At 59.0% G+C, this 918,591-nt stretch carries 858 protein-coding genes, 15 tRNA genes, 1 other RNA gene, 19 pseudogenes and 1 riboswitch (2 of these 894 only partly in view); of the genes and pseudogenes, 365 read left to right on the top strand and 528 right to left on the bottom strand.

All coding sequences use genetic code 11. The features are described from left to right. The 4 genes in view from ACA057_RS12190 to ACA057_RS12175 are tightly spaced (at most 59 nt apart) and all read right to left on the bottom strand, a layout consistent with a single transcriptional unit that may run on beyond the window. On the bottom strand, positions 1-172 hold the 5' end (the start) of the coding sequence (locus ACA057_RS12190) for a sugar ABC transporter ATP-binding protein (protein ID WP_497348619.1). 1,328 nt of this gene lie to the left of the window's left edge; 172 of the gene's 1,500 nt are visible here — the first part of the coding sequence; its start codon is at positions 170-172; the stop codon falls past the left edge of the window. A gap of 22 nt (positions 173-194) precedes the next feature. Then, entirely contained in the window at positions 195-1,145 is a 951-nt protein-coding gene (locus tag ACA057_RS12185; protein ID WP_497348617.1) for a sugar ABC transporter substrate-binding protein, read from the bottom strand. Positions 1,146-1,204: 59 nt separating this feature from the next. Beyond that, positions 1,205-2,191, bottom strand: a complete 987-nt coding sequence (locus tag ACA057_RS12180; protein ID WP_497348615.1) for an ABC transporter permease — start codon at positions 2,189-2,191, stop codon at positions 1,205-1,207. A 59-nt stretch (positions 2,192-2,250) separates the two neighbouring features. Beyond that, positions 2,251-2,766 (bottom strand): flavin reductase family protein, encoded by a 516-nt coding sequence (locus ACA057_RS12175; protein ID WP_497348613.1) that lies wholly within the window; start codon positions 2,764-2,766, stop codon positions 2,251-2,253. A gap of 291 nt (positions 2,767-3,057) precedes the next feature. Here ACA057_RS12175 and ACA057_RS12170 point away from each other — a divergent pair, with 291 nt between their 5' ends. Then, positions 3,058-3,984 (top strand): LysR family transcriptional regulator, encoded by a 927-nt coding sequence (locus ACA057_RS12170; RefSeq protein ID WP_497348611.1) that lies wholly within the window; start codon positions 3,058-3,060, stop codon positions 3,982-3,984. Between the two features lie 30 nt (positions 3,985-4,014). Here the strand turns inward: ACA057_RS12170 and ACA057_RS12165 are convergent, their stop codons facing one another. Continuing rightward, the gene (locus ACA057_RS12165; protein WP_497348609.1) at positions 4,015-5,511 is read right to left on the bottom strand and encodes a xylulokinase; all 1,497 of its coding nucleotides are present in this window, start codon (positions 5,509-5,511) and stop codon (positions 4,015-4,017) included. Positions 5,512-5,695: 184 nt separating this feature from the next. Then, the gene (locus ACA057_RS12160) at positions 5,696-7,066 is read right to left on the bottom strand and encodes an aminotransferase-like domain-containing protein (protein ID WP_497348607.1); all 1,371 of its coding nucleotides are present in this window, start codon (positions 7,064-7,066) and stop codon (positions 5,696-5,698) included. Positions 7,067-7,204: 138 nt separating this feature from the next. On the opposite strand from ACA057_RS12160, the gene ACA057_RS12155 reads away from it, so the two are divergent. From ACA057_RS12155 to ACA057_RS12105, 11 genes are all read left to right on the top strand, one after another. Continuing rightward, entirely contained in the window at positions 7,205-8,491 is a 1,287-nt protein-coding gene (locus ACA057_RS12155; RefSeq protein ID WP_497348605.1) for a hydroxymethylglutaryl-CoA reductase, degradative, read from the top strand. 5 nt (positions 8,492-8,496) lie between these two features. Beyond that, positions 8,497-9,414, top strand: coding sequence for a hydroxymethylglutaryl-CoA lyase (locus tag ACA057_RS12150; protein ID WP_497349880.1), 918 nt, complete (start codon positions 8,497-8,499; stop codon positions 9,412-9,414). A gap of 58 nt (positions 9,415-9,472) precedes the next feature. Further along, the gene (locus ACA057_RS12145; RefSeq protein ID WP_497348603.1) at positions 9,473-9,949 is read left to right on the top strand and encodes a hypothetical protein; all 477 of its coding nucleotides are present in this window, start codon (positions 9,473-9,475) and stop codon (positions 9,947-9,949) included. Next, a complete protein-coding gene (locus ACA057_RS12140; RefSeq protein ID WP_497348601.1) occupies positions 9,946-11,334 on the top strand; it encodes a tripartite tricarboxylate transporter permease in 1,389 nt (462 codons plus the stop codon). The genes ACA057_RS12145 and ACA057_RS12140 overlap by 4 nt, the downstream gene beginning before the upstream one ends. Then, positions 11,331-12,395, top strand: coding sequence for an SMP-30/gluconolactonase/LRE family protein (locus ACA057_RS12135; protein WP_497348599.1), 1,065 nt, complete (start codon positions 11,331-11,333; stop codon positions 12,393-12,395). The genes ACA057_RS12140 and ACA057_RS12135 overlap by 4 nt, the downstream gene beginning before the upstream one ends. Positions 12,396-12,559: 164 nt before the next feature. Then, positions 12,560-13,834: an OprD family porin gene (locus ACA057_RS12130; protein WP_497348597.1), complete on the top strand. Its 1,275-nt coding sequence runs from the start codon at positions 12,560-12,562 to the stop codon at positions 13,832-13,834. A gap of 458 nt (positions 13,835-14,292) precedes the next feature. Beyond that, positions 14,293-15,012, top strand: coding sequence for an IclR family transcriptional regulator (locus ACA057_RS12125; RefSeq protein ID WP_497348595.1), 720 nt, complete (start codon positions 14,293-14,295; stop codon positions 15,010-15,012). Positions 15,013-15,096: 84 nt separating this feature from the next. Beyond that, the gene (locus tag ACA057_RS12120; protein ID WP_497348593.1) at positions 15,097-15,489 is read left to right on the top strand and encodes a GlcG/HbpS family heme-binding protein; all 393 of its coding nucleotides are present in this window, start codon (positions 15,097-15,099) and stop codon (positions 15,487-15,489) included. Continuing rightward, entirely contained in the window at positions 15,486-16,697 is a 1,212-nt protein-coding gene (locus tag ACA057_RS12115; protein ID WP_497348591.1) for an MFS transporter, read from the top strand. Before ACA057_RS12120 ends, ACA057_RS12115 begins: the two co-directional genes overlap by 4 nt. Positions 16,698-16,800: 103 nt before the next feature. Continuing rightward, entirely contained in the window at positions 16,801-17,040 is a 240-nt protein-coding gene (locus ACA057_RS12110) for an SRPBCC family protein (protein ID WP_497348589.1), read from the top strand. A 435-nt stretch (positions 17,041-17,475) separates the two neighbouring features. After that, positions 17,476-17,658 (top strand): hypothetical protein, encoded by a 183-nt coding sequence (locus ACA057_RS12105; protein WP_497348587.1) that lies wholly within the window; start codon positions 17,476-17,478, stop codon positions 17,656-17,658. 97 nt (positions 17,659-17,755) lie between these two features. Here ACA057_RS12105 and ACA057_RS12100 read toward each other — a convergent pair. The 6 genes and pseudogenes from ACA057_RS12100 to ACA057_RS12075 all read right to left on the bottom strand — a co-directional run bounded on the left by ACA057_RS12100 (position 17,756) and on the right by ACA057_RS12075 (position 22,218). Continuing rightward, a pseudogene (locus ACA057_RS12100) lies at positions 17,756-17,952 on the bottom strand (hypothetical protein). 127 nt (positions 17,953-18,079) lie between these two features. Then, positions 18,080-18,862, bottom strand: coding sequence for an ABC transporter substrate-binding protein (locus ACA057_RS12095; RefSeq protein WP_497348585.1), 783 nt, complete (start codon positions 18,860-18,862; stop codon positions 18,080-18,082). A 160-nt stretch (positions 18,863-19,022) separates the two neighbouring features. Next, positions 19,023-19,376: a RidA family protein gene (locus tag ACA057_RS12090; protein WP_497348583.1), complete on the bottom strand. Its 354-nt coding sequence runs from the start codon at positions 19,374-19,376 to the stop codon at positions 19,023-19,025. Beyond that, positions 19,373-20,773, bottom strand: coding sequence for an FAD-dependent oxidoreductase (locus ACA057_RS12085; RefSeq protein WP_497348581.1), 1,401 nt, complete (start codon positions 20,771-20,773; stop codon positions 19,373-19,375). The genes ACA057_RS12090 and ACA057_RS12085 overlap by 4 nt, the downstream gene beginning before the upstream one ends. Beyond that, positions 20,766-21,104: a (2Fe-2S)-binding protein gene (locus tag ACA057_RS12080; RefSeq protein ID WP_497348579.1), complete on the bottom strand. Its 339-nt coding sequence runs from the start codon at positions 21,102-21,104 to the stop codon at positions 20,766-20,768. The genes ACA057_RS12085 and ACA057_RS12080 overlap by 8 nt, the downstream gene beginning before the upstream one ends. Continuing rightward, the gene (locus ACA057_RS12075) at positions 21,094-22,218 is read right to left on the bottom strand and encodes an NAD(P)/FAD-dependent oxidoreductase (RefSeq protein ID WP_497348577.1); all 1,125 of its coding nucleotides are present in this window, start codon (positions 22,216-22,218) and stop codon (positions 21,094-21,096) included. The genes ACA057_RS12080 and ACA057_RS12075 overlap by 11 nt, the downstream gene beginning before the upstream one ends. Positions 22,219-22,384: 166 nt before the next feature. Between ACA057_RS12075 and ACA057_RS12070 the strand changes: the two genes are divergently transcribed. The 4 genes from ACA057_RS12070 (at position 22,385) to ACA057_RS12055 (ending at position 24,748) form a co-directional block, all read left to right on the top strand. Further along, on the top strand, positions 22,385-23,290 hold the full coding sequence (locus ACA057_RS12070; protein WP_497348575.1) for a LysR substrate-binding domain-containing protein: 906 nt from the start codon (positions 22,385-22,387) through the stop codon (positions 23,288-23,290). A 154-nt stretch (positions 23,291-23,444) separates the two neighbouring features. Further along, complete coding sequence (locus ACA057_RS12065) at positions 23,445-24,155, top strand: S24 family peptidase (RefSeq protein ID WP_497349878.1); 711 nt, start codon at positions 23,445-23,447, stop codon at positions 24,153-24,155. A 21-nt stretch (positions 24,156-24,176) separates the two neighbouring features. Further along, a complete protein-coding gene (locus tag ACA057_RS12060; RefSeq protein ID WP_497348573.1) occupies positions 24,177-24,365 on the top strand; it encodes a hypothetical protein in 189 nt (62 codons plus the stop codon). An 86-nt stretch (positions 24,366-24,451) separates the two neighbouring features. Next, a complete protein-coding gene (locus ACA057_RS12055; RefSeq protein ID WP_497348571.1) occupies positions 24,452-24,748 on the top strand; it encodes a hypothetical protein in 297 nt (98 codons plus the stop codon). An 18-nt stretch (positions 24,749-24,766) separates the two neighbouring features. Here the strand turns inward: ACA057_RS12055 and ACA057_RS12050 are convergent, their stop codons facing one another. Continuing rightward, positions 24,767-24,961 (bottom strand): hypothetical protein, encoded by a 195-nt coding sequence (locus tag ACA057_RS12050; RefSeq protein ID WP_497348569.1) that lies wholly within the window; start codon positions 24,959-24,961, stop codon positions 24,767-24,769. Positions 24,962-25,488: 527 nt separating this feature from the next. On the opposite strand from ACA057_RS12050, the gene ACA057_RS12045 reads away from it, so the two are divergent. Next, a complete protein-coding gene (locus ACA057_RS12045; RefSeq protein ID WP_497348567.1) occupies positions 25,489-26,163 on the top strand; it encodes a polysaccharide lyase family 7 protein in 675 nt (224 codons plus the stop codon). A gap of 269 nt (positions 26,164-26,432) precedes the next feature. On the opposite strand, the gene ACA057_RS12040 is transcribed toward ACA057_RS12045, so the two are convergent. From ACA057_RS12040 to nspC, 3 genes are all read right to left on the bottom strand, one after another. After that, positions 26,433-26,717: a hypothetical protein gene (locus ACA057_RS12040; RefSeq protein WP_497348565.1), complete on the bottom strand. Its 285-nt coding sequence runs from the start codon at positions 26,715-26,717 to the stop codon at positions 26,433-26,435. Between the two features lie 183 nt (positions 26,718-26,900). Continuing rightward, positions 26,901-28,136, bottom strand: coding sequence for a saccharopine dehydrogenase family protein (locus ACA057_RS12035; protein WP_059406002.1), 1,236 nt, complete (start codon positions 28,134-28,136; stop codon positions 26,901-26,903). A gap of 27 nt (positions 28,137-28,163) precedes the next feature. After that, entirely contained in the window at positions 28,164-29,261 is a 1,098-nt protein-coding gene (nspC, locus tag ACA057_RS12030; protein WP_497348563.1) for a carboxynorspermidine decarboxylase, read from the bottom strand. A gap of 585 nt (positions 29,262-29,846) precedes the next feature. On the opposite strand from nspC, the gene ACA057_RS12025 reads away from it, so the two are divergent. The 4 genes from ACA057_RS12025 to ACA057_RS12010 all read left to right on the top strand — a co-directional run bounded on the left by ACA057_RS12025 (position 29,847) and on the right by ACA057_RS12010 (position 31,750). After that, a complete protein-coding gene (locus ACA057_RS12025) occupies positions 29,847-30,050 on the top strand; it encodes a hypothetical protein (protein ID WP_497348561.1) in 204 nt (67 codons plus the stop codon). A 438-nt stretch (positions 30,051-30,488) separates the two neighbouring features. Next, positions 30,489-31,208 carry an SOS response-associated peptidase family protein gene (locus ACA057_RS12020; RefSeq protein ID WP_497348559.1) on the top strand — a complete coding sequence of 240 codons (720 nt, stop codon included), beginning with the start codon at positions 30,489-30,491 and terminating at the stop codon, positions 31,206-31,208. A gap of 92 nt (positions 31,209-31,300) precedes the next feature. Further along, positions 31,301-31,444, top strand: a complete 144-nt coding sequence (locus tag ACA057_RS12015; protein WP_497348557.1) for a hypothetical protein — start codon at positions 31,301-31,303, stop codon at positions 31,442-31,444. A 180-nt stretch (positions 31,445-31,624) separates the two neighbouring features. Continuing rightward, positions 31,625-31,750: a hypothetical protein gene (locus ACA057_RS12010; RefSeq protein ID WP_497348555.1), complete on the top strand. Its 126-nt coding sequence runs from the start codon at positions 31,625-31,627 to the stop codon at positions 31,748-31,750. A 9-nt stretch (positions 31,751-31,759) separates the two neighbouring features. On the opposite strand, the gene ACA057_RS12005 is transcribed toward ACA057_RS12010, so the two are convergent. Both ACA057_RS12005 and ACA057_RS12000 read right to left on the bottom strand, forming a co-directional pair. Next, positions 31,760-33,106 carry a PQQ-dependent sugar dehydrogenase gene (locus ACA057_RS12005; protein WP_497348554.1) on the bottom strand — a complete coding sequence of 449 codons (1,347 nt, stop codon included), beginning with the start codon at positions 33,104-33,106 and terminating at the stop codon, positions 31,760-31,762. Between the two features lie 184 nt (positions 33,107-33,290). Further along, on the bottom strand, positions 33,291-34,214 hold the full coding sequence (locus ACA057_RS12000; protein WP_059406013.1) for a LysR family transcriptional regulator: 924 nt from the start codon (positions 34,212-34,214) through the stop codon (positions 33,291-33,293). Between the two features lie 175 nt (positions 34,215-34,389). Here ACA057_RS12000 and gbd point away from each other — a divergent pair, with 175 nt between their 5' ends. The 11 genes from gbd (at position 34,390) to ACA057_RS11945 (ending at position 46,931) form a co-directional block, all read left to right on the top strand. Then, entirely contained in the window at positions 34,390-35,529 is a 1,140-nt protein-coding gene (gene gbd, locus ACA057_RS11995) for a 4-hydroxybutyrate dehydrogenase (protein WP_497348551.1), read from the top strand. Positions 35,530-35,604: 75 nt separating this feature from the next. Further along, entirely contained in the window at positions 35,605-36,384 is a 780-nt protein-coding gene (locus ACA057_RS11990; RefSeq protein WP_497348549.1) for an enoyl-CoA hydratase-related protein, read from the top strand. Between the two features lies 1 nt (position 36,385). Further along, positions 36,386-37,591, top strand: coding sequence for a CaiB/BaiF CoA transferase family protein (locus ACA057_RS11985; RefSeq protein WP_497348547.1), 1,206 nt, complete (start codon positions 36,386-36,388; stop codon positions 37,589-37,591). A 169-nt stretch (positions 37,592-37,760) separates the two neighbouring features. Next, a complete protein-coding gene (locus ACA057_RS11980) occupies positions 37,761-38,804 on the top strand; it encodes a TRAP transporter substrate-binding protein (protein ID WP_497348545.1) in 1,044 nt (347 codons plus the stop codon). Positions 38,805-38,819: 15 nt separating this feature from the next. Further along, the gene (locus tag ACA057_RS11975) at positions 38,820-40,718 is read left to right on the top strand and encodes a TRAP transporter large permease (protein WP_497348543.1); all 1,899 of its coding nucleotides are present in this window, start codon (positions 38,820-38,822) and stop codon (positions 40,716-40,718) included. Between the two features lie 65 nt (positions 40,719-40,783). Next, a complete protein-coding gene (locus ACA057_RS11970) occupies positions 40,784-41,239 on the top strand; it encodes a thioesterase family protein (RefSeq protein ID WP_497348541.1) in 456 nt (151 codons plus the stop codon). 16 nt (positions 41,240-41,255) lie between these two features. Then, on the top strand, positions 41,256-42,215 hold the full coding sequence (locus tag ACA057_RS11965) for an amidohydrolase family protein (protein ID WP_497348539.1): 960 nt from the start codon (positions 41,256-41,258) through the stop codon (positions 42,213-42,215). Further along, a complete protein-coding gene (locus ACA057_RS11960) occupies positions 42,208-43,167 on the top strand; it encodes an amidohydrolase family protein (protein WP_497348537.1) in 960 nt (319 codons plus the stop codon). The genes ACA057_RS11965 and ACA057_RS11960 overlap by 8 nt, the downstream gene beginning before the upstream one ends. A gap of 31 nt (positions 43,168-43,198) precedes the next feature. Continuing rightward, entirely contained in the window at positions 43,199-44,776 is a 1,578-nt protein-coding gene (locus tag ACA057_RS11955; protein ID WP_497348535.1) for an aldehyde dehydrogenase (NADP(+)), read from the top strand. 131 nt (positions 44,777-44,907) lie between these two features. After that, positions 44,908-45,480, top strand: a complete 573-nt coding sequence (locus ACA057_RS11950; protein ID WP_497348533.1) for a PPC domain-containing DNA-binding protein — start codon at positions 44,908-44,910, stop codon at positions 45,478-45,480. Between the two features lie 143 nt (positions 45,481-45,623). After that, a complete protein-coding gene (locus ACA057_RS11945; protein ID WP_497348531.1) occupies positions 45,624-46,931 on the top strand; it encodes an OprD family porin in 1,308 nt (435 codons plus the stop codon). 104 nt (positions 46,932-47,035) lie between these two features. Here the strand turns inward: ACA057_RS11945 and ACA057_RS11940 are convergent, their stop codons facing one another. Next, positions 47,036-48,073, bottom strand: a complete 1,038-nt coding sequence (locus ACA057_RS11940) for a GGDEF domain-containing protein (RefSeq protein WP_497348529.1) — start codon at positions 48,071-48,073, stop codon at positions 47,036-47,038. 173 nt (positions 48,074-48,246) lie between these two features. Here ACA057_RS11940 and ACA057_RS11935 point away from each other — a divergent pair, with 173 nt between their 5' ends. Continuing rightward, positions 48,247-48,477, top strand: a complete 231-nt coding sequence (locus tag ACA057_RS11935) for a DUF6555 family protein (protein WP_497348527.1) — start codon at positions 48,247-48,249, stop codon at positions 48,475-48,477. An 84-nt stretch (positions 48,478-48,561) separates the two neighbouring features. Here the strand turns inward: ACA057_RS11935 and ACA057_RS11930 are convergent, their stop codons facing one another. Then, positions 48,562-50,259, bottom strand: coding sequence for a sulfatase-like hydrolase/transferase (locus ACA057_RS11930; RefSeq protein WP_497348525.1), 1,698 nt, complete (start codon positions 50,257-50,259; stop codon positions 48,562-48,564). Between the two features lie 389 nt (positions 50,260-50,648). On the opposite strand from ACA057_RS11930, the gene ACA057_RS11925 reads away from it, so the two are divergent. The 17 genes from ACA057_RS11925 to ACA057_RS11845 all read left to right on the top strand — a co-directional run bounded on the left by ACA057_RS11925 (position 50,649) and on the right by ACA057_RS11845 (position 69,472). Further along, positions 50,649-52,001: a UDP-glucose dehydrogenase family protein gene (locus ACA057_RS11925; protein WP_497348523.1), complete on the top strand. Its 1,353-nt coding sequence runs from the start codon at positions 50,649-50,651 to the stop codon at positions 51,999-52,001. Then, positions 51,998-53,056: an NAD-dependent epimerase gene (locus ACA057_RS11920; protein WP_497348521.1), complete on the top strand. Its 1,059-nt coding sequence runs from the start codon at positions 51,998-52,000 to the stop codon at positions 53,054-53,056. The genes ACA057_RS11925 and ACA057_RS11920 overlap by 4 nt, the downstream gene beginning before the upstream one ends. Further along, positions 53,053-53,799, top strand: a complete 747-nt coding sequence (locus ACA057_RS11915) for a sugar transferase (RefSeq protein WP_497348519.1) — start codon at positions 53,053-53,055, stop codon at positions 53,797-53,799. Before ACA057_RS11920 ends, ACA057_RS11915 begins: the two co-directional genes overlap by 4 nt. Continuing rightward, positions 53,800-54,447, top strand: a complete 648-nt coding sequence (locus tag ACA057_RS11910) for a CpsD/CapB family tyrosine-protein kinase (protein WP_401357750.1) — start codon at positions 53,800-53,802, stop codon at positions 54,445-54,447. A 22-nt stretch (positions 54,448-54,469) separates the two neighbouring features. Then, the gene (locus ACA057_RS11905; RefSeq protein WP_497348517.1) at positions 54,470-55,495 is read left to right on the top strand and encodes a polysaccharide biosynthesis/export family protein; all 1,026 of its coding nucleotides are present in this window, start codon (positions 54,470-54,472) and stop codon (positions 55,493-55,495) included. 17 nt (positions 55,496-55,512) lie between these two features. Beyond that, positions 55,513-57,105, top strand: a complete 1,593-nt coding sequence (locus ACA057_RS11900) for a GumC family protein (RefSeq protein WP_497348515.1) — start codon at positions 55,513-55,515, stop codon at positions 57,103-57,105. After that, positions 57,102-58,190 (top strand): glycosyltransferase family 4 protein, encoded by a 1,089-nt coding sequence (locus ACA057_RS11895; protein WP_497348513.1) that lies wholly within the window; start codon positions 57,102-57,104, stop codon positions 58,188-58,190. The genes ACA057_RS11900 and ACA057_RS11895 overlap by 4 nt, the downstream gene beginning before the upstream one ends. Beyond that, the gene (locus tag ACA057_RS11890) at positions 58,187-59,554 is read left to right on the top strand and encodes an O-antigen ligase family protein (RefSeq protein ID WP_497348511.1); all 1,368 of its coding nucleotides are present in this window, start codon (positions 58,187-58,189) and stop codon (positions 59,552-59,554) included. Before ACA057_RS11895 ends, ACA057_RS11890 begins: the two co-directional genes overlap by 4 nt. After that, the gene (locus tag ACA057_RS11885; RefSeq protein ID WP_497348509.1) at positions 59,551-60,519 is read left to right on the top strand and encodes a glycosyltransferase family 2 protein; all 969 of its coding nucleotides are present in this window, start codon (positions 59,551-59,553) and stop codon (positions 60,517-60,519) included. Before ACA057_RS11890 ends, ACA057_RS11885 begins: the two co-directional genes overlap by 4 nt. Then, positions 60,512-61,648 (top strand): glycosyltransferase, encoded by a 1,137-nt coding sequence (locus ACA057_RS11880; protein ID WP_497348507.1) that lies wholly within the window; start codon positions 60,512-60,514, stop codon positions 61,646-61,648. The genes ACA057_RS11885 and ACA057_RS11880 overlap by 8 nt, the downstream gene beginning before the upstream one ends. A 12-nt stretch (positions 61,649-61,660) precedes the next feature. Beyond that, positions 61,661-62,662, top strand: coding sequence for a polysaccharide deacetylase family protein (locus ACA057_RS11875; RefSeq protein ID WP_497348505.1), 1,002 nt, complete (start codon positions 61,661-61,663; stop codon positions 62,660-62,662). Further along, positions 62,659-63,963, top strand: a complete 1,305-nt coding sequence (locus ACA057_RS11870; RefSeq protein ID WP_401357740.1) for a lipopolysaccharide biosynthesis protein — start codon at positions 62,659-62,661, stop codon at positions 63,961-63,963. The genes ACA057_RS11875 and ACA057_RS11870 overlap by 4 nt, the downstream gene beginning before the upstream one ends. Continuing rightward, on the top strand, positions 63,960-65,879 hold the full coding sequence (locus ACA057_RS11865; protein WP_497348503.1) for a hypothetical protein: 1,920 nt from the start codon (positions 63,960-63,962) through the stop codon (positions 65,877-65,879). Before ACA057_RS11870 ends, ACA057_RS11865 begins: the two co-directional genes overlap by 4 nt. An 86-nt stretch (positions 65,880-65,965) precedes the next feature. After that, the gene (locus ACA057_RS11860) at positions 65,966-66,655 is read left to right on the top strand and encodes a GNAT family N-acetyltransferase (RefSeq protein ID WP_497348501.1); all 690 of its coding nucleotides are present in this window, start codon (positions 65,966-65,968) and stop codon (positions 66,653-66,655) included. Between the two features lie 4 nt (positions 66,656-66,659). Then, positions 66,660-67,895, top strand: a complete 1,236-nt coding sequence (locus ACA057_RS11855) for a GNAT family N-acetyltransferase (protein WP_497348499.1) — start codon at positions 66,660-66,662, stop codon at positions 67,893-67,895. Beyond that, a complete protein-coding gene (locus ACA057_RS11850; protein WP_497348497.1) occupies positions 67,873-68,664 on the top strand; it encodes a ChbG/HpnK family deacetylase in 792 nt (263 codons plus the stop codon). The genes ACA057_RS11855 and ACA057_RS11850 overlap by 23 nt, the downstream gene beginning before the upstream one ends. Before the next feature lie 115 nt (positions 68,665-68,779). Next, positions 68,780-69,472, top strand: coding sequence for an N-acetyltransferase (locus ACA057_RS11845; protein WP_497348495.1), 693 nt, complete (start codon positions 68,780-68,782; stop codon positions 69,470-69,472). Between the two features lie 272 nt (positions 69,473-69,744). On the opposite strand, the gene ACA057_RS11840 is transcribed toward ACA057_RS11845, so the two are convergent. Then, complete coding sequence (locus ACA057_RS11840; protein WP_497348493.1) at positions 69,745-70,551, bottom strand: class I SAM-dependent methyltransferase; 807 nt, start codon at positions 70,549-70,551, stop codon at positions 69,745-69,747. Between the two features lie 177 nt (positions 70,552-70,728). Between ACA057_RS11840 and ACA057_RS11835 the strand changes: the two genes are divergently transcribed. Beyond that, positions 70,729-71,112, top strand: coding sequence for a hypothetical protein (locus ACA057_RS11835; RefSeq protein ID WP_497348491.1), 384 nt, complete (start codon positions 70,729-70,731; stop codon positions 71,110-71,112). A 6-nt stretch (positions 71,113-71,118) separates the two neighbouring features. On the opposite strand, the gene ACA057_RS11830 is transcribed toward ACA057_RS11835, so the two are convergent. The 5 genes from ACA057_RS11830 to ACA057_RS11810 form a co-directional block, all read right to left on the bottom strand. Then, positions 71,119-72,549, bottom strand: coding sequence for a sigma-54-dependent transcriptional regulator (locus ACA057_RS11830; RefSeq protein ID WP_497348489.1), 1,431 nt, complete (start codon positions 72,547-72,549; stop codon positions 71,119-71,121). Then, positions 72,518-74,011 carry a sensor histidine kinase gene (locus ACA057_RS11825; protein WP_497348487.1) on the bottom strand — a complete coding sequence of 498 codons (1,494 nt, stop codon included), beginning with the start codon at positions 74,009-74,011 and terminating at the stop codon, positions 72,518-72,520. The genes ACA057_RS11830 and ACA057_RS11825 overlap by 32 nt, the downstream gene beginning before the upstream one ends. Positions 74,012-74,112: 101 nt before the next feature. Continuing rightward, positions 74,113-75,120: an SCO family protein gene (locus ACA057_RS11820; RefSeq protein WP_497348485.1), complete on the bottom strand. Its 1,008-nt coding sequence runs from the start codon at positions 75,118-75,120 to the stop codon at positions 74,113-74,115. Positions 75,121-75,137: 17 nt separating this feature from the next. Further along, positions 75,138-75,401 carry a hypothetical protein gene (locus ACA057_RS11815; protein ID WP_497348483.1) on the bottom strand — a complete coding sequence of 88 codons (264 nt, stop codon included), beginning with the start codon at positions 75,399-75,401 and terminating at the stop codon, positions 75,138-75,140. A gap of 224 nt (positions 75,402-75,625) precedes the next feature. Continuing rightward, positions 75,626-77,074: an ATP-binding protein gene (locus tag ACA057_RS11810; RefSeq protein ID WP_497348481.1), complete on the bottom strand. Its 1,449-nt coding sequence runs from the start codon at positions 77,072-77,074 to the stop codon at positions 75,626-75,628. A 282-nt stretch (positions 77,075-77,356) separates the two neighbouring features. Between ACA057_RS11810 and ACA057_RS11805 the strand changes: the two genes are divergently transcribed. The 4 genes from ACA057_RS11805 to ACA057_RS11790 all read left to right on the top strand — a co-directional run bounded on the left by ACA057_RS11805 (position 77,357) and on the right by ACA057_RS11790 (position 82,998). Continuing rightward, the gene (locus ACA057_RS11805; protein WP_497348479.1) at positions 77,357-78,703 is read left to right on the top strand and encodes a hypothetical protein; all 1,347 of its coding nucleotides are present in this window, start codon (positions 77,357-77,359) and stop codon (positions 78,701-78,703) included. A gap of 35 nt (positions 78,704-78,738) precedes the next feature. Then, positions 78,739-80,988, top strand: a complete 2,250-nt coding sequence (locus tag ACA057_RS11800) for an Ig-like domain-containing protein (RefSeq protein ID WP_497348477.1) — start codon at positions 78,739-78,741, stop codon at positions 80,986-80,988. Between the two features lie 72 nt (positions 80,989-81,060). Beyond that, the gene (locus ACA057_RS11795) at positions 81,061-81,522 is read left to right on the top strand and encodes a curlin (RefSeq protein ID WP_497348475.1); all 462 of its coding nucleotides are present in this window, start codon (positions 81,061-81,063) and stop codon (positions 81,520-81,522) included. 27 nt (positions 81,523-81,549) lie between these two features. Continuing rightward, a complete protein-coding gene (locus ACA057_RS11790) occupies positions 81,550-82,998 on the top strand; it encodes a curlin (RefSeq protein WP_497348473.1) in 1,449 nt (482 codons plus the stop codon). A gap of 114 nt (positions 82,999-83,112) precedes the next feature. Here the strand turns inward: ACA057_RS11790 and ACA057_RS11785 are convergent, their stop codons facing one another. The 4 genes and pseudogenes from ACA057_RS11785 to ACA057_RS11770 form a co-directional block, all read right to left on the bottom strand. Next, a complete protein-coding gene (locus ACA057_RS11785) occupies positions 83,113-84,543 on the bottom strand; it encodes an FAD/NAD(P)-binding protein (RefSeq protein WP_497348471.1) in 1,431 nt (476 codons plus the stop codon). 145 nt (positions 84,544-84,688) lie between these two features. Beyond that, a complete protein-coding gene (locus tag ACA057_RS11780; protein WP_497348469.1) occupies positions 84,689-85,594 on the bottom strand; it encodes an AMP-binding protein in 906 nt (301 codons plus the stop codon). Between the two features lie 356 nt (positions 85,595-85,950). After that, positions 85,951-86,304 (bottom strand): annotated as a pseudogene (locus ACA057_RS11775) (5,10-methylene tetrahydromethanopterin reductase); the annotation flags it as partial. Positions 86,305-86,465: 161 nt separating this feature from the next. Next, positions 86,466-87,029 (bottom strand): helix-turn-helix domain-containing protein, encoded by a 564-nt coding sequence (locus ACA057_RS11770; protein WP_059404777.1) that lies wholly within the window; start codon positions 87,027-87,029, stop codon positions 86,466-86,468. Here ACA057_RS11770 and ACA057_RS11765 point away from each other — a divergent pair. The 7 genes from ACA057_RS11765 to ACA057_RS11735 all read left to right on the top strand — a co-directional run bounded on the left by ACA057_RS11765 (position 87,024) and on the right by ACA057_RS11735 (position 94,358). Then, on the top strand, positions 87,024-88,049 hold the full coding sequence (locus ACA057_RS11765; RefSeq protein WP_497348467.1) for a DMT family transporter: 1,026 nt from the start codon (positions 87,024-87,026) through the stop codon (positions 88,047-88,049). The genes ACA057_RS11770 and ACA057_RS11765 overlap by 6 nt on opposite strands. Before the next feature lie 245 nt (positions 88,050-88,294). Further along, positions 88,295-91,213 carry a monovalent cation/H+ antiporter subunit A gene (locus ACA057_RS11760; RefSeq protein ID WP_497348465.1) on the top strand — a complete coding sequence of 973 codons (2,919 nt, stop codon included), beginning with the start codon at positions 88,295-88,297 and terminating at the stop codon, positions 91,211-91,213. Then, complete coding sequence (locus ACA057_RS11755) at positions 91,213-91,557, top strand: Na+/H+ antiporter subunit C (protein ID WP_007986256.1); 345 nt, start codon at positions 91,213-91,215, stop codon at positions 91,555-91,557. Before ACA057_RS11760 ends, ACA057_RS11755 begins: the two co-directional genes overlap by 1 nt. Beyond that, positions 91,554-93,239: a monovalent cation/H+ antiporter subunit D gene (locus tag ACA057_RS11750; RefSeq protein WP_497348463.1), complete on the top strand. Its 1,686-nt coding sequence runs from the start codon at positions 91,554-91,556 to the stop codon at positions 93,237-93,239. The genes ACA057_RS11755 and ACA057_RS11750 overlap by 4 nt, the downstream gene beginning before the upstream one ends. Further along, entirely contained in the window at positions 93,236-93,724 is a 489-nt protein-coding gene (locus ACA057_RS11745; RefSeq protein WP_497348461.1) for a Na+/H+ antiporter subunit E, read from the top strand. The genes ACA057_RS11750 and ACA057_RS11745 overlap by 4 nt, the downstream gene beginning before the upstream one ends. Beyond that, positions 93,721-93,999, top strand: coding sequence for a K+/H+ antiporter subunit F (locus ACA057_RS11740; protein WP_059404782.1), 279 nt, complete (start codon positions 93,721-93,723; stop codon positions 93,997-93,999). Before ACA057_RS11745 ends, ACA057_RS11740 begins: the two co-directional genes overlap by 4 nt. After that, entirely contained in the window at positions 93,996-94,358 is a 363-nt protein-coding gene (locus tag ACA057_RS11735) for a Na+/H+ antiporter subunit G (RefSeq protein WP_497348458.1), read from the top strand. Before ACA057_RS11740 ends, ACA057_RS11735 begins: the two co-directional genes overlap by 4 nt. 156 nt (positions 94,359-94,514) lie before the next feature. Here the strand turns inward: ACA057_RS11735 and ACA057_RS11730 are convergent, their stop codons facing one another. Then, positions 94,515-94,952, bottom strand: coding sequence for a DUF3995 domain-containing protein (locus ACA057_RS11730; protein ID WP_059404784.1), 438 nt, complete (start codon positions 94,950-94,952; stop codon positions 94,515-94,517). A gap of 95 nt (positions 94,953-95,047) precedes the next feature. On the opposite strand from ACA057_RS11730, the gene ACA057_RS11725 reads away from it, so the two are divergent. Further along, entirely contained in the window at positions 95,048-95,434 is a 387-nt protein-coding gene (locus tag ACA057_RS11725; protein WP_497348456.1) for a DUF2946 domain-containing protein, read from the top strand. 90 nt (positions 95,435-95,524) lie between these two features. Continuing rightward, the gene (locus ACA057_RS11720) at positions 95,525-97,672 is read left to right on the top strand and encodes a TonB-dependent receptor (RefSeq protein ID WP_497348454.1); all 2,148 of its coding nucleotides are present in this window, start codon (positions 95,525-95,527) and stop codon (positions 97,670-97,672) included. 106 nt (positions 97,673-97,778) lie between these two features. On the opposite strand, the gene ACA057_RS11715 is transcribed toward ACA057_RS11720, so the two are convergent. The 3 genes from ACA057_RS11715 to ACA057_RS11705 all read right to left on the bottom strand — a co-directional run bounded on the left by ACA057_RS11715 (position 97,779) and on the right by ACA057_RS11705 (position 99,587). Continuing rightward, positions 97,779-98,795: an ABC transporter substrate-binding protein gene (locus ACA057_RS11715; RefSeq protein WP_497348452.1), complete on the bottom strand. Its 1,017-nt coding sequence runs from the start codon at positions 98,793-98,795 to the stop codon at positions 97,779-97,781. Between the two features lie 118 nt (positions 98,796-98,913). Further along, positions 98,914-99,117, bottom strand: a complete 204-nt coding sequence (locus tag ACA057_RS11710) for a hypothetical protein (RefSeq protein WP_497348451.1) — start codon at positions 99,115-99,117, stop codon at positions 98,914-98,916. After that, entirely contained in the window at positions 99,117-99,587 is a 471-nt protein-coding gene (locus ACA057_RS11705; protein WP_007907879.1) for a hypothetical protein, read from the bottom strand. The genes ACA057_RS11710 and ACA057_RS11705 overlap by 1 nt, the downstream gene beginning before the upstream one ends. Between ACA057_RS11705 and ACA057_RS11700 the strand changes: the two genes are divergently transcribed. The 4 genes from ACA057_RS11700 to ACA057_RS11685 all read left to right on the top strand — a co-directional run bounded on the left by ACA057_RS11700 (position 99,561) and on the right by ACA057_RS11685 (position 101,009). Further along, positions 99,561-99,686, top strand: a complete 126-nt coding sequence (locus ACA057_RS11700; RefSeq protein ID WP_401363727.1) for a hypothetical protein — start codon at positions 99,561-99,563, stop codon at positions 99,684-99,686. The two genes, ACA057_RS11705 and ACA057_RS11700, sit on opposite strands and share 27 nt — an antisense overlap. A gap of 312 nt (positions 99,687-99,998) precedes the next feature. Beyond that, a complete protein-coding gene (locus ACA057_RS11695; protein ID WP_497349876.1) occupies positions 99,999-100,247 on the top strand; it encodes a hypothetical protein in 249 nt (82 codons plus the stop codon). Between the two features lie 160 nt (positions 100,248-100,407). Beyond that, positions 100,408-100,638 (top strand): hypothetical protein, encoded by a 231-nt coding sequence (locus tag ACA057_RS11690; protein ID WP_449643923.1) that lies wholly within the window; start codon positions 100,408-100,410, stop codon positions 100,636-100,638. 131 nt (positions 100,639-100,769) lie between these two features. After that, the gene (locus tag ACA057_RS11685) at positions 100,770-101,009 is read left to right on the top strand and encodes a DUF2789 domain-containing protein (RefSeq protein ID WP_134099589.1); all 240 of its coding nucleotides are present in this window, start codon (positions 100,770-100,772) and stop codon (positions 101,007-101,009) included. Positions 101,010-101,016: 7 nt separating this feature from the next. Here the strand turns inward: ACA057_RS11685 and ACA057_RS11680 are convergent, their stop codons facing one another. From ACA057_RS11680 to ACA057_RS11670, 3 genes are all read right to left on the bottom strand, one after another. Then, positions 101,017-101,220 (bottom strand): hypothetical protein, encoded by a 204-nt coding sequence (locus tag ACA057_RS11680; RefSeq protein ID WP_497348448.1) that lies wholly within the window; start codon positions 101,218-101,220, stop codon positions 101,017-101,019. A gap of 250 nt (positions 101,221-101,470) precedes the next feature. Beyond that, on the bottom strand, positions 101,471-102,721 hold the full coding sequence (locus ACA057_RS11675) for a methyl-accepting chemotaxis protein (protein ID WP_497349874.1): 1,251 nt from the start codon (positions 102,719-102,721) through the stop codon (positions 101,471-101,473). Positions 102,722-103,318: 597 nt separating this feature from the next. Further along, on the bottom strand, positions 103,319-103,723 hold the full coding sequence (locus tag ACA057_RS11670) for a TraR/DksA family transcriptional regulator (RefSeq protein WP_007907888.1): 405 nt from the start codon (positions 103,721-103,723) through the stop codon (positions 103,319-103,321). Between the two features lie 355 nt (positions 103,724-104,078). Between ACA057_RS11670 and ACA057_RS11665 the strand changes: the two genes are divergently transcribed. Next, positions 104,079-104,690, top strand: coding sequence for a glutathione S-transferase family protein (locus tag ACA057_RS11665; RefSeq protein ID WP_497348446.1), 612 nt, complete (start codon positions 104,079-104,081; stop codon positions 104,688-104,690). A 255-nt stretch (positions 104,691-104,945) separates the two neighbouring features. On the opposite strand, the gene ACA057_RS11660 is transcribed toward ACA057_RS11665, so the two are convergent. Continuing rightward, on the bottom strand, positions 104,946-105,875 hold the full coding sequence (locus ACA057_RS11660) for a hypothetical protein (protein WP_497348444.1): 930 nt from the start codon (positions 105,873-105,875) through the stop codon (positions 104,946-104,948). A gap of 366 nt (positions 105,876-106,241) precedes the next feature. Between ACA057_RS11660 and ACA057_RS11655 the strand changes: the two genes are divergently transcribed. Both ACA057_RS11655 and ACA057_RS11650 read left to right on the top strand, forming a co-directional pair. Next, entirely contained in the window at positions 106,242-106,925 is a 684-nt protein-coding gene (locus ACA057_RS11655) for a response regulator transcription factor (protein ID WP_020796732.1), read from the top strand. Then, positions 106,903-108,297: a sensor histidine kinase gene (locus tag ACA057_RS11650; protein ID WP_497348441.1), complete on the top strand. Its 1,395-nt coding sequence runs from the start codon at positions 106,903-106,905 to the stop codon at positions 108,295-108,297. Before ACA057_RS11655 ends, ACA057_RS11650 begins: the two co-directional genes overlap by 23 nt. A gap of 135 nt (positions 108,298-108,432) precedes the next feature. Here ACA057_RS11650 and ACA057_RS11645 read toward each other — a convergent pair whose 3' ends face one another. The 3 genes from ACA057_RS11645 to ACA057_RS11635 are packed head-to-tail and all read right to left on the bottom strand — an operon-like array spanning position 108,433 to position 110,687. Continuing rightward, on the bottom strand, positions 108,433-108,843 hold the full coding sequence (locus ACA057_RS11645; protein WP_497348439.1) for an SRPBCC family protein: 411 nt from the start codon (positions 108,841-108,843) through the stop codon (positions 108,433-108,435). A gap of 27 nt (positions 108,844-108,870) precedes the next feature. Then, the gene (locus ACA057_RS11640; RefSeq protein WP_497348437.1) at positions 108,871-109,668 is read right to left on the bottom strand and encodes an SDR family NAD(P)-dependent oxidoreductase; all 798 of its coding nucleotides are present in this window, start codon (positions 109,666-109,668) and stop codon (positions 108,871-108,873) included. A 2-nt stretch (positions 109,669-109,670) separates the two neighbouring features. Continuing rightward, complete coding sequence (locus ACA057_RS11635; protein WP_497348435.1) at positions 109,671-110,687, bottom strand: aldo/keto reductase; 1,017 nt, start codon at positions 110,685-110,687, stop codon at positions 109,671-109,673. Positions 110,688-110,803: 116 nt separating this feature from the next. Between ACA057_RS11635 and ACA057_RS11630 the strand changes: the two genes are divergently transcribed. Together ACA057_RS11630 and ACA057_RS11625 are read left to right on the top strand one after the other, a co-directional pair. Beyond that, positions 110,804-111,706 carry a LysR substrate-binding domain-containing protein gene (locus ACA057_RS11630; RefSeq protein ID WP_497348433.1) on the top strand — a complete coding sequence of 301 codons (903 nt, stop codon included), beginning with the start codon at positions 110,804-110,806 and terminating at the stop codon, positions 111,704-111,706. A 235-nt stretch (positions 111,707-111,941) separates the two neighbouring features. Further along, positions 111,942-112,862, top strand: coding sequence for a LysR substrate-binding domain-containing protein (locus tag ACA057_RS11625; protein ID WP_497348431.1), 921 nt, complete (start codon positions 111,942-111,944; stop codon positions 112,860-112,862). Here the strand turns inward: ACA057_RS11625 and ACA057_RS11620 are convergent. The 4 genes from ACA057_RS11620 to ACA057_RS11605 all read right to left on the bottom strand — a co-directional run bounded on the left by ACA057_RS11620 (position 112,783) and on the right by ACA057_RS11605 (position 117,011). Continuing rightward, on the bottom strand, positions 112,783-113,379 hold the full coding sequence (locus ACA057_RS11620; RefSeq protein WP_497348429.1) for a DinB family protein: 597 nt from the start codon (positions 113,377-113,379) through the stop codon (positions 112,783-112,785). The two genes, ACA057_RS11625 and ACA057_RS11620, sit on opposite strands and share 80 nt — an antisense overlap. Positions 113,380-113,511: 132 nt before the next feature. Then, positions 113,512-114,621 carry an NAD(P)/FAD-dependent oxidoreductase gene (locus ACA057_RS11615; RefSeq protein ID WP_497349872.1) on the bottom strand — a complete coding sequence of 370 codons (1,110 nt, stop codon included), beginning with the start codon at positions 114,619-114,621 and terminating at the stop codon, positions 113,512-113,514. Positions 114,622-114,637: 16 nt separating this feature from the next. Next, entirely contained in the window at positions 114,638-115,951 is a 1,314-nt protein-coding gene (locus tag ACA057_RS11610) for an MFS transporter (RefSeq protein WP_497348427.1), read from the bottom strand. 271 nt (positions 115,952-116,222) lie between these two features. Continuing rightward, positions 116,223-117,011 carry an SDR family oxidoreductase gene (locus ACA057_RS11605; RefSeq protein ID WP_497348425.1) on the bottom strand — a complete coding sequence of 263 codons (789 nt, stop codon included), beginning with the start codon at positions 117,009-117,011 and terminating at the stop codon, positions 116,223-116,225. 154 nt (positions 117,012-117,165) lie between these two features. Here ACA057_RS11605 and ACA057_RS11600 point away from each other — a divergent pair, with 154 nt between their 5' ends. From ACA057_RS11600 to ACA057_RS11590, 3 genes are all read left to right on the top strand, one after another. Continuing rightward, complete coding sequence (locus ACA057_RS11600; RefSeq protein ID WP_497348423.1) at positions 117,166-118,329, top strand: iron-containing alcohol dehydrogenase; 1,164 nt, start codon at positions 117,166-117,168, stop codon at positions 118,327-118,329. Positions 118,330-118,360: 31 nt separating this feature from the next. Continuing rightward, on the top strand, positions 118,361-118,675 hold the full coding sequence (locus ACA057_RS11595) for an NIPSNAP family protein (protein WP_046055817.1): 315 nt from the start codon (positions 118,361-118,363) through the stop codon (positions 118,673-118,675). Between the two features lie 190 nt (positions 118,676-118,865). After that, entirely contained in the window at positions 118,866-119,849 is a 984-nt protein-coding gene (locus ACA057_RS11590) for a cyclase family protein (RefSeq protein WP_497348420.1), read from the top strand. On the opposite strand, the gene ACA057_RS11585 is transcribed toward ACA057_RS11590, so the two are convergent. Both ACA057_RS11585 and ACA057_RS11580 read right to left on the bottom strand, forming a co-directional pair. Beyond that, positions 119,842-120,771 (bottom strand): LysR family transcriptional regulator, encoded by a 930-nt coding sequence (locus ACA057_RS11585; RefSeq protein ID WP_497348418.1) that lies wholly within the window; start codon positions 120,769-120,771, stop codon positions 119,842-119,844. The genes ACA057_RS11590 and ACA057_RS11585 overlap by 8 nt on opposite strands. Positions 120,772-121,019: 248 nt before the next feature. After that, entirely contained in the window at positions 121,020-122,228 is a 1,209-nt protein-coding gene (locus tag ACA057_RS11580) for an NAD(P)/FAD-dependent oxidoreductase (protein WP_497348416.1), read from the bottom strand. 191 nt (positions 122,229-122,419) lie between these two features. Between ACA057_RS11580 and ACA057_RS11575 the strand changes: the two genes are divergently transcribed. Both ACA057_RS11575 and ACA057_RS11570 read left to right on the top strand, forming a co-directional pair. Next, positions 122,420-123,439: a GlxA family transcriptional regulator gene (locus ACA057_RS11575; RefSeq protein ID WP_497348414.1), complete on the top strand. Its 1,020-nt coding sequence runs from the start codon at positions 122,420-122,422 to the stop codon at positions 123,437-123,439. A gap of 156 nt (positions 123,440-123,595) precedes the next feature. Further along, positions 123,596-123,913: a DUF2388 domain-containing protein gene (locus tag ACA057_RS11570; RefSeq protein WP_497348412.1), complete on the top strand. Its 318-nt coding sequence runs from the start codon at positions 123,596-123,598 to the stop codon at positions 123,911-123,913. A gap of 52 nt (positions 123,914-123,965) precedes the next feature. Here ACA057_RS11570 and ACA057_RS11565 read toward each other — a convergent pair whose 3' ends face one another. Continuing rightward, positions 123,966-124,898 (bottom strand): pyridoxal-phosphate dependent enzyme, encoded by a 933-nt coding sequence (locus tag ACA057_RS11565; RefSeq protein WP_497348410.1) that lies wholly within the window; start codon positions 124,896-124,898, stop codon positions 123,966-123,968. 212 nt (positions 124,899-125,110) lie between these two features. Next, positions 125,111-125,902 (bottom strand): SDR family NAD(P)-dependent oxidoreductase, encoded by a 792-nt coding sequence (locus ACA057_RS11560; protein WP_497348408.1) that lies wholly within the window; start codon positions 125,900-125,902, stop codon positions 125,111-125,113. A 124-nt stretch (positions 125,903-126,026) separates the two neighbouring features. Here ACA057_RS11560 and ACA057_RS11555 point away from each other — a divergent pair, with 124 nt between their 5' ends. Together ACA057_RS11555 and ACA057_RS11550 are read left to right on the top strand one after the other, a co-directional pair. Continuing rightward, positions 126,027-126,965: a GlxA family transcriptional regulator gene (locus tag ACA057_RS11555; protein ID WP_497348406.1), complete on the top strand. Its 939-nt coding sequence runs from the start codon at positions 126,027-126,029 to the stop codon at positions 126,963-126,965. Positions 126,966-127,091: 126 nt separating this feature from the next. After that, positions 127,092-127,751 carry a methyltransferase family protein gene (locus tag ACA057_RS11550; protein ID WP_497348404.1) on the top strand — a complete coding sequence of 220 codons (660 nt, stop codon included), beginning with the start codon at positions 127,092-127,094 and terminating at the stop codon, positions 127,749-127,751. A gap of 106 nt (positions 127,752-127,857) precedes the next feature. Here the strand turns inward: ACA057_RS11550 and ACA057_RS11545 are convergent, their stop codons facing one another. The 9 genes from ACA057_RS11545 to ACA057_RS11505 all read right to left on the bottom strand — a co-directional run bounded on the left by ACA057_RS11545 (position 127,858) and on the right by ACA057_RS11505 (position 137,514). Continuing rightward, a complete protein-coding gene (locus ACA057_RS11545; protein WP_497348402.1) occupies positions 127,858-128,526 on the bottom strand; it encodes an HAD-IA family hydrolase in 669 nt (222 codons plus the stop codon). A gap of 87 nt (positions 128,527-128,613) precedes the next feature. Further along, positions 128,614-129,021, bottom strand: a complete 408-nt coding sequence (locus ACA057_RS11540) for a response regulator (RefSeq protein WP_497348400.1) — start codon at positions 129,019-129,021, stop codon at positions 128,614-128,616. Between the two features lie 114 nt (positions 129,022-129,135). Then, positions 129,136-130,749, bottom strand: a complete 1,614-nt coding sequence (locus ACA057_RS11535; RefSeq protein WP_497348398.1) for a GMC family oxidoreductase — start codon at positions 130,747-130,749, stop codon at positions 129,136-129,138. 162 nt (positions 130,750-130,911) lie between these two features. Further along, positions 130,912-132,129, bottom strand: coding sequence for a mandelate racemase/muconate lactonizing enzyme family protein (locus ACA057_RS11530; RefSeq protein ID WP_497348396.1), 1,218 nt, complete (start codon positions 132,127-132,129; stop codon positions 130,912-130,914). A 1-nt stretch (position 132,130) separates the two neighbouring features. Next, on the bottom strand, positions 132,131-133,465 hold the full coding sequence (locus tag ACA057_RS11525; RefSeq protein ID WP_497348394.1) for an MFS transporter: 1,335 nt from the start codon (positions 133,463-133,465) through the stop codon (positions 132,131-132,133). A 211-nt stretch (positions 133,466-133,676) separates the two neighbouring features. After that, a complete protein-coding gene (gene aldA / locus ACA057_RS11520) occupies positions 133,677-135,101 on the bottom strand; it encodes an aldehyde dehydrogenase (RefSeq protein WP_497348392.1) in 1,425 nt (474 codons plus the stop codon). Between the two features lie 177 nt (positions 135,102-135,278). Beyond that, positions 135,279-136,115 carry an IS3 family transposase gene (locus ACA057_RS11515; protein ID WP_497342245.1) on the bottom strand — a complete coding sequence of 279 codons (837 nt, stop codon included), beginning with the start codon at positions 136,113-136,115 and terminating at the stop codon, positions 135,279-135,281. Beyond that, on the bottom strand, positions 136,112-136,414 hold the full coding sequence (locus tag ACA057_RS11510; RefSeq protein WP_497342247.1) for a transposase: 303 nt from the start codon (positions 136,412-136,414) through the stop codon (positions 136,112-136,114). Before ACA057_RS11510 ends, ACA057_RS11515 begins: the two co-directional genes overlap by 4 nt. Positions 136,415-136,581: 167 nt before the next feature. Continuing rightward, on the bottom strand, positions 136,582-137,514 hold the full coding sequence (locus ACA057_RS11505; protein WP_497348390.1) for a LysR substrate-binding domain-containing protein: 933 nt from the start codon (positions 137,512-137,514) through the stop codon (positions 136,582-136,584). Positions 137,515-137,802: 288 nt separating this feature from the next. On the opposite strand from ACA057_RS11505, the gene ACA057_RS11500 reads away from it, so the two are divergent. The 6 genes from ACA057_RS11500 to ACA057_RS11475 all read left to right on the top strand — a co-directional run bounded on the left by ACA057_RS11500 (position 137,803) and on the right by ACA057_RS11475 (position 145,347). Next, positions 137,803-139,446, top strand: a complete 1,644-nt coding sequence (locus tag ACA057_RS11500; RefSeq protein WP_497348388.1) for an ABC transporter substrate-binding protein — start codon at positions 137,803-137,805, stop codon at positions 139,444-139,446. Between the two features lie 77 nt (positions 139,447-139,523). Further along, the gene (locus ACA057_RS11495) at positions 139,524-140,477 is read left to right on the top strand and encodes an ABC transporter permease (protein WP_046055845.1); all 954 of its coding nucleotides are present in this window, start codon (positions 139,524-139,526) and stop codon (positions 140,475-140,477) included. Then, complete coding sequence (locus ACA057_RS11490) at positions 140,474-141,310, top strand: ABC transporter permease (protein ID WP_497348386.1); 837 nt, start codon at positions 140,474-140,476, stop codon at positions 141,308-141,310. Before ACA057_RS11495 ends, ACA057_RS11490 begins: the two co-directional genes overlap by 4 nt. Before the next feature lie 2 nt (positions 141,311-141,312). Beyond that, positions 141,313-142,971 carry a dipeptide ABC transporter ATP-binding protein gene (locus ACA057_RS11485; RefSeq protein ID WP_497348384.1) on the top strand — a complete coding sequence of 553 codons (1,659 nt, stop codon included), beginning with the start codon at positions 141,313-141,315 and terminating at the stop codon, positions 142,969-142,971. 86 nt (positions 142,972-143,057) lie between these two features. After that, the gene (locus ACA057_RS11480; RefSeq protein ID WP_497348382.1) at positions 143,058-144,239 is read left to right on the top strand and encodes a hypothetical protein; all 1,182 of its coding nucleotides are present in this window, start codon (positions 143,058-143,060) and stop codon (positions 144,237-144,239) included. 232 nt (positions 144,240-144,471) lie between these two features. Continuing rightward, positions 144,472-145,347 (top strand): LysR substrate-binding domain-containing protein, encoded by an 876-nt coding sequence (locus ACA057_RS11475; RefSeq protein ID WP_497348380.1) that lies wholly within the window; start codon positions 144,472-144,474, stop codon positions 145,345-145,347. Between the two features lie 120 nt (positions 145,348-145,467). Here ACA057_RS11475 and ACA057_RS11470 read toward each other — a convergent pair whose 3' ends face one another. The 7 genes from ACA057_RS11470 to ACA057_RS11440 all read right to left on the bottom strand — a co-directional run bounded on the left by ACA057_RS11470 (position 145,468) and on the right by ACA057_RS11440 (position 152,023). After that, positions 145,468-146,832, bottom strand: coding sequence for an MFS transporter (locus ACA057_RS11470; protein ID WP_497348378.1), 1,365 nt, complete (start codon positions 146,830-146,832; stop codon positions 145,468-145,470). Between the two features lie 105 nt (positions 146,833-146,937). Further along, positions 146,938-148,371 (bottom strand): NAD-dependent succinate-semialdehyde dehydrogenase, encoded by a 1,434-nt coding sequence (locus ACA057_RS11465; protein WP_497348376.1) that lies wholly within the window; start codon positions 148,369-148,371, stop codon positions 146,938-146,940. Continuing rightward, complete coding sequence (locus tag ACA057_RS11460; protein WP_497348374.1) at positions 148,368-149,402, bottom strand: aldo/keto reductase; 1,035 nt, start codon at positions 149,400-149,402, stop codon at positions 148,368-148,370. Before ACA057_RS11460 ends, ACA057_RS11465 begins: the two co-directional genes overlap by 4 nt. 10 nt (positions 149,403-149,412) lie before the next feature. Beyond that, positions 149,413-149,925 carry a formaldehyde-activating enzyme gene (gene fae / locus ACA057_RS11455; RefSeq protein WP_497348372.1) on the bottom strand — a complete coding sequence of 171 codons (513 nt, stop codon included), beginning with the start codon at positions 149,923-149,925 and terminating at the stop codon, positions 149,413-149,415. A 360-nt stretch (positions 149,926-150,285) separates the two neighbouring features. Then, the gene (locus ACA057_RS11450; RefSeq protein ID WP_497348370.1) at positions 150,286-150,552 is read right to left on the bottom strand and encodes a pentapeptide MXKDX repeat protein; all 267 of its coding nucleotides are present in this window, start codon (positions 150,550-150,552) and stop codon (positions 150,286-150,288) included. Positions 150,553-150,623: 71 nt separating this feature from the next. Further along, positions 150,624-151,409: a molybdopterin-dependent oxidoreductase gene (locus tag ACA057_RS11445; RefSeq protein ID WP_497348368.1), complete on the bottom strand. Its 786-nt coding sequence runs from the start codon at positions 151,407-151,409 to the stop codon at positions 150,624-150,626. After that, positions 151,406-152,023, bottom strand: a complete 618-nt coding sequence (locus ACA057_RS11440; protein ID WP_497348366.1) for a cytochrome b/b6 domain-containing protein — start codon at positions 152,021-152,023, stop codon at positions 151,406-151,408. Before ACA057_RS11440 ends, ACA057_RS11445 begins: the two co-directional genes overlap by 4 nt. 268 nt (positions 152,024-152,291) lie before the next feature. Here ACA057_RS11440 and ACA057_RS11435 point away from each other — a divergent pair, with 268 nt between their 5' ends. Further along, complete coding sequence (locus tag ACA057_RS11435; RefSeq protein WP_497348364.1) at positions 152,292-153,233, top strand: class I SAM-dependent methyltransferase; 942 nt, start codon at positions 152,292-152,294, stop codon at positions 153,231-153,233. A 125-nt stretch (positions 153,234-153,358) separates the two neighbouring features. Here ACA057_RS11435 and ACA057_RS11430 read toward each other — a convergent pair whose 3' ends face one another. Further along, positions 153,359-154,132 carry a helix-turn-helix transcriptional regulator gene (locus ACA057_RS11430; RefSeq protein WP_497348362.1) on the bottom strand — a complete coding sequence of 258 codons (774 nt, stop codon included), beginning with the start codon at positions 154,130-154,132 and terminating at the stop codon, positions 153,359-153,361. A gap of 111 nt (positions 154,133-154,243) precedes the next feature. On the opposite strand from ACA057_RS11430, the gene ACA057_RS11425 reads away from it, so the two are divergent. Together ACA057_RS11425 and ACA057_RS11420 are read left to right on the top strand one after the other, a co-directional pair. Further along, positions 154,244-155,347 (top strand): polyamine ABC transporter substrate-binding protein, encoded by a 1,104-nt coding sequence (locus ACA057_RS11425; protein WP_497348360.1) that lies wholly within the window; start codon positions 154,244-154,246, stop codon positions 155,345-155,347. A 151-nt stretch (positions 155,348-155,498) separates the two neighbouring features. Next, positions 155,499-156,626 (top strand): DmpA family aminopeptidase, encoded by a 1,128-nt coding sequence (locus ACA057_RS11420; protein ID WP_497348358.1) that lies wholly within the window; start codon positions 155,499-155,501, stop codon positions 156,624-156,626. A gap of 340 nt (positions 156,627-156,966) precedes the next feature. On the opposite strand, the gene ACA057_RS11415 is transcribed toward ACA057_RS11420, so the two are convergent. From ACA057_RS11415 to ACA057_RS11400, 4 genes are all read right to left on the bottom strand, one after another. Further along, positions 156,967-157,656: a GNAT family N-acetyltransferase gene (locus tag ACA057_RS11415; RefSeq protein ID WP_497348356.1), complete on the bottom strand. Its 690-nt coding sequence runs from the start codon at positions 157,654-157,656 to the stop codon at positions 156,967-156,969. 250 nt (positions 157,657-157,906) lie between these two features. Next, positions 157,907-160,396 (bottom strand): TonB-dependent siderophore receptor, encoded by a 2,490-nt coding sequence (locus ACA057_RS11410; protein ID WP_497348354.1) that lies wholly within the window; start codon positions 160,394-160,396, stop codon positions 157,907-157,909. Positions 160,397-160,512: 116 nt separating this feature from the next. After that, positions 160,513-161,466: a FecR domain-containing protein gene (locus ACA057_RS11405; protein ID WP_497348352.1), complete on the bottom strand. Its 954-nt coding sequence runs from the start codon at positions 161,464-161,466 to the stop codon at positions 160,513-160,515. A gap of 3 nt (positions 161,467-161,469) precedes the next feature. Continuing rightward, positions 161,470-161,979 (bottom strand): sigma-70 family RNA polymerase sigma factor, encoded by a 510-nt coding sequence (locus ACA057_RS11400; protein ID WP_497348350.1) that lies wholly within the window; start codon positions 161,977-161,979, stop codon positions 161,470-161,472. A gap of 318 nt (positions 161,980-162,297) precedes the next feature. On the opposite strand from ACA057_RS11400, the gene ACA057_RS11395 reads away from it, so the two are divergent. Beyond that, on the top strand, positions 162,298-165,711 hold the full coding sequence (locus tag ACA057_RS11395; RefSeq protein WP_497348348.1) for an Ig-like domain-containing protein: 3,414 nt from the start codon (positions 162,298-162,300) through the stop codon (positions 165,709-165,711). Positions 165,712-165,802: 91 nt separating this feature from the next. Here ACA057_RS11395 and ACA057_RS11390 read toward each other — a convergent pair whose 3' ends face one another. The 4 genes from ACA057_RS11390 to ACA057_RS11375 form a co-directional block, all read right to left on the bottom strand. Further along, a complete protein-coding gene (locus tag ACA057_RS11390) occupies positions 165,803-167,227 on the bottom strand; it encodes an MBL fold metallo-hydrolase (protein ID WP_497348346.1) in 1,425 nt (474 codons plus the stop codon). 4 nt (positions 167,228-167,231) lie between these two features. After that, a complete protein-coding gene (locus ACA057_RS11385; RefSeq protein WP_497348344.1) occupies positions 167,232-169,133 on the bottom strand; it encodes a hypothetical protein in 1,902 nt (633 codons plus the stop codon). A gap of 180 nt (positions 169,134-169,313) precedes the next feature. Further along, positions 169,314-170,318, bottom strand: a complete 1,005-nt coding sequence (locus ACA057_RS11380) for a patatin-like phospholipase family protein (protein WP_497348342.1) — start codon at positions 170,316-170,318, stop codon at positions 169,314-169,316. A gap of 42 nt (positions 170,319-170,360) precedes the next feature. Continuing rightward, a complete protein-coding gene (locus ACA057_RS11375; RefSeq protein WP_497348340.1) occupies positions 170,361-170,930 on the bottom strand; it encodes a YceI family protein in 570 nt (189 codons plus the stop codon). A gap of 192 nt (positions 170,931-171,122) precedes the next feature. On the opposite strand from ACA057_RS11375, the gene ACA057_RS11370 reads away from it, so the two are divergent. Further along, positions 171,123-171,881 (top strand): SDR family oxidoreductase, encoded by a 759-nt coding sequence (locus ACA057_RS11370; RefSeq protein WP_497348338.1) that lies wholly within the window; start codon positions 171,123-171,125, stop codon positions 171,879-171,881. A 198-nt stretch (positions 171,882-172,079) separates the two neighbouring features. Here the strand turns inward: ACA057_RS11370 and ACA057_RS11365 are convergent, their stop codons facing one another. From ACA057_RS11365 to ACA057_RS11355, 3 genes are all read right to left on the bottom strand, one after another. After that, the gene (locus tag ACA057_RS11365; RefSeq protein WP_497348336.1) at positions 172,080-172,751 is read right to left on the bottom strand and encodes a phosphoribosyltransferase; all 672 of its coding nucleotides are present in this window, start codon (positions 172,749-172,751) and stop codon (positions 172,080-172,082) included. A gap of 243 nt (positions 172,752-172,994) precedes the next feature. Next, positions 172,995-173,642 (bottom strand): hypothetical protein, encoded by a 648-nt coding sequence (locus ACA057_RS11360; protein ID WP_497348334.1) that lies wholly within the window; start codon positions 173,640-173,642, stop codon positions 172,995-172,997. A 625-nt stretch (positions 173,643-174,267) separates the two neighbouring features. Beyond that, complete coding sequence (locus ACA057_RS11355) at positions 174,268-175,626, bottom strand: MATE family efflux transporter (RefSeq protein ID WP_497348332.1); 1,359 nt, start codon at positions 175,624-175,626, stop codon at positions 174,268-174,270. A gap of 231 nt (positions 175,627-175,857) precedes the next feature. On the opposite strand from ACA057_RS11355, the gene ACA057_RS11350 reads away from it, so the two are divergent. Then, a complete protein-coding gene (locus ACA057_RS11350) occupies positions 175,858-176,919 on the top strand; it encodes a beta family protein (protein WP_497348330.1) in 1,062 nt (353 codons plus the stop codon). Here the strand turns inward: ACA057_RS11350 and ACA057_RS11345 are convergent. Continuing rightward, positions 176,871-177,467: a sce7726 family protein gene (locus tag ACA057_RS11345; protein WP_497348328.1), complete on the bottom strand. Its 597-nt coding sequence runs from the start codon at positions 177,465-177,467 to the stop codon at positions 176,871-176,873. The two genes, ACA057_RS11350 and ACA057_RS11345, sit on opposite strands and share 49 nt — an antisense overlap. A 621-nt stretch (positions 177,468-178,088) precedes the next feature. Here ACA057_RS11345 and ACA057_RS11340 point away from each other — a divergent pair. Next, complete coding sequence (locus ACA057_RS11340) at positions 178,089-178,361, top strand: hypothetical protein (RefSeq protein ID WP_497348326.1); 273 nt, start codon at positions 178,089-178,091, stop codon at positions 178,359-178,361. Positions 178,362-178,890: 529 nt separating this feature from the next. On the opposite strand, the gene ACA057_RS11335 is transcribed toward ACA057_RS11340, so the two are convergent. Together ACA057_RS11335 and ACA057_RS11330 are read right to left on the bottom strand one after the other, a co-directional pair. Beyond that, positions 178,891-179,217, bottom strand: coding sequence for an AzlD domain-containing protein (locus ACA057_RS11335; protein ID WP_497348325.1), 327 nt, complete (start codon positions 179,215-179,217; stop codon positions 178,891-178,893). Beyond that, a complete protein-coding gene (locus ACA057_RS11330) occupies positions 179,214-179,954 on the bottom strand; it encodes an AzlC family ABC transporter permease (RefSeq protein WP_497348323.1) in 741 nt (246 codons plus the stop codon). Before ACA057_RS11330 ends, ACA057_RS11335 begins: the two co-directional genes overlap by 4 nt. Before the next feature lie 147 nt (positions 179,955-180,101). Between ACA057_RS11330 and ACA057_RS11325 the strand changes: the two genes are divergently transcribed. Next, positions 180,102-181,055, top strand: a complete 954-nt coding sequence (locus ACA057_RS11325; protein WP_497348321.1) for a LysR family transcriptional regulator — start codon at positions 180,102-180,104, stop codon at positions 181,053-181,055. Between the two features lie 199 nt (positions 181,056-181,254). Here the strand turns inward: ACA057_RS11325 and ACA057_RS11320 are convergent, their stop codons facing one another. Beyond that, on the bottom strand, positions 181,255-181,599 hold the full coding sequence (locus tag ACA057_RS11320) for a cupin domain-containing protein (protein WP_497348319.1): 345 nt from the start codon (positions 181,597-181,599) through the stop codon (positions 181,255-181,257). Positions 181,600-181,772: 173 nt separating this feature from the next. Then, on the bottom strand, positions 181,773-183,203 hold the full coding sequence (locus ACA057_RS11315; protein WP_497348317.1) for an aldehyde dehydrogenase family protein: 1,431 nt from the start codon (positions 183,201-183,203) through the stop codon (positions 181,773-181,775). Between the two features lie 122 nt (positions 183,204-183,325). Here ACA057_RS11315 and ACA057_RS11310 point away from each other — a divergent pair, with 122 nt between their 5' ends. The 3 genes from ACA057_RS11310 (at position 183,326) to ACA057_RS11300 (ending at position 186,078) form a co-directional block, all read left to right on the top strand. Further along, on the top strand, positions 183,326-184,228 hold the full coding sequence (locus ACA057_RS11310) for a LysR family transcriptional regulator (RefSeq protein ID WP_497348315.1): 903 nt from the start codon (positions 183,326-183,328) through the stop codon (positions 184,226-184,228). Between the two features lie 40 nt (positions 184,229-184,268). After that, positions 184,269-184,613 (top strand): hypothetical protein, encoded by a 345-nt coding sequence (locus ACA057_RS11305; protein WP_123366406.1) that lies wholly within the window; start codon positions 184,269-184,271, stop codon positions 184,611-184,613. Positions 184,614-184,974: 361 nt separating this feature from the next. After that, on the top strand, positions 184,975-186,078 hold the full coding sequence (locus ACA057_RS11300; protein WP_497348313.1) for a transketolase-like TK C-terminal-containing protein: 1,104 nt from the start codon (positions 184,975-184,977) through the stop codon (positions 186,076-186,078). Positions 186,079-186,089: 11 nt separating this feature from the next. Here the strand turns inward: ACA057_RS11300 and ACA057_RS11295 are convergent, their stop codons facing one another. After that, positions 186,090-186,542, bottom strand: coding sequence for a MarR family winged helix-turn-helix transcriptional regulator (locus ACA057_RS11295; protein WP_497348311.1), 453 nt, complete (start codon positions 186,540-186,542; stop codon positions 186,090-186,092). Positions 186,543-186,714: 172 nt separating this feature from the next. On the opposite strand from ACA057_RS11295, the gene aceE reads away from it, so the two are divergent. After that, positions 186,715-189,384: a pyruvate dehydrogenase (acetyl-transferring), homodimeric type gene (aceE, locus tag ACA057_RS11290; RefSeq protein WP_497348309.1), complete on the top strand. Its 2,670-nt coding sequence runs from the start codon at positions 186,715-186,717 to the stop codon at positions 189,382-189,384. Positions 189,385-189,840: 456 nt separating this feature from the next. On the opposite strand, the pseudogene ACA057_RS11285 reads toward aceE, so the two are convergent. The 3 genes and pseudogenes from ACA057_RS11285 to ACA057_RS11275 all read right to left on the bottom strand — a co-directional run bounded on the left by ACA057_RS11285 (position 189,841) and on the right by ACA057_RS11275 (position 193,930). Further along, positions 189,841-191,276: pseudogene (locus tag ACA057_RS11285) on the bottom strand (IS1182 family transposase). Between the two features lie 138 nt (positions 191,277-191,414). Continuing rightward, complete coding sequence (locus ACA057_RS11280; protein ID WP_497349870.1) at positions 191,415-192,182, bottom strand: transporter; 768 nt, start codon at positions 192,180-192,182, stop codon at positions 191,415-191,417. A gap of 125 nt (positions 192,183-192,307) precedes the next feature. After that, positions 192,308-193,930, bottom strand: a complete 1,623-nt coding sequence (locus ACA057_RS11275) for a DUF1254 domain-containing protein (RefSeq protein ID WP_497348307.1) — start codon at positions 193,928-193,930, stop codon at positions 192,308-192,310. Between the two features lie 437 nt (positions 193,931-194,367). On the opposite strand from ACA057_RS11275, the gene ACA057_RS11270 reads away from it, so the two are divergent. The 4 genes from ACA057_RS11270 (at position 194,368) to ACA057_RS11255 (ending at position 197,437) form a co-directional block, all read left to right on the top strand. Continuing rightward, on the top strand, positions 194,368-194,670 hold the full coding sequence (locus tag ACA057_RS11270) for an ArsR/SmtB family transcription factor (protein WP_095195290.1): 303 nt from the start codon (positions 194,368-194,370) through the stop codon (positions 194,668-194,670). Between the two features lie 62 nt (positions 194,671-194,732). After that, entirely contained in the window at positions 194,733-195,707 is a 975-nt protein-coding gene (locus tag ACA057_RS11265; protein WP_497348305.1) for a zinc-dependent alcohol dehydrogenase family protein, read from the top strand. 42 nt (positions 195,708-195,749) lie between these two features. Next, complete coding sequence (locus ACA057_RS11260; protein ID WP_497348303.1) at positions 195,750-196,043, top strand: antibiotic biosynthesis monooxygenase family protein; 294 nt, start codon at positions 195,750-195,752, stop codon at positions 196,041-196,043. A gap of 341 nt (positions 196,044-196,384) precedes the next feature. Further along, on the top strand, positions 196,385-197,437 hold the full coding sequence (locus tag ACA057_RS11255; protein WP_497348301.1) for an alpha/beta hydrolase family protein: 1,053 nt from the start codon (positions 196,385-196,387) through the stop codon (positions 197,435-197,437). 162 nt (positions 197,438-197,599) lie between these two features. On the opposite strand, the gene ACA057_RS11250 is transcribed toward ACA057_RS11255, so the two are convergent. Continuing rightward, on the bottom strand, positions 197,600-198,535 hold the full coding sequence (locus ACA057_RS11250) for a LysR family transcriptional regulator (protein ID WP_497348299.1): 936 nt from the start codon (positions 198,533-198,535) through the stop codon (positions 197,600-197,602). A 117-nt stretch (positions 198,536-198,652) separates the two neighbouring features. Between ACA057_RS11250 and ACA057_RS11245 the strand changes: the two genes are divergently transcribed. The 4 genes from ACA057_RS11245 to ACA057_RS11230 are packed head-to-tail and all read left to right on the top strand — an operon-like array spanning position 198,653 to position 202,185. Further along, positions 198,653-199,072: an ester cyclase gene (locus ACA057_RS11245; protein WP_497348297.1), complete on the top strand. Its 420-nt coding sequence runs from the start codon at positions 198,653-198,655 to the stop codon at positions 199,070-199,072. A 3-nt stretch (positions 199,073-199,075) separates the two neighbouring features. Beyond that, entirely contained in the window at positions 199,076-200,164 is a 1,089-nt protein-coding gene (locus ACA057_RS11240; protein ID WP_497348295.1) for an SDR family oxidoreductase, read from the top strand. A 17-nt stretch (positions 200,165-200,181) separates the two neighbouring features. Further along, positions 200,182-200,724, top strand: coding sequence for a histidine phosphatase family protein (locus ACA057_RS11235; protein WP_497348293.1), 543 nt, complete (start codon positions 200,182-200,184; stop codon positions 200,722-200,724). Positions 200,725-200,733: 9 nt separating this feature from the next. Further along, positions 200,734-202,185, top strand: a complete 1,452-nt coding sequence (locus ACA057_RS11230; protein WP_497349867.1) for an IS1182 family transposase — start codon at positions 200,734-200,736, stop codon at positions 202,183-202,185. Positions 202,186-202,380: 195 nt separating this feature from the next. Here the strand turns inward: ACA057_RS11230 and ACA057_RS11225 are convergent, their stop codons facing one another. The 3 genes from ACA057_RS11225 to yfcF all read right to left on the bottom strand — a co-directional run bounded on the left by ACA057_RS11225 (position 202,381) and on the right by yfcF (position 204,490). Further along, complete coding sequence (locus tag ACA057_RS11225; RefSeq protein WP_497348291.1) at positions 202,381-202,848, bottom strand: NUDIX hydrolase; 468 nt, start codon at positions 202,846-202,848, stop codon at positions 202,381-202,383. A 172-nt stretch (positions 202,849-203,020) separates the two neighbouring features. After that, entirely contained in the window at positions 203,021-203,413 is a 393-nt protein-coding gene (locus ACA057_RS11220) for a VOC family protein (protein WP_497348289.1), read from the bottom strand. A 444-nt stretch (positions 203,414-203,857) separates the two neighbouring features. Continuing rightward, positions 203,858-204,490 carry a glutathione transferase gene (gene yfcF, locus ACA057_RS11215; protein WP_497348287.1) on the bottom strand — a complete coding sequence of 211 codons (633 nt, stop codon included), beginning with the start codon at positions 204,488-204,490 and terminating at the stop codon, positions 203,858-203,860. Between the two features lie 333 nt (positions 204,491-204,823). Between yfcF and ACA057_RS11210 the strand changes: the two genes are divergently transcribed. Beyond that, a complete protein-coding gene (locus ACA057_RS11210) occupies positions 204,824-205,579 on the top strand; it encodes a bestrophin-like domain (RefSeq protein WP_497348285.1) in 756 nt (251 codons plus the stop codon). A 171-nt stretch (positions 205,580-205,750) separates the two neighbouring features. Here the strand turns inward: ACA057_RS11210 and ACA057_RS11205 are convergent, their stop codons facing one another. Beyond that, complete coding sequence (locus ACA057_RS11205) at positions 205,751-206,110, bottom strand: hypothetical protein (RefSeq protein WP_497348283.1); 360 nt, start codon at positions 206,108-206,110, stop codon at positions 205,751-205,753. Positions 206,111-206,209: 99 nt separating this feature from the next. Between ACA057_RS11205 and ACA057_RS11200 the strand changes: the two are divergent. After that, positions 206,210-206,430, top strand: a pseudogene (locus ACA057_RS11200) (transposase); the annotation flags it as partial. A gap of 178 nt (positions 206,431-206,608) precedes the next feature. Here the strand turns inward: ACA057_RS11200 and ACA057_RS11195 are convergent. Together ACA057_RS11195 and ACA057_RS11190 are read right to left on the bottom strand one after the other, a co-directional pair. Then, entirely contained in the window at positions 206,609-207,382 is a 774-nt protein-coding gene (locus ACA057_RS11195) for an alpha/beta fold hydrolase (RefSeq protein ID WP_497348281.1), read from the bottom strand. Between the two features lie 50 nt (positions 207,383-207,432). Beyond that, positions 207,433-208,353, bottom strand: coding sequence for a LysR family transcriptional regulator (locus ACA057_RS11190; protein WP_497348279.1), 921 nt, complete (start codon positions 208,351-208,353; stop codon positions 207,433-207,435). 140 nt (positions 208,354-208,493) lie between these two features. Between ACA057_RS11190 and ACA057_RS11185 the strand changes: the two genes are divergently transcribed. Beyond that, complete coding sequence (locus tag ACA057_RS11185) at positions 208,494-208,889, top strand: RidA family protein (protein WP_497348277.1); 396 nt, start codon at positions 208,494-208,496, stop codon at positions 208,887-208,889. A 256-nt stretch (positions 208,890-209,145) separates the two neighbouring features. Here the strand turns inward: ACA057_RS11185 and ACA057_RS11180 are convergent, their stop codons facing one another. After that, a complete protein-coding gene (locus tag ACA057_RS11180) occupies positions 209,146-209,736 on the bottom strand; it encodes a TetR/AcrR family transcriptional regulator (RefSeq protein ID WP_497348275.1) in 591 nt (196 codons plus the stop codon). 194 nt (positions 209,737-209,930) lie between these two features. Between ACA057_RS11180 and ACA057_RS11175 the strand changes: the two genes are divergently transcribed. From ACA057_RS11175 to ACA057_RS11165, 3 genes are all read left to right on the top strand, one after another. After that, the gene (locus ACA057_RS11175; RefSeq protein WP_083376160.1) at positions 209,931-210,644 is read left to right on the top strand and encodes an SDR family oxidoreductase; all 714 of its coding nucleotides are present in this window, start codon (positions 209,931-209,933) and stop codon (positions 210,642-210,644) included. Positions 210,645-210,654: 10 nt separating this feature from the next. Continuing rightward, a complete protein-coding gene (locus ACA057_RS11170) occupies positions 210,655-211,560 on the top strand; it encodes an alpha/beta fold hydrolase (protein ID WP_497348272.1) in 906 nt (301 codons plus the stop codon). A 104-nt stretch (positions 211,561-211,664) separates the two neighbouring features. Further along, a complete protein-coding gene (locus ACA057_RS11165; protein ID WP_497348270.1) occupies positions 211,665-212,990 on the top strand; it encodes an epoxide hydrolase family protein in 1,326 nt (441 codons plus the stop codon). A 270-nt stretch (positions 212,991-213,260) separates the two neighbouring features. Here the strand turns inward: ACA057_RS11165 and ACA057_RS11160 are convergent, their stop codons facing one another. Next, complete coding sequence (locus tag ACA057_RS11160) at positions 213,261-214,007, bottom strand: hypothetical protein (protein WP_497348268.1); 747 nt, start codon at positions 214,005-214,007, stop codon at positions 213,261-213,263. A gap of 154 nt (positions 214,008-214,161) precedes the next feature. Between ACA057_RS11160 and ACA057_RS11155 the strand changes: the two are divergent. Next, a pseudogene (locus ACA057_RS11155) lies at positions 214,162-214,362 on the top strand (recombinase family protein); the annotation flags it as partial. Between the two features lie 396 nt (positions 214,363-214,758). On the opposite strand, the gene ACA057_RS11150 reads toward ACA057_RS11155, so the two are convergent. From ACA057_RS11150 to ACA057_RS11130, 5 genes are all read right to left on the bottom strand, one after another. Then, entirely contained in the window at positions 214,759-215,781 is a 1,023-nt protein-coding gene (locus ACA057_RS11150) for a sensor histidine kinase (RefSeq protein ID WP_497348266.1), read from the bottom strand. 9 nt (positions 215,782-215,790) lie between these two features. Continuing rightward, positions 215,791-217,266 carry an ATPase domain-containing protein gene (locus ACA057_RS11145; protein ID WP_497348264.1) on the bottom strand — a complete coding sequence of 492 codons (1,476 nt, stop codon included), beginning with the start codon at positions 217,264-217,266 and terminating at the stop codon, positions 215,791-215,793. Further along, on the bottom strand, positions 217,263-217,697 hold the full coding sequence (locus ACA057_RS11140) for a hypothetical protein (RefSeq protein ID WP_497348262.1): 435 nt from the start codon (positions 217,695-217,697) through the stop codon (positions 217,263-217,265). The genes ACA057_RS11145 and ACA057_RS11140 overlap by 4 nt, the downstream gene beginning before the upstream one ends. A 256-nt stretch (positions 217,698-217,953) precedes the next feature. After that, entirely contained in the window at positions 217,954-218,319 is a 366-nt protein-coding gene (locus ACA057_RS11135) for a hypothetical protein (RefSeq protein ID WP_497348260.1), read from the bottom strand. A 76-nt stretch (positions 218,320-218,395) separates the two neighbouring features. Next, the gene (locus ACA057_RS11130; protein ID WP_497348258.1) at positions 218,396-219,085 is read right to left on the bottom strand and encodes a winged helix-turn-helix transcriptional regulator; all 690 of its coding nucleotides are present in this window, start codon (positions 219,083-219,085) and stop codon (positions 218,396-218,398) included. 101 nt (positions 219,086-219,186) lie between these two features. On the opposite strand from ACA057_RS11130, the gene ACA057_RS11125 reads away from it, so the two are divergent. Both ACA057_RS11125 and ACA057_RS11120 read left to right on the top strand, forming a co-directional pair. Beyond that, a complete protein-coding gene (locus ACA057_RS11125) occupies positions 219,187-220,128 on the top strand; it encodes a carbon-nitrogen hydrolase family protein (RefSeq protein ID WP_497348256.1) in 942 nt (313 codons plus the stop codon). Between the two features lie 72 nt (positions 220,129-220,200). Further along, a complete protein-coding gene (locus tag ACA057_RS11120) occupies positions 220,201-220,635 on the top strand; it encodes a GFA family protein (protein WP_497348254.1) in 435 nt (144 codons plus the stop codon). Positions 220,636-220,690: 55 nt separating this feature from the next. Here the strand turns inward: ACA057_RS11120 and ACA057_RS11115 are convergent, their stop codons facing one another. After that, positions 220,691-221,152: an anti-virulence regulator CigR family protein gene (locus tag ACA057_RS11115; protein WP_497348252.1), complete on the bottom strand. Its 462-nt coding sequence runs from the start codon at positions 221,150-221,152 to the stop codon at positions 220,691-220,693. A gap of 106 nt (positions 221,153-221,258) precedes the next feature. Next, positions 221,259-221,753: a cupin domain-containing protein gene (locus tag ACA057_RS11110; RefSeq protein ID WP_497348250.1), complete on the bottom strand. Its 495-nt coding sequence runs from the start codon at positions 221,751-221,753 to the stop codon at positions 221,259-221,261. A 307-nt stretch (positions 221,754-222,060) separates the two neighbouring features. Between ACA057_RS11110 and ACA057_RS11105 the strand changes: the two genes are divergently transcribed. The 6 genes from ACA057_RS11105 to ACA057_RS11080 all read left to right on the top strand — a co-directional run bounded on the left by ACA057_RS11105 (position 222,061) and on the right by ACA057_RS11080 (position 226,199). Next, on the top strand, positions 222,061-222,423 hold the full coding sequence (locus tag ACA057_RS11105) for a hypothetical protein (RefSeq protein ID WP_497348248.1): 363 nt from the start codon (positions 222,061-222,063) through the stop codon (positions 222,421-222,423). 176 nt (positions 222,424-222,599) lie between these two features. Further along, on the top strand, positions 222,600-222,965 hold the full coding sequence (locus tag ACA057_RS11100) for an avidin-fold protein (RefSeq protein WP_497348246.1): 366 nt from the start codon (positions 222,600-222,602) through the stop codon (positions 222,963-222,965). Between the two features lie 710 nt (positions 222,966-223,675). After that, positions 223,676-224,038, top strand: coding sequence for a hypothetical protein (locus ACA057_RS11095; RefSeq protein WP_497348244.1), 363 nt, complete (start codon positions 223,676-223,678; stop codon positions 224,036-224,038). Positions 224,039-224,336: 298 nt separating this feature from the next. Then, positions 224,337-224,855 (top strand): isochorismatase family protein, encoded by a 519-nt coding sequence (locus ACA057_RS11090; RefSeq protein WP_497348242.1) that lies wholly within the window; start codon positions 224,337-224,339, stop codon positions 224,853-224,855. A 117-nt stretch (positions 224,856-224,972) separates the two neighbouring features. After that, positions 224,973-225,467: a PaaI family thioesterase gene (locus ACA057_RS11085; RefSeq protein WP_497348240.1), complete on the top strand. Its 495-nt coding sequence runs from the start codon at positions 224,973-224,975 to the stop codon at positions 225,465-225,467. A gap of 201 nt (positions 225,468-225,668) precedes the next feature. After that, positions 225,669-226,199 (top strand): glyoxalase superfamily protein, encoded by a 531-nt coding sequence (locus ACA057_RS11080; RefSeq protein WP_497348238.1) that lies wholly within the window; start codon positions 225,669-225,671, stop codon positions 226,197-226,199. Between the two features lie 75 nt (positions 226,200-226,274). On the opposite strand, the gene ACA057_RS11075 is transcribed toward ACA057_RS11080, so the two are convergent. Further along, a complete protein-coding gene (locus tag ACA057_RS11075) occupies positions 226,275-227,948 on the bottom strand; it encodes a hypothetical protein (protein WP_497348236.1) in 1,674 nt (557 codons plus the stop codon). Positions 227,949-228,050: 102 nt separating this feature from the next. Further along, positions 228,051-229,064: a GlxA family transcriptional regulator gene (locus ACA057_RS11070; protein ID WP_497348234.1), complete on the bottom strand. Its 1,014-nt coding sequence runs from the start codon at positions 229,062-229,064 to the stop codon at positions 228,051-228,053. Positions 229,065-229,241: 177 nt separating this feature from the next. On the opposite strand from ACA057_RS11070, the gene ACA057_RS11065 reads away from it, so the two are divergent. Next, positions 229,242-229,616 carry a hypothetical protein gene (locus ACA057_RS11065; protein WP_401361375.1) on the top strand — a complete coding sequence of 125 codons (375 nt, stop codon included), beginning with the start codon at positions 229,242-229,244 and terminating at the stop codon, positions 229,614-229,616. Further along, on the top strand, positions 229,613-229,807 hold the full coding sequence (locus ACA057_RS11060; RefSeq protein ID WP_497348232.1) for a helix-turn-helix transcriptional regulator: 195 nt from the start codon (positions 229,613-229,615) through the stop codon (positions 229,805-229,807). Before ACA057_RS11065 ends, ACA057_RS11060 begins: the two co-directional genes overlap by 4 nt. Positions 229,808-229,991: 184 nt before the next feature. Here ACA057_RS11060 and ACA057_RS11055 read toward each other — a convergent pair whose 3' ends face one another. Beyond that, entirely contained in the window at positions 229,992-230,381 is a 390-nt protein-coding gene (locus tag ACA057_RS11055; protein ID WP_497348230.1) for a c-type cytochrome, read from the bottom strand. Between the two features lie 114 nt (positions 230,382-230,495). Here ACA057_RS11055 and ACA057_RS11050 point away from each other — a divergent pair, with 114 nt between their 5' ends. From ACA057_RS11050 to ACA057_RS11040, 3 genes are all read left to right on the top strand, one after another. Continuing rightward, positions 230,496-230,798 (top strand): DUF7693 family protein, encoded by a 303-nt coding sequence (locus ACA057_RS11050; protein ID WP_497348228.1) that lies wholly within the window; start codon positions 230,496-230,498, stop codon positions 230,796-230,798. Positions 230,799-231,007: 209 nt separating this feature from the next. After that, positions 231,008-231,577 carry a chorismate mutase gene (locus tag ACA057_RS11045; protein WP_497348226.1) on the top strand — a complete coding sequence of 190 codons (570 nt, stop codon included), beginning with the start codon at positions 231,008-231,010 and terminating at the stop codon, positions 231,575-231,577. 130 nt (positions 231,578-231,707) lie between these two features. After that, the gene (locus ACA057_RS11040; protein WP_497348224.1) at positions 231,708-232,109 is read left to right on the top strand and encodes a hypothetical protein; all 402 of its coding nucleotides are present in this window, start codon (positions 231,708-231,710) and stop codon (positions 232,107-232,109) included. Between the two features lie 183 nt (positions 232,110-232,292). Here ACA057_RS11040 and ACA057_RS11035 read toward each other — a convergent pair whose 3' ends face one another. From ACA057_RS11035 to ACA057_RS11025, 3 genes are read right to left on the bottom strand one after another with little or no spacing between them, the layout of a single operon-like run. Further along, complete coding sequence (locus tag ACA057_RS11035; protein WP_497348222.1) at positions 232,293-233,318, bottom strand: ABC transporter substrate-binding protein; 1,026 nt, start codon at positions 233,316-233,318, stop codon at positions 232,293-232,295. Positions 233,319-233,355: 37 nt separating this feature from the next. After that, on the bottom strand, positions 233,356-234,156 hold the full coding sequence (locus tag ACA057_RS11030; RefSeq protein ID WP_497348220.1) for an ABC transporter ATP-binding protein: 801 nt from the start codon (positions 234,154-234,156) through the stop codon (positions 233,356-233,358). A gap of 1 nt (position 234,157) precedes the next feature. Next, entirely contained in the window at positions 234,158-235,042 is an 885-nt protein-coding gene (locus tag ACA057_RS11025) for an ABC transporter permease (RefSeq protein ID WP_497348218.1), read from the bottom strand. 382 nt (positions 235,043-235,424) lie between these two features. Here ACA057_RS11025 and ACA057_RS11020 point away from each other — a divergent pair, with 382 nt between their 5' ends. Further along, positions 235,425-236,513 (top strand): LLM class flavin-dependent oxidoreductase, encoded by a 1,089-nt coding sequence (locus ACA057_RS11020; protein ID WP_497348216.1) that lies wholly within the window; start codon positions 235,425-235,427, stop codon positions 236,511-236,513. 303 nt (positions 236,514-236,816) lie between these two features. Here ACA057_RS11020 and ACA057_RS11015 read toward each other — a convergent pair whose 3' ends face one another. Both ACA057_RS11015 and ACA057_RS11010 read right to left on the bottom strand, forming a co-directional pair. Then, the gene (locus ACA057_RS11015; protein WP_497348214.1) at positions 236,817-237,611 is read right to left on the bottom strand and encodes a class II aldolase/adducin family protein; all 795 of its coding nucleotides are present in this window, start codon (positions 237,609-237,611) and stop codon (positions 236,817-236,819) included. Positions 237,612-237,733: 122 nt separating this feature from the next. Beyond that, on the bottom strand, positions 237,734-238,639 hold the full coding sequence (locus ACA057_RS11010) for a LysR family transcriptional regulator (protein ID WP_059404219.1): 906 nt from the start codon (positions 238,637-238,639) through the stop codon (positions 237,734-237,736). 322 nt (positions 238,640-238,961) lie between these two features. On the opposite strand from ACA057_RS11010, the gene ACA057_RS11005 reads away from it, so the two are divergent. From ACA057_RS11005 to ACA057_RS10935, 15 genes are all read left to right on the top strand, one after another. Continuing rightward, the gene (locus tag ACA057_RS11005) at positions 238,962-239,570 is read left to right on the top strand and encodes a cysteine dioxygenase family protein (RefSeq protein WP_497348211.1); all 609 of its coding nucleotides are present in this window, start codon (positions 238,962-238,964) and stop codon (positions 239,568-239,570) included. Then, the gene (locus ACA057_RS11000) at positions 239,567-241,150 is read left to right on the top strand and encodes a rhodanese homology domain-containing protein (protein ID WP_497348209.1); all 1,584 of its coding nucleotides are present in this window, start codon (positions 239,567-239,569) and stop codon (positions 241,148-241,150) included. Before ACA057_RS11005 ends, ACA057_RS11000 begins: the two co-directional genes overlap by 4 nt. A 104-nt stretch (positions 241,151-241,254) precedes the next feature. Continuing rightward, positions 241,255-242,124, top strand: a complete 870-nt coding sequence (locus tag ACA057_RS10995) for a TauD/TfdA dioxygenase family protein (RefSeq protein WP_497348207.1) — start codon at positions 241,255-241,257, stop codon at positions 242,122-242,124. Between the two features lie 93 nt (positions 242,125-242,217). Further along, positions 242,218-244,692 (top strand): TonB-dependent receptor plug domain-containing protein, encoded by a 2,475-nt coding sequence (locus ACA057_RS10990; RefSeq protein WP_497348205.1) that lies wholly within the window; start codon positions 242,218-242,220, stop codon positions 244,690-244,692. Between the two features lie 340 nt (positions 244,693-245,032). Beyond that, complete coding sequence (locus ACA057_RS10985; RefSeq protein WP_497348203.1) at positions 245,033-245,995, top strand: ABC transporter substrate-binding protein; 963 nt, start codon at positions 245,033-245,035, stop codon at positions 245,993-245,995. A gap of 27 nt (positions 245,996-246,022) precedes the next feature. Beyond that, a complete protein-coding gene (locus ACA057_RS10980; protein ID WP_497348202.1) occupies positions 246,023-247,369 on the top strand; it encodes an LLM class flavin-dependent oxidoreductase in 1,347 nt (448 codons plus the stop codon). Then, positions 247,366-248,049, top strand: coding sequence for a peroxiredoxin-like family protein (locus ACA057_RS10975; RefSeq protein WP_497348200.1), 684 nt, complete (start codon positions 247,366-247,368; stop codon positions 248,047-248,049). Before ACA057_RS10980 ends, ACA057_RS10975 begins: the two co-directional genes overlap by 4 nt. Positions 248,050-248,062: 13 nt before the next feature. Further along, complete coding sequence (locus ACA057_RS10970) at positions 248,063-249,073, top strand: ABC transporter substrate-binding protein (RefSeq protein ID WP_497348198.1); 1,011 nt, start codon at positions 248,063-248,065, stop codon at positions 249,071-249,073. A gap of 34 nt (positions 249,074-249,107) precedes the next feature. Further along, positions 249,108-250,307, top strand: a complete 1,200-nt coding sequence (locus tag ACA057_RS10965; protein ID WP_497348196.1) for an acyl-CoA dehydrogenase family protein — start codon at positions 249,108-249,110, stop codon at positions 250,305-250,307. Then, on the top strand, positions 250,304-251,263 hold the full coding sequence (locus tag ACA057_RS10960) for a D-isomer specific 2-hydroxyacid dehydrogenase family protein (RefSeq protein WP_497348194.1): 960 nt from the start codon (positions 250,304-250,306) through the stop codon (positions 251,261-251,263). Before ACA057_RS10965 ends, ACA057_RS10960 begins: the two co-directional genes overlap by 4 nt. A gap of 457 nt (positions 251,264-251,720) precedes the next feature. After that, the gene (locus ACA057_RS10955) at positions 251,721-253,853 is read left to right on the top strand and encodes a TonB-dependent receptor (protein ID WP_497348192.1); all 2,133 of its coding nucleotides are present in this window, start codon (positions 251,721-251,723) and stop codon (positions 253,851-253,853) included. A 34-nt stretch (positions 253,854-253,887) separates the two neighbouring features. Continuing rightward, positions 253,888-255,462, top strand: a complete 1,575-nt coding sequence (locus tag ACA057_RS10950; RefSeq protein ID WP_497348190.1) for a flavin monoamine oxidase family protein — start codon at positions 253,888-253,890, stop codon at positions 255,460-255,462. A 24-nt stretch (positions 255,463-255,486) separates the two neighbouring features. After that, a complete protein-coding gene (locus tag ACA057_RS10945; protein WP_497348188.1) occupies positions 255,487-255,984 on the top strand; it encodes a RidA family protein in 498 nt (165 codons plus the stop codon). Positions 255,985-256,020: 36 nt separating this feature from the next. Next, a complete protein-coding gene (locus tag ACA057_RS10940; protein WP_497348186.1) occupies positions 256,021-258,516 on the top strand; it encodes a TonB-dependent receptor plug domain-containing protein in 2,496 nt (831 codons plus the stop codon). A 180-nt stretch (positions 258,517-258,696) separates the two neighbouring features. Further along, the gene (locus ACA057_RS10935) at positions 258,697-260,322 is read left to right on the top strand and encodes a methyl-accepting chemotaxis protein (RefSeq protein WP_497348184.1); all 1,626 of its coding nucleotides are present in this window, start codon (positions 258,697-258,699) and stop codon (positions 260,320-260,322) included. Between the two features lie 92 nt (positions 260,323-260,414). Here the strand turns inward: ACA057_RS10935 and ACA057_RS10930 are convergent, their stop codons facing one another. The 4 genes from ACA057_RS10930 to ACA057_RS10915 form a co-directional block, all read right to left on the bottom strand. After that, positions 260,415-261,209, bottom strand: coding sequence for an ABC transporter ATP-binding protein (locus ACA057_RS10930; RefSeq protein ID WP_497348182.1), 795 nt, complete (start codon positions 261,207-261,209; stop codon positions 260,415-260,417). After that, a complete protein-coding gene (locus tag ACA057_RS10925) occupies positions 261,203-262,201 on the bottom strand; it encodes an ABC transporter permease (protein WP_497348180.1) in 999 nt (332 codons plus the stop codon). Before ACA057_RS10925 ends, ACA057_RS10930 begins: the two co-directional genes overlap by 7 nt. After that, positions 262,188-263,261, bottom strand: coding sequence for an ABC transporter substrate-binding protein (locus tag ACA057_RS10920; protein WP_497348178.1), 1,074 nt, complete (start codon positions 263,259-263,261; stop codon positions 262,188-262,190). The genes ACA057_RS10925 and ACA057_RS10920 overlap by 14 nt, the downstream gene beginning before the upstream one ends. A gap of 140 nt (positions 263,262-263,401) precedes the next feature. Then, a complete protein-coding gene (locus ACA057_RS10915) occupies positions 263,402-263,617 on the bottom strand; it encodes a TOBE domain-containing protein (RefSeq protein ID WP_059404251.1) in 216 nt (71 codons plus the stop codon). Between the two features lie 223 nt (positions 263,618-263,840). Here ACA057_RS10915 and ACA057_RS10910 point away from each other — a divergent pair, with 223 nt between their 5' ends. The 3 genes and pseudogenes from ACA057_RS10910 to ACA057_RS10900 all read left to right on the top strand — a co-directional run bounded on the left by ACA057_RS10910 (position 263,841) and on the right by ACA057_RS10900 (position 266,479). After that, a complete protein-coding gene (locus ACA057_RS10910; protein ID WP_497348176.1) occupies positions 263,841-264,815 on the top strand; it encodes an aliphatic sulfonate ABC transporter substrate-binding protein in 975 nt (324 codons plus the stop codon). Positions 264,816-264,913: 98 nt separating this feature from the next. Further along, a pseudogene (locus ACA057_RS10905) lies at positions 264,914-265,183 on the top strand (PAS domain-containing protein); the annotation flags it as partial. Positions 265,184-265,387: 204 nt separating this feature from the next. Continuing rightward, positions 265,388-266,479, top strand: a complete 1,092-nt coding sequence (locus ACA057_RS10900) for a methyl-accepting chemotaxis protein (protein WP_497349865.1) — start codon at positions 265,388-265,390, stop codon at positions 266,477-266,479. Between the two features lie 88 nt (positions 266,480-266,567). Here ACA057_RS10900 and ACA057_RS10895 read toward each other — a convergent pair whose 3' ends face one another. The 10 genes from ACA057_RS10895 to ACA057_RS10850 all read right to left on the bottom strand — a co-directional run bounded on the left by ACA057_RS10895 (position 266,568) and on the right by ACA057_RS10850 (position 279,354). After that, positions 266,568-267,593, bottom strand: coding sequence for an ABC transporter permease (locus ACA057_RS10895; protein WP_059404254.1), 1,026 nt, complete (start codon positions 267,591-267,593; stop codon positions 266,568-266,570). 78 nt (positions 267,594-267,671) lie between these two features. Next, positions 267,672-269,237, bottom strand: coding sequence for a sugar ABC transporter ATP-binding protein (locus ACA057_RS10890; RefSeq protein WP_497348174.1), 1,566 nt, complete (start codon positions 269,235-269,237; stop codon positions 267,672-267,674). A 70-nt stretch (positions 269,238-269,307) separates the two neighbouring features. Continuing rightward, the gene (locus tag ACA057_RS10885; RefSeq protein ID WP_497348172.1) at positions 269,308-270,234 is read right to left on the bottom strand and encodes a sugar ABC transporter substrate-binding protein; all 927 of its coding nucleotides are present in this window, start codon (positions 270,232-270,234) and stop codon (positions 269,308-269,310) included. 147 nt (positions 270,235-270,381) lie between these two features. After that, positions 270,382-271,434: a Gfo/Idh/MocA family protein gene (locus ACA057_RS10880; protein ID WP_497348170.1), complete on the bottom strand. Its 1,053-nt coding sequence runs from the start codon at positions 271,432-271,434 to the stop codon at positions 270,382-270,384. A 145-nt stretch (positions 271,435-271,579) separates the two neighbouring features. Continuing rightward, positions 271,580-272,590, bottom strand: coding sequence for a bifunctional inositol 2-dehydrogenase/D-chiro-inositol 1-dehydrogenase (gene iolG / locus ACA057_RS10875; protein ID WP_497348168.1), 1,011 nt, complete (start codon positions 272,588-272,590; stop codon positions 271,580-271,582). 42 nt (positions 272,591-272,632) lie between these two features. Beyond that, positions 272,633-274,564: a 3D-(3,5/4)-trihydroxycyclohexane-1,2-dione acylhydrolase (decyclizing) gene (gene iolD / locus ACA057_RS10870; protein WP_497348166.1), complete on the bottom strand. Its 1,932-nt coding sequence runs from the start codon at positions 274,562-274,564 to the stop codon at positions 272,633-272,635. Between the two features lie 131 nt (positions 274,565-274,695). Further along, on the bottom strand, positions 274,696-275,517 hold the full coding sequence (locus ACA057_RS10865) for a TIM barrel protein (RefSeq protein WP_497348164.1): 822 nt from the start codon (positions 275,515-275,517) through the stop codon (positions 274,696-274,698). Positions 275,518-275,546: 29 nt separating this feature from the next. Next, entirely contained in the window at positions 275,547-276,356 is an 810-nt protein-coding gene (iolB, locus tag ACA057_RS10860; protein ID WP_497348162.1) for a 5-deoxy-glucuronate isomerase, read from the bottom strand. Then, a complete protein-coding gene (gene iolE, locus ACA057_RS10855; protein ID WP_497348160.1) occupies positions 276,353-277,246 on the bottom strand; it encodes a myo-inosose-2 dehydratase in 894 nt (297 codons plus the stop codon). The genes iolB and iolE overlap by 4 nt, the downstream gene beginning before the upstream one ends. A 170-nt stretch (positions 277,247-277,416) precedes the next feature. Then, positions 277,417-279,354, bottom strand: a complete 1,938-nt coding sequence (locus ACA057_RS10850; RefSeq protein ID WP_497348158.1) for a bifunctional 5-dehydro-2-deoxygluconokinase/5-dehydro-2-deoxyphosphogluconate aldolase — start codon at positions 279,352-279,354, stop codon at positions 277,417-277,419. A 311-nt stretch (positions 279,355-279,665) separates the two neighbouring features. Between ACA057_RS10850 and ACA057_RS10845 the strand changes: the two genes are divergently transcribed. Further along, complete coding sequence (locus tag ACA057_RS10845) at positions 279,666-280,586, top strand: MurR/RpiR family transcriptional regulator (RefSeq protein ID WP_059404264.1); 921 nt, start codon at positions 279,666-279,668, stop codon at positions 280,584-280,586. Positions 280,587-280,744: 158 nt separating this feature from the next. Here ACA057_RS10845 and ACA057_RS10840 read toward each other — a convergent pair whose 3' ends face one another. The 10 genes and pseudogenes from ACA057_RS10840 to ACA057_RS10795 all read right to left on the bottom strand — a co-directional run bounded on the left by ACA057_RS10840 (position 280,745) and on the right by ACA057_RS10795 (position 289,585). Further along, entirely contained in the window at positions 280,745-282,076 is a 1,332-nt protein-coding gene (locus tag ACA057_RS10840) for an MFS transporter (protein WP_497348155.1), read from the bottom strand. Between the two features lie 105 nt (positions 282,077-282,181). Continuing rightward, entirely contained in the window at positions 282,182-283,114 is a 933-nt protein-coding gene (gene kce / locus ACA057_RS10835; protein WP_497348153.1) for a 3,5-dioxohexanoate:acetyl-CoA acetone transferase, read from the bottom strand. A 93-nt stretch (positions 283,115-283,207) separates the two neighbouring features. Next, positions 283,208-283,996: an SDR family oxidoreductase gene (locus tag ACA057_RS10830; protein WP_497348151.1), complete on the bottom strand. Its 789-nt coding sequence runs from the start codon at positions 283,994-283,996 to the stop codon at positions 283,208-283,210. Then, a complete protein-coding gene (locus tag ACA057_RS10825; RefSeq protein ID WP_497349863.1) occupies positions 283,993-284,715 on the bottom strand; it encodes a GntR family transcriptional regulator in 723 nt (240 codons plus the stop codon). The genes ACA057_RS10830 and ACA057_RS10825 overlap by 4 nt, the downstream gene beginning before the upstream one ends. Positions 284,716-284,908: 193 nt before the next feature. Next, positions 284,909-285,124, bottom strand: coding sequence for a hypothetical protein (locus tag ACA057_RS10820; protein ID WP_497348149.1), 216 nt, complete (start codon positions 285,122-285,124; stop codon positions 284,909-284,911). Beyond that, positions 285,125-285,451, bottom strand: a complete 327-nt coding sequence (locus tag ACA057_RS10815) for a cupin domain-containing protein (RefSeq protein ID WP_497348147.1) — start codon at positions 285,449-285,451, stop codon at positions 285,125-285,127. It abuts the gene before it with no gap. A gap of 195 nt (positions 285,452-285,646) precedes the next feature. Next, complete coding sequence (locus tag ACA057_RS10810) at positions 285,647-286,336, bottom strand: SGNH/GDSL hydrolase family protein (RefSeq protein ID WP_497348145.1); 690 nt, start codon at positions 286,334-286,336, stop codon at positions 285,647-285,649. Positions 286,337-286,782: 446 nt separating this feature from the next. After that, positions 286,783-286,887: pseudogene (locus ACA057_RS10805) on the bottom strand (hypothetical protein); the annotation flags it as partial. A 131-nt stretch (positions 286,888-287,018) separates the two neighbouring features. Further along, a complete protein-coding gene (locus ACA057_RS10800) occupies positions 287,019-287,948 on the bottom strand; it encodes a carbohydrate kinase family protein (protein ID WP_497349861.1) in 930 nt (309 codons plus the stop codon). A gap of 71 nt (positions 287,949-288,019) precedes the next feature. Then, the gene (locus ACA057_RS10795; protein WP_497348143.1) at positions 288,020-289,585 is read right to left on the bottom strand and encodes a carbohydrate porin; all 1,566 of its coding nucleotides are present in this window, start codon (positions 289,583-289,585) and stop codon (positions 288,020-288,022) included. A gap of 167 nt (positions 289,586-289,752) precedes the next feature. On the opposite strand from ACA057_RS10795, the gene ACA057_RS10790 reads away from it, so the two are divergent. From ACA057_RS10790 to ACA057_RS10760, 7 genes and pseudogenes are all read left to right on the top strand, one after another. After that, the gene (locus ACA057_RS10790) at positions 289,753-291,027 is read left to right on the top strand and encodes an ABC transporter substrate-binding protein (protein ID WP_497348141.1); all 1,275 of its coding nucleotides are present in this window, start codon (positions 289,753-289,755) and stop codon (positions 291,025-291,027) included. A gap of 21 nt (positions 291,028-291,048) precedes the next feature. Next, complete coding sequence (locus ACA057_RS10785) at positions 291,049-292,011, top strand: carbohydrate ABC transporter permease (RefSeq protein ID WP_497348139.1); 963 nt, start codon at positions 291,049-291,051, stop codon at positions 292,009-292,011. Beyond that, positions 292,008-292,850 (top strand): carbohydrate ABC transporter permease, encoded by an 843-nt coding sequence (locus ACA057_RS10780; RefSeq protein ID WP_497348137.1) that lies wholly within the window; start codon positions 292,008-292,010, stop codon positions 292,848-292,850. Before ACA057_RS10785 ends, ACA057_RS10780 begins: the two co-directional genes overlap by 4 nt. A gap of 27 nt (positions 292,851-292,877) precedes the next feature. Continuing rightward, positions 292,878-294,023: an ABC transporter ATP-binding protein gene (locus ACA057_RS10775; protein WP_497348135.1), complete on the top strand. Its 1,146-nt coding sequence runs from the start codon at positions 292,878-292,880 to the stop codon at positions 294,021-294,023. Continuing rightward, positions 294,020-295,522: a glycoside hydrolase family 32 protein gene (locus ACA057_RS10770; RefSeq protein WP_497348133.1), complete on the top strand. Its 1,503-nt coding sequence runs from the start codon at positions 294,020-294,022 to the stop codon at positions 295,520-295,522. The genes ACA057_RS10775 and ACA057_RS10770 overlap by 4 nt, the downstream gene beginning before the upstream one ends. 75 nt (positions 295,523-295,597) lie before the next feature. Continuing rightward, on the top strand, positions 295,598-296,590 hold the full coding sequence (locus ACA057_RS10765) for a LacI family DNA-binding transcriptional regulator (protein ID WP_497348131.1): 993 nt from the start codon (positions 295,598-295,600) through the stop codon (positions 296,588-296,590). A gap of 99 nt (positions 296,591-296,689) precedes the next feature. Next, a pseudogene (locus tag ACA057_RS10760) lies at positions 296,690-296,852 on the top strand (integrase); the annotation flags it as partial. An 813-nt stretch (positions 296,853-297,665) separates the two neighbouring features. On the opposite strand, the gene ACA057_RS10755 reads toward ACA057_RS10760, so the two are convergent. Then, positions 297,666-298,001, bottom strand: a complete 336-nt coding sequence (locus ACA057_RS10755; protein ID WP_497348129.1) for a hypothetical protein — start codon at positions 297,999-298,001, stop codon at positions 297,666-297,668. Between the two features lie 72 nt (positions 298,002-298,073). Here ACA057_RS10755 and ACA057_RS10750 point away from each other — a divergent pair. Then, positions 298,074-298,367 (top strand): annotated as a pseudogene (locus tag ACA057_RS10750) (oxidoreductase); the annotation flags it as partial. Here ACA057_RS10750 and ACA057_RS10745 read toward each other — a convergent pair. Further along, positions 298,354-299,055 (bottom strand): annotated as a pseudogene (locus ACA057_RS10745) (IS30 family transposase); the annotation flags it as partial. The pseudogenes ACA057_RS10750 and ACA057_RS10745 overlap by 14 nt on opposite strands. 237 nt (positions 299,056-299,292) lie before the next feature. Between ACA057_RS10745 and ACA057_RS10740 the strand changes: the two are divergent. After that, positions 299,293-300,345, top strand: a complete 1,053-nt coding sequence (locus ACA057_RS10740) for an alpha/beta hydrolase family protein (protein WP_497348127.1) — start codon at positions 299,293-299,295, stop codon at positions 300,343-300,345. Positions 300,346-300,541: 196 nt separating this feature from the next. Here ACA057_RS10740 and ACA057_RS10735 read toward each other — a convergent pair whose 3' ends face one another. After that, entirely contained in the window at positions 300,542-300,955 is a 414-nt protein-coding gene (locus ACA057_RS10735) for an arsenate reductase ArsC (RefSeq protein ID WP_497348125.1), read from the bottom strand. A 123-nt stretch (positions 300,956-301,078) separates the two neighbouring features. Next, positions 301,079-301,852 (bottom strand): ParA family protein, encoded by a 774-nt coding sequence (locus tag ACA057_RS10730; RefSeq protein ID WP_497349859.1) that lies wholly within the window; start codon positions 301,850-301,852, stop codon positions 301,079-301,081. Positions 301,853-302,010: 158 nt separating this feature from the next. Here ACA057_RS10730 and ACA057_RS10725 point away from each other — a divergent pair, with 158 nt between their 5' ends. Continuing rightward, positions 302,011-302,793 (top strand): CHAD domain-containing protein, encoded by a 783-nt coding sequence (locus tag ACA057_RS10725; protein ID WP_497348123.1) that lies wholly within the window; start codon positions 302,011-302,013, stop codon positions 302,791-302,793. Positions 302,794-302,895: 102 nt separating this feature from the next. Next, the gene (locus ACA057_RS10720; RefSeq protein ID WP_497348121.1) at positions 302,896-303,075 is read left to right on the top strand and encodes a hypothetical protein; all 180 of its coding nucleotides are present in this window, start codon (positions 302,896-302,898) and stop codon (positions 303,073-303,075) included. Positions 303,076-303,189: 114 nt separating this feature from the next. On the opposite strand, the gene ACA057_RS10715 is transcribed toward ACA057_RS10720, so the two are convergent. From ACA057_RS10715 to mhpA, 3 genes are all read right to left on the bottom strand, one after another. Beyond that, entirely contained in the window at positions 303,190-303,786 is a 597-nt protein-coding gene (locus ACA057_RS10715) for a DJ-1/PfpI family protein (protein WP_497348119.1), read from the bottom strand. Positions 303,787-304,022: 236 nt separating this feature from the next. Then, positions 304,023-304,670: a TetR/AcrR family transcriptional regulator gene (locus ACA057_RS10710; protein WP_497348117.1), complete on the bottom strand. Its 648-nt coding sequence runs from the start codon at positions 304,668-304,670 to the stop codon at positions 304,023-304,025. 2 nt (positions 304,671-304,672) lie between these two features. Beyond that, positions 304,673-306,331 carry a bifunctional 3-(3-hydroxy-phenyl)propionate/3-hydroxycinnamic acid hydroxylase MhpA gene (gene mhpA, locus ACA057_RS10705; protein WP_497348115.1) on the bottom strand — a complete coding sequence of 553 codons (1,659 nt, stop codon included), beginning with the start codon at positions 306,329-306,331 and terminating at the stop codon, positions 304,673-304,675. 387 nt (positions 306,332-306,718) lie between these two features. Between mhpA and ACA057_RS10700 the strand changes: the two genes are divergently transcribed. The 5 genes from ACA057_RS10700 to ACA057_RS10680 all read left to right on the top strand — a co-directional run bounded on the left by ACA057_RS10700 (position 306,719) and on the right by ACA057_RS10680 (position 315,794). Beyond that, entirely contained in the window at positions 306,719-309,616 is a 2,898-nt protein-coding gene (locus tag ACA057_RS10700; protein ID WP_497348113.1) for an AAA family ATPase, read from the top strand. Between the two features lie 113 nt (positions 309,617-309,729). After that, entirely contained in the window at positions 309,730-309,945 is a 216-nt protein-coding gene (locus ACA057_RS10695; protein WP_497348111.1) for a hypothetical protein, read from the top strand. Positions 309,946-310,110: 165 nt separating this feature from the next. Further along, a complete protein-coding gene (locus ACA057_RS10690; RefSeq protein WP_497348109.1) occupies positions 310,111-311,574 on the top strand; it encodes a TolC family protein in 1,464 nt (487 codons plus the stop codon). Between the two features lie 30 nt (positions 311,575-311,604). After that, on the top strand, positions 311,605-312,702 hold the full coding sequence (locus ACA057_RS10685; RefSeq protein WP_497348107.1) for an efflux RND transporter periplasmic adaptor subunit: 1,098 nt from the start codon (positions 311,605-311,607) through the stop codon (positions 312,700-312,702). Further along, a complete protein-coding gene (locus tag ACA057_RS10680) occupies positions 312,699-315,794 on the top strand; it encodes an efflux RND transporter permease subunit (RefSeq protein ID WP_497348105.1) in 3,096 nt (1,031 codons plus the stop codon). Before ACA057_RS10685 ends, ACA057_RS10680 begins: the two co-directional genes overlap by 4 nt. 933 nt (positions 315,795-316,727) lie before the next feature. Here ACA057_RS10680 and ACA057_RS10675 read toward each other — a convergent pair. From ACA057_RS10675 to thrS, 9 genes are all read right to left on the bottom strand, one after another. After that, positions 316,728-316,804 (bottom strand) — tRNA-Pro (locus ACA057_RS10675). A gap of 89 nt (positions 316,805-316,893) precedes the next feature. Continuing rightward, positions 316,894-317,250: a MerR family transcriptional regulator gene (locus ACA057_RS10670; RefSeq protein WP_003179985.1), complete on the bottom strand. Its 357-nt coding sequence runs from the start codon at positions 317,248-317,250 to the stop codon at positions 316,894-316,896. Further along, positions 317,231-317,533, bottom strand: coding sequence for an integration host factor subunit alpha (gene ihfA / locus ACA057_RS10665; protein WP_002553164.1), 303 nt, complete (start codon positions 317,531-317,533; stop codon positions 317,231-317,233). Before ihfA ends, ACA057_RS10670 begins: the two co-directional genes overlap by 20 nt. Before the next feature lie 3 nt (positions 317,534-317,536). Beyond that, on the bottom strand, positions 317,537-319,918 hold the full coding sequence (gene pheT, locus ACA057_RS10660; protein ID WP_497348103.1) for a phenylalanine--tRNA ligase subunit beta: 2,382 nt from the start codon (positions 319,916-319,918) through the stop codon (positions 317,537-317,539). Between the two features lie 26 nt (positions 319,919-319,944). Next, positions 319,945-320,961, bottom strand: a complete 1,017-nt coding sequence (pheS, locus tag ACA057_RS10655; protein WP_007905876.1) for a phenylalanine--tRNA ligase subunit alpha — start codon at positions 320,959-320,961, stop codon at positions 319,945-319,947. Between the two features lie 109 nt (positions 320,962-321,070). After that, on the bottom strand, positions 321,071-321,427 hold the full coding sequence (gene rplT, locus ACA057_RS10650; protein WP_007905879.1) for a 50S ribosomal protein L20: 357 nt from the start codon (positions 321,425-321,427) through the stop codon (positions 321,071-321,073). A gap of 27 nt (positions 321,428-321,454) precedes the next feature. Beyond that, the gene (gene rpmI / locus ACA057_RS10645; RefSeq protein ID WP_008145659.1) at positions 321,455-321,649 is read right to left on the bottom strand and encodes a 50S ribosomal protein L35; all 195 of its coding nucleotides are present in this window, start codon (positions 321,647-321,649) and stop codon (positions 321,455-321,457) included. A gap of 60 nt (positions 321,650-321,709) precedes the next feature. Then, positions 321,710-322,261: a translation initiation factor IF-3 gene (gene infC, locus ACA057_RS10640; protein ID WP_169857083.1), complete on the bottom strand. Its 552-nt coding sequence runs from the start codon at positions 322,259-322,261 to the stop codon at positions 321,710-321,712. After that, positions 322,261-324,183 (bottom strand): threonine--tRNA ligase, encoded by a 1,923-nt coding sequence (thrS, locus tag ACA057_RS10635; RefSeq protein ID WP_010455934.1) that lies wholly within the window; start codon positions 324,181-324,183, stop codon positions 322,261-322,263. Before thrS ends, infC begins: the two co-directional genes overlap by 1 nt. A 371-nt stretch (positions 324,184-324,554) precedes the next feature. On the opposite strand from thrS, the gene ACA057_RS10630 reads away from it, so the two are divergent. Further along, entirely contained in the window at positions 324,555-324,857 is a 303-nt protein-coding gene (locus tag ACA057_RS10630) for a hypothetical protein (RefSeq protein WP_497348101.1), read from the top strand. 292 nt (positions 324,858-325,149) lie between these two features. Then, complete coding sequence (locus ACA057_RS10625; RefSeq protein WP_003179963.1) at positions 325,150-325,362, top strand: cold-shock protein; 213 nt, start codon at positions 325,150-325,152, stop codon at positions 325,360-325,362. 72 nt (positions 325,363-325,434) lie between these two features. Here ACA057_RS10625 and ACA057_RS10620 read toward each other — a convergent pair whose 3' ends face one another. Next, the gene (locus tag ACA057_RS10620) at positions 325,435-325,755 is read right to left on the bottom strand and encodes an I78 family peptidase inhibitor (protein WP_401353384.1); all 321 of its coding nucleotides are present in this window, start codon (positions 325,753-325,755) and stop codon (positions 325,435-325,437) included. 168 nt (positions 325,756-325,923) lie between these two features. Then, on the bottom strand, positions 325,924-326,229 hold the full coding sequence (locus ACA057_RS10615; protein WP_059404380.1) for a hypothetical protein: 306 nt from the start codon (positions 326,227-326,229) through the stop codon (positions 325,924-325,926). A 132-nt stretch (positions 326,230-326,361) separates the two neighbouring features. Between ACA057_RS10615 and ACA057_RS10610 the strand changes: the two genes are divergently transcribed. Continuing rightward, positions 326,362-326,565: a hypothetical protein gene (locus tag ACA057_RS10610; protein WP_497348098.1), complete on the top strand. Its 204-nt coding sequence runs from the start codon at positions 326,362-326,364 to the stop codon at positions 326,563-326,565. A 45-nt stretch (positions 326,566-326,610) separates the two neighbouring features. On the opposite strand, the gene ACA057_RS10605 is transcribed toward ACA057_RS10610, so the two are convergent. The 8 genes from ACA057_RS10605 to ACA057_RS10570 form a co-directional block, all read right to left on the bottom strand. Beyond that, positions 326,611-327,639, bottom strand: a complete 1,029-nt coding sequence (locus tag ACA057_RS10605) for a nucleoside hydrolase (RefSeq protein WP_497348096.1) — start codon at positions 327,637-327,639, stop codon at positions 326,611-326,613. A gap of 43 nt (positions 327,640-327,682) precedes the next feature. Then, complete coding sequence (rbsD, locus tag ACA057_RS10600; RefSeq protein WP_497348094.1) at positions 327,683-328,087, bottom strand: D-ribose pyranase; 405 nt, start codon at positions 328,085-328,087, stop codon at positions 327,683-327,685. Continuing rightward, positions 328,084-329,001, bottom strand: coding sequence for a ribokinase (gene rbsK, locus ACA057_RS10595; RefSeq protein WP_497348092.1), 918 nt, complete (start codon positions 328,999-329,001; stop codon positions 328,084-328,086). The genes rbsD and rbsK overlap by 4 nt, the downstream gene beginning before the upstream one ends. A gap of 58 nt (positions 329,002-329,059) precedes the next feature. After that, positions 329,060-330,079, bottom strand: coding sequence for a LacI family DNA-binding transcriptional regulator (locus ACA057_RS10590; protein ID WP_497348090.1), 1,020 nt, complete (start codon positions 330,077-330,079; stop codon positions 329,060-329,062). Between the two features lie 3 nt (positions 330,080-330,082). Next, positions 330,083-331,060 (bottom strand): ABC transporter permease, encoded by a 978-nt coding sequence (locus tag ACA057_RS10585; RefSeq protein WP_497348088.1) that lies wholly within the window; start codon positions 331,058-331,060, stop codon positions 330,083-330,085. After that, positions 331,057-332,610, bottom strand: coding sequence for a sugar ABC transporter ATP-binding protein (locus ACA057_RS10580; protein ID WP_497348086.1), 1,554 nt, complete (start codon positions 332,608-332,610; stop codon positions 331,057-331,059). The genes ACA057_RS10585 and ACA057_RS10580 overlap by 4 nt, the downstream gene beginning before the upstream one ends. 56 nt (positions 332,611-332,666) lie before the next feature. Then, positions 332,667-333,623 carry a sugar ABC transporter substrate-binding protein gene (locus ACA057_RS10575; protein ID WP_497348084.1) on the bottom strand — a complete coding sequence of 319 codons (957 nt, stop codon included), beginning with the start codon at positions 333,621-333,623 and terminating at the stop codon, positions 332,667-332,669. 196 nt (positions 333,624-333,819) lie between these two features. Then, on the bottom strand, positions 333,820-334,269 hold the full coding sequence (locus ACA057_RS10570; RefSeq protein ID WP_497348082.1) for a hypothetical protein: 450 nt from the start codon (positions 334,267-334,269) through the stop codon (positions 333,820-333,822). Positions 334,270-334,618: 349 nt separating this feature from the next. On the opposite strand from ACA057_RS10570, the gene ACA057_RS10565 reads away from it, so the two are divergent. The 3 genes from ACA057_RS10565 to ACA057_RS10555 all read left to right on the top strand — a co-directional run bounded on the left by ACA057_RS10565 (position 334,619) and on the right by ACA057_RS10555 (position 336,837). Next, positions 334,619-335,707, top strand: coding sequence for an asparaginase (locus tag ACA057_RS10565; RefSeq protein ID WP_497348080.1), 1,089 nt, complete (start codon positions 334,619-334,621; stop codon positions 335,705-335,707). 145 nt (positions 335,708-335,852) lie between these two features. Then, the gene (locus ACA057_RS10560) at positions 335,853-336,143 is read left to right on the top strand and encodes a DUF1654 domain-containing protein (protein ID WP_059404391.1); all 291 of its coding nucleotides are present in this window, start codon (positions 335,853-335,855) and stop codon (positions 336,141-336,143) included. 4 nt (positions 336,144-336,147) lie between these two features. Beyond that, positions 336,148-336,837, top strand: a complete 690-nt coding sequence (locus tag ACA057_RS10555) for an endonuclease (protein ID WP_497348078.1) — start codon at positions 336,148-336,150, stop codon at positions 336,835-336,837. A 74-nt stretch (positions 336,838-336,911) separates the two neighbouring features. On the opposite strand, the gene ACA057_RS10550 is transcribed toward ACA057_RS10555, so the two are convergent. Next, the gene (locus ACA057_RS10550) at positions 336,912-337,277 is read right to left on the bottom strand and encodes an SPOR domain-containing protein (protein ID WP_497348076.1); all 366 of its coding nucleotides are present in this window, start codon (positions 337,275-337,277) and stop codon (positions 336,912-336,914) included. A 250-nt stretch (positions 337,278-337,527) separates the two neighbouring features. Between ACA057_RS10550 and csrA the strand changes: the two genes are divergently transcribed. Next, a complete protein-coding gene (gene csrA, locus ACA057_RS10545; RefSeq protein ID WP_008028241.1) occupies positions 337,528-337,719 on the top strand; it encodes a carbon storage regulator CsrA in 192 nt (63 codons plus the stop codon). 150 nt (positions 337,720-337,869) lie between these two features. Here csrA and ACA057_RS10540 read toward each other — a convergent pair whose 3' ends face one another. The 7 genes and pseudogenes from ACA057_RS10540 to ACA057_RS10510 form a co-directional block, all read right to left on the bottom strand. Further along, positions 337,870-338,325, bottom strand: coding sequence for a DUF2214 family protein (locus ACA057_RS10540; RefSeq protein ID WP_497348074.1), 456 nt, complete (start codon positions 338,323-338,325; stop codon positions 337,870-337,872). Positions 338,326-338,463: 138 nt separating this feature from the next. Then, a complete protein-coding gene (locus ACA057_RS10535; protein WP_497348072.1) occupies positions 338,464-338,658 on the bottom strand; it encodes a hypothetical protein in 195 nt (64 codons plus the stop codon). A gap of 187 nt (positions 338,659-338,845) precedes the next feature. Further along, the gene (locus ACA057_RS10530; protein WP_497348070.1) at positions 338,846-339,502 is read right to left on the bottom strand and encodes a serine protease; all 657 of its coding nucleotides are present in this window, start codon (positions 339,500-339,502) and stop codon (positions 338,846-338,848) included. Positions 339,503-339,821: 319 nt separating this feature from the next. Further along, positions 339,822-340,064 (bottom strand): Arc family DNA-binding protein, encoded by a 243-nt coding sequence (locus tag ACA057_RS10525; protein WP_497348068.1) that lies wholly within the window; start codon positions 340,062-340,064, stop codon positions 339,822-339,824. A gap of 236 nt (positions 340,065-340,300) precedes the next feature. Next, positions 340,301-340,485, bottom strand: a pseudogene (locus ACA057_RS10520) (cell wall hydrolase); the annotation flags it as partial. An 84-nt stretch (positions 340,486-340,569) separates the two neighbouring features. Next, on the bottom strand, positions 340,570-341,472 hold the full coding sequence (locus ACA057_RS10515) for an FkbM family methyltransferase (RefSeq protein ID WP_497348066.1): 903 nt from the start codon (positions 341,470-341,472) through the stop codon (positions 340,570-340,572). Between the two features lie 801 nt (positions 341,473-342,273). Beyond that, positions 342,274-342,350 (bottom strand) — tRNA-Val (locus tag ACA057_RS10510). 183 nt (positions 342,351-342,533) lie between these two features. Between ACA057_RS10510 and ACA057_RS10505 the strand changes: the two genes are divergently transcribed. Beyond that, positions 342,534-343,817, top strand: coding sequence for an NAD(P)/FAD-dependent oxidoreductase (locus ACA057_RS10505; protein ID WP_497348064.1), 1,284 nt, complete (start codon positions 342,534-342,536; stop codon positions 343,815-343,817). Between the two features lie 118 nt (positions 343,818-343,935). On the opposite strand, the gene ACA057_RS10500 is transcribed toward ACA057_RS10505, so the two are convergent. The 39 genes from ACA057_RS10500 to leuC form a co-directional block, all read right to left on the bottom strand. Further along, entirely contained in the window at positions 343,936-344,907 is a 972-nt protein-coding gene (locus ACA057_RS10500; protein WP_497348062.1) for an XdhC family protein, read from the bottom strand. 1 nt (position 344,908) lies between these two features. After that, positions 344,909-346,144, bottom strand: a complete 1,236-nt coding sequence (locus tag ACA057_RS10495) for a c-type cytochrome (RefSeq protein WP_497348060.1) — start codon at positions 346,142-346,144, stop codon at positions 344,909-344,911. A 2-nt stretch (positions 346,145-346,146) separates the two neighbouring features. Then, positions 346,147-346,686 (bottom strand): (2Fe-2S)-binding protein, encoded by a 540-nt coding sequence (locus tag ACA057_RS10490; RefSeq protein ID WP_497348058.1) that lies wholly within the window; start codon positions 346,684-346,686, stop codon positions 346,147-346,149. Then, a complete protein-coding gene (locus ACA057_RS10485; RefSeq protein ID WP_497348056.1) occupies positions 346,679-349,510 on the bottom strand; it encodes a xanthine dehydrogenase family protein molybdopterin-binding subunit in 2,832 nt (943 codons plus the stop codon). The genes ACA057_RS10490 and ACA057_RS10485 overlap by 8 nt, the downstream gene beginning before the upstream one ends. 258 nt (positions 349,511-349,768) lie before the next feature. After that, positions 349,769-350,395, bottom strand: coding sequence for an RraA family protein (locus ACA057_RS10480; protein ID WP_497348054.1), 627 nt, complete (start codon positions 350,393-350,395; stop codon positions 349,769-349,771). Beyond that, positions 350,392-351,177 (bottom strand): IucA/IucC family C-terminal-domain containing protein, encoded by a 786-nt coding sequence (locus ACA057_RS10475; RefSeq protein ID WP_497348052.1) that lies wholly within the window; start codon positions 351,175-351,177, stop codon positions 350,392-350,394. The genes ACA057_RS10480 and ACA057_RS10475 overlap by 4 nt, the downstream gene beginning before the upstream one ends. After that, positions 351,174-351,965, bottom strand: coding sequence for an ABC transporter ATP-binding protein (locus ACA057_RS10470; RefSeq protein ID WP_497348050.1), 792 nt, complete (start codon positions 351,963-351,965; stop codon positions 351,174-351,176). Before ACA057_RS10470 ends, ACA057_RS10475 begins: the two co-directional genes overlap by 4 nt. A gap of 12 nt (positions 351,966-351,977) precedes the next feature. Then, complete coding sequence (locus ACA057_RS10465) at positions 351,978-353,009, bottom strand: FecCD family ABC transporter permease (protein WP_497348048.1); 1,032 nt, start codon at positions 353,007-353,009, stop codon at positions 351,978-351,980. After that, complete coding sequence (locus ACA057_RS10460) at positions 353,002-353,991, bottom strand: FecCD family ABC transporter permease (protein ID WP_497348046.1); 990 nt, start codon at positions 353,989-353,991, stop codon at positions 353,002-353,004. Before ACA057_RS10460 ends, ACA057_RS10465 begins: the two co-directional genes overlap by 8 nt. Then, a complete protein-coding gene (locus tag ACA057_RS10455; protein ID WP_497348044.1) occupies positions 353,988-354,911 on the bottom strand; it encodes an ABC transporter substrate-binding protein in 924 nt (307 codons plus the stop codon). Before ACA057_RS10455 ends, ACA057_RS10460 begins: the two co-directional genes overlap by 4 nt. Beyond that, positions 354,901-356,742, bottom strand: a complete 1,842-nt coding sequence (locus ACA057_RS10450; protein ID WP_497348042.1) for an IucA/IucC family protein — start codon at positions 356,740-356,742, stop codon at positions 354,901-354,903. Before ACA057_RS10450 ends, ACA057_RS10455 begins: the two co-directional genes overlap by 11 nt. 4 nt (positions 356,743-356,746) lie before the next feature. Further along, positions 356,747-357,520 carry an HpcH/HpaI aldolase family protein gene (locus ACA057_RS10445; RefSeq protein WP_497348040.1) on the bottom strand — a complete coding sequence of 258 codons (774 nt, stop codon included), beginning with the start codon at positions 357,518-357,520 and terminating at the stop codon, positions 356,747-356,749. Next, positions 357,514-359,385, bottom strand: coding sequence for an IucA/IucC family protein (locus ACA057_RS10440; protein ID WP_497348038.1), 1,872 nt, complete (start codon positions 359,383-359,385; stop codon positions 357,514-357,516). The genes ACA057_RS10445 and ACA057_RS10440 overlap by 7 nt, the downstream gene beginning before the upstream one ends. A gap of 18 nt (positions 359,386-359,403) precedes the next feature. After that, entirely contained in the window at positions 359,404-360,819 is a 1,416-nt protein-coding gene (locus ACA057_RS10435; protein ID WP_497349857.1) for a DHA2 family efflux MFS transporter permease subunit, read from the bottom strand. Then, positions 360,816-362,018 (bottom strand): type III PLP-dependent enzyme, encoded by a 1,203-nt coding sequence (locus ACA057_RS10430; RefSeq protein WP_497348036.1) that lies wholly within the window; start codon positions 362,016-362,018, stop codon positions 360,816-360,818. Before ACA057_RS10430 ends, ACA057_RS10435 begins: the two co-directional genes overlap by 4 nt. After that, on the bottom strand, positions 362,011-363,792 hold the full coding sequence (locus ACA057_RS10425) for an IucA/IucC family protein (protein ID WP_497348034.1): 1,782 nt from the start codon (positions 363,790-363,792) through the stop codon (positions 362,011-362,013). Before ACA057_RS10425 ends, ACA057_RS10430 begins: the two co-directional genes overlap by 8 nt. A 202-nt stretch (positions 363,793-363,994) precedes the next feature. Then, positions 363,995-365,371 (bottom strand): diaminobutyrate--2-oxoglutarate transaminase, encoded by a 1,377-nt coding sequence (locus ACA057_RS10420; protein WP_497349855.1) that lies wholly within the window; start codon positions 365,369-365,371, stop codon positions 363,995-363,997. Between the two features lie 341 nt (positions 365,372-365,712). Next, positions 365,713-368,136: a TonB-dependent siderophore receptor gene (locus ACA057_RS10415; protein ID WP_497348032.1), complete on the bottom strand. Its 2,424-nt coding sequence runs from the start codon at positions 368,134-368,136 to the stop codon at positions 365,713-365,715. A 67-nt stretch (positions 368,137-368,203) separates the two neighbouring features. Continuing rightward, positions 368,204-369,154, bottom strand: a complete 951-nt coding sequence (locus ACA057_RS10410; protein WP_497348030.1) for a FecR domain-containing protein — start codon at positions 369,152-369,154, stop codon at positions 368,204-368,206. Continuing rightward, the gene (locus ACA057_RS10405) at positions 369,151-369,660 is read right to left on the bottom strand and encodes a sigma-70 family RNA polymerase sigma factor (protein WP_401353462.1); all 510 of its coding nucleotides are present in this window, start codon (positions 369,658-369,660) and stop codon (positions 369,151-369,153) included. Before ACA057_RS10405 ends, ACA057_RS10410 begins: the two co-directional genes overlap by 4 nt. Before the next feature lie 390 nt (positions 369,661-370,050). Continuing rightward, positions 370,051-370,127: transfer RNA gene (locus ACA057_RS10400), tRNA-Asp, on the bottom strand. A 93-nt stretch (positions 370,128-370,220) separates the two neighbouring features. Further along, positions 370,221-370,297, bottom strand: a tRNA-Asp gene (locus ACA057_RS10395). 54 nt (positions 370,298-370,351) lie between these two features. Then, a tRNA-Val gene (locus ACA057_RS10390) sits at positions 370,352-370,427 on the bottom strand. A 113-nt stretch (positions 370,428-370,540) separates the two neighbouring features. Next, entirely contained in the window at positions 370,541-371,308 is a 768-nt protein-coding gene (locus ACA057_RS10385) for an SDR family oxidoreductase (RefSeq protein ID WP_497348028.1), read from the bottom strand. Positions 371,309-371,313: 5 nt separating this feature from the next. Beyond that, a complete protein-coding gene (locus tag ACA057_RS10380; protein ID WP_059404431.1) occupies positions 371,314-372,525 on the bottom strand; it encodes an O-succinylhomoserine sulfhydrylase in 1,212 nt (403 codons plus the stop codon). Between the two features lie 78 nt (positions 372,526-372,603). After that, entirely contained in the window at positions 372,604-374,109 is a 1,506-nt protein-coding gene (gene purF, locus ACA057_RS10375) for an amidophosphoribosyltransferase (protein WP_007905939.1), read from the bottom strand. A gap of 41 nt (positions 374,110-374,150) precedes the next feature. Then, entirely contained in the window at positions 374,151-374,711 is a 561-nt protein-coding gene (locus ACA057_RS10370) for a CvpA family protein (RefSeq protein WP_059404432.1), read from the bottom strand. A 98-nt stretch (positions 374,712-374,809) separates the two neighbouring features. After that, on the bottom strand, positions 374,810-375,469 hold the full coding sequence (locus ACA057_RS10365) for an SPOR domain-containing protein (RefSeq protein WP_497348025.1): 660 nt from the start codon (positions 375,467-375,469) through the stop codon (positions 374,810-374,812). After that, entirely contained in the window at positions 375,453-376,760 is a 1,308-nt protein-coding gene (folC, locus tag ACA057_RS10360; protein WP_497348023.1) for a bifunctional tetrahydrofolate synthase/dihydrofolate synthase, read from the bottom strand. Before folC ends, ACA057_RS10365 begins: the two co-directional genes overlap by 17 nt. Then, positions 376,757-377,677 carry an acetyl-CoA carboxylase, carboxyltransferase subunit beta gene (gene accD / locus ACA057_RS10355; protein ID WP_497348021.1) on the bottom strand — a complete coding sequence of 307 codons (921 nt, stop codon included), beginning with the start codon at positions 377,675-377,677 and terminating at the stop codon, positions 376,757-376,759. Before accD ends, folC begins: the two co-directional genes overlap by 4 nt. 182 nt (positions 377,678-377,859) lie before the next feature. Continuing rightward, entirely contained in the window at positions 377,860-378,474 is a 615-nt protein-coding gene (locus ACA057_RS10350; RefSeq protein WP_497348019.1) for a phosphoribosylanthranilate isomerase, read from the bottom strand. Between the two features lie 63 nt (positions 378,475-378,537). Further along, complete coding sequence (truA, locus tag ACA057_RS10345; RefSeq protein WP_497349853.1) at positions 378,538-379,362, bottom strand: tRNA pseudouridine(38-40) synthase TruA; 825 nt, start codon at positions 379,360-379,362, stop codon at positions 378,538-378,540. 313 nt (positions 379,363-379,675) lie between these two features. Beyond that, the gene (locus tag ACA057_RS10340; RefSeq protein ID WP_497348017.1) at positions 379,676-382,495 is read right to left on the bottom strand and encodes a motility hub landmark protein FimV; all 2,820 of its coding nucleotides are present in this window, start codon (positions 382,493-382,495) and stop codon (positions 379,676-379,678) included. A 208-nt stretch (positions 382,496-382,703) separates the two neighbouring features. Next, the gene (locus tag ACA057_RS10335) at positions 382,704-383,714 is read right to left on the bottom strand and encodes an aspartate-semialdehyde dehydrogenase (protein ID WP_497348015.1); all 1,011 of its coding nucleotides are present in this window, start codon (positions 383,712-383,714) and stop codon (positions 382,704-382,706) included. A gap of 254 nt (positions 383,715-383,968) precedes the next feature. Next, positions 383,969-385,081, bottom strand: coding sequence for an aspartate-semialdehyde dehydrogenase (gene asd / locus ACA057_RS10330; protein WP_497348013.1), 1,113 nt, complete (start codon positions 385,079-385,081; stop codon positions 383,969-383,971). 69 nt (positions 385,082-385,150) lie between these two features. Next, positions 385,151-386,233 carry a 3-isopropylmalate dehydrogenase gene (gene leuB, locus ACA057_RS10325; protein ID WP_497348012.1) on the bottom strand — a complete coding sequence of 361 codons (1,083 nt, stop codon included), beginning with the start codon at positions 386,231-386,233 and terminating at the stop codon, positions 385,151-385,153. Positions 386,234-386,294: 61 nt separating this feature from the next. Then, positions 386,295-387,062, bottom strand: a complete 768-nt coding sequence (locus ACA057_RS10320) for a class I SAM-dependent methyltransferase (protein WP_497348010.1) — start codon at positions 387,060-387,062, stop codon at positions 386,295-386,297. Positions 387,063-387,214: 152 nt separating this feature from the next. Then, on the bottom strand, positions 387,215-387,859 hold the full coding sequence (leuD, locus tag ACA057_RS10315; RefSeq protein ID WP_401353481.1) for a 3-isopropylmalate dehydratase small subunit: 645 nt from the start codon (positions 387,857-387,859) through the stop codon (positions 387,215-387,217). 10 nt (positions 387,860-387,869) lie between these two features. After that, positions 387,870-389,288: a 3-isopropylmalate dehydratase large subunit gene (gene leuC / locus ACA057_RS10310; protein WP_401353483.1), complete on the bottom strand. Its 1,419-nt coding sequence runs from the start codon at positions 389,286-389,288 to the stop codon at positions 387,870-387,872. 147 nt (positions 389,289-389,435) lie between these two features. On the opposite strand from leuC, the gene ACA057_RS10305 reads away from it, so the two are divergent. Together ACA057_RS10305 and ACA057_RS10300 are read left to right on the top strand one after the other, a co-directional pair. Then, positions 389,436-390,326: a LysR family transcriptional regulator gene (locus tag ACA057_RS10305; protein WP_059404444.1), complete on the top strand. Its 891-nt coding sequence runs from the start codon at positions 389,436-389,438 to the stop codon at positions 390,324-390,326. 66 nt (positions 390,327-390,392) lie between these two features. Continuing rightward, entirely contained in the window at positions 390,393-393,671 is a 3,279-nt protein-coding gene (locus ACA057_RS10300) for a PAS domain S-box protein (RefSeq protein ID WP_497348007.1), read from the top strand. A 96-nt stretch (positions 393,672-393,767) separates the two neighbouring features. Here ACA057_RS10300 and ACA057_RS10295 read toward each other — a convergent pair whose 3' ends face one another. From ACA057_RS10295 to gltX, 10 genes are all read right to left on the bottom strand, one after another. Next, a complete protein-coding gene (locus ACA057_RS10295) occupies positions 393,768-394,214 on the bottom strand; it encodes an Hsp20 family protein (RefSeq protein WP_401353489.1) in 447 nt (148 codons plus the stop codon). Between the two features lie 121 nt (positions 394,215-394,335). Further along, positions 394,336-395,295 (bottom strand): tRNA dihydrouridine synthase, encoded by a 960-nt coding sequence (locus ACA057_RS10290; protein WP_497348005.1) that lies wholly within the window; start codon positions 395,293-395,295, stop codon positions 394,336-394,338. Between the two features lie 149 nt (positions 395,296-395,444). Continuing rightward, entirely contained in the window at positions 395,445-395,882 is a 438-nt protein-coding gene (locus ACA057_RS10285) for an acyl-CoA thioesterase (RefSeq protein ID WP_401353493.1), read from the bottom strand. Between the two features lie 47 nt (positions 395,883-395,929). Beyond that, on the bottom strand, positions 395,930-396,763 hold the full coding sequence (locus ACA057_RS10280; RefSeq protein ID WP_497348002.1) for an alpha/beta fold hydrolase: 834 nt from the start codon (positions 396,761-396,763) through the stop codon (positions 395,930-395,932). A 31-nt stretch (positions 396,764-396,794) separates the two neighbouring features. After that, positions 396,795-397,334, bottom strand: coding sequence for a TetR/AcrR family transcriptional regulator (locus tag ACA057_RS10275; protein ID WP_008028313.1), 540 nt, complete (start codon positions 397,332-397,334; stop codon positions 396,795-396,797). A 183-nt stretch (positions 397,335-397,517) separates the two neighbouring features. Then, positions 397,518-397,593, bottom strand: a tRNA-Glu gene (locus ACA057_RS10270). An 80-nt stretch (positions 397,594-397,673) separates the two neighbouring features. Then, positions 397,674-397,749, bottom strand: a tRNA-Ala gene (locus ACA057_RS10265). Between the two features lie 53 nt (positions 397,750-397,802). Then, a tRNA-Glu gene (locus tag ACA057_RS10260) sits at positions 397,803-397,878 on the bottom strand. A 79-nt stretch (positions 397,879-397,957) separates the two neighbouring features. Beyond that, a tRNA-Ala gene (locus ACA057_RS10255) sits at positions 397,958-398,033 on the bottom strand. 263 nt (positions 398,034-398,296) lie between these two features. Beyond that, positions 398,297-399,778 (bottom strand): glutamate--tRNA ligase, encoded by a 1,482-nt coding sequence (gltX, locus tag ACA057_RS10250; protein WP_497348000.1) that lies wholly within the window; start codon positions 399,776-399,778, stop codon positions 398,297-398,299. Positions 399,779-399,998: 220 nt separating this feature from the next. Between gltX and ACA057_RS10245 the strand changes: the two genes are divergently transcribed. Both ACA057_RS10245 and ACA057_RS10240 read left to right on the top strand, forming a co-directional pair. Then, on the top strand, positions 399,999-401,048 hold the full coding sequence (locus ACA057_RS10245; RefSeq protein ID WP_497347998.1) for an HlyD family secretion protein: 1,050 nt from the start codon (positions 399,999-400,001) through the stop codon (positions 401,046-401,048). Beyond that, the gene (locus ACA057_RS10240; RefSeq protein WP_497347996.1) at positions 401,038-402,588 is read left to right on the top strand and encodes an MDR family MFS transporter; all 1,551 of its coding nucleotides are present in this window, start codon (positions 401,038-401,040) and stop codon (positions 402,586-402,588) included. The genes ACA057_RS10245 and ACA057_RS10240 overlap by 11 nt, the downstream gene beginning before the upstream one ends. Before the next feature lie 131 nt (positions 402,589-402,719). On the opposite strand, the gene uvrB is transcribed toward ACA057_RS10240, so the two are convergent. Next, positions 402,720-404,735 carry an excinuclease ABC subunit UvrB gene (gene uvrB / locus ACA057_RS10235; protein WP_497347994.1) on the bottom strand — a complete coding sequence of 672 codons (2,016 nt, stop codon included), beginning with the start codon at positions 404,733-404,735 and terminating at the stop codon, positions 402,720-402,722. A gap of 336 nt (positions 404,736-405,071) precedes the next feature. On the opposite strand from uvrB, the gene ACA057_RS10230 reads away from it, so the two are divergent. Together ACA057_RS10230 and ACA057_RS10225 are read left to right on the top strand one after the other, a co-directional pair. After that, entirely contained in the window at positions 405,072-406,268 is a 1,197-nt protein-coding gene (locus ACA057_RS10230) for an amino acid aminotransferase (RefSeq protein ID WP_497347992.1), read from the top strand. Positions 406,269-406,505: 237 nt separating this feature from the next. Beyond that, positions 406,506-406,715, top strand: coding sequence for a hypothetical protein (locus ACA057_RS10225; RefSeq protein WP_497347990.1), 210 nt, complete (start codon positions 406,506-406,508; stop codon positions 406,713-406,715). On the opposite strand, the gene ACA057_RS10220 is transcribed toward ACA057_RS10225, so the two are convergent. After that, complete coding sequence (locus ACA057_RS10220) at positions 406,712-406,942, bottom strand: hypothetical protein (protein WP_010456061.1); 231 nt, start codon at positions 406,940-406,942, stop codon at positions 406,712-406,714. The two genes, ACA057_RS10225 and ACA057_RS10220, sit on opposite strands and share 4 nt — an antisense overlap. A gap of 224 nt (positions 406,943-407,166) precedes the next feature. Here ACA057_RS10220 and ACA057_RS10215 point away from each other — a divergent pair. After that, positions 407,167-407,242 (top strand) — tRNA-Asn (locus tag ACA057_RS10215). A gap of 80 nt (positions 407,243-407,322) precedes the next feature. Here ACA057_RS10215 and ACA057_RS10210 read toward each other — a convergent pair. Beyond that, positions 407,323-408,309 carry a LysR family transcriptional regulator gene (locus ACA057_RS10210; protein WP_497347988.1) on the bottom strand — a complete coding sequence of 329 codons (987 nt, stop codon included), beginning with the start codon at positions 408,307-408,309 and terminating at the stop codon, positions 407,323-407,325. 83 nt (positions 408,310-408,392) lie between these two features. On the opposite strand from ACA057_RS10210, the gene ACA057_RS10205 reads away from it, so the two are divergent. Continuing rightward, positions 408,393-409,709, top strand: coding sequence for an L-fuconate dehydratase (locus tag ACA057_RS10205; RefSeq protein ID WP_497347986.1), 1,317 nt, complete (start codon positions 408,393-408,395; stop codon positions 409,707-409,709). A 97-nt stretch (positions 409,710-409,806) separates the two neighbouring features. Next, positions 409,807-411,117 carry an MFS transporter gene (locus tag ACA057_RS10200; RefSeq protein ID WP_497347984.1) on the top strand — a complete coding sequence of 437 codons (1,311 nt, stop codon included), beginning with the start codon at positions 409,807-409,809 and terminating at the stop codon, positions 411,115-411,117. A 44-nt stretch (positions 411,118-411,161) separates the two neighbouring features. On the opposite strand, the gene ACA057_RS10195 is transcribed toward ACA057_RS10200, so the two are convergent. Then, positions 411,162-412,679 (bottom strand): nucleobase:cation symporter-2 family protein, encoded by a 1,518-nt coding sequence (locus ACA057_RS10195; RefSeq protein ID WP_497347982.1) that lies wholly within the window; start codon positions 412,677-412,679, stop codon positions 411,162-411,164. Between the two features lie 255 nt (positions 412,680-412,934). Here ACA057_RS10195 and ACA057_RS10190 point away from each other — a divergent pair, with 255 nt between their 5' ends. After that, positions 412,935-413,216: a BrnT family toxin gene (locus ACA057_RS10190; RefSeq protein WP_497347980.1), complete on the top strand. Its 282-nt coding sequence runs from the start codon at positions 412,935-412,937 to the stop codon at positions 413,214-413,216. A gap of 3 nt (positions 413,217-413,219) precedes the next feature. Then, a complete protein-coding gene (locus ACA057_RS10185; protein WP_497347978.1) occupies positions 413,220-413,549 on the top strand; it encodes a BrnA antitoxin family protein in 330 nt (109 codons plus the stop codon). 65 nt (positions 413,550-413,614) lie between these two features. Here the strand turns inward: ACA057_RS10185 and ACA057_RS10180 are convergent, their stop codons facing one another. Further along, positions 413,615-414,442: an arylamine N-acetyltransferase family protein gene (locus ACA057_RS10180; protein ID WP_497347976.1), complete on the bottom strand. Its 828-nt coding sequence runs from the start codon at positions 414,440-414,442 to the stop codon at positions 413,615-413,617. A gap of 112 nt (positions 414,443-414,554) precedes the next feature. Continuing rightward, positions 414,555-415,349 carry an exodeoxyribonuclease III gene (locus ACA057_RS10175; RefSeq protein WP_497347974.1) on the bottom strand — a complete coding sequence of 265 codons (795 nt, stop codon included), beginning with the start codon at positions 415,347-415,349 and terminating at the stop codon, positions 414,555-414,557. A 357-nt stretch (positions 415,350-415,706) separates the two neighbouring features. Between ACA057_RS10175 and ACA057_RS10170 the strand changes: the two genes are divergently transcribed. Continuing rightward, positions 415,707-416,057 carry a hypothetical protein gene (locus tag ACA057_RS10170; protein WP_497347972.1) on the top strand — a complete coding sequence of 117 codons (351 nt, stop codon included), beginning with the start codon at positions 415,707-415,709 and terminating at the stop codon, positions 416,055-416,057. A gap of 64 nt (positions 416,058-416,121) precedes the next feature. On the opposite strand, the gene ACA057_RS10165 is transcribed toward ACA057_RS10170, so the two are convergent. From ACA057_RS10165 to ACA057_RS10155, 3 genes and pseudogenes are all read right to left on the bottom strand, one after another. After that, positions 416,122-417,693 (bottom strand): sensor domain-containing diguanylate cyclase, encoded by a 1,572-nt coding sequence (locus tag ACA057_RS10165; RefSeq protein WP_497347970.1) that lies wholly within the window; start codon positions 417,691-417,693, stop codon positions 416,122-416,124. Positions 417,694-417,928: 235 nt separating this feature from the next. Continuing rightward, a pseudogene (locus ACA057_RS10160) lies at positions 417,929-418,695 on the bottom strand (aldolase). 17 nt (positions 418,696-418,712) lie between these two features. Further along, on the bottom strand, positions 418,713-419,417 hold the full coding sequence (locus ACA057_RS10155; protein WP_497347968.1) for a haloacid dehalogenase type II: 705 nt from the start codon (positions 419,415-419,417) through the stop codon (positions 418,713-418,715). A 108-nt stretch (positions 419,418-419,525) separates the two neighbouring features. On the opposite strand from ACA057_RS10155, the gene ACA057_RS10150 reads away from it, so the two are divergent. Continuing rightward, positions 419,526-420,368 carry a LysR substrate-binding domain-containing protein gene (locus ACA057_RS10150; RefSeq protein WP_497347966.1) on the top strand — a complete coding sequence of 281 codons (843 nt, stop codon included), beginning with the start codon at positions 419,526-419,528 and terminating at the stop codon, positions 420,366-420,368. A gap of 51 nt (positions 420,369-420,419) precedes the next feature. Here ACA057_RS10150 and ACA057_RS10145 read toward each other — a convergent pair whose 3' ends face one another. The 3 genes from ACA057_RS10145 to ACA057_RS10135 form a co-directional block, all read right to left on the bottom strand. Further along, a complete protein-coding gene (locus ACA057_RS10145; protein WP_497347964.1) occupies positions 420,420-420,815 on the bottom strand; it encodes a hypothetical protein in 396 nt (131 codons plus the stop codon). 151 nt (positions 420,816-420,966) lie between these two features. Continuing rightward, positions 420,967-421,758, bottom strand: coding sequence for a WaaZ-like lipopolysaccharide core biosynthesis protein (locus ACA057_RS10140; protein ID WP_497347962.1), 792 nt, complete (start codon positions 421,756-421,758; stop codon positions 420,967-420,969). A 189-nt stretch (positions 421,759-421,947) separates the two neighbouring features. Continuing rightward, complete coding sequence (locus ACA057_RS10135) at positions 421,948-423,699, bottom strand: L,D-transpeptidase family protein (protein ID WP_497347960.1); 1,752 nt, start codon at positions 423,697-423,699, stop codon at positions 421,948-421,950. Positions 423,700-423,780: 81 nt separating this feature from the next. Here ACA057_RS10135 and ACA057_RS10130 point away from each other — a divergent pair, with 81 nt between their 5' ends. Beyond that, positions 423,781-424,479 carry a murein L,D-transpeptidase catalytic domain family protein gene (locus ACA057_RS10130; protein ID WP_401353540.1) on the top strand — a complete coding sequence of 233 codons (699 nt, stop codon included), beginning with the start codon at positions 423,781-423,783 and terminating at the stop codon, positions 424,477-424,479. Between the two features lie 108 nt (positions 424,480-424,587). Then, a complete protein-coding gene (locus ACA057_RS10125) occupies positions 424,588-425,379 on the top strand; it encodes a transporter substrate-binding domain-containing protein (protein ID WP_497347958.1) in 792 nt (263 codons plus the stop codon). 86 nt (positions 425,380-425,465) lie between these two features. Here the strand turns inward: ACA057_RS10125 and ACA057_RS10120 are convergent, their stop codons facing one another. Next, positions 425,466-425,672 carry a hypothetical protein gene (locus ACA057_RS10120; protein ID WP_497347956.1) on the bottom strand — a complete coding sequence of 69 codons (207 nt, stop codon included), beginning with the start codon at positions 425,670-425,672 and terminating at the stop codon, positions 425,466-425,468. Between the two features lie 425 nt (positions 425,673-426,097). On the opposite strand from ACA057_RS10120, the gene ACA057_RS10115 reads away from it, so the two are divergent. The 3 genes from ACA057_RS10115 (at position 426,098) to dusA (ending at position 427,979) form a co-directional block, all read left to right on the top strand. Continuing rightward, positions 426,098-426,244: a hypothetical protein gene (locus tag ACA057_RS10115; protein ID WP_497347954.1), complete on the top strand. Its 147-nt coding sequence runs from the start codon at positions 426,098-426,100 to the stop codon at positions 426,242-426,244. Between the two features lie 6 nt (positions 426,245-426,250). Further along, entirely contained in the window at positions 426,251-426,670 is a 420-nt protein-coding gene (locus tag ACA057_RS10110) for a type II toxin-antitoxin system YafO family toxin (protein ID WP_497347952.1), read from the top strand. A gap of 313 nt (positions 426,671-426,983) precedes the next feature. Continuing rightward, positions 426,984-427,979: a tRNA dihydrouridine(20/20a) synthase DusA gene (dusA, locus tag ACA057_RS10105; protein WP_497347950.1), complete on the top strand. Its 996-nt coding sequence runs from the start codon at positions 426,984-426,986 to the stop codon at positions 427,977-427,979. 54 nt (positions 427,980-428,033) lie between these two features. Here the strand turns inward: dusA and ACA057_RS10100 are convergent, their stop codons facing one another. Then, positions 428,034-428,867 (bottom strand): undecaprenyl-diphosphate phosphatase, encoded by an 834-nt coding sequence (locus ACA057_RS10100; RefSeq protein WP_497347948.1) that lies wholly within the window; start codon positions 428,865-428,867, stop codon positions 428,034-428,036. 523 nt (positions 428,868-429,390) lie between these two features. On the opposite strand from ACA057_RS10100, the gene ACA057_RS10095 reads away from it, so the two are divergent. From ACA057_RS10095 to rfaH, 5 genes are all read left to right on the top strand, one after another. Next, positions 429,391-430,131, top strand: coding sequence for a winged helix-turn-helix domain-containing protein (locus ACA057_RS10095; protein ID WP_497347946.1), 741 nt, complete (start codon positions 429,391-429,393; stop codon positions 430,129-430,131). Positions 430,132-430,316: 185 nt separating this feature from the next. Beyond that, complete coding sequence (locus ACA057_RS10090) at positions 430,317-430,904, top strand: EAL domain-containing protein (protein WP_497347944.1); 588 nt, start codon at positions 430,317-430,319, stop codon at positions 430,902-430,904. Between the two features lie 34 nt (positions 430,905-430,938). Beyond that, positions 430,939-431,610, top strand: coding sequence for a winged helix-turn-helix domain-containing protein (locus ACA057_RS10085; RefSeq protein ID WP_497347942.1), 672 nt, complete (start codon positions 430,939-430,941; stop codon positions 431,608-431,610). A 362-nt stretch (positions 431,611-431,972) separates the two neighbouring features. Further along, a complete protein-coding gene (locus ACA057_RS10080) occupies positions 431,973-433,367 on the top strand; it encodes an undecaprenyl-phosphate glucose phosphotransferase (protein WP_497347940.1) in 1,395 nt (464 codons plus the stop codon). A gap of 116 nt (positions 433,368-433,483) precedes the next feature. Next, complete coding sequence (gene rfaH / locus ACA057_RS10075) at positions 433,484-433,990, top strand: transcription/translation regulatory transformer protein RfaH (protein ID WP_497347938.1); 507 nt, start codon at positions 433,484-433,486, stop codon at positions 433,988-433,990. 113 nt (positions 433,991-434,103) lie between these two features. On the opposite strand, the gene ACA057_RS10070 is transcribed toward rfaH, so the two are convergent. From ACA057_RS10070 to ACA057_RS09995, 16 genes are all read right to left on the bottom strand, one after another. After that, complete coding sequence (locus ACA057_RS10070) at positions 434,104-436,194, bottom strand: YjbH domain-containing protein (RefSeq protein WP_497347936.1); 2,091 nt, start codon at positions 436,192-436,194, stop codon at positions 434,104-434,106. After that, positions 436,191-436,958, bottom strand: coding sequence for a capsule biosynthesis GfcC family protein (locus tag ACA057_RS10065; protein ID WP_497347934.1), 768 nt, complete (start codon positions 436,956-436,958; stop codon positions 436,191-436,193). Before ACA057_RS10065 ends, ACA057_RS10070 begins: the two co-directional genes overlap by 4 nt. Beyond that, positions 436,955-437,614 carry a YjbF family lipoprotein gene (locus ACA057_RS10060; protein ID WP_497347932.1) on the bottom strand — a complete coding sequence of 220 codons (660 nt, stop codon included), beginning with the start codon at positions 437,612-437,614 and terminating at the stop codon, positions 436,955-436,957. The genes ACA057_RS10065 and ACA057_RS10060 overlap by 4 nt, the downstream gene beginning before the upstream one ends. Positions 437,615-437,629: 15 nt before the next feature. Beyond that, entirely contained in the window at positions 437,630-438,745 is a 1,116-nt protein-coding gene (locus ACA057_RS10055) for a polysaccharide biosynthesis/export family protein (protein WP_497347930.1), read from the bottom strand. 89 nt (positions 438,746-438,834) lie between these two features. Beyond that, positions 438,835-439,071: a hypothetical protein gene (locus ACA057_RS10050; RefSeq protein ID WP_497347928.1), complete on the bottom strand. Its 237-nt coding sequence runs from the start codon at positions 439,069-439,071 to the stop codon at positions 438,835-438,837. Positions 439,072-439,410: 339 nt separating this feature from the next. Further along, a complete protein-coding gene (gene rfbD / locus ACA057_RS10045) occupies positions 439,411-440,301 on the bottom strand; it encodes a dTDP-4-dehydrorhamnose reductase (protein ID WP_497347926.1) in 891 nt (296 codons plus the stop codon). Between the two features lie 2 nt (positions 440,302-440,303). Continuing rightward, on the bottom strand, positions 440,304-440,843 hold the full coding sequence (gene rfbC / locus ACA057_RS10040) for a dTDP-4-dehydrorhamnose 3,5-epimerase (RefSeq protein ID WP_497347924.1): 540 nt from the start codon (positions 440,841-440,843) through the stop codon (positions 440,304-440,306). Continuing rightward, entirely contained in the window at positions 440,840-441,718 is an 879-nt protein-coding gene (rfbA, locus tag ACA057_RS10035) for a glucose-1-phosphate thymidylyltransferase RfbA (RefSeq protein ID WP_497347922.1), read from the bottom strand. The genes rfbC and rfbA overlap by 4 nt, the downstream gene beginning before the upstream one ends. Before the next feature lie 44 nt (positions 441,719-441,762). Continuing rightward, the gene (rfbB, locus tag ACA057_RS10030; protein ID WP_497347920.1) at positions 441,763-442,830 is read right to left on the bottom strand and encodes a dTDP-glucose 4,6-dehydratase; all 1,068 of its coding nucleotides are present in this window, start codon (positions 442,828-442,830) and stop codon (positions 441,763-441,765) included. Further along, complete coding sequence (locus tag ACA057_RS10025) at positions 442,827-443,948, bottom strand: DUF1972 domain-containing protein (protein WP_497347918.1); 1,122 nt, start codon at positions 443,946-443,948, stop codon at positions 442,827-442,829. The genes rfbB and ACA057_RS10025 overlap by 4 nt, the downstream gene beginning before the upstream one ends. Positions 443,949-444,011: 63 nt before the next feature. Next, positions 444,012-445,115 carry a glycosyltransferase family 4 protein gene (locus tag ACA057_RS10020; RefSeq protein ID WP_497347916.1) on the bottom strand — a complete coding sequence of 368 codons (1,104 nt, stop codon included), beginning with the start codon at positions 445,113-445,115 and terminating at the stop codon, positions 444,012-444,014. A 2-nt stretch (positions 445,116-445,117) separates the two neighbouring features. Then, positions 445,118-445,987, bottom strand: coding sequence for a glycosyltransferase (locus ACA057_RS10015; RefSeq protein ID WP_497347914.1), 870 nt, complete (start codon positions 445,985-445,987; stop codon positions 445,118-445,120). Between the two features lie 49 nt (positions 445,988-446,036). Then, entirely contained in the window at positions 446,037-447,335 is a 1,299-nt protein-coding gene (locus tag ACA057_RS10010; RefSeq protein WP_497347912.1) for a lipopolysaccharide biosynthesis protein, read from the bottom strand. Between the two features lie 170 nt (positions 447,336-447,505). Then, a complete protein-coding gene (locus ACA057_RS10005; protein ID WP_497347910.1) occupies positions 447,506-448,828 on the bottom strand; it encodes a UDP-glucose dehydrogenase family protein in 1,323 nt (440 codons plus the stop codon). 232 nt (positions 448,829-449,060) lie between these two features. Further along, positions 449,061-451,289: a polysaccharide biosynthesis tyrosine autokinase gene (locus tag ACA057_RS10000; RefSeq protein WP_497347908.1), complete on the bottom strand. Its 2,229-nt coding sequence runs from the start codon at positions 451,287-451,289 to the stop codon at positions 449,061-449,063. Between the two features lie 44 nt (positions 451,290-451,333). Beyond that, positions 451,334-451,774, bottom strand: a complete 441-nt coding sequence (locus ACA057_RS09995) for a low molecular weight protein-tyrosine-phosphatase (RefSeq protein WP_497347906.1) — start codon at positions 451,772-451,774, stop codon at positions 451,334-451,336. A 495-nt stretch (positions 451,775-452,269) separates the two neighbouring features. On the opposite strand from ACA057_RS09995, the gene galU reads away from it, so the two are divergent. Next, the gene (galU, locus tag ACA057_RS09990) at positions 452,270-453,103 is read left to right on the top strand and encodes a UTP--glucose-1-phosphate uridylyltransferase GalU (RefSeq protein WP_497347902.1); all 834 of its coding nucleotides are present in this window, start codon (positions 452,270-452,272) and stop codon (positions 453,101-453,103) included. 70 nt (positions 453,104-453,173) lie between these two features. Beyond that, positions 453,174-453,683 carry a hypothetical protein gene (locus ACA057_RS09985; protein ID WP_497347900.1) on the top strand — a complete coding sequence of 170 codons (510 nt, stop codon included), beginning with the start codon at positions 453,174-453,176 and terminating at the stop codon, positions 453,681-453,683. 388 nt (positions 453,684-454,071) lie between these two features. Here the strand turns inward: ACA057_RS09985 and ACA057_RS09980 are convergent, their stop codons facing one another. After that, on the bottom strand, positions 454,072-455,208 hold the full coding sequence (locus ACA057_RS09980) for an acyltransferase family protein (protein WP_497347898.1): 1,137 nt from the start codon (positions 455,206-455,208) through the stop codon (positions 454,072-454,074). Between the two features lie 582 nt (positions 455,209-455,790). On the opposite strand from ACA057_RS09980, the gene ACA057_RS09975 reads away from it, so the two are divergent. Continuing rightward, positions 455,791-457,194, top strand: a complete 1,404-nt coding sequence (locus ACA057_RS09975; protein WP_497347896.1) for an O-antigen ligase family protein — start codon at positions 455,791-455,793, stop codon at positions 457,192-457,194. A 58-nt stretch (positions 457,195-457,252) separates the two neighbouring features. Beyond that, positions 457,253-458,299 (top strand): glycoside hydrolase family 99-like domain-containing protein, encoded by a 1,047-nt coding sequence (locus ACA057_RS09970; protein ID WP_497347894.1) that lies wholly within the window; start codon positions 457,253-457,255, stop codon positions 458,297-458,299. A 252-nt stretch (positions 458,300-458,551) separates the two neighbouring features. On the opposite strand, the gene ACA057_RS09965 is transcribed toward ACA057_RS09970, so the two are convergent. From ACA057_RS09965 to ACA057_RS09950, 4 genes are all read right to left on the bottom strand, one after another. Then, complete coding sequence (locus ACA057_RS09965) at positions 458,552-459,313, bottom strand: SGNH/GDSL hydrolase family protein (protein WP_497347892.1); 762 nt, start codon at positions 459,311-459,313, stop codon at positions 458,552-458,554. Continuing rightward, positions 459,306-460,409 (bottom strand): acyltransferase family protein, encoded by a 1,104-nt coding sequence (locus tag ACA057_RS09960; protein WP_497347890.1) that lies wholly within the window; start codon positions 460,407-460,409, stop codon positions 459,306-459,308. The genes ACA057_RS09965 and ACA057_RS09960 overlap by 8 nt, the downstream gene beginning before the upstream one ends. A gap of 329 nt (positions 460,410-460,738) precedes the next feature. Further along, entirely contained in the window at positions 460,739-461,368 is a 630-nt protein-coding gene (locus tag ACA057_RS09955) for a hypothetical protein (RefSeq protein ID WP_497347888.1), read from the bottom strand. 71 nt (positions 461,369-461,439) lie between these two features. Continuing rightward, a complete protein-coding gene (locus tag ACA057_RS09950) occupies positions 461,440-461,814 on the bottom strand; it encodes a hypothetical protein (protein ID WP_497347886.1) in 375 nt (124 codons plus the stop codon). A gap of 470 nt (positions 461,815-462,284) precedes the next feature. On the opposite strand from ACA057_RS09950, the gene tal reads away from it, so the two are divergent. Next, a complete protein-coding gene (gene tal, locus ACA057_RS09945) occupies positions 462,285-463,211 on the top strand; it encodes a transaldolase (protein WP_497347884.1) in 927 nt (308 codons plus the stop codon). Positions 463,212-463,386: 175 nt separating this feature from the next. On the opposite strand, the gene rssC is transcribed toward tal, so the two are convergent. From rssC to ACA057_RS09930, 3 genes are all read right to left on the bottom strand, one after another. Next, positions 463,387-463,869 carry an anti-sigma factor antagonist RssC gene (gene rssC / locus ACA057_RS09940; protein WP_007935262.1) on the bottom strand — a complete coding sequence of 161 codons (483 nt, stop codon included), beginning with the start codon at positions 463,867-463,869 and terminating at the stop codon, positions 463,387-463,389. After that, positions 463,869-465,050 (bottom strand): two-component system response regulator RssB, encoded by a 1,182-nt coding sequence (rssB, locus tag ACA057_RS09935; protein WP_401353607.1) that lies wholly within the window; start codon positions 465,048-465,050, stop codon positions 463,869-463,871. The genes rssC and rssB overlap by 1 nt, the downstream gene beginning before the upstream one ends. Before the next feature lie 348 nt (positions 465,051-465,398). Then, positions 465,399-466,088 (bottom strand): MlaA family lipoprotein, encoded by a 690-nt coding sequence (locus ACA057_RS09930; RefSeq protein WP_497347881.1) that lies wholly within the window; start codon positions 466,086-466,088, stop codon positions 465,399-465,401. Positions 466,089-466,287: 199 nt separating this feature from the next. Between ACA057_RS09930 and pcrP the strand changes: the two genes are divergently transcribed. Then, the gene (gene pcrP / locus ACA057_RS09925) at positions 466,288-466,908 is read left to right on the top strand and encodes an HAD superfamily inactivated hydrolase PcrP (protein WP_497347879.1); all 621 of its coding nucleotides are present in this window, start codon (positions 466,288-466,290) and stop codon (positions 466,906-466,908) included. A gap of 109 nt (positions 466,909-467,017) precedes the next feature. Beyond that, positions 467,018-467,281, top strand: coding sequence for a DUF4404 family protein (locus ACA057_RS09920; protein ID WP_497347877.1), 264 nt, complete (start codon positions 467,018-467,020; stop codon positions 467,279-467,281). Positions 467,282-467,452: 171 nt separating this feature from the next. On the opposite strand, the gene queF is transcribed toward ACA057_RS09920, so the two are convergent. Beyond that, positions 467,453-468,283 carry an NADPH-dependent 7-cyano-7-deazaguanine reductase QueF gene (queF, locus tag ACA057_RS09915; RefSeq protein WP_497347875.1) on the bottom strand — a complete coding sequence of 277 codons (831 nt, stop codon included), beginning with the start codon at positions 468,281-468,283 and terminating at the stop codon, positions 467,453-467,455. A 61-nt stretch (positions 468,284-468,344) separates the two neighbouring features. Continuing rightward, complete coding sequence (gene copI / locus ACA057_RS09910; protein WP_497347873.1) at positions 468,345-468,869, bottom strand: copper-resistant cuproprotein CopI; 525 nt, start codon at positions 468,867-468,869, stop codon at positions 468,345-468,347. Positions 468,870-469,024: 155 nt separating this feature from the next. On the opposite strand from copI, the gene ACA057_RS09905 reads away from it, so the two are divergent. Both ACA057_RS09905 and ACA057_RS09900 read left to right on the top strand, forming a co-directional pair. Further along, positions 469,025-469,705, top strand: coding sequence for a heavy metal response regulator transcription factor (locus tag ACA057_RS09905; RefSeq protein ID WP_497347871.1), 681 nt, complete (start codon positions 469,025-469,027; stop codon positions 469,703-469,705). Continuing rightward, positions 469,705-471,054: a heavy metal sensor histidine kinase gene (locus ACA057_RS09900; RefSeq protein WP_497347869.1), complete on the top strand. Its 1,350-nt coding sequence runs from the start codon at positions 469,705-469,707 to the stop codon at positions 471,052-471,054. The genes ACA057_RS09905 and ACA057_RS09900 overlap by 1 nt, the downstream gene beginning before the upstream one ends. A 123-nt stretch (positions 471,055-471,177) precedes the next feature. Here the strand turns inward: ACA057_RS09900 and ACA057_RS09895 are convergent, their stop codons facing one another. The 3 genes from ACA057_RS09895 to ACA057_RS09885 form a co-directional block, all read right to left on the bottom strand. Continuing rightward, complete coding sequence (locus ACA057_RS09895; protein ID WP_497347867.1) at positions 471,178-472,422, bottom strand: lipoprotein-releasing ABC transporter permease subunit; 1,245 nt, start codon at positions 472,420-472,422, stop codon at positions 471,178-471,180. A gap of 66 nt (positions 472,423-472,488) precedes the next feature. After that, the gene (gene lolD, locus ACA057_RS09890) at positions 472,489-473,172 is read right to left on the bottom strand and encodes a lipoprotein-releasing ABC transporter ATP-binding protein LolD (RefSeq protein WP_177333648.1); all 684 of its coding nucleotides are present in this window, start codon (positions 473,170-473,172) and stop codon (positions 472,489-472,491) included. A gap of 7 nt (positions 473,173-473,179) precedes the next feature. Next, a complete protein-coding gene (locus ACA057_RS09885) occupies positions 473,180-474,430 on the bottom strand; it encodes a lipoprotein-releasing ABC transporter permease subunit (RefSeq protein ID WP_497347865.1) in 1,251 nt (416 codons plus the stop codon). A gap of 94 nt (positions 474,431-474,524) precedes the next feature. Here ACA057_RS09885 and ACA057_RS09880 point away from each other — a divergent pair, with 94 nt between their 5' ends. Then, positions 474,525-475,106: a PilZ domain-containing protein gene (locus tag ACA057_RS09880; protein ID WP_497347863.1), complete on the top strand. Its 582-nt coding sequence runs from the start codon at positions 474,525-474,527 to the stop codon at positions 475,104-475,106. 14 nt (positions 475,107-475,120) lie between these two features. Then, positions 475,121-475,843, top strand: a complete 723-nt coding sequence (locus ACA057_RS09875) for a glycerophosphodiester phosphodiesterase (protein WP_497347861.1) — start codon at positions 475,121-475,123, stop codon at positions 475,841-475,843. Positions 475,844-475,885: 42 nt separating this feature from the next. Here the strand turns inward: ACA057_RS09875 and sthA are convergent, their stop codons facing one another. Both sthA and ACA057_RS09865 read right to left on the bottom strand, forming a co-directional pair. Further along, on the bottom strand, positions 475,886-477,280 hold the full coding sequence (gene sthA / locus ACA057_RS09870) for a Si-specific NAD(P)(+) transhydrogenase (RefSeq protein ID WP_401353633.1): 1,395 nt from the start codon (positions 477,278-477,280) through the stop codon (positions 475,886-475,888). A gap of 207 nt (positions 477,281-477,487) precedes the next feature. Further along, positions 477,488-478,474, bottom strand: a complete 987-nt coding sequence (locus ACA057_RS09865) for an FAD:protein FMN transferase (RefSeq protein ID WP_497347858.1) — start codon at positions 478,472-478,474, stop codon at positions 477,488-477,490. Between the two features lie 187 nt (positions 478,475-478,661). Between ACA057_RS09865 and ACA057_RS09860 the strand changes: the two genes are divergently transcribed. Further along, entirely contained in the window at positions 478,662-479,960 is a 1,299-nt protein-coding gene (locus ACA057_RS09860; RefSeq protein WP_497347857.1) for an MFS transporter, read from the top strand. Between the two features lie 193 nt (positions 479,961-480,153). Here ACA057_RS09860 and ACA057_RS09855 read toward each other — a convergent pair whose 3' ends face one another. Beyond that, positions 480,154-481,617 carry a glyceraldehyde-3-phosphate dehydrogenase gene (locus ACA057_RS09855; protein ID WP_497347855.1) on the bottom strand — a complete coding sequence of 488 codons (1,464 nt, stop codon included), beginning with the start codon at positions 481,615-481,617 and terminating at the stop codon, positions 480,154-480,156. Positions 481,618-481,979: 362 nt separating this feature from the next. Here ACA057_RS09855 and mfd point away from each other — a divergent pair, with 362 nt between their 5' ends. Genes mfd through ACA057_RS09840 form a run of 3 tightly spaced genes read left to right on the top strand, consistent with a single transcriptional unit; the run spans position 481,980 to position 488,708 of the window. Continuing rightward, positions 481,980-485,429 (top strand): transcription-repair coupling factor, encoded by a 3,450-nt coding sequence (gene mfd / locus ACA057_RS09850; protein ID WP_497347853.1) that lies wholly within the window; start codon positions 481,980-481,982, stop codon positions 485,427-485,429. Between the two features lie 10 nt (positions 485,430-485,439). Further along, positions 485,440-486,006, top strand: a complete 567-nt coding sequence (locus ACA057_RS09845) for a CsiV family protein (protein WP_497347851.1) — start codon at positions 485,440-485,442, stop codon at positions 486,004-486,006. 11 nt (positions 486,007-486,017) lie between these two features. Next, positions 486,018-488,708: a DEAD/DEAH box helicase gene (locus ACA057_RS09840; protein ID WP_497347849.1), complete on the top strand. Its 2,691-nt coding sequence runs from the start codon at positions 486,018-486,020 to the stop codon at positions 488,706-488,708. Between the two features lie 349 nt (positions 488,709-489,057). Here ACA057_RS09840 and ACA057_RS09835 read toward each other — a convergent pair whose 3' ends face one another. The 3 genes from ACA057_RS09835 to ACA057_RS09825 all read right to left on the bottom strand — a co-directional run bounded on the left by ACA057_RS09835 (position 489,058) and on the right by ACA057_RS09825 (position 491,684). Then, positions 489,058-489,795, bottom strand: coding sequence for an S-methyl-5'-thioinosine phosphorylase (locus ACA057_RS09835; RefSeq protein ID WP_497347847.1), 738 nt, complete (start codon positions 489,793-489,795; stop codon positions 489,058-489,060). A gap of 12 nt (positions 489,796-489,807) precedes the next feature. After that, positions 489,808-490,818: a beta-N-acetylhexosaminidase gene (gene nagZ / locus ACA057_RS09830; RefSeq protein WP_497347845.1), complete on the bottom strand. Its 1,011-nt coding sequence runs from the start codon at positions 490,816-490,818 to the stop codon at positions 489,808-489,810. 158 nt (positions 490,819-490,976) lie between these two features. Next, complete coding sequence (locus tag ACA057_RS09825) at positions 490,977-491,684, bottom strand: TetR/AcrR family transcriptional regulator (protein WP_401353652.1); 708 nt, start codon at positions 491,682-491,684, stop codon at positions 490,977-490,979. A 229-nt stretch (positions 491,685-491,913) separates the two neighbouring features. Between ACA057_RS09825 and lexA the strand changes: the two genes are divergently transcribed. Then, positions 491,914-492,522 (top strand): transcriptional repressor LexA, encoded by a 609-nt coding sequence (gene lexA, locus ACA057_RS09820; protein WP_401353654.1) that lies wholly within the window; start codon positions 491,914-491,916, stop codon positions 492,520-492,522. 10 nt (positions 492,523-492,532) lie between these two features. Further along, positions 492,533-493,006: an SOS-induced cell division inhibitor SulA gene (gene sulA, locus ACA057_RS09815; RefSeq protein ID WP_497347842.1), complete on the top strand. Its 474-nt coding sequence runs from the start codon at positions 492,533-492,535 to the stop codon at positions 493,004-493,006. 94 nt (positions 493,007-493,100) lie between these two features. Here the strand turns inward: sulA and ACA057_RS09810 are convergent, their stop codons facing one another. The 7 genes from ACA057_RS09810 to ACA057_RS09780 all read right to left on the bottom strand — a co-directional run bounded on the left by ACA057_RS09810 (position 493,101) and on the right by ACA057_RS09780 (position 501,652). Next, entirely contained in the window at positions 493,101-493,334 is a 234-nt protein-coding gene (locus ACA057_RS09810) for a hypothetical protein (RefSeq protein WP_401353658.1), read from the bottom strand. A 155-nt stretch (positions 493,335-493,489) separates the two neighbouring features. Further along, positions 493,490-494,014, bottom strand: coding sequence for a DUF6586 family protein (locus tag ACA057_RS09805; RefSeq protein WP_497347840.1), 525 nt, complete (start codon positions 494,012-494,014; stop codon positions 493,490-493,492). Between the two features lie 141 nt (positions 494,015-494,155). Beyond that, positions 494,156-496,783 carry a type I DNA topoisomerase gene (gene topA / locus ACA057_RS09800; RefSeq protein WP_497347838.1) on the bottom strand — a complete coding sequence of 876 codons (2,628 nt, stop codon included), beginning with the start codon at positions 496,781-496,783 and terminating at the stop codon, positions 494,156-494,158. A 114-nt stretch (positions 496,784-496,897) separates the two neighbouring features. Further along, the gene (locus ACA057_RS09795) at positions 496,898-497,134 is read right to left on the bottom strand and encodes a DUF1653 domain-containing protein (protein ID WP_497347836.1); all 237 of its coding nucleotides are present in this window, start codon (positions 497,132-497,134) and stop codon (positions 496,898-496,900) included. A 99-nt stretch (positions 497,135-497,233) separates the two neighbouring features. Continuing rightward, positions 497,234-498,409 carry an acetyl-CoA C-acyltransferase FadA gene (fadA, locus tag ACA057_RS09790; protein ID WP_008028488.1) on the bottom strand — a complete coding sequence of 392 codons (1,176 nt, stop codon included), beginning with the start codon at positions 498,407-498,409 and terminating at the stop codon, positions 497,234-497,236. A 29-nt stretch (positions 498,410-498,438) separates the two neighbouring features. Beyond that, entirely contained in the window at positions 498,439-500,586 is a 2,148-nt protein-coding gene (gene fadB, locus ACA057_RS09785) for a fatty acid oxidation complex subunit alpha FadB (RefSeq protein WP_059404526.1), read from the bottom strand. Positions 500,587-501,214: 628 nt separating this feature from the next. Then, the gene (locus ACA057_RS09780; RefSeq protein WP_497347833.1) at positions 501,215-501,652 is read right to left on the bottom strand and encodes a hypothetical protein; all 438 of its coding nucleotides are present in this window, start codon (positions 501,650-501,652) and stop codon (positions 501,215-501,217) included. Positions 501,653-501,756: 104 nt separating this feature from the next. On the opposite strand from ACA057_RS09780, the gene ACA057_RS09775 reads away from it, so the two are divergent. Continuing rightward, the gene (locus ACA057_RS09775) at positions 501,757-502,194 is read left to right on the top strand and encodes a universal stress protein (RefSeq protein ID WP_008151425.1); all 438 of its coding nucleotides are present in this window, start codon (positions 501,757-501,759) and stop codon (positions 502,192-502,194) included. 191 nt (positions 502,195-502,385) lie between these two features. Here the strand turns inward: ACA057_RS09775 and ACA057_RS09770 are convergent, their stop codons facing one another. Beyond that, positions 502,386-504,302, bottom strand: a complete 1,917-nt coding sequence (locus ACA057_RS09770) for an ATP-binding cassette domain-containing protein (RefSeq protein ID WP_497347831.1) — start codon at positions 504,300-504,302, stop codon at positions 502,386-502,388. Between the two features lie 213 nt (positions 504,303-504,515). Here ACA057_RS09770 and ACA057_RS09765 point away from each other — a divergent pair, with 213 nt between their 5' ends. After that, complete coding sequence (locus tag ACA057_RS09765; RefSeq protein WP_497347829.1) at positions 504,516-506,444, top strand: transglycosylase SLT domain-containing protein; 1,929 nt, start codon at positions 504,516-504,518, stop codon at positions 506,442-506,444. A gap of 84 nt (positions 506,445-506,528) precedes the next feature. Here ACA057_RS09765 and ACA057_RS09760 read toward each other — a convergent pair whose 3' ends face one another. Then, entirely contained in the window at positions 506,529-508,337 is a 1,809-nt protein-coding gene (locus ACA057_RS09760; RefSeq protein WP_497347827.1) for an ABC transporter transmembrane domain-containing protein, read from the bottom strand. A gap of 256 nt (positions 508,338-508,593) precedes the next feature. Between ACA057_RS09760 and ACA057_RS09755 the strand changes: the two genes are divergently transcribed. Continuing rightward, positions 508,594-508,773, top strand: coding sequence for a PA1571 family protein (locus tag ACA057_RS09755; protein WP_497347825.1), 180 nt, complete (start codon positions 508,594-508,596; stop codon positions 508,771-508,773). 168 nt (positions 508,774-508,941) lie between these two features. Here the strand turns inward: ACA057_RS09755 and pdxB are convergent, their stop codons facing one another. Further along, positions 508,942-510,084: a 4-phosphoerythronate dehydrogenase PdxB gene (pdxB, locus tag ACA057_RS09750; protein WP_497347823.1), complete on the bottom strand. Its 1,143-nt coding sequence runs from the start codon at positions 510,082-510,084 to the stop codon at positions 508,942-508,944. Between the two features lie 220 nt (positions 510,085-510,304). Here pdxB and ACA057_RS09745 point away from each other — a divergent pair, with 220 nt between their 5' ends. Next, positions 510,305-511,708, top strand: a complete 1,404-nt coding sequence (locus ACA057_RS09745) for an MATE family efflux transporter (protein WP_497347821.1) — start codon at positions 510,305-510,307, stop codon at positions 511,706-511,708. A 105-nt stretch (positions 511,709-511,813) separates the two neighbouring features. Here the strand turns inward: ACA057_RS09745 and tusA are convergent, their stop codons facing one another. Continuing rightward, entirely contained in the window at positions 511,814-512,065 is a 252-nt protein-coding gene (gene tusA, locus ACA057_RS09740) for a sulfurtransferase TusA (protein WP_497347819.1), read from the bottom strand. Positions 512,066-512,238: 173 nt separating this feature from the next. Continuing rightward, complete coding sequence (gene rlmM, locus ACA057_RS09735) at positions 512,239-513,312, bottom strand: 23S rRNA (cytidine(2498)-2'-O)-methyltransferase RlmM (protein WP_046027003.1); 1,074 nt, start codon at positions 513,310-513,312, stop codon at positions 512,239-512,241. Positions 513,313-513,534: 222 nt separating this feature from the next. On the opposite strand from rlmM, the gene acnA reads away from it, so the two are divergent. The 3 genes from acnA (at position 513,535) to ACA057_RS09720 (ending at position 519,096) form a co-directional block, all read left to right on the top strand. Continuing rightward, positions 513,535-516,276 (top strand): aconitate hydratase AcnA, encoded by a 2,742-nt coding sequence (gene acnA, locus ACA057_RS09730; RefSeq protein WP_497347817.1) that lies wholly within the window; start codon positions 513,535-513,537, stop codon positions 516,274-516,276. 358 nt (positions 516,277-516,634) lie between these two features. Further along, positions 516,635-517,426 (top strand): CPBP family glutamic-type intramembrane protease, encoded by a 792-nt coding sequence (locus ACA057_RS09725; protein ID WP_497347815.1) that lies wholly within the window; start codon positions 516,635-516,637, stop codon positions 517,424-517,426. A gap of 104 nt (positions 517,427-517,530) precedes the next feature. Further along, positions 517,531-519,096 (top strand): methyl-accepting chemotaxis protein, encoded by a 1,566-nt coding sequence (locus ACA057_RS09720; protein ID WP_497347813.1) that lies wholly within the window; start codon positions 517,531-517,533, stop codon positions 519,094-519,096. A gap of 176 nt (positions 519,097-519,272) precedes the next feature. Here ACA057_RS09720 and ACA057_RS09715 read toward each other — a convergent pair whose 3' ends face one another. Beyond that, positions 519,273-519,950 (bottom strand): alpha/beta family hydrolase, encoded by a 678-nt coding sequence (locus ACA057_RS09715; RefSeq protein WP_497347811.1) that lies wholly within the window; start codon positions 519,948-519,950, stop codon positions 519,273-519,275. Between the two features lie 111 nt (positions 519,951-520,061). On the opposite strand from ACA057_RS09715, the gene ccoN (ACA057_RS09710) reads away from it, so the two are divergent. The 8 genes from ccoN (ACA057_RS09710) to ccoP (ACA057_RS09675) all read left to right on the top strand — a co-directional run bounded on the left by ccoN (ACA057_RS09710) (position 520,062) and on the right by ccoP (ACA057_RS09675) (position 526,970). After that, the gene (gene ccoN / locus ACA057_RS09710) at positions 520,062-521,486 is read left to right on the top strand and encodes a cytochrome-c oxidase, cbb3-type subunit I (RefSeq protein ID WP_497347809.1); all 1,425 of its coding nucleotides are present in this window, start codon (positions 520,062-520,064) and stop codon (positions 521,484-521,486) included. Positions 521,487-521,496: 10 nt separating this feature from the next. Next, on the top strand, positions 521,497-522,105 hold the full coding sequence (gene ccoO / locus ACA057_RS09705) for a cytochrome-c oxidase, cbb3-type subunit II (RefSeq protein WP_497347807.1): 609 nt from the start codon (positions 521,497-521,499) through the stop codon (positions 522,103-522,105). A gap of 3 nt (positions 522,106-522,108) precedes the next feature. Continuing rightward, on the top strand, positions 522,109-522,315 hold the full coding sequence (locus ACA057_RS09700) for a cbb3-type cytochrome oxidase subunit 3 (RefSeq protein ID WP_497347805.1): 207 nt from the start codon (positions 522,109-522,111) through the stop codon (positions 522,313-522,315). After that, positions 522,312-523,262, top strand: coding sequence for a cytochrome-c oxidase, cbb3-type subunit III (gene ccoP, locus ACA057_RS09695; protein ID WP_497347803.1), 951 nt, complete (start codon positions 522,312-522,314; stop codon positions 523,260-523,262). The genes ACA057_RS09700 and ccoP (ACA057_RS09695) overlap by 4 nt, the downstream gene beginning before the upstream one ends. Positions 523,263-523,748: 486 nt before the next feature. After that, positions 523,749-525,191: a cytochrome-c oxidase, cbb3-type subunit I gene (gene ccoN / locus ACA057_RS09690; RefSeq protein WP_497347801.1), complete on the top strand. Its 1,443-nt coding sequence runs from the start codon at positions 523,749-523,751 to the stop codon at positions 525,189-525,191. Further along, a complete protein-coding gene (gene ccoO / locus ACA057_RS09685) occupies positions 525,191-525,799 on the top strand; it encodes a cytochrome-c oxidase, cbb3-type subunit II (RefSeq protein ID WP_018925301.1) in 609 nt (202 codons plus the stop codon). The genes ccoN (ACA057_RS09690) and ccoO (ACA057_RS09685) overlap by 1 nt, the downstream gene beginning before the upstream one ends. Before the next feature lie 5 nt (positions 525,800-525,804). Continuing rightward, positions 525,805-525,990, top strand: coding sequence for a CcoQ/FixQ family Cbb3-type cytochrome c oxidase assembly chaperone (locus tag ACA057_RS09680; protein ID WP_003175465.1), 186 nt, complete (start codon positions 525,805-525,807; stop codon positions 525,988-525,990). Then, positions 525,987-526,970 (top strand): cytochrome-c oxidase, cbb3-type subunit III, encoded by a 984-nt coding sequence (gene ccoP / locus ACA057_RS09675; protein WP_497347799.1) that lies wholly within the window; start codon positions 525,987-525,989, stop codon positions 526,968-526,970. Before ACA057_RS09680 ends, ccoP (ACA057_RS09675) begins: the two co-directional genes overlap by 4 nt. Before the next feature lie 72 nt (positions 526,971-527,042). Here ccoP (ACA057_RS09675) and ACA057_RS09670 read toward each other — a convergent pair whose 3' ends face one another. Further along, a complete protein-coding gene (locus ACA057_RS09670; RefSeq protein WP_497347797.1) occupies positions 527,043-528,065 on the bottom strand; it encodes a metallophosphoesterase family protein in 1,023 nt (340 codons plus the stop codon). A gap of 446 nt (positions 528,066-528,511) precedes the next feature. On the opposite strand from ACA057_RS09670, the gene ccoG reads away from it, so the two are divergent. The 8 genes from ccoG to ACA057_RS09630 all read left to right on the top strand — a co-directional run bounded on the left by ccoG (position 528,512) and on the right by ACA057_RS09630 (position 536,980). Beyond that, positions 528,512-529,927 (top strand): cytochrome c oxidase accessory protein CcoG, encoded by a 1,416-nt coding sequence (gene ccoG / locus ACA057_RS09665; RefSeq protein WP_497347795.1) that lies wholly within the window; start codon positions 528,512-528,514, stop codon positions 529,925-529,927. Between the two features lie 11 nt (positions 529,928-529,938). Continuing rightward, positions 529,939-530,478 carry a FixH family protein gene (locus ACA057_RS09660; RefSeq protein ID WP_497347793.1) on the top strand — a complete coding sequence of 180 codons (540 nt, stop codon included), beginning with the start codon at positions 529,939-529,941 and terminating at the stop codon, positions 530,476-530,478. Positions 530,479-530,545: 67 nt separating this feature from the next. Then, on the top strand, positions 530,546-532,996 hold the full coding sequence (locus ACA057_RS09655; protein ID WP_497347791.1) for a heavy metal translocating P-type ATPase: 2,451 nt from the start codon (positions 530,546-530,548) through the stop codon (positions 532,994-532,996). A gap of 22 nt (positions 532,997-533,018) precedes the next feature. Further along, entirely contained in the window at positions 533,019-533,237 is a 219-nt protein-coding gene (ccoS, locus tag ACA057_RS09650; RefSeq protein WP_497347789.1) for a cbb3-type cytochrome oxidase assembly protein CcoS, read from the top strand. Next, on the top strand, positions 533,230-533,913 hold the full coding sequence (locus ACA057_RS09645; RefSeq protein ID WP_497347787.1) for a sulfite exporter TauE/SafE family protein: 684 nt from the start codon (positions 533,230-533,232) through the stop codon (positions 533,911-533,913). Before ccoS ends, ACA057_RS09645 begins: the two co-directional genes overlap by 8 nt. Before the next feature lie 190 nt (positions 533,914-534,103). Beyond that, positions 534,104-535,486, top strand: coding sequence for an oxygen-independent coproporphyrinogen III oxidase (hemN, locus tag ACA057_RS09640; RefSeq protein ID WP_497349851.1), 1,383 nt, complete (start codon positions 534,104-534,106; stop codon positions 535,484-535,486). Between the two features lie 131 nt (positions 535,487-535,617). Continuing rightward, a complete protein-coding gene (gene fnr, locus ACA057_RS09635) occupies positions 535,618-536,352 on the top strand; it encodes a fumarate/nitrate reduction transcriptional regulator Fnr (RefSeq protein ID WP_401353715.1) in 735 nt (244 codons plus the stop codon). A 79-nt stretch (positions 536,353-536,431) separates the two neighbouring features. After that, entirely contained in the window at positions 536,432-536,980 is a 549-nt protein-coding gene (locus ACA057_RS09630) for an adenine phosphoribosyltransferase (RefSeq protein ID WP_497347785.1), read from the top strand. Positions 536,981-537,044: 64 nt separating this feature from the next. Here ACA057_RS09630 and ACA057_RS09625 read toward each other — a convergent pair whose 3' ends face one another. The 5 genes from ACA057_RS09625 to dnaX all read right to left on the bottom strand — a co-directional run bounded on the left by ACA057_RS09625 (position 537,045) and on the right by dnaX (position 542,840). Then, positions 537,045-538,193, bottom strand: coding sequence for an acyl-CoA dehydrogenase family protein (locus ACA057_RS09625; protein ID WP_497347783.1), 1,149 nt, complete (start codon positions 538,191-538,193; stop codon positions 537,045-537,047). 189 nt (positions 538,194-538,382) lie between these two features. Beyond that, on the bottom strand, positions 538,383-538,985 hold the full coding sequence (recR, locus tag ACA057_RS09620; protein WP_223434374.1) for a recombination mediator RecR: 603 nt from the start codon (positions 538,983-538,985) through the stop codon (positions 538,383-538,385). Between the two features lie 78 nt (positions 538,986-539,063). Further along, positions 539,064-540,098: an NADPH-dependent curcumin/dihydrocurcumin reductase gene (gene curA / locus ACA057_RS09615; RefSeq protein WP_497347781.1), complete on the bottom strand. Its 1,035-nt coding sequence runs from the start codon at positions 540,096-540,098 to the stop codon at positions 539,064-539,066. Positions 540,099-540,361: 263 nt separating this feature from the next. Next, positions 540,362-540,700 (bottom strand): YbaB/EbfC family nucleoid-associated protein, encoded by a 339-nt coding sequence (locus ACA057_RS09610; protein ID WP_008028561.1) that lies wholly within the window; start codon positions 540,698-540,700, stop codon positions 540,362-540,364. 67 nt (positions 540,701-540,767) lie between these two features. Beyond that, a complete protein-coding gene (dnaX, locus tag ACA057_RS09605) occupies positions 540,768-542,840 on the bottom strand; it encodes a DNA polymerase III subunit gamma/tau (RefSeq protein ID WP_497347779.1) in 2,073 nt (690 codons plus the stop codon). A gap of 144 nt (positions 542,841-542,984) precedes the next feature. On the opposite strand from dnaX, the gene ACA057_RS09600 reads away from it, so the two are divergent. Continuing rightward, complete coding sequence (locus ACA057_RS09600; protein WP_497347777.1) at positions 542,985-543,731, top strand: substrate-binding periplasmic protein; 747 nt, start codon at positions 542,985-542,987, stop codon at positions 543,729-543,731. 30 nt (positions 543,732-543,761) lie between these two features. On the opposite strand, the gene ACA057_RS09595 is transcribed toward ACA057_RS09600, so the two are convergent. From ACA057_RS09595 to ACA057_RS09565, 7 genes are all read right to left on the bottom strand, one after another. Continuing rightward, positions 543,762-545,462 carry a putative bifunctional diguanylate cyclase/phosphodiesterase gene (locus tag ACA057_RS09595; protein WP_497347775.1) on the bottom strand — a complete coding sequence of 567 codons (1,701 nt, stop codon included), beginning with the start codon at positions 545,460-545,462 and terminating at the stop codon, positions 543,762-543,764. 253 nt (positions 545,463-545,715) lie between these two features. Beyond that, an RNA gene (gene ffs, locus ACA057_RS09590) (signal recognition particle sRNA small type) lies at positions 545,716-545,812 on the bottom strand. Between the two features lie 264 nt (positions 545,813-546,076). Then, on the bottom strand, positions 546,077-547,243 hold the full coding sequence (locus tag ACA057_RS09585) for a zinc-binding metallopeptidase family protein (RefSeq protein ID WP_497347773.1): 1,167 nt from the start codon (positions 547,241-547,243) through the stop codon (positions 546,077-546,079). A gap of 172 nt (positions 547,244-547,415) precedes the next feature. Then, positions 547,416-549,773 (bottom strand): NAD-dependent DNA ligase LigA, encoded by a 2,358-nt coding sequence (gene ligA, locus ACA057_RS09580; protein ID WP_497347771.1) that lies wholly within the window; start codon positions 549,771-549,773, stop codon positions 547,416-547,418. A gap of 136 nt (positions 549,774-549,909) precedes the next feature. Next, positions 549,910-550,764, bottom strand: a complete 855-nt coding sequence (gene zipA, locus ACA057_RS09575; RefSeq protein ID WP_497347769.1) for a cell division protein ZipA — start codon at positions 550,762-550,764, stop codon at positions 549,910-549,912. 268 nt (positions 550,765-551,032) lie between these two features. Beyond that, complete coding sequence (gene smc / locus ACA057_RS09570) at positions 551,033-554,521, bottom strand: chromosome segregation protein SMC (RefSeq protein WP_497347767.1); 3,489 nt, start codon at positions 554,519-554,521, stop codon at positions 551,033-551,035. A gap of 2 nt (positions 554,522-554,523) precedes the next feature. Then, a complete protein-coding gene (locus ACA057_RS09565; RefSeq protein WP_401353735.1) occupies positions 554,524-555,183 on the bottom strand; it encodes a GntR family transcriptional regulator in 660 nt (219 codons plus the stop codon). A 266-nt stretch (positions 555,184-555,449) separates the two neighbouring features. Here ACA057_RS09565 and xdhA point away from each other — a divergent pair, with 266 nt between their 5' ends. From xdhA to guaD, 4 genes are all read left to right on the top strand, one after another. Beyond that, entirely contained in the window at positions 555,450-556,904 is a 1,455-nt protein-coding gene (xdhA, locus tag ACA057_RS09560) for a xanthine dehydrogenase small subunit (protein WP_497347765.1), read from the top strand. Beyond that, positions 556,897-559,296: a xanthine dehydrogenase molybdopterin binding subunit gene (gene xdhB, locus ACA057_RS09555; RefSeq protein ID WP_497347763.1), complete on the top strand. Its 2,400-nt coding sequence runs from the start codon at positions 556,897-556,899 to the stop codon at positions 559,294-559,296. The genes xdhA and xdhB overlap by 8 nt, the downstream gene beginning before the upstream one ends. Positions 559,297-559,441: 145 nt before the next feature. Continuing rightward, a complete protein-coding gene (xdhC, locus tag ACA057_RS09550; RefSeq protein WP_497347761.1) occupies positions 559,442-560,287 on the top strand; it encodes a xanthine dehydrogenase accessory protein XdhC in 846 nt (281 codons plus the stop codon). Positions 560,288-560,295: 8 nt separating this feature from the next. Continuing rightward, the gene (gene guaD, locus ACA057_RS09545) at positions 560,296-561,600 is read left to right on the top strand and encodes a guanine deaminase (protein ID WP_497347759.1); all 1,305 of its coding nucleotides are present in this window, start codon (positions 560,296-560,298) and stop codon (positions 561,598-561,600) included. A 180-nt stretch (positions 561,601-561,780) separates the two neighbouring features. Here guaD and ACA057_RS09540 read toward each other — a convergent pair whose 3' ends face one another. Further along, positions 561,781-562,545 (bottom strand): GntR family transcriptional regulator, encoded by a 765-nt coding sequence (locus ACA057_RS09540; RefSeq protein WP_064378756.1) that lies wholly within the window; start codon positions 562,543-562,545, stop codon positions 561,781-561,783. A 358-nt stretch (positions 562,546-562,903) separates the two neighbouring features. On the opposite strand from ACA057_RS09540, the gene ACA057_RS09535 reads away from it, so the two are divergent. Beyond that, complete coding sequence (locus tag ACA057_RS09535) at positions 562,904-564,097, top strand: benzoate/H(+) symporter BenE family transporter (protein WP_497347757.1); 1,194 nt, start codon at positions 562,904-562,906, stop codon at positions 564,095-564,097. A gap of 49 nt (positions 564,098-564,146) precedes the next feature. On the opposite strand, the gene ACA057_RS09530 is transcribed toward ACA057_RS09535, so the two are convergent. Next, on the bottom strand, positions 564,147-564,491 hold the full coding sequence (locus ACA057_RS09530; protein WP_007896965.1) for a YggL family protein: 345 nt from the start codon (positions 564,489-564,491) through the stop codon (positions 564,147-564,149). Positions 564,492-564,725: 234 nt separating this feature from the next. On the opposite strand from ACA057_RS09530, the gene dacB reads away from it, so the two are divergent. Continuing rightward, complete coding sequence (gene dacB / locus ACA057_RS09525; RefSeq protein WP_497347755.1) at positions 564,726-566,186, top strand: D-alanyl-D-alanine carboxypeptidase/D-alanyl-D-alanine endopeptidase; 1,461 nt, start codon at positions 564,726-564,728, stop codon at positions 566,184-566,186. A 125-nt stretch (positions 566,187-566,311) separates the two neighbouring features. Here dacB and ACA057_RS09520 read toward each other — a convergent pair whose 3' ends face one another. Together ACA057_RS09520 and rlmKL are read right to left on the bottom strand one after the other, a co-directional pair. Further along, positions 566,312-568,711 (bottom strand): sensor domain-containing diguanylate cyclase, encoded by a 2,400-nt coding sequence (locus tag ACA057_RS09520; protein ID WP_497347753.1) that lies wholly within the window; start codon positions 568,709-568,711, stop codon positions 566,312-566,314. Between the two features lie 225 nt (positions 568,712-568,936). Next, positions 568,937-571,207: a bifunctional 23S rRNA (guanine(2069)-N(7))-methyltransferase RlmK/23S rRNA (guanine(2445)-N(2))-methyltransferase RlmL gene (rlmKL, locus tag ACA057_RS09515; RefSeq protein ID WP_497347751.1), complete on the bottom strand. Its 2,271-nt coding sequence runs from the start codon at positions 571,205-571,207 to the stop codon at positions 568,937-568,939. A gap of 530 nt (positions 571,208-571,737) precedes the next feature. On the opposite strand from rlmKL, the gene rmf reads away from it, so the two are divergent. Further along, positions 571,738-571,953: a ribosome modulation factor gene (gene rmf / locus ACA057_RS09510; protein WP_003223300.1), complete on the top strand. Its 216-nt coding sequence runs from the start codon at positions 571,738-571,740 to the stop codon at positions 571,951-571,953. Between the two features lie 185 nt (positions 571,954-572,138). Here the strand turns inward: rmf and ACA057_RS09505 are convergent, their stop codons facing one another. Further along, on the bottom strand, positions 572,139-573,158 hold the full coding sequence (locus tag ACA057_RS09505) for a quinone-dependent dihydroorotate dehydrogenase (RefSeq protein ID WP_497347749.1): 1,020 nt from the start codon (positions 573,156-573,158) through the stop codon (positions 572,139-572,141). A gap of 193 nt (positions 573,159-573,351) precedes the next feature. On the opposite strand from ACA057_RS09505, the gene ACA057_RS09500 reads away from it, so the two are divergent. Further along, a complete protein-coding gene (locus ACA057_RS09500) occupies positions 573,352-574,905 on the top strand; it encodes a hypothetical protein (protein ID WP_497347747.1) in 1,554 nt (517 codons plus the stop codon). 42 nt (positions 574,906-574,947) lie between these two features. On the opposite strand, the gene ACA057_RS09495 is transcribed toward ACA057_RS09500, so the two are convergent. Genes ACA057_RS09495 through ACA057_RS09485 form a run of 3 tightly spaced genes read right to left on the bottom strand, consistent with a single transcriptional unit; the run spans position 574,948 to position 576,623 of the window. After that, positions 574,948-575,385 (bottom strand): hypothetical protein, encoded by a 438-nt coding sequence (locus ACA057_RS09495; RefSeq protein WP_497347745.1) that lies wholly within the window; start codon positions 575,383-575,385, stop codon positions 574,948-574,950. Between the two features lie 22 nt (positions 575,386-575,407). Continuing rightward, positions 575,408-575,878, bottom strand: coding sequence for a hypothetical protein (locus tag ACA057_RS09490; RefSeq protein WP_497347743.1), 471 nt, complete (start codon positions 575,876-575,878; stop codon positions 575,408-575,410). A gap of 4 nt (positions 575,879-575,882) precedes the next feature. Next, a complete protein-coding gene (locus ACA057_RS09485) occupies positions 575,883-576,623 on the bottom strand; it encodes a helix-turn-helix domain-containing protein (RefSeq protein WP_497347741.1) in 741 nt (246 codons plus the stop codon). 230 nt (positions 576,624-576,853) lie between these two features. On the opposite strand from ACA057_RS09485, the gene ACA057_RS09480 reads away from it, so the two are divergent. The 5 genes from ACA057_RS09480 to cobA all read left to right on the top strand — a co-directional run bounded on the left by ACA057_RS09480 (position 576,854) and on the right by cobA (position 582,660). After that, on the top strand, positions 576,854-578,065 hold the full coding sequence (locus ACA057_RS09480) for a CmpA/NrtA family ABC transporter substrate-binding protein (RefSeq protein ID WP_497347739.1): 1,212 nt from the start codon (positions 576,854-576,856) through the stop codon (positions 578,063-578,065). Between the two features lie 15 nt (positions 578,066-578,080). Continuing rightward, positions 578,081-578,656, top strand: a complete 576-nt coding sequence (locus tag ACA057_RS09475; protein WP_008027390.1) for an ANTAR domain-containing response regulator — start codon at positions 578,081-578,083, stop codon at positions 578,654-578,656. A gap of 323 nt (positions 578,657-578,979) precedes the next feature. After that, a complete protein-coding gene (locus tag ACA057_RS09470) occupies positions 578,980-580,191 on the top strand; it encodes a nitrate/nitrite transporter (protein WP_401353813.1) in 1,212 nt (403 codons plus the stop codon). A gap of 7 nt (positions 580,192-580,198) precedes the next feature. Further along, entirely contained in the window at positions 580,199-581,869 is a 1,671-nt protein-coding gene (locus ACA057_RS09465) for a bifunctional protein-serine/threonine kinase/phosphatase (RefSeq protein ID WP_497347736.1), read from the top strand. A 26-nt stretch (positions 581,870-581,895) separates the two neighbouring features. Continuing rightward, positions 581,896-582,660, top strand: a complete 765-nt coding sequence (gene cobA / locus ACA057_RS09460) for a uroporphyrinogen-III C-methyltransferase (RefSeq protein ID WP_497347734.1) — start codon at positions 581,896-581,898, stop codon at positions 582,658-582,660. An 84-nt stretch (positions 582,661-582,744) separates the two neighbouring features. Here the strand turns inward: cobA and ACA057_RS09455 are convergent, their stop codons facing one another. The 8 genes from ACA057_RS09455 to ppsA form a co-directional block, all read right to left on the bottom strand. Then, positions 582,745-583,779, bottom strand: coding sequence for an OmpA family protein (locus ACA057_RS09455; protein ID WP_497347732.1), 1,035 nt, complete (start codon positions 583,777-583,779; stop codon positions 582,745-582,747). 107 nt (positions 583,780-583,886) lie between these two features. Further along, complete coding sequence (sigX, locus tag ACA057_RS09450; protein ID WP_017337463.1) at positions 583,887-584,477, bottom strand: RNA polymerase sigma factor SigX; 591 nt, start codon at positions 584,475-584,477, stop codon at positions 583,887-583,889. 86 nt (positions 584,478-584,563) lie between these two features. Next, positions 584,564-585,388: a mechanosensitive ion channel family protein gene (locus ACA057_RS09445; RefSeq protein ID WP_008027407.1), complete on the bottom strand. Its 825-nt coding sequence runs from the start codon at positions 585,386-585,388 to the stop codon at positions 584,564-584,566. A gap of 2 nt (positions 585,389-585,390) precedes the next feature. After that, positions 585,391-585,639, bottom strand: a complete 249-nt coding sequence (locus ACA057_RS09440) for a hypothetical protein (RefSeq protein WP_045060997.1) — start codon at positions 585,637-585,639, stop codon at positions 585,391-585,393. Positions 585,640-585,702: 63 nt separating this feature from the next. Next, complete coding sequence (cmaX, locus tag ACA057_RS09435) at positions 585,703-586,698, bottom strand: divalent cation transporter CmaX (RefSeq protein ID WP_497347729.1); 996 nt, start codon at positions 586,696-586,698, stop codon at positions 585,703-585,705. A gap of 25 nt (positions 586,699-586,723) precedes the next feature. Then, positions 586,724-587,215: a ribonuclease E activity regulator RraA gene (gene rraA, locus ACA057_RS09430; protein ID WP_497347727.1), complete on the bottom strand. Its 492-nt coding sequence runs from the start codon at positions 587,213-587,215 to the stop codon at positions 586,724-586,726. Between the two features lie 122 nt (positions 587,216-587,337). After that, entirely contained in the window at positions 587,338-588,327 is a 990-nt protein-coding gene (locus ACA057_RS09425) for an alpha/beta fold hydrolase (protein WP_497347725.1), read from the bottom strand. Positions 588,328-588,457: 130 nt separating this feature from the next. Beyond that, a complete protein-coding gene (gene ppsA, locus ACA057_RS09420) occupies positions 588,458-590,833 on the bottom strand; it encodes a phosphoenolpyruvate synthase (RefSeq protein WP_497347723.1) in 2,376 nt (791 codons plus the stop codon). Between the two features lie 174 nt (positions 590,834-591,007). On the opposite strand from ppsA, the gene ppsR reads away from it, so the two are divergent. Beyond that, positions 591,008-591,826: a posphoenolpyruvate synthetase regulatory kinase/phosphorylase PpsR gene (gene ppsR, locus ACA057_RS09415; RefSeq protein ID WP_497347721.1), complete on the top strand. Its 819-nt coding sequence runs from the start codon at positions 591,008-591,010 to the stop codon at positions 591,824-591,826. A gap of 123 nt (positions 591,827-591,949) precedes the next feature. Here ppsR and ACA057_RS09410 read toward each other — a convergent pair whose 3' ends face one another. Further along, a complete protein-coding gene (locus tag ACA057_RS09410; protein ID WP_497347719.1) occupies positions 591,950-593,359 on the bottom strand; it encodes an aminotransferase-like domain-containing protein in 1,410 nt (469 codons plus the stop codon). A gap of 134 nt (positions 593,360-593,493) precedes the next feature. Here ACA057_RS09410 and ACA057_RS09405 point away from each other — a divergent pair, with 134 nt between their 5' ends. Next, on the top strand, positions 593,494-594,381 hold the full coding sequence (locus ACA057_RS09405; protein WP_497349849.1) for a DMT family transporter: 888 nt from the start codon (positions 593,494-593,496) through the stop codon (positions 594,379-594,381). A gap of 87 nt (positions 594,382-594,468) precedes the next feature. On the opposite strand, the gene prpD is transcribed toward ACA057_RS09405, so the two are convergent. The 6 genes from prpD to ACA057_RS09375 form a co-directional block, all read right to left on the bottom strand. Next, the gene (gene prpD / locus ACA057_RS09400; RefSeq protein ID WP_497347717.1) at positions 594,469-595,953 is read right to left on the bottom strand and encodes a 2-methylcitrate dehydratase; all 1,485 of its coding nucleotides are present in this window, start codon (positions 595,951-595,953) and stop codon (positions 594,469-594,471) included. Between the two features lie 174 nt (positions 595,954-596,127). Continuing rightward, positions 596,128-597,318: a 2-methylaconitate cis-trans isomerase PrpF gene (gene prpF / locus ACA057_RS09395; RefSeq protein WP_059404634.1), complete on the bottom strand. Its 1,191-nt coding sequence runs from the start codon at positions 597,316-597,318 to the stop codon at positions 596,128-596,130. A 55-nt stretch (positions 597,319-597,373) separates the two neighbouring features. Then, positions 597,374-599,971 carry a Fe/S-dependent 2-methylisocitrate dehydratase AcnD gene (acnD, locus tag ACA057_RS09390; protein ID WP_497347715.1) on the bottom strand — a complete coding sequence of 866 codons (2,598 nt, stop codon included), beginning with the start codon at positions 599,969-599,971 and terminating at the stop codon, positions 597,374-597,376. Between the two features lie 201 nt (positions 599,972-600,172). Beyond that, complete coding sequence (prpC, locus tag ACA057_RS09385; RefSeq protein WP_497347713.1) at positions 600,173-601,300, bottom strand: bifunctional 2-methylcitrate synthase/citrate synthase; 1,128 nt, start codon at positions 601,298-601,300, stop codon at positions 600,173-600,175. 148 nt (positions 601,301-601,448) lie between these two features. Continuing rightward, positions 601,449-602,339, bottom strand: coding sequence for a methylisocitrate lyase (gene prpB, locus ACA057_RS09380; RefSeq protein ID WP_059404637.1), 891 nt, complete (start codon positions 602,337-602,339; stop codon positions 601,449-601,451). After that, the gene (locus ACA057_RS09375) at positions 602,336-603,055 is read right to left on the bottom strand and encodes a GntR family transcriptional regulator (protein ID WP_177333652.1); all 720 of its coding nucleotides are present in this window, start codon (positions 603,053-603,055) and stop codon (positions 602,336-602,338) included. The genes prpB and ACA057_RS09375 overlap by 4 nt, the downstream gene beginning before the upstream one ends. A gap of 302 nt (positions 603,056-603,357) precedes the next feature. Between ACA057_RS09375 and rloA the strand changes: the two genes are divergently transcribed. From rloA to pabB, 4 genes are all read left to right on the top strand, one after another. After that, positions 603,358-603,894 (top strand): retropepsin-like aspartic peptidase RloA, encoded by a 537-nt coding sequence (gene rloA / locus ACA057_RS09370; protein WP_401358000.1) that lies wholly within the window; start codon positions 603,358-603,360, stop codon positions 603,892-603,894. A 5-nt stretch (positions 603,895-603,899) separates the two neighbouring features. Continuing rightward, positions 603,900-605,435, top strand: coding sequence for an osmotic stress tolerance membrane protein RloB (rloB, locus tag ACA057_RS09365; protein WP_497347710.1), 1,536 nt, complete (start codon positions 603,900-603,902; stop codon positions 605,433-605,435). Then, complete coding sequence (locus ACA057_RS09360) at positions 605,435-606,421, top strand: alpha-L-glutamate ligase-like protein (protein WP_497347708.1); 987 nt, start codon at positions 605,435-605,437, stop codon at positions 606,419-606,421. Before rloB ends, ACA057_RS09360 begins: the two co-directional genes overlap by 1 nt. Positions 606,422-606,652: 231 nt before the next feature. Beyond that, positions 606,653-607,990, top strand: a complete 1,338-nt coding sequence (pabB, locus tag ACA057_RS09355; RefSeq protein WP_497347706.1) for an aminodeoxychorismate synthase component I — start codon at positions 606,653-606,655, stop codon at positions 607,988-607,990. 105 nt (positions 607,991-608,095) lie between these two features. Here pabB and thrH read toward each other — a convergent pair whose 3' ends face one another. Continuing rightward, entirely contained in the window at positions 608,096-608,713 is a 618-nt protein-coding gene (thrH, locus tag ACA057_RS09350; protein ID WP_150633975.1) for a bifunctional phosphoserine phosphatase/homoserine phosphotransferase ThrH, read from the bottom strand. A 173-nt stretch (positions 608,714-608,886) separates the two neighbouring features. Here thrH and ACA057_RS09345 point away from each other — a divergent pair, with 173 nt between their 5' ends. The 3 genes from ACA057_RS09345 to ACA057_RS09335 all read left to right on the top strand — a co-directional run bounded on the left by ACA057_RS09345 (position 608,887) and on the right by ACA057_RS09335 (position 612,531). Further along, positions 608,887-609,627 (top strand): phosphoadenylyl-sulfate reductase, encoded by a 741-nt coding sequence (locus ACA057_RS09345; RefSeq protein WP_008027340.1) that lies wholly within the window; start codon positions 608,887-608,889, stop codon positions 609,625-609,627. 576 nt (positions 609,628-610,203) lie between these two features. After that, entirely contained in the window at positions 610,204-611,745 is a 1,542-nt protein-coding gene (locus ACA057_RS09340) for an NCS1 family nucleobase:cation symporter-1 (RefSeq protein ID WP_497347704.1), read from the top strand. 57 nt (positions 611,746-611,802) lie between these two features. Continuing rightward, positions 611,803-612,531: an aspartate/glutamate racemase family protein gene (locus tag ACA057_RS09335; RefSeq protein ID WP_497347702.1), complete on the top strand. Its 729-nt coding sequence runs from the start codon at positions 611,803-611,805 to the stop codon at positions 612,529-612,531. Positions 612,532-612,577: 46 nt separating this feature from the next. On the opposite strand, the gene ACA057_RS09330 is transcribed toward ACA057_RS09335, so the two are convergent. Continuing rightward, the gene (locus ACA057_RS09330; protein WP_497347700.1) at positions 612,578-613,501 is read right to left on the bottom strand and encodes a LysR family transcriptional regulator; all 924 of its coding nucleotides are present in this window, start codon (positions 613,499-613,501) and stop codon (positions 612,578-612,580) included. Positions 613,502-613,627: 126 nt separating this feature from the next. Here ACA057_RS09330 and ACA057_RS09325 point away from each other — a divergent pair, with 126 nt between their 5' ends. Continuing rightward, positions 613,628-614,374 (top strand): 3-oxoacyl-ACP reductase family protein, encoded by a 747-nt coding sequence (locus ACA057_RS09325; RefSeq protein WP_497347698.1) that lies wholly within the window; start codon positions 613,628-613,630, stop codon positions 614,372-614,374. A gap of 121 nt (positions 614,375-614,495) precedes the next feature. On the opposite strand, the gene ACA057_RS09320 is transcribed toward ACA057_RS09325, so the two are convergent. Then, complete coding sequence (locus ACA057_RS09320) at positions 614,496-615,191, bottom strand: HAD-IA family hydrolase (RefSeq protein ID WP_401358013.1); 696 nt, start codon at positions 615,189-615,191, stop codon at positions 614,496-614,498. Between the two features lie 237 nt (positions 615,192-615,428). Here ACA057_RS09320 and ACA057_RS09315 point away from each other — a divergent pair, with 237 nt between their 5' ends. Together ACA057_RS09315 and ACA057_RS09310 are read left to right on the top strand one after the other, a co-directional pair. Then, positions 615,429-620,291: an RHS repeat-associated core domain-containing protein gene (locus ACA057_RS09315; RefSeq protein ID WP_497347696.1), complete on the top strand. Its 4,863-nt coding sequence runs from the start codon at positions 615,429-615,431 to the stop codon at positions 620,289-620,291. 2 nt (positions 620,292-620,293) lie between these two features. Further along, positions 620,294-620,686, top strand: coding sequence for a hypothetical protein (locus ACA057_RS09310; protein WP_497347694.1), 393 nt, complete (start codon positions 620,294-620,296; stop codon positions 620,684-620,686). A 92-nt stretch (positions 620,687-620,778) separates the two neighbouring features. On the opposite strand, the gene ACA057_RS09305 is transcribed toward ACA057_RS09310, so the two are convergent. From ACA057_RS09305 to ACA057_RS09280, 6 genes are all read right to left on the bottom strand, one after another. Further along, on the bottom strand, positions 620,779-620,991 hold the full coding sequence (locus ACA057_RS09305; protein ID WP_497347692.1) for a hypothetical protein: 213 nt from the start codon (positions 620,989-620,991) through the stop codon (positions 620,779-620,781). A gap of 97 nt (positions 620,992-621,088) precedes the next feature. Next, on the bottom strand, positions 621,089-621,280 hold the full coding sequence (locus ACA057_RS09300; RefSeq protein ID WP_497347690.1) for a hypothetical protein: 192 nt from the start codon (positions 621,278-621,280) through the stop codon (positions 621,089-621,091). Between the two features lie 127 nt (positions 621,281-621,407). Further along, the gene (locus tag ACA057_RS09295; RefSeq protein ID WP_497347688.1) at positions 621,408-621,836 is read right to left on the bottom strand and encodes a glycine zipper domain-containing protein; all 429 of its coding nucleotides are present in this window, start codon (positions 621,834-621,836) and stop codon (positions 621,408-621,410) included. A 193-nt stretch (positions 621,837-622,029) separates the two neighbouring features. Further along, positions 622,030-622,401, bottom strand: coding sequence for a hypothetical protein (locus ACA057_RS09290; protein ID WP_059404653.1), 372 nt, complete (start codon positions 622,399-622,401; stop codon positions 622,030-622,032). A 311-nt stretch (positions 622,402-622,712) separates the two neighbouring features. Beyond that, positions 622,713-622,901: a hypothetical protein gene (locus ACA057_RS09285; protein WP_497347686.1), complete on the bottom strand. Its 189-nt coding sequence runs from the start codon at positions 622,899-622,901 to the stop codon at positions 622,713-622,715. A 148-nt stretch (positions 622,902-623,049) separates the two neighbouring features. Next, positions 623,050-623,370, bottom strand: a complete 321-nt coding sequence (locus ACA057_RS09280; RefSeq protein ID WP_497347684.1) for a YbjQ family protein — start codon at positions 623,368-623,370, stop codon at positions 623,050-623,052. A gap of 71 nt (positions 623,371-623,441) precedes the next feature. Between ACA057_RS09280 and ACA057_RS09275 the strand changes: the two are divergent. Next, positions 623,442-623,531 (top strand): annotated as a pseudogene (locus ACA057_RS09275) (AbrB/MazE/SpoVT family DNA-binding domain-containing protein); the annotation flags it as partial. A gap of 267 nt (positions 623,532-623,798) precedes the next feature. Here the strand turns inward: ACA057_RS09275 and ACA057_RS09270 are convergent. Together ACA057_RS09270 and ACA057_RS09265 are read right to left on the bottom strand one after the other, a co-directional pair. Next, a complete protein-coding gene (locus tag ACA057_RS09270; RefSeq protein ID WP_497347682.1) occupies positions 623,799-625,118 on the bottom strand; it encodes an ABC1 kinase family protein in 1,320 nt (439 codons plus the stop codon). Next, on the bottom strand, positions 625,115-625,579 hold the full coding sequence (locus tag ACA057_RS09265) for a DUF3429 domain-containing protein (RefSeq protein ID WP_497347680.1): 465 nt from the start codon (positions 625,577-625,579) through the stop codon (positions 625,115-625,117). Before ACA057_RS09265 ends, ACA057_RS09270 begins: the two co-directional genes overlap by 4 nt. A 1,932-nt stretch (positions 625,580-627,511) precedes the next feature. On the opposite strand from ACA057_RS09265, the pseudogene ACA057_RS09260 reads away from it, so the two are divergent. The 7 genes and pseudogenes from ACA057_RS09260 to ACA057_RS09230 all read left to right on the top strand — a co-directional run. Continuing rightward, a pseudogene (locus tag ACA057_RS09260) lies at positions 627,512-628,039 on the top strand (methyl-accepting chemotaxis protein); the annotation flags it as partial. A gap of 67 nt (positions 628,040-628,106) precedes the next feature. After that, positions 628,107-628,571, top strand: coding sequence for a thiol-disulfide oxidoreductase DCC family protein (locus tag ACA057_RS09255; protein WP_497347678.1), 465 nt, complete (start codon positions 628,107-628,109; stop codon positions 628,569-628,571). A gap of 145 nt (positions 628,572-628,716) precedes the next feature. Next, positions 628,717-629,277: a GTP cyclohydrolase I FolE gene (folE, locus tag ACA057_RS09250; protein WP_497347676.1), complete on the top strand. Its 561-nt coding sequence runs from the start codon at positions 628,717-628,719 to the stop codon at positions 629,275-629,277. Between the two features lie 35 nt (positions 629,278-629,312). After that, on the top strand, positions 629,313-630,023 hold the full coding sequence (locus ACA057_RS09245) for an SDR family NAD(P)-dependent oxidoreductase (protein ID WP_497347674.1): 711 nt from the start codon (positions 629,313-629,315) through the stop codon (positions 630,021-630,023). A 14-nt stretch (positions 630,024-630,037) separates the two neighbouring features. Beyond that, entirely contained in the window at positions 630,038-630,343 is a 306-nt protein-coding gene (locus ACA057_RS09240; RefSeq protein WP_497347672.1) for a DUF6482 family protein, read from the top strand. A gap of 25 nt (positions 630,344-630,368) precedes the next feature. Next, positions 630,369-631,908: pseudogene (locus ACA057_RS09235) on the top strand (cryptochrome/photolyase family protein). Continuing rightward, on the top strand, positions 631,905-632,018 hold the full coding sequence (locus tag ACA057_RS09230; RefSeq protein WP_497347670.1) for a DUF2256 domain-containing protein: 114 nt from the start codon (positions 631,905-631,907) through the stop codon (positions 632,016-632,018). Before ACA057_RS09235 ends, ACA057_RS09230 begins: the two are co-directional and overlap by 4 nt. An 88-nt stretch (positions 632,019-632,106) precedes the next feature. Here ACA057_RS09230 and ACA057_RS09225 read toward each other — a convergent pair whose 3' ends face one another. The 5 genes and pseudogenes from ACA057_RS09225 to ACA057_RS09205 form a co-directional block, all read right to left on the bottom strand. After that, positions 632,107-632,241, bottom strand: a complete 135-nt coding sequence (locus ACA057_RS09225) for a transposase domain-containing protein (RefSeq protein ID WP_497347668.1) — start codon at positions 632,239-632,241, stop codon at positions 632,107-632,109. Beyond that, a pseudogene (gene tnpC / locus ACA057_RS09220) lies at positions 632,238-633,454 on the bottom strand (IS66 family transposase). Before tnpC ends, ACA057_RS09225 begins: the two are co-directional and overlap by 4 nt. A 265-nt stretch (positions 633,455-633,719) precedes the next feature. After that, positions 633,720-634,055, bottom strand: coding sequence for an IS66 family insertion sequence element accessory protein TnpB (gene tnpB / locus ACA057_RS09215; protein WP_497347666.1), 336 nt, complete (start codon positions 634,053-634,055; stop codon positions 633,720-633,722). Beyond that, positions 634,052-634,288, bottom strand: a complete 237-nt coding sequence (locus ACA057_RS09210; protein ID WP_497349847.1) for a hypothetical protein — start codon at positions 634,286-634,288, stop codon at positions 634,052-634,054. Before ACA057_RS09210 ends, tnpB begins: the two co-directional genes overlap by 4 nt. A 260-nt stretch (positions 634,289-634,548) precedes the next feature. Next, positions 634,549-634,638, bottom strand: a tRNA-Ser gene (locus ACA057_RS09205). Between the two features lie 308 nt (positions 634,639-634,946). On the opposite strand from ACA057_RS09205, the gene ACA057_RS09200 reads away from it, so the two are divergent. The 3 genes from ACA057_RS09200 (at position 634,947) to ACA057_RS09190 (ending at position 637,697) form a co-directional block, all read left to right on the top strand. Then, entirely contained in the window at positions 634,947-635,636 is a 690-nt protein-coding gene (locus tag ACA057_RS09200) for a crotonase/enoyl-CoA hydratase family protein (protein WP_497347664.1), read from the top strand. Positions 635,637-635,851: 215 nt separating this feature from the next. Beyond that, positions 635,852-636,580: a 1-acylglycerol-3-phosphate O-acyltransferase gene (locus tag ACA057_RS09195; RefSeq protein ID WP_497347662.1), complete on the top strand. Its 729-nt coding sequence runs from the start codon at positions 635,852-635,854 to the stop codon at positions 636,578-636,580. Positions 636,581-636,725: 145 nt separating this feature from the next. Next, positions 636,726-637,697, top strand: a complete 972-nt coding sequence (locus ACA057_RS09190; RefSeq protein ID WP_401358087.1) for a magnesium and cobalt transport protein CorA — start codon at positions 636,726-636,728, stop codon at positions 637,695-637,697. Between the two features lie 98 nt (positions 637,698-637,795). Here the strand turns inward: ACA057_RS09190 and ACA057_RS09185 are convergent, their stop codons facing one another. The 3 genes from ACA057_RS09185 to ACA057_RS09175 form a co-directional block, all read right to left on the bottom strand. Next, the gene (locus ACA057_RS09185; protein WP_497347660.1) at positions 637,796-638,518 is read right to left on the bottom strand and encodes an amidotransferase; all 723 of its coding nucleotides are present in this window, start codon (positions 638,516-638,518) and stop codon (positions 637,796-637,798) included. A gap of 95 nt (positions 638,519-638,613) precedes the next feature. Next, complete coding sequence (locus tag ACA057_RS09180; protein WP_497347658.1) at positions 638,614-640,758, bottom strand: 3-hydroxyacyl-CoA dehydrogenase NAD-binding domain-containing protein; 2,145 nt, start codon at positions 640,756-640,758, stop codon at positions 638,614-638,616. A gap of 39 nt (positions 640,759-640,797) precedes the next feature. Further along, positions 640,798-642,003, bottom strand: a complete 1,206-nt coding sequence (locus tag ACA057_RS09175) for an acetyl-CoA C-acetyltransferase (RefSeq protein ID WP_497347656.1) — start codon at positions 642,001-642,003, stop codon at positions 640,798-640,800. Between the two features lie 294 nt (positions 642,004-642,297). Between ACA057_RS09175 and ACA057_RS09170 the strand changes: the two genes are divergently transcribed. Both ACA057_RS09170 and ACA057_RS09165 read left to right on the top strand, forming a co-directional pair. Continuing rightward, positions 642,298-642,516 carry a hypothetical protein gene (locus ACA057_RS09170; RefSeq protein ID WP_401358234.1) on the top strand — a complete coding sequence of 73 codons (219 nt, stop codon included), beginning with the start codon at positions 642,298-642,300 and terminating at the stop codon, positions 642,514-642,516. Between the two features lie 113 nt (positions 642,517-642,629). Continuing rightward, positions 642,630-643,451, top strand: a complete 822-nt coding sequence (locus ACA057_RS09165) for a c-type cytochrome (protein ID WP_497349845.1) — start codon at positions 642,630-642,632, stop codon at positions 643,449-643,451. A gap of 194 nt (positions 643,452-643,645) precedes the next feature. On the opposite strand, the gene ACA057_RS09160 is transcribed toward ACA057_RS09165, so the two are convergent. The 9 genes from ACA057_RS09160 to ACA057_RS09120 form a co-directional block, all read right to left on the bottom strand. Then, positions 643,646-644,455, bottom strand: a complete 810-nt coding sequence (locus ACA057_RS09160) for a transglutaminase family protein (protein ID WP_497347654.1) — start codon at positions 644,453-644,455, stop codon at positions 643,646-643,648. Further along, entirely contained in the window at positions 644,452-645,402 is a 951-nt protein-coding gene (locus ACA057_RS09155) for an alpha-E domain-containing protein (protein ID WP_497347652.1), read from the bottom strand. Before ACA057_RS09155 ends, ACA057_RS09160 begins: the two co-directional genes overlap by 4 nt. A 12-nt stretch (positions 645,403-645,414) precedes the next feature. Next, the gene (locus ACA057_RS09150; protein ID WP_059404669.1) at positions 645,415-646,824 is read right to left on the bottom strand and encodes a circularly permuted type 2 ATP-grasp protein; all 1,410 of its coding nucleotides are present in this window, start codon (positions 646,822-646,824) and stop codon (positions 645,415-645,417) included. Between the two features lie 380 nt (positions 646,825-647,204). Then, the gene (locus ACA057_RS09145; RefSeq protein WP_064678940.1) at positions 647,205-647,546 is read right to left on the bottom strand and encodes a ribonuclease E inhibitor RraB; all 342 of its coding nucleotides are present in this window, start codon (positions 647,544-647,546) and stop codon (positions 647,205-647,207) included. A gap of 213 nt (positions 647,547-647,759) precedes the next feature. Then, complete coding sequence (locus tag ACA057_RS09140) at positions 647,760-647,993, bottom strand: hypothetical protein (RefSeq protein WP_401358094.1); 234 nt, start codon at positions 647,991-647,993, stop codon at positions 647,760-647,762. Positions 647,994-648,223: 230 nt separating this feature from the next. Then, entirely contained in the window at positions 648,224-648,415 is a 192-nt protein-coding gene (locus ACA057_RS09135) for a PLDc N-terminal domain-containing protein (protein WP_253438614.1), read from the bottom strand. A gap of 70 nt (positions 648,416-648,485) precedes the next feature. Beyond that, entirely contained in the window at positions 648,486-649,016 is a 531-nt protein-coding gene (locus ACA057_RS09130; RefSeq protein WP_497347649.1) for a hypothetical protein, read from the bottom strand. 93 nt (positions 649,017-649,109) lie between these two features. Next, positions 649,110-649,622, bottom strand: a complete 513-nt coding sequence (locus ACA057_RS09125; protein ID WP_497347647.1) for an ankyrin repeat domain-containing protein — start codon at positions 649,620-649,622, stop codon at positions 649,110-649,112. 97 nt (positions 649,623-649,719) lie between these two features. Further along, positions 649,720-651,558: a long-chain-acyl-CoA synthetase gene (locus ACA057_RS09120; protein ID WP_497347645.1), complete on the bottom strand. Its 1,839-nt coding sequence runs from the start codon at positions 651,556-651,558 to the stop codon at positions 649,720-649,722. Positions 651,559-651,901: 343 nt separating this feature from the next. On the opposite strand from ACA057_RS09120, the gene ACA057_RS09115 reads away from it, so the two are divergent. Continuing rightward, the gene (locus tag ACA057_RS09115) at positions 651,902-652,180 is read left to right on the top strand and encodes a DUF3509 domain-containing protein (RefSeq protein ID WP_497347643.1); all 279 of its coding nucleotides are present in this window, start codon (positions 651,902-651,904) and stop codon (positions 652,178-652,180) included. Between the two features lie 111 nt (positions 652,181-652,291). On the opposite strand, the gene ACA057_RS09110 is transcribed toward ACA057_RS09115, so the two are convergent. The 4 genes and pseudogenes from ACA057_RS09110 to aroC form a co-directional block, all read right to left on the bottom strand. Beyond that, positions 652,292-652,837, bottom strand: a complete 546-nt coding sequence (locus tag ACA057_RS09110; RefSeq protein ID WP_497347641.1) for a 1,2-dihydroxy-3-keto-5-methylthiopentene dioxygenase — start codon at positions 652,835-652,837, stop codon at positions 652,292-652,294. Positions 652,838-652,849: 12 nt separating this feature from the next. Continuing rightward, positions 652,850-652,954: pseudogene (locus ACA057_RS09105) on the bottom strand (methylthioribulose 1-phosphate dehydratase); the annotation flags it as partial. Continuing rightward, positions 652,930-654,075 (bottom strand): MFS transporter, encoded by a 1,146-nt coding sequence (locus ACA057_RS09100; protein ID WP_497347639.1) that lies wholly within the window; start codon positions 654,073-654,075, stop codon positions 652,930-652,932. The gene ACA057_RS09100 and the pseudogene ACA057_RS09105, both read right to left, overlap by 25 nt. Before the next feature lie 33 nt (positions 654,076-654,108). Further along, positions 654,109-655,200, bottom strand: coding sequence for a chorismate synthase (gene aroC, locus ACA057_RS09095; RefSeq protein ID WP_401358106.1), 1,092 nt, complete (start codon positions 655,198-655,200; stop codon positions 654,109-654,111). Positions 655,201-655,283: 83 nt separating this feature from the next. Between aroC and ACA057_RS09090 the strand changes: the two genes are divergently transcribed. Then, entirely contained in the window at positions 655,284-656,282 is a 999-nt protein-coding gene (locus tag ACA057_RS09090) for an alpha/beta hydrolase (RefSeq protein ID WP_497347636.1), read from the top strand. A gap of 99 nt (positions 656,283-656,381) precedes the next feature. Next, positions 656,382-657,173, top strand: coding sequence for a hypothetical protein (locus ACA057_RS09085; RefSeq protein WP_497347634.1), 792 nt, complete (start codon positions 656,382-656,384; stop codon positions 657,171-657,173). A gap of 126 nt (positions 657,174-657,299) precedes the next feature. On the opposite strand, the gene prmB is transcribed toward ACA057_RS09085, so the two are convergent. Beyond that, entirely contained in the window at positions 657,300-658,208 is a 909-nt protein-coding gene (gene prmB, locus ACA057_RS09080) for a 50S ribosomal protein L3 N(5)-glutamine methyltransferase (RefSeq protein WP_497347632.1), read from the bottom strand. A 240-nt stretch (positions 658,209-658,448) separates the two neighbouring features. Between prmB and ACA057_RS09075 the strand changes: the two genes are divergently transcribed. From ACA057_RS09075 to ACA057_RS09060, 4 genes are all read left to right on the top strand, one after another. After that, a complete protein-coding gene (locus ACA057_RS09075; RefSeq protein ID WP_497347630.1) occupies positions 658,449-659,039 on the top strand; it encodes a cysteine hydrolase family protein in 591 nt (196 codons plus the stop codon). A 131-nt stretch (positions 659,040-659,170) separates the two neighbouring features. Further along, positions 659,171-659,491, top strand: a complete 321-nt coding sequence (locus ACA057_RS09070) for a hypothetical protein (RefSeq protein ID WP_497347628.1) — start codon at positions 659,171-659,173, stop codon at positions 659,489-659,491. A 75-nt stretch (positions 659,492-659,566) separates the two neighbouring features. Further along, positions 659,567-660,124 carry a Smr/MutS family protein gene (locus ACA057_RS09065; RefSeq protein WP_059404684.1) on the top strand — a complete coding sequence of 186 codons (558 nt, stop codon included), beginning with the start codon at positions 659,567-659,569 and terminating at the stop codon, positions 660,122-660,124. A gap of 605 nt (positions 660,125-660,729) precedes the next feature. Then, on the top strand, positions 660,730-661,482 hold the full coding sequence (locus tag ACA057_RS09060; RefSeq protein WP_497347626.1) for a hypothetical protein: 753 nt from the start codon (positions 660,730-660,732) through the stop codon (positions 661,480-661,482). Between the two features lie 7 nt (positions 661,483-661,489). Here the strand turns inward: ACA057_RS09060 and ACA057_RS09055 are convergent, their stop codons facing one another. Both ACA057_RS09055 and ACA057_RS09050 read right to left on the bottom strand, forming a co-directional pair. Further along, positions 661,490-662,092: a hypothetical protein gene (locus ACA057_RS09055; RefSeq protein ID WP_497347624.1), complete on the bottom strand. Its 603-nt coding sequence runs from the start codon at positions 662,090-662,092 to the stop codon at positions 661,490-661,492. Positions 662,093-662,372: 280 nt separating this feature from the next. Then, positions 662,373-663,143, bottom strand: coding sequence for a hypothetical protein (locus ACA057_RS09050; RefSeq protein WP_497347622.1), 771 nt, complete (start codon positions 663,141-663,143; stop codon positions 662,373-662,375). 238 nt (positions 663,144-663,381) lie between these two features. On the opposite strand from ACA057_RS09050, the gene ACA057_RS09045 reads away from it, so the two are divergent. From ACA057_RS09045 to ACA057_RS09025, 5 genes are all read left to right on the top strand, one after another. Beyond that, positions 663,382-663,591: a hypothetical protein gene (locus ACA057_RS09045; protein WP_497347620.1), complete on the top strand. Its 210-nt coding sequence runs from the start codon at positions 663,382-663,384 to the stop codon at positions 663,589-663,591. A gap of 135 nt (positions 663,592-663,726) precedes the next feature. Then, complete coding sequence (locus ACA057_RS09040) at positions 663,727-663,939, top strand: hypothetical protein (RefSeq protein ID WP_497347618.1); 213 nt, start codon at positions 663,727-663,729, stop codon at positions 663,937-663,939. A gap of 49 nt (positions 663,940-663,988) precedes the next feature. Continuing rightward, positions 663,989-664,180 carry a hypothetical protein gene (locus tag ACA057_RS09035; RefSeq protein ID WP_497347616.1) on the top strand — a complete coding sequence of 64 codons (192 nt, stop codon included), beginning with the start codon at positions 663,989-663,991 and terminating at the stop codon, positions 664,178-664,180. A 159-nt stretch (positions 664,181-664,339) separates the two neighbouring features. Beyond that, entirely contained in the window at positions 664,340-665,068 is a 729-nt protein-coding gene (locus ACA057_RS09030) for a hypothetical protein (RefSeq protein WP_497347614.1), read from the top strand. A 383-nt stretch (positions 665,069-665,451) separates the two neighbouring features. Beyond that, on the top strand, positions 665,452-665,889 hold the full coding sequence (locus ACA057_RS09025; protein ID WP_497347612.1) for a winged helix-turn-helix domain-containing protein: 438 nt from the start codon (positions 665,452-665,454) through the stop codon (positions 665,887-665,889). A gap of 160 nt (positions 665,890-666,049) precedes the next feature. Here ACA057_RS09025 and ACA057_RS09020 read toward each other — a convergent pair whose 3' ends face one another. From ACA057_RS09020 to ACA057_RS08980, 9 genes are all read right to left on the bottom strand, one after another. After that, positions 666,050-666,844 (bottom strand): DNA adenine methylase, encoded by a 795-nt coding sequence (locus ACA057_RS09020; protein ID WP_497347610.1) that lies wholly within the window; start codon positions 666,842-666,844, stop codon positions 666,050-666,052. 227 nt (positions 666,845-667,071) lie between these two features. Further along, positions 667,072-667,266, bottom strand: a complete 195-nt coding sequence (locus tag ACA057_RS09015; protein WP_497347608.1) for a DUF7940 domain-containing protein — start codon at positions 667,264-667,266, stop codon at positions 667,072-667,074. 86 nt (positions 667,267-667,352) lie between these two features. After that, entirely contained in the window at positions 667,353-667,778 is a 426-nt protein-coding gene (locus ACA057_RS09010; protein ID WP_497347606.1) for a cell wall hydrolase, read from the bottom strand. Positions 667,779-667,834: 56 nt separating this feature from the next. Further along, positions 667,835-671,590, bottom strand: coding sequence for a hypothetical protein (locus ACA057_RS09005; RefSeq protein ID WP_497347604.1), 3,756 nt, complete (start codon positions 671,588-671,590; stop codon positions 667,835-667,837). A gap of 12 nt (positions 671,591-671,602) precedes the next feature. Next, positions 671,603-674,140, bottom strand: coding sequence for a phage tail protein (locus ACA057_RS09000; protein WP_497347602.1), 2,538 nt, complete (start codon positions 674,138-674,140; stop codon positions 671,603-671,605). Continuing rightward, entirely contained in the window at positions 674,109-674,582 is a 474-nt protein-coding gene (locus ACA057_RS08995) for an NlpC/P60 family protein (protein ID WP_497347600.1), read from the bottom strand. The genes ACA057_RS09000 and ACA057_RS08995 overlap by 32 nt, the downstream gene beginning before the upstream one ends. Then, the gene (locus tag ACA057_RS08990; protein WP_497347598.1) at positions 674,579-675,442 is read right to left on the bottom strand and encodes a phage/gene transfer agent baseplate hub protein; all 864 of its coding nucleotides are present in this window, start codon (positions 675,440-675,442) and stop codon (positions 674,579-674,581) included. Before ACA057_RS08990 ends, ACA057_RS08995 begins: the two co-directional genes overlap by 4 nt. Continuing rightward, positions 675,439-676,089, bottom strand: coding sequence for a DUF2460 domain-containing protein (locus tag ACA057_RS08985; protein WP_497347596.1), 651 nt, complete (start codon positions 676,087-676,089; stop codon positions 675,439-675,441). Before ACA057_RS08985 ends, ACA057_RS08990 begins: the two co-directional genes overlap by 4 nt. Before the next feature lie 9 nt (positions 676,090-676,098). Continuing rightward, positions 676,099-678,780 carry a hypothetical protein gene (locus tag ACA057_RS08980; protein WP_497347594.1) on the bottom strand — a complete coding sequence of 894 codons (2,682 nt, stop codon included), beginning with the start codon at positions 678,778-678,780 and terminating at the stop codon, positions 676,099-676,101. Between the two features lie 379 nt (positions 678,781-679,159). Between ACA057_RS08980 and ACA057_RS08975 the strand changes: the two genes are divergently transcribed. Next, positions 679,160-680,203 (top strand): hypothetical protein, encoded by a 1,044-nt coding sequence (locus tag ACA057_RS08975; RefSeq protein ID WP_497347592.1) that lies wholly within the window; start codon positions 679,160-679,162, stop codon positions 680,201-680,203. Positions 680,204-680,265: 62 nt separating this feature from the next. Here ACA057_RS08975 and ACA057_RS08970 read toward each other — a convergent pair whose 3' ends face one another. The 21 genes from ACA057_RS08970 to ACA057_RS08870 form a co-directional block, all read right to left on the bottom strand. Then, a complete protein-coding gene (locus tag ACA057_RS08970) occupies positions 680,266-680,457 on the bottom strand; it encodes a hypothetical protein (protein ID WP_497347590.1) in 192 nt (63 codons plus the stop codon). 65 nt (positions 680,458-680,522) lie between these two features. After that, positions 680,523-680,873, bottom strand: a complete 351-nt coding sequence (locus ACA057_RS08965) for a hypothetical protein (RefSeq protein WP_497347588.1) — start codon at positions 680,871-680,873, stop codon at positions 680,523-680,525. Further along, positions 680,870-681,625: a hypothetical protein gene (locus tag ACA057_RS08960; protein WP_497347586.1), complete on the bottom strand. Its 756-nt coding sequence runs from the start codon at positions 681,623-681,625 to the stop codon at positions 680,870-680,872. The genes ACA057_RS08965 and ACA057_RS08960 overlap by 4 nt, the downstream gene beginning before the upstream one ends. 11 nt (positions 681,626-681,636) lie before the next feature. Then, a complete protein-coding gene (locus ACA057_RS08955; RefSeq protein WP_497347584.1) occupies positions 681,637-682,089 on the bottom strand; it encodes a hypothetical protein in 453 nt (150 codons plus the stop codon). Positions 682,090-682,091: 2 nt separating this feature from the next. Then, a complete protein-coding gene (locus tag ACA057_RS08950) occupies positions 682,092-682,379 on the bottom strand; it encodes a hypothetical protein (protein ID WP_497347582.1) in 288 nt (95 codons plus the stop codon). Next, on the bottom strand, positions 682,372-682,563 hold the full coding sequence (locus ACA057_RS08945) for a hypothetical protein (RefSeq protein ID WP_497347580.1): 192 nt from the start codon (positions 682,561-682,563) through the stop codon (positions 682,372-682,374). Before ACA057_RS08945 ends, ACA057_RS08950 begins: the two co-directional genes overlap by 8 nt. Continuing rightward, positions 682,553-682,795, bottom strand: a complete 243-nt coding sequence (locus tag ACA057_RS08940; RefSeq protein ID WP_497347578.1) for a hypothetical protein — start codon at positions 682,793-682,795, stop codon at positions 682,553-682,555. The genes ACA057_RS08945 and ACA057_RS08940 overlap by 11 nt, the downstream gene beginning before the upstream one ends. Positions 682,796-682,828: 33 nt before the next feature. Next, positions 682,829-683,773 carry a Mu-like prophage major head subunit gpT family protein gene (locus tag ACA057_RS08935; RefSeq protein ID WP_497347576.1) on the bottom strand — a complete coding sequence of 315 codons (945 nt, stop codon included), beginning with the start codon at positions 683,771-683,773 and terminating at the stop codon, positions 682,829-682,831. Between the two features lie 39 nt (positions 683,774-683,812). Next, on the bottom strand, positions 683,813-684,226 hold the full coding sequence (locus ACA057_RS08930) for a hypothetical protein (protein WP_497347574.1): 414 nt from the start codon (positions 684,224-684,226) through the stop codon (positions 683,813-683,815). 41 nt (positions 684,227-684,267) lie between these two features. Then, positions 684,268-685,620: a S49 family peptidase gene (locus tag ACA057_RS08925; protein WP_497347572.1), complete on the bottom strand. Its 1,353-nt coding sequence runs from the start codon at positions 685,618-685,620 to the stop codon at positions 684,268-684,270. Positions 685,621-685,622: 2 nt separating this feature from the next. Next, positions 685,623-687,233, bottom strand: a complete 1,611-nt coding sequence (locus tag ACA057_RS08920; protein WP_497347570.1) for a phage portal protein — start codon at positions 687,231-687,233, stop codon at positions 685,623-685,625. After that, positions 687,230-687,451, bottom strand: a complete 222-nt coding sequence (locus ACA057_RS08915; RefSeq protein WP_052963663.1) for a DUF6148 family protein — start codon at positions 687,449-687,451, stop codon at positions 687,230-687,232. Before ACA057_RS08915 ends, ACA057_RS08920 begins: the two co-directional genes overlap by 4 nt. A 2-nt stretch (positions 687,452-687,453) precedes the next feature. After that, the gene (locus tag ACA057_RS08910) at positions 687,454-689,529 is read right to left on the bottom strand and encodes a phage terminase large subunit family protein (protein WP_497347567.1); all 2,076 of its coding nucleotides are present in this window, start codon (positions 689,527-689,529) and stop codon (positions 687,454-687,456) included. Further along, positions 689,492-689,989: a hypothetical protein gene (locus tag ACA057_RS08905; RefSeq protein WP_497347565.1), complete on the bottom strand. Its 498-nt coding sequence runs from the start codon at positions 689,987-689,989 to the stop codon at positions 689,492-689,494. Before ACA057_RS08905 ends, ACA057_RS08910 begins: the two co-directional genes overlap by 38 nt. Positions 689,990-690,154: 165 nt before the next feature. After that, entirely contained in the window at positions 690,155-690,886 is a 732-nt protein-coding gene (locus ACA057_RS08900; RefSeq protein ID WP_497347563.1) for a hypothetical protein, read from the bottom strand. After that, complete coding sequence (locus ACA057_RS08895; RefSeq protein WP_497347561.1) at positions 690,883-691,230, bottom strand: phage holin family protein; 348 nt, start codon at positions 691,228-691,230, stop codon at positions 690,883-690,885. The genes ACA057_RS08900 and ACA057_RS08895 overlap by 4 nt, the downstream gene beginning before the upstream one ends. A gap of 530 nt (positions 691,231-691,760) precedes the next feature. Beyond that, positions 691,761-692,126 carry a PA0613 family protein gene (locus ACA057_RS08890; protein ID WP_497347559.1) on the bottom strand — a complete coding sequence of 122 codons (366 nt, stop codon included), beginning with the start codon at positions 692,124-692,126 and terminating at the stop codon, positions 691,761-691,763. Then, positions 692,119-694,335 (bottom strand): VapE domain-containing protein, encoded by a 2,217-nt coding sequence (locus tag ACA057_RS08885; protein ID WP_497347558.1) that lies wholly within the window; start codon positions 694,333-694,335, stop codon positions 692,119-692,121. Before ACA057_RS08885 ends, ACA057_RS08890 begins: the two co-directional genes overlap by 8 nt. Beyond that, the gene (locus ACA057_RS08880) at positions 694,325-694,552 is read right to left on the bottom strand and encodes a TraR/DksA family transcriptional regulator (RefSeq protein WP_497347556.1); all 228 of its coding nucleotides are present in this window, start codon (positions 694,550-694,552) and stop codon (positions 694,325-694,327) included. Before ACA057_RS08880 ends, ACA057_RS08885 begins: the two co-directional genes overlap by 11 nt. Then, positions 694,545-695,063 (bottom strand): phage regulatory CII family protein, encoded by a 519-nt coding sequence (locus tag ACA057_RS08875; RefSeq protein WP_497347554.1) that lies wholly within the window; start codon positions 695,061-695,063, stop codon positions 694,545-694,547. Before ACA057_RS08875 ends, ACA057_RS08880 begins: the two co-directional genes overlap by 8 nt. 325 nt (positions 695,064-695,388) lie before the next feature. Next, positions 695,389-695,613: a helix-turn-helix transcriptional regulator gene (locus ACA057_RS08870; RefSeq protein WP_497347552.1), complete on the bottom strand. Its 225-nt coding sequence runs from the start codon at positions 695,611-695,613 to the stop codon at positions 695,389-695,391. Positions 695,614-695,627: 14 nt separating this feature from the next. Between ACA057_RS08870 and ACA057_RS08865 the strand changes: the two genes are divergently transcribed. The 7 genes from ACA057_RS08865 to ACA057_RS08835 all read left to right on the top strand — a co-directional run bounded on the left by ACA057_RS08865 (position 695,628) and on the right by ACA057_RS08835 (position 699,651). Continuing rightward, complete coding sequence (locus ACA057_RS08865) at positions 695,628-696,419, top strand: XRE family transcriptional regulator (protein ID WP_497347550.1); 792 nt, start codon at positions 695,628-695,630, stop codon at positions 696,417-696,419. 249 nt (positions 696,420-696,668) lie between these two features. After that, on the top strand, positions 696,669-697,259 hold the full coding sequence (locus tag ACA057_RS08860; protein WP_497347548.1) for a hypothetical protein: 591 nt from the start codon (positions 696,669-696,671) through the stop codon (positions 697,257-697,259). Between the two features lie 10 nt (positions 697,260-697,269). Then, positions 697,270-697,554 (top strand): phage antirepressor KilAC domain-containing protein, encoded by a 285-nt coding sequence (locus ACA057_RS08855; RefSeq protein ID WP_497347546.1) that lies wholly within the window; start codon positions 697,270-697,272, stop codon positions 697,552-697,554. Between the two features lie 25 nt (positions 697,555-697,579). After that, positions 697,580-697,720, top strand: a complete 141-nt coding sequence (locus ACA057_RS08850) for a hypothetical protein (protein WP_497347544.1) — start codon at positions 697,580-697,582, stop codon at positions 697,718-697,720. Continuing rightward, on the top strand, positions 697,713-698,030 hold the full coding sequence (locus ACA057_RS08845; protein ID WP_497347542.1) for a pyocin activator PrtN family protein: 318 nt from the start codon (positions 697,713-697,715) through the stop codon (positions 698,028-698,030). Before ACA057_RS08850 ends, ACA057_RS08845 begins: the two co-directional genes overlap by 8 nt. 116 nt (positions 698,031-698,146) lie before the next feature. Continuing rightward, on the top strand, positions 698,147-698,623 hold the full coding sequence (locus ACA057_RS08840) for a hypothetical protein (RefSeq protein WP_497347540.1): 477 nt from the start codon (positions 698,147-698,149) through the stop codon (positions 698,621-698,623). Continuing rightward, positions 698,524-699,651 carry a tyrosine-type recombinase/integrase gene (locus ACA057_RS08835; RefSeq protein ID WP_497349843.1) on the top strand — a complete coding sequence of 376 codons (1,128 nt, stop codon included), beginning with the start codon at positions 698,524-698,526 and terminating at the stop codon, positions 699,649-699,651. The genes ACA057_RS08840 and ACA057_RS08835 overlap by 100 nt, the downstream gene beginning before the upstream one ends. Positions 699,652-699,742: 91 nt before the next feature. Here ACA057_RS08835 and ACA057_RS08830 read toward each other — a convergent pair whose 3' ends face one another. After that, positions 699,743-701,575: an NACHT domain-containing protein gene (locus ACA057_RS08830; RefSeq protein WP_497347538.1), complete on the bottom strand. Its 1,833-nt coding sequence runs from the start codon at positions 701,573-701,575 to the stop codon at positions 699,743-699,745. Positions 701,576-701,797: 222 nt separating this feature from the next. Between ACA057_RS08830 and ACA057_RS08825 the strand changes: the two are divergent. The 3 genes and pseudogenes from ACA057_RS08825 to ACA057_RS08815 all read left to right on the top strand — a co-directional run. Beyond that, positions 701,798-702,025, top strand: a pseudogene (locus ACA057_RS08825) (site-specific integrase); the annotation flags it as partial. A gap of 22 nt (positions 702,026-702,047) precedes the next feature. Continuing rightward, positions 702,048-702,593 (top strand): GTP cyclohydrolase I FolE, encoded by a 546-nt coding sequence (folE, locus tag ACA057_RS08820; protein WP_010456659.1) that lies wholly within the window; start codon positions 702,048-702,050, stop codon positions 702,591-702,593. Positions 702,594-702,693: 100 nt separating this feature from the next. Further along, positions 702,694-703,065 (top strand): glutathione S-transferase N-terminal domain-containing protein, encoded by a 372-nt coding sequence (locus ACA057_RS08815; RefSeq protein WP_008076356.1) that lies wholly within the window; start codon positions 702,694-702,696, stop codon positions 703,063-703,065. A gap of 120 nt (positions 703,066-703,185) precedes the next feature. On the opposite strand, the gene ACA057_RS08810 is transcribed toward ACA057_RS08815, so the two are convergent. Then, positions 703,186-704,343, bottom strand: coding sequence for an aminotransferase-like domain-containing protein (locus tag ACA057_RS08810; protein WP_497347536.1), 1,158 nt, complete (start codon positions 704,341-704,343; stop codon positions 703,186-703,188). A gap of 81 nt (positions 704,344-704,424) precedes the next feature. Here ACA057_RS08810 and ACA057_RS08805 point away from each other — a divergent pair, with 81 nt between their 5' ends. The 3 genes from ACA057_RS08805 to ACA057_RS08795 all read left to right on the top strand — a co-directional run bounded on the left by ACA057_RS08805 (position 704,425) and on the right by ACA057_RS08795 (position 707,260). Next, entirely contained in the window at positions 704,425-704,871 is a 447-nt protein-coding gene (locus ACA057_RS08805; RefSeq protein ID WP_497347534.1) for a MarR family winged helix-turn-helix transcriptional regulator, read from the top strand. 333 nt (positions 704,872-705,204) lie between these two features. Further along, entirely contained in the window at positions 705,205-706,554 is a 1,350-nt protein-coding gene (locus tag ACA057_RS08800; protein ID WP_497347532.1) for an NCS2 family permease, read from the top strand. Positions 706,555-706,633: 79 nt separating this feature from the next. Beyond that, the gene (locus tag ACA057_RS08795; protein ID WP_497347530.1) at positions 706,634-707,260 is read left to right on the top strand and encodes a LysE family translocator; all 627 of its coding nucleotides are present in this window, start codon (positions 706,634-706,636) and stop codon (positions 707,258-707,260) included. Between the two features lie 202 nt (positions 707,261-707,462). Here the strand turns inward: ACA057_RS08795 and uraH are convergent, their stop codons facing one another. After that, complete coding sequence (gene uraH / locus ACA057_RS08790; protein WP_497347528.1) at positions 707,463-707,816, bottom strand: hydroxyisourate hydrolase; 354 nt, start codon at positions 707,814-707,816, stop codon at positions 707,463-707,465. A gap of 433 nt (positions 707,817-708,249) precedes the next feature. On the opposite strand from uraH, the gene puuE reads away from it, so the two are divergent. The 8 genes from puuE to ACA057_RS08750 all read left to right on the top strand — a co-directional run bounded on the left by puuE (position 708,250) and on the right by ACA057_RS08750 (position 716,338). Then, the gene (gene puuE / locus ACA057_RS08785; protein WP_497347526.1) at positions 708,250-709,176 is read left to right on the top strand and encodes an allantoinase PuuE; all 927 of its coding nucleotides are present in this window, start codon (positions 708,250-708,252) and stop codon (positions 709,174-709,176) included. Then, entirely contained in the window at positions 709,173-709,688 is a 516-nt protein-coding gene (gene uraD / locus ACA057_RS08780) for a 2-oxo-4-hydroxy-4-carboxy-5-ureidoimidazoline decarboxylase (RefSeq protein ID WP_059404691.1), read from the top strand. Before puuE ends, uraD begins: the two co-directional genes overlap by 4 nt. 86 nt (positions 709,689-709,774) lie before the next feature. Continuing rightward, positions 709,775-710,770, top strand: coding sequence for an allantoicase (gene alc / locus ACA057_RS08775; RefSeq protein WP_059404692.1), 996 nt, complete (start codon positions 709,775-709,777; stop codon positions 710,768-710,770). 117 nt (positions 710,771-710,887) lie between these two features. Then, positions 710,888-711,391 (top strand): ureidoglycolate lyase, encoded by a 504-nt coding sequence (locus ACA057_RS08770; protein ID WP_497349841.1) that lies wholly within the window; start codon positions 710,888-710,890, stop codon positions 711,389-711,391. Positions 711,392-711,441: 50 nt separating this feature from the next. Then, positions 711,442-712,737, top strand: a complete 1,296-nt coding sequence (locus ACA057_RS08765; protein ID WP_497347523.1) for a urate hydroxylase PuuD — start codon at positions 711,442-711,444, stop codon at positions 712,735-712,737. A 137-nt stretch (positions 712,738-712,874) separates the two neighbouring features. Next, positions 712,875-714,233: a nucleobase:cation symporter-2 family protein gene (locus ACA057_RS08760; RefSeq protein ID WP_497347521.1), complete on the top strand. Its 1,359-nt coding sequence runs from the start codon at positions 712,875-712,877 to the stop codon at positions 714,231-714,233. A 158-nt stretch (positions 714,234-714,391) separates the two neighbouring features. After that, positions 714,392-715,177, top strand: a complete 786-nt coding sequence (locus ACA057_RS08755; RefSeq protein WP_497347519.1) for an outer membrane protein OmpK — start codon at positions 714,392-714,394, stop codon at positions 715,175-715,177. 375 nt (positions 715,178-715,552) lie between these two features. Next, complete coding sequence (locus tag ACA057_RS08750; protein ID WP_131062427.1) at positions 715,553-716,338, top strand: outer membrane protein OmpK; 786 nt, start codon at positions 715,553-715,555, stop codon at positions 716,336-716,338. A gap of 90 nt (positions 716,339-716,428) precedes the next feature. Here ACA057_RS08750 and ACA057_RS08745 read toward each other — a convergent pair whose 3' ends face one another. Next, complete coding sequence (locus tag ACA057_RS08745; RefSeq protein ID WP_497347517.1) at positions 716,429-717,601, bottom strand: patatin-like phospholipase family protein; 1,173 nt, start codon at positions 717,599-717,601, stop codon at positions 716,429-716,431. A 35-nt stretch (positions 717,602-717,636) separates the two neighbouring features. Further along, a complete protein-coding gene (locus tag ACA057_RS08740) occupies positions 717,637-718,569 on the bottom strand; it encodes a lipid A biosynthesis lauroyl acyltransferase (protein ID WP_497347515.1) in 933 nt (310 codons plus the stop codon). 117 nt (positions 718,570-718,686) lie between these two features. Here ACA057_RS08740 and minC point away from each other — a divergent pair, with 117 nt between their 5' ends. The 8 genes and pseudogenes from minC (at position 718,687) to ACA057_RS08700 (ending at position 726,996) form a co-directional block, all read left to right on the top strand. After that, entirely contained in the window at positions 718,687-719,424 is a 738-nt protein-coding gene (minC, locus tag ACA057_RS08735; RefSeq protein WP_401358137.1) for a septum site-determining protein MinC, read from the top strand. Positions 719,425-719,625: 201 nt separating this feature from the next. Then, positions 719,626-720,438, top strand: coding sequence for a septum site-determining protein MinD (gene minD / locus ACA057_RS08730; RefSeq protein WP_059404701.1), 813 nt, complete (start codon positions 719,626-719,628; stop codon positions 720,436-720,438). Next, positions 720,438-720,692, top strand: a complete 255-nt coding sequence (gene minE, locus ACA057_RS08725; RefSeq protein ID WP_007944431.1) for a cell division topological specificity factor MinE — start codon at positions 720,438-720,440, stop codon at positions 720,690-720,692. Before minD ends, minE begins: the two co-directional genes overlap by 1 nt. 180 nt (positions 720,693-720,872) lie before the next feature. Next, complete coding sequence (locus tag ACA057_RS08720; RefSeq protein ID WP_497347512.1) at positions 720,873-721,508, top strand: RluA family pseudouridine synthase; 636 nt, start codon at positions 720,873-720,875, stop codon at positions 721,506-721,508. Between the two features lie 190 nt (positions 721,509-721,698). Then, positions 721,699-722,988, top strand: coding sequence for a M18 family aminopeptidase (locus ACA057_RS08715; RefSeq protein ID WP_059404703.1), 1,290 nt, complete (start codon positions 721,699-721,701; stop codon positions 722,986-722,988). Between the two features lie 195 nt (positions 722,989-723,183). Beyond that, positions 723,184-723,360: a hypothetical protein gene (locus ACA057_RS08710; protein WP_497347510.1), complete on the top strand. Its 177-nt coding sequence runs from the start codon at positions 723,184-723,186 to the stop codon at positions 723,358-723,360. A gap of 78 nt (positions 723,361-723,438) precedes the next feature. Further along, positions 723,439-725,593: pseudogene (locus ACA057_RS08705) on the top strand (mechanosensitive ion channel domain-containing protein). Between the two features lie 65 nt (positions 725,594-725,658). Further along, complete coding sequence (locus ACA057_RS08700) at positions 725,659-726,996, top strand: amidohydrolase (protein ID WP_497347508.1); 1,338 nt, start codon at positions 725,659-725,661, stop codon at positions 726,994-726,996. 444 nt (positions 726,997-727,440) lie between these two features. Here the strand turns inward: ACA057_RS08700 and phnR are convergent, their stop codons facing one another. Then, complete coding sequence (gene phnR / locus ACA057_RS08695; protein ID WP_497347506.1) at positions 727,441-728,154, bottom strand: phosphonate utilization transcriptional regulator PhnR; 714 nt, start codon at positions 728,152-728,154, stop codon at positions 727,441-727,443. Positions 728,155-728,503: 349 nt separating this feature from the next. On the opposite strand from phnR, the gene ACA057_RS08690 reads away from it, so the two are divergent. From ACA057_RS08690 to ACA057_RS08665, 6 genes are all read left to right on the top strand, one after another. Continuing rightward, positions 728,504-729,571: an ABC transporter substrate-binding protein gene (locus ACA057_RS08690; RefSeq protein WP_497347504.1), complete on the top strand. Its 1,068-nt coding sequence runs from the start codon at positions 728,504-728,506 to the stop codon at positions 729,569-729,571. Positions 729,572-729,708: 137 nt separating this feature from the next. Next, positions 729,709-730,515: an alkaline phosphatase family protein gene (locus tag ACA057_RS08685; RefSeq protein WP_497347502.1), complete on the top strand. Its 807-nt coding sequence runs from the start codon at positions 729,709-729,711 to the stop codon at positions 730,513-730,515. After that, positions 730,512-731,357 carry an ABC transporter permease gene (locus ACA057_RS08680; protein WP_497347500.1) on the top strand — a complete coding sequence of 282 codons (846 nt, stop codon included), beginning with the start codon at positions 730,512-730,514 and terminating at the stop codon, positions 731,355-731,357. Before ACA057_RS08685 ends, ACA057_RS08680 begins: the two co-directional genes overlap by 4 nt. After that, positions 731,344-732,144 carry an ABC transporter permease gene (locus ACA057_RS08675; RefSeq protein ID WP_497347498.1) on the top strand — a complete coding sequence of 267 codons (801 nt, stop codon included), beginning with the start codon at positions 731,344-731,346 and terminating at the stop codon, positions 732,142-732,144. The genes ACA057_RS08680 and ACA057_RS08675 overlap by 14 nt, the downstream gene beginning before the upstream one ends. Then, positions 732,141-733,130: an ABC transporter ATP-binding protein gene (locus ACA057_RS08670; protein WP_497347496.1), complete on the top strand. Its 990-nt coding sequence runs from the start codon at positions 732,141-732,143 to the stop codon at positions 733,128-733,130. The genes ACA057_RS08675 and ACA057_RS08670 overlap by 4 nt, the downstream gene beginning before the upstream one ends. Before the next feature lie 116 nt (positions 733,131-733,246). Then, a complete protein-coding gene (locus tag ACA057_RS08665; RefSeq protein ID WP_497347494.1) occupies positions 733,247-733,900 on the top strand; it encodes an HAD family hydrolase in 654 nt (217 codons plus the stop codon). 115 nt (positions 733,901-734,015) lie between these two features. Here the strand turns inward: ACA057_RS08665 and ACA057_RS08660 are convergent, their stop codons facing one another. Further along, positions 734,016-734,978, bottom strand: a complete 963-nt coding sequence (locus ACA057_RS08660; RefSeq protein ID WP_497347492.1) for a zinc-binding dehydrogenase — start codon at positions 734,976-734,978, stop codon at positions 734,016-734,018. Positions 734,979-735,118: 140 nt separating this feature from the next. On the opposite strand from ACA057_RS08660, the gene ACA057_RS08655 reads away from it, so the two are divergent. Together ACA057_RS08655 and ACA057_RS08650 are read left to right on the top strand one after the other, a co-directional pair. Beyond that, positions 735,119-737,200: a carboxy terminal-processing peptidase gene (locus ACA057_RS08655; protein ID WP_497347490.1), complete on the top strand. Its 2,082-nt coding sequence runs from the start codon at positions 735,119-735,121 to the stop codon at positions 737,198-737,200. 145 nt (positions 737,201-737,345) lie between these two features. Then, positions 737,346-739,136 carry a bifunctional diguanylate cyclase/phosphodiesterase gene (locus ACA057_RS08650; protein ID WP_497347488.1) on the top strand — a complete coding sequence of 597 codons (1,791 nt, stop codon included), beginning with the start codon at positions 737,346-737,348 and terminating at the stop codon, positions 739,134-739,136. Between the two features lie 119 nt (positions 739,137-739,255). On the opposite strand, the gene ACA057_RS08645 is transcribed toward ACA057_RS08650, so the two are convergent. From ACA057_RS08645 to ACA057_RS08600, 10 genes are all read right to left on the bottom strand, one after another. After that, positions 739,256-739,579 carry a hypothetical protein gene (locus tag ACA057_RS08645; RefSeq protein WP_497347486.1) on the bottom strand — a complete coding sequence of 108 codons (324 nt, stop codon included), beginning with the start codon at positions 739,577-739,579 and terminating at the stop codon, positions 739,256-739,258. 592 nt (positions 739,580-740,171) lie between these two features. Beyond that, the gene (locus ACA057_RS08640) at positions 740,172-740,579 is read right to left on the bottom strand and encodes an SEL1-like repeat protein (RefSeq protein ID WP_497347484.1); all 408 of its coding nucleotides are present in this window, start codon (positions 740,577-740,579) and stop codon (positions 740,172-740,174) included. Beyond that, positions 740,580-740,951: a hypothetical protein gene (locus ACA057_RS08635; protein WP_059401930.1), complete on the bottom strand. Its 372-nt coding sequence runs from the start codon at positions 740,949-740,951 to the stop codon at positions 740,580-740,582. Beyond that, positions 740,948-741,289 carry a helix-turn-helix domain-containing protein gene (locus ACA057_RS08630; RefSeq protein WP_401358161.1) on the bottom strand — a complete coding sequence of 114 codons (342 nt, stop codon included), beginning with the start codon at positions 741,287-741,289 and terminating at the stop codon, positions 740,948-740,950. Before ACA057_RS08630 ends, ACA057_RS08635 begins: the two co-directional genes overlap by 4 nt. A 114-nt stretch (positions 741,290-741,403) precedes the next feature. After that, positions 741,404-741,859, bottom strand: a complete 456-nt coding sequence (locus tag ACA057_RS08625; RefSeq protein ID WP_401358162.1) for a YkvA family protein — start codon at positions 741,857-741,859, stop codon at positions 741,404-741,406. Between the two features lie 294 nt (positions 741,860-742,153). After that, positions 742,154-742,870 carry a BamJ family beta-barrel-assembly machinery protein gene (gene bamJ, locus ACA057_RS08620; protein ID WP_059401927.1) on the bottom strand — a complete coding sequence of 239 codons (717 nt, stop codon included), beginning with the start codon at positions 742,868-742,870 and terminating at the stop codon, positions 742,154-742,156. A 366-nt stretch (positions 742,871-743,236) separates the two neighbouring features. Next, positions 743,237-743,313 (bottom strand) — tRNA-Asp (locus tag ACA057_RS08615). Between the two features lie 18 nt (positions 743,314-743,331). After that, positions 743,332-743,407: transfer RNA gene (locus ACA057_RS08610), tRNA-Val, on the bottom strand. Positions 743,408-743,606: 199 nt separating this feature from the next. Then, positions 743,607-743,683: transfer RNA gene (locus ACA057_RS08605), tRNA-Asp, on the bottom strand. Positions 743,684-743,702: 19 nt separating this feature from the next. Next, positions 743,703-743,778 (bottom strand) — tRNA-Val (locus tag ACA057_RS08600). Between the two features lie 160 nt (positions 743,779-743,938). Between ACA057_RS08600 and rdgC the strand changes: the two genes are divergently transcribed. The 3 genes from rdgC (at position 743,939) to sugE (ending at position 746,404) form a co-directional block, all read left to right on the top strand. Then, positions 743,939-744,859 (top strand): recombination-associated protein RdgC, encoded by a 921-nt coding sequence (rdgC, locus tag ACA057_RS08595; protein WP_497347481.1) that lies wholly within the window; start codon positions 743,939-743,941, stop codon positions 744,857-744,859. A gap of 145 nt (positions 744,860-745,004) precedes the next feature. Beyond that, complete coding sequence (locus ACA057_RS08590; protein WP_497347479.1) at positions 745,005-745,970, top strand: bile acid:sodium symporter family protein; 966 nt, start codon at positions 745,005-745,007, stop codon at positions 745,968-745,970. 119 nt (positions 745,971-746,089) lie between these two features. After that, positions 746,090-746,404, top strand: coding sequence for a quaternary ammonium compound efflux SMR transporter SugE (gene sugE / locus ACA057_RS08585; protein WP_027922462.1), 315 nt, complete (start codon positions 746,090-746,092; stop codon positions 746,402-746,404). 96 nt (positions 746,405-746,500) lie between these two features. On the opposite strand, the gene ACA057_RS08580 is transcribed toward sugE, so the two are convergent. The 3 genes from ACA057_RS08580 to ACA057_RS08570 form a co-directional block, all read right to left on the bottom strand. Continuing rightward, the gene (locus ACA057_RS08580; RefSeq protein ID WP_497347477.1) at positions 746,501-748,375 is read right to left on the bottom strand and encodes an MFS transporter; all 1,875 of its coding nucleotides are present in this window, start codon (positions 748,373-748,375) and stop codon (positions 746,501-746,503) included. Positions 748,376-748,473: 98 nt separating this feature from the next. Beyond that, on the bottom strand, positions 748,474-749,625 hold the full coding sequence (locus ACA057_RS08575; protein WP_497347475.1) for a TDT family transporter: 1,152 nt from the start codon (positions 749,623-749,625) through the stop codon (positions 748,474-748,476). Positions 749,626-749,739: 114 nt separating this feature from the next. Further along, the gene (locus ACA057_RS08570) at positions 749,740-750,933 is read right to left on the bottom strand and encodes an MFS transporter (RefSeq protein ID WP_497347473.1); all 1,194 of its coding nucleotides are present in this window, start codon (positions 750,931-750,933) and stop codon (positions 749,740-749,742) included. A gap of 91 nt (positions 750,934-751,024) precedes the next feature. On the opposite strand from ACA057_RS08570, the gene ACA057_RS08565 reads away from it, so the two are divergent. After that, positions 751,025-751,564, top strand: a complete 540-nt coding sequence (locus ACA057_RS08565) for a TetR/AcrR family transcriptional regulator (RefSeq protein ID WP_497347471.1) — start codon at positions 751,025-751,027, stop codon at positions 751,562-751,564. 251 nt (positions 751,565-751,815) lie between these two features. Then, on the top strand, positions 751,816-755,286 hold the full coding sequence (locus ACA057_RS08560) for a hybrid sensor histidine kinase/response regulator (RefSeq protein WP_497347469.1): 3,471 nt from the start codon (positions 751,816-751,818) through the stop codon (positions 755,284-755,286). 140 nt (positions 755,287-755,426) lie between these two features. On the opposite strand, the gene ACA057_RS08555 is transcribed toward ACA057_RS08560, so the two are convergent. The 3 genes from ACA057_RS08555 to ACA057_RS08545 all read right to left on the bottom strand — a co-directional run bounded on the left by ACA057_RS08555 (position 755,427) and on the right by ACA057_RS08545 (position 759,068). Further along, a complete protein-coding gene (locus tag ACA057_RS08555) occupies positions 755,427-756,791 on the bottom strand; it encodes a DNA recombination protein RmuC (RefSeq protein WP_177333625.1) in 1,365 nt (454 codons plus the stop codon). A 175-nt stretch (positions 756,792-756,966) separates the two neighbouring features. Then, the gene (locus ACA057_RS08550) at positions 756,967-757,290 is read right to left on the bottom strand and encodes a sel1 repeat family protein (protein WP_497347467.1); all 324 of its coding nucleotides are present in this window, start codon (positions 757,288-757,290) and stop codon (positions 756,967-756,969) included. 749 nt (positions 757,291-758,039) lie between these two features. Beyond that, positions 758,040-759,068, bottom strand: coding sequence for an IS110 family RNA-guided transposase (locus ACA057_RS08545; RefSeq protein WP_497342339.1), 1,029 nt, complete (start codon positions 759,066-759,068; stop codon positions 758,040-758,042). Between the two features lie 596 nt (positions 759,069-759,664). On the opposite strand from ACA057_RS08545, the gene ACA057_RS08540 reads away from it, so the two are divergent. The 3 genes from ACA057_RS08540 (at position 759,665) to ACA057_RS08530 (ending at position 762,065) form a co-directional block, all read left to right on the top strand. Further along, positions 759,665-759,889, top strand: coding sequence for a hypothetical protein (locus ACA057_RS08540; protein ID WP_007898912.1), 225 nt, complete (start codon positions 759,665-759,667; stop codon positions 759,887-759,889). Between the two features lie 276 nt (positions 759,890-760,165). Continuing rightward, complete coding sequence (locus tag ACA057_RS08535; RefSeq protein ID WP_401358176.1) at positions 760,166-760,648, top strand: hypothetical protein; 483 nt, start codon at positions 760,166-760,168, stop codon at positions 760,646-760,648. A gap of 145 nt (positions 760,649-760,793) precedes the next feature. Next, a complete protein-coding gene (locus tag ACA057_RS08530; RefSeq protein ID WP_497347465.1) occupies positions 760,794-762,065 on the top strand; it encodes an OmpP1/FadL family transporter in 1,272 nt (423 codons plus the stop codon). An 88-nt stretch (positions 762,066-762,153) separates the two neighbouring features. Here ACA057_RS08530 and ACA057_RS08525 read toward each other — a convergent pair whose 3' ends face one another. From ACA057_RS08525 to cobO, 14 genes are all read right to left on the bottom strand, one after another. Next, positions 762,154-762,720: a glutathione peroxidase gene (locus tag ACA057_RS08525; RefSeq protein ID WP_497347463.1), complete on the bottom strand. Its 567-nt coding sequence runs from the start codon at positions 762,718-762,720 to the stop codon at positions 762,154-762,156. 55 nt (positions 762,721-762,775) lie between these two features. Next, positions 762,776-762,898, bottom strand: a complete 123-nt coding sequence (locus ACA057_RS08520; protein ID WP_401358180.1) for a hypothetical protein — start codon at positions 762,896-762,898, stop codon at positions 762,776-762,778. Further along, positions 762,895-764,103 (bottom strand): MFS transporter, encoded by a 1,209-nt coding sequence (locus tag ACA057_RS08515; protein WP_497347461.1) that lies wholly within the window; start codon positions 764,101-764,103, stop codon positions 762,895-762,897. Before ACA057_RS08515 ends, ACA057_RS08520 begins: the two co-directional genes overlap by 4 nt. A gap of 52 nt (positions 764,104-764,155) precedes the next feature. Further along, the gene (locus tag ACA057_RS08510; protein WP_401358183.1) at positions 764,156-764,560 is read right to left on the bottom strand and encodes a MarR family winged helix-turn-helix transcriptional regulator; all 405 of its coding nucleotides are present in this window, start codon (positions 764,558-764,560) and stop codon (positions 764,156-764,158) included. 124 nt (positions 764,561-764,684) lie between these two features. Continuing rightward, positions 764,685-765,419: an adenosylcobinamide-GDP ribazoletransferase gene (locus ACA057_RS08505; protein ID WP_497347459.1), complete on the bottom strand. Its 735-nt coding sequence runs from the start codon at positions 765,417-765,419 to the stop codon at positions 764,685-764,687. 2 nt (positions 765,420-765,421) lie between these two features. Next, a complete protein-coding gene (gene cobC / locus ACA057_RS08500) occupies positions 765,422-765,997 on the bottom strand; it encodes an alpha-ribazole phosphatase family protein (RefSeq protein ID WP_497347457.1) in 576 nt (191 codons plus the stop codon). Next, positions 765,994-767,049 carry a nicotinate-nucleotide--dimethylbenzimidazole phosphoribosyltransferase gene (cobT, locus tag ACA057_RS08495; RefSeq protein WP_497347455.1) on the bottom strand — a complete coding sequence of 352 codons (1,056 nt, stop codon included), beginning with the start codon at positions 767,047-767,049 and terminating at the stop codon, positions 765,994-765,996. Before cobT ends, cobC begins: the two co-directional genes overlap by 4 nt. After that, a complete protein-coding gene (gene cobU, locus ACA057_RS08490) occupies positions 767,046-767,567 on the bottom strand; it encodes a bifunctional adenosylcobinamide kinase/adenosylcobinamide-phosphate guanylyltransferase (RefSeq protein WP_497347453.1) in 522 nt (173 codons plus the stop codon). Before cobU ends, cobT begins: the two co-directional genes overlap by 4 nt. 147 nt (positions 767,568-767,714) lie before the next feature. Further along, positions 767,715-769,166 (bottom strand): cobyric acid synthase, encoded by a 1,452-nt coding sequence (locus ACA057_RS08485; RefSeq protein ID WP_497347451.1) that lies wholly within the window; start codon positions 769,164-769,166, stop codon positions 767,715-767,717. Beyond that, entirely contained in the window at positions 769,163-770,155 is a 993-nt protein-coding gene (gene cobD / locus ACA057_RS08480) for a threonine-phosphate decarboxylase CobD (protein ID WP_497347449.1), read from the bottom strand. The genes ACA057_RS08485 and cobD overlap by 4 nt, the downstream gene beginning before the upstream one ends. Beyond that, the gene (cbiB, locus tag ACA057_RS08475) at positions 770,148-771,056 is read right to left on the bottom strand and encodes an adenosylcobinamide-phosphate synthase CbiB (RefSeq protein ID WP_401358196.1); all 909 of its coding nucleotides are present in this window, start codon (positions 771,054-771,056) and stop codon (positions 770,148-770,150) included. Before cbiB ends, cobD begins: the two co-directional genes overlap by 8 nt. After that, positions 771,053-771,703 carry a 5,6-dimethylbenzimidazole synthase gene (gene bluB / locus ACA057_RS08470; RefSeq protein WP_497347447.1) on the bottom strand — a complete coding sequence of 217 codons (651 nt, stop codon included), beginning with the start codon at positions 771,701-771,703 and terminating at the stop codon, positions 771,053-771,055. The genes cbiB and bluB overlap by 4 nt, the downstream gene beginning before the upstream one ends. After that, positions 771,700-773,100, bottom strand: a complete 1,401-nt coding sequence (locus tag ACA057_RS08465) for a cobyrinic acid a,c-diamide synthase CobB (protein WP_497347445.1) — start codon at positions 773,098-773,100, stop codon at positions 771,700-771,702. Before ACA057_RS08465 ends, bluB begins: the two co-directional genes overlap by 4 nt. Continuing rightward, entirely contained in the window at positions 773,097-773,708 is a 612-nt protein-coding gene (gene cobO / locus ACA057_RS08460; RefSeq protein ID WP_497347443.1) for a cob(I)yrinic acid a,c-diamide adenosyltransferase, read from the bottom strand. The genes ACA057_RS08465 and cobO overlap by 4 nt, the downstream gene beginning before the upstream one ends. Positions 773,709-773,789: 81 nt before the next feature. Continuing rightward, positions 773,790-774,023: riboswitch (cobalamin riboswitch) on the bottom strand. Between the two features lie 152 nt (positions 774,024-774,175). Between cobO and ACA057_RS08455 the strand changes: the two genes are divergently transcribed. Both ACA057_RS08455 and ACA057_RS08450 read left to right on the top strand, forming a co-directional pair. Beyond that, positions 774,176-774,760 carry a hypothetical protein gene (locus ACA057_RS08455; RefSeq protein ID WP_497347441.1) on the top strand — a complete coding sequence of 195 codons (585 nt, stop codon included), beginning with the start codon at positions 774,176-774,178 and terminating at the stop codon, positions 774,758-774,760. Between the two features lie 69 nt (positions 774,761-774,829). Further along, positions 774,830-776,143, top strand: coding sequence for a PQQ-dependent sugar dehydrogenase (locus tag ACA057_RS08450; RefSeq protein ID WP_497347439.1), 1,314 nt, complete (start codon positions 774,830-774,832; stop codon positions 776,141-776,143). A 120-nt stretch (positions 776,144-776,263) separates the two neighbouring features. On the opposite strand, the gene ACA057_RS08445 is transcribed toward ACA057_RS08450, so the two are convergent. The 6 genes from ACA057_RS08445 to ACA057_RS08420 form a co-directional block, all read right to left on the bottom strand. Next, positions 776,264-776,926 (bottom strand): class I SAM-dependent methyltransferase, encoded by a 663-nt coding sequence (locus tag ACA057_RS08445; RefSeq protein ID WP_497347437.1) that lies wholly within the window; start codon positions 776,924-776,926, stop codon positions 776,264-776,266. An 8-nt stretch (positions 776,927-776,934) separates the two neighbouring features. Continuing rightward, a complete protein-coding gene (locus tag ACA057_RS08440; protein ID WP_497347435.1) occupies positions 776,935-777,471 on the bottom strand; it encodes a C40 family peptidase in 537 nt (178 codons plus the stop codon). Between the two features lie 166 nt (positions 777,472-777,637). Next, the gene (locus ACA057_RS08435; RefSeq protein ID WP_497347433.1) at positions 777,638-778,288 is read right to left on the bottom strand and encodes a C40 family peptidase; all 651 of its coding nucleotides are present in this window, start codon (positions 778,286-778,288) and stop codon (positions 777,638-777,640) included. Positions 778,289-778,502: 214 nt separating this feature from the next. Continuing rightward, positions 778,503-779,207 carry a DnaA regulatory inactivator Hda gene (gene hda / locus ACA057_RS08430; protein WP_008033543.1) on the bottom strand — a complete coding sequence of 235 codons (705 nt, stop codon included), beginning with the start codon at positions 779,205-779,207 and terminating at the stop codon, positions 778,503-778,505. 229 nt (positions 779,208-779,436) lie between these two features. Then, on the bottom strand, positions 779,437-780,510 hold the full coding sequence (locus tag ACA057_RS08425; protein WP_497347431.1) for an AI-2E family transporter: 1,074 nt from the start codon (positions 780,508-780,510) through the stop codon (positions 779,437-779,439). A gap of 40 nt (positions 780,511-780,550) precedes the next feature. Further along, on the bottom strand, positions 780,551-781,609 hold the full coding sequence (locus ACA057_RS08420; RefSeq protein ID WP_497347429.1) for a DUF2066 domain-containing protein: 1,059 nt from the start codon (positions 781,607-781,609) through the stop codon (positions 780,551-780,553). A gap of 382 nt (positions 781,610-781,991) precedes the next feature. Here ACA057_RS08420 and purM point away from each other — a divergent pair, with 382 nt between their 5' ends. The 5 genes from purM (at position 781,992) to ACA057_RS08395 (ending at position 786,103) form a co-directional block, all read left to right on the top strand. Next, on the top strand, positions 781,992-783,050 hold the full coding sequence (purM, locus tag ACA057_RS08415) for a phosphoribosylformylglycinamidine cyclo-ligase (RefSeq protein ID WP_008148639.1): 1,059 nt from the start codon (positions 781,992-781,994) through the stop codon (positions 783,048-783,050). Beyond that, positions 783,050-783,700 (top strand): phosphoribosylglycinamide formyltransferase, encoded by a 651-nt coding sequence (gene purN, locus ACA057_RS08410; protein WP_497347427.1) that lies wholly within the window; start codon positions 783,050-783,052, stop codon positions 783,698-783,700. Before purM ends, purN begins: the two co-directional genes overlap by 1 nt. Positions 783,701-783,708: 8 nt before the next feature. Further along, on the top strand, positions 783,709-784,422 hold the full coding sequence (locus ACA057_RS08405) for a DUF3108 domain-containing protein (RefSeq protein WP_497347425.1): 714 nt from the start codon (positions 783,709-783,711) through the stop codon (positions 784,420-784,422). Positions 784,423-784,764: 342 nt separating this feature from the next. Next, positions 784,765-785,181: an OsmC family protein gene (locus ACA057_RS08400; protein WP_497347423.1), complete on the top strand. Its 417-nt coding sequence runs from the start codon at positions 784,765-784,767 to the stop codon at positions 785,179-785,181. 61 nt (positions 785,182-785,242) lie between these two features. Further along, complete coding sequence (locus ACA057_RS08395) at positions 785,243-786,103, top strand: pirin family protein (protein WP_497347421.1); 861 nt, start codon at positions 785,243-785,245, stop codon at positions 786,101-786,103. Positions 786,104-786,234: 131 nt separating this feature from the next. Here ACA057_RS08395 and ACA057_RS08390 read toward each other — a convergent pair whose 3' ends face one another. The 4 genes from ACA057_RS08390 to ACA057_RS08375 form a co-directional block, all read right to left on the bottom strand. Then, positions 786,235-786,963, bottom strand: a complete 729-nt coding sequence (locus ACA057_RS08390; RefSeq protein ID WP_497347419.1) for a dienelactone hydrolase family protein — start codon at positions 786,961-786,963, stop codon at positions 786,235-786,237. A 67-nt stretch (positions 786,964-787,030) separates the two neighbouring features. After that, positions 787,031-788,935 (bottom strand): molecular chaperone HtpG, encoded by a 1,905-nt coding sequence (gene htpG / locus ACA057_RS08385; protein ID WP_497347417.1) that lies wholly within the window; start codon positions 788,933-788,935, stop codon positions 787,031-787,033. Positions 788,936-789,015: 80 nt separating this feature from the next. Further along, complete coding sequence (locus ACA057_RS08380; protein WP_059402212.1) at positions 789,016-789,465, bottom strand: PaaI family thioesterase; 450 nt, start codon at positions 789,463-789,465, stop codon at positions 789,016-789,018. Next, a complete protein-coding gene (locus ACA057_RS08375) occupies positions 789,462-789,938 on the bottom strand; it encodes a PaaI family thioesterase (RefSeq protein ID WP_497347414.1) in 477 nt (158 codons plus the stop codon). The genes ACA057_RS08380 and ACA057_RS08375 overlap by 4 nt, the downstream gene beginning before the upstream one ends. A gap of 158 nt (positions 789,939-790,096) precedes the next feature. Here ACA057_RS08375 and ACA057_RS08370 point away from each other — a divergent pair, with 158 nt between their 5' ends. Beyond that, positions 790,097-790,330 (top strand): hypothetical protein, encoded by a 234-nt coding sequence (locus ACA057_RS08370; protein ID WP_497347412.1) that lies wholly within the window; start codon positions 790,097-790,099, stop codon positions 790,328-790,330. Between the two features lie 79 nt (positions 790,331-790,409). Here the strand turns inward: ACA057_RS08370 and ACA057_RS08365 are convergent, their stop codons facing one another. From ACA057_RS08365 to sdhC, 12 genes are all read right to left on the bottom strand, one after another. After that, complete coding sequence (locus ACA057_RS08365; RefSeq protein WP_497347410.1) at positions 790,410-790,811, bottom strand: MAPEG family protein; 402 nt, start codon at positions 790,809-790,811, stop codon at positions 790,410-790,412. Further along, the gene (locus tag ACA057_RS08360; protein ID WP_401358224.1) at positions 790,811-791,548 is read right to left on the bottom strand and encodes a DUF599 domain-containing protein; all 738 of its coding nucleotides are present in this window, start codon (positions 791,546-791,548) and stop codon (positions 790,811-790,813) included. Before ACA057_RS08360 ends, ACA057_RS08365 begins: the two co-directional genes overlap by 1 nt. A 252-nt stretch (positions 791,549-791,800) precedes the next feature. Then, on the bottom strand, positions 791,801-793,114 hold the full coding sequence (gene brnQ / locus ACA057_RS08355) for a branched-chain amino acid transport system II carrier protein (RefSeq protein ID WP_497347408.1): 1,314 nt from the start codon (positions 793,112-793,114) through the stop codon (positions 791,801-791,803). Between the two features lie 419 nt (positions 793,115-793,533). Further along, the gene (gene sucD / locus ACA057_RS08350; RefSeq protein ID WP_008148605.1) at positions 793,534-794,415 is read right to left on the bottom strand and encodes a succinate--CoA ligase subunit alpha; all 882 of its coding nucleotides are present in this window, start codon (positions 794,413-794,415) and stop codon (positions 793,534-793,536) included. Then, entirely contained in the window at positions 794,415-795,581 is a 1,167-nt protein-coding gene (gene sucC / locus ACA057_RS08345) for an ADP-forming succinate--CoA ligase subunit beta (RefSeq protein WP_008148602.1), read from the bottom strand. Before sucC ends, sucD begins: the two co-directional genes overlap by 1 nt. Positions 795,582-795,777: 196 nt before the next feature. Further along, positions 795,778-797,214: a dihydrolipoyl dehydrogenase gene (gene lpdA / locus ACA057_RS08340; protein WP_140670637.1), complete on the bottom strand. Its 1,437-nt coding sequence runs from the start codon at positions 797,212-797,214 to the stop codon at positions 795,778-795,780. A 99-nt stretch (positions 797,215-797,313) separates the two neighbouring features. After that, on the bottom strand, positions 797,314-798,534 hold the full coding sequence (gene odhB / locus ACA057_RS08335) for a 2-oxoglutarate dehydrogenase complex dihydrolipoyllysine-residue succinyltransferase (protein ID WP_401358434.1): 1,221 nt from the start codon (positions 798,532-798,534) through the stop codon (positions 797,314-797,316). 42 nt (positions 798,535-798,576) lie between these two features. Then, positions 798,577-801,408 (bottom strand): 2-oxoglutarate dehydrogenase E1 component, encoded by a 2,832-nt coding sequence (locus tag ACA057_RS08330; protein WP_497347405.1) that lies wholly within the window; start codon positions 801,406-801,408, stop codon positions 798,577-798,579. Positions 801,409-801,670: 262 nt separating this feature from the next. Next, positions 801,671-802,375 carry a succinate dehydrogenase iron-sulfur subunit gene (locus tag ACA057_RS08325; protein ID WP_056743991.1) on the bottom strand — a complete coding sequence of 235 codons (705 nt, stop codon included), beginning with the start codon at positions 802,373-802,375 and terminating at the stop codon, positions 801,671-801,673. 11 nt (positions 802,376-802,386) lie between these two features. Then, entirely contained in the window at positions 802,387-804,162 is a 1,776-nt protein-coding gene (sdhA, locus tag ACA057_RS08320) for a succinate dehydrogenase flavoprotein subunit (protein ID WP_059402220.1), read from the bottom strand. A gap of 3 nt (positions 804,163-804,165) precedes the next feature. Next, positions 804,166-804,534, bottom strand: a complete 369-nt coding sequence (sdhD, locus tag ACA057_RS08315; RefSeq protein ID WP_027922414.1) for a succinate dehydrogenase, hydrophobic membrane anchor protein — start codon at positions 804,532-804,534, stop codon at positions 804,166-804,168. Then, positions 804,528-804,902: a succinate dehydrogenase, cytochrome b556 subunit gene (gene sdhC / locus ACA057_RS08310; protein WP_401358429.1), complete on the bottom strand. Its 375-nt coding sequence runs from the start codon at positions 804,900-804,902 to the stop codon at positions 804,528-804,530. The genes sdhD and sdhC overlap by 7 nt, the downstream gene beginning before the upstream one ends. A gap of 363 nt (positions 804,903-805,265) precedes the next feature. On the opposite strand from sdhC, the gene gltA reads away from it, so the two are divergent. Next, entirely contained in the window at positions 805,266-806,555 is a 1,290-nt protein-coding gene (gene gltA / locus ACA057_RS08305) for a citrate synthase (protein ID WP_008148584.1), read from the top strand. A gap of 1,028 nt (positions 806,556-807,583) precedes the next feature. Here gltA and ACA057_RS08300 read toward each other — a convergent pair. The 3 genes from ACA057_RS08300 to ACA057_RS08290 all read right to left on the bottom strand — a co-directional run bounded on the left by ACA057_RS08300 (position 807,584) and on the right by ACA057_RS08290 (position 810,651). Beyond that, complete coding sequence (locus tag ACA057_RS08300; RefSeq protein WP_497347402.1) at positions 807,584-809,242, bottom strand: cation acetate symporter; 1,659 nt, start codon at positions 809,240-809,242, stop codon at positions 807,584-807,586. Continuing rightward, positions 809,239-809,550 (bottom strand): DUF485 domain-containing protein, encoded by a 312-nt coding sequence (locus ACA057_RS08295; RefSeq protein WP_497347400.1) that lies wholly within the window; start codon positions 809,548-809,550, stop codon positions 809,239-809,241. The genes ACA057_RS08300 and ACA057_RS08295 overlap by 4 nt, the downstream gene beginning before the upstream one ends. A 249-nt stretch (positions 809,551-809,799) precedes the next feature. Further along, a complete protein-coding gene (locus ACA057_RS08290) occupies positions 809,800-810,651 on the bottom strand; it encodes a glycine betaine ABC transporter substrate-binding protein (protein ID WP_497347398.1) in 852 nt (283 codons plus the stop codon). A 288-nt stretch (positions 810,652-810,939) separates the two neighbouring features. Here ACA057_RS08290 and ACA057_RS08285 point away from each other — a divergent pair, with 288 nt between their 5' ends. Continuing rightward, positions 810,940-812,535 carry a glycoside hydrolase family 17 protein gene (locus ACA057_RS08285; RefSeq protein ID WP_497347395.1) on the top strand — a complete coding sequence of 532 codons (1,596 nt, stop codon included), beginning with the start codon at positions 810,940-810,942 and terminating at the stop codon, positions 812,533-812,535. A gap of 125 nt (positions 812,536-812,660) precedes the next feature. On the opposite strand, the gene ACA057_RS08280 is transcribed toward ACA057_RS08285, so the two are convergent. Continuing rightward, on the bottom strand, positions 812,661-813,029 hold the full coding sequence (locus ACA057_RS08280; RefSeq protein WP_497347393.1) for a hypothetical protein: 369 nt from the start codon (positions 813,027-813,029) through the stop codon (positions 812,661-812,663). 224 nt (positions 813,030-813,253) lie between these two features. On the opposite strand from ACA057_RS08280, the gene ACA057_RS08275 reads away from it, so the two are divergent. Both ACA057_RS08275 and ACA057_RS08270 read left to right on the top strand, forming a co-directional pair. Further along, the gene (locus ACA057_RS08275) at positions 813,254-814,552 is read left to right on the top strand and encodes a serine/threonine protein kinase (protein ID WP_497347391.1); all 1,299 of its coding nucleotides are present in this window, start codon (positions 813,254-813,256) and stop codon (positions 814,550-814,552) included. Further along, positions 814,545-815,333 carry an MlaA family lipoprotein gene (locus ACA057_RS08270; protein ID WP_497347389.1) on the top strand — a complete coding sequence of 263 codons (789 nt, stop codon included), beginning with the start codon at positions 814,545-814,547 and terminating at the stop codon, positions 815,331-815,333. Before ACA057_RS08275 ends, ACA057_RS08270 begins: the two co-directional genes overlap by 8 nt. 190 nt (positions 815,334-815,523) lie before the next feature. Here ACA057_RS08270 and ACA057_RS08265 read toward each other — a convergent pair whose 3' ends face one another. Further along, the gene (locus ACA057_RS08265) at positions 815,524-816,438 is read right to left on the bottom strand and encodes a DUF808 domain-containing protein (RefSeq protein WP_497347387.1); all 915 of its coding nucleotides are present in this window, start codon (positions 816,436-816,438) and stop codon (positions 815,524-815,526) included. Positions 816,439-816,572: 134 nt separating this feature from the next. Between ACA057_RS08265 and ACA057_RS08260 the strand changes: the two genes are divergently transcribed. Further along, entirely contained in the window at positions 816,573-817,181 is a 609-nt protein-coding gene (locus ACA057_RS08260) for a TetR/AcrR family transcriptional regulator (RefSeq protein ID WP_401358417.1), read from the top strand. Positions 817,182-817,292: 111 nt separating this feature from the next. On the opposite strand, the gene ACA057_RS08255 is transcribed toward ACA057_RS08260, so the two are convergent. Further along, complete coding sequence (locus ACA057_RS08255; protein WP_497347385.1) at positions 817,293-817,751, bottom strand: REP-associated tyrosine transposase; 459 nt, start codon at positions 817,749-817,751, stop codon at positions 817,293-817,295. 196 nt (positions 817,752-817,947) lie between these two features. Then, positions 817,948-818,388, bottom strand: a complete 441-nt coding sequence (locus ACA057_RS08250) for a GlcG/HbpS family heme-binding protein (protein WP_497347383.1) — start codon at positions 818,386-818,388, stop codon at positions 817,948-817,950. 266 nt (positions 818,389-818,654) lie between these two features. On the opposite strand from ACA057_RS08250, the gene gcl reads away from it, so the two are divergent. From gcl to ACA057_RS08210, 8 genes are all read left to right on the top strand, one after another. After that, positions 818,655-820,430 (top strand): glyoxylate carboligase, encoded by a 1,776-nt coding sequence (gcl, locus tag ACA057_RS08245; RefSeq protein WP_497347381.1) that lies wholly within the window; start codon positions 818,655-818,657, stop codon positions 820,428-820,430. Between the two features lie 137 nt (positions 820,431-820,567). Then, positions 820,568-821,350 (top strand): hydroxypyruvate isomerase, encoded by a 783-nt coding sequence (hyi, locus tag ACA057_RS08240; RefSeq protein ID WP_497347379.1) that lies wholly within the window; start codon positions 820,568-820,570, stop codon positions 821,348-821,350. Positions 821,351-821,504: 154 nt separating this feature from the next. Beyond that, complete coding sequence (locus ACA057_RS08235) at positions 821,505-822,398, top strand: 2-hydroxy-3-oxopropionate reductase (RefSeq protein WP_497347377.1); 894 nt, start codon at positions 821,505-821,507, stop codon at positions 822,396-822,398. Positions 822,399-822,549: 151 nt separating this feature from the next. Continuing rightward, positions 822,550-823,830: a glycerate kinase type-2 family protein gene (locus ACA057_RS08230; protein ID WP_497347375.1), complete on the top strand. Its 1,281-nt coding sequence runs from the start codon at positions 822,550-822,552 to the stop codon at positions 823,828-823,830. Then, positions 823,820-825,235: a pyruvate kinase gene (gene pyk / locus ACA057_RS08225; RefSeq protein WP_497347373.1), complete on the top strand. Its 1,416-nt coding sequence runs from the start codon at positions 823,820-823,822 to the stop codon at positions 825,233-825,235. The genes ACA057_RS08230 and pyk overlap by 11 nt, the downstream gene beginning before the upstream one ends. A 115-nt stretch (positions 825,236-825,350) precedes the next feature. Continuing rightward, complete coding sequence (locus ACA057_RS08220) at positions 825,351-826,265, top strand: urea transporter (protein WP_497347371.1); 915 nt, start codon at positions 825,351-825,353, stop codon at positions 826,263-826,265. A 21-nt stretch (positions 826,266-826,286) separates the two neighbouring features. Then, complete coding sequence (locus ACA057_RS08215) at positions 826,287-827,111, top strand: ion transporter (protein ID WP_497347369.1); 825 nt, start codon at positions 826,287-826,289, stop codon at positions 827,109-827,111. A gap of 92 nt (positions 827,112-827,203) precedes the next feature. Further along, the gene (locus ACA057_RS08210) at positions 827,204-828,202 is read left to right on the top strand and encodes a sulfate ABC transporter substrate-binding protein (RefSeq protein ID WP_401358405.1); all 999 of its coding nucleotides are present in this window, start codon (positions 827,204-827,206) and stop codon (positions 828,200-828,202) included. Positions 828,203-828,388: 186 nt separating this feature from the next. Here ACA057_RS08210 and ACA057_RS08205 read toward each other — a convergent pair whose 3' ends face one another. Next, complete coding sequence (locus tag ACA057_RS08205; protein ID WP_497347367.1) at positions 828,389-829,018, bottom strand: hypothetical protein; 630 nt, start codon at positions 829,016-829,018, stop codon at positions 828,389-828,391. A gap of 234 nt (positions 829,019-829,252) precedes the next feature. Between ACA057_RS08205 and ACA057_RS08200 the strand changes: the two genes are divergently transcribed. Then, positions 829,253-830,458, top strand: coding sequence for an MFS transporter (locus ACA057_RS08200; RefSeq protein ID WP_497347365.1), 1,206 nt, complete (start codon positions 829,253-829,255; stop codon positions 830,456-830,458). A gap of 97 nt (positions 830,459-830,555) precedes the next feature. Here ACA057_RS08200 and ACA057_RS08195 read toward each other — a convergent pair whose 3' ends face one another. Next, positions 830,556-830,960 (bottom strand): type II toxin-antitoxin system HicB family antitoxin, encoded by a 405-nt coding sequence (locus ACA057_RS08195; RefSeq protein ID WP_497347363.1) that lies wholly within the window; start codon positions 830,958-830,960, stop codon positions 830,556-830,558. Beyond that, positions 830,960-831,172, bottom strand: a complete 213-nt coding sequence (locus ACA057_RS08190; protein WP_497347361.1) for a type II toxin-antitoxin system HicA family toxin — start codon at positions 831,170-831,172, stop codon at positions 830,960-830,962. The genes ACA057_RS08195 and ACA057_RS08190 overlap by 1 nt, the downstream gene beginning before the upstream one ends. Positions 831,173-831,435: 263 nt before the next feature. Between ACA057_RS08190 and ACA057_RS08185 the strand changes: the two genes are divergently transcribed. Beyond that, complete coding sequence (locus ACA057_RS08185) at positions 831,436-832,323, top strand: LysR family transcriptional regulator (RefSeq protein ID WP_497347359.1); 888 nt, start codon at positions 831,436-831,438, stop codon at positions 832,321-832,323. A gap of 17 nt (positions 832,324-832,340) precedes the next feature. Here the strand turns inward: ACA057_RS08185 and phnP are convergent, their stop codons facing one another. The 23 genes from phnP to ccmA all read right to left on the bottom strand — a co-directional run bounded on the left by phnP (position 832,341) and on the right by ccmA (position 850,609). Continuing rightward, complete coding sequence (gene phnP, locus ACA057_RS08180) at positions 832,341-833,090, bottom strand: phosphonate metabolism protein PhnP (RefSeq protein WP_497347357.1); 750 nt, start codon at positions 833,088-833,090, stop codon at positions 832,341-832,343. Further along, entirely contained in the window at positions 833,081-833,650 is a 570-nt protein-coding gene (phnN, locus tag ACA057_RS08175; RefSeq protein ID WP_497347355.1) for a phosphonate metabolism protein/1,5-bisphosphokinase (PRPP-forming) PhnN, read from the bottom strand. The genes phnP and phnN overlap by 10 nt, the downstream gene beginning before the upstream one ends. Beyond that, positions 833,650-834,795 (bottom strand): alpha-D-ribose 1-methylphosphonate 5-triphosphate diphosphatase, encoded by a 1,146-nt coding sequence (locus ACA057_RS08170; protein ID WP_497347353.1) that lies wholly within the window; start codon positions 834,793-834,795, stop codon positions 833,650-833,652. Before ACA057_RS08170 ends, phnN begins: the two co-directional genes overlap by 1 nt. Continuing rightward, positions 834,785-835,504 (bottom strand): phosphonate C-P lyase system protein PhnL, encoded by a 720-nt coding sequence (phnL, locus tag ACA057_RS08165; protein ID WP_497347351.1) that lies wholly within the window; start codon positions 835,502-835,504, stop codon positions 834,785-834,787. Before phnL ends, ACA057_RS08170 begins: the two co-directional genes overlap by 11 nt. 28 nt (positions 835,505-835,532) lie before the next feature. After that, entirely contained in the window at positions 835,533-836,342 is an 810-nt protein-coding gene (gene phnK / locus ACA057_RS08160; RefSeq protein ID WP_059407523.1) for a phosphonate C-P lyase system protein PhnK, read from the bottom strand. Then, positions 836,339-837,205, bottom strand: a complete 867-nt coding sequence (locus ACA057_RS08155; protein WP_497349838.1) for an alpha-D-ribose 1-methylphosphonate 5-phosphate C-P-lyase PhnJ — start codon at positions 837,203-837,205, stop codon at positions 836,339-836,341. The genes phnK and ACA057_RS08155 overlap by 4 nt, the downstream gene beginning before the upstream one ends. A 13-nt stretch (positions 837,206-837,218) precedes the next feature. Next, entirely contained in the window at positions 837,219-838,295 is a 1,077-nt protein-coding gene (locus ACA057_RS08150) for a carbon-phosphorus lyase complex subunit (RefSeq protein WP_497347349.1), read from the bottom strand. Next, entirely contained in the window at positions 838,295-838,885 is a 591-nt protein-coding gene (gene phnH, locus ACA057_RS08145; protein WP_497347347.1) for a phosphonate C-P lyase system protein PhnH, read from the bottom strand. Before phnH ends, ACA057_RS08150 begins: the two co-directional genes overlap by 1 nt. Continuing rightward, positions 838,885-839,334, bottom strand: coding sequence for a phosphonate C-P lyase system protein PhnG (gene phnG, locus ACA057_RS08140; protein ID WP_497347345.1), 450 nt, complete (start codon positions 839,332-839,334; stop codon positions 838,885-838,887). Before phnG ends, phnH begins: the two co-directional genes overlap by 1 nt. Before the next feature lie 11 nt (positions 839,335-839,345). Then, entirely contained in the window at positions 839,346-840,050 is a 705-nt protein-coding gene (gene phnF, locus ACA057_RS08135; RefSeq protein ID WP_497347343.1) for a phosphonate metabolism transcriptional regulator PhnF, read from the bottom strand. Positions 840,051-840,087: 37 nt separating this feature from the next. Beyond that, positions 840,088-840,870: a phosphonate ABC transporter, permease protein PhnE gene (phnE, locus tag ACA057_RS08130; RefSeq protein WP_497347341.1), complete on the bottom strand. Its 783-nt coding sequence runs from the start codon at positions 840,868-840,870 to the stop codon at positions 840,088-840,090. Between the two features lie 171 nt (positions 840,871-841,041). Beyond that, on the bottom strand, positions 841,042-842,058 hold the full coding sequence (gene phnD / locus ACA057_RS08125) for a phosphonate ABC transporter substrate-binding protein (protein WP_497347339.1): 1,017 nt from the start codon (positions 842,056-842,058) through the stop codon (positions 841,042-841,044). A gap of 42 nt (positions 842,059-842,100) precedes the next feature. Beyond that, a complete protein-coding gene (gene phnC, locus ACA057_RS08120; protein WP_497347337.1) occupies positions 842,101-842,934 on the bottom strand; it encodes a phosphonate ABC transporter ATP-binding protein in 834 nt (277 codons plus the stop codon). Between the two features lie 304 nt (positions 842,935-843,238). Beyond that, entirely contained in the window at positions 843,239-843,643 is a 405-nt protein-coding gene (locus ACA057_RS08115) for a hypothetical protein (protein ID WP_497347335.1), read from the bottom strand. 14 nt (positions 843,644-843,657) lie between these two features. Continuing rightward, on the bottom strand, positions 843,658-844,860 hold the full coding sequence (ccmI, locus tag ACA057_RS08110) for a c-type cytochrome biogenesis protein CcmI (protein WP_497347333.1): 1,203 nt from the start codon (positions 844,858-844,860) through the stop codon (positions 843,658-843,660). After that, complete coding sequence (locus ACA057_RS08105; protein WP_497347331.1) at positions 844,857-845,327, bottom strand: cytochrome c-type biogenesis protein; 471 nt, start codon at positions 845,325-845,327, stop codon at positions 844,857-844,859. The genes ccmI and ACA057_RS08105 overlap by 4 nt, the downstream gene beginning before the upstream one ends. Beyond that, entirely contained in the window at positions 845,324-845,860 is a 537-nt protein-coding gene (locus tag ACA057_RS08100; protein WP_497347329.1) for a DsbE family thiol:disulfide interchange protein, read from the bottom strand. The genes ACA057_RS08105 and ACA057_RS08100 overlap by 4 nt, the downstream gene beginning before the upstream one ends. Beyond that, positions 845,857-847,845, bottom strand: a complete 1,989-nt coding sequence (locus tag ACA057_RS08095) for a heme lyase CcmF/NrfE family subunit (RefSeq protein ID WP_497347327.1) — start codon at positions 847,843-847,845, stop codon at positions 845,857-845,859. The genes ACA057_RS08100 and ACA057_RS08095 overlap by 4 nt, the downstream gene beginning before the upstream one ends. 3 nt (positions 847,846-847,848) lie before the next feature. After that, positions 847,849-848,304 (bottom strand): cytochrome c maturation protein CcmE, encoded by a 456-nt coding sequence (gene ccmE / locus ACA057_RS08090; RefSeq protein WP_497347325.1) that lies wholly within the window; start codon positions 848,302-848,304, stop codon positions 847,849-847,851. Then, complete coding sequence (gene ccmD, locus ACA057_RS08085) at positions 848,301-848,477, bottom strand: heme exporter protein CcmD (protein ID WP_008145547.1); 177 nt, start codon at positions 848,475-848,477, stop codon at positions 848,301-848,303. The genes ccmE and ccmD overlap by 4 nt, the downstream gene beginning before the upstream one ends. Beyond that, a complete protein-coding gene (locus ACA057_RS08080) occupies positions 848,474-849,229 on the bottom strand; it encodes a heme ABC transporter permease (RefSeq protein ID WP_497347323.1) in 756 nt (251 codons plus the stop codon). The genes ccmD and ACA057_RS08080 overlap by 4 nt, the downstream gene beginning before the upstream one ends. A 79-nt stretch (positions 849,230-849,308) precedes the next feature. After that, on the bottom strand, positions 849,309-849,977 hold the full coding sequence (ccmB, locus tag ACA057_RS08075; RefSeq protein WP_401358368.1) for a heme exporter protein CcmB: 669 nt from the start codon (positions 849,975-849,977) through the stop codon (positions 849,309-849,311). Beyond that, positions 849,974-850,609, bottom strand: coding sequence for a cytochrome c biogenesis heme-transporting ATPase CcmA (gene ccmA / locus ACA057_RS08070; RefSeq protein WP_497347321.1), 636 nt, complete (start codon positions 850,607-850,609; stop codon positions 849,974-849,976). Before ccmA ends, ccmB begins: the two co-directional genes overlap by 4 nt. 197 nt (positions 850,610-850,806) lie before the next feature. Here ccmA and fliK point away from each other — a divergent pair, with 197 nt between their 5' ends. Both fliK and ACA057_RS08060 read left to right on the top strand, forming a co-directional pair. After that, positions 850,807-852,381 carry a flagellar hook-length control protein FliK gene (fliK, locus tag ACA057_RS08065; RefSeq protein WP_497347319.1) on the top strand — a complete coding sequence of 525 codons (1,575 nt, stop codon included), beginning with the start codon at positions 850,807-850,809 and terminating at the stop codon, positions 852,379-852,381. Continuing rightward, complete coding sequence (locus tag ACA057_RS08060; RefSeq protein ID WP_497347317.1) at positions 852,378-852,707, top strand: EscU/YscU/HrcU family type III secretion system export apparatus switch protein; 330 nt, start codon at positions 852,378-852,380, stop codon at positions 852,705-852,707. The genes fliK and ACA057_RS08060 overlap by 4 nt, the downstream gene beginning before the upstream one ends. A 130-nt stretch (positions 852,708-852,837) precedes the next feature. Here the strand turns inward: ACA057_RS08060 and ACA057_RS08055 are convergent, their stop codons facing one another. The 14 genes from ACA057_RS08055 to flhA form a co-directional block, all read right to left on the bottom strand. Then, positions 852,838-853,230, bottom strand: a complete 393-nt coding sequence (locus tag ACA057_RS08055) for a DUF2802 domain-containing protein (protein WP_059407543.1) — start codon at positions 853,228-853,230, stop codon at positions 852,838-852,840. After that, positions 853,231-853,716 carry a chemotaxis protein CheW gene (locus tag ACA057_RS08050; protein WP_131061597.1) on the bottom strand — a complete coding sequence of 162 codons (486 nt, stop codon included), beginning with the start codon at positions 853,714-853,716 and terminating at the stop codon, positions 853,231-853,233. It abuts the gene before it with no gap. Between the two features lie 73 nt (positions 853,717-853,789). Next, on the bottom strand, positions 853,790-854,668 hold the full coding sequence (locus tag ACA057_RS08045; RefSeq protein ID WP_497347314.1) for a CheW domain-containing protein: 879 nt from the start codon (positions 854,666-854,668) through the stop codon (positions 853,790-853,792). 117 nt (positions 854,669-854,785) lie between these two features. Further along, positions 854,786-855,574, bottom strand: a complete 789-nt coding sequence (locus tag ACA057_RS08040; RefSeq protein WP_497347312.1) for a ParA family protein — start codon at positions 855,572-855,574, stop codon at positions 854,786-854,788. Positions 855,575-855,613: 39 nt separating this feature from the next. Then, positions 855,614-856,504 carry a flagellar motor protein MotD gene (gene motD / locus ACA057_RS08035; RefSeq protein ID WP_497347310.1) on the bottom strand — a complete coding sequence of 297 codons (891 nt, stop codon included), beginning with the start codon at positions 856,502-856,504 and terminating at the stop codon, positions 855,614-855,616. Positions 856,505-856,519: 15 nt separating this feature from the next. After that, positions 856,520-857,260 carry a flagellar motor protein gene (locus ACA057_RS08030; protein ID WP_497347308.1) on the bottom strand — a complete coding sequence of 247 codons (741 nt, stop codon included), beginning with the start codon at positions 857,258-857,260 and terminating at the stop codon, positions 856,520-856,522. Continuing rightward, complete coding sequence (locus ACA057_RS08025; protein ID WP_497347306.1) at positions 857,260-858,390, bottom strand: protein-glutamate methylesterase/protein-glutamine glutaminase; 1,131 nt, start codon at positions 858,388-858,390, stop codon at positions 857,260-857,262. Before ACA057_RS08025 ends, ACA057_RS08030 begins: the two co-directional genes overlap by 1 nt. Positions 858,391-858,439: 49 nt before the next feature. Then, positions 858,440-860,689: a chemotaxis protein CheA gene (locus ACA057_RS08020; RefSeq protein WP_497347304.1), complete on the bottom strand. Its 2,250-nt coding sequence runs from the start codon at positions 860,687-860,689 to the stop codon at positions 858,440-858,442. Between the two features lie 14 nt (positions 860,690-860,703). Continuing rightward, positions 860,704-861,492 (bottom strand): protein phosphatase CheZ, encoded by a 789-nt coding sequence (locus ACA057_RS08015; RefSeq protein ID WP_059407551.1) that lies wholly within the window; start codon positions 861,490-861,492, stop codon positions 860,704-860,706. Positions 861,493-861,514: 22 nt separating this feature from the next. Then, a complete protein-coding gene (locus ACA057_RS08010) occupies positions 861,515-861,886 on the bottom strand; it encodes a chemotaxis response regulator CheY (RefSeq protein WP_003183998.1) in 372 nt (123 codons plus the stop codon). A 168-nt stretch (positions 861,887-862,054) separates the two neighbouring features. Beyond that, the gene (gene fliA, locus ACA057_RS08005) at positions 862,055-862,795 is read right to left on the bottom strand and encodes an RNA polymerase sigma factor FliA (RefSeq protein WP_007975362.1); all 741 of its coding nucleotides are present in this window, start codon (positions 862,793-862,795) and stop codon (positions 862,055-862,057) included. Continuing rightward, positions 862,792-863,622 carry a flagellar synthesis regulator FleN gene (gene fleN / locus ACA057_RS08000; RefSeq protein ID WP_008001746.1) on the bottom strand — a complete coding sequence of 277 codons (831 nt, stop codon included), beginning with the start codon at positions 863,620-863,622 and terminating at the stop codon, positions 862,792-862,794. The genes fliA and fleN overlap by 4 nt, the downstream gene beginning before the upstream one ends. A 115-nt stretch (positions 863,623-863,737) precedes the next feature. Further along, complete coding sequence (gene flhF / locus ACA057_RS07995; RefSeq protein ID WP_401358353.1) at positions 863,738-865,066, bottom strand: flagellar biosynthesis GTPase FlhF; 1,329 nt, start codon at positions 865,064-865,066, stop codon at positions 863,738-863,740. Between the two features lie 11 nt (positions 865,067-865,077). After that, a complete protein-coding gene (flhA, locus tag ACA057_RS07990) occupies positions 865,078-867,207 on the bottom strand; it encodes a flagellar biosynthesis protein FlhA (protein ID WP_497347300.1) in 2,130 nt (709 codons plus the stop codon). A 314-nt stretch (positions 867,208-867,521) separates the two neighbouring features. Here flhA and ACA057_RS07985 point away from each other — a divergent pair, with 314 nt between their 5' ends. Continuing rightward, positions 867,522-868,076 carry a cytochrome b gene (locus ACA057_RS07985; RefSeq protein WP_497347299.1) on the top strand — a complete coding sequence of 185 codons (555 nt, stop codon included), beginning with the start codon at positions 867,522-867,524 and terminating at the stop codon, positions 868,074-868,076. A 108-nt stretch (positions 868,077-868,184) separates the two neighbouring features. Here the strand turns inward: ACA057_RS07985 and flhB are convergent, their stop codons facing one another. The 35 genes from flhB to ACA057_RS07810 form a co-directional block, all read right to left on the bottom strand. Then, a complete protein-coding gene (gene flhB / locus ACA057_RS07980) occupies positions 868,185-869,324 on the bottom strand; it encodes a flagellar biosynthesis protein FlhB (protein WP_497347298.1) in 1,140 nt (379 codons plus the stop codon). 3 nt (positions 869,325-869,327) lie between these two features. Further along, positions 869,328-870,113 carry a flagellar biosynthetic protein FliR gene (gene fliR, locus ACA057_RS07975; protein ID WP_497347296.1) on the bottom strand — a complete coding sequence of 262 codons (786 nt, stop codon included), beginning with the start codon at positions 870,111-870,113 and terminating at the stop codon, positions 869,328-869,330. Between the two features lie 3 nt (positions 870,114-870,116). After that, positions 870,117-870,386: a flagellar biosynthesis protein FliQ gene (gene fliQ / locus ACA057_RS07970; protein ID WP_007948918.1), complete on the bottom strand. Its 270-nt coding sequence runs from the start codon at positions 870,384-870,386 to the stop codon at positions 870,117-870,119. Continuing rightward, the gene (gene fliP / locus ACA057_RS07965; RefSeq protein ID WP_497347294.1) at positions 870,383-871,141 is read right to left on the bottom strand and encodes a flagellar type III secretion system pore protein FliP; all 759 of its coding nucleotides are present in this window, start codon (positions 871,139-871,141) and stop codon (positions 870,383-870,385) included. Before fliP ends, fliQ begins: the two co-directional genes overlap by 4 nt. Further along, entirely contained in the window at positions 871,141-871,587 is a 447-nt protein-coding gene (fliO, locus tag ACA057_RS07960; protein ID WP_497347292.1) for a flagellar biosynthetic protein FliO, read from the bottom strand. Before fliO ends, fliP begins: the two co-directional genes overlap by 1 nt. Further along, entirely contained in the window at positions 871,588-872,046 is a 459-nt protein-coding gene (fliN, locus tag ACA057_RS07955) for a flagellar motor switch protein FliN (RefSeq protein WP_008151080.1), read from the bottom strand. A gap of 70 nt (positions 872,047-872,116) precedes the next feature. Continuing rightward, positions 872,117-873,085, bottom strand: a complete 969-nt coding sequence (gene fliM / locus ACA057_RS07950) for a flagellar motor switch protein FliM (RefSeq protein WP_497347290.1) — start codon at positions 873,083-873,085, stop codon at positions 872,117-872,119. A gap of 9 nt (positions 873,086-873,094) precedes the next feature. Next, entirely contained in the window at positions 873,095-873,595 is a 501-nt protein-coding gene (gene fliL, locus ACA057_RS07945) for a flagellar basal body-associated protein FliL (protein WP_497347288.1), read from the bottom strand. 233 nt (positions 873,596-873,828) lie between these two features. Beyond that, positions 873,829-875,184, bottom strand: a complete 1,356-nt coding sequence (locus ACA057_RS07940; protein ID WP_497347286.1) for a flagellar hook-length control protein FliK — start codon at positions 875,182-875,184, stop codon at positions 873,829-873,831. 105 nt (positions 875,185-875,289) lie between these two features. Beyond that, positions 875,290-875,637 carry an Hpt domain-containing protein gene (locus ACA057_RS07935; protein ID WP_497347284.1) on the bottom strand — a complete coding sequence of 116 codons (348 nt, stop codon included), beginning with the start codon at positions 875,635-875,637 and terminating at the stop codon, positions 875,290-875,292. A gap of 30 nt (positions 875,638-875,667) precedes the next feature. Then, on the bottom strand, positions 875,668-877,383 hold the full coding sequence (locus ACA057_RS07930) for an ATP-binding SpoIIE family protein phosphatase (RefSeq protein ID WP_497347282.1): 1,716 nt from the start codon (positions 877,381-877,383) through the stop codon (positions 875,668-875,670). Beyond that, positions 877,380-877,685 carry an STAS domain-containing protein gene (locus ACA057_RS07925; RefSeq protein WP_497347280.1) on the bottom strand — a complete coding sequence of 102 codons (306 nt, stop codon included), beginning with the start codon at positions 877,683-877,685 and terminating at the stop codon, positions 877,380-877,382. Before ACA057_RS07925 ends, ACA057_RS07930 begins: the two co-directional genes overlap by 4 nt. A 191-nt stretch (positions 877,686-877,876) precedes the next feature. Beyond that, positions 877,877-878,326, bottom strand: coding sequence for a flagellar export protein FliJ (gene fliJ / locus ACA057_RS07920; protein WP_497347278.1), 450 nt, complete (start codon positions 878,324-878,326; stop codon positions 877,877-877,879). Positions 878,327-878,332: 6 nt separating this feature from the next. Then, on the bottom strand, positions 878,333-879,691 hold the full coding sequence (gene fliI / locus ACA057_RS07915) for a flagellar protein export ATPase FliI (RefSeq protein ID WP_497347276.1): 1,359 nt from the start codon (positions 879,689-879,691) through the stop codon (positions 878,333-878,335). Then, a complete protein-coding gene (gene fliH / locus ACA057_RS07910; protein ID WP_497347274.1) occupies positions 879,681-880,481 on the bottom strand; it encodes a flagellar assembly protein FliH in 801 nt (266 codons plus the stop codon). The genes fliI and fliH overlap by 11 nt, the downstream gene beginning before the upstream one ends. Positions 880,482-880,488: 7 nt before the next feature. Then, positions 880,489-881,508: a flagellar motor switch protein FliG gene (fliG, locus tag ACA057_RS07905; protein ID WP_007948903.1), complete on the bottom strand. Its 1,020-nt coding sequence runs from the start codon at positions 881,506-881,508 to the stop codon at positions 880,489-880,491. Beyond that, the gene (gene fliF / locus ACA057_RS07900; protein WP_059407568.1) at positions 881,501-883,288 is read right to left on the bottom strand and encodes a flagellar basal-body MS-ring/collar protein FliF; all 1,788 of its coding nucleotides are present in this window, start codon (positions 883,286-883,288) and stop codon (positions 881,501-881,503) included. The genes fliG and fliF overlap by 8 nt, the downstream gene beginning before the upstream one ends. Positions 883,289-883,303: 15 nt before the next feature. Further along, positions 883,304-883,633, bottom strand: a complete 330-nt coding sequence (fliE, locus tag ACA057_RS07895; RefSeq protein WP_401358327.1) for a flagellar hook-basal body complex protein FliE — start codon at positions 883,631-883,633, stop codon at positions 883,304-883,306. A 285-nt stretch (positions 883,634-883,918) separates the two neighbouring features. Then, on the bottom strand, positions 883,919-885,304 hold the full coding sequence (locus ACA057_RS07890; protein ID WP_497347271.1) for a sigma-54-dependent transcriptional regulator: 1,386 nt from the start codon (positions 885,302-885,304) through the stop codon (positions 883,919-883,921). A gap of 5 nt (positions 885,305-885,309) precedes the next feature. Continuing rightward, a complete protein-coding gene (locus ACA057_RS07885; protein WP_497349836.1) occupies positions 885,310-886,515 on the bottom strand; it encodes a sensor histidine kinase in 1,206 nt (401 codons plus the stop codon). A 128-nt stretch (positions 886,516-886,643) separates the two neighbouring features. Further along, entirely contained in the window at positions 886,644-888,119 is a 1,476-nt protein-coding gene (locus tag ACA057_RS07880) for a sigma-54 dependent transcriptional regulator (protein WP_497347269.1), read from the bottom strand. Between the two features lie 172 nt (positions 888,120-888,291). Further along, positions 888,292-888,588, bottom strand: coding sequence for a flagellar protein FliT (fliT, locus tag ACA057_RS07875; RefSeq protein ID WP_497347267.1), 297 nt, complete (start codon positions 888,586-888,588; stop codon positions 888,292-888,294). 24 nt (positions 888,589-888,612) lie between these two features. Further along, positions 888,613-889,002 carry a flagellar export chaperone FliS gene (gene fliS / locus ACA057_RS07870; protein WP_497347265.1) on the bottom strand — a complete coding sequence of 130 codons (390 nt, stop codon included), beginning with the start codon at positions 889,000-889,002 and terminating at the stop codon, positions 888,613-888,615. 155 nt (positions 889,003-889,157) lie between these two features. Next, positions 889,158-890,543, bottom strand: coding sequence for a flagellar filament capping protein FliD (gene fliD / locus ACA057_RS07865; RefSeq protein WP_497347263.1), 1,386 nt, complete (start codon positions 890,541-890,543; stop codon positions 889,158-889,160). Positions 890,544-890,624: 81 nt separating this feature from the next. Then, complete coding sequence (locus ACA057_RS07860; RefSeq protein ID WP_497347261.1) at positions 890,625-890,975, bottom strand: flagellar protein FlaG; 351 nt, start codon at positions 890,973-890,975, stop codon at positions 890,625-890,627. Between the two features lie 74 nt (positions 890,976-891,049). Beyond that, positions 891,050-892,495 carry a flagellin N-terminal helical domain-containing protein gene (locus ACA057_RS07855; protein WP_497347259.1) on the bottom strand — a complete coding sequence of 482 codons (1,446 nt, stop codon included), beginning with the start codon at positions 892,493-892,495 and terminating at the stop codon, positions 891,050-891,052. Between the two features lie 253 nt (positions 892,496-892,748). Next, the gene (locus ACA057_RS07850; protein ID WP_497347257.1) at positions 892,749-893,678 is read right to left on the bottom strand and encodes a ketoacyl-ACP synthase III; all 930 of its coding nucleotides are present in this window, start codon (positions 893,676-893,678) and stop codon (positions 892,749-892,751) included. Between the two features lie 313 nt (positions 893,679-893,991). Further along, positions 893,992-895,569, bottom strand: coding sequence for a flagellar hook-associated protein 3 (locus ACA057_RS07845; RefSeq protein WP_497347255.1), 1,578 nt, complete (start codon positions 895,567-895,569; stop codon positions 893,992-893,994). A gap of 13 nt (positions 895,570-895,582) precedes the next feature. Continuing rightward, on the bottom strand, positions 895,583-897,592 hold the full coding sequence (gene flgK / locus ACA057_RS07840; RefSeq protein ID WP_497347253.1) for a flagellar hook-associated protein FlgK: 2,010 nt from the start codon (positions 897,590-897,592) through the stop codon (positions 895,583-895,585). Between the two features lie 23 nt (positions 897,593-897,615). Then, positions 897,616-898,914, bottom strand: coding sequence for a flagellar assembly peptidoglycan hydrolase FlgJ (gene flgJ, locus ACA057_RS07835; protein WP_497347251.1), 1,299 nt, complete (start codon positions 898,912-898,914; stop codon positions 897,616-897,618). 11 nt (positions 898,915-898,925) lie between these two features. After that, positions 898,926-900,014 (bottom strand): flagellar basal body P-ring protein FlgI, encoded by a 1,089-nt coding sequence (locus tag ACA057_RS07830; RefSeq protein ID WP_497349834.1) that lies wholly within the window; start codon positions 900,012-900,014, stop codon positions 898,926-898,928. A gap of 27 nt (positions 900,015-900,041) precedes the next feature. Then, complete coding sequence (gene flgH, locus ACA057_RS07825) at positions 900,042-900,737, bottom strand: flagellar basal body L-ring protein FlgH (protein WP_497347249.1); 696 nt, start codon at positions 900,735-900,737, stop codon at positions 900,042-900,044. Positions 900,738-900,788: 51 nt separating this feature from the next. After that, positions 900,789-901,574: a flagellar basal-body rod protein FlgG gene (gene flgG / locus ACA057_RS07820; RefSeq protein WP_059407583.1), complete on the bottom strand. Its 786-nt coding sequence runs from the start codon at positions 901,572-901,574 to the stop codon at positions 900,789-900,791. A gap of 45 nt (positions 901,575-901,619) precedes the next feature. Next, entirely contained in the window at positions 901,620-902,360 is a 741-nt protein-coding gene (locus ACA057_RS07815) for a flagellar basal body rod protein FlgF (protein ID WP_497347247.1), read from the bottom strand. 238 nt (positions 902,361-902,598) lie between these two features. After that, positions 902,599-904,164 carry a sigma-54-dependent transcriptional regulator gene (locus tag ACA057_RS07810; RefSeq protein WP_059407585.1) on the bottom strand — a complete coding sequence of 522 codons (1,566 nt, stop codon included), beginning with the start codon at positions 904,162-904,164 and terminating at the stop codon, positions 902,599-902,601. A gap of 369 nt (positions 904,165-904,533) precedes the next feature. Here ACA057_RS07810 and phhA point away from each other — a divergent pair, with 369 nt between their 5' ends. The 6 genes from phhA to ACA057_RS07780 all read left to right on the top strand — a co-directional run bounded on the left by phhA (position 904,534) and on the right by ACA057_RS07780 (position 908,948). Next, positions 904,534-905,325, top strand: coding sequence for a phenylalanine 4-monooxygenase (gene phhA / locus ACA057_RS07805; RefSeq protein ID WP_497347244.1), 792 nt, complete (start codon positions 904,534-904,536; stop codon positions 905,323-905,325). Between the two features lie 104 nt (positions 905,326-905,429). Further along, entirely contained in the window at positions 905,430-905,786 is a 357-nt protein-coding gene (locus ACA057_RS07800; RefSeq protein ID WP_059407587.1) for a 4a-hydroxytetrahydrobiopterin dehydratase, read from the top strand. Then, entirely contained in the window at positions 905,786-906,979 is a 1,194-nt protein-coding gene (locus ACA057_RS07795; protein WP_497347242.1) for an amino acid aminotransferase, read from the top strand. The genes ACA057_RS07800 and ACA057_RS07795 overlap by 1 nt, the downstream gene beginning before the upstream one ends. A gap of 272 nt (positions 906,980-907,251) precedes the next feature. Beyond that, positions 907,252-907,383 carry a hypothetical protein gene (locus ACA057_RS07790; RefSeq protein ID WP_010461912.1) on the top strand — a complete coding sequence of 44 codons (132 nt, stop codon included), beginning with the start codon at positions 907,252-907,254 and terminating at the stop codon, positions 907,381-907,383. A gap of 77 nt (positions 907,384-907,460) precedes the next feature. Beyond that, complete coding sequence (locus tag ACA057_RS07785) at positions 907,461-907,664, top strand: hypothetical protein (protein ID WP_497347240.1); 204 nt, start codon at positions 907,461-907,463, stop codon at positions 907,662-907,664. A gap of 84 nt (positions 907,665-907,748) precedes the next feature. After that, the gene (locus ACA057_RS07780; RefSeq protein WP_497347238.1) at positions 907,749-908,948 is read left to right on the top strand and encodes an MFS transporter; all 1,200 of its coding nucleotides are present in this window, start codon (positions 907,749-907,751) and stop codon (positions 908,946-908,948) included. On the opposite strand, the gene arfB is transcribed toward ACA057_RS07780, so the two are convergent. Next, positions 908,945-909,358, bottom strand: coding sequence for an alternative ribosome rescue aminoacyl-tRNA hydrolase ArfB (arfB, locus tag ACA057_RS07775; protein ID WP_497347236.1), 414 nt, complete (start codon positions 909,356-909,358; stop codon positions 908,945-908,947). The two genes, ACA057_RS07780 and arfB, sit on opposite strands and share 4 nt — an antisense overlap. Before the next feature lie 162 nt (positions 909,359-909,520). On the opposite strand from arfB, the gene ACA057_RS07770 reads away from it, so the two are divergent. Further along, on the top strand, positions 909,521-910,363 hold the full coding sequence (locus ACA057_RS07770) for an alpha/beta fold hydrolase (RefSeq protein WP_497347234.1): 843 nt from the start codon (positions 909,521-909,523) through the stop codon (positions 910,361-910,363). A gap of 453 nt (positions 910,364-910,816) precedes the next feature. On the opposite strand, the gene ACA057_RS07765 is transcribed toward ACA057_RS07770, so the two are convergent. After that, a complete protein-coding gene (locus ACA057_RS07765; protein ID WP_497347232.1) occupies positions 910,817-912,238 on the bottom strand; it encodes an amino acid permease in 1,422 nt (473 codons plus the stop codon). An 898-nt stretch (positions 912,239-913,136) separates the two neighbouring features. On the opposite strand from ACA057_RS07765, the gene ACA057_RS07760 reads away from it, so the two are divergent. Then, complete coding sequence (locus ACA057_RS07760) at positions 913,137-913,274, top strand: hypothetical protein (protein ID WP_170219177.1); 138 nt, start codon at positions 913,137-913,139, stop codon at positions 913,272-913,274. 68 nt (positions 913,275-913,342) lie between these two features. After that, the gene (locus tag ACA057_RS07755) at positions 913,343-914,308 is read left to right on the top strand and encodes a M29 family metallopeptidase (RefSeq protein WP_497347230.1); all 966 of its coding nucleotides are present in this window, start codon (positions 913,343-913,345) and stop codon (positions 914,306-914,308) included. A gap of 203 nt (positions 914,309-914,511) precedes the next feature. On the opposite strand, the gene rluB is transcribed toward ACA057_RS07755, so the two are convergent. The 5 genes from rluB to ACA057_RS07730 form a co-directional block, all read right to left on the bottom strand. Beyond that, on the bottom strand, positions 914,512-915,798 hold the full coding sequence (gene rluB, locus ACA057_RS07750; protein WP_497347228.1) for a 23S rRNA pseudouridine(2605) synthase RluB: 1,287 nt from the start codon (positions 915,796-915,798) through the stop codon (positions 914,512-914,514). Positions 915,799-915,953: 155 nt separating this feature from the next. Further along, the gene (locus ACA057_RS07745; RefSeq protein WP_497347226.1) at positions 915,954-916,145 is read right to left on the bottom strand and encodes a DUF1289 domain-containing protein; all 192 of its coding nucleotides are present in this window, start codon (positions 916,143-916,145) and stop codon (positions 915,954-915,956) included. A gap of 145 nt (positions 916,146-916,290) precedes the next feature. Beyond that, on the bottom strand, positions 916,291-917,244 hold the full coding sequence (scpB, locus tag ACA057_RS07740; RefSeq protein ID WP_497347224.1) for an SMC-Scp complex subunit ScpB: 954 nt from the start codon (positions 917,242-917,244) through the stop codon (positions 916,291-916,293). A gap of 11 nt (positions 917,245-917,255) precedes the next feature. Beyond that, positions 917,256-918,074: a segregation and condensation protein A gene (locus ACA057_RS07735; RefSeq protein WP_497347222.1), complete on the bottom strand. Its 819-nt coding sequence runs from the start codon at positions 918,072-918,074 to the stop codon at positions 917,256-917,258. Next, positions 918,075-918,591, bottom strand: the 3' portion of a protein-coding gene (locus ACA057_RS07730; RefSeq protein WP_152974939.1) for an L-threonylcarbamoyladenylate synthase. It continues 113 nt past the right edge of the window; 517 of the gene's 630 nt are visible here — the last part of the coding sequence; its start codon lies off the right edge, out of view — the gene reads right to left on this strand; the stop codon is at positions 918,075-918,077.

Here is a 918,591-nt window from a genome sequence, read left to right as displayed (position 1 = left end):
CGACGATGGAGGAAAAGGTCGATTTCCCCGCGCCGTTTTCCCCCAGTAGCGCCACCACTTCCCCATAGCCGATATCGAGGCTGATATCTTCCAGCACCCTGACCGAATTGAATGACTTGCCGATGTTGCTCGCCCGGAACAACGGCACCTCGGTGGTCTTGATCGCATTCATGACATGCCCTCCTTCACCGATCTCAAGGATGCTGCTCAAGGAAGGTCGCCACGTTTTCCCGAGTGGTGACGAAGGCCGGCAGCAACTGAGTCTTGGTGACCTCTTTACCTTGCTGCAGATCGACGGCCGTGCGTAATGCCGTGCGCCCCATCTCCACGGCTTGCTGGGTGATGGTCATGTCCAGTTTCCCGTCGCGAATCGCTTCGAGCGCCGACGGCAAACCGTCATAACCGAATACCCAGACTTTATGATCGATGTTGGCCACTTTGACCGCCTGAGCCGCGCCGAGGGCCGGTGCATCAGAACGTCCAATGAACACGTTGATCTTCGGGTTCTTCTGCAGCATGTCCTGAGCGACTTTGAAGCCATTGTCCTGCAGCCAGTCAGTGGGCTTGCGGTCGACGATTTTCATCTCCGGCGCACCGGCCAGCACCGCGTCCAGGCCTTTCGCCCGGGTCACTTCAGTCGAGTCGCCCAGAGTGCCTTGCAGCAGACCGATTTCAGCCTTGCCGCCCGTCAACTTGATCATCTGCCGGGCAAGCTCGCCCGCCGCAGCGAGGTTGTCGGTGGAGATATAGGCGTCACACTCGACATTCTTCGGAAAGTTGTCGATGCAAATCACCGGCACACCCTGTTGCCGCGCCAACCGCACCGGCACAGCCGAAGCGGCACTGCCCGTGGCGGTGTAGAGCAACACATCAATGCCTTTGCTCAACATGTCCTGTATCTGACTGACCTGCCGTGCGGGATCAGCCTGAGCGTCAGCCACCAGCACATTTTTGATGCCGAGGGTTTTGGCCTGCTCCATGACGCCATCACGGACCATTAGATAGAACACCCACTGAAGACTCGGGATCGACATCCCGACAGTGATTTCATTCGCAGGTTTACTTTGTGCCTGAGCACCGACCGACATCAGGCAGCCCAGCAGTGGCAACCACAGAAAACGCAGCGAAACAGCAGACAGGTTCATGTTTTTATCCTTTTTATTGTGCGTATAAACGAGCTCAGATTTCGATTGATGACCCGAAGTCAGTCAGCCTTGCGCTTGAGCAAATCGAGCATCACCGCGAATGCAATTACAGCGCCGATCACCACTTGCTGAACGAAGGGCGAAATGCCGGCCAGGTTCAAGCCGTTGCGCAAAACGCCGATGATCAACACGCCGATGATCGTGCCCACCACGCTACCCGCGCCGCCCTTGAGGCTGCCGCCACCGATCACCACAGCGGCGATCACATCCAGCTCATAACCGACTCCCGCACCCGCGCCGGCGGTGTCCAGGCGGGACGTCATGATGATGCCGCCCAGTGCCGCGCAGATGCCGGAGATGACGTACACCGCACTGGTGTAGCTTTTGACCCGGATGCCGGCGAGCTTGGCCACTTTGCTGCTGCCGCCGATGGCATACAGGCTGCGGCCGGGCACCGTGAATTTGAGAACGAACCAGAACACCAGCGCCAGCACTGCGAAGCAGCTGACGGTCAGCGACAACACGCCGCCGTAACGAATCACCGAGAGATTGCTGAACCATTCCGGGAACCCGCTGACTTGCGCACCGTCCGTGACCATATAAGCCAGGCCCCGAGCGATCGACATCATCGCCAGCGTTGCAATGAACGATGGAAGGCCGGCCCGGACCACCAGCAAGGCCGTGGTCGAACCACACGCGGCGCCGACGGCTATCGCCCCGAGCATCGCTATCCACATCGGCAAGCCGAGAACCTGTCCGAGCCAGCTCATGACCATGATTGCCACCGCCAGCACCGCGCCCACCGACAGGTCGATGCCACCGATGAGAATCACCAACGTCATACCCAACGCCATGATGCCGAGCACCGTGACTTGATCGAGCACATTGAGCAGGTTGCTCAAGGTCAGAAAACTATCGGTAAAGACAGTCAACACGGCACACAACAACAAAAGTCCGACCATTGGACCCGCAACACTGGTTTCCAGACCGACCCACTTTGGAATCGACCCAGACAGTCTTTTCTTTGCCAACAACTGATTGTTCATACCCACATCCACTTCTTATTTAATTGTTATAAGATCGAGCGGTACACGACAACTAAGAATTAATGACCCAGCTCCCGATAACGCCCTCCCATGTAGAGAAGTGGCTGTTCCAGTGCCTGCGTGACGACATCAATGACGTTGCCGATAATCACCGTGTGCGAACCATGTTCAATTTCTTGCACCACTTCACAAAAGATCGCCGCCTGGGCGTCGGCCAAGTAACGAATACCGTGAATACCAGTGCGCCAGTCGCCCGCCACAAAGCGTTGCTCGCGCAAGTCGGGCTGACTGAAGATCCGGCAGATAGACTCATGCTGGCTTTGCAGCATGTTCACGCAGAACATCCCGGTTCGTTTGATGATTGGTGAGGCGCTGGCAGTGCGGTTGACACAGATCAGCGCCGAAGCAGGGTCCATCGACACCGAGGAAAAAGCCGTCGCGGCCAGGCCGTGAGGCTGACCATTGTCATCAACGGTAGTGATCAGGGTTATAGAAGAGGCAAAGCGGCCCATTGCCAATTTGAACTGACCCGCCAGATCAATCGAAGGGGCGGACTCTTGATATTGAACGCGCATAGCATAGACCCTCTTTTTTATTGTGACTCACAAGCTCAGGTATCCATTATTAACAATCGCCTGCACTTTTCTATTCGTATTTATAAAATTGACCTTTCAGTGATTCCGAAAGATGAACCCAACAACAAACACATTTGAATTGCCTTCACAGACACTTCAAGACCGCCTATTTAAAGGGGATGCGCGCAAATATGCCGTTTCGCCTCACTCGTTGATTACATGGTATTTGGTGAATAATTGGCTGATACTTTGCACAATAGAAAGCAACTTCCACGAGACAAAAAAAATCCCATGGTTGATCGATTACAAGATATGCGGCTGTTTCGCCTGATCGTTCAGACGGGGTCGCTTTCAACAGCGGGTCGACAGATGGGGCTCTCGCCCGCGGCCATGAGCGGGCGTCTCAAGGCGATGGAAGAGTTCTATGGTTTACGGTTGCTCAAGCGCAACACCCGCAGCTTGAGTCCTACTGCTGAAGGGCAGCTGCTGTTTGAAAATGCCTTGAAGATCCTCGAAGAGGTCGACACTCTCGACAACATCATCAAAAACGGCCACAGCGATCTACTGGGCACCATCGGACTGACCTGCCCTACCGACCTGGGCCGACAGTGGATCAGCCAACTGGTCGATAGCTTCATCAGCGAAAATCCTCATGTCCGCATTCGCCTGTTTTTCACCGACCGGATACTGGACTTTGTCGAGTCAGGCTCAGACATCGCGATCCGGTTCGGCGACCTGCCTGACAGTTCCTTGATCGCCCGCTCCCTTGGCATTGATAGACAGATGGTCTGCTGTTCTCCGCGGTATCTGGAGCAGCATGGCGCACCACTCAACCCCGAGGACCTGCAGCACCACAACTGCCTGGTACAACTGCGTGCAGATTTCACACTCGATCGCTGGAAATTCATGAACAAGGGCGTGCCTACCACGATTCAGGTCAAGGGCAATCGCCTGGCCAATGACGGCTTTACCTTGCGTCAATGGGCTGTTCAAGGCTTAGGGATTATCTGGAAGTCGGTGTGGGAAGTGGCGGACGACATTCAGGCCAAACGACTGGTCCCGCTGCTTGAGGACTATCAATGCCCATCCACCGGATTTCATCTGCTCACCGAGGGCGGCAAGAAGCTGCCGTTACGTGTCAAAATCTTCGTCGATTTCGCCGTGCAATACTTTAAAAAACTCGACACGTCTTCACGCTATATCCTGCCTCCGCACTAGCGTGAACACGCCTTCCTGACGCTATCGTGATCAGGAAAGCGAAACTGAATTCAGCTCGTCAAATACCGGTTTGAGATGGCCCAGCATTTGTTCATAAGCCTTGCGCATCCCCGCATAGAACGGATGTTTCGAGGCGTCCGGCAGCGTTACCGATTCGCTCGGCTTTTGCCAGGCGATGACCGTTTGCATCAGATCCGCGAAAATACCTGCGCCCTCTCCAACCAACAGTGCCGCGCCCAAAGCGCCGTACTCGGCGGAAGGCAGTTTGTAATAAGGTATGCCCAGCACATCGGCCTTGATCTGATTGAACAGAGGACTGTTCGAGCCGCCCCCTAAACTGAATACACCGCCGTCGTCGACGTCGACCTTCATATCCCTCATGCACCCGAGAAATCGAGCATATTCATAAGCAATCGACTCCATCATTGCCCGGTATTGATCAGTACGGTCATGTGTCCAGTCGAGGCCGACGAAGGCGCCACCCAGCGAAGAATCAAACGGCGCGTGCTGCCCGCCCAGGTGCGGCAGAAACAACAGTTTGTTGCGCTCGGACAATGGCGCAGACGCTTGTAGTTCCAGTTGTCGACATTCGCTGTTGCTCAGGCCGAACCCGTTGAAACTGATACCCGCCCCCCCAACATAGGCTACCGAGTAAAAAAGATCGGGCAAGCAATGTCTGAGCGTAGTAAGGGTCTTGTGCTGTGCGTCAACCGCGTAATGGTCCAAAAGTGTCGCCAACACTGATCCAGTCCCGGCGATGTCGAACAGTTTACCAGGGGTGAAAATCCCGACACCGAGCAATGAAGCCGCAATATCCCCGCACCCGGCGAAAATGGGTGTACCCGCCAGCAGTCCGCAAAAGCGCGCAGCATTCGCAGAGACCGATCCAATGCGATCCGACGGTGCAACCAAATTGGGAAGTCGATCGATGTCGAGCTTGAATTCATCAATGAGCGAGGTGTTCCATTGAATCGCGCGACTATCAGCGAAGCTGTTAAAGCCCAAATAGGTGTAATCCATAAACGCATCATCGCTGCGTAACTGCGCCATACGCCCTGCCACATACGCTGCAGGCATGATGATTTTTCTGATGTTGCGATAGGTCTTCAGCTGTTGATCACGCCAGTACAACCACTTTGCAGCATGATTGGCACCGGCCGGCCCACCTGAGCACTCAATGATTTGCTGCTCGTACGCCTTGAGCTGGGGAACCTGGCTGGCACATCGCATATCCAGCCAGGAGTCGTAGGGTGTTACGGCCTCCCAACGCTTGCCAACCGAGCATATCCCCGCCATTTGACCGCAAATCGCAATACCACCAATCTCCGAGACAGGTATCGCGTGCTGGCTCAGCACGTCCTTGATCGTCAATAACACCGATGCATACATGTGCTCGGGGTCTTGTTCGAACATCAGCCGTGACGGGTTCATCAAGAGCGTGGAGCGACCCGCCGCACCCAAACAGTGGCCGTTTTCGTCGAGAACAACGACTCGAGTGCTAGAGGTGCCCATATCCACCCCAACCATCAATGCTCGACTCTTCAAAGGGGTTACTCGCACAAAACTGTGATTACTTTCGGTTCAGAACACTGTCATCAAACAACCTGAGGCAGAGCGATAGGCATTATGCTCCACTGATCAATCTGAAGCAGCTAGTAGACAGCGGACTCCTGGCCTACAGGTATTACCCTGAAGGAAAATGGCATTCGACTCAGCCGCTCAATACTGCTTTGAGCAACGGATCATTCAGATACGCGACATTCAATCTCGTCCATGGATTTATACGCGATTGCTCCGGTGAAAAAATGTGACCAGGGGCGATCATGAAACCCTTTGGAAGCAGTTGTCGCGTCAGCTCCCTGGCATCGTCAATGTGAGGAAACCTTGCCCACAAATAGAGGCTTTGCTCTGGACGAACGAATACTTCGGCGCCAATTTCATCCAGCACCTGTAAACCTGCCGTGGTAGCGCTTTTTAACCGCTCTTGTAAGCGGATGAGATGCCGGAGGAAATGCCCTTCCAACAAAATTACATCAACGGTTCGCTCACAAAGCTCCGAGGTGCTGGTGTGCAGCAGCATTTTCAGGTCACCCAGTTCATCTATGACGTCTTTACTGCCTGCGATAAACCCGACCCTCAGTGCCGCAGAAACCGATTTTGAAAAGCTGCCCACGTAGAGTGAGCGTTGCAACTGATCCAGCGCAGACACCTTGATTGCCGATGCCGGTTTGAAATCTGCCAAGGCGTCGTCGTCCACCAGGATAAAGTTGTGCTCTTGCGCTAACTGAACCAACCGATGGGCTTTGCCGGGTGAAATATCGGAGCCCGTCGGGTTGTGCCCGACAGACTGCATGAAAAATAATTTTGGCTTGTGCAGAAGGAGATGCTGCTCCAGCACCTCCATGTCCGGCCCATCCGGCAATCTGGGTACGGATAGCATCCGGGCGCCTTGCAATTGCAGCTTGCCGAACAGCGGGTAATAGCCTGGGTCCTCGACAAAAACGTAATCCCCCGGAGCAATAAAGCGGCGGATTATCAGGTCCAGTGCGTGATTGGCCCCATGGGTGGTTACGATTTGGCGAGGACTGGCCGTAATTGAATAAGTCGCCAGTTTTTGTACCAAGTGTTGACGAAGAGCGGCATTCCCCAGCCGGTTGCCGTACCGGAAAAGCGTCGTGACACCCATACGCATGATCTGCCGTGTGAACTTGTCCAGGCGCAAATCCATCAGCCACTCGACTGGCGGAAAGCCTTCACCGAGTGGCGAGTGACCGGGTTCACGGACAAACTGCTGTCGCATGAGCCAGATGGTGTCCATCGCCCGGGTGAAAGGTAGCGGCTCTTCCGGTTCGTTGCTGCTCGGAGCGCCTTGTTTGACGAAGAAGCCCTGCCCATGGCGCGCTTCGACAAGTCCTTGGGAGGCCAGCGATTCATAAGCGTTAATCACTGTGTTTTTCGAATGGCCAAACAGGCGCATGCACTCGCGCAGTGACGGCAATCGGTCACCGACCCGGTAGGTGCCATTGCCGATTTGTTCGACTAATGATGCCGTCAGTTGCTGGGCAAGCGTCAGCCGCACCATCGCATAAACCCCCTGAGTGAATTAATCACTGAGGGTACAGCTTAGGTACTGTCTGTCCAAACTGTACCTTTTTTACTCAAACACATACGAATAGGGTGACAGCCACTCAACAACAATAACTGCACCAGGATTCTTCCCATGAGTATCGACTCCCGCCTTCCCATGTTCCGCAGCATGTCGCCGGCCGAACGCCTGGGTCACTTGCAAGAGCTGCTCGAGCTTCCAGAAGCTGATGTTGCCCTGCTACGCGATGCCGGCGCCCTGCCCTTGGAAATCGCCGATGGCATGATCGAGAACGTAATTGGCAAATTCGAATTACCCTACGCCGTCGCGAGCAACTTCCAAATCAATGGTCGTGACGTCATCGTGCCGTTGGTGGTTGAAGAGCCTTCGGTGGTCGCAGCCGCTTCGTTCATGGCCAAACTGGCGCGCGATGCGGGTGGCTTCCAGACTTCCAGCTCTCTGCCGCTGATGCGCGCCCAGGTGCAGATTGTCGACATCGAAGATCCCTTCAATGCACGTCTGAGCCTTTTGCGCCGCAAAGACGAAATCATCGAACTCGCCAACCGCAAGGATCAACTGCTTAACAAGTTGGGCGGAGGTTGTCGCGACATTGAAGTGCACACCTTCGCCCAGAGCCCTCGCGGGCCGATGCTGGTGGCCCACCTGATCGTGGACGTGCGCGATGCCATGGGCGCCAACACCGTGAACACGATGGCTGAAGCGGTTGCCCCGCTGATGGAAGAAATTACCGGAGGCAAGGTACGACTGCGCATTCTGTCCAACCTGGCTGATCTGCGTCTTGCCAGAGCCCAGATCCGCATTGCTCCTGAGCTGCTCACGACCGCAGCCTACAAAGGCGAAGACGTCATTGAAGGGATCCTCGATGCTTACAACTTTGCCGTCGTTGATCCCTATCGTGCGGCCACTCACAACAAGGGCATCATGAATGGCATTGACCCTCTTATCGTCGCCACCGGTAACGACTGGCGCGCGGTGGAAGCCGGTGCACACGCCTATGCCTGCCGTAACGGACATTACGGTTCACTGACCACCTGGGAAAAAGATGGCAAAGGTCATCTGGTGGGGACCCTGGAAATGCCCATGCCTGTCGGCCTGGTCGGCGGCGCCACCAAGACTCACCCGCTGGCACAACTGTCGCTACGCATCCTGGGTGTGAAGACGGCGCAGGAACTTGCAGAAATCGCTGTGGCAGTCGGCCTGGCTCAAAACCTGGGCGCGCTGCGTGCACTGTCGACTGAAGGAATACAACGCGGCCACATGGCTTTGCATGCGCGCAACATTGCACTTTCCGCTGGTGCCAGAGGCGAAGAGGTCAACTGGCTGGTCAAGCAGATGGTTGAGGCTCGTGATGTGCGCTCAGACAAAGCGGCTGAACTCCTTAAGCAAAAGCGTGCGCAGTAATGATCATGGCCGACGATCATGTCCGGTTGGTTGAGGTAGGTGCAAGGGACGGCTTGCAGAATGAGAAACGGACACTCCCGCCTCAGATCAGAGTGCAGTTACTGGAAAGGCTGGCAGATGCGGGCTTGCGAACCCTGGAAGCCGGCGCATTTGTCTCGTCACGCTGGGTACCACAGATGTCGGGATCTGACGAAGTGCTCAAAGCGCTCACAACGCGCGCCGGCGTAACCTGGACAGCGTTGGTTCCCAACGTGAAAGGACTGGAAGCCGCCATAGAGGCAGGTTGCCGGGAGGTCGCCGTATTCGCGGCTGCCTCCGAGGCGTTCTCGCAAAAGAATATCAACTGTTCTATCGCGCAAAGCCTGCGTCGCTATCAGGAAGTGATGGTGCGCGCGCGCGATGCCGGAGTCAGGGTGAGAGGCTACGTCTCCTGCGTCATGGGGTGCCCCTTCACAGGCCACGTCAAACCCGAGGCAGTCGCAGCCGTCAGCGCTTCACTCTTCGGGATGGGATGTTATGAGGTCAGTCTGGGCGACACCATTGGTGCGGGTACACCTGCGTCAACGAAAGCGTTGATCGATGCCTGTCGCCAGGTTGTTCCCGTCAGCGCTCTCGCCGGACATTTTCATGACACCTATGGCATGGCCATCGCCAATGTCCATGCCGCGCTGGAAGCGGGTGTACGGACTTTCGATAGCTCAGTTGCTGGCCTGGGTGGCTGCCCGTATTCGCCAGGGGCCACTGGCAATGTTGCCACCGAAGATGTGATTTACCTGCTGAACGGCCTAGGCATGAACCATGGCGTCGATCTTGATGCATTGATCGAAATCGGTGAGTTCATCAATGCGGAACTTGGACGGGAAACTGCATCCAGAGTATCCCGTGCGCTTCTCGCGAAACGTGGTCTCGTAGAAACGAACTAAGCCGCATCTCTTCACGTTCATAACAATAAAAGCCCGCAGGGGCGGTGGGAGAACCCTTATGAAACCCGAACTGTTTGAAGTATGGGGCGACACGGTAGACGGTCGCCACCTGATCTACTCCATTGGCATCGGCGCAATCGTCAGCCTCGGCGCTTTCTTCCTGGCGAAGTACCTGCTTGTCGGCTGGGTGGATTCTCTGCAGATGGCGCGTGCATACGCGATGCTGGTGGGTATTGTTGGCTGCCTGGCAGGAGGCGCCATTAGTGCGGCGCTTTTCAAACCCAAGCGTAATGTCGTAGAGCATCTGGCAGATCCGGCATGGCGCTCAAAAATCCTGATCGAGTTGCAGAATGAATACGGCCCACTCGGCAGTCTGAGTGACCTGCCGCCTGCCACGATCGCGGAACTGCGTGAAATGGATCTTTATGATCTGTTCGCGGATTACGAGAAAGGCCTAAACACTTCCGCGAAAAGCCTCGATACCTCCCCCGCCCCCGCTGTCAGAGCGGTAAGCATCAATGGGGGCCGGTCATGATCGCACCCTTGCTGGATCAGATCCTCATAGCGTTGGGTATGGGTATCCTGGGGGCGGTTATTTTTGCCGGGATCGGACTCATATCAGGTAGTGATGAAACCACTACGCTCGCCCCGCTGACGTTGCTGGTCGTTCTGCTGGGCGTTCCTGCCGCAGGTGTGCTGACATTCTTCCTGGCAGGCGCCGTGGCCAAACATATGACCCATGCCGTACCGACGGCTCTACTGGGTATTCCGGGCGACACCATGGCGACGCCACTCATGCGCGAAGCCAATTTCTTGCGCAATCTGGGCGTACCACACATTGCTCTGCGCAAGATGATTTCGGGTGCGGTCATTGCAGCGTTGATTGCAGTTCCGATGGCCGTACTGTTCGCCGTGATGCTCGCGCCGTTCGGTGACATGATCAAGCGTGCTGCACCTTGGGTTTTCCTGCTTGCAGCGGTCGCTATCGCATGGTTTTCCAAAGGCCGCCTGGCGGCTGTGCTGACGCTGATCCCCTTCGTCATGGTGATTGTCGGCCTGCAAAGCATCACCGGCCAGTATGGGGTCAAGCTCAGTGTCAGTTACTTCCTCGGCATTGCCATCGGCCCGCTGATTGCCGCGCTGTTCTCCATGCTCGCACCTGCCGAGCGAGAAACAATGCGACGCCAGGAGGTACGCACTTTTTCCTTGTCTCCCGACGTAAAAAGCTGGGGCGGATTTTTCCCTAATCCGCTTAGGGTATTGGACAGCAAACAAAGCATGTGGACAGCCGTCACTGCCGTCGTCTCCAGCGCCACCTTCGTGTTCAGCCCGGTGGCCATGACCGTCATCATGGGTGAAGTCGTTGGCTCAAGGGTCAAACACGTCTATCACCGTTTGACCACCGTCATAACCGCTCGGAACGGGGTCACTGAATCAACTTACCTCGCCGAAGCGTTGATCCCACTGATCGCGTTTGGCCTGCCACTCAGCCCAGTCGCCGCAGGCCCGGCAGCGCCACTCTTCAATGCGCCCCCGCGCTTTAGCGTCGACACCGCGACAGGCCAAGTGCACAACTTGCACTCCTTGCTCAACACTTGGGAGTTTTTGGGGTACGGCATGTTGGCAGTGGTCATTGCCATTCTGATCGCTTACCCATTCACCATGAATTACGCGCACAGAGCGGCATCCTATGTGTCGCGCAAAATCAGCCACGAAGCCGTGATCTCGACGTTTGTTGGCCTGATCCTGGTGATTGGCATCTGGGAAGGCGGCCTCCTGGGTTTGCTGGTCATCATCACCATCGGTCTGCTGGGCGGATTTCTCTCACGCTTTTTGGGCTTCAACATTGGCGTCCAGTTCATGGGCTATTACACCGCTGTACTCAGCGTTCCAGCCATCGTTGCCCTGATACACGCATGATTTCCAGCACACATAACAACAATATCCAGGTAACCATCATGCATAAAAATGTCCTCACATCCCTGCTGTTAGTGTTGAGCACGACCTCGTTCATTGCTGATGCTGCCGAGTCAATTCCTGCTCTTGCTTATCCCGCAGGCGACAAACAACTGCATGCCATTCCGGCCTCAGAAAAAGACCTTCCGACGGTAACTGCACAGCGCTGGATCAAAGTCTCGGACAAAGGAATGCAACTGGAGGGACCGTCGTTCGATCGAGAGGGGAATTTGCTATTTGTGGAGGTATTCGGTGGCCAGGTACTCAAAGCCGACCCGCAAGGAAAGCTCAGTGTTGTGGTGCAAACAAACGCTTTGGGTTCCGCAGGATTGGCCATACATAAGGACGGACGCCTGTTCGTAGCTGGTCTTGGAAACTTCAGGAACACGGGTAACCTTACGGTCTATAAATCTGACGGTTCGGGGAAGGAAGAGCTCATTGCGGCTAATAAAAACTATCTGGTCGATGATCTGGTGTTCGACAGCACCGGAGGCTTTTACTTCACCGACTTCAAGGGCACGTCCACCGAACCAACGGGCGGTGTTTATTACGTGCCCGCGGGCGGTCAGACTATCATTCCAATCCTGCCCAAGCTGGCGATAGCTAACGGCATTGCCCTCTCCCCCGACGGAAAAACTTTGTGGGTCACGGAGTTTGCCTCCGGCCTGCTTCATCGAATTGAACTCAAAGACGCTCGGACCATAGCGCCTTTTGGCGAGGCGGTGGTTTACCGATTCAATGGCCCCTCCCCCGATTCGATGCGTGTCGATCAGGACGGCAACTTATACGTGGCCATGTACAGCCAAGGGCGTGTCCTGGTACTCAACCCAAACGGTCTTCCGATTGGCCAGATTCTGATCCCGGGACGCGAAAACGGCCACTTTCTGCGTTCGACCAGCTTGGCGCTCAAGCCTGATACAAACGAGGTTTACCTTGTCGCCAGTGACGGTGATCTAGGCGAAGGCAGTGCCATTTTCAAAGCCAAAGGCTTTGCCAATGCATTGAAACTCTATTCGCATGACTGACCGGGCGCGTTGGCTGAACTTTACGGAGTAAGCATTTAGGCGTTTTACCCAATACCACTTTGGCGCAGACGTCCTTCTTCGCCAGCCATATCCAGAAAACCGTATTTTTTGCAGTCTTTCACTGCGAGGGAAGACTGCGCTCAAAAAAAAAGGAAATAACAATAATGAAAATCCTTTCACGCAACAAAACACCGAGCCTTGCCACCCTCTTGAGGCCGATAGCAGTGGGCGTTGTGAGTTCTACTGCCTCAATCGGAGTGTCGGCGGCAGGCTTGATAGACGACACAACGGGCGCTCTCAATCTCCGTAACTTTTATCAAAACCGAAACTTTGTAGACCCGTCCTATCCTCAGGGAAAGGCCGAAGAATGGACTCAAAGTTTCATTTTAGATGTGCGCTCAGGCTACACCACTGGCGCGGTGGGCCTCGGGGTAGACCTACTGGGGCTCTACTCAATCAAGCTCGACGGTGGACGGGGGACAGCAGGAACTCAGCTTCTTCCTGTGCACGATAGCGGCAGGCCGGCAGACGATTTCGGTCGCCTGGGTGTCGCGGTGAAAGCCAGGTACTCCGCCACCGAACTGAAAATAGGTGAATGGGTGTCCCTGCTCCCTATCTTGCGCTCAGATGATGGGCGTTCAATACCGCAGACCTTTCGCGGTGCACAAGTTACATCACGGGAAGTGGAAAACCTCACGCTCTACACGGGCCAATTCCGGGGCAACAGCCCCCGCAATGACGCCAGCATGGATGACATGTTCATGGCTGGACGCCCGGGAGCGACCTCGGATCGATTCAACTTCGCCGGGGGCGAATACCAGTTTAATGATAAGGCCACCCAAGTGGGCCTTTGGTACGCTCAACTTGATGATATCTACCAACAGCAATACTTGAATGTGATCCATAGCCAAGGTGTTGGCTCATGGAAATTAGGAGCAAATCTGGGGCTCTTTCTTGGCGACGAAGACGGATCTGCAAAAGCAGGCCAGATGGATAACAAAACGGCTTCGCTGATGCTTTCAGCCAAAACAGGCGCTCATACTTTTTACCTGGGCTTACAGCGGGTGTATGGAGAGACGGGCTGGATGCGAGTAAACGGCACGGCCGGCTACCCGCTAGCAAACGATACCTATACTTCAAGTTATGACAGCGCCCGGGAACGTTCTTGGCAACTTCGTCACGACTTTGACTTCGCCGCGCTAGGTGTGCCCGGACTGACGATGATGAATCGATACCTCAGCGGTGACCATGTTCAAACCAACGACACTGACCATGGAAAGGAATGGGGGCGAGAGTCCGAGCTGGCCTACGTCATCCAAAGCGGCCCGTTGAAGGACATGTCGGTGCGTTGGCGCAATTCAACGCTGCGCCGAGATTTCAGCAGTTACGACATCGATGAAAACCGTCTCATCATCAATTATCCGATCAAGTTTCTTTAGCGACCAGGTGTTCAACTCACAGACCTGAATTTTAGAAGGTGTGACAACAATCGGCGTGGGGCCCCGGACACTCCCCAGGGCCCTGAGTCATGGAGGTCTCAAAGTTCCTTGAACCGGTGCATCCCCTTGTGGGAGCGGGCTTGCTCGCGAAGACGGCGGCACATCCAATATGGATGCAAGCTGACCTACCGCCTTCGCGAGCAAGCCCGCTTCCACATGTGCCGTGTGGCGCTCTCGGGTTCTGTGCCCGGCGCACAGCGCTAAATACCCGACATCATCAAACATTCCCCACCAATCGCTCCGACCACCTTCACGCCAGCCCAAAGCTCCCGGATGATCAGGTCGCGCCCCCACGCGTCAAGAACCTGTGAGAACCTGATAGCCGGGCTTTCGCCAAACCACGAGGCATTACGCCTCGTGGAACTCAGACTCATTGCAGGCAAACGAACGGCCCTCACATGATCAACGAGAACAAAGGCATACAGTCCGTCGAGCGCGCGATGATGATTCTTGAAACCATCGCAGCGGCAGGGGGCGAAATCCGGTTGGTGGACCTTGCGGCGCAATCCGGCTTGCACAAAAGCACCTTGCACGGCTTGCTCAATACGCTGGCTGCCCTGGGCTACATTGCCCGCCGCGGCACCCACTATGCATTGGGTTTGCGCCTGCGCGAAATCGCTCAACCGTTGAACGACGACGATGCGTTGCTGCGTGAAGCCTTTGCCCCTGCGCTACGCGCGCTAGCTGAACGCACTGGCGAAACCTGTTTTCTCGCGGCACCTTGCGGCACTCGCGAATACTTCTACATGGACGCCCTTGAAGGCACCGGCAGCCTGCGCGTTGCCAGTCCGCGTGGGCGCCGCGCGGGACTGACCACTTCGGCCATTGGCAAGATATTCCTGGCATTCGACGAAGACTTACGCCGCAGTTTGCGCAGAGCGCAATTGCTACCTGTGGAACTGGAGAGTGAACTGGCAAGCATCGTCACAGATGGCTATGCATTGGACCTAGAAGAAGCCGAGGCCGGGCTCAATTGCGTCGCCCTGCCCCTGCGCTTGCAAGGTCGCGTGGTGGCGGCGCTCGGTGTTGCCGCGCCCGCCTCACGCTTGTCCAAGACAGAGTTGTGCAAGTTGGCGAACCACGCCATGCGAGAAATGTTCGACATGCTCAAACTTTAGCCTCCAATGGCCTGGAGCATATTCCCTTGAAAAGCAATCGTCGGGATCATCGCCGTCCTGTCGTTTTATTCAATGGAGTCTCGAATGTTTGAGCAGTTGTCCCAGCAGGTCATTAACCGTGCACAAGCGCAGGCGCTTGATCAAGGCTTCGCCGTCTGCATCAGCGTGGTCGACGATGCCGGACTTCTGCGCCATTTCGTCCGCATGGACGACGCCGTGCCGGGCGCCATCGACGTTTCGCTGAAGAAAGCGCGCACGGCTGCGTTGTTTCGCACTGACAGCGCCGAACTGGGTATGGAGGCGCAACCGGGCGGAGCCATCTACTCGTTGGAGGCTACCAACGGCGGACTGATCAGCTTTGGCGGTGGCGTGGTGCTGCGAGATGAACACGGCAAGGTCATCGGCGCCGTTGGCGTTGCCGGGGCTACCGTCGAGGCGGATCAGGTGATTGCCCTGCAGGCAGCGGGCCGTCCATGAACCGGACCACGCAACGTATTCATCCGGGGGTGCTGGCGCTGGCGGTGACAGCCTTCGCTATCGGGATGGCCGAATTCATCGTCGTGGGCATTCTCCCGGCGATTGCCTCTGACCTCGACATACCCCTGGCGCGCGCGGGCAGCCTGGTCGGGCTGTACGCGCTGGCGCTGGCACTAGGCACGCCGCTGACCGTTCTGGCTCTGGCGCGCCTGCCGCGCAAACCGGTGCTACTGGCGTTGATTGCGCTGTTTCTGGGCGGGAATCTGCTGGCAGCGCTCTCCACCGATTACCCTTGGTTACTGGCAGGACGCATCATCACCGCGCTTGCTCATGGCAGCTTTTTTGCCATCGGTGCCACCGTCGCCGCCAGCCTGGCGCCGAAGGGACAGGCAAGCAAAGCCATCGCCGTGATGTTCGCCGGCCTGACGCTGGCGATGGTCATCGGTGTGCCGATTGGCAGCATCCTGGGTAACGCGATGGGGTGGAGGCTGCCGTTTTATGCGGTCGCGCTGCTGGCCGCCCTGGCCTTGATGGCCACCGCTCGGTGGTTGCCCAACGTGCCGACGCCGCCGTCGGGCAAAGCTGTCACTCAGTTGGCGGCACTCAGGCACCCGGCCATTTTGGCGATGATGGCCGTGACGGTGCTGGGTTTCGGTTCCAGTTTTGCAGCCTTCACTTTTATCACGCCGATCCTCACCGACATCAGCGGCTTTTCCACCGCGACCGCCAGTTTGCTGTTAGTCGTATTCGGCGTCGCGACCCTGGCAGGCAATCTCGTCGGGGGCCGACTCGCGGCCACGATGGGCTGGCAACCGGCGCTGCGAATGATCTTCATGCTACTGACACTCGTGCTGGCTGCCGTCGCGCTGCTGTTGCCCTATCAGCTGCCGATGGTGGTGATGCTGTTTTTCTGGGGGGCGCTGGCGTTCGGACTCTCTCCCGCCGCCCAGGCCGGCATGCTGACCACCGCCGAACGCTATACCCCGCACGCGGTGGCGTTCGCTTCGGCGCTGAACATTTCAGCCTTCAACCTGGGCATTGCCCTGGGAGAAACCAGCGGCAGTGCCTTGGTCGACCACGGGCAGATTGCTCTCACACCCTGGGCGGGTGTTGTGACGGTGATCCTTGCACAGTTGCCGCTGGTCTGGCTGGTGTCGCTCAACCGAAAAGACCCAGGCTTGCATCGCCCCCGCTCGACGGCCAGTTAAGGCAATTGGTGATTTGTAGATTTTCCCGCTGATCAGCCCCGCCAATCTGTGGCTGGTCGCGTCAATTTAAATTTGAATGCCCTTCTACCCCACAGGTGAAAACATGAGTGACGTCCACGTCCGGATTACTATTGAACGCCCCGTCGAATACGTCTGGTCACTTCTCGGTGGCTTTGATTGGCTGCCGCGCTGGCTTGATGTCATTGCCAGCAGTACCCTCAGTGACGGAGGACGCCTGCGCCATCTGAAAACGGCTGACGGTGCGATCATCGTCGAGCATTTAGAGGCACTCTACCGCACAGGGCTGGAGCGCCTTAAAGCTGTCGTCGAGTCCGTGGACTGACAACGGTGAGGGAAGGTCTGAGGAAAAACGCCACCAAGTGACGGTCGGTAAACGCACAAAGCAGAAAAAGCCGCATCGGCATGCTGATGCGCTCCAACGGACGAGTCAGCACGTCATATACGGGCAGGATGTGCAGGGTCATCGCCTCCGTCATCTTTATACGACAAAGCCCTGATTATTCAGGGCTTTTTCGTTTCTGGCTTTTGGCCAATGTCTCGCCGGACCATAGACGTTCCATCACAATTGTGGCCCGTTTCCCCCTCTTCTTCGACGGCCGCAGTGGATACCCGTCGCCTCTCGAATGGAAAGTAATCCGGCCCCCAAAGACGCATCCGATTGCCTCCCAGTCGGGTTGCCGGGTTGTCATCGATTGCCCCGGTACTAAAATTGATAGTGAGTGAAGGTGTCAGGAAGGCTCATCTTCGAGGCACAGCCATGCGCAAAACCGAAGAGTCGATCATTGCCGCCGCACGATTGCGTGCCGCCTACCGGGGAGAAAACGAGGCTGTTGCGGCGGCCACAGCCTTGGAAAATCTGGCGATTCTGAAAAAGTCATTATCGGAAGACAAGTACGAGGCGGCGCTCGAAAAGCTCTACCTCGAATACACAGCTTTCTGATAGGCCGGTGGTCGACGGCAACGGATCAGCCAACCAAGAACGCCACATAAATGAAAACCCGACGTTGAAGGCCGGGTTCATTCGCTGAAAGTGATCGTCAGGGTTCCGGATGCTCGCTCGACACCGAATTGTTGGCGTTCACATGGCCATTTCTTCGTCGACAGGTGCCTCGTCGTCGGGTGGCAACGGAACCTCAGGCTCTTTGCCCTTGGGATCATGGCCTGTTTCGTTATCAGTGCCGCCCGTTACGCCCTGCTGAGATTTGTTTCCAGGGGCATTCTCGTCAATGTCCATGCTGGTTCTCCGTTCTGATGCGCGGGATGTCCGTGCTTGTACATGAGAAATGACGATGCCTTGCAAGTGCCAGGCGGTGGACGAACGGCGCATGCCCAGGCATGCGCGCCGAAAGAACGCCCGGTCCTTACTCGCCGTAGATGTCGAAGTCGAAATACTTCTGGCGAATTTTGTCGTAGGTGCCGTTGGCGCGAATCGCTGCCAGTGCCTGATTGAAACGACCCGCCAGTGGATCGCTCTTGCGCACGGCAATGCCGATACCGGTGCCGAAGAATTGCTCTTCGGTAAAACTCGGGCCGACGAACTCGTAGTCACGCCCTTCCGGCCGCTTCAACAGGCTTTCATCGATCACCACCGAACTGGCCATGGTGGCGTCGATGCGCCCGCCTAGAAGGTCGAGGAACACTTCATTCTGCGAGCCGTAGCGAATCACTTCGGCACCCGCCGGGGCGAATTTTTCGGTGACATAGCGATCGAAGTTGGTCGCCCGTTGCACGCCGATTCGCTTGCCCTTGAGCTGAGCTGGAATGTCGCTGATGCCACTGCCCTTCTTGAACACCAGGCGCGCCGGAATGCGGTAATAGCGATTGCTGAAATCGACCGATTTCATCCGCTCCGGGGTCATGGACATCGATGAAATCACCGCATCGACTTTCTTCACCTTGAGTGCAGGTATCAACCCGTCGAACTCTTGTTCCTGCCACATGCACTGGACTTTCATCTCGGCGCACAGGGCCTGACCAATGTCGTAATCGAAACCCACAATCTGGTTGTCCGGGGTTTTCGACGCGAACGGCGGGTAGGCCGCTTCGATGCCCAGGCGCAGAGGTTGCTCCGCCGCCTGCACGCCGACACCCAAGGCCAAAAGTGAGACGAGCCCTACTTTCAAGACAATGTTTTTTACGTTCATTCATAGCTCCAGATGCGATGTTGTTTATGTCGGGCGCTCCGCAATCGAAGTCATCCGTTATGGCAGCGGCAATGTGAACTCACAGGAGTGGCGGCTCTGTCGGCCGTCTGCTCCTCGCTGCGCAAGACTCGAGCGAGCGCAGCGGTGACAACAGGATCGGTCAGACGGCGGCGGTGACGATCAACTCCAGCAGAATCTGCGGATCATCGAACATCACTTGAGCCGTCGCCCGGGCAGGCGTCTGCCCGGCATCGACCCAGGCGCTCCAGGTGTCATTCATGCCGGCGAAATCGGCGCCCATGTCTTTCATCCAGATCTGCACACTGAGCAGTCGGCTCTTGTCACTGCCAGACGCCTCCAACAATTCATCAACCCGTTGCAGCACCTGGCGCGTCTGACCCCGGATGTCCTGGCTGCAATCGGCGGCGACAATGCCGCTGAGCCAGGCCACGCCGTTATGCACGACGCTGCGACTCAGGCGTGGGTTGCTTTCGATGCGTTGAATACGGCTCATAAATGCTCCTGGGTGAGAGGTGTCTCAGTGGACAATTGGGCAAGGGTGATGGGTTTCAGCGGCGACCGGATGCGGTAGTAACCGACCTCTGCGGCAGGTACCTGGCGATGTTCGGCAATGATTTCAGTGACACTCAACCCACACAGACGGCCCTGACAAGGCCCCATGCCGCAGCGACTGAACGCCTTGGTCTGATTGGGTCCCAGGCAGCCCAGTTCGACATGCTGGCGAATTTCACCGGCGCTGACGTCTTCGCAACGACAGACGATGACGTCGTCGGCGGGGATGCGGTTTTGCTGTTGCGGGCGGTACAACGCATCGATCAGTGACCGCGCCGCACGCTGGCGACGCAGCGATTTTCGATAAACGGCGGCGAGTGGCCGCAACGGTTGCGCATCGACTTTTCCCGACCTGGCGGCAATCGCCAACCCGGCCAGGCGACCTTCCAGCAACGCCACCTGAGCACCGCCGATAGCACCACCGTCACCCGCGACAAATATCCCCGGCAGACTGGTTTCACCCCAGCTGTCGCGACGGACAATCCAGCACAGTTGCTGTTCGCTCCAGTCGTGTTCGAGTCGCAACGACCAACTGATCTGCGTATTGGGCACGACGCCTTGGTGCAACAGAATCAGGGAGGCGGGAAGTGTCCGGCGACGACCGTTACTGTCGAAACTCAAGGCGCTAGCGTGTGTCGAGCCTTCGATCCGCAGATCCCGGGCATCACGAAAATGCCTGACCCCGGCGCGTTTCAATTCGACCAGTAAACGCACACCCTTGAGTAAGTCACGCCAGCCACGCCATGCGCCTGGGAGTTTGCGCCAGGCCCGCAGCAGATCGCCCCGCCCGCTTGTGTCCACCAGCGCGTTGATCGCAATGCCGGCACGCAGGTATTGCACCGCGAGCAGGTACAACAACGGGCCACAGCCGGCCAGCACCACAGGCCCTTGCGGCACCAGCGCGGCGCTTTTCAGGAGGATCTGCCCTGCCCCGGCCGTCATGACACCGGGCAGGGTCCAGCCGGGAACAGGCATCGGTCGTTCGAACGCACCGGTGGCAATCAAGACATGCCGCCCTTGCAAGACTTCGGCACGGCCATCGATCAGGTAATGCACGTGGCGCTGCGGTGTCACCTGCCAGATCGCCGCGTTGGCCAGGTAACGGGCTCCGCACTGCTGGAATTGTGTCGCGAGCGCCGCACCCGCTTCATAGTCGTCGCCCAGCACGCGGCGGCTGCGCGCATCGGCCTGCTGGATGTTGCGATAGATTTGCCCGCCGGGGCTGGCCTGTTCGTCCAGCACCACCACCGAAAGCCCATGTCGTCTGGCCTCAAGCGTCGCGCTCATGCCCGCCGGGCCGGCGCCGATCACAATCAGGTCGACTGTTCGATCATTCATCAGCGCTGTCCTCGCCTGGGTCAACGGCCAGGAAGTCGCGAGCGCCGCGTTGCCTGAGTACACGCATGCCCGCTCGGACCGGCAGCAGGCACGCCTGGCAATTGGCTTGCCCGTCGACCTCGACCAGGCATTCGAAGCACACGCCCATCATGCAATAGGGTGCGCCGGGCCGGCCGCTGACGGCGCTTTCGCGGGTGTGCGTGACGCCGCTGACCAGCAACGCAGCGGCCAGGGACACGCCCGCTGGCACCGACAATGCCGCGCCTTCGAATTCAATCTGCACGGTGTTTTGCGCAGGCCCCAGCGCCCGGAACAAGTGGTCAGCCGGCATGACGCACCTCCTGCTCGGGACTGAAACGCTGCAGGCTGAAAGGCTTCACAGCCCAATCGTCGAACTCACTGCCAATCCATGGCGCCAGACGCAAGGCGTGGATCGCCGCCAGCGTCACGCCGCTGTGGCAACTGACCACAAAAGCGCCCGGGCAGCCCTGCGACGCTTCATAAATGGGAAAACCATCGGCGCTCAGCACCCGCAACGCACCCCAGGCCCGAACCAGCCGTACCTGCCCCAACAGCGGAAAACACTGCACGGCGCGTCGGGCGATGGTGGCCATCACTTCACCGCTGGTGCCATCGTCATAACCCAGCGACTCATGAGAATCGCCCAACTGGACCGTACCTTCGTCGGTCTGCCGCACGTAGGTGGTGGGGTAATGCAGGAAAGGTTTGAGTCGCTCGGTGATCAGGATCTGCCCACGATTGGGACGCACCGGCACGTTCATGCCCAACTGCGCGCCGAGCTCGGCATTACCGAGTCCGGCCGCCAGCACGATTTGATCGGCGAACCAGCGCTGATCGCCGGCCTGCAACTCGAAGCCCGAGGAGCGCTGACCAATGGCACTGACCCGGTGACCGTTGATGATGTTGACCCCACGCATCCGGCAGGCGGCGTACAGGGCACGCAATAATTTCAACGGATTGACATGACCGTCCATGGGCGAGTAACAGCCGCCGACGACCGTCGGCCCGACGCCCGGCAAGCGGGCGCGCAGTTGTCCCGGATCCAGCAGCTCGAACGGATAATCACCGTCCATGGCTTCGTGCAGCCAATGCAGACGGCGACTTTCTTCAGCCATCTCTTCGTCACTCAGGCACAACTGGAATCCGCCCGCCTGGCGCAAATGGAGGTTGATGCCGGTGTCGGCCTGCAAGTACGCGGCGAACCGAGGCCACAGCGCCACCGATTCGCGGGTCCATTGCGCATAGGGACTCATCCCGTAGCCCTTGCCCTGAACCCACAACAAACCGAAGTTGCCGCGCGCCGCCCGAAAGGCATTGTCACCCTCATCCAGGACGCTGACCCGGCGACCCAGCATGGCCATCCCGTAGGCAATCGACAGGCCGACCAAACCACCACCAACGATCACTACATCAGTTTTTTGCATAAGTCAGGCGATCGCTCTTTCAATGCTGAAGAGTCAGCTACAGCGCAGACTCTGCAACCGATAATCTTGATAACGAAGAGCCTAGACAGCTGCCATCGCGTTGAAAAATGCTTTATTTTGGCAAGCCCATGTCTTTTTGTTATGGATTTTTCGAAGGGATACCGCCATGAACCTCCGTCAGCTGGAAGCTTTTCGCGCCGTGATTCTTGGCCAGACAGTGACCCGTGCCGCCGAGATGCTGCACATCTCGCAACCGGCTGCGACGCGGCTGATTGCCAGCCTTGAGGAGGACATCGGTTTCAACTTGTTCGACCGGATCAAAGGCCGACTGCAACCCACCCCCGAGGCCCTGACGCTGTATCAGGAAGTGCAACGTTCACTGGTGGGTGTCGAGCGCATTGCCCGAACGGCACAAGACATCCGCAGCCTGAAACGCGGCTCGTTGCACATTGCCTGCGCGCCGGCCATGGGGTTGTCGTTTCTACCGCGAGCCATCGCTGCGTTCATGGCCGAACATGATCAAGTGCAGATTTCGCTGGTGGTGCATTCATCGCGCGAAGTCGTGGACCTGGTGGTCGGCCAGCGCTGCGACCTGGGCATCATCGTCCTGCCCAACACCTACCCCAGCCCGCGCGCGGAAAAACTCCTGGCCACACGGATGCTGTGCGCACTGCCGGCGAACCATCGCCTGCAAGAAAAGACCACGATCCGTCCGGAAGACTTGCGGGGCGAGGCGTTTATTTCCTATCCACACTCCATCGGTTCGCGGCAACACATCGACGCGATATTTGCCGCTCATGGGGTGGAGCGTGAATTGCGCCTGGAGACCCAGTTGTCGCTGCCGATGTGCGCGTTCGTCGAACAAGGGCTGGGGATAGCGCTGGTCGATGCCATCAGCGCGGTCGAGTACCGAAGCGATGGCATCGTGTTCAGAGCGTTCGAACCGGCCATCGAAATGGACTTCAGCATGCTGCTGCCGGTGCAAGGACCGGCATCGAAACTGCAAACCCGCTTTCTCGAACACATGCAGCACTTCATCGCGCGGGAGGTTCCGGCGGAGTATCGGTTCTAGAGACCGCATTTCACCGATGAAGCGCATGGCGCTCGGATATTTACCAACAGGTAACGCTTAAAAATACCGTTAGGGGATTTACCTTTTGGTAACAGGAAGGGATGATTTGCCGATGGAAATTTCAGATATTCGCCGCGAAAACTTGCGGTCGCTCATGAAGCAGCACTTCGAGGGAAAGCAGGCGCGCCTGGCTGATGCCCTCGGTAAAAGCGCAAATTACATTTCTCGCTGCCTTTCGACCTCGATGCCCGCATCGAGCCGGAAAAACATCGGCGAGGACTTCGCTCGGGAAATCGAGCAGGCCCTCGGCCTGGACCGTTATCGGCTCGACACGGCGGGAATGGCTGCGGACGTCGCCGGCTCAACCCTCAACCCGTCCTTTCGACTGTCCGCTATCGAGACCTGGGATGACAACACCCCGCTCGATGACGATGAGGTCTACGTGCCTTTTCTCCAGGAAGTGGAGTTGGCAGCGGGCTCCGGCCGATTTGCGATCACCGAAAGCAGCAGTTCGCGGCTGCGTTTCTTCAAGAAAGACCTGCGCCACAACAACGTGCAGTTCAACAACGCGAAATGCGTGGCGGTGAGCGGCAACAGCATGCTGCCCGTCCTGCGCGACGGCGCCACGGTGGGTGTGAACGTCGGCAAGAACTCGCTGGGCGACATCATCGACGGCGACATGTACGCGATCAATCACAATGGCCAGCTCCGCGTGAAGCAGCTCTATCGCCTGCCCAGCGGTATTCGGCTGCGTAGCTTCAATCGTGACGAACACCCGGACGAGGACTACACCTTCGCCCACCTTCAAGAGCAGCAACTATCGATCATCGGGCACGTGTTCTGGTGGGCGATGTACTCGCGCTGATCTGGAACGAGGGTTAATGGCATGGCGCACTCACTGCAATACCAGATAACCGAATCGGTTCGTGTCGTCGAGATCGAGGTTGGCAAGCTGCTCGATTTGGCGGGGATGCTGAAAGATTCAGGAAATGATGTCTTGGCGACGGCGGTCTCGAACCAGGCGAATAAGCTGCTTGAGGCGGCGGTTGCGCTGAGAATTGCCATGGCAGGCTGAAACACACTGCCGCTCGTCAGGCGCCCAGCACGCTCGCTCTCCCCTGCCTTCCAATGCTGTACATCCCTTGCGCGGAAGGCTCAAAAATGAACATCCCTATCGCAGTGCTAACACTTGCCGGGCTTCTGTCGACCTGTTCGATTGGCGCGCTGGCTGCCGAGAAAACGACTTCAGGAGAGGCCGTTCCGCCCGCGGCGCTTCCTGGGCTCAACCAGGCGCAGGGATCTGAATCCAACGAGGACAAGGCCAGTAAAAAAGGCGAGGAAGCGTCTGGCTCAAACTCCGGCGCCGATTCGCAAACACTGGAGAAAGACGCGGGTTCTTCGAACACCTCGACGACGGAAGACGGAAAAAAACAGGGCGGCTCCGGCACCGGTAGCTAGGTGTCATTTTAGTTTTTGCTACCCGGCCCCACCCATGCACTCCGACGTGTTGGCAAGCGCAACGCCGGCCTGCTGGACGAGCTTGCGCCACTCGTCACTGCTGATCAGGTCGGCGCGCTCCATATCGTCGGCCGCCCTCAATAGCCGGAAGTACCTGTCCTCGGCGTCGATGTTGGTTTCGGGCAGCGTAAAAAGCTTCCGCCAGGCGGTCATAGCCAACCTTCTTTGCGCTTCTCTCATCGAACCCCCTAATTGTCGTCCAGTCGGTAGAGGCCAAGCCGTTGAAAGCGTTCAGCGCAATGACAGGCTGCGCCGACCAATGGTGGCAGTACGCCACAAAACAACAGTATGGACCCTTCAAGCTGATCCATCTGCATTTGATGCGTGCCTTGAGCGAGATGCTGTTTACTGAAGAAAAGCTTGGCGGATGGGCGCCCCCCCCTGCGCGACGACCCATAGCGGCCACAACCCAAATAACGGATATACACACCAAATCAAGCCTTCACTAAAGCCTGGAACGGGCCTTTTTATGCATAAATGCAACTTTAATTACCAGCAGGTATTGCGCAATAAGTTACCTGAAGGTTATGTTAATTCCATCGCCCGAGAGACCCACCAGTCGCGCCTCACCGGAAATCATCGCTTCTGCCCATTCATCGAGTGGGCAGTGGGATGTAGGCCTGCATCAAACGAAGGGCTCAATCGAGCAACGGCAACATCAATGGAATGAGGCACACACCATGACTGTAGACATCACTAACTTCACCATCGCCACCCCGCTTCCAATCTCCGACACCAACCCGATTGCACTTGAACTCATCGGTTGGCGGGCACTGGTCGAATGTCCCGACATCGTATCGATGCAGCCTGACGGATCGCTGCAGATGACGGCGCCCACCCTCGGAGCGTCGAGCAAGAGTACGAAACGCACCCGTTGCGAATGGAAGGAGCCGGGGTATTGGCTGTTCTCCAGCGCCGCAAACCACTGGAACCGCCAGGAAATGCGGCTGACCAAAGTCAACTCGTTGCAGAAGGTGGTGATCGCCCAGATTCATGTGAAGGGTTCAGAACGACCTCCGGTCAAGGTGTTCTGGAACAAAGGCAAAATCACCATGGGGTTCCGGTCGAGTTACCTGCAGGACGACCCGGTCAACTCGACGGTGCTGGAAAACGTGCCGCTCGGCGCGCTGTTCAAAATCAACATTCACGCCAATTCGAGCGGTGCCGTATCCGTATCGGCGAGCTGTAACGGCGCTCAATCCACGTCCGCAATCATGCGGCTCGACAACACCTGGGACACCAAGACCCTCGCCTTCCACGGCGGCGTGTACAACCAGATTGATTACTCCGAAACCACTGAGCCGCAAGACAGCTCAGTCTGCTTCATCAGCGATCTGTCCATCACTCACGGTTGATATAGCCAGGATCAAGGCAGAAAACGAAGGGGATCAATGAGCCCAATGCAAGTGCGCGAGCAGTTGGCCAAAGTCGCAATTACCAGTCCCTGTATCGGCAATCAGGCTCATTGATCGTTGCCCAGCTCAATGTTGGGCGATTTCCATTCAACGAATGGGGATGCATTGGCGTACTGAACGCAGCCATGCACTTATTTTTTAACAAAGTAGGCCCTGCAAGTCTAATAACCTTTTGCCTCGGCTATATAGGCTTGGGAAATACCTTTTTTCTAATCCCGGGCGAGAGGTTTTATAGGCGCTCGGGCATCCAATGGACCGGCTTCGGCGCCGGTTCGCAGGTTGAGAAAGGCGTGCCATGCCTCAACGGCATCATGATGGCGGAGCGTAGCGTCATCCCAAAGAGGCCCTGAGACCTCTTTAGCGGACACCAGCATCATCATTTTGGTGGTCGCCGCGTCCAGCTCTATCAGAAGCTTGTGCGATGTAGTTCTGAACTCTTCGAACGACGTCATTGCATTTGCCTCGGGGCGGATTTCACCGCTATCGAGAAACATCTGTCCCTCGGGTAGTGGAGTTCGGCCAGCATCAGTAATTCCAAATGGCCGACCACCGGCAAATGCATTCACCACCTGCGCCAAAATCTGCCCTCTACGCACAAACCAAAACGCCGCTCAAATGAGCGGCGCTTTTGCGTTTGGAGCGAGCAATGAGGCTCATAAATGCGAGCCTCAGGCGTTTCAGCTCCAGGGACGATCTCCATTCTCGTCCTTGATACGGGTCGGCAGGCCCATCACGTCCAGCGCCTTGAGGAACGGCTCGGCCGGCAACTCCTCGACGTTGACCATGCGTTGCACGTCCCACTCGCCTCGGGCGACCAACAGGGCTGCCGCTACGGGTGGCACGCCTGCGGTGTAGGAAATGCCCTGGCTGTCGGTTTCTGCGTAGGCTTCTTCGTGGTCGGCCACGTTGTAGATGAAGACTTCGCGCGGCTGGCCATCCTTGGTGCCCTTGACCAGGTCGCCGATGCAGGTCTTGCCGGTGTAGCCAGGTGCCAGCGAGCCTGGGTCAGGCAGCACGGCCTTGACCACTTTCAGCGGCACGACTTCCAGGCCTTCGGCAGTCTTGACCGGTTGCTCGGAGAGCAGGCCGAGGTTCTTGAGTACGGTGAACACATTGATGTAGTGCTCGCCGAAGCTCATCCAGAACCGCACGTTGGGCACGCCGAGGTTCTTCGACAGGGAGTGCACTTCATCGTGGCCGGTCAGGTACAGGTTCTGCGAACCGACAACCGGCAGGTCGTCGGTGCGTTTGACTTCGAACATGGTGTTGCTGGTCCACTGGCTGTTCTGCCAGCTCCACACCTGTCCGGTGAACTCGCGGAAATTGATTTCCGGGTCGAAATTGGTGGCGAAATACTTGCCATGGGAACCGGCATTGACGTCGAGAATGTCGATCGAATCAATGCTGTCGAAATACTCTTGCTTCGCCAGTGCTGCATAGGCATTGACCACGCCGGGGTCGAAGCCCACGCCGAGAATGGCGGTGATGTTCTTCTGCTGGCATTCCTCGAGGTGATTCCACTCGTAGTTGCCGTACCAGGGCGGCGTCTCGCAGATTTTGCCCGGCTCTTCGTGAATAGCAGTGTCCAGGTAGGCCGCGCCGGTATCGATGCAGGCACGCAGCACCGACATGTTGAGGAAGGCAGAGCCGACGTTGATGACGATCTGCGATTCGGTTTCGCGGATCAGGGCTTTGGTCGCCTCGACGTCCAGAGCATTCAGCGAGAAGGCTTTGATCTCAGCGGGCTGCTTGAGGCTACCCTTGGCCTTGACGCTGTCGATGATGGCCTGGCATTTGGAGATGTTGCGCGACGCGATAGCAATACGACCGAGTTCGTCGTTGTGCTGCGCGCACTTGTGGGCCACCACCTTGGCGACACCTCCTGCACCAATGATAAGTACGTTCTTCTTCAATTTTTCTCTCTCTCCTTCTTAGCCAGCTTACGAAAGGCTGGTCATGTAGTCGTTGTAACCGAACTCGCGAACCACCTCGACACTACCATCGAGTTGTTTCACTACGATGGACGGCATTTTCAAGCCATTGAACCAATTCTTCTTGACCATGGTGTAACCCGCCGCGTCGACGAACGACAGCCGGTCGCCGATGGCCAGTGGACGGTTGAATTGATACTCACCGAAAATGTCACCGGCCAGGCAGGATTTGCCGCAGACCATGTAGGTGTGTTCGCCCTCGCTGGGCGCCAGCTTGGCGTTCAGGCGATAGATCAGCAGATCGAGCATGTGCGCTTCGATGGAGCTGTCGACGACGGCCAGGTGCTTGCCGTTGTAGAGGGTGTCGAGCACGGTAACTTCCAGCGACGCGCTTTGGGTGATGGCCGCTTCGCCCGGCTCCAGGTAGACCTGCACGCCGTACTTCTGCGAGAAAGCCTTGAGCCGCGCGCAAAAAGCGTCGAGCGCGTAGCCGTCACCGGTGAAGTGAATGCCGCCGCCGAGGCTGACCCACTCGACCTTGTGCAGCAGATGACCGAAACGCTCTTCGATGGTGCACAGCATCTGGTCAAACAGACCGAAGTCGTCGTTCTCGCAGTTGTTGTGGAACATGAAGCCAGAGATCTGCTCGATGACCTGCTCGATCTTCTCCGGGTCCCACTCGCCCAGACGGCTGAACGGCCGCGCCGGGTCGGCCAGCAGGTAATCGGAGCTGCTGACCTGCGGATTGACTCGCAGACCCCGCACCTTGCCTGCTGAAGCGTCGGTGTAGCGCTGCAACTGGCCGATGGAGTTGAAGATGATCTTGTCGCAGTTGGCGAGCATCTCTTCGATTTCATCGTCGGCCCAGGCCACGCTGTAGGCGTGAGTTTCGCCCGCGAACTTCTGTCGACCGAGCTTGAGCTCATAGAGCGACGACGACGTGGTGCCGTCCATGTATTGCTGCATCAGGTCGAACACCGACCAGGTGGCGAAGCACTTGAGTGCCAGCAGGGCCTTGGCCCCGGACTGTTCGCGCACATAGGCAATCTTTTTCAGATTGACCAGCAGCTTCTGTTTATCGATGAGGTAGTACGGCGTTTTGATCATTTCGAGGCGCCTCCGGCAAGGCCAGCCAAAAAAGGATGCGCATTGTGCCTTCACTTGCTCCATATCGAAAGAGCAGAACGCACAGTTTGCCGAGTCTACGCCTTGCGTTGCTGCCAGGTTGAGCGCGACGCGCCTGATGGCGTGGATGCCAAGGCTTCGCGGGGGCAGAAAGCAGAATGCTTTCAGCAGGAAGGATTACACCACTATAAATAGAAACCGGGTGCCCACCCTGACCAGTTGCTGGCCATTCAGAATCCATCTGAAACACACCTGGCCGGGCAAGCGATACTGACTTTACCCAGCGCCGCGCCAAGTGTCCTGAACACAAGGCTGAACAAAACTAACATTGAGCCCGACAGGCCTGTCACCGGACGGACACGAAAGTGTTTTATTGTTCAGTAAGTGCCCCGAATCACCATTCGTCGCCTACGAAAACCTGGCGCCCAATACCCGCGTATGTCTGGCTTAAGGATTGCACGGGACGCTCCTGCCAGCCCCGGAACGACGTAATTCTGACGCGGCGGCACTCAATTAACGCTTAAGGACTCCAGCGATACGCTTGGTCAGTCACCGGGGAGATGTAACGTGTCAACGCTCAATGAAATCGCAGCGAATCACGCGAGAATGGTTATGGCAAAGGCAGAAGAGTCGGCCGAACTGAAGGAGCGCCACCTGCACGTTGTAGGCAGCCTGGAAGTCCCCTCCATTGATGCGCAACACATGCCACTGCACCTCATCGCCGGCGCGCAGGACAACCACCTCGGTCAGGCCGTTGGCTACTTGATCTGATCGCGTTTATTTGAGTGTCCACCCATCGCCCTCAAGGCAACGGTCGGAGTCGTCGGAGTTGATTCGCACACAGGGCGTCAACTCTGGCGTTTATTGAAGGGGTGATTGGCGAAGTGTCGTTGCGTATAGGCGCCGCTACATCATCCACTTCAGCAGAAGATGAGAGGCAATCCACGGTGATGCCTGGGCCACGCCCCATCCAAGAAGGCAGCAGACGGACAGGTAAGCCGCCAGAAATTTGATCATCCTGCGCCTCCCCATCACCTTCTCCCGGCCTTGGGCACGTTTTCAGAAAATTGAACACTTCGCGCAGAACTGCGCGTAGTGCTTGGACGTATTTGGCTCCCCACAGTTCAATGGCCAGCAGCGCCAGGCGTTCCAGCCGTCCAAACAGCCGCCTGATGATCTACGCTGAACATTCAAGGTGAGGATCTGGCCATGTGCGGGAGACTTTCACAGTACCGAGGCATTCACGACTTCGTGGCAGTGCTGAGCATTCCCGACGCGCTGATCAATCACGTCGGTGACCAGCCATTCGAGCGCTACAACGCGGCGCCGACGACGCAGCTCGCCCTCTTCCACCAGGAAGGCAACGTGCTGCACGCCGACAATGTGCGCTGGGGATGGCGGCCGCACTGGGCCAAGGACCGAGCCGCGCCCATCAATGCCAGGGTCGAGAAAGTCGCCCACGGCCCATTCTTCAAAGCGATCTGGCCGAACCGGGCGATCGTCGCAATCGACAACTGGTTTGAATGGGTCGATGAAGGCGGACCGAAAAAACAGCCCTACTTGATCCGCAGACGCGACCGGGCGCCGATCCTGTGTGCCGCGATTGGCCAATACCCCACCGCCGGGCATGAGCCGGGCGAGCATGACGGCTTCGTCATCATCACCGCCGACAGTGCGGGCGGCATGGTGGACATCCATGACCGTCGTCCGGTGGCGCTCTCCTCGGAACTAGGCCGCGAATGGCTGGATCCGGCGACACCCGAGCAACGCGCCGAACAGCTGGTGCTGTTCCAGGGTGAGCCGAGCGAAGCGTTCGAGTGGTTCAAGGTCGACCGGGCGGTGGGCAATGTGCGCAACCAGGGGGCCGAGCTGATTGAGCCGATCAGTGAAATCAGGGTTGCGGGTGGAGGTTTCGTGAACAACGGATAATCAGCGTCGGCGATGACAGCGATTCCGTCATGAACAAGGGCCACTCTGATCCAGCAGGTTATGCGCGATGAGATGAAGCACGAGGTGACGCCATGCTCCTGAAAGCCATTTTCCTCTACTGGCCAATACTGTCGATCATGATCGTCGTCGTTCTGTGTCGGCTCGTTCACAACGCCGAACTCGCCAACCGGGCAGGTGAAAACACAGCGGTGATCCAGGATGTTTTTTCTGCCTGAAATACGATCACGCAAACAGCGAAGATCCTGTGGGAGCGGGCTTGCTCGCGATGAGGCCTTCACATCCAACATCGATGTTGGCTGATACACCGTTTTCGCGGGCAAGCCCGCTCCCACAGGGACGGGGGGTGACACATAAATATCGGACATCCTTCCAATCAGGCAGGCCATTTCGACACCGTGGCTGGCGATCCTAAAGACCTGACGCAATCAATGACCAGCGGGCTGGTCATCGTGTCGATCTGCGTGTTTGTCTCGGCGATGATTATCGTGCTGTTCGTGCCGGCCAAAATGGTCAACCGCTAAGCTTGATCTTCACTGGGCAGGTTTGGCGGGTGTGACGCGCCAAACCTTGTTCCCGACATCATCGGCCACCAGCAACGCGCCGCGCTGATCCAGCGTTACCCCCACCGGGCGGCCTTGTGCTTCGCCGTCGGCATTGAGGAAACCGGTGAGGAAATCCACCGGCAACCCTGAAGGCTTTCCATCGTTGAATGGAATGAACACCACCTTGTAGCCCGCCTGCGGGTTACGGTTCCAGGAGCCATGCTCACCGACGAACACGCCATTGGCGAAGTTGGCCGGCATGCCGCGGGCATCAGAGAACGTCAGGCCCAACGGTGCAACGTGGGTGCCCAGTGCGTAGTCCGGCGCGATGGCTTTGGCGACCATGTCCGGGCGCGGCGGCTCAACACGGGTGTCGACGTGGGAGCCGTAATAGCTCCACGGCCAGCCGTAGAACGCACCATCCTTCACCGACGTCAGGTAATCCGGTACGAGGTCGCTGCCAATTTCATCGCGTTCGTTGACCACGGTCCACAACTGCGTCGAACCCGGTTTCCAGGCCAGGCCGTTGGGGTTGCGCAAGCCGCTGGCAAACAGGCGCTTGTTGCCGCTTTTGACGTCGACCTCCCAAATCGCCGCACGCCCCTCTTCCGCCTCCAGGCCGTTTTCGCCGACGTTGCTGTTGGAACCCACCGTGACGTACAGCTTGCTCCCTTCCTGGTTGGCGATAACGTTCTTGGTCCAGTGATGATTGATGCCGGCGGGCAGATCGGTGACTTTCACCGGCGTCGCACTGATCTCGGTTTGCCCCTCGACGTAAGGCACTTTGACCACGGCGTCGGCATTGCCGATAAACAGCTCATTGCCCACCAATGCCATGCCAAACGGCGAAGCCAGGCCGGTCATGAAGACCTTCTGCACTTCAGCGCGGCCGTCACCGTCAACGTCGCGCAACAAGGTAATGCGATTGGCGCTGGGTGCGTCCGCGCCGACTCGGCCCATCACAAAACCCATGGCAGTACGTTTTGCCCAGGCTATCGGTCCGGTGCCGCCGTCGGTCGCGCCTTCCGGCATCGGCGGGTGGTTGCTCTCGGCAACGAGTACATCGCCATTGGGCAGCGTGTACACCCAACGCGGGTGGTCGAGATTCTCGGCCAGGGCGGTCACCGTGAAACCGGCGGGTGCCTTGGGCATGTCGCTGCCCGACCAGCCGACGGCCTTGGACACTTTCAACGTGGGGATCAGCGATGTCGTGGGTTCAGGCAACTGAGGGCTGGGGCCGACGCTGGCCTGAGGCGGCAGTTTGGAGGACTCACCACACGCCGTGAGCAACGCGGCAGTCGTCAGCAAGAGCGCAAGTCGGTTGGATACAGTCATTGTTTAACCTCGCGATGGCCATCCGTGGGCCAGTTATTGGGCAGGCAAAATCACTGCGAAGTATCGCGGCGTCGATTCCGTTCAAACACCGCGTCTGGCACAAATCAAATTTGCCTGAATCGCACGAATGCGCGCATGCAAAGCCGGGCACTATCCCCAACGACCGTGTTGACCGGCCCTGAGTTCAAAGCGGGTTGAGCAAGGCCTCGCGTAACAGCCTGGCTGCGGGCGAGTCCGGCACGCCTTTGCGCGACACCAGTTCGTAGGGTTCGCTGCGCGAGGTGATGGGCAGCGGCAGCGTGGTGGTGAAGCCGTAGCCGGAGCAGAACTTCGCCACGTCGGTCGACACCAGCGCGACGAGGGTCGGGTTTTCCTGGAGCAATGACAGGGTGGCGAAGGCCGACGTGGTTTCCAGCAGGTGTACCGGAAAACGCAGGTCAGCCTCATGAAATTCCCGCTCCAACAGCAGACGCATAGGCATGTTGGCGCGATAGACGACCCAGCGGTAATCCACCAGGTCCTTCAGTGACAACTGTCTGGCATAGGCGAACGGATGTTGAGTGCTGGCGATCACCGCCAGGGTTTCCTCGACGAAGGTCGAGCTTTCATACAGGTAAGGCGTGGTGCTGATGGTGGTCCGGCAGATCGCCAGGTCCAGGCGCCCGGCGTCGAGCTGGCTTAGCAGCGCGGCACTGGTGTCTTCGACGATCTCGATGGACAGCTTCGGGTGGTCGGCAATGACCCGGCTGATGGCGGTGGTCAACAGCGGCACCGCACCCATGATGGTGCCGACCGACACGCGCCCGCCCTCGCCGCTCATGATGCCGATGATCTCTTCGCGCAGGTGCGCAAGGTCGGTCTGGATCAGCCTGGCGTAGCGGATGACCGAGCGTCCGGCATCGTTTGGCTCAAGCCCGCGGTTAGTACGGGTGAACAGCGAGGTGCCGAAGGTGGTTTCAATTTCTTGCAGGGCTTTACTGGCGCCCGGCTGGGTCAGCGCCACCTGTTTGGCCGCGCCCAGCAAGGAGCCGTGCTCATCCAGGGCTATCAGCAAACGCAGTTGCTTGATGTGCAGGCGGGACATGATCGAATTGAGTGAGGGCGTCATCAGGGTTAACTAAAAGTTATAGAGGTATCGAAAGTTGTCAGTATCGAGGCTCGCCACGACGGCCCTATAGTCCACCCCACAACCAGGCAATGCAACGGGTTTGACCAGAGCGCGACGGCCCTCCTGCCGCAGACCGATTGCAACAATAACAATCCTGTATAACTTGTGGTGAATCATGTCCATCATCAATTACGTCACCAAAATCCAGTTCGGCTACGACAGCCTGCAGCATCTGGCTGCCGAGGCCGAGCGTGCGGGCATTACCCGGCCACTGATCGTCACCGACGTCGGCGTGCGCAATGCCGGCATCGTCGACAAAGTCATCGCCGCCCTGGGTGGCAGCCGCGCACCGTCCATTTTCGACGCCACCCCGTCCAACCCCAATGAACACGCCGTCCGTGAAGCCGTCGCGCAATACCGCAGCGGCGAGTGCGACGGCATCATCGCCGTCGGCGGTGGTTCTTCGATCGATTTGGCCAAAGGCGTGGCGGTCTGCGCCACCCATGACGGCCCGCTGCAAAGCTTTGCCGTGATCGAAGGCGGACTGGACCGCATCACGTCTGCCACCGCGCCGCTGATTGCGATTCCGACCACGGCCGGCACCGGCAGCGAAGTCGGTCGCGGCGCCATCCTGATCCTCGACGATGGTCGCAAGGTGGGCGTTATCTCACCCTATGTGGTGCCTCGCGTGGCCATCTGCGACCCGGAACTGACCCTGGGTCTGCCACCGATGCTCACCGCTGCCACCGGCATGGACGCGATCGCGCATTGCATCGAAACGTTCATGGCCCCGGCCTTCAACCCCGCCGCCGATGGCATTGCCCTCGACGGCCTGTGGCGCGCCTGGGAACACATCGAGCGTGCGACCGCCGAACCCGGTGATCGCGAAGCCCGAATGAACATGATGAGCGCGTCAATGCAGGGCGCGCTGGCCTTCCAGAAAGGACTCGGCTGTGTGCACAGCTTGTCCCACGCCCTGGGCGGGATTAATCCGAAACTGCACCACGGCACGCTGAACGCCATCTTCCTGCCGGCGGTCGTCGACTTTAACGCCAACGCCCCCACCGTCAGAGACGAACGCAAGCTAGAGCGCCTGCGTCACGCCATGGGCCTTGAGGCCGGCGCGAACATCGGCACGGCCATCGAGGACATGACCCGCCGCCTGGGCCTGCCGACCCGCCTGCGTGACATCGGTGTCGATGAGAGCCTGTTTGCCGGCATCGTCGAAGGCGCGCTGCACGATCACAGCCACAAGACCAACCCCCGCGAAGCCTCGTCCGCGGACTACCTGTCGATGCTTGAACAGTCGTTGTAAACAGCCGCTATCCAACAACAATAAATCAGGAGGCAGCCGCGGCGTCGAACGTGATTCGACGCCAGCGGAACAATCATGAAGCCCACCGTCCTTATCGAACGGCAAGAATCCATTGCCATCGTCACCCTCAGTCACCCAGGGAAAATGAACGCCCTGACCCTGTCCATGTGGCAGGACCTGAGGGATGTCATGACTGAACTGTCCGCCGACGCCAGCGTGCGCTGCGTGGTGTTGCGCGGTGCCGGCGAACAAGCCTTTGCCGCCGGCGCCGATGTCAGTGAGTTCCCGAGCGTGCGCGCCAACCAGGCGCAAGCCCGCGTGTATGCCGAGGTCACGTCAGCCGCCATGCGAGCGGTGGTGGAATGCCCGCACCCGGTCATCGCCATGATCCACGGCGTGTGCGTCGGCGGTGGCCTGGAAATCGCCGCACTGTGCGACTTGCGCATCTGCGGCACCTCCAGCCGCTTCGGTGCGCCGGTCGGCAAACTCGGTCTGGTCATGTCCTATGACGAAATGGTCGGTCTGGTGGCATTGGCCGGACGCTCGACGACCCTGGAGATTCTCCTCGAAGGTCGCATCCTCGACGCCCAGGACGCCTACGTGAAAAACCTCGTGACCCGCGTCGTAGCCGATGCCGACGTCGAATCGGAAACCCTCGCCACCGCCCAGCGCATCGTCAACGGCGCGCCCCTCGTCGCCCGCTGGCATCGCCAGGCTGCCCTTCAACTGGAAGCCGGCGTTGCGCCCACCGCCCGGCAGATCGACGCCAGTTATTCCTGCTACGACACCGAAGATTTTCAGATCGGCCTGAACGCTTTCATCGCGAAAGCCAAACCACAATTCAAGGGGAAATAACATGGGACCGCTGACAGGAATGCGCGTGGTAGAACTGGCTCACATCATGTCCGGCCCGGTGTGCGGAATGATGTTGGCTGACATGGGCGCCGACGTGGTGAAGGTCGAGAAAGTCCCGGACGGTGATGATTCGCGCCGCTTCTCGCCGATCATGGCCAGCGGCGAATCCGCCTCGTTCATGGTGGTCAACCGCAACAAGCGCGGCATCGGCCTGAACCTGAAAACCGAGGGCGGGCGCGACGTGTTGCGCCGCCTGTTGATGGACGCCGACGTGGTCACGGAAAACTACCGTGCCGGCACCATGGAAAAATTTGGCCTGGGTTATGACACCCTGAAAACCCTTAACCCAGGGCTGATTTACTGCGCGATCTCCGGTTACGGGCGCAGCGGGCCGTTCGGCGAGAAAGGCGGCTTCGACCTGATTGCCCAAGGCATGAGCGGCATGATGAGCATGACCGGTGAAGCCGGACGTGAGCCGGTCAAGGCCGGCTCGCCCGTGGCAGATATCAACTCCGGCATCCTCGCCGCCCTTGGTATCTGCGCCGCGTACGCCGCCAAGCAGAAAACCGGCCTGGGGCAGATGGTCGACACGTCGTTGTTCGAAGCCGGCCTGCAACAGATGTACTGGCCTGCGGCGGCGTACTTCGCCGATGGCACCATCCTGCCGAAAATGGGTTCGGCCAACTCCACCAGCGCACCGTATCAGGTGTTCCGCACGGCGGACGGCTGGATCAACATCGGCGCCGCCAACCAGGCCAACTACGAGCGACTGGTCGAGGCCCTGGCTCTGCCGCAACTGAAAGCCGATCCACGTTTCGCCAGCAACGCGCTGCGCATGGAGCATCGCCTGGCCTTGGTGGACATCCTCAACGAAGTGCTGGTCGCGCGCACCACCGATGAGTGGATGGTGTTGTTCGACGGTCTCGGCCTGCCTGCCGGACCGGTCCTCGACATCGCTGCGGCGCTGGCCCACCCACAAACCAAAGCCCGAGGCATGGTGGTTGAAACCGAACACCCGACCGAAGGCCGGGTGCGCGGCATGGGCCTGCCGATTCATTTTTCCGACATGGACAACGCGGCGCCGCCGACCAGCCGACACGCCCCGCTGCTCGGCGAACACACCCGCGAAGTGCTGAAAGAAAGCGGCTACGCGGAGGATGAAATCGACGAACTGATTCGAACCCAGGCCGTGGTGGCACTGGCGTAACGCAAAACCCCTGTGGGAGTGAGCCTGCTCGCGATGAGGTCGTGTCAGGCGACATAAGTATCGACTGATACGCCGCCATCGCGAGCAGGCTCACTCCCACAAAGAGCAGCGTTCACTTAACTGATTCGCTGTTTTTTAGAACAACTACAAAAACAATAAGGTGAACATCATGAGCCGTATCTTGACCGAGGCCGTCAGCCGCCGATCATTCCTGGTATCTGCCGGCGTCACCGTCGGCGGTGCATTTGCCGCTAACCTGCTGCCTTCCAGTGTCTTCGCCGCCACCAAACCGATCGTGTTGCGCTACACCAGCAGCCTGCCCGACACCCATCCGTTGAACAAACAGATGAAGGCCGCTTCGGAAGCGATCAAGGCCGAAACCAACGGTGCCGTGGACCTGCAGGTGTACGCCAACGGCGCCATGGGCGGCGACACTGACATGCTGTCCCAGGTGCGCGCCGGGGCGATCGATTTCATTCCATTGCCAGGCGCGATTCTCTCCACGCTGGTGCCGGCCATGTCGATCGAAAGCATGCCGTTCGCGTTCAAGGACTACGAGAGTGTCTGGGCCGCACTGGACGGCAAGCTGGGCGAGCACGTGCGCGCCAAGACCGAGAAGGTCGGCCTGATCCCGATGGAGAAAGTCTGGAACAACGGCTTCCGCCAGATCACCAGCTCGACGCGCCCGATCTACACACCGCAAGACCTCGCCGGGTTCAAACTGCGCGTGCTGGTCAGCCCGCTATGGACCTCCATGTTCAGCGCCCTGGGCGCCTCCCCGACCGGTATCAGCATCAACGAAACCTACTCGGCGCTGCAGACCAAAGTCGTCGACGGCCAGGAAAACCCGCTGGTGGTGGTCGAGTCCGCGCGCTTCTATGAAGTGCAGAAGTACTGCTCGATGACCGACCACATCTGGGGCGGTTTCTGGATCGTCGCTTCGGGCAAGACCTTCCCGAAACTGCCCGCCGATATTCAGGAAATCGTCTCCCGGCAGATCAATGCCGCCGCGCTGGTCCAGCGTCAGCAAGTGATCGATCTCAACGCCAGCCTGGAGCCGTCCCTGACCGCCCACGGCATCACGTTCAACAAAGTCGACCGTGCATTGTTCAGGACTGATCTGCAGTCCAAAGGCTTCTACACCCAATGGAAAGACAAGTACGGCCCGGAAGCCTGGAGCTTGCTCGAACAGTACGCGGGTCAACTGTCCTAAGCCGGAGACAAGGTCATGAAAAACGAACTACCAATGACGGATGTTTCTCCCGCTGAACGACTCAGCCCGCACCACACCACCTTTCGTCTTGGCCGCGCACTCGACACTGGCCTGCGCTGGCTGACCGAGGGCAGCGCAGCGTTGCTGGTGATCATTGAAGTCACGCTGCTGTTCTGCAATGTGTTCTCCCGTTACGTGCTCAACCAGCCCATTGTCTGGGGTGACGAACTGGCCTCGCTGCTGTTTCTGTGGCTGGCGATGCTCGGTTCGGTGGTGGCAATGCGTCGGGGCGAGCACATGCGGCTCACCTCGTTCATCGGGCGCTTGCCTGCGGAGAAACGTGCCTTTATCGACACCTTGGGCGCGGTGATCGTCATCACCTTCATTGCGCTGCTGTTCACACCGGCCTGGGAGTATGTCAGCGACGAGTGGATCATCACCACCGCCGCCCTGGAAATCCCCAACGCCTTTCGCGTGTCCGCCATCGCGGTCGGCCTGAGCCTGATGCTGATGACCTGTGTCGCGCGGCTGTTGACCAGCGCGCGGCTGATCGACTTCTCCGTATCCGTGGCGATGCTCGCTTCCCTGGCCGGGTTGCTGTGGGCGGCTGAAGGCACGTTGCTGCTGATGGGCAACTGGAACCTGGTGCTGTTTTTCATGATCGGCGTGATGGCGATGATCGTCATCGGCGTGCCGATCATGGTGGCGTTCGGCCTGGCCACCGTGGCGTATCTGTCGACCATGACCAGCACGCCGCTGACGCTGGTAGTCGGTCGCATGGACGAAGGCATGGCGAGCCTGATTCTGCTGGCCATCCCGTTGTTTGTGTTCCTGGGTGCACTGATCGAAGCCATGGGCATGGCGCGTGCGATGATCCGTTTCCTCTGCTCGTTGATCGGCCATGTGCGGGGCGGCCTGTCGTATGTGCTGATCGGCGCGATCTACCTGATCTCCGGGATTTCGGGTTCCAAGGCTGCCGACATGGCCGCCATCGCGCCGGCGCTGTTTCCGGAAATGAAGAAACGCGGTGAGGATGAAAACGAACTGGTGGCGATGCTCAATGCTTCCGGTGCGATGTCGGAAACCATTCCACCGAGCCTGGTGCTGATCACCATCGGCTCGGTGACCGGCGTGTCGATTTCCGCGCTGTTCACCGGCGGTTTCATGCCAGCCGTCGTCGGCGCGATTGCCATGGCCGCCGTGATCTGGTGGAAGAACCGCAAAGGCGAGGCCTCCACCGGCAAACGCGCCACCGGCAAGGAAATCGTCCACTCGCTGTGGGTCGCGATACCGGCACTGGCCCTGCCCTTCGTGATCCGCACCGCGGTGGTTGAAGGGGTCGCCACCGCCACCGAAGTTGCCGCCATCGGCGTGGCTTACACCTTCATCGTCGGTTTGCTGTGCTACCGCTGCTTTGACTGGCGACGCCTGTACCCGATTCTGGTCAGCACCGCGTCGTTGTCCGGCGCGATCCTGATCATCATCGGCAGCGCCACCGCCATGGCCTGGGCGCTGACCCAGTCGGGCTTCTCGCACCAGTTGGCGCAGGTGATGTCGACCGTGCCGGGCGGTGCGATGGGCTTCCTGATCATCTCTGCGGTGGCGTTCATCCTCCTCGGCAGTTTTCTGGAAGGCATCCCGGCCATCGTGCTGTTCGGGCCACTGCTGTTTCCGATTGCCAAAGCCATGGGCATCAACGACGTGCACTACGCCATGGTTGCGATTTTCGCCATGGGCCTGGGCCTGTTCGCACCGCCCTTTGGTGTCGGTTTCTACGCCGCATGCGCCATCGCCAAGGTTGATCCGAGTGGCGCCATGCGCCGGGTCTGGCCGTACCTCGGCGCGCTCGTGGTGGCGCTGGGCGTGTTGATCGCCGTGCCTTGGATCTCTATCGGTTTCCTGCCGACCAAATGATCACCCTTTGACATCCCGCCGATGGTCGCAGCCCCGACTGTCGGCACTCAACCTCGAGGTTGCTTATGAATTTCTCTACGCTTCAAGCAGGTACTGCCACCGAGCGCCGACTGATCGTCGACCGCGAACGCACCATCTCGTTTCTCGGCGAGGACTTGTGCATCTACGCCACGCCCCGACTGGTGGACGACATCGAACAGACCTGCCTCGATTACCTGCTCGGCTTCGTCGGTGAAGGCGAGAACACCGTCGGCGCGGCGGTCGATATTCGCCATGTCGGCGCCACGCTGCTGGGCATGTCGGTGAGCATCGTTGCCACGGTCACCCGCATCGAGGGGCGCAGCGTCACCTTCAATATCGAGGTGCGCGATGACGTCGAACTGGTCGCCACGGCGGCGCATACCCGGGTGCTGGTGAACGTCGCCAAACTGCGCAGCCGCGTCCAGGCCAAGGCCGAAGCGGCCGCCGCCGGAGAAGTCGAAGACGGCGTGCTCAGCCCCTCCCAATTCGCGTCGCGCTGAGTCAAGGGACGACGTCATGATCACTCTCCATGAACGCAACGGCTTACCGAACCTCGCCGCCGAGGATGCGCTACCGATTGTCGACGCTCACCATCATTTGTGGGACCTCGGCAACGGACGTTATCCGTGGCTGCAGGACGAGTATCACGAGGCGTTTTTTCTTGGTGACTATCACAGCCTGTGCCGTGATTTCCTGCCGGAACAGTTCCTCGCCCTGACCGAAAAACAACGGTTGGTCGGCACGGTGCACGTCGAGGCCGAACGTGCCCGCGATGAGCAGGTCGCCGAGACCCGCTGGCTGGAACAGGTGAATGAACGCTACGGCTTCCCGAACGCCATTGTCGCCCACGCCTGGTTCGATCGCGAAGACAGCGCCGAGATTCTCGCCGCCCAGGCTGCCCGGCCGCTGGTGCGGGGCATCCGCTCGAAACCGGTGACCTCGGCGTCACCGGATGTCTCGATTGCCGGGGCCAGCGGGACCATGCAGGACCCGAAATGGCTGGAAGGGTTTTCGCGGCTGGCTCATCACGGGCTCTCCTGGGATCTGCGGGTACCACCTTGGCACTTGGCCGAGGCCGCTGAAGTGGCGGCGATGTTTCCGCAGATCCGGATCGCCCTGAACCACACCGGTTTCGCCTGGGATCGCAGCCCGGAAGGCATGGCGCGCTGGCGCAAAGGCCTGGAAGCGCTGGCCTTGCAGTCCAACGTACACATCAAGCTCTCGGAATTCGGCCTGAAAGATTCGCCGTGGAACTACGACGACAACCGCGTGGTGGTGTTGACCGCACTGGACATCTTCGGCCCCGAGCGCTGCATGTTCGCCAGCAATTTCCCGGTCGCCGGATTGCGGGCGTCCTACGACACGATTGCCGATGGCATGGCCACGATGCTCGCGCCCATGGGCCGCGCGGTGCAGGAAGCGGTGTTCGCCGGCAATGCCCGACGTTTTTATCGACTGGAGGAACAGCATGCATAACGTATCGGCCATCGACTGGCGCGCGCGTTTTCTCGCCAGTGGCGAGGACGCCGACCTGCCCATCATCGATGCTCACCAACACTATTTCGACATCGAAGCGCATTACTACCCGTGGCTGAACGATCGCCCGTTGCGGCCCTTTCGTTATGGCGATTACTCGTCGATCTGTCGCAACTTTCTGCCCGAGGACTATCGCGCTCTCACGGGCAACCATCGCATCGTGCAGACGGTAGTGATCGAGGGCGAATGGGACCCTGCAACGCCGGCCGATGAGGTGGATTTTGTCGCGTCGCTGGCGAACACCGAGCCGACGCTGGGCGCCATGGTCGGTCAGGCTTGGCTGGATCGTGAAGAGGCCCCGCAGCTGTTGCGTCAGTACGGCGCGCACCCGTTGGTTCGTGGTGTGCGGCACAAACCGACGGTGACCCGCCGCGAAGCGTGGCGTGACGATTTTGCCGCGCCAGGCTCGATGCGTGATTCCCGTTGGCGCGCGGGTTACGCGCAACTGGCTGAAAACGGACTGCACTTCGAGTTGCAGGCGCCGTGGTGGCATCTGCCTGAAGCTGCCGAACTGGCCAGGGATTTTCCTGACGTGACCATCGTGGTCAATCACACCGCGCTGCCGTCCGATCGTTCCGACGAAGGCCTGGCGGGTTGGCGCAAGAACCTGGCCCTGTTGGCCCGCGAGCCGAACGTTGCCTTGAAGATTTCCGGCATTTGCATCCCCGGCGAGGCATGGCCCGTCGAGTCGAACCGCGTGGTGGTGAACGATGCGATCTCGATCGTCGATGTCAGCCGCTGTGCGTTTGCCACCAATTACCCGGTCGATGGCGTGGTGAATGGCATGAGCGAATTTCTCGACGGTTTCAAAACCATCGTCCGGGACCGCTCCCGGGCTGATCGGCTGGCCCTGTTTCATGATAACGCCCGGCGTATTTACCGGCTGACTTGACCCTCATTTGAACAGCTCATCAGGAGTTCCCATGTTTGAAGTTTCAGGCCACAACTACATCGCTGGCACTCGCTCGGCAAACGGTTCGAGCACGCTGCAAAGCCACGACGCCAGCACTGGCGAAGCACTGCCCTACCGCTTTCATCAGGCGACCGCCGATGAAGTGAATGCAGCGGCAGAAGCGGCAGCTACTGCTTTCCCAACGTTCCGCAACCTGTCGGCCGCGCGCCGCGCCCAATTTCTCGATGCCATCGCCACGGAACTCGATGCGCTGGATGAATCGTTCATCGCCCTGGTGTGCCGGGAAACCGCCCTGCCCGCCGGGCGCATTCAAGGTGAACGAGCGCGCACCAGCGGCCAGATGCGCCTGTTTGCCACGACGCTGCGACGCGGCGATTTCCATGGCGCGCGCATAGACCGTGCGCTGCCGGATCGCCAACCGCTGCCCCGCCCCGACCTGCGTCAATACCGAACCGGATTGGGCCCGGTCGCCGTGTTCGGCGCCAGCAACTTCCCCCTGGCCTTCTCTACCGCTGGCGGCGATACCGCAGCGGCACTCGCGGCCGGTTGCCCGGTGGTGTTCAAGGCCCACAGCGGGCACATGGCGACCGCCGATTACGTCGCCGATGCGATCACTTGCGCGGCGAAAAAAACCGGCATGCCTGATGGCGTGTTCAGCCTGCTCTACGGCAGTGTCGGTGAGGCACTGGTCAAACATCCGGCTATTCAGGCGGTAGGTTTCACCGGCTCGTTGCGCGGCGGTCGGGCGTTGTGCGACATGGCGGCGGCGCGGCCGCAACCGATCCCGGTGTTTGCCGAGATGAGCAGCATCAACCCGGTGTTGCTGATGCCCGAAGCCCTGAAGGCACGCGGCGACAAAATCGCCAGCGAACTGGCTGCTTCCGTGGTACTCGGCGCTGGTCAGTTCTGCACCAACCCTGGTCTGGTATTGGGCATTCGTTCGCCGGAGTTCAGCGCATTCCTTGAGCGTTTCGCGGCATTGATGGGTGAGCAACCTTCGCAAACCATGCTCAACGCCGGCGCGCTGAAAAGCTATTGCCATGGCCTGGATAACCTCCGCGCTCACAGCGGCATGACGCATTTGGCCGGCGCCGAGCAACAGGGCAACCAGGCGCGGCCGCAATTGTTCAAGGCTGATGTCAGCCTGTTGATCAGCGGTGATGAGCTTTTGCAGGAAGAAGTGTTCGGCCCTACCACTATCGTGGTGGAAGTTGCTGATCAGGCCGAGTTGCTCCAGGCATTGCACGGTTTGCGTGGTCAGTTGACCGCAACCCTGATCGTAGAAAACTCGGAGCTCGGTACCTTGAACGAGGTGCTGGCGCTGCTGGAACAGAAAGTCGGGCGCGTGCTGTTCAACGGTTACCCCACCGGCGTCGAAGTCAGCGATGCGATGGTTCACGGCGGGCCGTATCCGGCGACATCGGATGCGCGCGGCACGTCGGTCGGGACGTTGGCGATCGATCGTTTTCTGCGGCCGGTGTGTTTCCAGAATTGCCCCGACAGCTTGCTTCCCGAAGCGCTGCAGAACGGCAATCCGCTGGGCATTAACCGATTGGTTGACGGTGTCAGCGGCCGCGATGCGCTGTAATCCACCCAAGTAGCGCTGTCACTAACGCCCACTGCTAACAACCACTCCCGCGCCTGTTGAGAAACAGGCGCCGGACACGCTCGTCTCAAAAAACGCTGCATCCACACAACAACAAAAACAGAGGAAGTCTCATGCAAGTTCGACGTCACCCGACACTGCGTTTATCCAAAATGATGTTGGCGGTCACCGCTGCCGTTCTGCTCAATTCAAGTATTTCCCAACTGGCGGTTGCAGAAACCGCACCGACCGCGACGCCAGCGCCTATGCAATGTGCAACTGAAACGACACCGCGCTACACCAAAACCCCGACCGGTTACCTCATGGTGCTGCGCATGGGCGACAACGCCTTCAAGGAGCTGACCAAACTGGCCATCGCCGAAAAGATCCCGAGCGCCTCCATCAGCGGTATCGGCTTTGGCAACGTGAAGTTCGGTTTCTGGAACAAGGATAAAAAGGACTTCGACGCCAAGACCTTGAACAGCGTCGAAATGGCGAGCATCACCGGCTCCGTGGCGTGGAAGAACGACCAGCCTTCGATCCATATGCACGGCGTCGCCGGTGACGCCACGTTCCAGGCCTATGGCGGCCACATTCTCGATTTTGAAGTCACCACCGGTTCAATGGAAATCACTGTCATCGTCCATCAGCGTCGCCTGGAACGCGGCATCGATCCGTGCATCGGGGCCAATGTCTTGGGAATTTAACCCAAGTCCCACTCACCCAAGAGCATCGCTCCCGCAGGCATCGAACGTTGCCAAGTTCCGCGCTGGCGGGAGCCACCCATACACAGCATTCGCGGACCAGTCCGCTCCCACCTTCAAATTACAAAAATAAAGGGGCGATACACATGAGCGGTAAGAAGACGGCGGTAACTTTTGCACTGGGTGCCCTTGCACTCAGCACCCAGGCGCAGGCGGACTTTCTGAGTGACAGCAAAGCCACGTTGGGGATGAGGAATTTCTACTTCAATAATGACAACCGCGACGGCACCGCCACGCCTTCGAAAACCGAAGAGTGGGCGCAGGGTTTCATGCTGGACTTCAAGTCCGGCTACACCGACGGCACGGTGGGTTTTGGCGTCGACGCACTGGGTTTGATGGGGATTACCCTCGACAGCGGCAAGGGACGGCACGTCGGCAGCAGCATGATTCCGTCGGACAGCGATAACAGCGCTGTTGACGAATGGAGCCGGCTGGGGTTGACCGGCAAGGTCAAAGTTTCGAAGACCGAACTTCGATTGGGCACGCTGATGCCGAAGCTGCCGATCCTGGTGTCCAACGACGGGCGCCTGCTGCCACAAACCTTCGAAGGCGGGCAAATCACCTCGGGCGAATTCAAGGACCTGACCCTCACAGGCGGGCGCATTGAACATGCGACAGGCCGGGGTTCAAGCGATCAGACCGGACTGGCGGCCACGGGCGGCACCCGAGAAAGCAATGAATTCGACTTCGCCGGCGCCGACTGGAAGGTCACCAAAGACCTGACCGCCCAGTATTACTTCGCCAACCTCGACAACTACTACACCCAGCAGTTTTTCGGCCTGATCCACACCCTGGCTATCTCGGACAATCAGTCCCTGAAAACCGACCTGCGTTACTTCAACACAGACTCGTCCGGTGAAAACAGCTCAGGTACCACAGGCTACAGAATCAGTGGCTTCACCAAGAACGGTGATGGCGAAATCGACAACCGCACCTGGAGTGCCGCGCTGGTTTACACCGTGGGCGCCCATGCCCTCACGGCGGGTTACCAAAGCGTTTCGAGCGGCAGTAACTTCACTCAACTGAGCCAGGGCAACCTGCCAGACAAAGGTGCTGGCGGCGCCAGCCTTTACCTGTACACCGACCGCCTGATTCAAACCTTCACCCGCGCGGGCGAACGCACGTCTTTCGGTCAGTATGCTTACGACTTTGCGGGCTTGGGTGTGCCTGGGTTGAAGGCGTCGGTCATTTACCTCAGCGGCGACAACATCAAGACCACGACCGGCGACACGCAAAAGGAATGGGAACGGGATATCGCCCTGGATTACACGATTCAATCCGGCGCGCTGAAAGGGGTCGGGTTTGGCTGGCGAAATGGCAAGTCCAACAGTGAAGCGAGCCGCGATCAGGACCAGAATCGCTTGATCGTCAGCTACAGCATTCCGCTGCTCTAACACCGCGACACCCAGACATTGCGCGCACTTCGAGGACGCCGGCCTGGCCTCTTACCTCAGCGCTGACCTTGCGTCAGCGCTTTGTTTTTGCGGGCCGAATGTCATCACTGCACGCGATTGCGCCCATTGCGCTTGGCCCGGTAGAGCGCATCGTCGGCACGGGTCACGAGCGTTTCCAGGGTATCGCCGGTTTTGGACAGCGCCACACCAAAGGACGCCGTGATGGTGTCGAGCACCGTGTCGGTGACGCGGGCCTTGATCCGCAATGACTGAATTTTCAGGCGCAGCTGTTCAGCAAATGCGCGCGCACTGTCGAGAGCGGTGCAGCCTTGCAGGATCACGCAGAACTCTTCGCCGCCATACCGCGCCGCCACGGCTTCGGCCGGCAGCGCGTTGCGCAGCACCTGGCCGACATGTTCGAGTACCCGGTCACCCAACGGATGACCGTACTGGTCATTGAATTGCTTGAAGTGGTCGATATCCAGCATGACCAACGCGACTGTCTCGGGCGCCTTGCGCATGGCCTTTTCCAGCACGCGGTTGAAGGCATTTCGGTTCAACACCTGGGTCAGGCCATCCAGCGTGGCAGCCCGGCTGGTACTTTCGAGCTTGTCACGCAGGGCCTTGATCTCGTTTTGCGCGGCGCGCAGCTGGAAGAGAAACAGCGCTTGCTGGTCCTGCATCAACTGAGTGCTTTGTTGCAGCTCGTTGAGGATGTTCGGCAGGTTTGTGTCCAGCGGTGCCTCAAGCATTTCCAGGCAATGGCCCAAACTGTCCTGATAATCGCGACTGCCGCTGACGCTGCGCGAGACGTCCCGCTCCATGCCGTCGACCAGATTGATCGCTTGCTGCTGCCCGGCCCGGGCATCTTCCAGTTCGTCACGAATGATGTAATCGCGGAACAGCTTCGACGCGGACTCAGGCGGGAAACTGTCGAAGTCCTTCACCACACGATCCAGGTGGCGATTAAGTTCGGGCTCGACACCTTTGCTGTAGGTATACCAGAGGGCGTAGTGCACCGGATTCGGCGGAATGTTGTGACGCACCATCAGCGGCACCGCCTGCTTGAGCAACGCAGCCGCTTCGCGGGAATCCTCGGGATATAACGCTAGAGCATTTGTTCGTGTCTCTGATGGGTTCATGCCGTCACTGTTGTTTATTAAAGGAAAACGGAAAGTAGCCGGAGCATAACCGCACGCAGGGCAAACAGCCATGTCCTCGCGAACTGCGTGCGGGAAAAAAACAGGGGGACATTCGAAATAAACTGAACTGGCATTGAGCCACTAGTGTCGTAGCGGCATACCAGGAGAATCGGATGACCCGCCCTCGGCATTTTCAAATCACCTATTGCTTCAACAAGCAGCGGCACATTTTTGTCCAGCCAGACTCGCACATGACCGATGAAGACGCCTGGTACTACGCGTGCCTGTATGCGGGCGTGGATCTTTTGTATGGGGAAATCCACTCTGAACATCACGACGCGCAGCTGCGCGAACACGCCGAAAAGTCCGGTTTGACGCAGGTCAGATGGGAAGAACTGCCATAACGCCGACCTTGTAGCCGCTGGCTTCGCCAACGGCTACAAGGAGCGGGCTTGCCCGCGATGAGGCCCGCTCAAACAATCGAGGTCTTACTGCCCCACCGCTACGCGGGTAGCCGCCTGCGAAGGCGTCACGATGCTGTTCAAATCAATATACTTCCACTCAGGCTTGGCCCCCAGCCGTGCATTAAACCGGTAGTTAAAGGTGAAATCGTCGGCCGTCGGCACACTCAACGGCTTGCCGTACACCGCCTCGACCCCCGCCAGGTCATACCCCATCAACTGCAGCAACGTCGGGAAGATGTTGTAGTGGCTGGAGCGATCCTTGTTCCCCGCCAGTTGCGCCTGCCAGTCAACGATCTTCAAACCGCTGCCCTGGATCACCACCAATGGCACCAACCCTTCCTCCTCCACCGGATCACCGCCACAGTGCGTGTTCAAGCCCGGATTGCCCCGCTCATGCAGGTCCTGGCCATGGTCCGAGGTGTAGATCAGCAAGGCGTTGTTCAAGTTCGCCTGAGCAAACACCCGTGAGAAGAACTCCCCGACATTCCACAACAGCGTGTTCTTGTAGGCGTTGCGGTACAGCACCCAATCATCCGGCTGGCCATTGAAGCCATCACGCTGGCCGGTGTCCGCTACCTCGACAAACTGCCCGCGCGGCAAGGTCGGACGGTAGGCCATGAACGCATCCGGGTATTTGTCGTGTACCGGAAAATGCGCGCCGACCTTGTTGATCACCACCAACGCTGGCTGGTCATCGTTGAGCAGTTCGATCAGCTTTGCCGCCGCCGCCATGTCGCGATCACGCACGCTGGTCTGGTCGAATTGCACAAATTCGTCGATGTCTTTTTTCTCGGCGTCGTTCATCAGGTTCTGCAAATTGCCGGCGGTGCGCTGTGCGTCGATGTAAACGGTACGCAGGCCGGCTTTTTTCGCGTATTGCCAGATCGACGGCAGCGTGCTGTTGATGCGCATGTAATCGGCGCGGGTGCCGCCGTAACGCAAGGTGACGTTGGTGTCGGCGCTGCAATTGGCAATGGAGGCGGCGTAGCCGTAGTTGAAGATCTCGACCCCGGCACGTGGCTCCTTGAGATTGCTGTGCACGCCGAACGGCGCGTTGATGTCCAGGTAATTGCCGGAAATGCTCTCGTCGATGATCAGCACGATGTCGTGGCCCACCGGTTGATCGGCGCGTGCCAGTTTCACCGGTTCACGGGGACCGACGGTGTTGTGCAGGGCTTCATAGGTAAACAGATTCAGATACGCCAACGGCGTGTACATGATCGGCAGCCCCCGGGCGCCCTCACCCGCCCGCATAAACAGCACGGCACTGAGCAGCAGCACTCCGAGCACCGGGGCTGCCACCAGCAATGCACTCGGCAACGGCAGGCGTCGACGCGGCTTCAGCCCGATGCCGAACAGCAGCAGCAAACCACCGAGCACCCCACTGGTGATCGCATCGCGGTACTGGTAGGCCGCTTCCTGAATGAATCCGCCGGAATACACCAGCGACACAAAACTGCTGTACGTCAGGTAATCAGCCGTGACGCGGGTATAGACGTCGAAAAACACCGCCGAGGCAAACATCGTCACTGCAAACAGGTGACGAACCAGGGTTTGGCGGATGTACGCGGTCATAAACAGCGCCACCGTCAGTGCAATAAACATCCCGGCAAACAGCACTACCGGAAAGCCGATACCCATGGCACTCAGACGTTCGACGTAATAGTCGTAGTTCTTCAGTAGATAGATAACTAACAGCAATTCTTTGAGGTATCGAATCATAGTATTTGCACTACTCGCTGAAGTCTTTTGGCCAATAGATTGTCGGCCATTTCTTGACACTAGCACCGAGCCATCAGAGCGCAAGAAATGTCGGACTTTCCCTAAAAGCGTCAAAAAAACGTTGACTCAAAAATGACACACTCAAGTGGCTGAAGGCCTTGTAATTCAGGGCCTACGACCGTTTATCGCTTTCTTTTAAATGTGAAAAACCCGTCAAAACCGCGGCAAAGCCATCTACGACAAGCACTTGATGGCCATTCGCCCCCAAAAATGGGGCTGTCAAACCAAAGCAACATGTCATTTTGCTGACACGGTTTCCCACGGCTGGGCTATACCCCTTTTGACAGTCTTATTTCACATCTTTCCACCGTCTTACGAGGCACGCCAATATGGACGTGAGCGTATTTGGTACGGGCTACGTTGGCCTGATACAAGCAGCGGCACTGGCCGATGTTGGACATCGCGTCCTGTGTGTCGACATCGACCCCAACAAGATAAAACAACTGCAACAAGCCGTGCCACCGATCAGCGAACCAGGACTTTCCGGAACGCTTGAAGAAAACATCAAGGCCGGCCGACTGCTGTTCACCACACAGGCCAGCGATGCGGTCGAACACGCCGGGCTGATTTTCATCGCGGTCGGTACGCCCGCCGATGAAGACGGTTCCGCCGACCTCAGCCACGTACTCAATGTCGCCCGACAGATCGCCAGTCTCATGGAGGCCGATCGCACACTCATCATCAAGTCCACCGTGCCGGTCGGCACGGCGGACCAAGTGGCTGCCACCGCCAACGAAGAATTGCAGCGTCGGGGCAAAAGCGCACTGACGGTGCGGGTGGTGTCCAACCCGGAGTTTCTCAAGGAAGGCAGCGCCCTGGCCGATTGCATGCGCCCGGACCGGATCATCGTCGGCACCAACGACGAAGAAGCTCGCAGCCAGCTGAGCGAACTCTACGCACCGTTCTGCCGCAACCATGAAAAACTGATGTTCATGGACAACCGCAGTGCCGAGCTGACCAAGTACGCGGCCAACGCAATGCTCGCCACCCGCATCAGTTTCATGAACGAGCTGGCCAACCTCACCGAACTGCTGGGCGCCGACATCGAAGCGGTGCGCAAAGGCATCGGCTCGGACCCGCGCATCGGTTACCACTTCATCTACCCCGGTTGCGGCTTCGGCGGCTCATGCTTCCCCAAGGACCTGCGCGCCCTGCTGCATACCGCCGAACACAACGGCATGCCATTGCGCCTGCTGCGCAGCGTCACCGACGTCAACGACAGCCAGCGCCACATCCTGTTCAGCAAACTGAAAGCGCAATTCCCTGGCGGGCTGGCGGGCAAATCCATCGCGATCTGGGGCCTGGCGTTCAAGCCCAACACCGATGACATGCGCGAAGCGCCAAGCCGCTACCTGATGGAAGCGCTGTGGGCCGAAGGCGCGAGCGTGCAGGCTTACGACCCGGAAGCCATGTCCGAATGCCGGCGCATCTACGGCTACCGCAAGGACCTGCACCTGTGCGCCACCCGCGACGACACCCTGGAAGATGCGGATGCGCTGGTGATTTGCACCGAGTGGAAAAACTTCCGCGTGGTCGACTTCGACCTGTTGGCCAGCAAACTGCGCGCACGGGTGATTGTCGACGGACGCAACCTCTACAGCCCGGAACAGGTGGCATCCGCGGGCTTGCATTACAGCGGCATCGGCCTGCGGCACATCGCTCCCGAGGCGCCGCGCCCATGAAAATCCTCGTGACCGGAGCGGCCGGCTTCATTGGTGCCCACTGTGTGTTGCGGCTGTTGCGCGACGGGCATCAGGTGTGCGGGCTGGACAACTTCAACGACTACTACGACCCGCAACTCAAACACGATCGCGTGAATTGGGTGCAGGAGCAGGTCGGCCCTTTCCAGCTCGACAGGGTTGACCTGGCCGATGCCGCGGCCATCGAAGCCCTGTTTGCCCGCGAAACACCTGAGGTGGTGATTCACCTCGCGGCCCAGGCCGGCGTGCGTTACTCACTGGAAAACCCCCGGGCCTACCTCGACAGCAATCTGAGCGGATTTCTCAACATCCTCGAAAGCTGCCGCCATCACCCGGTCAAGCATTTGATCTACGCCTCGTCCAGTTCGGTGTACGGCGCCAACCAGCACACGCCGTACTCGGTCAAGGACGGCGTCAATCACCCGCTGTCGCTGTACGCCGCGACCAAGAAAGCCAATGAGTTGATGGCCCACAGTTACAGCCACCTGTTCGGCATTCCTTGCACCGGCCTGCGTTTCTTCACGGTGTACGGCCCCTGGGGCCGGCCGGACATGTCGCCGATCCAGTTCGCCCGGGCGATTGCCGAAGGCACGCCGTTGAAGTTGTTCAACTACGGCGAGCACCAGCGCGATTTCACCTACATCGACGACATCATCGAGAGCATTGCCCGACTGATCGAACGCGCACCACAGGCCAACGCAGAGTGGGATCGCGAGCAACCGGACCCGGCCAGCAGCATGGCGCCATGGCGGATCTACAACATCGGCGGCCAGCACCCGGTGGAGCTCAAGGATTACCTGGCACTGCTGGAAAAACACCTCGGACAAAAAGCCCTCGTCGAGTTGCTGCCCCTGCAACCCGGCGACGTACTCAACACCTGCGCCGATGCCAGCGACCTGGCTCGGGCAACCGGATTTCAGCCTTGTATCGAGCTGGATGAGGGACTCGGGCGCTTCATTGCCTGGTTCCGTGCGTACTACCCACTGCCTATCGCCCACGCGCCGCTCGCGGCTGAATTTCAGCGGAGGATGCTATGACTGGACATGAAAAAGGTGTGCCCCTGCAACAGATGCGCCGAGACAAGCGCCTGGACCCTGAACACCGAATGCGCCTCGACGCGGCGATCCACATGCAGGGTCGCGGCTGGGTGACCGGCCGTGACGGCGGTCGGCCGTGGACGCTGTCGCGCACCAACCGGGTCGTCGCCTGCCTCGGGGCGCTGGTGATCCTGGTGCTGATCTCGCCGGTGCTGCTGGGTCTGGCGCTGGCCATCAAACTCAGCAGCCCGGGGCCGGTGATGTTCGTGCAGAAACGCACCGGCTACCGCGGCCGCAAGTTCGGCATGTACAAGTTTCGCACCATGGTGGCCAACGCCGAGGAGCTCAAGGAGTCCCTGCGCCACCTGAACAAACACGGTGCCGACGCCATCGATTTCAAGATCGACAAGGATCCGCGAATTACCGGCATCGGCGGCTTCCTGCGGCGCAGCAGCCTCGACGAGCTGCCGAACCTGATCAATGTAGTGGCCGGCGATATGCGTCTGGTGGGCCCTCGGCCGACCTCCTTCAACGCCTATCGCTACAAGGACAGCCACCTTGCACGCCTGAGCATCTACCCCGGCATGACCGGCCTTTGGCAGATCTCCGGGCGCAGCAATATCGACTTCGACCAGCGCGTTGAGTTGGACCTCAACTATATCGCCGAGCAGAGCCTTTTGCTTGATCTGAAGATCTTGTTGAAAACCCCCTTCAAAGTATTCAGCGGCCACGGAGCGAGTTAAATGGACGGTTCATCAGCCAAAAGCCTAAGCATTGCCAACCCGAGCGAGTCCAACCTGACGTCGACCGTGCTCGATCAAGATCTGCGGATCCTATTCCTGACCGCCGCCAACCCCGGCGCAGGCACAACCACCAGCGCGCTGGCGCTGGCCAGCCAACTGGCGCAGATGAGCAGCGGCCAGGTGCTGCTGGTTGACGCCAGCCAATCGGCGACCAACCTCACGCAGCAGCTGGGGCTGACCAAAGAACGCGGTTTCCGCGATCTGCTGTTCAACACTCAGAGCCCGCCGTTGTTGCAGGACTGTGTGGTGGACGTTTCCAGCCTGCCCTTCCACATCCTGCCCAATGGCCGGTATGTGCGGGGCATCGAGCACCTGACGCCCGAGCGCCTGAGCCCGTTGCTCGATCAACTGGGCAGTCAGTACCGCTTTGTGGTGATCGACGGCGACGCGGTGTATTCGGCCGCCGACACGCTGGTCATCAGCACTCAGGTAGACGGCGTGATCATGGTCGTGCGCTCCGAAGACACTCGCTGGGAAGTGGCTCAGGCCGCGGTTCAGCGCCTGACCCAGGCCGGTGCGAAGCTGGTCGGCAGTGTGTTCAACCGACGCAAGTACTACATGCCCAAATGGCTCTACAAAAACCTGTAAGCAACCAGAAAAGGATGACGACATGAACGCCAAGATGCTTGTCCTGCTGTTGCTGCCGCTTGCAGGTTGCTCCAGCACTTCCGAAACCCAGACCATGCCGGTGCAGATCCTCACGGCCTCACCGGCCAACGCCCAGGCCACCGACATGCCCAAGGTCGAACAGACCTTGCGGCCCCAGGATGTGCTGGACGTGATCTTCCACATCAGCACCAGTGGCTCGGACGCCTATCGCATTCAGTCCGGTGACCAGATCGGCCTGAACTTCACCGCCGCGAGCCAGCTCAACGGCAATCAACTGGTGCTGCCGGACGGCACCATCGAACTGCCGGGCGCCAACACCTCGGTGAAAATTGCCGGGCTGACGTCCGAAGACGCACGTCAGGAAATCCAGCGCGCCTATCAGCGCAAACAGCTGTTCCAGCCCAACCGCAACCAGCTGTCGGTGCAGGTCATCAGCCCGCTGAGCAACGAATCGAACCTCAAAAGTGCCCTGAACCACCCCGCTACCGGCATGAGCCGGGAGATCACCGTGGGCACCGACGGTTATGCGAGTTTCCCGGAAATCGGCGCCGTGCCGCTGCAAGGCATGACCGTCAATCAACTGGAAACCTTCCTCAACAAACGCTACGCGCAACTGCCGGGACGGATGACCGTCGACGTACTGCTGAAGTCCACCGCGGGCAACGAAATCTATGTGCTGGGCGAAGTCGGCCAACCGGGTTCCTACCCGATCCGCCGGCCGGTCTCGGTGCTTGAAGCGCTGACCCTCGCCCGAGGCAGCAACGCCAAGGCGCGACTCGATTCGGTGGTGATCATGCGCCGCAACGGCAACCAGGTTCAGGCCGTGCGTTATGACGTCGAAAAAGCCCTGTCCGGCGATGCGTCGCAGATCGCCTACCTGCAACCGGACGACATGCTCTACGTGCCCAAGACCAAACTGGCCAGCGCCGGTGAGCTCGCACGGCAACTGGCGGATGTGGTGTTGTTTCAGGGTGTGGGCTTGAGTTTCGGCTACCGCCTCGACGACAAAGACAGTGACAGCAACTAACTCTCAGGTGACCCATCATGAATCCAAAGGAAAACTACCTGCACGAGTTCTTCAGGATCTTCTTCGCCAACAAACAGATGGTGAAGCGCGTATTCCTGGTCTTTGCAGTGATCGCCCTGGTCTTGCCGCTGATGCTCAAGCAGAGCTTCGATATCACCGCCCAGGTGATCGTGCAGTCCAAAAAACTGTCCCAAGGGGACGCCACCACTTCACTCAACCAGGAAAACGCCTCGTTCATTCCACCGTCCCTGGCGGACATGGAAACCGAGAGCAATATCCTGCGCTCGCCGGCGCTTATCCGGCAGACCATCAGCGAACTGCGGGACAAGGGTGAATACACCCCGCCACCGAGCGTGTTCAAAAAGCTGCTGGGCGAACCGTTCAAACAGTACGTCAGTACGCCGCTGCGCGAGCACGTGATCAACCCGCTGCGCGATGCGCTCGGGCTTGAGACCGACCCGGTGCGCGACACGGCGCTGGATGCGCTGACCCAAGAGGCCATCGATAGCTTGAAGATCGAAACCTTGCCGGGCTCTAACGTGATCTCGATCATCTACAGTTTTGGCGACCCGGCCCAGGGCACCAAGTTTGTCGCATCGCTGCTGCAAAACTACCTGGTCAGCCGTCAGGCCCTGCAATCGATCGACCTGCCACAGAGCTTCTATGAAACCAAGAAGACTCAGTATCAGGTGCGCCTCGATGGCCTGGAAGGCAATCGACTGTCGTTGCTCGAAGCGATCGGCTCGTCGGATCCCAAGGAGGAAATCACTTTCCGCCTCAACGCCATCAACACCGAGGAGCAAGCGCTCAACCTGTATCGCGACCGCCTGCTGCAAAGCCAACGCTGGCTTGAGTACCTGAAAACCAGCCTGGCCGCCGCGAGCAATTCCAAACTCAACGACTACACCTTCCCCTACACCTTCACCACCACCGTGGACAACGTCGCGTTCGAAGATCGCGAGATCAAACAGATGGGTGAGGCACTGACCACCCAGGTCAGCCGCTACATGAACGACCTGGCGATCTTCCAGCCGAGCAGTGAACCGATGCTGCTGACCCGTGAACAAATCGCCCGTACCCGTCAGCAGTTCTTGAAAGTGGTCAGCAACCGGATTCAGGAACGCACCATCGACCTGCAGGTTGTCAGCTCGGTGATCGACCAGAAGACCGCGCGCATTGCCGAGTTCAAGAACCGCATCCACCAGTTGCAGGAAACCCAAAGCAAGCTGCGGCAGATGGATACCGAGATCAATGCGTTGCACGCCGCGTTCGCCACCTACGCTCAACGCTTCGCCGAAAGCAGCACCGCTCGCTCGCTGGACAACGACCTGTCCAACGCACGGGTGCTCAGCCCGCCGTACGAACCGACCGCAGCCGCGTTTCCAAAACCGATGCTGATCATTCCGTTCGGGTTGTTTACCGGTCTGTTGCTGGCGATTGCCCTGGTCTACGTGCGTGAGTTCTTCGATCACCGCTTCAAGCATCCAGCGCAAATCACCCACGAACTGGGCCTGCCGGTGCTGTTGGTGATCAACGATCAAAACGTGTTGCCGAGCAATCCACACAGAAACATGTCCGTACGCGGCATTGCGCATTGGGTGCGTAATTGAACGCGCCGCTCAACCCTACCCTGCCGATCATTCATTTGCTCAGCAGCGGCGGCTTCTACGGGGCTGAGCGGATGTTGCTCGACCACTGCCTGGCGACGCCGGGGCAGCATCAAGTGTTGTTTCTCGATGCGCCCTACGCGTTACTCGCGCGGTTTCGCGAGGCCGGTGTGGACTGTCGCGGCTGCACGGGGTTGGGGGCGTTGCTGGCGCATTTGCGTCAGCGGCGGGCCGAGCGGCCGCTGATCAATACGCATAACTTCAAAGGCCTGTTGTTTGGCTGGGTCGGCGCTACCCTGTTGCGCCTGCCCCTGGTGATTACGCAGCACGGCTTCACACCGCGCAGTCGCAAGCAGAAGTTCTACACCTGGCTCAGCCTGCAACTGTGCCGCACGGCCTCGGTGAATCGCGTGGTCTGCGTCGCCGAAAGCATTGCTGCACTGTGCCGTCAGGCCAGCGTCCGGGCGGAAAAACTGCAAGTGATCCCCAACGGCCTGCCGGCCGCGAACGGTGTGTTGCCGCACCGCGTCGATCGCCAGCGTTGGCTGGCCGGTTACGTCGGGCGGCTGAGCAGTGAAAAGGGCCCGGACCTGTTTCTCGATGCGCTGATTCCGCTCTGCCAGCAACACCCGCAACTGGACGCCGTGATGCTCGGCGACGGCCCGGAACGGGACAGCCTGATGGCGCGAATCAGCGCCGCGGGTTTGCAGGAGCGCATCACGCTGCCGGGTTATCAGACCGACATGAATGTGTGGTGGCGGCAACTCGATGCGCTGGTGATCAGCTCGCGCACCGAAGGCACGCCGATGATTCTGCTCGAAGCGATGCAGGCCGGGGTACCGGTGGTGGCTTTCGGCGTCGGCGGGATTCCCGATGTGCTGCAAAACCGGCACAACGGCCTGCTGGCGACACCCGCCGACAGCGCCGCCCTCGCCCGCCAGATCGGCACCTTGCTGACTGAGCCGGCCCTGGCGTGCGACCTGATCGACAACGCAAGACGTACACAACTGGATCGCTACGACCTCAAGGCCCTGGCCGAACGCTGGTCGCAGCTTTATATCCGTACTGCACGGGAGGCACGCGCGTGATCTTTCCGCTCTCGATCGTCAGTTTGCTCGGCCTGGTCTGCCTCGGTTTGCTGGCCAGCCCTTATCCGTTTCTGGCGCCGGGGGCCGTACTGGGCCTGGTGGGTGTCGCGGTGCTGTATCGCAAACCCACCTGGGGTTTGCTCGGCATCGCTGCGCTGGTGCCGTTTGAAGGTTTCTTCAAGGACAGTGCGGTGTCCGGCCCCAAGTTCATCGGCATATCCCTGGCCGTGATCCTGATGCTGCAACTGGCGATTCACCAGCTGCCCTCCGAACGCCTGCGCAGCAACATCTGGCGCTACCTGGTCTGGTTCATGCTGTTGTACCTGCTGAGCCTGCTCAATACCGATAACATGGGCATGTCGATGGGGCATCTGCGGGAACTGAGCGTCGGCCTGATTCTGTTCGTGATCACGCTGTTGATCGGTCGCGAGTTGAACCTGGACCTGTTCGCCAAACTGGTGACCCTCAGCATCACGGCGACGTGCATATTGGCGATGTTTTCCAGCAAGTATCAGGACCAGGGCCGCGCCACTGGCCTGCTGGAAGACCCGAACGGCTTTGCCATGCTGATCGCCTTTGCCGTGCCCCTGGCCCTTTGGCTGGTGATCCGCAGTCCGAACCTGCTGCACCGGTTGTTCTGGGGCGCGTGCTTCATTTTGCTGCTGGGCGGCATGACCAAGACCGAATCCCGTTCGGGGCTGGTGGTGCTGTTTCTCAGTCTGGCGATTGGCGCCTGGCACTACCGCCTCGAGCTCAAACGCATCCGCCCACGGCACTTGGGGTTTGCCATGCTCGGCATGGCGATCGTGATTCCGCTGGCGATTTACGCGATGCCGCCCGGTTACATCGAGCGCATCCAGTCCTTGAGTATTTTGAAAGCCGGCGCCAAGAGCCAGGACGAATCCCTCGGCCGCCGCGCCTCGTACATCGTGGTCGGCAGCCAGATGATCCGCGAGAACCCGTTGCTGGGCACCGGCCCCGGGACCTTCCCTTTGCACTACGCCAGCACCGGTTACGCCAAGGCGTTTTCGGCCAACCGCAAGGTCGGCGACCTGTACCGCCGCGCCCACAACACGTACCTGGAAGTGTTCAGTGAACTGGGGGTTCCCGCCGGCCTGTTGTTCGTCGGCATGCTCACCCTTGGCTTGTACAACCTGGTGCGTGCGCGCCGCCTCTGGATGCAGCGAAAAAACCGCGAGCAGGCTGATTTGCTGACGCACATGTGCATGAGTTTTCTGTCGCTGACGCTGTTTTTGATGTTCCTCAGCGCACCCAATCAAAAGTACGTGTGGATCATGCTCGCCCTGACCAGTGTGCTGCGCCTGAAAGCTGAAGAAAGCCCACTCACGGAGGCCAAGGCATGAGCCGCATCAGTATCGTCATCCCGATGTACAACGAAGCCCATCACATTGCCCGGACCTTGCTGGCAGCGCAACGCGCCACCTTCGCGGCCGGCCTGGAATGCGAGCTGATCGTGGTCGACAACGGTTCCCAGGATCAGGGCCCGCACATTGCCCGGCAAATGGGCGCGCAGGTGCTGGAGCTACCGGGCTTGTTGATCGGTGCCCTGCGCAATCGCGGCGCCGCCATCGCCACCGGTGAATGGCTGGCCTTCATCGATGCCGATGTCGAGGTGCCGGAGGACTGGCTCACGCTGTTGTTGAAAATAGAGCCTGCGGTTCAGGTCGATGTCCTCGGGCTGGACCTGCACACCCCGGCCGAAGCGCCGTGGTATGCCGATGCCTGGCAACGCCGCACATTGCGCCCGAGTGCTGACACCGTGCAAACCGTGCGCTGGCTGCCCAGTTCCAACCTGCTGATGCGCCGGCCCTGGTTCGACAAGGTCGGGGGCTTCGATGAAAACCTGCGCACCGGCGAGGACAAGGACTTCACCATGCGCCTTAGCCATGCGGGCGCACGTTTGCTCTCGGTCAACCAGACCGTCGCCCTGCATTGGGGGTATGAGGGCAGTTGGCGCGAATGGATGGGCAAGGAATTCTGGCGGCAGGGCAGCCATCTGCAATTACTGCGCAGCCACGGAATGACGATGCGTTTGCTGCGCTTCCCGATGCTGTCGATTATCGCCTGGGTCCTCGATTTCATGGCGATTTCCGCACTGTTTGATGGCTTGCCGCACCTGGCGTTGTTTCTATTATTCATCACCAGTGTGCCAGCGCTCGCCTTGAGCATGCGCCAAAGCCTGAAGCATCGGGATTTCGGTCTGACCCTGCAACTCTGGGGCCTGCACTGGTTGCGCCTGCACCTGGCCGGCGCCGCGTTTATCCTCAGCCTTTGTCATTGGAAAGCAAGGAGGCCTGCCCGTGGCTGAATTCATTTTCTGGATGTGCCTGTTACTGCCGGTGTACGCCTACCTCGGTTATCCGCTGCTGCTGACACTGTTGGCTCCGTTCTTCTCTGCACGCCATCATGGGCCGGCAGCGCCGATGGACGTGAGCATCGTCATCGCCGCGCACAACGAGGCGCGCCATATTGAAGAGAAACTGCGCACCGTACTCGCCCAGGATTATCAGGCGCGCTCGCTGCAAATCATTCTGGCCAGCGACGGCTCGACCGACGACACCGTGGCCTGCGCGCGCCAGGTCATAGACCCGCGCATCACCGTGCTCGACCTGCCTCGCCAGGGCAAGGCCGCTACGTTGAACGCGGGCGTGGCCCTGAGTACCGGCGATATCCTGGTGTTCACCGATGCCGACAACCAATGGTCGACGGACACCCTCGGCCACTTGCTCGCGCCCCTGGCAGACCCTGCGGTGGGCGCCTGCGCCGGGCACATGGTGATCCCGGTCGCCGGCAAAGGCCTGAGCATCGGTGACAGCCTCTATCGGCATTACGAAGGCTGGCTGCGCAAGGTCGAGAATCGCACCGGTTGCATGGTCTCCGCCGACGGCGCCCTGCTCGCCCTGCGCCGCGAGCTGTTCCAGAACGTACCGGCAGAGGTCAACGATGACTTCTTCATCAGCACCTGCGCGCCGGTGGCGTTCAAGCGCATAGTCTACGTGCCCGAAGCGCAGGTGATCGACCAGGGCGTCGATGAGGCCGACAAGCAATTCCGGCGCCGGCAGCGGGTCACCGTCGGCGGTCTGCAAAGCCTGGCCCAGCGCAGCGAACTGCTCAATCCCCTGAAGCACGGCTTGTATTCGATTGCGCTGATCAGCCACAAGTTGATCCGCCGACTGGCGCCGATCCTGCTGCTGCCGTTGTTGCTGAGCAATTTCTGGCTGTGGGAAGAGCACGGTTTCTATCGCCTGAGCCTGATCGCACAACTGTTCGGTTACGCGGTGGCCATCGCCGGCCTGCTGGATTCGCAACACCGTTTGCCGAAACCGTTTCGTCTCGCCGCGTTCCTTCTGGTGACGCTTGCCGGGATGAGTATCGGCCTGTGGCAGTTCCTGCGTGGCCAGCGGTACGCCCAGTGGAACCCCGAGCAAAATCGTTGAAAGGACCGTGCCATGGCGATCAAACAATTATTAAAACGCACCAGTGGCTGGCTTTACCTCAACTCGCCGGTGGGGCGCAATCAGCTGCACGGCGCCGGCGTGATCCTGATGCTGCACCGGGTGCTGGCCAGCGATCGCGCCGCCGAACTGCCCCATCGCAATGAACTGTGTGTCGGGCCGAAAGCCTTCGAGCATTTGCTGGTGTGGCTCAAACGGCATTTCGACTGCGTGCCGCTGATGGAGATTCTGCAGCCCGGCACGAAACGCTCGGAGCGGCCGAAAGTCGCGCTGACGTTCGACGATGGCTGGCGCGACAACGCCTTGAACGCCTTCCCGCTGCTGCAAAAACATCAAGTGCCGGCGAGCATTTTTCTCTCCACCGATTTCATCGGCAGCCGCCAGCGTTTCTGGTGGGAAAGCATTGGCGAAACCCTGTGGAACAGCCATGGCGAAAAAGCCCGGAAGCAGTTGATTGACTGCCTGCAACAGGTCGGTCGACCGCTACCGCCGCTGCTCGATGATCCGGATGAGCCGCGTCGCAGCCTGGCGCTTTTGCATTTCCTGCAAACCCTGAAAACCCTGTCCCCGGACGATCTGAATCGACTGACCGACGCCTGCCCGCAAGACTCGTTGCCGCAAGCGCTGGATTGGCATCAGGTGCGCGCGCTGGAAGCCTCAGGCCTGGTGCGCTTTGGCCCACACGGGGCCAGTCATGCGATCCTCACCGGCCTCGACGATCAGCGCCTCGATGAAGAACTGAGCCGCAGCCGCGATGCGCTGTTGAACGGCTGCAATCGACCGCTGCCGGTTTACTGCTACCCCAATGGCGACAACGATGCGCGCGTTCGCCAGCAGGTGGCCGCGCATAAATTCCCGTTCGCCCTGGGCACCGGTACGGGTATCTATCGTGGCACCGAGAACCCATTGGCCCTGCCACGGTTTGGCGTCAGCCAGCGCACCGCACGCAATCCGGAGTTGCTGTCCTGGCGCATCTACCGTGGGGCCCGTCCATGAGCCGCAGCCACTACCTCAAGCATTTGGCCCTGAGCATGGGGACCAAATTGGCGATGATCGCCCTGCGTTTGCTGCGCAACGTGTTGCTGGCACGCATCCTCGGGCCCAGCGAGCGCGGTTTGTTTGCGCTGCTCAGCACCCTGCCCGACCTGATCAGCGCCGCCACCAGCGGCGGGTTGAATTCGGCGGTGGGTTTTCAGGCCGCCAAGCAACGGCCCATGGGATTGTTGCTGAGCCAGGTGCTGGTGTTCGGCTGTTTGCTCGCCGGGTTGTTGACCTTGCTGGTGGTGGCGTTGACGCGCGAGTTCGGCAGTGAACTGGACATCACCACGCAACTGGGTTTGCTCGCCTGGCTGTTGCTGCTGGCAGTGCCGCTGACCGTACTGAAAAGCGGGCTGCTGACGTTGCACAACGCCTCGGGTGGCGTGGTGGCGTTCAATGCCTTGCGCCTGGTGGAATCCCTGGCGCCGCTGCTGCTGTTCCTCGCCTTGTTCTGGATGTGGAAAACCGCCGCCCTGGAAGCCGCGTTGATCAGCTGGCTGGCCGGCATCAGCCTGGTGGTGCTGGCCGGTTGGGTCTGGCTCAAACGCGAGCAGCCGCTGACGCTGCAATGGGATCGCGCCAGCCAGAACGAACTGCTGCGCTACAGCGCTCGCAGCCATCCGGACTTGCTGTTCCAGCAAGTGATTCTGCGTTCCGATTACCTGTTCATCGGCGCCCTGCTCGGCAGTACCGCCTTGGGTCATTACGCGATGGCCAGCGCCGCCGCCGAGTTGCTGCTGATCGTCCCGGAAGCGGTGACCACGCCCTTGATGAAACGCCTGCTGCAACAGGAAGAAGGCATCGACAAAGTGACGCCACTGGCCTTGCGCCTGACGGCCACGGTGATGCTCGGTGCGTGCCTGACCATGGCACTGATTGGTGAATGGCTGATCGTCACGCTGTTCGGCGTCGCTTATCAGCCGGCCTATCCCGCCTTGCTGGCCCTGCTGCCAGGCCTGCTCGGCCTGTGCTATGCGAGCATCCTGCGCCTCGACCTGCTGGGCAAGAATCGCCCCGGCACGATTTCGCTGTTGATGGGCATCAGTGCGTTGCTGAACCTGGCGCTGAACCTGGTGTTGATCCCGACTTACGGCATCGTCGGCGCGGCGGCGGCCTCGTCCATCGCGTACCTCGCGGTGACCATTGCGCTGCTGGTGATGTACTGCCGGTTGAGTCATGTACCGGTCTGGCAAACCCTGATCATCCTGCCCAGCGATGTGGCACCGATGCTTCAGATGCTGCAACGGAAGTCGGCATGAAACGCCTCCTGCTGCTGTTGAGCCTTGGCTTCTCGCTGAGCGCCTTGGCGGCGCCCATGCGTTGGGCCGATATTCGCGACGGCAGCCTGTACTTGCAACCGGATCGTCCCGACACGCTGACCGTCCGCTGGGTGCCCGCGTGGCACGCGGATTCCAACGAAGAGCGCCTGTACCTGCTCGACGGCCAAGGCAAACTGCAGGGCGAACGCCTGATTGCCGCGAGCAATTCCCGGGGCAGCCAGAGCTGGCCATTGGCACCGAGCGCCGCCAGTTATCGCCTGGAAATTCCCGGCTACAGCTTCCGCCGCTACACGGTTGAACACGATGCGCGCACGGCGGCGCTGTTCGCCCCGGCCAAGGTGCATTTCAGCGCCGAAACCCGCGACGGTGACGAGCTGTATTTCAAGGTCGCCGCGGGTGAACACGCGGTACTGGCCGGCAAATTCCACGGTGGCGTCGGTGCCCTGCAAGCGCAACGGGTCGGTGACGGGCAACAACTGTCGCTGGCCCTCAAACCCTACCGCGGGTATTGGCAGTTCGATCAGGTCAAGTTGCCGGTCGCCAGTGTCGACCAGGTCTGGCGCCTGCGCCTGCAAGGCAGTGGCAAAGCGGCGTTCTGGCTCGACGGCACGCCAAACCTGTTTGCGCAGAACCCGCAACAACTCAAGCCCCTGCGCGAGGACGACGGCCAGACCCGCTTGACCCTGCATCAAAAAGTACTCGGCCCGACCCCGAACCTGGCCATCGCCCTGCCCTACGTGAAACCGCCGGAATCGAGTTTCGCCGTGCTCGACGCGCTCAAGCCCCAGGCAGGGACTTACTACAGTTTCGTCGACATCACCGCGAAGAATCCGCACTACGAAGACGCGTTCCGTCAGCTGTATCAGGACCGCTTCGGCATCACTCAAGACATCACCTTGTTGGCCGGCAGCCAGCGCAAGGCCGACCTGCGTGCCGACACCGTCAGCAACGCCGGCCTCGACGCCTGGCTCGCCACGACCCGAGCCCTGGGCGGCAAAGGTATTCATTACATCGGTTTCGCCGACGAACCGAATCTCAACTACGCCGATTACGCCGACTATAAAAGCATCTTCGACAGCATGGCCCGGCAGGTCCGCAGCAATCCCGAGAATGCCAAGGCCGGCGTGCGCATCGCCATGCCCGCCAGTTCGAGATTGATCAACGGCCCGTTCGTCGATAACGGCGCCGACAAACGCGGCATCGACTGGGCCAGGCGCTTGCTGGCGCAATCCCCTGACCAGATCGACGCCCTGGCCTGGCACGAATGGATGGTTCGCGACCTGCTGGCGACCCGGGTGTATCGCGACAGCGTGCGCCGCGCCGCCGACCTGGTGGGCCTTGATGACAAGGGGCGGCCGCGCAAGGCCTTGTTGCTGGACCAGACCAACATGTCCAGCGGTTCAAGCCTCAGCCCTTACGATCAGGAAACCCACTTCGCCTCCCTGTGGTGGGCTTCGGTGGTCATCAACTCGGCGCAGGACGGTTTGCTGGAGATGTTGGGCTGGTTCCAGGCCGCCGACGAACCCGAATACCCCAAAGGCATGTTGCGCGTGCTCGGCGACGATCACTTCGAACTCAAGCCCGTGGGGCTGGCACAACAGTTCATCCAGCAGCATTGGCTGAGCAAAGTGCTGTGGCTGGAGAACGACGCCTTCGAGGTCGACGTCCTGGCCATGACCGACGACTCCAAACGTGGCCTGCTGGGGGTCAACAAAGGCACGCGCTTGCAACGGGTGGATATGACCGGGGTGCCTTGCCCATTGGCCAATGGCTCATTGCGTTATTTCGGCGCGGACAACCGCAGCCGCGATGCCCCCTTCAATTGCCAAAACGGTCGCATCAGCTTCGAACTGCCTGGGGAAACCCTGTTCGCCCTGAGCTGGAGCGCCTCATGACCACCTATCAAATGCTTTGCCACGCGGGCCACTTGCCGCGCGTTGCACCACTCCACTTACGGTCCATGCCGTCAGGAGTCAAAAACATGAGTATTTTAAAGAAGCTCAGCGCGCACATCAGACAAAAAGGCCTGCGCGCCACTGTCAAAAAAGCATGGAAGCATTACGTATTTTCCCACGAAGAACTGATGTGGATGGAGCGCGACCTCGTCAGCCCTATCCCGCCACACAAACTAAGACCCTACTCGCCGCTGCGCCTGGAAACCATCACCCCGGACAACACCGTGGCGTTCACCCGTCATTTCGGCGATCGCGTGGAAACCATGGCCGAGCTGGCCCGCGAGGGTCATACGGGGCACATGTACCTGGACGATAAAGGCGACGCGGTGGCGTTCATCTGGGGCAGCGCGCGCGACTACCACGACCGTCATTACTACGGCTGCTGGTTCCCGGTGAAGGAAGGCGAGTTCTTTGAATTCGGCGGCGAGCAGATCCGCGCCTACTGGGGCTCCCTGCTGTCGGTTGATTTTCAACTGAACCTTTGGAAAGCCATGCAGGCTCAAGGCTGCAACAAAGTGGTCGACGTCTGCGAAAGCCACAACATCCCGGCCCTGAAGTTGCACATTCGCATGGGCTACAAGGAGCAAGGGCGGATCATGAACGTCTACGAGCTGTTTGGCCGCTGGCGCTTCTACCGCGAAACCCACTACAGCGAATCACGTCTGGATGCCTTGCGCAAACCGACCCGTGAACCCGCTACAGCACCGGCGACCTGACCCTATGGCGGCTCGATTCGAATGGCGCACATCCTTGTGCGCCGCTGACTTCCCGGTAGCGGCTTATGAAGCGCTGCGTCTGCGTGTGACGGACCACACGCCGTTCAATACGCTGGCCTGGATGGCCGCGTCGGAACAGGCACTGGCGGCCGGGGAAAACCTGCACGTTTTGCTCGGCTGGCAAGGCAACGAGTTGCTCTTGTGCCTGCCGTTGGTGGCTTCGGTGGAGCGCTTCGGCGGGCTGCCGTTCCGGGTGTTGCATCACTTGGGTTATCCCCTTGCCGACCGCCTCGCGTTACTCGTTCGCCTGGACGCCGAGAACGTGCGCAAGGCACTGATCGAGATCCGTCGCCGGTTGCCCCATGCCTTGCTGCAACTCAACGAAATGTCCGAACCGACGGGCGAAGAAAGTGCCTTGTCGCACTGGATGGCCCACAGTTCAACCGGCGAACGACGCCTCAGTTGCCGAGCGCCGGTGCACCTGATCAGCGAGGCCGACCGCCAGGAAGTCTCTGGCGACCCACGCTATAAACTGCGCCGGGCGCGCAAACGCATCGCGGCCTGCGGTGCCGTCATCCGCCGAATCACACCCGACGCGTCGACCATGGGGCCGTTGTTGCAGGCCATCAGCGAAGTCGAAGCGGTGAGCTGGAAAGGTGATGAAGGCGTCGGGATTTTTGCCGATGAACGCCACCGGACCTGGATGGACCAGGCCTTCACCGCCCTCGCCGCCCAAGGGTTGGTGCGGGTGGTGGTGCTGGAACTGGACGGCCGCTGCATCAGCTATCGCCTCGGGTTGCTGGAGCAGGGCCGACTTTACGATTACAACCTGGCGTTCCTGCCGCAGTACGCCGACCTGGGCAGTGGTCGAGTGCTGCTCGAAGAGTGGATTCGCTGGGGCCTGGACGAAAACTGGCGCTGGATTGATGCCTCGCGCGTCAGCCTGGAGAATTCCAGCCATCAATTGCATGAGCGCATGACCGGGCAACTGGAGCACTGGCGCTGGAGTTTTTATTCCTGGCAGCCCAGTGGCGTTGCGCTGGGATTGGCTTTGCGCTTTTGGCAACGGCTCAAACCGTCGCTGCAAAAATGGCGAGCCCGGCGCGCGGCCTCAACTGTTACGCCGACACCGGTTGCGGCGGCTGTAGCGGCGCCTGTTTCAGCGCCTGTTTCAAAGAAGGCGGCGACGCCCAGCGAAAAAATCATGGAGGGAGAACATGCCTCAACACGTCATAGTTAACGCTGACGACTTCGGCCTCAGTGCCTGCGAAAACGCAGTGATCCTGGGGGCTTTTCAAGCCGGGATTATCAGCTCCGCGACCGCCATGGCCAATATGCCGGCCTTCGAAGCGGCGTGCGTCCTGGCGCGGCACCCGTTGCTTGAAGGGCGCATCGGGTTGCACTTCAACCTGACTTACGGGCGGCCATTGAGCGAGTCGATTCTGAGTCGGCCGACCTTCTGCGACAGCGCCGGCGTTTTCGACCTCAACCTGTCTCGCCATCGCCTCTGGCTCAATCGCCGGGATCGTGCCGCGGTACTGGAAGAACTCGAAGCGCAATGGCAACGCTGTCTGGACAACGGCCTGCGTCCCAGCCATCTGGATTCCCATCAGCACGTGCACAACATCTGGCCGATCGGCGAGATCGTCGCGCGCTTCGCTGCCCGCCAAGGTGTGGCCGTGCGACTGGCGCGCAATCTGGGGCAAAACCTGAACCTGCCCAAGCGTGTGTTCAAGGAATTGCTTAATCGTCGTTTGCGCAGCCTTGCCGGCGTCACCGCGGATTATGTGTGCACGCCAGTGGACCTGCGCGATAGCGACGTACCGACCGAAGGCGTGCTGGAAATCGTCGCGCATCCGACTCAGCTTGGCGCTGATTTCGGCGACGCCTACTTGCCTCCCGATGAGTCGCTAACCCTTGTGCTAGAGAGGCGCCTTCAAGGGGTGCCACGTATTTCCTACGGCTTGGTCAACGGGTTTATGCAGACCGGTACGGCAGCACTCGAATAAGTTACATAAGTTGCAACATATTCAAAGCTGGCGCTTTGACATGAACTTGCAACCTTGATCTATACCCATCAAGAGCGTCATCCACCACACCCTGGCCCCGGCTTAGGAGAGCAACATGAGCGTCATCGACAAGCTTCGCGAACGAATCAAACAAAAAGGCCTGAGCCGCACGTTCAACACGCTGTGGAAGCGTTATGTGTTCTTTCACTGGGAGCTATTGTGGATGGAGCGCGACCTGGTCAGCCCGGTACCGCCGCACAAGTTGCGTCCGTATTCGGGGGTGCGCCTGGTCGCCATCACGACCGAAAACGCCACGGCGTTTACCAAGCACTTCGGTGACCGGGTCGAGACCATGGCCGAACTCGCCGCAGAAGGTCACACCGGGCAGATGTACCTGGACGAAGACGGGCACGCCATCGCGTTCATCTGGGGCAGTACCCGCGACTACCACGACCGTCACTATTACGGCTGCTGGTTCCCGGTCAAACCCGGCGAGTTCTTCGAATTCGGGGGCGAGATGACCCGCGGCTACTTCGGCACCAGCCTGTCGGTGGACGCCCAGATCAACCTCTGGGCGGCGATGGCGGAACAGGGTTGCAACAAGGTGGTGGACGTTTGTGAAACCCACAACATCCCGGCGCTGAAACTGCACATCCGCATGGGCTATCACGAACAGGGCCGCGTCACCCACGTCTACGGCCTGTTCGGTCGCTGGCGCTTCTTCCGCGAAACCCGCTACGAAGGCTCGCGCCTGGACCCACTGCGCAAACCGGGACGGCCAGTGGTGACGGATGCGGCGAGGGCCTGAGTCATCGGTGGGTGACTGAGAGACCGAGTCGCCGCCATCGCGGGCAAGCCCGCTCCCACAGGTTTTGTGTTGTACCGCCTACGGTGGACACACCATCAATCCCTGTGGGAGCGGGCTTGCCCGCGATGACGGCGGTACATCCAGCATTGATGTGACTGAAAAATATCGCGAGCAGGCTCGCTCCCACACTGGATTTGCTGCGCACACAAAACCTGTGCTCGACAACAATCAAATGTGGGAGCGAGCCTGCTCGCGATGCAGGCGGCGCGGTTTCAGGTCTTCACCGCCACCCACGTAAAACACAACGGCAATTGCGCCTTCTGCTCTTGATACCGATCATAGAGTTCCTCGCGGTTGGAATGCGGGTATTCCTTGAAGTGGCTGATGCGCAGCCCCGCGTCGAGGGCGCCGGTGAAGAGGGCGCCCAGGGTGTGGACGAACCAGTAGGACGGCGCGGACGGTTGATCGACTTTGCCTTCGTAGACGATCGGTTCGTTCTGCACAAAAGGCTCGCGGCGAAAGTACGAGGTGATCGGGCGATAGGGATCGGCGGCCTCGGGATCGAACATTTCCAGGAACGGGTGGGTTTCGTACACCACCAGACGGCCGCCCGGTTTCAGCGTTTGCGCGACGTGGCGAAAAAATTCGCCGATGTCCGGCATCCAGTTCAACACGCCGATGGTGATCAGGGCCACGTCGAAGCGCCCCTGAAGTTCACGTGGCAAATGATGAATATCGGCCTCGATGAATTGCGGCGCATGGGGTGAACGTGACGCCAGTTCCCGCGCCTGATCGAGAAAGGCCTCGGACTGGTCGACGCCCACCACGCTGCGGGCACCCAGCGCAAACAGTGAAAGACTTTCGCGGCCATTGTTGCAGCCCAGTTGCACCACGTCCTTGCCGTCGACACCGACCTCCTGCAGCAAACCCGTGAGGGTGTCGTCCAGGCAGGAAAAATCCGCCTGCACCACGCCGCTCAAATGGGCTTGCCATTCAGGGCTGTCTTTGTGGTGTCGGGCGGAGTCGTTCCAGGCATCGCGGTTGCTGGCGATGGCTTTTTCTTTAGTCGGCATGTCCATTGCGCACTCCAGATCTCGGGTCTTGATTGACCGGCACGAGTCTAGATCAAGCATTGAAAAACCCACATCCGGGATTTGTTGCGATCTTGTAATCCGGGCATGCCGACGCTTACCCCGGCAAGCGCTATAGTTAATGGCCTTGGGGAAGTGCGGGAATACGAGTACGCAGGTGCTGCCATGAAAACAACTGATCTGACGCTGTTGCTCAGCCTTTGCCTGACCGCCACCACCGGGTTACAGGCAGCCGACGAGCTGACGCCCACTACCGACTACAGCAGTGAATTCAACTATTACGGGGCCGACCAACCGTTCGCCCACCCCGTTCCGCCTTCCCTGAGCACGGTGCCGCCGGGCTCGTACATCCCGACAGCGCCCGGGGATTTCATTCCGATCGCGAGCCAGCATGATTTCTCCGACTCACGATTGCCGACGGTGGCGGACGCCACGGTGCGGGTGTTCGTCCGCTCCTACGATTCCCAGCGTGGCGTCTACGTCAACGAAGAAGTGCTCGACCCCTCGTGCCTGCTCGAATGCCTCAGCCGTCCGGGGCCTGCGTTGTAACGCGGCTCACCACTGGCGTTTGTCCGGGCGCGCGAGGCCGAGTTTTTCGATCCGGTAACGCAGCATGTCGCGACTCAGGCCCAGCAGGCGCGCGGACTTGGTGACGTTCCAGTCGGTCTTGTCGAGCATCTTGCGCACCATGTCGCGTTCCACTTCCGGCAGGTTCATCGACTCGCTGCCGTTGTACACCGGACGTGGCTCTGCGTGTTGCGGCTCCTGGTGAAACACCAGCGGCTCGTCCACCAGGCTCATGCAGACGTTCAACTGGTGGGCGGCGATGGTGTCGGTCTGGGCCAGCAATACGGTTTGCTCAAGCATGTTGCGCAACTCACGCACGTTGCCCGGCCAGCTGTAGCTGAGCAGCAATTCTTCGGCCTGGTCGCTGAAATGCAAGTGCGGCTTGCCATAGCGTTTGCCGTGGATCGCCAGGAAGTGCCGGGCCAGCAGCAGGATGTCTGCGCCACGGGCATACAGGCGCGGAACCTTGATTGAGATGATGCGCAAACGGAAGAACAGGTCGCGGCGGAATTTGCCCTGCTGGACCATTTGTTCGAGGTTGCAGTTGGTGGCGCTGATCACCCGCAAATCGACCTTGCGCTCCTTCACCGAGCCGACCCGGCGAATGGTCCGGTCTTCCAGCAGCTTCAGCAGCTTGGCTTGCAGCAACAAGTCCATTTCACCGACTTCATCGAGAAACAGCGTGCCGCCATCGGCCGCTTCCACCAGCCCGACGCGACGGTCCTTGGCATCGGTGAAAGCGCCCTTCTCATGCCCGAACAGCTCCGACTCCACCAGGTTCGATGGAATCGAGGCGCAGTTGAACTCAATGAAGGGACCTTTGGCGCGCGGGCCGTCGAAGTGCAGCGCCCGGGCCACCAGTTCCTTGCCGGTGCCGGTCTCGCCTTCCACCAGCACCGGTGGCAGATCGGTGTTGGCCATCCGCCGCTCGGCGTCGAGCAACTGGCCGATGGTACTTTTCAGGTACTGCATGGGCGCCGATTCGCCAATCAATGCCTGCACGCCCGACTTCTGCGCTTCGCGTTCCTGATAGAACGACAGCGTGCGTTCCATTCGGTCAGTGGCCAGGGCCTTGTCCAGCAACAGCTTGAGCTCCGGCAAAGCCACCGGTTTGGTGACGTAATGGAAAGCGCCCTCTTTCATCGCCACCACGGCGTCTTCGACATTGCCGTAACCGGTCATCATGATCACCTTCAGATCCGGCGCGCTGATGCGCAGCTTCTGGATCAGGTCGTGACCGCTCATGCCCGGCAGCGAGTTGTCGGTCAGCACCACGTCAGGGACGAAAGTGCCCAGTTGCTCCAATGCATCCTCAGCCGAGTGGCAGACTGTCACCTCGAAGTCCTTGCGCTCCAGGTAGGTCTGAATATTCTCGGCCAGGAGTTCGTCATCCTCGACCAGCAGTATGCTGTGCTCCATATTCCCCTCCCGTTGCCACTTTGAAATTGAGACAGACGCGGGTTCCTTCCTGCTCCTGGCTGGTCAGTTCGACCGAGCCTTCGAAACGCTCCATTATTCTTTTGACCAGGGCCAGGCCTACGCCCAACCCGCCTTGTTTGGTAGTGAAAAACGGCTTGAAGGCCATTTGTTGCTGCTGTTGGGTCATGCCCTTGCCGGTATCGCTCAGGGTCATGCGCACGTGCCCCGGCTGCGGCGAAGCAATATCGATGCTCAGCACGCCGCCCTTGGGCATGGCTTCCAGGGCATTGGCGAACAGGCTATTAAGAATTTGCGTGAGCAGCACCTGCTGGCTGACGATCGGCGGACAACTCTGCGGCGTGAAACGCACCTCGACACCGGAACGTTTGATCAGCGCGTCAAAGGCGCTCAGGGTGTCGTCGAGGGCCATCACCAGGTCTACCGTTTCATAATCGTCATTCATTGGCCGCAGCGACACGAGCAATTCCCGGACCCAGCGCGACATGCGATCTACCTGATTGATGATGTCGCCGATGTTCTTCTGTGCACTCTGGCTGGCGATTTCCTGGGCCAGTTCGGCGCTGGAACGAATGTTCGCCAACGGATTGCGCAGGCTGTGGGCGACCGCCGAAGACATTTCCCCGAGGGCCGCAAACGTCTCGTTGTTGATCAGTTGTTTCTGCTGGCTCTGCAACAGCATGGCCGCACGCCGCACAATCCAGAACAATGCCAGGTAAATGGCCGCCCCACCGAGCACGGTCGCCAGCCAGATCGCCTTGAAGCCACGCTGGATGCGCTCCACCAGATCCACGGGTTCCTTGTAGATCTCGACCATGGCGATCACTTTGCTTTTGTCGGCATTGAACATCGGGATGTAATTCTCGATGAACAGATATTGAGGTTCACGCAGCAATCGCGTTTCAGGGCGCTCCTCGTCGATCTCGTGATAGCTGGTCGACACCGGTTCCTTCATTTCGAAGGATTCATCCAGCTCTTCGTCGTTTTCGATGCGCACCCCAATCAGTTCAGGGTTGGTGGACCAGACCACGGTGCGATCGAGGGCGTAGACCGTGGCCAACAGAATGTCCGGCAGATGCTCGACGTGATCGAGAAACTCAATGCGCGAAGAGGCCCGGGATTCCGGACTCACGTCGGGATAGGCGTTCTCCTGGCGTGGGTCAAGCATCTCGCCCATGGTTCTGGTCGTGGTGATCCCGGCATGGCGAATTTCAGCATCGCCAATCGCCTGGATGAACTGCGCGGTGAGCATCGAATCGCGCTCGACACTTTCCTCGACCACGAAACGCGTGGAAATGTAGCCCAGCCCCAGTGCCACGCCGGCAATGATCAAAAAGCTGCCCAGGGAAAACCAACGCAACAAGTTGAACTGACCGCGCCAGCCCTTGCTTTCTAATGCCGGCGGATCCGGCGCAGGCTTTTTTTGTTGTTCCAGTCTCTGCATGGGACCTTCCTGGATGCTCGCTTCAAGCCTTTTCAGTCGCGGTTGGGATCAGTGTAGGTGGCATTGATCGATACCGACTGGCGAATGATAGTATTTCGCCGCTATGGTGCTTGTGCCGCCAGTGTTTGCTGACGATCCGTCTCTTCCTGCAAGAAACCGATGATGGCCTGCGCGGCGTTTTCGTCGAGGCGCAGGTTGGGCATAGGGATCCTTTCATAACGTTCGTACAGCTCCAGGGCTATCGGGTCTTTTTCGGCGAGCATGCGGTCAGGCTCGCGTATCCAGCGACTCAGCCAGGCCGGATTGCGCTGACGGGTGACGCCGATCAGGTCCGGGCCAATGCTGCGCATGCCAATGCCCTGCCCGTCCATCGGACCCAGGCTGTGACACGACGCGCAACGGGTGCGAAACAGTTCTTCGCCATTGCTCGGCGGGCGGATCTGCGGTGCATCGGCGTAGCTTTCTTCGACACTGGGCTTTTTCCAGTTCTGCAACGTGTTGGCCAACTGATCCGCGAGGATCCACGGGTTCTCGAACGGCGACGCTTTCATCCAGCGCCCGGTGCTCTGGTTGCCGACGATCAGGCTCAGGTTGTGGTCTTTGCTGCGGCCGTTGTCGACGCCTTCGATGAACAGCCCGAGTTTTTTTCGCAGGTCGGTCACGTCGGCGAATTCCCCGGTGAGGAACTTCCAGCCCGGCCCGACCTTGAAGCGTTGTGCATAGGCCTTGAGCACTTCGGGTGTATCGCTCAGCGGATCGATGCTGATGGAGTAGAAAAAGATGTCTTGCCCGACCCGGTCCCCCAGCAAATTCTGCACCTGACGCAGGCGCGCGGTTTCCAGCGGGCAAGAGTCGCTGCACGAAGTGAAGATGAAATTGATCACCACCACTTTGTCCTTGATCAAGTCATCGAAGAAATGCAGCTGCCGACCGTCCTGATCGGTCAGCACAGTGTTAGGGAAATAGTCGCCGCCCCAGGGTGTCGCCGCCTCCGTCGGCGCCAGTGCACCTTCATGGGCCAGCAGCACCTGACTGGCCAGCAGACAGGTAACCAGCATCAATATCAGGTGCATGCCCAGGGCGCGGGAGCGCGGCGTTGGCAACCTCATGTCGACTCGCTCGCGGTTCATTTTTTCACCATGACTTGCGGGCTCACGCCATCGCTATTGCGGAAGATTGGCAGCGCGGCGGCGTACTGGCTGGGGAAGGATGTCTCGAGTGCGACGCCGGGTGGCGCGCGGCGGGCCGCACGGGTGGGCTCATGTTGCGGCAGCGGGCCAATGGCGGTCGGTGGAAACGACAGGCGCGTGGCCGGGGTGGCGAGGTCGAGTGTTTCCGGACCGAACTCTGCGGGGGGCATTGTCAGAATGACGCCCAGAGGCGTCAACAAACCGAACCACCTGAAGGGGTACCGCGCTTTTCTGTCCATCACCAGCCGCCTCGAAATCGTGAAGGGGGTGATGGGGGTTTTGCAAGGACCTCGCCAAATTTGTAACAGGTTTATGCGTAATATTAATGCTCAACAAAACAATGGCTTATCAACTTCAATGTGCCACGATCGGGGAATACGATTGGGGAATGGCACCCGCTAACGGGGAAAGTTCACACCCGTTATCAGGGAATCAACCTGAACGACAGGCGCACACTCGTGCCCTCGCCTTCACGGCTAGCCAGGGACACCGAGCCGCCAAACCGCTCCATGATGCGTTTGACCAGCACCAGCCCGACACCAAGCCCGCCTTGCTTGGTGGTGAAAAACGGGCGGAAGGCCAGGGCGCGTTGCTCTTCGGTCATGCCTTTGCCAGTGTCGCTGATCACCACGCTGACGCCCCACGAATCCGTCGGTTCCAGGGTGATGGTCAGCGTGCCGCCGCCGTCCATGGCTTCCAGTGCATTGGCGAGCAAACTGTTGAGGATCTGCGTCAACTGCACTTGCTGGCTCAGGACCATGGGGGTTTCCTTGGGCACGAACACAACGTGGACCGAGGCTTTGGCGATTTGTTGTTCGAAGGCCATCAGGCTGTCATGCAGCGCCGCCACCAGGTTCACCGACTCGGCCTCGTCATTGAGCGGACGCAAGGACTGCAGCAGCTCCCGCACCCACTTCGACATGCGATCAACCTGGCCGATGATGTCGTTGATGTTCTTGTGCGCTGGGCCGCTGTCGAACTCCAGGGCCAGTTCGGCACTGGAGCGGATGGTCGCCAATGGATTGCGCAAGCTATGGGCCACCGCTGACGACATCTCGCCCAGGGCGACAAAGGTTTCGTTGGTGATCAATTGCTTTTGTTGCGCCGCCAGCAAAATCGCCGCCCGCCGCACGATCCAGTACAACCCCAGGTAAATCAGGCCGCCGCCCAATGCCGTGGCCAGCCAGATCAACACCAGGCCGCGCTCCATCCGATCGATCAGGTCCTTGGGTTCCTTGTAGATCTCGACCATCGCCGTGACTTTGTCGCCCTCGGCGTTGAACAGCGGAATGTAGTTTTCGATAAAGATGTATTCCGGGGGCGTCACGAACTTCTGTTCCATGCGGCTCTCGTCCACATCGTGATAGCTGGCCGACACCGGGACTTTGTTGCTAAAAGCCTGGTCCAGGTCTTCGTCGGCGTGGATCTTGGTGCCCATCAAGGCCGGGTTGGTCGACCAGATCACCATGCGGTCGGGGGCATAAATGTTCGCCAGGATCACGTCCGGCAGATGTTCGATATGGTCGAGGAACTCACCGCGGGCACTGGCTCGGGCCATCGGATCGACGTCGGGGAAGTCCTTGTCCTGGCGTGGATCAAGCAACTCGCCCATGGTTCGCACATTGGGGATCGATACGTGGCGCACCTCGGCCGAGGCAATGGCCTGAATGAACTGCGACGTCAGCAACGCATCACGCTGAACGCTTTCGGTAATCACGAACCGCGTGGACACCGCCCCCAACGCCACCGCCACAGAGCCGATCACCGCCATGCTGATGAGCGAGAACCAGCGCAGCAGATTGAACGGCTGTTTGCGCGAGCTCAAGCGGACGTCGCCCTCTTCGGACGGGTGCATTTTTACCGGCATGTCCATGAACGTGCTTCCCGACGTTTCCCCTATAGGGTTATAGCCCACTAATGGCCGTTTGCCCGTCATCGAGTGTTGTCCCTCCACCGTCCCCGCTCCCCCCATCTACCCCCAATGCTGGGGACAGTGGCCCTATCTCCACGGCTGGCTTTGTGATGCCGCGTGATCGGGACAGGCCTGTGTACCGGGCCTCTCCCGGCTGTTTTCGCCGGTTGGTATGGAAGTTGCCAACACCCTCTCAACTGACCCATCCCCACGGGACAGGTACTCTGATAGAGGGATTAACTCATGCACCCTTTACTGTCCAAAACAGCGGCCGCCCTGGTCGTTAGCGCTCTGGCCCAAGGCGTGGCTCAGGCCGCGCTGTTTGCTGTCGACCCCGGCCCCTACCTGCCAGACAACGGCGGCTTCGCCGCCTGGTATCAAGACTCCCATGGTCGAACCCTCGACTTGTGCCTGTCCAAGGCGGTCAGCTCCAGGGTTGCCGGTGCACCCGGTGCGCCGGCCTACATGTGCCTGCTGGGGGCGACCCCCGGGGTTTTCGACGACGCGCAGCCCATCGTTTTCCCGACCAACTTTCCCGATGAGGCATTCTGGTTCACCGGCGACGGCTCAATCGTCGATGCCGCGCGGGGGATCGACCTGACCTATGTCAGCGCCGTGGAAGCGGCCTTCGCCGCCGAAGAACCGGTAGAAGGCGACCAGGTCAGTTTCGGCCGCATCCGCATTCGGGTGGACGTGCCCACCGCCGGTGTCTACACCATCACCCACCCTTACGGCGTCGACATATTTGACGTTCCCGCCGGTGGAAGCCGCGCCATCAACATGACCCGCGACATCGGTATCGGCACACCGAAAACCTACGACGGCGCACTCAAGAGTGACATCGGCCCGTTCCTGCGCAGCGTCAACGGCCCCTACACCGAGACGAATCCGGTCACCGGCTCGGCGGAGAAATTCGTCGGCGATCCGAACCTGGAAGAAGCCTTCACCGGCAGCCCTTTCAATACCAACTACATCCGCATCGAAGGGCCGAACGGCCTGGACTTGCGCACGACGGTCATGGCCATTTCCGGCAAGTTGTCGAACGTGGTCCGGCCAACCCCGATGATTGCCGAGCGCAGCACTTATTCGCGCAAGGCCGGTGAAAGCGCACCGGTGGCGCAGAGCGATGTGTTCGTCATGGCCCCGCCGCCACCGGCCGTCGTGACCCTGGACAGCAACACTCCGGTGCTGAACCTGACCGAAGCTGATACCTCCGGCCACTGGTACGCCCAGTCCTCAACCAACCCGACGTTGCCCAGCAACCTGGTGGTGACCGCCGACAACCACCTGGCCATTCCCAGCAGCACGCCGACCACGCTGTCGATGCCACTGACGGACCTGGTGGTGATCCAGACCGCCCAGTACAGCTTGAGCAGCGGACAACTCACGGTGGTGGCTTCGACCAGCGATGAAACCTCGCCGCCGGTACTCGTCGCCACCTCCGGCACGGGGGCGGCCATCGGTGCCCTGAGCGGTGACGGCGCCGTGAAATCCCTGGCGACCGGCATCTCGCCGATTCCACCGGCCAAGGTTCGAGTGACGTCATCCAATGGCGGCACTGATACCGAAGAAGTGGTCATCCTGCCATGAACGCTCACATGCCCAGATCCTCATCAGGAGGCATCATGAACAATTGGCCACGCCTGGCGCTCAACGCCCTGGGACTGACTTTATCGCTGTCCGGCAGTGCATTCGCGCAACTCGCTGCCGTCGACCCCGGCCCCTACACCTTTGCCACCGGGAAATTCCCGATGTGGTACCAGGACAACAATCTGCTGTCGCTGGAACTGTGCCAGTCGCGGGCGACCAGCTCGCGGGTACCGAGCGCGCCTGGCGCGCCAACCTACATGTGCATCCTGAATCCGGAACCCGGGATTTTCGACGACACCCAGCCGATGGTGTTCCCGGATAACTGGCCACCGGAAGCCTTCTGGTTCCTCGCCGAGACCAGCATCAATGATGTCGGCGGCTATGGCGTGGATGCCTACGTGGCCGGGATCGAAGCGGCCTTCGCGGCGGAAAACCCTGTCGACGGCGATCAGGCCAGCTTCGCGCGGATTCGTCTGCGGGTGAACGTGCCGGTCGCCGGGACCTACACCATCACCCACCCGTACGGGGTGGAAACGGTCAACGTCACCGCTCCGGGCCGGCGGGCGATCAACATCACCCGCGACATCGGCATCGGCGCACCGGGCAACTTCAGCGGCGCGCTCAATGGCGAGGTCGGGCCGTTCCTGCGCAGTGTCAACGGGCCGTACAACGAAGTGAACCCGGACACCGGTGCCATCGAGACGTACGTCGGCGATCCGAACCTCACCGAAGCGGTCACCGGCAGCCCGTTCAACAACAACTTCCTGCGTGTGCAGGGGCCGGCCGGGACCATCCAGACCTCGCTCTTTACCGTGTCCGGCAAAGTCCTCGACAGCCGTGCGCAAACCCCGGTAGAGATCGGTCGCGCCACTTACCGCCGCACGTCTACAGGACCGGGCACCAGCAGTACCCGGGTTGAAGTCTTTGGCAAATCGGCCAACGGTTCGAGCCTGTGCTTCCGCGAAACCGTGGCCCTGGTGCCCGGACCACCGCAGACGCCTTGCCTGATCAACATGCTCGGCGACAACAACGGCCAGTTCTTCGGCAATCATCTGGTCACAGGTGCCGTGCCGCCGGTCGTGGTGGTCACCGCCACCAACCCGGGCGGCACGACCCGTCCAACAGCGGTGTCAAGCAAGCTCACCGACGTGGTGAAAATCCAGACCGCTCGCTATAGCTGGAGCAATCACAGCCTGCTGATCGAGGCCACCTCGACTGACGAAGTGGTGGTACCGGACATGGTCGCGCAGGGTTACGGACGCCTGTCGAAATCCGGCACCCTGCAAAAAATCACCATCGCCGATCTGACCCAGCCACCGGCATCCGTGACGGTCAAGTCGGCGGCGGGCGGCAGTGACACCGAAGCGGTTGTCGTGGTCGGCGCCGCACCGGACACCGGTGAGAACCAGGCACCACTCAGCGTCGCTGACACCGGCAGCACCAGTTTCGGGGTGCCCATCACCCTCAACCTGCTGGGCAACGACAGCGACCCGGATGGCAACACGCCATTGAGCATCACCGCGCTGACCCAACCGGCCGCAGGCCAGGGCACCGTGGTGTTGAGCGGCACGACGGCGGTGGTCTATACCCCGCCCGCCGTGGTCAATGCACCGCTGACAACGACCTTCACCTACAAGGCTCAAGACGTCAAAGGCCTGGCCTCGACCGCTCCGGCGACCGTGACCATCACCGTTGCGCCTAACCAGCCTCCGGTGGCCGTCGCCGACAGCATCGCAACCCTGGGCGTGGCAGTTCCGATCAGTGTGCTGGCCAACGACACCGATCCGGAAGGCAACGTGCCGCTCGCCGTCGCCAGCGTCACTCAACCACCGGCAGGTCGCGGCACCGTCAGCAGCAACGGCACGGTGATCACCTACACCCCACCGGCCACGGTCACCACGGCGTTCACCACGACCTTCACCTACTTCGCCCGGGACAGCTTCGGTGCCCAGTCGACGTCGCCGGCCACGGTCACGGTGCAAGTCTCGCCACGGCCTGCTGCGGAAACCTTCACGGTGACCACGGCAACCGTCTCGGCCCGTTCCAACAACCGCTTCACTTGGGACTTTGCAGGCACCTCGTCGGTGATCACCGGCAACGTCATCACCGTCCAGGTGTCCACTCCGACCGGACTGCGAACCCTGGGCACCACCACGGTGCCGGTGACCGGTCGCTGGAGACTGACAGTGAACAACACCACCACGGTGATTCCGTCGGCGAACCCGACAGCCACCATCACCTCGTCCCAAGGCACCGTGCGCTCGGTGTCCGTGATCTCCAATTGAGCCCTCGCCCCATCGACCGCAAAGCCTGTAACAAAAGGTTCGGTGGGGCAGGTTTCTCCAAAGGATAACGCCATGAAAACGCCGACCGCCGCCCTGCTCTGCCTGCTTCTGCTCTGCAGCAGCGCAGGCGTGCGCGCCGACGATTTGATGGAGAACGACGACCTTGGCCCCGGTACCGACCTCGGCGAGTTGCCACCGCCCATTGGCCAACACGCGTTGATCGACCAGAACGGCCAGACCAACGCCGCGCTGGTGCAACAGAACGGCCAGTCGCTGCTCGGCAACATCGTGCAGTCGGGCAGCAATCAGGAAGCCTACATCCTGCAACAAGGCAGCGACCTGATGGCAATGATCACCCAACAAGGTTCGGGCAACTCCGCTGCAATCACCCAAAGCGGCAGCCACAACCGTGCGCAGATTTCCCAGAACGGCAATAACAACGACGCCAGCATCGACCAGGCCGGTACGGGGCTCTCAAGCGCCGTGACCCAGTCGGGGAACGGCATGAGCGTTTCGGTCAAACAGTATCGCTAAAGCACTGCACCACTTGGAGGTTTCATCATGTTCAAACTGACGCCCCTCACCGCCGCCATCCTGGTCATTGTCAGTGCCCAGGCGATGGCCGACGACAGCGTTTCCATCCAGGACCAGGCCGGGACTGCCAACGTCGCCGATGTGAAGCAGACTGCGGCCCCTTTCAGTACCGCCACCCAACAACAACTGGGCCAAGGCAACGATGCGGCCGCCGTGCAAGACACGGCGACCAGCACCATCGACCAGAACCAACTCGGCGACTACAACGCCGGTTACGCCGAGCAGTTGTTCGAAGACGGCAGCACCATCACCCAGCAACAGGTCGGTAGCACCAACACCAGCCATGCCAGCCAGTCAATCGGCATGGGCGGCAACCAGGCGCTGCAACAACAGCAAGGCACCGGCAACTTCTCGTTCATCTATCAGGACAGCCAGGAAGCCTCCACCGGTCAAACCTTGCAGTTCGGTGACAGCAACGAGGCCAATATCGAGCAGATCCAACTGGGCGTTGCCAACAACGCAGTGATCATCCAGTACGGCACCGCCAACTACGGCACGGCTGAACAGATCAACCACACGGGCGGCCAGATCGGCATCAACCAGGCCGGTGAAGGCAACTACGCCTACGGCGACCAGCGTGATGGTATCGGTGGCGTCGTGACCATCAACCAGTTCGGCGACTTCAACGGCACGGAAATCTGGCAGGGCGCGCAAACCGGCAGCCAGGCCACCGTCGACCAGTACGGCACGACCAACGAAACCGTGGTCGACCAGAGCTTCGGTGAAAACAACGACGCGCGAGTCCTGCAAGTCGGTGACGCCAACGCCATCTACGCCGACCAGTTCGACTCCGTCGGTTCGGTCCTGGCGCTGTATCAGCAAGGCGCCGGCAACGTGCATTTCACCTACCAGAGCGGCGACAGCCATGTACTCAACGCCACCTCGGTGGGCAACGACAACAAGGTCTACGCCAGCAACTGGAAAGGCCCGCAACTGGGCGGCCAGTTCGGCAGCAACCAGCGCGCCACCATCACCCAGAACGGCAACGCCAACGTGGCCAACTTCACGCAGGATGGCGTCGGCCACATCATGACCACTAACCAGACCGGCACCGGCAACAAAACCACCGTCAGCCAGGCCGACAACTACAACGAGCTGTACTTCGACCAGAACGGGAGCGACAACATCCTCATCGCCGACCAGCGCGGCACCACCAACCTGGCCCAGGGTTCTTCCAACGGTTCGGGTAACAGCACCGAGTTCAACCAGGAAGGCACCGGCAACCAGGCTTACACCAACCAGCTGTGGGGCAGCGACAACCAGATCACGGTGAAACAGGCTGACACGATGAACGTGGCGTATGTGACCCAAGGGGGCACCGGCAACATTGCCAATGTTGATCAGAGTGGCATGACGCAGATGGCGACAGTGCAGCAGATGGGGGCGGATAACCGGGCGACCGTGTTGCAGCAATAATCGGGGGTGGGGGATCAGAAAACCGCGACTCTTGAGGGAGGGTCGCGGTTTTTTTTATGGGCGGGTGGTTGGCGATCCGGCCGGCGCCACCACAAAAATGGATAGGCCGCCTAATCAAAAAGAAGCCAGGCGAACTGCCAACGCCTGCGCCTGACTCGCCACATCCGTCACCGCCGTGCTCTCCCACCACATTCCACGCAACGGCGGCCCCATCGCAAACAACCGGCTGGCGACCCGCCCATCGGCATCCAGCACCGCACCGTCAACTGCCGCCGCGATCCCCAACGCCAAAGGCCCCGGTCGAATCAACCCGCGCGCCAGCAGTTGGCGCGGCAACGGACGCGCCACCCGACGCCAGTCGTACTCGATACCGCTGGAGTTGATCAACGCCGCGCCACTGACGACGCACGTTTCAGTCTCGCCACGACGACGAATCCGGATACTCACTTCCCCGCCCAAGGAACGCTCCAGGCCCTTGAACGAAGCGGCCTGAATGCGCAACCGCCCTTCCCCATGCAACCGCGCCACCAACTCCGCGCTCAACGGCGGCGAGCGGTGGTGATGACTTTCCCACCACGGCCGCACATGCCGCACAAATTGCCGACGTTGCAGGTCCGTCGCCTGGTTCCACAACCGCCCGATGTGCGCGCGCACCGTATCCAGTGGCGCCTGCCAGTCGATGCCTTGCGCGATGGCTTGCCGGCAATGCCGACGCAGTTCGCGCACCAGCTGACGGGGTGTGCGGATGCTGTGATCCTCGGCGAGAAAATCCACCCAGGCCGGCGGTTGCCGACGCACATGCGGCAGCAAGCCATGGCGGGAAAACACTTCGATCGGCCCGCGATGCCCGGCCTGTTCCAGCGACACCACGGCGTCGACCATGGTCAGGCCCGAGCCGATGATCAACACCGTCGACTGCGGATCGAGCTGCCGCATGTCCGCGACGTCCCACGGATCCAGTGCCGCCGCGTTCAGGCCGCTGGATTCGGTTTGCGGCGTGAGCGCGGCGGGGAATAGCCCGGTCGCCAACACCGCAAAAGCCCCCTGCAAACGCTGGCCGTCACTCAAGGTCACGCTCACCGCGTCGTCATGGGTTTGCAGATCAACCACCTCGGCCCGCACGTGCTCGACCGTTGAACCGTTCAAGGCCCCAACGGCTTGAGCCTCGGCCAGACGCTGCTGCACGTACAGGCCAAAAATCCCTCGTGGCGGGAACAATTCGCTGATCGGCACATGTTGCTCGTCAGACTCGGGCCAGCCACCGGCCGCAATGTAGTCGGTCAACCATTGGGTCAGGTCGTCGGCGTTGTCCGGATCAACGCTCATGCGCGCCGCGTTACCGTTGAGCGTATGGCCCAACTCGACCGCGCTGTACGCCTCGCCACGGCCCAATTCGGCCCGGGGCTCGATCACCAGCACCTGACGCTTGCCGGGCAGACGCAACAACTGCGCCGCCAGCATCGCGCCGCTGAGGCCGCCGCCGACGATCAGGATGTCTGCGTGACGGATGGCGGGAGTCGCCTGTCCGTTTTGGGTTTCACTCATGCCGTTCTCACTGATCAGTGTTTAGCTGGATAGAAGTCATGCCGATCGCCTGGACGATCATAGGCGCCAAACCCACGGAAGATTCATCAAACAGTACCAAAGTAGGACAGGTTGGCGCTGACTGGCAGGCTCGAATCGGGCGAGTTCATGCGCTGTCCTGCTTGAAATCGGCGAGCCAGGTGCGCTCCGGTTTAGCGTCAGCGCTACGGGTGGCTTGCCAGATGAAATGCAGGTTGTGAAAGCCCAGCCGCCGACGAACAAGGTTTTTGATCAACCGTCGCAGACCGCGTTCCGGACGGGCAATGGCCCAGTCGCAGAGGCGCCGGCGCCACGTGCCTTGGGGCGCGAGGCGGCTTTCGATGTCGGCGGCCAGCCGTTGCAGGCCTTCGGTGGAAAGCAGCAGCCCTGAGGGCGCCACTTCGCGACGGTCGCGGCGGGCGCTGCCGGGGCGTTCCGGGAAGGCCAGGGAGTGGCCGCGGCTCAGCCATTGCTCAAGCAACACCGTCAGACCGTTTTGCCATTGGGTGCCCTCTTCGCTCCACAGTTGAGCCCCTTGCGCCCAGCGGTTGAGGCGTTGCGGGGGTTCTGTCGGGCCGAGCAGTTCGGTGAAATTGAGCAGCGACTGGCCGTGGTTGATCCACAGTTGCTGCGCCTGCCGACCGTGGACGAAGGCGTGAGTCGGACGACTGCGCCACAGGGCTCTGTGCAGGTCCTCGGGTTCGAGATTGTCCGGTAGCGTCAACACTTCACCACCGATGTGTTGCGCGGCCAGGGCCAGCTGCAACAGGTTCGGTTCGAAGGCGCCGCTGAGGGCCAGCCGCGACGCCTCGGTAAAACCCTGCTGACGCAAACCATCGGCCAGGCGTTCGACATCGCGCAAGACATCAATCCAGCGCCAGACGAACCACTGCCCGTGACGCTTGTGCCGCAGTGCCGGTTGCAACGGGCTGATCTGGGCCCAGTGTCGCAATTGCTCCAAGGCTCGGGGCACGTTGACCTGCCACTCGGTGATGTCCGCCATCGGCGGACGCTTGAGTTCATGCACGCTCATGAATTGACCTCCTGTTCACGGACAAAAGCATGCGGTAGTCCGCCGGGCCGGATATAGGGAGCATCACCGCCCCCACAGTTGATCGAGGTCGAACACGAATCCTCAGACCACCACAGATCCTCGTGGGAGCGGGCTTGCCCGCGATGAGGCCGGCACATTCAGCATTAATGTCGACTTCCAGGCAGCCATCGCGGGCAAGCCCGCTCCCACAGGGATGTGTGTTGTGCTGACGTTTAGGCAGACACCAATTTCCTCTCCTGCTGACGCAACGCCGCCAGGTCGCGATAGCCACTTCCCGGGTGGCCCCTTCATAGCTGACCCAGGTTTTGTACTCCTCGAATTTGGCTTTGGCCTTGGCGTCGGGCGAACGGATACGGGTGCTCGAACGACAGCGACGCGGTCAGGCCGAACCCCAGATGCTCGGTGACCAACGCCATCGGCGGGATCAGTTGCAGCGGATCGTTGACCGGCACCTGCGCCGCCTGACGGATCGCCGCGTCACCTTTGCCGTTGTAGACGTCATAGATGCCCAGCACATCGGCAATGAACAGGCCGTCGAACTTGCCGCGCTCCAGGATCTTCGCCAGATCGGTCCAGTATTCCAGGTCCTTGTACTGCCACGAACGATCACGCGGATGCGCCCACAAACCCGGCGACTGGTGGCCGACGCAGTTCATGTCAAAAGCGTTGAGACGAATTTCCCGGGCCATCAAACGGCGCTCCTGAAACTGGGGGATGAAATACCCAGGGCTTTTGCAGGAGTCGTGCCTGAAACTAAATTCGTTTTAATTCAATTGCTTGAACAGTTATCCGAGAAATACTTGGAGCTTTAAACCAGCAAAGTGTCGATCCACTGTTGATCGGCGAACAGTTAGATCACCACGTTTCTGACGAACCGCGCCGCCACCGCCCCATCGTTGCGATAGGCATGGGGCTGGTTGCTGGCGAACATATAGAACTCGCCGGCGGCGATCTCGTGCGGCGTGTCGCCGAGCATCAAGGTCAGGCAGCCTTCGAACACGTAAATCTGTTCGCTCCAGCCATCGGCATCCGGTTGCGACGGGTAAATTTCGCCCGGCTGCAGGCACCATTCCCATTGTTCCACTTCGCGAGTGGCGGTGGCCCTGGACAGTAAAACGGCTTTGCTGCCGGCAATCATACCGGCCCAGGCGACTTCATTGATGCGGCTGTAATCGCGGACGTCCGGGGCCTGGATCAGGTCGCTGAACGCCACGTCCAGTGCTTCGGCCACGCGGTCGAGGGTGGTCAGGCTGACATTCTTTTCGCCCGCCTCGATGGCCACCAGCATCCGCCGACTGACGCCCGATTTTTCGGCCAAGGCAGTCTGGCTCATGTCGGCGGCATGGCGCAGGCGTCGAACGTTCTGGCTGACGTGCTGAAGGACCGAAGCCCGTTGCGTGGAATCTTTGTGCACTATATTGCTCACTTAGTGGCGTTGGGCAGTATACTGCGCAACATTCGGCGCATTGTGCGTCCCCCTCAGGTAGCGCGCAAGGTCATGACGTCGGTGAACTCCTCCCAGGCTTCTTCCCGTTTCTCCCGGTTCAGCAAGGCCGAGTGCGTGCTGGTGCTGATCACCATGGTGTGGGGCGGGACCTTTTTGCTGGTCCAGCATGCAATGACCGTCAGCGGGCCGATGTTTTTTGTCGGCCTGCGTTTTGCCGCGGCAGCGATCATCGTCGCCCTGTTCTCCTGGCGGCACCTGCGCGACCTGACCCTGTTCGAACTCAAGGCCGGGGCCTTTATCGGCGTGGCGATCATGCTCGGCTATGGCTTGCAGACCGTCGGGTTGCAGACCATTCCCAGCAGTCAGTCGGCGTTTATCACTGCGTTGTACGTGCCGTTCGTGCCGCTGCTGCAATGGCTGGTGCTGGGACGGCGTCCGGGGTTGATGCCGAGCATCGGGATCATGCTGGCGTTTACCGGGTTGATGTTGCTGTCGGGGCCTGCCGGCGCGTCTTTCAATTTCAGCCCCGGTGAAATCGCTACGTTGATCAGCGCGGTGGCGATTGCCGCAGAGATTATTCTGATCAGCACTTATGCAGGCCAGGTCGATGTGCGTCGGGTGACGGTGGTGCAACTGGCGGTGACTTCGGTGCTGTCGTTCCTGCTGGTGGTGCCGACTCAGGAAGTGATTCCGGACTTTTCATGGTTGCTGTTGTGCAGTGCGCTGGGGCTCGGCGCGGCCAGTGCGGCGATTCAGGTGGCGATGAACTGGGCGCAGAAGAGTGTTTCACCGACGCGGGCGACGTTGATCTATGCCGGTGAACCGGTGTGGGCCGGGATTGTCGGGCGGATTGCCGGGGAACGGTTGCCGGCGATTGCGTTGGTGGGCGCGGGGTTGATTGTGGCGGCGGTGATTGTCAGTGAGTTGAAGACCAAGGGTAAGGTTGCTGTGACTGAGGAAGAGTTGGAGCGGGAGACGCAAGGTTAAGTCGCAGTATCTGCGGTGTCAGGTCTGGCCCCATCGCGAGCAGGCTCGCTCCCACATTTGGAACACATTCCCTGTGGGAGCGAGCCTGCTCGCGAAGGGGCCAGACCTGCTGAATACAAACCTTTGAAACAATGAATAACAGGAATTTTCCAGCTACTTTGTAGGATTCTGCGACAGCTTGGCGTTTGGTGATTCCGGGGACTGGCACGTATGATGCTTCACAAACTTCCGCAGATTAGAAGCCTATGTCCCTGATAGTTCTACTGCTTCTGCCTTTTATCGGCAGCTGTCTGGCCGCTTTGCTGCCACACAACGCGCGCAACACCGAATCGCTGTTGGCTGGCCTGGTTGCCTTGATTGGCACCGTTCAGGTCGCCCTCTTGTACCCGCAAATCGCCCACGGCGGCGTCATTCGCGAAGAATTCTTCTGGTTACCGAGCCTCGGCCTGAACTTTGTTCTGCGCATGGACGGCTTCGCCTGGCTGTTCTCGATGCTGGTGCTGGGCATCGGCACACTGGTGTCGTTGTACGCCCGCTACTACATGTCGCCGGACGATCCGGTGCCACGGTTCTTCGCGTTTTTCCTCGCGTTCATGGGCGCCATGCTCGGGTTGGTGATCTCCGGCAACCTGATCCAGATCGTGTTTTTCTGGGAATTGACCAGCCTCTTCTCGTTCCTGTTGATCGGCTACTGGCACCACCGCGCCGATGCCCGACGTGGCGCTTATATGGCGCTGATGGTCACCGGCGCCGGCGGTTTGTGTTTGCTGGCGGGGGTCATGCTGCTTGGCCATGTGGTCGGCAGCTATGACCTGGACAAGGTCCTGGCCGCCGGCGAGCTGATTCGCGCACACGCCCTCTACCCCATTCTGCTGCCCCTGATCCTGATCGGCGCCCTGAGTAAAAGCGCGCAATTCCCCTTCCACTTCTGGCTGCCCCACGCCATGGCGGCGCCGACGCCGGTCTCGGCGTATTTGCACTCGGCAACCATGGTCAAGGCCGGGGTATTTCTGCTGGCACGGCTGTGGCCGTCACTGTCCGGCAGTGAAGAATGGTTCTACATCGTCAGCGGCGCTGGCGCCTGCACCCTGTTGCTCGGCGCCTATTGCGCAATGTTCCAGAACGACCTCAAAGGCCTGCTGGCCTACTCGACCATCAGCCACCTGGGCCTGATCACCCTGCTGCTGGGCCTGAACAGCCCGCTGGCCGCCGTGGCCGCGGTGTTCCACATCCTCAACCACGCCACCTTCAAGGCCTCGCTGTTCATGGCGGCGGGGATCATCGACCACGAAAGCGGCACCCGCGACATTCGCAAACTCAGTGGCCTGATCAAGTTGATCCCGTTCACCGCCACCCTGGCCATGGTCGCCAGCGCCTCGATGGCCGGTGTGCCGCTGCTCAACGGCTTCCTCTCGAAAGAGATGTTCTTCGCCGAAACCGTGTTCATCAACGCCACCGCCTGGGTCGAGATGACCCTGCCCATCGTCGCGACCATCGCCGGGACGTTCAGCGTTGCTTACTCGCTGCGATTCACCGTTGATGTGTTCTTCGGCCCGACCGCCACCGACCTGCCGCACACCCCGCACGAACCGCCACGCTGGATGCGCGCGCCGGTGGAGTTGCTGGTGTTCGCTTGCCTGGTGGTGGGGATTTTCCCGGCGCAAGTGGTCGGCCCGTTGCTCGCCGCCGCGGCGTTGCCCGTGGTGGGCGGCACCCTGCCGGAATACAGCCTGGCGATCTGGCACGGCTGGAACGCGCCGATGATCATGAGCCTGATCGCCATGTCCGGTGGCATCGTGCTTTATCTGTTGCTGCGCAATCAGCTCAAGCGCGGGCGCTTCAAGTACCCGCCGATCATTGGCCGGTTCAACGGCAAGCGCCTGTTCGAACGCAGCCTGGTGGTCATGATGCGTTTGGGACGTCGCCTGGAGCGGCGGATCAGCACCAAGCGCCTGCAAAGCCAATTGTTCCTGATGGTGCTCGCGGCGGTGCTGGCCGGGTTGATCCCGATGCTCCACAGCAGCCTGAGCTGGGGCGACCGGCCGAAGATTCCGGGCTCGATCGTGTTCGTGACGCTCTGGCTGCTGGCGATTGCCTGTGCCCTCGGCGCTGCATGGCAAGCCAAGTATCACCGGCTCGCGGCCCTGACCATGGTCAGCGTCTGCGGCTTGATGACTTGCGTGACCTTTGTCTGGTTCTCGGCGCCGGACCTGGCCCTGACGCAACTGGTGGTCGAAGTGGTGACCACGGTGCTGATCCTGCTCGGCCTGCGCTGGCTGCCGCGACGGATCGAAGAGGTCTCGCCGCTGCCGAGCACTTTGCGCAAGGCGCGCATCCGCCGTATCCGCGACTTGCTGCTGTCGACCGTGGTCGGTGGCGGCATGGCGTTGCTGGCCTACGCGATGCTGACACGGCAGACGCCGAACGACATTTCTTCGTTCTACCTAAGCCGCGCCTTGCCTGAGGGCGGTGGCAGTAACGTGGTCAACGTGATGCTGGTGGACTTCCGTGGCTTCGACACCCTCGGTGAAATCACCGTGCTGGTGGCCGTGGCGCTGACCGTCTTCGCCCTGCTGCGGCGCTTCCGTCCACCGAAAGAAAGCCTGCAGTTGCCGGCCCAGCAGCGCCTGCTTGCACCCGACGTGGTCACCGATCTGGTCAACCCGCGTCACGCCAGCGACACCGCGCTCGGCTTCATGATGGTCCCGGCGGTGCTGGTGCGCCTGCTGCTGCCGATTGCGTTTGTGGTGTCGGTCTACTTGTTCATGCGCGGGCACAATCAACCGGGCGGCGGGTTTGTCGCGGGCCTGGTGATGTCGGTGGCGTTCATCCTGCAATACATGGTCGCCGGCACCCAATGGGTCGAGGCGCAAATGAGCCTGCGACCGCTGCGCTGGATGGGCACCGGTTTGTTGTTTGCCACGGCGACCGGGCTCGGGGCGATGGCCGTCGGCTATCCGTTCCTGACCACCCACACCTGGCATGTCGAACTGCCCGTGCTGGGCGACATTCACATCGCCAGCGCGCTGTTTTTCGACATCGGCGTGTACGCCGTGGTGGTCGGCTCGACGCTGTTGATCCTCACCGCCCTCGCCCACCAATCGGTACGCGGCCACAAAACGGCGGCCCTGCCCAGAGCCGTCGCCAAGAAAGGAACCGTCTGATGGAAGAAGTCATCGCAATCGCCATCGGCGTACTGGCGGCGTCCGGCGTCTGGCTGATCCTGCGGCCACGGACGTTCCAGGTGGTCATGGGCCTGTGCCTGCTGTCCTACGGCGTCAACCTGTTCATCTTCAGCATGGGCAGTCTGTTCATCGGCAAGGAACCGATCATCAAGGACGGCGTGCCCCAGGACCTGTTGCACTACACCGATCCGCTGCCACAAGCGCTGGTGTTGACCGCCATCGTCATCAGTTTTGCCATGACCGCGTTGTTCCTGGTGGTGTTGCTCGCCTCCCGGGGCCTGACCGGTACCGACCATGTGGATGGCCGGGAGCCGAAAGAATGAATGTGATGACGCACCTGATCGCCGCGCCGATTCTGCTGCCGCTGCTGACCGCCGCCATCATGTTGATGTTGGGCGAGAAACATCGGCCGCTCAAAGCCAAGATCAACCTGTTCTCCAGCCTGGTGGGGTTGGGCATTGCCGTGCTGTTGCTGCAATGGACCCAGGAAACCGGCGTGCCCGGTTCCATCGGTGTGTACCTGCCGGGCAACTGGCAAGTGCCATTCGGGATTGTGCTGGTGGTCGATCGTTTGTCGGCGATGATGTTGGTGCTGACCGGGATCATCGGCGTCAGCGCGCTGCTGTTCGCCATGGCCCGTTGGGACGGCGCCGGTTCGAGTTTCCATGCGCTGTTCCAGATTCAGATGATGGGCCTGTATGGCGCCTTTCTGACCGCGGACCTGTTCAACCTGTTCGTGTTTTTCGAAGTGCTGCTGGCCGCTTCTTACGGCCTGATGTTGCACGGCTCCGGCCGGGCGCGGGTGTCGTCGGGGCTGCATTACATCTCGATCAACCTGCTGGCTTCGTCGTTGTTCCTGATTGGCGCGGCGCTGATCTACGGCGTCACCGGCACCCTGAACATGGCCGACCTGGCGCTGAAAATCCCGCTGGTGCCGGAAGCCGATCGCGGCCTGCTGCACGCTGGCGCGGGGATTCTCGCGGTCGCGTTCCTGGCCAAGGCCGGGATGTGGCCGCTGAACTTCTGGCTGGTGCCCGCCTATTCCGCAGCCAGCGCACCGGTGGCGGCGATGTTCGCGATCATGACCAAGGTCGGTATCTACACCTTGCTGCGCCTGTGGACGTTGCTGTTCTCCGGTCAGGCCGGGGCGTCGGCGTACTTTGGCGGCGACTGGCTGATCTACGGCGGCATGGCGACCATCGTCTGCGCCGCCGTGGCGATCCTCGCGGCACAGCGCCTGGAACGCCTGGCCAGCCTGAGCATTCTGGTGTCGGCGGGTATCCTGCTGTCGGCCATCGGTTTCGCTCAACCGAACCTAATCGGCGCGGCGCTGTTCTACCTGGTCAGCTCGACCCTGGCGTTGAGCGCGCTGTTCCTGCTGGCCGAGTTGATCGAGCGTTCGCGGTCGGCCAATGAAATGCCGCTGTACGATGACGGGGACCTGCTGCCACGGCCGATGGAATCCCTGCAACCGCCCAAAGGCATCAACCTCGACGACGAACAGAAAGCCGTGGTCGGCCAAGTGATTCCCTGGACGATGGCCTTTCTCGGTTTGAGTTTCATTGCCTGCTCATTGCTGATCATTGGCATGCCGCCACTGTCCGGGTTTATCGGCAAGCTCAGCCTGCTCAGCGCCCTGCTCAACCCGCTGGGCCTGGGCAATAGCGGTGATACGCCGGTGTCGAACGCGGCGTGGGGTTTGCTGGCGCTGCTGATCCTCTCCGGGCTGGCGTCGTTGATCGCCTTCTCGCGCTTGGGCATCCAGCGTTTCTGGACGCCCGAAGAACGGCCATCACCATTGTTGCGCCGTTTCGAATGCGTGCCGATCATTGCGTTGCTGGGCTTGAGCATTGCCCTGACGTTCAAGGCCGAACCGCTGCTGCGCTACACCCAGGCTGCGGCGGATGCCTTGAACAACCCGCAGCAATACGTGATGGCGGTGCTCGGCACGCGTGCGGTGCCGAGCCCTGAAGCACGGGCCGCGATGCTGGAGGTGCAGCCATGAAGCGTGTGTTTCCTGCGCCGTGGCTGTCGTTGGCCCTGTGGCTGTTGTGGCTGGTGCTGAACCTGTCGATGAGCCCCGGCAATCTGCTCATGGGCGCGGTGCTGGGCTTCTGCGCACCGCTGATGATGCGCAAGCTGCGGCCGCTGCCGATCCGCATTCGTCGGCCCGGGGTCATTTTGCGTTTGTTCTTCCTGGTCGGTCGCGACGTGCTGGTGTCAAACCTCGCCGTGGCCTGGAGTGTGCTGAATGCCGGTCGCCGCCCGCCGCGCTCGCAGTTCATCAAGGTGCCGCTGGACCTGCGCGATGCCAACGGCCTTGCGGCGCTGTCGATGATCTGCACGGTGGTCCCCGGCACGGTCTGGTCGGAACTGGCGCTGGATCGCAGCATCCTGTTGCTGCACGTCTTCGATCTGGAGGACGAAGCGCTGTTTATCGAGCACTTCAAGGCGACCTATGAGCGCCCCTTGATGGAGATCTTCGGATGAGCCCGTTGCTGTCGAACGCGATCCTGCTGAGCCTGTTTATTTTTTCGCTGGCGATGATTCTGACCCTGATCCGCCTGTTCAAAGGGCCGTCGGCTCAGGACCGGGTCCTGGCGCTGGATTACCTGTACATCATCGCGATGCTGATGATGCTGGCGCTGGGCATTCGCTATGCCAGTGACACGTACTTCGAGGCGGCGCTGCTGATTGCGCTGTTCGGCTTCGTCGGCTCGTTTGCCCTGGCGAAATTCCTCCTGCGTGGCGAGGTCATCGAATGAACGCGGAACTGTCTCTTTGGGTTGAAATTCCGGTGGCGATCCTGCTGGTGCTCGGTAGCCTGTTTGCGCTCATCGGCGCGATTGGCCTGGTGCGGATGAAGGATTACTTCCAGCGCATGCACCCACCGGCCCTGGCCTCGACCTTGGGCGCGTGGTGCGTGGCGTTGGCCTCGATCATTTATTTTTCGGCGCTGAAATCCGCGCCGGTGCTGCATGCCTGGCTGATTCCGATTCTGCTGGCGATTACGGTGCCGGTGACCACGCTGTTGCTGGCTCGAGCGGCGTTGTTTCGCAAGCGCATGGCCGGGGATGATGTGCCGGCGGAGGTGAGTAGTCGGCGCTCCGAGACCGGGATTTGATCCACGGTTTATGTAGATTGATCTGGCCTCATCGCGGGCAAGCCCGCTCCCACAGTGACGGATGTCGTACAGATATTCTGTGTCCGGCACCGAACCTGTGGGAGCGGGCTTGCCCGCGATAGCAACAGTTCAGACAACACAGCAAGCCCAGTCGACTCAGATCCAGGCAACGGCCAACAACCCGGCCCCCAACACCACACACAACGGCGAATAGGCCCAGGTGTCGAGCCGGGCAAATTTCGAGTCCTTGACCTGCTTGAAGAACCCCACCAGATTCGAATCGCCGATCGCCCGGGCGAACATCAGCATCGCAATCGCACTGATCACCCATTGCAGCGACCAGTGATGCACCGTCGGCAAATACAAGCCGACCCGCAGGCACACCAGCATCGCGATCAGCAGCAAACCCACCGCCACCAACAACGTGGCAAAGCCCGACGGCTTGAAGGCCGGCCTCGATTCCCGGCCGTCCTCCGCCGGCACTCGCGGCACCGCCGCCTCGCTCCCCAACTTGCCACCCGCCGCCCAGTACAGGTGGATCAGGCTGATCAACAGGAAGATTGCAGCCATCCATTGCGCGACCATTAGGCTCATATTCAGACATCCTGCGTGAAATGTCGCAGCAGGATGAACTTCATTGGATGATTTTGTAAGGGTATTCGTCGCATGCGGTGGTAAAGTGCGGCTCCATGAAATTCGCTCGAACCGATCGCTCACTCATTGCCTGGATGCTCTATTGCTGCGTCCTGTTCAATGTGTTCGCCTGCAGCATCGGTCACGGGCAAATGGTCGGGATGCAGCTCAACGGCATCGGCGGCCAGTTCTGTACGGTCGACCCGGCCACTCAGGCGCCGGCCTCGTCGAACACCGCCGAAGAGCAACTGCCGACCCTGTCCAAGGCATTCGGTTGTCCGCTGTGCTCCACCGGCGGCATGGGCCCGGCGCTCAACTCCAGCCTGACCCTGGCGATCCTCCCGCAACAGCACAGCCCGCCCCTGGCCGTCATCGCCAACGCTGACCTCCCTACCCGCTTCACCTGGCCCTCGGCCAATCCCCGCGCACCGCCGCTCGCCTGAGTTTCTTCGCTTTTTGCCGATCAGCCCACCTCGCCAACGCGTGGCGTTTGTGTGTGCGCTGTTTCCTAGACGAGAATTCAGGATTCACCGATGAAACCCCTTTCTTTACTCGTAAGCCCTCTACTGGCCAGCCTGTTTGGCTGCCTGTCTGTTAATACCTGGGCGCAATCCTCGATCGACCTGGCGCCGATCACCATTGATGGCGAGTCCGGCACCGAACCGGGCCTGAGTCTCGATCAGTCCAGCGGCATGGCCTCGCGCTTGGGTTTGAGCGTGCGTGAAACCCCGGCGTCTGTCGCCATCGCCAACCGCAACGACATCGAGCGCCACGGCGCACAGAATTTCCAGGACGCGGCGAACACCCTGCCCGGGGTGAATGCCAGTGCGCCGCCGGGCTTTGGCGGGTTCGTCTCTTATCGCGGTTTCACCAGCAGCCAGATCACCCAGATGTTCAACGGCATCAACGTCTCCGGCGGCCTCGCGCGGCCAGTGGATGCGTGGATCTACGACCGAGTGGAACTGGTGGGCGGCCCGTCGTCACTGATCAACGGCGCCGGCTCTGTGGGCGGTTCGCTGAACTACGTGACCAAACTGGCGACCCGTGAAGAGCAAGCTGTCGAAGGCCGGGTCAGTTACGGCACGTACGACACCGCCGAGACGGCGTTCGGCCTCAACCACGCCCTGAGCGATGCCAACGCGGACGTGCAGCACTACGCGCGCCTCGACGTCAGCCACAACACCGGCAACGGCTACATTGACCGTCAGGAGCGCGATGCCTGGAGCGTGGCGTTTTCCTTGCTCAGTGACCTGACGCCGAACCTGTCCCACACCCTGGCCCTGGAATATCAGGACGAACATGAAGACAGCCCTTACTGGGGCACGCCGGTGCTCAACCCCAAGGCCGGCGAACTGAAGATCGACAGGCACAACCGCTTCAACAACTACAACGTCGAGGACGGGCGCTACGAGCAGCGCACAATCTGGGTGCGCTCGATCATCGACTACCGGATCAACGACAGCACCACCGTGCGCAACACCCTCTACCACCTCGACAGCCAGCGCGATTACCGCAACCTAGAAACCTACCAGTACACCGCCGACAACAGCGCGCTGAACCGCTCCACGGCGTATCAGGTTCGGCACCAGGGTGAGCAGAACGGCAACCAGTTCGAACTGCGTCACGACAACACATTGTTCGGCCTCGACACCACCTGGAGCGGCGGTTTCGAGTACAAGGTCAACCAGACCACCAACTCGCCGCTGAACGTCAAAGGCGCGAGCACGGTCGACCCGAACAACTTTCAGCCGGGGCATTTCTATGACATTCCTGGCACCCGACAGGGTTTTGTCAGCGACAAGACCAATGAAGTCACGACCAAAGCCCTGTTCGCGGAGAACCGTTTGGCGCTGACCGACAAACTGGCATTGCTGACGGGTGTGCGTTACGACGCCATCGACCTCGACGTGACCAATCACCGGGAAGTGACCGCCAGCAATCCCCGGCACCTGAAACGCAGCTGGGAGCCGGTGACCGGCCGGGTCGGCCTGACCTACCAGTTCATTCCGTCCGCCAATGTCTACGTGCAATACAGCACCGCCGCCGAGCAGCCCAATGGTACTCAGGACTTCGACGTCTCGACGGGCAAGCAATGGGAAGTGGGCAGCAAGTTCGATTACCTGGACGGGCGCGGTTCGGCGACGGTGGCGGCGTACACCATCGAGCGCAAGGACTTCGCCGTGACCGACCCGCAGGACCCGACCGCCAGCATTCCGGTGGGTCAGCAGACGTCCAGGGGCATCGAACTGGCCAGTTCGTTGCGCATCACCGACAGGCTGTTGGCCGAGGGCAACTTCGCCTGGGTCGATGCGCAGTACGACGAATTCACCGAGAAAAATGCCGCCGGGGTGGTGGTTTCACGCAAAGGCAACACGCCGACCAATGTGCCGGACCGGGTCGGCAATTTGTGGCTGACCTATGACGTTGCGCCGCAATGGCAAGGTGGCGTCGATGCGCGATACGTGGCCTCGGTATTTGCCGACAGCGCCAATACCCTGACCGTGCCGTCGTACACGCTTTTCGGGACGTTCCTCAGTTACAAGGTCGATCAGCACACCACCGTCACCGGCCGCGTGCGCAACCTGACCAACGAGGTGTATGCCGAGTTTGCGCATGTCTCACCGGCGTATTACCTGGGCACGCCGCGCACCTTTGAGTTGGCGGTGCAAACTCGATTCTAAAAGCAAAAGCTTCGCTAGCAGGCTAGCTCCCACAGTGGATCTTCAGCGTTCACATAATCTCTGTGGGAGCTAGCCTGCTAGCGAAGGCGGCATCAGCCTCACCCCATCACTTCAACTCGGCAGCCACTTTATCCGCCACATCCTTGGGCAGCCAAGCCTGCCACACCTGCGGGTGCGCCTTCATGAACGCCTCCGCCGCCTGGCGTGGCGGGGTGTGTTTTTCGCTCATCTGCGCCAGTGCCTTGTTCAATGGATCAATCGGCAAGTCGACCTTTCTGAAGAACTCGGCAATCTGCGGATACTGCTTCTGGAACGGTGTGGACACGCCAATGGACAGTTTCGAGGGCAGTGAGCGCGTCGGTTTCGGGTTCGGGTTATCCGCATCCGTCAGGGTTTTCCAGGCTTCGGCGTCGAACGGCGGCTCTTCCAGCTGAATCAGTTTGAAACGACCGAGCAACGGCGTAGGCGACCAGTAATAGAACAGCACCGGTTTGCCGCGACGGATCGACGAACTGATTTCCGCATCCAGCGCCGCCCCGGAACCGCTGCGAAAATTCACATAGCTGTCGTTCAGACCATAGGCGGTGAGCTTCTGTTTGTTGACCACTTCCGAGGTCCAGCCGATCGGGCTGTTGAGGAAGCGCCCCTTGCCCGGGGTTTCCGGATCGCTGAACACGCTTTTGTACTTCGGTAGATCGGCGACGCTGCGCAGGTCCGGCGCCAATGGTTTGATGCCCTTGGCCGGGTCACCCTTGATCACGTATTCGGGCACCCACCAGCCTTCGGTGGCGCCCTTGACCGTGTCGCCCAGGCTCACGACTTTACCTTCGGCCTCGGCCTTGACCCAGACTGGACTGCGACCGGCCCACTCTTCGCCAATGACCTGAATGTCATTGTTGGCCAGTGCGGTCTCCAGAGTGATGGTCGTGCCCGGCAAAGTGTCAGTCGGCAGCCCGTAGCCCTTCTCGACAATGATCCGCAGGATGTCGGTGATCAGACTGCCGCTTTCCCAGTTCAGGTCGGCGAAATGGATCGGCGCCTGGGCCGCGAACACCGGAAGCGGTGAAGCCAACAATCCGAACGTGGCCAGTGTGGCGGCCAGCAACCGTCGAAATCCGTTCATGCTTTTGCACCTCGTGCTGTTCACAGCAATAGCAGGATGGCCTGGCAGAAGACCGCAAAGCCTCTGAATACTCAGTCAACTGACTGTAGTAGAGGTTCCTGCTTTCGAGGGTCGTCGATTAATTTTCAGAAGTTTCCTGCAAACGCGCCAGCGCTCTTCTGACCATGCTGGCGTACTCCGCCGGACGCAGCGTGTAGATCTGTGATGCCACCCACCCCAGCCAGGCGCCCTGCAGAACGGCCTTCTGGTCGAACAGCCGCTGGGCCTCGGCTTGAGCGCTGGCCTGATTCTGTTCGTGGAACTCGGCGCGGGCCACGGTCATTACTCGCTGGCCTTGAAGGTCACCAGTTCACCCTTGCGCCACTTGGCCGCCTTGGCGGTCACGGCTTTGAGGGTTTTGGTCAGGCCTTCCTGCAACTGTTGGTGGGCGGCGAACACCATCACCACGCTATGCCCTTCCTTGAACACAATGCCGTGGCCGTCGGCGGTGGTCACGAACGCGTAATCCCCCAGCCCGTAAACCGTCAGTTTGATTTCGCGGAACTTGATGTCCAGCTTGCCGCCTTCGCGACTGGGCAATACGGAAGCGCTGAAATGATCGCCAACCTTGAGCTTAAGCCCAGGCTTGTCGTCCACCACCAGCGCTGATTCGGTGTCGAGTTCGGCAATGTAAATGCCTTCAGCGTTCTGTTCGGTGATGTAAACGAAACGTGACTGAAACTGCTTAACCAGCTTTGCGCGCAAATCACCCAGCACGAACAAAGCATGCATATCGAGATTACTTACTGCCAAGGAAACATCCCCACATCTGAAAATGATGCCGCACGCAAAAAAAGCACACGGCAGAAAAAAGCGGCAATGCCGAAGGTGTCGCCAAATAACCCGGGTTGAAATCCTGAAACGAGCAGAGGGCTCATCCATCGCGAGGCGTGAGAAGACTACTGGAATGTCACTCGCGGCGTCTTGCCTGGTGTTCGTCAGAGGTTGAAGGAAAACGCCCTGCTAATAGCCAGAAAAACAGGATTACCAACTTTAAGGAAAAAACTCTTTAAAAAAAGCACTTTTCCGACATATCGCCCGCAAAAAATTGCTTTAGATGAACATCGGTCGCCCACCAGTGACGGTGATTCTAGAGCAGCGATGCTCACCGAGACTACCCATTACGACGTACACGCGTCGGCAAAACAACGAAAAGGACTTCCTATGTGCACGCTGACCCACTTCGCCATCGCCCCTGCACCTTATACAAACAGCTCATCGGCAGCGTACCCGGTGGTGTTTGAGCACCACGGGTTTTACCTTGAAGAGCCAGTCCGGCCGCGCTTTCAGGTGGTTCTGGCCGGCAATGCCTTCTTCCATATCAAGGAAATTTCCACGGGTCGCGTCAGAGGATTCCGATCGAGCCATAACGAAGCCTGCGCGCTCGCCCGTTCACTCGAATCCTGCATTTGACACAGCTGTGTCGTACATCGCTATAGGCGTTTCGTCATGCCGGCGACTTAACTCAGCCGCCGACAGGCAACTACTGCCATACTGGCCGACCATTTGAAGCGCATCCCCCAGGGCGGGCGGCGCTCAACACAACAATACATTTCCAAGGGAAGGCTGCTACGTGACGGAATTTGATATCGGTGAATTTTTTATCCGGGGCGAAGCCAGAGAGGTGGAAGGCGAATTCCAGGCAGTCATTGTCATGCGCGCCAAACCTCCGTTGACCACCGTGACGTATCACCAGGTCGAGAAGGATCGCTGGTTCAAGACGTCGGACGTCGCCGCTATCGCCGCCCAGGAGGCCGCCAAGGCCTTGAAGCTTGCCGTCGACGAAGGCGCATTGAAAGCCTGATCGTCCGGTTTGCGGTCTATGCTCACTCCTGCTGTTGAACATCGCTATCGAACTCCTGAAGCGCGGCCCCCTCAGATGCAGTGAAGCCGCACCTCAGATCTCGCACCCGCGCGACCAGCAAGGAGATGAAGATGGATTCACCTACACATGACTTGAAAGGTTTGTTCGACCAACTCGGCCTGGATTCCAGCGAGAAAGCCATTGATGATTTCATCGCCAGCCATTCACCCTTGGCCGACGACAAGAAACTCATTGATGCCGAGTTCTGGTCACCGCAACAAGCCGGTTTCCTCAAAGAACAATTGCGTGAAGATGCCGATTGGGCGCGGGTGGTCGACGACCTGAACCTGCGGATGCACCAGATTCACTAGCCTCTGATCAATGCAGGCTGTCGGGTGCTTCGGCGTCCAATTGCGCCAGCCAGGCAGCCCTGCACTCTTGCGCTTCTTCGCGACTGGAGAATGCCGTCCCCCGGCGTTCGCCGTTGAGCAGTACCACCCAGCAGACACTTTGCCCCATCGCACGCAGGCTGGCGGGCACACCGCTGCCGATCATGACGGCGACATCGACTCTGCTTTGCATGCTGACCTCCCGAATTTCATTAGCTACCTAACTGTGTAGGCATGGTAATGAGTTCGTGGGCGAGGAAACAGCGACTGGGTTGCACAGATTAATTGTCAGAATGGCAATAATGCGGGGTTGGGCTGAGCCCCGCCGCCATCGGCCATCCCTGGCCGCGCGCCCCGGATCTGGAGCCCGATCCCCTGTAGGAGCGAGCTTGCTCGCGAAGGTTTTGAATGCGCGGTGTTTATCCTGTTGGAACGCGTCATCGTTAACGTTCTTCGCGAGCAAGCTCGCTCCTACGGGGTTTTTCCGGCTTATACCCCAACCGCAAACCACCCCAATGCCGTCCCTTGACCACAATCGGCACCGACAAATCGTGCATCAGTTCCCCAGTGTCACGGGTATACGTTTGCAGCAATACCGCCTGCTGATGGCTACCACAGCGAATCCCGGTACGGTCAGCAAACTTGCGTTTCGTGCGATTTTGCAGGCTATCAACCTGCGCATCCCCAGTCAGCGGCTGACTGAACACCGTGTTGTGGGTCGGCACATAGCCCTGCTGAGTACAGGCAATGGCAAACACCAGGCCTTCATGGCGCGGCAACAACGGTTCCTGAATCGCCGGCAACACCTGATCGGTGTAGCGATCAAAGCGCGTCTGGTACTTGACCGGGCTGGTATTGGGGATCGTCTGGTAATTGCGATCAAACAGGTCGTCGAGACTGACACGAGCCGCGTCGATATCCGCTTCAAAGCGCGCCGCAATCTGACTCGCGCCTTCACGGGCCAAGTCATAAATCCGTTGGTGATAGTCATCCAGTCCGACTTCGGCCAGGCGCTCGCTGATGGTTTCGGCCTGACCTTCCATTTGCACGGCCGCCTGGGCCAGACGCTGAGTCTGTTGATCGCTGATCGCCAGATCGCTGCGCATCTGTTCAATGGCATGAAACAGGCTGTCGAGTTGTTCGCGGTTGGTGTCCGCGCCCCGCGCAATTTCCCCGACCTGGTTTTCGACGCCCGCGGCCAACCGGGCGATGTTCTCCAGATGCTGACCGGTGTGTTCGACCTGCTCGACGCCGGTGTCGAGGTCGCTGGACAGCTGGCGGATCTGCTCCACCACCTGCGCAGTGCGTTGCTGGATGTCGGCGACCATCTCCCCGACTTCGCCGGTCGCCGTCGCCGTGCGCGCGGCGAGTCCGCGCACTTCATCGGCGACCACGGCAAACCCGCGCCCGTGTTCCCCGGCCCGCGCCGCTTCGATCGCCGCGTTCAGGGCCAGCAGATTGGTCTGGCTGGCAATCGACTGAATCACCAAGGTGACCCGCTGAATATCGTCGCTGCGCAGGCTCAAGGCTTCGATCAGCTCACGGCTGTTACTGGCGCGCTGACTGAGTTGATGCATGCGCGAGATCGACTCGATCAACTCCGTGCGCCCTGCCGCGCTGCTCTGATGCGCTTCGCTGGCCGCACTGAGCGCCTCTCGACTGAGTTTCGAAGTGGCGTGCTCGGTGGCGATCATCACTTCGGCATTGCTGACAATTTGCGCCGCCGCACCGAGTTGCGATTGCAGCTTGTCGGCCAGTTGCTTGACCGAAAACGCCACGCCGGCAGCCGACAGAGCGTTATGACTGGTGGTGTAGGAAAGATCGCGAGTCAGCTCGGCAATCGCGCTGGAGCTGTCGACGGCGGTTGCCTCAGGAATGGCGCGCGAGCGCAGGCGAGGCAGCCAGATAATCAGCACGGCCAATGGCAGGGCCAGGTAAAGCGACAGGCCACCCAGCATCATGCCGCACAATAAAAGCATCAGGGCGATGCTTTGCAGCGTCGGCGTCAGCCAGAGGTTTTTCGGCAAAAGCACTGGTGCAGGCACAGGCCTAACCAGAGATCCGTCTCTCGACATCTTCGTCACCCCACGCGTCTTCTAATTGTTGTGACGGCATTAAACGCCACTAGTGGGCCATTATCTATGGTCCATTAGTAGTGGGCGTTGCAGCAGATCAATAGAAGTGCGCGGGTTTTTCGCAGGCGTGGAAAAGCATCGCGGGCAAGCCCGCTCCCACCGGTTCAACACGAACCGTGTGGGAGCGGGCTTGCCCGCGATGAAGGCGCTACGAAATCAGGCCTGACGCTGGTGCTTGTCGATCTGTTCGTGACGCTCTTGAGCTTCGATGCAGTACTTGGTGGTCGGGCTGATCAGCAAGCGCTTCAGGCCAATGGCCTCGCCGCTGTCGTCGCACCAGCCGAAGCTGTCTTCTTTGATGCGTTCCAGAGCCTGTTCCAACTGAGGCAGCATGCGCTGGTCGCGATCGATCGCGTTCACCAGCCAGGTGCGCTCTTCTTCAACAGAAGCCGCGTCGGCCGGGTCAGCCGGGGTGTCCAGGCTTTCGATGGCGATACGGTTCTGCTCGATGCGCTCGTGGGTTTCGACTTTCATGTTCTGCAACAGCTCAGAGAAAAAAGCATGTTGCTCGGCATTCATGTAGTCATCCGCCGGCATGGCCAGCAACTTGTCCTTTGTCATTGATATCTCTATAAAAAAACGTGCATTAAGGCGAATTAGGGAGCGTTCCGGCGGACCAGGTCTGGCCATCGGAAAGGCGCCGTTTATTCCAAGCGCCACCCGGCACTCAATTTACGAGGGGCGGCAGTCTAAGGCCGACTTGAGGCCTCAGCAACTGAAAAGACAGCGAATTTGTCCGACAAAGCCCCGAAAGTACTCAATGGGAGGCGATGAGGTGGTTATCGGAGTGCGTTTATAGCAAGAAATTCAATCGAGCGGCTGTATATAGAAGACAAACGGCTGCACCTCGCTTGCAGCGCCCAAAGCCTAAGCTAAGGTTGTCCGTCCTGAAATCGTCATCTAAAGGAGCAGTTCAATGAAGTTGATCGGCATGTTGGATTCGCCTTATGTGCGGCGCGTCGCCATTTCCGCCAAACGCCTTGGCATCCCGTTGGAGCACGAAGCGGTTTCGGTGTTTCGGCACTTCGACCTGTTCCAGCTGATCAATCCGGTGGTCAAGGCCCCTACCCTGGTGCTGGATGACGGTGAAGTGTTGATCGACTCGACGCTGATCATCGATTACCTCGAAGCGCTGGCCGGGCCGAGTAATAGTTTGATGCCCGGCGACCTTGTTCATCGACTGCGCGCGTTACGCCTGATCGGCCTGGCGTTGGCAGCCTGCGAGAAGTCCGTGCAGATTTACTACGAACGCACCCTGCGCCCGGCGCACATCCAATTTGAACCGTGGGTAGAACGGGTCGAAGGGCAATTGGCGGCGGCGTATTCGGCGCTGGAGCGGGAACTCGAAAAGCAGCCGCTGAAGACTGACGGTTCGATTGATCAGGACGGGATTACCCTGGCGGTGGCCTGGAGCTTTACCCATCTGGTGGTGCCGGATCAGGTGCAGGCTGGGCAGTTTCCATTGATCAGCGCGTTTACCGAGTATGCCGAGGGGCTTGAGGCGTTTGTCAGTACACCGATCGAGTAGCCTGTCTGGCCCCTTCGCGAGCAGGCTCGCTCCCACAGTTGACTGCGTTTTCCTGTGGGAGCGCGAAGACCTGACAGTCACCCTCAATCTAACTACCAACCCACCCACATAAAAACGCCGCTTCCACCAGAGGCAGAAGCGGCAGAGGCACAAGCCTCAGACAAATCAGTGCATGAACAGGGCGATCAGGATAATGATCGGGATCGGTACGCCGAGAAAGAACAACAATAATGAGCGCATGAGGATTCTCCTGGGTTAACGAACAGGGGTGGTGACGTAGGTTTCGGTTTCCAGATACACCACCGCATCCCGACGACGACCGCCGAAGGTGGCAGCAAGGCTGGCGAAAAACGCACCGATCAACAGGGCAATGAACATCCACAACGAAGTCCACGCTGCGACCTTGGCGGCCGTGTCAGCGGCCTGTTGTGCAGCCACTTTGGCATCGGCCACGGCTTTCTGGGTGCGGGCATAAACTTCATCGACACGACGCTCGGCATCCGCCTGAGTGAGATTGGTCCGTTGGGCGACCATTTGTGCCAGGTAGGTGCGATCTTCGGCAGACAACTGACCGTCATTGCTCAAACTGCGCACGAAGATGCGGGTCACGGTGCCACGGGCGGCGTCATCGCTGACGGCGGCCGGACGATCATCGCGGAACAGGCTGTCGACGAAATAACCGTACTGGTCACTGTTGGTATTGCCGGCGGCGGTCCCGGCAGCCTGTGTCGCCGCACTCGTGGCACCACCGACGACATTCGCCCCGGCCTGAACACCGCCGCTGACGATACTGCTGACCGAACCGACCACCAGGGTCGCGGTCACCAACGTTGCCACGCACCAGGCCAGAAAGCCGTGGGCCGTGTCACGGAAATAAACCTCATCGCCATGCATGTTCGCCCACTTCACCCGCAGGCGACCGGCTATATAGCCACCGAGTCCGGACGCGACGATTTGCGTCGCCGCCAGCCAGACTATCGTCGAAATGCCCAGGCTCTTGGCGCTCACACCTTCATTGGCCCACGGCGATACCGCCGAAAAACCCAGGCCGAATCCGAGCAGCACCAGGATCAGCGACAACGCCGCCGCCGCAGCGGCCCCGGCGAAAATCGCGCCCCAGGACACGCCAGAGGACGTGGTTGATTCTTCTGCGAGAGGATAGAAACCATCAGGGGATCTATTCATTGTTATATCGCTCCAGGCATGAAAGATGGTGTTACAACTCTTCGTATTGAGGAATTGCAGTCACCGTGCCAGTTGCCAACCTTGAATAAATATAGCTATTTCAACAGGTTATAAAGTTTGAACTTCCAAAATCCATGCAAATTGCAAGGAACGGTCAATATCAGCGGGTTTTATGCATTGGCCTTGGGAGATCAAAGATCGCAGCCTTCGTTAGCTCATGCAGGGGATTTCGTTCTCAAGGCAGGCGCTGCCGAAGGCTGCGATCTGTTGATCTTTTGGCTTTACGTGAAGTTTTATTTAGAAAGCCTGCCATCATTTCTTGGCAAAATGCCGCTCACGTTGAGCACTCCTAATCAGGCCCGCCCTATGACCCGCATCTTGACCATCGAAGACGACGCCGTAACCGCCCGGGAAATTGTCGCCGAACTGAGCAGCCATGGCCTCGACGTGGATTGGGTCGACAATGGCCGCGAAGGCCTGGAGCGCGCGGTCAGCGGCAACTATGACTTGATCACCCTCGACCGCATGCTGCCCGAGCTCGATGGCCTGGCGATTGTCACCACGTTGAGGACGATGGGCGTGGCCACGCCGATCCTGATGATCAGCGCCCTCTCCGACGTCGACGAGCGTGTGCGCGGCTTGCGCGCCGGCGGAGACGATTACCTGACCAAACCGTTTGCCACCGATGAAATGGCCGCCCGCGTCGAAGTCCTGTTGCGCCGACAGAACACCGTGACCGCCCAGGCCACCACGCTGCGGGTGGCGGACCTGGAATTGAACCTGATCAGCCACGAAGCCAGCCGCGACGGTCAGCTGCTGACGCTATTGCCCACCGAGTACAAGTTGCTGGAATTCCTGATGCGCAACACCGGACAGATTCTGTCGCGGATGATGATTTTCGAAGAGGTCTGGGGTTACCACTTCGACCCCGGCACCAACCTGATCGACGTGCACATCGGCCGTCTGCGCAAGAAGATCGACCCGCCGGGCAATGTCCCATTGATCCGGACCGTGCGAGGCTCGGGTTATGTCATTGCCGAACCCGTCTAAAGGCTGGCGTTCCTCCATCAGCCGACTGCTGGCGCTCTACAGTTCGCTGTTCGTGCTCTGGAGCGGCATTCTCATGGGGGTCATGTACTACGAGGTGTCTGATTACCTCGACAACCTGGCCAAGCACTCGCTGATGCAGCGCCAGCATTTGTTTTCGCGTTTTCAGGGCGAACAACTGATGGACGCCCTCGCCGTCAGCATGACCTTCGACATTCGTGGCATCGATGCCTATGGCTTGTTCGATGCTCAGCATCGCTATCTTAATGGCGCCCTGCGGCACATTCCCGAAGGCCTGCCGCTGGACGGCAAGATTCACATGCTCAGCGACTGCGCCGACTCCGACGATCCGACCCTGCCCGCCGACAGCTGCGACGCGGTGGCGACCCAGACCCGGGACGGACACTGGCTGGTGCTGGTGCGCGATAACGGCTCGTTATTCGCCGTGACCCGGATCATTCTCCACGCGCTGTTCTGGGGCGTGACGTTGACGATCCTGCCGGGCATCGTCGGCTGGCATTTGTTGCGCCGCCGGCCGCTGCGGCGCATTCGCGGGATTCAGGCCAGCGCCGAGGCCATCGTCGCCGGCGACCTGACCCGGCGCCTGCCGCTGTCCAATCGCCGCGATGAACTGGACATGCTCGCCGCCATCGTCAACGCCATGCTCGAACGCATCGAGCGCTTGATGAATGAGGTCAAGGGCGTGTGCGACAACATTGCCCATGACTTGCGCACACCGCTGACCCGCCTGCGGGCGCAGTTGTACCGCATGCAGCAACAGGCGGGCGAAGGGTCCCAGGAAGCGGCGCAACTGGACTCAGTGTTGACTGAGGCCGACACCCTGATGGCGCGGTTTCGTGGATTACTGAGGATTTCCGAGCTGGAAGATCGCCAGCGGCGCTCCGGGTTTGTGCAGCTGGATCCGCTGCCGTTGCTGCAAGAACTGCACGACTTTTATCTGCCGCTGGCGGAAGAAGACGGGCTGATTTTTCGCCTTCAATTGCCTGAATCGTTGCCGGTGCTGAAGGGTGATCGAGCACTGTTGTTCGAAGCGGTGGCGAACCTGCTGAGCAACTCGATCAAGTTCACACCGCCGGGGGGCGAGGTGATTTTGCGTGGGATTAATGAAGGTGGGCATACGCGAATCGAAGTGCTCGATTCCGGCCCCGGGATTGCGGTGGCCGAGCGCGAGGCAGTGCTCCAGCGTTTCTATCGTGCCAATGGGGGCAACCAGAAAAGCGGGTTCGGGCTGGGCCTGTCGATCGTCGCGGCGATTGTCAGCCTGCACGGGTTCAGGCTTGAAGTGGGTGACAGTGAACTCGGGGGTGCACGGTTGGTGCTGGATTGCCAGCAGAGCCTGATCCCGCAAACCTGACACGCACTCCAAAACAACGAAGCTCCAATGTGGGAGCGGGCTTGCTCGCGAATACGGTCTCTCATTCAACGATGATGCTGTCTGATACTCCGCTTTCGCGAGCAAGCCCGCTCCCACAGGGGATTTGTGGTGTTGTCAGGCGGGGTAGTTCGCCCGCAGGGCTTGGAGGCCGCCCTGGTAGATGCCGGCAAACAGTGCCGTCACTTCTTCCTCACTCACACCGACCGGCGCAAACCGGCCAGACCAGGTCACCCGCGCGCCCTGCCCTTGTGTTTCCACGCGGATTGTCGCCAGGTAGTCGGTGGCCGGAAACGGTGCCTGCAGGATCGAGTAGCTGTAGGTTTTCGCCGCGTTATCAAACGCCTCAAGACGCTCTACAACGACCGCGCCATCCGCGGTTTGCAGGCTGCGCACCCGCCCGCCTTCGCTGAGTTCACTTTTGGGAATGAACGGCAGCCAGTCCGGTAGCGAGTCGAAGCCGCCGATCAATTGCCAGACCTGATCGGCCGAAGCCGGGATGTCGATGGATGCTGATGCTGTTGCCATAGGAAGTGCTCTCTTAATCAGTAAGGTTCAAATCGCCATGCTGTCGACGACACCGCCGTCAACCCGCAAGGCCGCGCCGGTGGTGGCCGAGGATAACGGTGAAGCGATGTACGCCACCAGATTGGCGACTTCCTCGACATGGGCCACGCGCTGGATGATCGAGGTTGGCCGGGCCGTGCGCACGAAGGCGTCGGCTTCCTCCTGGAGGCTGCGACCGGATTGGGTCATGGCATCCTTGAGCATCAGCTCCACGCCGTCGGTCAATGTCGGGCCCGGCAGAATCGCATTGACCGTCACCCCGGTGCCCGCCAGCCGTTTGGCCAGTCCATGGGACACCGCCAGGTTGGCGCTTTTGGTCACGCCATAGTTGAGCATGTCAGCCGGAATTGCGATCCCGGATTCCGAAGACAGGAAAATCACCCGCCCCCAGCCCTGCTTGACCATGTCCGGCACGTAATGCCGGGACAGGCGCACACCCGAGATCACGTTGATCTCATAGAAGCGCGTCCACTCACTGTCAGGGGTATCAAAGAAATCCACCGCGTTGAAGATCCCAAGGTTGTTCACCAGGATGTCGGCCCGTGGCTCGGCGGCGAACAGTTTTTCCGCACCTTCGGCCGTACCGAGATCGGCCGTCAGCCCACGCAATTGAGCGCCCGGCACCTGCTGACGAATGCTCGCCAGCGCCTGTTCGACCTTGGCCGTCTCGCGGCCGATCACCACCACCGTGGCACCGGATTCGGCCAGTGCCTTGCTGATGCCCAGGCCAATGCCGGCGGTGCTGCCGCTGACGATGGCGAGTTTTCCACTCAGATCGATCTTCATGTTCAACCTCCAATGATGGGCAATGGCGCGCGCTCGGACACCAGCTTCGCGTCACGCATCGCTTGCCAGAAAGCGGCGGGAATCACCGCCGACAACGCCGCGACATCTTCAGCAATCCGGTCTGGACGGCTGGAACCTGGAATCACCGCCGCCACGGCGGGGTTTGCCAGGGAGAACTGCAATGCCGCCGCCTTGATGTCGACACCGTGAGCGGCCGCAATGCGTTTGATCTGCTCGACTTTGTTAATGATCGCCGGGCTCGCCTTCTGATATTCGAAGTGCGCGCCACCGGCCAGGATGCCCGAGCTGTACGGACCACCGACCACGATCTCGACATTCTGCGCCAGGGCCGCGTCCATCAGGCGTTGCAAGGCGCGGTCGTGATCGAGCAGCGTGTAGCGACCGGCCAGCAGAAAACCGTCCGGCTGCGCTTCGGTCAAATCAAGGGTCAGCTCGCAGGGCTCGACCTTGTTCACGCCCAGCCCCCAGCCCTTGATCACGCCTTCTTCACGCAAACGGGTCAGTACTTTGAACGCGCCAGTACGCGCCTGGTTGAAATATTCCAGCCATTGATCGCCGTAGAAGTCCTGGGCGATATCGTGGACCCAAACGATGTCCAGGCGATCGGTTTGCAGGCGCTTGAGGCTGTCTTCGATCGAACGCATCGTTGCATCGGCGCTGTAGTCGTTGACGATCTTGTTCGGGCGGCCGTGTTCGAACACGCCGCTCTTCTCGCCGAGATCACGGGCGGCAGCGTCTTCGACCTCATCGAGAATCACCCGGCCGACCTTGCTGCTCAGCACGTAGTCGTCACGGTTGTACTGGGCGAGCGCGGCGCCGAGGCGAATTTCGGAAAGACCCGAGCCATAAAACGGCGCAGTGTCGAAGTAACGGACGCCAGCGTCCCAGGCGGCGTGAACGGTGGCCATGGCCTCTTCTTCAGGAATGGCGCGGAACATGTTGCCCAAGGGTGCGGTGCCAAAACCCAGGGTGCCGGGCAGTTTGTCTTTCAAGCTCATGATTCAATCCTCATCGGTTTCAGAGGTCAGTGGATGACCGTTGAGCAGATCCTAGATTGCGAGGGTCGGACCGTCCAAGACATAATGTGCAGCACTTGAGTCCCCAGAGGTCTGACATGATCGACATCCGCCAATTGCGCTACTTCGTCGCGGTCGCCGAAGAAGAACACGTCGGTCGCGCCGCCGAACGCCTGCACATTTCCCAGTCGCCCCTGAGCCGGCAGATCGCCCAGCTTGAGGAACGCCTGGGCCTGACCCTGTTCGAGCGCAGCCAGCAGCGCATTCGCCTGACCCGCGACGGCCAGACGTTTCTCGCCGAAACCCGCGCCCTGCTGACCCACGCCAACCGGCTGGAATCCCTCGGCAAGCGCCTCGGCCGTGGCGAAGAAGGTGGCTTGTGCATCGGCTACATCGAAAACGCCATGCACGCCGGCGTCTTGCCCAATGCCTTGCGGGTGTTGCGGGTCGACCGGCCGAATGTGCATGTCGCGCTGTACAACCTGAGCTCCGCCGAACAACTCGAAGGCCTGCGACAGCGTAGTCTCGATATCGCCCTGGTCAGTGAACCGCCCGTCGCCGACGATCCGGACCTGCTGGGTTTTCAGGTGCTGGATGACCCGATGTTGCTGGCCTTGCCTGAAGATCACCCGTTGGCGAACCAGGCAACATTGACCCCGGCCGACCTCGCTGATCAGGAGTGGATCGGTGTGCAACATCACCATAACGTCGCCAGCCGCGAAAACTTCGTCAGCGCTTGCATCCGCGCCGGCTTCACCCCGGACATCCGCATGGAAGCCACCGGCCCCTTCACTGCTTTGGCGCTGGTGTCCTCGGGACTGGGCATCGCCATGATTCAGAAAGGCTTGAGCCGTAATGCCCCGCCAGGCGTGGTACTGCGGGAAGTGCCATGGATCTCCTACACCAGACCGCTGTGGGCGGCGTGGCACCGGATTAATTTGCGACCGTTGGTGGAGACGTTCCGGAAGGTGCTGACGGAGCCGGGTTCGATTTCGAAGTGATGCGCAATCCCTGTGGGAGCGGGCTTGCTCGCGAAAGCGGTGTGTCAGGCAACGTTAATGTCGACTGACACTCCCTCTTCGCGAGCAAGCCCGCTCCCACAGTGGATTGATGTTGTACGCAGCATTTGTGTTCGCTGAAGATCCAGTGTGGGGGCGAGAACTCCCCCGTTTACACCGCATACTCGGGGTTTGGTGCTTTACTGAAATGATTCCAAACCCCTGCGAGCCCCCCACCATGAACCGCAACGACCTGCGCCGCGTGGACATGAACCTGCTGGTGATTTTCGAAACGCTGATGTTCGAAAAAAACCTGACCCGGGCCGGGGAAAAACTGTTCCTAGGCCAGCCCGCCGTCAGTGCCGCACTGGCGCGGTTGCGGGATTTGTTTGATGACCCGCTGCTGGTGCGCAACGGTCGGGTGCTGGAGCCGACTCAACGGGCGCTGACGATCCTTCAGGAATTGAAGCCGGCGATGGACACCATCTCCGGCGCGGTCAGTCGGGCCAAGGATTTCGACCCGTCGACCAGCCGCGATGTGTTCCGCATCGGTCTGTCCGACGACGCCGAATTCGGTCTGTTTCCGCCGCTGCTCAAGCAGATACGCGAAGAGGCGCAGAACGTCGTGGTGGTGGTGCGGCGGGTGAATTTCCTGCTGATGTCGTCGATGCTGGCGTCCGGGGAGATTTCTGTCGGGATCAGCTACACCACGGAACTGCCGGCCAACGCCAAGCGCAAGAAGCTGCGCGACCTGAGCGTGAAGATCCTGCGTGGCGATGACCGTCCCGGTGCGCTGACCCTGGATGATTACTGCGAGCGTCCTCACGCCCTGGTGTCGTTTTCCGGGGATTTGACCGGTGCCATCGACACCGACCTGGCGCGGATCGGCCGCTCACGCCGGGTGGTGCTGGCGGTGCCGCAGTTCGCCGGTCTGCGCGCCTTGCTGGCCGGCACCGATATGCTGGCCACGGTGCCGGACTATGCCGCGTGCGCGCTGATCGAAGGCAGCAGCCAGTTGCGCGCCGACGACCCGCCGTTTGACATCGTGTTGTCCGAACTGTCCATAGTCTGGAACGGGGTCAACGATAACGATCCGGCAGAACGTTGGTTGCGCTCGCGAATTGCCCAACACATGTCGGCGCCGCTGCCGGGGCACTGATGGATTGGAAAGACGCAGGGTCGCACTCACGCAAGTACACCGGCAGGTCAGTGACCGGCGGCATGACCGGAATCTCGAAATACATCTGGACCACCCAGCCACGGTGATAGCTGGCATGGTTGACCACATGCATCAACATCGCTCCGGCGCTCATGGTGCCGCTTTCGCCCGAGACAAAACTGAACTCCACGGGTGTATCCAGCGACTCGTCGGTCTGCCGGGCGCTCCAGTCGCAGTACCAGTGATCGATGTCCTTTTGCGCCAGGCGCAAATCAGCGAGTTCGGCATGCAGCAGATCGTGTGACGTCTTGAAGCCGTGCCCTCGGCCTTCGAGGTGGGCTTGCCAAATGCAGTCCACTACATAGATGTGGTTAAGGGTGCCGATCATGTTCTTGAACACCGAGACCCGTTCCTTGTTGACCTCACCCGGCGGTAACGCGGCCAGGCTGTCAAAGAGCCGTTGGTTGGCCCAGCGCTTGTAATCGGCAAGCAGGCAGGCCGTTTTTACGTTGATCATCAGAGGTCTCCCATTGTGATGGGCGCACTGCCAAGCATAGCCCTGACTGAGCCCTGCATCGCAGACACTGATTACCGGTCACTTCGCCACAACATGATCGATGTAGCAGCTGTCGAGCTGGCGAGGCAGCTGCTACAAGGGACGTAGGGTTTTCACGACTCGGTCGGCCAGTGCCAGGCAACTGGTCAGGCCCGGTGATTCGATGCCGAACAGGTTCACCAGCCCCGGCACGCCATGCTCGGCCGGGCCGCTGATGATGAAGTCGGCGGCCGGTTCTGTCGGTCCGGTGATTTTCGGGCGGATACCGCTGTAGGCCGGTTGCAGGCTGTGATCGGGCAATCCGGGCCAGTAACGCCGGATCGCCTGATAAAACCCCTCGGACCTGCGCGGGTCGACGCGGTAGTCGATATGATCGACCCATTCAACGTCCGGCCCGAAACGCGCCTGACCGCCGAGGTCGAGGGTCATGTGCACGCCCAGCCCGGCACTTTCCGGTGCCGGATACACCAGATGCCGAAACGGCGCCCGGCCGCTGAAGCTGAAATAGCTGCCCTTGCACAAACGGGCCTTGGGCACCTGATCCGAGGGCAGGCCAGCAATGCGGCTCGCCACCTCGGGCGCGGACAACCCCGCGCAATTGATCAACTCACGGCAGCTCAACGTCATCGGTTGCGCACCGCCCATGTGCAGCTCGAAACCGAATTCGGTACAACGGGCCGACACCAGCGGCGTGTGAAAGGCAATCGAAGTGCCGCTGGCCTCGGCATCGGCCTGGAGCGCCAGCATCAGCGCATGGGAATCGACGATGCCAGTGGACGGCGACCACAGCGCGGCGACGCAGGACAACGCCGGCTCGAGTGCCCGCGCCTGTTCGGCGTCGAGCCATTGCAGGTCGTCGACGCCATTGCGCCGACCCTGCTCCAGCAACCGGCGCAACGCCGCGCACTGCACCTCATCGGTGGCCACGATCAACTTGCCGAGGCGTTGATAATCAACGCTGCGCTCATCGCAGAAGGCGTACAGGCGCTGCTTGCCCTCCACGCACAACTGCGCCTTCAGGCTGCCGCTCGGGTAATAAATGCCGGCATGGATCACTTCCGAATTGCGCGAACTGATCCCGGTGCCAATGCCCTCGCCCGCCTCGACCAGGACCACTTCCCGACCACTCAAGGCCAGCGCCCTGGCCACCGCCAGCCCGACCACACCGGCGCCGACCACCACGCATTCGATATCGACGCTCACTTGCCCTCTGCTCATGTCACGCCAGCCCTCGCTCCCGATAATCGATCAGGCTGGAGAATATCGCCAGCAACAGGGCCATGACCACGAAGAAAATCAGCACCAGGAAATACGAGCCGGTGAATTGCACAATCAGCCCGATCAGGATCGGAACGATCACACCCGCCATGTTCCCGCAAAAGTTCATGGTGCCGGCCAGCACGCCGGTTTTCGAGGTACCGCCGAGGATCGACGGAATGCACCAGTACATGCCGCACCAGCGAATGAAAAACATCGCCACGCAGAGCAGGCCGATCGCTTTGCTGGCCTCGCTCGCATACGCCACCGCCAGCATGCACACCGCCGCGATCAGCGCCGAACCGCTGAACATGCTGCGCATCACCAGGTTGGGCGAGGCGCCGCTGGACTTCCATTTGTCCCCCAGGTAACCGCCGACCAGTTCACCGACGAAACCGCACATGAAGATCAGGAAGGTCGCCCCGCCCATGCTCGAAATGTTCAGGCCGTGGGTCTGGTGCAGGTAGCTCGGCATCCAGGTCAGCAACCCGTAGAACACGCTGAGGATGCAGCAGTAACCGGCGAACATCGCCAGTACCGAACGGTCCTTGAGCAACGTTTTGAGGGGGATGCTGGTCACCGCGCCAGGTTGGCTGGTTTTGCTGTTGCCGTCGGTGATGTGCGCCAGTTCCGCGGCGTTGACGCCGGGGTGTTCGCTGGGGTGGTTGCGGATGTATTTCCACGCCAGCACCCCGGCGAGCATGGTGCCAATACCGGCGATCACAAAAGCAATGCGCCACGAATCGAACCAGCCGATCAGCCCGGCAATGATGATCGCGCCAAAGGCACTGCCCAGCGGCGCACCGCCGTCGACCAGCACAGCGCCGCGCCCGCGCTCGTTGGGGGTCAGCCAGGCGCCGTTGAGCTTGGCCCCGGCCGGCATGATCGGTGATTCGGCGATGCCCAGGCCCATGCGCGTGATCAGCAGCGTGATCCAGTTGTGCGCACCGGCGGCCAAGGCCTGGAAGGCGCCCCAGGCGACCGTCGCGACGACGATCACGCGACGGGTCTGGAAACGGTCCAGCAGCATGCCGCCGGGAATCTGCATCAACGCGTACGACCAGAAAAACGCGCTGAGCATCAGGCCCTCAAGGGCCGGCGGTATCTGGAATTCGCTGGAAATCAGCGGCAAGGCCACCGACAGCGAGGCGCGGTCGATGTAGTTGATGGCGGTCAACAGCAACATGATGAGGAAGATTCGCCAGCGCACGCTGGTAGGACGCATCGTTGCGGACGCGGCTGCCAACGGCAGGCTTTCGGCACTCGGATTGTTCATGAGGGGCGCTCTTTATTGTTGTGGATACAAGCGGCCCAATGCCGGCAATCAACACGCAATTCCTGTAGGAGCGAGGCTTGCCCGCGAAGAACGATAACGCGGTGTAGCAGGCAGATTTGCGGTGCTCCTTTCGCGGGCAAGCCTCGCTCCTACAGGTTTTGTATTTTGACTGGTTGGCACTGGGCAAGCGGCTCCACTCTAATCACGCGCCCGACAGCTGAATAATGAGGGGATCTGATTGGGGGATCACCGAATGTCATCCCCCAAACGATCAGAACGTACCGGGGTAGCTGCCGCCGTCCAGCAACAGGTTTTGCCCGGTGAGGAAACCGGCGTGGGCGCTGCAGATAAACGCGCAATAGGCGCCGAACTCATCGGGCTGGCCGAAGCGCTGGGCCGGAACGTTTTTGCGCCGCTGGGCGCTGATGCTGTCAACGCTGGTGCCGCTGGACTCGGCGGCGGCACTCAGGGTCTTGTGCAAGCGCTCGGTTTCGAACGGGCCTGGCAGCAGATTGTTGATGGTCACGTTGTTCCCGGCCAGCCGCGACTGACGCGCGAGCCCGGCGATGAAACCAGTCAGGCCGCTGCGGGCGCCGTTGGACAGGCCGAGCACATCGATCGGCGCCTTCACCGCGCCGGACGTGATGTTGACCACGCGCCCGAAACCGCGCTCGGCCATCCCATCGACGCAGGCCTTGATCAGCTCGATCGGCGTCAGCATGTTGGCATCCAGCGCCTTCAACCAGTCCTCGCGCTGCCAGTCACGGAAGTCACCCGGCGGCGGGCCACCGGCGTTGTTGACCAGGATATCCACCTGCGGACACGCCGCCAGTACCTGCTCGCGCACCGCCGGCTCGCTGATGTCCCCGGCCACGGTGCGCACTTCGATGGCCGGTGCGAGGCTGCGCAACTCGGCGGCGGCGGCCTGCAAGGTTTCGTTGCCACGGGCGTTGATCACCAGACTGACGCCCTCCTTTGCCAAGGCTCGCGCACAGGCCAGACCCAGCCCTTTGCTGGCGGCGCAGACGATTGCCCAGCGGCCCGATATACCTAATTCCATGACGATGCTCCTGTCAGTTTCAAAGGCCCTACGTTACCACCGCACACCGACTGGCCGGGGATGACAAAGGGTGATCGCCGGATCAGGTCTTTTCATTATCGGCAGGCACAAGCGCTTATTACTGTCTCGGGACCCATAAGAACCGGAGACACACATGAACCCGTTCCAGTTTTATTTCCCCACGACCTTGAAGAGCGGCAACGGCCTGGTGCGTCAGGCCGGGGCCTTGCTCAAGCCTCATGTTCGAAAAAAACTGCTGGTGGTGACCGATGAAGGTCTGATGGCGTCGGGCGTGATGGAGGGCTTTTTCGCTTCTTTGGCAGCGAGTGACATCAGTTACGAAGTGTTTTCCGGCGTCGAACCCAACCCCACCACCGACGTGCTGGAACGCGCCGTGACGTTCCTGAAAAACCACGACTGCGACTCGGTGATCGGTGTCGGTGGCGGCAGCAGCATCGACACGGCCAAGGGTGTCGCGGCGATGGCGACCAACCCCGGCAACATCCTCGACTACGAAGGCTACGACAAACTGCTGCACCCACCGCTGCCGATTTTCGCGATGCCAACCACCTCCGGCACCGGCAGCGAATGCACCGCGTCCACGGTGTTCACCAACACCAAAACCCTGTTCAAGACCGTGATCATCAGCCCGGCCCTGTTTCCCAAACTGGCGATTCTCGATGCCGAATTGACCCTGAAATTGCCGCCGTCGATCACCGCCGCCACGGGCATGGACGCGTTGACCCATGCCATCGAATCCTATGTCTCCAAGCAGGCCAACCCGGTCAGCCAAGCGCTGGCGCTGCAAGCGATCAAAATGATCTGCACCCACCTGCCGAAAGCGTTTTTTGCCGGGTCCGACCTGCACGCACGGGAACAACTGCTGCTCGGTTCGTTCCTCGCCGGGGTCGCCTTTGCGCAATCGAAACTGGGCAACGTCCATGCGATCTCCCACACCTTTGGCGGCGTGTTCAATATTCCCCATGGCATCGCCAATGCGACGCTGTTGCCCTACGTCATCGAATTCAATCTGGCCGCCTGCCCGGAGCTGTTTCGCGAGATCGCCATCGCCATGGGCGAGAACGTCGATGGCCTGAGTCCGGCCCGCGCCGGGCACAAAGTGGTGGAGCACGTGGTGGCGCTGAACAAGGCCATCGGCATCCCCGACAACATCAAGGACCTGGGCGTGGACCTGGATTACATGCCGCAAATGGTCAGCGACTCCATGCGCAGCGGCAACGTGATGGTCAACCCACGCCTGACCACCGCCGCCGACATCGAACAGATCATCAGCAACGCTTACCACAGCATTCATTGATCCAAGCATCCCTTCCCAAGAGACAACTCCCATGTTTTACGAAATGCGCACCTACACGATCCAGATCGGAAAAATGCAGACCTACCTCAAGCACTTCGAGGAAACCGGCCTGCCGGTGATCTCCCGCTACACCACGCTGGTGGGCTGGTGGTACACCGAAATCGGCGAGCTGAACCAGGTGATCCATATCTGGGCCTACGAGAGCCTCGATGACCGGATCAAGAAACGCGCCGCGCTCTATCAAGACCCGGACTGGCTGGAAGGCTTTGTTCCGAAAGCATTCCCGATGCTCGAGAAGATGGAATCGAAATTGCTGATCGCGGCAGATTTTTCGCCGATCAAATAATCCCTGAACCTGGCCGAAAGATTTGATGCCATGCGCGAAACCTGTGGGAGCGGGCTTGCTCGCGAAAGCGGTGTGTCAGGCAACATTAACGGTGACTGACACGCCCTCTTCGCGAGCAAGCCCGCTCCCACATTGACCGTGCAAGCCTGACAACTCCCAATCGGCATCCACTTATTTCCAGGACAACCTTATGTGCGACCACAATCCCAATAACACCGCCGCCGACCGTTCTCCCGACATCAAGGCCCTGCTCGAAGGCCTGCCGACCAACTGGGGCAAATGGGGGCCGGACGATGAAGTCGGCGCCCTGAATTACCTGCAAAGCGCAGAAGTCCTGCGGGGCATTGCCTCGGTTCGCCAGGGCAAGACCTTCACCCTGCAAGTGCAGATCGGCCATCCCAAAGGTGAGCCGCTGTGGCCCGGTCGACGCCCGTCGATGCGGGTCAACGTGCTGGACAAGGGCCATTTCCTGGCGGGCAAGACCCACTTCGACGGCCATGTGGAATACGCCGACGACGTGATCTTCATGCACCTGCAAGGCTCAACTCAATACGACGCCTTGGGTCACGTCTGGCACGACAACAAACTGTGGAACGGCTACGACGCCATGAGCACCATCGGCAGTATGGACAAGGCCAGCATCCTGCCGATTGCCGAACGCGGGATTGTCGGTCGCGCAGTGCTGATCGACATGGCCCGCCATCGCGGCAAAGCCGTGCTGGACAAAGGCGAGACCTTCAATCACCTGGACCTGCTGGCCGCTGCAAAAGTCCAGGGCATCGAGATCGAGAAGCGCGACATCCTGATCATTCGCACCGGCTGGATCGGCTCGTTCTATGAGCGCGAACCGGAGGAGTTCTACAAGGATTTCGCCGAGCCGGGCTTGACCTTCAGCCGCGAGTTGGTGGAATGGTTTCACCAGATGGAAATCCCCAACCTGGTGACCGACACCATGGCCAATGAAGTGGCGGTGGATCCGAGCTCCGGGGTGATGATCCCGCTGCACAACGCCTTGATGCGCAACCTCGGCGTGACCTTTACCGAAGTGGCGCTGCTGGATGAGCTGGCCAGTGATTGTGCCGAAGACGGTCAGTGGCGGTTTCTCTACACCGCCGCGCCGCTGAAGATCGTCGGCGGCACGGGCGCACCGGTGAACCCGATCGTGATCAAGTAATCAGGTCCTGCTTCAACGCGTTGATCAGCAGGGTCGCCGCCGGGGACAGATCGGCGCCGGCCCGGCTGATCACGCCGAAAGGCTCGATCAATGCACGCATCGACACCGGCAGCTTCACCAGCAAATCGAATTGCTCGCAAAACCCGGCGACTTCCATCGGGATCACGGCCAACAGGGTCGGATCCTGCTGCACCAACAGGATGGTGGCAAAGATCGACGAGGTTTCCAGCGGATAACGCGGGATTTGCAGCCCGGCTTCGTTGAGCTCATGCTCCAGGGCCTGGCGCATCGGCATGTCTTTGGGATAAACCAGCCAACGGTCATCGCTCAATTGCGCCAGTTGCACCGACTCGGCACCCGCCAGCGGGTGGTCTTTACTGGCGACGACCGCCAAGGGTTCATCGCTCAACTCGATAACGTCGTAAGCGTCCGAACGCTGGCCGACGCTGGTACGACAAATAGCCAGATCCAGGCGTCCCTGATCCAGCAACCCGAGCAAGGTGGCGCTGGTGTTTTCCACCAGTTCCACAGACAGCTGCGGCTGTTTGAGTCGCAGCTCCGTCAAGGCTCGGGTCAGCAACGGCACCGCGCCCATGATCACGCCCACCGAAAGCCGCCCGCCCTGGCCCTGCATAATGCTCAGCATTTCTTCGTGCAGGTGCTCGACATCGCTATGGATCAGCCGTGCGTAGCGAATCATGCAACGGCCCATTTCGTTGGCCACCAGGCCTTTGGGTTGACGTTCGAACAACGGCATGCCGAGCAACGCTTCGACCTCATGCAACGCCTTGGTGGCACCGGACTGGGAAATCGAAATCTGCTCGGCGGCCTTGTGCAGGGAACCGCGCTCATCGAGGGCGATCAGCAAGCGCAGTTGTTTGAGGCGCAAGCGCGAGGCGATGCTGCCAAGGGTTGGAACCATATCCGTGTGTTCTCGGTTCAAGGAAAAAAACCAGCAGGATACGCAACGCCTCGGCGGTCAAACAGGCGGCCGCGAGCAATTCATTTGTTCTGGATATTCACGAGTGTTGTTCGAGAAAAGGCATGGACAAACGAAGGGCATGCAGGAGCGAGCTTGCTCGCGAAGGACGTTAACGATAACGCGCTCGTGTTGACTGCGCGTTGCGCTCACGTTTTTCGCGAGCGAGCTCGCTCCTACAGGGGGCGCTGTTAGCTGTAGGACTGCTCGGGATTGCCGGCGGCCAGTGCGTCGGCTCGGTTCGCCGATGGCGGGTAGATCCACTGGGTGTTGATCATGCGTTTACGCGCCTTGCCTTCGTCGTGGGTCAGCAGCACCTGGCGGTCCCAGCCTTCGGTGTACACCGCGCCCCACTCACCCAGGTCCAGGCAGGTCGCATAGAACGGCTGACGGTATTCGAGGGTTGGCGCCCCCACCAGATCGGCCGCCACGTTATGCCCGGCGTAGCGCCCCATGAAGATCGCGTGCTGGCACGACATCAGCGCGTAATGACCTTCGTCATCGGTCAGCGCCGTGGCCACATCCCCCGCCGCGAAAACGTGATCGGTACCGACCACACGCAGGTCGCCGGTGACTTCGACACGGCCCTGGCGATCCAGCCGCGACGACACTTGCGAGGTCAGGCTGCTGGCGATCATGCCGCCGGTCCAGATCACGGTTTTGGCGTTGATGCGCTTGCCAGCCGCCGTCATCACACCGTTTTCATCGATGGCGACCACGCCGGAACCGACTTGAAATTCAATGCCCATGGAAGCCAGTGCTTCAGTGATCATCGGCCGTGGGTTCGGGCCCAGGTCCGGGCCAATCGCCTCGGCGCGCTCGACCACGACAATGTTGAAGCGGGCATCCGCGCCATGGATAGTGCGCAGACGTTCCGGCAACTCGGTGGCCACTTCGAGCCCGGTGAAACCGCCGCCGACCACGACGATGGTGTTACGCGCCGTCGATTCGGGCAGGTTGGCCAGTTCCGCGAGGTGCCGGTCGAGTTTCACCGCGTCGGACAGTTGATCCACCGCGAAGGTATTTTCCAGCAGCCCCGGCACGGGTGGACGGTTCAGCTTGCTGCCGCTGGTCAGCACCAGGCGGTCATAAGGCACATTGATGTGACGGCCATCAGAGGTCAACGCATGGACGAAACGTGCATTAGAGGTGTCGATGCGCTCGACTTCGGCCTCGATGAACTTGACCCCCGCCGCTTCCAGCAAGGGCAGCAACGGCACGCTCATTTCGTGAGGGGCATGTTCGTGCAGGCGCGGACGGATGACGATTTCCGGCTTGGGGGAAATCAGAGTGATTTCGACGTCGGCGGTCTTGCCGTGGTTATCCAGCACGCGTGCCGCGCCCAAGGCGCTCCAGACGCCGGCGAAACCGGCGCCGACGATGAGTATTTTCTGCGACATGTTCTTCCCTTCGTTATCGTTATGGAGGCAGACAGCGAGCGACTGTCTGGTACAGCCAACGACCGATGGTAGGGTTGATCTTCGCCGGACCCAATGACATAAAACCCTGAATTCCTGCCAGCCGATCAGAGGCGATAACGCTTATACCGTTTGCGAATTATGATTATTCCAACTCGCTACCACAGAACCTTATGAACGCTATCACCAGCACCGCCGATGATCCCGCCCCTCAGTCCGACCCGCCGCGTCTGATCGTGTTCCTCGCCTACCCCGAATTGGGCCTGCTGGATTTGACGGGCGCGCAAACCGTGTTCTGGGCCGCCTCCCGGTACATGACCAGCAGCAATCTGCCAGGGTATGAATTACACACGGCCAGCCTGGCCGGCGGCTTGATTCACACCGCCGAGGGCCTGGCCGTCGATACCGTGCCGTTGAGTCGCTTCGCGGACCGCTCGATCGATACGCTGATCGTGCCTGGCGCACCGAATATTCTTCAGGCAATGAACAATGCCCTGGACCTGGTCGACTGGCTGGCAGAGGCATCGACCCAAGCCAGACGCACGGCCTCGGTGTGCAGCGGCACGTTCCTGCTGGCTCAGGCCGGATTGCTCGAAGGCCGACGCGCCGCGACGCATTGGGCGATGTGCGACATGCTCAAGGCGCATTACCCGTCGATTGACGTCGACAGCGATGCGATTTTTGTCCAGCAGGGTTCGGTCTGGACCTCGGCGGGGGTCAGTGCCGGCATCGACCTGGCGCTGGCCTTGGTCGAAGAGGATTGCGGTCGTGAGGTAACGCTGTTGGTCGCGCGGGAAATGGTGGTGTTTCTCAAGCGCCCTGGTGGGCAGGCGCAGTACAGTCAGTTGCTGAGATCGCAAACCAGCGAAGGCGCTGCGTTTGATGACCTGCATGTGTGGATCACGCAGAACCTGGCGGGTGAAAACCTCTCGGTTGACGTGCTGGCGCAACAGGTGCAGATGAGCCCGCGAAATTTTGCCCGTGTGTACAAGCTCAAGACTGGACGTACACCGGCCAAAGCCGTGGAGGTGCTGCGAGTGGAAGCGGCCCGGCGTCTGCTGGAGGACTCCGGGCGCAACATCGATCAGATCTCCCGGCAGTGCGGGTTTGGTGATGAAGAGCGGATGCGCCTGACGTTTCAACGCAACCTTGGGGTTTCGCCGAGGGATTATCGGAATCGGTTTTCGCGTTGAGTGAATCCGGTCTCACTGTGGGAGCCTGCTCGCGATGGCGGCCTGTCAGCCGACCAGTCTCTTGCAGATGTACACACTCGGGAACTCCTGACCGCCATCAAGCATCCTAGAAGTGAGGTACTTCCTTTTTGCTTCACGCTTTCAGAGGACACCGTCATGCGCCGTCTGATTATCATTTCTTCCGTTTTGTTGTGTTTACCCTTCGGCTCTGCTTTGGCCAAAGTGGATGCGGGCGATGTCGCCACCTCGGCCGGCGTCTCCGCTTCGCTGTACTCGACGTTCAAGGATGACAAACTCATGATTCCTGCCCGGGATGACGCTTCAAGCTTCGTGGCCAGTGGCGGTGCGATTCGTGGGGTTTATCTGGAGTCGGTGTTAAAGCAGATTCGTCACGACAATCCCGGCCTGAACGCCAGCGACGAAGACCTGGCCAAAGCCATCCTTGTCCAGGAAGGCGTTGCTGCCGGCCAATGAATGCGGATGAAGTAGCGGTGGGGCTCGCGACATCTGGATAGCGATTCTGGCCCTACCTTGCTTCAATCCCGGCGGACAACCGCGCCCATCCGGCGACCATCTGCGCACTGATGCTGACGCCGCCGCACACCACTATCACCACGTCATGGGCACCGGCAATCGCGGGATGGTCCAGGTAGCCGATCGCCAACGAAACACCGCACGCCGGTTCAACCAACTGCCGCAAGTCGTTGGCATAGCGCACCACGCCCATGATCGCCTCATCATCGCTGAGGACCACGCACTCATGCGGAAAATCGACAATGTGCTGCACCGGCCACGCGGCCACTTGAGTGGCGCCGAGCGACCGGGCGACCGTATCGATCCGCGGGAATATGACCGGATGCCCGGCACTGACCGCCGCGGCGAATGACGCCGAACCCTGGGTTTCACACGCAACGATCCGGCAATCGAGACGATGGTGGCGAATCAATCCGGTGAGAATCCCCGCCAGCAAACCTCCTCCGCCCACCGACATCACCATCGCATCAACCTCGGGACAATCCTCGAGGATTTCATCGACCATCGTGCTGTGCCCTTCCCATAACACCGGATGATCGAAGGCCGGCACGTATTCGGTGTCCGTGCCCTGCGCGAGTTCTTTGGCCCGTAGATTGGCTTCGTCCCAGACCTTGCCGTGGACGATCACCTCGGCACCGGTTTTTCTGATGCGCGCGCGGGTAGTTTCCGGTGTGGTGTGCGGCACCACGATGCAGGCTTTCAACCCCAGGCGGGCGGCGGCCACGGCGGTGGCAAAACCGGCGTTGCCGCCAGAAGGACAGATCACTTTGCGCTTGCCCTCGCCGGCCGCCTGACTGCACAAAAGCCCGATGCCGCGCAGTTTGAAGGAGCCGCTGGGTTGCAGGTTTTCCAGCTTGAGCCAGATACGTCGGGACGCGGTCGACAGGTCTGGATGCAGAATCAAGGGCGTTCTGATGTGAAGCATGATCGCCTCCCTTTTGCGCGGCACCCACTCGTCGCCGGTGGTGAATAACCCTTATCCAAGCTTAGTTCACCCAGCGCAGGGCCTAAGCCAAGACGCACCCCTTGTAGGAGCTGGCTTGCCAGCGAAAGCGATCTGCCAGCCACATTGATGGTGAATGTGCTGCCGTCTTCGCTGGCAAGCCAGCTCCCACAAGGGAATGCCTGGCTGCAGAATCAGCGATAACGCGGGGCCGCCGTCGAGTTGCCGAACAAACCGGAAAGTGTCTGGCGCTGGGTTTCATAGGCGTCCCACTGAGCGCCGTCATGCAGGCCCGGAATGGTCACCACTTCGCCTTGCGCCAAGCCTGCCAGCGCGGCATCGACCATGTCCTCGGCAGACATCACGATCTCTTGCGGCAGGTTTTCCACCGGGTTGCCGGCTTCGCTCCAGAAGTCAGTGGCGGTGGCGCCGGGCAATACCGCCTGGATGCGAATGCCTTTGTCAGCCAGTTCGTGGTGCATGGATTGGCTCAGGCTGAGGACAAACGCCTTGGTCCCGCCATACACGCCATTGAGGATTTCCGGGGCGATGGCGACGATCGAAGCAATGTTGATCAGCGTCCCGGTGCCACGGGCGACGAAACCTGGCGCTACCGCGTAAGCCAGGCGCATCAATGCGGTGACGTTGAGGGTGATCATGTCTTCCATGTCATCCACGGGACTGCCGAGCAACGGCATTACGGCGCCGACACCAGCGTTGTTGACCAGCAAGGTGATGCTCGCGTCGCGGCGCAGAATGTCTTCGACGCGCAGCAGGTCAGCCTTGTCTTTCAGATCGGCGGCGACCACTTCCACGGTGCGCCCGGTTTCGTTGCTCAGATGGTTGGCCAGAGCGTTCAGTTTGGCCTGGCTGCGGGCGACCAGAATCAGGTCGTAACCCTGCCGGGCGAGACGGTCGGCATAGACCGCGCCGATGCCGGAAGAGGCGCCAGTAATGAGTGCAGTACCTTTGGACGAGAGGGCCATGTTCAATTTCCTTCACAGTGAGACGATCAGTTCGCCGGGTGTGAACCGTTATAAATTGACTTACGCTCGTCGCAAATGACGTTTAAAGTACGTTTTTCGGACACAACCGGTTGAGGACCTATCCATGACTTCCGTGGCGTTTGTGGTATTTGAAGGGTTCCAGTCCATGGCGCTGGCGGCGATGCCGGTGTTCGAGTACGCCAACTTCAGCGCGGGCGAAGCGCTGTATGACGTCTGCGTGCTGTCCGAAGACGGCCGCACCTACCGCGCTTCCGGCGGTTTGAGTGTCGGCACCGAGGCGTTTGACGAGCGGGTGTTCGACACGGTGATCGTGGTCGGCGGCGATGCCATTCTCGAGCAGGCACCCGAAGGGGTGCTGAGTTACCTGCGCGACAGCGTTAAAACCGCTCGGCGCACCGCATCGATTTGCTCCGGGGCCTTTGTTCTGGCCCAGGCCGGCTTGCTCGACGGACGCCGCGCCACCACGCATTGGGCGTACGCGCGAGACCTGCAAGCGCGGTTTCCGTCGATCAAGGTCGAGGAAGACCGCATCTATGTGATCGACGGTTCGATCTGGACTTCTGCCGGGATGACCGCCGGCATCGACCTGGCGCTGGCCATGGTCGAGAAGGATCATGGCGCTGAACTGGCCCGTTCCGTGGCGCAGAAACTGGTGATGTACCACCGCCGCGCGGGCGGTCAGTCGCAGCACTCGGCGCTGCTGGAGCTGGAACCGAAATCCGACCGTATTCAAACCGTCCTCGGCTATGCCCGGGAACACCTCACCGAGACCTTGTCGGTGGAGCAACTGGCGGACGTCGCGCGCCTCAGCCCTCGGCAATTCAGCCGGGCCTTTCGCGCCGAAACCGGCCAGTCGCCGGCCAAGGCGATCGAAAATCTGCGCCTGGAGTCGGCACGACAAATGCTCGAACGCGGGCGCCTGACCCTTGATCAGATAGCCGAAGCGTCAGGCTTCAGCGACTGCCGCCGCATGCGCGAAGCGTTCCTTCGGGCGTTCGGCCAACCACCGCAAGTCATCCGCCGCAACGCCAGAACCCTGTAGGCGCTGGCTTGCCAGCGAAGGACTCGAATACACCACGTTTTTCCTGTTGAAAACCGTCATCGTTAACGTCCCTCGCGGGCAAGCCAGCTCCTACAATGAAAGGTGTATGCACTGTTGGAGGTGCAGATGAAAATCTCGGCCAAACTGGCGTTTTTTGCCATCGTGGGCACGCTTGCCTATCTCGGCCTGGCGGTGTGGGGGATGGGCGGTTTTGCGGCTTTTTTTTCCCATGCACCGCTGGTGGTTATCGTGCTGGCCACTTTGGTGATGACCGTCGCGTCGCTGTTCACCGAGGTCAATCTGAGTTCCGGGGATCGGGAAGACCGGGCCAATCGCTGGGTGCTCCCGGCCTTCGGGGTGATCGGACTGTTGAGTGGTTATCTGCCGGCCTACACCGATCGGATCGACGTTTGGACCTTCGGTGGCGAAGGCGTGCGCTGGCTCGGGGCGTTGTTGTTCATCGTCGGCGGGGCGCTGCGGATCTGGCCGGTGTTTGTGCTGGGCAAGCGTTTCAGCGGTCTGGTGGCGATTCAGCCGGGGCACAGCCTGGTCACCGACGGGATTTATCGCAGCCTGCGCAACCCCAGTTATTTGGGGCTGGTGGTCAACGCCGTGGGTTGGGCGCTGGCCTTTCGTTCCGGTGTTGGCCTGCTGCTGGCGGCGCTGACGTTGATCCCGCTGATCGCGCGCATTCACTCCGAAGAAGCGCTACTGAGGACACAGTTTGGCAATGAATACGAGGCCTATTGCGCCCGGAGCTGGCGGTTGATTCCTGGGGTTTATTAGCCAATACACCTATCCCCTGTGGGAGCGAGCCTGCTCGCGAAAGCAATCTCTCAGTCACATCAATGCTGAATGTGCCGACGCTTTCGCGAGCAGGCTCGCTCCCACATTAGATTTTCTGTAGGCGAATTAGACCGTCGGCGTCTGTGCGGGCCTCGACCGAGTCGTAGCCGGCTAATGTGGCATGCGGGGTCTCGATCGGGTGATCGTGAGTCGCCGTCACCACCACCAGGTCCGCACCCGCCGCTTCGGCCGCGAGGATGCCCACGGTGGCGTCTTCGAAAATCAGGCACTCCGTCACGTCAACACCCAACCGCTTGGCAGCCAGTCGATAGCCGGCAGGATCAGGCTTGCCAGCGCTGACATCCTCGGCCGTGACCATCACCGCCGGTTCTGGAATCCCCGCCGCCGCCATTCGGCGCAATGCCAGGGCCTTGGGCGCCGAGGTGACGATGGCCCATTGATGGGCGGGGAGCGACTTCAAAAAGTCCGCCGCCGCCAGCACCTCGACAATGCCTTCGACATCCTCGATTTCCGCTTGGGTGATAAGCGCCGCTTGAGCTTCGGCATCCACCCCGGGCAACGCCAGGCGATTGATGGTGTCGATGGCGCGAGCGCCATGAATGGTCGGCAGGAACGACTCGACATCGACCCCATGGCGCACGGCCCAGGCAGCCCAGATCCGCTCGGCGGCGGCAATGGAATTGAGGACGGTGCCGTCCATATCGAACAGAAAAGCTCGGTACGGGGTGTTAAAGACGGATTTTTGAGCAGGCAAAGGGGGCATTCCTCTCGCTGGAGCCAGGCGGATTTACCCGGCAATGTAGCATTTGCGAGAGGACAGAAAGCGCGCTACAAGGTGATTTCAGCCAGTCCGCTTCGACTTGAAGGCCCCTTCTACACAATCAAGCAATTGCCCCAGCGCCCACGGTTTCTTGATGAACGAAACCGCATGCCTGACCCCGGAGCTTTCCGGCGTTTCGAACCCGGACATGATCATGATCGGCTTCTCCGGCCAGCGGTCGCCGAACAGATTGGCCAGGTCCGCGCCGTTGAGTGTTCCCGGCATGGTGATGTCGGTTAGCAACAAACCCACCTTGTTTGCATGCTCGTTCAGGTACACCGACGCGGCGTCCGCGCTGACATGTGGCTCAACCACAAAGCCTTCTTCCTGAAGAATTTCACAGAGAAACTCGAGGATCAGCGGGTCATCCTCCACCACAAGAATCAACCCGCCAAGAAGGTTGTCGCCCGCTGTTGATATTGGACTCATGACTGTGCCGCTCCCTGATCTCACCAATGATTTCGCGGGCGTAAATCCGCTGCCTATTTGGTATGAGCAGCGGACTCGGCGGAAATTCATTTTTGATACGGGCGAGCGATGAAATCACGCGTCCTGCAGGATCAGGTCGGCCCCCTTCTCCGCGACCATCAGCACCGCAGCGTGAGTATTGCCGGAGGTCACGTTGGGGAAAATCGACGCATCGACGATGCGCAAACCACCCAGGCCGTGGACTTTCAAACGATTGTCCACCACCGACTTCCGCTCGTCCGCGCCCATGGCGCAGGAGCCGCAAAGGTGGTAGATCGAACCGCTGTTTTCACGGAAATACTGCAGCATCTGTTCGTCAGTCTCGACGACCGGCCCCGGTAATACCTCTTCAACGGTGATGTTTTTGAGCGCAGGCGCCAGCATAATTTTGCGCATCAGGCGGCTGCCCTGGATCACCTCATCGATGTCCTTTTGCGTGCTCAGGTAATTGGGGTCGATCAGCGCCGCGTCCCGCGGATTTTTCGAGGCGATCTCGATGTGCCCGCGACTGGTCGGACGGCACGGATTGAAGCACAACAGGAAGCCTGAATACGGTTCGGGCTTGAGACTGGCCTTGTTGTTTTTCGGGATCTGGTACGACAGCGGATTGAAGTACAACTGCAGGTTCGGATTAGCCTGCTGCTCGTTGCCACGGAAGAATCCGCCGGCCTGGTTGACACTCATCGCCAGCGCGCCCTTGCGGGTGAACAGGTATTTCAGACCCAGCTTGAACTGACCGAACAGCGAACTCAGTTGATCATTGAGCGTCTCGATGTTGGCCTTGTAGTAATAGCTGGCGCACAAGTGGTCTTGCAGGTTCTGCCCCACCGCTGGCAAGTGTTTGACCAGCGGGATGTTGTGTTTGGCCAGCAACGCCTGATCGGCAACACCGGACAGTTGCAGAATCTTCGGCGTGTCCACGGCACCGGCGCAGAGAATCACTTCCTTGTTTGCGGTAAAGGTCCGGACCACGCCGTGCTGGGTGACGCAAATCCCGGTCGCACGTTGCTTTTGATCATCAAACAACACCCGATCCACCAAGGCGTAATGTTCAACCGTCAGGTTCGGCCGGCTCAATGCCGGATGCAGGTGCGCAAAACTGCTGGAGCAGCGTTGGCCGTTGCGGGTGTTGACGTCGTAGATGCCCGAGCCTTCGAACTTCGGGCCGTTGAAGTCATCGCTGTGCGGGTAGCCGAGTTCGTCGCAGCCCTTGAGGAACACATCACAGATCGGGTGGGTCTGGCCTTTCATCGGGGTGATGCTGATCGGGCCGCTGCCGCCGTGGTACTCACTGTCGCCGAGCGGGTGGTTTTCCAGTTTGCGGAAATACGGCAGCACCTCCTTGAAACCCCAGCCGTCGTTGCCGTTCGCCGCCCAGTCGTCGAAGTCATGGGCCTGGCCGCGCACGTAGATCATCGCGTTGATCGAACCCGAACCGCCTTGCACCTTGCCGCGCGGGGCATAGATTTCACGGTTGTTCAGCTGCTTTTGCGGCTGGCTGTAGTACATCCAGTTGAAGGTCGGGTTGTAATACATTTTGGCGAAGCCGACGGGAATCCTGAACCACAGGGAACTGTCCTTGCCGCCCGCCTCTAGCAGCAACACCGAGTATTTCCCCGACGCCGAGAGCCGATTGGCCAGGATGCAACCTGCGGCGCCAGCGCCAGCGATGATGTAGTCGTAAGTCATGCACGGTTACCGCGTAAGTCGTTTTACAAAATTCGGATGGACGATGCGATCCCCTGTGGGAGCCAGCCTGCTGGCGATGGCGGCCTGACATTCAACATCAATGTCGACTGATCCACCGCTATCGCCAGCAGGCTGGCTCCCACAGGAACCGCGTCAGGCCTGTCAGCCTCGGGCTGGCGATGTGTCTTTGACATCTGCCGGGGTCGGCGCCATTTGCAGGTGCAAGCGTTCGCCGGTGTACGGCGAATGCTTGCGCACCACGTCCATATTCAGCTCCACCCCCAGGCCCGGCTCGGTGGACGCAATGATGTAGCCGTCCTCCCATTGCAGCGGCTTGGTCAGCACCTCAGCGTGGAAACCGCCCCAGGTCATGATGCTTTCCTGGATCAGGAAGTTCGGCGTGCAAGTGGCCAGCTGGAAGCTCGCCGCCGCGCCAATCGGCCCGTTATAGAGGTGCGGTGCGATTTGCGCGTAATAAGCTTCGGCCATGCTGGCGATCTTCTTCGCTTCCAGCAGACCGCCGCAGCGCGCGACGTTCATTTGCAGGATCGATGCACCGCCCGCCTGCAGCAACTTGAAGAACTCATACTTGGTGGTCAGACGCTCGCCGGTGGCAATCGGAATGCTGGTCTTGGCCGCCACTTGTGCCATGGCCTCTTCCTGACCCGGCGGCACCGGTTCTTCAAACCACAGCGGGTCGTACTTCTCCAGGCGCTTGGCCAGGCGGATCGCCGAGGACGGGACCATTTGCCCGTGAGTGCCAAACAGCAGGTCGCACTTGTCGCCCACCGCTTCGCGGATCCTGCGGCAGAAGGTTTCGCAGCGCTCCAGCACTTGCAGCGAAATCTGGTGCCCGGAGTACGCGGTGTACGGGCCGGCCGGATCGAACTTCACGGCGGTGAAGCCTTTGTTCATGTTGTCGATGGCGCACTCGGCAGCCAGGTCCGGGTCGTCGTAGTCATACTCGCCCTTGCTGTTGACCGGGTACAGGTAGGTGTAGGAACGCAGGCGTTCGTTGACCTTGCCGCCCAGCAATTCATACACCGGCTTGTTCGCCGCTTTGCCGATGATGTCCCAGCAGGCCATTTCCAGGCCGCTGACCACGCCCATCATGGTCAGGTCCGGACGCTGGGTGAACCCGCTCGAATAGGCCTGGCGGAAGAAGCGCTCGATGTGGTGCGGGTCGTGGTTGAGCAGGTAGCGTTCGAACACGTCTTCGATGATCGGCAGCATGGCTTTGGGACCGAAGGTCGCGGCGTAGATTTCGCCCACACCTTCGATGCCGCAATCGGTCTTGAGCTTGACGAACAGCCAGTACATGCCGCCGATGTGCGGCGGTGGTACGGCAACGATATGGGTTTCAAGGGCGACGATTTTCATCTCAGGCACCTGTCTGCTTTAAAGAGGTCTGGTTCAAAGATTTACGATTGATTCGAGCGCGCAAGGTCAGGGCCGCGAGGGTCCCGAGCAGGCCGACGAAGGCGATGTAGCCGAAATACAGCTTGTAACCAAAGGCACCGGGGAAATGTTCGGTGAGGTAGCCGTTGATCAAGGGAATAAAGGCATCCGGCAGATAACCGACCACCGAGACGATGCCAATCGCCAGCCCGGTGATGCGCAGTGGAATGTTGCAGGTGTCGAGGATCGCCCAGTACAAGCCGCGAATGGCGTAGGTCATCAGGCCGATGAAAATCACCGTGCCGATCAACAGGCCCATGCTATTGAGTCCCGGGAACACGATCAGCCCGACCATCGCCAGCGTCGCCAGCAACAGCGCCACGATCAGCACCGAGATGTTCGAGAACTTGTCACCCAGCCAGCCACCGCCGATACCGCCGATGGGGCGCATCCACAACTTGATGGTGGTGATGGTGCCGGCCATGACCGCCGTCATGCCGCTACCTTGCAGGTAATCGGAGAAACTGTAGGTGGCCCAGAAAATGTGATATCCGCAGAACACGATGGCGGTGACCAGCCACAGTTCAGGGATTTTCACCAACGTCGCCAAGTCGCTGAGCAGGTTGAACCTGCCCTTCTCCACCGGTGCCGTGTCTTCCATGGACTTCGGGTCCTTGATCAACACCAGCACACAGCCGATGGCGATACAGGTAAACGCGTACAGGTAAACCACGTGTTTGAAACCTTCAGCCGCCGACTCGCCACGGGTTTCGGTGGCGAAAGCGAACAGGCCCAGGGCCACGGTTGCCAGCAAGGCTTCAACCAAGCCACGACCGCCGTCGAGAATCCCGAAGAACCGGCCCTGCTCGGTGTGGTGAGCGATCATTTTCACGCGTTTGAGCACCGAGGCCCAGAACGTCAGGCCGGTGGTCAGGCCCCAGCAACCGAAGATGATCATCAGGCCGGTCATCGATGGCGCGCTGGAGTACCAAAGGCCCAGGGCACCGGTGGCGACCAGCGAAAAGAAGATCAAAAAACGCGGGGCGATGCGGTCTGCCAGCCAACCGCTGGGCAAGTAGCTGAGGAGGAAAATCGTCCCAAGCATCGAGTACAGATAACCCAGTTCGCTGTGGTTGATCTGGAACACTTCGAGCATGGTGGTCTGATAGACCTGGCGCAGGTACAGGATCGGATAGATCGCACCGGCGGCCAGCACCAACAGCATCAACTGGATGTAGCGACTTCCCTTGTCACTGTGGCTTTTTGAACCCGCGTTCGAACCCTGAACAGCGGCAACAGTGGTTGCAGGCTTGGACATCTAAGTGACCTCGGGCAGCCCGGTGGTCCGGGCGCCCCAAATAATTGTTTTTATAGGTGTGGCGTGAGGCTAGTGCCGATCACTTAACGTGAAGAACCGTGTTGTGTAGGAGCCAGGCTTGCCGGCGAAGGCGTTTTCAAGGCTGCCTTCGCCGGCAAGCCTGGCTCCTACAAATCCGGTTCCCCCTTAACTGATCGGTGTTGCGGGTGGCTCAGTACTTCATCACCACCAAGCGGGTCTGGGTGAATTCGAGCATGCCGTGCTTGCCGTCATCGCCGCCCAGACCGGAACGTTTCCACCCGGCGTGGAAGCCCTGGTACGGGTCGGCCGGGGTGCGATTGACGTACAACTCGCCGGCCTCAATGGCGTTGGCAACTTTCATGGTGGTGCGGTAGTTCTCGGTGTACAGCACCGAAGACAGGCCAAACTGATGATCGTTGGCCATGGTCAGCGCTTCGCCGATGTCGCGGTACTTGAGCACCGGCAGCACCGGGCCGAAGATTTCTTCCTGGATGATTTCCATGTCCTGACGGCAGCCGCTGAGCAAGGTCGGCGGGTAAAAATGGCCCTTGCCTTGCGGGATAAAACCGCCTGTTTCCAGTACAGCACCGTCGGCGATGGCGCGCTCGACCATGGCATGGATGTTCTGTTGCGCACTGGCGTTGACCAACGGCCCCATCAGGCTGGCGTCAGTGGCACGGTCGCCGAAGTGCACCGCGCTGATCTTGGCTTTGAGCAGCGCAAGGAATGCTTCATAGACGCTTTCCTGCACGTAGACGCGCTCCACTGCCGTGCACAACTGGCCGCAGTGGGTGGTCTTGGAAGCGACGATCGCGCTGGCGGCGGCTTCAAGATCGGCGTCGGCTTCGATGATCGCCGGGGTTTTACCGCCTAGTTCCAGGGAGGGCTTGGCGATGTTGGCCTTGCAGTAATCGAGCACGATGCGCCCGGCGTTGACGCTGCCGGTCAAGGTGATCAAACCGACGGCCTTATGGGTGCAAACAGCGGCGGCGGTGGCGTGGTCCATGGTCAGGATGTTGACCACGCCGGCCGGCAAGCCGGATTGCTGCACGGCTTTGGCAATTTCAAAAGCCGAGGTCGGCGTGTTGTTGCTCGGGCGCACCACCACCGTGTTGCCGGCGATCAACGCCGGGGCGATTTTGCGCAGCAAGGTGTAAACCGGGTAGTTGAACGGAATCAGGCACGCCACCACGCCAATCGCTTCGCGGTGCAGGAACAGGTTTTCGTCCGGGGTGTCGCTGGGAATGATCTCGCCTTCGATACGGCGCGCCCACTCGGCGTGATAGCGGGTGATCTGCGCGGCGTAACGGGCTTCGTTGCTGGCGTCGGCAACACTTTTGCCGGACTCGGCGGCCAGGGCTTCACCGATGTGTTCGGCGCAGGCCTCAAGGGCGTCGGCAAACGAGCGCAGGTGTTCGGCGCGTTCGATGCTGGTGAGTTTTCCCCAGGTTTTCTGGGCGGCGGCGGCAGCGTCTACAGCAGCGGTGGCTTCGGCGGTGCTGGCCGCCGAAACGTGGCCGACCAGTGCTTCGGTCGCCGGGTTGTAGACTGCGATCAGCGCGTCGCTGGCAGGCTCAATGAAGTGACCGTTAACAAAATTTCGCTCGAGTCGCATGTGAATCGCCCATCGTTGTTTTTATCCAGTTCGAGCAGTCTTGGCATCCCGGGCGGGTTGAACAAACGATTTATTGAGCGGGGGAACATTCGAAAAATGCACATTACCCCAAACAATGAATTTCCCTGTAGGAGCGAGGCTGAACTGGTCAAGTAATCTTGGACACCGATTAAGGTTTCACGCCGCCAACTTCTCCCTGGCGACTGGTGACCGATAGTCGTTGTAGCTATGCGGCCTGGTGATGTTGTAGCGCGATACATAGCGCTGCACATCCGCTCGGGCCTCATGTTCCGATCCGTAGCCTGCTTCTGGCACCCACTCTGATTTCAAACTTCCAAAGAAACGCTCCATCGGAGCGTTGTCCCAGCATTCGCCTTTACGGCTCATGCTCTGCCGGAGTCCATGTTCCAGCAGTTCATTTCTGAATTTATGGCTGGTGTACTGGCAACCCTGGTCGGAGTGAAACAGTACGTCTTTTGGGCGACCGCGTAGTTCAATCGCCATCCGCAGGGCTTCGCAGGTCAGCGTGGCATCGGAGATCATCGAAAATGACCAGCCCACGATCCGGCGAGCGAACAAGTCCAGAACTGCCGCGAAATACAGCCAGCGCTTGCCGACTTTGATGTACGTCACGTCCCCACACCACACCTGATTGACCGCCGTAACATCAAACTTGCGTTTGAGCATATGCGGTGCCACCAAAGCTTCCACGCCGGGTGACTTGTACTTATGGCGCCGGCGTTGACGGCTGACAATGCCTGCTTCTCGCATCAGGCTGCGAGCCATGAATCGCCCGACATCATACCCGCCGGCTTGCAGCTGTTTAGCCAAGGTACGAGCACCCGCAGACTCTCTCGACGCCCTGTGGTGTTTGAGCAGCATGGCCTTGAGCCTCTCTCGCTTAGGACTCACTTTGCCTTGGCGCTGACGCCATGCGTAAAAGCTACTGCGGTTTATTCCGAAGACACGACAGCAATCGTTAACGCCGTACTGCTCGCCCAGCTCACAGATCAACGAGAGTGATCTTTGGCGTCCAAAAGCAGGAGAGCACTGGCCTTTTTTAGGATTTCGATATCCCGGTCTCTTTGCCTGAGCAAGGCTTTAAGTTCCTGGATCTCTCGCTGATCCGCGGTAATCGCCTTGGCTCCCACCGGAGTCGAACCCAAGCGTTCCTTACGAACCTGATCGACCCAGCGGCGCAAGGCCGTAGGGCCAATATCCAAACTGGTGCAGACCTCGGGAACGGACTGCCCCTCGTCCAGCACCATGCTGGCAGCCTTGAGTTTGAACTCATTGGAATAAGATTTACGCATATCCAAACACCTCAGATTTGGGCGCCATCATAGCGCCCGATTGAGGTGTCCAAAATCATTAGGCCAGTTCAGGCTTGCCCGCGAAGGCGGTGTACCAGTCAACATTGAAGTCGCCTGACAGGCCGCCTTCGCGGGCAAGCCTCGCTCCTACAGGGGGGGTGTGGAGGCTAGATGGCGGCGGTGGAGGGTTCGAGCTGCCTTTGCGCCAACCAGATTTCCTCTTGCAACCATTGGCTGAACACCTGCAATTGCGGCATCTGTGTCTGCTCCGGTCGGGTCACCAGCCAATAGGATTGATGCCCTTCCACGTGCACGTTCAGCACTTGGGTCAACTGCCCGCTGGCCAGTTCCGAGGCCACCATGTGCCAGTCGGCGATGGTGATCCCCAAGCCGTCGATGGCCGCGCGGATGGCCAGGTCCAGCAGGTCGAATTCATAACCACCCTGGGTGTCGACACCATTGATTCGCGCGGCGTCCAGCCAGTGTTTCCAGGTCAAGTAGCGCTGGTCTTCCCGGGCCAGTACATGTAGCAGCGTCAGGCGATTGAGGTCGATGCCCCGCTCGCTCCACTCCCGCGCATACAAGGACGGTGCGCACACGGCGATGTGCCGCTCCTGGATCAGCAACGAGCTGTCCAGACCGTCCCATTCGCCGTCGCCAAAACGGATCGCGCAGTCCAGCGTACTGGTTTCCGCCAGGCTGTCCTGCAGACGGGTGGTGATGCTCAACTCCAGCTCCGGATGCTTCTCCCGCAGGCGCGCCAGACGCGGCATCAACCAGCGATTGGTGAACGTCGGCGGCGCGTTGATGTGCAGGCGATTGGAATGGGTTTTCTGCTGAATGCTGCGCACCGTCAGCTCGATCTTGTCGAAAGACTGATGCAGCGCGCGCAGCAAAATCCGCCCGGCGCTGGTCAATTCGAGGTGGTGATGACGCCGTTCCAGCAGGTTCTCGCCCAGCTGTTCTTCGAGCTGACGCACCTGCCGGCTGACCGCACTCTGAGTGACATTGAGCAGCTCGGCGGCCCGGGTAAAGCTGCCGGTGCTGCCGGCCACTTCGAAGGCCTTGAGCGCATTGAGCGCGGGCATTTTGCGTTTCATTAAGCTCACTCGTGGGAGGCTGACGAGGTGTAAAGCATCCCATGCCTTGTAGGAAATTTCCTGAGTAACATGCATTTTTGTGTTGTGCAGGACGATTTCCGCTTCCCACCGGATTGCTTTATGTGGGAGCGGGGTTGTATTGAGCCTGCCTATTTCAAGCACTGGCGCAGCCATCCGTCAGTAACATGCATTTATCGAACGTTTGCGCGTTGAATTTATCGTTTGTCGATCTTTGCGCCGATGACAAAACTGCGGCCATCTCAAATAAAAACAACATGAGAGCTGCCCATGCCCCATCTCGACGAGCTAACAACTCTGGACGGCGCCCTGCCGCATCCAGCAGTCAACGACCTGTGCATTCAAGTCAACAGTGGCGAGATCAATCGTCGACAGTTTCTGCGCACCGCCGCCCTGCTGGGCGTCACCGTAGCCAGCGCCAGCACCTTCCTCGGTTCCGCCCTGCTCGGCAATTCAGCCCGGGCAGACGATGCCGTCGCACCGCGCCAGGGCGGAAGCCTGCGCTTTGCCTGTGCCATCCAGGAAATCCAGGACCCGATGCTGATCACCTGGATCGAAGCCTCGAACCTGTTGCGCAACGCTCTGGAATTCCTGACCTGGGTCGACGCCGACAACATCACGCACCCTTACCTGGCCGAAAGCTGGAGCCCGTCCGAGGACCTCAAGACCTGGACGTTCAACCTGCGTCAGGATGTGAAGTGGAGCAACGGCGACACCTTCAACGTCGACGACGTACAGCACAACATTCAACGCTGGATTGCCGCCGACTCCAAGTCGGTCAACCGCACCGCGTTCCAGGACATCAGCGCCTTCGAAAAACTCAATGACTTCCAGTTCCGCCTGGTGCTCAAGCGGCCAATCCTGGCGATCCCGGAAATGCTCAACGCCTTCACCTGCGCCATCGTTCACCGCAGCTTCAAGGCCGGTGACGACTGGGCGAAAAACCCCCTCTGCACCGGTCCGTTCAAGCTTGTGTCGTTTGCCGTCAACAAGCAGGCAACGTTCGCCAAGCGCGCCGATTACTGGCGCAAACCGGCCAACCTCGACGAGTTGCGCTACGTCGACATGGGCACCGACATTTCCTCTCATCTGGCGGCCTTGCAGGCCGGGCAAGTGGACGTGCTGTACCGGGTGACCGTGGCCGAACTGGACCTGGCCAAACGTCTGCCGGGCGCGCAATTGCTGACCTGCAAATCGGCGCAGACCATCGTCATGCGCATGGCCTGCGACCAGAAGCCGTTCGACGACCTGCGCATTCGTAAAGCGGTGGTGCTCTGCGCCGACAACGCGCAGATGCTGAAGATCGCCTATCGCGGCATGGGCTCGCTCGGCGAAGACCATCACGTCGCACCGTCGCACCCGGAATACTTTGCATTGCCCAAACGTACCCGGGACGTGGCGGCGGCGAAGAAGCTCCTCGCCGAAGCAGGTTTTGCGAACGGCATCGACATCGACCTGATCGTCGGCAACACCCAGGGTCGCTACGAGCAGGACTGCGCCCAGATCCTGCAGCAGAACTGCGCCGAAGCCGGCATCCGCATCAACCTCAAAGTGATCCCGGCCACCCAATACTGGCCGATCTGGAACAAGGCAGCGTTCAGCCTGACCTACTGGGCCCACCGCCCGCTGGGCGTGATGTCCCTGGAGCTGGCCTACCGCAGCGGTGCGGCCTGGAACGAAAGCCATTACAGCGACCCAGCCTTCGACGCCGCGCTGGACAAAGCCATGGGCATCGTCGACCCGAAACAGCGGGCCGTGGCCATGGAGGAAGTCGAGCGCATCTTGCAAGACGCCTGCGTCATGGTGCAGCCGTTCTGGGGTGACAACTTCACCGCCACCAGCAAAAAGGTCCAGGGCTTCAAGGTCCACCCTTCGCACTTCTACCCAATGGATGAGGTCTGGCTGAGCGCCTGACGCACAGCCCCACAACCGCTCGCCACACCTGAGGGTGCGGCGGGCCGGCCTCCCTTGAATAGCCGGAGCGTGCAAGCATGGCTGAATTTCTGTTGCGCAAATTACTGGCGTTGATAGCGACCCTGTTGTCGGTGTCACTGATCGTCTTTGCGGCCCTCGAACTGAACATCGAGGACGTGGCGATCAACGTCCTCGGCCCCTACTCCGCCGCCGACCAGCGCGCCGCGTGGCTGGTGGAACACGGCTACAACCAACCCTTCCTGTGGCGCTACCTGGTGTGGCTCAAGGATTTTCTCTGTGGTGACTGGGGCACTTCGGTGCACTTTCGTGAACCTGTCATCGACCTGTTGCTGCCCAACCTTGGGCAAACCCTGATCCTCGCCGGGCTGGCGCTGCTGGTGATGGTGCCGGTGGCATTGACCCTGGGCATTCTGGCGGGTATCCGTCAGGGTTCGGCGCTGGATCGGCTGGTGTCGTTCCTGTCGATCGTCACCACCTCTATTCCGGATTTCGCCAGTGCGGTGTTCGTCTCGGCAATTTTCGTGTTCTGGCTCAACTGGCTGCCGGGCGTGAGCAGCATGAGCGATGGTTTCAACGCCGCCGAACTGGCGCTGCCACTGATGGTGCTGTGCCTGTTCGGCATCGGTTATCTGGCACGGATTACCCGCGCCTCGATGGTCGAAGTGATGCAAGCGCCGTACATCCGCACCGCCCGCCTCAAAGGCGCATCTACGTCGCGCATTGTCCTGCGCCATGCCCTGCGCAATGTGCTGATCGCCCCGATCACGGTGATCATGTTGTACATCCCGTGGCTGCTGTCGAACGTGATCGTGGTCGAAGTGTTCTTCGCCTACAAAGGCTTCGGCTCGCTGCTGTACACCGCCTCGCTGAACCATGACGTCTACCTGATCGAAGCCTGCGCCATGATCAGTGGCGTGGTGGTCGGCGCGACAAAAATCTTCTCGGACCTGGCCTACACCTGGCTCAACCCGCGCATCACCTTGCGCAGTCTTGGCGGAGGTGGCCAATGAGCTTCCTGCACTCGTTCAAACACCCCTTGGCATTGCTCGGCTTGCTGTTGGTCGGCGGCTGGGTGTTGCTGGCGCTGTTCGCGCCCTGGCTGGCGCCCCACGATCCACTGGAAAGCTTCACCCCGCTGCTGACACCGATGACTGACGACGGTAATGGCCTGAGCTTTTTGCTGGGCACCGACATGATTGGGCGGGACATTCTTTCGCGGCTGATCTGGGGCACGCGCACCGTGCTGTTCTGGTCGGTGCTGGCGACATTGACCGCGTTCGCCGTGGGCATCGCCATGGGCCTGTGTGCCGGTTACTTCAATGGCCGGGTCGACGCGTTGCTGTCATATGTTGCCGACACCGTGCTGTCGTTCCCGGTGCTGGTGTTGTACATCGTGATCATCATCGCCCTCGGTGCTTCGGCGCTGAACATCCTGATTGCGGTGACCTTCACCAGCGCCCCGGCGATCTTCCGCATCATGCGCGCATTGACCATCGACATCCGCTCCAGGGATTACGTGCTCAGCGCCATTACCCAAGGCGAAGGGTCGCTGCGGATCATGCTGGTGGAAATCCTGCCCAACTGCGGCGGGCCGCTGATCGTCGATTTCTGCCTGCGCATCGGCTACACCGCGATCATGATCGGCGCCCTCGGTTTTCTCGGCCTCGGCCTGCCACCGCCGACCCCGGACTGGGGCGGCATGATCAACGAAGGCCGCAGCATGGCCATCGCTTTCCCGCACCTGGTGATCTTCCCGTGCATTGCGATCTCCACCCTGATGCTGGGCCTGAGCCTGCTGGCGGACGGTCTGGACGAACACGCCCAGAAAGGCACAAGGAGTTGAGCATGAACCCACAACAGAACCTGCAACAAGTGCTGCGCGTGGAGAACCTCTCCATCGAACTGCCCGACGGTGCCGACCGCAGCCATGCCGTGCAAGGCATCAGCCTGGATGTGCGCAAAGGCGAAATTCTCTGCGTCATCGGTGAGTCCGGTTCCGGCAAGTCGGTGCTGTCGGCAGCCATCATGGGCGACTACGCCAAAGGCCTGCGTCACAGTGAAGGCGTGATCGACTTTCTCGGCAACGACATCTGCCGCATGGAAGAAAACGCCCTGCGCCAGTTACGCGGCAACCGCATCGCGATGATCTTCCAGGAGCCCATGGCCGCGCTCAATCCGGCCATCCGCATTGGCCAGCAGGTCGAGGAAATCTTCGACATTCACGCACCGCAGATGCCCGCCGCCGAGCGCCGTGAGCGCATGCTTGCGCTGCTCGACTCGACCCATTTGCCCGACCCGCCACGGATCGCCAACAGCTTTCCCCACCAACTCTCCGGTGGCCAATGCCAGCGCGTGGTGATCGCCATGGCCCTGGCGATGAACCCGGACCTGTTGATCGCCGACGAACCGACCACCGCCCTCGACGTCACCACTCAAGCGCAAGTATTGAAACTGGTACGCGAGCTGCGCGGGCGTGGCCAGCACGGGATTTTGTTCATTACCCATGACTTTGGCGTGGTGGCGGAAATCGCTGACCGCATCGCGGTGATGGAAGGCGGCAGGCTGGTGGAAATCGGTGAGCGCGACCAGGTGCTGCATGCGCCTAAACACCCCTACACCCGAAAATTGATCGCGGCGGTACCGGCGCTGCACCCGGAACTGCACGTGCCCAGCGCTGACGGCGAACTGGCGTTGCGCATCGAACATTTGACCAAGACCTACAACGTTGGCGGCCGTTCGGTGGCGGCGCTCAAGGACGTGTCGCTGCAACTGCCACGGGGCAAGACCCTGGCCATCGTCGGTGAGTCCGGATCCGGCAAAAGCACCTTGGTCAAAGCCGCGATTCGGCTGGTGGACAGTGACAGCGGGCACGTCTGGGTCGGTGACACGGACTTCCTGGCCTTGCGCGGTTCGGCCCTGGCGGCCAATCGGCGGCGGATCCAGATGATTTTCCAGGACCCTTACGGCTCGCTCAATCCGCGCCATCGGGTCGGCGACATCATCGCTCGCGCCGCGCAACTACGAGGGTTATCAGCCAAGGATGCGTGGACCGAAGCGGGCGATTTGCTGGAGCAGGTCGGGCTCAAACGGGACGCCCTCAACCGCAAACCACGGCAGTTTTCCGGTGGCCAGCGCCAGCGCATCGGCATTGCCCGGGCACTGGCGATGCGCCCCGAAGTGCTGATCGCCGATGAAAGCGTCTCGGCGCTGGATGTTTCGGTGCAGAAGCAAGTGCTGGAGTTGCTGGCCGAACTGCAACAGCGACACAACCTGAGCATTTTGTTCATCACCCACGACTTGCGGGTGGCGGCACAGATCAGTGACTACATCGCGGTCATGCGCCAGGGCGAAGTCGTCGAGTACGGCAGCGCCGAACAGGTGCTATTGCGTCCGCAAAACAGCTACACCCAGACGCTGCTCGCGGCGGCACCCGGCGCTTCGGCGATACCGGTCACGCCAATCGACGGCCCTGTATTGAGGCTGATCCGACCTCAGGCTCACTGACCCAAAAACCCTTTCCCCCACGCTGCAGCGTTCGCTGCGGGCTGGGTTGCTGTTGCCAATAATAATCAGAAATCCGGAGTAAGACTGTGCGCACAACCACCCCTCGCGCTATTCGTGCCATCGCGTTGATACCCGTGCTCGGCGCCTTCGCGGCACCGGCCATGGCCGTTCAAGTCACCGACAACCTCGACCTCGGCGGCGCCGTCCGTGCCCGTTGGGACTACGACCCGGACCGCGACATCCAGAAGTTCGGCCTGGACACGGTGTTCCTCAGCGCCAAGTACAACTCCGACACCTGGATCGGCGAGGCGCAATACCGTTTCTACGGACGCTCCTATCCCTACCAGTACACCAAGAACTACGGCGATATCCAATTCGCCAAGTTCGCCTGGGCCGGCTACAAGTTCAACCCCGACCAGCAGGTGCAAGTGGGCTTGAACACGGTGCCGTTCGGTTTGCAGCCGTACTTCGGCAGCACCTTCTACGAAACCCTGGGCAACGTCATCGGCCTGGAAGACGTGCAACAGATCGGCGCCAAGTACATCCAGCAAAGCGGCGACTGGAACATCCAGGCCGGCTACTACCTGCGACCGGCGTGGCAAGGCAAAGGCACCAGCAAAGGCGTGACGTATTCCAGCGTGGTGTCCGGGGCCGACAGCTACGTAGCCGACGGCAGCGACAACCAGGAACGCAACACCGTGGTGCTGCGCGTGGCCAAGGCCCTGGACCTGGGGCCGTGGAAATCCGAAGTCGGGATTTCCGGCCTGACCTCGACCCTGGAGAACAAGGACACCGACAATGACGGTCGCCGTAATGCCGTGGCCGTGCACTATTTGGGCAAGAACGGTCCGTGGGGCGTGCAACTGCAAGCGGCGCGGCAACAGATGTCGCCGCGCAACGCCGGCACCGACGAACTGGTGACCCTGGGCGGTTACGACGGGACGTACAACGTCGCCAGCCGCGGCAACCTGTACGTTGCGGACCTGAGCTACGACGTCGCCGGCAAATACCTGTTCGACCAGATCAGCGGCGTGAAGCTGTACGTCAACTACAGCGCCTTCGACAAATCCGCCAGCGAGTTCAAGACCTCCGAGCGGATGATCCTGGGCACCTCGTTTTCGCTGAACAAATTGTGGATCGCCACGGAATGGCTGTATGGCAAGAATGATCCATATATCGGCGGTAGCAGCTATACCCAGAGTTTGGGGGCTGGCGGGACGGATCATTGGGAGAATCAGTTGTACATGAACATCGGGTATTACTTCTGATCCGGGGTTTTTTGGCGGTCTTGAGGACGCCTTCGCGGGCAAGCCTCGCGCCTACAGGTTATGGGTTTCGCACCAGCACAAATCTGTAGGAGCGAGGCTTGCCCGCGATGGCGTCAGCCCAAACAACACTTGCATCAGCCCCTGCCACAGGAGTCAGATACGCCCTACAGAACATTCGCCAAAAACAATAAACCTGCCCCACTTCGGCGTCAGGTGCGGAGCCCTCACTTCCATGCGTCAACTGCCCTCGCTCAACATGCTGCGCGTCTTCGAAGAGGTTGCGCGGCATCGCAGTTTCAGCCAGGCGGCCTTGGGTCTGAACGTTACCCAAGGCGCGGTAAGCCGCCAGATCAAACAGCTCGAAGACTACCTCGGTGTCGCGCTGTTCGTGCGCACGCCCCAAGGCTTGACGCTGACCGAAACCGGCAGCGCCCTCTCCCCGCATCTGGCGGAAGCCTTCGACCATATGGAGCGCGCCCTGCAAGCGGTGCGCGTGCCCAACCTGCGCCAGCGCCTGCGGATTCTCGCACCGCCGACCTGGGCGACGCGCTGGTTGTCGGCGCATTTGCGTGTGTTCTGCCAACGCTACCCGGACATCAGCCTGAGCGTGACAAACCAGAGCAGCCACGAAAGCCTTGCGGAAATCGATTGCCACATCCGCTTCGGCCTCGAAGCCGCCAGCCATTGCAGCAGTCGGCTGCTGGTGATGGAACGCCACATCGCCGTGGCCAGTCCGGAGCTGTTTACCGATGGGCAACCACCGGATTTGCGGCAGTTCCCGTTGCTGCACATCCTGCACGACGGCAAGCGGTTGAAGGTCTGGGAAAACTGGCTGGCGGCCATGGGCCGGGAAGATGTCGATGCCGGGCAAGGACTGGAATTCAGCACGCTGGATCAGGTGATCCACACCGCATTGGCCGGTGGTGGATTGGCGGTGATTGACCGACAAATGATCGAGAAAGAACTGGCGAATGGCAGCCTGTTGCCAATCACCCCGGTGGAAGTGGTCGGGCCGTATGGCTATTGGCTGGATGTGGCGAACGACAAACAGGGGTTGTCGAAGGTACGGTTGTTTACCGAGTGGCTGGGGTTAGTCAGCAATCCCTGAAACACTGAAGTCCCTGTGGGAGCGGGCTTGCCCGCGATAGCAATTTTTCAGGCACATTGATAGCGAATGTGCCGACGCCATCGCGGGCAAGCCCGCTCCCACAGGTTTTTTGACAGCTCTTTAAACCGGGGCAGCGACCTTCACCGCCACCGTCGAATTATCCTCTACCGGGCTCTGCGCTTTGCACGCCTGGCTCAGCGTCAGGGATTTGGTTTCCGGTGCCCAGGCCCAGGACAGCAACGCGCCCAGTGCCAGAATCGCCGCCAGAATGCCCATGGTCGGGCTCAAACCAATCCCCGCCACGCTCACCGGCAACAGGAAGGTACTGACCGCCGAACCCAAACGACTCACCGCCGTAGCCAGGCCAATCCCGCTGGCCCGCACTTCCGTTGGAAAGCTCTCGGCCGGAAACACCCCCACCAGGTTGCTCACCGCCGACAACACCAACGTGAACAGACCAAACACCAACACCATCAAGAACGCCGCGCTGCCTGGCAGTACCGCCAGCAGAAACAACGCCACGGCAAGGATGATGAACGAGTTGATCAGGAAGCCTCTGCGCGAAAACTTCACCGTGCACCAGATGCCGATCAGTGCCCCGAGAATCAGCAGCATGTTGAGCATCAGCTCGGTACCAAAACCTTCGGCCAACCCCATCTTTTGCAGAATCGACGGCAGGAAGGTGTAAATGGCGAAGTACGGCATCACGATGCAAACGAAGAACAGGCAATTGAAGGCGGTGCGCTTGCGGTATTCACGGCTGAACAACACCGCGTAGCCGGAGCGGGTTTCAGTGGATTGGGTTTCGTCGAGCTCGACATTGTCGCCCAGGTGTTTCTTGACGATAGCGCGCGCCTCGGCAATCCGCCCCTGATTGACCAACCAGCGCGGCGATTCCGGCGTGCCGATACGGGCGATCAGAATCAACGCCGCCGGGATCGCCGATGAGGCCAGCATCCAGCGCCAGGCGTCATCGCCAAGGCTGAGCATGGCCGTGCCGACGAAGGTGGCGGCGACGTAGCCGAAGGTCCAGATCACGCTGAACGAACCGAGCAATACGCCGCGATGTTTCTTCGGTGAAAACTCGGCAAGCATCGCGTGGCCGACACTGAAGTCACCGCCCAGGCCAATGCCGATCAGTACCCGGCAGAGAAACAGGCCCATGGCCGTTTCAGCGTAGAACTGCATCACCGAAGCGATGGTAATCAGCACGAAACTGACCAGGAAGATTTTCTGCCGGCCGACCTTGTCGGAGATCCAGCCGAAAAACAGGCTGCCAAGGAACAGGCCAATCAGCGCGGACGCTCCGATCAGGCCTTGCCAGAACGCATCCAGTTGCATCTGCGGACTCAGCAAGGTGAACGCGATGCCGATCAGGCCGAGGATGTAGCCGTCAGTGAAATGTGCGCCGAACGTCAGGCCGGCGATTTTGATGTGAAAGCGCCCGATGGGCAGGTCGTCGATTTTTACCGGTAGTACGGACATGTTCGTCTCCAGTTGTTGTTATTGACGGAGAAATGCAACCGATATCTCTACCCTGTAGGAGCGAGCGATGCGGGCAAGCCTCGCTCCTACAGGTTTTGTGGGGTGTTACAGGCCGCCCATCAGCAGGTATTTGATTTCCAAGTAGTCATCCAGACCGTACTTCGAACCTTCGCGACCCAGGCCCGATTCCTTGATGCCGCCGAACGGCGCTACTTCCGTGGAAATGATCCCTTCGTTGATCCCGACCATGCCGGCTTCCAGGCCTTCGGCCATGCGCCACACGCGGCCGATGTCGCGGCTGTAGAAGTACGCCGACAAGCCGTAGGGCGTGTCGTTGGCCCGCTGCAGCACTTCGGCTTCGTCCTTGAACCGGAAGCAAGCGGCCACCGGGCCAAAGGTTTCGTCCTGGGCGATCAGCATGTCGCTGTTAGCTTCGACGAGGATGGTCGGCTCATAAAACGTGCCGCCCAACGCATGACGACGACCGCCGCACAACAACTTGGCGCCCTTCTCCAGCGCATCACCGACATGCAACTCGACCTTGGCCAGCGCTTGCGCGTTGATCAGCGGGCCTTGCTCGGTCTCGCCCTCCAGCGCACTGCCAACCCGCATCGCGGCAACGGCTTCAGCAAGTTTGCCGGTGAAGGCTTCGTAGACGCCGTCCTGAATGAAGAAGCGGTTGACGCAAACGCAGGTCTGCCCGGTGTTGCGGAATTTCGAGGCCATGGCGCCTTTGACGGCAGCGTCCAGATCGGCGTCGTCGAAGACAATAAACGGTGCGTTGCCGCCCAGTTCCAGCGAGACTTTTTTCAAGGTGTCGGCCGCCTGGCGCATCAGCAACTTGCCGGTGCGGGTGGAGCCGGTGAACGATAATTTGCGCACGACGCCGGAGGCTTGCAGCGCACCACCGATGGCCACGGCGTCGCCGGAAACGACGTTGAACACACCGGCCGGAATGCCCGCCTGCTCGGCCAATACCGCCAGGGCGAACGCCGACAGTGGCGTCTCTTCCGACGGTTTGAGGATCATCGTGCAACCGGCCGCCAATGCCGGGCCGACCTTGCGGGTGACCATCGCCAGCGGGAAGTTCCACGGGGTGATCGCGGCGACCACTCCAATGGCTTCCTTGACCACGATGATCCGCGCATCGGCCTTGTGGCTCGGGATCACGTCGCCGTAAGCGCGTTTGGCTTCTTCGGCGAACCATTCCAGAAAGCTCGCGGCATACACCACTTCGCCCATGGCTTCAGCCAACGGCTTGCCTTGTTCACGGCTGAGCAAGGTCGCCAGATCCTTCTGGTTGCTCAACATCAGCTCGCTCCAGCGCTTGAGCTTCTGGCTGCGTTCCTTGGCGGTCAACTTGCGCCAGGCGGGCAATGCACGGTTGGCGGCGTCGATGGCGCGGTTAGTGTCTTCGGCGCCGGCCTTTTGCACCTCGGCAATCAACTCGCCGTTGGCCGGGTTCAGCACCGGGTACGTCGCCCCCCCGCTGGACCATTGGCCGTCGATGAAGTTGCCGTTACGGATTAGCGCGCTCATGCCACAGCCTCAGTCAGGTTGAAGCGTTCCAGACCCGGACGGGCCGAACGCAAAATGCGTTTGCCGGCGGTGTAATCGTTGATCACGTCGCACGGGGTGTAGTTGCGTTCCAGCTCGTGCAGTTCTTCGGCATCGAGTTGGGTCTCCAGCGCCGCCAGGGCACTGTCGAACTGTGCGGTGGTGTCGGCGCCGACCAACATGCAATCCACGCCGGGATGGTTGGCTACCCAGGCCTGAGCGATCTGTGCGTTGGACACGCCACGAGCACGGGCTACGCGTTGCACCGAATGGGCGATCTCGAACGAGGCTTCGTCGCTGTACATCTGTTGGGTGAAGAAGTCGGTCTGGTTGCGCGTCGACTGTGCGTCACCGGTCAACAAGCCACGGGCCAACGGGCTAAACACCGAAACGCCAATCCCCTGGTCACGGCAGAACGGAATCATCTCGCGCTCTTCTTCGCGGTAGGCGCAGTTCAATTGCAGTTGCATGTTGATCGGCTTGACCCAGCCATTGCGCTCGCAGGCCATGAGGATCTTCGCCAGTTGCCCGGTGAGCATGGTCGACACGCCGATGTAACGGGCTTTGCCGGAGCGCACGATGTCGTTCATGGCACTCATGGTTTCTTCAACCGGGGTGTTCACGTCAAAGTAATGCAGCATGAACACATCGACGTAATCCATATCCAGACGCTTCAGCGACGCGTCGATGCTGTCCATGATGTGCTTGCGCGAATGGCCGCTGGCGTTGATCCCGGTGCGGGTGCCGTAGCCGACTTTGGTGGTGATCACCAGGTCTTCGCGACGTGCCAGGCGTTTGACGATACGCCCCACCACTTCTTCACCGACACCGGCGGAATAGAAGTCCGCGAGGTCGATGAAGTTCACGCCGTTGTCCAGCGCGTGCTTGACGATTGGCTCGCTCTTCTTTTCATCGAAGATCCATGGTTTCCAGTCCGGGGTGCCCATGTTCATGGTGCCCAGGCACAGGCGGGAGACTTGCAGGCCGGAGTTGCCCAAACGGATATATTGCATGGCGCAGACCTCAGGCTTTTGGGGTATAGAAAGGGTTGCTGATGTGGTCGACCACATCCGCCAGTTGCGCGGTTTCCGGCTTGCCGGTCAGCGCGGCACGGATCGCCGTGCGGCAAGCGTTGTAGTTGTTCAGGTACACCGCATCCAGGTCATCGCAAGCCGGGTTGACCCAGTTGGCGGTGACGATGGCCCACTCGTCTTCGGCTTCCGGCGGCAAGGTGCCGTCGAGCAGCGCTTCGAGCACAGCCTTGGCGATACCGGCTTGCGAGGCGCCCCAGGTGGCGTTGCCGTGCAGGTCGCTGCTGATGGCGGCCTTGTTCACATAGAGGGTCATCGGCTTGACCGGGATGTTCGGCTGCGCAATCACCATGAACGGGCAATGGCCCTGGCTTGGCGATGCCAGGCTGTTGGCGAAGGCCTGGCCGGCCGGGCCGTTGCGCGGGCCGATCAGGATATTGATGTGCGCGGCGTTCACGCCTGGGCCTTCGAAACCTTCACCGATGTACAAGTCGAGTTGTTTCATGAGTCGCTCTCTTCAGGGATTTTGGTTGATCAGAAGTGCACGCGGACGTTTCGGGTCGCGTGGCAAATGTCGGGGTTCGAAGAGCGCAAGACGTGGCGGTGAGGATGAGTCATGGGTGCAAACGCTCTTTTTTGTAGTTGATGAGCTGTGTTTGCGATTTTTTAACACTGGGGGTTTGCGGGGCTGTAACCATTAAAAGTCATGAGGGCATGACTTCAAGTCATACCCCCTAAAGCCTGGTGAAAAACCTGTGGAGCGGGCTTGTTCGCGAAGGCGGTGTCACATTCAACATCTATGTTGACTGACCTGGCGCTTTCGCGAGCAAGCTCGCTCCTACAGGGGGAGTGTGGGTGTCAGTGGTTATTGCGACGGGGCGGCTTTTTTCATGGCGTCTTTGGACATGGCGTCTTTTTTCATCGCGTCTTTCGACATGCTGTCTTTCTTCATGGTGTCCTTGGACATGGCGTCCTTTTTCATCGTGTCTTTGTGCATGGCGTCTTTGGACATCGAGTCTTTGGACATCGAGTCCTTGCTCATGCTGTCGTTGCTCATGGTGTCGGCGGCAAAGACGCTGGCGGCACCTACGGCGAGGCACATGGACAGCACAACGGTGGTCAGCTTTTTCATGACGAAACTCCTTGAAGCACAGGTTACGAATGAGCGCAGCGGTGGCTGCGCCGGGAAGTTAACAAGCATCGTCAGCTACCGCCGAACCAGTTGTAGCCCTGGTCTTCCCAGTAGCCGCCGCTGTAGGTGTTGCTGACGAAAATCGCCTGAATGTGTTTAGGATTCTTGTAGCCAAGCTTGGTGGGCATGCGCAGTTTCATCGGGAAGCCGTACTCGCGAGGCAACACCGCGCCGTCGTAGGTCAGTGTCAGCAGGGTTTGCGCATGCAGTGCGGTGGCCATGTCGATGCTGGTGTAGTAGTCGTCGGCGCACTTGAAACCGACATATTTGGCATCGGTGTCGGCGCCGACCCGTTTCAGGAAGTCGCTGAACCGCACACCGCCCCAGCGCCCGATTGCGCTCCAGCCTTCAACGCAAATGTGCCGGGTGATCTGCTCGGTCTGGGCCATGGCGCGCAACTCTTCAAGCCGCCAGGTGCGCTTGTCCGCCACCCGGCCGGTGACTTCTAGTCGATAACTCGCTTCCTCCACCGTCGGCGCCTCGTCGATGCCGTAGAAAGCATTGAAGGGAAACGGCCGGGTGATCATCGATGCGGGATAGGTTGGCGCCAACGCGTTGGGGTTGAACAACCAGCCTTGCACCCGATCGTTGAACCGGGACATGGAGGACAGCGCGGTCTCGACGCTTTCGTTGTCAGTGAGGTTGCAACCGGACAACATCGCCACGCCGCCGAGGGTCAGGCCCCGCATCAGGAAAGCGCGACGAGAACGGTCCTCGATCTGCGGAGCAATGATTTTCCTGGCGTCGGTCAGGATGGATGATTCGTCCAGCCCAGAGCCTTCGATGCGCTTTTTCATACCGGCTCCTTGCGACCGACAATCATCGCCAATAATGTTTTGGGCACCAGCGCGACCATCACCAGATGCACCGCGACGAACGCCACCAACAGCGACATCGCGATGAAGTGCACGTGCCGCGCCCCTTCGTAGCCGCCCAGCAGTTCGCGCAATAACGGGAACTGCACGGACTTCCACAGCACCAGCCCGGAAATCACCAACAGCGTGGTGTCGACCATCACGAACAGGTACGCCAGCCGTTGCACCTGGTTGTAATGACTCAGATCGGCATGCCCCAACCGCCCTCTCAACGCTGCACCCAGGTCATGCAGAACACCTGAGGGCGAAACCGGGAAGAAGCGCCGTTTCAGACGACCACTGAAGAGGTTGATGAGCAGGTAGACGAGGCCGTTGGCGGCCAGAAACCACATCGCCGCGAAATGCCATTGCAGCGCGCCGCCAAGCCAGCCACCCAGCGTGATCGACGTGGGAAAGCTGAAGTCGTACAGGGGCGAAGCGTTGTAGATGCGCCAACCGCTGGTCACCATGACCAGCACCGCCAGGGCGTTCAGCCAATGGGTCAACCGTAGCCAGCGAGGATGGCTGGGCCTGGGTGAAGCAACTGACGTCGACATGTCTGGCTCCCGGTTGTTGTTCGTTGGAGCCGAGTATGGGGGCCGGTAGATCGCCAAATCCTCACGTAAAGTTAAATTAATCGTGATAACTACCGCCCATTAACCGGTGGGAGCGGGCTTGCTCGCGAAGGCGGTGTGTCAGGCGCCCTCAATGTTGAATGTAATGGCCTCTTCGCGAGCAAGCCCGCTCCCACAGGGGTTTTGTGTGGCCCGTTCGTGGCGCAATTGTGGTTAAAATGCCGCCCCTTCAAATTGCCGACGCTGCCCGATGAACTCAGACGCCCTCTCCACCCTCAACGCCCATTTGCTGACGGCCCTGGCAACGGCCCCCGCAGAAACCCGTCGGCTGTTCCACGGTCGTGGCCGGTGCTGGCCGGGGCTGGAACAATTGACGGTCGACTGGCTGCAGGGCGTGGTGCTGGTGTCGCTGTTCAAAGAGCCTGAGCCCTCGCAGCTGGACGATTTGAAAGCGCTGCTGATGGCAATCACTCAATCGCCGCAGTGGGCACAATCCGGCGCCCATACGCTATTGCTGCAACACCGCTACCTGCTGCAAAGCACCACCGAATGGTTGCTGGGGGACGAGATCGACGAACTGACGATCACCGAGGGCGGCCTGAAGTATCGGGTGGACCTGGGCCGCAAACAGAACACCGGCCTGTTCCTCGACATGCGCTACGGGCGCGACTGGGTGCGGGCCAATGCCGAGGGTAAACGGGTGCTGAACCTGTTCGCCTACACGTGCGGATTCTCGGTGGCGGCCATCGAGGGTGGCGCGACGCACGTGGTCAACCTCGACATGTCCAGCCCGGCCCTGAGCCGTGGCCGCGACAACCACCGCCTCAACGGCCACGACCTGGGCAGAGTCACGTTTCTTGGCCACGACCTGTTCAAATCCTGGGGCAAGGTGATCGGCAAAGGCCCTTATGACCTGGTGATCATCGACCCGCCGTCGTTTCAGAAAGGCAGCTTTCTATTGACCAAGGACTACCAGCGCGTGTTGCGCCGCCTGCCGGAACTGCTCAGCCCGCAGGGCACGGTGCTGGCCTGCATGAACGACCCGGCGTTCGGTTCGGACTTCCTCATCGACGGCGTCACCCGCGAAGCGCCGAGCCTGCGGTTTGAACAACGGCTGGAGAATCCACCGGAGTTTCCGGACGCCGATGCGGAGGCCGGGTTGAAGGCGTTGGTGTTCAAGCTCGGGGATTGAGTTCCGCTTTCCGTGGGAGCGAGCCTGCTCGCGAAGGCGTCGTGTCAGCCGACATCAATATTGAATGTGCCGACCTCTTCGCGAGCAGGCTCGCTCCCACAGGAGACTTTCAGTGCTCCCCCCGGTCAACGCGGCTGCAACACCAGCGCAAACAATTCACCGTGCCCATTCACGTTGAGCTTGTGATAGAGGTTGCGTCGATGCACCTTCACCGTCTCCGGGGAAATGCCCATGTGCTGGGCGATGGCTTTGCTGGAGAAGCCCTGCAGAATCAGCCGCGCCGTTTCGATTTCCCGGACCGACAGGCGCGCATCGAAGCGATCCAACAGGGTCGCCAGGTCACCGGCCACCGCCTCGGCGACCGACCCTTCCGGCGGCTGCAATTGCAGGTGTCGGCGCATCGCCGCCAGTACCCAGTCGCGCACGCAGAGCAGGCGGCCCTGCTCTTCAAGGGTGAAGCGCGTCGAGCGACCGAGGGACAGACCAAGCACGGCGCCATCGAGGTTGATCATGAACTGCAACTCGTCACCACCAACCACGGTGCGGAAGTAGCTCAGGTAATACTCGCTTTGCTGGAACTGGTCGGGCGCCACCGATTCGAGGCTGTGCAGGCCGTCGCCAATGCCGGCGCAAGCCGCCTGATAAAACGGATCGAGCAGGTACATGCCGGCACTGTAGTCGGCCAGTTCTTCATGCTCGTCACCGCTGCCCTGAGTGTCGAAATCGATCAGCAGGCGCGGCACTCGCCCCGGCCGCATCACCGCGACCAACGCGTTGTCCAGCGGCACCAGCAACCGCAAGGTGTCCACCAGCGCACGCCAGAAACCGTCCTGGCCCACCGCGGCAAATACCCGCGCCAGCCCGTGGTGCACCGGTAACTCTTTCAACAACGCGTCCACGCACTACCCCTTTCGAGTAACCCATGATGGGAATGGGTGAATCCAGCCCCGGTCGATACGCTGCAAGCACCTGTTCATCACCGGCCTGCAGCAGGCCAGGAGTGCCGCATCATGAGTCGTCACCGCTCGTATTTCAATCTGGGGATGGGCGCCTGTCTGGCGGTCTCGCTGTCGGCGGTTGCCGCTGATGGCCCGACTGTGCACGTTTACAACTGGTATGACTACATCGGCCCCAACACCCTGCATGACTTCAAGCGTGACACCGGTATCCAGCCGGTCTACGACACCTTCGACAGCGCCGAAGTCCTGGAAGGAAAACTGCTGACCAGCCGCAGCGGCTATGACGTGGTGGTGGCCAGTAACTTCAGCCTGCCGACCTTGATCAAGGCCGGCGCCCTCGCACCGCTGAATCACGCCGAGATGCCTGATTTCAAAAACATGGACAAGGACTTGCTGGCGAAACTGGCCAACAACGATCCCGGCAACCAGTACGCCGTGCCGTATCTGTGGGGCACCAACGGCATCGGCTACAACGTCGACAAGGTTCGCGCCGCGCTGGGCGACAAGGCGCCGGTGGATTCCTGGGACCTGGTGTTCAACGAAGAGAACCTGGCCAAGCTCGGCCAGTGCGGCGTGGCCATGCTCGACTCGCCGTCGGAAATGCTGCCGGTCGCCTTGCACTACTTGGGCCTGCCGCCGAACAGCACCAACCCCGAGGACTACAAAAAGGCCGAAGCGCTGCTGCTGAAACTGCGCCCGCACATCGCCTACTTCAACTCGTCGAAGTTCATCAGCGACCTGTCCAACGGCAACATCTGCGTCGCGGTGGGCTGGTCCGGCGCCATGCTGGAAGCCAAGGCCACCGCCGAGCAGGCCGGCAATGGCGTGAAGATCGCCTACAGCTTGCCGAAGGAAGGCGCGCCGGTGTGGTTCGACACGTTGGTGTTGCTCAAGGACGCTCCGCATCCGCAACAAGGTCTGGCCTTCATCGACTACCTGATGCGCGCCGATGTCATCGCCCCGGTCAGTAACCACCTCAACTACCCCAACGGCAATCGTAATGCCACAGCGCTGGTGGCCGAGGCGACTCGCAACAACCCAGCCGTTTACCCATCGGCCGAGGCCCTTGCCACCTTGTTCACCCTGCAGCCATTGCCGCCCGCCACCGAACGTGTGCGGACGCGGATCTGGAGCAAGGTCAAAAACGGCCAGTAAACCCTGTGGGAGCGGGCTTGCCCGCGATGAGGCCATCAAATCCAACTTTGATGTCGTCTGACATACCGCTATCGCGGGCAAGCCCGCTCCCACAGGTTCTGCGCCCAACCAGCCCGATTTTTTTTGCCAGGAATTGAAGATGAGAAAATCTATGAAACCACGTGCCCGTGACCTGAACATTCAGTTCGGCCAACTGCAACCCGGCCCGCTCAACGCCATCACCGATGTGCCTGGCGTACGCGTCGGCCACAGCAATGTGCGAGGCCGCACCGCCAACGGACGCGACATCCTCACCGGCGTCACCGTGATCGAGCCGCGTGCCGGTTCAACCAGCCTGCAACCGTGTTTTGCCGGCGTCCATGTGCTCAACGGCAACGGCGATGCGACCGGCCTTGAGTGGGTTCGCGAGGCCGGCCTGTTGACCAGCCCGATCGCCTTCACCAACACCCATAGCCTGGGCGTGGTGCGCGATGCGCTGATCGTACTGGACCGTGAGCAGCAGCCGGACGACGGGCGACTCTACTGGAACATGCCCGTGGTGCTGGAAACCTTCGACGGCCTGCTCAACGACATCAACGGCTTCCACGTGAAGGTCGAGCATGTGGCTGAAGCCTTGCGCACAGCGGTGGGTGGCCCGGTCACTGAAGGATGCGTCGGCGGTGGCAGCGGCATGATCTGCCATGAATTCAAGGGCGGCATCGGCACCGCTTCGCGACGGCTGAACAGCGCTCAGGGCGGCTGGACCGTCGGCGCCATCGTTCAGGCCAACCACGGCATCCGCAACGAATTGCGTGTCGATGGCTACCCCGTCGGGCGCTACATGGAACAGGCTGACTCGCCGTTCCTCAAGGCTTCGCTGCCGCATCCGGGCATGGGTTCGATCGTGGTCTGCCTGGCCACCGATGCGCCGTTGTTGCCGCATCAGTGCACGCGTCTGGCCCAACGCGCCAGCCTCGGACTTGCCCGTACCGGCGGCGGCAATGAAGACCACAGCGGCGACATTTTCATTGCCTTTGCGACCGGCAATGATGTGCCACCCGCCGCTTATGAAAGCAAGAAGGCGCCGACAACCGCCAACCTGAGCATGGTCAACAACGACCACATCAGCGAGTTGTTCCTCGCCGCGACCGAAGCCGTGGAGGAAGCGATCATCAATGCCTTGCTGGCTTCCGATACCGCCGAGGGTAATGGCCATGCGGTGCCGGGACTGGATGCCGACACGCTGCTCAAAGCCCTGCGTAACGCCGGCTGGCGGGGGGATTCGACTAGCGGTACTTGAGCGCAAAACCCCACGTTTCTACGATAGAACTGCGCAGCCGCTTGTTTGCTCAAGCCGTTGCGTAAGTGGTGAGTGCACTGAACCCCTACCAAGCTCACCACTTGCTTCATGTGCATCTTGAGCCTCAAGGGCTCTACTTCCTCCCCATCAAAGAGCGTTGAGGCTCTTTTTTAACTGTACGAAACCCAGACAAGAAAAAGCCCGGCATTTGACCGGGCTTTGAACATTCTAAAACCCACAACAACTCCCCTGTGGGAGCGAGCCTGCTCGCGAAGCGGTGGGTCAGGCGCCATCAATGTTGGATGTGATGACCTCATCGCGAGCAGGCTCGCTTCCACAGTTAATCGAGATGGCCCAGACGTTTGCGGACAAACTCATTGGCCTTGTAAGTCATCTGATCCAGATGCCGGTCACGCTGTTTCTCCGCATCGAGCATCGCCCGCTTGCCGTGTTTTTGCAGCAGGTAGGTATGAATCTGCCGCACCTCCAGCGAACTGTAGATCGACGCCACGTCGAGCAAGGCCCGCAAGCCATCGGTGCCGTGATCACGGGTGTTCATCAGCACCTGCGTGCCGCGCACGCCCAGCACCTGAAAGCCCATCGACTCAAAATACGGCACCTTGGCCACGGCACAGGTCAGCTCGGCATGCGGATAGCGGCCGACCATCTCCCGCAGCATCCGCCGGGCAATCCCCTGGCGCCGATGCCCGGCCTGCACGGCCATGTACGCCACGGCGCAGGCGTCGGGGTCGTCCTTGACGGGCAGGTACAGCAAAAAGCCGAGGACCTTTTCCGGGTCGTCATCGTCAGTCGCAACGAGCAATTCCACGGCAAGCCCTTTCGCCCCGTTCAACGCCTCCAGATAGAGGTGAACTTCGTAGCCGATCGCGTACTGGTACACGTTGTACAACAGGTTGCTCGGCGGGATAGCGACCAGGCTGATGTCGGTCAGGTAGTCGACCACCATCTGCAGGATCTGGCTATTGATGTGCTCGGGGCACGGGGTTTTGAAATGGGTGATCTGGGGCATTGCGGGGGCTGACTCCGGGGGGGCGGTGGCCGCCTATCATAGCGCGCCTGACCGAATGACTGGCGTTGATGGTGATGTTGGGGAAAACAGTCAACCATTGTGCTGGATGTACCGACCTCATCGCGGGCAAGCCCGCTCCCACAGTTTTTTTGTCGTTCACACAGTTTGCGCAGCACCAGAGATCCTGTGGGAGCGGGCTTGCCCGCGAAGGCGTCAGGCGCAGCACCACCCAGCAGCGCTCATACCCCAGTTACCAGTCGTAACTCATCTCAACCGAAGCCACCCGCTCCTGCCCGTAGTAGCAGCCGAACGAATAGTTGCAGTCCGACACGTATTCGCGGTCGAAGACGTTCTGCACGTTCAGGCGCGTCTGCAAACCCCGCAGGCTGGGGTCGAGTTTGCCCATGTCATAGCGGAGGGTGGTGTCGTAGACAACATAGGATGGCACGTCGAACGAGTTGGCCGCATCACCCGGTTTGCGCCCGGTGTAGCGCGCTCCGGCGCCGAAGGTCAGGCCATTGAGGCTGGCTTGGGTGAAGTGGTAATCCACCCATAACGCAGCGGATACCGGCGACTGTGCTTCGTTGCGGTTGCCCTGATTGCCCCACGTGTCCTTGGTGTAGAACGAGTCCATGTAGCTGGCCGCCGCCAACACGTCGACGTTGTCGATGCTGGATTTGACTTCCAGTTCGACGCCACGGGAACGCACCTCGCCGCTCTGCGCCATGTACTCCGGGTAGTCGTCGTCGCCCGTCAGCACGTTCTTCTGTTTGACCTGATACACCGACGCGGTGATCAGCGTTTTGTCGAACGGCTGGTACTTCACGCCCACTTCATATTGTTCGCCCTTGGTCGGTTCGAAGGCCTTGCCGCCGCGCTCGGGGGCGGCGGTGCCCAGGGTCGGCAGGAACGATTCGGAGTAGCTGACGTAGGGCGCCAGGCCAAAATCCGTGACGTAGGTCAGGCCCACACGACCGGTGAACTGATTGTCGCGCTTGGCTTCGTGGGTCGACGCCAGCAAGTCCTTGTTGTCGAGCTCCGCCCAGTCCTGACGACCGCCGATGGTCAGGATCCACTTGTCCAGTTTGATCTGGTCCTGCAGGTACACGCCGGTCTGGCGCAGGGTGTTGTCCCATTTGGTGGTCAGCTCAGGCGTCACGCTGCTTGTGTCGTAGTTGTTCTTGCCGTAGAGGTCGACCGGCAGCACGTTGTTGGCGTTGTAGCCGTCGTACTTGCGGGTGAAATGGCGATAGTCGACGCCCGCCAGGGTCGTGTGTTCCAGCGCCCCGGTGTTGAACTTGTATTCCAGGTTGTTATCGAGGGTGTAAGCGATGTTGTGCTGGCGCCAGTCGACCTTGGCGCGGTTGGCGCGGGTGAAATCGGTCACGCCGTCCGAATCGGTGACGAAGCTGCGCAGGTAGAAGCCCTTGTATTGATCGCGCACGTCAGTGTAGCGCGCGGTGGAGCGGTACTTCAGGTCGTCGGTGAGGTTATGGCTGAAGTCATAACCGAAGACGTACTGGTCGCGCCGGTAGTCGTTGAAGTGGGTGTCACCCGAGAAGAAGTGCCGGTTGATTCGCTCGCCGTTGGGGCCTCGCTCAAGCGAACCGATCCTCGGCAGCGATTGATAATCCGGCAGCCCGTCATCACGCTGAATCTGCGCCAGCAAGGTCAAGGCGGTGTCTTCAGTCGGTGCCCAGGTCAGGCTCGGCGCCAACAGCATGCGTTCGCTGTTGTTGTGGTCGACTTGTTCGTTGCCCTTGTTGGCGACGCCGACGAGGCGATAGCTGAACTGTTTCTGATCGTCGATCGGGCCGCTGGTGTCGAAGGCGCCGTTGACCCGGTTGTAGCTGCCCGCGCCCAGTTTGATCTGGTTTTGCTGTTCGCTGGTCGGGCGTTTGGAGACCATGTTGATCAGGCCGCCCGGCTGGTTCTGCCCGTAGAGCACCGACGACGGGCCTTTGAGCACTTCGATGCGCTCCAGCGTGTACGGGTCGATTTGCGGCGCACCGCCCAAGCTACCGGCGTAAGGAATGTAGGCACCGTCCAGGTACAACGGCGTGGGGGCGAAACCACGGCTGGTGATTTCGTCGGCAATCGAGTTGCGGTCGGTGAAACCGCCGGTGTTCACCCCTGGCGTGTAGCGCAGGGCTTGGGTCAGGTTGCGGGCGCCCTGCACTTCTACCTGATGCGCGGTCACCACGTTGATGGTCTGCGGCACTTCGAGGATCGGCGTGTCGGTCTTGGTGGCGGTGGCGCTGCGGGTGGCCACATAACCGTCGACCGGTCCGTAGGCCGACTCGATGGCCTGGCCCGAGATGCTGGTTGCGCCGAGTTGCAGCGCCGCGCCGGAATCCACGACCGGCAACAGTGAATAGCTGCCATTGTCGTGACGCACCGCCTGCAATTTGCTGCCGGCGAGCAACTGGCGCAAACCGGCATCGACCGTGTAGCGGCCACGCAACCCCGGCGACTTCTGACCGCCGGCATGCACCGGATCGAAAGACACCGTCACACCGGCGGTGGACGCGAATTGAGTCAAGGCCTGGCCCAGCGAACCGGCCGGGATATCGAATTGCGTTTCGACATCGGTCTGCGCCCAGGCCGGCTGTGCCACGACCGCCATCCCCAGCGGGACGATCAGCGCCATACCAAGCAGTGCGGCGTGTACCGCACGGTTCAAGGGGCTGGCTGAAGGTTTGTTGGAAGGTTTGCGGATGTGGGGAGTGCGAGGGGTCATGCAGTTTCCTATCGCCCGGTGGCAGTGGATGGCGGCGTCGATTGCGCCTCTACCTACAAAGTCGAATGAGAATCTGAATCAACAACCCCCCAACAGAATTTTTTTCGGATAAACACTCAAACCGGCTCCACGCTGGCCCAATAGCGGCTGAAACGCCGAATGCGCACCGGCAAGGTCGAGGTCAGATTGTCGAGGACGGTGTCGGTATTGCCGAGGTGGAAAGCACCGGAAATGCGCAATGCCGCAATGGCCGGATCACACCCCAGATGACCGGGACGGTAACGCTGCAATTCTTCGATGAAATCGCTGAGGCGCCAGTCATTGACCACCAGCATGTCGCGGGTCCAGGCATCGGCCTGAGGGTTGGCTCGCTGCACCGGATCAATCTGATTCTGGCGAAAGCTCAGTTGCTGACCGGCGTCGACACGCACCGCAGAACCCTGCAGGTGGGCGGAGCGCACCTCCACCGCATGCTCCTGCACGCTGACGTGCGTGCGCCCCGCCTCGCTGCGCACGATAAAGCGGGTCCCCAACGCACGAATGCTGCCTTCGGCGGTGTGCACAACGAATGGCCGGGCCAGATCGTCGCGCGCGGTTTCAATCAGGATTTCGCCCCGGAGCAAGCGTATTTCGCGCAGGTTTGTGCTGTAGCGAATGTCCACCGCCGTGGCCGTGTTCAGTTGCAATTGGCTGCCGTCATTCAGGCTCACGCGGCGGCGTTCGCCAGTGCCGGTACGCTGGTCGGCTATCAATGTCGGCAGTGGCGTAGTGTTCCAGGCCAACGTGCCCGCCGCGCCCGACGCCAACAGAATCGACAAGACCTTGAGCACATCACGCCGTTTGGCGCGGGCGCTGGCCAGTGTCGGCCGAGCGATGCCGGGGGCGACCTGACCGAATGTGTCCTGCAAGCGCGCAAGGCGTTCCCAGGCTTGCTGATGGCGCGGATCGCGTTCCAGCCAGCGCCGATGCGCTTCACGGGTGGCCTCGTCCGGCACCTCGCCACGCAGGTCGACATACCAGCGAGCGGCGGCCTCAAGGGTCGCGTGGTCCAGGGACTGCGAACGGGCCACGGCTCAGTCCTCGAGCAACAGCAGACAGTGCGTCAGGGCGCGCACGGCGTGCTTCTTGACCGTGGTCACCGACACGTTCAACCGACGGCCGATCTCGACGTAGCTCAGGCCATCGAGTTGCGCCATGAGGAAAATCTCACGGGTCCGACTACCCAAGCCATCGAGCAGCCTGTCGATTTCCATCAGGGTTTCGATGACCAGCGTGCGGGTTTCGGGGGAGAACGCCACCGGCTCCGGAATTGCCGCGAGGGTTTCCAGGTAGGCCTGTTCCAGGGCCTTACGGCGGAACATGTCGATCATCAAGCTGCGCGCCACGGTGCTCAGGTAGGCACGCGGCTCGCGCAGTTCCGGGGCTTTGCGCTGGGTCAGCACGCGGATGAAGGTGTCCTGCGCCAGGTCCGCCGCATTGTCGACACAGCCCAGTCGCTTGCGCAGCCAGCCACAGAGCCAGCTGTGATGGTCCTCGTAAAGCGTATGCACAGCGCGTTGCAGCGAGAGGTCGACGGAGGACATGGGAAAAGGCCCGACACATGATTTATTTGATAATGACTCTCATTTTCTTCCAAGCCGATACATTTTGGCAAGACCACCCGCGTTTGGTGAAAGCAACCCAATGAAATCAAGGCGTTTTCCCCGTTAATGAGGAATATCCCCCACCGCCGACCGCATCGCTTCTGAAACAATCTGAAACAACTTATTAATAAGCCTGAGCTTTTTTTTTTGGCTTTCGCCCTTGGCTCGCCTGTTGCAACGGCCCCCACACCGCAGTTGTCGTCCCCACGCCGGGGATGGCGGGTTTCGCCAATCTGGCATGACGCAAGGGGAAACCAAATGAAAAGCGCAACACCCATGTTCAGTTGCTTACGGGGTTCAAGTGTGGCTTCGGTGATGCTGATCACTGCCAGCTTGGGCACCGTCAGCGCGGCCCCCTTGGACGATGTAAGCCAGCCACCACCGACGGACCCCTCGGCCTATTACAACCCGCCCGCCGATCCCATAGCAGCCGCCGCTGCGCTGGAAGCCTTGAAAACCATGCCGGAGACCAACCAGGGCTCATTGGCCCTGCCCAACGGCGCGTACGGCGACCGCAATACACCGCGTGCGGATAACGTGTTGCCGCCTGCCGCGCAGACCTCGTTCAACTTCCCCACCAATGGCAAACCCAGCCCGTTGTTCGGGGCCGAACCGTTCAGCCAGCAGCTGCTGCTGTTCGAGGAATTCGGCACGGAAAAACTCGACCCGACGATCCCGGCGCCGCCCCTGACCTTCCCCGTTCCCACCGTTGGCCCGGCACCGCAGCAGGACCCGAACATCGTCGCCCGCAGCGGTCCCGCCAGTGCGGCGCTGGACGCCTTTATGCGTCAGCCGGGGCTGTACCCATTTCCGGCGCAGTTCTCCAATGTGCTGGACCGCAACCCCTGGAAGGCGCAAATCGAAACCTTCCTCAACCGCCAACCGGTGGGTTCGCCGGCCGAGGGGCGGCCACCGGGAAAAGGCTGGTCGCACCAGCGCTGGAACGAGTTCTATCCGCAGGTCGATTTCAAGACGGTGCAAGCCGGTGCCCGGACCAACCTGGGTATGCGTGACCGCAAGCAATTGCACAACTACGCCGTCGGCGAGTTCGGCCCCGGCGGGCTCTACTACCAGACCTCCGACATTCCCGAAACGACGGGCACGACCAAGGGCATCGACGTGCGCTTCCATTCGAAAATGCCGGTGCAGAATCACAACTCGCTGTGGACCTTCGACGGCACCGTGCCGCCCAAATTGCTCATGGTCCGCTACGGCCAACCGCTACTGATGCGTCACTACAATGCCCTGCCGATCGATCCCGCGGCCAACGCCGGATTTGGCCTGCACACCATCAGCACCCACGAACACAACGGTCACTCCCCGGCCGAAAGCGACGGCTATGCCAACGCGTTCTTCTTTCCGGGGCAGTACTACGACTATCGCTGGCCGGTGCAACTGGCCGGTTACGACACCATCAACACCACGGCGCAGGACCCGCGCGCGGCGTTCCCTTGCGCACCCGGTGAAAAACTGTTCGTCAACGACGCCAGTCCCGGTCTCAAGACCTGTGAAAACGGCACCATCAAGATTCGTGGCGACTGGCGCGAAACCATGAGCACCCACTGGTTCCACGACCACATGCTCGATTTCACCGCGCAGAACGTCTACAAGGGCAACGCGGTGATGATGAACTACTACAGCGCCCTGGATCGCGGCAACGAAGCGATTGAAGATGGCGTCAACCTGCGCCTGCCCAGTGGCTCGGCATTGCCTTGGGGCAACCGCGACTACGACGTCAACCTGGTCGTGGCGGACAAGGCCTGGGATCAGAACGGCCAGTTGTGGTTCAACCCGTTCAACACCGATGGCTTTCTGGGCGACCAGATCCTGGTCAACTGGCAGTACCAACCGCGCCTGAAAGTGCGCGCGCGCAGCTATCGTTTCCGCATTCTCAACGGCTCGGTGTCGCGCTACTTCAAGATTGCCGTGGTGCGTGAAATCGCCGGCAACGGCGGCGAGTTTCCCGGGCCGTCGGGGTCCGGGGTGTCCTACGCCAGGGTGCCGTTCCACATGATCGGCAACGACGGCAACCTCATGGAACACGCCATACCCTTCGATGGCAGCATGGACCTGGACGGCGATGGCGACCGGCAAAACCACAATGCGATCCTGCCGACCCAAGGCATCGCCGAACGCTTCGACATCATCATCAACTTCGCGAAAAACGGGATCAAGACCGGCGACAAACTGTACTTCGTCAACCTGATGGAACACAAAACCGGCAAGGGTCCGGAGAAGAACGGCCTGAGCCTGGCCGACGTGTTGTCCGGGAAGTACAAAGCGGTGATCAAGCAGGGCAGCAAAGGACCGGAATGGGACAAGGGCGACCCGGTGGTGGGCAAATTCCTGCAACTGGTGGTGCAGCCCTATTCCGGCCAGGACGTGAGCATGGACCCGGTGGCCTACGAACCGGCCAAACCGGGTAAACCGGCCGGCAAGATCATGATCCCGCTGACCCTCAATCGCGACAGTCCCACCGACCAGGCCAAGATCAAACTGGCACGGCATCGCGAGTTCATTTTTGGCCGTTCCGATGGCACCGACGAAGCACCGTGGACCGTCAAGACTGACGGCGGTTTTGGCTACAGCATGGATGCCCGGCGGATCAGCGCGGCGCCGCAACTGGCCAACGGCCCGACCGATGGCGGCTTCAGCGGCGACGGCACGCTGGAAGTGTGGAAAATCAAGAATGGCGGCAACGGCTGGAACCACCCGGTGCACGTGCATTTCGAGGAAGGCATCATCCTCAGCCGCGACGGCAAGGCGCCGCCGGAATGGGAAAAAGGCGCACGCAAGGACGTGTATCGCATCGGCGAAGGCATCGACAGTTCGGTGGATGTCGAAATGGCCATCCACTTCCGCGAGTTTGCCGGGACTTACATGGAGCACTGCCACAACACCCAGCACGAGGACTCGTCGATGTTACTGCGTTGGGATATCGAGCATCCGGGGCAGTTCCAGATGATGCCAACGCCCCTGCCCGGCTGGGACGGTGTCACCTACGTGAACTCCGCCGCCCTGCCCACCTTCCGCACCCCAGGCGACGGTGACAACGGCGATGATGACGATCAGGAGGGTACGAACAAAAAACCCGTGGCCAACCCCGACAGTGCCGCCAGCAACAACGGCCAACCGGTGACCATCAACGTGCTGGCCAACGACACCGACCCAGACGGCAACCTGCCGCTCAAAGTGGTCGGCCTCAGCCAGCCGGATTCCGGCATGGGCACGGTCAGCACCGACGGCGTGCGCGTGATCTACACGCCACCGGCCACTGTCACCGCACCGTTCACCGCGACCTTCACCTATCAGGCGAGTGACGCCAAGGACGCGGTCTCTCCACCGGCAACGGTGTCGGTGGCCGTCGCGGGCGCAGCGGTCAACGAAGAGCTGGTGGTCACCAGTGCTTCGGTCACGGTCCGCAGCAATAACCGCTACACCTGGGACCTGGCCGGGACCACGTCGCGCGGCACCGGCAACACGCTGACGGTCACCGCGACGACCACGGCAGGGCCGCTCAGCCTGGGTAATGCGACCCTCACCCCGACCGGCAGCGGCGCTCGCTGGAGAGTGTCGGTCACCACCACCGGCGCCGGGCCGACACCGAACCCGACCGTCACCCTCAGTTCGACCTTCGGTAAGACGGTGACGGCGCCGATCGCCGTGCACTGACGCCACTTCGAATGACGCCCGGTCCATGTAATGTGGACCGGGCGTTGTTTGTTTTCCACCATCAAAACATCGCAACGCCCTGTAGCAGCTGTCAGAAGGAAATCTTGACCTCGACCCACAAGCCCGTTGGGTGATAGTCCAGCACCGCCCGGTTTTGCGCGGCGGTCGGGGTCTTCATGAACGTCGCGGTTTCCTCGGCGACGTCACTGTCGCCAATCAACACACGCTCGCTGGTTTTATCTTTCAACGCTTGATAAAGGTCGGGGTACGGCATGTTCCAGTCATTATTTTGAGCCACTTGAGTGACCACCGGGATCATCGCCACCAACCTGTTATCGGTCATTTTCTCCAGCCCCAATTGCCGCAGCGTGGCGTTGTGGCTGCAATGGTGGCCGACTTTGTACAGCGTGACGCGCGCCAGTATGTCATCGACGGACAGTGCCGCGCCCTGTGCCGGATCGGGCGTGCGCGGGTAAGTCTGATCGGCCCACGACAGCCAGTTGCCCACCTGCGCATCCCCCGGAAACAACAGCACCTGCTGGTCCGGCAGTTCGAAGGCCAGTACCAGGCTGGTGTTGTTGGTGTCGGAGTCCATTTTCAGCGCCAGCGTCTCGGCCGATGAGTACCACTCGTCATCGATTTGCCGCTGCGCTGAAGCGGGGTCGAAGTACAGCTTTTGGGTGAGCGTGTGGTCCTTCGCCGGTTGCTGTTTCACCTGGTCCAGCGGCCGTTGATGCGGGCGCGCGAAAGGCAGGTCGAGCGCCGGCACCGGCACGCCGTTGAGGTGCCCTACCTGAAGCTCGATGGCGTGGGCATCTTCCTCATTGGTCAGGTACACCTCCTTGGCCGCGCCTTGCGACGGTGTGTCCTTGCGCAAGCGTTTTTCATCTCTGGGCGGCCCCATCACGAAGGCCTTGAGACCGGCGATGCCGGTCGGCGCAACGACATCGCCCGGCTCCAGAAAACGCGTTCGCGCCGGCGTGGCTTTGTCCTTGAGCATCTGCAAGGTGCTGGCCCCGGTCGGACGAGCGCCGCCGGTGACCCCCATGAATGCACTCAGGTCCAACACGGTCTTGATGTGTAAATTCTGTTCCTTCAAGGCGGCCATTTTCGGCTGACCGGCCAGCGCCGACAGCGCCTGTTTGGCCTTGTCGAAATGCTGGTGCAACGCAACGGCCTGGGGGTCGGTAGGGTTTTCCGTCCAGGCCAACCAGAACTCACGGATCTCGAACTGGTTTTTGAACGCTTCCTGCTCGTACAGGAACCCTGACAGGTGATCGTGATGTTCATGCGTGACGACCAGCAGGTCCAACTTGCCGCCGGTGGTGGCAAGAAGGTCGCCGACTATCTCTTTCATCCGGTCCCTGGCTTTCGCGACGCCCTGCAATACGCCGCAGTCGATCAGGATGTGCTTGACCTCGGCATTCTCCAGCTGATGGCGCAGCAAGAAACAGTCGCCGAGAATGCCCCGGTACATGCGCACCGATACCGTGCCGGCTGATGGACGGGTGGTCATGGCGTCAGACTCCACGGTGGGTCATGGCGAACGGATTATCTTCGGCGCAGGCGCCTCGGTAAGTCAGTGCCAGACTGTCAGTGCCGGTCTCGAGGAACTGCCGCTGGCAAGCCAGTCTTGCTCCGTCATCGATGCGCTTGCGAATGACGTAGCGGACCTTGCCATCGCGCAGATCGATGATCAGCGTCGCGCCGCCGCGAAACAGGAAGTCGCTGGTCAGCGGTGGCGTGCTGCTCGCCAGGTCCTGCTGATCCTGCACATTCTGCTTTGCAGGGTCCAAGAATCCCTGGCGCTTTTGCGTCACTTCAATCACTAACTGGCGCAGGTCCTGCCCGTCGGGCCCGGCTCGACGGCAGGTCCGCACCGAGTGCACCTCGACCGCCGGCTGGGTGGCGTTAAATCGGGGAAACAGGCTGCCGGCGATGTACCGCTCAGTTCGCTCGGTATTGAAAACCACGCCCAGCGCATCGGCCCAACCCGGTGTCGAATCGCAAACCTTCATCATCCAGTACCAGACAATCTTGCGATTGCGCTCGGCCTGGCGAAAACCCTTGTGTCGCTGGTATTGCGGGGTGATGTCGAGCGCGTGCGTGTCTTTGGGCGCGTTCAACAGGTCTTTGACCTCGAGGTCGACGTCAGCGGTTTCCCACAGCAGGCTGTCGGGGGCCAATGACAGGCAGTTCTCGGGCAATATTCCACGACGCCGGAACGCCTGAATCATCGCCAGGCGATATTGCATCGGGTCGTCCGGAATCAGATCGGTGTCGGCGGTGATGATGCCCCGCAAGAATTCACCGAACCGCACATCCACCGGCGGCAAGTAGTCCAGCGCGCGGATGCACATGCGCAGAACGTGATCCGCCGACTTGATGGCTTCACGGGTCAAGCGCTGCACCAGTTCCGGTGGCAGGCGAGTGCTCGCCTTGCCGCCGCTATCGGCGAGGCGCAACAGATCGGACGAGCGTTGTTCATAGATGCTGACAAACGCGTCGAACACTGCCGCGACCAGAATGGCACCGCGCTGGTGGGGCTCGCGCACCTTCGCCAGCAGGGATGGATCAGGCAACTGCTGGCTGTCCTTGTCGTCGATGGCTTCGCGCAACGCCGCGTAACGCCCCGTCGCTTCGCCGAACTGCCGCGCCAGGCCGCTCAGCCAGGAACGCTGGTTGAGGTTGCCGCCATTGGCGGCCACGTACTTGGACACGGCCTCGGGCAAGGTGAAATGCATCATCAGCGCCACGATGTCGGCAAAAGCCTCATGAAACGCCAGGCTGTCGGCACTGGTCGCTTCGCTGTAGCGACGGTGCAGTCCATCAAGAATGGCGTGGGTGGTTTCGTGGGCGATGATGTCGTGGGACAGCGCGGTGAACACCCAACTGCCCGGCAGATTGGCCCCGGGATCGGTGATCGAGGCCTTGAAGTAACCGAACATCAAGGCCTTCTTTTCCTTGCTGTAATAGGCATTGGCCTCGCGCAGCGCATGCGGGTAGATGCGCAGTTTGCGCACTTCCTGATACGACGAGGTTTTCTCGTCCCAGCGCGGGCACCAATACACTTTTCGCCCGAGTGCGCGCTCGAACAGCTTGACGGTTTTCATCGCCACGGCGAACACCATCTGCTGGTGGAAACGCGGATCACCTTCGGACGGCGTCAGCCCGTCCTGCGCCAACAGATGCCGGTCGTTAAGATCCACCGGGTCGTAAAACTGGCCGCTGCTGGGGTCGATATCGATGACTTCAAAGTACTCGTTGACCGGACCCGGCTGCACCTTCGCTTCCCAGCGCTCTTCCCAGGGAATCTGAATGGTCGCGTGGCTGATGCGGGCGGTCTCCAACTGCGTAGACGCCTGCGGGTCAAACGCATAAACCCGAAGCCTGCGCATCGGTGGCGGTGGATAGCTGTTCATCGACCCGGCCTTCCGCATTTTTTTAGAATCAGCAGAAGCATAGATGACTTATCGGCGCCTAACCCCGAGGTGCCGTTTCGGTGACCGGCCGACGGTCATCAGGCTATCTTCTGCGGGAACCTGAGCTGAAAACGGACCTCACCTTGATGCAAAGCCTGCTCCCACATTTGATTGGGTTCGCTAGGGAAGCAGCTCGGGGGCATAGGCCTTTAGCCGGGCCTTCACCAGTGACGCGCCGTGGCGGGTCAGCACTTCCATTTCTTCCGAAGACAAGCGGCTCAGGTTGGTGTCGATCGATGAGGCAAACGCCGCGTCGCCCTTCTGCGCCTCGCCCGTGCGGCTGTCGATCGAAAACCACATCGGCTTGGGCCCCTTCCCCGCCAGAAACCGGAACTGAAGCCGGTCAAACTCCAGCCCGCGGATCTGCTCCATCATGATGTCGAGCCCGGCCTTGAGCACGATGGCGCCGGATTCGGTCGGTCGGCTGTTATTGGCAAAAGGCTTCCCTCCGTCGCTGACAATCAGGTAATCGAGCGCGTTCCGGTCGCGAATCAAGGGGTTGACCGCCATGTTGTCGTACACCCCGCCATCCGTCAGCGTCACGTATTCAACGTTGGCGGCGGGGCCGTAGGTACTGGAATCGAGCCTTAACGGCGGAAACACCGGCGGAAATGCCGATGACGCCGCAACCGCCTGGCAGATCGGGAAATCGAGCGCCGGTATGACCCCGAGTTCATGCTCGCCCATCTCGCAATCCTTACCGCCGCCGGCCACGAAAAAGAACATATTGCCGGTCGAGAGGTTGGTGGCATTCAGATAAATACGCGGCCCGTTACTCAGCGCTACCAGCTTTTTCTTCAGGAACAAATCCTTGTCGTAGGCGCCTGCCAACTTATCCAGCCGCGACTCGAACGGATCGAGCGAACCGGCGATAAACGATGACACCGCAATCGAGCGCGTACGCAAGTAAGTGTCGAGCACATCCAGTTTATTGGCCGCGCTCCAGTTCAACGCCACCGTGGCACCGGCGATGCTGCCGCCGCTCACGCAACTCAGCAGATCGAGCTTGTCGAGAAGCCCGTGGCTGTCCAGTTCGCGCATGACGCCCAGGTGAAACGCAGCCGCTCGAAAGCCGCCGCCCGACATGGCCAGACCGATGCGTTTGTTTTCGCCGTTGATAATCACTGACATGGTGAGCTCCCTTGATAGAAGAAGCGTGGAACAGCGCTACTGCTGTGGCGCAACCATCTTGAACTTGATGTTGATGACGTCGGAGACAGCGGTGTCGGCCCATTCACCGTCACCGATTTTGAAGTCGCTGCGCTTGAGCTTTAGTTGGCCTTCAAAGATCCCGATGGCGTTCTCGGCCTTCAGCAGCACCGGTACTTCCACGACCTGAGTAACGCCCCTGAGCGTGAGTTTGCCGGTGATCACATAGCGGTTATCACCCAGCGCTTTTGCGCCGGTCGATTGAAACGTCGCCTCGGGATACTTCGCGGTGTCGAACCAGGCAGGCTTTTGCAGTTCGTCATTGGCGTCGCTGCTCCCGGCATCGATGCTGTTGAGCTGGATGGTCAGCGCGGCATGGGCGGCCGACGGCGCCGCTGTGTCGAAATCAAGCGTGGCCTTGAACTTGCTGAACGTGCCATAGACCCGCGAGCTGAACTGCTTGTAAGTGAAGGAGATGGTGCTGGCGGTCTCATTCACTTGCGTATATTGGGCCGCTTGCGCGCACGGCAACGCGCCGAATACCAGCGCGGCAACCCATGCAGTGGAACGAGGCAATCGAGGGGTCATGGTGTTCTCCGGTTGGGGCGCCCGTCGTGAGTGGCACCCAAACCAACGTTAGTGGACTAAAGCAAAGAACCGCCCTTTATTCCACCCAATGTACTGACTTCCGACCACCTGTCGGCCGAACGGATTTCACACCATGCGCCTACCCCCGCAGGTGTTTAATGGCTCCAGCACTCACCGCATCGGAGACCGGCCATGAAAATCGTCGTCATCGGAGGCACCGGGCTGATCGGCAGCCAACTCTGCAAAAACTTGCAGGCGCTGGGGCATGAAGCGCTGGCGGCGTCACCCAGCACCGGCGTCAACGTCATCAGCGGCGAAGGACTGAAGGAGGCACTGCAAGGCGCCGATGTGGTGGTCGACGTGGCGAACTCGCCCTCCTTCGAGGATCACGCGGCGTTGCACTTCTTCGAAACCGCCGGGCACAACCTGATCGCGGCGGAGAAAATCGACGGGGTCAAACACCATGTCGCGCTGTCCGTCGTCGGCACCGAGCGGATGCTGGAAAGCGGCTACTTCCGGGCCAAAATGGCGCAGGAAAAACTGATCAAGAAGTCCGGCATTCCCTACACCATTGTCCGCGCCACGCAGTTCTTCGAATTCATCGGCGCCATTGCCTACTCGGGCCGCGAAGACGGCGACACCATCCACCTGACCTCCGCCGCGCTGCAACCGATTGCCTCGCTCGATGTCGCGGCGGCACTGACCGATATTGCCCTGCAAGCACCGAGCAACCAGACCGTGGAAGTCGCCGGGCCTGAGCGCAAACCGCTGGTCGAGTTCGTCACGCAATACTTGCAGCACATCAAGGACCCACGCCAAGCGGTTTCGGACGACACGGTTCCGTACTTCGGCGCGCCGATCAACGACCAATCGCTGACGCCGGGGGAGAATCCCATTGTTGGGTCGACGAGGTTTGACGATTGGCTAAGGAGCCCGGCGCATGCATCCTGAGTCATGTCAGTAAGCACCCGCGTTACCTGACACACCGTCATCGCGGGCAAGCCCGCTCCCACATTTTATTCCGGGTGGTCACACAAAACGGGCTCACCACCAATCCCTGTGGGAGCGGGCTTGCCCGCGAAGACGTCAGCACAGCCAACATCAATACCGACCAACGCGTCATCCCGCGAGCGCACTGATCGTCACCCACTAATCACCCGCCTCTCGCAGCCAAGCCCGCTGCAACAGCCTGATCACCTCAGCATCCGAGGTCTGGGAAAAATCCATGTACCAGTGCCCGATCGACATGAACCAATCCGGCATGACCGGGCAAATCAACTCATCCACTTCACTGCGCAGCGCTTGCGCCGTCTCAATCGGCGCCACCGGCACGGCCACAACAATGCGCGCCGGCGCGTGCACCCGCGCCGCGTGGATCGCCGCCATCATCGAGGCTCCGGTCGCCAGGCCGTCGTCGATCAGGATCACCACCTGATCCTTGAGTTGCACCGGCGCGCGCGTTCCCCGGTAAACCTGCTCACGCCGTAACAGCTCGCGGGTTTCCCGGGCGACCACGGCATCGAACGCGGCCTTGTCAATCGGGTGCATGCGCAACGCGTGCTCATTGAGAATCTGGATGCCACCGCTGGCAATGGCGCCCATCGCAAACTCCTGATGGGACGGCACCCCGAGCTTGCGCACCAGCATCAGGTCGAGGCGAACTTCCAGCGCAGCAGCCACTTCATAGGCCACCGGCACCCCGCCACGGGGCAAGGCGAGAACGATCACATCAGCGCGATGTGCGTATTTGAGCAGCGGTTCCACCAGACGCCGACCGGCCGCGGCCCGGTCCTGCAAGAGGGTTGACGATGAGGGACTCATTGGAAAACCTCCCCAGGCGATCACGCCTGACGGTTCGCATCACGGTCACTCCGGATTGTCGGTCTGACAGTGGCTGACATCAAGCTCAGCCATGACGCACGCGCCCGCCGATTGCCTCCCCGGCGTCAGCGCGAATGACAAAAAAAAGCGACCTCCCTGATGCAGGACTTTATGGTCACCTGCACTCAGAAGGTCGCCCTTGTCTGCTCCGAATAAGCCCTGAGGCTTACACGCGGAATCGGCCTAGCCTGCGCTCGCGACTGTCCGTGGAGAAATAACGACAGAGCCCTGTCGTCTCACACGCTGAGTCAACACCAGCATCGTCAGGAAACCCAGCGCAATCAGTACCGGATACGCCATCAACAGTTCGGAAAGGGAGTATTTCCAGGCCAATGGGCGCCCGACGCCCAGCATGGCCGCATACATCCAGGACACGGCCGACAGCGAGCCGCAGAACAGCGCCAGCATCCGTGCGCTGAAGCCAAGATTGAGCAACGAGCCGGCCTTTTGCAGCGCGGGCAATACCAGGCGATGCAACATGAGGCCGTTGTAACTCAGCAACACGACAATAATCACTTTGGCGTGCAGCTTGGGATTCATAAAGTAATTCATGCCTTTTTCGAGGTAATCAATACCGATGATAGCGGCACCCGTCACCCACAACGCTATCAATGCAGCGATGACAGACTTCTGAAGACTTTCCATGTGAGCATTATCATGCTCAGTGAATGTTTTACGTTTTAACAAATCTCGGACCATCGCAATATCGCTGGTCAATACCAATCCAATGGCCACACAACAAGACACTAGATGAACGTAAATAACGCCCAACCGCAAAAACTCCATGCATTCTTTATTTTCGATCAGGCTCATAATTGTATTTATCGCCACGGTACTTTCTCCACCTTATTCGATAGTACAGATCGGTATTTAACAGGGTATTCAACTCTTTAAAACCCTGCGCGATCTTACTTTTATAAGATATGCCAACTCATCGACTTGGCACTGCTTAGCCCATTGATTCGCCTGGCAAATCAATGACCGGCTTGTTATTGCCTCCTGAATTTCAGGTAAAAAAATCCCCATTAGCATTCACTGCACATGAGGTTAATTTTCCACTTCTTTTCTGCGGCTGCAGGAGCAGGTCTTGGGTGACGTGCTGGAAGATCAGAGGCCCGAGATTTCGGAATGTTCATTTTTTGAGCAACCCACCGACAAACGGCGGTTAGTGTGAACGCCCCACACGTCGTGTACTAACGTATCAACTTCCCTGTCAGCCCCATGACAACTAGGCTGGTGAATTACAGTGGGTTGCCAATACGGCTTATTGGATCCATTAGTTGTTAGGCACCTTACGAAAAGTACAATAGCGTGCAGATCTTATTTGCGATCTGCCCCACTGAAAAAGTCATACTTTTACTCTTCTACTCACCCACTAAGGTGAATTGCTGATGATCGGCGGAACGTGCGCCGCCGATCCGGGTTTCAATCAGGGACAGATCGCTGCGGTCGCGCCCTACACCAACCGCTCAATCTTCTGATGCTGCCAGACCATTTTGTAATACGCCGTCTGCAACGCCAGCATCCCCAGATACGCCACCGGAAACGCCATCCACACCCCTTGCAACCCGTAGTGCCCGTCCAGCACATACGCCACCGGCAACTGCACCCCGACCACACAAAAAATCGAAATCGCCATCGGCACCAGCACCGACCCGCTGGCGCGCATGATGCCGCCGACAATCGCCTGGAAGCCGAACACCAACAGACTCCACAGCATGATGTGCAACAGATACTCCGCCTTCGCCCGGGTGGAATCATCCGTGAGGAACAACCCCAGCAACCAGTGCGACAACAGATAACCCAACACCACCAAGCCACCGGTCAGGCACACGTTGATCAACAGCCCCGTGCGCAGAATCGGCCCCATGCGCTCAAGCCGCCCTGCCCCAATCGCCTGAGCACCGAGGATCGACGCCGTGATCGCAATCGACAGCGCCGGAAACTGCACGTAATTGACGATCTGCGTCACCGCGCCATATGCCGCCGTCGCCTGCGAACCGTGCTGATTCACCAGCGCCAGAATCACCAACTCCGACACCGACAACACCACCATCTGCAACCCGGTCGGCAAGCCGATGCGCAACACCTTGCCGAGAATCACCAGGTCCAGGCGCATCGCCGCGAACATCTCCCGATCCGGCGCCAACGGATGCCCCTTGCGAATCAACCGCCACGCGAGCCACCCCATCGCCGACAAATTACCCGCCAACCCCGCATACGCCGCACTCTGAATCCCCATCATCGGCAACCCGAACCAACCCCGAATCAACGCCGGCGTCAGCGCCAACCCGATACACGTCGACACCACCAACGCAATCAGCGGCGACACCGTGTCGCTCACCCCACGCAGCAGCTGAGTGAACAGCACGTAGACCAGCAGCGACGGCATGATCCACATCATCACGTGCGCGTAGGACACGGCGTCGTCAATAACGTCGGCCGGTGTGCCCAAGCCTTGGAGTGCTGGTCTTGCGAATACGCTGCCGAGTACTGCCGCTGTCAGGCCGATCATTGCGCCTAACAGCAAGGTTGTGCCGGCGATGGTTTTCACCAGATGCGGCTCACGCGCGCCCCAAGCCTGACCGATGAGCACACCCGCGCCCGCGCCGAGGCCAATGACCAGGGCGATGAAGAAGAAGACGATGGGGAACATGCCGGACACGGCCGCCAGGGCTTGGGTGCCGAGCATTTGGCCGATGTAGATGCTGTTGATGGTGCCCGACATGGATTGGAGGAAATTGGAGAGGACCATGGGGGCGAGGAAAAGGAGGTAGGTTTTCCAGAGGGAGTGTTGGGTGGCGGGGGTTTGCATGGATAGAAAAGTCTCAGATGAAGGTAGGACGCAACGCAATCAGGGATTGTAAATGGATTTACGCAAATATGAATGAATGGAACTGATGTCTCTGAAACCCAATTTTGAATAAGTACAGGAAATATAACCAGAAATACGCAGATACATCACTTTTACTCTGGTAACGAAAAAGCTGACTACGCTCAGTCCACCTCAAGTCGAGCCACGCTACACCACCAAAGGAAGGTACACATGCTTTACATACCATGTATGAAGGTAGGTCAAAACGACGTAAAGGCATTAATAAATCTGGAAGAGCATCGTAAAGACCTAGTATCGCCACTTCTCAACATGAGAGGTAAAGAACGAAATCTTAATGACTTTCTTGGGAACTGGGGCAACCATCCTTACTTGCTAGACATATCTAGATCCCCACAAGACATCGCAGAAGAAGTTATAGCAGAAAGAGACTTACACAATCCTGCCAATCACTTCGAAAACAAACGAGCCTGGCTCGCCGAGGTAAAAGCTAAAAACAACTCACTAATCCCGGTTGTGTCCTGGTTAGACACGGACAACTCACGAGACGTCATACAACAAGCAAGACTGCTATTAACAGAATTTGAAACCATCGCCATCAGGATTCTTTGCACGGCTGAAATAACAGGAGTCAGTTGGAACCGGGCGATAAGCATTCTGGACGCCATTCCTACCCCAGAAAACATAATTGCCATCCTGGACTTTGGAGATCGATCTCCGATATCCACCATTAACGGTGGCACACTCGACCATAGCTTATCAATTTTGGATACATACGGTGTTCATAGTGCGACCCTTATCAGTTCATCCTTCCCGAGCCAGAAGCCTCAATCAGGAAGCTCCAGCACAGCTATTTGCCACGATATAGTTTGGCAAACAGAAGCCAAAAAACTGAACAGTACAATAAATTTAATTTATGGGGATTATGCCGGCACCCACCCTGGCGCCGCTGTGGAGTATATTCCGGGGATGGCCGTTATACCTTTCGCCAGTTATTACGCGCCTAATGAGTGGTGGTTGAAGCGGCTCGGAAGAGATAAAGAATTTGAAAACTACGTTCAGCTTGCCAGAGACATTCGTCAGCTACCCGACTACCACGGCGATGACTTTTGCTGGGCGACTAGAGAATATGGCCGGATCAACCAAACAAATGAGAAATATGGAAACAATGGAGTATGGAATGGTTTGAGAGCCAATCAGCATATTTGTGCAACGCTCCAATTTCTTCAACACGAAGATAAGGGCGAGGACATCTCGTTCGACGATATATTCTGACACTCAGCGTATCGCACCTTAAGCCTGCTCAGAACCCTATCTCGAATGAGATCCCACTCTAGCGCCTCGGCCACTTCGAGGCGCACCTCCTTTATCTTCATAATATGTTTTGTCGGCAGCTGAAATTCTTTACAAATTTCATCTAGCTCCGACCGCCACAAAAGCCCCGTGAGGGTAAATTTATCGCGAGATTTATTGGGTGCTGCTTTTCTAACAACAGCGATAGATCCAATGTCATCAATCACAAGAATTCCAACGCTTCTATGAGTAACGCCGAACGCTTTCTCTATATGTTTGGAATGACAGCAAAGCCAAACCTGATCAAAACAACTGAGGTAGGCATCTTGTTGGCCTTCCCATCTGGACAGGCTATCTGCAGCCGATTTTATCTCAAATGCCGTTAGCTGACCGTTCGCATGTACGAGGTCTGCACGCCTCGCTTTGTTGATGAAACAAAGCTCTCCGATGAAGACATCTTTGTCAGCATGAGGCATGGTCTTGGCGACCCATGTCTTGAGTAATTCACGGATATGATCTGGATTGTGCATGGCGAAGGAGTATAGCTTCTCTCCCCTTCGAAACCTACTAGTACGGTCCCCTCTCTGGGGACCGGCACCCTCCCGATTGCAAAAAATCCGATGACTGGATGGCTTGGATCAGCTCATTGTTGAAAAACGTCAATAATTCGAACTAAACCCAATAAAATCAGGGTTTTGTAGCGATTCTGTATGTGAAATTAAATTTGAAGCAGGCTCATACTCCGCGCCTCTAATCGCATCAAAAACCAAGAGGAGAAATGATCCAGGTTCTCAATTATCAACGCGCCCCTTTTTCTCTGTTTAACGACCATACCCACACCCGTCTCACGTCCTACCACAATCTCGGAATCAGCTCCCTTGTCGGTTTAACCCGATGAAGCTTATAGTCCGCCCCGTCGCCCAAAATGGCGATTCAGGTTTGGCGACCTGACCACAGAGAATGCGAAGGCTTCCGCTTTATTGCAGGAGTCGTCGCACCCGCAAAGCCGCTATTATGGCGGCTGTGCGCGGGAGACCTTCGGGTCTGCCGGTGTTCTCTGTGCCGGTTCGCCAACCTGCGCACAGCTGCCACCCTATCGTTTGGCGACGACTGAGTGACGGCCTTGAGCCAATCAAACAGAGATCTTCAAAATGAATCGATACATGCCTCTCACCGGAATTGACCTGATTCCGGCTTCCCTGCTCATCGACACAGAAGCCCCACTCGACGTCCTGCAAGCGATGGCTGACTACCGCATCCGCACGGTCACCCAAGTGCTGGAAAACATCGCCTTCCGCGCCGAACTCGGTTGCGACACGGTGGTGTTGAAAGACTTTTCTCAGCTGTTAGCCATTCCGTTACGCGACGGCTGTGACTTGATGGACGTGATCGGTCGACGCTTGCGAGCGCAGGCGAAGGAGTAGGTGAAAACGGGCGCCCCTATGGGCGCCCGTTTTCTGCAATTGCGACCTGTGCGTCAACGCGGCTGACGGATCCATTCGTGATCCCATTGACCGAAGCCACGTCACAAAAATATGTGAAATAAAATGTGAAGGTAATTTTGTTTTAAGCGCCTGAAAAACCTCTGGAGGCCAGTAAATTAGCGCCTCTTCATCAAGTCAGTATGTGAAATAAAATGTGAAGACTTTCATACGGTGAGAACCGCTATGTGCGGTCGATTAAATGGAAACGGGCGCCATCCAGACGCCCGTTTTTTTGTGTCCATGATCAAAGTGACTCACCAGCATCCAACAGACGGATGACCTTCCCTTCAGGAAGGCAAAGACCGCCTACCCGAGACGTTCAAGCAGGCCCTTGAAATTACAATCAAGCCCTGCGCGTGGAGCAATACTCCACAATGAGCTGAGTAACCGCCGCCACAATTACCTGATCCGCGTCTTGTCGCTTTAGGCCCCCTGCTGCTGAGGCCGTCCCCGGCCACACATCGATTCATTACAACCCCAAATATTTGAACAACCACAACCCGCCCATCCCCACTGCCAACGTCAGCAGCGTATTGCGAGTCTGCCAAGCCACCCACGCCGCCAAAATGGCGGCGGGGATCTGCGGGTTATTCAACACGAATTCCCCCTGCCCGTTGGGGTACACCACGGCGGGCAGTACAAGGGCCGCCAGCACACTCGCCGGTACGTAAAGCAAGGCCCGACTCAGCACTGACGGGATGCGCAAACGGCCATACAGTTCGACAAAGGAAAGGCGCATGGCGAACGTTCCCAAACCGACGGCCAGGAATATCCCCCATAGGGCTAGATCACTCATGGTGTCTCCCTCTCGACGTCATGGGTCAGTGCATCGCTCAATGGGCGTTTGCGAATGCTCTCGACCACCAGACCCGCGATGACACCGCCGATGGACGCGGTGACCAGTCCAAGGTTGTAGGGCATGTTCACCGCCACCACGGCGAGCAACCCGCCGACCAAGGCGGCGGCCAGGGTTGCCGCGCTACGGAGGCCCGGCACCAGAAGCGCCAGAAACGAAAGCGGTATGGCAAAGCCCAATGACCAGGTCTCGGGGATGCCTGCGCCCAGGTAGATGCCGGCCAATACCGACACATTCCAGGTCAGCCACATGCCAGCGGCGGTGCCGGCATAGTAGTAGTGGGCGAATTGACCCAGTTCGCCCGAGGAAAGCTTGAGACTGAACAGTGCGTAGGACTGGTCAGAAAGCATGTAGGACAACGGCCAGGTCCAGCGCCGTGGCAAGTGGTGCAGATCGGGGGCGAGTGACGCGCTGTACATGATGAAGCGCAAGTTGATGACCAGGGCCGTCACCACAATCGCCACCGGCACAACGCCGGTATGGAGCAGTTGCAGGGCAACCATCTGCGCGGACCCGGAGTAGAACAGCAGCGTCATGCCCATGGTCGTGCCGGGCGACAGGCCCATGTTGATCGCCATGACCCCCGTCAGCAAACCGAAAGGAATGACACCGGGACTTAATGGAATGAGCGCCCGGACACCTTGCATGAACGCTTCCCTTCCTGATTGGTACGGCATTTCGTCTCCTTGATGTTGTGTTCGCGTCACCCGTTTGATCGACCGTTGACTGGCCCGTGGTTCGCAGCCCGTCGTGCGGTAGAGTGTGGACCCGCAGCCCGATGGGCAGAACCGACTTTTTTTTCGCGAAAACAGGTAGTTTTTGTTATGGCTAAAAGCTCCCAGCCTGATCAGGCCTTGCTCTCAATGCCGTCCTTCAAGGCGATGAGGTCCTTCGTGGCCGCCGCCAAGTACCGGAACTTTACCCGAGCCGCCGAGGCGTTGTGCGTCACCCAAGCGGCGATCAGCCGGCAGATTCGCGAACTTGAACTGTACTTGGGGACCGAGTTGTTCACCCGCACCGGGCGGGAAGTCAGGCTGACAGCCTCGGGCACGGCACTCTTCGACGCGGCACAACTGTCGCTGCTCAACATCTTTCAAGCCACCGAAAGAATCCGCCGCGAAAAAAACGACAAGCGCACCCTGACCCTTTGCTGCTCACCCGCCTTATCGGCGCTTTGGCTGTCCCACCGACTGAAAGACTTCTTCAGCGCCAACCCCGATGTCGATTTGAATGTCATCACTACCCAGCATTTTCTGGTGATGGAGCCCGGGATCAATCCGGATATCTTCATCACCAAGAACAGTGACCTGCGCCCCGGCTATTTGCGAATGCCCTTGTTTCATGAAGTCGTCTATCCGGTGTGCACGCCGCGTTATCTGGAGGCGCATCCGGAACTGAGCACGCTTGAGGGCATGCGCAACAGTGTGCTGCTGGACCTGAACCCTTATGGCCGTTCCCAGCTGTCAGAACAGGTCGACTGGAATGTGTGGTTCGCTTTCCAGTCCCATGACCTGCAGATCCCGGCCTCGGAAAGCCCGCACTATTTCAGCAGCAACGACTACAGCCTGCTCGTGCAAATGGCGCTGGATGATCAAGGCATCGCCTTGGGCTGGGATCATTTGGTGAGGCATCTGGTACAGCAAGGGCGCCTGGTTCGGCCGCTGACGGAGGAGATTACGCTCAGGGAATCGGTGCAGTATTTGATGATCAATGAGAAGAAGGCAGAGGACCCGGCGTGTGGGCGGTTGAAGGATTGGCTGGTGGCTGAGTTCAAGTGAAGTCAACGGCGAGCGCCCCTTTCGGTTGCCGATCAGTTAAAAATTTGAACCCCGCTATCCCTTGTGGGAGCGAGCTTGCTCGCGATGGCGGACTGGCAGACAACGTATGTGTTGAATGTAAAACCGCTATCGCGAGCAAGCTCGCTCCCACAGGTTCTGCGGCTTAACTGGACTGGCATTCCTCCTGTTAGTCCTGTGCTTAGGATTGCCGGACAATATCAACCGAGATCTCCACCGCCGCCATCGTGCCTCTGTTCTCAAGCCAGTGCGTGGTGTGCCTGTCCTCGGGCCAGCCCACGCCCGGCCCATAATCCGTGGCGATTCCATTTCGATGGTCAGTGATCGTTCCTTGCAGAATGTAGACGGTGCCTGGCCTGTCGATATGGTTGTGAATCGGCCCGAAGACGCCTCCGGGCTCGATGGTCACCCTGCGCATTCTGAGTTGGCGCCCTTCCATCCCCTCGATCTCAGGCCCCAGGTCAATCGTTGCAAGTAAGGTCACCGTAACGCCTTTCGTCTCGGGTGCCGCCTGTTCGTTGCTCATCGCGCTCCCTCTGTTTATACAGGGCCTAACTAGAAGTAGAGACCCTAAAAGGCGTGATCAGTCGGGAGGCGACAAAGGGTTGATTGCCGCCCTTCGCACAGGTTGTTATCGGCCAGAAGCGAACGCTGGCTACTATTCCCCATCCAGTGCTCCCAGACAGGTACCTGACCCAGTCATTTCAACGGGGCATACCTGATCAACGTCTTCGGCTCCAGATACGCGCTCATTCCCCACCTGCCCATTTCGCGCCCAAGGCCTGAATGCTTGAATCCACCGAAGGGGGCACGCGGTTCGTGGGCCAGGGTGTTGATGAGCACGCGTCCCGAATCGATCTGACGGGCGACGTTCATACAACGTTCGGAGTTTTTTCCCAGCACCAGGGCGCTCAGCCCATAGTCCGTATCGTTGGCAATGCTGATCGCATCGGCATCATCCTCGTAGGGGATGATCGTCAGCACGGGGCCGAAAATTTCCTCACGCGCGATGCGCATACGGTTGTTGCCATCAGTGAAGATCGTGGGCTTCACGAACCATCCGGCATGCAAGCCTTCCGGGCGACCTTCGCCACCCGCCAACAACCTCGCGCCTTCTTCCTGGCCAATACGAATGTAGCGCTGCACCCGTTCCCATTGTTTCTGGCTCACCATCGGACCGATGTCGGTGTCGGCGTTGCGTGGATCGCCTGACTGAATCTGTGAGACCCCCTCCTTCGCAATCCGCTCGAACTCTGCCAGCCGGCTGCGCGGCACGAGGATGCGAGTGCCCGCGATGCAAGCCTGGCCGCTGTTGAGAAATCCGGCTTGCAGCACCAACGGCATGACCGCCTGAAAATCAGCATCGTCAAGCACCACGGTGGGCGACTTGCCGCCCAGTTCGAGCGTCACGCGCTTCATGGTGTCGGCACCGGTTCTTACCAGATGCTGACCGACAGCGGACGAACCCGTGAACGAGATCTTGGCAACGTCTGGATGACGGGTGATCTCCTCGCCAACCACATCGCCCCGTCCGTTGACGACATTGAATACACCCGGTGGCAGACCTGCCTCGTGCAACGCCCTGACCACGACCTGCGTCTGCAACGCGCTCATCTCGCTGGGCTTGATGACGGCGGTACAGCCTGTCGCCAGCGCGGTGGCCAGCTTGTTGCAGATGAAGCCCGCATTGCTGTTCCAGGGCGTGATCAGACCGGTGACGCCTACGGGCGTCAGAATGACCCTGGCCATGCCGACCTGTTCCTCGAAATCGAACGCCTCCAGTGCATCGATTGCTTGCGCAATCACATCGGCCGGATAAGTCGCCATCCAGCGCCCGCGAACCGCAGGCGCGCCGTATTCCACGAGGATGGCTTCCAGCAGCTCCTCCTCCCTTGCCGCCATGGCCCGGTGCATGCGTTGCAGTGCCGCAATGCGCTCCTCCCGGCTAGTACGAGCCCACCCCGGGAACGCAACCTTCGCGGCTGCAATCGCACGCTGTGCGTCCAGTGCATCACCCAGCCGAACCTGACCGATGACTTCCTCGGTGCTCGGGTTATGGAGGTCGAACCATTCCTGACCGTGTGGAATAACGAACTCGCCGTTGATGTAGATATGTTCAATGCGTTGCATGGCGACTCCTCGCTCAAAATGACTCGCCTGAATCGAGCCTCTGTGATGAAGTCTAAGAAGGGTTCATTATTCCGATAAGCCATCATTTTTCTTATGAAGCATCCTTATATTCAGGACAATCCATGCACAGAACAGGAATGACCGAGCTGGAAGTGGTTCTGGCCGTTGCGCGCCGCAGCAGTTTTCGCGGCGCAGCACAGGAGCTGGGCATGTCCACTACCGCCGTGAGCAGCGCGGTGGCCGGCCTGGAAGCACGCCTGAAAGTGCGCCTGTTCAATCGCTCCACGCGCAGCGTTGCCCTCACCGACATCGGGCAACGCTATGTGGAGCGCATCGCCCCTGCATTGGAGCAGATCAAAAGTGCCGGCGAAGAGGCTAGCGTCGGCCCCGATGAACCCAGCGGCACATTGCGCATCAACGCACCGCATGGCGCGGCCTACCTGCTGCTGGAGCCGCTATTGAAGCAGTACGCTCAGCGCTATCCCGAAGTGCGCATCGACATCGTCAGCGAATCAAGCATGGTCGACATCATCGCCGGTGGCTTCGACGCCGGGATTCGCCTGGCAGAGTCTGTGCCGCAAGACATGATTGCCGTGGCACTGTCAGGTGACATTCGGATGCTCGTGGTAGCAACGCCCGAGTACCTCGAACGCCACGGCGTGCCCGAGCATCCGCGAGATCTACTCACCCACCGGAGCATCGGCATGCGCATGGCCCATGGCGGCCTCTACCAGTGGGAATTGGAGCGCGATGGCCAGAAACTGCAGATGGATCTGCCGGTGCGCTTCGCCTCCAACGAGTTGCTGGCCATCAAACAGGCCGTGTTGTCGGGCCTTGGCATTGGTTTCATTTCCGAGTGGTTCATCCAGGAAGAACTGGCAAGCGGCGCCCTGGTGCCGGTATTGATGCCGTGGTGCCCGTCGTTTGGCGGGTTGAGGCTCTACTACTCGGGCCATCGCTTCGTGCCGGCGCGATTGCGCGCACTGATTGAACTGGCGCAGGAATTGCGGCCCGCTGTGGTTTGATCATGTTCCGCCGCCTTTTTATCGTCCAATGGAATACCCCATGAAAACCCGCCACCTGCATCGTTTGCTCCAGGGAACAGCGGAGTGTGATTCCGCTGTCGAGTCACTCATCCTCATACTTGAGGCCGCTGTTGAACTGGTGTCGATTCCGGGAAATGATTTCTGCTGGTCGTATTGGGCTGATGAGTTCAAGGCGAAAGCTGAACTACAAGCCCTGATCCACTCATTAAAAACCGGTACCTTGCCTGAGCGGTTGAACGTCGCCGTGTTGTTTGCGCCCACCGGACCGTTGCAGGAGCTGGGCATGAGTAGTGGATGGGCTGAGACTTATTTGAAGGTCGCCGGCAAATTTGATGAGGTTGAAAGGTTGCTGTGGGGAAGATGAGATGATTGGCCCTGCGATAGACAAAAAGGGGGACAGCACACCGTTGCGGCGTTCATTCGACCCGGTTTGATGGTTGTCATGCACAGGGCGCTTTCGAGCCTGCCGGTCTACTCGCGTACGGGTCTACAAACCAGTGCAAGCGGCCCCCTTCGGCCAAAAACCACCCATTAGAAAGGACTGCTTTCGGCCAAGAAGCGGACAGTCGCACAAGCACTGCGCACACTAGCTTCCGTCCACCGTGCGGTGGGTAAGACGCGTTCATGAGGACACTCCATTCCATGGCAATCTAATTGCATTTGCAATCATATTAAGGCGTGCAGTATGGTGCAAGCATGACGGAACGCACGGAGATTTTTGGAATATGATCGGCTTTTCCACCTTCAGCAAAACACCAGATACCCGCCTTGCCGCTCAGGCCTGCATCGATAAAATCCGAACCTTGGCACGGCAACACACCGATGGCTTTTCCTCTCCACTCGATACCATGATCGATATCGCCAACCGACTGGAAAGGGATCCGGGAACGACCAGTCATGTCTGGGTCATCCGGTCCAACAAGCAGTCTCAAGTCGAAAACTGTCACACACGTATCAGCGCCTGGCCACTGCGCTTTAGCCCTACTGCCTGCGCCAGCGAAAAACCGCTGTTGTACCTGACCAGTTCTGCGACATCGGCCGAACTTTGCGCACTTTCAAACGAATCCGCCCACAGGGGCATTCTGTGCAATGACATAGAAACCTTGCCCTCTCGTTGGCCTAAAGGTGCTCACCCCTGGGTTCCGCTTTGGCTGGCCGCCAACCCGCACTGCCTGCCCTTCGACCCCGCCAGCGGTTCCGAAGCGCACGCCATTGCGCTTGCTGCGTTGCAAAGCTTGTATGTGGAAGGCAATGACGGTTTCTATTACATGGCGCTTCACGATGAGCCCGATGATTTCATCGCCCCCATCAGCCAACTCAGTGCGAGCCAGGCACTTAAGGGTATGTACAAGCTCAACGAGATAGATACAGATGCCGGGCAACCTCGGATTCGCTTGTTGGGCGCGGGACTGGCCTTGCAGTCAGTGATCTGCGCAGCGCAAATGTTGCGTGATGACTGGGGTGTCGAAAGCGAACTTTGGAGCTGCCCCAGCTACACCCGGCTGGCCCGGGATGCAGACAAGGCACAACGTTGGAACCGGATGCATCCGCACATGCCGCGGCGGTCTTCACATTTGCTCGACTGCCTGAGCGCCGATGATTGCCCGGTGGTCGCTGTGACCGGTTATGCCCAGCATGTCGCCGATCAGATTGGTGCGCATATCCAGTCACGATTCGTGGCGCTCGGCGCTGACTCAACCGAAACGCCGCCGGGCAAATCGTTGGATAAACGCTGGATTGTGATCCTCGCTCTGCGAGCCTTGGCAGAGAAAGGTGCGATCGAGCAGACGCGCGTAGAACAGGCCATCGGCCGCTATCTGCTGCAATGACCGGACAACGGTCAACCCGCTCGCCCACTGTTGCGCGCCGCCCTTGCGGCTCGCTCAAGCGCGTCACTGAAAAACCGCTGTTGCTCGTCATCGAATTGCGACAAAAACAGCTCGTCCACCGCCCCTTCATAGATTTGCCACATTTTTTTACGTAGCACTTTCCCGCTCTCGGTAATGGCGGCATACGCACCACGGCCGTCATCGCTGGCCCGGCTGCGTGTAACCAAGCCTTCGGCCTCCAGACGGTCCACCAACCGGGTGAGGTTGTAGCGTTCGATCGCCATCACGTCAGCCAATTCGTTCATGCGCCGGGTGCCGTCAGGGCCGCTTTCCAGGCCCCATAGCGCGTCGTACCACGCATAAGCCGGCAGTCCGGCGGCTGCCAGCCGACGCTCGATTTCCCGGATCAGGCAACGGTGAGCTCTGACGAATCTGAACCAGGTATCCGGATCGCTTGAAGACATGCATCCCCCATTTCATGAGATCTATTTAGTTGCAATTGTAACGTGCTGCAGGCTAAGTTCTCGCATGTAGTTGCAGTTGCAACTACAAATATTGTTCAAGGTTGGCGTCGACCCACGCCCCTTAGCCAGGCACCAAACGACTCGGTGCTGCTGCACTGTCCAGGAGATGACGATGGCACAACAACCCCTGTTTCTCGACGAGGATCCACAAGAAACTCGCGAATGGCTCGAATCCATTGAATCGGTGGCGAGCGTCGAAGGGCGCACTCGCGCCCACTATCTGATCGATCAGATGCTGGATTTCGATGCCAACCGCCATGGTAATTTTTACGGGCGCGTCACCACGCCCTACGTCAACACCATGGCGGTCGACCGTCAGTTGCCCTACCCCGGTGACCTGACGATTGAGCGCCGGATCAATGCTTATATCCGCTGGAATGCTTTGGCCATGGTGCTACGCGCCGGCAAACATTCGAACGTGGGCGGGCACATCGCTTCCTATGCGTCGGCGGCCATTCTGTACGACGTCGGCTTCGAGCATTTCTTCCGTGGGCGCACCGAGCAGTTTGGTGGCGACATGGTGTATATCCAGGGCCACTCTTCACCGGGCATCTACGGGCGCGCTTATCTGGAGGGACGGCTGAGTGAAGATCAGTTGGATAACTTCCGCCGTGAGACCGACCGCGACGGTGTCTCGTCCTATCCGCACCCCAGGCTCATGCCGGACTTCTGGCAGTTTCCGACGGTATCCATGGGACTCGGACCGATCACTGCCGCGTATCAGGCCAGGTTCATGCGCTACCTCGAAGACCGTGGCCTGAAAGAACATCAAGGGCGCAAAGTGTGGGCGTTTCTCGGTGACGGCGAAATGGACCAGCCGGAGTCGCTGGCGGCAATTTCCCTGGCAGGACGGGAGAAGCTCGACAATATTATTTTTGTCGTCAACTGCAACCTCCAGCGCCTGGACGGACCAGTGCGCGGCAACAGCAAGGTGATCCAGGAATTTGAAAGCCTGTACCGGGCGGCCGGCTGGAACGTCATCAAAGTGATCTGGGGCAGCGGTTGGGATGCCTTGCTGGAAAAGGACAAAAGCGGCCTGTTGCGTCAGCGCATGATGGAATGCGTGGACGGCGACTATCAAAACTACAAATCCCAGAACGGCGCTTACGTACGTGAACATTTTTTTGGCAAATACCCTGAGTTGCTGGAACTGGTCAGCGACCTGAGCGATGACGAGATCTGGAAGCTCTCACGCGGTGGCCATGACCCGGAAAAAGTCTACAACGCCTACGCCGCCGCCATGCGCCACAGCGGCGGGCCAACCGTCATTTTGGCAAAAACGGTGAAAGGCTTCGGCATGGGCGAAGCAGGTGAAGGCCAGAACATCAACCATCAACTCAAGAAGATGGGCGAGGACGCGGTCAAAGCGTTCCGTGATCGTTTCGGGCTGGACCTCACCGACGATCAATTGGGCGACATGCCCTACCTCAAACCGGCAGCGGACAGTGTCGAGGCCCTTTATCTACAAGCCAGACGCACCCAACTGGGCGGTTACGTGCCTGCGCGCTTCAGTGCGGTGGAGCCGTTGCAGATCCCGCCATTGTCGGCCCTGGACACCCAACTCAAAGGCACCGGCGAGCGCGGGATTTCCACCACCATGGCGTTTGTGCGCATCCTCGGCACTTTGCTCAAGGACCCGAGCATCGGCAAGCTGATTGTGCCCATTGTCCCGGACGAATCACGCACCTTCGGCATGGAGAGCCTGTTCCGCCAAATCGGCATCCACTCCCACGTCGGCCAGTTGTATACACCTCAGGACGCCGGCCAACTGAGTTATTACAAGGAGGCACGGGATGGCCAGATCATGCAGGAGGGACTGAACGAGTCCGGCGGAATTTCTTCCTGGATCGCAGCGAGTACTTCGTACAGTACACACGGTGTGATGATGGTGCCCTTCTACATCTTCTATTCGATGTTTGGCTTCCAGCGCGTCGGCGATCTGGCCTGGGCGGCAGGCGATGCCCGCGCCCGAGGTTTCCTGCTGGGCGCCACGTCCGGCAGGACCACGCTGATGGGCGAAGGCCTGCAACATGACGATGGTCACAGCCATGTACTGTCTTCTACCGTACCGTGCTGTGTGTCCTACGACCCGACGTTCGCCTATGAACTGGCTGTGATCATCCAGGATGGCATGCGGCGTATGTATGTCGAAAACGAAGACATTTATTACTACATCACACTGCTGAACGAAAACTACGCCCATCCGCCCATGCCCGAAGGTGTCGAACAGGACATTCTCAAAGGCATGTATCGGCTCTCGACATCGGCGCAGCCAGTCGAAGGCAAGCACGTGCAATTGATGGGTTGTGGTTCGATCCTGCAAGAAGTCATCGCCGCCGCGCAGTTGCTGGAGCAGGACTTCGGTGTCAGCAGCGAAGTGTGGAGCGTCACCAGCCTGACCGAACTGCGTCGCGATGGACAGGATGCCGAACGCTGGAATTTGCTGCATCCCCAGCAGCCACCCCGTATCGCTCACGTTGAAAGTTGCCTGCAAGATAAACAGGGCCCGGTGGTGGTAGCGACTGATTACATGAAGATTTTTGCAGACCAGATCCGCCCGTTCGTGCCCAAGCGGCGCTTCGTGGCATTAGGCACCGACGGTTTCGGCCAGTCGGATACCCGGGAATCGCTGCGCAGGTTCTTCGAAGTGGATCGGCACTTCATCGCGTTGGCGGCCTTGAAGGCGCTGGCCGATGACGGAGGTGTGCCAAGGGAAAAAGTAGCTGAGGCGATTGCCCTTTATGGGATTGACCCGGAGAAGCAGAACCCAGCGAAAGTTTGAGTCTTAACTATTGTAACTGCCTCCCATTATAAGGAGGGAGGCGGCTTCTGGCCGCTGCGTTTGCAGCGGCCTTTTTATGGACTCCAGTAACCTCCCTGCTATTTCTTCGCGCAGATACGAAACCTAAAACCAGCCCCCGCAGCCTGGCGATTCGACAGTTTGTTTGTGGGGGGGCCTCGGCAAACTCAAGCCAACAGCTCGGTGATCCACCGCGGCCTGCCGGGCGATGTCCTGCACCTTCTCCTCGTTTGCGGCTCCTCACCACAGGCAGAAAACGGTCCAGGCCGTGTGAAAACGCACTGAATACGTCGAAAGTTGAGAGCTACGGGCGTTGCCTGCGAAACCAGCAGACTGAAGCGCGAATTGCCCTCGTCAGCTACATAGGCGTTCGTAAATGCTGTTTGGGCCGCGTCAGCGGCACAAACGGCTACTAACTGGCGAACCAATCGGCTGGATTCACGCCCTGATCGCCTCAAGTAGCCCTGCGATGCCGAAAATGCTCATCATTCGTTTGAGGTTGTAGGCGAGCACATGAAGGCTCATTTCGGTGCTTACCCTTGGTAGTGTTTTGGTCAGGAAGTGGGTGGCTCCCATCCAATATTTGAGCGTTCCAAAAGGATGTTCAACGGTCTGTCGGCGACGCCTCATCATCGTTGGATCATTTTCCAGCCGTGCCTGCATCGCATCGATTACGGCTTCATGTTCCCAGCGCTTTACCCGGCGCTCCTTACCCGTCGTACATTGCTTGTGCATTGCGCAGGACTGGTAGCCCGAGAACCAATAACAGTGCAGTAGCATGCCGTCTTCCACCGAAGAATGCCGCCGGGTCAGTAACTGTCCCGCAGGGCATCGATACTCGTCCGATGCAGCAAGGTAGATGAAGTCCTGCTTACCAAATCGGCCTTCGGCTTTGCTGCCAGATGTCAGGGGTTTCGGTACGAAGGTAGTGATGCCGGCTTGCTCGCAAGCAAGGATTTCCAGACCTTTGTAATAGCCTCGGTCGGCCACCACCGTTAGCGATTCAGCCTTGATTTCTTCACGCGCTTGGTTCGCCATATTGCTCAGTTGCCCACGATCATTACCAACGTTGGTCACCTCATGGGCAACGATCAGATGGTGTTTGTCGTCGACTGCTGTTTGTACGTTGTAGCCCACCGTTCCGGGCCTCGGCCGCTCGTGGCCATTGAGCGTGCATCTGGGTCTGTGAGGGAGATCTGCTGGTCTGGACTTTCGTGGAGCTGCGCCTCGATGTCCTTGAGTTTCTGCATCTGCTTTTTCAGTGTTTCTATCTTTTCTTTAAGCCGCTCTGCTTTGGCCTCGGCCACTTCGGGCGTTGCCCGATCCGCCGAATCCATCGCCGCCAGATATCGATCAATGCTCTGCTCGATCTGCTGCATGCGTGCCTTCACCTTGCCCTGAGTGAAGTTGCGGTCGCGATTATTGACGGCTTTGAATTTGCTGCCGTCGATGGCGATGATCGATTGGGAGAAGAGATTGAGGTTGCGGCAAAGAACTACGAACTGGCGGCATACGCTGCGAATGGCTTTGCCGTTGTCTTTGCGAAAGTCGGCAATGGTTTTGAAGTCCGGAGCCAAACGCCCCGTTAGCCACATCAACTCGACGTTGCGCTCGGCCTCACGCTCAAGCCTGCGGCTGGACTGAATCCGATTGAGGTAGCCGTAGATATAGATCTTCAGTAAGACCGCTGGGTGGTAGGCCGGACGACCAGTTGCTGCCGGATCGACGCCCTCAAAACCCAGTGCGCCCAGGTCGAGTTCATCGACGAAAACATCGACCACTCGGACTGGATTTTCTTCGGCTACGTAATCGTCCAGACACTCTGGCAGCAGCGTCACTTGCGTCCGAGCCTCACCTTCAATAAATCGCTTCATGATCGCCCCCGATACGATCTAGACGATCAGAAGGTTAGACAATCACTGGCGTTTTCACACAGCCTGGACCCAATGTGGCCATTCGTATGAAGCAGAAGTCAGTCGAATTGCCTGTCTTTCGCCGGACTTATCTACCCGTCAGCGTGGAAACAGTAACGTCACAGCCACGCGAAAGCCCCAGCCTTGCGCACCATCCTCCGGACTGTCGAGCCAGTACCGTGGACCAGCTTGCAACGTTAGAGGTTGACCGCCGACTTTCAACAACTGGGTGACCGTCAGGTTGACTGGTACTGCCCACTCCCGGGATTGCCAGTTATAGGTCGACTCGGTGTTCACCCCATAAGTGGTGAAGGTAGCGGTTGTGTACGAGATGAAAGGTTGCAGGAAGGTCTGGTTAACCTTTTCTTTGTCATCCGGAGGGCTGTCCTCCAACCCCCAGATATGGTTAGCGAGAATACCCCGAGTCCAGCCGTTTGACTGTTTTAGCGCGACCGCTGTCGGGCCTAGACCCCATTGCTTACTGCTGAGCAGTTTATCGCTGCCGGTAGGAATCAACAGCGCTGGGCCGACACCGAGGATCCAACCATTACCGGTGGGTTTTGTGGGAGAGAAGAAAAAACTTTGGGTCACGTCGCCGATGCCGGATTTATCCGCCGCGCCATTTGGCGCTAGGCCGTGCTGGTCGATCACTGGCAGGATGGTTCGCGAAATCAAGTTCCAGTCGTCGTTCAAACTAAAGGGCAATACGGGCTGGATGTTAGTGACGCTGTGCATGCCATCACCGCTCGGCCCCATCTTCTGATCCCAGTTGTATTGCACCGGAAGGCTGTACATTGCGGCAACCGGGTTGAGTGCCTTCTTTGCCAATTCTGCTGAATCCTCGGCCTGTACCCAACTGCTCTGCATAGCGACAATAGCGGCCGATAGGAGAGTTAACGGTAGTTGTATTCGCAACATGTTCCCTCCTATTCGGCAGGAGCCAACATTACGGTCAGCCTCGCCCGAGCGGTTGTTCTGACCGCGACTCTGTCTCACCGAACCAGTTCGAGCTCGCTCGGTCGCCACGTTTTCGTGAAAAACGATTCAAGTGGGCTGTAGAGGCGCAGGATCGTAAACCAGCCCTTGTCAGGCGTGGTCTGAATCCAGTTCCCCTCCTTGGCGTCGGCTGGCTTCGTAGGACCGAAATAGATGGTTGTGGACCCGTCCGCATTCTCGACTGAGGCCGGTGAAGGGTAGGTTTGGCTACCCGCTCGCGGGTAGCGTTGCGGAGTCTGGAGCATGGACCGCGTCTGGTTGTCGTATACGGTGAATGACCAGAATTTGGCCGCTGGAATATTTGGGGGCAGGGTCACTTTGTAGGTCTTGCCGCCATCAAAGGGATTCTTTTGCGCATCCGAGAACCCCATGAGGTACTGCGAGCCCACGTTGGGCAGGCGCATGATCATTCCTGGTGAGTCCATGGTGTAACCGTAATAGAAGGCCGTGCGCGAATCGAGGGTCCGTGCACCGGTCGGTGGCAATGCCTTGAACAAGCCTTCTTTGGTGATCATGGGCGGTGGTGTCTCAAAATCGAAGCCTCCCTGCCACAACATGCTGGCCCACATCGAGTTAGGGTAGTAGGCCCAGCCGGGATACTCGGCAGCACGGAAGTTCAGTGATCGCCCCGCTGCATTGCCCACGGCGGCCGCGTCGGTGAGGATCTTCTTCATCCGCTCGTCCGGAGCAAATGGCTTGCCCTTCACGATGCCAATGGCCGCCAGTTGACCCAGGAGTTCAGGGTTGAACGAGGTGGCGGGTTCCAGTTGCACAAGTTTGTCGAGCGTTTCGAAATAGGTGAAGTCGTTAGGAGGAATGGTGTTGAAAGACTTGCCGCTGCCGTCCACGAATTTCGTCGGCGGTATCGGCGGATTGGGCTCCAGCCTGATTTGGCCTGCGAGCGCCGTGGCAATGCTGGTGCCGTAGCCACCTGGGGTATAGGGATAAATCTTCAGCTTGTCTTTGATGAGGTCGACTGAAGGTTTTGGATCGTTATTTTCCATAAAGGCGCGAACGGCGTAGAGCACGTGGTTGGTTTTCGCTCGGCCTACGAAGAAGCCACTGTCCGGGAGAGGCCCGTCGTAGTCCGGCGGTACGATAAGATACTTGCCACCTTCGCCCCGGTCAGGCCCGGGCGTACCAAGGTCGATGATCCAGCCGAACCACATGTCATTGAGCGTACCGAGCGACTTCGGTGGCACTTCAACCACCAGCGGGCCCTTTGTCAGGTCGAGAACCGAGAGCGTATAGATGGTGTCGGCGTTGGCGGTGAGAAACAGCGATTGGGAGTCCATCAACTCGGAGAAGATGATCACCGTATTGTCGTCTGCCCCAATGCTGTGGAAACCCTCGCGAATCGCGTAGGCCGATGCGCCTGAAAAACTGTTCATGAACGCATCTATACCGCGAGTGAAAGCCAGGGTGTCATAGACGTCCTGTGTGGTTTTTACGCTCGGTGCGCCGTCCTTGAACTCCAGTGTGCCGATACGGGTTTCAATGCGATCGGGTGTAGTGATACCCGGGGGAATTTCGGTGGCCGCCTGAGCCGCGTTCATTGCAGGTAGCGATAGCGCCGCCAAGGCCGTCAGCACGGTCAATGGTTTCAAAATATGCGTCATAAAGTTCTCCCTGGTGGATGCCAAATGCATTGACTACCCAAACTTAGGAACTAATGGCGCAGTGACATTTTTCCGGCGCGGCCAATCACTTTCCTTGCGCCCTCGTCATCACTGAGTGGTACTGACATTGAATCGCTCGGATGACCGTTTACAAATGTTGCGCACCATTGTCGGAACAGCGCAGTCTGCTTGATCAGTTCTTCCAGCAGACCAAGCATAGGTGCTCATTTTCCATCGCTCCAGTCACTGGCAGTTATTGGCCGATTTCTGCCTGTCGCGACCGGTTGAATCCACAGCCAAAAGCAGTCAGTCGGTTCGTCGGCAGGCGCCTTCAACCTATCGCCATAAAGCCCCGAGGGGAAATCACCACCCTGCGTATTTCGTCCTCTGCTGATCCTCGTATTGACATATCGGTAAATCTCGATATCATTCGCTCCATGGAATTACTCGAAATATTCAAAGCCCTCTCTAACCCTACACGCCTTGAAATCTTGAAAGGCTTGAAGGACCCCGTAAAGAACTTCCCTCCGCAGGATGAAGGTGACGTTCTCACGGTGGGGGTCTGCGTCAGTAGCATTCAAGAGGGTATCGGGCTGTCGCAGTCAACGGTGTCTGGCTATCTTGCCACTCTGCAACGAGTGGGCTTGGTCGAGGTCAGGCGCATAGGTCAGTGGACCTACTACAAGCGCAATGAAGCAACCATCAGTGCGCTTGCCGAGATCATTGGGAAAGATCTGTAATTTTTTTACTGTATGATATCGATATATCTCGATATCCCTTTTTGTCGATACGAGGATTTACAATGAAAGCGATGATACTTAAATCATTTGGCGGCCCCGAATCGTTCGAACTCCGCGACGTGCCCAATCCAGTGCCGGGTGCGGGACAAGTCCTGGTGCGGGTATACGCAACCTCCATCAACCCGTTGGATTACCAGGTTCGACGTGGCGACTATGCCGACCTGGTGCCACTGCCGGCCATTACCGGACACGACGTGTCGGGCGTTGTCGAAGCAGTTGGACCGGGTGTGACGACCTTCGCTCCAGGAGACGAAGTCTGGTACACCCCGCAAATTTTCGACGGGCCAGGCAGTTATGCCGAGTACCACGTTGCGGACGAAAGCATCATCGGGAAGAAGCCGTCATCGCTGAGCCATCTTGAGGCGGCAAGTCTGACCCTGGTTGGCGGGACGGTGTGGGAAGCGCTGACCGTGCGTGCAGCGCTCAGAGTGGGGGAAAGCATTCTGATCCACGGCGGCGCAGGAGGCGTAGGTCATGTAGCGATCCAGGTGGCCAAAGCCATTGGAGCGCGGGTCTTCACGACTGTGCGCGAAGCAAACTTTGAGTTCGCACGCAGCATGGGTGCCGATGTGCTCATCGACTACGAAAAGGAAGATTACGTCGAAGCCATTCTGCGGGAAACCGGCGGCCACGGCGTGGATGTGGTGTTCGACACCATCGGCGGCAACACACTGACGCGTAGCCCCGACGTGCTCGCCCAACTGGGCCGGGTGGTCTCTATTGTGGACATTGCCCAACCGCAAAACCTCGTTCAGGCCTGGGGCAAGAACGCGAGTTATCACTTCGTTTTCACCCGACAAAACCGCGGCAAGCTTGATGAGCTGAGCGCATTGGTAGCGCGAGGTCAGCTGCGCCCGCACGTTGGCGCGGTCTATTCGCTGGCCGACCTTGGACTCGCCCATGCCCGGCTGGAGAGTCCCAACAACGGCCTTCAAGGAAAAATCGTGATTGCAGTCGAGCCATCGCTCATCCCGTAAGTGCGTACTTTTAACTGATTAAGTCATTTTCGAGGAAACGCCATGATTTATGAGATCGCTCTGCTCCCCGTTCACAAAGAACGCATTGAAGCATTCAGACGTGCATTTGCCGAGGTCGCTCCTTTGCTGTCCCGCGCAAAGGGTTACGGCGGCCACTTGCTCTCGCAAGGGATTGAAACCCCCCAGCAATTCAACCTGATCGTGCGCTGGGCTTCACTTGAGGATCACACGCCGGGCTTCGAAGAGAGTGAAGACCATCGGGTGTTCATGCTGGGCCTGGAGGAATATTTTTCGGAAGAACCGAGGGTCTACCATATTGAGGGCGGCAGCTTTTAATATTGGAGAACATGATGATTCGAACAGCACCGTGAGCATGGGTAATGCTAGAGCCTCGAGAGGTTTGTGGCTTTAAAGCAATTGGCCGTTGTCGGAAACAGACGTTCATGACCGGCAACTATCGGCCAAATAGCGGCCCTTCGGACTTGCCCCGAAAGCCCGGCTGCTGACCGGTCAATGCAGATTACGAAAACATGCATGTCAGTCGGAGTATCGGCTTTAATGTCGATGCAGATTCACCTGCACACGGCGCTGGATTTCTATAATTTGCGAGATGTGATGCACGCTATCGGTGGGGTTCAGGTTCTGAACCCCTATCTAAATCAAGGAAGACAACCCCATTGAAACCAGCTCTCGGCGCCCTGCTTTTAACCTGTCTGACGACCAGCGCTCTCGCTGACGTCAACTCTGTCGGCTTCCAATCCTCCACCCTGCTGGACCCACACAATGAGCGTCCGCTGGAGATGGTCGTCTGGTATCCCAGTACAACGACCGTCACCCCACAGTTGATCGGCGACGATGTGGTGTTTGTCGGTGCTTCTGCGGTTCGCAACGCGCCACCCTCTGCTGGCGAGCACCCATTGGTGGTGCTCTCCCATGGATTCAGAGGCAATTGGAACAATCAGAACTGGTTGGCGAGTGCATTGGCCCATAAGGGTTACATTGTCGCAGCGGTCAACCACCCCGGCACCACGACCCATGATCGCAGCCCGCAAGCGGCGGCGCAGTTATGGCAGCGGCCCATTGACCTTCATCGGGCCATTGAGGCGGTCACCACTCAACCTGAAAAATTTGGCGTGGTCGCAAAGCGTCAAATTGCTGTAGTGGGCCATTCCCTCGGCGGCTGGACTGCAATGGAGATCGCCGGTGCTCGTTTCGACCCGGCCCTGTTTGCCCGTGACTGTAAACTCCATCCGCAGTTATCCAGTTGTACCAATTATCAAAAGATCAACCCTGAGAGTACTCCGGCATTAAAGGCTGGTCTGGCCGGCGATTTACGCGATCAACGCGTCACCGCTGTTGTTTCTTTGGACCTGGGACTCTCGCGCGGGATGACCGATGAGAGCCTTGCGGCACTGCCGGTGCCGGTGCTAGTTATCGCTGCCGGCGCACCGTCGGTGGAACTGCCTGCTCAGTTGGAGTCCGCCAACCTGGCCACACGCCTGCCCCAAGCGTCCAGCCGCTATGTCGAGATCAGTGACGCCAGCCATTTCAGCTTCTTGCAGATTTGCAAACCAGGTGCAGTGGCATTGCTCGAAGAGGACACTCCTGGCGATGGCATCATTTGCGGGGATGGCGACAATGCTCGCCCGCGCGAGGTAATCCAACAGCAGGTTACGTCACTGATCAGCGAGTTTTTGACGCAGTCCGCGAACAACAAAGTGGACCTCTAGGATTGCTGGCACTCGGCAACTCAGCAGACCTGAAATTTGCGTAGGAGCGCAATTTTCGTGTCGAATCCAGCCACCTATTACGATCAAAACGTTTTTACACAGCCTCGGCCGGTCATGGTTTCATTGGGAACTTCGTTAGCTGATGTCATGACTGAACCCATCTCAATCATCTTGGCTAGCGCCCCCATGCACCCATTTCAGGTCGCCCCCCGAGAGGTAACCTTCCACATTTTCTATGGAAAGGGCTTCGAGCAGCACCTGCTCCAGGATGGCAAAAAAACATTTAATGTGAGCCTGTTTCAATGCCTGAGGCCGGGTCACCAGAAAGACTTCCAGATCTGGAAGCTGGAGATCCGGGAACAACTCGATCAGGTCCTTCGCCAGAATACGGGGCAGTACTGCCACACCCATTCCTCGCCTCACCGATTCGAGCTGAACCGCGAACGAGTTCACGCTGATCTGCGCGCGTTCCAGACCCGCGGCCTTTGCCGCACGCATTTGCGGCAGCATGTCCAGCGGAGGAAGCAAGGCAATATTAACCGCAGTGGCCGGAGTCACCCCTGGATACCGTTTCAGATAACCTGCATCGGCGAAGACACCGTAAGCGAGCCTGCCTATTGGTCGATAAATCAGCGACGGTTCGCCTAGATGAGCTGTGCGTACAGCAATGTCTGCCACGCCGCGGACAATCTTGTGAAAGTCGGCTGTTGCCATCAACTCCACCGAGCAACGCGGGTGAAGAGAGGTGAAGCGACTCGCAGCCTCCAGCACGCAAGACGAAAATCCCTCTCCTGCACTGACCAGGACACTGCCAAATAGCTCTGTGTGTAGCCCGGACATGCCAGCAACGGTTTGACGCCTCAAGCCCGCCTCCGCCGCCAGGGCAACTTCCACGAGGGATTGACCGCGCGAGGTCAACCAGCATCCTTCAACGCCACGCTCGACGAGTAGCTCGCCCAGGGCGCTCTCAAGTTGGGTCAACCGGCGGGACACAGTAGACGCCGCAATACCCAGCATCTGGCCAGCTTGAAGAAAGCTGCCACGCCGCGAGACTGCCAACAACAGACGAAGATCGTCCCAATTTGCTTGCAACGCCATGCTTCATATCCTCCCTGATCTGCATATGTGCAAATCCATTATGCAGTAGTCGCTGTTTTTCGGCAGAGGCCTCAAAGGTATATCTACAAGCCCTCGAAGACGAATGGAATGGACTGTATGACTACTGGCCCCAACGACTATGCGGAACGCGCCGCCAGTGCCTTCAATCGCCGTGATGTGGAGGCGATGCTTGCGCTGGTTTGCGAAGACTTCATCTACCTCGATAGCATGGGGATACAAACCGGTCGCGAAGCCATGCGCAAACGAGAGATCGCATTGCTCGAAGCGCTCCCCGATGCCCAAGTGATTTTCAGCCCATTCGCCGTCGGTAACGATCGTTTGGCGCTGACTGCCTTCCTGACCGGCACATTCGCCGCACCCTTGGTGCTGCCAGGCCGGGTGATTCCACCTCATGGACGCCATATTACCGCGCACTACGCCGCACACTTCACCTTCAGAGACGGGCTGGCCATCCGTGAAGAGGCCTTCTTCGACAGTGCGGTGCTGATGCCGTTAGCCTATCCAGCTGAGGGTTGAGCCATGCACAGCGCATTCGTTACTGGCGCAACCGGCTTGTTGGGCAACAACCTGGTGCGTGCATTGGTCGCTCGTGGCTACGCGGTCAAAGCCCTGGTCCGCTCAAGAGCCAAAGGTGAACAGCAATTCAACAATTTGCCGGGTGTGGAACTGGTAGTTGGGGACATGGCCGATGTCGACGCATTCGCAGCGTCGCTGCAAGGCTGCGATACGGTGTTTCACACCGCGGCGTTCTTTCGCGACAACTACAAGGGCGGCAGCCACTGGAAGGAACTCGAAAAGATTAATGTGTCTGGTACGCTGCGCCTGCTAAACCAGGCCTACCGCGCCGGTATACGACGGTTCATCCATACGTCTTCCATTGCCGTGCTCGACGGCGCACCTGGCACGTCCATCGATGAGACATGTCTGCGGGCCGACGCCGATGCGGATGACTACTACCGTAGCAAGATTCTCGCCGACCGTGTCGTCTTGTCGTTCCTGGAGGCCCATCCCGAGATGCATGCCTGCATGGTCCTGCCTGGCTGGATGTGGGGCCCAGCCGACATGGGCCCCACCTCCTCGGGACAGTTGGTTAACGATGTCGTGCTCGGCAAACTGCCCGGACTAATCCCCGGTAGTTTCTCCGTTGTCGATGCCCGCGATGTGGCATTGGCGCAGATTGCCGCAGCCAAACATGGGCGCCGAGGTGAGCGCTATCTCGCGGCGGGCCGGCCTATGACAATGCGTGAGCTGGTGCCTATGCTTGGACGTATAGCGGGCGTCAAGACACCCGTTCGACAACTACCGCTCCCCTTTCTATACACATTGGCGGCTGTGCAGGAGATGTATGCGCGTATTACCAGCAAGCCCATTCTGCTGAGCATGGCCACGTTGCGCCTGTTGGTACGAGAGAAGGACCGCACCTGTTTCAACCACAGCAAGAGTGAACAAGAGCTTGGCCTGAGTTTCCGGCCACTGGAGCTGACAATCACCGACACGGTGGCGTGGTACCGCGATCACGATTGGTTTGAGAGTCAAACCTTAAGTTCCCGGAACCGCACTCCTTCCACAATGACCGCACACCTGAACAAGGACGTAAACATACAGTGAGTAGGGAAATAATCCTGATGCGTCACGGCCAGCCAAAACTGGTCGCAACCGACAAAATGTCAGCGCTCGATATGAAAGACTGGATCGAGCAATACAACCGGTCCGAAATTACCAACCAACCCGTCCCGGATGCCAGCATGCAGCTCGCCGCAACCGCCAAGGTGATTGTCTCAAGCAGCTCGCCTCGTGCGCTGACCTCCGTCCAGGCTCTTGGCCGGAAGCCCGCCCTCGTCGACGCGCTGTTCTGTGAAGCGCAACTGCCTTATGGTCACTGGAAACTGCCACGGCTTTCGCCGTTTACCTGGGCATTTATCCTTCGAGTCTTATGGTTGTGCGGCTATTCACGCAGCGTCGAATCCGCCGGCACTGCGAGGATGCGCGCCAGCACGGCAGCTCGACGACTTCAGTCCCTTGCCAACGAAGGACCGGTTTTGCTGCTCGGTCATGGCTTTATGAATCGAATGATCGCCAAACAACTGGTGGCCGATGGATGGGTTCGCCAAAAACGTAACGGCAGCCAGTATTGGAGTGCGACGGTGTATCAATATAGCGGTGTTTAAAAGTGCCATCTGGCGCGGAGATTAAACGAAGGGAAGCGCTTTATCCAAGGTGAACATCGAGGCCAAAGTACTTTACTTCCCGAGAGCCTCGATGACTATGTCAGCGATACCAATCCGGTGCGCGTAGTCGACGTCTTCGTCGATGAACTCGACCTGGTCAAACTGGGTTTTGAGGGCGTTATTCCAGCCGACACTGGCCGACCTGCTTACCACCCCGCGATTCTGCTGAAGATCTACATCTACGGCTATCTCAACCGCATTCAGTCGAGTCGACGGCTGGAGCGAGAAGCCCAGCGCAATGTCGAGTTGATGTGGCTGACCGGTCGCTTGATGCCCGATTTCAAAACCATTGCCAACTTCCGAAGAGACAACAGCAAGGCCATTCGAGGTGTCTGCCGCCAGTTCATTGTGCTGTGTCAGCAGTTGGGACTGTTCGGAGAGAATCTGGTCGCCATCGACGGCAGCAAGTTCAAGGCGGTCAACAACCGCGACCGCAATTTCACCAGCGCCAAACTGAAGCGGCGAATGGAAGAAATTGAATCGAGCATCAGCCGTTACCTGACCGCGCTCGATGCTGCCGATCGACAAGAACCCACATCCTCGGAGCCCAAGGCCGTGCGGCTGGAAGAGAAAATCGCCAAGCTGAAGACGCAAATGAAGGAGCTTCAAGCGATCGAAATCCAGCTCAACGAATCGCCGGACAAACAGGTTTCACTGACCGATCCAGACGCCCGCGCCATGATGACGCGCGGCACTGGAATCGTCGGCTACAACGTGCAGACAGCGGTCGATACTCAGCACCATTTGATCGTTGTGCATGAGGTGACTAACGTCGGTTCCGACCGCGATCAACTCAGCTCGATGGCCAAGCAGGCCCGCGAGGCGATGGCGTCAGATACGTTGTCGGTAGTGGCTGACCGAGGTTACTTCAAAAGCGAACAAATCCTGGCTTGTCACGATGCAGGCATCACCGCCTATGTGCCCAAGCCGATGACCTCTGGAGCCAAGGTTGACGGGCGTTTCAATAACGATGCCTTCATCTATGACGCGGCAAAAAACGAATACATTTGCCCAGCTGGAGAGGCGCTGATCTGGCACTACTCCTACGTTGAAAAAGGCCTGAAGTTGCATCGTTACTGGAGTTCGAAATGCCAGGGCTGCGCGTTGAAATTGCAGTGCACACCGAGCACGGAACGACGAGTTCGGCGATGGGAACATGAAGCCGTACTGGAGCAAATGCAGAATCGGCTGAGCAACGCGCCGGAGATGATGCGAATCCGAAAACGGACTGTTGAGCATCCCTTCGGGACGCTCAAGCAATGGATGGGTGCGACGCACTTTCTGACCCGAAAGCTTAACGGGGTAAGCGCCGAGATGAGCTTGAATGTGCTTGCCTACAACCTGAAACGGGTCATAAAAATCATCGGCACCACTGGCTTGATGAAAGCGTTAACGGCGTAAAAAACCGGTCTTTTTTGCCCCATCCAAAGGGCTTTAAGAGGTTGCTGAGCGGTTTTAACTGTTCCTGGAAACGTCACAGACTTGATCAGTTTTCGAAACGTAAGCACGGTCTCCTGGCGTCGATATAGAAAACCCAATCTGGCGTTTTTACACACTCTGGGCCATAACCGGCCGCTCGAAAGACGCCTGAGAACATCAAGTCGGAGCTTCGGATGATGTGTTTCTGCTTTGATCATGAGCCAATACAAAACCTCGCGCTGTCAGCCTGGCAGTTAGGAACCTCAATGCTCGACGGAAGACCGGATGACAGTCGGCATACGGCAAATTATCGAGCGGAGCCCAAAAAAAGCTGAAGGTATGGCCGTAGTCATCGAGGGTGAGATGAGTCCATTGCTCCGGCAAGGAAGCCTGCGGGAAACACAGCTGGAATGACCATATCTGATCGAGATGCCGGGCGTCCCAACAGCCCATATCGCTGACAACCCAAGCGGAGGCTATGCCGGATTCTTCGCTTAATTCACGCAGAGCGCTCTGAGCTGGGGTTTCACCTTTCTCGATTGTCCCTTTGACCAGTTGTACGCCTGCAATTGGATGGCGGAACAGCAGGATATGTGTGCCGGGAATGCTGGAAAGAATGACGGGGCAAGCCTTGTTCGGTGACATGGCAATTTCCTTATCGGCAATGAAACACACGTCACGGCCTTATCCTCAATGTTCAGCTTGAATAAAGCGCTTCACGGGCAATCCTTGCGATGAAATCGCTCAGAAATCAAAGCAAGGGTTCTCGACAGTGTTTTGTTCACGATTTCAGCCAAAAATATATGCTGCACTTGATCTATTCCGGATCGTGACAACAGACGCAAAGCTTGTTTCCTTCAGGGTCTCGAAAGTACGCCCCGTAAAAATTCGGATGGTATTCGGGTCGCAGGCCTGGAATGCCTTCGCATGTTCCATCCAACACCAACGCCAAAGCATGGGCGTTGCGTACGATCTGTCGATTAGGTGCCAGCAGAGCAATCATTTGTCCATTTCCTAGCGTCGCAGATTCGCCATCGAACGGTTTGCCCACCACGAAAAGAGGGCGTGCAGTGTCGGGGTGTTTCCAGCCAGCCCATGGGCGTTCAAGGTCTGTGAACTTGAGATCAAGTCCGAGTATCTGCATGACCCCGTTATAAAACACAAGTGCTCTATTGAAGTCATTCACTCCGATGAATACATGTGAAATCATTTTTGTCCTAAAAAGAGGAAGCCTTCTCGCACCATACCAAGAATTTTCAGGCTGTTTTCAACTCCTACCCTGAAAAATACTCCGTCGACCTTGGAAGCTGTTTTTACACAAACTGGAGCGATTGCTGCCTGTTGTGAATGCTGCTATCGACCCAGGCTGGGTGAGAACACAAGCAGCATTTTGAAGTCCTCGCCTTTACGTAAAATCTGCCAGCGTTCGGTCAGTCGGCGAACTTGGAGTTTGCTCAGAAACGCGATGTCCAGCCCGATTATAATCGCCGCCGCTAATCGAAAACGTTTTTCGATAGGTACCCTGTACCTATTCCCGAAGCTGCTTGCGTTACATCCGGCCATCGAGAATGGGTCCCAGGCCTAGTTTCTGAAACGAGCCTGAAACCCTCTCTCTAAAAACAAGCCGCTCTCCATAAAATGATACGTGTGCCGACTACATCGGAGGACGTTGCAATTTGACCCACTCCTGTACGGTTGGTCGCTGCCATTGGCGCTCCGCGTACTCCACGAGCGCGGGTGGTACGGAGTCACCATTGAGTATCAGCCGGTTGAGCATCAAGGCCAGATCCACATCGGCGATCGACCATTGACCGAACAGGTACTCGGGGCTGTCGGCCAGTAGCGTTTGTGCGGCACTGAACAGCTTTCGCGCTGCCGACTCGGCAGTTGGCGACAAGGGGGCTGATTTGAGGCCATAAAACACAACCAATGTGGATCGCTCCTGCCGAATGGGCAGCAGGTCACTTCGCACCCATGCCTGGACTTGTCGTGCCTTTGCATGCTGCATCAGGTCTTGTGGGTAAACCGGCGCCTGGGGGAAAACGTCTTCCAGGTACTCAGTGATCGCCGACGATTCAGATAAGGCAAAGTCGCCGTGCACGAGTGTGGGCACCCGCTGGGTCTGCGAGAGGCTGGCATAGTCCTCTGACTGGTTTTCGGATGCTTCGAGGTCTAGCGGGATCATTTCAAATTCGATGCCCTTCTCGCGGAGTACCACGAAAGCCGACATGGCATAGGGGCTGGAAAATTGAGAGTCAACGTACAAGCGCAGGCGGGAACTACTCACAGGGTCATCTCCTTATGCAGAAGGAGACACGCTACGAAATCCACAGCGATAAATAAAATTCATGATTTTCATGGGTGTATTCCTGACCGGAATACCCTGTTGACGACCGTCCTTCGTTTGACTTTCTTTAGATTGGAGAAATGCATCTGTGCTTTTCTCTTATGGAATCGGCAGCTCGCTGTTGGCCGATGACAGCCTGTCATGAAGGGCTGCAATCGACCGAATATCGCAGTCATCCCCCAAAACCAAACCTGTATCTGAAGAGCAACACTGCGAGAACACCCGACAGTCTATTCTTCAAGACTTGACTCCACATGATCAGGGCGCTGATGCATGAACTCTCTTTGGATCGCACTGGCCATTTTCGGGTGCCTGGTTGCCGCCTCGCTTCTCATGATGCATTGGTACCCTAAGCTGGCGTCCCACCACAGGGATGACGACACCAACACCGTCATTCGCCTGGTAGCCAACATTTTTGTGGTGATGACGTCGCTGGTCTTTGGTCTGATGATTAATTCTGCCAAGAATACCTTCGAGTCCATTGATACAAACTTCCATGGGTATGCAACCAGCCTGATTATTTTTGACCGTACGCTACGAGGCTATGGAGATGCGACACAAGAGACGCGCCACCGCCTGATCACCTATCTGGAGCGCGCTATCGAGACCCCGTATCGAGGTGACGAGGCATTGCAGCATCGCAACAGCGAAGCGGCTCGATACTTGGATGACATAGGCAAGTCTTTGACCGGTATAAAGCCTCCGGATCGCTTCCATGAAACGATGCTTCAGGATATCCGGCAGCAATACCATTCGCTCATCGAGCAACGTTGGAGGATCGTCGAGCAGTCAGAGGGAGCGATTCCGGGCCCTTTGATTGGGATGCTGGTTGCTTGGTTAACGCTCATTTTCGCCAGTTTTGGATACCGCGCTCCTCGCAACTCGATGGTGATTGGAATGTTCATCATCTCATCCTTGCTCATCGCGGCTTCTGTTTACCTTGTATTGGACATGGATGTGCCATTTCACGGCCCTATCCAGATATCCGACGAGCCCCTGCGCAGGGCGCTCGCCGTTATGCAGCTCTAGGCGGTTCGTTGGGCACTTGCCTTCTGAATGGCTGCTTTCGGAGCGGACGAAATCGAAAGTCCGTTTCTGGCGTTTTCTGCCCGTCGCGAGAGGCAGGTAGCGGCCGAGAGTGTGTAAAAACGAAGCCATCAAAATCGGAAGCGAATAAATCAACAATGCTGCCGCAGGTAACTAGTAGTACCCAAGCGTTTGCAACGTTCTGGCAAGATTCAGGACAGGTTGTAATTTTTCATCAAGCAACGTCCACCACTCGTGCTCAACCCACTCACCAGTTTCTATCTGGTGCATGGGGGGCATCCAATCTTTATGTCGATAGAAAACATCCGGGATGGCTCGCGCTAGGGCTGATAGTTGATTTTGGGTAAAGCCCTCTTTTTGAAGCTCAACGGCCTTCGCCAGCGCCAGACGATAATCTTCAACGTAAGTCATCGCTGGAGTGGAATTAGCGACCCGTATCAGTTCGGGCAGTGCTGACTCTAGTTTCTTAAGCTGACTCAATCTGTCCGCGTTCGTGTAACGGTATTCAGCCATTGTGATTCCCTACTACCTGTTGGGTAGCCGCACCAAGATGCTCTCTTGAACCTGCGCGACCACCTATAATTTCCTTGGAAATCATCGCAAGGATCGCCTATGAAGCGCTTTATCCAGGTGAACATCGAGGCCAAAGTACGTTACTTCCCGAGAGCCTCGATGACTATGTCAGCGATACCAATCCGGTGCGCGTAGTCGACGTCTTCGTCGATGAACTCGACCTGGTCAAACTGGGTTTTGAGGGCGTTATTCCAGCCGACACTGGCCGACCTGCTTACCACCCCGCGATTCTGCTGAAGATCTACATCTACGGCTACCTAGCCAAAGCAGACGGGCGCTCCAATAACGATGGCTTCATCTATGACACGGTGAAAAACGAATACATTTGTCCGGCTGGAGAAGAGCTCATTTGGCGCTATACCAACGTTGAAAAAGGCCTGACGTTGCACCGTTACTGGAGTTCGTGAAGATGCCGTTAGCGATCATTGGCGCGGGCTCTTAATCGCCGTGCTGCTGGCAGAGGAATTCGCGTATCGCTTCGGCGGTTCGCCTGGCGCTGGTCACCACGAAAAAATGCCCCTCGCCCTGCAGGACGTGCAGTTTCGCACGGCGAATGGTGCGGTGCAGAATGTGCGCGTTGTACAGCCGCACCAGGGTGTCGCGTTCGCCAGTGAGAATCAGCGTGCGCTGGCGCAGACGAAACAGCCGCAGCAGGCTGGTCCAGCCGACCAAGGCGGTGAGCTGGTGGTAATAGGTCCGCGGGTTGACCGTGAGCATCCCGTTTACTACACCGAAGCGCAGCAGCGTCTGTATCGAATTGCGCGAGCCTTCTTGCTTGGGCAGTTTGGCGGTTTTGCTCCTGCCAAAGAAATCCAGGATGTCGGCGGGCTTCACCAGTATCGCCGGGCCGGCCGAGGTCGCCGCGAGGATCAGCCGGCGCACCATGCGCGGGTAGCGCAGGGCGAATTCTTGCGCCAATGCACCGCCCCAACTCACGCCGAACACATCGATCTGGTCGATTCCCAATTGCTTGAGCATCTCGGCGATCAGGTCGGCATGGTGCGGCAGACGCATCGGCCATCGAGGCATTTGCGATTTGCCGACCCCGGGCACATCCAACGTAATGGTCCTGTAGTCCACCAGTTCATCACGCAGGGGATCGAAGGTATGGATCAAACCACCCAGGCCGTTGAGCAAGAGCAGCGGTGAGCCCTGCCCGCGGATGGAAACGTTCAACTGCAAGCCTTTAACGGTTAACTTCTGCGTGGTCATGGTTTCCCCTTGGCCAACCCGACACTTCTGGCCGATAGCCGAAAGCCCCCTCAAACCCGCCCGATCACCGGCGCATGCTCGGCCATCAATTCCATGACCCAGTCGATAAATACCCGCACCTTGGCGCTGACATGACGATTCGGCGGGAATGCCAGATACATCGGCATTGGCGCCATGTGCCAGTCCTCAAACAGCGGCAGCAGCTCGCCGCTGACCAGGTGCGGTTTGGCCATGTAGTGCGGTAGCCAAAGCATGCCCAGACCAGCCAGGCCGGCGGCGAGGTACGCATTGCCGTCGTCGACCGTCAGTTGCGGGCGGCCCTGAGCCTCGATGCGTTCCTCATCCCGCTGCATGGCGTAAGGCAGGGTTTTGCCTGTACGAAACCAGAGGAAACCGACGGTGCTGTGCCTGCTCTCCTCCAGCTCACGGGGGTGCGCCGGCGTACCGCAGCGCTGCAGATAGCCGGGCGCGGCATAAATGCCGAGTTTCAAATCGCCCACATGTCTTGCCACCAGGGACTGATCGGTGATCTCGCCGCCACGCACCACGCAGTCGACGTTTTCGCCAATGATGTCGACCATGCGATCGCTCACACCCAAGGTCAGCTGGATTTCCGGGTAGCGTGCAAAGAACCCCGGCAAGGCGGGTACCAGCAGCATTCGCGCCAGCGGACTGGGCACATCCACCCGCAGTCGCCCGCGCGGGGTCATCGACGCGCTGGACAAGCTGGTCTCGGCGTCGTCCATATCGACCAGTAGCCGGATGACGCGATCGTAGTAGGCCGCGCCATCGGCGGTGACGTTGACCTTGCGTGTGGTGCGGTTGAGCAGGCGCACGCGCAGTCTCGCTTCCAGTTGCTGAACGAGCTGCGTCACGGTGGTCTTGCTCATGTGCAGGGTGGCTGCCGCCTTGGTGAAGCTGCCGGTTTCCACCACTCGGGCAAAGGCCTGCATTGCATCGAAACGGTCCATTTCACGCCTCACTCGGGTCTGGATAGTTTGGATTCTACAAACAGTCATGACCAGAGTTGCTTGTTTATTCAGGTTGGTCGTCTTTTTACAGTGGCTCCATCATCAACAGCGGGCCGCGATGGCCCCGAAGGAAGTCTGCAATGACCAGCAAACGTGATGTCGTTTTCCCGCCTGACCGCCATGCTCTGTACGAGCTCCACCGCTACTCGCCGGCGATTCGCTCCAACGGTTTTCTGTTCGTATCCGGTCAGGTCGGCAGCCGCAAGGATGGCTCGGCCGAACCGGACCTCGCGGCACAGGTTCGCCTGGCCTTCGCCAACCTCAACGCAATCCTGGCCGAAGCCGGCAGTCGTTTCGAGGATGTGGTCGACACGACCATCTTCATGGTCGACCCCGACTCGACATTCGAAACCATTTGGGAAGTAGCGGCCGAGTCCTGGGGCGAAGCGCCCTATCCGACGGCGACCGCTATCGGCGTGACCTGGTTGTCCGGCTTCGACTTCGAGATCAAGGTGATCGCCAAACTACCGCAGTAGAGCCGGCCAAACCCCTCCTCCGACCGCCAAAGGAAACCATTTTGTTTTTCCTGGAGCGACCCTCCACTCCCGGTCGGTTTCTGCCTGATGTCACCGTCTGCTTCTGGCCGTTTTCTGCTTGTCTCGACCGGTTGAATCCACAGCCAAAAGCAGACATTCAAACTAGGGCCGCCAACGCCAATAAGGTGATAGTGGCGAACCTCGATTCATCTATTTAGCTCATTGCATCAACCTTTTTTATCGCATGTCTTTCCAATCAAACCGATTTGCAGAGCGCGGCGTCGATCATGTGACGCACGCCTCGCAGCACCTCGGCCGACACCTCCGGCCTAGCCTTCGCCGTGGCGCGCGCAACCGAAAGGGCGCCGACCATGGCCGCAACGATGCCCATGGCGGTGGCCAGTGCGTCGACGTCAGGGTTGTTAGCGGCGACCCTGCGCTCGAACGCCCGCACCAGCACCATGTAACCCTCGGTGAACTTCGCGCTGATCGCAACATCCTGACGACCGATTTCGCTGGCGGACGCGGCCATTGCGCAGTGCTCGGCGTAGTTGTCTAGGCTGTCCACCGCCAGATAGTCGGACAGGAAACGCTCCAGGTCCGGCTCGCCATCGACTGTGCCCGTATAAAGCTTGGCATTGCCCTGCTCCAGGCTCCACGCCAGTGCCTCGGCGGCGAGCGCTTCCTTGGAGGGGAAGTGCGCATACAGCGCGCCGTGGGTCAGGCCGGCCGACTTGCTGATTTCAGCGACGCCCACACCATCGATCCCTTTCTCGCGAAACAGACGGCTGGCGGTCTCCACCAGCGCGGCGCGATTGGCTTCTGATTTTTCTTTCGAGATTTTCATGATGGGGCTCCTCTGCGCTCATCCTTGCACACTATGATTGCGATCACAATTAACCACAACCACTGCTTTACCATGCTTTATTACGTACAGAATATTTATGTTGACTTTAATAAATGCGACCACCATTATTAATTCAATGATTGCGATCGCAATCTTACAGGGCGATAACCGCTCATCCAACCGGAGTACATCTCATGAAAATAAAAAATTCCGTAGCCTTCGTTACCGGCGCCAACCGTGGTCTGGGCCTCGCGTTCGCAAAAGAGCTCGTGGCCCGCGGTGCGAGCAAGGTCTACGCCGGAGTGCGCAACCCTGAAGGTGTCAACATTCCGGGGGTGATCGCCATTCGCCTTGACGTCAGCGACCCGGCATCAGTAGCCGCGGCGGTGGCCCAGGCAGGTGATGTGACGTTGCTGGTGAACAATGCCGGCATTGCCCGCCTTCTGCCATCGATGCTCGATCCTGGCCTGGTGGAAGCCGCTCGTGAAATCTTCGAAACCAACTATTACGGCGTCATGCACGTCAGCCTGGCCTTCGCCCCTGTACTTAAAGCCAACGGCGGCGGCGCGATCGTCAACGTATTGTCGGATGCGGCTTGGGTTGCCGCGCCGTTCCTGTCCGCCTACGCGGCATCGAAAGCGGCTGCATGGAGCTTCACCAACTCGCTGCGCATTGAACTCCAAGGCCAGGGCACCAGCGTGCAAGGCCTGCACGTCGGCTTTATCGACACCGACCTGACCCACGGTTTTGACGTACCGAAAGTCCAGCCATCCGACGTCGTGATCCAGTCGCTGGACGGCGTGGAAGCCGGCGTGAAAGAAGTGCTCGCAGACACAGGCACACGCGCCATAAAGGCCAGCCTGTCGACTGAGCAAGCGGCTTACCTGAATCCCGAAACCGTCGCGTAAGGAGCCCACCATGCACCTCTTCCAGCGACTGGCCCTCGGGGCTGTCTTAGCCATCTCGGTCAGCGGCGCCATCGCCGCGCCGGCGGCCACCCATAACAGCGCACCCAATCAATTCGTTGAAGCTGACGGTGTGCGGTATGCCTATCGCCAGTTCGGCGCGCAGACGGGCGTGCCTGTCATCTTGCTCCAGCACTTTCGCGGCAACATGGATTACTGGGACCCGGCTGTGACTGATGGCCTGGCGCAGCAACGGCCCGTCTACCTGTTCGACAATGCCGGCGTGGGCCTCAGCAGCGGTGAAACACCCGATTCGTTCGAAGCCATGGCTGATCACGTCGCTGCCTTTGCTCGCGCCCGCGGGTTGACGCAGGTCGACGTGCTTGGCTTCTCAATCGGCGGCATGGTGGCGCAGGAAGTAGCGTTGCGTCATCCGCAACTGGTGCGCCGGCTGATCCTGGCGGGAACGTCGCCGCGTGGCGGGGTCTCGGGACATGATCCCCGGGTTCCGGGGATTGCGTTGCGCGAATCGATCGCCACGCAGGAAGAGACCGCTTATCTGTTCTTCGATCCGGCACCCGCAAGCCAGCAGGCCGCACGGGAATTCTGGGAAAGGCGTCACCAGCGCACGGAAGGCCTCGACAAGCTCAGTTCGATGAAGGTCATCGCGGCCCAAGGCGCGGCGCTGGGCAAATGGAGCGCTCCCGGTGACGGCACTTTTTCGCAATTGAGCCAGATTACCCAGCCGACTTTGGTGGTTAACGGCAGCAAGGACGTGATGGTGCCCACCGAGAACTCCTACACGCTGCAACAGCATATTCCGAACGCCAAGTTGCTGATCTATCCAAGTTCGGGGCACGGCGCATTGTTCCAGTACGCCAACGATTTCGTGCAGCAAACCAATGCCTTCCTGGACTAGGCCGAATCCCATCGCTTTCGAAAACCCTTTGAGCGACACGCCGTCGCCGTAAGGAAATCCAATGTAGTCCCTGTTTTATCGCCCCAATCCCCTGGAGTACGACCATGTCAGCACTATCGTTTGCGGCGTTTCGTCGCTGCCTGTTAGCTGTTTCAGTAACCGCTGGTGCCTTGGCACTGGTCGCCCTCGTCTCGCCCTCTTACGCCCGGGCCGCTACAACGCCCGAGGCCGCCGCCATCGTCGAGAAGGACAGCGCCATTCGTCCTTTCAAGGTCAACATTCCTGAGGACGCGGTGGCCGATCTGCGCAAACGCGTCCTGGCGACCCGTTGGCCCGACCGCGAAACGGTCAGCGACCAATCCCAGGGCGTGCAGCTTGAGAAACTGCAGGCACTCGTCGGTTACTGGGGGACGCAATACGACTGGCGCAAAGTTGAAGCCCAACTCAATGCCTTGCCGATGTTCGTAACCAACATTGACGGCCTCGACATCCAGTTCATCCACGTCAAATCGAAACATCCCAACGCCCTGCCGCTGCTGCTCACCCATGGCTGGCCCGGTTCGATTCTGGAGCTGACCAAGGCCATCGGCCCGCTGACCGACCCGACGGCCTACGGCGGTCGTGCCGAAGATGCCTTTGACGTGATCATTCCGTCGATGCCCGGCTACGGTTTCTCGCAGAGACCCATCGACGGCGGCTGGGGGCCTGACCGTATCGGCATGGCGTGGGATGTGTTGGTCAAGCGTCTGGGCTACCAGCGTTACGTGTCGCAAGGTGGCGACTGGGGCTCGGTGATCGCCGACGCCATGGGACGCCAGGCACCGCCCGGCTTGCTGGGGATTCACGTGAACATGCCCGCCACCGTGCCTGCCGATGTCGCCAAGGCCATCAACGACGGCACCCCGCCGCCCGCCGGTCTGTCGGCCAAGGAGACCGCAGCCTATGAGTCGCTGAAAACCTTCTTCGGCAAAAATGCGGCTTACGGCGCCATGATGAGCACCCGGCCACAAACCGTCGGCTACGGTTTGTCGGATTCACCCGCCGGCCTGGCCGCGTGGATGTTCGATAAATTCAACCAGTGGACCTACAGTGGCGGCGATGCGGAAAAATCCCTGACCAAAGACGAAATACTCGATGGCATTTCGCTCTATTGGCTGACCAACAGCGCCGTCTCCTCCGCTCGCCTGTACTGGGAAAACAACACCAACAACTTCAATGCCGTGGAACAGAAGACCCGGGATATCAAGATCCCTGTCGCGGTGACCGTGTTCCCTGGCGAAATCTATCAGGCGCCGAAATCCTGGACCGAGCGCGCCTATCCCAACCTGATCTATTTCAACGAAGTGGATAAGGGCGGCCATTTCGCGGCCTGGGAACAGCCTGAATTGTTCGCCAAAGAACTGCGCGCAGCCTTCCGCACCTTGCGGTAAGCATTGCGTTGCGTTGCATTGGTCTGCCCGTTGAACTACCGGGTAGGCCATACACCGATGTCCATCTGGCTGCTGACGCTGACCGGCTGCTTTGGGTCGGTTGCCGTCCTTCGCGGCAGGGAAAAAACGGCCACTAGCAGCCAATCACATCATGCGCTTTCGCCTACTAGCCAGTAGTCGCGTAGTCTAGAACCCGCGGGTCGAAATCTTCTGTGGTTAACGCATGATCGGTGTGTTCGGCTCAGGTTTCGGTTTCGCTCAAATCAATACTCAGAGCGGGGCATGTTGGGTCGGTGCAGCAGACTGGGCAATGGCTATCCCGCGATAAAAGCGTTTACCGATTGTTAGGATGTCTTCCCAGATCGACACGCCGATTTCTGTTTGCATCAACCGGGCCGGAAAGCTGCTGAAATCTCTAACCTTAATTGCATACGGGGCAGTCCATGCATTGCCGTTTGCAGGGACGGGAATCGTCCAGTCTCGCCCATGAAATGACAGCACGGCACCATCAAACCGAATTGAAATCTGGTCGTCCGGGTCGTCCTTGCTGACGTGCCCGGCCAGCGTTTTTAACAACAGGCGCATCCATGAGCGTTCTACCCAGCAATGTGGACGGGCTGCATGCGCAGCCTGCCGGCGTACCCAAGGGAGCGTCGATTGATGCTGCAACCCCAGAATCACCAGCTCTTGTTTAAAGCTGGCAACAAGCCTTTCATTGCGAGGAAGCTGGCGTTCAAGCGCCCAGGCAATCCAAGCCGCACACTGTTCGACGGAGTCAACCTGCAGTGGCATTTCGAATTCGATTTGTGCGACGGATCGTGATGTGGCGACCAGTCCGGAAAGGTGCCAAGCCTCGCGCATCTGCAGGTTCATCATGCGGGCTGCTGTCAGCTTAAAGCTGCCAAAGTCATATGACAGGCCAGTTTCTTGCTCGGAGTACACCTTCGGCTCACACCTGAAGCCCAGCGCCTGCAAGGCTGCTTGCGTTGAAACCGGATTGACATCCCGTGCGCTCATCCTTTCGCCCTCAGTTATGTCGGGGCGACGTTGCCCCAAGGGTATCCATGAACCTGCCCCCTGGCGGCGGACGCCAAGAAGTCAGAGGTTAAGGCGTTCGCTTCAAACCCTTTGCGTAGTAGTTTGGTGAACGATAGCCCAACGCTCCAGGATCGTGATGGCAGCCATTGCGCGCAAGGATTACGAGCAACGTCGCGAGCGTCAGGCCCAAGGTATCGAGAAGGCCAAAGCTGCCGGTAAGTATCAGGGCCGGCCGATTGATGAAGATCTACACAAGCGCGTTACGGAACTGCTCGGTGCAGGCCTTGGCATCCGCGCAACAGCCAGGCACGCCAACTGCTTACACAGAATTTAGTTGTGTTGCGTCGACCGGTTGAATCCACAGCCATTAGCAGTCATTCGTAGCAGGGGGAAATTCAACTGAGGGAGCTAGGTGGTTTCGATCAACGTGTTACGGGACTGAACCAATAGATCATCGAGATGACTGTCGCGATCCATATAATACAAAGACATAAGTGTAGAGCGACAAAGGGGTTGTCTTTCATGGGTAGATTGTAATGCTCGAGTGGACGATCAATCAGGGTCTCAAACAAAGGGCCCTCACCTTCGCGATGAGCTTTGCCCATTAAGCTTTCCGAGGCAGCCCTTGCTCCGCAACCACAGGCGGACACTGGCAAACGCTTATGGAAATTTAGTCTCCGAAGCTAAAGCTCCAGTTTTTCGGTTTCCGCCAGTTGGCGCTAATGAGAAGTTAATGGTTGAGCAACGGTAACGTCACCACGAACTCACTTCCCTTCCCATTACCCTCGCTCGTACCAGTGACCTTGCCGCCGTGTGCTTCCACCAGCTCCCGAACTACGGTCAACCCAATGCCCAAGCCGGCCCCGTTGAAACCTATGGCGTGTTCGTCCTGAACATAAGGGTCAAAAATAAAAGGCAGTGCTTTGGCCGAAACTCCAATTCCATTGTCGGAAATACTTATCTTCAAAACGTCGGCCTCTACCGTTACAGACAGCTTGATACTACCGTCGGCCGGAGTGTACTTGGCCGCATTCGCCAGTAGATTGTGGAGAATTTGAGCCAAGCGTCCTGGGTCACCACTCACCATCAAGATACCATCAGGAAGATGGGCGTCGAAATGCTGCTTTTGCGCGGTCATCACAGGGCCACACGCATCAACAGCGTCACTCAGAATTTGCAGCATGTCGACATCGCGGCGATCAATTCGCAACTTACCCGTGCTGGCGCGGGAGACGTCAAGCAGATCGTCGACCAGTTGTGAAATATGCTGTACTTGGCTCTCGATCAACTCACGCATCCGCGGTAGCTGATCGCTAGGTAGTCGAACCATACGTTCTGCAATCATGCTGATGGGTGTTAATGGATTTCGCAGCTCATGGGCCACCATCGCAAGTACGCTTTTCTGCTGACTCAATGCACGCTCGGCTGCAGCCTGAAGGTCTTGAGCGCTGAGCGCAGCTATGACCAGCTGCGCGTTGGCCTCGCGCAGCTCCTGGTACAAACGCTGCTCCTCCAAGCGAGGGGGGGCTGCAGCATCTGATTGTGCTAGCAGAATCGCCAGCACCAACTGCTGATTTGCCTCGATCACTTGCTCGACCTGCTGGGTATCCACCAGCCGGCTACTGGCGTCGTTCAATTGTTTTTGCAGTGCTGCTAATACGGCGCGTGCTTCAACAGTTTTTTGGCCAAGCAGGAAGAGTTCGTGAGCCGCATTGGCCATCTCACGCTCATTCTTGCCACCGGCGTTACTCATGAGTCGAGCTCAAACATTTTTATCTCCTGTGCGTACCGCTCCAAAATTCTGTTTTGTCGGTCGACCACCGAGCAGCCCCTCCTGATCTGGCAGCATTTCGCCGATCTGCAAACCGTTGTTGTCGATGTGGTACTGGCGCAATTCATCGGAATGGGCGCTGGCCCGCACCTTGACCACCGCCATGATGCGCAGCAAACGGCTCTGCACTTCAATGTAGCGCTGAACGATGATTGCGTCGGTAAGAAATGCTGTGCCGTAAGGGCTGAAGCGCAAGTCGGTGTAGCGGTCTTCCAGCTCTGAGGTCATCAATACGCTGACCCCGGCGCTCGTCAAGGCAGTGACCATGCGCGACAGCGACTCGCGAAAATCTTCGCGGAAGGTCGGTGCCAGCGCCAGTTCGAAGCCCGACAACGAATCGATCACCACGCGGGTGGCTTTCAGCCGGCTGATCTCGCTGAGCAGCAAATGCACGATTTCATCGATGGACAGGTCCGGGGCGCGGCTGTCCACCAGGCCGACCTGTCCGCTCTGGATCAGGCCCGAAAGGGTGGCGTTCTGCGAGTGGTTGGGCCGTTGTTCGAACACCGCGATCACGCCGGTTTCGCCATTGCGCGCGCCTTCGGCCAGGAAGGTCGCTGCCAGAATACTTTTGCCCGAGCCCGACGGCCCGGCCACCAGCAAGGAATAGCCACGGGGCAGGCCGCCACCCAGCATCTCGTCGAGCTGTGACACGCCCATTTTCAGGCGCTTGATGGGGAACTCCAGCGGTGCTTCAACCGGGTTGAGGGTGGCGGGTGCAAAGACCTTGATCCCGGATGTGGCGATGCGGAAGGTGTGCAGCCCGGGCAGCGTCGGCTGGCCGCGCATCTTCATGATTTCCATCTTGCGCACCATGGAATTGCGCTGAACGCTCTGACGCAGCCAGATCAGGCCATCGGCCACGGTGAAAATCGGATTGGTGTCGGTTTCGGTGAAGTACTCACCGATCAGGAAGGTCGTGGCCTGCCAGGTAGTCATCAACATGCCCAGTTGCTGAACGAACTGCGGCAGGTTGTTGTTCGGGTTGTCCTGGGTCTGGCTGGCTAGCACCACGGAGCGGAATGAATCGACAAACACCAGCGACGGAGAGTGAGCCTCCACCTCGCTGACGATGCGCCGCAGCACCTCGTCCAGATTCCCGGCCAGGGTGTCGTCCGCCAGGTTGACGTAGCGAATCGACTGGTTGATCGCTTCGCTGTCGAAAAAGTCGAATTGCTGCTGGTAACGCAGCATCTTCAGCGGCGGCTCGCCGAGCACCGTGAAAAACAGCGCCGGGCGTTCGGGTGTCGCCAGGGCGAACATCATCTGATGCGCCAGGGTGGTTTTGCCACAGCCAGGCGGGCCTGCAATCAGGTTGAACGAAAACTCCGGCAATCCTCCGCCCAGCACCTCGTCCAGTCCTGGCACGCCGGTGGCCAGACGGTTGATAGTCACTTTGGTGCTCATGGCGAATTTTCCTGCGAAGGGGTGTCGCTCAAAGAAGGTTCCCACATGCCACGAAGCAAACGCGCGGTGAGCGAGGGCCCGATCAGCGTGGTCAGTAGCTCATAAAACGTAGTCAGCAACACTTCACCGAAAAACAGCGCATCGACTTCGCTTTGCTCAACGATTACGGACTTGAGGGCAGTCAGATCCATGCCGGGCTGCACCCTGTCATAGGTGCGGGCCAGACGCGGATGAGTGGAGGCGCACAGGTGGAGGCTACGGCGAAAAAGCGCGTCAACCCCTTGCTGGCCGATGATGGGCGTGAGGGCTACGTCCATATCCCGCAAGATGGAAATGATCGCCTGGGCGATCCTTGCAATGTCAGCGTTGGGGCCAACACGGTGCGCCAGAGAAGCTACGATCTGGCGGCTCTCTTCGCTTAGCGTGGACATGGCTGACTGATATCTGATGGACAGAGTTTGATGGTACACCCTATAGCTAGCTATCGAGCCCCAATCGGACGCAGCATTACAATTGCTGTCATTTACGTTGGCGGAACAAGTTTTTTTGCAAAACAGTTTGATCGACCGGTTGAATCCACAGTCGTTTTCTGCCTCTCGCGACGGACTGAAATCGGCCAGAAGCAGTCATCGCTGGTTTATCAGCGAATAGGCGATATCTCCTCACCCCCCTTTTCATGAGACAGGCTTATTTTGAATCCCAGACCTGCCTGCGCACTGCTTTAGCAAGCAGCCAATAGAAGACGATGAGCAAGGGAATGGGTAGAGCCAGCAGTAGCAATGCGCGAGTGACGTCCGATAGGTCGCCGGTATTGAGGTTGGCCAGTGGAATGATGATCATCAGACACGCCCCCAGGTTGCACATGCAGATGGCCATGACCCGGAAAAAAATTCGCCAAGACTTGGAGGGGTGGTCGATGTTCCGGGTAGATGGCGGGATAACGCCAGGGTGGGGTAGCACGATGCAAGTGCCAATGAGTCCGGCAATTGACTGAAAGGCAAAGACGAAAAGTGGGGTCATGACGGTGCTGGCGGCACGCTTGCTGGCTTCCAAAGGGTGATATCGCGGTCTTTATGATCTGATAAACCCTCGGCAGCTCAAGTCCTGCGACAGGTGGAATGCCCTGAGATTACCGAGCTGCCGCCGCGATCCGGGTCGCGGCGAACGCGCTCGTGCCGAGCCAGCGCCACAGGTTGTGCGCATCCTGCGCGGCGCCGTCTACTCGCAGCTCCCGCGATAAAAGCACTTCTTTCGGTGTGCGGTCGCCCGTCCACACCTCGGTCAACGCTCGCACGCTGGCGTCGACGATAAGCGTCAGTTCGCGTCCCGGGTCGTCGCGACACAGGTCGGCCACGCCCTGTTCAACCACCAGCCACCACGCTTGCTCGCCGGGCCGTGCGTCGCGGAACTTGAAATGGATGACCACCGGCCGGGACGGGAACTCATCGACGCGCGCGAACCGGCGCACGTCCCACATCAGCAAACCCGCGTCGAGTTCGTCATCGCGAAGGCGGCTACCGATCCAGCGTGCGCCCCAGTGGCCGAGCGCCATGATGATGGGGCGCAATTCCTCGCCCGCCTCGGTCAGGCCGTACTCCCAGACTTTGCCGACGGCCGTGCGATTCACGACACCGATCTCTTCCAGATGGCGCAGCCGCTGAGCCAGCAGGTTGGTGGACATCCGTGGGACGCCGCGATGCAGTTCATTGAACCGTTTACTGCCGCACAGCAGCTCGCGCACCACCAACGGTGTCCAGCGTTCGCACAGTGCTTCGGCACCGCGCGCAACCGTGCAGAACTGACCGTAGCTGTCTTCCATCGCCTGGGCTCCGCTACTGCAACGCTTCAGATTTTGAACTAGCCCCGCCCCTTCGCCACGCGCACGCTGAATCTCCAAAGCAACCGCCAAAGGAGAACACCATGACCCAGGTAGCCATTATTCAACGCCCGCCCGTGCTGCTTGATCGCAACGCCACCCTCGCCCGGGCCGTGCAATCGGTCGGCGAGGCGGCAGCGGCGGGAGCGACGCTGATCGTTTTGCCCGAATCATTCATTCCAGGCTATCCATCGTGGATCTGGCGGCTGGCAGCGGGAAAGGACGGGGCTGTCATGGGCCAGCTACACACGCGGTTGCTGGCCAACGCCGTCGATATCGCGAACGGTGACCTGAACCCATTGTGCGAGGCAGCCAGGGTTCACGCCGTGACGATCGTGTGCGGCCTCAATGAACGCGACCGACGCAATGGCGGCGGCACGCTCTATAACAGCGTAGTCGTCATCGGCGCGAGCGGTGAGGTGCTCAACCGACACCGCAAGCTCATGCCAACGAATCCCGAGCGGATGGTGCATGGCTTCGGTGATGCTTCCGGGTTGCGGACGGTCGATACACCGGTCGGCCGCGTGGGTGCGCTGATCTGCTGGGAAAACTACATGCCGCTGGCCCGTTACTCACTGTATGCCCAAGGGGTGGAAATCTACGTCGCCCCCACCTACGACACTGGCGATGGCTGGATCAGCACGATGCGTCACATTGCCCTTGAAGGCCGCTGTTGGGTGCTCGGCAGTGGCACCGCGCTGCGCGGCAGCGACATCCCCGACGACTTCCCGGCGCGTATGCAACTGTTCCCCGACCCGGAAGAATGGATCAACGACGGCGACTCGGTGGTGGTCAATCCTCAAGGACGGGTCGTGGCCGGCCCGCTACACCGAGAGGCAGGCATTCTGTATGCAGACATCGACGTCGCACTCGTAGCGCCAGCGCGGCGAGCGCTCGACGTTACCGGGCATTACGCGCGCCCGGACATTTTCCAACTGCAGGTCCGGCGCACGCCGGCGACAGCCGTGCGCCACATCGATGGGTGAAGACAAGCAACGTTCAGGCGATCCCTGCCATGCCCGGTGATATCGCCTGACAACTGATCAAGGAGTCATGCCATGAGTATCGAACGCTCTTACAAGGGTCATTGTTTTTGCGGCGCAGTCGAGTTCACCGTCAGCGGCGAGCCTGCCGCGATGGGCTATTGCCATTGCGAGTCGTGTCGGCATTGGTCAGCAGGCCCGGTCAATGCCTTCACCCTGTGGAAACCCGAAGCGCTGCAAGTCACTCGGGGCGCTGACAACATCGGCACCTATAACAAGACACCGCGGAGCATGCGCAAGTGGTGCAAAACCTGCGGCGGGCACATCTTCACCGAACACCCGGAAATGGGACTTATCGACGTGTACGCCGCGGTCCTCCCGGAGCTCGCGTATTCGCCAGGCGTTCACGTCCACTATCAGGAGACCGTGCTGCGCATCAAGGATGGGTTGCCCAAGCTGAAGGATGTCCCCAACGAAATGGGGGGCTCGGGCATCAGCGTGGAAGAATAACGCTACGGGCAACACGGGCATACGGATCATGCCCATTGCCCGCGCCACTCCAGTATTAATCAAAAGCACCGTTGAGAACTTCGTAGATGAGTCCGGTCGCCAGCGCGACCAGTATCAAGTCGGTGCCCGCTTGCTGCCATTCATAGCCATCGTAATGAGGCAACCGGCCGATTAACCGACCGTCCAGTTTTTTGGCGATCCCCGGTGGGAGCGGCTTGCCTCGCGCGAGGTTCTTTTGAATGCCGGGTGGCAATGCAGGTCCTGGGCTCCAGTAGTCCCGATAACCGCCAACAATCCCGAGAACGCTGCCGCGATTGATGCTTGGGCCATTCCCCCAATCGCCGCCCCCGGCATTTTTGCCCTTGCCGCCCTGGTTGCCATGAGCCTGAGTGGTTTGTGGATTTCCCTTGCCGTTTCCCTGGCCCTGGCCATTACCAGGATCGGCCCATGCAGGCGCTGAACCGGAGACCAGCGCAAGGCATGTAATTGCAGCGATCAATGAGCGGGATCTGAGCATGATTCGTTCCTTCGCAGTGGCGGGACATCTCTGTGTAACTTAGTCGCAATTGACGATGTGGGTTCCGTGTTCTTCCATCGACACTCAAGCGCTACCCGGGATCCTCTTACTTCGATGCATTGCGAGGATCATCATGACTATCAATGTACTCAAGGCCCAACGGGCCCGTGCCGTAAACTTGCGAGATGTATTCTCCTGATTTGGCCCAGTGGAAATGGGGCGTATTCGCCGGGAGTATGACGACACTGCCGGGACCATAAGCCACCAGTTTGGCCGGATCAAAAACAGAACCGAAACCAATATAGAAAACACCGGACATGACGGTGTAGATGCGGTCTTCGGGATGTGTATGAGGCATTAATTTGGTGCCGTTCGGGACTTTGACTCTTACCACGTACGGTGCTGGTTTACTGGGGTCGCCGGCCAACACAGCGAGTTTCACTTCTTTGGGGAACGCCGGAAAGCTGCGCCACTCCACGTCTTCGCTATGTATGGCGCCGACTTTATCGAGTGGCAAGGGTTGCGCCTGGACAAACGGCATTGATGCGCTGGCGACAAGAAGAACGGCCAGACAAGCAGGCTTCATAATGTTCTGAATCATGAAAGGCACCTTAATCGCGCTGTAAATTCGGGAGGTCAATCGTGGCGAGTCGCCGCTGAATACAATCGGCGGTTTACTGTATTTGCGATTGGCTTTGATGATAATGGCGTTCGCGCGCATTAGAGTTGATACGCAATGTAATCAATGCTCTGCCCAGTCTGTACCGCATCATCACGCTCACCGGAAGTAGCCCGCTCGCCCTATCAATGCCATCAATGTTCACCATCACGTCAATGAAGTTCTCTTAAAAACTCCGCGGCGTAACATCAGCTCCATACCAACCAACAACACCCCGGAGCACACGATCATGAAACGCCAAACCCTCCTCAGCATCGCATTCTCGATTTTTGCAGCTAACGCTTTCGCCGCTACCTCCGCTCAGCCTGTCGTCGCTGAAGGCGGCTCGGATCGTCTGATTGAAAGTCGTGTGGCTGAAGGTGGTTCCGATCGTTTGATCGAAAACCGCGTCGCTGAAGGTGGTTCGGATCGTCTGATCGAGAATCGCGTCGCTGAAGGTGGCTCTGATCGCCTGATCGAGAATCGCGTCGCTGAAGGCGGCTCGGATCGTCTGATTGAAAGTCGTGTGGCTGAAGGTGGTTCGGATCGTCTGATCGAGAATCGCGTCGCTGAAGGTGGTTCGGACCGTCTGATCGAAAGCCGCGCTGTGTAAATATCGCGTCACCGCAATACCCAAAAAGCCCGGCCTGATCAGCCGGGCTTTTTCGTGTTCGCCCGAAAGACGCCGCACGGAGCAAGCTCGCTCCTACAGGTTTCCTTAACGGCACGGTCTTCATCCGATACGATCATCGCTGGAATGGACCATCTCGACTAAAGGACGCGGCATTTATGGAAACCCCCTTCTCTCAAATCAGCAAGCGTTTGAACAATCGCCGATTTACCGTAGCGGACAATACCCACGGGCTATCCGGTACAGGCACCGTCTTTCATTACCAGGTCGAGGAAGGTGCCATTTCGGGCGCTTACCAAGGCGGCCGGATCCGTATCGGTCAGCAAGTCGGGCGCGTGACGGGCGCCGACACCATCGAGCTTCTTTTTCAGTGTTTGACCACGGAGGGCGAGATGCTTGCCGGATGGTCGCGGGGCACGGTAGGCGTCGATCACGCCGGGCGCACCACGCTAAGCTTTGTATGGGGTTGGTTGTCGGGCGCAACGGGAGGTGGGGAGTCCAACTACGTCGAGCTTGTCGCCTAACGGTTAAAACAATCAGTTAAGCCATAACGCGATCTGTAGCCGCTGGCGCAGCCTGCGTTCGGCGGCGCAACCGTCGTGAATCGGGACGCCGCGGTTTATCAGACATTCGGCGGGGTCTGGTCGGGCGACGGCTTCGCCGTCGAACGCAGCCTTCGGCAGCTGCTACGGGTGTGCGTTGCGGCTGAAACTCCCATCTCTGCCGTCAGACTTTTATCTACTACCCCGCCAATTCTGCATATCTTGCCTCTAAATCTGACATTGTTTTCCACCAGCGACGTCGCTCACACCAGAGTGATGGCCAACAGCTACTCTCTCCCCGGTTTCTCCTGTACATCTCTACCCAACCCAAAATAACCACTGACCCTGTGGCGAGGGAGTTTGCTTCCGTTGAGCGTTCCGTGCTCGCGCAACAGGAGCAAGCTCCCTCTCCACAGGGTCAGTTGATCGGCATTGGAGTCATTCAGTCTGTGCAAACTATCGCGCAGAACACGGCGCACGATGTGGAAACGCTGGGCCTGAGCACCATTCGCCTGGATGCGTTGGAGCGTACATTTCATCAAGAGAATGGGACGGCTATTTCCCCCTGACATCCGGTTCATCCATCCATTGCCGGCATCGATAGTCACCATCATCCCAATGAAGTTCTCTTAAAAACTCCGGGGCGTAACATCGGCTCCATACCAAACAACTACACCCCGGAGCACACCCTCATGAAACGCCAAATCCTCCTCAGCATCGCTTTCTCGGTTTTCGCAGTTAACGCTTTCGCCGCTACCTCTGCTCACCCGGTTGTCGCTGAAGGCGGCTCGGATCGTCTGATTGAAAGTCGTGTAGCTGAAGGTGGTTCGGATCGTCTGATCGAAAACCCCGTTGCTGAAGGTGGTTCGGATCGCCTGATCGAAAACCGCGTGGCTGAAGGTGGCTCTGATCGTCTGATCGAAAACCGCGTAGCCGAAGGTGGTTCGGATCGTCTGATCGAAAACCGCGTCGCTGAAGGTGGTTCGGATCGCCTGATCGAAAACCGCGTCGCTGAAGGTGGTTCGGATCGTCTGATCGAAAACCGCGCTGCATGAATGACTTGCTTTACCGCGGTACTCGATAAAAAACCCGGTATCATCAACCGGGTTTTTTTATGCCTGCGGTAATCCGGGCGGCAGCGCTGGGCCCACTTGCCAATCCGGTACCGCACAGATACTGTCAACCGCATGACTCAACCACGTATTGCCTCGACCACCACGACCACGACCGCCCAAGGCGGGTCGTGAGAAGTGTCGTGAGCCAATAACGCACGAACTTCAAAAGGCCCGCCAGCGATGGACAGGGCCTTTTCTTTTGCCCTTGTGTCGCTGGCCCAAACGCAAGGAAAGCACGATGCACGCACTGTTGATTCTCGATATGCAGGTTGGGTTGTTTCATGGCCCGGATAAACCCTGGGCTGGCGAAGCGCTGCTCAACACATTGAATAGCCTGCTGAGCAAAGCCCGGCAGGCAGGCGCACCGATTTTTCTTGCTCGCCATATCGGTCCGCCTGGGTCGCCTATCGAGCCCGGCAGCCCGTTGACGCAATTGGTGCAGGAACTGGTGCTAATGGGCGACGAAGTGATCTTTGAAAAAAGCCGACCCAATGCCTTCGTCATGACTGACCTGGCCGAGCGGCTACAGGCCTGTGGAGCTCAGGGCGTGGTCATTGCCGGAATGAAGACCCAGTATTGTGTCGACAGCACCTGCCGTGCCGCACGAGATCTTGGGTTCGATAGCGTGCTGATCGCTGACGGCCATACCTGCAGCGACACGCCTGCGCTGAAGGCTGAACATATTGTCGCTCATCACAATGCGACCCTGGCGGGACCTTTCTGTCGTGTCGTTCAGGCTGAGGATTGGAGCTTCTAACCGATATCGGAGAGATCGGCTCGAGTAAGGGTCGATCTGTAGGCTCTGGGCTGTGCTTCATCGGTTCAGAGTTAAAATCCGACTGGTTTGGTGCACATTTCTGAGGATGATCAAGGTATGTCCAGGCTCGACACTTCCCTGCAAGACACGGCCGCGCCTGACGGCGTGTGTTACGGCTGCGGCAGCGCTAATCCGCACGGGCTGCACATCAAGAGTTTCTGGCATGAGGACGGCGTGCATGTCATGGCCGAGCATCTGCCTGATGCCCAGTATTGCGGCTGGCCGGAGCTGGTGTACGGCGGATTGATCGCGATGCTGGTCGACTGTCATTCAAACTGGACGGCAATGGCCTATCACTACCGTCTGGAACACCGCGAACCGGCCAGCCTGCCCCGGATCAATTGCGTCACGGGCAACCTTGGCATCAAGTTCATCAAACCGACCCCGATGGGTGTACTGCTGACCCTGCGGGCAAAAGTTGAAGGTGAGGTTGGACGCAAAACCCGTGTCATCTGCGAGGTCTACGCGGGGGATGTGCTGACGGCTGTTGGCGACTCGATTTTTGTTCGCGTCGATACCGAGCAACTGGCGGCCGTCGCGCACAGTCGGTAGATCACCTGACACCGCGAGCTGCCGGCAAAAACTTCCGCACTCATTCGCGGCTGTGTATGATCAGCGCGGGCCGATGCTGCCCGCCGCTCGCTTCCGAAAGGAAAGGTGAAAGCATTTCTTCTTTACCAAATCCTGTCGCTTCTCTTGACGGTCGAGGTTTGGCAACGCGAGCACCACGATGCCTCGACTACAGGAGTAGTCATGTTTTCAAACGAGCAAGCCAAGCAAATGGCCAAGCGGTCGCGTGCCTCGCTAGCGGCGCGTGATCAAGCGGTGCCGCACTCAACCGCGCTGGAACTGGTCGCGCAGCAACTGGGCTACAAGGACTGGAACACCGCGTCCGCGATGCTGCCCCAGGAAAATCCCCAACCCACGGTGACGTTCGACAAACCCATTCCAATCTTGCGGATGTTTGACGAAGCCAAGGCGCGCGAGTTTTATCTTGATTTCCTAGGCTTCAGCGTCGAATTCGAGCACCGGTTCGAAGCCGATCTACCGTTGTACCTGGGCATCAGCCGAAACGGTCTGCAGCTGCATCTTTCCGAACATCATGGCGATGCAAGCCCGGGGTCGACGGTGTTTATCCCGATGCAAAATATCGAGCTGCTTCGGGATGAGTTACTGGCCAAGCGCTACGGCTACGGACGTCCGGATATCGTTGAGCAGGGCTGGGGGCAAGTTCTGGAAGTCTATGACCCTTTCGGTAATCGACTGCGGTTCTGCCAAAGCTGAGCCGATAAGCCACAACGCAACCCTTGTAGCCGTAGGCTGCGCCAGCGGCTACAAGAGTTTGCGTTACGGCTGAAGTCAGTTGCAACAACGGGCGCCCACGCGGCAAAAACAGGAGGCTGTGATCTCCACGTCGGCACGGGCCATGGCCAGGTCGAGGCGGATTTTGGCGGCGGCGGCCTCGGTGTCCCGGCCCAGGCGTTTCAGGCATTCCACATAACCGTGCAGGCTCCACACGTTGTCCAGATGCCAGGCCGCACGGCTGAGGGTGTTGTCCATTCCCAGATCGGCTTGGTAGGCGTGCAAAGCTTCTTCTACCCTGCCCTGCTCCAAAAGCAGTGCGCCCAGCGCATGCCGAACCGGTTGCATCCAGCCCCATGGCTCGTCGTAAGGCAGGTTGTCGTCCAGCGCGCGTGCCTCACGCAAGTGGGTGAAAGCCTCGTCGTAATTGCCTTTGCGGTACTCGATTTCGCCGCGCAGCATGCCGGCGGCAACCGCCAGAATGTCGTTGCAGGTGTTGTTGAAGAGGTAGCGGGTGTCCGGCACTCGGGTCCAGGCGTCGAGGAACAGACGCTGTTCGGCTTCCGCGCCGGCGATATACCCGGTGGCCGCGTGCGCCACGCCTCGGGCGTAATGCAGCATCGCGCTGGTCACGCAGTACAGCGCCTGATCGTTCGGCAACGGCGTGGCGAGAATGTCCTGCCACTTGCCGAAGCGGATCTGCACATGGACCTTCATTGAGACGAAGCCTTCCAGCCAGTCGGCCATGGGCGGTTGCTCCACGCGCAGCAGTTCTTCCTTGATGGTAGCGATCAATTGATCGGCGGCTTCCAGCGCTGGTTGATACTGGCCGAGGAACATCGCCGCGTAGAGTTTGAAGTGGTAGTTGTGGCATCGGTACAGGGTGTAGAAGTTGATCGGCCCTTCTTGTTCCAGGTACTTGCTGTCGGCCAGGATCGCCCGGCTGTTGGTGATCAGGGCCCCTCGGTAATCGCCACAGAGCACGTCGATGTGCGACGGCATGTGGCGCAGATGCCCGGCGTCCGGCACCAGGTCGCGCAATACATCACCGGCGCGCAATGCCCGCTCCGGATAGGGCGACATTTCCATGGTATGGACGTACATGTGCAGCACGCCGGGGTGCGGCGCATCGCCGTGTTGCTCCATGCGTTGCAGAGCCCGCTCCAGCACGGCGACGGCCTCGAGGGTGTCGGCGCCCGGCGCCGGTTGAGCGGTTTTCAGGTCCCACAGTTGCCACGGCGTGCGGTCGATCAGCGCTTCGGCAAACAGCGCAACCACGTCGGGATCGTCGGGCCAGGCTGTGTAGACATCGCGCATGGACGCCGCGTAGGCATCGTTCCAGCTGAAGAGTTGTTCAACGCTGGCGGCTTCGCTGGCCTGGTAGCGTTGGTCCAGCGCGCGGATCAGCGCTTGCTCCACCGCTGTCGCCCCGTCGAGATGCGCCAGCGCAGTCTGCGTCGCCTGTCGGGCCTGGGTCACGGCCTCTTTCAACTCCTGTTCGATGAAGGCATCCCAGCGTTTGTTGTAGTTCGGACCCGAGGCGTAGGCGATGCCCCAGTAAGCCATCGCGCAATCGGGGTCGTGTTCGAGGGCCTTGCGGAAACAGCGGATGGATTCGTCGTGGTTGTAGCCGTAACACCATAACAATCCACGATCGAACCAGCGTTGGGCCTGTGGCGAACGGGTCGTCACCGGGCGGCTGTAAGTGCCCAAATCGTAATAGTCAGGCATCGGTTTATCCTCTCGACCAGAGCTTCGATAGCTTAAGAGAACCAGCATACCCCGACGGTTTTGGCTGGGCAGTGCAGCCGACGACAGGCGGGGTAAAAATGGTTACTTGATAAGTCGCGTTTCCTTGGAAGGCCTGTAGCCGAAATACGAGCTGTAGCACTTGCTGAAATGGCTGGGCGAAACAAACCCGCAGGCCACCAATACGTCCACCTGCGACAGCTCCGTGTGCTGCAGCAGCCGACGCGCCTCGGTGATGCGCAACTCCATGTAATAGCGTTGCGGCGTGGTGCCCAGTTGTTCCTTGAACAAGCGCTCGAGTTGTCGACGAGAACGGCCGGCATAAACCGCCAGTTGTTCCAGCTCCAACGGCTCTTCGAGGTTGGCATCCATCAACTTCACCACCTCACGCAAGGGCGCGCTCACGCAGATATTTTCAGTCGGTTTGATGCGCCGGTAGCGCGACTCTTCGAACGCCAGAATGTCCTCGATGCCCTCGACAAGGGCTTTGTCGTGCAGCCCCTTGATCCAGTCCAACGCCATATGGAACGCCCCCGAAGGACTGGACGCGGTAAGCCGGTCCCGATCGATGACGTAGGGTTCACTGGTGACATGCGTGGCCTTGGAAATTTCCGAGAGTGCGGGGCGATGTTCGGGGTGAATGGCGCAGCGGTAGCCGTCAAGCAAACCAGCGCTGCCCAGGAACCAGGCGCCATTCCACAACCCGGCCAGAATGACACCCCGCTCTGCCGCCGCCCGGAGCAGGTTGATGAGCTCGTCAGTCGCCTTCAGTTCTGTCCGGTAGCCGCCGCAAATGACCAGTAAATCCAGATCTTTAATGGCTGAACACTCGAGACGTGCATCCGGCCGGATGACCAGTCCCAAATCACTGATGACCTCGCCGTCATTCAGGCCGAATGTCCGGGAAGAAAACAACCCGGGGCGCAGCAGGTTCGCGGTGACGATCGTATCCAGTGCCTGGGTGAACGCCGGCAGCGAGAAATGCTCGAGCAGCAAAAAACCGGCGCGAGTCATTTGCGCGGCCTGGTCAGGGTTTTCATTCAGATAGCGGAGATTTTTCCCTTTCATCCCTCCGCTGAATTGGCGTCGTTCGATCAATGTTTGACCCACTCCGTGACGGTAACGAACGAATCGTTGGTGCGTTGATAAGTGCCATGCTAACTGCAGATCTTTCAAAACCACAGCGTTGCCTGCAAGCCTTATGTAAAGCGACCTTTACATCCTCGATTTCATCGACGAATATGTAAAGGACGTTTTACATAAGGATGATGAAAAATGCGACGGTACTACTACGAGTTGGGCGCAGCGCTGGCCTTGTATGCGGTTTTTTTGGTGGTGTCGCTGACGCTGCTGCAGCATCAGGAAAACTTCGGCCTGCCGCTGCGCATTGCCATTACGCTGGCGCCGGTGATACCGGCCGGCCTGATGTGCTGGGCCATCGTGCGCAACCTTCGGCGCATGGATGAAATGCATTTGCGCATCCAGTTCGAGGCCCTCGGCTTTGCGTTTGCCGCCTCTGCGCTGCTGACCTTCAGCTACGGCTTTCTGGAGAATGTCGGGTTCCCGCATCTTTCGTGGCTCATGGTGTGGCCGGTGATGGGCTTGATGTGGATCATCGGGCTGATGGTTGCCCGACGACGCTATCAATGAAAAACCGACTGAAAGAACTGCGCGCCGAGCTCAAGTGGTCGCAGGTGGACCTGGCCGCTCGGCTGAATGTCTCACGGCAGACGATCAACGCGATTGAAAACGGCCGGTACGATCCCAGCCTGCCGTTGGCGTTTCAGATTGCAAGGGTTTTTCAGTTGCCCATCGAGGCGATTTTTGAGGATGCCTCGTAGCAGCTGGCGTCCGGCCCTGTAGCAGCTGTCGAGCTTGCGAGGCTGCGTTCGGCTGCGCAGCAGTCGCCAAACCATACGCTGCGGTGCGTCAGTTAAACCGCATGCGCAGGTTTTACGACTGCTTCGCAGCCGAACGCAGCCTCGCAAGCTCGACAGCTGCTACAGGGACGAACGTCGGGGAGGCTTACTGCGGCTGGAATGTCTGGAGGTAGGCCAGCAGGTTTTCGATCTTTTCCGGATCGCTCAGGCCCCAGAAAATCATGCGGGTGCCGGGGACGACGGCTTTGGGATCTTCGAGGTACGCGGTCAGTGTTTCGCGGGTCCAGACGATGCCGGCCGATTTCATCGCAGCGGAATACTGATAGTCCGCTGCGCTCCCGGAAAGGCGCCCGAAAATGCCATTGAGCTGCGGGCCAAATCCACCGCGCGCCGACTCCCCGACTTGATGGCAACCGCCGCAAATCCGCTTGAACAGTGTTGCACCCACCTCAGCATCGCCGGCCGCGTTTGCTGGCATGCTGAACACTCCGCCATTGAGCAGCACGACGAAGGTGAATAACGCGGCTTTTTTCATATCGGGTTCCAAATCAAAGGGTGTTCACACCACAAGCTCGGCGGCGATTTGATCATGATCGGCTATCCTGTGCACCCCGATTCTACGCAGGCCATGGCCTCACCGGAGACAGCCGTGCAACCCCTGACCACCCGCGAGGTTTACCAGCAATTGCGCGACGCCGCCCTGGGCATTCGCCTTTTGCAGCGCCTCGACAAACAATCCGAGCCCGGCCAGGTACAGGTCGACATCGAAGGCTGGCACCTGACACTCGATGTCGACGGCGACCACCTGCGCCACTGCCAACGTTGCCAGAGCCCGGACGGGCGCGAGGGTGAGTTCGACAGTTGGCAACGTTACGGCACTGACCCGGTGAGTTTGCTCAGCACCTGGGAACTGGCGCAGGTTGAGCGTTTGCTGGCGCAGACACGCGACTGAATTCCGAACTCACCCAACCCGTCAAAGCACTTCAACGAAAACGCCAGTTTGTACCGGGTGGCCACCCCTCTACGGCCTGATTATCCACGGATCGGCACCGTTAAGAGGCCGCTGTTTTCAGCACTGAACCCCAAGCCGCTCTTCTTCGATTTGACTCACTTGTGATACACATCGTGATTGTGAATCCCGCGCTCATTGAGGTTTGCCCCATGTTTCACTTTCCACGCCTGCCGCTGCTGACTTGCGCCCTCCTCGGTTTACTCGCTGGCGGCGCACAGGCCAGCACGCCCTCCCCGGTGCCCGATAGCTTGCAACCGCTGCTGGTGACGATGAACGAGCGCCTGAGCATTGGTGATCTCGTGGCGTTGACCAAGTGGGACAGTGGCAAGCCGATTCAGGACTCCGCCCGGGAGGCGCAAGTCATCGCCAATGCCAGGAAGATGGCTGTTGAACGCAAGCTGAATCCCACAGACGTCGCCGAATTGATCGCTGCGCAGATTGAAGCGAACAAGCTGGTGCAATACGGACTGCTCGCTCAGTGGAAAGCCGCTGGCAAGGCACCTGACACGCCACGGCCGGACCTGACCAAGCAAATCCGGCCACGGCTGGATGAGCTGCAAACCCGTCTGTTGCAGCAATACGCCGCCTTCGCGCCCTATCGCAAGGATCCGAACTGTGCAGACTGGCTCGCCACGGCACGATCCGACCTGATCAAGGATCAACTGCACGGTCAGGCGCTGATACGCGCCACCGGGGAGCTCTGTATCGCCAGTCAATGACCTGTAGACCCCGTTTCAGGCAGCCATTGACTGCATCAATAGTCACCATTAACTCAATGAAGTTCTCTTAAAAACTCCGGGGCGTAACATCGCCTCCATACCAAGCAACTACACCCCGGAGCACACGATCATGAAACGCCAAACCCTCCTCAGCATCGCTTTCTCGGTTTTTGCAGTTAACGCGTTCGCCGCGACCTCGACTCACCCGGTTGTCGCTGAAGGCGGCTCGGATCGTCTGATTGAAAGTCGTGTAGCTGAAGGTGGTTCGGATCGTTTGATCGAAAGCCGCGTCGCTGAAGGTGGTTCGGATCGTTTGATCGAAAGCCGCGTCGCTGAAGGCGGCTCGGATCGTTTGATCGAGAACCGCGTCGCTGAAGGTGGTTCGGATCGTTTGATCGAGAACCGCGTCGCTGAAGGTGGTTCGGATCGTTTGATCGAGAACCGCGTCGCTGAAGGTGGTTCGGATCGTCTGATCGAGAATCGCGTTGCTGAAGGTGGCTCGGATCGTCTGATCGAAAGCCGCGCAGTCTGAATAAATGGCTTGACCGTACTCAACAAAAAGCCCGGCCTGATCAGCCGGGCTAAACGAGTCGGTCAGCCTGACCGAGAAGCCCTGCAGGTTTACGCTTGCAGGGCTTTTCTCGTTTTAGGCTCGCCGTGTGCCAACGCAAAGCAATCAACCTCTACTGTGAGAGCGTGACAACCCTACAAGGGTCTACTTTGTGGAAGCTGACTGGCTCAGAACCAAAGATTCGACCGAAAACACTTGAGGATCCGTCAGCTTTTGCACATCGACGCGATGGGGAAAGATCTTCTTCTCCACGAACAAGTCATCGACTTGCTGCAACGCCTGAACATCCCGCTCCTCCACCGGCAACAGCGATTCGTCGCCCCAACTGCGCAGCCGCTGCGAGACTTCCAGCGGAATATCGTTGACCTTGGCAAACACCCGCGCGTACTCGTCCGGGTTCTCCTGGGCCCATTCGAACGCCTTGGCGAAACGCTGCAACACGTCGCTGAGCGCTTTGCGCTTGAGCGGGTCGGTCAGGGCTTCATCGGAGGCGGTAATAAAGGTCAGCCCGGTGTTGATGCCCTCGCCAGTGATCAGCACGCGCGCGCCCTGCTGTTCCGCGAAGGCCTGATAGATACCGAACGTGGCCCATGCTTCGATCTTCCCGGCATTGAACGCGGACAAGGCGTCGGTCGGCAGGACGAAGCCGACGTTGACGTCCTTCTCATCGACGCCAGCATTGGCCAGCGCGCGAATCAACAGGTACTGGGAAATGCTGCCTCGGGCCGAGGACACCACGACATTTTTGCCCTTCAAATCCGCAACGCTGTGGATCGCCGAATCGGCCGGCACCAGGATCGCAATCCCCCTTGATTGACTGCGCCGTACCGCGACGATGCGCAAAGGCGTGCCTCCGGTCGCGGCGGCGAGTACTGGCGTATCACCGGCCGGTGCCAGATCGACGGCGCCAGCGCGCAAGGCTTCAAACAGCGGCGCGGCGCCCTGGAAGTTCGCCCATTCAACCTTGTAGTCGATGCCGTCGAAGGCGTTCGCCGCCTCGACCACGGTGCGCAATCCCTTGGCTTGATCACCCAGGATGAGCGTGACGCCGGACAAGTCCGACTTCGTAGCGGATGAGGTTTTGTTCTCGACCGGGTTACCACAACCGCTGAGCAACAGCGCGGCGGCAGACAGCAACACGATTGATGATTTCCAGACGCGTATCGGCATGGCGAAACATCCCTGTGGCAAAAATGTTGAGCCTGCATCAGCCATGGGCAAAACGCCGGACAGTACTGCTGGAGACCTGGCGCTCGGCCACGGCAGCGTTTTCCACTTCAACACCCAACAAACTCAACAGGCGCGCACGGATTTCCTGAAAGCCCTGCTGCCCGGTATCTCGAGCCCGTGGCAGGTCGATGGACAGTTGTTCGGCGATCTTGCCGTTGGCCAGCACGATGACCCGATCGGCGAGCAGGATGGCTTCGTCCACGTCATGGGTGACCAGCAGCACGGCCGGATTGTGTTTACGCCATAGCTCGATGATCAGCCGATGCATGCGAATCCGCGTCAGGGCATCGAGCGCGGCGAACGGTTCGTCGAGCAGCAACAGCTTGGGCTCGCGCACCAGGCCACGGGCCAATGCCACGCGTTGCGCTTCGCCGCCGGAGAGTGTCGCCGGGTAGGCTTCAAGCCGATGCGCCAGCCCTACTTCTGTCAGGGCCTGCACCGCACGCGCCTTGGCGTCCGGGATGTGCAGGCCGAGAATCACGTTCTTCCAGGCGCGCTTCCAGGGCATCAAGCGAGGTTCCTGAAACACGGCCGCCCGCGCCTTTGGCACCAGCAACTGGCCGCTGTCGATACTGTCGAGGCCCGCCAGGCTACGCAACAAAGTGGTCTTGCCCGAACCGCTGGCGCCGAGCAGCGCCACGAATTCGCCCGGTGCGATGTCCAGGTCCAGGCCGTCGATGACCCGTTGCTGGCCAAACTGGCGCACCACATTGCGCAGTTGTACCGGGGCTGTTGATTGGGCAGGTTTAGCCGCGTCGAAAAGATCGATGCTCGACATATCAATTCCTCACAAAGGATGGGCGCCAGGCCAGGGCAAAACGCTCCAGCGTGCGGATCAGTCCGTCGATCAATAAGCCGAGGACGCTGTAAATAAGCAGGCAGATCACGATGACGTCAGTGCGCATGAAGTCCCGCGCATCACTGGCGAGAAAACCGATGCCAGCAGTGGTGTTGATTTGCTCGACGAACACCAGCGCCAGCCAGGAAATCCCCAGGGAGTAACGCAAGCCGACAAAGAAGGAAGGCAAGGAGCCCGGCAGGATCACGTGCCAGATCAACTCGCGACGATTCAGGCCCAGGGTGTTGGCGGCCTCGATCAGTTTGGGGTCGATGTTGCGAATGCCGGCGAACAGGTTCAGGTACACCGGGAAAGTCGTTCCGGTGACGATCAGTGCGATCTTGGTGAACTCGCCGATGCCGAACCAGAGAATGAACAGCGGCACCAGTGCCAGCGAAGGAATGGTGCGCAGCATCTGCATCGGCGAATCGAGGATCACCTCGCCGCGCTTCGACAGGCCGGTGATCAGTGCCGCGACGACACCGACGCTGACGCCGATACTCAAGCCCACCAGCGCTCGTTGCAGTGACACCAGCAAATGTTTGCCCAGCTCCCCGGAAACGATCATGGCCCACAGCGTGCCACCAATCTGCGACGGCGCCGCGATGACCCGTTGCGGAATCAGCCCCGCCTGAGAGGCCAGCTCCCATAACAGCAGCAGCGCAATCGGGCTGAGCAAGCGCAGCAATGCTTCGGGTGTGCGCCAGTTGCGCAGCCAGTTGGGGATCAACCTCAACGCGCCCTGCACATCACCGGTGAGGTGTGCGGCCTTATCGATGGAAAACGAGCCACTGGCGCTCTGCGTATCGAAAGTCTTTTCGCTCATCAGGCTTCCTTCCCTTTAAAGAACATGGCTGGAGGCGCCATGCGTCAGCTTCGGACTCATGCTATTCGCATAAAAAACCTCAGTGAAATTCTTTTTAGGAATAAGCTAATATGATTAAAACTTAGATAACAAAACGTATAGATAAATTATTTGCATAATTGAAAGGCTCAGGCCCACCCTTTCGGGGCTGTAATGCTGCGACGGTTTAAAATGCGTGCTGCTGATATCAACCTGTCTAAGTGATTCATTAATTTAATAATTAACTTAGAACAAAACGGCATTTCACAGGCCCACCCTGCTCCGCCTACTTTCGACACCACAGACCGACCCCCTGCCCGGTGGAGGCTTTCAATCGCGCCTATCCCACGACAAGGAACTCACCATGAGTATTGAATTCATCGGCTACATCGGCGGCAATCACTCTTCGGAAATCCACCCCCGCAGCGGCCCGGCCTTGCAGCCCGAGTATGTCGAGAAAGTCGCCCGCGCCCATGACGAAGCGGGTTTCGACCGCGCCCTGGTGGCCTTCCATTCGAATAGTCCGGACAGCACCCTGATTGCCTCACACGCCGCCAGCGTGACGAAAAACCTCAAGTTCCTCATTGCCCATCGACCGGGTTTTGCCGCACCGACTTTGGCCGCACGACAGTTCACCACCCTTGATGTGTTCAATGGCGGGCGCACCGCCGTGCACATCATCACCGGCGGCGATGACCGCGAGTTGCGCGCCGATGGCAGTCATATCGGCAAAGACGAACGTTATGCCCGCACCGACGAATACCTCGACGTGCTGCGCCAGGAATGGACCCGCGAAAAACCTTTCGATTATCAGGGCAAGTATTACCAGGTCGAAGGCGCGCACTCGACCGTGAAGTCGCCGCAACAGCCGCACATTCCGCTGTATTTCGGCGGCTCGTCGACGGCCGCCATTGAGGTCGCGGGCAAGCATGCGGACGTTTATGCGCTCTGGGGTGAGACCTACGAACAGGTGCGCGAGGTGGTGAATCAGGTGCGTGCCGAGGCGGCCAAGCATGGGCGCAGCATTCGCTTCAGTTTGTCGTTGCGACCGATTCTGGCGGACACCGAAGCGCAGGCGTGGGAACGCGCCGAGCGCATCCTGCAACAGGCCACCGCGCTGGCCGAGCAGAATGGATTTGTCCGCCGCGAACCACCGAACGAAGGTTCCCGCCGCTTGCTGGCAGCCGCCGCCCAAGGCTCGCGCCTGGACAAGCGCCTGTGGACCGGCATCGCCGGTTTGCTGGGCGCACAAGGCAACTCGACGTCACTGGTGGGCACCCCGGAACAAGTGGCCGAAGCCCTGCTCGATTACTACGACCTGGGCATCACCACCTTCCTGATCCGCGGCTTCGACCCGCTCGACGACGCCATCGACTACGGCAAGCGTTTGATCCCGCTGACTCGCCAACTGGTGGCCGAGCGTGAGCGGCAAGCGGCAGAAAAAGTCGCGTAGACACACCAACAATCCAATGTGGGAGCGGGCTTGCTCGCGAAAGCGGAGTTTCAGTCAGCATCAAATTTGACTGTTACACCGCCTTCGCGGGCAAGCCCGCTCCCACATTTTTATCGCGGCCGTGCAGGGGATTTTGTGTCCACCACCGCCCCCTGTGGGAGCGAGCCTGCTCACGATGGCGGCCGCACAGTCAACATCCCTGCCAGCCCAACCACCGCTATCGCGAGCAGGCTCACTCCCACATTTTGATCGCGGTCGTGCAAGGGATTTTGTGTTCGCTACAGATCCCCTGGGGGGAGTGCCTCAGTTCTTGTACTCGATATCGGTGCGTTCCAGCTGCCGGATCAGCGCATTCCAGTGCCGCGCGACACCCGGCCCATCGCCGCTTTTGAACACCTCGGCCTGCTTCTCGACCTTGGCCACGACGTCGGCCGGCGGGAAGATCAGTTCGGCGTTGCCACCCGCCTGGGCCGCGATCTGAATATTGCAGGCGCGCTCCAGGCCGTGCAGTTGCTGGAATGCATGTTCAACGCTGATGCCGGCGGTCAACAGCCCGTGGTTGCGCAGGATCAACACGCTCTTATCGCCCAGATCAGCCACCAGACGCTCGCGCTCGTCGAGGTCCAGCGCCACGCCTTCGTAGCCGTGATAGGCCACGCGCCCGGAAAAACCAATGGAATGCTGGGAAATCGGCAACAACCCATCGCGCTGCGCCGACACCGCAATGCCGTCGCGCGTATGGGTATGCAACACCGCTTGCAGGTCGGGGCGCGCACCGTGAATGGCGCTGTGAATCACGTAACCGGCGTAGTTGATGCCCAGGCCGGTCGGGTCATCGACAATGGTGCCGTCGATGTCGACCTTGACCAGGTTGGAGGCGGTGATTTCATCGAACAACAGCCCAAAGGCATTGATCAGGAAATGCTCGTCCGGCCCCGGCACCCGTGCGGAAAAATGCGTGTAGATGTGATCGGTCCACTTGAACAAGGCCGCCAACCGGTAGGCGGCGGCCAGTTTGACGCGCACTTCCCATTCTTCCGGGCTGACGCGCTGGCGAACATTTTTCGAAGGGCTGGATAACGGACTGACGCTACTCATGGCAAAACTTCCTGGATGGCCTTAAGAATTCCAGCCAGCCTATGGGAAGCTAAAAAATAATAAAAAGCACATTTTAATCTAAGCTAATTATCATTTTTTTTCATGATAGCCCTGCTAGCCCATCACGCTGCACTCTTGATCTTTTGCAGCGACCCGGCGACCAGTTTGCCAAAGGCATCGACCGGCCCTTGCAGGTTGCCGAGAAAGTGCGGGTAGATCAGCCACAGGTCCATCACCGGTTTGAAATCCTTGAGGGGCATGACCGCCAGTTGCTCGAAATGAGCACTGCGCTCCAGCAACGGACGCGGCACCAGACCCAGGCCCAGACCGTCGGCGACCAGACCCAGCTGCAATTCGGTACCGAAGGTTTCCAGATTGACCCGCAGCGCCAGGCCCTGATCCGACAGGGTGCGTTGCAAGCCGGCGCGGAAGCCGCAGCCATCGGGGTTGAGAATCCAGCCGCTCTGGTAAACGTCAGCCAGTTTGCACGGACGCTTGGGCAATTGGGCTTTGGCGCAGACCACCACCAACTCCATCTTGCCGATCGACTCGCCAACAATGTTATCCGGGAAAATCTTCCCGGCCGGGAACAGTGCCGCTGCCGCGTCCAGCTCTCCGCGCTCGATCTTGCCGACCAACTGGCTGCCCCAACCCGTGGCCACCTGGGCACGCAAATCCGGGTATTCCATGCGCAGGTGCTTGAGTGCATCGAGCAGCACCACGTCGCCGATGGTTTGCGGAACGCCCAGGCGCAACAGCCCGGTGGGCGGCGCGTCGGTCGCGACCAGTTCACGCAAGGCATCCATTTCTCGCAGGATCAAACGGCACTGTTCATACACCCGCGTACCGATGAGCGTCGGCTTGAGCGGTTTGGTATTGCGGTCGAACAACTCCACGCCCAACGCCTGCTCAAAGTTCTGCACGCGCCGCGTGATCGCCGGTTGAGTCAGCTGCAGCGACTCGGCGGCATGGCTGATGGACTGGCAACGAATCACTTCGACAAAGGCATCGATATCGTCAATTTTCATTTGGCCCGCACATAGAGAACAGTCAATAAGATGTCTGAAAAGCATAGTTCTATTGTTCGAGTCTGGATAGCCCGCCGCGCTTTGATGCCCTATGAAGATCAAAATGTGGGAGCGAGCCTGCTCGCGATGGCGGCCGCCTATCAACATCCCTGCCAACTGACCCACCGCTATCGCGAGCAGGCTCGCTCCCACACTGTTTATGTAGGCATCGGGGTTTCAAATTCCATTCAGCTATAACCTAATCATTAAACAATCGCATATTGATCTAAAACATTATGCTTAAATCATGGTGTCATCTTTCACAACGAACAATGGAATCGCCATGACCCAGGCCCGACACCCGGAGAGACTCAGAGCATTTATAGGCGCCCTGGCGGAATTGATCGACGGCAACCCGCGCGAGGGCGATGTGCTGCATCGCGGCGGCAAGTTGCTCGCACAATTGGTCAGCCATGACGACTGGCTGCCGGACGATTTTGCCCAGCCAGACCCGGAGCGCTATCAGCAATACCTGCTGCACGCCGATTCACGGCAGCGCTTCAGTATCGTCAGTTTTGTCTGGGGGCCGGGGCAAAGCACGCCGATCCACGATCATCGAGTCTGGGGCCTGATCGGCATGTTGCGCGGTGCGGAGTTCGCGCAAGGTTTCGCGCGCAACCCCGACGGCACATTGGTGCCCGAGGGCCAGCGGGTACAACTGCAACCGGGTCAGGTCGAGGCCGTGTCACCGAAGATCGGCGACATTCATCAAGTCAGCAACGCGTTCGATGATCAGGTCTCCATCAGCATCCATGTCTATGGCGCCAACATCGGGGCCGTCCGCCGCGCGGTGTACCAGCCTGATGGCAGCGAGAAGCTGTTTATCTCCGGTTATTCCAACGCCTATCTCCCCAACATCTGGGATTTGTCCAAAGAGAACCAAACCCTATGAGCACTGCACCTACCCGCTCCTACGCCGAGATTCGTCAGGCACTGCTGAAACATGAAGAACTGGCGCTGGTCGATGTGCGCGAAGAAGCGCCTTTCGCCGAGTCGCACCCGCTGTTCGCGGCCAACATTCCCTTGTCCAAGCTTGAGCTTGAGGTGTATTCGCGGATTCCAAGGCTGGAGACCCAGGTGACCGTCTACGACAACGGCGAAGGTCTGGCGAGCCTTGCTGCCCAGCGCTTGCAAGGCCTGGGTTACGTCAATGTCAGCCTGCTCGAAGGCGGGCTGGACGGTTGGCGTCGCGCCGGTGGTGAACTGTTCATCGACGTCAATGTGCCGAGCAAAGCCTTTGGCGAACTGGTGGAAAGCCAGCGCCACACGCCGTCACTCGCGGCGGAAGAGGTTCAGGCGCTGCTCGACAGCGAGGCCGACGTGGTGGTGCTCGACGCCCGGCGTTTCGACGAATACCAGACCATGAGCATTCCCACCGGCATCAGCGTACCGGGGGCGGAACTGGTGTTGCGCGCCCGAGAGCTGGCACCCGACCCGGCGACGCGGATTATCGTCAACTGCGCCGGACGTACGCGCAGCATCATCGGTACACAGTCGCTGATCAACTCCGGTATCGCCAACCCGGTTTCAGCCTTGCGCAACGGCACCATCGGCTGGACCCTGGCCGGGCAAAAACTGCAGCACGGCCAGTCGCGCCGATTCGCACCGACCAGTGAAGAACATCGGCAAATCGCCGCCCAGGATGCCCGTCGCGTTGCCGATAAAGCCTTGGTCGGTCGCGCCAGCCTGGCCGACCTGCAACGCTGGCAACAAGAATCGACACGCAGCACTTACCTGTTCGATGTGCGCACCCCGGAAGAATTCGAAGCCGGTCACCTGCCCTCCGCCCGCTCGACACCCGGCGGCCAACTGGTGCAGGAAACCGATCACTTCGCCAGTGTGCGCGGTGCACGACTGGTGCTGGTCGACGACGATGGCGTGCGCGCCAACATGTCGGCTTCCTGGCTCGCGCAACTGGGCTGGGAAGTGCACGTGCTGGATGATGTGCAACCGGCGCACTTCAGCGAAAAAGGGGCCTGGAAGGCGCCGGTCCCCGCGCCGCAGCAGGCCGAGGAAATCAGCCCCGAGACCCTGGCCGAATGGCTGACCCATGGCGACAGCGTGGTGCTGGATTTCACCAGCAGCGCCAATTACGTCAAGCGTCATATCCCCGGCGCGTGGTGGGCGTTGCGCGGGCAACTGCGCGAAGCCCTGGCCAAGGTTCCCTCGGCGCAGCGCTATGTACTGACCTGCGGCAGCAGCCAACTGGCACGCCTCGCGGTCACCGAAGTCGAGGCGTTGACCGGTAAACCGGTGTTCCTGCTTAAAGACGGCACAGCCAGCTGGATCGCCGCGCAACTGCCGCTGGAATACGGCGAAACTCAGCTGGCGTCGCCACGCATCGACCGCTATCGCCGTCCTTACGAGGGCACCGATAACCCTCGCGAAGCCATGCAAGCCTACCTGGACTGGGAGTTCGGATTGGTCGACCAGCTCGCCCGCGATGGCACGCATGGCTTTTTCGTGATCTAGCAATCCCCCCGCCCCTGTGCCCAGCCAGGCACAGGGACAAACCCACCCAACATCCGACCCCTCTCCAGGCGGAGGCTGAACCCACAACCGAGAGGATTTACATCATGTCCGCTGTCTTGCACCGAACCGACTCAAGCCCCACCGAAACCCTGCACGTCACTCGCCTGGAACCCACCATCGGCGCGGAAATCAGCGGCATCGATTTGCGCCAGTCGCTGACGCCCGAACTGCGCGATGAACTGCGCGGTTTGCTGCTCGAACACAAAGTGATTTTCTTCCGCGACCAGCTCATCAGCACCGAACAGCAGATTGCTTTCGCTCGTGAATTTGGCGAGCTCTACGTCCACCCGACCACCCAGCAAAACGACCCGACGCAACCGCAAGCGCATCTGATTCAAGCCCAGGACGAACGCAAGCTGTACGGCCCAAGGACAAGCGGCCGTTGGCACACCGACACCAGTTGGCAGTTGCGCCCTACCCTCGGCGCCGTACTACGCGCCGTCGATTTGCCACCGGTGGGTGGCGATACCTTGTGGGCCGATACCGGCGCGGTCTATCGCGCCTTGCCCGACGAGCTGCGCGCCGAAATCGATAACCTGCACGTGGTCCATGACTTCAAGTCTTCGCTGGACAAGGTCGGCTACGACTACCCGATTCTCGCCCACCCGTTGGTGCGCACCCACCCGGAAACCGGTGAGGACGGCCTGTTCATCAACTTCTCGCAAAACCCTTCGGTGATCGGCTGGACGCCCGAAAAGAGCAAGCAACTGATCGACCGGCTGCTGCTGGAATTCAACAAACCCGAACATCAGGTGCGCTTCAAATGGCGTGAAAACTCAGTCGCATTCTGGGACAACCGCTCGACGCTGCATTACCCGGTCTACAACTACGGCGATTACCCGCGCCGCATGGAACGGGTACTGATCGCTTACGACGACATTCCTCATCGGGTAAAACGCGCTCACGCGGCCTGATCCCACCCCAAGAAAAGACCTGGCAACCCCTGTTATTCGCGAACGTTCGCGAAGGGGTTTGCCTGTGCGTGCACTCTTTCAGGAATTCACGTCATGAGCTCATCCAGCCCCCGAGTGAAACACGATTATTACGCGGTCGCCGCCTTCAGCCTGCTGGCCGCCAGCCTCCAGGCTCATGCGCAAAACACTGAACCGGACAAGACGTTGAACACCGTGGTGGTGACCGGTAATCGCGGCGGTCAACCTCGTACCATCATCGACAGCCCCTCGCCGATTGATGTGATCAGCGCCGAGCAATTGCAAGCCAGCGGCAAGGTCGGCCTCAAGGAACTGCTCGCGCGCCTGCTGCCCTCCTTCAACCTGCCGGCGATCAACGGCGGCGGGACGTCCTGGTCGGTACGCGGCGTGACCATGCGCGGCCTGTCCGGCGATCAGGTGCTGGTCCTGGTCAACGGCAAACGGCGACACAACACCGCGCTGATCAACAACCTGGCGCGCATCGGCACCGCAGCGGTACCGGTCAACCTCGACCTGATTCCCGTCTCGGCCATCGATCACATCGAAGTGCTGCGCGACGGTGCCTCCGCGCAATATGGTTCGGACGCGATCGCCGGGGTGATTAACATCATCCTCAAGGAAAACGACAGCGGTGGCAGCGCCGAAACGTCATTCGGGCGCTACGGCAGCGGCGATGGCGACACCGTGCACCAGACAGTCAACTACGGCCTGGCGCTGCCTAACGACGGCTTCGCCAACCTGGCGCTGGACAGCAAGGAACAGGAGCCCTTCGACCGCACCGGCAGTGCCACCGGCAACCTCTACTCATCGCCCGGGTTCCCCGACAGCCGCGACCAGACCGTCAATCGCCACGGCTGGAACCCCAGTTATGGGCTGGGTCGGGAAAAGGTCACCAACGCCAGCTACAACCTCGAACTACCGATCCAGGACGACCTGACGTTCTATTCCTTTTCCACCGCCAGTTACATGGAGACCACCAAAGTCACCGGCAACTATCGACCCAACGACATCACGTCCCTGGCCGGCGACCCGAACACGCCCTATCCCGACGGCATCCATGCCCAGCGGCACAACCGCACCAAAGACTTTCAGGTGGCTGGTGGCTTCAAGGGCGAGGTCGGTGGCTGGAACTACGACGCCAGTTCAACCTGGGGCGAGGACGATTCGACGCTCAATGCCAGCAATACCCTCAATCCTTCCTTGGGACCGACCAGCCCGACCTCGTTCCATCTCGCTTCGCAGATTTTCGATCAGTGGACCAACAACCTCGACTTCCATCGTGGCTTCGACATTGGCTTGAAAAACCCGCTGCAAACTGCTTTCGGTTTTGAGTACCGCTGGGAGAAATACCAGATCGAGCCCGGCGATTTCGCCTCCTATACCCCTGGCAACTATGTCATCCCGAGCGGACCGTTTGCCGGCAGAACACCGTTGCCCGGTCTCGCCTCCTACAACGGCACCAGCCCCGCCGATGCCGGAGAAATCAGCCGCAGCAACGTCGCCAGTTACGTCGATCTAGGCCTGGACGTGACCGATAAATGGTACGTCGGCGTGGCCGCTCGCTACGAGCGCTACACCCAGGACATCGGCAGCACGTGGAGCGGCAAGTTCTCCACCCGTTTTAAAATCACCGACGCCTTCGCCCTGCGCGGCACGGTCAATAACGGCTTTCGCGCACCGTCCCTGGCGCAGACCATTTATGCCTCGTCGACCTTCACCTCCGGCGGAGTGGTCAACGGCCAGCAGGTCTCGGTGCCGGTCAAGGTGTTGCCGGTGGACACCACCGAAGCCCAGGCCTTGGGCGCGGAAAAACTCAAGCCTGAAAAATCCTTGAACTACAGCTTCGGCTTCACCTATGAGCCGACGCAAAACTATCGGCTGACCACCGACCTCTATCAGATCGGCATTCGCGACCGCATCGTCTCCACCAGCCTGCTGGGCGGTCCGGAGGTCTCGCAGATTCTCGTCGCCAATGGCTTGTCTCCGGGTCTGTTTGCCCAGTACTACACCAACGCGGTCGACACGCGAACCCGTGGCATCGACATCGTCAACGAGTACCGCCAGCCACTGGACGAGTACGGCCAGATCCGCTGGAGCGCGGCCTATAACTGGAACCAGACCAAGATCGAAAAACTCCAGGACAACCCACCCGCACTCAGCGGCCTGGGGCCGAGCTACCAACTGTTCGACCGGCGCCTGCAAAAGGACCTGACCGTCGCCACGCCGCAGTCGAAACTGATCCTGGCGGCGAACTGGAAAGTCACCGATTACAACCTGAACCTGGCCGTTACCCGTTTCGGCAGTTACATCGAGGGTGACAACAACCCGGTGAACGACCGCAAATTCAGCGCCAAGTGGATCACCGACGTGGACGCCGCCTACGACCTGACCCGGCACCTGACAGTGGCACTGGGGGCGAACAACCTGTTCAACGTGTACCCGGACAAGAACGGCATCCAGGATTGGGCAGGAGGCTACAAATACGGGCAGTTCTCGCCGTTCGGATTTGGTGGGGCGTACTACTACACGCGGTTGGCGTACAACTTCTGACTGCATTGAAAACTACTGCGGTCGATCAACCACCGCCTACCTGTGGGAGCGTGGCTTGCCCGCGATGGCGTCAGGTCAGGCAGCCTCTGTGTTGAATGTGCCGCCCTCATCGCGGGCAAGCCACGCTCCCACAGGTTTTGCGTCTGAGCTGACGATCTTAGATGCCACTTTAAATGCATTAATTTAATAATTATTAACATTAAAATCAGACAACTTAATAATTAGCTTATAACCATAAAGAATTTCACAGAGGGTTTTTATAGGGATAACGTCAACTCCAGACCGACCCCTTCTCCAGGCGGAGGCCACACGAAACGCAACCACCCGCCTGGAGTTTCCCATGTCACTCAAACCCCTGCTGTTAAGCCTCTTCTGCACCCTGGGCTTCGCTGCATCCAGCCAGGCCAGCGATCTTCAACCGCTGCTGGTGGCCAATCAGAAATCTTCGATCAAGGTGCTGCTGGAAGTGTCCGGCGAGTTGAAGAACGTGCCTTACGAGATCCAGTTCTCCGAGTTCCCGGCCGCCGCGCCGCTCGGCGAAGCGCTGAATGCCGGCGCCGTGGACATCGGCGCCCTGGGTGATGCGCCCTACGTCTTCGCCCTCGGGGCCGGCGCGCCGATCAAGGTCGTCAGCATCATCCACGCCGAGGGTCGCTACACCACCGCCATCCTCGCGCCCAAGGATTCGCCGCTGAACAACGCCAGCGACCTCAAGGGCAAGCGCATCGTCACCACTCGCGGCTCCATCGGCCATTTCCTGGCGATCAAAGCCCTGCGCAGCGCCGGCCTGAGCACCCACGACGTGCAGTTCATCTACCTGCTGCCGAGCGAGTCACGCATCCTCCTGGACAACGGCAGTGCCGACGCCTGGTCGACCTGGGACCCGTACACCACGATTTCCACCACCCAGAATCAGGCCAAGGTGTTGGCCAGCGGCGAAACCCTGCTGACCAACCATTTGTACCTGGCCGCCACCAGCCAGGCCATCGCTGGCAAACGCCAGCAACTCGACGACTTCGTCGCGCGGGTCGACCGCGCCTACCGCTGGACCAACGCCCATCCCGAGGAATACGCCGCCGCCCAGGCCCGCGTGACCGGTTTGCCGCTAGCGGTGCACATCGCCGTGGCCAAAGGCACGCACATGGAACCGGTGCAGATTGACGACACGGTCATCAGCGGCCTGCAAACCACCGCGGACATCTATCAGGAAGAAGGCATTCTCACCAAACACATCGACGTCTCCCAAGGCTTCGACAAAAGCTTCAACGCCAAGCGTGCCCAACTTAACCAGGCATCCCGATAACGATGCGACTGATTCAGGAGTAGAACCATGAGCAAACAACGTCAACTGAAACTCGGTGCGATGGTCCATGGCGTCGGTCATGGCTGGGGCGAATGGCGCCACCCGCACGCCCTGGCCAACGCCAGTGTGAACTTCGATTTTTACAAGCAGCAGACACAATTGGCCGAAGGCGCGAAGTTCGATTTCGTGTTCATCGCCGACAGCCTGCACATCCACGAAAAATCCAGCCCGCACTACCTCAATCGCTTCGAACCGCTGACCATCCTCTCGGCCCTGGCCGCCACCACACAACACATCGGCCTGGTGGCGACCGTCACCGTCAGCTACACCGAACCGTTCCAGGTCGCGCGCCAGTTCGCCTCGCTGGACCACATCAGCGGCGGTCGCGCCGGGTGGAACGTGGTCACCTCGTGGCTCAGCGGCACCGCCGATAACTTCGGCAAGGCCGAACACCCACCGCACGCCGTGCGCTACCGCATCGCCAAGGAACACGTAAACGTGGTCAAGGGCTTGTGGGACTCCTGGGAAGACGATGCCTTTGCCTACGACAAGCAAAGCGGCGAGTTTTTCACCCCCGGCAAACTGCATGCCCTGGAGCACAAGGGTGAATTTTTCTCGGTGAAAGGCCCGCTGAATATCGCCCGCTCGCGCCAAGGTCAGCCGGTGATTTTCCAGGCTGGCACCTCGGAGGCCGGGCGCAATTTCGCTGCTGAAAACTCCGATGCGATTTTCGTCAGCCCCGAGAGTTTTGATGAAGCCCGCGCCTACTATCAAGACCTGAAAAAACGCGCCAGCGGCTTTGGCCGGGAGGCGCAGAAGCTGTCGATCCTGCCGGGCATCCGCCCCATCGTCGGGCGTGATGAAGCGGAAGTTGAAAGCCGCTACCAGCAAGCCGTGGAACTGGTGACCATTGAAGACGCGATCGTCGCCCTCGGCCGCCCATTCAACGACCATGACTTCAGCCAATATCCGCTGGATGCACCATTTCCCGAGCTCGGCGATCTCGGCTCGAACAGCCAGAAAGGCGGCTCAGACCGCATCAAGCAACTGGCCAGGGACGAAGGCCTGACCTTGCGTGAAGTCGCCTTGCGTTTCTCCCGGCCACGACGCGATTTTGTCGGCACGCCCGAGCAGGTCGCCGACGCACTTCAGACGTGGTTCGAACAAGGCGCTGCGGACGGTTTCATCATCAATTCGTTGTTGCCGGATGGCCTGCAATATTTCACCGAACTCGTCGTTCCGATCCTGCAACAACGCGGACTGTTTCGCGCTGAGTACAGTGGCAAAACCCTGCGCGACAACCTTGGCCTCGACGTACCGGCCAACCGTCACACCACTTCTCAGGTTGAAGAAAAAAGCGAGGCACTGGCATGAGCGAATCCCCCAACCACCTGTTGGCGAACTTGCATGCCGAGCGTCTGGCGACCTGGGAACCGGCGGCCCTGCAAGTCAATATCGATCAGCGTCAGCGCCTGGTGAATGAAGCCCGGACCGACGACTTCGTCAGAGCCGGCGACTCCCTTGACCCGTTCACCTTGTTGAAGGTCGAAGGGGGCAGCCTGAGCCGTGACGAGTTGCTCGCTAACGGGCCAGCGGTGCTGATTTTCTTCCGCTTCGCTGGCTGCCCGGCGTGCAACATCGCCCTGCCTTATTACCAACGCCAGCTCTATCCGCAACTGCATGCGCTGGGCGTGCCGCTGGTGGCGGTCAGCCCGCAAGTGCCGGAAAAGCTGGTGGAGATCAAGACCCGGCACAACCTCGATTTGCAAGTGGCCAGCGACCCGGACAACCAACTCGGCCGACGCCTGGGCATTCTCTACAGCTTCGATGAAGCCTCGCGTAAAGCCGCATTGGCCAAAGGCAAAGGCATCGGCGAAACCACCGGTACCGGCACCTGGGAATTGCCGCAACCGACCGTGGTGGTGATCGCCCAGGACGGCACGGTGGCCTTCGCCGAAGTCAGCCCGGACTGGCTGGTGCGCACCGAGGCCGAGCCGGTGTTGCGCGCGGTTGAACAGCTGCTAGGGCAAACCGCCTTGCACGTTGCCATCTGACAAGAGCCTGACCATGACGAAGAAGATCACACAGGGACAGTTCAATCGTCGCGGCTTCCTGACAGCCAGCTCCATTGCCCTTGGGGCGTTGGGGCTGTCATCGCTCGGTTTGGCTCCGCGTGCGTTCGCGCAAAATACCAAGCTTTCGGACCTGACACTGGGCGTCGCCACCTACCGGGGCCAGGACTCGTATTTCACCGAGGACGCCGGCACCTCCAATACGCCCTACAAGGTCGACTACTCGGAATTTGCCGGCGGCAACCTGATCGTCGAAGCCTTGGCCTCGGGCAGCCTCGACGTGGGCGGGATGAGTGAGATCCCACCGATCTTCTCGATCCAGAGCCATCGACAACCACGGCTGATCGCGGTGCTGCAAGGCGACGTGAACAACCAGGTGTTCCTGATTCCCAAGGACTCGACACTGGAATCGGTCGCGCAGTTGCGCGGTAAACGGGTCGGTTACGTGCGCTCCACCACGTCGCACTATTTCCTGATCAAGGCCCTGAAGGAGCAAGGCTTGACCATGAAGGACATTACGCCCGTGGCGCTGACGCCGCAGGATGGTTTCAGCGCTTTCCAGAGTGGTCAGCTCGATGCCTGGGTGATCTACGGCGTGTTTATCCAACTGGCGAAGTTCCGCAGTGGCGCCCGGGTCTTGAAAACCGCGCTGGGTTATCTGTCCGGCAATTATTTGATCGCCGCACGCCCCGCCGCACTGGAAGACCCGCTGCGCAAGCAAGCGATTCAGGACTACCTGCAACGCCAGGCGCGCACGCTGGAATGGATCAACAACAACCCCGAACCCTGGGCGGCCAAATCGGCGCAACTGCTGGGCGTCGACAAAGCGGTGTTTCTCGACATGTACAACCACCGCAGCCAGGCATCGAGAATCATCGAAGTGAGCGACCAGGCGATTGCCTCGCAACAGGAAGTCGCCGATTTGTTCTTCGATGCGGGCGTGTTGAGCGAACGGCTCGATGTCAGTCCGTTGTGGGACAAAAACTTCCCGTTGTTGCCGCTATGAGCTGACTCCTATTTTTTGATCGAGTGAATTCACCATGAGTCTTTCCTCTCAACTTTCTCCACCACTGCGATCCGTCGAGGTGGCCAATTTCGAAGCGTTGCTCGCACGCATCGGCGAACAACTGGCCACCACCGCCCACGTTTATGACGAAAGCGGTGCCTTTCCGCAGGACAACTTCACGCTGTTGCATGAGCACGGCCTGGTCGCACTGACCGTGCCCAAGGCCCTCGGCGGTGGCGGCGCGAATCTGGCGCAGGCGCGCAAGGCCATCAGCGCGATCGCCAAAGGTGAGCCCTCGACCGCGTTGATTCTGGTGATGCAATACATCCAGCACGCCCGTCTGCAAGACAGTAAAAACTGGCCCGAAGCGCTGCGCTTGCAGGTGGCTCAAGACGCTGTCCAGCAGGGCGCATTGATCAACGCCTTGCGCGTCGAACCCGACCTCGGCACCCCGGCCCGTGGCGGTCTGCCCGCGACCATCGCCCGGCGCACCGCCGCAGGCTGGCGCATCAGCGGCCGGAAAATCTATTCCACCGGCAGTCATGGCCTGAGCTGGTTCAGCGTCTGGGCGCGCAGCACCGATGAAGACCCGCTGGTCGGCGCGTGGCTGGTGCACAAGGACACGCCCGGCATCAGCATCATCGAGGATTGGGACCATTTGGGCATGCGCGCCACGTGCAGCCATGAGGTGGTGTTCGACAATGTGCTGGTGCCGCTGGATCACGCCGTCAGCGTCAGCCCATGGAGCGCCCCGCAACCTGAACTCGATGGCGATGGCTTGCTGTGGATGTCGGTGTTGCTGTCATCGGTCTACGACGGGGTCGCCCAAGCGGCTCGCGACTGGTTGGTGGGTTGGCTGGAAACACGCAAGCCGTCCAACCTCGGCGCGGCGTTATCGACCTTGCCACGTTTTCAGGAAACCGTCGGCCACATCGACACCCTGCTGTTCGCCAACCGCAGCCTGCTCGATGCCGCGGCTGAAGGGCACACCCCCGCGAGTAACGCGGCGCAACTGAAATACCTGGTGACCGGCAACGCCATCCGCGCTGTCGAGTTGGCCATCGAGGCGTCCGGCAACCCCGGTCTGTCACGCCACAATCCGCTGCAACGGCATTACCGCGATGTGTTGTGCAGTCGCGTTCACACGCCGCAAAACGACGCCGTTCTGCAAGGCGTCGGCAAAGCGGTCTTCGCCCAACGCCAGTCTGCATTCCAATCTGGGGAACGCCCATGAGCCAATTTGTTATCGCCAGCCAACTGGATGAAGACTTCAACGAAGTGATCCGCCAACGCCTCGCGCAATCGCACCCCGGCGCCCGCGTCATTGGCGTGCCGGCCGGGGTGCCCAGCGATCTGCCAGCGGAAGTCGGCATCCTGCTCGCGCGGCCAATCAATGTGCGCGGTTATCAGGCGCCGGACACACCACCACCGGGCTGGCCCTATGGCTTGCAGTGGATTCAAGTGGTGTCTTCGGGCATCGACTTCTACCCGAAATGGCTATTCATCGGTCCGCCCGTGAGCACTTCGCGGGGCAGCGCGGCGGAGAACATCGCCGAATTCGCGCTGGCGGCAATCTTCGCTGCGGCCAAGCGCCTGCCGGACATTTGGGTGCATGACTCGCAATGGAGTTTCACCGCCCTGACACCGCTCAAGGGCAGCACCCTGGGGATTCTCGGCTTCGGCGCCATTGGCCGCAGCCTGGCGACCAAGGCCCACGCGTTGGGCATCAAGGTGGTGGCGCTGCGTCAAAGCCAGGCGCCGTTCGACGTTGAAGGGGTGGAAGCGGCGACGGATATCCATGACCTGTTTGCCCGCGCCGATCACCTCGTGCTGGCCGCGCCCCTGACCGACTCGACCCGGCACATCGTCGACAGCGCGGTGCTCGCCAGTGCCAAACCCGGCCTGCACCTGATCAACATCGCCCGGGGTGGCTTGCTCGATCATGGCGCCCTGCTTGAAGCGCTGGACACCGGACACATCGGCCTCGCCTCACTGGACGTCACCGAGCCCGAACCGCTGCCGGATGGGCACCCGCTTTATGCGCATCCGAGGGTTCGCCTGTCGCCGCATACCTCGGCGATCTCCAGCAACAGTCGCCATGAGATTGCCGACAGTTTCCTGGCCAACCTTGAGCGCTTCCTCAATGGTCTGGCGCTGGAGAATCCGGCGAACGTCCAGCGCGGGTATTGAACACAACCTCCCGTCAATCAAACGCAATCCAATGTGGGAGCGAGCCTGCTCGCGAAGAGGGAGTGTCAGTCGACATGGATGTGGCTGATGCACCGCTATCGCGAGCAGGCTCGCTCCCACATTGGGTTGCGTTTACCCATTAGGAAAACATCAGAATTACGCATCTAAATACTAATTTTAATGTCCGTTTTTTATAATTACCTTATAACTAATCGGACTTTTACAGCCTCTATTTATACAAATATTGTTACAACCATCACCGACCCCTGACCAGGTGGAGGCCCACGGAACTGCACGTTTTTCCGGCCGACACCACCCCACGGTCACCCGCCATACCCACACCTGAAACCGGCTCAAGCCTGCCACCGCCATGGCTTTCGAACCCTGGCCCCGGCAACGCTTTGCCTAAAAAAAACATAACGACATCCACGCCGCACTGACACACCTGGGGCTCACCATGCACACCACTTTCCATTCAAACCGCCTGACGCTGGCGGTATCGCTGGCGATGTTCGGCTTGTCGGCCCACGCCGACGAAACCACCAAGGATGGTGCCCTGCCGGTTGTGACCGTCACCGCTGAACACCACAGCGAAGACCTGCAAAAAACCCCGTTGGCGATTTCCGCGTTCGACGAAAAAGCCCTCGACGACAAACAGATCAAAAGCATTCGCGACCTCTCCGGGCAGGTGCCGAACCTGACCCTCAGTCGCCAGTCAATCTCCTACAGCGCGCAGACCTACGGGATTCGCGGCATTGGCGAGACCGATCCGATCCAGGAATCGGCCGTCGCGGTCTACGCCGATGACCTGTACATCCCACGGGCCATTTCCTCGATGCTCGACTTCAACGACGTCGAGCGCGTCGAAGTCCTGCGCGGCCCGCAAGGCACGCTGTACGGACGCAACAGCAGCGCCGGCGCGATCCGTGTGATCACCCGCGACCCGACCCAGGAAACCCGTGGTTTCTTCGAGCTCGGTGCTGGCGATTACAACGCCCAGAACGGCCGCCTGCTGATCAGCGGCCCGCTGGTGGACAACGCGTTGTTCGGCAGCTTTTCGGCGATTCGCCTGACCCGTGACGGCACTGTCTCCAACCCGACTCGCGGCTCGGACGTGAACAACGTCGACATCCAGTCCTACCGTGGCAAGTTGCGCTTCAAGCCCGACGATTCGCCGTGGGATGTGCAACTGACCCTGGCCGGCACGTTCGACCGTGGCGACACCACCAGCTACACGCCATTTGATGCCGACGGCCACTTCGACAAATTCAAGAGTTACAGCAGCCTCAACCCGAAGAACCGTCTCGATCAGGGCAGCTCGGTGCTGCGCGCGATCTACGCCATTGACGATCACCTGAACTTCAAATCGGTGACCGCCTATTCGGCGTTCCATCAACCGGTGAACTACGACAACTCGGGCCAGGCGGCGCTGATCCAGCAAAACCTGATTCTGTACAAGCAGGACTACGCCACCCAGGAGTTCCAGCTCAACGGCGATTACGACAAGTTCAGTTTCAGCACCGGCCTGTACCTGTACCGCGAAAAATTCGAGGCGGACCGCGACAACCTGACCTTTTCCGTCGCGCGCAATCGGGTGATCGGCCAGGGCCAATACAGCACGACCAACACCGAGAGCTACGCCTTGTATGGCCAAGGCAGTTACAAGATCACGCCACAACTGTCGCTGATCGCCGGGCTGCGTTTTACCCGCGAGCACAAGAACTTCGACTACACCAACTTCGCCATCAACACCGACCGGCAAATCACCGGGACCAACTTCAGCGCCGATTCGAGCAAGTCCTGGCAGTCCACCAGCCCGAAACTCGGCTTCGAATACGCCTGGACCCCACACCTCAATCAGTACGCCTACGTGGCCAAAGGGTTCAAGGCCGGTGGCTTCGATAACCGTGCGCCGACGCAGGCCGCTGCCGAACAGGCGTTCTCGCCGGAGGACGTGACTACGTGGGAAACCGGCTTCAAGGGTGACTTCTTCGACCAGCGCCTGCGCGCCAACCTTGCGCTGTTCTACAACGACTACAAGGACTTGCAGACCAACGCTTACGATCCGGCGCTGGGTGTCAGCCTGCGGACCAACGTCGGCCAGGCGCACACCTACGGTGTCGAGCTGGAAACCCTGAGCGCACTGACCAACGACCTGCAACTGACCGCCAACGTTGGCTACCTGCAAAGCCAGTACGACGACTTCGAAAACGCCAGCGGCGCCGGCGTCGATGCCAACGGCAAACAACTGGTGTTCTCGCCACGCTGGAACGCCAGCGTCGGCCTCAACTACACGATCCCGGCCGGATTGCCCGGCGTCTGGCTGGCCGGCACGGATGCGCAGTTCCAGACCAAGTCCTACGCCAATGCGCTGAACGACGACGTCCAGGAAATCCCCCAGCAGACCTTCTGGAACGCCAACACCCGCTACCTCTCCAGCGACGGTCACTGGACCACCACCCTCGCAGTGAAAAACCTGCTCGATCGCGCCTACCCGCAATCGGTCGGCTTCGTGCCCTCCAGCGGCGCCCGTTACTACTCGATCAACGACCCGCGCACCGTTCTGTTGTCGGTGCGTTACGACCTTTAAACCCATACAGGCATGCATGCCAAGGAGCATCACTATGGCTTTCACCCGCAGGGAACTGATTTCCCGTATTGCCGCCGTCGGTGGCTATTCCGCCGCAGTCAGCGCCCTCTCCGCGCTGGGGCTGACACCTCAGGCGGTGGCGTCGAGTTTCAACCCGCTGCAACTGGGCAGCAGTGGCAAAGGCAAAAATGTGGTGGTGGTCGGCGCCGGGATTTCCGGGCTGGTCAGTGCCTATGAGCTGCGCAAGGCTGGCTTCACCGTGACTATTCTGGAAGCCCGGGATCGGATTGGCGGGCGCAACTGGACGTTGCGTCGCGGGACCAAAATCGATTTCGACGACGGCGTCAGCCAGACCGTCGACTTCGATGACGGGCACTTTTTCAACGCCGGTCCCGCGCGCATTCCCAGCCATCACCAGACGATCCTCGGTTACTGCCGCGAGTTGGGTGTCGAGCTGCAAGTGCTGGTCAACAGCAGTCGCAATGCACTGGCCTTGCCGGACCCGAAAAAACCGGCGTTCCAGTTGCGCCAGGCGGTCAACGATACCCGCGGGCAACTGTCCGAACTGCTGGCGCGCACCGTCAGCCGCAAAGCCCTCGACCAGGATTTGAGCGCCGACGATCGCCAGGCCCTGCTGAATTTCCTCAAGGTCTACGGCGATCTCAACGCCGACTTCAAATACAAGGGTTCGGTGCGTTCGGGCTACGACCGGGTGCCCGGTGCCGGCGATCAAACCGGTGTCACGCGAGCGCCGCTGGAACTGCAAACCCTGCTCAATCCCAAGCTGTGGGGCGCGTTGGTGTTCGATGAGATTCCGGAGTTCTCCTCGACCATGTTCCAGCCGGTCGGTGGCATGGACCGGATTCCCTATGCGTTCTACGAGAAGCTCAAGGACGCGGTGCGCTTCAACGCTGAAGTCAGCGACATCCAGACCTCGGAAAATGGCAGTCGCATCACCTACCGTGATCGCAAGACTGGCGCTACACAAACCCTGAACGCCGATTACGCGATCGTCACTGTGCCCCTGCCGCTGCTGGCCAAACTGCCGAGTAACTTCAGCGCGCCGTTCAAGCAAGCGATTCTCAGCGCGCAAAGCGATCAGGCGAACAAGGTGGCCTGGCAGTCGCCGCGCTTCTGGGAAACCGACTTCAACATCTACGGCGGGCTCTCCTACCTCGACCACGAAGTCAAAGGCTTGTGGTACCCCAGCGATCGCCTCAACAGTGCCCAGGGCATTTTGGTCGCGGCGTACAACACCAGCGAATCGGCCCAGGTCTTCAGCAAAAAATCCCTCGCCGAACAGTTCGCCTCCTCCCGGCAAGCGGTGGAACTGCTGCACCCCGGCCACAGCACCAAGCTGCAAAAACCGGTGGCGATCAACTGGGCGAAGGTGCCCTTCAGCAAAGGCCCGTGGATCGTCAACGACGAGGTCGGCGAGAGCGCCTATCAAATTCTCAACGAACCGCAGGGCCGCACGTATCTGGCCAGCGATGCCCTGGCCCACGGCGGCGTCGGCATCTGGCAAAACAGCGCCGCCGATTCGGCACGGCGCATCGTTTCGCTGATCGGCCGACATGCTGAACGCAAGCAACAGGGCGTTGCAGCCTGACTTTTTCCAATAAAGGACTGAACGATGAAAGCCATTACTTTGCTCACAGGACTCCTCATGACCGCGACCGCCCTCAGTAGCCAGGCCGACGAGATCAAACGCATCGCCCTGCCCAACTCGAATTTCCCGATCTCACTGGCGGTATCGGTGCCGGCGCAAACCGATCTGCTGTTCGTCAGCGGCCTGCTCGCCGACCTGCACGACCCGAAAGCGCCGAAGGATTCCTTTGCCGCCTACGGCGATACCGCGACCCAGACCACCTCGATTCTGAACAAGCTCAAAGGCGTATTGGAAAGCCAGGGCCTGGGGTTGGGCGATGTGGTGCAACTTCGAGTGTTCCTGGTGGGTGATCCGGCCAAGGGCGGCAAGCTCGACTTCGCCGGGTTGCAAGAAGGCTATACGCCGTTCTTCGGCAGCAGCGCGCAACCGAACAAACCGGCGCGCACCGCCATTCAAGTCGTGGCGCTGCCGCTGCCCGGTGGCCTGGTGGAAATCGAGGCCGTCGCCGCGCGCAAGAAGTGACATGGACATCACCCGACCTTCAGGAGCTTCACATTTATGTTCAATCACTCAGAGCGCGGTACAGCGCTGACGTACCGACCCTTATTGCTGCCACTGTCGATTGCCTGCGGTCTCGCTTCGTTCAGCCTCGAGGCCGCTGAAACCAGCTCACCGACCCTCAACACGGTGGTCGTCACCGGCAACCGTGGCACCGAGCAACGTACCGTCACCACCAGCCCGACCCCGATCGACGTGGTCACCGGCGAACAACTGCGCTCGGTGGGTAAACCGAGCCTGCTGGAGGCGCTGAGTAAATTCATCCCCTCCTTCAACCTGCCCGACCGCGCCGGCTGGGATGCCAGCGGCGTGGTGCGCTCGGCCACGCTGCGCGGCCTGACCGCCTCCCACGTGTTGGTGCTGGTCAACGGCAAACGTCGACACACCAGCGCCACGCTGAACATCAACGGGATCAACAGCGGCGCCGCGCCGAGCGACCTCGATCTGATCCCGGTGGCGTCCATCGATCACATCGAGGTGCTGCGCGACGGCGCCGCCGCGCAGTACGGTTCGGACGCGATTTCCGGGGTGATCAACATCATCCTCAAGCAGACCACCGGCGGCAGTTCCGACACCACCCTCGGCCAGGGCTACGACGGTAAACGCGGGACCGGGCAAGAGGCGATCAACTATGGTTTTGAAGTCGGCGAAGCCGGCGTGCTCAACCTCTCGCTCGACACTCGCTATCAGGAACGGGACAACAAGGCCGGCAGCAACGGCTACAGCTCGCACTACTATCCACTGGCGGACGGTTCACCCGATCCACGCGAGGCCGGTGCCAGCCATCACACCTACAAAGGCTATGGCTTGCCGCGCAGCCAGTTGGCGGATGCCGCCTACAACCTCGACCTGCCGCTGAACGATGCCGTCACGCTGTACTCGTTCTCGACCGTGGCCACCCGGGAGAACAACGACGGCCAGAACTTTCGCTTGCCGAGCGGGCGCAACACCATCACCACCGGCCCCAACGGTTTTCCCGACGGTTACAGCCCCTACTGGCTGGTCAACGAGACCGATTTCCAGTCCGCGTTTGGCGCCAAGGGCGACAACATCGGCATCGGTGGTTGGGCCTGGGACCTGAGCAGCACGTACGGGCGCAACTATGCCAAGCAACGCACCTACGACAACCAGAACCCGTCACTGGGCGAAAGCACCCCGAACAAGTTCACCTCCGGCATCTACATCGCCGACCAATTGACCAGCAACCTGGACCTGAAAAACAGCTACGAGATTGGCCTGGCCAAACCCCTCGATGTCGCCTTCGGCTTCGAGCATCGGCGTGAAAGCTACGAGACCCGCGCCGGCTCGCAAGCCTCCTACATCGATGGCGGCTACGTGTTTCCGGCCGGCCATCCGCGTGCCGGGCAACGGCCTGATCCGGGGGCCCAGGTTACCAACGGCATTACGCCCGACGATGCGCAGAAAGTCAGTCGCAACAGCGTCGCCAGCTACATCGACCTGGGTTTCTATCCCGTCGAGCAGTGGTACCTCGGCGTCGCTGCGCGTTACGAGCATTACAACGAAGGCGTTGGCGCGACTCGCAGCGGCAAGCTCAGCACTCGTTATGAATTCAACCCGGTGTTCTCGGTGCGCGGGACCATCAGCAACGGCTTTCGCGCGCCGTCACTGGCCAACGAGATCTTCACCGCGCGCTCGACCGGGTTCGACACCATCAATGGCGTCTACCAGTCCTACAACTACGTGATCCTGCCGGTGGACTCGGCCGGCGCCCAGGCACTTGGCGCCAGCGCGTTGAAACCGGAACGCTCGACCAACTTCAGCCTCGGTTTTGCGCTGACACCCAGTGACGACCTGAGCCTGACCGTCGACGGCTACGTGATCAACCTGCGCGACCGCCTGGTGCTCAGCGAACGCTTCCAGGGGCCCGGTGTCGCGGCCCTGCTCGACAGCATCGGCGTGCCCGCCACGGCCGGAGCGCAGTACTTCACCAACGGCGCCAACACCCGCACCTCAGGGGTCGATGTGGTCGGCAATTACCGGCAAAACCTGAACCAGTTCGGCTCGGTGCGCTGGACCGCCGCGCTGAACTACAACCACACGCAAATCCTCAGCGTCAACGAAACCCCGTCGCAACTCACGGCCGTGGGCAGCAACTTCCAGTTGCTCGGGCGCCAGTCGCGGGCGCTGATCACCAAGACCTCGCCCAGCAGCAAGATGATCTTCTCCGCCGACTGGGCGATCCACGACTTCGACGTCAACCTGCGGCTGACCCGCTATGGCACGTACACCGAGGTCAACAGTTCGAGCGATCCAAGCCTGGACCGCGAGTATTCGGCCAAGTGGATTACCGACCTCGACGTGGCGTATGCGCTCACCAAACAACTGACCGTCGCCGTCGGTGCGCAGAACCTGTTCGACAAATACCCCGACCATATTGGTGTTCCCAACTCCTCGTTTGGTGATAACTGGGGCAGCTATTCACCGTTCGGCTTTACAGGGGGCTACTACTACAGCCGCGTGCAATACGCGTTTTGATTTTCCGCCAGGGCGGAATCAGAACCGAAGCAAAAAAACGCCGTGATCAAAGTCGCAATTTCGTAAAAAGTCGCCGGTAACGCAGCGGCTTTTTTCGTTTATTCAGTACATGATGCCATTGTGCCTTCATTGCGCATGCAACACTGACTCTGCCCTTTCGATCATTAGGAATAACGGACTATGCAAAGCTGGAAAATCAGGACTCATCTCCTATTGCTCACCAGTGCGTTACTGCTGGGTTTGTTGTGTGTTGGCGGCCTTGGCCTGTTTGGAATGCAAGCTGCGGTACGCAGCCTGGAGACGGTCTATCTCGACCGAGTCGTGCCCCTCAGGGACTTGAAAAAAATCGCCGACCTGTACGCCGTGGACATCGTCGACGCCACCCACAAGGCGCGCAACGGCAACTTCACCAAAGCCGAATCGCTGTCCCGGATCGAGCAAGCCCAGCGGGAAATCGATCAAACATGGCAAGCCTATAAATCGACGCAGCTGATCCCCGCAGAAACGCAGCTGATCACGCAAATCACCCCGTTGATGGAAGCCTCCCGTGGACCGCTGAAAAACCTGCAGGGCCTGCTGCGTCAGAACGACGACGCGGGTATCGCACGCTTTGCGACGGAACAGTTGTATCCGCTGATTGACCCCTTATCCGCCAAATTTTCCGAGCTGATCGAGGTACAACTGGTCGAAGCCAAAAACCAGTTCGAGCAGAACCAGATCGCCTACACCTTCAATCTCAAACTCAGCCTGTTGATTCTGGCCTTGGCGCTGGCCACGGGTGCAGCCTATGGATATTTCTTCTCCAGACTGTTGAGCCGCCAACTCGGCGCCGAGCCCACCGAACTTGCCGCCATCAGCTCGAACATCGCCCAAGGCAAACTGGCCGGTACCGCGCTGGATCAGCAGCCGTCAACGACCGGGGTCCTGCACTCCGTCCAGGCAATGCGCCACAGCCTGCGCGAAATGATCGGCAAGATCGGCCAGGCCTCCGAACAGATCGAAGGGGCTACGCTGCAATTGTCGGCCTCTTCCGAACAGGGCATGAGCAGCGCCGCCCTGCAAAGCGAAACCGCCGCGTCGATGGCTGCCACGGTGGAGCAACTGTCCGTGAGCATCACCCACATTGCCGACAACGCCAAACAGGCCCAGAGCACCGCGCAGAAAGCCGGACACATTACCGATGACGGCATGGCGGTGATGAACGAGTCCATCGAGGAAATGGGGCAGATTGCCAATCTGGTGGCGCAAAGCTCATCGGACATCGATCAACTGGCGATTCAGTCGAACGACATCAGCCTGATTGTCGGTGTGATTCGCGGCATCGCCGAGCAGACCAATCTGCTGGCGCTCAATGCCGCCATCGAAGCGGCCCGCGCGGGGGAACAAGGTCGTGGCTTTGCCGTGGTCGCCGATGAGGTTCGCGGCCTGGCGGCGCGCACCGCGCAGTCCACCACGGAAATCGTTACGTTGGTCAGCGCTATTCAAAGCGGCATGCACAAAGCCAAAGAGAGCATGGCCGCCGGCTGCGAGCGCGTGAGCCATGGCCAGAAACTGGTCGAAAGTGCCGGCGAATCCATGAGCAGGATCAAGGGCGCGCTGGACGAATCCCTGGCGGCCGTCAGCTTCATTTCGTTGTCGTTGCAGGAACAACGCGCCGCCAGTGAACAGGTCGCGTGCAACGTCGAAAAAGTCGCGCAAAGTGTCGAAGAGAACGCCGCCGCCCAAGGTGGAATCGTGCGCACGACCCAGGAACTCAAGGCTATGTCCAACGGCCTGGAAGTGATTCTGCGGCGGTTCAGTTTTTAGGTGTATGCAAACCTGATGTGGGAGCGGGCTTGCTCGCTCCCACATTTGCTCATCGTTGTATCGCAGAGAGTGCGTGGGCATTCAACCGATGATTACCAGCTTTCCCCCAGCCCGAGCAAGCCCATTATCTGGCGGCGCAGGTCCACCAGATACGGATCGTCGCGATGGCGCGGATAAGGCCGTTCGATGGTCAGCTGTGCCTTGATCGCTGCCGGTCGGTCGCTGAACACGATCACCCGATTGGCCAGCAGCAAGGCTTCTTCGACATCGTGAGTCACCAGCAACGCCGTATAGCCCTGGCGCTGCCACAGGTCGATCAGCTCTTTTTGCATGGTAATGCGAGTCAACGAATCCAGCTTGCCCAACGGCTCGTCGAGAATCAGCAAGCGCGGTTCGTTGACCAGCGCCCGGGCCAACGCAACGCGCTGCGCCATGCCACCTGAAAGCTGCCGTGGATACGCCCGGGCAAACTGACTGAGGCCGACTTTTTCCAGTGCGACATCGACCTTGGCGGAATGGGTTTTCAACAACCCTTGGGCTTCGAGGCCCAAGGCGACGTTGTCCCACACCCGCCGCCACGGGTACAGCGTCGGGTCCTGGAACACCACGACCCGACTCGGGTCCGGACCGGTAATCGGCACGCCATCGGCCAGCAACGTGCCGGCGTCGGCCGGTTCCAGCCCGGCCACCAGCCGCAGCAGCGTGGACTTGCCGCAGCCCGAAGGCCCGAGCAATGCGACAAATTCGCCGGGCGCGACGTCGAGGGAAACCCGCTCCAGCACTGGCAAGTGCTGGCCGTCCAGGGCAAAGCCGTGACTCAGGCTCTCAATGCGCAGCGCCAGCCCTGCTGACGCCGCAGCCGTTGTTGCGGGTGCCAGCGCTACCATTTCATCGCTCCTTTTTGCCAGGCCAACAGTCGGTCACGGACCAGAAACAGCGCGGAGATCAACCCCGAGCAAGCCAGCGCCATGATCAACAGCGCCGCGTACATGTTGGCGTAGGCCGCCCACCCCTGAGCCCATTGCAAATACCAGCCGATACCGGATTTGACGCCCATCATTTCCGCGACCACCAGCGTCGAGAACGAGGCGCCCAAGCCCATGAACAAACCGACGAACACATGGGGCAAGGCCGCCGGGATCGCCACTTTGAAAATCAGGAAACCCGGCTTCGCGCCCAGGGTCCGCGCGACGTCGTAATAGGCTTTATCGACACTCGCCACACCGGACCAGGTGAGCACCGTCACCGGAAACCAGGTCGCCAGGGCGATCAGGAAAACGCTGGCACTCCAACTGGAGGGAAACAGAAAAAAGCACAACGGCAGCAACGCCGTCGACGGCACCGGACCCAGAATGCGCAAGACTGGATGCAGCCAGTAACCGATGCTGCTCGACCAACCGATGGCCACCCCGGCAACAAACCCGGTCGCGGCGCCCAGCGCCACGCCGCTGCCCAGCAACAGTGCCGAATGCAGCAAGCTGTCGGCCAGGCGTGGCCAGTCTTCGACGTACACCGCGAGCAACGCTTGCGGCGGTGCGAAGAACGGCACCGGCAACAGGCCCAGTTTGGCGGTGAGCAGCTCCCAGATGCCCAGCAGAATCGGCAACGCGATCAACCAGGCGCGCGCCGCGCGAATGCGCGTGGCGACCTTCGTCGACCAACGACCAATAATGCCCAACAGACCGATCAATGCCGCCACCGCGAGGCACAGATTGACCAGACCCTGGGTCATTGGCCAAACGCGCGTGGCGTTGGGCCAATAGCTGATCAACAGCGCCACCGCGACCCAGGCCGTCACCGCCAGCGCGCACTGGCGCCACACCTTGAAAGCCCACAGCGTCGCCGGTGTGGCCAGTGTCGAAACCTCAGCTGAAGACATCGGCGGTGATCTCCTTGGCGAACTCGCCGGCGTGGGTGCTCGGACGAATGACTTCCACGGTTTGCAGGTCAGTGACGTAGGTGATGATTTCCTTGGTCAGCAGCGCGCCCACCGCGTGATGACCGTGGGTGTGGTCGTGCAGGATCGCCTCGACTTCTTCGACCGAGGTATTCAGCGCGTAAGCCTGGAAGCCCTTGGCCACGGCCTGGGGGTTTTTCACCGAGTAATCGTGGGCCTCGAGAATCGCCTGGGTCAGTGCTGCCGCGACGCGTTTTTCTTCGCGCACCAATTTACCGGTGACACCGACGACGCAGCAGCTGAGATTGGCGTATTCCTCGACCAGGTTGGTCGACAATTCCTGGGCCTTGCCGGTCTTGATCAGGCGGTACATGAACGGGTCGCTGCCGCTGACGGCCTGGACTTCGCCGCGCTCCAGCGCGGTGCCCAGCAGGTCGGCCGGGTACAGCCGCCACTCGACATCACGCACCGGATCGATGCCGTGTTTTTTCAGCAGGATCGAGAAGAAGTTGCGGTCCGGACTAGCCATATCGGTGACACCGATGGTCTTGCCCTTGAGGTCTTCGAGTTTATGCACGTTGCCGTTCACTGCGCTAAGCAAACGCAAGCAGCCGCCATGCGTACCGGCCGTGAGCTTGACGTCGAAACCCTGCTCCAGCGCCTTGAGCCAACGCAACGCCATGCCGACGCCCGCATCGGCCTTGCCGGTGGCGATGGCTTCTAGCAGCACTTCGGTGGAGTTGCCAAAGTTGACCAGTTCGACATCGAGGTTGTGCTTCTTGAAGAAACCCTGACCGTGGGCGATGACCACCGGCGCCAGGCACACCGCATTGAGATTGACCGCCAGTTTCAGCGCGCGCGGTGTGTCCAGCCGAATGAATTCGCCCGTGCCGGTGGGCTCGGCGCCGGTATCGACAGCATGCCCAGCGTGTTCATCAGTCGCCCAACTCGGGCGCGGCAACGCCATCAGCAGTGGGCTCGCCAAGGCGACGCTGGCCAGACCCAGCAAGTGACGACGGGTCAATCGATCGAAAACAGCCATTCAAATATCCCTTTGGTTACCTTGTCGAGGCCAGGCCATAAAGCTGTTTTGATTATATTAGATACAAACAATTATGAAAGAATCATATAATTATAGGGTTATGCCAGACGGCTTCGATCGAAGCCGTCGGTTCGTTCAGGTCAGAGCTTGGCAATCGAAACCTCAGTGGATTTGACGAAGGCAATGACCTCGCTGCCAATCTTCAATTCAAGATCGCGCACTGAACGGGTGGTGATCACGGAAGTGACGATCCCGGAAGCGGTTTGCACGTCGATTTCGGAGACCACTTCGCCTTCGACGATTTCCTTGATGACGCCTTTGAACTGGTTCCGGACGTTGATCGCTTTGATGGTCATGATGAGGCTTCCTTTCTAATGGCTGAGTTCGCACCGTGGTGCAGGCCTTAAAAGTGCACCTCCTGAGCCAACAACAAAAGGAATAAATAATGATTTGTTTATTCCTCAATCGAATAAGAAAAACCCTTAAGCTAATACCTAAATATTATTTATAAATTATTTTTTAGAACCATATGCTTCATGGCAGATAGCCCCTTCTCCTCTGCCAACTGTCGAGCGTGCCATGTCAAAATCCAGCAAAAACGCTGCAGTGAAAGTCCATCGTCCGGTCCTGGCCGGTTGGGTTGTTGCACTGGCCTTGGCTTTCGCACTGCCGGTTCAGGCCAACGAAACACTGCGAATCGGTTACCAGAAGTCATCGACCCTCATCACCGTGCTGAAAACACAAGGCACGCTCGATAAAGCGCTCGCGCAGCAGCACATCGATGTGAGCTGGCATGAATTCCCCAGTGGCCTGCCGCTGCTGGAGGCGCTGAATGTCGGCAACGTCGATATCAGTGCTGACGTGGCCGATACCGTGCCGATTTTCGCCCAGGCCGCACAGGCCAAACTGACGTACTTCGCCCAGGAAGCGCCCTCGCCTTCCGCCCAGGCAATCGTCGTGCGCCAGGATTCACCCTTGCATCAATTGTCGGATTTGAAAGGCAAGAAAGTCGCGGTGACCAAGGCCGCTGGCGCCCACTATTTGCTGATCGCTGCGCTGCAAAAAGCCGGCCTGGAATTCTCGGACATCCAGCCCGCGTACCTGTCGCCCGCCGATGGCCGAGCCGCCTTCGAGAACAACAAAGTCGACGCCTGGGTCACCTGGGAACCCTTCCTCACCAGCGCACAACGTCAACTGCCAACGCGCACCCTGGCTGACGGCGCAGGCCTGGCCAGTTACAAACGCTATTACCTGACCAGCACGAGCTACGCCAAGGCGCACCCTGAAGTGCTCAAGGTTGTTTACGATCAACTGCACAAGACCGGTGAGTGGGTTAAAAATAATCCCCGCGAGGCGGCTCAAGTGCTCAGTCCGTTGTGGGGCAATCTGGATGTGGCAACGGTCGAGTCAGCCAACACTCATCGCAGTTACCAGGTACAGCCCGTGAAAGGCGATCAGTTGGGTGAGCAACAGAAAATCGCCGATGCGTTTTTTGCTGCGGGATTGTTGCCCAAGGCAGTGGATGCCAAAGACGTCGATATCTGGAAGCCATGAGGTCATTTCCGACCTGTGACGTGCTCTTTCAGACAGACGCGTTCACCTTTTCCTGATTGCTGCCGATGCCTCTACCTTAGGGCACAGGAGCAATACAGATGAGAAACAACCAACCGGTTACGCAGCGCGAGGTTGCCCTCGGACCTCAACAAAAACTCATCTCGACAACGGATGCACGAGGGGTCATTACTTACTGTAATGACGCCTTCGTAGAAATAAGCGGTTTCAACAAGGGCGACCTGATCGGCGCCCCGCAAAACATCGTTCGGCACCCCGACGTACCGTCCGCCATATTTGCCCACATGTGGGGCGCCCTCAAGCAGGGCAAGCCGTGGATGGGCATCGTCAAGAACCGTTCAAAAAATGGCGACCATTACTGGGTCAACGCCTATGTCACTCCGGTTTTCGACGGCAGCCAGGTGGTCGGTTATGAATCGGTCAGGGTCAAACCGACGGCCGAACAGATCCGCCGTGCCGAAGCGCTGTACACCCGTATAAGCCTTGGAAAGTCAGCGGTTCCCGGCAGCGATAAATGGCAGCCTGCGTTTCTCGACTGGCTGCCGTTTTTGGCGATGGGCGTCGTGGGCACGTTAGGTGGCGTTTTTCTCAGTACGCCTGTGGCGTTCGCCGTGACGGTCGGGGTATCGGTGCCGATCGGACTGATTGCCGGGCGCTGGCAAAAACGCGGGACGCTGCACCTGCTGGACTCGGCAGAACCGTCGACCTCCGACTCACTGATCGCACAAATGTACAGCGACGAACGCGGCCCTCAAGCGCGCCTTGAAACGGCCTTTGTGAGCCAGGCATCGCGTCTCAAGACTTGCCTGACGCGGCTACAGGACACGGCTGAGCAACTCACTGGTCTGGCCGGACAATCCGACGTCCTCGCCAGCAAGAGTTCGCAGGGGCTGGATCGCCAGCGAATCGAGACCGAGCAAGTGTCGGCTGCTGTCAATCAGATGGCGGCGACGACACAAGAGGTCGCCAGTCACGTGCAGCGCACCGCCGACGCGACCCAGGAAGCCAATGTGCTGACGGGACGTGGACGCGATGTGGCCCGCGATACCCGGCAAGCCATCCAGCGCCTCTCGGCAGTGGTTGGGGAAACCGGGCTGACGGTTGCGCAACTCGCCAAAGACAGTAACGAAATCGGCACGGTGGTCGACGTCATCAAAGGCATCGCCGACCAGACCAACTTGCTGGCGCTGAACGCCGCCATCGAAGCCGCCCGCGCCGGCGACATGGGTCGAGGTTTCGCGGTGGTGGCGGATGAAGTGCGGCAATTGGCGCAGCGCACCACTCAGTCCACCACCCAGATCCACAGCCTGATTTCCAAGCTGCAGATCTCGTCCAATAACGCGGTGAAGATCATGGAAAGTGGGCATCGTCAGGCCGAAGAGGGCGTGGCCTGGGTGCTTGAGGCAGACAAGGCGTTGGTGGGTATCAGTGAAGCCGTAGCGAACATCACGGACATGACCACCCAGATTGCTGCCGCGACTGAAGAGCAGACGGCCGTGGCTGAAGAAATCAGCCGCAACATCACCACCATCGCGACCCTGGCCGATCAGACGTCCGAACAAGCCAGGCATTCGGCCGAGTTGAGCAAGGAGCTGACGCAGACAGCCAAGACCCAGTACTCACTGGTCGAACGTTTTAACCGGTAACGGATCACGCATCGCACGCGATCCGTGTAGCAGCTGCCGAAGGCTGCTACACGGATCAGGCTGTGTCAGATCGTGCTAACGATCACTATCAGCGCTTGAGTTTGCGCTTGTTGCGGTATTGGTCGATGACCACCGCCACCACAATGATCAGACCCTTGATGATGTCCTGGATGTAGGCATCGACCCCGACGAAGGTGAAGCCGCTGGCCATGACCCCGAGGATCAGCGCGCCGATCACCGTGCCGGTAATGCGCCCTACTCCGCCCGCCAGGCTGGTGCCGCCGATCACCGCGGCGGCAATCGCGTCCAGTTCATACGACATACCCATCCCTGCCTGCCCGGTTGCGGCCCGAGCCGAAGCCACCACCCCGGCCAATCCGGCCAGTAATCCGGCGATGCTGTAGACGATCACCAAATGGCGTTTGACGTTGATCCCCGACGTGCGCGCCGCCTGCATGTTGCCACCGATGGCGTAGGTGTATTTGCCGTACTTGGTGTAGCGCAGCGCGATGTGGAAGATCACCGCCACCACCAGGAAGATGATCACCGGCATCGCACCGTGACCGATGGCCGTGTACGAATCGGAAAGCATGCTCACCGGTTGACCTTCGGTGTAGTAACGCGCCAGGCCACGGGCCGACACCATCATGCCGAGGGTGGCAATGAACGGCGGGATCCCGGTGATCGCGATGATGCTGCCGTTGATTGCACCCGCCAGCAGCCCGACCCCCAGGCCGACGATCACCGGTATCCACACCGGCAAGTCCGTCAGCGAGGGAAACACCGCACGGGTAAAGTCCGAGGTCTGGGCCAGGCTCGCGGCGATCATCGCCGACAACGCCAGCACCGAACCGGATGACAGGTCGATGCCGGTGGTGATGATCACCTGGGTCACGCCGATGGCCAGCAGGCCGATGATCGACACTTGCAGGATCATCAGCACCAGACGCTGGGAGTTCATCAGGAAGCTCTGGTCACGCACGATCCAGCCGAACACTTCGAAGACCAGGCCGATGCCGATCAGCACCAGGAAAATACTCAATTCCGTGGGGAAGCGCCGGCGCGACTTGGCCGGAGTTACCGCGGGTTTGTTTTCCAGTATCGCGTTGTTCATAGCCACTCATCCTTCTATAGCGTTGCCGGCGACCGGTACGCGGGTCGCCAACAGAAACCGTTTAAATGCATTGAACCGTCAATGAACCAAGGACATTCCGGAAGCCAGTTGCATGACCCGCTCCTGAGTCGCCTCGCTGCGGTCGAGGGTGCCCATCAGGTCGCCCTCGTGCATGACCATCACGCGGTCGCTCATGCCGAGCACTTCCGGCAGCTCCGAGGAAATCATGATTACCGCCATGCCTTCGCTGGCGAGGTAGGAGATGAGCCGGTAGATCTCGGCCTTGGCGCCGACATCAATGCCACGGGTCGGCTCGTCGAGTATCAGAATTCGTGGGTTGGTCATCAGCCAGCGGGCGAGCAAGGCTTTCTGCTGATTGCCGCCGGACAAAGTGTCGATGCACTGCTCCAGCGACGGGGTTTTCACCCGCAGTTTTTTGCACATGTCTTCGCACAACACACGCAGGGCTTTCTGCTGGATGAAGCCATGGCCGGCGTAATGCGGCAACACGGCCATCTCCATGTTTTCCAGGACCGACAGGCACGGGAACAGGCCACTGAGCTTGCGATCCTCGGTCAGCAACGCGAAGCCCTTCTCGATGGCCATGTGCGGATCGGTGATACGCACCACCTGCCCGTCGAGGCGAATCTCGCCACCGTCGCTGGGGGTGATGCCAAAAATCGCTTCGGCGACGTTGGTTCGCCCAGAGCCCATCAACCCGGCAATGCCGAGGATCTCGCCGGCATGCAGGTCAAAGGAAACCCCTTTGAAAATGCCGTCGAGCTTGAGGTCGCGCACCGACAACAACAGATCACCGATCGGCTTCTCGCGCACCGGGAACAACTGGCTCAGTTCGCGACCGACCATCATCGAAATCAGGCTGTCGCCGTCCATGCTGTCGGCGCGTTGCAGGCCGATGTAGGCGCCGTCGCGGAACACCGCGACTTCATCGGCGATGGCGAACACTTCATTCATTTTGTGGGTGATGTAGATGATGCCTTTGCCCTGGCGCTTGAGGTCGGCAATGATCGAAAACAGGTGGGCGACTTCCTTGTCGGTGATGGCCGAGGTCGGTTCGTCCATGATCAGGATGTCGGAGTCATAGGACACGGCCTTGGCGATCTCGACCATCTGCCGCTCGGCGATGCTCAGGTTGCCGACCTGCTCCTCGGGGTCGAGGTTGATCCGCAAGCGCTCCAGCAGTTTCGCGGTGCAGCGGTGCATTTCGCCGTGGTCGATCATGTGGAAACCGTTGAGCTGCTCGCGGCCGATCCAGATGTTCTCGGCGATGCTCATGTGCGGCATCAGGTTGAGTTCCTGGTGGATCATCGCAATCCCGGACTGGAGCGCCGCCAGCGGGGTTTCGAAAACCACCTTCTGGCCCCGCAGGCGAAGTTCGCCGGCGTCCGGCTGGTAGATGCCGGCAATGATTTTCATCAAGGTCGATTTGCCGGCGCCATTCTCGCCCATCAGGGCCAGCACGGAACCGGGGCGCACCCGCAGCTGCACATCGGACAAGGCCACCACACCGGGAAAACCCTTGCTGACGTTGATGATCTCCAGCAGGTACGGCTCATCGACAGGTGTTGCGGTTGGCTGGATACCCACCAACGGGGTGCTCGAAGCAGTCGCTGAAGCGAACATGATCAGGTACTCCATCAGCAAGGTCGCGGTGGCAACCTTGCGTGCTTATTGTTGTTATTGAACGGAAGGACTATTTGAACGTGTCGACGTTTTGCGGGGTGATCAAGCGGTAGGGCACCCATACGGCCTGTTCAACCGGTTCGTTTTTGGCCATCTTCACGGCGGTGTCGATTGAACCGTCGGCCTGACCCTTGGCGTCCTGGAACACCGAGACCGTCATGTTGCCTTTCTTGATCGCGTTCAAGCCGTCCGGCGTACCGTCGACCCCCGCGATCAGCACGCTGCCCTTGTCGACGCCGGCCTGACTCAGGGCCATCGCGGCGCCAATGGCCATTTCATCGTTGTTGGCCACCACGGCATCGAACTTGCGGCCCTGGGTCAGCCAGTCGTTGACCAGGGTCATGCCTTTGTCCCGCAGCCAGATGCCGGTCTGCTCTTGCTCGACCTTGATGTTCGGGTATTTGGCCAACACCTCTTTTACGCCTTTGGTGCGGTTGGTGGTGGAGTTGTTCGCCAGGTCGCCCAGCAGGATCACGATGTCGCCCTTGCCGCCCATTTTGTCGGCTAGGTATTGCATCTGCATTTCACCGGCCTCCAGGTCGTTGGAGGCCACCGTGACCACGCCCTTGGGCAGCTTCAGGTCATCCGGGCGACGATTGACGTAGACCAGTGGAATGCCAGCCTTGACGGCGGCCTCGGTGATTTTTTTGGTGGCGGCGGTATCCACCGGGTTGACTACAATGGCATCGACTTTCTGGCTGATGAAGCTTTCGACCTGGCTCAACTGCTTGACCACATCGCTGCGCGCATCTTCGAATTGCAGCTGCACGCCATCGGGGTAGGACTTGGCTTTCTTGTCCATGGATTCGCGCAGGTAGGTCAGCCAGGTGTCATCGAATTGGGACATGCTCACGCCGATTTTCATGTCGGCCAATGCAGCGCCGCTGGCGAACATCAGGGACAGGGCGAGTGCGGTGAAACGGATCGGGGTCTTCATGAAAAGTCTTTCTCCACATTCTTGTTGGTTTTATGGATATGGCGTGACGATTTCAGTAAGCGGGAAAAGAGTGAAACGAGTCGCGAGGCAGGTCGCTGGAAATGACTCTATTGGAATATAATTTCTATATCAACCAATTTTAGAATTTTATTCTGATTTTATTCCACGGTGGTCGAACTGGCCCAAATCCACCACTTGATGGCGCTCGGCGCTCAATCGCGCAGCGTCCAGAACGCGGGTGGTCGCCAGTGCATCACGCGCCTCCACCGGCAGTGGGCCACCGCTCTGTAACGCGGCTTGTAGCTGTACATAGAACTGATTCCAGCAGCCACGTTCGGAGGGCACTCGTTCACGGTCCTCGCCCTGTTCGAACCAGCCCCAGCGTCGGTGCTCTTCGACACCCCAGCGCTCGCCTTCGGATTTTGGCGAGAGCCCGGCCAGCGCCGAGGCCTCCTGCCCGTCCAGGCCATCGACGCTGTAGCAACCTTGGGTGCCCGTGACCCGAAAGCGCGGTCCGGGGGCGTTTTGCAGGCAACTGCCGCCCAGGTGCGAGGTGACGCCATTGGCGTGGGTCAGCGACATAAAGAAGCCGTTGTCGAAGGCCTGGCCTTTTTCCAGGTACTCAAGTTCGGCATACACCCGTGTGACCGGGCCGAACAGTAGCAACGCCTGGTCCACCAGATGGCTGCCCAAATCCCGCAGGAAACCACCGCCGCTGCCGTTGTTCACCGCGTGCGGCGAGTAGCGTTCGATCCGCGATTCGAAACGAGTGACCTGCCCCAGCGCGCCGGACTCGATGAGTTTGCGCACGGTGAGAAAGTCCGAATCCCAGCGCCGGTTCTGGTAGACGCTGAGCCGCACGCCCTGGCGCTCGGCCATGGTGATCAGGGTTTGTGCCTGCTGCGCATCGGCGGCGAACGGTTTGTCGCTGACCACCGCCACCCCATGCTCGATGCCATCGAGCACCAACGCCGGGCGACCCTTGAGGGGCGTGGATACCACCAACACATCAATCCCGGCTTCCACCAGTTGGCCGATGCTGTCAAAAGCCGGCACGCCAGGATGCTCGGCGGCCAGCAACTGGCGGCGCTCCGGTGACCGGGTGACCACGCCAACAAACGTGGCGCCTGGCAGGCTGCTGAGCAGCGGAGCATGGAAAAACCGGCCGCCATGGCCGTAACCGACAAGTCCGATACGCATGAAAAAATTCTCCTTATAGATAGTCGCGGGCTGTACTCAGACCCTGTGGGAGCGGGCTTGCCCGCGAAAGCGGTGGGTCAGGCGACATCAATGTTGCTTGTGCCGCCGCCTTCGCGGGCAAGCCCGCTCCCACATTGGATTGGGGTTAGCCGTAGAAGTGTGGGCGCTCTGGCAGGCTGACGTTGACGATCTGGCCGCTGTTCTGGGCTTCGATGCACGCGTCTGCCGCGACAGCCGCGGCGAAGCCGTCCCATGCCGATGGACCGCCCACCTGGCCGGCGCGCACGCCGTCGATAAACGCCTGCAACTCCACGTCATACGCGGCGATAAACCGATCCTTCCAGTCCATCAGAATCGCATTCGACAGCTTCGCGCCACTGCGCAATTGCACCTGTTGCGGCTCCGGCAGTTTAGCGATGCCGGTCTCCCCCACCACTTCGCACTGGATGTCATAACCGTACTGGCAGTTGACGAACACTTCGACGTCGATGCGCGTGCCCTTGGCGGTTTCCAGCAGGACGATTTGCGGGTCTTTCAGGTGCGCGAGGGCTTTGCTGGATTTACGTGGGAACACCACTTGCACCGAAACGTAGTCGTCGTCGAGCAGCCAGCGCAGCACGTCCAGTTCATGGATCAGCGTGTCGGTAATTGCCATGTCGGTCTTGTAGTTTTCGCCCACAGTCGGGTTACGGTGCGCGCAATGCAGCATCAATGGTTCACCGATCTGGCCGCTGTCGATCACCGCTTTGAGGGCGCGATAACCTTCGTCATAGGGACGCATGAAACCGACTTGCACCAGGCGCTTGCCGTGGGCCACTTCGGCCTCGACGATCTTGCGGCAGCCTGCGGCGGTGACGGCCAGCGGCTTCTCGCAGAACACCGGTTTGCCCGCGGCAATCGCCGCCAGCACGAACTCTTCGTGGCTCGGGCCCCACGAGGTGACGAGGATCGCCTCAACCTCTGGCGCCTTGATCAGCGCGTGGCCGTCGGGATAGACCTCGGCGGTCAGCTTCAGGTCGGACACAACCTTCGCGGCTTGCTGCAAATTAATGTCGGTGACCGCGACGACCTGGCTATTGAGCAAGGTCTGGCTGCAACGACGGATATGGTCCTGGCCGATGGCCCCGGTGCCGATGACGCCAAGCTTCAATGACATAACGATTCTCCTGCGAAAAAGGGTGGTTGGTTTCAGGGGCAATCAGTACTGACGGGCCTTGGCCAGTCGTTCGTTCAGGATCTTGGCCACCGCATCGGTGCGAGCACTGGTGGAGACTTGCGCCACGCCGACCCGCCACCAGGACAGGTAGCCGTGAATCATGGTCTTGGGCAGCACCTTGATATCGATCAGCGTCGACACCGTTTGCAAGCGCGCATCGGCCAGCGCCGCTTGCAGCTCTGCAACGGTGTTCACTTTGTAAGTCTTGCAGCCGTAGGCCGCCGCGCTCATGGCGAAATCCACCGGCACAAAGCCGCCATCGAGTTTGCCGGTTTGCGGGTTGCGGAAGCGGAACTCGGTGCCGAAGCTGTCCATGCCATTGCCCATCTGCAAGTTGTTGATGCAACCGAACGTCATGTTGTCCAACAGCACCACATTGATCTTGCGCCGCTCCTGAATCGAGGTCGCCAGCTCCGAGTGCAGCATCATGTAGGAGCCATCGCCCACCAGCGCATAGACCTCGCGATCCGGCTCGGCGAGCTTCACGCCCAGCGCGGCGTTGACCTCGTAACCCATGCAGGAATAACCGTACTCGACGTGATAGGTGTTCACGCCCTTGCTGCGCCAGCTGCGTTGCAAGTCACCGGGCAGGCTGCCGGCGGCGGCGACAATTACCGCGTCATCGGCCAGGGTTTCGTTGAGCACGCCGAGCACGCGGCTCTGGGTCAGGCAGGAACCGGTCAGCTCAATGAATTCACGCAGGACCGCCGGGTCCAGGTGGTCGTTGATTTCCGGGGCGAAATCCTTGGCCTGGTATTCGATCTGATAGAGACGGTCGACTTCCTCATCCAGTTGCGCCTTGGCCTGACGCGGTTGCTCGCCCCAGCCCGAGCGGTAGTCGCCCAATACATCGGCCAGTGCCTGCAAGCCGGTTTTGGCGTCGGCCAACAGTTGCACACCGTCGAGCTTCAACGCATCGCAGGGGCTGATATTGAGATTGAGAAATTGCACGTCCGGGTGCTGGAACAATGACTTCGACGCGGTGGTGAAATCGCTGTAGCGGGTGCCGATACCGATGATCAGGTCAGCGTCCTTGGCCAGCAGGTTCGCCGCCAGGCAACCGGTTTCACCGATGCCGCCGACGTTGAGCGGATGGCTGGACACCACCGCACTCTTGCCGGCCTGGGTTTCGGCGAACGGAATATCGAAGCGCTCGGCGAACGCCTGCAACGCAGCATTGGCCCCGGAGTAACGCACCCCGCCACCGCAAATGATCAGCGGCTTGCGCTTGCCTTTGAACAGCGCCAGCGCATCGCCAAGCATCGCTTCGGTGGCCGGACGCCGTTCGATGCGGTGCACGCGTTTTTGCAGGAAATAATCCGGGTAGTCGTAGGCCTCGGCTTGCACGTCTTGTGGCAAGGCCAGGGTCACCGCGCCGGTTTCGGCGGGGTCGGTGAGCACGCGCATGGCGTGGATCGCCGCGCTCATCAGTTGCTCGGGACGGTTGATGCGGTCCCAGTATTTGCTCACAGCTTTGAAGGCATCGTTGGTGCTGATGCTCAGGTCGTGGAACTGTTCGATCTGTTGCAGCACCGGGTCCGGTTGGCGGCAGGCGTAGACATCGCCGGGTAGCAACAGCAAGGGGATGCGGTTGGCGGTCGCGGTGGCGGCAGCCGTCAGCATATTCGCTGCGCCGGGCCCCACTGATGAAGTGCAGGCGTAGATTTTGCGCCGCAGGTGTTGCTTGGCGAAACCGATGGCGGCGTGGGCCATGCCTTGCTCGTTGCGCCCCTGATGCACGACCAGGTCGCCGCTGTCCTGCTCCAATGCCTGGCCCAGGCCGAGCACATTGCCATGGCCGAAAATGGTAAAGACCCCGGCGACGAATTTGCTTTGAACCCCATCGACCTCGATGTACTGGTTATCGAGGAATTTCACCAGGGCCTGGGCCATGGTCAGTCTTGTAGTGGTCATAACCGATCCTTCAATACACGAAGAAACCTTGTGGGAGCGAGCCTGCTCGCGAAGAGGCCGGCACATTCAACATGAGTGTTGCCTGACACACCGCTATCGCTAGCAGGCTAGCTCCCACAGGGGGATCTTCATCAACCTTGAGAATTTTGCAGGTGGTCCATGCTCGCGCCGATCGCCTGTTCGATGTCTGCCAGGCCATGGACGCTGTCGGCGAATGGTTCGAACGACAGGTAGCCGCTGTAACCGGTGCTGAGCAAGGTGTCGATCTGCGCCGCGTTGCCGAGGATGTCGCCCTCGCCCACCAGCACGCGATGGCCGTCGCGGATGCTGGCCAGCGGGGCTTCGGCATCCTCGACGCCGGAGATGTGCACCAGCCCGGTCAGCTCGGGGAAGAACTCCTGCTCGCCAGCCAGGTGATGGTGAAAGGTGTCGTGAACCAGCCGGAACACATCCAGCCCGCCGATGGCCTTGATCGCGTCCACTGCCGTGCGCTTGCGGCGTAGCGAGCACTCTTCAAAACCCAGCGGCTCGATGAAACCGAGGAGGCCGTGATCGCGCAGGATCGGCGCCAGTTCGGTCAACGCGGTACGCAAACCCGAAGCGCGTTCGGCTTCATTGCGCGAATCGGCGCGATCATTCAGCGGGCACATGACCAAGCCCTGGGCGCCGCAGTCACGGGCATACGTGGCAAGCCTCAAGGCCTGCGCGCGGCGCTCGTCATTCCACACATCGAACGGGTACAACGCGTTGATCGACAGCACGCTGATGCCGTTGGCCGCGCACAATTCACGCACGCGCTCGGGCGCGGTGCCGTCTTCGATCTCGACACCCTTGAGGTCGTTGCGGATCTCGATGGCATCGGCCTTGAGGGTCACCGCCAGCTCGATGAACGCCGGCAGGGACAAACGTGGGGCGACCATACGGTTCAGGGCGAAACGCAGGGGCTTGCTCATTATTCTTGTTCTCCGTGCAAGGATTGAAATCAGAGGTCCATCAGCCAGCTGTGCTGCGGGTCGTTATGGAACTGCCAGACGCGTTTCGGGCCGGCCATCACGTTCAGGTAATAGGACTCGTAACCGTAGGGCACGCTGACCGGGTGATAGCCTTTGGGCACGACGACAAGGTCGCTGTTTTCCACGGCCATGGCCTGATCGATGCTGCGGTCGTCGGTGTAGACCCGCTGGAACACGAAGCCCTGGGGCGGGTTGATCTGGTGGTAATAGGTCTCTTCGAGAAAGCTCTGGTGCGGCAGGTCGTCGGTGTCGTGCTTGTGCGGCGGGTAGCTCGAGGAGTGCCCCGACGGCGTGCGCACTTCCACCACCAGCAGCGAGTGAGCAGGTTCGGTGTCCGGCAGGATGTCGCAGACATAACGCGTATTGGCGCCCTTGCCGCGCACGCTGCGCTTCATGGTCTCGGGATTGATCAACCGTGGGCCGAGGCCAGCGCTCGCCGAACCGGGCGCGGCGCACACGGCGATTTGCACGTCGCTGAGCGCGACCACTTGCGCCTGACTGCCCGGCGGCAAGTACGCGGCGAAGGGTGATTTGTCTTCGAACACCGACTGGCGATCGCCGATGTTTTCCCAGTCGAACGCGCCCTGCCCCGGTGCTTCACCCTTGAGGCTGACACGGCCGCTAAGCAGCACCAGACACAACTCTTTATCGCCCGCAGACACCGGCAAGGTTTCGCCCAGGCTCAAGCGGTACGCGGCGAAACCGACGTATTCCAACTCACCTTCACTAAGCTCGACCATGGTCCGGCCACGGGCATTGCTTTTGACCAGCAAGCTCATAGTGCAATCCTCTCGTCGAGCAGCGCACGCAAGGTGTCGAAGCCTTTTTTGGCGTAGACATAACTCGGTGCCACCGCCGGATCCTGTTCCGCTTCGACCACCAGCCAGCCGTGGTAATCGTTGGCCAGCAACACATCGAGCAGTGCGGCAAAATCGATGTCGCCATCCCCCGGCACGGTGAAGGTGCCATTGATGATGCAGTCCGGGAAGCTCCACAAGTGGTTGCGCGCCAGTTGCACCACCGGTTTGCGCACGTCCTTGAAATGCACGTGGCAGATGCGGTCGATGTGTTTGCGCAGGACGTGCAAGGGTTCGCCGCCGCCCATGTAGCAATGGCCCGAATCGAACAGCAGGCCGACTTCGCTGCCGGTCAGGGCCATCAGCTTGTCGATGTCCGCCGGGGATTCGACGTAGGCACCCATGTGGTGGTGATACGCCAGGCGCACGCCCTGGGACAGGGTAAAACGCGCCAGCTCGGTGAGCTTGTCGGCGTATTCCTGCCACGCTTGTTCGGTGTGGAAACGCGGGCGTTCGACCAGGGGAATGCGCTGGCCTTGAATCGAGTCGGCGACTTCGCCGTAGACCAGCACCTTGGCGCCGTTCTTCGCCAACAGCTCGACATGGCTGCCGATGGCATCGATTTCCTCGGCCACCGAACGGCGGGCCAATCGACTGGAGTACCAACCGGAGACCAGCGCCAGATCGTAAGGCCGCAGCACGTCACCGACGCCTTTGGCATCCTTGGGGAATTTGCCGTTGAGTTCAAAACCTTCGTAGCCGATTTCCTTGCCTTCGCTGAGCGCAGTGCTCAGCGGCGTCTCGCCACCGAGGGACGGCAGGTCGTCGTTGCTCCAGGAGATCGGGTTGATGCCAATTCGGATAGCGGGCATGGCTGCACCTTTTATTGTTTTTACACCATTCAGTAAGAACGACGCTGGCCCCTTGTGGGAGCGAGCCTGCTCGCGATAGCTATGTGTCAGGCGACTTTTACATTGGCTGTCAGTCCGCTATCGCGAGCAGGCTCGCTCCCACAGGTTCAGTGTTCACACATTGAAAATGTTCAACTCCGGGCGGCACGCCAGGCATCGATCAGTTCGACGAACGTGCCCTGCACTTGGCGGATCAGCGCCTCATCGTCGATTTCACCGGCCAACCACGCGCGACTCGGCTCCTGGAAAATCGTCCGGCCCACGGCGAACCCGCGACAGGTCTGACTCTGGCGGGCCTGCTGAAACCCTTCGGCCAATGCCGCTGCAGGTGCATTCAGGCCCAGCAACACCACGCCTCGGCAGTACGGGTCGCGTTCCTGGATCAGTTCATCGAGTTGCTTCCACTCCTCGGCGCTCTGCGCTTCGATCTTCCACCACGCCGGGTAGATGCCCAGGTTGTAGAGGCGTTTCAGCGCCCGGTACAACACATCGGGATGCGTCGACGGATGATCCTTGGGCGGGATGATTTCCAGCAGCAGTTCATGGCCGCTGATTTGCGACGCCTCATACAGCCCCTTGATCTGTGCTTCCTGCTCCAGACGCAGCAGCGGCTCGTCGTCCGGGTGGAATTGCACCAGGCACTTGATGATCTGCTCTTGCGGCCAGGCAATCAGGTTGCTGCCGATGGAGCGCCCGTGTTCGAACGCCAATGGCCGCGAGCCCTGCACCTCGACCGGCCGCGCCACCCACCAGCCACGGCCGGTGGCAGCGTTCAGCGAGTCCTGGCCGAAGCGTTGATCGGCCAGCAGCCCGACATCGGCGTCGATGCCTTGCTCACGTAAATCGGCTTCGACCCGCTCCACGGCTTTAATAAACAGTTGCTTGAGCTCGCCGATGGCGCTCAGGTCGCGACCACCCTTGTGCGCCAGTTCCACCAGTTGCCCACGATGGTCGAAGGCAAAGATGAACAGCTGCTTCCACTGTTTGCGCGGCACGCTGACCTGATGCAGACGCTGCAGCACCGCGTCCTGATCCGGCCGGGTAATTGGCACCGGGCTGTTGAACAGGTAATCGAGTTCGGCGCGGGTCGGCATGGCCGGGGCGCAGGCATGGCGCGACACCACCAGACCGCCACAGGCATTGGCCAACTGGCAGCAGCGCTCGTCGCTGGCGTCCTCCAGCCAACCGGCGAGGAAGCCCGACATGAAGGCATCACCGGCGCCCAAAACGTTGAGCACTTCCACCCGCACGCCTGGGTAAATCTCACCGTCTTCGAGACGTTCCGGGATCACCCCATGAATCACCGTGCAACCTTGCGGGCCGAGCTTGACCACCAGGGTCGCGGCGCTCAGACGTCGGACATTGCGCAGCGCGGTGAGCAAATCCTCGGAACCGCCGGCAATCAAAAACTCTTCTTCCGTGCCGACGATCAGGTCGAAACGCGGCAGGATTTTCTGCACGTGCTGGCTGACGTTCAGGTCGGCGACGAAGCGGGTTTCGCCATCGGCCTTACCGGCCAGCCCCCACAGCACCGGGCGGTAATCGATGTCCAGCACGCGCTTGACGTTGTGCTTCTCGGCACAGTCCAGCGCCTGGATACTCGCCTTGTAGACGCCGTCGGTGGAGAAGTGGGTGCCGGTGATGAGCAAGGCCTTGCTGGAGGCGATGAAGGTTTCGCTGATGTCTTCGGCCCGCAGCGCCATGTCGGCGCAGTTTTCACGGTAGAAGACCAGAGGAAAGGTTTCGCGGTCCTTGAGGCCCAGCAGCACCATGGCCGTCAGGCGTTCCGGATCGACCTTGATCCCGCTGACGTCGCAGCCTTCGCGGGTCAGGGATTCGACCAGGAAGCGCCCCATGTGGTCGTCCCCTACCCGGCTCAGCATCGCTGACTTGAGGCCCAGCCGGGCCGTGCCGAAAGCAATGTTGGCGGACGAGCCGCCGAGGTACTTGGCGAAGCTGCTGACATCCTCCAGCCGCGCACCGACTTGCTGCGCGTAGAGGTCGACGCCAAGGCGCCCAAGGCAGATCAAATCCAATTGACGCCCACTGGCAAAACGAGTCTGGCCCATGCTGGCTCCTGTTATTTTTATCAGCCTGCGTCCGAGGCGATGGCCGCGTCGAACACTCTTGGTGGATGCAGACTAAAACGACCGAGACCGAACAATCAATAATTATTCCAAATATTTTTTACGTGGAATATTTTTTCCAATAAACTTCGGTACAGGCGCTCCAGAGGCAGTGCATCGTTTCAGCACCGCCCACACGGACGGCAAGCTCAAGATTTTATTCCGACCTACCCTGTAGACTGCGCACAGCCAACCTATTGTCAGGGGATGACGGTATCTGTCCTCCCTATAAGAACAAGCCAGAAGGATTCCTTATGACCCGCACCGATCAGCCGGCGACGACCGAGAGTACGCCCGAGAGCGACCTCGCCAGCCCACCGATCAATGCCGAGCGATTGCTGCAGTTGATCACCGACGAATACGAAAGCCTGCCGCGCCAGCTCAAACGCATCGCCAGTTACATGAGCCAGCAAAGCGACCGGATCATGGTCGACCGCATCAGCGACATCGCCCGCGAGTGCGAAGTGCATCCGTCGGCCATCGTGCGGTTCTCCCAGCGTTTCGGCTTCAGCGGTTTCAGCGAAATGCAGGCGCTGTTTCGCGAGGCCTATACGCACAAGACCACGCCGGTGCAGAACTACCAGCAGCGCATCCGCAGCATGATCGCCAACAAATCGCAGAAAGCCAGCGGCGGCGACCTGGCGCGCGAGTGCATCGACGCGACTCTGTCAGGCATCGAACGGCTGGGGCTGGAACTGGATGACCAGGCCTTCGACAAGGCGGTGGACCTGGTGGTGAATGCCGACAACATCTACGTGGTCGGCGTGCGTCGCTCCTTCGCCGTGGCCGATTACCTGGTCTACAACCTGCAACACACCAACAAGCGCATTCACTTGGTTTCAGGCCTCGGTGGCAGCTACCGCGAGCAGATGCGCAGCGTGCGCGCCAATGACCTGGTGATCGCCATCAGCTTCACGCCCTACGGCAAAGAAACCCAGCACTGCCTGCGCATCGCCCAGCACCATCAGGCAAAAACCCTAATCATCACCGATAGCAACCTCTCGCCGCTGGCCAAACGCGCGAACACGGTGCTGCTGGTCAATGAAGGTTCGTCGTTTGCGTTTCGCTCGTTGAGTGCGACCTTGTGCCTGTGCCAAGCGCTGTTCATCGCCGTGGCTTATCGCCTGGAACTGAAGATGGATGAGATTCACGAGCAGGTCGGGTTTGAGGATTGATATCAATCTTTTGACGTAGCCGTTTACGCTTGGCAGCTGCGCCAAACCAGCGCATCCGCGACGTGCCCGATTTAACAATCAGTGCGGGAAAAGATGAATCGGGCGGGAGTGTCGGCAGCACTCCCACCCTCACAGGCGACGCGTCTGTCAGCGCGTTTTCATACTGGCTGACGCCGGCCGTGCAAGCTTTGCTTGTCCGCCTTGCGCTCATGGCCCTGACGCAAACGCAAAGCAGCAATGGCCGCGAGTACCAGGACGATCGCCACGATTTTCATGCCGTCCATTGCATTGCCGGTACTTTGCTCGATCAAGCCCATCACCGAGGGGCCGACAAAACCGCCGAGCAGGCCGCATGAATTGACGAAGCCCAGGCCACCTGCGAGCGCTGCGCCTTTAAGCCGCGAAGCCGGGTAGAGGAAAATGATCGACTGCACGACAAAGAACATCACTGCCGAAATGCAGAAGCCCAGCAGGCTGATCACCGGTCCTGCCAATGAAGCGATTCCCAGCCCTGCGGCCATGGTCAGCAAACCCACAACCAGCATCTGCCGAGCGCGCGTCGGCGTGGTGGCAAATCGCGGCAGTGCGATAGCGCCTGCGGCTGCCGCCAGCCAGGGCAACGATGTCAGCAACCCGATCTGCAAGGTGCTCAGATCACCGTATTTGCCGATGATGCCGGGCAGGAAAAAGATCACCGTGTAGATCGTGATCTGGTGGCAGAAGTAAACAAGGATTGCCAACAGAATCTGCGGAGTCAGGCATTGTTTGAGCGAGTGACCACCAGGGCCGGCGCCCTCCTCCGATTCAGCGGCCAACGTCCGCTCGATCTGCTCGGCTTCAGCGGCACTCAGCCAAGGCGCCTTGTTTGGGCGGTCCGGCAATTTTTTCCAGACCACCATGGCGAAGAACACCGCCGGCAAGCCTTCAAGCATGAACATCCACTGCCAGCCACGCCAACCCCAGACGCCGTCCAGTTGCATCAGCGCGGCACCCAGCGGCCCGCCGATGATGTTGGCGAAGCACACGCCCAAAAGAAAATAACCGGTCGCACGGGCCCGCTGTTCCCGACCGAACCAGTACGTCAGGTACAGCATGACACCGGGGAACAAGCCCGCTTCGGCGATGCCCAGCAGCAGGCGCAAGATGTAGAACGACGTTTCGCCTTGCACAAAGGCCATCGCCGCGGAAATCAAACCCCAGGTGACCATGATTCGCGCAATCCAGAACCGCGCGCCGACCTTGTGCATGATCAGGTTGCTGGGCACTTCCGACAGCGCATAGGTCAGGAAGAACAACCCGGCTCCCAACCCGTAGGCGGCAGCAGAAATGCCCAGATCGATATCCAGATGGTGCTTGGCCAGCGCGATGTTGGTCCGGTCGAGAAAGCTCAGCACGTAGGCGGCAATCAGCAGCGGCATCAGTTTGACGAACATCAGTTTGTTCAGCGTGGCTGAATCTCGGGGGGTATCGGGTACGGTTTCGATACGCATGTTTCACCTCGGTCTTGTTGTTATGGAGATGACACGTTTCGCGCTTAACCGCAGGCGCCGACCTTCCGGACCGGCGCCCGCACGCGAGCAAAAAAGGCTGGGGTGTCAGAAATCGACTTTGTCCTGGCCTTTGAGGTCGAGCATTTCCCGCGCTTCATCCGGGGTCGCCACGCGCGCGCCCAAGGCTTCGATCACGGTGCGGATGCGCTTGACCTGATCGGCGTTGGACGCTGCCAACTGGCCGGGCCCATCCCACAGCGAATCCTCAAGACCGACGCGTACATGACTGCCCATCGCCAGGCCCATGGTGCCCAGCGGAATCTGATTGCGGCCGGCACCGAGAATCGACCATTGGTAAGCGTCGCCGAACAAACGGTCGGCCGTACGGCGCATGTGCGCCAGGTCTTCAGGGTGCCCGCCGATGCCTCCGCGCAGACCGAACACCGACTGAATGAAAATCGGTGCCTTGAGCAACCCGCGTTGGAGGAAATGCGCAGCGGTGTACAAATGGCCAATGTCGTAGCATTCGATTTCAAAGCGGGTGCGGTTCTCGGCACAGGCGTTGAGGATGTGGGCGATGTCGCGGAAGGTATTGCGGAAGATCCGGTCGTCACTCTCGGCGAGGTACGGCCGCTCCCAGTCGTGCTTGAACTCGGTGAAACGGTCGAGCATTTCGTACAGACCGAAGTTCATCGAACCCATGTTCAGCGAAGCCAGCTCAGGCTTGAGTTGCGCCACCGGCTGCAAGCGTTCTTCCACGCCCATGGTCGGTGCACCGCCGGTGGTGATGTTGATCACCACGTCACTCTTGGCCTTGATCTGCGGCAAGAACTGACGAAACAGGTCGACATCCTGGCTCGGCCGACCGTCAATGGGATCGCGAGCATGCAAGTGAACAATCGAGGCACCCGCCTCAGCGGCACCGATCGCGGCATCGGCAATTTCCTGCGGCGTGATCGGCAAATGTGGCGACATCGAAGGCGTATGAATGGCGCCTGTGACGGCGCAGGTGATGATGATTGGGCGTTTTTTGGACATGAGTGTTCTCCGTTCTTGTTCTTGGCGAGAAAGTTAGTGGGGTCACTCGACGCGGACGCTGTCCGGCCGTTGTTGCGATCAGGGTCGAGACGCTTAGAGGTACTCGACGTTGCCATCCACACTGATGGCCTGGCCGGTCACATTGCGTGCGGCGGGCGAGCACAGGAACAGCGCCATGGCGGCGACGTCTTCGGCGGTGACCATGCGTTTGAGCGAAATCTTTTTCAGGTACTCCTCACGCATCTCGGTTTCTGGCACGTTCATCTGTTCAGCACGGGCGCGGATCACACCGTCCATGCGCGGGCCTTCGACGATGCCGGGCAGCAAGGCGTTGACGCGGATGTCGCTGTCGCCCAACTCGGACGCCAGGGATTTCATCAGGCCGATGATGGCCCACTTGGTCGCGGCATACGGTGTGCGCCAGGCGTAACCCAAGCGGCCGGCCACTGAAGCGATGTGGATCAGGTGCGCGTTAGGTGACGCTTTGAGCAGCGGTACCGCGTGATGAGCAAAGCGGTATTGCCCCGTGAGGTTGATGTCGACGGTGCGCTGCCATTCCTCGTCAGTAATTTCGTCGATGCCCGCGGTCGGCCCGGCGATCCCGGCGTTGTTGATCAGCACATCGAGGCCGCCGAACTGTTCGCGCTGAACCTTGAACACCGCTTCGATCTGCGCCGGGTCACCGACATCTGCACGCGTTGCGACGCTGTTCGGATAACGGTCGCGAAACGCTGCAAGGGCGGCTTCGCTGACGTCGCACACGTGCACCTTGGCACCGGCTTCCATATAAGCCGCCGCCAGCACTTCGCCGATCCCGGCGGCGCCGCCAGAGATCAGCACCCGCAAGCCGGTGTAGGGAATCAGTCGGTTGAGAACGCTCATGCTTTTTTTACTCCTGAGACAGACGACCGCGAACGGTCGCTCTTGACGATCAGGCGCGCCAGGGAATCGGCGGCCTGCATGATGTCGTCGGTGACTGCCGCTCGGGCCGCCGCCCCATCGCGCGCGGCAAGCGCCTCGACGATGCGGTTGTGCGCTTCCATCGAGCGCTGAAGGTGCGCTTTGTCAGGTGCGACTAGCGCAAAACAGGGGCCCATGTGCAGCCAGAAATTCTCCACGGCCGCGATGGTCAGCTCAGCCTTGGCAACGGCGTAAATGCGCCGATGGAAGGCAAAGTTGGTCCACAGATAACGCTCCACATCAACGCTGTCGGCGGCTTGCTGCATCTGCTCACAAAGATCGCTGATGTCTTTGAGGTCGGTGTCAGTGAGCAGGATGACCGCTTTCTCGGCCAGCAGACCTTCGAGCGCCACCCGGGCGTCGCGGATCTCGCGCAGTCGTTCGGGCGTCATCATGCGGACACGCAGACGGGAGGTTTCAGTGACTTCGAAAGCGTTCTCTGCACTGAGGCGATTCAGCGCTTCGCGCACTGGCATAGGACTGGAACCCAGCGCCTCGGCAAGACCGCGGATGGTCAGCTTCTGGCCGGGCTGAAAGCGGCCGCTCATCAGCGCTTCACGGATCTGCCGGTACACCTGGTCTTGCAGGGTATCGCGGGAAACCTGCCGCAGGGTGGGCAGGAGGATCGGATGATCTGTCATGAGTAATGGCTCACATTGGACGTTCTTATGGCCCCAATATGTGATCACAAATAACATATGTCAAATTGTTTTTGGCGGTCATTGCCCTTTCTTGCCGAACGCGCAGACAACAAAAAGCCCGCTTCGTAGCGGGCTCGGTGGGTATGTGGCGTCGTGCCTTATGAGGCGGTAACGGCGCTAGTCCATGGCGTTTTCAATGAAGGGTCACAACCCGGCGACTCTCTCCAATCCTGATCCGGTCCAGTGCCCGGTTTAGAGCGTCCAGGGCATCAAGCAAGGCTTTCGCCTCCACCTCTCTGCCGTCCCCCCAAAGGCGTTCAGCCATTTTATTCAGGGCTTGGATGGCGTGTTCAATTTCACTGGCTGTCGCCGTCGCAGCGACTTTATTTTCCGGCTTTTTCTTTGGCATTCAGTGCCCCTTCTGCAGGGTATTGCTCTGTCCACTATCGATGATGACCAATGTCCCGTGGCTTCCAGCTAAAACCGCGTGCGCAACGCCTGCTTCAGCCAAGTACATCTGCCCCGCTGCAACGCTGATGGTTTCACCACCGACACCCAGTAGCAACTGCCCTGAAATCACCAACAAGCCTTCCGTGTAGTCATGAACCTCTGCCGCAGAAGGCATTTCATCCATGCGCAGAACTTTGATATTGGAGTCGCCTACACGTCCAACCACAGTGGAGTTCCAGGCTTGAGGCAAGGCCTTTGAGATCAAATCCAGATCCAGCAATGACATGGTAATTTCCCTATTTAAAGCAGCGCGTATTTATACCCTCCGATACCACCCGTATGCACTACCTCTGCGCCCCAACACACTGGGTGATGCGCATCGTCACCCAGTGTGCTCTGGCGATACGGGGCACACTGCTGTTTTTCTCCAGGTCTTCAGGCTGAAAAACCCGCGGAAGCGGGTTTTTCATCTAGGTTCAGGTCAATTTGGCGAGGCGCCACTCAAATTTTCAATCAATGACGGGGTCACCACTGCGCGATATCCATCAGCATTTGGGTGCAATCCATCCGCAACATACTGATTAAACAGGTCAGGATTGGTTTTCAACACCGCCTCCCACCTTGGATAGTTGTCGATCAGACGAAGTCCCCTGGTTTTTGCGACATCCCGGTACATTTGGAAATAATCCCTTAACTTCGGTCTCTCCACTCCAGAGCCTCCGGTCACTGGATTGGTCACCATTAAAATGATCTCCGTGGATGACTTGGCAGCCTTGATCCGGCCAATCATTTGCTCGAGGTTTTTCCGCGCTTGCTCAACAGTGGTTTGGTTGGGAAGGTAAGCGTCGTTGATCGCGAATTCGATAAACACCGTGTCCGGGCTTTTGGAGATAACTCGACTTTCGAGATTTTCAACTCCCCACCCCGACCACATCGAACCCTTGCCACTATTGATAACCGTGGCACGTCCGGGGTAGCGCTGATTCAGATCATCCCCAAGCTGCTGCACCCAGGCGCCAAAGGCCGTCAAGCTCGTACCATAAGCTACGACGGTCTGCGCCTTGCCAGCATCAAGGTTTGAATAGAGATCGCTTTCCTGACCAGCAAAGCTGGCCGCGCTTGACGAAAGTAACATTCCAGCAAACAGAGCCTTGGCCCACAAACCATTCATTCAACCCTCCCGATCTTTTCACAGGAGGCAAGGATGAACCTGTGAGCTTGAGGCGTCCAACAGATTCAGGCGGGTGGCATTGGTTCTGACCCCGCAAGGTTCGGGCGAGGATATCTCGGTCATTGTCCCGGACAGGATGGGCAGAAAATGGCAGGACCTGCGAACGACGGCATGGTCAAAATTCCATACTTCAGACCCGGGGGACTTGTCGAACGCTGAGGCTGGATAGATCGGACGACCCCAAAAATGACGAGAGGGGAATGGTCGATCCATTATTTACGCTGAACTCGAAATAGTGGTGGTTCGCAGGACCCAAGCAGGCTCATTCAACAAGAGAACGCCAAGTTTAATTGTCGAAAAACTTCACAAAAATGAGCTCTGGGTCCCCCGGATCAAGGTTCTCTATCGTGCCGCTGGATTCATATCCAATCTGCAAGTCACACTTCCACCTGGTCGCGAAGCGCTAGTACGGTGAACACAGCTTCAATGCCTCCAGCCGCTCCCAGCAGATGCCCGGTGGCGGACTTGGTCGAGCTGATCGCGACGCTGGAGTCGCTCGCGTTATGGTGGAGCGAATATGGGAAAAGCGTGCCGGTAATGCCAAGTTCGCGTGGTCGTAAACCTAAAAGCGGTTAAGCATTGAGAGTTGTTGCCTGATTAACCGCTCCCGAGTACGTCTTTGCTAATCGCAGCCAACAGCTGCATTACCCTGTTTTAGCAGCTGCAGCAAACCTTCCACATCAGCTAGCGCTGGAGCATGGGCTCCGGCATGGCGGCAAGATATGGATGCGCAAGCCGCTGAAAATTGCAGGCGCTCTCTCAAGTCTGCGATCCCCAGCAACTCCGCAGCCAGCCAACCAGCCATACAAGCGTCTCCTGCTCCAACCGTGTCTTCCACCTTCACGGCAATAGCCGGCTGATCGAGTTGGCTATCCGGGGTGTGGAGAATCATCCCGCGTTCCCCTCGGGTAAAAAGGATCTGCGCATGAGGATTGAGAGCGCGAAGCTCATCCATGGCCTGGCGTTCTGTCAGCCCAGGATAAATTTGCCGAAGGTCTTCGTCGGAAAGCTTAATCATGTCAGCAAGGGTGGTCATCGCAGGGAAGGTCTGCTCCCGATAATGGCCATCCATTAAATTGCGCCAGTTCGGATCATAGCTAATCCGTTTACCGGCTTCCTTGGCCTGCTGAGCAATATTAACCAGCCTGTCTGCGAGTGGCTGTCGAGCCAAACTGATGCAGCTGAAATGACACAGTTCTGCTTGGTTGATCCATCCTTCTGGCATCAGATCTGGATCAAAAAACAGATCGGCCTCTCCAGCAAAAAAATATCTGGGCGGATGGCTCGATGGAACGATGGCGACCAAAGGATCTCGGTCTACCCGTTGGATAAACCTCATATCCAATGCTGCCGCTTCCGACTGCGAAATTATCTCGTCACCCAGCGAATCCATGCTTACCGACCCAGCAAAAGCGCTGCTGACACCCAAGCGACTTAGCGCTCGTGCAACGTTCCAGGGAGCACCACCTGGGTAGCCCTTCCACTGTCCAGGAGTGCCTTGGACAAGATCGGTCAGGGCTTCGCCAAACACTACTGCGCGAGGCAATACCATCGTCACTTCCTCAATTTTTTGTCGTAGGGATAACTGCTGGTTAATCAGCTTTGACCGGACGCGTTCAAACATTAAAACCAGGTTTCCATTTGTATACCGTATTGCCATACACCTCCGGCGTTGAAGTCCGTCATGCCAAAGGAGTCTGTGGTACTGAATCTGTCCAGATCCGAGGACCAGTTCATGAAGCTTGCGAACACTCGCAATTCGGGACGAGTGAGCAGGTCTCCAACGTCAGGTTTGAATGTCGGGGCAATCGTGAATTTCCAGAAGTTACCGTCGACCGCATTACGTTGCAGGTAACCCTTGGGGTCGAGGTTCATGGTTTGCCAGCTCATTTCGTAGGCCATCTCGAAATTGCTGTTGATTGCATTGGCCAAACGCACGTTCAGGGTCAGCCAGCGGTAGTCGTCACCCTTGACGTATCTATCCTTGCTCTGTTCGGCCAGCAAGCTGGGGCCGATGCGCCAATCAGATGCAATGGGCGTCTCGCCGTAAAGTGCCAAACGCAGCGCGCGGGCATCCTCGATCAGTTCGCCATCCGAGCCGATATTCTTGACCTCTGCCCCCAGACCTTGCCCGTAGAGCAGCGCCGTTTTGAAGAAACCTTCTCTGCCGAAAAAGTCTTTCTGGTGATTGGCCAGCATGCTGTGCAAGCCGGAGTCCGCAGGCGTCAAACCCGCTTCATTGGTGCGGGTACCGAAATCGTTTTTCTTTGCGCCGATGGCATTGAACATCCACTGCCACTGACCATCCTCGAAGAACTGGTTGGAGGTCAGGATGTAGCTTTCCACATCGGCGTTGATGCCGCCTTCACTGAAATCCCCGTAGTTACGCCCGACCAAGGAATAATTCGAACGCCAATTCTTATTCATCTGCACATCGTAGATTCCACCCCCGGTACCCGCCAGATAGACAACGTCCGAGTCTAGCCAGTGGATATCGAAGTTATCTCTGTCGAATCGTTTGCCTGCCCACAAGGTGGAGTTCTCGAACACTGAATTGCCCTTGAAGGCGGCGAGATGATCGAGTTCGGTAAAGACCTGACGCACGTTCAGGTTGCTCTCGTCGGCCGTCCAGTCATTGGAGCTTTCCACACCATCGGCGATGGACACCGTGAATTTGGAGCGGGTGCCGTTCTGCGCATAGGTTTCTTTCGACAGGTCTATGCGCATGTAGGTGTCGTCTTCGTTGCCGAGTCGCCCGACTGCACCACCGACTGAACCGGCAGGGGTTGCATAAGGGCCGCCACGACCACCACCTAGCCCATCGTTGACCAGCAATCCGGAGCGGGCATAACCCTTGAAGCTGAAGCCGTCCGTGAGGTGGCCGCTGCTGCCCTGCTTTTCCATGCTTTGCTGACGGGCTTCAAGTTTTGCCAATCGGGTGTCCAAAGCAGGCACCGAAATGGCTGCGGCAGTAGACGCAGCGGGCTGCAAGGCGGGAGTTGCAAGTTTGATTTGCTGCAATTCCCTGGCGAGTGCCTGGGTCTGCTGTTCAGCCGCGGCTGCGCGCTTTTCCGCTGCGCTGGCACGGACCTCAAACGCGGCCATGCGTTCTTCCAGAGTCGCGGCCTGAGAGGTCGCCGCCGATGTGCCGAGCACACCTGCAAGTAGCCAGCTTGATCCTTTCTGCATGTGGATTCCTTGTTTGTTTTTATTGTTTCGTTCCCGCGACCGGCCCTTGTTACGTGCGTTGCGAATTGTCGCAAACGACGAAAAAAAGGATGCCTCATCGCAAATACGCTGCTACATTTGGCGATGTTAACGTTAACTTTTCTTAAAACAAAAATAAAGGGTGCTCAATGAAACATCTGAAATCTCTCCTGCCAGCAGCATTAATCACCCTCTGTGCCGGACTTCCGTCCGTCTCGAGCGCAGCCGATTTGACGATCTCGTGCGGTGCGGTGGGTGCGGAGTTACAACTGTGCAAGGAGGCTGTCGAGGCATGGTCGAAACAGACGGGCAACAACGTTGAGGTGGTTTCCACGCCTAACTCGGCGACCGAGAGGTTGTCGTTCTACCAACAAATCCTCAGTGCTCAGTCCACTGACATCGACATCATTCAAATCGATATGGTGTGGCCGGGGATGCTGGCCAAACATCTGATGGATCTGCGCGAGGTGCTGCCCGTCAACGCGACCCAAGGCTATTTCCAGGCACAGGTGGATAACGCCACGGTGAATGGACGGCTGGTGACGATGCCGTGGTTCACCGACTCGGGCCTGCTGTACTACCGCAAGGACTTGCTTGAGAAGTACGCCAAGCAGGTTCCCCAGACCTGGGAGGAAATGACCGCTACCGCCAGGGATGTTCAACAAGCAGAGCGCACTGCCGGGAACCCCAATGCATGGGGTTACATCTTTCAGGGGCGCGCTTACGAGGGGCTGACGTGTAATGCGCTGGAGTGGATCAGCAGCCAGCCGGAAGGCGGACTGGTCAATCCAGCAGGAGATATCGTGGTCAACAGTCAGGCCTCGATAACTGCTTTGACCCTGGCGAAAAGCTGGGTAGGAGACATCTCCCCGCGTGGCGTACTCAACTACACCGAGGAAGAAGGACGAGGCGTATTCCAGTCGGGAAATGCGTTGTTCATGCGTAACTGGCCTTATGTCTGGGCCCTGGTACAAAGCCAGGACAGTGCCGTGAAAGATAAGGTCGGGGTTGCTCCCCTGCCCCGTGGTGGCAAGACCGGCAGCCATGCATCCACCCTCGGTGGCTGGGGCCTGGCGGTATCGCGTTACAGCGCCCATCCAAAACTTGCCGCAGAGCTGGTGAGCTATCTGACCAGTGCCCAGCAGCAAAAACATCGAGCTTTGGTAGGCGGCTATAACCCGGTTATCGAGTCGCTTTATCAAGACCCCGAGCTGCTCGCGGCCATGCCTTATTACAGTCAACTCCTCAGTATTCTCAACGAAGGGGTCATGCGCCCCGCCTCAATAACCGCCGAGCGCTATCCACGGGTCTCCAATGCGTTCTTCGATCGAGTGCATGGCGTGCTGGCGGGCGAGTTGCCTGTCGATCAGGCGCTGGCCGAACTGGAAAGCGAACTAACACGCATCAAACGCCGGAACTGGTAAGCCACAAGGAAGGAAATCACCATGTCTGTCTCTACTACCCATGCCCCCTGTGACGAGCTCCTGCTCACCAGGGAAACGCCTGTGCAGCGTCGCCGAGTACGCGCCGCCTGGCTGTTTCTGACACCGATGTTGCTATGTCTGGCCCTTGTGGCCGCCTGGCCGCTACTGCGTACATTCTGGTTCAGCCTGACTGATGCCACCCTGGCGGACACCCGTGGTGGATCATTCGTAGGCTTGAGCAATTATCTGTTCCACAACGGTTCCAACTGGTCGGGTGTCCTGGTCGATCCTCAATGGTGGAACGCTGTGCGCAACACGTTGCATTTCACCGTGGTGTCGGTGGGACTGGAAGTCGTCCTGGGGCTACTGGTGGCGTTGCTGTTGAACATCAAGTTCACCGGCCGTTCTTTGGTGCGTGCGTTGATTCTGATTCCGTGGGCGATTCCTACCATTGTCTCGGCGAAGATCTGGTCATGGATGCTCAACGACCAGTTCGGCATCATCAATCACATGATGCTGACTGTCGGCCTGATTGATGCCCCCCTGGCCTGGACAGCAGATGCGGATCTGTCGATGTGGGCGGTCATCATCGTCGACGTCTGGAAGACCGTACCTTTTGTCACGCTACTGATGCTGGCTGCCTTGCAGATGTTGCCGAGCGATTGTTACGAAGCCGCCAGGGTCGATGGCATTCATCCGCTGAAAGTGTTCTGGCGCGTCACGCTTCCACTGTTGATGCCTGCATTGTTGGTGGCGGCGATCTTCCGCATCCTCGATTCCCTGCGGGTATTCGACGTCATCTATGTGCTGACCTCGAATTCTTCGAGCACCATGAGCATGTCGGTCTATGCCCGCCAACACCTGGTGGAGTTCCAGGATGTTGGCTATGGCAGCGCGGCCTCGACTCTGCTGTTTCTGGTCGTTGCGGTAATCGCCATGCTTTATCTCTACCTCGGACGCCGTCAAATGGAGGTTCGGTCATGAGCCCGCGCCTACTGAAAAAAGCACTGTTGCGCCTCGGGTTCTGGTGCCTGATCGGGGTTTTGCTGCTGTATGCGGTCTTCCCTTTCTACTACGCCGTCGTGACTTCGCTGAAGCCGTCCAGTGCCTTGTTCGAGGTGAGCTACTGGATCGAAAACCCCGACTTCTCCAATTACGCGGCGGTACTCCACCAAGCCTCATTCCTGCGGGCTATCGGTAACTCGCTGGTGGTTGCGCTTTGCGTGGTAACGCTGGCGCTGTTCCTCAGCGTGACCGCCGCCTATGCCTTGGGAAGGGTGAAATTCCGTGGGCGTGGCACGGTATTGATGATGGTTCTAGGTGTGTCGATGTTTCCCCAGGTCGCTGTACTGTCGGGGCTGTTCGAAGTGATCCGCGCCCTGGGTCTGTACAACACGTCTTGGGCATTGATCCTGAGCTACACGATTTTCACCCTGCCCTTCACCGTCTGGGTGCTGACCACATTCATGGGCCAACTGCCCCATGAACTGGAGGAAGCAGCAATCATGGATGGCGCTTCGCCCTGGGTCACGCTGACCCGAGTGCTGTTGCCGCTGCTCTGGCCTGCACTGGTCACCACTGGCTTATTGGCCTTTATCGCAGCGTGGAACGAGTTCCTGTTTGCCCTGACCTTCACCCTCACCGACACACAACGCACGGTGCCGGTCGCCATCGCCTTGATTTCCGGCGGCAGCCCTCATGAGTTGCCTTGGGGGTTGTTGATGGCCGCCTCGGTGGTGGTCACCGTCCCATTGGTGATTCTGGTGCTGATCTTCCAGCGCCGAATCGTTTCCGGTCTCACTGCCGGCGCGTTAAAGGGTTGATGCCCGACAACTACAAGGAACAGCATCGTGATCAAGTTAAAACTGGATAACGTGAACAAACAATTGGGCGGCGCTCGGATTCTACGCGACGTCAACCTGGAGATCGCGGCGGGTGAATTCGTGGTGTTCGTTGGCCCTTCGGGCTGCGGAAAGTCGACCCTGCTACGACTGATCGCCGGACTGGATTCGATCTGCGGCGGCGACCTGCTGATCGACGGGCGTCGCGTCAACGACCTGGAGCCGCGCGAGCGTGGCGTCGGCATGGTGTTTCAGTCTTATGCGCTGTACCCGCACATGAGCGTCTACGACAACATCAGCTTTGGTCTCAAACTGGCCAAGACTGAAAAGAGCAGCCTGCGTGAGCGCGTGCTGAAAACAGCGCAAATCCTTCAATTGGACAAACTGCTGCAACGCAAGCCAAAGGAACTGTCTGGAGGGCAGCGCCAGCGTGTGGCCATGGGCAGAGCCATGGCGCGTGAGCCGGACATTTTGTTGTTCGATGAGCCGCTCTCCAATCTGGATGCCTCCTTGCGGGTGCAGATGCGCAACGAAATCGCCCGGCTGCATGATCGGCTGGGTTCGACCATGATCTACGTCACCCACGATCAAGTGGAAGCGATGACCCTGGCCGACAAAATTGTCGTGCTCAATGGCGGTCGCGTAGATCAGGTCGGCTCACCGCGCGAACTCTATGAGCGCCCAGCGAGCCGCTTTGTCGCCGGCTTTCTCGGTTCGCCGAAAATGAATTTTCTGGCGGCGCGCCTGCATGCCCCGGGCAAAACCAGCCTGGTCGATACTCCCGTTTTGGGTATGACCTCCCTGCCCTTCGACAGCTCGAACCTGGCGGCGGACGCCCCGCTGAGCCTGGGAATTCGCCCGGAACACATGTCGCTCAAGGCGGCGCAGGGCACTGCCGGCGTCGTCATTACCGGGGTCGAATACCTGGGCAGTGAAACCTATGTGCACCTGGATACAGGTCAGGACGAGCCACTGATCTGTCGTTGTGCAGTCAACGCCGGATGGCAGGCAGGCGATCGGGTCGAACTGCAGCTGGACATCGACAACCTGCACCTGTTCGACGCCGACGGCGCGGCCTTGAGGCGCCACCCACAAGCCATTGAAACCCTGCCGGATGACGTCTCTCTACGCTCAGCCCGAGTACGCGCCCTATGACCTTATCTTTGAATACCATGAGTGATCCAATGTCTTCGTCCCTTGACCTTGCGCAGCGCGCACTGGGTGACAGCCTGTCTCGCGTCATCCAGGATTATCGACCCGGTTATCATATTGCCCCGCCGGCAGGCTGGATGAACGACCCTAACGGGGTCGTGTACTTTCGTGGCGAATATCACGTTTTCTATCAGCATTACCCCTTCGACGCGAAATGGGGCCCGATGTATTGGGGCCACGCCAAGAGTGCCGATCTGGTTCATTGGCAGCACCTGCCCATTGCGCTGGCACCTGGCGATGACTTCGACCGTGACGGATGTTTTTCCGGTAGCGCGGTGGTGTGCGGAGATACCTTGGCACTGATCTACACCGGACACACCTGGCTGGGGGAAGTAGGTGATGAACGCTTGATCCGTCAAGTCCAGTGCCTGGCCACCAGCATCGATGGCATCCGCTTCGTCAAGCACGGCGCAGTCATCGAGACCGCGCCGCAAGACACGATCATGCACTTTCGTGACCCCAAGGTATGGAAGGAGGATGACTATTGGTACCTCATTGCCGGCGCACGTCTGGGCGATATGCCGCTGCTCCCGCTGTACCGTTCCACGGATCTGCGCGTCTGGGAGTTCCTTAACTATGTGTCCGGCGGCAGGGAGGGTGATGGCTATATGTGGGAGTGCCCGGATCTGTTTCGACTGAACGGACGCGATGTGCTGTTGTACTCCCCCCAAGGTATGCCATCCCAAGGTTACGAACGGCTCAACAAGTACCAGACGGGTTACCGAGTGGGCCGACTAGACAACGAGTGGAACTTCACCGGCGGGCCTTTTATCGAGTTGGATAACGGCCACGATTTCTATGCGGCGCAGACGCTATTGGCCGCCGATGGTCGACGCCTCGTGTGGGCGTGGCTCGACATGTGGGAAAGCCCGATGCCGAGCCAGGCCCATCACTGGTGCGGCATGCTCGGATTGCCACGCGAACTTGAACTGTGCGTAGATCGCCTTCTCGTGTATCCGGCACGGGAGCTCACCGCTCTGCGAATGACGCTATTGCCTGGTACGTCGTGGTGGGAGGAGTCGGGAACCCGGTGGGTGCCGGAAGTGAATGGCGATATGCTCGAAATCCATGTGCATCTGGATCTGCTCGGATGCACCGACGGCCACCTGGGAATCGCCTTGCGTTGCAGCGACGATGGCCGTGAAGAAACCCTGCTCTACTACGATGCATCACTGCATCGCCTGGTGCTTGACCGCAGCCGCTCGGGTACGCAAGTCACAGGCCAGCGCAGCGTATTGATAGACCCGGCACAAGAGCGACTGGAACTGCGCGTGTTTCTCGATCGCTCGTCCATCGAGGTGTTCGACGAAAACGGGCGCTTCAGCCTCAGCAGTCGCCTCTACCCCCAGCCTGGCAGTCTGGGCGTGAAGCTCATTGCGAGCGGGAGTGGCGGGCGTGTCGCCATTCCCAGGGCATGGCCTCTCGCATCGGGATGGCTATGAGCAGCGTCATACGAGTCGCGAGAAGCGCAGGCCATGTGTCATGATTCTGCGTCAACCTGACCGGCCTCACTTCGCATGACTTCAGTGAAAGACGTTGCACAGCTGGCCGGCGTGTCCCTGATGACGGTTTCTCGAGCGCTCAACACTCCGGAAAAACTGAGCCCTGAAACCCTTCTACGGGTGCGTCGTGCCATTGATGAACTGCAATTCGTACCGAGCCTGTCGGCGCGCAAGATGCGCGGCGACAACCTCCAGTCGCGAACCATCGGTGTGTTCGCGCTGGACACCGCGACCACCCCATTCGCGGTCGAGCTGCTGCTGTCCATCGAGCAGACCGCGCAGCAAGCCGGCTGGAATGTATTTATCCTCAACCTGTTAAGCAACCCGCCCACCGACCAAAACATCGACCTGATGCTATCGCACCGTCCGGACGGCTTGATCTTCAGCGCCATGGGGTTTCGCCACGTGAACATTCCCGAGCGCTTGAAGAGCAAACCCCTGGTACTCGCTAATTGCCTGGCAGATGACAGTCGCTTGGTGAGTTATGTGCCAGACGACGAAACGGGGCAGTATCGAGCGGTACATCATGCGTTGAGCCAGGGCTATCGGCGCCCTCTGTGCATCAATCTGCCAAAACAGAGTTTGGCCTGGGGCCTGCGGCAAAAAGGCCTGCAGCGTGCCTGTCAGGCATTCGGACTGACGCCTGACGCGCTCCTGCAATACAACCTTTCCGATCATGATGCCTATGGTGAAACCGCAGGTATCCTCGACCGACATATCATTGATGGTCGTCCCCAGTTCGACATTCTGATCTGTGGCAACGACCGCATTGCGTTTTGTGCCTATCAGCTGTTGTTGGGCCGAGGTCTGAAAATCCCCAACGATGTCGCCGTGCTCGGCTACGACAACATGATCGGTATTGCTGAGCTGTTTATCCCGCCGCTGACCACGGTGCAACTGCCGTACTACGAGATCGGTCGCAAGGCTGCACGGCACCTGATCGAGACCCTCGACGTATCGGGAGCCCAGCCAGTTGATTGTCCATTGGTGGTCAGGGCATCACTATAAGAATTAGTTAATTCGGTGATAGCGCGCCCGCTTGCTTTCGATTTGCCACTGGCCTGTTACCGACCGCTTATGACCCAAAGTGTGCCGCATTCCTAGGGATGGAAGGAAGAAGAGATGCCGGGCTTTCACGAAGTGCGAGCGCTGTCGCTGCATCTGTACAAAAAAGCCGGAAAGCATGGTCAGAAAATCGCAGGCCACGCGAGCGAGGGCATGACCAAAAACTACCAGCGAGACCGAGGAAATCATTTGGTCCGAGGTGTGAGTTAGCAGCGGATTTGGCACCGACCAGGACCTTGCAAGAGATTCCGAGCTGACCGCTAGAACCCGCGGCCGACGGATCTTTCGAGGGTTCAGCGGCACTCAATCGGTGCCAATTACCTGCAAAATGATTTGTCACCAAAAACAGCAAGAAATCGGGTGAATTTGCGGTCTGTTTGGCACTGCGGTTTGGGCCCAAAAACGTCGATTTTTGAGGTATGAGGCAGGCTCTCGGACGCGATGGTTTGATTTCAAATCGGCCCCTGGGCTTTGTAATCAACGAGGCTTCACAAGGCCCACAGCCCGTCAGCAATCAATTCGAATAGATGCGCCCTCCCCGCGCTCTATTCCGTTTCCCTAGCGCACAATCGGAAGTCCGGCTTTCGCTGCTTCCGTTTGTCTTCAAAGGCACGGCCCGCGTGACGTACAGCCGGTTTCGCTGATTTGGGATGGTGACCTTTAAGAACGAAGAATCGGAACTGAGCTTCCAGGGTTTAGCGTCGCGGAGCGGGTGAGGGAAAACGCCCTAATTGCCCGGAAACAAGGCGTTAGGCAAGACCATCTGACATGCGAAAAAGCTGAGAAAGGAAGAGAAATATCAAACAGGATTGGTGCCAAAGGCAGCGCGAAAAAGGGCCAAAAACGGCGTGAACTCACATCCGCAAAGCACTAGACCGCTCCTAGTGACTTCATCATGCGCAGGCGCCCAACACGACGAATTCCCATTGTTCGCTTACGAGCGGTCGCTTCAACGACTCAGCATCGCAGTGACCATTCATTAGTCACTTCAAGGTCACCACGACGAATCAATAAGACCCTATGCGTTCAGTATTCGCTCAATGCGCTCACGCGCCACCCCTGTGAGACGTCTAACGCCTAATAACCTGGCAACCTCAAGGGCTCGGTCTCCAGCATCGATAATGCTCGCGGCGATACGCAACTCCTCCGCCGCGATCTCCTCGATTGAACGCACGTCATTGGTCGATGCCGGAACACGGTATGTGGACCACTCCATCACATCGCCCTCGGCGTGCCAGACGAATGCCTCGGCTAAACCACTCAGCAGCCCACGCAGACTTTCACCCAGTGTGATGGCCCGCAGTGTACGGGAGGTGTCGCTGGTCAGACCTTGCCAGCCAGGGATCGACTGCATGTCACTTGCCAATGCGTCCAACTCCACTAGCTGCGAATGCAAGCTCTCGAAAATTGCGAGGTCGCTTAGGGTGACCGCCACGCCTTGACCGAACCGGCAGGAGTGGTGCTTGAGGACGATCGGAACCTGCGCAACTTCCGGCTATGGGCCGAAGCTTGCCGCAGTCGAGGCGCCCAAGCCTGGATGCAAATCAATCATCCCGGACGGCAGCTATTGGCCTCAATGGGGCAACCGGCAAGAGGCCCCTCCGCGGTTGCGGTCGATATCCCCGGGCTGTCTAAAGCGTTTGTACCGCCCAGGGCGTTGGTTGAACAGGAAATCGAGGAGCTGATTGAGCGCTACACCCAAGCGGCGGTGCTGGCCGATCCTTAGCCGCAGCCGGGCGTTCGCGGATCGATACCGCGTCAGTGATTCGACCGTGATTTTCTTTCTTCTGCGTGTGATGGCGCGAGCGACGCATGGCCCGCGTGCGCCGTAAATGCTCTAGCAACTCCTTCTTCAGAGCCCCGCGAGCCTGTATGAAGAGCGTGCGATAGATCGTCTCGTGTGACACCTGATAGCTCGTATCGTCCGGGTAGGTACGCTTCAACCAACCGGCAATTTGTTCCGGCGACCACTGCAATTGAAGCTTGTCTGCAACAATTTTCGCCACCGTTCGGTTCTCAACAAGTTTGCAGACCTTGGGACGATGTGCGCGATCCCAGGCAGCCTGATCAGCTCGATTAGCCCGGTAGCATCCTTGGCCACCGTTGCGTCTGATCTCACGACTGATCGTAGAGGCTGCTCGACCTAGCAGCGCAGCCATGGAACGGATCGAGTTACCTGCCACCACTGCACGCGAAATCTCTTCGCGCTCAGCCAACGTCAGCGCCAATCTGGACCTGCGGCGTACAGCGGGTCTGATACCGCCTGTTTCCGCCAAGATGCGCTGTATCGATGAATGGTTTCGATCAAATAGTTGGGCGATGTGCTGGAGAGAGTCGCCTTTCTGCCAGTGATCCCACATCAGTTTTTTCTGGCTTTCGGTGTAATAGATCCGAGGTCTCTGCTTCATCTGCAACACTCCTTCTGCTTACACAGAATTTAGTTGTGTTGCGTCGACCGGTTGAATCCACAGCCAACAGCGGACGTTCAGCCTTCTCACAAAGACCGCGAACAGAATTAACGATGAAAGTTATGCGCGGCGATTCGAATTTGGGCTTTAATATCCGTGCTTTTATGCAGCAAGGTGGATGCGCCTTACGGTGGATTCAGGTTGCAATGTACTTGTCTAATCAAGGAAGAAACGACATTGAAAATAGCTTTTGGCGCACTGTTTTTGACTTGGCTGACTACTCTCGCACTCGCTGACGAGAACCCTGTCGGCTTCCACTCTTCCACACTGCCGGACCCGCAAAATGACCGCGCACTGGAGATGGTCGTCTGGTACCCCAGTGCAACGACCGCCGCCACGCAATTGATCGGCGATGATGCGGTATTCGTCGGGGCTTCTGCCGTTCGTAACGCGCCGCCCGCGGCTGGCAAGCATCCATTGTTGGTGCTCTCCCACGGTTACAGAGGTAACTGGAGCAACCAGATCTGGCTTGCCAGTGCTCTGGCTCAAAGGGGCTACGTCGTCGCCGCAATCAATCATCCTGGCAGCACCACTCATGACCGTAGCCCTCAAGCAGCGGCGCAGTTATGGCAGCGGCCCGTTGATGTGCGCCGAGCTATAGATGGGGTCACGACTCAACCTGAAAAATTCGGCTTGGTCGCCAGTGACCGAATTGCAGTGGTGGGCCATTCACTCGGCGGCTGGACCGCCTTGGAGATTGCCGGTGCTCGATTCGATCCAGACCGCTTCGCCCATGACTGCAAAGCCCACCCACAGTTAGCAAGTTGCGCCGTGTATGGAAAGATGAACCCTGCAAGCACCTCAGAATCACAGGCCGCATTAGCCGCCGATTGGCGCGATAAACGCGTCACTGCCGTGGTTACATTGGACCTGGGGCTTTCACGGGGCATGACCGATGAAAGTCTGGCCGCGATGCCGGTACCAACACTGGTGATCGCTGCCGGCGTACCGTCGCGCGACCTTCCGGCTGAGTTGGAGTCTGCCAACCTGGCCAAGCGCCTGCCTGCGGCGTCAAGCCGTTACGTCGAAATCAGCGACGCAAGCCATTTCACTTTCCTGTCGGTGTGCAAGCCAGGCGCTGAGGCAATGCTCGAAGAAGACGTACCAGGCGATGGCATCATTTGCCGGGATGGCGACAGCGCTCGCTCGCGTGGGGTGATCCAACAGCAGGTAACATCGCTGATCGACGAGTTTCTTCAGGCATCTATCTACAAAGAAGGCAGTTTGTAAAATCGGGGTACGAGAACTGCCGCTGCTCAAAAAAACCCGCTGGAACAGTTTCAGCGCCCGCGCAATCTGTCACATCGGTTGGCCAGGGATGAGCGCTCTGGGTCGTTTTCTGCCTGTCGTGACAGGCAGAAAACGGCCAGAAGCAATGGGATGCACGTCTAACAACCACTTGTAGTCGTTATCACGCAATCCAAGCTCACTGCCTTGTCTTCACTGTGACGAACATTTTGATGCGGTCGTGAATCTCTTGGAGAGCATGGCGAAAAGGCTCATGTTTTTCACTGGTGGTCGGGTCTTCAAAACTCCACACGATCACCTCACCGGAGGACGGCATCCGTGAAGCTTCTTCGGAAGACTTATCACACAGTGTGATCACGTAATGAAACTGTTGCCCTTCAAATTCATTAATCGATTTGCTACGTAGACCGTTTGTTTCTATGCCTATGTGTTCGAGAGACTCCAGGGTTCGAGGATCAATCTCGCCGGGTTCGAGGCCAGCGCTGAAAGCTTCGAAGTCTGCTGAGTCAGTGTGGCGAAGCAGCGCTTCGGCCAGCAAGGAACGGACATCGTTTTTGGCGCAGACAAACAGCACCCGGAATTTGTCAGCCATTTCTTTCACCCCGGTCAGACAGTGATCTGAAAACGACATTGCTCAGTTAAGCAGCGTTTTTGACCGCCCGACCTCAAGTCGATGGAATGCATTGTTTCGAATTCTTTCAGTGCCCGTGCCGATTCAGTCTGCCTCCTCCAGTACGTGCAAGAGATCAACAAACTGGCCTGTCAGCTTGTGATGCCTGTCGAGATAAACCAAAGGTTGGCAGCGCTCATGAGATTCACGCATCTTCACCGAACTGCCGAGATACACCGGAAGAATCGGCAGCCCTTCTGCGATGAGTTCCTCGACCAGATTGCGGTGAAAGCCAGTGGTGCTGACGTAGTGATTGATGACAATTCCTTCAACGACCAGGGATTCATTATGGTCAGCCTGAAGTTCTGCCACCTGTGCCAGCACCTGGTACAACGCCTGACGAGCGAAAGTATCGCAATCAAATGGAATCAAAACTGCATCCGCTGCGATGAGTGCACTGAACGTATAGAAGTTCATCGCCGGAGGCGTATCGATGTAGATCCGGTCGTAGTCTTGTGAAATGTCGTCCAGAAACCGACGCAGCTTGTTTATCTTGAACTTCGCTTCCAGCTTGGGCTGTAAATCCGAAAGCTCGAGGCTGGCAGTGATGAGGTGAAGATTATCGTAGGGTGTCTCAATGATGTGAGCCCGGCTTTTTTTGGCTGCCGGCCCCGAGGACAGCGTTTGCTTAAAAAAATCCGCGATGCCCACCGGGATGTCATCCCCGGTCAGGCCGGTGAGGTAATACGTAGAGTTGGCTTGGGCATCTAGGTCGACAACGAGTGTCCGGTAGCCTTCCATTGCGCTTGCAGCAGCCAGGTTGCAAACAATGCTCGACTTGCCTACCCCACCTTTTTGATTGAAAACAACACGACGCATCAACACCATTCCTGCGGCAAAAGATTCCAGTTTATCGATTTCCTGCGAATCCACAGCGGTAGCTTGATGAATTTTATATTTCAGTGTCCGTGTGCAATGGCTGCAACGAACAGTTGCTCTGCTACGCTCTGCAAACTAACTCACAAGCGAGGACGATGATGTCTTTTGTCGACGATTTTGTGGCTCAGATCATTTCCCTGGAAGTCTCCCTCTATCACTCGCGCGCTCGACTGCAAGCCAACAGCGATAACGAAGCCCTGCATGACTTGAGGATAGCGGTTCGGAAAATACGCAGCCTTCTGCGACCGCTGCGCAAGATGCCGGAGATTATCGAATTGAATCAGGCCGCCGCTGAGGTTGGCAGAGCGACGACTCCCACGAGGGATCTGGAGGTCATCGTTGATGAGCTTCGGAAAATGGGGTACCCGCGCCAAGCGATGAGCCGAAGCGCAACCTTGACAGGACAATATCGGAAGATCATCGGTAGCCCAATGCTCGACAAACTGTTTGGCGAACTGGATCGATGGCCAGAGTTGTTCAGGACTGCCCAGCGAGCCGGCGAACTGGCTGATGTCAAAAGACAAATCCAGAAAGCCCTGAAGAAAAGAATCACTCAGCTGATCGCTGGACTTCGGGATAAACATTTTGACCGGCACGAGCTGAGGATCATCGTGAAAAACGCAAGATACCTCTCCGATGCGTTTCCGACACTGTCACCGCTCAAGGCAAAATCCAGGGCTCAATTGAAGTCGGTACAAGCGTCGCTCGGCTCATGGCACGATCATCATCAATGGTGCCTGCGGGCCGAGGCGGAACCTGATTTGCTCGAAATCGCACCGTACTGGGAAGTCGCGTCAGAGCAGGCGCTGGCTGATGCCGAGCTAAAATTGGCGTCACTCCTTGATCACCTAGAGAAAGACCTGGCGAAGTCTAAAGAATGACATCAATTCGCCTCCAAAGCCCCGATATAGAGCCTTTGATACATTTTGAGTCATCTAAAAAATGCGCTACCCTCTGCCACCTCAACAGCAAAGGGTTTGCAGATGAAAATCACTATTGAAACAAATGAGCAAGGAAGCGGTTGCAAAGTTTGGCTAGGCGAAACGGCAGTTTCGTTCCCCAGCCTAGAGGACGCTAAAACCTACATTGCGCAACTCGAAGAGCGGATAGAGGCGGCCTCTCATACTTTTGCCCAAGATGCTGAAAACTCGGAGGTTAAGTAAACGTCTCGTCAGCGGTCGTTTATGAGGCCAGTCTGCATACGCGACCTGATTGCTCGACGAGGATGAGCATTAACCATCACCGTTTTTAACAAACATTAGCAGCCACTGCTCGCCTTATAGAAACCGCGAAATATTCGCCATTGCCCGCGTTATGTAAACGTCCTTCTCCCCCACCGGGGCAACATAGTGAAGAGCACTGCGTGCAGCCTCTACACCAGCTAAACGAGAGATGAACCAAGCGGCCAGATACTGCGACGATAAGCAGCCGCCAGCGGTTGCGACATTGTCCTTAGCCACAAACGGCTGATTGAGCACCGCCACGCCGGCCTCTTCAACCCATGGCTTGGTGATAAGATCCGTGCAAGCCGGAACGTCGTCTAGCAGGCCGAGCTTTGCAAGTATGAGCGTGCCCGAGCACTGGGCGCCCAAGAGTTGGCGAGCTGGGTCTAGTTTCAGTCGAGACATCAGTGCGTCGTCCGCGACGACGTCCCGGGTCAATCTCCCACTACCCACCAGCACCGCATCCGCGCCGCAGGCTTCCTCTAACGACGCCTGCGCCTCGACCATCAGGCCGTTCATCGATAGCACCTTATCTGTGGGGCTGGCGATAGACACTCGCCAATCAGGCTTTTGAACCCGGTTGAGAATGCCGAACGAAATGAGCGAATCGAGTTCGTTGAACCCTTCGAAGGTAAGGATCGCGATGTGCATGGTGCGCCTCGTGCCAGAAAAGTCTTGAGGCCCATCGTAAAATCAAAAGACCAATACATTCAAAAAATTGTAATGGATACAGTTCTGCTCACTGTAGCGTCTTCACAGCCATTCGGCGCCACTCTTGAGAGTCCGCTATGGGTCGTCCTATGCCGGTCAGGACCACGAAGCATGCTCGTCAAACCCTATGCAAATAGCTGGATAGATGAATGCAAATGGATGGCAGGTTTGTGCAGTTACCGAGGTAGTGGCTTGGCGGCGATTTTCCGGGCTTTGGCAGGCGTTACGCCCAACGCCTGGAGAATCATTTCGGCGACCCGCACATCATGCTCCACCACAGCCCGTCCATCGACAACTGAGCGCATCGCTCCGGTTGTGCACGATAAGACCAGATCCAGGGCAACCCCCTCCTCCTCATATGCCAAAGTTCCTGCACGCAGACCGTCACGCAGATCGCCAAGCACATGGACAGCCAGACGCGAGCGCATGGCCTGGTCGAAATGAATGATGCGCAGCAGCGCATTCGCCCATTGGTGGTCAGTCGCAGCCCGACATACAAACATGCGTACACCAATCGAAAGCCGCTGCGCTCCGCAGAGCACGTCCGCGTTCAGGACAGAAATGGCATCAGAAAACTCCGCGGCCATGGCAATGCCCACTGCTTCGAAGACTTCGTCGCGCGTTCGGAAATAGTTGTAGATGGTGCCGTTGGATACCTCTGCCTCCGCGGCTACCTCAAGCAGTGTGATTTCCCCAGCCTCCTTACGTGCGACAAGGCGCAATGCCGCGTCCATAAGACCGCGACGGGTGCGCGCACGCTTCTTGTGCCCCCGGGTGAGAGGTTCTGGTGCCGCGGGTTCTAAAGGAGGTGTGGGGGAATGCATGATCAAGCTCGTAATCTAATCGGCTCGTTGATGGTACTGGAAACCCTGTCAGCAGTGGCGTCATCACTCATCAGCAGATCCCGGCAGTCTTGAAAAAGACTGCTGGCCTCTGTGCCAGGGAGGTGGTGCATGATGATACGGTCAGGACGAACGGCGACCAATGTTCCTTTTGCAGCCAGCGGCAGGATCTCATGGTTCATGTCTTCGATGAAGTCACAACGGCCGCTGGAGCGTAGGCCGCGGGGTCTGACTTCCAGGAAGTGGCCCCCCATCTTTTCCCAAGCAACGATCTGATCTGTGGATAGCAGTGATAAAGGGTCAACGCCGAATCCAACCAGGGTAAGGTTATTTCCCAAAGCATCGTCACTCAGCGTGATCTGCTTTTGCAGGGTACGAACCCAGGCTTGGGGAAACAGGCTGCCACGTACCAGCTTGTCACCTCGCCGATGCTGTACGAACAAACCGTGCTTGAAGGTGTTTTTCGGCTTGATGTCCAACTGCTCGAAATACCTCCTGGTGGCGGGAGTCAATCCCAGCATGCGCATCAAGCCGTGGATGAAGAACGCTGCGATCTTGTTCTTGGGCATCACCAGACGGCCCATCATTTTTGCCAGGTTGATCATTGCCTGAGCATGCGGGCGGCGTTCAACGTCATAGGTTTCGAGTATCGCGGGCGCGGCGTGGCCACGAAGGACCCAAGCCAGCTTCCAGGCCAGGTTGGCACCATCCCGAAGGCCCGCTACGAGACCTTGCCCGACGAAAGGAGGGGTGATGTGCGCGGCGTCGCCAACGAGAAACGTACGCCCCTTACTAAACCGGTTGCAGCATCGAGCGTGGAATCGATACACCGCTTTGCGCTCGATTTCCAGTTCCAACGGATTGACCCAGGGGGCTATGAGCCGGGCGATGCTTTCTGGGCTTTCCAACTCCTCTCGTGATTCGCCGGGTTGCAGCATGAATTCCCAGCGTTCCCTGCCACCGGGGGCGGGCATGTGCGGCGTGGGTCGCCGTGGATCACAGATAAACTCAATGTGATCAATGGCTGACTGATGCCGATTCTTGGCATCGACAATCAGCCAATCCTCAGCATAGGTTTGTCCTTCAAATTCCTGGCCGATCAGCGCCCTAACCCGGGAGCTGGCACCGTCTGCACCAATCAGGTATTGAGCGCGAACAGCATGCGAGTGCCCATTCTCATCCCGCACGGTAGCGACCACGCAATCCGCTTCCTCAACCAGACTTTCCAGCTCAAAACCACCCAGACTGGTCACTGATTTCAGTCGGGAAACCTGGCCACGCATCGCGCGTTCCAGATCGGGTTGATAGAAGGTCACAAGCTTGGGATGGCCGTCGATGCATCCTTCGGTATTGGCGCGACCAAATTGGCCGAGGACCGGAGAGTGCATCTTCACTTCAGGGATCACGATCTTCTCGAAAGCGTCCTCTGACAATCCGGCTAATTGCAGGATGCGCAGGGCCTCGTTGTCCAGGGCAATGGCACGAGGCATCAGTACGATGTCGTAGAGCTTGTCCAGCACCAGGGTAGTAACCCCGTAGCGGCCGAGCAGCGCCGCAATTGTCGCACCTACCGGGCCATTACCGACGACCAGCACGTCGACGACGGAGGGAGGCAATTCGGAATCTTTCTTGTTGTTGTTCATCTCGCGAGCCCTTGTTGTGATTGAAATCGTGAGGCGCATAGGTCTCATCGTTAAGCAGAATCAAAATAAGCAAAAATGAGAGATATTTCAATATTGATTTATTTGTCATAATTATTTGAGGTCATTGAAAAGCCGTGATGTCGTCGAACGAACCGGCGCAGAGGCCAGGTGTTACTGGCCGTAATTAGGCAAACAAGGCTCGTGGCATGAAGTTTTTGGTACACCAGTTTCCGACCGACGACGCTTGGCGTCCGGATCGATCAGGGGTGTCATGGGAACAGTGACTCATGACTAAAGCGCGTCACTGCGAGGGACCGACGCTAGATCGAAGACGATCGATACCGTGCGAATTTTCAGCACCATGTTTTAAGTTTTTAGGAATTACCCGTGGCCCGTCCGCTGCCCCATCCAACCCCCGTCCTGCTGGGCTTTGGCGAGTTCGAACTCGATGAGGCCAACGCTTGCTTGTTCCGCGCCGGGCAAGCGGTGGCTTTGGCGCCGACTCCGTTCCAGTTGTTATGTGTGCTTGCCCGCCAGCCAGGGTCATTGGTATCCAAGGACGCTTTGCTGGACGAGGTATGGGGACATCGGTTTGTCAGTGATTCGGTCCTGAAAACGGCCATTAGTGACCTGCGCAAGGTGTTAGGCGATGACCCCAAGCACCCTCGCTTTATTGAGACGGTGTCGCGGCGCGGCTATCGCTTCATTGCCGTGTCGCCCCTTGCTGCTTCGGTGTCTCCTGCATCCACGGTGGTTCCGCCGACCGACATACCTCAGTTGCCGTCATTCATCGGTCGCATTGCAGAAGTCGCCAGGCTGCAACGGACGTGGGAGCGGGTTAGTGGCGGTCAGCGGGCAGTAGTTTGGCTAGCTGGAGAACCGGGGATCGGCAAGACCACATTGATCGAGCATTTTCTTGCCGGCCTTAGCGGTATCGCCTGCGCACGTGGCCATTGTATGGAGCACTTTGGCACCGGCGAACCGTACCTGCCGGTACTGGAGGCGTTGGCCGACCTGTGCCGCAGCGAACCGACTCTGCCGGCGTTATTGCGCGAAGTGGCACCCACCTGGCTGTTGCAATTGCCGTGGCTGAGTAGCACGGAGCAGCGTGACGCCTTGCGGCGTGAACTGGCCGGTGTCGGCCCGGAACGCATGCTGAGGGAGTTTGGTGAACTGTTGGACCGCTACACAGAGCTGCGCCCGCTGTTACTGGTGACCGAAGACCTGCATTGGAGCGACCGGGCGACGGTTCAGCTGATTAACTACATGGCCCGCCGCCGTGGCCCCGCACGGCTCATGTGGCTGTCAAGCTTTCGCCTTGCCGAAGTGGTGGCGCTTGACCACCCGCTCAGTTCGTTGCGCCATGAACTTCGTTTGCAACGCCTGTGCGAGGAAGTGGTGCTCGACCCATTTTCGGAAACTGAAGTCGCCGACTTTGTGGCGCTGCGTTCAGCCTCACTGGCACGTGATGAAGCCTTCGTGCGCGCCCTGCACGACCGGACTGACGGCGTGCCGTTGTTCGTTTCCTCAATCATCAGTGAAGTGATGGATGTAAAAGAGGACGAAACCACCATCGAAGCTCGGCTGGCCGACCTGGCGGTTCCCGACAACCTTGCGGCCATCATCGATCACTACATTGCCAAGCTAGCTCCCGAACAACGAGCACTTCTCTGCGCAGCTGCGGTGTGCGGGTCCGATTTCCGGACTGAGACAGTTTCGCTCGCCCTAGAGCGCAATCTCTCTTCGGTGATCGGCGCCTGTGAGGACCTGATGCGTGAGCAGGTATGGCTCACACAATCGCGGATACCCGATGTTGACGAAGCGGTCGAGCTGCCTTACTCGTTCCGCCACGCCCTTTTTCGCCAGGTGTTGTACGAGCGCACGCCGCGCGCATTGCGCATCGATCTCCATCGCCAAGTTGGCACTGCCCTCGAAAGTGAGCGCACCGCTGGTACGCCGGTTGCAGCTTCGGAACTGGCGATGCATTTCGATCGTGCTCGGCAGCCGATGCTTGCGCTGCGCTATTACGCCGAGGCCGCAGAAGCCGCACTACTGCACTTCAGCCCGGACTTGTGCATCGGCCTCACCGAGCGTGGCCTAATCCTGCTTATGCAGGCTCCCGGCGGGACGGAGCGCGACACGCTCGAAATTACCTTGGCCACGTTGCAGGGAGTTTCGGCCTTCCACATGTTCGGTGTCGGCAGCAAAGCCAAGGGCGCTTTCGAACGGGCATACACCTTGCTCGCGGATGTACCCGAGCACCCCATGCGCGGTCGCCTCCTACATGGGTTCGGCTATCTGCTCGGTCTGCGCGGCGACTATTCACAGGCTTTAGAAGTGGCAGAGCGTGCTGAAGCGCTCTCTTTGAACGCAAACGATCAAGCGCTCATGCTTGCTGCGTGCATTGTTCAGGGTGAGGTGCATCACCTCCAGGGTCGCACGAACACGACACGCAACTGGCTAGAACGCGCCCTCGCGATCGCCGAGCCGCTGGGCATAGGGACAAACGAGATCTTTGCGACTGATCCACAGGTCATGCTGCACGGTATGCTGGCCATCGAGCTGGTGCGATCTGGGCTGATTGAGCAAGGGCGTAACCATTTGCAGCAAGCCCGAAACCGCGCACATACGCTCCGACAACCCATGACGTTGCTGGTCGCTACCTGGCAGGAGGTGTTGATCGAGGTACGTCTGGGAAACCCTGTGCGGGTAGCAGAGCTGGCTGACAGCATGCAAAAGCTCGTCGTTGAGTATTCGCTCGCACTCGGTCGTACGGCTTGTCGCTGGTGGCGCGGGTGGGCCGACGCGCGCAACGGGGCGCCGCGAGATGGCTACCGGCACATCCGTGAGGCCTACGAGGAACACACCGGACTCGGTATGCGCTCCGGTGCTAGCGAAGTACTCGGCTACGCCGCCGAGGCGCTACTCCTAGCGGGTGATTACGACGCAGCGCAAGTCGAATTGCAGGAAGCATTCCGTATAGGTGAGGAATTGGGGGAGCGTGTATACCTGCCGCAGCTCTTGCTTCTGAAGGCCGCACTCGCGCGTGCTCAGGGTCGGTCGGACGCCAGCAAAGCGGCGGTGCGGCGTGCGATTGAGGAGGCACGCGCCCAAGAAGCATCATGGCTGGAGCTGCTCGCGCTGGTTGAATTGTGTGAGTACCACGATGCCGCGCCTGAGGATCACCAGGCATTGGCCATGCTGATTGATCAATTGCCCGAAACGCACGGAACCGAACAGGTAAAACGTGCACGCTCGCTGCTTGAGGCTGCTAAGCGGGCTTGAAGTGACGCTTGTGGGAGCGAAGGTGATCCGACCGAAGTCTGACCTTTCGCTTACGACTCGCCCTAGAGGACGGCTTACGCTGGCATCGAACCTTCTTGATCCCCAGGTCTGCGATGAGCCTCAACCCTGAATCCAAATACCCGAGCCGCCGCGCATACGTCGTCAAGCTGCGCAGTGATGCCGAACCGGGCGCCCTGGCCGGTCGCTTGGAAAACCTGGTCACCGGGCGTCAGCGCGAGTTCTCGTCCGGCGAAGAGTTGCTGGAGTCGCTTGGTGCGGATCTGGCGACAGCAGCCAGTGAGCAGGCGATAGAAAACGACAGTGAATGAACCTTTCCCGCACAAAGCGCATCGCGACCGAACGCTGACGGTTCGCTGACGACTTTGCCTACACAGTCCCCCTACGCTGACGCCACCTCGAACTACACGAGTCCATTTCTGATGCCGCGACTTTCCACCCCCCATCCGCTGCCTTGCCATGCCGGTGGGACAACCTTGCAACGTACCAAGTGCCCCACCGCGTTTGCCATGGCGGCTGCCTTGGCCACATCGATCGCCTTCGCCCTTTCTGGCTGCTCCACACCGGTCCTCAAACCCTCGGTCGACGTGCCGAACAACTTCGCCGCCAGTACGGCGTCCGAGATGGAGCCCGAGGCGGCCTGGTGGGAGGTTTACCACGACCCATTGCTGACGGACCTGGTGCGTCGAGCCGCGCGGGAGAACCGCGATGTCAAAATTGCCGCCGAACGGCTGCGTGCCGCGCGTGCTGGAGAAACAGTCAGCCAGTCCTGGCTGCTTCCAAGCGTCGGTGCTTCAGTCTCTGGCAGTGACCGCAGCACCGGCTTCAATTCGGCAGTAAAACAGGGGTATCCGGATACCAAGACCGCCAGTATGGGCTTGGACGTCTCGTGGGAACTCGACCTGAGTGGCCGCCTGCGAGCCGGTGCCGCGGCGGCGGATGCCGATGCATTAGCCGCGGAGCACAGCATGCGCGGCGTGCGCCTGCTGGTGATGAGCGATGTCGTCAGCAACTATTTCACCCTGGTCGGGGCCCAGCGCCAGGTTGCAACATTGCGCGCTATCTCGGCGATGCAGGACGAGACGCTGCGGCTGGTTACTGCGCGTCAACAGGTGGGGCTCGCATCCGCGTTCGACGTCGAGCGCGCGCAGACCGACGCCTTATCGGCGCGGGCGCAAATACCACCTCTGGAAACCCAAGCGGCGGTGGCACGTCACCGTATCGCGGTACTGATCGCCGACCAGTCTTTCAACACCACCAACATTCAGCCTTCAAGCAGCGAAATGACGGATGTGCCTGAGGCCAAGCCTGGGCAGCCGGCCGAATTGCTACAACGCCGACCTGACGTCCTGGCGTTGATGGCGCAGCTGGATGCCGCCAATGCGCGTCGCCAGCAAGCGAAAGCTGAGTGGTTCCCCCAACTCTTTCTCGGTGCGTCCTTCGGCCGCCAGGGCCTGAACCTGAACGGTGCCGATCTTGGGGCTGCGCGCTTCACCAATGTCGCGGGTCTGCTGGCGATGCCGCTGTTCAACGCAGGACGCACGCAAGCAATCAATGATGCGGCCGAAAGCTCTCAAAAAGAGGCAGTACTTCGCGCTGAGGACGGCATCGTGCGTGCGCTTGAGGATGTGGAAAACGCCCTTGTCACGCTTGCGCAGGAGCGCCGCCGCTCGGGGTCGTTGCAATTGGCCGCTGCATCCGCGGAGTCGGCTCAAAGTCGCGCCCAGTCGCTCTATAACCGCGGGCAGATTGACCTGTTGCCTTTGCTGGATTCGCAGCGGGCGCGACTGGCGGCACGCCTGAATTCCAACGAAAGCAACACCCGACTCCTGCTCGATAGCGTGCAGCTCTACAAGGCACTAGGCGGGGGCTGGCAGGTGTTCGAAAAACCTGCCAATCCAACCGCATCCACCAAAGCCGATCGGCCTCCACTTTCCTAATTATCTGTCGTTTTCCAAAGAGGAACCGTCTTGAAGAATTCCCTTACTGCGGCTGGCGTCTTGGCCGTCGCTGCTTTGCTGTGCGCGTGCAGCCCGGATCAGCCGTCCGTGCCGGCCCCCAGAGCGGTACGTACCGTTGAAATCAACTATGACAATGCCCGCGACGTCAGCCGCTATGTGGGCACCGTGCAGTCGCGCCACGAAGTCGAGCAATCCTTCCTTGTGGGCGGCAAGGTTGCCCAACGCAAGGTCGACGTGGGTCAGTTGGTGCACGAAGGCGACATACTGGCTGTGCTGGATGACAGCGACTACCGTCTCGCGGAGGAAGCGTCGCAACAGCAGTGGTCCGCTGCCGTGGAGCAGACGCGCCAGGCTGAATCCGATCGTCAGCGCTTAACGGCCCTGAAGACGGATGGTTCAGTCAGCGCGGCTGACGATGAGCGTGCACATACCAATGCCCAGACCACGCGTGCGACCGCCGAGGCTGAGGCGCGAAAGCTTGAGATTGCGCGCAACCGCCTAAAGTACACCGTACTGCGCGCCTCCCGTAGCGGCGTAGTCACGGCGGTACGCATCGAAGCGGGACAGGTTGTGGCGGAAGGCCAACCGATTATTTCGATTGCCAATCCGGACGAATCTGAGGTCGTTATCGATGTCCCCGAAGACCAGTTGTCTGTCTTCAAGGAGGCGCATTTCAAAGGTGCGTTGGCCAGTGCGCCAAACGAAAGCTTCGATGCCATCTTGCGCGAATTGTCGCCACAGGCTGCAACGCAAACGCGCACCTACCGCGCTCGACTTAAACCAGCCAAGGCCCTGCCACTGGGTGCCACTGCCACGGTCACGGCCGAGCGCGTGATGAGCAGTGTCGCAGTGGCAGCGGTACCGGCGACGGCACTCACGCAAAGCGGTGGGCAACCAGCGCTTTGGACGGTCTCGTCGGAAGGTCTTGTCGATTTGGAGCGTGTGGCCGTCTGGGGCTATCGCAATGACGAGGTGCTCGTCACTGGACCGCGGGCTGGCACATTGGTCGTTACTGCCGGTGTACAGAAGATGACCTCCGGACTAAAAGTCGTCTTCCGCAATGTCGCAATCGATGAAAAAGACACCACGCAGCAGGCCGCCCGATGAGCAACTTCAATCTCACCGACTGGGCATTGCGCCACCGCGCCATTGTCCTGTTCATGCTACTCGTCGTTGCAGTAGCCGGGGCCTTCAGTTTCACCCGGCTTGGCCAACTGGAAGACCCGAACTTTTCTGTGCCCTCCATGACCGCTATGGTCATCTGGCCGGGCGCCAATGCCCAGCAGTTGCAGGACCAGGTCCTCAACCGCATGGAGAAGAAATTCGAGCAGATCGACAACTTCGAGAAAGTCGTTACTTATGCGCGGCAAGGCTATGCCGGCATGACGCTCACCGTCCGCGGCGGCACTTCCAAGGCTGACCAGCGCGAGGCTTGGTACCAGGCGCGCAAAAAGCTCAACGATTTGAGCCTGGAGATGCCAGACGGCGTGATCGGCCCGATCCTGAACGATGAGTACGGCGACGTGTATGGCCTGATGTATGCGGTCAAAGGCGACGGCATCGGCCACGCCGAGTTGTCGGACGCGGCTGAGGACATCAAGCGCCAGATGCTGAAGGTGCCGATGGTCAAGAAGATAGATCTCATCGGCAAGCAGGCCAAGCGTGTCTACGTCGAATTCTCTCACGAGCGCCTGGCAGCGTTGGGCATTACACCGCTGGCCATTGCCGAAAGCCTCAAGAGCCAGAACGCCATGCTGCCCGCAGGCCAGATCGACACGCATGGCGACCGCGTCATGGTGCGCGTGAGTGGCCAATTCGCTAGCGAGGAAGCCATCCGCAACGTGCCGATCTCCGCGAGCGGACGGCTGATCAAGCTGGGCGACGTCGCGACCGTTACCCGTGGCTTCGAGGATCCGCCGACCTACACGGTACGTCACAACGGCCAACCCGTACTGATGCTCGGTATCACGATGACCAGTGACGGCAACATCGTGGATCTCGGCAAGGCGATGGACACAGCCGTCACCAAGATCCAGTCGGAGCTTCCGCATGGTGTGGAGCTGGAGTTGGTGGCCGATCAGCCCACCACGGTACGGGATGCAATCCTGGACTTTGGGCGCGCGCTGGTCGAGGCGCTGGTCATCGTGATTGCAGTAAGTCTAGCCAGCCTGGGCTGGCGCGCTGGCCTCGTGGTCGCGGCCACGGTGCCGTTGGTGCTGGGTGGTGTGGCGCTGGTGATGCTGGCGATGGGCTGGAACCTTGAGCGTATCTCGCTCGGCTCACTGATTATCGCGTTGGGACTGCTGGTGGATGACGCCATCATCGCTATCGAGATGATGGTGGCGAAGATGGAAACCGGCATGGACCGCGTGAAGGCCGCCGCCTTCTCTTACCAGTCCACCGCCATGCCGCGTCTAACCGGTGCGCTGATCACAGTCGTAGGCTTCCTGCCGATCGGCCTGTCGAAATCCACCACCGGCGAGTACGCAGGGGGCATTTTCTGGATTGTCGGCGCCGCGGTGCTGTTCTCGTGGATCTGTTCGGGCATCTTCACCCCGTACCTGGCGGTCAAGATGCTGCCCAACGACTTGGGCTCGCATCAGCACGCTGATCCGCACGACACCAAGTTTTACCGCAGCCTGCGCCGCTTGATCGACGCCGCCATCGAGCGCCGCTGGGTGGTCATTGGTGCGACTGTGGGCGCTCTGGTGCTTGCTCTGGCCTGTATCAAGCTCGTGCCGCAGCAATTCTTTCCCAACAGTTCGCGTCCTGAGCTGGTGATAGACCTGCGTGTCAAGGAAGGCTCCTCGTTTGCCGCGACAACCGAGCAGGTCAAGCACATGGAGGAGATCCTGGCGAAGGATGAGGACGTGCGTTTCTATACTGCCTACACCGGCGCCGGCGCACCGCGCTTTTACCTCTCACTCAACCCCGAGCTGCCCAATCCGGGTTTCGCTCAGTTTGTTGTGATGACCAAAGATCTGGATGCACGCGAGCGAGTACGTGCCCGGCTGGTGGACTCGGCAAACCAACAATTCCCACAAGCGTGGATACGCGTGACTCGGCTAGAGTTGGGGCCACCCGTTGGCTACCCAGTACAGTTCCGCGTGGTAGGCCCCGATACCCAAGTGGTGCGCAAGATCGCCCGAGACGTGGAGAAGGTAGTCGCATCTAACCAAAAGGTGCGCGACCTCCAGTTGGACTGGAACGACCCGGTGCGTACGCTGAAGGTGGAGCTTGATCAGGACAAGGCGAGTGCGCTTGGCCTCACCCCGGCCGACGTGTCGTTGGCGACCCAGACCGTGATGAACGGCGCAACCCTGTCGCAGCTGCGTGAGCGCGAGGACCTGATCGACATCGTGGCCCGTGCCGTCCCAGAGGAACGCTTGAACCTCGACACACTGAAAAACATCAACCTTTACACACGCCAGGGCACCGTGGTGCCGCTGTCGCAAGTCGCCCAGGTGCGCGCTGAACTGGAAGAACCGGTACTGTGGCGCCGCAACCGCGACATGGCGATCACAGTGCGTGCGGACGTGAAGGATGGTGAACAGGGTGTCTCGGTGACGCAGGAAATCCTGCCGTTGCTCAAGGACATTGAAGCCAAGCTGCCGACCGGATACCGCATCGATATAGGTGGAGCGGTTGAGGAAAGTGACAAGGCCAACAAGGCGCTGCTCGCGGTAGCCCCGTTGATGCTGGTGACTATCCTGCTATTGCTCATGCTGCAATTGCAGAACTTCTCCCGCATGTGGATGGTGATGCTGACTGCACCGCTGGGCCTGATCGGTGTAGTGCCCGCGCTGCTTATGTTTCAATCGCCGCTGGGCTTCGTCGCGATCCTGGGCATCATCGCACTGGGTGGCATGATCATGCGCAACGCGGTGATCCTGATCGATCAAATACAAATCGAGATCGCCGAGGGGCGCGACCCGTGGAATGCTGTGCTGGATGCCGCCATTCACCGAGCCCGTCCGGTGATGCTGACGGCGCTGGCCACCGTACTCGCAATGGTCCCGCTCACGCGAAGTGTGTTCTGGGGACCGATGGCGATCGCGATCATGGGCGGTCTCACCGTGGCGACACTGCTAACGATTTTCTTTGTTCCCGCGTTGTACGCAGCATGGTTCAAGGTCCGTCGTGTCCAGACGACTGACGCACAGCAAGTAACGACAGCCACCTCCCTGGTTCCTGAGTAGAAGCACCGGAATTGCACGAGCCCTTACCGCTGGAGGTCGCTCGTGCAATTTCCGCAGGTAACGAACGATCCGACCTCCTGTGGCCCTGCTTCGCGCACTCATCGTCAATCTGAGCTTCGACGAACAGGCCCCATCTTATTTTTTACCCAGCAGCGTGCTGACTGGCATTGAGCGCTTAACTGTGAGTTAGCAGCGGATTTGGCACCGACCAGGACCTTGCAAGAGATTCCGAGCTGACCGCTAGAAGCCGCGGCCGACGGATCTTTCGAGGGTTCAGCGGCACTCAATCGGTGCCAACTACCTGCAAAATGGTTTGTCACCAAAACAGCAAGAAGTCGGGTGAATTTGCGGTCTGTTTGGCACTGCGGTTTGGGCCCAAAAACGTCGAATTTGGAGGTATGAGGCAGGCTCTCGGACGCGATGGTTTGATTCCAAATCGGCCCTTGGGCCTTGTGATCAAAGGGCTCGTCCGGCGACTAGAGACCTTCCACAGACCTGGCGATTGCCCAACCACCCTCCCCGCCCCCCCCCGCGCTCTGTTCCGTTTCCCTAGCGCACAATCGGAAGTCCGGCTTTCGCTGCTTCCGTTTGTCTTCAAAGGCACGGCCCGCGTGACGTACAGCCGGTTTCGCTGATTTGGGATGGTGACCTTTAAGAACGAAGAATCGGAACTGAGCTTCCAGGGTTTAGCGCCGCGGAGCCCTGAGGAAAAACGCCCTAATCGCCCGGAAACAGGGCTTTTGGCAAGGCTATCTGACATGCGAAAAAGCTGAGAAAGGAAGAGAAATATCAGACAGGATTGGTGCCAATGGAAGCGCGAAAAAGGGCCAAAAGCGGCGCGAACTCACACTACCATTTCACTACCAGAACAGCCAAATCGCAGGCATGAAAAAGCCCAGTCGTTTCCGAACCGGGCTAAGTCATTGAATAATATGGTCGGGACGGAGTGATTCGAACACTCGACCCCTAGCACCCCATGCTAGTGCGCTACCGGACTGCGCTACGCCCCGACTAGGCGTGAAACTCGTCCTTCATCTCGAAGAACGCTCAAGAATATATCGCAAGCTTTTGAAAACTGGAAGTATTTAAAAGCAGGATTTTATTTCTTGAGTACCACCAGAACATCTTCCAGTTCGGCGATCATCTGGCGAATCATTTGCTTGTATTGGGTGGTGTCGTCTTTGGCTTCATCGCCGGACAATCGCAAGCGTGCGCCGCCGATGGTGAACCCCTGATCGTAAAGAAGCGCGCGGATCTGCCGGATCATCAGCACGTCTTGTCGCTGATAATACCGGCGGTTTCCGCGGCGCTTGACGGGGTTGAGTTGAGGAAACTCCTGCTCCCAGTAGCGCAGCACGTGTGGTTTTACCGCACACAGCTCGCTGACTTCACCAATGGTGAAGTAGCGTTTGCCGGGGATGACGGGAAGTTCGTCGTTATGACTTGGTTCCAGCATAAGCCTCAACTCGGGCCTTCAACTTCTGCCCTGGACGAAAGGTGACCACACGGCGAGCCGTGATCGGGATTTCTTCACCCGTTTTCGGATTGCGGCCAGGCCGCTGGCGTTTGTCCCGAAGGTCGAAATTGCCGAAACCGGACAATTTGACTTGTTCGTTGTCTTCAAGAGCGTGCCTGATTTCTTCAAAAAACAGTTCGACCAATTCCTTGGCCTCCCGTTTATTCAGGCCCAGCTCTTCATACAGACGTTCCGCCATCTCAGCTTTCGTCAGAGCCCCCATACGTCACTTCCTTAACGTGGCGTTCAACCTTTGTTCGAGCGAGGTGAGGATGTTTTGCGTCGTGGTATTCACCTCATCGTCATTAAGAGTGCGCGATGGATGCTGCCAGGTCAAGCCAACTGCAAGGCTTTTTCTATCAGGATCAATGCCTTTACCCTGATACACGTCAAATAGCCTGAGGTCTGTCAGCCATTCGCCTGCATTTTCACGGATTACGTCCAGTACCGCACTGGCCGCGACGTCTTTTTCGGCGATCAGTGCAAGGTCACGACGCACTTCAGGAAAACGCGATAACTCTTGGAATTTAGGCATTTTACCCAATGCCACTTCCGCCAGAACCAGCTCGAACACGAAGACCGGACGGTCGAGACCTAGGGTTTTCGACAGTTCAGGGTGGATGGCACCGACGTAACCGACCAGACGCCCTTCACGTTCGATGCGCGCGGTTTGACCCGGGTGCAACGCAGGGTGGTTGCCCGGCACGAAAGTGAACGAATCCAGCGCACCGGCAAAGCCCAGCACCGCTTCCACGTCAGCCTTGACGTCGAAGAAGTCGACGACATCGCGACCTTGTGCCCAGCCTTCCGGCAGGCGGCTGCCGCAAACCACACCGGCCAGCATCGGCTCTTGTTTCAAGCCTTCCAGCTGACCGACGAAACGCAGGCCGCTTTCGAACAGGCGGACGCGGTCCTGTTGACGGTTCAGGTTGTGCTGAAGCGCCTTGACCAGGCCCGGCCACAGGGACGAACGCATAGCGGCCATGTCGTTGGAAATCGGGTTGGCCAGCAGCAGCGGTTCCACACCCGGATTAAACAACTCGAACTGTTTCGGATCGATGAAGCTGTAGGTGATCGCTTCCTGGTAACCACGGGCGACCAGCAGACGGCGCAACTCAGGCAGATCGCTACGCGCTTCGGCCTTGGCTTGCGGCGCCAGACGGGCTTGCGGGTAGCGGACCGGCAGACGGTTGTAACCGTACAGACGGGCCAGTTCTTCGATCAGATCAACCTCAAGGCTGATATCGAAGCGATGGCTTGGCACTGCGACTTGCCATTGCCCTGCCCCATCGGCCGAAACGCTCAGGCCCAAAGCGTTGAGCAGACGCTCTACTTCGGCCGAATCCATTTCCATGCCCAGCATCTGGGTGATGCGCGCGGCACGCAGGGTCACCGGCGCGATTTTCGGCAGGTGCTGCTCGCTCACGGTTTCGATGACCGGGCCGGCTTCGCCACCCGTGATCTCCAGCAGCAGGCCAGTGGCGCGCTCCATGGCTTCACGGGCGAGTTGCCAGTCCACGCCACGCTCGTAACGGTGCGAGGCATCGGTGTGCAGGCCGTAGGAACGGGCCTTGCCAGCGACAGCAATCTGATCGAAGAACGCGCTTTCGAGGAAAATGTCGCGGGTAGTCGCGGTGTTGACGCCGCTGTGCTCGCCCCCCATGACGCCGGCGATAGCCAAGGCGCGGGTGTGGTCGGCAATCACCAGCGTATCGCTACGCAGGCTGACTTCCTGACCGTCGAGCAGCACCAGCTTCTCGCCCTCTTCGGCCATGCGCACACGGATGCCGCCATTGATTTCGGCGAGATCGAAGGCGTGCAGCGGTTGACCCAGCTCCAGCATCACGTAGTTGGTGATGTCGACGGCAGCGTCGATGCTGCGCACGTCGGCGCGACGCAGACGCTCAACCATCCACAGCGGCGTCGGCTTGGACAGGTCGACGTTACGGATCACACGGCCCAGGTAACGCGGGCAAGCCGCCGGCGCCAGGACTTCGATCGAACGCACTTCGTCGTGCACGGCTGGCACGACTGGAACGATCGGACGGGTGACTTCGGCGTCGTACAGCGCGCCGACTTCACGGGCCAGACCGGCCAGGGACAGGCAGTCGCCGCGGTTCGGGGTCAGGTCGACCTCGATGCTGGCGTCGTCCAGGCTCAGGTATTCACGAATGTCCTGACCCACTGGCGCATCGGCCGGCAATTCCATCAGGCCATCGTTGCCTTCACCGACTTGCAGTTCGGCTTGCGAGCACAGCATGCCGTTGGACTCAACGCCACGCAGCTTGGCTTTCTTGATTTTGAAGTCGCCTGGCAGCTCGGCACCGATCATGGCGAACGGGATCTTCAGGCCCGGGCGTACGTTTGGCGCGCCGCAGACGACCTGAAAGGTCTCCGAGCCATTGCTGACCTGGCAAACACGCAACTTGTCGGCGTCGGGGTGCTGCTCGGTGCTCAGCACCTCGCCCACCACCACACCGGTGAATTCGCCGGCGGCCAGCGTAACGCTATCGACCTCAAGACCGGCCATCGACAGACGAGCAACCAGCTCGTCGCGACTTACCTGCGGGCTTACCCAGCCACGCAGCCATTGTTCACTGAATTTCATCCTGCTCTCCTAAGAATTCGTTACGACTAGCGAAATTGCGCGAGGAACCGCAAGTCGTTGTCGAAGAACAGACGCAAGTCGTTCACGCCGTAACGCAGCATGGCCAGACGTTCAACGCCCATACCGAAGGCAAAGCCCGAAAACTCTTCCGGGTCGATCCCGGACATGCGCAGTACGTTCGGGTGAACCATGCCGCAACCCATGACTTCCAGCCAGCCAGTCTGTTTGCAGACGCGGCAGCCTTTACCGCTGCACATCACGCATTCCATGTCGACTTCAGCGGATGGCTCGGTGAACGGGAAATACGAAGGACGGAAACGCACGGCCAGTTCTTTTTCGAAGAACACGCGCAGGAACTCTTCGATGGTCCCTTTCAGGTCGGCGAAGTTGATGTCGCGATCGACCAGCAGGCCTTCGACCTGGTGGAACATCGGCGAGTGGGTGATATCGGAGTCGCTGCGATACACACGGCCTGGGCAGACGATGCGGATCGGCGGTTGTTTCGATTCCATGGTGCGGACCTGTACCGGCGAGGTATGGGTGCGCAGCAGCATGTTGGCATTGAAATAGAAGGTGTCATGCATCGACCGGGCCGGGTGATGGCCTGGGATGTTGAGCGCTTCGAAGTTGTGGTAGTCGTCTTCGACCTCAGGGCCTTCGGCAATGCCGTAGCCGATGTGAGTGAAGAACTGTTCGATACGTTCCAGAGTACGCGTAACCGGATGCAGACCACCCGAGGTCTGGCCGCGGCCAGGCAGGGTCACGTCAATGGACTCGGCAGACAGTTTGGCGGCCAGGTCGGCCTCTTCAAACAGTGCCTTGCGGGCATTGAGAACCTCTGTGACACGCTCCTTGGCAACGTTGATCAGGGCGCCGACTTGCGGACGCTCTTCTGCCGGCAAATTCCCCAGGGTCTTCATCACCTGAGTCAATTCACCCTTCTTGCCAAGGTAGTGAACCCGGATTTGCTCCAGGGCATTGATATCTTCAGCGCTTTGCACAGCCTCTAGTGCTTGAGAGACGAGCGCATCCAGGTTTTCCATGTACAGACTCCAGATACAAAATAGGGGAAGAGCTTGAAGGCTCTTCCCCTATTTATGACGTTTAACACCTGGCCCCACAGAGGTGAGGCCGGGTGACTGTCGGGGGTACTTAAGCCAAGGTGGCTTTAGCTTTCTCGACAATCGCAGCAAACGCCGCTTTTTCGTTCACTGCCAGATCAGCCAGAACCTTACGGTCGATCTCGATGGACGCTTTTTTCAGGCCGGCGATGAAACGGCTGTAGGACAGACCGTTGATACGTGCACCAGCGTTGATACGAGCGATCCACAGAGCGCGGAACTGACGTTTTTTCTGACGACGGTCACGGTAGGCGTATTGGCCTGCCTTGATTACCGCTTGCTTGGCAACACGGAATACGCGCGAGCGAGCGCCGTAGTAGCCTTTAGCAAGTTTCAGAATTTTTTTGTGACGTTTACGGGCAATGACGCCACGCTTTACACGAGCCATGAGTTACTTCCTCTATTCTTGACTAAATTAACGAAGGCGCAGCATGCGCTCGACTTTTGCCACGTCACACGGTGCCAGCAAGCTGCTACCGCGCAGTTGACGCTTACGCTTGGTCGACATTTTAGTCAGGATGTGGCTCTTGAAAGCGTGCTTGTGCTTGATACCGTTAGCAGTTTTCAGAAACCGCTTAGCAGCACCACTTTTAGTTTTCATTTTTGGCATGTTCGGATACTCCGCATTCAGTTGATAAACATAATCAGAAGGCCTGCCGTGCCCTATTGATTACTTCTTCTTTTTCGGGGCGATGACCATGATCAGCTGGCGTCCTTCCATCTTAGGATGCTGTTCGACCGAACCGTACTCGAGCAAGTCACCTTCAACTCGCTTGAGGAGTTCCATCCCCAGCTCCTGGTGGGCCATCTCACGGCCGCGGAATCGCAAGGATACCTTGGCCCTGTCCCCATCACTCAGGAAACGTACCAGGTTGCGCAGTTTTACCTGGTAATCCCCTTCCTCCGTCCCTGGACGAAACTTGATTTCTTTAACCTGGATCTGCTTCTGGTTTTTCTTGGCCGCGGCAATCTGCTTCTTCTTCTCGAAGATCGATTTGCCGTAGTCCATCAGTTTGCAAACAGGGGGTACTGCATCGGCGGAAATCTCCACCAGATCCAGTTTGGCCTCTTCAGCCTTAAGAAGCGCGTCTTCAATTGACACAATCCCAAGCTGTTCACCTTCAGCCCCAATTAACCGAACCTCGCGTGCCGAGATATTCTCGTTGATCGGGGCTTTCGGTGCAGCTCGTTTATCTTGTCTCATTTCACGCTTAATAGTAATTACTCCGAATCTGGGCGACCACGCCGGGAAACCGCTTGCGCGAGAAACTCAGCGAACTGGGCGACGGGCATCGAGCCCAGGTCAGCACCTTCACGAGTACGCACAGCGACAGTCTGCATCTCGACTTCCCGATCTCCGATAACCAAGAGATAAGGAACCTTGAGCAAAGTATGCTCGCGGATTTTAAAGCCGATCTTTTCATTTCTCAAGTCAGACTTGGCACGAAATCCGCTTTCGTTGAGGGTTTTTTCAACCTCGGCGGCAAAATCGGCCTGTTTATCAGTGATATTCATAATCACTGCCTGGGTCGGAGCCAGCCACGCAGGGAATGCACCCTCGTAGTGCTCGATCAGAATTCCGACGAAACGTTCGAAGGAGCCCAGGATCGCCCGATGCAACATCACCGGGTGCTTGCGACTGTTGTCTTCGGAGACGTATTCGGCTCCCAGACGGACAGGCAGGTTAAAATCGAGCTGAAGGGTACCACATTGCCAGACGCGACCGAGGCAATCTTTCAGCGAGAATTCGATCTTCGGACCGTAGAACGCACCCTCGCCCGGCTGCAGATCGTACGGCAGGCCAGCGCTATCAAGGGCTGCAGCCAATGCAGCTTCGGCGCGATCCCACAGCTCGTCGGAACCGACGCGTTTTTCCGGACGAGTGGACAGTTTCATTTCGACGTCTTTAAAGCCGAAGTCGGCATAAACGTCCATGGTCAGCTTGATGAACGCGGCGGATTCGGCCTGCATCTGCTCTTCGGTGCAGAAGATGTGGGCGTCGTCCTGGGTGAACGCACGCACGCGCATGATGCCGTGCAGCGCACCCGATGGCTCGTTACGGTGGCAAGCACCGAATTCGGCCAGGCGCATCGGCAACTCGCGATAGCTTTTCAGGCCTTGATTGAACACTTGCACGTGGCAAGGGCAGTTCATTGGCTTGATCGCGTAATCGCGGTTTTCCGACTGGGTGGTGAACATGTTGTCGGCGTAGTTGGCCCAGTGCCCGGATTTCTCCCACAGGCTACGGTCAACGACCTGCGGAGTCTTGATCTCCAGATAGCCGTTGTCGCGCTGAACCTTGCGCATGTACTGCTCGAGCACCTGGTACAGGGTCCAGCCGTTCGGGTGCCAGAACACCATGCCCGGGGACTCTTCCTGGGTGTGGAACAGGCCCAGGCGCTTGCCGATCTTGCGGTGATCGCGCTTTTCAGCTTCTTCAATGCGCTGGATGTAAGCCGCCAGCTGCTTCTTGTCAGCCCAAGCGGTGCCGTAAACACGCTGCAACTGCTCGTTCTTGGCATCGCCACGCCAGTAGGCGCCGGACAACTTGGTCAGCTTGAAGGATTTCAGGAAGCGAGTGTTCGGCACGTGCGGACCGCGGCACATGTCGACGTATTCTTCGTGATAGTACAGGCCCATGGCCTGTTCGTTCGGCATGTCCTCGACCAGGCGCAGCTTGTAGTCTTCGCCACGGGCCTTGAACACTTCGATCACTTCGGCGCGCGGAGTGACTTTCTTGATCACGTCGTAATCTTTTTCGATCAGCTGCTGCATGCGCTGTTCGATCGCAGCCAGGTCGTCCGGCGTAAAAGGACGCTCGAAGGCGATGTCGTAATAGAAGCCTTCGTCGATGACAGGGCCGATGACCATCTTCGCAGTCGGGTACAGCTGCTTGACCGCGTGGCCAACCAAGTGAGCGCAAGAGTGGCGAATGATCTCCAGCCCCTCTTCATCCTTTGGCGTAATGATTTGCAGCGTGGAATCGCTGTCGATGATGTCGCTGGCGTCGACCAGCTTGCCATTGACCTTGCCGGCCACGGTGGCTTTGGCCAGGCCAGCACCAATGGATGCGGCGACCTCGGCTACGGAAACCGGGTGATCGAATGAACGTTGACTGCCGTCGGGAAGAGTAATAGTTGGCATGGCGCCTCCTCTCCTAGTGGTGACCCCTACCAAAGGTCACGTGGGTTGGGATGAGCCAGTACAAGATCCGATCCAGGCCATTCAATGACGAACGCCTGCCTTACAGCGGCAGGAGCCTTGCGGCCAACCGGAAAACCGAACCAGAGTGACTGGGATTCAAATCAGGGTTATTCGTGCGGCTGCCGCTGCCGGGACTGAAGGTCTCCGGAGCCTGCAAACGCCCGAGCGGGGAATGCTAGCACAGATGAACGGTCGTCGCGGCACCGAGGTTTTCTGCTGGCGCAAATCAGGCATTTTCGCCAGAGTGCTGAACTTGAACCCCGCTTTGCCCCTCAGATAACAAGACATTGACCCACAAGGAGCATCCCAGCATGCGTCTGAATCGTTTATTCGCTGTAATCGCCCCCGTCGTCCTGCTGCTGCCACTGGCCGCCCATGCCGATTGGCCAAAAGGCGAGCGCGAGAAATACATGGCTCAATGCACCCAGGCAGCCACGCCACAGATCGGCGCCGCCGCGGCCAAATCTCACTGCGCTTGTGGTGCCGATGCGATCAAATCGTACCCGGCCGGCGACATCCAGTCCTTGATGGACAACACGGCCAGTGACGCCCTGAAGCAAAAAGCACTGACCCAAATCTCGGCCTGCAAAGCCGATAACAAAGCGAAAAAATAAGCCCGACAGGACTCTTTGAAGGCATCGATAGCCGACAAAAAGCTTCCAAAAAACGCTTTTTCGTACAATTTATGCAGGTTTTACAGCTTTTTTTATCGTCTTTACTTTTGGCTGAAGGCCTTGTAATACGGGGCTTTCAGCCATATCGGGCAACAAAGAAAGCGCGACTGTAGGGCAAACAGCACGTCCGGGGGGCTCCCAAAGCGAACATTTCGACTATGATACTCCGGTGTGCCCAGTTGGCCTGAGCAGCACAGTACTACTGAAAATATATGTTTCTTGGAGATACACCATGTCTAATCGCCAAACCGGCACCGTTAAATGGTTCAACGATGAAAAAGGCTTCGGCTTCATCACTCCTCAAGGTGGCGGTGACGACCTGTTCGTACACTTCAAAGCTATCGAAAGCGACGGTTTCAAAAGCCTGAAAGAAGGCCAGACTGTTTCCTTCGTGGCAGAGAAAGGCCAAAAGGGTATGCAAGCTGCTCAAGTTCGCCCAGAGTAATTTCCAGGCGCACTAAAAAAACCCCGTCCATGTGACGGGGTTTTTTATGGGTGAAACAAAAGCCTCGAACGATCAGCCGCAGTTGACGCGGGTGACGACCCGATTGGCATCGGTGTTCAGGTTCAGGCGATCGGAGCGGTATTCCAGGGTCACCATGTCGGTGGGCAAAAGGAACCGTGCATTCTGTGCACCGGCACGAGTACGCGCCTGCTCCAGCAATTCGGGCGAAGCCTTTTTGCCGAGGGTGAATTCGGCAGCCTTTGCCTCACAACGGCTATGACCCGTGTCAGTCGTCGTAACAGGGTCTGTTGTCGACTCGGTGGAGGTAGTGCTGCAACCGGCCAGCGTGGCAACGGCCAGCAAAGTACCCAATGACGCGAGCTTCCAAGGCATGAAGCCTCCTTCTTTCAATAGTTAAGCTGAGATCGTGCGACCGCCAATCTGGCGTTTGGTTTCAGAGCGAGGGTGCCAGCACCCTGCCCTCGATCCGGTCAGTCGGCGAGTTTGCCTGAGCATCGCCCCGACGTTCACCCCTCAATCGTGACTGAATATGAACAGCCCTCAGTAAACGTCGATGTAGTCGAACGGCGGAGTCGGCCAGTTCTCCTTGAGCGCGTTGAAGATCTGCATGACCCAGACCTCGTCGCTGGCGGCGACACGTCCGACATAACCAGAACCCTTGGCCCACGTCTCCAGACGAAACAGCAGCCCGCCAATATCGGTGCCGCCGACGACACCAGACGAAATGTAGGCGATGCCACCTTTAGTCACGCGCAATTGGGTGTGCTCATCATCGCTCGCGCTGGCCAGCAGCTGGCGCACAGCCTCAAGGGTCAAGCCGTCAGGCGTATTCAAATCGATCTGCACAGCACAGTCCTTGAGAAATCATTAAAGACCAAGTGTCGCATAGCACTCCCCCCATGCCTAAGTCGGAGTGCCAAAAGCTGCACAAAATGGTTAACTCGACACTCAGACTTCCCCGACTTCACGAGCGCCATCATGTCCACCCTAAACATCGACGCCAACATCACAGTCAAGTGGCCACAGGGTCACAGCTCTTACAGCCCCGGCAGCCCGGAAGAGTTGGCAATCATTGGTATCGATCTATTGGTCAAGGAACTGGGCACCGAAGCCGCCCAGCATTTTATCGCGCAGGTTTTCGAGAAGTACCCCGCCGACCTCATGGGGGCGGCGAATACATAACGCAGAGAGCAGAAACCCGCAGGCTGGCACCTGCGGGCATGACGCTTATTTCAGACGAGCCAGACGCTCGGTCAGCAGATCGAAGAAGCCCTGGGCGTCGCCGCTTTCAACCCAGAAAGCATTCTTCGGCGCTTTCAGGCCGTCGTACCAGTCGACGATGGTTTGGCCGAAGGTCGGACCTTCGCGGCTATCAACGACTACGTTGACCGAACGACCGCTGAACAGCTGCGGCTTGAGCAGGTAAGCAATGACCGTGGCGTCGTGCACCGGGCCGCCCGGCATGCCGTAATGCTCCATGTCGCCCTTGACGTACTCATTCAGAATATCGCCCACCAGCTTGCTGGCATGGTTGTTGATGGCCGCGATCTGCTTCAGCCGTGCCTCGCTGGTGAGGATCTTGTGGGTCACGTCCAGCGGCAGGTAGGTCAGCTTCACGCCACTTTTGAGCACCACTTCAGCCGCGTGCGGGTCGGCGAACAGGTTGAACTCGGCCACCGGTGTGATATTGCCCCCGTTGAAGTGAGCCCCGCCCATGATCACCACTTCCTTGATGCCCTGAACGATTTCTGGTTCCTGGATCAGCGCCAGAGCCAGATTGGTCTGCGGACCGAGCATGGCGATGGTGATGCTGTGTGGCTTGGCGCTTTTCAAGGTATCGATCAGGTAGTTGACCGCATTGCCCTTGGCCAGGCCTTCCTTCGGTTCATGCACGGTGACACCCGACAGCCCTTCCTTGCCATGGATATCCTCGGCGTAGATCGGCGTGCGCATCAGCGGTTTCGGCGCACCGGCGTAGACCGGCACCTCTTCGCGCCCCGCCCACTCGCGAGCCAGCCGCGCATTACGCGATGTCTTGTCCAGGCGAACATTGCCGGCGACGGTGGTCAGCGCACGAATGCTCAGTTCTTCGGGCGATGCCAAGGCAAACAGCAAGGCAACCACATCGTCGGCACCTGGATCGGTGTCGATGATCAAGTCGATTTTTTCCGCCGCCTGGGCGCTTGTTGCGGTAATCAGGGACAAAAGCAGCAGACTCCGGAGCAGGTGGTGCAGTTTCTGAGCATAGCGGTACATAGCGCACTCCTTGTGCGTGGAACAGCAGGAAGACAACAGCGAACTAAAACGTCACCCCAGCCACCAGCACGATGTTGCAGTACGGCTGACATTCGCCTGTACGAATAATCGCCCGTGCCTGTCGGCTGAGGATTTTGAATTGGTCATGGCTGAGCAGCTCACGCTGACCCAGCGCACCGGCGGCATTCAACTCGTCCAGCGTTGCCAACGCCGACGGCTGTTTCTCGAGGATTTCCTGGGCCAGCACATGGCTTTCGACCTGCATTTCGCTGAGCACCACGTTCAAGGTGCTGACGAAATCCGGAATCCCATGAGTCAGGGCCAGGTCGATCAGCTCGACGCCCGGCGGCACCGGCAGGCCCGCGTCGCCGATCACTACTTTGTCGCCATGGCCCAGGGATGCGATCAGCCGTGACAGCGCGACATTGAGCAAAGGTGTCTTTTTCATGGTGTTTTAAAGGCCTGTACGTCGGACAAGGTGGGAATCGAGGGTTGCGCGCCAGCCCGGGTGACCGATAACGCCGCAGCGACCTGGCCGAAACGGATGGCTTCAGCTTCCGTCTTGCCGGCCGCCAGGGCCGCGGAGAAACCACCGACAAAGGTGTCGCCCGCCGCCGTGGTGTCGACCGCCTTCACGTTCGGCGCCGGGAAATGCTCGAAGCCTTTGCCATTGGCAAACAGCGAACCTTGGGCACCGAGGGTGATGATGACCTTGCTGGCGCCCATCGCGATCAAACGGGCCGCGGCGGTTTCGGCGGTGTCCAGTGAGTCCACCGGCAAACCGCTCAGGGCCGACGCTTCACTTTCGTTGGGAATCAGGTAATCGATGGCGGCGTACCAGTCTGCCGGCAACGGTTGACTGGCCGGCGCCGGGTTGAGAATCACCACCTTGCCCAGTTCTCGGCCGCGCTTGAGTGCGTGGCCGACCGTAGCATCGGGCACTTCCAGCTGACAGATGATGACATCCGCCGCCTGCAATACGGCGTCGAAACGGTCGATCACTTGCGGCGTCAGCGCACCGTTGGCCCCGGCCACGATCACGATCGCGTTCTGACTGTTGTCGTCGACCACAATCAACGCCACACCGCTGGCGCCGTCGACGGTGCTGACGGCCTGGCAATCGATCTGCTCGGCCAACAACGCGCCGCGCAGCTGTTCGCCATAGGCATCGCTGCCCACACAACCGACCATCGACACCTGCGCCCCCAGCCTCGCGGCGGCGACAGCCTGATTCGCCCCCTTGCCGCCGGAAACCGTGGAAAACGAACGGCCGATCAGCGTTTCACCGCCACGGGGCAACCTGGGCGCCCGGGTGACCAGGTCCATGTTAAGACTGCCGATTACCACTACTTTTGCTGGCATACATCACTACTCATCAATTCAGGTTTCAGCGGTGCTTTGGGTTTAGCGGTGCTTTGGTTTAACGGTACTCTCCGAACACACCGGCCAGCGGCGCAGTCGACTCGCGCAGGACAATGCTCGGCGTCACGATCCGTTGATCGGTGGCCATGTCCGGCGTGGCGATCCTGCGCAAAAGGACTTCGGCGGCCATCTCGCCCAATTGCAGGATCGACTGGCCCACCGTGGTCAGCGCCGGATAGACATAACGGCTCATCTGGATATCGTCGAAGCCGATCACCGACAGATCGCTCGGCACACGAATATTGCGCTCGGCTGCCGCGCGCAGCACGCCGATACCGATCATGTCGTTGCCGGCGAAGATCGCGCTGGGCGGGTTCTTTTCCAACAGGATCGCCGCGGCGTTGTAACCGCCGGTGCTGGTGAAATCGCTTTCCAGCATGCGCTCGCGAGGCACTTCGACGCCCGATTCTTTCAGTGCCCGGCAATAACCGGCCAGACGCATCTGCGCCACACTGGTACTCGCCGGACCGCCAATCGTGGCGATGTCCCGGTGCCCCAATTCCAGCAGGTGCCGGGTCGCCAGATAGGCGCCGTATTCGTGATCGATGCGCACCAGATCGGCATTCACACCGGCCAGCCCACGGTCGACGATGACCATTGGCGTGCGTACGGCTGCAAGGCCCTCTGCCAGCCCCGCGTCGCCGCCGGCCGACGCCACGATCAGCCCGTCGATGCGCTTTTCCAGCAGCACGCGCAGGTAGCTGCGCTGCTTGTCCGGGTTGTCGTCGGAGTTGCAGAGAATCACGCAATAGCCGTTGCGCTCGCAATAATCCTCGATCCCCCGGGCCAGTTCGGCGAAGTACGGGTTGAGGCTGTTGGGCACCAGCAGGCCGATGGTCGCGGTGGTTTTAGCCTTGAGCGAGCGGGCCACGGCGCTGGGCACGTAATCGAGACTCTTGATCGCGGCTTCAACCTTGATCCGCACTTCTTCACTGACCGGTCGAGTCTTGTTCACCACGTGGGAAACCGTCGTGTAGGAAATTCCCGCAAGCGCTGCCACATCCTTGATCGTTGCCATGACTCAGGTCCGCCGGCTTGCGCGCTGACTGCGATAAGTATCAAGCACCACCGCCACCACGATGACCGCGCCGGTGATGATGCGCTTGGTCGGCTCGGTCGCGCCAATCTGCGCCAGACCGGCCGCCAGCACGGAAATGATCAACACCCCGAAAAACGTACTGATGACCGAACCGCGGCCGCCCATCAGACTGGTGCCGCCGATGACCACGGCAGCGATTACTTGCAGCTCCAGTCCGGAACCGGCATTCGGGTCCGCCGCCTCCAGACGGGAAATCTGAAACAACGCGGCGATACCGGCCAGCAGTCCCATCAGACTGAACACCAGAATCTTGTAGGGCTTTGGATTGATCCCTGCCAGACGCACCGCTTCTTCGTTGGTGCCGATGCCGATCAGGTAGCGACCGAACACGGTACGAGTCAGCACGGCCTGGGCGACGATGATGATCAGCAAGGCAATGATGAACGACGGCGAGATGCCGAAGGCAATCGGGTTGGACAACCAGGCAAATGCATCACCGATGTAGGCCGTGCGCGAACCGGTCATCTGGTACGCCACGCCACGGGCCATTTCCAGCACGCCGAGGGACACGATGAACGATGGAATCCGCCACGCCACAGTGATCGAGCCGGTGATGGTCCCGGCCAGCGCCGCTGCTCCCATTCCCAGCAACGCCGCAGGCAGCACGCTCCAGCCCCAGCCGAGAATCGCCACGCTGACCGTCGATGCCGCGAGGGCCAATACCGAGCCCACCGACAGATCGATACCGCCGATGATCAAGACGAACGTCATGCCGACCGCCAGCACCATCAAATCGGGGATCTGGTTGGCCAGGGTGCTGAAGGTGTCGTAAGACAGGAAATGGCTGCTCAGGACCGAGAACAGCGCGACCATTGCCAGCAAGGCGCCGGCCAGGCCCAGATAAGTGCCGAGACCGTAGAAGTTGCCACTGCGTTTGCCAGCGGACGTTGCAGTTGTCATGGGAGATCCCTAGGCGCGGCTTCGTTGAGCAGCGCGTCACGTTTTTGGTAGCCGGCGAAAGCGGCCGCAAGCAAATCATCCTGGGTCCAGCTGTCGCGTTCGAACGTATCGATCAGGCGCCCCGCAGACAGCACGCCGATCCGGTCGCAGATCAACATCAGCTCACGCAGGTCGCTGGACACCACCACCAGCGCCTTGCCCTGACGGGTCAGTTCGCCGAGCAGTGCATAGATGTCGAACTTGGCGCCGACGTCGATGCCACGGGTCGGCTCGTCGAACAGCAGCACCGAGCAATCGCGTTCCAGCCAACGGCCGATCACGACTTTCTGCTGGTTGCCGCCCGACAGTTCCGAGACCAGTTGCGTCGGGCTGGAACTGCGGATGTGCATGGCGTCGATCTGACGCTGGGCCAGGGCCATCTCGTCACCCTTGTTGACCAAGCCGCCGCTGGAAATGACCGGCATGTTACCCAAGGCGATGTTGGCGCTGATCGATTGGGTCAGCAGTAAGCCTTCGCCTTTGCGGTCTTCGGTGATCAGGGCGATGCCGTGACCGACCGCGTCAGCCGGTGAACGAATACTCACGACTTGCGCCGGCGAACCCAGGGCCACCGTGCCGCTGTCCGCGGTATCGGCGCCGAAAATCAGGCGCAGCAACTCGGTGCGCCCTGCCCCGATCAAACCTGAAATGCCGAAGATCTCGCCCGTGCGCACTTCGAAAGACACGTCGCGAACCTTGTCCGAGCGCGTCAGCCCTTTGACCGTCAACGCCGGAGCGCCAATCTTGCGCGGCCCCATGTCGATGTGTTCGCCGAGTTCTCGACCGACCATCAACGTGACCAGTTGCTCACTGTTGTAATTGGCCATCGGCTCGACGCAGACCAGGTTGCCGTCGCGCAATACCGCAATGCGCTGGGCCACTCGCGCCAGCTCTTCGAGGCGGTGGGAAATGTAGATGATCGACACGCCGCGCGCCTGCAGTCGAGTGATCTGCTCGAACAGCATCTCCACTTCACGGGCCGTCAACATTGCGGTCGGTTCATCGAGGATCAGCACATGGCAATCGCCGATCAGGTTGCGTGCAATCTCGACCATTTGCTGGTGACCGATGCCCAGCTCACCGACCAGTGTGTCCGGATCGATCGCATCGAGCCCGACCTGCGCCATGGCCTCGATTGCCGCCTTGCGCAGTTGCTTGCGGCTGATCCAGCCGCCGCTGTTGGGCAGGTTGTCGAGGAACAGGTTTTCCGCCACCGACAGGGTCGGCAGCAGATTGAGTTCTTGCATGACCATGCGGATGCCCAGGTCTTCAGCCTGGGTGCGGCTGCCGGGGCGGTAATCCTGACCCTGGAATTGCATCTGGCCGGTGGTCGGTGTGACCAGCCCGCCAATGATTTTCGACAGGGTGCTTTTACCCGCGCCGTTCTCGCCGGTCAGCGCCAGCACTTCACCGCGCATCAGCGTCAGGTCGATGCCGGTCAGGACCGGTTGGGCGTAGGTCTTACCGATACCGCTGACCGAGAGGACAGCGTTCGGGGCGGAAACTGACATAAAAACTCTCCATGCGCTCGCCCTGCCGGGCGAGCACCGTTATGTCGCCAGAAGGACTACTTGGTCACCAGCTCTACCGGAGTTTCGATGACGCTGTTGACGCCGCTGTCGACGTTCTCGCCCTTGACGATTTTCAGCGCAGTCTCGATGCCGAACACGGCTTGCTTGGCTGCAAACTGGTCAGCGGTGGCCAGCACGCGGCCGTCCTTGAGCATGGGCTTGATCGCGTTGATGTTGTCGTAACCGACCACTTGCACTTTGCCGGCCTTGCCTGCGGCACGTACGGCAGACACTGCGCCGACTGCCATGCTGTCATTGCCGGCCAGCAAGGCTTTGACATTCGGGTATTCGCTGAGGATCGACGCGGCGACTTTGTTGCCTTTGTCGATCTCCCAGTCACCGGACTGCAGAGAGACAACCTTGATCTGTGCCGCTTCCATCGCATCCTTAAAGCCTGCGGTGCGGGCCTGGGCGTTGGTGGTCGTGGAAACGCCTTCAATGATGCCGACTTCGTCACCGGCCTTCAGTTGCTTGGCCAGGTATTCGCCCACCAGACGCGCGCCTTTGCGGTTATCCGGACCTACGAACGGAACGGTGATGTTCTTGCTCTTGACCACGGCCGGGTCCAGCTGGTTGTCGATGTTGATCACGGTGATACCGGCATCGATGGCTTTCTTGATCACGGGCACCATGGCTTTGGAGTCAGCGGGCGCGATGACCAGCGCATTGACCTTGGCCAGAATCATTTGCTCGACGATGCGCGTCTGGCCAGCCGTGTCTGTTTCGTCCTTGATGCCGTTGGAGATCAGCTCGAAATCGCCGGAGTGGTCTTTCTGGTAAGCCTTGGCGCCGTCTTCCATGGTCAGGAAGAATTCGTTGGCCAGGGATTTCATGACCAGCGCGACTTTAGGTTTTTCAGGGGTTTCGGCGAAGGCCGAAGAGACGGGCAACGTGGCGGATGCGACAGCCAGCATAGCGACAGCGAGAAGACGTCCAGCGAATGGCAGCTTCATGAGTTCACTCCGATCTTATGATTATTGTGAGCAACGCTTGCGCTGGGCGTAGGCTTCATCGCACTTATCAATGAACGAGCCTTACGGAGCACCGCGCAAACGTTTGCGAGATCGAACTATGCGAACCCAGCCGCTATTTGTCAACGACCGGAAACAACCATTTTGTGGTTCAGTGGGCAACAAACGGGCAATCGTGTCACGCGGTGGTGCTGACGACATTACCGGCAGTGGAGCCTTCGGTTAATGCTTTTGCCAAGGCACCGGCCACTTGAGCAATGGCGCCGGCGGTATTGGCAATCTGTTGTTGGACCGACATGACGGCGGTGGCTTTGGCTTCCGGCGATGAGTAAGACGCTACCTGAGTCGCCGCCAGTTGCTGCTGTTGTTCGCGCAGTTGCTGTTGCAGTTCCTGCATCCGCTTGAGCAGCATCTGCACCGCAATGCTTTGACTGCTACCGGCGCTTTCGGTTTTTGAAGTGCCCTGCCCGGCCCCACCGAGGCTGACGGTTTTTTTGTCGCCCTCGTCGACGCCCAACCGTTGCGCTGCGCCTTCGGCCGTGGTGTCACTCAAGGCATCAGCTGTCACCGCAGATTTGCCTGCGATGTTGACAACAGCGGCGTTTGGAAAACCGACAGTAAACGACATATGAGCTCCATTAAAAAGGTCCTTTAAGGAAGCATCGACCTGCGGGCGGGTTTCTTTAGCCTTGATTCAAGATCCGGCAAGACGACTTGTTCAACAGAGGCTGTAGGACTTTTCGGAGAGCCGAACATAAACATCAAACATATTCGGAAACCCGGACGACCTGGCGTGGCATCGCCGCGGACTTCATTCACAAATATTTATACAAATCATGATGTTAAAAGGTTTTTCAGATTCAAAGTGTGACTGGTACAGATCCTGCTCTTCTCTTGTACCCCAAGCGTTCAGATCGGCCTGGGGCGCATCTAGATGAACCTGCATCAGCACCGTCTCACTACTAGAGAGAAAAATAATGACATCTGCTTTCAAGACCTTTGTTCCGGGCGCCTTGGCCCTCCTGCTGCTCCTGCCTACTGCCCTTCAGGCGAAAGAAGTCGACACCCAACAGAAACTGGCGAACGTGGTGATCCTGGCCACCGGCGGCACCATTGCCGGCGCCGGCGCGAGCGCGGCCAACAGCGCAACCTATCAAGCGGCGAAAGTCGGCATCGAACAACTGATCGCCGGCGTTCCGGAATTGAGCCAGTTGGCCAACGTGCGTGGCGAACAGGTCATGCAGATCGCGTCCGAAAGCATTACCAACGACAACCTGCTGCAACTGGGTCGTCGCGTGGCCGAACTGGCCGACAGTAAAGACGTCGACGGCATCGTCATCACCCACGGCACCGACACCCTGGAAGAAACCGCCTACTTCCTGAACCTGGTGGAAAAAACCGACAAGCCGATCATCGTCGTCGGTTCCATGCGCCCGGGCACCGCGATGTCCGCCGACGGCATGCTCAACCTGTACAACGCCGTGGCCGTGGCCAGCAGCAAAGAAGCACGTGGCAAAGGCGTGCTGGTGACCATGAACGATGAAATCCAGTCGGGTCGCGATGTCAGCAAGATGATCAACATCAAGACCGAGGCCTTCAAAAGTGCCTGGGGTCCTCTGGGCATGGTGGTCGAAGGCAAATCCTACTGGTTCCGCTTGCCAGCCAAGCGCCACACCATGGATTCGGAATTCGACATCAAAACCATCAAGAGCCTGCCTGACGTGGAAATCGCCTACTCCTATGGCAATGTCAGCGATACCGCCTACAAAGCCCTGGCTCAGTCGGGCGCCAAAGCCATCATCCACGCCGGCACCGGCAATGGCTCGGTGTCTTCGCGGGTCGTGCCTACCCTGCAAGCCCTGCGCAAGGATGGCGTACAGATCATTCGTTCTTCCCATGTCAACGCCGGTGGTTTCGTCCTGCGTAACGCCGAACAGCCTGACGACAAGTACGACTGGGTCGTGGCACATGACCTGAACCCGCAAAAGGCGCGCATCCTGGCCATGGTCGCGCTGACCAAGACTAATGACAGCAAAGAGCTACAACGGATGTTCTGGGAATACTGATTCGCCCTCGCCCGACCGGCTCCGGTCGGGCACCGCTTTCTCCTTTCGCTAACATTCTGGTCTGATCAAAAAACTTCCTTCGTCCTACACCAAACGGAAAAAACTGCTGTCAGAGGATTTTCTTGGATTTTAAGCAGTTGCGAAAATGCCTACAGTTAAATACTGTATGCACGTACAGCTTAATAAGGATAATTCCGTGGCCACCACCTCCGCCTCTCCTGACGCCTATGAACGCCTGGGTATGCGCGTTCAGAAAATCATCAATTCACCCACCGCCCAAAAAGCCAAAGCCGCACTGATCTTCCGCCTCCCGGACGAGCCAGTGGATGAGTGGGAACGCTTGCTCGAAGAAATCGATGAGAACGACAACGTCACGCTCGCTTATCGCGACGATGGCGGTGTGCAGATTTTCTGGGTTGTACCGAAGGAAGATTGAGTCAATGAGTGTCCGTTGTTTTGCGTTGCTGTTTCTGTTCTTCGCCGTGGGCGCGCAGGCTGCCGCTCCCCGAACCTTCAACGAAGCCAAGAAAGTCGCCTGGAAGCTATACGCCCCGCAATCGACCGAATTCTATTGCGGCTGCAAATACACCGGCAACAAGGTCGACCTCGCCGCCTGCGGCTATGTCCCGCGAAAAAACGCCAAGCGCGCCTCGCGCATCGAGTGGGAGCACATTGTTCCGGCCTGGCAGATCGGCCACCAACGTCAGTGCTGGCAAGAAGGCGGGCGCAAGAACTGCACGCGCTACGACCCGGTTTATCAGAAGGCCGAAGCCGATCTGCATAACCTGGTGCCGAGCATCGGTGAGGTGAACGGCGATCGCAGCAATTTCAGTTTCGGCTGGCTGCCGGTGCAAACGGGTCAATACGGTTCGTGCCTGACCCAGGTCGACTTCAAGGCGAAGAAGGTCATGCCCCGCCCTTCCATTCGCGGCATGATCGCCCGGACGTATTTCTACATGAGCAAGCAGTACGGTTTAAGGTTGTCGAAACAGGATCGCCAACTGTACGAAGCCTGGAACAAAACCTATCCGGTGCAGACCTGGGAGCGTCAGCGTAATCAGAGCGTGGCGTGCGTGATGGGGCGCGGTAACGCGTTTGTCGGGCCGGTCGACTTGAAAGCCTGCGGTTGAGCGCTCGCTGAAAATACAAAGGCCTCGGGCGTGAAACCCGAGGCCTTTTTTGTTTCTAACGACCGACCGCGTTGTTACTGAGTGACCGGGCGCTCGACGATCAGCGATTCGATGTTCATTTTTTTCGCCCGAACCAGCGCCGCAGTCAAATCCGCCTGCCTCGCTTCAGCCTCGGCTTTCGAATTGAATGGCCCGACCAAAATCCGGGTTTTGCCATTTTCAGTGACGACATTGGCAATGAACGCGTGTTCGATCAACCAGCCGCTGAGGTCGCTGACCGCCTGAGGCGTTTCACCTCGCACTTCGAGATCCCATTGTGGCGCGGATGCCGCCGCCGGCGCAGTCGTCGTTACTGGCTGCGGCTTTGGCGCGTCGACGCTCTTGCCCTCACCGCATCCCGCCAACGCCAGTACCGCGATTACCAAGACCATTTTGCGCACAATGCTTCCCTCTAAATGCTTAAAACGCAGATTTTATCATTCATGAATACTTCCCGAGTGCCGCAAAATGGGCTTAAAACAACGAGAATGATGGTTGCGGCCTCTGTATAGTTACGCCTTGGGAATTAATGCAGCATCTGCGCGTCAGAAAGAGGCACCCAAACCGTGAGACTTCGCACTAATCTATACATACCACCGACCTCTGCACTGTTCGAATCAGGTGCCCTACAAAGCAATCAAGGAGAAGACCATGCTGATACTCACCCGCAAAGTCGGTGAAAGCATAAACATTGGTGATGACATTACGATCACTATTCTGGGCGTAAGCGGCCAGCAAGTCAGGATCGGCATCAACGCCCCGAAAGACGTTGCGGTGCACCGCGAAGAAATTTATCAACGCATTCAGGCTGGCCTGACCGCCCCGGACAAGCCACAGTCCTGAATCCTGTTGCATCAGTAGCCAGCTCGTTCGCCACGGCTGGCTAGAGATTCAAGCGCCGCATCGCCTTCCCGTTACGCGCTCGCCCCCTTCTTGAGAAGTCCTGGCATTCTTTTGCAATGCCGTCAGGAACCCGCAGCCGATCTTGCTCGGCTAACCAAACGTCACGCCGCGCGCCATGCCTGTGGCTGCCACGACCATCAGCAACACCAACAGCGCTTCGATATGGCTGATCCGCGCAAACAGCTTTGCACGGCCGGCGTCGATCGCCGCGCCACGCCCCAGCGCGATCCGCCATTTGATCAGCGTCACCATCGGTGCAATTTCCAGCAACAGGATGAGGACGAAAAGCGTCATCTTGAGATGGAACAGGGGCTGGTGAAGATAGTAGTCAGTGCCCTTTTCATACCCGCCAAAGGCGCGCATCCCACCAGTGATCAGCAGAACGACGGCAGAAATGCCCCACAGGTTATCCGCGATCAAAACGCTGCGAGCATCCCCCATCCCGGCAGCGAGACGCCGTAAAGCCGTGCCACGAGTCAGCACTGCCCAGAAACCCAAGGCAAATGCCAAGAGATGAACCGCCGCAAGAAACCAGTGAGCCAGCATCGAGATACCCCTGTCAGGACGAAGTTGAAATAATCTGTCAGTAGTAGCCTATGAACCGCCGGCTTGCACCGCGACATTCCTCTCACACCTTTTGCAGGGTCCACGTGCAAAGAGCCCAGCGCGATGGCTGGGCTCTGGTCATTTTCTGTTTTCCATCATCTTGTCAGCGAGCGCTTTGGCCCGTTCAATCAACAGGTTCTGCCTGTCTTCGTGAGTAGCCCCTCCGACAATGGGTGCCGTCAGATTGCTTTCTGCAATCAACGCAGCGCAGAAGTATTGATCCCAAACAGTTCTGTTCTCAGAGGTCTGTTTGTTCATTTGGTCGGCGATCATATGCGGCTCCTTTTGATGAGGTAGCGCCCCTAGTCTACGCCCGAATCGAAAACAAACTGCGCCATGGAGACATTCGGCAAGCGCTGTCAGCGAAGGGAATAATGCAAAGGGACCCATCTTTTGATGGGCCCTTCCGCAGACGGTTTTTTGTTGGCCGACGCGATCGGACTCCGGCAATGACTAAACGCTACTCCGCGGCATACTTCGCGCCGTGCGGGTCGTTTAGTTTTGCCTGCAACAGGCCCCACTCACGCGCAATGATCGAGTAAGGAACAAAGAGACTGATCCTTTCGGCCATCTTTATGCCGGGATGGAAGCTCACATCGTTCAGTGTGGTGGAGTAAAAACCGATATTGATACCGACAACACTTCCGTCGCTGCCAATAACTGGCCCACCCGACATTCCCTGGACCAGCGGGGCATCATGGATGGCATAGAGATCGCCGCTGTGTTCGGCAGCATTAACAAAAGGCGTTGGATACACCTTGCCTTTGCCGGTGGTGGTCACCAGATAAGGGCTCGCCCCCACGGCCGTAATGCTCTCGCCGACACGCGGTGCGCGCCATGACGGGTAACGACCATTGGCTTTGTGCTGGATGAAAACGAGATCGCAGCCTGTGCTGCAGCTGTATTTCACGTTGGAGACCAGCGGAGTGTGGCGGGTAGTGACGGCGTAGTCCTCGTTCCATTGCACGGCCGAGGCCATATAGACATAGGGCAAAGGAAAGCCTGAGAAGACGACAAAGTACGAATCGTTAGTAGGCCCCGAAAGATCGGGTTTGACGAAACCGTTGCATCCTGCAGTTATAGCTCCTATTAAAAAGCAGGCCATGATCTTGATCATGATGTTTCACCGACTTATAGGGAGAATATGACTGTTTTTTGTTGTCAGTTTTTTGTCATTTATCGGGTAGTAGTTCTCCTCGCCGCTTGTTCTAGTTGGACGCTTGGTTACTTATGGCTGATGTTGCAAAGACGCGTATGAATGAATTGCACTAAGCCTAATTGCTTTTCGATCCACCTCATTAGTGCAAATAATTGGCGCCGAAAAAACGTCAGAACAAGAGCAAAAGGAAAGGGCCTCTATCGTGTAATGCGCGCAATAGTTAAACCAATGCTGGGCCAGGGCTGCCTGGAAGCAGCCCCAGCCCGCCGCCAGCGTGTCAGTCGGACCCAGCATTCATTTTGATCTGCTCAAGAGTATTTTCCAGAACAATCACTTTCCGAATCAGTGCAAACTTGGATCCATCATCCAGCTCTCCGGCAGACATACTTGTTAAAGCACGCTCCATGCGAGCGACAATCTCGCTATTCAGGCTTCGCCTATTCATTTCAGCGGCGCGCCTTAATCTGAGATGTAGATCTTCAGGCAGTCGAAGAACAAATGTATCGAGTGCGTTAGTCACCCTTTTATCCCTTAGTAAAAATCAGCGCCGAATAGCTTGATGCCTGACAGCTTGTGTTTCATATAGGACTTTTCTGAATTTAACGCTGGATTTTTCCCACAGTCGATACCTCCAGTCGGAATCCAGGAACCGCCTACCGTGAGAACATCAGTCACATCACCCCGGCCAATTTCCAGCGGAATTCACGAAAACGGGATCAGCTGGGCGCCACTAAAGGCAGGCATAATTCAGGTCGTCCTGTTCCAACAGCCGAACGGGTACGGCTTCCGGCATACGCCAGCGTATCCCTCGCCGCACGCGATGGCCTTGACATCGTTTACGCAGTCCAGGCCACGGCAATCTGCCCAGCGACACTTTCACCCTGTGCCTATCCCCACAGCGCGCGAGCTAAAATGTCGCGGTCTTTGTCGGTGGCTGACATAACTTTTCTCCAGGCGAAAAAAAGCCCGCACAGAGCGGGCGTTTAATAAGCGAGCGTTATAGGGCAGTGATGACCATAATCACATCATGAGCGAATTTTTCTAATAGCCTCCACCAACCGCCACCCCTTCGAAGAGACCACGGCTTTATAAAGACTGGTAACTTGATTGAGCTGCTCGGCAAGCGTCGCCACCTCATCTTTGAGCCTGTGATTTTCCAGAATCAAGGAGTCGGCTTTTGAATCCTGCTCCATATCGCACAGAGTTACGTCAGGGATATCAGCGACTTCCGGAATCATCTGCACTGGCTTATCTTCGAAGCGGGAGGCCCGAAAGGAGAATAGGGGAACCAACTCGTTCTTTATGAAGAAGGCGTTCACATGTGATGACACATCGTAAACATAACCGAGACCCGAGAGCTTGTGGCGGATTTCACCGAAGTCCAAATGCCCGATTTCAATGCAAAAAACGTCAGGGAGTACTTCGCAGCCATACATGCCATCTATAACAGACAGTTCATGACCCTCGACATCTAAAACAAGAAGATCGACGTGAGAAATATTGTTACGTTTAATAAATTCAGGCCACGTCAACAGATCTACTTCGACGTGAACAAATTTACAGCCTCCTGCTTCCAGCATCGACAGGTGCTTCTCGGTATGCGCGAGTGACCCGTTCGTACAGTCAACACCAAAATCTGGATGGTCTACAGCTTTAAACGTCGCAGTGCCGATTTTGTCTGAGAGTGCAAAATTGAGATTAGTAGATTCCGGACGATTCTTGCATAGATTTTCATATACCCAAGGCACTGGTTCGACATTGTAGCCTTTCCAACCCATAGTCTCTTCAAAGAATTTACAAGAGTTTTCGGTTAAGCCGTCGAATGCTCCACACTCGACAAAAACGCCTTTTATACCTTCGTCCTTGAAATATCTTTCGAAAATGAATTTATCGACTTGAGGTTCAAATTGCCCATAGAATTTATGCATGCGCGAGTCCAGCACCAAGGGTTTCAAAGACCAATGATACTACCCCACCGACACCGAAAATGGTACGCCATCCCGGCGCTTGCCTGCATTACTCCTCACCGCTGGTAGCCGATCATCCTGAGGGTTAATCGCTGATGCTCGGGAGGATCTGCAGCAGTTGCTGCGCGGTAACGAGGTTGCTTTCCGCCGCACAAAAAAAAACCTGCTCAGCGGCGGGCTATTGAATCGTTAATACCAACTCGGGGCTAAGTGGAAACTTCTGCTCATTCGTTGAAATTTTCGTAAGCTTTTGCGATGGGCTTTTTAATACAGCACCCAAGTGCTATGGCGTAACTGTAGATTCAAGTTGAAGTATTTGCCTCGAGACCTATACGCCAACTTGTAGAAAACAAACAAATACCACTTCAACTTCTGCCGTCATTAGCATAGACCGTTTACCTAAGTTACGATAATAAGGCCCTGCACCTGTAGACATGAACATTATGAATTTTGCTCCAAAGTATTGAGCAACTAAAACCGAAATTTCCGAAATGCCTCGAGAGGCATTATCGAATTCTATTTTTTATGGCTTTCAAGGACCCAGCTCGACGCCAAGCTGCACTGGAACACTGTGACGACGGACCGCCTGACCAAGTCAATCACCCAGGCGGTCGGAACACGGCGATGCCTCGGTGGTTTACATGAAGGTGAAAGCCAACCTGAAGGTGCAGCGCGCTGGTCGCTTGCTCAACCACCACACAACAAAAAAGGGCCCACCTTTCGGTGAGCCCTTCTAGACCGCCCAGCAGAGCGGATTTTGTTTGGTAGGCGCGATTGGACTCGAACCAACGACCCCCACCATGTCAAGGTGGTGCTCTAACCAACTGAGCTACGTGCCTGCTGTGAGGCGGCATTCTACGGAATTCCGGAGGGGTGTCAACACCTTTTTTCGAGCTAACCCTATGAATATGCAAAATATTTAATTTTGCTGCTGCGAAGAAGAATTTCCGGTGGCTGGCGGTGGTTTTTTAAGTCGGGTAGGATCGATGCACTCGTAAAATATATTAAACAGAGGCAGCAGGATGGCGAACACTCCTTACCCAGAGTCCTATTACGCCGCATCGGCCAATGCGGTTCCGCCGCGCCCGGCCCTGCAGGACGACGTAGAGACTGATGTCTGTGTGATCGGCGCCGGTTACACCGGGCTGTCCTCTGCCCTGTTTCTGCTGGAGAACGGTTTTCGGGTGACGGTCCTGGAAGCGGCCAAGGTGGGTTTTGGTGCGTCGGGGCGCAATGGCGGCCAGATCGTTAACAGCTATAGCCGCGATATCGATGTGATTGAGCGCAGCGTTGGTCCCAGGCAGGCGCAGTTGTTGGGGCAGATGGCGTTCGAGGGCGCGCGGATCATACGTGAGCGGATCGCCAAATATAATATCCAGTGCGACTTGAAGGACGGCGGGGTGTTCGCCGCCATCACCGCCAAACAGATGGGCCACCTGGAATCCCAGAAACGTCTGTGGGAGCGTTTCGGTCACACGCAGCTGGAGTTGATGGATCAGCGTCGCATCCGTGAAGTGGTGGGCTGCGATCAATACATCGGCGGCATGCTCGACATCAGCGGCGGGCACATTCATCCGCTTAACCTGGCGCTGGGCGAAGCAGCGGCTGTGGAGTCGCTGGGTGGCACCCTCTATGAGCAGTCGCCGGCGGTGCGCATCGAGCGCGGCGCGAATCCGGTGGTGCATACGCCGCAGGGCAAGGTCAGGGCGAAGTTCATCATCGTTGCGGGCAACGCGTACCTGGGCAATCTGGTGCCGGAGCTGGCGGCCAAATCGATGCCTTGCGGGACTCAGGTGATCACCACGGAACCGTTGGGCGAGGCATTGGCGAAAAGCCTGCTGCCCCAGGATTACTGTGTCGAGGACTGTAATTACCTGCTCGACTACTACCGTTTGAGCGGCGACAAGCGCCTGATCTTTGGCGGCGGTGTGGTGTATGGCGCGCGAGACCCGGCGAACATCGAGGCGATCATTCGACCGAAGATGCTCAAGGCCTTCCCGCAGCTCAAGGACGTGAAAATCGACTACGCCTGGACAGGCAATTTCCTGCTGACGCTGTCGCGTCTTCCTCAGGTCGGACGCATTGGCGACAACATTTACTATTCCCAGGGTTGCAGCGGCCACGGGGTGACGTACACCCACTTGGCGGGCAAGGTGCTGGCAGAGGCATTGCGCGGGCAGGCTGAGCGATTTGATGCGTTTGCCGATTTGCCGCATTACCCGTTCCCGGGCGGACAAATGCTGCGCACGCCGTTCGCGGCGTTGGGTGCCTGGTATTACGGGTTGCGCGACAAATTCGGCTACTGATCGACACCGCAATCTTTTGTGGGAGCGGGCTTGCTCGCGAAAGCGATTTGACAGTCGACATTGATGTTGAAGGTAACGGCCTCTTCGCGAGCAAGCCCACTCCCACATTAGAGACGTGTCAGAGCCTGTCCCGGGGGATGCCGCTGCGGATTCGCAGGATGTCGGCGAGGACGGCCAGAGCGATTTCTGCCGGGGTTTTGCTGCCCAGGTTCAGGCCGATGGGCGCGTGAATACGAGCGAGCTCGACTTCCCCTAGCCCACCAATCCGGCGCAACCGTTCGAAGCGTTTCTGCGAGGTTTCCAGGGAGCCCATCACGCCGATGTAAAACGCGTCGGTGCGTACCGCCTCCATCATCGCCAGGTCATCGATGCGCGGATCATGGGTCAGCGCCACCACTGCTGTGTCGCTATGGCAGCCGCCGTCAGCGATAAACACCGACGGCAACTGGCGGCGAATCTCGACGTTTTCCAGCACCACGCCTTCCAGCACTTCGTCCCGTGGGTCACAGAGAATCACCTCGAAACCAAGCCCCACCGCAAACTCCGCACACGCCTGAGCGACGCTGGAATACCCCGCCAGCAGCAAACGCTGAGCCGCCCCGACGCGCACACGCACTCGATCGATCTCACGCTCGATGCGCACGCCCTGCTCGCGATCTGCGAACAGGCTGCGCGCACCGCTGGCCAGATCGACCTCGCGGATCAAGCGACGCTGGCCCAACAGCGCCGACTCCAATTCCCGTAAATGCGCCTGAACCTCACAATCCGACTCAAGCTTCTCCACCAGCACCTCGAGCACGCCGCCACAGGGCAAGTTCACCCGGGAGCGCGGATCGTCGCCTTCGCCGTAACGAACGACATTCACCGCGTCCCGGAAAGCGCCCTCGGCGACGCGTTCAAGGAAATCTTCCTCGACGCACCCCCCGGACAGCGAGCCGATCCATTGCCCATCAACATTCACCGCCAGCAACGAGCCCGGCGCACGCGGCGCCGAACCATAGGTGGCGAGCACCGTGCACAACCACACACGCTGACCGGCAACAGACCATTGCAGCGCCCGCCGCACCACCTGCAGATCGAGATGCTGCATGTCAGTGCGCCTTGTGCTCGGCCGGTGGTGCGTCCGCTTGCAGCTTCTGCACATCACTCAGCGCCAGCTCAGCCGACTGACCACCCCAACCCTGACGCAGGTAATTCAGCAGATCGGTCAGTTGCTCGTGGCTGAGTTTGTCGGCAAACCCCGGCATCGGTTGCATGCGTTCGAACCCGGCAAATTTCTGTTCGCCGATCCCGTCCTCGATCACCCGCAACAGGTTGCGTGGGTCTTCCAGGCGCAACGTGGTGTTGCCGCGCATGGCCACCGCGATGTGCGGCTTGCCCTCGCCGTCGGCCGCGTGGCAACCGGCGCAGACGTTCAGGTAGTCCTGACGACCGCGCTGGGCACTCGGGCTGAGCTTGTCCAGCGGCACTTCGGTCAGCGTCTTCGCCGCTGGCGGTTGATCGCCGAGCAGATACGTCGCCATCGCCGCCAGGTCCGGGTCATTGAGGCTCTGGGTGCTGTTGTGGAACACCGGGAACATCTCGTTAAACATCGTGCCCTGGGCGCTCATGCCGTGCTTGAGGAAGGTGCTCAGGTCTTGATGATTCCAGCCGCGCGCCGCCAGGTCATTGGCCAGCAGGCTCGGCGCCAGGTAGCCGTTGAGCAGGCCGCCGGTCATGCGTTTGTCCTGTTGCATCGCGCCGGGCAAGCCGCGTGGCGTGTGGCATTCGCCGCAGTGCCCCAGCACGTCGACCATGTATTGGCCGCGCTTGAACGCTTCACTTTTGCCTTCGGTGGACGCCAGTTTCACGTCCTTGCCGTAGAGCATGTTCCAGCCCATCAACCCGAGCCGCACGTTGAACGGAAAGCTCAAGCTCGTCACCGGCGCAGCACGCTCGATCGGCTCGACGGTTTTCAGGTAGGCGTGAATCGCGTCCGAGTCTTCACGCGGCATCAGGTGATACGAGGTGTAGGGCATCGCCGGGTACAGGTTCGCACCATCCCGGCGCTTGCCTTCGGTGAGCGCGGCGAAGAATTCGTCGTCGCTGTACAAACCGATGCCGTGCTCTTTGCTCGGGGTGATGTTGGTGCCGTAGATCGTGCCGAACGGCGAAACGATCGGCAGGCCGCCCGCGTACGGCGCACCACCCGGAGCGGTGTGGCAAGCCATGCAGTCGGCAGCGCGAGCGAGGTATTCGCCGCGAGCCACTTGATCATCCGCCTGAGCCAGAAACACCGGCGCAGTCAGGCCGACCGCCAACGCCAGGCGGGAAAGTAGTTGCTTCATGCTTAACCCTCCTTGACCAGGCCGAGATCGGTCAGCACGTTGCGCGTCGCGCTGTAGTAGCGCACGTAGCCGGTGCAGCGGCAGACGTGGTGACCGAGGCTGTCTTCGATGACTTGCTCCAGCTGGCTTTTAACGATCGGCTGACGCTGCAGCTTTTCCACCAACACCGTCGCGGCATTCACAAAGCCCGGCGCGCAGTAGCTGCACTGGAAAGCGAATTCATCGACGAAGCGCTGCTGGATCGGGCTCAGCTGCGTGACCTTGCCCTGCTCATCGCGGGTCGCATGACCTTCGATGGTCCGCACTTTCTTGCCTTCGAAATAGTGCGCGCCGGTGATGCAGGTGCGCACTTCTTCGCTGGTGCCGTCGGGGTTGTCGACGATCACCACGCAGGCATGGCAGATGCCCTGGCCGCAACCCAGACGCGAGCCGGTGAGGTTTTTGTATTCGTGCAGGTAATCGATCATCGGCAGGTCATCAGGGATGTCCACCGGGCCGACGGATTGACCGTTGAGGGTCAGTTGAAGCGGACGGTTAGCCATTGAGGGCCTCCTTGATGCGGGCAGAAGTGATAGGCAGGTCGCGGACCCGTTTTCCGATGGCGTGGGCCACGGCGTTACCGATGGCGCCGACCACCGGGATCATCACCACTTCGGCAATGCCCTTGGACGGGTCGCTCGGCGACAGCGGCGGCAGGATCTCGGCCGTCTGGTTCCAGACCGCAACGTGCCGGGCCATCGGCAGGCGGTAACGGTTGAAGTTCCAGTCACCCTCTCCCGGCCCTCCTTCGTACAGCGGCATTTCTTCGAGCAGCGCATGGCCGATGCCCATGGCGATCCCGCCTTCGAGCTGGCCCTTGACCAGTTCTTCCACCAGCACCCGACCGCACTCGACCCACGAGTGATGGTTGAGCACTTGCACTTCGGCGGAGCCCTTGTTCACTTTCACTTCCACCAGCGTCGCGACCGGGCTGTAGTAAGTCACCGCCGCGTTGTTCAACTGGGTGTCCGGGTAGTGGATGTTCTGGCGGTCGAGCAGATGGAAACCGGCGCTGGTCATCTGCGCCATCTTTGCGCTCGGTGCACCGTCGCCGTACTTCACTGCCAGGCCGTCCAGCGGCAAACGCTCGCGCACGCCGTCGATGCTGAACTCGGCCTCGGCCCAGCTCCAGCGGTTGAACCCGTGCACGGTCGCGCCGGTCACCAGACCTTTTTCGTGGGCATGTTTGGCCAGCTGTTCAAAGCTCAGCGGCTGCATGCCGTTGGCGGTGAGTTTGCCGTCGACCCAATGCGCATCTTCGCGACGCACCACGTACGGGTTGGCCTGGCCGCCATAAGGCCCCTGCCCCCAGATCTGCAACGCCGCCGGCCATAAGCCGTGGTTGAACAGCACGCGCGCCGCTTCTCGGGTGGCGTGGCTGAAGTAGTAGGCGGAATTGGTCGCCGACGACGCCGACGCGAGTTTGCCGACCCAGCGCGGATTGCGCAGGAAACCGTCTTGTTCGGCCTGGCTCATGATGTACGGGTTGCCGCCAGTGATCAGCTGCAACTCTTTCCATTCGGTTTCGCCGGTCTTCACTTCGTGCGCCGGGTTGCCGAGGAAATCGGCCACCACCATTGCTTGCGAAGTGGACATGCCGGTGCCGATCTCGATGCCGATGTGGCGCAGGTGGATGCGGCCTTCAGCGCTGAACTCGATGCTGGCCATCGGCGCTTCGGAACCGGTGCCGAAGTCTTTCTGGCAGATGGCGAAACCGACGCCGTACCAGTGATCCGGGTCTGCGGCTTCGCGTTGCAGCTTGAGCAGGTCGCGCTTTTTCCAGACATCGTGAGCGGCGGCCTTGTCGAGAATCTCGTGCAGGCGCAAGGCGCCTGCCGGTACGGCGCCCTGGGTGTTTTTCATGCCCGACCGCAGGGCGTTCTTCTTGCGCAGGTCGATGGCGTCGATGCCGAGGCGTTCGGCAATTTCGTCGACCATCATCTCAGTGGAGGCCATGCTTTGCAGCGTGCCGTAACCGCGCATCGACCCCGCCTCAACGGCGCGGGAATGGTAGGCCGTGACCTGCAAATCGTTCTGCGGCATGTAGTAGATCGACTGCGCCGCCGTGGCGCCAACCGCTGCCACTGACGGGCTGTAGTTGATCCGCCCGCCGCCGTCGACGCTCATCTCGGCGCGGAAAATCTTGAAGCTGTGATCGGTCTTGTCCACGGCCAATTGGTAGCGGATGTCGAACGGGTGACGCTTGATGCCGCTCTGGAATTGCTCGTAGCGATCGTTGGCCAGACGTACCGGCACGCCGGCGCCGTACAACGCGGCCAACGCGGCGTAGTAGACGAAAATATTGTGGTCTTTCGAACCGTAACCCACGGTGTAACCGGGGTGCATATTCAGGTTGGCCAGGCCGAAACGGGACGGCGCGATCATCTTCGCGGTTTCCGTCGCGGTTTCCAGCGGGCACTGCGTGGCGACCACGAAGTGCAGGGTCTTGGACGCCGGGTCGTACCAGCCGTTGCCGTTGTCCGGCTCCATCGCGGCCGGTTCGATCGATGGGGTTTTGTAGCGTTCGTCGAACACCAGCCAGTTGTCCGGTGGCGTATCGATCTGCTGCTGCATGCGCTCGGCGTAAAACAGCCCGCGCTCAGTCAGGTTGCCGTGCAGGTTCGGTTGGGAATTCCACACTGGGCGACGGTTTTTCAGCATCGGGAACAGGATCGAATCCTTGAGGCTGGCGAATTCATCTTCGTCCGCCGAGGTCGCACCGCCGACCCGTACGTAGCGGAAGCTGCCGTACGGATCGCCTTCGTAGAACGGCACCTGGTCGCCGTAACGAATCGCCTTGTCATTGAACTTGAGCTTGGCCTTGGCCTGGCGGAAACGCTCGAAGTCGTTCCAGATCAGGATCGCCACCGGGTGACCGATGAACATCGGCACCTTGCCTTCCGGCAGCAGCGGATCAGGCGCGTGTTCTTCCGGGAAAGCGATGCCGTCCTTGTCCAGGTCGGCGGCGGTGACGATGCGGTCAGGCTGCAAGTCGGCGCCGAGCCACGACAGGTCTATGCCTGCGTAGATGCGGTCGGCCTTGGTGATTTTCAGCAACATGGCATGGCCCTGTTGCTGTGGCCACCCCGGCATGTCCTTGGCGCGGATGTCGCGGGCAAAAACCTTGCTGCCGCAGACCTTGGACAAGGCATCGTTACGCGCACGCGCCTTGCCGTTGTTACCGAGCCATTGCTCGGACGGCACGGTCACGCTGTTTTCCATCAAGGCAGCCAGCGCCTGGGAGCTGAGCGGCGTGAGCGTCACGCTCACACCCGCTACCAGCCCGCCCTGAAGGAACGAGCGCCGGGATATTTCACGGTTGGACATGGATCATCCTCTGGGCGGTTATGGGTCCGCCCTTTTGGTAATGTTCTGGGGATATCGAGTCTTGCAGAAGCGCTTTTGGACGAAACAAAAGGCTGAATTTGACAGTGCAAAGCTGACCGAAAGGTTAACTTTAAAGGTTTCTGCGCTTTTGGAAAACAACTGGTTACAAAAATCTGACCGATGAATCAAAAAATACTGCTGCGTTGCGCTGCAATAAATTGATGAAAAATGCGGATCTTCAGTAGGAGCGAGGCACCCCTAGCTGCGTAGGGCTTCGAGCCTTTTGAGGAATTCCGTACGGCGGCGTTGGTCGGTTTCTTCCTTGGCCAATAACTCGGGCAACAGTTCGGCCGCTCGCCCGGCGTCGAGGATGAAGACGCCGTCGTCGTCACCGATGGCCAGGTCTCCCGGTTGCACTCGCGCCTCGCCGACCTGGATCGGCTGATTGACTTCACCTTGGGCACCGATACCGCGAGTGGTGAATGAACTGACGTTACGGCAAAACACCGGTAACCCATGAAGTCGCAAGGCGCTGACATCGGTCACGGCGCCCGACACCACCACCCCGGCCAGTCCCTTGATCAGTCCGGCCAGGGTGCGCAATTCACCCCAGCAGCCGCATTCTTCGTCGCCCACGCATTCGATCACCAACACGTCACCCGGCTGACTCAGCAACAGCGCTTCACGCAAAATACTGCCATCCGGCGGGAAGACTTTGACCGTGACGACGTTACCGACCATGCGGATGTCGTTGAACAGCGGCTTGATGCCGCGCAGGAAGCCACGGTCGGAAAAATGGCCGAGGGTGGACGACGGGATCGTCCGGTACTGGGCGATCAATTCCGGGCTGAGGTGTTGTTGGCGGGGGCTAATCTGATCACTCATCGGCACTTTTTCCCCGGACGTAGCAATGGGCAGGTCGAGCAGTATTCAGCGGGCTCGGTGGCCAGGTAATAGAAACAGCAAGTCCGGCGAAAGCGAATGCTACGTTGCCCTTCATCCACCAGCGTCGGCGGTCGGCGAAAATGGCTCAGCGGGTTGTAATCGAGGCCGAACAGCGCCGGCTCGGCTTGTGTCAGCAACCACTGGAAGTCCGTTTCACAGCGCTCGCGAATCAGCGGATCGTCGATTTTTGCCATACGTTTTTCGTACAGCGAATACACGCGCACAGCGGTGTTTTCCCAGAGGATGCGCCGGGAAACGCCAGTGACTTTATTGAAGGTTTGCCACAGCGGTTTCAGCAGCCCGGCAAACAGCGCCTGCACCAGCGCTTCACGCCAGGCCTCGCGTTCATTCGCCCCATAGGTCAGCGGCTGGCCGTGAAGCAGCGGCATCGAGGACGTCCACAAGCCGTCATCGTGACCGTATTCAACAATCGAATTGTCCAGCGACAGCAGCAGCCCTTTGTCGTACGCCGACATCGCGTACAGGCACGCGCCAGTCGCCAGAAACGACAACCGCTTGCCCAGCAACGAGGCGGTGATCGCCCGGGTCGGCGAGCCGATTACCGGACCCAAGGCGTCCAGCAGTTGCTCGCACACGTCCTCCTGCAACAAGTCCCGGGCCAGCAGCGAACGCAACGGGTCGCGCTCTTCGCTGTCCTTGAGCCGCAAGCCACCGGACAACACCGCCCACTCTGGCGCCGTGAAATGACCGGCCAGATTCATTGCGGCAGTTCCCGGCCAAACGGAATGCACAACGGCGTGCCGAAGAACGGATCGGGAATGATCCGGCAATTGAGGTCGAACACGGTTTTGACCAGCGCCTCGGTCAACACCTCCTCCGGCCTGCCCTGGGCAAACGCCGTCTGGTTGTGCACCGCCACCATGTGGTCGGCGTAACGACAGGCCAGATTGAGGTCGTGCAGCACCATGATGATGGTTTTGTTTTCGAGCCGATTGAGGTCGCGCAGCAGGTCCAGCACTTCGATCTGGTGCGACAGGTCGAGGAAGGTGGTCGGCTCGTCGAGCAGCACGATGCCGGTGTCCTGGGCCAGGGTCATGGCGATCCACGCACGCTGGCGCTGGCCGCCGGACAACGCGTCCACCGGCCGGTCCGCCAGGGCCAGCAGGCTGGTCTGCGCCAGCGCGCGGTTGACCATGGCTTCGTCTTCCGCCGACCACTGTTGCATCCAGCTCTGATACGGGTAGCGCCCCAACGCCACCAATTGCCGGACAGTGATGCCCTCCGGCGCACTGGGCGTCTGCGGCAAAATCGCCAACTCCCGGGCCACGGCGGCGGTGGATTTCTGCTGGATATCCACACCGTTGAGAATCACCGAGCCCTGCTGCGGTTTCAGCAGCCGGGCGAAGGATTTGAGCAAGGTGCTTTTGCCGCAGCCGTTGCTGCCAATCAATACCGAAATCTTGCCCTTGGGCAGTTGCATGTCCAGCGTGTCAATAATCACCTGGCGCTGATAACTCAGGGTCAGGCCGCGACTTGCAATCGACGTCATACGTTGCATTCCTTAATGACGCTGTTTAATCAACAAATAGAGAAAAAAGGGCGTGCCCAGCACCGCGACAAAAATCCCGGCGGGCAGGTCCAGCGGCAAAAACAGCGTGCGCCCGGCGAGGTCGGCCAGCACCACCAGGTTCGCGCCGACCAGCGCAGACATCACCGCCTGACCGCCGAACCCCGGCGCCACCAGGCGCTTGGCAATGTGCGGCGCAATCAGCCCGACAAACGCAATCGCCCCGCCCCAGGCAATCGCGGCTCCGGCCAACGCGACGCTGACCAGCAACAAACCGGCGCGCAGCCATTGCACGCGTACGCCAATGCCCTGGGCCAGGTTGTCATCCAGTTGCTGCACCATCACCTGCCGGGCCAGCAGCACCAGCAACGGACAAATGCCCAACAACCAGCGACCCAGCGCCAGCGGTTCCGGCCAACTGGCACCGTACACGCTGCCGGTCAGCCAAACGTAGGCGGACAAGGTCGTGGTCAGCGGGCTGAAGACCAGAATGAAAGTGGTCGCGGCGGTCAACATCGCGGAGATGCCGACGCCGATCAACACCAGCCGCAGCGGTGAAGCGCCCTGTTTCCAGGCCAGCAGATAGATCGCCAATGCCGCCAGCCCGGCGCCAAGCATCGCCGCCAGTGGCAGATACTGTTGCCCCAGCGCCACCGAGAAAAACGACAAATACAACACCGCCGCCGCGCTTGCACCACTGGTAATGCCCAGCAGGTCCGGCGAGGCCAGCGGGTTGCGGATGATGCTTTGCAGAATCAGCCCCGACACCGACAATGCTGCCCCGACCAACGCTGCCAGCAGCATGCGCGGAAAGCGCAGTTGCTCGACGATGAAGGTCAGGCTGGCGTCCTGGTTGGACAGCAATATTCGCAGCACTTCCAGCGGCGACAACATGACTTTGCCCAGCGACAGCGAACCGAGCATGATCAGCGCGGTCACCGCCACGGCCGCGAGCAAGCGCCACAAGGTGGCGATGTTGATCCGCCGGGAAAACCCGCTGTAGCGCCAGGTCAGCACCTTATCCATAACGACCTCCACGCCGGGCCAGCAGGATAAAAAACGGTGCACCGAACAGCGCGGTCATCACGCCCACCGGCACCTCTTGCGGCAAGATCAGCACCCGCGACAAGGTATCGGCCAGCAGCAGAACAATCGCGCCGAGCAATGCGCATCCCGGCAGCAACCAGCGATGGTCGATGGATAAACCTTTGCGCACCATGTGCGGCACCAGCAAACCGATAAAACCGATGCTACCGGCCAACGCCACCGCGCTGCCCGCCAGGCACACCACCAGCACGGCCATCAGCAACCGGATCATCCCGGTTCGCTGGCCAAGGCCGGTGGCAATTTCCTCGCCGGCGTTCAGCACATTGACCTGTCCCGCCAGCAACATCGCGCCGAACAACCCGAGTACGCCACACAACAGCAACGGCGCGGCGACCGACAGGCTGCGTTCGGTCAACGAGCCCGCCATCCAGAACAGCACCGTATCCAGTCCATCTTGATTGACCACCAGCAACGCCTGGCTGAACGCCGAGAACAACGCCGCCATCGCCGCGCCCGCCAGTACGATGCGCAACGGACTGAGACTGCCCTGCCCCATGTTGCCGATCAGCCACACCAGACTGCCGGCCACCGCCGCGCCGATAAACGCGCACCACAGCCAGGCATCCGGGGACGCCAGGGAGAACAGTGAGGAACCGAGGATGATGAAAAACGTCGCCCCGGCGTTGATCCCGAACAGTCCGGGGGACGCCAGCGGATTGCGCGTCAGCGCCTGCATCAAGGCGCCGGCCACCGCCAGGCTCGCGCCCACGGCCATCGCCATCAAGGTGCGTGACAGCCGCGTGGTGGTCACCAGCACATGACTGATGCTCAACGGATCGGGATGCACGAACGCCGCCGCAATCTGCGACAACGGAATCCAGGTCGCGCCCACCGCCAGGCTCAATACGCAGCACAGCAGCAACACAACGCCGGCACTCCACATCTTTAACGCGTTACTCATGAGGCCGCGTCCGCCGGGACCAGCCGAGTCACGTCATCAAGCATCAGGTTTGCCCCCAGCATGCCGCCCGACAGGCTCCAGGCCACGCCGTTAACTCGCCACACCTGCCCCTGCTGCGGCGCGCGCATTTGCTGCCACAGCGGATGCTGCACCAGGCTTTCATAATTTCGCTGCACTGCTGCTTTCTCCGCGCGCAGGAAGACAAAGAAAATATCGGCATTCACCACGGCAAGGCTCTCCTTGCTGGTGATTTTGATCGACACCCCGCTCGCCGCCCGACTGGCATCACTCCAGTTGAAACCCAACTCGGTGATCACCGACCCCGGAAAACTCGCCGGCAGATAACTGCGGATGTGGTCCTCGCGGACATCCAGGATCGACACCGTGGGCGGCCAGCGCCCGGCAAACTTCTGCTGCAGTTGCAGACGCAGTTGCGCCACATGCAGTTGCCATTGAGCCAGCACGTCGTCGGCTCGCTGCTGTCGGTACAGGGCAATGCCCATCAACGCCAAGGTCTTTTTGAACTCGAACACTTCTTCCAGCATCACCACCGGGGCGATCTGCTTGAGCAACGGTGCGATGCGTTCGTGGCGAAACTGCGAAGCGACGATCACGTCGGGCTTGAGCAGCGCGATGTCCTCAAGGCTGGGCTGGGTCTCCAGCCCCACATGGGGCACCTGATCCAGCGCCCAACGCAAATAGTGAAAGGTCGGTTTCTCGCTCCAGGAATCAACGATGCCGCACGGCGTCACGCCCAACGCCACGGCGCTGTCGGTGGCACCCTGAAACAGGGTGATCACCCGCAGCGGCGTGGCGTCGGTCTGCGCCCACGCCGGTATCGAATACCGCAGTGCAAGCATGCCCAAAGACAGGCGCAACAGCGTGCGCCTGGAGGGATGACAGTGAGCGTCAGGCTTCATTATTCAACCGGTGGAAAGGGTTCACCACCTGGCCTTTGCCGAACGGCATGCTGCCGGGGCCGCCCGCTCGCTCGATCATCGGCGTGAGCAGCAATTTCTGCGGCCAGTGGGGTGCTTCGAACAATTGCTGTTTAATCATCGCCCGAGCTTCGGTGTCGAAGTCGATGGTGTCAATCAACTCGTTCAATACTTCGCCCATTGCCGTCCACAACGCGGTGGCTGGCACCGCGTAAACCTGCGCCAACGTATCGATGATCGCGCGGAAGTTGACCTGAATACCGAGGGTCTGCAACCAGAACAACAGGTCTTCCGGACGCTCGTGATACAGGGTGTTGGCGTGGCCCTTCTTCAGTCGGTACGCCGGATCGGCCAGGCCGTTGCGCTCCAGCCATGGCACGAAGATGCGCAACGAATCGTGATCGCGCAGCAACAGCCCTTGGGCGTAACCCGCCTTCCACACCAGCACCGCGTTTTGCCCGTGGATTTCCCCGAGCATGCCGATGCGGAACATCCGCAGGTTGATCTCGAAGAAGCTGTGGCACAGCTCGCGGAACAGTGTCATCACCGAAGTGGCGTTGGCCGGCAATTGGCGGTAGGCCATCCAGTCATCGAAAAAGTGCTGGTTGCTGCCGGGCAACGGCGTACCGAGGGCGGCCATCGGCACCAGTCGGGTGTCCGGATCTTCCAGCAGCGCAGGTGGATAGCCACGGACCATGGCTGACAGGTGACGCGGCGCTTCGTCGAACAGCGTGGCGTCCGGCGGCATGAAGGCCCACCACTTGGTTTCGTCGCACAGGTGCAGCGACTGTTGCAGGGTTTGATCCTTGCCCAGTGCCTGACGCAACAGCGCTTCACTCAAGCCGCCGTTGATCATTTTCACTGCCGGCAGATAACGCGAGGCGCCGAGGGAATAGATTGCCATCGGCAACTTGAGGTAGTCAGCGCTGTTGAAGCACGGCGTCATCGAGCGCAACGACGAGGTGGCGAAGAAATCACCGTCGGTGAAGTCCAGTCGATGGCAGTCACCCTTGGCAAAGGCGTCGCTGAGTTGCGCGTCCAGCACGTGCTCGAACTGCCACGGGTGCACCGGCAGCGCGATATGGCTGTCGAAAATCCCCCGTTGCTGCATCTCGTGTTGCAGGCCGGCCTGTAACGCGAACGGCAGCACATACTCGGCGGGATTATGCTGCGCCAGGTCGGTCACGCCGTCGCCGCATTGCAGCAACGTGCGGTCGATGGCGACCCAGTTCAGCGCCACTGGCCGGGCGAATTCCGCCTGGTACTGCTGATATTCCGCATCGTTCAAACCCTGCTTGGCTTTGGCCAGCGGATGGTAGGGACGATCACGCAGCGAAGCCCACTGCTCCATGGTCAGGAAAAAATCCGCGTTGCTCTTTTCCAGCAAATGTCCGCTGTCGACCTTGTGCGCCAGGGACAACTCGGTTTGGCGAACGCTGGTGCGCAGCACGTCGAGGAACAGCGCAAAGCCTTTTTCATTGTCCTGATAGCGGTCGGTCATCCCGGCCAGCACCTGGGTCATGAAGGCTTCGGGCGACAGTTCCGTCAGTTGCTCATTCTGCCGACCGAACACCGGCGTGCCCGGCACTTTTTCCCATTGCTGGGTGATGCCGGGGCGCAGGGCCACGAAGATCGAACCCTGTGGCTCGTTTCGCCATTCCCACAGGCGTTGCTCGGCGCTCAAACCGCTAAACGGCTGGTCTGCTGCGGGCACCTTCAGGTTCAGCGGTTCGGTCCCGAAAAAATGCTCGGCCAGCAAACAATCGACCAGATCCTGCATCACTCGGTCGGCGGCCATTGTGGTGAAGTTCATCGGGTTATTTTCCTTCTGCTGAAGTGGCGGCCAATCTGGCCTGGAGGGCACGAAAAGCGATGCCACGCTCGTCACCCAAAACAAAACTTTTAACGCCCCGGCTCAACCACCGTTCGTGGTCGCCCGGCTGGCGTGGAATCGCGCAATACGGCACGCCCGCCGCACTGGCGGCTTGCCAACTGCTGAGCAGTGCTTGCTGCACTTCGGGCCGGTCGATCTGCCAGGGCAGGCCCAGCGATTGCGATAAATCCGCCGCGCCTTCAAGGATCATGTCGAGGCCGGGCACGGCGGCAATCTCCGCCGCGCGCCTCACGCCTTCGGCGCTTTCGATCATCGCCACCATCATGATTTGCTCGTTGGCGAGCCCGATGTATTCCGCCAGGCTGTGCTTACCAAACGCACCAGGACGCCCGGCATTCAGGCTGCGGCCGCCCAGCGGGTGGTATTTGCAGGCGCGAATGCTCTCGGCCAAAGGCTCGGGGCCTTCGATCATCGGCAACACGATGCCCTGGGCGCCGCCATCGAGCAGGCGCAGCAGGGTTTTCGGGTTGAGGTCCGCGACCCGCACCAACGGCGTGATCGCATAGCTCTCGGCGGTGCGGATCATGTTCTCCACGGTCTCGGGATTGATCAGCACGTGTTCCATGTCGATGATCACGAAATCGAAACCGGCTTCGGCAATCAATTCGATGGCCGCTGGCGATGGAATCGAGCTGATCAGGCCATAGGCGGGCGCACCGGCACTGAGTTTCTGCTTGAGCAGATTGGTCCTCAGCATGATTGCGGCCGGAAAGCGTGCAGCGGATTCGGCACCGATTTGAAACGACGTTCGCCATCACCGAGCAGGCGGCGCTTGGTCAGTTCTTCGACTTCATAGAACGGCGCGAACACATCGAACGCGGCGTAACGCGCACTGTGCTGCGGACGTTCAGCCTGGTAACCGGTGATCACCTCGGCGGTCATCTGCCAGAATTCGGTTTCGGCCAGTTGATAGTGCTGATGCAGGAAGATCGCCATCTCGGCCATGGCGATGAAAAAGAACGAATCGCAGGAAAAGTCGCGCACCGCATCGACATCGTCGGTGAGGATGAACGAGTTGCGGTTGAGCTTGGCGTGGCTGGCGGGCAGCGGCACCAGCGTCGGGGCCAATTCGGGGCGCCCGAGGTGCTGCGGTGAATAGCGCACGCCATCGTGGAAGTCTTTCAGGGCTATGCGTTGTGGCCAGCCCTGCTTGACGATGAGGACGATGTTCTGGCCGTGGGATTCCATGCCAATGCCTTCGGCGTAGAGCATGTGAACGATTGGCGACACCGCGACTTGCAGCAGTTGACGGGTCCAGGCGTGCAGGCCGTATTGCTTGATCCAGGCATCGATAAACGGCTTTTGTTCACCGTCGCCGTAGCGGTTGTCCACGGAGCTCAAGCCATTGAACGGCACCGCTTGCTCATCGTCTTCCAGGTATGGGTGAATGCTTTCGCGCCACAGCGTGCCCATCGTGCCGTAGGCCTGGGACATGCGCGTGGTGGGCAGGTGGTCGTAGTCGAAGCTGACACCAACCACCTCGCCGAGGATCACAAAACCCAGGTCGCGGGCGGTGCTGTCGCTGCGGATCAACTGGTGCAGCCAGTCGGTGATGATCGGGCCGTTCATCACCGTATGCCGGGCCAGAATGCGGGTGCTGGAGGTGTTGGTCATGCTCAGCGCGAGCTTGACGTAAGGCCGCTGTTTGTCCGTGACGTTGGCCAGGGTGCGGATCGATTGCTGTGCTTGATAGCGATCATTGGTGGTGCCCAAATGGATCACTTCACCGCTGACCAGCTCCGGGTAGAACACGGGGACGATGACGTTTTCCCACTGCCACGGGTGCACCGGCATCAGCCAGTAATCGCCCATCGACTTGCCTTGGTCAGTGAGGCTCTCAGCCAGTTCCTGCCAGCGCTGAGCGCCGAATTCCTGCCGGATGAAGTCGTCGTAATCCAGGTGCCGGGAGACGTTCATCGCGCCGCAGGTTTTCACCACTGCCAGCCACACGATGGCGACAGGCGCGGCGAATTCCGGCCCGTAACTGGCGTTGTCTTTCAGCGAGAAACCGATGCGCGATTTGTAGCAAGGGTGATAGCTGTGGGCGTCCATGAAGTGCTGTTCCAGCGCATCGACGTCCAGTTGATGGCTTGGCACGTTCGCTTGATAACCCTGGCTGCGCGATTGCAGATCCTTGAGCAGGGTTTGTTCCAGTTCATGGGTGAAGCGTGGCAGATGCGGACTGTCTTGAAGCTCACTCAACAGTTCGGCCAGCGCCTGATGCAGGTGCGGTTGGCTGTGCTTGCCGTCGGCATCCACGCGTTCCAGGCTTGCGTAGTCGAGGCGGATCAGTTCGAAACTGGCGCTGAGCAGGCCTGTGCAGTGGTACTCCACCGGTTGTTGCCGGGCATCGACACCGCTGACGACAAAACGGTATTGGCTGCCAGCCAACGGTGAATGACGGTACGGCAGTACGTTTTCGTACAGCAGGGTTTGCAGCAGTTGGCCGACCACCCGCTGCTCCACTTGCTGGTAGCGCTGAGTGTCGGCACTCGCCAGCCAGACGCCTGGCGCGCGATTTTGAGCCTGAGGTGTTGCCTGAGATGAGGTCGCCATTGTCATACCTTGTCGATTAAAGAATTAACGGTGTTCGAGGGCCGGGGGCAGTGCCTCGGCCGGCTCGTCGGATGCGTGAACGGGAAAACGCCAGGCGCAGGGCAGTGCCAGCAGGATGAGGATGCCGGTGGCCATGAACACTTCGCTGATCGCGTCGGGCGTGCCAGCGGAAGGAAGCCCATCGCCCAGACGGAACTCGAGCCACAGCGAGGCGATGACGATGGCCAGTGACGACACGAGGCGCCGGGAAATGTTATTCATCGCCGCGCCTTGGGTGACCATCGGTTCAGGCAACGCATTGAGCCCGGCGGTTGTGATCGGGATGTACGACAGACCGAGCCCCGCACCGCGAACCATCATCAGGAAAAACACCACACCGATGGAGGCGCCGGCCCCGAGCAGGCCCAGGCCCAGCGTCGCGGCGCCGGTCAGCAGCAGTCCCCAGAGCACCACGCCCCTTGGCCCGTGCCGATCCAGCCAGCGCCCGCCGAGGTGCCCGAACAAGCTGGCAAACAGCGCCGTGCACAGCAGCGACAGCCCGGTCCAGATGGCGCTGTAACCCATCACCACTTGCACCAGCAACGGCAACAGCACCAGGCACTCGAACATGCCGACCGACTGCACCACCGCGATGATCACGCTCAAGCGATAACCACGCAGGGCAAAGATGCGCAGGTTGAGCAGCGGCGAAGTCCGGTTCAGTTCCAGCCGCACAAACGCGACCAGGCACAGAATCGCTGCCAGCAACATGCCGAGGTTGAGCGGATCGGTCAGCGCTTCGGCGTGGCGCAGACGACCGACAGCGATCATCAGCAGGCCAATGCCCGCTGCGATCAACAGGTAACCCGCCAGGTCGAACGGTTTGCGCTCGGATGCTTCAGAAGCAGGAAGCACCGCCACGCCGAGAATCAGCGCAACCAGGCCAATCGGCACGTTCATCAGGAACAACGAGCGCCAGCTGAACCACTCCAGCATCAGGCTGCCGCACAACGGCCCCAACGCTGGCGCGAGCATCACCGCCGCGCCCCACAGACCGGTCACCCTGCCCCGCTCGCCTTTGGCGTACACCGAGAAAATGATCGCCAGCGACAACGGAATCATCAGCCCACTGGCAATCCCTTGCACCACACGAGCGGTAATCACCAGCGCGATGGAGTCCGCCAGTGCGCCCATCAGCGAGCCGCAGACAAACAGCGCCACGCCCCACAGATAGAGACGCTTGCGCCCCACCCGTTGGCTGAGAAAACTGGTGAGCGGCATGGTCATGCCCATGCTCACCATGAACGCGGCGACGATCCAGGTGGCCAGCAACGGCCCGATGTCGAAGGCACTCATGAACGCCGGCAACGCCGGGTTGAGCGAGCTGTTGTTGAGGCTGACGGTCAACGTGCCCAACAGCACATTGACCACCACCAACCAGCGCGGAACGGCCACCGTCAAACCCAAGACGCGCCTCCTACAAACAGCTGTGGCGGTCGCGGATGACAAAGAAAATCGGCGTGGGAGATGTTGTAGCCATAAGCCCCCGCCAGCGGCAGCACCAGCATGTCGCCGACTTCCACGCCGGTCAGCAGGCAATCGCGACTCAGCACATCCTTGGGCGTGCAGAGTTGCCCGACCACGGTCCATTGCTGTTGCAGCGCGCTCGGTGTCGCGCGATTCCTGGGCAGGTGAATGACCGGGTGATCGTGCCCCTGCGCAACCGGCAGTCGGAAATGATGAGTGCCGCCACGACACACCAGGAAGTGTTTGCCGTGACTGGTTTTTCTGTCGAGCACTTCAATGGCGTAATAGCCGCAGTAAGCACTGATGAAACGCCCGGGTTCGAAACGCACAATCGGCGCATCGGCACACGCCGCCAGGGACTCGCCCAGGTGCGCGCACAAGCGCTGCCAATCGAACTGCTGCGGGCCGAGGTAATTCACGCCGATGCCGCCGCCGACATTGAGGTGGGTGATTGTCGCCGGACTGGCCGACAACGCCGTCCATTGCGGCCACCGTTCCAGGTACAGGTCGAGCAATTGTTCGTGGCGTTCCACCAACGACTGATGGGACATCGCGTGCACATGGAAACCCTTGAGCCGCAGGTGGCTGGCGTTATCCACCCAGCTCACCGCCTGGGCCAGCTCCGACTCGTCGATGCCAAAGGGCGTGGCGGTGCCGGCCATCGCCAGTTTGCTCGACAGCGGCGACGGCAGTTCAGGGTTGATGCGCAGCAACACGTCCTGCACGCGCCCCGCTTCCAGTGCCAGCCGTTGCAGGCGGACAATTTCATTCAGGCTTTCGATGTGAATCGCTTCGACCTGATGCTGCAGGGCCGAGCGCAAATCGGAATCCAGTTTGCCGGGGCCGGAAAAGACAAACGGTTTGCGCGTCGGGCACGCCTGGAGACGACCGATCTCGCCGCCGGAGGAAATCTCGAAACCGTGCACCAACGGTGCCACGGTGGCGAGGATCTGCGGTTCGCTGTTGGCCTTGATCGCGTAGTACAGCTCCACGCCTTCGGGCAGAGCCGCCATCACCTGGGTCACGTGCTGCTTCAGCGCATCGAGGTCGTAGATGAACAGCGCCAGCGGGTCGACCTGTTGGCGGCGGGCTGCGTCGATGGCCGCCAATACCGTGTCGGGCAGCTTATCCATGCGGGATCTCCTTGCCCCACGGGGACACGAGCGTGACGTAGCCAGCCTGGCGATCAGCCTTGGCCGCCAAACGGACTTTCAGGTTGGTCTTGCAGGCAATCGGCTGACCGGCGATCAGTGCATCCAGCTCTGGCGCAGCGCGGGTCAATTCGGCCCGGATGCTGATCAGCTGTTGCTCGACCCGTTGCCACATCAGCGGCGCCAGGTGCGGACGTTCCCAGCTCAGGGCCAGCACGGCTTCGGACAAGTTGTTGACGAACAGGCAATAGACGATGCGGTTCCAGCCTTGCTGGCGGGAATACAGAAGCGACTCACGCACGCGCGGATGCACGTCGGCGTCGATCCGCGAGGCGCCCAGTTCGTCGGTCAGTTTGACCCCTTCAAAATCCCGCAGCAGCAGGCGTTGCGGACGACCGTTGTCATGCACCAGCACGCTGTTCTGCAAATGCGGTTCCATGACGATGCCGTGATTGAAGAACAGCGACAGCACCGGGCGCAGCAGCAGCGCCTGATAATCATCGAACCAGCTCAACAGTTGTTGGTCGTCGATGTCGTTGCCGTTGAAGCGGGTGAGGAATTCGTGCACCAACGGCCGCAAATGCAGACCTCGAGCGAACAACGTGCCGGCCATGATGCTGCAGTCGTTGCCGGTGTCGAGGCAGAAGTTCTCGCGCAGGATCGCCCCGGTCTGTTCGCGGAACCAGTGATTGTCGGCTTCGCTGGCCTGCTGTGGCGCCCAGCTCAACAGGCCCGGCTCGGCCACCACCGACAACCCGCCGAGGGTCTCGGGTTGGGTCAACTGGAGGTTGCGGAATACGCGGTCGATCAACAGTGCGCTGTCCAGTTCGTACCAGGCGTTTTTCCTCACGCAGTTAGTGATGCGTACGTTCAGCGAACCCTTGATGAAGAACTCATGGCCCTCGATGTACCAGGTGCGGATCGACGCCGTGGGGTTGGCCATCAGTCCCGTGGCGCCCAGATCGACAATGGCCGCGGATTTCAGCAATCGCTGCACCCGGCTGTCCTGCATGAACAATTGCGCCTGTACCGGGTGCATGCAGATCACCGCGTGCCCCGGCCGGGCCTGTGACTGATCGGCAAAACCGGCCAACACCTGGGCTTTGCTCAAGCCGTTGGCGCCGACGGTCAGGCCTTCCAGCGGCACTTCGAACACGTGCAACGCGGTGCGCGCCTGGAATTCCGGGGCGTAGGTTTCCTGGGCCAAATGAGCGGGCCACAGCCGCGCCTTGGGAGCCGGGTGGTTCGGGTGACCAAACCACAAGCCCTGCTCGCTGGCGAGGTAGTCGCTGAGCGGGTCCGCGTCCTTCGGTGTGTTGTGGCCGACGATGGCCGCGGTCAGCAACTGGCTTTGCAGCACCTGATCGAGCAACTCGTCGTTGCTGGCGCGGGTCATGTGTTCGCACGCCGCGAGCAACTGCTCGACGAACTCGGCAAAGCCCAGGCACGACCAGTCGCCCTCGCCGCGTCGGGCATAGACGTCCGACAGGTAACGGTGACTGCCGAGACCATCACGGCGGTCGACCATCACAAAAAACTGCTGCTGGTTGGGCAGCTTGATGGTCAGGGGGATGCCCTTCCATTCCAGGCCGTCGAGGTAACTGCCGGGGGCGATACCTTGCATCTGCGTCGGCCAGCTGTAACTGAGGCAGTTTTCCGGTAAGGCAAACTCTTTGATCAAGCAATTAAGCAACGCGCACGTCGTTGCCAATTCACTGACCATGTTCGGTAACACACTGCGATTCGGATGATTCATGGGTGCTCCACAGTAACCCGACAGGTCACTGGATACGTTATATGGCGAAAAAATTAGTTGCTGCTCGACCGGTTTAACAGCCGATAGAACCCCACGTAACGACATCACTTGATTGAACCTAATAAATAATCAGACGACTCTCAAAGTTACGCACACCCGCGCCATCAAACTGCAACATGGTGGAGTGCTGGTGTAACTTCGATCAAGGGCGTAATTGCACTAACGCGGCTGCCACGGCGTTATCAAAACGCTGGATCACTTGCTGGCATTGTTCATCGTCGATAATCAATGGCGGCAACAAGCGGATGACATTGCCCTTGCGTCCACCGCGTTCCAGTAACAGGCCCTGTTTGAAGCACTGTTGCTGAATGGCCACGGCCAGCGCCGGGTCCATCGGGAAATGCCCGTGGCGATCAGCCGGTTGGCGTTCGTCGACGATCTCGATACCGAGCATCAGGCCGCGACCGCGCACCTGGCCAAGGGCCGGATAATGCGCCTGCAACTCGACCAGTCGGTCCTTGAGCCACTGGCCACGGCGCTCGGCCTGGGCCGCGAGGTTTTGCTTTTGCAGCACCTGCAACGTCGCCAGCCCGGTGGCCATGGCCATCTGATTGCCGCGAAAGGTGCCGGCGTGGTTGCCGGGCTCCCAGGCGTCGAACTCACGACGGATACCCAGCACCGCCATCGGCAAACCGCCACCGACGGCTTTGGACATGACGATCAGGTCTGGCTCGATCTCGGCGTGTTCAAAGGCAAACATCTTGCCCGTACGGCCGAAACCGGTTTGCACCTCATCGAGGATCAGCAGGATGCCGTGCTTGCGCGTCACCTCGCGGATCGCCCGCAGCCAGCTCGCCGGGGCACTGTTGACGCCGCCCTCACCCTGCACCGCTTCAAGGATCACCGCCGCCGGCAGCGACACGCCGCTTTCGACGTCTTCGATGAACTGGGTGAAATAGTGGGTCAAGGCCTCGATCCCGGCCTCACCGCCAATGCCCAGCGGGCAACGGTATTCGTGGGGGTACGGCATGAACTGCACACCCGGCATCAGGCTGGCGATGGCATTTTTCGGCGCGGTGTTGCCGGTCAGGGCCAGGGCGCCGTGGGTCATGCCGTGGTAGGCCCCGGAGAAACTGATGATGTTGTTGCGCCCGGTGTAGGTCTTGGCCAGTTTCAGCGCAGCTTCCACCGCATCCGCCCCGGACGGCCCGCAAAATTGCAGGCAGTAATCGCGGCCCTGGTTGGGCAGCAAACTGAGCAAGGTTTCGCTGAAAGCGTCCTTGACCGCAGTGGTCAAGTCCAGCGTGTGCATCGGCAGGCCAGAGGCAAGGAAGCTGTCGAGGCTGGCCATAACGGCCGGGTGATTGTGCCCCAGGGCCAACGTGCCAGCGCCGGCCAGGCAGTCGAGGTAAGTAGTGCCCTCGACGTCGGTCACCCAAAGCCCGTGAGCCTTGGCAATGGCCAGTGGCAACTTGCGTGGATAACTGCGCACGTTAGATTCGAACTTGCTTTGTCGAGCCAGATAGTCGGCATTGGTTTTTTGCAAAGGTTTAGAGTGCAATACGCCATCATTCAACATCGGTCCACCCTCGTTAAATTCGATATGCAACTTATTCTCATTAACACGTTGTTGCAACTAATTCTTACGACTTATTTGGACATTTACATATAGCGAATTTGACTATTTTAGAAGTATTCAGGCACGCAAAAAACCAAGTTAATAAACCTGGTAAAAACATCGGATGTGCCATGATCTAGCCATGATCTTTTTAATACAACTGACAACTTCGGTATCGGCAACTTATATGTCAGTAGGGATCTTTAATTTAACTGACGGTGTGCATATGTCCTTCCTCTTTACGGATCAGGTCATGGCTCAACGACAGCGCCCCGATCCCTGGGGCGCATGACACAGGTGAATCAGAAGTCGACGGTCGCCGAAAGGAGGTAGGTGCGCGGGGTCGACAGCGTCAAGCCTGGCTCGCTGTCATCCGAAGCACCGGCCGAGCTCCAGTAGCGCTTGTCCGCCACGTTCTCGATATTGGCACGCAGGGTGATGTTCTTTTGCTCGACCTTGAACGCGTAGCGTGCGCCGACATCCATACGCGTCCACGAGTCGATTTCCTTGACGTTGGACTGGTCCAGGTACTGCGAGCTGGAATAAATGCCGCGGCTGGTCAGGGTCAGGCCCTGTACGTTCGGCACGTCCCATTCGGCGCCCAGGTTAACGTTGTATTTCGGCGTGGCCGGCGCGCGGTTGCCGTCGAAGGTGCCGTTGGTGGTGTTGGTCAACTCGCTGTCGATGTACATGACACCGCCGAGCAGGCGGAAACCATCGATCGGCTCGCCGAACATGCTGACTTCCACGCCGGTGTTCTCACGCTTGCCGTTCGGGCCGAAGAGGCGCGTCGTGGCGTTGGTCTCATAGGCTGGCTGCTTGATGCGGAATACGGCGGCGGTCACGGCGAAAGGACCGGCGTCGTACTTGGCGCCGACTTCGACCTGGCGGCTGATGAACGGCGGGAAGATCTCGTCCTCGTTGACCGAGGTGGACGGTGCGATCTTGCCCTGGCTCAGGCCTTCCATGTAGTTGGCGTACAGCGACAGCTTGTCGGTGGCCTTGAACAGGATGCCGCCCGACGGCGAGACTTTTTCCTCATCGTAGGCGGTGTCGCCTTTGATGTTATCCGCCCAGTCGTCAACCTGCACCCGCTGCCAGCGAGCGCCGAGAGTCAGCAGCACGCGGTCATCGAAGAAGCCCAGGGTGTCGGACAACGCCACACCGCTGAAGCGGTTCTCGGTGTAGACCTTCGAATCCTGTCGCGTAGGCCGGGAAGGCGTGGGTGTTTCCACGGGATTGTAGATATTGCTATTGGCCGCGCCATAACGCGCGCCGCCGTTTTCAAAGTCCATGTAGAAGTAGCTGGCGGCCAGGTTGACCTCGTGGCTCACCGGGCCGGTATGGAACCAGTTGCGCACGCCTGCGGTGGCCGTCCGGACATTTTCGTCACGGGTGAAGTCACGCGGCAGAACGCTGAAATCGCCAGCGTCATTGGTGACTGAAACGGCATGGCGGAGGAAGTCATGATTACTTTTGCGCGCGCCCACGCCGCCGTACAGCATGACGTTGTCGCTGACATCAAATTCGCCGTTCACCGTGCCGAAGGTGTCGTTGGTGCTCGCCTTGCTCCAGGGCTGCGCATAGTTGCGGCGCACATCGCCGGCATGCGGAACCTGCGCGTTCGGGCCAACCTGCACGCGTTCCTGCGGGGCATCGGTATCACGCTCGGTGCGCCCGATGTCGGTCGAGAGCCGCAGGCGCTCACCGCGAAAATCCAGGCCCAGTACGGCCATCTCGCGATCGACATTCTGGTGATCCCATTCGGTATCGCCGGACTGCTTCACGCCGTTGAAACGCAGACCGAATTTGTTGTCTTCACCGAAGCGTCGACCGACATCCACCGCACCGCCGACCTGACTGTCGGAAGCGTAGCTGCCGGTGAACGAAGTGATGGGCGCGTCGGTGGCGCGCTTGGGCACCACGTTGATCCCGCCACCCACGCTGCCCCGCGGCGAAATGCCGTTGATCAGCTGGCTAGGACCTTTGAGGATGTCGACGCGGTCGGCCATCTCCATGTCGATCGTGTAGGTCGGCAAGACACCATAGAGACCGTTGTAGGAGACATCGCTGTTGAACAGGCTCAACCCGCGAATGGTGAACTGCTCGTAACGTCCGCCTGCCGGGTTGGTGGCGCGAACCGAAGGATCGCTGGCCACCAGGTCGCCCAAGGTTCGCGCCTGGAGGTTTTCGATCGCCTCGCTGGTGTAGGTGGTGATGCTGAACGGCGTCTCCATGAAATCTTTAGAACCGAGCATGCCTTGCGAACCGCGACGCGCAATCTGGCCGCCGGCATACGGCTCGCCATGTTCCGAGTCAGTGGCACCGACAATCGAGGTGGCGCCCAATTGCAGGCTGCTGCTCTCTGGCGCCGGGGTCAGGATGTAGGCCTGTTCGCCCACGGGTTGCAGTTGCAGACCGGAACCCTGCAGCAGACGCGCAAAGCCCTCCTCGACCGCGAACTCCCCGGAAAGCCCAGCGCTGTTGCGACCGCTGACCAGTGCAGGATCCACCGAAAGGTTGACCCCGGCCAATCCGGCGAAGCGGGTCAACGCGGCGCTGAGGCTTCCTGCCGGCACCTGATAACTGCGTCGCGACGCGTCATCGGCCCAACCGGCCGTGATGAACAACGGACAGGCACTCAGGCTCAACAACAGACTCAAGTGCATCAACGGGCGCAGCCTGGAAGAACCCAGACGCGTACTGCAGGGCATCACTACGGGCATTGAGAATCTCTCTGATTTCGTTTCACTTGCCTTGAATGACAAGCGGCGCGAAAAAAAGGGACACGCCTCAAGCAACTTTTTTGCGCGGCAGCAACGTGACCCAATAGCGGGTTCGCATGTGCACCTCCAGCGGCAGGCTGGCCGCCAGCAGCGCAAGGATGCGATCGGTGTCTTGCAGCCGAAAACTGCCGGTGACTCGCAGGGATTCGAGTTCCGGCTCCCAGCGCAGCAGGCCCGGACGGTAGGTGCTGAGCTCGCGCAGAAAATCCCCCAGCGGCTGGTTCTGCGCCATCAACACACCGTCACGCCAACCTGGGGCCAGCACATCGAAGGGTTCTACGCTTCCGGCGCCCATCGCTTGCAGGTTGACTTGCTGACCTGCCCGCAATGAAAAGACCGGCCCGCGCAACGGCTGCAATTGCACCATGCCTTTGAGCACCGACACCTTGCAGCCTGCCTGCCCCTGACGGACGCACACCTGGCTTTGACTGACGACCACTTGCCCGAAATGCGTCTGGATCGTCAACGGCGTGATCCCGGGCACATTCAACGCTATTTCGCCTTCCACGAGGGTCAGATGCCGGTTCTTCATGTCGATATCGACGGCACTGGCGGTATTCATTTGCAGCGAGCTGCCATCGGCCAATTGGACTGTCTTGCCCTCCCCGGTCGCGGTCCGCAGGTCGGCACGCCAGACATCCAGGGGCAACTGCCGACTGATCAGCCAGGCGGCCGGCACCAGCGCCACCCCGCCGACAGCACGCTTGAGCACCGTGCGCCGACTGGCCTGTGGCCGATCCAGACTGGCCATCGCCAAGGCTGACGGCAGGTCGGCAAAACGTTGACGCAAGAGCTGAGCTTTCTGCCAGGCCTGTTCGTGACTGGGATGGCTGTCACGCCAGTGTTGCAGATTGGCCCGATCGCGTTCATTGGCGGCGCCGGATTCCATCAGCGCCAGCCATTGGGCGGCAGCTCGCACGACCTGCCGGGCTTCAGCCGAAGGCGCTGAACCGATCACAAATCCACCAGCAGGCAATGTTCGTAGGCTTGCGCCATGTAGCGCTTGATCGTGCGTTCAGAGACTTGCAGGCGCTCGGCGATCTCGTGATAACCCAGGCCTTCCAATTGACTCCAGAGAAACGCACGGCGCACCGCGGTCGGTAATCCGTCGAGCAATTCGTCCAGGGCTTGCAGGGTTTCCAGCAGGATCCAGCGCTGCTCGGGCGACGGCACGCAGTCCTCAGGCAGCAGCGCCAGGGCATCGAGGTAAGCCTGCTCCAGGCTGCGACGCTTATAGAAGTTGGCCAGCAGCCGCTTGCCGACGGTTGCCAGATAGGCGCGGGGCTCCTGCAGGTCGGCAATGCTCTGTGAGCTGGCGAGCAGGCGCACGAACGTATCCTGGCTCAGGTCCGCCGCGTCATTGCCATTGCTCATGCGTCGTCTCAACCAGCTTTCCAGCCAGCCGCGATGGTCGCGGTACAAGTCATGGAAGTTTTGCGCCGCCGGCATCGCTGCATCACTCATCAAAGAAACCCTGCGCGAAGAAATATTTTAAATGCGACTCATTCTAATTAGTGATGTGACTCCAATCCAAGCCCTTTGTGCGATTTAGACCAAGGAAAAGCATTAATCAGTGATTGGAGAGGCAGGCATTTCGGCCACACAAGCCCCATGTCGCCGGGATTGAGCGCCTTTGAGGGGTTTGTTAAAAAAAGACAGGATTCATCGCTTGACCACAAGGATTGACGGACGCGAAGACGTGAGGCGGAGGGAATGAGAGAAAAAGCCAAATCGCAGACACAAAAAACCCCGGTCTTTCGACCAGGGTCTTTGCTATCGACTCGAAGGTGACACTGGCGTTACCAGTGATTTTCTTCGTAGCTCTAAGGCGTTCAGTGGGCCTTGAAGCAGATATGGCGCAGCGGACGGGACTCGAACCCGCGACCCCCGGCGTGACAGGCCGGTATTCTAACCGACTGAACTACCGCTGCGTATCGCTTTGGACTTGCGCCCAAGTAACTCGTCTGACTGAAAAGCTTCGAGGCTTTTCAATCTCGAACCAGATAACTCTGACTCGGAAAATATGGCGCAGCGGACGGGACTCGAACCCGCGACCCCCGGCGTGACAGGCCGGTATTCTAACCGACTGAACTACCGCTGCGCGTCGGTGGAGGCTTTTTACAGCTTCCTTCCTGCTTTCGCAAGACTCAAGAAGTGGTGGGTGATGACGGGATCGAACCGCCGACATTCTGCTTGTAAGGCAGACGCTCTCCCAGCTGAGCTAATCACCCTTTGCTTCTCTGAGGCCGCGAAATTTACGCAGGTATCGAAGCTAAGTCAATAGCCCGCTTGAAGTTTTTCTGAAAAAGACAAAATCATGTCATTCAGGGCCCTGGCAACAGACCTACTCGCTGTAAATCATCTTCTTGGTCATGCCACCGTCGACCACGAACTCCTGGCCCGTGACAAAACCGGCATTCTTAGACAGCAGCCAGGCCACCATCGCCGCCACGTCTTCGACCGTCCCTACCCTGCCCGCCGGATGCTGGGCATGGTCAGCCTCGGTCAGTGGCTCGGCACGCCGCGCGGAGGGATCCCGCGCATCGATCCAGCCCGGGCTGACCGCATTCACACGAATCTCAGGGCCCAGGCTGATGGCCAACGCGTGAGTCAGGGCCAACAGGCCGCCCTTGCTCGCCGCGTAAGCTTCTGTGTCAGGTTCCGACTGCCCGGCACGGGTCGAGGCCAGGTTGACGATTGCACCGCTGTGAGCGCGCAGGTATGGCGCACAGTGCTTGGCCAACAACATCGGTCCGCTGAGGTTCACCGCCAGCACCCGATTCCAGTAGGCCAAATCGAGGCTTTCCAGGGTGATGTTGTGCGGATCAGCCACCGCCGCGTTGCACACCAGCGCATCCAGACGCCCGAACTGCCCCAGCACCTCGGCGACGCCCAGCGCCACCTGCCCTTCGTTCGAGACATCCATGGCGATGAACCAGGCGTTGTCGCCGAGCACCTTCGCCACTTTCGAACCGCGCACGCGATCCAGATCGGTCAGCACCACCTGCCAGCCTTCGCTGATCAACCACGCGGCGATCCCAAGACCAATGCCCCGCGCAGCACCAGTGACCAGTGCTACGCGGCCATTGGTGCCAGCGGTAGGCGTCGACATCTCGATCACAAGGCAGCCAACCCGCGCGCCAGATCGGCTTGCAGGTCTGCCACGTCTTCGAGGCCGACGGCGATACGGATCAGGCTGTCACGAATGCCCGCCGCTTCACGCTCTTGCGGCGCCAGACGGCCGTGGGAGGTGGTGCTCGGGTGAGTGATGGTGGTCTTGGTGTCGCCCAGGTTGGCGGTGATCGAAATCAGGCGAGTCGCATCGATAAAGCGCCACGCGCCCTCTTTGCCGCCCTTCACTTCGAAACTCACCACGGCGCCGAAGCCCTTCTGCTGACGCAGGGCCAACTCGTGCTGCGGATGGCTCTTGAGGCCGGCGTAATGGACTTTTTCGATGCCGTCCTGCTGCTCCAGCCACTCGGCCAGTTGCTGGGCATTGGCGCAATGCGCCTTCATCCGCAGGTTCAGGGTTTCGAGCCCCTTGAGGAAGATCCAGGCGTTGAACGGGCTGAGGGTTGGCCCGGCGGTGCGCAAGAAGCCGACAACTTCTTTCATCTGCTCGCTGCGACCGGCCACCACGCCACCCATGCAACGGCCCTGGCCGTCGATGAACTTGGTTGCCGAGTGCACGACGATGTCCGCGCCCATCTTCAGCGGCTGCTGCAATGCCGGGGTACAGAAGCAGTTATCGACCACCAGCATCGCGCCTTTGGCGTGAGCGATTTTCGACAGTTCGGCGATGTCCACCAGCTCGGCCAGCGGATTGGACGGCGACTCGACGAACAGCAATTTGGTATTGGCCTTGATGGCCGCATCCCAGCCGGACAAGTCCGCCAGGGGCACGTAATCGACTTCGATGCCGAAGCGTTTGAAGTATTTCTCGAACAGGCTGATGGTCGAGCCGAACACGCTGCGCGAGACCAGCACGTGGTCACCGGCACTGCACAGGCTCATCACTACCGCCATGATCGCGGCCATACCGGTGGCGGTGGCCACAGCTTGCTCGGCGCTTTCCAGCGCGGCAATGCGCTCTTCGAACGCGCGCACGGTCGGGTTGGTGTAGCGCGAATAAACGTTGCCCGGCACTTCCCCGGAAAAGCGTGCGGCCGCGTCGGCAGCCGTACGGAATACATAGCTGGAAGTGAAGAACATCGGATCACCGTGTTCGCCTTCCGGCGTGCGGTGCTGACCGGCGCGTACGGCCAGGGTATCGAACGCTACGCCTTCGAGGTCGCTGTCCAGCCGACCGGCATCCCAATCCTGACTCATGCTGTCACTCCTTGCCCTGCTCTTGTCATGAAGAGCCTGTAGTAGATACAAAACCGGCCCCTCAGGGCCGGTAAAAACTCAGTTGTTGTACAGATCGATGATCGCGCTGACGGCCTGCGTCTTGACCTTGGAGGCATCGTTACGTGCCTGTTCGATCTTGTTCAGGTAAGCCTCGTCGACGTCGCCGGTCACGTACTGGCCGTCGAACACCGCGCAATCGAACTTCTCGATCTTGATCTTGCCGCCACCGACCGCTTCGATCAAGTCAGGCAGGTCCTGATAGATCAGCCAGTCAGCGCCGATCAGGTCGGCGACGTCCTGGGTCGACCGGTTGTGGGCGATCAGCTCGTGGGCGCTCGGCATGTCGATGCCGTAGACGTTCGGGTAACGAACGGCCGGTGCCGCGGAGCAGAAGTAGACGTTCTTGGCGCCCGCTTCACGGGCCATCTGGATGATCTGCTTGCAGGTGGTGCCGCGAACGATGGAGTCGTCCACCAGCATCACGTTCTTGCCGCGGAATTCCAGTTCGATGGCGTTGAGCTTCTGGCGTACGGATTTTTTCCGTGCCGCCTGACCCGGCATGATGAAGGTCCGGCCGATGTAGCGGTTCTTCACGAAGCCTTCGCGGAACTTGACGCCCAAGTGGTTCGCCAGCTCCAGGGCCGCGGTGCGGCTGGTGTCCGGGATCGGGATGACCACGTCGATGTCGTGATCAGGACGCTCGCGCAGGATCTTCTCGGCGAGTTTCTCACCCATGCGCAGACGGGCCTTATAGACCGACACGCCATCGATGATCGAGTCCGGACGCGCCAGGTAGACGTGTTCGAAGATGCACGGGGTCAGGGACGGGTTGGTCGCGCACTGACGGGTGTGCAGCTTGCCGTCTTCAGTGATGTAGACCGCTTCGCCCGGTGCCAGGTCGCGAATCAGGGTGAAGCCGAGCACGTCGAGGGAGACGCTCTCGGAGGCGATCATGTACTCGACGCCTTCGTCGGTGTGACGCTGGCCGAAGACGATCGGGCGGATGCCGTGCGGGTCACGGAAACCGACGATGCCGTAACCGGTCACCATCGCCACGACCGCGTAACCACCGACGCAACGGTTGTGCACGTCGGTGACGGCAGCGAACACGTCTTCTTCGGTTGGCTGCAACTTGCCGCGCTGGGCCAGTTCGTGCGCGAACACGTTGAGCAGCACTTCCGAGTCGGAATTGGTGTTGACGTGGCGCAGGTCAGATTCGTAAATCTCCTTGGCCAGCTGTTCAACGTTGGTCAGGTTACCGTTATGCGCCAGGGTGATGCCGTAAGGCGAGTTGACGTAAAACGGTTGAGCTTCGGCCGACGTCGAGCTGCCCGCGGTCGGATAACGCACATGGCCAATGCCCATGTGCCCGACCAGGCGCTGCATGTGACGTTGATGGAACACGTCACGCACCAGGCCATTGTCCTTGCGCAGGAATAACCGGCCATCATGGCTGGTGACAATACCGGCAGCGTCCTGGCCGCGGTGCTGGAGGACGGTTAGCGCGTCATACAGCGCCTGATTGACGTTCGACTTACCGACGATACCGACGATGCCACACATGCGACGCAACCCCTACTTAATGGATCTGAACTGAACACAACTCACTGAGGCGTTTTGGCCATCGGCAAGAGGTGGTCCTTGAACGGTATCTCAGCGGGTACGCTGATACCGCTGGCAAGCCACTGACTGCTCCACCCGAGAATCAGGTTTTTGGACCAGTCTGCGACCAATAAAAATTTTGGCACGAGCTGTGATTCTTTCCACCACCCGTCCTGCTGTACCGGCCCCAGGCTCAACAGCCCGACCGCCACGACCACCAGCAACACGCCACGCGCGGCGCCGAAGGCCATGCCGAGGAATCGATCGGTCCCGGATAGCCCGGTGACGCGTACCAACTCGCCGATAAGATAATTGATCATTGCGCCTACGATTAACGTGGCGACAAACATGATGGCACAGCCCGTGATGACACGAGCCGATGGCGTTTCGATGTATCCGGCGAGGTACTCGGACAATGAGCCACCGAACATCCAGGCGACGACTCCTGCGATGATCCAGGTCACCAGCGATAATGCTTCTTTGACGAAGCCGCGGCTCAAACTGATCAAAGCGGAGATGGCGACGATCGCAACGATCGCCCAGTCAACCCAGGTAAATGGCACAGTGCAGCCTACAGACGGATAAGGCGGCGCATTTTAGCAGAGCCCATGCTTATCGGTAAGCTGCGATTGTCAGTGCATTTCAAATCGGGTCGATAGTTTTAGCCGCGTTCTGGCTGGAAACGTACGACAAAACCCTTGAGGTTTTGCTGGCGGTTCAACAAATCGCGCAGACGATCCGCTTCTGCACGCTCGATCAGCGGACCGACAAACACCCGATTCTTGCCATCGGCGGTACGGATATAGGCGTTGTAACCTTGGCTGCGCAGGGACTTTTGCAGACTTTCCGCACTGGCGCGGTTCGACAGACTGGCCAGTTGCACCGACCAGCTGACCGACAGGCCATTGGCGTCGACACGGCTTTGAGTGGTGTCGGGCTTGCCTGGCGCAGCCGTGATCGGCTGGCTAGGTGCTGTCGTTGGCTTGGCAGCCGGAACAGGCACAGGAGTGACCGGTTTGGCGGCAGGCGCTGGGGCCACCGGCGCTACGGGTGCAATCGGTGCCGACGGGGCTTCTTGCTGAGCGATTTCGGCATCACTTGGCACTGGCTCTTGAGGCAATGCTTGCGGCTCAGGCACGACCACCGGTTCGACCTGCACTTGCGGCACGGAAGGCGCGTGCGGCGCAGCCGGGGCTTCGACCGTTACCTGACGCTGTTCGTCCTGACGGGAAAACATCATCGGCAGGAAAATCACCGCCAGCGCGATCAGAACCAGGGCGCCGACCATGCGCTGTTTGTAGGCCTTATCCAGCAATGCCATTTGCCGCTTCCTCCGTGGAGCGCCGGGCCAGCCATTCAAGGGCCTCGGCAACACAATAAAATGATCCGAACAACAGAATCTCGTCGTCGCTCGTCGCCAGTGCGCACTGCCCTTCCAGGGCGGCGGCCACACTGTCATAAGACGTTACCAAGGCGCCAAGGTTCTGCAACGCCCCGTGCAAATCGGCAACCGGGCGTGCTCGCGGCGAATCCAGCGGCGCGACGGCCCAGTGCTGGACACTAGCACTCAATTCGCCGACAACACCATCCAGATCCTTGTCCGCCAGCAACCCGAACACCGCCAGACGCTTGCCGGCCGGTGGTCGGCTGGCCAGGCGCCGAGCCAGATACTCCGCCGCATGCGGGTTATGCCCGACATCCAGCAACAGATTCAGGCGCTTGCCCTGCCAATCGAACTGACGGCGATCGAGGCGACCCACCACCCGCGTCGCTGTCAGCGCATCAATAATCTGCGCATCAACCCAAGGCAAACCGAGCAACAGGTAAGCCTGCAACGCCAGCGCGGCGTTTTCCATTGGCAGATCGAGCAACGGCAGATCATGCAGCTCGACCACACGCCCTTGCGCGTCAAGACCGCGCCATTGCCAGTTGTGATCGGTGATGCCGAGGTCAAAATCGCGCCCACGCAGGAAAAACGGGCAGCTGAGCTCTCGCGCTTTATCCAGCAGAGGTTGCGGAGGATTCAGGTCGCCACAGAGCGCAGGCGCGCCCTGGCGGAAGATGCCGGCTTTTTCGTAAGCCACGGATTCGCGGGTATCACCCAGGTAATCCGCATGATCGACACCGATGCTGGTGACCAGCGCCATGTCGGCATCGACCACGTTGACCGTGTCCAGACGCCCACCCAGGCCGACTTCCAGCACCACCGCATCGAGACCGGCCTGCTGAAACAGCCAGAACGCTGCGAGCGTGCCCATTTCGAAATAGGTCAGGGACGTGTCGCCACGGCCTGCCTCTACCGCCGCAAAGGCTTCGCACAGCTCGGCGTCAGTGGCTTCGACGCCATTGACCTGCACCCGCTCGTTGTAACGCAGCAGATGCGGAGAATTGTAGACACCGACGTTCAGGCCCTGCGCCCGCAGCAATGAAGCCACGAAGGCACAGGTAGAGCCCTTGCCGTTGGTGCCGGTGACCGTGATCACCCGAGGCGCCGGCTTGCCCAGTCCCATGCGGAACGCTACCCGTTGCGAGCGCTCAAGGCCCATGTCGATGGCCGAAGGGTGCAACTGCTCAAGGTAGGCGAGCCACTCGCCAAGGGTACGTTGGGTCATAGGTTGGCAGGCACCGGTGGAACCACGATTGGCTCGATTGGCGCGGCGACGAATTGCGGCGTCGGCAGGCCCATCATTTGTGCCAGCAGGTTGCCCAGACGCGGACGCAGCTCCTGACGGTGAATGATCATGTCGATGGCACCGTGCTCCAGCAGGAACTCGCTGCGCTGGAAGCCTTCCGGCAGCTTTTCACGCACGGTTTGCTCGATCACGCGCGGGCCGGCAAAGCCGATCAGGGCTTTCGGCTCGCCGACGATCACGTCGCCCAGCATCGCCAGGCTGGCGGAAACGCCGCCGTAGACCGGGTCAGTCAACACGGAGATGAACGGAATGCCTTCTTCACGCAGACGCGCCAGGACCGCAGAGGTCTTGGCCATTTGCATCAGGGAAATCAGCGCTTCCTGCATCCGCGCACCGCCGGAGGCCGCGAAGCAGATCATCGGGCAACGGTTTTCCAGGGCGTAGTTGGCAGCGCGAACAAAACGCTCACCGACGATGGCACCCATCGAACCACCCATGAAGGAGAATTCGAAGGCCGACACCACGACCGGCATGCCCAGCAGGGAGCCGCTCATCGAGATCAGTGCGTCTTTTTCGCCGGTCTGCTTCTGGGCAGCGGTCAGGCGATCCTTGTACTTCTTGCCGTCGCGGAATTTCAGACGGTCAACCGGCTCCAGGTCGGCGCCCAGTTCGGCACGGCCTTCAGCGTCGAGGAAGATGTCGATGCGCGCGCGCGCGCCGATACGCATGTGGTGATTGCACTTGGGGCAAACGTCCAGGGTCTTTTCCAGCTCCGGACGATACAACACAGCCTCGCAAGACGGGCATTTGTGCCAAAGACCTTCAGGCACCGAGCTCTTCTTGACCTCGGAACGCATGATCGAAGGGATCAGTTTGTCTACTAACCAGTTGCTCATGCTTTCTTTCTCCAGTACCGGCGGCCCGAACACTCTGGTTCGCAGCCCCGCGTATGCCCTTGAGCTAAATTCATGTGTGCGGCGATGATCGGTGGGTTGCCGGATCAGCTAAACGTGACCTGCGTACAGTCCAAAAACCCTCAGCCATGCCTGTGGACGGCGGCAGTGTGCCAGCCGTCACATCAACGTACTGCTTTGATGAATGCCTGAATCTTTGCGTGATCCTTGATGCCCTTGCTCGCCTCTACCCCGCCACTGACGTCTACCGCGTACGGCTTGACCCGGGCAATCGCCTCGGCAACGTTATCTGCGGTCAAGCCACCCGCCAGGATGATCGGTTTGCTGAGGCCTTGCGGTATCAGTGACCAGTCGAACGCTTCACCGGTTCCGCCGGGAACGCCTTCGACGTAGGTGTCGAGCAAAATACCGCTGGCGCTCGGATAGGCGTCGCAAGCCGCTGCAATGTCGTCACCCGCCTTGACCCGCAGCGCCTTGATGTACGGACGGTGCCAGCCTTCGCAGTCGGCCGCGGTTTCGTCGCCATGGAACTGCAACAGGTCCAGCGGCACGGCGTCGAGGATTTCCCCCAACTCGCAGCGGCTGGCGTTGACGAACAACCCCACGGTGGTGACGAACGGCGGCAGCGCCTGGATGATCGAGCGCGCCTGCTGAAACGTCACGGCCCGTGGGCTTTTGGCGTAGAACACAAACCCGATCGCGTCAGCCCCGGCGTCGACCGCCGCCAACGCATCTTCTATGCGGGTAATCCCACAAATCTTGCTGCGAACGGCTGACATGTCGATAGAACCTCAGGGCAAATCCGAGAAAGTCCCGGATGGTAACAAATGCGTTCGAGGGCGTCAGCCGTCAAGTTCAGAGAAGCCGGTCAGGAAGTGCGGCCCGATGTATCGCTCGGGCAATTCGAACTCGTCGCGGTACTCGACCTGCACCAGATAGAGGCCGTACGGGTGCGCCGTCACTCCGCCAGAACGGCGAATGCGGCTTTCCAGCACTTCTTTCATCCACTCCACCGGGCGCTCGCCGGCACCGATGGTCATCAGCACACCGGCGATGTTGCGCACCATGTGGTGCAGGAAGGCGCTGGCGCGGATGTCCAGCACGATCATCTTGCCGTGGCGTGTGACGCGCAGGTGATGCAGTTCCTTGATGGGCGACTTGGCCTGGCACTGGCCGGCGCGGAAGGCGCTGAAATCGTGGGTGCCGACCAGATACTGCGCGGCCTCGGCCATGCGCTCGACGTCCAGCGGGCGGTGATTCCAGGTGATTTCTTCGTTCAGGTGCGCCGGGCGGATCTGATCGTTGTAGATCACGTAGCGATAGCGCCGGGCGATGGCCTTGAACCGTGCATGAAAATGCCCCGGCATGACCTTGGCCCAACTGACACTGACGTCATGCGGCAAGTTGATATTGGCGCCCATGACCCAGGCTTTCATCGAACGCTCGACCTGCGTATCGAAATGCACCACCTGACCGCAGGCATGCACACCGGCATCGGTGCGCCCGGCGCAGAGCAGCGACACGGGCGAGTCGGCGACTTTGGACAAGGCCTTTTCGAGAGTTTCCTGGACGGTGAGCACGCCGGAGGCCTGGCGCTGCCAGCCACGATAACGCGAGCCTTTGTATTCAACGCCCAACGCGATCCGGAAAAAGCCGTCGGCCGCCATTTCGGCGGCCGGGTTATCTATATTTGCCAAGGGGTGACAGCCTGCTGATGTACGCAAAGGCGGGCATTATAAGGCCGTGGGACCCGGATGCCAGAGCCGTGTGTTTTTTGGGGCCTGCCGGGTCGAAATTTATAGTGGATGTGCCGGCCTCATCGCGAGCAGGCTCGCTCCCACAGGGTTTTTGTGAACACTAGAGATCCAATGTGGGAGCGAGCCTGCTCGCGATGAGGCCTGACAGTCACCATTGCACCAACGGCAGAAACAAAAACGGCAGCCTCATCGGCTGCCGTTTTGTTTACATCGAACCCATCACTCAAGCCAGGCGTGAAAGCATTTCCTTGGCTTCGTTCTTCTGGCCGTCGTCGCCTTCGGTCACCACCTCATTGAGGATGTCCCGCGCACCATCGGCGTCGCCCATGTCGATGTAGGCCTGGGCCAGATCGAGCTTGGTGGCGACTTCGTCGGTGCCGGAGAGGAAATCGAACTCCGGCTCGTCGGCCGCTGAGGCCAAAGCGTCTTCCGCCGTAAAGGTCGGCTCGGCAATGCTTTGGGACAGACGATCCAGCTCGGCGTTGACGTCATCCAGTTCGACAGCAAACGCGTCAGGGGCGTCCATCTCGTCAGCCAGCGACAGGTCGAAATCGGCGGGCAACTCCAGATCGTCCGGCGTAGCTGCAGGAACATACGGCGCATCAGCGCCAGGCAGGTCCTTGACGTCGTCGTCCAGGCTCAACAGGAAATCGTCCTCGGCCAGGGTCGCCGGCGAAGGATTGCCACCGAGGTCCATGTCCAGGTCGAAGTCCGACAGGTCGTCGAGGTTTTCCTTGATCTCGGTTTGCTGCTTCAACACCGACTCGAAGCTCAGGTCGTCGCCCAGCGGGAAGTCTTCCAGATCGGTCGTGGTCTCAGGTGCAGCAGCCACCGCCGGGGCAGCAAACTCCAGATCATCCAGACTCAGATCGTCTTCCAGCGGGAAGTCGTCCAGCTCGGCAGTGGTCTCGGGCTCAGGTGCTGCGGCCACCGCGGGAGCAACGGTTTCGAGATCATCCAGGCTCAGATCGTCGTCCAGCGGGAAGTCTTCCAGCTCAGTCGCGGTGTCAGGAGCCGCAGTCACCGCAGGAGAAGCGCTGTCCAGATCATCCAGACTCAGATCGAAGGCGCTGTCGAAGTCGTCATCGGCCGATGCCGGTGCTGGCGCTTCAGGCTCGTCCAGCAGCAGGTCCTTGACGTATTGCGCGTCCAGCTCGGCAGCCATGGCGGCAGCGGCGATACCACCCGCCGCCGCGATGGCCATGGCCGGGAAGCGGCTTTTCAGCTTCTCGACCTGGGCGAAGTTGTCACCGTTGGCCACCAACTGGCGCTCCTGGACGACGAACGCATCGCGGTCGCCTTGCTGACCGTAGACCTCCATCAGCTTGAGGCGCAGGTCGCTACGTTGCGGTTCTTGCTTGATGCCATCTTCCAGCAATGCAGCGGCCTGATTCAGACGACCCGCGTTGATGTGCGACTGCGCCTTGCCCAGCACGCTGTCATCGCGATCGGCAGCGGGCGATACCAGTGGCGCGGCAATTGGCGGTGTGACCACAACCGGAGCAATTACCGGCGCAGGGGCCGGTGTTGGTGTTGGAGCTGGCTCAGGCGCCGGCGCGGTCGCGAGCTTCACGCTCGGCGGCGGAACTTCCAGACCTTCGAAGCTGCTTTCCGGCAGGTCGCTCTCGGGGTAAAACGCTTGTTCTTCAGCCAATGCACGCGCCATGCGCAGATGTTTTTCGGCTTCTTGCTGGGCTTTGCGGCGACGGGCCAGCAACAGCAGCAAGAGCAACAGAACCACCGCACCGCCGCCGACCAGACCAAGCAGCAGCGGATTGGTCAGCAGCTCGTTGAACTTCTGTTCGTCGGACGCTGCTGGCGTTGGCTCGATGGGCTTCTCGACCGGAGCCGGAGTGGCCTCGGGCGCAGCCGCCGCCGGAGCAGGCGTGGCTGGCGTAGCTTCTGCCGGTGTGGCCGCAGGGCTAGCCGCCAGTTCGGCCGAGATCGCCGGCGCGGTTGCAGCAGGCGCCGCAGCCCCCTCGGCACCTTCAGCCTGCAACTTGGCCAATTGATTGTTCTTCAGCTCGATCAGGCGCTGCAGCTTGTCCAACTGACTTTGCAGATCGGTCATGCGGCTTTTCAGTTCGGCGTTGTCACGACGGGTCGTGTCGAGGCTTTCCTGAGTCACGGCCAGCTTGTTGCTCAGGTTCTTGGCATCGCCCGCAGCACCTTTGCCACCGGCCTTGCCCGTCGGGGCAGAGACCAGGCTCAGCTTGTCGGTGGCCGCTTGCGACGACGGGCCTTCACCGCGAGCACGGTTGGTGGCATCGAGTTGCTGCTGCCCGGTGCCAGGCTGGGCCACATAGCGACGGCCCTGACGCCACGCAGTGTTCTGCGCGTGCACGATGGCAATGGCTTTCGGTTGCGGCAGGCTGGTGCTCTGGGCCTGGTCCGGCAGACGCAGCACCTGACCGGTTTTGAGCCGGTTGATGTTGCCGTCGATAAAGGCATCGGGGTTCAGCGCCTGGATGGCCAGCATGGTTTGTTGAACCGAGCCGCCATTACGCGCCTTCGCCGCGATCTCCCACAGGGTATCGCGCGGCGTCGTGGTGTATTGGGTTGGCTTGGTCGCACCGGTCACTGGCGCGCTGACGTCCTGGGTCGGTGCAGGCTGCGCAGCCGCTTCAGCGGTTTGCGGCGAGAATTTGGACGGATCGAGCAGCACGCTGTAATCGCGCAGCAGCCGACCGTTGGGCCACATCACCTGAACCAGGAATTTCACCATCGGCTCAGAGAGCGGCTTGCTGGAAGTCACACGCAGGATGCTTTTGCCGCTGGCGTTGAGCACTGGCGTAAAGGTCAGGTCATTGAGAAACGCCTGGCGGTCGACACCGGCCTTGGCGAAATCTTCTGGCGAAGCCAGGCTCGGCACCACTTCGGCAGCGGTGAGGTCCTTGACGTCGAGCAACTCGATTTCCGCCACCAACGGCTGGTTCAGCGTCGATTTCAGGGTCAGTTCCCCGAGCCCGAGTGCATGCGCCATACCGGAGGACAGCGCCGAGGCGGCCGCTATTGCTAACACCAGTTTGCGAACTTGAACCATAGCCTCTTCCTTTGTTTGAACATTCCTCGGCCAGCGAGAAGGTGTTGATAGTCGCTGCCGTAAGGCATTGCGCGCGGCAACGAAAAGTCGTCGCGCGCGATCGTTTCATTCATGCCCCGGAAAGTCCCACAGGGTGACTCGCCATCAGCAATCCGGCCAAGCATAACGCCCGGCTGGATTCATTCGAAAATTTGTTGCCAAGTATCTTTTACAGCAGGTCTTTTATCAACAATTCGGCCACCTGCACAGCATTGAGCGCCGCGCCCTTGCGTACGTTATCTGACGTCAGCCATACATTAAGTTCCGACAGGTCGTCGATCCCATGGCGAACCCGACCAACGTACACCACGTCCTGCCCTACCGCGTCACCGACCGGCGTCGGGTAATCGCCAGCTTCTACCAGCTCGATGCCGGGCGCGTCTTCCAGGGCGGCGTTGACTTTCGCCAGGTCGATGTCGCTCGCGCATTGCAAGGTCACGTTAAAGCTATCGCCAAAAAACACCGGGGCTTGAATGCAAGTAACGGAAATCTTTAATAAAGGCAGGTCCATGACCTGACGCAATTCACGCACCAGGCGCTTTTCCAGCAGCGTGTGACCCTGCTCATCAGGCTTGCCGACCTGGGCCAACAGGTTGAAGGCCATCTGCCGATCGAAAAAGGTCGGCTCCAGCGGGCGCACGTTGAGCAGTTCGGCGGTTTGTCGCGCCAACTCGGTCACGGCTTCACGGCCTTGGGCGGAGACGGCCAGGCTGGCGGTCAGGTTGATGCGTTGCAGGTCGAGCAAACCGAGCAACGGCGCCAGCACTACCGCCAGCGTGGTGGCCGACGGGCTTGGGCTGCTGACCTGAAAAGGCTTTTTCAGACCGGCCAGCACGTGGGCATTGGCTTCGGGCACCACTTGCGGCGCCTGATCGGCCGGCAAGGCGCCGGACAGGTCGATCAGCGCGCAACCGGCAGCGTGGGCGCGCGAAGCGAAACTCAAGGTCACCGCCGGGCCGGCCGCAAAAAACACCAGTTGGACTTTGCTGAAATCGAACTCGTCGACTTCACGCACCCGCACGTTCTTGCCGCGAAACGGCACCGAATGCCCGGCCGATTCGCTGCTGGCCAGCAAGTGCAAGTTGCCGACCGGAAAATCCCGCTCTTCGAGAATCTGGACGAGTGTTTCGCCGACAGTACCGGTGGCGCCGATCACGGCAATATCAAAGGACTGGCTCATGGTTCTACCTCTGGCGAAACGGGGGGAGCGGCACTTTACCGGGTGGTTGGCATGCAGGCAATTCGGCGAAGATTTGCGGCGCCTGTTCCGACCTCATCGCGGGCAAGCCCGCTCCCACAAGGATCGCGCTCAACCCTGTGGGAGCGGGCTTGCCCGCGATGACGGAGTATCAGGCAACCAATCTCCCTCAGACTGTCGTGTAAAAAAAACCCGCGCCTCTTGCAAGGCACGGGTTCTTTCATTGCTTCAATCGATCAACGCTCAAGCAGGATCCGCAGCATGCGACGCAGCGGTTCGGCCGCGCCCCACAGCAGCTGGTCGCCGACGGTGAACGCGCCAACGTACTGCGTGCCCATGTTCAGCTTGCGCAGACGGCCAACCGGTACGTTCAGGGTGCCGGTGACTTTCGTCGGGCTCAGTTCCTGAATGCTCGCTTCGCGGTTGTTCGGCACCAGCTTGACCCAAGGGTTGTGCTGGCTGATCAGCCCTTCGATGTCGGCGATCGGCACGTCTTTGTTCAGCTTGATGGTCAGCGCCTGGCTGTGGCAACGCATGGCGCCGATGCGCACGCAGATGCCGTCCACCGGGATCGGGCTCTTGAAGCGACCGAGGATCTTGTTGGTCTCCGCCTGGGCCTTCCACTCTTCACGGCTCTGACCGTTCGGCAGTTCTTTGTCGATCCACGGGATCAGGCTGCCGGCCAGCGGTACGCCGAAGTTTTCAGTCGGGTACGCGTCGCTGCGCATGGCTTCGGCCACACGGCGGTCGATGTCGAGAATCGCGCTGGCCGGATCGGCCAGTTGATCGGCGACAGCAGCGTGGGTCGCGCCCATTTGCTTGATCAGTTCACGCATGTTCTGCGCGCCGGCACCGGAGGCCGCCTGATAGGTCATGGCGCTCATCCACTCGACCAGACCGGCGTCGAACAGACCGCCCAGGCCCATCAGCATCAGGCTGACGGTGCAATTGCCGCCGATGTAGTTCTTGGTGCCCGCGTCGAGCTGCTGGTCGATGACCTTGCGGTTCACCGGGTCCAGCACGATCACCGCATCATCCTGCATGCGCAGGCTGGAAGCGGCGTCGATCCAGTAACCCTGCCAGCCGGCTTCGCGCAGTTTAGGGAACACTTCGCTGGTGTAGTCGCCGCCCTGGCAGGTCAGAATCACGTCGAGGGTTTTCAGCTCTTCAATGCTGTAAGCGTCCTTGAGCGGAGCAATGTCCTTACCCACGGACGGGCCTTGGCCACCGACATTGGAAGTGGTGAAAAACACCGGCTCAATAAGATCGAAATCCTGCTCTTCCAGCATCCGCTGCATGAGCACGGAACCGACCATACCGCGCCAACCGATCAGACCTACACGTTTCATCGCAACTACACCTTCTTTAAAAAGTGGGCCGCTGCTTTCGTCGTTGAAAGTGGCAGCGGGCCCGAGAGATTACAGATTCCGCAGCGCGGCGACTACTGCGTCGCCCATTTCCTGCGTACCGACTTTAGTGCAACCGACCGACCAGATGTCGCCTGTGCGCAGGCCTTGGTCCAATACCAGACTAACGGCCTTCTCGATCGCATCGGCCGCATCCTGCAGATTGAAGCTGTAACGCAGCATCATCGACACCGACAAAATGGTCGCCAGCGGGTTGGCGATGCCCTGGCCGGCGATGTCCGGCGCCGAACCGTGGCAAGGCTCGTACATGCCCTTGTTGTGGGTGTCCAGCGACGCTGATGGCAGCATGCCGATGGAACCGGTGAGCATCGACGCCTGGTCGGACAGGATATCGCCGAACATGTTGTCGGTGACGATCACATCGAATTGCTTCGGAGCACGCACCAGTTGCATGGCGGCGTTGTCAACGTACATGTGGCTCAGTTCGACTTCCGGGTAATCCTTGGCCACTTCTTCGACGATTTCACGCCACAGTTGGCTGGAAGCCAGCACGTTGGCCTTGTCCACCGAGCAGAGTTTCTTGCCGCGGACCATGGCCATGTCGAAACCGACACGGGCGATGCGGCGGATCTCGCTTTCGCTGTACGGCAGCGTGTCGTAGGACTGGCGCTCGCCGTTTTCGAGGGTGCGCGTGCCACGCGGGGCGCCAAAGTAGATGCCGCCGGTCAGTTCGCGGACGATCAGGATGTCCAGACCGGAAACGATCTCTGCCTTCAGGCTCGAAGCTTCGGCCAGTTGCGGGTACAGGATCGCAGGGCGCAGGTTGCCGAACAGGCCCAGTTGCGCACGGATTTTCAGCAGACCACGCTCAGGGCGGATGTCACGCTCGATGGCGTCCCATTTCGGGCCGCCCACGGCGCCCAGCAGCACAGCATCGGCTGCGCGGGCACGTTCCAGGGTTTCGTCGGCCAGCGGCACGCCGTGCTTGTCGATGGCGGCGCCACCGATTACGTCGTGGCTCAGCTCGAAGCCCAGGCTGTACTTGTCGTTGGCCAGCTCCAGCACCTTGACCGCTTCGGCCATGATTTCCGGGCCAATACCGTCACCTGGGAGAATCAGAATCTGCTTGCTCATGCTTTCCTCATGTCATCAGTCGGTGTGCCCTTGGGCACCCCCGGAAAAAATCGTTTGACGCTTATTTTTCAGCCATCAGTACCAGCACATCGGTACTGAACGAACCGTCGGCCTCAATCTCAAAATAGTCGCGCACTTCATTGCCCATCGACTGCTGCAACGCGCGGATCGCGGCGCGCATCACGTCTGGCGTGCGCATGCGTTCGACCCAGCTGGTGTACTCCAGGCGCAGACGCTGACGGGTGGTGCTGCGGGTATGCAGCCCCGCTTCGCTGACCTGGCGCAACCACTCGCCGGCAGAATAATCGCGCACATGACTGGTGTCGCGCAGCACTTCGACGCTTTGCAGGTAAGTGTCGAACAACGGGCTGCCCGGTGACAACACGTCGACGAAGGCCGCCACGCCACCCGGTTTCAGCACCCGGCGAACTTCGCGCAGGGCTTGGCCGAGATCGCTCCAGTGGTGCGCCGAATAACGGCTGAAGACGAAATCGAACTCGCCATCGGCGAACGGCAGGCGCTCGGCGGCGCCGTTGACGGTGGACACGTTGTTCAAGCCACGATCAAGGGCTGCGGCGGTGACTACATCGAGCATCTGCTGCGACAGGTCGTACGCCACTACTTCTTTCACCAGCGACGCGACGTGGAAACTCACGTGACCGGCGCCGCAGCCCAGGTCCAGAACGCGTGCATCGCCCTGCCCTGCCAGTTCAGCCTGTAGCAGCGCGAATTCGGTGCCTTGAGCGTGGACAGCGCTGCTCAGGTAGGCCGAGGCCTGTTCACCGAATTGCTTTTGTACGACTTGGCTGTGCTGGGCGGTGCGGGTCATGGGGACTTCCTTTTTGGGGTGAGTCTTGTGGTGTCAGTTCTGGCCTCATCGCGGGCAAGCCCGCTCCCACAGGTTTGTGAACGGCTAAAATCACTGTGGGAGCGGGCTTGCCCGCGATGGGGCCAGCCCGGTCTACATCAATCCCGGATCAATCAAACGTCGCGAAACAACCAAGGCTGGCTCGCCCGGTGCTTGGCTTCAAACGTTGCAATCGCCTCGTGGTCCTGCAATGTCAGGCCAATGTCATCCAGGCCGTTGACCAGGCAATGCTTGCGGAATTCGTCCAGCTCGAAGTGGTAGACCTTGCCATCAGGCCGGGTCACGGTCTGGGCTTGCAGGTCGACCGTCAACTGGTAGCCCGGATTCGCCTCGACTTGCTGGAACAGTTCGTCCACTTCAGCGTCGGTCAAGATGATCGGCAGCAAGCCGTTCTTGAAGCTGTTGTTGTAGAAAATGTCGGCGTAGCTCGGCGCGATAATGCTGCGGAAACCGTACTCTTCCAGGGCCCACGGCGCGTGCTCGCGGCTGGAGCCGCAACCGAAGTTCTCGCGGGCCAGCAGCACGCTGGCGCCTTGATAACGCTCGGCATTGAGCACGAAGTCCTTGTTCAGCGGGCGCTTGGAGTTGTCCTGGTAGGCATAGCCCACGTCCAGGTAACGCCATTCATCGAACAGGTTCGGACCAAAACCGGTGCGCTTGATCGACTTCAAGAACTGCTTCGGAATGATCTGGTCGGTGTCGACGTTGGCACGGTCCAATGGCGCGACCAAACCGGTGTGTTGGGTAAAAGCTCTCATGTGCGGTTCCTCAGATCAGTTCGCGAACGTCGATGAAACGACCGTTGACGGCAGCTGCCGCGGCCATCGCCGGGCTCACCAGGTGCGTACGGCCACCGGCGCCCTGACGGCCTTCGAAGTTGCGGTTGGAGGTCGAGGCGCAATGCTCGCCCGACTCCAAACGGTCCGGGTTCATCGCCAGGCACATCGAGCAACCCGGTTCACGCCACTCGAAACCGGCTTCGAGGAAAATCTTGTCCAGGCCTTCAGCCTCGGCTTGCGCCTTCACCAGGCCCGAGCCCGGCACCACGATGGCTTGCTTGATGGTCGAAGCCACTTTGCGGCCCTTGGCGATGACCGCCGCCGCACGCAGGTCTTCGATCCGCGAGTTGGTGCAGGAGCCGATGAACACACGGTCCAGCTGAATGTCGGTGATCGCCTGATTGGCGCTCAACCCCATGTATTTCAAGGCGCGCTCGATGGAACCGCGCTTGACCAGGTCCATTTCTTTCGCTGGGTCCGGCACGTTCTGATCAACCGCCAAGACCATCTCGGGCGACGTGCCCCAGCTGACTTGTGGCTTGATCTGAGTGGCGTCGAGTTCAACCACGGTGTCGAACACGGCATCAGCGTCGGAGACCAGGTCTTTCCAGGCTTCGACTGCCATATCCCATTCCGCGCCTTTCGGGGCGAATGGACGGCCCTTGACGTATTCCACGGTTTTTTCGTCGGCAGCCACCAGGCCCACACGGGCGCCGGCTTCGATGGACATGTTGCAGATGGTCATGCGGCCTTCGACGGACAAGTCGCGAATGGCGCTGCCGGCAAACTCGATGGCATGGCCGTTACCGCCGGCGGTGCCGATCTTGCCGATGACGGCCAGCACGATGTCCTTGGCGGTCACGCCGAACGGCAGTTTGCCTTCGACCGACACCAACATATTCTTCATCTTTTTGGCGACGAGGCACTGCGTGGCGAACACATGCTCGACCTCGGAAGTGCCGATACCGTGAGCCAGCGCGCCAAATGCGCCGTGCGTCGAGGTGTGCGAGTCGCCGCAGACCACGGTCATGCCCGGCAAGGTGGCGCCCTGCTCCGGGCCGATCACGTGAACGATGCCTTGGCGCACGTCATTCATTTTGAATTCGGTGATGCCGTATTCATCGCAATAGTCATCAAGGGTCTGCACCTGCAGACGCGAGACCTGGTCGGTAATCGCTTCGATGCCGCCCTTGCGATCCGGCGTGGTGGGCACGTTGTGGTCCGGGGTGGCGATGATCGAATCGACGCGCCAAGGCTTGCGCCCGGCCAGACGCAGGCCTTCGAAAGCTTGGGGCGAAGTCACTTCATGGATGATATGGCGGTCGATATAGATCAGCGACGACCCATCGTCGCGCCGTTTCACTTCATGCGAATCCCAGAGCTTGTCGTAAAGCGTTTTGCCGGCCATCAGACGGTCCTCATCAGCTTGTTTCTATGCCCTGGGTCTTGAACGATTCAATAACCCCTTGGCTTGTGAGGTCGATCCTAGGGGGTTACATTAAATAACTCAAATTCATATTTTTTATGCTTTGGATAACCAACTGGAATACCACAAATGGATCTGGCCAACCTCAACGCTTTTATCGCGATTGCCGAGACCGGCAGCTTCTCCGGCGCCGGTGAACGGCTGCACCTGACGCAACCGGCCATCAGCAAACGTATTGCCGGGCTGGAGCAGCAATTAAAGGTGCGGCTGTTCGATCGACTGGGCCGTGAAGTCGGCCTGACCGAGGCCGGCCGCGCCCTGCTGCCACGGGCCTATCAGATTCTCAACGTGCTGGATGACACCCGCCGTGCGCTGACCAACCTGACCGGCGAAGTGTCCGGGCGCCTGACCCTGGCCACCAGTCACCACATCGGTCTGCACCGCTTGCCGCCGTTATTGAGGGAATTCACACGACGTTACCCGCAAGTGGCGCTGGATATTCAGTTCCTCGATTCGGAAGTGGCCTACGAAGAAATCCTCCATGGTCGCGCCGAGCTGGCGGTCATCACCCTGGCGCCGGAGCCTCATGCGTTGGTCAAGGCCACGCCGGTGTGGGACGACCCGCTGGATTTCGTGGTCGCCCCGGAGCATTCGCTGATCAGCAACGGCCCGGTCAACCTGGCGGACATTGCCCTGCACCCGGCGGTTTTCCCCGGCGGCAACACCTTTACCCACCACATCGTCCGGCGCCTGTTCGAGGCCCAAGGCCTGACGCCGAACATCGCCATGAGCACCAATTACCTGGAAACCATCAAGATGATGGTCTCTATCGGTCTGGCCTGGAGCGTGTTGCCGCGCACCATGCTTGACGAACAAGTTGCACGAATACCTTTGCCGGGCATACAACTCACTCGCCAGCTAGGCTATATCCTGCACACAGAACGGACGTTGTCGAACGCAGCACGGGCCTTCATGGCGCTGCTGGATGCACAAATCGATCTGCCAGGGAAACAAGGCTAAGTTGTGCTACTTCTATAGAGCCGCGAAACCCTGTGCCTAACGCCTAACTCAGCCCAAGGCTTGCCCATGCCGAAATCTGTTGACCGTATCCCGCCGATGCCGCGTATTCAGGCGCTTGACCCAAAACGGTCGGAGCAGAGCTGGGAAAGCGCGCCGCAATTGCTGGCCGCCCTCAACGGCGCGCGTTTGGGTGCCTGGTATTGGGACATCGAGCGCGGGCAGATCAGCTGGTCGCGAGGCACTCAGGCGTTGTTCGGTTTCGATCCACGGCAACCGTTGCCGGCCGATCTGGAATACCTCGACTTGCTGCCGCCGGAGGATCGGGCGAAAACCATTCGCGCCTTCGACGCGGTGATCGCCGGTGCGCCGCTGGAACAGGCGATGCACCACCGCATTCGCTGGCCCGACGGCAGCCTGCACTGGCTGGAGATCAACGGCAGCCTGCTGCCGGACAAACATGGCCGGCCGCGCATGATCGGGGTGATCCGCGAGATCACTCATCAACGCCAGCGCGAACAGGCGCTGAGCAGCTCGGAAAAACGCTTCGCGACGCTGTTTCACCTGTGCCCGAACATGGTGCTGCTGACGCGCCAGGAAGATGGCCTGATCACCGAAGCCAACCAGTATTTCGAAAGCCTGTTCGGCTGGCCGGTGCAGGACGCCATTGGCCGTACCACCGTGGAACTGGGCCTCTGGGTGCATCCGGAGCAACGGATGCAACTGGTCAAGGCCACCAAGGCCAAAGGCGAACTGGTCAGCATGGAGGTGCAGTTTCGCGCCAGTAATGGCCAAATCCATGACGGCATCCTCAGCGCACAAAAGGTCGAGCTCGAAGGTCAGCCGTATCTGCTCAGTACGTTTCTCGACACCACCGACCGCAAAGCCGCCGAGCTTGCCTTGAAAGACAGCCAGGAACGCCTCGACCTGGCGCTGGACTCGGCGCAACTCGGCACCTGGGACTGGCATATTCCCAGCGGCATGCTGTACGGCTCGGCCCGCGCCGCCCAATTGCACGGGATGGAGGCGATACCCTTCCATGAATCCTTCGACGAGTTTTTCGAAGGCGTGCCCGACGAAGAACGCGGCACCATGCGCGACGCCTACCGCAGCCTGCGTGAAGGCCCGGCCGGTAATTATCAGCTGACTTACCGCGTGCAACTGGCCGACGGCAGTTCGCGCTACCTGGAAAGCCGCGCCCGCCTCTACCGCGACGAAAACGGCGCACCGCTGCGCATGGCCGGCACCCTGCTCGATATCACCGACCAGGTGGAGCGCGAGCAGCGGCTGGTGGCGTCCGAAGAGAAATTCGCCACCCTGTTCCAGGTCAGCCCGGACCCGATCTGCGTGACCCGCCAGGACACCGGCCAGTTCATCGAGATCAATTCCAGCTTTACCCAGACCTTCGGCTGGAGCACCGGCGACGTGATTGGCCGCAGCGCCGACGAAATCGGCTTGTGGGACGCGTCGGCGAAAAGCCTGCAGCGGATCGAACAGGTCATTCGCGAACAAGCGCTGAACAGCGTGGCCATCCTGGTTCAGCACAAAGACGGGCAAGCCCTGACCTGTGTGATCTCCAGCCGACAGATCAGCGTCGGTGAACAGCCGTGCATCGTCACCACCCTGCGCGACATCACCCAACAGCAACGCTCGGAAGCGGCGCTCAAGGCCAGCGAAGAGAAGTTCGCCAAGGCGTTCCACTCAAGCCCCGACGCCATCACCATCACCGAGCGCGACACCGGGCGTTACCTGGAGGTCAACGACGGTTTCTGCCGCCTCACCGGCTATCGCGCCGACGAAGTGGTCGGCCGCACGGTGTATCAGGTGGGAATTTGGGCGGAAGAGAAACAACGCTCGGCACTGCTGGCCGAACTGCAAATCAAGGGCCGGGTGCACCACCAGGAAATGCTTGGGCGCAACAAACGCGGCGAGTTGCTGACCGTGGAAGTCTCGGTGGAACCGATCACCCTCAACGAAACCGCCTGCCTGCTGCTGACCGCGCGGGACGTCAGCCTGCTGAAAAACGCCGAAGCGCAGATCCGCCACCTGGCCTACCACGACCCACTGACCAACCTGCCCAACCGCGCACTGTTGATGGATCGCCTGAGCCAGCAGATCGCCCTGCTCAAACGCCATAATTTGCGCGGCGCCCTGATGTTCCTCGATCTTGACCACTTCAAGCACATCAACGATTCCCTCGGCCATCCGGTGGGCGATACGGTGTTGAAGATCATCACCGCGCGCCTTGAGGCCAGCGTGCGCATGGAAGACACCGTCGCGCGCCTGGGCGGTGACGAATTTGTAGTGCTGCTGAGTGGCCTCGAAGGCTCGCGCAACGAGGTCAGCGACCAGGTCCAACTCCTGGCGGATACCTTGCGTGAATTGCTCTCGGAGCCGATGTTCCTCGACGGCCAGCGCCTGCAAGTGACGCCGAGTATCGGCATCGCGCTGATTCCCGATCACGGCTCAACCCCGACCGACCTGCTCAAACGCGCCGACATTGCGCTCTACCGGGCCAAGGATTCGGGCCGCAACACCACGCAGATGTATCACAACACCATGCAGAAGGCGGCGAGCGAGCGCCTGCGCATGGAAACCGACCTGCGCCTGGCCCTTTCCCGGGGTGAATTTCGCGTGCATTACCAACCCCAGATCGATGCCCGGGATCGCCGCATCGTCGGTGCCGAGGCCCTGGTGCGCTGGAACCACCCGCAACTCGGCGCGCAATCGCCCACCGAGTTCATCAAGGTGCTGGAGGACAGTGGGCTGATTCTGGAAGTCGGCACGTGGATCATCGATGACGCCTGCGAAGCCTTCAAACAATTGATCGCCAAGGGCCTGATCGACCCGCTTAATTTCAGCCTGTGCGTGAACATCAGCCCCCGGCAATTCCGCCAGAACGACTTCGTCGAACGCATCGAACACAGCTTGGTGAGCCATGGACTGCCGTGCTCGCTGCTGAAACTGGAAATAACCGAAGGCATCGTGATCCAGAACCTGGAAGACACCATCAGCAAAATGCGCCGCCTGAAAAAACTCGGCGTGAGCTTTGCCATGGACGACTTCGGCACCGGCTATTCCTCGCTGACCTACCTCAAGCGCTTGCCGGTCGACACCTTGAAAATCGATCAGTCGTTCATCCGCGACGCCACCACCGACCCCAACGACGCCGAGATCATCCGCGCCATCGTTGCCATGGCCCGCAGCCTGGAATTGAAGGTGATTGCCGAAGGGGTGGAGACGCCGGAGCAACTGGAGTTTTTGCAGGGGTTGGGCTGCCATTTTTACCAAGGCTATTTGCACAGCCCACCGTTGCCGGTGGAAGAATTCCAAAAACTCCTGAAATGACACGGCCCCTGCGCTGCGCTCGGCTCGACAGCAGCTACAGGCCTGCGTTGTGGCTAAAAAAAAGGGCGCCAGTGGCGCCCTTTTCATTGCTCTGAGTTAATGCTGCAGAGCGGGTTTTTGCGTCCCGTTGATCGGGATGCGTTTGGCTTTCGCCTCTTCCGGAATGACCCGCAACAGGTCGATGCTCAACAGACCGTTGCTCAGGCCGGCGGCCTTGATTTCGATATGGTCCGCCAGACGGAAGGACAGTTTGAAGGCCCGCTGCGCGATGCCCTGGTACAGATAAGTGACGTCTTCGGTCGCGTCACGTTTGCCGCCACTGATGGTCAGCACACCCTTTTCGACTTGCAGGTCCAGGTCTTCTTCCTGGAAACCGGCCGCCGCCACGACGATGCGGTATTGATCGTCACCGTGTTTTTCCACGTTGTAAGGTGGGTAGGTGCTGCCTGGCTCGTTGCGCAGGGCGGTCTCGAACAAGTCGTTGAAGCGGTCGAAACCTACCGAGGAACGGAACAGTGGTGCCATGGAAAATGCAGTACTCATGATTCAAATCTCCTGAAAACAATCAGCAAGTTTTTTTGTCTCCGCGACCCGAATTCGGCATCGCGTAATCCCTAAATAGGGACCGCTGATTGCTTTTCAAGAGATTATTTCGAGATTTTTTTCAGGCGGCTTCCGAGACCTGCAGGCCCAGCAAACGCGAGACTTGGTCCAGTTCGGTCTCACGTCGCAAGACCGTAAACAACGCCACGGCTTCGGGGTAATTGCGGGTCAGCATCGCCAGCCATTGCTTCAAGCGACCCGGCGATTGACGTGCGGTCATTTGCGCCTTGGCTTGCAGCCAGAAGTCCTGAATCAATGGCAGCAGCTCGGCCCAAGTCATCTCGACCACGTCTTGCCCGGCGCGTGCAGCGGCGATTTGCCGGGCCAGGTCCGGACGCGAGACCAGGCCGCGACCGAGCATGATGTCTTCCACACCGCTGATTTCGCGGCAACGACGCCAGTCTTCGACGCTCCAGATGTCACCATTGGCGAACACCGGCACCTTGACTACGTCCTGTACTCGCGGGATCCATTCCCAATGGGCTGGCGGCTTGTAGCCGTCGGTCTTGGTCCGCGCGTGGACGACGATGTGCGCCGCGCCCCCTTCGGCCAGGGCCGTGGCGCACACCAGCGCGCCGTCCGGGCTGTCAAAGCCCAGACGCATTTTCGCGGTCACCGGAATGTGCGCTGGCACGGCACGACGGACATGCTCGACGATCTGGTTCAGCAGCTCGGGCTCTTTGAGCAGTACCGCCCCGCCCCGTGACTTGTTCACGGTTTTGGCCGGGCAGCCGAAGTTCAGGTCGATCACCTCGGAACCCAGCTCGCAGGCCAGCGCGGCGTTTTCCGCCAGGCACACCGGATCGGAACCCAACAACTGCACGCGCAACGGCACACCGGAAGCGGTGCGGGCGCCGGTCAGCAGTTCAGGGCCGAACTTGTGGTAATAGGCAGGCGTGAGCAGCTGATCGTTGATCCGAATGAACTCGGTCACGCACCAATCGATACCGCCGACGCGGGTCAGCACGTCCCGCAGGATGTTGTCGACCAACCCCTCCATGGGCGCCAAAGCAATTTGCATGAAAAACACACTCAACGAAAAACGTGCGGCAGTTTACTGGTTTCGGCGTGCAGAAGGTATTTCGTCAGATAGGACGCCTTCGCGGGCAAGCCTCGCTCCTACGGTCATCACCGTCTTGTAGGAGCGAGGCTTGCCCGCGAACGCTTCAATCAGGTCAATATTTGCAACGCAGGGCCATAGCCTTCGATGAACTCTGCCGGCATGCGCTTGGGCTTGCCGGTCGACAGTTCGATGCAGACGAAGGTGGTCTGGGCGCGCAGCAACGTGGTGTTGTCGCTGGGGCGTTTCAGCTGGAAGTGTCGGGTCATTTTCAGGCGCTGGTCCCAATCGACAATCCACGTCGCCAATTGCAACTCATCGCCCTCATAGGCGGCCGCCAGGTAATCGATCTCGTGCCGCACCACCGCCATCGCCCGGTCCAGCCGACGGTATTCGACCAGGTCCAGACCCAGCCGCTGCGAGTGGCGCCAGGCGCAGCGTTCGAGCCAAGTCACGTACACCGCGTTATTCGCGTGCCCCAGCCCATCGATGTCCTCGGCGCCTACTTCCAGATCAATCACAAACGGCGTTGCCCGATCCCAGCCCATGCCTCACTCCCGGTCAGATTATTCGACCGGGGCAGTGTAACGGATGCTCAGGCCGATTGGCGCTTGTGCAGGCTGCGGCCGGAGAGCAGTGATAGCACGCCATCAATCACCCGAGGGTCTGCCAGCACCCGTTGATGACCGCCCTCTTCCAGGCGCAACAGACGGCTGTCGAACCAGGCTTCGTTGATCAGCTGCGAATCCTTGACCGATACGAAGTTGTCATCTTCGGCATGAACGATCAGGCCGGGCATGTCGAGCTGATAGTGCGCGACATCCAGCGCCGCAGCGCGCATGCCGACGTCTCTTTCGACCTGACGAATGAACGCCGAACGGGCTTTCGGTGGCAGCCGCACATAGCGTGCGAAACCGCGCAGCACCCCAAGAATCCGCGCCGGGGCGGCGATCGTGACCAGGGTTTCGGTGCGCAAGCCCAACTGAACCGCGAGCATGGCGCTGGCGCCGCCCATGGAGTGACCGATGACCGCTTGCAGCGGCGGCAACTCGGCAGCGGCTTCAAGCATGGCCCGGGCAAACAGCACCACATTCGCTTCGCGGCCAGGTGAGCGACCGTGAGCCGGGCCGTCCAGCGCCACCACGGTGTAACCGGCGTCCACCAGCGCGGTGATCAGGCTGGCAAACTGCGTTGGCCGCCCTTCCCAACCGTGCATCAGCAACACCGTCGGGCCTTGCCCCCAGCGCAACGCCGAGAGGCCGAAGCGCAAGGTGATCCGCTCGGATTTCGCCAGCAGCGGCAATTCCCAATCACGCGGCGGCAGTTCCCGCGGCGTCATGAACGCCAGTCGCATTTTGCTCGCGACCAATTTCGGTGCAAACCAGCCTAAGGTGCCATTAACGCCACGAACCCACTTCAACGTGCTCATCGCTCTCACTCCCCAGGCTAACGCCTTCAGGTCACAGCACCGCAGACTTGGCGGCGCGCAGCAATCGATCGGACAACTCTCCTGGCCCCAGCGCCCGCGCCAGGGCCAACCCACCGACCATCAAGGCCATGTCGGCCAAGGCTTTGTCGGTGTCTTCCGGGCTGGCCGCCAACTGCGCGACCATCATTTCCACGTGCTCATTCAGTGCCACACGAAACGCGTCCGGCAGGCGCCCCAGCTCACCGACAGACGCCGGGATCGGGCAGGCGGACTCTGAGGAATCGCGGTGTTTGCGCGACAGATAAAACGCGGCAACCAACGCGCGACGCTCTTCACCGGTCAGTTCGGCGTCCATGTCGGCGATCAAGCCACGGCGGTGACCGAGCAGCTGCTTGAACGCTTCCAGCATCATGGCGTCCTTGCTTTCGAAGTGCGCATAGAAGCCGCCGACCGTCAGGCCGGCTGCGCCCATCACTTCGCCCACGCTCGGTTCGGCCGGGCCGCGCTGAATCAGCGCTGCGCTGGCGGCCTTGAGGATGCGTTCGCGGGTTTGAGCTTTTTTATCGTTCATCGTTGCCTCCGAATATTACGACTAGAATATTATTCTCATAATAATATTTCGCAAGTCGTGGATATGACCGCTGGTCTGAAGATCAGTTTGGAAGAATGAGGGGATTTGGCCAAACGCCAGACAAACAAAAGGGCCATTCAATAATTGAATGACCCTTATAAAATCCCGCAGAGCGGGTAATCGTGGCGTCCCCTAGGGGACTCGAACCCCTGTTACCGCCGTGAAAGGGCGGTGTCCTAGGCCACTAGACGAAGGGGACGCAAAACCTTCTATACAACTGATCAGTGCTGAGAGCTGATCGATTCAAGGCCGGTGTGGCCAGACCTTGAACTGTAAAATTGGTGGAGCTAAGCGGGATCGAACCGCTGACCTCCTGCATGCCATGCAGGCGCTCTCCCAGCTGAGCTATAGCCCCGGATTTTTCGCCTCGCGGCGGAGCGACATCTTGCAACATCGCTTCTGTAAAACTGGCGTCCCCTAGGGGACTCGAACCCCTGTTACCGCCGTGAAAGGGCGGTGTCCTAGGCCACTAGACGAAGGGGACGCAAACCCTTCTATACAACAGATCAACGCTGAGTGTTGATCGCTTCAATGCCGGTGTGGCCAGACCTTGAAGTGTAAATTGGTGGAGCTAGACGGGATCGAACCGTCGACCTCTTGCATGCCATGCAAGCGCTCTCCCAGCTGAGCTATAGCCCCTCATCGCTGAGGACGGGGCGAATCTTAATGGCGCATCGGAAAGCTGTCAAACTTATTTTTAAAATATTTCAAAGTTTTTTGCCGACATAACAATCACTTACCGCCCTCCCCCCGTAAATCCGGGGGAAATTCGACCTTGTAGCAGCTGCCGCAGGCTGTGTTCGAGTGCGCAGCGCTCACCCTCGTCCTTTCAGGCGGATTGCCTAACGGCCATCAGGGGCGGCTTCGCAGCCCAACGCAGCCTTCGGACAGCTGCTACAAAGTCAGGCGATGTTGGCCAGGAGTTTTTCCCACTCCTTGTTTTCCTTCTTCGACACGCCGCCCAGCAGGTCGATGGCCTGGCGCAGACGGAAACGGGTCAGGTCCGGGCCGAGGATCTCCATTGCATCGAGCACCGACACCGAACTGGCCTGCCCCGTGATCGACGCAAACATCAGCGGCATGGCGTCACGCAGCTTCAGCTCGAGGGATTCGACCACCGCTTGGATCGTCGCAGTGATGCTGTCCTTCTCCCACTGACGCAGGCTTTCAAGCTTCCACAAGATCAGCTGCATCAACTGACGAACCTGGTCGCCCGAGAGCTTCTTGGATTCGAACAGCTTGGCATCCGGGTTCACGCCACCGGCGAAGAAGAAACCGGCGAGCGGTGCGACCTGGCTGAACGTTTCAACCCGACCCTGCACGTGCGGCGCGATCTTCATCATGTAATCAGGGTTCAGTGCCCACGTTTGCAGGCGCGAAGCGAACTCTTCCACCGGCAGGTCACGCAGCCATTGGCCGTTGAGCCACGAGAGTTTCTCGATGTCGAAAATCGGCCCGCCGAGAGACACACGGCTCAGGTCGAAGTGGTCGACCATTTCCTGCAACGAGAACTTCTCGCGCTCGTCCGGCATCGACCAGCCCATGCGGCCCAGGTAGTTGAGCATCGCTTCCGGCATGAAACCCATGCGCTCGTAGAACGTCACCGAGGTCGGGTTCTTGCGCTTGGACAGCTTGCTCTTGTCCGGGTTACGCAGCAGCGGCATGTAGCACAGCTCCGGTTGTTCCCAGCCGAAGTACTCGTAAAGCAGGATCAGTTTCGGCGCCGATGGCAGCCATTCTTCACCGCGCAATACGTGGGTGATGCCCATCAAGTGGTCATCGACCACGTTGGCCAGGAAGTACGTCGGCAGGCCGTCAGTCTTCATCAGGACTTGCATGTCCATGCGATCCCACGGGATTTCGACGTCGCCACGCAGCATGTCCGGCACCACGCAAACACCTTCGCTCGGCACTTTCATGCGGATCACGTGCGGTTCGCCAGCGGCCAGGCGGCGCGCCACTTCTTCCTTGGACAGCAACAGCGCACGGCCGTCGTAACGCGGGGTTTCGCCGCGCGCCATTTGCTCGGCGCGCATCTGGTCCAGTTCTTCGGCGGTGCAGAAGCACGGGAAAGCGTGGCCCATTTCTACCAACTGCTGGCAGTACTTCTGATAGATGTCACCGCGCTCGCTTTGACGGTACGGACCGTGCGGACCGCCAACGTCAGGGCCTTCGCTCCAGTCGATACCCAACCAGCGCAGGGCGTCGAAAATCTGTTGTTCGGACTCGCGGGTCGAACGCAATTGGTCGGTGTCTTCAATCCGCAGGATGAACTCACCGCCATGCTGCTTGGCAAAGCAGTAGTTGAACAAAGCGATGTAAGCGGTACCTACGTGGGGATCCCCGGTAGGCGATGGCGCGATGCGAGTGCGGACGGTGGTCATGGCAAGTCTCGAAATGAAGATAAAACAAAGGGCGAATGGTAACAGGCGTTGCCCGCCCGGCTCCAGTGAGCAGGGCATTTAAGCCAAGGTTGCGTCTACAACGCGCGTATGGCGCGGTGAATGGCCGAATATCAGCCGATGGCATTTACCGTTTATCGGCTGTATGCCAGATTCGGCTGCTGATAACTTTCCTTACAATTTCTCGACTACAGTCTGCCCCATGCCTGCCCAACTCAAGCGTCGCCTGTTCATGTTCCTGTTGATCGTCCTGCTGATTGCCGGGGCCTTTTTTGCCCAGTGGTTCTTCAAGGGACGGTTTTACGAAAGCACCGACAACGCTTATGTCCAGGGCGAGATCACCCGCGTCTCCAGCCAATTGGGCGCACGCATCGAACAGGTGTTGGTGCAAGATAACCAGCACGTCGAGAAAGGCCAGTTGCTGATCAAGCTCGAAGGCGATGATTTCCACCTCGCCGTCGACCGCGCCAATGCCACGCTCGCCACCCGCCAGGCCGAACGCCTGCAAGCGCAGAGCAAACTCACCCAGCAAGCCAGCCTGATCGCCGCCAGCGACGCGCAAGTTGCCTCCAGCCAGGCCAGCCTCGGCCGTTCGCAGATCGACTTGTCCCGCGCGCAAACCTTGCGCAAACCCGGTTACGTCTCGGAAGAGCGCGTCACCACCCTCTCCGCTGACAACCACATTGCCCGCTCGCAAGTGACCAAGGCCCAGGCGGATGCGCAAAGTCAGCGCCAGCAAGTCAACTCGCTGAGCGCTGAAATTAAACGCCTCGACGCCATGATCGCCAACGCCAAAACCGATCTGGCCCAGGCCGAACTGAACCTGACTCGCAGCGAAATACACGCGCCGATCAGCGGCCTGATCGGCCAGCGCGCCGCCCGCGAAGGCCAGTACGTGCAGGCCGGCGCGTACCTGATGTCGATCGTCCCGGACCAGGACATCTGGATTCAGGCCAATTTCAAGGAAACCCAGATCGGCCACATGCAGCCCGGTCAGAAAGCCGAGCTGACCTTTGACGCCTACAGCGACACGCCGATCAACGCGCGCGTCGACAGCCTGTTCGCCGCCTCGGGCGCACAGTTCAGCCTGTTGCCGCCGGACAATGCCACCGGCAACTTCACCAAAGTCGTCCAACGAATTCCGGTCAAACTGACGTTCGCCGCGGACAATCCGCTGCACGGCAAGATCCGTCCAGGGATGTCGGTCACCGCCAAAGTGAACATCAAAGACGCCCCTGACGATGGCCGGTGATCAACTGCTCCGTCCGGTCGGCGAACCGACCCGGCGGGACTGGATTGCAGTGATGAGTGTGATGCTGGGCGCCTTCATGGCGGTGCTCGACATCCAGATCACCAACTCGTCACTCAAGGACATTCAGGGCGCGCTGTCGGCGACCCTGGAAGAAGGCTCGTGGATTTCTACCTCGTACCTGGTGGCGGAAATCATCATGATCCCGCTGACTGCGTGGCTGGTGCAGCTGCTGTCGGCACGCCGTTTAGCCGTGTGGGTCTCGCTCGGCTTTCTCGCCGCGTCCCTGCTCTGTTCCATGGCGTGGAGCCTGGAGAGCATGATCGTCTTCCGCGCCTTGCAAGGCTTCACCGGCGGCGCGCTGATTCCACTGGCATTCACCCTCACGCTGATCAAACTTCCTGAACACCACCGCGCCAAAGGCATGGCGATGTTCGCCATGACCGCGACCTTCGCGCCCTCCATCGGCCCGACTCTCGGCGGCTGGCTGACGGAAAACTGGGGCTGGGAATACATCTTCTACATCAACATCCCGCCCGGCCTGATCATGATCGCCGGCCTGATGTATGGCCTGGAAAAGAAAGAAGCGCATTGGGAATTACTCAAAAGCACCGACTACATGGGCATTCTCACCCTGGGCGTCGGGCTCGGTTGCTTGCAGGTGTTTCTGGAGGAAGGCCATCGCAAGGACTGGCTGGAATCGAACCTGATCGTGACCTTGGGCAGCATTGCGCTGGTGAGCCTGATCACCTTTGTCATCGTGCAGACCTCCAAGCCCAATCCACTGATCAACCTTGGCATCCTGCGCAATCGCAACTTTGGTTTATCGAGTATTTCCAGTGTCGGCATGGGGGTCGGGCTGTACGGTTCGATCTACCTGTTGCCGCTGTACCTGGCGCAGATCCAGAACTACAACGCCTTGCAGATCGGCGAAGTGATCATGTGGATGGGCGTGCCGCAGCTGTTTCTGATTCCGCTGGTGCCGAAACTGATGAAAGTCATCTCGCCGAAATGGCTGTGCACCTTGGGTTTCGGGCTGTTCGGGTTGGCGAGTTTTTCATCGGGGGTACTGAACCCGGACTTTGCCGGGCCGCAGTTCAATCAGATCCAGATCATCCGGGCGCTGGGCCAGCCGCTGATCATGGTGACCATTTCGTTGATCGCCACGGCGTACATCCTGCCGCAGGATGCGGGGTCGGCGTCGAGCCTGTTCAACATCCTGCGCAACCTCGGCGGCGCGATTGGCATCGCCCTCCTCGCCACGTTGCTGGATGCGCGGACCAAGACCTACTTCGATTATTTGCGCGAAGCGATTGTGCCGACCAATCCGCAGGTTGCCGAGCGGATGGCGTCGTTGACGGATCGGTTTGGCAGTGAGACGGCGGCGCTGGGCAAGCTCAGTGAAATCGCGCATCAACAGGCATCGATCATGGCGTACAACGATGCGTTTCACTTTGTCGGGATTGCGCTGGGGATCAGCATGGTGGCGGTGTTGTTGACCAAGAAGTTGCCGGCGGGGCTCAAGGCTGGCGAGGCGCATTGAGACCGAGGTGCGGCCTTCGCGGGCAAGCCTCGCTCCTACAGGATTTGTGGCGTTCGCATGATGGGTGAACCACACAAAACCTGTAGGAGCGAGGCTTGCCCGCGAAGAGGCCATAACAGGCGCCGCAAAACTCAAACGGTGATCAACCGCTCCCGCAGTTTGCCGATCTCATCACGCATCTGCGCCGCCGCCTCAAATTCCAGATCCCGCGCCAACGCGTACATCTTCTCTTCCAGGGCTTTAATGCGCTTGGCGACTTCTCCCGGCGAGCGCAGTTCGGCTTCGTACTTGGCGCTTTCCTCGGCGGCCTTGGCCATGCCTTTGCGCTTCTTGCTGCGCGAACCCGGCACGGTGGCGCCTTCCATGATGTCGGCCACGTCCTTGAACACACCCTTGGGCGTGATGCCGTTGGCCAGGTTGAAGGCGATCTGTTTGTCGCGACGACGCTCGGTTTCACCGATCGCCCGTTCCATCGAACCAGTGATGCGATCCGCATAGAGAATCGCCCGCCCGTTGAGGTTCCGCGCCGCACGGCCGATGGTCTGGATCAGCGAGCGTTCAGAACGCAGGAAGCCTTCCTTGTCCGCATCGAGAATCGCCACCAGCGACACTTCCGGCATGTCCAGACCTTCACGCAGCAGGTTGATCCCCACCAGCACATCGAAAGTGCCGAGGCGCAAATCGCGGATGATTTCGACCCGTTCGACGGTGTCGATGTCCGAGTGCAAATAGCGCACGCGCACGCCATGGTCGGCCAGGTAATCGGTCAAGTCCTCGGACATGCGCTTGGTCAGCGTGGTGACAAGCACGCGCTCTTCAAGGGCGACGCGCTTGCCGATTTCCGAGAGCAGATCGTCGACCTGGGTCAGCGCCGGACGGATTTCGATTTGCGGGTCCACCAGACCGGTCGGACGCACCAATTGCTCGACCACGCGACCGGCGTGTTCCGCTTCGTAATTGCCCGGCGTGGCCGAGACAAAAATCGTCTGCGGGCTGATGTTTTCGAACTCGTCGAAACGCATCGGCCGGTTATCCAGCGCTGACGGCAGGCGGAAACCGTATTCCACCAGCGTCTCTTTACGCGAGCGGTCGCCCTTATACATGGCGCCGACCTGCGGCACGCTGACGTGGGATTCGTCGATCACCAGCAAGGCGTCGGCCGGCAGGTAGTCGAACAACGTCGGTGGCGCCTGGCCGGATTCACGGCCCGAGAGGTAGCGTGAATAGTTTTCGATGCCGTTGCAGTAACCCAGTTCGAGGATCATCTCCAGGTCGAAACGGGTGCGTTGCTCCAGCCGTTGGGCCTCAACCAGTTTGTTGTTGGAACGCAAATAATCCAGGCGCTCCTGCAACTCGACCTTGATCCCTTCGACGGCACCCAGCAGGGTTTCCCGTGGCGTCACGTAGTGGCTTTTCGGATAGAAGGTGAAGCGCGGCAGCTTGCGAATCACTTCGCCGGTCAGCGGATCGAAGGCGGACAGGCTCTCGACCTCGTCATCAAACAGTTCGATGCGGATCGCTTCGAAATCGGATTCCGCCGGGTGGATATCAATCACATCGCCGCGCACCCGGAACGTCGCACGGGCGAATTCCATGTCGTTGCGGGTGTATTGCAGGTCCGCCAGGCGACGCAGCAACGCACGCTGATCGAGCTTGTCGCCGCGATCCACGTGCAGGACCATTTTCAGATAGGTTTCCGGGCTGCCCAGACCGTAGATGCACGATACCGTGGTGACGATGATCGCGTCCTTGCGCTCCAGCAACGCTTTGGTCGCCGACAGTCGCATCTGCTCGATGTGGTCGTTGATCGAGGCATCTTTCTCGATGAAGGTGTCCGAGGACGGCACATACGCTTCGGGCTGGTAGTAGTCGTAGTAGGAAACGAAGTATTCGACGGCGTTGTTCGGGAAGAACGCCTTGAACTCGCCGTACAACTGCGCGGCCAGGGTTTTGTTCGGCGCCAGCACCAGGGTCGGACGCTGCACCTGGGCGATCACGTTGGCGATGCTGAAGGTCTTGCCCGAGCCGGTGACACCCAGCAACGTCTGGTGCGCCAGCCCGGCTTCGATGCCCTCGACCATCAGGCGGATGGCTTCCGGCTGATCGCCGGCGGGCTCGAAGCGGGTGACTAGCTGGAATTCAGACATGTATACCTCTGGTATCGCGCCAGCGCGGTCAAACCGGCAGCAACGAGATAGGCCGCAAACGACTCACGTCGCCCGAGGAAAAAACTGGATTGTGCTCAATGTGGAGCCGATTGCCCGCGCTTTCAAGGCAAACGTCCTACATACCTTGCAGTCTTTGACGCAGCCATTCGACTAACGGTCGAAAAATAATCGAAAAAACTTACCGTAAAAGCCGAATCCTCTGTCGCCATCAATTGCAGATGGCCTCTATACTAGCTCCCCGTTTGTGCACCGCTCTAGTGCATTCGGCTGGAGCGCGACACGTCCCTCCACTCTCCATTCAGAGCCGCCGCAAAAATGAGCCTGTTCTCCGCTGTCGAAATGGCACCACGCGATCCAATCCTGGGCCTCAACGAAGCATTCAACGCCGATACCCGTACCAACAAGGTCAACCTGGGGGTCGGTGTTTACTGCAACGAGGAGGGGCGAATTCCACTCCTGCGCGCCGTTGTCGAAGCCGAGACGATTCGCGTCGCTCAACACGCGTCCCGTGGCTACTTGCCCATCGACGGCATCGCGGCCTACGACCAGGCTGTGCAGAAACTGCTGTTCGGCAATGATTCGCCACTGATCGCTGCTGGCCGGGTTATCACGACCCAAGCCGTGGGTGGCACTGGCGCACTGAAAATCGGCGCCGACTTCCTCAAGCAACTGCTGCCGAACGCCGTCGTCGCGATCAGCGACCCGAGCTGGGAAAACCACCGCGCACTGTTCGAAACCGCCGGTTTCCCGGTGCAGAACTATCGCTACTACGACGCCGCGGCCCACGACGTTAACCGTACCGGCCTGCTCGAAGACCTTAACGCCCTGCCGTCCGGCTCGATCGTTGTGCTGCACGCGTGCTGCCACAACCCGACCGGCGTGGACTTGAGCCCGGCGGACTGGAACAACGTACTGGAAGTGGTGAAGGCCAAAGGTCACGTGCCGTTCCTCGACATGGCCTACCAGGGTTTTGGCGATGGCATCGACGAAGACGCTGCTGCCGTGCGCCTGTTCGCTGAATCGGGCCTGACCTTCTTCGTATCCAGCTCGTTCTCCAAATCCTTCTCGCTGTACGGCGAGCGCGTTGGCGCCCTGTCGATCGTCAGCGAGTCGAAAGAAGAAAGCGCGCGCGTACTGTCGCAAGTCAAACGCGTAATCCGCACCAACTACTCCAACCCGCCCACCCACGGTGCAAGCATCGTCGCCGCCGTGCTGAACAGCCCGGAACTGCGCGCTCAGTGGGAAGAAGAACTGGCAGAAATGCGCCTGCGGATTCGCGGCATGCGTATCCAGATGGTTGAGCAACTGGCAAAGCAAGCGCCACAGCGCGACTTCAGCTTCGTCGGTCGTCAGCGCGGCATGTTCTCCTACTCCGGCCTGACGGTTGAGCAAGTGACCCGTCTGCGCAGCGAGTTCGGCATCTACGCCCTGGACACCGGCCGCATCTGCGTGGCTGCGTTGAACCAGAGCAACATCGACGTTGTGACCAAGGCCATCGTTGCGGTGATCTGAGTCGTCGCGTGATACGAAAAACGGGAAGCCCTTGGGCTTCCCGTTTTTTATTTGTCACAGATAATTCTCAAAGCAACGACCGAGGGCTCTAGACTGCACACATAACAAATGTGGGAGCGGGCTTGCTCGCGAATGCGGTCTGTCGGTCACGTTTAATGCTGGATGTGCCGCCGTCTTCGCGAGCAAGCCCGCTCCCACAGGTTTTGTGTACACCCGAGATTTCTTACGAGAGCTGACATGAAAAACGATGACCTGCGCGCTGAGCGCGATGACCTGGATGACCTGAACGACTTCGTGCCTCGCACCCCGGCCAAACGCGGTAACAACCTGGTGATGCAAGTGGCGGCCGGCGTATTTCTCGGCGGCCTGGCCCTGTGGCTGGTGCAGCTGGGCGCGACGATGCTGTACGCCAAGCTGATGCTCGCCACCGTCACTTTCGGCGGTTAAGCCAGTTCGGTTGCGCGCTGGCTGGCCGCGTCGTCATAGGCGACGTAAAGCGATTCGGCGACCTGGCTTTTGATCGCCTTGGCGCTTTCCAGGCCCAGGACAAAACCTTCGGCCTTGCCACCGGCGCGGTTCAAGTCGTCAGCGGTACTGGCTTGAGTGATGGCATCGAACAGCTTCTCGGCGTGTGGGCCGACACCTTTGGGCAGACTGATCTGGGCGATGCTCATGCGAACACCTCGTGACGAGGTGAGAGGGTTGGATGATTCATGACGCGTACCTTTTCGGCGAATGGCCGGCAGCGCGTGTAACCACTTCCGGGCGGCTATGGTAGACCTCTGGGGCGATTCTGGTAACCGCCAATCGCCGATAAACCACCGTCCGTCCCGATGAATCCGCCAGTTTGCTAACAGATGCTTGACTTCTCTTTTTGAATCAGTAACATACACGCCATTCCGCGATAGCTCAGTTGGTAGAGCAAGTGACTGTTAATCACTGGGTCCCTGGTTCGAGTCCAGGTCGTGGAGCCATACAAGGTTCTAGAGAAATCTCTCTGAACCACTCGAAAAACCCGCCTTCTGGCGGGTTTTTTCGTTTTAGCTGTTCCGGGTCAGCCCTTCCCATACTCATTGAGATAACCCAGCAGTTTGCTGACGGCCGGCGACAGTGGCCGCGACTGGCGTGTCAGCAGGCCGATGTTGACCATGGAGATGGGCAACTCGACCGCCAGGATCGCCACCATGCCGTAGCGCAGGTAATGCTCCGCGACGTCATTCGGCACCACGGCGATCATGTCCGACGCTTCGATCATCGAGGTGGTGGCCAGAATCGACGCGGTTTCCACGATGTCCAGGGTCTGCACCATGCCCCCCGCTTTCAGTGCGCTTTCCACGTGACGACGCATCGGGCTGCCGATCGGGTGCAGGATCCAGGTTTGCGTCACCAGGTCGGCCAGGCTCAATTTTGCAGCCGTCGCCAGCGCATGCCCAGGCCGCGCAATGACACGCATCTGCTCGCCCTTTTCGAACAGTTGAATATCCAGCCCCTGACCGTCGATCTGGTCCGGGAGCCGCCCCAGCACCACATCGAAATCGCCACGAATCAGCGCCGGCAGCAGCGTGTCGCTGGTCCCGACTTCAATGCAGATGCGCACCTTCGGGTTATCCGCCTTGAATGCCAACACGCCCCGGGTCAACAAGGTCGGCACCGGCCCCATCACCGTGCCGATGCGCACCAACCCCGAAGCACCGCGCGCCAGTTCCGCCAACTGCGCTTCGGCGTGTTCGAACTCATGAATCGCCCCGTGGGCGTAGTGAATCATCACTTCGCCATACAGCGTCGGCTCCATGCCTCGTGGCAGGCGCTCGAACAGCTTGGCGCCGAGGCGTTCTTCCAACTGCTGCAACAACAGGCTCGCGGCCGGCTGCGTGGTGTGCATCGCAGCTGCTGCGCGGCGCAGATTGCGGAACTCGCCCAAGGCATTGAGCAGGGCAATCTGGCGACTGGAAATCTTCAACGGGCTGAAGGTTTTCGCCGGCGCCGGGCTGGCGAGCGTTGGGACTTTCGGCTGCTCTGACATATCAATTTCAGTATCCATCTATACGAATCGACGATTATGCCTATATCGCCGACCACCCTACAGTCGAGCTCCCAAGTGGTCACCTATAAAAAGAGTTCACCATGAGTATTCGAATCACCCACCTGAGCGTTCGCGACATTCGTTTCCCTACTTCACGGTCACTCGACGGCTCTGATGCGATGAACAGCGCGCCAGACTATTCGGCGTCCTACGTGGTCTTGCACACCGATTCGACAGAGGGTTTGGAGGGCCATGGCCTGACCTTCACCATCGGCCGCGGCAATGAAATTTGCGTCGCCGCCGTGCAATCACTGGCGCCACTGATTGTCGGCTTGACCCTGGAAGAGATCACCGCCGACATGGGCCGGTTCTGGCACACCATCACCATGGGTGACAGCCAACTGCGCTGGCTGGGTCCGGAAAAGGGCGTGATTCACCTGGCCACCGCCGCCATCGTCAACGCCGTGTGGGATCTGTGGGCCAAGACCGAAGCGAAGCCGGTGTGGAAACTGCTGGCGGACATGACCCCCGAGCAACTGGTCGCCTGCCTCGACTTCAGCTATGTGACCGACGCCATCACCCCCGAGGAAGCCATCGCCCTGCTGCGTCGGCAGGCCCCCGGCAAAGCCAAGCGCGAAGCGCAGATGCTGCGCGAAGGTTATCCCGGCTACACCACTGCGCCGGGCTGGCTGGGTTACTCGGAAGAGAAAATGCGCCGACTGGCCCGCGAAGCCGTCGCCGATGGCTGGACCCACTTCAAACAGAAAATCGGCGCCAACCTGGAAGACGACCTGCGCCGCGCCGCGATCCTGCGCGAAGAAATCGGCTGGGAACGCACCTTGATGATGGACGCCAACCAAGTCTGGAGCGTCGATGAATCGGTGGCGAACATGCGTCGCCTGGCCGCGTTCGACCCCTGGTGGATTGAAGAACCAACCAGCCCGGACGACATCCTCGGCCACGCGACCATCCGCCAGCGCATCGCACCGATTGGCGTCGCCACCGGCGAGCATTGCCATAACCGGGTGATGTTCAAGCAGATGTTCCAGGCCCAGGCACTCGACTTCTGCCAACTGGACGCCGCACGCCTGGGCGGTCTCAACGAAGTGCTGATCGTGTTGCTGATGGCCGCCAAGTTCGACGTGCCGGTGTGCCCGCATGGCGGCGGTGTCGGTTTGTGCGAGTACGTGCAGAACATCTCGCTGTTCGATTACATCGCAGTGTCCGGCTCGCTGCAAAACCGCGTGCTGGAATACGTCGATCACCTGCACGAACACTTTCTCGAACCCGTGGTCATTCGCAACGGCCGCTACATGCCGCCGCAACGCCCCGGCTACAGCATCGAAATGACCGCCGACACCCTGGAACGCTACCAGTATCCCAACGGCCCGGTGTGGATTGATCTTGCCCAATCCTGACCGTTAAACAGCACCTTCCGTTCGCGCAACGGCACAGTGGCGCCCCTTTGCACCGGGCGCCATGACATGCGCACCTGCCCCAATCAGGACTATAAAAATGACAATCCTAAGCACCATCGCGGTTGCCCAGGCCCCTGCTGCCTGCAACGAACAACGCCTGACCAACCTGCTGTTACGCAAATTGATGCCGCTGCTGGTCGTGGTCTATGTCATGAGCTTTCTCGACCGCACCAACATTGCCCTGGCCAAAGCCAGCATGGGCATCGACCTCGGGCTTTCCGCTGCGGCGTATGGCCTGGGCGCCGGGTTATTTTTCCTGACCTACGCGCTGTTCGAAGTGCCCAGCAACCTGATCATGCAAAAGGTCGGCGCGCGATTCTGGATCACTCGCATCATGATTACCTGGGGCCTGCTCTCGACAGGCATGGCGTTCGTCCAGGGTGAAACCTCGTTCTACGTCATGCGCCTGTTGCTGGGCGTCGCCGAAGCGGGCCTGTTTCCGGGCGTCATGCTGTACCTGACCTACTGGTTCAACCGCGAGCAACGCGCCCGCGCCACCGGGTATTTTCTGCTCGGTGTCTGCGTCGCCAATATTCTCAGCGGCCCGCTCGGCGGCGCACTGTTGCAGCTCGATGGCTGGCTCGGCTGGCATGGCTGGCAGTGGTTGTTTGTACTGGAAGGCCTGCCCGCCGTGGCGCTGGCCTATGTGGTGTGGAAGAAACTGCCCGACGGCCCTTCCTCCGCGTCCTGGCTGTCGGCGGCTGACGCCCGGGACATCGAAGAACGCTTGAACGCCGAGAGCGACGACGCCCCACAACAAACCCGCCTCAGCCAGATGTTGCGCGATAAACAAATCTGGCTCGCGATCGTCGTCTACTTTGTGCACCAGATCACCATCTACACCGTGATCTTCTTCCTGCCCGGCATCATCGGCACCTACGGCGCATTGTCGCCCTTGCAAATCGGCCTGCTGACGTCCGTGCCGTGGATTGCCGCCGCCATCGGTGCTGCGACTTTTCCGCGCCTGGCCACTTCACCGCAGCGCTGCCGACGAATTCTATTCTTCGGCCTGCTGACTATGTCTGCCGGACTGCTGCTGGCCTCGTTTTCCAATTCATACATCGGGCTGATCGGCTTTTCACTGACGGCGCTGATGCTGTTCGTCGTGCAGTCGATCATCTTTGTCTTCCCCTCCAGCCGCTTGAGCGGAACCGCACTGGCGGGTGGCCTGGCGTTCGTCACCACCTGCGGTTTGCTCGGTGGTTTCGTCGGCCCGTCAGTGATGGGCCTGATCGAACAAGCCACGGGCAGCACGCGCAATGGCTTGCTGGTGATCGCTGGCTTGCTGGTGTTTGCGGCGCTGGTCAGCACTCGCTTGCGTCAGGGTCAAGAAAAAACCGCCGTCTGAAAAGACGGCGGTTTTGTTATTGGCTTACTTAACGGGTACCACCGTCAGACATGCTCGCTGCTTTTGGCATGGATGGGGTGGTGCTCGTCCGATGCATGAGCCACTTCCACTACCGGAATTTCCTTGCCGTCGCAGTCATGCAGTTTGCCATCGCTGAAGTAATCGCCTTCGCGCAACGCTGCCAGGTCCTGATAACGCAGCACCCGCTCAGTACCGGCCGCGAACACCGACTGCTGATCGGAGTTACCGGCGGTGAGGTGGTTGAAGGTCAGGTTGAGCACGATGGCCATGATCGCCGAGGAACTGATGCCCGAGTGGAAGATCGTCGCGAACCAGCTTGGGAAGTGGTCGTAGAAGTTCGGCGCGGCGATCGGGATCATGCCGAAACCAATGGAGGTGGCGACGATGATCAGGTTGACGTTATTGCGATAGTCGACCTTGGACAGCGTACGAATACCGCTGGCCGTCACGGTGCCGAACAGCACGATACCGGCGCCGCCGAGCACCGAGGTCGGTACAGCGGCGATGACCCGGCCCATGAACGGCAGCAGGCCGAGGATCACCAGAAACAAACCGCCGGTGGCCACCACGAAACGACTCTTGATGCCCGTCACCGCCACCAGCCCGACGTTCTGGGCGAAGGCACTTTGGGTGAAGGAGCCGAAGATCGGCGCGATCATGCTCGACAGCATATCGGCACGCAGGCCGTTGCCCAGGCGCTTGGAGTCCACCTTGGTGTCGATGATTTCACCGACCGCCAGGATGTCCGCCGAGGTTTCCACCAGGGTCACCATGACCACGATGCACATCGACAGGATCGCGGCGAAGTGGAAGGTCGGCATGCCGAAGTGGAACGGTGTCGGGAAGCCGAACATCGGGCCTTGGGTGACGGACGAGAAGTCCGCCATGCCGAGGAACACCGCGATCACCGTACCGATGACCATCGCCAGCAGGATCGACAAACGCGAGATGGTCGCGCTGCCGATTTTGCTCAGCAGCAACACCAGCACCAGCGTCACCGCTGCCAGACCGATGTTGGCCATACTGCCGAAGTCCGGCGCATGACTGTTGCCGCCCATGGCCCAGCGCGCGGCCACCGGCATCAGCGTCAGGCCGATAGTAGTGATTACAATGCCCGTGACCAGCGGCGGGAAGAACTTGGTGATTCGCGAGAACACTGGCGTGATCAGCAAACCAATCAGGGACGCCGCAATCACCGCCCCCAGAATCGACTGGAACCCGCCCTCCCCGCCACTGCTGACAATCGCCACCATAGTCGCGACGCCAGAGAACGACACGCCCTGCACCAGCGGCAACTGACAACCGAAAAACGGTAAACCCAGGGTTTGCAGCAACGTGGCCAGCCCCCCTGCAAACAATGAAGCAGCAATCAACAAACCGATGTCCGCCGGCGACAACCCGGCAGCCTGACCAATGATCAAAGGCACCGCGACAATGCCGCCGTACATGGTCAGAACATGTTGCAGGCCGTAAGCCATATTCGCGCCGACCCCGAGATTTTCATCCTCAGGCCGTTGGTGTGAAACATGGGGCGTTTTCATGTTAGGGGGTTCCCTGGTTTTTGTTATGCGCACACTGTATGCAAGACTCAGGACAAATGTCTATAGAGTTGTATACAACTTATCGGTCACATTATGGACACATGGCCACGCGCCCCGCTGTACACGCGCCTTCCCCTCAAGAAAAATTCTTGCAATACATCCCCCGTCGGTCTTTGCCCAGCAGCGACTAGCCTTTGAGTTCCTGGCGACCACCGGTACGGACGCCCTCTTTTTTATACATATAAAGTATGCATAATGAAGCCATTCGAAATTCAGTATCACAAGGCAAAAAACGCAGCCAACAAATTAAAGCATCAGGGTGTGAGCCTCGCTGAGACTGAGCCGGTGTTTTATGACGAACGAGCCCTGACATTGCAGGACGATCATCATGACGAGCAGCGATGGATCATCATGGGGCTGGATGCCAAAGGTCGTTTATTGGTCGTTGCGTACACCTATCGCGATCCGAATTTCGTTCGAATCATTTCCGCGCGCATCGCTACCCGAAACGAGCGTCGCCACTACCTGGAGGGTTGACCGATGAAAGACGAATACGACTTCAGCAATGCCAAGCGTGGAGCGGTTGCCCCAACCAAAGGCAAAACCCGCATCACCATCATGCTCGATGATGCCGTCATTGAAGCTGCCCGGGCTCGGGCCGAGAGCGAAGGGTTTGGCTATCAGACGGTGATCAACAACACGTTGCGTCAGGTATTGCTCAGCAGCAAGGGCAAAACCGGGGAGCCTGCCGCCAGTACCGGGCATCTCAAAAAAGGACTGTCGACGTCCGAGCTGAAAAATCTGGAGAAGAAATTGTCAGAGGCGCTCAATGAAATCCATCGCGTAATGGAGCCCGATGCCCGGCCCTAGGCAAGAATCCAGGCAGTTTGAGCGAGGCCGCATCGAGCCCCTTTTTCGTGGCAACTCATGGCTTCCTACGCGGGCTCGATCAGCCGTTCAAGCATCCGCTTCAACTGCACATGCTCCGGAACTCGAATGCCGAATTCGCTTTGCAGCAATCCGATCAACTCATCCACATCCGCCACCTGCCGTCGCTCGCTTTCACTGCCGATGCGATGAATCGCGAAACTGCCGTTGTTCAGCGTACGCCGCCATCCCTCCCCGGTGCGCGCCACCATTAACTGCCGGGTGAAGGACGACTCGGGCCAGGTCGAGACGTACCAGTTGCCGACGGCGTAATCGATGTCTTCCTGGCGTTGCAGATCGAAAATGTACATCGCCTTCCATTCGTCAGCGACTTTGGCGCGCAGGGTGTAGCCATCCTCGTGCTGTTCGATGCGGTAGGGTTCGTGCGGTGTGAGCTGTTCCGTCGCTGTGTCGAGCAGCAGCGGCGCGGTCGGCACCATGCCGCCGAAGCCGACGTCGGTGATGTAGCGCACGCCGTCCAGGATGACCAGGCTCAAGCGGTGAGTACGGGCGGTCCATGCACCTTCGGGCTGGCCCATGACCACCCGGCCGGAGATGCCGCGAGCGTCATAGCCCAGCTCCTGGAGCAATGCGAGGAATAGGTTGTTGAGTTCGTAGCAGTAACCGCCGCGCCCATCGTGCAGGACTTTTTGCTCAATGCACGGCAGGTCGATGTGTACCGGTTCACCCGATAACGTGGTGAGGTTTTCGAACGGGAACGCACCGGTGTGGCGCAACTGAAGTGCGCGCAGGTTTTCCAGGGTCGGCGCCGGGGGTGCATCGAAGCCCAGTCGTTTCAGGTACAACGCACGGTTCGTCAGGCGTGGCTCACTCATTGCTGGGTCCTTGTGCATGGGGCCGCGGATCGCTCCGCCAATGGGCGCCATGTATAAGGGATAAAGCGGCCTGACTGATAATTGATTTAGCCAATCGGACGCTTCGGATACCTCAACGCCGCTTTCGCGAGCCAAGCCGGATCCATGTCGGCGCGTGATCGCTGGCATGCGGCTCGTTGCGAACCCAGGCATCGACGCCGGCCTCATGCAAATAAGGACTCAACACAGGGTTGAGCAACAGATGATCGATGCGCAACCCGGAGTTTTTCTGCCAGTGCTGGCGAAAATAATCCCAGAAAGTGTAGAGCCGATCTTCCGGATACAGATGGCGCAAGGAGTCCGTCCAGCCCTGGGTCAGCAGCCGTTGATAACACTCGCGGCTCTCGGGTTGCAGCAACGCATCCTTGAGCCAGGAGCGCGGGTTGTAGATGTCCAGGTCGGTGGGCACCACGTTGTAGTCCCCGGCCAGCACGACTGGATGCTCGCTGCCCTGAAGCGTCTGTGCATACGTGATCAACCGTTCGAACCAGGCCAGTTTGTAATCGAATTTCGGCCCCGGCTGTGGGTTGCCATTGGGCAGGTACAAGCAGCCGACCACAATGCCATGAACAGCGGCTTCGATGTAACGGCTATGGGTGTCGTTGTCATCCCCCGGCAGACCGCGCCGACTCTCCAGCGGCTGCGCATCCCGGGCCAAAATGGCCACCCCGTTCCACGAGGTCTGCCCCTGCCAGATCGCGCCGTAGCCCGCCGCCTCAAGCTCGGCGGCCGGAAATGCACTGTCGATCGATTTGAGTTCCTGCAAACAGGCGATGTCCGGTTTTTCTCGCTCCAGCCACGCCAGCAGGTTGGGTAACCGGGCGCGCAGGCCGTTGACGTTGAACGTCGCGATTCGCAAATTCTTCATGGGCCGGCGCTCCTGATGACGAGATATTCAGGTGTGACATCTGTGCGTTTCGGTGGTTGCGTTGGCGGCTTCATGTGCAGCGTGTAAGCGAACGTTTATTATTTCGCCGGGATGAATGGGTGGCTGGACAGGCCTCTTCGCGAGCAAGCCCGCTCCCACATTCGACCGCATTTTATTGAAGGAACTCGGTCACCTGTGGGAGCGGCGGTGCGACGATTCGACTTGCTTGCGAAGGCATCAACCGGGTCTTGTGGATAAACCAGGACAGTCGGCCCCAACCACTCGTCATCCGACCGGCACCAACCGCCCGGCCCTTCACACCAACATCAGGTAACAACTCATCTTTGGAGACGTACCATGATGAACATCAAAATCACCTCGTTGTTGTTGGCAGGGTTGCTGTCCGCCGCGTCGCTGGCCACTTTTGCGGCATCCAGCGACAGCCCTGATGCGACCGGCACCCGATCCGGCGCCACCAGTGGCTCGACCACGGCCCCCGACCACAACACCCCGGCCGAACCCTCGGGCGGGAACAGCTCCAGCGGTGGCAGTAGCGGATCGGGTTCTTCCAGCAGCGGCAATAGCGGATCGGGTTCTTCCAGCAGCGGCAATGACGGGAATGCCGGTAACAGCGGTTCTGGCGCGGGCGGCGGCACCGGGGCTGCTGGCGGTGGAACAGGCGGCGCCGGAGGCGGGACGGGCAGCTGAACGCGTAAAGGCGGCCGATGATGTCAGATCGTCGGCTGCTTTCCAGGTCCAGTGCGCAGACACCTCATCGATCCGAACGCATCAGTGCTTCGACGCCGCCCTCCATCGATAACACCGCCGAACGATTTCGCCCGGAATGCTTGGCCTGGTACAACGCAGCATCCGCACGCTCGATGAACACTTCGATGCTGTCCTGCCCCGTCGGCACAAACGAATAACAACCGAGGCTGACCGTCACGTATCCAGTCGGCGATCCGCTGTGGGTGATGTTCTTGTCCATGACGCTGCGGCGGATCTGCTCGGCAATCACCATCGCGCCATGAAGGTCGGTGTCGGGCAACAACACAGCAAACTCCTCACCGCCATAACGCACCGCCAGATCGGCTTTTCGATGGCAGCACCCCTTCACCGCCCGCGCCACTTCAGCCAGGCAATGATCCCCGGCGACGTGGCCGTAAGCGTCGTTGTAGCGCTTGAAGTAATCGATATCGAGCATGATCAGGCTCAGCGAACTCGCCTGTCTGGCGCCACGGCCGAATTCGATGTCCAGCGCCTGCTCGAACAATCGGCGATTGGCCAAGCCGGTCAGGCTGTCATGGGTCGCGATCAGCTTCAGCGCTTCCTTTGCCTGGCGCAAATCCGCCTCGACCCGCTCGCCGACGCGCACCTGATGAATGAACACCCAACCGAACACCCCCACGCCAAGCACGACCAGCGCAACGATGACGCTGGATTGAAACGCTGTGGCGTACCAATCCTTGAGAATGGCCTCCTTGGAGGAAGCCGCCGATACCACCAACGGATAGGCGTCGAGCTGACGGTAGCCATGCAACCGGACGACGCCATCGACGATGGAGCTGATCATCGCGTTGCCAGAAGGCGCGCGGGGCAGGAGTTTCTGAAATATCTCGCCCTTGGCCATCGATGTGCCGATCTGCGCTTCCACAAAGGGCCGGCGAGCCAGCAACGTTCCGTCAGTCAACGCCACAAACATCGAACCGTTGTCATCGAGGCTGAAGCTTTTGAAGAATTGATCGAAGTACGACATCTTGATCCCAGCCAGCAAGATGCCCTGGAAACGGCCGTTTTTGTCGTTGACCCGTTTGGAAATCGGAATGATCCACTCGCCATTCTTACGGCTGCGAATCGCCGGCCCGATGTGCGCGACAGAGGAAACGTTCTGCTGGTGGAACTTGAAATACTCCCGGTCAGACACGCCCGGGCCACGTGGCAGTTCGTCGAATGAGGTCACGACCCACTGCCCCTTCTGGTCGAACAGAAAGATCCCGTGCAATTGATTCAGCGCCTGTACCCGCCGAGCGAAGGTTTTCTGCAAGCGTGGCTTCTGGTCTGCCCCAAAACCGTCAGCCTGAACCCAATCCGCCAGACTGGTCAGCACCAGGTCGGCGTTGGTGAAGGTGTCTTCGGCCTGCTGCGCCATGGCCCGCGTCAGGTTCGACGACGCCACTTGCGCCTCTGCCAGATCATGCCGGCGCGATTGCTCCAGTTGCAGGTAAAGCAAACCGCACAGGCACAGACACACGAGCGCGATAAACAACACCGCTGCCTTGCGCAGGGGTAACCGTTTCAAAGCGACGCCGGAAGCGTTGTGCGGATCGTGAAGGAGGATTGGCAAAAGCTCGTCCTGTAAGGGTAAGGCAAGGGCAAAGGCCCAAAACCCTTATTTTTTGTGAGCTTAGTCTACGGGGTGGTCGGGGGCAAATGAGTAAAATTGGGGATACCGCTTCGCGAGCAAGCCCGCTCCCACATTCGACCGCATTTCCCTGAAGAACTCGGTCACCTGTGGGAGCGGCGGTGCGACGATTCGACTTGCTCGCGAAGAGGCCCGCCTGTCACCAAAAAATCTCAAACTATTGTGGCAACCGCCGCATCGCACTCTGCAAATGCGCCCGCGCACTTTCAGCATCCCCCAGCCGCATCTGCTGTACGCCCGCTGGGCGACCTCATGGGGAATCGGTTTGAGTTCACGCTGAGTCGCCATCGCCAACAGCTGCACCTGCGCCGCACGCTCCAGGTAGTACAAATCATCCCAGGCCTCGGCAATGGTCGGACCGGCGACAATCACTCCGTGATTTTTCAAAAACAGAATGTCGGCATTGCCCATGACACTGGCAATCCGGTCGCCTTCAGATGCATCGAGGGCCAGGCCGTTGTAATCCTCGTCCACCGCCGTTCGGCCATAAAACTTCAAGGCCGTTTGCCCCAGCCATAACAGCGGCGGCCCTTGCAGCAGGCACAACGCGGTGGCGTGAGGCATGTGCGTGTGAAACGCCACCTTCACCCTCGGCAATTGTTTGTGCAGCCGCGCGTGAATATAGAACGCGGTCGCTTCCGGCAGCCCCTCGCCATCCACGACATTACCGTGGAAATCGCACACCAGCAGGTTCTGCGCGGTCACCTCCGAGAACGCATACCCGTAGGGATTCACAAAAAACAGATCATCCTGGCCCGGCACCATCGCGGAGAAGTGGTTGCAGATGCCCTCCTCCAAACCATGCCGCGCCGCCAGTTGAAAGCAGGCCGCCAACTCCGTGCGTGCGGTGACAGCGGCGGCCGAGTCCAGATTGAGATCGGCGTAACGCGTGGGCCGGGTACTGCCAACAAGGGTGTGTGCCATAGCGATGCCTCCGTGTGTTACCAGCCAAGGGATGTGAACAAGGGCACGACCTGATCCAGCGTGTTCAATATCGCGTCGGGTTGATAATCCGGCAGCAATTTCCGACCGGTGCCGCGGTCGATCCAGACACAGCGAAAGTGCATGTCCCGGGCGGCGGCATGGTCCAGCGTCGGGCTGGCGCAGATATGCACCACCTGCTCGCGACTGACACCGAGCTGTTCATGAGCGTAGTCAAACAACCGCGGATTCGGTTTGTAGGCACCGGCCTGCTGAGCGGTGATAACCCGATCAATATGCCCGCCCAGTTGCGCGACATTGCCGGCGATGATGTCGTCATCGGTGTTGGACACGATGCACAATTTGAACCCCATGTCCTTGAGGCGCGCGAGCGTCTCGATCACCTCGGGAAACGGCGGCATCCGCGGGATTGCCGCGGCCAGGCGCTGACTGTCTTCGGGAGCGCTGGCCAGCCCCAACTCCTCCAGGGCCAGATGCAAACCGAGGGTGCTCAATTGGCGAAACGAGCGATGCGGCGGGATCTGCTCCAGGCGATGTTCATGGCGGTCGTACACCTCGATCAGGCGCTCGACATCGACGGAATGACCGCCCTTGTCGCGCAAAATCTCGCCAGCCACAGCCTTCAAACCTTCATCCCACTGAATCAGCGTGCCGTAGCAATCGAAGGTCAGCCATTCGGGGCGCGGCGTGTTTTTGAGTGTCATGTTCGTATCCTCTGAAGGGTGGTCTTCAGATTACGAGCCGTTAGTGATAGTGTGAAATTAAATTAATATCGACTCGTCAGTTGCAAAACAAATATCAAGGAAAGCGCCATGCTCGACCTCGAATTGCTCAAGACCTTCGTCTGCGTGGTCGATGAAGGCAGCTTCACCCGCGCGGCCGAGCGTGTGCACCGAACCCAATCGACCGTCAGCCAACAGGTGCGCAAGCTCGAAGAACTGGTCGGCAATCCTTTGCTATTGCGTGATCGAACCGGGCAGAACATCAGCGTCACCGAGCATGGCGAACTGCTGATTCACTATGCCCGACGCTTGCTCGCACTGTCTTCGGAGGCGGTGGAAGCCCTCGCAAGCGACCTCGACCTGGAAATTTTGCGCATCGGCGTGCCGGAAGATTTCGACGCCCGCCGCATGGCGGTGATCCTCGCTGGGTTCAATCGAGCCAGGCCAGAGGCTCGCCTGGAAACCGTCAGCGGCATGAGCACCGACCTTAAGCAGCAACTCGCAACGGGCGCCATCGACATTGCCTTGGTCAAGCGCGAGCCCGACAGCGGTCCGTGCTGGGCAGCCTGGCCGGAAGCGCTGGTGTGGGTCAAAGGGGCCGGTGTCGACTCGGCCAATGGGGTGCTGCCATTGGCGCTCTTTCCGCAAGGGTGCATTTACCGCCAGCGAGCGATTCGCCTGCTGGACGTGGCACAGCGGCCATGGCGGGTTGCATTCGGCAGCCATAGCCTGACGGGCATTCAGGCAGCGGTGGCGTCCGGTTTGGGTGTGTCGGTACTGCCCGCTTCGGCGGTGCTGCCCGAGCACAGTGTGTGTACCGACCTGCCCGAATTGCCGCCGACGGAACTGGCGTTGATCAGCCGGGAGGGGGCGCTGACCGGATTGCAACGGGCGCTGGTGGAGTTTTTGCGCGAGGAGTTGAGCGAGGCTTGAGCACAAAGAATGGGCGCGCAACGAACGCCCATTCCCATTCGAACATCACGCTTAAGGTGTGAGTTTTAAATGTGCGTTAACTCTCCCGTTTTTAGGATCGACGAACCAATACTCGTTATTGGCGACCTTCACCTGGCTGCATTCGGCGGGGTACCTGTTGGGTATGATGCAAACGACACCATTTTCCAGGGTCCATCGTTCTTTCTCTGGCGCGTTAGGCGTCATCTCGAACACATCGATTCCGTTGGGTAAAAAACTGATCGAGTACGGATGACTGCCTTCTCGGGTAGTGCCATAGAACTTCTTGCCCACCAACGTGCCGTTAATTTGTCCATCGTCAAGCGTCACCGCGGATGCCGGCACCGGTGGCGGTTCATAGTTGTTGTTGGTGACACAGCCTGCCAAAAAGACCATCAGGAGCGACGCGCCGAACGTTAATGAATTCATGCCACACCTTCCTTGTTAGAACCGGAAGAATGTCCGGATAAATCAAAGCTTAGGCGACGCTGATGTAGGGTCCGACGCAAGTGCCGAACGGTTGACGATCACTTGCCAATCGCGGCCCTATTGTAGGAGCGAGATGATTACCAGGCGTTCTTCAGATCAAGTTGTCGACATCGGCAAATGTTGCCCGGGGAATGAGTTCACCGGGAATCCGTGAGGAACCGGACAAGTTGTAAACCTGAAAATCTTCATTCACGACATACTTCGACAAGATCTCGAACGACGGCAAGATTCTGGTAAAGAAATGCTCATCGAGCAGACAGGGCGAAACATATTGACCGGGTTCTTCGTAGAAGCGGCTCACTGACTGATTCAAGTCGACGCCCACCAGGAACACTTTAGTGAACCCCACGTGATAGGCAATCTGCAGCGCCAGATAGGCTACGGTGCGGGAATCGAAAAAACCGCGTTTGAGGTTCTTGCTGAAACCGAGTGTTCTGTTGCGGCCATTTCTGAGTTTGCGACTACTCACGAGTTCTTTCTCGCTCCTGAACACCATCTCACTCCAGGAGAACCTGGGTGCCCGGCTCAGAAAAAACAACTCGCCCTGGGGCGCAACGGGCGTATGCCAGATATGACCCGCCGATAGTGCGACCCGCTCACTGATGCGCATGGCTTCTGAAAACAGTTTCGGTTGCTCACGGGAAAAACCTTGATCGGTACAGGCATAAAAGAATGGCTTGACCCCCGTTCCCAAGAACATTGAGATGGCCCCGTTCATGGTGATCATCGGAATGTCTGCAAATTTCTCCAGCGGAAAATCTTTAGCGGACGCCCCCGAGGCAATGATGAATACCGGCCCCTTTCGAATGTTGCGGCACTCATCGAGGTCCCGCACATGAAGCGGACCTTTGGTGAGCGGCGAGTGTTTTTGCGCAACATCCATCTTTTGAATTCCCTATCCCATTGTGCAGATCCAACAAACTTTTCACATTGTGATAGTTTTCAACGGGTGAGCCAACCGCTTAACTTCCTCGGCCACAAAATCTGCGACGAAGCGCAAAGGTTGATACAGAGCGTTTGCACCCTCGAGCCAAGGATGTGCTGCACGTTTCGTACCGTTACTTCCCTTTGGCTACTGCTGGTTTTTCCCGGTGGCCACAGCGGGGAATTCTGACCGCCGCACATCCAGAACAGGCAACTCCGAAGGCAGGTTCAACCCTCGCAGTACCGCCGAGTCGTACCCATACACGTCGGGCTTGAACACCACTCGACCATCGTTGCTCAGGTCCACCGTCCAGTAAGCCAACAGCACCGGTACTTTGACCGGGAGCCTGATGTTTTCAGTCTTGCCGTTGGCCAACTGCGCCTGAATTCCTGCACTGTTCCAGCGCACAGGATCGTTGAACAACAACTCGACCAACTGCAGCGGATTCTCCACCCGGATGCAGCCGGAGCTCGTGGCGCGGACTGACTTGGCGAACAACTCGCGATGCGGTGTGTCGTGCAGATAAATCGCGTATTCATTTGGGAACCGAATCACCACCTGGCCCAGCGAGTTGTCAGGTCCGGCATCCTGCCGCAAGGTGAGGCCCCGCGCATTGCTCCAATCCACGGTCGACGGGTCGAGCACGTTGCCTTCTCGATCGATCACTCGAATACGGTTGGCCGCCAGGTAGCCGGGATTGCTTTGAATCTTCGGCAACATGTCTTTGACGAGAATTGTCGGCGGGACGGTCCAGGTCGGGTTAAACGTCACGTAAGTAATCTCGGACTGAAACACCGGCGTACTGCGAAACGGTTTACCGACCTGCACCCGAGATCGCCAGATCGCTTTACCGTCGCGATACAGCGCCACTTTGTAGCCGGCGATGTCGACAATGACGAACGTGCCCTGAAGTTTGTACAACAACCAACGGGCGCGTTCCATGTTCACCCTGACCTGATCGATGCGCGCCTCGACCGGCACGTTCAACGCAGCCAGCGTCGTCGCCCCTGCCACGCCATCGGCGCCCAGGTATTGCTCGGCTTGATATTTCTTCACCGCGGCGGTGACGGTGGCATCGTAGTCCGTGCGTCGCTTCGCTTGCGGGGCAAGGTAACCGCCCACTGTCAAACGGGCCCGCAATTGCGCCACCGCGGCGCTGTCCATGCCTGGTTTGAGCGACTCGCCTTCGGCAATTTTCGGCCAGCCGCCCATGTCCCGAACCCTGCGCAGTTGCGCCAGGCCCTGGCGCAGGCTGCCATAGACCGCCTCTTGTGGCGGCGCTTGAGCGAATGCCCGCGCGACGTCGTGTGCATCGAGGGCGGCGAAGAAGGTGTTCATGTCTGCACGCGGATCCATGCCGACGGGGTCGAAGTTCCAATGGATGTCCAGCCGCGAAGGGTCAACCTTGCCACGCCGTAATTGAAGCAGCGCCGTGATGAACGTCCGGGTTGCCGCAATATCGAAGTTTGCCCGTTGCGCCGCGGTGGGTGTCGTGGCCTGCATCGAAGCCCTGGTCGCCGCCAACTGATCTATATGGAAATCCGCAGGGTCCAGGCCATCGGTCTGGGTGTCGCTCAGGCTTTTCAATAACTGAATGACATCGCTGTCGTTCTCCCACGCCGCGCGATAACCGCGATGCATATAGAAATCCATGACCACGCGGTTCGGATCGACCCGTTGGTGGCGCGCAGAAGTGAGCAGCGGTGGAAACGCTGTTCTCAATGGCGCAAGCGTTGCCTGAATTTCTTGGCCGACGATATCGTCGGCTGTAGCACCCGCTACGCGAATAACCGGAGATACCGCCTCAATCGGCGAAGTTTCTGCAATCGCTGCACCGCTGATCAGAAAGCCCATAAAAAAGACGTGGCTTATGACGAATAACCTTGTGAATTGCCCCATGAATAATCCTTAATCCCCCGCATTCAACGGCTAGCATCCTGCCCCACTGCTAGACTCGAAACATTAATGTGAGACTTACGTATGGCGCCAGTCCGCTTTCGCTTTTTGATCACGGCCCTGCTACTGACCTGTGTTTCAGTACCGGCAGCCTACGCTGATTCGCTGGAAGCCGCGCTGGTCAAAGCAGCTCCCGATGCCAACGCCAAGGTCATCGCCCTGGCCGTCCGCGCCTTCCAATGCACAAGGACTCAAGGCGCAACCCCTGCTCAAAGACTAGCAGTGATCGATTATTCGTTGCCTTCGACCGAACAACGCCTCTGGGTATTCGACCTGAAAAAACGCAAGTTGTTGTTCCACGAACTGGTCGCCCACGGTCGCAACAGTGGCGAGAACATGGCGGTCAAGTTCTCCAATCAAAACGAAAGTTTTGCCACCAGCCTCGGTTTGTACCGGACCCAGTCAAGCTATGTCGGGCAGAATGGCTACTCCTTGCGCATGGAAGGACTGGAGCCGGGTTTCAACGACAACGCCTTCGAGCGCGCCATCGTTATTCACGGCGCGCCGTATGTCAGCCCGGTGCTGGCACGGGCGAACGGCCGGATCGGCAGAAGCCTGGGTTGCCCGGCTGTACGCCCTGCGATCGCCCATAAGTTGATCGACTCGATGAAAGATGGGCAATTGTTGTTTTCGTACTATCCGGATCAACGTTGGTTGAAGTCTTCTTCGTTTGTTAATTGTGGCGGGGCCACCGTGGCTGACGCTGGATCGAACAAAAGCTGATTTAAAAAAGGCGCCCCGTCTCGGGTCGCCCTCCTCTTACTTCCCAGTGCCCGCGCCTGCGTCTAACATCCCCCGCTACACATCCATCACAAAAGCCCGACAACAATAATGAAAAACATAAACAGCACGATGCTGCTCGGTGGCCTGCTCGCTCTATCGTTTGGCGTTCAGGCCCAGGACGGACCTTCGCATCTCGACACCGTCATACAACAAGGCCAACTGCGCGTTTGTACGACCGGCGACTACAAACCCTATACCTCCAAAGCCGAGGACGGCGAATATTCGGGGATCGACATTGCCATGGCCCGCTCGCTGGCCGACAGCCTGGGCGTCAAGGTTGAGTGGGTGCAGACGTCTTGGAAAACCCTGATGCCCGACTTGCTGGCGGGTAAATGTGACATCGGCATGGGCGGGATCTCGGTCACGCTGGAGCGTCAGAAAAAGGCCTTCTTCAGCACCACGCTGGATGTCGACGGCAAGATCCCGCTGGTGCGCTGTGAGGATCAGGCGCTGTACCAGACCGTCGAACAGATCAACCAGCCTTCGATTCGCCTGGTTGAACCGGCCGGTGGAACTAACGAAGCGTTTGTTCACGCCTTTCTTCCCAAGGCGCAATTGCAGCTGCATGACAACGTGACCATCTTTCAGGAGCTGCTGGACAAGAAGGCTGACGTGATGATTACCGATGCGTCGGAAGCGCTCTACCAGCAGAAACTCAAACCGGGTTTGTGCGCGGTCAATCCGACTCAGTACATGCAGTACGGCGAAAAGGCTTACCTGCTGCCCCGAGACGACATCACCTGGAAGTTGTACGTGGATCAGTGGCTGCACTTGGCCAAAGTGACGGGCAATTACCAAAAAGTTCTGGGTCAGTGGATAGCAACGCCCGAGGCTAATTAACGATCCCTATGTAATTGGATGGACTCGCCCAAGCCGAGGCGGCTGTGCGCACAACGGCGGACAAAATTCCGCCGTTACATCGCACATCAATCGTACAACAAGCCCGAACTGTACTCACTAAAACTGTTACCGATCGCACTCCCGCCAACGTTCAGCTTATTAGCGTTGTTAGAAGTGCGGCCATCAAACGATTGGCAGTCTTCTGAATAGCAAGTGCTGGTGCTCATGCCCGAACAGGCGCTCAACAGCACAGCACCGGCAATCAGCGCGACTTTGATGAGGTTCGAGATCATTTTTCAGATTCCTGGGGGCGGGAGCGTGGTGAGACGACCTTAAGTGCTGTGATCGTACGCCGCAGGACTGGCAAACGTTATGAAACCTTGCTGATCGACAGCATGGGTTCAGGTATGGCGGTTTCTTGAAGCGAAAAAAGGCTATTCCCCAGAAAAACTGCCAAAAGAGCAACGTCCTACACGACACTAGGAACTGTCCGTCAACCTGTCCGTTGGTACGCTTTTGTCCCGAGGCTTATAGTCCATCCAGCTCCGACGCGGGATGCTGACCCGTCCTGACGTCATACAGGCCACCTCTCTACAGGCACCCTTCGCCTAATGGAATCTGGTCGTAAAAAAGTCCCGTGTACAACCAATGCGGTTTGCCCGGACACCATCAATCACATAAGCTGATCAGCATGAATACACACCCTTCGGAGGCTCCGATGGCCACCACTAAAAAAACCGACAAACCCCGCAGAAGGGTCGTCCATAAGGAAGTGACGTTTCTGGATGTTCGGGAAGCCGCGCGTGATGGGCAAAAAGTATTCGATACGTTTGTGATCACTGGCAAGCTTCCGATTACAAAGTAGGCCTGGATGCCGGCAGTCAAAATCGCTGCAGTTTTTCAAAAAATAAAACACTGGGAAACTTTTGCCGCACAGTTCTACAACTACAAGTTGTTCGGAGATCTGCCAGCCATTTTTGGTAGAGATGAGAAACTCGACTTGAGCGAAATGCATCACATCCATCTCGCAAGTACTGAAGCTACCCAAATTCGCTGGACAAAAATCAGTCGTCAGTATTATCGCACCGCACCTATCGATGATCCCGAGAATGACTTTTGGCTCATTTATGCCTACGACAACTTTCGAGATGAGTACTTGCTGCTAACGGTTACAGGACCAGACGCTCACAACCGCAAAGAGTGGGGCTCATTTTTGCGTACGATGCATAGCGATATCGTCGAGCCATGGATTGTTGGCAAGATCAACTTTCCTGATCTGGATGACTTGTGAACGACCTACAAGAAACCGGCGGAAACGAAAGCTGAGTCAACAGCTCAGCAGACCTCGCATTCTCAGACGATGCGCTCGATGTGCTAACCGTATTCGACTGCCTTGGGCATTCATACTTTCCAGAAACGTATAGGTCAGACTCCCACGTCAGACCTGTTGTTTTGCTATTAATTCGACTCATAACCGTCTCGCCCAATTCCATCAGTACATTGCCATGGCAGTCTGAAGATGACAGCCGCAGGACTGGCCTCAACCCAACGGGTTCATTCCTGATAAACTCCCGTCTTTCGCCTCACCCATCTCAGAACTGCCAATGCCCCCAATCACCGCCACACCCGCCCCGCTCTCCCGCCGCTTCTCCGTCGCCCCGATGATGGATTGGACTGATAGACATTGCCGTTTTTTCCTACGCCTACTGTCGAAAAACGCCCTGCTCTACACCGAAATGGTCACCACTGGCGCGCTTCTCAACGGCGATCACGACCGTTTCCTGCGTCACAACGAAGCCGAACACCCGCTCGCCCTTCAACTCGGCGGCAGTGTGCCGCTGGACCTGGCCGCCTGCGCACGCATGGCTCAGGAGCACGGCTACGATGAAGTGAATCTGAATGTCGGCTGCCCGAGTGATAGGGTGCAGAACAATATGATCGGCGCGTGCCTGATGGGGCATCCGCAATTGGTGGCCGATTGTGTAAAGGCGATGCGCGATGCCGTGTCGATTCCTGTGACGGTGAAGCACCGGATCGGGATCAATGGTCGGGACAGTTACGAGGCGTTGTGCGATTTCGTTGGCACGGTGCGGGATGCCGGGTGCACGAGTTTTACGGTGCATGCGCGGATCGCGATTCTGGAAGGATTGTCGCCGAAGGAGAACCGGGACATTCCGCCTCTACGCTATGACGTTGCAGCGCAGCTGAAGACGGATTTCCCCGAGCTGGAGATTATTCTGAATGGCGGGATCAAGACGCTTGAGGCCTGTCACGAGCATTTGCAGACGTTTGACGGCGTGATGCTCGGCCGTGAGGCGTATCACAACCCTTATGTAATGGCCGAAGTAGATCAGCAGCTATTCGGCAGTTCGGCGCCGGTGATCAGCCGAGCCGAGGCGTTGGCGCAGTTGCGTCCTTATATAGCGGCGCATATTGCTGCGGGTGGCTCGATGCACCACATCACCCGGCATGTACTTGGATTGGGCACCGGGTTTCCGGGGGCACGCAAGTTTCGGCAGTTGTTGTCAGTGGATATTCACAAGGCTAAAGAGCCTTTGGCGCTACTCGATCAAGCGGCCGAGTTGCTTGAGGGTCGTTAACGGTTAACCGCTCCTCTGAGACCAGGCTGCTTGTCCCGCAGCCTGGTGCATGTGTCAGAGCGCTGCAGCCTCGGTCCAGTTAACCCAACCAAATACCCACGTTGCCAATATCAACAAGCCGAAGCCGATCCGATACCAGGCGAACACGGCGTAACTGTGGCTGGCGATGAACTTGAGCAAACCGCGCACGGCGATCATGGCGAAAAAGAACGCCGTTACGAAACCCAGTGCGAACACTGGCAGGTCGCCGGCCTGGAATAGATCCCGATACTTATAGCCCGAATACACCGCGGCACCGACCATGGTCGGCATCGCCAGAAAGAACGAAAACTCCGTGGCAGCCTTACGCGACAGTCCAAACAGCAACCCGCCGATAATCGTCGATCCCGAGCGCGAAGTACCCGGAATCATTGCCAGGCATTGTGCGAAACCGACTTTAAGGGCGTCGGTCCAGCGCATATCGTCAACGTGATCAACGCACACCACATGCTCCCGCTTCTCTGCCCACAACATGATGATGCCACCCACCACCAATGCCACCGCTACAGTGATCGGATTAAACAGATACTCATGGATTTTATCGGCAAACAACACCCCCAAGACCACCGCTGGAAGAAAACCGATGAATAGATTCAAGGTAAAACGTTGCGCATTGCGCTGGGTCGGTAAGCCGGTAACGATCTCGAGGATCTTGCGCCGGAACTCCCAGACCACCGCCAGGATTGCGCCCAATTGAATAATGATGTTAAAGGCCATGGCTCGCTCACCGCCGAAGCCAAGCAAGTCCGCGACAATAATCTGGTGTCCTGTACTTGATATGGGTAAAAACTCCGTCAGACCTTCAACCATTCCCAAAATCAACACTGTTATGGTCGTCCAAAGATCCATTAATCCCCCTCACCGATAAATACAAATACGTCGGCTTCGCTCTAGCGCAATGCCAACAAGAAATTAAAGCGCATTAGGCCACTTAATAAAACTCCCCGTTATGAAATGTCCATGACCGACACTACCCAGGCGAACGTTATATAACAGTTAATATTGGATAGTGCTGAGGCAAACAAGAGCGAGAACGCCCACTTAATACAACATTGTCCTACAACCTTATGCCCCCCCAATCAAAAAAATCAAGCCAGGGAAACTTTAGCGACATGCACGGTCTTATTGATCCGAAAAAGCGGGACATCGGGACAATAGATGGCACAATGCTATGCCCTGTCAGCCCAGTAGATTGCTGTAATCATTCGGCATCGCGAACCCCAGGAGAGCAAACGATCACGTCAGAAACACTAGCAATGTTAAAAAAACCGCGGCGACCGCTTGAAAAATCAGTGAAATGTTACCAATTGTCAGTCACAAATGAGAATTGGTGCTTTAACATTCAAATGCCAGCACCCATCCGAGTCAAAGCATGATGCTTACAGGGAAATTAACGACTACAGGCCACAGCGACGCCAAGGAGGAGACAGGTATTCTCACCATCGGTCGGACCCATACGCTAGCTGAGGGCTTCAAGGAATTAGTCGCAAGCCACGTAGGCAAGGATATTGCCGTTGATGCAATGTGCTATAGCAACTCATTCAAAAAAAGCAAGAGCCATAATTCATACCGTGCAATCTTTATCGTTATTGACAGTCCACAAGCGTTTGTTGAAAGCCTTGCCCTGGTAGAAAACATTCGCGCCGACAATCTGGCGTCAATAATATTTGTTGCCATCACGGGTAGAGGCACCTACAACAAGATGAAATACTATCTTGCTGGGGCCGACTACTGTGTTAACTGCGACACATCTGCTGACGAAAACACTGATGTACTGTCCGAGTTTTTTAATAGTCCAGAATGGCAAAAAAAGCACAACTTGCTCTTGGACCCTACTCGCATGTGCCTTATTGGTGACTATAAAAAGCTGGATGTATCGTTTGCAGAAATGAACATTCTGGAAGCTTTTTCGCAAACTAAAAACCAAATATTGAGCCACGATGAAATCGCCAGGATCATGGGGCTTAATATAAATTTTTATGACCCCAGGGCCTTGGAAAAATCGATCAGTCGCCTTCGCGGCAAAATAAAAGGCATGTATGGCACCAACGCCATTCAAAGTATTCGTGGGCATGGGTATCGTTTAATCAGGGGTCTGATCTCGACCACCTGATTCTTAATGTAGAAGGGAGTTTCTCAATTATGAACGCAACAGGGAGCGTGCCAATCTACGATCACGCAGAGCATTACCTGTCTCGACAACTGATTCTCACTCGGGATGACTGCCCGTTTGGCAGCGAGATCAGAATACATTTTGACAACTCTGCTTCCGCGTCCTGCGCGCCAGCGGAGTATCAAATGAGTGAGATCTACAGTGAAGTACTGATGCAAACCAGGCTGATTGCTTTCTCGCTAAAAGAACGCAATACCCCTAATGGAAATAAATACTTAAGCCGTAGATTTGTTTGCGTAGGACAGGCTGATCTCGCCAACTCTGCACTCACAGAAGAGCTGATACAAACCGGCGCTGCGCTGCGTGAGTTTGGCCAGACACTGGTTGTCGCGCTTAATGAGCTCCCGCTGTCGGCAGTCAGTTTCGCTGACAAAAAGAAAATCCTGCATAACGTGTATCTATTGAAAGATCACGGCATAGAAATCGCGTTTGACGATTACAACATCGACGATGAAAGTATCGAAATTTTTACAACTCTGAATTTATTCGACTATATAAAGATTTCCATTTCTTCTCTAGACTTGAGCCTCAAGCTCAGTGGCAACCCAGAGTTATTCAATCGTCTTCATGAACGCATGACCATGCTCACTCACAACACAAAAGTCTCCTTTATAGCGGATAGAGTCGAGCATGCTGCTAGCCATGTACTGGCACGCGCGTTACCTTTTGATTATTTCCAAGGGAGCCATTACTCCCCTGCCGACAACCTTTAAACTTATAACCAGGCGTGCACTGAAGGAGAGAGACATGGAAAGCAGTACAACCCTCCCCAGAAAATATTTTGTTGTTGTTACTCACAGTCCAGCATTACAACTCGAGCTTGAGGAATTACTGTCCAGCAAGCGTTACAATTCGTTTGGCACATCACAAGCAAAAATGTTTGTCGAAGGTGTTGCCCCACATGCTTCCGCACCTAAGCTGTTGGAGTTTTTTTCCCCGCATGTAGACAGAATGCTCCCTCCTGTTATCAAGCATGATACACAGCGCATACTGTCGACATTTGAATCCGAGTGGCAAGCGCAAGCGTCTCAAACCGGCACATTTGCAGATGAATCAAGGGATGACGCCAGGGATTCCATGCACAAGGTCGCCAAACCCCATTACTCCTATACCGAAGCCTGGCGGCTGAGTAATGGCAGTGGTGCTTTGATCAAGGATGATATTGAAGTTGTCTTGACGGGGCTGGAAGCCACACTGGTTGAAAAAATGCTGCACCATGATGATCGCGTGGTCAGTAAAGACGATCTTATCCGGAGTATCGGCAGAGAACCCGAGCACTATCGGGGTCTTGAAATGTGCCTGAGTCGTTTGCAGGAAAAGTTCAAGAGTGCCAGCAACGGCGAGCGTCTTTTCCGAGCGGTCAGAAACCGTGGTTATTGCCTCATACAAAAAATCGTCCGAGCAAAAAGCCTTACCTGACTTAATGGATTAATCGTTCTGGTAGTGCACAACAAAAATAAAAATGCACTTAACCCTCTTATCCTTCTGCCTCCCCCTCATCGCTCCCCCCCCCTCCTTCAGATCTTCACAAACCAACTGAATTATCGACCATTTATAACGCCGCCCAGACCCCTTGCATAACAGCCAGATACACTAATCGATCGTTAAAAGTCGTCAGATAACACGCGCCCCAATAAATTAATCTATTCACTGATGAGAGCGCCGCTCGTTGGCGTTTCGCTCATCCACGCATCGCCATCTTATAAAAATAATAATTATTGCTTGATCAAATTTGGCTCTTGTCTGCCAACACGCGAACGGACGTATTTTGGGGATATCGCATGGTTAACAATCTTCGTATCAATCGAAATACCCCCCTCAAAGGACTGACTTTCTGGGGACAATGGGCACTTGGAATGGGCTTTGTCGTAGCCCTGTTATATCTATTGGTTTATTACCAGACAGGCACGGTAGAGTTCTATTATCGAGTGTGTGCAATTCTCACGGTACTGGCATCGGTTCCCGCCTACTCATGGTGTGGCGTCTATGCAAAGAAGGATAATTTCCTGATAGGGCTGGGACGATTGCTAATGGGCTGGTTAATGACATTGGCAGCGCTAGCAATAGTCGCCTTTATCTGTAAGGCCAATGAACTGTTTTCTCGTCAAATCATCCTGGTATGGGCTGCCTGCGGCTACATCGGCCAGGCACTGCTGTACGTCCCGTTGCATGGTTTTTCGAAATACTACCAACGGTCACTGCAAAGTGAGCGTAAAACGCTGATCGTAGGCACTGGCGAGCTGGCATTGGGATTGGCCAGGAAGCTCCGTACCCTCGAGCACTTCCCATTAGTTGGCCTGGTAAGTTCCGACGCGACTCCCCTGCTGGAGAAGGGTGCGCCACCGGTTGTAGGTCCGCAGGAGGAACTGCTGGAACTGATCAAGGTTCATGACATCCGACGTCTGTACATCACGCTACCTCTGAGTGAAGCGGCAAAAATCGAAGCCATGTATGTCGACTTGCTGGATGCCAACGTTGATGTTGTCTGGGTTCCTGACTTGAACAGCCTGACGCTGCTCAATCACTCGGTCAGTGATGTGGACGGTCTTCCGGCGATCTATTTGAATGAAAGCCCATTGACCAGCCAGCCCACCGCTGCGTTGAGTAAAAGCCTGCTCGATAAAAGCGTGGCGCTGATGGCCATTATTCTTCTAAGCCCGTTACTGCTGGTCATTGGCCTGGCGGTCAAATTCACCTCTCACGGCCCGGTTTTCTTCAAGCAGGATCGTCATGGGTGGAACGGGAAAGTCATCAAAGTCTGGAAGTTTCGTTCGATGCGCGTGCATGACGATCACGAAGTTAAGCAGGCCAGTCGTAACGACTCGCGGATTACCCCGATCGGACGCTTTATCCGTCGCACTTCAATCGATGAACTGCCGCAGTTGTTCAATGTGCTGCAAGGTCATATGGCGCTGGTCGGGCCACGTCCTCATGCCGTTGCGCACAACGATTATTACTCCGGCAAGATCCTCGCCTATATGGCTCGCCACCGAATCAAACCGGGGATTACCGGCTTGGCTCAAATCAACGGCTGCCGTGGTGAGACCGACACCATCGACAAGATGCAGAAACGCGTCGAGATCGATCTTAAGTACATCAATAACTGGTCGTTGTGGCTGGATCTGAAAATCCTGGTGAAGACCCCCTTCACCTTGCTGTCGAAAGACATTTATTGACGGCAAAGACTCTAGTTGATTGCGCGCCAGCAGGTTAATCAGGGGACGAAAGTCCCCTTTGCGTTTGGTCTGGCGCCAACTCAAGACCAACAACTCGCCAAGTAAGGAAGACTCGGATGATCGCGAGTAAACAATATGCCAATCCCGCCTGGTACCTGATTCATTGCAAAGCCAAGCAGGATGAGCGCGCCGAGGAAAATCTGCAGCGTCAGGGTTACCAGTGCTATCGCCCGACTTATCGCCGTGAACGCCTCCTGCGAGGCAAGCGACAAACGCTCTGCGAGTCGCTGTTTCCAGGCTATCTGTTTATCCAGCTCAGCGGGCACGACAACTGGGCCCCCTTGCGTTCAACGCGAGGCGTATTGAGGACAGTCAGTTTTGGCGGTCAGCCGGTAGCGATTGCCGATGAAGTGATTGGGCATCTTCAACTACGCGAGAGCGAGCCGTCGGCACAACCGCTGCTGACACAGGGCGATCTGGTGCGCATCAATCAAGGGACTTTCGCAGAGTTGGAAGCGCTGTTTCTAGCGATGGATGGTGATGAACGGGTCGTACTGCTGATGAACTTTCTGCAACGCGAGCAGCGCGTGAACCTGCCACTGTCGAGCGTCACCAGGCTTTAGGAGCACAGGGGAAACCGAGCAGCAGCGCCCCACTCAATCCCCTTCTTCGCACTCCCTTTCTGACTGACTACTAAGCAACCTACAGGGCTTACTCGCCCTGTAGGTCGCTCGCCTCACTCTGTGATCTTCTCAAAGTTACGATAGAACAGATCACTGTCGCGGCTATCCGTCATGCTGTGCAACGAATAACTGCGATTAAGTCTTGCCCCGCCGTCCCGGGTCAAAGGCGCCCAGACGATATTGGCGCGGCGCATCGTCGACACGCTCATCAGTTCATCGAACGGGATGGAGATGTAGATGCCTTTGTCGAAACTACCTTCGCCATACTCTTCTTTAGTGGCCGTTGTCAGCGTGACCCAACCACCGAATCGCACACCGTTGCGGAATTCACGTGACAGGTCGACCGTGGTACCCCAATCGCGAGCCAGGTAACGTCCAACACTAACGGCCGCCTGGGCATCGAAAGGCAAATCGGTATAGCCAGTGATGTGGCCAGTGACGGTCGAATAGTCACGAAGACCAAACCCCTGATCAAAATCGCGCTGACGAACAAAGTTCAGATCGGCACCGACAGACCAACGCTGACCTGCTGGGCGAAAGAGCACCTCACCGCCGACACCGGCAAACATGGACTCCAGATAGCCCCCGTAAACCATACCGTACAAGTCTTTATCCAACTGCTTGGCGTGGTTTAGCTGGAACGTCGGCATGGTGACGTCGGAGGTCGTCAAATACTCGCGTATGTCCGTACGCACTCGAGGCAATCCACTCGGTGCGTCGTACGTAAACTTGTCATAGTTATTCAACAAGTTGACGCTCAGCAAACCGCTCCACCAAGTATTACGAGTGAAGCGATATTCAGCGTCCGCATCGGCCGTGACCTGATAGAGCAACCCATCGGGACCACCGATGTTCTGCTTGTAGCCCAGACCCAGTCCATAAGAGAAGGGATCTCGCGCTTCGGTATAGAGCGTGGTCTCGGTGTGCGGTACTGCGGCGTTGACCTCAGTGGCGCGATGCAAGTCCTCTAGAGGTTCTTCGTTTTTGACCACTTCGCGAAAGGTATCGCGAGGGACACTGGTTTCTTCCAGCGGCATGTCGTATCGCTTGTTCACCAAGGTGAACCAATCGATATCGTCGTTGACGCTATTATCCAGAATCCGGCTGGCCCGTCCCACGGCTTTTGCCGAATAGAAGTAACGCGACTGCTCACCGTACACCAACAACTCAGAGCCACGCTGTGTGATGCGCTCCACTTTATAACCGGCATTGTTCTGCAGGCGGTGGGACACATTGGCCCAATTGACCTGATCCGGAGAGGTGACAGGCGCCTGGGCCGGAAGAGGTTCCGCTGGCGGGTCATAGGTCTTTGCCGGTGTCTTGCGGCTGGCAAAGTTAGTGTGCAGCGTGATACCGAACATGGCGGTATTGCCGCGCTCCCAGGCAGCGCTGAGATCAACTGAGTCGGTCAGCTTGTAAACTGCGCCGATGTTGATGGGCGAATCTTGCTTGATGACGTTATCAAGTGGTTCGTTTTTATAATCGTTGCCTTCGTATTCAACCTTAAGGCTGAGCGGCGTCCAAGGTGTCTGATAAGACACACCGCCAAACAACGAAGGGGATCCTCTGAAATAAGAGTCTGTGTTCACATCGCCCGCCCTGGCTACTGCAGCAGAACTCTGTGGTCGGTCGTCGAACTTGTCCCCGAACACGGAAAGCGGGTTCGTGAAATCGCCGCGATTACCAATATATCCCCAGGCAATACCGAGACTGAAATCAAGGTCGCCAGCACGTTTGTTCGCAACGAAGTATTCACTGGAAAACAATCCGGTACCGCCGATATCCCGAAAGCCCAACGCCACTTCTGGCAACCAGTGGCTTTCTTTCCAGAGCCGGGCTTTAGCATCGATTGCCTTGTCCTTGAAGCTTTGATCGCCACTGAATGACTCGGGGCCATACGCTCGGTTGGTGATGGCGGTATAGCGAAACGAGCCTTCAAGCCAATCAAAAGGCTGCAGCGAAAGACTGTATCGGCTATAGGGGTCGGTTCGACTGGCATTGACACTCAGCTCGCCGGCGGGTGCCATGCGTGCGGTGGGCGTTTGTAACAAACCCACACCACCGAAATCATTCTGGGTATAACGCGGCTCTCCATGAGCCAAACCACAAGGTAATAACAAGACCGCTGCAAAACGTAACTTCAAGGGGCCACCTCAGCCACAGGTTGAGTGGCGAGGAATTCGGCCAACTGCTGATTTAATTCTGGGGTCGGTGGGTCAAGATCATCGTTCTTGATCGGCACTAGGATTTTGCTGCCGGCAGCGGGCCAATGCCCCTCCTCCCGGTTCCATAATGCGACGCCAATCCGTTGCGTATGACCATCGGGTTGGATAATCCACAGGTAGTCCAACTCTGCGCCGGACGAGGCCTGACAGGATCGTACGTAGTCACGAGCTTCCTGCATCGCGCGATAAGGCAGTAGGCAAGGTTTCTCGACTGCGCCCAACACCTCAACGAAATCAGGGCGACGTGGATAGATGAGACGGTCGCCATCGGCTATACGATCGTTAAGCGCAAACCCCACCTCTACAGCAACAGGGTCAAGTACCGCGACCTGGCGCCCCGTCACCGGTAACCGGCCGACCTCCTCATAGAGCTGGTTGGCCAAGGCTGCCCGGGCAGGTTTTTCAAACAACATGGCGCCACGTTGCAGGACTTTCAGATCAAACAATACCCCGACTTTCAACCGGCGTTGTTCTTCCAGCAAAGGCTGACGCAACCATGCCGCACCTAACCAATAACTCTCAGCGTTGGGTTGCGCAGCAGTAATAACGTCCAGCAAACGGGCACCTGGCTGGATCTTGAATTGGCCAGGGCTACGAACATCACCACTGACAGTAACGTCGGCATGACTCAGGCCTGAGCCGGCTAATAACAAGCCCGCAATCACTAGTTTCAGACGCTTCAATTAATGGCTCCCTGTGCAGAACGCAACTGAATGACCTTCAGGGAAATTTGAGGCGTTAGATGCTGCTCGCTCTGAATGACGAAACCATCGCGTGGTCTGATCCAATAACGATTGACTGCATGGAAATCTATTTCAGGTGCATCAACACGCTCATCGATACGGAGCAAGGCATAAGTCTTGTCCATCACCTTGATGTCCTCGATGCCTTCTTTGGTAAACCGGCTGTTCACGGCGATGCCAACGCGATAGCCGTCATAGATATCGATCCAGCGCGTACTGCTATAACCGTCAGGCAACAGATGTAGCCCACGCTTGAACGGCGATTCACCCTCCCAGCGGGTACCGTCGAGGTTGAAACCGAGGCCGACGCTACGCACGATTAAACCGTCGCGCATCAACAACACCTGCTTACCGGAGGCAACCCAGAACTGCAGGTCGCCACGCTGACGAATCATCGCCATGACGCCCTCGCTAGAGGACGTGGTGACTTTGATCTGCGGAAAGGGAACGGCGTCCAACTGAGCCTGGGTCAACTCCAAAGAGTCGGGCCCCACAGTGGACGCTTTAAGGGTATCGAAAGAGGCTTTCATCAGTGGGTTACACCCACACAAAATGAAAGCCATCGCCCAGTAGGCGCTGCTACGCAAAATATTCACGGGTAGACTTTGCCCTTATCTGCTGCCGGCTTCGCTCATATCATTTCTTGCAGCTGCGCCTATACCGACGATGGATGCAGAAGGAAGCAACTGGCTGATAAAGCGATTCCAGCGAGTAACATTGGCAGGCCCGACATAGACCACGTCCTGCGCTTGCACATCAAAACGCGTTGCCAACGCCATGGCAGAAGGCGAGCTGGCCTCTAACTGGAAAATCTTCGCCGGTTCCTTGTCGAGGTTTTCGACTCCCCGGATTACATAAACGGCGTTGCCATTAGAGGTCGTCTGGTTCAAGCCACCCACCGTACCCAGCACATCGGACAGGTTCATGGTTTTGGTTTTGAAGCTCAATGCCCGGGGCTGCGTAACCTCTCCCATGACATAGATTCGCTTACGATCGTTGTAAGGCAGGTACAACTGGTCGCCAGTCTTAAGGTAAACATTGGGCAACTGGGAGTTGTTCTGACGGTTCAACGCATCTAGGTCCAATTTATATTGGCGACCATCACGAGTAAGTGTCAGGTTCGAAAGGTCAGCATTCAAAGGGTCGATTCCAGCAGCACCGACGGCCTCCACAACGCTCAGTGGTGTTGTGGTGAGCGGCTGTTGCCCAGCTCTGAGAACTGCGCCTGAAACTATGATTTTCTGGCTGGCGAACCGCAAAACGCTGATGTCAACTTGTGGACTTTCGACGAACTGTGACAATCGACTGGAAATATAATCACGCAATTCTTCAATTGTCTTACCCGCGGCCGCGACGTTACCAACATAAGGGTAAAACAATGTTCCGTCGGGGCGAACAAGCCGTCCGTTTGCGTCAATTTGCTGCTGTGGACCGGAAGGAGCAGTTAATTCAGGATGATCCCAAACAGTAATAAACAATAAATCATTGGCACCAATTCGATAACTTTCTGGCGAATAGCGTAACAACTCTGATGGAATGTCCTCGCTTAATTGCGTGGCCTCGTCCATGGCGATTAATTTAGGTGTGATCTGGATCAGTTCAACACGACTGTTCTCTGGCGTTCCATCACGAACGATTTGACTGGTGTCCATATGTTGACCCGGGGAAAACATACAGCCTTGCAAAGTAAAACTTGCCAGTATGGCAACAGAAAAATTACGAATCATATTGGCACTACGCTAGTTGAGAGCACATCCTAAAAAACAAGGCCACCCAGGTAGCCCTGAGTGACCTTGTCCAAACACTGCCGGCAATGTTATCTACTGGTACCAGTCGTACCAGTGGTACCGGTGGTGCCTGTAGTACCGCCATTAGAGCTTCCGCCACTATTGGATGCGGCCACTACACCCGCAACCACCGCAGCGCCGACCAACAAACTTGTACCCAAAGTGACAGAACCAACCACCGGGGTACTCAGAGTCAGCGGTTCTTCTGCCGCTACTACCGAGGTACTCAAAATACCCAACAGTGTGACAGCAAATAGCTTTTTCATATCAGACTCCTTCTCGATATACAGGATTTGATACTAAGTACCAAGAAGCGAAAGACTGAACAGACACCGACAAATAACAGCATCAAACGACCGTGTCCGCTCCCCCTTTACCTTCTGTAGATCATGTCACTGCCAGATCATCTGTGCCAGCAATTGAGTGTTGCTAGGCCGAGCGAACACCTTATAGCTAATGGCTACATTTTTTTCTAACATCTGTAGATTTACTAATAAACGCAGCGCATTCAGGGGCTTTACAGCGCACAGCACTGGATGAGGACGGCTTGATTGTCGCGAGGAATGTTATTAATGGTCGGCTTTACATTCAGAGAAATCTAGACATCAGACGCTTCGACGTTCCCCTAACTGTCGAAGGACCGCCTGGAGCTCTTGCACCCAACTTTTAGGTGGCAAGCCGTGTGCATCGGCCAGCTTCTGGCTATCCAGCACAGACCATGCCGGCCGCTTCGCTGGAGTTGGATACTCCGCACTGGTAATGGCGTTTACATGAGGGGATTTTTCCAGCAAACCAAGGCCGACTGCCTTGGTAAAAATCTCCTTGGCAAAGTCATGCCAGCTGCAAGCTGGAACCCCACTGTAGTGATACACCCCCCAGCCAAGCTGACCTTCACGTTGGAAAATCGAAGCCAATGCCCACAGCGTATCGGCAATGCTGGCTGCCGAGGTCGGCCCTCCGTGCTGGTCAGCGACGACAGATAAAGTGTCCCGATCGCTTCCAAGACGAAGCATGGTCTTCACGAAGTTGTTACCGTGCGCGCCAAACACCCAACTGGTGCGCAGTACCAGATGACGTGTGCATTGCGCCTGAAGCTGTTTCTCTCCAGCCAACTTGCTCAAACCGTACACACCGGTAGGACAGGTAGCGTCATCAGGCGTATATGGTTTATCAGCCTCCCCGCTAAATACATAATCCGTAGAGATATGCAGAAGCGGAATACCAAGTTTTTCCGCAGCAGACGCGAGAAATCCCACTCCGTCAGAGTTAACCGCATAGGCACGTTCTACGTCGGTTTCAGCCTTATCCACCGCCGTATACGCAGCGGCGTTAATGATCAATTCTGGCTTAACCGCTTCAAACACCGTTCGGATCTGCTCTGCATTACTGATGTCCAGATCTTGCGAACCAAAACCGAACACAGCAAAACCATCCGGTACTCGCTGAAGCAACTCATAGCCGACTTGACCCTGAGCGCCCGTGACTAGAACACGCATTGTCATTCCCCACCCAGTAGAGTTCGCAAGCTCGGGTTACGCAGGTCTTTCTCCGAGAGTTTGGGTGTTTCCACTGGCCAGGGGATATTTACGTCTGGGTCATTCCAGATAAGACCGCCCTCTTCTTCCGGAAAGTACAAATCGGTGCATTTATACTGAAAATCCGCAACATCACTCAGTACACAAAAACCATGAGCGTATCCCGGTGGAATCCATAGCTGAAGATGATTATCCGCGGTAAGTTCAACACCGACATAATCCCCACAGGTCGGAGATTCGGGGTCGATATCGACCGCCACATCGTAGACTGCACCACGAGTAACGCGAACTAATTTGCCTTGGGGCCGATTCCGCTGAAAATGCAAACCACGCAATACTCCATACTGAGACCGCGAGTGATTGTCCTGTACGAACGGCAACTCAATTCCGGCGTCACGATAGCGCGGCTCCTGGTAGCACTCCACGAAAAAGCCGCGCTCATCGCCAAACACCTTGGGCTCAATAATCAGAACGCCAGGCAGTTGGGTCTGGATGACATTCATTTTGAAGGCCCCGCTGCCAACAGACCCGCAAGGTATTGGCCATAACCGGTTTTATGAAGAGCGGTGGCTTGCTTGTCCAGCTCCGCGGCACTTAACCAGCCCTGGTTAAAGGCAACCTCTTCCAGGCACGCCACCTTCAAGCCTTGACGCGCTTCGATTGTCTGGACGAAATGCCCGGCTTCCATCAATGAATCATGGGTACCAGTGTCCAGCCATGCGAAGCCACGACCCAATACACTGACGTGTAAATCGCCGCGCTGAAGGTAAGCGTTATTGATGTCAGTAATTTCGAGCTCGCCACGATGGGAAGGCTTCACCTTTTTCGCGATCTGAACCACATCGTTGTCGTAGAAATAAAGGCCAGTGACCGCGTAGTTGGATTTCGGGCGCAGAGGCTTTTCTTCGATAGAAATGGCTTTGCCATTGTCATCGAACTCAACCACCCCAAAACGCTCGGGATCAGCCACGTGATAGCCGAAAACCGTGGCGCCTGACACGCGCTTGGCCGCTTCCTGCAGACTGGCGCTGAAACCATACCCGTAGAAAATATTATCGCCCAACACCAGCGCAACATTACTGTCGCCAATAAACGATTCACCGATGATAAATGCCTGAGCCAAACCGTCCGGTTTAGGTTGCTCTGCATAGCTGAGTTCAATCCCGTAAGACGATCCGTCACCCAGCAACTTCTCGAAGTTAGGCAAGTCTTCAGGGGTGGAGATAATAAGAATCTCGCGAATACCGGCCAGCATCAACACCGACAGCGGGTAATAGATCATCGGTTTGTCGTACACCGGCAAAAGTTGTTTCGACACGCCACGGGTAATTGGATGTAAGCGAGTACCGGAGCCACCGGCCAGAATGATACCTTTCATGTAAGTTACTCCTTAACTGAGATGGGAAAGTTGCAGACAGAAACTCAGGCGTTTTCGCCAAGGCGGCCAAGGCGATAGTTGCCGCTAAGCACGTTCTCCCACCATTGGCTGTTTTCCAGGTACCAGAGCACCGTCTTACGGATGCCGCTGTCGAAAGTTTCCTGCGGTACCCAACCCAGTTCTCGCTGGATCTTGGCGGCGTCGATGGCGTATCGGCGGTCATGACCGGGACGGTCGGTTACGAAGGTGATCAGTTCTTTATAAGAGCCGAGTTCCGTATCCCGAGGCCGCAACTCATCAAGCAGTTCGCAGATGGTTTCAACGACTTCCAGATTGCGTTTTTCGTTATGGCCACCGATGTTGTAGGTCTCCCCAACTACACCGCGAGAAACCACCTCGACTAGCGCCCGGGCATGATCGTCCACAAACAGCCAGTCACGGATCTGCGAACCGTCGCCATACACAGGTAGAGGCTTGCCATGAATGGCATTGAGAATCACATGGGGGATCAACTTCTCGGGGAAATGGTATGGCCCGTAGTTGTTCGAGCAATTTGTGACCACCACCGGCAGCCCATAGGTACGGTGCCAGGCGCGGACCAGATGATCGGAACTGGCCTTGGACGCCGAATAAGGCGAACTTGGATCGTAGGACGTGGTCTCGGTGAACAGATCATCGGTCCCCTCCAGATCGCCATACACTTCATCCGTGGAGATGTGATGGAAACGGAAGCCTTGCTTCTGCTCCTGCGCCAATGTCGACCAGTAACGCCGGCTAGCTTCCAGCATGCTGTAGGTGCCGACGATATTGGTTTGAATAAAGTCCGAGGGACTGTCGATCGAGCGGTCCACATGCGATTCCGCCGCAAGGTGCATCACAGCATCGGGCTGGAAACGGGCGAAAATCTCGTGCAACGCGGCGGTATCGCAGATATCTACTTGCTGGAATTCGTAGCGCGAACTGTCGGCCACCGATGCAAGGGATTCAGTGTTGCCAGCATAAGTGAGCTTGTCGATGTTGCAGACTGTCACATCGGTGTTCGCGATCAGATGGCGCACGACGGCCGAGCCAATAAAACCGGCACCGCCGGTCACGATTATACGATTGGTCACTTGCTGTGCTCCTTTGGGTACCACTGGATCAGTAATTTTTCATATTGGGAAAGAATGTTTTCCCAAGTGAACTTTTCATCGAAACGGCGAGAGCTTTCTTTTTTCATCACCGCAATCAAAGAGTTGTGGTCGTCGCGTAAGTACTTCTCGAACAACGCGGCACAGTCATGCTCGTCGTTGAAGTACACTGCAGCATCGCCTGCCACCCAACGATTGAAATGGTTGTTATGGGCGATAACAGCGCAACCGGCACCCAACGCCTCAACTAGCGAAGGGTTAGTACCGCCGACACGGTGGCCATGAATATAAAAACGGCTGAAATAACGCAGCGCCTGAACAACTTCTGCCTCATAGATGGCACCAGGGAAAATCACCTCTTCCCCGGCGGCATCCATTACTAGTTTGTGGTACTTGTTTTTGTCCGGGGTGAAGTTCCCTAGCACAACCAGTTTGTGATTGCGGCGCTTACTGCTGAATGCCGTAACGATCTGAAGAAAAGAGTTTTCCGGTTCAGGCCGGGCGATGACCACGGAAAAACCTTGGGGTTTCAGTTTGTAGCGATCTAAAGTTGTTGGGTCCGCATCGGTTACCCGGTCGCCACCATAAGGAATCATGGTGATCTTCGAGTTTGAGACTCGAGTAGCCAAGTGTTCCTTGATCATCGGGTGGTCAGCCACCAGATGATTACCAAACCAGCAACCTGCCCGCTCATTGAGCCAAAACCAGGTTTTGGCAAATAAACCCCACTTTTCGCGCTTCCATTCGATGCCATCCATATTGATGACATTAATCTGGCCCTTGATCCGTTGCAGAATATTGAAAGCGGCGGTGTTGTAACCCAGGGTTAGAAAAAGCCCCTTCTGGCCTAATGCATGTACAGTGGCTTTCCAGTCGAAAAACATCGTCCCCGCAACCCCGGTGTTAGTAATCGGGATATGAATACGCTGAATACCATTCCACTCGCTGATCGAGATATCACCGGCACCGTCTTCCTGACAGTAGACTGTGACCTGCCATCCATGCTTGACCAGATAGAGCGATAGTTTTTCAGCGAAGGTCTCAAACCCCCCATGCCTTGCTGGTATTCCGCGTATTCCAAGAATAAATAATTTTTTCATCGGGCTCTACAATATAAGTAAGACTTCACTGAGGCATCACTACGTTCTAAACTAGAAAAGCCACTAAACGCCCAATGCAATCAATATATTCTTTTGATAACTTTTCATTGAAAACCTTTCCAAGTAGGTATGCTTCGCCATTCGGCTAACCTGCCGATACTGCTCACTATCCGACTCGGAAAGACTCAAAAGCGCTTTACATAAACTATCTACACTCGCGGGTTCAAATAAATAACCATCATGTCGATCAGTAACAATCTCTATCAACCCCCCGTGAGCCGCCGCCACGACTGGCTTTCCAGCGGAAAACGCCTCAATCGCCACGCGCCCAAATGGTTCAGGTTTTATAGACGGAACTAAAACGTAATCAGCCCAGGCATAATGTTCTGAGGGATCAGAACAAAAAGAAAAAAACCGAACTTTTTTAGCTAAACTAGAATGGCCTTTGACTCTGCTGACCAATTCTTTCTCCAGGTACTCATAACCCTCAAAAGGGCTACCAACTATGCGCACGCTAAAAAGAATATCGTCTTTTTCCGAGAGTTTCTCCAAAGCATCGATTAAAAGGCTTTGCCCCTTCCACGTATTAATCCTGCCAATCAGCAAAATATTCTTGACCGGCGATTTTTTTGGTTCGACCACATTAAAATTTAGCTCTTCCACTCCGTTGTAAACCACCTTACCTGGTAGCTTAAAACTTGCCTTGGTCGCCTGAGAATTGAAAATCAACTTCGCGCCAGAAAAAGCCAACAAAATCTTGAAAAAAATAATACCTTTACGATCCGGGATCTCTCTAATATGGCAATATACTTTTTTCGCTGAGAACCTATACAATCCGGCGGCCAACAATGCAGAAAGCATTACGGTCGTATTAATATAAATCACATCATAAGATCTAAATTTTTTGATGTAAAAAAATATGGCCCGTAAAATTTCCCATGTGTATAGGAACGGCTTTTTCAATTTCTGTTTACGTAAAACCCCATAAGGATAAAACTCAACTACAGAACCTTTATCTCTCAATAACGGGGCCAACTCGCCATCGGATGGCAATATCGAATGCACTACTGCTCCTGTAGTCGCTATTGACTCTATTGCGCTCAAAAAACTACGATCGGAGCCGTATAGCTCGGAACCTTGATGCAAACATAAAATTTTATCAAGCATACTCAGTCCTGACTTTTCAGTATTTTGGGAAACAAACCCAACAACGAGATGTAATGGATATTTTTTTCCCTGACTATTGTTTTCAAGCAGAAAAAAAACAAATAGATCAATATCTTCAGTCTGAAATTACTGACGTGATCAAACACATACAATCTGGACAGCACCAAGTTTTTTAATCTTTTTATTCGTGACTCGTAGGTCTGCCCTCGCTCCCTCAATGCTGAACTGTGAATCAACACTGCATCCAGGATAAATATCTTAGGAAAGCGTTTTGCATAATCAATAAAAAACTTGGTATCTATCCCATAAAAACTCAATCGCTCATCAAATCTAAGCCCCGAATCAAACACCTTTCGATGTATGATCGTTCCGCTCATCATTGCGACTAAATCTTTTGAATCCTTACTACCGACCTTCAGCTGTTCGTTGTTGATTTGTTTTCCACGGACACCTTGCACCATCCCCGGGGAAATCAGATCACGATTGAACAGTATCCGAGGTATGCCCACCGGAACCCCGCTGGAAAAGAAGCCGTACAAGCTAGAAATATATCCCTCAGTTATTTCCGAATCATCGTCAAGAACAATGAAATACCGTGAACCTTCTGAGTCAGTTACTATTTTATTATAGACAACAGACAGCTTTTCGTTTTGTCCATTATGATAATAGCTAACGTCTCCATTAAAATCTGGAATCGTATCCTTACCAAATCCTCCAGCAGAATTATCCCAAATAGACAATGATTTGGTTATGCGAAACTTAGAGAAATCAATCGAGGCCAGTGATTTAAGTGTTACGGTCAGGGCTGGAGGCGTCGCGTAAACGACCACAATGAAATTTATCTGTACCTGTTCACCATCGTAAATGGCCATTATTTACTCTCCAACATCACCATTAATCCGATGTTTATAACTTACATCATCAATGACTAACATCTGCGCTTAGGTTCCGCTTCTTCAAATCCATTACAGCCAACGGAAATAATATTCCGTTGACGCCTGCAACAGCACAGGCAATAGCAAGCGCAGCCCCAATTATCCCAAAGCTTTCGAGCAGTACATAAGTTATGACAGGAGAACAAAAAGCCACGGCATAAAGGCTCACATTCAAAGCGCTAATTTTAGAGGCGTTTTGAAAATAATACCCACATACGGAAGTAGCACAATTTATAAAATAACCGACCAACACTATATAGGCCGGAACTTTGAACTCCTCAGGAAAATCGTCATAATACCTGACAACCACAACTAGCAAGACCAGATACCCACTTGACAAGCAAACCAGTTTTTTAGTGTTAGACCAAAAAATCTTATGGATTGATTTAAAATCCAATTGGCTGGCAAACTGAGAGATGTGCGGTGCAGAAATTGAATTGATTGAGATTGAAATGAATGACGAGAGCATCGCTAGCCGCTGCAGAATATTGAACACCGAAGCAAAAGCCGGGCCCAACATATAGGAGGCCAATAGATAAGGCACCCAGCCAACAAGTTGAGTTCCCATTGTAGCGGTGGCATATTTAAGTTGGCGAAGCGCCGCAGCTCTCAAAATTCGATAGGACAAGCACCGTGTCAGTTTCAGTTTCAATCCGGATCTCTTTACCAGAACCGCCGAAATCACGGCATAACAGACAACGGAACCAATAAACGCGATGGAAATACCTAAAGAAGGGGTGAGAATCCCTCCCGCACTTTCTGACAATTTAAAGCAAAGATAAGCCACCAAAAAAATCCAAGGCTGTATGACATTGACCCCCAATATCTGAGTTATGACCTTATGCCTTGCTTGATAGATAAAAAATATGACCGAAGACGCTGCAAATATGGGAAGTGCAAAAAATATCGACAATAACACTGAGTAGTCTTCCGACACATCGGTCACAATTGATAGTTTATTCCACGTTGCAATATAAACATAGCCCAAGGCAGCAAGCATCGGCGCTAAACAAACGCCCAGCATCAACGCCACAGCAACTGATTTACTGTAATGGTCCTGGATATCATTCTTTGGAAGCGCGTAGTATTCTCTAACTAGATAAATATCAGCACCAAACCGGGAGAGAATCGTTCCCAGTTGAAAAAGCGTATATATAACAAAAAACGCCCCCGACACTTCATTGCTCTCATACTTAATGACAACAATATTAGACAGAAGCACTGCAACGGCACCAATGACCCTTACAACAAACAACCTTAACGACTTTGACTTTATAAAGTTCATGGCAACTAAATTCATAGAATGAGGTGTGACGATCCAGTTTTTATTTCGTAAATGACAAACATTGCGCTAACAAAAACTGAACAAGCCGGCCTTACACATCAGCCCATCCCATTCCCGTTAGCCCAAGTGTGCTGAGCTAACAGGAGGTAAACCAACCAAATAGATTTTTCTCAACGACCAATAGAGAAATACTCAATCCCGTTTTCAGCCATCTTAAAAGGATTAAACAGATTTCTTCCATCAAACACTACTGGCTGGCTAAGCTGCTTTTTAACAACCTCAAAATCCGGTGCTTTGAATGCTTGCCACTCCGTTATGATTATTAAAGCATCACTACCCTTAAGAGCGCCCTCTTTAGTACCGCAAAGACTTAAATCATTTCGATTGCCATATATTCTCTGCGTTTCTTCCATTGCCACTGGGTCAAATGCTTGAACAATAGCTCCATGCTTCCAGAGAGATTCCATCAATACCCTGCTCGGAGCATCCCGCATATCGTCAGTATTAGGTTTAAAACTGAGCCCCCAAAGAGAGAATACCTTCCCCTCAATGTCACCATTAAAATATTTAAATATCTTATTAAACAGTACTTTCTTTTGTTCTCCATTGCGAGCTTCTACAGACTTTAAAAGCTTCGCATCAAAATCGAGCTGATTAGATGTTTGTATTAATGCTTGAACGTCTTTTGGAAAACACGATCCGCCGTAGCCAGAACCTGCGTATATGAAGTGATAGCCTATTCGCGGATCGGAGCCAATGCCCTTACGAACCATCTCGATATCCGCGCCCAAAATTTCAGAGAGCCCGGCAATTTCATTCATAAAACTAATTTTGGTGGCAAGCATGCAGTTCGCGGCATACTTGGTCAGCTCCGCGCTACGTACATCCATCACGATTATTTTTTCGTGATTTCGATTAAATGGCGAGTACAAATCTCGCAAAACCGCTTCGGTATCGGGGTTACCCGTACCAATTATGATCCTGTCAGGGCGCATGCAATCTGCGACTGCAGAACCTTCCTTTAAAAACTCCGGGTTTGACGCAACGTCAAATTTAATATGGTTGCGTCCGTGTATTGCCAATGTCTGCTCAACATGGGCTCTGACTTTATCTGCCGTACCGACGGGGACAGTAGACTTATTGATAATGATGCAATTGTTCTCCATATGTTCAGCTATTGTTTCAGCTACGGAAAGCACATATTTCAAATCGGCAGAGCCGTCTTCATCAGGAGGAGTGCCTACAGCAATAAACTGCACATCACCATGTTTCACTCCCAAGGCTGCATTAGTGGTGAATTTCAAACGACCGGCACTGTAATTTTCTTTTACCAGTTCCTCCAATCGTGGCTCGTAAATAGGGATTTGGCCATTTTCAAGATTTTTAACTTTCTCGCTATCGATATCAACGCAAATTACATCGTGTCCAATTTCTGCCAACACAGCTCCTTGAACCAGCCCAACGTAACCAATACCGAATACCGTAACTTTCATGGCTATTTCCTTTTGAAATTGACACGCTACCGCCCCAGGATTAGTCGTTAACTTCCTCAGAACGTGAACTCAACAAGTTGTTTTTTGCGGCAAACACCTGCGCGATCTAAGCAACGTTTACGCTGCCCCGATCACGCAAACGAAATAAAACCTCTATCAAAAACTCTCAACGAAAGCCAATTTCCAAGACAACGCTCGCAATGAAATCACAGTGAGAATAATCAGGAAACGGTTACGCCTTCGCTTTTTCATCCTTGTACTCATAGTGATAATAACCGTAACCACTATATCCGTAGTTTGCAGAAGTCCTTTTCTCAACGCCGTTAAAAATCGCCCCCGCCAACTTAATCCCGTTCTGAGCAAACCGATTAATAGTGAGTTCAATCTCTCTAGCTGGATTCAAACCAAAACGGGCAACAATCAAGCTTGTACCACACTGCCTTCCGACGATGGCCGCATCTGTGACAGCTAACAGTGGTGGGGTATCCAGGATTACCAAATCGTACATTGAACTGACTTCATTTAATAATTCCGTGAAGGAACTCCGCATCAGCAGTTCTGACGGGTTTGGAGGTCTTTCACCTCGGCTCATAAAATCAAAACCTTCGATTTCTGTTTTATGTATCGCCGTCGCTACATCACAGCGGTTTACCAGAATATCGGATACACCATTCTTGAAAGGTACACCCAGCAGCTCATGCAAATAACCCCTTCGCATATCCACGTCGATTAGCAGTACACGTTGACCGGCCTGCGCTACCACTGCCGCCAGGTTGGCGGAAACAAAGGTTTTGCCCACGCTAGGGCTAGGCCCAGAAATCATAAGTAAATTGTTTTGGGCATCCAACATGCCAAAATGCAGACTTGTACGCAGGCTTCGCAGTGCTTCAATCGATAAATCTGTAGGGTGATGTATTGCAAGCAAAGATGGCGCCTTGCCAGATCGACTCGAGGTGCGAGATTTTTTCTGCTCCTCCGTCTTTTGTAAAACGCTGTAAGGAACAGATGCATAAACCGGCAGACCCAGTTTCTCAATAGCTTCCGGGCTTTCGATACCACGATTAATTGCTTTTCGTAATAAAACCAGCGCTACTGCCAAAAAAGCACCAAATAGCGTCGCAACCAGCACTATCAATATTTTTTTTGGTTTAACTGGTTTAGTTCGATCAACATCCGCACTGTCAATCAATCGTACGTTACCTACAGTACCGGCCCGCATGACATCTAGTTCTTGCGACCGATTCAACAGCTGAGTGTAGATTTCCGTCCCCACTCGAACGTCACGGGTAAGACTTAATAGCTCCTGCTGGGTTGACGGTAGACTTTGTACTTTCTTTGCCAAACTATCTTGTTTATTCGTCAACTCCCCAAGCTGGGTCATCAGCGCTCTGTATGCCGGATGCTCACGCGTAAACTTTCTATCCATTTCAGCCTGTTTCAATTTAAGCTCGGATATATTCGTATCCAATGAAACGATCTGATCAAGAATAGCTTTGGTTTCCAGAGTAATATCTACTGACTTGCTACGCGTTTGATATGCATTTAACGCGTCCTCAGCTTTTTCTAGGTCTCTTCGGACTTTAGGCAATTGTTCGTTCAAAAACCCGAGACTTTTCGCTGCTTCGGCAGATGTTCGTTCAATATTTTGACGAACATATATATCGGCAATTTCATTTAATGTCTTAATCGCCAAATTAGGATCTTCACTTTCTAGCGAAAGACCTATAATTCCAGACTCTTTGCCCCGTTCGGAAATATCGAGAGCGTCTTGGTAATCAAGGATGCTGGTGAGTCGCGGATTGCAGACGATGAAGAACTTAGTACCTGGATTTGCCCGAATTTTCTCAACGTTTACGCTGATATCATTATTTGAGTAAAGCTCGCCTACTTTACTTTCAACTATTTTATCACCGTCCTCATTCAGGATTATATATCCGCCTTTATCCCCAACTATGAGTGATAGCTTAGTACCAAGCAGCGAATCAGGTAGCTGTAACGTGCCGATTTTCAGTAATTCTCCGCCCCAAGCGAAACCGCTGAGCGGGAGCAATGGATCAGCCACACTGTCAGGATTTTTTTTGACATAACGTCTTGCGATAAAACGCCCGACTATTGGAAAGTAGTTTGGACGTACAGTGATGTTTAAACTTAGACTATCAATCGCTTCTCCGATGATCGAGCGCGACTTAATAAGTTCAATCTCTGTGACCGATGGGGACTCTTTGCCCAGCATACTGCTGACATCCGAAAATCCCAGCAAGTCATTCTTCTTGGCTTCCACCTGCACCAAAGCGTTCGCTTGATATATCGGAGTAGCCAATATCGCATATGACGCCCCGGCCACCATAAAGGCTCCGGTGATAGCTGCGATCATCCATTTATGATCGACTACTGCACCAAAAAGCCCCAACAGGTCCATTTCGTCATTATCAATATCTTGCTGTACATGCGATTGCTGCATAATTCGAATTCTTTGTCTTTTCTGCTATTTTGGGGAAATGGCTATCAGCGTTCGAGACGCAGCGCCCATGCGTGTACTGCTTCTTCAATCAACGTATATGCATGCACAAAAGCAGGCTTTCCTTGACGGTAAGGGTCACCAATTTCACGATCATCTTGCCATTTGCCCAGCAGAAAAATTTTGCCCCGAGCCTCAGGGGCAATATCGAGTACCACATTCAAATGACGCTTTTCCATCACCAGGATCAGGTCAGACTCGATGATGGACTGGGGAGTAAGTTGTACTGCTTTGTGATCTCTCGGGATGTGCCCCTGTTCCTCAAGAACAAGACGCGCTGTCGGCTCTATGGGACTGTCGACCAACGCAGCAATGCCAGCGGAGCTGACCTGGGCTTTGGAATGAACAAGCGCATCACGCAGTAAATTTTCTGCGGTAGGGCTACGGCAAATATTACCTATACAAACGACTAAAATTTTTTCTAACACGGCTCCCTCCCCATCTTGCCAAAATTGAAGGTGATGAAGCATATGCCAAACACACTCAGACTCTTCCCGCGCACGCTATAGCTCTCTATCCATCTCTCAAGCCTATGAAGCTCTCCCTGCACATATTGTGACGCGAGATCACATCCGCCTTTCAAAAACTCCATCCCCATAAGGGCGATACGTTTATCGTGACATTGAAAATCTTAACTGCGAACACACGCCGACATCAATCTTTAAATACCGAGAGAATACTTATTGCCATATTATAAAGCTTAGCTCCACCAACAAAGTCGGACATAAAATAACATCAGCTATTAGACCAGACGTAACTTAACATTCGCGATATTCCTGATGCTACTCCATGCGAGTTATGGTATTTGTTGAGGAACTTATAGATGAATATCTAATCACGAGCAAGTAATAGCGCTCGGCTGTTTGTAACCGATCGTTTTTTAATAATTAACATTTCTATCGTATATCTAACAGGACGCCTACATGATCCGCAAATGCCTCTTCCCCGCAGCTGGCTACGGCACGCGCTTTCTGCCTGCCACAAAGGCTATGCCCAAGGAAATGCTACCGGTTGTGAATAAACCTCTGATCCAGTACGGCGTAGAAGAAGCGCGGGATGCGGGTCTTCAGCATATGGCGATCGTAACCGGGCGAGGCAAGCGGGCTTTGGAAGATCACTTCGATATAAGCTATGAACTGGAACACCAGATTCGCGGTAGCGAAAAGGAGAAATTCCTGTCTGGTACTCGCGAGTTGATGGAAACATGCACATTTTCTTACACCCGCCAGGTGGAGATGAAGGGGCTTGGGCACGCCATTCTCTCAGGCCGGCCGTTGATCGGTGACGAACCCTTTGCAGTGGTACTGGCTGACGACCTGTGTTTGAACCTCGGCGGTGATGGTGTACTGTCTCAGATGATCGCACTTTATAAGCAGTTCCGCTGTTCGATTGTGGCAATTCAGGAAGTGCCGAACGATCAGACGCACAAGTACGGAATCATCGCTGGCGAGCAGATTCGTGAAGGCATCTATCGTGTCAACAGCATGGTTGAAAAACCTAAGCCGGAAGACGCTCCGTCAAACTTGGCAATTATTGGCCGTTATATTTTGACGGCCGATATCTTTGACTTGATTGCCGATACCCAACCCGGCAAGGGCGGTGAAATCCAAATCACCGATGCGTTGATGAAGCAGGCACAAAGTGGCTGTGTGCTGGCTTATAAATTCAAAGGTCATCGTTTTGATTGTGGTGGAGCGGAAGGTTACATCGACGCAACCAATTTCTGCTTTGAACATCTGTACAAGAAGGGATTGTAGATCGATCTTCCCCAAAGCTGAGCGCCGCTTCCCGAAGCGGCCGTAACCCTTTCTACGAGGGCATACCACTATGAGCATTTCCAAATTGTCTATCGATGCCCATAAGTTACCGAGCTCTTTTGCGATGGATGAGGACGGCGTTTTTCGTGCGACCAGTCCTTATTTTGCGTACATAGGTGACGACACCATCGAACGGCAGACTATGGCTTGGCTAGCAACATCCGAGCGACATCCCTCATCAGAATCCCCTCAATCAAGATTGTTAGTGGAGCGCATTGGACTATTTCCTTCTTCAGGGAAAATTCGATGTGTTGTTGCCGACCCTCTTTCGATCTTGACACACCTCAAAAACGTGTATATCAGCAAGGCGCTGGATTCGGACGAGAGCGATGGTCTGAATCTAACTTTCGCAGAGTGGCGCTTCAAGATAAGCCCATCAACAACTGAGTCGATGATCCTATTACATGTTGAAAGCCGCGGTGATGTTGAGCTGATGCATGCAAAGACTGAGGAGCTATTGAACGAGATCGGCAACCGAAATAGTAGCGAGCGCAAGCACACACCGGTGCCTCCAGTATAACCCCCCCCATATACTGCATACGAAATCAAACAGCTATTGATTCCTTATTTTAAATCGTTATCTTCAGCAAGCGCCTTGGAGTGCTGCCTACTTTCTGCACCCACCTATGTCGTAGGCCACGTCGCCTGGACAATATTGCCTCTAATCTTCCCGCACTTTACATTCCTGGTGATGAAATAGCCTGACCGATGCCAAGCGATCCTAAATGCGGGGACACGGTAGGCCGTCTTATATGCCTTTGATTCGTGGTCGGCTAATTAGGCAGCAATTTTAGGAAAGATAAGGCCTCATCAACTCAACTCAGCGAAGCCTAAATACCGACGCATCAACCGACCAAAATTATGCTCTAGCGCTGTAAACTAATTAGGTAGACGATGAATAGCCCGCATCAACTTAAAACGGGCAACTTTTTACTTCTCACAAAAATAAACGGCTTCTCAATAACAGAAAACGTTATGACAGAAGAAGCCGAAACCAACGCAAGTACAAACGGCAACAAAACAACATAATCAATTAACCCACCTTCCCTAAAAGAAAACAATTTCAACATGGTAAATAGCAAATAAAGAATTAGACCATGGGTAAGATATATACTATAGCTTATCTCACCAAGAGCTTTTAGCCCGTTACTCTTGAGGACGCCAAAAACATCATTACCAAGGGCAATCATCACGAAAGAAACCCCAAGCAAAAGCATCTGAACGATAGAATAACCTTCGTGGATAAACATTCCAACAATCAGAAAAATTAAGGCAATTAAAGAACTACATGCAAGCTTTACTACAGACAAAAATTTTGGAAAGTGTACTTTTATTATCACAGGAACAAACCCTATAAAAAAAAGCAACGCTAGTTTCGGCACTATAAAACCAAAGTATATACCTGGGAGCGCCAGAAACATTATAAACAACGACATAATAAAATATTTGTCGTACGCCCTCCAATTAAAAACAGTCGCGACGATGGGAAGAGCTAAATAAAAAAGCCATTCATATCTCAGAGTCCAATGTGCTCCAGATGTTATATGTACACTGTCAGCGAATCCATTAAATGTGGTACCTGCAAAGACCCCCCACATAAATAGCTCTTTCAGCAGCCCGCCGGTTTTAACAACAAACCCCGTCTCTATTAAGCTAATCAAAAAAACTGCCAACACAACAAATGTATACAGCGGAATTATCCTTTGAACTCTCGATCTAAATATAGCCCCCCACTCGGGAGTCTTTTTGTATATTTTTCCAAAAAACAAGAAACCAGTTATCATAAAAAATAGCGAGACAGGTACAACGCCCATGTTATTTAAAACGTCACTTTCCGGACGAACCCAACTACCATCCACCTTCCAATAATACGTTACTATGAAGTGATGACACACAACAGCTGTGGCAAGTAATCCTCGTAGTGCATCAATCGGTGAAGATCTGAGCAACGTCTGATCCGTCAGTATGTTTGTTTTCCTGAAGATCCTATCCAACAAAAATAATGACACCGCATACAGAAAAACCACCAACATAACATTATTCATTATTTTCACTCGTACCCTTGTAAAGCTCAATCGCTGATCTAGAAAATAGCGAAGTTAATCGAAACGAAGTTGTTAGATCCTTCCTACCTCAACCGAAATCAGCACGCCGGATTCCTTTAGGTTGAACCATACGCATAGCCTCATGCATCGGCGATAGTTTGAATGCGACAAAAAATAACAGTCAATCATTATCAAAACTGGCCCTCCTGCCTGGTAACCGTCTTTAACACGTCTTCTGCTTAGCCACCCCACCTACGTTACTTTTACGTTATAAATATTTACTTGAGTTATCACGGAGACATCTATATTTTCTTTCTGATAGGCAGATCATTAGGGCTCTCGCACGCTTATTGGCGGACAAGAACAGCGCATAGACGCGCATAAATAACACCCCAAAAGAATTATTGATTAATTCAGTTCTTGATCCCAGTCCCAAAATCATTTCCAAAATTTGAACATCACACACTAAGCTTTACAATACACACAAACTAATTCTCCATGCAAAAACAGCAGAAAATACAACACTGTAAATCAGCGACAAACACCTAAAGACAAACCACTAACCTCGAGCCTTGTAGTTAAATGTTATATCTGCTAGCTGTAATGGGCCTCACATTAATATTATATTTTTTCCGAGCATCAGTTCTATTGCTGCCCGTTTGGACGACCTTAACTCCTAAAGCCCTGCTGCTAGTGGATACACCATCACTACCTGCTATTAGCATATATAAATTTTATTGCCTAGCGTTGATAGCTTCATATTTTATACGAGTCGTCTGCCACAGAAAGAGAAAGGCATATAAAAAGCCTTTTAGCAGAGCATTTATAGCTTTAATCATCCCTGCCATCATTTCAGTAGCGCTGAATATAACATCGAACAACGCGGGCATTCTGACACTTACGGCATTCATAATTGAAATCATAATGCCCGCAACAGTATTTTGCCACTACCTCAGCCAGTTACCTCTATCTAAACTGAACAAATTAATTAAGAAATATATAATTTTCTATTGTGCGCTAGCGATGTACGGGACTCTTTGCTACCTAATAGGCCACAACCCATACATTGATTTTATTCAATCAACGAATCACACTGACAGAATTCTAGCTCAAACGTATGAAGACACACTTCGAGGAGCTCGTGCGCAAGGAACTCTATCACACCCAATTACCTACGGCGCGTTACTCGCCATCACATTACTAACGTACTACACTATAAAATTAAATAAAGCAAAATTCGCGCTATCAGACTATGTAAAAGTTACACTCATCACAACTATTATTGTAACCGGCATACTATTCACAAACTCCAGGAGCCCATTAATACTATTCTTAGTCCCGGTAATTATATTCGCCACAACTTTACGCTTCGTTAAAGCATTTAAGAGCATTATCGGAATCACATTGATTTTCGTGATAGCCTTTTCGACCTCCGAAGTAGTGAGAGACAAAACCTATTCCATAGTCAATATTTTCAACCCTGAAGTTGGTGAAGACATGAAGGGTTCTGATTTGGCCATGCGCGGTGGACAACTGTCTGTAGCGACTAGATATTTCTTCGAATCTCCGATATGGGGTATGGGATTAGATGCAACAAGAAACATCATATCCTCTGGCAAAGAGCCTGACCTTTACAATTCGGAAAGTATTATATTCAGGTTGCTAATCGACCAAGGATCTCTTGGAATCATAAGCTATGCATTATTCTTTATAGTCGCATATAGAAAAACGTCGCAACACATGTCAAACATTGCATCTAGACGTATGTACTTGGGGACAATGATAGGGTACATCATTTTTATTATATCGACGGGATTCGTAGACACATTACAAAATACTGTTTTCATGCTATGCATTACTTATTACATATTTAAAGCGGACCGTATTGCCACTCGATCCAGCCAAACTATAGAGAACGTCCCGCCCAGTAACTCACCAGAAAATCTATTGAGCCCAGTTTTACTTTATACAAACGCAACTTCATAGATTCGTGTGCTGCCTTGCACAATTATTACATCTCTATGATTTCTCGGGAGCACAAAATTTGAAACCGCTACTCACTGTCTCTCTCTTGGTATTAACTTTATTATCAGAAGTAGCGACAGCGACGGACGTCGGCGTTTTTTATTACCCAGGTTGGTATAGGCCAAATATTGATGGATGGGAGAAAATAAAGCCCCATCCTGACCGAGAGCCATTTTTAGGATGGTATAAAGAGGGCTCCGACGATATAACTAGAACGCAAATAAGGTGGATGGAAAAGTACGGTATTAACTTTATCGCATACGATTGGTATTGGGACAAAGGAACAGGAATAAAAAACAGAACATATGCAATAGATTCTTTTATCCGCAGCTCAACACAATCAACTGTCGAGTTTTCTCTACTATGGGCAAACCATACAGAAACTCCAGAAAGCTACGAACAGTACGACGAAATCGTAAATTATTGGATCGAACATTATTTCAAACAAAAAAATTACAAAAAAATAAACGGAAAACCAGTAGTGTTCATTTTTTCTGCTGAAATGTTACTCAAGGATTCAAGAAAATTTGGCGCAACCCCAAAAGAGCTCCTAAATAGAGCTAGATCCATGGCAAAGAAAGCAGGCCTAAAAGGTATCTATTTTGTTGGTTCAGCCGGAGCTGATAAAATATCAATAACTCAAGAACTACCCGACCAAACATATGATGCATTAAGTGCTTACAACTACCAACATTCTGCATCTCCAAACTTGGCGGACAGAAAACTCTCGAAAAGCTACCAGGAGCTTTCCGAAGGATATTTTCAGAACTGGAACTTCATACTAGATAACAGCAAACTGCCATATATTGTACCAATTACATCAGGATGGGATAAAACCCCTTGGGGAGGGAGTTCCGATCCTCTACACGATCAATCAAGCAGCACACCTGAACAATTTGCTGAACATTTAAAACAGGCAAAACAATTAGTATCCAAAAACCTTGAAAAATCGTTAAATACAGTCATCATCTGCTGCTGGAATGAATTTGGTGAAGGTTCTTATATTGAGCCAACCAAAAAATTTGGTTTTAAGTACTTAGAGCAAATCAAACGTATACTAAAATAATCCATATCAATACCCTCTACGCATCTGATAGGCGACTGGACGGGGGCCGATCGCCGTAGCGGCAACTCAGCTCCTTGAGCAACACGGCACAGTCGGGAAGAGACTTGCGTTTAACCTCGCTGTATAGCAACGGACGGAACATTGTCACCGGGATGTCCAAATTGATCACTGCGCGACCAGGCTGTCGCTGATTTTTCTACGGTTGACGAATTTTAATTATCGCCAACTGGCTGCAAACTGCTGAGCGGTTCGTCAGGGATTCACTTGCTTATATAGAGCAAACAGTCGCTCAGCATACAAGCTCTGACCATAATCATTTGGATGCCAGCGCACCCCATCCGAAGCACCGGTACCATGGGTCCCCGGTATATTCGCGATATCGGCGACGGAGGCATAAGGCATCCTTTCCTCGGCAGCGACCGCCAGCATCGTCTGGTCTACAATTCCAGTCCAGCCGCTGTAGCGGCCGATACGATCCTGAAGGGTCAATGACCAAGGCCCTACGGCGATAACGCTAGGCTGGCTACTCATTGCCCTGACTGCTTTGATCAGGCTTTTATAGTCCTCGTGCAGTCGCTGAAAACCCAGGGCTGGGTCCTCGTGTTCGCCCAACTGTATAACCACGAGGTTAGGCTCTGTATCGACTACTGTATCCAGAGCCTGGAGCCTTTGCGCAACCGCCCCATTGCCACCAGCAGTGTGATAGCAAGCGACCGTTGACTGGCCTCGGGCTTGACTGATTTTTTGACTCAGAAGATTTGCGTAGTCACTTCGCCGGGAAGAGGCAGCCATCCCGCTCAAATGAGACCACCCCAGGTGCTGAATGGTCCAGTCGTTGAAACCGTGCAAGGTGATACTGTCGCCGATGAACAATATCCTATAGGAATGACCGTCGTTACGGCCGCAGTCCAACACGATATCCATTTGAGACGGTAGCGTAGCGGCCTGAAGCGAAGTACCAACAAATAACGTACAGCCAATGAGGCTACGCAGGCGCCTCACAAAGTTATTCATTCACCTCTCCTTTATCTATTCTTTTCAAGCTCACTGAACTGTTGAAGTATTGCTTAACGTGGCGGTTCAGCCTTTCTGTTAGTGGGCTCTCCACGAACCTGTACATGAATGCGCCGACTCCGATTGCAATTGCGATACTGCCAAGCACTGAAAGCAAGGGAAAGATCAACTCGAAGCGTTTGAATAATACAGGCGCCACGGGAGCGGTCAGAGGGTGGAACAGATAAATTGAATAGGACGCTGTGCCAAGGAACACTAGCCAACGGGAAACAGAAAGTCGCAGCGATTTTTCGAGGCTGGCGCAACCATACACAGCCAGAAAGGACGCGATGCCGTAGGTAATGCTGTTTCCAAACTCGGGAAAACGCGGAAAGAACAGGTAACACAACGATATGATGACCACAGCGAAAGCACCGTTCCTACCTATCACCATACCTCGCTGCAGCAACCGGGCGGTGATCATGCCCCAGAGAAAATTCAGTACGATGGGATCGGCATAAAATGCTAGTGCTGTGTTCCATTCATCGGTTTTGAAGTAGGAGGCAATTGCCAACCCAACAAGTACAGGAGATGAGAATCTGATTGCATCAATCCTAACCAACAAGGATAAAGTGAAGATAGCGTAAAAAAACATCTCAAACAGTAAGGTCCAGCCGACAGCGAGCAGCGGTCGGATTTCGCCATCGACGTTAACAGCGGGTACAAAGAAGTACGATTTAAGAATGTAGGCCCAATCCACCTGAGCGTGTAACACTAGCCCGGCTGCGCCCAGCAGGGTCACCAATTTAATTGTGGTGGCGAACCAATAGAGGGGAGCGATGCGAACAATTCGCCTGATTGAGAAAAGCTTCCATGCCCCATCAACGCCTTGAAGTTTTTGTGCAGCGACCATCATTACGAATCCACTGATTACGAAAAAAAGTGGTACACCATTGGCACCCAGGTTATAGCTGAGGGTATTAGGGTCGAGGCGTTCCTTAGAGTAGAAAGCGGAATGACAAATAACAACACCTAGTGCAGCAATGAAACGCAACACTTGGATCAATTCATACTTCCCAGTCACCACATTCACCATTTGCCTTCTTGTCACAGCCATAATAAAACCTCAAGATAATCTCTCAGGCGTCACACCGAATTCATTCGCTTATGACGAATTACGTTATTCCAGAAAAATAAGCAGGATAATGCCTTTGGACCCCCCTCACTCATTGGAATAGGCCGACATTTTATAACTGAGTTGCAAGGACTCGACATCGCCCCAACGACGTTAACTCGCACAACGCAAATTCTGACAAAATCAGAACCGCAAAGAAGTTTTTTAAGTAATTACTCTTTCCTACGAAACTGCGATCAAGAACAATGGATATTTAGCATTAAAGCAAAGAATGAAATTTACATCAGACAAGCCGCCTTGTGGCCTGCTACTTACAGGCGTGACGATACCGGAGCTCCACGCCAATGAGGCTGCATAAAAGCCTTTTCAGCTCCTGACAGAGCCACTGCCAGCGAGTTCAAAACCCCCTCAGCCGTATACTTCGGAATGCTCGTACTCAACAGGATGACCGCCAGCCCTATCCCCAGGACCGGCAGCGGAATTTTGCGGACGTCCTTTTTCTCCAACCTCAAAAGAAACACACACGCCGCGGCAGATCCAACGACCGCTCCGGCAATGGCTTCCGCCACAGGGTGGATAGTCTGCCCGACATACTCGACGCTGAACCACCAGGTCGACAGTAGCCCCGCACCCAGTGCCAGCCATCGAAGCCGATGATCGATCTGGCGTAGCAGCAAACTCAGGACAACGGTCGAGACCAGGCAGGCGTTCATTGCATGGCCGCTGATGACCGCGATGTCCAGGCTTTCCAGGCCGATTCCCCAGCCTTTGAACAGCACTTTGCTGAGACCCACGACGAAATAGGCTACCGACAGTACGACAAGCCATGACAGCGCGAGTTTTCTCGAGGCCGTGCACCATAACCAACCAGCGACGACCATGGCCGCAGGCAGCATGACGGTGATTCCGGCGTATTGAGCGATGTACAGTCTTGAATCCAATCTACTTCCTCACGCCGCTTGCGGTTTTCCAGTGTCATGAACACTGGGCGCGTGCACAGTAGATGCCAGGTTCATCGATCCAAGAAGCACTTCAGACGATTCTCTACGACGACCACCGAATAACTGGCGATGTGCATGGCCAGTCCGTCCTCGACCAGCGCTTCGAGCAAGGCAACTTGTGCCGCGAAGCGTTGGTCGCGGTTGAGTTTTCGAGAGACGTGCATTTGATCGACCAGTACATGCGTCACTTGATAAGGGGTATTGACCCTCAGGCGCCCCAGCCAGACAGGCAGTTTTTTTGCCATTTTGGTCTGCCTGATATTCAGTACGCCCGTTGCCTTATCCGAAGAAGTGCTTTTCGAAATCTCGACGATTTCTTCAAACACGTCGGTCAACTTTTTAAGTGCGTAGCCAAGCATCAGATCATCAAACGCATCCAATAACATATACCTCTTCACTTTACGAAGTCATTTCTACCAAGCAGACACTTGCTATTATCACATTACACTTTATTCGTTTTAGGTATTGGACGTATTCTAACGATCACACTCTTACCAGATAACACCCCTCTTACTAACAATCAGATTAACTACTCGATAACTTAACGGACTTTTTATAACAATGATTGAGAGCGTAACCAAACTATATAAAATTCGAAAAATGGCGTAATTACACCCAAGACTCAGAGCGCGTTAACAGAAGACTCAGGAGTCAGATGATCTGACTGCAAGGCGCTAACCGTCAGATGAGTTGAACCTGTGAGCCCGCCTGGCATCCTATTTATCGATACCGCGCCCCACCTTTCAAACGCCTGTTTTCAGGTTGTTGCCGCAGGGGGCATTGATACACGCACGTACCCTTGAGTGGCTGTCAGCGCTCGGGTAATGTCAACAGACCCATAGGACAGAGCACGCCCATGACTTCCAAGCTGGAACAACTCAAACAAATGACCACCGTGGTTGCCGACACTGGCGACTTCGAAGCAATCGCTCGCGTTAAACCCGTGGACGCTACGACCAACCCTTCCCTGCTGCTCAAAGCGGCGGCCATTCCCGGTTATGCCGAGTTGCTGAACGCTTGCGTCAGCGATTGCAAGGGCGATGTTGGCCTGGCCAGTGACCGTTTCGGTGTTGCGGTGGGGCAAGAAATTCTGAAAGTGATCCCTGGCCGTATTTCCACCGAAGTGGATGCGCGCCTGTCGTTCGACACTGACGCCGTATTGAAGCGTGCGCACCGTCTGATCGATCTGTACGACAAGGCTGGTATTGGCCGTGACCGTGTGCTGATCAAGATCGCTTCCACCTGGGAAGGCATCCTCGCCGCCGAGACACTGGAGAAGGAAGGCATCCAGACCAACCTGACCTTGCTGTTCTCCTTCGCACAGGCCGCCGCTTGCGCTGACGCCGGGGTTTTCCTGATTTCGCCGTTCGTGGGTCGTATCTACGACTGGTACAAGAAGGCCAATGGCAATGACTACACCGGCGCGGATGATCCGGGCGTGCAGTCGGTGACACGTATCTACAACTACTACAAGGCCAATGACTACAAAACCGTAGTGATGGGTGCGAGCTTCCGTAACTTGAACCAGATCGAGCAGTTGGCCGGTTGCGACCGTCTGACCATCAGCCCGGACCTGATCGATAAGCTGGCGGCGGATACAGGCAAGCTGGAGCGTAAGTTGGCTCCGGGTCACGCTGGTGAAGCGCGTTTGAGCTTGAATGAAGCGCAGTTCCGCTGGTTGTCCAACGAGGACGCGATGGCGACCGAGAAGCTGGCAGAAGGTATTCGTCAGTTCGCTCGGGATCAGGAAAAGCTTGAGGCGTTGCTGCAAGCCAAGCTCTGATCCACCGACAGCTAACGCAAAAAGGGCGAACCTTCACAGGTTCGCCCTTTTTTGTGTTTGCTGGGTGGTGGGATTGAGGTGGCTTCGCGCGGGCGGGTGAGGTGATCTTGCGGACGCCTTCGCGGGCAAGCCTCGCTCCTACAGGGAAATGTGGTGCCTGCATCGCGTCAGGCGATCAATGCCGCTCGAGCGCGTTCACCAGATCATGGAACGCTTCACGATTGGAGTCGTTCAGGCCCATGAGGATCTTGTGCGCTTCGAGCACTTTGATCCGCACCACTTCTTCGGACTGGTCCTGGTCTGGCAGGTCGGTCAGGCACTCAGGACACGGGATCGGGCGGTCAACGATGTTGAACACTTGCTCGAAGCCCATGGACTGCAAAAGACGGGTGATGTCTTCGTGGGTGGTGACGACGGTCGGCAGCAGGCCAACCTTCTGCCGCGACAGGATAGACAGTTTGGCCAACAGGCCAAGGGTGGTGCTGTCGATGCTGCGGGTTTCGGTCAGGTCGATCACGATCGCGTTGAAGTTCAACGCCGTGAAGATCCGCTCAATAGTCGCATCCAACGCCGAACACAGGGTCAGGCGAACTTCACCGACGAACTTCAGGACGAAGGTGCCGTCCTGCTCGGCGAACTGGATTCTACCGGTACTCATCAAAGATTCCTGCTCAACACCAACAGGGCGATATCATCCGGCATCTCCCCAAGCGTGGCCAATCCAAAAACCTGCCGCAGCCCATCCAGGGTGCCGCCCGCAGCCTTGACCCGTTGGGGCAACGCCGCTTCTTTTTCTTTGAGTGTAGGTTCTGGCAAAAGGTCCAGAATGCCATCAGACATCAGCGTCAGGCTGAACGTCTGCGGCAGCTCCAGCACGTGGTCTTCGTAGGTGGCTTCATTGAAGAGCCCCACCGGCAGGCCACGCCCTTCCAGATAACGAACACTGTCTGGCGTGTACAACACAGGCAACGGTAAATGACCACCGATGCTATAGGTCAACAAACCTGTCTCCTCGTCGATGACTCCACCGACCATTGTGACGTGTTTACCCAGCTTACAACTGATCAGGCCTCGGTTGATATGACCAAGCACCTCTGAAGGCTTGAATTCCGGCAATGTGCCGCTGCGCTTGGATTCAAACAGCAAGCGCGTGGTCATGAACTTCAGCAGCACGGTCACGAAGGCTGAAGAGGCGCCATGACCGGAAACGTCCGCCAGGTAGAAGGCTACCCGACGCTCGTCGACCCGAAAGTAGTCGACGAAATCACCCGACAGGTACAGCGACGGGATGATCTGGTGAGCGAACTGGAACTCGTCGATGGTCCAGGGGCTGACCGGCAGCATGTTCATCTGCACCTGGCGACCGGCGTTCTGGTCTTCCTGGAGCAGGTTCAGGCTGGCGGCGAGCTCGCGGTTGGCCTTTTCCAGCTTCTCGCGGTAGCGCTGGTTTTCCAGCAGCAGGCGCGCACGATCCAGTGCCCGGCGCACAGAGTGCTCGAGCACAGCCAGATCTTCGAGAGGCTTGATCAGGTAGTCCGCTGCGCCCAGGCGCAGGGCCTCGACCGCGTCGTTCATCACGCCGGCGCCCGAAACCACGATCACCGGGGTTTGCGGCGACAGCTCGGTGACCTGACGGATAAGTTCGAGTCCGCCCATCTGCGGCATGCGCAGATCGCAGATGACCAAGTCGGGCTTGTCTTGCTCGAATACCTGAAGTCCCTGCTGGCCATTGCTGGCCTGCAAGACGCTGAAACCACTGTCTTCCAAATAGGCGGCGAGGCTCGCGCGCACTACTTCGTCATCATCGATTATCAGCAGCGTGGCACTGGTTTTTGGCATGTGGGCAAACGGCGCCAGAATTAGGTTGGCGTAGCAGGCAGGGGTTTTGGCCCGGCTCACACTACTGGATTCGCTTTCTAGCCTCTCTGTCGCACTGTTTTCGAGCATTTGCCCTACACACAGGTACACCAGAGGTGCCCTTCTAAGGCGCAGACGGTACTCCCATCCGCGGGGCGTTTCAAGCTCACGCCGATGGTCGCTTGACGTCTTACCCTTTCAAATCACCAGGAGTTATAAGAACACGCAAAACCGTAACCTAATCGAAGGTACGGATCAGTCAAAACGGCCCCGCCAACAAACGAAAAAAGGCGGCCATCGGGCCGCCTTCTGCGTGTCTACCGGTCGAGATTAAAAATCGTCTTCGACCTGGCCGTCTTTGACTTTGAACTCGCGGTTCTGCAAGTACGCATTGCGGATGAAGATGTACTTGTCGCCGGTGATCAGCTTCTCGGACGACAGCAGGTTGGCGCGGGCGTCGGTCACATCCAGCGCGAAGAACGAGTTGCGCACCGCCACATCGTCGACGTAGCGATAAGGGCTGGTGTAGGAGTCAACGAACTTGGATGGCGCATCACGCAAGGTGCTTGGACCGAAGAACGGCAGCATCAAGTACGGACCGCTGCCGACGCCCCAATAGCCAAGGGTCTGGCCGAAGTCTTCGTCATTACGCTGAAGGCCCATTTTTGTGCCGACATCGATGAAGCCCAACACGCCGAAGGTGGTGTTGAAGATCAGTCGTGCGGTATCGACACCCGCGGCGGCCGGCTTGGCCTGCAGCACGTCGTTGGCCAGGTTGCGCACATCGCCGATGTTCTTGAAAAAGTTGTGAATGCCATCTTCGACAAACTGCGGCGTCACGTATTGGTAGCCCTGGGCCAATGGCTTGAGCGCATACGTGTCGAGGACGTCGTTGAATTTGTAGATCGGACGGTTGATGCTTTCCCAAGGATCATCTTCCGAGGCTGCCTGGGCAGCAAACGGGACCAGCAGCGCACTGGCGCATACACAAAGCTGAGCTAGATGATTGCTCCAGCGCATAAAAAACTCCTTGGATTGTACTGGCGCGGGCCATGGGCCCAAGCGTTAAGCTGGCTAGTATAAGACGGAAAGGCCGCTTTAGGCAGCATCGCGCGGACCAGGTCATGGAGGATAGGTGATGATTGTGAGCGATTCACATCCGTGTCACTCAACTGTCACCGGCGCGCCTTAGCCTCGAAGCTATTTCAGGGACGTTGATATGCCGCACGCCGAAACCTTGCCTCTCGCCGCACCCAGTCTGACCGCCGTGCTGTTCGGCCTCAGTGGCTGCCTGGTGGATTTCGGCGCCCGTACGCGCTCGTACGGCAGTCACGCGGAGGAGCACGCCGAGGTTACGCTGGGTGCTTTAGAGAGTTTGCACAGTCTGCAGAATCAGCAAATCCCCTGCGCCTGGCTGGATGAGTTGCCCCCTGCCCTCAGCCATTCCCTGGCCGCCGCCCTGCCGGAATGGATCAAACCTTCGCAACACCCCGAAACAATCAAACCTTGGCCTGCACCCGATGCCTGCTGGAAAGCCCTGATGACGTTGAATGTCGAGTGCCTGGACGGCTGCGTGCTGGTCAGCGGCGAACCGCGACTGCTACAAGCGGGGCTCAATGCCGGCTTGTGGACGATTGGCTTGGCGTCCTGCGGTTCGCTGTGTGGGCTGGCGCCCACCGAATGGCAGGCGCTGACACAACAGGAACGCGAGTTCAAACGCGGCAAGGCAACGGTGCAGTTGTTCAGCCTGGGCGTGCATTCGGTGATCGACCACCTCGGTGAACTCGACACCTGCCTGGCCGACATCAGCCTGCGCCGACTCAAGGGCGAAAAGCCCTGATCGAGATCATGCACGTTGCACGGGAGTGGATTAATCTAAAGGTCAGCCATAGACCTTTGGCGCGCTGCTGCGGTCTATGCCAGTGCCTATCGATAAAAGGAAGAACGCCATGCCTGCCCGCGAACTGCAACAACAGCTCAATACTCTGCGCGAGCAATTGGAACAGAATCCACCACTGACCGAAGTCGAGCGCGAAGACCTGCACGCGCTGATGCAACAGATCGAACTTGAGCTTGAGCTGGAAACCAAAACCCAGGATTCCAGCCTCGCCGACAATGTGAACCTGGCCGTAGAACGCTTCGAAATCGAACACCCGACCCTTGCCGGCACCTTGCGCAACATCGTGCAAGCACTGGCCAACATGGGTATCTGATCCCGCCTGATACAAAAAAGCCCCGCTAGAGATAGCGGGGCTTTTTAACATCTGCAATTTGAAATGCAATCCCCTGTGGGAGCGGGCTTGCTCGCGAAAGCGGTGTGTCAGTCACGTTAATGGTGAATGTGCCGCCGTCTTCGCGAGCAAGCCCGCTCCCACATGGGTTCTTTATTGGCGGACCAGGCGGTGGTTCGGCAGTTGCACTGCTTCGGTACTGCGATACGGGTTGATGTCCAACCCACCGCGCCGCACATACCGCGCATACACCGTCAATTTCTCTGGCTTCAACAGTCGCTGCAGGTCGAGAAAGATCCGCTCGACGCACTGTTCATGGAAGTCCGAGTGCTGACGGAAACTCACGATGTATTCCAGCAAACTCGCGTGATCCAGCGCCGCGCCACGGTATTCCACCGCCACACTGCCCCAGTCCGGCTGGCTGGTCACCGGGCAGTTGGATTTGAGCAAATGACTGTGCACGCGCTCTTCGACAATGCGCGACTCATCGCAACGCAGCAGTTCCGGACGCGGATGCTCATAGTTGCTGACGCTGATGTCCAGGTCATCGATGCACACGCCCGGCAATGCCACGACGCCTTCGGCCTCAACCTCTTTCAGGCTGCGGATCCGCACGCCGACCGGTTTGCCGGCAGCGGCCGACAGGTCTTTCGCCAGCGTTGCTTCAAGGCTGGCGGTGTCGGCAAACGGCGTCTGGTTCAGCGAATTGAGGTACAGCTTGAACGACTTCGATTCGATGATATTCGGCGAATCCGCCGGGATGCTGAATTCACCGATGGCCACCACCGGCTTGCCCGACGGCAACAGCCACGACAGCTCGAAGCAGTTCCAGAAATCCACGCCCTTGTACGGCAGGGTGTCCGCCGTCAGGCCCAGCTCGGCCCATTTCGCGGTGCGCGGGATCGGGAACAGCAAGGACGGCGTGTACGTGGCGATGTATTCGCTGGATTTGCCCAGCGGCGAGTGTTCGGCTGCGGGATGCATGGCGGAAACCTGACTGAAGAATCAGCGGATTCTACCAGCCTTTGCTCCCGCCTTTGAGTGCTTACTGACTGACTGTCAGTTTGCCGACCATGCCGGCCTGGTAATGACCGGGAATGTTGCAGGCAAACTCCAGGTTGGTGGCTTTGGTGAAAGTCCAGGTGAGCTCGGCGGTTTTGCCCGGCTCAACCAGTACGCTATTCGGGTCGTCGTGTTTCATCATCCCATGATCCATACCGGCCATTGTGCCGTGGTCCATTTCCTTCATGCCTGTAGGCGTGAGCATGCCGCTCTGCTGCATCTTCAGCATTTCCTGCTGATGCTTTGCATGCATCGCCGCATCACCGAGGTTGAATTCGTGCAGCAGCTGGCCTTTATTCACCAGCACAAAACGAACCGTCTCACCGGCCTTGATCTCGATGGCCTTGGGCGTGAACGACATGTCGCCCATCACCACTTCAACACTGCGGGTCGCCTTGGCGGCCGGCGCCGGCTGACCGAAGTCGTAGGTCTGCGCCGGCGATGCCCACACCGGCGAGCTCAGCGCCAACACACACGCGGCCAACACCAGAGATTTGCGCAAAAACATAGTCGTACTCCAACAAGAAAAGGTTCAGCCTGTGGAAAACTCTAAACTGCTACCACTGCCGATAACCTGACAGCCAGATTACAACTTTGTCAGGTTGGCCTGTACGCACGCTGCCCACGGTATAAAGCGTTCGTTCCATTTACCACGAGTTGCCCATGAAACTGCTGATCGTCGAAGACCAACCGAAAACCGGCCATTACCTGCGCCAGGGCCTGGCCGAGGCTGGCTTCAACACCGAATTGGTGGCCGACGGCATCACCGGTCAGCAACTGGCGTTGAGCGGCGATTACGCACTGTTGATTCTCGACGTGATGCTGCCCGGCCGTGATGGCTGGCAGATTCTGCAAGCGGTGCGCGGGGCGGGCCTGGATACGCCGGTTCTGTTTCTGACCGCGCGCGACGCCGTGGAGGACAGGGTTCACGGCCTCGAACTGGGTGCCGACGATTATCTGGTCAAGCCCTTCGCCTTCTCCGAACTGCTGGCCCGGGTCCGCAGCCTGTTGCGCCGCGGCAGCGCCACGCCGCAGGAAACCAGCCTGCAACTGGCGGACTTGCGTCTGGACCTGATTCGTCGCCGGGTCGAGCGCAGCGGTCAGCGCATCGACCTGACCGCCAAGGAATTCGCCCTGCTGGAAATGCTCCTGCGCCGACAGGGCGAAGTGCTGCCGAAGTCGCTGATTGCTTCCCAGGTCTGGGACATGAATTTCGACAGCGACACCAATGTCATTGAAGTGGCGATCCGTCGCCTGCGCCTGAAGATCGACGACGAATTCCCCAACAAGTTGATTCATACCGTGCGCGGCATGGGTTACGTCCTTGAAGAGCGCCCGGCCTGATGCGTCGACTTTCGCTGAGCAGTCGTCTGGCGCTGCTGTTCGCCGCGTGCACCGCGGTGGTTTCGCTGTTCGCCGGGGTGTTGTTCAGTCGCGCCAGTGAGGCGCACTTCGTTGAGCTCGATCAGCAACTGCTGGACGGCAAGTTGATCGGGTTGCGCCGGGCGCTTCAAGACATTCAATCGAGTGAAAGCGAAGTCAAACTGGCCGATGAGTTGAGCCGACAGGCTGATCTGTCGCTGCGCATCAGCGGTAGCGACGGCAAGCGCTGGTACGACAGTTCGGCTCGCCTACCGGATAAGCTCCCGCATAAAACGGGTCTGTCGACCATCAACGAAGACGGCACCGACTACCGCGTCCTGAATGCGCCATTGTTTGCCGACAAAGCTGATTCGCCGCAACTGACCCTGCTGCTGGACATCACCCATCATCAGCATTTCCTGCAACGCATGCAGCACCTGATCTGGCTGACGGTCGGCTTGTCGGCCCTGGCCACGGCGCTGCTGGGTGCCTGGGCGGCGCGCAGTGGCTTGCGGCCGTTGCGGCGCATGAGTGCGGTCGCTCGCGGTGTTTCCGCGCAATCGCTCAACGCACGCCTGCCCGAAGAGCACATGCCGCCAGAGCTCGCGGAAATGGCCCACCACTTCAACGCCATGCTCGGACGCCTCGACGACTCTTTTCAACGGCTCTCGGCCTTCTCCGCCGACATCGCCCATGAACTGCGCACGCCGTTGTCGAACCTGCTGACCCACACCCAAGTCACCCTCACCCGCCCACGGCCGATCGAGGATTACCGCGAAGCGCTGCACAGCAACCTCGAAGAACTGCAATGGATGGCGCAGTTGGTCAACGACATGTTGTACCTGGCCAAGGCTGACCATGGTTTGTTGACGCCCAAACGCGAACCGCTGGAACTGGCGGAAGAAGTGGATGTGCTGCTGGAGTTTTTTGCGCCGTTGGCCGAGGACGCGCAAGTGACGCTCCGTCGCGACGGGCAAGCGCGCATTGAGGGCGATCGCAGCATGTTGCGGCGGGCGCTTTCGAATTTGCTGGATAACGCGTTGCGGTTTACGCCGGTTAACGGGGAGGTTCGGGTGCGGATCGTTGATCAGCCCAAAGGATTGAGCCTGATGGTTGAGAACAGTGGAAACGCCATTGACGAGGCGTTGCTACCGCGCCTGTTTGATCGCTTCTACCGGGCGGATCCGGCGCGTCATGAGGGTAGCAGTGAACATGCGGGGTTGGGGTTGGCGATCACCCAGTCGATCATCCGCGCCCATGGTGGGCAGATTCGTTGTGAATCGGATGAAGGGTGGACGCGGTTTGTGATTGAGTTGCCGACGGGGGATTGAGGTCAGCAGGGCCGACCTCTTCGCTGGCAAGCCAGCTCCCACAGGGTTTCGAGTCGTTCACAACGGTGTGATTCAACGCTGACACTGTGGGAGCGGGCTTGCCCGCGAAGGCGATCTCAGGGCTTACGAATACCGCAACGCGTGAGCCGGCTCGATTTTAGCCGCACGCCACGCCGGATAAACTGTCGCCAAGAAGCTCAGGATGAAACCCGCCGAGCAGATCAACAACACATCCCCGCCCTGCAATTCAGACGGCAAGTTGCTGACGAAATACACGTCGGAACTGAAGATGTGCTGCCCGCTGACCCGCTCCATCCAGCCCACCAGCTCACTGACGTTCAGCGCCGCAATCACGCCCAGCACGCCACCAATCAAAGTGCCGACAATCCCGATCACCGTACCCTGCACCATGAAGATCGCCATGATCTGCCCCGGCGTGGCGCCGATGGTGCGCAGGATCGCGATGTCCGCGCCCTTGTCGTTCACCACCATGATCAGGGTCGCGATGATGTTGAACGCAGCGACGGCAACGATCATCAGCAACAGCAGGCCGATCATGGTTTTTTCCATTTTCATCGCGCTGAACAGGCTGCCCTGGGTGTGGGTCCAGTCGTCAGCCTTGTAAGCCGCGCCCAGCCCTGTCGCGATGTCGCTCGAGACTTGCGGTGCGGCGTACAGATCCTTCACCGCCAGGCGCACGCTCTGCACCTGATTCGGCTCCCAATGCTGCATCTGTGCAGCATCGGCGACGTGAATCAGCGCCATCGAACCGTCCAGCTCGGCGCCAACCTTGAACACGCCCACCACGTTCAGCCGCTGCATGCGCGGGGTAATGCCACCCGGCGCATTACTGACTTCCGGCACGATCAGGGTGATTTTGTCGCCGACGTTCAAGCGAAAGCGTCTGGCCGTGATCTCGCCGACCACCACGCCGAACTCACCGGGTTTCAAGGCATCAAGACGCCCTTGAACGATGTGCTTGGCGACGATCGAGACCTTGCCTTCCAGCGCCGGATCGACGCCGCTGACCTGGATCGGCTGCATCGTGCCTTTGTAGGACAGCATGCCTTCCATCTCGGTGAACGGCACCGCCGCCGTGACTTCCGGATTTTTCATCGCGGCCGCGGCCACCGGTTGCCAATCACTGATGGGGTTCACGCCGACGATGGTCGCGTGAGGCACCATGCCGAGGATGCGCGAGCTCATTTCGCGCTGAAAGCCGTTCATCACCGACAACACCACGATCATCGCCAGCACGCCCAGGGCGAGGCCGATCATCGAGGTCATCGAGATGAAGGAAACAAAGCGATTGCGGCGCTTCGCACGGGTATAGCGCGCGCCGATAAAGATCGATAACGGTCTGAACATTCGCTGGGGCACCGTATAAAAATAAAAGACCCGACGGACTTTTCAGCCGCGCCGGGTTTCGGCCAATCAGATGGGCGTCAGGCAACCTTCCTGCAAATGCAGGACGCGATCCATCTGGCGAGCCAGGTTCATGTCGTGAGTCACCACCAGGAACGCCGTGCGCATCGAGGTGCTGAGTTCCAGCATCAAATCCTGAATGCCCTGGGCGGTGTGGGAGTCGAGGTTGCCGGTCGGCTCGTCGAGCATCACCAGGCCTGGCTTGTTCACCAGTGCGCGGGCGATGGCCACACGCTGGCGTTCGCCACCGGACAATTCCGACGGTTTGTGCTGCAGGCGATGACCCAGCCCTACCCGCTCCAGCAACGCGGTGGCACGCTGACGCGCTTCCGGGATCGCCGTCTTGCCGATCAGCAGCGGCATGCAGACGTTTTCCAGCGCGGTGAATTCCGGCAGCAAGTGGTGGAACTGGTACACGAACCCGAGGGAACGGTTACGCAGCAGCCCACGATTCTTCTCGCTCAGCGCCGAAAGCTCTTCGCCGTCGAGCCAGACGCTGCCCTTGGTCGGCGTATCGAGACCGCCCAGCAGGTTGAGCAAGGTACTTTTGCCCGAACCCGAGGTGCCAACGATCGCCACGCGCTCACCCGGATGCAGCTCCAGTTGCAGACCGGCCAGAACCTCTACCGACTCCGGGCCTTCCTCGTAGGATTTGCCGAGGTTGCGGCAGCTCAAGATTGCTTTATCACTCATGCCCAACTCACTCATAACGTAGCGCCTCCGCAGGCTGGGTGCGCGCGGCACGCCAGGCTGGATACAGGGTGGCGAGGAAACTCAGGACCAACGCGGCGGCGCAGACCATCAACACGTCCTGGCTCTGCACTTGCGACGGCAGGTAATCGATGAAATACACGTCGGCGTTCAAGAATTTATGGCCGATCAGGCCTTCAAGGGCAGAGATCGCGGCGCTGACGTTCAACGCGGCGAAGATCCCGACCACGGCGCCGATCAGCGTACCGACCACACCAATGACCGTGCCCTGGACCATGAAGATCGCCATGATCGAACCCGGCGTGGCGCCGAGGGTTCGCAGAATCGCAATGTCGCCCTTCTTGTCGTTCACCACCATCACCAGCGTGGAAATGATGTTGAACGCGGCGACGGCGACAATCAGCAGCAACAGCAAACCGATCATGGCTTTTTCCATGCGGATCGCCTGATACAGATTGCCGTGGGTGCGGGTCCAGTCACGGGCGTAGAAATGATCTTCGCCGAGCTCCTGGGCAATGGTCCACGCCACGCGTGGTGCCTGGAACAGGTCATCGAACTTCAACCGGATGCCCTGCACCTGATCGGGTTTCCAGCGATGCAGCCTGGCCAGATCCTGCAGGTTGGTGACGCCCAGGTAGCCGTCGATCTCACCGGCGCCGACATGGAAAATGCCGACCACGGTGAAGCGTTTCATGCGCGGGAACATCCCGGCCGGGGTCACGGTGACTTCCGGCGCCACGAAGGTCAGCTTGTCGCCGACCGCAGCGCCGAGCTTGGCCGCCGCCTTGTCGCCGATGACAATGCCGAAACTGCCCGGCGCCAGGTCGTCGAGTTTGCCTTGCAGCATGAACTTATCAATGATCGAGACGTTGCGCTCCAGCGCAGGGTCGATGGCATTGAGCAGGACTTTGGAGACCTTGCCGTTGTTGGTCAGCAAACCCTGCATCTGGGTGAACGGCGCAACGGCCGTCACCTGCGGGTTCTGCTTGACCTTGGTGGCCAGGCTTTGCCAGTCGCTGATCGGTTCACCGGACTCGATGGTCGCATGGGGCACCATGCCCAGCACGCGGGTGCGCATCTCATGATCGAAGCCGTTCATGACCGACAACACCACGATCATCACGACCACGCCGAGGGCGAGTCCGATCATCGAGGTCAGGGAAATGAACGACACAAAATGATTGCGACGCTTTGCACGGGTATAACGCGTGCCAATAAATACGAAGAGAGGTCTGAACATGTCGGGGCTTGTTCGGAGGGAAAAGGAACGTCCTTGTGGCGGGGGTCGATAACCAGCTTTACACTCAGACCACCGCCGCTACCATGGGTTCGCCATGTCGACATTAGATGAAGAAGATCGCCGCGAATACTACCGTATCGAGGATTCGATCGCACTGGAAATTCGGCCCCTGTCTGCACCCGAAGCCGCAGGCCAGGAAGTGTTGCAGGATGCTTCCCCACTCTTCAACTTGCTCAGCGAACTGCACCTGAGCGAATTCGAGTCGCAACACCTGCTGCGCCAGATCAGTGAACGCGACCGCAACCTCGCGGCCTTCCTGAAATCCCAGAATAAACGCATCGATTTACTCAGCCAGGTGATCGCCATCACCGTGCTCGGGCAGATCGGCGAGCCGCAGCCAGTGATCATTTCCGAAGGGGGCATCGACTTTCAGCATCCGACCCCGATTGCCGCCGGCGCACACCTGTCCGTCAAACTGGTGCTGATGCCGCAAGCCCTCGGGCTGCTGCTGCGGGCCCGCGTCACCCATTGCGATCGCAACGGCGACGGCTATGACATCGGCACCGAGTTTGTGTACCCGACCGATGCGCAACGTCAGTTGCTGGCCCGCTACATCTTGCAAAAGCAGGCCCAGGAACGACGCCTGGCCCGCGAACAAATCGAATCAGGCATTTAATTTAAGGAAGAACCGTGACCCTCATCTACGGCCATCGCGGCGCCAAGGGCGAAGCACCGGAAAACACCCTGACCAGCTTTCAGGAATGCCTCAAGCACGGCGTACGCCGCTGCGAGCTGGACCTGCACCTGTCCATGGACAACGAGTTGATGGTCATCCATGACTCGACGCTAAAGCGCACCACCGACCGGCGCGGCAAAGTCGTCGAGCACACCGCCAAGGAGCTGGTGACGTACGACGCGCGCAAGGGCGGCCCGGGCTGGATCAAGCCGTGCCCGATTCCAACGCTGGAAGAACTGTTCGAAAAATGCGATTTCGAGCACTGGCAGCTCGAAGTCAAAAGCGCTTCACGCACTCGCGCCGTCACCACGGTGCTGGCGATTCGCGAAATGGCTCAGCGTTTCGGCCTGCTCGACAAGGTGACGATCACCTCGAGTTCGCGGGAAGTCTTGAAAGCCGCGCTGGACCTGGTGCCGGACGTGTCTCGCGGATTGGTGGCCGAATACGCCTGGCTCGACCCGTTGAAGGTCGCGCAAAGCTACGGCTGTGAGATTCTGGCGCTGAACTGGACCCTGTGTACGCCGGAACGCCTGCAGAAGGCGCAGCGTCAGGGGCTGCATGTGTCGGTGTGGACAGTCAACGAGCCCGCGCTGATGCGCAGACTCGCCGACTTCGGCGTTGACAGCCTGATTACAGACTTTCCCGGTTTGGCCAGCGCCACGCTCGAGAATTGCTGAAATCGGTCTCCCCGGCCGGCTCAGGCCACCGGCCGGAGCCGCTCAAAAAAGCCGGTTGAGGCCATCGTACGCCGCTACCCGATAGGCTTCAGCCATGGTCGGGTAGTTGAACGTCGTGTTGACGAAGTACTTCAGGGTGTTCAGTTCGCCCGGCTGGCTCATGATCGCCTGACCGATGTGCACGATCTCCGACGCCTGATAACCGAAGCAGTGAACGCCCAGCACTTCCAGCGTCTCGCGGTGGAACAGGATCTTCAGCATGCCCTGCGGCTCGCCGGCGATCTGTGCACGCGCCATGCTCTTGAAGAACGCCTTGCCCACTTCGTACGGCACCTTGGCCTGAGTCAGCTCTTGCTCGTTCTTGCCGATCGAGCTGATCTCCGGAATGGTGTAGATGCCGGTCGGCACGTCATTCACAAAGCGCCAGCTGTTGTTATCGACGATGCTGCCAGCGGCCGAACGGCCCTGGTCGTGCGCGGCACTGGCCAGGCTCGGCCAGCCGATCACGTCACCGGCACCGTAAATGTTCGGTACGCAGGTGCGGTAGGCTTCGTCGACTTCGATCTGGCCACGGCTGTTGACCTTCACGCCGATGTTTTCCAGACCCAACTGATCGGTGTTGCCGGTACGGCCGTTGCACCAGAGCAAGGCGTCGGCCTTGATCTTCTTGCCGGACTTGAGGTGCAGGATCACGCCGTTGTCCACGCCTTCGACGCGGTCGTACTCTTCGTTGTGGCGAACCGTGATGTTGTTGTTGCTGAAGTGATAACTCAACGCCTGGGAAATTTCCGAGTCGAGGAAGCTCAGCAACTGACCACGGTTGTCCACCAGCTCAACCAGTACACCCAGGCCACTGAAGATCGATGCGTATTCGCAACCGATCACGCCTGCGCCATAAACGATGAGTTTGCGCGGGGTGTGGCCGAGGCTGAGGATGGTGTCGCTATCGTAGATACGCGGGTGGTGGAAATCGATGTCCGCCGGGCGATACGGGCGCGAACCGGTGGCGATGATGATGTGCTTGGCCACCAGTTTTTCGACCACGCCGTTGGCGCAGACCACTTCGATGGTCTGCTCGTCGGCGAAGCTGCCGGTGCCGAAGAACACGTCGACGCGGTTACGGGCGTAGTAGCCGGTACGCGAGGCGACTTGTTTGGAAATGACTTTCTCGGCGCTTTTCAACACGTCCGGAAACGAGAACCAGCGCGGCTCACCAATGGCCCGGAACATCGGGTTGGTGTTGAACTGCATGATCTGCCGGACCGAGTGACGCAGTGCCTTGGACGGGATGGTACCCAGGTGGGTGCAGTTGCCGCCGACCTGGCGACGGCTATCGACCATCGCCACCTTGCGCCCTGCTTTGGCGGCGTTCATTGCCGCGCCTTCTCCCGCCGGGCCGGAACCCAGCACCACCACGTCGTAGTTGTAGACAGCCATGCGTACTCCTCAGAACAGGCCGCGGCGCCATCGGCACCTGCGGCTAAATCACGCCGATCTGTGGCGTGAAGGAACAATTTGGGGCCAGTGCAGAACCCGGACACAGTCTATAGAAGCGTCAACGCCGCGCACATTAACCCTTGGTCGCGTCGTAGGCTAGTTTTGCCTGCACTACAACGCCAGTCTTCAATGCCGGGATCGCCGTGATCACTCGGTTTTTCCGCCACTCAGGCGCTCAAAAGCCTGAGTGGTTCGTGTGACGAAAGCTGTATCGGCACGAATCACAAAGAATGCACCAATGTCGTGTTTTTCTGCGTAGTCCCAACCACGCTCGGGACCGAGAATCAGCAACAGCGTCGATAAGCCATCGGCCATCAACGCCGAAGGATGAATCACCGTGACTGACGCCAGGGTGTGTGCGACCGGTGCACCGGTGCGGGCATCGAAGGTGTGGGAATAACGCCGACCGTCCTGTACGAAATAACTGCGGTAGTCACCGGACGTGGACACACCGTAGCCGTCGACAGCGATCACGCGTTCGGCCACTTGCTGATCATCCCGAGGTTCCTCCAAAGCGATGCGCCAGGGAGAGCCGTCGAGCTTCTTGCCGGCTGCCTTGAGTTCGCCGGTGGCTTCGGCGAGGTAATTATGGATACCCAGTTCTTCCAGCCTGGCAGCAATCGTATCGACCGCGTATCCGGCGGCGATGCTGTTGAAGTCGACTTCGACGGCGGCGTCCTTGCACAGCTGATCGCGATCGATGTGCAAGTGCTGGTAACCGACTCGCTGCCGCACGTCGGCGAGAGCCTGGACGGTGGGGACTTTTTCCTCACGGGCTTGTGGGCCGAAACCCCAGAGATTGAGCAGCGGTTCCACGGTCAGGTCGTAGGAACCTGCGCTTTGTTCCGACAACTGCTCAGCGACACGGACCAGTTTGAGGATCGGCGCGGGCATTTTCTGACAGCGATTGGCGGGGAGATCGTTGAAGCGCTCGATGTCCGAGTCGCTGCGGTAGGTCGACATTTGCTGATCGACGTCTGCGAGGATCTTTTCGACCTCGGCCTGCACCGCTTTCGGCCCGGGCGCGGAGGAATGCCTTACGTATTGAATGGAATAACGACTGCCCATGGTCGGACCGTCGAAGCGTTCCAGACGATCGCCGTTGCCACAACCGGACAAAACGCCGGCCAGCATCACAATCCCAGACCACCGTCCAGTTAACAAATCTTCATCTCCCCTCAAAACCGCGCCCGCCATTATGGGCCTCAGAGCGCATGGGAGCGAGGTCTGTCCAGCGTCTGTCAACAAGACGCAAAACCTGCGGGCTCGCGCCCACAGGTGCAGCGTTTCAAACAAGATTTACCAGCGTGAGTACCTACACATGTCCTCCAACACGAGCAAAGGCAAGGCGATTTTTCGCGTTGTCAGCGGCAATTTTCTCGAGATGTTCGACTTTATGGTCTACGGCTTTTACGCCACGGCCATTGCCAAAACCTTCTTCCCGGCCGACAGCGCTTTCGCTTCCTTGATGTTGTCGCTGGCGACTTTTGGTGCCGGCTTCCTGATGCGCCCGTTGGGGGCGATTTTTCTGGGCGCCTACATCGACCGTAACGGCCGTCGCAAAGGCCTGATCATCACCCTGGCGATGATGGCTGCCGGTACGGTGTTGATTGCCTGTGTGCCGGGTTATGCCACCTTGGGCGTGGCCGCGCCGCTGATCGTGCTGTTCGGTCGACTGCTGCAAGGGTTCTCGGCCGGGGTGGAATTGGGTGGGGTGTCGGTGTACCTGGCCGAAATCTCCACGCCGGGCCGCAAAGGCTTCTTTGTCAGTTGGCAGTCCGCCAGCCAGCAAGCCGCGGTGGTGTTCGCCGGCCTGCTGGGTGTGGGTTTGAACCACTGGCTCAGCCCGGAACAAATGGGTGACTGGGGCTGGCGCGTGCCGTTCCTGATCGGCTGCATGATTGTGCCGGTGATCTTCGTGATTCGTCGGTCGCTGGAAGAAACACCGGAATTCCAGGCGCGTAAACATCGCCCTACCCTGCGGGACATCGTCCGTTCGATCGGGCAGAACTTTGGCATTGTCATCGCCGGCATGGCGTTGGTGGTGATGACCACGGTGTCGTTCTATCTGATCACCGCCTACACCCCGACCTTCGGCAAAGCCGAACTGCACCTGTCGGATCTGGATGCGTTGTTGGTGACGGTGTGTATCGGCTTGTCGAACTTCTTCTGGCTGCCGGTGATGGGCGCATTTTCCGACAGGGTCGGACGCAAACCCTTACTGCTGGCGGCGACTATTCTGGCCATCCTCACCGCCTACCCTGCCCTGTCATGGCTGGTGGCGAACCCGAGCTTCAGCCATTTGCTGATCGTCGAGTTGTGGCTGTCGTTCCTGTATGGCTCGTACAACGGCGCCATGGTCGTGGCGCTGACCGAGATCATGCCGGTGGACGTTCGTACAACCGGCTTCTCGTTGGCCTACAGCCTGGCGACGGCAACCTTTGGCGGGTTTACGCCGGCGGCCTGTACGTACCTGATTCATGTGCTGGATAACAAAGCTGCGCCGGGGATCTGGCTCAGTGGTGCGGCGGTGCTGGGGTTGATTGCGACGCTGGTGTTGTTCCGGGGCAACAAGCATGAATTGCGCACGGCGCAGGCAGCGGTGGTTGGTGGCGCCTGATCGATCGCCTTCGCGGGCAAGCCTCGCTCCCACATTGGATTTGCGGTGTTACCACCCTTGTGTGAGCGCCGCTGATCCCTGTGGGAGCGGGCTTGCCCGCGATGAGGCCCGCTGAGACAACACATGACCAAACCACACGAACAAAAACGCCCCGACCAAAGTCGGGGCGTTTTCGTGTGCAGCTAACTAACGCTTAGCGCGGGAACGCTGGCGGGTTTACACCGGCCATGTCTTCCATCACGCGAACCACCTGGCAGCTGTAACCGAACTCGTTGTCGTACCAAACGTACAGAACAACGCGGTTGTCTTGGGTGATGGTCGCTTCAGCGTCCACCACGCCTGCGTGGCGCGAGCCAACGAAGTCGGTGGAAACCACTTCCTGCGAGTTGACGTAGTCGATTTGCTTGTGCAGATCGGAGTGCATGGCCATTTGGCGCAGGTACTCGTTGATCTCTTCGCGAGTGGTGGCTTTCTCAAGGTTCAGGTTGAGAATGGCCATCGACACGTTTGGCGTCGGAACGCGGATCGCGTTACCGGTTAACTTGCCAGCCAGTTCCGGCAGCGCCTTGGCAGCAGCAGTGGCAGCACCGGTCTCGGTGATCACCATGTTCAGCGCGGCGCTACGGCCACGGCGATCGCCTTTGTGGAAGTTGTCGATCAGGTTCTGGTCGTTGGTGTACGAGTGAACCGTTTCAACGTGACCGTTGACGATGCCGAACTTGTCGTTGACGGCCTTCAGCACCGGCACGATGGCATTGGTGGTGCAGGACGCCGCGGAAACGATCTTGTCGTCAGCGGTGATGTCGCCGTGGTTGATGCCGTGAACGATGTTCTTCAGCTTGCCTTTGCCAGGCGCGGTCAGAACAACGCGGTCGATACCCGGGCAGGCCAAGTGCTGGCCCAGACCGTCGGCGTCACGCCATACACCGGTGTTGTCCACCAGCAGTGCGTCTTTGATGCCGTACTGGGTGTAATCCACTTCAGTCGGGTTTTTCGCGTAGATAACCTGGATCAGGTTGCCGTTGGCGGTGATGGTGTTGTTGGCTTCATCAATGGTGATGGTGCCATCGAACGGACCATGAACCGAGTCGCGACGCAGCAGGCTGGCACGTTTGACCAGGTCGTTCTCGGCGCCCTTGCGGACAACGATGGCGCGCAGACGCAGGCCGTCGCCACCACCAGTTTTCTCGATCAGGATGCGCGCCAGCAGACGGCCGATACGACCGAAGCCGTACAGAACAACGTCGGTGCCCTTGCGAGCGGAAACGTTTTGCTGGCCAACCACGTCAGCCAGTTCTTCGCGGACGAACTGCTCGGCAGTGCGGCCGTTGCCTTCGGTCTTGAATTTGACCGCCAGCTTGCCCAGGTCTACCGAAGCGGCGCCGAGCTTGAGCTCGCTCATGGCTTTGAGCAGCGGGAATGTTTCGTGGACGGACAGTTCGCTGTCATCGGACTGGCGATGACGAGCAAAGCGGTGAGCTTTGAGAATCGCAATGACTGAACGATTGATCAGGCTGCGGCCATAGATCGAGCTCACCACGTTGTTGTTGCGGTAGAGCTGACCGATTAGCGGAATCATCGCTTCTGCGAGTGCTTCACGGTCGATCCATTCACCAAGACACTGGTCGGGCTTCTGAGTCACGGGAACCTTCCACATGTAGGGGCAGAAAAAAGGGGCTACATTATGCCGCCGAGTGCCTCTCGTAGCAATGCGCGCCTGTCGTGCGAGCAGTAACAATTTTCTGTTCAAAAAACTTACGCTGCGCTGAAGCCCAGTAAAACCGGGGCTTTCAGCGCAGTCAAATTTTTGGAGGTAGCGCTGCCTTGTCCGTAACCATCCGTAACACTGGTTAACTTTGCCACTACATAATTGCCAATTTTCACTAAAAAACGGCCGAATTTTGTCTTTACCACTACATTTTGCCCAACCCGCGTAATAGACATATCTGCAACTGACAGCCGGCACCTGAGGCCGCTACAATTACCGACTTTGTCGCAACGCTTGGAGCTCAACCTTCCGTGCCCGTTCTGCGTCTACCGCTTCTCCCTGCCGCGGCAGGTAAACAGCACTGGGGCAACCTGCCCGGTGCCGCCCTGAGCCTGGCCATTGCCGAGGCTGCCAGCGCTGCCAAGCGCTTTACCCTGCTGCTGACCGCCGACAGCCAAAGTGCCGAACGGCTGGAACAGGAGCTGAGTTTCTTCGCCCCGGATTTGCCGGTGCTGCATTTCCCGGACTGGGAAACCCTGCCCTACGATCTGTTTTCGCCACACCAGGACATCATTTCCCAGCGCATTTCGGCCCTGTATCGGTTGCCGGAGCTGAGCCATGGCGTACTGGTCGTGCCGATCACGACCGCCTTGCATCGCCTGGCACCGACCAAATTCCTGCTCGGCAGCAGCCTGGTGCTAGACATCGGCCAGAAGCTCGACGTCGAGCAAATGCGCACCCGGCTTGAAGCCAGCGGCTATCGCTACGTCGACACGGTGTACGAGCACGGCGAATTTACCGTACGCGGCTCGCTGATCGATCTGTTCCCGATGGGCAGCAAATTACCTTTCCGTATCGACCTGTTCGACGACGAAATCGAGACGCTTCGTACATTCGATCCGGAAAACCAGCGCTCTATCGACAAGGTGGAAACCGTTCGCCTGCTGCCAGCGCGAGAGTTTCCGCTGCAAAAGGACGCGGTCACGCGCTTCAAGGCGCGTTTCCGTGAGCGTTTCGACGTCGACTTCCGTCGCTGCCCGATCTTCCAGGATCTGAGCAGCGGGATTACACCGGCCGGTATCGAGTACTACTTGCCGCTGTTCTTCGACGAAACCTCCACGCTGTTCGACTACCTGCCCCAGGACACGCAAGTGTTTTCCCTGCCGGGCATCGAACAAGCGGCAGAGAATTTCTGGAACGACGTGCGCAATCGTTATGAAGAGCGCCGCGTCGATCCCTCCCGTCCTTTATTGCCACCGGCCGAATTGTTCCTGCCGGTAGAGGATTGCTTCGCGCGCCTGAAGAACTGGCCGCGCGTTGTCGCCAGCCAACAGGACGTGGAAACCGGTGTCGGCCGCGAGCGCTTCCCCGCTCGGGAACTGCCGAACCTGGCCATCGAAGCCAAAGCCACCCAACCGTTGGCGGCGCTGGCCGGCTTCCTCGATGAGTTCCCCGGTCGCGTACTGTTTACCGCCGAATCTGCGGGCCGCCGCGAAGTGCTGCTGGAACTGCTGGAACGCCTGAAACTGCGGCCGAAAACCGTCGACAGCTGGCCGGATTTTGTCGCGAGCAAGGAGCGCCTGGCGATCACCATCGCCCCGCTCGACGAAGGTCTGGTGCTCGACGACCCGGCGCTGGCGCTGGTGGCTGAAAGCCCATTGTTCGGCCAGCGCGTGATGCAGCGCCGTCGCCGCGAGAAACGCGCCGACGCCAACAACGATGCCGTGATCAAGAACCTCACCGAGCTGCGCGAAGGCGCGCCGGTGGTGCACATCGATCACGGAGTCGGTCGCTACCTGGGCTTGGCCACGCTGGAAATCGACAATCAGGCGGCTGAATTCCTCGCCCTCGAATACGCCGAAAACGCCAAGCTTTACGTGCCGGTGGCCAACCTGCACCTGATCGCCCGTTACACCGGCAGCGACGATGCGCTGGCCCCGCTCCATCGTCTCGGTTCCGAGACCTGGCAGAAAGCCAAGCGCAAAGCCGCCGAACAGGTGCGCGACGTTGCCGCCGAATTGCTCGACATTTATGCGCGTCGTGCCGCCCGCGAGGGTTATGCCTTTGCCGACCCGAAAGCCGATTACGCGACCTTCAGCGCCGGCTTCCCGTTCGAGGAAACCCCGGACCAGCAAACCACCATCGAAGCCGTGCGCGCCGACATGCTCGCGCCGAAACCGATGGACCGGCTGGTCTGCGGCGACGTCGGTTTCGGCAAGACCGAAGTGGCGATGCGCGCAGCGTTCATCGCGGTGCACGGCGGTCGCCAGGTGGCGATTCTGGTGCCGACCACCCTGCTCGCCCAGCAGCACTACAACAGTTTCCGCGACCGCTTCGCCGACTGGCCGGTGAGCGTGGAAGTGATGAGCCGCTTCAAGTCGACCAAGGAAGTCAACGCCGCGGTCGCGGACCTCGCCGAAGGCAAGATCGACATCGTCATCGGCACGCACAAGCTGCTGCAGGACGACGTGAAGATCAAAAACCTCGGGCTGGTGATCATCGACGAAGAGCACCGTTTCGGTGTCCGTCAGAAGGAACAGCTCAAGGCCCTGCGCAGTGAAGTCGACATCCTCACCCTGACCGCCACGCCGATTCCGCGCACGCTGAACATGGCGGTGTCGGGCATGCGCGACTTGTCGATCATCGCCACGCCACCGGCCCGTCGCCTGTCGGTGCGCACCTTCGTCATGGAGCAGAACAAGAGCACGGTCAAAGAAGCCTTGCTCCGTGAGCTGCTGCGTGGCGGTCAGGTCTACTACCTGCACAACGACGTGAAGACCATCGAGAAATGCGCCGCCGACCTCGCCGAACTGGTGCCGGAAGCGCGGATCGGAATCGGTCACGGGCAGATGCGCGAACGCGATCTCGAACAGGTCATGAGCGACTTCTACCACAAGCGCTTCAACGTGCTGATCGCCTCGACCATTATCGAGACCGGCATCGACGTGCCGAGCGCCAACACCATCATCATCGAGCGTGCCGACAAGTTCGGCCTGGCGCAGCTGCACCAGTTGCGCGGTCGCGTCGGTCGCAGTCACCACCAGGCGTACGCCTACCTACTGACGCCGCCGCGCCAGCAAATCACCCCGGACGCGGAAAAGCGTCTGGAGGCGATCGCCAACACCCAGGACCTCGGCGCGGGCTTCGTGCTCGCCACCAACGACCTGGAAATCCGTGGCGCCGGCGAATTGCTCGGCGACGGGCAGAGCGGGCAGATCCAGGCGGTCGGCTTCACGCTGTATATGGAAATGCTCGAGCGCGCGGTGAAGTCGATCCGCAAGGGCGAACAACCGAACCTCGACCAGCCACTGGGCGGCGGTCCGGAAGTCAATCTGCGGGTACCAGCGTTGATTCCAGAAGATTACCTGCCGGACGTTCATGCTCGACTGATCCTCTACAAACGCATCGCCTCGGCCACCGATGAGGAAGGCCTCAAGGACCTGCAAGTGGAGATGATCGACCGTTTCGGCCTGCTGCCGGAGCCGACCAAGAACCTGATGCGCATCACGGCGCTGAAATTGCAGGCCGAGTTGCTGGGCATCAAGAAAGTCGACGGTGGCCCGCAAGGCGGTCGAATCGAGTTCGCCACGCAAACGCCGGTCGACCCGCTGACGCTGATCAAACTGATCCAGAGCCAGCCCAAACGCTACAAATTCGAAGGCGCCACGATGTTTAAATTCCAGGTGCCGATGGAGCGCCCGGAAGAGCGCTTTAATACTGTAGAGGCGCTGTTCGAGCGCCTCATTCCGAAAACTGCTTGAAGGACGCCGCATGCGCCTGTTTCGCTCACTGACCTTGTTGATCACCCTGTTTGCGCCGACGGCGTTTGCCGATGACTTGTATCAGGTTGAAATGATTCTGGTCCGCCAAAACGCCGTGCCCGCCATCGTCAGCCGGGCCGCGCCGGAAGACTGGGCAGCCGGCGCGCAGCCCGTCAGCCCCGACAGCTTGCTCACGCCAAGCCTCAATGGCGAAGTGGAAAAACTCACCGCCAGCAACGAGTACACGGTGTTGCTGCACAAGGCCTGGAAGCAGAACCTCGGTGAAGAAGCCCGCAAAGTGGCGATCAGCGACGGTGCGGAACAGTTCGGCCAGTTCCCGATCGAGGGCACGCTGAGCCTGAAACTGGGGCGCTTCACCGACGTCGACGCGGATTTCTGGGTCAATCAGATCGATGCCAATGGCATGGTGACCGCCAGCGAGCGCATGAAGCAGGAAAGCCACACCAAGAACGGCCAGCTGAACTTCCTCGACAATGGCCACCTCGGCCTGCTGATCAAGATCACCTCGCTCACCGCCCCTGCGCCTCGGCCAGTCCCCGATGAAATTCCGGACTGATTGAAGTCCTTATGCCGACCCTGAGCAAACCCCTTGCACCTTCCTGGGTCAGCCGATTCAAGGAACAGAGCCTGGAGCGTGGCCGCCGCTATGCGCTGGAAAACCGCGTCAGGATTGTCGAGGCGGGCGACGCAACGATCATCGCGGCGTGTGAAGGTTCTGGCGGTAACGTTTACCGTCAGACCATTCGTCTGCGCGAGTCAGCGAAAGCCACGTTGCTGATGATCGACGCCACCTGCACTTGCCCGGTCCATAACAACTGCAAGCATTGCGCAGCCGTTTTGCTGAAAGTGCAGGAAACCCTGGCCTACCCCGCCGCCGCGCAAGACGCCGAACTGCTGGAAAAGCTCTCGGCCGTGCTGGAAAACCGTAGCCCGAAAGCGCCGCCGCAAGTGCTGGTGGACAACGTGCAACCGGTGCCGCGCCTGTGGCTGGCGAGCATCGAGTTCAGCGCATTCGAACCGCGCAACGGCAAAATGCAGCGTTACATCCAGCATCGCGCGGCGCTGTCTTTCAGCTATCTGGACGAATACGTTTCCGGGCAGAAGAACGCCGACATCTTGATTCGTCAGGAGACACAAACGCTACGGATAAAACGCCACCCGGAAGTCGAACAGGCCTATAGGGAGCAGCTAAGAATCCTCGGCTTCAAGGTCGCCACCCGGCAAAGCAAGGCCTTGCCGGAAAGCGCCGGCGAGCTCTTCGAGATGGTCAACGACAGTGCCTGGCTGACCTTCACCCTCAATGAATTGCCGAAGCTGCGCACCCAGGGCTGGGAGTTGCAGATCGACGAGGATTTCGGTTTCGACCTGACCGCCGTCGACGACTGGTACGCCACCGTCGAACAGGCGCCGGAGCGTGACTGGTTCGATCTGGAACTGGGGATCATCGTCAACGGTGAGCGGCTGAGCTTGTTGCCGATCCTGCTGAACCTGATGCGCTCCCACACTGAAATCCTCAACCCGGAACGCCTCGCCCGTCGGCGCGATGACGAGTTGATTCTGGTGAACATCCCCAACCGCCCGAACTCCGAGTACGGGCCGCTGCAAGTCGCCCTGCCCTTCGGGCGCTTGAAACCGGTGCTGGCAACCCTGGGCGAGTTCTATCTGCAAGGGCCCGGCGAAACCACGCTGCGCCTGAGCAAGGCCGATGCCACGCGGTTGAATCCACTGGAAGACCTGCCACTGCTCTGGGAAGGTGGCGAGCAGATCCGCACCTTCGCCCAGCGTTTGCGGGACATCAAGGATTTCACCGCCACGGCACCAGAGGGCTTGAACGCGACTTTGCGTCCGTATCAGCTGGAAGGCTTGAGCTGGATGCAGTCGCTGCGGCAATTGGAAGTCGGCGGAATCCTTGCGGACGACATGGGCCTGGGCAAAACCCTACAAACCCTGGCGCATATTCTCAGTGAGAAAAACGCCGGACGCCTGGACCGGCCGTGCATGGTGGTGATGCCCACCAGCCTGATCCCGAATTGGCTCGACGAAGCGGCGCACTTCACGCCGCAACTCAACGTGCTGGCGCTGTACGGTGCGAACCGCAAGAAGCACTTTGAGCACCTGGCCGATTACGACCTGATCCTGACCACTTATGCGCTGTTGCCCAAAGACGTCGAACGCCTGGCCGCCCAGCCGCTGCATGTGCTGGTGCTGGATGAAGCGCAGTACATCAAGAATCCGAACAGCAAGGCAGCCCAGGCCGCACGCGAGTTAAACGCTCGCCAGCGCCTGTGCCTGAGTGGCACACCACTGGAAAACCACTTGGGCGAGCTGTGGTCGCTGTTCCACTTCCTGCTGCCCGGCTGGCTCGGCGACGTCAAAAGCTTCAACCGCGATTACCGCGTCCCGATTGAAAAACGCGCCAGCGAAGTAAGACTTCAGCACCTCAACGGCCGGATCAAACCGTTCCTGTTGCGTCGCACCAAGGAACAAGTGGCCACCGAGTTGCCACCGAAAACCGAGATCATCCATTGGGTCGAGCTCAACGAAGCCCAGCGCGATGTGTACGAAACCATGCGCTTGGCCATGGACAAGAAAGTCCGCGACGAGATCACCCGCAAAGGTGTGGCGCGCAGCCAGATCATCATTCTTGAAGCGCTGCTGAAGCTGCGCCAGGTGTGCTGCGATTTGCGCCTGGTCAACGACGCCGCACTGCCGACTCGCGGCAGCACCTCGGGCAAGCTCGATAGCCTGATGGAAATGCTTGAGGAATTGTTTGAAGAGGGTCGGCGGATTCTGCTGTTCTCGCAGTTCACCTCAATGCTGGCGCTGATCGAAGCCGAACTGAAAAAACGCGGGGTTGAATACGCCTTGTTGACCGGGCAGACCCGGGACCGGCGCGCGCCGGTGAAGGACTTCCAGAGCGGCAAGCGTCAGATCTTCCTGATCAGCCTGAAGGCGGGGGGTGTGGGGCTGAACCTGACCGAAGCCGACACGGTGATTCACTATGATCCGTGGTGGAACCCGGCGACGGAAAACCAGGCGACCGACCGGGCGTATCGCATCGGCCAGGAGAAACCGGTGTTCGTCTACAAGATGATTGCCCGGGGCACGGTGGAAGAAAAGATTCAGCACCTGCAAAAGGAAAAGTCCGACCTCGCGGCGGGCGTACTGGATGGACGCTCGGCCGGGGATTGGAAGTTGCAGAGCGACGATATTGAAGCACTGTTTGCGCCGCTGCCGGACAAGCTGGAAAAGCGCTGATGCCTGCAGTGTTTGGCAGATCGCTTTCGCGGGCAAGCCTCGCTCCTACAGGTTTTGAGTCCACCACGAAACCTGTAGGAGCGTGGCTTGCCCGCGAAGATGCCATCATTGAAGAAACCTACTATCAGGGCTTAGCATCAGGCAGCGGCGCAAACAACGCCTCAATATCACCCTGCTCAAGCTTCCAGCCGCCCGTCGTTCCGCCTTCCAGCACCGCCCCGGCCAATGACTGAACACCTTTGCCCATCGCAGCGCATGAAGTTGCTCAATTACTGTCGTCATGGACTCAACGTCGCTTAAAATTAAAGGAATCGTGACGCGGCCAGACACACCACTTGAACGTTGATATTCAACCCGCCAACACCCGCGCCAACGTCGACTGGACCTTGCCCATCCCGTCCCGCAAGGCCTGCTCGATCTCAGCCATGGTGATCAGCGATGTAGACTTGCCCGCTGCCGGGTTCACCACCAGTGCCAGACAGGCGTAATCCAGTTCCAGCTCACGGGCCAGCGCCGCTTCCGGCATCCCGGTCATGCCGACGATGTCGCAGCCGTCACGCTCCAGCCTGGCGATTTCAGCGGCTGTTTCCAGGCGTGGCCCTTGCGTGCAGGCGTACACGCCCTGTCCGCTGTAGCCAACGCCTTCAGCCGCCAACGCTGCAATTAACTGCTGACGCAGCGGCTCGCTGTAGGGGTAGCTGAAATCGATGTGGGTAACCTGTTCCAGGTCATCGGCGAAATAGGTGTGTTCACGGCCGCTGGTGTAATCGATCAGTTGATGCGGAACGCAGAAGTGTCCGGTCCCCATCGCCGCATGAATGCCACCCACGGCGTTGACCGCAAGAATCGCTTCGGCCCCGGCTTGTTTCAGCGCCCAGAGGTTGGCGCGGTAGTTGACCTGATGCGGCGGAAAACGGTGAGGATGGCCATGACGCGCGAGAAACAGCACTTCTTTGCCGCCGAATTCGCCGATCTGTACCTCGGCCGAGGGCGCGCCGTACGGGGTATCCACGGCCAATGACTGACGAATGCTCAAGCCCTCGAGTTGAGTCAGGCCGGTGCCACCGATAATCGCGTAAACCGTCATGGCGAAACGTCCTCAGTCGATCAGTTGAGCTTCTTTGAGCGCGCCGACAGCCGCGAGCCAGCGCGGGTCTTGACGGTATTCGGTGCCGGCGAACGACTGCCCGCGCATCCGCGCAATACGCGGCGACGGCTTGACCTTCAATCGCTGGGCAGCGCTCAGGGCCAATTCTGCGGCTGCACGGTCGTTGCACACCAGGCCCATGTCGCAACCGGCGGTCAGGGCGGCTTCGATACGGCTGGCGGCATCACCGACCACATGAGCGCCGGCCATCGACAGGTCGTCGCTGAAGATCACGCCATCGAATTGCAACTCGCCGCGCAGGATATCCTGCAACCAACGGCGGGAAAAACCGGCGGGCTGGGAATCAACCTGTGGGTAAATGACGTGGGCCGGCATGACGGCGGCCAGTTGCTTGCTCAACTTGGCGAACGGCACTAGGTCGTTGGCGCGGATCTCGTCGAGGCTGCGTTCATCGTTTGGAATCGCGACGTGGGAATCCGCCTCGGCCCAACCGTGACCGGGGAAGTGTTTGCCGGTGGCGGCCATGCCAGCACTGTTCATGCCGCGAATGAAGGCACCGGCCAGCAGCGCCGCGCGCTCGGGGTCGCCTTCGAACGAGCGGGTGCCAACCACGGCGCTGCGCTGGTAATCCAGATCGAGCACCGGGGCGAAACTCAGGTCGAGGCCGACCGCGAGGACTTCAGTCGCCATGATCCAGCCGCATTGCTCGGCCAGGTATTCGGCATTCGGGTTGTCGGCAATGGCGCGCATGGCCGGCAGCCGCACGAAGCCCCGACGCAGACGCTGGACCCGACCGCCCTCCTGGTCAACGGCCAGCAGCAGGTCAGGACGAACCGCGCGGATTGCGGCGCTCAGCTCGCGTACCTGGCGCGGGTGTTCGATGTTGCGGGCAAAAATGATAAGGCCACCCACTTCGGGTTGACGCAACAGTTGGCGATCTTCAGCCGTCAGCCAGGTACCGGCGACGTCCACCATCAACGAGCCTTGCAGGCCAGCAGTCATAGAGATTCCTTGATAATGATAAACCCGACTCGCACCAATTGGCCGCCATGAGCGGTCCCCGGCAGGTCGGCGAAATTGAGTGGAAGCGGGTTCAGAACGAGAGTCGGCATGGGCGGCTAGCTTAGCGGATGTAAGCTGCTGCGCCCACCCGTGCGCGGTTAAACCTTGGCGGCAACCTGTGTCGATTTGCTGCGCGGACGCAGTTGCGCGGTGGCCATGGCCGTGTCGGTGACGCCGCTTTCAGCACGCATGCCGGCGGCCAGGAACGGCACCATCAGACGCATCACTTGCTCAATCGAGGTGTTCACACCGAAGTCGGTCTCGGCAATTGCGCGCAAAGCCTTGATCCCGGACATGCTGAATGCAGCAGCTCCGAGCATGAAGTGCACACGCCAGAACAGTTCAATTGGCGGAATGCGCGGCGCGGCTTCGTTGACCAGCATCATGTAGCGGCGGAACACCTTGCCGTACATGTCTTCCAGATACCGACGCAAGTGCCCCTGACTCTGACTGAAGGCCAGACCCAGCAAACGCATGAAGATGGACAGATCGTTCCCGCTGCGCGGCTGCACCACCAGGGCCTGTTCGACGAGGATTTCCAGCAACTCTTCGAGAGACGGCTTGTTCTCTGGCTTGGCCTGACGCCGCTCCAGCTCTTTATCGAGACTCAAGCAGAACGGTCCGAGAAAACGCGAGAACACCGCCTGAATCAGCGCTTTCTTCGAGCCGAAGTGATAGTTCACCGCCGCCAGATTGACACCGGCCTTGCTGGTGATCAGACGCAACGAGGTTTCGGCGAAACCTTTTTCCGCGAACAACTGCTCGGCAGCATCGAGAATGCGTTCAACGGTTTCCGACTGGGCCATGGCTACTCCGCCTGACAAACACTTGTTTGAAACATACGTTTCAGCCCAAGCCTTGTCAAGCCTGGCGGTTCGTTTTGGGAATGGTCGGTCAGCTATTTAACCATACATCAGCGAAGCATTAATCAGCAGGCTGATCGACCGTCTGGCGGTCGGCAAAAAAAGGGGCATTGCCAAGACCGTTTCACTGTATATAATCCCAGTCACTGTATAAAAAGACAGAGCGATCAATATGCTAAAGCTGACGCCACGCCAAGCAGAGATTCTGGCCTTCATCAAACGCTGCCTAGAAGACAACGGCTACCCGCCAACCCGTGCGGAAATCGCTCAGGAACTGGGCTTCAAGTCGCCTAATGCGGCGGAAGAACATCTCAAGGCGCTGGCCCGCAAGGGTGCGATCGAGATGACGCCTGGCGCTTCCCGCGGCATTCGCATCCCGGGCTTTGAAGCCAAGGCCGATGAATCCACCTTGCCGATCATTGGCCGAGTGGCTGCCGGTGCACCGATTCTCGCCCAGCAGCACATCGAAGAGTCCTGCAACATCAACCCTTCGTTCTTCCATCCTCGCGCCGACTATCTGCTTCGGGTCCACGGCATGAGCATGAAGGACGTGGGCATCTTCGACGGCGACCTGTTGGCAGTCCATACCACCCGTGAAGCCCGCAATGGCCAGATCGTGGTGGCGCGGATCGGCGACGAAGTCACCGTCAAGCGTTTCAAGCGCGACGGCAGCAAAGTCTGGTTGTTGGCCGAAAACCCTGAGTTCGCCCCTATCGAAGTCAACCTGAAAGATCAGGAACTGGTGATCGAAGGCTTGAGTGTTGGCGTCATTCGCCGCTAAAGGAGGCTTTATGCAGTTCCCACACACACCACAGCAAGCCCAACTGCCGTTGTTCGAGGCGTTCATGGTGCAACCGTTGGCGCCGATTCTGAAAGACGTGGTCGAGTCGCCCTGGAGCGCCGAACCCGAAGTCTTCAGTGAGCTGTCGCTGCGTGGTGCGGCCGGGAACTGCCTGAACCTTCTGGCGCCGATCCTCAGGGAACTGAGCCAGGATCAGGACGCACGCTGGCTGACGTTGATCGCCCCGCCCGCCAGCCTGACCCAGGCCTGGTTGCGTGATGCCGGCCTGAATCGAGAACGCATCCTGCTGCTACAACCGCGCGGCACTCAGAGTGCTCAGCAACTGACTTGCGAAGCGCTTCGCCTGGGCCGCAGCCACACAGTCGTGAGCTGGCTCAATCCACTGAACACAAACTCACGGCAACAGCTGATCAGTGCCGCCCGGATCGGGGACGCACAAAGTTTGAATATTCGATTGGGCTAACTGAGAAACACGGTGCGCGGGGAACAGCGCGAGGCTTCTCCAAGGACAGAGAAGCCGATCTGTAGTGGTCTCATAAGAAACCGACGGGCGGGGATCAATGCAGAACCCGCGCGGCCTCATCTGTATTGAAATCACCTTCAACTAGGCGTCCGGCCATCTGAACGCCGACGCTCAACATCGCCTTGGCGACTTCCACGTGCTGGCCTTGCAGGAACACTTTGGCATCCTCGGAGAAATCCAAAGTAACCAGAGAACCTTCGTCCTCAGCCCTTCGCAGCTCAATTCGGCCGTCTGGCAACTCGACAATTTCTAGAAAGGACGTTGGCATAAAGGTTTGTTCTCCACGAAAGGCGGGGATTATATAGGCATCAGTCAGGGTTCGCTCAGGATCTTGACCAGATGTCATCAAGAAGAGAAGTATCCGACAGTACTCTTCCCTCGTACGGACAGCCTTCCGTGCCATCCAACAAAACACTCAATCCTTTAGCACTCGTTCAACCCTTCGCGAAACCGAATCGCCAGGCCCTTGAGGTTTTGACGCCAGCTCTCCAGCTCTTCACGGCTCAGCTCCTGAGACGCTTCTTCCTCATCCAGGTTGACCGCCAGGATCAGTGGCTGCGTCACGTCGCCCTTGGGCTTGTTCGGTGCCCGAGGCGGTTGAAACAGCGCCGCATGGGCCGCCAGCAGCTTGGCCAACCAGGTTTCGGAATTGTTGGCCAATTCGACCATTTCTGCCATTTCAGGAATGGCGATGGTTTCCAGCACTTCACGGGTCAACAGCATCTCGGCCCGAGGCGCATTGGCCTGTGGCAGTCGATAGAAGCCAGCGATTTCATGGCACAGCCCCAGCAGCGCACCGTACAGGTGAAACAACGCCGATTCGCGCCCAGCCTGAATCAGCGCCAGGGAATTCATCGCCCGCCCCTCTTCGGCCTTGGCGAGCGCTTCCAGCGACAGTCCGGCGAAATAAATCTTCTGGTTGGTACGGGTATAGAGTTCGTGGGCCATGACGGCAGCCTCCACAACGAAATAATTGCTTCACGCAGGTCGGACAGTGTCGTGGATCACCTTCGCTTCCCGCAAGCACAAAACAAAAAGGCCGCATGAAAACCCGAGGGTCAGCATGCGGCCTTTTGCATTCAGCGCCTTTTAAGCCTTGGCAGCCGGACGCTTGTCTTCAACCGTCCACTTGCCGCCGTCGTAGTACGCCTTCCAGCCAGTCGGCTTACCGTCGACTTCTGTCTGTACGTACTGCTCTTTGGTCTTGCGGCTGTAGCGGATCACTGCTGGCAGGCCGTCCGGGTCTTTCTTCGGCGCTTCGCAGAGGAAATGGTACTTCGGATCGATCTCATCCTTGTGCGGCACGATCTCGATCACCAGCGGAGCACGGGTCTCGCGGTTTTTCGGGAATTGGCTGGCCGCCAGGAACAGGCCGGAAGCACCGTCGCGCAGGATGTAGGTATCGTTGACCTTTTCGCATTTCAGCTCAGGCATCTTCACCGGGTCCATCTTCGGCGGCGCCGCGTCACCGCTTTTCAGCAGTTTGCGGGTGTTCTTGCAGGTTGCGTTGGTGCAACCGAAGAACTTGCCGAAACGGCCGGTCTTGAGCTGCATCTCACTGCCGCACTTGTCGCACTCCAGGCTCGGACCTTCGTAGCCCTTGATGCGATAGGTACCCTCTTCGATTTCGTAGCCGTCGCAATCCGGGTTGTTACCGCAGATGTGCAATTTGCGCTTCTCGTCGAGCAGGTAAGCGTCCATCGCTGTGCTGCAGATCGGGCAACGGTGCTTGCCACGCAGAACCAGGGATTCCGATTCACCCTCGTCGTCCGCGGCGATTTCGTCGCCCGGCACCAGGTTGACGGTGGCCTTGCAGCGTTCTTTCGGTGGCAGGCTGTAGCCCGAGCAACCGAGGAACACGCCAGTCGATGCGGTACGAATCTGCATCGGACGACCGCACACCACGCATGGAATGTCAGTCATCACCGGCTGGTTGGCACGCATGCCGCCTTCGGCGCTTTCGGCTACTTCGAGTTTCTTCTTGAAGTCGCCGTAGAACTCGTCGAGCACGTTTTTCCAGTCGCGTTCGCCTTGGGCCACGTCATCGAGGTTCTCTTCCATGCCGGCAGTGAAGCCGTAGTCCATGAGATTCGAGAAGCTTTCAGCCAGGCGCTCGGTAACGATGTCGCCCATCTTTTCCGAATAGAAACGACGGTTATGCAGCGCTACGTAGCCACGGTCCTGGATGGTCGAAATGATCGCCGCGTAGGTCGAAGGACGACCGATGCCGCGTTTTTCCATTTCTTTAACCAGGCTCGCTTCCGAATAACGCGCAGGCGGCTTGGTGAAGTGCTGGGTCGGATCAAGCTTGATCAGCTTCATCGCGTCGCCCTGGGCCATGTCTGGCAGCACGTCGTCATCACCCGGCTTGGCGATTTGCGGCATGACGCGGGTGTAACCGTCAAACTTGAGGATGCGGCCCTTGGCGCGCAGCTCGAAGTCGCCGGCACCGACGGTGACCGTGGTCGACAGGTATTGCGCCGGCAGCATCTGGCAAGCGAGGAACTGACGCCAGATCAGCTCGTAAAGCCGCTCAGCATCACGCTCCATGCCCGACAGCTTGCTTGGCTCGGTGTTGGCGTCGGACGGACGAATCGCTTCGTGAGCCTCTTGTGCGCCTTCCTTGCTGCTGTAGACGTTCGGGGTTTCGGGCAGGTACTTCTTGCCGAACTCGCCTTCAATATAAGTACGCGCCATCGTCACGGCATCAACCGAGAGGTTGGTGGAGTCGGTACGCATATACGTGATGTAGCCGGCTTCGTACAAACGCTGGGCCATCATCATGGTTTTCTTCACACCAAAGCCCAGGCGGTTACTCGCGGCCTGTTGAAGGGTGGAGGTAATGAACGGCGCCGATGGCTTGCTGCTGGTCGGCTTGTCTTCGCGCTTGACGATGCTGTAGCTGGAAGCCTTGAGCTTCTCCAGCGCGGCCATGGCCTGGGCTTCGTTGAGCGGCTTGAAGGCTTCGCCCTTCTCGCGAGCCACGTCGAAGCGCACGGTGGCGCCCTTGGCGGTGCCGAGGTCGGCGTGGACTTCCCAGTATTCTTCGGGGTTGAACGCGCGGATTTCACGCTCACGCTCGACCACCAGCTTCACGGCTACCGATTGCACGCGACCGGCGGACAGGCCGCGAGCGACCTTGGCCCACAGCAGCGGCGAAACCATGTAACCCACCACGCGGTCGAGGAAACGACGCGCCTGCTGGGCGTTGACACGGTCGATGTCCAGCTCGCCGGGCTTGGAGAAGGCTTCCTGAATCGCCTTCTTGGTGATTTCGTTGAACACCACGCGCTTGTAGCGGCTGTCGTCACCACCGATGGCTTCGCGCAGGTGCCAGGCAATGGCTTCCCCCTCGCGATCCAAGTCGGTTGCGAGATAGATGGTGTCAGCATCTTTGGCGAGCCGGCGCAGCTCTTCGATGACCTTTTCCTTGCCCGGGAGGATCTCGTACTTGGCTTTCCAGCCATGATCGGGATCGACACCCATGCGCGAGACCAGCTGCTTGCGCGCTTTCTCTTTCGGCGTGAGCACCGGACCTTCACCCGCGGCGGCCTTGCCGCGCTTGGCGGCTGGCTCTTTGCTGGCGCTAGCCGAACCGCTGGTGGGCAGGTCTCGGATATGGCCGATACTCGACTTCACCACGTATTGGTTACCCAGATACTTGTTGATGGTCTTGGCCTTAGCCGGGGATTCCACAATGACCAGCGATTTGCCCATGGATCAGAAAATTCCTGAATTCTAGAAGTGAAAGGCGGTTGGCGCCTGACGCGGCACCGCTATATATAGTGGCTACAAGGTGAGGTCAAGCGCAGGGTTTTGCGCGCACTCAGCTTATGGCTTGGAAAAAAGGCTCTCTTGGGCTTCCACCAAAGCAAAGCGCGGCACCTGTTCGCCGTCAACGTCGACCGACTCCAGGAACATGCTCAAGGGACGCACCCATAAGCCGTAATCGTCATACAGGGCTTGGTAAAAGACTACTTCTTCCTCGGTTTCCGAATGCTTCGCAACGCCGAACACTCGGTACTTCGGACCTTTGTAATGTCGGTAGATTCCAGGCTGTATCGGCATGCTTCGGCCCTCACTCAAATCTTTTCAAAATAAAAACAAAAATAAATCCGGAAAAACAAAAACCGGGGCACTTGGCCCCGGCTTCCGTCAGCGAGACGCTTAAACGCGTTCGAAGACGGTGGAGATGCCTTGGCCGAGACCAATGCACATGGTGGCTACCCCGAAGGTGCCGCCATTTTGCTTCATCACGTTCAACAGAGTGCCGGAGATCCGCGCACCGGAGCAACCGAATGGGTGACCCAGGGCGATCGCGCCGCCGTGCAGGTTAACCTTCTCGTTCATCTTGTCGAGCACTTTCAAATCTTTCAGCACTGGCAGCGCCTGTGCGGCGAAAGCTTCGTTGAGCTCGAAGAAGTCGATATCGTTAATGCCAAGACCCGCGCGCTTCAATGCTTTTTGGGTCGCCGGTACTGGACCATAGCCCATGATTGCCGGGTCCACACCGGCCACTGCCATCGAGCGAATCACCGCCAGAGGCTGGATGCCCAGGTCCTGAGCACGTTGTGCCGACATCACGATCATGCACGAAGCACCGTCGGTGATCTGCGACGAAGTACCGGCTGTCACGGTGCCGCCCTTTGGATTGAAAGCAGGCTTGAGAGCCGCCAGGCTTTCCAGGGTAGTTTCCGGACGAATGGTTTCGTCGTAGTCGAACAGTTTCAGGAAACCGTTCTCGTCATAGCCCTGCATCGGGATGATTTCGTCTTTGAACTTGCCTTCCACGGTCGCCTTGTGGGCGAGTTGGTGGGAGCGCACGCCGAAAGCGTCCTGTTGTTCGCGAGTAATGCCGTGCATTTTGCCGAGCATTTCCGCGGTCAGGCCCATCATGCCCGAGGCTTTCGCCGCGTACAGCGACATGTGCGGGTTCGGATCGACACCATGCATCATGCTCACGTGGCCCATATGCTCGACGCCGCCGACAACGAACACGTCACCGTTACCGGTCATGATCGCTTGCGCAGCCGTGTGCAGCGCACTCATCGACGAGCCACACAGACGGCTGACGGTCTGACCGGCAGCGGTGTGCGGAATCTGAGTCATCAGGGATGCCATGCGGGCGATGTTCCAGCCCTGCTCCAGGGTCTGGTTCACGCAGCCCCAGATCACGTCTTCGACTTCGTTCGGGTCGACCTTGACGTTACGTTCCAGCAATTTGCTGATCAGGTGCGCCGACATGTCTTCGGCGCGGGTGTTGCGGTGCATGCCGCCCTTGGAGCGGCCCATCGGAGTACGACCGAAGTCGACAATCACGACGTCTCTAGGATTCAAGCTCATATATTCACTCTCACTCTAGTTGGGGGCGCTTAACCGAAGAAGCTCTGGCCGTTTTTGGCCATTTCGCGCAGCTTCGCGGTCGGGTGGTACAGCGCGCCCAAATCAGCGTACTGGTCAGCCAGGGCAACGAACTCTGCAACACCGAGCGAATCGATGTAGCGCAGCGCACCGCCACGGAATGGAGGGAAACCAATACCGTAGACCAGGCCCATGTCGGCTTCGGCAGCGGTTTCGACGATGCCGTCTTCCAGGCAACGCACGGTTTCCAGGCACAGCGGGATCATCATCCAGTTGATGATGTCTTCATCAGTGACTTCGCGCTGTTCAAAGATGATTGGCTTGAGCACTTCCAGTACCGACGGATCGGCCACTTTCTTCTGCTTGCCCTTCTTGTCGGTTTCGTAAGCGTAGAAGCCCTTGCCGTTCTTCTGGCCCAGGCGCTTGGCTTCGTAGAGCACGTCGACAGCCGAACGACGGTCGTCTTTCATGCGGTCCGGGAAGCCTTCAGCCATCACGTCACGACCGTGGTGGCCGGTGTCGATGCCGACCACGTCCATCAGGTACGCCGGGCCCATTGGCCAGCCGAATTTTTCCATGACCTTGTCGATACGGACGAAGTCCACACCGGCGCTGACCAGTTTGGCGAAACCGCCGAAATACGGGAACAGCACGCGGTTGACCAGGAAGCCCGGGCAGTCGTTGACGACGATCGGGTTCTTGCCCATTTTCTTGGCGTAGGCAACGGTGGTGGCAACGGCCAGCTCGCTGGACTTCTCGCCACGAATCACTTCAACCAACGGCATCATGTGCACAGGGTTGAAGAAGTGCATGCCGACGAAGTTTTCCGGACGCTTGAGGGCTTTGGCCAGCAAGGTGATGGAAATGGTCGAGGTGTTGGACGCGAGGATGGTGTCCTCTTTGACCTTGTCTTCGACTTCGGCCAGCACGGCTTGCTTGACCTTCGGGTTCTCGACGACTGCTTCAACGACCAGGTCGACGTGACCGAAATCACCGTAGGACAGGGTCGGACGAATGCCGTTGAGCACTTCAGCCATTTTCGCCGCGGTCATGCGACCTTTATCAACGCGGCTCACCAGCAGCTTGGCGGCTTCAGCCAGGCCTTGCTCGATGCCGTGCTCGTTGATGTCCTTCATCAGGATTGGCGTGCCTTTGGAGGCCGACTGATACGCGATACCGCCACCCATGATGCCGGCGCCCAATACGGCGGCCTGCTTCACGTCCTTGGCGATTTCGTCGTAGGCCTTGGCCTTCTTCTTCAGCTCCTGATCGTTCAGGAACAGACCGATCAAGCTCTGCGCGGCAGAGGTCTTGGCCAGTTTGACGAAACCTGCAGCTTCGACTTCCAGCGCCTTGTCACGACCGAAGTTCGCGGCTTTCTGGATGGTCTTGATCGCTTCGACCGGGGCCGGGTAGTTCGGGCCAGCTTGACCGGCCACGAAACCTTTGGCGGTTTCGAACGACATCATCTGTTCGATGGCGTTGAGCTTGAGTTTTTCCAGCTTTGGCTGACGCTTGGCCTTGTAATCGAATTCGCCGGAAATGGCGCCTTTGATCAGGTTCAGTGCCGCTTCGGCCAGCTTCTCGGGAGCAACCACGGCATCGACGGCGCCGACTTTCAGCGCGTCTTCAGCACGGTTTTCCTTACCCGCGGCAATCCACTCGATGGCGTTGTCGGCACCGATGATGCGCGGCAGGCGCACGGTACCGCCGAAGCCCGGGTAGATGCCCAGCTTGACTTCCGGCAGGCCGATTTTCGCGGTGGCGGACATGACGCGGAAGTCCGCTGCCAGGCACATTTCCAGACCGCCACCCAGAGCGATGCCGTTGATCGCGGCGACAGTCGGGACGTTGAGGTCTTCGAAATCGCTGAAAATCTTGTTGGCTTCGAGGTTGCCTGCAACAAGCTCTGCATCAGGCAGCTTGAAGTTCTCGACAAATTCGGTGATGTCGGCGCCGACGATGAAGACGTCCTTGCCACTGCTGACGATCACACCCTTGATCGAAGCATCTGCCTTGATGGTGTCTACGGCCTGACGCAGTTCGTTCAGGGTTAGACGGTTGAACTTGTTGACGGACTCACCCTTGAGGTCGAATTTCAATTCGACGATGCCACTTTCAAGAGCCTTAACCGTGATGGCTTTACCTTCGTAAATCATCAACTGATCTCCACGATATGGAAGCTGAACAGTACACGTCGGACGCAGGCGAATGGCTTGGCAGGGACGTTAAACGTCAATGCTACGCCAATCCACCCGGCACACCCGCCAACGCGATAGTCGGGATTCTGTAGGAGCGATCTGTAATACAAACGCTCAATTCATACGCCCGTTTGATTTGGGTATATCACCTTCACGGAATTTCCGGCAATTGTCAATCGCCCAAAATACGGGTTGAAACGCGACTTTCCGGTCATTTCCGTAACGCGAAGATCTTCAACACGCAGCTGCATGTGAGGCCATTCATAAGATCAATAGTTAGAAAAGTCGCCCTAATTCGCTGCAACCTGTGTTTAACGGGCTACGCTGGCGGGACCTTGGGAAAAAATTTGAACGCTTTGGCGAATGCCCGGCGTAAGATCAGCCCACATTGAATTACCGGCCTGCCTGGCCAACTCCAGCCCGATGATGATGTCGGGCTTTTTATTGCCTGCGGCGCGGGGATGGGGCTCTTGCAGGAGCGAGCTTGCTCGCGATAAACCTGCGCACACCGCGGGGTGTCAGGTTTGCAGCGTTATCGTTGACGACCATCGCGAGCAAGCTCGCTCCTACAGGGAATATGCCTTGTTCAGGCGAGTGCCTTGAGAGTGGCATCGATTTGTTGCAAAACAGTCGCTTCGCCCTTCTCGCCCCAGTACAACGTGATCATCTGCTTGTCCGCTTCGACCTTGTAAACATTGTCTGGCAATTTTTCGAAATGATTCAGTAGCGCCGGATCCTCACAGGCCTCCTGCCACTGATTCACCCACACGCCGGGTGATTTCTGCCAGTAGCTCCAGCACGCCGGCTGATTGCCACGTCGTGGTCGGTGATACTGGGCACATGGGCTCGGCGGCTCCTTGCTTAGCCAGTGCGGCCACTCCTGGGGCGCCAGTTGCATGGCCAACCCGATGCGCCGCGCCTCCATGCGCAGGGCCATGCGGCCGCTCTGGTGGCGGGACGGTCGCAACCATGCCAGCGGACTCAACACCACCAGCAGGATTGACACCACTATCCAGACCGTCATATCTGTACTCCCGATTCTTGATGGGCGCATTCAGTCACTTTGGAGCCAATGCGCTTGAAACCAGCCATACTTATCACTATTGCAATCCTCAGGAGGAGCACCTCATGCCCTACAACCACATTCTGGTCGCTGTAGATCTAACCGAAGAGTGCGACCCTGTAATCCACCGCGCTCGCGAACTGTCGGTGAGCAACGGTGCGAAGCTGTCCCTGGTGCACATTGTCGAGCCGATGGCCATGGCCTTTGGCGGCGACGTGCCGATGGACCTGTCACAACTGCAACAACAGCAGTTTGATCAGGCCAAGGAGCGCCTTGACCGGTTGATCGTGAAATACCCGGAACTCTCCAAGGAGTACAGCCACCTGACCTACGGCCAGCCACGCCAGGAGATTCACCATCTGGCCAAGGAGCAAACCTGCGACCTGATCGTGGTGGGCAGTCACGGTCGGCACGGCCTGGCGCTGCTGCTGGGTTCCACCGCCAATGATGTACTGCACGGCGCGCCTTGCGATGTGCTCGCAGTGCGCCTGATCAAAAGCTGACAGCACGGAACATGTGGGAGCGGGCTTGCTCGCGAAGACGGTGGGTCATTCAACATCAACGTCGGTTGACACACCGCCTTCGCGAGCAAGCCCGCTCCCACATTTGATTTGCTTGCGACTTGCAGATCGCGTTTCATACGAAAAGCCCGGCGCTCATCACTGAACGCCGGGCTTTTTTATTGCAGGATCAATCAGGCATCCAGCTCGGCCCAGCGCTCGACCATGATGTCGAGCTCAGCCTGCAACTGCTCCAGCTGAGCAATCACGGCAGCCGTCTCGGCGGCAGGACGCTGGTAGAAACCGGCATCCGCCATTTGCGCTTCAAAAGCAGCGATCTGCTGTTCCATGGCTTCGATCTGAGCCGGCAACATCTCCAGTTCACGCTGCAGTTTGTAGCTGAGCTTCTTCTTCGCCACTGGCGCTTCTACCGCCGCCACTGGCGCAGCTTCGGCCGTCACGACCGCAGAGGTCAGGTCAGCCTTGCCGGATTTGCTCTCAGTCACGCCCAACAGGCGCGGCGAGCCGCCCTGACGCAGCCAGTCCTGATAACCACCGACGTATTCGCGAACCTTGCCCTCACCTTCGAAGACCAGGGTGCTGGTCACCACGTTGTCGAGGAATGCCCGGTCGTGACTGACCATCAGCACGGTGCCGTTGAAGGTCAGCAAGACCTCTTCCAGCAGCTCGAGGGTTTCGACGTCGAGGTCGTTGGTCGGTTCGTCGAGGACCAGCAGGTTCGCCGGTTTGCTGAACAGTTTGGCCAGCAACAGACGGGCACGCTCACCACCGGACAGCGCCTTGACCGGCGTGCGGGCACGCTGCGGGCTGAACAGGAAGTCGCCGAGGTAGCTCAGCACGTGACGGCTCTGGCCATCGATATCGATGAAGTCGCGACCTTCGGCGACGTTGTCGATCACGGTCTTTTCCAGGTCCAGCTGATGGCGCAACTGGTCGAAGTAGGCCACGTCGATGCGCGTCCCCTCTTCCACTGTGCCGCTCGTTGGCTGCAGACCGCTGAGCATCAGCTTCAGCAGCGTGGTTTTGCCGGTACCGTTGGCGCCCAGCAGACCGATACGGTCCCCGCGCGTCAGGACCATCGAGAAGTCCTTGATCAGGAACGGGCCACCCGGGTGAGCAAAGCTCACGTTCTCAAGGACCATCACCTGCTTGCCGGATTTGTCAGCGGTGTCCAGCTGAATGTTGGCCTTGCCGGTGCGCTCGCGACGTTCGCTGCGTTCAACACGCAACGCTTTCAATGCGCGGACGCGGCCTTCGTTACGGGTGCGACGGGCCTTGATGCCCTGGCGGATCCAGACTTCTTCCTGGGCCAGCTTTTTGTCGAACAGCGCGTTGGCGGTTTCTTCAGCGGCCAGCGACGCTTCTTTGTGCACGAGGAAACTGGCGTAGTCGCCGTTCCAGTCGATCAGGCCACCGCGGTCCAGTTCGAGGATGCGGGTCGCGAGGTTCTGCAGGAAGGAACGGTCGTGCGTGATGAACAGCACGGCGCCCTGGAAATCCTTCAGCGCTTCTTCGAGCCAGGCGATGGCACCGATGTCCAGGTGGTTGGTCGGTTCGTCGAGCAACAGCAGGTCCGGCTCGGAAACCAGGGCCTGAGCCAGCAGGACACGGCGACGCCAGCCACCGGACAATTCGGCGAGGGTCTTGTCGGCAGGCAACTGCAGACGGCTCAAGGTGCTGTCGACCAGTTGCTGCAAACGCCAGCCGTCACGGGCTTCGAGGTCGTGCTGGACGTGCATCAATTTGTCCAGGTCGGCGTCGGTGACGATGTTCTGGCTCAGGTGGTGATACTGCGCAAGCAGCTCGCCCACACCGTCCAGGCCTTCGGCCACCACGTCGAACACGGTCCGCTCGTCGGCTACCGGCAATTCTTGCGGCAATTCGCCAATCTTTAGGCCGGGTGCGCGCCAAACGGAGCCCTCATCGGGCTTCTGGTCGCCCTTGACGAGCTTCATCATGCTGGACTTGCCAGTGCCATTGCGGCCGATGATGCACACCCGCTCACCACGGGCGATCTGCCAGGACACCTTGTCCAACAACGGCATAGCGCCGAAAGCAAGGGACACATCGCTGAATTTGAGCAGGGTCATGAGCTTCTCCAAAAACCGGGCGCGCATTCTACCTGACTTGAGGCTTCAGAAGGCCGGCAATTTCACCTTCGTGGCACTCTGCATGACAATTGTTGCGAACTTATGCCGAGAGGCCGGCAAAGCTTTCGCCCGTTGCTGGCAAAAGGCTAAGCTACAGACAATTCAGCGCGAGCATTGCCCGCGCTTGTCATGATTTCTCTGCCCGGACGTCTCATGCGCAGTCGCCTTTTCAGTCTTTTGTCCTGTTTTCTTCTTTCCGCCACTGCCATCCACTCAGCCCAGGCGGTGGACCTGTCTACCCAACGCCAGTATTACGATGAAGCCAAGCGCGCCTTGGCCAAGGGTGATACCGGTCCTTATTTTCGCTACAGCCAGGCCCTCAGCGATTATCCGCTGGAGCCTTACCTTGCGTATGACGAACTGACCGCGCGCCTGAAAACCGCGAGCAATGCCGAAATCGAGAAATTCCTCGCCGAACACGGTGACCTGCCGCAAGCCAACTGGATGAAGCTGCGCTGGTTGCGCTGGCTGGCCGAGCGCGGCGACTGGGCGCCGTTCGTCAAGTACTACGACCCCAAGCTCAATTTCACCGAACTGGACTGCCTGAACGCGCAGTACCAGATCAGCCATAACCAGAAAGCCGAAGGTTACGCCAACGCCAATAAACTCTGGCTGACCGGCAAATCGCAACCTGCCGCGTGCGACGCACTGTTCGGGCAATGGGCTGCCGAAGGCCAGCTCACCGAGCAAAAACGCTGGGAGCGCACCAAACTCGCCGCCCAGGCGCGTAACTACCCGCTGGCCAACAGCCTGGTCAACGGCCTGACCACCCTCGCCCCTCGCGGTCGCTTGCTGGTGGATGTGGCGCAGAAGCCCGAGCTGTTGAACCAGCCGTCGCGCTTCACCCCGGCCGACGAACCGATGTCCGATGTGGTCAGCCTCGGCCTGCGTCGCCTGGCTCGCCAGGACCCGGACAAGGCCATGGACTTGCTCGACGGGTATGCCAGCAGCATGCACTTCTCCCGTGACGAAAAGGTCGCGATCGCCCGGGAAATCGGCCTGACCCTCGCACGGCGTTACGACAGCCGCGCGCTGGACGTGATGACCAAGTACGACCCGGAATTGCGTGACAACACCGTGTCCGAATGGCGCCTGCGCCTGCTGCTGCGCCTGGCCCGCTGGGACGATGCCTATCAACTGACCCGCCGCCTGCCTCAAGACCTGGCGACGACTAACCGCTGGCGCTACTGGCAGGCCCGCAGCCTGGAATTGGCGCAACCGCAAAACCCGGAATCGCAGACGTTGTACAAAAGCCTCGCTCGCGAACGTGACTTCTATGGTTTCCTCGCCGCCGATCGTTCGCAGCTGCCCTATTCGCTGGTCAACAAACCACTGGTACTCAGCCAGGCGCTGATCAACAAGGTTCGCAATACTCCTGGGATCCGTCGCGCTCTCGAACTGCACGCTCGCGGGCAGATCGTCGACGGTCGCCGTGAGTGGTACCACGTCAGCCGCCACTTCAGCCGTGACGAAATGGTCGCCCAGGCGAAACTGGCCTACGACCTGAAATGGTATTTCCCGGCCATTCGCACCATCAGTCAGGCGCAGTATTGGGACGACCTGGACATCCGCTTCCCGATGGCCCATCGCGAAACCCTGGTCCGTGAAGCCAAGGTCCGTGGCCTGCATTCGAGCTGGGTGTTCGCCATTACTCGCCAGGAAAGTGCCTTCATGGATGACGCCCGTTCCGGCGTTGGCGCCAGCGGCCTGATGCAATTGATGCCCGGCACTGCCAAGGAAACCTCGCGCAAATTCAGCATTCCATTGGCCTCGCCGCAGCAAGTGTTTGATCCGGACAAGAACATCCAGCTGGGCGCCGCTTACCTGAGCCAGGTGCACAGCCAGTTCAACGGCAACCGCGTCCTCGCCTCCGCCGCCTACAACGCCGGCCCCGGCCGCGTACGTCAATGGCTGCGCGGCGCCGACCACCTGAGCTTCGACGTGTGGGTGGAAAGCATCCCGTTCGACGAAACCCGCCAGTACGTGCAAAACGTGTTGTCGTATTCGGTGATCTACGGCCAGAAACTCAATTCGCCACAGCCGCTGGTGGATTGGCATGAGCGGTATTTTGATGATCAGTAACGGCGGCCAGCAACTCTAATTGACCGTATTAAAATGCCCGCATTGAAAAATGCGGGCATTTTTTTGGTCGCTCTACCAGGCCGGTTACTGGGTCGGTACTGGGTCGGTTACTGGATCGGTCGAAACATCGTGCCCATCACTGAACTGCAGCGCCGCCAACCGCGCATACAGCGCATTGCTCGCAATCAACGCTTGATGTGTCCCCACCGCCACCACGTTCCCTTGGTCCATCACGGCGATCCGGTCGGCGTTCTTTACGGTGGCCAGGCGATGAGCGATGACCAGCGTGGTGCGGTTTTTCATCAGGCTGGGCAGGGCTTGCTGGATCAGGTGTTCGCTCTGGGCATCAAGGGCGCTGGTGGCTTCGTCGAGCAGCAGGATCGGCGCGTCCACCAGCAATGCGCGGGCGATGGCCAGGCGTTGGCGCTGGCCGCCGGACAATCCGAGGCCGCCGTCGCCGAGGTGCGTCTGGTAGCCGTTGGGCATGGCTTCGATGAAGTCATGGGCATAAGCGATTTTGGCCGCGTCCTGAACCTGGGCCAGGGTTGCCGTCGGGTTGCCGTAGCGGATGTTCTCTTCGATGCTGCCAAAAAACAGCGCGGGGTTTTGCGAGACCAGGGCGAAGCAACGGCGCAGGTCCAGTGGATCAAGTTGAGTCAGTGGCACGCCGTCGAGCAAGATGCGTCCTTCGCACGGATCGTAAAACCGCAGCAACAGGTCATACACGGTCGACTTGCCGGCACCGGATGGCCCTACGAGCGCGAGGGTTTCGCCGGCATTGATGGTCAGGTTCAAGCCATCGACGGCATAGCTTTCGGGACGCGAGGGGTAGGAAAAACGCACGTCCTGCAACTGCAGATCGCCCTTCACCCGTTCAGGCAAGGTCACCAGGCCCGTGGTCGGTGGCTGGATGATGTTTTCCGAACGGAGTAACTCGGCGATCCGCTCGGCTGCGCCCGCTGCGCGCTGCAGCTCGCCGATCACTTCGCTCAACGTACCAAACGCGCTGCCGACGATCAGACTGTAAAACACGAACGCCGCCAGTTCGCCCGCTGAAATTCGCCCGGCAATCACGTCCATGCCGCCCACCCACAACATCACACCGACCGCGCCCAACACCAGCACGATCACCAGGGTAATCAGCCAGGCGCGCTGGAAGATGCGTTTACGGGCGGTGTTAAAAGCCTCTTCTACGGTGAGGGCAAAACGCTGCTCGTCCTGAACCTGATGGTTGTAGGCCTGCACGGTTTTGATCTGGCCCAGGGTTTCGGAAACGTAGCTGCCGATATCGGCAATCCGGTCCTGACTCAGGCGCGACAGGTTGCGCACCCGGCGACCGAAAATCAGGATCGGCGCGATTACCAAGGGCAAGGCGACCACCACAATACTGGTGAGCTTGGGGTTGGTGATAAACAGCAACACGATCCCACCGATCACCATCAGCAGATTGCGCAAAAACAGCGACAGCGAAGAGCCGATCACCGATTGCAGCAACGTGGTGTCTGCGGTCAGCCGCGACTGGATTTCGGAGCTGCGGTTGTCTTCGTAGAACCCCGGATGCAGGTAGATCAGATGGTTGAACACCTGGCTGCGGATGTCCGCGACAACCCGCTCGCCGATCCACGACACCAGGTAAAACCGCGCAAAAGTGCCGATCGCCAGCCCGATTACCAGCACCATGAACAGGCCAATGGATTGGTTGAGCAAATGCGGCGACTGGGTCATGAAACCCTGATCCACCAGCAGGCGAATGCCCTGCCCCATGGACAAGGTAATGCCCGCGGTGGCGATCAACGCGAGCAAGGCGCCGAACGCCGGCCAGCGATACGGCGCAAGAAAACGACTGGTCAGGCGAATCGCACGGCGGTGACGGGCAGAGAGCATCGGGATCATCCAGTTACGCTACAAAACAGTGAGTTGGACCAGCCTACACCGCTCAATAAGGTGAACGATGCAAATCACAATGAGTCACTTTAATTATGTCCACAAAGACTAGGCCCTAGACGCTATTGGTCTAAAGTCCGGGTGGCAAGGTCGCGGTATTTCTGGTGGACTGGTGTTGCCGCCCTGGAAAGATCGCAGGGAGTTGTCACAGCCCGGTCACCTGGCGGTTCTACAGTAAGCACACAACCTGATGAGGAGACAGGCCATGTCCTTGCAAAATAGCAGCGATGACAAGATTCAAGTGATCCGCACACAGCCAGATCAGTCTCTGGGTTGCTCAATTATCGATAAGGATGGGCACGAAGTACCGATCACTGAAGACATGATCCAGGACGCTTGCCGTGAACTGGAACAGCGATTGGTCAAGCCTGCCAAACAAGATTGATATAGCCACCGTCTTCTTTGACCCGGCCCTTGATGGCCGGGTTTTTTATGGGTATTGATCCGGCATTTGCGGCGCGGCCTTCGCGGGCAAGCCTCGCTCCTACAGGTTAGCGAACGATGCAAAACCTGTAGGAGCGAGGCTTGCCCGCGAAGGAGTCGACTCGGTTTTTCAGACAGCCGAAGCGCCCAACGCCGCCACAATCCTCTGCAACACCGGCGAATCCCCTTCGATCCGCACCTTCAAGCCATCAATCTCCCGACGCAGCGGATAATGCTTGCGCAGCGCATCAAACGCCGCACGCTGTTGGTTGACACTGCCTACAAGACTGCGGCGAAAATCTGCATCGTCGCGACGCGGGTCGTACACGCCACGGCACACCATCGCCAGCGCCCAGGCCGGATCGCTGCCAGCGTTCAAGGTCACGTGCGACAACCACGGCGCCGGCAGCAGATCGTTCAAGCTGACTTGCTCCGGTTGCCCGATGAACTGGCAATATGCCTGATAGATCTGCGCCGTCCCCCGCTGTTTGCCATCGAGGCTGTAGCCGGCAATGTGCGGCGTCGCCAGCACACAGAGTTCAGCCAGGGCGACATCGACCTCCGGCTCACCTTCCCAGACATCCAGCACCGCTTGCAGGTCTTCCCGCTGCAACAACACTTGACGCAGCGCGGCGTTGTCCACCACCGGGCCACGACTGGCGTTGATCAGCCAGGTACCGGACTTGAGTTGGTTCAAGCGGTTTTTATCGAACAGGTGCCAAGTCGTCTGAGCGCCGTGCTTCTTCAACGGTGTGTGCAGACTGATGACATCGCACTGTTCAATGATCTGTTCGAGGCTGACGAAATCGCCACCTTCAACGGCTTGCCGTGGCGGGTCGCAGACCAGCACGTTCCAGCCCAGGCCTTGCAAAACCTTGACCAGGCGCCCGCCCACTTCACCGGCACCGACCACGCCGTAAGTGCGTTGAGTCAGGTCGGCGCCTTCGATTTCGGCCAGGGTCAGCAAGCTGCCGAGCACGTAGTCGACCACGCCACGAGCATTGCAGCCAGGCGCGCTCGACCAGGCAATGTCAGCCTGTTTGAAGTAATCCAGGTCCAGGTGATCGGTGCCGATGGTACAGGTGCCGACAAAGCGCACCTTGCTGCCTTCCAGCAGTGCGCGGTTGACGTTGGTCACCGAGCGCACCAGCAAGACATCCGCCTGTTCGACGGTGGCACGGTCGATGGAACGCCCCGGCACCCGGCGGATTTCACCGAAACCTTGAAAGAATTCATCGAGCAGCGGGATATTTTCGTCGGCAACAATCAGCATGGCAGGCTCCTTTGGCGGATCGGCAGTGTAGGCGGAGATGGCCGTAGTGGGCCAGCGGCCATTGCGCCGTCTGTAGCAGCTGGCAAAGCCTGCTGCTACAAAGGAGATCATGGGCTTGAGCTTGCGATTACAAATCGGTAACACAGGACTTTTCCTGACCACTGCGTCAACGCGTAGAATGCCCCGCCTCGCGCATCAAACTCTTTTGGACGCTTCGCCCTTGAATTCCGTGACTGACCGCCCCGCCGCTGTTTCCCTCAACCGCCCGGCCCGGGTTCGCCTGGAGCTGAAAAACCTGCTCGGCCTGGCGCTGCCGATCATGATCGCGCAGCTGGCGACCACTGCCATGGGCTTCGTGGATGCGGTGATGGCTGGCCGCGTCGGGCCAAGGGACCTGGCGGCGGTGGCGCTGGGCAACTCGATCTGGGTCCCGGTGTTTCTGTTGATGACCGGCACCCTGCTGGCGACCACGCCGAAAGTCGCCCAGCGCTTCGGCGCCGGCACCCACAGCGAGATCGGCCCGATCGTGCGCCAGGCGTTGTGGCTGGCGTTGGTGGTGGGTTTGATGGCGACCGGCATGCTGTTCAGCGCCGAACCGATCCTGCACATCATGAAGGTCGATCCCGAGCTGATCGGCCCGTGCATGCAATACCTGCACGGCATTGCCAGCGGCTTGCCTGCCGTCGCCCTCTACCACGTACTCCGTTGTTTCAGTGACGGCCTGGGCCGGACCCGACCGGCGATGGTGCTGGGTCTGTGCGGGTTGGCGCTGAACATTCCGCTGAACTACGTCTTCATCTATGGCCACTTCGGTGTGCCGGCCATGGGCGGCGTCGGCTGCGGCTGGGCCACGGCGATCGTGATGTGGGTGATGGCGCTGGGCATGGCCGGCTGGGAGCGCTGGGCGCCGGCCTATCAGTCGAGCCAGTTGTTCAGCCGTTTCGACTGGCCGCAATGGTCGGTGATCAAGCGCCTGCTGGGCATTGGCCTGCCCATCGGCATCGCGGTGTTCGCCGAGTCGAGCATCTTCGCGGTGATTGCGCTGTTGATCGGCAGCCTCGGCGCCACGGTGGTGGCGGGACATCAGATCGCGCTGAATTTCAGCTCGCTGGTGTTCATGATTCCCTACTCCCTCGGCATGGCCGTGACCGTGCGGGTCGGCCAGGCACTCGGTCGTCAGGAGCCGCGTGAGGCACGCTTTGCCGCCGGTGTGGGCATGGGCACGGCGTTGGCGTATGCGTGTATTTCCGCGAGCATGATGCTGATGTTGCGTGAGCACATTGCGACCATCTACACCTCGGACCCGACGGTGATTCATGTCGCGGCGATGCTGATTGTGTATTCGGCGCTGTTCCAGTTTTCCGACGCGATCCAGGTCACGGCGGCCGGTGCGTTGCGCGGGTATCAGGACACGCGGGTGACGATGATTCTGACGCTGTTCGCGTATTGGGGAATTGGTTTGCCGGTGGGTTACGCATTGGGCCTGACCGATTGGTTCGGCGCGCCGAGCGGCCCGAGCGGGCTGTGGCAGGGTTTGATCGTGGGCTTGAGTTGCGCGGCGCTGATGCTGTCGATCCGCCTGACGCGCAGTGCCCGCAAGCGGATTCGCAACGCCCTGATGTGACCTGTGGGAGCCAGCCTGCTGGCGATGGCGGTGATTCATCCAACAGTAATGTTGAGTTTGAATCAGCTATCGCCAGCAGGCTGGCTCCCACAGTAGTTTTGTGGGTCAACCGGATTTTTTGCGAATCCAGTAGAGGTAGGTGCCGGCCTCTTCGTGCTGCCCGATCAGTTCGTGGTCGAGAAACACGCAGAACTTGGGAATGTCGCGACGGGTCGACGGGTCGGTGGCGATCACCTTGAGCAGGCCGCCGGGCGCCAGGTCACGGATGTGCTGGTGCAGCATCATCACAGGCTCCGGGCAATTGAGGCCGGTGGCGTCGAGGGTGCCGTCTACCGGCGTATCAATCATTTCACTCATGATTCACTCCTGAAACTTGCCGGCATTGTCGCGCATTGCCGGGTGTTCGGTCATCTGTCGTCTATCGCCCGCCCCCTGTAGGAGCTGGCTTGCCAGCGAAAGCCATTGCACGGTGCACCTGAACCACCACGGCGCATCCTTCGCCGGTAAGCCGGCTCCTACAGGATCTATTTTCAGCGGGATTTTGGTTTCTTTACGTCAAGACGGCGCAGGTGGCACGTCACTTCTTCACGGTCGTGGTACAGCTGCTTGCAGCCGATCTCGACCCGAATCCCGCGTTCCTTGAACCCGTCGGCAATCCTTTCCAGCAAGCGCTTCACTTCGGCGTAACGCTGTTTCATCGGCAGCTTGAGGTTGACCACCGCCTCACGGCAATGCCCCTCGCCAATCCATTCTTCCAGCATCGCCGCGTTGCGCGCCGGTTTCTCGACGATGTCGCAGACCATCCAGTCCACCGGCTGCCTGGGCTTGAAGGTGAAACCGTCGGCCATCAGGTGCTGCACCAGACCGGTGTCCATCAGGCTTTCAGCCATCGGGCCATTGTCGATGGCGGTCACCAGCATGCCGCGGTTGACCAATTGCCAGGTCCAGCCACCCGGCGCTGCGCCGAGGTCGACGCCGGTCATGTCACTGTGCAGACGCTCGTCCCACTGATCGCGCGGGATGAAGTGGTGCCAGGCCTCTTCCAGCTTCAGCGTTGAACGGCTGGGCGCCTCACGGGGAAACTTCAGGCGCGGAATGCCCATTGGCCACATCGCCGAGTTGTTGGATTCGGCCAGGCCCATGAACACCTCACGGCCACTTTTGAAAGTCAGCAGCAGTCGCGGCTTGTGCGCATCTTCCACCAGCTTGCCGGCCGCCATCAGCGCCTTGCGCAAGTGGCCTTCGAATTTCTTGCAGAAGTTCGACAGCTCTTTGCCGTCATTGGTGTCGACCATTTCCAGCCACAGGCTGCCGCACAGCGGGAAGTCCGCCATGTGGGCGAGGATCACGCTGATGCGGTCGGTTTCCGGCAGGTCGATGAAAATCCCGCGAGCCCATTGGCGCGGGAAGATCAGCTCGGCAAAACGCTGCCCACGCATCAGGCGTTCGGCGCCGTCTTCTTCGGTGCAGATAAATTCGGCGCAGGCGCTGGCGGTCTTGGCCTTGGCATAACCGGCCACGTTCAGCCGTGCGGCGTGTTCGGAAATTTCGGAACAGACTTCGCCTTCGAAGCCCGGCCGGCAATGCATAAAGAGGGTGTTCATTCTTACTCCTGGGCAGATGGCGAGAAATTCAACCACTGCGCGATGCCCAGACTTGCGTTGAAGCAAAGCCTGTCACGAAAACCGGCGCATGATAGCCGAGTTCGGAACCTTGGACTTGGCCATAGAGTCCAGTTATTAGCCTTAAGCACCAAACAGGACTAGGTTTAAACCTCTGTTCATTCCCTCAGTCCGTAGCCGTGCGGACCCAAAGGAGTCATTTCAATGCCGTCCCTCGATAGCCTGAAAACCCTTAAAACCTTACAAATCGACGACAAGACCTATCACTATTTCAGCTTGCCGGATGCCGCCAAAAGCCTGGGCGACCTGGACAAGCTGCCGATGTCGTTGAAAGTGCTGCTGGAAAACCTGCTGCGCTGGGAAGATGAAAAAACTGTCACCGGCGCCGACCTCAAGGCGATAGCCGCCTGGCTCAAGGAGCGTCGCTCCGATCGTGAAATCCAGTATCGCCCGGCGCGGGTACTGATGCAGGATTTTACCGGCGTTCCCGCCGTGGTCGACCTGGCCGCGATGCGCGCCGCCATGGCCAAGGCCGGCGGCGACCCGCAGCGCATCAACCCGCTGTCCCCGGTGGACCTGGTGATCGATCACTCGGTGATGGTCGACAAGTTCGCCAGCAGCAGCGCCTTTGAACAGAACGTCGACATTGAAATGCAGCGCAACGGCGAACGTTACGCGTTCCTGCGTTGGGGCCAGAGCGCCTTCGACAACTTCAGCGTGGTGCCGCCCGGCACCGGCATCTGCCACCAGGTGAATCTGGAATACCTCGGTCGAACCGTCTGGACCAAGGACGAGGACGGCCGCACCTACGCCTTCCCGGATACGCTGGTCGGCACCGACTCCCACACCACCATGATCAACGGCCTCGGCGTGCTCGGCTGGGGCGTCGGCGGTATCGAGGCGGAAGCGGCGATGCTTGGGCAACCGGTGTCGATGCTGATTCCGGAAGTGATCGGTTTCAAACTCACCGGCAAACTCAAGGAAGGCATCACCGCCACCGACCTGGTGCTGACCGTCACGCAGATGCTGCGCAAGAAAGGCGTGGTCGGCAAATTCGTCGAGTTCTACGGCGATGGCCTCGCCGACCTGCCACTGGCCGACCGTGCGACCATCGCCAACATGGCGCCGGAGTACGGCGCGACCTGCGGTTTCTTCCCGGTGGACGACATCACCCTGGACTACCTGCGCTTATCCGGTCGCCCCCACGCCACCGTGAAACTGGTCGAGGCCTACAGCAAAGTCCAGGGCCTGTGGCGCCTGCCCGGCCAGGAACCGGTGTTCACCGACAGCCTGGCGCTGGACATGGGCAGCGTCGAGGCCAGCCTTGCCGGGCCGAAACGCCCGCAGGACCGGGTTTCACTGCCGAATGTCGCGCAAGCGTTCAGCGACTTCATCGACCTGCAATTCAAACCCACCAGCAAGGAAGAAGGTCGCCTCGAAAGTGAAGGCGGCGGTGGCGTCGCGGTGGGCAATGCCGATCTCGCCGGTGAAGCCGACTACGAATACGAAGGCGAGCTCTATCGGCTGAAAAACGGCGCGGTGGTGATTGCCGCGATCACCTCCTGCACCAACACCTCCAACCCGAGCGTGATGATGGCGGCGGGTCTGGTGGCGAAGAAAGCCGTGGAGAAAGGCCTCAAGCGCAAACCGTGGGTCAAGAGTTCGCTGGCCCCAGGTTCCAAAGTGGTCACCGACTACTACAAGGCTGCGGGGCTGACCCAGTACCTTGATCAGTTGGGTTTTGCCCTGGTCGGCTACGGCTGCACCACGTGCATCGGCAACTCCGGCCCACTGCCGGAGCCCATCGAAAAAGCCATTGTCGCGGCCGACCTGACCGTCGCCTCGGTGCTGTCGGGCAACCGCAACTTCGAAGGTCGCGTGCACCCGCTGGTGAAAACCAACTGGCTGGCATCCCCGCCACTGGTCGTCGCTTACGCGTTGGCCGGCACGGTGCGCATCGACATCAGCAGCGAACCGTTGGGCACCGACCAGGAGGGCAACCTGGTGTATCTGCGGGACATCTGGCCGAGCACCAAAGAAATTGCCGACGCGGTCAATCAGGTCAACACCGCGATGTTCCACAAGGAATACGCCGAAGTGTTTGCCGGCGACGAGCAATGGCAGGCGATTGAAGTGCCGCAAGCGGCGACGTATGTCTGGCAGGACGATTCGACTTACATCCAGCATCCGCCGTTCTTCGACGACATTGGCGGGCCGCCACCGGTGGTCAAGGATGTCGCGGGCGCCCGAGTCCTCGCGCTGCTGGGCGACTCGGTGACCACCGACCACATCTCCCCGGCCGGCAACATCAAGGCTGACAGCCCGGCGGGTCATTACTTGCGCGAGAAAGGCGTAGAACCGCGGGACTTCAACTCTTATGGTTCCCGTCGTGGCAATCACGAAGTGATGATGCGCGGCACGTTCGCCAACATCCGCATTCGCAACGAGATGCTCGGCGGTGAAGAAGGCGGCAATACCATTTACATTCCGACCGGCGAGAAGTTGCCGATCTACGACGCGGCGATGCGTTACCAAGCGTCGGGCACGCCGTTGGTGGTGATTGCCGGGCAAGAGTACGGCACCGGTTCGAGCCGCGACTGGGCGGCCAAAGGCACCAATCTGCTGGGCGTCAAAGCCGTCATCGCCGAAAGCTTCGAGCGGATTCATCGCTCCAATCTGGTGGGCATGGGCGTGTTGCCATTGCAGTTCAAACTGGATCAGAACCGCAAGAGCCTGAACCTGACCGGCAAGGAAACCCTCGACATCCTCGGCCTGACCGGCGTCGAGCTGACGCCGCGGATGAACTTGACGCTGATCATCACCCGCGCCGATGGCAGCCGCGAGAAAGTCGAGGTGCTGTGCCGGATCGATACGCTCAATGAGGTCGAGTACTTCAAGTCGGGAGGGATTTTGCATTACGTGTTGCGGCAGTTGATTGCTTCATAATCGCTTGCTGACACAGACACCGCCTTCGGGCGGTGTTTTTGTTTGTGCCCTGCACCGAACAAAAATACCCTGCACGCCACCGAGCCACTGTAGGAGCGAGGCTTGCCCGCGAAGACGTCGGCACATTCAGCATTGATGTCGACTGACAGTCCGCATTCGCGGGCAAGCCCGCTCCCACAGGGTTATGTGTCTAACAGCAACTTCCTGAACACCACTAATCAACTGTGGGAGCGAGCCTGCTCGCGATTGCGATGCAACAGTCGACAATGATGTTGAATGTAATGGCCCCTTCGCGAGCAAGCCCGCTCCCACATTGACTGCGCCACACTGCAAAAAATAACTGACACAAGGACTTCACATGTTCACCCTGCCATGGACGCATCTGGCACTTCTCTGCACGGGCTATGCACTGGCCCTGATCTACGGCCAACTTGGCTGGCTGGCCGCCATTTCTGTCGCCTTGTTGCTGTTCACCGGTTTCGCGGTCCGTCAGCAAAAACTCCCTATCGCCCGCTATCTCGGTCACGGCTTGTTTGTCGTCCTGGCCCTGGCGCTGGCGATGCACTGGCTTCCCGGTTTCTACAACGGCCGCGGCATCGACCCGCAGCGGTTTACCGACGATGCCGTACCGTTTTCCATGTACCTGAATCTGGACAAACCGTTGATCGGCTTCTGGCTATTACTGGTCTGCCCGTGGATTGTCGGTCGGCGTTCGCTGCGCCTTGCCGTTTACGCCACCGCGATGGCACTGACCCTGTGCACGGTGCTGGCCTTGGGTGGCGCGCTGTTGCTTGGCGTTATCAGCTGGGCACCGAAATGGCCGGACCACGCCTGGCTGTGGGTGTTGAATAATCTGCTGCTGGTGACGCTGGTGGAGGAAGCGCTGTTTCGCGGCTATATCCAGGGAGGCCTGACCCAGAGCTTCAAAAACCTGCTCTACGGCGAACACCTCGCCCTGCTGCTCGCCTCGTTGTTGTTTGGCCTGGCGCATGTCGGCGCCGGCTGGCAATGGGTGGTGCTGGCGAGCCTGGCCGGGGTCGGTTATGGCCTGGCTTATCGTTTCGGCGGACTGGGTGCGGCCATCGCCACGCATTTTGGCTTGAACCTGCTGCACTTCGGCCTGTTTACCTATCCGATGCTCGCGGGCTGACGCAAGGGCCGTTTTGCGACGCGCCGCTGTTTTTCGAAAAAATAATCTCAATAAATGGCTGACACCGCCGACAACCAATCAAAGCCTTGCGGATTGAAAAAGCCATGCGTAATAACCAGCCCACCACACAACGCGAACGGACCTTCCCGGCTCAGCAACGGTTGATTTCCACCACCGATGCCAAGGGCGTGATCACCTACTGCAACGACGCGTTCGTCGAAATCAGCGGGTACTCGCGAGAGGAACTGATCCGTGCGCCGCATAACCTGGTGCGTCACCCTGACGTGCCGGCGGCTGTGTTCGCGCACATGTGGGGCACGCTGAAGCAAGGCTTGCCATGGATGGGCATCGTCAAGAATCGCTGCAAGAGCGGTGACCATTACTGGGTCAACGCCTACGTCACCCCGGTTTTCGATGGCAATCAAGTGATCGGCTACGAATCGGTGCGGGTCAAACCCACTGCCGAACAGATCCGCCGTGCCGAAGCGCTTTACCAACGCATCAATCAGGGCAAGTCGGCGATTCCTTCATCAGACAAATGGCTGCCGGTGCTGCAGGACTGGCTGCCGTTCATTCTGGTCAGCCAACTGAGCTTCATGATCGGTGCCACGTTGACATCCCAATGGGGCTTTGCCCTGGCGGCCGGTCTCTCGGTGCCATTGGGCCTGATGGGGTTGAGTTGGCAACAGCGCGGCCTCAAGCGCCTGCTGGTGCTGGCCGGGCAAACCACCTCCGACCCGCTGATCGCACAGATGTACACCGACAGCCGTGGCGCTCAGGCGCGCCTGGAGATGTCGATTCTCAGCCAGGAAGCGCGCCTGAAAACCTGCCTGACCCGCCTGCAAGACACCGCCGAACACCTGAGCGACCAGGCGAAACAATCCGACACCCTGGCCCACAAGAGCTCCAGCGGCCTGGAACGTCAGCGCGTCGAGACCGAACAAGTGGCCACCGCCGTCAATCAGATGGCCGCCACCACCCAGGAAGTCGCCAGCCACGTTCAGCGCACCGCCGACGCCACTCAGGAAGCCAATCGCCTGACCGGTCGCGGCCGCGACATTGCCGGGGAAACCCGCGAAGCCATCCAGCGCCTGTCGGTGGTGGTCGGTGAAACCGGCCTGACCGTGACCCAACTGGCCAAGGACAGCGATGAAATCGGCGGCGTGGTCGATGTGATCAAAGGCATCGCCGACCAGACCAACCTGCTGGCGTTGAACGCGGCCATCGAAGCGGCCCGCGCCGGTGAAATGGGTCGCGGCTTTGCGGTGGTGGCTGACGAAGTCCGGCAACTGGCGCAACGCACCAGCGAATCCACCGGGCAGATTCACGCGCTGATCGCCAAGCTCCAGCAAACCGCCAGCACCGCGGTGCAAACCATGGAGGCCGGGCATCGCCAGGCCGAAGAAGGTGTGGCGCGGGTGCTGGAAGCGGACCAGGCACTGGTGGGGATCAGCGAAGCGGTGGCCAATATCACCGACATGACCACCCAGATCGCTGCGGCGACCGAAGAGCAAAGCGCCGTGGCCGAAGAAATCAGCCGCAACATCAGCAATATTTCGCACCTGGCTGACCAGACCTCGGAACAGGCACACCACTCGGCGCTGTTGAGTGAAGAGCTGACCAAGACGGCGAATACCCAGTATTCGTTGGTGGAGCGGTTTAACCGCTGATTGCTGCTGTAAAAAACAAAAACCCGGGAGGCGATACTTCCGGGTTTTTTATTGCGTGGCAGACCGCCTTCGCGGGCAAGCCTCGCTCCTACAGGTCATGCGTCGATCATGCGCACGCCGATGCCCTGTAGGAGCGAGGCTTGCTCGCGAAGAGGCCCTGACCGGCACTGTAAATCTCACTGAAGAAATGCAGCAACCTTGCTCGCTGCCGAAGCCAAATGCTGCTCATGGGTAAACCCGGAAGCCTTCAACGGCTTCAAATCATGATCCCCCGCCACGAGCCAGAACACCTCGATGCCCGGTGACAAGGCATAGCCTTCAACGGCCTCACGATTGCCCAGCGCATCCCGTTCGCCCTGAACAATCAGCGTCCGCGTCTTCAGCCCGGCCAAATGCTCGACCCTCGGCTTTTCCGGTTTCCCCACGGCATAAAACGGATACCCGAGGCACACCAACGCATCAGCTCCCAATTCATCGGCCAAAAGGCTGGCCATCCGCCCGCCCATGGACTTGCCGCCAATCGCCAGGCGCCCAGCGACATGGCGTCGCACCACGGCATACACCTCACGCCAGCATTCCAGCAGTTTCGGCGCCGGGTTTGGTGGACGTTTGCCCCCATCGATGCGCCGTTGCGCCATGTAGGGAAACTCGAAGCGCAACACATTGACCCCATGCGCAGCAAGGCGCGCAGCCATGTCGCTCATCCAGCCGCTGTCCATCGGCGCACCGGCACCGTGAGCGAGCATCAGCGTCGCCGATGCCGGCGCTTCAGCGGCATTCCACAACCATCCATGTTCCCGCACACACCGCGCCCATTGATCCCCGTCAATACTGGCCTTGTGCTCTTTGTCCATGCTTGCCTCGCTTTTAGTCTGCCTATAACTCCAGGCGAAGGAAGCGTCATTGCCTTGCGGCTTACTCGCAAAGACAGGCCTTCACTTCGGCTGAACCGTGGATGGGGAACCATGAACACTTCTATCAGTACCGCCTACAACTACAAGGTGGTCCGCCAATTCGCCATTATGACGGTGGTGTGGGGCATCGTTGGCATGGGGCTCGGGGTTTTCCTCGCGGCCCAATTGGTCTGGCCTGAACTTAACTTCGATTTGCCGTGGACCAGTTTCGGCCGGTTGCGCCCGCTGCACACCAACGCCGTGATCTTCGCCTTTGGCGGTTGCGCCCTGTTCGCCAGTTCGTTCTATTCGGTGCAACGCACCTGCCAGACACAACTGTTCGCGCCAAAAATCGCCGCGTTCTGCTTCTGGGGCTGGCAAGTGGTGATCCTCCTGGCGGCCATCAGCCTGCCGCTGGGTTACACCAGTTCCAAGGAGTACGCCGAACTGGAATGGCCGATCGACATCCTGATCACCATCGTCTGGGTCGCCTACGCTGTCGTGTTCTTCGGCACGATCATGCAGCGCAAGACCAAGCACATCTACGTCGGCAACTGGTTCTTCGGTGCATTCATCATCACCGTGGCCATCCTGCACATCGTCAACAACCTTGAGTTGCCGGTAAGTTTCACCAAGTCCTACTCGGTGTACGCCGGTGCGACCGATGCGATGGTTCAGTGGTGGTACGGGCACAACGCCGTCGGTTTTTTCCTCACCGCCGGTTTCCTCGGGATGATGTACTACTTCGTGCCAAAACAGGCCGAGCGTCCGGTGTATTCCTATCGCTTGTCGATCGTGCACTTCTGGGCGCTGATCACCCTGTACATCTGGGCCGGTCCGCACCACTTGCACTACACCGCGCTGCCGGACTGGGCACAGTCGCTGGGCATGGTGATGTCGCTGATCCTGCTGGCGCCAAGCTGGGGCGGGATGATCAACGGCATGATGACGCTCTCGGGCGCCTGGCATAAGTTGCGCAGCGACCCGATCCTGCGCTTCCTCGTGGTCTCGCTGGCGTTCTACGGCATGTCGACCTTCGAAGGACCGATGATGGCGATCAAGACGGTCAACGCCCTCTCCCACTACACCGACTGGACCATCGGCCACGTGCACGCCGGCGCCCTCGGTTGGGTGGCGATGATTTCGATCGGCGCGCTGTACCACATGATTCCGAAAATCTTCGGCCGCACGCAGATGCACAGCATCGGCCTGATCAACGCGCACTTCTGGCTCGCGACCATCGGCACCGTGCTCTACATCGCGTCGATGTGGGTCAACGGCATCGCCCAGGGCCTCATGTGGCGCGCGATCAACGACGACGGCACGCTGACCTACTCCTTCGTCGAAACCCTGGTGGCCAGCCACCCGGGCTTCGTCGTGCGGCTGGTCGGCGGTGCGATCTTCTTCAGCGGCATGTTGCTGATGGCCTACAACACCTGGCGCACCGTGCGGGCTTCGCAGCCTGCCGAAGTCGCCGCTGCTGCGCAGATTGCCTGAGGGGGCCGCCATGAAACACGAAACAATCGAGAAAAACGTCGGCCTGCTGATGCTGTTGATGGTGCTGGCCGTGAGCATCGGCGGCCTGACCCAGATCGTTCCGCTGTTCTTCCAGGACGTGACCAACAAGCCGGTGGAAGGCATGAAGCCCTATACCGCGCTGCAACTGGAAGGTCGTGACATTTACATCCGCGAAGGCTGCGTCGGCTGCCACTCGCAGATGATCCGGCCGTTCCGCGCCGAGACCGAACGCTACGGCCACTACTCGGTGGCCGGTGAAAGCGTCTGGGATCACCCGTTCCTGTGGGGTTCGAAACGCACCGGTCCGGACCTGGCGCGGGTTGGCGGTCGCTACTCCGAAGACTGGCACCGCGCGCACTTGTACAACCCGCGCAACGTGGTGCCGGAGTCGAAAATGCCCGGCTACCCATGGCTGGTGGCCAATCAGCTCGACAGCACCCACACCGAAACCAAGATCAAGGCCATGCGCACCCTCGGCGTGCCGTACACCGACGACGACATCACAGGCGCAGTCGCCTCGCTCAAGGGCAAGACCGAAATGGACGCACTGGTCGCCTACCTGCAAGTGCTCGGCACTGCCATCAAGAGCAAGAGGTGAGCCATGATCGTTGAAATGAGCAGTGGAATGATCCGCGGCCTGGGCACGGTCGTGGTGTTTGTGGCTTTCATCGGCCTGACGCTATGGGTGTTCAGCAGCAAGCGCAGCCCGGAATTCGCCGAAGCGCGCTTGCTGCCGTTCGCCGATGAGCCGCAACCCGATAACGCCGCCACCCAAGAACCTGCAACAACAAGGAGTACCCGGCCATGACCACTTTCTGGAGTACGTGGATCTGCGTACTGACCATCGGCAGCCTGATCGGCCTGACCTGGCTGCTGATCGGCACCCGCAAGGGCGAAACCAAGGGCAGCGTCGACCAGACCATGGGCCACAGCTTCGACGGCATCGAGGAGTACGACAACCCGTTGCCGCAGTGGTGGTTCATGCTGTTCGCCGGCACGCTGGTATTTGCCGTGGGCTATCTGGTGCTTTACCCCGGCCTGGGCAACTGGAAAGGTGTTTTGCCGGGTTATGAGGACGGCTGGACAGGCGTGCACGAGTGGGAAAAAGAGATGAACAAGGCGGATGCCCGTTTTGGACCGATCTTCGCCAAATTCGCCGCCATGCCCTTGGAAGAAGTGGCCAAGGACCCGCAAGCGCTGAAAATGGGCGGTCGCCTGTTTGCGTCCAACTGCTCGGTCTGCCACGGCTCGGATGCCAAGGGCGCTTTTGGCTTTCCTAATCTTGCCGACACTAACTGGCGCTGGGGCGGTGACGCCCAGATGATCAAAACCACGATCATGGGCGGTCGCATGGCCGCGATGCCGGCCTGGGGTGAAATCCTCGGCGACGCCGGGGTGAAAAACGTTGCCGCTTATGTGCGTCATGACCTGGCCGGCTTGCCGTTGCCTGCCGACAGCGACGCCGACCTGAAAGCCGGACAGCAACTGTTCAGCACCACCTGCGTAGCCTGTCATGGGGCAAACGGCCAGGGCACTGAAGCCATGGGCGCGCCGAACCTGACGCACCCGGCCGGGTTCATTTACGGTACAAGCCTGGCGCAGCTGCAACAGACCATTCGGCATGGCCGCCAGGGCCATATGCCGGCGCAGAACGAATTGCTCGGCAACGATAAAGTGCAATTGCTGGCCGCTTATGTGTACAGCCTGTCCCACGGCCTGAATACAGAGCGTTTGCAGGCTGAAGGCAAAAAGTAAATAAATCTCGACCGCTCTGCTGCCGCATTCTGTGGAATGCGGCAGTTCCCTGCCCCTTTGCGACCCATTGTCGCACCCTCCGTTAGTCCGCCTTTCGGTTCCCCGGATTCGGGTCTAAGCTTGCTGCGATGCGAACTGGCATGAGCCGGTTCCAGGTCGACCCGACGCGATGTGTTCAACGAATCTGCTCGATGACAGGCCGCAAAGGCTGGTAGATACCGGCTGTCATGCCAATTGCCATCGGTCAGCCGATCGTTGTGTTTGAACATACCCCGTTACATCTGACCTGACCCCCTCACCTTTTTCGTTCGCTGCGACATTTTGTCCATGGGCAATTTTGACCTTACGCAGCGCATGGAAAGGCCGCAGAATCAGCTTTTGAAAGCATTGACCCAGGTCATGGCGCGTTGCAATGACCCCCCGCTTTCTCCATACTTGCGGCCGATTTTTACTCCTAATAAAACACCCAAACCGTGGAACCTTAGAATGAGCACAGCAATCAGTCCGACTGCTTATAACTATAAGGTAGTCCGCCAGTTCGCCATCATGACGGTGGTCTGGGGGATCCTTGGCATGGGGCTTGGTGTCTTCATCGCCTCACAGCTTGTATGGCCGGAATTGAACTTCGGTCTGCCGTGGACGACTTTTGGACGCTTACGCCCGTTGCACACCAACCTGGTGATTTTCGCCTTCGGTGGTTGTGCACTGTTTGCCACTTCTTATTACGTCGTGCAGCGAACCTGCCAAACGCGACTGATTTCCGACAGCCTCGCCGCCTTCACCTTCTGGGGATGGCAAGCGGTGATCGTCGGCGCGATCGTTACCTTGCCGTTGGGTTACACCACGACCAAGGAGTACGCGGAACTGGAATGGCCCCTGGCTATTCTGCTGGCCATCGTCTGGGTGACCTACGGTCTGGTGTTCTTCGGCACCATCACCAAGCGCAAGACCAAGCACATCTATGTGGGCAACTGGTTCTACGGTGCCTTCATCGTCGTGACGGCGATGCTGCACATCGTCAACCACGCCTCGCTGCCAGTCAGCTTCTTCAAGTCCTACTCGGCCTACGCCGGTGCGACTGACGCGATGATCCAGTGGTGGTACGGCCACAACGCGGTGGGTTTCTTCCTGACCACCGGCTTCCTGGGGATGATGTATTACTTCGTTCCGAAGCAGGCCGAGCGCCCGATCTACTCCTATCGCCTGTCGATCGTGCACTTCTGGGCGCTGATCACCCTGTACATCTGGGCCGGTCCGCACCACCTGCACTACACCGCACTGCCGGACTGGGCTCAGTCCCTGGGCATGGCGATGTCGATCATCCTGCTGGCGCCAAGCTGGGGCGGCATGATCAACGGCATGATGACCCTGTCGGGCGCCTGGCATAAGCTGCGCACCGACCCGATCCTGCGGTTCCTGGTCGTGTCTTTGGCGTTCTACGGCATGTCGACCTTCGAAGGCCCGATGATGGCCATCAAGACCGTCAACTCGCTGTCGCACTACACCGACTGGACCATCGGCCACGTACACGCCGGTGCCTTGGGCTGGGTTGCGATGATCTCGATCGGCGCGATCTACCACATGATTCCGAAACTGTTCGGTCGTGCGCAGATGCACAGCATCGGCCTGATCAACGCGCACTTCTGGCTCGCAACCATCGGTACCGTTCTGTACATCGCTTCGATGTGGGTCAACGGCATCACCCAGGGCCTGATGTGGCGTGCAATCAACGACGACGGCACCCTCACCTACTCGTTCGTCGAAGCGCTGCAAGCCAGCCACCCTGGTTTCATCGTTCGCGCCCTGGGCGGTGCGTTCTTTGCCAGCGGCATGCTGTTCATGGCCTACAACGTATGGCGTACCGTACGTGCCTCGAACCCGGCTGAAGCCGAAGCCGCCGCTCAGATTGCTGTAGTTGGAGCTCACTGATGAAGCATGAAGCAGTCGAGAAGAACATTGGCCTGCTGGCCTTCTTCATGGTCATCGCCGTCAGCATCGGCGGCCTGACCCAGATCGTTCCGCTGTTTTTCCAGGACGTCACCAACAAGCCGGTCGAAGGCATGAAGCCGCGCACCGCCCTTGAACTGGAAGGCCGCGACATCTACATCGCCAACGGATGTGTCGGCTGCCACTCGCAGATGATCCGCCCGTTCCGTGCTGAAACCGAACGCTACGGCCACTACTCGGTCGCCGGTGAAAGCGTCTGGGACCACCCGTTCCTGTGGGGTTCCAAGCGTACCGGTCCGGACCTGGCCCGTGTCGGCGGTCGTTACTCCGATGACTGGCAGCGTGCGCACTTGTACAACCCGCGCAACGTGGTGCCTGAGTCGAAAATGCCGGCCTACCCGTTCCTCGTGGAAAACAAGCTCGACGGCAAAGACACCGCCAAGAAAATGGAAGTCTTGCGCACGCTCGGCGTCCCTTACACCGACGAAGACATCGCCGGCGCCAAGGATGCTGTGAAGGGCAAAACCGAAATGGACGCGCTGGTGGCCTATCTGCAAGGCCTGGGCACCATCATCAAAAGCAAACGGTGATTTAGATGGATATCGGGATGATTCGTGGCCTGGGCACCGTTGTTGTGATGGTGGCCTTCATCGGTCTGGCGTTGTGGGTATTCAGCCCCAAGCGCAAGTCGGAGTTTGAAGACGCGACCTTGCTGCCTTTCGCGGATGATCCCGAAGCCATCAAGCACGTCGAGCAAGCTTCTAGGAGTAACAAAGAATGACTACGTTCTGGAGTCTGTACGTCACAGTCCTCAGTCTCGGCACCATCTTCGCCCTGACCTGGCTGCTGCTGTCCACCCGCAAGGGCCAGCGCGCCGAGCAAACAGAAGAAACGGTTGGCCACTCCTTCGACGGGATCGAGGAGTACGACAACCCACTGCCGAAATGGTGGTTCATGCTGTTCGTGGGCACCATCATCTTCGCCCTCGGTTACCTGGTGCTGTACCCGGGCCTGGGTAACTGGAAAGGCCTGCTGCCGGGTTACAACTACCTGGATAACGAGAAGCAGACCGCGTTCGCCAACGGCCAGAGTGGCTGGACCGGCGTTCACGAATGGGAAAAGGAAATGGCCAAGTCGGACGCCAAGTTCGGTCCGATCTTCGCCAAATTCGCTTCCATGCCGATCGAAGAAGTCGCCAAGGACCCGCAAGCCCTGAAGATGGGTGGCCGTTTGTTCGCCTCCAACTGCTCGGTCTGCCACGGCTCCGACGCCAAGGGCGCCTATGGCTTCCCGAACCTGACCGACGCCGATTGGCGCTGGGGCGGCGAAGCGGAAACCATCAAGACCACCATCATGGGCGGTCGTCACGCAGTGATGCCGGCATGGGCGGAAGTGATCGGCGAGCAAGGCGTTGCTGATGTGGCCTCGTTCGTGCTGACCAACCTCGATGGCCGCAAGCTGCCGGAAGGCACCAAGGCTGACCCGGTTGCCGGCCAGAAACTGTTCGCCGCCAACTGCGCGGTGTGCCACGGTCCGGAAGGCAAAGGGACGCCAGCCATGGGCGCACCTAACCTGACCCACCCGGCAGCGTTCATCTACGGTTCGAGCTTCGCTCAACTGCAGCAGACCATCCGTTACGGCCGTCAGGGCCAGATGCCTGCGCAAGAACTGCTGCAAGGTAACGACAAGGTTCACCTGCTGGCCGCTTACGTCTACAGCCTGTCTCACGGTGAGAAGGCTCCGGCGGCGGACGCCCAGTAAGGCAAAACGCTTGCTGCAATAAAAAACGGCCCCGTCATTTGACGGGGCTTTTTTTTGATCGGGAAACAGCGGTTATCGAACGGCCACGGTGGCGATCAGCTGTCGACTCGGCCAGTTGTTGCCATTGACCTGATGCACCTTCAGCGTCTGGCGATCCGGGGCGATATCGGCGATCAGGTAGGTCTGGTTGGACGCACCGCCGCTGAGAAACACCGGCACTTCACCGAAGTAGTTGCGGCGGTTCCAGCCGGTATAGGTGCCTGGCTCCGTATGCAGATGCCCGGCGAACACGGCGCTCACCTTGTACCGTTCGATCATGGTGTTGAAACGGGCTACCTGCTCGCTGCTGCCCTTCCATTGATCAGGCTTGTGCATGTTGAGAATAATGATCTTGTCTTGACTGCGCGCACGTTGCAGATCGCGTTCCAACCAATCCAGCGCATCTGAAATCTCGAACCTGACCCTGTTCAATGGGAACCCCGAAGAAAAGTCAACGGTGTAAGTGGGCTCATTGTTTAGTTGAATCAGATGAACATCGCCCACCGTCCTGGAATAGGCAAGGCTGCCATAATAAACCTTGGTTCCCTCCTCGCTTCGCGCAGCCAGATCCATACTGTCAACGTTGCCCCAATATTTTTCCTTCAACGCCATAATGCTGTCGGCGGCACAGTTATTTTCTGGAAAGCTACAATCATCCACATTGTTTTCGTAATCATGATTGCCCAGCCCGTAGTCGTAGTGGTCACCCAATGCGTTTTTCAGCAAGTTATTGACCATCGAGCGCTGGCCGCCATGCCCGAAGGCGGTCATATCGCCATTGATCATGACCGGAACCCTTGCAGGATCAACGCTGACGTTATTCCTGAAATTCGCCACATCGGAATACTGGGTTTCAATCAGCCATTGCGAACGCTTTTCTTTTTCCGACGTTGACTCATCCCAGCCGTGATCGGAACTTTCAGTCCATGGGTATTGTGGGTCCGAAGTAAATATCAAATGCCGTGGAAGGTAATCATCTTGTGCCGAATAAACATTACCCACTGCGATACACAACAAGACGCCTGAAAGCACCTTGATCTTTATATCAAGAAACATAGAAATCCTTTTCTATTGAAGTTAAATAACTTGCGCCAGACAAACAGCCGACGCCTTCAACTTAGAGCAAGAACAAAATCAAAACAAAGGTTTGGGAATTCAATTTCGAAAATTGATATTTCTGGGCGGCCCCAACAGCAACCACGCTAACCGCTGGCGATCATTCACACATCAGTGCTGCGAGACACGCAAGCCGATGGTACGTTTCACAGCAGCGCTTCAGGAGAAACGACCAGAAACGACCGCCGACACCCACAAAACCATCCATAATTCACAAGTCAATTGATTCAAGTCATTACACCGTCAGTTGATTTCCACCAACGTGACCAAAGGTCGCACCCTTGAGCTAGAGCTACAGGCGTATCATTGGGCCACTGCAATACCTCTTTTGACCGCGGTCGGCATGTACTGACCGAGGCATTTTTCCACTGCCGTGGGATGCAATGATGAGCAATCAGATTCCGGTACACGACGTTACCCCGCCCGCCAAGAACGCGAACAACAGCGTCGACCTCTACGCCTCTCGAGAAAAGATCTACACCCGCGCCTTCACCGGCCTGTTCCGCAACCTGCGGATGATGGGCGGAGCCGGGCTGTTCCTGCTGTATTTCGGTACGGTCTGGCTGAACTGGGGTGGTCACCAGGCCGTCTGGTGGAACCTGCCGGAGCGTAAATTCTTTATCTTTGGCGCGACCTTCTGGCCTCAAGACTTCATCCTGCTTTCGGGCATCCTGATCGTCAGCGCCTTCGGCCTGTTCTTCATTACGGTGTACGCCGGTCGGGTCTGGTGCGGCTATACCTGCCCGCAAAGTGTCTGGACCTGGATTTTCATGTGGTGCGAGAAGGTCACCGAAGGCGACCGCAACCAGCGCATCAAGCTCGACAAGGCGCCGATGAGCGCCAACAAATTCCTGCGCAAGTTCAGCAAGCACTCGATGTGGCTGTTGATTGGCTTCGTCACCGGCATGACCTTCGTCGGTTACTTCTCGCCGATCCGCGAATTGACCCTCGATTTCTTCACCGGCGAAGCGGATGGATGGTCGTATTTCTGGGTCGGTTTCTTCACCCTCGCCACGTACGGCAACGCCGGCTGGCTACGCGAGCAAGTGTGCATTTACATGTGCCCGTACGCGCGCTTTCAGAGCGTGATGTTCGACAAGGACACGTTGATCGTCTCCTACGACCCGCGTCGTGGTGAAAGCCGCGGTCCGCGCAAGAAAGGCGCCGACTACAAGGCCATGGGCCTGGGTGATTGCATCGACTGCACCATGTGCGTCCAGGTCTGCCCGACCGGGATCGACATTCGCGACGGCCTGCAAATCGAATGCATCGGCTGCGCCGCGTGCATCGACGCCTGCGACAGCATCATGGACAAGATGGATTACCCGCGCGGCCTGATCAGCTACACCACCGAGCACAACCTGTCCGGGCAAAAAACCAATAAACTGCGCCCGCGCCTGATTGGTTATGCCGTGGTGCTACTGGCGATGATGGCGCTGCTGGCCACCGCGTTCTTCATGCGTTCGCTGGTGGGGTTCGACGTCAGTAAGGACCGCGTGCTGTACCGCGAAAACGCCGAAGGCCGGATTGAAAACGTCTACAGCCTGAAGATCATGAACAAGGATCAGCGCGACCACACCTATTTGCTGGAAGCCACTGGCCTGCCGGACCTCAAGCTGCAAGGCAAGCGCGAAATCAAAGTCGCCGCCGGGGAGATTTTCAGCCAGCCGGTCGAGTTGTCCAGTGCACCGGAACAACTGCCATCGAGCACCAACGAGGTGAAATTCATCCTCAAGGATGCCGATGACGCCAGCATCCACGTTGAAGCCAAGAGCCGATTCATCGGCCCACAAATTCGTTGAGAGAAGTGATCATGCCCGCAGCAAACGCCGCAAGTCCCTGGTACAAACACCTTTGGCCGTGGATCATCATCGCCATCCTGGCCTGCTCGGTGACCCTGACCCTGTCCATGGTGACCATCGCGGTGAACAACCCGGACAACCTGGTCAACGACAATTACTACGAGGCAGGCAAAGGCATCAACCGCTCGCTCGACCGTGAACTGCTGGCGCAAACCCTGCTGCTGCGCGCCAGCGTGCATCTGGATGACGTGACCGGCGAAGTCGACCTGCGCCTGAGCGGCAACAGCCAGCCTAAAACCCTGGAGCTGAACCTGATCTCGCCGACGCAGCCGGAGAAGGATCGCAAGATCACCCTGGCCCGCAGCGAAACCGAAGAAGGCCGCTACATTGGCCAGTTGAGCGACAAGGTCGACGGTCGCCGCTTTGTCGAATTGCTGGGCGTGCAGGATGACAAGACCTGGCGCATGTTCGAAGAGGAAACGGTCAACCACGACAAGGATTTGCTGCTCGGTGATGAACCGCTGCAAGGCGCGGAAGACCTGAAAAAGTAAGCCTCACCCTGAGCGTTCCCACGCGGAGCGTGGGAACGCTCATCGGACAACACCCTGTGAAAACCCCATGACCACCCCAACCCCCTGCTACCACTGCGCCCTGCCCGTCCCGGCCGGCAGCCGCTTCACAGCTGCCGTCCTCGGGGAAACCCGCGAGTTCTGCTGCCCGGGTTGCCAGGCCGTGGCCGAGGCGATTGTTGCCGGTGGGCTGGAAAGCTATTACCAGCATCGCAGCGAGTCATCGGCCAACCCCGAAGCCTTGCCGGTGCAACTGGTGGATGAACTGGCGTTGTACGATCGCGCCGACGTGCAAGCCCCCTTCGTCCGCCACGAAGGCGACCTCGCCGAAACCACCCTGTTGATGGAAGGCATCAGTTGCGCCGCGTGTGGCTGGCTGATCGAGAAACACCTGCGCGGCTTGCCGGCGGTGGCCGAAGCGCGACTGAACCTGTCCAACCATCGCTTGCACGTGCGCTGGGCCGACGCGCAATTGCCGTTGAGCCAAGTGCTCAGCGAACTGCGCCACATCGGTTACGCCGCCCACCCTTATCAAGCCGACCGCGCCAGCGAACAACTGGCCAGCGAAAACCGCCTGGCCCTGCGCCAACTCGGCGTGGCCGGGCTGCTGTGGTTCCAGGCGATGATGGCGACCATGGCCACCTGGCCGGAATTCAACATCGACCTCAGCCCCGAGCTGCACACCATCCTGCGCTGGGTCGCGCTGTTCCTCACCACACCGATCGTGTTCTACAGCTGCGCGCCATTCTTCAAAGGGGCGATGCGCGACCTGCGCACCCGCCACCTGACCATGGACGTGTCGGTATCGCTGGCCATCGGCAGCGCTTACGTCGCCGGCATCTGGACCTCGATCACCGGCGTCGGTGAACTGTATTTCGATGCGGTCGGCATGTTCGCGCTGTTCCTGCTGGCTGGGCGCTATCTGGAACGTCGCGCCCGGGAACGCACCGCGGCCGCCACCGCACAACTCGTCAATCTGCTGCCAGCCTCGTGTTTGCGCCTGAGTGCCGACGGCCAGAGCGAGCGCATCCTGCTGAGCGAACTGCGTGTCGGCGATCAAGTGCTGGTGCATCCCGGCGCGATCCTCCCGGCTGATGGCAAAATCCTCGACGGTCAGTCGAGCATCGACGAGTCTCTGCTGACCGGCGAGTACCTGCCGCAGCCACGCACGCTCGGCGATGCGGTCACCGCCGGCACCCTGAATGTCGAAGGCGCATTGACCGTGGAAGTCATCGCCCTCGGCCAGGACACCCGACTGTCCGCCATCGTCCGCCTGCTTGACCGCGCCCAAGCGGAAAAACCGCGCCTGGCGGAAATCGCCGACCGCGCCGCGCAATGGTTCCTGTTGCTGTCGCTGATCGCCGCCGCCGTCATTGGCCTGATCTGGTGGGAACTGGATTCGTCGCGGGCGTTCTGGATCGTGCTGGCGATGCTCGTTGCAACGTGCCCGTGCGCCTTGTCACTGGCCACGCCGACCGCCCTCACTGCCGCCACCGGCACACTGCACAAGCTGGGTCTTTTGTTGACCCGCGGCCATGTGTTGGAAGGCCTGAACCAGATCGACACGGTGATTTTCGACAAGACCGGCACCCTCACCGAAGGTCGGCTGGCGCTGCGCTCGATCCGTCCGCTCGGCACCCTCGACAGCGATCAATGCCTGAGTCTCGCCGCCGCTCTGGAAAATCGTTCCGAACACCCGATCGCCCGCGCCTTTGGCCGCGCACCGCTGGCCGCCGAAGAAGTTCACAGCACGCCGGGGCTGGGGCTTGAAGGCGTGGTCGGTGCGCAACGTTTGCGTATCGGCCAGCCGAATTTTGTCTGCGAACTCAGTGGCGCTGCCGTGCCGTTGATGCCGGATGAAGCCGGTCAATGGCTGCTGCTCGGCGACAACCTGGGTCCCTTGGCATGGTTTGTCCTCGATGACCGTTTGCGCGCCGACGCCCCGGCGCTGCTGGCGGCGTGCAAGGCTCGCGGCTGGCGCACATTGCTGCTGTCCGGCGACACCTCGCCGATGGTCGCCAGCGTCGCCGCCGAACTGGGCATCGACGAAGCCCGTGGCGGTTTGCGTCCGGACGATAAATTGCAGGTCCTGCAACAGCTGCACAAGGAAGGCCGCAAGGTGTTGATGCTCGGTGACGGGGTCAACGATGTGCCGGTGCTGGCCGCGGCCGACATCAGCGTCGCCATGGGTTCGGCCACCGACCTGGCGAAAACCAGTGCCGACGCCGTGTTGCTGTCGAACCGTCTCGATGCGCTGGTGCAGGCCTTCAGTCTTGCGCGGCGCACCCGTCGGGTAATCATCGAGAACCTGCTGTGGGCCGGGCTGTACAATGGCCTCATGTTGCCGTTCGCCGCCCTCGGCTGGATCACGCCGGTATGGGCCGCGGTCGGCATGTCCATCAGTTCGTTGACCGTGGTGCTGAACGCCCTGCGCCTGACTCGAATGCCGAGCGCGCCTGTCCTCAACGCCACGCCAGAAACCCGCCCGCTGCCGGCCTGAGCCGCGCGGGCATGGAGTCCAGATGCCAGCTCTCTACGTGATGATCCCGGCCGCGCTGCTGATCGTGGCCATCGCTATCTACATTTTCTTCTGGGCGGTCGACAGCGGTCAGTACGACGACCTTGACGGCCCGGCCCACAGCATCCTGTTCGACGACCAGGACCCGAACCACACGGCAGCGGTCGACGAGGCCAGCGGCCATCAGGCCAAACCGGACGACAAGGCACCACCCCATGCTTGATCTGGCGCCACTGTTGGTGTCTGCGGTGATCCTCGGCCTGCTCGGTGGCGGTCATTGCCTGGGCATGTGCGGCGGCTTGATGGGCGCGTTGACCCTGGCGATTCCCAAGGAACAGCGCAGCCGACGCTTTCGACTGCTGCTGGCCTACAACCTGGGGCGAATTCTCAGCTATGCGACGGCCGGCCTGCTGATCGGCCTGGCGGGCTGGGCGGTAGCCAACAGCCCGGCGGCGATGTTCATGCGCATCCTCGCTGGATTGCTGCTGATCGCCATGGGCTTGTACCTGGCGGGATGGTGGAGCGGCCTGACCCGCATCGAAAGCCTCGGTCGCGGCCTGTGGCGGCATATCCAGCCGGTCGCCAACAAACTGCTGCCGGTGTCGAGCGTCCCGCGTGCGTTGCTGTTGGGCGGGCTCTGGGGCTGGCTGCCGTGCGGGTTGGTTTACAGCACGCTGCTGTGGTCGGCCAGCCAGGGCAATGCGCTGGACAGCGCGTTGCTGATGCTCGCATTCGGGCTAGGCACCTGGCCGGTATTACTCGCCACGGGCCTGGCCGCCGAGCGGGTCACGGCGTTGTTGCGCAAACGCAGCGTGCGCATGACCGGTGGCTTGCTGGTGATGCTGTTCGGCCTCTGGACCTTGCCGGGCCCGCATCAGCATTGGTTGATGGGTCATTAAATCGGCGGTGCTCGCATCGCGAGCAGGCTCACTCCCACATTGGAATGCATTCCCCTGTGGGAGCGAGCCTGCTCGCGATGAGGCCATCACTGGCAACCCAGATCGACCGTTGATGCAAATCAAGATGCCGCAACCCCACTCCCCCTAGACTCGCTGACACTGCCAGCCTATCCGGGGGAATGCCCGCATGATGCTCGACGCCATTCGTTGGGACACCGATCTGATCCGCCGTTACGACCTGGCGGGCCCGCGCTACACCTCATATCCGACCGCCGTGCAATTCGACGGGCATGTCGGCACCTTCGACCTGTTCCATGCGCTGCGCGAAAGCCGCAAGGCCCTGCGCCCGTTGTCGCTGTATGTGCACGTGCCGTTTTGCGCGAACATTTGCTACTACTGCGCCTGCAACAAGGTGATCACCAAGGATCGCGGCCGGGCCCTGCCCTACTTGCAGCGTCTGGAGCAGGAAATCCAGCTGATCGCCTGCCACCTCGACCCGGCCCAGAAAGTCGAGCAACTGCACTTCGGTGGCGGCACGCCGACCTTTCTCAGCCACGATGAACTGCGCCAGCTGATGGCCACCCTGCGCAAACACTTCAATTTGCTCGACGACGATTCCGGCGACTACGGCATCGAAATCGATCCTCGCGAAGCCGACTGGTCGACCATGGGCCTGCTCCGCGAACTGGGCTTCAACCGGGTCAGCATCGGCCTGCAAGACCTCGACCCGGCAGTGCAACGGGCGGTCAATCGCCTGCAAAGCCTGGAAGAAACCCGCGCGGTGATCGAGGCCGCCCGGACCCTGCAATTTCGCTCGATCAACATCGATCTGATCTACGGCTTGCCGAGGCAGACACCGGAGAACTTCGCCCGCACCATCGATGAAGTCATCAACCTGCAACCGGACCGGCTGTCGGTGTTCAACTACGCGCACCTGCCGGAACGTTTCATGCCGCAACGGCGGATCAACAGCGAAGAACTGCCGACACCGGCGCAGAAACTGGAAATGCTCCAGGGCACCATCGAGCAACTGACCGCCGCCGGTTACCGCTACATCGGCATGGATCACTTCGCCCTGCCGGACGATGAGCTGGCGATTGCCCAGGAAGAATCGACCCTGCAACGCAACTTCCAGGGCTACACCACTCACGGTCATTGCGACTTGATCGGCCTCGGCGTGTCGGCCATCAGCCAGATCGGCGACTTGTACTGCCAAAACAACAGCGATCTGAACCAGTATCAAAACACCCTGGCTTCGGCTCAACTGGCCACCAGTCGCGGGCTGGTGTGCAACGCCGATGATCGCCTGCGACGCGCGGTCATCCAGCAGCTGATCTGCAATTTCAGCCTGGAATTCGCCGAGATCGAACACGCCTTCAACATCGACTTTCAGGGTTACTTCGGCGATCTCTGGCCCGCGTTGCAGAGCATGGCCGACGATGGCTTGATCGCGCTCGATAATGAACGGATCACCGTGCTGCCCGCGGGGCGCTTGTTGGTGCGTTCGGTGTGCATGGTCTTCGATGCGTACCTTGAACAGCAGAATCGCCAGCGGTTTTCACGGGTGATCTAGCCATCACCTCACTGGCCGGTTGGCGAAATGCTGGCTTAAAGACCCTGCGGCAAAATAGCCGCGTGCCTGAATGTCCTCCCGTGGGTTACCCTTACGGCTTATGTGTGTTTTTTCCCACAAGGATTGAAGAAATGTCCGAGCCAGTAAAACTGCGCGCTCATAGCCAGGCCCATTGCAAGGATTGCAGCCTGGCCCCCCTCTGCTTGCCACTTTCCCTGAATCTGGAAGACATGGAGGCGCTGGACGAAATCGTTAAACGTGGCCGCCCGTTGAAAAAAGGCGAATTCCTGTTCCGTCAGGGCGATACGTTCGATTCCGTTTACGCAGTACGCTCTGGCGCGCTGAAGACCTTTAGCCTCAGCGATGGCGGCGAAGAACAGCTCACCGGCTTCCACCTGCCGAGTGAACTGGTCGGCCTGTCGGGCATGGACACCGAAAAACACCCGGTCTCGGCGCAGGCCCTGGAAACCACGTCGGTGTGTGAAATTCCTTTCGATCGCCTTGACGAACTGGCCCTGCAACTGCCGCAACTGCGCCGTCAGTTGATGCGGGTGATGAGCCGAGAGATTCGCGACGATCAACAGATGATGCTGCTGTTGTCGAAGAAAACCGCCGACGAGCGCATTGCCACGTTCCTGGTCAACCTCTCGGCCCGCTTCCGCGCCCGGGGGTTCTCGGCCAACCAGTTTCGCCTGAGCATGTCGCGCAACGAGATTGGCAATTACCTGGGGCTGGCGGTGGAAACCGTATCCCGGGTGTTCACGCGTTTCCAGCAAAACGAACTGATTGCCGCCGAAGGCAAGGAAATCCACATCCTCGACCCGATCCAGCTCTGCGCCCTGGCCGGCGGTTCGCTCGAAGGCTGATGGCGGCACCTGCGGCTGAGCGAAACGGTTCAGCCGCCGGTATACTGCGACGTTTGCAGCCTCCCAGGACATCTCGACGATGCTCATCGAAACCTTCGACATCAAATCCCTGATCCGCCCCGTGATCGACTTCCCCAAGCCGGGCGTGATCTTTCGCGATATCACCCCGGTGTTCCAGTCGCCCAACGCCCTGCGCGTGGTGATGGACAGTTTTGCCCACCGTTACGTCGAGGCCGACTTCACCCACATCGGTGCGATGGACGCTCGGGGCTTCCTGATCGGTTCGGTGCTGGCTTATCAGTTGAACAAGCCACTGGTGCTGTTCCGCAAGCAAGGCAAACTGCCGGCTGACGTGTTGGCCGAGGGTTATGCGACCGAGTACGGCGAAGCCTTCCTCGAAGTGCATGCCGACAGCCTCTGTGAGGGCGATTCGGTGGTGATGTTCGATGATTTGATCGCCACGGGTGGCACATTGATTGCGGCGGCGAACCTGATTCGTCGGATGGGTGCGCGGATTCATGAAGCGGCGGCGATTATTGATCTGCCGGAATTGGGTGGGTCGAAGCGGCTGGAAGCGCTGGGGATTCCGACGTTTTGCCTGACGCAGTTTGCGTTGAGCGAGCAGTAAGGCGGCGCCTTCACTGACGCCATCGCGGGCTTGCCCGCGATAGCGTCGGCCGCTACACCGCCGACTACAGGCCCATCTGCTTACTGATGATCTCGTTCATCACTTCCCGCGTCCCCCCGCCGATCGACAGAATCCGGTTATCCCGGTACAGCCGCTCCACCAGGCTTTCACGCATATAACCCATGCCCCCCAGAATCTGCACCGCATCCGTGGTAATCCGGTCCGCCGTGTCGGTCGCAAAATTCTTGGCCATGGAAATCTCCTTGATCACACTCTGCCCCGCCGCCATTTTCGCTGCCTGGCGATAGGTGAATTCCCGTGATACCTCCAGCGCCGTGGCCATCTCGGCGAGGCGATGCTTGAGCACCTGGAACTTGCCGATGGGTTTGCCGAAAGCTTCACGCTGACGGGCCCATTTCAGGCTCTCCTCCAGCGCAAGCTGTGCGGTCATGTTGGCCATCAGCGCCAGGGCCAAACGCTCGCTCTGGAAATTGCCCATGATGCAGGCGAAGCCCATGTTCTCGGCACCGATCAGGTTTCCTACAGGCACCTGGCAATCGTCGAAGAACAATTCGGCTGTGTCCGACGCCCACCAGCCCATTTTCTTCAACTGTCGGCCCACGGTGAAACCGGGGGTGCCTTTCTCGATCAGCAGCAGGCTGATGCCGCCATAACCTGGCGCACCGGTGCGCACCGCGACGGTGTAGACATCCGCGCGGACGCCGCTGGTGATAAAGGTTTTGCTGCCGTTGACCCGGTAGACATCGCCGTCACGCACAGCACGGGTTTCCAGGTTGGCGACGTCGGAACCACCGCTGGGCTCGGTCACGGCCAGTGCGCTGATCTTCTCGCCGGCCAGCACCTGCGGCACTACGCGATCACGGACTTCCGGCCGAGCCCACTTGAGGATCGGCGGCAATCCGATGTCCAACGAACCGAGCCCCGCCACCAGACCGCCGGAACCACAGCGCATCAGCTCTTCACTGGCGGCTATCTTGGCGAACACGTCGCCTTCGTGACTGCCGCCCAACGCTTCGGGGTATCCAATCCCGAGAATCCCCGCCGCACCCGCCTTGAGGTAAAGCTCACGGGGGAAGCTCTCGGCTTCTTCCCACTGGTCGATGTCCGGCAAGATCTCGCGCTCGACGAATCGTCTGACGCTGTCGCGGACCAATTGGTGGCTGGGGTCGAAGTATTCCTGAAAGGCAGGCATCGGCGAGCTCCACTGAAGGTTCAGCGACGTTAACCGAGCGCTTGCTTGGTTTTCAACAGAATTGTGTGAATCAGATAAACCGAGGCGCGTCCATCGCTAGCAGGCTAGCTCCCACAGGGGATTTGTGAACACCATTCATCCAATGTGGGAGCTAGCCTGCTAGCGATGGCGTTAGACCAAACACCACCCTTACAAAGCGATCGGCTTACGCCCGGCAAACGAATGCGCCAACGTCCCGCCATCCACCAACTCCAGCTCACCGCCCAACGGCACGCCATGGGCGATACGCGAGGCGATCAAGCCTTTATTGCTGAGCAACTGCGCGATGTAATGCGCCGTCGCCTCACCTTCCACGGTCGGGTTGGTGGCCAGGATGACTTCAGTGAACGTACCCGCCTCTTCAATCCGCGCCAGCAGCTGCGGAATGCCGATGGCTTCCGGCCCGAGGCCGTCGAGCGGTGACAGATGGCCCTTGAGCACGAAGTAGCGACCACGGAAACCGGTCTGCTCCACCGCGTAAACGTCCATCGGACCTTCCACCACGCACAGCAAGGTGTCGTCGCGACGGTTGTCGGCGCATTGCGGGCACAGATCGTCTTCGGTCAGCGTGCGGCACAAGCGGCAGTGGCCGACCCCTTCCATGGCCTGGCTCAGCGCCAGTGCCAGGCGCGAGCCACCACTGCGATCACGTTCGAGCAACTGCAACGCCATGCGTTGGGCAGTTTTCTGACCCACGCCTGGCAAAATTCGCAGGGCGTCGATCAGTTGGCGAATCAAAGGGCTGAAGCTCATGGGGAAAAGTCCGACAAAACAACGAGACGCGGTTTATACCCGCGCCTCTGTTTAGCGTCAAATTGCAGCGTTAATTACTCAGTCCTGCGCGACCCGCACCACCAGTTTGCCGAAGTTGCGTCCTTCCAGCAGACCAATGAACGCCTCGGGCGCATTTTCCAGGCCATCGACCACGTCTTCGCGGAATTTCACCTTGCCATCGCGCACCCACGGCGCCATCGCACTGACAAACTCTGGCTGACGGTCACCATAATCGTCGAACACGATGAAACCCTGGATGCGTACGCGCTTGGTCAGCAACGTGCGCTGCAATTGCGGCAGGCGATCCGGCCCGGTCGGTGCTTCGCTGGCATTGTACGAAGCAATCAGGCCACATAGCGGAATCCGTGCCTTGGGATTGAGCAACGGCAGCACCGCGTCAAAGACCTTGCCGCCAACGTTTTCGTAATAAATATCGATGCCCTGGGAGCAGGCCTGCGCCAGTTCATCAGCGAAGTTGGGGCTCTTGTGGTCGATACAGGCATCGAAGCCCAGCTCTTCGACCACATAACGGCACTTGTCGGCGCCACCGGCGACACCCACCACGCGCAGTCCCTTGATCTTCGCCACTTGGCCGACCACAGAACCCACCGCGCCGGACGCGGCGGCAACCACCAGGGTTTCGCCGGGTTTCGGCTGGCCGATGTCCATCAGGCCCATGTAGGCGGTCATGCCGGGCATCCCCAGCACGCCCAGCGCCATCGAAGGGCTCGGCAAACCCGACGGGATCGGAATGAGCGCGCGACCGTCACTGACACTGTGGCTCTGCCAACCGGTGGCACCGACCACCAGATCGCCTTCGTGGAATTTCGGATTCAGCGAGCGCTCAACCCGGCTGACCGCCCCACCGGTCATTACCTCGCCGATTTCTACCGGCGCTGCGTAGGACGGCGCGTCACTCATGCGCCCGCGCATGTAGGGATCCAGCGACAGGTAAAGGGTCTTGAGCAACACCTCACCGTCGGCCAGGTCCGGCAGCGCGATCCGCTCCAGGCGAAAATTCTCCGGGGTCGGCGCGCCTACCGGGCGGGACACCAGGACGATACGTTGGTTGAGGGTCAATGCTTGTGGCATGTGAGCGTCTCCTTTGATCGATGAATTGGGCGGTATAGGGGAGCAGACCGTTGTGGGGGTAACGCGTTCGATGTTTCTGTCCGAGACCGCGTCGACTTCTTCGCGAGCAAGCCCGCTCCCACATTCGACCGAGTTCCAATGTGGGAGCGGGCTTGCTCGCGAAGGGCGGCCTGACAGGCACCACCTATCCAACAGGCGGATACAAAAATGCCAGGCGCGATGCCTGGCATTTTTTTGTAGCCCATCCGACGCGCTTTAGCGAATCAGAATGGTAGTTTCATGCCCGGTGGCAATTGCATGCCAGCGGTCATCCCGGACATTTTGTCCTGGCTGTTGGCTTCGATCTTGCGCACGGCATCGTTGACGGCGGCGGCGAATACCGCTTCGAGCATTTCTTTGTCGTCTTCGCTCAGGCCTTCTACCAGGCTTGGGTCGATGGTCACGCGCTTGACGTCGTGACGACCGGTCATCACCACGGTGACCATATCGCCACCGGCCTTACCGGTGACTTCGGCGTTGGCCAGCTCTTCCTGCATCTTGGCCATTTTTTCCTGCATCTGCTGCGCCTGCTTCATCAGGCCGGCCATGCCACCTTTCATCATGGTAATCACCTCAAACGTACTTGGATAAAAACAGCGCCCGGCCCTGTCGGCCGAACGCCTTCAGTTATTAGCCCTGACTGACCAGAGCGTCGACAGGTTCAATAGTATCGTTACGGATCACCGCACCGAACTGCTGCATCATTTGCTGGATGAACGGATCACCATGGATCGATTCCTCGGCCTCGCGCTGACGGTCGACACGCCGGCGGGAAGCGGCCTGGGCCGGGGTTTCCTGCTCGGGCTTGATCAACTCCATGCTCAGGCTCAGCGTACGCCCGTGATACTGGTTCAGCGCATCGTTGAGGCGACGTTGCTGGGTCGCGTTGAACAATGCGCTGTGCGCCGGATCCAGGTGCAACAGCCAGTTGTCGCCATCGACGGCGATCAGCGTGCAGTTGGCGGCGATGCTGCCGGTCATGCCGGAGATCGGCAGTTTCGGGAACAGTTCCAGCCATTGCAGGGCCAGACCGGTGGCCGGCATGGCCGCCGGTTCAGGCTCGGGTTCAGCCGCAGGCTCCGCGGTGTGCTCGCTCGCCAGTTCGTCAAGGTAACTGTAGGCCGAATCCATGTCCGGTTCGATGTAGTCCTCATCCAGCGGCGGCTCGTCGTCCGGCTCTATGCCCGGCGTGGCGGCATCGACGTCGGCCACGGAGGGTTCCGGGATCGGTGCGGCGGCCCATTCCGGTGCGTCCGGGACCACGCTGTCGGGTGTCGGCAACGGCATCGGCGGCAAGTCGGGTTGCTCGCCGGAGGTTTCCAGCACCGGCTCGACGGCGGGCTGCTGGATGACTTCGGGTTCTACCGGGTCATTCCAGGGCAAATCGACAACGGCTTCGATCGCTACGGGCTCAACGACGGGCTCAGGCACGACGACGGGCGCAACCGGCTCAGGCACTGGAGCAACCACCGGCGCGGTGACAACGGGAGCAACGGGTGCAACTGCCGCAGCGACTACCGGCGCGACAACGCGCTCGGCAGCCACGGAGTTTGCGGAATCAACTGTGGCCTGGCTGATCCCCACTGTCTTTAGCGGCTGACTCGGGGCATCCGCCGTGTCCGCCGGCCTGAACGCGAGCATGCGCAGCAGGACCATTTCGAAGCCACCACGGGGATCCGGCGCCAGCGGCAAGTCGCGACGCCCGATCAGGCCCATCTGGTAATAGAACTGCACATCTTCGGCCGGCAAGGCCTGGGCCAGTGCCAGCACCCGATCACGGTCGCCATGGCCGTTGTCGACGCCTTCAGGCAAGGCCTGAGCGATGGCAACGCGGTGCAGCACGTTGAGAATTTCCGAGAGCACGCCGTTCCAGTCCGGGCCTTGTTCCGACAGATGGCGCACGGCTTCGAGCAATGCCTTGGCGTCGCCTTCGATCAGCGCATGCAGAACGTCGTAGACCTGGCCGTGATCGAGCGTCCCGAGCATCGCCCGCACATCGGCGGCCATGACCTTGCCTTCACCGAAGGCGATCGCCTGGTCGGTCAGGCTCATGGCGTCGCGCATCGAACCATCGGCGGCGCGGCCCAGCAGCCACAGCGCATCGTCTTCGAACGGCACGTTCTCGACACTCAGCACGTGGGTCAAATGCTCGACCACCCGCTCCGGGGTCATGTTCTTCAGGGAGAACTGCAGGCAGCGCGAAAGAATCGTTGCAGGAAGTTTCTGCGGATCAGTCGTGGCCAGGATGAACTTGACGTAGGGCGGCGGCTCTTCGAGGGTTTTCAGCAGCGCATTGAAGGAATGGCTGGAGAGCATGTGCACTTCGTCGATCAGGTAGACCTTGAAGCGCCCGCGGCTCGGGGCGTACTGCACGTTGTCGAGCAGCTCGCGGGTGTCTTCGACCTTGGTCCGGCTCGCGGCGTCGATCTCGATCAGGTCGACGAAGCGGCCTTCATCGATTTCGCGGCACACCGAGCACTCGCCGCACGGCGTCGAAGTGATACCTGTTTCACAGTTCAGGCATTTGGCGATAATCCGCGCGATGGTGGTCTTGCCGACCCCGCGGGTGCCGGTAAACAGATAGGCGTGGTGCAGCCGCTGGCTGTCCAAGGCATTGATCAGAGCCTTGAGCACATGGGTCTGGCCGACCATTTCGCGGAACGAGCGCGGACGCCATTTACGTGCAAGAACCTGATAACTCATCGAAAACCGTCGCAACTAAGGAACAGAAGCGGCTAATGCTATCGGAGCACCGCCAAAATTGCATCCGGTGCGCTCGTCTAATCTGGCTAAGATGGTCGCTTGGGGGCTTTTATCGGCTCGGGGTTTATCAGTACCGGAGCATTTATGCGGCTGGCCTTGGGGGCATTGCTGTTGATCAGCCTGAACGTCACGGCCGCTGAAGCGCCGTTACGCTTCGTGGTGCCTGACAGCTGGGCGATGCCGATGGTGCAGCTGGAACGTGGCAAGCCGATCCAGGGCATCCTGTACGACGTGATGGTCAGCCTGGCGACCCAGGTCGGCGTCCCGGCCGAATTTCACGTACTGCCTCGGGCACGGGTGCAAAACGCCATGGAACACGGCGAGGTCGATATCCGCTGCTATGCCGCACAATCCTGGCTGCCGAATCAGTCTGGCGATTACATCTGGAGCACTCCACTGTGGACTCAGCCCGACATATTGATCAGCCGCAAATCCCCGTTGACTGCCGTGGTTGCGGCTAACCTGCCGCCACAATCCATCGGCACGGTGCTTGGCTACAGCTACCCGACGCTGCAACCGCTGTTCGACGCCGACCGGCTACGTCGCGAAGACGCGCGCAATCAGGAGCAGGTGCTGGAAAAACTCCAGGCCGGACGCTATCACTACGCAGTCAGTAACCAATGGACCCTGGATTGGTTCAACCAGCGCCTGTTGCCCGACCGACAACTGCAAGGCGTGGCCGTGTTGCAGGAACAAAACGTCGGTTGCTACGTGCGCAACGATCCCAAGGTGCCGGTGCAGCGCATCCTGCGCACCTTGCTGCGAATGAAGATGTCCGGGGAGATCGATGACATTATCCGCCTCTACATCGGCAGCCCCGCAACGCTGTAGCAGCTGCCGAAGGCTGCTACATGGACGGTGTCAGCCGGTTTGATCGAACACCTGCCATTGCGCTGGCGCGACAAACCTTTCGACCCAGCCCGGCACTTCGGCGGGTGGCATCGGCCTGGCGATGAAATAGCCTTGGGCAACGTCGCACCCCAGGCGCAGCAGCAATTGACCGTGCTCGAGACTTTCCAGCCCTTCGGCGATCACCTGCCGCCCAAACGCGTGAGCCAGGCCAATCACGGCGGTGGTCAGGGCCAGGTCGTCGCGATCATTCAGAATGTCGCGGACAAAGGACTTATCGATTTTGATGGTTTCGGTTCGCAAGCGCTTGAGGTGGCTCAGGGACGAATAACCGGTGCCAAAGTCCCCCAGCGAAAACTGTACCCCCAGCGCCTGACAGGCCTGCAAACAGACGCTGACATGCTGAATGTTCTCGACGGCCACCGACTCGACGATTTCCAGATCAAGCATCTGCGGCGCGACCTGGGTATGACGGGCGAGTACCTGGCTGAGCCGTTCGACGAAATCGGCGCGCTGAAAATGCCGCGCCGCGATGTTGATGCTCACCGGCCAGTGCTTCCCCGCCTGTTGCCACCGGAGCAATTGCGACAGGACCTGATCCATCACCCATTCACCGATATCGATGATCAAGTCGGTCTCTTCGACCGGCGGCAAAAACTCCCGGGCAGACACGATGCCGTTTTCCGGATGTTCCCAGCGCAACAACGCTTCGAAACCGACGACCTCGCCACTGCGCATGTTCACCTTGGGCTGAAAATGCAAACGCAGTTCGCCCATGACCAGCGCCTGACGCACTCGCTCAACCGTCTGGTGAGTGGCCTTGACCTCCTGATCCCGGGTCACGTCGAACACATGAAAACGATTGCGCCCGTTCTGCTTGGCCACGTACATGGCCTGATCCGCGTGACGCAAGAGCATTTCGGCATCTTCGTTATCGTCGGGGAACAACGTCACGCCGATACTGGCAAACACATTGATGGGCTTGCCATGCAGCGAGTACGGCGCCGAGATCGCCCCGAGCACCCGGTTCAACGCTGCACGCAATTCCGTCAGGTCATGCACATAACGCAGGACCAGTACGAACTCGTCACCGGCCAGCCGTGCCACCACATCTTCGCCGCGCAATATGTCGCGCAAGCGCTTGGCCACTTCTACCAGCAACAGATCACCGCTGGCATGCCCATAACCATCGTTCACGGCCTTGAAACCGTCGAGGTCGAGCATGCACACCGCCATCGGGATTTTTTCCTGCCGGGAAAACTCCAGGGCCTGATCCAGCAGATCCGAGAGGAACGCGCGATTCGGCAAGCCAGTCAGCACGTCATGCCCAACCCGCCATTGCAGGGAGTGCAGCAACTGGCGCTTTTCGCTGACATCGAAACGAATCGACAGGTAACGGTCGACCTGTCCCGTGTCCTCATCAAGCACCGGCACCATGGTGCTGTCGACCCAATACAGGCTGCCATCCTTGGCGCGATTACAGATTTCGCCCTTCCAGATGTTACCCAGGGCGATAGAGCGCCACATGTCGGCGAAGAAATCAGCCGAGTGCAGGCCGGAATTGAGGAGACGATGGTTCTGCCCGAGCAGTTCGTCACGGTGGTAACCGGACACGGCGCAGAATTGATCGTTGACGTAGGTGATCCGACCCGTCGGGTCGGTCTCGGAAAAAATCGCTGCGGCATCCACAGCCCTGCGGTATTTCTCATCCATGAGTCAAAGCTCGCTGTCACTAGCGGTGGTACCGATGAACATTTAAAACTTGGATCCAACGCGCGAATGCTACCGCAAAGTTGACGGCTTCGGTTGATCCGTCTCAACCGAACATCTGAAGCCTGCGATTTACGTACCGTTGTAAAAATCGGAAACGACAAAACACCGCCCTGGGCAAGACCCTTGGCAGAGCAACAAGAATGTGAATTTGGCAGATAACGCGAGAGCGTCTCGCGGTGCGTTATGGAGGCAACCCCACCAGCCACACCCCGGCACACAATGTTCCCGCTGTGGCTGCTTCCTTCCGGATCTGACCAGGTTCACGGGTAATCGTTGCGGGGGGACCGATGGGGTCACCATAACGACGCTCACCTGACGGCGAGCCGCGCCATTGTACCTATCTGAGACGAAGTTACAACCGTTCGGGCGGATTAAAAAACATGAGCTTCTTCAAGGACATGCACAATCCCGCAAACACCGCCGTCCGTAGCAGCTGGCGAAGCCTGCGTTCGGCTGCGCAGCAGTCGTCAATCTGCTAAACGCGGTCTATCTGAAAAAGCCGCACTGCCTGATTTCACGACTGCTGCGCAGCCGAACGCAGCCTTCGGCAGCTGCTACAGGTCTTGCACCACGTCATCGGCCTTGCCGCCCTCTTGCTGGATCACCAGGTGGATGAAGTGCAATTTGGCGATCACCGCGGGCGGCAGGACGAACGGGTAGAAATCCGGTTGGCCCATGCTGCGCGACAGTTCATTGAGCATGCCGGCCAACTCGATCCACGCATTGACGAACGACAGGAACGCCGCGCCGCCGGGGTGTTGCGGGTCGTAAAGGGTGCTGGACGGAAAAGGCTGGTAGTCGAAGTCCATTTCCCGGGCACTCATGCCAAACCCCAACGCCGTGTCCACCGCGTCCATCATGTGCAGGTAATGAGCCCAGGTTTCGGCCCAATCCTCCCACGGGTGCATGGTGGCGTAGGCGCTGACGTAATGTTGCTGCCAGTCGAGCGGCGCACCTTGCTGGTAATGGCGCTCAAGGGAATCGGCGTAGCTCGCACGTTCGTCGCCGAACAGGCCGCGAAACGGTTCGAGCCAATGGCTGTTGGCGATCAGCCGGTCCCAATAGTAATGCCCGACTTCGTGCCGAAAATGCCCGAGCAGCGTGCGATAAGGCTCGTGCATTTGCACCCGGACCTGTTCGCGATGGGCATCGTCGGCTTCTTTGATGTCGAGGGTGATCAGGCCGTTGGCATGCCCGGTGATCGGCGGCTTCCCTTCGAGGTCGACGCCGATGAAATCGAACGCCAGGCCCGTCTCTTCGTCCACGGTTTTGGGCGTCACCTGCAAACCCAGGCTGACCAACTGTGCAACCAGGCGCCGCTTGGCCGTTTCGACCTTGCGCCAGCGGTCAGGGTTTTCCTCTATCGACAGGTCGGGGATGGTGCGATTCAGGCTACAGGCGATGCACAGCGCAGCGTGGTCATTGGCGGGCAGCAACCAATTGCAGGCTGCCGGCGAATCGAGGTTGGCGCAGCGGCGGAACACGCCAGCCTCGGGCTCGGCGTCGAGCAACCAGGTGTCCGCCTGCGGCCCCGGCTGCAATGAAGACAGGCGGCTCTGTTCCGCTTGATAGCCCAGCGCCGCCGAACAGGCCAGGCACTGGCTGTTGCGGAAGAACAGCGACTGTCCGCAGCGACAATGCCAGACCTTGCTGTTGCGCGAACTCTCGCCCATGAAGGGCGCGGCGATGCGCGAGCTGAGCTGTTCGAAGAAGCGGTACATGGCGATCTCTCCCTGGGGCTTGCCAAGACTAGATCATTCCTGTGCCATGATCGTTCCCGCTTTTTGCGCGATGGCGAATATCGCTATCGCGAGCAGGCTCGCTCCCACATTTAAAACGGTTCTGCCGAAAGAACGCGGTCAAATGTGGGAGCTGGCCTGCCAGCGAATGGCATCACACGGTAATACCGTGCTGACTCAAAAACCCGACAAATGCCTCTTCATCCAGAACCTTCAGCCCCAGTTCATTGGCCTTGGTCAACTTGGAACCAGCACCCGGCCCGGCGACCACGCAGTGGGTCTTGGCCGAGACCGAACCCGCCACCTTGGCGCCGAGGCTTTCGAGCTTGTCCTTGGCCACGTCGCGACTCATCAATTCGAGCGAACCGGTCAGCACCCAGGTCTGCCCGGCCAGCGGCAAGCCTTCGACGACTTTTTTCTCGCTCTGCCAATGCATGCCGAAATCACGCAACTGCTTTTCCGCGGCTTCGGCAATCTGGCGATTCTCGGCGACCGCAAAAAACTCGCGAACCGAGGTGGCCTGCTTCTCTGGCAACGCTTGACGCATGTCCAGCCAGTCCGCACTGAAAACCCCTTCCAGCGAACCGAACTTGTCAGCCAGCTTCTGCGCCCCGCCCGGCCCGACCGACGGGATGTGCAGCTTGTCGAGGAAACCGCCCAGCGTGGTGCTGGCGGCAAACTCGGCGCCCAATCCACCTTGATCCTGAATTTGCAGGCCGTGCCTGAGCAGATCGGCAATCACCTGCTGGTTATGTGCATCTTCAAAGAAACTGTGAATCTCGTGAGCCACTTCCAGGCCGACGTCCGGCAAGTACGTGAGCACTTGCGGCAACGCCTGCTGAACCCGCTCCAGCGAGCCGAGAGAGCGCGCCAGCACCTTGGCCGTCTCTTCGCCGACATCGGGAATCCCGAGGGCGTAGATGAACCGCGCGAGGCTTGGCTTCTTGCTGTCTTCAATGGCGCTGAGCAATTTTTTGCTCGACAGTTCGGCAAACCCCTCCAGATCGACAATGTCCTCGAACTTCAGCGCATACAAATCGGCCGGCGAACTCACCAGGCCTTCGTCGACCAGTTGCTCGACGCTCTTGTCGCCCAGCCCTTCGATATCCATGGCCCGGCGCGAGACGAAGTGAATGATCGCCTGCTTGAGTTGCGCACCACAGGCCAGTCGACCGACGCAGCGATACACCGCGCCTTCACTGACGGTCTCGCGCCCCTTGCTGCGCTTGACCAGTTGCGTGCGCTCGACATGCGAGCCACAGACCGGGCACTTTTCCGGAATCTGCACCGGCCGCGCGTTATCCGGGCGACGCTCGGTAACCACTTGCACCACTTGCGGAATCACATCGCCAGCGCGGCGGATGATCACGGTGTCGCCGATCATCAAGCCCAGGCGCGCCACTTCGTCCATGTTGTGCAACGTCGCGTTGGCCACGGTGACGCCGGCCACCTTGACCGGTTTCAAGCGTGCCACTGGCGTCACGGCACCGGTGCGACCGACCTGAAATTCCACGTCGAGCAATTCGGTGAGTTCTTCCATGGCCGGGAATTTGTGCGCGATCGCCCAGCGCGGTTCGCGCGCGCGGAAGCCCAGTTCACGCTGGGACGCGATGCTGTTGACCTTGAACACCACGCCGTCGATTTCATAGGACAGCGTATTGCGGCGCTCACCGATGTCGCGGTAGTAATCCAGGCACTCATCGATGCCATGAGCCAGCTTCAGCTCGTGGCTGATCGGCATGCCCCAGGCCTGCAATTGCTTGAGATTGCCAATGTGCGTGTCGGCAATGTCCGCCGAAATCTGGCCGATGCCGTAGCAGCAGAACTCCAGCGGACGGTTGGCGGTGATCTTCGAATCGAGTTGGCGCAAGCTGCCCGCCGCCGCGTTGCGCGGGTTGGCGAAGGTCTTGCCGCCGACTTCCAGTTGCGTGGCGTTGAGCCGTTCGAAACCGGCCTTGGACATGAACACTTCGCCGCGCACTTCAAGCGTCGCCGGCCAACCGCTGCCGTGCAGCTTGAGCGGAATGTTGCGCACGGTGCGCACGTTGACGCTGATGTCTTCGCCGGTGGTGCCGTCGCCGCGTGTCGCGCCGCGCACCAATACGCCGTCCTGGTACAGCAGGCTGACCGCCAGGCCGTCGAGCTTCGGTTCACAGCTGTATTCCACCGCCGCGCCGCCGCCAAACAGATCGCCAGCCGGCAGGTCCAGACCTTCAGTCACCCGACGATCGAATTCGCGCATGTCGGTTTCTTCGAAGGCGTTGCCGAGGCTGAGCATCGGCACTTCGTGGCGCACCTGGGTGAACGCCGACAGCGCCGCGCTGCCGACGCGCTGGGTCGGCGAGTCGCTGGTGATCAGTTCGGGATTGGCCACTTCGAGGGCCTTGAGCTCGTGGAACAACCGATCGTATTCGGCGTCCGGAATGCTCGGTTCGTCCAGCACGTGGTAGCGATAGTTGTGCTGATCCAGCTCAGCGCGCAGCTCTAGAATGCGATTTTTGGCGGCGGTCATGGGTGTTCTCTCATAAAGCAAAAGAGCAGCCGAGGCTGCTCAATCTGTTAAAGCTGTACAAATCATTGTAGGAGCCAGGCTTGCCGGCGAAGGCGATCTTACATACGCCTTCGCCGGCAAGCCTGGCGCCTACGGATCAACGTTTCTGGGTCAGGGCGCGACGTTCGAATTCAACGATGCGCTGACGGTAATGCTCAATGGTCTGGGCAGTCAGCACACTGCGCTGGTCGTCCTTCAGTTCGCCGTTGAGCTCCTGGGACAATTTACGCGCCGCAGCCACCATCACGTCGAAAGCTTGCTTCGGATGACGCGGGCCTGGCAGGCCGAGGAAGAAACTCACCGCCGGCGTGCTGAAATGGTCGATGTCGTCCAGATCGAAGACGCCCGGCTTGACCGCATTGGCCATGGAGAACAGGACTTCGCCATTACCGGCCATGCTTTCGTGACGGTGGAAGATGTCCATCTCGCCAAAGCGCAGGCCGCTTTCCAGAATATTCTGCAACAGCGCCGGGCCTTTGAAACCGGCGGCGTCACGGCAGATCACGCTGATCACCAGCACTTCTTCGGCTTGCGGCTGTTCCTTGTCGCTGACCGAAGGTGCGGCCTTGGTGTCATCCGGGAAGTCGTCGTCTCGGCTGCTGAAGCTTGGGCCGCCGTCCAGGTCCAGGCTGAGGTTCATGTCGCCCTGAGAAGGCTCGCTGTGGCCACGCTTGCCGCGCTTGGAACCCGACTCACGGGGTTCACGGGCAGGCATGCTCACCGACGGCAGATCGTGCTCGTCCAGTTGCGGTTCTTTGTGGGTGTCCAGGACGCGGGGCGGGCCCAACAGCTCGGCGCTGGTGTCCTCGTCCGGCAAATTGGACAAACTTCGGTCAAGACGGAATTTAAGTTTTCCCTTGCCGCCGCGCATGCGACGCCAGCCATCGAAAAGAATACCGGCAATGACAATAATGCCGATGACGATCAGCCACTCGCGCAGACCGATTTCCATGTAATCCCGTGCCTCTATAAAAAATGCTGAAAAATAAGGGGTTTACAACTCGCAAACCGCTTTAAAACGTGGCGCCAACTCTATGTTCTGACAGGCGTTTTGCCCACGTATACGAAAAATTGACATTAAACTAGCACGACCAAAGGTAACTTTACACCGTCTGTCACAATGGCTTGAGCGAATATGTCGATTGGCCAGCAAGTAGCAGCCGATAATTCACCTGACTGCTCACGAATTCCTCTCGCACATTGTCCTACAAGGCCAGGACTCAGGCGTCCACCATTGCCATCGCCTCCTCGACATCGACGGCTACCAGTCGCGAGCAACCCGGTTCGTGCATCGTCACCCCCATCAGCTGATCAGCCATTTCCATGGCGATCTTGTTGTGGGTGATATAGATGAACTGCACCGTCTGCGACATCTCTTTTACCAGCCGTGCGTAGCGTCCAACGTTAGCGTCATCCAAAGGTGCGTCAACTTCATCGAGCATGCAGAACGGCGCCGGATTCAACTTGAAGATGGCAAAAACCAGGGCCAATGCGGTCAGGGCTTTTTCGCCACCGGAGAGCAAATGGATGGTGCTGTTCTTCTTTCCTGGCGGCCGCGCCATGATTGTTACCCCTGTATCGAGTAGATCTTCGCCCGTCAGTTCCAAATACGCGCTGCCTCCACCGAAAACTTTTGGGAAAAGTGCCTGAATTCCGGCATTGATCTGATCAAAGGTATCTTTGAAGCGGTTTCGGGTTTCCTTGTCGATCTTGCGAATCACGTTCTCGAGGGTATCCAGCGCTTCCACCAAATCGTCGTTCTGCGCATCCAGATAACGTTTACGCTCGGATTGTTGCTGGTATTCGTCGATGGCCGCCAGGTTGATCGCACCGAGACGCTGGATACGCGCCGCGATGCGTTCAAGTTCTTCCTCGGCCTCTTTCTCGTTGGCCTCGGTGGTCAGGGTCGCCAGTACGCCGTGGAGGTCGTAGCCGTCCTCGAGCAACTGATCCTGCAAGGTCTTGCGACGCACGTTCAGGGCTTGCCATTCCATGCGCTGGGTTTCGAGCTGGCCGCGAATCAATTGCGATTGCTGCTCGGCCTGGCTGCGACGTTTTTCAGCGTCGCGCAATTCGCGGTCAGCGTCTTCCAGGGCGATCTGCGCGGTCCTGAGTTCTTCGTCAACGGTCATGCGCTTGTCGAGCAATTCTTCAAGTTTCAGGCGCAGCTCTTCCAGCGGTGCCTCGCCCTCCTCCAGATTGAGGCTGAGCTGTTCGCGCTTCTCGGTCAGGCGCTCGGACTGCATTTCCAGACGCTCCAGCGCCTGACGCGTCGAGTCATGTTGCGCCTTGAGCGAACCCAAGCGAACCGCCAACTGATGAGCGTGATCCTTGTGCTGACGAGCTTCCTGACGCACGCGATCAAGACGTTCGCGCAGGCTGTCGCGCTGGGCCAGCAGCAACTCGCGCTGCTCGGTGTCGAGCGCCATGCTGTCGAGGGCTTCCTGCAATTGCAGGCGCGCCTCACCAATGTTTTCGTGCTCCAGCGCACGCTGCTCAGCCAATTCGGCGAGCTCTTCGTCCAGCCGGGTACGCCGCAAGGTCAGTTGCTCAGCCTTGGCTTTGCCAGCGGACAACTGGGCTTTCAGCTCACCCTGCTGACGCGCTTCGTCTTGCAGCAGACGGCGCAAATGTTCGCGACCGTTTTCCTGCTGACGCTGCTGCGCCCTGAGCGTTTGAAGTTTGGTTTCCAGGGTTTCGACCGTGGCTTCGCGCTCTTCGCGTTCCAGGCCCAGACGCTGGATTTCCTGACCACGGGCGAGCACACCGCTTTCCGCTTCACTGGCCCGGCGCACGCGCAGAAAGTGTCGACCAACCCAGTAACCGTCGCGGCTGATCAGGCTTTGGCCGACACTCAACTGAGCGCGTAATGCCAAGGCCTGTTCGAGACTGTCTACCGGTTTGACCTGGCCCAGCCACGGCGACAGATCAATCTGCGCCTCGACCTTGTCGAGCAAGCTGCCGGGCACGCGTACGCCATCGCTGGCCGGGCTGAGCAAGCGAAGATCGCCCTGGGCAAACCCGGCCAGATCGAACTCGCCGAAGTCGTCCACCAGCACCGCTTGCAGGTCGGCGCCGAGCACGGTTTCCACCGCCAGTTCCCAACCGGCTTCTACCTTCAGGCCTTCGGCCAGACGCGGGCGATCGGCCAGATTCTGCTCACGCAGCCATTCGGCGGTGCCGGTGCTGGGATCGAGCGCCGCTTGCTGCAAGGCTTCCAACGAGGCCAGTCGACCGTTGAGCCGCTGCAAATCGCCCTGCGCTTGCTGCTGGTTTTGCAGCGCCTGCTGCAATTCCTGACGCAGTTGCTCAAGGCGCTCGACCTGCGCTTCTTCGCTGGCCTGCAAGTCTTCGAGGGTGGCCTCGGACGCGGCCAGTTGCTCGTTGAGCTCCATGATCGCCGCGTCTTCCGGGTCCGCCGACAGCAGCGCGCGTTCTTCGCCAAGACGCTTCTGCCGATCAGCCAAACGTTCCATGCTGGTTTCCAGCTGCTGGATCCGCGATTGCTGCACTTCGGATTGGCGACGCGGCTCAGCGGCGGTCAGGTTGAACGTGTCCCACTGCTCCTGCCAGGCATGCATGGTGGTTTCGGATTCTTCCAGCGCGGCGGCCGCTTCTTCGGCGGCGGCGCTGGTGACTTCCTGTTCCGGCGTGAGCATGTCCAGCTCTTCGCCGAGGGTCAGCAGCAACGTACGGTCGTGGCCCAGGTGCGACTCGGTTTCCAGGCGTGCGCGCTCGGCTTCCTTCAAATCATCCTGCAACTGACGCAACCGCTGCTGACCGTGCTGGATGCTTTGCTCGACCCGGGCGATGTCGCCGCCGACCGAATAGAAGCGTGCCTGCACCAGATTGAAGCGCTCGGACAGGTCGTGGTGCCCGTCACGAAAGCGTTCGATGCTCGCATCGGCATTGCGTTGCTCGGCCACCAGCGCTTCAAAGGTGATTTCCTGATTGCCGATGATCGCTTCACGCTGGCCGACCTGCTCGTTCAACGCCTGCCAGCGCAGGGCAGACAGTTGGGCTTTGAGCTGGCGCTCTTCGCCCTTGTATTCCTGATACTTTTTCGCGGCTTCGGCCTGGCGGTGCAAGCGTTCGAGCTGACGCTCCAGCTCTTCGCGCAGGTCGGTCAGGCGGGCGAGGTTTTCGTGGGTGCGGCGAATGCGGTTTTCGGTCTCGCGCCGGCGCTCCTTGTACTTGGAGATGCCCGCCGCTTCTTCGATGAAGTTGCGCAGGTCTTCGGGCTTGGCTTCGATCAGCTTGGAGATCATCCCCTGCTCGATGATCGAGTAGCTGCGCGGGCCCAGGCCGGTGCCGAGAAAGATGTCGGTGATGTCTCGACGGCGGCATTTGGTGCCGTTGAGGAAGTAGCTGTTCTGGCTGTCGCGGGTCACTTTGCGGCGAATGGAAATTTCCGCATAAGCGGCGTATTCGCCAACCAGCGTGCCGTCGGAGTTATCGAACACCAGCTCGATGCTCGCCTGGCTCACCGGTTTGCGGCTGGTGGAGCCGTTGAAGATGACGTCGGTCATCGACTCGCCACGCAAGTTCTTCGCCGAACTCTCGCCCATCACCCAACGTACGGCGTCGATAATGTTCGACTTGCCGCAGCCGTTGGGCCCGACCACGGCCGCCATGTTACTGGGGAAGTTCACCGTGGTCGGGTCGACGAAGGATTTGAACCCCGCCAGCTTGATGCACTTGAGCCGCACGCTTAAGCGTCCGTCAGGGCGGAAACCACCAGATCGCTGCTGCGCTGGGCATACGCCGTCAGCACTTCGCGGATCTGCGGAAAGTCACGGGCGATCACGGCGGCGAGCAGGCGTTCGAACAACTCCAGGAACTCGCTCATCGAGGCCTTGCGCTGTTCCAGGGCGAGGAAGTACGCGCGGCTCATGGCCGGTTGCAGGTTCTCGACGGTTTCCTGCAAGTACGGGTTGTTGGCGAACGGGTACGCGGCGCGCATCACACTGAAGCTGTCGTCGACGAACGTACGGATGTCCTGGCGTTCATAGCTGGCGGTGAGGCGCTGCTGGATCTGCACGAACGGCGCCAGGTCGGCCTGGACTTGCCAGCCCGTGGCCACGGCGTTGCCGAGCAAGATATAGAGCTCGCTCATCAACGTGCACAGGCTCTGCACCTTGTGCGCGGTGAGTTCGGTCACGTGGGCGCCCCGTCGCGGCAGGATCGCGATCAGGTGGCGGCGCTCGAGAATCAGCAAGGCCTCGCGGACCGAACCGCGACTGACATTGAGGGCCAGCGTGACCTTCTGTTCCTGGATGCGCTCTCCCGGCTTCATTTCGCCGCGAATGATACGTTCGGCGAGGTGGTGAGCGATTTGCTCGGCGAGGCTGTCCGGCGCCTTGAACGTCATGGTTGTCCTTCAAACTCTTCGATCTGCACAAGCGGCGCAGTGTAGCGCAATTGATACGCCAGGGCGGAGTGCCCACTCGGCGGTTTTTGGCACGATTCAAGCAAAAAGCAGGCTATCCCGAGAGGGTCAATAATGAAGGAACGAGTCGTTGATCGACAAAATGCTATTTCCTGACCTTTAAGTCAGAAAATCATTGACCGGAAAGTCAGACCTGATAAATTCGGTTCAAGTCGGTTAACAACAATAATGAGTCTGCGAGGCCTTCCGTGATCCAGTTTTTACTTAACCAGGAACTCCGTAGCGAGCACGCCCTGGACCCCAACCTGACCGTGCTCAATTACCTGCGCGACCATGTGGGCAAGCCCGGCACCAAAGAAGGCTGCGCCAGCGGCGACTGTGGCGCCTGCACCGTGGTGGTCGGCGAGCTGCAAACGGACGACGATGGCCGCGAACACATTCGCTATCGCAGCCTCAACTCGTGCCTGACGTTCGTTTCGTCGCTGCACGGCAAACAATTGATCAGCGTCGAAGACCTCAAGCATCAGGGCCAACTGCACAGCGTGCAAAAAGCCATGGTCGAGTGCCACGGCTCGCAATGCGGCTTCTGCACGCCGGGCTTCGTCATGTCGCTGTTTGCCCTGCAAAAGAACAGCGATCAACCGGACTCGCACAAAGCCCACGAAGCGCTGGCCGGCAACCTCTGCCGTTGCACCGGCTATCGGCCGATCCTGGAAGCCGCCGAGCAGTCTTGCTGCGGCAAGCAACCGGACCAGTTCGATGCCCGTGAAGCCGACACCATCGCCCGCCTGAAAGCCATCGCACCCACCGATATCGGTGAGCTCAACAGCGGCGACAAGCGCTGCCTGGTGCCGCTGACCGTGGCCGATCTGGCTGACCTCTACGACGCTTATCCACAGGCCCGGCTGCTGGCCGGCGGCACCGATCTGGCGCTGGAAGTCACCCAGTTCCACCGCACCCTGCCGGTGATGATCTACGTCGGCAACGTCGCTGAAATGAAGCGCATCGAACGCTTTGATGATCGCCTGGAAATCGGCGCCGCGACCGCCCTCTCCGATTGCTACGAAGCACTGAAAACCGAGTACCCGGACTTCGGCGAATTGCTGCAACGCTTCGCGTCCTTGCAGATCCGCAACCAGGGCACCCTCGGCGGCAACATCGGCAACGCCTCGCCGATTGGCGACTCGCCACCGCTGCTGATTGCCTTGGGCGCGCAAATCGTCCTGTGCAAGGGCGAGACTCGCCGCACTATGGCCCTGGAAGATTACTTTATTGATTACCGGGTCACCGCGCGCCAGGAAAGCGAGTTCATCGAGAAGATCATCGTGCCGCGTGCCAGCGCCGAACAACTGTTCCGTGCCTATAAGGTGTCCAAGCGTCTGGACGATGACATTTCCGCGGTCTGCGCCGCGTTCAACCTGCGCATCGACAACGGCGTGATCGCTGATGCCCGGGTCGCCTTCGGCGGCATGGCGGCCATCCCGAAACGCGCAAAAAACTGCGAAACCGCCCTGCTCGGCGCGCCGTTCAACCACGCTACCGTCGAACGCGCCTGCGCCGCACTGGCAGAAGATTTCACGCCGCTCTCGGACTTCCGCGCCAGCAAGGAATATCGCCTGCTCAGCGCGCAAAACCTGCTGCGTAAATACTTCATCGAACTGCAAACACCGCACATCGAGACTCGGGTGACCGCTTATGTCTAATCATCACGCCGTAGAGAAGACCCAGGCCGAACTGGCTGAACTGTTCGCCAAGGACCTGACCACCGGTGTCGGCCGCAGCGTCAAGCACGACAGCGCCGCCAAGCATGTGTCCGGTGAAGCGCAGTACATCGATGACCGGCTGGAATTCCCCAATCAGCTGCACGTTTATGCACGCCTGTCGGACCGCGCCCACGCGAAAATCATCAGCATCGACACCCAGCCGTGCTACGCCTTCGATGGCGTGCGCATCGCCATCACGCACAAAGACGTGCCGGGCCTGAAAGACATCGGCCCGTTGCTGCCGGGTGATCCGCTGCTGGCCATTGATGATGTGCAATTCGTCGGTCAAGTAGTGCTCGCGGTCGCCGCCAAGGATTTGGAAACCGCGCGTAAAGCGGCGATGGCCGCGATCATCGAATACGAAGATCTCGAACCGGTTCTGGACGTGGTCGATGCCCTGCGCAAACGCCATTTTGTGCTCGACAGTCATACGCATCAACGCGGCGATTCAGCCACTGCGTTGGCCACCGCGGAACATCGCATTCAAGGCACGCTGCACATCGGCGGCCAGGAACACTTCTACCTCGAAACCCAGATCTCTTCGGTGATGCCGACCGAAGACGGCGGCATGATCGTTTACTGCTCCACGCAAAACCCGACTGAAGTGCAGAAACTGGTCGCCGAAGTGCTGGACGTATCGATGAACAAAATCGTCGTCGACATGCGCCGCATGGGCGGTGGTTTCGGTGGCAAGGAAACCCAGGCCGCGAGCCCGGCGTGCCTGTGCGCAGTGATCGCGCACCTCACCGGCCAACCGACCAAGATGCGCCTGCCGCGCGTCGAAGACATGCTGATGACCGGCAAGCGTCACCCGTTCTACGTCGAGTACGACGTCGGCTTCGACAGCACCGGTCGCCTGCACGGCATCGCCCTGGAACTGGCCGGTAACTGCGGTTGCTCGCCGGACTTGTCGGCGTCGATTGTCGACCGTGCGATGTTCCACGCCGACAACTCCTACTACCTGGGTGACGCGACCATCAACGGTCATCGCTGCAAGACCAACACCGCGTCGAACACCGCTTACCGTGGCTTCGGCGGCCCGCAAGGGATGGTCGCCATCGAAGAAGTGATGGACGCCATCGCCCGCCATCTGGCCCTCGATCCGCTGGCGGTGCGCAAGGCCAACTACTACGGCAAGACCGAGCGCAACGTCACCCATTACTACCAGACCGTCGAGCACAACATGCTCGAAGAAATGACCGCCGAACTGGAAGAAAGCAGCCAGTACGCCGAGCGTCGCGAAGCGATCCGTCGCTACAACGCCAACAGCCCTGTGCTGAAAAAAGGCCTGGCGCTGACGCCGGTGAAATTCGGTATTTCCTTCACCGCCAGTTTCCTCAACCAGGCCGGTGCGCTAGTGCATGTCTACACCGACGGCAGCATCCACTTGAACCACGGCGGCACCGAAATGGGCCAGGGCCTGAATACCAAAGTCGCGCAGGTCGTGGCCGAAGTGTTCCAGGTGGAAATGGACCGCGTGCAGATCACCGCGACCAACACCGACAAGGTCCCGAACACCTCGCCGACGGCGGCGTCCAGTGGCGCCGACCTGAACGGTAAAGCCGCGCAGAACGCCGCAGAAATCATCAAGAAACGCCTGGTGGAATTCGCGGCGCGGCACTACAAAGTCAGCGAAGAAGACGTCGAATTCCATAACGGCCACGTGCGCGTTCGCGACCACATCCTGACCTTCGAAGCGTTGATCCAGCAGGCGTATTTCGCCCAGGTGTCGCTGTCGAGCACCGGGTTCTACAAGACCCCGAAAATCTTCTACGACCGCAGCCAGGCGCGGGGCCGTCCGTTCTACTACTACGCCTTTGGTGCAGCCTGCTGCGAGGTGATCATCGACACCCTGACCGGCGAGTACAAAATGCTCCGTACCGACATCCTGCATGACGTCGGCGCCTCGCTGAACCCGGCCATCGACATCGGTCAGGTCGAGGGCGGTTTCATCCAGGGCATGGGTTGGCTGACCATGGAAGAACTGGTGTGGAACAACAAAGGCAAGCTGATGACCAACGGCCCGGCCAGCTACAAGATTCCGGCGGTGGCCGACATGCCACTGGACCTGCGGGTGAAGCTGGTGGAAAACCGCAAAAACCCGGAAGACACGGTGTTCCATTCCAAAGCGGTGGGTGAGCCGCCGTTCATGCTCGGCATCGCGGCGTGGTGTGCGATCAAGGACGCCGTGGCGAGTCTGGGCGACTACCGGCATCAACCGAACATCGACGCGCCGGCGACGCCGGAGCGGGTGTTGTGGGGCTGTGAGCAGATGCGCCAATTGAAGGTGGCGAAGGCTGTCGAGGCTGAGCCGGAGCTGGCTTCGCTTTAAGGACCGGCGTGCGGCCAATCGCTAGCAGGCTAGCTCCCACAGGATTTGTGTTGAATCCGGATTCTGTGGACACCACAAAACACTGTGGGAGCTAGCCTGCTAGCGATGGGGCCCGAACAGACAACAAAGCTGTCGAGGTGAAAACATGTACAACTGGATAGACGCCCTCGCCGACCTGCAATCCCAGGGTGAACCCTGCGTGTTGGTGACCATCATCGAAGAGCTCGGCTCGACGCCGCGCAACGCCGGTTCGAAGATGGTCATCAGCGCCACCCAGGCCTTCGACACCATCGGTGGCGGGCATCTGGAATACAAAGCCATGCAGATCGGCCGCGAAATGCTCGCCAGCGGCAAACAGAGCACGCACCTGGAGCGCTTCAGCCTTGGCGCCAGCCTGGGCCAATGCTGCGGTGGCGTGACCGTGCTGCTGTTCGAACCGATGGGCCAGGTCCAGGCGCACATCGCCGTGTTCGGCGCCGGCCATGTCGGTCGCGCGTTGGTGCCGCTGCTCGCCAGCCTGCCCTGCCGGGTGCGCTGGATCGACTCACGGGACGCGGAGTTCCCGGAACAGATTCCCTATGGCGTGCGCAAAATCGTCAGCGAAGAACCGGTGGATGAGATCGATGACCTGCCCGCCGGCAGCTACTGCATCGTCATGACCCACAACCACCAACTCGACCTCGAACTCAGCGCCGCGATCCTCAAGCGCAACGACTTCACCTACTTCGGCCTGATCGGTTCGAAGACCAAACGGGTGAAGTTCGAACACCGCCTGCGTGATCGTGGTTTCGACGGCACCGTGCTGCAACGCATGCGCTGCCCGATGGGCATCGGCGAAGTCAAAGGCAAGTTGCCTGTGGAAATAGCCATCTCCATCGCTGGCGAAATCATCGCCACCTATAACGCGAATTTCGGCCAGCAAACTGCCAACGCCGGATCATCGATTGCCAAACTGCTGCCTGCTTCTCGCCGCAGCCAAGCGACTATTTGAGAACTCACATGCCTTCGACACGCAAAGCCTACCGCGCCGCCATCCTCCACAGCATCGCCGACCCCGCCGAGGTGGGTATCGAAGCCTCGTACGAGTATTTCGAGGACGGCCTGCTGGTGGTCGATAACGGCAAGATCAGCGCCATCGGCCACGCCAGCGAGTTGCTGCCGACCCTGCCAGCCGATATCGAGATCACCCACTATCAAGATGCGCTGATCACGCCAGGCTTCATCGACACCCACATTCACCTGCCGCAAACCGGCATGGTCGGCGCCTACGGCGAGCAACTGCTGGACTGGCTCAACACCTACACCTTCCCGTGCGAAAGCCAATTCGCCGACAAGGATCACGCCGATGAAGTCGCGGACATTTTCATCAAGGAACTGCTGCGCAACGGCACCACCACCGCACTGGTGTTCGGCAGTGTCCATCCGCAATCGGTGAACTCATTCTTCGAAGCCGCCGAGCAACTCGACCTGCGGATGATCGCCGGCAAGGTGATGATGGACCGCAACGCGCCGGACTACCTGACCGACACCGCCGAATCCAGCTACGTCGAAAGCAAGGCGCTGATCGAGCGCTGGCACGGCAAGGGCCGCTTGCACTATGCGGTCACCCCGCGCTTCGCCCCCACCAGCACCCCGGAACAACTGACCCTCGCCGGCCAGTTGCTGAGCGAATACCCGGACCTGTACATGCAGACCCACATCAGCGAAAACCTCAAGGAGGTCGAGTGGGTCAAGGAGCTGTTCCCGGAGCGCAAGGGTTACCTCGACGTCTACGATCATTACCAACTGCTGGGCGAGCGCTCGGTGTTCGCCCACGGCGTGCACCTGTGCGACGACGAGTGTGCGCGGCTGGCGGAAACCGGTTCGGCGATTGCCTTCTGCCCGACCTCGAACTTCTTCCTGGGCAGCGGCCTGTTCAATCTGCCGATGGCCGAGAAGCACAAGCTGAATGTCGGCCTCGGCACCGATGTGGGCGGCGGCACCAGTTTCTCGCTGCTGCAAACGTTGAACGAAGCGTACAAGGTCATGCAGCTGCAAGGTGCGCGACTGAGCCCGTTCAAGTCGCTGTACCTGGCGACCCTCGGCGGTGCGCGTGCGCTGCGTCTGGAAGACAAGATCGGCACCTTGCATCCGGGCACTGATGCGGACTTTTTGGTGCTGGATTACAACGCGACGCCGCTGCTGAGTTATCGCTTGAAACAGGCCCATAACATTGCCGAAACGCTGTTTGTGTTGATGACGCTGGGGGATGACCGGACCGTTCTGCAGACGTACGCGGCGGGGAATCAGGTGCATCAGCGCTAGGTTTTTCCGGGCACAAAAAAATCCCCCGTACTCTTCAGTCCCGGGGGATTTTTATTGCCTGTCAGATCGCTATCGCGAGCAGGCTCGCTCCCACAGTAGATCTCTAGTGGACACAAGATTTGCGTTCAACACAAAACCCTGTGGGAGTGAGCCTGCTCGCGATGGGCGCGCCTCGGTGTGTCAGAGTTTCGCAGCAGGCCGCCCTGGCTTTTTGGTCTGCAACAAATGCGAGAACACCGCATGCAAATCATCCGACGCGCTTTCTTCGTCGAGGTTGAGTTTGCTGTCGATGTGATCCATGTGGTGCATCATCAGGTCCACCGCCAGCTCACCGTTGCGCGCTTCGATCGCATCGATCAGTTGGGTGTGTTCGTCGTAGGAGCAATGGGAACGGTTGCCGCTTTCGTACTGGGCGATGATCAGCGAAGTCTGCGACACCAGGCTGCGCTGGAAGCTGATCAGCGGCGCATTCTTTGCCGCTTCGGCCAGTTTCAGGTGGAACTCGCCCGACAGGCGGATACCGGCACCGCGATCGCCACGGGAGAAGCTGTCGCGTTCGTCGTTGACCATCTGCCGCAACTCGGCAATCTGCTCGGCGGTGGCGTGCTGCACCGCCAGTTCGGTGATCGCCCGCTCCACCAGACGCCGCGCGAGGAACACCTGACGGGCTTCTTCGACACTCGGGCTGGCGACGACGGCGCCGCGGTTGGGTCGCAGCAACACCACCCCTTCATGGGCCAGGCGAGATAGCGCGCGGCGAATGATGGTGCGGCTGACCCCGAAAATTTCCCCCAGCGCTTCTTCGCTCAACTTGGTGCCGGGCGCCAGACGCTGTTCGAGGATAGCCTCGAAGATATGCGCGTAGACAATATCGTCCTGGGTACCGCTGCGGCCGGCTTTGCCTGCTCGCGGTTGTTTTTTTAGGGGTTGCAACTGTTCGTTCATGGGCACTCGAGTCGGGAGAACTGCGGCGAATAGACCGTGACTGTAATACGGCACAGTGGGTCGCTGGCAAGTATCGCGTAAAAAACACTGCGATTGTACACAATGGACGGTGGCAACACGACTGTACGGCTGTTTGTCGCTTCTGCTGTATCGCAACGATCCCTTACGTTTGAGTTTAGGCTTGATCACAGAATCCGCAGCCTGATGCAATCCCTGTAGGAGCGAGGCTTGCCCGCGAAGGCGTCGCGTCATTCAACATTGATATCGACTGACACGACGCCTTCGCGGGCAAGCCTCGCTCCTACAAGGGATCGGTTTGAGCCGGACATCTTCATACGTAATAAGGAACACCGCTGTCATGAACGATGCCACGCACACGCAGCTTCGCCCTCTGGCCGACACGTCACCTTCGGCCATCGTCGCCGGGTTCATCGCCATGATGACCGGCTACACCAGTTCCCTGGTGCTGATGTTCCAGGCCGGGCAAGCGGCGGGCCTGACCAGCGGGCAGATTTCGTCATGGATCTGGGCCATCTCGATTGGCATGGCGGTGTGCTCGATCGGCCTGTCCCTGCGCTATCGCACCCCGATCACCATTGCCTGGTCGACGCCCGGCGCCGCACTGCTGATCACCAGCCTGGGCGGCGTGTCTTACGGCGAAGCCATCGGCGCCTACATCACGTGCGCGGTGCTCGTGACGATTTGCGGGCTGACCGGCAGCTTCGAACGCCTGGTGAAAAAGATCCCGGCCTCATTGGCCGCCGCGCTGCTGGCCGGGATTCTGTTCAAGATCGGCAGCGAGATTTTCGTCGCCGCGCAGCATCGCACCGCGCTGGTGCTGGGGATGTTCTTCACTTATCTGGTGGTCAAGCGCCTGTCACCGCGTTACGCGGTGCTGGCTGCCCTGTTGATCGGCACGGCGCTGTCCGGGTTCATGGGGTTGCTGGACTTCAGCGGTTTCCACCTCGAAGTGGCGACGCCGGTCTGGACCACACCGCACTTTTCACTGGCCGCGACCATCAGCATTGGCATCCCGCTGTTCGTGGTGGCGATGACGTCACAGAACATGCCGGGCATCGCCGTGTTGCGCGCCGACGGTTACACCGTCCCGGCCTCGCCGCTAATCACCACGACCGGCATCGCCTCGCTGCTGCTGGCGCCGTTCGGTTCCCACGGGATCAACCTGGCGGCCATCAGCGCGGCGATCTGCACCGGACCGCATGCCCATGAGGATCGCAACAAGCGCTACACGGCGGCGGTCTGGTGCGGGATTTTCTACGGGATCGCCGGGGTGTTCGGCGCGACGTTGGCGGCGTTGTTTGCGGCGCTGCCGAAAGAGTTGGTGCTGTCGATTGCGGCGTTGGCGTTGTTCGGTTCGATCATCAATGGCTTGAGCATTGCCATGAGCGAAGTGAAGGAACGCGAAGCGGCGTTGATCACCTTTATGGTCACGGCGTCGGGATTGACGCTGTTTTCAATCGGGTCGGCGTTCTGGGGGATTGTGGCGGGGGTGTTGACGTTGGTGATTTTGAATTGGCGCAAAACCCTGTAAAAAACGCAAAAAAAAACGGCGACCCTTAGGTCGCCGTTTTTTTACAACATCAAGCTACCGGATTGATCGGCTTTTCCGGGTACCAGACGTCGATCAGCGGGCTGACGGTTGCTTCGGTCAGTTCGCTGCGGCCTTTGAGCCAGGCTTCAACAGCAGCGCGCTGCTCTTCGGACACCGAGCCACGCTTCTGCAGGCAAACCAGACCGAAGTCGTCGCCGCCAACATAGCCCAGACCGTTGGCTTCCATGGCTTCTTTGAGGAACGCATCGAGGAAAGCATCAATGGCTTCATCAGCCAAATCTTCTTTGAAATCCAGGTTCAGTTCGAAACCCAGCTCTTGAAATTCATCGACGCACAGTTTTTTGCGCAGACGCTGGGAACGGTTAGTCGCCATTGGAACAATCCTCATAAGTAATAACGGGCGGCACTTTAGCAGTTTAAGGCGCCAATTGCCCGTTCCGCGGTGGCGGCCAGCCTACCGTCGGTAAAAAAATAGCGGATTAGAAGGCCAGGGCACGGCACACGCCGCTACACCTTGGGGCATAATGCCGACACTTTCATGACCACTGAGGGAATTTATCTTCATGCCCTCGTCTTTTTTCCCCTCGGCTGTAGGGTTTTATTTCACATGATCAAATCTTTGCGTCCATTGTTACTGGCCGGCTTCCTTCTCCCCCTGGCCTTCTCTGTTTCTGCCGCCCCGATCAACACCGCGCTGTCGCCCAACGTTGAAAAAGCCCTGAAAGCCAGCAAGTTGCAGGACAACGCCCTGTCACTGGTGATGATCCCGCTGACCGGCCCTGGCACGCCGACCATTTTCAACGCCGACGTCTCGGTTAACCCGGCTTCGACCATGAAGCTGGTGACCACCTATGCCGCGCTGGAAATGCTCGGCCCGAACCACCAGTGGAAAACCGAGTTCTACACCGATGGCACCCTGAGCGGCGGCATCCTCAACGGCAACCTCTACCTCAAGGGTGGCGGCGATCCGAAGCTGAACATGGAAAAGCTCTGGCTGCTGATGCGTGACCTGCGTGCCAACGGCGTCACGCAAATCACCGGCGACCTGGTGCTGGACCGCAGTTTCTTCGTACAACCGCAATTGCCCGAGTTCAACGACGATGGCAATGACGAGAACAAACCGTTCCTGGTCAAACCCGACTCGCTGATGGTCAACCTCAAGGCCCTGCGCTTTGTCGCGCGCAACGACAACGGCCGGGTGCTGATCTCGGTGGAACCGCCGATCGCCACCATCCGCATTGAAAACCAGGTCAAAGCCATCAACTCGAAACAATGCACCGGCGGCGTGCGCTACAACCCGGTGACGCAAGCCGACGGCAGCGTGACCGTGACTGTCGGCGGACAGTTGGGTGAAGGCTGCAGCTCGCAGACTTACCTCTCGCTGCTCGACCACGCGACCTACACCGCTGGCGCCGTGCGGGCGATCTGGAAGGAACTGGGCGGCAGTATTCAGGGCCGTGACCTTCTGGGGCCAACGCCGAAAAACGCCAAGGTGCTGGCGCGGGCTTTTTCGCCGGACCTGGCGGAAATCATCCGTGACATCAACAAATACAGTAACAACACCATGGCTCAGCAGCTGTTCCTGAGCCTCGGCCAACGGTTCCGCACCGACGCCGATGGCGACGACGCCAAGGCCGCCCAGCGCGTGGTCCGTCAGTGGCTGGCGAAGAAAGGCATCACCGCGCCGCACCTGGTGATGGAGAACGGTTCCGGCTTGTCCCGTGCCGAACGTGTGAGCGCGCGTGAAATGGCCGGCATGCTGCAAGCGGCCTGGAGAAGCCCGTACTCGGCCGAGTTCATCAGCTCGATGCCGATTGCCGGCACCGACGGCACCATGCGCAAACGCCTGAAGACCACGGCGATGCGCGGTGAAGCCCACGTCAAGACCGGCACCCTGAACACCGTGCGAGCGATTGCCGGTTTCAGCCGCGACATCAATGGCAATACCTGGGCGGTGGTGGCGATCCTCAACGACAAAGCCCCGTTTGGCGCCTCCTCGGTGCTGGATCAGGTGCTGCTGGACCTGTATCGCCAGCCGAAACTGCCGGAAACGGCTTCGGTGTTGTAAGCACCACAGATCAAATGTGGGAGCGGGCTTGCTCGCGAAGACGGTGGCACATCCAACATTGATGTGACTGAAAGACCGCTTTCGCGAGCAAGCCCGCTCCCACAGGGTTTTGTGTTGAGCCTGGCCTAGTTCATCTCTCCTTCAACCCGATCCCGCCCGGCCTGCTTCGCCGCATAGACCCCCGAGTCCGCTCGCAGCAACAGCGCATCCGCGCCCTCTCCGACGCGCCAACTGGCAATCCCGAAACTCGCGGTCACCGTCCCGACGCCTTCGATCGGCGAACTGCGCAACGCTTGCCACAACTGCAATGCCAGGACATGGGCATGCTCGGCGTTGATGTCCGGGCAGAGCACCATGAACTCCTCACCGCCCAGGCGACAGAACACGTCGGTGCGCCGCAGCCGATGACCGATACGCTCGCATACCGCCTGCAGCACCCGATCACCCACCGCGTGACCATGCTGATCGTTAATGCGTTTGAAGTGATCGATGTCGAGCATGATCACCGACAATTCGCCGCCACCGCGCTCGACCCGGGCCATTTCAGTGGTCAGGCGTTCCTGGAAATAACGCCGGTTATGAATGCCGGTCAGGGAATCGGTGATCGACAGCGCGCGCAATTCTTCTTCCACCCGTTTCAGGTCGGAGATGTCCGAGATGTAGCCATGCCAGAGCACGCCGCCACCCGGTAGCTCTTCCGGCGTCGCCTCGCCACGGACCCAGCGCAGACCACGCACCGGCAGTTGCACACGGTATTCTTCGCGCCACGGGCTGAGGGTGTCCGCCGAGGCGCGGATCGAGGCGCGCACGCGGGTGGTGTCCTGTGGATGAATGCGCGTGAAGATCGCTTCGGCATTCAGTAACAACACGTCCGGTTCGAGCTCGTAGATCTCGCGGATACCGTCGCTGGCGTAGATCACACTGAAACGGCCGTCGAACTCCATCTTGAACTGGTAGATGCCGCCGGGCACATGGGCGCTGAGCTTCTTCAGCAACAGGTCGCGTGCCGCCAGGGCCTCATGCACCCGCTTGCGCTCGGTGATGTCGATACAGATTGCCAAGTGACCGACCCACAGACCTTGCTCGTCGAGCACCGGGGTGGCCAGCATGTTCACCGCCAGATGGCTGCCATCGCTGCGCACCAGCGTCCACTCCCGTGCTTCATGGCCGCCCTCCTCGCCACCTTCGACCAACATCGCCTGGCAGGTTGGAATCGGCTTGCCATAGCGCGCGCTCAACTCCGCCGAACGGGCCACCAGTTCTCGGGGCAGGTGCAGGTTTTCCAGGGTCATGTGGCCGACCACTTCAGCGCTGGCGTAACCGAGCATCTGTTCGGCGCCGGCATTAAAGGTGCTGATGACCCCGCGCAAATCGGTGGCGATGATCGCCACTTGGGTCGCGGCATTCAGCACGCCGCGCAACTGGCCATGGGTGCCGCGCAACTCTTGCTCACGGGCGTGCAGTTCCTGGGTGCGCTGCTCCACCATCCTCAACGCCCGTTGGCGCTGACTGACCAGCACATAGAGCAAGGCACTGAGCAACAGACTGAGTAAACTGCCGAGCACCACCAGGCTGGTCACCGACGAATGGTTGGCTTGCAGGAAGGCTTCGCTGGGTTGAATGTCGACCTGATAATCGTGATCGGCCAGGCGCAGCAGCCGGGTCGCGGCCAAATCACTGGTGGCCGGTGCGTTCGCGGATTCGTAAAGGACTTCGTGCTGATCGTCTGTGGATAAGTCGAGGATGCGCACCGACAGATAGTCACGCCCCGCTTCCGGCAAGCCGTCCGCCAGCAACTGGCGCATGCTGATCACCGCCATCACATAGCCGAACGGTTTAACCGCCGCTGTGCCTTGGCTGTTGCGCAACATCACCGGTGCGACCAGCAGCACGCCCCGCGCATACGCCGGTTCGATGTTGACCAGATGCATCGGTTGAGACACCGCCATGCTGCCGTGACGGTCGGCACGTTCGAGGGTGGCTCGGCGCAGCGGTTGGGCCAGCAAGTCGTAGCCCAGCGGCGAACCGAGTTTGCTTTGGGTCTGGCTATAGAGCACCACCACGTACTCATCCCGCGCCGCCGCCAGTTGCAGCTGGCCGTCGGCATTGAGTTCACGAAAGGTGAAATCATTCAGACCTTCTTCACGCATCCGGCGCTCGAACGCTGCTCGTTCGGCACCCGTGACCCGTTCAGCGAAGGAGTACGCCTGAGTCCGGTGCAGTAAAGGTTGGGTGTAACCGTCGAACTCCGCTCGGGAGACCGAATCGGAATTGGCAAAGAACCGGCGCAGGCCATCGAGGCGCTGCTCCTGATCTTCGAAACGTTCTTCGATACGGCTGTAACGCTCACTGGCCAGAAGCTGGAAACGTTGCCGCAATTGATGTTGAAACAGATTCAGCGTCGACCAGGCCAGCAAGCTGGTGAGAATCCCACCGACGAGCAATACCAGCAGCGCGACCAGCCAGGCCGAAACATCTTCACTGATAAATCCCAGGATCTTTGGGCGCACGGCGTGCAACGACATAGACGCAACTCAAAACGCCAGGTGCGGGAAAGCCCATTGGCCATGAGTTGAGTTATAGCTATTAGCCACTAATTTGACCAGCGCTGAGAGGAGCCAAGAGCCTTTTAAAATCAAGGCTCTGTGGATCCAATCAAATTAACCGTCAACCAACCTGATTCTGTAGGAGCGAGCTTGCTCGCGATGGACCTGAGGGCGACGCGGTCATCCAGGCAGCCCTCGTTATCGTTAACGTGCCATGATTTTCCAGGCACGGTGGATTTTGCCGTTACGGGCAAAGTCCGGGTCGATGGTTTGTGCGGTGATTTCTTCGACCGCATAGCGCTGGGTGAGGTTTTCCTCCAGCACGAACTTGCGGAAGTTGTTGGAGAAGTACAACACACCGCCCGGCGCCAGGCGCGCCATGGCCAGGTCGATCAATTGCACCTGGTCACGCTGCACGTCGAAAATCCCGTCCATACGCTTGGAGTTGGAGAAGGTCGGCGGATCGATGAAGATCAGGTCGAACTCGTCACGGCAGGCATCCAGCCAGACCATCACATCGCCCTGCTCCAGACGGTTCTTGTCGGAGAAACCGTTCAGCGACAGGTTGCGACGCGCCCAGTCCAGATAGGTTTTCGACAGGTCGACGCTGGTGGTGCTGCGCGCGCCGCCCTTGGCTGCGTGAACACTGGCGGTCGCGGTGTAGCAATACAGGTTGAGGAAGCGCTTGCCCTCGGCCTCTTTCTGGATGCGCATGCGCATCGGCCGGTGGTCGAGGAACAGCCCGGTGTCGAGGTAGTCGGTGAGGTTGACCAGCAGCTTGACGCCACCTTCATTGACCTCGACGAACTTGCCCTGCGCGGCTTGACGCTCGTACTGCTTGGTGCCGCTCTGGCGCTCGCGGCGTTTCACCACCACGCGGTTCTTGTCGATGTTCAAGGCCTGCGGAATGGCGGCCAATGCATCGAACATGCGTGCCGAGGCTTTTTCCGGGTCGATGGATTTCGGCGCGGCGTATTCCTGGACGTGGACCCAATCCTGATACAGGTCGATGGCCATGGAATATTCCGGCATGTCGGCATCGTAGACGCGGTAGCAGTCGATGCCTTCACGCTTGACCCACTTGCCGAGGGCCTTGAGGTTCTTTTGCAGGCGATTGGCGAACATCTGCCCGCCTTCGCTCAAGCGCGGTTGCTCGATCACCACCGGTGCCGGTTTGATCGGGTTGCCGTTCTTGTTGTACTTCTCGTACTTGCCTGGCGCCACGTCGTTGTCGGTGACTTCGACTTGGGCCTGCTCACGCTCGACCTGACGCTGTTCCGGGGTGCGACGCTCGCCGGTGACGAACTGGTCCGGTGTGACCTTGATCAGCAGCAATTTGCACGGCAAGGCGCCGTTCCAGAACGAATACTGTTTGTGGCTGCGAATGCCCATGCGCTTGCCCAGGTCCGGGGCGCCGGTGAAGACCGCGGCTTCCCAGTTCAGGCAGGCCTGACGCAGACGTTCGCCGAGGTTCTGGTAGAGGTAGAGCAGGCTCGCCTCATCACCCAGACGCTCGCCGTACGGCGGGTTGCAGATCACCAGGCCTTTCTGGTTCTGGTCCGGGCGCGGCTCGAAGGTCGCGACTTCGCCCTGGTAGATCTTGATCCACTCGCTCAGGCCGGCACGCTCGACGTTGTTGCGGCCCGGTTGAATCAGGCGCGGGTCGGCTTCATAACCGCGAATCCACAGGGGTGGCTTGGCCAGGCCGGCCGCGCAACGCTCGGTGGCTTCTTCATGAAGTTTTTTCCACAGCGCCGGCACGTGACCGAGCCAGGCGGTGAAGCCCCACTGCTCGCGACGCAGGTTCGGCGCCATGTCGGCGGCGATCATCGCCGCTTCGACCAGGAACGTACCGACACCGCACATCGGGTCAGCCAGGGCGCCGCCATCGGCGGCAATGCGTGGCCAGCCGGAACGGATCAGGATCGCTGCTGCGAGGTTTTCCTTCAGCGGCGCCGCACCCTGCTGCAAGCGATAGCCGCGCTGGTGCAGGCTGTGGCCGGAGAGGTCGAGGGAGAGGATCGCTTCGCCACGGTCCAGGCGCAGGTGGATGCGCAGGTCCGGGTTGAGCTTGTCGATGGACGGACGATCGCCTTGCGGGGTGCGCAGTTTGTCGACGATGGCGTCTTTGACCTTCAAGGCACCGAAGTGGGTGTTGTCGATGCCCGAGCCGTGACCGCTGAACTCAACGGCCAGGGTGCCGTCGTTGAGCATGTGGTCTTGCCACTCGATATCGAGCACGCCGTGGTAGAGGTCTTCGGCGTCCTTCATCGGGAAGCGCTTGAGCACCAACAGCACCCGGTTCGCCAGACGCGACCACAGGCACAGGCGATAAGCGGTTTCCATGGTCGCCATGCCGCGCACGGCAGAGGTGTGCTCACGCGCTTCTTCAAGGCCAAGCCCGACGGCTTCCTCGATGAGCAGGCCTTCAAGGCCTTTTGGGCAGGTGAGGAAGATTTCGAATTGGTCGGACATTGGAATTTCAGAGCCTTTAGCTAAGTGAACCGGCAACGCATTGCCGGCCCGGTTTTCAATCAGGCGCTTTTCTAAAAGAGCGCCCGCGTGGCACGAAGGTGTGCCGTCCCACCCTTGCTGCTCAGGTTAGAAGAGCTTAGATGCCAGGGCAGATAAAAAAGTTGATGCAACAAAATGTCATAAGTCGACCCTTCGTCGAATAATCCCCTGACTAACAAGAGGCATTCTCACTAAAGGATTAACCCCATCATGCAGCGCGAGGCCGATCATACCGGGGGTTTGACTAATAAACACGGACCAGACATCCGGTTACTTATGGCCATAGCACCTTAATGGTTACGTCCTTATGACAAAATGATCATTCCCTCGATGTGACGCATTGGTTAGAACTCAACACAGGTTGACGTCGCAACGGCGTCAACACCTTGGCTCGCGACGCCGGCAGCGAGCCGCCAACGGCAGAGTTTTTCTGCCAGACCTCGATTGAGGTCGACGCGATGAATACAGTCAACAAGTGAGGGCAACACCCTATGAGAAGACTTAAGCGTGATCCGTTGGAAAGAGCATTTTTGCGCGGATATCAATATGGCGTTGGTGGCAAATCCCGTGAGCTTTGCCCATTTACTCTACCGTCGGTACGCCAAGCCTGGATTAACGGCTGGCGAGAAGGACGCGGCGACAACTGGGACGGTATGACCGGCACTGCGGGAATCCACAGACTCAACGAACTTCACGCCGTCGGCTAATTAACAGGGCCAAACACTCCGACACGACAATCTGATTACTTTTTGCATTAACCACGCACGTCCCATCCGGACGGCGGGCTTCGGCCCAGGGGCTCCTTCGAGGAGCCCTTTTTTATGCCTGCCGGTTCGCTAAACAAAAATCCCTGTAGCAGCGCAGGGCGGCGATGGCATCGACGGTTTCCAGATCAGCGCAGGGCCGCGATGGCATCGACTGATTCACGAATCAACGCCGGGCCTTTATAGATGAAGCCCGAGTAGAGCTGCACCAGGCTTGCGCCCGCAGCGATTTTCTCTGCCGCGTGCTTGCCTTCGGTGATACCGCCCACGGCGATGATTGGCAAACGACCGGCCAGTTCCGCCGCCAGCACCTTGACCGTGTGAGTGCTCTTGTCGCGAACCGGTGCGCCGGACAGACCGCCCGCCTCGTCACCGTGTTCCATGCCTTCGACGCCGACGCGGCTAAGGGTGGTGTTGGTGGCGATCACCGCGTCCATCCCGGTTTCGATCAGTGCTTGCGCCACCTGAGCGGTTTCTTCGTCGGTCATGTCCGGCGCGATCTTGATCGCCAGCGGTACGTGTTTGCCGTGGCGCAGCGCCAGTTCGGCGCGACGGGTGGCGAGGTCGGCGAGCAACTGCTTCAGCGAATCGCCGAATTGCAAGCTGCGCAGGCCCGGGGTGTTCGGCGAGCTGACGTTGACGGTCACGTAGCTGGCATGGGCGTAAACCTTGTCCAGGCAGATCAGGTAATCGTCGACCGCACGCTCGACCGGGGTATCGAAGTTCTTGCCGATGTTGATGCCCAGCACGCCCTTGTACTTGGCCGCCGCGACACGGGCCAACAAGTGATCGACGCCGAGGTTGTTGAAGCCCATGCGATTGATGATCGCCTCGGCTTCCGGCAGACGGAAAATCCGTGGTTTCGGATTGCCCGGCTGCGGACGCGGCGTGATGGTGCCGATTTCGACAAAACCGAAACCCAACTGGGCAAAACCGTCGATGGCCGCGCCGTTCTTGTCCAGACCGGCGGCCAGACCGACCGGGTTTGGAAAGTCCAGGCCCATGACGCTCACCGGCATCTTCGCCGGCGCCTTGCACAGCAAGCCGTTGAGGCCCAAACGTCCGCCCGCGCCGATCAAGTCCAGGGACAGATCGTGGGAGGTTTCCGGGGAAAGTTTGAACAACAGCTGACGGGCCAGGGTGTACATGGGCGGGTTTGACTCTGGGCTACGAAAAGTGGCGGCGATTATAGCCGGGGTGAAGGGTCACGGGCGAGAACCCTGGGATTTATTCCCCGGTCGGTAACGTTTTACCAGAGCGTTTTTTGATAGTGACTGCCGCACGGGCGATGAATGATCGATTCGACTGCACTGACGCAGCGCCCCCACAGCAGGAAATGAAATGCTGGTTCTCCCTAGACCACCCAGTCCCCATCAACCTCAAGAAAATGCCTCAGGTTATGCCCTTCAGGCACATCGTAAGGATCACACGATCGTGGAGATGGGCGATTGCGCTTCTTCTCAGCAAATCGACAAGGCCCTGACCCTGCAATTAGACGGTCCCGATGGGCGAGCCACAGGAATGTCCGGATCTGAAACAAGAATCACGCTCGAAGGTATCGACCAGATACTGGAAGAGATCATTACAGACCTATCCGTCAGTTCATCTACCAGTGAACATGAACTTGTACGGACCATTGAACTGGCGGTTGATGGAGACATCAACGGTGCAAAGAGCAGTGCTGCTCCAGAATCGGTGGCCGAGTTCGTTGCCATTGCCATCGATGACCTGGATTTACCCACAAAAACAGATCAGTCACCCGCAGCAACACTACAACGCGCCCAAGCAATCGTTGACTCACTCGGCGACCTGCTCGGCAAACTGGGACGCAACGAATTCGAAGGCGATCTCGGTCGATGGGCCAGCAACCTGACGATTTCCGGCCTGCGCATCGGCCTTGTCGTAGGCACTTTGACAACGGTCAGGCAACTGATCGGCTTTGCACTGGAAAAATCCTTGCAGTCCAATGTGGCCTCGCCGCTGACGCGCAACGTGATCGGCGCAATCTCCCTGATGATGGGTCCCGCGTTGAACATCATTGGCGCGGTCAGGGACGAGTGCAATGGCACGGCCAATACGCAAACGCGCCTCGCCCGCCTCGCCACCCTCACACTGTCGATGGCAGCGCTGGTGACTGCGGCGGCAGTGCCCCAGGCGCTGCCGGCGTTAGCCTCGTTTGGCCCGCAAATGGCTTTCTACAGTTTTGCCACCGATCTGGTGAACCTGTTCTTACCGATAGGTGACAACTCGAAACCCACTCCAGGCGGTACAGCAGCTTCTGGGGGGTTGAATGGTGCTCTGCAGTTCCTTGCCTTTACGGCAATGAGCAATACCGCATCAAAATCAGGCCCTGGCTATGCCATGTCGGCGGGCAGCGCGCCATCGACCGATACAGCAGTGCTCGCTGCCCAACTTTCGCAATGGATGACTCGCACTGCCGATGTTGCGGTCAGTCTCCCTCTATCCACCCTGAACCGCGCTACCGAGATCCTGGAGTCGCTGACTCCGGTACTGGGGCACGACGCTTTACGCGGCGCCTATAACGCGGGTGCCGAAGTGGCCAGCCAGGTACTCGGTGGCGAAATAATGCATGCGCTGCAACCGGAGAAAGCACCCGAAGGCTTTCGCATCCAGCTCAAACCTGCGCGGATCCCCACCGCCGAACAAGTGGCTAATCAGTTCCTGACCACTAATGCGATACGGACCTCGCTGAGCGAAACGATAACCGCCGTTGTGGTTTCGGCAACCCGGTACTTCTCGACGCTGCCGATTTCCAAAGCGGAAGTCGATCACGTCGTCAATGCGTTGGTGGCGGCAGTGGTTTTTGCGGGGCGCCCCAGCGTTGTGTACGTCAATCAAGGCACACAGCCTGAGCCACCCTCTACGCAACGATGACAATGGTTGCGCCTGGCCCTGTGTGGCTGGGCGCAATCCGGCTCACCACTCACTCTTCTCCCACGCATCATCCTCCATCGGCTTGAACACTTCTCTCATATAGCTTTTGACGAAAAGGTCCAGGCTGAACGCCAGGCCATTGGCGCCGCTGATTTCCTTGAAAATCAGGGTGTTTTCCAGTTTCTCGTCCTTCAATTGCACCAGCACCTTCAGCGTGACCGCCAAGAGTGCCTTGGCATCGGGATACGCGCGAGACTCGCCGTCCGCCCCCCGTAACGTGCGCAAAAACTCATAAATGGCTTTCTCGCCCTGCCCCTCCATGGCCAACAGCTGTTGATACAAACGATCGAACTCAGGGTCCGGGCGCTTGCTGTCAGGCAGGCTCTGGCGGGCAGCAAGCAGGCGTGACTCCAGCGTCTCGACCGGCGGGTTGCCACTGGGCTCGAGCGAGCGCGCACTCATTACGGTTTCAATCTTCATGGATATCCTCGGTCGGGGCCGTTCAAATGGTACTGGCAGAGTGCTTGGCGAAAGTCGAACACAGATCAGTGAGCGCCTGCATCGAGGCCTGGTCCAGTGAGCGAACCGACGCGGGCAGCTTCTCGACGCACGCCAGCAGTCGCGGTTCCAGTCGTTGTCGGGTCGATTCGATATCGAATTCGAGCAGTTGATCCGCCAGGCGCACCACGTAGCGCTCCTGCGGGTGATAGTCGAGCACCAGTTCGCCGGGCCAGAGCCGGCACAATCGCTCGCGCAACGCATTGCCTCGGGACCGACAATGCAGCGGTAGCAGCACCTGCAACACAGCGCTCGTGTCACCCGGTTGCTCGACCAGCCAGCGCGCCAGCATTTCGTCCAGCCATTCGGGACAACTCAGGGCCTGCGCGAGCAACTCGCGAGCGGCCTGCGCAAGCTCCAGCAAACCGCTGAGCAGCGTGGGGGCGAAGCGCAGGGGGAGGAAACGAAAGATCATCGACTTACTTACCTGAAAGGTGCGTGATATCCGCCAGCCTGCTGGGTGCGAAACCCACCCGCTCGCGAATTTCTTTGGAAAAGTGCGATGAAGAGGCGTAGCCGAACGCCAGCGCCACATCGGTCAAGGAACGATCTTCCAGGCTCATGCTCAGCAGTGCCTGGGCCGTGCGCCAGTCGCGCAATGCCGGCTTGGTCGCACCGCCCAGCGCCTGTCGGCACAATCGCCGAAAGTGCGACACCGACACGCCATAGCGTTGCGCCAGCCAGGTCAGCTTTTCGCTGCTCGCGCCCTGCTCCAGCAGAAACCGCACCAGCCAATAGTTCTCGTTGTGCCGCAATACACTGGCGAAAGCCCGGTAGGACACGCCGCCACGCAAGGCCTGTTCGATGTACCAACGCTCCAGCTTCTTGTCGGAATCGAGGGTCTCGTAAGAGACAGCAAGTGCCGCCCAGGACGTCGGGCGTGGGCCTTGGCCGATCAATGCGCCGCCCAGGTCGATAAACACCTGCAGTTTCACCAGGGACGCCTCGGGCATCGGCAGAATCTGCGCACGGGCGCCGCTGTTCATCTCAAACTCGCCGCGCACCGCCAACAGTCCTTGCCAGCCTGCCGGCAGACAGCAGCACAACGCGCCGCTGGCAAACGTCAGGCATAGCGCCTGCTCGGCGGCCCGCACGAACATCACCTGCTCGTCCCGGCGAACGTCAGGCACGGGTGTCGCGAAAAGTCGATCGATCTGCACGCTTACCTCCTGTGGCGACTCGTGTGGTAACGGTCGTCAGGATGAAAGGCGTGGCCCTTTCAATCTTGATGGAAAGCTGATGAAACCCGGGCTGGCATATGCCTTGCACCGGCAACCGGCATCAGCACTCATGCCAACGGCGGGATGAGTGGAAGGACAATGGCGTCGTCACCCGGCTTTGCTCGCGCAGGGACCTGGGACGACGCCTTTTTTTGCAAGGTGAAGACGCGATGAATGAACCATCAGCCGGCCCATTGGCCTGGGTCAACGGCAGCGATGCCCCGGAAAAGACCGAAATCAACCTCGGCTTCATGGCCCTGAGCGACTGCGCCTCGGTGGTGGTCGCGGCGACACAGGGTTTCGCCCAGCCCTACGGCCTGACGCTGAATCTCAAGCGCCAGTCGTCGTGGGCCAATCTGCGGGACAAACTGGTGAGCGGCGAACTCGACGCCGCCCACAGCCTGTACGGTTTGATCTACGCCGTGCATTTGGGCATCGGTGGCGTCGCGCCCACCGACATGGCCGTGCTCATGGGCCTGAACCAGAACGGTCAGAGCATCAACCTTTCCCACGGCTTGCAGGCCCTGGGCGTGACCAGTCCTGAGGCGCTGGATCGGCACGTGCACCAAAGTCGCCCAAAACTCACCTTCGCCCAGACATTTCCGACCGGCACCCACGCCATGTGGCTGTATTACTGGCTTGCGAGCCAGGGTATTCATCCGTTGCAGGATGTCGACAGCGTGGTGGTGCCGCCGCCGCAAATGGTCGCGCACCTGCAGGCGGGGCGCATCGACGGCTTCTGCGTCGGTGAGCCGTGGTCTGCCAGCGCGGTGAAACAGAACCTCGGGTTCACCCTGGCGACGACCCAGACCATCTGGCCCGATCACCCGGAAAAAGTCCTCGGCTGCACCCGCGCTTTCGTCGAGCACTACCCCAACACCGCCCGCGCGCTGGTGATGGCGATTCTGCAGGCCAGCCGTTTCATTGAACAAAGCCCGGAGAATCGCCGCAGTACCGCGCAACTGCTGAGCGCGCCGCACTACCTCGATGCGCCACTCGATTGCATCGAGCCGCGCTTGCTCGGCGACTATGCCGACGGTCTGGGCAATCGCTGGCAAGACCCGCACGCGCTGCGCTTCCATGGTGAGGGTGAGGTCAACTTGCCTTATTTGTCCGATGGCATGTGGTTCATGACCCAGTTCCGCCGCTGGGGTTTGTTGCGCGACGACCCGGACTACCTCGCGGTGGCCCGTCAGGTGCAGCAACTAGACTTGTACCGAGAGGCCGCCAGCGCCGTCGGTGTTGCTGCCTTGGGCAAGGAAATGCGCAGCAGCCAGTTGATCGACGGCAAGCGCTGGGACGGTTCCGACCCGGGCGGCTACGCCCGCAGTTTCAAGCTGCATGCCATGAGCGACAGCTCGCCCCTTCTCGCCAGCCGCTGACAGGAGACTGCAAACATGCTGCGTATCCTGCTGATCAACGACACGGCGAAAAAAGTCGGACGCCTGAAAGCCGCCCTGACCGAAGCCGGGTTCGAGGTCATAGACGAATCCGGCCTGACCATCGACCTCCCCGCACGCGTCGAAACGGTGCGCCCGGACGTGATCCTGATCGATACCGAGTCACCGAGCCGTGATGTGATGGAGCAAGTGGTGCTGGTGTCGCGCGATCAACCACGGCCCATCGTGATGTTTACCGATGAGCATGATCCTGACGTGATGCGCCAGGCGATCAAGTCCGGCGTCAGTGCCTACATCGTCGAAGGCATTCACGCACAACGCTTGCAGCCGATTCTCGACGTGGCCATGGCACGTTTTGAAAGCGACCAGGCCCTGCGTGCTCAATTGCACGCCCGCGACCAGCAACTGGCCGAGCGCAAGCGCATCGAGCTGGCTAAAGGGTTGCTGATGAAAATGAAGGACTGCAACGAGGAAGAGGCCTACACCCTCATGCGCCGCCAGGCCATGAGCCGCCAGCAGAAGCTGATTCAGGTGGCGGAACAGATTATTGCCATGAGTGAGTTGCTGGGCTGAATTCCTGCGGTGGATGTTCTATCGCCTTCGCGAGCAAGCCCGCTCCCACATTGGAATGCATTTCAAATGTGGGAGCGGGCTTGCTCGAGAATGGCAGCGACTCGGTTTCGGCTGTTGGCACAGATTTGGCTATGTAATCGGTACAGGTAACCAACGGCGGTTGCCCCACCTACGACAAAGACGTCGCTCACCTCATTTGCCCTTGGCGAATCAGGTGGCGGCGTTTTTTTGTTTTGGCCCCATAGCCTGGGGCCGGTGGTGCGGCCCTTCGGCGCCCCACCTGCATGACTCCCGTTCGAGACTCCTATCAGTTGAGGTGCGCGATGAATTCAAGCTTCTGGAAATCCGGCCATACCCCGACACTGTTCGCGGCCTTCCTTTATTTCGACCTGAGCTTCATGGTCTGGTACCTGCTCGGTCCGCTGGCGGTGCAGATTGCCGCCGACCTGCACCTGACCACCCAGCAACGCGGGCTGGTGGTGGCCACGCCGATTCTGGCCGGTGCCGTGCTGCGCTTTGTGATGGGCCTGCTGGCTGACCGCCTGTCGCCGAAAACCGCCGGACTGATTGGCCAGGTGATCGTCATTTGTGCCCTGTTCGGCGCCTGGAAGCTCGGCATCCACAGCTATGAACAAGCGCTACTGCTGGGCCTGTTCCTCGGCATGGCTGGCGCGTCGTTTGCCGTCGCCCTGCCCCTGGCGTCGCAGTGGTATCCGCCGCAGCACCAAGGCAAGGCCATGGGCATCGCCGGTGCCGGCAACTCGGGCACCGTGCTCGCGGCGCTGATCGCGCCGGTCCTGGCGGCTGCATTCGGCTGGAGCAATGTGTTCGGCTTCGCCCTGATCCCGCTGATCCTGACCCTGATCGTCTTCGCCTGGTTGGCCAAAAACGCCCCGGAACGGCCGAAAGCCAAGTCCGTGTCCGACTACTTCAAAGCGTTGGGCGACCGTGACAGCTGGTGGTTCATGTTTTTCTACAGCGTGACCTTCGGCGGTTTCATCGGCCTGGCCAGCGCGCTGCCCGGCTACTTCAATGACCAATATGGCCTGAGCCCGGTGACGGCCGGCTACTACACCGCTGCCTGCGTGTTCGGTGGCAGCCTGATGCGGCCGTTGGGCGGCGCGCTGGCCGACCGTTTTGGTGGCATTCGCACCCTGCTGGGAATGTACACGGTGGCGGCGATCTGCATCGCCGCAGTGGGTTTCAATCTGCCGAGTTCCTACGCCGCATTGGCCCTTTTCGTCTGCACCATGCTCGGTTTGGGTGCGGGTAACGGCGCAGTGTTCCAATTGGTCCCGCAGCGCTTCCGTCGGGAAATCGGCGTGATGACCGGCCTGATCGGCATGGCCGGCGGGATCGGTGGCTTCGCCCTCGCGGCCGGCATGGGCGCGATCAAGCAAAGTACCGGCAGTTATCAGCTGGCGTTGTGGTTGTTCGCCAGCCTCGGTGTCCTGGCCTGGTTCGGTCTGCACGGTGTGAAACGTCGCTGGAGAACCACCTGGGGCTCGGCTGCCGTGACCGCTGCACGGGTCTGAGGCAGCCATGAGTCTGCAACTGAGCTTCGCCGAAGCCAGCGCCATCGGCCCTCGCGAGGAAAACCAGGACGCCCTGCGCCTGGTCACCCCGGCCCCGGCGCTGGCGGCGAGCAAGGGTTACCTGTTCGCCATCGCCGACGGTGTCAGCCAATGCGCCGACGGCGGGCTGGCGGCTCGCTCGACCTTGCAGGCCCTGGCGCTGGATTACTACGCCACGCCGGAGACTTGGGGTGTCGCGCAGGCACTGGATCGCCTGCTGTTGGCGCAGAATCGCTGGTTACAGGCCAATGGCGGCGGGCAACCGCTGCTGACCACCGTCAGTGCCTTGGTCATGCGCGGCAGGCGTTTTACTCTGGCGCATGTCGGCGATTGCCGGGTCTATCGCTGGCACGCCGAGACGTTGCAGCGGGTCAGCGAAGATCACGTCTGGGACCAGCCGGGCATGCAGCACGTGCTCAAACGCGCTTTAGGGCTGGATCAGCATCTGGTGCTGGATTTTCTGGATGGCGAGCTTCGGCTGAACGAGAGTTTCGTGCTGCTCAGCGACGGTATCTGGGCGGTGTTGGGTGATACGGCGATTGCGGCGATCCTGCGCGATCAGCCCGATCTGCACAGCGCTGCGCAAACGCTGGTCACTGCCGCGCACCTGGCCGGCAGTCAGGACAACGCCAGCGCCTTGCTGGTGCGGGTCGATGCCCTCGGTGAAACGAGCATCGGCGATGCCTTGATTCATTTGCAGCAATGGCCGCTGCCTCCGGCTTTGAAACCGGGCCAGGCCTTCGAGGGTTGGCAGGTCGAAGGGATTCTTGGCCAGAGTCAGCAGTCAGTGCTCTATCGGGTACGCGATGCGCAGCAACAGCCTTGGCTCCTGAAAACCCTGCCCGCCGCGTTGCGCGACGATCACCTGGCCGGGCAGGCGTTGCTGTCGGAAGAATGGTTCCTCAAGCGCGTGGCCGGGCGGCATTTTCCTGAAGTGCATGCCGCCAGTCAGCGTCAGCATTTGTACTACGTGATGCGGGAATACGCCGGATCAACCCTGGCGCAACTGCATGAGCAGGTCGGAGCGCTGCCGCTGGCCCAATGGCTGGACCTGGCCGAACGCCTGTTGCGGGCGGTCGGCATGCTGCATCGCCGGCAGATTCTCCATCGCGACATCAAACCGGAGAATGTGCTGTTGGGGGACGATGGCGAGTTACGCCTGCTGGATTTCGGTCTCGCCTACTGCCCCGGCCTGTCCGAAGACCAGCCCTCGGCCCTGCCCGGAACACCCAGCTATATCGCGCCGGAAGCCTTTCGCGGCGACCCGCCGACACCGCAACAGGATCTGTATGCGGTGGGCGTGACCTTGTATTTCCTGCTCACCGGGCATTTTCCCTACGGCGAAATCGAAGCGTTCCAGCGTCCACGCTTTGGCGTGCAGGTCAGCGCCAGTCGCTACCGGCCCGACCTGCCGGAGTGGATCGCACAAAGCCTGGAACGGGCCGTTGCGGCTGATCCGGGCCAGCGCTTTGAAACGGCGGAAGAGTGGTTGTTACTACTGGAACAGGGCGAACGGCGCAGTTTGAGCGTGCGGCCTCGACCGTTGCTGGAGCGCGAGCCGCTGAAAGTCTGGCGGACGTTGGCGCTGGTGTCGTTGGTGGTCAATCTGGTGCTGTTGTTTCTGGCATTTCACGGCTGAATGTTCATCGATTGAAGGAAATCACTATGAGCGCAAAAGTCTGGCTGGTGGGTGCGGGTCCTGGCGATCCGGAATTGCTGACGCTCAAGGCCGTTCGGGCATTGAGGGAAGCGGATGTGGTGTTGATCGATGATTTGGTCAATGACGCCGTGCTGGAACATTGCCCCAACGCGCGGATTATTCCGGTTGGTAAACGCGGTGGTTGTCGCTCCACGCCTCAAGCCTTCATTCATCGCCTGATGCTGCGCTACGCACGCCACGGCAAATGCGTGGTCCGGCTCAAGGGGGGCGACCCGTGCATTTTTGGCCGCGGCGGTGAAGAAGCGCAGTGGTTGCGTGAACGCGGGGTCGACGTCGAGCTGGTCAATGGCATCACCGCCGGGCTTGCTGGCGCGACGCAGTGCGATATTCCGTTGACGCTAAGGGGCGTGGCTCGCGGCGTGACGCTGGTCACCGCCCACACTCAGGATGGCAGCAGCCTGAACTGGCAGGCCTTGGCCCAGAGTGGCACGACGCTGGTGGTCTACATGGGAGTGGCAAAACTGAGCGAGATCCGCGAGCAACTGCTGGCGGGCGGGATGGCGCCGGATACACCGGTGGCGATGATTGAAAACGCGTCCCTGCCGCACCAACGGGAATGTCGCAGCGACCTGACGGCCATGGAGGAAGATGCCTGCGCCTTCGAACTCAAGAGCCCGGCAATCCTGGTGATTGGCACCGTGGCCGCCCGTGCAACATCATCCTTGTGGGAGCGTGGCTTGCCCGCGATGACGGCCGATCAGTCAGCCTGAATCCAACTGATTCAACCCTTCTTCACTAAATCGCAGACAAAGAAAAGCCCGGCCTAAGCCGGGCTTTTCAGAGCTGCGAGCTAATTACTTAGCTTGAGCTTCAACCTGCGCTTCTACGCGACGGTTTACAGCGCGACCAGCTTCAGTTTTGTTGTCAGCAACTGGGCGGGATTCGCCGTAGCCAACAGACTGAACGCGGGACGATTCAACACCGTACTGGTTGGTCAGAACTTGCTTAACGGCGTTTGCACGACGCTCGGACAGTTTCTGGTTGTAAGCGTCAGGACCGACGGAGTCAGTGTGACCTTCAACAGTAGTGCTGGTGGATGGGTACTGCTTCATGAAGTCAGCGAGGTTCTTGATGTCGCCGTAGCTGTTAGGCTTGACTACCGACTTGTCGAAGTCGAACTTCACGTCCAGCTCAACACGAACAACTTCAGCAACTGCTGGGCAGCCATCAGCGTCAACAGTTACGTTGGCTGGGGTGTCCGGGCACTTGTCAACGTTGTCGCAAACGCCATCGTTGTCGCTGTCGGAGCAGACTTCAGCTGGCGCTGGTGCTGGAGCAGCAGCAGGCTTGGAGCCGCCACCGAAGTTCACACCGATACCGACGCTTGGAGCCCACTCGGTGTCGCCCTGGTCGATGTTGTATTGAGCTTCAACGCCAGCACGGGCGTAGAAGTTCTCGGTGAAGTACAGCTTGGCACCGCCGCCAACGTTGGCGAAGGTGGAACGGTTACGACCGCTCGAGCCGTTCTGGCCGATGCTTTGATCGGAGAAACCAGCCGAAACGTATGGACGGACCATGTCGCCTGGGTTGTTGAAGTGGTACAGAGCGTCCAGAGCGGTGTTAGCGCCCTTGATGTTACGACCGTCGTCGGAACGCACGTTGTGCACTTCGTCGTAGCCCAGACGCAGTTCAACGTCGTCGGTCAAGAAGTAGCCAACCGAACCACCGAACAGGTTGCCGTTGTTCTTGAAGTTACGAGCGCTGTCGAATTGTTCTTTCTTTGCGAAGCCTTCGATTTCAACTGCGCCTTGGCCTTGTGCCAGAGCGCCGAACGAAGTGGCGGCAATCAAAGAACCAATGGCCAAGCCCAAGGTGTTTTTCAGTTTCATCCGTTAAATCCCCATCTGGTGATTGTGAAGCAGTCCCGCAAACCGGGGGACAACTCGGCGGCAAGTCTAACAGAACTTGCCTACACGTAAGAGATATTTGCGCCGAACTAAGTTTCAGCAATGCCTGCAAATTTCTCACGCAATTTGTCTAGAGCGCGTTTGTACCGCATTTTTGTTGCACTCAAACCCATGTGCATGATGTCTGCGATCTCCTGAAACTCCAGCTCTGCGACAAATCGTAGCACCAGAATTTCACGGTCAATCGGGTTCACATACACCAGCCAGCGATCGAGTCCGCCCTTCTCCTCGGGTTTCGGCGCCTTCTCTTCAGACGCTTCCTCAAGGGGGTCAAGACTCAAAGCATCCATCAAGCGACGCTTTCGCCGTTCTTTCCGATACTGCGTGATGCACTCGTTGTACGTGATGCTATAGAGCCATGTCTTGAACTTCGATTTGCCCTCGAAGTTCTTCAAGCCGTACAGCACCTTCAACATCACTTCCTGACAGACATCGTCTGCATCTCGATCGTTCCCAAGATATCGTGCACAGACGTTAAATAATGTTCGTTGGTAACGCCGCATCAGTTCTTCATAGGCGCGCGTTACGTGAAACAGCTCGGTATGCGAGCGCGCGACCAACTCCTCATCAGAGAGCTCGCGGGGGTCGTAGCGCGTGGAGAGCGATTGAGCTTTATTCAAAACAAGTCGGGCCGACAGTCAGGTCAATGTCCGCCGCAGCCCTTCAGGGCATTTAGCGGCGGCATACATTAGCAGGGTTTGCCGGGTTAGCGGCTACTCACATGCTGCTCCAGGAGGATCCGATTGGAGAGAGAGACTAGCTCACCCTCATCGGTCAGCAATGTGGTTTTAACCGTGCCGATCTCTTCGATCTGACCTTCGACCTCGCCAACACGCACTTGTTGCCCAACCTGATACAACTCACGCACATAGATTCCCGCAAGAATCTGGCCGGCAATTTCCCGGCTTCCCAACCCCATGGCCAGCGCAACCGCCAGACCAACGGTAATCAAAACAATCACAATCACATGGTTCAGAAGGTCAGTCTTGACCTCCAATTGGCTGATTGCGACCGAAATACTGATGATAATCACCAGGCCCTGGGCAATTCGCCCCAGACCGGCGGCGTAATCCAGCCCTACGCCCTCTGCCGCACCACGCACCAGCCCATTGGCCAGTTGCGCCAGCAATACACCCACCAACAGCACCAGCGCGGCGCCGAATACTTTCGGCAAATACAGCGCAAGCATGTCAAGCGTAGCTGAAACTCGCTCAAGTCCAAGGGATTCTGCCGCAGAAACCAGAAAAATCAGCAGAACGAACCAATAGACAATCTTGCCGATCAACGTCGAAATCGGCACCTGGAGGCCGGCCCGGGACAGCAATTTTGTCAAACCGGTGCCGCCCATCAAGCGATCGAGCCCCAGCTTGGCGAGCAACTTGGACAGCAAAGTGTCTAAAAGTTTCGCCACGACAAAACCTAGCAGCAATACAACCAGTGCGCCAAACAGGTTCGGGATGAAATTTGCAACCTTGGTCCATAACGCAGTCATTGCAGTGACGAGGCTCTGTGTCCAGAGATCAAGTTCCATATTCAATCAGCCTTATCAGCAGTGCGAACGGTAGGTTTACGGTGACGGGAAACCGGCGAGACATGGGCCGATCCGTTATTCAGGGCGATCATCAGCGCGGGCAGCCAGCGGCCCAGCAGGCTGAACAGATCACCGGCGCCGACCTGGCGGTTGGCGGTTTTCAGTACACGGCCAAGGCACGCATCGTCGTCCCGAGTGGACGGTGATGCCTTGAGCATGTCACGCAAAGACTGTTCAAACGGATCGTGCATACGCACCTCTCGTGATGTCTGTGAAAGACGCGATCAAATTTGCCCGGGTCACATGGCTCACCTTCAGACCCAGCGCAAACGTCGGAATAACCACCACTGCCCGAGCGCCACCGAGACCATCATCAGGCAGGCAATCAGGAAGCCATAAGGGCTTGCCGAGAACGGAATTCCCCCGACGTTGATGCCCAAAAGACCGGTCAGAAAACTCATCGGCAAAAAGATCCCGGTGATGATCCCGAAACGGTACATCGTGCGATTCATGCGCACGCTCAAACGTCTATCTTCGGCCTCAAGGACCAGCCCCACCCGCTCCCGGGTCAATTCCAGCTCTTCGAGATAGCGGGTCAGGCTGTTGTTCAATTCGTTCCAGTAATCGCCATCATCCTCGACAAACCACGGCAGTTTTATCCGTGTCAGCTGAGCGAAAATATCCCGCTGCGGAGCGAGAAAACGCTTCAACGCAGCAGCCCGCCGACGGATCTGCAAAACGGCGCCATGTTCGGGCGCGTACCGTTCGTCGGCATCCAGCTTTTCTTCTTCCTCATCGACGACTTCCGAGAGGCAACTGACCAGATCCTGCACTTTATTGGTGAGGAATTGCGCCATATAAAGGATGAGTTCGGAGGCGGTTTTCGGCCCCTTGCCTTCCGCGAGCTGTACCAACAACTCATCAGTGGCGCGCAATGGACGCAAACGCAGGGAAATCACCCGTTGGGCCGAAGCAAAGATCCGCACCGAGACCATGTCTTCCGGCTCGGCGCCCGGGTTCAGGTTGACCCCACGCAAAAATAACAGCAGTTCGCTGTCGGAAAGCTGTAGAAGACGCGGACGGGTGTTCTCTTCGAGCAGCAAGTCACAGCTGAATTCGCTCAGACCACTGGATTTGCGCAGCCAGGTCTGGGTTTGCGGGTGACTGCGATCCCAATGCAGCCACAGGCTTTCATGGGCCTGCAGCTGCAAGTCATCGAGTTCAGTCCGGGCTATCGAACGCGCACCGCCTTTTCCGTCCAGCACCAGGGCATGCACCAGCCCCCACTGCGCGTTTTCTTCCTCGAACATCCTCACCCCTTTGTTGATGGCGCGTTTACTCAGGCATTTTCAGCGGGCTTGGCGAGATGATCACGCCGTTGTTGTCCGCGTAAATGTAATGGCCCGGATGGAACGTCACGCCCGCAAAGGTCACCGCCACGTTGAGATCGCCGAGACCGCGCTTGTCGGTTTTCATCGGGTGGCTGGCCAGGGCCTGAACCCCAAGGTCAGTTTGGGCGATGACGTCGACGTCGCGGATGCAACCGTAGATCACCAGCCCTTCCCAGCCGTTACTGGCGGCTTTCTCGGCGATCATGTCGCCCAGCAGCGCACGGCGCAGGGAACCGCCACCATCGACCACCAGCACCTTGCCGTGACCTTTGAGTTCGGCTTGCTCCTTGACCAGTGAGTTATCTTCGAAGCACTTGATGGTCACGATTTCACCGCCGAAGGAATCACGGCCGCCAAAATTGCTGAACATCGGTTCCAGCACCTGCACCAACTCTGGATAGGCGTCGCACAGGTCAGGCGTGAGGTAATGGTTCATCGAGAAACTCCTGTAAAGAGGAAGGCACATCGAGGATGTCGCAAAGTGACCAGAAAAGCTCAATGCGTCATATCTTAGCCGCAAGCCGATCAGAGCGAAATGCCCTTGTTAGAGCATCGGGCTCAAACCGCCGCGGCCAAATCCGGCTTCCCACCCAGTAACGGCGTTTGCTGATCCGCCAGCCAGCGGGCCACCAACGGCCAGACTTCAGTCTGGGCGGCTTTGCTGACGAGCATTTCCACGTGGCCGAAATTATCGCCAAAGCCCTGCTCGCGCCCCAGGTTTATAAATTGCTTGTGCTCGGAGCCAACCTGATCGAACAACTTGCGACAGGCCCAGGCCGGGTCCTGATGATCGCCCGCTGCACTCACGGCCAGTACGGGTAACTGAACCTCGGCCAACCCGGCCCACCAATCCTTGTCGGCATCGCCGAAGCGCCCGAACAGGCCGTACCAGCGCATGCTTTCCAGGGCCAGGCCAATCGGCTCGTCCTCCGGGCCACGCTTGAGCCGGGAACCGGACAGTTGGGCAAAACGCTTGAGAATGAAGCGTCCGCTCCACTCCACCGGCGGAATCTTCAACGGCCAGTAAGTGCGGCTGACCTGCGTACCGAAAAACGCCGCAGAGGCCACGACCGGCTCGCCGATGTACTCACCGCCCAATGCCGCCGCCAGAGTAATCCCGCCCAGCGAGTGACCGATCCAGTGCGGAACCTGGCCACTTTGCTCGCGTACGAACGCGCCAATGGCTGGCAGATCGTAGCGCGCATAGTCGGCGACGCGGTTCTTGCGGTAGTCGTGGTTGCGCTGGGACAGGCCATGACCGCGCATTTCCGGAATCCACACGTCGAACCCCAGGCGAGTCAGGTAAGCGCCCAGCCCCAGGCCTTTCGGGGAAAACCAGAAGCGTCGATTGGAAAAACTGCCGTGCAACAGGATCACCGGCACGCCACGCACGGACGATTCATCGGCCAGGCCGAGGCGGGTTACCGCCAGCTCGACGGTGCCGTCGGGGCTGTTGCCAGGTTTCAAACGATAGACGTCTTCGCTCAGATCGCCGCGCCGCTCGGCGCTGATCAGGGCGACAGGAAATAGGTTGCTGCTGCTTTGCATAATGCTCTTGCACAAAAAAGGGCGGCTTCCAGAGGAGCCCGCCCTACTTGAATCTTAATGGAACCGGTCATAGACCGCGCCGCCAATCATTGTAGGAGCGAGCTTGCTCGCTCCTACAACAACATCATCATCAAGCCGAGGCTTGACCTTCAGCCAGGAAGAACCAGGTTTCCAGTACGGAATCGGGGTTCAGCGAAACGCTTTCAATGCCCTGCTCCATCAGCCACTTGGCCAGATCAGGATGGTCCGAAGGGCCCTGACCGCAGATGCCGATGTACTTGCCAGCCTTGTTGCACGCGGCAATGGCGTTCGCCAGCAGCTTCTTGACCGCAGGGTTACGCTCGTCGAACAGGTGAGCGATGATCCCGGAGTCACGGTCCAGGCCCAAGGTCAGTTGGGTCAGGTCGTTGGAGCCGATGGAGAAGCCATCGAAGAACTCGAGGAATTCTTCAGCAAGAATCGCGTTGGACGGCAGTTCGCACATCATGATGATGCGCAGGCCGTTTTCGCCACGCTTCAAGCCGTTTTCCGCCAACAGGTCGATGACCTGGCTCGCTTCGCCCAGGGTACGGACGAACGGCACCATGATTTCGACGTTGGTCAGGCCCATCTCGTTGCGCACGCGCTTGAGGGCACGGCATTCGAGTTCGAAGCAGTCGCGGAACGATTCGCTGATGTAACGCGAAGCGCCACGGAAGCCCAGCATCGGGTTCTCTTCTTCCGGCTCGTAGAGCTTGCCGCCGATCAGGTTCGCGTATTCGTTGGACTTGAAGTCCGACAGACGCACGATGACCTTTTTCGGGGTGAACGCAGCGGCCAGGGTGCTGATGCCTTCAACCAGCTTCTCGACGTAGAAACCGACCGGATCGTCGTAGCCGGCAATGCGCTTGTCGACGCTGTCCTTGATGTCCTGCGGCAGCCCGGCGTAGTTCAGCAGCGCCTTGGGGTGCACGCCGATCATGCGGTTGATGATGAATTCCAGACGGGCCAGGCCCACACCGGCGTTCGGCAGCTGCGCGAAGTCGAAGGCGCGGTCCGGGTTACCGACGTTCATCATGATCTTGAACGGCAGATCAGGCATGGCGTCGACGGAGTTTTTCTTGATGTCGAAGCCCAGTTCGCCTTCGAAGATGTAGCCGGTGTCGCCTTCAGCGCAGGAAACGGTCACGCCCTGGCCGTCTTGCAACAGCTGGGTGGCGTTGCCGCAACCGACCACGGCCGGGATGCCCAGCTCGCGAGCGATGATCGCCGCGTGGCAGGTACGACCGCCACGGTTGGTGACGATGGCGCTGGCGCGCTTCATGACCGGTTCCCAGTCCGGGTCGGTCATGTCGGAGACCAGCACGTCGCCTGGCTGGACTTTGTCCATCTCGGACACGTCCTTGATGATGCGGACCTTGCCGGCGCCAATGCGCTGGCCGATGGCGCGACCTTCAACCAGCACGGTGCCGGTTTCTTTCAACAGGTAACGTTCCATGACGTTGGCCTGGGTGCGGCTCTTCACGGTTTCAGGACGGGCCTGAACGATGTAGAGCTTGCCGTCGTCGCCGTCTTTGGCCCACTCGATGTCCATCGGGCACTTGTAGTGCTTCTCGATGATCATCGCTTGCTTGGCCAGTTCGCTGACTTCGGCGTCGCTCAGGCAGAAACGTGCACGATCGGCCTTGTCGACGTCGATGGTCTTGACCGACTTGCCGGCCGTGGCCACTTCGCCGTAGATCATCTTGATGGCTTTGCTGCCCAGGTTGCGACGCAGGATGGCCGGACGACCGGCTGCCAGCGTGCCTTTGTGGACGTAGAACTCATCCGGGTTCACCGCGCCTTGTACGACGGTTTCACCCAGGCCGTAGGCGCCAGTGATGAACACCACGTCACGGAAGCCCGATTCGGTATCGAGGGTGAACATCACGCCGGCGGTGCCGGTTTCGGAGCGGACCATGCGCTGCACACCGGCCGACAGGGCTACCAGCTTGTGGTCGAAGCCCTGGTGCACGCGGTAGGAAATGGCGCGGTCGTTGAAGAGTGAAGCGAACACCTCTTTGGCGGCGCGAATAACGTTTTCGACACCACGGATGTTCAGGAAGGTTTCCTGCTGACCGGCGAAGGAAGCATCCGGCAGGTCTTCGGCGGTAGCGGAAGAGCGCACGGCCACGGCCATGTCAGGGTTGCCGGCCGACAGCGTGGTGAACGCGGTGCGGATCTCGGCGTTGAGCTTCTCGGGGAATTCGGCTTCCATGATCCATTGACGGATCTGGGCGCCGGTCTTGGCGAGGGCATTGACATCGTCGACGTCCAGGGCGTCGAGGGCGGCGTGGATCTGATCGTTCAGGCCGCTCAGTTCGAGAAAATCACGATAAGCCTGAGCTGTCGTGGCGAAGCCACCGGGCACCGATACACCGGCACCTGCAAGGTTACTGATCATCTCGCCAAGGGATGCGTTCTTGCCCCCTACGTGCTCTACATCATGGACGCCGAGCTTATCGAGGGAAACTACGTACTCTACCAAGGTGATCTCTCCACTAACTGTGTTGGAAAAGCTCAGAAGCCGGCTGCTCGGGGGAGCATTTGCCAGCTGTATGGCCTGGACCTGGAAAATAAGTGAGAATGCGGGCCACTGGCGGCCAGCAAATCGCGCCTATCATATCCAAGAATGATCATTAGCTTAAGGCCCAAGGTGCAAATGAAACGATCTGCTTTCTTTATTTCCGACGGCACCGGCATCACAGCCGAGACCCTTGGCCAAAGCCTCTTGGCGCAGTTCGAGAACATTACCTTCAACAAATTCACGCGGCCGTACATCGACAACGTGGATAAAGCGCGGGCCATGGTACAACAAATCAACAAAGCCGCCGAAAACGACGGCTTTCGGCCGATCATCTTCGACACCATCGTCAACCAGGACATTCGTGAGATCCTCGCAACGTCCAATGGTTTCATGATCGACATTTTCTCGACCTTCCTGGCGCCGCTCGAACAGGAACTGACCGAACATTCTTCCTACACCGTCGGCAAATCGCACTCGATTGGCAGCAGCACCAATTACATGGAGCGCATCGAGGCGGTGAACTTCGCCCTCGACAACGACGACGGCGCCCGCACGCACTATTACGACAAGGCCGACCTGATCCTGGTGGGCGTGTCGCGCTGCGGCAAAACCCCGACCTGCCTGTACATGGCCATGCAATTCGGCATCCGCGCGGCCAACTACCCGCTGACCGAGGACGACATGGAGCGCCTGCAACTGCCGAACGCCCTGCGCGCCCATCAGCACAAGCTGTTCGGCCTGACCATCGACCCGGACCGCCTCACCGCGATCCGCAACGAGCGCAAGCCCAACAGCCGCTATTCGAGTTATGCACAGTGCGAATTCGAAGTGCGCGAAGTGGAGAACCTGTTCCGCCGCGAGAACATCCCGAACATCAATTCCACGCACTTTTCGGTGGAAGAGATTTCGGCGAAGATTCTGGTGGAGAAAGGCGTGGAGCGGCGGTTCAAGTAGTGATGTAGCGCCTGTTGCACCGCTATCCCGAGCAGGCTCGCTCCCACAGTGGATCTTCAGTGGACACAACATTTGTGTACGAACGAGATCCCTTGTGGGAGCGAGCCTGCTCGCGATGAACGATTACACGGTCTCTGTTAATGCCCCCGCCAACGCCTCAAACCCTCGAAGCAATAGCTGATCATCCCCCGTCGAATGACACACACTCGCCCTGATGAACTGCGGCACCGCGCCATGCCCGACCGCAAACATCTCTCCTGTGGCCACCAGGTAATTGTTTTCCTTCAGCTCTGCAGCAATCTGCGAGGCCCGCCACGGTTCTGGCACTTCGATCCAGAAGTGCGGACTGTGAGGATGCGTATTAAACACCAGACCTTCCAACTGACCGCTGACCAACGCCTTGCGCCGGCCAATCTCGACAATCTGCTGGCCCAGCAACTGCTCCGCGACACCGTTTTCTATCCACAGGCTCGCCACTTCCAGCGTCAGCGGACTGGCCATCCAGCACGTCCCGCGCACTGCCGCGCTCAAGCGTCCGATCAACGGTTGCGGCGCATGCAGATAACCGACCCGCAGCCCTGCTGAAACCGCCTTGCTCAGGCTGCCAATCAACACCGAGCGCTCCGGGGCGAAATGGCTCAACGGTAACGGACGCTGCTGAGCCAATACCGCGTGGGCCTCGTCCTCGAAGATCAACAGATTATTCTGCCGGCAGACCTCTGCAATCGCCTCGCGCCGTGCGACCGACATCACCGCCGCCGTAGGATTCTGGATTGTCGGCGTGCAATACAGCGCTGAGACACGATGGTGACGGCAAATTTCCTCAAGGGCGACGGGATCCAGTCCTTCATCATCCATCGCCACGCCGATGAGTTTTATCCCCAGCAGGCGTGCGACGCTGATCAACCCAGGGTAAGTCAGGTGTTCGGTCACCACGGTGTCGCCGGCCTTGATCAACCCCATCAATGCACACAACACACCGTGCTGGCCGCCGTTCACGCAGACGATCTGCTCGGCGCTCGGGACAAACGCTCCGTGCCTGAGCCAATGCGCGCCCGCCGCACGGTAGCGCGGCAGTCCGGCCTCGGCGGTGTAGCCGCCGAGGTGTCGCAACGCGTGGGGATCGAGGGCCAGGGCTTGCAGGGTCTGACTCAGGAAATGCGCTTCCCGCCCCGGAATCGGCTGATTGCGGCTCATGTCGAAAAACGGCCTGGGTTCATCGCTGACATTGCGAAAGCCGACGTCTCGCGGGCGCTCCATCCCGCGCTGACGCACATAAGTGCCGTCTCCTACACGGGCCACCACCAAACCCACACGCTCCAGTTCGCCATACGCACGACTGATGGTGCCAATGGTGACGCCCACGCTATCAGCCAACAGTCGATGCGGCGGCAACTTGCAACCGGGTTCGATCAGCCCTTCGGCAATGCCTTTTTCCACGGCGTCGGCGAGGCGTTTGTACTTCACGCCCAGACCATTGGCGAGGCCGTCGCGCAGGATTGACACCATGGCAATACTTACTTTGACAGTCATTGCAGCCCCGAATAGCGTGTTTGAAACAGGTTCAATCAGGGATAGACCTTTTGCCTTTGAAGGTCAATCCGACGACAAAGGAATCGATCATGTCCATCGCTATCAGCGCGCCTGCAAGTATCCGCAAACCCTGGTTGACCGCACTGGTCACCAGCACGTTGTTTCTCATCGTGTGCCTGAGTTGGGGGACGACGTGGCTGGGGATAAAAATTGCCGTGGAAAGCGTGCCGCCGCTGACGGCTGCGGGCCTGCGGTTCCTGATCGCCTTCCCGCTGTTTCTCTGCTTCGCCCGCCTGCGTCGTGAGCCGCTGTTGTTTCCCAGGGAAAGCCGCTGGTTCTTTGTGTTCGTCACGCTGTCGTATTTCAGCCTGCCGTACTACTTGCTCAACTACGGCGAAATGCACGTGTCGTCCGGTCTGACGGCGCTGCTGTTCAGCTGCATGCCGGTGTTTATTTTGCTGTTTTCCGCGCTGTTTCTGCGGGAGAAAATCTACCCTTCACAGGTGCTGGGTATCACCATCGGCTTCGGCAGCCTGTTCATGATTATCCGCAGCCAAGGGCTGCATCTGGACCATGCCGAGTTGTTCGGGGTGCTGGCGATTCTTTGCGCGGCGGTGATGCATGCGCTGTGTTACGTGGTGACCAAGAAACACGGCACGGCGATCAGCGTGATTACCTACAACACCCTGCCGATCGGTATCGCCGGGCTAATGTTGTTTATCGCGGGATTGAGTGTTGAGGCGCCGGTGTTCGCGGCCATCAGCTTGCGCTCGTGGAGCGCCCTGCTCTATCTGGGGCTGGTGGCGTCGGTGGGTGGATTTATCGTTTACTTTTTGCTGCTCAAACGACTGAGCCCGATCATTTTGTCGTTTGTGTTCATTATTTTTCCGGTGTTCGCGGTGGTGATGGGTGCGTGGTACGAGGGACAGGTTATTTCTCGAGAACTTGTAATCTATTCGGCGATATTGCTGCTGGGGTTTGCCATCACCAAATTGCCCATCGAGAAATGGCTCAACGGTTGAACACATTCCTGTAGGCGCCAGGCTTGCCGGCGAAGGCGTTTTTGAGGGCGCCTTCGCCGGCAAGCCTGGCGCCTACAGGGATGGGTGTCAGATCACGAATAGATCGACAAACCGATTCACCGGTGTGGCCTCAAGCTTCGCCTGATCGGTGCACAACGCAAAAATCTCGGCACTGCGCTGCGCAGTGAAGCGGGTCGCGAGGTTGGCCTTGAACTTGTCCTCCAACAGCGGGATGCCATCGACACGGCGACGGCGATGGCCGATCGGGTATTCCACCACCACGTTCTCGGTGCTGGAACCGTCCTTGAAAAACACCTGTATCGCATTGGCGATCGAGCGCTTGTCGGCCTCGAGGTATTCGCGGGTGAAGCGTGGCTCCTCGACGATGACCATTTTCTCGCGCAGCACATCGATGATCGGGTGCGCCGCGTGGAAATCGTCTTCGTACTGCTCGGCCACCAGATTGCCGAACGCCAGCGGCACGGCGGTCATGTACTGAATGCAATGGTCGCGGTCCGCGGCGTTGGCCAACGGGCCGACCTTGGAAATGATGCGGATCGCCGATTCGTGGGTGGTGATGACGATTTTGTCGATTTCGTGCAGGCGATTCCTGACGTGCGGGTGCAGGGTGACCGCAGCTTCGCAAGCGGTCTGCGCGTGGAACTCGGCGGGAAAGCTGATCTTGAACAGCACGTTTTCCATCACATAACTACCGTACTTGCGCGAAAAGCTGAACACGCGTTTGTCTTCGGGCTTGAGCGCCAGATCATTGTTGGTGTGGCTGAACAACACGTCATAAAAGCCCCACTGCTTGGCGGTCAGCACGCTGGGGATGCCCATTTCACCGCGCATCGCGATGTCTGCCAGGCGCACGCCACGACTCGACGCATCCCCGGCCGCCCAGGACTTTCGCGACCCGGCGTTCGGCGCATGGCGGTAGGTCCGTAATGCCTGGCCATCGGCAAACGCGTGGGACAACGCCGACAGCAATTGCTCGCGATTGGCCCCCATCAGTTTGGCGGTGACGGCGGTCGAGGCGACTTTCACCAGGATGACGTGATCGAGGCCTACGCGGTTGAAGGAATTTTCCAGCGCGATGACGCCCTGAATCTCGTGGGCCATGACCATGGCTTCGAGCACTGCGCGAACCGTCAGCGGCGCCTCGCCATTGGCCAAACGTTTTTGCGACAGATGGTCGGCCACCGCGAGAATCCCGCCGAGGTTATCGGACGGATGGCCCCACTCGGCCGCGAGCCAGGTGTCGTTGTAATCGAGCCAGCGCACGATGCAGCCGATGTCCCAGGCCGCCTTGACCGGGTCGAGACGGAAATGCGTGCCCGGCACCCGCGCGCCAAAAGGCACGACGGTGCCTTCGACGATAGGGCCAAGGTGTTTGGTGCATTCGGGAAAACGCAGGGCCAGCAGGCCACAGCCCAACGTGTCCATCAGGCAGTTGCGGGCGGTGTCCAACGCTTCTTGGGATTCGATGTTGAAGGTGAGGACATAGTCAGCGATGTCCTGCAGGACCGTGTCGTAGTCGGGGCGGTTGTTCAGGTCGACGTTGGCGCTCATGTTCGATTCACTCGGTCAGTGGTTCGTTGATGGGACCTCGGTTCAGGTAAATCTCAGTCAGTAACAAAATTCTTATTTTGAAGTGCGGTCCTGTAGGAGCCAGGCTTGCCGGCGAAGGCGATCTTGCGGACGCCTTCGCCGGCAAGCCTGGCTCCTACAGGGGATAGGTGTGGGTCAGAAAGAATCACCCGGCACGCGGACGAAGCCTTCCATCAACACCCGTGCACTGCGGCTCATGATGGCTTTGTTCACGGTCCATTCACCGTTGACCTGGCTGGCTTCAGCTCCCACGCGCAAGGTGCCGGACGGATGGCCGAAGCGCACGGCGTTACGTTCGATGCCGCCCGCCGCGAGGTTGACCAACGTGCCGGAGATTGCCGCGGCCGTGCCAATCGCCACGGCTGCCGTGCCCATCATTGCGTGGTGCAACTTGCCCATGGACAACGCACGCACCAGCAGATCGACATCGCCGGCCGCGATGGCCTTGCCGCTGGACGCGACGTAATCCGCAGGCTTGGCCACGAACGCCACCTTGGGCGTGTGCTGACGCTTGGCCGCTTCGTCCAGGTCCTTGATCAGGCCCATGCGCAACGCACCGTAAGCGCGGATGGTCTCGAACATCAGCAGCGCTTTAGGATCACCGTTGATCGCGCCTTGCAGCTCGGTGCCGGTGTAGCCGATGTCTTCGGCGTTGACGAAAATGGTCGGGATGCCGGCGTTGATCATGGTCGCCTTGAAGGTGCCGACGCCGGGCACTTCCAGGTCATCCACCAGGTTGCCGGTGGGGAACATCGAACCGCCGCCACCCTCTTCTTCCGCCGCCGGGTCCATGAATTCGACCTGCACTTCGGCGGCCGGAAAGGTCACGCCGTCGAGTTCGAAATCGCCGGTTTCCTGCACTTCACCGTTGGTAATCGGCACGTGGGCGATGATGGTCTTGCCGATGTTGGCCTGCCACACGCGCACCACGGCCACGCCGTTCTGCGGAATGCGGCTGGCGTCCACCAGGCCGTTGCTGATGGCGAACGAACCGACCGCTGCCGACAGGTTGCCGCAGTTGCCGCTCCAGTCGACGAAAGGCTTGTCGATGGACACCTGACCGAACAGGTAGTCGACGTCGTGATCGGCCTTGATGCTTTTCGACAGGATCACGGTTTTGCTGGTGCTGGACGTCGCGCCGCCCATGCCGTCGATTTGCTTGTCGTACGGGTCGGGGCTGCCGATTACGCGCAGCAACAAGGCATCGCGCGCCGGGCCAGGAATCTGTGCCGCTTCGGGCAGGTCTTGCAGGCTGAAGAACACGCCTTTGCTGGTGCCGCCACGCATGTAGGTGGCGGGGATCTTGATTTGAGGTGCGTGAGCCATAGTGTTCCCTATCAGCAGACACGGGACTTGAAGTCCCGTGCCCGCATTGCGTGTGTTAAACGGCGACCGCCGATTCTTCGAGGAAGTCCTGGGCGAAGCGTTGCAGCACGCCACCGGCCTCGTAGATCGACACTTCTTCGGCGGTGTCGAGGCGGCAGGTCACCGGCACGTCGACGCGTTCGCCGTTCTTGCGATTGATCACCAGCGTTAGTTCGGCGCGCGGTGTGCGCTCGCCGATCACGTCGTAGGTTTCGCTGCCGTCGATGGCCAGGGTGTGACGGTCGGTGCCCGGCTTGAACTCCAGCGGCAACACGCCCATGCCCACCAGGTTGGTGCGGTGAATACGCTCGAAGCCTTCGGCGGCAATCGCTTCCACACCGGCCAGACGCACGCCCTTCGCCGCCCAGTCGCGGGACGAGCCCTGACCGTAGTCGGCGCCGGCGATGATGATCAGCGGCTGCTTGCGTTCCATGTAGGTTTCGATGGCTTCCCACATGCGCATCACTTTGCCTTCCGGCTCGACGCGGGCCAGCGAACCTTGCTTGACCTTGCCGTTTTCCTGGACCATTTCGTTGAACAGTTTCGGGTTAGCGAAGGTCGCGCGTTGCGCGGTCAAGTGGTCACCACGGTGCGTGGCGTAAGAGTTGAAGTCCTCTTCCGGCAAGCCCATTTTCGCCAGGTATTCACCGGCGGCGCTGTCGAGCATGATCGCGTTCGATGGCGACAAGTGATCGGTGGTGATGTTGTCCGGCAGCACGGCCAACGGGCGCATGCCCTTGAGCGGACGCGCGCCGGCCAGTGCGCCTTCCCAGTACGGCGGACGGCGGATGTAGGTGCTCATTTCGCGCCAGTCGTACAACGGCGTGACTTTCGGGCCGGTGTCTTCGTGGATGGCGAACATCGGAATGTAGACCTGACGGAACTGCTCCGGTTTAACCGAGGCTTTCACTACTGCGTCGATCTCTTCGTCGCTCGGCCAGATGTCTTTCAGGCGGATTTCCTTGCCCTCGGCGTCGAGGCCCAGCACGTCCTTTTCGATGTCGAAACGGATGGTCCCGGCGATGGCGTAAGCCACCACCAAAGGTGGCGAGGCGAGGAACGCGTTCTTGGCGTACGGGTGAATCCGCCCGTCGAAGTTACGGTTGCCGGACAGTACCGCAGTGGCGTACAGGTCGCGGTCGATGATCTCTTGCTGGATTACCGGGTCCAGTGCGCCGGACATGCCGTTGCAGGTGGTGCAAGCGAAGGCCACGACGCCGAAGCCGAGCTGTTCCAGCTCATCGGTCAGGCCTGCTTCATCGAGGTACAACGCCACGGTTTTCGAACCTGGCGCCAGGGACGATTTGACCCATGGCTTGCGGGTCAACCCGAGCTTGTTGGCATTGCGCGCCAGCAGGCCGGCGGCAATGACGTTGCGCGGGTTACTGGTGTTGGTGCAGCTGGTGATGGCGGCGATGATCACCGCGCCATCCGGCATCTGCCCCGGCACGTCGTCCCACTGACCGGAGATGCCTTGCGCGGCGAGGTCCGAGGTGGCGACGCGGGCGTGCGGGTTGCTCGGACCGGCCATGTTGCGCACGACCGAGGACAGGTTGAAGATCAACCCGCGCTCGTATTGTGCGTTCTTCAGGCTGTCGGCCCAGAGGCCGGTGTGCTTGGCGTAGGTCTCGACCAACTGCACTTGCTCGTCTTCACGGCCGGTGAGTTTGAGGTAGTCGATGGTCTGCTGGTCGATGTAGAACATCGCCGCCGTGGCGCCGTATTCCGGGGCCATGTTGGAGATGGTCGCGCGGTCGCCGAGGGTCAGCTTCGATGCACCTTCGCCAAAGAACTCCAGCCACGCGCCGACGACTTTTTGCTGACGCAGGAACTCGGTCAGCGCCAGCACCATGTCGGTGGCGGTGATGCCCGGTTGCAGCTTGCCCGTCAGTTCAACGCCGACGCTTTCCGGCAGACGCATCCAGGATGCGCGGCCAAGCATCACGCTTTCCGCTTCCAGGCCACCGACGCCGATGGCGATCACGCCCAGGGCATCGACGTGCGGGGTGTGGCTGTCGGTGCCGACGCAGGTATCAGGGAAGGCAACGCCGTCACGCACCTGGATCACCGGAGACATTTTCTCCAGGTTGATCTGGTGCATGATCCCGTTGCCGGGCGGGATCACGTCGACGTTCTTGAACGCCTTTTTGGTCCAGTTGATGAAGTGGAAACGGTCTTCGTTGCGACGGTCTTCGATGGCGCGGTTCTTCTCGAACGCCTCCGGATCGAACCCACCGCGCTCGACGGCCAGGGAGTGGTCGACGATCAGTTGCGTCGGCACCACCGGGTTCACTTGCGCCGGGTCACCCCCTTGCAGGGCGATGGCGTCACGCAAGCCGGCGAGGTCGACCAGTGCGGTCTGGCCGAGGATGTCGTGGCACACCACGCGCGCCGGAAACCACGGGAAGTCGAGGTCGCGTTTGCGCTCGATGAATTGCTTGAGGGATTCGGTCAGCGTGGCCGGGTCGCAGCGACGCACCAGGTTTTCCGCCAGCACGCGGGAGGTGTACGGCAGAGTGTCGTAGGCGCCGGGCTGGATGGCTTCGACAGCCGCACGGACGTCGAAGTAATCCAGATGGCTGCCGGGCAGCGGTTTGCGGAATTCAGTGTTCATCGTCAGGACTCGGTCACGGTAGTTTCAAAAGGTGGGGCCTGGCACCGGGTTCGAAGCTCACACCCTCCACTGTGGGAGCGAGCCTGCTCGCGATAGCGGTACATCAGTCGACATCAATGTTGAATGTCAGTCCGTCATCGCGAGCAGGCTCACTCCCACAGGGGTTTAGCGGGGTTTTCCTGCTCCGGGTCAGCTCACCATTCAGCGTTGTTCGATTGGCACGAACTTGCGCTGTTCGACGCCGACGTACTCGGCGCTTGGGCGGATGATGCGGTTGTTGGCACGTTGTTCGAACACATGCGCAGCCCAGCCGGTCAGGCGCGAGCAGACGAAGATCGGTGTGAACAACTTGGTCGGGATGCCCATGAAGTGGTACGTCGACGCATGGTAGAAGTCGGCGTTCGGGAACAGTTTCTTCTGTTCCCACATGGTCTTGTCGATGGCCTCGGACACCGGAAACAACACGGTGTCGCCCACTTCATCAGCGAGTTTTTTCGACCAGCCCTTGATCACTTCATTGCGCGGATCGTTGTCCTTATAGATCGCGTGGCCGAAGCCCATGATCTTGTCCTTGCGCTCAAGCATGCCGAGAGTGCCTTTGATCGCCTCTTCCGGCGAACTGAAGCGCTCGATCATTTCCATCGCCGCTTCGTTGGCGCCGCCGTGCAGCGGACCGCGCAGCGAGCCGATGGCGGCGGTGACGCAGGAATACATGTCCGACAGGGTCGATGCGCACACCCGCGCGGTGAAGGTCGAAGCGTTGAACTCGTGTTCCGCATAGAGGATCAGCGAAACGTTCATCACTTTGACGTGCAACTCGCTCGGCTTCTTGTCATGCAGCAGGTGCAGGAAGTGGCCGCCGATGGATTGTTCGTCGCTCACACAGCTGATGCGCTTGCCGTCGTGGCTGAAGCGATACCAGTAGCACATGATCGCCGGGAATGCAGCCAACAGGCGGTCGGTGACATCGTGTTGTTCGGAGAAGTCTTTCTCCGGCTCGAGGTTGCCCAGGAACGAGCAACCGGTGCGCATCACGTCCATCGGATGGGCGTCGGCGGGGATGCGTTCCAGCACTTCTTTCAGCGCTTGCGGCAGGTCACGCAGCTTGCTCAGCTTGCTCACGTAGGCGGCGAGTTGCGTTTTGGTCGGCAGCTCGCCGTACAGCAGCAGGTAAGCCACTTCTTCGAATTGTGCGTCAGCCGCCAGTTCGCGAACGTCGTAGCCACGATAGGTCAGACCGGCGCCCGACTGGCCCACGGTGGACAGTGCGGTTTGCCCGGCAACCTGGCCACGGAGCCCGGCGCCACTGAGTACTTTTGCTTCGGCCATTGCTGTCTCCAATTTTCTTGAAATTTTTAGGGGAAACTTGTGGGAGCGAGCCTGCTCGCGATGGTGGACGCTACACCTCGGTGCATCAGGGACACCGCATTATCGTTAACGTCCATCGCGAGCAGGCTCGCTCCCACACGGGGTCTCATTACTTCTTCGCGGCAAACAACGCATCGAGCTTCTGTTCGAAGGTGTGGTAGTCGATGCGATCGTAAAGCTCCATGCGGGTCTGCATGGTGTCGATCACGTTCTGCTGCGTGCCGTCGCGGCGGATCGCGGTGTAGACGTTTTCCGCAGCCTTGTTCATCGCGCGGAAGGCCGACAGCGGGTACAGCACCAGCGACACGTCGGCAGCGGCGAGTTGCTCGGTGGTGTACAGCGGGGTCGCGCCGAACTCGGTGATGTTGGCCAGGATCGGCGCTTTCACGCGGCTGGCGAACAGCTTGTACATCTCAAGTTCAGTGATGGCTTCCGGGAACACCATGTCGGCGCCGGCCTCGATGCACGCCGCGGCGCGATCCAGTGCGGACTCCAGACCTTCCACCGCCAGGGCGTCGGTGCGGGCCATGATCACGAAGCTGTCATCGGTGCGCGCATCCACAGCGGCCTTGATCCGGTCGACCATTTCCTGCAGCGACACGATCTCTTTATTAGGGCGATGACCGCAGCGCTTGGCGCCGACCTGGTCTTCGATGTGGATCGCCGCGGCGCCGAACTTGATCATCGACTTGACGGTGCGCGCAACGTTGAACGCCGAGGAACCGAAACCGGTGTCCACGTCCACCAGCAGCGGCAGGTCGCAGACATCAGTGATGCGGCGCACATCGGTCAGCACATCGTCCAGGCTGGTGATGCCCAGGTCCGGCACGCCGAGGGAGCCGGCAGCCACCCCGCCACCCGACAGGTAAATAGCCTTGAAACCGGCGCGCTTGGCCAGCAGCGCGTGGTTGGCGTTGATCGCGCCGACCACTTGCAGCGGATGTTCGCTGGCGACCGCATCGCGGAAACGCTGGCCTGGAGTGCTCTTGTTCAAACTCATGACTCACCTCGTTCAGTGGCTGTCGGGTTAGCGCCGTCCTGGTAATGACGGGCGATATTGCGTTTGGAGGCGCCGATGTGGCGGCGCATCAACAACTCGGCCAGCTCACCGTCACGGTCGGCGATGGCGTCGAGAATTCGGTGGTGCTCGGCAAAGGCCTGGCGCGGGCGATTGGGCGTGGTGGAAAACTGGATGCGGTACATGCGCACCAGTTGATACAACTCGCCGCAGAGCATTTGCGTCAGGGTGCGGTTGCCGCTGCCCTGGATGATTCGGTAATGAAAGTCGAAATCGCCTTCCTGCTGGTAATAGCCGACGCCGGCTTGAAACGCCGCATCGCGCTCGTGGGTTTCGAGGACCCGGCGCAGTTCGTCGATTTCTTCGAGGGTCATGCGCTCGGCTGCCAGACGGCAGGCCATGCCTTCGAGGGATTCACGGATTTCGTAGAGTTCCAGCAGCTCGGCGTGATTGAGCGACACCACCCGCGCCCCGACGTGCGGCACGCGCACCAGCAGGCGCTGGCCTTCCAGGCGGTGGATCGCCTCGCGCAGCGGACCGCGGCTGATGCCATAGGTGCGCGCCAGTTCCGGCTCGGAGATCTTGCTGCCCGGGGCGATCTCGCCCTTGACGATGGCCGCCTGAATGCGTCGGAAGACGTTCTCGGAAAGCGTTTCAGAATCGTCTTGAGCAATGACCGGGGGATCGAGTTGATCCAGCATATTGTCGACACCTTGAAAGCTGATGCCGCAAAAACTAGCGAATACAGGCCAAATAGTCAAAGAGAAAATCGGTATTGTCGACAATCGTCTAATAACCGGCCGCACCATAACGAAGCAGCCCAACTGTTTATAGCCGCCTGCCAGCGCTGGCGCCATACACCCACCGTGCTAGAATGCCGCCCGCATTTGTCTGTGACATCTGCACTGCTTGTCATAAACAGTTGATAGGCATACGAGGGAGCTTGCGCAGCGATGCCAGGGCCTTGAATTGAAACACGGACCGCTGCGCACCAGGATTTATGAGACTCAAGCCCTTCCCCGCTTTCCTTTACCTACTGTGCCTGCCCGGTGTTGCCGCGGCGGGGGGAAAGACCGTGTACGGCCTCAATGAGTACGCGTCCCTGGACGGCATCGACCTGGAAGTCGCCGCCAAACTCGACACCGGGGCGAAAACCGCCTCCCTGAGCGCCCGTGACATCAAGCGCTTCAAACGCAATGGCGAATCCTGGGTGCGCTTTTATCTGGCGATCGACGCCGCTCATTCGCACCCGATCGAACGCCCGCTGGCCCGCGTCAGCAAGATCAAGCGCCGGGCCGGCGACTACGACCCGGACGAGGGCAAGAAGTACACCGCCCGTCCGGTGATCGAGCTGGATATCTGCATGGGTTCGGCTTTACGCAGCATAGAAGTGAACTTGACCGACCGCAGCGCCTTCCAATACCCGCTCCTGATCGGCTCCGAAGCGCTCAAACGCTTCGATGCGCTGGTCGACCCCAGCCTCAAATACGCTGCTGGCAAACCCGCCTGCGCCACCGACGCACATACCGCAGAGTAATTCCAATGCGCTCTCTTACCCTCCACCTGAAGTTCCTGATCGCCATCCTGGTGGTGCTGGGCATTTCAGTTACGGCCTATCAGATCTTCGTGCTCGGGATTCCCGTGACCGAAGACGCCACCGACGACTTGTGGAACATCGACGCCAAGGTCGAGTTCGTCGCCAGTGCCAAAGACCCGGTCAAGATCCAGATGTTCGTGCCGCCGCTGAGCCGCGATTACGTCAGCCTCAACGAGAGCTTCATCTCCAATAACTACGGCGTGGCCGTGAACCGTGTCGACGGCAACCGCAAGGTCACCTGGTCGGCACGTCGGGCCAAAGGCAACCAGACCCTGTATTACCGCCTGGTGCTGACCAAGCGCTACTCCGGTGAAAAGCTCAAGGTCAAAGGCCCGACCTTTCGCGACAGTATCGCCGTCGAAGGCGCGGAAAAAATCGCCGCTGAAGCCCTGCTCGCGCCGATCCGCCAACACTCGGCCGACGTCGAAACCTTCATCGGCGAAGCCATCAAGCGGGTCAACAACCTCAACGACGACAACGTGAAACTGCTCCTGGCTGGCGATCCGGCCACCGCCAACAAAGCCAGGATCGTCGAGTTGGTCCTGTCGATTGCCCACGTGCCGGTGGAGAAGGTCCACACCATCCGTCTGGTGGCCGACCAACCGCAAGTCCCGGAACTCTGGCTGCGCAGTTTCAACGGCACCGACTGGCTGTACTTCAACCCGGAAACCGGCGAACAGGGTCTGCCGACCGACCGCCTGCTGTGGTGGACCGGCGATGAAAACCTGATCACCGTCGATGGCGGCAAGAAAGCCACCGTGACGTTCAGCATGAACAACAGCGAAATGAACGCGATTCGCCTGGCCAAGCTGACCGACGAAAACACCGATGCCAACTTCCTCGAATACTCGCTGTACGGCCTGCCGCTGCAAACCCAGCAGACGTTCATGATCATGGTGATGATCCCGATCGGCGTGCTGGTGATCCTGATCCTGCGCAACCTGATCGGTATCCAGACCCTGGGCACGTTTACGCCGGTGCTGATCGCCCTGGCATTCCGGGAAACCCAGCTCGGCTTCGGCATCATGCTGTTTACCATCATCACGGCGCTGGGGCTTTCACTGCGTTCCTACCTGGAACACTTGAAGTTGCAAATGCTGCCGAGGCTGTCGGTAGTGTTGACGTTCGTGGTGGTGCTGATCGCGGCGATCAGCCTGTTCAGCCACAAACTCGGCCTCGAACGCGGGTTGTCGGTGGCGCTGTTCCCGATGGTGATTCTGACCATGACCATCGAACGCCTGTCGATTACCTGGGAAGAACGCGGTTCCGGCCACGCCATGAAAGTGGCGATCGGTACGCTGTTCGCAGCGTCCCTGGCGCACCTGATCATGAGCGTTCCGGAGCTGGTTTACTTCGTGTTCACCTTCCCGGCGATCCTGTTGATCCTGGTGGGCTTCATGCTGGCGATGGGGCGTTATCGCGGCTACCGCCTGACTGAACTGGTGCGTTTCAAGGCCTTCCTGAAGAAGGCTGACGCCTGATGTTCGGCTTCTGGAAGACCTGGAAGGCCCTGGAAGCCCGGGGCATCATGGGGATCAATCGGCGTAACGCAGACTACGTGCTCAAGTACAACAAGCGCAGTCTGTACCCGATTGTCGACGACAAGATCATCACCAAGGAACGCGCCATCGCCGCCGGCATTCATGTGCCGGAGCTGTATGGCGTGATTTCCACCGAGAAAGAAATCGACAACCTCGACGCCATCATCGGCGGGCGCAACGATTTCGTGATCAAGCCGGCTCAAGGCGCGGGCGGCGACGGCATCATTGTGGTGGCCGACCGTTTCGAGGGCCGCTATCGCACGGTGTCCGGCAAGATCATCAGCCACGAGGAAATCGAGCACCATATCTCCAGCATCCTCACCGGGCTCTATTCGCTGGGCGGACACCGGGATCGGGCGCTGATCGAATACCGCGTGACCCCGGACCAGATCTTCAAGAGCATCAGCTACGAAGGCGTGCCGGATATCCGCATCATCGTGTTGCTGGGTTATCCGGTGATGGCCATGCTGCGGCTGCCCACCCGTCAGTCCGGCGGCAAGGCCAACCTGCACCAGGGCGCCATCGGCGTCGGTGTCGACCTCGCGACAGGCCTGACATTGCGCGGCACCTGGCTGAACAACATCATCACCAAGCACCCGGACACCACCAACGCGGTGGACGGCGTGCAACTGCCCTACTGGGACGGTTTCATGAAACTCGCCGCCGGCTGTTATGAGTTGTGCGGGCTGGGTTACATCGGTGTCGACATGGTGCTGGACCAGGAAAAAGGCCCGCTGATTCTTGAGCTCAATGCCCGGCCGGGGTTGAACATTCAGATTGCCAATGATTGTGGCCTGACGTTGCGCACCCATGCGGTCGAGGCGCGGCTGGAAGAGTTGAAGGCGCGCGGGGTGGTAGAGACCGTCGAAGAGCGCGTGGCGTTTGTTCAGGAGATGTTTGGGCATATTCCGGCGGTTGAGGGTTGATCTGAGACCGCGTCGCCCCCTTCGCGGGCAAGCCTCGCTCCCACAGGTTTTGCGTCGTTCGCCCGATATATGAACGACACAAAACCTGTGGGAGCGAGGCTTGCCCGCGAAGACTGACTACCCGTCACCACAGCACTCAACCCTGCCCCCAATCTGCCAATCCCCTCTAGGAGCAAATCCCGCAGAGGACTACAATCGCTCCCCCGCCACGATGGCTGATCTGCCCCGCCCATGTTGACCTGTTCCGTACACCCGCTGCCCTATCGCGCCAACCCCGCCGAGTACTTCGCGGCGATTCGTCATGCCCCTGGCGCCGTGCTGCTCGACAGTGGCCGGCCGATCGCCGATCGCGGTCGTTACGACTTGCTCAGTGCCTGGCCGCTGGAGCAATTGGCCGTGCTGCCGGATGAAAGCGGCGACGATTTCCTGCAACGCCTTCGCGTCAATCTGACTCGACTCGGTGAAGCGAGCGTTCCTGATGAACTGCCGTTTGCCGGCGGCCTGATCGGTTACCTGAGTTACGACTTCGGTCGGCATCTGGAGAACCTGCCGAGTCAGGCGCAGGACGACCTGCAATTGCCCGACGCACGCTTCGGCCTGTACGACTGGGCGTTGATCAGCGACCACCAATTGATGACCAGTCAGTTGGTGTTCCATCCAACACTGCCCGAGACTGAGTGTCAGCGTCTGATCGAGTTGTTCAGTAAGCCAGCTCCGGCCTCTATCGAGCCTTTCAAACTGAACGGCCCAATGAGCGCCGACTTGAGCGCTGAGCATTATCGTCAGGCGTTGGAGCGCATCCAGGATTACATCCAGGCTGGCGACTGTTACCAGGTCAACTTCGCCCAGCGTTTCCGTGCTCAGTGCCAAGGCGATCCGTGGGCCGCGTATGTCGCGTTGCGGGCGGCGTGCCCGACACCGTTTTCCGGGTTCCAGAGCCTGCCCGACGGCGGCGCGGTGTTGAGCCTGTCGCCGGAGCGTTTCGTCAAAGTCAGCGAACGTCATGTGGAAACCCGCCCGATCAAAGGCACCCGGCCTCGTGGGCTGACCCCGGCAGAAGATGCAGCGAACGCCGCCGAGCTGCTGGCCAGCCCCAAGGATCGCGCGGAAAACCTGATGATCGTCGACCTGTTGCGCAACGACCTCGGTCGTACCTGCCGCATCGGCTCGGTGCGAGTGCCGGAATTGTTCAGCCTGGAAAGCTACCCGAACGTGCATCACCTGGTGAGTAGCGTGACCGGAGAGTTGGCGGAGGATCGGGATGCGCTGGACCTGATCGCCGGCAGTTTCCCGGGCGGTTCTATCACCGGGGCGCCGAAGATTCGGGCGATGCAGATCATTGATGAGCTGGAACCGACCCGGCGCGGGTTGTACTGCGGTTCGTTGCTGTACCTGGACGTGCGCGGCGAGATGGACAGCTCCATCGCCATTCGCAGCTTGCTGGTCAAGGATGGGCAGGTGTGTTGCTGGGGCGGCGGCGGAATCGTCGCGGACTCCGAGTGGCAGGCCGAGTATCAGGAATCGATCACCAAGGTGAAAGTGCTGCTCGATACCCTGCAAAACCTTTAGAGCTTCGCGGGCAAGCCTCGCTCCTGCAGGTTTGTGTCGATCGTCGGGCATTTGATCGACACAAATCTGAGCGAGGCTTGCCCACGAAGGCGTCCTCGAAAATGACTATAAACTCAACGCCCGATTCGAAGCCTTGATGAATTCCTGCTTCAAATCCTCAAACGTATGCACCGCCGGGAATTGCGGGAACTCGCGAATCACGTTGTCCGGCGCATGGAACAGAATCCCGGCATCGGCCTCGCCCAACATGGTGGTGTCGTTGTAGGAATCACCCGCCGCAATCACCCGGTAATAAAGGCTCTTGAAGGCCAATACCGACTGACGCTTCGGGTCTTTCTGACGCAACTGATAGCTCGTCACCCGCCCGGCATCGTCGGTAATCAAACGATGGCAGAGCAAGGTCGGGAAGCCCAGTTGACGCATCAGCGGCTGGGAGAATTCGTAGAAGGTGTCCGACAGAATCACCACCTGAAAGCGCTCACGCAGCCAGTTGACGAACTCGACGGCACCGTCCAGCGGCTTGAGCGTAGCGATCACTTCCTGGATGTCGGTGAGTTTCAGGCCGTGTTCATCCAGAATCCGCAGGCGCTGCTTCATCAGCACGTCGTAGTCGGGGATGTCCCGAGTGGTGGCCCGGAGGGATTCGATCCCGGTTTTTTCGGCGAAGGCGATCCAGATTTCCGGGACCAGTACACCTTCAAGATCCAGACAGGCAATTTCCACAAGACACTCCCATTTGTATTGATTATTGAGTCGAGCAAGCAAAAAGGTTGCCGAACTCTAGCGACTCGGGCGGGCCTGCGCAACGCAGAGGGCGCGCCAGTGGCCGCAGGTTTTTGTTACCATCAGGGCCATATAGAGCGCCCAGCGCCACCGACCTGTAGGAAGCCGCCCTGATGAGCCCAACGTTCGACGTCGTGGAACTCGCCACGACCTATGCCAACAAATCCGCCCAGGACATCCTGAAACTCGCGTTCGCCGAGTTCGGCGATGACCTGTGGATATCTTTCAGCGGCGCCGAGGATGTGGTGCTGGTGGACATGGCCTGGAAGCTGAACAAAAACGTCAAAGTGTTCAGCCTCGACACGGGTCGCTTGCACCCCGAGACCTACCGCTTCATCGATCAGGTGCGCGAGCACTACAAGATCGACATCGAGCTGGTGTCGCCGGACTACACCAAGCTTGAACCGTTCGTGAAGGAAAAGGGTCTGTTCAGTTTCTACAAGGACGGCCATGGCGAATGCTGCGGCATCCGCAAGATCGAGCCGCTGCGGCGCAAACTCTCGGGCGTCACCGCCTGGGCCACCGGCCAGCGCCGGGACCAGAGCCCGGGCACCCGCAGCGCCGTAGCCGTGCTGGAAATCGACACCGCGTTCTCCACGCCGGAGCGCACCCTGTACAAATTCAACCCGTTGGCGCAAATGACCAGCGAAGAGATCTGGGGTTACATCCGCATGCTCGAGCTGCCGTACAACAGCCTGCATGAACGCGGCTTTATCAGCATTGGCTGCGAGCCTTGCACCCGCCCCGTGTTGCCAAACCAGCATGAGCGTGAAGGTCGCTGGTGGTGGGAAGAAGCGACGCAGAAAGAATGCGGGCTGCATGCGGGGAATATCATCAGCAAATCCAAGGCATAACCTCCCGCCTCATAAAGATCCAAATGTGGGAGCGGGCTTGCTCGCGAAGTGGGTGTATCAGTCGACATCAACGTTGCCTGATCCACCGCACTCGCGAGCAAGCCCGCTGCCACAGGGGATTCATTTTCAGCCTCATAAATGTGTACACACGACTGTCACCATAGGTGCCATTTGTGTGTGCACTTTTCATTTCAGCGCCCCAAAAAGTTACACGCCCAAGCCCTGACTTCCTCAGTCGACATTTCCTACAAAGCCCACTGAAAAATAAATACCTGTTCAAACAGTCAATTTATATCGCCTTAATTTCAGTCACTTATCGCTTAAAGATAACAAAAAGAAATTAGCAGCAGAATTCATAGATCGGTGACTGGCATGGATATGGCTTAAGTGCATACATGTTTTGTATACAATAAAAATCAAAACATACATACACTTTAGATCCGCAAGCCTGAAGCGCCCTATCCCGTACAGGCTGCAGATGCCCCGTAACCAATGATGCTTACTGCCCGCGACGAAGATTTGTCGAGCCCACGCTCATGCACAGTCATCGCGACGCCAAGCTCGGAGCCTGCCGGAATGCGTACTAGTCTCTCCAACAACAACATCGCGCTGGATTTGCCCTCCTCCCACCCCACTTCCGTCACCCACGATCAACCGTTCCAGGCACCCGTGGTGCTCAGTCCCCGACTGCACAACAAAGACCTGGCGCCAACCAAGGCCGAAGGTCGGCGCTGGGGTCGTTACAGCATCTTTGCCCTGTGGACCAATGACGTTCACAACATCGCCAACTACTCCTTCGCCATCGGACTGTATGCGTTGGGCCTGGGCGGCTGGCAGATTCTGCTGTCGCTGGGGATCGGCGCGGCGCTGGTGTATTGCTTCATGAACCTTTCCGGTTACATGGGCCAGAAGACCGGCGTGCCGTTTCCGGTCATCAGCCGGATCAGTTTCGGCATTCACGGGGCGCAGATTCCTGCGTTGATCCGCGCCGTTATCGCCATCGCCTGGTTCGGGATTCAGACGTACCTGGCGTCGGTGGTCTTTCGCGTATTGCTGACAGCGGTGCATCCCGGCTTCGCCGACTACGACCACAACTCGATCCTCGGCCTATCGACCTTGGGCTGGGTATGTTTCGTGGCGATCTGGTTCGTGCAACTGGCGATCCTGGCGTACGGCATGGAAATGGTGCGACGCTACGAAGCTTTTGCCGGGCCCGTCATTCTGCTGACCGTCGCCTCCCTCGCCGGGTGGATGTACTTCCAGGCCGACGCGACCATCGCCTGGTCGATCCGCGAACCGCTGACCGGTGGCGAGATGTGGCGCAACATCTTTGCCGGCGGCGCGTTGTGGCTGTCGATCTACGGCACGCTGATCCTCAACTTCTGCGACTTCGCCCGCTCTTCGCCGTGCCGCAAGACTATCAAGGTCGGCAATTTCTGGGGCTTGCCGGTGAATATTCTGGTGTTCGCGAGCATCACCGTCCTGCTCTGTGGCGCGCAATTTCAGATCAACGGCCGGATCATCGAAAGCCCGACAGAAATCATCGCCTCGATCCCCAACACCTTCTTCCTGGTCCTTGGCTGCCTGGCGTTCCTGATCGTCACCGTGGCGGTGAACATCATGGCCAACTTCGTTGCCCCGGCCTTCGTGCTCAGCAACCTGGCGCCGAAATACCTGACCTTCCGCCGCGCCGGGCTCATCAGCGCGACCATCGCGGTGCTGATCCTGCCGTGGAACCTCTACAACAGCCCGTTGGTGATCGTGTATTTCCTCTCCGGCCTCGGCGCCCTGCTCGGCCCGTTGTACGGGGTGATCATGGTCGATTACTGGCTTGTACGAAAAGCTCAGGTCAACGTGCCGCAGTTGTACAGCGAAGATCCCGACGGCGCTTATTACTACAGCCGCGGGGTCAATTTACGCGCCGTGGCGGCGTTCATTCCTGCAGCGCTGATCGCCATCGTCCTGGCGCTCGTGCCGGGTTTCCACAGCGTATCGCCGTTCTCCTGGCTGATTGGCGCCGGCATCGCCGGGATGCTCTACCTGATCATCGCCAAGCGGCAGCCGCATTACGCCGACGTCAGCGGTGAAGCCATCGCGGTCGACAACGTCTGCCATTAATCCCACGGCGGCCCGGCACCGTCGGGCCGCAGAACCACCCCGCTATAAGGACTTCCCATGCGAATTCTCGTGGTCAACGTCAACACCACCGAATCCATCACCCAGGCCATCGCCCGCCAGGCGCAGGCCGTCGCCGCGCCCGGCACTGAAATCGTTGGCCTGACGCCTTACTTCGGTGCCGATTCCATCGAAGGCAATTTCGAAAGCTACCTGGCCGCCATCGCCGTCATGGACCGGGTGATGGCCTACGACCAACCCTTCGACGCCGTGATCCAGGCCGGTTACGGCGAGCACGGTCGCGAAGGTTTGCAGGAATTGCTCAACGTGCCGGTGGTGGACATCACCGATGCCGGAGCCAGCACCGCGATGTTCCTTGGCCATGCCTATTCGGTGGTCACCACCCTCGACCGCACCGTGCCGCTGATCGAGGATCGCCTGAAGCTGTCCGGGCTGTGGGACCGCTGCGCATCGGTTCGGGCCAGTGGCCTGGCGGTGCTGGAACTGGAATCCGATCCCGAGCGCGCGCTGGAGGCGATTGTGCGTCAGGCGGAATTGGCGGTGCTTGAGGACAAGGCCGAGGTGATTTGCCTGGGCTGCGGCGGGATGGCCGGGCTGGACGAGCAGATCCGTCGGCGCACCGGCGTGCCGGTGGTGGATGGCGTGACGGCGGCGGTGACGATTGCCGAGTCGCTGGTGCGGTTGGGGTTGTCCACTTCCAAAGTGCGGACGTACGCGACGCCACGGCCGAAAAACATTATCGGCTGGCCGGGGCGGTTTGGGCGTTGAGTTTGCAGCATTAGACCGAGGTGTGGCCTTCGCGAGCAAGCCAAACTCAAACAGCACTAAACCGCGACCCCAACCCCTGCTCCGCAAACTGCTCGATGATGAAATCCACAAACGCCCGGGTCTTGCCGGGCAACAGTTTGTGCTCCGCGTAATAGATAGAAATGTTGCCATCGTCGACATACCAATCGGGCAACACCCGCTGCAAAGTCCCCGCCTGTAGATACCCCGAAGCGAACGGCATGCTCACCAACGCAATGCCCAAGCCTTGAGTCGCGGTCGCGCACGCGGCTTCCGAATCACTCATCGTCATCCGCGCCTTGAGCATCAACGGGCTGTGTTGCCGGGTGCGACTGGTCAACTGCCAGGAACGCACCCGACCGGTCTGCGGTGAGCGAATGAGGATGCCATCGTGAAGCTTGAGATCATCCGGCTCGACGATCGTCTCACGTTCCGCCAGATAGTCGGCTGACGCCACCAACACCCGATGCGCCGGGGTCAGCTTGCGCGCCACCACGCCCTGGGGCAGTTCGAATCCGCCACCAATCGCCGCATCGAAACCCTGGGCAATCAGGTCGACCTGCCGATTGTCGAAATGCCAGTCCGGATTGATCGCCGGAAAGCGCCGCAGAAACTCCCCGAGCAACGGCACCACGTACAGGCGCCCGAACACCGTGCCCATGCTGACTTTCAGCGTGCCGGCCGGTCGCCCTTCGGCGCTGGCCAGATTGGCCACGGCGTTCTGGATGGTGTGTAGGCTGGCGCTGACTTCGCCGAGAAACAGCTGACCGGCTTCGGTCAACGTCAGGCTGCGGGTGCTGCGCTGAAACAGCCGCACACCCAACCGCGCCTCAAGCTTGGCGACGCTCTTGCCCACCGCCGCCGGGGTCAGACTCAGGCGCCGCGCGGCTTCGGCGAAGCTGCCGACCTCAGCACTGCGCACGAAGCATTCGATACTGCTGAAGGTTTCCATAGGCGCCACTATAAACTTCTGGTTTACACAGACTATCGCAATAACCGTCTACACAGCATGCAATGCTCAATCGATACTAGGCTGCATCAACCGAGACAATCTCGCCTCGGGACTTCGGAGATCGATATGACTACTCAGAACCTCAGCGGCAAAGTGGCGTTGATTCAAGGCGGGTCTCGCGGCATTGGCGCAGCCATCGTCAAACGCCTCGCCGCTGAAGGCGCGGCAGTCGCCTTCACTTACGTCAGCTCCACGGCCAAAGCCGAAGAATTGCAAAACAGCATCACCGGTAACGGCGGCAAAGCCCTGGCCATCAAGGCTGACAGTGCTGACGCCGAGGCCATTCGCAACGCCGTGAACACCACCGTCGAAACCTTTGGTCGTCTGGACATTCTGGTCAACAACGCCGGTGTGCTGGCCGTTGCACCGTTGGAAGATTTCAAACTTGAAGACTTTGACCAGACCCTCGCAATCAACGTGCGCAGCGTGTTCATCGCCACCCAGGCCGCCGCCAAACACATGACCGAAGGCGGTCGCATCATCAACATCGGCAGTACCAACGCCGACCGCATGCCCTTCGCCGGTGGCGGCCCGTACGCCATGAGCAAATCGGCGCTGGTCGGCCTGACCAAAGGCCTGGCCCGTGACCTCGGCCCTCGCGGCATCACCATCAACAATGTGCAACCAGGCCCGGTCGACACCGACATGAACCCGGCCGACGGCGACTTCGCCGACAGCCTGATCCCGCTGATGGCCGTGGGCCGTTATGGCAAAGCGGATGAAATCGCCAGCTTCGTTGCCTACCTCGTCAGCCCGGAAGCCGGCTACATCACCGGTGCCAGCCTGACTATCGATGGTGGTTTCGGCGCTTGATGAGTTAAACGCAATCCAAAATGTGGGAGCGGGCTTGCTCGCGAAAGCGGTGTGTCAGTCAACATTGATGTCGACTGACCTTCCCTCTTCGCGAGCAAGCCCGCTCCCACATTGTTCTGTGTCAGGCCCAATCGAGGGCCGGTAATCCACAGGCACTCGGCTTGAACGCCTTCAGCGTACGAAGAATGCCATCGGCGTGGGCGTACTTTTCGTCGGCCATTGCCGCATCCGGAATCGCAATCGCCGTCATCCCCGCTGCTTTCGCCGCTGTGACACCAAACGGCGAATCCTCGAACACCAGGCAATCCTCGGGCGCGACGCCCAGGCGTCGTGCCGCCGTGAGAAAGATGTCCGGTGCCGGTTTGGCGGCGCCCACTTCCGGATCGTCAGCCGTCACGACAAAATCGAACAGCGCAAACCAGTCACGGTGCAAGGTGGTTTTCTGGCCGAACGACTGGCGCGAAGAACTGGTGCCCACCGCGATCGGAATGTTGTTGGCCTTCAAGTGCCGAACCAGTTCCTGCGCACCCGGCATTGCCAGCGCTTTAGGAAAACGCTCGCGCATCAAAGGTTCGCGAATCAGCAGGAATTCTTCTGCGGTAATCGGCAGGTCCAGCGCCTCGACCACATAACGCGCCAGATCACCGGCACCACGGCCAATGATGTGTTGTTTGATGCTCCAGTCGAACGTCCGGCCGTAACGCCCGGCAATGATCGACGTGACCTCGGTGTAAATGCCTTCGGTGTCCAGCAGCAAACCGTCCATATCGAAAATAACGGCCTTGATCGGGCCGAATTCTTTCAGCGGTGCATTCATCGCATCTGATCCGTTTTTAATGACATCCCAGGCGGCTCAGGTTCGGCCGGACCCGCGATTGATTAAAGGTTTCAGCAGCATAACGAGCGCCGCGGGCATAGGGCAACGACCAATGCCCCGGCGGTCATCATCAATTAGCGATTCCCCCTACACCAAACACCTCTTTTCCCGACTTCTTTCCCCGTTGATACCCCGCAAAGTCTCGCGACCCCAATCGATCCGTGCGAGAGGCTGTGAATGTTCGACCCCGATAAGCTCCTGGCCTTGAACAACAGCATCGGCCTGCTGGTGGTCGCCGCCATGAACCCCGAGCATCCGGATGTCGAAGCGTTGCTCGGTGATTTTCGACTCTGCCTCAATGATTACGAGGCCTGGGCGGAAAGCTTCTGGACCGGTTCGGTGCTTGATGTCGAGCAAGTATTCAAGGTCGGCAACGAGGTCCGACTCAGCGCGCCGACGGACTCCACCGCCCCCAGTTCGACAGTCGCCCTGTGCCCCGCCAGCGGTCCATTGACCCTGGTGCATATGTTTGAAGCCGCGAGGTTCGTGCCGATCGGTAATACACCGGTGATGCTCGAACGCATTCTCTCGGAGCGCAACGGAGAGTGGGTCGTCGCAGACCCCATCCACGAAACCATTGGCCCCAGCGGCATCCTCGAAATCCCCGAATGCTGGCGTGGCCATCACTACCGCATCACTTTTTTTCCCCACGTTTCGGCCGTGCACGTCAAAGCGCTCTACGCCTCTTATCAAGGTGTGATCGGCGAGCTGGAAGGCTGGCTGCGAAATGAGTGGAGGACAGAGTTCCAACCGCTGTGGGCCGCGTTTTCCGACGCCGGTTTCAGCCAACGCTACGGCATGTTGCAACAAGCTGACTGGCGCGGTTTCGAGAATTCGCTGAACGGTCTGTGGGATGACGTGAAGCAGCTCTATGCCCTGATTGCGGACCTGCAGGCCAACAGCGAAAAACTCCTCGACTACCTGACCCAGAGCGAACTCGAAACACTACTGAACGCCTCGGCTGAAGCCATCGCCACCGTGTTGCTGGTGTTGAGCGACGAGCCGTTGATGTTCATTTACCTCGCAGCCTTCACCAGTTGGCTGAGGATGTTGCCGCCGCAACACATTGCCGAAGTCGTAGCGGAAATTCGCACGGGAATTTTGATCAGTTTCCTGCTGGTGTGCCTCACAGGTCCCGCGAGCTTGAAGCTCGGTTTGAGCGCGAAAGTGCTGGGCAAGATCAAGTCTGCACGAGCCCGGGAATGGCTGGCGGGCGCGGGCTTGCGCCTGGCCGAGTTGATGGCCAGGTCCGACCTCAATACGCACGCGGGTGTGCTCAAGCCGTTGATGGTCAGCGCCCGAAATGCGCCGCTCAAACCTGCGCCGGCGGTTTCTTTGCGCATCGCCGCCGCCGATTCACCGGTGGTGCTGGTGAACAATCCGGTCGCTATGGCTCGCAACAAGTCCGAGGCCATGACCAGGATTGCCCGACAGGAGCATCGCGATGAGGTCCCTGTTCAAGCGAAAAACCCCAACGGCGACAGCGCCGATTGCTCAGCGCTGACCTGCACCAGCGGTTGTCCAGTATCGATGGTCACGGGCGAAGAGTTGCTCACGCTGACCGATGGTTCGCTGGACGGGAATTTGCCGTTCGACTTCACCCGGCTCTATCGCACCAGCGCCGCCGAACTCGATTGCGGACTCGGCTTTGGTTGGAGTCACAGCCTCGCGCATCGACTGGACATCGATCACAACGACGTCATCTGGATTGACCATGAAAACCGTCGTACGAGCTTTCCACTGCCGAGTTGTGAGCGCCCGACGATTCACAACAGCCTGTCGCGGGCGACGATTTATCGGGGGGCAGAGCCGGAAGAGCTGATCGTTGCACCGGCTGGCGAGAAAACGCGATTTTTGCATTTTCGTTCAGGACGCCTGACGGCGATCAGCGATGCCTATGGCAATCGACTGACGGTGCAGCGGGATTCTTCCGACAGGATCAAGCGCCTCGACAACGGCGCCGGGCGCTCCCTGCTATTGCGTTATGAACGCCGGCATCTGATCGCCATCGAGTATCAAAGCTTTCATCCCGCCGACACCCTGGAAGACGCCTGGCGTACCGAACAGACACTGGCGGCCTACCGCTATGACGCCTGCCATCGCTTGATCAAAGCAACCAATGCCGCCGGCGAAAGCGAACGCTACGACTACGACGACCAGCAAGTCCTTCTCCAGCGGCAACTGGCCGGTGGGGCAAGTTTCTTCTGGGAGTGGGAAAGGTCTGGCAAGGCGGCGCGATGCGTGCGGCATTGGGCGTCGTTTTCGCAGATGGACACGCGCTACGTGTGGGATGACCAGGGCAGCGTCAGCGTCCTCAACGTCGATGGCAGCGAAGAGGTTTACGTCCATGACGATCGGGCGCGACTGGTGCGCAAGGTCGGCCTGGATGGCGGCGAACAGCTCAAGGCCTACGACGATGCGGGTCGGTTGATTGCCGAGCAGGATCCACTCGGGGCGATGACCCGATACCGCTATGACGAGATAGGCCGGTTGGTCGCGCAAATTCCACCTGAGGATGCGCCCACCACCTACGAATATCGCCACGGTTTCCTGCACGCTCGGTATCGCGGTAAAGCGGTGTGGAAATATCAGCGCAATGCTCAGGGTGACGTCACTGAAGCGACCGACCCCGAGGGCCATGTCACCCATTATTTTTACGATGAAAAAGGTCGGCTGCTGTCGATCCGCTATCCGGATAGCAGTCGGCAGGTGTTCGTCTGGAATGCCTTGGGACAATTGGTCGAGGAGACCTTGCCGGACGGAGGTCAACGGCGGTTTTCCTACGATGCGTTGGGCCGGCGGATTTCTCGTCAGGATGAACACGGCGCCATCAGCCGTTATCAATGGGACGCCGTCGGCCGACTGATTCTGACAACGCTGCCCACAGGGGCCAGCCGTGCGTTCAGCTACAACGCCTACGGCAAGGTCACCGCCGAACGCGATGAACTGGGCCGCATCACCCGTTTTGAATACGCCGAAGACCTGCACCTGGTCAGCCGTCGGATCAATCCCGATGGCACCCAACTGCGCTATCGCTACGACAACGCGCAGCTATTGCTGACGGAAATCGAGAATGAGTCCGGCGAAAAATATCAACTGGACTACACGCCCAATGGCTTGATCCGACAGGAAACCGGTTTTGACGGTCGACGCACCACGTATGCCTACGACCTCAATGGTCAGTTGGTGGAGAAAACCGAGTTCGGCGACGACGGTTCACAGCAGGTTACGGACTATCAGCGCAATTCGGCGGGTCGGCTGCTGGTCAAGACACTGCCCGACGGAGTCAAGGTCGAGTATCGCTACGACAGCCTGGGCCGACTGGTCAGTGTCGACGATGGCCACGATCATCCGCTGGAGTTCGAGTACGACCCTCAGGATCGCCTGATCACCGAGCACCAAGGTTGGGGCACGCTGCGTTATGGCTATGACGCCTGCGGACGACTCAACCACCTGCGACTGCCGGACAACAGCAAACTCGCCTACCACCGCGCCAAGGGCGGCGCGCTGACGGCCATCGACCTCAATGGCACCCCACTGACGGCTCATACATTCCGCGCCGGCCGCGAACAAAGCCGTCAACAAGGTCTGTTGTTCAGCGACTATCAGTACGACGATCAGAACCGTCTGAAAGCTCACACTGTCAGACAACAGCGACAACCGCTGTATGGTCGCGATTACTCCTACAGCGCCAATGGCAATCTCGACGCCATTGCCGACACACGACACGGCCAACGCAGCTACCAGTACGACCCTCTCGACCGCCTGATCGGCGTCCGCCACTCCCGCGATCACCAACCGGAAAGCTTTGCCCACGATCCGGCGGGCAACCTGCTGATGCAGGACCGTCCAGGCGCTGCGAAGATCTCGGGTAACCGCCTGATGATGCAAGGCGACCGGCATTACGACTACGACGCCTTCGGCAACCTCATCCGCGAACGCCGAGGCACTGCGCAAAAACTCGTCACCGAATACCGTTACGACTGCCAGCACCGACTGGTCTGTATCACGTTGCCGGATGGACGTTGTGCGAGTTATCGCTACGACCCCTTCGGCCGCCGCATCAGCAAAACCGTCGACGGCAACACCACCGAATTCTTTTGGCAAGGCGACCACCTCGTCGCCGAAAGCAGCCACGAGCATTACCGCAGCTACCTCTACGAACCCGGCACCTTTCGTCCGCTGGCGATGCTCGACGGCAAAGGCCCGCGCCAGGCGTGCCCGTTCTACTACCAACTCGACCACCTCGGCACACCGCTGGAGCTCACCGACTACAGCGGCGACATCATCTGGGCCGCGCAATACACCGCCTATGGCCGCCTCACCCGCCTCAACCGCGACACCCACCAGGTTCTCGACCAGCCATTAAGGTTTCAGGGTCAGTACTTCGATGCGGAAACGGGCCTGCATTACAACCGGCATCGTTACTACAATCCGGAGATTGGACGGTACCTGACGCAGGATCCGGTCAAGCTGGCGGGTGGGTTGAACGGGTATCGGTATGGGCTGAATCCGACGGGTTGGATTGATCCGTTGGGGTTGAGTGAGTGTCCGGGGACTGGTAAATGCAGGCCGGCGGAGGGTGTTGAGGATCCGTCGGGGAAGGCGAAGGTTGATGAGGGAGAACCCCTCACCCCATCCACGAAACCAAAAAACAAGTACTTGTACCGCGGAGATTCCCGGGAAGACTGGGAGATTTTCGAAACGGGATTTGAGCCCTTGGGAGAGAGCATGGATCTCTACTTACATGCAATGGACAACAGAAGTCCTCCCAGCTTTTTTGTCAGTGCTTCGACCTCGATGAAGGAGGCCATAAAGTTCGCGACGGGCTACGGCTTTGATGATGGCTTCGTCTATGTAATAAAAAACATACGCGGAATAGATGTGAATAAAAGGCTCGGCGTGCTTTCTCCTCATAGGAACGAGGTTGAAATCGCTTTGCCGGGAGGAGTAGATAGCCGCGACATACTTGGCGTTACCCCTGTCAACGCCGATGGTAGCTATGTGGGCTACTCCACCCCTAACCCATACCGGAAGTAGTTATGAAAACTATAGCAATAGCTACAAACACCCACGGTGTCATCGAAAAAGTTTCAATTGAATGCGACCGAAAAAATCTGACATTAGTTTTTACGGCTAAAAACGGCGTGAGAAAAACATACGCAGCCCATGACCTTTACGAGTGCCTTGGGCTGTTACGGGCTGATTTTCCTGAAACAAAATTTTTATGCAAAGGCGCCAAACTCAATGTGCATCCCTCACGTATGGCATCGCAAATGTCTGGTGGCGTTGTGGCGTATGAACTTCGCATGGGAAAACCAACCGAAACTGAAGACATAGTTAACATCTTCGACTTTGAAGAGACAGACATCACAAATGACATCCAACAACAAAGAGATTTCTACAGGCGCTGGATCGATTCTCTAATGGAATAAAACGGGGCGAGTCTCTTGGAGCTCTGCTACGCAATGGCTAGCGTCCTGCAAGGAACGCTAGGAGTCGTGACATTCGTCAAATGTCTTGCAGCTCAACTCGGCTCCCCCGAACCATCCTCACCCGCAATGTCCGGATCATCTGGCAACGCCTCAACATCCCCACGCTCCACATCATCCGACGGCACTCGCTCCACCTCAGTGTCATCGTCCGGCGGACGTTGATCGCGGCTCAACGAATCCGTGGGTGACGGCAGCGGATACTCGGGGGTTTCATCGATGTCGGCGTTTTTCGGATCAGCGTTCATAAGGCACCTCTCAAAGAGCCTGAAAAGCAGGCCCTGATATTTCGAGAGCGATGCAATGCGCGCGTTCGATCAGAGAGACGATCGGTCATCAGGCTGATCAATCCTCTTCTTCGTCGTCCTCCTCCTCTTCTTCATATTCGAGGTTTCCTACATCGAACGCGTCATCAGAATCGTTCAGCGGCACCGTCGCATCATCCATCAGAGAACCCGGGTCTTCGTTGCCGGGGTCATTAATGAACGGCAGCCCGCTCGGGCCTTTTTCTTCCTTGCCTTCGGTTTCAGGAGTCATGGCATGCCTCATAACGTTCAGGGTGTATGAAGTTCGAGGCAACCGGCGGCCAAACGTTCCGACGTCTAGTCCACAGATACGAAAAACCCGGCACCAGGCCGGGTTTTTGCTGTGATTCGATCTCGAATCAGTGGTGTTTGTTCTTGTGCTTGTTCCGATGTTTATTTTTGTTGCCGTTACCCGAATGAGAACTGCCACTGTCGGTGCCCAGGTTATTACCGACCGCACCACCCGCCGCGCCACCCAGGCCTGCGCCGATGGTGGAGCCGGTCGAACCACCGAGACTGTTACCAATCACCGAGCCGCCAGCCGAGCCCAAACCACCACCGATGGCGGCTTCGGTGCGGCTGCCTTTTTTGGCCCCCACCGCACTGCCCGCCGCACCGCCAACGCCGGCACCGATTGCGGCCCCCGTGCTGCCGCCCATTTGCTGGCCAACCACGTTACCCAGTGCGCCGCCAATACCACCGCCAACTGCAGCGGTGCCGTCACCGGCAGCCATTGCACCTTGAGCGACCAAAAGTCCCAGAACTACTGTGGACAATGTCAAACGCATGATATGAACCTCTAATTTCGCATCGGGGGTGAAGAGAACGCGCTGCGGATGGGCGTGAGTCTAGCACCTGCGCCCGCTGAAACCGGCCAGCGATAACGGTTGGACCGCGAAGGCTTGCGAAGCGCTCGACAGGAAACATTCAGATATGAAAAAGCCCGGCATCAAGCCGGGCGTTCCAATGGAGCGATTTCGATCAGTGACGCTTGTGACCTTTGGCCAGGTTACTGCCGACGCCGCCACCCAATGCGCCGCCCAAACCTGCGCCGATGGTGGAGCCGGTCTTGCCGCCCAGGCTGTTGCCGATCACCGAACCACCGGCTGCGCCGACGCCACCGCCAATGGCTGCTTTAGTGCGGCTGCCTTTGCGCGCAGCAACGGCACTGCCCGCTGCACCCGCAACGCCGGCACCAATCGCAGCACCGGTGCTGCCGCCCATGCTTTGGCCGACCACGTTGCCCAGCGCGCCACCCAGACCACCGCCGATCGCGGCAGTGCCATCACCAGCAGCCATCGCACCTTGAGCAACCAGAAGCCCAAGAACCAGAGCAGGCAGTGTTAAACGCATGACGAAAACCTCAAAAATAGGGGGAAACCGAAAGCCGGGGATTGAATGCTTTAGCGCAGGAAACGTCCACACAAAAACCTCCGTCCCTCGCAAATAGCGACGATTGGACAGCATTTATGGAAAAGGTTTTATGACAGGCAAAAAAAAGCCCGCTGGGGAACGGGCTAGGAGTTGCTTTCTAACGGATGAGCTGAGACTACGTAAGACGTTGTGAAAACTTTGTGAAAGACGCCGCACTGAACATTCGCTGTCACACAATCCTCCAGACAAAAAAAACCCCGTTCGATGACGGGGTCTGTCCGGTGAGTTCATCACTTCCTGGCAGGGGCCGTTACCTTGGGCAAGAATTTCGCCTTCGGCCCTCCGCTTACCTTGGATTTCATCTTGCCGACCTCGGTCTGGTCTTCACCGAAGCTAGCCACGTAATCCGTCTGGCCACACTGCACGCAATTGTTGATGGGAAACTCTGCCCCGTCGTCTTCGATATACGGATCAGCCATAACTTCGCCCCTCTCAAAAACGGGATCGACACCGGCAAGCCCTATTTGCCTGAAAAATATCGACCACCAAGGATTTTGAGACTAGCCGGTCATTACCGGACTTGTAGTTCAGATTGCTCCGTGCCCGACGAATGGCCTCTCACCAGGCTCACCTCAATTTAACCGCCGTCCCGGTCACGAACACCACCACCATCCCGCCCTTCCCGGCCGGCATACTGATCTCGAAATCGAGCCCCACCACCGCATCCGCCTGAAGCGCCTGCGCCCGCTCCTTGATCTCGTCAGTGGCCTGGATACGCGCCTCCATTAACGCCCGCTCCAACGTCTGCGAGCGCCCACCGAAAAAATCCCGCATCCCGGCGAACATATCGCGGACAACGTTGACGCCCTGCACCGACTCGGCGCTGACGATGTCCAGGTAAGCGGTGATTTGCCGGCCTTCGATGGTGTGGGTTGTGGTGGTGATCATGAGATTTCCTTGTTCATAGCGTTAGGGAGATTTACTCAAGGCAATCTCGACAAATACTGAGCCAACGCCTCAACACGCGCTGCCTTGTCCTATCAAAAAAGCCTCATATCACAGATCGGATAGACGAGCTCACTGAAGCCTGGGATAGCGGACGGCATGGTGAGCCCCGGAAAAATGAGGCAGCTGCAATGCGCTTCGCGAATCAATCGTGGTCGGCCAACTGCGGAGTGAACCGCTCAGGGCATATGAATACTTTGGGTCGAGCCGGGCTTAAGCCCGAAGGAGCGATAGCCGATGTAGCTATAGCTCCGCAGCCCAGCAAATCGCCAATTGAATCAGAGATCAGATACTTGCGGGCCAAGAATTATGTAAAGGCCTGGCTAAGCGATAGCGCTACCCAAGGCGACCAGTTATCGTCCATAAAGCGCTCAAATCACGTAAGGCTCGAACAGCCTCCGGACATTCACCCGCGCCTTCAGCTTCGCGGCCAACAGGTACAAACCTCCCACCTTGCGATGCAGAAACAGTACATCCACAGGTGGCGTGTGCCAGAAGTCGCGGTCGGCACCTAGTTCCCAACCGGTATCACGCAGGCGTACGGCCAGGTCAGACGTCCCAAAGTCATAGGCACCTTGATGCCTCAGTGGCTCGCAGGCCTGTGTAATGAGATCAGTGAGCACCGCTCGGTGTTTGGGCAGCGTTTCAGGCTGAATGTAGCCGACGTCCAGCGCGGCATTGGTGATGGCGGCACGGTCTTCATGCAGGCCTGCAATCAGCAAGCGGCGATAAGCCTCGGTAGTGTTGCGGTCATAAAGTCGCGTGGCGCCGAAGTCCAACAACACCATCCGGCCGGAGCCTTGCTGATAACGGTAATTGGCAAAGTTAGGGTCGGTCTGCACGCACTGGAACTCGAACACCTCGCGAAGAAACAGGCCGAATAGCAACATGATGATCCGGTCGCGCTCTGCCTGGGGCGCGTGCTCTAGTGACTCCACCGCTACTCCGTCAACGAAGGACATCACCAGAATATTCGGCGTGCTGAACTGGGCATACGCACGAGGAACCAGAAACTCAGGAATGTCCGCCAACAGTTGATCAAAGCGCTGTAAGTGCTCGGTTTCTTTCATGTAGTCCGCTTCATCCTGTAGCTGACGCTTGGCCTCTTGGAGCAATGGGCCGATGTCCATGCCCTTAGGCAGCATCCCGGACATGCGCAGCAAGGTAGCAACGTTATCCACATCGCTCGAAATACTCTCGCGCACGCCAGGGTATTGCACCTTGATCGCCAGGCGTTGGCCGTCCTTATCTATCGCAGCATGAACCTGGCCGATGGACGCTGCCGCCAATGGCGTGAAGGAAAACCGTTCGAAGCGCCCTTCCCACCCCTTGCCCCAGCTTTCGTTGAGGACTGCCACCAACTGGCTCATAGGCATAGGGTGAGCGTCGCAACGCAGACGAGAAAGGATTTCGCTGAACTCGCGCGGCAACAAATCACCTGCATCCATCGATAACAACTGCCCAACCTTCATGGCGGCGCCACGCAGTTGCGACAGTTGCTCGACCACCCGATGCACATTGCCCGACGTCAACAGCAGTTCGCTGAGCGCCGGACGTTTGCCCTGAACCCACTGCCGAGCGCCTTCGGCTAGCATGCCGCCCGCGACGCCCGAGGCCAAACTTCCAAAACGCATCAACCGTGATAAGCGGCTGCCAGGCACGGGCAACGAGCCGGGCACACGAGGCTTCATGAATGAAGCGCCTCAACGATCGCGGCAAGCAGCAAGCAGACGCTCGCCACGAGGGTAAGCCGTAATCGCATCGGCAGGTACCAGGCGGGCAAGCTCGTAACCCGCAACAACTGCCTGTCCTGCCGGAGGTGGACAACTAAGCCGATGACCAACAGCAAGCAACCCAATGGCATTGGCAGTAACGTGGCAATCCAAGCAATAAGCGCAGGAATGACACTCCAAATGAACCTGTCGCGGCCCTGCTCGGCGCTCATGTCTTGCACGGTCATGGCGAAGCCCCAGTGTAAGGCGCCGACGAAGCTAAGGATGACTGCGCCATAGTTAACAAGCGCAATCGCAAACAACGGCCGATAGTCGACAGAGAACGGGATCAGCAGCGCCAGGAAAATAAACGGCAACAGACCACCATAACCCAGCAGGTTGACGTGCTTTGGCAGAGAGGTTGAAGGCAACACGTTCATTTGTATTCCTTGCAGTGAGCGACACTCAAAACTGTAGGCCCAAAAGCCCCGCTTGGGCGAGATTGATGGCGATCTGAAGCTGAGGTCAACGTAATGAGTCGCTTTGTAGAATTAGGTCATTGCCCCAATGCTTTTCGGGCAATCAGGCGACGGCATATGAGGCGCTTCGCATCCTTGAGATCATGCTCAGTGCCTGCATTTACCAGGTCGACAGCACCCTAGAACCCTTCCAGCCTTCAGTTCTTCGTGAGCGGGTTTTTAAAACGTGCCAATGCAATCAACAGATTCTTGAAACCAAAATTAATAGGAAAACCGCGCCAGCAGTGCTTTGCCTGGTCGTCCAAGATTGCTTGCAGTAAGTCATGACGCGATGTGGCTGACGACGCTGTATGAGATGAACAGGCGCTAGAACACGAAAATCACGACTACAAATTTTCGGAGATGTCTGGTCGTTTCACCATCGGTTTTAAGCATACGAGCCCGGGCTCTCGCTGACGAATCCCAGTCCTTCATCGGGCCACCTAGCTTTTACGAACCGATCCGCTCGCCATCTTGGTGCATCACCGAAACCAGACTGCGACTGCCGTGGCTCGACTTTGAGAGAAGCAATAAAACCTATACAAGATTAAATACGTGTATAGGTTTTCTGCAATCTGTGTCACTCTGCCATCAGTCAGCTATCACCAGCGGCTCACGCTCGTGCCTCGCCGGGCTCTCGTCACTTTCAAATGGGCGGTAGAGACAAGTAGCCCTTAACACGGATAGCAAAACAGAACCACCACGTCTTGCCCGTACAGGGTCTATCTAAGAGTTCAGCCGATGAAAAACTCCATCTCACTAGCCTCGCGCATAGGCCTTGGTTTCGCCGTAATTGTGTCGCTGCTCATACTAATCACCGCCGTGGGCATCCAACGTGTGGGCTTTATCGACTCCACCCTGGAACACGTAAGCGAAAATGCGGCCAAGATTCAACGTTACGCTATTAATTTTCGCGGGAGTGTACACAACCGAGCCATTGCTATTCGGGACGCAGTGTTGGTGGATAGTGATAAAGACTTAACCGTCCACCTCAATGAAGTTATCAATCTAGAGCAGGCCTACGCCGATTCAGCCATACCAATGGATCAGCTATTTGCAACTGCAGGGGTAACATCGCAGGAGCAACAGCTGTTACTGGCGATTAAAGATATTGAAAAGCAAACGCTAGCTTCCACTAAGTCGGTAATTGCTTTGCGTCGCGCCGGAGATATTCCAGGTGCACAGGCTTTGCTGCTGCGCCAAACCTCCGGTGAATACAGTGAGTGGTTGAAACGCGTGAATGCACTGATTGACTACGAAGAAGCCTCGATCAAAAGCCAACTCAGTGCGGTACAAGCCACCGCTAGTGAGTTTCGAGGACTGATGCTCATGGCCACCGGGATAGCGCTGCTGCTGAGCATCATCCTGGCGATCTCAATTATTCGCTTCGTCAAGTCAACGCTGGGTGCTGAGCCGACTCAGGTTGCACAGGCTATCCAAAGGTTGGCGGCAGGTGACTTGCAACAAATCATTGTTACCGATTATCCAAACAGCGTGATGGGCGTCCTGAAAACTGCCCTAAGCCGTTTGGCTGATACCATTAGTGAAGTACGCATTGCGGCCCAAGAGGTCAACAATTCATCTAGGCAACTATTGACCACATCGTCCACCAATAACAATCAAATCAGCCTGCAGACGCGCGAAGCCGAGCAGGTGGCAACTGCCATTACGCAAATGGCGGCAACGGTCAATGAAGTTTCAGGTTATGCATCTCAAGCAGCGGACGCAACGCGTCTAGCCGATGCTGAAGTTGTAAGCGGCAATCGCGTCGTTGCGGACACTACTCTCGCTATCGAACAATTAGCGAACACACTGGTTGAAACCACCAATACGGTAGAGCAGGTGTCCAAGCGTAGCGAAGAGATTGAAATAGTGATCGAGGTAATCAATTCAATTGCAACGCAAACTAACCTGTTAGCGCTGAACGCAGCCATCGAAGCGGCCCGAGCAGGTGAGCATGGCAGAGGGTTTGCAGTTGTGGCCGATGAAGTGCGCTCTCTAGCTAATCGCACTCAGGAGTCGACGCGGGAAATTCGAGAAATGATAGGCACACTGCAGAGCGGTACCGAAACGGCTGCACAAACCATGCGTAATAGTTGCGAACTGGTAAGCCACACCGTTGCGCAAACCCGCAACGCCCAGACGGCGCTAGCTAAAATTAGCCAGCAAGTCGGCGCCATAAACCACATGAATGCCCAAATCGCCAGCGCATCTATCCAGCAAAGCGTCGTGGCCGAAGACGTTGCGCAAAATATCACGCGCATCCATAGCTCAACGGTGCAGTCGGCAACTGGCTCTCGTGAAGTTGCAACGGCCAGCCAGGAATTAGCGCAGCTTGCTGATCGTCTTACCCAGAAGGTCGCATTTTTCAGCGTGGCTTAGGGCGGGCCCATTGTCAGTCCTTTTCTTTCAGCATATCTTGTGCAAAACCTATACAAGGTGGTTAGAAATGTACAATAAAAAGGATTGGCCACTGACGCTGTACTTTGACGGTCAATGTCCGCTGTGTGCGCGCGAAATCAAGATCCTGAATCGACACGCCGCAGAGAGTCGACTGCTATTTATTGACATCAGCAGCGGTGCGTTCGACGCCAAGGCACTCGGGTTCACGTTCGAGCAAATGCAGTCCTCGCTGCACGCCCGTTTCGCCGATGGCCGCTGGGTAACCGGTCTGGACGCCACCTTGTGGAGTTGGCGAGCCGCCGGCTTGGGGTTTTGGGCTGCGCCATTGACATGGCGTGCCATCCGACCGCTGCTTGCTTTAGGTTATCGCCTCTTCTGCCGCTTACGCCCCCATTTGGCGTGGCTTCCTCACCCTGATGGTAGCCGTCGCTGTGTCGATGACCGTTGCGGGGTGCCGGAGTCAAAACCCGCACAAGACAAGCGGCCCACTTTGAAAACAAAGCAGACCTAGAAAGCTTCGCTTTGTCATTGGCCCGACGAAGAACCTGGGTCATAGCTGATCTGGTGAACAACGTGTTTTCTGGTGCGCAGCAGGCACTCCCCTACTGCCAAGTATTGCCGCCACATTAAGCGCAGCATGGCTGCCAGGAATCTAAATGAACCCATCAATAGCCGAGCATTACCGTGAAATTCTTGTCGCCGTAGGCGAGAACCCTGAGCGTGAAGGACTGCTGGACACGCCCAAGCGCGCAGCCAAAGCGATGCAATACCTTTGCAACGGCTACACGATGAGTCTGGACGACGCGACCAACGGTGCCCTGTTCGAATCGCAAAACGATGAAATGGTCATCGTGCGCGATATCGAACTGTATTCATTGTGTGAGCATCACCTGCTGCCCTTCATCGGCAAGGCTCATGTCGCGTACATCCCCACAGGAAGGGTACTGGGTCTATCAAAGGTCGCCCGAGTCGTCGATATGTTCGCCCGCCGCTTACAGATCCAGGAAAACCTCACAAAACAAATTGCTGATGCCATCCATCACATCACCGATGCGGCCGGCGTGGCCGTGGTCATTGAGGCAAAGCACATGTGCATGATGATGCGGGGCGTGGAAAAGCAAAATTCGGTGATGACGACCTCAGTGATGCTCGGGGCCTTTCGCGAGTCATCTGCTACGCGTCTCGAGTTCCTGCAACTGATTGGGCGACGCAGTTAAGGCCCAAAATCCGCACAAGGTGTGGGAGAGGCGAAATGAACAGTTCCTTTGAGATGAACTCACTCGGCTACGGCTACCGTGCCTTGGTGATAGGCGCCAGTGGAGCGCTCGGCGCGGCGTTTTGTGAGTTGCTCAACGAAGATCCAAGATGCTCGGTTGTTCGTGAACTGGGGCGCAACAGTGCTCCAGGATTGGATCTGGAAAAGCCCGACAGTATTGCCAGGGCGGCTGCCGAATTAGCTGAAGAAGCCCCGTACCAGTTGATTTTACATGCTGCCGGTCTGCTTCATCGCGAAGACATCAAGCCTGAAAAAAGTTACACCTCTATTGAAGCGGATGCGCTTCAGGCGATATTCCAAGTCAACACAATCGGGCCTGCACTGGTTTTGCGTCACTTCCTGCCCTTGCTTGACCCTCGTGGTGCGATGGCAGTGCTCTCCGCCAAGGTAGGCAGCATCGGTGATAACCGTTTGGGCGGCTGGTATGCCTATCGCGCCTCCAAGGCAGCGTTGAACATGTTGATTAAAACGGCTGGGATCGAACTAGCAAGAACACGCCCTCAGACCCGCTTGCTCAGTCTTCATCCAGGCACGGTCATTTCGGGCCTGTCCCAGCCTTTCAACGGCGCTTCTGCCGCCAGGCCTGCAAGCCTCGCTGCCCGCGAATTGTTATCACTGATTGACCGCTTGGCGCCTGCCGACAGCGGCAATTTTTTTGCTTATAACGGAGAACGCCTACCGTGGTAGGCAGGGAGTGAACCTTGAATCTGCAAGCGTTGACCGAACGGGCCGCGAATGGCGAAGTACGAGAGTTGGAGCTGCTTTCTCTGGAAGGCGGTTTGTATCTGGCGCGAGTCGGGCTGGATCAAGGCCAGTTCACACTGCTGGACGACGAAGCAAAGCCTATGCGCCTTCGCTCCATCAATCACCTGCGTGAGTTGTTGCAGTTTGTCCCGCCATTCCCCTGCGTGCTTGTGCAGCAGTGCGTCCATGACGAGATGTGCGGCTCACGTGAAGGGCGCATTGAGCCGTTACGCATTCCTTTCTCGCTGACTGCGCATTGCTGAGTCACCTTCCGTTGGACTCTGTCGAATGAATAAGACTCACAGACTATGCCTGGTCTTGGGCGACCAGTTGTCTTTCGACCTGGCCTCATTGAAGGGGCTGGACAGCGAGCGCGATACGATTTTACTGGTCGAAGTGATGGAGGAAGCCAGTCATGTGCCCCATCACCCGCAAAAAATCGCACTGATCTTCAGTGCGATGCGTCATTTTGCTGAGGCGTTGCAGCAGCGTGGCATCCGCGTGCAATACGTCACGCTCGATGATCCGCAAAATAGCGGATCGGTGCCAGGCGAGTTACGGCGCTGGCAATCACTGCTGCAACCGGATGAGCTGCACCTGACAGAATGCGGTGACTGGCGCCTGGAGCAGTCGCTGAAAGATTGTGGCTTGGCGATCCAGTGGCATACCGATACCCGTTTTCTCTGCACCCGACTCGAGTTTGCGTCCTGGGCCGAAGGCAAAAAGCAGCTGCGCATGGAGTTCTTCTACCGCGAGATGCGACGCAAGAGTGGCTTGTTGCTCAACGGCGATGGCAGCCCGGTCGGCGGCGCCTGGAACTTTGATGCCGAAAACCGCAAGGCACTGCCCAAAGGCGTGAGAGCTCCCTCGCCAGTGCGATTTTCAGCCGATGCAATCACCCAGGAAGTGCTTGAGCTGGTCGCAAAAAACTTCTCCAGCCACTACGGCGCACTCGACACTTTTGATTACCCGGTAACCCACGCCGATGCCCAAGCGTTGTGGGATTACTTCCTCGATTGGAGCCTCGCTGCTTTCGGCGACTACCAAGATGCGATGGCCAGTGATGAACCTTTCCTGTTCCATGCGCGGATCAGCGCCGCGCTGAATATTGGCCTGTTGGATCTACGTCAATTGTGCAGCGACGTCGAGGCTGCTTACTGGGCGCACAGCATTCCATTAAACGCCGCCGAAGGCTTTATCCGTCAACTCATTGGCTGGCGTGAATATGTACGGGGCGTCTACTGGCTGAAAATGCCCGACTACGCCGGCGGCAATCTGTTTGGCAACAGCAGGCCGCTTCCAGAGTTCTATTGGACAGGCGACACCAAGATGAACTGCATGGGCCAGGCGATCGGCCAAAGTTTGAAACATGCCTATGCCCACCACATCCAGCGGCTGATGGTGACCGGCAACTTTGCGTTGCTGGCGGGCATCGCGCCGCCCCAGATTTGCGACTGGTACCTGGCGATTTACATGGACGCATTCGACTGGGTCGAGCTACCCAATACATTGGGTATGGTCATGCACGCCGATGGGTGGTTACCTGGGCTCCAAGCCTTACTGCGCCAGTGGCCAATATATAAAACGCATGTCTGACTACTGCCGTAATTGTGCGTACAAAGTCAGTGAAAGTACGACGGACGACGCCTGCCCTTTCAATTCGCTTTACTGGCATTTTCTAATACGTCATAGCGACCTTCTGCGCAGCAATCAGCGTATGGGCATGGTCTATAAAAACCTCGATCGTATGACTGAATCCAAGCAGCAAGCACTCTGGGATCGTGGCCAGATACTGCTTGCCAAACTGGATGCCGGGGAGTCGTTTTGAAGAAAAGTGAACTCCCGGTTAAAACCTGTACAGTCTGCAGATTGCCCTTCGCCTGGCGCAAGAAATGGGTGCGCTGCTGGGCTCAGATGCGCTTGGTAAATGCCTATTGAGAATTCATAGCCTACCACTGCAAAAGCACGTCTTTAGTCGCTACAGGTTCAACCGTCGGTATGCGTCCGGGCATCACGTCTTGCGTGATTAAACCGGCTGCCACTTATGCGGAAGCAGCTGCTCGATTTCACTCGCCCGCTGCGTCGGCAGGCGCGTGAGAACATCCTTTAGATAGGCGTACGGATCATGACCATTCAGCCGCGCAGACTGGATCAAGCTCATGATCGCCGCCGCCTTTTTCCGCTGCGTAGCGATCCGGCGAAGAGCCAGTTCTTGCGTCCAAGGGCCCATGGTCGGATCTGGTTCTCCGCCCAATTATTATCAATGGGTACGGCCCCGTCATTGAGGTAGCGCGACAGCGCTGCCCAGCGTTTGAGGCTGTAATCGAGTGCTCTGCTGATGGCCGAACCTTCGGGCGCAAGTTCACGCTGGGCAATCATCCAGGCATGCAGGCTATTCATCACCGGTGCGGCTTTTTCTTGCCGTATCCGGCATCGTAAATCCGGCTCCAGGTCACGCACTTCGCTGTCGATTTCGGACAACAACTGGATGTAGCGCAGCGCCTGCTCGGCGATCTGGCTCTTGTTCGTTGCGTGCAACTCGAAGAACTTGCGCCGGGCGTGCGCCATGCAGCCGATCTCGGTCACGCCGAGTTCGAAGCTGGCCTTATAACCGCCAAAATCGTCGCAGACCAACTTGCCTTTCCAGCCTTGCAGGAAGTTACGAGCATGCTCACCGGCGCGGCTGGGGCTGAAGTCATAAACGACAGCGGCTGTTTCGCAGAACTGGCTGGTGGCGTACGCCCAAACATAAGAGCGGTGGGTTTTCTTCGAGCCCGGAGCGAGCATTTGCACGGGTGTTTCATCCGCGTGCACGACCTGTTGCCCGATCACTACGTCACGCAAGGCATCGACCAGGGCTGCAACTGCACGCCCGTCATGCCAACCCATTGAGCCAAAGTTGAACGTGGAATCGCCAAGCCAGCTCGACCGAAAATTGATTCCTGACGGTAAAGCGGAAGATGATCAGCGAACTTCGCGATCATGACGTGCGCAAGTAATCCGGCAGTCGGGATGCCCTTGTCGATAACTTGCGCAGGTACCGGCGCCTGGATCAGCGTTTCGCAGTCATCGCAAACCCACTTGCCACGAACATGGCGCTCAACGGTGAACACGCCCGGCGTGTAGTCCAGCTTTTCGCTGACATCTTCACCGATGCGCTTCAGTGCGCAGCCGCATGGGCAGTGAGTGTTGTCCGGTTCGTGATGGATCAACGTGCGTGGGAATTCTGCCGGCAATGCCGTGCGCTTGGGCTTTTGCTTTTGCTTTTTCTCGGTCGCCGCTGGTGCTATTTGCAACGCCTGAAGCTCGGCCTCAATCGCCGCAATATCGGTATCGATCAGGTCATCCAGCAGGCTGGCCTGCTCAGGATTCATCTGCTCACTGCGCTTGGCAAACTTCAAACGCTTGAGCTGTGCGATTTCGTGGGTCAGCTTCTCGATCACCGTTTGATCGCGGTTGATCTTCTTGCCCATGGTTTCGACCGTTCTGCCCATGGTCTCGACTTGCGACAGCAACTGCGCAGCGAATGCACGCAGTTGGTCGGGAGTCATTTGATCGAGATTGGGCGAGGAAGTCATACCGTGGATTTTACCAAAGCAGACCGCTTGCGGCAGCAAACCGAGATGCTAATTACTGCTTTTAAAGCAGCGTAATAGCTCCGCCAGACCCCACGCGTTGCCAAGGTAGGCCTAGTACCAAAGCCTGAAGTTGCTCGGTATCCAACGGCACTTCACTGCCTTGCCGAACGCCTGGCCAATGGAATTTACCTTGGTTCAAGCGACGTGCCGCCAGCCATACGCCAATCCCATCGTGTACCAGCACTTTCATCCGAGTCGCGCGGCGATTGGCAAACAGATAAGCGCAGTGCGGCTTCGCCGCACCGAACACCGCGACCACCCTCGCCAGCGCCGTTTCAGTGCCGGCGTGCATATCCATGGGTTCGGTGGCGAGCCAGATGGCGTCGATGCGGATCATCGCAACAGGTCTCGAAGGAAAGCGGCGCAGGCAGCAGCGCTATCGGTTGGCCAGTTCACTTTGACGGTGCCGCGTGGGTGCAGAATCTCAACGCTGATATTCGATGAAGATACGGGCGCCGTTGTTTGCATAGGCAATGGGATGAATGCTGGTTGAAGCGCCGTGCTTTTCTGCACTTGCACCCGAATCCATTTGTGAACGAGGTTTGCGTTAAGGCTATGGCTGAGGGCGATGCTGGCAATCGATGCGCCGGGTTGGGCACACTCTTGAATGACCTGGGCTTTGAAGGATGGAATACGAACGGCGTGTTGGCTGCATGAAATACCCGTTTAAAAGGCTAGAACTGGTGCCCACCTAAATTTAAGTGCACACCATGTCCCGGCTTTGCGGGGTTGGGTAGATGACTTGGCCGGACGCATACCTTTTTCAGACGCCAAAAACCACAAACCCCCGACTTTCTCTAGGAAAATCAGGGGTTTGTGTTTGCAGAATGTGGCGGTGAAGGAGAGATTCGAACTCTCGATACAATTTCTTGTATACACACTTTCCAGGCGTGCTCCTTAAGCCACTCGGACACTTCACCGTATCTCGTCAAACATGTTCTGTCTGTCGAGGCGCGCTAATGTAGTCGAAAGCTTTTCCGATGGCAAATATTTTTTTCAGAATTTTCATGCGCTTAGCGATTTAGTGGTTCCGGCGCGTTTAAGGCCATGGCAAACCTGCCAATCTCCGGCTTCGCGTCCTACTCTATATAGAGTGGAATACGCGGCGGGTGTGGCAGGTCAGGCTTGCCGGGCGAGGAAAGAGTGACTGGTGGGTCAGTCACGGCGCTTTACCTGGCCTGTGGTGGTGGGTAACGTCTGCCTCATCTTTCATACAAGGAATAGCGTCATGAGTGAGTTGATTTCCTACCATCTCGAAGACGGTATCGCGACCCTGACCTTGAGCAATGGCAAGGTCAATGCCATCTCGCCGGATGTGATTGCTGCGTTTAACGCTGCGCTGGATCAGGCGGTCACTGATCGTGCAGTGGTGATCATTACCGGTACGCCGGGGATTCTGTCGGGCGGTTACGATTTGAAGGTGATGACGGCCGGCCCTAAAGAAGCCGTGGCACTGGTCACTGCCGGTTCGACCCTGGCGCGTCGCCTGTTGTCGCACCCCTTCCCGGTAATTGTCGCGTGCCCTGGGCATGCGGTGGCCAAGGGTGCGTTCCTGCTGTTGTCGGTGGATTACCGCATTGGTGTCGACGGCCCGTTCAGCATTGGCCTGAACGAAGTGCAGATTGGCATGACCATGCACCACGCCGGTATCGAACTGGCTCGTGATCGTCTGCGCAAGTCGGCGTTCCACCGTTCTGTAATCAACGGCGAGATGTTCAATCCGCAGAGCGCAGTGGATGCAGGTTTCCTCGATATCGTGGTATCGGCCGAAGAGCTGCAAGGCGCGGCGCTGGCAGCGGCTCGTCAGTTGAAGAAGATCAACATGACCGCGCACAAGAACACCAAGCTCAAAGTGCGCAAAGCGCTGCTGGACACCCTGGATAACGCGATCATCCTGGATCAAGAGCATATGGGTTAAAACCCATACGCGCCGCACCGAAATGCCCGACCGTCGTGTCGGGCTTTTTCTTACGCGCATTGTTTAAAAGCCTACAACCGCTCTAGACCGCGTCTGACCCATAAGTCGGAAACATGCGCTCAAACATCGGCTATCTCCGACCTCTATAGCGGCAATTGCCGAAAACAGTGCACATCCGTACACTGCGCCACCTTTTGTCCCGGTGGGGCCTGTACATGCTGTTCGTGTTTCGTATGTTATTGATGGGTCTGCATTTTATTCTTGCCGGTGTGCTTGGAGTGCTTCTGGGCCTGTGCCGTCCGTTCAACCCGGACAACAGCCGTTTGTGTGCCCGCCTGTATGCATGGCCGGCGATGTGCATTTTGCGTCTGCGGGTGAAGGCTGAAGTCGGACCGCTGATGGATAAACCCGACAGCTGCGTGATCATCGCCAACCACCAGTCCAACTACGACCTGTTTGTGTTCGGTAACGTGGTGCCTCGCCGCACCGTCTGCATCGGTAAAAAGAGCCTGAAATGGGTGCCGCTGTTCGGGCAGTTGTTCTGGCTGGCGGGCAATGTGTTGATCGATCGCGGCAATGCGCAAAAGGCGCGCCAGTCGATGTTGACCACGACCCACACCCTGCAAAACGAAGACACCTCGATCTGGGTTTTCCCGGAAGGCACGCGCAACCTGGGCGAAGACCTGCTGCCGTTCAAGAAAGGCGCGTTCCAGATGGCCATCGCTGCTGGCGTGCCGATCGTTCCGGTGTGCGTCAGCAGTTACGTCAAACACATGCGATTGAACCGCTGGCGCAGTGGAAAAATTCTGATTCGCTCGTTGCCGGCAATTCCGACGGCTGGATTGAGCCTGGATGACATGCCGCTGTTGATCGCCCAGTGCCGCGAGCAGATGCGCGAGTGCATCGCTTCGATGGATCGGCAGCTGCAAGCCACGACCCGTTAAGCCAAAACGCAGGCTTCGCCAGATAGGCGCACGGTTTTCTTTTACCTACGAACTCTGCAGATTTCACTGACTCTCAAGTAGCAGACAAGGCTAAGCTGAACGCTGCCTGCCACTGCCATTTGCTAATAAGAAGTGAACCACCATCATGGGTAGAGTTGTTGCTGCTGCGGTTTACAGCGCCGGTAAGAAAGTCACCAATATCACCCTCGACGAAGGCGCTGCCTGGGCTGCAAAACCTGGCCACTTTGTCTGGATCGGCCTCGAAGAGCCGAACGCCCAAGAGCTGTTCAATCTGCAACGCCAGTTCAACCTGCACGAACTGGCCATCGAAGACGCCCTGGAAAAACACAGCCGACCTAAGCTGGAAACCTTCGGCGATGCGCTGTTCATCGTGACGTACTCGCCGATCCGGCATGAAGGCAAACTGGAGTTCATCGAGACGCATATCTTTGCCGGCAACGGTTACATCATTACCGCACGCAACGGCCACTCGGCGTCCTACGCCTATGTCCGCCAGCGTTGTGAGGCGCGTCCGCTGTTGCTTGAGCACGGAGAGGATTTCGTACTCTATGCCATCCTCGATTTTGTGATTGAAAACTACCAGCCAATGGGCGAAGCGATCCACGCAGAGATCGATGAGCTGGAACGCAACGTCATGTGCGGCTCCCTGAACGAGCGCGACATTCAAAAACTCCACAGCCTGCGCCGCGACGTGTTGCGTCTACGCCGTTATGCAGCGCCGATGGTGGAGATCGGCGAGGAACTGCAAAAACTCAGCTTTCCATTCATCGACAAGAACATGCGTCCGTACTTTCGCGACGTGCAAATCCATGTGACGCGGCAGATGGAAGACCTGACGACCCTGGCCGATATTGCCAGTCAGACCATCGAAGTCGGGGTGTTGCTGGAAGCGTCACGCCAGAGCGTGGTGCAGCGCAAGTTTGCAGCGTGGGCGGCGATTTTGGCGTTTCCGACGGCGGTGGCCGGGATCTACGGGATGAACTTCCAGAACATGCCGGAGTTGAGTTGGCATTACGGGTATTTCGGAGTTCTGGGGTTTATTGCGGTGGGGTGTGTAGGGTTGTGGGCGAGTTTCAAGAGGTCGGGGTGGCTGTAGCCGAGACTGGGTCGTTTGGAAAATTCGCGGGCAAGCCTCGCGCCAACAGGTACACCGAAAACCTGTAGGAGCGAGGTTTGCCCGCGAAGCTTTTCGCCTTAAACCGTTTCAGGCTTGTGCGCCACAAACCGCATCATCCATTCGGCAACCGTAGTGCCATGGTGTTGATGTTCCAGGCTCGCCACGCCTTTCTGATAAATCTGCTCTCCCAGCGCTTGCTGACGAATATCCAGCAGCGCCCGTGAGTAATCGTGAATAAACTCCGGATGCCCCTGGAAGCACAGCACCTGGTCGTTGATGTGGTACGCGGCAAACGGGCAGAAATCGCTCGATGCAATGACCGTGGCGTTTTCCGGCAGCGCGGTGACCTGATCCTGGTGGCTGATCAACAAGGTCAGCTCTTCGCGCACCGGGCTCATCCACGGCGCCTTGGCGGCGAGTTTGTAGCTGTGCGTGCCGACGCCCCAGCCCTGGGTCGCCCGCTCGCTCTTGCCGCCCAGCAACAGCGCCAGCAACTGATGGCCGAAGCACACGCCCAGCAGTTTGTCGCCGCGTTCGTAGCGGGTCAGCAGGTAAGCCCTGAGGGTTTCGATCCATGGATCGGTGCCGAAGGAATCGGCTTTGCTGCCGGTGACCAGGTAAGCGTCGAAGACCAGATCATCGCTCGGGTACTCGCCTTGCATCACGTTGTATACGGTGAACTCGGCAGCGATGGGTTGCTGCGAAAACAGACGCTGGAACATCTGCCCGTAACCCTGATATTCATCGACCAGTTCTGGACGCAGGATGTCGGTTTCCAGAATGCAGATGCGTAACGACATAAAAAATACCTGACACGTGATGGGAATAATGCACACCTCAGAGCCTGCCTCGAAACACGGTGGCAAGGCAAGCCCCGGAGTGCGTCATCCGTCCCTTAAAACGCATCCCCCTTGGCGGCTTTTTCCAGCAGCAGCGCAGGTGGCGCGAATCGCTCGCCATACTGCTCGGCCAGATACTGGGCGCGGGCGACAAAGTCTTTCACGCCGTACTGGTTGATGAACTGCAGCGCGCCGCCGGTCCAGGCGGCGAAACCGATACCGAAGATCGAGCCGACGTTGGCGTCCGCCGTTGAGGTCAACACGCCCTCCTCCACACAGCGCACGGTTTCAATGGCTTGCACGAACAGCAGTCGATCACGCACATCCTTCGGCGAAATCTGCCCATCGGCTTTTTCGAAACGCTTTTTCAATTCCGGCCACAGATGTTTCTGGCCACCGGCCGGGTAATCGTAAAAACCACCGCCAGCGGCCTTGCCCGGCCGCTTGTATTCGTTGAGCAGCAAGTCAATCACGGCGAACGCCGGGTGCTCAATCAGCGGTTTCCCTTCTGCCTGCAAGTCTTTGGCGGTTTGCTGGCGGATATGGCTCATGAGGCTGAGTGAAACTTCGTCGGAGATGGCCAGAGGCCCGATCGGCATCCCGGCCTTGCGCGCTTCGGTCTCGATCATCGGCGCACTCAGGCCTTCGCCAAGCATGGCGATGCCTTCGTTGGTGAACGTGCCGAACACCCGCGAGGTGAAGAAGCCACGACTGTCGTTGACCACAATCGGGGTTTTCTTGATTTGCAGGACGAAATCGAACCCGCGAGCCAGGGTTTCGTCGCTGGTGTTGGCGCCTTTGATGATTTCCACCAGCGGCATTTTCTCCACGGGACTGAAGAAATGCAGGCCGATGAATTTGCTCTGATCCGGCACGGCGGTGGCCAGACCGCTGATTGGCAAGGTTGAGGTATTGGAAGCGATCACCGCGTCCGGGCCGACGATTTTTTGTGCGGCAACGGAGACTTTGGCTTTCAGCTCGCGGTCTTCAAACACTGCTTCAATGATCAAGTCGCAACCGGCCAGGTCGGCATCGCTTTCGGTGGGATGAATCCGCGCCAGTGTCGCTTCGCGCTGTTCGACGCTTAATTGGCCGCGCGCAACTTTCTTGTCCAGCAACGCCGCCGAGTGGGCCTTGCCCTTCTCCGCTGCGGCGAGGTTGATGTCCTTGAGCACCACCTCGATACCCGCCGATGCACTGACGAAAGCGATGCCCGCGCCCATCATCCCGGCGCCCAACACACCGACTTTTTGCGTGACATACGGCGCAAAACCTTGAGGCCGCGAGCCTCCGGCATTGATCTCGTTGAGTTGGAACCAGAACGTGCCGATCAGGTTTTTCGACACCTGGCCGGTGGTCAATTCCGTGAAGTAGCGAGTCTCGATCAAATGCGCCGTGTCGACATCCACCTGCGCGCCCTCCACGGCGGCGCAGAGGATTTTCTCCGGCGCGGGCATACAGCCTTGGGTTTTACTTCGCAGGATCGACGGCGCGATGGCCAGCATCTGCGCGACTTTCGGGTTCGATGGCGTGCCACCGGGAATCTGAGAACCCTTCACGTCCCAACGCTGGGTAACCGAAGGGTTGGCGATGATCCAGGCGCGAGCCTTGCTCATCAGTTCATCGCGATCCACCGCCAGTTCATCAATCAAACCCGCCTGCAGTGCCTGTTGCGGCCGGACTTTTTTGCCTTCAAGCAGATAGGGCAAGGCTTTTTCGATGCCCAACATCCGCACCATGCGCACCACCCCGCCGCCGCCCGGCAGCAGGCCGAGGGTGACTTCCGGCAAACCGAGTTGCACCGACGGATTGTCCAGCGCCACGCGGTGATGGCAGGCCAGGCAGATTTCCCAACCACCGCCCAACGCCGCGCCATTGATCGCCGCGACCACCGGTTTGCCGAGGGTTTCCAGGGTGCGCAACTGACCCTTGAGGGTCAGCACCATGTCGTAAAAGGCCTTGGCTTCGGGTTTTCCAATCTTGATCAGTTCGTTGAGGTCGCCACCGGCGAAGAAAGTTTTCTTGGCCGAGGTGATGATCACACCGGCGATGGTGTCCTTGTCAGCCACCAGTCGGGCGACGCAGGTGGCCATGGCCTCGCGGTAGACCGCGTTCATGGTGTTGGCGCTCTGGCCCGGCATATCGATGGTCAGGACGACGATCTGGTCCTGGCCTTTTTCGTAACGAATGGCTTCGGTCATGGCTCTTTTCCTTAGAATCAGTTTCCTGGAAGTCGGGGCTCAGAGGCGTTCGATGATGGTGGCAATGCCCATGCCGCCGCCGACACACAAGGTCGCGAGGCCATAGCGCAGGCGCCGGGTTTCCAGTTCATCGAGCAGCGTGCCGAGAATGGCGCAGCCGGTAGCGCCCAGCGGGTGGCCCATGGCGATGGAGCCGCCGTTGACGTTGACCTTGTCCGGGTCGATGGCCATGTCCTTGATGAATTTCAGCACCACCGAGGCAAAGGCTTCGTTGACCTCGAACAGGTCGATGTCTTCCACCCGCAGCCCGGCCTTGGCCAGTGCCTTGCGGGTGGCCGGCGCGGGGCCGGTGAGCATGATGGTCGGATCGGTGCTGGTCACCGCCGTGGCGACGATACGCGCCCGTGGCTGCAGGCCCAGCGCCCGGCCCTTGGCTTCGGAGCCGATCAGCATCAGCGCCGCGCCATCGACGATCCCGGAACTGTTGCCCGGCGTGTGGACGTGGTTGATCCGCTCCACATGGCTGTAGACCCGCAGCGCGGTGGCGTCGAAGCCCATCTGGCCGATCATCTCGAAGCTCGGTTTGAGCTTGCCCAGGCCTTCCAGGGTCGACTCGGCGCGAATGAACTCATCGTGATCGAGCAGGATGATGCCGTTCTGGTCCTGCACCGGCACCAGCGACTTGGTGAACGAACCGTCCGCCCGCGCCCGCGCAGCCTTTTGCTGGGAATGCAGCGCGTAGGTATCGACGTCCTGACGGCTGAAGCCTTCAATCGTGGCAATCAGGTCGGCGCCTACGCCTTGGGGGGTGAAATGGCTGTGCAGATTGGTTTCCGGGTCCAGCGCCCAAGGCCCGCCGTCGCTGCCCATGGGCACGCGAGACATGGATTCGACGCCGCCGACCACCACCAGGTCTTCGAAACCGGACCGCACTTTCATCGCGCCGAGGTTCACCGCTTCCAGCCCGGAGGCGCAGAAACGATTGATCTGCACGCCGGAAACGCTGATGTCCCAATCGGCGACCTGGACTGCGGTTTTCGCGATATCCGAGCCTTGATCGCCGATCGGCGTCACACAGCCAAGCACCACGTCATCGACCTGGCGGGTGTCCAGGGACGTGCGCTGCTGCAACGCCGTGAGCAGCCCCGCCACCAGGTTCACCGGTTTGACGCTGTGCAAGGCGCCATCGGCCTTGCCTTTGCCACGGGGCGTGCGTAACGCGTCGAAAATCAAAGCTTGGGTCATGACATCCTCGATTTTATTGTTGTCCATCAAACGATCGCGGCGATCCTTTGATCTTTTAAGGAGCCTCCACCTTATTCCGGACCACCGCCAATTCAATGACCGCAGCGCTCACAGACGTTGACGGACACGCTCAGACGGACGGTCGTCGACGATCGGGTTTACCGTTTCAGGAGACGAAGCTGTCTAGCAAAAGGCCGCCCAAGAAGCTGGCAATAGGCCTCATGCCTTTTTAAGAGCTTTTTGTGGCCCGCCCATATGAAATGGATCTAAACCGCGAGTGATGCGGGCTCTAAGGTGAACAGTACGAAGTTGTCGTCGGGTTTTGCCGAGGCGCTCGTACAACAGGAAGTGCAACGCTCTGCCGTCATGGAGAAATGCAGGCAGGCATCAGGAAATAACAAAAAAAGGCAGACAGCCATGTTCAAGCATTCGAAAGTACGTCAAGCCGGGCTCATTCTATTCGCCACCACTCTGTTGTTGATTTTGCCGAACCTGACCAAGGTGATCGGCTGACCCGACACCAGCCAACCCGGTACTCATAAAGAGTTGTTCGCCTCATTAAAAATGTGACTGGCTCGCTACCCGGGCCAGCGTCGGTGTGCCAACCTGTGTGGCACTTCCACGACATGGACGGCGAACGCTTGAAAACGCTCATTCTTTTCGGGGCCTTGCTCCTCGGCAATCCCCTTTTTGCCGCACAGCTGAACCTGGAGCTGGGCGCGGGCAGTCGCACCTGGCAGACCGAGGAGTTGCTCAAGCATCCTCAGGTCCAGACCCTCACGATTACCAACGACGTCTCCTACAAGCGCGACATGAGTTATCGCGCCGTGCCAATGGCTGCGTTGTTGACCGGCATCAAACCTGAAGATCACCTGCAAGCGGTGGCGCTGGACGGTTTTGCTGCTGAAATGGCGGCAGCGCCGTTGCTCAATGCCAAGGGTTCGCGAGCCTGGCTGGCCATTGAAGACCCAGCCAAACCATGGCCGCCATTGGCCGAAGGCAAGCCGAGTGCCGGGCCGTTTTATCTGGTCTGGACCGATCCACAGGCGGGCAACATCAGCCCTGAGCAATGGCCGTTTCAAGTGGCCGCCATTAAGCGTTTGGCACCGGTCGCCGAGCGCTTCCCTGCCCTGCTGCCGGATCCGGCATTGAAGGCGGACGATCCGGTCAACAAGGGTTTTGCGCTGTTTCAGAAGAACTGTCTGGCGTGTCATCGGTTGAACGGCGCGGGGGATGCGCAGTTCGGTCCGGACCTGAATATTCCGTTTAGCCCGACCGAGTACTTCGGCGCGGATTTCCTCAAGCGCTACATTCGTGATCCGCAGAGTTTACGGCAGTGGCCGCAGGCGAAGATGCCTGGGTTTACGGCGCAGGTGTTGCCGGATGGGGATCTGGAGATGCTGGTGGGGTATTTGAAGCACATGGCTGGGCGCAAGGTTAAGCCCTAGCCTTGTGTTGTGAGGGCTGGCCTCTTCGCGAGCAGGCTCGCTCCCACATTTGATTTTTGCCAGACACCATTTCTGTGTTCGCCGGAGATCCCCTGTGGGAGCGAGCCTGCTCGCAATAGCGGTCTGTCAATCACAACAGTTCTGACTGATAGATCGCCTTCGCGAGCAGGCTCGCTCCCACAGGGGGTTCGTTGTTATTGCTGCTGGACGGAGATGACCGGCATCGGCGTCGGCGAGACAAACACCTTCGCGTGCATCTGCTCACACCCACCGCCCCGGCGCATGCCGCGTACCGGGCAGGCGTCCAGGTAATCCAGGCCCACCGCCAGTTTCAAATGCCGCTCGGGCCGCGCCAGTTCATTGGTCACATCAAAGCTGTACCAGGCGTCGTCGAGCCAGGCTTCGGCCCAAGCGTGGCTGGCCAGGTGTTCGCAGTTTTCGCTGTACAAATAGCCCGACACATAGCGCGCCGGAATCCCCAGGCTGCGGGCGCAGGCGAGGAACGCATGGGTGTGGTCCTGGCACACGCCCGATCGCCCGGCGAAAGCCTGGGCGGCGCTGGTGTCGACTTCGGTGGAGCCCGGCGTGTAGGTCATGTGCTGGTTGAGGCCATGCATCAAATCGATCAGCGCCGTGCGATCCCGGCGTTGCTTGCATTCCTTGTTAGCGAACGCGCGCAAGGCCTCATCGGCCTCGGTCAAACGGGTGAAACGCAGGAATGGCAGCGACGACTGGCTCTCGTGCTCGGCTTCGCGCAATTCATCGATGTCGACCTGGCCACGGGCGCCGATGATGATCGCCTCGTGCGGCTCGTCCATGGTCAGCACGTGCAGGATGTTGCCGAACGGATCGAGTTGCGCGCGCACCGGGCGCGGCAGGTCGAGCTGCCAGCTCAGCACGTGCTGGCGCTCGCTGTCGTGAGGGGTCAGTCGCAGGTACTGGATGCTCGCCCGCACCTGATCTTCATAGTGATAGGTGGTCTCGTGGCTAATGGAAAGTCTCATGCAGCCTCCAGGTAGGAACTGTGTATGGCGTTACCCAACTGGCGCACCAGCGGGATGAACTCGGTCAACCAGGCGTGCAGGCCTTCGTCGAGAATTTCGGTGATGCCGGTGTAGCGCAGACGCGCGTCGATCTCCGCGGCCAGGCGTTGCGCGGGGCGGCCGTTGGCGCCCGGCAGCTGGGCGAGGATCTGATCGATTTCTTCGGTGCAGGCCCGCAGAGAGCGCGGAACGTCAGCGCGCAGCAACAGCAATTCGGCTACATGCCGGGCGCCGGGCGCATCACGGTAAATTTCGGTGTAGGCCTCAAAAGACGACAACGCCCTTAATAAAGCGCTCCACTGGTAATACGCGTGGGCCGTTCCATCGCTGACCGCTTCGGCCTGATCGCCCGCCATTTCGTAGCGGGCATCGAGCAGGCGCAGCGTGTTGTCAGCCCGTTCGATAAACGTCCCCAGGCGAATGAAGCGGAACGCATCGTTGCGCATGATCGTGCCGTAGGACGCGCCACGAAACAGGTGGGAACGTTCCTTGATCCACTCGCAGAAACGGCTCATGCCGTAGCGACTCAAGCCCTGGTTGGCGATCCCGCGAATTTCCAGCCAGGTGGCGTTGATGTTTTCCCACATGTCGGCGGTAATTCGCCCACGCACCGCATGGGCGCTGGCCCGTGCGGCGCCGAGGCAGCTGTAAATGCTCGCCGGGTTGGCCGCATCGAGGGCGAAGAAATGCAGCAGCCGTTCGGCATGCAGCTCGCCGTGGCGCTCCAGGTAATCGTCGAGGGTGCCGGTAATCAGCAACGGCATGGCGAGTTCGTGCAAACCATCACCGCGGCCATCCTGTGGCATCAGCGACAGCGAATAACTGATGTCGAGCATCCGTGCGAGGTTTTCCGCCCGCTCCAGGTAACGCGACATCCAATACAAATCCGAGGCAGTTCTACTTAACATGACAGGCTTCCTTCAATCCTCGACCACCCAGGTGTCCTTGGTTCCGCCACCCTGGGAGGAATTCACCACCAGGGAGCCTTCGCGCAGGGCGACACGGGTCAAACCGCCGGGCACAACCCGGGTTTCGCGGCCAGACAATACAAACGGACGCAGGTCGATGTGGCGTGGCGCAATGCCGTTTTCGACAAAGGTCGGACAGGTCGACAAAGACAACGTCGGTTGCGCGATGTACGCATGCGGCTTGGCTTTGATCCGCGCGCGAAAGGCTTCGATTTCCGCCGCCGTCGCCGCCGGCCCCACCAGCATTCCGTAACCGCCCGAGCCCTGGGTTTCCTTGACCACGAGGTCTGGAAGGTTGGCCAGCACGTGGGAAAGTTCGGAGGGATTACGACACTGGAACGTCGGAACGTTCTTCAGGATTGGCTCTTCATCCAGGTAGAAACGGATCATGTCGGTGACGAAGGGATACACCGACTTGTCGTCCGCAACCCCGGTGCCGATGGCATTCGCCAGCACCACGTTGCCCGAGCGGTACGACGACAACAGGCCTGGAACGCCGAGCATCGAATCCGGGTTGAACGCCAGCGGGTCGAGGAACGCATCGTCGAGGCGGCGATAAATGACGTCGACGGCTTTCGGCCCGTCGGTGGTGCGCATGAATACCTTGTCGTCACGCACAAACAAATCCGCGCCTTCCACCAGCTCGACGCCCATTTCCCGAGCGAGAAAGGCATGCTCGAAAAACGCGCTGTTGAAGCGCCCCGGCGTCAGCACCACCACGCTCGGGTTGTCGATCGGGCTGGAGCTTTTCAGGGTGTCGAGCAGCAGGTTCGGGTAGTGATCGATGGGCGCGATACGCTGCGCCGCGAACAGCTCGGGAAACAGGCGCATCATCATCTTGCGGTCTTCGAGCATGTAGCTCACGCCGCTCGGTGTACGAAGATTGTCTTCGAGCACGTAGTACGTGCCGTCGCCATCGCGCACCAGGTCGACACCGGAGATGTGGGAATAGATATCCCGGTGCAGATCCAGCCCTTGCATCGCCAACTGGTATTGCTCGTTGGCCAGCACCTGCTCGGCCGGAATGATGCCGGCCTTGATGATGCGTTGCTCGTGATAGAGGTCGGCGAGGAACATGTTCAGCGCCTTGACCCGTTGGATACAGCCACGTTCGACGATTCGCCATTCGCTGGCGGGAATGCTGCGGGGAATGGTGTCGAAGGGAATCAGGCGCTCTGTCCCTTGCTCATCACCATAGAGCGTGAACGTTATCCCGGCGCGATGAAATAACAGATCGGCCTCGCGTCGCCGTTGTGCCAATAGCTCGTCAGGCGTTTCGGCCAGCCAACGGGCAAACTCCCGATAATGCGGGCGGACCTGGCCGCCGGCATCGTACATCTCATCAAAATAGGTGCGGATCATGCCGTACTCCTTGTCACCCGGACATGCAGGCCTTCGCAAGGCCCGTGCCATCGGCATAAACGCTTTGATATCAATCAGTTGGATAATCGCTGCGCACACACCGCACCAATCCTGTGCGGCAAATGCCCCAACCTGATCGCCCCCGCCTCATTGCGACGCAATGGTGTCGCCTATCACCAGCATAGCCAGAGTTGATTTCACTGCCCGGCAGACGATGCGGATAATCGCTGCATTCGCTGAAAAACGTACCGAACTTCCCTTTAGCCGCCTGCTCAGGCGGTTTTTTTTGTCTGTTTGAAATGTTGTGAATCAGAAAGCCACAAACGAAAACGGCCAACCCGAAGGTCAGCCGTTGCTGAGCGTTGTCACTGTTCATAAGGTTATGCGAGTCGCCCTCGTACCTCCTGCTTGACGCCCCATCCTTCGATGATGCCGCCCAAAGGCTCGACCACTGCCTCGAAGTCCTGCTCAAAGTCGCCGATGCCGTCGTAGGTGGCGTACATCACTTTGCTCAGTTCCAGGTACCACGCGCCGTCGTCGCGCACGCTGATTTGTGCATTCAAGGATTCACCACAGTAATGCCCTGCCGCCCTGCGCGCCCGCTCCTCGTCCGGGAAAATGGCGTAGAACTCGATGGGATGGAATCGTGAAAAGTCAAAACCGCCTTCTTTCATGCGGCGCAGCACGCTGCTGCTGATGTCTTCTTGATAGGCTGTGCTCATGAAACGTCCTCCTCAAACCGATGGATAGACTTTCCGTACTCCCGACGCGCGCAACCGAACAGTGCGCGCGATGCGGCAAGCAAATTGCCATTGGGACACAAGCATGTAGCTGACAAGACCAGACCTTAGCGATCCGTTCGCTGATCTCGATTGCAGAGTAGCCCCAAGATAGAGGCGCTGCCAAGGTCTGGTTGAGAATGCGACAGGAGATGTTCAGATTGGCGTGATGCCGAGGATTTCTATGCTGTTCTGGGTCTTGAGACTTTTAACGCTCGCATCAGCGGTTCGCCCTTCCAGATCGTTCAGATCCAGTTCGGCAGCGACAGGCAGGAGCCGGGCCTTGATGAGTTTGGCGGCGTGTTCGTTATCCGGGCACTCATCGCACTCAAAGACTTCTTCGACCGTTTCGCCGTGATCATCCACGAAAGTGATTTTCCACTTTTGCATCAGTGCCTCCTCGATCAAACCCGCAAATGGGCTTACAACTATCTGGACTTTTACCCTGACTGATCGTTCAACCGGATTACCGGTATGACTTGCAGGAGCGAGCGATGCGGTGACCCGACTTGCCCGCAAAGAACGATACCGCGATTTAACAGAAAGACCGCGTCATCGTTTTTCGCGGGCAAGTCGGGTCGCCGCATCGCTCGCTCCTACAGGGGCGGTGTGTTCGTTTGTCAGATGCGCACGTTGCCTCGTGGGCCGGCAATGGCCCAGATGATCAGGCCGAGGACTGGCAGCAACAGGATCAGCAGCACCCAGACGATTTTCATCCCGGTGTCGGCGCCACTTTTCAGGACGTTGATGATTGCCCAGATGTCCAGGGCAAGAATGATCAGGCCAATCAGGCCGTTGAACGTGGAACCCATGGTGACGCTCCCTAAGAGTGGTTTGCCCTCTTAGGATAGCCGGCCATGGCAAGGGTTCCGTTTTATTCCATCAAACGTGGATCGCCACTTTCAAGGCTTCCAGGGAAGGCGCGGCGGCGATGCCGACTTCGGCGCACAACTCGAGCACGCGCGGCACGTCGTTGCCGAAAACCAGCACCACTTGCAGTTCATCGTCGAGCAACTGGCTGAAGTTCATCAGCACGTAGCCGCCGTTTTCCTTGTTCATGCTGCTCATCTGCACCTGAATGCGATTGAGCGCGGTCAGGGCTTCGGTCTTGGCCAGTTGCTTGGGTTTGATGTTGAAATCAACACCGGGGCCGAACGAGGCGACGATCTGCGCGAACAAGTCCGTGTAGGTGTCGGCCTGGAACAACACCGTCTCGGGCAAACTGCCGACCACAACCCATTCACCCAACGGCATCGGGAAGGTGTCGTCGTAGTTGATGTCTGGATTGGCCGTCAGAAAAGCCTCTGGATCGGCGTAGGCCTGGGCCGCTTCGTCAGCGACTTTGAGGATTTCGTCGTCGCTCATGCACCCGGAGCTGATTTTGCTGATGAGTTCGATGAGTGCGGCTTTCATGAGGGGCAGATCCTGTAACGAGGGAAAATTTAGGGCGCGAAGGATACCATTACCTTGTAGGAGCGAGGCTTGCCCGCTCCTACAGAATCAGGCCTAGAGTTTCTCGAGTTGCGCGGTGGTATCGACCGCGCCCATGGTCTTGGCCGCATCCAGCGCCGAGACGCCATTGGCGTCCTTGGCTTTCGGGTCGGCGCCCTTGCTGATCAGGTAGTCGACGATTTCGACGCGGTTGAACATCGCCGCCATCATCAGCGCCGTACGGCCGTCGAACGACGAGCCTTCCACTTGCGCGCCCCCTTCGACCAACGCCTTGACCACCGCCAGGTCACCCTTGAACGCCGCGCCGGCAATCGGGCTTTGGCCGTTGTCGTTGCGGATTTCCGGGTCGGCCTTGTGTTCCAGCAAGACTTTCACGGTCTCGACATGTCCGTGGTACGCGGCCAGCATCAGCAAGGTATCGCCCTTGTGATTGCGCAGGTTCGGCGGCAGGCCCTTGGTCAGCAGCGCAGCCATCATGGCCGCATCACCCTCGCGCGCTTTGTTGAATACCTGTTCGGCAAATTCAGCGGCTTCTTCGGGGGTCATCTGGCGGCTTTGGTCTGACATGAGGGACTCCATCATTCGGTCAATCGGAAAGCCGACAGTTTCCCGAGCAGCCCCGACACTGTCACTCCTTTTTTCTCATGGACGGCCATAGCCACATTCAATAACGGTGCTTGCCGCTTTGAATGTCCGCCAGCAGCTGCTCGGTCACCTGCACATAAGTCTGGGTCCCCGGCAGCCAGGCATAGATCGGATCGTCACCGGTTTTATTCGGGTCGAAGGCTTCGTCCTTGAGGCGGGTCTTCTGGTATTTGAAGGTTCCGGTGGTCTCCATTTTTACCTTCACCCGCAGGAACAACGGCACTGCGTAGGCAGGCATTTGCTGACGGGCGAAGGCCAGCAGTTCGCTGAAATCCAGGGTCGCGAGGGATTCGGCAGGCGTGATCGCGGCCATCCCGGCGCGGCCGTTGGTGTTGTGGATTTCCACCCCGTAGGCCACGGCTTCGGAAATATTCGGATGCTGCAGGAGGATGTTCTCGACCTCGGTGGTCGAGACGTTTTCGCCCTTCCAGCGATAGGTGTCGCCCAAGCGGTCGACGAACTGCGCGTGACCAAAACCGATGTTGCGCAGCAGGTCGCCGGTGTTGAAGTAGCGATCGCCTTTCTCGAACACGTCGTGGAGCACAACCTTTTCGGTCTTCTGCGGATCGGTGTAGCCGTCCAGCGGCGCCTTGTCGTCGATTTTCGCCAGCAACAGCCCCTGCTCGCCCTTGGCGACTTTGCGCATGAAACCCTTGGCATCGCGAATCGGTGCGCCGCTGTCGTGGTCGTACGCCGCCAACGCCCATGACATCAGGGAAAAACCGACGGTGTTGTCAAAATTGAGAATGTTGGTGAAGCCGATATTGCCGTCGCTGGCGGCATACAGCTCACAGATGTGGTTAACCCCGAACCGCGTCTTGAACTCGCTCCACGCGCCGGGCCGCAGGCCGTTGCCGATCATTTTTGTCACGCTGTGTTTGCTGTCGTCAGCACTGGCCGGTTGATCGACCAGGTAGCGGCATAATTCGCCGACGTAACCGAGGGTGGTCGCGCGGTATTTGCGCACGTCGTTCCAGAACTGACTGGCGCTGAACTTGCGACGGATGGCAAACCCCGAGGCGCCGCTGATGGCCGAGCCCCAGCACACGCACAGCCCGGTGGCGTGATAAAGCGGCAAGGTGCAATAGACGACGTCCTCGGGGCGCATGTCCAGCGCGATCATGCCGAAGCTCGCGGAGCTGCGCATCCAGCGGCCGTGCTTGAAGATGCCGGCCTTGGGCAAGCCGGTGGTGCCCGAGGTGTAGATAAAGAAGCAAGGATCGTCGAAGAAAACCTGCTGGCTGCTGGCGGGATTGTCGCTGGGAGCGTCGACACTGGCAGTCATCAGGTTGATGAAACCGTCGGGCGCAATACCCGGGTAGGTGTAGGTGTCTTGATCGGCAACGAACCAGGTGCGCGATGCCTCGATCGACACTCGATCGCGAACCGCGGTAAACGCCGGGACCAGCTCTTCGCCGACAATGATCGCCGCTGGCGCCACCAGGTTCAGGCTGTGCGCCAGGGTATCGCGGGTCTGCGAGGTATTGAGCAAGGCACTGATCGCACCGACCTTGGCCACCGCCAAAATCGTCACCAACAGTTCCGGGCGGTTCTCGATGAACACCGCGACCCCATCGCCCTTGCCAATGCCTTGGGCGATCAAGTGATGAGCGATGCGGTTGGCCCACTGGTTGACCTGTGCATAAGTCAGCAGCACGTCACCGTGCAGCAGCGCCGGGCCATCGGGATTGCGCGAAGTGGCTTGCTCGAAACTCCAGCCGAGGCCGCACGGTTGGGTCGGGTCCTTGATGTTGGCGACTTTCATGCCTTTCACCACTCGGGGAATGGTTTTGGCAATGGAAGGCAGCTTGCGGAGCATCATGCCCCAGGTAATCGTGTCGTTCGGCGTGCGGCTCATGTGGCTCCCGTTCGATGTTCTTATTGTCGGGCGGCGGTGATTGATCCCGAAAATACGTCAGCGGTTCTTGAGCTGTACACGCGGTTTTTGAAATGTTTTGTATCCGCGGCCGAGGCGGCGGGTAACGTGAACCTCCGCCCGGCCAATTGGTTCCATCCAATCTTCACCGACCACGCAAAATGCAGGATGCACGATGGCCTTTCATGCAGATTGCACGAAAGTAAAAAAACAGTGAAAAACTATCTTATTGATTTGTAAGGATTTTTAAAAAATCAGGTGCTGGCACAATCACTGCAACTACCTCTGCATGCTTGCCATTCAAGAGCTAACGGAGCTGACAGACATGAGCCTGATCCAAGAAAAATTTTCGTCCTTGTTCTCCAACTTCGACGTGACCACCCAGGCACGACCTGACGGTGGCATTCTGCTGACCCTGCGCAGCAGCGAAGGTAAAGTCTTCAAACGCTCGATTTCTTATCAGCAATTGCATGCTGGTGACCAGCTGTCGTGGGTGATCAGCGCGATTCGCCGTGACCTTGCCGAACAGGCCAGCGAACTGCCACAGATCTCGATGCTGCAAAGCCAGCAGCGGTTTGCATTGCCGACCTACCACTCGGCATAAACCGTTCCACGCTGCAAACAAACAGGCCGTGCAAGCTTTCGCTTCACGGCCTGAGTTGTTTCTGCAATCCCGCAAACCCTTACCTGCTCCTACAGGTGAGGCGTCGTGGTTTCAGTCTTCGAGCAGCGGGAAGCGGCTGGCGATGTCATCGCCGGTGAAGTTGGCCTCGCAGCCTTCAGGGCTTTTGCACAGACGGATCGTTATAAAGTGCGGATGCTCGCCCATGTCGAACCAGTACTTCGTACCGGCCGGCACGATGATCAGGTCATTTTTTTCGCAGAGCACGGCGTAGACGTAATCGTCGATGTGCAGGCTGAACAACCCACGACCGGCGACGAAAAATCGTACTGCGTCTTCGCCATGGTGGTGTTCGTCGAGGAACCTGGCACGCAACTCGGTTGTTTGCGGGTCATCGCTGTTGAGGCTGACCACGTCAATGCCGAGGTAACCGCGCTCGGTCATCAGCTTGTCGATTGGCGCCTGATAAGCGGCAATCATGTCTTCCTGGCTGGCACCCGGCTGGATCTTCGCGGCGGCTTGCCAGCGGTCGAAGCGCACGCCCTGCTCGGCCAGCGTCGAGGCGATGTCTTCGAAATGGGTCAGCACCTTGTTCGGTAGTTCAGGGCTGGAGAGGTGATAAACGGACAGGCTGCTCATGGCGGCAACTCCTTAACGGTTCAAGAAGGAGCGCGTCTTCAACTCGCACTCGAACAAAAATTCAAAGGCCTCGATCTGGCGCAGCGTATCGCTCAAGCGCTGTCCTCTTGCATACAGGTCGCAATGATAACGGCTGCCGCGAACGCTGCGAGGCTTGCAATACTAAAGGTCAATGTCGCGCCGAGCGCATTCCAGCTGTAGCCGGAATACAACGCCCCCAAGGCGCCGCCGATGCCGGCCAGTGCTGCGTAAAGCGCCTGGCCCTGCCCTTGCTGGCGCGCGCCGAAACTACGTTGCACGAATTGAATGGCCGCCGCATGAAAGCTGCCGAATGTCGCCGCGTGCAACACTTGGGCAAACAACAGCGCCCAGAGAAATTCGGCAAACGAACCGAGCAGCAACCAGCGCAGCGCCGTCAGCAGGAAACTCGCCAGCAGCACCCGACGCACCGAGAAACGCGCGAGGATCTTGCTCATGGCCAGGAACATCAGTACTTCGGCGACCACGCCGACCGCCCAGAGCATGCCGATCAATCCACGGCTGTAACCGAGTCGCTCAAGGTGCAGGGTCAGGAAGGTGTAATACGGACCGTGGCTCATCTGCATCAGCGCCACGCAGGCGTAAAACGCCAACACACCCGGGCTGAGCAATTGCTTGAGAAAACCTTCTCCCGTCACCCGGTCGCTCTGTGGCGGTTGAGCATTCGGCACCCACAGACTGCTGACCACGATTCCGGCCATGACCAATACCAGCGCCACTGGATAAATGTCGAGGCTGAGCCATTCAAACAACCGGCCCAGCGCAACCACGGTGATGATAAAACCGATCGAACCCCAGAGGCGGATCTGACTGTAGCGCGATGTCTGCCCCTTCAAGTGCGCCAGGGTAATGACTTCGAATTGCGGCAGTACCGCGTGCCAGAAGAAGGCGTGCAGAGCCATGACCATCGCCAGCCAGGCGTAGGTTTTGCTGACGAAAATCAGCGAAAACGTCAACAACGTACAGACCGCACCGAAGCGCACGATGGCCAGGCGCCGGCCGGTGTAGTCACCGAGCCAGCCCCAGAGGTTCGGCGCCACGCAGCGCATCAGCATCGGGATCGCCACCAGTTCGCCGATGCGCGCGCTGGAAAAGCCCAGGTGATCGAAGTACAGCGCCAGAAACGGCGCTGTCGAACCGAGCAAGGCGAAATAGAACAGATAGAAACTGGAGAGCCGCCAGTACGGGAGCGCCGCCACGGTGTCAGACCGCAGCGGCCGTCAGGTCAGCCATTAAAGCTGACCCAACACCGGCGTGCTCACGCGCACGTCAAGGTTTTGCCCACGGTGGCGCAGCAGGTGATCCATCAGCACGATGGCCATCATCGCCTCGGCGATCGGCGTGGCGCGAATGCCGACGCATGGGTCATGACGGCCCTTGGTGACGACTTCCACCGGATTGCCGTGGATGTCGATTGAACGGCCCGGCGTGGTGATGCTCGAGGTTGGCTTCAATGCCAGGTGCGCAACGATTGGCTGACCCGACGAAATGCCGCCGAGAATGCCGCCCGCGTTGTTGCTGAGGAAACCTTCCGGGGTCATTTCATCGCGGTGTTCGGTGCCGCGCTGGGCAACGCTGGCGAAACCTGCACCGATTTCCACACCTTTGACCGCGTTGATGCTCATCAGCGCATGGGCCAGTTCGGCGTCGAGACGGTCGAAAATCGGCTCGCCGAGGCCTGGCATCACGCCTTCAGCGACGACGGTAATCTTCGCGCCGACCGAATCCTGGTCGCGACGCAGCTGGTCCATATAGGCTTCCAGCTCCGGCACTTTGTCCGGATCAGGGCTGAAGAAGGCGTTTTCTTCGACCGAATCCCAGGTCTTGAACGGGATTTCGATCGGGCCAAGCTGGCTCATGTAGCCACGAATGACGATGCCCTGGGTGGCCAGGTATTTCTTCGCAATCGCTCCGGCGGCCACGCGCATCGCGGTTTCACGGGCCGAACTGCGACCGCCACCGCGGTAATCGCGCTCGCCGTATTTGTGGTGGTAGGTGTAATCGGCGTGGGCCGGGCGGAACAGATCCTTGATCGCCGAGTAGTCCTTGGACTTCTGGTCGGTGTTGCGGATCAACAGGCCGATGGAGCAACCGGTGGTGCGACCTTCGAACACGCCGGAGAGGATTTCGACTTCGTCGGCTTCCTGGCGTTGGGTCGTATGGCGGCTGGTGCCGGGTTTGCGGCGATCGAGGTCGCGCTGCAAATCCTCCAGGGAAATCTCCAGACCCGGCGGGCAGCCGTCGACAATGGCGACCAACGCCGGACCATGGCTCTCGCCCGCGGTGGTGACAGTGAACAGCTTGCCGTAGGTATTGCCGGACATGCAGGACGCTCCGTGAAATGAACCTGAATACGTAATGCGCGCCAGTATACGCAGGCTACCCAAGTAGTTCATCCTCGAACCTTATGGGTGCCCGTGAGTCCAACCGGCATCTTGTTCATGATGGCGTGATGATGCTGCGAGTTCTAGCCTTGAGCCTTACCTTGTTTACCGGCTTTGTGCAGGCCACTGTCCTGCAACGGCCGATCAGTCTGGATACCGGCACCGGGGAGCTTTTCGGCTCGCTGTTGCTGCCCAAATCCGACCAGCCTGTGCCGGTTGTCCTGATCATTTCCGGCTCCGGTCCTACAGACCGTGACGGCAATAACCCCGACGGCGGGCGCAATGACAGTCTCAAACGACTGGCCTGGGTGCTGGCCAAACACAACATCGCCAGCGTGCGCTACGACAAGCGTGGCGTGGCGGCGAGCCTGGCGGCCACGCCGGACGAGCGCAATCTGTCGGTGGAAGCGTATGTCGCCGACGCCGAGGCTTGGGGTCAGAAACTCAAAGCCGATCCGCGCTTTGGCCAGCTGATTCTGCTGGGGCACAGCGAAGGCGCCTTGATTGCCAGCCTGGCGGCGCCGAGTCTCGATGCGGCGGCGGTGATTTCGATGTCCGGCAGCGCCCGGCCGATCGATCAGGTGCTGCGCCAGCAACTGAGCAATCGCCTGCCACCGCCCCTGTTGCTGCGCAGCAATGAGCTGCTCGACAGCCTCAAGGCCGGTCGCACTGACGACAACGTGCCGCCGCAACTGCAGGTGATTTTCCGCCCGAGTGTGCAGCCGTACCTGATTTCGCTGTTCCGCCAGGATCCGGCAGCGGCGTTCGCCAAATTGAAAATGCCGGCGCTGATCATCCAGGGCAGCAACGACATCCAGGTCGGTGTCGGTGACGCCCGACTGCTCCAGGCGGCCAAACCGGACGCCGAACTGGCGTTGATCGAAGGCATGAACCACGTCATGCGCATCGTGCCGAACGATGTCAAACGGCAGTTGGCTTCTTATAAGGACCCACAACTGCCGCTGGCGGCCGAACTGGGCTCGCGAATCCTCGGGTTTATTGACGGACTTCGTCCCAGTTAAGCGTTGATTACACTCCAGTCCTGAAAAAAACGGCCGATAAGCCTTTGTCGCCAGCGCTATGGCTGGCGGCAAGCAGCGCTTGGACAGGACCTCGCCGTTATGACCGATACCCAGACTTCACCCGACACCACCGCTGAAAAAGAAGCACCGCCGGCGGTCGAGCTGCCGTGGGCGGACGTCCACGCCGAGCACCACAAGATGCTCCGCCTGGCGCCGTTGCAGACCGACCGCAACACCGGTGGACGGCCACTGCGTTTTGTCGAATTCGGTTACGCCGAGCGCAACGACAAGGAACACAGCCTGCTGCGCATGAGCATCACCCTGCCCGGCCAGCGCGTGCGCAAGGAACAGAATCATCTGGACATGTGGGTCGATCACGCCGAAAAACGCGTACGTTTCGGTCCCGACAGCGGCTTGCAGATCGAACCGATAAACCGTGGCATCGGGCGGTACATGGCGGCTCAAGGGGTGACCTGGGCGAAGAAGAAATGGCCCGGCTACACCGTCGACGGCACTGACCTGAACAACAAGGACGCGCTGAACGAAGACACGCGCCTGCGCCGCGATCACTTTCTACGGATGCACGGTTTCGACGTGGTCTACGCCGACGCCCAGCATTTGAAGGGCAGCGTCAAAGAGGTACAGGTCAGCGACCTGCTGGGTGACTGGAACAGCGAAAAACTGCAGGTGGTGGAAATCCTCGAGGCGGCGCAGATGCTCCAGCAGGCCGAGCAGAATCTGCTCGAGCAGGAAGTGAAGCTGAAGAAACACGAAGAAAAAGTCAGCAAGTACAAGCGTGAAGACGCGGGGTTGCGCTTTACCATTACCTGTCTGGTGGCGTTTGCGGTGTTTCAGGCGGGGTTGTTGATCTGGATTGCGACGCACCGTTGAAGGCTTGAGACCGTGGCGCGGCTTTCGCGGGCAAGCCACGCTCCCACAGGTGTTGTGTCGTGCCCAAATAATGTGGCAAACGTGAAACCTGTAGGAGCGAGGCTTGCCCGCGAAGGCGTCCGAAGGTCAGACCCGGGAAGCGAACAATGCCTGGTGATCGCGGCACTGTTGCGCCGTCAGCATGAACACGCCATGCCCGCCGCGCTCGAAATCGAGCCAGGCGAAGTCGACTTCCGGGTACAGCGCGTCGACGTGAACCTGGCTGTTGCCCACCTCGACAATCAGCAAACCCTTCTCGGTCAGGTGATCCGCCGCTTCGGCGAGCATCCGCCGCACCAGGTTCAAGCCATCATCACCGCAGGCCAGGCCCAGCTCCGGCTCGTGCTGGTATTCGTCCGGCATGTCGGCAAAATCTTCGGCATCGACGTAAGGCGGGTTCGACACGATCAGGTCGAAACGCTGCCCCGGCAAACCATCGAAACCATCGCCCTGCACCGTGTACACCCGCTCATCGACGCCGTGGCGCTCAATGTTCTGATTGGCGACTTCAAGCGCCTCGAACGAGAGATCGGCCAGCACCACTTCGGCGTTCTGGAATTCGTAGGCGCAGGCGATACCAATGCAGCCGGAACCCGTGCACAAGTCGAGAATCCGCGCAGGCTCGGCGCCCAGCCACGGTTCGAAACGTTTTTCGATCAGCTCGCCAATGGGCGAACGCGGGATCAACACGCGCTCATCGACGATGAACGACATGCCGCAGAACCACGCCTCACCCAACAGGTAAGCCGTAGGAATGCGTTCTTCAATGCGACGTTTGAGCAGGCGTTGCAGATTGACCAGCTCGTCATCTTCCAGATTGCAGTCGAGGTAGCTGTCGGCCATTTCCCACGGCAAGTGCAAGGCACCCAACACCAGTTGACGGGCTTCGTCCCAGGCGTTGTCGGTCCCATGGCCGAAAAACAGATCCTCCCCATGGAAGCGGCTGACGGCCCAACGAATATGGTCGCGCAGGGTACGAAGGCGGGAAGTGATCACGGCGGGCAAACTCCAGAAAAAACGACTGGCGATTCTAACAGCCAAAACGCGCCGCGACGACGCGGGAAACACGCCGAGGCAAATGTAGGACTATTCTATTTTATCGACTGACCATTGAACAAAACGGGCCTATTGACAAGGCTACGGGCCAGCAACGACGGCGCCTACGATAGTAGCGATTCACAGAAGCGCTCAGCCAGAGGACAATGTCGCAAAAGCCCCACCCGAAGGAGCCCCAGAATGTCCGTTCCACAAACGATGTTTCAACTCAGCGGCCGCGGTTACGCAGCAGCCAAACTGGGTCACGCGACCCTTGTCATCATCGATGCCCAGAAAGAATACCTCAGTGGTCCGCTGGCCCTGAGCGGCATGGATGCTGCCGTCGCGAACATCAAGCAACTGGTGGCCGCTGCCCGTGCAGCCGGCCGGCCAATTGTGCATGTCAGCCATCTCGGCACGGTCGGTGGGCTGTTCGACCCACGTGGCGAGCGCGGGCAATTCATTCCCGGGCTGGAGCCGCTGGACGGCGAAATCAGAATTGAAAAAATCCTGCCCAGTGCATTCCATGGCACGGACCTGAAAAAGCGCCTGGAAGAACTGGGCTCGGTGGACCTGGTCGTCTGCGGCTTCATGAGCCACTCCAGCGTCAGCACCACCGTGCGTGCGGCGAAAAACCTGGGCTTTCGCTGCACTCTTGTTGAAGACGCCTGCGCTACCCGCGATTTGCCCTACAAAGGCAAGGTCCTCAGCGCCGAGCACGTTCAACAGACCGAAATGGCAATCATGGCGGACAATTTTGCAGTCGTTGCACTGACGCAAGAGCTGATCTGATCGACCTTCGGTGAGCGGTGCCTGCCGCCGCTCATCCGTAAAAGCCTATCATTTGCTGTAATTGTCTTAGCCTCAGGAACATCCCGGTCAACTCCCGGTCGAAGGGCCGATACCCATTGAGGAAGGTCGGAATGAAGTTATCCGATGGTTTTGACGCTCGCCGCTTGCGGCCCAAAGGCCAACGCAACTGGCGTTTTCGAATCGGCGCAGCGATTGCGGCGTTGCTGGCGATGTGCGGCGTATTGCTCGCCATGGCCGGCGCAGCCAGCCTGCTCGGCCACGCACCCGCCCTGGGGGAGTTGAACACCAACCGGACCGGTTCGGCGGTGATTCTGGTGATCGGCCTGTTCGTGCTGTACATCGGCGTGTGGCTGTGGCGTCGTTGCCGGCGCCGTTCGCGTCAATCCCGCGAGCTGAACATCTCCCCGCACCTGATGAAAAAACACGACTGAGCCGAGCGCTTAGCGTTTTCTCGCGCCTCATTCGTCTCGAGTTGGGTAAACTGGCCGCCCTTCGCGGAGGCTGACATGCAAGACGACGATTTTTCCCTGTTCAAAAGCGCGATCCAAGGCGTCAAGCCGATCAAGCACGATCGCGCCGAAACCGGCAAACCCAAAGCTGACCGCGCGCAGATCGCCAAGCTGCGTCAGGCCGCCACCGTGCGCACCGATGCCACCACCGTTGACGGCCTGTCCGATCAATTCGTGATCGACGTCGGCCCGGAAGACGAGCTGATGTGGGCACGCGACGGTGTCCAGGAAAGCCAGATGCGCAAGCTCAAGATCGGACAGATTCCGTTCGAAGGCAGCCTGGACCTGCATGGCATGAACGTGGAAAAGGCCCGGGAAACCCTCTGGGCCTTTCTGGCCGAAGCGACCAAATTCGAAATCCGCTGCGTGCGCGTCACCCACGGCAAAGCCGTGCGTCTGGACGGTAAGCGCCCAATGATCAAAAGCCACGTCAACACCTGGCTGCGCCAGCATTCCCAAGTGCTCGGCTTCACCTCGTGCCAGGCCAGGCACGGCGGCGCCGGCGCTGTTTATGTGATGCTTAAACGAACCATGATGGAAGGCCGCGACGAGTAAAGCTGTCGCTTCACGCTTGCAGCGCCGTGTCCGCCACCGTACCCTTGCCCTTTGCGTAAAATCCCACAGGTAGTTTCATGTCCCTGGAACAGAATTACACCGCCATGTAAGGGGGGGTCTTCTAGGTCGCTAGGGTCAATCAAAACGGGGGGTTGGTACGTCCGCCAACACCGCTTTTCGCATAAAAACCTATGTATTGGTACAAAAATTGGTACAGGATTTTACCTCGCCTAAACGGAAGCTAGGCAGTTCGAATTAGTCCAAAGAAAGCCCCACCTGATACCTTTTGGGCGGGGCTTTTTGCATTTCTCTTACCAGTACGATTTCATGCCACTGACGCCGAATCGTCCTCAGTTGATGTTTAGCAGGGTTAGGTAGTCTGGGGCTTCCCAGAGGTCGATACTCCCATTGATGATAGGCAGCAATTGGCCAGAAGCGGTCATCGGGCGTCCACATCATTCATCACCATCGAAATTGAAAAGGTTAACGCCTCACGGCTCTACTTGAACGCTCCGGCTGCAAGCTAGTTGGACGGTTGAACGTATCGAAGAAGAGGCAGCGCAGTACAAGGCTGATTTCAAAAACAATCATCGTGAGGGTCGGTAATGTTCAGCAGCAATGGTGATGATTCTTTTCGCGCTTACCTGGCTGCCGGAACCGAGAATCTGGACGAGATCCTTGCAGCAGGTTCGCCGTTCATAGACATGATGGACGACCTTGATTCCTTCCTGACAACTCACGTCAGCGGCTCAAACGTCTTACCTGACGATCTGGTCATTCACTCCATGCGTATCAATTCCCGATTCCTGCTAATGACCTCGTTCAGGATTGGCATGACAGGTCACGCTGGTGGCGTCTTTCCCATGCTTCGCACAGCCTTGGAGACAGCTTGCTACGCGCTCATCATGAGCAAAGACGAAACCCTGTCAGAGATATGGTTGAAGCGAAACAGCTCAATTGATGACCTCAGAGCTTGCAAGAAAGCCTTTCAGTCCCCGATCAAAGCCGCACAAAAGCTGGTCGATGAACATGATCCGAAGCTAGGCGCATGGATGTACGAGCTATACGAAAGCTCCATCGACTTTGGCGCTCACCCAAACGCCAAGACCGTCACCCTTCACACCCGCATGTTTGACGATGAAGTGGGATTCACCCGGTTCGAAAATGTGGGGCTCTATGCGGTCGGAAACTACGGCTATGAGTGCTCCCTTCTGGCGTGTGTTGAGATGGGTTTGGTCACTGCAATCGTCTTGTCTATGACTCACGAAACCGTGTCACCACATGCGATTCTGGCGCTCCAAGCCTTGAACGACCAAAAGAACGATCTTGAGGATTTAATTACAAAAAAACACGCTTGATGTTTAATCAATCAAATTCGTCACCATATGCAAAATCTCCGTCCTCATTCAATTCAGTTTCGTTCAGGTATGAGGGTTTTATTCTTGTGTACGACATATCAATAATTTCAGCTGGATATTTCTGGCAGATCCAAAAATAAAGCTGTTTTAAATCAGGGGTTTTTTCAAAAACCTCATCGTACTTAGCTACTGTTTCCGACGAAGGACCGTAGTGAACCGACTCAGACTCACCAAATTTATCTACCCGACGAAAGGTATTGCCTTTCATTAGAGATTTGAAATTACCCTGATGACCCACTCCATCAATATACCCATATTTAGTACCATTGTTGCTATGCGGGTTTATATAGTAAAGCTTAAGAGTAAACTTTAACGTATAAAAATTGTTTGAGGTTTTTCTTTTATTTTCGCGCATGTATGTGACTAGCCCTTTACCAGTCACAAACGCGCGAATCGCATCACCAAGTCTAGCTTTAACAACAATAGAACCAATCGAAAAATAACCCGTTTCGGCTTCGGCTTCTTCCTTGGATTTGTAAATAACAATTTGGGGTTTGTCTTTATCTTCCGATTCTTTTGTGACACCAAAAGCCTTATTGAAATCAATCATATAAAATCCATGTCATTAAGCGTTAGAACAGGACTTTAGCACACGCAGATCTTCAATTGCAGGAACGCTGCCAAACAGCGAACCCTGACATTTTCCTTCATGCCCTGCGGGAAGTCCCCAAGCAGTCACTCACGGACAGCAGCTTTCGACCCAGAACCGCCGCTAAGGCGCCGCAACGGAGATTGAGACGATTGCGGAAAGCATCGAGTTCTTAAATTTCTTCTAGTTAATGAATGCTACGCAATCAATCAAAGATCATAACGCCCAATCTACAAGTTGTTCAGCATTCAAAAATCACATTATCCACAATAGGCTCAAGGATCTTTCCTTCCGCCACGATTGTGAAACTGAACCGATATTCCCTCTCTGCCAAGAAAGAGGGTGGCTTTACGAACGCCATATCCCAGACTTTGCGCATAAAGTGATCTGCGGTGAATACGCTAGCATCTGAAATATGAATCTCACGACTTAGGTAAGACACTGGTTCATGTCGACAGTTAATCGACAAATTTACTAATGAAATGTGTGGATCCACTATGTGATTACCTGAATGACGCCCAGAGGTAATGCGGTCCCGTAGCAGTACTGAAAGCGCTACTGCTACGTCATGAGCTTTTGATGCGGTCATATACCAACAATCATCGTAGTCGGGAAACAACCCGACAGCATCTCGCAACTTCCTAACTTGAGACATGCAAAAAATGAATCCATTTAGCGCTTCTCGATGAATGCTTGCGCTTGAATTTCGCACTCTGATGAACTGTTCATTACCATCAACCAATTCAAGTCGATGAATGAGCGCGCTAGTACCTCCTGGAATTTGTGGGTAATGACCACCACCGAAGCCGATCGCACCTTGAAACATGAGACTGAACCAGCGTCGTTCAATCTCAACTGTTCCGTCAAACTTCAGCAAAAAAGTGTAACTGCCTTCACCCTTATCGACGATCTGAGCACTTTCGATTTTTCTATACTCATACAATGTACCCAACTTTATCGTTTTTCTAGTTTTCAGGTTGTCCTTGGTGAAACAGTTCTTTGCGAGGAGCATCTCTATCCCTATTTTCCTTGAAGAGGGAGGTAAGCACCTACCGCCCACCCCTATCCATTCTGCGAGAGCTCTTTGATATCACAAAATTCAGTTTCAGTTCACTGTGGGCCTACAGAAACAGCTTTTGATCTAGGCGGGTCTGCAATGAGGTCGATAGCGGGCTTTGTGCGGCCTTTCCGCAAACCGTCGCCGCGCTGATTTTTGACTGCTAGGCTGGACTCTTCACGGAGGATTTGCGATGCCCAACTCAGACCTGCTCCCTTCCCTACTCTTCAAGATCAATGAAAACCAACTTGCCCTCGAAGCCGCCATAATGGAACTCACCAACTGGGTGGCGCAGCGCGGGTCAGGCGAGGTCGCCGATAATGTGCGCGGCGCCTTGACCACCATTGATCGTAACGAGGAGTTCATCAAGATGACGCTGGCAGTCCTGATGACGCCAGAGTAATCCGCTGCTGGGTCATTACTGACGCAAGCGCCGGAAAAACTTTGCCCCTAACCGGAAAAACTTTTCCCCCTGAAAGGAATCCCCTCGCGGCTTGGCGGCTGGTTACACTGCAAGTCCCATACAAGGAGCGTTCTCATGAGAGAGACCTACACGCAGGACCTGCAGGACATTACCGAATTGAAGCGTGAGACCGTCGAGGCGCAGGCCAACGAGTTGCTGCGCGAAGGTTGGGTGTTGCTGGGTCTGTTCGACCGCCGCGACGGCAATGATCAATACGTTGAGTATCACCTGGGCAAAAAGTCGCTGAAGAAAACCCGAGAGCATCTGCTGCGAGAAAGCGGGCTGTAAGCTCGCCGCGTTACGAATAACGCGCGCTATGTTCAAATGGCCCCTACACTTGAGTCCGGCGAGAGGTGGTGGTCGGCCGCATCAACGGCGGCCCAGCCTGGGGGCTGGCCTGGGCGGCCCGGCTGCGCGCCTCGTGCCGGTGCACTCGCGGCGCGAGACGGTGCGTACCTGGGCCAGCCTGACGGCCGTCGGTAAGTTCGCCGACCACCTGGGCTTGAAAGGCTTTGCCGTCGAGCTGTGAGCGGCTCGACGCCCGGGCTAGCACTGACTTATCCACAGCTTCGGCGATTCGACACCACCGGCATGGTTTAAAACGACTGCTCGTCGCCTCCTCCTCGCCGGAGCGTCACACCCCGATTACTGTACATACATCCAGTATCAGTACAGTGAACCCGTTTTTATGAATTTCGACCAGGCTAAAGCGCTGAGACTGCAGCAGTGGCGCTCGACCCTCGACGACCACGATTTTCGCCTGCAGAACCCCGAGGCCCACCGCCACACCCTTTACGCCATGAGCGCCGCCCTGGCCGCCGAGGGCTTGATTGACATACTCCAGCAGTTCGACCTGAACGAGAGGGCCAACGCCGCCTACTGGCATGCCGTGGAGGAGTTGCAGACCGCGCCAACCCGCTACTGCGGCGCCTCTGCCTATGACGTCTTGCGGCATGGAACAACCGAGCTGTTCGGCAAGATTGGGCGTTCGATTTTTTATGCGTCGAGCACGCTGACCGAAGGCAAGCGATCCTCCTACGACGGGAAGATTTATCGCGATGCCACGGGAGCGAACCTGGTGTTCACCCCATCCGGAGCTGTTGCGAGAATCACCGACCTCACGTTGACCCTGCCGGATGGGCAGCAGTACGACCTCGTCGAAACCAGCCGAACGATCGAGGGTGTGACGTTCGAGCCGATCGAGGATCCGGACCACTATCGCGCGCTGGTGGACGTTGCCCAAATGGCTCAGGAGTGCCGCGATCTGCGCGCGTTCGAAAGACTGCGGCCGCTTATCGACCTGGCTAGGTTTTGCACCTGTCCGACCTGCCTTGATCGTTTTGACCGGCGTGAAGATTGCCCGGCCTGCGCTGGCCAAGGGTTTGTAACGAAGCCGACAGCCACGGGTCTACCCTGAAGACACAGCCGGAGGGTGCAATCATGTGCGGACGCCTTTCCCCGTACTGGGACTACTAACCAGAATAGCCATAGTCCGCCAGCGCGCGAACTCATTGAAAACACCTAACGCATAAAGCAACTAAGTGAGGTTAAAGACGCAAGGCTTGTATTTAATCCTGCTCCTTCAGCTATGCCCAATTGAGGATCAAACAAGCTGCGTTATTTTCTGTCAGAGCACTCCGCCACGGGCTGTCTACACTGACTTCTGCTGATGGAACAGCACCCTCCTTTTGTTCGACCCCTTTTAATCCCGCCCATGCGGGATTTTTTAACCAGTTACTTATAATGGGTGCTCTCGTTTTTCTCCTGGACTACACTTACCCGGTGTATGGAGGAAGCGCGATGTCAGAAAATCTTACCCCCACTCAGTTCAACCTTATCAATGAAGATTTCATATCTCTCGCACACACAACTGATGATGTCGCGGCCTGTCCAAACCAGCGCGAGCCTGTATGTACATATAATCACATCGACATTGAAAAACCCCAAACGTGGGCATTCAACAAAAGCAAGCGGTTGCTTTTTAACAATTTAACCATGATCAAATTAACACGCATGGAAAATCTAATTATTGATATATTAATAAGCAGCGCAGAGCGCGTTATTACCAATGAAGAAATCCTTATACAGTTAAACAAGAACCCGGATAAGTATAAAGGATTACTCATGTGCCTCAGTAGACTACAAGCAAAATTCAAGAAATTCTCTGAAGGAGCCCTCCTCCTCCGCTCAGTAAGAAATCGTGGTTACTGCCTTATCCAGAGAGTAGATTCTGAATGAATTCAGGATTTCTAGTTCACAGCGGATAACTCTCTCCCGTACACCTGGCACTAAACAGCCAGTGGCTGGATCCTCGGCAAGATGGCCTGACAGCCGCAAATCAGCAGTAGCAACGCAACGCTGCAAATGGCCTAACTAATAGGCCATTTGCAAGCACACTCTAAAACAACCCTCCCAGCGCAGCCGGTTCCCAATTCATGATCACCAGTTCACCACTCAACTCGGCCTTGCCCTGCCGCTGATTGGTATTGCAATAGCGGATGTCCAGCGTCTCGAGATGGAATCCCTCAAACACTCGCCGAATGTCCGGGTGATCATTGATGCTGACCATTACCTTGCCTTTGCAGCTGCGCATGAAGGCAGCAATCTGTTCGTAATTCTCGAACGGAAAGTCCACTCCATAGCCGACGGTCTGCCAGTAAGGCGGGTCCATGTAATGAAAGGTATGGGCACGGTCGTAGCGCTCGGCGCACTCGATCCAGGGCAGATTTTCGACGTAGGTGCCGGATAGGCGCTGCCAAGCGGCCGAGAGGTTTTCTTCAATGCGCAGCAAATTGATGGCCGGGCCAGTGGTGGCGGTACCGAACGTCTGCCCGGTCACTTTGCCGGCGAAGGCATGGTGTTGCAGGTAGAAAAATCGGGCGGCGCGCTGGATGTCGGTAAGGGTTTCAGGGCGGGTCATCTTCTGCCACTCGAACACCTGGCGCGAGCTGAGTGCCCACTTGAATTGGCGCACAAACTCTTCAAGGTGGTTCTGCACGACGCGATACAGCGTTACAAGGTCGCCGTTGATGTCGTTGAGGACTTCAACGGGCGCGGCCTGGGGGCGCATGAAATACAGCGCAGCACCTCCAGCAAAGACTTCGACGTAGCATTCGTGGGGTGGGAAAAGAGGAATGAGGCGATCGGCCAGGCGGCGTTTGCCGCCCATCCAAGGAATGATGGGAGAGGACATGGATAGCAAGACCTTTACTGTATGGATAAACAGGTGCTAGGCTCGCTCCGCTTTGTGCACGAAGCAGGAGCCTTGGCTGGACTTGCAGGGACATTCTGCGGGGACGGCGGCTGGATTGGATGTTGACGCACCCCATCCGGCCGCTCCTTTTTACTTCGGTATCGAGACTTCTTTGACGTAGACCTGACAGGCCGGAAAGGCGATTTGTTGAGCCCCCGTCGCCGGGCTTAGTTACTCAGCTTGGGCTGCAAGATCACCCGAGCCAGCATCACCAAGATGCCCAGCACGCCATAGGCCGCAGGTGGCAGTACCGCCTGCAACTGAGGCAGTACCTGCTCGGCAATACCCAGGGCTGCAATCGCCCCGCCAGCCTGAACGCTGGACATCTTCAACGCGTCTTTCCAATTACTAATCAGTTGCATATTTTGTTGCCTCAGTTGGTTGGGAATGATTCAGACCAGCGCCTTCAGCGCGACCGGGTAAAACGCAAACTTCAGTGCCACAGGGCTTACGGCACATCCTTGAAAAAAATGTGATGCCCGAGCCTCAGCGTCTGCTTGGCGTCTTTGGTCCACACGGGTGGTCTAGGCATGGTGGTCGCGTAATAATGGGTCGCCCCACCAGTTGGATCTGGCACCTTGCCCGCCATCACCTGGTCGGCTGCGATCAGCGCTTGGGCAAACTCGCGAAACGGAATCGGCTTCGCGCCACTCAGGTACACGTAGTTCGGGTCGTTCTTGTTCCAGCAGCTGAACTGATACGGCTTCTGGCACACGCCGGTGTACCCCTCGCCCCACCAGGACTTGGCCTTGCCGTCGTTCACACGATTGCGAATTGTCCAGGCCACGGCGATCTGGCCGGCCAGGCTTTCGCCACGGGCTTCCCCCCACAGCGTGCGAGCGAGGATGTCGTGGTCTCTTTCTGTTGCAGTCATCACTTTTCTCCAGGCGAAAAAAAGCCCGCCGAAGCGGGCAAACCATCAAGAGCAAATTATTTAGGTGCGACCTCCACCACGTTCGAGGCCTTGCCCCGCATGATCGCGTTGATCCCGACAGTTAGGGTTGGTTTGCCCGGCACCGCCGCGTCGATGTAGAAGACCTGGTGATAAGCCGGCGATCCGGTGAACTGGTACAGATCGGTGTTGAGCACCCAGCCGCACGTCTTCACACGACCCCACTGGTCGGGGTAGATATCCTCCATGACGATACCCGCGAACAGCGATGGCGAATCACTGGCCGTCATCTTGCGGATCTTCTTGTTGTGGCCATCCCAGGCCGCCACCATGCCCATGAGGAGGCCTTCGGCCGAGCTGGCCTTGAGTAAACGCTCCTCGTCCAGAATCTCAGGGCGATACCGCCCGCCGATGTCGTAGGCCGTGGCCACGGCGGCCGAGCCAAGTTCCGCGTTGATCGCGGCCAGGATCGTGGCGTTGGTCTGTGCGGTGTAGTCCTGGTTGAAGGTGATGGTTGTCGTGGCCCCGCCGTTGATCTTCACGGCCAAAGTCTTGTTGACCGAGGTGCAGTCGCCCAGACGCTGGCCGAGACTGGTGATAAACACGTTCTTGTTGAGGCCCACGCCGACGCCCGAGATATCCGCCCAGCCGTAAACGTAACCCTTGATCCCTATGACGCCTGGCATCGAGTAGACCTGACGGCCGAACACGATAGGTACCGCGCCCCCCGACACTTCGATCTTGCTCGACGCGGTGGTGTCGTTGCTTTCGATTTTCAGCGCCCGGCCGAAGTCGGTGATCTTGAACGCGAACGACGTATTGCCTGCACCAACAACCTTGATCTCGCTGTGATTCGCCGGTTGGTTTTGCAGGGTGTCAGGAATCCACGGCGATGCGACGTAGGACATGAAGCCGTCCAGTTCGCAACCGTTGACCTGCAGCACGTCCTCTTGCATCGAGCCCAGCGGCTGCACGGCGATCGCCTCGCCCGAGTCGTTGGTGGTCTGCATGCGACAGTTCTGCAGCGTAACGCGGCAACCCTTGGCGAACAGTTTATTGGTGTGGAAGTAGAACGCCGTGGTCGGCGAACGGAACACGCAGTTGCGGCTATCGTTGAGCTGGGCACTCGAGGTGCCGCAACCCCAGGCATGGGTCGATTGCCATACGGTGATACCGCTGCTGATTGAGTTCTGGTACGCCTGGGCGCCCGCGTTGCCCAAATGTTCGATCCAGCAATCGCGCAGAGTCTGGATGCGGCCGGTATCGGCGCCCGAGCTGTCGGAGTGGATCGGGTAACGACCGTTGCGGATGGTCACCTTTAGGCGAGTCAAGATGCTGGTCTTGTTATCCCAAAAGGTTTGCGTCAGCGGGATGGTTGCCGGGTCTACGTTGTCCGGGTTCTCGTAATGAATCCATGCCTTGCCCGGGCCGTCGGCGGTCATGTGGACGTAGTCTTTGACGGACCAATTGCAGTCCTGGTCGTAGATCACCGACGTATCGATCAGCAGCTCGTATTGTTTCGCAACCGACGCATCCAAGATCGCCTCCATGGCCAGCTTGGGCGTAGCGTACTGCCCAGAGGGACCCACCTTGATTTTGACTTCCTCCGGGACGGCGTCTTTGACTGCCTGCAACTGCAACGCCAGCAGCAAGTCCTCAGGCGTGTAGGTGGTTCCTGCAGCCAACGCCTCCACTGAGTAGGTCACGGATTTAAGCTTCAGCGTGCGTTCATGGGCCTGCGCCACGGCCGCCACGGCCACCTGATACACCGGCTTGATCCAGACATCGGCCGCAGTCACCACATAAGACAGCACGGTGGTTAAGATCGTACCGACTTGTTTTGTGTCGATCGATGTTGGCACCACGTTCACCGTAGCGCCCCCTCGGCCCACCTGCAGGGTGACGCCGCTCCGTGGCGTCTCGGCCAGGAAGTTGACCGTGGTGTCATATGACACTGACAAACGGATCGTCGCCCCCACCAACTTGGCCAGCATGCCCACACTCAGCGGCACGGTCGATCCGATAAAGGTATTGACCCCGGTCACGCCGGCGGGCAGCAACAGCCCCACCGTCGCCCCGCCCTCAACAATGGCCTGTCCGCCATTGAAGAACTGCCCTGTGGTCACGGACGTGGCCGCCAGATCACCCGACGTCAGCCGCGCCGAGGCAATACTGTTTTGTGCCTCTCCCAAAATTAAGGCTTTTTGCGCCGCAAGCAGTTGAGGCAGCACCAGGTCGGCGCCGCTTCTACTGCCAGCAGGTACGGCCACGACTGCGTACGAGAACTGGTTCAGTTCAACGGTGCGATCATGACCGGCGACCGCCGAACTGGGGGTCACCTGCAGCAGCGCCCCTGCGGTCAGGTCACCTTCAAGCACGGTGTAGGTCATGGTCACCGTCAACATCGTCCCGACCTGATTGCGGGTGAAATCGGCAGGGACGATGCCGACGCTTCCCGAAGCGCGGGCCACGCGCAGTACGGCGGTGGACAGCGTTGTTTCAGTCAGGAAGTTGGGCGTGACGTTGTACACAATCGTGAACTTCAGCTTGCACCCGACCAGCGCCGTCACCGGGATCAGCGCTGTCTGGTACGCGTTTGCACCCGTGACCCCGGCGGGAATTTTCAGCCCGCCGACGGTGCGGCCATCCGCTGCGGGGATGAAGGTCGCACCACTGAGCGCCTCACCGGCCAAGGCCACCGAGGACAACAGATTCCCGGTGGAGATGGTTGCACTGTCAGCGGAAGCCTGAGCAGTGGTGGTGGCCGATGACAACGGTGCCAGGCGCTGATCAAGCATGAAGTCACTGGCGGTCATGATTTCGTTGGCCAACCTGACCACCAAGTAACTGACGGCCTTCACCTTCAGCGAGCTGGCCATCGAGGCCACCGCCTGACTGAGCGCAACCTGATAGACCACGTTCAGGTACAGGTCATCGGCGGTGACGGTGTACCTCAAACGCAAGGTCAACACCGTTCCGTTCTGAGTCAGATCGCTTGAGTTAGGGATCAGATCCACATAGGACGCCCCCCGTCCCACCCGGATTCTAGGCGTGATGGGGTAAATGCCCAGGAAGCCCGCAGAGGCTTCGTACTGGGTGGTGATTTCCACCTCGCTGCCGACCAACTTCGTCAGCAGCGGTAAGCCGAATGGGACCTGGCAAGTGATGTAGGACGATGCGCCGGTCACTCCTGCCGGGATGGCGAAGCCGACATACTTATTGTTCTCGGTAATCGCCGTCGCACCGTTCAGCGCCTGACCACTCAGCGTCGCGGCGGCGATCAAATCTTGCGATCCAACCGAGGTATTGCGAAGGCCGAGCGCATTGGTTTCGTCGCCAATCTTGACGGCCATTACGCTGCTGACCTTTTGCCACAGGGTCCGCAGCACCTGGGCGTCACCACTGGCGGCCCAAAACAGCATGCCGTTGGCTACGGTAGGACTGGCCAACCCCTGCTCTTTGTTGGCGTAAATCTTCCCATCCATCATTTCCAGGCGCAGTTGCTCAATGGCCCCATTCACCACATCGACGGCGTCGGTCGTCCGGATCTCCCGCAGTAACGGCGCCTGGTACCCGCCATAACTGAGCTGGATATCGATTCGATCAGCCGTTGTGTAAAAAAACACACGAGCATTGCCGTCTGCCTTGGCCGGGTTGCCTTGGACGATCGCGGCGCCTGAATCGAAAAACAAAGGGGCTCGCGTCTGGGTTCCTGACACGAACACATGGACCGTGGCGCCGGGCAGCAGGACGCCGTCCTCGGCCCTCGCGGCGAAGAATTGAATGGGCTGCATGCGAGTTCTCTATCAGGTGTTAAAGGTAATCGCCGGAGCGAAGTTGAGCTGGCTGCGCGTGCTGCTCCAGGTGTCGTAAGCGGCGGCGCACAGGTAATACGTGGTGTCGGCCATCAGGCCGGTGATCTCCCCCGAACGGGACGTCCCCTGATAGCCGACTGTTCCTGCAAAGGTCGGGTCGAAATCAGCGTCGGTGGAGTACACGAACAGATAACCGGCGGCGTCTGCTGCCGTGCTGGCATCACAGCTCACATCAGCTGTGGTGCCGCTGACCGTCGCCGCTGTGCCGGTCACCTCCTCCGGTGCGGTATTGGTCACCAGTATCGAGGTCAACGGTGCGCTGCCGGCCGCGTTGCGCTCGATGATCTCGACGCGGTAACTGCGCAGCAGCGCGCCATCGACCAGGGCGTCGGCGCGCTGGTAGGTGAAGGCCGTACTGGTGGTCGATACCTGTCGCAGCAACGCATTACTGCCGGCGTTACGGATCCGCACCAGACGATCCTCCGCACGATCACCGGCCGTCCAACTGACGGTGAAGTACGGCGCTTCGAATGAGCCCACCAGTGCCAGATTCTGTGCCGGTGCCGGTACCACCCGCGCGGGCGACAAGGTGACGCTGTAGGCCGTGACGCTCGCTAAATCCTCCAGCGCCCGGCCATACACGTTGAACGAGCGGAACTTGACCCACACCGTTCTGCCGATCTGATCCCGCGCATAGCTGTATTTCCAGACGGCATCATCCAGCCGCACAAACGGCGACCCGGGCGGGTGACTAGCCACCGGCGAACTCAGCCGACCACGTCGCAGGTAACCCAGCTGATAGGCGCCCACGCCTGTCAACGTCGCATCGCGGTAACTGAGCAGCTCCCCGTCGACCCAGCACAGGGTGGCGCCGCTGTCCGCCTCGGCGGTGGTCACGGCCGTCAGTTCGTCGGTGGCTGCCAGTTGCACGGACAAGGCATTTACCGTGTCCGGATCGCTGCCAGCGGGCAGCGTCGCTGAGAGCCGGCCCATACGCGCCCGGCCATAGATGGTTTCCGCCATCCAATAGCTATCACCATCGGCGCTGATCCAGATCTCGCAGCCACCCCAGCTGGGGCTGGTACCGGCCACCGCGCCCCATACTTGCAACTCACCGGCGAGCAACAGGCTTTCCGGTGGGTTGAACATGATCGGTGCCAGGACGGGACCGGGTGCGACGTTCTGGTTGCTCTGAAAACCGCTCTTGCTTTGCACCGGGTAATTCGGCGCACTGCCGACACCCAGCAACGCATCCTCGGCTACTACGGCCAGCTTGCCCTCTTCGTCTTCCTCGACCGAGATCAAGCGGACCAAACGCTGGTGCAAATTCAATCCCGGCTCAGTGATGGTGACCAGGTCCATCGGTTCCAGCAGCACATGCTGCCAGCCCAGAGAGAACTGGTATTCATTGCGCACGTAGAGTTTGCGCTGCACCAGCAACTGGGCGGCATGCGCGCCGATCGCCACATCGCAAATCTCATAGGCCTTGATCGTCTCCATCGGCCGAGAGCCGAACTGCTCGATGGCCGCCTGATCGGTGCCCCGCACCACATCGGTGTTGTACTCGTGAGCGCGATCAAGAATCTCCAGCGAGACTTCGTTGTAGCTGTCCGCCTGACTCTTGATCTTCAGCGAAACCGGAGGCTCCCCCTCCTCGGCCAGAAAATCGTCATCAGTCAGATCCGCCACTGGGGCGATATCCGGAAACCAGGTCACACCGTTGCCGGTGGCCGCCTGATCGCCATACGGAATGACCTTGAGTTGACCCGCCGACCAAACCAGCTCGCTGTTGGTCAGCTGCAACCAGCGGGCGATCGCTTCACTGGCCGGCGACTGCTCATCGAGTACGGGACTCAACAACAGGTTTTCCGCCAGGCAGTAAGTACGATAATTGCTCAGGTCAGCGATCCACGCCGGGTTGAAGCCAATACCGTCCAACGGGTCGAGCAACAGCCCCGGTAAGAAGTTGCCGGGATTGGCGTCCGGTAGCCCCGGCACTTGATAAGGACCGTCGACTTCGAAGGTGTGGTTCTGCACTCCGGCGCTGTCGTTGAGCAGGTACCGACTGGAATACACATAGGCAGTGTCCGAGTAGGCGATGGCCTCGGCGGGATGATTGGTTTGCAGAAACCCCCACACCAGTTGATCGCGGGCACCTTGGGCAAAGCTGAATCCGGCCTGCGCCAAGGCCGATTGAGTCACCCCGTCGATGACCGCTTCGGCGAACACTTCCTTGTCGCGAAAAATGCGGTGAATCGCCCCCATCGGACCGCGACCGATCGCCAGGATCAGCGCCGCGTAATAGGTGTAGGTGGTGTCTTTTTGCGTCGCCCCGCCGCCGCCCTTGCCGCCCGACTTTTTCTTGGTGGTGTGCGCGACGGCTTCAAAGTCGCTGTAGTAAATCAGGTTGGGGCTGATGCGATTGCGGCCGGCGAGCCAGGCGATCGGTTTGCCGCTCGCGCTGCTCTGAACCTGCAGTGCATTGATGCGCGTGGCGCTAGTAGAGATCGTGGTGCTGCTGCCCCCCATCGCTGACTCCGTATAGATTGAGTGTGTAATAACGCACCAGCTGACTGGCCAGCCGTTCCTCGCGCATGTCTGCGTATTCCACGCCGATATCGCGGTAGGCATGGATGACCCGGTGTTCATCGATCACCACCGCGCCGTGACTGTAGGTCCGGCCGAACCGCCACACCGCCATGTCTCCGGGCTGGGGTGTTTCCACCGGATAGCCGTAGCGATCGAGCCAGTCCAGATAACGTTCCTCGCTGCGATGCAGGTGCCAGTCCTGGGCATACGGTCCGGGGTCGATCAAGGGCATCAGCCCGACCGCGTTGTAGACCTCGATCAGCAGCCAGGCACAGTCGACACCGACACCCAGTAAGTGCTGCCGGTGCTGGTACGGTGTGCGCAGCCAGCGTTCGGCCTCGGCCACCACGGCCGCCCGCTGCTGAGCTTCGAGCGCGTTCATATGGACGTCTCCGCGACCGGGATGAAGGGCATGCCGCGATAATGGATGCGGTTGCCGAACTTGTTGGTACAGGCATCCAGCGTGCGCGGGCAGCCCGGATAAATCAGGAACTGGTCGCCCGGGACGGGCACCGCGGGCACGCCGAGGATCATCGTGACCGCGCCGTCGGCGGTCTGGCGGCGCACCGTGCGGGCCACACCGGCGTTCGCCCCGTTGACGAAGCGGATCACGCCCTGGTCGAACCAGCCTTGATCCGCCGCGACGTTGGAATTGATCCGCAGAGCAGTATTGCTGCCGGCCTGGACGGTGCCCGCCGTCTGGAACAACGCCCGATTAACCCCGCAATCGGCGCTGTACACCGTGCGCAGACACGACGGCTGATACACGCCCCGAGGGACTTTGGTGTCCAGCAATTCCATCGGCGACTTGACGGTGACGGTCGCCTGCTCGCGATCGACGGGATCGACCTCGGCCACCCGACCGATGAAGCGCGTCACCGCACCTACCACCGGCTTACCCCAGTCCGCCATGAACGCCCGGGCCAGATTCAACGTCGCACCATCGAAGCCGCCGCCGGCAATGAAGGGCAGCACCGACTCCCCCAGCACAGTGTCATTCAGGCCGGCGGTGAAAGTGACGTTCAAGGTATCCACTTCGATGCCACGCACCGCACGCACGCCGGTGCGTTTGATCAGTGGGCCGCTGGCCGAGTAGTTTTGCCCGGCGTAATAAATCTGCAGGCCTGCATCGGTGTAGCGCAGCACCTGTCCGCTGGCCAAGGCAATCGTGTACAGGTCGGCCATCACGAAACTGCGTGCCGTGGCCAGGAACTGCTTCAACTCTGGGCTGGCATCGATCATGGTTTGATACTCGTAAAGGCGACGTTTTTTATTTCCCAGATCGCCCGGAAAGGCTGTGAGCTATCCAGCGAGTCGGCATCGAAGGCGCAGCGGAAGTAAAACGCCCCGCTCCAGACCAATGACGCCCCGTTCGGCGGAGGCACGGCAAAGGTGACCAGGCCGAGCTCGTCGACGCTGTAGGCCAACGTCAGAACGCCGTCCACCGTCAGCGCATCAATGTTGACGACGCCATACACCGGTTCGACCCAGCCACCGATGGCACGGGAAAGCTGAAACCTGACGGTGGTGCCGTCGCCGGTACCGAACCGGTGAAGCCTCACCAGGTGGTCGGAGCGATCGAAGTACAGGAACTCGCCGAACTGCCCTTTGCGGCTGTTGAAGAAGTCCACCAGCCGCGACCATTCATCCAGCCCCGGCCGCTTGCGCACCGCGTTGTAGCTGATCTGAAATGACCACAAGGGCGCGGAGTAATACGCGGTGGTGCGACGTCGGCCGCTGGCTGCCTTTTGCACACCCGTGCTCCACTCCGGTGCTTTTTTCGACAGCAAGGTTTGCCCCGGCATACGCGGTAACACACCTTCTTTTACCACCCCCACATCGGGATAACTGGCCACCCAGCGTGATGGCCAGAACGGGCTTAATGGCATGATTCCCCCCTATGTCTTGATGGCACCGTTACGCCGCAGTTTCTGCATTTCCTCGGCAAACGCCCGGGCGTTGCGCCGGATGTCCGCCGGGGTGAGACGACCGCTGTGATCGTTGTAGTGATAGTTGTTACCGCCCCCCAGTTGCCCGTCGCCATTTGCCGCCTGGCGGATGACGTTGGCGTACTGTTTGGGCAGCACCATTTCCTGTTCGTGAAGCTGGGTCATCGGGTTGGTACCCGCTGGAATGTCGTAACCGCCTTCGGCCGACGCCACGTTTTTCACCAGGCCAAACACAAAGGCGCCGGCCGCCGCAGCGGCAGCGACACCCAGCACGGGACCGATGATGGGAATCGCCGACATGGCGGCGAAAGCACCCGCCATCGCTTGCCAGGCACTGGCGATAATGTTCTTGATCGTGGCCGCGCCCCAGATCGCCACGGACATGGCCGCACCACCCGCCTCGGCGGCGGTACGCACACCGACGCCGGCCACCGTCGCGCCGGTCTTGGCGGTCTCGCCGAACATCCACGCCATCAACGGTTTGGTCACCATGTTCTCGATGAACGCGGAGCCGATGCTGCCGAAGATGCCCTGCAGTAAACCTTGGGTGCTCATCGTCCCTGTCAGGATGCCGTTGAGGCCGCTGGTCCAACTCGACTGGATGCCACCGAGCATGCCGGACCAGTTGTTCTGGGACTCCAGGGTTTGCTGCCGGCCGATGACCGCCATGCTGTTGCGATGCGTTTGTTCCAGCGCCAGGATCTGTTGCTGAACCTGCTGCAGAGCTACCGGATTGCGGTCGGGGTCCTGATCGAGCAAGGCTTTTCGTTGCTGCAACGCGGCCGCTTCAATGGCGTAGCGCTGCTGTTCGAACTCGGCCTGCGCCTGCAACAATTGCCCTTGGGTGATCAGGTTGGCTTGCAAATCCAGCTGAGCCATCTGTTCGGCATGAGCGATGTTGCCCAACCGGGCTTGCTGATCGGCGGCCAATTGCTGCTGTTTCATCGTCGAAATCTGCTGTTGCTTCTCTCGCTCGATCGCGACCACTTCCGCCGCTGCCTGGCGATACTCCTGACTGTCCTGGCCGTACAGCTGGCGGCTGCGCTCCAACGCTTGCTGGGCGATCTGCAAACGCGCATCCATGTTGTTGCGATACTGCTGCGCCTGAGCCTGTAGATCCGCGAACGCTTTTCCCTCGTCTTGCCGCCGCATGGCCGTCAGCGCCGCCAGGTAATTACGCTGAACGCCGAGCCGTTCGGACGCACTCAGGTCGGTGCGTTTGAGAATCCCCTGCCAGTATTCGACTTCTTGCTGAAGCGAAAACTGGTAGTAAGTACCTTGCTCCGCCTGCTGCTGAGCATGGGCGACCTTCTGCGCATCCAGCACCTCGGACCACTGGCTGACCCGGGACTTGGTGGCACCACCGCCGCTGACTTCGGGCGCGGGCTTGGCCGGTGGTTCGGTACCCTTTTGCAATTCCTTGCGCCGCTCAATCGCCGCGGCATAGGACTCTTCCAGCTTGGTCAGGCGGCTGACTTCAAGACCGTAGGCCGTGGGGCGCAGCTGGGCTTGCTGCTTGGTGGATAAGGCGGTATCACCGGTCGCGGCCATCGCGGCAACCTTACGCCGCTGCTCCTCAATCCGCGCCAGGCGCGTCTTCATGCCCGCGTCGACTTCGTCGATCTTGTCCGATGACAGCTGCAACTGTTCCAAGAGCAAACGCTGCTCTTGCAATGTGCCTTCCAATGGCGCCCTAGCACCGCCGCCTCGCGGGCCTTCCTTGAGGTTCGCCAAAGAAGCTTCAAGGCGGGCGATGTTGCCAGCGACGTCATCGACCGTTAATCCCACCCCGGTCATGCTCTTGAGCAGGCCATTGAACCAGCCGGCGGTTTCGGCCAAGGTTTTATTCAGGCTGATGAACGCAGGCTCAAGGATCGTGCCGACCGTGACCTTCAGCTCGTTGCTTTTGGCGTCCAGTTCGGCCTGGCTACCGGTGAGCCCCTTCGCCGCTTTCTCCGCGTTACCGACCTGCGCTTCGGTTTCCTTGAGGATGCCGGTGTATTCGGCCTGGACCTTCTGCGATTCGGTCAACTTGTCGCGAGTGGTGCCGATGCTTTTGGCGTATTCGTCCCACATCTTGGCAACGTTTTTCGTCACCCCAGCATTGTCGACCAGCACCGAGTTTTCGTTCTTCAGACCTTCGGTGGCCGTCAACACCGCTTCGGACAACCCGAGATTGGCCTGCCGGTTGAAGGCTGCCGCGTCCTTCAGCCGATTGATCACCGCAATCGACTGATCAAGGTTGTAACCCCGACTCAGCAAATTTTGTAGGGCTTTGGCGGCATCACCGACACTGAGCAGGCCGTCAGCGGACAGCTTTTGCGCTTCCTGCATGGCCCGACCGATGCCGACACCCGCATGATTAGCCACTGCCTCAAGACCACGGTAAGCGGCCTCCTGCTGGATGGCGGCCGCTTTGCTATCGGCCACAAAATCCTTGATCGCCACGGCCGAAAAGACGGCGGCCATCGAGGCGCCCAAAGCCAGCAGATCACCTTTGAGTTTTGAACCCACCCAGGCGAAAGCATCATTGGCCGCAGACCCCAGGCGACTGATTTGCACCTGGCTGCCAACCATGTCGGTGTTGATCGCCTTGAGCTCGCGATTGAAGGTGCTTCGAGCGTCGCGCATGTTGCGCTCTATGCTATCCACCGCCCGATCAAAACCCTGAGTGCCCGCAGTGAACTGGTACGCGATATTTCTATCCATTCACACCTCAGTAGCCCATTAAAAATCCGCTAATGCAAAATTGACAAATAAACAATATCAATTCAATCCACAAACAAACTGAGCTACGCCAAGAAAACTGATTAAAAAACATTCAACTTTCTTTAACGCGACAAAAACCTGATTTCGACCCCACAGTCATTTTTTTCATATAAGTTAAAATTTGTCGGCACTTACATGGCGGCCTTGAAATTCTTCTGCTAGATTTTTTTATGATAAAAACAAAAACTGCCATCACCACACCCGCTCCCCATAAAAACCAACACCAACGTAGGGACACGCCATGGGTTTAATGCGCTTTACCTCGATTGTAGTAGCTGCTTCCTCAATGCTGGGTTGCGGCACAAAACTACCAGACACGAATGAGTTAGGCTGGACAACTCTCAAACCGCCAGAAGAAAACGCGCTGGGCAAATACATTGAAGAAATATCCAACAATAAAAATAGAACCCTTGGAGGGGACGGGTTCGAAATTACAGACGATATAATTTCCATATCGCCTTCAATCACAGACGTCACTTCAGCAACATACTCAAACTATAAAGCCGGAGCTGAAGCATCATTTAAACTAATCACCGCGAATGCAGGTATCGAGACCACTTCATCAGAAGTCAGTACTTCTACTGGATGGTCAGTCGCAAAGATAAAAAACTTTTCAAGAGGCGCTCCCATTGAAAAGGAATTCGTCTATAAATGCATAATGCTTTCTGAATACACTTTTGAAACTAAAAACAAAACCACTGGCAATGTGGATGTTGATGCAAGTAAATTGGCATCCACTTTCGGAGTAGCTGTAGCAAAAGTAAATGTAAGTTCTTCCCCCGCATCGCCTGACAGCCTTAAAGTAACGATTAAAAATCCAAATCTATGTTTATCATACGTTTCCGCAGAATTGTATCGCCCGTGGTTTGGCCACAAAGGCGAAGTCAGATCCATTACCAAAAAAACAGAAGACGGAATCTACGAAAATAAATTTAAGTTAAGCTTAAACGAAACCAGCGACCCACGAAGTCCCGACTTGGGCAAAGATGCCATAGACAGCAAGCCGCATTATCGCCTGTACTTATCGGGCACAGCAGAAGCCCCCGTCTTATCTTTCTGGAAAGAAGATAGAGAATTCCCGGACCGTGCGCCAACTAATTTCATCTTGAAACCAAAGCCTAATGGCAAATGGTCTGGTCAATATGGGATTGAGAACTACTATTATGGCGACATGAGGTACGCCCTAGTCAGGTTATCGCTAGAAGCAAAAAAACTTCCGGATGGGTCCGTCCTAGTAGAATCGGCGACGCTCTATTCACCAACCTATAAGCTCTCCTTAAAATAGGACAGCCATCAAATTCTTAAACAATGAGAGGAGTTGATAAAAACTCCTCTAAATTGTTAGGTTCATCGCGTCATAGTAAAGGAATCCAGCGCACCACGTAGATGCTCCGGCAATTCGTCACGTAGATCCGCAGCTAGCCTAGCAAGGTTTGTCTCCAGATCGGGTGCTTCAGTAACCTGCGTTTCAGGCTTGTAGCCCATGTAGCCGGCCACGAGTACATGAACCGGCGGATGATGACGCCAGTAGTCGGTCATGTGCCCCACCATCGTCATGTCCCAATCACGCCGTAACGTGACCGGGCTTTGCCCGGTGCAGGCAATCAGGTGAGCGTAGAGTTGGCCCCAGTCGAAGGGGCCGGCACTTCCCCCTGTTCATTCACCGGCTGCGCCTCCATGCCGGACGCACTCATGACGGCGTTGAGCACCTCGCGCATGTTACGCAAATCCAGCAAACCAGCCACCTCCTCGCGGAGCATGTCCGGGTAATTGCGGCGTAGCGCCGCGTGCGTGGCGTCGATTACCGTCGCAATACTGCCTCGGTCCATGCCCCCGGCCACGATCGCGTTGATCCGGTCCAGTAACTGCTCCAAGTCACCCAGTGACAGCGGCGGAATCACCAACGACTTACCCGGGAACGGGTAGCTGATGCCGGGGATGTTCACGGTACTCATTCGTTCGCACTCCAGTAGCACACCTCACCGAACTCATCGGCATAGCCGGTGAATTCAAAATCCGGGATGGTGTAATCGTCCTGCTTGGTGGCGATGCCCAGCTTGTTGCTGACGAAGTTGGGGACCCGGACATAAATGCTTTTGCCCTTGTACTTCAGGATCAATTCACCCTGGAAAACCGGCATGTCACCCATCGGCAAATTGCGCACCGACAGGCTTTTGCCCGTCTGCACGGTGTAGCGATAGTCGATGAACACCGGCGTGGCGACATCAGCCGCAGCGAAACCGTATTCGCCGGTCGCCACATCGAAGGTGTACTGGCCAGCGGTGGGCGCACTCAGCACCCGAACAAACGGCACTGCGCCCGCACCACGCACCCCTAGATCACCCGAGAGCGAGCCACCAGCGGGTGGGGTCACGATAATCTCGGCGCCGACCGGAATAGCGGTCGGGGTCGTGGCGTGATGGACCAGCACCTGGCCAGTCGTCAGGGTTTGTCCGAACACCAGCTGGTTCCACTGCAGCAAGCTGATCTGCGCCGACTTGGCTTTGCCGGTGAGCTTGCCTTGGCCGCGTGCAGCATCGACCGCGAACTGCTCACTGCCAAACAGCTCCTTGGAATCGAAGGACAGGTCGACCGAAGCCTCCTGCATGATGCCCAGCAGGATTGGCGTCGGTGCGGAAATGGCGTTGCCGAAGGCGTCCATCAGCGGGGTGGCATAAAACAGCCCGCTGCCGAATGCGATTTGCATGGTTGTGTTCCTCAGTAAACGGTGGGGCCGGACGTCAGATCGCCGGCATTGCACAGGTAGGTGAAGCGATAACGCACCATGCAGTTGCCTGCGGTGTTGTCGCCCTCCTCTTCAATCCAATCGATATAAAAGCGTTGCACGCGATCGGCTTCGGGAAACGCGTCCTCCCCCATCAGCACCGTATGCACGGCGACCTTGACCAGGTCAGCGACTTGATCCCAAGTGTTCCTGGTCACGGTGTCTTCGCGGGCGAGGATTTCCACCGACAACTCGAACTGGTTGCGATCCACCGTGTGACTCTCGCGTTCGGTGGTTTCCAGATCCGGACGGATCACGATCGCCGGGGTCTGTTTGCGCGTGAAAGCCTCGGTGCGGCTGCGAAACACCCGGTCTTCGGCCAACGTACCGGCGGCCAGCATCAGCGCCTGCGCCCGCTGGACGATGCGTTCCTGAATCGAAGGCATGATTAAATCTCGGCGAGTGAAACGAGACTGAACGCCCCGTCATCGATCATCAGTCGGTCGCGCACCCGAAAAGCATTGCCGCCGACCGTGATCAGTTTTCCGTTGTCGATGGACAGTCGCTGGGCCTCGGCGGTGATAACCAGGATCTCGTAATACGTGGACTGGCTATTGATCCCGGCCATGGCCCGGATCTCGTCCGGCATATCCCGAACGGCCAGAAAGGGTTGGTCATCCACCAACCCGCCAGCATCGAAATCTTCGAGGAATCCCGCGAGGTCTTCGTCAAACATCAGGGCCTTCCTTGGCCGTTCCGCTGGACTTGGTCGGCACCACTTTTTGTTTGATCTCCAGCAGCTGATTGCGAAAACGAACCGCCACGTCATCGGGCAATTCGACAGTGCCACCGGTGCCAATCACGTCGTTGTTGTGGTCGCGAAATGATCCCGACAGCACGGTGTAGGATTTATTCGCCATTGGTTGGCCCCGCCGTTCGTTCGAGTCTGGTAACTCGCTGCGCCAAGGCTTTATCCGGCTCGCCGGGAATCAAGATTTCCTCCCCAATTTTGAACTGAACCGGTTGCACGATGGTGTAGCGGCCTTTTTTGATCTGCTCCAAGCTGTGCGCTCGCGCACCGGCCTGTGCATCGGTCAGGATCAGTTCACCCCCATACAAGGTGATGGGTTGATCCACACGGTATTTCGGCATGGTGTTGTCCTCTGTGAGATGAACGCCTGAGGCTTACACCAGCTGGTTCAGGACGCCGTACTGCCAGCGACCGAACCCGACGTTGCGCCAGGTATCGACGCCGTATTGGTGCGCATCGTTGTCGAACTCGAACTCTGAGCCCTCGGCCTTGGCCTTCATCACCACGTCCGTTTCCTGCTGACGAATGAAGGCTTTCAGGCGGCCGTCGGTGCGGAAGGTGACAAACTTGTCGGTCCAGGCATTGAGGCGCACGTTGCCGATCACCCGCACCGTGACGTTGTCCGGCATAACGATTTCGCTGATGTTGGTACCGCGCGGCACGGTCAGTGCCGACTGCGCCACGCTCAGCAGGCTGAACGGAACCATCACCAGGAACTCGCGAGCCAGTTCGTTGATCGGCTCGCCCTGATCATCCTTCAGGCTGGTTAGCTGGGTGATAGATCGGGCAACAGCTTGTTGAAACTGTCCCGGCGATGGTCGGGAGGGAGTTCCAGGATTATCCCCAGGAAGCTCGCTGATGACGGTGGTGATCTTGTTCGACTGCACCCCGCTTTTGCCTTCCTCATGGTCGGTATCGAAGAAGTACTGGCCGTCGTAGCAGACCTGGCTTTCACCGTTGAGAATCAGCGCCGACAAAAGGCGCGCCCAGTGCGAATTGGTGCGGTCGGCCAATTCACCCAGGCGAATGCGCAGTTGCCCGGTTTTGTCGCGGCGCAGCTCTTTGACCAGAACTTCGATGGTCGCTTCGAAGTGCAGGTTTTCGATTTCGAGGTCGGCAGAAATGAAACCTTTGGCATGTCGGCCACCGATCCACTCACGCAAGGTTGGCACGCTACCGATCCACGGATAAGTTTCTTTCGCCTGGTCGGAATCGAACAGGTTCGACAGGACGTCGATCCAACTCGCCCCTGTGTTCTGCTCGAGCAGTTCGTAAAACGTGCCGATGACGGCACGGCTGGAAAGTACTTCAGCACCCATGGGTGGTTCTCCTGATGAAGGTGACGGATGGGTGCGTGATTACGCAGCCGGGATGGACTGGACGGCATACTTGACGATACCCACGCCACCGCTGACAAAACGGTGTACGTGACCGATCAAGCTGTTGCCGGCGGCCGTGAGGGAAAAGGTGCCACTGTCGCTGGCATACACCAGCTTGCCGATATTGGTGATAGCCAGGCCGGTGATCGGCACTTCGATTTTGCCGGCCTCACGCAGGCGCACTCGCAGGGCAGCAGCGGCGCCTAGTCGATTGTCGGCACCGCGATCAGCGAAGCCGACAAACAGATCACCGGCGGCCAAGGGGCGCGCCAAGCCATTGGCCGAGTTGATCCCGACCGCCGAGCCTTCAAAGATCTGCGTGGCTGCGGCAACGGGCAATTCGTTGATATCCCCGATCTCATACGAGCGCGGGGTGTCGAGGGTAAGAGGCATAGGTGTTCTCCAGAGCCGAAGGGGTGAGAGTTAAATCCGAGTTACTTTTTCAGGACCTTGATCAGGCCTTTGTCCTCAGCCCGGCGATAACCGTGATAAGCCTCGAAGGTGCCGAATTCGGCACGCACTTCCTTGTCGCTGTCCCACGTCGCCTTGGCGCGTTCTTCCAGCGGAGCATCCGGATCTTCAGTGGTTTTTGCGGCCGGCTCCGGCGCGGGGGCCGGTGCGTTGGGCACGGGCGCCGGAGCATCGCTGCGCAGTGTGGCCAGGGCGTTGCTGCGCTTGGCCCGCTCAGCTGCGATCACCTGAGCAGAAGCCTCAGGGCCGCTGGTCACGCCGTCGAACTTGAGAGTGGCGATCAACTCTTCATGGCCTGGCAACGCGGCGGCCTCGACGCCCTTAATGCGATCGCACTCGGCGCGTGCACCGGCCGCGTGCGCGTCGTGTTCCAGCGTCGCAAGCAGCTCGGCATGGTGGGTGGCCAGATAGTTGCGGTCGATGACCGGCGGCTTGTCGCTGTCGTTGGGTTTGCTGGTGGTTGTGTTGCTCATGGAACGATCTCCAAATGTGCTGCCATTGAGTTCGGCAATCAGGTTTTCCAGGGTGGATTCACGATCGGCCATGCCCAACGCCACGGCGTCAGAGCCAATCCGCATGTCGCCCTGGCCGAAATCGGCGAGGACGTCGTCGACGGTCACGCCGCGATAACTCGCAACGTCTTCAATGAAGATGCCGGCCAGTCGATCGACATGGCTCTGCACCACCGCCCGGCCCTGTTCGGTCGTAAAGTCCGGACGCTTGTTGGGGCTCTGGCTGCTGACGATCTCCAGGCTGCCGTCATCTTTGTTGGCCCGGATGTTGAGCACGGCACCGATGGAGCCGACGCCACCGGTGCGGCTCATGACGATTTCATGCGCCGCCGAGGCCATCCAATAACCCGCACTGGCGGCATTGCCCGACACGTACGCGACCACCCGCTTGGGGGAGGCGCGGATCATCTGCGCAAACTCGGCGATGCCATTGGCTTGCCCGCCGGGTGTGTCCATCACCAGGATGATGCTTTCGGTACGCGGGTCATCCACTGCGGTGGTGAAGTCCTTCGCCAGTACGTCCAGCGAAGTCGCACCGGACAAGGCGGTGAACAGGTTGGCGTAGCGAAAGACCGGGCCGGTGACCGGCACCAACGCTACGTTGCCGCGCTGTGTAACCGTGCGGCTGTTCTGCAGGGGCCGACCTTGGCGGGCCTCGACGGCCTCAGGGCCTTCATGTTCGCGCCGGGCGATGGCGGCGATGGTATTGAGCATGTAAGGGGTGATGGCCCACGGTTCACGCGACACCAGGTCGAACGCCGTCACCCGATGCACAGGAGGCGCCTCGGTGGGTTTATCGGTCATGGTCAGGTCCGTTCGGATAAGTCAGGGTTGGGCGGTAGCTGATCTTCAGGTTGTGAGGCCGGCGTGGCAGACAGGCCGTCCTCCATCCGGCGTTTTACTTCCAGTGCGCGCTGTTCGTGGTTTTCTTCCCAGTCGCTGCCGTCGTAGAGCATCGATTCCTTGGCCAGGGTGCTGACACCGAGATCGACACGCCCCTTGGCTGCGTTGATGTCCTTGAGCGGATCCACCGTGCCCGGGCCATCACCGACCCATAGCGAGCCGCAGTAGGCATACCGCAGCAGCGGGTGGTCGAAAAAGCCGGGGGCATCGACATCACCCTGAGCGACGGCTTCTTCCAGCCAGTGCTCGTACACCGGCTGACAGAAGCCGTTGCCAAGGAAATCACGGCAACCGCGGATGAACTGCCAGGCCTCCATCACCGCCGCACGGGCTGCGGTGTAGCTGGCGGTGAAGTGCTTGATCAACACCTCATACGGCAGCTCCAGAGCCATGCCGATCTGCCGCAGCATCGCCAACACGAACGGGTCGAATGCCAGGTTCGGACGCCCCGGCGCGGCGGTGTCGATTGAGGCGCCGTCGTCCAGCTCGGCGACGATCCCGCCGCTGAGCGAACCGTCCCAGCCGCCCGACTCACGACCGGCCAGACGATCACCGCCCACCGGGGTGTTGCCGGTCGCGGCTGAAGCCAACGGGCTGAGATTGCCGCCATTCCCAGGCTTGATGAACACCGCGAAGAACGCCGACACCACGGCGGCTTCCAGCTCCGCGTCGGTGTAGCGATCGAGTTGTTTGAGCTTCTCGATCACCGGGGTGAGATACGGCACGCCGCGCGGTTGCCCGACACGTCGGCGCCGATACAAATGCAGCAGCGCCCGCCCACCGCGCTCATTGAAGAACGGTCGCTCATCCCACACCCGCTCTTTCACCCCCAGCGCACCAGGGTGGCTGCGCAGGATGTGCACCTTGATCGGCTCGCCGTCCGCATCACGTTCGATGCCGGCGGTGAGCGTCTCCGTGTCGGCCTTGCCTTGTGGGTTGCAGATCCGGTCAGCCTCGATCAACTGGATACAGGCGGAATAGTGCTGACCTGGACGTTCCTTGTGTGTCAGCAGCGGGAACACGTCACCGCTGCTCAACACCGAACGCCAGGCCAGATCCTGAAGCCCGTAAAAATTTTGCTCACGGGTGATATCGCACGCCGTGGTTTCCGCCCAGGACTTGAACAACGACTCGGTGTTGCGCTGCCATTCGCGCGCGGTGTCCTCATCCCAACCAAGGATCTGCCGATTGACCACCGACTTGAGTGCCAAGCCGGTGCCCACTGTCTTGGTGGTGACCGTGTTGATCGCCCCACCACCGATGGGGTTGTTACGCTCCAGATCGCGGCAACGCTCCCGTAGCGTGGGCAGATCGGACAACAGATCGGCAGCCGCGCTTCCGGCGGCAGGCTGCCAGGCACTCAGGGACCGTTTGCTTTTGGATGCCCCGCTGTAACCACCCAGCGCCGTCATGCTCATCCGCGCGTGCATGCGTTTGGCACCGTTCACCGGGCTGAGCCAGGTGATGGCCTTGTCCAGCAGCGTGGGCTCAGGCAACTTCGGCGCGCGACTCATAACGGCGTAATCCCGCGCAGGACAATGCCGCGAGGACGGCCACTGGCCAGACGATCAACCTGGCCCTGCCAGTAATCGATCATCCGGGTGATCTCCGCCGCGTCGGCATAATTCAGCTGACGGGTACCGATGCGGTAACTCTGTTTCTGGCTGACCTTGAGGCTCGCGTCGAGCCAAGCCTGCAGCTGGTTCTGCGCTTGTTCCAGTGTGATGGCCATGTCTAATTCCTGCGTTGGGAGAGCACGCGCATTGCGCTGCGGCGCCCAGAAACAACTCTCCCGCCAGAAGGCGGGAGATCGGTAGGTTCAATGGGTGGTGTCGGTGCGGGATTATCCGGTGCCGTTGCGGGCGCTGGATCCGGCTTGACCTCGGGCTCCGGTGGTGGCGAATCGAACAAACCGCCCTGCCGGATCTGAGCGTCCAACGCCGCCCAGTCGTGTTCATTCAGCAGGTGCGTTTTCAACGACCGGGCTGCGTGCAGTGCGTAGGTTTCGCAGTCCGTCCCTTCGTTCGGCTCACCGGCCTTCTTCTGCCAGACTTTGCGATAGTGGTGTCGTCGGCTGGGTGCCTTCACTTCGGCGGTGATCTGCCGGAAGTAGTCCGGCCGCACCGTCTTGTAGAAGTGCATCCGGCCAGGACCGTTACCGGTCAGCGGCAGCCGACCTTCGATCCACAGATCCTTAGCCCGGGACGTGCCGACGATGTAAGGCCGTAGGCCGTACTTCGACGCCTTTTGTTCTTTGTCGGTGTCCACGCCCTGCCGGGGCGCACTGAAAATCTCCTTGCGCTCATCGTCGCGGGTGTTGCCTCGCTCACTCGCCCCCTTGATGGCCATCACCCCACGTTGCTGATGCTTACGGCAGAACGAATACGCCGCATCCTGAGTGGTGGTGCCATCGGAGGTGTCCAGCGAAACGGCGAGCACCTTCAACTTGGCACCGCAGGCGTGGGTAATCGGAGCAAACAACAGTTTCTCCAGGTCAAGCCAGACGCCCTGGTCCGGCAACACCACTTGACCATGAATCTCGCCCCAATAAACCAACCAGGACTCCTCGCCCCGGCCCCACGCGCGGATGATGATTGCCAGCCGATCATGCTGGACGTCGACGCCAGCCGTCAGGACCAACCCACCCATGGGCACGAACAGCTCGGGATAGTCTTCAGCCCGCTCCGCCAGTTTGTCGGCTTCGGGCAGATCCGATTTGTACTCGTAGGCGCGACCCTGTTTCTGGTTGACGAATTTGATCAGCAGCGACAGGTCGCCCATCTCCGCCCGGTGCTCGGCGTTTAGTTGCTCGCGCACGATGTCCGCCAGGCTGGTACCGGGAAGACAGGCATAGAGTTCGTTGAGCTCGATGAAGCCGGCACGCCCGGCAAAGGGTTTGGTCGGTACCCAACCGCAGTACGGATCACCCGTTTCGATCGCATTGAACACCGTGTTGCGGATGTTCTCTTTGCGCTGGTAGTCGTCCCAAATTTCCCCGCAGTGCGGACAGGCGTAGCCGGCGGTTTCGGGATCCGCACGGCCATAGATTTCGTGTGGCTCTGTCCCCTCCGCGATGTCGAGGTATTTGATGTGCGCAAAGTCCAGCACATGGGCGTTGCTGCAGGTGTGGCAGATGATCGGCAGGACCCGGCAATCGGTCTGCGCCAGGCGCGCTTCTGTCTTGCTCGCCCCCTTGATCGCCGGTGTTCCACCGACCAACATTTTCGAGCCGGGGTAACGTTTGCCGCGTTCTTCGAGCAGGGCGATCGCATCACCCTGCCCCTTAACGTCGTCGCTGGTGTCGTCGGGTTCCTCGACCACAGACAACCCCACCGACGAGGTCGACTTGACGTTGCCTGGCGAGTTCGACGCCACCAACTTGAGGAAGCCACCCGGGAAGCTTTTGTGGTCCCACCGGTTGCCGGAAGTCCGGCTGGTATCGACCGGCATCAACTTGTTGATCTCGGTGTTCGCGGTCACACCGTGCTTGAGTTTTTCGTCGTGGAAATTCTTCCCGTCCTTCTCCTTGGCGAACAGGATCATGATCGGCCGAGGCAGGAACTGCACGAACTTGAACAGGTAACCGATCAGAAACCAGGTCCAACCAATCTGTGCGGCTTTCATCAGGTCGACTTCGCTAACGCGTGGATCGTCCAGCGCGGCGGCGACACCGAGGAAATACGGCGTGTAGTGAAAATCGTAAAGGCCGTGTAGTACACCGCTTTCAGCGGGCAGGTAAAACTTGGTGCTCAAGTACTCCGCTGTCGGCACGTCACGCGGCGGGTTGAATTTCCCCGCTGCTGCCGACAAGCTCCGCGCCAAGTTTTCGCGCGTAGCCTGCAATTCGCTCGGTTGTAGGTCCAGCAACTTTGGCCACCACAGATCGATCTACCGTGAGTTTCTGCACGTTCTCGATTTCCTGAATAAGTCGTTCGATGCCGCCTAGGTATTCCCGGTTGGCAAATCCGGCCCAGTCGGCCAGCACGCGTTCCGCTTCCATGCTGGGAATCAGCGACCGCAATTTTTCGTGATACAGCAGACGACCATTTGCAGACTTCTGCTGTAAGTCCTCGATCCGCGCAGCGTTGAGTTGTTCGAGCTGATGACCTCCGCGACCTGCAGCTTTGGCGCGCATGTCGCGGATGTAAGCGATCCGGATTTCATCCAGACTGGCCGACTGCCAGTTGCTGATGCCTATCCCCTTCAGCACGTCGCGAACATTTCGGTCACTCATGTCCAGGTGTTCAGCGATTTCAAGCTGGGTTGGCATCTGTATGTCCTACTGGTGAATAGGAAGCGGAACCCCCTATGTCGGGTTGAATCTGCAAAAAGATCGGGGTTCGAATTACCCCAATCTCTCAGGCCGCCAGAAGGACCCATTAAAAAAGGGGATGAGGCCTCGGTCCAAGCCTGAACCGTAGAATCGACGAAGGCCTCAGTCGCGAGCCATCTCGCGGGCCAAGGCGCGTCGGAACAGCGGCTCGAACTCGGCAGCGGCGACGCGGTTGGCCACACCGTAGAAGTCGAAGCGACGACGATAGGTCGGGCGCTTAACGAAGATCAGGATGGGGCGCGCACCGTTGCCGACACGCTGCCAAATGCCCAACGGACCGGTGCCATTGCCCGGGCGACCCGCGAAGTAGTCTGGGGCATTGCGATTGCGTCGTTTACTGCGGGTCGTGCGGTTGGCCATGAAGCCTGACACACGTTCGGCAGCGCCGAGTGCCGACAGTATTTGAACAATCTGCCCTCGACTGATGTTGCCGCTGCCATCCATTCGGGCGCGCCGACCAGGTACCGCGTACATGTCGGCTGGCATCAGGCCGTAGTGAATCAACGCTTTCTCGAATCTCTTGTGCGGACGGTTGCCGCCATCGATATGCACCGGCAAGTACTTCGATGCAGGCACACCTGAGCTGGCCTCATCCTTGACCCACACCCGGGCGAACAACCGTGTGGCTGTGGCGCTTCGCTTGTAAATCGAGTTCAACGTCCAACGAGTAGGACGATCAAACACTCGAGCAATCTCGGCTTTCTCGGCGATCTGCACCCGCTCGGCGGTGAACGTCAGCGCCTTGGCCGCAGCAGTCGGCACCTTGTTGCGGCTGAGCCCTCGCAGGCCTTTCACGATGTTGTCGATGTTGTCGCGCATCTCCAGCCGCATCATTTCCCAGGTTCACCGCCAGCCGCCGATGACTCGCTGAGGCCCAGGCGTTTGGCGGCCCATCGCTCGTACAGCCCAATGGCGACATCAGCACCGGCCATGGCAGTCAGGCAACCCAAGGAGCCGGCTGTCCATATGGTCATGCCAGCGCCGATCATCAGCATCATCGCCGACACACCGCAGACGATACAGGCACCGGACCGCAGGGCTAGGCGCCGTAACAACACCCACCCCCGAGCTCCATCCTTGTCGGCCCGCCACATCTCTCCCGATACGCCGCCGACCAGGGCCAGGACGATCACTAACCAGATGGGCATCTCTGCCAGCGCTTGCTGCTCGTTCGTCATCGCCCTACCCCATAAACGCAAAAACCCGGCGCAATGGCCGGGTTTGGTGTGTGGCGCCTGCCGCTCTCTGCGGTCGCACCTATCGAAGATGACTACTTTTTACAGGTGGATTCTCATGGCAGCAACCCCACTTTAATGCCACCCAGTGAATATGTGGGTAACGCAGAGTGAACGCCTAGCGAATGTCGGCGAATACACCCACTCGGCTATCTGCTCTTCTTGCACTGTCCTACCTGTCCTACCATTCATCATCGAAGTAGGACAGTTGAGAGCCCCGAATTACGGGGCTCTGCCCTACTGTCCTACTTTATTTACTTTTTTCTCGTGTATAGAGAGAAAACTAAAAACACGCATGCGCGCCACAGGCGCGAATGCCTGCTCGCTACACTCATGTGTGCGTGACAGGGTGTAAAAAGGTTGGACAGTAGGACAGGCCTCACGCTGCGCGGCCTTCGGCTGTCCTACCCGATAAAGCTGAGGTAGGACAAGGCCGGACAGTAGGACACTACGGGACAGAGCGGGACCGAAGGTCATGCAGCTTTGCCCATCAGCAGACCTTCAATACACACATGAGCCTCATGCAATCGACGGTAGTAGGTCGGCGTGCTGCATCCGCAATGCAACATCTTCTGCGAGAGAAAGCTGTCGTGGTTGCAGTAATGCTCCATTACCACCAGGGCCAACTCGGGTGACAAGTGTTTATTAACAATCAGCTCGATGTCCGCCGACTCATCCAGCAATACCCGACTGCCGCGTGTGCCACGGATCAATTCACCCTTACACTCCATCAGCATGGCAATCATGTTGCCCCCACTCGCTCCACCGTAGTTTTCGGTCATTGGGGTGTGCAGGTCCTGCGCCCAGAGCTTAAGCATTTCATCGATACGCTTAATCAAAGCAAGGCTCCTCTATCGGTGCCTGCTGCAATGCAGAGGGCCGTCCCCAACCGTCCGGTTTCTGATAAGCCCAGGGTCGCACGCCGCTTTTAGCCAACGCAGGTAGACGCTTCTTACGCCATCCAAGGCGATGCATAATCGCCCCGACGCGCATCTGCTCAGGCTTACCCCAGTGTCCATAGTCCAGTTTGAGGGCTTGGCTCAAGATGTCATTGCCAGTTGCGGTTTCACCAAGCTGCGACTCCTCCAACCAGGTCAATATCAGCCCCTCCCACTCGTCCACTACAAAGCGCTCGTCCTGGGCTTCTGTAAACATCCACGATTCGTCCTTGGTCACCCACCAGATATCGCCGGACTCATAGCAAAACACCGCCTCAGCCCAAAGCTGGTCGCGGATCTCGCGGACTTTCTCCAGATCAACCATATTGCAGTACACCGGCCAGTAACGTCGGTTACCGGTGGCGTCCTTGAGGTACTCCTCTTGGTTGGTGGTGCCCACGAACACACACTGGCGTGGCACGTCGTTTGTTCTGCGGCCGTAACTTTCGCGATAGGTATCGGTGGACGCCGAAAAGAACTGTTTGGCCTTGGTGCTCTCGGCCTTGTTGAAGCTGTCCAGCTCCCCCAACTCAACCAGCCACTTTCCGCGAATGGCCTGAAAACTGTCTTTGTCTCCGAGGACAAACGGCGTATCCATGAACCACTCGCCGCCGAGAATACCCACTGCCGTGGACTTACCCTCGCCCTGCCCTCCTTCAAGGATCATCACAGAGTCGGCCTTACAACCAGGCTTCATAACCCGAGCCACCGCTGAAATCAGCCAGCGCTTGCCGACCTTGGCCGAGTACTCGCTGGGCTGAACGCCTAGTACGTCGGTCAACCAACTTTCCAACCGAGGGACGCGGTCCCATTCAAGCTTCCCCAAGTAATCACGCACCGGGTGAAAAGTATGGTCATGGGCAACCACACTCACCGCCTCGATCACATGGGATGCCTTGACCCGCAAGTTGTATTGCTGCGCGAGCCATTTCATCACCCGCATGTCGTCAATATCCGCCCAGTCGCCGACACCGCCGCCATACGGTGCGGCCCGCAGCTTGATGATCTTCGAGCTGAATACGCTGAACCCGATAACACCGGCCCAACGTTCGTCATTGCCGAGGATCAGCTCGACGTTCTGCATGTGCGCGATCAATGCCCCACTTTCACTGCGAGCCAATTGATCCTTCCAGCCACCTGCTGCTGGTGGCTTGACCACCGCCAGCACCTGGCGACGGACCGCGTCCAAGCCTTCGGCGACGTGCAGGTCATTGAAGTCGGTCCACTTGTCTTCCCGCTCACCAGAGAAGATCGGGGCGACCACCTGACCACCGACAACCAACGCGGCGTTGTTGGCCTTCTCTTCACCCGGGTTCCAAGGGTCGCCATTCGGGCGTTTGGTCTTCCAGTCATCATCGCGACAGACAATCAGCGGGCATCCCGGAAAGCGTTCGCGCATGGTTTTGCAGACCACCAGCAGGTTGCCCGCATCGAACGCGATGGCCACCGTCAACGATGTCGCCATGTGCAGGCTGGCGCCCGTGGCGTAGCCTTCACACACCAGCACCGGCTCGCCCGGCTCTGGGTGTGGGCCGATCAGATGAAACGCGCCCTCTTTCGACATCCCGTAGGGCCAGTAGGATTTATCCCGGCCGGTGTCTTCCTGCTTCGCCGGAAAGACCACCTGCAGGCCGACGATTTGATCTCGGACGTTGCACATCGGCACTAAAAACGCGCCGGAGCGCGGTGCGTATCGAACACCAAAACCAACGATCTGCTTTCGATCCAGATAGTCGCTGCGCCCCTTCTCAGGCATGCGTTTGAATAGCCCCGCTGCACGGTTAGCCGCTCGACGTGATGCATTGGCTGCTATCTCCGCCGCACGGCGCTTCGCATCTTCTTGCCTGGCGCGCATGACCTCGCGCTCTTCAGGCGACATCCGTCCCGCCTTGACCTTGATTTTCTGTGTCTCGCCGGAGCGCCAGTCACCGAAGCTGCCGAAGATCAGCGTTTCACCTTTTTCCGTTCGGTGTTCGTGGACGACATACCAGCCGTTCTTTTCCTTACCTTGGTCCTGGGCTGTTTTGCAACGAGTCAGCTTGCCAAAGATCAGGGGTTGTTCTGGTTCAAGGCCGTAGTCCGTAAATTGACCCAATACCTCATCGAGCATGGCGGGCCTCCAACACTTCATCAACAGCCTGACAGGACACGCAGTGAATGCACCCTTGCACGGCTAGACGACGAGCTTCGGGGATAGGCTCCTCGCAGTTTTCGCAGTACATGAAAGAGTGAGCGGCTGTCACAGGTTTGACTGCATTTCGAGCTGCCAGAGCCTGATCAAGTCGCTCCTGCACCAGGTCATTAGCAAAGTCGGCGATGTCAGCCATGGTCGGCCCCCCGCGTTGTCTGGTTGACATACGTGGCGCGGTTGAACATCCCCAGCAGCCCTTGAATACCGCGAAACACCTGCAGGCGAATCGCGGCCAATTCGTGATCAGTCACCACACCGTCGCCAATGCTCTTGGCCCATGTCTCAGCCAAATCCGCCACCTGCCGAAAATACTCCGCAATGCCAGTGGTCAAAGTTTCAGGCATGTCGTTGGTGTACGCCTCAGCCAGTTCCTGCCAAGTCGTATCTCCCACTAACGCGTGCACTGCATCCAGAATGCGGCGGTCCTTGGTCAGCTCCAGAATCTCGCCGAACTCTTGAATGTTCACGGTGTGACTGGGGTGAGTTGGAGACAGCTTGTGCTGCAGAGTGGTGGCGTTTCTACCGGTAGTGGCGGCAATTGCAGCGGCTCCGCCGGGATAGTCCCGAGCAGCATGGTAAAGCGCTAGATCGAGAGGCAGGATCTCCTGCTGCGCCCGTTCTACAGAACTCAGAGCGATTCGGCTCATGGCATTAATCCTTAAGGTTGCCAGTGCCTCGCGACATGTAGTGGTGATACATTGCCGCGTGGCTTGAAAGGGCCCAAACGCCAGTTAGATCTACAGGATCGACACCGGCACCGTGCCGAGGCGAACGATCCGTCGTTCACCTCTGGCGCAACAGCTGCCCTATCTGTGGTGGAAAAGGCAGCAACACCAAGGCATCCGTGCCTTGGAAAGCGCGGTAAAGATCGACGGTTTGCATGTGGTGTGCCCGTCTACTTTTATCGCGACCCGGCACCGCTGTGGTGGTGCGTGCCGGGAGGAACTAGGCGGCCCTTGGGTCGCCTTTTTTCTAAGCAGCTTTTGATGTTTCCAGACAAGGAGGAAAGACATCATCAAGTGAGCAAGCTGCGCCCAATTGATTCAACGCTGATGTGATTGCTCGACACTCACTAAGGCCTGGCATTCTGTGTCCAGACTCATAGTTACTCAGCCTTGCCTGAGTCCAACCAAGCAATTCACCAAGATCTCGCTGTTTTATCTGTGCCTCCTTTCTGAGGCAGGCAATTCGATTCATGAAGATGGCTCCGTTTGACTTCGAACACTCTAAACACGATTTGTGATTTTTTCAACACGAAAAGTGAAGAGCTAGCATTTCAATACGTGTTAAAAATCCATATGGAAACTTTAGGCTCCCGCATCAAGCGGCTTAGGAAACAAAAAGGCTTCAGCCAGAAACAGCTGGCTGAGGAATGTGGCTGGGCATCGCAATCTCGAATAGGCAATTACGAGAGCGACCTCAGGGAACCTAACCTCACTGATTTAATGGTGCTTGCGCCCGTGTTAGGTGTGGCTGTCGCAGAGTTGATCAGTGGTACGCACTCCCGCCCGCTGACTCATGAGCCAGCTGAGCTATTGCTCGATGCCAAAAAAAGGGGAAACGTAGTCAGGCCCGTCGGCTCTACGAAGGAAGGAGTGGTTCCCGTGGTAGGCACGGCGAAATTGGGAATGGATGGCTATTTCGAGGCGCTAGACTTTCCGGTTGGGCACGGTGATGGATATCTTCACATCTACAGTGACGACCCTAATGCCTATGGACTCAAAGTCATCGGCGATAGCATGCATCCCCGAATCAAGAGTGGAGAATACGTCCTCATCGAGCCCAACAAGCTATATGTCACCGGAGACGAGGTGATGGTACAAACTCGAGACGGCCGCTCGATGATCAAGGAGTTCATCTATTTACGAGATGGTGTTTATCGGTTCGATAGCGTCAATCAGGACCATAGCCCTCTGCACCTTGACCTAAACGACGTAACGAGGGTTCACCTAGTTGGTGGCATTCTCAAATCATCACGGTTTGCACACGAGAAGCCCGAATAATCACATTTCGTGTTGACACATGAATCACGGTGCGTGATATTTGCCTCACTCTTCCACCACAGAGCGAGGCATTATCATGCACACCACAGCTACCCTGCACGTTCATCCCGCCACAGCTGATCCGTTCCGCGTCTTCGAGATTCGGCGCCTAGCTCGCGAATGCGGCTGCTTGTTTGTCACCACCAGGCCCAAGTCGAAAGCCCGTCCCGCGCCTGCACCATTCGATCCGAACGGTGGAGGGCAAGCAGCATGAGCAAATTCAAACTCGACAATCGAACCCTGCAGTTGCTCAACGCCCAGGTCAACCTGACCGAAACATTCAACCACGTACTTCGATCTGCACCTAGGCGTAAAGCCTTGGCGTTTCGTCTCAAGGTTGAACGCGGCACGGCAGAAACCATTTTTGTCGTCGAGCTGGGCAGCGAACGCCACACGCTGACCTTGAACAACGAAAAGAAAATGCACCTCAAGCTGGCCGATTTCATCGAAGAAATCGCCAACGGTCCGTTTGACCCGAGCAACACCGGGGATCTGATATGCCAGCCCCACGCAAAGCGCGATTACGGCCGCTTAGATATCCAGGACAGGCAGCGCGTGTTCGAGCTGGTATTCACCGGCGGCACCTTGAGCCTCGACATGGGTTTCGAACTGCCCCTCCACGTCGCGATCCACCGCACCCACACCCGCCCAGGCGTCACCACCATCCTGAGCATCGGCGTAAAGAGTCCACGCACTAAATGCTTCACCGTGTGCGGCACCGATGTCGAGATCTACGGCAAGGTCGTCGAGTCCATTAGCCACCTAGCTGCTGCGGCGACACCTGCCGCACACGCTGCGTGAGGGGGATGCCATGGAACGCACGCTCGCGCAAGCCGCTGGCCAGCTCGGCCTAACCCGGCCAAAGCTCATCAGTCTGATGCGTGAAAAGGGTCTGCTCAATGAACGGAACCTGCCGACCTTCCCTACCCGTGATCGCGACTATCTGCGAGTAAAGGACGGCCACTGGTACCACGACCAGCTCGGCATGCAGTACACCCAATCAACCCGGGTCAAACAACCCGGCATCCGTTGGCTGGCCGAGCAACTGGGGTTGGAGCTACCAGCCATCCCGGTAGACAAACGTGACGTGGCCTAGGGAGTACGCCCGCCAGATCATCGCCATGCGTACACGCGAGGAGCGCAACGCCGCGCTCCTCGAAGTACCTGAACATCTGCGCGAGCTGACCAAACGCCACTGTCTGAACGCCTGGAACCACCCGGCAAAAACACAACGCAAGGAGGCTCTGCAAGCCAATGACTAACACAGGCCAAACGCCGCTCCGACTGCAACCCGCCCCTGAGGCGGCGACCGTAGAGTTGCTCTACCGCATTTTCGGTGACGTGCTAATTCCACTGGAGAAAGTACGCGAACAGTACTTCCGCAACCTCAACGAGCAGTCGTTTGTCACCGAGATCAACAGCGGTCGAATCCAGCTCCCTATTACCACCCTGGACACCAGTCGCAAGGCACCAAAGTACGCGCACATCCGGCACGTTGCCTCTCTGATCGACATCCGCGCCTACAAAGCGGATGCAGAGATGCCGCGACCGCAAGACGAGCCAACCGAGTAAATCAAAACGGCTGCCACCACCAGTCAGCATTCACCGCCAGGAGCACACCACATGACCGCATTACAGATTGGCACACTGATTGTTCTTACTCTGAAATCGGTATCGCGGGAGGCAGCATGAAACGGCTCAGCCCCACCGCCCATGCATTTCTCCCCCACCACAAGCTGCGCGAGACAGACGCTTACCATGCAGCGCTTATCGCTCAGGGTCGCCCGCCCGCGCAGCCTGTCATGGGGTATGAACACTTCGACACCGAACAAGAATCGCCCCTCCAGACGTACCAGATAGACAAGATTCCAGAAGACAAGATGGCCGAGCTGGTCGGCACAACCCGCCGAGCGTTGCAGGGTAAACGCGCCAGAGGGGTCATCCCCAAAGGCGTCTGGAACACCATCGACAGCCGCATTTATTACAGCATCAGGAGATACGAGGCATGGCTAGAGAGCCAATGGGATTGCCCACCGGAGTTGAATTTGCTGGACAGTCCGTCCGTATCCGCTTCACCTGGAATGGGCAACGCCGCTGCGAGACCCTCCCATATCCCCAAACGCCGAAAGGGATTAAAGCTGCCGCCGATCTACGCGCTAACGTAACCAGCCTGATCAAACATGGCGTACTCGACGATCAACGCTATGCCGAGCTGTTTCCCAACTCCGCCTATGCCACCAACTCGGCGACTCTCCGATTCGGGGAGTACGCCCAGGAGTGGCTCAACAGCCGGGAGGTAGTGGCAGGCACCCGCAAAAACTACCGCGCCTCCCTTAACCTGTACTGGATGCCCTATTTGGCGTTACTACCGATCGACAGCATCACCTCGGTGATGCTGCGTAAAATTGTCGGCGACATCGAATGGACATCGTCGGGCGTGAAGCGCTCGGCCATCCAGCGGCTGACCACCCTGTTCGGTACGGCGGTGAAAGATGGATTGATCAATCGTAACCCGGTCGAGTCGATCGAATTGCCGGCGAAGACCAGGAAGCCGATCGATCCGTTCACGGTGGTCGAGGCCAATGTAATCATCGACTACCTTTATAAGACCCTGACCCATTCGATGCGGATCTACGCGGCGTATTTCGAGTTCGCCTTTTATACCGGCATGCGCCCCAGCGAAATGGCGGCGTTGCGCTGGGAAGAAGTCGACAAGGAAAAGCGCCTGATCAACGTGTGTCGAATCGTCGCGGATTACCAGATCGAGGAGCGCACTAAAACCCGCAAAGACCGTCAAGTCATGCTCAACAGTCGCGCGTTGCACGCCATTGAGGAGGCCGAGCGCGTGGTCCAACAACGAGCCAAACAGAGCCGCCGCAAGCAGGCGGCGTCACCGTTCGTGTTCCCACCGACCAAGAACTTCGAATTCATCCAGCAGGCCAGTGTGACCGACAAACACTTCCAAGCGGCACTGACCGAATTGGGGATTCGAACCCGGCGACAATACAACTGCCGCCATACTTACGCTACCATATGTCTAATGGCAGGTATGAATCCTGCATTTATTGCTACCCAGCTCGGCCATAGCGTTCATATGTTGCTATCGACCTACGCTCGATGGATGAACTCCAGCGCCGACTGGCGCGAACTCTCAAAGCTAGAAAACAGCTTTGCCTCTATCAAACATAAATAGCTACTTAATTGACAGCAAGGTGGCTATCCAAATAGAACCATGGGTTCGCAGCTGCGGATGCAGTAAAGAATTACCCAGCGAACCCACGTACTCAACCGAGCAATCCCCCCCCCTTCAACATAGAAGCAAAATCACTCTGCTTTTGCGCATATTGAGTTTTTAGAGCTTCTAGCTTACTCATTAAAAAATCAAACCTAACATAGCTCTTTTGCATCATCAGAGACCCACCTACCAGGTCAAATGCGTCCGCACGTCCCCGAAGCTTCTTAAAACTTAACGTTCTAACGGAACCACCACCGGCTCCACCCCAAGCAAACAATTCTGTTAGTCCGTCATTATTTGACGTCAACTCTAAATATCTCGGATTAGCCGTAGAAAGCAGTTCCTTTCGATACAAGCTATAAACAAGATTTATGAACATAGCCCACTCATCTTTCAAACTTGCAGAAAACCCGTAATGCAATCCATTATCTAACTTATGACACCTAATTGCTGCATATATTTTTTCAACACAGACGACCCGCTCCGCGGGCGTCTCAGCTGCAATTAACTTCTTGAAATTCTCTAAACGCGGTATCACCCACTCTTGCTCTACCAAATCCTTATTCATATCAAAAACCATTGGAATGACATCATCCCTCGTATTAGACAGAGCCACACGATCAAACAAATCGAATTTATTATTTGACACGTAGCTTACCAAGAACAGTGCAGTAAAGTACTCCTGAAAGGATCGATGAGTAAAAGTAATATTCAAACCATCTCGCTGTAAAATACATACACTATCTAGCAAGTCCTTAATAAAGTCAGCCGGCTCAAAAGCAATACTAAATACTCCACCAGCCTTTTTGACATAATCGAGAAGCTCTTCTTCGCTGAAAGTGTACTTTTTATCGGCATAACCGAGTACTGAAAAGGCTGAGAGAACCTTCTTGAAATCATCCAAAGGTAGACCAGACCATGACTTTCTCTTATACAGACTTTTCAGCGAGTCATGTTTATTGAATAGTGTCAAAAACGCTTGCTCATAAAACAAGTGTACTTTATTTGGGATTTCGGCGATCTGCTCGTACGTCAGTAGCATCATCGTTAAAAGAAGAGGGTTTTGAGCGAAACTTTCATGCCTATCATAAAGATCATCTTCTAAAGCAGTTAAAAATTTCGACTTTACCTGCGCATCGTAATTCAACTTCCGAACTAGACTTAAAGCCTTCTCTTTATCCAAAGGTAGTACGTCATATTGATAGAAATTCTCCCACGAGCCAAACCTATGATCTGGCCGACTAGAAACGAGAATCATAATTTTACGATATTTAATTGCTAGCGCAGTGAGTTCTGCTTCATAGCCTCCCCGCTTATCATTATTAATCTCATCAAACCCATCAAAAATCAATAAGACCTTCCCGAGTTTCAACAGATCCTCAAGTTGGTTTTTCGTAAGTTCAGACTCAAACTCCTGCAACATCTTTAGAATATAATTAAAAAGACTACAATCAACCTCGGTATTTAAGTTCCGCAATTCTACAAAAACCGGAAATATACCCTGAGGCTTTTCAACCAATTCGACAAAAACACTTCTACAAAAGGTAGACTTTCCCGAGCCTGCGGTGCCGGTGATAACAATACGTTGATTGGTCTCGACAAGCTCTAAAAACTCAGACTCTGAAACTGTGTCCATGCCTGTCGACAAATCGGTTCGCACGTAGAACTCCCTCAAATTAACGGGAGCCCCTCTGTAGAGCAATGTTTTAGTACGCGAATAACGAACATAGTTAGTTTTAATATATTCAGTCAAACACATATCCATTCTAACCTTTACTTTATCAGTTAGATGTTTTGACAGGGTCTTTGCTGCCGAGAACAATGGTTGTGCGAATTGCTTTACCAGTTCTACTGCAACTCCATTCAGATCGGCCTCTTTCATACTGCTCCCATTTTGACTGGCTAAGAATTTTACGTGATGCAAAAAATCTGTCACATGTGACATGTGCGACTATATTGCCACCATTCAATCGTAAAGTGTTGCATCCGCCTCATTCCAACCGCAAACGTTAGGCTTGAGGCTTACTACTGCGCTTTGAGAGAGGGTGGACAAACGCGCCAAGCTGAGCACCGTTCAAACCCAAGCAGCGCCGATCTAATTGAGGTTCGTGCCCACCGGCAATACAACTGCCGTCACACTTACGCTACCATGTGCCTCATGTCGGGGATGAACCCTGCGTTTATTGCCACTCAGCTCGGTCATAGCGTTCAGATATTGCTGTCGACCTACACCCGATGGATCAGCTCTAGCACCGATTGGAGCGAACTCGGGAAGCTTGAAAAGAGCTTGATTGGTACAAAATTGGTACGGACAGAAACAGTACCCCTCTGAAACCCTTATGGAATCAGCCCCTGTGACACTGGAACAGAATTACACCGCGATTCTCGGCCAACTGGGCGAGGACGTCTCCCGCGAGGGCCTGCTCGACACGCCAAAACGTGCCGCCAAAGCCATGCAGTACCTCTGCCGCGGTTATGAACAGACGCTGGAAGAGGTCACCAACGGTGCCTTGTTCAGCTCCGATAACAGCGAAATGGTGCTGGTGAAGGACATCGAGCTCTACTCGCTGTGCGAACACCACCTGTTGCCGTTCATCGGCAAGGCCCACGTCGCCTATATCCCCAGCGGCAAGGTGTTGGGGCTGTCGAAAGTTGCGCGGATCGTCGATATGTACGCCCGCCGCCTGCAGATTCAGGAAAACCTCAGCCGCCAGATCGCCGATGCGGTCCAGCAAGTCACCGGCGCCCTGGGCGTTGCGGTGGTGATCGAGGCCAAGCACATGTGCATGATGATGCGCGGTGTGGAGAAACAGAACTCGTCGATGATCACCTCGGTGATGCTCGGTGAGTTCCGCGAAAACGCGGCCACCCGCAGCGAGTTTCTCAGCCTGATCAAGTAAATTGCGCCACGAAGAAAACCGGCACTCATCGCCGGTTTTTTTTCGCCGGTGAAAAATCAGGTAAGCTGCGCGCCTTCTTTCGCCCCGTGAGGCTTATACCGTGTTCGTAAAAGCGCTTCGTGTCGGCCTTGGCCAACTGATCATCTTCATCGACTTCATCACCCGCCCCGGCAAGAAGCAGCGCCCGGCCGAGGCTCAGGCTCAGGTCAACACGGCCGCCAAGGACCTGACCCTGTATCAGTTTCACGCCTGCCCGTTCTGCGTGAAAACCCGCCGCACCCTGCGCCGCCTGAACGTGCCGGTGGCGTTGCGCGATGCGAAGAACAACGAGCAGGACCGCCAGGCGCTGCTGGAACAGGGTGGCAAGATCAAGGTGCCATGCCTGCGCATTGAAGAGAATGGGCAGACCACGTGGATGTATGAGTCCAAGGTGATTATTGATTATCTGGATAAGCGGTTTGCGGCGGCCTGATTGATTCGGGTTGTTTGAACTGACGCCATCGCGGGCAAGCCCGCGATGGCGTCAGACCGGACAACGCAAACTTCGGACAAAAATAAACCGGCCCTTGAGCCGGTTTATTTGTTTCTGCCCTCAGGCCGCCTGCGCTTGCCGCACCACCGCCGCCAGCCGCTTAAGCCCTTCATCCAGCCGCGCCGGGTCGATATGGCTGAAGTTCAGGCGCAAATGCCCATGATTGTTATCCGGTTCGGGGAAGAACGGCTCGCCCGGCATGAACGCCACATCCGCCGCCAATGCGGCCTTGAGCAACGTCCGGGTATCCAGCGGCTGCTTGAGCGTCAGCCAGAAAAATAGCCCGCCCTGTGGCACATTCCAATCCGCCAGACCGGAAAAGTGCGTTTCCAGCGCCGACTGGAACGCATCCCGCCGTACCCGGTAAAAGTCCCGCAACTCGCATAGGTGATGCTGGAATTTCTCGGTGCCGATCCATTGCAGCGCTTGCCACTGGCCGACCCGATTGGTGTGCAGGTCCGCCGATTGCTTGAGCCGCAGCAAGTGCGGGAACAGGTCCGGACTGGCGATCAGGTAACCGACGCGCAACCCTGGCAACAGGGTTTTCGACACGGTGCCGGTATAGATCCAACTGGCCTTCTTCAAACGACTGACAATCGGTGTCGCGCTGCCGCCGTCGAAGGTCAGCTCGCGGTAAGGCTCATCTTCGATCAGCGTCACGCCGAACTCATCGAGCAACGCAGCCACGGCATCGCGCTTGGTTTCGCTGTAGCGCACGGCCGACGGGTTCTGGAAAGTCGGGATCAGGTAGATGAAAGCAGGTTTGTGTTTTTCCAGCCGGGCGCGCAATTCCGGAAGATTCGGGCCATCGGCCTCCAGCGGCACGGTGATGCAGTCGGCGCCGAACAACTGGAAAATCTGCAACGCCGCCAGATAGGTGGGCGCTTCCAGCAAAATCTCGGTGCCTGGGTCGATGTAGAGCTTGGCCGTCAGGTCGAGGGTTTGCTGGGAACCGCTGACCACCAGCACCTGACTCGCCTCACACGGCACACCCAGTGCCCGGGCTTCGGCCGCCAGGGCTTCACGCAGTGCCGGCTCCCCTTCGCTCATGCCGTATTGGCCCATCGACACCGGCATCTCAGCCCATTCGACATTCGGCAGCATGGCTTCGGCCGGCAAGCCGCCAGCGAACGACATCACTTGCGGACGCTGGACGGCGGCGAGGATTTCACGGATCAAAGAACTTTTAAGGCGCGAGACACGTTCGGAAAAAGCCATGGGATCACCGGTAGCAAGGCCAGAGGAAAATGAGTCAAACTTGTTGACCGAAATTACGACAGCCTGAGCGGATACGTCAACATGCTTGACCTTAAAAATCCTGGAACTCAACAACAAGCGATGGAAGCGTTTTTCTTCGGCTACCAGGCTTTCACCGCGAAAGCCGACGAAATGCTTGAGCGCAAAGGCTTGAGCCGGGTGCATCAACGCATCGTGTTTTTCATCGCCCGCTACCCGAACCTGAGCGTCAAGGAGTTGCTGGCGCTGCTCGGCGTGAGCAAGCAGGCGCTGAACATTCCGCTGCGCCAATTGGTGGAAATGCATCTGGTGAACAGCGTCGCGTCCGCGACCGACAAGCGTAAGCGGTTGCTGGAACTGACCGTGGAAGGCGCGCGGTTTGAGCAGTCGCTGCGCCGGGAGCAGGTGAAATTGCTTGAGCGGGTGTTTGCCGAGGCTGGAGAGACGGCGGTGAATGGGTGGTTGGCGGTGAATCTGGCGCTGGGGAAAAGCCAGGTGGCGGCTGACTGAGTGTTGTGGCTGCTGGAGCTGTACTGTTGATCTGACGCCTTCGCGGGCAAGCCCGCTCCCACATTCGACCGGGCTTGCTCGTGGGAACGCGTTCGAATGTGGGAGCGGGCTTGCTCGCGAAGGCGTCCGAACCGGCGATATATCCCTATTGCCAAACTTTTCGTCTACAAAATCAAAAACATTATTTGCTTTATTTGTATACAAAAGCATAATCCACTTCGTGCGAGTTCCTGACCAAGAGGTCAACAAATTCGCAAGTGCCTCAAAGGGCCGCTGCCACCCTCATGGGTCCGGCCCTGGAAATAAAAATAAAACTCTTGAGGAGTACTCGCTGTGGAAAGCCGCAAATCCGAAGCCCCGACGCTGGAACTCTCGCCGCCGATACGCAATGGCTGGCTGGAGCGCATATTCAAACTCACCTTGCATGGCACCACGGTGAAGACCGAGCTGATTGCCGGTCTGACAACCTTCATCACCATGGCCTACATCATCTTCGTCAACCCCAACATCATGGCCGACGCCGGGATCGATCACGGTGCCGCGTTCGTCGCCACCTGCATCGCCGCCGCGCTGGGTTGCCTGTTGATGGGTCTGTACGCCAACTGGCCGGTCGGGCTCGCACCAGGCATGGGCCTCAACGCTTTCTTCACTTACACCGTGGTCGGCACCATGGGCTACAACTGGGAAACCGCCCTTGGCGCGGTGTTTGTGTCCGGTGTGTTGTTCATGTTCCTGACTTTTTCCCGGATCCGCGAATGGCTGCTCAATAGCATCCCGGTGAGTTTGCGCTTTGCCATGGGCGCCGGTGTGGGCTTGTTTCTGGGGCTGATCGGCTTGAAAACCGCGGGCATCGTGGTCGATAGCCCGGCCACCCTGATCAAGCTCGGCTCCCTGCGCGAGCCTGGTCCTTTGCTGGCCGCCATCTGCTTCCTGATGATCGCCGTACTCAGCTACCACAAAGTGTTTGGCGCGATTCTCATCAGCATCATCACCGTGACCCTCGCGGGTTGGGGCCTGGGCCTGGTGCACTACGAGGGCATCATGTCCGCCCCGCCGAGCCTGGCACCGACCTGGATGGCCATGGATGTCGCCGGCGTGTTTAACGTCAGCATGATCAGCGTGGTGCTGGCCTTCCTCTTCGTGCACATGTTCGACACCGCCGGCACCCTGATGGGCGTCGCCCAGCGAGCCGGCCTGGTGAACGCTGACGGCAAGATCGAAAACCTCTCCCGCGCCCTGAAAGCCGACAGTGCTTCCAGCGTATTCGGTGCGGTGGTCGGTGTTCCGCCGGTGACCAGCTACGTGGAAAGTGCCGCGGGTGTTGCCGCGGGTGGTCGGACTGGTCTTACCGCAGTAACCGTAGGTGTGCTATTTATTGCAGCCATGTTTTTCGCACCGCTGGCGGGCATGATCCCTGCTTACGCAACCGCCGGTGCGCTGATTTATGTGGCGATGCTGATGATGGGCGGCATGAAGCACATCGAATGGGACGAAGCCACCGACAGCATTCCGGCCATCGTGACCGCAATCATGATGCCCCTGACCTTCTCGGTTGCCGACGGCATCGCGCTGGGTTTTATCACTTATGTGGTGCTGAAGGCCTTCACCGGCAAGCACAAGGAAATTTCCGTCAGTCTGTGGGTGCTCTGCGCGATCTTCATCGCCAAGTTCATTTTCTTGTAAGCGGCTTACGATTCAAAAGCAGTGTTTCAAAACAGCCTCACCCCGTCGGGTGGGGCTTTTGCACAAATGGAGGAAAGTGATGAGTCTGGAAACCTGGCTGCTGTTCAGCGGCGCTGCGCTGGTGGTGATCCTGATCCCGGGCCCCCTGTCTTTGCTGATGATCAGCAACAGTTTGAATTACGGTTTGCGCCGTTCTTACCCGGCGTTTCTGGGGGGCGTGATGGCCTCGATCTGCTTGCTCAGTGCCTCGGCGCTGGGTTTGGGCGCGTTGTTGCTGGCGTCGGAACAGCTGTTCAGCGCGCTGAAAATCGTCGGGGCGCTGTACCTGTTCTACCTCGCCTGGCAGAGCTGGCAGCAATCGCGCCTGCCCTCGGTGGGCGCCGAAGTGCCCCAGGCTGCGCCGGTGCCGCGCTTTCGTGCACTGTTTGGACGCGCCTTTGTGTTGGGTGCGAGTAATCCGAAAGACATCCTGTTCTTCGCCGCGTTTCTGCCGCAGTTCTTGAGTGCCGAGCAGCCGTTTTTGCCGCAATTGCTGGTGATGATCGCGACCTGGACGGTGCTGGATTTGCTGTGCAAGCTGGCGTATGGGCTGGGCGCGCATGGCGCGGCGCGGTACCTGCGCAGTGGCAAGGGGCAGAGCTGGTTTAACCGGGTGAGTGCGGGGTTGTTCAGTGGTGCGGGCGCGGCATCATTGCTGAGCCGATAACGTCAAAAGCATCGCTAGCAGGCTAGCTCCCACATTGGATTTGCGGCGTTCACACATCCCTGTGGGAGCTAGCCTGCTAGCGATTACGTCGGCACGGACGGCACATTTCTGCAGGCAAAAAAAAGCCCGCAGTGTGAGCGGGCAAAAGACCAAAGAAGCTCTATGCGCAGTCGCTTCCAGGTTGAGGCAGCTGCTTGGGGGATCAGCTGCCGCGGTACGTGGAATAGCTGTACGGCGAAATCAGCAGCGGTACATGGTAGTGATCCTGTTCCGCAGAGATGCCAAAACGCAGCACCACCACGTCCAGGAACGCAGGCTCCGGCAGCTGAAGGCCACGGGCGCGGTAGTAATCGCCCGCATGAAACTGAACCTGATAGACCCCGGAGCGGTAGTCATCGCCTTGCAGCAACGGCGCATCGACACGGCCATCGCTGTTGGTGATCGCGCTGGCGACCAATTCCAGCTGCGAACCTTCAACGCGGTACAACTCGACCTTGATCGAGCTGCCCGGGCAACCGTGTGCAGCGTCCAAAACGTGTGTCGTCAAACGTCCCATTGATTCTGCGCGCCTGCCTGCGTGGAGCAGTCAGACCTCGCGCCTCCCGAAGTCAGTTGAAAAGAAGACCGCACCGTTTCGGAGCACGAAACACTGCGGCGAGCGATTGATTAAGACACTTTTCAAAAAAATTGTACACAATAAAAACGACATTTTTGCTTCTACCTTCGCCACCTATGGATTCCTCAGTGATTTCCCAGCAAACCGCACACTGAGTGAACCCTGCCACCATTAGCTGACCAGTCAGGCAGGTTTCTTGCAGGTTCATGCGAATAGCATGGAAAGATGACCGTTAACGAAAAATGCAAAAATTCAGGCTTACAAAGTGAATATAAAGTTGTATACAATCAGCCCATCGCTGTGACGCCAGCCTTGGATCTCATCGCCGGGCCGCTCACACACACCGTCAACACGAATAAGAAGGAAGACTGCAGTGAGCGCTGACTACCCACGCGACCTGATCGGTTACGGCAGTAACCCTCCTCACCCACACTGGCCGGGCAATGCCCGCATTGCCTTGTCCTTCGTGCTCAATTACGAAGAAGGCGGCGAGCGCAATATCCTGCACGGCGATAAAGAATCCGAAGCCTTCCTCTCGGAGATGGTCTCGGCGCAGCCGCTGCAAGGCGCGCGCAACATGAGCATGGAATCCCTTTACGAGTATGGCAGCCGTGCCGGCGTCTGGCGGATTCTGAAACTGTTCAAGGCATTCGACATTCCGCTGACCATCTTCGCCGTGGCCATGGCCGCCCAGCGCCACCCGGACGTGATCCGCGCGATGGTCGATGCCGGCCACGAGATCTGCAGCCACGGCTATCGCTGGATCGACTACCAGTACATGGATGAAGCGCAGGAACGCGAGCACATGCTCGAAGCAATCCGCGTCCTCACCGAAATCACCGGCGAACGCCCACTGGGCTGGTACACCGGCCGCACCGGCCCGAACACTCGTCGGTTGGTGATGGAAGAAGGCGGTTTCCTCTACGACTGCGACACCTACGACGACGACCTGCCCTACTGGGAACCGAACAACCCGACCGGCAAGCCGCACCTGGTGATCCCGTACACCCTGGACACCAACGACATGCGCTTCACCCAGGTCCAGGGTTTCAACAAGGGCGACGATTTCTTCGAGTACCTCAAAGACGCGTTCGACGTGTTGTACGCCGAAGGTGCCGAAGCGCCGAAGATGCTGTCGATTGGTCTGCACTGCCGCCTGATTGGCCGTCCAGCGCGTCTGGCCTCGCTCAAGCGCTTTATCGAATACGCTAAAAGTCATGAACAGGTGTGGTTCAGCCGTCGCGTCGACATCGCTCGCCATTGGCACGAAACCCACCCGTACCAAGGGGCTGCGAAATGAGCGCCTTTCAAACCTTGAAGCCATCGACCTTGAGCCGCGACGCCTTCGTCAAAGCCTTCGCCGACATCTACGAACATTCGCCATGGGTGGCCGAGAAGGCCTTCGACCTGGGCCAGGACGCTTCGATCGACGAGATCGAAACCCTGCACCAGCGCATGAGCGACATCCTGTTGAGCGCCGATCATCAAAGCCAATTGGCCCTGATCAACGCTCACCCGGACCTGGCCGGCAAAGCCGCCGTACAGGGCCAACTCACCGAAGCCAGCACGAATGAACAGGCTGGCGCCGGTATTCACCAATGCACGGCCGAAGAGTTCCAGCGCTTCACCGAGCTGAACGACGCCTACAAGGCCAAGTTCAAGTTTCCCTTCATCATGGCGGTAAAAGGCAGCAACCGGCATCAGATCCTCGCGGCGTTCGAAACGCGCATTCACAACTCGGCAGAAACCGAATTCAAGTGCGCGCTGGCGGAGATCAACAAGATCGCCCTGTTCCGTTTACTGACCCTATAGCGAGCCTTGCCCGAGTATTTAAAGCGCGAAGATACCCAGGGCACTGCAAGCATCCCAAGCCAACTTATTAAAGGCAGACAAGAAGAATGAAAGCTTACGCCGTACCTTTCGAGAAGTTCGTCAACCTGGCCGACGCCCGCCTGGGCACCAAAATCATCTCGGTCACCGATGACTGGTTCGCTGATGCCAACCGCCTGTTCCAGCCGACCCCGGCGGTGTGGAAGGAGGGCGTGTTCGATGACAACGGCAAGTGGATGGACGGCTGGGAGTCGCGCCGCAAGCGCTTCGAAGGCTACGACAGCGCGGTGATCCGCCTGGGCGTACCGGGTTCGATCAAAGGCGTGGACATCGACACTTCATTCTTCACCGGCAACTTCCCGCCGTCGGCTTCGCTGGAAGCCTGTTTCCTCGCTTCGGGCGAGCCGGACGACAACACCCAGTGGACTGAAGTGCTGTCCGCCGTCGAGTTGCAAGGCAACAGCCATCACTACCACGAAATCAGCAACGACCAGGCGTTCAGCCACCTGCGTTTCAACATCTACCCGGATGGTGGCGTGGCCCGTCTGCGTGTCTACGGTATTCCGTTCCGCGACTGGTCCGCTGTGGGTGACAACGAGCAAGTCGACCTGGCCGCAGCCCTGAACGGTGGCCGCGCCCTCGCCTGCTCCGACGAACACTTCGGTCGCATGAGCAACATCCTCAACCCGGGCCGTGGCATCAACATGGGCGACGGCTGGGAAACCGCGCGTCGTCGTACGCCGGGCAATGACTGGGTGATCGTCGCGCTGGGTCATGCCGGCGAGATCGAAAAAGTCATCGTCGACACCTTGCACTTCAAGGGCAACTACCCGGACACGTGCTCGATCCAGGGCGCGTTCGTGAAGGGCGGCACCGACAGCCAGATCGAAACCCAATCGCTGTTCTGGCGCGAACTGCTGCCGGCGCAGAAACTGGAAATGCACGCCGAACACACCTTCGCCGAGCAGATCAAGGCGCTGGGCCCGATCACCCACATCCGCCTGAACGTGTTCCCGGATGGCGGTGTGAGCCGCCTGCGGGTATTGGGCAAGGTCGCTAAATAAGCGCTGAACCCAATCGCTAGCAGGCTAGCCCCCACAGTTGGAGTGCATTCCCCTGTGGGAGCTGGCCTGCCAGCGATAGCAATCGAACCAACAACACAGAATTCGGATAAAAACAGCATGCGCACACTGACGATTGAACCGCTGACCAAAGCAGCCTTCGCCCCTTTCGGTGACGTGATTGAAACCGACGGCAGCGATCACTTCATGATCAACAACGGTTCGACCATGCGCTTTCATAAACTGGCGACGGTGGAAACCGCCACGCCAGAAGACCACGCGATCATCAGCATCTTCCGCGCCGACGCGCAGGACATGCCGCTGACCGTGAGCATGCTGGAGCGTCACCCGCTGGGCAGCCAGGCGTTCATTCCGCTGCTCGGCAACCCCTTTCTGATCGTGGTCGCGCCACTTGGCGATGAACCTGTATCAGGCTTGGTCCGCGCCTTCGTCACCAACGGCAGGCAGGGCATTAATTACCATCGCGGCGTTTGGCACCATCCGGTGCTGACGATCGAAAAGCGGGATGACTTCCTGGTGGTTGATCGCAGTGGCACAGGCAATAACTGCGATGAGCATTTTTTCAAAGAGGATGAGCGTTTGATCCTTGCCCCCCACCAATAAGAGAAGGTCTGATCACTCGACAACAGAGTGACAGGCGAGAGGTAAAGACTGTGGAAGCACATCTGTTGGAATGGCTGAACCTGAGCGTGCGCTGGGTTCATATGATTACTGGTGTGGCCTGGATCGGCGCATCGTTCTACTTCGTCTGGCTGGAAAACAACCTCAATCGGGTCAACCCGAAAAGTGGCTTGGCCGGTGATTTGTGGGCGATCCACGGCGGCGGTATCTACCACCTGGAAAAATACAAGCTGGCCCCACCGACCATGCCGGACAACCTGCACTGGTTCAAATGGGAAGCCTATTTCACCTGGCTGTCGGGGGTCGCGCTGCTGTGCGTAGTGTTCTACTCCAACCCGACGCTGTACCTGCTGGCACCGGGCAGCAGCCTGACCGGCCCTGAAGGGGTTGCCCTGGGCATCGCCTCGTTGTTCGTCGGCTGGTTCGTCTACTCCTTCCTCTGCGACTCGGCCCTGGGCAAACGCCCTGCCCTGCTCGGCTTCATCCTGTTCGTGCTGATCATCGGCGCCGCCTACGGCTTCAGCAAAGTGTTCAGCGGTCGCGGTGCTTACCTGCACGTCGGCGCGATCATCGGCACCATCATGGTCGGCAACGTGTTCCGCATCATCATGCCGGCGCAGCGCGCACTGGTGGCGGCGATTGCCGAAAACCGCACGCCCGATCCGGCACTGCCGGCCAAAGGCTTGCTGCGTTCGCGTCACAACAACTACTTCACCTTGCCGGTGCTGTTCATCATGATCAGCAACCACTTCCCGAGCACCTACGGCAGCCAATACAACTGGCTGATCCTGGCCGGGATTGCGGTGCTGGCGGTGTTGGTGCGTCACTACTTCAATACCCGTCACGACAGCCACAAGTTCGCCTGGACCCTGCCCGTCGCGGCAGTGGGCATGATCTGCCTGGCTTACGTGACCGGCCCGGCGCAGATGCCTAGCGCACCTGAAGTGGCGAAGGCGCCTGGCACCATCGAGTACCAGCCGCTGCCGGAAACGGCTTTGGGTGGTGGCGCCAAACCTGCCGTCGCAAAACCTGCTGAAGCTGCACCGGTCCAGGCTTCGAACGCCGGTCCGAGTTTCGACAAGGTACACAGCGTGATCCAGGAACGTTGCTCGGTCTGCCACTCGGCCAAACCGACCAGTCCGTTGTTCAGCGCTGCCCCGGCCGGGGTGATGTTCGACACCCCCGAGCAGATCCGCCAGAACGCGGCGCGCATCCAGGCGCAGGCCGTCACCAGCCAGATCATGCCACTGGGTAACATCACTCAGATGACCCAGCAGGAACGTGACCTGATCGGCGCGTGGATTGTTCAGGGTGCTCCGACCAATTAACCGTTAAAAGCTTCGCGGGCAAGCCTCGCTCCTACAGGGTTCACACTGATCCGTAGGAGCGAGGCTTGCCCGCGAACGGCCGCGACGCGGTCTCCCTGATGCAAAAATCACAAGAATAAAAAGATCCGAGGTGTTGCATGTCCGAGCTATCCGAAGCGCGCATCCCCGACGCACCCGCAATTCAACGCTTGCCCCTTTTGCAGCTGATCCTGGTGGGATTGCAACACGTTCTGCTGATGTACGGCGGAGCCATCGCGGTGCCGCTGATCATCGGACAGGCCGCCGGCCTGAGTCGTGAAGAAATCGCCTTCCTGATCAACGCCGACCTGCTGGTGGCCGGGATCGCCACCATCGTGCAATCGATGGGCATCGGCCCCATGGGCATTCGCATGCCGGTGATGATGGGCGCCAGTTTCGCTGCGGTCGGCAGCATGGTCGCGATGGCCGGCATGCCGGGCATCGGCCTGCAAGGGATCTTCGGCGCGACCATCGCCGCCGGGTTCTTCGGCATGATCATCGCGCCGTTCATGTCCAAAGTCGTGCGCTTCTTCCCGCCGCTGGTGACCGGCACAGTGATCACCTCGATCGGTTTATCGCTGTTCCCCGTGGCCGTGAACTGGGCCGGCGGCGGTGCCGGCGCGACTCAATTCGGTTCACCGATTTACCTGGCCATCGCCGCGCTGGTGCTGGCCACCATTCTGCTGGTCCATCGTTTCATGCGCGGCTTCTGGGTCAACATTTCGGTGCTGATCGGCATGTGCCTGGGCTACGTCATTTGCGGCCTGATCGGCATGGTCGACCTCAGCGGCATTGCGCAGGCGCCCTGGCTGCAAATCGTCACCCCGCTGCATTTCGGCATGCCGAAGTTCGAACTGGCACCGATTCTGTCGATGTGCCTGGTGGTGGTGATTATCTTCGTCGAGTCCACCGGGATGTTCCTCGCACTGGGCAAGATCACCGGTCAGGACGTCTGCCCACGCATGCTGCGGCGCGGCTTGCTGTGTGATGCCGGTGCTTCGTTCTTTGCCGGTTTCTTCAACACCTTCACCCACTCCTCGTTCGCCCAGAACATCGGCCTGGTGCAGATGACCGGCGTGCGCTGCCGCTCAGTGACCATCGTCGCCGGCGGCTTGCTGGTGGTGTTGAGCCTGCTGCCGAAAGCGGCGTTCCTGGTGGCTTCGATTCCGCCAGCGGTATTGGGCGGCGCGGCGATTGCGATGTTCGGCATGGTCGCCGCCACCGGGATCAAGATTCTCCAGGAAGCCGACATCGGTGACCGTCGCAACCAGTTGCTGGTGGCGGTAAGCATCGGCATGGGCTTGATCCCGGTGGTGCGGCCTGAATTTTTCGCGCATCTGCCGCTGTGGATGAGCCCGATCACCCACAGCGGAATCGCCATGGCCACGTTGAGTGCGCTGTCGTTGAACCTCCTGTTCAACATTCTCGGTGGCCGCGAACGCGCCGCCATCAACGACTGCCACGCCCACCCGCACTGATCCACCAACGCCACAAGCCCCCTGTGGGAGCGAGCCTGCTCGCGATAGCGATATCACATTCAACATCAATGTTGACTGAACCGACGCCATCGCGAGCAGGCTCGACCCCCAGGTGGAACACCTGCGCCTTGAAAAATAAAAACAAGAGGGAGCAACAGATGATTCGGACACAGACAAACATGCTGTTGGGCGGTGGCCTGTTGGCCGCGAGCCAAGCCATGGCCGGCGATTTATTGCTGTGGCAGACCAACAGCCTGAGCTATCTGTATGGCAAGGACTTCGCGGTCAATCCGTCGATCCAGCAAACGGTGACGTTCGAGCACGCCGACCGCTGGAAGTACGGCGACAACTTCCTGTTCGTCGACAGCACCTACTACAACGGCGAGAAAGACCGGAACAAAGGCGTTCACGCCTATTACGGCGAGTTCAGTCCGCGCCTCTCCTTTGGCAAAATCCTCGACCACCGTTTCGAATTCGGCCCGATCAAGGACGTGTTGCTGGCCATGACCTACGAGAACGGCGAAGACGACACCGAGGCCTATCTGATCGGCCCCGGTTTCGACCTCGCGGTACCCGGCTTCAATTTTTTCACCTTGAATTTCTACTATCGCCAGACCGAAGGCTCGCGCCCCGGCGACGATGTCTGGCAGATCACGCCGGCCTGGTCCTACACCCTGCCCTTGGGCAACTCGAGCCTGTTGATCGACGGCTATATCGACTGGGTCGTGGATAACGACCAGAACTCGAACGGCACGTACCACGCCAACCTGCACTTCAACCCGCAGATCAAATATGACCTGGGCAAGGCCTTGGGCTGGCGGGAGAAACAGGTGTACGTCGGCGTCGAATACAGCTACTGGAAAGACAAATACGGCATCGAAAACAACGCCAACTTCGACACCAATGAGAACACCACCAGCCTGCTGGTGAAGGTGCATTTCTAGATGATCCGCAACCGTGCCCCAGACCTGCCGTCGGTGCGCTGTTGCGGGGCACTTGAGACCTGGCCAAGGAGTCAGTATTCTCCGCGGCCGCCAGAATCCGCTTTAAAAAAAAGCCCGGATTTAATTCCTGACCAGAAAGCCAACTTATCCCGGCCCTGGACGGTACCAAGGCACTCCAAAACCTCCCTCAATCGACTGCTTTCGAGCAGCCGAGCGGGAGTTTTTTTGTTTTTTGAAAGCCTTGGCGCAGCTCTTGCTAACAGCACTGAAGCTGACCGATTGGATGATTTTTTACCGCTACAGAAAAAGGCGCCACACCAGAGCGTCGACCTTAAAAAAATAACGTGGAACCACCTACTTTTTGGGAGCAACCGAATGAAACGTACGTGCACTAGCCTGATGCTGGCGGGATCACTGCTGGCCGGGGGCCAGGCCATGGCCGGCGACTTGCTGCAATGGCAGAACAACAGCCTGACTTATTTGTATGGCAAGGATTTCCAGGTCAACCCGCGCATTCAACAGACGGTGACCTTCGAACACGCCGATGGCTGGAAATACGGCGACAACTTCTTCTTCATCGACAAGATCTTCTACAACGGCAAGGAAGACGCCTTCGCCGGTGAGAACACCTACTACGGCGAATTCAGCCCGCGCCTGTCGTTCGGCAAAATCTTCGACCAGAAACTCGAATTCGGCCCGATCAAAGACGTGCTGCTGGCCATGACGTACGAGTTCGGTGAAGACGATACCGAGTCCTACCTGATCGGTCCTGGTTTCGACCTGGCCATCCCGGGCTTCGACTACTTCCAGCTGAACTTCTACAACCGTCACACCGAAGGCGACCGTCCGGGTGATGACATCTGGCAGATCACGCCGGTCTGGTCCTACACCATTCCGGTGGGCGATTCGAACATCCTGATCGACGGTTTCATGGACTGGGTGGTCGACAACGACGTCAACAAAAAAGGCGAATACCACGCCAACCTGCACTTCAATCCGCAGGTCAAATACGACCTGGGCAAGGCGCTGAACCTGGGCGAGAAGCAGTTGTACGTCGGCGTCGAGTATGACTACTGGAAAAACAAGTACGGCATCGAAGACAGCCAGGGCTTCAAGACCGATCAGAGCGTGACCAGCTTCCTGGTCAAGGTGCACTTCTGATTTAAAAAGCATCGCTAGCAGGCTAGCTCCCACAGGTGACCGCGTTTCAATGTGGGAGCTAGCCTGCTAGCGATAACCGCACCGCAAATCTCAAGCGCTGACCGCTGCCTCGGCAATCCCCAGAAACCGGCACAACTCCCCGCGCTTGGCCAACGCATCCCGCCGTCCCAAATCGATCAACTCGCTGCAATACCCCGCTTCGAACAGCAGATAACTCAGCACCCCCGCCCCGCTGGTCTTGGTCGCCCCAGGCCCACGCAAAAACAAACGCAACGCTGCCGGCAACTCCTGCCGATGCCGCGCCGCAATTTCATCGATCGGCTGACTCGGCGAAATCACCAACACCTCCACCGGCGCCACGCCAAGCGCACGGGTCGGCGTGCCGTCTGGCAGCAGATGGCTGAACTGGTTCAGACGCTGCAGCAACTCGATATCACTTTCCAGGCTGTCGATGAACGTACTGTTGAGCATGTGCCCACCGATCTGCGCCAAGGTCGGCTGCTGACCGGTGTAGGCGCGTTGCAGCGGTTGTTCCGGGTCGACGCCGCGCGGGTTGCCGCTGACGCCCACCACCAGCACGCGGCTGGCGCCCAGGTGCAGGGCCGGGCTGATCGGCGCCGATTGGCGTACCGCACCGTCGCCGAAATACTCTTCGCCGATTTTCACCGGGGCGAACAGCAGTGGAATGGCGGAACTGGCGAGCAAATGTTCGACGGACAATTGCGTCGGTACGCCAATCCGCCGATGGCGCAACCACGCATCGATGGTGCCGCCGCCCTGATAGAAGGTGACGGCCTGACCGGACTCATAACCAAACGCGGTGACCGCCACCGCCTGCAACTGCTTCTGCTCGATGGCGTCGGCAATGCCGGTCATGTGCAATTTGTCGTTGAGCAACCCGCGCAGCGGTGAGCTGTTGAGTAAGGCCACCGGCACCTGAGCGCCAATGCCGAGCAAGCTGTGGCTGACGAAGCGGCTGGCCTGATGGATCACGCCCGGCCAGTCACTGCGCAACACCAGATGGCTGCGAAAACCCTGCCAGAAGGTGGTCAGGCGCTCGATCGCGCCACGGAAGTCCAGCGCCCCACTGGCGAGGCTGACCGCGTTGATCGCCCCGGCCGAGGTGCCGACGATCACCGGAAACGGGTTGCTGGCGCCCACCGGCAACAGCTCGGCAATCGCCGCCAGCACGCCCACCTGATAGGCCGCCCGAGCCCCGCCACCGGAAAGAATCAAGCCTGTAACCGGTTCCGCAGGACTCATTGCAACACTCCATGGCGCTCAAGGGGATCGGTGATTCAACCGCGTTTTTTGTACAGCTTAGGCTCGCCCGGCGGACGGCTCTTGAAGCGGCGATGCGCCCAGAGGTATTGCTCCGGGCATTCGCGCAAGACGCCTTCGACCCACTGGTTGATGCGCAGGCAATCGGCCTCTTCGGATTCACCGGGGAAGTTGTCGAGCGGCGCATGAATCACCAGTCGATAGCCGCTGCCATCCGCCAGGCGCTCCTGGGTGAACGGCACCACCAGCGCCTTGCCCAGCCGCGCAAACTTGCTGGTGGCGGTGACGGTCGCGGCCTGAATCCCGAACAGCGGCACGAAGACACTTTGCTTGGCGCCGTAGTCCTGATCCGGGGCGTACCAGATTGCCCGGCCGGCCCGCAGCAGTTTAAGCATGCCGCGTACATCCTCACGCTCCACCGCCAGCGAATCGAGGTTGTGCCGCTCGCGGCCACTGCGCTGGACGTAATCGAACAGCGGGTTCTTGTGCTCGCGGTACATGCCGTCGATGGTGTGCTGCTGACCGAGCAACGCCGCGCCGATTTCCAGCGTGGTGAAATGCACAGCCATCAGGATCACGCCCTTGCCTTCGCGCTGGGCTTTTTTCAAATGCTCCAGGCCTTCGACATGCGCCAGTTTGGCCAAGCGCTCGCGCGACCACCACCAACTCATCGCCATCTCGAAAAACGCGATGCCGGTGGAGGCGAAGTTTTCCTTGAGCAGGCGCTTGCGCTCCGCCGCGGATTTTTCCGGGAAGCACAGCTCGAGATTGCGCTTGGCAATGCGCCGTCGGTCGCCGGCCACTCGATACATCAAGGCACCCAGAACGCGACCGACAAACAGCAACGCCGGATACGGCAACTGAACAATCAGCCACAACAGCCCCAAGCCACACCACAGCGGCCAGAAACGCGGAGAAAGAAATGCTGTTCGAAAACGCGGGCGATCCATTAAAGGTTCCGGAAAGACAATGGCCGCGCATTCTACATCGTTCGACCCGGCTTGCGGCCTGCGGGCGTTCTCGTTATAAGTCTCGGCACTTTTAGTGACAAGCCGTTGTATGCCGACATGAGCCAAACCGAACCGCTAGACCAAGATCCCGTGTTCCAGCTGAAGGGCAGCATGCTCGCCATTACGGTGCTGGAACTGGCCCGCAACGACCTCGAAAGCCTTGATCGGCAATTGGCCGCCAAGGTCGCCCAGGCGCCGAATTTTTTCAGCAACGCACCGCTGGTGCTGGCCCTGGACAAGCTTCCGGCCAGTGAAGGCGCCGTGGATTTGCCGGGCCTGATGCGCGTCTGCCGCCAGCATGGTCTGCGCACCCTGGCGATCCGTGCCAGCCGTATCGAAGACATTGCCGCCGCCATTGCCGTCGACCTGCCGGTGCTGCCGCCGTCCGGCGCCCGGGAACGCCAGCTGGACCTGCACGAAGGCGAGGTGAAGAAAAAACCGGAAAAACCACCGGAGCCGACCCTCAAACCGACCAAAATCATCACGTCGCCCGTACGGGGTGGCCAGCAGATTTATGCCCAGGGTTGCGATTTGGTGGTGATTTCGTCGGTCAGTCCGGGGGCGGAACTTCTCGCCGATGGGAACATCCATGTATACGGGCCGATGCGTGGTCGCGTGTTGGCCGGGGTCAAAGGCGACACGAAAGCCAGGATTTTCTGTCAGCAAATGAGCGCTGAACTGGTCTCCATCGCCGGTCATTACAAGGTGTCCGAAGATCTGCGCCGCGACCCTTTGTGGGGTTCGGGTGTACAGGTCAGCCTGTCGGGCGATGTGTTGAACATCATTCGGCTTTAACGGATACTGCCGCATTTTCCAAGCATCTCTAAAACGTAGCGAAAACGGCTCAAACGAAGTAGGAAAATGGCCAAAAACAGTGTTTACCGGGGGTAAACGCCGTTCAAGACCGGATTCCAGCCAAGGCTGTCCGACTGCAGTAGTTTTTCAAGAGATGTTTTTCAGGGGCTAAAAGTCCTTTTTCCTTAGGGGTGAAACACCTTGGCCAAGATTCTCGTGGTTACATCCGGCAAGGGTGGTGTGGGTAAGACCACCACCAGCGCCGCTATCGGTACCGGCCTCGCTCTGCGCGGTCACAAAACAGTTATCGTCGACTTCGACGTCGGTTTGCGTAACCTCGACCTGATCATGGGTTGCGAGCGTCGCGTGGTGTATGACTTCGTCAACGTGGTAAACGGCGAAGCCAACCTGCAGCAAGCCCTGATCAAAGACAAACGCCTGGAAAACCTCTACGTCCTGGCCGCCAGTCAGACCCGCGACAAAGACGCGCTGACCGTCGAAGGCGTAGAAAAAGTCCTGATGGCGTTGAAAGAAGACTTCGAATTCGTGGTCTGCGACTCTCCGGCCGGCATCGAGAAAGGCGCCCACCTGGCCATGTATTTCGCTGATGAAGCGATCATCGTGACTAACCCGGAAGTGTCCTCGGTACGTGACTCGGACCGCATGCTGGGCCTGTTGGCCAGCAAATCGCGCCGCGCCGAGAAGGGCGAAGAGCCGATCAAGGAACACTTGCTGCTGACCCGTTACAACCCGCAACGCGTCAGTGACGGCGAAATGCTCGGCGTCGAAGACGTAAAGGAAATTCTGGCCGTGACCCTGCTGGGTGTCATTCCGGAATCCCAAGCGGTACTCAAGGCTTCCAACTCCGGTGTGCCGGTGATTCTCGACGACCAGAGCGACGCCGGCCAGGCGTACAGCGATGCAGTCGACCGCCTGCTGGGTAAAACCGTGGAGCATCGTTTCCTCGATGTGACGAAGAAAGGCTTCTTCGAGCGCCTGTTTGGAGGTCGATAATGAACATTTTTGACTTCTTTCGTGCCAACAAGAAGCCAAGTACCGCCTCGGTTGCGAAAGAGCGTCTACAGATCATCGTGGCGCATGAACGCGGCCAACGCAGTACGCCGGACTACCTGCCAGCCTTGCAGAAGGAACTGGTCGAGGTGATCCGCAAGTACGTCAATATCGGGTCCGATGACGTGCACGTCGCTCTGGAAAACCAGGGCAGCTGCTCGATCCTGGAACTCAATATCACCCTGCCTGACCGCTAGTCGGTCAGACAGGAGCCACGGCGGCTCAGGCTCTCCCGCATCCGTGTAGGAGCGAAGCTTGCTCGCGAAGGTGTGTCAGCTACAGCGATGTCGACTGACACACCTTCGCGAGCAAGCTTCGCTCCTACACGGACGCTGGGGGCCTGAGCCGCCGTTGGCGTTTGTTACGAGGCTGTTTTAATGCCGTTGTCCAACATCCGCATCATCTATCAGGACGCCGCCGTACTGGTGGTGGATAAACCGACCCTGCTGCTCTCTGTCCCTGGCCGGGCCGATGACAACAAGGATTGCCTGATCACCCGCCTGCAAGAAAACGGCTACCCGGAAGCGCGAATCGTCCATCGACTGGACTGGGAAACCTCCGGCATCATTCTGTTGGCTCGTGACCCGGACACGCATCGCGAGCTGTCTCGGCAATTTCACGACCGCGAAACCGAAAAAGCCTACGCCGCCCTGTGCTGGGGTCAGCCGGAGCTGGACAGTGGCAGCATCGACTTGCCGCTGCGCTACGACCCGCCGACCAAGCCACGCCACGTGGTGGACCATGAATTCGGCAAACACGCCCTGACCTTCTGGCGGGTGCTGGAACGTTGTGGCGACTGGTGCCGCGTCGAACTGACGCCGATCACCGGCCGCTCCCATCAGTTGCGCGTGCACATGCTTTCCATCGGCCACCCGCTGCTGGGTGACGGGCTCTACGCCCATGAGCAAGCCCTGGCCGCCTGGCCACGCCTTTGCCTGCACGCGAGCATGCTCAGCTTCACCCATCCCCAGACCGGCGAGCGCCTGCGCTTCGAGTGCCCGGCACCGTTTTGAGCTGAAAAAACTGTGGGAGCGGGCTTGCCCGCGATGGCGGCGTGTCAGTCGGCATAATCGTGACTGATAGTCCGTATTCGCGGGCAAGCCCGCTCCCACAAGGATCTCCTTCAGATTCAATCCCAGCACCCCTGCCGCCAATTCTTCGGCCAATACGTTAAACTGGCGCCATTGCTGTCTGGAGCTACTTATGCGCGAAGAGTTGAACCAAGGCCTGATCGACTTCCTCAAGGCCTCCCCTACCCCATTCCATGCCACCGCCAGCCTGGTTCAGCGCCTGGAAGCGGCCGGCTTCCAACGCCTCGACGAACGCGAGCCGTGGACCACCGAAGCCAATGGCCGCTACTACGTCACCCGTAACGACTCTTCGATCGTCGCGATCAAGATGGGCCGCCATTCACCGCTGCACAGCGGCATTCGCCTGGTTGGCGCCCATACCGACAGCCCCTGCCTGCGGGTCAAGCCCCAGCCGGAACTGCAACGCCAGGGTTTCTGGCAGTTGGGTGTCGAAGTGTATGGCGGCGCGTTGCTGGCACCGTGGTTTGACCGCGACCTGTCCCTGGCCGGCCGCGTGACCTTCCGTCGTGACGGCAAGGTTGAAAGCCAGCTGATCGATTTCAAGGCGCCGATCGCCACCATCCCCAACCTGGCGATTCACCTCAACCGCGAAGCCAACCTGGGTTGGGCGATCAACGCCCAGACCGAACTGCCGCCGATCCTCGCGCAATTTGCCGGTGACGAGCGCGTGGATTTCCGCGCCGTGCTCACCGACCAACTGGCCCGCGAACACGGCTTGAACGCCGACGTGGTGCTCGATTACGAGCTGAGTTTCTACGACACCCAAAGCGCCGCGATCATCGGCCTGCATGGCGACTTCATCGCGGGCGCGCGCCTGGACAACCTGTTGTCGTGCTACGCCGGGCTGCAAGCCTTGCTGACAGCCGAAACCGACGAAACCTGCGTGTTGGTGTGCAACGACCACGAAGAAGTCGGTTCCTGCTCGGCCTGCGGTGCCGATGGCCCGATGCTCGAGCAAACCCTGCGTCGCCTGCTGCCCGAAGGTGATGAGTTCGTACGGACCATCCAGAAATCCCTGCTGGTCTCGGCCGACAACGCCCACGGCGTGCACCCGAACTACGCCGACAAGCACGACGCCAACCACGGCCCGAAACTCAACGCCGGCCCGGTGATCAAGGTCAACAGCAACCAGCGCTACGCCACCAACAGTGAAACCGCCGGGTTCTTCCGCCATCTGTGCATGGCTGAAGAAGTGCCGGTGCAGAGTTTCGTGGTGCGCAGCGACATGGGCTGCGGCTCGACCATCGGCCCGATCACCGCCAGCCACCTGGGCGTGCGCACCGTGGACATCGGCCTGCCGACGTTCGCCATGCACTCGATCCGCGAGCTGTGCGGCAGCCATGACCTGGCACACCTGGTCAAAGTGCTGAACGCGTTTTACGCCTGCCGCGAGTTGCCGTAACCCCCAAAAACATCGCGGGCAAGCCCGCTCCCACAGGTTAATGCGAAACCCTGTGGGAGCGGGCTTGCCCGCGATGGCGTCAAGTTAAACAATGCAAATTTCATGATCACAGTGATTCATTTCTAATACACCTCACCACCTGTCGCCCAAAAGCCACCTAGACTTCAATTACTCCTTTCGACAAGGCAGTCGCTCATGATCTCTCTATCCTCCTTTCACGCCATGCTGATCCCGATTCTCGCCGGGATGATCATGCTGGCCATCGGCTTCAACTTTCGCGACAAAAACGCCGGTGTGTTCGCGATGTGGATCGGCATGCTGACGATCCTCGCCACCGTGGTTTTCAAGATCCTCGCCAAACTCAACGAATAAATCCTCGCCCCTGGCTCGCATTGATTTTGACGGGCTCGTACACTCGGTCGATCCGCTCATCCGAAGGTTGACCGCCTAGTGTTCGCTCGTCTCTTTGCCCTGCCGTGTTTCTTCCTTGTCTGCCTCATGACGCTGCTGCCGATGGCGCCTGCCCAGGCGGTCAGTTTGCCGGGCCTGCTCAACAGCCCTGCGAAACCCCAGCCAGAAGCACAAGAACCGCTGGGGCAATCCCTGGACGAAGTGATCAAGTCGCTGGAAAACGATCAGCAACGGAGCAAGTTGCTGGCGGATTTGAAGAAGCTGCGCGACGCCACCAAAAAGGCTCAACCCGCCACCGAGCAAGGTGTGCTGGGCCTGATTGGCGGAACCCTGGCCAATTTCGAAAAGCAGTTTTCCGGAGCGGACAGCCCGGTCACTCGCTGGTCCGAAGAGTTTGATCTGGCCAAGGATGAACTGGCCGCACTGGTGTTGCCGGCCAACGAATGGCTGCCGATCATCTTTGGCTTTGCCATGATCCTGATGGTCTGGAGCCTGCTGGCGGCGGCGTTGATCTGGATTAGCCACCGGGTGCGGATGCGCTTTGGCCTGACCGAAGAACTGCCGCAACACCCCAAAGCCCTGGACATGCTGCGCTTCGCCCTGCGCAAACTCGGGCCGTGGCTGATTGCCTTGGTGATCACGGTGTACATGAGCTACGCGCTGCCCTCGTCACTGGGCAAAAGCCTGGCCATGGTGCTGGCCTATGCGCTGGTGGTCGGCACCTGCTTTTCGGCGATCTGCGTGATCGCCTTTTCCGTGCTCGACGGTCCGCACCGTCATCGCGCCTTGTACATCCTGCGGCACCAGGCCTTTCGCCCGTTGTGGCTGATCGGCAGTTTCGCCGCTTTCGGTGAAGCCCTGAGCGATCCACGACTGGTCACCAGCCTCGGCACTCACCTGGCGCACACCGCCGCGACCGTGGCCAATGTCCTGGCCGCATTGTCCACGGGGTTGTTCATCCTGCGGTTCCGCCGACCCATCGCGCACTTGATCCGCAATCAGCCGCTGTCCCGGCGCCTGACTCGCCGGGCGCTCAGCGACACCATCGAAATTCTCGGGACTTTCTGGTACATACCGGCGCTGGTGCTGGTGGCCATTTCGCTGTTCGCCACGTTCATTTCCGCTGGCGACACCAGCACCGCATTGCGCCAGTCGCTGATTTGCACGGTGTTGGTGGTGTTGTGCATGGTCATCAATGGGCTGGTGCGTCGCCACGCCCTTAAACCGCAACGCAGCGTGAAACGCCATGCGCTGTATTCGGATCGCCTGAAAAGCTTCTTCTACACCCTGGCTCATTTGCTGGTGTGGCTGGTGTTCATCGAGCTCGGCCTGCGGGTATGGGGCATGTCATTGATCACCTTCACCGAAGGCGAAGGCCACGAAGTCAGCGTCAAACTCTTCAGCCTCGCCGGCACGCTGATTTTCGCCTGGCTGATCTGGATCCTCAGCGACACCGCCGTGCACCACGCCCTCACCCTCGCGCAAAGGCCTGGCCAACGCCCGCGCCCAGACGATGATGCCGCTGATCCGCAACGTGCTGTTCGTGGCCATTTTCATCATCGCGCTGATCGTCGCCCTGGCGAACATGGGCATGAACGTCACGCCACTGCTGGCGGGTGCCGGCGTGATCGGCCTGGCCATCGGTTTCGGTGCGCAATCGCTGGTCGCCGACCTGATCACCGGATTGTTCATCATCATCGAAGACTCGCTGGCCATCGACGACTACGTGGACGTGGGCGGTCACCTCGGCACCGTCGAAGGGCTGACCATTCGCACCGTGCGCCTGCGGGACATCGACGGCATCGTCCACACCATTCCGTTCAGCGAAATCAAAAGCATCAAGAACTACTCACGGGAATTCGGCTATGCGATTTTCCGCGTGGCGATCCCGGCCAGCATGGACATCGACAACGCCATCAAATTGATGCGCGAAGTCGGCCAGAAAATGCGCACCGATCCGCTGCAACGGCGCAATATCTGGTCGCCGCTGGAGATCCAGGGTGTAGAGAGTTTCGAGTCCGGCAACGCGATTCTTCGCGCCCGCTTCAAGACTGCGCCGATCAAGCAGTGGGAAGTGTCCCGAGCGTTCAACCTGTCGCTCAAGCGCCATTTGGATGAAGCCGGGATGGACCTGGCCATGCCACGCATGAGCGTGCAAGTGATTACGGCTGGCGGTGGACCGCAGAAGGAATAGCACGCTCGGCAGATACCTCGGTCACAGGCACTGAAGCCCGATAACAATCGTCATGGAGAACCCCGATGCAACTGACCCGCATTGCACAGGCTTGCCTGCTCACCCTGTTCGGCACGCTGGCCTCTTACGCCAGCGCCGACACTCTGCAAGATGCCCGCACGCGCATCGCCGATCAAGCCACCGCGCTTGAGCCGGAACTGCTGGAAACGCGCCGCGATATTCATGCCCATCCTGAACTGGGCAACACCGAAAAACGCACGGCCGAACTGGTCGCCAAACAGCTGCGGGCCATGGGCCTGGAAGTGAAAACCGGGGTCGCCCGCACGGGCGTGGTCGCGGTACTAAAAGGCGCCCGGCCCGGCCCGACCGTGGCCCTGCGTGCCGACATGGATGCGCTGCCGGTCAAGGAAGTCTCGGACTTGCCTTTTGCTTCGAAAGCCAAGGGCACGTACCTGGACAAAGAAGTCGACGTGATGCACGCCTGCGGCCACGACGCCCACACCGCCATCCTGCTCAGCACAGCGAAAATCCTGAGCGGCATGCGCGACACCTTGCCCGGCACGGTGGTGTTCTACTTCCAGCCCGCCGAAGAAGGCCCAAGCGACTTCATCCCCGATGGAAAAAACACCTGGGGGGCGAAAATGATGATTCAGGAAGGTGTGATGAAATCGCCGAAACCGGACGCGGTGTTTGGCCTGCACGTCTGGGCCGGCGTCCCCGCCGGCCAGATCGCCTACCGCCCCGGCCCGACCCTGGCCAGCTCCGACGACCTGCGAATCAAAATCCTCGGCAAACAAACCCACGCCGGCCGACCCTGGGACGGCATCGACCCGATCACCGTCGGCGCGCAAACCATCGTCGGCCTGCAAACCGTGGTCAGCCGCCGCACCGACATCTCGTCCTATCCCTCGGTGGTCAGCATCGGCACCATCAACGGCGGCACCCGCTATAACATCATTCCCGAGTCCGTGGACATGACCGGCACCATCCGCTCCTACGACTACGGCATCCGCCAGAAACTGCATGCCGACGTCCGCCAGACCGTGGAAAAAATCGCCGAGAGCGGCGGCGCAAAAGCCGAAGTCACCATCATCGAAAAATACGACCCGACCATTAACAACCCGGCACTGACCGAGAAAATGTTGCCGACATTACGCTGGGCGGCGAAAGACGATGTGGTGCAAGGACCGTTGGTGGGGGGCGCGGAGGATTTCTCTTTCTATGCCAAGGAAGCACCGGGGTTGTTCGTATTTCTCGGGGTAACGCCGCGGGACCAGGACATGAGCAAGGCTGCGCCGAATCATAATCCGGGGTTCTTTGTGGATGAATCGGCGTTGGTGGTCGGGGTGCGGACGTTGGCTTCTTTGGCGACCGATTATCTGTATGCCAATGCGAAGCCTTGAGTGAGGTAGGTTCATACAGAAACCCGTGCGCCTGCGAGGGATGGGTCGGATCGAAGACCGTCATCGCGAGCAGGCTCGCTCCCACAGTTGGATCCGGTGCGCCCGCGAGAGATTTGCCGGTTCGAATGACGCCATCGCAGGCAAGCCAGCTCCCACATTTGGACTATGTTCATCTGTGAGGGACTGGTCGGCTACTAGGCCGCCTTCGCGGGCAAGCCTCGCGCCTACAGAAAATCAAAAGCAGAGCGACGTACCGCTTCGCTTCTCACCACTCATCAGGCCGAGCGTGAGCTCGCCTTCAGCTCTTGATCTTGATCCACCCGCCCCTATATCGGGAGGCTGAGGGGACTCGCCGTATGGGCGAAACCCCAAACCGCCGTTACCGCAGCAACGGATATACACCCAAATCAACCAAGAGCATGGCCGGCCCGAAGGCCGCCAAGGTCAAACCACATCAACCCCGACGTGAATCGCATCATGCCGCCAAAACTCAAGGTCACAATCGATCAACCGCCCATGCTGATCATAATTAACCCGAGCAATCCGCAGCCCTGGACTCCCCACCGACACCCGTAAAGCCGCCGCCGCATCCACCGACAACGCCGTCGGCACAATCTCGAAGCGCACCCGCCCGTAGTGCAAATCGTAATGCCGCGCATACAACTCGGTAATCGACTGATTCAAATCGAATTCCAGAATCCCCGGAAAATACTGAGGATTCAAATAATGCTCCACATACAACACCAGCCGCTCATCAATCCGCCGCGCCCGGCAAATCTGAATCACACTCGACAAAGCAGGCAACTGTAACCAGGCACACACCGCCGCCGACGCAGGCTGCAACCGCGCCGAAATCACCTCGGTTGACGGCACGCGCCCCTGAGCACTGACCATCGCGTGAAAGTGACTGCGCTGCATCAAGTTATAAGCCAGGCGTGGCGGCGACACGAACCAGCCACGACGCTCCTCCCGATAAATCTGCCCCTGCGCTTCCAACTGCAACAACGCCTCACGCACGGTAATCCGCGTGGTACCGAACAACTCACTGAGCTTGCGCTCGGCCGGCAACTTGCTTCCAGGCGCCAACAACCCATGGTCGAGCTGCTCCTGAAGCACCTGCCCGATGGCTGTCACCGCTTTGGTTGTCTCGATGCGCATCAACGTTACCTATCTGGACTAGACCAGCACTGTTTCGGGGCGCTACCGCGACTCAAAACGGCGCCATCAACTGCCTGCAAGCCTAGGCACTGCATATGACTGGTAGATGACAAAGCCGCCGAACGGTTGCGCCAGACTCCTGCAATTTAACGGCCAAGTCCTTTCATATCAGCCCTTTAGACATGGTCTACGCTTAACTCGCACCCTGAGTATTGCAGCACAGAAAATATGGGCAGACCGGTCGTCGACATCAAAATGTCATCCAACCCGCCTAAATTGGCTCAGGTATTGCTGACCTAGACCAACACAACCGCAATCGCAGCGTTGAAAACGCCCAAAGGAGCTTCGGATGAAAAAGCTTTTCCTGGCATCACTGTTAGGCTCGACCATTGCCATGTGCACCGCCGCCATGGCCGCTGATACCGACTTGAAAACGCTCGAAGCCGCTGCGAAAGCGGAAGGCGCCGTCAATAGCGTCGGCATGCCCGATGACTGGGCAAACTGGAAAGGCACTTGGGAAGATCTGGCCAAGACCTACGGCCTGAAACACATCGACACCGACATGAGTTCGGCGCAGGAAATCGCCAAGTTCGCCGCTGAAAAAGACAACGCCAGCGCCGACATCGGCGACGTCGGTGCAGCCTTCGGCCCGATCGCGGTCAAGCAAGGCGTCGTGCAGCCTTACAAACCAAGCACCTGGGCGCAGGTCCCGGACTGGGCCAAAGACAAGGATGGTAACTGGGCCCTGGCCTACACCGGCACCATCGCTTTCATCGTCAACAAGAAGTTGCTGCACGGCTCCGAAGCGCCAACCAAATGGGCTGACCTCAAGACCGGCAAGTACAAGGTTTCCATCGGTGACGTGAGCACCGCTGCCCAAGCCGCCAACGGCGTACTGGCCGCCGCACTGGCCAATGGTGGCGACGAGAAGAACCTGCAGCCAGCGCTGTTGCTGTTCGCGGACATCGCCAAACAAGGCCGCCTGTCCATGGCCAACCCCACCATCGCCACGATGGAAAAGGGTGAAATCGAAGTCGGCGTGGTCTGGGACTTCAACGGCCTGAGCTACAAGGCCAAGATGGCCAATCCGGACGACTACATCGTGCTGATTCCATCCGACGGCTCGGTGATTTCCGGTTACACCACCATCATCAACAAATACGCCAAGCACCCGAACGCCGCCAAGCTGACCCGCGAATACATCTTCAGCGATGCCGGCCAGATCAACCTGGCGCGCGGCAACGCCCGTCCGATCCGCGCCGAACACCTGACGCTGCCAGCCGATGTTCAGGCCAAGCTGCTGCCGAACGAGCAGTACAAAAAAGTAACGCCAATCAAAGATGCCGACGCATGGGAAAAGACTTCCAAGGCTCTGCCGCAGAAGTGGAACGAAGAAGTCATCGTTGAAATGAAGTAACGCGACAACCCTTGCAGGAGCGAGGCTTGCCCGCGAAGACAAACTCTCAGCCAACATCAATGTTGAATGTCAGTCCTTCTTCGCGAGCAAGCTTCGCGCCTACAGGTTTCGACGGCACACACGGAGTCATCGCCCCTATGAAGCACAACGTCATCCTTGTCGTGCTCGACGGCCTCAGCTATGAGGTTGCGCGCCACGCCATGGGGCACCTGCAGGCTTACGTTGGCGCAGGACGCGCGGCGCTCTACAAACTGGAGTGCGAACTGCCGGCCCTGTCCCGACCGCTTTACGAATGCATCCTCACCGGCGTTACGCCGATCGACAGCGGCATCGTTCACAACAACGTCTCGCGCCTGTCCAACCAGCGCAGCATCTACCACTACGCCCGCGACGCCGGGCTGAAAACCGCCGCCGCGGCCTATCACTGGGTCAGCGAGCTGTATAACCGTTCGCCCTTCGTTGCCGCCCGGGACCGTCACACCGAGAATCCCGACTTGCCGATCCAGCACGGTCATTTTTACTGGAACGATCACTACCCGGATTCGCACCTGTTCGCCGACGCGGAAAACCTGCGCCTGCGCCACGCGCCGAACTTTCTGCTGGTTCACCCCATGAACATCGACGACGCCGGGCACAAGCACGGTCTCGACACGCCGCAATACCGCAACAGCGCCCGCTCGGCCGATATCATCCTCGCCGACTACCTGCAAGGCTGGCTCGACGCCGGTTATCAGGTGCTGGTAACCGCTGACCACGGCATGAACAATGACCGTTCCCACAATGGCCTGCTGCCGGAAGAACGCGAAGTACCGCTGTTCGTGCTCGGCGATGCCTTCAGTTTCAGCGCCAGCGCCACACCGAAACAGACAGAAATCTGCGGCACCGTCTGCGAATTGCTCGGCGTTGCCCACGACAAACCTGTGTGCCGGGAGCTGCTCAAGTGAACGCCATTTCCCGTGGTAAATGGCTGGCAGCCTTATGCCTGTTGCCCTTCACACTGTTCTTTATCGTGTTCGAGATCGCCCCGCTGGTCTGGGTGATGATCAACAGTCTGGAATCCGAAGAGTTCGGCTGGGGCCTGGCCAACTTCACCAAGATTTTCAATTCGAAGTTCTACTTGCAGGCGATCCAGTACAGCCTCGAGATCAGCTTCTGGTCCAGCGTGTTCGGGATCATCATCGCCGTGCTCGGCGCCTATTCCCTGCGCCGGGTCGACTCGAAACTACGCAACTTCGTCAACGCCTTCGCCAACATGACCAGCAACTTCGCCGGCGTGCCCCTGGCCTTTGCCTTCATCATCCTGCTGGGCTTCAACGGCAGCTTCACCATCATGCTCAAGCAAGCCGGGATCATTCAGGATTTCAACCTGTACTCGAAAACCGGGCTGATCATTCTCTACACCTACTTCCAGATTCCCCTGGGCGTGTTGCTGCTCTACCCGGCCTTCGACGCCCTGCGTGAAGACTGGCGTGAATCTGCCGCCCTGCTCGGCGCCAACGGCTGGCAGTTCTGGCGGCACATCGGCTTGCCGGTGCTGACGCCGGCGCTGCTCGGCACGTTCGTGATCCTGCTGGCCAACGCCCTCGGCGCCTACGCCACGGTGTACGCCCTGACCACCGGCAACTTCAACGTGCTGCCGATCCGAATCGCGGCAATGGTCTCGGGCGACATTTCCCTCGACCCGAACCTGGCCAGTGCCCTGGCCGTGGTGCTGGTGGCGTTGATGACCCTGGTGACCATCGTGCATCAGCTGCTGTTGAAGAGGAGCTACCATGTCTCGCGCTGAATTGGGTCCGGTCGGAATCTACCACCGGGTGGTGGTGTACCTGCTGTTTGCCATTCTGTTATTGCCGCTGGCCGGCACGCTGATCTACTCGATTTCCAGCAGCTGGTCGGCAACTATTCTGCCCAGCGGCTTTACCTTCAAATGGTATGTGCAGCTGTGGAGCGATCCACGCTTTCTCAGTGCATTCGGGCAGTCACTGCTGGTGTGTGTGGGCTCGCTGATTCTGTCGGTGGTGCTGATTCTGCCGTTGCTGTTCGTGGTGCATTACCACTTCCCGAAACTCGACGCGCTGATGAACATCCTGATCCTGCTGCCCTTCGCGGTGCCGCCGGTGGTGTCATCGGTGGGGTTGTTGCAACTTTATGGTTCAGGGCCATTCGCGATGGTCGGCACGCCGTGGATTTTGATCGGTTGCTACTTCACCGTGGCGCTGCCGTTCATGTACCGGGCGATCACCAACAACCTGCAAGCGATCAACTTGCGCGACCTGATGGACGCCGCGCAACTGCTCGGTGCCAGCACCTGGCAAGCGGCGTTTCTGGTGGTGCTACCGAACTTGCGCAAGGGTTTGATGGTGGCGTTGCTGCTGTCCTTCTCGTTCCTGTTCGGTGAATTCGTGTTCGCCAACATCCTCGTCGGCACCCGCTACGAAACCCTGCAGGTCTACCTCAACAACATGCGCAACAGCAGCGGCCATTTCACCAGTGCGCTGGTGATTTCCTACTTCTTCTTTGTGCTGGTCCTGACCTGGGTTGCCAATATCTTGAACAAGGACAAAAGCGAATGAGCTACGTCAGCGTCCAACACCTTCAAAAGAATTACGCCGGCACCACCGTGTTCAGCGATATCAACTGCGAAATCCAGAAGGGCGAATTCGTCACCCTCCTCGGCCCGTCGGGTTGCGGCAAGTCCACACTGCTGCGCTGCATTGCCGGGCTGACGTCGGTGGATGGCGGCAAGATCCTGCTGGATGGCGTCGATATTGTGCCGTTGAGTCCGCAGAAACGTGGAATCGGCATGGTGTTCCAGAGCTATGCGTTGTTCCCCAACATGACCGTGGAGCAGAACGTCGCGTTCGGTTTGCGTATGCAGAAGGTCAACACCGACGACAGCCAAAAACGCGTCGCCGAAGTGTTGAAGCTGGTGGAGCTTAATGATTTTGCCGCCCGCTACCCGCATCAACTGTCCGGTGGCCAATGCCAGCGTGTCGCCCTCGCCCGCTCCCTGGTCACCCGGCCACGCCTGTTGCTGCTGGATGAACCGCTGTCCGCCCTGGATGCGCGGATTCGCAAGCACTTGCGCGAACAGATCCGTCAGATCCAGCGCGAGCTGGGCCTGACCACCATCTTCGTCACCCACGATCAGGAAGAAGCCCTGACCATGTCTGACCGCATTTTCCTGATGAATCAGGGAAAAATCGTACAGAGCGGCGACGCCGAAACCCTGTACACCGCGCCGGTCGATGTCTTCGCGGCCGGTTTCATCGGCAACTACAACCTGCTGGATGCCGACAGCGCGACAAAACTGCTGCAACGGCCGATCACCCACCGCATCGCTATTCGCCCGGAAGCCATCGAACTCAGTTTGAACGGCGAACTCGACGCGCAAGTGCGCAGCCACAGCCTGCTGGGCAACGTGATTCGCTACCGGGTCGAGGCCCGTGGCGTGGAATTGGTGGTGGATGTGCTGAACCGCTCGGCGGCCGATCTGCATCCCGATGGTCAGCGCCTGGCACTTTCCATCGATCCGACGGCCCTGTGTAAGGTAGCTTGAAAGCAGCGGCAAGCTTCAAGCCGCAAGCTTCAAGTTGTAGACTCCTGAGCACCTCAATCCACCTCTTGCAGCTTGAAGCTCATAGCTTGAAGCTGTTCTCGGAGAGAACCGCACTGATGGCCCTGGCAATTTTTGATCTGGACGAAACCCTGATTCACGGCGACTGCGCCACCCTCTGGAGCGAGCAAATGGGGCGCCTGGGCTGGGTCGATCCCGAGTCGTTCATGCGTCAGAACAACGAACTGATGGACGCCTACAGCCACGGCAAATTGCGGATGGAGGAATACATGACCTTCAGCCTCGAGCCGATGATTGGCCGTACGCCGGAAGAGGTCGACCATCTGGTAGGACCTTGGGTAGAAGATTTCATCGAACCGATCATCTTCAGCGATGCCACCAAAGCCATCGCCGCTCATCGCAAGGCCGGTGACCGGATCCTGGTGATCTCCGCTTCGGGTACGCACCTGGTCAGGCCGATTGCCGATCGCTTGGGCATCGACGAAATTCTCGGCATCGAACTGGAAGTGACACACGGCGTTTACAGCGGCAACACCGTTGGCACGCTGACCTACCGCGAAGGCAAGATCACGCGCTTGCTGGAATGGCTGGATGCGGAAGAAGAAAACCTCGAAGGCGCGAGTTTTTATTCCGACTCACGTAACGATTTGCCGTTGTTGTTGAAGGTAGATTTCCCACACGTGGTAAACCCGGATCCGGTGCTGTTTGAGCACGCCGAAAAAGCCGGCTGGCCAGTCCACCTCTGGAAATAACCTTGCCACCCTGTGGGAGCGAGCCTGCTCGCGATGGACGTGAACGATAACGCGTGCAGCCTGGTAAAACGCGCCGCCTTCACATTCATCGCGAGCAAGCTCGCTCCTACAAGGGTCAGGTCAGGCTTTCGTCAATCACCAACACCAACTTCCCCGCCACGGTGTTCGTCGCCAACTCGGCAAACGCCGCTTCGGCGTCCTTGATCGGGAAGGTCTTGGCAAGTTGCGGACTCAACCGTCCCTCGGCAAACAACGGCCAGACATGCTGGCTGAGGTCACTGAACAAATCGGCCTTGAACTGATCGTCGCGACTGCGCAATGTCGACCCCAGCAATTGCACGCGCTTGGCCAGTACCTGCGCCAGGTCCAGCTTGGCCTCACGGCCGCCCATCAACCCGATCAGCACCCAACGGCCATCGCGGGCCAGCAGCTTCAGATTCAACTCAGCGTAATTGCCCCCCACCGGATCGAGAATCACATCGAAGGGCCCCAGATCATTCAAGCTCTGCAGATTCCCGTTACGCACCACACCGCCCTGGGCACCCAGCGCTTCGCAATACGCCAGGCGCTCGGCGGAGCCGACGCTGACCCAGCACGGGTTACCAAACGCCTTGCACAGCTGAATGGCAGCTGAACCGATTCCACTTGCTCCGGCGTGCAGCAGAACTTTCTCACCCGGTTTGAGCGCGGCCAGTTGAAACAGATTCAGCCAGACGGTCGCGTACACTTCCGGCAATGCTGCCGCCTCGACCAACGACATTTCGTCGGGAACCGGCAACACATGCCGTCCGTCGACAACCACTTCCTCGGCCATCCCGCCCCCGGCCAGCAAGGCGCAGACTCGATCACCGACCTGCCACGACGACCCCGGGCCGACCTCGCTGATCACCCCCGAACACTCAAGACCCAGTACCTGACTGGCCCCCGGCGGTGGCGGATAAAGGCCAGCCTTCTGTAATAAATCGGCGCGATTGAGACCCGCTGCCGCCACACGAATGCGAACTTGCCCTACATCGCATGTAGGACTCGGCTCTTCAAGCCACTCCACTTGACCGTCAACGCCTTGCAATGCTTTCACAGTGCCTCCATAGTGAGTCTGGACTGAGCCCGTCGCTGTAGCACCGGGCTTTCTTGCATTATGTGACCGGCCCTTTGTGGAACCGGCGACTTCAAAGACGGCCTAATATGCGTGATCAATTGTCCCCGCGTCGAATCAGCATGAAGCATTTGTTCCCCAGCACCGCCCTAGCCCTATTTATTGGTATCGGCCTGTTGCCGATGTCGAGCAATACGTTCGCAGCAAATAGCTGGGACAAGCTTCAGCCTGATCGTGACGAAGTGATCGCCAGCCTGAACGTTGTCGAGTTGCTCAAGCGCCATCACTACAGCAAGCCGCCACTCGATGATGCACGCTCCGTGATCATCTATGACAGCTACCTCAAGCTGCTGGATCCGTCGCGCAGCTACTTCATGGCCAGCGACATTGCCGAATTCGACAAGTGGAAGACCCAGTTCGACGACTTCCTCAAAAGTGGCGACCTGAACGCCGGGTTCACCATCTACAAGCGCTACCTGGACCGCGTCAAAGCGCGTCTGGACTTCGCCCTTGCAGAGCTGAACAAGGGCGTCGACAAGATCGACTTCACCACCAAGGAAACCTTGCTGATCGATCGCAAGGATGCACCTTGGCTCAAATCCACCGCCGAACTCGACGACCTGTGGCGCAAACGCGTCAAGGACGAAGTGCTGCGGATGAAGATCGCCGGCAAAGAGCCCAAGCAGATCCAGGAAACCCTGACCAAGCGCTACAAGAACCAATTGGCGCGCCTGGACCAGACCCGTCCGGAAGACATCTTCCAGGCGTACATCAACACCTTCGCCATGTCCTACGACCCGCACACCAACTATCTGTCGCCGGATAACGCGGAGAACTTCGACATCAACATGAGCCTGTCCCTCGAGGGCATCGGTGCCGTGTTGCAGAGCGACAACGACCAGGTGAAAGTCGTACGCCTGGTGCCGGCAGGTCCGGCTGACAAGACCAAGCAGGTTGCACCGGCCGACAAGATCATCGGCGTTGCCCAGGGCAACAAAGAGATGGTCGACGTGGTGGGCTGGCGTCTCGACGAAGTGGTCAAGCTGATCCGTGGTCCGAAAGGCACCGTGGTCCGCCTGGAAGTGATCCCGGCCAGCAATGCGCCGAACGACCAGACCACCAAGATCGTGCCGATCACCCGCGAAGCGGTGAAGCTTGAAGACCAGGCTGTGAAGAAGTCGGTGCTGAACCTGAAACAGGATGGCAAGGACTACAAGCTCGGCGTCATCGAGATCCCGGCCTTCTACCTGGACTTCAAGGCCTTCCGTGCCGGCGATCCGGATTACAAGAGCACCACTCGCGACGTCAAGAAATTGCTGACCGAGTTGCAGAAAGACAAAGTTGACGGCGTGGTCATCGACCTGCGCAACAACGGCGGCGGCTCCCTGCAGGAAGCCACCGAGCTGACCAGCCTGTTCATCGACAAAGGTCCGACCGTTCTCGTGCGTAACGCCGATGGCCGGGTCGATGTGCTGGAAGATGAAAACCCGGGCGCCTTCTACAAAGGCCCGATGGCGTTGCTGGTCAACCGCTTGTCCGCCTCGGCTTCAGAGATTTTTGCCGGCGCCATGCAGGACTACCACCGTGCGCTGATCATTGGCGGCCAGACCTTCGGTAAAGGCACCGTGCAGACCATTCAGCCGCTGAATCATGGCGAACTGAAACTGACCCTGGCCAAGTTCTACCGGGTTTCCGGTCAGAGCACCCAGCATCAGGGCGTACTGCCGGACATCGATTATCCGTCGATCATCGACACCAAGGAAATCGGCGAAAGCGCGCTGCCGGAAGCCATGCCGTGGGACACCATCCGAGCGGCCATCAAGCCGGCGGTCGACCCGTTCAAACCGTACATTTCGCAGCTCCAGTCCGAACATGAGGTGCGCACGGCCAAAGATGCGGAGTTCGTGTTCATCCGCGACAAACTGGCCCTGGCGCAGAAATTGATGGCGGAAAAAACCGTCAGCCTCAATGAAGCCGACCGTCGTGCACAACACGCCGACATCGAAGCCAAGCAACTGGTCATGGAGAACCTGCGTCGCAAGGCCAAGGGCGAAGAGCCGCTCAAAGAGCTGAAGAAAGAAGACGAAGACGCCATCGCGGCCGAGCAGGACAAGACCAAGCCAGAAGACGATGCCTACCTGAGCGAGACCGGGCGGATTCTGTTGGACTACCTGAAACTCAACACCGCAGTAGCCAAGCACTAAGTGGTTACAAGCAAGATGATGGCATTTTAATGCTGACGCTCCCCGGAGCGTCATCAAACAGTCATCATTCTGTCGTGAAATAAAGGGCTGGAGCACCTCTTATCAAGCGTGTGATCCCAGCCCTTTTTTTCGCCCCGAGATTGCCATGACCACGACAGAACAGCTGAGTGCCTTGAGTTCCATACTGGCTCAAAGCGGCTTGCACAGCCTGTTCCAGCCGATCATTTGCCTTTCTGAGCGACGCATCGTCGGTTACGAAGCCCTCACGCGCGGCCCATCAAACAGCCCGCTGCATTCCCCTATTGCACTGTTTTCCGTCGCCCGCCAGGCCGGTCTCCTGAACGAGCTGGAAATAGCTTGCCGCGAAAGTGCCTGTCGACGTTTCAACGAACAACAACTGCCGGGCAAACTGTTCCTCAACGTCTCCCCGGAATCGCTGCTCGAAGCCGCCCACCAACCCGGGCGCACCCTGCAACTGCTGCAGGATTTCGGCATCCCGCCAAGTCAGGTGGTGATCGAGCTCACCGAACAAACCCCGACTGACGATTTCCAGTTACTGCAAAACGCGCTGCATCACTACCGGGCGATGGGATTTTCCATTGCGCTGGATGATCTGGGGGCGGGTTATTCGAGCCTGCGACTCTGGTCCGAGTTGCGCCCGGATTACGTGAAAATCGACCGGCATTTCATCGACGGCATTCATCAGGACGCCCTCAAACGCGAGTTTGTCGGCTCAATCCTGCAAATCGCCAAGGCCTCACGGGCGCAAGTGATCGCCGAAGGCATTGAGTTGCCGGAAGAGCTCGCAGTGTTGACCGAGATGGGCGTCGACCTGGTCCAGGGTTATCTGCTTTGCCGCCCCCAGGAGCAGCCGCCTCGGGACGCCCGGACCTTGATGCCCAAAAAGGACAGCAGCGCCGTGGCGCTGAACGACGAAGGCAGCGACCTCAGCGCCCTGCTCAACGACCAACCGGCGGTAGACCGCCATACCCCGACCGCCACCGTGCTGGAAGCCTTCCGCCGCCAGGCCAATCTCAACTCCCTGGCGGTACTCGACGAACTAGGCCAGCCCTGCGGCATCGTCCACCGGCATTCGCTCTCGGACGCGCTGCTCAAGCCGTTTGCCACCGACCTGTTCGCCCGCAAACCGATCAGCCGCTTGATGAACGACGACTTTCTCGCCGTGGAAATGAGCCAATCGCTGCAACAGGTCAGCCGCTTGATTACCAGCCGCGCACGGCAGCGCATTGAAGAAGATTTCATCATCACCCTCAACGGTGGCTATTTGGGATTGGGTCGGGTCATCGACGTCCTCAAACTGATTACCGAACTGAAGATCCAGCAAGCCCGCTACGCCAATCCGCTGACCTTGCTGCCGGGCAACGTGCCGATTCAGCAATGCCTGACGCGCCTGCTGCAACAGCAACGGGAATCGGTGATCTGCTACGTGGACATCGACAGTTTCAAACCCTTCAACGACATCTACGGCTACGGCCGTGGCGATGAAGTCCTGCTGTGCCTGGCGCAATGCCTGAATGATCGCGTCGATCCGTCCCGCGACTTCGTCGGCCATATCGGCGGCGATGACTTTCTGCTGGTGCTAGGGCCGGAAGACTGGCGCAAACGTTTGAACCAGTTGCTGGACGACTTCCAGAGCCAGTGCCGGCGCTTTTATCGCAGCGAACACCTTGAGGCTGGCTGCTTCATCGCGCCGAATCGCCAGGGTGTGCGTCAGGAATTTGCGCTGCTGTCACTGTCGATCGGCGTGGTGCATTTGCATCCACAGGCCTGTGGACAACTCGATGCGAGCCAATTGGCGGAGATGGCGTCGCAGGCCAAGCATCACGCGAAGAATGTGCCAGGGTATAGCGTGCATGTGATTGATAGTTTGGCGGTGCCGGCAGCCGAGGAAGCGTTGATTGCCGGGCATCGGTGATTACCGATTGATCGTTCCCAGGCTCCGCGTAGCGCCGATGTCGACCCTGACACCGATGTGACGCACAGCGTCACGGGCTGCATTACCACGCGGAGCGTGGGAACGATCATTTAGCCGCCTTACTCCGACGGTCGAGCCCGCAACCGCCGCCCAAGTACATCCAGCACATCACACCCATCCCGCAACGGAATAGCGCAGAGCAAAGCAAAGTCACTGAGAATGAACGACTGACACTCGATCGAGCCGCGCATGGACAGGTTCTCCATCACCTGGGTGACGGCCTGAATCCGGTAGCTGGCAGCGTCATACAAAACATCGAGCGGCGCGTGGGTGTCAACGAACAGGGTGGGCATGTCATCACAATTGCTGGTGAGCGCCATGAAGCGGTTTTCGGGATGGGGGATTGGTTTTACGTAGGGTGGATCTGGGTGAAGATTTTTCATTCTTAAAACCTCTGGTAGAAGTGGAGCTACCATCGGCCTTCCTACAGGCTTGGGTGGCAGCTATACGCGGGGTAGGAATATCGAGACCAGAGAACTCGACCACGCCGAAGCGTGCCCGCGCACAGCCGCCGCAACTGATCTTACGGACGCATGTTGACGGCCGCAATTCAGGTGTCGACGCCAAGGCGCCTTCTCTAGTCTTGAAGGGTTCCTACACCCCATCACTGAGTTTTCAGTGACAACCAGAGACTATCGATTGAACTCATTTCGAACCAGTTCATGGAAATCGCCAAAACTTGAAGGAAACTTCCGATGACCTTGCCCAGAAATTTCGCACCTCAATCAAAAGCCACATCAATCCTATCCACGGTGAGCTCTATAGTTGAGGTGCGGGTATTCGTGAGCAATCCCTCGCGCAGAAAATAGAGCGCGCGAGACTTTGCGGGGGATCAGGCAGGAAAGAAGTCAGGAAAGGAGGATGTTTGTGTAGGGTTATTCGCCAAATAACAATCTTCAAACAACACTCAAGCCAAAACGCAAACGTGGCGAGAGGTTTCCCTCACGCCACGTTTATTTGTCGGTAAGCAAGTGTCTAATCTGCAGAACCGCGAGACGCCAACTCTTTTAACTTGATTTCAGCCAACGGATGCCCGGCCTTCGCAGCCAGCTCCCAAAACCGCACCGCCTCAGCCGGATCCGGCGCCTTGCTCGGCGTTCCGGCCAAACTGATCACGCCCACCTGATACGCCGCCTTGCCATCGCCCGCCAACGCCGCCAGGCGCAGCAATCGCACACCTTCCTCACGCGCCCCAAGACCGACGCCGCGAAAGGTCAGGATGTGGCCATAGAAGCTTTGAGCGCCGACATCACCCAGGTTGGCCATGCGCGCGAACTGGCCTTCGAGCCAGTTCCAGCCTCGGGGCTGGCGCACAAACCACGACCAGTGAAACAGCCGGCGGGCCAGCCAGTAACCGGCCCGCGCCTTGAGTCGTAAAAACACTCAGGCCTCCGCCGACTCGGGGTACTCGTATTCGAACACTCGCACCACCTCCGAAGCATGCCAGGAGGCCGCGGCGATGCCATCGGAAGGACCGGAGAAACGCCCGAGGCGTTCGACACATTCAAAGAAACCGGTGCGCGGCAGGCGGCTGGCGCCCTGGCTGATCACCAGTGAACTGCGCAAAGGCTGTTCGGCCTTGGCATCCAGCGCGGCCAGATGCTCAAGGGCAGCGGTCAAGGTTTGCATCGCTGGCGTGGGGAGCTGCAACCGCTCCAGCAACGCGCGATACGTCAAAAGATGACGCTGGCGGCGCGCCTGATCCAGCTCGCCCAGCAACCCGTCCCAATGTTGACGACTGATGCGTACGCTCACGATTCATCCCTCCACCCTGGCACCGTCAATTCCCAGGCCAGGCTGCGGCGAATCGCAGCGTCGGGTTGACGCTCGCCACTTTCGATCAAGGCCAGATAAGACGGGCTGATGCCTACCGTGCGGGCCAGCGCCTCGATGGCGATGCCCTTCCCTTCGCGCAAACTGCGTAGTTGATCCAGCCCCGGAAGAATCGGGTCTGGTGTCGTCGCGGGGCGCTCTGGGGCGACTCGCGGCGGTTGTTGATTGATGCCTGCTGCTTTCAGTAGAGCCTGATACTGAGCCCATGGCAGAACCGCATATTCGGGCTCGCCTTCGCGTGTGATTATCTGAATATCCATGACTTCCCCGTAGGACAACGACACTTAGCGAGTCGGCACTTTTCCCTAGAAGTGTAATCCTAACAGCGGCCAAGGTCGCGAGGGGTTTGAATATAAGGATGATCCTGGATCGGCTCAGTTTTTCTTCGGCCCCTGGAGTTGAAGTTGCTCCGGGGTATCGGGCAGGCGCTCGACCACGGCGAGCTTCTCCGGCAACTGACGCTTGCGCCAGGCGCGGAAGGCGTTGAGCTCGTCGTCGAGGACTTTCATCAGCCAGGCCAGCACGGCGATGTCGTCGAGCATGCCGAACATTGGAATGAAATCCGGAATGGCGTCCACCGGACTGAGGAAATACATCAGGCCGGCCACGACCGAGATCAGGGCCTTGGGGCTGATCGCCCGGTACTCGCCGCGCCAGTAAGCCAGGCAGAGTGCCTGCAACAAGCGCAGATCGTCTTTCAGTTTGCCCAGCCGGTTGCCTTGGCTGGCGCCTTTACTGGCCACGGCGAACAGCAAAGTCGGTAAACGTCCACGCGCGAGCAAGCGTCCGGCCAGTGGCAGGAAACGTGCGAAATTCCAAGGTACTTTCATCATTCCTCCCGCTGAAATGTTATCCACACAAATTGTGGATAACCTTGTGAACAGAGCTGCATTTCACGCCTGAGAGCCCCGTTTTATAAGGGCCTGACTCAGATCGGGCGTTTTTTACTCACCTAAAAAAACCCAAGATTTCATTGACTTGGCGCTCTGGCGCGGCTAGCACAGGCGTCCTCATTGGCTATGACTCCAGCCTACAGCATCCGTTCGCTTTGTTTACTCCTTGCCGAACGCCAGATGCAACAACGCCCCGCATAAGCGAGGCGTTGTTTTTAGAGCTGACGCAAATTACTTCGCAGCGTCGTCTTGTTTGGCCGGATCTTTGATCGCCAGCAGTTCCAGGTCGAATACCAGCACCGAGTTGGCTGGAATCGCCGGGCTTGGGCTTTGCGCGCCGTAGGCCAGTTCGCTTGGAATGTACAGTTTGTACTTCTCGCCAACGTGCATCAGTTGCAGGCCTTCAACCCAACCTGGAATCACACCGCTGACCGGCAGATCGATCGGGCTGCCGCGCTCGACGGAACTGTCGAAAACGGTACCGTTGGTCAGGGTGCCGGTGTAGTGAACGGTCACTACGTCGGTCGGCTTAGGCTGTGCGCCATCGGCTTTCTTGACCACTTCGTATTGCAGGCCGGAAGCGGTGGTAGTCACACCGGCTTTCTTGGCGTTGTCTTCGAGGAATTTCTTGCCAGCGGCTGCCGACTCTTCGCTCATTTTGGCCATACGCTCTTCAGCACGCTTCTGCAGTGCTGCGAAGGCTTCGACCAGTTCGTCGTCCTTCAGCTTCTGTTCTTTCTTGCCGACGGCATCTTCGATGCCTTGGGCTACGGCCTTGGAATCCAGATCATCCATGCCTTCCTGAGCCAGGCTCTTGCCCATGTTCAGGCCAATCCCGTAGGAAGCTTTTTGCGCCGGGGTTTTCAGCTCTACGCTGGTCTGCGAATCACAACCCGCAAGTACCAGGCTAACCAGGGCCACCGCCGCCGCCAACCGATGCTGTTTCATGCTATTTCCTTGTTCATGCGCCTAAAGGGCAATCGAGTAAAGCCGCGAGCTTATCAGGCGGCCACGACCAATGGCTACCGGCATGAGAGCAGGAAACTTCTGATAAGTTCAGGTGTTTTAACGCATTTCCGGAATCGGAGGATGAAGCTTCTGTCATCTTCGCCTGTAAGAGCGAGCTTGCTCGCGAAGGTCGACGACGATGACGCGGCACTGGCAGACACGGCGGTGCTCTCAGGTTTTTCGCGAGCGAGCCCGCTCCTACAGAGGGCGCTGCCCGACAATGCCAAATCCCGGACAGCAAAAAGCCCGCATTAAGCGGGCTTTTTCCGTGGTGACCTGGCGTTCAGCGTTCCAGGTGACCGAATATGGCGCAGCGGACGGGACTCGAACCCGCGACCCCCGGCGTGACAGGCCGGTATTCTAACCGACTGAACTACCGCTGCGCGTAACATTGAAAGTAATGGTGGGTGATGACGGGATCGAACCGCCGACATTCTGCTTGTAAGGCAGACGCTCTCCCAGCTGAGCTAATCACCCTTTACCTTCGTTGCGGGGCGCATTATGCCACAAGTTTTCGTAAAGTGTTGATTTAATTGAAATATTTTTCAAATAAATCCGAAAACCTGAAAAACGACACACCCTGCAGGAACAACTTACAAACTTCGGACAGAAAAAAACCCGCATCAGCGGGCTTTTCCGTGGTGACCTGGCGTTCAGCATTCCAGGTTACCGAATATGGCGCAGCGGACGGGACTCGAACCCGCGACCCCCGGCGTGACAGGCCGGTATTCTAACCGACTGAACTACCGCTGCGCGTAACACTTGAAACGAATGGTGGGTGATGACGGGATCGAACCGCCGACATTCTGCTTGTAAGGCAGACGCTCTCCCAGCTGAGCTAATCACCCTTCGCTTCGGTGTGGCGCGCATTCTACGGAGCGACCCCACCTCTGGCAAGCACTTTTTTAAATAATTTTCTCAGGCCTTCCAAAGGCTTAGAGAAGGGTTGGCCTATGGCACCGCGAAGAGAATAATGCCCCCCTTTGTATATAAGGAGAGACTCACCCCATGTGGTTCAAAAACCTGCTTATCTATCGCCTGACCCAAGATCTGCCTTTTGATGCCGAGGCGTTGGAAACTGCACTGGCCACCAAACTGGCGCGTCCATGTGCAAGCCAGGAGTTGACCACCTACGGTTTCGTTGCACCGTTTGGCAAGGGCGAAGATGCGCCGCTGGTGCACATCAGCGGCGACTTCCTGCTGATCGCTGCCCGTAAAGAAGAACGCATCCTGCCGGGTAGCGTCGTGCGTGACGCGGTGAAGGAAAAGGTCGAAGAGATCGAAGCCGAGCAGATGCGCAAGGTCTATAAGAAGGAGCGCGATCAGATCAAGGATGAAATCATCCAGGCCTTCCTGCCCCGCGCCTTTATCCGTCGCTCGTCGACCTTCGCCGCCATCGCGCCGAAACAGGGCCTGATCCTGGTGAACTCGGCCAGCCCGAAACGCGCCGAAGACCTGTTGTCGACCTTGCGTGAAGTGATCGGCTCGCTGCCGGTACGTCCGCTGACCGTGAAAATGGCGCCGACCGCGACCATGACCGACTGGGTCAAAACCCAGAAAGCCGCGGACGATTTCTTTGTGCTGGACGAGTGCGAACTGCGCGACACCCACGAAGACGGCGGCATCGTGCGCTGCAAGCGCCAGGACCTGACCAGCGAAGAAATCCAGCTGCACCTGAGCACCGGCAAAGTGGTCACCCAGCTGTCGCTGGCCTGGCAGGACAAGTTGTCGTTCATGCTTGACGACAAAATGACGGTCAAGCGCCTGAAGTTCGAAGATTTGTTGCAGGATCAGGCGGAACAGGACGGTGGCGACGAAGCCCTCGGCCAACTGGACGCCAGCTTCACCCTGATGATGCTGACCTTCGTCGACTTCCTGCCGGCGCTGGTTGAAGCGTTGGGCGGTGAAGAGACTCCGCAAGGGATCTAAAGGCTGTTGATTACTTATGTGGGAGCGGGCTTGCTCGCGAAGAGGGAGTGTCAGTCGACATCATTATTGACTGACACACCGCTTTCGCGAGCAAGCCCGCTCCCACATTGGTTTTGTGGTGTTACTCAAGAATAAGGATCAGGCCATGCGTGCACTGGCTGCATTAAGCCGTTTTGTCGGCAACACCTTCGCTTACTGGGTACTGATATTCGCCGTCGTGGCATTCCTGCAACCGGCCTGGTTCATTGGCCTGAAAGGCGCGATCGTGCCGTTGCTGGGGCTGGTGATGTTCGGCATGGGCCTGACCCTCAAACTCGAAGACTTCGCCGAAGTCGCTCGCCATCCGTGGCGCGTGGCCCTGGGCGTGGTCGCGCATTTCGTGATCATGCCGGGTGTGGCATGGTTGCTTTGCCAGGCTTTTCACCTGCCGCCGGAGATCGCGGTCGGCGTGATTCTGGTTGGCTGCTGCCCAAGCGGTACCTCGTCCAACGTGATGACCTGGCTCGCTCGTGGAGACCTGGCGCTGTCGGTGGCCATCGCCGCCGTCACCACCCTCCTCGCTCCGCTGCTGACCCCGGCGCTGATCTGGCTGCTGGCGTCGGCATGGTTGCCGGTGTCTTTCATGGAGCTGTTCTGGTCGATCCTGCAAGTGGTGCTGCTGCCGATCGTGCTCGGCGTGGTTGCCCAACGCGTACTCGGTGATCGCGTTCGCCACGCGGTCGAAGTGTTGCCGCTGATTTCGGTGGTGAGCATCGTGATCATCGTGACCGCCGTGGTCGCCGCCAGTCAGGCGAAGATCGCCGAATCCGGTCTGTTGATCATGGCCGTGGTGATGCTGCATAACAGCTTCGGCTATTTGCTGGGTTACTTCACCGGGCGCCTGTTCAAGTTGCCATTGGCCCAACGCAAATCCCTGGCCCTGGAAGTCGGCATGCAGAACTCCGGGTTGGGCGCCGCGCTGGCCAGCGCGCACTTCTCGCCACTGGCGGCGGTGCCGAGCGCGTTGTTCAGCGTCTGGCACAACATTTCCGGGGCGCTGCTGTCGACGTATTTCCGGCGGATGAGCGAGAAAGAAGACCGGAAAATCGCTGCACAACAAGCAGCCGACTGATCCGAAAACTTGATCCTCGGGTTAATGATGGGCACTCTATTGCGCAACGCGAGGACGACCTCGCGGCTCGATCGAGTCATTAATCTGGGGACGACCCCGTCAATCGATGGAGGTCATTCATGTCCTGGATCATTCTGTTTTTCGCCGGCCTGTTCGAAGTAGGCTGGGCCGTCGGCCTGAAATACACCGACGGTTTCAGCCGCCCTCTCCCCACCGCATTGACCGTCGCCGCCATGGCCATCAGCCTTGGCTTGCTCGGCCTTGCCATGAAGGAATTGCCGCTGGGCACGGCTTATGCGATCTGGACCGGTGTGGGTGCTGTCGGCACGGTGATTGCCGGGATCATCCTGTTTGGTGAGTCCATGGCGCTGTTTCGACTGGCCAGTGTGGCGTTGATTATTGCCGGGTTGGTGGGGCTCAAGGTCAGCGCCTAGGCCACTGACGCCATCGCTAGCAGGCTAGCTCCCACATTGGAATGCATTTCCCTGTGGGAGCTAGCCTGCTAGCGATGGGGCCCTCACAGTCACCGACTATCTAACGGTCCCTCGCAAATCCCCCACCAACGCCTGCAACTTCGCCGGCTCCGCCACCTCGACCGCCACCGCCGGCCCCGCGACCAACGTCACCCGCGACCACAACCGGCGAAACAGTCCCTTGCCCGGATCGCGGCTGAAGAAACTCCCCCACAACCCCTGCAACGCCAATGGAATCACCGGCACCGGCGTCTCTTCGAGAATCCGCTTCAGCCCGCCCTTGAACTCGTTGATTTCGCCATCGGCGGTCAATTTGCCTTCCGGGAAAATACACACCAGTTCGCCGTCCTTCAGATACTGGGCAATGCGCGTGAAGGCCTTTTCGTAAATCTGGATGTCTTCCTGGCGCCCCGCGATCGGAATCGTCCCGGCCGTGCGAAAGATAAAGTTCAGCACCGGCAGGTTGTAGATTTTGTAATACATCACAAAGCGAATCGGCCGACGCACCGCGCCGCCGATCAGCAACGCATCAACGAACGACACGTGATTGCACACCAGCAGCGCCGCACCTTCGTCGGGAATCAGATCCAGATTGCGATGCTCCACGCGGTACATGGAATGGCTGAGCAGCCAGATCATGAAACGCATACTGAACTCGGGGACAATTTTGAAGATGTAAGCGTTGACGCCGATGTTCAGCAGCGACACTACCAGGAACAACTGCGGTATCGACAGCTTGACCATGCTCAGCAAGACGATCGAGACAATGGCCGACACCACCATGAACAGCGCGTTGAGAATGTTGTTGGCGGCAATCACCCGCGCCCGCTCGTTCTCGGCGGTGCGCGACTGGATCAGCGCGTACAGCGGCACAATGTAGAAACCACCGAAGATCCCCAGGCCGAGGATATCGATCAGCACCAGCCAGGTATGGCCAAAACCCAGCACTTCGATCCAGCCATGGCCCGCGACGCTGTCCGGGATTCCACCGGAATGCCACCACAGCAGCAAGCCAAAGACCGTCAGACCGAAAGAGCCGAACGGCACCAGGCCAATCTCGACTTTGCGCCCGGAAAGCTTCTCGCAGAGCATCGAACCGAGTGCGATACCGACCGAGAACACCGTAAGAATCAGCGTCACCACGGTTTCGTCACCGTGCATCCATTCCTTGGCATACGCCGGAATCTGCGTCAGGTAAATCGCCCCGACAAACCAGAACCACGAGTTGCCGACAATCGAACGCGACACTGCCGGGGTCTGCCCCAGGCCCAGCTTTAACGTGGCCCAGGACTGGCTGAAAATGTTCCAGTTCAGGCGCATTTCCGGCGACGCGGCGGCCGCGCGCGGAATGCTGCGACTGGCCAGGTAGCCGAGCACCGCGACACCGATGATCGCCGTAGAGACGATGGGCGCGTAATGCGCGGACGACATCATGATCCCGGCGCCAATGGTCCCGGCAAGGATCGCCAGAAAGGTGCCCATTTCCACCAGTCCGTTGCCCCCCACCAACTCTTCTTCATGCAAAGCCTGGGGCAGGATCGAGTATTTCACCGGCCCGAACAGCGCCGAGTGCGTGCCCATGGCGAACAGCGCCACCAGCATCAGCGAGAGGTGATCGAACAGGAAACCGACGGCTCCTACCGCCATGATGGCGATTTCCCCGAGCTTGATCAGACGAATCAGCGCGTCCTTGGCGAACTTTTCGCCGAACTGACCAGCAAGGGCCGAGAACAGGAAGAACGGCAGGATGAACAGCAACGCACACAGGTTGACCCAGATCGAGCGATCACCGTCGATGGTCAGCTTGTACAGAATGGCGAGGATCAACGACTGCTTGAAGATGTTGTCGTTGAACGCCCCGAGCGACTGCGTGACGAAGAACGGCAGGAAGCGCCGGGTGCGAAGCAAGGTGAACTGTGAGGGGTGACTCATCTTCCGTGTTTCCCTGATGTTGGCTAGCGAGTGGCGTGGAGACGGTTATTGGAATGTCGAAACCCGATCCAGGCCACACATTACCTAATCCTGGCCGGTTATTTCTTTAATCCTGCTATGCACGGCGAGACAAACAACTCGCCACGCCACGCGCCTCGCACCGTGCGTTTCGCGACGATCAGCCACATCAGCGTCAGCAACGCCACCAACACACAGCCGAAGACGCTGAAAAATACCAGGTTCAAGGTGCTGGCCAATTTCAACGTTGCCAGAGAATAGACGCCTAACGGGAACGTGAAGCCCCACCAGCCGAGGTTGAAGGGAATGCCGACGCGCAAGTAACGCACGGTAATCAACACGGCGATCAGCATCCACCACAGGCCGAAACCCCACAGCGTGATCCCCGCCACCAGCCCCAACCCGGCGGCAATGTCACCGATACCTGGCAGACCGTTGGCAGCGAAAATGACCGGCGCGTCTGCGCCCAGCAGCAACATGCCCAACGCGCCGGTGCCGATGGGCCCGAGCGCCAGCCAGCTCGAAGCGGCCATGTTTTCGTGGGGCAATTTATGCAGCGCCATGCGCAGCAACAGGATTGTCAGAATGCTGAACGCCACCGGTAGGGAAAATGCCCACAGCACGTAGCTGGTCACCAGCATCACCAGTTGCGAATGGGCATCGGCCAGGTGCGGCGCCAGCAGACCACCGCTGGCAGCGGCAACTTCCGCAGCCACCACGGGCAGCAGCCAAACGGCGGTCATTTGATCGATGCTGTGCTCTTGGCGGGTGAACATCATGTACGGGATCAACACGCCACAGGCCAGTGACATCGCCACATCCAGCCACCACAGCACCTCGGCAAGATGAATGACGCCCTCGCCCCAATGCGGTAACCCGAAGACCAGAAAACCATTGATGATCGTCGCCAGGCCCATGGGGATGGTGCCGAAGAACATCGAGACCGTGGAATGCCCGAAAATCCGCCGCGCTTCGTCGAAAAACAATGCCCAACGCGCCGCGTAGAGTGCCGTGAACAAAACGAACAGGAAGATATTGAACAGCCAAAGCGCTTCGGCAATCCCGTGCAAAACCGGGTTGACCACGGGCAATTGCGCCAGTGCCAGCGCAAGCACGCCGGTGCCCATGGTGGCGGCGAACCAGTTCGGGGTGAACTGGCGGATGACTTCGCGCGGGTGCTGTAAATGACTGAAGGGTTTGAAAGTGGCTGGTGCGCTGTTGGGGCATGTCATGGCGAACTCCTGTCCTCTGGTGAGGTGGAGCTCATGGTAGAACTGAATCGAATATCTATATAACGGGTAATATCTCTAACCGTTATCTGTTTTTCTTATATAGCTCAGTCTCGATCAACCGACATCGGCGCTACAGACTTTGACCGACCGTTGGCGAACCAATCCAAACAGCGCCACCAGTGACAACACGATCAATGCCGCGCCATAACCATCGGTGGTTGCCACCAAGCCGAAGGTGCGCGTCAGAGTTCCCGCCAGCAACGACGGCAAACAGAACGCCAGGTAACTGAGCACATAGTACGCCGACATCAAACCCGCCCGCTCATGTGGCAGCGCCAGCGGGACCAGACTGCGCACCGCCCCGAGGAAACCGGCGCCGAACCCGCAACCGGCCAGCAGTGTTCCAGCGAAAAACAAGGTCAGGCTGGCGCTGTGCACGCCCAGTAAAATCAATACAAGACCCGTTGGCAGCAAGGTGCCGCCCAACAACAGCCCTTTGGCGGCTGGCCGATTGCGCAGGGTGAAGATCATCAGCGCGCCGGTTACCGTCAGTGCCGCCACGGCCGATCCGCCGATCAGGTTTGAAGTCGAGCCGGTGGCCGTGCGTAGTAACGAGGGGGCGAGGGACGCAAAAAAACCGCCGAGCGCCCAGGTCGCGGTATTCAGTGGCAACACCCGCCACAGCGTGGAGCGCGCCTGGATTGGCACGTGCAGCGTCGGACGCAGCGAAGCCCACGCCCCCGGTTGCGAACTGACGCTTTCCGGCAGACGCCAGACGTACAGCGCCTGGATAAAAAACAAAGCCAAGAGCACCCAATAGGTCAACTGCAAGGGCAGCGGCGCAAATTCGGCCAGCAAGCCGCAGCCCATTGCACCCGCCGCCATGCCCAGCAACGGCGCAACGCTGTTGATCAGCGGCCCTTGCTGGCGATCGGTGTCCAGCAGCGCCGCACTCAATACGGCCGTGGCCATTCCTGTAGCAAAGCCCTGAAGCACCCGAGCACCGATCAACCAGGCGACACTGTCGGCATTGATAAACAGCAGCATCGCCAGAATGTTCAGGACCACCGCCGCGAAAATCACCGGTTTGCGCCCCAGATGATCCGAGAGCGAGCCGACCGTGAGCAGTGCCGCCAGCAGGCTGATGGCGTACACACCGAAAATAAGGGTCAGGGTCGCCGCCGAGAACTGCAGGTGTTCCTGATACAAGTGATACAACGGCGTCGGCGCGGTGGAAGCGGCGAGAAAACTGAGTAAGGTGATCGCCAGAAACCACAGGCTTGCACGGTTTGAAACAGGACGGGACATGGGTACACTCCGCAAAAGCTAACTTTTTGCTTTTGCGGAGTGTGCTACTGACCTGCGCTTAAAGCAAATTCTTTGTGTTAAGGTCCGATTCATGGCTATTAAAGAAGGTTTACGCCCTGGCGGCCGCAGTGCCCGGGTGCAAGAGTCGGTTCATTCGGCCGTGCGCGATCTCCTCGAAGCGCAGGATCGCGCCACCGTGACCGTCCCCCAAATCGCCGCCCGCGCGGGGGTGACGCCGTCGACGATTTACCGGCGCTGGGGCGATCTGTCGGTGTTATTGGCGGACGTCGCCCTCGCCCGCATGCGCCCTGAAAGCGAACCGGCCAATACCGGCAGCCTGCGCGGTGATGTGCGTGCCTGGGCGGAGCAGTATCTGGATGAAATGAGCTCCGAGCCCGGCCGCAACATGCTGCGCGATGTGCAATGCAGCACCACACCGGCCGTTTGCGCGAACATCATTGGTGGGCAATTGCAGGCGATTCTGGATCGGTACCCCGACCAGCCGAAGCCGAGTGTTGATCGGCTGATCAACCTGGTGGCGGCGCCGACAGTGTTTCGCATCCTGTTTTCGGCGGCGGCATTGGAGGTTGAGGAGTTGCATCAGTTGATCGAGATTGCGTTGAGTCATTGAGGCCGCCTTCGCGAGCAAGCCCGCTCCCACATTTGATCTCCAGTGGTCACATAATTTGTGAACAACACATCTCTAATGTGGGAGCGGGCTTGCTCGCGAAGGGGCCCGAAAAACCACCAACGATCCAGCTGACTCACCACCTGCGACACCCCGCCGCGCCTCGACCTTGGTCGACACTGACTAACCCCCGTCCATCGTGCGAGACTGTCTGACCGGGTGTGAATCCCGGGTGTCTTTTGCCTGGAGTTTCCATGTCGCTGTCCAGCGGGCTGATCGCCGCCGTCGCCCTGGCCTATATGGCCATCATGTTCGCCATCGCCTTCTACGGCGACCGTCGCAGCACGCCGTTGCCGCCGCGAGTGCGCGCGTGGGTGTACAGCCTGTCGCTGGCGGTCTATTGCACCAGTTGGACGTTCTTTGGCGCCGTGGGCCAGGCCGCCGAACAACTCTGGTCCTTCCTGCCGATCTACCTCGGGCCGATCCTGCTGCTGGTCTGCGCGCCGTGGGTCCTGCAAAAGATGGTGATGATCAGCAAGCAGGAGAACATCACCTCGATTGCCGACTTTATCGCTGCGCGCTACGGCAAATCCCAGTCGCTGGCGGTGGTGGTGGCCTTGATCTGCCTGGTCGGCGTGTTGCCCTACATCGCCTTGCAACTCAAAGGCATCGTGCTCGGGGTGAACCTGCTGATCGGCGCCGGTGCCGACGCCATGGGTACCCGCGCCCAGGACACGGCGCTGATCGTGTCGCTGGTGCTGGCGCTGTTTACCATCGTTTTCGGTACACGCAACCTCGACGCCACGGAGCACCACCGTGGCATGGTGCTGGCGATTGCGTTTGAATCGCTGGTCAAGCTGTTCGCTTTTCTGGCGGTCGGCGCGTTCGTGACCTACGGCCTTTACGACGGTTTCGACGACCTGTTCAACCAAGCCATGCTCGCCCCGCGCCTCGAAGAATACTGGAAGGAAACCATCAACTGGCCGTCGATGGTGGTACAGACCGGTGTGGCGATGATGGCGATCATCTGCCTGCCCCGGCAGTTTCACGTGACCGTTGTGGAAAACATCGATCCTCAGGATCTGCGCCTGGCCAAATGGGTGTTCCCGGCGTACCTGGCATTGGCGGCATTGTTTGTAGTCCCGATCGCCCTCGCTGGTCAGATGTTGCTGCCCAGCTCAGTATTGCCGGATTCGTTTGTAATCAGTCTGCCACTGGCCCAATCCCATCCTGCCTTGGCGATGCTGGCCTTTATCGGCGGCGCGTCGGCGGCGACCGGCATGGTGATTGTGGCCAGTGTGGCGCTGTCGACCATGGTGTCCAACGACATGCTGTTGCCCTGGTTGCTGCGCCGCAACAACGCCGAGCGGCCGTTCGAAGTGTTCCGCCAGTGGATGCTGTCGGTGCGCCGCGTCAGCATCGTGGTGATTCTGCTGCTGGCCTACGTCAGCTATCGCCTGCTGGGCTCCACCGCGAGCCTGGCGACCATCGGCCAGATCGCCTTCGCCGCCGTGACTCAACTGGCCCCGGCCATGCTCGGCGCGCTGTACTGGAAACAGGCCAACCGCCGCGGTGTATTCGCCGGCCTCGCCGCCGGGACATTCCTGTGGTTTTACACGCTGATTCTGCCAATCGCCGCCCTGAGCCTGGGTTGGTCGCTGAACAGTTTCCCGGGCCTGGCCTGGCTGCACAGCAACCCGCTGCACCTGCCGATCACCCCGCTGACCCAAGGCGTGGTGCTGTCGCTGGCGGGCAACTTCACCCTGTTCGCCTGGGTCTCGGTGCTGTCGCGCACACGGGTGTCGGAGCACTGGCAGGCCGGTCGTTTCATTGGCCAGGAGATCAGCGCCCGGCCGAGCGCCCGTTCGATGCTGTCGGTGCAGATCGACGATTTGCTGCAACTGGCTGCGCGCTTCGTGGGTGAAGAGCGGGCGCGGCAGAGTTTCATCCGTTTCGCCTACCGCCAGGGCAAGGGCTTCAACCCGAACCAGAACGCTGACGGTGAATGGATCGCCCACACCGAACGCTTGCTGGCCGGTGTGCTCGGGGCTTCTTCGACGCGCGCGGTGGTCAAAGCCGCCATTGAAGGTCGGGAGATGCAACTGGAGGATGTCGTGCGGATCGCCGACGAAGCCTCGGAAGTGCTGCAGTTCAACCGCGCGTTGCTGCAAGGCGCGATCGAGAACATTACCCAGGGCATCAGCGTGGTCGATCAGTCGCTGAAACTGGTGGCCTGGAACCGCCGTTACCTGGAGCTGTTCAATTACCCGGACGGCTTGATCAGCGTCGGCCGGCCCATCGCCGACATCATTCGCTACAACGCCGAACGCGGTCTGTGCGGTCCCGGCGAAGCCGAAGTGCACGTCGCCCGCCGCTTGCACTGGATGCGCCAGGGCCGCGCCCACACCTCCGAGCGACTGTTCCCCAATGGCCGAGTGATCGAGCTGATCGGCAACCCGATGCCCGGCGGCGGTTTTGTCATGAGTTTCACCGACATCACGCCGTTCCGCGAAGCCGAGCACGCGCTGACCGAAGCTAACGAAGGCCTGGAACAGCGAGTCGCGGAACGTACCCATGAACTGTCGAAGCTCAACGTGGCCCTGACCGACGCCAAGAGCACCGCCGAAGCGGCCAACCAGTCGAAAACCCGCTTCCTCGCCGCCGTCAGTCATGACTTGATGCAACCATTGAACGCCGCGCGCTTGTTCTCCGCCGCTCTTTCCCATCAGGACGACGGCCTGTCCAGCGAGGCGCAGAAACTGGTGCATCACCTCGACACTTCGCTGCGCTCGGCCGAGGATCTGATCAGCGACTTGCTGGACATTTCCCGCCTGGAAAACGGCATGATCAACCCCGATCCCAAGCCGTTCGTGATCAATGAATTGTTCGACGTCCTCGGCGCCGAGTTCAAGGCACTGGCCCGAGACCAAGGTCTGAAATTCCGCGTCCGCGGCAGTACGTTGCGGGTCGACAGCGACATCAAGCTGTTGCGGCGGGTCTTGCAGAATTTTTTGACCAATGCGTTCCGCTACGCCAAAGGGCCGGTGCTGTTGGGGGTTCGACGGCGCAAGGGCGAATTGTGCCTGGAAGTCTGGGACCGTGGGCCGGGCATTCCGGAAGATAAACAGTTGGTGATTTTCGAAGAGTTCAAACGCCTCGACAGCCACCAGACCCGTGCTGAAAAAGGTTTGGGGCTGGGCCTGGCGATTGCTGACGGGCTGTGCCGTGTTCTCGGCCATACCTTGCAGGTACGCTCCTGGCCGGGTCGCGGCAGTGTGTTCAGCGTCACCGTACCGCTGGCGCGGGCGCAAACCGTGACGCCGGCCAAGGTGGTCGAACTCAACGGCAAACCGCTCAGCGGCGTACAGGTGCTGTGCATCGATAACGAAGACAGCATTCTGATTGGCATGAACAGCCTGCTGACTCGATGGGGTTGCCAGGTCTGGACGGCGCGCAACCGCGATGAATGCGCAACGCTGCTCAGCGAAGGCATCCGTCCGCAATTGGCGCTGGTGGATTACCACTTGGATAACGGCGAGACAGGGACCGAGCTGATGGCGTGGTTGCGGACCCGTTTAGGGGAACCGGTGCCGGGGGTGGTGATCAGTGCTGATGGGCGACCGGAAATGGTCGCCCAGGTGCATGCGGCGGGGCTGGATTACCTGGCCAAACCGGTGAAACCGGCGGCGTTGCGGGCGTTGTTGAGTCGGCATTTGCCGTTGTAGTGTGACCGATTTGAGTCTTGTGGCGGTGCATCTGACGCCATCGCGGGCAAGCCCGCTCCCACAGGTTTCTATGTGTTTGCACAAATAGAGTGAACAACACAAAAACTGTGGGAGCGGGCTTGCCCGCGATGCTTTTCGGTTTATTCAGGCAGCTCGGCCAGCCCATCCACATCGGTCATCGCCCGCTCCAGCAAATCAGCCGGCAGGCTCTTGCTCGCCCGCGCGCCGAGCAACTTGAGCTGCTCACTGCGGCTGACCAGGTTGCCGCGCCCTTCTGTCAGCTTGTTGCGCGCCGAGCTGTAGGCTTTATCCAGTTGCTGCAAGCGATTGCCGACTTCGTCCAGATCCTGAATGAACAACACGAATTTGTCGTACAGCCACCCGGCGCGCTCGGCGATTTCCCGGGCGTTCTGGCTCTGACGCTCCTGCTTCCACAGGCTGTCGATGACGCGCAGCGTCGCCAACAAGGTGGTCGGGCTGACGATCACGATGTTGCGGTCGAATGCTTCCTGAAACAGCGTCGGCTCAGACTGCAAGGCGGCGGAAAACGCTGCTTCGATCGGCACGAAGAGCAAGACAAAATCCAGGCTGTGCAGGCCGTCGAGACGCTTGTAATCCTTACCGGCCAAGCCTTTGACGTGATTACGCAGCGACAGCACGTGCTGTTTGATGGCGATCTGGCCGATGGCATCGTCTTCGGCGGCCACGTATTGCTGATAGGCCGTGAGGCTGACCTTGGAGTCGACCACCACCTGCTTGTCGCCCGGCAGATAAATGATCACGTCCGGCTGGAAACGCTCGCCGTCCGGGCCCTTGAGATTGACCTGGGTCTGATACTCGCGCCCCTTCTCCAGCCCCGCGTGCTCAAGCACTCGCTCCAGAATCAGCTCGCCCCAGTTGCCCTGGGTTTTCTGGCCTTTCAAGGCACGGGTCAGGTTGGTGGCTTCATCGCTCAGGCGCAGGTTCAACTGCTGAAGTCGTTCCAGTTCCTTGGCCAGCGAGAAGCGCTCGCGGGCTTCCGCCTGATAACTTTCCTCGACGCGTTTTTCAAAAGACTGGATGCGTTCCTTCAACGGGTCGAGCAACTGCCCCAGGCGTTGCTGACTGCTTTCGGCAAAACGCTGCTCACGCTCGTCAAAGATCTTGCCGGCCAGTTCGGCGAACTGCGCACGCAGCTCATCACGCGAGCCTTGCAGGTCGTTGAGGCGCTGCTGGTGGCTTTCCTGCTGCTCGCGCAGTTCGGCATTGAGCGAGGCGGCTTGCGCGTCCAGGCGACGCAGCTCAGCCTCTTTACCGGCGCGTTCGAGATTCCAGGCGTGGGCAGCATCGCGGGCGTCGTCGCGCTCGATCTGCAGCAGTTCGACTTCACGGCGCAGGGCCGCCAAGTCTGCCTGTTTAGCGGCGTTGGCCTGGCCCAGGTCTCCGATTTCATCGCGGCAGGCTTCGAGCTGGGCGTTCAAGCCATCCTGAGCCAGGTTAGCCATGGCCAGTCGCTCTTCCAGCAGTGCCACATCTGACTGCGTGGCGCTTGCTCGGCGCTGAAGTTGCCAGGCCAATACCAATAACGGCAGTGCAGCGCCCGCCAGACCGAGCAATGCGCTGGTCAAGTCCATAGCCATAGCCACTCCTGCCAATCAAATAAAGCTTGAAGGTTAACCAAGGCGTCAGGTCTTGGACAGCTCAGTCTTCGTTCAGACCGAGTTCCTGTCGGGCGCGCTTATCCCCTGCGCGCGCGGCTTGACGCAAAAGGTCCTGGCCAATTCGGCGGTCACGGGCATTCCCGCATTCCCGGCACATGAGCTGACCGAGACGACTTTGTGCGGCCACGACCCCTTCACGGGCGGGCTGCTTGAGCAGGCGTCCGGCAAAGTGTTTGACGTTGGTGTTTTCGCCCAGGCGCGGGCTGTCGAGAAGCCACTCCGCCACACGCATCGAAAAGCGCTTGGGAGGGATTACATTGGGGGGTGTCGAGGTGTCAGAGTCTGATGCTGAGCGAAACTTCATAAAGCACTGTGGGGCAGATCGGAAGGCGCGCCACTCTACTCTTTTTTTCTTACAGGTAAAGCCTAAAAAAACCCGGCACGCCCGTCCTAGAGCAAGCGCTCGGGACAATCCACAGAAGCTGTGGATAACTCAGTGGACAACCGCCCTTGAACTCTCGCAAAGCCCTATGGAATGGGGCTCGCAGTCAAACTGACGATTTTTTCACCAGTAAAAAAAAGCGATGTTTTTCATTGACTTAAATTTTGGTTACAGGCACCCACTGCGTTTGAAGGGAAGATGACAGCGCGGTGACAACCTGCGCGACTTATGTGCACAAGTACCTTCGAGGCAGTTATATCAATGGGTTTTTTCCGCGCTTTTTTCAACTGAGCCTGGGGATAAACCTGCGCAGACCCGTGATTCAGGCAGGTCCGGGTGGACGACCAGCCGTCGGATTCTGGGCTAATACAGAGCTGCACCGTGCACGTGTAGCAGCCGTCGAGCCTGCGAGACAGCTGCTACATCTATGGTTACCCCCTTTTCTGCAATACTGTTTTTGATGCGTGTTTGGCTTGCTTTCATCTATCCGGCGTCTGAGTGGGGTTATGGCCCCGCGCCTCGATGAGAATCGATGCCTAACGACCCTAATTAGAGTGACGGCCTTACAGCCGTGTAGCAGCTCAGGGTTGTCGTCAGGCCGGTTGGCCGTTCACGTCATCAGTTATCCAGCATCGCAAAACCAGGTGGGTGGTGCTCGGGTGACAGCGGGGTCAGGCGTTCATCGCGGCTGGCCCCGCATCGAATTCAGTGTGGTGGGCCGCAATCGCCCAGGCGATCCTTGCCAGCTTGTTGGCCAACGCACAAACCACGAGATTGGAGTGATGGTGGGACGCTATTAGCTGGCGGACCCACTCCGCCAAAGCGCCTTTTTGTCGGTCTACCTGAATCAAATAAACCCGGGCGCACTGGATGAGCAGACGCCTCTGGTTTCGGTCGCCGCGTTTACTAATGCCCAACAGCACGGTCTTGCCGCCCGTGGAATGCTGTTTCGGCACCAAGCCGATCGAGGCCGCATAGCCTCGGCCGCATTTGAACTGTTTGCCATCGCCCAACTCGGCAGCCAGGACGGTGGAGGTGATCGGGCCGACACACGGCATGGTCATCAAGCGCGCCGCCAGATCATCTTCAGCGGCCTGGCACTCCACGTCCTTGTCCAGCGCCTTGACCTGCCCATCCAGATAGTTGAAGTGCCCATGCAGCAGCATCAGATTTTTCTTGATGCGTTCAGAAAATGAACTCACTTCAAGCAACGCTGGAAGCTCTTTGATGGCTTTGAAGCCGACTGCCAGACTGACGCCCACCTCCAGCAGGGCTGCGTGAATCCGATTGACGGTCGCAGTGCGGTCTTTAATGAACGACTCACGTATCGAGTTGGACATGGCCAGCGCCTGCTGGGCTTGGGTTTTGGGCGGCACAAAACGCATCGTGGGCCGGGTCGCCGCCTCGCAGATTGCCTCGGCATCTGCGAAGTCGTTTTTGTTGCTTTTCACGTAAGGACGCACGAGATGAGGCGCAATGAGTTTGGGCGTGTGCCCCAGCTTTGCGACCTCTTGCGCCATGAAGTGGGCGCCTCCGCAGGCCTCCATCACGACTGTGCAGGACTCCAGGTTGGCCAGATACTGAATGAGCGTCATCCGATTGAATTTTTTGCGGCAAAGCTCATGACCGCGATCATCTTGCGCATGCAGGTGAAAGGAGTGTTTTCCCAAATCAATGGCGGCAATAGCTACTTTGTTCATGGCAACAGTCTCCGATGAGCCCCCGGTGAAAGCTTAGTGGGCGGCGATCACAGGGGGCGGCGGGGGTAGCCATTTCATTAGAGACGAACGCGGTTCGACAGCGCCTACATAGGGCGCTTCAGGAATCTTTTTTGCTGACACACTTCCTTTCTGCAATTCAATCCGTTAGTATCCGCGGCGTTAGTACCAAGCTGAAAATCAATTCTGGTCGAACAAATCCCCCCGGTCAGCCTTCCCAACGGAAGCCTCCACCGACAAAGCGGGATCGACCACCTCGATGGTTTCCAGGTAAACCTTGCGTCAACACAGCCTTTGATTCGAAAGCAAAGGGTGTTGCGAAGATCACTTACTCTGACCGAACCAGCCTGCAAATTGATCAGGATCTTCACCCCGGGCCCAGAACCTTTGCCCTTGATGTGTTGCCTGCCCTCCTAAGTACCTACCTGCCAGCCCAAGCGCGCCAATTTATCAGCGCTTCAAACTGGCTGCTTTGTTCCAGTCGGGTTCTTCGTTCGACCAATGGTGGTCGTCGTCACTGGAACGTTTTAATTTTGCACGGTTCTTATCCGTGTCGCTTGTAGGAACACCCAATGACTATGTCTACTCAAATCCACACCCAGGATGCAATCCGCACCCTAACCAACGCTTTTGCACCAATGAACTGCCTGATCATGGCCGCACGCAAAGGCTGCTTCAGCTTCACTCTGGTCAATGAACACGGCATCGCTCGTCACAGCGAACGCCTGTACCCCGATCAATACTCCAGCGCCGAGCCGCTGCAGGCCGTGATCGAGCGTACCCGTCAGGCATTGGTTGCCTGATACGCCAGAAAGACTGAAAACCTCAAAAGCCTCGCTCAAAAAGCGGGGCTTTTTATTGCCCGATATTTCACTTTCCCCCCGCCACGGCTAAGCACTAACCGATATAACGGTTATAACTGGCTGCCAGAAATATTTTAAAAACAGGCCTTTACGGCGCGAATATGACACTACACTTCAACTCAAGCGGCTTGATCCGCTTCCGGCGAGCCTGACTCGATTCACCGCTGCCAACGCTTAATTCAGGTATCGCCGACCATTTCATGTTTCGAGGGTTTTATGGGTATCGCTGCCAGCGAACTGTGCCGCTATGTGATCCGCCCGACATTGATCTACCTTGGACGCCATAGCGCAACTGCCGAATCCCTGCTGCTGGGCATCGCCGCCAGCCAGTCAGCCCTTGGTACTGCCCTGCATGACCGCCGTGGACACGGCCTGTACCGAATCGCCGAACCCCGCCATCAGGCACTTTGGGACCACTACCTGGCACTTGACCCGGAGCGCGCAAGCCTGGTCCGCGGCCTGGCCAGCCAGCATGCCTTCCTCAGTGGTCCGCACCTCGAATTGACCGTCAACCTGCGTTACGCCACCGCCATCGCCTGGCTGTTGGTAGAAGAACAGAACACTCCCCTCCCCGAAGCCGACGATCTGCTGGGCATGGCCCGAATCTGGCGCCAGACATTCCAGCCCCAAGGACGTCTCAGAGACTTCACCTACGCCTGGCAAACCTGTGTTTCACCGATGAATCAGGTCGCCTGCTGATCCACTTTTTCGCAAGATCGTGAAACACGTCGCGAATCTGGTCGGATTGTCCTACAAAACCGCTCTAAATCAACCGATACAGGCTATAGCGCTGGGACGAAAATGTTGGTAATTTTCGCCCCGGTGATCACCAGGAGTTCTAATAATGAAAAAAGTAATGCTCAAAACCACCCTTAGCCTCGCCGTTACCTTGGCATCCACCCAGCTCTTCGCAAGTGGCTTTGCCCTGAACGAACAAAGCATCAGCGGGATGGGTACAGGTTTTGCTGGGCGATCTTCATCTGCCGATGACGCATCCACTATTTTTGGCAACCCTGCCGGCATGGCTCGCCTCAAGCGCGAACAAGTGACCGGCGGTGTTGCATTTATCGACGCACACACTGACATCAGCGATGCCAGCTCCCGTCCCAACGGCGGTACCAACAAAGGTGACATGGTCCCTTTCATGGGCGTACCGATGGGCTATTACGTCAAGCCAATCGATGACCAGTGGGCCTTCGGTATCGGCGTGTACGCGCCATTCGGTCTGGTGACCGATTACGAGAACGGCTTTGCCGGCCGTTACTTCGGCAGCAAGAGCGAAGTCAGGATCGTCACTCTCCAGCCAACCGTCAGCTACGCCTTCAACGACAAAGTTTCCATCGGTTTCGGCCCGACCATCAACCGCATCGACGGCAAGCTGGAATCGAACCTGTCGCTTGACCCGCGCGCACCGGATGGCGAAGTCCGCATCAAGGGTGACGACACGGCGCTGGGCTACAACGTCGGTATCCTGGTTCAAGCCACCGACAGCACCAGCGTCGGCCTGACCTATCACTCGAAAGTGAAGTACAAGCTTGAGGGTGATACCAAGGTCAACTACGGCCTGCTCGGCGCACTGGGTCAGAACCCGAACCAGAAGTTCGACGCTTCGCTGGACATCACGACGCCTGAATCGGTCGACTTCTCGGTTACCCACAAACTGGACAGCCAGTGGACCCTCTACGCAGGCAGCACCTGGACCCGCTGGAGCCGCCTGAAAGAAATCTCCGTCGAGAACGAAGGCGTTCCTGCCGCGCTGGCCGCACGCGGGTTCGGTACTATCACCGAAGAGCAGAACTGGCATGACACCTGGGCTCACGCCATCGGCGCTTCCTACCAGTTGAACAAGCAATGGGTACTGCGTACCGGCCTGTCCGTTGACCAAGCGCCGACCAACAACGAAAACCGCTCCCCACGCATCCCGACGGGCGATCGCACGATCTTCAGCCTCGGCGCCGGCTGGAGCCCGACCGACGACCTGACCATCGACGTGGCGTATTCGTACCTGCGTGAAGAGTCGGTCAAGGTCAACGACGACAACGGCCGCCAGGCCTACGACGCCAAGTATGAAAACTATGCGAATGGTTTCGGTGTTGGCGCGACCTACCGCTTCTGATGATTCACGGCGAGGCTTGACCCTCGTCGCCTGAATCAAAAAAGCCCCGCACTCTTGTACAGAGGCGGGGCTTTTTAGTGGGCGTCGATCAGGGTGTGGAAGCCAGAGGCGGCGACGCCAGGGCCTTCTCCACCGCTTCGATGAACTCGGGATCGTCGGGCTTGGTCAGGCTGGAGAAACTGGCGATCACCTTGCCCTGGCGATCGACCACGTACTTGTAGAAATTCCACTTCGGCGCGCCGGTCTGCTTGGCTAGCACTTTGAACAGGTGAGTGGCACCGTCGCCGCGGACTTTCTGCGGTTCGGTCATGGTGAAGGTCACGCCATAGTTCACGTAGCACACCTTGGCGGTCTCCGCGCCGTCCTTGGACTCCTGATTGAAGTCATTGGACGGAACGCCGAGCACCTCCAGCCCCTTCTCCTTGTAACGCTGATTCAGCGCCTCAAGGCTTTTGAACTGTGGGGCAAAACCACAGAAGCTGGCGGTATTGACCACCACCAGCGGCTTGCCGGCGAAGCGCTGGCACAGGTCGATGGATTCATTGGCGCGCAACTTGGGCAATGAGCCTTGCAACAGTGCCGGGCACTCTGCCGCTTGAGCCAATCCGGTAAACGCCACCAGTAACGCGGGAACTGCCAACCAGCGCATCAGCATGTCAGTGCATCCTTCAGAGGTCGTCAGAAACGAAGTTACTCGCCCTCCTGTCCTGCTAGCAAGCACCCATGCCTAACTGCATCAACGCCAGCCCGCCCTGCTGCCAGCCCCACCACGCCAGGGCCAGCAGCAAAGCGCAAACAGCGACCGCAGCGATGCGCGGCCAGAGACTGTTCATACCGCACTCATCCGGGTTTGCAAACGCGCCACCGGCTGCTCACGCACCGGCCAGTTCAGGGCAGCGGCCAACAGGCTCAAGAGAATCGCCACTTGCCAGATCAAGTCATAGCTCCCGGTCCGGTCATACACCACCCCGCCCAACCAGCCGCCGAGGAACGATCCGAGCTGGTGAAACAGGAACACGATGCCACCGAGCATGGACAGGTTTCGCACGCCAAACAAGGTCGCCACGGTGCCATTGGTCAAGGGCACGGTCGACAGCCAGAGGAAGCCCATCATCATGCCAAACAGATAGGCGGTGGTCGTCGTGACCGGTGCCCACAGAAACCACGCAATCACCACCGCTCGCAACAGATACAGGCCGGTGAGCAAACGCGGCTTGGACATCCGTCCGCCGAGCCAGCCGGCGGTGTAGGTACCGAAGATGTTGAACAAGCCGATCAACGCCAGCACCGTGGTACCGACAGATGCCGGGAGATGCTGGTCCACCAGATATGCCGGCAGGTGCACGCCGATAAACACCACCTGGAAGCCGCAGACAAAAAAGCCGAACGCCAGCAGCCAGAAACCCGAATGGGAGCAAGCCTCGCGCAGTGCTTCGGACAAGGTTTGTTCATGGCCGAGCACGGGCAACGGCTTGTCCTTGAGCATGCTCACCAGCGGCACAATCAGCGCCACCAGCAGGCCCAACACCAGCAACGCAGCGGACCAGCCGAGCCAGCCGATCAACCCCAGCGTGCCGGGTAACATGGCGAACTGGCCAAAGGAACCGGCGGCGCTGGCAATGCCCATGCCCATGCTGCGTTTCTCCGGTGGCACCGCGCGCCCGACCACGCCGAGAATCACCGAAAACGACGTACCGGACAGGCCGAGACCGATCAACAGGCCAGCACTCAGCGACAAGGTCACGGCCGAATCCGACAAGCCCATGAACAGCAACCCCAGCGCATACAGCACACCGCCGACCGCCACCACTTTCGCCGCGCCGAAGCGGTCGGCCAGCGCGCCGGTGAAGGGCTGCGCCAGGCCCCAGATCAAATTCTGCAAGGCGATGGCAAACGCAAACGTCTCACGCCCCCAACCGAACTCGGCGCTCATCGGTGCCAGAAACAATCCGAAGCCGTGTCGCACCCCCAGAGACAACGCAAGAATCAGCGCACTCCCCACCAACACCCAACCGCAAGTACGCCACATCGAGGTCATTCTTATTCTCCGGTAGCGGGTATATACCCGCTTAAGATCGAACAAACCGGCATCACGCCAGTTCGTCCAGCAACTTCAGCAAAGTTTCGCGTTTCTCGGCCCCCAAGCGATCAATCAACCGCTGCTGCGCCGCTTCCCAGGCGGGCAAGGCCGCAGCCAGCCGCTCAGCACCGGCGTCAGTCAGGCGGACGATACGATTGCGCATGTCCTCGCCCTCGACCAGCGTCACCAGCCCTTCTCCCTCCAACACGCGCAGATTGCGCCCGAGCGTGCTGCGGTCCAGGCCCATGGCCTCGGCCAAGGTGGAAATACTCGGTTGATCCAGACGCTGCAGATTGCACAGTAGAGAATACTGGGCAACGTTGATCCCGAAGCCGTCGAGAGCGCCGTCGTAATGCCTGCTGACGCCACGGGCGGCGCGACGCAGGTTGATGCATAAACATTGGGAATCGAGCATGGTGCGTGTATATACCCGCGGCTAAATGAAAGCAAGGTTTTGGAATCATATTACCCGTAGGAGCGAGGCTTGCCCGCGAAGCTGTTGGCGCACTTGAAGACGCCTTCGCGGGCAAGCCTCGCTCCTACATAATTAAGGCCAGCCCTACGAGCAATGTCATCTCCAGCAATTCCAGCATCGCACCGGCCGTATCGCCGGTGGTGCCGCCCAAGCGCCGCACCATCACCTGCCGTAACCAGACAAACATCAACGCCGCCAGCACCAACGCCAATACACCGCTGAGCCCGGCAATCAGCACACAAACCACCGCACTGGCACCCAGCACCTGTTTACCGGCCAACCGCGGCAAATGATCCGCCAACGCCTGACCCAAACCACCGGCTCGCACATAAGGCGTGGTCAGAAACAGCCCCAACAACGCAGCACGGCCAATCAAGGGAACGATGAGCAAAACAACGCCGTGTCCCTGCTCAATCAACGCCAGCAACGCCGCGAATTTCAGCAGCAACACCAGCACCAGCGTCACCACGGCGATCGGCCCGCTGCGCGGATCCTTCATGATCGTCAGCGTGCGCTCACGGTCACCGAACCCGCCGAGCCACGCATCGGCGCTATCGGCCAGGCCGTCGAGGTGCAGCGCACCACTGAGCAACACCCAAACCGTCAGCAACAACGCGGCGTGAAGCAACAACGGTGTGCCCAGCAACAGCCCGTTCAGGGCCCACAACAGCGCGCCGAATAGCAGCCCCACCAGCGGATAAAACAGCAGCGACCGCCCCAACTCCTCAGGCGCCGGCATGCCCGGCAGACGAATCGGCAGGCTGCTCAGAAATTGCAGGGCGATCCAGAATGGCAACATGGTCAGGACGCTTCCTTTAACGAGCCGCCCGACTCGACCGACAGCGAAAACAACGCACCGTGGCTGACTTCTACGTTAAGTAGTTGCTCACGGGGCAATCCCCGCGCCTGAGCCAGCAGCAAACGCATGACGCCGCCATGGCTGATCAGCAACACTCGCTCGCCTGCATAGGCGGCGTGCAGACGCGCCACCGCCGCCAGCACGCGCGTCGAAAAATCCTCGACCCGCTCACCTTGAGGCGGTGTAAACGAATAAGGGTCGGCCCAGAACAATCCCAAGGCCGCGGCGTCAGTTTCCATCAGCGCCTTAGCGCTCTGCCCTTCCCAGGCGCCGAAGTGCAGCTCCTGCAAGTCTTTATCCAGTTGCACCGGTAAACCCAGTTGCGCGCCGAGTTCTTCAGCGAACCGCGCGCAACGCTGCAACGGCGAACTGACCAGGCGATCCCACGGCCCTTGATCGATCACGGCGGCGCGCATCTGTGCCCAGCCCTTGTCGGTCAACGCATCATCGAGGCTGCCGCGCAGACCGCCGCCGAGTTCGGTTTCGCCGTGGCGCAAGAGATCCAGGCGCAATGTCATACGGGACGATCCGCCACCGCAGCTTCGGCGAAGGTCGCCATTTGGCCGTGCAGGTCGCACGTCAGACGCAGCAACGGCACGGCCAATGCGGCGCCGCTGCCCTCGCCCAGGCGCAGGCCGAGATCCAGCAACGGCTCGGCGTTGAGGGTTTCCAGTACATGGCGATGACCCGGCTCGGCACCGCGATGCCCGAACAGCAGCCACTGCCGGCACTCCGGGTTCAAGCGCACCGCAACCAGCGCAGCGACGCTGCAAATGAAACCGTCCACCAGCACCGCGACACCTTCCTGGGCACACGCCAGGTATGCGCCGACCAATGCCGCGATTTCAAAACCACCGAGGTTGAACAGGGTTTGCAACGCATCACCGCGCTGAGCGCCATGCAAGGCCAACGCACGCTCGATAACCTGAGCCTTGTGGCTCACGCCCGCCGCGTCCAGTCCGGTGCCCGGCCCGGCCAGATGCACCACCGGGCAATCGAGTAACGCACAGGCCAAAGCGCTGGCCGCCGTGGTGTTGCCGATGCCCATTTCACCGCCGATGTACAACTGCGCACCCGTCGCGATGGCACGTTGCACGCTGTCGCGACCGGCCTGCATAGCGAGTTCACCCTGGGCCTGCGTCATCGCCGGACCGTCGACAAAATTCGCAGTGCCGGGGCCCACGTTCAGGTGACGCACACCCGGCAAATTCAACCCCGGGTTGACGGTGCCGAGGTCAACCACTTCAAGGGAAGCACCCAACTGCCGCGCCAACACGCTGATCGCCGCGCCGCCACTGACAAAGTTGTGCAGCATTTGCCCAGTGACCTCCTGGGGAAACGCCGACACCCCTTCGGCGACCACGCCATGATCGCCGGCAAAAATCGCGATCCACAGCTGATCGAGGCTCGGCTTGACCCGCCCCTGCAACCCCGCCAGTTGCACCGCTACCGACTCCAGTCGACCGAGGGAACCGGCCGGTTTGGTCAGTTGCTGTTGACGCGCTACGGCCAGCTCGACCGCTGCCGCATCAATCGGCTTGCACGGGTTAAGCCACCAGAATTGAGTCATAACGCAGTTCCTTTCAAAGTCAGGGGCAGGCCGGCGACGGTCAGGACAACTCGCTGACAGCGCTCGGCCAACGCTTGATGCAGCCAACCGGCTTCATCGACATAGCGGCGAGTCAATTCGCCCAGCGGCACGACACCCATTCCGGTCTCGTTGCTGACAAAAATGATTTCACCCGGCAGCGTGGCCAGGCAGTCCAGCAGGGCTTCGCGTTCGGCGCTGAGGCGCTCGGGGTTGTCGAGCATCAGCAGGTTGGTCAGCCACAGGGTCAGGCAATCCACCAGCAGGCAACGCTCGGGACTGGCGGTTTCGCGCAGGATGCGGGCGAGCTCAAGCGGTTCTTCGATCAGCGCCCATTCAGCCGGACGGCGGGCGCGGTGATGGGCCACCCGTTCGTTCATTTCGCCGTCGAGGGGTTGGCTGGTGGCGATGTAGGTCACCTTGAGTTGGCTATCTGTAGCAAGTTTTTCTGCCAGGCGACTTTTGCCGGAGCGGGCGCCGCCGAGGATCAGTTGCAGCATGGTTTATTCCTTAGCATCTTCGGTAAGGCGACGTGCCTCATCGCGGGCGAGCCCGCTCCCACAAGGATCGAGGCAGTTCACAGATGTGTGTCCACCCACGGAACCTGTGGGAGCGGGCTTGCCCGCGATGAGGCCGAATCAGCCACCTCAAAACCCACAGAGCTCCCGCAACAGCCGGGTATCCAAATGCTTCTCCACCAAATCCGCCAGCCGCTCGATATCGCGCTCACGCAACCCGTGGTAATCCACGTCCTGCACAGCCTGCAACCCGGCCCAACGCAACAGCGCACTGCACGCGGCGGGGGACTCGAACAGACCGTGCAGATAGGTGCCGAAAATCTGCCCGTCGGCACTTTGCGCACCATCACAACGACCATCATCCAACTGCACCGCAGCGTTTTCCAACGCCGTCCCGGTGGTCACCCCGGCATGAATTTCATAGCCGCTGACCGGCGCATCTTCCAGCGCCAGACGCCCGCGCACATTGCGCAACTGCTTTTCTTCTTCGAGCTGCGTTTCGAACGCCAGCAAGCCCAAACCGGCACTGGAACCCGGCGCGCCTTCGAGGCCCAGCGGATCGTGCACCTGCTCGCCGAGCATTTGCAGACCGCCGCAAATCCCCAACACTTTGCCGCCGTAACGCAAGTGTCTAGCGATGGCGCTGTCCCAGCCGTTGGCCCGCAGATACGCAAGGTCGCTGCGCACGCTTTTCGAGCCGGGAAGGATGATCAGATCGGCTGGCGGAATCGCCTGGCCGGGGCCGATGAATTGCAGGTCCACTTGCGGGTGCAGGCGCAGTGGATCGAAATCGGTGTGGTTGCTGATGCGCGGCAGCACCGGCACCACCACCTTCAGCACCTGGTCGGCCTTGTCGGTCTGGCGCTGATCGATGCCGTCTTCGGCTTCCAGGTGCAGGTCCATGACGTAGGGCAAGACGCCGATCACCGGTTTGCCGGTGCGTGCTTCCAGCCAGTCCAGACCGGGTTGCAGCAACGCGATGTCGCCGCGAAAACGGTTGATGATGAAACCTTTGACCCGCGCCTGTTCGCTCGGCGACAGCAGTTCCAGCGTGCCCACCAGATGCGCGAACACCCCGCCGCGATTGATGTCGGCGATCAGCACCACCGGGCAGTCGACCGCTTCGGCAAAGCCCATGTTGGCGATGTCGCCGGCACGCAGATTGATCTCGGCCGGCGAGCCTGCGCCTTCGACCATCACCACCGGATAGGCCGCGCTCAACCGCGCATGGGAGGCCAGCACCGCTTGCATGGCGATGGCTTTGTAGTCGTGATAGGCGACGGCGTTCATGGTCGTGACCGCACGACCGTGAATGATCACTTGGGCGCCGGTGTCGCTGTTCGGCTTGAGCAGCACCGGGTTCATGTCGGTGTGCGGCTCAAGGTTGGCCGCCTGGGCTTGCACCGCTTGCGCGCGACCGATCTCGCCACCGTCGGCCGTCACGGCACTGTTGAGCGCCATGTTCTGCGGTTTGAACGGCACGACGCTCACGCCCTGACGAACCACCCAACGACACAGCGCCGTCACCAGCGTGCTTTTACCGGCGTCCGATGTCGTGCCCTGCACCATCAACGTGGTCATTGGTTTTCCTTGGCGTAAGCTTCGAATGCAGCAGCGAGTCGTGTCCAGTCGGCTTCATCGGCCGGCAGGCCAAAGCGCAGGCTGCTGTTATGCGTGAACAACCGCAGCAAGATGCCACGTCGAGCCATGAACTCATGGAGCGCTTCGGCGCGTTCGATGATCAGCCATTGAAACAAGGCGCAACCGCCCTGGGGTTTGAAACCGTGCTGCTCCAGCAGCAGCGCCAGACGCACGCTGGCCTCTTCAGTGCGCAGCCGTTGCCGGGCATGCCCTTCGGTGTCCAGCAAACACGCCTGGCCCAGCACCCGAGTCGGTCCGCTGACCGCCCATGGGCCTACTTGTTCGGCCAGCAACTTGAGCAACTTGCGCTCGGCCAGCACGAACCCCAATCGCACACCGGCCAGGCCAAAAAACTTGCCGAAGGAGCGCAAAACGATCAACCCGACCTGATTGGCGAAAGGTGCCAGGCTGAGCTGCGGTGTGTTGTCCATGAACGCCTCGTCGACCACCAGCCAGCCACCGCGCTGGGCCAGTTTTGAATGCCAGTCCAGCAGACGACTCGGGGTCAGGCTCAGACCGGTGGGATTGTTCGGGTTGACCACCACCAGCACGTCGAGGCTGTCGAGGAAAAAGTCGACTTCCTGCTCCAGCACTTCACGCACGATGTAGCCGCTGCGGCGCCAGGCTTCGGCGTGTTCGGCATAACACGGCGAGAGCACGCCGACCTTGCCGACCCGACGCAAACGCGGCAGCAACTGGATCGCCATTTGCGAGCCGGCCACCGGCAGCACCTGCACGGCACCGTAGTAATCGCAGGCGGCTTGTTCCAGACCGTCATCGGTTTCCGGCAAGCGCGCCCAGGCTCGCAACGGAATCTCGGGAACCGGAAACGGCCAGGGCGCCAGGCCGCTGGACAGGTCGAGCCAATCGGCTTCGGCGATGCCGTATTCGAGCGCGGCCTTGCGCAACCGTCCACCGTGTTCAAGCATAGAATTCAGCCCCCACGCAGAGAATCAGCAGCCATAACCATACCCCGCGCTGGACCAATTGCCAGCCACGGTCGATGGAGTCGGCGTCCGCCGGCGCGCCTTCGCCCAGCGGCGGACGCTGATGCAGTTCACCGTGATAGATCGCCGCCCCGCCCAACTCGACACCGAGCGCACCGGCACCGGCGGCCATCACCGGACCGGCATTCGGGCTGTCCCAGGTCGGACCCTGGAGGCGCCAGCATTTGAGCGCAAGTCGGGTCTTACCGAGCAACGCATACGTCAGCGCCACCAGGCGTGCAGGAATGTAGTTGAGCACGTCGTCGATTTTCGCCGCCGCCCAGCCGAAACGTTCAAAGCGTTCGTTGCGATAGCCCCACATGGCGTCGAGCGTGTTGCTCAAACGGTAGAGCACCACACCGGGCGCACCCGCCACGGCGAACCAGAACAGCGCGGCAAATACCGCGTCGCTGCCGTTTTCCAATACGGATTCGGTGGCGGCGCGGGCGACTTCGGTTTTATCCAGTTCGCTGGTCTGACGGCTGACCAGATAGCCCACGCGCTTGCGTGCCTCGTCCAGATCATCGCTGCGCAAGGCCTTGGCCACCGGCTCAACATGCTCGCCAAGACTGCGCATGCCGAGCGCGCAATAGAGGGCAAGAATCTCGACGATCCAGCCGACATAAGGCGCCCAGGAAAATGCCGTGGCCAGCAGGGTCAACGGCAGTACGGCGATCACCCAGGCGGTAACGCCGTGACTGCGCCAGCCGCGACCGCCGCCATTGAAACGTTGCTCGATGCGGTCGGCAAAACGGCCGAACGCCACCAGCGGATGCCAGCGTTTGGGTTCACCCAGCAGCGCATCCAGCGCCACGGCGGCGACACTCAACAACGCCACACTCATTGACTCACTCCCCAAACATTTTCATACAGCAATTCGTTCAGCGGACGCGCTTGCGCCCAGCCTTCGAGTACCAGCATTGGCGCCGGATAAAATGCCTTCACCGGGCCGAGACACAGCACCGCCAGCGGCTTGGCGCCGGCCGGCATCGCCAGCAGATCGGCCAGGGCTTGTGGCTCGAACAGCGACACCCAGCCCATGCCCAACCCTTCGGCGCGGGACGCCAGCCAGAGGTTCTGGATGGCGCAGGACAGCGAGGCCATGTCCATTTCCGGCAAGGTGCGGCGGCCGAAAATGTGCCGTTCGCGATCGTCCATCAACGCGGCAACCAGCACCTCGGCGCAATCGTTGATGCCTTCGACCTTGAGCTTCATGAAGTCGTCGCTGCGCTCGCCAAGGGCTTCGGCGGTGCGCAGGCGTTCTTCTTCCACCAATTGCTGGATCTTGCCGCGCAGGGCTCGGTCACTGATGCGAATGAACCGCCAGGGCTGCATCAGGCCGACGCTCGGCGCCTGGTGCGCGGCTTCGAGCAAGCGGCGCAGGAGTTCGGGCTCGACGGTGCCGCCGCTGAAGTGGCGCATGTCGCGGCGTTCGGCGATGGCTCGGTAGACCGCTTGGCGTTCGGCTTCGGAGAAGGCGTTGTCGGTCATGGCCTCTTCGCGGGCAAGCCCGCTCCCACAGTGGACCGCGTTTCTTCAGGCAACACACTTGCTAATGTGGGAGCGGGCTTGCCCGCGAAGGCGGCTTCAGGGTCGGGAAGAAATAGCGCGGCGATCGCATGCGGATTCGACGGAAAATAAAAGTGCACGTAAGAAGCCGTCATCCGCCCCTCGCGATACACCGCCTCTGCCCCACGCCCGCCATTAGGACTCAGGCCTCGAGCAATCGGCTCAAGCTCAGTGCTGGTCAGCGAGTGGTGGTAAGTGTGCCCGCGCAGCGAACCTTCCGGCAGTTCGACCGCTTGCAACGCCAATGCCGCCAAACGCTTTTGCATCACCGCATCCCCCGCCAGCAAGCCGACCAGTTCAGCGCGAGTGCCTTCGACATCGGTCAACGAGTCGAGCAGATAAAGCATGCCACCGCATTCGGCCAGCAACGGTTTACCCGCCGCGTGGTGAGCGCGGATCGCGGTCAGCATTTCGGTGTTTTGTGCCAGCGCCACATGGTGCAGCTCCGGGTAACCACCCGGCAGATAGAGGCTGTCCGCTTCCGGCAATTGCGTGTCACGGATCGGCGAGAAAAACAGCAACTCAGCGCCCATCGCCCGCAGCAGATCCAGGCTCGCGCCATAGGTGAACGCGAACGCTTCGTCACGGGCCACGGCGATGCGCACGCCGGCCAGCAACGGTTCGGCAACGATCACATCAGGAGCGGCGAATTCCACCGCCGGTGGCAGCGCAACCTCGCAGCTGCTGGCCAGCGCATCGGCCGCCGCATCGAGGCGCAGATCGAGATCGTTCAGCTCGCTGGCCTGCACCAGCCCCAAGTGACGACTCGGCAATTCGATCCCGGTTTCCCGGGACAAGGCGCCGTACCAGCGCAGGCCCTCGGTCAGGCTGCCTTCGAGCAATTGCGCATGACGCAGGGTGCCAACGCGGTTGGCCAAGACACCGGCGAACGGCAAATCCGGCTGATAGCGCGCCAGCCCCAGGGCCAGCGCGCCAAACGTCTGGGCCATGGCGGTGCCGTCGATCACGCCGAGCACCGGCACACCGAAATGCCGCGCCAGGTCTGCGCTGGACGGCGTGCCATCGAACAATCCCATGACGCCTTCGATAAGAATCAGATCGGCTTCACCGGCGGCTTCCCACAACAGTCGACGACTTTCCTGCTCACCAACCATCCACATGTCCAGTTGATACACCGGCGCACCGCTGGCGCGCTCAAGAATCATCGGGTCGAGAAAGTCCGGTCCGCATTTGAACACGCGCACCTTGCGTCCCTGATTGCGATGCAAACGGGCCAGCGCGGCAGTGACAGTGGTCTTGCCCTGACCGGAGGCCGGCGCGGCGATCAGCACCGCCGGGCAATGACGGGGTTGATTCACAGCTCGACGCCTTTTTGCGCTTTGATCCCGGCCTGGAACGCGTGCTTGATCACGCCCATTTCGGTGACGGTGTCGGCCAGCTCAATCATCTCTGGTTTGGCGCCGCGACCGGTCACGACCACGTGCTGCATCGGCGGACGGGCCTGCAAATCGCTGAGCACCTGATCGAGACCGAGGTAGCCGTGCTTGAGGGCGATGTTCAACTCATCGAGCACCACCAGGCCGATGGACGGGTCGCGCAGCAGTTCCTGGGACACCAGCCAGGCGGCTTCGGCGGCGGCGATGTCACGCTGGCGATCCTGGGTTTCCCAGGTGAAGCCCTCGCCCATCACATGAAAGCGCACCTGCTCCGGAAAGCGCCGGAAGAACAATTCTTCACCGGTGCTGTTGCGGCCCTTGATGAACTGCACCACGCCGCATTGCATGCCGTGGCCCATGGACCGGGCGAGCATGCCAAACGCCGAACTGCTCTTGCCTTTACCGTTGCCGGTCAGCACCAGCAGCAGGCCGCATTCGTTCGGGGAATTGGCGATGCGTTCGTCGATCACGGCTTTTTTGCGCTGCATGCGCGCCAAATGGCGTTCGTCACGATCCGGGGTATCTGTCATGGGGGAGCTCTCCGTTGAGGCTGGATAACGGCGGGCAGGCACAAGAATAGACGGCAAGAAGCCTGGCATCGCCCACCGTGATGCCGCTGGATGAATCAGGCCGGTCTCCGGGCTCATGAGCGGCGCAAGGCCTGACTGCGCGCCTTCCCATGTCGATGATCGACACAGTGGCTCAAGACGCAGTTTTCATTCATTTACCGTTGCGGGGGCAGCGCCGGGATCGCGGTCCTTCATGCAATGAAGAGCTCACTCACCGGCTTCCCTGTTTCACTCTGTCGACCAAGGCCACAAAGCACCTGAAACAAGCCGCGAAGGTTAGAGGGTTGGGGGTGGAGCGTCAATTGAAGACGGGCGGCGCGCGCGATAAACTGCCGCCGATCAATTAAATGACGTCAATCTTGTGCCACACTCACAGCAGTGATATCAAAGAGCCACAACCTGACATCACAATAACAAGGGTGAGCCCCATGCAAGGCATGATCATCAGCAATCCGAAGCTGGAATTCCTGCGCCCGGTGCTGGAACGCTGGTTTGACTGTATTGACCGCTACAACGCCGTGCGCGGCGATAACGACACACCTTACTGGTACGACGAAAAAGCCAACCTCAGCCTGCTCTCCACTGCGGCATGGATGGCGGAAATGGTCACGCTGCAACAAACCCCCACGCGCAAACAGACCGAAGAAGGCGAACGCAACGGCCGCGCCGACCTGTTTATCGCCACCGCCGAAGAACGCGCCTATTTCCAAGCCACGCAACGCTGGCCGCGGGTCAACAGCCTTAACCTGACTCAAGCCTTGCAGGACATCACCAGCGACGCCAAGCGCATCAGCTACGCCAGCGACCTGAAACTCGGCTGCCTGTTCGTCGCGCCGCAAAAGTCCCAGCAAAGCGCCACGCCGGAAGAACTCCAGGACATGGTCGACGACCTGCAAAAGGAACACACCTGCGCCGTCGCCTGGTATTTCCCTTACGCCTACCGCAAGTTGCGCAACGAAGCCGGCCACTATCACCCAGGCATCGCCGTGCTGCTCAAAGAGGCTCGCGGCTGACCGGTTGAACCATCGCGCGCCTGCGCTTCTCTATTGAATTAGGTCACTGCATTCATAGGGAAGATCAGCATGCGCCAGCCTCAACTCGTTCTCGTCATTGCGCTCGCCGGAGGGCTCGCCGCCTGTGGTGAAACCTCCCGCCTGCAAGTCTCCGACGGCACCGGCCCGTCTCCCCAGCTCCCGGAACCCAACAAAACCCTGATCCCGACGGTGAACATCGCCCCGGCAATCGGCTGGCCAGCCGGCGCAAAACCGATCACAGCGGCGGGAACTCAAGTGACGGCGTTTGCTGAAGGCCTGGATCACCCGCGCTGGCTTTATGTGCTGCCTAACGGCGACGTGCTGGTCGCCGAAACCAATGCCCCACCGAAGCCCGATGACGGCAAAGGCATTCGCGGCTGGGTCATGGGTAAAGCCATGAGCCGCGCTGGCGCCGGAGTACCGAGTCCGAACCGGATCACGCTGCTGCGCGACAAGGACCATGACGGCATTGCCGAAACCCGCACGGTGTTCCTGGAAAACCTCAATTCGCCATTCGGCATGACCCTGGTTGGCAATGACCTGTACGTCGCTGACACTGATCGCTTGCTGCGCTTCCGTTATGAAAATGGCGATACGGCGATCAAATCGCAGCCGATGAAAGTGATCGATCTACCGGGTGGCACGCTGAATCACCACTGGACCAAAAACGTCATTGCCAGCAAGGACGGCAGCAAGCTCTACGTCACCGTGGGCTCCAACAGCAACGTCGGCGAAAACGGCCTGGACAAGGAAGAAGGTCGTGCGGCGATCTGGGAAGTGGATCGTGCCACCGGCAATCACCGAATCTTCGCCTCAGGCCTGCGCAATCCCAATGGCATGGCTTGGGAGCCTCGGAGCGGCGCCTTGTGGACGGCGGTCAACGAGCGCGATGAAATCGGCAGCGACCTGGTGCCGGACTACATCACCTCGGTCAAGGACGGCGCGTTCTATGGCTGGCCGTTCAGCTATTACGGCCAGCACGTGGACATTCGTGTCGAGCCACAAAATCCGGACCTGGTGGCCAAGGCCATTGCGCCGGACTATGCGGTCGGCCCACATACCGCATCGCTGGGCCTGACGTTTGCTGAAGGCACCACATTGCCAGCGCAGTTCAAGGAAGGCGCGTTCATCGGCCAGCACGGTTCGTGGAACCGAGATCCGCACAGTGGCTACAAGGTTATTTTTGTGCCCTTCGCGGGTGGCAAACCGACCGGGAAGCCGGTTGATGTGCTGACCGGTTTCCTCAATGACGAAGAAAAAGCCATGGGCCGCCCGGTGGGCGTGGTGATTGATCAGCAGGGTGATTTGCTGGTGGCCGATGATGTGGGGAACAAGGTGTGGCGGGTTTCGGCGGTTAAATAGCGCCATCGTTAACCTACACAAACCCTGTGGGAGCGGGCTTGCCCGCGATGAGGCCAGCACAGTCGACACTGATGTTGCCTGAACCACCGCTATCGCGGGCAAGCCCGCTCCCACAGGGTATTAGCGCTTGCGGCAGAGCGTGAGGCCATCCCCTATCGGCAACAACGACAGATCCACACGCAAGTCATCCTTCAACGCACGATTGAGCGCCTGAATGGCCCGGGTGTCTGCGCTCTCGGAATGCTTCTCAAGCACCCGCCCACTCCACAGCGTGTTATCGAACACCGCCAAACCGCCGACTCGCAGCAGACGCAGCGCATGCTCCAGATAGCTCGGATAGTTAGCCTTGTCGGCATCAATGAAAATCAGATCAAACTGCCCGTCCTGCCCTTGCCGTTCAAGCTCAGCGAGGGTTTCCAGCGCAGGCGCCAGACGCAGATCAATCTGCCCGGCGAGCCCCGCTTCCTGCCAGTAACGGCGCGCGGTGGCGTTGTAGTCGCCGGGAATGTCACAGCAGATCAGCGAACCGTCCTCCGGCAACGCCGTCGCCATGCACAAGGCGCTGTAACCGGTAAACGTGCCGACTTCCAGCAATCGCCTGGCGCCGGTGAGTTTCACCAACAACGTGAGGAACTGCCCTTGCTCCGGCGCGATCTGCCAGCGAGCCATGGGCAGCGCCTGGGTTTCGTCGCGCAAACGCTTGAGCAGCGGCGTTTCCCTGAGGGAAACGTCGAGCAGGTATTGATACAGGGAGTCATCCAGATTGAGCGTGCGAGCGGTCATGACAACCTCTAGGGATTGCGCGCCAGGTGTTCAGGTTGCAGGACGCGCTTGGCGCTGAGGTAGGCTTTCTGCCAATAAGTCTTGGACAAGCTGTCGAGCTTTACCGTGCCGCCAGTGGCCGGCGCGTGGACGAAGCGGCCCTCGCCGACATAGATCCCGGCATGACTGACCTGGGAGCCGCCATTGGTGGCGAAGAAGATCAGGTCGCCGGTTTGCAGACCTTCCTTGCCCACACTGGCCGCCTGCATGCTGATCAACTCACGCGTGGTACGCGGCAGGGAAATACCGGCGACGTCATGGTAAACGTAACCGATCAGGCCACTGCAATCGAATCCGGAATCCGGCGTGTTGCCGCCCCAGCGATACGGCGTACCCACCAGGCCGAGCGCGCGGAACAGCACGTCTTCTGCTTCGGGGGAGAAAGGTTGGGAGGCGCTGAAAACAATCGGCGCGCGAACCACCGGCGCAGGAGGCGGTGGGCGGCTGGCGCAGGCGCTGAGCAGTGCTGCGAAGAACATGAGTGCGAGGCGGGCCGACATCGTCATAAGCAGAACATCCTGATCTGGCTGCGGCTTTTTTCTGCCGGGAAGACAGAAAAGAAAACCGCCTGCGCAGGACGCAGGCGGTTTGCCATCAATAATAGATCAGGATTCTAGCGGCTACGCGGCAAACTTCAAGTAAGACTTTAAGTTCACCTTACAAACTGTCCGCTTACTTGCGTGCGGTGACGATTGTCGGGGCCGCATTCGGTGCCATCGCGAGTGCACGCTTGGCTTCGATGAAGGTTTTGCTCCAGTAGCTGTCGCCCAGGCTATCGATCCGGACACCACCGCTGCGGCGGCTGCTGGAATGGATGAACTGGTTGTCACCCAGGTAGATCCCGGCGTGACTGACGCGACCGCGACGGCCATTGGTCGCGAAGAACAGCAAGTCGCCCGGCTCCAGTTTGCTGCGAGAAACCAGCGGAGCGTCGACGTTGATCATTTCGCGAGTGGAACGCGGCAGGTTCATGCCCGCTTCTTCACGGAACAGGTAACCGATGAAACCGCTGCAATCGAAACCGGCTTCGGAGGTGCCGCCGAAACGGTAACGGGTACCGATCAGGGACATGCCACGTTCGAGGATGCTGTCGGCGAGGACCGGAAGCTGGTACGACTTGCCGTCGGCGAAGGCTGCCAGTTCTTTTTCGGTGGCCGCTTCTTCCTGTTCGAGCGCTTGCTGATACAGGGCGGAAGACTGGGCAGTAACAGAGTTTTTAGCCTGCTGTTGTTGCTCTTGCTGGGACACTGGGGAGTGAGCAGCGCAACCGAACAACAGGGTGACGAGTGCGAGGGGCACGAGGGGTGCAAAGCGATTTAGCATGGGCACGACCGTGGCTGATAGTTGTAAAGAAGGCGAGACTATGCCCGCTATCAACCTCATTTGCAAATTCAATCGATCTTTATGTGACTTCTTGGTTTCTCGTTTACATCTAAGCGCTTAAGCCCCATTTAAACGCTTGCGCAGCCTGCAGTCCTGTAGGAAAGCGGATTTTCTCGCGCCTGAAACAGGCCAAAACCCGCGAAAACCTTGGGGCTTACCAGCCTAATGTTTCTTTCAAGAAGGGGATCGTCAGCTTGCGCTGAGCTTGAAGGGAGGCCTGATCGAGTCGCTCAAGCAGCTCGAAAAGCGCACTCATGCTGCGAGTACCGCGGGTCAAAATAAAGTGCCCGACTTCGTCGGTCAGGTGCAGTCCGCGACGGGATGCGCGTAGTTGCAAGGCACGCAATTTGTCTTCGTCGGAGAGCGGTCGCATCTGAAAGATCAGCGCCAGGGTCAGGCGGGATTTGAGGTCCGCCAGCTTCACCGGCAGTTCACGCGGGGAGGTCGACGCGGCGATCAGCAGGCGCCGACCGCTGTCACGCAGACGATTGAACAGGTGGAACAGCGCCTCTTCCCAATCCGCTCGACCGGCAACCGCCTGTAAATCATCGAGGCAGACCAGTTCGTATTGTTCGAGGTTGTCGAGGATTTCGATGCCGCGATCCAGCAGTTCGGCCAACGGCAAATACACCGCCGGCTCGCCCAGCTGTTCGAAGCGCAGGCAGGCCGCCTGCAACAGATGCGTACGCCCTACCCCGTCCTTGCCCCAGAGATAAATCAGGCTTTCGGTCCAGCCGGCGTCGGCTTCGCATAGACGCTCGACATAGCCGAGTGCAGCGGCATTGGCGCCTGGGTAGTAGTTGATAAAGGTAGCGTCATCACGCAGACGCACACCTAGGGGCAGCTGAATCGGTTTCATGCTGACTGAACAGTTCCAACGGAACCGTTAGTGGCCTCTGTGTAAAGTTTGCGAAGTTTATACCCGTGACGCTGGTCGCACAATGCGACAGACCACAAGCAAAATCAAAGGTTTGCGTTAACGCACTGGTTTTGTGACAGTTTCTTTGGCGCTACCGCCGACAGCCGCGCGAAGGTGGCGGGCCAACCCGGCATGAACCGGATCGCCCGCCAAGCGCCATCAACCCGCCTTATAGCTCAGGTTCGTCGACGCCGCTGTACATATCAGAATCTTTATACAAATCATGCACATGGCGCACGAGCACCATGATCACCGCCGCCACCGGCAGTGCAAGCAGCACTCCGGTAAACCCGAACAGCTCGCCACCGGCCAGAATCGCAAAGATCACCGCCACCGGATGCAGGCCGATGCGGTCCCCCACCAGCAACGGCGTCAGCACCATGCCTTCCAGCGCCTGGCCGACCATGAACACCGCGACGATGCCGATCATGGGATACAGATCGCCACCGAACTGGAACAGACCGGCAATCAGCGCAGCGCCAATCCCGATGACAAACCCCATGTACGGCACGATCGCCGCCAGACCGGCAATCAAACCGATCAACAAGCCCAACTCCAGGCCCACCAGCATCAGGCCCGCGGCGTAGATCACGCCCAGCGCCACCATCACCAGCAACTGGCCGCGCACAAACGCCCCAAGCACTTCATGACATTCACCGGCCAGGATGACCACGCGCTCTTCGCGATCACGCGGCAGCAGGCTGCGGATCTTGGCCATCATCACGTCCCAATCCCGCAACAGATAGAAGGCCACCACTGGAATCAGCACCAGATTCGCCAGCCAACCGATCAACGCCAGCCCGGATGCGGTCGCCTGACTCAGTACAATGCCGACGATGTCAGTGGTCTGGCCCATGTGCTCGCTGATGGCGGCCTTGAGCTTGTCGAATTTCCAGAAGTTATCAGACAGGCCAAATTTCGATTGCGCCCACGGCAGTGCGGTGTGCTGCAACCAGTCGAGCATCTGCGGTGCCAGTTCGTACAAGCGAAACAGCTGCTTGGCGAGCATCGGCACCAACACCAACAGCAAGGCCGTGAAGATCAAGGTAATCAGCGCAAACACCGCCACCACGCCCCACGTCCGCGACAGGCCGGCCCTCTCCAGCCGATCCACCAGCGGATCGAACAGATAGGCCAGCAGCAGCGCCACCAGGAATGGCGTCAGGATCGGATGCAACAACCAGACGAACACGCAGAGCAGGACTACCCCACCCAACCAGAACCAACGCCGCGTATCGGCCATGTACCACTCCAGCTTCTATATAAAGAACGAAAAGAAAAACTTACCAGCGAAAACGTAACTGCGGCGTCGGTGCCGGGGTTGGCGCTACGACAGGGGCCGAACCGTCGGCCACGGGCTGAACCGGTGCCGTGGGTGCGGGCGCCTCACCTGCCGGAATCTCCTGCAGCCTGGCCAGCGACAATTGCGCGCGCAGTTGATCGGTACTGCCTTTGACCCGGTAAAGAATCCGGTCACCGTCGACACTTTGTGGCCGCCCGCCAAACGGCTCCAGCAAACGCCCAAGCGCCGCGTAGTGCTCCAGATTCATGCCCTGCACTTCCAGCAATTGTTCGGTGGACGCTCCCGGTTTGGCGACGTAGCGTGGCGCCAGGCGCTGATTCACAGCGAGCATCACCGCATCGGCCAAAGCAGCCTGATCGGCGCCCTGCACGCTCCCCGCCTCTTTCTGGTCGCCCAGCCACAAACGCCAGTTGGCCTGCCATTGCCCCCCTTCTTCGCGGGCATGTACCGCCAGCAAGGCATCGGCGTTGTAACGCTCCGATGCGCCACGCAACGGTGCCGGATCGGTGCCTTCAAGATTCGGTGCGGTCGCGACGATCTGCTCGTTCAGATCCGCCAGCGGCAGACGCAACGGCAGACCACGGTGTTGAGCGGCGCGACGCAGCGGCGCAGCGCTGGCCTGGCCATCGCCAACCAGGCTCGAACCTTCAGTGGAGTCGTTCAACCACCAACTGAGAATCGACGGCCGATTGGCGCCCCACATGGCCAGTCCGGCGCGACGCAATGCCTGTTCGGTGCTGGCCGGGTCGAAATCGACTTTCAGCACTTCCGGCGGCCCGACATCAAAGCCGTACTGGCTGATGATTTGCTGCGGGTCCTTGCGGATCGCCGCCAGCCCCGGACTTTGCGCAGCCTTGGGATCGCCGGTCAGGCGCAACACCAGCGTATCCAGCGCCTCCTGAGTCGCTTGATCGCGTATCTCAGGCGATTGACCGCTGACAGGCTGACGCACCTGGTACAGGTTTTTGACGGTTTCGGCCTGACTCGCCAGGCTGACCAATGACAAACAGCCGACAAAAAAGAATTTACACAAACGCATGGAAGATTCCTGACGACAAGAGCGGCTGGAACAGACCGCATGAAGATGACCGGGCAAGGCTGTGACCACATCCCGGCGCAAAACATTCACACGATCGCTTGAGTTTTTCGCACTGTCATAACGATAGACGGTTAATCGCGATACCTTATACAGCCATGAAGGATGCCACCGACACGAGCAATCGCGGTTTTTTTTAGCCGATATGCCCCTGCCGTCGGCGTGAGGATGGCCGCTGCCTCTCAAGCCTGATAAAATCGCGCGCCTTCGCAGACCGGCAACAGCCGGGCACCCTGAAATATGCGCTCGGCATTCGCCCTCGTTTGTTTCGGCGGTCCCACTGGACTCGGTCGTTACCCCTGAATCCCCCCTAAAGGCCTGGATCATGAGCAAGCAACCCTCCCTGAGCTACAAGGACGCCGGTGTAGACATCGACGCCGGTGAAGCATTGGTCGAACGCATCAAGAGCGTCGCCAAGCGCACTGCGCGCCCGGAAGTCATGGGCGGCCTGGGCGGTTTTGGCGCCCTCTGCGAAATCCCGGCCGGCTACAAGCAGCCCGTGCTGGTTTCCGGCACTGACGGCGTCGGCACCAAGCTGCGCCTGGCATTGAACCTGAACAAGCACGACAGCATCGGCATCGACCTGGTGGCCATGTGCGTCAACGACCTGGTCGTTTGTGGTGCCGAGCCGCTGTTCTTCCTCGACTACTACGCCACCGGCAAACTGAATGTCGAAACCGCGACCCAGGTCGTGACCGGCATCGGCGCAGGCTGCGAACTGTCCGGCTGCTCCCTGGTCGGCGGCGAAACCGCTGAAATGCCTGGCATGTACGAAGGCGAAGACTACGACCTGGCCGGCTTCTGCGTCGGCGTCGTGGAAAAATCCGAAATCATCGACGGTTCGAAAGTCGCTGCCGGCGATGCCTTGCTCGCCCTGCCGTCTTCCGGCCCGCACTCCAACGGCTACTCGCTGATCCGCAAGATCATCGAAGTGTCGGGTGCCGACATCGAGAACATCCAGCTCGACGGCAAACCACTGACCGACCTGCTGATGGCACCGACCCGCATCTACGTGAAGCCGCTGCTCAAGCTGATCAAGGAAACCGGCGCGGTCAAAGCCATGGCCCACATCACCGGCGGCGGCCTGCTGGACAACATCCCGCGCGTTCTGCCAAAAGGTGCTCAGGCCGTGGTTGACGTGGCGAGCTGGACTCGTCCGGCCGTATTCGACTGGCTGCAAGAGAAAGGCAACGTCGACGAAAACGAAATGCACCGTGTGCTGAACTGCGGCGTCGGCATGGTGATCTGCGTGGCTCAAGAGCACGTTGAAACCGCGCTGAACGTGTTGCGTGAAGCCGGCGAGCAGCCTTGGGTCATCGGTCAGATCTCCACCGCTGCCGAAGGCGCAGCCCAGGTTGAACTGAAGAACCTCAAGGCTCACTGATGTCTCAAACCTGTGATGTTGTGGTGCTGTTGTCCGGCACCGGCAGTAACTTGCAGGCCTTGATCGACAGCGCACGGACCGGCGACAGCCCGGTCCGCATCGCTGCGGTGATTTCCAACCGCGCCGACGCCTACGGCCTGCAACGCGCCAGGGATGCGGGTATCGCCACCCGCACCCTGGATCACAAGGCGTTCGAAGGCCGCGAAGCCTTCGATTCCGCCCTGATCGAACTGATCGACGCCTTCAATCCTAAACTCGTGGTACTGGCCGGTTTCATGCGCATTCTCAGCGCTGACTTCGTGCGTCATTATCAGGGTCGCCTGCTGAACATCCATCCCTCGCTGCTGCCCAAATACAAAGGGTTACACACTCATCAGCGCGCGCTGGAGGCCGGCGACACCGAGCACGGCTGCTCCGTGCACTTTGTCACCGAGGAACTCGATGGCGGACCACTGGTCGTACAGGCAGTAATACCGGTAGAGTTGCACGATTCGCCGCAGAGTCTGGCGCAACGGGTCCATGCTCAGGAACACCTGATTTACCCGATGGCCGTACGCTGGTTTGCCGAAGGTCGTTTATCCCTCGGCGAACAAGGTGCTTTACTGGATGGCCAGTTACTCGCGGCCAGCGGCCACTTGATTCGAACCTAGGAGATTTTATGCGTCGCGCCCTGCTCTTCGCTTGCGCTCTGCTCGCCTTGCCATTTGCGCAGGCTGCAGAACTACAACCTTTCTCCGCCAGCTACACCGCTGACTGGAAACAGTTGCCCATGAGCGGCACAGCTGAACGCAGCCTGACCAAACAAGCCAACGGTGTCTGGAAGCTGAGCTTCAAAGCGTCGATGATGATCGCCAGCCTGTCTGAGGAAAGCACCCTGACCGTGGACAAGGACACGCTGCTGCCACAGTCCTACCATTTCGAACGGGGTGGCCTGGGCAAAGCCAAGAAGGCTGACCTGGACTTCGACTGGACCACCAAAATGGTCACCGGTACCGATCGCGGTGACCCGGTCAAACTCCCACTCAATCGCGGCATGGTCGACAAATCCACTTATCAGTTAGCCCTGCAACACGACTTGGCCGCCGGCAAGAAAAGCATGAGTTATCAGGTGGTCGACGGTGGTGAAGTCGACACATATGACTTCCGCGTGCTGGGTACGGAAAAAGTCGACACCAAGGCTGGCCAGATCGAAGCGATCAAGGTCGAGCGCGTGCGCGATCCGACACAAAGCAAGCGCATCACCGTGCTGTGGTTCGCCAAGGACTGGGATTACCTGCTGGTCCGTCTGCAACAGGTTGAAACCGACGGCAAGGAGTACAACATCATGCTCCTCGACGGTACGGTCAATGGCAAGGCTGTCAAAGGCAGCTGATCCGGGTCTGTGAAGAACCCCCCTTCAATGAGGTAATGCTCGTTGACCGGGGGTTTTTTATTGGGTGTGTATCCGTTATTCAGGTGATGGCTGCTATTGCGGCGGGGCACTTGGAAACCTGTAGGAGGCTCGCGAAGAACGTTAACGATGACGCGTTTCAACAGGTAAAACGCAGTGCCTGTGGGTTCTTCGCGAGCGAGCTCGCTCCTACATTTTCAGTGCCCCCCCAACGCGCACTCAACGTCCAGCCACCAACAAAGTGGAACGCGTAACACCAGGAATGCTCTATACCTTCAAGGTCTTTTTTGATCGAATGACTTTCCCCAGCCTGCGAGGTTTCCCATGACTGTTACCGTCAATACCGTTTCCGCCGAAGGTTTGCGCCACAGCGTCCAGATCGATGAACACGAACTCTTTGCCGACGTCCCGCAATCCGTGGGCGGCGAAGGCACTGCGCCAGAGCCGCACGACTACTTCGACGCTGCCCTGGGTGCCTGCAAGGCCCTGACCCTGAAAATATACGCCAAGAAAAAAGACATCCCGCTGACCGGCGTCACCGTCGAAGTCAAACGCGACAACAGCCAAGAGCAGCAAGGCAAATACGCGCTGCACGTCAAACTGACGCTCAAGGGCGTGCTCACTGACGCCCAGCGCGATGAATTGCACCGCGTGGCCGACCGTTGCCCGGTCCACAAACTGATGACCAGCACCGAAGTCAGCATCGAAACCCGCCTGTCCGAAGGTGCGTTCAGCCAATAGCGGCAAGGGCTGCACAAGCGGGTTATGCTCCACGCGTCACCCGCTCAGCCTGGAATGCACCATGACCACTCCACTCGTGATCCGTCCCCGCGCCGAAGATGTCGAAGGCCAGCCAATTCTGCGCCCTCTGCCATCCGCCAAATGCCGCAGCGTCGGGCCTTTCGTGTTTTTCGACCACATGCTGGAGACCCGTTACCCGGCGGGCAAAGGCATGAACATCCGGCAGCACCCGCACATCGGCCTCTCCACCCTCACCTACCTGTTTCAAGGGCAGATCCAGCACAAGGACAGCCTCGGTTCCGACCAGGTGGTCGACACCGGCGATGTCAGCTGGATGACCGCGGGCAGCGCAATCGCCCACGTCGAGCGCACGCCTGAGGCATTGAAAGACAGCGGATTCACAATGCACGGTTTGCAGATCTGGCTGGCGTCGCCCAAGGAACACGAGCAGGGTCCGGGGCATTACAGTCACCATCCGGCGGCGACTCTGCCGGTCAGCGATAACCTTGGGGTGAAGATCCGGATGATCGCCGGGACAGGCTTTTGCCTGGAATCCCCGGTCCCGGTACTTTCTCCGACGTTGTATGCCGAATTGAACCTGCAAACCGCGACGACGTTGCTGATACCTACCGAACACGAAGAGCGCGCGCTGTACGTGCTGGACGGCGACGTGCAACTCGATGGCGAACTGATAGAAGCGCATTCGCTGGTGGTGTTGCCGGTGGGCGAAGAGATGACGCTGTTTGCCGAGAGCGACTGTCATGCCGTGCTGTTTGGCGGCGCACCACTGGACGGGCCGCGCCGGATCAACTGGAATTTTGTGTCGAGCGATCCGGCGGCGATCGACGAGGCACGCCGGCGCTGGGCGGCGGGGGATTGGCCGACAGTGCCGGGGGAAAGCGAGAGGATTGAACTACCTTAAGATCTCCGGTGATAGTGATCCCGCCTTCGCGAGCAAGCCCGCTCCCACATTAGAACTCGGTCAAATGTGGGAGCGGGCTTGCTCGCGAAGAGGCCGGGACTAACACCGAAAATGCCGGGAAAAATCAGTGATCAGCCCTTGAACACTTCATCCAGCAAGTTATGCATCGACGAAAACGCCCGGGCAGCGACTTTCGCGTCGTACATCATCATGCCCGGCACATTGGCGTGCGGATCGGTGAACGAGTGCACCGCGCCGCCGTAGCTCAGCAGCTGCCAATCCACACCCGCGGCATTCATTTCATCTTCAAACGCCGGCAGTTGCTCTTTTGGCACCAATGGATCGGAGGCACCGTGCAGTACCAGCACCGAGCCTTTGATGTGCTTGGCGTCGGCCGGGTTCGGTGAATCCAGCGTGCCATGGAACGACACCGCCGCTTTGACGGGCGCGCCAGTGCGAGCCAGGTCCAGGGCGCAGCATCCACCGAAGCAAAAACCGAACGTCGCCAGTTTCGAGGTATCGACCGCCGCCTCGCCCTGGCTTTGCAGCTGTTCGAACGCTGCGGTCATGCGTTTGCGCAGCAACGGACGGTCATGCTTGAGCGGCATCATTGCGGCACCCGCCTCGTCGCCGTTCTGCGGACGAACCGACTGACCGTAGAGGTCCGCGATCAGCACCACATAACCCTTGGCCGCCACAGACTTGGCAATCTCCTCGGCACCGGCGCTGACACCCATCCAGTTTGGCGCCATCAACAACCCCGGGCGCTGGCCTTTATGATCGGCGTCGAAGGCCAGGCGGCTTTCATACGACTGGCCGTCAATCTGATAAGCGACGGAACGAACAGTGATTTGGCTCATGACTAACTCCCAGTTAAAAACACCAGAATAAAAAAAACCCGCCGAAGCGGGTTTTTGCACAACGCAGTTAAACCGACAGTTCAACCAGCAGCTTGTTGAGACGGCGCACGTACGCGGCCGGGTCTTTCAAGCTGTCGCCGGCCGCCAGGGCCGCCTGATCGAAGAGGATGTGCGACAGGTCGCCGAAGCGCTCGTCGCTCTGCTCGTTGTCGAGCTTCTCGATCAGCGGGTGAGCCGGGTTGAATTCGAAGATCGGCTTCGACTCAGGAACCTTCTGCCCGCTGGCTTCGAGGATCTGACGCATCTGCATGCCCAGGTCCTGCTCGCCGATGGCCAGAATCGCCGGGGAGTCGGTCAGGCGGTGGGAAACCCGTACTTCAGCGACGGAATCGCCCAGCGCGGTTTTCAGACGCTCAACCAAGCCTTCCTTGGACTTGGCGACTTCTTCCGCTGCCTTCTTGTCTTCTTCCGAATCCAGGTTGCCCAGGTCCAGGTCGCCGCGCGCCACGTCGACAAAGGTCTTGCCGTCGAAATCGCTGAGATAGCTCATCAGCCACTCGTCGATGCGGTCGGTCAGCAGCAGCACTTCGATGCCTTTCTTGCGGAAGACTTCCAGGTGCGGGCTGTTTTTGACTTGCGCGTAAGTTTCGCCGGTCAGGTAGTAAATCTTGTCCTGACCTTCCTTGGCGCGTGCCAGGTACTCGGCCAGCGCAACCACTTGCTCGCCTTCTTCGCCCTGAGTGGACGCAAAACGCAGCAGGCCAGCGATTTTCTCTTTGTTGGCGAAATCTTCTGCCGGGCCTTCTTTCATGACCTGACCGAAGTTCTTCCAGAAGCTCTTGTATTGCTCTGGCTCGTTCTTCGCCAGTTTTTCCAGCATGTCCAGAACACGCTTGGTCAGCGCCGATTTCATCGAGTCGATGATCGGGTCTTTCTGCAGGATTTCCCGCGACACGTTCAACGACAGGTCATTGGAATCGACCACGCCTTTGATGAAACGCAGGTACAGCGGCAGGAACGACTCAGCCTGATCCATCACGAACACACGCTGTACGTACAGTTTCAGGCCCTTCGGCGCTTCACGCTGGTACAGGTCGAACGGAGCACGGGCCGGCACATAGAGCAGCGAGCTGTATTCGAGCTTGCCTTCGACCTTGTTGTGGCTCCAGCTCAGCGGGTTTTCGAAATCGTGAGCGACGTGTTTGTAGAACTCCTGGTATTCCTCGTCCTTGATCTCGGTGCGAGGACGAGTCCACAGGGCGCTGGCGCGATTGACGGTCTCCCATTCAACGGCCGGCTGCTCTTCGCCTTCAGCGGCTGCCACTTCTTTCGGCAACTCGATCGGCAAAGCGATGTGGTCGGAGTACTTCTTGATGATGTTGCGCAGACGCCAGCCATCGGCGAACTCGTCTTCACCGGATTTCAGGTGCAGGACGATGCGAGTGCCGCGTTCGGCTTTCTCAACGGTAGCGACTTCAAAGTCACCTTCACCCTTGGACGACCAATGCACGCCTTCGCTGGCGGCAGCACCGGCACGGCGGCTGAACACGTCGACTTTGTCGGCGACGATGAATGCAGAGTAGAAACCCACACCGAACTGACCGATCAGGTGCGAATCTTTTTTCTGATCGCCAGACAGGTGTTTCATGAAATCGGCAGTGCCGGACTTGGCGATGGTACCCAGGTGGGTGATCGCGTCTTCACGGCTCATGCCGATGCCGTTGTCTTCGAGGGTGACGGTTTTAGCGTCTTTATCGAAGCTCACACGGATTTTCAGTTCGGCGCCACCTTCCAGCAGTTCAGGCTTGGACAGGGCTTCGAAACGTAATTTGTCGACAGCGTCAGAGGCGTTCGAGATCAATTCGCGAAGGAAAATTTCCTTGTTGGAATACAGCGAATGGATCATGAGGTGCAGCAGTTGCTTCACCTCGGTCTGGAAGCCCAGGGTTTCCTTTTGAGTTTCCACACTCATGGTCATCAAACTCCAATCAGATGGCTAAGCCGCGACCTTGAGGGCCGGCGGCGGGATGTCATCAAAGTTGGGGGCTGAGTTCAGGATTTCAAGGGCTCTTCGATTTTGAAATGGGCGCGGGCCGTAGCAATCGGCTCGGCTTCGGTGCTTTGCCAGGCGGTAATCGCCACGTTGGCCACTCGTCGCCCCTGCCGGCACACCTGGCATCTGGCCCAGGTGTCGCGAAACTGCCCGGCGCGCAGGTAGTCGAGGGAGAAGTCGATGATCTTCGGCACGCCCGGTGAACCGGTGAAAACCAGCAGATGCAGGGCGGCGGACAGCTCCATGAAACCGGCGATTACACCGCCATGGATCGCCGGCAGTAAAGGGTTACCAATGTTGTCCTTGTTGGCCGGCAGACGAAACAGCAGTTCATCCCCGACTCGCGAACACTCGACACCGATCAGCTTGGCGTAGGGGATCAGGTGCAGCAGCGAGGCGTAGTCTCCTTGCTCATGAGCCTGTTGCAGTTGTTCCTTGAAATCGCTCATTTCGTACCTCCGGCGACGACGCCGCCAAAGCCTTTGGTGCCTTTGATGCCCTTGCCCATGCGCATGAAGGTGCCCACCACATGGGCAATGGGTTGTTCGGGGTCGTCCTGATAGGCAAAACCGCGCGCAAAGATCACATCAGTGGTGACGCGATAGCACTGGGCGAAACCGTAGACATCCTTATGCGGCTCGGCGGCATGCATGTAGTCGATGCGCAGATCGAGCGTCGGACAGACTTCGAACTCGGGCAGTACGCACAGGGTGGCCATGCCGCAGGCAGTGTCCATCAACGAAGTCAGGGCACCGCCGTGGATCACGCCGGTTTGCGGGTTGCCGACGATCTGCGGGCTGTACGGCAGAATCACAGTCAAGCCTTCGCTGCTGGCGCTGTGAACGCGCAGCCCAAGTACCTGGCAATGTCGCAGCGCCGACAGGAATCGCGTCGCGCGCTCAAAAACGGGGTTTTCGGCCATGTGATTACAACTCTTCTTAGTGTCCGATCGAAGCAGTAGGCGAAACGTCAAAAGTTCCGCCATAAAACAAACTTATATATCTGAACGAATTGAGGAACTTAACGCTGTGGGCTGTGCTCGAAAGACCAGTAGATATTTTCCATAAGGAGAAACACCCCATGCGTAAGACTTTAGCTATTGCCTTGATGTTGACCGCTTCCCTCGGTCTCGCTGCTTGCGATAAAAAATCCGAGGACAAAGCTCAAGAAGCTGACAAACATGCTGAGCAAGCTCAGCAAGACATGAGCAAAGCTCAGGATAAAGTGAACGACGCTGCGAAAGAAAACGCCGAAGCTGCCAAAGCTCAGGCTGAATCGAACGAAGCTGCAACAAAAGAAGCACCTAAAAACTAAAACAGTTTTTAGCGTGATAAAGAAAACCCGCCAAGTGCGGGTTTTCTTTTGCCTGCTGTCTGTGTTTGTAGTGCAATCGCTACAGCAAAACAGTTCTAAAAGTCGGACTAATCATCAGCAGCAACGAACACACTAGTCCGATGATCCACACCAGGCTGCGTTGCCAGGCCCAATCGCCCCAATAACACAGCAAGTAAATAATTCGCGTCACCACGAAGATGATGGCCAGCGTATCGATCAGCCATCCGGCCGTCTGCGTGGTGTGCGCCATCAACACCCCCACCGCAAACAAGATGAACGCCTCGAAACAGTTCTGATGCGCCGCCAGCGCACGGGCACCGAAGCCCGTCAACTGCGCCTGTTGCTGGCGCGGCAGGTGATTGTTGTAACCGCCCTGCTCGTTCATCGCCTTGGCCACTGGAATCTTGGCCACAAAAATCAACAAGGCACTGATAAATACACACCAGAACGGAATACTCATCAAGCGGCCTCTTTGTTCGCGTCAGGCAAGGGTGCCTCTGTAGGGGTATAGACCATCACGTCGAGAACGTCGGAATGGAACTCGCGGCGGTACAACACCAGCACCACGCCGGCACTCATCAACATGAACAACCAGGGGCTGACAAACCAGGCCAGCATGGTCATGCCGAAATAGTAAGAACGCAGCCCGAAGTTGAACTGGTTGGCCGCCATGGAGATCACCCGCGCAGCACGGGCCGCAAACGCTTTGCGTTCCTGCTCGGACACATGCCGCTCGCCGACCATCGGCGCCGAGCCCACCAGAATGGCGGCGAAGTTGTACTGGCGCATGCACCAACTGAACGTGAAGAACGCATAGACAAACACCAGCGCCAGGCACAGCAGTTTGATTTCCGACATCCCTTGCGACGCCTGTTGCACCATCGGAATGTCCGCCAGCAACGACACCGCCCTTTCGGAAGCACCCAGCACGGTCAGGATACCGGCCAGGATAATCAGGGTGCTGGAAGCGAAGAACGAGGCGTTGCGCTCCAGGTTGCCGATCACGCTGGCATCGGCGATACGGTTGTCGCGCAGCAACATGCGGCGCATCCAGTCTTCGCGATACAGGTGCAGCACACTGGCCAGGCACGCGGTGTCGCGGCCCTTCCACGTGGCATATCGGGTGTAGCCGCCCCAGCAGATGGCGAACCAGAGCGCGGCGAGGATGTGGATCAGGTTGGCGTGGATGAACGACATGCAGGTCCTTGTGAGACGTGAGTAATGGTCAAACCTGTAGGAGCGAGGCTTGCCCGCGAAGGCGATGTCAGATCCGACGAATCTATTGGCAGATAGGCAGCCTTCGCGGGCAAGCCTCGCTCCTACAGGTAGTGCTTCGACGTTAGCTCACAAAAAAAGACACCGCATCACGCCCATAAAAAATGCCCCGCATCGATTGATACGGGGCATTTCTGTTCGCTGCTCAGGCCCGCTTGTGGCGGGCCGCAAAGCTTATGCCAGGGCTTCTTCGCGCTTGCCCAGCAGACGATCGCACACCACGGCGACCACCAGGGTCATGACCGATGGCACCAACCACGCCAAACCTTGCTCGCTCAGCGGCAGGTGAGCCAGTTGCGTCGGCATCCAGTCCGCCAGACCCGCGCCCTTGAGCGCATCGATCAGACCGAAAATGAACGACACCAGCATCACCGGACCAACAATGCGGCCCTGTTCGTGCCAGAAGTCCTTGCAGAAACTCAGCGCCACCAGGGCGATGCACGGCGGGTAGATCGCCGTCAGTACCGGAATCGAGAACGCAATCAGCTTGGTGAGGCCCAGGTTGGACACCAGCAGGGAGAACGCAGCCAGGATGATGACCAAGGTCTTGTAGGACAGTGGCAGCACACGGCTGAAGTACTCGGCGCAGGCGCAGGTCAGACCGACCGCCGTCACCAGGCAGGCCAAGGAGATCAGCACCGCCAGAAAACCACTGCCCAGCGAGCCGAAGGTGTGCTGCACGTAGGCGTGCAACACCGCCGCGCCGTTGGTTGCCCCGGCAGCCACTTCATGGCTGCCGGAACCGAGACGGAACAGGCTGACGTACACCAGCGCCAGGCCCACGCCGGCAATCAGCCCGGCAATGATCGCGTAACGGGTGATCAACACCGGCGACTCGACGCCGCGCGAGCGGATGGCGTTGACGATAACAATGCCGAACACCAGCGCGCCAAGGGTATCCATGGTCAGGTAACCATTGATGAAGCCTTGGGAGAACGGTGCTGCCACGTACTCGGGCGTGGCCACGCCGACGTCACCTGCCGGCAAGGCGAATGCTGCAATACCGAGAGCGGCCAGGGCGATGATCTTCAGCGGAGCAAGGAAACGTCCTACGGTATCCAGCAGACGGCCCGGATAGAGCGAGATGAAGAACACCAGCAGGAAGTACACCGAGCTGTAGAGGAACAGCGCCAGCGGGCTCTCGCCGGTCAGCGGTGCCAGGCCCACTTCGAAGGACACGGTCGCGGTGCGCGGCGTCGCGAACAACGGGCCGACAGCGAGGTAGCACGCGGCGGCCAGCAAGCCACCCGCGACTTTACCGATCGGGCTGCTCAAGGCATCCATGGCGCCGCCGACCTTGGCCAGCGCGACAACAGTGATTACCGGCAGACCGACCGCCGTGATCAAAAAGCCCAGCGCCGCCATCCAGACATGAGGCCCGGACTGCAAACCGACGATAGGCGGGAAGATGATGTTGCCAGCCCCGACAAACAGGGCAAACGTCATAAAACCAAGTGCCAGGATGTCCTGGCCTTTCAACACTTTCATTAAGGAAATACCACACTACTGAATCGGAATTTAGAGAGGGATTTCCCTATGGGTGAGGGAAATGCTGTCGGTCCGTATAGGACTGACCCGTTTAGCGCGTAGCAACCTTGTGGGCAGCGGACGCAAAAATGGCGGCTAGCCTAACGAATTTGGGCAGGAAACGCACTGTTAGAGGGCGAACTATCCGATCTGCGACATTTTTGTGTCGCGTTTTTGCATGTAATGGGTGGGCGTCTGTTAGAACGCCTTCGCGGGCAAGCCTCGCTTCTACAGGTTATTCGCCATACGTGTGGGCGCCGCAATCTGTAGTAGCGAGGCTTGCCCGCGAAGAGGCCCGCACGGCCAACACAAACCCCGGAAACGACAAAAGCCACCCGAAGGTGGCCTTTGTTGGGTGAAGCGTCAGCTAAGCGCGAGGCTTACTTGATCGCCCAACCGGTCAGCTCGGACAAAGCCTTGCCGATGTCTGCCAGCGAACGCACGGTTTTAACGCCTGCGTCTTCCAGGGCTGCAAACTTCTCGTCTGCAGTGCCTTTGCCGCCAGAGATGATTGCGCCAGCATGGCCCATGCGCTTGCCCGCAGGGGCAGTCACACCAGCGATGTAGGAAACAACCGGCTTGGTCACGTGTGCCTTGATGTAGGCAGCCGCTTCTTCTTCAGCCGAACCGCCGATCTCACCGATCATGACGATCGCTTCGGTCTTCGGGTCTTCCTGGAACAGCTTCAGGATGTCGATGAAGTTCGAACCCGGGATCGGGTCACCACCGATGCCGACGCAAGTCGACTGACCGAAACCGGCGTCAGTAGTCTGCTTCACAGCTTCGTAGGTCAGGGTGCCGGAACGGGAAACGATACCGACTTTGCCTGGCAAGTGAATGTGACCTGGCATGATGCCGATCTTGCATTCGCCTGGAGTGATCACGCCTGGGCAGTTAGGACCGATCAGGACTACGCCCAGCTCGTCGCACTTGACCTTGGCATCCAGCATGTCCAGGGTAGGAATGCCTTCAGTGATGCAAACGATCAGCTTGATGCCGCCGAAGGCTGCTTCCAGGATGGAGTCCTTGCAGAAAGGAGCTGGAACGTAGATCACGCTGGCGGTGGCGCCAGTGGCAGCTACAGCGTCTTTCACGGTGTTGAACACTGGCAGACCCAGGTGCTCGGTGCCGCCTTTGCCCGGAGTAACGCCACCGACCATCTTGGTGCCGTATTCGATGGCTTGCTGGGTGTGGAAACTACCTTGCGAACCGGTAATACCCTGGCAGATAACTTTGGTGTCTTTATTGATCAGGACGCTCATTACTTGCCCTCCGCAGCTTTAACAACTTGTTGAGCAGCGTCGGTCAGGCTGGTAGCAGCGATGATGTTCAAACCGCTTTCTGCCAGTACTTTAGCGCCCAGCTCAGCGTTGTTGCCTTCAAGGCGAACAACAACCGGGATTTTCACGCCGACTTCTTTCACAGCGCCGATGATGCCTTCGGCAATCATGTCGCAGCGAACGATGCCGCCGAAGATGTTGACCAGTACTGCAGCGACGTTAGTGTCGGACAGAATGATCTTGAACGCTTCGGTAACGCGTTCTTTGGTAGCACCGCCGCCCACGTCGAGGAAGTTGGCTGGTTTGCCGCCATGCAGGTTGACGATGTCCATGGTACCCATGGCCAGGCCAGCACCGTTGACCATGCAACCGATGTTGCCTTCCAGTGCTACGTAGTTCAGTTCGAACTTGGCAGCGTGCGCTTCGCGCGGATCGTCTTGCGACGGATCGTGGAAAGTCTTCAGCTTAGGCTGACGGTACATGGCGTTGGCGTCGATGTTGATCTTGGCATCGAGGCAATGCAGATCGCCGTCAGCCTTGATCACCAGCGGGTTCACTTCCAGCAGAGCCAGGTCGTGATCCTTGAACAGCTTGGCCAGACCTACGAAGATCTTGGCGAACTGAGCAACTTGCTTGCCTTCCAGACCCAGCTGAAATGCCAGCTCGCGACCCTGGAATGGCTGAGCGCCAACCAGTGGATCGATAGTGGCCTTGAGGATTTTCTCAGGGGTGTCGTGAGCGATTTTCTCGATGTCCACGCCACCTTCGGTGGAAGCCATGAACACGATGCGACGGCTCGAACGGTCAACGACAGCGCCCAGGTACAGCTCTTTAGCGATATCAGTGCACGATTCAACCAGGATCTTGGTGACTGGCTGACCATTGGCATCAGTCTGGTAAGTCACCAGACGCTTGCCCAACCACTGTTGAGCGAAGGCTTTGGCGTCTTCTTTGCTGCGAACCAGCTTGACGCCGCCCGCTTTACCGCGACCACCAGCGTGGACCTGGGCTTTGACAACCCACTCGGTGCCACCGATCTTGTCGCAAGCTTCTGCTGCTGCTTCCGGGGTGTCTACGGCGAAACCCTGGGATACTGGCAGGCCGTACTCAGCGAACAGCTGCTTACCCTGATACTCGTGAAGATTCATGCTTATTACCGTCTTCGTTAGGTACTGCGCATTCGGTGCTGCACTTGTTCAAGTGCCGCACCACCTGTGACTGCTGCTTGCGTAGCCTTTCCGGACAACCGGTGCAGCTACGCAAGACTGCGTCCAGCGGATATTCCGCGGTGAGACTTGCATGCAAGGCTCACGACGGGCCATTCCGCCGTGGTTTCTTATTGTCTTAACGCTTCTTGCGGTTGGCGATGTGGATGGCGCCGCCATTCACAGCCAGAGCTGCTTCGTGCAAGGCTTCAGACAGGGTCGGATGGGAGAAAACCATCATGCCCAGGTCTTCAGCGCTGGTGCCGAATTCCATACCGATCGCGCCCTGCTGAACCAGTTCTGCAGCGCTCGGGCCAATCACGTGGACGCCCAATACGCGGTCAGTCTTGGCATCGGCGATGACTTTGACGAAACCACCGGTGTCGTTGGCTGCCATGGCACGGCCGCTGGCGGCGAACGGGAAGGTGCCAACGTTAACTTCAACGCCTTCAGCCTTCAAGGCCTGCTCGGTTTTACCCACCCACGCGATTTCCGGGTGAGTATAAATAACCGACGGGATCAAATCATAGTTCATCTGGGCTTTGTGGCCCTTGATGCGCTCGACGACCATGATGCCTTCTTCCGACGCTTTGTGCGCCAGCATCATGCCGCGAACCACGTCACCGATGGCGTAGACGCCCGGTACAGTGGTGGCGCAGTGATCGTCAACGTGTACGAAACCGCGCTCGTCGAGGGTCACGCCGCAGTCGGCAGACAACAGATCAGTGGTCACTGGACGGCGACCAACGGCTACGATCAGCTTGTCGAACGTGATGTTCTGTTCGCCGTTGGCATCGGTGTAGTTCACCACGACTTCGTCGCCGTTCACTTTGGAACCGGTCACGCGAGCGCCCAGCTTGATGTCCAGGCCCTGTTTGGTCAGGGTTTTCAGCGCTTCCTTGGAAACAGCGGCGTCAGCAGCCATCAGGAAGGTGTCCAGGGCTTCCAGGACAGTCACTTCCGCACCCAGACGCGACCAGACCGAACCCAGTTCCAGACCGATCACGCCAGCGCCGATCACGCCCAGACGCTTAGGTACGGATTGGAATTCCAGGGCGCCAGTCGAATCGACGATCACATTCTGGTCAACCGGAGCGGGTGGAATGTCGATCGGACGCGAACCTGGAGCCAGGATGACGTTTTCGGCTTCGATGATTTCTACCGAACCGTCAGGCTTGGTGACTTCGACTTTCTTGCCGGCCAGCAGCTTGCCGTGACCCTCGATGGAGGTCACACCGTTGGCTTTGAACAGGGTCGCAACGCCAGAGGTCAGGCCTTTGACGATGTTGGCTTTACGGCCAACCATTGCAGCCACGTCCATGGTCACGCCAGCGTGGTTGATACCGTGGATCGCGAAGCCTTCTTTGGCTTCTTTGTATTTCCAGGAGCTGTCCAGCAGCGCCTTGGAGGGAATGCAGCCGACGTTCAGGCAAGTACCGCCGAGGGCCAGTTTGCCTTCCTTGTCGGTGTATTTCTCGATGCAGGCGGTAGTGAGACCCAGCTGTGCTGCTTTGATGGCAGCTACGTAGCCGCCAGGGCCCGCGCCGATCACTACTACGTCAAATTTCTGCGACATTCAAAAAATCCTCTTTTTTGCGGCAAGCTTGAAGCCGCAAACCACAAGCCAAGCTGCCTTTACTTGCAGCTTGAAGCTTGCAGCTCGCGACTGCTTCTATCAGATATCCAGCAGCAAACGAGCCGGGTCTTCCAGCAGGTTCTTGATGGTAACCAGGAAGGTCACAGCTTCTTTGCCATCGATCAGACGGTGATCGTAGGACAGAGCCAGGTACATCATCGGACGGATGACGACCTGACCGTTGATCGCCATAGGACGCTGCAGAATGTTGTGCATGCCCAGGATGGCCGCTTGCGGCGGGTTGACGATCGGCGTCGACATCATCGAACCGAAAGTACCACCGTTGGTGATGGTGAACGTGCCGCCGGTCATTTCGTCCATCGAAAGTTTGCCATCGCGAGCCTTCTTGCCGAAGGTGGCGATGCCGCCTTCGATTTCAGCCAGGCTCATCAGTTCGGCGTTACGCAGAACCGGTACAACCAGGCCGCGGTCGCTGGAAACAGCAACACCGACGTCGGCGTAGCCGTGGTAAACGATGTCGGCACCGTCGATCGACGCGTTGACGGCCGGGAAGCGTTTCAGCGCTTCGGTGGCCGCTTTCACGAAGAACGACATGAAGCCCAGGCGTACGCCGTTGTGGGACTTCTCGAACAGGTCCTTGTACTTCGAACGCAGGGCCATGACTTCGGTCATGTCGACTTCGTTGAACGTGGTCAGCATCGCCATGTTCGATTGAGCTTCAACCAGACGCTCGGCAACCTTGGCACGCAGACGGGTCATTGGAACGCGTTTTTCAACGCGCTCACCGGCAGCGAAAACTGGAGCGGCAGCAGCAGGTGCAGCAGCCTTGGCAGGCGCGGCAGCCGGAGCGGCTTTCTTGGCAGCAACAGCCGCTACCACGTCTTCCTTGGTCACACGACCGCCTTTGCCAGTGCCGGCAACGGAAGCGATGTTGATACCGTTTTCTTCAGCCAGCTTGCGAGCAGCCGGTGCAGCAACAGGATCGTCTTCGCCTTCGCCAGCAGGAGCAGCCGCTTGTGCAGCAGCCGGAGCCGCGGCAGCCGCTGGAGCGGCAGCAGCGCCGCCCGCTTCGATCGAGCCCAGGACTTCGTCGGACAGAACAGTGTCGCCTTCGTTCTTGACGATAGCGCCCAGCACGCCGTCAGCCGTCGCCAACACTTCCAGCACAACCTTGTCGGTTTCGATGTCGACGATCAGGTCATCACGTTTGACGGCGTCGCCCGCTTTTTTGTGCCAGGTGGCAACGGTGCCATCGGCAACCGATTCCGGGAAAGTGGGGGCTTTGATTTCGATAGCCATTATCTGTGGGTCCTTAAATTCGGTTTCAGGTGCGCGAAGGCGTTAAACAGTAAAGGCGTCTTGCAGCAGTTTTTCCTGCTGCTCAGCGTGCATCGATGCATAACCACAAGCAGGTGCAGCGGAAGCATCACGACCGGCGTACTCGAGAACGAGCGCTTTGTTGTGATTGCCAACGATGCGACGCATGTGGTGTTGGCTGCAGTACCAGGCACCCTGGTTCATCGGCTCTTCCTGACACCAAACGATATGTTTGAGGTTGGTATAAGGAGCCAGGACTTCGTTCAAGTCGTCCTCAGGGAATGGGTACAGCTGCTCGATACGCACGATGGCGATGTCGTCACGACCTTCGGCACGGCGTTTTTCCAGCAGGTCGTAGTAGACCTTGCCGCTGCACAGAACAATGCGCTCGACCTTTTTCGGGTCTTGGGCATCGATTTCCGGGATAACGGTCTGGAACGAACCTTCAGCCAGATCTTCCAGGGTCGAAATGGCCAGTTTGTGGCGCAGCAGCGACTTAGGCGTCAGCACTACCAATGGTTTACGCAGCGGGCGAATCACCTGACGGCGCAACAAGTGGTAGATCTGGGCTGGTGTCGTCGGCAAGCACACCTGAATGTTGTGCTCGGCGCACAGCTGCAGGTAACGCTCAAGACGCGCCGAGGAGTGCTCCGGCCCCTGACCTTCGTAACCGTGCGGCAGCAGCATGGTCAGACCGCACAGACGGCCCCACTTGTGCTCGCCACTGGTGATGAACTGGTCGATAACCACCTGGGCACCGTTGGCGAAGTCGCCGAACTGGGCTTCCCAGATCACCAGCGCATCAGGCGTGGTGGTCGAGTAACCGTATTCGAACGCCAGTACGGCTTCCTCGGACAGGAACGAATCGTACAGGTCGAAACGTGGCTGCCCGTCGTACAGGTGCTGCAGCGGGATGTAGGTGCCAGCGTCTTTCTGGTTGTGCAAGACAGCATGACGGTGCGAGAACGTACCGCGGCCGATGTCCTGGCCAGTCATGCGAATCGGGTGACCTTCGAACGCCAGGGTCGCGTACGCCATGGTTTCGGCGTAACCCCAGTTGATCGGCAGGCCGCCGGCTTGCATTTTCTGACGGTCTTCGTAGATCTTGGCAACCTGGCGCTGAACCACGAAGCCTTCTGGAATTTCCAGCAGCTTGGCGGACAGTTCCTGCAAGGTCTTCAGGTCGAAACGCGTGTCGTGACGCGCAGTCCAGGCGTGGCCCAGATACGGACGCCAGTCCACGAACAACTCTTTGTTCGGCTCTTTGACCAGGCTTTTTACAACATGCAGACCGTTGTCCAGCGCGTTGCGGTATTCATCGATCTTCGCCTGAACACGCTCTGCGTCCAGCACACCGCCCTGGGTCAGACGATCGGCGTACAGCTCACGGGTCGTGCGCTGCTTGGCGATCTGCTGATACATCAGAGGCTGGGTGCCGCTTGGCTCGTCGGCCTCGTTGTGGCCGCGACGACGGTAGCAGAACATGTCGATGACCACGTCACGCTTGAACTGCATGCGGTAATCGATAGCCAGCTGGGTCACGAACAATACAGCTTCCGGATCATCACCATTCACATGGAGGATCGGCGCCTGGATCATTTTCGCAACGTCGGTCGCGTACTCGGTGGAGCGTGCGTCCAGCGGGTTGCTGATGGTGAAACCAACCTGGTTGTTGATCACGATGTGCACGGTGCCGCCGGTTTTGAAACCGCGGGTCTGCGACATCTGGAAGGTTTCCATCACCACGCCCTGGCCGGCGAATGCCGCGTCACCGTGGATGGAGATCGGCAGAACCTTTTCACCGGTCGGGTCGTTACGACGATCCTGACGGGCGCGCACCGAACCTTCTACCACTGGAGAAACGATTTCCAGGTGGGACGGGTTGAAAGCCATGGCCAGGTGAACTTCACCGCCGGTGGTCATGACGTTGGACGAGAAGCCCTGGTGATACTTAACGTCACCGGAACCCAGCTCGACCTTTTTCTTGCCTTCGAACTCGTCGAACAACTCGCGCGGGTTCTTGCCGAAGGTGTTGACCAGCACGTTCAGACGGCCACGGTGGGCCATGCCGATGACGATTTCCTTGGTGCCGTAGGAACCGGAACGCTGGATCAGCTCGTCGAGCATCGGAATCAGGCTTTCGCCGCCTTCCAGACCGAAACGCTTGGTGCCCGGGTATTTGGTGCCCAGGTATTTTTCCAGGCCTTCGCCGGCAGTCACGCGCTCAAGCAAGTGGCTCTTGATGTCGGCAGAGTACGTCGGACGGCCGCGTACGCTTTCCAGACGTTGCTGGAACCACTGGCGCTGCTCGGAATCGGTGATGTGCGTAAATTCAGCGCCGATGGTGCGGCAATATGTCTGCTGCAACGCTTCGTGAATTTCGCGTAGGCTCGCCTCCTCTTTGCCGATGAACAGGTCGCCGGCACGGAAGGTCGTATCAAGATCGGCATTGGTCAAGCCGTAATGATTGATCGACAGGTCTGCAGGTGCAGGACGCTGCCACAGCCCCAGCGGGTCAAGCTGGGCTGCCTGGTGGCCACGCATACGGTAGGCCTGGATCAATCGCAGCACTTCAACTTGCTTCTTCTCGTGCTCACTGCTCACGCTGCCGGCGGAAACCGGTTGGGCGCGGCGCTGGTTCTTTGCCAGCAAGACGAAATGATCGCGAATTGTGGAGTGCGAAACATCGGTGGCAGTGTTGCCGTCAGCAGGCAACTTCTGGAAGTAGGTGCGCCACTCTTCTGGCACAGCGTTAGGGTCGTGCAGGTAGAGCTCGTAGAGCTCTTCCACATAGGCAGCGTTACTACCGGATAGGTAGGCGCTGTTCCACATGCGCTGCATCACGCTTTCTTGCATGCTTGGTCACCCTCGGTTAGGGGAACACCACCGGCGTCGACACCGAGCAAACTTGCAGAAGTCCGAATGCAGCGACCAAAACAAGCCACTTAGGATCACGCTGATAGTCCGGGTACCAGCCCGGATGCCCCTGCTTGTCTCATTTCTTCAAAATAAGAGCCGCAGCCTTATAAGCTGCTGCTCAGGTTAAAACTACGGCGCCGGTTGAAGCCTGCGCCGTAGCATCTACGGGTACAGCGGTCCTACATTTACAGCAGCTGAATCACACGCCGCTTTGCAGCAGCATGTTACGTACGTGACCGATGGCCTTAGTCGGGTTCAGGCCTTTCGGACAGACGTTGACGCAGTTCATGATCCCGCGGCAGCGGAATACGCTGAACGGGTCATCCAGCGAAGCCAGACGCTCGGCAGTTTTGGTGTCGCGGCTGTCTGCCAGGAAGCGATACGCTTGCAGCAGAGCAGCTGGACCCAGGAACTTGTCCGGGTTCCACCAGAAGGACGGGCAAGAGGTCGAGCAGCAAGCGCACAGGATGCACTCGTACAGACCGTCGAGCTTTTCACGCTCTTCAGGGGTCTGCAGACGTTCGATGGCCGGAGCCGGCGTGTCGTTCTGCAGGTATGGCTTAACCTTCTCGTATTGCTTGTAGAAGATGCTCATATCGACGACCAGGTCACGGATTACCGGCAAACCTGGCAGCGGACGAACGATCAGCTTGTTACCTTTGACGACAGCGGACAGCGGCGTGACGCACGCCAGGCCGTTTTTGCCGTTGATGTTCATGCCGTCGGAACCGCAAACACCTTCACGGCAAGAGCGACGATAGGAGAAACCTTCGTCCTGCTCTTTGATCAGGGCCAGCACGTCCAGCACCATCAGGTCTTTACCACCGGTATCGACCGTAAATTCCTGCATGAACGGCGCAGCGTCCTGATCAGGGTTGTAGCGATAAACACTGACTTGCAACATGGCGGCCACCCTTAATAAGTCCGAATCTTAGGTTCAAAAGTCGGAACAGTCTTCGGCGAGAAGTTCACAGCACGCTTGGTCACGCGCTTGTCACCCGGGAAGTACAGGGTGTGGCACAGCCAGTTTTCGTCGTCGCGGTCTTCGTAGTCTTCACGGGCGTGAGCACCGCGGGACTCTTTGCGGATCTCTGCGGCGATGGCGGTTGCTTCGGCCACTTCCAGCAGGTTCTGCAGTTCCAGCGCTTCGATACGAGCCGTGTTGAACGCCTGGCTCTTGTCGTTGATCTTGACGTTGGCGATACGGCCACGCAGATCAGCCAGCTGGGCAATACCCTTCTGCATGTATTCGCCGGTACGGAATACACCGAAGTAGTTCTGCATGCAGTTTTGCAGTTCTTTACGCAGGGTCGCGACGTCTTCGCCTTCGGTACGCGAGTTCAGGCCATCGAGACGTGCCAGGGCAGCGTCGATGTCGGACTGGCGAGGGCGAGCATAGTCGACGCCTTCTTTCAGGGTCTGTTCCAGGAACAGGCCGGCGGCACGACCGAATACCACCAGGTCGAGCAGCGAGTTGCCGCCCAGACGGTTGGCACCGTGAACCGATACGCAAGCCACTTCGCCTACGGCGAACAGGCCTGGGATGATCTGGTCAACGCCGTCAGCATCCTGGGTGATTGCCTGGCCATGAATGTTGGTGGCAACGCCGCCCATCATATAGTGGCAGGTTGGAACGACCGGAATCGGCGCCACGGCTGGATCGACGTGAGCGAAGGTCTTGGACAGTTCCATGATGCCTGGCAGACGGCTGTGCAGAACTTCTTCACCGAGGTGATCGAGTTTCAGCATTACGTGGTCGCCATCCGGACCGCAACCGTTGCCGGCGATGATTTCCTTAACCATCGAACGAGCAACAACGTCACGACCCGCGAGGTCTTTGGCGTTCGGAGCATAACGCTCCATGAAACGCTCGCCGTGCTTGTTGATCAGGTAACCGCCTTCACCGCGGCAGCCTTCAGTCACCAGTACACCGGCGCCGGCGATGCCGGTCGGGTGGAACTGCCACATTTCGATGTCTTGTACCGGCACGCCAGCACGCAGGGCCATGCCGACGCCGTCACCGGTGTTGATCAGGGCATTGGTGGTGGACGAGTAGATACGACCTGCACCGCCGGTCGCCAATACGGTGGCGTTAGCGCGGACGTAGGAAGTTTCGCCAGTCTCGATGCAGATCACGATCATGCCGACAAAGGCACCATCTTCGTTCTTCACCAGGTCGACGCCGTAGTATTCGTTGAGGAATACGGTGCCGGCCTTGAGGTTGGCCTGGTACAGGGTGTGCAGCAAGGCGTGACCGGTACGGTCGGCAGCGGCGCACGTACGTGCAGCCTGGCCACCTTTACCGAAGTCTTTCGACTGACCGCCGAACGGACGCTGATAGATGCGGCCCTGTTCGGTACGGGAGAACGGCAAGCCCATGTGCTCGAGTTCGAAAACCGCTTCCGGGCCTACGGAACACATGTATTCGATAGCGTCCTGGTCACCGATATAGTCGGAACCCTTGACGGTATCGTACATGTGCCAGCGCCAGTCATCGTTCGGATCTGCCGAGGCGATGGCGCAGGTGATGCCACCCTGGGCGGATACAGTGTGCGAACGAGTCGGGAAAACCTTGGTGACTACGGCAGTCTTGTGACCACCTTGTGCCAGCTGCAGAGCAGCGCGCATGCCAGCACCGCCGCCGCCAATGATGATGGCGTCGAACGAAAGCGTATTAACTGTAGTAGACATGAATCAGATACCCCAAAGAATCTGCACACCCCAGACGAAGTACGCGAACATCGCGACGCCGCATACTGCCTGGAAGAGGAAACGTATTGCAGTCGCGGACTTGCCGAACGCCATTGGCGTCAGGTAGTCGGTCGCGATGGTCCACATGCCGACCCAGGCGTGAGCGCCGAGGGCAACGAGGGCCAGGAGACTGAAAATACGCATCCAGTTGCTTGCGAACAGTTCATGCCATTGGGCGTAGCCGATGCCAGGATGGGCAACGACGTATCCGATCAGGAAAATGAAGTAAGCCGCGAGAACGACCGCAGACACACGTTGTGCCATCCAGTCATAGAGGCCCGAACGCGACAGGTTCGTGACGTTAGTTACCATATCCAAACTCCTGCCAGAACGATTACCACCACGGAAACGGCGATAACGATTTTCGAGCCCAGTTTGCCGCCTTCAAGCGTCTCACCGATGCCCATGTCCATGATCAAGTGGCGCACACCGGCAACCAGGTGATACAGCAAGGCGGACAGGATGCCCCATGTCACTAGCTTGGCTAGCGGACTGGTCAGACACGCTTTCACCTGACCGAAGCCTTCTTCCGAGTCGAGCGATTTGTCCAATGCATAAAGCATGATGGCCAGGCTGACAAAGAGGATGACACCGGAGATTCGGTGAAGAATGGACGTGTAAGCAGTGACTGGGAGTTTGATGGTCCTTAGGTCTAGGTTTACAGGTCGTTGGCTATTCACGGCTTTTTTTCACACTGAAGAGCCCCTAACAATCAGGGCAAAGTTGTTGGGGAGTGCACTGGTCAGGTACCCACCACCCAGGGAGTGCGACCCCCAATAAAGCAGGCCCAAAAGCCCCTGGCGGTCGGAGGCCGAGTATAGACAGTTAGGCTACTAATGACAACGCGTTCACCTTCCCCTAATAGCGCATTGCACAAGTTGGATAAAAGGCGTAAATGGCAGTCAATTTCGAGGAAAAAGTCCGGTTAAAGCCTTCTGGAGCAAGACTTTAGGCAAATTGACATTCGAATTTATCTCACTATAGTGGTGCGGGCCCTGCGTGGGGGGTCTGTCTGATGATTTCAAGCATAAATAGGAGGCCACATGGCTGACAAAAAAGCGCAGTTGATCATCGAGGGCGCAGCCCCCGTCGAGCTGCCCATTTTAACCGGCACCGTTGGTCCCGATGTTATCGATGTTCGGGGCTTGACGGCCACGGGCCGTTTCACCTTTGACCCTGGTTTCATGTCGACCGCTTCCTGCGAGTCGAAGATCACCTATATCGACGGCGACAACGGCATTCTGCTGCACCGCGGCTACCCGATCGAACAGCTGGCTGAAAAGTCGGACTACCTGGAAACCTGCTATCTGCTGCTCAACGGCGAACTGCCGACCGCAGAACAGAAGGCCCAGTTCGTCAGCACCGTGAAGAACCACACCATGGTTCACGAGCAGCTGAAGACGTTTTTCAACGGCTTCCGTCGTGACGCCCACCCGATGGCCGTCATGTGCGGTGTAGTGGGCGCCCTCTCGGCCTTCTACCACGACTCTCTGGACATCAATAACCCGCAGCATCGCGAAATTTCCGCGATCCGTCTGGTTGCCAAGATGCCGACCCTGGCAGCGATGGTTTACAAGTACTCCATGGGCCAACCCATGATGTACCCGCGCAACGACCTGACGTACGCGGAAAACTTCCTGCACATGATGTTCAACACCCCGTGCGAGATCAAACCGATCAGCCCGGTCCTCGCCAACGCCATGGACAAGATCTTCATCCTCCATGCCGACCACGAGCAGAACGCATCGACGTCCACCGTACGCCTGGCCGGTTCTTCGGGTGCCAACCCGTTTGCCTGTATCGCCGCCGGCATCGCTGCACTGTGGGGCCCTGCCCACGGCGGCGCGAACGAAGCTGTTCTGACTATGCTCGATGAAATTGGCGATGTGTCGAACATCGACAAGTACATCGCCAAGGCCAAGGACAAGAACGATCCGTTCAAACTGATGGGCTTCGGTCACCGGGTTTACAAAAACCGCGACCCACGCGCAACCGTCATGAAGCAGACCTGCGACGAAGTGCTGAAAGAACTGGGCATCACCAACGATCCGCAACTCGAACTGGCCATGCGCCTGGAAGAGATCGCCCTGACCGACCCGTACTTCATCGAACGCTCGCTGTACCCGAACGTCGACTTCTACTCGGGGATCATCCTCAAGGCGATCGGCATTCCAACCAGCATGTTCACCGTGATCTTCGCGTTGGCGCGGACCGTTGGCTGGATCTCCCACTGGAAAGAAATGCTCTCCAGCCCGTACAAGATTGGCCGTCCGCGCCAGCTGTACACCGGCTACGAGTCGCGTGACATCACCAAGCTGGAAGACCGCAAATAAGACCTGTCTTGCGATAACGTCTTGAGTTGTACCGGGAACGGCCTCTATTTAGATAGGGGCCGTTTTTGTTTGTGCCTGAGATTGAGTACGCGACGGCCTGCGGGCCGATCGGGCTCTATTATTGTGTACATATCCATTCCTGCGGTAACGGCCTCTTGAGGTTACGCCCTTACGGCGTGTCACTTGGAAGAGCCCCAAGTAACCAAGGGCTCTTGCCCCTCCATTCGGTGCCTCGCTTAGGCTCGGCATGCCGTAACGAAGGCATTGCTCCGGGGGCCCGCCGCCATCGGCCATCCATGGCCGGGGGCGGCTAACCCGGCATCCATGCCGGGTTGCCCCCTGCGCAACGCCTGTGTTCGGCCTCTGGGAAAGGGGCGGCAGATCTGAAGCCAAAGCAAAGCAAAGCAACGGCAGGATCAACAGCGAACGCAACATCAAAAACACCACCACCCCCTGTAGGAGCTCGCTCCTACAGGGGACTGCGTACGCATGCTTTTCACCACTCAAGGCCGAGCGCTAGCTCGCCTGCAAGCTTTTGATCTTGATCCACCCGCCCCTTCGGTAGGCTGAGTGGAGGTGTTCATCCGGGGAGTGGCGCGCAGCGCCGTTCGACGCAGTCGAACACGCTGCATGTAGGTCGTCGCGAAGCAGACCGGAGGGCAGTGTCCCCGGATGGATACCGGAACGAAGGAACGCCGAGCCTAAGCGAGGGGCCGGACGCTGGGGCAAGACTTTTTGGTTCCTTTTGTGGCGTTTGACAAAAGGGACTCGCCGTAAGGGCGAAACCGTAAGTGGCCGTTACCGCAGCAATGGATATGTACACCTGAAAGAACATGGTCGGCTATCAGGCCGCCATCGCTGGCAGGCCAGCTCTCACATTTGGACTGTGTACATCTGCGAGAGACTGGTCACCTATAAGGCCACCATCGCAGGCAAGACATGCCTCCTACAGTGGTCGATAACCGCCCAATAAAAAATGCCCCGATCTCTCAATCGGGGCATTTCTGTTTAACGCAGCTTATATAGCCTTAGTGAGCAACCGCCCCACTCGCCCCCAAACCCGTCTGCGAACGCACAAACTGAGGGAAGAACAGCGCCCGCTCGTTTGCACCTGCAGTCGACTTGTCAGTGACCGAGAAGAACCAGATCCCGATAAACGCAATGGCCATGGAGAACAGCGCCGGGTACTCATACGGGAAGATAGCCTTCTCATGATGCAGGATTTGCACCCAGATGGTTGGCCCAAGCACCATCAAGCCAACGGCACTGATCAGACCCAACCAGCCACCGATCATCGCACCGCGGGTGGTCAGCTTCTTCCAGTACATGGAAAGCAGCAGCACCGGGAAGTTACAGCTCGCCGCGATGGAGAACGCCAAGCCCACCATGAACGCGATGTTCTGGCTTTCGAACAGAATGCCCAGACCGATCGCCAGCACACCCAGGCAAACGGTGGTGATTTTCGAGACGCGAATCTCGTCCTTGTCGTTGGCCTTGCCCTTCTTGATCACGCTGGCATACAGGTCGTGAGACACCGCCGTCGCACCGGCCAGGGTCAAACCAGCCACTACCGCCAGGATGGTCGCGAACGCTACCGCCGAGATGAAGCCCAGGAAGATACTGCCACCCACCGCGTTAGCCAGGTGCACCGCCGCCATGTTGTTGCCGCCCAACAGCGCGCCAGCCGCATCTTTGAAGGCCGGGTTAGTGCTGACCAACAGGATCGCGCCGAAGCCGATGATGAACGTCAGGATGTAGAAGTAGCCGATGAAGCCAGTTGCATACAGCACGCTCTTGCGAGCTTCTTTTGCGTCACTCACGGTGAAGAAGCGCATCAGGATATGCGGCAGGCCAGCGGTACCGAACATCAGTGCCAGGCCGAGGGAGAACGCCGAGACCGGATCTTTCACCAGCCCACCCGGGCTCATGATCGCCTCACCTTTAGGGTGAACCTTGATCGCCTCGGAAAACAGCAGGCTGAAGTCGAAGTTGACGTGCTTCATCACCATCAGCGCCATGAACGAGGCACCGGACAGCAGCAACACTGCCTTGATGATCTGCACCCAAGTGGTCGCCAGCATGCCGCCGAACAGCACGTACATGCACATCAGGATACCGACCAGGATCACCGCGACGTAGTAGTCGAGACCGAACAGCAGCTGGATCAGCTTGCCGGCACCGACCATTTGCGCGATCAGGTAGAACGCCACTACCACCAGCGAACCGCAAGCCGACAGCGTGCGGATCTGGGTTTGCCCAAGACGATAGGACGCCACGTCGGCAAAGGTGTATTTACCCAGGTTACGCAGGCGCTCGGCGATCAGGAACAGAATGATCGGCCAACCCACCAGGAAGCCGATCGAGTAGATCAGGCCGTCGTAGCCAGAAGTGAATACCAGCGCGGAAATACCCAGGAAGGACGCCGCCGACATGTAGTCGCCGGCAATCGCCAGACCGTTCTGGAAGCCGGTGATCTTGCCACCCGCCGCATAGTAGTCAGCCGCCGAGTTGTTGCGCTTGGAGGCCCAGTAGGTGATGCACAGGGTCAAACCGACAAACGCCACGAACATCAGGATCGCGGAAACGTTGAGGGGTTGTTTGTGCACTTCGCCAGTCAGGGCTTCAGCGGCCCAGGCGCCAGGTGCAAAGGCTGCGATGCTCAATAGAGCCATTAGACGCCGGATCATTGCTGAGCCTCCTTGAGAATCGCATTGTTCAGGTCGTCAAATTCGCCATTGGCGCGTTGAACATAGATTGCAGTCAGGATAAAGGCTGAGAGAATCAGCCCGACACCAATCGGTATCCCCCAGGTAATCGAAGATTCGGGGCTGATTTTCGCGCCCAGAATATGCGGCCCGTAAGCAATCAAAAGGATGAATCCGGAGTAAAGCCCAAGCATGATCGCCGAAAGAATCCAGGCGAACTTTTCTCGCTTACTAACCAGCTCCTTGAAGCGCGGGCTGTTTTGAATCGAGAGGTAAATGCTGTCGTTCATTGTTTTTATCCTCGCAGCACAGATGAAGTTGGAACGTTATCCACTCTATGCGGCTGCGGGGCAGGTTCCAGACGACCTTAGTATTAGAACGACATGACGGAATCGCCATTTTCCGGCCTGCATCAAACAAATGTGGGAGCGGCGGTGCGACGATTCGACTTGCTCGCTCCCACAGGGGAAAAACAAAAGGCCGCTTGGCAATAATGCCAAGCGGCCCTGAGAAGTGCCGACCAGACGCGTCAGCTCACATCATTTGGTCCAGTCTGCAACGCGTTCCGGGTGTTTGGCCACCCAATCTTTCGCGGCGGCTTCAGGCTTGGCGCCATCCTGGATTGCCAACATGACTTCGCCGATTTCGTCTTTCGACGCCCATTGGAAGTTCTTCAGGAACTTGGCCACTTCCGGTGCTTTGGTTGCCAGTTCTTTGCTGCCGATGTTGTTCACGGTTTCAGCCGCGCCATAAACGCCTTTCGGGTCGTCCAGGAAGCGCAGTTTCCACTTGGCGAACATCCAGTGCGGCACCCAACCGGTGACGGCAATGGATTCGTTTTTCTTCTCGGCACGGGTCAGCTCGGCAATCATGCCGGCGCCGGAACTGGCCTTGAGTTGATACCCGGTCAGGCCATAGTCCTTGATTGCCTGTTCGGACTTGAGCATCACGCCCGAACCGGCGTCGATGCCGACGATACGTTTCTTGAAGCTGTCGTCGGTTTTCAGATCGTCAATGGTCTTGGCCTTGACGTACTCGGGCACGATCAGACCAATTTTCGCGTCCTTGAAGTTCGGGCCGTAGTCGACGACTTGATCCTTGTTCTTGGTCCAGTAATCGCCGTGAGTCACCGGCAGCCACGCAGACATCATGGCGTCAAGTTTGCCAGTGGCCACACCCTGCCACATGATCCCGGTGGCGACCGCTTGCAGCTTCACGTCATAACCGAGCTTCTGCTTGATCACTTCTGCTGCCACGTGGGTCGTCGCGACGCTGTCGGACCAACCGTCGACGTAACCGATGCTCAGGGTCTTGCTCTCGGCATTGGCCATAGTGGAGCCAATCGCAAGTACCAGAGCGGCACCCGCGCCTAAAAGTCGTCGCATCTTCATCGTTACTTCCCCGAAAGTGCTGCGCTCGACGGATGCCGAGCCGCGTCAACGTATTGTTATGGTGCACAGCGCCCCCATCACGCCTCACCCGCAAACTCGCTCGATCGTCAGCGGAGTACTGACGTCTCGATAATCAACCTGACGCCGATGGCGACCTGTGCTGCCAGCGACCTCAAGGCATCGAGAAACGACATCAGAACGCCATTAATCTAGACCACCGAAAGCCACCCGGCCAATCCGCCCGAACTTTGCATGTCAAAATTGTGCAGGCCACCAAGCGCGCACCAAATGCAGGTAACATGCGCGGCTTTGCTCCCAGACGGCCTGACCATGCCCGCGACATCACGCTTTCCTTTTTTTGCTTATCTATTCGCCTGCCTGTTGGGGCTTTTTGCCCTCGCTGGTTTCTGGTACGGCCTCGGCAAACCGGTGATTCTGCCGGACGTGGCCAGCGCCACGCACAAGCTGCAATGTGCCTCCTACACGCCGTTCGACAAGGATCAGTCGCCGTTCGATCAGCCGTTCAAGTTGCGCCCCGAGCGCATGGACGCTGACCTCGCGCTGCTGGCCAAAAGCTTCGAATGCATCCGCACCTATTCCATGACCGGCCTCGAGGCCCTGCCGGATCTCGCGCGCAAGCACGGACTGAAGTTGATGATCGGCGCCTGGGTCAACAGCAATCCGATCGACACCGAGAAAGAAGTCGACCTGCTGATCGCCTCGGCCAACGCCAACGCAGACGTGGTGACTTCGGTGATCGTCGGCAACGAGACCCTGTTGCGCAAGGAAGTCACCGGCCCGCAGTTGGCGAAGCTTATTAACAAGGTCAAGAGCCAGGTCAAACAGCCTGTCACTTATGCCGATGTCTGGGAGTTCTGGCTCAAGCACCCGGAAATCGCCCCGGCGGTGGATTTCCTGACCATCCATTTGCTGCCGTACTGGGAAGACGATCCATCGAACATCGACGCCGCCCTGCAACATGTCGCCGAAGTGCGTCAGGTGTTCGGCAACAAATTCGCGCCCAAGGACGTGATGATTGGCGAAACCGGCTGGCCCAGCGAAGGCCGCCAACGCGAAACCGCCCTGCCCAGCCGGGTCAATGAAGCCAATTTCATTCGTGCCTTCGTGATCATGGCCGAACAGCAAGGCTGGCATTACAACCTGATCGAAGCCTTCGACCAGCCGTGGAAACGCGCAAGCGAAGGCGCGGTCGGCGGTTACTGGGGCCTGTTCGATGCCGATCGCCAGGACAAAGGCGTACTGGCCGGCCCGGTGTCGAACGTGCCGTACTGGTCACAGTGGCTGGTGGTGGGCGGCGTGATCTTTCTCGGCACGCTGATCCTCGGCGGTCGCGTGCGCAGCACCCGCGCGGCGTTGGTTCTACCGCTGCTGGGCGCATTGGCTGCTTGTTCGATTGGCGCCTGGGGCGACCTGGCCCGCGTCACTACACGATTCGCCAGTGAATGGCTGTGGGTCGCGTTGCTGACGGCGTTGAATCTGCTGGTGCTGGCGCATGCCGCACTGACGCTGAGCGCACGCACCGGCTGGCGTGAACGGGCGTTCAATGCGCTGGAGCGTCGGGCTGGCTGGTTGTTGGCGGCCGCAGGATTTGCGGCGGCCGTCATGATGCTGGAGCTGGTGTTCGATCCGCGTTATCGCAGCTTCCCGAGTGTTGCGTTCATCCTGCCGGCGCTGGTTTACCTGTGCCGCCCGGTGAGCGTGCCGCGTCGGGAAATCGCCCTGCTGACCTTCATCATCGGCGCCGGCATTGCACCGCAGCTGTTTCGTGAAGGTCTGCAAAACCAGCAGGCCTGGGGCTGGGCGCTGGTGAGTGTGTTGATGGTGGTGGCGTTGTGGCGCAGTTTGCGAGTGCGCAAGGCTTAATCCTTCAAGGCGCTTGTCGGCCTCATCGCGGACAAGCCCGCTCCCCCAGGGTTCTTCAGTGAATACAGATTTTGTGTACGACAAAGATCCCTGTGGGAGCGTGGCTTGCCCGCGATGACGATCTATCAGGCAACGCGAGACGCACGGACCAACCGCAACCCGGCAATCACCACCGCAAACACTGCCAACGTCGTGTTGTACAACGCCAACGCCGGGAACCCCAGCACCAACGCCAACACCGCCAACCACCACCCTGCCCGGCCCGGTACTGCAAAACCGATGACCGCCGCGGCCACCGCGCCCCAGCCCAATACCTTGAAGTGAATCATCAGCCCCAGACTTGAACGAATCTGGCATTCCCAGCGACTCGCCTCGTCCACACAGATGCCGACCCACTGCGCATCCTCCATAAAGCCATAACGCGCGCCATAACTGGCGGCCAGCCATAAAGGCAGCAAAACAAGCAGCAAAATCACGGGCAGACGGTGGGACATGAAGCACTCCAATAAACGAAAACGGCGGCCAGCTTAATCCCCCGGCGGCGCCAAGCAAACGCGCGTAACAGATAAATGGCCACGAAATAGCTGCAAAGTGTATCGTCCGTCTACTATTACCCCGAAATTAGGCCTGATGGGTGCCGCAGCATGGCACTTTGGCGCACACCCCGTGGTCATAGCCTGCGAACTTCATTTGGCACCTTTCTCTAAGGGATCTAGTCATGCTCCGTTCCTTGCGCTTCGCCGCCCTGTTTGGCGGCCTTATATTGAGTGCGTCCGCACTGGCCGTCGACATCGACGCCGCCAGTTATGGCTACCCCTTGACCAACCCGTTCGAGGCGACCATTGCCACGACCCCGCCGGACCTGCGTCCGGAGTTACCGCTGGACGACGACATCGATCAGCAGACACGGAGCGTCACACTGCGCCCGGAGCGTGCATTCGATCTGCCAGACAACTTCTGGCCGGTGAAGAAACTCACCTACCGCATCGCCACCCAGGATAAAGCCGCGCCGCTGATCTTCCTGATCGCCGGCACCGGCGCGCGCTACGACAGCAGCCTCAATGAATACCTGAAAAAGCTCTACTACAAGGCCGGCTACCACGTGGTGCAACTGTCGTCGCCGACCAGTTTCGACTTCATGAGCGCCGCCTCCCGCTTTGCCACCCCGGGCATCACCAAGGAAGATGCCGAAGACATGTACCGGGTGATGCAGGCCGTGCGGGCACAGAATCCGGATGTGCCGGTCACCGATTACTACCTGACCGGTTACAGCCTGGGCGCGCTCGATGCGGCGTTCGTCGCGCATCTGGACGAAACCCGTCGCAGCTTCAACTTCAAGAAAGTCTTGCTGCTCAACCCGCCGGTCAACCTCTACACCTCGATCACCAACCTGGACAAGCTGGTCCAGACCGAGGTCAAGGGCATCAACAACTCCACCACCTTCTATGAACTGGTGTTGAACAAACTGACTCGCTACTTCCAGCAGAAGGGCTACATCGACCTCAACGATGCCCTGCTCTATGACTTCCAACAGTCCAAGCAGCACCTGAGCAACGAACAGATGGCCATGTTGATCGGCACCTCGTTCCGCTTTTCGGCGGCCGACATCGCCTTCACCTCGGACCTGATCAACCGTCGCGGGCTTATCACGCCACCGAAATACCCGATCACCGAAGGCACCAGCCTCACGCCGTTTCTCAAGCGCGCGCTGCAGTGCGATTTCGACTGCTACATCACCGAGCAGGTTATCCCGATGTGGCGCGCCCGCACCGACGGCGGCAGCCTGCTGCAACTGATCGACCAGGTGAGTTTGTATGCGCTGAAGGACTACCTGCACGACAGCCCGAAAATCGCCGTCATGCACAACGCCGACGACGTGATCCTCGGCCCGGGCGACCTCGGTTTCCTGCGCAAGACCTTTGGTGATCGCTTGACCGTTTATCCACTGGGCGGCCACTGCGGCAACCTAAACTACCGCGTCAACAGCGACGCCATGCTGGAGTTCTTCCGTGGCTAAATACCTCCTGCTTATCGCAGCGTTACTCTGTGCAGGCGTCGCCAATGCCGACAACAGCAAAGCCAACGCACCGGTTGTGATCGACAGCGACGGCTTCAAGGAACCGCTGAGCAAACTCAAAATCAACCCGGGGCTGGATCAGCGCGAGTTCGAGCGTTCGACACTCAACGCGCTGAACGTCTACGACCCGCTGGAAGAGTGGAACCGCCGGGTTTATCACTTCAACTACCGCTTCGACCAATGGGTGTTCCTGCCCGTGGTCGATGGCTATCGGTACATCACCCCGAGCTTCCTGCGCACCGGCGTCAGCAACTTCTTCAACAACCTTGGTGACGTACCGAACCTGTTGAACAGCCTGCTGCAGTTCAAAGGCCAGCGTTCGATGGAAATCACCGGGCGGCTGCTGCTCAACACCACCATTGGCATCGCCGGCCTGTGGGACCCGGCGACCGCCATGGGCCTGCCGCGCCAGAGCGAAGACTTCGGCCAGACACTGGGCTTCTACGGTGTACCGGGCGGCGCCTACTTCGTACTGCCGATCCTCGGACCGTCGAACATCCGCGACACCGGCGGCCTGGCGGTGGATTTCACCGCCGAGAACGCGATCAACTTCCTGAACGTCGCCCAAGTCAGCGAAAACCACCCGGAAATCTGGATCTTGCGTGGCATCGACAAGCGCTACCAGACCAGCTTCCGCTACGGTCAGCTGAACTCGCCGTTCGAATACGAGAAAGTGCGTTACGTGTACACCGAGTCACGCAAGTTGCAGATTGCCGAGTAATTCGACAGGCAACAAAAAAGGCCATTCGATGCAGATCGAATGGCCTTTTTATATGAGGTGTTTCAAACACCACAAAACCAATGTGGGAGTGGGCTTGCTTGCGAAAGCGCTGTGTCAGTCAACGAATATGTTGAATGTAAAACCGCTTTCGCGAGCAAGCCCGCTCCCACATTTGATCGTATTTCAAGCGTCAGCTTTTGACTGACTTCCAGATTTTGCTGACAACCATCACACCCGCCAACACCACCGCACCCGCGACAATCCCCGCCACTGCATTGAGCAATGTCGGCACGATAAACCCGGCACCACCCGCCCCTGCACTGATGGTTTCAATCCAGTGATGCACCACCGGCACGCCGTGGGTCAGAATCCCGCCGCCGACCAGGAACATCGCCGCCGTGCCGATCACCGACAGGCTTTTCATCATGTACGGCGCTGCACGCAGAATCCCGCCGCCAATGCTTTTAGCCATCTGCCCGGGTTTCTGGGTCAGCCAGAGGCCGAGGTCATCAAGCTTGACGATCCCGGCGACCAGGCCATAGACGCCGATGGTCATGACGATCGCAATCCCCGACAGCACAATGACTTGTTGCGTCAGGGAGGCGCCAGCCACGGTGCCCAGGGTGATGGCGATGATTTCCGCCGACAGGATGAAGTCAGTGCGGATGGCACCCTTGATCTTGTCCTGCTCGAACGCCACCAGATCGACCGCCGGATCGGCCACGGCCTCGACCAGTTCGGCATGTTCGGCCTGTTCTTCAGCCTGGCTGTGCAGGAATTTGTGGGCGAGTTTTTCGAACCCTTCGAAACACAGGTAAGCGCCGCCAATCATCAACAACGGCGTGACCAACCATGGAATGAAGGCGCTGATGGCCAACGCCGACGGTACCAGGATCAGTTTGTTCAAAAACGAGCCCTTGGCCACCGCCCATACCACCGGGATCTCGCGCTCGGCACGCACACCGGAAACCTGCTGGGCATTGAGCGCCAGATCGTCACCGAGCACGCCAGCGGTCTTCTTGGCGGCCATTTTGGTCATCAACGCCACATCGTCGAGTACCGCGGCAATGTCGTCGATCAGTAACAGCAAACTGCTTCCTGCCATGAATCGGGTTTCCTTCTTCAGTGAATGCCGCGCAGCATAGCGCGGCCCAACGTGTGGTGGGGCATTCTTGAGCGCCGCGCGAGGCCGGTGCTACCATGCGCAACCGCCAGAACAGGCAAGGAACCCCCTGGTTTATGAGCACCATCCGCGAGCGCAACAAACAACTGATCCTGCGTGCCGCCAGTGAAGAATTTGCCGACAAGGGCTTCGCTGCGACCAAAACCAGTGACATCGCAGCCAAGGCGGGATTGCCCAAGCCCAACGTCTACTACTACTTCAAATCCAAGGAAAACCTCTACCGCGAGGTCCTGGAAAGTATCATCGAGCCGATCCTGCAGGCGTCGACACCGTTCAACGCCGACGGCGTGCCCAGCGAAGTGCTGAGCGGCTACATTCGCTCAAAAATCCGCATCTCCCGCGACTTGCCCTTTGCCTCCAAGGTGTTCGCCAGCGAAATCATGCACGGCGCCCCGCACCTGAGCGCCGACCTGGTCGAACAGCTCAACGGCCAGGCCAAGCACAACATCGACTGCATCCAGACCTGGATCGACCGCGGGCAGATCGCCCCCATCGACCCCAACCACCTGATGTTCAGCATCTGGGCGGCGACGCAGACGTATGCCGACTTCGACTGGCAAATCACCGCCATCACCGGCAAGGCCAAGCTCGATGAAGAGGATTATGAAGCGGCGGCGCAGACGATTATCCGGCTGGTGCTGAAGGGGTGTGAGCCGGACCGTTAAACCGCAGCGCACCTATCGCCAGCAGGCTGGCTCCCACAGTGGATCTCTGACACTCACATAATCCTCTGTGGGAGCCAGCCTGCTGGCGATAGGGGACGACTCGGTTTTGGTTCAAACCCAGATTGCATCCCACAGCGGATAGTCGCCAAGCCGCCCTACCAACCCGGCCCGCAATGGGTTAGCCACAATATACCGAGCGACTTTTACCAGGTCCTCTTCACGACGCAGCGCTCGATCATGAAAACCTCGCTGCCAAAGACTGACGCCACGACCGGTAGACAGATTCACTGCCTTGGTACTCAACGACTTGGTCCTTTGCATCAGTCCAGCCAGCGAGCCCTGCTGCAATTCGATCAGCCAATGAAAATGGTCCGGCATGACGACCCAGGCCAGTGAGTTTGCACAACCTTGGTCCTGCGCAGCGCGAAGTTGCGAGACGACTAATCTGCCCAAGGTGAAGTCCTTGAAAACAGGTTCTCGGTCGAGTGTTTTTGTCGTTAAGAGATAGATGCGGCTTTGCTCGGCGTAGCGGCCGATGCGCAGACGGTTTGAAGCAGGTAAATCCGGCATTCCTTTGCCCTTTTCATGATGAAATCAAAAAGAGCCTAGCCTTGTGACCACAGAAAGGCGGGGCGGATTTTTGGCAGGATGTGTCTGGTAGCCGCCATCGCCAGCAGGCTGGCTCCCACAGTTTATCTCTGACACTCAGATAATTCTCTGTGGGAGCCAGCCTGCTGGCGATAGCGGTGTATCAATCACCCATTAATCAAGCCGTCACCCCCGCATCCGCCCGCAACCCCAGCGCCTCGATCGCGGTGATCGCGCACTGTTCATCAACATCCGACAGATCCCCGCTGATACCCAACGCTCCCAGCACGTTGCCGCCCTGATCGCGAATCAGCACACCACCCGGTGCCGGCACGACGCTGCCCTGCCCCAGGCTGTTCAACGCGGCGATGAACGCCGGACGTTGTTGCGCGTCCAGTGCCAGCAGGCGTGAGCCTTTGCCCAGGGCGATGGCGCCCCAGGCTTTGCCGATGGCGATCTGCGGGCGCAACAGGCTCGCACCGTCTTCGCGTTGCAGGGAAATCAGGTGTCCGCCGGCATCCAGGACGGCGATGGTCAAGGGCGCTGCGGAGATTGCACGCCCTGCGGCGATGGCTTGACTGGTCAGGTTGACTGCAACTTTCAAGGTTAAAGCGCTCATGGTGCTGTCCTCATTTTGTTATAGGGAAAGCCGTTGGCCTTCTTTTTGTTCAGAAGTCCGATGCAATAAATAGAACACAATGAGTTATTTTTTTGTATACAATAATTCTAGAAAAGCGCCACATGCGACGAAAAGCCACAGTCCAATGGGCTTCCGACGAATGAAACAGTCGCTTGAGAAAATGGATTGACCTGCGCCGTCCGCCGTGAATACACTCTGCGCAAAGCCACTTGTATACAATTACAAAACGTAAGAGGCACAAAACCATGAGCAAAATGAGAGCAATCGAAGCCGCCGTTCTGGTGATGCGCCGCGAAGGGGTTGATACCGCTTTTGGCATCCCGGGCGCCGCTATCAACCCGCTGTACTCCGCCTTGCAGAAGGTCGGTGGCATCGATCACGTCCTCGCGCGCCACGTCGAAGGTGCCTCGCACATGGCCGAGGGTTACACCCGCACCAAGGCCGGCAACATCGGCGTGTGCATCGGCACTTCCGGCCCGGCCGGTACTGACATGGTCACCGGGCTCTACAGCGCCTCGGCCGACTCGATCCCGATCCTGTGCATCACCGGGCAAGCACCCCGCGCCCGTATGCACAAGGAAGACTTCCAGGCAGTCGACATCACCGCCATCGTCAAGCCAGTGACCAAGTGGTCGACCACTGTCATGGAACCGGGCCAGGTGCCTTACGCGTTCCAGAAAGCCTTCTATGAAATGCGCTCCGGCCGCCCAGGCCCCGTGCTGATCGACCTGCCGTTCGACGTGCAGATGGCAGAAATCGAATTCGACATCGACGCCTACGAGCCACTGCCGCTGGCCAAGCCCACTGCTAACCGCGTGCAAATCGAGAAGGCCCTGGCCATGCTCGACCAGGCCGAGCGCCCACTGTTGGTCGCCGGTGGCGGCATCATCAACGCCGACGCCAGCGAGTTGCTGGTGGAGTTCGCCGAGCTGACCGGTATCCCGGTGGTCCCGACCCTGATGGGCTGGGGCACCATCCCGGACGATCACCCGTTGATGGTCGGCATGGTTGGCCTGCAAACCTCGCACCGCTACGGCAACGCGACGATGCTCAAGTCCGACCTGGTGCTGGGTGTCGGTAACCGTTGGGCCAACCGTCACACCGGTTCCATCGACGTTTACACCGAAGGCCGCACATTCATTCACGTCGACATCGAACCGACCCAGATCGGCCGCGTGTTCACCCCGGACCTGGGCATCGTTTCCGACGCCGCAGCCGCGCTGACCGTGTTCATTGAAGTCGCTCGCGAATGGCAAGCCGCCGGCAAGCTGAAAAACCGCAGCGCCTGGCTGCAAGACTGCCAGCAGCGCAAATCCAGCCTGCAGCGCAAGACACACTTCGACAACGTGCCGGTCAAGCCGCAACGGGTTTACGAAGAGATGAACCAGGTGTTCGGCAAAGACACCTGCTACGTCAGCACCATCGGTCTGTCGCAGATTGCCGGTGCGCAGTTCCTGCACGTCTACAAGCCGCGCCACTGGATCAACTGCGGTCAGGCCGGCCCTCTGGGCTGGACCATTCCGGCGGCACTGGGCGTGGTCAAGGCCGATCCGACCCGCAAGGTCGTGGCGCTGTCGGGCGACTATGACTTCCAGTTCATGATCGAAGAATTGGCGGTGGGCGCGCAGTTCAAACTGCCGTACATCCACGTGGTGGTGAACAACTCGTACCTGGGGCTGATTCGTCAGGCGCAGCGCGGTTTCGACATGGATTATTGCGTGCAACTGTCCTTCGACAACCTGAACGCGCCGGAACTCAACGGTTACGGTGTCGACCACGTCGCGGTGGCTGAAGGCCTTGGCTGCAAGGCGCTGCGCGTATTCGAACCGGGTCAGATCCAGCCTGCCTTGCGCAGGGCTCAGGAGCTGATCGAAGAGTTCAAGGTGCCGGTGATCGTCGAGATCATCCTGGAACGCGTGACCAACATTTCCATGGGCACCGAGATCAACGCCGTCAACGAATTCGAAGACCTGGCGCTGGTCGGCAACGACGCGCCAACGGCGATTTCGTTGCTTGATTAACAACTGATCGCTCTCCTTGTGGGAGCGAGCCTGCTCGCGATGAGGCCGGCACATTCAGCATTGATGTGACTGACCTGGCGCTATCGCCAGCAGGCTGGCTCCCACAGGGAACCTGCACAATTTTACGGGAGACCACCATGCCGCGTTTCGCAGCCAACCTGTCCATGCTGTTTACCGAGCAGGATTTTCTTGCCCGCTTCGAAGCGGCCGCCAAGGCCGGCTTCAGTGGTGTCGAGTACCTGTTCCCTTACGACTTCAGCTCCGCCGATATCAAAGCCAAGCTCGACGCCAACGGTCTGACCCAAGTGCTGTTCAACCTGCCGGCCGGTGACTGGGCCAAGGGCGAACGCGGTATCGCCTGCCTGCAGGACCGGGTTGAAGAGTTCCGCGCCGGGGTCGACCTGGCCATCGCTTACGCCAAAGTACTCGGCAACACCCAGGTCAACTGCCTGGCCGGCATCCGTCCACAAGGCGTCGACGCTGCCAGCGTGGAAAAAACCTTCGTCGCCAACCTCAAGTACGCCGCCGACAAGCTGCAAGCGGCGGGCATCAAACTGGTGATGGAAGCGATCAACACCCGCGACATTCCGGGTTTCTACCTGAACAACACGGCGCAAGCCCTGTCGATTCGCGAACAGGTCGGCAGCGCCAACCTGTTCCTGCAATACGACATCTACCACATGCAAATCATGGAGGGCGACCTGGCCCGCACCCTGCAATCGCACCTGAGCGAAATCAATCATGTGCAATTGGCGGATAACCCAGGACGCAACGAACCGGGCACCGGTGAAATCAACTACCGCTTCCTGTTCGAACACCTGGACCGCATCGGTTATCAGGGTTGGGTTGGCTGTGAGTACAAGCCGCTGACCACCACGGAAGCGGGTTTGGGCTGGCTGAAAACCCATAACGCGATCTGACACAGATCCCTGTGGGAGCGGGCTTGCTCGCGAAAGCGGTGTGTCAGTCGACACGGACGCTGAATGTCATACCGCTTTCGCGAGCAAGCCCGCTCCCACCAAAAGCAGTTCTCCTATTTGCTTGAAGCAGCAACAAAAACAAGAGGATTTTCTCATGGCTAAAATCGGATTTATCGGCACCGGCATCATGGGCCACCCAATGGCGTTGAACCTGCAGAAAGCCGGTCACAGCCTGTTCCTGTCGGCGCACCACGACGCTGCCCCGGCCGACCTGATCGCCGCTGGCGCCGTCGCGCTGGCGAACCCGAAAGAAGTCGCGCAAGAAGCCGAATTCATCATCGTCATGGTCCCGGATACCCCACAGGTCGACGACGTGCTGTTCCGCGCCGACGGCATTGCGGCGGGTGTTGGCAAAGGCAAAATCGTCATCGACATGAGCTCGATTTCGCCTACCGCCACCAAAGCCTTCGCGGCCAAGATCAACGAGAAAGGCGCGCAGTACCTCGACGCGCCGGTGTCCGGCGGTGAAGTCGGTGCCAAGGCGGCGACCCTGAGCATCATGGTCGGCGGCGATGCAGACGCCTTCGAACGCGCGCTGCCGCTGTTCCAGGCCATGGGCAAGAACATCACCCTGGTCGGTGGTAACGGCGACGGTCAGACCGCGAAAGTGGCGAACCAGATCATCGTTGCGCTGAACATCCAGGCCGTGGCCGAAGCCCTGTTGTTCGCGGCGAAAAACGGTGCCGATCCAGCCAAGGTGCGTGAAGCGCTGATGGGCGGTTTCGCTTCGTCGAAGATCCTCGAAGTGCACGGCGAACGCATGATCAAGGGCACCTTCGACCCAGGCTTCCGCATCAGCCTGCACCAGAAGGACCTGAACCTGGCCCTGCAAGGCGCCAAGGAGCTCAACATCAACCTGCCGAACACCGCCAATGCCCAGCAGGTGTTCAGCACCTGCGCGGCCATCGGTGGCAGCAACTGGGACCACTCGGCACTGATCAAGGGCCTGGAACACATGGCGAATTTCTCGATTCGCGATAAGCACTAAGCCCTGACTGAACCTGTGGGAGCTAGCCTGCTAGCGATGAAATCGACGCGGTGTGTCTGATAGACCTCTGCGCCTGAATCGCCAGCAGGCTGGCTCCCACAAGGACCCCGAGTTGCTCCACCCCCAATAACAAGAATTCCGGGAGCCCGCCATGTCGGTCGATCCGCAACAATTCCTGCGCGAGCTGTTCGCCACAGCCATCGACGCCGCCCATCCGCAGCACGTCCTCGAAGCCCATTTGCCTAAAGATCGCAGCGGTCGGGTGATCGTCATCGGGGCCGGCAAAGCCGCGGCGGCCATGGCTCAGGTGGTCGAGCGTTGCTGGCAGGGTGACGTGTCCGGTCTGGTCGTGACGCGTTACGGTCACGGCGCCCCGTGCGAAAAAATCGAAGTGGTCGAAGCGGCTCACCCGGTGCCCGATGCGGCCGGACAAGCCGTTGCCAAGCGCGTCTTGGAACTGGTCAGTAACTTGACCGAAGACGACCGTGTGATCTTCCTGCTCTCAGGTGGTGGCTCTGCCCTGCTTGCGCTTCCGGCCGAAGGCATCACCCTGGCCGACAAGCAATCAATCAACAAAGCCCTGCTCAAATCCGGCGCGACCATCGGCGAGATGAACTGCGTGCGCAAGCACCTCTCGGCGATCAAGGGCGGCCGTCTCGGCAAAGCCTGCTGGCCTGCCACTGTGTATACCTACGCGATTTCCGATGTGCCGGGCGACCTCGCGACCGTCATCGCTTCCGGCCCCACCGTGGCCGACCCGAGCACTTCCGCCGAAGCCCTGGCGATCCTCAAGCGCTACAACATTGAAGTCCCGGCTTCGGTGCGCAACTGGTTGCAAAGCCCGGAATCGGAAACCGTCAAACCCGGCGATCCGAGCCTGGCGCGCAGTCATTTCCAATTGATCGCCCGCCCACAGCAGTCGCTTGAAGCCGCTGCGGTGAAAGCCCGCCAGGCGGGTTTCAGTCCGCTGATCCTCGGCGACCTGGAAGGCGAATCCCGCGAGGTGGCCAAGGTCCACGCCGGCATCGCGCGTCAGGTTGTGCTGCACGGTCAGCCTTTGGCGGCGCCGTGCGTGATCCTCTCCGGTGGCGAAACCACCGTCACCGTGCGCGGCAATGGTCGTGGCGGACGCAACGCCGAATTCCTCCTGAGCTTGACCGACAGCCTCAAAGGCCTGCCCGGCGTCTACGCGCTGGCCGGTGATACCGACGGCATCGACGGCTCCGAAGACAATGCCGGCGCGATCATGACCCCGGACAGCTACGCCCGCGCCGCCGCCCTCGGTCTGAGCGCCAGCGATGAACTCGACAACAACAATGGCTACGGCTATTTCGAGGCGCTGGACGCCCTTATCGTCACCGAACCGACTCGCACCAACGTCAACGACTTCCGCGCCATCCTGATTCTCGAGAGCACAAAAAATGACGCCTGATAAAAAGGTCAAAATCCTCGCCACCCTCGGCCCGGCCATCGACGGGATCGAAGACATTCGTGAGCTGGTGCAAGCCGGGGTCAACATTTTTCGGCTGAACTTCAGCCACGGCGATCACGCCGACCATGCGCAGCGTTATCAGTGGATTCGCGAAGTCGAGCGCCAGCTGAATTATCCGCTGGGGATTCTGATGGACCTGCAGGGCCCGAAACTGCGGGTCGGCAAGTTCGCCCAAGGCAAAGTGCAGTTGCATCGCGGCCAGGCTTTTCGCCTGGACCTGGATCCTACGCCGGGTGATGAGCGCCGGGTCAATCTGCCCCACCCGGAGATCATCGCCGCACTGGAGCCGGGCATGGACCTGCTGCTGGACGACGGCAAGCTGCGCCTGCGGGTGATCACCAAGTACGTCGACGCCATCGACACCACGGTGCTCAATGGCGGCGAACTGTCCGACCGCAAAGGCGTGAACGTGCCGCAAGCGGTGCTGGAGTTGAGCCCGCTGACGGCCAAGGATCGTCGCGACTTGAGCTTCGGTCTGGAACTCGGCGTGGACTGGGTCGCGTTGTCGTTCGTGCAGCGTCCGGAAGACATTCGCGAGGCGCGTGAACTGATCGGTGACAAAGCATTCTTGATGGCGAAAATCGAGAAGCCCTCGGCGGTGACGCAGTTGCGCGAGATCGCCGAGTTGAGCGATGCGATCATGGTCGCGCGCGGTGATCTGGGCGTGGAAGTCCCAGCCGAAAGCGTGCCGCAGATTCAGAAAAACATTATCAGCACGTGCCGCGAGCTCGGCAAACCGGTGGTGGTGGCGACGCAGATGCTCGAGTCGATGCGCTTCTCCCCGGCCCCGACTCGTGCCGAGGTCACCGACGTGGCCAACGCCGTGGCCGAAGGTGCCGATGCGGTGATGCTGTCGGCGGAAACCGCGTCCGGCGAGTACCCGCTGGAAGCCGTGCAGATGATGAGCAAGATCATCCGCCAGGTGGAAAACGGCCCGGACTACCAGGCGCAACTGGACGTGAGTCGGCCGAAAGCCGAGGCCACTGTTTCCGATGCCATCAGCTGCGCGATTCGTCGTATCAGCAATGTGCTGCCGGTGGCGGTGCTGGTGAACTACAGCGAGTCCGGCACCTCGAGTTTGCGTGCTGCGCGAGAACGGCCGACGGTGCCGATCCTGAACCTGACGCCGAACCTGCAGACCGCTCGCCGCTTGACGGTGGCGTGGGGCGTGCACTCGGTGGTCAACGATCGCCTGCGGCAAGTGGATGAGGTGTGTTCGACGGCGCTGGAGATCGCCCAGGCTCAGGGCATGGCGCAGCGTGGCGACACATTGTTGATCACCGCAGGTGTGCCGTTTGGGCAGCCGGGGTCGACTAACTCCTTGCGCATCGAGACGTTGATTTAGCGCTCTCACCGGCCCCTTCGCGGGCAAGCCTCGCTCCTACAGAAATACGCTATCCCAGTAGGAGCGAGGCTTGCCCGCGAAGAACGATGACACGGTCCCCCTGATATTGATAAAAATGCCTGCCAACCATTTCAACACCCATTGCCCCGACTGGGCGGAAGCTTTGCTTAACGGCTTCAGTCAAATATTCCTCCAGCGTAATCCGCTGTGCGGCCTGCTGTGCCTCAGCGCCATCCTGTTTACCGCGCCCGCCTTATTGGGCGGTGCATTGCTCGGCGGTGTCGCCGGGTTGCTCACCGCGCAACGCCGCAACTATGCCAAGGCTGATCGTCAGGCAGGGTTGTTCAGCTACAACGGCGTGTTGCTCGGCCTGCTGCTGAGCCTGTATTTCCCCTGGTCGGCGATGATGCCGCCGCTGATTCTGGCCGCAGGTGGCCTGAGTGCGATGCTCACCCAACAGTGGCTCAAGCGCGCCCGAATCAGCCAATACCTCCCCGCCTACACCACGCCATTCGTAGGGCTGAGCTGGTTGCTGCTGTGCTTCGCCACGCCCTCGACACAGGCGCACTTGATCGAAATCAACACGCTGAACATGCTCGCCGCCCCCTTCAAAGGCGTCGGCCAGGTAATGTTTCTCGGTCATCCGCTGGCCGGTGCGATGATTGCCGCCGGTTTGCTGATCGCTGATCGCCGTGCATTCTGCTGGGCGTTGTTCGCGTCTGTCGCGGGCATGAGCTGGAGCCTGCTGCACCACGATTTCTACAGTGCATTGCTCGGTCTGGGTGGCTATAACGCCGTACTCGCCGCCCTGGCCTTCAGCTCTCAGCGCCAGCAGCCGTGGCTGCCACTGGTCGGCATTGCCTTCGCACTGTGGCTGACGCCGATGTTTGCCGCCATCGGCCTGCCCACGCTGACCGCGCCGTTCATCCTCGCCTGCTGGCTGATCCGCACGGCTGTTCAAATACTCGGTAACGCCACGGGCGCCAATGCGCCTTGCGCTACCGGGGAGAATCAACCTAGGCTTCGCTGATTCTCGGTTCAGGCGTTTTCCATGGATAGCAGCAAAAACTGGCGTGAAGAGCTTTACGTCATGGTGTTTCAGAGCGACACCAAGGCCGGGCGGCGCTTCGACGGCATTCTGCTGTTGATCATCCTCGCCAGCATTGTGATCGTGATGCTCGACAGCATCGACAGCGTTCACCAGAACTACGCCAACGTGCTGGCGTACATCGAATGGGGCTTCACCGTCATTTTCGCCATCGAATATGGCCTGCGCCTGTACTGTTCGCCCAAGCCGTTGCGCTACGCGTTCAGCTTTTACGGGCTGGTGGATTTGCTGGCCATCGTGCCCGGCATCCTCGCGCTGTATTACGCCGATGCGCAATATTTGCTGATCATCCGGATCATTCGGATGCTGCGGATTTTCCGCGTGCTCAAGCTCAGCCCGTACCTCAAGCAAGCCAATTACTTGATGGCGGCGTTGCGCGGCAGCAAGCAGAAAATCGTGGTGTTCCTGGTCAGCGTCTGCACGCTGGTCACGGTGTTCGGCACCCTGATGTATGTGATCGAAGGCCCGGAACACGGCTTTACCAGCATTCCCAAAGGCATCTACTGGGCCATCGTGACGCTGACCACCGTGGGCTTTGGCGACATCGTGCCCAAGACGCCTTTAGGCCAGGTGATTTCGTCGCTGGTGATGATCACCGGTTACTCGATCATCGCCGTGCCGACGGGCATCTTCACCGCCGAACTGGCCAACGCCATGCGCGGTGAACAGCTGCAACACGACTGCCCGGTGTGCAAGAAGAACAGCCACGAACATGGGGCGGCATTTTGTTCCCGTTGCGGCAATGCACTGTTCAAGAAACTGGAATAAGCAAAGTGCTTTTTAATCTTTAAAGGACTATGCGAGCCCAGTTATAGTCGCTGGCAAATTGCCTCATTTTTAAATAGAACAAGGAATTCGCAGTGAAAAAACTCTTTGGCGCCTCACTTCTGGCCGCTGGCCTGGCACTGACCAGCGTGGCTCAGGCCGCACCGACGTTGCTCAACGTTTCCTATGACGTGATGCGCGATTTCTACAAGGACTACAACACTGCGTTCCAGAAACACTGGCAAGCCGAGCACAACGAAAACATCACCTTGCAGATGTCCTTCGGCGGCTCCAGCAAACAGGCGCGTTCGGTGATCGATGGCTTGCCGGCTGATGTCATCACCATGAACATGGCCACCGACATCAACGCCCTGGCGGACAACGGCAAACTGGTCCCGGACAATTGGGTCACGCGCCTGCCGAACAACAGCGCGCCGTTCACTTCGGCGACGGTGTTCATCGTTCGTAAAGGCAACCCGAAAGCCCTGAAAGACTGGCCGGACCTGCTCAAGGACGGCGTGCAGGTGATCGTGCCGAACCCGAAAACCTCGGGCAACGGCCGCTACACCTACCTCTCGGCCTGGGGTTATGTGCTGAAGAATGGCGGCGACGAGAACAAGGCCAAAGCCTTCGTCGGCAAGCTGTTCAAACAAGCGCCCGTGCTGGACACCGGCGGCCGCGCAGCCACCACCACCTTCATGACCAACCAGATCGGCGACGTGCTGGTGACCTTCGAAAACGAAGCGGAAATGATTGCCCGTGAGTTTGGTCGCGATCAGTTCGAAGTCATCTACCCAAGCGTTTCCGCCGAGGCAGAGCCGCCGGTGTCCGTGGTCGACAAAGTCGTCGAGAAGAAAGGCACCCGTGCCGCAGCCGAGGAATATTTGAAGTACCTGTGGTCGCCGGAAGGTCAGGAAATTGCGGCCGCGAATTACCTGCGCCCGCGTGACCCGGCGGTGCTGGCCAAGTACACCGATCGTTTCCCGAAAGTTGATTTCCTGTCGGTAGAGAAGACCTTTGGCGACTGGCGGACTGTGCAGAAGACTCACTTCAATGATGGTGGGGTTTTTGACCAGATTTACAGCGGTCAGTGATCGCTGAGCTGCAATGAAAAAGGCGACCTGAGCAGGTCGCCTTTTTTTATGCACATTCGAACCGAACACAAAACCAATGTGGGAGCGAGCCTGCTCGCGATGACGGCGGCACATCCAACATTGGTGTGACGGACATGTCGTCATCGCGAGCAGGCTCGCTCCCACAGGGGATTTGCGTTGAGGCTGTTACATCGGTGGTGTCACCCCGTCCTTGCCGGCCGAGATGGATTGCGCGGTCAGCGTACCGTCAGCGCTTTGGGTGACGAACGTCACGATCTTCACCCCCACTTTCAGCAAGCTGCGATCCCCCGGCACCAGGTTGACGATCGGCACGTCCTCCGGCACCAGGATTTTTTGCTGGCCGCCCTTGTAGTTGACGGTCAACACCCGGCCGTTGCTGACCACCAGGTCGCCGACGCTGCCATTGGTCATGCTGCTGCCCTTGGCCAGATCGAAAGGTCGATGGCCGTCGCCGCTGCCGGCCAGTTCCGGTGGGAATACGTGGACTTCCAGGGCTTTGAGGGTGCCGTCCTCCTGCGGCACGGCGGCGGAGCCGATGTAGCTGCCAGGTTTGATGTCTTCGATATTGGCCAGGGTCACGGCGCGGACTTTGGTGTCCTGGGTCAAGTTGATCACCACGTTTTCGCCGCTGTTGACGTGGACCTTCAACACGTCGGGGCTGACGCCGGTAATCTCGCCGCGCACACCGATGCGCGTGCCTGGCGCGTCAGCAGCCTGCGCGAGACCTGCTGTGAACAAGGTGATCAAGGTAAGCGCTGAAGCGCCGCGAATCAGATGACGGAACATCGCGTTCATGGAAGTGCCTTCCGGTAATGAATCGTGAAGAGACAACATAAGCACGCTATCGAATTAGATGTAAGTGAATGTATCATCAGACATCACTGTTTTGACGCAAGGTTCATCGAGGGGCATCACAGACGTCCGTCACTCATTCCGCAAAGGAATGATTGCTATCACTCCAATCCCACTTCCGCCGTTCCGGTCAGCCCATTAGCCTGCGCGCATTCCTTCTGTTCAGCGAGACACGTTATGAACCCAGCAACCCAGGTGCCCCACGGCACCGCGACAATGACCCGTGGCATGGTGCTGCTGTTCGCCTTTTGCTGCGGCGCGATCGTCGCCAACATCTATTACGCTCAACCGATCATCGGCCTGATCGCGCCGGACATCGGCCTGACCAGCACCATGGCGAGCTTCATCGTTTCGCTGACCCAGATTGGTTATGCGCTCGGTCTGTTCTTTCTGGTGCCGCTGGGCGATCTGCTGGAAAACCGCCGGTTGATGATCATCACCACCGTGGTGGCGATTGCCAGTTTGCTGGGCGCGGCCTTTACCGATCAGCCGAACGTGTTTTTGTTGATCTCGTTGCTGGTGGGTTTCAGTTCGGTGTCGGTACAGATCCTGATTCCGCTGGCGGCGCATCTGGCGCCGGAAGAATCGCGTGGCCGTGTGGTCGGCGGGATCATGGGCGGTTTGCTGCTGGGGATTCTCCTGGCGCGCCCGGTGTCCAGCGTAGTGGCCGACCACTTCGGCTGGCGGGCGATGTTTGTCATTGCGGCGGCGTTGATGGCCGCGATCAGCATCGTGCTGGCCCTGACCATTCCAAAGCGCCAGCCTGACCACAGCGCGTCTTATGGCCAGTTGTTGGGGTCGCTGTGGACCCTGTTGCGGCAACAACCGGTATTGCGTCAGCGTGCGTTTTACCAGGGTTGCATGTTCGCCACGTTCAGCCTGTTCTGGACCGCCGTGCCGCTGGAGCTGGCGCGCAATCATGGCTTGTCGCAAACCCAGATCGCGCTCTTCGCCCTGGTCGGCGCCATCGGTGCCATCGCCGCGCCCATCGCCGGTCGCCTCGCCGATGCCGGCCACACCCGTATCGCGTCACTGCTGGCCCTGCTGTTCGCCAGCCTGAGTTTCCTGCCCGCCTTCATCCATCCGGCCTACAGCGTCATCGGCCTCGCGGTGACGGGCGTGGTCCTCGACTTCTGCGTGCAAATGAACATGGTCCTCGGCCAGCGCGCCGTCTACGCCCTCGACGCCAAGAGCCGCAGCCGCCTGAATGCGCTATACATGACCAGCATTTTCATCGGCGGCGCGTTTGGTTCTTCGGTAGCCAGTGCGGTGTATGAGCATGGTGGCTGGTTGTGGATCGTGATTGTCGGCAGCGCGTTTCCGTTGTTGGCATTGTTGCGGTTTTTGAGTGTTTCGGAAAAGCGTTCGCTCGCTACCGCGTGAACCGTCGAAAAGCATCGCGGGCAAGCCCGCTCCCACAGGGTTAGCGAATAACCTGTGGGAGCGGGCTTGCCCGCGAAGGCGATATGACTGATGCCACTCAATGCCGAACCAACTTCTCCATCGCCGCATCCGCCAGAAAGGATGAGCGGCTTTTGACATTGTGCTCGCGCACATACCGGTCAATGCGCTGAATCACGTACCCCGGCAGTGTCACATTGACCTTCTCGGTCTTGCCCATATAGGGCGAGATGTCCAGCTCCAGCATTCCCCAGCCCATCTCGGCAAACTCTGGATTGCCACGGTGCGCAGCCGCAGACGTCGGCATGGGAATCGGCTCCCCGTCAGCCGTCATCTCTTGCAGCATGATGTGGGCGATTTCCACCGCCGCGTTGTAGGCATCTTCAAAGGTATCGCCGGCCGTAACCGCGCCAGGGATATCGGGGATCTGAATACCGATGGCGGTGTTCTCGTCGCCCCACTCGATACAGATTGGATATTGCATTATGGATCTCCTGCGTAACTGGCTTGCGGGCAGTAAAGCCCGGCTCGCCTCCTGATGCTTTTGACCGTCCCGATCGGCAAATCCTTTTTCGGATGGGGAACGGGAATCGTGTAGGGGTTGTAACGGTGAGTGAAGATGTGATGACTGCCAGTGACCCTATCCAGCGTCCAGCCCGCCTCTATCAGTTCCTTGATCAATAACCTGCTCTGCACCACCAGCCTCCTTGCTCCGGCCTAATAAAAGTAACCCTAGAGTTATCTTTACTCAAGCACAAAAATCCGGATTACGACGCTCGGTTGTTTTACAGAGTGTGATTAGGGCCGCGCCCGGCGTGATTCGTTACGCCGAGGTCAACCCGGATTACACTCAACGGCCGGAGCCTGCTGCGATGCTGGATGCGATTCGCCGCTAACGCTGACAACATCGCTCCCACAATTGATCTCCGACAGCCATCAGATTTACACAAGGACTTTGGATGGACCGCCTGGCCGCAATGGAAACCTTCGTCTACGTGGTGGAAACCGGTTCGTTTTCCGCCGCCGCACGACGCCTGAATATCGGCCAGCCCGCCGTGTCGAAAACCATCGCGCAACTGGAAACACGGCTGGCGGTTCGGCTGCTGTTGCGCTCCACCCGTGGCCTGACGCCCACCGAAGCCGGCCTGGCGTTTTTCGAACGGGCCAAGCGTGCCATCGAAGAAGCCGATGAGGCCGACAATGCCGCTCGCGGTGCCGCCAGCGGCCTGACCGGCACCCTGCGCATCTGCGCCGCCGTGACCTTCGGCCGGCTGCACATCGTTCCGCACCTGGGGCCGTTTCTCGAGCAGAACCCGCAGCTGAACATCGACCTGATGCTGGATGATCGCAACGTCAATCTGGTGGAAGAAGGCGTCGATGTTGCCCTGCGGATGGGCGCGCAAAGCGATTCAGGCCTCACTGCCCGCAAGATTGCCGAATGCCGGCGCGTGGTACTGGGGACGCCTGCCTACTTCGAAAAACACGGCGAACCCGGTTGCCCTGCCGATCTGAGTAAACATCAAGCAGTCGTTTATTCCCTGGGCGGCGGTGCCCATTGGCAGTTCCAGAAGGCCAGCGAAGAGCAGTCAGTCATCGTCAGCGGCAAGATCCGCGTCAACGCCGCCGAAGGTCTGCGTGCAGCCGTGTTGGCCCATCAGGGGCTGACCCTGGCGTCCGAATGGATGTTCGCGCCGGAGTTGGCCAACGGTGACGTCAGGGCAGTAATGACGGACTGGACGCTGGCCAATCAGGACCTGTGGGCGGTGTTTCCGACCGGAAGAATGGCCAGCGCGAAGGCGCGGGCGTTTGTGGAGTATGTGCAGGGGTTGTTGGCTCAGAAGAGCTGATTCAATTCTTTCAGCGCCTAAAGCACCCACCCATCAAATCCAACCCTGACATTCCCCGGCAGCTCACTGCGGTGCTGCATCAACCACGCATCCAGCGTATGCCCGACATGCGTCAGCACCGCCAACGCCGGATGCAGCTCCTCGATACAGCGCAACGCCAGGTTCAGGTCGTTGTGGTTGCGTGGCGTCTGTGCCTGCGGCGGTATCGAGCAATCGATGACCAGCAGATCCAGCGGTTCGCGTTGCAACCGGGCTGTTGTGGCTGGCGGCAGGCCAACGGTGTCGGTCAGGTACGCGATCCGTCGTCCCTCGCCTTCCAGCAGGTAACCAAGGGTCGGTTTTGAGTGTTGCAGCGGCAACGCCGTGACGCTGAGCGTGCCGAACAGTCGGGTTTCGAAGGCGCTGAACGGTTGGCTGAAATCGAGAATACCGGGATGTTTGTAGAGATCGGCCAGGCCTTCCGGGTCCACCGGGCCGTGCACCGGAATCACCAAGCCCTGGCCCCAGCGCAGGTGCAGCAAACCCTGGGCATGATCGGCGTGGTAGTGGGTCTGGAAAATGCCGTTGAAGCTGCGCGGCGGGAAGCGTTCGGTCAGGTCGGGCAGGCCGCTGTCGATCAGCCAGCGTTGATCGCCGCATTCGATCAACGCGCTGCACGGGCGGCGCTTGCGGCGTTCATCGGTGCGGGCCAGGTTGCAGGCCGCGCACTCGCAGCCGTAGACCGGCACCTGCCGGGCGTCACCGGTGCCCAGTAATGTCAGGCGCATACGGCTTGCCCGTCGACGCAGGCCAGTAGCGTTTCGACGGTGTACTGCAGCGGCCCGGAGTTGTCGATCAGGCACAACGCCGGATCATTGCCTTCGAGCAGGCGCTCACTGAAACGCACATTGCGCGCCAGCCGCGCCTCAACCTCGGCGACGGATTCACGCCCCCGCGCCAGCAAGCGCTGACGCAACACGGCTTGATCCACGGAAAGCAACACCACCAGCACGTTCGGATAACGCAGACGAGTGGCCGGCAGATGGCCGCGCGAACCATTGACCAGCACGTCCTGCCCCGCTGCCAGCCAATCGTCAATTTCGCGAGGGATGCCATACGCCAGACCATTGGCGTGCCAGCTCAGGGCAAACGCACCCCGAGCCTCCATCTCGGCGAACTGTTGCGCACTGACGCCCAGCGCCGCCTCCCCGACGGCTTCCGCCGAACGCGTGATGACCCGCCGCACAATGCGGCAACCGCGTTCGTCCAACCGCGTTCGCGCGGCATCGAGCAGGCTGTCTTTGCCCGAGCCCGAAGGGCCGATGAGATAGATCAACCTGCCCGCCATCAAAACACCCTCTTCGCTTGTCGCCAGACTTGTTGCACCACCGGCAATCCGTCTTGAGTTTTGGCTTGCAGCAGATCCGCGCGCAAGCCGACAGCAATCTCGCCGCGATCACTCAACCCTGCCGCTCGGGCCGGTGCCAACGTGACCATGCGCACTGCTTCGGCCAGGTCGCACTGATTGTCCAGGGCCGCCAAAGCAAACGCCGCTTGCAGCAGACTCGCCGGGTAGTAGTCGCTGGAAAGAATATCCAGCAACCCTTCAGCGGCCAAGTCTGCGGCGGCGACGTTACCCGAGTGAGAACCGCCGCGAACGATGTTCGGTGCGCCCATCAGCACGCTCATGCCCACTTGCTGGCAGCCGCGCGCCGCCTCAATCGTGGTCGGGAATTCGGCGATGGTCATGCCGTAGCGCGCCGACTCTTCGACGTGCTCCAGGGTTGCATCGTCATGACTGGCCACCGACAGACCACGCGCCAGGCAATGTTCGACAATCGCCGCGCGATAGCGGGTGCTGTACTCGCGGGAGTTGGCCTTCTGCAGGACGATGAATTCATCCATCAGCGCCGTGCTCAGGTGGTACTTGCCCATGTAGTACTCACGGTACTTGGACTCCAGAACGAATTGACGCTGGCCCGGCGAGTGGTCCATCACCGACACCAGTTGCACCAGCGGATGCTCCACCAGATCCCGGAACACGCTCAGGGTGTCGGGGTGGCAGAGCTCGCAACGCAGGTGCAGACGGTGCTCGGCGCGGGTCAGCCCGGCGTCGGATGCGCCGGAAATTGCCTCCAGCATCGCCGGCAATTTCTGCATGCGATTGCCCTTGGGGTTCACATCGCCGATGGACACCGCATCGAACACCGTGGTGATGCCGGCCGCGATGATTTGCGCGTCGTGGCTGAGCACCGCCGAGGTCGACGGCCAGTCCACGCCGGGGCGCGGGGTCATGTGGCGTTCGAGGTTGTCGGTGTGCAATTCCACCAAACCCGGTAGCAGGAAATCACCGTTGAGGTCTTGCGCCTGAGGCAACCGGCTCGGGCCTTCGGCGATGTCGGCGATCAAGCCTTCACGCAGCACCAGGGTGCCGAGAAACACGCGGTCAGCGGTGACCAGTCGGGCATTGCTGAGGATCTGTTCAGCGGGCATCGGCGTATTCCTCGTTGTTCACGGCAGCAGGGGTCATGTCGAAATGGCGATCGGCAACCGCCTCACGGGCAGCGCGGTCATGGAAAATGCCGATTAACGCGGCACCCGCCTCTTTTGCTTCATTCATCAGTTCCAGCACCACCTGGCGATTGGTCTCGTCGAGGGAAGCGGTGGGTTCGTCCAGCAACATCACCGGCCAGGCCACCATGAAGCCACGGGCGATGTTGACCCGCTGCTGCTCGCCACCGGAGAAGGTGCCGGGCGCCAATGGCCACAAACGTTGAGGAATATTCAGTCGACTCAGCAATAACTCGGCGCGCGATTGCGCCAGCGACCTGGACCAGCCGCGAGCCAGCGCCGGCTCCATCACTACATCCAGACACGCCACGCGCGGGATCACCCGCAGAAACTGACTGACATAGCCCAGCGTCTGCTTGCGCACCTGAAGAATGTCCCGGGGCTCGGCGCCCACCAGCTCCAGCCAACGGCCCTGATCCTGCACGCGGATGCTGCCGCCCGCTGGCAGATAGTTGCCGTAAAGAGTACGCAACAAGGTACTTTTACCGGCACCGGACTGGCCATGCAGCACCAGGCATTCGCCGGCTTGCACACTGAAATTCACCCCGCGCAGCACGTTCAGGACCACGCCATTGTGTTGATGCAGGGTGAAGGTTTTCGAGAGGTCACGGACCTCGATCAAGGTATTCATCGCTCGTATTCCACAGAGGGGCGGGGATTCACGGCTGCAACACCGAAGACACCAGCAGTTGCGAGTAAGGGTGTTGCGGATCGTCGAGGATCTGGTCGGTCAGGCCGGTTTCCACCACCCGCGAGCGACGCATCACCATCAACCGATCCGCCAGCAAGCGGGCCACGGCCAGGTCGTGGGTGACGATCACCACCGCCAGGTCCAGCTCACGCACCAACCCGCGCAGCAGGTCGAGCAAACGGGCTTGCACCGACACGTCGAGGCCGCCCGTCGGTTCGTCCATGAACACCAGGCGCGGGCTCGACACCAGATTGCGGGCGATTTGCAGGCGTTGTTGCATGCCGCCGGAGAAGGTTCGTGGCAAATCGTCAATGCGCAGCGGGTCGATTTCCACCTGGCTCAGCCAGTCGATCCCCGCCCCGCGCAGTTGCTGATAATTACGTACGCCTTGGGCCATCAAGCGTTCGCCGATGTTGGCGCCGGCGGACACGCCCATGCGTAAACCGTCGCGAGGGTTCTGTTCGACGAAGCCCCATTCGGTGCGCAACAAGGTCCGGCGTTCGGCTTCGCTCGCGCTGTAGAGGTCGAGCCACGCGCCGTCCTTGCCGCGATAGCCGATGCTGCCGCGCTGGGGTGGCAAGCGTCCGCTGAGCAACGAGAGCAAGGTCGATTTGCCCGAACCGGACTCACCGACAATTCCCAATACTTCACCGGGATACAGATCAAAACTCACGCCTTGGCAACCCTTCTCCGGGCCGTACAACAACGACAGGTCGCGCACTCGCAGCATGGGTTCGGCCGTCGCGGTGGACAGATCGTTTTTCAGCGCCTGATTCATTGGCCCTGCTCCTGCTGGCTGACGCGCTGGGCGCAGTAATAGGTGTCGGAACAGACAAAACTCTGGGTCCCGGCGTCGTCGATGATCAGCTCGTCGAGAAACGAATCGTGGCTGCCACAAATGGCGCAACACTCGTCCCACTGCTGCGCTTCGAAGGGGTGATCCTCGAAGTCGAGGCTGGTGACTTTGGTGTACGGCGGTACAGCGTACAGACGCTTCTCGCGACCGGCGCCGAACAGCATCAACGCCGGGCTCATGTCGAGTTTCGGGTTGTCGAATTTGGGGATCGGCGACGGGTCCATCACGTAGCGCTCATCGACCATCACCGGGTAGGCGTAGGCGGTGGCGATGTGTCCGAAGGTGGCGATGTCTTCGTAGAGTTTGACGTGCATGACCCCGTAATCATTGAGCGCGTGCATGGTCCGGGTCTCGGTTTCCGACGGTTCGATAAAGCGCAGCGGCTCCGGGATCGGCACCTGATAGACCATGATCTGATCGGCGTGCAGCGGCGTTTCCGGGATGCGGTGGCGGGTCTGGATCACCGTGGCGTCCGGGGTGCTTTCGGTGGTCGCGACGCCTGCGGTGCGCGCGAAGAAGCGGCGAATCGACACGGCGTTGGTGGTGTCGTCGGCGCCCTGGTCGATAACTTTGAGCACATCGTCAGCCCCGAGAATCGCCGCGGTCAATTGCATGCCGCCGGTGCCCCAGCCGTAAGGTAACGGCATCTCGCGCCCGCCGAACGGCACCTGATAACCGGGGATCGCCACGGCCTTGAGCAAGGCGCGGCGGATCATCCGTTTGGTCTGCTCGTCGAGGTAGGCGAAGTTGTACGCGGCGTCGCGCACCGGTGCCCCGCCCGTCATGGAGTGGCTCAGGTCATTCATGGCTGTTGGCCTCGGCGGGTTTGCGCAGTTTGCGGATCAGTTCCAGTTCGGCCTGGAAGTCCACGTAGTGAGGTAATTTGAGGTGCGAGACAAACCCGGCAGCCTCGACGTTGTCGCAGTGCATCAGCACGAATTCTTCCTGCTGCGCCGGGGACTCGATCTCTTCGTTGAACTCCTTGGCGCGCAGTGCGCGGTCGACCAGCGCCATGCCCATGGCCTTGCGTTCGGCATGCCCGAAGGCCAGGCCATAGCCGCGCGTGAACTGCGCCAGTTCGGTGGCCGAGCCGACAAACTGGTTGACCATCTCGCACTCGGTGACTTCGATGCTGCCCAGATTGATCGGGAAACCCAGCTCTTCAGGATCGATCCAGACCTCGACTTCACCGATGCGAATTTCCCCGGCGAACGGGTGGTTGCGGCCATATCCGCGTTGGGTCGAATACCCCAGCGCCAGCAGAAAACCTTCATCGCCACGGGCCAGTGCCTGCAAGCGCTGGGCGCGACTGGCCGGCAGTTCCAGCGGATCGCGGGTGATGTCCGCCACCGTGTCGCTGCTGTCGGATTCGTTCTTGATCAAGCCTTCCTTGGCCAACAAACCGAGGACCCGAGGGCACGGTTCGAGGCTGGCGTTCGGGGTGGTGTGCGGCCCCGGGTATTCGCCTTCGGCGAGCAGTGCAAAGTCCAGCAGGCGATGGGTGTAATCGAAAGTTGGCCCCAGCAACTGGCCGCCCGGCACGTCTTTGAACGTAGCGGACAGACGGCGGCTGAGTTGCATGCTCGACGTGTCGATCGGCAGGCTCGGGCTGAAACGCGGCAACGTGGTGCGATAGGCGCGCAGCAGGAAGATCGCCTCGACCAGATCGCCCGCCGCTTGCTTGATCGCCAGCGCAGCCAGTTCTTCGTCGTACAGCGAGCCTTCGCTCATCACCCGCGCCACGGCCAGCGGCAGTTGCTGACGGATCTGCTCGACGCTCAGTTCAGTGATCGAGGTGTCGCCCCGGCGTTTTTTCGCCAGCAGACGGTGGGCATTGTCGATGGCTTGTTCGCCACCCTTGACGGCTACGTACATCAGACACGCTCCTGTGCGATGCGGGTGCTGCGTGGCAGGCCGATCAGGTCTTGGCCGGCGGCGAATAACAGGTCCAGCCCGCGAGGGAATTCGTTGCGCTGTTCACGCTCACGCCAGAAGCCTTCGGCCACCGGCAGCGCAACGCCGTGCTCGGTTTCGATCCCTGGCCCACGCCACGCCAGCCCTGCCCCGCCGTCGAGGCTCGGCAGCTGAACCAGCAAGGTGCAGGACTGATCGGGGTAGCGGTCGTTGCCAGGGTCGAAGCCGCTGAGGTCGAGCAGGTCCTCGGCCGTGAGCAAGGCGAACCGCGCGTCTTCGCGATTGGCGGTCAGCGGGCAGCCACAGTGGAACGCCAGGTTGGCGCGAATCAGCGGCGTGTCGAAGGACGGAGCCAGCCACAGCGGCGTGTCGACATCCAGCAAGGCCAGGCACAACGCGTAGGTCGCTGGCGCCAAGCCTTCAAGGCTCGGCGTGGCGTGCAAGGTCTGGATCAAACCGGGGCCGGCGAAGGCCTTGAGTGCCGCGCGAAAACTGCGTTGGGCCTCCAGCACCGGGTCGGTAAACGCCGGTTGCAACAACTGTGCGCTCATCAGTTTTCTCCTCGCACGAGGGTGAAGAATTCGACTTTGGTGGCGGCGGTGTCCGCCTCTTTTTGCGCCCGGCGTTCGGCCTGGGCCTTGGCCAGCGGCGTGATCACTGCATCGAGCCAATGGCGCTGTTGCGTGCCTTGCAAATGCGCGTCGGCCAGGGCAGCCAGTTCGGCGTGGACCTTGTCGCGCCCCGCCAGGTAGCTGTAGCCGGTACGGCCATCGGCCAGGCGCACCACGCAACGGGTCACGCTCATTTCGCCAACGTTGAACGGCGCACCGTTGCCGCCCATGCGACCACGGACCAGAGTCATGCCGATTTCCGGGGCGCGGATCAGTTGGTATTCGACGTCTCGCAGTGCGGCTTCGTGGGGCTGCAATTCACTGCGACGGGCGCGGGCGAGCACGCCGATCCAGTGTTGCCGCTCGGCGTGAGGAGCAAGGTTGTTCATTAAGATCTCCATCAAGTGACGACCTGATACTGGAAGCGATCCGAACGGCTGGTGGACTGGGCCAGCTCCACCGGATGACCGTCGCGGTCGCGGGAAAGGGTGAATACGCTCAGCGCCGGCAAATGCCGGGGCATCATCAGCAACGCGGCTTCTTCGCGGCTGGGCAAACGGGCGCCGATCAGACTCAATGTGCGGGTCAGCGGCATGTCGCGTTCGCTCAGGTACTGGCGCAATGAGCCGCCGGTGTAGTCCGCCAGCAGCGGCGCGCGGCTGGCGCAGTAGCGATGGCGGATCAGGCTGACCGGTTGGTGATCGAGCTTGCGCAGGGTCTGCAATTCGATCATTGGCGCCATTTCGACAAGCCCCAGGTGCTGCGCTTCTTCGCGGCTGGCGAAGCAGTAACGGCGCTTGAGCAGCACCGCTTCGACGCCCAACCCCTGAGCCGACAACGACTGGCTGTAGGCGCTGTCGGCGGCCATGGGGTAAATCAGCGGGCGCTCCAGCACTTGCGTGCCTTTGCCCTGGCGGCGCAACAGGCTGCCTTCGAACACCAGCTCATCGATGGCGCGGCGCAAGGTATGGCGGTTGACGCCGAAGCGTTCGGCCAACTGCACTTCTGCCGGCAGGAAGTCCCCGGCCTGATAATCGGCCAGTTCACGGCGCAGGATGTCGGCCAATTCGCGGTACACCGGCTCATCTTGTCTAGACAACTGCATGCTTAAAAAAAAGCGCCCAGGGGCACCCCTCCGAAATTCAGATGAACTGCTTGCGCAGGCGTTGCGAGAGGATGTCGATCAGGCTCACGACCACGATGATCACCAGCAAGACCGCACAGGTCTGAACAAACTGGAAGGCGCGAATGTTCTCCCAGAGAATCACCCCGATGCCGCCGGCACCGACCATCCCCACCACCGTTGCCGAGCGCACGTTGGCCTCGAAACGGTAGAGCGCGTAGGACACCCACAGCGGCATCACTTGCGGAATCACCCCGTAGATCACTTCTTGCAGAGCGCTGGCACCGGTGGCGCGAACCCCTTCAACCGGGCCCGGATCGATCGCCTCGACAGCTTCGGCGAACAGCTTGGCGAGTACGCCGGTGGTGCTGATCCACAGCGCCAGTACCCCGGCGAATGGGCCCAGGCCGACAGCGACGACGAACAACATGGCGAAGACCATTTCGTTGATCGAACGGAAGGCGTCCATCACCCGACGCAGCGGTTGGTGGATCCACCAAGGGGTGATGTTTTCCGAGCAGAGAATCCCCAGGGGGATCGAGCAGACAATCGCCAACACCGTGCCCCACAGGGCAATTTGTACGGTGACGATCATTTCCTTGAGGTAGGAGCGCCATTCGTGGAAGTCTGGCGGGAAGAAATCGGCGGCGAAAGTCGCCATGTTGCCGGAGTCGCGGTACAGCGCCATCGGGTTCATCTCGGCGCCGTGCCAGGCCCAGGCCAGCAGGACCAGGAACATGCCCCAACCGGCGTACTGCGGCCAGGTGCGCTTGCCGACAGCTTCAGCGTGCAGAGTGGTCATAGGATTTCTCTAAAGAAGCAGTTCATTGAGACGCGACACATGAGTGATGCCTTGAGCAAAAACCCTGTGGGAGCGAGCCTGCTCGCGATAGCGGTTTCACATTCAACATTGATGCTGACTGACGCGACGCCATCGCGAGCAGGCTCGCTCCTACAGTTGCTCTGTGGTGAATCAGCCGGCGTTGGCCGCAGTCTTTTTGTCGCTGGTCTTCTCGAGCAAGGTCAGGCGCTCTTGCAGCTTGGCCAGTTCGGCATCGATATCGGCCAGGCGCTTGGCTTTGTCGGCCGCTTCAAGCTTGGTGTCGGCACTGAGGGTGGTGCGCTGTTTGAACAGCTCAAGCTGACGGATTGGCAATAGCTGGTCGTCGCTGGACTTGAGGAACTTGCCCAGCTGCATGCCCGCGAGCACGGCTTTTTCGGCGTCGGTGTTGCCGTAGTTGAAGATGAAATCGCGGATCTTGGTCTTCTCGCTGTCGCTCAGGGCCTTGCTCCACACCAGTGGGTCGGCGGGGATCAGCGGCGACTTCCAGATCACCTTGAGCAGTGCAGCCTTGTCCGGCTGGGTAACTTCCAGACGGTCCCAGCTTTCGGTGTTGAAGGTCGCGACATCCAGTTGCCCTTTGGCCACGCTCAAGGCGTTGACCTCATGGCTGGAGTTGAGGGTGCGCTTGAACGCGGTGGCCGCATCGACGCCGTTCTTGGCGAACACGTAATAGCCCGGCACCAGGTAGCCGGACGTCGAGTTCGGATCACCGTTGCCGAAGGTCAGGGACTTGGCGTTCTTGAGCATGTCTTCCACGGAATTGATCGGGCTGTCCTTGCGCACGATCAGCACGCTCCAGTAACCGGCGGCGCCGTTGGCGGCGGCGGTCTGGGCGAAGATCTCGCCGTTGGAACGGTCCACCGCTTCCATGGCAGCCTTGTTGCCCAGCCAGGCCACATCGACCTTGTTGAAGCGCATGCCCTGGATCAACCCGGCATAGTCCGAGGCGAAGGTGGCGTTGATCTTCAGGCCGGTTTTCTTCTGCATGTCATCGAGAAACGGCTGCCAGATGCTCTTCAGGTTCTGCGAGGATTCGGTGGACATGATGCCGAAGTTGATGGCTTTTTCTTCAGCCTGGGCGGTGCCCAGTACGCAACTGGCGAGCAATGCGGCGCCAGCAAAAACGCGACCGATACGGTTCAACATGGAAAGGATTCCTTGGGGTGCGCTATAGGAAAAAGAGGGTGTTCACACGCGAGCCAGCACCAATCGGGGGGCGGGTTCGGCGCGGCGGGTCTGGTCGGAAAACATCAGGCTGGTGTCGATGTCGGCACCGTACAAATCGTTGAGGAACTGGCTGCTCAGGTCAGCCGCGAGGCCGTCGAAATGAATCCGTCCGCCCTTGAGCGCCACGGCGCGGGGGCAATATCGTGTGGCGTAATCGACTTGATGCAGGGTGACTACCACTGTCTTGCCGTCGCGGCGGTTGATGTCGGCGAGGATTTCCATGACCTTGCGGGCTGATTCCGGGTCGAGGGAGGCGATGGGTTCGTCGGCCAGAATCACTTCGGCGCGCTGGGTCAGGGCCCGGGCAATTGCCACTCGTTGTTGCTGACCACCGGACAAGGTCGATGCCCGCTGCGCCGCCAGATCGGCCAGGCCGACGCGATCCAGCGACGCCATGGCGAACTGTTTTTCTTCGGCATTGAACAGGCTCAAATTGCCACGCCAGCGCGGCATGCGGCCCAGGCAACCGAGCAGGACGTTGTCGAGTACGCTGAGGCGGTTGACCAGGTTGAACTGCTGGAAGATGTAGCCGATGTCGGCGCGCAAGCGGCGGACTTTGCCGTTCAGCCGGCCGGACGCCTGCACTTCACGCCCGAGCACCTTGACGCTGCCGCCGTTGTTGCGATCGCAACAGGCCAGGCCCGCGAGGTGGCGCAACAAGGTGGACTTGCCGGAGCCGGAAGCGCCAATCAGCGCGACCATCTCACCGGTAGCGATGGTGAGTTCGAGGTCGACCAGTGCGCTTTTACGCGCAAAGGTCTTGTTCAGATGATCGACATGGATAGCTGCGTTCATGGGCTTCTCTGTCTGGTTGAACAGCCGTCCATGGCCGCTTTGAAGTTCAACCGACTTTAGGCACGGGCTGTGTCAGCCCTATGACTCGCACAAGTCGCTGGAATAACTATTTGATGAAGGTTTTGTGAAAGGTTGAGCCGAATCGGTCCCGCAACCAATCCAGGATTTTCACGATTTTGGGTTCACTGGCGATCCCTGTGGGAGCGAGCCTGCTCGCGATGGTCGTCAACGATGACGCGTTTTAACAGGGTTCAACGACGATCCCCGCGCCCACAAAAAAGGCGACCCGAAGGTCGCCTTTGCGTCACTGCCCGAACTGCCGCCCCAACCCACCCGGCACGCCATGGATATCCGTCTCTTCCCATGGCCCGTCAGGACTGATCGACCGGCTCCAGCCATTATCCCAGCGGTAGTAAGTCCGCTGGCGGTAGAACGTGTTCGGTTGACCCTCCAGCACATACACACCGAGCTTCGGATCCCAATGACTATCACCACCCGGTGGCGGCGCGAAGCTGGCCGACGTGCGCGGCAACGGTTTGGCAGGCTTGGCCGGAATGCTCGGTTTGCTCGGCGTCGGTGACGTCGACGGCGTGGGCTTGGGCTGCGACGGCGGGATCGGCGGCAGCGACGTCGGCTCGGGTCGCTGGACCGCACAAGCGCTCAGCCCCAAAACCAGACTGAGCAGGGTGATACGAGCGATGGCGGTCATGGTGGCGTTTCCTGTTATTTATCCGGGCTGTCGATGGTCAGATGTTGCTGCGCAGTCGTGCTGCTGGCCAGAGGCTGGCTGCGACCGACCCACTCGCCGGCAGTCGGTTGGCCGGCGCGGGAAATGCGCGCAACCAGTTGGACTTCAGGGAAGTTCGACAGTTTCAACTGCGGCATCATTGCGTCGGCATCGCCCAGTTCGACGGTGACGGGCAAGTCGGCCACGGTCAGGCGTTTGGCGGCCAACGGCGCCGGTGGGCCAGAAGTCGCGCGGGCGAAGATGAACACGCTGTCGCCCGGCTGGACCTTGGCTTTGAGCTCAGGCGCCAGGTCCACACGCACCTTGAGCAGCGCGGCGACCTTGGCCGCCGGCGCCTCGGCAACCTTGCCGCCGCTGGCGACCAGTTTCTCAGTGGCCCGTTTGATCCCGCCTTCCAGCGCGACACGGGAACTGTCCGTCGGCGGCAATTGCGCCAGCAGTCGATTCCAGTAGTCGATGGCGTCCTGATAACGCTGGCTTTCAAACGCCGCGATACCGAGCAGGCCAAGGCTGGTGACTTCTTTCGGATCGGCCTTGAGTGCTTCATCGGTCAGGGCTTGAACCTTGTCCGACCATTTCTTGCCGTCAGCGAAATACTGCGCCTGAGCCCATTGGCCGAGCAGCTCCGGTTGGCGACCGGCGAGGGTCACGGTGCGCTCGAAGAGCTTCGCCGCGTCGCCAGGACGATCCTGGGCCATGTAGGTGCGCCCAAGGAAGTACAAGCCTTCAGCGGAATCCGGCTGAGCCTCGACCGCGCGCTCCAGGCGACGGGTCATCTCTTCCATCGACTGTGGCGCCTGGGCAAATTCCCGGGTCAGCTCGACCTTGTCGCTGGCACCGAAATGCAGGTAAAGCCCAAGCCCCAGCACCGGCACCAGAATCGCCGCCAGCAGTGGCAACGGCTTGCCCAGGCGCGACACACGTGGCGCCTCGACGCCTTCGGTATCCGCGAGCAATTCACGCGCCGCTTCAGCGCGACCGGTGTCCAGTTGCGCGGCGTCGAGCACGCCCTCTTCCTGCTGAGTCTGCAACTCAGCCACGCGCTCCTGATACAGCGCGACGTTCAGGGCAGTACGATCCTCTTCCAGCTGGGCGCGACGGCCACGCAGGACGGGGATCAACAGAAAACTCAGGGCGACCAGAAGTAGCAGACCTGCAGCGAGCCAGAAATCAATCATTCTTGGTTTTTATCCAACAGGTGGTCGAGGCGCTCGCGCTCCTCGGCAGAAAGCTCATCCTTGGTGTCAGCGCGTTGCACGCGACGACGGCGGACGATCACGGCGATGATCACAAAACCACCCAGCAACAGGCCGGCGGGGCCGAACCAGAGCACAGCAGTCTTGGTGGTCAGAGCGGGTTTGTAGCGGACGAAATCACCGTAGCGATCGACCATGAAATCGATGATCTGCTGGTTGTCCTTGCCCTCGCCGAGCATGCGGAAAATCTCTTTGCGCAGGTCAGCAGCGATCGGTGCGTTGGAATCGGCGATGTCCTGATTCTGGCACTTGGGGCAACGCAGTTCTTTGGTCAGCTCGCGAAAACGCTCACGGTCGCCTTCTTTGGCGAACTCGTAGGTATCGATGGCGGCGTGAGCCACACCGGCCATGCTCAAACCGAGGAAAACAGCGGCGATCCAGCGCTTCATGGCTTGGCCTCATCAACCAGCGCCTGATACTTGGCCGCCAGTTTTTCACGCCAGACCTGCTCGTCGATCACCCCGACGAACTTGTCGCGGATGATGCCCTTGGCGTCTATAAAGAAGGTTTCCGGCGCGCCGTACACACCCAGGTTCAAACCCAAGGTGCCTGCGTCGTCGCGAATGTCCAGCTGATACGGGTTGTGGAATTCCACCAGCCACTTCAAGGCGTCGGCGTTGACGTCCTTGTAGTTGATGCCGTAGATCACCACGCCCTTCTCGGCCAGTTTGTTCAGCACCGGGTGCTCGACCCGGCAGGAAATGCACCAGGTGCCCCAGACGTTGACCAGCGCCGGTTTGCCGACAATGTCCGCCTTGGTCAGGGTCTTGTCGCCCTGCACCGAGGGCAGGGAAAACTCCGGGAACGGCTTGCCGATCATCGCCGACGGCAACTCGGCCGGGTCCAGATACAGCCCGCGATAAAGGAAAACAGCCACCACCAGGAAAATCGCCAGTGGCAACAGCATCAACCAACGTCTCATGCAGTGGCTCCCGACATGCCCAGCGCTTCACGCACACGGCTTTTCACCTTGACCCGATAACGCCGATCCAGCGCCGCCAGCACACCGCCCAAACCGGTGAGCAAACCACCGAACCAGATCCAGCGCACGAACGGTTTGACGTGTACGCGCACGGCCCAGGCGCCATCGCCCAGCGGTTCGCCGAGGGCGACGTAGATGTCACGGGTGAAACCGGCGTCGATCCCGGCTTCGGTCATCACCGAGTTCTGCACGGTGTACAAACGTTTTTCCGGGTGCAGCACGCTGACTTCCTTGCCGTCGCGGACGACCCGCACGGTGCCCTTGTCGGACGTGAAGTTCGGCCCTTCGAAGTGCTTGGCGCCTTCGAAGATGAAGTGGTAACCGGCCAGGTCCATGGACTCGCCCGGTGCCAGGCGCAAATCGCGCTCGGCACTGTTCTGGCTCGACAGCACGACACCGAGCGCGCACACAGCAATACCCAAATGCGCGATCTGCATGCCCCAATAACTGCGGGTCAGGGTCGGCAAGCCTTTGATCAGGCCTTTGTGGCGCGTCTTGTCAAAAATGTCACGCACACCGGCCAGCAATACCCAAGCGGCGAGCATGAAGGTCGCGATCACCGCCCAGTTGAAATCGCCGTAAGCGACGCCCGCCACCACGGCCAACGCGGCGCTGCCGAGCAATACGGGCGTGAGCATGTTCACCAGCCATTTGACCGGGGTGTCTTTCCAGCGCACCAGCATGCCGACCGCCATCACCACCATCAGCAAGCCCATCAACGGAATGAACAGCGCGTTGAAGTACGGCGGGCCGACCGACAGCTTGGCCCCGGTCATTGCATCGAGAATCAGCGGGTACAAGGTGCCCAGCAAGATCATCGACGCCGCCACCACCAGCACCAGGTTGTTGCCCAGCAGCAGGGTTTCCCGGGACCAGAGGTTGAAGCCTACGTGGCTCTTCACCACTGGTGCGCGCAGGGCGAACAGCGTCAGCGAACCACCGACCACAAACAGCAGGAAAATCAGGATGAACACGCCGCGCTCCGGATCGGAAGCAAAGGCGTGCACCGAGGTCAGCACGCCGGAGCGTACCAGGAAGGTACCGAGCAAACTCAACGAGAACGCCGCGATGGCCAGCAACACGGTCCAACTCTTGAACACGCCACGTTTTTCCGTGACCGCCAACGAGTGAATCAGCGCGGTGCCCACCAGCCAAGGCATGAACGAGGCGTTTTCCACCGGGTCCCAGAACCACCAGCCGCCCCAACCGAGTTCGTAGTAGGCCCACCACGAACCGAGGGTGATGCCGATACCGAGAAAGGCCCAGGCGACAATGGTCCACGGACGCGACCAGCGCGCCCACGCCGCATCAAGACGACCGCCGAGCAGCGCCGCGATGGCGAAGGCGAAGGCCACGGAGAACCCGACATAACCCATGTACAGCATCGGCGGGTGAACGATCAGGCCAATGTCTTGCAGCAGTGGGTTGAGGTCACGACCGTCCGCCGGGATCTGCGGCAGGATGCGCGCGAAAGGGTTCGAGGTGAGGATCAGGAACAACAGGAAACCGGTGCTGATCATGCCCATCACCGCCAAGACGCGAGCGAGCATGACTTGCGGCAACTGCCGGGAGAACACCGACACCGCGAACGTCCAGCCGCCGAGGATCAACGCCCAGAGCAGCAACGAACCTTCATGAGCGCCCCAGACCGCGCTGAACTTGTAGTACCACGGCAACGCGCTGTTGGAGTTGCTGGCGACGTAGTCCACCGAGAAGTCGTCGGTCATGAACGCGTAGGTCAGGCAACCGAAAGCGAACACCAGAAAGGTGAACTGGCCCCAAGCGGCGGGTTGAGCGAGGCTCATCCACAAGCGGTCGCCGCGCCAGGCGCCGAGCAACGGCACCACGGCTTGAACCAGCGCGAAACACAGCGCCAGAATCATGGCCAGGTGGCCGAGTTCGGGAATAAAGATGCCGGAAGTCATGAATCAACCCTCCTTCGCGGGTGTTGGGGCGGATTGACCACTGTCTTTCAGGGCCTTGGTCACTTCCGGCGGCATGTACTTTTCATCGTGCTTGGCCAGTACTTCGTCAGCCACCACCACGCCGTCGGCGTTGATTTTGCCCAGGGCAACAATGCCCTGCCCTTCGCGGAACAGGTCCGGAAGGATGCCGCGATAGCTGATGGTCACGGACTTGTTGAAGTCAGTCACGATGAATTTCACATCCAGCGAGTCGCCGGAACGTTGCAGCGAACCTTGCTCGACCATGCCGCCGGCGCGGATGCGCGTGTCTTGCGGGGCTTCGCCGTTGGCGATTTGGGTCGGGGTGTAAAACAGATTGATGTTCTGCTGCAGGGCGCTCAGGGCCAGGCCGACGGCAGCGCCGACACCGACGAGGATCGCGAGAATGATGATAAGACGCTTTTTGCGCAGCGGATTCACTTGCCGTTCTCCCGGCGCAAACGACGCGCCTCTTGTTGCAGATACCGCTTGCGGGCCAGGATCGGCGCCGCCACGTTGAGGGCCAGCACCGCCAGGCAGATGCCATAGGCGGACCAGACATACAGGGCGTGATGGCCCATGGCGAGGAAGTCGCCGAATGAAGCAAAACTCATCGAACGGCCTCCAGACTGTTCTGCACTTCGGCCTTGACCCAGCTGGCGCGAGCCTCGCGTTTGAGCACTTCAAGGCGCATGCGCAGCAACAGCACGGCGCCGAAGAAGCAGTAGAAGCCCAGCACCGTCAGCAGCAGCGGCAGCCACATTTCTGCCGGCATCGCCGGTTTTTCGGTGAGGGTGAAGGTCGCGCCCTGGTGCAGGGTGTTCCACCACTCCACCGAGTATTTGATGATCGGGATGTTGATCACGCCGACAATCGCCAGCACCGCGCAGGCCTTGGCGGCACTGTCACGATTGCTGATCGCATTGCCCAGCGCAATGAGTCCGAAGTACAGAAACAGCAGAATAAGCATGGACGTAAGTCGCGCATCCCAGACCCACCACGAGCCCCACGTCGGTTTGCCCCAGATCGCCCCGGTGACCAGCGCCACGGCGGTCATCCAGGCACCGATCGGGGCCGCGCATTGCAGGGCGACGTCCGCCAGTTTCATCTTCCAGACCAGCCCGACGATGCCGCACACCGCTAGCATCACGTAGATGGACTGCGCCAGCATGGCGGCCGGAACGTGGATGTAGATGATGCGAAAGCTGTTGCCTTGCTGGTAGTCCGGCGGTGCGAAGGCCAGGCCCCAGACCACGCCGACGCCGATCAGCAGCAACGCCGCGACGCTCAGCCACGGCAGCAGTTTGCCACTGATGCCGTAAAACCATTTGGGTGAGCCGAGCTTATGAAACCAGGTCCAGTTCATTACTGTTTCCATCACGGTTGCTGCTCGTTATCACGAGTCAGCCAAGGGTCTTTACTGATCAAATTTTGACCAGACCTCATTATTCGCCGACGCTGATCTTCAGGCCAGCGGCTATTGCAAAAGGTGTCAGGGTTATCGCCAGGGCGGTCAGGCTACCAAGCCACAAGAGATAACCGGTCGCCGGCATGCCCTGCAAGGCAGCCTGCAAGGCGCCACTGCCGAGAATCAACACCGGGATGTACAGCGGCAGAATCAGCAACGCCAGCAACAGGCCGCCGCGCTTCAATCCCACCGTCAGGGCCGCGCCCACCGCACCGAGCAGGCTCAGCACCGGTGTACCCAGCAACAAAGAAAGCAGCAACACTGGCAGACAGGCGGTGGGTAAACCGAGCATCAACGCCAACAGTGGAGCGAGCAAAACCAGTGCCAGGCCGGAAAACGACCAGTGTGCCAGCACCTTGGCCAAAACCAGAAGAGCCAGGGGGTGCGGCGAAAGGACCCACTGTTCGAGCGATCCATCTTCGAAATCACTGCGGAAAAGCCCGTCCAGCGAGAGCAAAACCGATAAAAGGGCCGCTACCCAGACCAGTCCCGGAGACAAGGTTTGCAACAATTGAGACTCGGGTCCGACCGCCAGCGGGAACAGCGAAACCACAATCGCGAAGAATACCAGCGGATTGGCCAGCTCCGCAGGTCGGCGGAACAGCAAACGAGCCTCACGGGCGACCAACAGGCCGAAAACACTCATACGGCCCAGTTCCCCAGATCAATGTCGCGGTAGCTGGCCGGCACCCGGCTCAGCGTGTGGTGAGTGGTCAACACCACCATGCCGCCGCGCTCACAGTGCGCGGCCAGGTGTGCTTCAAGTTGCGCCACGCCTTGTTTGTCGAGGGCGGTGAACGGTTCGTCGAGGATCCACAGCGGCGGACTGTCCAGGTACAACCGCGCCAAGGCGACGCGACGTTGCTGGCCGGCGGACAGGGTATGGCAGGGAACATCCTCGAAACCGCGCAGCCCGACAGCCGCCAGCGCTTGACGGATCGCTTCATGAGACGCCGGTTGGTGCAGGGCGCAGAGCCAGCTGAGGTTTTCCTCGGGCGTCAGCAAATCCTTGATCCCGGCGGCATGGCCGATCCACAGCAAATTGCGCGCGAGCTCACTGCGTTGCTCGTTCAATGGCTGACCATTGAGCAGCACTTGACCGGCCGTCGGTTGCATCAGCCCGGACAACAAGCGCAGCAAACTGGTCTTGCCGCTGCCGTTGGGGCCACTGATTTGCACCATTTCGCCACTGGCCAGTCTCAATTCGAGATTTTCGAAGAGCAGCCGAAGGTCTCGCTCACAGGCGAGGGCAACGGTTTGCAGGACAGGACTGGTCAAGAGATCACGGGCCTTTAAGGTTCAAGTCGGCAGTGGAGCGGCCGTTAAAGCTATGCAGGATAAATGCATTGGCGGCCCGTTCTAGGGAGCTGGATCAAGTATTTGAAATGTTTTCAGCGCCCCGGCTACAACGGGGCGGCATTATACATGCCACGCCCTGCTCTAAAGAGGGCAATTTCCTCAGGTTGTGACCGCGTATGACAGGCGAAATGAACATCCTCCCGCTCCCGCCGACCGTGCCTGCGACTTCTCGTCCGCAGACGGTCAGCGGCGAATTGCTCAAGCTGCTGACGCCGATGGAGGGCCTGATCAGCGCCGGTCAGACCGCCAAGGCCGAAGTGCTGTCGCTGAAGCAGGCGGATCAGACCTTTCAACTGTTGCTCAAAGTCACCCTCGACAGCGGCCGCCAGACCACGGTCCAGGCCACCAGCACACAACCGCTGCCCCAAGGCACTAGCCTGGCGATCACCCAGCCGTCGGCGGGCAACCTGGCCATCACCGTGCAACAGGCCATCGCCTCCAGCGTCGCCACCCTCACCCGCCTCGACACATCGCAATTGCCTGTCGGTACGCTGCTGCAAGGCAAAGTACTGACCTCCCAGGTGCTGCCTCAAATGCCGGGCCAGCCCACGGTGTTTCGCTCGATGGTGAGCCTGCTCAATACCGCGTTGAGCGGCAGTACGCTGAGCATCGACAGCCCGCAGCCGCTGCGCATCGGCACCTTGTTGAGCGCGCAGGTGCAGGACAGCCAGACGCTGAAATTCGTGCCATTGAGCAGCCGTCAGGAGCAATTGGCGGTGACCCAACAGCTGGTCAGCCAACAGAGCCGCCAAGGCTCGCTGGACGGGCTGCTCAAACTCCTGCAAAACCTGCCGGCCTCGAGCCAGACCTCCAGTGACCTGCGCGCTGCCGTCGACAAATTGCTCTCCGGCCTGCCCGATGTTCAGCAGCTCAGCACGGCAAAAGGCCTGGCCCTGGCGTTGGCCAATAGCGGCGTGTTCCTGGAAAGCAAACTGCTCGCCGGACAGAACCCGACACTGACCCCGGACATGAAGGGCGACCTGCTCAAGCTGATCGCGCAACTGACCCCCGGGCTGCCGGCCAACAGCAGTTTCAACGCGATCATTGCCGCCAATACACTGGCCCAGGCAATGCCGAGTTTCGTGCGTAACGCCCTCGGCATGCTCGGGCAGGTCAGCGCCAAACCGTCGCCGACCGGTTTCCCCCTGCCCGAACGTCTGCTGCAAAGCTCGGACGATGAAGGCGATCTTGAGCACCTGCTACGCTTGGCCGCCGCTGCGGTTTCACGCCTGCAAAGCCATCAATTGTCCAGCCTGGAACAAACCGGCGTGACCAGTGACGGGCGGCTGATGAGCACCTGGCAACTGGAAATCCCGATGCGCAACTTGCAGGACATCGTGCCGTTGCAGGTCAAGTTCCAGCGCGAAGACGCCCCCGAGAAAGAACCGCCAAAAGAACGCAATGAGGAACGCCCACCCAAGCAACAACTGTGGCGGGTCGAGCTGGCGTTCGACATGGAGCCGCTGGGGCCATTGCAGATTCAGGCGCAATTGATCAAGGGCAGCCTCTCCAGCCAGCTCTGGGCCGAACGGCCCTACACCGCCAGCCTGATCGAAAACAACCTGGCCGCACTGCGCCAACGCCTGTTGGCGTCCGGCCTGAACGTCGGCGACATCGATTGCCACCTCGGCACACCGCCCCAAGGCCCCCAAACTAGTCTCGAACAACGCTGGGTCGACGAAACCGCATGAAAAACCCCAACACCCCGCGCCAGGCCATTGCCCTCAAATACGACGGCACCCACGCCCCTACCCTCACCGCAAAAGGCGACGAAGAACTGGCCGAAGCCATTCTGAAAATTGCCCGCGACTGTGAAGTGCCAATCTACGAAAACGCCGAGCTGGTGAAGCTGCTGGCGCGGATGGAATTGGGGGAGAGTATTCCGGAGGAGTTGTACCGCACGATTGCCGAGATCATTGCGTTTGCGTGGAATTTGAAGGGCAAGTTTCCGCAGGGGCAGGATCCGGATGCGCCGATGATGGAGAAGGATGTCACCGATCGCGGGGATGATTACTGAGGTCTCAGAACCCATCGCGGGCAAGCCCGCTCCCACAGGGGATTGTGGTGTTCACAGACCTTGTGTACACCATCAATCATTGTGGGAGCGGGCTTGCCCGCGATAGCGATCTCAGGCCAAACGCAAAAAATCAGTTCTTGTGCAACTTGCTCATCAACTCCGCCTCAGCCTGGGTCAACCCGCAGGACTGAGTCAGTTCATCGACGCTCGCGCCCATCCCCACCAATCGCGCCGCCTGGGCAAACGACAGGCTCGACGGGTCACGCTGTTCCAGCTGCGCCAGTTTGTCCGGCAACGGCCCGACCACCGCGCGCAGTTCGTGCAGGTCTTCACCCATGCGCACGTTGCCGCTCTGGTAGTTGTCGACGCGCTTGGCCAGGTCCTTGATGCGCTGATCGCGCAGCGCATCGCCCTCGGCCTGTTGCGCCGCGATCACACGCTGAGCGCGTATGTACGACACAAACATCGCCAGCGTGCCTGCCCAGAAGAGGAACAGGACAATAACCGCCACCTCAAGAATCAATCAGATGTTCTCCAGGTCCGACCATTCTTCTTCGCTCATCATCTTGTCCAGTTCGACCAGGATCAGCAATTCGTTGTTCTTGTTGCACACGCCTTGAATGAACTTGGCGGACTCTTCGTTACCGACGTTCGGCGCGGTTTCGATTTCCGACTGACGCAGGTAAACCACTTCGGCCACGCTGTCGACCATGATCCCGACCACTTGCTTGTCGGCTTCGATGATGACGATACGGGTGTTGTCGCTGATCTCGGCATTCATCAGGCCGAAGCGCTGGCGGGTGTCGATCACGGTGACCACGTTGCCGCGCAGGTTGATGATGCCCAGCACGTAGCTCGGAGCACCCGGGACCGGAGCGATTTCGGTGTAACGCAGGACTTCCTGAACGCGCATCACATTGATGCCGTAGGTTTCATTGTCCAGCTTGAAGGTTACCCATTGCAGGATCGGATCTTCAGAACCCTTTGCAGACGACGCCTTATCATTCATACCCTGACCCCTCGAAAAACCGCCCTGGCGGTGTGTGTTCTGTGCGACGGCACTGAATGCCGTCGCGTGTTTGTTATGTCGGTTTGTGAGCCGGCTTGACGCTGCTCAGGTGCTTGGCCCCGCCGCTGGCGATCAACTCGGCCAGCGCTGAAACGTCGAGCAACGCACACATGTGTTCAATCACCGTGCCCGCCAGCCATGGCCGTTGACCACGGTGGCTGCGCCATTTGATTTCGTTCGGGTCCAGGCGCAACGAGCGGCTGACCTGATGCACCGCCAGCCCCCATTCATAGCCCTGAACCGATATGACGTATTGCAGGCCCTGGCGGAAATCGTCGCGATAACGATCGGGCATGACCCAGCGCGCGGTATCCAGCACCTTCAGGTTGCCGGCCTGGCTCGGCAGGATCCCGAGGAACCATTCCGGCTGACCAAACAGCGGCGTGAGCTCGTGACCGGCCAGTGAGTAAATCGAACCCAGGCACACCAGCGGCACCGCCAGGGTCAACCCGGCGACATCGAACAACAGGCATTCGAACGGTTCGGCAGCCCAGGACGGACGGCCATCGGTTTCCACCGGCGGCGGCGTGTTGCTCGGCGGCAGATGGACTTCGACGACGGGTGGCACCAAGGCTTGCAGCAGCGGTGCGATGGACGATACCGGCGCAAGAATGGGCGCTGACGCTTCGATCACGGCAACCGGGGCTTTCGCGACGATTGGCTCAGCGACGGCGTCAGGTTTCTGCGCATCGCGCGCCTGCTCTTCGAGCACCGCCGCCTGGAACTCGTCCAGCGCGGCTTCAGCCTCGACCGCTTCGACAACCTCGATGACTTCAGCCACCGCGTCGACTTCCAGCGGCAACTCTTCAGTCGCCTCCATCAGCAAGCTGTCCAGATAAGACTGGAGCGCTAACTGCGGACGCGAAGTAATGATCTTCACCGGCCGGTTCATACGCCCGTCCTTGTAGGAGCGAGGCTTGCCCGCGAAGAACGATTACGCGATTTGACTGTGGAGACCGTGTTGCGGCCTTCGCGGGCAAGCCTCGCTCCTACAGGATTCGTGTACATGTCAGGCCACCTGCGGGACGAGTTGTGCCGCCAACAGGTGCTTGAGCAGCGCGCGGTAGGCGAGAACGCCACGGCTTTTGCCGTCGAATTGCGAAGGCGTCACACCGGCGCGGCTGGCGTCACGCAAGCGCGTGTCGACCGGGATGTAGCCCTGCCAGATTTCTTCCGGGTACTTGTCGCGCAACACTCGCAACGTGCCGAGGGACGCCTGGGTGCGGCGATCGAACAAGGTCGGCACGATGCTGAACGGCAGCGCCTGTTTGCGTGAGCGGTTGATCATCGCCAGGGTGTTGACCATGCGCTCCAGGCCTTTGACGGCCAGGTGTTCGGTCTGCACCGGGATCACCAGCTGCTGGCTCGCCGCCAAGGCATTGACCATCAGCACGCCGAGCAACGGCGGGCTGTCGATGACGGCGTAATCGAAGTCCTGCCATAGCTGCGCCAGACTCTTGGCGATCACCAGGCCCAAACCACTTTGGCCCGGCGACTGACGCTCAAGGGTCGCGAGCGCCGTGCTCGACGGCAACAGGGAAATATTCTCGTGACTGGTGGGCATCAACAACTGACCGGGCAAGCCTTGCGGCACGCTGCCCTTGTGCAGGAACAGGTCGTAGCAGCTGTGTTCCAGGGTGTCGGGGTCGTAACCGAAATAGCTGGTCATCGAGCCGTGAGGGTCGAGATCGACCACAACCACGCGCTTGCCCGCCTCGGCCAGTAAACCGGCTAAAGCGATAGAGGAAGTGGTTTTACCAACACCACCCTTTTGATTGGCAACGGCCCAGACTCTCATTCGGATTGTTCCACCCGGTCGGGTCGACCGGGAAATAGCTCAACGTATTAATGCGGGTGACGGAGAATTGACGGCGCTCTCTCGTACCGGCGACTTGACCGGGGTCGGTGCAGTTTGTGTGCCAGCACGCTTCAACGCGGCGTCCGGTTTTGCATTGGCGGTTCCGGTACCGGTGAGGCTACGTCGCACATCGAGATTTCGCGACACCACCAGCACCACCCGACGGTTGCGTGCGCGGCCTTCTGCCGTGGCGTTATTGGCCACCGGCTGGAACTCGCCGTAACCCACCGACGCCAGCCGACCCGGATTCACACCCTGCATCGCCAGCATGCGCACGATGCTCGCCGAACGGGCCGAGGACAGCTCCCAGTTGGTCGGGTATTGCGAGGTGCGGATCGGTTGATCGTCGGTGAAACCTTCGACGTGAATCGGGTTATCGAACGGCTTCAGAATCGCCGCGACCTTGTCGATGATGTTGAACGCGATGTCGCTGGGCATGGCGTCGCCGCTGCCGAACAACAGGCTGGAATTGAGTTCGATCTCGACCCATAACTCGTTGCCGCGCACGGTCATCTGGTTGGAGCTGATCAAGTCACCGAACGCCGCACTGATGTCATCGGCAATGCTTTTCAGCGGATCGTTGGCACCGGCGATGCCGGCGTCGACCTGCTCGGCATCCTTGACCAACGGTTTGGCCGGGGTCACGGTCTTCGGCCGCTCGTCGCCGACCGGAATCGGTTTGAGCGCGCGGTCGGTATCGGTGAACACGCCGACCAACGCTTCCGAGATGACCTTGTACTTGCTTTCATTGATCGAAGAGATCGAGTACATGACCACGAAGAAAGCGAACAGCAAGGTGATGAAGTCGGCGTAGGACACCAGCCAACGTTCATGGTTTACGTGTTCTTCAGGTTGCCGGCGACGAGCCATGGTCCATTACCTCCATCAATCCATGAAGCCCTGAAGCTTCAACTCGATAGAGCGAGGGTTTTCACCTTCGGCGATCGACAGGATGCCTTCCAGCAACATCTCGCGATAACGCGACTGGCGCATCGCAACGGACTTGAGTTTGGCGGCAATCGGCAGCAGCACCAGGTTGGCACTGGCCACGCCATAGATGGTGGCGACGAAGGCCACGGCGATGCCGCTGCCCAGTTGCGATGGATCGCCAAGGTTGCCCATGACGTGGATCAGCCCCATCACCGCACCGATGATGCCGATGGTCGGCGCATAGCCGCCCATGCTTTCGAAGACTTTGGCGGCTTCGATGTCGCGGCTTTCCTGGGTGTAGAAATCCACTTCGAGAATGCTTCGAATCGCTTCCGGCTCGGCGCCGTCCACCAGCAGTTGCAGGCCTTTGCGCGAGTAGTTGTCGGGTTCGGCGTCGGCCACCCCTTCCAGCCCCAGCAAACCTTCCTTGCGCGCGGTCAGGCTCCAGTTGACGACACGATCGACGCCGCCGGCCAGGTCCACACGGGGTGGAAACAGGATCCAGGCCAGAATCTGCATGGCGCGCTTGAACGCGCTCATCGGCGATTGCAGCAGCGCCGCGCCGATGGTCCCGCCGATCACGATCAACGCTGCCGGGCCGTTGGCCAGGGCGCCGAGGTGACCGCCTTCAAGGTAGTTGCCGCCAATGATCGCGACGAACGCCATGATGATCCCGATAAGGCTTAGAACATCCATCAGAGGCAAGCCTCGACCAGATGCTTGCCGATGTCGTCCAGGCCGTATACCGCGTCGGCGAGTTCGGCTTTGACGATGGCCATCGGCATTCCGTAGATCACGCAGCTGGCTTCATCCTGGGCCCAGATCGAGCTGCCGCCCTGCTTGAGCAGACGCGCGCCTTCGCGACCGTCGGCGCCCATGCCGGTCAACACCACCGCCAGAACTTTGTCACCGTAGGACTTGGCCGCCGAACCGAAGGTGATGTCCACGCACGGCTTGTAATTCAGACGCTCGTCGCCGGGAAGGATTTTCACCGCGCCACGGCCATCGATCATCATTTGCTTGCCACCCGGTGCCAGCAGCGCCAGGCCAGGACGCAGGATGTCGCCATCCTCGGCTTCCTTGACGCTGATGCGGCAGAGCTTGTCCAGACGCTCGGCGAAAGCTTTGGTGAAGGCAGCAGGCATGTGCTGGATCAACACGATCGGTGCCGGGAAGTTGGCCGGCAATTGGGTCAAGACCCGCTGCAGCGCAACCGGACCGCCAGTGGATGTACCGATGGCGACCAGTTTGTAAGCTTTGCGTTTCGGCGCTGGCGACGACGGGCTGGCGGCGTACGTACGCGTCGGCAGCGGCGCAGGTGCCGGACGTGCAGGCGCACTGCCGCCATAACTGCTGGTGCTTGAAGGCGCAGGCGTCGGAATGGGTGCAGCGACTGGGGCCGGGGCAGCATAAGTGCTGACTCGACGGTTGCTGCGCGAAATGCTCAGAATCTTCTCGCACAGCAGTTGCTTGACCTTCTCCGGGTTGCGGGAGATGTCTTCGAAATTCTTCGGCAGGAAATCCACCGCGCCGGCGTCCAGTGCATCCAGGGTGACCCGGGCGCCTTCGTGCGTCAGCGAGGAGAACATCAACACCGGGGTCGGGCAGCGCTGCATGATGTGCCGCACGGCCGTGATGCCATCCATCATCGGCATCTCGTAGTCCATGGTGATCACGTCTGGCTTGAGGGCCAGGGCCTGATCGATCGCCTCTTTTCCGTTGGTCGCCGTGCCGACGACCTGGATATTCGGATCCGCTGAAAGAATTTCCGAGACGCGGCGGCGGAAAAACCCCGAATCGTCCACCACCAGGACTTTGACTGCCATAAACACTCCGTTAGACGGAGCGAGGCTCAGTCGCCCCGCTCCACCAGAATCAAATACGCCGTGCGGCGTAACGCTTGAGCATGCTCGGAACATCGAGAATCAGCGCGATGCGGCCGTCACCGGTGATGGTGGCGCCGGACATGCCCGGGGTTCCCTGGAGCATTTTGCCCAATGGCTTGATGACCACTTCTTCCTGGCCCACCAACTGGTCGACGACGAAGCCGATCCGCTGAGTGCCCACCGAAAGGATCACCACATGGCCTTCGCGCTGCTCTTCGTGTGCGGCGGAGCTGACCAGCCAGCGTTTGAGGTAGAACAAGGGCAGCGCCTTGTCCCGCACGATCACCACTTCCTGCCCGTCCACCACGTTGGTGCGCGACAGGTCGAGGTGGAAGATCTCGTTGACGTTCACCAGCGGGAACGCAAACGCCTGGTTGCCGAGCATGACCATCAGCGTCGGCATGATCGCCAGGGTCAACGGCACCTTGATGACGATCTTCGAGCCCTGGCCCTTGGTCGAGTAGATGTTGATCGAGCCGTTGAGCTGGGAAATCTTGGTTTTCACCACGTCCATGCCCACGCCACGACCCGACACGTCGGAGATCTCGGTTTTGGTCGAGAAGCCTGGCGCGAAAATCAGGTTGTAGCATTCGGTGTCGCTCAAGCGATCGGCGGCATCCTTGTCCATCACACCGCGTTTTACCGCGATCGAACGCAGGACGTTCGGGTCCATGCCTTTGCCGTCATCGGAGATCGACAGCAGGATGTGATCGCCTTCCTGTTCGGCGGCGAGGATCACCTTGCCACCGCGGGACTTGCCCGAGGCTTCGCGTTCTTCCGGCGACTCGATGCCGTGGTCGACCGCGTTGCGCACCAAGTGGACCAGCGGGTCGGCCAGGGCCTCGACGAGGTTCTTGTCGAGGTCGGTTTCTTCGCCGACCAGTTCCAGGATGATCTCTTTCTTGAGCTGGCGAGCCAGGTCGCGAACCAGGCGCGGGAAACGCCCGAAGACTTTCTTGATCGGTTGCATCCGGGTCTTCATGACCGCGGTTTGCAGGTCGGCCGTGACCACGTCGAGGTTCGACACGGCTTTGGACATGGCCTCATCGGCGCTGTTGGCACCCAGGCGCACCAGGCGGTTACGCACCAGCACCAGTTCGCCGACCATGTTCATGATTTCGTCGAGACGCGCGGTATCGACCCGCACGGTGGTCTCGGCTTCGCTGGCCGGTTTTTCCGGTGGCGGCGCAGCCGGGGCACGGGCCGGAGCCGGTGCCGCAGCGGCAGCCGGTTTCGGCGCTTCGGCTTTTGGCTCGGGCGCTTTCGCAACGGGTTTCGGTGCAGCAGCTTTCGCCACTGGCGCCGCAACAGAAGAGGCCGCCGAAGCGGTGCCGACTTCAGTGAACTTGCCTTTGCCGTGCAATTCGTCGAGCAGCGATTCGAACTCGTGATCGGAGATCAGATCGCCGCCCACCGCTGCGGCGGTCGGCGCTGCCGGTGTCGGTACCGAAGCAATCGCCGATTCCAGCGCATCGACCGCAAAGTTGCCTTTGCCGTGCAGTTGATCGAGCAGTGCTTCGAACTCGTCATCGGTAATGTCGGAGCTGTCGCCAGGCGCTTTCGGCGCAGCCGGAGCGACGGGCGCCGGGGCCACGGCATCGACCGCGAACTGGCCTTTGCCGTGCAGTTGATCGAGCAACGACTCGAACTCGGCATCGGTAATTTCATCGCTGCCAGCGGCATTGTCGGCAGGCGGCGGCGCAACCACTGGCGCCGCTTCGGCTTGTGCCTTGACGGCATTCAGCGAGTCCAGCAGTTGTTCGAATTCGTTATCGGTGATGTCGCCCGATTCGCTTTCAGCCGCCGGTTCTTCGACCGCTTGAGCGACCGGAGCGGCTTCATCAGCCGTTTGCGGCTCGGCCAGACGGGCCAGCGCTGCAAGCAATTCAGGCGTGGCAGCCGTGACCGGGCTGCGTTCGCGGACTTCGGTAAACATGCTGTTCACCGCATCCAGCGCTTCGAGAACCACGTCCATCAGTTCCGAGTCGACGCGTCGTTCACCCTTGCGCAGGATGTCGAACACGTTCTCGGCGATGTGACAGCACTCCACCAGCTCATGGAGCTGGAGGAAGCCGGCGCCCCCTTTTACAGTGTGAAAACCGCGAAAAATTGCATTGAGCAAGTCCGCATCATCCGGTCGGCTTTCAAGCTCGACCAGCTGTTCGGACAGTTGCTCTAGAATCTCGCCGGCCTCAACCAGGAAATCCTGAAGGATCTCTTCATCGGCGCCGAAGCTCATGTGTATGGGTGCTCCTAGAATCCAAGGCTGGAAAGCAAATCGTCTACATCGTCCTGACCGGACACAACGTCTTCTCTTTTATCGGCATGAATCTGCGGACCTTCACCCTGAGAGAGATGTTTTTGCGGATCTTTTTCTGCCAGCATCGCTTCACGGTCATGTTCGATGCCCGCAAAGCGGTCCACCTGACTGGCCATCAGCACGAGCTTGAGCAGGTTGCTTTCAACTTCGGTGACCAACTGCGTCACGCGCTTGATCACCTGACCGGTGAGGTCCTGGTAATCCTGGGCGAGCAGGATGTCGTTGAGGTTGCTCGACACCACACGATTGTCTTCGCTGCTGCGTGTCAGGAAACCGTCGACTCGCCGCGCCAGTTCACGGAACTCTTCAGCCCCGACTTCGCGACGCATGAACCGTCCCCAATCGGTGCTCAAGGCCTGGGCTTCATTGCTCAGGCTGTTGACCAGCGGCGTGGCGTTTTCCACCAGGTCCATGGTGCGGTTGGCCGCCGCCTCGGTCAGCTTGACCACATACCCCAGGCGCTCGGTGGCGTCGGTGATCTGTGACACTTCCTCGGCTTGCGGCATGTTCGGGTCAATCTGGAAATTGACGATCGCACTGTGCAGCTCGCGAGTGAGCTTGCCCACTTCCTGGTACAGGCCGCGGTCACGGGTCTGGTTGAGCTCATGGATCAGTTGCACAGCGTCGCCGAACTTGCCTTTTTCAAGGCTTTCGACCAGTTCGACGGCGTGTTTTTTCAGGGTCGACTCGAAGTCACCCTGTGAAGATTCGATATGCTCCATAGCTTCCCCGTGGCGCAGTTGCTCAACCGATGCGTTCGAAAATCTTCTCGATTTTTTCTTTCAACGCCTGGGCCGTGAAGGGTTTGACCACATAGCCGTTAACACCGGCCTGGGCCGCTTCGATGATCTGTTCGCGCTTGGCTTCAGCGGTGACCATCAGCACTGGCAAGTGCTTGAGCTTTTCATCGGCGCGCACGTGGCGCAGCAGATCGATACCGGTCATGCCAGGCATGTTCCAGTCCGTTACCAGAAAGTCGATGCTCCCGCTGTTGAGAACCGGGATGGCGGTAGTGCCATCGTCAGCCTCGACCGTGTTGGTGAACCCAAGGTCACGCAACAGGTTTTTTATGATCCGCCGCATCGTTGAGAAGTCATCAACGATGAGGATTTTCATGTTCTTGTCCAATTCGACCTCCAAGCAGTCTTAAACGCGCCCAGCACCTGGACGCGCCATTTCAATCAATCCGGCAAAGCACTCAATGACTGTCTGGAGCACAACAGATCGAGACCGGCGCAGTTTCAACACCACACCAGCCACGTTCGCAGTGTCCCCACACTGCCTTCAGCGCGCTCGCCACTCCCCCAAACGCCCCCGCAAACGGGCCGCGCACTGGCTGTGTAACTGGCTGACCCGAGATTCGCTGACCCCCAGGACTTCGCCGATTTCCTTGAGGTTCAACTCTTCGTCGTAGTACAGCGCCAACACCAGTCGCTCACGCTCCGGCAAATTGGCAATCGCGTCCGCCAGCGCCGCCTGGAAGCGTTCATCTTCCAGATCGCGTGACGGCTCCGTGTGTGCACTCGCGCCATCCTCGTGCAGCCCTTCGTGTTCGCCGTCCTGCAACAGATCGTCGAAACTGAATAACCGGCTGCCCAGGGTGTCGTTCAAAATCCCGTAATAATCGTCGAGACTCAATTGGAGTTCGGCCGCAACCTCGTGATCTTTAGCGTCACGACCGGTTTTAGCTTCAATCGAGCGAATGGCGTCGCTGACCATCCGGGTATTGCGGTGGACCGAACGTGGCGCCCAGTCCCCCTTGCGCACTTCATCGAGCATCGCGCCGCGGATCCGGATGCCCGCGTACGTCTCGAAACTCGCGCCTTTGCTGGCGTCGTATTTGGTCGACACTTCAAGCAGGCCGATCATCCCGGCCTGGATCAGGTCTTCGACCTGGACACTGGCCGGCAGACGCGCCAGCAAGTGGTAGGCAATGCGTTTAACCAGTGGCGCGTAACGCTCGATCAGCTCGTACTGCGCGTCACGTGCCGATTTCTTGTAGAGGTTGTAACCGCTGGCTGTCATAGCACCGGTCCTGCCGTTTGTTGCACGAGGCGCTCGACGAAAAACTCCAGGTGCCCACGCGGGTTGGCCGGCAGCGGCCAGGTATCGACCTTCTGCGCAATCGCCTTGAAGGCCAGCGAACACTTGGAACGCGGGAACGCTTCATACACGGCGCGCTGCTTCTGCACGGCCTTGCGCACGCTTTCGTCGTACGGCACCGCACCGACGTATTGCAAGGCAACGTCGAGGAAGCGATCCGTGACTTTGGTCAATTTGGCAAACAGGTTGCGACCTTCCTGCGGGCTCTGGGCCATGTTGGCCAGGACGCGGAAGCGGTTCATGCCGTAATCGCGGTTCAGCAGTTTGATCAGTGCGTAGGCGTCCGTGATCGACGTCGGTTCGTCACACACCACCAGCAAGACTTCTTGCGCGGCGCGAACGAAACTGACCACCGAATCACCAATGCCCGCCGCGGTGTCGATCACCAATACGTCGAGGTTGTCGCCGATATCGCTGAACGCCTGGATCAGGCCGGCGTGTTGAGCCGGGCTCAAATGAACCATGCTCTGGGTGCCGGACGCGGCCGGGACGATGCGAATGCCGCCTGGGCCTTGCAACAATACGTCGCGCAGCTCACAGCGGCCTTCGATCACGTCGGCCAGGGTACGTTTGGGTGTCAGTCCCAGCAGAACGTCGACGTTCGCCAGCCCCAGATCGGCGTCCAGCAGCATCACGCGCCGGCCGAGCTCAGCTAGAGCCAGGGACAAGTTCACTGACACGTTAGTTTTCCCGACGCCACCTTTGCCGCCGGTCACCGCGATCACCTGTACGGGATGCATGCTGCCCATGAATTTCTTTACCTTGTCTTACTTAGACGGAGGCCACATTACTGGCTGCGCGTTCACAAACGGAACAATGCATGGCAGACCATCGATGTAGGTACAAAAACTGTTCATTAATACCTCAGCCAACCTGCTTGGTCGGGCTGTGGTAAATATCAGCGAACATGTCAGCCATGGCTTCTTCGCTGGGTTCTTCTTGCATTTGCACGCTTACGGCGCGACTGACCAACTGATGACGACGCGGCAGATGCAAATCATCCGGAATCCGCGGGCCATCGGTCAGGTAGGCCACCGGCAATTCATGACTGATGGCCAGGCTCAACACCTCGCCCAGACTTGCCGTTTCATCCAGTTTAGTCAGGATGCAGCCAGCCAGCCCGCAGCGTTTGTAACTGTGATAAGCGGCGGTTAGAACCTGTTTCTGGCTGGTGGTTGCCAAAACCAGATAATTTTTCGATTTGATGCCACGACCGGCCAGACTTTCGAGCTGCATGCGCAGTGCCGGATCGCTGGCCTGGAGGCCGGCGGTATCGATCAGCACCACGCGTTTGCGCAGCAAGGGTTCCAGCGCCTGCACCAGGGACTGGCCCGGATCGACGTGGGTCACCGAGACGTTGAGGATGCGCCCCAGGGTCTTGAGTTGTTCCTGGGCACCGATGCGATAGCTGTCCATGCTCACCAGCGCGATGTTCTGCGCGCCGTACTTGAGCACGTAACGGGCCGCGAGCTTGGCCAGCGTGGTGGTCTTGCCCATGCCGGCGGGGCCGACCATGGCGATCACACCGCCCTCTTCCAGTGGCTCGACTTCCGGGGTGGCGATCATCCGCGCCAGGTGCGCCAGCAACATGCGCCAGGCCTGACGAGGTTCTTCAATATCGCTGATCAGTGCCAGCAGGTCCCGCGACAACGGGCCGGACAGGCCAATGCGTTGCAGGCGACGCCAGAGGTTGGCCTGGGCCGGACGGCTGCCTTGCAGCTGATTCCAGGCCAGCGAGCCCAGCTGCACTTCCATCAATTCACGCAGGCTGTTGAGTTCGAAACGCATCGAGTCGAATGCACGCGGGTCGACGCCATTCGACGCTGGCGCAGGAGCCGGCGCAGGGCGACGCGGTTCGGCGTAGGTCGGTTCGATCAGCGGTTCGGCGGCGGTCAGCGGCAAGCCGGCAAACAACTGACGATTCGTCGCCTTGTCGCTCTCGCCTTCGCTGCGCAGGCTCAATTCGGCCTGGGCAGTGACGATCCGCGACTGGGTCTTGCGCAGCTCGTCTTCGAGCTCCATGTTCGGCACACGCGGGGCCAGCGCCGACAGTTTGTAATCCAGGGCAGCCGTCAGCTCGACACCACCGGCGATCCGGCGATTGCCAATGATGGCGGCATCGGCGCCCAGCTCATCACGAACCAGTTTCATGGCCTGACGCATATCGGCGGCGAAAAAACGCTTAACTTGCATAAACCACTACCTCAGCCGTTGGGCCCTACTGTCGCAACGATGGTCACTTGCTTGTTGTCAGGAATTTCCTGATACGCCAACACGTGCAAACCCGGGACTGCCAGTCGGCCGAATCGCGACAACATCGCGCGAACCGGACCGGCCACCAGCAGAATCACCGGTTGACCTTGCATTTCCTGACGCTGCGCCGCCTCGATCAACGAGCGCTGCAACTTCTCAGCCATGCTTGGCTCCAGCAGAACGCCCTCTTCCGAGCCTTGTCCTGCCTTCTGAAGACTATTGAGCAATATCTGTTCCAACCTTGGTTCCAGCGTGATCACAGGGAGCTCGGAGTCAGTGCCTACAATGCTTTGGACGATAGCGCGAGATACGCCGACGCGCACGGCGGCCACCAACGCGGCAGTATCTTGACTCTTGTTGGCATTGTTGGCGATCGCCTCGGCGATGCTGCGAATGTCCCGTACCGGTACTTGTTCGGCCAGCAACGCCTGCAACACCTTGAGCAGTTGCGACAACGACAGCACGCCCGGCACCAGTTCTTCCGCCAGTTTCGGCGAGCTTTTGGCCAGCAATTGCATGAGTTGCTGCACTTCCTCGTGGCCAATCAGCTCACTGGAGTGTTTGTACAAAATCTGGTTCAAGTGGGTGGCCACAACCGTACTGGCATCGACCACGGTGTAACCGAGCGATTGCGCCTGGGCCCGCTGGCTGATTTCGATCCAGACCGCCTCCAGGCCAAAAGCCGGATCTTTGGCGGTAATACCGTTCAACGTACCGTAGACCTGTCCCGGGTTGATCGCCAGTTCGCGGTCCGGGTAAATCTCGGCTTCGGCGAGGATCACGCCCATGAGGGTCAGGCGGTAGGCGCTCGGCGCGAGGTCGAGGTTGTCACGGATATGCACCGTCGGCATCAGGAAGCCCAGGTCCTGGGAGAGCTTCTTGCGCACGCCCTTGATCCGCGCCAGCAATTGACCGCCCTGGTTGCGGTCCACCAGTGGAATCAGGCGATAGCCGACTTCCAGGCCAATCATGTCGATCGGGGTCACGTCGTCCCAGCCCAACTCCTTGGTTTCCTGGGCGCGGGCCGGGGACGGCAACATTTCCTGCTGACGCTTGATCTCTTGCAAGGCCTGGACCTTGACGGTGTTCTGCTTCTTCCAGAACAGATACGCACCGCCCGCCGCCAGCGCCGCCATGCTCAGGAAGGAGAAGTGCGGCATGCCCGGCACCAGGCCCATGACCGCCATCATACCTGCGGCCACCGCCAATGCTTTGGGCGAGGCGAACATCTGGCGATTGATCTGCTTGCCCATGTCTTCCGAGCCGGAAGCACGGGTCACCATGATCGCGGCGGCCGTCGACAACAACAGTGATGGCAATTGCGCCACCAAACCGTCACCAATGGTCAACAGCGCGTACACCTTGCCGGCATCGCCGAAGGTCATGCCGTGCTGGAAGATACCGACCGCCATGCCGCCGATCAGGTTGATGAACAGAATCAGCAGGCCGGCGATAGCGTCACCACGAACGAACTTGCTGGCACCGTCCATGGAACCGTAGAACTCGGCTTCCTGGGCCACTTCCATCCGGCGCAGTTTGGCCTGGTTCTGATCGATCAGTCCGGCGTTCAAGTCGGCGTCGATGGCCATCTGTTTGCCGGGCATGGCATCGAGGGTGAAACGCGCGCTCACCTCGGAAATCCGCCCGGCGCCCTTGGTCACCACGACGAAGTTGATGATCATCAAAATCGCGAAGACCACGATACCGACCACGTAGTTACCGCCGATCACCACCTCACCGAAAGCCTGGATCACCTTACCGGCGGACGCGTGCCCGTCCTGACCGTGGAGCATGACCACCCGCGTCGAAGCCACGTTCAAAGCCAGTCGCAGCAACGTCGCCACCAGCAGAATGGTCGGAAACACCGCAAAATCCAGCGGCCGCAAGGCGTAGACGCAGACCAGCAGGACGACAATCGACAACGCGATGTTGAACGTGAAAAACACGTCCAGCAGGAACGGCGGGATGGGCAACATCATCATCGCCAGCATGACCAGCAGCAACAACGGCACGCCCAGATTGCCCCGACTTAAATCGGCAACGTTTGTGCGAGCACTGTTGAGTAACTGAGAGCGATCCACCGGTTTTCCCCGTTCCTTTAAAGCAAACTTTTGACGCCTGAAGCAGGCGCAAAGCGGCTACTGCAAGAAGCCTTCCAACTTTTGCCGGGGACTGGAACAGGTCGGTTTATCGGGGGAATTTGTGTTGTCTGGACCGGCCCCATCGCGAGCAGGCTCGCTCCCACATTGGAATGCGTTTCCCTGCTCGCGAAGGGGTCGGGACTGCCAACAAAAATCTGGAGGGCAATGGCGTCCCGATGCCTCCTAATACCGGGTTAATGAAACCTCTTCACGATGAAAATCGATAAGGTTTTCAATACAGGTAAAAAGCAAAAATGCTGGAGATAAAAACCACGGAATACACCAGTACCGCCAAGTGGCTGCATTGGGGCATGGCGCTCGTCTGGATGACTAGCTGGACGCTGGGCATCCTGGCCACACACTGGCGTGATGCGCTGAACCCGCATCACGAGCTGACCTTTTTGCACAAAGCGTTGGCCAGTACGCTGCTCTTGATGATTGTCGTACGCGTTGCCTGGCGACTGAAGAACCGACCGCCAGCCCTGCCGGACAGCATGACGGCGGCGATGAAGCGCGGAGCCATGATCGGCCATGTTTTGCTCTATGCCATTGCCCTGATCGCTTCGCCCGTTTCCGGCTGGTACTGGAGTTCGGTAGCAGACAAACCCATTCTCGTGGCAGGCCTGTTCTTCCTGCCGCCGCTGGTTGATCCCGATCCCGACCTCTACGACCTGGCCAAGTACATTCATACCTGGACGTCGTGGTTCTGTGGCGCCTTGGTCGGTGGGCATTTGTTGATTGCGCTGAAGCACCATCTGATCGACAAGGACAACATCCTGGCCGGGATGCTGCCGAAGATCAGGCGTTGAGTTGAAAGGGTTGGCGCAAGAAAAAAGATCGCAACCTTCGGCAGCTCCTACAGGGAAACGCATTCCAATGTAGGAGCTGCCGAAGGCTGCGATCTTTTGATTTTCGAATCAGGAATCCCGGCGCAGATCCGGAGGAATCGGCAGATCATCCTTGAGCGGATCCGGTCGTTTGCCTTTACCGGCGCGGTACTGCCGAATCTGATAGACATACGCCAGCACCTGCGCCACGGCCAGATACAGCCCACCCGGAATCTCCTGCTCAAGCTCGGTCGAGTAATAAATCGACCGCGCCAGCGCCGGTGACTCCAGCAGCAGCACATTATTCGCCACGGCAATTTCACGCATTTTCAGCGCCAGGAAATCACTGCCCTTGGCCAGCAGCACCGGAGCGGCGCCCTTGTCCGGATCGTACTTGAGTGCCACGGCGTAGTGAGTCGGGTTGGTGATGACCACGTCCGCGTCGGGCACCGCCGCCATCATCCGCCGCTGGGACATTTCGCGTTGCAGTTGGCGGATTCGTTGTTTGACCTCTGGGCGTCCTTCTTGGTCCTTGTGCTCGTCGCGCACTTCCTGCTTGGTCATCTTCAGTTTCTTGATGCTTTCCCAAAGCTGAATCGGCACGTCCACGGCGGCGATGATGATCAGCCCGCAGGCCATCCACAAGGTGCTCCAGCCGACCACTTGCAAGCTGTGAATGATCGCCATGTCCAAGGGTTCATGGGCGATGCGCAGCAAGTCGTCGATGTCCGAGGACAACACCACCAGGGCGACAAACAACACGATGAAAAACTTTGCCAGGGCCTTGAGTAGTTCGGCGATGGCCTTGGACGAGAACATTCGCTTGAGGCCGGCCCCGGGGTTCATGCGGCTGAACTTGGGCGCCATGGTGCCAGCGGAGAACAGCCAGCCACCCAGGGAAATCGGGCCGATCAACGCGGCGAGCAACAAGGTGATCATGACCGGCTGAATCGCCAGCAAGGCGATCTGCCCGGAATGCAGCAGGTAGGTGCCCATGGAGCGCTGATCCAGCAACACCTCCCGCGACAGCGTGAAGTTCAGGCGCATCAGTTCCATCAAGTCCTGCGCCAGCGCCCCACCAAAAATCAGCAGCCCACCGGCACCGGCGAGCATGATCGCCAGGGTATTGAGCTCTTTGGAGCGGGCAATCTCACCCTTCTCACGGGCGTCCTTTTTCTTTTTGTCCGTGGGGTCTTCTGTCTTGTCCTGACCGCTTTCGCTCTCAGCCATGACTCAGCGCGCCTTTGCCAGTTCGCGTAGCCACTGCAAGGCCTCGGAAGCCAGCGGTTGGTACTGATTGATGATGTCCGCCAGTCCGACCCAGACGATGAACAGCCCGAGCACCAGGGTCAGCGGAAAACCGATGGAGAAGATGTTGAGTTGCGGCGCCGCCCGGGTCATCACGCCAAACGCGATGTTGACCACCAGCAGCGCGGTGATGGCCGGCAGCACCAGCATCAGCGCCGCCCCGAGGACCCAGCCGAGTTTGCCGGCCAGTTCCCAGAAATGATTGACCATCAACCCACTGCCCACCGGCAGCGTGGTGAAACTTTCGGTGAGGACTTCGAAGACCACCAGATGGCCATTCATGGCCAGGAACAGCAGCGTCACCAGCATGGTGAAGAACTGCCCGATCACCGCCACCGACACGCCGTTGGTAGGGTCGACCATGGAAGCGAAGCCCATGCCCATCTGAATCGAGACGATCTGCCCCGCGACGACAAAGGCCTGGAAGAACAGCTGCAAGGAGAAACCCAGCACCGCGCCGATGAGGATCTGCTCGGCGATCAGCAGCAACCCGCTCAAGTCCAGCGCATTGACCGGTGGCATCGGCGGCAGGCCGGGCGCAATCACCACGGTGATCGCCACGGTGAAGTAAAGGCGTACGCGCCTGGGCACCAGGGTCGTACCAAAGACCGGCATGACCATCAGCAGTGCGCCGACGCGAAACAGCGGCAACATGAACGTCGCCACCCACGTACTGATCTGGGTATCGGTCAGCTGCAGCAGCGACGGCATGGGTTAGCCAATGACCTGAGGAATGCTGCCGTACAACTGCAGGATGTATTCCATGAACGTCTGCACCAGCCACGGACCGGCAACGATCAGCGTCACCAGCATCACCAACAGGCGCGGCAGAAAGCTCAAGGTCTGTTCGTTGATTTGCGTGGCCGCCTGAAACATCGCCACCAGCAACCCCACGAGCAAACTCGGAATCACCAGCACCGCGACCATCATGGTGGTCAGCCACAGCGCTTCGCGAAAGATGTCTACGGCAACTTCTGGCGTCATGGCGAGACACCGCCAAAGCTGCTCGCCAGTGTGCCGATGATCAACGCCCAGCCATCCACCAGCACGAACAGCATGATCTTGAACGGCAGTGAAATGATCAGCGGCGAGAGCATCATCATGCCCATCGCCATCAGCACACTGGCCACGACCAGGTCGATGATCAGGAACGGAATGAAGATCATGAAGCCAATCTGGAACGCGGTTTTCAGCTCGGACGTCACGAAGGCCGGCACCAGAATCGTCAGCGGCGCCTGATCCGGCGTGGCGATGTCGGTACGCTTGGACAGGCGCATGAACAGCTCAAGATCGCTGCTGCGCGTCTGGGCGAGCATGAAATCCTTGATCGGCACCTGGGCCTTGGCCACGGCATCCTGGGCGGTGAGTTTCTCCGCCAGATACGGTTGCAAGGCGTCCTGATTCACCCGGTCGAACACCGGCGCCATGATGAACAGGGTCAGGAACAGCGCCATGCCGGTGAGGATCTGGTTCGACGGTGTCTGCTGCAAACCAAGGGCCTGCCGCAGGATCGAGAAGACGATGATGATCCGGGTGAAACTGGTCATCAGCATGACGAACGCAGGGATGAAACTCAGCGCGGTCATGATCAGCAGGATTTGCAGGCTGACCGAGTATTCTTGCGCACCCTGTGCGTTGGTGCCCAGTGTGATGGCCGGGATCGACAACGGATCGGCGGCGAACGCCAGCGGCGCGGCCAGCATCAGGACCAGCGTCAAGACGATGCGTAACGCACCCATTACTTCTTATCCTTCTGATCCTTGCCGAGCATCTCCAATAGACGCTGGGCAAACTCCGGAGTCGCTTTTTCAGTAGTGCTCGGCACTTGCACCGGCTCCTTGAGCACATGCAACGCGGTGATGGAGCCGGGGCTGAGGCCGAGCAAAATCTGCTCGTTGCCGACTTGCACCAGCATCAACCGGTCACGCGGGCCGAGCGCACGGGAGCCGATCAATTCGATCACCTGCCCCTTGCCGGCCGGCCCCGCCTGCTGGACCCGGCGCAGCAGCCAGGCGAGGAGGAAGATCAACCCCAGCACCAGCAGCAAGCCGAACACCAGTTGCGTCAATTGCCCGGCCACGCCGTTGCTGACGGCCGGCGCAGCGGCCGCCGTCGCAGTCGCCACCGGCTCGGCAGCCATCACGCTGAACGGCAATGCCAATACAAAGCCCAGAACCTTTTTCACTCAGCGCAGCTTCTTGATGCGTTCGCTTGGGCTGATCACGTCGGTCAGGCGGATGCCAAACTTCTCGTTGACCACCACCACTTCGCCGTGGGCGATGAGCGTGCCGTTGACCAGCACGTCCAGCGGTTCACCGGCCAGGCGATCGAGCTCGATCACCGAACCCTGGTTGAGTTGCAGCAGGTTGCGGATGTTGATGTCGGTGCTGCCGACTTCCATGGAAATCGACACCGGGATATCGAGGATCACGTCCAGGTTCGGACCGTCCAGAGTGACCGGATCGTTGTTCTTCGGCACGCTGCCGAACTCTTCCATCGGCAGACGGTTGGACGGCGAGCTGGCGGCATCGGCGGCCAGCAAGGCGTCGATGTCGTCCTGCCCGGCGTCACCGGTTTCTTCCAGGGCCGCAGCCCATTCATCGGCCAGCGCCTGGTCGTCCTGGGTGTTCATATCGTTAGCCATCAATTTGTCCTCGGCGGGCGACCATTCAATTAGAAGCGGTCAGTCAAAAAGCGAATGTGGGAGGCGCCGCTCAGCGGCGCTCGATCGGCTCGATCACTTGCAACGCGAGGTTGCCTTTGTGCGAGCCCATCTTGACCTTGAACGCAGGCACGCCATTGGCGCGCATAATCATTTCGTCCGGCATTTCCACCGGGATAATGTCCCCCGGCTGCATGTGCAGGATGTCCCGCAGGCGCAACTGGCGACGGGCGACCGTGGCACCGATTGGCACGTCGACATCGAGCACGTCCTGGCGCAAGGCGTTGACCCAGCGCTCGTCCTGATCGTCGAGGTCCGATTGGAAACCGGCGTCGAGCATTTCACGCACCGGCTCGATCATCGAGTACGGCATGGTCACGTGCAGGTCGCCGCCACCGCCATCGAGTTCGATGTGGAACGTCGACACCACAATCGCTTCGCTCGGGCCGACGATGTTGGCCATGGCCGGGTTCACTTCCGAGTTGATGTACTCGAAGTTCACTTCCATGATCGCCTGCCAGGCTTCCTTCAAATCGACGAAGGCCTGCTCCAGCACCATGCGCACCACGCGCAGTTCGGTCGGGGTGAATTCACGCCCTTCGATCTTGGCGTGACGGCCGTCGCCGCCGAAGAAGTTGTCCACCAGCTTGAACACCAGTTTGGCGTCGAGGATGAACAGCGCGGTGCCGCGCAACGGTTTGATCTTGACCAGGTTGAGGCTGGTCGGCACGTACAGCGAGTGCACGTATTCGCCGAACTTCATCACCTGCACGCCACCGACGGCAACGTCCGCCGAGCGGCGCAGCATGTTGAACATGCTGATGCGGGTGTAGCGGGCGAAACGTTCGTTGATCATTTCCAGCGTCGGCATGCGTCCACGGACAATGCGATCCTGGCTGGTCAGGTCGTAGCTTTTGACGGTGCCGGGTTCGGCAGCGGTATCGGTCTGTACCAGACCATCGTCGACGCCATGCAACAGCGCATCGATCTCATCCTGGGACAGCAGGTCCTGCACGGCCATGTCGTGTTCCTACTGCAGTACGAAATTAGTGAAAAGCAACTGTTCGATGACCACTTTGCCGAGCTCTTTCTGCGCCACTTCCTGAACGCTGGCAGTGGCCTTCTGACGCAACATTTCCTGACCGACCGGCGATGCCAGCGTGGCAAAGTCCTGCCCGGAGAACAGCATGACCAGGTTGTTGCGGATCACCGGCATGTGCACTTTGAGCGCTTCCAGATCGGCCTGGTTGCGGCCCTGCATGGTGATGCTCACCTGCATGTAGCGCTGGCGACCGTTCTGGTTGTAGTTGGCCACGAAAGCCGGCGCCATCGGCTCGAAAACCGCTGGCTGCTTGCCGACTGGAGCGGTTTCCGCCGCGACGGCAGGCTTGCTCTGGGCGCTGTGCATGAAGAACCAGGTCGCCCCCACGGACAAGCCGATCGCCAGCAGCAGGGCCACCACGATCACAATGATCAGCTTGAGTTTGCCTTTGGTTGCAGGGTCTTTTACTGCTGCTTCGCTCTTCGCCATGCCAATAATCCGTCACTATTCGGGTTTTCACAGTCGCTCGGCAAGGCAAGAGCAAGTGTTATGCCAGAAGTGTCGGGAGGGAGACTGGTGGGGTTCGAGCGAAATCTACAAAACACCACAAACCTAATGTGGGAGCGGGCTTGCTCGCGAATGCGGAGTCACAGTCGACATAAATGTTGAATGTTGAATCGCATTCGCGAGCAAGCCCGCTCCCACATGGGTTTTGCGTTTGATCAGGCGTAGTAGTCGACCGCGCTGGAGCCGATCACGCTGGTTGCCGCGGGCGCCACTTCAGCAACGCTTGGGGCAAGCTCGTCATCCATCGAGTCAACGCGACCGCCACTGGCGCTGGTGCGTCCACTTTGACTCTGCTGAGCCTGCTCCTGACCTTGCTGCGACCCCCGGGATTGGTCGGAAACGTTGACGTCGACCTGGCCCATGCCCTGCTGCGCAAACATGTCACGCAGGCGATGCATTTGCCCGTCCAGCGCCTCGCGAACGCTGGGGTGCGCGCTCATGAAGGTCACCTGGGTCTGCTGATCCGGCACCATGTTCACCCGAATGTCGAGACGCCCCAGTTCGGCCGGTTGCAACTGGATGTCGGCCGCCTTGAGATTGGCACTGGACAGGTACATGACCCGGTTCACCACTTCCTCGGTCCAACCGCTCTGATGCATGGCGATCGGTTGGTTGACCGGCAAGGCATTGGCGGTTTTCGGCGTGGCGGCCTGGGTCAGCGCAGCCAGGCGGTTGGCGAAGTCGTCGACGCGGGTATCACTGCTCGCCGACTTCAGGTCCTTGAGACCGTCATCGATCAGGCCACTGAAGGCCTTGTCGCCCTGGCCGGTGCTGTCCTGGTCGGCTTGCACATCGAGCATGCTCGCCATGCCGGCGGCAAAGTTCTGCGCCGAGGTCAGCTCACCGTCAGCCTGAGCCTGGGCCGAGGTCGGTGCCGCTTTTGGCTGAGCCTGGCTGGACGCGGACACGTGGCCGCTCGCCTCGAGGGCCATGCGCACGGCTGGCAGTGCATCGAGAGGATCGGCTTCAGGATCGAAATCCGGATCCGCGGCGGTGGTGGTCGTTGCCGCCGTAATTGCCGCAGTGAGCGGCACTTCGACCGGCGGTTGAACAGTGGTTGCCACGAGCGGTGTTTCCGGCACGGGCGCTGGCACCACCGGCTGAACCGCTTGCATCAGCGCGGGATCGAGCGCCGGGTCGACCGGGGCGGTATCGGCTACCGGCGTCTGTGCAGTGTCCGGCGCATCTTCGCTGGCAGTCGTGTCGTTGGCCGGTGCCGGTTTATCGGCGGGCAAGGATTTGCCGCTATCGGCAACCGCAGGTTCCGGGGCGGCAGACTTGTCGTTATTGACGTCCTTTTTGCCTGGACCGTCCGGGGACTTGTCGCGCATCGGCTTCGCCGCGCCGTCAGTCACGGCAGAGGGCTTGTTCTGGGCTTGATTGGCGTAGACCTTGGCGAAGCTGGACGCCTTGTCCCCGGGCTCAGATGCCTGCGCCGGGGTATTGGCGGAAGCGGCCTGAGTCTTGGCCTGTGCGGCGGCCTGAAGCAGCATATTGGGGGTAACGGGCATGAAACGGTCTCCGCTGCACTGGGATCGTAGGTACAGTTGACGGAGATTATTGCAAAGGTCGCGCCAGGTTTTCTGCAAAGGCGTTAAAAGTGCCGGACGGTCGACTTAATCCGCGAGAGAGCGCTGGCGCTCCGCCTCATACAGCGGTCGGACAATGGCGAATTCGCCGTCGATCTCCCAGACCAGTTTTTCAATGCCCGAGAGACTTTTCTGCTTGGCCAGCTGTTCCAGCTCATGGCACAGCTCTGCCAGGCGAATGGCGCCCATGTTGCTGCTGCTGCCTTTGAAACTGTGGGCAGTGTTCATGAGCTGCGCGGCATCTTCAGCCTTGTGCAACAGGCTCAAGCGTTCTTCGGAATCGGCGAGGAAGGTATCGAGCAGCATGGGATACTCGCCCTCCATGACCTCTTGCAACGCGCTCAGCACGTCGCGGTCCAGATGTGTGTCAGCCACTTGCTCACTCCTTGATCAAGAATGCGTGGATTATGCCAGAGCCTCCCAGAAAAACTCCACGCGGGCACTTCGACCATCGTCGGACCAGCTCGCGTTGCGGCCCAATTGACGGATCAGACTGACACCACGTCCCGACAGACGGACACCCTCGACGGGCCGCTCCATCACGCGCGCAATATCAAAACCCTTGCCACTGTCTTCGACGCGAACCGTCAGGCAACCGCCCTCGCCCTTCGGTGTCACCTGCAAATGCACGCGCACAAAGCCGTCCTGCAACGCGTCCAGGCGTGCATTGCGCTGTTGATAATAGCGCGTAAAACCCGAGGCATCGCATTTGAGGCTTGAATCCAGGCCCAGTACGCCATGCTCCAAAGCGTTGGAATACAGTTCGGCCAGCACACTGTAGAGCGCCCCACTCTGCGCCCGCAGCCCATGGACCTCAAGCAGCAATTGCAACAAATACGGCAACGGATTGAAGCGCTTGAGGGTGGCGGCGCGAAACTCGAAACTCACCGACCAGTCCAGCGGGCAGGACTGGCCGCTGTCGGAATAGACCAGGGCCGGCGGGCTCACCTGCGCGGCTTCCAGCAGCCTGACCTCGACCATGCTGACATCATCGCGGGCTTCACCGCGAAAATCGCGCAGTGCCTGTTCGATCTCTTCGAACAGCTCGTCGGGCTGGCGATTGGCGGCAAATACCCGCTGCAATCGCTCGACACCAAACAACTGTTCGTTGGCGTCGCAGGTATCGATCACCCCGTCGGACAACAGGAACACCCGATCGCCGACCGCCATCGGAAACACTTCCGTGCGGTCATCGAAAGTTTGCGCGCTCAGCACACCGAGCGGCAGATGCCGAGCCGTCAGCGGCGTGCGCTCGCCGCTGGCGATGCTGTGCAGGTAGCCGTCCGGCATGCCGCCATTCCAGACCTCCACCGAGCGTCGCTGAAAACTCAGGCACAACAGCGTCGCACAACAGAACATGTCCACCGGCAGGATGCGCTTGAGCTTGGCGTTCATCTCGCGCAGGGTTTCCGACAGGCCATAGCCCTTGGCAGTCATGCCGTAAAAAACTTCGGCCAAGGGCATGGCACCGACGGCGGCCGGCAAACCGTGACCGGTGAAATCGCCGAGCAGCACATGCATGTCGCCAGCCGGGGTGAACGCGGCCAGCAACAGATCGCCATTGAACAACGCATAGGGCGATTGCAGGTAGCGAATATTGGGGGCATTCAGGCAGCCGGAGTGGGCCACCTTGTCAAACACGGCTTTGGCCACCCGCTGCTCGTTGAGCAGGTAATTGTGGTGCCTGGCGATCTGGTCACGCTGTTGCAGCACGGTGGCCTGCAACCGGCGCAAGCGATCCATCGCCTTGATCTTGGCGGCGAGAATCACCTGGTTGTAGGGTTTCGCCAGAAAGTCGTCGCCGCCCGCCTCCAGGCAACGGGCCAGGGCTTCGCTTTCAGTCAGCGAGGTCAGAAAGATGATCGGCACCAGGGTTTCCCCGGCCAACGCCTTGATCTGCCGGGCCGCCTCGAAACCATCCATCACCGGCATCATGGCGTCCATGAGCACCAGTTGCGGTCGTTGCTGGCGAAACGCTTCGACCGCTTCGGCACCGTTGGTGGCCGTCAGCACGTCATGGCCCTGGCGACGGACGATACTCGACAGCAGCATGCGATCAGCCGCGCTGTCTTCAGCGATCAGAATCGTCAGCGATTCGGACGTAGACTGCACGGCAGTCACGCCACGTCGAAAATTTGTTCGAAGTTTGAGATCGCAAGAATCTTGCGCACATCGGCGTTGGCATTGGTCAACGTGATCTCGGCATTCTCGCCACCGGCGTGATCACGCAACAGCAACAACATGCCAAGCGCCGAACTGTCGAGGTAGGTGGCGTCCTTCAGGTTCACTTCGAAGGATTCGGGTTTTGGCTGAAGGTTTTCGTAGGATTCGCGAAATTCCTGATGCTTGGCGAAATCGAATCGTCCCTTGATCGATATCGTCAGCTTTTGCCCATCCGGGGAGACTTCTGTGACAACTGACATTTAACGGCTTCCTTGTCATTGGAGAACGTACGTGTAGAAGGTTTAGCACTTGGCAGGGATGGGGGCAAGGCTGTTGATTGGCACAATCCTGGAGTACGCCTTCGCGGGCAAGCCTCGCTCCTGCAAGATCACTGCAAAACCTGTGGGAGCGAGGCTTGCCCGCGAAGAACGATAACGCGGTCTTACCTGATTCAATACGGATCCTGACGCGGCAATCGCTGGGACAATTCATCCAGCAGCTTCTGCTCGCGCTTGTCCTCCAGCCGTCGTGCCTCATCGGCATAACGCTCGACCAATTTGCGCAAACCTTCGACCCGGGCATACGCCTGTTGCCAGGTTTCCCGCGCCTTGTTCAGATTATTCTGGTGCCAGGCGAGACTTTGGCGCTGCTGATCGATGGCGGTCCCCAGTTGCGCGAGGAAACCTTGATAGCCCAGCAACCACTGGCCCGATACGCCGCCACTGCCGCGCACGATCCACTGTTCCTGATAGTCGAGGCGAAAGGCCTCAAGGTCGGCGAGTTTGCTTTCCGCCAGACGCACCTGACCCTGAAAGTGGCCCAGGCGCTGGACCGCAGCCTTCTCGACCTTTTCAGCCATCTCGACCACAGGGGCCAGGCGCGCGGCTCGGCTCTGGGCCATGGCCGGTTAGCCGCCCGCCGCAGGGGCGAAGATCGAGCCGAGATAGGCTTCGCTTTCGCCCAGGCTGATGCTGTCGTTCAAGCCCTGGCGCAGGTATTTGACCAACTGCGGTTGCAGGGAAATCGCCAGATCGGTTTCGCGGTCACCGCCGGCGACATAGGCGCCGACGCTGATCAGGTCCCGACTCTGCTGGTAACGCGACCACAGCTGCTTGAAATACTGCGCGCGCATCATGTGTTCGGGCGTGACCACCGACGGCATGACCCGGCTGATCGACGCTTCGATATCGATGGCCGGGTAATGCCCTTCCTCGGCCAGACGCCGCGACAGCACGATGTGCCCGTCGAGCACACCCCGCGCCGAGTCCGCAATCGGATCCTGCTGGTCGTCACCTTCGGACAACACGGTGTAGAACGCGGTGATCGAACCGCCACCCTTCTCGGCATTGCCGGCCCGTTCCACCAGTTTCGGCAACTTGGCGAACACCGACGGCGGATACCCCTTGGTCGCGGGCGGTTCGCCGATGGCCAGGGCGATTTCGCGCTGGGCCTGGGCGAAACGGGTCAGGGAATCCATCAGCAACAGGACGTTCTTGCCCTTGTCGCGAAAATACTCGGCGATGCGCGTGCAATACATTGCAGCGCGCAGACGCATCAGCGGCGCATCGTCGGCGGGTGAGGCCACCACCACAGAACGCTTGAGCCCTTCTTCACCGAGGATGTGCTCGATGAATTCTTTAACTTCGCGACCCCGCTCACCGATCAGCCCGACGACGATAATGTCGGCCTCGGTGAAGCGCGTCATCATGCCCAGCAATACAGACTTACCGACGCCGGTACCGGCGAATAGCCCGAGCCGCTGACCGCGACCGACCGTCAACAAACCGTTGATGCAACGGATGCCCACGTCCAGCGGTTCGCTGATCGGTTCACGCTTGAGCGGGTTGATGGTCGGGCCGTCCATCGGCACCCAGTCTTCGGCCTTCATCCCGCCCTTGCCGTCCAGTGCGCGACCGGCGCCGTCAAGCACCCGCCCGAGCATGCTCATGCCCATCGGCAAGCGACCGGTATCCGCCAGCGGCACCACGCGTGCGCCCGGCGCAATGCCGGCGACGCTGCCGACCGGCATCAAAAAGACTTTGCTGCCGGAAAAGCCCATGACTTCGGCTTCGACCTGCACCGGGTGATAACTGTCGTCGTTGATGACCATGCAGCGGCTGCCCATGGCGGCGCGCAAGCCTTCGGCTTCAAGCGTCAAGCCGACCATGCGCAGCAAACGACCTTCAAGGATGGGTGCGCCGGCCAGCGTGGCAGCCTCAGCGTAACTGCCCAGGCGCTTGGCGAAACTGGTGCGATCAAGGCGCATCAGGAGCGTCCAGGCCGGCGGAGGCCGCAGGTTGGGTGTCGATCGGCAGCTCCAGACTCAGGTCCGGCGCGGCCGGGTGCAGTGCCTGTTCGTGCAACTGATCGAAGAGCTTGTCCATGACCCGCGCCACACGGGTTTCGACGGTGGCGTCGATCCGACTGTGTTCGGTCTCGACCCGGCAACCGCCGGGTAACAACGCCTCGTCCTCGACGATGCGCCAGGTTTCTTCATGGCGCTCGCGCAGGGCTTTGACCTGTGCGAAATCCTGCGGATTGATGTACAGCCGCACATTGCCCACGCCCAGCGGCAACAGCTTGAGCGCCTCGCGCATGACGTGTTCGATCTGCGTCGAGTCGATGGCCAGTTCGCGCTGGATCACCTGTTTGGTGATGTGCTGCACGAGGTCGACCAGGGACTTTTCAATCTGCGTGTCCTGTTCAGCGATGGGTTCGAACAGATGCCCCATCAGCGCTTCCAGCCCGGCGATCTTGGCGGCCAGGGCCACTTCGGCTTCCTGACGGACCTTGAGCGTGGTGCTGTGGAAGCCTTCTTTCTCGCCCGTCGCGAAGCCTTCGTTGTAGGCCTCCTGACGAATGCTTTCGAGTTCTTCGAGGGTCAGTGGCTGGACTTCTTCCAGCGGCACTTCTTCCATTTCCGGCGGCTCGGGCTCGGGTTCAGGCTCGGGCTCCGGCACGTGGGGATCGAAACTGGGCAGCGACCAGACGTCGACGACGCCGACGTCCTTGCCGCGGATCAGGTCGGTGTTGGACTCATCATGTTTGGACGACATAGTGACCTTAAATCATCTCTTCGCCGCCCTTCCCGCCGAGAACGATTTCTCCGGCTTCGGCCATACGGCGGGCAATGGTGAGGATTTCTTTCTGCGCGGTTTCCACGTCGCTGACGCGCACCGGGCCTTTGGCCTCGAGGTCGTCGCGCAACAGCTCGGCCGCCCGTTTGGACATGTTCTTGAAGATTTTCTCTTTGACGCCTTCGTCCGACCCCTTGAGGGCCAGCACCAGTACGTCGGAGGACACTTCGCGCAGCAGCGCCTGGATACCGCGGTCGTCGACATCGGACAGGTTGTTGAACACGAACATGAGGTCTTCGATCTGACCGGACAGGTCTTCGTCGACTTCGCGGATCGAGTCCATCAGCTGACCTTCGATCGAGCTGTCGAGGAAGTTCATGATATCGGCCGCACGCTTGATGCCACCCAGGGTGGTGCGCGAGGCATTCGAGTTGCCGGAGAACTGCTTCTCGAGAATCTGGTTGAGTTCTTTCAGGGCGGCTGGCTGCACGGTGTTCAGCGAGGACACTCGCAGAATGATGTCCAGTCGCACCTTGTGGTCGAAGTTGCCCAGCACTTCGCCGGCCTGGTCCGGGTCGAGATACGCCACGACGATCGCCTGGATCTGCGGGTGCTCGTAACGGATCACGTCGGCGACGGCGCGCGGTTCCATCCACTTCAGGCTGTCGAGGCCACTGGTGTTGCCGCCCAGCAGGATCCGGTCGATCAGGCCGTTGGCCTTGTCTTCGCCCAGGGCCTGAGTGAGCATTTTGCGCACGTAGTCGTCGGAGCCGACGCCGAGGCTGGTCTGGTCGCCGACAATGTCGACGAACTCGCTCATCACCTGCTCGACCTGCTCGCGGTGTACGTTACCCATCTGGGCCATGGCCACACCCACACGCTGGACCTCTTTGGGCCCCATGTGGCGCAGCACTTGGGCAGCATCGGTCGAACCCAGCGACAGCAGCAGGATCGCGGCTTTGTCGACTTTCGACAGTTTGGCGGCAACGGCTCGGTTATCACTCATCTGCGTTAATCCACTCTTTCACGACCTGGGCCACACGGCCCGGATCTTCTGCCACCAGACTCTTGATTGCGTTCAACTGTGCGTCGTAGCCTTCGCTCGGGCTCGGCAGCAGAATGCTTTGCGGACCACCGAGGCTGACGCGGTCGTTGGCCAGTTCGCCATCCAGGCCGCCCATGCCACCCAACTCGACGTCGCTGCCGATGCCGGCCAACTGTTTGCCTTTGCCGCCACCGGTGATGTTGTTGAGCACCGGACGCAGCACGCCGAACACCAGCACCAGGATGAACAACACACCCAGCACTTGTTTGACGATGTCCCAGAACCACGGCTGGGAGTAGAACGGAATATCGGCAATCACTTCACCGCGCTCGGCGGAGAACGGCATGTTGATCACGCTGACGCTGTCGCCACGGCTGGCGTCGAAACCGACGGCGTCCTGGACCAGGCGCGTGAAGCGCGCCAATTCGTCGGCGCTCCACGGCGCGCGGCTCATTTCACCGTTGGCCGCGTTGATCTTGACCTGGTCATCCACCACCACCGACACCGACAGGCGATTCAAACGGCCCTGCTGTTGTTTGGTGTGACTGATGGAGCGGTCAAGTTCGAAGTTCTTGGTGGATTGTTGACGCTTGTCCGCCGGGTAAGGCGCGAGCATCGGCTGGCCGGTGGCCGGGTCCATGATTTGCTGACCGTTGGCGTCGAGCAAGGGCTGGCCCGGCTGCACCATGCCGGCCGACGCCGTGGCGCCACCGGTGGTTTGCGGTGCCGAGGCTGGCGCTGGCGGCTGGTTGCTCAGGGCACCCGGCACACCTTGCGGGCCATTGCTGGCGGTGCGCTGTTCAGTGGTCGACTGCTCGCTGCGCAGCGCCGGCTGGTCCGGGTTGAACTGCTCGGAAGTCGACTCGACGGCGCTGAAATCGACATCGGCCGAGACTTCGGCTTTATAGCGATCGTTGCCCAGCACCGGTTGCAGAATGTTATGCACGCGCTGGGTGAGCATGCTTTCCATGCGACGGCTGTAATCGAATTGCTTGCCGGCCATGGTCAGTTCGGAGTTCTCCGCCTGATCGGACAGCAGCGTGCCCTTCTGGTCGACGACGGTGATCTGCGATTTGCTCAGTTCGGGAACGCTGGTGGCGACCAGGTTGATGATCGCCAGCACCTGGCCCGGCTCCAGCGAGCGACCGGAATACAGTTCCACCAACACCGAAGCGCTCGGCTTGCGCTCATCGCGCACGAACACCGAACTTTTCGGAATCGCCAGGTGCACACGGGCACCCTTGACGTTGTTCAGGCTGGAGATGGTCCGTGCCAGTTCGCCTTCGAGGCCGCGACGATAACGGGTCGCTTCCATGAACTGGCTGGTCCCGAGGCCCTGGTCCTTGTCGAGAATTTCAAAACCGATGTTGCCATCGCTGGGAGTGACACCAGCGCCCGCGAGTTTGAGCCGCGCACGGGACAGGTCATCGGCCTTGACCAGCAAGGCGCCGGAATTGGGTTCAACGGTGTACGGAATATCGGCAGCGGCCAGGGTATCCATCACCTGCTTGGCGTCCATGCCGGCAAGGCTGCCGTACAGAGGCCGGTAGTCTGGCTGCTGGGACCACAACACAACGGCGAAGCCAATCGCCACGCTCGCCGCCAGGCCGACCAACAGGCCCACCTGACGCAGCATGGTCATCTCGGAGAGGTTTTCCAGGAAGGACAAGCCGAACAGCGGCGGTTTGCCGTCTATCGGGGTGGCCTTGGCCGGAACATTATCGGCGATTGCTTCTGCCATGACTCAATCTCGTCCTTAAACCGGCATCTGCATGATGTCTTGATAGGCCTGAACCAACTTGTTACGCACTTGGGTCAACGCCTGGAAAGACACGCTGGCCTTCTGCGAAGAAACCATCACGTCCGTCAGGTCGACGCCGCTCTTGCCGATCTCGAAGGCCGTGGCCAACTGACCCGCAGCCTGCTGGGTGTCGTTCACTTTATTGACGGCCTGACCGAGCATGTCGGAAAAGCTGTTGCCCGCCAGTTGAGGGACGGCGGCCGTCGATTTCGACGCAGACATGGCATCCATTTGCATGGAGCGCATGTCCAGCATCAAGCGATTGAATTCAATACCTTGGCTCATGGTTTCTCTCTATGACGAGCTACGTCGTTGGCGACCCGCAATTTTTTGACACTCACTCGGCGGGTAGTGAGGTGTTAGCAACAAGGGTGCCAGCTCGGTGGCCGCTCTACACAAAAGCCCACCCCTAGAAGCCGAACGCAATCCGTAGCAGCTGGCGAAGCCTGCGTTCGGCTGCGCAGCAGTCGTGAAATCAGTCCACGCGGTGTTTCAGAAAGACCGAGTGTTCAGGTTTTACGACTGCTGCGCAGCCGAACGCAGCCTTCGGCAGGCTGCTACAAAATGGAATCAGGTGGCGAACAAGTAAGCTTCCACGTCCATTCCGGCGTCACGCATCTGCGCGAGCTTGTAGCGCAGGGTGCGCGGGCTGATGCCCAGGCGCTCGGCGGCCTCTTTGCGGCGGCCGCGCTCGGCACGCAAGGTGTCGATGATCATCTGGAACTCACGCCGACGCAGGTCATCGCCCAGCGCTCCGGCCGATTCCGCGTCAACCTCCAGGGCGCGCAACGGTGCCGCTACCAATGCCGGCAACGGCGCGCAGGCGACCGGCCCGCTCAGGCAGAAATCCTGCGGTTGAATCAAACCACCCTGCTGGAGAATCAGCGCACGCTGAATCGCGTTATCCAGTTCGCGCACGTTACCCGGCCACGGATAACCGATCAGGCACGCCTGAGCCTCGGGCGAGAGTGTTGCCGCGGCGTGCTTCATTTTATTGACGTGTTTGGCCAGCAGACGCTCGGCCAGCGGCAGGATGTCGGCGGTACGCTCGCGCAGCGGACGCCAGGCCAGTGGAAACACTGACAGGCGATAGTAAAGATCTTCGCGAAAACGCCCCGCCGCCACTTCCCCGGCCAGGTCACGGTTGGTGGTTGCGACGACGCGAATGTCCAGCGCGATCGGCTTGCGTGCGCCTACCCGTTCGACTTCGCGCTCCTGCAACACGCGCAACAGTTTGGCCTGGAGGCCCAAGGGCATTTCGGAAATTTCGTCGAGCAGGATGGTCCCGCCGTCAGCCTGTTCGAACTTGCCCGCCTGCGCCGCGATGGCGCCGGTGAACGAGCCCTTCTCATGCCCGAACAATGTGGCTTCGAGCATGTTGTCGGGGATGGCTGCGCAGTTGATCGCAATGAACGGCTGGGTGGCGCGATGGGAATGCTGGTGAATGTAGCGCGCCAGCACTTCTTTACCGGTCCCGGATTCACCCGAGATCAACACCGTGGAATCACTGCGCGCGACCCGCGCAGCCAATTCCAGCAGTTGCGCACTGGCTGGCTCGAACGCCACCGGGCCTTCGTGCTCGGTCGCGCCCAGACTGCCCAGCGCATGACGCGCCACCAGATCGAGCAACGCCTTGGGCTCGAACGGCTTGACCAGATAATCCGCCGCGCCATGGCGCATGGCATCGACCGCACGCTCGACGGCGCCGTGAGCGGTCATCAACAACACCGGCAATTGCGGCTGACGCGCACGCAACAGACTGAGCAATTGATGCCCGTCCATGCCCGGCATGTTGACGTCGCTCAGCACCAGGTTGAACGCTTCGACACCGACCGCCGTCAGCGCTTCTTCGGCCGAACCGACAGCCTTGTAATCGTGCCCGGCAAGCAACAGCGTATCGGCCAATGCCTCCCGTAGCGCGCGGTCATCCTCGACCAGTAAAACCTTGATTCCCATGTCCTTCACTCCGCTCCCTGAGCGCTGGCTTTTTCATCACAAAAAAGCGGCAGGATGACCTGCGCGCACGTGCCGCGCCCCAGCCGCGAACGCAGCTGCAATTCTCCCTGATGAGCACGGGCCACCGCCTTGACCACCGTCAGGCCAAGGCCGGTTCCGGTGGTTTTGGTGGTAAAAAACGGCTCACCCAAACGCGCCAGCACGTTGGCGTCGATGCCACTGCCGCTGTCACTGACACTCAGGCGCAGCGTATTGCCGCGGGTATAGAGGTGGACCTTCAAGCGCACATCACCGGCACTGGCCTGGATGGCGTTCTCGATCAGGTTGAGGATCGCCCCGACCAGCGTGTCGCGATTGCACAGCAACTCACCGGAGTGACTGTCGCACTGCCAGCGAATCGGCAAGCCCTGCACATGGGTCAACGCGGCCGCTTGCAGCGACTGCATCAATATTTTTGGCGTGACGCGATCGGTCAGCGGCAGCTCGCCGCGAGCGAACACCAGCATGTCGCGAACTTGATGTTCCAGCTCATGCAGACGCTCTTTCAAGCGACCGGCAAAACGCTGTTGGGTCTCGACGGGCAACTCCTGTTCAGTCAAATGACTGGCGTAGAGCAACGCGGCGGACAAGGGTGTACGAATCTGATGCGCCAGCGACGCCACCATGCGCCCGAGCGACGACAGGCGTTCGTGGCGGGCCAGTTGATCTTGCAGATGGCGGGTTTCAGTCAGGTCGTTGAGCAACACCAACTGGCCGGGCTCGGCATCCAGCGAGCGCGTGGAGATCGACAAACGCCGACCGTCCTTGAGCGAAATTTCATGACCATCGTCTTCGCGAGGCGCAAAGCAGCGGGCAATCACCTGGCGCCACAGTTCGCCTTCGAGGGGCAGACCGAGCAGCTCGCAGGCAGCGGGATTGGCTTCGCGCACAATGCCCTGGGCATCGATGACGATGACGCCACCGGGCAACAGATCGAGGAGGTTTTGCAGGCGGTTGGCCAGGCGTTCTTTTTCCGCCAGTTCCTGCATGCGCTGAGCGCTGACCACCGCCAGCTCGCCCTTGAGCTCGGTGACCCGGGCTTCGAGCATGCTGTAGGAGTCGGTCAGTTGGCTCGACATCTGATTGAACTGGGCAAACGCCTGCTCAAGGCCAAGCCGGCTTGCCTGTTCTAAGGACGACGGTTGCCCCGATGCGTCAGGGACAGGAAACATCTGGGCGGCTTGGGGCATCGTGCTCACTCGCTTGGCTGACCGTCAGTTAAACGGAACGTTGCGAGGGATGTAGCAATACCCGTGCCTAAAAAAAACCACCTATAAATGAGGGACTTGAAAAACAGGCGTCAATCATCCGCCTGTTCATCACCGTCACGACGACTCATGCCGTACTTGCGCATTTTCTCCACCAGAGTGGTGCGACGAATACGCAACCGCTCTGCAGCGCGCGCAACGATGCCATTGGCATCATCCAGCGCCTGCTGAATCAGCCCTTGCTCCAGACCACCGAGGTAGTCTTTCAGGTCCAGGCCTTCCGGCGGCAGCAGGGCATTGGCCGTGAAGTCCGGGGTATGACCATTGATGGCCACCCGTTCTTCGAGGTCGCTGCGCAGGCTGTCGACCATCTGCTCGTCTTCATCGTCGACGTAGCGGAATTTCTTCGGCAACTCGACCACGCCGATCACCCCGTACGGATGCATGATCGCCATGCGCTCCACCAGGTTGGCCAGCTCGCGGACGTTGCCCGGCCAGCCGTGACGGCACAGCGACATGATCGCGGCCGAGTTGAAACGGATCGAACCCCGCTTCTCGTGCTCCATGCGCGAGATCAACTCGTTCATCAGCAGCGGGATGTCTTCGACGCGCTCACGCAGTGGCGCCATCTCGATCGGGAACACGTTCAGGCGGTAATACAAGTCTTCGCGGAAGGTGCCGATCTCGATCATGCTTTCGAGATTCTTGTGGGTCGCCGCAATGATGCGCACATCGACGCTCTGGGTCTTGTTGCTGCCCACGCGCTCGAAGGTGCGCTCTTGCAACACGCGCAGCAGCTTGACCTGCATCGGCAGCGGCATGTCGCCGATTTCGTCGAGGAACAGGGTGCCGCCATTGGCCAGTTCGAAACGCCCGGCACGGCTGGTGATCGCACCGGTGAAGGCGCCCTTCTCGTGGCCGAACAATTCGCTTTCCAGCAACTCGGCCGGAATCGCGCCGCAGTTGACCGGTACAAATGGCGCGTCACGACGCTTGGAGTGGTAGTGCAGGTTACGCGCAACCACTTCCTTGCCGGTGCCGGACTCACCGAGAATCAGCACGCTGGCGTCGGTGTCGGCGACTTGCTGCATCATCTGGCGGACGTGTTGAATCGCCCGGCTGGTGCCGACAAGGCTGCGGAAAAGATTGGGTTCGCGATGACGCCCGCGCTCGCGCGCCTGGTCGTACATCTCTCGATAGACCTGGGCACGGTGCAGGGAGTCGAGCAATTTGCTGTAGCTGGGTGGCATTTCGAGGGTCGAAAGCACTCGGCGACGCTGGTCTTCAGGCAAGTCAACGGAAGAATTATCGCCCATTAACAACACCGGAAGGAACTCATCCCAGGTTGAGAGTGTCTTTAACAAGCCCGGAAGTGCGCCAGGAGCATTGACCGTCCCGATCAGGACACAGATCACTTCACGACTTGATGACAAAGAGCCGACAGCCTGCTGCCAGTCATGGCTTCCGCAGGGTAAATTTTCTTCACCAAGAAAATTTAAAATCACCGCCAGGTCGCGGCGGCGGACGCTATCGTCATCAATCAGCAGAATTTTGGTTTCACGCCACATGCAATAGCAACTTCCCTAGTCAACTCAATGCCCGAAATGAGGGGGCAAGCTAGACGCTTGCAGGCATGTTAAGCCTGTAGACGCCTGAAATCTGGTAGCAGCCACTAGTTAAGTCAAAAAACCGTGCACAGTCAAATTTATGGCGCACTATGTTTGGATTAACCGGGGATTATTAGCCGAACAGATGGTAAACCTTTGCCGCGCTCTGCGCATGGGTGATCTGCGACATCTCGTCGACTATCGCCTGGCGCTCGCCCATCGTCGCCGTCAGCAAATCCTTGTACACCGCCAGCAGCCGTTCCAGATTGGTCCGCACCGCCTCTTCATCGACCGGCGCCTCGCTCAGCACCTCATCGACGCATTCGCGACACGCCACATCCAGTTCGCCGATCGCATCCCAGTTTCGCGCCGCCAGGGCGTCCACCAGGGCTTCACGGGTTTGTTCAATTCGCTGCAGTGCTTGACTCATGGCGCCATCCTCAGACCCGCAGGCCTATTGATTTGCAATTGCATCCCAGCCGCTTTTAAGGGTATCGAGCAAACCCGATACTTCGTCGATGAGCGCTGCATCGTTGTTACGATTGGCTTCCATCAGACGCGTCATCATGTAGGCGTACAAGTTGTCGAGCTGCTGCAGCGACGCCGGGTCCTCGGTCTTCTCGGGGTTCAGGCCGTCACGCAGGCCAATGATGATGTCAACGGCCTTGCCGAGCATCAATCCCTTGAGTGCGATGTCACCCCGCTCCATTGCGCCCTTGGCTTGAGCCATGCGGTCCAACCCACCCTCCATCAGCAACTGAACCAGGCGATGAGGATTGGCTTCAGAGATCTGAGCATGGGAATTGACCTTCTGGTACTGGCGAAGGGCTCTCATGGGATTCATGTTTCTACCTCGTGACAGACAACAAGTGAAAATAGGTTTGCTCTGATCATTATGTCGACTGGTCGACACAAAACTTTAATCCCGACCCGCTACCAAAGAAAAAACCCAGGCGCTGTTTTTACAGCCGGCCTGGGTTTTTTTATGCCTGATCCGGATCAGTCGGACTTCGGATTGTTCAGCGCATTGAGCGTGGTCATGATGCTGTCGCTCTGCGCCCGCAGCCTGGCCACCAGGGAATCCATGGCGGTGTACTTGGCCGTCAGGCTCAATTGCAGGCTGGTCATCCGCGAATCGAGGGTGTCCTGCTGCTTCTTCAAGTCGTTCAGGCTGTCGCTCAGACTGGCCGAGCGCGCCGCGAAAACACCGGTCTTGCTCAGGGCGAAGTTGTCAGTCGCGGTTTTCATACGCGCCAGCAATCCGGTATCGCCGGTGAAGATGGCGTTGATGTCGGCGGCATTGGTCAGCACCGCCGTATCCCATTGCTTGTCGTCGATGGTCAGGGTGCCGGTTTTCTGGTCTGTCTGAACGCCAAACTGGGACAACGCCTTCATCTGACCGGTGCCCGACATTGAGTTCAGCTCGGTGCGTACCGAATTCAACAGTGAACGCAGCGATGCGTCGCCCGTCAGGGCGCCGGAGGTGACCGAACCATCGGCATTGGTGGTGACCTGAGTCTCGGCGTTGGCCGCCTTGATCAGCGCGTTGTAGGTATCGACAAAACCCTTGACCGAAGACTTCAGCGTCGAGCTGCTGGCGGCGACGGTGATGGTGCTCGCTGTCGGCGCAGAAGCACCGGCCGCGGTTGGAGAAACACCCGTCAGCTTGACGGTAACCCCACTCACAGCGTCGGCAATGGTGTTGGTCTTGGATTCCATCACCAGGCCGTCGAGGGTGTACTTGGCGTTCTGCGGCGCGGCAAGGACCGAGGTACCGGTTTCCAGGCCCGAATTGCCCGTCAAGGTCAGGTCCGATCCGACACCGGTAGTGGTCGACGTCATCACCAATCGAGAGCCGCTGGCGTCGGTCAGGATGTTGGCACTCAAGCCCTGGTTCGCATACTGCGAGTTGATCGAGTCGCGAACCTGCTGCAGCGTCGAGCCGGCAGGAATGCTCACGTCAAACGTGTTGCTACCTTGCTTGATGCTCAGCGTGGTCGGCACCGAGCCGGCGTTGATCACCGTCGAAGCGCCACCTGCGTAAACCTTGGATGAAATCTTCGACGCCGTGGCCAACTGATTGACCACCAGCGAGAAACTACCGGCCGCCGCGCCATTACCGGTGGTGACCGTGGCGACTTTTTCATCGGAGGACGAACCGGTCAGGCCATTGAAACTGGCGGTCGTCTTCATGTTGTCCAGCGCACCCCGGAAGGCGTCCAGTGCAGCCTGGATCTTACCGATCGACGATAGCGAGGTCGTCGCTTTCAGCGTCTGGCTGTTGATCTGTGTCTGCTTCGGCGCCCTTTCGGAATCCACCAAAGACTTCACGATCGCCTGGGTATCGATGTTCGAACCAATACCGCTAACCGTTGAACCCGCCATCATCTCTCTCCTTATCCGGTGGCTGTCGATTTCTTGACTAAAAGCGCCTTAGCCAACGACAGCAACAAAATTCATGCCAGCTCAGGCCTTGGCGTCAAACAGCAAGCTGCTGGCGTCTGTCAGGCTCTGTGCAAGCTTCAATGCAGTTTCCGAAGGGATCTGGCGAATCACGTCACCGGTTTCAGTGGCGATGACCTTGACCACGACCCGGCCGGTGGAATCATCAATCGTAAAATCCAGCTTGCGTTGGGCAGCCTGGACGAATTCCCGAATATCGGTCACGGCTTTTTCCAGGTCGTCACGCTTGGGCTCGGCGCCCGATTTCGCGACGGGCTCAGCCTTGGGCTGTTCCTGTTTGGCAGCGACGGTCGGCGTTGCGCCCTGTGGGGCAACGGCTGGATAAGACAGGTTCAACTTGACGCTCATGTCCATGCTAAATCTCCTCATCACGGAAAAGACGAAAGGGCACGTAAACGCGCCCTTCCGTCAGTCACCAAGCGCTGATATTACTGAAGCAGCTTCAGTACAGCGGATGGCAGCTGGTTAGCCTGGGACAGGATCGCGGTGGAAGCCTGTTGCAGGGTTTGTTGCTTGGTCAGCTGAGCAGTTTCAGCAGCGAAGTCGACGTCCTGGATCACGCCACGAGCAGCAGTGGAGTTGTCCGAGATGCTGCGCAGGTTCGACACGGTGCTGTCGAAACGGTTTTGTACGGCACCGAGGTCAGCACGCTGGGAGTCGATGTTGGCGATCGCTTGCGAGATCACGTCAACAGCGTTCTGTGCGTTGGCAGCAGTGGTCACGTCAGTGTTGCTAACCACGGTTTTAGCCGAGCTGACGGTAGTGCCGGCAGCCACGAACAGGCCAGTTGCACCCGCGCCGTTCATCGAGTAGCTAGAGGTGGAGTTCAGGGAAACAGCACCGGTCACCTGGACGGCAGTGGCAGCGGCAGCAACGCCAGCGCCGTAGTTACCGGAACCGTCTTTGGCCTGAACCGAGATACCGGCGATGGCACTGGCGTCACCAGCGTTCAGGGTGATGTTTTCACCGGAGTCGGATTTGACTTCCAGGCTGTTGGTGGTGGCGTTGAAGTTAACGCTGATGCCCAGTTTGGCAGCGTTGGACTTCAGTTGGTCAGCCAGGCCAGCCGTGTCGGTTACGCCGACCATGTTGACTGCAGCACCGGAACCTACCTTGATGGTGAAGTTCGCGGTACCTGGCAGAGCACCGGTGATCGCAGCAGTGTTGACAGTGAACTTGGCTTCAGTGCTGGCAGTAGCCGACAGGCCGCCGATAACGCCGTTCAGCTGGGAAGCAGTCGTTTTGGCAGACTGACCGTTGACGGTAGTGATGTTAGCGGTTTGGCCGCCACCGGTTACAGCGATTGCACCGCCGACTACACCGGCCAGGCTTGGCGCGATGGCCACGCTTTTCAGCTGCTGGGAGCCGATGTTGTTAGCCGATACGTCGCCCAGCGTCATGTTGATGGTCTGGTTGGCGTTAGCGCCGACCTGGAAAGCGGTAGTACCGAAAGAACCGTCCAGCAGGTTACGACCACCGAAGGTAGTGGTGCTGGCGATACGCGACAGTTCGGAAGTCAGAGCCGAGTACTCGGCGTTGTTCGACTTACGGTCTTCAGCGCTTGGCGAACCGTTCGCGGAAGCCAGGGCCAGGGTACGCATTTTCTGCAGGATGTTGGTGGATTCCTGCATCGCGCCTTCAGCAGTTTGCGCGATGGAGATGCCGTCACCGGCGTTCTTGATGGCAGTGCCCAGGCCGTTGATCTGGCTGGTCAGACGGTTGGAAATTTGCAGGCCGGCCGCATCGTCTTTAGCGCTGTTGATACGCAGGCCGGAAGACAGACGTTGCATCGAAGTTTGCAGATTGTTGGAAGCTTTGTTCAGGTTGTTCTGAACGGTCAACGATGCAAGGTTGGTGTTTACTGTTAAAGCCATGACGAAATCCTCGTTGGATGGATACTGCGGCTTCCGGCCCTGACATCCGTCGGGTGTGGCCTAGAGAACCTACGTAATAGTTATCGTCGTGAAGAGGCTTTGCTTGAGGGGTTTTTTGCAAATTTTTAGTGGCAGCTTGCCAGCCCTTTAGTTTCAAGGCCTTGGAGCCAGAAATTCGGCGCCAGTAAAACGCAAAACGCCCGGGAACTTGCGTCCCGGGCGGTTTTTGTTGCATCTATTGCTGCACAGCCGATCAGCCGCGGTAGAGAATCGCCGAGCCCCACGACAGACCTACGCCGAAACCGCTGATGGCCACACGGGTCCACTTGGAGTCGAACACGTGGTTCTGCAACAGCAGCGGAATACTCGAAGACACCGTGTTACCGGTTTCGAGCATGTCCTTGACGAACTTCTCCGGCTCACCTTCTTCGAAGCGGCGCGCCACGGCATCAACGATGGCTGCGCTGCCCTGGTGAATGCAGAAGGCATCGATATCGCCCGCCTGCAAATTCGACTCATCCAGCAGCTCGTGCAAATGCGCCGGGACTTTCAGCAACGCGAAGTTGAAGACCTGGCGGCCATTCATGAAGAACACACCGTCGCTGACTTTCAAGTGCGGCGCACCGGAACCGTCGGTGCCGAACTTCGACTTGCCCAGTTGCCAGACGGCGTTTTCGCCCATCCAGGTCGCGGTGGCGGCATCACCGAACAGCATGGTGGTGTTGCGGTCTTCCGGGTCGACGATCTTCGAGTACGGATCAGCTGTGACCAGCAGGCCGTTTTTCAGCCCCGTCGCTTCCATGAACCCCTTGAGGGCATAGATGCCGTACACGTAGCCGGAACAGCCCAGGGAAATATCGAACGCAGCCACATGGGTCGGCAGGCCCAGTTTGTCCTGGACGATTGCCGAGGTGTGCGGCAGCCCTTCTTCATCGCCGTTCTGGGTGACGACGATCAGGCAATCAATGGATTCACGCTTGAGTTCGGGGCTGGCGGCGAACAGTGCATTGACTGCCTCGACGCACAGGTCTGAAGTTTCCTGATCGGCATCCTTGCGCGGCAGAAACGCCGAACCGATCTTGCCAAGAATGAAGGTTTCGTCCTTGTCGAACTTTGCACCCTGGGCGTAGTTGTCAACCCCGGCTGCCGGCACGTAACTCGCTATGTTTTTTATGCCAATCATTATGGCTTCCCAATAATAAACAGCTGAATATCGCCGCTCGCTGAATCGAGGGCGTCTACAGTCAGGGCTTGGCCCCCAGAGGAGGCAACGTCGGGACTCAAGGATCACCTTGAACAGGCCCCCCACCTTCACCGCCCGCAGACAGGATACAGTGAAGATGCGCGTTTTGACTGGCGGGTCACTCAGAGATCAGTGCTTTATTTGATTTTGTGTCCCTGGCGCAGTCCCGACCCACCCCATCGCCATCAAAAAAGATGCAAAAAAAAAGCCAGCCCCTTATGACAGGGACTGGCCGCGAGCGGTCAAGACCGACTCAAAGCTTGTTGAACAGGCCCAACTGGGAAATCTTCGAGAACGCCAGTTGCGCCGCTTGCAGCATGGTCTGCTGCAAGGTCAGACGCGTCAATACTTCCGCAGGATCGGTGTTCTTGATCGAGTTACCCGTCGCTTCGTTGATCAGGCCCGTACTCTGGTTCTGATCGGCCTGCATGTCCATCACGTTACCGCGGGCACCGATGGCGCCACGGGCCAGGTCGACCTGGTTCTTGGCGTTGCCTAGGTTGGCAATGGCCGATGCCACGGTGTCTTCCAGAAAGCGCTGGGCGGCCGGGTTGCCCTGGGTCGGCGAGTTGAGCGCCTGACGCAGCTGGCTGATGGTATCCAGCACGTTCTGCGTCTGGTGTGTATTGACCGCGATGTCGAACTGATCACCCGTGGCGGGTGCGCCGCCACTGAGGGTAAAGCTGACGCCGGCCGCTGTCGCCACACCCGCCGCTACAGTGCCGGACGTTACCGGCGTACTGCTGCTGGTCAACGGACGAGCGTACAGGTCGAACGTCGTCGGGCTGGTGAATTTCAGCACCGCTCCGCCTTCAGGGAAGAAGCTCTTGTAGTCAGCCGCGTTGGTCACCGAAGACTGGCTCACCAACGTGGTCGAAACATTGCTCGGCGCGCGGTTGCTAACGAAACTGTCGGGTTTGGCCGCCAACTGGAAACTGTGCCCGGCGATGACGGCGTCGGCGTTGGTGGCGTTGTCGCCGGCCTGGAAGGTGATGTCCAGTTTAAAGGTCACACCACGGAAATTGACGTCGGAGCCGCCCTTGGCATTCGGGTCGAACACACCACCCTGACTCGCTTCGGCAGTCACGTCATTACCCAAGGCATCGGTGATCGAAAACTGGGTGCTGCTGGTGAACGCCAGGGTATACGGCTGACCGCTGCGGAAACTCGCATCGAACGCCGGGCCGGAACTCACCAGGCCTGGCGACAGGGCCACTCGCCCGTCATTGACAGCGGGCGCGGTCATGGTGGTCGAGCTTCGGGCGGCGTTGATCGCCTGCTGGAACACGTCCCAACCGGTGTCGTTGAGCCCCAGCGACATCGAGTCACCGATCTTCAATTGCAACTGGGTCTGGTCGCCCTGATAGCTGTAGGTGCCGTCGCTGTTGCGCGCAAAAGGTTGAGTGTTGTTGCTGGCGCCGGAAAACATGTACTTGCCGTTGGCGTCCTTGCTGTTCATCAGACTCAGCAATTGTTCTTCAGCCTGGCCGAGCTCGGCCGCAATGGATTTGCGGTCGTCGTCGTTCAACGAACCGCCACCGGCGCGCACGGACAACTCGCTGACTTTCTGCAGCACGTTGTTGATGCTGTCGAGCACGCTTTCTTCTTGTGCCTGGGCGGTGTTCAACGCGCTGATATTGGTGGTGTACTGACCCAACATGGCTTTTTGCTGATCGAGTTGCAGCAGGCGGGCCGCGCCGACCGGATCATCCGCCGCGGTCTCAAGCTTCACGCCGCTGCTGGCCTGCTCGGCCGTCTTGATCGCGTTGTTGAAGTTGCGCTGATAATTGGCAGCCGTGGTCGCATAGTACTGTGCTGTAGAAATACGCATGTTTTACGGCTCCTTATAGGGCGTTGATCAGAGTGCTGAAAATTTCCTGCGCAGTCTTGATGATCTGCGAAGAGGCCGAGTAGTACTGCTGGTATTTGATCAGGTTGCCGGTCTCTTCATCGAGGTCGACACCCGACAGCGAGTCGCGAGAGTTGCGCGCCTGGCTCAGGATGGTGTCTGTGGCCGTGGCATCGAGTTGACCCTGCTTGGTCTTGGAGCCGACCGACGAAACCAGGCCACCGTAAGCATCGGTGAAACTCACGCCAGGGCTGGTGGAATTGGCCCCGACGGTGGCTTTGGTTTGCAGGCCGAGCAATGCCTGGGCATTGCGGTTGTCCGTGCTGCCGGGCGCCGTCAGCGAGATATTGAAACTGTCGTCCTTCTCGGGACTGCCGCTGAGGGTCATCGCGACATTGAAGGTTTTCGCGACACCCAGTGAGTCGGTGTAAGGCACCGCAATATTCAGATCATTATTCTGACCGGGCACGATGCTGCCGGTCCCCATGCTGTTGCCTTTGGCGTCAAACACTTCATACGCCGTGCTGCTGGTCATTAGCAGGCGCACCGGCATGGCGGCCTTGACCGCCGTCTGCAGGTCCTGACGCTGGACAGGGTCGTAGATGTCCAGGGCGGTGCTCAGGGTCGGCTGGCTGACGGCACCGGTGCCGTCGTTACCCGAGGCCTTGGTGGATGTCAGCGGCGCGGCCGTGGCCAGGCGTTTGACGTCGGTCATGATGGTGCTCATGTCCGCCGCCGCATTGCGCGTCGGGGTGATCTTGAACGTGTCGCCGGTATTCACCGGGCCGGCATTGAGGCTCAGGCTGAATCCGTCGATGACCGGTGCCGGGCTCGCGCCGAGGGTGAAACTGCCCATGTCGGTGTTATCCGACAAACGACGCACGCTGTAGCCCGTGGCGCTGGTGAAGGTCACCTGGTAATCGCTGACCGCCAGTTTGCTGGTGTCATTGATGGTGACGTTGAGGTTGCCGGACGCCGGGTTGTTGTTGCCATTGGCGATGCTGCGCTGGCTGATGGCCGCCGCACTGTTGATATCGTTAAACAGCCCCGAGCCGAAGTTGCCGTTCTGATCAACGCCCTGCCCTTGCTGTTTGTTGACCTGATCGGCCACCACCATGGCGATGCGACCCAGCCCATTGACGGCGGGTGTCAGCACGTCGTCGCGGTAACGCAACAGGCCGCCCATCTCGCCACCCGAGACCGCGGAGGTGATGTCGACCGTCGAGCTGCCACGATCGAGGATGATCGATGAACGAGTAGGGTCAGACTTGTCGGTCTGTATGCGCAAGGTATTGACGGTGTTGCCCATGACCAGCGGCTGGCCGCTGCCCAGGTAAATATCCACGCTGCCGTTGTTTTCGCTGACCTGCACGCCGACCAGCTCGGAGAGCTGGCGAACCGTTTCATTACGCTGATCCAGCAGGTCGTTGGGCTGGCCACCCGAACCACTGACCTCACTGATTTTCTGGTTGTAGGCTGCTACGGTCGCCGCCAGCTTATTGACCTGGTCGGCCATCGAGCCCAGCTGATCGTTGATGTACGTGCCCTGCTGCTGCAACTGCTGGGAAATGGCATTGACGCGACTGGTCAAGGCTTGGGCATTGGTCAACAACGCCTGACGCGCAGCGGTGTCGTTGGAGTTGCCGGACAGCGTTTGCAACGACGAGAAAAACGACTGCAGGGTTTTGGTAATGCCCGTGCCGCTGTCGGACAACAGTTTGTCCACTTGCGTGGCCTGTCCCAGGTAAGCCTGCGCATCACCATTAAGCGAGGTGGTGGTCTGCAACTGCGCATCGAGGTAGCTGTTGTACACCCGACGCACATCGGCCAGCGTCGTACCGGTGCCGATGAACACATTGCCGTACTGACCGGAGGCTTTGGTGCTCTGCACGGTTTGTTGGCGTGAGTACCCGGCGGTGTCGACGTTGGCAATGTTGTTGCCAGTGGTCAGCAACGAAGAATGGCCAGCAGCCAGACCCGACATCCCGATATTGAGCAAACTCATGGTTCAGACCTTATAGCTTATGCCTATAAAGGCGTGGTGGTAGCGCCCGCCGCAGCGTAGTTCTGGTAACTCGTCATCTGCTTGGCTATCTGCGAAATCTTGCTCGCGTACTGCGGGTCGGTTGCGTAACCGGCCTTTTGCAACTCGCGCACAAACTGTTCTGGGTTATCGGCCGACTTCACGACATCTTGATAGCGATTGTTGGTTTGCAGCAGCGTCACCAGGTCATGGAAGCTGTCCTTGTAGGAGCCATAGGAACGGAACTCCGCCGTCTCCTTGACCTTCTGGCCGTTCCTGAATTCGCTGGTGATCGCCCGTGCCGATTCGCCCGTCCAACTGCTGCCAGCCTTGATGCCGAACAGGTTGTGGCTGCTGCTGCCATCCTGGGCACGCATGACCGATTTGCCCCAACCGGTTTCCAGCGCCGCCTGGGCCACCAGGTAACGCGGATCGACGCCGATGCGCTCGGCGGCTTCTTTGGCCATCGGCAGCATGGTGTTGACGAATTCGTCGGCGGAACTGAAGGCTTTCTTAGCCGGTGCCAAGGGAATCTGCGCCATGGCACGGCCATAAATCTGCAGGCGCCCGCTGGAGGTGGAATCCGTTTGCGAGGCCAGCCAATCGCCGTTGTACAGGGGACCGGAACCGGTCTTGGTGCTCGATGGCACCTGGATTTTATTCGGGCTGGTCGCTGCCGTTGCGGCGTTGGTCGATGCCGACGGCACCAGCCCGGCGAGCAAGCGGTCGGCCAGTTTCGGCGGCAGTGCCAGACGCCGTTGATTGATCAGCGCCATGTCGTTGTGGTGAGCACCCTCGCCCGCGCCCGCCGGCGACTTCAGCGAACGCGACGCCCACAACGGACGTTCGCCATTGAGGCGCGACAGCGGTCCGTTGGTGGCAACGGTTCCGGCGGCAATCGGCGTTTCCACGGCGGCTTTCGCGGCCAGTTGCTTGGCGGCAGACGCAGCAGCGGCCTCGCCCGGCGCCATGGGTTTGTTCTTCGACATCTGCCGCATCAGCACGTCGGCCAGACCAATACCGCCGCCCTCGCGGGACATGGAAACGGCCAACTGCTGGTCGTACATTTCCTGGTACTGCTTGGCGGCCGGGGTGTTCAGCGGATTGTCCTGACCCAGCGTGTCAGTGGCCGAGCGCATGGACTTGAGCATTTCACCGAGAAACAGCGACTCGAACTCCTGCGCCACTTTGCGCATGTTGCCGTCACTGTCCTTGTCGCCGACCTTGAGCTGGTTCAGGCGGTTCAGGTCCGAATAGGAACCCGAGTCGCTACTGCTGACAAAACCGCTCTTGCGCATATCCATGGTGGCCGTCCTCAGATCACGATCAGGTCGGCTTGCAACGCGCCGGCCTGTTTCAATGCTTCAAGGATCGCCATCAAGTCACCGGGTGCCGCGCCGACCTGGTTCACCGCACGGACGATTTCGTCGAGAGTGGTGCCGGGGCCGAACTTGAACATCGGTTTGGCTTCCTGCTGGGCGTTGACCCGCGAGCGTGGCACGACCGCCGTCTGGCCATTGGACAGAGGGCCGGGCTGGCTGACGATCGGGTCTTCGGTGATGGTTACGGTCAGGCTGCCGTGGGTCACGGCGGCCGGGGACACCTTGACGTTCTGGCCGATCACGATGGTGCCGGTGCGGGAGTTGATGATGACTTTCGCCACCGCCTGACCCGGATCGACTTCAAGGTTTTCCAGGATCGACAGATAGTCGACCCGCTGGCTTGGGTCCAGCGGCGCGCTGACGCGAATCGAACCGCCGTCGATGGCCTGGGCCACGCCAGGGCCGAGCATGTTGTTGATCTTGTCGACGATGCGCTTGGCGGTGGTGAAATCTGAACGGTTGAGGTTCAGGGTCAGGCTGTTGCCCTGGTTGAAACCGCTCGGCACCGAACGCTCGACCGAGGCACCGCCAGGGATGCGCCCGGCCGACGGCACGTTAACGGTGATCTTCGAACCATCGCGACCTTCAGCATCAAAACCGCCGACCACCAGGTTGCCCTGGGCGATTGCGTAGACATTCCCGTCGATACCCTTGAGCGGCGTCAGCAGCAACGTACCGCCGCGCAAACTCTTGGAGTTACCGATGGACGAAACCGTGATGTCGACCTGCTGACCTGGCTTGGCAAACGCCGGCAAGTCGGCACTGATCGACACCGCCGCGACGTTCTTCAACTGCACGTTGCCCGAACCCGGCGGCACCTTGATGCCGAACTGCGAGAGCATGTTGTTGAAGGTCTGCAGGGTGAATGGCGTCTGGGTCGTCTGGTCACCGGTGCCGTTAAGCCCGACCACCAGGCCGTAGCCGATCAATTGGTTGGAACGCACGCCGGAAATACTGGCGATGTCCTTCAGCCGCTCGGCTTGAACGTTGAAGGCTGCGCACAGCAACAGAGCGGCCACCATGAGACTTTTGAAGTTCAACGTAGCCACCTAGAAAGGGAACAGCGGGCTGAGGAAGAAACGGTCGAACCAGCCTGGCTGACTCGCATCGGCAAACGAACCGGTGCCCGAATAGGTGATGCGTGCATCGGCGACACGGGTCGACGACACGGTGTTGTCGGTGGCGATGTCATCGGCGCGAACCAGGCCAGCGATGCGTACCAGTTCGTCACCGGTATTGAGCGTCAGCCACTTCTCGCCGCGCACGGCGATGATGCCGTTAGGCAAGACGTCGGCGACGGTCACGGTGATCGAACCGGTCAGGCTGTTGCCCTGCCCGGCCTTGCTGTCACCCTTGGTCGCGCGGTCGCCTTCGTAACTGGCGCTCAGGCTCAGGTCACCGTTGCCGAACGGGTTGTTGGTGGTTGCACTGCTGCCGAACAGCGAGCTCAGGCCGATGCCGGTCTTGCTGTTTTTCGCCACTTGCGAGTTGGCGTTTTTGCTGGCCTGGGTCTTCTCGTTCAGGGTGATGGTGATGATGTCACCGACCCGGAACGCCTTGCGGTCGCTGTACAGGTTCTGTTCGAAACCGGCCTGGTAGATCGAGCCGTTGTTCGCGGCAGCCGGCAGCGGCGTGCGCGGCAACACCGGGGCGTAGTAGGGATCATTGGGCTTGGGTGTCACAGGCACACAGCCCGCGAGCACGGTGATCCCACTCAATGCCAGAACAGAAACAAAGCGATTCATGACCCTACCTCACGGTGTTGCAGGCGGCCTCATGGCCGCCTCATAGACTGATTACAGATTCTGCGTGACGAACGAGAGCATCTGGTCGGCGGTGGAGATCACCTTGGAGTTCATCTCGTAAGCGCGCTGAGTGGTGATCATGTTGACCATCTCCTCAACGGTGCTGACGTTGGAGGTTTCCAGGGTGTTCTGCAGCGTGGTGCCGAAACCGGCGAGGCCCGGCGTGCCGACTTGCGGCGCACCGCTGGCAGCGGTTTCCAGGAACAGGTTGTTGCCCACCGCTTGCAGGCCGGCCGGGTTGATGAAGTCGGCGGTTTGCAGGTTGCCGATCACTTGTGAGGCCGGGTTGCCGGTCACGGTGATGGACACGGTGCCGTCGCGACCGACCGTGAAGGTCTGGGCATCGTTCGGGATGACAATCGCCGGTTCCAGGGCGAAGCCGCTGGCGTTGACGATCTGGCCGTTGGAGTCCAGGTGGAACGTACCGTCACGGGTGTAGGACGTGGTGCCGTCCGGCTGCAGGATCTGGAAGAAACCGCGACCGTCGATGGCCATGTCCAGAGGCTGTTCGGTGGTTTGCAGACTGCCGGCGGTGAAGTTTTTCTGGGTGCCGACGATGCGCACACCGGTACCCAATTGCAGGCCCGACGGCAGTTCGCTGTCCTGGGTCGACTGGGCGCCCGGCTGGCGTTTGATCTGGTAGAGCAAATCCTGGAACTCGGCGCGGTCACGTTTGAAGCCCGTGGTCGACACGTTGGCCAGGTTGTTGGAAATGGTCGTCAGGTTGGTGTCCTGGGCGGACAGACCTGTTTTGGCAACCCATAGAGCCGGAAGCATTCGATTCTCCTCGTGCGCCTGTTTTACGGCGCGACGTTCTGATAATTAGCTGATCTGCAAGACCCGAGCCATGGCCTGGTCGTCTTCTTTGGCGGTGTTCATCATTTTGATGTGCAGCTCGAATTGCTTGGCCAGGGCCAGCACCGACGTCATCTCTTCCACGGCATTGACGTTGCTCGACTCGAGGAACCCGGACACCAGCTTGACGTTGGCATCGGCTTGCGCCGGCTTGCCGTCCTTGGTGTGAATCGAACCGTCCAGGCCTTTGGTCATGTTCTTGAAATCAGGGTCGACCAGTTTGATGCGGTCGACTTCGGCCATCACGCGCGGGCCTTCGCCCATCGCACGAATGCTGATGGTGCCGTCCTCGCCTATTTCGATTTGCTGCTCGGGCGGCACGGCGATCGGCCCGCCGTTGCCCATCACCGGCATACCATTGCCGGCCCGCAATACGCCGAGAGCGTCAACGTTCAGGCTGCCGGTGCGCACGTAGCTTTCGCCGCCGTCAGGGTTCTGCACAGCAATCCAGCCATTGCCTTGCACCGCGACATCGAGGTCGCGACCGGTTTCTACCAGGGCGCCCGGGGAAAAATCGGTGGCCGGACGCTCGGACAGGGCAAACGCACGCGCCGGAAAGCTGTCGCCGAACACCGGCATCGACCGCGCCTGCTCCAGGTCTTTCTGGAAGCCGTTGGTGGAAATGTTCGCCAGGTTGTTCGCATGAGCCTTCTGCGCCAGTGCATTCTGGCTGGCGCCGGTCATTGCCACATAAAGGTACTTGTCCACACTCTTTCCTCTGCATGCCGGACGTTTGCCGCCCACTGCTGTACTGATCAGCCATAAGCAATTTGCAGACCAACTTTTTTCTGGCGACGTTGGGCCCGGCAAACAAAGGACTTGAGGGGGTGTAGAGGGGAATCTGGGATTGTGTCGAAGACGAAAAACCGGCGGTGTTATGCCGCTTCGCGGCAATAGATCGAGGTATTGCAGCTCAACCCCGCCCCTGTAGCAGTTGCTACAAGGGCTATGCGCTGCCAGGGTCTTTGCCGACCTCGTACTCACGCAGTTTGTTGGCAATGGTCGTGTGCGAAACCCCCAACCGCTTGCCCAGTTGCCGGCTGCTTGGATGTTCGGAATACAAGCGCTCCAGCACCGCTTTCTCGAAGCGCCCGACGATCGCATCCAACCCGCCTTCGAGGGAAAAATCGCCAAGCGGCTGACGCACGCCGTAGTCCGGCAAGCGAATATGTTCAGCCTTGACCGTCCCGCCCTCGCACAGCGAAACCGCCTGGAACAACACGTTCTCCAACTGCCGCACATTGCCCGGCCAATGGTAATGACTGAGCCGTTCCATGGCGGCCGGGGCCAGTTTCGGCAGCGGGCAACCGATCTGTCGACTGGCCTGATCGAGGAAGTGCTCCACCAGCGGCGTCAAACCATCGAGGCATTCGCGCAGCGGCGGGATGTGCAGCGAAAGCACGTTCAAGCGGTGATACAAATCCTGGCGAAATTCACCGCGCGCGCACAGTTCGGACAGGTCAACCTGTGTCGCGCAGATCACGCGCACATCCAGATAAACCTCTTCATCACTGCCCACACGCCGGAAGCAACCGTCCTGCAGGAAGCGCAGCAATTTCACCTGCAAGCGCGGGCTCATTTCCCCGACACCGTCGAGAAACAGCGTACCGCCCGCCGTCAGTTCCAGCAGCCCAAGCTTGCCTTCAGCCCGCGCTCCTTCGAAGGCACCGGGGCCGTAGCCGAACAACTCGGTCTCGGCCATCGATTCCGGCAGTCCGGCGCAATTGAGCGCCATCAACGGTGACTGCCCCCGAGGGCTCGCCAGATGGCAGGCTCGCGCCAGCAACTCTTTACCGGTGCCGGTTTCCCCTTCTATTAATAGCGGCGCATCCAGCGGCGCCATGCGCCGTGCCTCGCGCACCACCGCCGCCATCACTTTCGAGCTTTGGAAGATGCTGTCGAACCCACGCAGCTCCTGCTTGCGCACGTTATAGATGCGCTCGCCCACCCGGTCGGCGCGGTGCAACGTGAGGACAGCGCCGGCCATGGCTTCGCTGTCGTCATGCTCCGATTGCAGCGGCGCGATGTCAGCGAGGAACACGTCGCCCTTTACCTTGACGCGCAAGCCGTTGATCCGCGACTTGTTGGCGCGCACCAGTTCCGGCAAATCGAAATCCTCGGCGTAGCGCGACAACGGAATCCCCGGCACCTCGTCCACCCGCACCCCGAGCAATTGCGCCGCTGCGCGGTTGGCCGCGACGATCGAGCCGCCCATGTCGATCGACAGCACCGGGAATTCCAGGGCGCCGAGCAACGCATTAAGCTCCATGTGCCGACGCTCGCTGGGCATCAGCCCTACACGCTTGACGCCGAAGACCCCGGCAATCGCCTCGAATTTCGGTCGCAACGCCTGGAACTGGATGTTGATCAGGTTGGGGCAATGCAGGTAGATGGCATTGCCATGTTCACCGCCGACCTCGCCGCGAGCGACGTTGATCCCGTACTCCACCAGCAGGTTGAGAATGTCGCGCAGGATGCCGATGCGGTTCTGGCAATGGACTTTGATACGCATATAAACACCTGATAAACGATGATTAACCCGTGGGAGCCAGCCTGCTGGCGATGGCGTCGCATCGGCGATGTTGATGTCGAATGACACATCGCTATCGCCAGCAGGCTGGCTCCCACAGGGTTAGCGCCCGACTTTTCTGATTTGGCGCTTAGATAATCGTCAAGATTATGTGACAGGTGGAGGGCTTTTCAAACCCGTAAATCTCAATACCTGCGCGACAACCGTCAAACCGTAACGAAAACTTTACGAATATCGGCGAATTTTCCTACGCATGACGCGAACCACCTACTGCAACCTCGCAATCCTTGGGGTATTTCTAAGTCCATAGCAGGACATAACAAGAACGAAATCCCTTAGCAGGAGAGCAGCATGAAGCAGACGCAATACGTGGCTCGCGAGCCCGATGCGCAAGGTTTTATCGACTACCCCGCTGAAGAACACGCGGTGTGGAATACGCTGATCACTCGCCAACTGAAAGTGATCGAAGGGCGTGCGTGCCAGGAGTACCTGGACGGTATCGAAAAACTCGGTCTGCCCCACGACCGCATTCCGCAACTCGGTGAGATCAACAAGGTCCTCGGTGAAACCACCGGGTGGCAGGTTGCCCGAGTGCCGGCGCTGATCCCCTTCCAGACCTTTTTCGAATTGCTGGCCAACAAGCAGTTCCCGGTGGCGACGTTTATTCGTACCCGTGAAGAGCTGGATTACCTGCAAGAACCGGACATTTTCCACGAGATCTTTGGCCACTGTCCGCTGCTGACCAACCCCTGGTTCGCTGAATTCACCCACACCTACGGCAAACTTGGCCTACAGGCTTCCAAGGAAGAACGCGTGTACCTGGCGCGCCTGTACTGGATGACCATCGAGTTCGGCCTGGTCGATACCCCGCAAGGCCAGCGCATCTACGGCGGCGGCATTCTGTCCTCACCGAAAGAAACTGTTTATTGCCTGTCGGACGAACCTGAGCATCAGACCTTCGATCCGTTGGAATGCATGCGCACGCCGTACCGCATCGACATTCTGCAGCCGCTGTACTTTGTCCTGCCGAACCTCAAGCGCCTGTTCGACCTGGCGCATGAAGACATCATGGGCATGGTCAAGCAAGGCATGCAGCTGGGTCTGCACGCACCGAAATTTCCGCCAAAACCCAAAGCGGCGTGATCCGCGACTTTTACGATCAAGTGAGTCTGTCAGCAAGCCACGATTTGCTTTAGCGTGGTGACATTGACGGCCGATTTCCATTTATTCGATTTCAGGAACCCATCATGTCCACATTGAACCAAGCCCACTGCGAAGCCTGCCGCGCCGATGCTCCACAAGTCAGCGACGAAGAACTGCCGGTACTGATCAAGCAGATCCCGGACTGGAACATCGAAGTGCGCGACAGCGTCATGCAACTGGAAAAAGTCTTCCTGTTCAAAAACTTCAAGCACGCGTTAGCGTTCACCAACGCTGTTGGCGAAATCTCCGAGGCCGAAGGTCACCACCCGGGCCTGCTGACCGAGTGGGGCAGTGTCACCGTGACCTGGTGGAGCCACTCCATCAAGGGCCTGCACCGCAACGACTTCATCATGGCTGCGCGCACTGACGAAGTCGCCAAAGATGCCGAGGGCCGCAAATAATGCATTTCGACGCCATAGGTCGAGTACCCGGCGACCCGATCCTCGGCCTGATGGAGGCCTATGCGCAGGACCCCAACCCGCGCAAATTCGACCTTGGCGTGGGTGTCTATAAAGATGCCCAGGGCCTGACACCGATTCTGCAGTCCGTGAAGCTCGCCGAGCAGCGGCTGGTGGATCGTCAGTCCACCAAGACCTACATTGGCGGCCACGGCGAACCGGCATTCGGCCAAGCGATTAATGAGCTAGTGCTCGGCGCCGATTCCGCGCTGATCGCCGAACAACGTGCTGGCGCCACCCAGACACCGGGCGGCACCGGTGCGCTGCGCTTGAGTGCTGACTTCATCGCTCAGTGCCTGCCGGGCCGAGGTGTGTGGCTGAGCAATCCGACCTGGCCGATTCACGAAACCATCTTCGCCAAGGCCGGGGTCAAGGTCAGTCATTACCCGTATGTCGACAGCGATAACCGCCTCGATGTAGAAGCGATGATCGCGGTGCTTAAAGAAGCGCCGAAGGGCGACGTGGTGTTGCTGCACGCCTGCTGCCACAACCCGACCGGTTTCGATCTGTCCCATGACGACTGGCGCCGGGTGCTGGATGTGGTGCGCAGCCGTGATCTGGTGCCGCTGATCGACTTCGCTTATCAGGGTTTCGGCGACGGCCTGGAACAAGACGCCTGGTCGACCCGGTTATTCGCCGCCGAGTTGCCGGAAGTGCTGATCACCAGTTCCTGCTCGAAGAACTTCGGCCTGTACCGCGACCGCACTGGCGCGCTGATTGTCTGTGCGAAAACCGCTGACAAGCTGATCGATGTCCGCAGCCAACTGGCCAACATCGCCCGCAACCTGTGGTCGACGCCACCGGATCATGGTGCTGCGGTGGTCGCGACCATTCTCGGCGACCCAGAACTGAAAAGCCTCTGGGCCGACGAAGTGGAAGCCATGCGTTTGCGTATTGCTCAATTGCGTAGCGGTCTGCTGGAAGCACTTGAGCCTCACGGTTTGCGCGAGCGGTTTGCGCACATGGGCGTGCAACGCGGGATGTTTTCCTACACCGGTTTGACGCCGGATCAGGTCAAACAGCTGCGTGATCACCACAGCGTTTACATGGTCGGCACTGGCCGGGCGAACGTGGCCGGGATTGATGCAACGCGCCTGGACCTGCTGGCCGAGGCAATCGCCGAAGTCTGCAAATAACCCTCAAACACCATAACCCTCATGTGGGAGCGGGCTTGCTCGCGAAGGCGGAGTGTCAGTCGACATCAACATTGACTGTCATACCGCCTTCGCGAGCAAGCCCGCTCCCACATTGTTTTTGTGCAATTGATACAGATGTGTCTATACAACCCCATCCGTCGCAACAAATAGATATAAAAGTCTATTTGTCATTTCTACTGATGTATCCTCCCCAAGCTTTTTAAAAGCGCGGATCTACCAGATCTATCAACAGACTTTGCGAGGAGCGCGAAATGCACGAGATCCCTAATCTCCCCTTCCCAAGCCTGCACGAAACTGAGCAGACGACCACGCAACAAGCCGGTGCCCAACAGCCCGAGCCAAAAGAAGCCACTGAACGCCGCCAGGCCGACAGCGAAGACTGAAACACCTGCAATGCCAGACCGTGTGGAAAGCGCTAACATGCGCTTTCCACACCGCCTGAACCCTTGAGCTGCACACCATGACCGATGATTTCAGCGAGACCCAAGCCAGCGTCCTGATCGGCACCGCCGAGAAGATGATCGAGATCTGGAATCGTCTTTCCCCCGAGAAACAAGCCGCCCTGCTCGCCCGTTTCGGCAGCGAAGAAAACGCCTTGGCCGCCCTGGTCACGACGCAACTGGTTGCCCCCGCCAAACCTGAGTCACCGCCGCCCGGCAAATAGTTTTACTTTTTCCACGACCGCTGGCCGCTCGCGCCGCTATCATAAGCAGCCTATCTATCCTGCTTTCCCGTGGACCTTTTACCCATGTCTGAAAACCAGCGCCCCCTGGCGGTCACGCTGCAAGTCGTTTCCATCGTCCTGTTCACCTTCATCGGCTACCTGAATATCGGCATTCCCCTGGCCGTGTTGCCGGGCTATGTCCACAGCGACCTCGGTTTCGGCGCCGTCATCGCCGGGTTGGTCATCAGCGTGCAATACCTGGCCACCCTGCTCAGCCGCCCTTATGCCGGGAAGATCATCGACAACAAGGGCAGCAAACTGGCGGTGATGTACGGCCTCGCCGGCTGCGGTTTGAGCGGTGTGTTCATGCTGATCTCGGCCTGGACCCAAAGCCTGCCGACCTTGAGCCTGATCAGCCTGTTGATCGGCCGCCTGGTGCTCGGCAGCGCGGAAAGCCTGGTGGGTTCGGGTTCGATCGGTTGGGGCATCGGCCGGGTCGGCGCGGCGAATACCGCCAAAGTCATCTCCTGGAATGGTATCGCCAGTTATGGCGCACTGGCCATCGGCGCGCCGCTGGGCGTGCTGCTGGTCAGTCAATTGGGCTTGTGGAGCATGGGCGTAAGCATCGTGCTGTTGGCCGTATTGGGTCTGGCGCTGGCCTGGCCGAAAACCGCCGCGCCGATCGTCGTCGGCGAGCGTTTGCCGTTCATGCATGTGCTGGGGCGCGTGCTGCCGCATGGGTGCGGGCTGGCATTGGGTTCCATCGGTTTCGGCACCATCGCAACCTTCATCACGCTGTATTACGCCACGCAACACTGGGAAAACGCGGTGCTGTGCCTGAGCCTGTTCGGCGCCAGCTTCATCGGCGCGCGATTGCTGTTCGGCAACCTGATCAACCGCCTCGGCGGCTTTCGCGTGGCGATTGCCTGTTTGTCGGTGGAAACATTGGGATTGTTGCTGCTGTGGCTGGCGCCGGACGCCCATTGGGCACTGGCTGGCGCGGCGTTGAGCGGTTTCGGCTTCTCGCTGGTGTTTCCGGCGCTGGGTGTCGAAGCCGTGAATCTGGTGCCGGCCTCCAGCCGTGGTGCGGCGGTCGGGGCTTACTCGCTGTTCATTGATTTGTCGCTGGGGATCACCGGGCCGGTGGCGGGTGCAATTGCGGCGGGATTTGGCTTTGCTTCGATCTTCCTGTTCGCTGCCCTCGCCGCTTTGAGCGGTTTGGCACTGAGCGTTTACCTGTACCGGCAGGCGCCCAAGTATCGCGAAGAAAGAGGTGCCCGCTAAAAATCGACCTTGCCGCGTCCAGCCTTGATGCTGCCGCGCTTGGTCTTGGATTCAAGCCGACGCTTCTTCGAACCGAGGGTCGGCTTGGTCGGGCGGCGCTTCTTTTCCACTTTAGTGGCGCTGAGGATCAACTCGGTCAGCCGCTCCAGCGCATCCGCGCGATTGGCTTCCTGCGTCCGGTATTGCTGGGCCTTGATGATCAACACCCCTTCGCTGGTGATGCGACTGTCGCGCAACGCCAGCAACCGTTCCTTGTAGAACTCGGGTAAGGACGAGGCGGGTATGTCGAAGCGCAAGTGCACGGCGCTGGAGACCTTGTTGACGTTCTGCCCACCGGCACCTTGCGCGCGAATGGCGGTCAACTCGATCTCGGCATCCTGCAGGTGCACGTTGTTGGAAATTACCAGCATAGGTCGTTCACAGTGGCTCAGTCAGGCGGCGGTCATTATCCCAGTGTTTCATTCCATAAGCGTATCTTTTCACCGACGAGCGAAAGTCAGACCGTCCGACGACTTGGTTCTAAGCTAAAGAATCCGGATCAGATTGATCAGACCTTTTTAGTGGAGACACCTATGCCCCTTCGCTTGCTTGCGGCTTTCTGCCTGTTGCTGTCATTCAACGCGGCCCACGCCACTGAACGCTGGGAAACACTGCCGCCCACCCCCGCCCCCATCACCAGCGCAAAAACCGGCCATGCCGACGTCAATGGCATCAAGCTCTACTATTCGATCACCGGGCATGGATCGCCCGTCGTGCTGCTTCACGGCGGCCTGGCCAATTCAGATTATTGGGGTAACCAGGTCAAGGTCCTTTCGGCGAAGCACACCGTCATCACCCTCGATAGCCGAGGTCATGGTCGCAGCTCACGAGATGCGCGACCTTTCGGTTATGACCTGATGGCGGACGATGTCATTGCCGTGCTCGACAAACTGAAGATCGAGCGAGCGGACGTTGTAGGCTGGAGTGACGGCGCCATTCTAGGGCTGGATTTGGCGATGCGTTACCCACAGCGCGCTGGCAAGGTGTTCGCCTTCGCCGCCAATACCCAGACGTCGGGCGTCAAGGAAGGTGTCGAGAAGAATCCGACGTTCGCCGCGTACATCGAACGCGCCGGCAAGGAGTACGCGAAGCTGTCGCCTACCCCCAAAGAGTACGACGCGTTCGTCGAGCAGATCAGCCATATGTGGGCGAGCCAGCCAAATTGGACAGCCGAAGACCTGGCGAAAATCAAAAGCCCGGTCTTGATTGTTGATGGCGATCATGACGAGGCCATTAAACGCGAACACACCGAATACATGGCGTCGGCCATCCCTGGTGCGGGCCTGCTGATCCTGCCCAATGTCAGCCATTTCGCCTTTATCCAGGATCCGGAATTTTTCAATGCGTCGGTGCAGAGCTTTCTGGATCAGAAGTAATGACTGATTGAACAAACAATAAACCCCGGAATTCTGTTTACTTAAGACAAATTTTCGATGGGATTGGGTAGGGAACATATCCGTTTCTGCGGTAACGGCTGATTATGGTTTCGCTCTTACAGAGACTCCCTTTTGCAAACGCCGGAATGCCGGCCCAGCCAAAAGGAAGCAAAAGGCTTTGCCCCTCCATTCGGTGCCTCGCTGTGGCTCGGCAGGCCGTAACGAAGGCATTGCTCCGTGGGCCCGGAGCGAGGCCTGCCGAGCCACAGCGAGGCACCGAACGAAAGGGGCAAGAGCCCTTGGTTACTTGGGGCTTTTCCAAGTGACTCGCCGTAAGGGCGAAACCAATATCAGCCGTCACCAAAAAAACGGATATGCCCCCCAACCAAAACCCCAGGACAGCGCGAACAAAAAACCCGGCACATGGCCGGGCTTTTTGTTTCCGCATCTACGTTATTTCGCTACAGAACCCGCAGCCTGCAACACCTGCTGGTCACGACGCTTGTTCTTGATGCCGTAGCACACCCACATGAACGCGACCCACACCGGAATCGCATACACCGAGATCTGGATGCCCGGAATCAACAGCATCACGCACAAAATGAACGCCACGAACGCCAGGCAAATGTAGTTGCCGTACGGGTACCACAGGGCCTTGAACAGCGGCGTCTGTTTAGTCTTGTTCATGTGCTGGCGGAATTTGAAGTGCGAGAAGCTGATCATCGCCCAGTTGATCACCAGGGTGGCCACGACTAGCGACATCAACAGTTCCAGCGCGTTTTGCGGGATCAGGTAGTTCAGCAACACGGCGATCAACGTCACCGCCGCCGAGGCCAGGATCGAACGCACCGGCACGCCGCGCTTGTCGATCTTCGCCAGGGCTTTCGGCGCATCGCCCTGCTCGGCCATGCCCAGCAGCATGCGGCTGTTGCAGTAGGTGCCGCTGTTGTACACCGACAACGCCGCCGTCAAGACCACGAAGTTGAGGATGTGCGCAGCGGTGTTGCTGCCGAGCATCGAGAACACTTGCACGAACGGACTGCCGCTGTAGGAATCGCCGGAAGCGTTGAGGGTCGCCAACAGGCTGTCCCATGGGGTCAGCGACAGCAGGATGACCAGCGCGCCGATGTAGAAAATCAGGATCCGGTAGATCACCTGGTTGATGGCTTTCGGGATCACGGTTTTCGGCTTGTCGGCTTCCGCTGCGGTGAAACCGAGCATTTCCAGGCCGCCGAAGGAGAACATGATGATCGCCATGGCCATCACCAGACCACTGACACCGTTCGGGAAGAAGCCTCCGTGGGTCCACAGGTTGCTCACCGCCGCTTGCGGGCCGCCATTACCGCTGACCAGTAAATAGCTGCCCAGGGCAATCATGCCGACAATCGCCACCACCTTGATGATCGCAAACCAGAATTCGGCCTCGCCAAAGACTTTGACGTTGGCCAGGTTAATCAGGTTGATCAGGATGAAGAAACCGGCTGCCGAGACCCAGGTCGGGATGTCCGGCGCCCAGTAGTGAATGTACTTGCCGACGGCAGTCAGCTCCGACATGCCCACCAGAATGTACAGAATCCAGCAGTTCCAGCCAGACAGGAAACCGGCGAAACCGCCCCAGTATTTGTGCGCGAAGTGGCTGAAGGAACCGGCCACCGGTTCTTCAACGATCATTTCGCCCAGTTGACGCATGATCATGAAGGCAATGAAACCGCAGATGGCATAGCCGAGGATCATCGACGGACCAGCGGATTTCAGTACCCCGGCCGAGCCGAGGAACAAGCCTGTACCGATTGCGCCACCGAGGGCGATCAGTTGAATATGGCGATTTTTCAGGCCGCGTTTCAGCTCGCCTGAATGCGAGTTTTGTCCACTCATGAAAAGGGTCTCACGCAAGGTTTGATGATGTTCGTTAGACGTGCTGCTCAGGTTGCGATTCAAGCAGCGCCGATCAAACCCCAGCGCAGGCAAAAGGCGTTCAGCGATTTTTTTACAACGGTCATGCGTCACCTGTTTGTTTTTATCTGTGACGAAATCGAACCCGACACGCTCGTGACGCGGCGGAGTGAACAAGGCGGATAGCCTTGAGGTTTGCGCAGATGCGCAGGAGGTCACAGTTAAAACGCGGCGCATTGTACACCTGTAACCCCCTGCTGCCAGACACCGCTGGATCAGCGCGTCGTTTGCCGGGATTGCCTGTGTCCGCCCCGAGCATCTCGGGCGGCTGCAAAAAAACAGTCAGACCTTTGCGGGTCATCGACGGGGACGGCGGAAAAATCGCCCCTCGGGGAGAGATGAAGATCAGTCACGGCGTACATTGCGCCTCCTTCTTGTTATGCACCTGCACGACAGGCATGGAGCGCATCTCACCCTTCCACAGCGGCTGAAACAAGCGCGCCAGAGCCTTGCGTCGGGATCAAACCATGTCTGGGCGGCAGGTTTTCCTTACACCCTTTCCGTAAGCGTCAATCCAAGGGCGTTGCGCCTGGAATTCGTCAGCATTTCTTTACACCCCGTAACGAATATTTTCCGAATCAGATCCTGCCGCAGGATGACTGCAAATTGACGTTAGGAAGCTTCCTAAGGAAAAAGCCGAGTTAGTTTTCTGTTTTTTATTAATAAACTGCCTTTCAAAAAACAGAATAAAAAGTTTAACGAATCCTTATTTGATTATTTTTTTGCATTATCAAACCCTCTGAACTAGGTTTTCAGCGACTTGCCGAATCGCATCAACCGGCAAGTTGTTCTTACTCAAAAGTCATCTAGGAGATCCACCATGCAAGCACTGGACAAAGACTTGGAAACTGAACTGCAACTGGACGATTGGTTTGAAGCACCGACCCATGAAGCCGCCGTTGAAATGATGCAAGCCGACGCGGTTGTTCCGTTCGGCACGGCGATGTGGCCTTTGTAAGACATCCCTGCAGGTACGATCCGGCCGGTCGTGCCTGCCACTTTTCTCGGTTTGTCAGGGAGGACTACATGGATAAGCAACGCGCCATCTCGCATTTCCTTTACTACCTCGAACAACACCCGGCCCTTGTCGGCATCACTCCGGCGAAGGTCCTGCTCGGCCATACCGCTGATTACCAGGCACTGATCGGCGCAATCGTCGAACAGGCCGGTAGCAGCCCACCGTTCACCTTCAGCGCGATGCGCCTGGACCTCGAATCCACCGAATCACTGGCCCAGGCCATTGCCGACAGTGATCTGTATATATTCTTCTACGACTCTTCCACCTTGCCCAACCCGCGCCCCGAAGGCCCGGATTTTGTCCGTGCGCTGCAAGGCGTCATGGCGCAAAACTGGAAGAAGTCGCTGCTGTTCAAGGACTATGGCGATTACTTCTACGACACGTTCAGTGTCACCCCGCAACGCATTGCCGGGTTGAACAGCCACTTGATCCAGCGCATGTCCCACGCGACGACATTAAGTTTCAAAGATGATCACGGCTCATGGTTTGAAACGCCCTTGAGCAGTATCAAGAAGTGGACCGACATCAATGGTGTCGGCAACTTTGATCTGGCACCGGGTGAAATCGCTACACACAGCGAGGCCATTAATGGCCGGGTAAATTTTGTCGGGACGTTTCTCAGTACGATTCCGTTCGCCCGCAAATACGGGGTGCTGGAGTCACCGCTGGAGTTGTGGATCGAGAACTCGACCATCAGCAAAATCGCCACCGATGTACCGGGACTGGAACATGACTTCAACAAGTACCTGGAGGCCAATCCATCGAATCGGCGGATCGAGGAACTGGGCATCGGCACCAACGAAGGCGTGAAGGCGCTGTATGCACGCAATGCCGGGTTCGAGGAGCGACATTGCGGTCTGCACCTGGGGTTGGGAGGTGGCGCCAAGGGCAGCCATCACCTGGACCTGATCTTCTCCAGTGGGGTGTTGGCGCTGGATGACAAGCCGGTGTTTGATGGGCGGTTTGTGTTTTAGCCGCAAAGTAGGCGGTGCCGCTACGGGCCTCATCGCGAGCAGGCTCGCTCCCACAGGTGACCGCGTTCCTCCCTGACATCTCGGTCCACTGTGGGAGCGAGCCTGCTCGCGATGAGGCCCGTAGCGGCACCGCCTTACTTAAAATCAGACGAAAAAAAAACGCCAACCCGAAGGTTGGCGTTTTTTCATGCGGCGCTTACCAATTACTCAGGCTTGCGACGACCGAAGCCCGGACGCTGGCCGGAACCGGCTGGCGCACCGCGGCGTTTGCCCGATGGCGCGTCACGGTCGACCAGGACGATGCCTGGGCGTTTCTTCGGCGCTGGCTTGGCCGGGCGCTTGGAATCAGCGGGACGGTCCGCCACTGGCGTACCGCGACCCGACTCACCGCGACCGGCTGGAGCACCGCGATCGCTGCGGCCACCGCTTGGCGCACCGCGGCCTTCGCCACGTTCAGTGCGACCGTTGGCCGGACGCGGCGTGCGTGGGCCGCGCTCGCCGTCTGCACGGGGTGCAGCGGGTTTGCGGGCTGGACGCTCGCCTTCGATATGCGGTTCGCGGGTATCACGCGGCGTAGCAGCAGTCTGGTTACCGATGGCTGGACGCAACGAACGCACGCGCTCGGTCTTGCCCATCGGGCGCGACGATTTACGCTGCATGCGATCGAGCTTGTCTTTGCTCTTGGCGTTCATCTGCGGCATGGCCACAGGCGTCAGGCCGACTTCAGCACTCAGAATGTCGACTTCGTACTGGCTCATTTCGCGCCAGCGACCCATCGGCAAGTCGGAGTTGAGGAACACCGGACCGAAACGCACGCGCTTCAGGCGGCTGACCACCAGGCCCTGGGATTCCCACAGGCGACGGACTTCGCGGTTACGACCTTCCATCACCACGCAGTGGTACCAGTGGTTGAAACCTTCGCCACCTGGCGCCTGCTTGATGTCGGTGAACTTGGCCGGGCCGTCTTCAAGGACGACGCCTGCTTTCAGACGCTCGATCATCTCGTCATCGACTTCGCCACGCACACGTACCGCGTATTCACGGTCCATTTCGTAGGAAGGGTGCATCAGGCGGTTGGCCAGTTCACCGTCGGTGGTGAACATCAGCAGACCGGTGGTGTTGATGTCCAGGCGACCGATGTTGATCCAGCGACCTTCTTTCGGTTTTGGCATCTTGTCGAATACGGTCGGACGGCCTTCCGGGTCGAGGCGGGTGCAGATTTCACCGTCGGGCTTGTTGTACATGATCACGCGGCGTACCGACTCGGCGGCTTCTTCGCGCTTGATCACGCGGCCATCAATGGTGATGGCGTCGTGCATGTCGACGCGCTGGCCAAGGGTGGCGTCTTTGCCATTGACCTTGATGCGGCCGTGGCTGATCCAGGCTTCCACGTCACGGCGCGAGCCGACGCCGATACGGGCGAGGACTTTCTGCAGTTTTTCGCCTGCTGGGCCGATTTCCTGGTCGTCTTTCTGGTCGTTGATACTCATCTGGGCACCTCCCGGTGTGGTCTGTTCAGGCAGCTCTGAAGTGAGGGGCCTGAAGCGTTGAAAGCTGGGTCTCGGACGAAGGGATCGTCGGAGGGTCGCGAATCATACGCTCATGAGAGCGTTCGCGCATCAGAGACTAGCTGATGAATGGAAACTTACTTGCCTTTCCGCCGACCGGTGGCACCGAGTTTGATCAGCCGCAGTGCCGCTTCGGCCAGCACCGTGCGTTTGTCGGTCTTGTCGAGTTTCTTCCAGGCCTTGATCTCGCGCTTGCTGCGCCCACAGCCGAGGCAGATGTCGTCGGTGAATTTGCAGACGCTGATGCAGGGGTCTTTAGTTGAGCTCATCGCCATCTCCAGGAAAACACCACCCATCACTGTGGGAGCGAGCCTGCTCGCGATGAGGGCGGCACCTTCAACATCACAGTGACTGACAGACCGCTATCGCGAGCAGGCTCGCTCCCACAGGGATCTTCATAAACGCAAAACCGGGTCAGTCATCGAATTCGCGGCGTTCGGCTTCGATCGCTTCGGCCAGTGCGCGGGCTTCGGCTTCTTCGTCGCTCAATTCAGGCTCGGGCTTGTGTTGTTCAAGCGCGGCGACGGCGGCGAGGAGTTTTTCGCGGGCTTCGGCGACGCCGAGCACGTCGTCTTCCTGCTCTTCTTCAAGTGTGGCTTCGGGCTCGACCTGAAGTTCAACTTCGATTTCGGGCTCCGTCTCCGTCACCGCCCCATCACGCAACAGGTCGTCGAAGTCGGTCTTGATCCCCTCCTCCATGGTGTCCAGTTCCAGCAGCAGCGTATGAAAACTGGTTTCTTCCTTGGGTTCTTCCGGCTCGGCGCTGGCATCCGCCAGTTCTTGCAGCCCGGCCGGCACCGGCGCGTCGTCGAAATCGAGCACTGGATCGGGCTCCAGCTCGCGCAGGTCGGCCAGCGGCGGCAAGTCGTCGAGGTTCTTCAGGTTGAAATGATCGAGAAACGCCTTGGTGGTGGCGAACATCGCCGGCTTACCAGGCACGTCGCGATAGCCGACGACGCGAATCCACTCACGCTCCAGCAAGGTCTTGACGATGTTGCTGTTGACCGCCACGCCACGCACATCTTCGATCTCGCCTCGGGTGATTGGCTGGCGATAGGCGATCAGGGCCATGGTTTCGAGCATGGCGCGGGAGTAGCGCTGCGGGCGTTCTTCCCACAAGCGTCCGACCCACGGCGAGAACTTTTCGCGGATCTGCAGGCGATACCCGGAGGCGACTTCCTTCAACTCGAAGGCGCGGCCGTCACAGGATTTGGCGAGAATCGTCAGCGCTTTCTTGAACACCGGCGGCTCCGGGCGCTCGCCTTCTTCGAAGAGTTCGAACAGGCGTTCAAGCGATTGCGGTTTTCCGGAGGCCAACAGAAAGGCTTCAAGCAGTGGTGCCAGCTCGCGGGGTTCAGTCAGGTTCATGATTCAACTCGTTATTCGGCTCGGGCCCGGACATGGATCGCCGCGAACGGCTCATTCTGCACCAGCTCGACCAAGGATTCCTTGACCAGTTCGAGGATCGCCATAAAGGTCACGACCACCCCCAGCCGACCTTCTTCAGCGGTGAACAGCTCGACAAAGGGCACAAAACCGCCGCCCTTGAGCCGTTCCAGCACATCGCTCATGCGCTCGCGCGTGGACAGTGCCTCGCGGCTGACCTGGTGGCTTTCGAACATGTCGCCACGGCGCAACACCTCGGCCATGGACAGCAGCAGCTCCGACAAACGCACGTCCGGCAACAACTTGCGCGCCCGGGCTTCCGGGGCATCCAGTTTCGGCACCACGACATCGCGGCCCACCCGGCTCAGGCCATCGATGCCCTCCGCGGCGGCCTTGAAGCGCTCGTACTCCTGCAAGCGGCGGATCAGTTCGGCGCGCGGATCGTCTTCTTCGGCTTCGATCGTTTCGGCGCGCGGCAGCAACATCCGCGATTTGATCTCGGCCAGCATCGCGGCCATCACCAGGTATTCGGCGGCCAGTTCCAGGCGCACCGACTGCATCAACTCGACATACCCCATGTATTGACGGGTGATTTCCGCCACCGGGATGTCGAGGATGTTGATGTTCTGTTTGCGGATCAGGTACAGCAGCAAGTCGAGCGGGCCTTCGAAAGCTTCGAGGAACACCTCCAGGGCATCCGGCGGGATGTACAGGTCCAGCGGCATTTCCAGGACCGCCTGGCCATAGACCATGGCGAAGGGCAGTTCTTGCTGGGCGCCGGCCTGACTGTCGACGGGTTCTACAGCAGACATCTAGGCCTCGGCCATGAACGGCGTCGGGTCGCCGCAACCGACACGGATCACTTCCGGCTCACCATCAGCGAGGTTGATCACGGTGGACGCCTTGATCCCGCCGAAGCCGCCGTCAATGATCAGGTCGACCTGATGCTCAAGCAACTGACGCATTTCGTAAGGATCGGTCAACGGGTCGGTGTCGCCGGGCATGATCAGCGTCACACTCATCAGCGGCTCGCCGAGTTCTTCCAGCAGCGCCAGGGCAATCGGATGACTCGGCACCCGCAGGCCGATGGTGCGTTTTTTCGGGTGCAACAACAGCCGCGGGACTTCGCGGGTGGCGTTGAGAATAAAGGTATACGGCCCCGGCAAGTGGGCCTTGAGCAAGCGGAAAAGGCCGGTGTCGATCTTGGCGAACAGCCCCAGTTGCGACAGGTCGCTGCAAATCAGCGCGAAGTTGTGTTTGTCATCCAGTCCACGTAACCGGCGCACGCGCTCCACGGCATTCTTGTCACCGATCTGGCAACCAATGGCG

The organism is Pseudomonas sp. LBUM1661, from assembly GCF_059695925.1.
The sequence above is the reverse complement of the archived record's forward strand: the minus strand, read 5'-3'. Positions and strand labels throughout refer to the sequence as shown.

Excerpts from the sequence above, each read along its gene's own strand:
- ACA057_RS12185 (WP_497348617.1), bottom strand. The coding sequence starts at position 1,145 with ATGAACCTGTCTGCTGTTTCGCTGCGTTTTCTGTGGTTGCCACTGCTG.
- ACA057_RS12180 (WP_497348615.1), bottom strand. The coding sequence starts at position 2,191 with ATGAACAATCAGTTGTTGGCAAAGAAAAGACTGTCTGGGTCGATTCCA.
- ACA057_RS12175 (WP_497348613.1), bottom strand. The coding sequence starts at position 2,766 with ATGCGCGTTCAATATCAAGAGTCCGCCCCTTCGATTGATCTGGCGGGT.
- ACA057_RS12170 (WP_497348611.1), top strand. The coding sequence starts at position 3,058 with ATGGTTGATCGATTACAAGATATGCGGCTGTTTCGCCTGATCGTTCAG.
- ACA057_RS12165 (WP_497348609.1), bottom strand. The coding sequence starts at position 5,511 with ATGGTTGGGGTGGATATGGGCACCTCTAGCACTCGAGTCGTTGTTCTC.
- ACA057_RS12160 (WP_497348607.1), bottom strand. The coding sequence starts at position 7,066 with ATGGTGCGGCTGACGCTTGCCCAGCAACTGACGGCATCATTAGTCGAA.
- ACA057_RS12155 (WP_497348605.1), top strand. The coding sequence starts at position 7,205 with ATGAGTATCGACTCCCGCCTTCCCATGTTCCGCAGCATGTCGCCGGCC.
- ACA057_RS12150 (WP_497349880.1), top strand. The coding sequence starts at position 8,497 with ATGGCCGACGATCATGTCCGGTTGGTTGAGGTAGGTGCAAGGGACGGC.
- ACA057_RS12145 (WP_497348603.1), top strand. The coding sequence starts at position 9,473 with ATGAAACCCGAACTGTTTGAAGTATGGGGCGACACGGTAGACGGTCGC.
- ACA057_RS12140 (WP_497348601.1), top strand. The coding sequence starts at position 9,946 with ATGATCGCACCCTTGCTGGATCAGATCCTCATAGCGTTGGGTATGGGT.
- ACA057_RS12135 (WP_497348599.1), top strand. The coding sequence starts at position 11,331 with ATGATTTCCAGCACACATAACAACAATATCCAGGTAACCATCATGCAT.
- ACA057_RS12130 (WP_497348597.1), top strand. The coding sequence starts at position 12,560 with ATGAAAATCCTTTCACGCAACAAAACACCGAGCCTTGCCACCCTCTTG.
- ACA057_RS12125 (WP_497348595.1), top strand. The coding sequence starts at position 14,293 with ATGATCAACGAGAACAAAGGCATACAGTCCGTCGAGCGCGCGATGATG.
- ACA057_RS12120 (WP_497348593.1), top strand. The coding sequence starts at position 15,097 with ATGTTTGAGCAGTTGTCCCAGCAGGTCATTAACCGTGCACAAGCGCAG.
- ACA057_RS12115 (WP_497348591.1), top strand. The coding sequence starts at position 15,486 with ATGAACCGGACCACGCAACGTATTCATCCGGGGGTGCTGGCGCTGGCG.
- ACA057_RS12110 (WP_497348589.1), top strand. The coding sequence starts at position 16,801 with ATGAGTGACGTCCACGTCCGGATTACTATTGAACGCCCCGTCGAATAC.
- ACA057_RS12105 (WP_497348587.1), top strand. The coding sequence starts at position 17,476 with ATGCGCAAAACCGAAGAGTCGATCATTGCCGCCGCACGATTGCGTGCC.
- ACA057_RS12095 (WP_497348585.1), bottom strand. The coding sequence starts at position 18,862 with ATGAACGTAAAAAACATTGTCTTGAAAGTAGGGCTCGTCTCACTTTTG.
- ACA057_RS12090 (WP_497348583.1), bottom strand. The coding sequence starts at position 19,376 with ATGAGCCGTATTCAACGCATCGAAAGCAACCCACGCCTGAGTCGCAGC.
- ACA057_RS12085 (WP_497348581.1), bottom strand. The coding sequence starts at position 20,773 with ATGAATGATCGAACAGTCGACCTGATTGTGATCGGCGCCGGCCCGGCG.
- ACA057_RS12080 (WP_497348579.1), bottom strand. The coding sequence starts at position 21,104 with ATGCCGGCTGACCACTTGTTCCGGGCGCTGGGGCCTGCGCAAAACACC.
- ACA057_RS12075 (WP_497348577.1), bottom strand. The coding sequence starts at position 22,218 with ATGCAAAAAACTGATGTAGTGATCGTTGGTGGTGGTTTGGTCGGCCTG.
- ACA057_RS12070 (WP_497348575.1), top strand. The coding sequence starts at position 22,385 with ATGAACCTCCGTCAGCTGGAAGCTTTTCGCGCCGTGATTCTTGGCCAG.
- ACA057_RS12065 (WP_497349878.1), top strand. The coding sequence starts at position 23,445 with ATGAAGCAGCACTTCGAGGGAAAGCAGGCGCGCCTGGCTGATGCCCTC.
- ACA057_RS12060 (WP_497348573.1), top strand. The coding sequence starts at position 24,177 with ATGGCGCACTCACTGCAATACCAGATAACCGAATCGGTTCGTGTCGTC.
- ACA057_RS12055 (WP_497348571.1), top strand. The coding sequence starts at position 24,452 with ATGAACATCCCTATCGCAGTGCTAACACTTGCCGGGCTTCTGTCGACC.
- ACA057_RS12050 (WP_497348569.1), bottom strand. The coding sequence starts at position 24,961 with ATGACCGCCTGGCGGAAGCTTTTTACGCTGCCCGAAACCAACATCGAC.
- ACA057_RS12045 (WP_497348567.1), top strand. The coding sequence starts at position 25,489 with ATGACTGTAGACATCACTAACTTCACCATCGCCACCCCGCTTCCAATC.
- ACA057_RS12040 (WP_497348565.1), bottom strand. The coding sequence starts at position 26,717 with ATGTTTCTCGATAGCGGTGAAATCCGCCCCGAGGCAAATGCAATGACG.
- nspC (WP_497348563.1), bottom strand. The coding sequence starts at position 29,261 with ATGATCAAAACGCCGTACTACCTCATCGATAAACAGAAGCTGCTGGTC.
- ACA057_RS12020 (WP_497348559.1), top strand. The coding sequence starts at position 30,489 with ATGTGCGGGAGACTTTCACAGTACCGAGGCATTCACGACTTCGTGGCA.
- ACA057_RS12015 (WP_497348557.1), top strand. The coding sequence starts at position 31,301 with ATGCTCCTGAAAGCCATTTTCCTCTACTGGCCAATACTGTCGATCATG.
- ACA057_RS12005 (WP_497348554.1), bottom strand. The coding sequence starts at position 33,106 with ATGACTGTATCCAACCGACTTGCGCTCTTGCTGACGACTGCCGCGTTG.
- ACA057_RS12000 (WP_059406013.1), bottom strand. The coding sequence starts at position 34,214 with ATGACGCCCTCACTCAATTCGATCATGTCCCGCCTGCACATCAAGCAA.
- gbd (WP_497348551.1), top strand. The coding sequence starts at position 34,390 with ATGTCCATCATCAATTACGTCACCAAAATCCAGTTCGGCTACGACAGC.
- ACA057_RS11990 (WP_497348549.1), top strand. The coding sequence starts at position 35,605 with ATGAAGCCCACCGTCCTTATCGAACGGCAAGAATCCATTGCCATCGTC.
- ACA057_RS11985 (WP_497348547.1), top strand. The coding sequence starts at position 36,386 with ATGGGACCGCTGACAGGAATGCGCGTGGTAGAACTGGCTCACATCATG.
- ACA057_RS11980 (WP_497348545.1), top strand. The coding sequence starts at position 37,761 with ATGAGCCGTATCTTGACCGAGGCCGTCAGCCGCCGATCATTCCTGGTA.
- ACA057_RS11975 (WP_497348543.1), top strand. The coding sequence starts at position 38,820 with ATGAAAAACGAACTACCAATGACGGATGTTTCTCCCGCTGAACGACTC.
- ACA057_RS11970 (WP_497348541.1), top strand. The coding sequence starts at position 40,784 with ATGAATTTCTCTACGCTTCAAGCAGGTACTGCCACCGAGCGCCGACTG.
- ACA057_RS11965 (WP_497348539.1), top strand. The coding sequence starts at position 41,256 with ATGATCACTCTCCATGAACGCAACGGCTTACCGAACCTCGCCGCCGAG.
- ACA057_RS11960 (WP_497348537.1), top strand. The coding sequence starts at position 42,208 with ATGCATAACGTATCGGCCATCGACTGGCGCGCGCGTTTTCTCGCCAGT.
- ACA057_RS11955 (WP_497348535.1), top strand. The coding sequence starts at position 43,199 with ATGTTTGAAGTTTCAGGCCACAACTACATCGCTGGCACTCGCTCGGCA.
- ACA057_RS11950 (WP_497348533.1), top strand. The coding sequence starts at position 44,908 with ATGCAAGTTCGACGTCACCCGACACTGCGTTTATCCAAAATGATGTTG.
- ACA057_RS11945 (WP_497348531.1), top strand. The coding sequence starts at position 45,624 with ATGAGCGGTAAGAAGACGGCGGTAACTTTTGCACTGGGTGCCCTTGCA.
- ACA057_RS11940 (WP_497348529.1), bottom strand. The coding sequence starts at position 48,073 with ATGAACCCATCAGAGACACGAACAAATGCTCTAGCGTTATATCCCGAG.
- ACA057_RS11935 (WP_497348527.1), top strand. The coding sequence starts at position 48,247 with ATGACCCGCCCTCGGCATTTTCAAATCACCTATTGCTTCAACAAGCAG.
- ACA057_RS11930 (WP_497348525.1), bottom strand. The coding sequence starts at position 50,259 with ATGATTCGATACCTCAAAGAATTGCTGTTAGTTATCTATCTACTGAAG.
- ACA057_RS11925 (WP_497348523.1), top strand. The coding sequence starts at position 50,649 with ATGGACGTGAGCGTATTTGGTACGGGCTACGTTGGCCTGATACAAGCA.
- ACA057_RS11920 (WP_497348521.1), top strand. The coding sequence starts at position 51,998 with ATGAAAATCCTCGTGACCGGAGCGGCCGGCTTCATTGGTGCCCACTGT.
- ACA057_RS11915 (WP_497348519.1), top strand. The coding sequence starts at position 53,053 with ATGACTGGACATGAAAAAGGTGTGCCCCTGCAACAGATGCGCCGAGAC.
- ACA057_RS11910 (WP_401357750.1), top strand. The coding sequence starts at position 53,800 with ATGGACGGTTCATCAGCCAAAAGCCTAAGCATTGCCAACCCGAGCGAG.
- ACA057_RS11905 (WP_497348517.1), top strand. The coding sequence starts at position 54,470 with ATGAACGCCAAGATGCTTGTCCTGCTGTTGCTGCCGCTTGCAGGTTGC.
- ACA057_RS11900 (WP_497348515.1), top strand. The coding sequence starts at position 55,513 with ATGAATCCAAAGGAAAACTACCTGCACGAGTTCTTCAGGATCTTCTTC.
- ACA057_RS11885 (WP_497348509.1), top strand. The coding sequence starts at position 59,551 with ATGAGCCGCATCAGTATCGTCATCCCGATGTACAACGAAGCCCATCAC.
- ACA057_RS11875 (WP_497348505.1), top strand. The coding sequence starts at position 61,661 with ATGGCGATCAAACAATTATTAAAACGCACCAGTGGCTGGCTTTACCTC.
- ACA057_RS11870 (WP_401357740.1), top strand. The coding sequence starts at position 62,659 with ATGAGCCGCAGCCACTACCTCAAGCATTTGGCCCTGAGCATGGGGACC.
- ACA057_RS11865 (WP_497348503.1), top strand. The coding sequence starts at position 63,960 with ATGAAACGCCTCCTGCTGCTGTTGAGCCTTGGCTTCTCGCTGAGCGCC.
- ACA057_RS11860 (WP_497348501.1), top strand. The coding sequence starts at position 65,966 with ATGAGTATTTTAAAGAAGCTCAGCGCGCACATCAGACAAAAAGGCCTG.
- ACA057_RS11855 (WP_497348499.1), top strand. The coding sequence starts at position 66,660 with ATGGCGGCTCGATTCGAATGGCGCACATCCTTGTGCGCCGCTGACTTC.
- ACA057_RS11850 (WP_497348497.1), top strand. The coding sequence starts at position 67,873 with ATGCCTCAACACGTCATAGTTAACGCTGACGACTTCGGCCTCAGTGCC.
- ACA057_RS11845 (WP_497348495.1), top strand. The coding sequence starts at position 68,780 with ATGAGCGTCATCGACAAGCTTCGCGAACGAATCAAACAAAAAGGCCTG.
- ACA057_RS11840 (WP_497348493.1), bottom strand. The coding sequence starts at position 70,551 with ATGGACATGCCGACTAAAGAAAAAGCCATCGCCAGCAACCGCGATGCC.
- ACA057_RS11835 (WP_497348491.1), top strand. The coding sequence starts at position 70,729 with ATGAAAACAACTGATCTGACGCTGTTGCTCAGCCTTTGCCTGACCGCC.
- ACA057_RS11830 (WP_497348489.1), bottom strand. The coding sequence starts at position 72,549 with ATGGAGCACAGCATACTGCTGGTCGAGGATGACGAACTCCTGGCCGAG.
- ACA057_RS11825 (WP_497348487.1), bottom strand. The coding sequence starts at position 74,011 with ATGCAGAGACTGGAACAACAAAAAAAGCCTGCGCCGGATCCGCCGGCA.
- ACA057_RS11820 (WP_497348485.1), bottom strand. The coding sequence starts at position 75,120 with ATGAGGTTGCCAACGCCGCGCTCCCGCGCCCTGGGCATGCACCTGATA.
- ACA057_RS11810 (WP_497348481.1), bottom strand. The coding sequence starts at position 77,074 with ATGGACATGCCGGTAAAAATGCACCCGTCCGAAGAGGGCGACGTCCGC.
- ACA057_RS11805 (WP_497348479.1), top strand. The coding sequence starts at position 77,357 with ATGCACCCTTTACTGTCCAAAACAGCGGCCGCCCTGGTCGTTAGCGCT.
- ACA057_RS11800 (WP_497348477.1), top strand. The coding sequence starts at position 78,739 with ATGAACAATTGGCCACGCCTGGCGCTCAACGCCCTGGGACTGACTTTA.
- ACA057_RS11795 (WP_497348475.1), top strand. The coding sequence starts at position 81,061 with ATGAAAACGCCGACCGCCGCCCTGCTCTGCCTGCTTCTGCTCTGCAGC.
- ACA057_RS11790 (WP_497348473.1), top strand. The coding sequence starts at position 81,550 with ATGTTCAAACTGACGCCCCTCACCGCCGCCATCCTGGTCATTGTCAGT.
- ACA057_RS11785 (WP_497348471.1), bottom strand. The coding sequence starts at position 84,543 with ATGAGTGAAACCCAAAACGGACAGGCGACTCCCGCCATCCGTCACGCA.
- ACA057_RS11780 (WP_497348469.1), bottom strand. The coding sequence starts at position 85,594 with ATGAGCGTGCATGAACTCAAGCGTCCGCCGATGGCGGACATCACCGAG.
- ACA057_RS11760 (WP_497348465.1), top strand. The coding sequence starts at position 88,295 with ATGTCCCTGATAGTTCTACTGCTTCTGCCTTTTATCGGCAGCTGTCTG.
- ACA057_RS11755 (WP_007986256.1), top strand. The coding sequence starts at position 91,213 with ATGGAAGAAGTCATCGCAATCGCCATCGGCGTACTGGCGGCGTCCGGC.
- ACA057_RS11750 (WP_497348463.1), top strand. The coding sequence starts at position 91,554 with ATGAATGTGATGACGCACCTGATCGCCGCGCCGATTCTGCTGCCGCTG.
- ACA057_RS11745 (WP_497348461.1), top strand. The coding sequence starts at position 93,236 with ATGAAGCGTGTGTTTCCTGCGCCGTGGCTGTCGTTGGCCCTGTGGCTG.
- ACA057_RS11740 (WP_059404782.1), top strand. The coding sequence starts at position 93,721 with ATGAGCCCGTTGCTGTCGAACGCGATCCTGCTGAGCCTGTTTATTTTT.
- ACA057_RS11735 (WP_497348458.1), top strand. The coding sequence starts at position 93,996 with ATGAACGCGGAACTGTCTCTTTGGGTTGAAATTCCGGTGGCGATCCTG.
- ACA057_RS11730 (WP_059404784.1), bottom strand. The coding sequence starts at position 94,952 with ATGAGCCTAATGGTCGCGCAATGGATGGCTGCAATCTTCCTGTTGATC.
- ACA057_RS11725 (WP_497348456.1), top strand. The coding sequence starts at position 95,048 with ATGAAATTCGCTCGAACCGATCGCTCACTCATTGCCTGGATGCTCTAT.
- ACA057_RS11720 (WP_497348454.1), top strand. The coding sequence starts at position 95,525 with ATGAAACCCCTTTCTTTACTCGTAAGCCCTCTACTGGCCAGCCTGTTT.
- ACA057_RS11715 (WP_497348452.1), bottom strand. The coding sequence starts at position 98,795 with ATGAACGGATTTCGACGGTTGCTGGCCGCCACACTGGCCACGTTCGGA.
- ACA057_RS11710 (WP_497348451.1), bottom strand. The coding sequence starts at position 99,117 with ATGACCGTGGCCCGCGCCGAGTTCCACGAACAGAATCAGGCCAGCGCT.
- ACA057_RS11700 (WP_401363727.1), top strand. The coding sequence starts at position 99,561 with ATGCATATCGAGATTACTTACTGCCAAGGAAACATCCCCACATCTGAA.
- ACA057_RS11695 (WP_497349876.1), top strand. The coding sequence starts at position 99,999 with ATGTGCACGCTGACCCACTTCGCCATCGCCCCTGCACCTTATACAAAC.
- ACA057_RS11685 (WP_134099589.1), top strand. The coding sequence starts at position 100,770 with ATGGATTCACCTACACATGACTTGAAAGGTTTGTTCGACCAACTCGGC.
- ACA057_RS11680 (WP_497348448.1), bottom strand. The coding sequence starts at position 101,220 with ATGCAAAGCAGAGTCGATGTCGCCGTCATGATCGGCAGCGGTGTGCCC.
- ACA057_RS11675 (WP_497349874.1), bottom strand. The coding sequence starts at position 102,721 with ATGATCGCCACCGAGCACGCCACTTCGAAACTCAGTCGAGAGGCGCTC.
- ACA057_RS11670 (WP_007907888.1), bottom strand. The coding sequence starts at position 103,723 with ATGACAAAGGACAAGTTGCTGGCCATGCCGGCGGATGACTACATGAAT.
- ACA057_RS11665 (WP_497348446.1), top strand. The coding sequence starts at position 104,079 with ATGAAGTTGATCGGCATGTTGGATTCGCCTTATGTGCGGCGCGTCGCC.
- ACA057_RS11660 (WP_497348444.1), bottom strand. The coding sequence starts at position 105,875 with ATGAATAGATCCCCTGATGGTTTCTATCCTCTCGCAGAAGAATCAACC.
- ACA057_RS11655 (WP_020796732.1), top strand. The coding sequence starts at position 106,242 with ATGACCCGCATCTTGACCATCGAAGACGACGCCGTAACCGCCCGGGAA.
- ACA057_RS11650 (WP_497348441.1), top strand. The coding sequence starts at position 106,903 with ATGTCATTGCCGAACCCGTCTAAAGGCTGGCGTTCCTCCATCAGCCGA.
- ACA057_RS11645 (WP_497348439.1), bottom strand. The coding sequence starts at position 108,843 with ATGGCAACAGCATCAGCATCCATCGACATCCCGGCTTCGGCCGATCAG.
- ACA057_RS11640 (WP_497348437.1), bottom strand. The coding sequence starts at position 109,668 with ATGAAGATCGATCTGAGTGGAAAACTCGCCATCGTCAGCGGCAGCACC.
- ACA057_RS11635 (WP_497348435.1), bottom strand. The coding sequence starts at position 110,687 with ATGAGCTTGAAAGACAAACTGCCCGGCACCCTGGGTTTTGGCACCGCA.
- ACA057_RS11630 (WP_497348433.1), top strand. The coding sequence starts at position 110,804 with ATGATCGACATCCGCCAATTGCGCTACTTCGTCGCGGTCGCCGAAGAA.
- ACA057_RS11625 (WP_497348431.1), top strand. The coding sequence starts at position 111,942 with ATGAACCGCAACGACCTGCGCCGCGTGGACATGAACCTGCTGGTGATT.
- ACA057_RS11620 (WP_497348429.1), bottom strand. The coding sequence starts at position 113,379 with ATGATCAACGTAAAAACGGCCTGCCTGCTTGCCGATTACAAGCGCTGG.
- ACA057_RS11610 (WP_497348427.1), bottom strand. The coding sequence starts at position 115,951 with ATGAACAATCCGAGTGCCGAAAGCCTGCCGTTGGCAGCCGCGTCCGCA.
- ACA057_RS11605 (WP_497348425.1), bottom strand. The coding sequence starts at position 117,011 with ATGGAATTAGGTATATCGGGCCGCTGGGCAATCGTCTGCGCCGCCAGC.
- ACA057_RS11600 (WP_497348423.1), top strand. The coding sequence starts at position 117,166 with ATGAACCCGTTCCAGTTTTATTTCCCCACGACCTTGAAGAGCGGCAAC.
- ACA057_RS11595 (WP_046055817.1), top strand. The coding sequence starts at position 118,361 with ATGTTTTACGAAATGCGCACCTACACGATCCAGATCGGAAAAATGCAG.
- ACA057_RS11590 (WP_497348420.1), top strand. The coding sequence starts at position 118,866 with ATGTGCGACCACAATCCCAATAACACCGCCGCCGACCGTTCTCCCGAC.
- ACA057_RS11585 (WP_497348418.1), bottom strand. The coding sequence starts at position 120,771 with ATGGTTCCAACCCTTGGCAGCATCGCCTCGCGCTTGCGCCTCAAACAA.
- ACA057_RS11580 (WP_497348416.1), bottom strand. The coding sequence starts at position 122,228 with ATGTCGCAGAAAATACTCATCGTCGGCGCCGGTTTCGCCGGCGTCTGG.
- ACA057_RS11575 (WP_497348414.1), top strand. The coding sequence starts at position 122,420 with ATGAACGCTATCACCAGCACCGCCGATGATCCCGCCCCTCAGTCCGAC.
- ACA057_RS11570 (WP_497348412.1), top strand. The coding sequence starts at position 123,596 with ATGCGCCGTCTGATTATCATTTCTTCCGTTTTGTTGTGTTTACCCTTC.
- ACA057_RS11565 (WP_497348410.1), bottom strand. The coding sequence starts at position 124,898 with ATGCTTCACATCAGAACGCCCTTGATTCTGCATCCAGACCTGTCGACC.
- ACA057_RS11560 (WP_497348408.1), bottom strand. The coding sequence starts at position 125,902 with ATGGCCCTCTCGTCCAAAGGTACTGCACTCATTACTGGCGCCTCTTCC.
- ACA057_RS11555 (WP_497348406.1), top strand. The coding sequence starts at position 126,027 with ATGACTTCCGTGGCGTTTGTGGTATTTGAAGGGTTCCAGTCCATGGCG.
- ACA057_RS11550 (WP_497348404.1), top strand. The coding sequence starts at position 127,092 with ATGAAAATCTCGGCCAAACTGGCGTTTTTTGCCATCGTGGGCACGCTT.
- ACA057_RS11540 (WP_497348400.1), bottom strand. The coding sequence starts at position 129,021 with ATGAGTCCAATATCAACAGCGGGCGACAACCTTCTTGGCGGGTTGATT.
- ACA057_RS11535 (WP_497348398.1), bottom strand. The coding sequence starts at position 130,749 with ATGACTTACGACTACATCATCGCTGGCGCTGGCGCCGCAGGTTGCATC.
- ACA057_RS11530 (WP_497348396.1), bottom strand. The coding sequence starts at position 132,129 with ATGAAAATCGTCGCCCTTGAAACCCATATCGTTGCCGTACCACCGCCG.
- ACA057_RS11525 (WP_497348394.1), bottom strand. The coding sequence starts at position 133,465 with ATGTCCAAGCCTGCAACCACTGTTGCCGCTGTTCAGGGTTCGAACGCG.
- aldA (WP_497348392.1), bottom strand. The coding sequence starts at position 135,101 with ATGCGACTCGAGCGAAATTTTGTTAACGGTCACTTCATTGAGCCTGCC.
- ACA057_RS11510 (WP_497342247.1), bottom strand. The coding sequence starts at position 136,414 with ATGCGTAAATCTTATTCCAATGAGTTCAAACTCAAGGCTGCCAGCATG.
- ACA057_RS11505 (WP_497348390.1), bottom strand. The coding sequence starts at position 137,514 with ATGAAACGCAAAATGCCCGCGCTCAATGCGCTCAAGGCCTTCGAAGTG.
- ACA057_RS11500 (WP_497348388.1), top strand. The coding sequence starts at position 137,803 with ATGCCCCATCTCGACGAGCTAACAACTCTGGACGGCGCCCTGCCGCAT.
- ACA057_RS11495 (WP_046055845.1), top strand. The coding sequence starts at position 139,524 with ATGGCTGAATTTCTGTTGCGCAAATTACTGGCGTTGATAGCGACCCTG.
- ACA057_RS11490 (WP_497348386.1), top strand. The coding sequence starts at position 140,474 with ATGAGCTTCCTGCACTCGTTCAAACACCCCTTGGCATTGCTCGGCTTG.
- ACA057_RS11485 (WP_497348384.1), top strand. The coding sequence starts at position 141,313 with ATGAACCCACAACAGAACCTGCAACAAGTGCTGCGCGTGGAGAACCTC.
- ACA057_RS11475 (WP_497348380.1), top strand. The coding sequence starts at position 144,472 with ATGCGTCAACTGCCCTCGCTCAACATGCTGCGCGTCTTCGAAGAGGTT.
- ACA057_RS11470 (WP_497348378.1), bottom strand. The coding sequence starts at position 146,832 with ATGTCCGTACTACCGGTAAAAATCGACGACCTGCCCATCGGGCGCTTT.
- ACA057_RS11465 (WP_497348376.1), bottom strand. The coding sequence starts at position 148,371 with ATGAGCGCGCTAATCCGTAACGGCAACTTCATCGACGGCCAATGGTCC.
- ACA057_RS11460 (WP_497348374.1), bottom strand. The coding sequence starts at position 149,402 with ATGCAATATATCCGTTTGGGCAACTCCGGCCTGCAAGTCTCCCGCCTG.
- fae (WP_497348372.1), bottom strand. The coding sequence starts at position 149,925 with ATGAAACAACTCGACTTGTACATCGGTGAAGGTTTCGAAGGCCCAGGC.
- ACA057_RS11450 (WP_497348370.1), bottom strand. The coding sequence starts at position 150,552 with ATGAAAAAGCTGACCACCGTTGTGCTGTCCATGTGCCTCGCCGTAGGT.
- ACA057_RS11445 (WP_497348368.1), bottom strand. The coding sequence starts at position 151,409 with ATGAAAAAGCGCATCGAAGGCTCTGGGCTGGACGAATCATCCATCCTG.
- ACA057_RS11440 (WP_497348366.1), bottom strand. The coding sequence starts at position 152,023 with ATGTCGACGTCAGTTGCTTCACCCAGGCCCAGCCATCCTCGCTGGCTA.
- ACA057_RS11435 (WP_497348364.1), top strand. The coding sequence starts at position 152,292 with ATGAACTCAGACGCCCTCTCCACCCTCAACGCCCATTTGCTGACGGCC.
- ACA057_RS11425 (WP_497348360.1), top strand. The coding sequence starts at position 154,244 with ATGAGTCGTCACCGCTCGTATTTCAATCTGGGGATGGGCGCCTGTCTG.
- ACA057_RS11420 (WP_497348358.1), top strand. The coding sequence starts at position 155,499 with ATGAAACCACGTGCCCGTGACCTGAACATTCAGTTCGGCCAACTGCAA.
- ACA057_RS11415 (WP_497348356.1), bottom strand. The coding sequence starts at position 157,656 with ATGCCCCAGATCACCCATTTCAAAACCCCGTGCCCCGAGCACATCAAT.
- ACA057_RS11410 (WP_497348354.1), bottom strand. The coding sequence starts at position 160,396 with ATGACCCCTCGCACTCCCCACATCCGCAAACCTTCCAACAAACCTTCA.
- ACA057_RS11400 (WP_497348350.1), bottom strand. The coding sequence starts at position 161,979 with ATGTCCTCCGTCGACCTCTCGCTGCAACGCGCTGTGCATACGCTTTAC.
- ACA057_RS11395 (WP_497348348.1), top strand. The coding sequence starts at position 162,298 with ATGAAAAGCGCAACACCCATGTTCAGTTGCTTACGGGGTTCAAGTGTG.
- ACA057_RS11390 (WP_497348346.1), bottom strand. The coding sequence starts at position 167,227 with ATGACCACCCGTCCATCAGCCGGCACGGTATCGGTGCGCATGTACCGG.
- ACA057_RS11385 (WP_497348344.1), bottom strand. The coding sequence starts at position 169,133 with ATGAACAGCTATCCACCGCCACCGATGCGCAGGCTTCGGGTTTATGCG.
- ACA057_RS11375 (WP_497348340.1), bottom strand. The coding sequence starts at position 170,930 with ATGACCCCTCGATTGCCTCGTTCCACTGCATGGGTTGCCGCGCTGGTA.
- ACA057_RS11370 (WP_497348338.1), top strand. The coding sequence starts at position 171,123 with ATGAAAATCGTCGTCATCGGAGGCACCGGGCTGATCGGCAGCCAACTC.
- ACA057_RS11365 (WP_497348336.1), bottom strand. The coding sequence starts at position 172,751 with ATGAGTCCCTCATCGTCAACCCTCTTGCAGGACCGGGCCGCGGCCGGT.
- ACA057_RS11355 (WP_497348332.1), bottom strand. The coding sequence starts at position 175,626 with ATGCAAACCCCCGCCACCCAACACTCCCTCTGGAAAACCTACCTCCTT.
- ACA057_RS11350 (WP_497348330.1), top strand. The coding sequence starts at position 175,858 with ATGCTTTACATACCATGTATGAAGGTAGGTCAAAACGACGTAAAGGCA.
- ACA057_RS11345 (WP_497348328.1), bottom strand. The coding sequence starts at position 177,467 with ATGCACAATCCAGATCATATCCGTGAATTACTCAAGACATGGGTCGCC.
- ACA057_RS11340 (WP_497348326.1), top strand. The coding sequence starts at position 178,089 with ATGAATCGATACATGCCTCTCACCGGAATTGACCTGATTCCGGCTTCC.
- ACA057_RS11335 (WP_497348325.1), bottom strand. The coding sequence starts at position 179,217 with ATGAGTGATCTAGCCCTATGGGGGATATTCCTGGCCGTCGGTTTGGGA.
- ACA057_RS11330 (WP_497348323.1), bottom strand. The coding sequence starts at position 179,954 with ATGCCGTACCAATCAGGAAGGGAAGCGTTCATGCAAGGTGTCCGGGCG.
- ACA057_RS11325 (WP_497348321.1), top strand. The coding sequence starts at position 180,102 with ATGGCTAAAAGCTCCCAGCCTGATCAGGCCTTGCTCTCAATGCCGTCC.
- ACA057_RS11320 (WP_497348319.1), bottom strand. The coding sequence starts at position 181,599 with ATGAGCAACGAACAGGCGGCACCCGAGACGAAAGGCGTTACGGTGACC.
- ACA057_RS11315 (WP_497348317.1), bottom strand. The coding sequence starts at position 183,203 with ATGCAACGCATTGAACATATCTACATCAACGGCGAGTTCGTTATTCCA.
- ACA057_RS11310 (WP_497348315.1), top strand. The coding sequence starts at position 183,326 with ATGCACAGAACAGGAATGACCGAGCTGGAAGTGGTTCTGGCCGTTGCG.
- ACA057_RS11305 (WP_123366406.1), top strand. The coding sequence starts at position 184,269 with ATGAAAACCCGCCACCTGCATCGTTTGCTCCAGGGAACAGCGGAGTGT.
- ACA057_RS11300 (WP_497348313.1), top strand. The coding sequence starts at position 184,975 with ATGATCGGCTTTTCCACCTTCAGCAAAACACCAGATACCCGCCTTGCC.
- ACA057_RS11295 (WP_497348311.1), bottom strand. The coding sequence starts at position 186,542 with ATGTCTTCAAGCGATCCGGATACCTGGTTCAGATTCGTCAGAGCTCAC.
- aceE (WP_497348309.1), top strand. The coding sequence starts at position 186,715 with ATGGCACAACAACCCCTGTTTCTCGACGAGGATCCACAAGAAACTCGC.
- ACA057_RS11280 (WP_497349870.1), bottom strand. The coding sequence starts at position 192,182 with ATGCAGAGCAGTTGGGTACAGGCCGAGGATTCAGCAGAATTGGCAAAG.
- ACA057_RS11275 (WP_497348307.1), bottom strand. The coding sequence starts at position 193,930 with ATGACGCATATTTTGAAACCATTGACCGTGCTGACGGCCTTGGCGGCG.
- ACA057_RS11270 (WP_095195290.1), top strand. The coding sequence starts at position 194,368 with ATGGAATTACTCGAAATATTCAAAGCCCTCTCTAACCCTACACGCCTT.
- ACA057_RS11265 (WP_497348305.1), top strand. The coding sequence starts at position 194,733 with ATGAAAGCGATGATACTTAAATCATTTGGCGGCCCCGAATCGTTCGAA.
- ACA057_RS11260 (WP_497348303.1), top strand. The coding sequence starts at position 195,750 with ATGATTTATGAGATCGCTCTGCTCCCCGTTCACAAAGAACGCATTGAA.
- ACA057_RS11250 (WP_497348299.1), bottom strand. The coding sequence starts at position 198,535 with ATGGCGTTGCAAGCAAATTGGGACGATCTTCGTCTGTTGTTGGCAGTC.
- ACA057_RS11245 (WP_497348297.1), top strand. The coding sequence starts at position 198,653 with ATGACTACTGGCCCCAACGACTATGCGGAACGCGCCGCCAGTGCCTTC.
- ACA057_RS11240 (WP_497348295.1), top strand. The coding sequence starts at position 199,076 with ATGCACAGCGCATTCGTTACTGGCGCAACCGGCTTGTTGGGCAACAAC.
- ACA057_RS11235 (WP_497348293.1), top strand. The coding sequence starts at position 200,182 with ATGCGTCACGGCCAGCCAAAACTGGTCGCAACCGACAAAATGTCAGCG.
- ACA057_RS11225 (WP_497348291.1), bottom strand. The coding sequence starts at position 202,848 with ATGTCACCGAACAAGGCTTGCCCCGTCATTCTTTCCAGCATTCCCGGC.
- ACA057_RS11220 (WP_497348289.1), bottom strand. The coding sequence starts at position 203,413 with ATGATTTCACATGTATTCATCGGAGTGAATGACTTCAATAGAGCACTT.
- ACA057_RS11210 (WP_497348285.1), top strand. The coding sequence starts at position 204,824 with ATGAACTCTCTTTGGATCGCACTGGCCATTTTCGGGTGCCTGGTTGCC.
- ACA057_RS11205 (WP_497348283.1), bottom strand. The coding sequence starts at position 206,110 with ATGGCTGAATACCGTTACACGAACGCGGACAGATTGAGTCAGCTTAAG.
- ACA057_RS11195 (WP_497348281.1), bottom strand. The coding sequence starts at position 207,382 with ATGACCACGCAGAAGTTAACCGTTAAAGGCTTGCAGTTGAACGTTTCC.
- ACA057_RS11190 (WP_497348279.1), bottom strand. The coding sequence starts at position 208,353 with ATGGACCGTTTCGATGCAATGCAGGCCTTTGCCCGAGTGGTGGAAACC.
- ACA057_RS11185 (WP_497348277.1), top strand. The coding sequence starts at position 208,494 with ATGACCAGCAAACGTGATGTCGTTTTCCCGCCTGACCGCCATGCTCTG.
- ACA057_RS11180 (WP_497348275.1), bottom strand. The coding sequence starts at position 209,736 with ATGAAAATCTCGAAAGAAAAATCAGAAGCCAATCGCGCCGCGCTGGTG.
- ACA057_RS11175 (WP_083376160.1), top strand. The coding sequence starts at position 209,931 with ATGAAAATAAAAAATTCCGTAGCCTTCGTTACCGGCGCCAACCGTGGT.
- ACA057_RS11170 (WP_497348272.1), top strand. The coding sequence starts at position 210,655 with ATGCACCTCTTCCAGCGACTGGCCCTCGGGGCTGTCTTAGCCATCTCG.
- ACA057_RS11165 (WP_497348270.1), top strand. The coding sequence starts at position 211,665 with ATGTCAGCACTATCGTTTGCGGCGTTTCGTCGCTGCCTGTTAGCTGTT.
- ACA057_RS11160 (WP_497348268.1), bottom strand. The coding sequence starts at position 214,007 with ATGAGCGCACGGGATGTCAATCCGGTTTCAACGCAAGCAGCCTTGCAG.
- ACA057_RS11150 (WP_497348266.1), bottom strand. The coding sequence starts at position 215,781 with ATGAGTAACGCCGGTGGCAAGAATGAGCGTGAGATGGCCAATGCGGCT.
- ACA057_RS11145 (WP_497348264.1), bottom strand. The coding sequence starts at position 217,266 with ATGAGCACCAAAGTGACTATCAACCGTCTGGCCACCGGCGTGCCAGGA.
- ACA057_RS11140 (WP_497348262.1), bottom strand. The coding sequence starts at position 217,697 with ATGTCCACGCTAAGCGAAGAGAGCCGCCAGATCGTAGCTTCTCTGGCG.
- ACA057_RS11130 (WP_497348258.1), bottom strand. The coding sequence starts at position 219,085 with ATGGAAGACAGCTACGGTCAGTTCTGCACGGTTGCGCGCGGTGCCGAA.
- ACA057_RS11125 (WP_497348256.1), top strand. The coding sequence starts at position 219,187 with ATGACCCAGGTAGCCATTATTCAACGCCCGCCCGTGCTGCTTGATCGC.
- ACA057_RS11120 (WP_497348254.1), top strand. The coding sequence starts at position 220,201 with ATGAGTATCGAACGCTCTTACAAGGGTCATTGTTTTTGCGGCGCAGTC.
- ACA057_RS11115 (WP_497348252.1), bottom strand. The coding sequence starts at position 221,152 with ATGCTCAGATCCCGCTCATTGATCGCTGCAATTACATGCCTTGCGCTG.
- ACA057_RS11110 (WP_497348250.1), bottom strand. The coding sequence starts at position 221,753 with ATGATTCAGAACATTATGAAGCCTGCTTGTCTGGCCGTTCTTCTTGTC.
- ACA057_RS11105 (WP_497348248.1), top strand. The coding sequence starts at position 222,061 with ATGAAACGCCAAACCCTCCTCAGCATCGCATTCTCGATTTTTGCAGCT.
- ACA057_RS11100 (WP_497348246.1), top strand. The coding sequence starts at position 222,600 with ATGGAAACCCCCTTCTCTCAAATCAGCAAGCGTTTGAACAATCGCCGA.
- ACA057_RS11095 (WP_497348244.1), top strand. The coding sequence starts at position 223,676 with ATGAAACGCCAAATCCTCCTCAGCATCGCTTTCTCGGTTTTCGCAGTT.
- ACA057_RS11090 (WP_497348242.1), top strand. The coding sequence starts at position 224,337 with ATGCACGCACTGTTGATTCTCGATATGCAGGTTGGGTTGTTTCATGGC.
- ACA057_RS11085 (WP_497348240.1), top strand. The coding sequence starts at position 224,973 with ATGTCCAGGCTCGACACTTCCCTGCAAGACACGGCCGCGCCTGACGGC.
- ACA057_RS11080 (WP_497348238.1), top strand. The coding sequence starts at position 225,669 with ATGTTTTCAAACGAGCAAGCCAAGCAAATGGCCAAGCGGTCGCGTGCC.
- ACA057_RS11075 (WP_497348236.1), bottom strand. The coding sequence starts at position 227,948 with ATGCCTGACTATTACGATTTGGGCACTTACAGCCGCCCGGTGACGACC.
- ACA057_RS11065 (WP_401361375.1), top strand. The coding sequence starts at position 229,242 with ATGCGACGGTACTACTACGAGTTGGGCGCAGCGCTGGCCTTGTATGCG.
- ACA057_RS11060 (WP_497348232.1), top strand. The coding sequence starts at position 229,613 with ATGAAAAACCGACTGAAAGAACTGCGCGCCGAGCTCAAGTGGTCGCAG.
- ACA057_RS11055 (WP_497348230.1), bottom strand. The coding sequence starts at position 230,381 with ATGAAAAAAGCCGCGTTATTCACCTTCGTCGTGCTGCTCAATGGCGGA.
- ACA057_RS11045 (WP_497348226.1), top strand. The coding sequence starts at position 231,008 with ATGTTTCACTTTCCACGCCTGCCGCTGCTGACTTGCGCCCTCCTCGGT.
- ACA057_RS11040 (WP_497348224.1), top strand. The coding sequence starts at position 231,708 with ATGAAACGCCAAACCCTCCTCAGCATCGCTTTCTCGGTTTTTGCAGTT.
- ACA057_RS11035 (WP_497348222.1), bottom strand. The coding sequence starts at position 233,318 with ATGCCGATACGCGTCTGGAAATCATCAATCGTGTTGCTGTCTGCCGCC.
- ACA057_RS11030 (WP_497348220.1), bottom strand. The coding sequence starts at position 234,156 with ATGTCGAGCATCGATCTTTTCGACGCGGCTAAACCTGCCCAATCAACA.
- ACA057_RS11025 (WP_497348218.1), bottom strand. The coding sequence starts at position 235,042 with ATGAGCGAAAAGACTTTCGATACGCAGAGCGCCAGTGGCTCGTTTTCC.
- ACA057_RS11020 (WP_497348216.1), top strand. The coding sequence starts at position 235,425 with ATGAGTATTGAATTCATCGGCTACATCGGCGGCAATCACTCTTCGGAA.
- ACA057_RS11015 (WP_497348214.1), bottom strand. The coding sequence starts at position 237,611 with ATGAGTAGCGTCAGTCCGTTATCCAGCCCTTCGAAAAATGTTCGCCAG.
- ACA057_RS11010 (WP_059404219.1), bottom strand. The coding sequence starts at position 238,639 with ATGAAAATTGACGATATCGATGCCTTTGTCGAAGTGATTCGTTGCCAG.
- ACA057_RS11005 (WP_497348211.1), top strand. The coding sequence starts at position 238,962 with ATGACCCAGGCCCGACACCCGGAGAGACTCAGAGCATTTATAGGCGCC.
- ACA057_RS11000 (WP_497348209.1), top strand. The coding sequence starts at position 239,567 with ATGAGCACTGCACCTACCCGCTCCTACGCCGAGATTCGTCAGGCACTG.
- ACA057_RS10995 (WP_497348207.1), top strand. The coding sequence starts at position 241,255 with ATGTCCGCTGTCTTGCACCGAACCGACTCAAGCCCCACCGAAACCCTG.
- ACA057_RS10990 (WP_497348205.1), top strand. The coding sequence starts at position 242,218 with ATGAGCTCATCCAGCCCCCGAGTGAAACACGATTATTACGCGGTCGCC.
- ACA057_RS10985 (WP_497348203.1), top strand. The coding sequence starts at position 245,033 with ATGTCACTCAAACCCCTGCTGTTAAGCCTCTTCTGCACCCTGGGCTTC.
- ACA057_RS10980 (WP_497348202.1), top strand. The coding sequence starts at position 246,023 with ATGAGCAAACAACGTCAACTGAAACTCGGTGCGATGGTCCATGGCGTC.
- ACA057_RS10975 (WP_497348200.1), top strand. The coding sequence starts at position 247,366 with ATGAGCGAATCCCCCAACCACCTGTTGGCGAACTTGCATGCCGAGCGT.
- ACA057_RS10970 (WP_497348198.1), top strand. The coding sequence starts at position 248,063 with ATGACGAAGAAGATCACACAGGGACAGTTCAATCGTCGCGGCTTCCTG.
- ACA057_RS10965 (WP_497348196.1), top strand. The coding sequence starts at position 249,108 with ATGAGTCTTTCCTCTCAACTTTCTCCACCACTGCGATCCGTCGAGGTG.
- ACA057_RS10960 (WP_497348194.1), top strand. The coding sequence starts at position 250,304 with ATGAGCCAATTTGTTATCGCCAGCCAACTGGATGAAGACTTCAACGAA.
- ACA057_RS10955 (WP_497348192.1), top strand. The coding sequence starts at position 251,721 with ATGCACACCACTTTCCATTCAAACCGCCTGACGCTGGCGGTATCGCTG.
- ACA057_RS10950 (WP_497348190.1), top strand. The coding sequence starts at position 253,888 with ATGGCTTTCACCCGCAGGGAACTGATTTCCCGTATTGCCGCCGTCGGT.
- ACA057_RS10945 (WP_497348188.1), top strand. The coding sequence starts at position 255,487 with ATGAAAGCCATTACTTTGCTCACAGGACTCCTCATGACCGCGACCGCC.
- ACA057_RS10940 (WP_497348186.1), top strand. The coding sequence starts at position 256,021 with ATGTTCAATCACTCAGAGCGCGGTACAGCGCTGACGTACCGACCCTTA.
- ACA057_RS10935 (WP_497348184.1), top strand. The coding sequence starts at position 258,697 with ATGCAAAGCTGGAAAATCAGGACTCATCTCCTATTGCTCACCAGTGCG.
- ACA057_RS10930 (WP_497348182.1), bottom strand. The coding sequence starts at position 261,209 with ATGGTAGCGCTGGCACCCGCAACAACGGCTGCGGCGTCAGCAGGGCTG.
- ACA057_RS10925 (WP_497348180.1), bottom strand. The coding sequence starts at position 262,201 with ATGTCTTCAGCTGAGGTTTCGACACTGGCCACACCGGCGACGCTGTGG.
- ACA057_RS10920 (WP_497348178.1), bottom strand. The coding sequence starts at position 263,261 with ATGGCTGTTTTCGATCGATTGACCCGTCGTCACTTGCTGGGTCTGGCC.
- ACA057_RS10915 (WP_059404251.1), bottom strand. The coding sequence starts at position 263,617 with ATGACCATCAAAGCGATCAACGTCCGGAACCAGTTCAAAGGCGTCATC.
- ACA057_RS10910 (WP_497348176.1), top strand. The coding sequence starts at position 263,841 with ATGTCAAAATCCAGCAAAAACGCTGCAGTGAAAGTCCATCGTCCGGTC.
- ACA057_RS10900 (WP_497349865.1), top strand. The coding sequence starts at position 265,388 with ATGGGCGTCGTGGGCACGTTAGGTGGCGTTTTTCTCAGTACGCCTGTG.
- ACA057_RS10895 (WP_059404254.1), bottom strand. The coding sequence starts at position 267,593 with ATGAACAACGCGATACTGGAAAACAAACCCGCGGTAACTCCGGCCAAG.
- ACA057_RS10890 (WP_497348174.1), bottom strand. The coding sequence starts at position 269,237 with ATGTTCGCTTCAGCGACTGCTTCGAGCACCCCGTTGGTGGGTATCCAG.
- ACA057_RS10885 (WP_497348172.1), bottom strand. The coding sequence starts at position 270,234 with ATGAAGACCCCGATCCGTTTCACCGCACTCGCCCTGTCCCTGATGTTC.
- ACA057_RS10880 (WP_497348170.1), bottom strand. The coding sequence starts at position 271,434 with ATGCGTATCGGACTTGTCGGTTACGGCCATGGCGGCCGGTTTTTCCAT.
- iolG (WP_497348168.1), bottom strand. The coding sequence starts at position 272,590 with ATGTCATTGAAGCTTGGCGTCATCGGCACCGGGGCCATCGGCCAGGAC.
- iolD (WP_497348166.1), bottom strand. The coding sequence starts at position 274,564 with ATGACCACTACAAGACTGACCATGGCCCAGGCCCTGGTGAAATTCCTC.
- ACA057_RS10865 (WP_497348164.1), bottom strand. The coding sequence starts at position 275,517 with ATGAGCAAGCCCCTGCGTTTCGCCCTGAACCGTATGGTCGCCCCACGT.
- iolB (WP_497348162.1), bottom strand. The coding sequence starts at position 276,356 with ATGAGCTTGCTGGTCAAAAGCAATGCCCGTGGCCGGACCATGGTCGAG.
- iolE (WP_497348160.1), bottom strand. The coding sequence starts at position 277,246 with ATGCCCGCTATCCGAATTGGCATCAACCCGATCTCCTGGAGCAACGAC.
- ACA057_RS10850 (WP_497348158.1), bottom strand. The coding sequence starts at position 279,354 with ATGGGCCAGACTCGTTTTGCCAGTGGGCGTCAATTGGATTTGATCTGC.
- ACA057_RS10845 (WP_059404264.1), top strand. The coding sequence starts at position 279,666 with ATGACCCGCACCGATCAGCCGGCGACGACCGAGAGTACGCCCGAGAGC.
- ACA057_RS10840 (WP_497348155.1), bottom strand. The coding sequence starts at position 282,076 with ATGCGTATCGAAACCGTACCCGATACCCCCCGAGATTCAGCCACGCTG.
- kce (WP_497348153.1), bottom strand. The coding sequence starts at position 283,114 with ATGTCCAAAAAACGCCCAATCATCATCACCTGCGCCGTCACAGGCGCC.
- ACA057_RS10830 (WP_497348151.1), bottom strand. The coding sequence starts at position 283,996 with ATGAGCGTTCTCAACCGACTGATTCCCTACACCGGCTTGCGGGTGCTG.
- ACA057_RS10825 (WP_497349863.1), bottom strand. The coding sequence starts at position 284,715 with ATGACAGATCATCCGATCCTCCTGCCCACCCTGCGGCAGGTTTCCCGC.
- ACA057_RS10820 (WP_497348149.1), bottom strand. The coding sequence starts at position 285,124 with ATGCCAAAGAAAAAGCCGGAAAATAAAGTCGCTGCGACGGCGACAGCC.
- ACA057_RS10815 (WP_497348147.1), bottom strand. The coding sequence starts at position 285,451 with ATGTCATTGCTGGATCTGGATTTGATCTCAAAGGCCTTGCCTCAAGCC.
- ACA057_RS10810 (WP_497348145.1), bottom strand. The coding sequence starts at position 286,336 with ATGAATGGTTTGTGGGCCAAGGCTCTGTTTGCTGGAATGTTACTTTCG.
- ACA057_RS10800 (WP_497349861.1), bottom strand. The coding sequence starts at position 287,948 with ATGGTATTGCCTCGCGCAGTAGTGTTTGGCGAAGCCCTGACCGATCTT.
- ACA057_RS10795 (WP_497348143.1), bottom strand. The coding sequence starts at position 289,585 with ATGCAGAAAGGATCAAGCTGGCTACTTGCAGGTGTGCTCGGCACATCG.
- ACA057_RS10790 (WP_497348141.1), top strand. The coding sequence starts at position 289,753 with ATGAAACATCTGAAATCTCTCCTGCCAGCAGCATTAATCACCCTCTGT.
- ACA057_RS10785 (WP_497348139.1), top strand. The coding sequence starts at position 291,049 with ATGTCTGTCTCTACTACCCATGCCCCCTGTGACGAGCTCCTGCTCACC.
- ACA057_RS10780 (WP_497348137.1), top strand. The coding sequence starts at position 292,008 with ATGAGCCCGCGCCTACTGAAAAAAGCACTGTTGCGCCTCGGGTTCTGG.
- ACA057_RS10770 (WP_497348133.1), top strand. The coding sequence starts at position 294,020 with ATGACCTTATCTTTGAATACCATGAGTGATCCAATGTCTTCGTCCCTT.
- ACA057_RS10765 (WP_497348131.1), top strand. The coding sequence starts at position 295,598 with ATGACTTCAGTGAAAGACGTTGCACAGCTGGCCGGCGTGTCCCTGATG.
- ACA057_RS10755 (WP_497348129.1), bottom strand. The coding sequence starts at position 298,001 with ATGCAGTCGATCCCTGGCTGGCAAGGTCTGACCAGCGACACCTCCCGT.
- ACA057_RS10735 (WP_497348125.1), bottom strand. The coding sequence starts at position 300,955 with ATGGCTGACAAATTCCGGGTGCTGTTTGTCTGCGCCAAAAACGATGTC.
- ACA057_RS10730 (WP_497349859.1), bottom strand. The coding sequence starts at position 301,852 with ATGCGTCGTGTTGTTTTCAATCAAAAAGGTGGGGTAGGCAAGTCGAGC.
- ACA057_RS10725 (WP_497348123.1), top strand. The coding sequence starts at position 302,011 with ATGTCTTTTGTCGACGATTTTGTGGCTCAGATCATTTCCCTGGAAGTC.
- ACA057_RS10720 (WP_497348121.1), top strand. The coding sequence starts at position 302,896 with ATGAAAATCACTATTGAAACAAATGAGCAAGGAAGCGGTTGCAAAGTT.
- ACA057_RS10715 (WP_497348119.1), bottom strand. The coding sequence starts at position 303,786 with ATGCACATCGCGATCCTTACCTTCGAAGGGTTCAACGAACTCGATTCG.
- ACA057_RS10710 (WP_497348117.1), bottom strand. The coding sequence starts at position 304,670 with ATGCATTCCCCCACACCTCCTTTAGAACCCGCGGCACCAGAACCTCTC.
- mhpA (WP_497348115.1), bottom strand. The coding sequence starts at position 306,331 with ATGAACAACAACAAGAAAGATTCCGAATTGCCTCCCTCCGTCGTCGAC.
- ACA057_RS10695 (WP_497348111.1), top strand. The coding sequence starts at position 309,730 with ATGAGCCTCAACCCTGAATCCAAATACCCGAGCCGCCGCGCATACGTC.
- ACA057_RS10680 (WP_497348105.1), top strand. The coding sequence starts at position 312,699 with ATGAGCAACTTCAATCTCACCGACTGGGCATTGCGCCACCGCGCCATT.
- ACA057_RS10670 (WP_003179985.1), bottom strand. The coding sequence starts at position 317,250 with ATGCTGGAACCAAGTCATAACGACGAACTTCCCGTCATCCCCGGCAAA.
- ihfA (WP_002553164.1), bottom strand. The coding sequence starts at position 317,533 with ATGGGGGCTCTGACGAAAGCTGAGATGGCGGAACGTCTGTATGAAGAG.
- pheT (WP_497348103.1), bottom strand. The coding sequence starts at position 319,918 with ATGAAATTCAGTGAACAATGGCTGCGTGGCTGGGTAAGCCCGCAGGTA.
- pheS (WP_007905876.1), bottom strand. The coding sequence starts at position 320,961 with ATGGAAAACCTGGATGCGCTCGTCTCTCAAGCACTAGAGGCTGTGCAA.
- rplT (WP_007905879.1), bottom strand. The coding sequence starts at position 321,427 with ATGGCTCGTGTAAAGCGTGGCGTCATTGCCCGTAAACGTCACAAAAAA.
- rpmI (WP_008145659.1), bottom strand. The coding sequence starts at position 321,649 with ATGCCAAAAATGAAAACTAAAAGTGGTGCTGCTAAGCGGTTTCTGAAA.
- thrS (WP_010455934.1), bottom strand. The coding sequence starts at position 324,183 with ATGCCAACTATTACTCTTCCCGACGGCAGTCAACGTTCATTCGATCAC.
- ACA057_RS10630 (WP_497348101.1), top strand. The coding sequence starts at position 324,555 with ATGCGTCTGAATCGTTTATTCGCTGTAATCGCCCCCGTCGTCCTGCTG.
- ACA057_RS10625 (WP_003179963.1), top strand. The coding sequence starts at position 325,150 with ATGTCTAATCGCCAAACCGGCACCGTTAAATGGTTCAACGATGAAAAA.
- ACA057_RS10620 (WP_401353384.1), bottom strand. The coding sequence starts at position 325,755 with ATGCCTTGGAAGCTCGCGTCATTGGGTACTTTGCTGGCCGTTGCCACG.
- ACA057_RS10610 (WP_497348098.1), top strand. The coding sequence starts at position 326,362 with ATGTCCACCCTAAACATCGACGCCAACATCACAGTCAAGTGGCCACAG.
- ACA057_RS10605 (WP_497348096.1), bottom strand. The coding sequence starts at position 327,639 with ATGTACCGCTATGCTCAGAAACTGCACCACCTGCTCCGGAGTCTGCTG.
- rbsD (WP_497348094.1), bottom strand. The coding sequence starts at position 328,087 with ATGAAAAAGACACCTTTGCTCAATGTCGCGCTGTCACGGCTGATCGCA.
- rbsK (WP_497348092.1), bottom strand. The coding sequence starts at position 329,001 with ATGCCAGCAAAAGTAGTGGTAATCGGCAGTCTTAACATGGACCTGGTC.
- ACA057_RS10590 (WP_497348090.1), bottom strand. The coding sequence starts at position 330,079 with ATGGCAACGATCAAGGATGTGGCAGCGCTTGCGGGAATTTCCTACACG.
- ACA057_RS10585 (WP_497348088.1), bottom strand. The coding sequence starts at position 331,060 with ATGACAACTGCAACGTCCGCTGGCAAACGCAGTGGCAACTTCTACGGT.
- ACA057_RS10580 (WP_497348086.1), bottom strand. The coding sequence starts at position 332,610 with ATGTCAGTTTCCGCCCCGAACGCTGTCCTCTCGGTCAGCGGTATCGGT.
- ACA057_RS10575 (WP_497348084.1), bottom strand. The coding sequence starts at position 333,623 with ATGAAGCTGCCATTCGCTGGACGTCTTCTCGCTGTCGCTATGCTGGCT.
- ACA057_RS10570 (WP_497348082.1), bottom strand. The coding sequence starts at position 334,269 with ATGTCGTTTACTGTCGGTTTTCCAAACGCCGCTGTTGTCAACATCGCA.
- ACA057_RS10565 (WP_497348080.1), top strand. The coding sequence starts at position 334,619 with ATGACATCTGCTTTCAAGACCTTTGTTCCGGGCGCCTTGGCCCTCCTG.
- ACA057_RS10560 (WP_059404391.1), top strand. The coding sequence starts at position 335,853 with ATGCCTACAGTTAAATACTGTATGCACGTACAGCTTAATAAGGATAAT.
- ACA057_RS10555 (WP_497348078.1), top strand. The coding sequence starts at position 336,148 with ATGAGTGTCCGTTGTTTTGCGTTGCTGTTTCTGTTCTTCGCCGTGGGC.
- csrA (WP_008028241.1), top strand. The coding sequence starts at position 337,528 with ATGCTGATACTCACCCGCAAAGTCGGTGAAAGCATAAACATTGGTGAT.
- ACA057_RS10540 (WP_497348074.1), bottom strand. The coding sequence starts at position 338,325 with ATGCTGGCTCACTGGTTTCTTGCGGCGGTTCATCTCTTGGCATTTGCC.
- ACA057_RS10535 (WP_497348072.1), bottom strand. The coding sequence starts at position 338,658 with ATGATCGCCGACCAAATGAACAAACAGACCTCTGAGAACAGAACTGTT.
- ACA057_RS10530 (WP_497348070.1), bottom strand. The coding sequence starts at position 339,502 with ATGATCAAGATCATGGCCTGCTTTTTAATAGGAGCTATAACTGCAGGA.
- ACA057_RS10515 (WP_497348066.1), bottom strand. The coding sequence starts at position 341,472 with ATGCATAAATTCTATGGGCAATTTGAACCTCAAGTCGATAAATTCATT.
- ACA057_RS10505 (WP_497348064.1), top strand. The coding sequence starts at position 342,534 with ATGGCGAACACTCCTTACCCAGAGTCCTATTACGCCGCATCGGCCAAT.
- ACA057_RS10500 (WP_497348062.1), bottom strand. The coding sequence starts at position 344,907 with ATGCAGCATCTCGATCTGCAGGTGGTGCGGCGGGCGCTGCAATGGTCT.
- ACA057_RS10495 (WP_497348060.1), bottom strand. The coding sequence starts at position 346,144 with ATGAAGCAACTACTTTCCCGCCTGGCGTTGGCGGTCGGCCTGACTGCG.
- ACA057_RS10490 (WP_497348058.1), bottom strand. The coding sequence starts at position 346,686 with ATGGCTAACCGTCCGCTTCAACTGACCCTCAACGGTCAATCCGTCGGC.
- ACA057_RS10485 (WP_497348056.1), bottom strand. The coding sequence starts at position 349,510 with ATGTCCAACCGTGAAATATCCCGGCGCTCGTTCCTTCAGGGCGGGCTG.
- ACA057_RS10480 (WP_497348054.1), bottom strand. The coding sequence starts at position 350,395 with ATGAGTGATCAGATTAGCCCCCGCCAACAACACCTCAGCCCGGAATTG.
- ACA057_RS10475 (WP_497348052.1), bottom strand. The coding sequence starts at position 351,177 with ATGAATCTGGCCGGTCATTTCACGGCGCCAGAGTGGGCGGTGTTGTCC.
- ACA057_RS10470 (WP_497348050.1), bottom strand. The coding sequence starts at position 351,965 with ATGACGTCGATTGCAAGTCGCGGCCTGACCCTGAGTTATCAGCGCCAG.
- ACA057_RS10465 (WP_497348048.1), bottom strand. The coding sequence starts at position 353,009 with ATGGATAAGGTGCTGACCTGGCGCTACAGCGGGTTTTCCCGGCGGATC.
- ACA057_RS10460 (WP_497348046.1), bottom strand. The coding sequence starts at position 353,991 with ATGAGTAACGCGTTAAAGATGTGGAGTGCCGGCGTTGTGTTGCTGCTG.
- ACA057_RS10455 (WP_497348044.1), bottom strand. The coding sequence starts at position 354,911 with ATGAAGCCTGACGCTCACTGTCATCCCTCCAGGCGCACGCTGTTGCGC.
- ACA057_RS10450 (WP_497348042.1), bottom strand. The coding sequence starts at position 356,742 with ATGAACTTCACCACAATGGCCGCCGACCGAGTGATGCAGGATCTGGTC.
- ACA057_RS10445 (WP_497348040.1), bottom strand. The coding sequence starts at position 357,520 with ATGCTGAGGACCAATCTGCTCAAGCAGAAACTCAGTGCCGGTGCGCCC.
- ACA057_RS10440 (WP_497348038.1), bottom strand. The coding sequence starts at position 359,385 with ATGACAATGGCGACCTCATCTCAGGCAACACCTCAGGCTCAAAATCGC.
- ACA057_RS10430 (WP_497348036.1), bottom strand. The coding sequence starts at position 362,018 with ATGGATAAGCTGCCCGACACGGTATTGGCGGCCATCGACGCAGCCCGC.
- ACA057_RS10425 (WP_497348034.1), bottom strand. The coding sequence starts at position 363,792 with ATGAATCATCCGAATCGCAGTGTGTTACCGAACATGGTCAGTGAATTG.
- ACA057_RS10420 (WP_497349855.1), bottom strand. The coding sequence starts at position 365,371 with ATGTTGAATGATGGCGTATTGCACTCTAAACCTTTGCAAAAAACCAAT.
- ACA057_RS10415 (WP_497348032.1), bottom strand. The coding sequence starts at position 368,136 with ATGCCCGTAGTGATGCCCTGCAGTACGCGTCTGGGTTCTTCCAGGCTG.
- ACA057_RS10405 (WP_401353462.1), bottom strand. The coding sequence starts at position 369,660 with ATGAGTGATGCAGCGATGCCGGCGGCGCAAAACTTCCATGACTTGTAC.
- ACA057_RS10385 (WP_497348028.1), bottom strand. The coding sequence starts at position 371,308 with ATGTCGACGCCTACCGCTGGCACCAATGGCCGCGTAGCACTGGTCACT.
- ACA057_RS10380 (WP_059404431.1), bottom strand. The coding sequence starts at position 372,525 with ATGAGTCAGGATTGGGATGCCGGTCGGCTGGACAGCGACCTCGAAGGC.
- purF (WP_007905939.1), bottom strand. The coding sequence starts at position 374,109 with ATGTGTGGCATCGTCGGTATCGTCGGTAAGTCGAACGTCAATCAGGCG.
- ACA057_RS10365 (WP_497348025.1), bottom strand. The coding sequence starts at position 375,469 with ATGGCATTGCTGGATAAGGCCTACAAACAGCGCATGGTCGGCGCCCTG.
- folC (WP_497348023.1), bottom strand. The coding sequence starts at position 376,760 with ATGACCCAACGTACCCTTGGCGAGTGGCTCGCCTACCTTGAGCAGTTG.
- accD (WP_497348021.1), bottom strand. The coding sequence starts at position 377,677 with ATGAGCAACTGGTTAGTAGACAAACTGATCCCTTCGATCATGCGTTCC.
- ACA057_RS10350 (WP_497348019.1), bottom strand. The coding sequence starts at position 378,474 with ATGTCAGCCGTTCGCAGCAAGATTTGTGGGATTACCCGCATAGAAGAT.
- truA (WP_497349853.1), bottom strand. The coding sequence starts at position 379,362 with ATGGCGGCCGACGGCTTTTTCCGGATCGCGTTGGGCGTTGAATACAAA.
- ACA057_RS10340 (WP_497348017.1), bottom strand. The coding sequence starts at position 382,495 with ATGGTTCAAGTTCGCAAACTGGTGTTAGCAATAGCGGCCGCCTCGGCG.
- ACA057_RS10335 (WP_497348015.1), bottom strand. The coding sequence starts at position 383,714 with ATGAGCCAGTCCTTTGATATTGCCGTGATCGGCGCCACCGGTACTGTC.
- asd (WP_497348013.1), bottom strand. The coding sequence starts at position 385,081 with ATGAAACGTGTAGGTCTGATCGGTTGGCGCGGTATGGTCGGTTCCGTG.
- leuB (WP_497348012.1), bottom strand. The coding sequence starts at position 386,233 with ATGAGCAAGCAGATTCTGATTCTCCCAGGTGACGGTATTGGCCCGGAA.
- ACA057_RS10320 (WP_497348010.1), bottom strand. The coding sequence starts at position 387,062 with ATGACCCGCACCGCCCAGCACAGCCAAGTCGTACAAAAGCAATTCGGT.
- leuD (WP_401353481.1), bottom strand. The coding sequence starts at position 387,859 with ATGAGAGCTTTTACCCAACACACCGGTTTGGTCGCGCCATTGGACCGT.
- leuC (WP_401353483.1), bottom strand. The coding sequence starts at position 389,288 with ATGGCCGGCAAAACGCTTTACGACAAGCTCTGGGATTCGCATGAAGTG.
- ACA057_RS10305 (WP_059404444.1), top strand. The coding sequence starts at position 389,436 with ATGGATCTGGCCAACCTCAACGCTTTTATCGCGATTGCCGAGACCGGC.
- ACA057_RS10300 (WP_497348007.1), top strand. The coding sequence starts at position 390,393 with ATGCCGAAATCTGTTGACCGTATCCCGCCGATGCCGCGTATTCAGGCG.
- ACA057_RS10295 (WP_401353489.1), bottom strand. The coding sequence starts at position 394,214 with ATGAGTACTGCATTTTCCATGGCACCACTGTTCCGTTCCTCGGTAGGT.
- ACA057_RS10290 (WP_497348005.1), bottom strand. The coding sequence starts at position 395,295 with ATGCAAATTGCTTTGGCGCCCATGGAGGGGTTGGTCGACAACATCCTG.
- ACA057_RS10285 (WP_401353493.1), bottom strand. The coding sequence starts at position 395,882 with ATGGGCTGGGATCGGGCAACGCCGTTTGTGATTGATCTGGAAGTAGGC.
- ACA057_RS10280 (WP_497348002.1), bottom strand. The coding sequence starts at position 396,763 with ATGAGCACGTTGAAGTGGGTTCGTGGCGTTAATGGCACCTTAGGCTGG.
- ACA057_RS10275 (WP_008028313.1), bottom strand. The coding sequence starts at position 397,334 with ATGAACGATAAAAAAGCTCAAACCCGCGAACGCATCCTCAAGGCCGCC.
- gltX (WP_497348000.1), bottom strand. The coding sequence starts at position 399,778 with ATGACCACCGTCCGCACTCGCATCGCGCCATCGCCTACCGGGGATCCC.
- ACA057_RS10245 (WP_497347998.1), top strand. The coding sequence starts at position 399,999 with ATGCCTGCCCAACTCAAGCGTCGCCTGTTCATGTTCCTGTTGATCGTC.
- ACA057_RS10240 (WP_497347996.1), top strand. The coding sequence starts at position 401,038 with ATGGCCGGTGATCAACTGCTCCGTCCGGTCGGCGAACCGACCCGGCGG.
- uvrB (WP_497347994.1), bottom strand. The coding sequence starts at position 404,735 with ATGTCTGAATTCCAGCTAGTCACCCGCTTCGAGCCCGCCGGCGATCAG.
- ACA057_RS10230 (WP_497347992.1), top strand. The coding sequence starts at position 405,072 with ATGAGCCTGTTCTCCGCTGTCGAAATGGCACCACGCGATCCAATCCTG.
- ACA057_RS10225 (WP_497347990.1), top strand. The coding sequence starts at position 406,506 with ATGAAAAACGATGACCTGCGCGCTGAGCGCGATGACCTGGATGACCTG.
- ACA057_RS10220 (WP_010456061.1), bottom strand. The coding sequence starts at position 406,942 with ATGAGCATCGCCCAGATCAGTCTGCCCAAAGGTGTCGGCCCACACGCC.
- ACA057_RS10210 (WP_497347988.1), bottom strand. The coding sequence starts at position 408,309 with ATGGATACTGAAATTGATATGTCAGAGCAGCCGAAAGTCCCAACGCTC.
- ACA057_RS10205 (WP_497347986.1), top strand. The coding sequence starts at position 408,393 with ATGAGTATTCGAATCACCCACCTGAGCGTTCGCGACATTCGTTTCCCT.
- ACA057_RS10200 (WP_497347984.1), top strand. The coding sequence starts at position 409,807 with ATGACAATCCTAAGCACCATCGCGGTTGCCCAGGCCCCTGCTGCCTGC.
- ACA057_RS10195 (WP_497347982.1), bottom strand. The coding sequence starts at position 412,679 with ATGAAAACGCCCCATGTTTCACACCAACGGCCTGAGGATGAAAATCTC.
- ACA057_RS10190 (WP_497347980.1), top strand. The coding sequence starts at position 412,935 with ATGAAGCCATTCGAAATTCAGTATCACAAGGCAAAAAACGCAGCCAAC.
- ACA057_RS10185 (WP_497347978.1), top strand. The coding sequence starts at position 413,220 with ATGAAAGACGAATACGACTTCAGCAATGCCAAGCGTGGAGCGGTTGCC.
- ACA057_RS10180 (WP_497347976.1), bottom strand. The coding sequence starts at position 414,442 with ATGAGTGAGCCACGCCTGACGAACCGTGCGTTGTACCTGAAACGACTG.
- ACA057_RS10175 (WP_497347974.1), bottom strand. The coding sequence starts at position 415,349 with ATGAAGAATTTGCGAATCGCGACGTTCAACGTCAACGGCCTGCGCGCC.
- ACA057_RS10170 (WP_497347972.1), top strand. The coding sequence starts at position 415,707 with ATGATGAACATCAAAATCACCTCGTTGTTGTTGGCAGGGTTGCTGTCC.
- ACA057_RS10155 (WP_497347968.1), bottom strand. The coding sequence starts at position 419,417 with ATGACACTCAAAAACACGCCGCGCCCCGAATGGCTGACCTTCGATTGC.
- ACA057_RS10150 (WP_497347966.1), top strand. The coding sequence starts at position 419,526 with ATGCTCGACCTCGAATTGCTCAAGACCTTCGTCTGCGTGGTCGATGAA.
- ACA057_RS10145 (WP_497347964.1), bottom strand. The coding sequence starts at position 420,815 with ATGAATTCATTAACGTTCGGCGCGTCGCTCCTGATGGTCTTTTTGGCA.
- ACA057_RS10140 (WP_497347962.1), bottom strand. The coding sequence starts at position 421,758 with ATGGATGTTGCGCAAAAACACTCGCCGCTCACCAAAGGTCCGCTTCAT.
- ACA057_RS10135 (WP_497347960.1), bottom strand. The coding sequence starts at position 423,699 with ATGGGGCAATTCACAAGGTTATTCGTCATAAGCCACGTCTTTTTTATG.
- ACA057_RS10130 (WP_401353540.1), top strand. The coding sequence starts at position 423,781 with ATGGCGCCAGTCCGCTTTCGCTTTTTGATCACGGCCCTGCTACTGACC.
- ACA057_RS10125 (WP_497347958.1), top strand. The coding sequence starts at position 424,588 with ATGAAAAACATAAACAGCACGATGCTGCTCGGTGGCCTGCTCGCTCTA.
- ACA057_RS10120 (WP_497347956.1), bottom strand. The coding sequence starts at position 425,672 with ATGATCTCGAACCTCATCAAAGTCGCGCTGATTGCCGGTGCTGTGCTG.
- ACA057_RS10115 (WP_497347954.1), top strand. The coding sequence starts at position 426,098 with ATGGCCACCACTAAAAAAACCGACAAACCCCGCAGAAGGGTCGTCCAT.
- ACA057_RS10110 (WP_497347952.1), top strand. The coding sequence starts at position 426,251 with ATGCCGGCAGTCAAAATCGCTGCAGTTTTTCAAAAAATAAAACACTGG.
- dusA (WP_497347950.1), top strand. The coding sequence starts at position 426,984 with ATGCCCCCAATCACCGCCACACCCGCCCCGCTCTCCCGCCGCTTCTCC.
- ACA057_RS10100 (WP_497347948.1), bottom strand. The coding sequence starts at position 428,867 with ATGGATCTTTGGACGACCATAACAGTGTTGATTTTGGGAATGGTTGAA.
- ACA057_RS10095 (WP_497347946.1), top strand. The coding sequence starts at position 429,391 with ATGATGCTTACAGGGAAATTAACGACTACAGGCCACAGCGACGCCAAG.
- ACA057_RS10090 (WP_497347944.1), top strand. The coding sequence starts at position 430,317 with ATGAGTGAGATCTACAGTGAAGTACTGATGCAAACCAGGCTGATTGCT.
- ACA057_RS10085 (WP_497347942.1), top strand. The coding sequence starts at position 430,939 with ATGGAAAGCAGTACAACCCTCCCCAGAAAATATTTTGTTGTTGTTACT.
- ACA057_RS10080 (WP_497347940.1), top strand. The coding sequence starts at position 431,973 with ATGGTTAACAATCTTCGTATCAATCGAAATACCCCCCTCAAAGGACTG.
- rfaH (WP_497347938.1), top strand. The coding sequence starts at position 433,484 with ATGATCGCGAGTAAACAATATGCCAATCCCGCCTGGTACCTGATTCAT.
- ACA057_RS10055 (WP_497347930.1), bottom strand. The coding sequence starts at position 438,745 with ATGATTCGTAATTTTTCTGTTGCCATACTGGCAAGTTTTACTTTGCAA.
- ACA057_RS10050 (WP_497347928.1), bottom strand. The coding sequence starts at position 439,071 with ATGAAAAAGCTATTTGCTGTCACACTGTTGGGTATTTTGAGTACCTCG.
- rfbD (WP_497347926.1), bottom strand. The coding sequence starts at position 440,301 with ATGCGTGTTCTAGTCACGGGCGCTCAGGGTCAAGTCGGCTATGAGTTG.
- rfbC (WP_497347924.1), bottom strand. The coding sequence starts at position 440,843 with ATGAATGTCATCCAGACCCAACTGCCTGGCGTTCTGATTATTGAGCCC.
- rfbA (WP_497347922.1), bottom strand. The coding sequence starts at position 441,718 with ATGAAAGGTATCATTCTGGCCGGTGGCTCCGGTACTCGCTTACATCCA.
- ACA057_RS10025 (WP_497347918.1), bottom strand. The coding sequence starts at position 443,948 with ATGAAAAAATTATTTATTCTTGGAATACGCGGAATACCAGCAAGGCAT.
- ACA057_RS10020 (WP_497347916.1), bottom strand. The coding sequence starts at position 445,115 with ATGCTTGATAAAATTTTATGTTTGCATCAAGGTTCCGAGCTATACGGC.
- ACA057_RS10015 (WP_497347914.1), bottom strand. The coding sequence starts at position 445,987 with ATGGCCATTTACGATGGTGAACAGGTACAGATAAATTTCATTGTGGTC.
- ACA057_RS10010 (WP_497347912.1), bottom strand. The coding sequence starts at position 447,335 with ATGAACTTTATAAAGTCAAAGTCGTTAAGGTTGTTTGTTGTAAGGGTC.
- ACA057_RS10005 (WP_497347910.1), bottom strand. The coding sequence starts at position 448,828 with ATGAAAGTTACGGTATTCGGTATTGGTTACGTTGGGCTGGTTCAAGGA.
- ACA057_RS10000 (WP_497347908.1), bottom strand. The coding sequence starts at position 451,289 with ATGCAGCAATCGCATGTACAGCAAGATATTGATAATGACGAAATGGAC.
- galU (WP_497347902.1), top strand. The coding sequence starts at position 452,270 with ATGATCCGCAAATGCCTCTTCCCCGCAGCTGGCTACGGCACGCGCTTT.
- ACA057_RS09985 (WP_497347900.1), top strand. The coding sequence starts at position 453,174 with ATGAGCATTTCCAAATTGTCTATCGATGCCCATAAGTTACCGAGCTCT.
- ACA057_RS09980 (WP_497347898.1), bottom strand. The coding sequence starts at position 455,208 with ATGAATAATGTTATGTTGGTGGTTTTTCTGTATGCGGTGTCATTATTT.
- ACA057_RS09975 (WP_497347896.1), top strand. The coding sequence starts at position 455,791 with ATGTTATATCTGCTAGCTGTAATGGGCCTCACATTAATATTATATTTT.
- ACA057_RS09965 (WP_497347892.1), bottom strand. The coding sequence starts at position 459,313 with ATGAATAACTTTGTGAGGCGCCTGCGTAGCCTCATTGGCTGTACGTTA.
- ACA057_RS09960 (WP_497347890.1), bottom strand. The coding sequence starts at position 460,409 with ATGGCTGTGACAAGAAGGCAAATGGTGAATGTGGTGACTGGGAAGTAT.
- ACA057_RS09950 (WP_497347886.1), bottom strand. The coding sequence starts at position 461,814 with ATGTTATTGGATGCGTTTGATGATCTGATGCTTGGCTACGCACTTAAA.
- tal (WP_497347884.1), top strand. The coding sequence starts at position 462,285 with ATGACTTCCAAGCTGGAACAACTCAAACAAATGACCACCGTGGTTGCC.
- rssC (WP_007935262.1), bottom strand. The coding sequence starts at position 463,869 with ATGAGTACCGGTAGAATCCAGTTCGCCGAGCAGGACGGCACCTTCGTC.
- rssB (WP_401353607.1), bottom strand. The coding sequence starts at position 465,050 with ATGCCAAAAACCAGTGCCACGCTGCTGATAATCGATGATGACGAAGTA.
- ACA057_RS09930 (WP_497347881.1), bottom strand. The coding sequence starts at position 466,088 with ATGCGCTGGAGCAATCATCTAGCTCAGCTTTGTGTATGCGCCAGTGCG.
- pcrP (WP_497347879.1), top strand. The coding sequence starts at position 466,288 with ATGCCGCACGCCGAAACCTTGCCTCTCGCCGCACCCAGTCTGACCGCC.
- ACA057_RS09920 (WP_497347877.1), top strand. The coding sequence starts at position 467,018 with ATGCCTGCCCGCGAACTGCAACAACAGCTCAATACTCTGCGCGAGCAA.
- queF (WP_497347875.1), bottom strand. The coding sequence starts at position 468,283 with ATGCATCCCGCAGCCGAACACTCGCCGCTGGGCAAATCCAGCGAATAC.
- copI (WP_497347873.1), bottom strand. The coding sequence starts at position 468,869 with ATGTTTTTGCGCAAATCTCTGGTGTTGGCCGCGTGTGTGTTGGCGCTG.
- ACA057_RS09905 (WP_497347871.1), top strand. The coding sequence starts at position 469,025 with ATGAAACTGCTGATCGTCGAAGACCAACCGAAAACCGGCCATTACCTG.
- ACA057_RS09900 (WP_497347869.1), top strand. The coding sequence starts at position 469,705 with ATGCGTCGACTTTCGCTGAGCAGTCGTCTGGCGCTGCTGTTCGCCGCG.
- ACA057_RS09895 (WP_497347867.1), bottom strand. The coding sequence starts at position 472,422 with ATGTTCAGACCGTTATCGATCTTTATCGGCGCGCGCTATACCCGTGCG.
- lolD (WP_177333648.1), bottom strand. The coding sequence starts at position 473,172 with ATGAGTGATAAAGCAATCTTGAGCTGCCGCAACCTCGGCAAATCCTAC.
- ACA057_RS09885 (WP_497347865.1), bottom strand. The coding sequence starts at position 474,430 with ATGTTCAGACCTCTCTTCGTATTTATTGGCACGCGTTATACCCGTGCA.
- ACA057_RS09880 (WP_497347863.1), top strand. The coding sequence starts at position 474,525 with ATGTCGACATTAGATGAAGAAGATCGCCGCGAATACTACCGTATCGAG.
- sthA (WP_401353633.1), bottom strand. The coding sequence starts at position 477,280 with ATGGCTGTCTACAACTACGACGTGGTGGTGCTGGGTTCCGGCCCGGCG.
- ACA057_RS09865 (WP_497347858.1), bottom strand. The coding sequence starts at position 478,474 with ATGCTGGCCGGCGTTTTGTCCGGTTGTGGCAACGGCGATCGTCTGGAA.
- ACA057_RS09860 (WP_497347857.1), top strand. The coding sequence starts at position 478,662 with ATGTCCTCCAACACGAGCAAAGGCAAGGCGATTTTTCGCGTTGTCAGC.
- ACA057_RS09855 (WP_497347855.1), bottom strand. The coding sequence starts at position 481,617 with ATGTGGAAGGTTCCCGTGACTCAGAAGCCCGACCAGTGTCTTGGTGAA.
- ACA057_RS09845 (WP_497347851.1), top strand. The coding sequence starts at position 485,440 with ATGCGCCTGTTTCGCTCACTGACCTTGTTGATCACCCTGTTTGCGCCG.
- ACA057_RS09840 (WP_497347849.1), top strand. The coding sequence starts at position 486,018 with ATGCCGACCCTGAGCAAACCCCTTGCACCTTCCTGGGTCAGCCGATTC.
- ACA057_RS09835 (WP_497347847.1), bottom strand. The coding sequence starts at position 489,795 with ATGACGGTTTACGCGATTATCGGTGGCACCGGCCTGACTCAACTCGAG.
- nagZ (WP_497347845.1), bottom strand. The coding sequence starts at position 490,818 with ATGACTGCTGGCCTGCAAGGCTCGTTGATGGTGGACGTCGCCGGTACC.
- ACA057_RS09825 (WP_401353652.1), bottom strand. The coding sequence starts at position 491,684 with ATGGCCCAGTCGGAAACCGTTGAACGCATTCTCGATGCTGCCGAGCAG.
- lexA (WP_401353654.1), top strand. The coding sequence starts at position 491,914 with ATGCTAAAGCTGACGCCACGCCAAGCAGAGATTCTGGCCTTCATCAAA.
- sulA (WP_497347842.1), top strand. The coding sequence starts at position 492,533 with ATGCAGTTCCCACACACACCACAGCAAGCCCAACTGCCGTTGTTCGAG.
- ACA057_RS09810 (WP_401353658.1), bottom strand. The coding sequence starts at position 493,334 with ATGCCAACGTCCTTTCTAGAAATTGTCGAGTTGCCAGACGGCCGAATT.
- ACA057_RS09805 (WP_497347840.1), bottom strand. The coding sequence starts at position 494,014 with ATGGCCCACGAACTCTATACCCGTACCAACCAGAAGATTTATTTCGCC.
- topA (WP_497347838.1), bottom strand. The coding sequence starts at position 496,783 with ATGGGCAAATCGCTGGTCATTGTGGAATCCCCGGCTAAGGCCAAGACC.
- ACA057_RS09795 (WP_497347836.1), bottom strand. The coding sequence starts at position 497,134 with ATGCCGATACAGCCTGGAATCTACCGACATTACAAAGGTCCGAAGTAC.
- fadA (WP_008028488.1), bottom strand. The coding sequence starts at position 498,409 with ATGAGCTTGAATCCTAGAGACGTCGTGATTGTCGACTTCGGTCGTACT.
- fadB (WP_059404526.1), bottom strand. The coding sequence starts at position 500,586 with ATGATTTACGAAGGTAAAGCCATCACGGTTAAGGCTCTTGAAAGTGGC.
- ACA057_RS09780 (WP_497347833.1), bottom strand. The coding sequence starts at position 501,652 with ATGACGGTCTGGATAGTGGTGTCAATCCTGCTGGTGGTGTTGAGTCCG.
- ACA057_RS09775 (WP_008151425.1), top strand. The coding sequence starts at position 501,757 with ATGCCCTACAACCACATTCTGGTCGCTGTAGATCTAACCGAAGAGTGC.
- ACA057_RS09770 (WP_497347831.1), bottom strand. The coding sequence starts at position 504,302 with ATGACCCTGCTCAAATTCAGCGATGTGTCCCTTGCTTTCGGCGCTATG.
- ACA057_RS09765 (WP_497347829.1), top strand. The coding sequence starts at position 504,516 with ATGCGCAGTCGCCTTTTCAGTCTTTTGTCCTGTTTTCTTCTTTCCGCC.
- ACA057_RS09760 (WP_497347827.1), bottom strand. The coding sequence starts at position 508,337 with ATGATCCCGATGCTCTCTGCCCGTCACCGCCGTGCGATTCGCCTGACC.
- ACA057_RS09755 (WP_497347825.1), top strand. The coding sequence starts at position 508,594 with ATGTCCTTGCAAAATAGCAGCGATGACAAGATTCAAGTGATCCGCACA.
- pdxB (WP_497347823.1), bottom strand. The coding sequence starts at position 510,084 with ATGCTGATTGTTGCCGACGAAAATATCCCGCTGCTCGATGAATTCTTT.
- tusA (WP_497347819.1), bottom strand. The coding sequence starts at position 512,065 with ATGAGTGAAATGATTGATACGCCGGTAGACGGCACCCTCGACGCCACC.
- rlmM (WP_046027003.1), bottom strand. The coding sequence starts at position 513,312 with ATGAACACCCTCTTTATGCATTGCCGGCCGGGCTTCGAAGGCGAAGTC.
- acnA (WP_497347817.1), top strand. The coding sequence starts at position 513,535 with ATGCCGTCCCTCGATAGCCTGAAAACCCTTAAAACCTTACAAATCGAC.
- ACA057_RS09725 (WP_497347815.1), top strand. The coding sequence starts at position 516,635 with ATGTTCACCCTGCCATGGACGCATCTGGCACTTCTCTGCACGGGCTAT.
- ACA057_RS09720 (WP_497347813.1), top strand. The coding sequence starts at position 517,531 with ATGCGTAATAACCAGCCCACCACACAACGCGAACGGACCTTCCCGGCT.
- ACA057_RS09715 (WP_497347811.1), bottom strand. The coding sequence starts at position 519,950 with ATGGACAAAGAGCACAAGGCCAGTATTGACGGGGATCAATGGGCGCGG.
- ccoN (WP_497347809.1), top strand. The coding sequence starts at position 520,062 with ATGAACACTTCTATCAGTACCGCCTACAACTACAAGGTGGTCCGCCAA.
- ccoO (WP_497347807.1), top strand. The coding sequence starts at position 521,497 with ATGAAACACGAAACAATCGAGAAAAACGTCGGCCTGCTGATGCTGTTG.
- ACA057_RS09700 (WP_497347805.1), top strand. The coding sequence starts at position 522,109 with ATGATCGTTGAAATGAGCAGTGGAATGATCCGCGGCCTGGGCACGGTC.
- ccoP (WP_497347803.1), top strand. The coding sequence starts at position 522,312 with ATGACCACTTTCTGGAGTACGTGGATCTGCGTACTGACCATCGGCAGC.
- ccoN (WP_497347801.1), top strand. The coding sequence starts at position 523,749 with ATGAGCACAGCAATCAGTCCGACTGCTTATAACTATAAGGTAGTCCGC.
- ccoO (WP_018925301.1), top strand. The coding sequence starts at position 525,191 with ATGAAGCATGAAGCAGTCGAGAAGAACATTGGCCTGCTGGCCTTCTTC.
- ACA057_RS09680 (WP_003175465.1), top strand. The coding sequence starts at position 525,805 with ATGGATATCGGGATGATTCGTGGCCTGGGCACCGTTGTTGTGATGGTG.
- ccoP (WP_497347799.1), top strand. The coding sequence starts at position 525,987 with ATGACTACGTTCTGGAGTCTGTACGTCACAGTCCTCAGTCTCGGCACC.
- ACA057_RS09670 (WP_497347797.1), bottom strand. The coding sequence starts at position 528,065 with ATGTTTCTTGATATAAAGATCAAGGTGCTTTCAGGCGTCTTGTTGTGT.
- ccoG (WP_497347795.1), top strand. The coding sequence starts at position 528,512 with ATGAGCAATCAGATTCCGGTACACGACGTTACCCCGCCCGCCAAGAAC.
- ACA057_RS09660 (WP_497347793.1), top strand. The coding sequence starts at position 529,939 with ATGCCCGCAGCAAACGCCGCAAGTCCCTGGTACAAACACCTTTGGCCG.
- ACA057_RS09655 (WP_497347791.1), top strand. The coding sequence starts at position 530,546 with ATGACCACCCCAACCCCCTGCTACCACTGCGCCCTGCCCGTCCCGGCC.
- ccoS (WP_497347789.1), top strand. The coding sequence starts at position 533,019 with ATGCCAGCTCTCTACGTGATGATCCCGGCCGCGCTGCTGATCGTGGCC.
- ACA057_RS09645 (WP_497347787.1), top strand. The coding sequence starts at position 533,230 with ATGCTTGATCTGGCGCCACTGTTGGTGTCTGCGGTGATCCTCGGCCTG.
- hemN (WP_497349851.1), top strand. The coding sequence starts at position 534,104 with ATGCTCGACGCCATTCGTTGGGACACCGATCTGATCCGCCGTTACGAC.
- fnr (WP_401353715.1), top strand. The coding sequence starts at position 535,618 with ATGTCCGAGCCAGTAAAACTGCGCGCTCATAGCCAGGCCCATTGCAAG.
- ACA057_RS09630 (WP_497347785.1), top strand. The coding sequence starts at position 536,432 with ATGCTCATCGAAACCTTCGACATCAAATCCCTGATCCGCCCCGTGATC.
- ACA057_RS09625 (WP_497347783.1), bottom strand. The coding sequence starts at position 538,193 with ATGCCTGCCTTTCAGGAATACTTCGACCCCAGCCACCAATTGGTCCGC.
- recR (WP_223434374.1), bottom strand. The coding sequence starts at position 538,985 with ATGAGCTTCAGCCCTTTGATTCGCCAACTGATCGACGCCCTGCGAATT.
- curA (WP_497347781.1), bottom strand. The coding sequence starts at position 540,098 with ATGCCACAAGCATTGACCCTCAACCAACGTATCGTCCTGGTGTCCCGC.
- ACA057_RS09610 (WP_008028561.1), bottom strand. The coding sequence starts at position 540,700 with ATGATGAAAGGTGGCATGGCCGGCCTGATGAAGCAGGCGCAGCAGATG.
- dnaX (WP_497347779.1), bottom strand. The coding sequence starts at position 542,840 with ATGAGTTATCAGGTTCTTGCACGTAAATGGCGTCCGCGCTCGTTCCGC.
- ACA057_RS09600 (WP_497347777.1), top strand. The coding sequence starts at position 542,985 with ATGCGGCTGGCCTTGGGGGCATTGCTGTTGATCAGCCTGAACGTCACG.
- ACA057_RS09595 (WP_497347775.1), bottom strand. The coding sequence starts at position 545,462 with ATGGATGAGAAATACCGCAGGGCTGTGGATGCCGCAGCGATTTTTTCC.
- ACA057_RS09585 (WP_497347773.1), bottom strand. The coding sequence starts at position 547,243 with ATGTACCGCTTCTTCGAACAGCTCAGCTCGCGCATCGCCGCGCCCTTC.
- ligA (WP_497347771.1), bottom strand. The coding sequence starts at position 549,773 with ATGACCGCCGCCAAAAATCGCATTCTAGAGCTGCGCGCTGAGCTGGAT.
- zipA (WP_497347769.1), bottom strand. The coding sequence starts at position 550,764 with ATGGAAATCGGTCTGCGCGAGTGGCTGATCGTCATCGGCATTATTGTC.
- ACA057_RS09565 (WP_401353735.1), bottom strand. The coding sequence starts at position 555,183 with ATGACGTTCAAGGCGCCGGACAGCCTCGCCGAGCAAATCGCTCACCAC.
- xdhB (WP_497347763.1), top strand. The coding sequence starts at position 556,897 with ATGTCTAATCATCACGCCGTAGAGAAGACCCAGGCCGAACTGGCTGAA.
- xdhC (WP_497347761.1), top strand. The coding sequence starts at position 559,442 with ATGTACAACTGGATAGACGCCCTCGCCGACCTGCAATCCCAGGGTGAA.
- guaD (WP_497347759.1), top strand. The coding sequence starts at position 560,296 with ATGCCTTCGACACGCAAAGCCTACCGCGCCGCCATCCTCCACAGCATC.
- ACA057_RS09540 (WP_064378756.1), bottom strand. The coding sequence starts at position 562,545 with ATGAACGAACAGTTGCAACCCCTAAAAAAACAACCGCGAGCAGGCAAA.
- ACA057_RS09535 (WP_497347757.1), top strand. The coding sequence starts at position 562,904 with ATGAACGATGCCACGCACACGCAGCTTCGCCCTCTGGCCGACACGTCA.
- ACA057_RS09530 (WP_007896965.1), bottom strand. The coding sequence starts at position 564,491 with ATGGCGACTAACCGTTCCCAGCGTCTGCGCAAAAAACTGTGCGTCGAT.
- dacB (WP_497347755.1), top strand. The coding sequence starts at position 564,726 with ATGATCAAATCTTTGCGTCCATTGTTACTGGCCGGCTTCCTTCTCCCC.
- ACA057_RS09520 (WP_497347753.1), bottom strand. The coding sequence starts at position 568,711 with ATGTCGTTGCACGCCGTGCGCCCAAAGATCCTGGGATTTATCAGTGAA.
- rlmKL (WP_497347751.1), bottom strand. The coding sequence starts at position 571,207 with ATGTCCGACCAATTCGAAATCTTCCTCACCTGCCCAAAAGGCCTTGAA.
- rmf (WP_003223300.1), top strand. The coding sequence starts at position 571,738 with ATGAGAAGACTTAAGCGTGATCCGTTGGAAAGAGCATTTTTGCGCGGA.
- ACA057_RS09505 (WP_497347749.1), bottom strand. The coding sequence starts at position 573,158 with ATGTACACCCTGGCCCGTCAGCTGTTGTTCAAACTTTCCCCGGAAACC.
- ACA057_RS09500 (WP_497347747.1), top strand. The coding sequence starts at position 573,352 with ATGCTGGTTCTCCCTAGACCACCCAGTCCCCATCAACCTCAAGAAAAT.
- ACA057_RS09495 (WP_497347745.1), bottom strand. The coding sequence starts at position 575,385 with ATGAAGATTGAAACCGTAATGAGTGCGCGCTCGCTCGAGCCCAGTGGC.
- ACA057_RS09490 (WP_497347743.1), bottom strand. The coding sequence starts at position 575,878 with ATGATCTTTCGTTTCCTCCCCCTGCGCTTCGCCCCCACGCTGCTCAGC.
- ACA057_RS09480 (WP_497347739.1), top strand. The coding sequence starts at position 576,854 with ATGAATGAACCATCAGCCGGCCCATTGGCCTGGGTCAACGGCAGCGAT.
- ACA057_RS09475 (WP_008027390.1), top strand. The coding sequence starts at position 578,081 with ATGCTGCGTATCCTGCTGATCAACGACACGGCGAAAAAAGTCGGACGC.
- ACA057_RS09470 (WP_401353813.1), top strand. The coding sequence starts at position 578,980 with ATGAATTCAAGCTTCTGGAAATCCGGCCATACCCCGACACTGTTCGCG.
- ACA057_RS09465 (WP_497347736.1), top strand. The coding sequence starts at position 580,199 with ATGAGTCTGCAACTGAGCTTCGCCGAAGCCAGCGCCATCGGCCCTCGC.
- cobA (WP_497347734.1), top strand. The coding sequence starts at position 581,896 with ATGAGCGCAAAAGTCTGGCTGGTGGGTGCGGGTCCTGGCGATCCGGAA.
- ACA057_RS09455 (WP_497347732.1), bottom strand. The coding sequence starts at position 583,779 with ATGAAACTGAAAAACACCTTGGGCTTGGCCATTGGTTCTTTGATTGCC.
- ACA057_RS09445 (WP_008027407.1), bottom strand. The coding sequence starts at position 585,388 with ATGGAACTTGATCTCTGGACACAGAGCCTCGTCACTGCAATGACTGCG.
- ACA057_RS09440 (WP_045060997.1), bottom strand. The coding sequence starts at position 585,639 with ATGCACGATCCGTTTGAACAGTCTTTGCGTGACATGCTCAAGGCATCA.
- cmaX (WP_497347729.1), bottom strand. The coding sequence starts at position 586,698 with ATGTTCGAGGAAGAAAACGCGCAGTGGGGGCTGGTGCATGCCCTGGTG.
- rraA (WP_497347727.1), bottom strand. The coding sequence starts at position 587,215 with ATGAACCATTACCTCACGCCTGACCTGTGCGACGCCTATCCAGAGTTG.
- ACA057_RS09425 (WP_497347725.1), bottom strand. The coding sequence starts at position 588,327 with ATGCAAAGCAGCAGCAACCTATTTCCTGTCGCCCTGATCAGCGCCGAG.
- ppsR (WP_497347721.1), top strand. The coding sequence starts at position 591,008 with ATGAAACGATCTGCTTTCTTTATTTCCGACGGCACCGGCATCACAGCC.
- ACA057_RS09410 (WP_497347719.1), bottom strand. The coding sequence starts at position 593,359 with ATGACTGTCAAAGTAAGTATTGCCATGGTGTCAATCCTGCGCGACGGC.
- prpD (WP_497347717.1), bottom strand. The coding sequence starts at position 595,953 with ATGAGCGCCAACGTCGACCTGAACAACCGCCCCGACTACGACACGGTC.
- prpF (WP_059404634.1), bottom strand. The coding sequence starts at position 597,318 with ATGGCTCACGCACCTCAAATCAAGATCCCCGCCACCTACATGCGTGGC.
- acnD (WP_497347715.1), bottom strand. The coding sequence starts at position 599,971 with ATGAACACTGAATTCCGCAAACCGCTGCCCGGCAGCCATCTGGATTAC.
- prpC (WP_497347713.1), bottom strand. The coding sequence starts at position 601,300 with ATGGCCGAAGCAAAAGTACTCAGTGGCGCCGGGCTCCGTGGCCAGGTT.
- prpB (WP_059404637.1), bottom strand. The coding sequence starts at position 602,339 with ATGAGTTTGAACAAGAGCACTCCAGGCCAGCGTTTCCGCGATGCGGTC.
- rloA (WP_401358000.1), top strand. The coding sequence starts at position 603,358 with ATGAGACTCAAGCCCTTCCCCGCTTTCCTTTACCTACTGTGCCTGCCC.
- rloB (WP_497347710.1), top strand. The coding sequence starts at position 603,900 with ATGCGCTCTCTTACCCTCCACCTGAAGTTCCTGATCGCCATCCTGGTG.
- ACA057_RS09360 (WP_497347708.1), top strand. The coding sequence starts at position 605,435 with ATGTTCGGCTTCTGGAAGACCTGGAAGGCCCTGGAAGCCCGGGGCATC.
- pabB (WP_497347706.1), top strand. The coding sequence starts at position 606,653 with ATGTTGACCTGTTCCGTACACCCGCTGCCCTATCGCGCCAACCCCGCC.
- ACA057_RS09345 (WP_008027340.1), top strand. The coding sequence starts at position 608,887 with ATGAGCCCAACGTTCGACGTCGTGGAACTCGCCACGACCTATGCCAAC.
- ACA057_RS09340 (WP_497347704.1), top strand. The coding sequence starts at position 610,204 with ATGCGTACTAGTCTCTCCAACAACAACATCGCGCTGGATTTGCCCTCC.
- ACA057_RS09335 (WP_497347702.1), top strand. The coding sequence starts at position 611,803 with ATGCGAATTCTCGTGGTCAACGTCAACACCACCGAATCCATCACCCAG.
- ACA057_RS09330 (WP_497347700.1), bottom strand. The coding sequence starts at position 613,501 with ATGGAAACCTTCAGCAGTATCGAATGCTTCGTGCGCAGTGCTGAGGTC.
- ACA057_RS09325 (WP_497347698.1), top strand. The coding sequence starts at position 613,628 with ATGACTACTCAGAACCTCAGCGGCAAAGTGGCGTTGATTCAAGGCGGG.
- ACA057_RS09320 (WP_401358013.1), bottom strand. The coding sequence starts at position 615,191 with ATGAATGCACCGCTGAAAGAATTCGGCCCGATCAAGGCCGTTATTTTC.
- ACA057_RS09315 (WP_497347696.1), top strand. The coding sequence starts at position 615,429 with ATGTTCGACCCCGATAAGCTCCTGGCCTTGAACAACAGCATCGGCCTG.
- ACA057_RS09310 (WP_497347694.1), top strand. The coding sequence starts at position 620,294 with ATGAAAACTATAGCAATAGCTACAAACACCCACGGTGTCATCGAAAAA.
- ACA057_RS09305 (WP_497347692.1), bottom strand. The coding sequence starts at position 620,991 with ATGAACGCTGATCCGAAAAACGCCGACATCGATGAAACCCCCGAGTAT.
- ACA057_RS09300 (WP_497347690.1), bottom strand. The coding sequence starts at position 621,280 with ATGACTCCTGAAACCGAAGGCAAGGAAGAAAAAGGCCCGAGCGGGCTG.
- ACA057_RS09295 (WP_497347688.1), bottom strand. The coding sequence starts at position 621,836 with ATGCGTTTGACATTGTCCACAGTAGTTCTGGGACTTTTGGTCGCTCAA.
- ACA057_RS09290 (WP_059404653.1), bottom strand. The coding sequence starts at position 622,401 with ATGCGTTTAACACTGCCTGCTCTGGTTCTTGGGCTTCTGGTTGCTCAA.
- ACA057_RS09285 (WP_497347686.1), bottom strand. The coding sequence starts at position 622,901 with ATGGCTGATCCGTATATCGAAGACGACGGGGCAGAGTTTCCCATCAAC.
- ACA057_RS09280 (WP_497347684.1), bottom strand. The coding sequence starts at position 623,370 with ATGATCACCACCACAACCCACACCATCGAAGGCCGGCAAATCACCGCT.
- ACA057_RS09270 (WP_497347682.1), bottom strand. The coding sequence starts at position 625,118 with ATGAAGCCTCGTGTGCCCGGCTCGTTGCCCGTGCCTGGCAGCCGCTTA.
- ACA057_RS09265 (WP_497347680.1), bottom strand. The coding sequence starts at position 625,579 with ATGAACGTGTTGCCTTCAACCTCTCTGCCAAAGCACGTCAACCTGCTG.
- ACA057_RS09255 (WP_497347678.1), top strand. The coding sequence starts at position 628,107 with ATGTACAATAAAAAGGATTGGCCACTGACGCTGTACTTTGACGGTCAA.
- folE (WP_497347676.1), top strand. The coding sequence starts at position 628,717 with ATGAACCCATCAATAGCCGAGCATTACCGTGAAATTCTTGTCGCCGTA.
- ACA057_RS09245 (WP_497347674.1), top strand. The coding sequence starts at position 629,313 with ATGAACAGTTCCTTTGAGATGAACTCACTCGGCTACGGCTACCGTGCC.
- ACA057_RS09225 (WP_497347668.1), bottom strand. The coding sequence starts at position 632,241 with ATGAGCTTGATCCAGTCTGCGCGGCTGAATGGTCATGATCCGTACGCC.
- tnpB (WP_497347666.1), bottom strand. The coding sequence starts at position 634,055 with ATGATCCGCATCGACGCCATCTGGCTCGCCACCGAACCCATGGATATG.
- ACA057_RS09200 (WP_497347664.1), top strand. The coding sequence starts at position 634,947 with ATGAGTGAGTTGATTTCCTACCATCTCGAAGACGGTATCGCGACCCTG.
- ACA057_RS09195 (WP_497347662.1), top strand. The coding sequence starts at position 635,852 with ATGCTGTTCGTGTTTCGTATGTTATTGATGGGTCTGCATTTTATTCTT.
- ACA057_RS09190 (WP_401358087.1), top strand. The coding sequence starts at position 636,726 with ATGGGTAGAGTTGTTGCTGCTGCGGTTTACAGCGCCGGTAAGAAAGTC.
- ACA057_RS09185 (WP_497347660.1), bottom strand. The coding sequence starts at position 638,518 with ATGTCGTTACGCATCTGCATTCTGGAAACCGACATCCTGCGTCCAGAA.
- ACA057_RS09180 (WP_497347658.1), bottom strand. The coding sequence starts at position 640,758 with ATGACCGAAGCCATTCGTTACGAAAAAGGCCAGGACCAGATCGTCGTC.
- ACA057_RS09175 (WP_497347656.1), bottom strand. The coding sequence starts at position 642,003 with ATGACCCAAGCTTTGATTTTCGACGCGTTACGCACGCCCCGTGGCAAA.
- ACA057_RS09165 (WP_497349845.1), top strand. The coding sequence starts at position 642,630 with ATGGACGGCGAACGCTTGAAAACGCTCATTCTTTTCGGGGCCTTGCTC.
- ACA057_RS09160 (WP_497347654.1), bottom strand. The coding sequence starts at position 644,455 with ATGAGACTTTCCATTAGCCACGAGACCACCTATCACTATGAAGATCAG.
- ACA057_RS09155 (WP_497347652.1), bottom strand. The coding sequence starts at position 645,402 with ATGTTAAGTAGAACTGCCTCGGATTTGTATTGGATGTCGCGTTACCTG.
- ACA057_RS09150 (WP_059404669.1), bottom strand. The coding sequence starts at position 646,824 with ATGATCCGCACCTATTTTGATGAGATGTACGATGCCGGCGGCCAGGTC.
- ACA057_RS09145 (WP_064678940.1), bottom strand. The coding sequence starts at position 647,546 with ATGAGCACAGCCTATCAAGAAGACATCAGCAGCAGCGTGCTGCGCCGC.
- ACA057_RS09140 (WP_401358094.1), bottom strand. The coding sequence starts at position 647,993 with ATGCAAAAGTGGAAAATCACTTTCGTGGATGATCACGGCGAAACGGTC.
- ACA057_RS09135 (WP_253438614.1), bottom strand. The coding sequence starts at position 648,415 with ATGGGTTCCACGTTCAACGGCCTGATTGGCCTGATCATTCTTGCCCTG.
- ACA057_RS09130 (WP_497347649.1), bottom strand. The coding sequence starts at position 649,016 with ATGAAAGCCGCACTCATCGAACTCATCAGCAAAATCAGCTCCGGGTGC.
- ACA057_RS09125 (WP_497347647.1), bottom strand. The coding sequence starts at position 649,622 with ATGTCAGACCAAAGCCGCCAGATGACCCCCGAAGAAGCCGCTGAATTT.
- ACA057_RS09120 (WP_497347645.1), bottom strand. The coding sequence starts at position 651,558 with ATGAGCCGCACGCCGAACGACACGATTACCTGGGGCATGATGCTCCGC.
- ACA057_RS09115 (WP_497347643.1), top strand. The coding sequence starts at position 651,902 with ATGAGCCTGATCCAAGAAAAATTTTCGTCCTTGTTCTCCAACTTCGAC.
- ACA057_RS09110 (WP_497347641.1), bottom strand. The coding sequence starts at position 652,837 with ATGAGCAGCCTGTCCGTTTATCACCTCTCCAGCCCTGAACTACCGAAC.
- aroC (WP_401358106.1), bottom strand. The coding sequence starts at position 655,200 with ATGTCCGGCAATACCTACGGCAAGCTGTTCACTGTCACCACCGCGGGC.
- ACA057_RS09090 (WP_497347636.1), top strand. The coding sequence starts at position 655,284 with ATGGGTGCCCGTGAGTCCAACCGGCATCTTGTTCATGATGGCGTGATG.
- ACA057_RS09085 (WP_497347634.1), top strand. The coding sequence starts at position 656,382 with ATGACCGATACCCAGACTTCACCCGACACCACCGCTGAAAAAGAAGCA.
- ACA057_RS09075 (WP_497347630.1), top strand. The coding sequence starts at position 658,449 with ATGTCCGTTCCACAAACGATGTTTCAACTCAGCGGCCGCGGTTACGCA.
- ACA057_RS09070 (WP_497347628.1), top strand. The coding sequence starts at position 659,171 with ATGAAGTTATCCGATGGTTTTGACGCTCGCCGCTTGCGGCCCAAAGGC.
- ACA057_RS09065 (WP_059404684.1), top strand. The coding sequence starts at position 659,567 with ATGCAAGACGACGATTTTTCCCTGTTCAAAAGCGCGATCCAAGGCGTC.
- ACA057_RS09060 (WP_497347626.1), top strand. The coding sequence starts at position 660,730 with ATGTTCAGCAGCAATGGTGATGATTCTTTTCGCGCTTACCTGGCTGCC.
- ACA057_RS09055 (WP_497347624.1), bottom strand. The coding sequence starts at position 662,092 with ATGATTGATTTCAATAAGGCTTTTGGTGTCACAAAAGAATCGGAAGAT.
- ACA057_RS09050 (WP_497347622.1), bottom strand. The coding sequence starts at position 663,143 with ATGCTCCTCGCAAAGAACTGTTTCACCAAGGACAACCTGAAAACTAGA.
- ACA057_RS09045 (WP_497347620.1), top strand. The coding sequence starts at position 663,382 with ATGCCCAACTCAGACCTGCTCCCTTCCCTACTCTTCAAGATCAATGAA.
- ACA057_RS09040 (WP_497347618.1), top strand. The coding sequence starts at position 663,727 with ATGAGAGAGACCTACACGCAGGACCTGCAGGACATTACCGAATTGAAG.
- ACA057_RS09030 (WP_497347614.1), top strand. The coding sequence starts at position 664,340 with ATGAATTTCGACCAGGCTAAAGCGCTGAGACTGCAGCAGTGGCGCTCG.
- ACA057_RS09025 (WP_497347612.1), top strand. The coding sequence starts at position 665,452 with ATGTCAGAAAATCTTACCCCCACTCAGTTCAACCTTATCAATGAAGAT.
- ACA057_RS09020 (WP_497347610.1), bottom strand. The coding sequence starts at position 666,844 with ATGTCCTCTCCCATCATTCCTTGGATGGGCGGCAAACGCCGCCTGGCC.
- ACA057_RS09015 (WP_497347608.1), bottom strand. The coding sequence starts at position 667,266 with ATGCAACTGATTAGTAATTGGAAAGACGCGTTGAAGATGTCCAGCGTT.
- ACA057_RS09010 (WP_497347606.1), bottom strand. The coding sequence starts at position 667,778 with ATGACTGCAACAGAAAGAGACCACGACATCCTCGCTCGCACGCTGTGG.
- ACA057_RS09005 (WP_497347604.1), bottom strand. The coding sequence starts at position 671,590 with ATGCAGCCCATTCAATTCTTCGCCGCGAGGGCCGAGGACGGCGTCCTG.
- ACA057_RS09000 (WP_497347602.1), bottom strand. The coding sequence starts at position 674,140 with ATGGGGGGCAGCAGCACCACGATCTCTACTAGCGCCACGCGCATCAAT.
- ACA057_RS08995 (WP_497347600.1), bottom strand. The coding sequence starts at position 674,582 with ATGAACGCGCTCGAAGCTCAGCAGCGGGCGGCCGTGGTGGCCGAGGCC.
- ACA057_RS08990 (WP_497347598.1), bottom strand. The coding sequence starts at position 675,442 with ATGATCGATGCCAGCCCAGAGTTGAAGCAGTTCCTGGCCACGGCACGC.
- ACA057_RS08985 (WP_497347596.1), bottom strand. The coding sequence starts at position 676,089 with ATGCCATTAAGCCCGTTCTGGCCATCACGCTGGGTGGCCAGTTATCCC.
- ACA057_RS08980 (WP_497347594.1), bottom strand. The coding sequence starts at position 678,780 with ATGCGCGACGCTCGAAGCACCTTCAATCGCGAGCTCAAGGCGATCAAC.
- ACA057_RS08975 (WP_497347592.1), top strand. The coding sequence starts at position 679,160 with ATGGGTTTAATGCGCTTTACCTCGATTGTAGTAGCTGCTTCCTCAATG.
- ACA057_RS08970 (WP_497347590.1), bottom strand. The coding sequence starts at position 680,457 with ATGACCGACTACTGGCGTCATCATCCGCCGGTTCATGTACTCGTGGCC.
- ACA057_RS08965 (WP_497347588.1), bottom strand. The coding sequence starts at position 680,873 with ATGAGTACCGTGAACATCCCCGGCATCAGCTACCCGTTCCCGGGTAAG.
- ACA057_RS08960 (WP_497347586.1), bottom strand. The coding sequence starts at position 681,625 with ATGCAAATCGCATTCGGCAGCGGGCTGTTTTATGCCACCCCGCTGATG.
- ACA057_RS08955 (WP_497347584.1), bottom strand. The coding sequence starts at position 682,089 with ATGCCTTCGATTCAGGAACGCATCGTCCAGCGGGCGCAGGCGCTGATG.
- ACA057_RS08950 (WP_497347582.1), bottom strand. The coding sequence starts at position 682,379 with ATGTTTGACGAAGACCTCGCGGGATTCCTCGAAGATTTCGATGCTGGC.
- ACA057_RS08945 (WP_497347580.1), bottom strand. The coding sequence starts at position 682,563 with ATGGCGAATAAATCCTACACCGTGCTGTCGGGATCATTTCGCGACCAC.
- ACA057_RS08940 (WP_497347578.1), bottom strand. The coding sequence starts at position 682,795 with ATGCCGAAATACCGTGTGGATCAACCCATCACCTTGTATGGGGGTGAA.
- ACA057_RS08935 (WP_497347576.1), bottom strand. The coding sequence starts at position 683,773 with ATGGGTGCTGAAGTACTTTCCAGCCGTGCCGTCATCGGCACGTTTTAC.
- ACA057_RS08930 (WP_497347574.1), bottom strand. The coding sequence starts at position 684,226 with ATGCCTCTTACCCTCGACACCCCGCGCTCGTATGAGATCGGGGATATC.
- ACA057_RS08925 (WP_497347572.1), bottom strand. The coding sequence starts at position 685,620 with ATGACCGATAAACCCACCGAGGCGCCTCCTGTGCATCGGGTGACGGCG.
- ACA057_RS08920 (WP_497347570.1), bottom strand. The coding sequence starts at position 687,233 with ATGAGTCGCGCGCCGAAGTTGCCTGAGCCCACGCTGCTGGACAAGGCC.
- ACA057_RS08915 (WP_052963663.1), bottom strand. The coding sequence starts at position 687,451 with ATGGCCATCACACTGGAACAAGCGCAGAACCAGCTGCAGGCTTGGCTC.
- ACA057_RS08905 (WP_497347565.1), bottom strand. The coding sequence starts at position 689,989 with ATGCCAACCCAGCTTGAAATCGCTGAACACCTGGACATGAGTGACCGA.
- ACA057_RS08900 (WP_497347563.1), bottom strand. The coding sequence starts at position 690,886 with ATGATGCGGCTGGAGATGCGCGACAACATCGACAACATCGTGAAAGGC.
- ACA057_RS08895 (WP_497347561.1), bottom strand. The coding sequence starts at position 691,230 with ATGACGAACGAGCAGCAAGCGCTGGCAGAGATGCCCATCTGGTTAGTG.
- ACA057_RS08885 (WP_497347558.1), bottom strand. The coding sequence starts at position 694,335 with ATGCTCGATGAGGTATTGGGTCAATTTACGGACTACGGCCTTGAACCA.
- ACA057_RS08880 (WP_497347556.1), bottom strand. The coding sequence starts at position 694,552 with ATGGCTGACATCGCCGACTTTGCTAATGACCTGGTGCAGGAGCGACTT.
- ACA057_RS08875 (WP_497347554.1), bottom strand. The coding sequence starts at position 695,063 with ATGAGCCGAATCGCTCTGAGTTCTGTAGAACGGGCGCAGCAGGAGATC.
- ACA057_RS08870 (WP_497347552.1), bottom strand. The coding sequence starts at position 695,613 with ATGAATCGAATTGCCTGCCTCAGAAAGGAGGCACAGATAAAACAGCGA.
- ACA057_RS08860 (WP_497347548.1), top strand. The coding sequence starts at position 696,669 with ATGAGCAAATTCAAACTCGACAATCGAACCCTGCAGTTGCTCAACGCC.
- ACA057_RS08855 (WP_497347546.1), top strand. The coding sequence starts at position 697,270 with ATGGAACGCACGCTCGCGCAAGCCGCTGGCCAGCTCGGCCTAACCCGG.
- ACA057_RS08850 (WP_497347544.1), top strand. The coding sequence starts at position 697,580 with ATGCGTACACGCGAGGAGCGCAACGCCGCGCTCCTCGAAGTACCTGAA.
- ACA057_RS08845 (WP_497347542.1), top strand. The coding sequence starts at position 697,713 with ATGACTAACACAGGCCAAACGCCGCTCCGACTGCAACCCGCCCCTGAG.
- ACA057_RS08840 (WP_497347540.1), top strand. The coding sequence starts at position 698,147 with ATGAAACGGCTCAGCCCCACCGCCCATGCATTTCTCCCCCACCACAAG.
- ACA057_RS08830 (WP_497347538.1), bottom strand. The coding sequence starts at position 701,575 with ATGAAAGAGGCCGATCTGAATGGAGTTGCAGTAGAACTGGTAAAGCAA.
- ACA057_RS08810 (WP_497347536.1), bottom strand. The coding sequence starts at position 704,343 with ATGGCTTTTTCCGAACGTGTCTCGCGCCTTAAAAGTTCTTTGATCCGT.
- ACA057_RS08805 (WP_497347534.1), top strand. The coding sequence starts at position 704,425 with ATGCTTGACCTTAAAAATCCTGGAACTCAACAACAAGCGATGGAAGCG.
- ACA057_RS08795 (WP_497347530.1), top strand. The coding sequence starts at position 706,634 with ATGAGTCTGGAAACCTGGCTGCTGTTCAGCGGCGCTGCGCTGGTGGTG.
- uraH (WP_497347528.1), bottom strand. The coding sequence starts at position 707,816 with ATGGGACGTTTGACGACACACGTTTTGGACGCTGCACACGGTTGCCCG.
- uraD (WP_059404691.1), top strand. The coding sequence starts at position 709,173 with ATGAGCGCCTTTCAAACCTTGAAGCCATCGACCTTGAGCCGCGACGCC.
- alc (WP_059404692.1), top strand. The coding sequence starts at position 709,775 with ATGAAAGCTTACGCCGTACCTTTCGAGAAGTTCGTCAACCTGGCCGAC.
- ACA057_RS08770 (WP_497349841.1), top strand. The coding sequence starts at position 710,888 with ATGCGCACACTGACGATTGAACCGCTGACCAAAGCAGCCTTCGCCCCT.
- ACA057_RS08760 (WP_497347521.1), top strand. The coding sequence starts at position 712,875 with ATGTCCGAGCTATCCGAAGCGCGCATCCCCGACGCACCCGCAATTCAA.
- ACA057_RS08755 (WP_497347519.1), top strand. The coding sequence starts at position 714,392 with ATGATTCGGACACAGACAAACATGCTGTTGGGCGGTGGCCTGTTGGCC.
- ACA057_RS08750 (WP_131062427.1), top strand. The coding sequence starts at position 715,553 with ATGAAACGTACGTGCACTAGCCTGATGCTGGCGGGATCACTGCTGGCC.
- ACA057_RS08745 (WP_497347517.1), bottom strand. The coding sequence starts at position 717,601 with ATGAGTCCTGCGGAACCGGTTACAGGCTTGATTCTTTCCGGTGGCGGG.
- ACA057_RS08740 (WP_497347515.1), bottom strand. The coding sequence starts at position 718,569 with ATGGATCGCCCGCGTTTTCGAACAGCATTTCTTTCTCCGCGTTTCTGG.
- minC (WP_401358137.1), top strand. The coding sequence starts at position 718,687 with ATGAGCCAAACCGAACCGCTAGACCAAGATCCCGTGTTCCAGCTGAAG.
- minE (WP_007944431.1), top strand. The coding sequence starts at position 720,438 with ATGAACATTTTTGACTTCTTTCGTGCCAACAAGAAGCCAAGTACCGCC.
- ACA057_RS08720 (WP_497347512.1), top strand. The coding sequence starts at position 720,873 with ATGCCGTTGTCCAACATCCGCATCATCTATCAGGACGCCGCCGTACTG.
- ACA057_RS08715 (WP_059404703.1), top strand. The coding sequence starts at position 721,699 with ATGCGCGAAGAGTTGAACCAAGGCCTGATCGACTTCCTCAAGGCCTCC.
- ACA057_RS08710 (WP_497347510.1), top strand. The coding sequence starts at position 723,184 with ATGATCTCTCTATCCTCCTTTCACGCCATGCTGATCCCGATTCTCGCC.
- ACA057_RS08700 (WP_497347508.1), top strand. The coding sequence starts at position 725,659 with ATGCAACTGACCCGCATTGCACAGGCTTGCCTGCTCACCCTGTTCGGC.
- phnR (WP_497347506.1), bottom strand. The coding sequence starts at position 728,154 with ATGCGCATCGAGACAACCAAAGCGGTGACAGCCATCGGGCAGGTGCTT.
- ACA057_RS08690 (WP_497347504.1), top strand. The coding sequence starts at position 728,504 with ATGAAAAAGCTTTTCCTGGCATCACTGTTAGGCTCGACCATTGCCATG.
- ACA057_RS08685 (WP_497347502.1), top strand. The coding sequence starts at position 729,709 with ATGAAGCACAACGTCATCCTTGTCGTGCTCGACGGCCTCAGCTATGAG.
- ACA057_RS08675 (WP_497347498.1), top strand. The coding sequence starts at position 731,344 with ATGTCTCGCGCTGAATTGGGTCCGGTCGGAATCTACCACCGGGTGGTG.
- ACA057_RS08670 (WP_497347496.1), top strand. The coding sequence starts at position 732,141 with ATGAGCTACGTCAGCGTCCAACACCTTCAAAAGAATTACGCCGGCACC.
- ACA057_RS08665 (WP_497347494.1), top strand. The coding sequence starts at position 733,247 with ATGGCCCTGGCAATTTTTGATCTGGACGAAACCCTGATTCACGGCGAC.
- ACA057_RS08655 (WP_497347490.1), top strand. The coding sequence starts at position 735,119 with ATGAAGCATTTGTTCCCCAGCACCGCCCTAGCCCTATTTATTGGTATC.
- ACA057_RS08650 (WP_497347488.1), top strand. The coding sequence starts at position 737,346 with ATGACCACGACAGAACAGCTGAGTGCCTTGAGTTCCATACTGGCTCAA.
- ACA057_RS08645 (WP_497347486.1), bottom strand. The coding sequence starts at position 739,579 with ATGAAAAATCTTCACCCAGATCCACCCTACGTAAAACCAATCCCCCAT.
- ACA057_RS08630 (WP_401358161.1), bottom strand. The coding sequence starts at position 741,289 with ATGGATATTCAGATAATCACACGCGAAGGCGAGCCCGAATATGCGGTT.
- ACA057_RS08625 (WP_401358162.1), bottom strand. The coding sequence starts at position 741,859 with ATGAAAGTACCTTGGAATTTCGCACGTTTCCTGCCACTGGCCGGACGC.
- bamJ (WP_059401927.1), bottom strand. The coding sequence starts at position 742,870 with ATGAAACAGCATCGGTTGGCGGCGGCGGTGGCCCTGGTTAGCCTGGTA.
- rdgC (WP_497347481.1), top strand. The coding sequence starts at position 743,939 with ATGTGGTTCAAAAACCTGCTTATCTATCGCCTGACCCAAGATCTGCCT.
- ACA057_RS08590 (WP_497347479.1), top strand. The coding sequence starts at position 745,005 with ATGCGTGCACTGGCTGCATTAAGCCGTTTTGTCGGCAACACCTTCGCT.
- sugE (WP_027922462.1), top strand. The coding sequence starts at position 746,090 with ATGTCCTGGATCATTCTGTTTTTCGCCGGCCTGTTCGAAGTAGGCTGG.
- ACA057_RS08580 (WP_497347477.1), bottom strand. The coding sequence starts at position 748,375 with ATGAGTCACCCCTCACAGTTCACCTTGCTTCGCACCCGGCGCTTCCTG.
- ACA057_RS08575 (WP_497347475.1), bottom strand. The coding sequence starts at position 749,625 with ATGACATGCCCCAACAGCGCACCAGCCACTTTCAAACCCTTCAGTCAT.
- ACA057_RS08570 (WP_497347473.1), bottom strand. The coding sequence starts at position 750,933 with ATGTCCCGTCCTGTTTCAAACCGTGCAAGCCTGTGGTTTCTGGCGATC.
- ACA057_RS08565 (WP_497347471.1), top strand. The coding sequence starts at position 751,025 with ATGGCTATTAAAGAAGGTTTACGCCCTGGCGGCCGCAGTGCCCGGGTG.
- ACA057_RS08560 (WP_497347469.1), top strand. The coding sequence starts at position 751,816 with ATGTCGCTGTCCAGCGGGCTGATCGCCGCCGTCGCCCTGGCCTATATG.
- ACA057_RS08550 (WP_497347467.1), bottom strand. The coding sequence starts at position 757,290 with ATGAAGTTTCGCTCAGCATCAGACTCTGACACCTCGACACCCCCCAAT.
- ACA057_RS08545 (WP_497342339.1), bottom strand. The coding sequence starts at position 759,068 with ATGAACAAAGTAGCTATTGCCGCCATTGATTTGGGAAAACACTCCTTT.
- ACA057_RS08540 (WP_007898912.1), top strand. The coding sequence starts at position 759,665 with ATGTCTACTCAAATCCACACCCAGGATGCAATCCGCACCCTAACCAAC.
- ACA057_RS08535 (WP_401358176.1), top strand. The coding sequence starts at position 760,166 with ATGGGTATCGCTGCCAGCGAACTGTGCCGCTATGTGATCCGCCCGACA.
- ACA057_RS08530 (WP_497347465.1), top strand. The coding sequence starts at position 760,794 with ATGAAAAAAGTAATGCTCAAAACCACCCTTAGCCTCGCCGTTACCTTG.
- ACA057_RS08525 (WP_497347463.1), bottom strand. The coding sequence starts at position 762,720 with ATGCTGATGCGCTGGTTGGCAGTTCCCGCGTTACTGGTGGCGTTTACC.
- ACA057_RS08520 (WP_401358180.1), bottom strand. The coding sequence starts at position 762,898 with ATGAACAGTCTCTGGCCGCGCATCGCTGCGGTCGCTGTTTGCGCTTTG.
- ACA057_RS08515 (WP_497347461.1), bottom strand. The coding sequence starts at position 764,103 with ATGACCTCGATGTGGCGTACTTGCGGTTGGGTGTTGGTGGGGAGTGCG.
- ACA057_RS08510 (WP_401358183.1), bottom strand. The coding sequence starts at position 764,560 with ATGCTCGATTCCCAATGTTTATGCATCAACCTGCGTCGCGCCGCCCGT.
- ACA057_RS08505 (WP_497347459.1), bottom strand. The coding sequence starts at position 765,419 with ATGTTGCCATTCTGGATCGCCCTGCAATTTCTGAGCAGCCTGCCGATT.
- cobC (WP_497347457.1), bottom strand. The coding sequence starts at position 765,997 with ATGACATTGCGCCTGGATCTCTTGCGCCACGGCGAAACCGAACTCGGC.
- cobT (WP_497347455.1), bottom strand. The coding sequence starts at position 767,049 with ATGACTCAATTCTGGTGGCTTAACCCGTGCAAGCCGATTGATGCGGCA.
- cobU (WP_497347453.1), bottom strand. The coding sequence starts at position 767,567 with ATGCTGCAACTGATCCTCGGCGGCGCCCGCTCCGGCAAAAGTCGCCTG.
- ACA057_RS08485 (WP_497347451.1), bottom strand. The coding sequence starts at position 769,166 with ATGACCACGTTGATGGTGCAGGGCACGACATCGGACGCCGGTAAAAGC.
- cobD (WP_497347449.1), bottom strand. The coding sequence starts at position 770,155 with ATGCTTGAACACGGTGGACGGTTGCGCAAGGCCGCGCTCGAATACGGC.
- cbiB (WP_401358196.1), bottom strand. The coding sequence starts at position 771,056 with ATGAGTGTGGCGTTGTTGAGTGTCGCCGCCGTGGCGCTGGATGCGCTG.
- bluB (WP_497347447.1), bottom strand. The coding sequence starts at position 771,703 with ATGACCGACAACGCCTTCTCCGAAGCCGAACGCCAAGCGGTCTACCGA.
- cobO (WP_497347443.1), bottom strand. The coding sequence starts at position 773,708 with ATGACAGATACCCCGGATCGTGACGAACGCCATTTGGCGCGCATGCAG.
- ACA057_RS08455 (WP_497347441.1), top strand. The coding sequence starts at position 774,176 with ATGCAAGGCATGATCATCAGCAATCCGAAGCTGGAATTCCTGCGCCCG.
- ACA057_RS08450 (WP_497347439.1), top strand. The coding sequence starts at position 774,830 with ATGCGCCAGCCTCAACTCGTTCTCGTCATTGCGCTCGCCGGAGGGCTC.
- ACA057_RS08445 (WP_497347437.1), bottom strand. The coding sequence starts at position 776,926 with ATGACCGCTCGCACGCTCAATCTGGATGACTCCCTGTATCAATACCTG.
- ACA057_RS08440 (WP_497347435.1), bottom strand. The coding sequence starts at position 777,471 with ATGACGATGTCGGCCCGCCTCGCACTCATGTTCTTCGCAGCACTGCTC.
- ACA057_RS08435 (WP_497347433.1), bottom strand. The coding sequence starts at position 778,288 with ATGCTAAATCGCTTTGCACCCCTCGTGCCCCTCGCACTCGTCACCCTG.
- hda (WP_008033543.1), bottom strand. The coding sequence starts at position 779,207 with ATGAAACCGATTCAGCTGCCCCTAGGTGTGCGTCTGCGTGATGACGCT.
- ACA057_RS08425 (WP_497347431.1), bottom strand. The coding sequence starts at position 780,510 with ATGGCCGATACGCGGCGTTGGTTCTGGTTGGGTGGGGTAGTCCTGCTC.
- ACA057_RS08420 (WP_497347429.1), bottom strand. The coding sequence starts at position 781,609 with ATGCGTTTGTGTAAATTCTTTTTTGTCGGCTGTTTGTCATTGGTCAGC.
- purM (WP_008148639.1), top strand. The coding sequence starts at position 781,992 with ATGAGCAAGCAACCCTCCCTGAGCTACAAGGACGCCGGTGTAGACATC.
- purN (WP_497347427.1), top strand. The coding sequence starts at position 783,050 with ATGTCTCAAACCTGTGATGTTGTGGTGCTGTTGTCCGGCACCGGCAGT.
- ACA057_RS08405 (WP_497347425.1), top strand. The coding sequence starts at position 783,709 with ATGCGTCGCGCCCTGCTCTTCGCTTGCGCTCTGCTCGCCTTGCCATTT.
- ACA057_RS08400 (WP_497347423.1), top strand. The coding sequence starts at position 784,765 with ATGACTGTTACCGTCAATACCGTTTCCGCCGAAGGTTTGCGCCACAGC.
- ACA057_RS08395 (WP_497347421.1), top strand. The coding sequence starts at position 785,243 with ATGACCACTCCACTCGTGATCCGTCCCCGCGCCGAAGATGTCGAAGGC.
- ACA057_RS08390 (WP_497347419.1), bottom strand. The coding sequence starts at position 786,963 with ATGAGCCAAATCACTGTTCGTTCCGTCGCTTATCAGATTGACGGCCAG.
- htpG (WP_497347417.1), bottom strand. The coding sequence starts at position 788,935 with ATGAGTGTGGAAACTCAAAAGGAAACCCTGGGCTTCCAGACCGAGGTG.
- ACA057_RS08380 (WP_059402212.1), bottom strand. The coding sequence starts at position 789,465 with ATGAGCGATTTCAAGGAACAACTGCAACAGGCTCATGAGCAAGGAGAC.
- ACA057_RS08375 (WP_497347414.1), bottom strand. The coding sequence starts at position 789,938 with ATGGCCGAAAACCCCGTTTTTGAGCGCGCGACGCGATTCCTGTCGGCG.
- ACA057_RS08370 (WP_497347412.1), top strand. The coding sequence starts at position 790,097 with ATGCGTAAGACTTTAGCTATTGCCTTGATGTTGACCGCTTCCCTCGGT.
- ACA057_RS08365 (WP_497347410.1), bottom strand. The coding sequence starts at position 790,811 with ATGAGTATTCCGTTCTGGTGTGTATTTATCAGTGCCTTGTTGATTTTT.
- ACA057_RS08360 (WP_401358224.1), bottom strand. The coding sequence starts at position 791,548 with ATGTCGTTCATCCACGCCAACCTGATCCACATCCTCGCCGCGCTCTGG.
- brnQ (WP_497347408.1), bottom strand. The coding sequence starts at position 793,114 with ATGAAAGTGTTGAAAGGCCAGGACATCCTGGCACTTGGTTTTATGACG.
- sucD (WP_008148605.1), bottom strand. The coding sequence starts at position 794,415 with ATGAGCGTCCTGATCAATAAAGACACCAAAGTTATCTGCCAGGGTATT.
- sucC (WP_008148602.1), bottom strand. The coding sequence starts at position 795,581 with ATGAATCTTCACGAGTATCAGGGTAAGCAGCTGTTCGCTGAGTACGGC.
- lpdA (WP_140670637.1), bottom strand. The coding sequence starts at position 797,214 with ATGTCGCAGAAATTTGACGTAGTAGTGATCGGCGCGGGCCCTGGCGGC.
- odhB (WP_401358434.1), bottom strand. The coding sequence starts at position 798,534 with ATGGCTATCGAAATCAAAGCCCCCACTTTCCCGGAATCGGTTGCCGAT.
- ACA057_RS08330 (WP_497347405.1), bottom strand. The coding sequence starts at position 801,408 with ATGCAAGAAAGCGTGATGCAGCGCATGTGGAACAGCGCCTACCTATCC.
- ACA057_RS08325 (WP_056743991.1), bottom strand. The coding sequence starts at position 802,375 with ATGTTGCAAGTCAGTGTTTATCGCTACAACCCTGATCAGGACGCTGCG.
- sdhA (WP_059402220.1), bottom strand. The coding sequence starts at position 804,162 with ATGTCTACTACAGTTAATACGCTTTCGTTCGACGCCATCATCATTGGC.
- sdhD (WP_027922414.1), bottom strand. The coding sequence starts at position 804,534 with ATGGTAACTAACGTCACGAACCTGTCGCGTTCGGGCCTCTATGACTGG.
- gltA (WP_008148584.1), top strand. The coding sequence starts at position 805,266 with ATGGCTGACAAAAAAGCGCAGTTGATCATCGAGGGCGCAGCCCCCGTC.
- ACA057_RS08300 (WP_497347402.1), bottom strand. The coding sequence starts at position 809,242 with ATGATCCGGCGTCTAATGGCTCTATTGAGCATCGCAGCCTTTGCACCT.
- ACA057_RS08295 (WP_497347400.1), bottom strand. The coding sequence starts at position 809,550 with ATGAACGACAGCATTTACCTCTCGATTCAAAACAGCCCGCGCTTCAAG.
- ACA057_RS08290 (WP_497347398.1), bottom strand. The coding sequence starts at position 810,651 with ATGAAGATGCGACGACTTTTAGGCGCGGGTGCCGCTCTGGTACTTGCG.
- ACA057_RS08285 (WP_497347395.1), top strand. The coding sequence starts at position 810,940 with ATGCAGGTAACATGCGCGGCTTTGCTCCCAGACGGCCTGACCATGCCC.
- ACA057_RS08280 (WP_497347393.1), bottom strand. The coding sequence starts at position 813,029 with ATGTCCCACCGTCTGCCCGTGATTTTGCTGCTTGTTTTGCTGCCTTTA.
- ACA057_RS08275 (WP_497347391.1), top strand. The coding sequence starts at position 813,254 with ATGCTCCGTTCCTTGCGCTTCGCCGCCCTGTTTGGCGGCCTTATATTG.
- ACA057_RS08265 (WP_497347387.1), bottom strand. The coding sequence starts at position 816,438 with ATGGCAGGAAGCAGTTTGCTGTTACTGATCGACGACATTGCCGCGGTA.
- ACA057_RS08260 (WP_401358417.1), top strand. The coding sequence starts at position 816,573 with ATGAGCACCATCCGCGAGCGCAACAAACAACTGATCCTGCGTGCCGCC.
- ACA057_RS08255 (WP_497347385.1), bottom strand. The coding sequence starts at position 817,751 with ATGCCGGATTTACCTGCTTCAAACCGTCTGCGCATCGGCCGCTACGCC.
- ACA057_RS08250 (WP_497347383.1), bottom strand. The coding sequence starts at position 818,388 with ATGAGCGCTTTAACCTTGAAAGTTGCAGTCAACCTGACCAGTCAAGCC.
- gcl (WP_497347381.1), top strand. The coding sequence starts at position 818,655 with ATGAGCAAAATGAGAGCAATCGAAGCCGCCGTTCTGGTGATGCGCCGC.
- hyi (WP_497347379.1), top strand. The coding sequence starts at position 820,568 with ATGCCGCGTTTCGCAGCCAACCTGTCCATGCTGTTTACCGAGCAGGAT.
- ACA057_RS08235 (WP_497347377.1), top strand. The coding sequence starts at position 821,505 with ATGGCTAAAATCGGATTTATCGGCACCGGCATCATGGGCCACCCAATG.
- ACA057_RS08230 (WP_497347375.1), top strand. The coding sequence starts at position 822,550 with ATGTCGGTCGATCCGCAACAATTCCTGCGCGAGCTGTTCGCCACAGCC.
- pyk (WP_497347373.1), top strand. The coding sequence starts at position 823,820 with ATGACGCCTGATAAAAAGGTCAAAATCCTCGCCACCCTCGGCCCGGCC.
- ACA057_RS08220 (WP_497347371.1), top strand. The coding sequence starts at position 825,351 with ATGCCTGCCAACCATTTCAACACCCATTGCCCCGACTGGGCGGAAGCT.
- ACA057_RS08215 (WP_497347369.1), top strand. The coding sequence starts at position 826,287 with ATGGATAGCAGCAAAAACTGGCGTGAAGAGCTTTACGTCATGGTGTTT.
- ACA057_RS08205 (WP_497347367.1), bottom strand. The coding sequence starts at position 829,018 with ATGAACGCGATGTTCCGTCATCTGATTCGCGGCGCTTCAGCGCTTACC.
- ACA057_RS08200 (WP_497347365.1), top strand. The coding sequence starts at position 829,253 with ATGAACCCAGCAACCCAGGTGCCCCACGGCACCGCGACAATGACCCGT.
- ACA057_RS08195 (WP_497347363.1), bottom strand. The coding sequence starts at position 830,960 with ATGCAATATCCAATCTGTATCGAGTGGGGCGACGAGAACACCGCCATC.
- ACA057_RS08185 (WP_497347359.1), top strand. The coding sequence starts at position 831,436 with ATGGACCGCCTGGCCGCAATGGAAACCTTCGTCTACGTGGTGGAAACC.
- phnP (WP_497347357.1), bottom strand. The coding sequence starts at position 833,090 with ATGCGCCTGACATTACTGGGCACCGGTGACGCCCGGCAGGTGCCGGTC.
- phnN (WP_497347355.1), bottom strand. The coding sequence starts at position 833,650 with ATGGCGGGCAGGTTGATCTATCTCATCGGCCCTTCGGGCTCGGGCAAA.
- ACA057_RS08170 (WP_497347353.1), bottom strand. The coding sequence starts at position 834,795 with ATGCCCGCTGAACAGATCCTCAGCAATGCCCGACTGGTCACCGCTGAC.
- phnL (WP_497347351.1), bottom strand. The coding sequence starts at position 835,504 with ATGAATACCTTGATCGAGGTCCGTGACCTCTCGAAAACCTTCACCCTG.
- phnK (WP_059407523.1), bottom strand. The coding sequence starts at position 836,342 with ATGAATCAGGCGCTGAAAAACGATCTGTCCACCGCGACGGCCGAACCC.
- ACA057_RS08155 (WP_497349838.1), bottom strand. The coding sequence starts at position 837,205 with ATGACGGGCGGGGCACCGGTGCGCGACGCCGCGTACAACTTCGCCTAC.
- ACA057_RS08150 (WP_497347349.1), bottom strand. The coding sequence starts at position 838,295 with ATGTACGTAGCCGTCAAGGGTGGCGAACAAGCCATCGACAATGCCCAC.
- phnH (WP_497347347.1), bottom strand. The coding sequence starts at position 838,885 with ATGAGCGCACAGTTGTTGCAACCGGCGTTTACCGACCCGGTGCTGGAG.
- phnG (WP_497347345.1), bottom strand. The coding sequence starts at position 839,334 with ATGAACAACCTTGCTCCTCACGCCGAGCGGCAACACTGGATCGGCGTG.
- phnF (WP_497347343.1), bottom strand. The coding sequence starts at position 840,050 with ATGCAGTTGTCTAGACAAGATGAGCCGGTGTACCGCGAATTGGCCGAC.
- phnE (WP_497347341.1), bottom strand. The coding sequence starts at position 840,870 with ATGACCACTCTGCACGCTGAAGCTGTCGGCAAGCGCACCTGGCCGCAG.
- phnD (WP_497347339.1), bottom strand. The coding sequence starts at position 842,058 with ATGTTGAACCGTATCGGTCGCGTTTTTGCTGGCGCCGCATTGCTCGCC.
- phnC (WP_497347337.1), bottom strand. The coding sequence starts at position 842,934 with ATGAACGCAGCTATCCATGTCGATCATCTGAACAAGACCTTTGCGCGT.
- ACA057_RS08115 (WP_497347335.1), bottom strand. The coding sequence starts at position 843,643 with ATGACCGCCATCGCTCGTATCACCCTGCTCAGTCTGGTTTTGGGGCTG.
- ccmI (WP_497347333.1), bottom strand. The coding sequence starts at position 844,860 with ATGATTGATTTCTGGCTCGCTGCAGGTCTGCTACTTCTGGTCGCCCTG.
- ACA057_RS08105 (WP_497347331.1), bottom strand. The coding sequence starts at position 845,327 with ATGAAGCGCTGGATCGCCGCTGTTTTCCTCGGTTTGAGCATGGCCGGT.
- ACA057_RS08100 (WP_497347329.1), bottom strand. The coding sequence starts at position 845,860 with ATGAGACGTTGGTTGATGCTGTTGCCACTGGCGATTTTCCTGGTGGTG.
- ACA057_RS08095 (WP_497347327.1), bottom strand. The coding sequence starts at position 847,845 with ATGACTTCCGGCATCTTTATTCCCGAACTCGGCCACCTGGCCATGATT.
- ccmD (WP_008145547.1), bottom strand. The coding sequence starts at position 848,477 with ATGAGTTTTGCTTCATTCGGCGACTTCCTCGCCATGGGCCATCACGCC.
- ACA057_RS08080 (WP_497347323.1), bottom strand. The coding sequence starts at position 849,229 with ATGAACTGGACCTGGTTTCATAAGCTCGGCTCACCCAAATGGTTTTAC.
- ccmB (WP_401358368.1), bottom strand. The coding sequence starts at position 849,977 with ATGAGTGTTTTCGGCCTGTTGGTCGCCCGTGAGGCTCGTTTGCTGTTC.
- fliK (WP_497347319.1), top strand. The coding sequence starts at position 850,807 with ATGACAGGCGAAATGAACATCCTCCCGCTCCCGCCGACCGTGCCTGCG.
- ACA057_RS08060 (WP_497347317.1), top strand. The coding sequence starts at position 852,378 with ATGAAAAACCCCAACACCCCGCGCCAGGCCATTGCCCTCAAATACGAC.
- ACA057_RS08050 (WP_131061597.1), bottom strand. The coding sequence starts at position 853,716 with ATGAATGATAAGGCGTCGTCTGCAAAGGGTTCTGAAGATCCGATCCTG.
- ACA057_RS08045 (WP_497347314.1), bottom strand. The coding sequence starts at position 854,668 with ATGAACCGGCCGGTGAAGATCATTACTTCGCGTCCGCAGTTAGCGCTC.
- ACA057_RS08040 (WP_497347312.1), bottom strand. The coding sequence starts at position 855,574 with ATGAGAGTCTGGGCCGTTGCCAATCAAAAGGGTGGTGTTGGTAAAACC.
- motD (WP_497347310.1), bottom strand. The coding sequence starts at position 856,504 with ATGGCTCGTCGCCGGCAACCTGAAGAACACGTAAACCATGAACGTTGG.
- ACA057_RS08030 (WP_497347308.1), bottom strand. The coding sequence starts at position 857,260 with ATGGATGTTCTAAGCCTTATCGGGATCATCATGGCGTTCGTCGCGATC.
- ACA057_RS08025 (WP_497347306.1), bottom strand. The coding sequence starts at position 858,390 with ATGGCAGTCAAAGTCCTGGTGGTGGACGATTCGGGGTTTTTCCGCCGC.
- ACA057_RS08020 (WP_497347304.1), bottom strand. The coding sequence starts at position 860,689 with ATGAGCTTCGGCGCCGATGAAGAGATCCTTCAGGATTTCCTGGTTGAG.
- ACA057_RS08015 (WP_059407551.1), bottom strand. The coding sequence starts at position 861,492 with ATGGAGCATATCGAATCTTCACAGGGTGACTTCGAGTCGACCCTGAAA.
- ACA057_RS08010 (WP_003183998.1), bottom strand. The coding sequence starts at position 861,886 with ATGAAAATCCTCATCGTTGATGACTTCTCAACGATGCGGCGGATCATA.
- fliA (WP_007975362.1), bottom strand. The coding sequence starts at position 862,795 with ATGACAGCCAGCGGTTACAACCTCTACAAGAAATCGGCACGTGACGCG.
- fleN (WP_008001746.1), bottom strand. The coding sequence starts at position 863,622 with ATGGGCAGCATGCATCCCGTACAGGTGATCGCGGTGACCGGCGGCAAA.
- flhF (WP_401358353.1), bottom strand. The coding sequence starts at position 865,066 with ATGCAAGTTAAGCGTTTTTTCGCCGCCGATATGCGTCAGGCCATGAAA.
- ACA057_RS07985 (WP_497347299.1), top strand. The coding sequence starts at position 867,522 with ATGCTGGAGATAAAAACCACGGAATACACCAGTACCGCCAAGTGGCTG.
- flhB (WP_497347298.1), bottom strand. The coding sequence starts at position 869,324 with ATGGCTGAGAGCGAAAGCGGTCAGGACAAGACAGAAGACCCCACGGAC.
- fliR (WP_497347296.1), bottom strand. The coding sequence starts at position 870,113 with ATGCCGTCGCTGCTGCAGCTGACCGATACCCAGATCAGTACGTGGGTG.
- fliQ (WP_007948918.1), bottom strand. The coding sequence starts at position 870,386 with ATGACGCCAGAAGTTGCCGTAGACATCTTTCGCGAAGCGCTGTGGCTG.
- fliP (WP_497347294.1), bottom strand. The coding sequence starts at position 871,141 with ATGGGTGCGTTACGCATCGTCTTGACGCTGGTCCTGATGCTGGCCGCG.
- fliN (WP_008151080.1), bottom strand. The coding sequence starts at position 872,046 with ATGGCTAACGATATGAACACCCAGGACGACCAGGCGCTGGCCGATGAA.
- fliM (WP_497347290.1), bottom strand. The coding sequence starts at position 873,085 with ATGGCCGTGCAGGACCTGCTGTCCCAGGATGAGATCGATGCGCTGTTG.
- fliL (WP_497347288.1), bottom strand. The coding sequence starts at position 873,595 with ATGGCGAAGAGCGAAGCAGCAGTAAAAGACCCTGCAACCAAAGGCAAA.
- ACA057_RS07940 (WP_497347286.1), bottom strand. The coding sequence starts at position 875,184 with ATGCCCGTTACCCCCAATATGCTGCTTCAGGCCGCCGCACAGGCCAAG.
- ACA057_RS07925 (WP_497347280.1), bottom strand. The coding sequence starts at position 877,685 with ATGTCAGTTGTCACAGAAGTCTCCCCGGATGGGCAAAAGCTGACGATA.
- fliJ (WP_497347278.1), bottom strand. The coding sequence starts at position 878,326 with ATGGCCCAGAGCCGAGCCGCGCGCCTGGCCCCTGTGGTCGAGATGGCT.
- fliI (WP_497347276.1), bottom strand. The coding sequence starts at position 879,691 with ATGCGCCTTGATCGCACCAGTTTCGCCAAGCGCCTGGGCAGTTACGCT.
- fliH (WP_497347274.1), bottom strand. The coding sequence starts at position 880,481 with ATGTCGTCCAAACATGATGAGTCCAACACCGACCTGATCCGCGGCAAG.
- fliG (WP_007948903.1), bottom strand. The coding sequence starts at position 881,508 with ATGAGTGATAACCGAGCCGTTGCCGCCAAACTGTCGAAAGTCGACAAA.
- fliF (WP_059407568.1), bottom strand. The coding sequence starts at position 883,288 with ATGGCAGAAGCAATCGCCGATAATGTTCCGGCCAAGGCCACCCCGATA.
- fliE (WP_401358327.1), bottom strand. The coding sequence starts at position 883,633 with ATGAGCCAAGGTATTGAATTCAATCGCTTGATGCTGGACATGCGCTCC.
- ACA057_RS07890 (WP_497347271.1), bottom strand. The coding sequence starts at position 885,304 with ATGGGAATCAAGGTTTTACTGGTCGAGGATGACCGCGCGCTACGGGAG.
- ACA057_RS07885 (WP_497349836.1), bottom strand. The coding sequence starts at position 886,515 with ATGTTTCCTGTCCCTGACGCATCGGGGCAACCGTCGTCCTTAGAACAG.
- ACA057_RS07880 (WP_497347269.1), bottom strand. The coding sequence starts at position 888,119 with ATGTGGCGTGAAACCAAAATTCTGCTGATTGATGACGATAGCGTCCGC.
- fliT (WP_497347267.1), bottom strand. The coding sequence starts at position 888,588 with ATGAGTCAAGCACTGCAGCGAATTGAACAAACCCGTGAAGCCCTGGTG.
- fliS (WP_497347265.1), bottom strand. The coding sequence starts at position 889,002 with ATGAATCCCATGAGAGCCCTTCGCCAGTACCAGAAGGTCAATTCCCAT.
- fliD (WP_497347263.1), bottom strand. The coding sequence starts at position 890,543 with ATGGCGGGTTCAACGGTTAGCGGTATTGGTTCGAACATCGATACCCAG.
- ACA057_RS07860 (WP_497347261.1), bottom strand. The coding sequence starts at position 890,975 with ATGGACATGAGCGTCAAGTTGAACCTGTCTTATCCAGCCGTTGCCCCA.
- ACA057_RS07855 (WP_497347259.1), bottom strand. The coding sequence starts at position 892,495 with ATGGCTTTAACAGTAAACACCAACCTTGCATCGTTGACCGTTCAGAAC.
- ACA057_RS07850 (WP_497347257.1), bottom strand. The coding sequence starts at position 893,678 with ATGATTGGCATAAAAAACATAGCGAGTTACGTGCCGGCAGCCGGGGTT.
- ACA057_RS07845 (WP_497347255.1), bottom strand. The coding sequence starts at position 895,569 with ATGCGTATTTCTACAGCACAGTACTATGCGACCACGGCTGCCAATTAT.
- flgK (WP_497347253.1), bottom strand. The coding sequence starts at position 897,592 with ATGAGTTTGCTCAATATCGGGATGTCGGGTCTGGCTGCTGGCCATTCT.
- flgJ (WP_497347251.1), bottom strand. The coding sequence starts at position 898,914 with ATGGATATGCGCAAGAGCGGTTTTGTCAGCAGTAGCGACTCGGGTTCC.
- ACA057_RS07830 (WP_497349834.1), bottom strand. The coding sequence starts at position 900,014 with ATGGTGGCCGCTCTGTTGCTGTGCGCAGCCTTCAACGTTCAAGCCGAG.
- flgH (WP_497347249.1), bottom strand. The coding sequence starts at position 900,737 with ATGAATCGCTTTGTTTCTGTTCTGGCATTGAGTGGGATCACCGTGCTC.
- flgG (WP_059407583.1), bottom strand. The coding sequence starts at position 901,574 with ATGCTTCCGGCTCTATGGGTTGCCAAAACAGGTCTGTCCGCCCAGGAC.
- ACA057_RS07810 (WP_059407585.1), bottom strand. The coding sequence starts at position 904,164 with ATGCGTATCAAAGTCCATTGCCAGAACCGCATCGGCATCCTGCGCGAC.
- phhA (WP_497347244.1), top strand. The coding sequence starts at position 904,534 with ATGAAGCAGACGCAATACGTGGCTCGCGAGCCCGATGCGCAAGGTTTT.
- ACA057_RS07800 (WP_059407587.1), top strand. The coding sequence starts at position 905,430 with ATGTCCACATTGAACCAAGCCCACTGCGAAGCCTGCCGCGCCGATGCT.
- ACA057_RS07795 (WP_497347242.1), top strand. The coding sequence starts at position 905,786 with ATGCATTTCGACGCCATAGGTCGAGTACCCGGCGACCCGATCCTCGGC.
- ACA057_RS07790 (WP_010461912.1), top strand. The coding sequence starts at position 907,252 with ATGCACGAGATCCCTAATCTCCCCTTCCCAAGCCTGCACGAAACTGAG.
- ACA057_RS07785 (WP_497347240.1), top strand. The coding sequence starts at position 907,461 with ATGACCGATGATTTCAGCGAGACCCAAGCCAGCGTCCTGATCGGCACC.
- ACA057_RS07780 (WP_497347238.1), top strand. The coding sequence starts at position 907,749 with ATGTCTGAAAACCAGCGCCCCCTGGCGGTCACGCTGCAAGTCGTTTCC.
- arfB (WP_497347236.1), bottom strand. The coding sequence starts at position 909,358 with ATGCTGGTAATTTCCAACAACGTGCACCTGCAGGATGCCGAGATCGAG.
- ACA057_RS07770 (WP_497347234.1), top strand. The coding sequence starts at position 909,521 with ATGCCCCTTCGCTTGCTTGCGGCTTTCTGCCTGTTGCTGTCATTCAAC.
- ACA057_RS07765 (WP_497347232.1), bottom strand. The coding sequence starts at position 912,238 with ATGAGTGGACAAAACTCGCATTCAGGCGAGCTGAAACGCGGCCTGAAA.
- ACA057_RS07760 (WP_170219177.1), top strand. The coding sequence starts at position 913,137 with ATGCAAGCACTGGACAAAGACTTGGAAACTGAACTGCAACTGGACGAT.
- ACA057_RS07755 (WP_497347230.1), top strand. The coding sequence starts at position 913,343 with ATGGATAAGCAACGCGCCATCTCGCATTTCCTTTACTACCTCGAACAA.
- rluB (WP_497347228.1), bottom strand. The coding sequence starts at position 915,798 with ATGAGTATCAACGACCAGAAAGACGACCAGGAAATCGGCCCAGCAGGC.
- ACA057_RS07745 (WP_497347226.1), bottom strand. The coding sequence starts at position 916,145 with ATGAGCTCAACTAAAGACCCCTGCATCAGCGTCTGCAAATTCACCGAC.
- scpB (WP_497347224.1), bottom strand. The coding sequence starts at position 917,244 with ATGAACCTGACTGAACCCCGCGAGCTGGCACCACTGCTTGAAGCCTTT.
- ACA057_RS07735 (WP_497347222.1), bottom strand. The coding sequence starts at position 918,074 with ATGTCTGCTGTAGAACCCGTCGACAGTCAGGCCGGCGCCCAGCAAGAA.